Origin of the sequence: Sinorhizobium fredii NGR234 (genome assembly GCF_000018545.1) — a bacterium.
GTDB lineage: Bacteria > Pseudomonadota > Alphaproteobacteria > Rhizobiales > Rhizobiaceae > Sinorhizobium > Sinorhizobium fredii_A.
In genome coordinates, this window is the sequence record NC_012587.1 from 341,804 (window position 1) to 1,236,711 (window position 894,908).

854 protein-coding genes, 14 tRNA genes and 7 pseudogenes (2 of these 875 running past the window's edge) are annotated in these 894,908 nt (G+C 62.6%); 506 read left to right on the forward strand and 369 right to left on the reverse strand.

What is annotated here, in order from left to right:
• The 4 genes from NGR_RS12875 to NGR_RS12890 all read left to right on the forward strand — a co-directional run.
• A protein-coding gene (locus NGR_RS12875) for a hypothetical protein (RefSeq protein WP_012706886.1) crosses the window boundary here: on the forward strand, positions 1-124 show its end. The gene continues 290 nt to the left of window position 1, outside the view; 124 of the gene's 414 nt are visible here — the last part of the coding sequence; its start codon lies beyond the left edge, outside the window; its stop codon occupies positions 122-124.
• 89 nt (positions 125-213) lie between these two features.
• A complete protein-coding gene (locus tag NGR_RS12880) occupies positions 214-759 on the forward strand; it encodes a rod-binding protein (protein WP_012706887.1) in 546 nt (181 codons plus the stop codon).
• A gap of 72 nt (positions 760-831) precedes the next feature.
• Complete coding sequence (locus tag NGR_RS12885) at positions 832-1,200, forward strand: hypothetical protein (RefSeq protein ID WP_012706888.1); 369 nt, start codon at positions 832-834, stop codon at positions 1,198-1,200.
• Positions 1,200-1,766, forward strand: a complete 567-nt coding sequence (locus NGR_RS12890; RefSeq protein WP_012706889.1) for a hypothetical protein — start codon at positions 1,200-1,202, stop codon at positions 1,764-1,766. The genes NGR_RS12885 and NGR_RS12890 overlap by 1 nt, the downstream gene beginning before the upstream one ends.
• Before the next feature lie 21 nt (positions 1,767-1,787).
• On the opposite strand, the gene NGR_RS12895 is transcribed toward NGR_RS12890, so the two are convergent.
• Positions 1,788-2,777 (reverse strand): glycosyltransferase family 2 protein, encoded by a 990-nt coding sequence (locus NGR_RS12895; protein WP_012706890.1) that lies wholly within the window; start codon positions 2,775-2,777, stop codon positions 1,788-1,790.
• 478 nt (positions 2,778-3,255) lie between these two features.
• On the opposite strand from NGR_RS12895, the gene folD reads away from it, so the two are divergent.
• Positions 3,256-4,155 (forward strand): bifunctional methylenetetrahydrofolate dehydrogenase/methenyltetrahydrofolate cyclohydrolase FolD, encoded by a 900-nt coding sequence (gene folD / locus NGR_RS12900; protein WP_012706891.1) that lies wholly within the window; start codon positions 3,256-3,258, stop codon positions 4,153-4,155.
• A gap of 4 nt (positions 4,156-4,159) precedes the next feature.
• Here folD and NGR_RS12905 read toward each other — a convergent pair whose 3' ends face one another.
• Entirely contained in the window at positions 4,160-5,191 is a 1,032-nt protein-coding gene (locus tag NGR_RS12905) for a substrate-binding domain-containing protein (protein WP_012706892.1), read from the reverse strand.
• On the opposite strand from NGR_RS12905, the gene NGR_RS12910 reads away from it, so the two are divergent.
• The 8 genes from NGR_RS12910 (at position 5,190) to NGR_RS12945 (ending at position 13,002) form a co-directional block, all read left to right on the forward strand.
• On the forward strand, positions 5,190-5,423 hold the full coding sequence (locus tag NGR_RS12910) for a hypothetical protein (RefSeq protein WP_164924172.1): 234 nt from the start codon (positions 5,190-5,192) through the stop codon (positions 5,421-5,423). The two genes, NGR_RS12905 and NGR_RS12910, sit on opposite strands and share 2 nt — an antisense overlap.
• Positions 5,424-5,489: 66 nt before the next feature.
• Positions 5,490-6,848 (forward strand): ABC transporter substrate-binding protein, encoded by a 1,359-nt coding sequence (locus NGR_RS12915; protein ID WP_012706893.1) that lies wholly within the window; start codon positions 5,490-5,492, stop codon positions 6,846-6,848.
• A 250-nt stretch (positions 6,849-7,098) separates the two neighbouring features.
• Complete coding sequence (locus NGR_RS12920) at positions 7,099-8,106, forward strand: carbohydrate ABC transporter permease (protein ID WP_012706894.1); 1,008 nt, start codon at positions 7,099-7,101, stop codon at positions 8,104-8,106.
• Between the two features lies 1 nt (position 8,107).
• Positions 8,108-9,256: a carbohydrate ABC transporter permease gene (locus NGR_RS12925; RefSeq protein WP_012706895.1), complete on the forward strand. Its 1,149-nt coding sequence runs from the start codon at positions 8,108-8,110 to the stop codon at positions 9,254-9,256.
• Between the two features lie 26 nt (positions 9,257-9,282).
• Entirely contained in the window at positions 9,283-10,938 is a 1,656-nt protein-coding gene (locus NGR_RS12930; protein ID WP_012706896.1) for an alpha-glucosidase, read from the forward strand.
• A gap of 20 nt (positions 10,939-10,958) precedes the next feature.
• Positions 10,959-12,047 (forward strand): ABC transporter ATP-binding protein, encoded by a 1,089-nt coding sequence (locus tag NGR_RS12935; protein WP_012706897.1) that lies wholly within the window; start codon positions 10,959-10,961, stop codon positions 12,045-12,047.
• Positions 12,048-12,180: 133 nt separating this feature from the next.
• A complete protein-coding gene (locus NGR_RS12940) occupies positions 12,181-12,591 on the forward strand; it encodes a hypothetical protein (protein ID WP_164924581.1) in 411 nt (136 codons plus the stop codon).
• A gap of 45 nt (positions 12,592-12,636) precedes the next feature.
• Positions 12,637-13,002, forward strand: coding sequence for a GFA family protein (locus tag NGR_RS12945; protein WP_240545179.1), 366 nt, complete (start codon positions 12,637-12,639; stop codon positions 13,000-13,002).
• 27 nt (positions 13,003-13,029) lie between these two features.
• Here the strand turns inward: NGR_RS12945 and edd are convergent, their stop codons facing one another.
• The 5 genes from edd to NGR_RS12970 all read right to left on the reverse strand — a co-directional run bounded on the left by edd (position 13,030) and on the right by NGR_RS12970 (position 20,065).
• Positions 13,030-14,850 carry a phosphogluconate dehydratase gene (gene edd, locus NGR_RS12950; RefSeq protein ID WP_012706900.1) on the reverse strand — a complete coding sequence of 607 codons (1,821 nt, stop codon included), beginning with the start codon at positions 14,848-14,850 and terminating at the stop codon, positions 13,030-13,032.
• A gap of 124 nt (positions 14,851-14,974) precedes the next feature.
• A complete protein-coding gene (gene pgl, locus NGR_RS12955; RefSeq protein ID WP_012706901.1) occupies positions 14,975-15,673 on the reverse strand; it encodes a 6-phosphogluconolactonase in 699 nt (232 codons plus the stop codon).
• A 9-nt stretch (positions 15,674-15,682) separates the two neighbouring features.
• Positions 15,683-17,158, reverse strand: coding sequence for a glucose-6-phosphate dehydrogenase (gene zwf, locus NGR_RS12960; RefSeq protein WP_012706902.1), 1,476 nt, complete (start codon positions 17,156-17,158; stop codon positions 15,683-15,685).
• A gap of 166 nt (positions 17,159-17,324) precedes the next feature.
• On the reverse strand, positions 17,325-18,611 hold the full coding sequence (locus tag NGR_RS12965; RefSeq protein ID WP_012706903.1) for an NAD(P)/FAD-dependent oxidoreductase: 1,287 nt from the start codon (positions 18,609-18,611) through the stop codon (positions 17,325-17,327).
• A gap of 17 nt (positions 18,612-18,628) precedes the next feature.
• Positions 18,629-20,065 (reverse strand): glutamine synthetase family protein, encoded by a 1,437-nt coding sequence (locus NGR_RS12970; RefSeq protein ID WP_012706904.1) that lies wholly within the window; start codon positions 20,063-20,065, stop codon positions 18,629-18,631.
• Positions 20,066-20,283: 218 nt separating this feature from the next.
• Here NGR_RS12970 and NGR_RS12975 point away from each other — a divergent pair, with 218 nt between their 5' ends.
• The 3 genes from NGR_RS12975 to NGR_RS12980 all read left to right on the forward strand — a co-directional run bounded on the left by NGR_RS12975 (position 20,284) and on the right by NGR_RS12980 (position 24,702).
• On the forward strand, positions 20,284-21,468 hold the full coding sequence (locus NGR_RS12975; RefSeq protein ID WP_012706905.1) for an NAD(P)/FAD-dependent oxidoreductase: 1,185 nt from the start codon (positions 20,284-20,286) through the stop codon (positions 21,466-21,468).
• A gap of 221 nt (positions 21,469-21,689) precedes the next feature.
• Positions 21,690-21,830, forward strand: a complete 141-nt coding sequence (locus NGR_RS32310) for a hypothetical protein (protein ID WP_165447143.1) — start codon at positions 21,690-21,692, stop codon at positions 21,828-21,830.
• Between the two features lie 346 nt (positions 21,831-22,176).
• Positions 22,177-24,702 carry a methyl-accepting chemotaxis protein gene (locus NGR_RS12980; protein ID WP_012706906.1) on the forward strand — a complete coding sequence of 842 codons (2,526 nt, stop codon included), beginning with the start codon at positions 22,177-22,179 and terminating at the stop codon, positions 24,700-24,702.
• A gap of 90 nt (positions 24,703-24,792) precedes the next feature.
• Here NGR_RS12980 and NGR_RS12985 read toward each other — a convergent pair whose 3' ends face one another.
• Complete coding sequence (locus NGR_RS12985; RefSeq protein ID WP_164924173.1) at positions 24,793-24,984, reverse strand: hypothetical protein; 192 nt, start codon at positions 24,982-24,984, stop codon at positions 24,793-24,795.
• Positions 24,985-25,073: 89 nt separating this feature from the next.
• Here NGR_RS12985 and NGR_RS12990 point away from each other — a divergent pair, with 89 nt between their 5' ends.
• Positions 25,074-25,949: a LysR family transcriptional regulator gene (locus tag NGR_RS12990; RefSeq protein ID WP_012706907.1), complete on the forward strand. Its 876-nt coding sequence runs from the start codon at positions 25,074-25,076 to the stop codon at positions 25,947-25,949.
• Between the two features lie 183 nt (positions 25,950-26,132).
• Here NGR_RS12990 and NGR_RS12995 read toward each other — a convergent pair whose 3' ends face one another.
• A complete protein-coding gene (locus NGR_RS12995) occupies positions 26,133-26,372 on the reverse strand; it encodes an SMc00767 family acetate metabolism repressor (protein ID WP_012706908.1) in 240 nt (79 codons plus the stop codon).
• Positions 26,373-26,842: 470 nt separating this feature from the next.
• Here NGR_RS12995 and NGR_RS13000 point away from each other — a divergent pair, with 470 nt between their 5' ends.
• The 5 genes from NGR_RS13000 to NGR_RS13020 all read left to right on the forward strand — a co-directional run bounded on the left by NGR_RS13000 (position 26,843) and on the right by NGR_RS13020 (position 32,658).
• Positions 26,843-28,252 carry a helix-turn-helix domain-containing protein gene (locus NGR_RS13000; RefSeq protein WP_012706910.1) on the forward strand — a complete coding sequence of 470 codons (1,410 nt, stop codon included), beginning with the start codon at positions 26,843-26,845 and terminating at the stop codon, positions 28,250-28,252.
• A gap of 297 nt (positions 28,253-28,549) precedes the next feature.
• Positions 28,550-29,644: a polyamine ABC transporter substrate-binding protein gene (locus NGR_RS13005; RefSeq protein WP_012706911.1), complete on the forward strand. Its 1,095-nt coding sequence runs from the start codon at positions 28,550-28,552 to the stop codon at positions 29,642-29,644.
• 130 nt (positions 29,645-29,774) lie between these two features.
• On the forward strand, positions 29,775-30,917 hold the full coding sequence (locus NGR_RS13010; protein ID WP_164924582.1) for an ABC transporter ATP-binding protein: 1,143 nt from the start codon (positions 29,775-29,777) through the stop codon (positions 30,915-30,917).
• A gap of 4 nt (positions 30,918-30,921) precedes the next feature.
• Positions 30,922-31,833: an ABC transporter permease subunit gene (locus NGR_RS13015; protein ID WP_012706913.1), complete on the forward strand. Its 912-nt coding sequence runs from the start codon at positions 30,922-30,924 to the stop codon at positions 31,831-31,833.
• Positions 31,834-31,836: 3 nt separating this feature from the next.
• Positions 31,837-32,658 (forward strand): ABC transporter permease subunit, encoded by an 822-nt coding sequence (locus tag NGR_RS13020; protein ID WP_012706914.1) that lies wholly within the window; start codon positions 31,837-31,839, stop codon positions 32,656-32,658.
• Positions 32,659-32,933: 275 nt separating this feature from the next.
• On the opposite strand, the gene NGR_RS13030 is transcribed toward NGR_RS13020, so the two are convergent.
• On the reverse strand, positions 32,934-34,754 hold the full coding sequence (locus NGR_RS13030; protein WP_165447144.1) for an AsmA family protein: 1,821 nt from the start codon (positions 34,752-34,754) through the stop codon (positions 32,934-32,936).
• 167 nt (positions 34,755-34,921) lie between these two features.
• On the opposite strand from NGR_RS13030, the gene NGR_RS13035 reads away from it, so the two are divergent.
• Positions 34,922-36,874, forward strand: coding sequence for an acetoacetate--CoA ligase (locus tag NGR_RS13035; protein WP_012706916.1), 1,953 nt, complete (start codon positions 34,922-34,924; stop codon positions 36,872-36,874).
• A 267-nt stretch (positions 36,875-37,141) separates the two neighbouring features.
• On the opposite strand, the gene NGR_RS13040 is transcribed toward NGR_RS13035, so the two are convergent.
• Together NGR_RS13040 and NGR_RS13045 are read right to left on the reverse strand one after the other, a co-directional pair.
• Positions 37,142-38,824 carry an ABC transporter permease gene (locus NGR_RS13040; protein ID WP_012706917.1) on the reverse strand — a complete coding sequence of 561 codons (1,683 nt, stop codon included), beginning with the start codon at positions 38,822-38,824 and terminating at the stop codon, positions 37,142-37,144.
• A gap of 81 nt (positions 38,825-38,905) precedes the next feature.
• Positions 38,906-42,259 (reverse strand): ATP-binding protein, encoded by a 3,354-nt coding sequence (locus NGR_RS13045; protein WP_012706918.1) that lies wholly within the window; start codon positions 42,257-42,259, stop codon positions 38,906-38,908.
• 319 nt (positions 42,260-42,578) lie between these two features.
• On the opposite strand from NGR_RS13045, the gene NGR_RS13050 reads away from it, so the two are divergent.
• Both NGR_RS13050 and NGR_RS13055 read left to right on the forward strand, forming a co-directional pair.
• Positions 42,579-43,025 (forward strand): phasin, encoded by a 447-nt coding sequence (locus NGR_RS13050; RefSeq protein WP_012706919.1) that lies wholly within the window; start codon positions 42,579-42,581, stop codon positions 43,023-43,025.
• Between the two features lie 262 nt (positions 43,026-43,287).
• Positions 43,288-43,364: transfer RNA gene (locus NGR_RS13055), tRNA-His, on the forward strand.
• Between the two features lie 17 nt (positions 43,365-43,381).
• Here the strand turns inward: NGR_RS13055 and NGR_RS13060 are convergent.
• The gene (locus tag NGR_RS13060) at positions 43,382-44,263 is read right to left on the reverse strand and encodes a LysR family transcriptional regulator (protein WP_012706920.1); all 882 of its coding nucleotides are present in this window, start codon (positions 44,261-44,263) and stop codon (positions 43,382-43,384) included.
• A 131-nt stretch (positions 44,264-44,394) separates the two neighbouring features.
• Between NGR_RS13060 and NGR_RS13065 the strand changes: the two genes are divergently transcribed.
• From NGR_RS13065 to NGR_RS13080, 4 genes are all read left to right on the forward strand, one after another.
• Complete coding sequence (locus NGR_RS13065; protein ID WP_012706921.1) at positions 44,395-45,891, forward strand: CoA-acylating methylmalonate-semialdehyde dehydrogenase; 1,497 nt, start codon at positions 44,395-44,397, stop codon at positions 45,889-45,891.
• 163 nt (positions 45,892-46,054) lie between these two features.
• Positions 46,055-46,489, forward strand: a complete 435-nt coding sequence (gene tnpA / locus NGR_RS13070) for an IS200/IS605 family transposase (protein ID WP_012706922.1) — start codon at positions 46,055-46,057, stop codon at positions 46,487-46,489.
• A gap of 225 nt (positions 46,490-46,714) precedes the next feature.
• Entirely contained in the window at positions 46,715-47,830 is a 1,116-nt protein-coding gene (locus NGR_RS13075) for a YjgN family protein (RefSeq protein ID WP_012706923.1), read from the forward strand.
• A complete protein-coding gene (locus NGR_RS13080) occupies positions 47,820-48,875 on the forward strand; it encodes a M48 family metallopeptidase (protein WP_012706924.1) in 1,056 nt (351 codons plus the stop codon). The genes NGR_RS13075 and NGR_RS13080 overlap by 11 nt, the downstream gene beginning before the upstream one ends.
• Here NGR_RS13080 and NGR_RS13085 read toward each other — a convergent pair.
• A complete protein-coding gene (locus NGR_RS13085; RefSeq protein WP_012706925.1) occupies positions 48,872-49,375 on the reverse strand; it encodes an acyl-CoA thioesterase in 504 nt (167 codons plus the stop codon). The genes NGR_RS13080 and NGR_RS13085 overlap by 4 nt on opposite strands.
• Before the next feature lie 185 nt (positions 49,376-49,560).
• Positions 49,561-50,604, reverse strand: a complete 1,044-nt coding sequence (locus NGR_RS13090; RefSeq protein WP_012706926.1) for a Fe(3+) ABC transporter substrate-binding protein — start codon at positions 50,602-50,604, stop codon at positions 49,561-49,563.
• 186 nt (positions 50,605-50,790) lie between these two features.
• Between NGR_RS13090 and rirA the strand changes: the two genes are divergently transcribed.
• The 9 genes from rirA (at position 50,791) to NGR_RS13130 (ending at position 58,984) form a co-directional block, all read left to right on the forward strand.
• Positions 50,791-51,255, forward strand: coding sequence for an iron-responsive transcriptional regulator RirA (rirA, locus tag NGR_RS13095; protein ID WP_012706927.1), 465 nt, complete (start codon positions 50,791-50,793; stop codon positions 51,253-51,255).
• A 304-nt stretch (positions 51,256-51,559) separates the two neighbouring features.
• The gene (locus NGR_RS13100; protein WP_012706928.1) at positions 51,560-53,155 is read left to right on the forward strand and encodes an ABC transporter substrate-binding protein; all 1,596 of its coding nucleotides are present in this window, start codon (positions 51,560-51,562) and stop codon (positions 53,153-53,155) included.
• A 109-nt stretch (positions 53,156-53,264) separates the two neighbouring features.
• Positions 53,265-54,269, forward strand: coding sequence for an ABC transporter permease subunit (locus NGR_RS13105; RefSeq protein ID WP_012706929.1), 1,005 nt, complete (start codon positions 53,265-53,267; stop codon positions 54,267-54,269).
• Positions 54,270-54,279: 10 nt separating this feature from the next.
• A complete protein-coding gene (locus tag NGR_RS13110) occupies positions 54,280-55,188 on the forward strand; it encodes an ABC transporter permease subunit (protein WP_012706930.1) in 909 nt (302 codons plus the stop codon).
• A 1-nt stretch (position 55,189) separates the two neighbouring features.
• The gene (locus NGR_RS13115) at positions 55,190-56,044 is read left to right on the forward strand and encodes an ABC transporter ATP-binding protein (RefSeq protein ID WP_012706931.1); all 855 of its coding nucleotides are present in this window, start codon (positions 55,190-55,192) and stop codon (positions 56,042-56,044) included.
• Positions 56,041-56,868, forward strand: a complete 828-nt coding sequence (locus NGR_RS13120; protein ID WP_012706932.1) for an ABC transporter ATP-binding protein — start codon at positions 56,041-56,043, stop codon at positions 56,866-56,868. The genes NGR_RS13115 and NGR_RS13120 overlap by 4 nt, the downstream gene beginning before the upstream one ends.
• Before the next feature lie 179 nt (positions 56,869-57,047).
• Entirely contained in the window at positions 57,048-57,392 is a 345-nt protein-coding gene (locus tag NGR_RS13125) for a RidA family protein (protein ID WP_012706933.1), read from the forward strand.
• A gap of 142 nt (positions 57,393-57,534) precedes the next feature.
• Positions 57,535-57,705, forward strand: a complete 171-nt coding sequence (locus tag NGR_RS32315; protein WP_012706934.1) for a hypothetical protein — start codon at positions 57,535-57,537, stop codon at positions 57,703-57,705.
• 154 nt (positions 57,706-57,859) lie between these two features.
• Positions 57,860-58,984, forward strand: coding sequence for an AI-2E family transporter (locus NGR_RS13130; protein WP_012706935.1), 1,125 nt, complete (start codon positions 57,860-57,862; stop codon positions 58,982-58,984).
• 4 nt (positions 58,985-58,988) lie between these two features.
• Here NGR_RS13130 and NGR_RS13135 read toward each other — a convergent pair whose 3' ends face one another.
• Positions 58,989-59,786: a response regulator gene (locus NGR_RS13135; protein WP_012706936.1), complete on the reverse strand. Its 798-nt coding sequence runs from the start codon at positions 59,784-59,786 to the stop codon at positions 58,989-58,991.
• 172 nt (positions 59,787-59,958) lie between these two features.
• Between NGR_RS13135 and NGR_RS13140 the strand changes: the two genes are divergently transcribed.
• Positions 59,959-60,150, forward strand: coding sequence for a NepR family anti-sigma factor (locus NGR_RS13140; RefSeq protein ID WP_012706937.1), 192 nt, complete (start codon positions 59,959-59,961; stop codon positions 60,148-60,150).
• A 104-nt stretch (positions 60,151-60,254) separates the two neighbouring features.
• On the opposite strand, the gene NGR_RS13145 is transcribed toward NGR_RS13140, so the two are convergent.
• Complete coding sequence (locus NGR_RS13145; protein ID WP_012706938.1) at positions 60,255-60,503, reverse strand: YMGG-like glycine zipper-containing protein; 249 nt, start codon at positions 60,501-60,503, stop codon at positions 60,255-60,257.
• A gap of 372 nt (positions 60,504-60,875) precedes the next feature.
• Entirely contained in the window at positions 60,876-61,064 is a 189-nt protein-coding gene (locus NGR_RS13150; RefSeq protein WP_240545180.1) for a hypothetical protein, read from the reverse strand.
• A gap of 318 nt (positions 61,065-61,382) precedes the next feature.
• On the opposite strand from NGR_RS13150, the gene NGR_RS13155 reads away from it, so the two are divergent.
• The 3 genes from NGR_RS13155 to NGR_RS13165 all read left to right on the forward strand — a co-directional run bounded on the left by NGR_RS13155 (position 61,383) and on the right by NGR_RS13165 (position 63,421).
• A complete protein-coding gene (locus NGR_RS13155) occupies positions 61,383-61,547 on the forward strand; it encodes a DUF1328 domain-containing protein (protein ID WP_012706940.1) in 165 nt (54 codons plus the stop codon).
• 220 nt (positions 61,548-61,767) lie between these two features.
• A complete protein-coding gene (locus tag NGR_RS13160; protein WP_012706941.1) occupies positions 61,768-63,021 on the forward strand; it encodes an NAD(P)/FAD-dependent oxidoreductase in 1,254 nt (417 codons plus the stop codon).
• A 154-nt stretch (positions 63,022-63,175) separates the two neighbouring features.
• Positions 63,176-63,421 carry a hypothetical protein gene (locus NGR_RS13165; protein ID WP_012706942.1) on the forward strand — a complete coding sequence of 82 codons (246 nt, stop codon included), beginning with the start codon at positions 63,176-63,178 and terminating at the stop codon, positions 63,419-63,421.
• A 174-nt stretch (positions 63,422-63,595) separates the two neighbouring features.
• Here NGR_RS13165 and NGR_RS13170 read toward each other — a convergent pair whose 3' ends face one another.
• Entirely contained in the window at positions 63,596-64,159 is a 564-nt protein-coding gene (locus tag NGR_RS13170; protein WP_012706943.1) for an MgtC/SapB family protein, read from the reverse strand.
• 93 nt (positions 64,160-64,252) lie between these two features.
• A complete protein-coding gene (locus NGR_RS13175; protein ID WP_012706944.1) occupies positions 64,253-64,639 on the reverse strand; it encodes a hypothetical protein in 387 nt (128 codons plus the stop codon).
• Between the two features lie 285 nt (positions 64,640-64,924).
• Between NGR_RS13175 and NGR_RS13180 the strand changes: the two genes are divergently transcribed.
• The 3 genes from NGR_RS13180 (at position 64,925) to NGR_RS13190 (ending at position 69,681) form a co-directional block, all read left to right on the forward strand.
• Entirely contained in the window at positions 64,925-66,070 is a 1,146-nt protein-coding gene (locus NGR_RS13180) for a fumarylacetoacetate hydrolase family protein (protein ID WP_012706945.1), read from the forward strand.
• Between the two features lie 87 nt (positions 66,071-66,157).
• Complete coding sequence (locus tag NGR_RS13185) at positions 66,158-66,523, forward strand: hypothetical protein (protein ID WP_164924174.1); 366 nt, start codon at positions 66,158-66,160, stop codon at positions 66,521-66,523.
• A 200-nt stretch (positions 66,524-66,723) separates the two neighbouring features.
• Complete coding sequence (locus NGR_RS13190) at positions 66,724-69,681, forward strand: calcium-binding protein (protein ID WP_012706947.1); 2,958 nt, start codon at positions 66,724-66,726, stop codon at positions 69,679-69,681.
• Positions 69,682-69,763: 82 nt separating this feature from the next.
• On the opposite strand, the gene NGR_RS13195 is transcribed toward NGR_RS13190, so the two are convergent.
• Together NGR_RS13195 and NGR_RS13200 are read right to left on the reverse strand one after the other, a co-directional pair.
• Complete coding sequence (locus NGR_RS13195; RefSeq protein ID WP_012706948.1) at positions 69,764-70,072, reverse strand: hypothetical protein; 309 nt, start codon at positions 70,070-70,072, stop codon at positions 69,764-69,766.
• A gap of 6 nt (positions 70,073-70,078) precedes the next feature.
• Positions 70,079-70,876 carry a DUF899 domain-containing protein gene (locus NGR_RS13200; RefSeq protein WP_012706949.1) on the reverse strand — a complete coding sequence of 266 codons (798 nt, stop codon included), beginning with the start codon at positions 70,874-70,876 and terminating at the stop codon, positions 70,079-70,081.
• Positions 70,877-70,970: 94 nt separating this feature from the next.
• Here NGR_RS13200 and NGR_RS13205 point away from each other — a divergent pair, with 94 nt between their 5' ends.
• From NGR_RS13205 to greA, 3 genes are all read left to right on the forward strand, one after another.
• Entirely contained in the window at positions 70,971-72,188 is a 1,218-nt protein-coding gene (locus NGR_RS13205) for a hypothetical protein (RefSeq protein WP_012706950.1), read from the forward strand.
• A gap of 42 nt (positions 72,189-72,230) precedes the next feature.
• On the forward strand, positions 72,231-72,863 hold the full coding sequence (locus NGR_RS13210; RefSeq protein WP_012706951.1) for a Vgb family protein: 633 nt from the start codon (positions 72,231-72,233) through the stop codon (positions 72,861-72,863).
• A 119-nt stretch (positions 72,864-72,982) separates the two neighbouring features.
• Complete coding sequence (greA, locus tag NGR_RS13215; RefSeq protein ID WP_012706952.1) at positions 72,983-73,465, forward strand: transcription elongation factor GreA; 483 nt, start codon at positions 72,983-72,985, stop codon at positions 73,463-73,465.
• Positions 73,466-73,564: 99 nt separating this feature from the next.
• On the opposite strand, the gene NGR_RS13220 is transcribed toward greA, so the two are convergent.
• Positions 73,565-73,638, reverse strand: a tRNA-Gln gene (locus NGR_RS13220).
• Positions 73,639-73,940: 302 nt separating this feature from the next.
• Here NGR_RS13220 and NGR_RS13225 point away from each other — a divergent pair.
• From NGR_RS13225 to NGR_RS13235, 3 genes are read left to right on the forward strand one after another with little or no spacing between them, the layout of a single operon-like run.
• Entirely contained in the window at positions 73,941-75,509 is a 1,569-nt protein-coding gene (locus NGR_RS13225) for a Ppx/GppA phosphatase family protein (protein ID WP_164924175.1), read from the forward strand.
• Complete coding sequence (locus NGR_RS13230) at positions 75,506-76,243, forward strand: RlmE family RNA methyltransferase (RefSeq protein WP_012706954.1); 738 nt, start codon at positions 75,506-75,508, stop codon at positions 76,241-76,243. The genes NGR_RS13225 and NGR_RS13230 overlap by 4 nt, the downstream gene beginning before the upstream one ends.
• A gap of 3 nt (positions 76,244-76,246) precedes the next feature.
• A complete protein-coding gene (locus NGR_RS13235) occupies positions 76,247-76,630 on the forward strand; it encodes a VOC family protein (RefSeq protein ID WP_012706955.1) in 384 nt (127 codons plus the stop codon).
• A 545-nt stretch (positions 76,631-77,175) separates the two neighbouring features.
• Here the strand turns inward: NGR_RS13235 and NGR_RS13245 are convergent.
• Positions 77,176-78,585 (reverse strand): DHA2 family efflux MFS transporter permease subunit, encoded by a 1,410-nt coding sequence (locus NGR_RS13245; RefSeq protein ID WP_164924176.1) that lies wholly within the window; start codon positions 78,583-78,585, stop codon positions 77,176-77,178.
• Between the two features lie 177 nt (positions 78,586-78,762).
• Between NGR_RS13245 and NGR_RS13250 the strand changes: the two genes are divergently transcribed.
• The 5 genes from NGR_RS13250 (at position 78,763) to NGR_RS13270 (ending at position 84,106) form a co-directional block, all read left to right on the forward strand.
• On the forward strand, positions 78,763-79,746 hold the full coding sequence (locus NGR_RS13250; protein ID WP_164924177.1) for an MBL fold metallo-hydrolase: 984 nt from the start codon (positions 78,763-78,765) through the stop codon (positions 79,744-79,746).
• Positions 79,747-79,936: 190 nt separating this feature from the next.
• Positions 79,937-81,439: an IMP dehydrogenase gene (guaB, locus tag NGR_RS13255; protein WP_164924178.1), complete on the forward strand. Its 1,503-nt coding sequence runs from the start codon at positions 79,937-79,939 to the stop codon at positions 81,437-81,439.
• 81 nt (positions 81,440-81,520) lie between these two features.
• Complete coding sequence (locus NGR_RS13260) at positions 81,521-81,937, forward strand: MAPEG family protein (RefSeq protein ID WP_012706959.1); 417 nt, start codon at positions 81,521-81,523, stop codon at positions 81,935-81,937.
• Between the two features lie 144 nt (positions 81,938-82,081).
• Positions 82,082-83,107, forward strand: a complete 1,026-nt coding sequence (adhP, locus tag NGR_RS13265; RefSeq protein ID WP_164924179.1) for an alcohol dehydrogenase AdhP — start codon at positions 82,082-82,084, stop codon at positions 83,105-83,107.
• Positions 83,108-83,230: 123 nt separating this feature from the next.
• Positions 83,231-84,106, forward strand: a complete 876-nt coding sequence (locus tag NGR_RS13270) for a dienelactone hydrolase family protein (protein WP_012706961.1) — start codon at positions 83,231-83,233, stop codon at positions 84,104-84,106.
• Positions 84,107-84,146: 40 nt separating this feature from the next.
• On the opposite strand, the gene oxyR is transcribed toward NGR_RS13270, so the two are convergent.
• Together oxyR and NGR_RS13280 are read right to left on the reverse strand one after the other, a co-directional pair.
• Positions 84,147-85,058, reverse strand: coding sequence for a hydrogen peroxide-inducible genes activator OxyR (gene oxyR, locus NGR_RS13275; RefSeq protein WP_012706962.1), 912 nt, complete (start codon positions 85,056-85,058; stop codon positions 84,147-84,149).
• A gap of 171 nt (positions 85,059-85,229) precedes the next feature.
• Entirely contained in the window at positions 85,230-86,180 is a 951-nt protein-coding gene (locus tag NGR_RS13280; protein WP_012706963.1) for a LysR substrate-binding domain-containing protein, read from the reverse strand.
• Positions 86,181-86,384: 204 nt separating this feature from the next.
• Here NGR_RS13280 and NGR_RS13285 point away from each other — a divergent pair, with 204 nt between their 5' ends.
• Positions 86,385-86,681 carry a DUF1127 domain-containing protein gene (locus NGR_RS13285; RefSeq protein ID WP_012706964.1) on the forward strand — a complete coding sequence of 99 codons (297 nt, stop codon included), beginning with the start codon at positions 86,385-86,387 and terminating at the stop codon, positions 86,679-86,681.
• Between the two features lie 372 nt (positions 86,682-87,053).
• On the opposite strand, the gene NGR_RS13290 is transcribed toward NGR_RS13285, so the two are convergent.
• From NGR_RS13290 to NGR_RS13315, 6 genes are all read right to left on the reverse strand, one after another.
• Positions 87,054-87,872: a DUF937 domain-containing protein gene (locus NGR_RS13290; protein WP_012706965.1), complete on the reverse strand. Its 819-nt coding sequence runs from the start codon at positions 87,870-87,872 to the stop codon at positions 87,054-87,056.
• Between the two features lie 100 nt (positions 87,873-87,972).
• A complete protein-coding gene (locus NGR_RS13295) occupies positions 87,973-89,346 on the reverse strand; it encodes a glutamate--cysteine ligase (protein ID WP_012706966.1) in 1,374 nt (457 codons plus the stop codon).
• 184 nt (positions 89,347-89,530) lie between these two features.
• Positions 89,531-90,268 carry a 16S rRNA (uracil(1498)-N(3))-methyltransferase gene (locus NGR_RS13300; protein ID WP_012706967.1) on the reverse strand — a complete coding sequence of 246 codons (738 nt, stop codon included), beginning with the start codon at positions 90,266-90,268 and terminating at the stop codon, positions 89,531-89,533.
• A gap of 10 nt (positions 90,269-90,278) precedes the next feature.
• Positions 90,279-91,787 carry an inorganic phosphate transporter gene (locus tag NGR_RS13305; protein WP_012706968.1) on the reverse strand — a complete coding sequence of 503 codons (1,509 nt, stop codon included), beginning with the start codon at positions 91,785-91,787 and terminating at the stop codon, positions 90,279-90,281.
• 211 nt (positions 91,788-91,998) lie between these two features.
• Positions 91,999-92,505 carry an NUDIX hydrolase gene (locus NGR_RS13310; protein ID WP_012706969.1) on the reverse strand — a complete coding sequence of 169 codons (507 nt, stop codon included), beginning with the start codon at positions 92,503-92,505 and terminating at the stop codon, positions 91,999-92,001.
• A 253-nt stretch (positions 92,506-92,758) separates the two neighbouring features.
• Complete coding sequence (locus NGR_RS13315) at positions 92,759-93,550, reverse strand: FadR/GntR family transcriptional regulator (protein WP_012706970.1); 792 nt, start codon at positions 93,548-93,550, stop codon at positions 92,759-92,761.
• A 210-nt stretch (positions 93,551-93,760) separates the two neighbouring features.
• On the opposite strand from NGR_RS13315, the gene NGR_RS13320 reads away from it, so the two are divergent.
• The gene (locus NGR_RS13320) at positions 93,761-95,035 is read left to right on the forward strand and encodes a DUF3422 family protein (protein WP_012706971.1); all 1,275 of its coding nucleotides are present in this window, start codon (positions 93,761-93,763) and stop codon (positions 95,033-95,035) included.
• Positions 95,036-95,058: 23 nt separating this feature from the next.
• On the opposite strand, the gene NGR_RS13325 is transcribed toward NGR_RS13320, so the two are convergent.
• Complete coding sequence (locus NGR_RS13325; protein ID WP_012706972.1) at positions 95,059-95,955, reverse strand: LysR family transcriptional regulator; 897 nt, start codon at positions 95,953-95,955, stop codon at positions 95,059-95,061.
• A gap of 360 nt (positions 95,956-96,315) precedes the next feature.
• On the opposite strand from NGR_RS13325, the gene NGR_RS13330 reads away from it, so the two are divergent.
• The 4 genes from NGR_RS13330 to glcF all read left to right on the forward strand — a co-directional run bounded on the left by NGR_RS13330 (position 96,316) and on the right by glcF (position 100,852).
• The gene (locus tag NGR_RS13330; RefSeq protein ID WP_012706973.1) at positions 96,316-97,755 is read left to right on the forward strand and encodes an FAD-binding oxidoreductase; all 1,440 of its coding nucleotides are present in this window, start codon (positions 96,316-96,318) and stop codon (positions 97,753-97,755) included.
• On the forward strand, positions 97,752-98,963 hold the full coding sequence (gene glcE / locus NGR_RS13335) for a glycolate oxidase subunit GlcE (RefSeq protein ID WP_012706974.1): 1,212 nt from the start codon (positions 97,752-97,754) through the stop codon (positions 98,961-98,963). The genes NGR_RS13330 and glcE overlap by 4 nt, the downstream gene beginning before the upstream one ends.
• Positions 98,964-99,114: 151 nt before the next feature.
• On the forward strand, positions 99,115-99,495 hold the full coding sequence (locus NGR_RS13340) for a DUF4870 family protein (protein ID WP_012706975.1): 381 nt from the start codon (positions 99,115-99,117) through the stop codon (positions 99,493-99,495).
• Between the two features lie 61 nt (positions 99,496-99,556).
• A complete protein-coding gene (glcF, locus tag NGR_RS13345; RefSeq protein WP_012706976.1) occupies positions 99,557-100,852 on the forward strand; it encodes a glycolate oxidase subunit GlcF in 1,296 nt (431 codons plus the stop codon).
• Between the two features lie 61 nt (positions 100,853-100,913).
• On the opposite strand, the gene NGR_RS13350 is transcribed toward glcF, so the two are convergent.
• Together NGR_RS13350 and NGR_RS13355 are read right to left on the reverse strand one after the other, a co-directional pair.
• Entirely contained in the window at positions 100,914-101,609 is a 696-nt protein-coding gene (locus NGR_RS13350; RefSeq protein WP_012706977.1) for a L,D-transpeptidase, read from the reverse strand.
• A 308-nt stretch (positions 101,610-101,917) separates the two neighbouring features.
• Positions 101,918-102,667 (reverse strand): L,D-transpeptidase, encoded by a 750-nt coding sequence (locus NGR_RS13355; protein WP_012706978.1) that lies wholly within the window; start codon positions 102,665-102,667, stop codon positions 101,918-101,920.
• Positions 102,668-102,889: 222 nt separating this feature from the next.
• Here NGR_RS13355 and NGR_RS13360 point away from each other — a divergent pair, with 222 nt between their 5' ends.
• Positions 102,890-103,525: a DNA-3-methyladenine glycosylase I gene (locus tag NGR_RS13360; protein ID WP_164924180.1), complete on the forward strand. Its 636-nt coding sequence runs from the start codon at positions 102,890-102,892 to the stop codon at positions 103,523-103,525.
• Between the two features lie 54 nt (positions 103,526-103,579).
• Here the strand turns inward: NGR_RS13360 and copM are convergent, their stop codons facing one another.
• The 3 genes from copM to NGR_RS13375 are packed head-to-tail and all read right to left on the reverse strand — an operon-like array spanning position 103,580 to position 104,887.
• Complete coding sequence (gene copM / locus NGR_RS13365; protein ID WP_012706980.1) at positions 103,580-103,951, reverse strand: CopM family metallochaperone; 372 nt, start codon at positions 103,949-103,951, stop codon at positions 103,580-103,582.
• Between the two features lie 55 nt (positions 103,952-104,006).
• Entirely contained in the window at positions 104,007-104,429 is a 423-nt protein-coding gene (locus NGR_RS13370) for a hypothetical protein (protein WP_164924181.1), read from the reverse strand.
• 29 nt (positions 104,430-104,458) lie between these two features.
• Positions 104,459-104,887 carry a hypothetical protein gene (locus NGR_RS13375; protein ID WP_012706981.1) on the reverse strand — a complete coding sequence of 143 codons (429 nt, stop codon included), beginning with the start codon at positions 104,885-104,887 and terminating at the stop codon, positions 104,459-104,461.
• Between the two features lie 273 nt (positions 104,888-105,160).
• Between NGR_RS13375 and hisS the strand changes: the two genes are divergently transcribed.
• The 6 genes from hisS (at position 105,161) to NGR_RS13405 (ending at position 113,709) form a co-directional block, all read left to right on the forward strand.
• Positions 105,161-106,684 (forward strand): histidine--tRNA ligase, encoded by a 1,524-nt coding sequence (hisS, locus tag NGR_RS13380; RefSeq protein ID WP_012706982.1) that lies wholly within the window; start codon positions 105,161-105,163, stop codon positions 106,682-106,684.
• Positions 106,684-107,823 carry an ATP phosphoribosyltransferase regulatory subunit gene (locus tag NGR_RS13385; protein WP_012706983.1) on the forward strand — a complete coding sequence of 380 codons (1,140 nt, stop codon included), beginning with the start codon at positions 106,684-106,686 and terminating at the stop codon, positions 107,821-107,823. The genes hisS and NGR_RS13385 overlap by 1 nt, the downstream gene beginning before the upstream one ends.
• A complete protein-coding gene (gene hisG / locus NGR_RS13390) occupies positions 107,824-108,519 on the forward strand; it encodes an ATP phosphoribosyltransferase (protein ID WP_012706984.1) in 696 nt (231 codons plus the stop codon).
• A gap of 111 nt (positions 108,520-108,630) precedes the next feature.
• Positions 108,631-109,338, forward strand: a complete 708-nt coding sequence (locus NGR_RS13395; RefSeq protein ID WP_012706985.1) for a glutathione binding-like protein — start codon at positions 108,631-108,633, stop codon at positions 109,336-109,338.
• 145 nt (positions 109,339-109,483) lie between these two features.
• Positions 109,484-110,701, forward strand: coding sequence for an NAD(P)/FAD-dependent oxidoreductase (locus tag NGR_RS13400; protein WP_012706986.1), 1,218 nt, complete (start codon positions 109,484-109,486; stop codon positions 110,699-110,701).
• Positions 110,702-110,922: 221 nt separating this feature from the next.
• Positions 110,923-113,709: a bifunctional diguanylate cyclase/phosphodiesterase gene (locus NGR_RS13405; RefSeq protein WP_012706987.1), complete on the forward strand. Its 2,787-nt coding sequence runs from the start codon at positions 110,923-110,925 to the stop codon at positions 113,707-113,709.
• A 623-nt stretch (positions 113,710-114,332) separates the two neighbouring features.
• Here the strand turns inward: NGR_RS13405 and groL (NGR_RS13410) are convergent.
• Positions 114,333-115,970, reverse strand: a complete 1,638-nt coding sequence (groL, locus tag NGR_RS13410) for a chaperonin GroEL (RefSeq protein ID WP_012706989.1) — start codon at positions 115,968-115,970, stop codon at positions 114,333-114,335.
• Between the two features lie 78 nt (positions 115,971-116,048).
• A complete protein-coding gene (gene groES, locus NGR_RS13415; protein WP_012706990.1) occupies positions 116,049-116,345 on the reverse strand; it encodes a co-chaperone GroES in 297 nt (98 codons plus the stop codon).
• 265 nt (positions 116,346-116,610) lie between these two features.
• Between groES and NGR_RS13420 the strand changes: the two genes are divergently transcribed.
• The 7 genes and pseudogenes from NGR_RS13420 (at position 116,611) to NGR_RS13450 (ending at position 125,172) form a co-directional block, all read left to right on the forward strand.
• On the forward strand, positions 116,611-117,438 hold the full coding sequence (locus NGR_RS13420; RefSeq protein ID WP_012706991.1) for a chromate resistance protein ChrB domain-containing protein: 828 nt from the start codon (positions 116,611-116,613) through the stop codon (positions 117,436-117,438).
• Positions 117,435-118,793: a chromate efflux transporter gene (gene chrA / locus NGR_RS13425; protein ID WP_012706992.1), complete on the forward strand. Its 1,359-nt coding sequence runs from the start codon at positions 117,435-117,437 to the stop codon at positions 118,791-118,793. The genes NGR_RS13420 and chrA overlap by 4 nt, the downstream gene beginning before the upstream one ends.
• 111 nt (positions 118,794-118,904) lie before the next feature.
• A complete protein-coding gene (locus NGR_RS13430) occupies positions 118,905-119,753 on the forward strand; it encodes a TIGR01459 family HAD-type hydrolase (RefSeq protein WP_012706993.1) in 849 nt (282 codons plus the stop codon).
• Positions 119,754-119,766: 13 nt separating this feature from the next.
• Positions 119,767-120,751, forward strand: a pseudogene (locus NGR_RS33565) (bifunctional riboflavin kinase/FAD synthetase).
• Between the two features lie 279 nt (positions 120,752-121,030).
• Positions 121,031-123,940: an isoleucine--tRNA ligase gene (gene ileS, locus NGR_RS13440; RefSeq protein ID WP_164924584.1), complete on the forward strand. Its 2,910-nt coding sequence runs from the start codon at positions 121,031-121,033 to the stop codon at positions 123,938-123,940.
• 125 nt (positions 123,941-124,065) lie between these two features.
• The gene (locus NGR_RS13445) at positions 124,066-124,689 is read left to right on the forward strand and encodes a hypothetical protein (protein ID WP_012706996.1); all 624 of its coding nucleotides are present in this window, start codon (positions 124,066-124,068) and stop codon (positions 124,687-124,689) included.
• 3 nt (positions 124,690-124,692) lie between these two features.
• On the forward strand, positions 124,693-125,172 hold the full coding sequence (locus NGR_RS13450) for a GNAT family N-acetyltransferase (protein ID WP_012706997.1): 480 nt from the start codon (positions 124,693-124,695) through the stop codon (positions 125,170-125,172).
• A gap of 10 nt (positions 125,173-125,182) precedes the next feature.
• Here the strand turns inward: NGR_RS13450 and NGR_RS13455 are convergent, their stop codons facing one another.
• Positions 125,183-125,632 (reverse strand): nucleoside deaminase, encoded by a 450-nt coding sequence (locus NGR_RS13455; protein ID WP_164924183.1) that lies wholly within the window; start codon positions 125,630-125,632, stop codon positions 125,183-125,185.
• A 72-nt stretch (positions 125,633-125,704) separates the two neighbouring features.
• Here NGR_RS13455 and NGR_RS13460 point away from each other — a divergent pair, with 72 nt between their 5' ends.
• The 3 genes from NGR_RS13460 (at position 125,705) to NGR_RS13470 (ending at position 129,061) form a co-directional block, all read left to right on the forward strand.
• Positions 125,705-127,528: a pseudouridine synthase gene (locus NGR_RS13460; RefSeq protein ID WP_012706999.1), complete on the forward strand. Its 1,824-nt coding sequence runs from the start codon at positions 125,705-125,707 to the stop codon at positions 127,526-127,528.
• A gap of 6 nt (positions 127,529-127,534) precedes the next feature.
• Entirely contained in the window at positions 127,535-128,092 is a 558-nt protein-coding gene (gene rsmD / locus NGR_RS13465; protein ID WP_012707000.1) for a 16S rRNA (guanine(966)-N(2))-methyltransferase RsmD, read from the forward strand.
• Between the two features lie 84 nt (positions 128,093-128,176).
• Positions 128,177-129,061 (forward strand): patatin-like phospholipase family protein, encoded by an 885-nt coding sequence (locus NGR_RS13470; RefSeq protein ID WP_012707001.1) that lies wholly within the window; start codon positions 128,177-128,179, stop codon positions 129,059-129,061.
• Positions 129,062-129,118: 57 nt separating this feature from the next.
• Here the strand turns inward: NGR_RS13470 and NGR_RS13475 are convergent, their stop codons facing one another.
• Entirely contained in the window at positions 129,119-130,975 is a 1,857-nt protein-coding gene (locus tag NGR_RS13475; protein ID WP_012707002.1) for a monovalent cation:proton antiporter-2 (CPA2) family protein, read from the reverse strand.
• A 152-nt stretch (positions 130,976-131,127) separates the two neighbouring features.
• On the opposite strand from NGR_RS13475, the gene NGR_RS13480 reads away from it, so the two are divergent.
• The 6 genes from NGR_RS13480 to lpxK all read left to right on the forward strand — a co-directional run bounded on the left by NGR_RS13480 (position 131,128) and on the right by lpxK (position 136,893).
• Complete coding sequence (locus NGR_RS13480; RefSeq protein ID WP_164924184.1) at positions 131,128-132,474, forward strand: TldD/PmbA family protein; 1,347 nt, start codon at positions 131,128-131,130, stop codon at positions 132,472-132,474.
• A gap of 64 nt (positions 132,475-132,538) precedes the next feature.
• Entirely contained in the window at positions 132,539-133,357 is an 819-nt protein-coding gene (locus NGR_RS13485) for a 3'(2'),5'-bisphosphate nucleotidase CysQ (protein WP_012707004.1), read from the forward strand.
• A 58-nt stretch (positions 133,358-133,415) separates the two neighbouring features.
• Entirely contained in the window at positions 133,416-133,652 is a 237-nt protein-coding gene (locus NGR_RS13490; RefSeq protein WP_012707005.1) for a DUF4170 domain-containing protein, read from the forward strand.
• A gap of 33 nt (positions 133,653-133,685) precedes the next feature.
• Positions 133,686-134,999, forward strand: coding sequence for a lipid IV(A) 3-deoxy-D-manno-octulosonic acid transferase (gene waaA / locus NGR_RS13495; RefSeq protein ID WP_012707006.1), 1,314 nt, complete (start codon positions 133,686-133,688; stop codon positions 134,997-134,999).
• A 19-nt stretch (positions 135,000-135,018) separates the two neighbouring features.
• Positions 135,019-135,723, forward strand: coding sequence for an HAD family hydrolase (locus NGR_RS13500; RefSeq protein WP_012707007.1), 705 nt, complete (start codon positions 135,019-135,021; stop codon positions 135,721-135,723).
• 129 nt (positions 135,724-135,852) lie between these two features.
• Complete coding sequence (lpxK, locus tag NGR_RS13505) at positions 135,853-136,893, forward strand: tetraacyldisaccharide 4'-kinase (protein WP_012707008.1); 1,041 nt, start codon at positions 135,853-135,855, stop codon at positions 136,891-136,893.
• 24 nt (positions 136,894-136,917) lie between these two features.
• Here the strand turns inward: lpxK and NGR_RS13510 are convergent, their stop codons facing one another.
• Both NGR_RS13510 and mutL read right to left on the reverse strand, forming a co-directional pair.
• Positions 136,918-137,151 carry a DUF2093 domain-containing protein gene (locus tag NGR_RS13510; RefSeq protein ID WP_012707009.1) on the reverse strand — a complete coding sequence of 78 codons (234 nt, stop codon included), beginning with the start codon at positions 137,149-137,151 and terminating at the stop codon, positions 136,918-136,920.
• Between the two features lie 127 nt (positions 137,152-137,278).
• The gene (gene mutL / locus NGR_RS13515) at positions 137,279-139,081 is read right to left on the reverse strand and encodes a DNA mismatch repair endonuclease MutL (protein ID WP_012707010.1); all 1,803 of its coding nucleotides are present in this window, start codon (positions 139,079-139,081) and stop codon (positions 137,279-137,281) included.
• A 371-nt stretch (positions 139,082-139,452) separates the two neighbouring features.
• Between mutL and NGR_RS13520 the strand changes: the two genes are divergently transcribed.
• Together NGR_RS13520 and NGR_RS13525 are read left to right on the forward strand one after the other, a co-directional pair.
• Positions 139,453-141,177 (forward strand): response regulator, encoded by a 1,725-nt coding sequence (locus NGR_RS13520; protein WP_012707011.1) that lies wholly within the window; start codon positions 139,453-139,455, stop codon positions 141,175-141,177.
• A 425-nt stretch (positions 141,178-141,602) separates the two neighbouring features.
• Positions 141,603-142,943 (forward strand): putative bifunctional diguanylate cyclase/phosphodiesterase, encoded by a 1,341-nt coding sequence (locus tag NGR_RS13525; RefSeq protein WP_012707012.1) that lies wholly within the window; start codon positions 141,603-141,605, stop codon positions 142,941-142,943.
• Positions 142,944-143,019: 76 nt separating this feature from the next.
• On the opposite strand, the gene NGR_RS13530 is transcribed toward NGR_RS13525, so the two are convergent.
• From NGR_RS13530 to NGR_RS13555, 6 genes are all read right to left on the reverse strand, one after another.
• Positions 143,020-143,637 carry a PRC-barrel domain-containing protein gene (locus NGR_RS13530; protein WP_164924585.1) on the reverse strand — a complete coding sequence of 206 codons (618 nt, stop codon included), beginning with the start codon at positions 143,635-143,637 and terminating at the stop codon, positions 143,020-143,022.
• A gap of 469 nt (positions 143,638-144,106) precedes the next feature.
• On the reverse strand, positions 144,107-145,831 hold the full coding sequence (locus tag NGR_RS13535) for an IlvD/Edd family dehydratase (RefSeq protein ID WP_012707014.1): 1,725 nt from the start codon (positions 145,829-145,831) through the stop codon (positions 144,107-144,109).
• 126 nt (positions 145,832-145,957) lie between these two features.
• The gene (locus NGR_RS13540) at positions 145,958-146,842 is read right to left on the reverse strand and encodes an SMP-30/gluconolactonase/LRE family protein (RefSeq protein WP_012707015.1); all 885 of its coding nucleotides are present in this window, start codon (positions 146,840-146,842) and stop codon (positions 145,958-145,960) included.
• A complete protein-coding gene (locus NGR_RS13545; protein ID WP_164924185.1) occupies positions 146,839-147,477 on the reverse strand; it encodes a 2-dehydro-3-deoxy-6-phosphogalactonate aldolase in 639 nt (212 codons plus the stop codon). The genes NGR_RS13540 and NGR_RS13545 overlap by 4 nt, the downstream gene beginning before the upstream one ends.
• A gap of 12 nt (positions 147,478-147,489) precedes the next feature.
• The gene (locus NGR_RS13550) at positions 147,490-148,407 is read right to left on the reverse strand and encodes a 2-dehydro-3-deoxygalactonokinase (RefSeq protein ID WP_012707017.1); all 918 of its coding nucleotides are present in this window, start codon (positions 148,405-148,407) and stop codon (positions 147,490-147,492) included.
• A complete protein-coding gene (locus NGR_RS13555; RefSeq protein ID WP_012707018.1) occupies positions 148,407-149,177 on the reverse strand; it encodes an SDR family NAD(P)-dependent oxidoreductase in 771 nt (256 codons plus the stop codon). Before NGR_RS13555 ends, NGR_RS13550 begins: the two co-directional genes overlap by 1 nt.
• A 142-nt stretch (positions 149,178-149,319) precedes the next feature.
• Here NGR_RS13555 and NGR_RS13560 point away from each other — a divergent pair, with 142 nt between their 5' ends.
• The 13 genes from NGR_RS13560 to NGR_RS13620 all read left to right on the forward strand — a co-directional run bounded on the left by NGR_RS13560 (position 149,320) and on the right by NGR_RS13620 (position 162,030).
• Entirely contained in the window at positions 149,320-150,117 is a 798-nt protein-coding gene (locus tag NGR_RS13560; protein WP_012707019.1) for an IclR family transcriptional regulator, read from the forward strand.
• 201 nt (positions 150,118-150,318) lie between these two features.
• Positions 150,319-151,059, forward strand: a complete 741-nt coding sequence (locus NGR_RS13565; protein WP_012707020.1) for a LuxR family transcriptional regulator — start codon at positions 150,319-150,321, stop codon at positions 151,057-151,059.
• A gap of 137 nt (positions 151,060-151,196) precedes the next feature.
• Positions 151,197-151,970 (forward strand): LuxR family transcriptional regulator, encoded by a 774-nt coding sequence (locus NGR_RS13570; protein WP_012707021.1) that lies wholly within the window; start codon positions 151,197-151,199, stop codon positions 151,968-151,970.
• A 459-nt stretch (positions 151,971-152,429) separates the two neighbouring features.
• Positions 152,430-153,581, forward strand: a complete 1,152-nt coding sequence (locus tag NGR_RS13575) for an Mrp/NBP35 family ATP-binding protein (RefSeq protein WP_012707022.1) — start codon at positions 152,430-152,432, stop codon at positions 153,579-153,581.
• Positions 153,582-153,925: 344 nt separating this feature from the next.
• On the forward strand, positions 153,926-154,903 hold the full coding sequence (locus NGR_RS13580; protein ID WP_164924187.1) for a magnesium transporter CorA family protein: 978 nt from the start codon (positions 153,926-153,928) through the stop codon (positions 154,901-154,903).
• A gap of 15 nt (positions 154,904-154,918) precedes the next feature.
• Positions 154,919-156,820: a potassium transporter Kup gene (locus NGR_RS13585; RefSeq protein WP_012707025.1), complete on the forward strand. Its 1,902-nt coding sequence runs from the start codon at positions 154,919-154,921 to the stop codon at positions 156,818-156,820.
• A gap of 189 nt (positions 156,821-157,009) precedes the next feature.
• A complete protein-coding gene (locus NGR_RS13590) occupies positions 157,010-158,185 on the forward strand; it encodes a cell wall hydrolase (RefSeq protein WP_012707026.1) in 1,176 nt (391 codons plus the stop codon).
• Positions 158,186-158,472: 287 nt separating this feature from the next.
• Positions 158,473-158,832 carry an AtpZ/AtpI family protein gene (locus NGR_RS13595; RefSeq protein ID WP_164924188.1) on the forward strand — a complete coding sequence of 120 codons (360 nt, stop codon included), beginning with the start codon at positions 158,473-158,475 and terminating at the stop codon, positions 158,830-158,832.
• Positions 158,833-158,892: 60 nt separating this feature from the next.
• Positions 158,893-159,645, forward strand: a complete 753-nt coding sequence (locus NGR_RS13600; protein WP_012707028.1) for a F0F1 ATP synthase subunit A — start codon at positions 158,893-158,895, stop codon at positions 159,643-159,645.
• Between the two features lie 84 nt (positions 159,646-159,729).
• On the forward strand, positions 159,730-159,957 hold the full coding sequence (locus NGR_RS13605; RefSeq protein WP_012707029.1) for a F0F1 ATP synthase subunit C: 228 nt from the start codon (positions 159,730-159,732) through the stop codon (positions 159,955-159,957).
• Positions 159,958-160,032: 75 nt separating this feature from the next.
• Positions 160,033-160,650 (forward strand): F0F1 ATP synthase subunit B, encoded by a 618-nt coding sequence (locus NGR_RS13610; RefSeq protein WP_164924189.1) that lies wholly within the window; start codon positions 160,033-160,035, stop codon positions 160,648-160,650.
• A gap of 13 nt (positions 160,651-160,663) precedes the next feature.
• Positions 160,664-161,149, forward strand: a complete 486-nt coding sequence (locus tag NGR_RS13615) for a F0F1 ATP synthase subunit B (RefSeq protein ID WP_012707031.1) — start codon at positions 160,664-160,666, stop codon at positions 161,147-161,149.
• Between the two features lie 230 nt (positions 161,150-161,379).
• Entirely contained in the window at positions 161,380-162,030 is a 651-nt protein-coding gene (locus NGR_RS13620; RefSeq protein ID WP_012707032.1) for a glutathione S-transferase family protein, read from the forward strand.
• 261 nt (positions 162,031-162,291) lie between these two features.
• On the opposite strand, the gene NGR_RS13625 is transcribed toward NGR_RS13620, so the two are convergent.
• Together NGR_RS13625 and NGR_RS13630 are read right to left on the reverse strand one after the other, a co-directional pair.
• Entirely contained in the window at positions 162,292-162,987 is a 696-nt protein-coding gene (locus NGR_RS13625) for a ribonuclease HII (protein ID WP_012707033.1), read from the reverse strand.
• A 181-nt stretch (positions 162,988-163,168) separates the two neighbouring features.
• Positions 163,169-164,326, reverse strand: a complete 1,158-nt coding sequence (locus NGR_RS13630; RefSeq protein WP_012707034.1) for a PA0069 family radical SAM protein — start codon at positions 164,324-164,326, stop codon at positions 163,169-163,171.
• A gap of 175 nt (positions 164,327-164,501) precedes the next feature.
• On the opposite strand from NGR_RS13630, the gene NGR_RS13635 reads away from it, so the two are divergent.
• Positions 164,502-165,035, forward strand: coding sequence for a glycosyl transferase (locus tag NGR_RS13635; protein ID WP_012707035.1), 534 nt, complete (start codon positions 164,502-164,504; stop codon positions 165,033-165,035).
• A 282-nt stretch (positions 165,036-165,317) separates the two neighbouring features.
• On the opposite strand, the gene moaB is transcribed toward NGR_RS13635, so the two are convergent.
• From moaB to NGR_RS13655, 4 genes are all read right to left on the reverse strand, one after another.
• On the reverse strand, positions 165,318-165,860 hold the full coding sequence (gene moaB, locus NGR_RS13640) for a molybdenum cofactor biosynthesis protein B (protein ID WP_012707036.1): 543 nt from the start codon (positions 165,858-165,860) through the stop codon (positions 165,318-165,320).
• A gap of 3 nt (positions 165,861-165,863) precedes the next feature.
• Positions 165,864-166,775 carry a 4-(cytidine 5'-diphospho)-2-C-methyl-D-erythritol kinase gene (locus tag NGR_RS13645; protein WP_164924190.1) on the reverse strand — a complete coding sequence of 304 codons (912 nt, stop codon included), beginning with the start codon at positions 166,773-166,775 and terminating at the stop codon, positions 165,864-165,866.
• 4 nt (positions 166,776-166,779) lie between these two features.
• A complete protein-coding gene (locus NGR_RS13650) occupies positions 166,780-168,600 on the reverse strand; it encodes a tetratricopeptide repeat protein (protein WP_012707038.1) in 1,821 nt (606 codons plus the stop codon).
• A gap of 166 nt (positions 168,601-168,766) precedes the next feature.
• Positions 168,767-169,783, reverse strand: a complete 1,017-nt coding sequence (locus NGR_RS13655) for a polyprenyl synthetase family protein (RefSeq protein ID WP_012707039.1) — start codon at positions 169,781-169,783, stop codon at positions 168,767-168,769.
• 112 nt (positions 169,784-169,895) lie between these two features.
• Here NGR_RS13655 and NGR_RS13660 point away from each other — a divergent pair, with 112 nt between their 5' ends.
• The 5 genes from NGR_RS13660 to NGR_RS13680 all read left to right on the forward strand — a co-directional run bounded on the left by NGR_RS13660 (position 169,896) and on the right by NGR_RS13680 (position 173,287).
• A complete protein-coding gene (locus NGR_RS13660; RefSeq protein WP_012707040.1) occupies positions 169,896-170,117 on the forward strand; it encodes a DUF2007 domain-containing protein in 222 nt (73 codons plus the stop codon).
• Positions 170,118-170,166: 49 nt separating this feature from the next.
• Entirely contained in the window at positions 170,167-170,940 is a 774-nt protein-coding gene (locus NGR_RS13665) for a tRNA1(Val) (adenine(37)-N6)-methyltransferase (RefSeq protein WP_012707041.1), read from the forward strand.
• A gap of 78 nt (positions 170,941-171,018) precedes the next feature.
• Positions 171,019-171,885, forward strand: coding sequence for a S49 family peptidase (locus NGR_RS13670; protein ID WP_012707042.1), 867 nt, complete (start codon positions 171,019-171,021; stop codon positions 171,883-171,885).
• Between the two features lie 142 nt (positions 171,886-172,027).
• Complete coding sequence (locus NGR_RS13675; protein WP_012707043.1) at positions 172,028-172,219, forward strand: hypothetical protein; 192 nt, start codon at positions 172,028-172,030, stop codon at positions 172,217-172,219.
• Positions 172,220-172,324: 105 nt separating this feature from the next.
• The gene (locus NGR_RS13680; protein ID WP_012707044.1) at positions 172,325-173,287 is read left to right on the forward strand and encodes a glycine--tRNA ligase subunit alpha; all 963 of its coding nucleotides are present in this window, start codon (positions 172,325-172,327) and stop codon (positions 173,285-173,287) included.
• Here the strand turns inward: NGR_RS13680 and NGR_RS13685 are convergent, their stop codons facing one another.
• Positions 173,288-173,617, reverse strand: coding sequence for a hypothetical protein (locus NGR_RS13685; RefSeq protein WP_240545181.1), 330 nt, complete (start codon positions 173,615-173,617; stop codon positions 173,288-173,290).
• Between the two features lie 235 nt (positions 173,618-173,852).
• Between NGR_RS13685 and NGR_RS13690 the strand changes: the two genes are divergently transcribed.
• The 7 genes from NGR_RS13690 to NGR_RS13720 all read left to right on the forward strand — a co-directional run bounded on the left by NGR_RS13690 (position 173,853) and on the right by NGR_RS13720 (position 181,176).
• On the forward strand, positions 173,853-174,401 hold the full coding sequence (locus NGR_RS13690) for a LemA family protein (protein ID WP_012707046.1): 549 nt from the start codon (positions 173,853-173,855) through the stop codon (positions 174,399-174,401).
• A gap of 24 nt (positions 174,402-174,425) precedes the next feature.
• Entirely contained in the window at positions 174,426-176,363 is a 1,938-nt protein-coding gene (locus NGR_RS13695; protein WP_012707047.1) for a DUF2207 domain-containing protein, read from the forward strand.
• 95 nt (positions 176,364-176,458) lie between these two features.
• Complete coding sequence (gene glyS / locus NGR_RS13700; protein WP_012707048.1) at positions 176,459-178,624, forward strand: glycine--tRNA ligase subunit beta; 2,166 nt, start codon at positions 176,459-176,461, stop codon at positions 178,622-178,624.
• 60 nt (positions 178,625-178,684) lie between these two features.
• On the forward strand, positions 178,685-179,557 hold the full coding sequence (locus tag NGR_RS13705) for an AraC family transcriptional regulator (RefSeq protein WP_012707049.1): 873 nt from the start codon (positions 178,685-178,687) through the stop codon (positions 179,555-179,557).
• 79 nt (positions 179,558-179,636) lie between these two features.
• Entirely contained in the window at positions 179,637-180,017 is a 381-nt protein-coding gene (locus NGR_RS13710; protein ID WP_012707050.1) for a cupin domain-containing protein, read from the forward strand.
• Between the two features lie 226 nt (positions 180,018-180,243).
• The gene (locus tag NGR_RS33110) at positions 180,244-180,624 is read left to right on the forward strand and encodes a LysE family transporter (protein ID WP_012707052.1); all 381 of its coding nucleotides are present in this window, start codon (positions 180,244-180,246) and stop codon (positions 180,622-180,624) included.
• Between the two features lie 45 nt (positions 180,625-180,669).
• Positions 180,670-181,176 carry a DUF523 domain-containing protein gene (locus tag NGR_RS13720; protein WP_012707053.1) on the forward strand — a complete coding sequence of 169 codons (507 nt, stop codon included), beginning with the start codon at positions 180,670-180,672 and terminating at the stop codon, positions 181,174-181,176.
• Between the two features lie 108 nt (positions 181,177-181,284).
• Here the strand turns inward: NGR_RS13720 and NGR_RS13725 are convergent, their stop codons facing one another.
• The 5 genes from NGR_RS13725 to NGR_RS13745 all read right to left on the reverse strand — a co-directional run bounded on the left by NGR_RS13725 (position 181,285) and on the right by NGR_RS13745 (position 187,974).
• Positions 181,285-181,782: a plant virulence effector HPE1-like domain-containing protein gene (locus NGR_RS13725; protein WP_012707054.1), complete on the reverse strand. Its 498-nt coding sequence runs from the start codon at positions 181,780-181,782 to the stop codon at positions 181,285-181,287.
• A gap of 101 nt (positions 181,783-181,883) precedes the next feature.
• The gene (purD, locus tag NGR_RS13730) at positions 181,884-183,155 is read right to left on the reverse strand and encodes a phosphoribosylamine--glycine ligase (protein ID WP_012707055.1); all 1,272 of its coding nucleotides are present in this window, start codon (positions 183,153-183,155) and stop codon (positions 181,884-181,886) included.
• 89 nt (positions 183,156-183,244) lie between these two features.
• Complete coding sequence (locus NGR_RS13735; protein ID WP_164924191.1) at positions 183,245-185,635, reverse strand: putative bifunctional diguanylate cyclase/phosphodiesterase; 2,391 nt, start codon at positions 185,633-185,635, stop codon at positions 183,245-183,247.
• Complete coding sequence (locus tag NGR_RS13740; RefSeq protein WP_012707057.1) at positions 185,632-186,672, reverse strand: polyamine ABC transporter substrate-binding protein; 1,041 nt, start codon at positions 186,670-186,672, stop codon at positions 185,632-185,634. The genes NGR_RS13735 and NGR_RS13740 overlap by 4 nt, the downstream gene beginning before the upstream one ends.
• Before the next feature lie 108 nt (positions 186,673-186,780).
• A complete protein-coding gene (locus NGR_RS13745) occupies positions 186,781-187,974 on the reverse strand; it encodes an MFS transporter (protein ID WP_012707058.1) in 1,194 nt (397 codons plus the stop codon).
• 109 nt (positions 187,975-188,083) lie between these two features.
• Here NGR_RS13745 and NGR_RS13750 point away from each other — a divergent pair, with 109 nt between their 5' ends.
• Both NGR_RS13750 and ubiA read left to right on the forward strand, forming a co-directional pair.
• Positions 188,084-188,896, forward strand: a complete 813-nt coding sequence (locus tag NGR_RS13750; RefSeq protein ID WP_012707059.1) for an AraC family transcriptional regulator — start codon at positions 188,084-188,086, stop codon at positions 188,894-188,896.
• Between the two features lie 57 nt (positions 188,897-188,953).
• Positions 188,954-189,913 carry a 4-hydroxybenzoate octaprenyltransferase gene (gene ubiA, locus NGR_RS13755; RefSeq protein ID WP_012707060.1) on the forward strand — a complete coding sequence of 320 codons (960 nt, stop codon included), beginning with the start codon at positions 188,954-188,956 and terminating at the stop codon, positions 189,911-189,913.
• A 317-nt stretch (positions 189,914-190,230) separates the two neighbouring features.
• On the opposite strand, the gene NGR_RS13760 is transcribed toward ubiA, so the two are convergent.
• Positions 190,231-190,797 carry a DUF6101 family protein gene (locus NGR_RS13760; RefSeq protein WP_012707061.1) on the reverse strand — a complete coding sequence of 189 codons (567 nt, stop codon included), beginning with the start codon at positions 190,795-190,797 and terminating at the stop codon, positions 190,231-190,233.
• Positions 190,798-191,125: 328 nt separating this feature from the next.
• On the opposite strand from NGR_RS13760, the gene NGR_RS13765 reads away from it, so the two are divergent.
• The gene (locus tag NGR_RS13765) at positions 191,126-193,435 is read left to right on the forward strand and encodes a DUF1217 domain-containing protein (RefSeq protein ID WP_012707062.1); all 2,310 of its coding nucleotides are present in this window, start codon (positions 191,126-191,128) and stop codon (positions 193,433-193,435) included.
• A 127-nt stretch (positions 193,436-193,562) separates the two neighbouring features.
• On the opposite strand, the gene NGR_RS13770 is transcribed toward NGR_RS13765, so the two are convergent.
• The 3 genes from NGR_RS13770 to NGR_RS13780 form a co-directional block, all read right to left on the reverse strand.
• Complete coding sequence (locus NGR_RS13770; RefSeq protein WP_012707063.1) at positions 193,563-194,993, reverse strand: FAD-binding oxidoreductase; 1,431 nt, start codon at positions 194,991-194,993, stop codon at positions 193,563-193,565.
• A gap of 27 nt (positions 194,994-195,020) precedes the next feature.
• Positions 195,021-195,995 (reverse strand): L-threonylcarbamoyladenylate synthase, encoded by a 975-nt coding sequence (locus tag NGR_RS13775; protein WP_012707064.1) that lies wholly within the window; start codon positions 195,993-195,995, stop codon positions 195,021-195,023.
• 68 nt (positions 195,996-196,063) lie between these two features.
• The gene (locus NGR_RS13780; RefSeq protein ID WP_012707065.1) at positions 196,064-196,663 is read right to left on the reverse strand and encodes a DUF6656 family protein; all 600 of its coding nucleotides are present in this window, start codon (positions 196,661-196,663) and stop codon (positions 196,064-196,066) included.
• Positions 196,664-197,188: 525 nt separating this feature from the next.
• On the opposite strand from NGR_RS13780, the gene NGR_RS13785 reads away from it, so the two are divergent.
• Entirely contained in the window at positions 197,189-198,433 is a 1,245-nt protein-coding gene (locus NGR_RS13785; RefSeq protein ID WP_164924192.1) for an aromatic ring-hydroxylating oxygenase subunit alpha, read from the forward strand.
• Complete coding sequence (locus NGR_RS13790) at positions 198,430-199,530, forward strand: hybrid-cluster NAD(P)-dependent oxidoreductase (protein WP_164924193.1); 1,101 nt, start codon at positions 198,430-198,432, stop codon at positions 199,528-199,530. The genes NGR_RS13785 and NGR_RS13790 overlap by 4 nt, the downstream gene beginning before the upstream one ends.
• A 39-nt stretch (positions 199,531-199,569) precedes the next feature.
• Here NGR_RS13790 and NGR_RS13795 read toward each other — a convergent pair whose 3' ends face one another.
• Positions 199,570-200,631: a glycoside hydrolase family 25 protein gene (locus NGR_RS13795; protein ID WP_164924194.1), complete on the reverse strand. Its 1,062-nt coding sequence runs from the start codon at positions 200,629-200,631 to the stop codon at positions 199,570-199,572.
• A 162-nt stretch (positions 200,632-200,793) separates the two neighbouring features.
• Positions 200,794-201,783 carry a transporter gene (locus NGR_RS13800; protein ID WP_012707070.1) on the reverse strand — a complete coding sequence of 330 codons (990 nt, stop codon included), beginning with the start codon at positions 201,781-201,783 and terminating at the stop codon, positions 200,794-200,796.
• 286 nt (positions 201,784-202,069) lie between these two features.
• Between NGR_RS13800 and NGR_RS13805 the strand changes: the two genes are divergently transcribed.
• The 3 genes from NGR_RS13805 to mcpU all read left to right on the forward strand — a co-directional run bounded on the left by NGR_RS13805 (position 202,070) and on the right by mcpU (position 207,089).
• Positions 202,070-203,851, forward strand: coding sequence for an acyl-CoA dehydrogenase (locus NGR_RS13805; RefSeq protein ID WP_012707071.1), 1,782 nt, complete (start codon positions 202,070-202,072; stop codon positions 203,849-203,851).
• Positions 203,852-203,917: 66 nt separating this feature from the next.
• Positions 203,918-204,670 carry a crotonase/enoyl-CoA hydratase family protein gene (locus tag NGR_RS13810; RefSeq protein ID WP_012707072.1) on the forward strand — a complete coding sequence of 251 codons (753 nt, stop codon included), beginning with the start codon at positions 203,918-203,920 and terminating at the stop codon, positions 204,668-204,670.
• A 340-nt stretch (positions 204,671-205,010) separates the two neighbouring features.
• On the forward strand, positions 205,011-207,089 hold the full coding sequence (mcpU, locus tag NGR_RS13815) for a methyl-accepting chemotaxis protein McpU (RefSeq protein WP_240545228.1): 2,079 nt from the start codon (positions 205,011-205,013) through the stop codon (positions 207,087-207,089).
• A 45-nt stretch (positions 207,090-207,134) separates the two neighbouring features.
• Here the strand turns inward: mcpU and NGR_RS13820 are convergent, their stop codons facing one another.
• The 8 genes from NGR_RS13820 to NGR_RS13855 form a co-directional block, all read right to left on the reverse strand.
• Entirely contained in the window at positions 207,135-208,382 is a 1,248-nt protein-coding gene (locus tag NGR_RS13820) for a class I SAM-dependent RNA methyltransferase (RefSeq protein WP_012707074.1), read from the reverse strand.
• Positions 208,379-209,134, reverse strand: a complete 756-nt coding sequence (locus NGR_RS13825; protein WP_012707075.1) for a TlyA family RNA methyltransferase — start codon at positions 209,132-209,134, stop codon at positions 208,379-208,381. Before NGR_RS13825 ends, NGR_RS13820 begins: the two co-directional genes overlap by 4 nt.
• 249 nt (positions 209,135-209,383) lie before the next feature.
• A complete protein-coding gene (gene dxs, locus NGR_RS13830) occupies positions 209,384-211,321 on the reverse strand; it encodes a 1-deoxy-D-xylulose-5-phosphate synthase (protein ID WP_012707076.1) in 1,938 nt (645 codons plus the stop codon).
• A gap of 136 nt (positions 211,322-211,457) precedes the next feature.
• Positions 211,458-212,381 (reverse strand): pirin family protein, encoded by a 924-nt coding sequence (locus tag NGR_RS13835; RefSeq protein ID WP_012707077.1) that lies wholly within the window; start codon positions 212,379-212,381, stop codon positions 211,458-211,460.
• Positions 212,382-212,563: 182 nt separating this feature from the next.
• A complete protein-coding gene (locus NGR_RS13840; protein ID WP_164924195.1) occupies positions 212,564-213,814 on the reverse strand; it encodes an IS110 family transposase in 1,251 nt (416 codons plus the stop codon).
• A gap of 408 nt (positions 213,815-214,222) precedes the next feature.
• On the reverse strand, positions 214,223-214,477 hold the full coding sequence (locus tag NGR_RS13845) for an exodeoxyribonuclease VII small subunit (protein WP_012707079.1): 255 nt from the start codon (positions 214,475-214,477) through the stop codon (positions 214,223-214,225).
• Between the two features lie 2 nt (positions 214,478-214,479).
• Complete coding sequence (locus NGR_RS13850; RefSeq protein WP_012707080.1) at positions 214,480-215,409, reverse strand: histone deacetylase family protein; 930 nt, start codon at positions 215,407-215,409, stop codon at positions 214,480-214,482.
• 63 nt (positions 215,410-215,472) lie between these two features.
• Positions 215,473-216,441, reverse strand: a complete 969-nt coding sequence (locus NGR_RS13855; RefSeq protein ID WP_012707081.1) for a zinc-dependent alcohol dehydrogenase family protein — start codon at positions 216,439-216,441, stop codon at positions 215,473-215,475.
• Positions 216,442-216,455: 14 nt separating this feature from the next.
• Here NGR_RS13855 and NGR_RS13860 point away from each other — a divergent pair, with 14 nt between their 5' ends.
• Positions 216,456-216,857, forward strand: a complete 402-nt coding sequence (locus NGR_RS13860) for an acyl-CoA thioesterase (RefSeq protein WP_012707082.1) — start codon at positions 216,456-216,458, stop codon at positions 216,855-216,857.
• On the opposite strand, the gene NGR_RS13865 is transcribed toward NGR_RS13860, so the two are convergent.
• From NGR_RS13865 to NGR_RS13885, 5 genes are read right to left on the reverse strand one after another with little or no spacing between them, the layout of a single operon-like run.
• On the reverse strand, positions 216,845-218,038 hold the full coding sequence (locus NGR_RS13865) for a thiolase family protein (protein WP_164924197.1): 1,194 nt from the start codon (positions 218,036-218,038) through the stop codon (positions 216,845-216,847). The two genes, NGR_RS13860 and NGR_RS13865, sit on opposite strands and share 13 nt — an antisense overlap.
• The gene (locus NGR_RS13870) at positions 218,022-219,518 is read right to left on the reverse strand and encodes a class I adenylate-forming enzyme family protein (RefSeq protein ID WP_012707084.1); all 1,497 of its coding nucleotides are present in this window, start codon (positions 219,516-219,518) and stop codon (positions 218,022-218,024) included. The genes NGR_RS13865 and NGR_RS13870 overlap by 17 nt, the downstream gene beginning before the upstream one ends.
• A gap of 4 nt (positions 219,519-219,522) precedes the next feature.
• A complete protein-coding gene (locus tag NGR_RS13875) occupies positions 219,523-220,086 on the reverse strand; it encodes a biotin transporter BioY (protein ID WP_012707085.1) in 564 nt (187 codons plus the stop codon).
• A 32-nt stretch (positions 220,087-220,118) separates the two neighbouring features.
• Complete coding sequence (locus NGR_RS13880; protein WP_012707086.1) at positions 220,119-220,724, reverse strand: energy-coupling factor transporter transmembrane component T family protein; 606 nt, start codon at positions 220,722-220,724, stop codon at positions 220,119-220,121.
• On the reverse strand, positions 220,718-221,398 hold the full coding sequence (locus NGR_RS13885; RefSeq protein ID WP_012707087.1) for an energy-coupling factor ABC transporter ATP-binding protein: 681 nt from the start codon (positions 221,396-221,398) through the stop codon (positions 220,718-220,720). Before NGR_RS13885 ends, NGR_RS13880 begins: the two co-directional genes overlap by 7 nt.
• A gap of 131 nt (positions 221,399-221,529) precedes the next feature.
• Here NGR_RS13885 and NGR_RS13890 point away from each other — a divergent pair, with 131 nt between their 5' ends.
• The 6 genes from NGR_RS13890 (at position 221,530) to NGR_RS13910 (ending at position 226,797) form a co-directional block, all read left to right on the forward strand.
• Positions 221,530-222,729, forward strand: a complete 1,200-nt coding sequence (locus tag NGR_RS13890; RefSeq protein ID WP_012707088.1) for a winged helix-turn-helix domain-containing protein — start codon at positions 221,530-221,532, stop codon at positions 222,727-222,729.
• Positions 222,730-222,802: 73 nt separating this feature from the next.
• Entirely contained in the window at positions 222,803-224,218 is a 1,416-nt protein-coding gene (tldD, locus tag NGR_RS13895; protein ID WP_012707089.1) for a metalloprotease TldD, read from the forward strand.
• A gap of 9 nt (positions 224,219-224,227) precedes the next feature.
• On the forward strand, positions 224,228-224,731 hold the full coding sequence (locus NGR_RS13900) for a GNAT family N-acetyltransferase (RefSeq protein WP_012707090.1): 504 nt from the start codon (positions 224,228-224,230) through the stop codon (positions 224,729-224,731).
• Positions 224,732-224,882: 151 nt separating this feature from the next.
• Positions 224,883-224,996 carry a VOC family protein gene (locus NGR_RS33115; protein ID WP_240545182.1) on the forward strand — a complete coding sequence of 38 codons (114 nt, stop codon included), beginning with the start codon at positions 224,883-224,885 and terminating at the stop codon, positions 224,994-224,996.
• 80 nt (positions 224,997-225,076) lie between these two features.
• Positions 225,077-225,235 (forward strand): VOC family protein, encoded by a 159-nt coding sequence (locus NGR_RS33120; protein ID WP_012707091.1) that lies wholly within the window; start codon positions 225,077-225,079, stop codon positions 225,233-225,235.
• Between the two features lie 179 nt (positions 225,236-225,414).
• Positions 225,415-226,797, forward strand: coding sequence for an IS1380-like element ISRsp7 family transposase (locus NGR_RS13910; RefSeq protein ID WP_012707092.1), 1,383 nt, complete (start codon positions 225,415-225,417; stop codon positions 226,795-226,797).
• Between the two features lie 168 nt (positions 226,798-226,965).
• Here NGR_RS13910 and NGR_RS13915 read toward each other — a convergent pair whose 3' ends face one another.
• Complete coding sequence (locus NGR_RS13915; protein ID WP_012707093.1) at positions 226,966-228,219, reverse strand: D-alanyl-D-alanine carboxypeptidase family protein; 1,254 nt, start codon at positions 228,217-228,219, stop codon at positions 226,966-226,968.
• A gap of 242 nt (positions 228,220-228,461) precedes the next feature.
• Here NGR_RS13915 and NGR_RS13920 point away from each other — a divergent pair, with 242 nt between their 5' ends.
• The gene (locus tag NGR_RS13920; protein WP_012707094.1) at positions 228,462-229,574 is read left to right on the forward strand and encodes a polysaccharide deacetylase family protein; all 1,113 of its coding nucleotides are present in this window, start codon (positions 228,462-228,464) and stop codon (positions 229,572-229,574) included.
• Positions 229,575-229,629: 55 nt separating this feature from the next.
• Here the strand turns inward: NGR_RS13920 and pdxH are convergent, their stop codons facing one another.
• Positions 229,630-230,250: a pyridoxamine 5'-phosphate oxidase gene (gene pdxH, locus NGR_RS13925; protein ID WP_012707095.1), complete on the reverse strand. Its 621-nt coding sequence runs from the start codon at positions 230,248-230,250 to the stop codon at positions 229,630-229,632.
• A 141-nt stretch (positions 230,251-230,391) separates the two neighbouring features.
• Between pdxH and NGR_RS13930 the strand changes: the two genes are divergently transcribed.
• The 4 genes from NGR_RS13930 to NGR_RS13945 all read left to right on the forward strand — a co-directional run bounded on the left by NGR_RS13930 (position 230,392) and on the right by NGR_RS13945 (position 233,851).
• Positions 230,392-230,844, forward strand: a complete 453-nt coding sequence (locus NGR_RS13930; RefSeq protein ID WP_012707096.1) for an RT0821/Lpp0805 family surface protein — start codon at positions 230,392-230,394, stop codon at positions 230,842-230,844.
• 208 nt (positions 230,845-231,052) lie between these two features.
• The gene (locus NGR_RS13935) at positions 231,053-232,105 is read left to right on the forward strand and encodes a DnaJ C-terminal domain-containing protein (protein ID WP_012707097.1); all 1,053 of its coding nucleotides are present in this window, start codon (positions 231,053-231,055) and stop codon (positions 232,103-232,105) included.
• Between the two features lie 204 nt (positions 232,106-232,309).
• Positions 232,310-233,128 (forward strand): enoyl-ACP reductase FabI, encoded by an 819-nt coding sequence (gene fabI, locus NGR_RS13940; RefSeq protein WP_012707098.1) that lies wholly within the window; start codon positions 232,310-232,312, stop codon positions 233,126-233,128.
• Positions 233,129-233,266: 138 nt separating this feature from the next.
• Positions 233,267-233,851: a histidine phosphatase family protein gene (locus NGR_RS13945; protein WP_012707099.1), complete on the forward strand. Its 585-nt coding sequence runs from the start codon at positions 233,267-233,269 to the stop codon at positions 233,849-233,851.
• Positions 233,852-233,898: 47 nt separating this feature from the next.
• Here NGR_RS13945 and NGR_RS13950 read toward each other — a convergent pair whose 3' ends face one another.
• Complete coding sequence (locus tag NGR_RS13950) at positions 233,899-234,159, reverse strand: DUF1344 domain-containing protein (RefSeq protein ID WP_012707100.1); 261 nt, start codon at positions 234,157-234,159, stop codon at positions 233,899-233,901.
• Between the two features lie 526 nt (positions 234,160-234,685).
• Between NGR_RS13950 and aroC the strand changes: the two genes are divergently transcribed.
• The gene (aroC, locus tag NGR_RS13955) at positions 234,686-235,783 is read left to right on the forward strand and encodes a chorismate synthase (RefSeq protein WP_012707101.1); all 1,098 of its coding nucleotides are present in this window, start codon (positions 234,686-234,688) and stop codon (positions 235,781-235,783) included.
• Between the two features lie 20 nt (positions 235,784-235,803).
• A complete protein-coding gene (ribB, locus tag NGR_RS13960; RefSeq protein WP_012707102.1) occupies positions 235,804-236,904 on the forward strand; it encodes a 3,4-dihydroxy-2-butanone-4-phosphate synthase in 1,101 nt (366 codons plus the stop codon).
• A gap of 77 nt (positions 236,905-236,981) precedes the next feature.
• Here ribB and NGR_RS13965 read toward each other — a convergent pair whose 3' ends face one another.
• Complete coding sequence (locus NGR_RS13965) at positions 236,982-237,536, reverse strand: invasion associated locus B family protein (protein ID WP_432654028.1); 555 nt, start codon at positions 237,534-237,536, stop codon at positions 236,982-236,984.
• A gap of 364 nt (positions 237,537-237,900) precedes the next feature.
• Between NGR_RS13965 and coxB the strand changes: the two genes are divergently transcribed.
• The 14 genes from coxB (at position 237,901) to NGR_RS14030 (ending at position 249,162) form a co-directional block, all read left to right on the forward strand.
• A complete protein-coding gene (gene coxB / locus NGR_RS13970; protein WP_012707104.1) occupies positions 237,901-238,785 on the forward strand; it encodes a cytochrome c oxidase subunit II in 885 nt (294 codons plus the stop codon).
• A gap of 20 nt (positions 238,786-238,805) precedes the next feature.
• Complete coding sequence (gene ctaD, locus NGR_RS13975) at positions 238,806-240,497, forward strand: cytochrome c oxidase subunit I (protein WP_012707105.1); 1,692 nt, start codon at positions 238,806-238,808, stop codon at positions 240,495-240,497.
• Between the two features lie 98 nt (positions 240,498-240,595).
• Positions 240,596-241,552: a heme o synthase gene (locus NGR_RS13980; protein ID WP_012707106.1), complete on the forward strand. Its 957-nt coding sequence runs from the start codon at positions 240,596-240,598 to the stop codon at positions 241,550-241,552.
• The gene (locus NGR_RS32320; protein ID WP_012707107.1) at positions 241,552-241,692 is read left to right on the forward strand and encodes a hypothetical protein; all 141 of its coding nucleotides are present in this window, start codon (positions 241,552-241,554) and stop codon (positions 241,690-241,692) included. Before NGR_RS13980 ends, NGR_RS32320 begins: the two co-directional genes overlap by 1 nt.
• Positions 241,693-241,705: 13 nt before the next feature.
• Positions 241,706-242,305, forward strand: coding sequence for a cytochrome c oxidase assembly protein (locus tag NGR_RS13985; protein WP_012707108.1), 600 nt, complete (start codon positions 241,706-241,708; stop codon positions 242,303-242,305).
• Positions 242,306-242,367: 62 nt separating this feature from the next.
• The gene (locus tag NGR_RS13990) at positions 242,368-243,246 is read left to right on the forward strand and encodes a cytochrome c oxidase subunit 3 (protein ID WP_012707109.1); all 879 of its coding nucleotides are present in this window, start codon (positions 242,368-242,370) and stop codon (positions 243,244-243,246) included.
• A 77-nt stretch (positions 243,247-243,323) separates the two neighbouring features.
• Positions 243,324-243,821 (forward strand): L,D-transpeptidase family protein, encoded by a 498-nt coding sequence (locus tag NGR_RS13995; protein WP_240545183.1) that lies wholly within the window; start codon positions 243,324-243,326, stop codon positions 243,819-243,821.
• Positions 243,818-244,201, forward strand: a complete 384-nt coding sequence (locus tag NGR_RS14000; RefSeq protein WP_012707111.1) for a DUF983 domain-containing protein — start codon at positions 243,818-243,820, stop codon at positions 244,199-244,201. Before NGR_RS13995 ends, NGR_RS14000 begins: the two co-directional genes overlap by 4 nt.
• The gene (locus NGR_RS14005; protein ID WP_012707112.1) at positions 244,170-244,955 is read left to right on the forward strand and encodes an SURF1 family protein; all 786 of its coding nucleotides are present in this window, start codon (positions 244,170-244,172) and stop codon (positions 244,953-244,955) included. The genes NGR_RS14000 and NGR_RS14005 overlap by 32 nt, the downstream gene beginning before the upstream one ends.
• 12 nt (positions 244,956-244,967) lie before the next feature.
• On the forward strand, positions 244,968-245,333 hold the full coding sequence (locus tag NGR_RS14010) for a DUF1304 domain-containing protein (protein WP_012707113.1): 366 nt from the start codon (positions 244,968-244,970) through the stop codon (positions 245,331-245,333).
• Between the two features lie 3 nt (positions 245,334-245,336).
• Positions 245,337-246,347 (forward strand): 4-hydroxy-3-methylbut-2-enyl diphosphate reductase, encoded by a 1,011-nt coding sequence (gene ispH / locus NGR_RS14015; RefSeq protein ID WP_012707114.1) that lies wholly within the window; start codon positions 245,337-245,339, stop codon positions 246,345-246,347.
• A 58-nt stretch (positions 246,348-246,405) separates the two neighbouring features.
• Positions 246,406-247,386 carry a homoserine kinase gene (locus NGR_RS14020; protein WP_012707115.1) on the forward strand — a complete coding sequence of 327 codons (981 nt, stop codon included), beginning with the start codon at positions 246,406-246,408 and terminating at the stop codon, positions 247,384-247,386.
• Positions 247,383-247,844, forward strand: coding sequence for a ribonuclease HI (gene rnhA, locus NGR_RS14025; protein ID WP_012707116.1), 462 nt, complete (start codon positions 247,383-247,385; stop codon positions 247,842-247,844). The genes NGR_RS14020 and rnhA overlap by 4 nt, the downstream gene beginning before the upstream one ends.
• Before the next feature lie 367 nt (positions 247,845-248,211).
• Entirely contained in the window at positions 248,212-249,162 is a 951-nt protein-coding gene (locus NGR_RS14030; RefSeq protein ID WP_012707117.1) for an IS110 family transposase, read from the forward strand.
• A gap of 122 nt (positions 249,163-249,284) precedes the next feature.
• Here NGR_RS14030 and NGR_RS14035 read toward each other — a convergent pair whose 3' ends face one another.
• Both NGR_RS14035 and NGR_RS14040 read right to left on the reverse strand, forming a co-directional pair.
• Entirely contained in the window at positions 249,285-249,770 is a 486-nt protein-coding gene (locus tag NGR_RS14035) for a peroxiredoxin (RefSeq protein ID WP_012707118.1), read from the reverse strand.
• Between the two features lie 71 nt (positions 249,771-249,841).
• The gene (locus tag NGR_RS14040) at positions 249,842-250,684 is read right to left on the reverse strand and encodes a protein-disulfide reductase DsbD domain-containing protein (protein ID WP_164924198.1); all 843 of its coding nucleotides are present in this window, start codon (positions 250,682-250,684) and stop codon (positions 249,842-249,844) included.
• 247 nt (positions 250,685-250,931) lie between these two features.
• Here NGR_RS14040 and NGR_RS14045 point away from each other — a divergent pair, with 247 nt between their 5' ends.
• Entirely contained in the window at positions 250,932-251,537 is a 606-nt protein-coding gene (locus NGR_RS14045) for a YqgE/AlgH family protein (protein WP_012707120.1), read from the forward strand.
• Between the two features lie 24 nt (positions 251,538-251,561).
• On the opposite strand, the gene NGR_RS14050 is transcribed toward NGR_RS14045, so the two are convergent.
• The 4 genes from NGR_RS14050 to thrC form a co-directional block, all read right to left on the reverse strand.
• Positions 251,562-254,474, reverse strand: coding sequence for an EAL domain-containing protein (locus NGR_RS14050; protein ID WP_164924199.1), 2,913 nt, complete (start codon positions 254,472-254,474; stop codon positions 251,562-251,564).
• Positions 254,474-255,085: a GNAT family N-acetyltransferase gene (locus NGR_RS14055; RefSeq protein ID WP_012707122.1), complete on the reverse strand. Its 612-nt coding sequence runs from the start codon at positions 255,083-255,085 to the stop codon at positions 254,474-254,476. Before NGR_RS14055 ends, NGR_RS14050 begins: the two co-directional genes overlap by 1 nt.
• Positions 255,086-255,350: 265 nt before the next feature.
• Positions 255,351-256,649, reverse strand: a complete 1,299-nt coding sequence (locus tag NGR_RS14060; RefSeq protein ID WP_012707123.1) for a M16 family metallopeptidase — start codon at positions 256,647-256,649, stop codon at positions 255,351-255,353.
• A 14-nt stretch (positions 256,650-256,663) separates the two neighbouring features.
• Positions 256,664-258,070 (reverse strand): threonine synthase, encoded by a 1,407-nt coding sequence (gene thrC / locus NGR_RS14065; RefSeq protein ID WP_193377893.1) that lies wholly within the window; start codon positions 258,068-258,070, stop codon positions 256,664-256,666.
• A 408-nt stretch (positions 258,071-258,478) separates the two neighbouring features.
• Between thrC and NGR_RS14070 the strand changes: the two genes are divergently transcribed.
• Positions 258,479-259,027, forward strand: coding sequence for a hypothetical protein (locus NGR_RS14070; protein ID WP_012707125.1), 549 nt, complete (start codon positions 258,479-258,481; stop codon positions 259,025-259,027).
• Between the two features lie 95 nt (positions 259,028-259,122).
• Here the strand turns inward: NGR_RS14070 and NGR_RS14075 are convergent, their stop codons facing one another.
• Both NGR_RS14075 and NGR_RS14080 read right to left on the reverse strand, forming a co-directional pair.
• Positions 259,123-260,229 (reverse strand): branched-chain amino acid ABC transporter substrate-binding protein, encoded by a 1,107-nt coding sequence (locus tag NGR_RS14075; protein ID WP_012707126.1) that lies wholly within the window; start codon positions 260,227-260,229, stop codon positions 259,123-259,125.
• A gap of 382 nt (positions 260,230-260,611) precedes the next feature.
• Complete coding sequence (locus tag NGR_RS14080; protein ID WP_012707127.1) at positions 260,612-261,307, reverse strand: HAD family hydrolase; 696 nt, start codon at positions 261,305-261,307, stop codon at positions 260,612-260,614.
• Positions 261,308-261,479: 172 nt separating this feature from the next.
• Here NGR_RS14080 and NGR_RS14085 point away from each other — a divergent pair, with 172 nt between their 5' ends.
• Positions 261,480-262,148, forward strand: coding sequence for a GntR family transcriptional regulator (locus tag NGR_RS14085; protein WP_012707128.1), 669 nt, complete (start codon positions 261,480-261,482; stop codon positions 262,146-262,148).
• Between the two features lie 51 nt (positions 262,149-262,199).
• Positions 262,200-262,619 carry a DUF1284 domain-containing protein gene (locus tag NGR_RS14090; RefSeq protein ID WP_012707129.1) on the forward strand — a complete coding sequence of 140 codons (420 nt, stop codon included), beginning with the start codon at positions 262,200-262,202 and terminating at the stop codon, positions 262,617-262,619.
• Positions 262,620-262,669: 50 nt separating this feature from the next.
• Here NGR_RS14090 and NGR_RS14095 read toward each other — a convergent pair whose 3' ends face one another.
• Positions 262,670-263,350 carry a winged helix-turn-helix domain-containing protein gene (locus NGR_RS14095; RefSeq protein ID WP_012707130.1) on the reverse strand — a complete coding sequence of 227 codons (681 nt, stop codon included), beginning with the start codon at positions 263,348-263,350 and terminating at the stop codon, positions 262,670-262,672.
• 174 nt (positions 263,351-263,524) lie between these two features.
• On the opposite strand from NGR_RS14095, the gene NGR_RS14100 reads away from it, so the two are divergent.
• From NGR_RS14100 to NGR_RS14115, 4 genes are all read left to right on the forward strand, one after another.
• The gene (locus NGR_RS14100; RefSeq protein WP_012707131.1) at positions 263,525-263,845 is read left to right on the forward strand and encodes an NIPSNAP family protein; all 321 of its coding nucleotides are present in this window, start codon (positions 263,525-263,527) and stop codon (positions 263,843-263,845) included.
• Between the two features lie 4 nt (positions 263,846-263,849).
• On the forward strand, positions 263,850-264,206 hold the full coding sequence (locus NGR_RS14105; protein ID WP_012707132.1) for an antibiotic biosynthesis monooxygenase family protein: 357 nt from the start codon (positions 263,850-263,852) through the stop codon (positions 264,204-264,206).
• A 118-nt stretch (positions 264,207-264,324) separates the two neighbouring features.
• The gene (locus tag NGR_RS14110; RefSeq protein WP_012707133.1) at positions 264,325-265,455 is read left to right on the forward strand and encodes a site-specific DNA-methyltransferase; all 1,131 of its coding nucleotides are present in this window, start codon (positions 264,325-264,327) and stop codon (positions 265,453-265,455) included.
• Positions 265,456-265,972: 517 nt separating this feature from the next.
• Positions 265,973-267,223 (forward strand): IS110 family transposase, encoded by a 1,251-nt coding sequence (locus NGR_RS14115; RefSeq protein WP_012707134.1) that lies wholly within the window; start codon positions 265,973-265,975, stop codon positions 267,221-267,223.
• Between the two features lie 91 nt (positions 267,224-267,314).
• Here NGR_RS14115 and NGR_RS14120 read toward each other — a convergent pair whose 3' ends face one another.
• From NGR_RS14120 to mutY, 3 genes are all read right to left on the reverse strand, one after another.
• Entirely contained in the window at positions 267,315-268,352 is a 1,038-nt protein-coding gene (locus tag NGR_RS14120) for a calcium-binding protein (protein WP_012707135.1), read from the reverse strand.
• A 129-nt stretch (positions 268,353-268,481) separates the two neighbouring features.
• Positions 268,482-269,144, reverse strand: a complete 663-nt coding sequence (locus NGR_RS14125) for an HAD family hydrolase (protein WP_012707136.1) — start codon at positions 269,142-269,144, stop codon at positions 268,482-268,484.
• A 56-nt stretch (positions 269,145-269,200) separates the two neighbouring features.
• The gene (mutY, locus tag NGR_RS14130) at positions 269,201-270,289 is read right to left on the reverse strand and encodes an A/G-specific adenine glycosylase (RefSeq protein WP_012707137.1); all 1,089 of its coding nucleotides are present in this window, start codon (positions 270,287-270,289) and stop codon (positions 269,201-269,203) included.
• A 356-nt stretch (positions 270,290-270,645) separates the two neighbouring features.
• On the opposite strand from mutY, the gene NGR_RS14135 reads away from it, so the two are divergent.
• From NGR_RS14135 to ppdK, 5 genes are all read left to right on the forward strand, one after another.
• Complete coding sequence (locus NGR_RS14135; RefSeq protein ID WP_012707138.1) at positions 270,646-271,152, forward strand: DUF721 domain-containing protein; 507 nt, start codon at positions 270,646-270,648, stop codon at positions 271,150-271,152.
• A 121-nt stretch (positions 271,153-271,273) separates the two neighbouring features.
• Entirely contained in the window at positions 271,274-272,080 is an 807-nt protein-coding gene (locus NGR_RS14140; RefSeq protein WP_012707139.1) for a DsbA family protein, read from the forward strand.
• Between the two features lie 86 nt (positions 272,081-272,166).
• Complete coding sequence (locus NGR_RS14145; protein ID WP_012707140.1) at positions 272,167-272,538, forward strand: endonuclease domain-containing protein; 372 nt, start codon at positions 272,167-272,169, stop codon at positions 272,536-272,538.
• A gap of 223 nt (positions 272,539-272,761) precedes the next feature.
• On the forward strand, positions 272,762-276,223 hold the full coding sequence (locus NGR_RS14150; protein ID WP_012707141.1) for a chromosome segregation SMC family protein: 3,462 nt from the start codon (positions 272,762-272,764) through the stop codon (positions 276,221-276,223).
• 150 nt (positions 276,224-276,373) lie between these two features.
• On the forward strand, positions 276,374-279,064 hold the full coding sequence (gene ppdK, locus NGR_RS14155) for a pyruvate, phosphate dikinase (protein WP_012707142.1): 2,691 nt from the start codon (positions 276,374-276,376) through the stop codon (positions 279,062-279,064).
• A 48-nt stretch (positions 279,065-279,112) separates the two neighbouring features.
• On the opposite strand, the gene NGR_RS14160 is transcribed toward ppdK, so the two are convergent.
• The gene (locus NGR_RS14160; protein ID WP_012707143.1) at positions 279,113-279,358 is read right to left on the reverse strand and encodes a hypothetical protein; all 246 of its coding nucleotides are present in this window, start codon (positions 279,356-279,358) and stop codon (positions 279,113-279,115) included.
• 148 nt (positions 279,359-279,506) lie between these two features.
• On the reverse strand, positions 279,507-279,896 hold the full coding sequence (locus NGR_RS14165; protein ID WP_012707144.1) for a hypothetical protein: 390 nt from the start codon (positions 279,894-279,896) through the stop codon (positions 279,507-279,509).
• Between the two features lie 325 nt (positions 279,897-280,221).
• On the opposite strand from NGR_RS14165, the gene NGR_RS14170 reads away from it, so the two are divergent.
• Positions 280,222-281,130: a DUF1499 domain-containing protein gene (locus NGR_RS14170; RefSeq protein WP_012707145.1), complete on the forward strand. Its 909-nt coding sequence runs from the start codon at positions 280,222-280,224 to the stop codon at positions 281,128-281,130.
• Between the two features lie 7 nt (positions 281,131-281,137).
• On the opposite strand, the gene NGR_RS14175 is transcribed toward NGR_RS14170, so the two are convergent.
• Positions 281,138-282,049 carry an MBL fold metallo-hydrolase gene (locus NGR_RS14175; protein ID WP_012707146.1) on the reverse strand — a complete coding sequence of 304 codons (912 nt, stop codon included), beginning with the start codon at positions 282,047-282,049 and terminating at the stop codon, positions 281,138-281,140.
• An 11-nt stretch (positions 282,050-282,060) separates the two neighbouring features.
• The gene (locus NGR_RS14180) at positions 282,061-282,357 is read right to left on the reverse strand and encodes a cupin domain-containing protein (RefSeq protein ID WP_012707147.1); all 297 of its coding nucleotides are present in this window, start codon (positions 282,355-282,357) and stop codon (positions 282,061-282,063) included.
• Positions 282,358-282,580: 223 nt separating this feature from the next.
• Here NGR_RS14180 and NGR_RS14185 point away from each other — a divergent pair.
• Positions 282,581-282,655 (forward strand) — tRNA-Gln (locus NGR_RS14185).
• 154 nt (positions 282,656-282,809) lie between these two features.
• Here NGR_RS14185 and NGR_RS14190 read toward each other — a convergent pair.
• Both NGR_RS14190 and NGR_RS14195 read right to left on the reverse strand, forming a co-directional pair.
• Entirely contained in the window at positions 282,810-284,129 is a 1,320-nt protein-coding gene (locus tag NGR_RS14190) for a glucoamylase family protein (RefSeq protein ID WP_164924200.1), read from the reverse strand.
• Positions 284,130-284,304: 175 nt separating this feature from the next.
• Positions 284,305-286,767 carry a phosphoketolase family protein gene (locus tag NGR_RS14195; protein WP_164924201.1) on the reverse strand — a complete coding sequence of 821 codons (2,463 nt, stop codon included), beginning with the start codon at positions 286,765-286,767 and terminating at the stop codon, positions 284,305-284,307.
• 419 nt (positions 286,768-287,186) lie between these two features.
• Between NGR_RS14195 and NGR_RS14200 the strand changes: the two genes are divergently transcribed.
• On the forward strand, positions 287,187-287,363 hold the full coding sequence (locus NGR_RS14200) for a YegP family protein (RefSeq protein ID WP_012707150.1): 177 nt from the start codon (positions 287,187-287,189) through the stop codon (positions 287,361-287,363).
• A 70-nt stretch (positions 287,364-287,433) separates the two neighbouring features.
• Here NGR_RS14200 and NGR_RS14205 read toward each other — a convergent pair whose 3' ends face one another.
• Entirely contained in the window at positions 287,434-287,847 is a 414-nt protein-coding gene (locus NGR_RS14205; protein ID WP_012707151.1) for a hypothetical protein, read from the reverse strand.
• Positions 287,848-288,135: 288 nt separating this feature from the next.
• Between NGR_RS14205 and NGR_RS14210 the strand changes: the two genes are divergently transcribed.
• Together NGR_RS14210 and NGR_RS14215 are read left to right on the forward strand one after the other, a co-directional pair.
• Positions 288,136-288,212: transfer RNA gene (locus NGR_RS14210), tRNA-Pro, on the forward strand.
• Between the two features lie 409 nt (positions 288,213-288,621).
• Entirely contained in the window at positions 288,622-288,936 is a 315-nt protein-coding gene (locus NGR_RS14215; RefSeq protein WP_012707153.1) for a hypothetical protein, read from the forward strand.
• A gap of 160 nt (positions 288,937-289,096) precedes the next feature.
• On the opposite strand, the gene NGR_RS14220 is transcribed toward NGR_RS14215, so the two are convergent.
• The gene (locus NGR_RS14220; protein ID WP_012707155.1) at positions 289,097-289,648 is read right to left on the reverse strand and encodes a hypothetical protein; all 552 of its coding nucleotides are present in this window, start codon (positions 289,646-289,648) and stop codon (positions 289,097-289,099) included.
• A 528-nt stretch (positions 289,649-290,176) separates the two neighbouring features.
• Between NGR_RS14220 and NGR_RS14225 the strand changes: the two genes are divergently transcribed.
• Genes NGR_RS14225 through NGR_RS14240 form a run of 4 tightly spaced genes read left to right on the forward strand, consistent with a single transcriptional unit; the run spans position 290,177 to position 296,919 of the window.
• Positions 290,177-291,463, forward strand: a complete 1,287-nt coding sequence (locus NGR_RS14225) for a methyl-accepting chemotaxis protein (protein WP_240545184.1) — start codon at positions 290,177-290,179, stop codon at positions 291,461-291,463.
• A gap of 56 nt (positions 291,464-291,519) precedes the next feature.
• Positions 291,520-292,389, forward strand: coding sequence for an OmpA family protein (locus NGR_RS14230; protein ID WP_240545185.1), 870 nt, complete (start codon positions 291,520-291,522; stop codon positions 292,387-292,389).
• 1 nt (position 292,390) lies between these two features.
• A complete protein-coding gene (locus NGR_RS14235; RefSeq protein WP_012707159.1) occupies positions 292,391-293,704 on the forward strand; it encodes an EH signature domain-containing protein in 1,314 nt (437 codons plus the stop codon).
• Complete coding sequence (locus NGR_RS14240; protein ID WP_012707160.1) at positions 293,701-296,919, forward strand: DEAD/DEAH box helicase; 3,219 nt, start codon at positions 293,701-293,703, stop codon at positions 296,917-296,919. Before NGR_RS14235 ends, NGR_RS14240 begins: the two co-directional genes overlap by 4 nt.
• A 78-nt stretch (positions 296,920-296,997) precedes the next feature.
• Here NGR_RS14240 and NGR_RS14245 read toward each other — a convergent pair whose 3' ends face one another.
• The 3 genes from NGR_RS14245 to NGR_RS33130 are packed head-to-tail and all read right to left on the reverse strand — an operon-like array spanning position 296,998 to position 300,511.
• Entirely contained in the window at positions 296,998-297,906 is a 909-nt protein-coding gene (locus tag NGR_RS14245; protein ID WP_012707161.1) for a helicase, read from the reverse strand.
• A 35-nt stretch (positions 297,907-297,941) separates the two neighbouring features.
• Complete coding sequence (locus tag NGR_RS33125; RefSeq protein WP_240545186.1) at positions 297,942-299,108, reverse strand: DEAD/DEAH box helicase; 1,167 nt, start codon at positions 299,106-299,108, stop codon at positions 297,942-297,944.
• The gene (locus NGR_RS33130; RefSeq protein WP_240545187.1) at positions 299,105-300,511 is read right to left on the reverse strand and encodes a TM0106 family RecB-like putative nuclease; all 1,407 of its coding nucleotides are present in this window, start codon (positions 300,509-300,511) and stop codon (positions 299,105-299,107) included. Before NGR_RS33130 ends, NGR_RS33125 begins: the two co-directional genes overlap by 4 nt.
• Positions 300,512-300,571: 60 nt before the next feature.
• Between NGR_RS33130 and NGR_RS14255 the strand changes: the two genes are divergently transcribed.
• The 5 genes from NGR_RS14255 (at position 300,572) to NGR_RS14275 (ending at position 304,037) form a co-directional block, all read left to right on the forward strand.
• Positions 300,572-300,958: a transposase gene (locus tag NGR_RS14255; protein ID WP_012707164.1), complete on the forward strand. Its 387-nt coding sequence runs from the start codon at positions 300,572-300,574 to the stop codon at positions 300,956-300,958.
• The gene (tnpB, locus tag NGR_RS14260) at positions 300,955-301,299 is read left to right on the forward strand and encodes an IS66 family insertion sequence element accessory protein TnpB (RefSeq protein ID WP_012707165.1); all 345 of its coding nucleotides are present in this window, start codon (positions 300,955-300,957) and stop codon (positions 301,297-301,299) included. The genes NGR_RS14255 and tnpB overlap by 4 nt, the downstream gene beginning before the upstream one ends.
• A gap of 75 nt (positions 301,300-301,374) precedes the next feature.
• On the forward strand, positions 301,375-302,994 hold the full coding sequence (tnpC, locus tag NGR_RS14265; RefSeq protein WP_164924202.1) for an IS66 family transposase: 1,620 nt from the start codon (positions 301,375-301,377) through the stop codon (positions 302,992-302,994).
• Positions 302,995-303,156: 162 nt separating this feature from the next.
• Positions 303,157-303,480: a hypothetical protein gene (locus tag NGR_RS14270; RefSeq protein WP_012707167.1), complete on the forward strand. Its 324-nt coding sequence runs from the start codon at positions 303,157-303,159 to the stop codon at positions 303,478-303,480.
• A 284-nt stretch (positions 303,481-303,764) separates the two neighbouring features.
• Complete coding sequence (locus NGR_RS14275; RefSeq protein WP_193377894.1) at positions 303,765-304,037, forward strand: hypothetical protein; 273 nt, start codon at positions 303,765-303,767, stop codon at positions 304,035-304,037.
• A 92-nt stretch (positions 304,038-304,129) separates the two neighbouring features.
• Here NGR_RS14275 and NGR_RS33135 read toward each other — a convergent pair whose 3' ends face one another.
• Positions 304,130-305,146 carry a hypothetical protein gene (locus tag NGR_RS33135; RefSeq protein WP_240545188.1) on the reverse strand — a complete coding sequence of 339 codons (1,017 nt, stop codon included), beginning with the start codon at positions 305,144-305,146 and terminating at the stop codon, positions 304,130-304,132.
• 616 nt (positions 305,147-305,762) lie between these two features.
• On the opposite strand from NGR_RS33135, the gene NGR_RS33140 reads away from it, so the two are divergent.
• The 3 genes from NGR_RS33140 to NGR_RS14295 all read left to right on the forward strand — a co-directional run bounded on the left by NGR_RS33140 (position 305,763) and on the right by NGR_RS14295 (position 307,954).
• Positions 305,763-306,062: a thermonuclease family protein gene (locus NGR_RS33140; protein WP_240545189.1), complete on the forward strand. Its 300-nt coding sequence runs from the start codon at positions 305,763-305,765 to the stop codon at positions 306,060-306,062.
• Positions 306,063-306,584: 522 nt separating this feature from the next.
• Positions 306,585-306,755 carry a hypothetical protein gene (locus NGR_RS14290; protein ID WP_240545190.1) on the forward strand — a complete coding sequence of 57 codons (171 nt, stop codon included), beginning with the start codon at positions 306,585-306,587 and terminating at the stop codon, positions 306,753-306,755.
• 308 nt (positions 306,756-307,063) lie between these two features.
• Entirely contained in the window at positions 307,064-307,954 is an 891-nt protein-coding gene (locus NGR_RS14295; protein ID WP_164924204.1) for a winged helix-turn-helix transcriptional regulator, read from the forward strand.
• Here the strand turns inward: NGR_RS14295 and NGR_RS14300 are convergent.
• The 4 genes from NGR_RS14300 to NGR_RS14315 are packed head-to-tail and all read right to left on the reverse strand — an operon-like array spanning position 307,944 to position 312,457.
• On the reverse strand, positions 307,944-310,337 hold the full coding sequence (locus tag NGR_RS14300; protein WP_012707172.1) for a xanthine dehydrogenase family protein molybdopterin-binding subunit: 2,394 nt from the start codon (positions 310,335-310,337) through the stop codon (positions 307,944-307,946). The two genes, NGR_RS14295 and NGR_RS14300, sit on opposite strands and share 11 nt — an antisense overlap.
• Positions 310,334-311,095 (reverse strand): N-acyl homoserine lactonase family protein, encoded by a 762-nt coding sequence (locus tag NGR_RS14305; RefSeq protein ID WP_012707173.1) that lies wholly within the window; start codon positions 311,093-311,095, stop codon positions 310,334-310,336. The genes NGR_RS14300 and NGR_RS14305 overlap by 4 nt, the downstream gene beginning before the upstream one ends.
• Complete coding sequence (locus tag NGR_RS14310) at positions 311,092-311,577, reverse strand: (2Fe-2S)-binding protein (protein WP_012707174.1); 486 nt, start codon at positions 311,575-311,577, stop codon at positions 311,092-311,094. The genes NGR_RS14305 and NGR_RS14310 overlap by 4 nt, the downstream gene beginning before the upstream one ends.
• Entirely contained in the window at positions 311,570-312,457 is an 888-nt protein-coding gene (locus NGR_RS14315) for an FAD binding domain-containing protein (protein WP_164924205.1), read from the reverse strand. The genes NGR_RS14310 and NGR_RS14315 overlap by 8 nt, the downstream gene beginning before the upstream one ends.
• A 228-nt stretch (positions 312,458-312,685) precedes the next feature.
• Between NGR_RS14315 and NGR_RS14320 the strand changes: the two genes are divergently transcribed.
• Positions 312,686-313,492, forward strand: a complete 807-nt coding sequence (locus NGR_RS14320) for an SRPBCC family protein (protein ID WP_012707176.1) — start codon at positions 312,686-312,688, stop codon at positions 313,490-313,492.
• 61 nt (positions 313,493-313,553) lie between these two features.
• On the opposite strand, the gene NGR_RS14325 is transcribed toward NGR_RS14320, so the two are convergent.
• Genes NGR_RS14325 through NGR_RS14340 form a run of 4 tightly spaced genes read right to left on the reverse strand, consistent with a single transcriptional unit; the run spans position 313,554 to position 316,915 of the window.
• Positions 313,554-314,531, reverse strand: coding sequence for a branched-chain amino acid ABC transporter permease (locus tag NGR_RS14325; protein WP_012707177.1), 978 nt, complete (start codon positions 314,529-314,531; stop codon positions 313,554-313,556).
• 2 nt (positions 314,532-314,533) lie between these two features.
• Entirely contained in the window at positions 314,534-315,421 is an 888-nt protein-coding gene (locus tag NGR_RS14330) for a branched-chain amino acid ABC transporter permease (RefSeq protein ID WP_012707178.1), read from the reverse strand.
• Between the two features lie 35 nt (positions 315,422-315,456).
• Positions 315,457-316,164 carry an ABC transporter ATP-binding protein gene (locus NGR_RS14335; RefSeq protein ID WP_164924206.1) on the reverse strand — a complete coding sequence of 236 codons (708 nt, stop codon included), beginning with the start codon at positions 316,162-316,164 and terminating at the stop codon, positions 315,457-315,459.
• On the reverse strand, positions 316,157-316,915 hold the full coding sequence (locus NGR_RS14340) for an ABC transporter ATP-binding protein (protein ID WP_012707180.1): 759 nt from the start codon (positions 316,913-316,915) through the stop codon (positions 316,157-316,159). The genes NGR_RS14335 and NGR_RS14340 overlap by 8 nt, the downstream gene beginning before the upstream one ends.
• A gap of 261 nt (positions 316,916-317,176) precedes the next feature.
• On the opposite strand from NGR_RS14340, the gene NGR_RS14345 reads away from it, so the two are divergent.
• The 8 genes and pseudogenes from NGR_RS14345 (at position 317,177) to NGR_RS14380 (ending at position 323,998) form a co-directional block, all read left to right on the forward strand.
• The gene (locus NGR_RS14345; protein ID WP_012707181.1) at positions 317,177-318,385 is read left to right on the forward strand and encodes an ABC transporter substrate-binding protein; all 1,209 of its coding nucleotides are present in this window, start codon (positions 317,177-317,179) and stop codon (positions 318,383-318,385) included.
• A 94-nt stretch (positions 318,386-318,479) separates the two neighbouring features.
• On the forward strand, positions 318,480-319,247 hold the full coding sequence (locus tag NGR_RS14350) for an enoyl-CoA hydratase-related protein (RefSeq protein ID WP_012707182.1): 768 nt from the start codon (positions 318,480-318,482) through the stop codon (positions 319,245-319,247).
• Between the two features lie 79 nt (positions 319,248-319,326).
• Positions 319,327-320,082, forward strand: a complete 756-nt coding sequence (locus tag NGR_RS14355) for an SDR family NAD(P)-dependent oxidoreductase (RefSeq protein ID WP_012707183.1) — start codon at positions 319,327-319,329, stop codon at positions 320,080-320,082.
• 21 nt (positions 320,083-320,103) lie between these two features.
• Entirely contained in the window at positions 320,104-321,630 is a 1,527-nt protein-coding gene (locus NGR_RS14360) for a class I adenylate-forming enzyme family protein (protein ID WP_012707184.1), read from the forward strand.
• A gap of 25 nt (positions 321,631-321,655) precedes the next feature.
• On the forward strand, positions 321,656-322,816 hold the full coding sequence (locus tag NGR_RS14365) for an iron-containing alcohol dehydrogenase (protein WP_012707185.1): 1,161 nt from the start codon (positions 321,656-321,658) through the stop codon (positions 322,814-322,816).
• Positions 322,816-323,259: an acyl-CoA thioesterase gene (locus NGR_RS14370; RefSeq protein ID WP_012707186.1), complete on the forward strand. Its 444-nt coding sequence runs from the start codon at positions 322,816-322,818 to the stop codon at positions 323,257-323,259. The genes NGR_RS14365 and NGR_RS14370 overlap by 1 nt, the downstream gene beginning before the upstream one ends.
• A gap of 23 nt (positions 323,260-323,282) precedes the next feature.
• A pseudogene (locus NGR_RS14375) lies at positions 323,283-323,411 on the forward strand (aldehyde dehydrogenase family protein); the annotation flags it as partial.
• A gap of 2 nt (positions 323,412-323,413) precedes the next feature.
• Positions 323,414-323,998, forward strand: a complete 585-nt coding sequence (locus tag NGR_RS14380; protein WP_012707188.1) for an adenylate kinase — start codon at positions 323,414-323,416, stop codon at positions 323,996-323,998.
• Between the two features lie 75 nt (positions 323,999-324,073).
• Here the strand turns inward: NGR_RS14380 and otnC are convergent, their stop codons facing one another.
• The 11 genes from otnC to NGR_RS14435 are packed head-to-tail and all read right to left on the reverse strand — an operon-like array spanning position 324,074 to position 335,016.
• A complete protein-coding gene (gene otnC, locus NGR_RS14385; RefSeq protein WP_012707189.1) occupies positions 324,074-324,715 on the reverse strand; it encodes a 3-oxo-tetronate 4-phosphate decarboxylase in 642 nt (213 codons plus the stop codon).
• Positions 324,715-325,989, reverse strand: a complete 1,275-nt coding sequence (otnK, locus tag NGR_RS14390) for a 3-oxo-tetronate kinase (protein WP_012707190.1) — start codon at positions 325,987-325,989, stop codon at positions 324,715-324,717. Before otnK ends, otnC begins: the two co-directional genes overlap by 1 nt.
• A gap of 4 nt (positions 325,990-325,993) precedes the next feature.
• A complete protein-coding gene (locus NGR_RS14395; RefSeq protein ID WP_012707191.1) occupies positions 325,994-327,472 on the reverse strand; it encodes an aldehyde dehydrogenase in 1,479 nt (492 codons plus the stop codon).
• A gap of 13 nt (positions 327,473-327,485) precedes the next feature.
• Positions 327,486-328,196 carry a haloacid dehalogenase type II gene (locus NGR_RS14400; protein WP_012707192.1) on the reverse strand — a complete coding sequence of 237 codons (711 nt, stop codon included), beginning with the start codon at positions 328,194-328,196 and terminating at the stop codon, positions 327,486-327,488.
• Positions 328,196-328,522, reverse strand: coding sequence for a putative quinol monooxygenase (locus NGR_RS14405; RefSeq protein ID WP_012707193.1), 327 nt, complete (start codon positions 328,520-328,522; stop codon positions 328,196-328,198). Before NGR_RS14405 ends, NGR_RS14400 begins: the two co-directional genes overlap by 1 nt.
• Positions 328,519-329,634 carry an isocitrate/isopropylmalate dehydrogenase family protein gene (locus NGR_RS14410; RefSeq protein ID WP_012707194.1) on the reverse strand — a complete coding sequence of 372 codons (1,116 nt, stop codon included), beginning with the start codon at positions 329,632-329,634 and terminating at the stop codon, positions 328,519-328,521. The genes NGR_RS14405 and NGR_RS14410 overlap by 4 nt, the downstream gene beginning before the upstream one ends.
• A gap of 12 nt (positions 329,635-329,646) precedes the next feature.
• Entirely contained in the window at positions 329,647-330,357 is a 711-nt protein-coding gene (locus NGR_RS14415) for a GntR family transcriptional regulator (RefSeq protein WP_012707195.1), read from the reverse strand.
• 10 nt (positions 330,358-330,367) lie between these two features.
• The gene (locus NGR_RS14420) at positions 330,368-331,237 is read right to left on the reverse strand and encodes an NAD-dependent epimerase/dehydratase family protein (protein ID WP_012707196.1); all 870 of its coding nucleotides are present in this window, start codon (positions 331,235-331,237) and stop codon (positions 330,368-330,370) included.
• Positions 331,238-331,267: 30 nt separating this feature from the next.
• Positions 331,268-332,248 (reverse strand): ABC transporter permease, encoded by a 981-nt coding sequence (locus NGR_RS14425; protein WP_012707197.1) that lies wholly within the window; start codon positions 332,246-332,248, stop codon positions 331,268-331,270.
• Complete coding sequence (locus NGR_RS14430) at positions 332,238-333,836, reverse strand: sugar ABC transporter ATP-binding protein (RefSeq protein WP_012707198.1); 1,599 nt, start codon at positions 333,834-333,836, stop codon at positions 332,238-332,240. The genes NGR_RS14425 and NGR_RS14430 overlap by 11 nt, the downstream gene beginning before the upstream one ends.
• A gap of 49 nt (positions 333,837-333,885) precedes the next feature.
• A complete protein-coding gene (locus NGR_RS14435) occupies positions 333,886-335,016 on the reverse strand; it encodes a substrate-binding domain-containing protein (protein WP_012707199.1) in 1,131 nt (376 codons plus the stop codon).
• A gap of 208 nt (positions 335,017-335,224) precedes the next feature.
• Here NGR_RS14435 and NGR_RS14440 point away from each other — a divergent pair, with 208 nt between their 5' ends.
• The 17 genes from NGR_RS14440 (at position 335,225) to NGR_RS14520 (ending at position 353,584) form a co-directional block, all read left to right on the forward strand.
• Positions 335,225-335,950 carry a haloacid dehalogenase type II gene (locus NGR_RS14440; RefSeq protein ID WP_012707200.1) on the forward strand — a complete coding sequence of 242 codons (726 nt, stop codon included), beginning with the start codon at positions 335,225-335,227 and terminating at the stop codon, positions 335,948-335,950.
• Between the two features lie 30 nt (positions 335,951-335,980).
• Positions 335,981-336,829, forward strand: a complete 849-nt coding sequence (locus tag NGR_RS14445; RefSeq protein WP_012707201.1) for an SDR family NAD(P)-dependent oxidoreductase — start codon at positions 335,981-335,983, stop codon at positions 336,827-336,829.
• Positions 336,830-337,176: 347 nt separating this feature from the next.
• A complete protein-coding gene (locus NGR_RS14450) occupies positions 337,177-338,679 on the forward strand; it encodes an aminoacyl-histidine dipeptidase (RefSeq protein WP_012707202.1) in 1,503 nt (500 codons plus the stop codon).
• A 10-nt stretch (positions 338,680-338,689) separates the two neighbouring features.
• The gene (locus NGR_RS14455) at positions 338,690-339,160 is read left to right on the forward strand and encodes a cupin domain-containing protein (protein ID WP_012707203.1); all 471 of its coding nucleotides are present in this window, start codon (positions 338,690-338,692) and stop codon (positions 339,158-339,160) included.
• Positions 339,157-339,561 (forward strand): cupin domain-containing protein, encoded by a 405-nt coding sequence (locus tag NGR_RS14460; protein WP_012707204.1) that lies wholly within the window; start codon positions 339,157-339,159, stop codon positions 339,559-339,561. Before NGR_RS14455 ends, NGR_RS14460 begins: the two co-directional genes overlap by 4 nt.
• Positions 339,562-339,646: 85 nt before the next feature.
• Positions 339,647-340,723, forward strand: coding sequence for a sugar ABC transporter substrate-binding protein (locus NGR_RS14465; RefSeq protein WP_164924207.1), 1,077 nt, complete (start codon positions 339,647-339,649; stop codon positions 340,721-340,723).
• Positions 340,724-340,771: 48 nt separating this feature from the next.
• Positions 340,772-342,307 (forward strand): sugar ABC transporter ATP-binding protein, encoded by a 1,536-nt coding sequence (locus NGR_RS14470; RefSeq protein WP_012707206.1) that lies wholly within the window; start codon positions 340,772-340,774, stop codon positions 342,305-342,307.
• Positions 342,300-343,274, forward strand: a complete 975-nt coding sequence (locus NGR_RS14475; RefSeq protein ID WP_012707207.1) for an ABC transporter permease — start codon at positions 342,300-342,302, stop codon at positions 343,272-343,274. The genes NGR_RS14470 and NGR_RS14475 overlap by 8 nt, the downstream gene beginning before the upstream one ends.
• 10 nt (positions 343,275-343,284) lie before the next feature.
• Positions 343,285-343,995, forward strand: a complete 711-nt coding sequence (gene araD / locus NGR_RS14480) for an L-ribulose-5-phosphate 4-epimerase AraD (RefSeq protein ID WP_012707208.1) — start codon at positions 343,285-343,287, stop codon at positions 343,993-343,995.
• Positions 343,996-343,997: 2 nt separating this feature from the next.
• Entirely contained in the window at positions 343,998-345,614 is a 1,617-nt protein-coding gene (locus tag NGR_RS14485) for a ribulokinase (protein ID WP_012707209.1), read from the forward strand.
• A 46-nt stretch (positions 345,615-345,660) separates the two neighbouring features.
• On the forward strand, positions 345,661-346,617 hold the full coding sequence (locus tag NGR_RS14490; protein WP_012707210.1) for a LysR substrate-binding domain-containing protein: 957 nt from the start codon (positions 345,661-345,663) through the stop codon (positions 346,615-346,617).
• A 385-nt stretch (positions 346,618-347,002) separates the two neighbouring features.
• The gene (locus NGR_RS14495) at positions 347,003-348,100 is read left to right on the forward strand and encodes a TRAP transporter substrate-binding protein (protein WP_012707212.1); all 1,098 of its coding nucleotides are present in this window, start codon (positions 347,003-347,005) and stop codon (positions 348,098-348,100) included.
• A 55-nt stretch (positions 348,101-348,155) separates the two neighbouring features.
• Complete coding sequence (locus NGR_RS14500) at positions 348,156-348,719, forward strand: TRAP transporter small permease subunit (protein WP_012707213.1); 564 nt, start codon at positions 348,156-348,158, stop codon at positions 348,717-348,719.
• A 12-nt stretch (positions 348,720-348,731) separates the two neighbouring features.
• Positions 348,732-350,069: a TRAP transporter large permease gene (locus NGR_RS14505; protein WP_012707214.1), complete on the forward strand. Its 1,338-nt coding sequence runs from the start codon at positions 348,732-348,734 to the stop codon at positions 350,067-350,069.
• 332 nt (positions 350,070-350,401) lie between these two features.
• Positions 350,402-351,403 carry a helix-turn-helix domain-containing protein gene (locus NGR_RS14510; RefSeq protein WP_012707215.1) on the forward strand — a complete coding sequence of 334 codons (1,002 nt, stop codon included), beginning with the start codon at positions 350,402-350,404 and terminating at the stop codon, positions 351,401-351,403.
• Positions 351,404-351,816: 413 nt separating this feature from the next.
• The gene (locus NGR_RS14515) at positions 351,817-352,539 is read left to right on the forward strand and encodes a FadR/GntR family transcriptional regulator (RefSeq protein ID WP_164924208.1); all 723 of its coding nucleotides are present in this window, start codon (positions 351,817-351,819) and stop codon (positions 352,537-352,539) included.
• A 40-nt stretch (positions 352,540-352,579) separates the two neighbouring features.
• Positions 352,580-353,584, forward strand: a complete 1,005-nt coding sequence (locus NGR_RS14520) for a 3-keto-5-aminohexanoate cleavage protein (RefSeq protein ID WP_202800178.1) — start codon at positions 352,580-352,582, stop codon at positions 353,582-353,584.
• A gap of 117 nt (positions 353,585-353,701) precedes the next feature.
• Here the strand turns inward: NGR_RS14520 and NGR_RS14525 are convergent, their stop codons facing one another.
• A complete protein-coding gene (locus NGR_RS14525; RefSeq protein ID WP_012707218.1) occupies positions 353,702-354,403 on the reverse strand; it encodes a FadR/GntR family transcriptional regulator in 702 nt (233 codons plus the stop codon).
• Positions 354,404-354,551: 148 nt separating this feature from the next.
• Positions 354,552-355,343 (reverse strand): SDR family NAD(P)-dependent oxidoreductase, encoded by a 792-nt coding sequence (locus tag NGR_RS14530; protein WP_012707219.1) that lies wholly within the window; start codon positions 355,341-355,343, stop codon positions 354,552-354,554.
• A gap of 137 nt (positions 355,344-355,480) precedes the next feature.
• On the opposite strand from NGR_RS14530, the gene NGR_RS14535 reads away from it, so the two are divergent.
• The 3 genes and pseudogenes from NGR_RS14535 to NGR_RS14545 all read left to right on the forward strand — a co-directional run bounded on the left by NGR_RS14535 (position 355,481) and on the right by NGR_RS14545 (position 358,642).
• Positions 355,481-356,827 (forward strand): four-carbon acid sugar kinase family protein, encoded by a 1,347-nt coding sequence (locus tag NGR_RS14535; RefSeq protein WP_012707220.1) that lies wholly within the window; start codon positions 355,481-355,483, stop codon positions 356,825-356,827.
• 1 nt (position 356,828) lies between these two features.
• Positions 356,829-357,710: a 3-keto-5-aminohexanoate cleavage protein gene (locus NGR_RS14540; protein ID WP_012707221.1), complete on the forward strand. Its 882-nt coding sequence runs from the start codon at positions 356,829-356,831 to the stop codon at positions 357,708-357,710.
• A 171-nt stretch (positions 357,711-357,881) separates the two neighbouring features.
• Positions 357,882-358,642 (forward strand): annotated as a pseudogene (locus NGR_RS14545) (SDR family NAD(P)-dependent oxidoreductase).
• A gap of 78 nt (positions 358,643-358,720) precedes the next feature.
• Here the strand turns inward: NGR_RS14545 and pgi are convergent.
• The 8 genes from pgi to NGR_RS14585 all read right to left on the reverse strand — a co-directional run bounded on the left by pgi (position 358,721) and on the right by NGR_RS14585 (position 368,831).
• Complete coding sequence (gene pgi / locus NGR_RS14550; RefSeq protein WP_012707224.1) at positions 358,721-360,346, reverse strand: glucose-6-phosphate isomerase; 1,626 nt, start codon at positions 360,344-360,346, stop codon at positions 358,721-358,723.
• 60 nt (positions 360,347-360,406) lie between these two features.
• Positions 360,407-361,669 (reverse strand): 3-oxo-isoapionate-4-phosphate decarboxylase OiaX, encoded by a 1,263-nt coding sequence (gene oiaX, locus NGR_RS14555; protein WP_012707225.1) that lies wholly within the window; start codon positions 361,667-361,669, stop codon positions 360,407-360,409.
• Positions 361,670-361,703: 34 nt separating this feature from the next.
• Positions 361,704-362,570, reverse strand: coding sequence for an N-acyl homoserine lactonase family protein (locus NGR_RS14560; RefSeq protein WP_012707226.1), 867 nt, complete (start codon positions 362,568-362,570; stop codon positions 361,704-361,706).
• Positions 362,571-363,047: 477 nt separating this feature from the next.
• On the reverse strand, positions 363,048-364,088 hold the full coding sequence (locus tag NGR_RS14565; protein WP_037434743.1) for an aldo/keto reductase: 1,041 nt from the start codon (positions 364,086-364,088) through the stop codon (positions 363,048-363,050).
• Positions 364,089-364,118: 30 nt separating this feature from the next.
• Positions 364,119-365,168, reverse strand: a complete 1,050-nt coding sequence (locus NGR_RS14570) for an aldo/keto reductase (RefSeq protein WP_164924209.1) — start codon at positions 365,166-365,168, stop codon at positions 364,119-364,121.
• 56 nt (positions 365,169-365,224) lie between these two features.
• Positions 365,225-366,208, reverse strand: coding sequence for a substrate-binding domain-containing protein (locus NGR_RS14575; RefSeq protein WP_012707230.1), 984 nt, complete (start codon positions 366,206-366,208; stop codon positions 365,225-365,227).
• 36 nt (positions 366,209-366,244) lie between these two features.
• Complete coding sequence (locus NGR_RS14580) at positions 366,245-367,231, reverse strand: ABC transporter permease (protein WP_012707231.1); 987 nt, start codon at positions 367,229-367,231, stop codon at positions 366,245-366,247.
• Positions 367,232-367,301: 70 nt separating this feature from the next.
• A complete protein-coding gene (locus tag NGR_RS14585) occupies positions 367,302-368,831 on the reverse strand; it encodes a sugar ABC transporter ATP-binding protein (protein ID WP_164924594.1) in 1,530 nt (509 codons plus the stop codon).
• Positions 368,832-368,946: 115 nt separating this feature from the next.
• Between NGR_RS14585 and NGR_RS14590 the strand changes: the two genes are divergently transcribed.
• Positions 368,947-369,960 carry an L-threonylcarbamoyladenylate synthase gene (locus NGR_RS14590; RefSeq protein ID WP_012707233.1) on the forward strand — a complete coding sequence of 338 codons (1,014 nt, stop codon included), beginning with the start codon at positions 368,947-368,949 and terminating at the stop codon, positions 369,958-369,960.
• Between the two features lie 174 nt (positions 369,961-370,134).
• Here NGR_RS14590 and NGR_RS14595 read toward each other — a convergent pair whose 3' ends face one another.
• A complete protein-coding gene (locus tag NGR_RS14595) occupies positions 370,135-371,115 on the reverse strand; it encodes an aldo/keto reductase (RefSeq protein ID WP_012707234.1) in 981 nt (326 codons plus the stop codon).
• A 205-nt stretch (positions 371,116-371,320) separates the two neighbouring features.
• On the opposite strand from NGR_RS14595, the gene tkt reads away from it, so the two are divergent.
• From tkt to NGR_RS14640, 9 genes are all read left to right on the forward strand, one after another.
• Entirely contained in the window at positions 371,321-373,312 is a 1,992-nt protein-coding gene (gene tkt, locus NGR_RS14600) for a transketolase (protein WP_012707235.1), read from the forward strand.
• On the forward strand, positions 373,309-374,331 hold the full coding sequence (locus NGR_RS14605) for a class 1 fructose-bisphosphatase (RefSeq protein ID WP_012707236.1): 1,023 nt from the start codon (positions 373,309-373,311) through the stop codon (positions 374,329-374,331). The genes tkt and NGR_RS14605 overlap by 4 nt, the downstream gene beginning before the upstream one ends.
• Before the next feature lie 6 nt (positions 374,332-374,337).
• Positions 374,338-375,387: a class II fructose-bisphosphate aldolase gene (gene fba, locus NGR_RS14610; RefSeq protein ID WP_012707237.1), complete on the forward strand. Its 1,050-nt coding sequence runs from the start codon at positions 374,338-374,340 to the stop codon at positions 375,385-375,387.
• Positions 375,388-375,421: 34 nt separating this feature from the next.
• Positions 375,422-376,171: a DeoR/GlpR family DNA-binding transcription regulator gene (locus tag NGR_RS14615; protein ID WP_012707238.1), complete on the forward strand. Its 750-nt coding sequence runs from the start codon at positions 375,422-375,424 to the stop codon at positions 376,169-376,171.
• The gene (locus tag NGR_RS14620; protein ID WP_012707239.1) at positions 376,168-376,953 is read left to right on the forward strand and encodes a triose-phosphate isomerase; all 786 of its coding nucleotides are present in this window, start codon (positions 376,168-376,170) and stop codon (positions 376,951-376,953) included. Before NGR_RS14615 ends, NGR_RS14620 begins: the two co-directional genes overlap by 4 nt.
• Positions 376,950-377,423 (forward strand): RpiB/LacA/LacB family sugar-phosphate isomerase, encoded by a 474-nt coding sequence (locus tag NGR_RS14625; protein WP_012707240.1) that lies wholly within the window; start codon positions 376,950-376,952, stop codon positions 377,421-377,423. Before NGR_RS14620 ends, NGR_RS14625 begins: the two co-directional genes overlap by 4 nt.
• A 145-nt stretch (positions 377,424-377,568) precedes the next feature.
• Positions 377,569-379,140, forward strand: coding sequence for a Re/Si-specific NAD(P)(+) transhydrogenase subunit alpha (locus NGR_RS14630; protein WP_164924210.1), 1,572 nt, complete (start codon positions 377,569-377,571; stop codon positions 379,138-379,140).
• A 13-nt stretch (positions 379,141-379,153) separates the two neighbouring features.
• Positions 379,154-380,599, forward strand: a complete 1,446-nt coding sequence (locus NGR_RS14635; protein WP_012707242.1) for an NAD(P)(+) transhydrogenase (Re/Si-specific) subunit beta — start codon at positions 379,154-379,156, stop codon at positions 380,597-380,599.
• Between the two features lie 615 nt (positions 380,600-381,214).
• On the forward strand, positions 381,215-383,089 hold the full coding sequence (locus NGR_RS14640) for a methyl-accepting chemotaxis protein (RefSeq protein ID WP_012707243.1): 1,875 nt from the start codon (positions 381,215-381,217) through the stop codon (positions 383,087-383,089).
• A 64-nt stretch (positions 383,090-383,153) separates the two neighbouring features.
• On the opposite strand, the gene NGR_RS14645 is transcribed toward NGR_RS14640, so the two are convergent.
• Positions 383,154-384,131: a LacI family DNA-binding transcriptional regulator gene (locus NGR_RS14645; RefSeq protein WP_012707244.1), complete on the reverse strand. Its 978-nt coding sequence runs from the start codon at positions 384,129-384,131 to the stop codon at positions 383,154-383,156.
• Between the two features lie 316 nt (positions 384,132-384,447).
• Between NGR_RS14645 and NGR_RS14650 the strand changes: the two genes are divergently transcribed.
• The 5 genes from NGR_RS14650 (at position 384,448) to NGR_RS14670 (ending at position 391,351) form a co-directional block, all read left to right on the forward strand.
• On the forward strand, positions 384,448-385,668 hold the full coding sequence (locus tag NGR_RS14650) for an ABC transporter substrate-binding protein (protein ID WP_012707245.1): 1,221 nt from the start codon (positions 384,448-384,450) through the stop codon (positions 385,666-385,668).
• Positions 385,669-385,741: 73 nt separating this feature from the next.
• Entirely contained in the window at positions 385,742-386,662 is a 921-nt protein-coding gene (locus tag NGR_RS14655) for a carbohydrate ABC transporter permease (protein WP_012707246.1), read from the forward strand.
• Between the two features lies 1 nt (position 386,663).
• On the forward strand, positions 386,664-387,527 hold the full coding sequence (locus tag NGR_RS14660; protein WP_012707247.1) for a carbohydrate ABC transporter permease: 864 nt from the start codon (positions 386,664-386,666) through the stop codon (positions 387,525-387,527).
• A gap of 3 nt (positions 387,528-387,530) precedes the next feature.
• Entirely contained in the window at positions 387,531-388,598 is a 1,068-nt protein-coding gene (locus tag NGR_RS14665; RefSeq protein ID WP_012707248.1) for an ABC transporter ATP-binding protein, read from the forward strand.
• A 308-nt stretch (positions 388,599-388,906) separates the two neighbouring features.
• A complete protein-coding gene (locus NGR_RS14670) occupies positions 388,907-391,351 on the forward strand; it encodes a beta-glucosidase (RefSeq protein WP_012707249.1) in 2,445 nt (814 codons plus the stop codon).
• A 482-nt stretch (positions 391,352-391,833) separates the two neighbouring features.
• Here the strand turns inward: NGR_RS14670 and NGR_RS14675 are convergent, their stop codons facing one another.
• From NGR_RS14675 to NGR_RS14720, 10 genes are all read right to left on the reverse strand, one after another.
• A complete protein-coding gene (locus tag NGR_RS14675) occupies positions 391,834-392,661 on the reverse strand; it encodes a phosphogluconate dehydrogenase C-terminal domain-containing protein (protein WP_012707251.1) in 828 nt (275 codons plus the stop codon).
• 625 nt (positions 392,662-393,286) lie between these two features.
• Positions 393,287-393,778, reverse strand: a complete 492-nt coding sequence (locus NGR_RS14680; protein WP_164924211.1) for a hypothetical protein — start codon at positions 393,776-393,778, stop codon at positions 393,287-393,289.
• A 79-nt stretch (positions 393,779-393,857) separates the two neighbouring features.
• Entirely contained in the window at positions 393,858-394,418 is a 561-nt protein-coding gene (locus tag NGR_RS14685; protein WP_012707253.1) for a hypothetical protein, read from the reverse strand.
• Between the two features lie 29 nt (positions 394,419-394,447).
• Positions 394,448-394,825: a hypothetical protein gene (locus NGR_RS14690; protein ID WP_012707254.1), complete on the reverse strand. Its 378-nt coding sequence runs from the start codon at positions 394,823-394,825 to the stop codon at positions 394,448-394,450.
• Entirely contained in the window at positions 394,822-395,013 is a 192-nt protein-coding gene (locus NGR_RS14695; protein WP_164924212.1) for a hypothetical protein, read from the reverse strand. Before NGR_RS14695 ends, NGR_RS14690 begins: the two co-directional genes overlap by 4 nt.
• 134 nt (positions 395,014-395,147) lie before the next feature.
• Positions 395,148-395,567: a hypothetical protein gene (locus NGR_RS14700; protein ID WP_012707256.1), complete on the reverse strand. Its 420-nt coding sequence runs from the start codon at positions 395,565-395,567 to the stop codon at positions 395,148-395,150.
• Positions 395,568-395,745: 178 nt separating this feature from the next.
• The gene (locus NGR_RS14705; RefSeq protein ID WP_012707257.1) at positions 395,746-396,582 is read right to left on the reverse strand and encodes a hypothetical protein; all 837 of its coding nucleotides are present in this window, start codon (positions 396,580-396,582) and stop codon (positions 395,746-395,748) included.
• A gap of 366 nt (positions 396,583-396,948) precedes the next feature.
• On the reverse strand, positions 396,949-397,434 hold the full coding sequence (locus tag NGR_RS14710; protein ID WP_012707258.1) for a hypothetical protein: 486 nt from the start codon (positions 397,432-397,434) through the stop codon (positions 396,949-396,951).
• 9 nt (positions 397,435-397,443) lie between these two features.
• Positions 397,444-397,893, reverse strand: coding sequence for a hypothetical protein (locus NGR_RS14715; RefSeq protein WP_164924213.1), 450 nt, complete (start codon positions 397,891-397,893; stop codon positions 397,444-397,446).
• Between the two features lie 40 nt (positions 397,894-397,933).
• Entirely contained in the window at positions 397,934-398,791 is an 858-nt protein-coding gene (locus NGR_RS14720; RefSeq protein ID WP_012707259.1) for a hypothetical protein, read from the reverse strand.
• 117 nt (positions 398,792-398,908) lie between these two features.
• On the opposite strand from NGR_RS14720, the gene NGR_RS14725 reads away from it, so the two are divergent.
• Positions 398,909-400,036 carry a hypothetical protein gene (locus tag NGR_RS14725; protein WP_164924214.1) on the forward strand — a complete coding sequence of 376 codons (1,128 nt, stop codon included), beginning with the start codon at positions 398,909-398,911 and terminating at the stop codon, positions 400,034-400,036.
• A gap of 131 nt (positions 400,037-400,167) precedes the next feature.
• On the opposite strand, the gene NGR_RS14730 is transcribed toward NGR_RS14725, so the two are convergent.
• The 6 genes from NGR_RS14730 to NGR_RS14755 all read right to left on the reverse strand — a co-directional run bounded on the left by NGR_RS14730 (position 400,168) and on the right by NGR_RS14755 (position 403,623).
• Positions 400,168-400,344 (reverse strand): hypothetical protein, encoded by a 177-nt coding sequence (locus tag NGR_RS14730; protein WP_164924215.1) that lies wholly within the window; start codon positions 400,342-400,344, stop codon positions 400,168-400,170.
• On the reverse strand, positions 400,338-400,622 hold the full coding sequence (locus tag NGR_RS14735; RefSeq protein WP_012707262.1) for a hypothetical protein: 285 nt from the start codon (positions 400,620-400,622) through the stop codon (positions 400,338-400,340). Before NGR_RS14735 ends, NGR_RS14730 begins: the two co-directional genes overlap by 7 nt.
• Before the next feature lie 62 nt (positions 400,623-400,684).
• Positions 400,685-401,572, reverse strand: coding sequence for a PcfJ domain-containing protein (locus NGR_RS14740; protein ID WP_012707263.1), 888 nt, complete (start codon positions 401,570-401,572; stop codon positions 400,685-400,687).
• 106 nt (positions 401,573-401,678) lie between these two features.
• A complete protein-coding gene (locus NGR_RS14745) occupies positions 401,679-402,635 on the reverse strand; it encodes a nucleotidyl transferase AbiEii/AbiGii toxin family protein (RefSeq protein ID WP_012707264.1) in 957 nt (318 codons plus the stop codon).
• 119 nt (positions 402,636-402,754) lie between these two features.
• Entirely contained in the window at positions 402,755-403,069 is a 315-nt protein-coding gene (locus tag NGR_RS14750; RefSeq protein ID WP_164924216.1) for a hypothetical protein, read from the reverse strand.
• A 113-nt stretch (positions 403,070-403,182) separates the two neighbouring features.
• Positions 403,183-403,623, reverse strand: coding sequence for a hypothetical protein (locus NGR_RS14755; protein WP_164924217.1), 441 nt, complete (start codon positions 403,621-403,623; stop codon positions 403,183-403,185).
• Positions 403,624-404,264: 641 nt separating this feature from the next.
• On the opposite strand from NGR_RS14755, the gene NGR_RS14760 reads away from it, so the two are divergent.
• Positions 404,265-405,689 carry a hypothetical protein gene (locus NGR_RS14760; protein WP_164924218.1) on the forward strand — a complete coding sequence of 475 codons (1,425 nt, stop codon included), beginning with the start codon at positions 404,265-404,267 and terminating at the stop codon, positions 405,687-405,689.
• Positions 405,690-405,790: 101 nt separating this feature from the next.
• Here NGR_RS14760 and NGR_RS14765 read toward each other — a convergent pair whose 3' ends face one another.
• A complete protein-coding gene (locus tag NGR_RS14765) occupies positions 405,791-405,970 on the reverse strand; it encodes a hypothetical protein (protein WP_164924130.1) in 180 nt (59 codons plus the stop codon).
• A 198-nt stretch (positions 405,971-406,168) separates the two neighbouring features.
• Here NGR_RS14765 and NGR_RS14770 point away from each other — a divergent pair, with 198 nt between their 5' ends.
• Genes NGR_RS14770 through NGR_RS14780 form a run of 3 tightly spaced genes read left to right on the forward strand, consistent with a single transcriptional unit; the run spans position 406,169 to position 408,869 of the window.
• Positions 406,169-407,854 (forward strand): AAA family ATPase, encoded by a 1,686-nt coding sequence (locus tag NGR_RS14770; RefSeq protein ID WP_240545191.1) that lies wholly within the window; start codon positions 406,169-406,171, stop codon positions 407,852-407,854.
• Positions 407,855-407,865: 11 nt separating this feature from the next.
• Positions 407,866-408,405, forward strand: coding sequence for a metallophosphoesterase (locus NGR_RS14775; RefSeq protein ID WP_012707268.1), 540 nt, complete (start codon positions 407,866-407,868; stop codon positions 408,403-408,405).
• Between the two features lie 2 nt (positions 408,406-408,407).
• On the forward strand, positions 408,408-408,869 hold the full coding sequence (locus NGR_RS14780; RefSeq protein ID WP_164924220.1) for a hypothetical protein: 462 nt from the start codon (positions 408,408-408,410) through the stop codon (positions 408,867-408,869).
• Between the two features lie 541 nt (positions 408,870-409,410).
• Here the strand turns inward: NGR_RS14780 and NGR_RS32325 are convergent.
• Both NGR_RS32325 and NGR_RS32330 read right to left on the reverse strand, forming a co-directional pair.
• Complete coding sequence (locus NGR_RS32325) at positions 409,411-410,241, reverse strand: hypothetical protein (protein WP_165447145.1); 831 nt, start codon at positions 410,239-410,241, stop codon at positions 409,411-409,413.
• Between the two features lie 237 nt (positions 410,242-410,478).
• Complete coding sequence (locus tag NGR_RS32330; RefSeq protein ID WP_165447146.1) at positions 410,479-410,979, reverse strand: hypothetical protein; 501 nt, start codon at positions 410,977-410,979, stop codon at positions 410,479-410,481.
• 77 nt (positions 410,980-411,056) lie between these two features.
• Between NGR_RS32330 and NGR_RS14795 the strand changes: the two genes are divergently transcribed.
• A tRNA-Pro gene (locus NGR_RS14795) sits at positions 411,057-411,169 on the forward strand.
• A gap of 207 nt (positions 411,170-411,376) precedes the next feature.
• Here NGR_RS14795 and cysN read toward each other — a convergent pair.
• From cysN to NGR_RS14810, 3 genes are read right to left on the reverse strand one after another with little or no spacing between them, the layout of a single operon-like run.
• The gene (cysN, locus tag NGR_RS14800) at positions 411,377-412,873 is read right to left on the reverse strand and encodes a sulfate adenylyltransferase subunit CysN (RefSeq protein WP_012707272.1); all 1,497 of its coding nucleotides are present in this window, start codon (positions 412,871-412,873) and stop codon (positions 411,377-411,379) included.
• On the reverse strand, positions 412,873-413,826 hold the full coding sequence (cysD, locus tag NGR_RS14805) for a sulfate adenylyltransferase subunit CysD (protein ID WP_012707273.1): 954 nt from the start codon (positions 413,824-413,826) through the stop codon (positions 412,873-412,875). Before cysD ends, cysN begins: the two co-directional genes overlap by 1 nt.
• A 45-nt stretch (positions 413,827-413,871) precedes the next feature.
• Positions 413,872-414,627 carry a phosphoadenylyl-sulfate reductase gene (locus NGR_RS14810; protein ID WP_012707274.1) on the reverse strand — a complete coding sequence of 252 codons (756 nt, stop codon included), beginning with the start codon at positions 414,625-414,627 and terminating at the stop codon, positions 413,872-413,874.
• A 294-nt stretch (positions 414,628-414,921) separates the two neighbouring features.
• Here NGR_RS14810 and NGR_RS14815 point away from each other — a divergent pair, with 294 nt between their 5' ends.
• Complete coding sequence (locus NGR_RS14815; protein ID WP_012707275.1) at positions 414,922-415,308, forward strand: DUF6152 family protein; 387 nt, start codon at positions 414,922-414,924, stop codon at positions 415,306-415,308.
• Positions 415,308-415,793, forward strand: a complete 486-nt coding sequence (locus tag NGR_RS14820) for a DUF6644 family protein (protein ID WP_012707276.1) — start codon at positions 415,308-415,310, stop codon at positions 415,791-415,793. The genes NGR_RS14815 and NGR_RS14820 overlap by 1 nt, the downstream gene beginning before the upstream one ends.
• A 158-nt stretch (positions 415,794-415,951) precedes the next feature.
• Here the strand turns inward: NGR_RS14820 and betA are convergent, their stop codons facing one another.
• The 4 genes from betA to betI all read right to left on the reverse strand — a co-directional run bounded on the left by betA (position 415,952) and on the right by betI (position 421,657).
• Positions 415,952-417,601 carry a choline dehydrogenase gene (betA, locus tag NGR_RS14825; protein ID WP_012707277.1) on the reverse strand — a complete coding sequence of 550 codons (1,650 nt, stop codon included), beginning with the start codon at positions 417,599-417,601 and terminating at the stop codon, positions 415,952-415,954.
• Positions 417,602-417,855: 254 nt separating this feature from the next.
• A complete protein-coding gene (gene betB / locus NGR_RS14830) occupies positions 417,856-419,319 on the reverse strand; it encodes a betaine-aldehyde dehydrogenase (RefSeq protein WP_012707278.1) in 1,464 nt (487 codons plus the stop codon).
• Position 419,320: 1 nt separating this feature from the next.
• Entirely contained in the window at positions 419,321-420,859 is a 1,539-nt protein-coding gene (gene betC, locus NGR_RS14835) for a choline-sulfatase (RefSeq protein ID WP_012707279.1), read from the reverse strand.
• Between the two features lie 210 nt (positions 420,860-421,069).
• Positions 421,070-421,657 carry a transcriptional regulator BetI gene (gene betI, locus NGR_RS14840; protein ID WP_012707280.1) on the reverse strand — a complete coding sequence of 196 codons (588 nt, stop codon included), beginning with the start codon at positions 421,655-421,657 and terminating at the stop codon, positions 421,070-421,072.
• Between the two features lie 146 nt (positions 421,658-421,803).
• On the opposite strand from betI, the gene NGR_RS14845 reads away from it, so the two are divergent.
• From NGR_RS14845 to NGR_RS14855, 3 genes are all read left to right on the forward strand, one after another.
• The gene (locus NGR_RS14845; RefSeq protein WP_012707281.1) at positions 421,804-422,352 is read left to right on the forward strand and encodes an HdeD family acid-resistance protein; all 549 of its coding nucleotides are present in this window, start codon (positions 421,804-421,806) and stop codon (positions 422,350-422,352) included.
• Positions 422,353-422,477: 125 nt separating this feature from the next.
• Positions 422,478-424,274, forward strand: a complete 1,797-nt coding sequence (locus NGR_RS14850; protein WP_012707282.1) for a GGDEF domain-containing protein — start codon at positions 422,478-422,480, stop codon at positions 424,272-424,274.
• A gap of 80 nt (positions 424,275-424,354) precedes the next feature.
• Positions 424,355-425,362: an NAD(P)H-quinone oxidoreductase gene (locus NGR_RS14855; RefSeq protein ID WP_012707283.1), complete on the forward strand. Its 1,008-nt coding sequence runs from the start codon at positions 424,355-424,357 to the stop codon at positions 425,360-425,362.
• A 239-nt stretch (positions 425,363-425,601) separates the two neighbouring features.
• On the opposite strand, the gene NGR_RS14860 is transcribed toward NGR_RS14855, so the two are convergent.
• Complete coding sequence (locus NGR_RS14860) at positions 425,602-426,339, reverse strand: DUF3750 domain-containing protein (protein WP_012707284.1); 738 nt, start codon at positions 426,337-426,339, stop codon at positions 425,602-425,604.
• 173 nt (positions 426,340-426,512) lie between these two features.
• On the opposite strand from NGR_RS14860, the gene NGR_RS14865 reads away from it, so the two are divergent.
• On the forward strand, positions 426,513-427,520 hold the full coding sequence (locus tag NGR_RS14865) for an asparaginase (protein WP_012707285.1): 1,008 nt from the start codon (positions 426,513-426,515) through the stop codon (positions 427,518-427,520).
• 189 nt (positions 427,521-427,709) lie between these two features.
• Here the strand turns inward: NGR_RS14865 and NGR_RS14870 are convergent, their stop codons facing one another.
• Complete coding sequence (locus NGR_RS14870; RefSeq protein ID WP_012707286.1) at positions 427,710-428,441, reverse strand: DUF4198 domain-containing protein; 732 nt, start codon at positions 428,439-428,441, stop codon at positions 427,710-427,712.
• Between the two features lie 191 nt (positions 428,442-428,632).
• Between NGR_RS14870 and NGR_RS14875 the strand changes: the two genes are divergently transcribed.
• Positions 428,633-429,253, forward strand: coding sequence for a glutathione S-transferase family protein (locus NGR_RS14875; RefSeq protein WP_164924221.1), 621 nt, complete (start codon positions 428,633-428,635; stop codon positions 429,251-429,253).
• Positions 429,254-429,260: 7 nt separating this feature from the next.
• On the opposite strand, the gene NGR_RS14880 is transcribed toward NGR_RS14875, so the two are convergent.
• Positions 429,261-429,722: an MmcQ/YjbR family DNA-binding protein gene (locus NGR_RS14880; protein WP_012707288.1), complete on the reverse strand. Its 462-nt coding sequence runs from the start codon at positions 429,720-429,722 to the stop codon at positions 429,261-429,263.
• A 338-nt stretch (positions 429,723-430,060) separates the two neighbouring features.
• Between NGR_RS14880 and NGR_RS14885 the strand changes: the two genes are divergently transcribed.
• The gene (locus NGR_RS14885) at positions 430,061-430,996 is read left to right on the forward strand and encodes a LysR substrate-binding domain-containing protein (protein WP_012707290.1); all 936 of its coding nucleotides are present in this window, start codon (positions 430,061-430,063) and stop codon (positions 430,994-430,996) included.
• Here the strand turns inward: NGR_RS14885 and NGR_RS14890 are convergent.
• Positions 430,956-431,615, reverse strand: a complete 660-nt coding sequence (locus tag NGR_RS14890; protein WP_012707291.1) for a glutathione S-transferase family protein — start codon at positions 431,613-431,615, stop codon at positions 430,956-430,958. The genes NGR_RS14885 and NGR_RS14890 overlap by 41 nt on opposite strands.
• Before the next feature lie 337 nt (positions 431,616-431,952).
• On the opposite strand from NGR_RS14890, the gene NGR_RS14895 reads away from it, so the two are divergent.
• On the forward strand, positions 431,953-432,714 hold the full coding sequence (locus tag NGR_RS14895) for a L,D-transpeptidase family protein (RefSeq protein WP_012707292.1): 762 nt from the start codon (positions 431,953-431,955) through the stop codon (positions 432,712-432,714).
• Between the two features lie 21 nt (positions 432,715-432,735).
• On the opposite strand, the gene NGR_RS14900 is transcribed toward NGR_RS14895, so the two are convergent.
• Positions 432,736-433,227, reverse strand: coding sequence for a MarR family winged helix-turn-helix transcriptional regulator (locus tag NGR_RS14900; RefSeq protein ID WP_012707293.1), 492 nt, complete (start codon positions 433,225-433,227; stop codon positions 432,736-432,738).
• 117 nt (positions 433,228-433,344) lie between these two features.
• Here NGR_RS14900 and NGR_RS14905 point away from each other — a divergent pair, with 117 nt between their 5' ends.
• Entirely contained in the window at positions 433,345-433,767 is a 423-nt protein-coding gene (locus NGR_RS14905; RefSeq protein WP_012707294.1) for an organic hydroperoxide resistance protein, read from the forward strand.
• Positions 433,768-433,948: 181 nt separating this feature from the next.
• Here NGR_RS14905 and NGR_RS14910 read toward each other — a convergent pair whose 3' ends face one another.
• Positions 433,949-434,161, reverse strand: a complete 213-nt coding sequence (locus tag NGR_RS14910; RefSeq protein WP_012707295.1) for an alkylphosphonate utilization protein — start codon at positions 434,159-434,161, stop codon at positions 433,949-433,951.
• Between the two features lie 103 nt (positions 434,162-434,264).
• Entirely contained in the window at positions 434,265-435,818 is a 1,554-nt protein-coding gene (locus tag NGR_RS14915; protein ID WP_012707296.1) for a helicase HerA-like C-terminal domain-containing protein, read from the reverse strand.
• Between the two features lie 267 nt (positions 435,819-436,085).
• On the opposite strand from NGR_RS14915, the gene NGR_RS14920 reads away from it, so the two are divergent.
• On the forward strand, positions 436,086-436,478 hold the full coding sequence (locus NGR_RS14920; RefSeq protein ID WP_012707297.1) for a DUF2780 domain-containing protein: 393 nt from the start codon (positions 436,086-436,088) through the stop codon (positions 436,476-436,478).
• 63 nt (positions 436,479-436,541) lie between these two features.
• On the opposite strand, the gene NGR_RS14925 is transcribed toward NGR_RS14920, so the two are convergent.
• The 4 genes from NGR_RS14925 to NGR_RS14940 form a co-directional block, all read right to left on the reverse strand.
• Positions 436,542-437,372, reverse strand: coding sequence for an aldo/keto reductase (locus NGR_RS14925; protein WP_012707298.1), 831 nt, complete (start codon positions 437,370-437,372; stop codon positions 436,542-436,544).
• 136 nt (positions 437,373-437,508) lie between these two features.
• Positions 437,509-438,282 carry a trans-aconitate 2-methyltransferase gene (tam, locus tag NGR_RS14930; RefSeq protein ID WP_012707299.1) on the reverse strand — a complete coding sequence of 258 codons (774 nt, stop codon included), beginning with the start codon at positions 438,280-438,282 and terminating at the stop codon, positions 437,509-437,511.
• A gap of 13 nt (positions 438,283-438,295) precedes the next feature.
• Positions 438,296-438,958 carry a haloacid dehalogenase type II gene (locus NGR_RS14935; protein WP_012707300.1) on the reverse strand — a complete coding sequence of 221 codons (663 nt, stop codon included), beginning with the start codon at positions 438,956-438,958 and terminating at the stop codon, positions 438,296-438,298.
• A gap of 259 nt (positions 438,959-439,217) precedes the next feature.
• Positions 439,218-439,769 carry a phosphatase gene (locus tag NGR_RS14940; protein ID WP_012707301.1) on the reverse strand — a complete coding sequence of 184 codons (552 nt, stop codon included), beginning with the start codon at positions 439,767-439,769 and terminating at the stop codon, positions 439,218-439,220.
• A 231-nt stretch (positions 439,770-440,000) separates the two neighbouring features.
• On the opposite strand from NGR_RS14940, the gene NGR_RS14945 reads away from it, so the two are divergent.
• Positions 440,001-441,203 carry an integrase core domain-containing protein gene (locus NGR_RS14945; RefSeq protein ID WP_012707302.1) on the forward strand — a complete coding sequence of 401 codons (1,203 nt, stop codon included), beginning with the start codon at positions 440,001-440,003 and terminating at the stop codon, positions 441,201-441,203.
• Positions 441,204-441,333: 130 nt separating this feature from the next.
• Here the strand turns inward: NGR_RS14945 and NGR_RS14950 are convergent, their stop codons facing one another.
• Both NGR_RS14950 and NGR_RS14955 read right to left on the reverse strand, forming a co-directional pair.
• Positions 441,334-442,374, reverse strand: a complete 1,041-nt coding sequence (locus tag NGR_RS14950; protein WP_012707303.1) for a zinc-dependent alcohol dehydrogenase family protein — start codon at positions 442,372-442,374, stop codon at positions 441,334-441,336.
• Positions 442,375-442,497: 123 nt separating this feature from the next.
• Positions 442,498-443,703 (reverse strand): multidrug effflux MFS transporter, encoded by a 1,206-nt coding sequence (locus NGR_RS14955; RefSeq protein WP_012707304.1) that lies wholly within the window; start codon positions 443,701-443,703, stop codon positions 442,498-442,500.
• A 177-nt stretch (positions 443,704-443,880) separates the two neighbouring features.
• On the opposite strand from NGR_RS14955, the gene NGR_RS14960 reads away from it, so the two are divergent.
• Positions 443,881-444,762, forward strand: coding sequence for a branched-chain amino acid aminotransferase (locus NGR_RS14960; RefSeq protein WP_012707305.1), 882 nt, complete (start codon positions 443,881-443,883; stop codon positions 444,760-444,762).
• 200 nt (positions 444,763-444,962) lie between these two features.
• On the forward strand, positions 444,963-445,511 hold the full coding sequence (locus tag NGR_RS14965; RefSeq protein ID WP_012707306.1) for a glyoxalase superfamily protein: 549 nt from the start codon (positions 444,963-444,965) through the stop codon (positions 445,509-445,511).
• Positions 445,512-445,574: 63 nt separating this feature from the next.
• On the opposite strand, the gene NGR_RS14970 is transcribed toward NGR_RS14965, so the two are convergent.
• The gene (locus NGR_RS14970; protein ID WP_164924222.1) at positions 445,575-445,985 is read right to left on the reverse strand and encodes a VOC family protein; all 411 of its coding nucleotides are present in this window, start codon (positions 445,983-445,985) and stop codon (positions 445,575-445,577) included.
• 236 nt (positions 445,986-446,221) lie between these two features.
• On the opposite strand from NGR_RS14970, the gene NGR_RS14975 reads away from it, so the two are divergent.
• On the forward strand, positions 446,222-446,824 hold the full coding sequence (locus NGR_RS14975) for a superoxide dismutase (RefSeq protein WP_012707308.1): 603 nt from the start codon (positions 446,222-446,224) through the stop codon (positions 446,822-446,824).
• 145 nt (positions 446,825-446,969) lie between these two features.
• Here the strand turns inward: NGR_RS14975 and NGR_RS14980 are convergent, their stop codons facing one another.
• Positions 446,970-447,911 carry an IS110 family transposase gene (locus NGR_RS14980; protein WP_012707869.1) on the reverse strand — a complete coding sequence of 314 codons (942 nt, stop codon included), beginning with the start codon at positions 447,909-447,911 and terminating at the stop codon, positions 446,970-446,972.
• 202 nt (positions 447,912-448,113) lie between these two features.
• Complete coding sequence (locus tag NGR_RS14985; protein WP_164924223.1) at positions 448,114-448,827, reverse strand: helix-turn-helix transcriptional regulator; 714 nt, start codon at positions 448,825-448,827, stop codon at positions 448,114-448,116.
• A 134-nt stretch (positions 448,828-448,961) separates the two neighbouring features.
• Between NGR_RS14985 and NGR_RS14990 the strand changes: the two genes are divergently transcribed.
• The 3 genes from NGR_RS14990 to NGR_RS15000 all read left to right on the forward strand — a co-directional run bounded on the left by NGR_RS14990 (position 448,962) and on the right by NGR_RS15000 (position 451,254).
• Positions 448,962-449,600, forward strand: coding sequence for a LysE family translocator (locus NGR_RS14990; protein WP_012707310.1), 639 nt, complete (start codon positions 448,962-448,964; stop codon positions 449,598-449,600).
• 216 nt (positions 449,601-449,816) lie between these two features.
• Positions 449,817-450,263 carry a c-type cytochrome gene (locus NGR_RS14995; protein WP_012707311.1) on the forward strand — a complete coding sequence of 149 codons (447 nt, stop codon included), beginning with the start codon at positions 449,817-449,819 and terminating at the stop codon, positions 450,261-450,263.
• A gap of 76 nt (positions 450,264-450,339) precedes the next feature.
• Positions 450,340-451,254, forward strand: a complete 915-nt coding sequence (locus NGR_RS15000; protein WP_012707312.1) for a c-type cytochrome — start codon at positions 450,340-450,342, stop codon at positions 451,252-451,254.
• An 87-nt stretch (positions 451,255-451,341) separates the two neighbouring features.
• Here NGR_RS15000 and NGR_RS15005 read toward each other — a convergent pair whose 3' ends face one another.
• A complete protein-coding gene (locus tag NGR_RS15005) occupies positions 451,342-451,845 on the reverse strand; it encodes a GNAT family N-acetyltransferase (protein WP_012707313.1) in 504 nt (167 codons plus the stop codon).
• Positions 451,846-452,043: 198 nt separating this feature from the next.
• Positions 452,044-452,457 carry a MerR family transcriptional regulator gene (locus NGR_RS15010; protein ID WP_164924224.1) on the reverse strand — a complete coding sequence of 138 codons (414 nt, stop codon included), beginning with the start codon at positions 452,455-452,457 and terminating at the stop codon, positions 452,044-452,046.
• A gap of 168 nt (positions 452,458-452,625) precedes the next feature.
• Here NGR_RS15010 and bla point away from each other — a divergent pair, with 168 nt between their 5' ends.
• Entirely contained in the window at positions 452,626-453,510 is an 885-nt protein-coding gene (gene bla / locus NGR_RS15015; protein WP_012707315.1) for a class A beta-lactamase, read from the forward strand.
• 138 nt (positions 453,511-453,648) lie between these two features.
• On the opposite strand, the gene NGR_RS15020 is transcribed toward bla, so the two are convergent.
• The 6 genes from NGR_RS15020 to NGR_RS15045 all read right to left on the reverse strand — a co-directional run bounded on the left by NGR_RS15020 (position 453,649) and on the right by NGR_RS15045 (position 462,792).
• Entirely contained in the window at positions 453,649-455,985 is a 2,337-nt protein-coding gene (locus tag NGR_RS15020) for a glucose/quinate/shikimate family membrane-bound PQQ-dependent dehydrogenase (RefSeq protein ID WP_012707316.1), read from the reverse strand.
• Positions 455,986-456,204: 219 nt separating this feature from the next.
• A complete protein-coding gene (locus tag NGR_RS15025) occupies positions 456,205-457,710 on the reverse strand; it encodes a protein adenylyltransferase SelO (protein ID WP_012707317.1) in 1,506 nt (501 codons plus the stop codon).
• A gap of 122 nt (positions 457,711-457,832) precedes the next feature.
• Positions 457,833-458,801, reverse strand: coding sequence for a homocysteine S-methyltransferase family protein (locus tag NGR_RS15030; RefSeq protein ID WP_012707318.1), 969 nt, complete (start codon positions 458,799-458,801; stop codon positions 457,833-457,835).
• 248 nt (positions 458,802-459,049) lie between these two features.
• On the reverse strand, positions 459,050-459,577 hold the full coding sequence (locus NGR_RS15035) for a DUF1697 domain-containing protein (protein WP_012707319.1): 528 nt from the start codon (positions 459,575-459,577) through the stop codon (positions 459,050-459,052).
• Positions 459,578-459,588: 11 nt separating this feature from the next.
• Positions 459,589-461,697, reverse strand: a complete 2,109-nt coding sequence (locus tag NGR_RS15040; RefSeq protein WP_012707320.1) for a S9 family peptidase — start codon at positions 461,695-461,697, stop codon at positions 459,589-459,591.
• A gap of 207 nt (positions 461,698-461,904) precedes the next feature.
• Positions 461,905-462,792, reverse strand: coding sequence for a VOC family protein (locus NGR_RS15045; RefSeq protein ID WP_012707321.1), 888 nt, complete (start codon positions 462,790-462,792; stop codon positions 461,905-461,907).
• 361 nt (positions 462,793-463,153) lie between these two features.
• Between NGR_RS15045 and NGR_RS15050 the strand changes: the two genes are divergently transcribed.
• From NGR_RS15050 to trhA, 3 genes are all read left to right on the forward strand, one after another.
• Positions 463,154-463,576 carry a universal stress protein gene (locus tag NGR_RS15050; RefSeq protein WP_012707323.1) on the forward strand — a complete coding sequence of 141 codons (423 nt, stop codon included), beginning with the start codon at positions 463,154-463,156 and terminating at the stop codon, positions 463,574-463,576.
• Between the two features lie 56 nt (positions 463,577-463,632).
• The gene (locus NGR_RS15055) at positions 463,633-463,974 is read left to right on the forward strand and encodes a TraR/DksA family transcriptional regulator (RefSeq protein WP_012707324.1); all 342 of its coding nucleotides are present in this window, start codon (positions 463,633-463,635) and stop codon (positions 463,972-463,974) included.
• Positions 463,975-464,352: 378 nt separating this feature from the next.
• Positions 464,353-465,015: a PAQR family membrane homeostasis protein TrhA gene (trhA, locus tag NGR_RS15060; RefSeq protein ID WP_012707325.1), complete on the forward strand. Its 663-nt coding sequence runs from the start codon at positions 464,353-464,355 to the stop codon at positions 465,013-465,015.
• A gap of 25 nt (positions 465,016-465,040) precedes the next feature.
• Here the strand turns inward: trhA and NGR_RS15065 are convergent, their stop codons facing one another.
• Both NGR_RS15065 and msrB read right to left on the reverse strand, forming a co-directional pair.
• Positions 465,041-465,535, reverse strand: coding sequence for a hypothetical protein (locus tag NGR_RS15065; RefSeq protein WP_164924225.1), 495 nt, complete (start codon positions 465,533-465,535; stop codon positions 465,041-465,043).
• Positions 465,536-465,826: 291 nt separating this feature from the next.
• A complete protein-coding gene (gene msrB, locus NGR_RS15070; protein WP_012707327.1) occupies positions 465,827-466,234 on the reverse strand; it encodes a peptide-methionine (R)-S-oxide reductase MsrB in 408 nt (135 codons plus the stop codon).
• A 240-nt stretch (positions 466,235-466,474) separates the two neighbouring features.
• On the opposite strand from msrB, the gene NGR_RS15075 reads away from it, so the two are divergent.
• The 8 genes from NGR_RS15075 to mucR all read left to right on the forward strand — a co-directional run bounded on the left by NGR_RS15075 (position 466,475) and on the right by mucR (position 473,246).
• On the forward strand, positions 466,475-468,850 hold the full coding sequence (locus tag NGR_RS15075) for a putative monovalent cation/H+ antiporter subunit A (RefSeq protein WP_012707328.1): 2,376 nt from the start codon (positions 466,475-466,477) through the stop codon (positions 468,848-468,850).
• Positions 468,847-469,266 carry a Na(+)/H(+) antiporter subunit B gene (locus NGR_RS15080; protein WP_012707329.1) on the forward strand — a complete coding sequence of 140 codons (420 nt, stop codon included), beginning with the start codon at positions 468,847-468,849 and terminating at the stop codon, positions 469,264-469,266. Before NGR_RS15075 ends, NGR_RS15080 begins: the two co-directional genes overlap by 4 nt.
• Positions 469,266-469,643: a Na+/H+ antiporter subunit C gene (locus NGR_RS15085; RefSeq protein ID WP_012707330.1), complete on the forward strand. Its 378-nt coding sequence runs from the start codon at positions 469,266-469,268 to the stop codon at positions 469,641-469,643. Before NGR_RS15080 ends, NGR_RS15085 begins: the two co-directional genes overlap by 1 nt.
• Before the next feature lie 7 nt (positions 469,644-469,650).
• Positions 469,651-471,210 (forward strand): Na+/H+ antiporter subunit D, encoded by a 1,560-nt coding sequence (locus tag NGR_RS15090; RefSeq protein WP_012707331.1) that lies wholly within the window; start codon positions 469,651-469,653, stop codon positions 471,208-471,210.
• Positions 471,207-471,683 carry a Na+/H+ antiporter subunit E gene (locus NGR_RS15095; RefSeq protein ID WP_012707332.1) on the forward strand — a complete coding sequence of 159 codons (477 nt, stop codon included), beginning with the start codon at positions 471,207-471,209 and terminating at the stop codon, positions 471,681-471,683. The genes NGR_RS15090 and NGR_RS15095 overlap by 4 nt, the downstream gene beginning before the upstream one ends.
• Entirely contained in the window at positions 471,680-472,048 is a 369-nt protein-coding gene (locus tag NGR_RS15100; RefSeq protein ID WP_012707333.1) for a cation:proton antiporter, read from the forward strand. Before NGR_RS15095 ends, NGR_RS15100 begins: the two co-directional genes overlap by 4 nt.
• Complete coding sequence (gene mnhG / locus NGR_RS15105; RefSeq protein ID WP_012707334.1) at positions 472,048-472,407, forward strand: monovalent cation/H(+) antiporter subunit G; 360 nt, start codon at positions 472,048-472,050, stop codon at positions 472,405-472,407. Before NGR_RS15100 ends, mnhG begins: the two co-directional genes overlap by 1 nt.
• A 407-nt stretch (positions 472,408-472,814) precedes the next feature.
• Positions 472,815-473,246 (forward strand): exopolysaccharide biosynthesis transcriptional regulator MucR, encoded by a 432-nt coding sequence (gene mucR, locus NGR_RS15110; RefSeq protein ID WP_012707336.1) that lies wholly within the window; start codon positions 472,815-472,817, stop codon positions 473,244-473,246.
• Positions 473,247-473,424: 178 nt separating this feature from the next.
• Here mucR and NGR_RS15115 read toward each other — a convergent pair whose 3' ends face one another.
• Both NGR_RS15115 and NGR_RS15120 read right to left on the reverse strand, forming a co-directional pair.
• A complete protein-coding gene (locus NGR_RS15115) occupies positions 473,425-473,847 on the reverse strand; it encodes a SufE family protein (RefSeq protein WP_164924226.1) in 423 nt (140 codons plus the stop codon).
• 248 nt (positions 473,848-474,095) lie between these two features.
• Entirely contained in the window at positions 474,096-474,527 is a 432-nt protein-coding gene (locus NGR_RS15120; RefSeq protein WP_012707338.1) for a DUF5330 domain-containing protein, read from the reverse strand.
• Positions 474,528-475,130: 603 nt separating this feature from the next.
• On the opposite strand from NGR_RS15120, the gene NGR_RS15125 reads away from it, so the two are divergent.
• The 3 genes from NGR_RS15125 (at position 475,131) to NGR_RS15135 (ending at position 478,195) form a co-directional block, all read left to right on the forward strand.
• Positions 475,131-476,696 (forward strand): sensor histidine kinase, encoded by a 1,566-nt coding sequence (locus NGR_RS15125; protein WP_164924596.1) that lies wholly within the window; start codon positions 475,131-475,133, stop codon positions 476,694-476,696.
• Positions 476,668-477,648: a peptidoglycan-binding domain-containing protein gene (locus NGR_RS15130; protein ID WP_012707340.1), complete on the forward strand. Its 981-nt coding sequence runs from the start codon at positions 476,668-476,670 to the stop codon at positions 477,646-477,648. The genes NGR_RS15125 and NGR_RS15130 overlap by 29 nt, the downstream gene beginning before the upstream one ends.
• A gap of 196 nt (positions 477,649-477,844) precedes the next feature.
• Positions 477,845-478,195, forward strand: a complete 351-nt coding sequence (locus tag NGR_RS15135) for a DUF1491 family protein (RefSeq protein WP_012707341.1) — start codon at positions 477,845-477,847, stop codon at positions 478,193-478,195.
• 216 nt (positions 478,196-478,411) lie between these two features.
• Here the strand turns inward: NGR_RS15135 and NGR_RS15140 are convergent, their stop codons facing one another.
• Entirely contained in the window at positions 478,412-479,485 is a 1,074-nt protein-coding gene (locus NGR_RS15140; protein ID WP_164924227.1) for a DUF2336 domain-containing protein, read from the reverse strand.
• Positions 479,486-479,750: 265 nt separating this feature from the next.
• Between NGR_RS15140 and NGR_RS15145 the strand changes: the two genes are divergently transcribed.
• The 3 genes from NGR_RS15145 (at position 479,751) to NGR_RS32335 (ending at position 481,545) form a co-directional block, all read left to right on the forward strand.
• Complete coding sequence (locus NGR_RS15145) at positions 479,751-480,536, forward strand: SH3 domain-containing protein (protein ID WP_012707343.1); 786 nt, start codon at positions 479,751-479,753, stop codon at positions 480,534-480,536.
• Between the two features lie 267 nt (positions 480,537-480,803).
• Entirely contained in the window at positions 480,804-481,088 is a 285-nt protein-coding gene (locus NGR_RS15150) for a hypothetical protein (RefSeq protein ID WP_012707344.1), read from the forward strand.
• 286 nt (positions 481,089-481,374) lie between these two features.
• Positions 481,375-481,545: a hypothetical protein gene (locus NGR_RS32335; protein WP_014327714.1), complete on the forward strand. Its 171-nt coding sequence runs from the start codon at positions 481,375-481,377 to the stop codon at positions 481,543-481,545.
• Between the two features lie 93 nt (positions 481,546-481,638).
• Here NGR_RS32335 and NGR_RS15155 read toward each other — a convergent pair whose 3' ends face one another.
• The 3 genes from NGR_RS15155 to NGR_RS15165 form a co-directional block, all read right to left on the reverse strand.
• A complete protein-coding gene (locus tag NGR_RS15155) occupies positions 481,639-482,187 on the reverse strand; it encodes a DUF1254 domain-containing protein (protein ID WP_012707346.1) in 549 nt (182 codons plus the stop codon).
• The gene (locus NGR_RS15160) at positions 482,180-482,767 is read right to left on the reverse strand and encodes a DUF1214 domain-containing protein (protein WP_012707347.1); all 588 of its coding nucleotides are present in this window, start codon (positions 482,765-482,767) and stop codon (positions 482,180-482,182) included. The genes NGR_RS15155 and NGR_RS15160 overlap by 8 nt, the downstream gene beginning before the upstream one ends.
• 203 nt (positions 482,768-482,970) lie before the next feature.
• Positions 482,971-485,181 carry a transglycosylase domain-containing protein gene (locus tag NGR_RS15165; RefSeq protein ID WP_012707348.1) on the reverse strand — a complete coding sequence of 737 codons (2,211 nt, stop codon included), beginning with the start codon at positions 485,179-485,181 and terminating at the stop codon, positions 482,971-482,973.
• A gap of 144 nt (positions 485,182-485,325) precedes the next feature.
• Between NGR_RS15165 and NGR_RS15170 the strand changes: the two genes are divergently transcribed.
• Positions 485,326-485,793 carry a YcgN family cysteine cluster protein gene (locus NGR_RS15170; RefSeq protein WP_012707349.1) on the forward strand — a complete coding sequence of 156 codons (468 nt, stop codon included), beginning with the start codon at positions 485,326-485,328 and terminating at the stop codon, positions 485,791-485,793.
• Between the two features lie 11 nt (positions 485,794-485,804).
• Here the strand turns inward: NGR_RS15170 and NGR_RS15175 are convergent, their stop codons facing one another.
• Together NGR_RS15175 and NGR_RS32340 are read right to left on the reverse strand one after the other, a co-directional pair.
• The gene (locus NGR_RS15175; protein ID WP_012707350.1) at positions 485,805-486,140 is read right to left on the reverse strand and encodes an MmcQ/YjbR family DNA-binding protein; all 336 of its coding nucleotides are present in this window, start codon (positions 486,138-486,140) and stop codon (positions 485,805-485,807) included.
• Between the two features lie 127 nt (positions 486,141-486,267).
• Positions 486,268-486,408: a hypothetical protein gene (locus NGR_RS32340; protein ID WP_165447147.1), complete on the reverse strand. Its 141-nt coding sequence runs from the start codon at positions 486,406-486,408 to the stop codon at positions 486,268-486,270.
• 582 nt (positions 486,409-486,990) lie between these two features.
• Between NGR_RS32340 and feuN the strand changes: the two genes are divergently transcribed.
• The 12 genes from feuN to NGR_RS15235 all read left to right on the forward strand — a co-directional run bounded on the left by feuN (position 486,991) and on the right by NGR_RS15235 (position 501,358).
• On the forward strand, positions 486,991-487,242 hold the full coding sequence (gene feuN / locus NGR_RS15180) for a two-component system FeuPQ modulator FeuN (protein ID WP_012707353.1): 252 nt from the start codon (positions 486,991-486,993) through the stop codon (positions 487,240-487,242).
• Between the two features lie 40 nt (positions 487,243-487,282).
• Complete coding sequence (feuP, locus tag NGR_RS15185; RefSeq protein ID WP_012707354.1) at positions 487,283-487,954, forward strand: two-component system response regulator FeuP; 672 nt, start codon at positions 487,283-487,285, stop codon at positions 487,952-487,954.
• Positions 487,944-489,329, forward strand: coding sequence for an ATP-binding protein (locus NGR_RS15190; protein ID WP_012707355.1), 1,386 nt, complete (start codon positions 487,944-487,946; stop codon positions 489,327-489,329). Before feuP ends, NGR_RS15190 begins: the two co-directional genes overlap by 11 nt.
• Positions 489,330-489,538: 209 nt before the next feature.
• Positions 489,539-490,006, forward strand: a complete 468-nt coding sequence (locus NGR_RS15195) for a hypothetical protein (protein WP_193377895.1) — start codon at positions 489,539-489,541, stop codon at positions 490,004-490,006.
• A 136-nt stretch (positions 490,007-490,142) separates the two neighbouring features.
• Entirely contained in the window at positions 490,143-491,288 is a 1,146-nt protein-coding gene (ccmI, locus tag NGR_RS15200) for a c-type cytochrome biogenesis protein CcmI (protein WP_012707357.1), read from the forward strand.
• Positions 491,285-491,737: a cytochrome c maturation protein CcmE gene (gene ccmE / locus NGR_RS15205; protein ID WP_012707358.1), complete on the forward strand. Its 453-nt coding sequence runs from the start codon at positions 491,285-491,287 to the stop codon at positions 491,735-491,737. The genes ccmI and ccmE overlap by 4 nt, the downstream gene beginning before the upstream one ends.
• Positions 491,734-493,722, forward strand: coding sequence for a heme lyase CcmF/NrfE family subunit (locus NGR_RS15210; protein WP_012707359.1), 1,989 nt, complete (start codon positions 491,734-491,736; stop codon positions 493,720-493,722). Before ccmE ends, NGR_RS15210 begins: the two co-directional genes overlap by 4 nt.
• Positions 493,719-494,174 carry a cytochrome c-type biogenesis protein gene (locus NGR_RS15215; protein ID WP_012707360.1) on the forward strand — a complete coding sequence of 152 codons (456 nt, stop codon included), beginning with the start codon at positions 493,719-493,721 and terminating at the stop codon, positions 494,172-494,174. The genes NGR_RS15210 and NGR_RS15215 overlap by 4 nt, the downstream gene beginning before the upstream one ends.
• A gap of 312 nt (positions 494,175-494,486) precedes the next feature.
• Complete coding sequence (locus NGR_RS15220; RefSeq protein WP_012707361.1) at positions 494,487-496,052, forward strand: Do family serine endopeptidase; 1,566 nt, start codon at positions 494,487-494,489, stop codon at positions 496,050-496,052.
• A gap of 180 nt (positions 496,053-496,232) precedes the next feature.
• Positions 496,233-496,934, forward strand: a complete 702-nt coding sequence (locus NGR_RS15225) for a response regulator transcription factor (protein WP_012707362.1) — start codon at positions 496,233-496,235, stop codon at positions 496,932-496,934.
• The gene (locus NGR_RS15230) at positions 496,931-498,328 is read left to right on the forward strand and encodes a sensor histidine kinase (RefSeq protein WP_012707363.1); all 1,398 of its coding nucleotides are present in this window, start codon (positions 496,931-496,933) and stop codon (positions 498,326-498,328) included. The genes NGR_RS15225 and NGR_RS15230 overlap by 4 nt, the downstream gene beginning before the upstream one ends.
• A 72-nt stretch (positions 498,329-498,400) precedes the next feature.
• A complete protein-coding gene (locus NGR_RS15235; protein WP_012707364.1) occupies positions 498,401-501,358 on the forward strand; it encodes a bifunctional [glutamine synthetase] adenylyltransferase/[glutamine synthetase]-adenylyl-L-tyrosine phosphorylase in 2,958 nt (985 codons plus the stop codon).
• Between the two features lie 53 nt (positions 501,359-501,411).
• Here the strand turns inward: NGR_RS15235 and NGR_RS15240 are convergent, their stop codons facing one another.
• A complete protein-coding gene (locus NGR_RS15240) occupies positions 501,412-503,739 on the reverse strand; it encodes an ATP-binding protein (protein ID WP_012707365.1) in 2,328 nt (775 codons plus the stop codon).
• 402 nt (positions 503,740-504,141) lie between these two features.
• On the reverse strand, positions 504,142-506,802 hold the full coding sequence (gene pepN / locus NGR_RS15245; RefSeq protein WP_012707366.1) for an aminopeptidase N: 2,661 nt from the start codon (positions 506,800-506,802) through the stop codon (positions 504,142-504,144).
• A 373-nt stretch (positions 506,803-507,175) separates the two neighbouring features.
• Here pepN and NGR_RS15250 point away from each other — a divergent pair, with 373 nt between their 5' ends.
• Positions 507,176-508,114, forward strand: coding sequence for a DMT family transporter (locus NGR_RS15250; protein ID WP_164924228.1), 939 nt, complete (start codon positions 507,176-507,178; stop codon positions 508,112-508,114).
• Positions 508,115-508,171: 57 nt separating this feature from the next.
• Here the strand turns inward: NGR_RS15250 and NGR_RS32345 are convergent, their stop codons facing one another.
• The 4 genes from NGR_RS32345 to NGR_RS15265 all read right to left on the reverse strand — a co-directional run bounded on the left by NGR_RS32345 (position 508,172) and on the right by NGR_RS15265 (position 510,906).
• Positions 508,172-508,312, reverse strand: a complete 141-nt coding sequence (locus tag NGR_RS32345) for a hypothetical protein (protein WP_012707368.1) — start codon at positions 508,310-508,312, stop codon at positions 508,172-508,174.
• Between the two features lie 53 nt (positions 508,313-508,365).
• Positions 508,366-508,545 (reverse strand): hypothetical protein, encoded by a 180-nt coding sequence (locus NGR_RS15255; protein WP_012707369.1) that lies wholly within the window; start codon positions 508,543-508,545, stop codon positions 508,366-508,368.
• Positions 508,546-508,684: 139 nt separating this feature from the next.
• Positions 508,685-509,566, reverse strand: a complete 882-nt coding sequence (locus NGR_RS15260; RefSeq protein ID WP_012707370.1) for a uracil-DNA glycosylase — start codon at positions 509,564-509,566, stop codon at positions 508,685-508,687.
• Between the two features lie 50 nt (positions 509,567-509,616).
• Positions 509,617-510,906 (reverse strand): Hsp70 family protein, encoded by a 1,290-nt coding sequence (locus tag NGR_RS15265; protein ID WP_012707371.1) that lies wholly within the window; start codon positions 510,904-510,906, stop codon positions 509,617-509,619.
• A 370-nt stretch (positions 510,907-511,276) separates the two neighbouring features.
• Here NGR_RS15265 and NGR_RS15270 point away from each other — a divergent pair, with 370 nt between their 5' ends.
• The 3 genes from NGR_RS15270 (at position 511,277) to NGR_RS15280 (ending at position 515,377) form a co-directional block, all read left to right on the forward strand.
• Complete coding sequence (locus tag NGR_RS15270; RefSeq protein WP_164924229.1) at positions 511,277-512,941, forward strand: electron transfer flavoprotein-ubiquinone oxidoreductase; 1,665 nt, start codon at positions 511,277-511,279, stop codon at positions 512,939-512,941.
• A 347-nt stretch (positions 512,942-513,288) separates the two neighbouring features.
• The gene (locus tag NGR_RS15275) at positions 513,289-514,287 is read left to right on the forward strand and encodes an ABC transporter substrate-binding protein (RefSeq protein WP_164924230.1); all 999 of its coding nucleotides are present in this window, start codon (positions 513,289-513,291) and stop codon (positions 514,285-514,287) included.
• Between the two features lie 202 nt (positions 514,288-514,489).
• Entirely contained in the window at positions 514,490-515,377 is an 888-nt protein-coding gene (locus tag NGR_RS15280) for an ABC transporter permease (RefSeq protein WP_012707374.1), read from the forward strand.
• Between the two features lie 90 nt (positions 515,378-515,467).
• Here the strand turns inward: NGR_RS15280 and NGR_RS15285 are convergent, their stop codons facing one another.
• Positions 515,468-516,376, reverse strand: a complete 909-nt coding sequence (locus NGR_RS15285) for a DMT family transporter (RefSeq protein WP_012707375.1) — start codon at positions 516,374-516,376, stop codon at positions 515,468-515,470.
• Positions 516,377-516,510: 134 nt separating this feature from the next.
• Between NGR_RS15285 and NGR_RS15290 the strand changes: the two genes are divergently transcribed.
• Together NGR_RS15290 and NGR_RS15295 are read left to right on the forward strand one after the other, a co-directional pair.
• Positions 516,511-516,981, forward strand: a complete 471-nt coding sequence (locus NGR_RS15290; RefSeq protein WP_012707376.1) for an Lrp/AsnC family transcriptional regulator — start codon at positions 516,511-516,513, stop codon at positions 516,979-516,981.
• A gap of 127 nt (positions 516,982-517,108) precedes the next feature.
• Complete coding sequence (locus tag NGR_RS15295) at positions 517,109-518,011, forward strand: diacylglycerol/lipid kinase family protein (protein ID WP_012707377.1); 903 nt, start codon at positions 517,109-517,111, stop codon at positions 518,009-518,011.
• Positions 518,012-518,022: 11 nt separating this feature from the next.
• Here the strand turns inward: NGR_RS15295 and NGR_RS15300 are convergent, their stop codons facing one another.
• Both NGR_RS15300 and NGR_RS15305 read right to left on the reverse strand, forming a co-directional pair.
• Complete coding sequence (locus NGR_RS15300) at positions 518,023-519,507, reverse strand: ArnT family glycosyltransferase (protein ID WP_012707378.1); 1,485 nt, start codon at positions 519,505-519,507, stop codon at positions 518,023-518,025.
• Entirely contained in the window at positions 519,500-520,519 is a 1,020-nt protein-coding gene (locus tag NGR_RS15305) for a glycosyltransferase family 2 protein (protein WP_012707379.1), read from the reverse strand. The genes NGR_RS15300 and NGR_RS15305 overlap by 8 nt, the downstream gene beginning before the upstream one ends.
• Before the next feature lie 97 nt (positions 520,520-520,616).
• On the opposite strand from NGR_RS15305, the gene NGR_RS15310 reads away from it, so the two are divergent.
• Positions 520,617-521,573 carry a lysylphosphatidylglycerol synthase transmembrane domain-containing protein gene (locus NGR_RS15310; protein ID WP_012707380.1) on the forward strand — a complete coding sequence of 319 codons (957 nt, stop codon included), beginning with the start codon at positions 520,617-520,619 and terminating at the stop codon, positions 521,571-521,573.
• A gap of 4 nt (positions 521,574-521,577) precedes the next feature.
• Here NGR_RS15310 and NGR_RS15315 read toward each other — a convergent pair whose 3' ends face one another.
• From NGR_RS15315 to NGR_RS32355, 4 genes are all read right to left on the reverse strand, one after another.
• On the reverse strand, positions 521,578-523,080 hold the full coding sequence (locus NGR_RS15315; RefSeq protein WP_012707381.1) for an AMP nucleosidase: 1,503 nt from the start codon (positions 523,078-523,080) through the stop codon (positions 521,578-521,580).
• A 64-nt stretch (positions 523,081-523,144) separates the two neighbouring features.
• A complete protein-coding gene (locus tag NGR_RS15320) occupies positions 523,145-523,465 on the reverse strand; it encodes a YnfA family protein (RefSeq protein ID WP_164924599.1) in 321 nt (106 codons plus the stop codon).
• Between the two features lie 121 nt (positions 523,466-523,586).
• Positions 523,587-523,760, reverse strand: a complete 174-nt coding sequence (locus tag NGR_RS32350; protein WP_012707383.1) for a hypothetical protein — start codon at positions 523,758-523,760, stop codon at positions 523,587-523,589.
• A 14-nt stretch (positions 523,761-523,774) separates the two neighbouring features.
• Positions 523,775-523,948, reverse strand: a complete 174-nt coding sequence (locus tag NGR_RS32355) for a hypothetical protein (RefSeq protein WP_012707384.1) — start codon at positions 523,946-523,948, stop codon at positions 523,775-523,777.
• Between the two features lie 176 nt (positions 523,949-524,124).
• Here NGR_RS32355 and NGR_RS15325 point away from each other — a divergent pair, with 176 nt between their 5' ends.
• Complete coding sequence (locus NGR_RS15325) at positions 524,125-524,826, forward strand: glutathione S-transferase family protein (protein ID WP_012707385.1); 702 nt, start codon at positions 524,125-524,127, stop codon at positions 524,824-524,826.
• A gap of 40 nt (positions 524,827-524,866) precedes the next feature.
• Here the strand turns inward: NGR_RS15325 and NGR_RS15330 are convergent, their stop codons facing one another.
• Entirely contained in the window at positions 524,867-525,208 is a 342-nt protein-coding gene (locus NGR_RS15330; protein WP_012707386.1) for a DUF2147 domain-containing protein, read from the reverse strand.
• 559 nt (positions 525,209-525,767) lie between these two features.
• Between NGR_RS15330 and NGR_RS15335 the strand changes: the two genes are divergently transcribed.
• On the forward strand, positions 525,768-526,034 hold the full coding sequence (locus NGR_RS15335; protein ID WP_012707387.1) for a sel1 repeat family protein: 267 nt from the start codon (positions 525,768-525,770) through the stop codon (positions 526,032-526,034).
• 27 nt (positions 526,035-526,061) lie between these two features.
• Here NGR_RS15335 and NGR_RS15340 read toward each other — a convergent pair whose 3' ends face one another.
• Together NGR_RS15340 and NGR_RS15345 are read right to left on the reverse strand one after the other, a co-directional pair.
• Complete coding sequence (locus tag NGR_RS15340; protein WP_012707388.1) at positions 526,062-527,183, reverse strand: pyridoxal phosphate-dependent aminotransferase; 1,122 nt, start codon at positions 527,181-527,183, stop codon at positions 526,062-526,064.
• A 92-nt stretch (positions 527,184-527,275) separates the two neighbouring features.
• Positions 527,276-527,692, reverse strand: a complete 417-nt coding sequence (locus NGR_RS15345) for a PilZ domain-containing protein (protein WP_240545193.1) — start codon at positions 527,690-527,692, stop codon at positions 527,276-527,278.
• Positions 527,693-527,896: 204 nt separating this feature from the next.
• On the opposite strand from NGR_RS15345, the gene NGR_RS15350 reads away from it, so the two are divergent.
• The 3 genes from NGR_RS15350 to NGR_RS15360 all read left to right on the forward strand — a co-directional run bounded on the left by NGR_RS15350 (position 527,897) and on the right by NGR_RS15360 (position 530,308).
• Positions 527,897-528,544 carry a hypothetical protein gene (locus NGR_RS15350; RefSeq protein WP_164924232.1) on the forward strand — a complete coding sequence of 216 codons (648 nt, stop codon included), beginning with the start codon at positions 527,897-527,899 and terminating at the stop codon, positions 528,542-528,544.
• A 12-nt stretch (positions 528,545-528,556) separates the two neighbouring features.
• Positions 528,557-528,646, forward strand: a tRNA-Ser gene (locus NGR_RS15355).
• A gap of 630 nt (positions 528,647-529,276) precedes the next feature.
• A complete protein-coding gene (locus NGR_RS15360; RefSeq protein WP_012707391.1) occupies positions 529,277-530,308 on the forward strand; it encodes a porin in 1,032 nt (343 codons plus the stop codon).
• Positions 530,309-530,504: 196 nt separating this feature from the next.
• On the opposite strand, the pseudogene NGR_RS15365 reads toward NGR_RS15360, so the two are convergent.
• From NGR_RS15365 to NGR_RS15380, 4 genes and pseudogenes are all read right to left on the reverse strand, one after another.
• Positions 530,505-530,846 (reverse strand): annotated as a pseudogene (locus tag NGR_RS15365) (site-specific integrase); the annotation flags it as partial.
• Positions 530,846-531,433 (reverse strand): annotated as a pseudogene (locus NGR_RS15370) (porin); the annotation flags it as partial. The pseudogenes NGR_RS15365 and NGR_RS15370, both read right to left, overlap by 1 nt.
• Positions 531,434-531,699: 266 nt before the next feature.
• Positions 531,700-532,599: an alpha/beta fold hydrolase gene (locus NGR_RS15375; RefSeq protein ID WP_012707394.1), complete on the reverse strand. Its 900-nt coding sequence runs from the start codon at positions 532,597-532,599 to the stop codon at positions 531,700-531,702.
• Between the two features lie 58 nt (positions 532,600-532,657).
• Positions 532,658-534,724 carry a lytic transglycosylase domain-containing protein gene (locus NGR_RS15380; protein WP_012707395.1) on the reverse strand — a complete coding sequence of 689 codons (2,067 nt, stop codon included), beginning with the start codon at positions 534,722-534,724 and terminating at the stop codon, positions 532,658-532,660.
• Between the two features lie 298 nt (positions 534,725-535,022).
• On the opposite strand from NGR_RS15380, the gene dapA reads away from it, so the two are divergent.
• Positions 535,023-535,907 carry a 4-hydroxy-tetrahydrodipicolinate synthase gene (gene dapA, locus NGR_RS15385; RefSeq protein WP_164924233.1) on the forward strand — a complete coding sequence of 295 codons (885 nt, stop codon included), beginning with the start codon at positions 535,023-535,025 and terminating at the stop codon, positions 535,905-535,907.
• Positions 535,907-536,386 carry an SsrA-binding protein SmpB gene (smpB, locus tag NGR_RS15390; RefSeq protein ID WP_012707397.1) on the forward strand — a complete coding sequence of 160 codons (480 nt, stop codon included), beginning with the start codon at positions 535,907-535,909 and terminating at the stop codon, positions 536,384-536,386. Before dapA ends, smpB begins: the two co-directional genes overlap by 1 nt.
• Positions 536,387-536,482: 96 nt before the next feature.
• Here the strand turns inward: smpB and NGR_RS15395 are convergent, their stop codons facing one another.
• Entirely contained in the window at positions 536,483-537,061 is a 579-nt protein-coding gene (locus NGR_RS15395) for an NYN domain-containing protein (protein ID WP_012707398.1), read from the reverse strand.
• 466 nt (positions 537,062-537,527) lie between these two features.
• On the opposite strand from NGR_RS15395, the gene rpoZ reads away from it, so the two are divergent.
• From rpoZ to era, 8 genes are all read left to right on the forward strand, one after another.
• Complete coding sequence (rpoZ, locus tag NGR_RS15400; RefSeq protein WP_164924234.1) at positions 537,528-537,932, forward strand: DNA-directed RNA polymerase subunit omega; 405 nt, start codon at positions 537,528-537,530, stop codon at positions 537,930-537,932.
• A 104-nt stretch (positions 537,933-538,036) separates the two neighbouring features.
• Entirely contained in the window at positions 538,037-540,262 is a 2,226-nt protein-coding gene (locus NGR_RS15405; protein WP_012707400.1) for a RelA/SpoT family protein, read from the forward strand.
• A 168-nt stretch (positions 540,263-540,430) separates the two neighbouring features.
• A complete protein-coding gene (locus NGR_RS15410; RefSeq protein ID WP_012707401.1) occupies positions 540,431-540,583 on the forward strand; it encodes a DUF3563 family protein in 153 nt (50 codons plus the stop codon).
• Positions 540,584-540,813: 230 nt separating this feature from the next.
• A complete protein-coding gene (locus tag NGR_RS15415) occupies positions 540,814-541,368 on the forward strand; it encodes a DUF2062 domain-containing protein (protein WP_164924235.1) in 555 nt (184 codons plus the stop codon).
• Positions 541,365-541,784, forward strand: a complete 420-nt coding sequence (gene acpS / locus NGR_RS15420; protein ID WP_012707403.1) for a holo-ACP synthase — start codon at positions 541,365-541,367, stop codon at positions 541,782-541,784. The genes NGR_RS15415 and acpS overlap by 4 nt, the downstream gene beginning before the upstream one ends.
• 102 nt (positions 541,785-541,886) lie before the next feature.
• The gene (gene lepB, locus NGR_RS15425; protein WP_012707404.1) at positions 541,887-542,630 is read left to right on the forward strand and encodes a signal peptidase I; all 744 of its coding nucleotides are present in this window, start codon (positions 541,887-541,889) and stop codon (positions 542,628-542,630) included.
• Positions 542,630-543,346, forward strand: coding sequence for a ribonuclease III (rnc, locus tag NGR_RS15430; RefSeq protein WP_193377909.1), 717 nt, complete (start codon positions 542,630-542,632; stop codon positions 543,344-543,346). Before lepB ends, rnc begins: the two co-directional genes overlap by 1 nt.
• An 8-nt stretch (positions 543,347-543,354) precedes the next feature.
• On the forward strand, positions 543,355-544,284 hold the full coding sequence (gene era / locus NGR_RS15435) for a GTPase Era (RefSeq protein WP_012707406.1): 930 nt from the start codon (positions 543,355-543,357) through the stop codon (positions 544,282-544,284).
• 120 nt (positions 544,285-544,404) lie between these two features.
• Here the strand turns inward: era and NGR_RS15440 are convergent, their stop codons facing one another.
• Entirely contained in the window at positions 544,405-545,403 is a 999-nt protein-coding gene (locus tag NGR_RS15440; RefSeq protein WP_012707407.1) for a glycerophosphodiester phosphodiesterase family protein, read from the reverse strand.
• A 279-nt stretch (positions 545,404-545,682) separates the two neighbouring features.
• Between NGR_RS15440 and NGR_RS15445 the strand changes: the two genes are divergently transcribed.
• From NGR_RS15445 to NGR_RS15470, 5 genes are all read left to right on the forward strand, one after another.
• Positions 545,683-546,681 (forward strand): glutathione S-transferase family protein, encoded by a 999-nt coding sequence (locus tag NGR_RS15445; RefSeq protein ID WP_012707408.1) that lies wholly within the window; start codon positions 545,683-545,685, stop codon positions 546,679-546,681.
• A 478-nt stretch (positions 546,682-547,159) separates the two neighbouring features.
• On the forward strand, positions 547,160-548,416 hold the full coding sequence (locus tag NGR_RS15450) for an SAM-dependent methyltransferase (RefSeq protein ID WP_012707409.1): 1,257 nt from the start codon (positions 547,160-547,162) through the stop codon (positions 548,414-548,416).
• A gap of 414 nt (positions 548,417-548,830) precedes the next feature.
• Positions 548,831-550,081: an IS110 family transposase gene (locus tag NGR_RS32535; RefSeq protein ID WP_012709639.1), complete on the forward strand. Its 1,251-nt coding sequence runs from the start codon at positions 548,831-548,833 to the stop codon at positions 550,079-550,081.
• A gap of 186 nt (positions 550,082-550,267) precedes the next feature.
• Positions 550,268-552,568 (forward strand): Tex family protein, encoded by a 2,301-nt coding sequence (locus NGR_RS15465; protein WP_012707411.1) that lies wholly within the window; start codon positions 550,268-550,270, stop codon positions 552,566-552,568.
• A 163-nt stretch (positions 552,569-552,731) separates the two neighbouring features.
• Positions 552,732-553,046 carry a hypothetical protein gene (locus tag NGR_RS15470; protein WP_012707412.1) on the forward strand — a complete coding sequence of 105 codons (315 nt, stop codon included), beginning with the start codon at positions 552,732-552,734 and terminating at the stop codon, positions 553,044-553,046.
• A 276-nt stretch (positions 553,047-553,322) separates the two neighbouring features.
• On the opposite strand, the gene rkpK is transcribed toward NGR_RS15470, so the two are convergent.
• The 3 genes from rkpK to NGR_RS15485 form a co-directional block, all read right to left on the reverse strand.
• Positions 553,323-554,636, reverse strand: a complete 1,314-nt coding sequence (gene rkpK, locus NGR_RS15475; protein WP_012707413.1) for a UDP-glucose 6-dehydrogenase — start codon at positions 554,634-554,636, stop codon at positions 553,323-553,325.
• Positions 554,637-554,769: 133 nt separating this feature from the next.
• Entirely contained in the window at positions 554,770-555,795 is a 1,026-nt protein-coding gene (locus tag NGR_RS15480; RefSeq protein ID WP_012707414.1) for an NAD-dependent epimerase, read from the reverse strand.
• A gap of 71 nt (positions 555,796-555,866) precedes the next feature.
• Entirely contained in the window at positions 555,867-556,199 is a 333-nt protein-coding gene (locus NGR_RS15485; RefSeq protein WP_012707415.1) for an ArsR/SmtB family transcription factor, read from the reverse strand.
• Positions 556,200-556,250: 51 nt separating this feature from the next.
• Between NGR_RS15485 and NGR_RS15490 the strand changes: the two genes are divergently transcribed.
• Both NGR_RS15490 and NGR_RS15495 read left to right on the forward strand, forming a co-directional pair.
• Positions 556,251-556,733: an SRPBCC domain-containing protein gene (locus NGR_RS15490; RefSeq protein ID WP_012707416.1), complete on the forward strand. Its 483-nt coding sequence runs from the start codon at positions 556,251-556,253 to the stop codon at positions 556,731-556,733.
• Positions 556,734-556,745: 12 nt separating this feature from the next.
• Positions 556,746-557,108 carry a VOC family protein gene (locus NGR_RS15495; RefSeq protein ID WP_012707417.1) on the forward strand — a complete coding sequence of 121 codons (363 nt, stop codon included), beginning with the start codon at positions 556,746-556,748 and terminating at the stop codon, positions 557,106-557,108.
• A 4-nt stretch (positions 557,109-557,112) separates the two neighbouring features.
• Here the strand turns inward: NGR_RS15495 and NGR_RS15500 are convergent, their stop codons facing one another.
• A complete protein-coding gene (locus NGR_RS15500; RefSeq protein ID WP_164924237.1) occupies positions 557,113-557,862 on the reverse strand; it encodes a L,D-transpeptidase in 750 nt (249 codons plus the stop codon).
• A 213-nt stretch (positions 557,863-558,075) separates the two neighbouring features.
• Between NGR_RS15500 and recO the strand changes: the two genes are divergently transcribed.
• On the forward strand, positions 558,076-558,822 hold the full coding sequence (gene recO, locus NGR_RS15505; RefSeq protein ID WP_193377897.1) for a DNA repair protein RecO: 747 nt from the start codon (positions 558,076-558,078) through the stop codon (positions 558,820-558,822).
• A 58-nt stretch (positions 558,823-558,880) separates the two neighbouring features.
• Here the strand turns inward: recO and NGR_RS15510 are convergent, their stop codons facing one another.
• Complete coding sequence (locus NGR_RS15510) at positions 558,881-560,884, reverse strand: PhoX family protein (RefSeq protein ID WP_012707420.1); 2,004 nt, start codon at positions 560,882-560,884, stop codon at positions 558,881-558,883.
• Positions 560,885-561,137: 253 nt separating this feature from the next.
• On the opposite strand from NGR_RS15510, the gene NGR_RS15515 reads away from it, so the two are divergent.
• The 8 genes from NGR_RS15515 (at position 561,138) to NGR_RS15550 (ending at position 571,391) form a co-directional block, all read left to right on the forward strand.
• Positions 561,138-563,966: a DUF2339 domain-containing protein gene (locus tag NGR_RS15515; RefSeq protein ID WP_012707421.1), complete on the forward strand. Its 2,829-nt coding sequence runs from the start codon at positions 561,138-561,140 to the stop codon at positions 563,964-563,966.
• On the forward strand, positions 563,963-564,619 hold the full coding sequence (locus NGR_RS15520) for an HD domain-containing protein (RefSeq protein ID WP_012707422.1): 657 nt from the start codon (positions 563,963-563,965) through the stop codon (positions 564,617-564,619). The genes NGR_RS15515 and NGR_RS15520 overlap by 4 nt, the downstream gene beginning before the upstream one ends.
• Before the next feature lie 78 nt (positions 564,620-564,697).
• Positions 564,698-565,549 (forward strand): MOSC domain-containing protein, encoded by an 852-nt coding sequence (locus NGR_RS15525; protein ID WP_012707423.1) that lies wholly within the window; start codon positions 564,698-564,700, stop codon positions 565,547-565,549.
• Positions 565,550-565,679: 130 nt separating this feature from the next.
• The gene (locus NGR_RS15530; RefSeq protein ID WP_012707424.1) at positions 565,680-566,921 is read left to right on the forward strand and encodes an MFS transporter; all 1,242 of its coding nucleotides are present in this window, start codon (positions 565,680-565,682) and stop codon (positions 566,919-566,921) included.
• 166 nt (positions 566,922-567,087) lie between these two features.
• Entirely contained in the window at positions 567,088-568,167 is a 1,080-nt protein-coding gene (gene nadA / locus NGR_RS15535) for a quinolinate synthase NadA (RefSeq protein WP_012707425.1), read from the forward strand.
• A gap of 55 nt (positions 568,168-568,222) precedes the next feature.
• A complete protein-coding gene (locus NGR_RS15540; RefSeq protein ID WP_012707426.1) occupies positions 568,223-569,821 on the forward strand; it encodes an L-aspartate oxidase in 1,599 nt (532 codons plus the stop codon).
• Positions 569,822-569,871: 50 nt separating this feature from the next.
• Positions 569,872-570,774: a carboxylating nicotinate-nucleotide diphosphorylase gene (nadC, locus tag NGR_RS15545; RefSeq protein WP_164924238.1), complete on the forward strand. Its 903-nt coding sequence runs from the start codon at positions 569,872-569,874 to the stop codon at positions 570,772-570,774.
• Positions 570,775-570,872: 98 nt separating this feature from the next.
• Positions 570,873-571,391, forward strand: coding sequence for a superoxide dismutase family protein (locus NGR_RS15550; RefSeq protein WP_164924601.1), 519 nt, complete (start codon positions 570,873-570,875; stop codon positions 571,389-571,391).
• 57 nt (positions 571,392-571,448) lie between these two features.
• Here the strand turns inward: NGR_RS15550 and NGR_RS15555 are convergent, their stop codons facing one another.
• The 8 genes from NGR_RS15555 to NGR_RS15590 all read right to left on the reverse strand — a co-directional run bounded on the left by NGR_RS15555 (position 571,449) and on the right by NGR_RS15590 (position 576,648).
• Positions 571,449-572,429 (reverse strand): NUDIX hydrolase, encoded by a 981-nt coding sequence (locus NGR_RS15555; protein ID WP_164924239.1) that lies wholly within the window; start codon positions 572,427-572,429, stop codon positions 571,449-571,451.
• On the reverse strand, positions 572,419-572,958 hold the full coding sequence (locus NGR_RS15560; protein ID WP_012707430.1) for a tyrosine phosphatase family protein: 540 nt from the start codon (positions 572,956-572,958) through the stop codon (positions 572,419-572,421). Before NGR_RS15560 ends, NGR_RS15555 begins: the two co-directional genes overlap by 11 nt.
• 1 nt (position 572,959) lies before the next feature.
• A complete protein-coding gene (locus NGR_RS15565) occupies positions 572,960-573,568 on the reverse strand; it encodes an HD family hydrolase (RefSeq protein WP_012707431.1) in 609 nt (202 codons plus the stop codon).
• Positions 573,565-574,413 carry a YgfZ/GcvT domain-containing protein gene (locus tag NGR_RS15570; protein WP_012707432.1) on the reverse strand — a complete coding sequence of 283 codons (849 nt, stop codon included), beginning with the start codon at positions 574,411-574,413 and terminating at the stop codon, positions 573,565-573,567. Before NGR_RS15570 ends, NGR_RS15565 begins: the two co-directional genes overlap by 4 nt.
• A gap of 134 nt (positions 574,414-574,547) precedes the next feature.
• Positions 574,548-575,294 carry a hypothetical protein gene (locus tag NGR_RS15575; RefSeq protein ID WP_012707433.1) on the reverse strand — a complete coding sequence of 249 codons (747 nt, stop codon included), beginning with the start codon at positions 575,292-575,294 and terminating at the stop codon, positions 574,548-574,550.
• Positions 575,295-575,308: 14 nt separating this feature from the next.
• Positions 575,309-575,578 (reverse strand): hypothetical protein, encoded by a 270-nt coding sequence (locus NGR_RS15580; protein WP_012707434.1) that lies wholly within the window; start codon positions 575,576-575,578, stop codon positions 575,309-575,311.
• Between the two features lie 159 nt (positions 575,579-575,737).
• Positions 575,738-576,181 carry a TIGR02301 family protein gene (locus NGR_RS15585; RefSeq protein ID WP_012707435.1) on the reverse strand — a complete coding sequence of 148 codons (444 nt, stop codon included), beginning with the start codon at positions 576,179-576,181 and terminating at the stop codon, positions 575,738-575,740.
• Positions 576,178-576,648: an NUDIX hydrolase gene (locus tag NGR_RS15590; protein WP_012707436.1), complete on the reverse strand. Its 471-nt coding sequence runs from the start codon at positions 576,646-576,648 to the stop codon at positions 576,178-576,180. The genes NGR_RS15585 and NGR_RS15590 overlap by 4 nt, the downstream gene beginning before the upstream one ends.
• Positions 576,649-576,708: 60 nt before the next feature.
• Here NGR_RS15590 and NGR_RS15595 point away from each other — a divergent pair, with 60 nt between their 5' ends.
• Positions 576,709-577,482, forward strand: a complete 774-nt coding sequence (locus NGR_RS15595) for an SOS response-associated peptidase (protein ID WP_012707437.1) — start codon at positions 576,709-576,711, stop codon at positions 577,480-577,482.
• Here the strand turns inward: NGR_RS15595 and NGR_RS32360 are convergent.
• On the reverse strand, positions 577,479-577,649 hold the full coding sequence (locus NGR_RS32360; protein ID WP_165447148.1) for a hypothetical protein: 171 nt from the start codon (positions 577,647-577,649) through the stop codon (positions 577,479-577,481). The two genes, NGR_RS15595 and NGR_RS32360, sit on opposite strands and share 4 nt — an antisense overlap.
• A 94-nt stretch (positions 577,650-577,743) precedes the next feature.
• Between NGR_RS32360 and NGR_RS15600 the strand changes: the two genes are divergently transcribed.
• The 8 genes from NGR_RS15600 to rarD all read left to right on the forward strand — a co-directional run bounded on the left by NGR_RS15600 (position 577,744) and on the right by rarD (position 584,680).
• Positions 577,744-578,031: a hypothetical protein gene (locus NGR_RS15600; protein ID WP_164924240.1), complete on the forward strand. Its 288-nt coding sequence runs from the start codon at positions 577,744-577,746 to the stop codon at positions 578,029-578,031.
• 34 nt (positions 578,032-578,065) lie between these two features.
• Positions 578,066-579,466, forward strand: coding sequence for a cysteine--tRNA ligase (gene cysS, locus NGR_RS15605; protein WP_164924241.1), 1,401 nt, complete (start codon positions 578,066-578,068; stop codon positions 579,464-579,466).
• Positions 579,467-579,486: 20 nt separating this feature from the next.
• Positions 579,487-579,969, forward strand: coding sequence for a GFA family protein (locus NGR_RS15610; protein WP_012707439.1), 483 nt, complete (start codon positions 579,487-579,489; stop codon positions 579,967-579,969).
• Positions 579,966-580,445 carry a GFA family protein gene (locus NGR_RS15615; RefSeq protein ID WP_012707440.1) on the forward strand — a complete coding sequence of 160 codons (480 nt, stop codon included), beginning with the start codon at positions 579,966-579,968 and terminating at the stop codon, positions 580,443-580,445. Before NGR_RS15610 ends, NGR_RS15615 begins: the two co-directional genes overlap by 4 nt.
• Complete coding sequence (locus tag NGR_RS15620; protein ID WP_012707441.1) at positions 580,442-580,942, forward strand: GFA family protein; 501 nt, start codon at positions 580,442-580,444, stop codon at positions 580,940-580,942. Before NGR_RS15615 ends, NGR_RS15620 begins: the two co-directional genes overlap by 4 nt.
• A complete protein-coding gene (pip, locus tag NGR_RS15625; protein ID WP_012707442.1) occupies positions 580,939-581,901 on the forward strand; it encodes a prolyl aminopeptidase in 963 nt (320 codons plus the stop codon). Before NGR_RS15620 ends, pip begins: the two co-directional genes overlap by 4 nt.
• 45 nt (positions 581,902-581,946) lie before the next feature.
• Positions 581,947-583,563: a citramalate synthase gene (gene cimA, locus NGR_RS15630; RefSeq protein ID WP_012707443.1), complete on the forward strand. Its 1,617-nt coding sequence runs from the start codon at positions 581,947-581,949 to the stop codon at positions 583,561-583,563.
• Positions 583,564-583,741: 178 nt separating this feature from the next.
• Positions 583,742-584,680, forward strand: a complete 939-nt coding sequence (gene rarD, locus NGR_RS15635; protein WP_012707444.1) for an EamA family transporter RarD — start codon at positions 583,742-583,744, stop codon at positions 584,678-584,680.
• A 1-nt stretch (position 584,681) separates the two neighbouring features.
• Here rarD and NGR_RS15640 read toward each other — a convergent pair whose 3' ends face one another.
• Positions 584,682-585,299: a TIGR00730 family Rossman fold protein gene (locus tag NGR_RS15640; RefSeq protein ID WP_165447149.1), complete on the reverse strand. Its 618-nt coding sequence runs from the start codon at positions 585,297-585,299 to the stop codon at positions 584,682-584,684.
• Between the two features lie 242 nt (positions 585,300-585,541).
• Between NGR_RS15640 and NGR_RS15645 the strand changes: the two genes are divergently transcribed.
• The 4 genes from NGR_RS15645 (at position 585,542) to NGR_RS15660 (ending at position 591,014) form a co-directional block, all read left to right on the forward strand.
• Positions 585,542-587,233 carry a LysM peptidoglycan-binding domain-containing protein gene (locus tag NGR_RS15645; RefSeq protein ID WP_012707446.1) on the forward strand — a complete coding sequence of 564 codons (1,692 nt, stop codon included), beginning with the start codon at positions 585,542-585,544 and terminating at the stop codon, positions 587,231-587,233.
• Positions 587,234-587,441: 208 nt separating this feature from the next.
• Entirely contained in the window at positions 587,442-589,334 is a 1,893-nt protein-coding gene (locus NGR_RS15650; protein WP_012707447.1) for an ABCB family ABC transporter ATP-binding protein/permease, read from the forward strand.
• Between the two features lie 108 nt (positions 589,335-589,442).
• A complete protein-coding gene (locus NGR_RS15655) occupies positions 589,443-590,141 on the forward strand; it encodes a phosphatidylserine decarboxylase (protein ID WP_012707448.1) in 699 nt (232 codons plus the stop codon).
• A 9-nt stretch (positions 590,142-590,150) separates the two neighbouring features.
• Positions 590,151-591,014 (forward strand): CDP-alcohol phosphatidyltransferase family protein, encoded by an 864-nt coding sequence (locus tag NGR_RS15660; RefSeq protein WP_012707449.1) that lies wholly within the window; start codon positions 590,151-590,153, stop codon positions 591,012-591,014.
• 72 nt (positions 591,015-591,086) lie between these two features.
• On the opposite strand, the gene NGR_RS15665 is transcribed toward NGR_RS15660, so the two are convergent.
• The 5 genes from NGR_RS15665 to alr all read right to left on the reverse strand — a co-directional run bounded on the left by NGR_RS15665 (position 591,087) and on the right by alr (position 596,887).
• On the reverse strand, positions 591,087-591,827 hold the full coding sequence (locus tag NGR_RS15665) for an SDR family NAD(P)-dependent oxidoreductase (protein ID WP_012707450.1): 741 nt from the start codon (positions 591,825-591,827) through the stop codon (positions 591,087-591,089).
• 12 nt (positions 591,828-591,839) lie between these two features.
• Positions 591,840-593,330 (reverse strand): amidophosphoribosyltransferase, encoded by a 1,491-nt coding sequence (gene purF / locus NGR_RS15670; RefSeq protein WP_012707451.1) that lies wholly within the window; start codon positions 593,328-593,330, stop codon positions 591,840-591,842.
• Between the two features lie 145 nt (positions 593,331-593,475).
• Positions 593,476-594,075 carry a CvpA family protein gene (locus NGR_RS15675; RefSeq protein WP_012707452.1) on the reverse strand — a complete coding sequence of 200 codons (600 nt, stop codon included), beginning with the start codon at positions 594,073-594,075 and terminating at the stop codon, positions 593,476-593,478.
• A 140-nt stretch (positions 594,076-594,215) separates the two neighbouring features.
• Entirely contained in the window at positions 594,216-595,619 is a 1,404-nt protein-coding gene (radA, locus tag NGR_RS15680; protein ID WP_012707453.1) for a DNA repair protein RadA, read from the reverse strand.
• Positions 595,620-595,747: 128 nt separating this feature from the next.
• Complete coding sequence (gene alr / locus NGR_RS15685) at positions 595,748-596,887, reverse strand: alanine racemase (RefSeq protein WP_164924242.1); 1,140 nt, start codon at positions 596,885-596,887, stop codon at positions 595,748-595,750.
• A 142-nt stretch (positions 596,888-597,029) separates the two neighbouring features.
• Between alr and NGR_RS15690 the strand changes: the two genes are divergently transcribed.
• The 3 genes from NGR_RS15690 (at position 597,030) to NGR_RS15700 (ending at position 598,962) form a co-directional block, all read left to right on the forward strand.
• Positions 597,030-597,887, forward strand: coding sequence for an AraC family transcriptional regulator (locus tag NGR_RS15690; protein WP_164924243.1), 858 nt, complete (start codon positions 597,030-597,032; stop codon positions 597,885-597,887).
• 119 nt (positions 597,888-598,006) lie between these two features.
• Positions 598,007-598,660 (forward strand): AzlC family ABC transporter permease, encoded by a 654-nt coding sequence (locus NGR_RS15695; protein ID WP_164924602.1) that lies wholly within the window; start codon positions 598,007-598,009, stop codon positions 598,658-598,660.
• Positions 598,657-598,962 (forward strand): AzlD family protein, encoded by a 306-nt coding sequence (locus tag NGR_RS15700; protein ID WP_012707457.1) that lies wholly within the window; start codon positions 598,657-598,659, stop codon positions 598,960-598,962. The genes NGR_RS15695 and NGR_RS15700 overlap by 4 nt, the downstream gene beginning before the upstream one ends.
• 205 nt (positions 598,963-599,167) lie before the next feature.
• Here the strand turns inward: NGR_RS15700 and NGR_RS15705 are convergent, their stop codons facing one another.
• From NGR_RS15705 to rpsF, 5 genes are all read right to left on the reverse strand, one after another.
• On the reverse strand, positions 599,168-600,667 hold the full coding sequence (locus NGR_RS15705; protein ID WP_012707458.1) for a replicative DNA helicase: 1,500 nt from the start codon (positions 600,665-600,667) through the stop codon (positions 599,168-599,170).
• Between the two features lie 326 nt (positions 600,668-600,993).
• Positions 600,994-601,569: a 50S ribosomal protein L9 gene (gene rplI / locus NGR_RS15710; RefSeq protein WP_012707459.1), complete on the reverse strand. Its 576-nt coding sequence runs from the start codon at positions 601,567-601,569 to the stop codon at positions 600,994-600,996.
• Between the two features lie 35 nt (positions 601,570-601,604).
• Positions 601,605-602,558 (reverse strand): DUF2232 domain-containing protein, encoded by a 954-nt coding sequence (locus NGR_RS15715; protein WP_164924244.1) that lies wholly within the window; start codon positions 602,556-602,558, stop codon positions 601,605-601,607.
• Positions 602,559-602,744: 186 nt separating this feature from the next.
• Positions 602,745-602,993 (reverse strand): 30S ribosomal protein S18, encoded by a 249-nt coding sequence (rpsR, locus tag NGR_RS15720; protein ID WP_012707461.1) that lies wholly within the window; start codon positions 602,991-602,993, stop codon positions 602,745-602,747.
• A gap of 24 nt (positions 602,994-603,017) precedes the next feature.
• Entirely contained in the window at positions 603,018-603,467 is a 450-nt protein-coding gene (gene rpsF, locus NGR_RS15725) for a 30S ribosomal protein S6 (RefSeq protein ID WP_012707462.1), read from the reverse strand.
• A gap of 352 nt (positions 603,468-603,819) precedes the next feature.
• On the opposite strand from rpsF, the gene NGR_RS15730 reads away from it, so the two are divergent.
• Positions 603,820-604,152, forward strand: a complete 333-nt coding sequence (locus NGR_RS15730) for a four-helix bundle copper-binding protein (RefSeq protein ID WP_012707463.1) — start codon at positions 603,820-603,822, stop codon at positions 604,150-604,152.
• Between the two features lie 34 nt (positions 604,153-604,186).
• Here the strand turns inward: NGR_RS15730 and NGR_RS15735 are convergent, their stop codons facing one another.
• Positions 604,187-605,230 (reverse strand): aldo/keto reductase, encoded by a 1,044-nt coding sequence (locus NGR_RS15735; protein WP_012707464.1) that lies wholly within the window; start codon positions 605,228-605,230, stop codon positions 604,187-604,189.
• A 329-nt stretch (positions 605,231-605,559) separates the two neighbouring features.
• Here NGR_RS15735 and fabD point away from each other — a divergent pair, with 329 nt between their 5' ends.
• The 7 genes from fabD to gmk all read left to right on the forward strand — a co-directional run bounded on the left by fabD (position 605,560) and on the right by gmk (position 612,537).
• Positions 605,560-606,504, forward strand: coding sequence for an ACP S-malonyltransferase (gene fabD, locus NGR_RS15740; RefSeq protein ID WP_012707465.1), 945 nt, complete (start codon positions 605,560-605,562; stop codon positions 606,502-606,504).
• A gap of 26 nt (positions 606,505-606,530) precedes the next feature.
• Positions 606,531-607,268 carry a 3-oxoacyl-[acyl-carrier-protein] reductase gene (fabG, locus tag NGR_RS15745; protein ID WP_012707466.1) on the forward strand — a complete coding sequence of 246 codons (738 nt, stop codon included), beginning with the start codon at positions 606,531-606,533 and terminating at the stop codon, positions 607,266-607,268.
• A 328-nt stretch (positions 607,269-607,596) separates the two neighbouring features.
• The gene (locus tag NGR_RS15750; RefSeq protein WP_003531676.1) at positions 607,597-607,833 is read left to right on the forward strand and encodes an acyl carrier protein; all 237 of its coding nucleotides are present in this window, start codon (positions 607,597-607,599) and stop codon (positions 607,831-607,833) included.
• 214 nt (positions 607,834-608,047) lie between these two features.
• Entirely contained in the window at positions 608,048-609,313 is a 1,266-nt protein-coding gene (gene fabF / locus NGR_RS15755; protein WP_164924245.1) for a beta-ketoacyl-ACP synthase II, read from the forward strand.
• A 286-nt stretch (positions 609,314-609,599) separates the two neighbouring features.
• Positions 609,600-610,787, forward strand: coding sequence for an endolytic transglycosylase MltG (mltG, locus tag NGR_RS15760; RefSeq protein ID WP_012707469.1), 1,188 nt, complete (start codon positions 609,600-609,602; stop codon positions 610,785-610,787).
• Positions 610,788-610,986: 199 nt separating this feature from the next.
• Positions 610,987-611,874, forward strand: coding sequence for a YicC/YloC family endoribonuclease (locus tag NGR_RS15765; RefSeq protein WP_012707470.1), 888 nt, complete (start codon positions 610,987-610,989; stop codon positions 611,872-611,874).
• 3 nt (positions 611,875-611,877) lie between these two features.
• Positions 611,878-612,537: a guanylate kinase gene (gene gmk, locus NGR_RS15770; protein WP_012707471.1), complete on the forward strand. Its 660-nt coding sequence runs from the start codon at positions 611,878-611,880 to the stop codon at positions 612,535-612,537.
• On the opposite strand, the gene rsmA is transcribed toward gmk, so the two are convergent.
• From rsmA to lptF, 6 genes are all read right to left on the reverse strand, one after another.
• Entirely contained in the window at positions 612,506-613,396 is an 891-nt protein-coding gene (rsmA, locus tag NGR_RS15775; protein WP_012707472.1) for a 16S rRNA (adenine(1518)-N(6)/adenine(1519)-N(6))-dimethyltransferase RsmA, read from the reverse strand. The two genes, gmk and rsmA, sit on opposite strands and share 32 nt — an antisense overlap.
• Complete coding sequence (gene pdxA / locus NGR_RS15780; RefSeq protein WP_012707473.1) at positions 613,396-614,424, reverse strand: 4-hydroxythreonine-4-phosphate dehydrogenase PdxA; 1,029 nt, start codon at positions 614,422-614,424, stop codon at positions 613,396-613,398. The genes rsmA and pdxA overlap by 1 nt, the downstream gene beginning before the upstream one ends.
• Before the next feature lie 11 nt (positions 614,425-614,435).
• Entirely contained in the window at positions 614,436-615,380 is a 945-nt protein-coding gene (locus NGR_RS15785) for a peptidylprolyl isomerase (protein ID WP_193377898.1), read from the reverse strand.
• A gap of 194 nt (positions 615,381-615,574) precedes the next feature.
• Positions 615,575-617,923: an LPS-assembly protein LptD gene (locus NGR_RS15790; protein ID WP_012707475.1), complete on the reverse strand. Its 2,349-nt coding sequence runs from the start codon at positions 617,921-617,923 to the stop codon at positions 615,575-615,577.
• A complete protein-coding gene (lptG, locus tag NGR_RS15795; RefSeq protein ID WP_012707476.1) occupies positions 617,923-619,005 on the reverse strand; it encodes an LPS export ABC transporter permease LptG in 1,083 nt (360 codons plus the stop codon). The genes NGR_RS15790 and lptG overlap by 1 nt, the downstream gene beginning before the upstream one ends.
• Positions 619,002-620,174: an LPS export ABC transporter permease LptF gene (lptF, locus tag NGR_RS15800; RefSeq protein WP_012707477.1), complete on the reverse strand. Its 1,173-nt coding sequence runs from the start codon at positions 620,172-620,174 to the stop codon at positions 619,002-619,004. Before lptF ends, lptG begins: the two co-directional genes overlap by 4 nt.
• A gap of 310 nt (positions 620,175-620,484) precedes the next feature.
• Here lptF and NGR_RS15805 point away from each other — a divergent pair, with 310 nt between their 5' ends.
• A complete protein-coding gene (locus NGR_RS15805; RefSeq protein WP_012707478.1) occupies positions 620,485-621,978 on the forward strand; it encodes a leucyl aminopeptidase in 1,494 nt (497 codons plus the stop codon).
• Positions 621,979-621,999: 21 nt separating this feature from the next.
• The gene (locus tag NGR_RS15810; RefSeq protein ID WP_012707479.1) at positions 622,000-622,449 is read left to right on the forward strand and encodes a DNA polymerase III subunit chi; all 450 of its coding nucleotides are present in this window, start codon (positions 622,000-622,002) and stop codon (positions 622,447-622,449) included.
• Between the two features lie 237 nt (positions 622,450-622,686).
• Here the strand turns inward: NGR_RS15810 and NGR_RS15815 are convergent, their stop codons facing one another.
• Positions 622,687-623,613, reverse strand: a complete 927-nt coding sequence (locus NGR_RS15815; RefSeq protein WP_012707480.1) for a Gfo/Idh/MocA family protein — start codon at positions 623,611-623,613, stop codon at positions 622,687-622,689.
• A 191-nt stretch (positions 623,614-623,804) separates the two neighbouring features.
• Here NGR_RS15815 and NGR_RS15820 point away from each other — a divergent pair, with 191 nt between their 5' ends.
• The gene (locus NGR_RS15820) at positions 623,805-624,644 is read left to right on the forward strand and encodes a GNAT family N-acetyltransferase (protein ID WP_012707481.1); all 840 of its coding nucleotides are present in this window, start codon (positions 623,805-623,807) and stop codon (positions 624,642-624,644) included.
• 56 nt (positions 624,645-624,700) lie between these two features.
• Here the strand turns inward: NGR_RS15820 and NGR_RS15825 are convergent, their stop codons facing one another.
• Positions 624,701-626,590: an ABC-F family ATP-binding cassette domain-containing protein gene (locus NGR_RS15825; protein WP_012707482.1), complete on the reverse strand. Its 1,890-nt coding sequence runs from the start codon at positions 626,588-626,590 to the stop codon at positions 624,701-624,703.
• Between the two features lie 319 nt (positions 626,591-626,909).
• Between NGR_RS15825 and NGR_RS15830 the strand changes: the two genes are divergently transcribed.
• Together NGR_RS15830 and NGR_RS15835 are read left to right on the forward strand one after the other, a co-directional pair.
• Complete coding sequence (locus NGR_RS15830) at positions 626,910-627,188, forward strand: hypothetical protein (protein ID WP_012707483.1); 279 nt, start codon at positions 626,910-626,912, stop codon at positions 627,186-627,188.
• A 223-nt stretch (positions 627,189-627,411) separates the two neighbouring features.
• Positions 627,412-630,069 (forward strand): AMP-binding protein, encoded by a 2,658-nt coding sequence (locus NGR_RS15835; RefSeq protein ID WP_012707484.1) that lies wholly within the window; start codon positions 627,412-627,414, stop codon positions 630,067-630,069.
• Here the strand turns inward: NGR_RS15835 and NGR_RS15840 are convergent.
• The gene (locus tag NGR_RS15840) at positions 630,010-630,522 is read right to left on the reverse strand and encodes a DinB family protein (protein ID WP_012707485.1); all 513 of its coding nucleotides are present in this window, start codon (positions 630,520-630,522) and stop codon (positions 630,010-630,012) included. The two genes, NGR_RS15835 and NGR_RS15840, sit on opposite strands and share 60 nt — an antisense overlap.
• Positions 630,523-630,656: 134 nt before the next feature.
• Here NGR_RS15840 and NGR_RS15845 point away from each other — a divergent pair, with 134 nt between their 5' ends.
• Together NGR_RS15845 and ndk are read left to right on the forward strand one after the other, a co-directional pair.
• Positions 630,657-631,346, forward strand: a complete 690-nt coding sequence (locus NGR_RS15845; RefSeq protein WP_012707486.1) for a glutathione S-transferase family protein — start codon at positions 630,657-630,659, stop codon at positions 631,344-631,346.
• A 102-nt stretch (positions 631,347-631,448) separates the two neighbouring features.
• Positions 631,449-631,871 carry a nucleoside-diphosphate kinase gene (gene ndk, locus NGR_RS15850; RefSeq protein ID WP_012707487.1) on the forward strand — a complete coding sequence of 141 codons (423 nt, stop codon included), beginning with the start codon at positions 631,449-631,451 and terminating at the stop codon, positions 631,869-631,871.
• A 133-nt stretch (positions 631,872-632,004) separates the two neighbouring features.
• Here the strand turns inward: ndk and NGR_RS15855 are convergent, their stop codons facing one another.
• A complete protein-coding gene (locus NGR_RS15855; protein ID WP_012707488.1) occupies positions 632,005-632,508 on the reverse strand; it encodes a lipoprotein in 504 nt (167 codons plus the stop codon).
• On the reverse strand, positions 632,505-633,065 hold the full coding sequence (locus NGR_RS15860; protein WP_012707489.1) for a CGNR zinc finger domain-containing protein: 561 nt from the start codon (positions 633,063-633,065) through the stop codon (positions 632,505-632,507). The genes NGR_RS15855 and NGR_RS15860 overlap by 4 nt, the downstream gene beginning before the upstream one ends.
• Before the next feature lie 168 nt (positions 633,066-633,233).
• Between NGR_RS15860 and NGR_RS15865 the strand changes: the two genes are divergently transcribed.
• A complete protein-coding gene (locus tag NGR_RS15865) occupies positions 633,234-634,130 on the forward strand; it encodes a branched-chain amino acid ABC transporter permease (protein WP_012707490.1) in 897 nt (298 codons plus the stop codon).
• Here NGR_RS15865 and NGR_RS15870 read toward each other — a convergent pair whose 3' ends face one another.
• From NGR_RS15870 to NGR_RS15890, 5 genes are all read right to left on the reverse strand, one after another.
• Entirely contained in the window at positions 634,131-634,595 is a 465-nt protein-coding gene (locus NGR_RS15870; protein ID WP_012707491.1) for a molybdenum cofactor biosynthesis protein MoaE, read from the reverse strand.
• 4 nt (positions 634,596-634,599) lie between these two features.
• Positions 634,600-634,860, reverse strand: coding sequence for a molybdopterin converting factor subunit 1 (gene moaD / locus NGR_RS15875; RefSeq protein WP_012707492.1), 261 nt, complete (start codon positions 634,858-634,860; stop codon positions 634,600-634,602).
• Entirely contained in the window at positions 634,857-635,444 is a 588-nt protein-coding gene (gene pgsA, locus NGR_RS15880; RefSeq protein ID WP_164924246.1) for a CDP-diacylglycerol--glycerol-3-phosphate 3-phosphatidyltransferase, read from the reverse strand. Before pgsA ends, moaD begins: the two co-directional genes overlap by 4 nt.
• Positions 635,445-635,768: 324 nt before the next feature.
• The gene (gene uvrC, locus NGR_RS15885; protein ID WP_012707494.1) at positions 635,769-637,790 is read right to left on the reverse strand and encodes an excinuclease ABC subunit UvrC; all 2,022 of its coding nucleotides are present in this window, start codon (positions 637,788-637,790) and stop codon (positions 635,769-635,771) included.
• Positions 637,787-638,551: an SDR family oxidoreductase gene (locus tag NGR_RS15890; RefSeq protein ID WP_012707495.1), complete on the reverse strand. Its 765-nt coding sequence runs from the start codon at positions 638,549-638,551 to the stop codon at positions 637,787-637,789. The genes uvrC and NGR_RS15890 overlap by 4 nt, the downstream gene beginning before the upstream one ends.
• 369 nt (positions 638,552-638,920) lie before the next feature.
• Here NGR_RS15890 and NGR_RS15895 point away from each other — a divergent pair, with 369 nt between their 5' ends.
• Positions 638,921-639,559: an outer membrane protein gene (locus NGR_RS15895; protein WP_012707496.1), complete on the forward strand. Its 639-nt coding sequence runs from the start codon at positions 638,921-638,923 to the stop codon at positions 639,557-639,559.
• 83 nt (positions 639,560-639,642) lie between these two features.
• Here NGR_RS15895 and NGR_RS15900 read toward each other — a convergent pair whose 3' ends face one another.
• The 4 genes from NGR_RS15900 to NGR_RS15915 all read right to left on the reverse strand — a co-directional run bounded on the left by NGR_RS15900 (position 639,643) and on the right by NGR_RS15915 (position 642,426).
• Positions 639,643-640,233 (reverse strand): glutathione S-transferase family protein, encoded by a 591-nt coding sequence (locus NGR_RS15900; protein ID WP_012707497.1) that lies wholly within the window; start codon positions 640,231-640,233, stop codon positions 639,643-639,645.
• 16 nt (positions 640,234-640,249) lie between these two features.
• On the reverse strand, positions 640,250-640,966 hold the full coding sequence (locus tag NGR_RS15905; RefSeq protein WP_164924247.1) for a ribonuclease T2 family protein: 717 nt from the start codon (positions 640,964-640,966) through the stop codon (positions 640,250-640,252).
• On the reverse strand, positions 640,948-641,391 hold the full coding sequence (locus NGR_RS15910) for a hypothetical protein (RefSeq protein WP_012707499.1): 444 nt from the start codon (positions 641,389-641,391) through the stop codon (positions 640,948-640,950). The genes NGR_RS15905 and NGR_RS15910 overlap by 19 nt, the downstream gene beginning before the upstream one ends.
• 153 nt (positions 641,392-641,544) lie before the next feature.
• Positions 641,545-642,426: a 23S rRNA (adenine(2030)-N(6))-methyltransferase RlmJ gene (locus tag NGR_RS15915; protein WP_012707500.1), complete on the reverse strand. Its 882-nt coding sequence runs from the start codon at positions 642,424-642,426 to the stop codon at positions 641,545-641,547.
• Between the two features lie 68 nt (positions 642,427-642,494).
• Between NGR_RS15915 and NGR_RS15920 the strand changes: the two genes are divergently transcribed.
• The 5 genes from NGR_RS15920 (at position 642,495) to NGR_RS15940 (ending at position 650,963) form a co-directional block, all read left to right on the forward strand.
• Positions 642,495-644,627: a molybdopterin-containing oxidoreductase family protein gene (locus NGR_RS15920; RefSeq protein WP_012707501.1), complete on the forward strand. Its 2,133-nt coding sequence runs from the start codon at positions 642,495-642,497 to the stop codon at positions 644,625-644,627.
• A gap of 71 nt (positions 644,628-644,698) precedes the next feature.
• Positions 644,699-645,295 (forward strand): NUDIX domain-containing protein, encoded by a 597-nt coding sequence (locus NGR_RS15925; RefSeq protein WP_012707502.1) that lies wholly within the window; start codon positions 644,699-644,701, stop codon positions 645,293-645,295.
• A gap of 95 nt (positions 645,296-645,390) precedes the next feature.
• Positions 645,391-648,003, forward strand: a complete 2,613-nt coding sequence (gene mprF / locus NGR_RS15930) for a bifunctional lysylphosphatidylglycerol flippase/synthetase MprF (RefSeq protein WP_012707503.1) — start codon at positions 645,391-645,393, stop codon at positions 648,001-648,003.
• Positions 648,000-649,382 carry a virulence factor family protein gene (locus tag NGR_RS15935; protein WP_012707504.1) on the forward strand — a complete coding sequence of 461 codons (1,383 nt, stop codon included), beginning with the start codon at positions 648,000-648,002 and terminating at the stop codon, positions 649,380-649,382. Before mprF ends, NGR_RS15935 begins: the two co-directional genes overlap by 4 nt.
• 246 nt (positions 649,383-649,628) lie before the next feature.
• Entirely contained in the window at positions 649,629-650,963 is a 1,335-nt protein-coding gene (locus NGR_RS15940; RefSeq protein ID WP_012707505.1) for an ISNCY-like element ISRsp17 family transposase, read from the forward strand.
• Between the two features lie 379 nt (positions 650,964-651,342).
• Here NGR_RS15940 and purN read toward each other — a convergent pair whose 3' ends face one another.
• The gene (purN, locus tag NGR_RS15945) at positions 651,343-652,008 is read right to left on the reverse strand and encodes a phosphoribosylglycinamide formyltransferase (RefSeq protein WP_012707506.1); all 666 of its coding nucleotides are present in this window, start codon (positions 652,006-652,008) and stop codon (positions 651,343-651,345) included.
• Positions 652,005-653,075 (reverse strand): phosphoribosylformylglycinamidine cyclo-ligase, encoded by a 1,071-nt coding sequence (gene purM / locus NGR_RS15950; RefSeq protein ID WP_012707507.1) that lies wholly within the window; start codon positions 653,073-653,075, stop codon positions 652,005-652,007. Before purM ends, purN begins: the two co-directional genes overlap by 4 nt.
• Positions 653,076-653,313: 238 nt before the next feature.
• Here purM and NGR_RS15955 point away from each other — a divergent pair, with 238 nt between their 5' ends.
• From NGR_RS15955 to ppx, 4 genes are all read left to right on the forward strand, one after another.
• On the forward strand, positions 653,314-654,480 hold the full coding sequence (locus NGR_RS15955; protein WP_012707508.1) for an AI-2E family transporter: 1,167 nt from the start codon (positions 653,314-653,316) through the stop codon (positions 654,478-654,480).
• On the forward strand, positions 654,464-655,153 hold the full coding sequence (gene hdaA, locus NGR_RS15960) for a DnaA regulatory inactivator HdaA (protein WP_012707509.1): 690 nt from the start codon (positions 654,464-654,466) through the stop codon (positions 655,151-655,153). Before NGR_RS15955 ends, hdaA begins: the two co-directional genes overlap by 17 nt.
• A 64-nt stretch (positions 655,154-655,217) precedes the next feature.
• Positions 655,218-657,404: an RNA degradosome polyphosphate kinase gene (locus NGR_RS15965; protein WP_164924603.1), complete on the forward strand. Its 2,187-nt coding sequence runs from the start codon at positions 655,218-655,220 to the stop codon at positions 657,402-657,404.
• An 11-nt stretch (positions 657,405-657,415) separates the two neighbouring features.
• Positions 657,416-658,939: an exopolyphosphatase gene (gene ppx, locus NGR_RS15970; protein WP_012707511.1), complete on the forward strand. Its 1,524-nt coding sequence runs from the start codon at positions 657,416-657,418 to the stop codon at positions 658,937-658,939.
• Positions 658,940-659,109: 170 nt separating this feature from the next.
• Here ppx and NGR_RS15975 read toward each other — a convergent pair whose 3' ends face one another.
• Positions 659,110-660,468 (reverse strand): esterase-like activity of phytase family protein, encoded by a 1,359-nt coding sequence (locus tag NGR_RS15975; RefSeq protein WP_012707512.1) that lies wholly within the window; start codon positions 660,466-660,468, stop codon positions 659,110-659,112.
• 197 nt (positions 660,469-660,665) lie between these two features.
• On the opposite strand from NGR_RS15975, the gene NGR_RS15980 reads away from it, so the two are divergent.
• Complete coding sequence (locus NGR_RS15980) at positions 660,666-661,073, forward strand: DUF2000 family protein (protein ID WP_012707513.1); 408 nt, start codon at positions 660,666-660,668, stop codon at positions 661,071-661,073.
• A gap of 8 nt (positions 661,074-661,081) precedes the next feature.
• On the opposite strand, the gene NGR_RS15985 is transcribed toward NGR_RS15980, so the two are convergent.
• The 4 genes from NGR_RS15985 to NGR_RS16000 form a co-directional block, all read right to left on the reverse strand.
• Complete coding sequence (locus NGR_RS15985) at positions 661,082-662,149, reverse strand: adenylate/guanylate cyclase domain-containing protein (protein ID WP_012707514.1); 1,068 nt, start codon at positions 662,147-662,149, stop codon at positions 661,082-661,084.
• Between the two features lie 160 nt (positions 662,150-662,309).
• On the reverse strand, positions 662,310-663,461 hold the full coding sequence (gene rnd / locus NGR_RS15990; protein ID WP_012707515.1) for a ribonuclease D: 1,152 nt from the start codon (positions 663,459-663,461) through the stop codon (positions 662,310-662,312).
• Between the two features lie 80 nt (positions 663,462-663,541).
• Entirely contained in the window at positions 663,542-664,942 is a 1,401-nt protein-coding gene (locus NGR_RS15995) for a multicopper oxidase family protein (protein WP_012707516.1), read from the reverse strand.
• Between the two features lie 69 nt (positions 664,943-665,011).
• Positions 665,012-666,307, reverse strand: coding sequence for an MFS transporter (locus tag NGR_RS16000; protein ID WP_012707517.1), 1,296 nt, complete (start codon positions 666,305-666,307; stop codon positions 665,012-665,014).
• A gap of 281 nt (positions 666,308-666,588) precedes the next feature.
• Between NGR_RS16000 and aspS the strand changes: the two genes are divergently transcribed.
• Positions 666,589-668,376: an aspartate--tRNA ligase gene (aspS, locus tag NGR_RS16005; RefSeq protein WP_012707518.1), complete on the forward strand. Its 1,788-nt coding sequence runs from the start codon at positions 666,589-666,591 to the stop codon at positions 668,374-668,376.
• 162 nt (positions 668,377-668,538) lie between these two features.
• Here aspS and groL (NGR_RS16010) read toward each other — a convergent pair whose 3' ends face one another.
• From groL (NGR_RS16010) to NGR_RS16020, 3 genes are all read right to left on the reverse strand, one after another.
• Entirely contained in the window at positions 668,539-670,167 is a 1,629-nt protein-coding gene (gene groL / locus NGR_RS16010) for a chaperonin GroEL (RefSeq protein ID WP_012707519.1), read from the reverse strand.
• Between the two features lie 123 nt (positions 670,168-670,290).
• On the reverse strand, positions 670,291-670,509 hold the full coding sequence (locus NGR_RS16015; RefSeq protein WP_012707520.1) for a hypothetical protein: 219 nt from the start codon (positions 670,507-670,509) through the stop codon (positions 670,291-670,293).
• A 193-nt stretch (positions 670,510-670,702) separates the two neighbouring features.
• Positions 670,703-671,896 carry a membrane protein gene (locus tag NGR_RS16020; RefSeq protein WP_012707521.1) on the reverse strand — a complete coding sequence of 398 codons (1,194 nt, stop codon included), beginning with the start codon at positions 671,894-671,896 and terminating at the stop codon, positions 670,703-670,705.
• Positions 671,897-672,309: 413 nt separating this feature from the next.
• Here NGR_RS16020 and parC point away from each other — a divergent pair, with 413 nt between their 5' ends.
• The gene (gene parC / locus NGR_RS16025; RefSeq protein WP_164924248.1) at positions 672,310-674,586 is read left to right on the forward strand and encodes a DNA topoisomerase IV subunit A; all 2,277 of its coding nucleotides are present in this window, start codon (positions 672,310-672,312) and stop codon (positions 674,584-674,586) included.
• A gap of 113 nt (positions 674,587-674,699) precedes the next feature.
• Positions 674,700-675,023 carry an ArsR/SmtB family transcription factor gene (locus NGR_RS16030; RefSeq protein ID WP_012707523.1) on the forward strand — a complete coding sequence of 108 codons (324 nt, stop codon included), beginning with the start codon at positions 674,700-674,702 and terminating at the stop codon, positions 675,021-675,023.
• Positions 675,024-675,074: 51 nt separating this feature from the next.
• Here the strand turns inward: NGR_RS16030 and NGR_RS16035 are convergent, their stop codons facing one another.
• The 4 genes from NGR_RS16035 to hemB all read right to left on the reverse strand — a co-directional run bounded on the left by NGR_RS16035 (position 675,075) and on the right by hemB (position 678,487).
• Positions 675,075-675,986, reverse strand: coding sequence for a DMT family transporter (locus NGR_RS16035; RefSeq protein ID WP_012707524.1), 912 nt, complete (start codon positions 675,984-675,986; stop codon positions 675,075-675,077).
• Between the two features lie 3 nt (positions 675,987-675,989).
• Positions 675,990-676,769 (reverse strand): arginyltransferase, encoded by a 780-nt coding sequence (locus NGR_RS16040; protein ID WP_164924249.1) that lies wholly within the window; start codon positions 676,767-676,769, stop codon positions 675,990-675,992.
• Between the two features lie 162 nt (positions 676,770-676,931).
• On the reverse strand, positions 676,932-677,396 hold the full coding sequence (locus tag NGR_RS16045) for an RDD family protein (RefSeq protein ID WP_012707526.1): 465 nt from the start codon (positions 677,394-677,396) through the stop codon (positions 676,932-676,934).
• A gap of 77 nt (positions 677,397-677,473) precedes the next feature.
• Positions 677,474-678,487, reverse strand: coding sequence for a porphobilinogen synthase (gene hemB, locus NGR_RS16050; RefSeq protein WP_012707527.1), 1,014 nt, complete (start codon positions 678,485-678,487; stop codon positions 677,474-677,476).
• Between the two features lie 158 nt (positions 678,488-678,645).
• On the opposite strand from hemB, the gene NGR_RS16055 reads away from it, so the two are divergent.
• From NGR_RS16055 to NGR_RS16085, 7 genes are all read left to right on the forward strand, one after another.
• On the forward strand, positions 678,646-679,083 hold the full coding sequence (locus tag NGR_RS16055) for a DUF6163 family protein (protein WP_012707528.1): 438 nt from the start codon (positions 678,646-678,648) through the stop codon (positions 679,081-679,083).
• Between the two features lie 130 nt (positions 679,084-679,213).
• Complete coding sequence (gene ldtR / locus NGR_RS16060; RefSeq protein WP_012707529.1) at positions 679,214-679,726, forward strand: transcriptional regulator LdtR; 513 nt, start codon at positions 679,214-679,216, stop codon at positions 679,724-679,726.
• 346 nt (positions 679,727-680,072) lie between these two features.
• Positions 680,073-681,401, forward strand: a complete 1,329-nt coding sequence (locus NGR_RS16065) for a L,D-transpeptidase family protein (RefSeq protein ID WP_012707530.1) — start codon at positions 680,073-680,075, stop codon at positions 681,399-681,401.
• Between the two features lie 185 nt (positions 681,402-681,586).
• Entirely contained in the window at positions 681,587-682,882 is a 1,296-nt protein-coding gene (gene glyA / locus NGR_RS16070) for a serine hydroxymethyltransferase (protein ID WP_164924250.1), read from the forward strand.
• Positions 682,883-682,894: 12 nt separating this feature from the next.
• The gene (nrdR, locus tag NGR_RS16075) at positions 682,895-683,368 is read left to right on the forward strand and encodes a transcriptional regulator NrdR (RefSeq protein WP_012707532.1); all 474 of its coding nucleotides are present in this window, start codon (positions 682,895-682,897) and stop codon (positions 683,366-683,368) included.
• Between the two features lie 15 nt (positions 683,369-683,383).
• The gene (ribD, locus tag NGR_RS16080; RefSeq protein WP_012707533.1) at positions 683,384-684,487 is read left to right on the forward strand and encodes a bifunctional diaminohydroxyphosphoribosylaminopyrimidine deaminase/5-amino-6-(5-phosphoribosylamino)uracil reductase RibD; all 1,104 of its coding nucleotides are present in this window, start codon (positions 683,384-683,386) and stop codon (positions 684,485-684,487) included.
• A complete protein-coding gene (locus NGR_RS16085) occupies positions 684,472-685,092 on the forward strand; it encodes a riboflavin synthase (protein ID WP_012707534.1) in 621 nt (206 codons plus the stop codon). The genes ribD and NGR_RS16085 overlap by 16 nt, the downstream gene beginning before the upstream one ends.
• Positions 685,093-685,185: 93 nt before the next feature.
• On the opposite strand, the gene NGR_RS16090 is transcribed toward NGR_RS16085, so the two are convergent.
• From NGR_RS16090 to NGR_RS16100, 3 genes are all read right to left on the reverse strand, one after another.
• On the reverse strand, positions 685,186-685,536 hold the full coding sequence (locus tag NGR_RS16090) for a hypothetical protein (protein WP_012707535.1): 351 nt from the start codon (positions 685,534-685,536) through the stop codon (positions 685,186-685,188).
• Positions 685,537-685,825: 289 nt separating this feature from the next.
• Positions 685,826-686,362: a GNAT family N-acetyltransferase gene (locus NGR_RS16095; protein WP_164924251.1), complete on the reverse strand. Its 537-nt coding sequence runs from the start codon at positions 686,360-686,362 to the stop codon at positions 685,826-685,828.
• A 2-nt stretch (positions 686,363-686,364) separates the two neighbouring features.
• A complete protein-coding gene (locus NGR_RS16100; RefSeq protein WP_164924252.1) occupies positions 686,365-686,913 on the reverse strand; it encodes a cupin domain-containing protein in 549 nt (182 codons plus the stop codon).
• A gap of 244 nt (positions 686,914-687,157) precedes the next feature.
• Here NGR_RS16100 and NGR_RS16105 point away from each other — a divergent pair, with 244 nt between their 5' ends.
• The 4 genes from NGR_RS16105 to NGR_RS16120 all read left to right on the forward strand — a co-directional run bounded on the left by NGR_RS16105 (position 687,158) and on the right by NGR_RS16120 (position 691,671).
• Positions 687,158-687,619: a 6,7-dimethyl-8-ribityllumazine synthase gene (locus NGR_RS16105; RefSeq protein WP_012707538.1), complete on the forward strand. Its 462-nt coding sequence runs from the start codon at positions 687,158-687,160 to the stop codon at positions 687,617-687,619.
• Complete coding sequence (gene nusB / locus NGR_RS16110; protein ID WP_012707539.1) at positions 687,616-688,098, forward strand: transcription antitermination factor NusB; 483 nt, start codon at positions 687,616-687,618, stop codon at positions 688,096-688,098. Before NGR_RS16105 ends, nusB begins: the two co-directional genes overlap by 4 nt.
• 6 nt (positions 688,099-688,104) lie before the next feature.
• Entirely contained in the window at positions 688,105-689,331 is a 1,227-nt protein-coding gene (locus NGR_RS16115; RefSeq protein ID WP_012707540.1) for an MFS transporter, read from the forward strand.
• Between the two features lie 204 nt (positions 689,332-689,535).
• Complete coding sequence (locus NGR_RS16120) at positions 689,536-691,671, forward strand: sodium-translocating pyrophosphatase (protein WP_012707541.1); 2,136 nt, start codon at positions 689,536-689,538, stop codon at positions 691,669-691,671.
• Positions 691,672-691,745: 74 nt separating this feature from the next.
• Here NGR_RS16120 and NGR_RS16125 read toward each other — a convergent pair whose 3' ends face one another.
• Positions 691,746-692,252 carry an outer membrane protein assembly factor BamE gene (locus NGR_RS16125; RefSeq protein WP_012707542.1) on the reverse strand — a complete coding sequence of 169 codons (507 nt, stop codon included), beginning with the start codon at positions 692,250-692,252 and terminating at the stop codon, positions 691,746-691,748.
• Positions 692,253-692,391: 139 nt separating this feature from the next.
• Between NGR_RS16125 and NGR_RS16130 the strand changes: the two genes are divergently transcribed.
• From NGR_RS16130 to NGR_RS16155, 6 genes are all read left to right on the forward strand, one after another.
• A complete protein-coding gene (locus tag NGR_RS16130) occupies positions 692,392-692,931 on the forward strand; it encodes a ubiquinol-cytochrome C chaperone family protein (RefSeq protein WP_012707543.1) in 540 nt (179 codons plus the stop codon).
• 66 nt (positions 692,932-692,997) lie between these two features.
• Complete coding sequence (locus NGR_RS16135; RefSeq protein WP_012707544.1) at positions 692,998-693,549, forward strand: YceD family protein; 552 nt, start codon at positions 692,998-693,000, stop codon at positions 693,547-693,549.
• 301 nt (positions 693,550-693,850) lie between these two features.
• A complete protein-coding gene (gene plsX, locus NGR_RS16140) occupies positions 693,851-694,894 on the forward strand; it encodes a phosphate acyltransferase PlsX (RefSeq protein ID WP_012707545.1) in 1,044 nt (347 codons plus the stop codon).
• 18 nt (positions 694,895-694,912) lie between these two features.
• Positions 694,913-695,884, forward strand: coding sequence for a beta-ketoacyl-ACP synthase III (locus tag NGR_RS16145; RefSeq protein ID WP_012707546.1), 972 nt, complete (start codon positions 694,913-694,915; stop codon positions 695,882-695,884).
• Positions 695,885-695,975: 91 nt separating this feature from the next.
• Positions 695,976-696,314, forward strand: coding sequence for an integration host factor subunit alpha (locus NGR_RS16150; RefSeq protein ID WP_012707547.1), 339 nt, complete (start codon positions 695,976-695,978; stop codon positions 696,312-696,314).
• 133 nt (positions 696,315-696,447) lie between these two features.
• Complete coding sequence (locus NGR_RS16155; RefSeq protein WP_012707548.1) at positions 696,448-696,978, forward strand: MerR family transcriptional regulator; 531 nt, start codon at positions 696,448-696,450, stop codon at positions 696,976-696,978.
• A gap of 7 nt (positions 696,979-696,985) precedes the next feature.
• On the opposite strand, the gene NGR_RS16160 is transcribed toward NGR_RS16155, so the two are convergent.
• The 6 genes from NGR_RS16160 to ubiT all read right to left on the reverse strand — a co-directional run bounded on the left by NGR_RS16160 (position 696,986) and on the right by ubiT (position 700,944).
• Complete coding sequence (locus tag NGR_RS16160; protein WP_012707549.1) at positions 696,986-697,831, reverse strand: universal stress protein; 846 nt, start codon at positions 697,829-697,831, stop codon at positions 696,986-696,988.
• 37 nt (positions 697,832-697,868) lie between these two features.
• Positions 697,869-698,006, reverse strand: coding sequence for a hypothetical protein (locus tag NGR_RS16165; protein WP_164924253.1), 138 nt, complete (start codon positions 698,004-698,006; stop codon positions 697,869-697,871).
• Positions 698,007-698,135: 129 nt separating this feature from the next.
• Positions 698,136-698,531, reverse strand: coding sequence for a hypothetical protein (locus tag NGR_RS16170; protein ID WP_012707551.1), 396 nt, complete (start codon positions 698,529-698,531; stop codon positions 698,136-698,138).
• The gene (ubiV, locus tag NGR_RS16175) at positions 698,528-699,463 is read right to left on the reverse strand and encodes a ubiquinone anaerobic biosynthesis protein UbiV (protein ID WP_012707552.1); all 936 of its coding nucleotides are present in this window, start codon (positions 699,461-699,463) and stop codon (positions 698,528-698,530) included. The genes NGR_RS16170 and ubiV overlap by 4 nt, the downstream gene beginning before the upstream one ends.
• 6 nt (positions 699,464-699,469) lie before the next feature.
• The gene (ubiU, locus tag NGR_RS16180) at positions 699,470-700,447 is read right to left on the reverse strand and encodes a ubiquinone anaerobic biosynthesis protein UbiU (protein ID WP_012707553.1); all 978 of its coding nucleotides are present in this window, start codon (positions 700,445-700,447) and stop codon (positions 699,470-699,472) included.
• Positions 700,438-700,944: a ubiquinone anaerobic biosynthesis accessory factor UbiT gene (ubiT, locus tag NGR_RS16185; protein ID WP_012707554.1), complete on the reverse strand. Its 507-nt coding sequence runs from the start codon at positions 700,942-700,944 to the stop codon at positions 700,438-700,440. The genes ubiU and ubiT overlap by 10 nt, the downstream gene beginning before the upstream one ends.
• Before the next feature lie 112 nt (positions 700,945-701,056).
• Here ubiT and NGR_RS16190 point away from each other — a divergent pair, with 112 nt between their 5' ends.
• Positions 701,057-702,565, forward strand: a complete 1,509-nt coding sequence (locus NGR_RS16190) for a UbiD family decarboxylase (protein WP_012707555.1) — start codon at positions 701,057-701,059, stop codon at positions 702,563-702,565.
• Positions 702,566-702,600: 35 nt separating this feature from the next.
• On the opposite strand, the gene NGR_RS16195 is transcribed toward NGR_RS16190, so the two are convergent.
• Both NGR_RS16195 and NGR_RS32365 read right to left on the reverse strand, forming a co-directional pair.
• Positions 702,601-703,287: an NnrU family protein gene (locus tag NGR_RS16195; RefSeq protein WP_012707556.1), complete on the reverse strand. Its 687-nt coding sequence runs from the start codon at positions 703,285-703,287 to the stop codon at positions 702,601-702,603.
• A gap of 179 nt (positions 703,288-703,466) precedes the next feature.
• Positions 703,467-703,622: a hypothetical protein gene (locus tag NGR_RS32365; RefSeq protein ID WP_012707557.1), complete on the reverse strand. Its 156-nt coding sequence runs from the start codon at positions 703,620-703,622 to the stop codon at positions 703,467-703,469.
• A 114-nt stretch (positions 703,623-703,736) separates the two neighbouring features.
• Here NGR_RS32365 and NGR_RS16200 point away from each other — a divergent pair, with 114 nt between their 5' ends.
• The 6 genes from NGR_RS16200 to NGR_RS16225 all read left to right on the forward strand — a co-directional run bounded on the left by NGR_RS16200 (position 703,737) and on the right by NGR_RS16225 (position 709,479).
• A complete protein-coding gene (locus tag NGR_RS16200; RefSeq protein WP_012707558.1) occupies positions 703,737-704,288 on the forward strand; it encodes a cytochrome c oxidase subunit 3 in 552 nt (183 codons plus the stop codon).
• A 5-nt stretch (positions 704,289-704,293) separates the two neighbouring features.
• Positions 704,294-704,584, forward strand: a complete 291-nt coding sequence (locus tag NGR_RS16205; RefSeq protein ID WP_164924254.1) for a cytochrome C oxidase subunit IV family protein — start codon at positions 704,294-704,296, stop codon at positions 704,582-704,584.
• A gap of 159 nt (positions 704,585-704,743) precedes the next feature.
• Positions 704,744-705,196 carry a c-type cytochrome gene (locus NGR_RS16210; protein WP_012707559.1) on the forward strand — a complete coding sequence of 151 codons (453 nt, stop codon included), beginning with the start codon at positions 704,744-704,746 and terminating at the stop codon, positions 705,194-705,196.
• Positions 705,197-705,220: 24 nt separating this feature from the next.
• Positions 705,221-706,567 (forward strand): nitric-oxide reductase large subunit, encoded by a 1,347-nt coding sequence (locus tag NGR_RS16215; RefSeq protein ID WP_012707560.1) that lies wholly within the window; start codon positions 705,221-705,223, stop codon positions 706,565-706,567.
• A 68-nt stretch (positions 706,568-706,635) separates the two neighbouring features.
• Positions 706,636-707,448 carry a CbbQ/NirQ/NorQ/GpvN family protein gene (locus tag NGR_RS16220; RefSeq protein WP_012707561.1) on the forward strand — a complete coding sequence of 271 codons (813 nt, stop codon included), beginning with the start codon at positions 706,636-706,638 and terminating at the stop codon, positions 707,446-707,448.
• A 135-nt stretch (positions 707,449-707,583) separates the two neighbouring features.
• A complete protein-coding gene (locus NGR_RS16225; protein ID WP_012707562.1) occupies positions 707,584-709,479 on the forward strand; it encodes a nitric oxide reductase activation protein NorD in 1,896 nt (631 codons plus the stop codon).
• A 355-nt stretch (positions 709,480-709,834) separates the two neighbouring features.
• On the opposite strand, the gene hemN is transcribed toward NGR_RS16225, so the two are convergent.
• On the reverse strand, positions 709,835-711,187 hold the full coding sequence (gene hemN, locus NGR_RS16230; protein WP_012707563.1) for an oxygen-independent coproporphyrinogen III oxidase: 1,353 nt from the start codon (positions 711,185-711,187) through the stop codon (positions 709,835-709,837).
• Between the two features lie 234 nt (positions 711,188-711,421).
• Between hemN and NGR_RS16235 the strand changes: the two genes are divergently transcribed.
• The 4 genes from NGR_RS16235 to NGR_RS16250 all read left to right on the forward strand — a co-directional run bounded on the left by NGR_RS16235 (position 711,422) and on the right by NGR_RS16250 (position 714,031).
• Positions 711,422-711,697, forward strand: coding sequence for a DUF2249 domain-containing protein (locus tag NGR_RS16235; protein WP_012707564.1), 276 nt, complete (start codon positions 711,422-711,424; stop codon positions 711,695-711,697).
• A 158-nt stretch (positions 711,698-711,855) separates the two neighbouring features.
• The gene (locus tag NGR_RS16240; protein ID WP_012707565.1) at positions 711,856-713,214 is read left to right on the forward strand and encodes a membrane protein; all 1,359 of its coding nucleotides are present in this window, start codon (positions 711,856-711,858) and stop codon (positions 713,212-713,214) included.
• Positions 713,215-713,217: 3 nt separating this feature from the next.
• Entirely contained in the window at positions 713,218-713,733 is a 516-nt protein-coding gene (locus NGR_RS16245) for a DUF2249 domain-containing protein (RefSeq protein ID WP_012707566.1), read from the forward strand.
• Positions 713,734-713,737: 4 nt separating this feature from the next.
• The gene (locus tag NGR_RS16250; RefSeq protein WP_012707567.1) at positions 713,738-714,031 is read left to right on the forward strand and encodes a metal-sulfur cluster assembly factor; all 294 of its coding nucleotides are present in this window, start codon (positions 713,738-713,740) and stop codon (positions 714,029-714,031) included.
• Positions 714,032-714,105: 74 nt separating this feature from the next.
• Here the strand turns inward: NGR_RS16250 and NGR_RS16255 are convergent, their stop codons facing one another.
• The gene (locus tag NGR_RS16255; RefSeq protein WP_012707568.1) at positions 714,106-715,317 is read right to left on the reverse strand and encodes an NnrS family protein; all 1,212 of its coding nucleotides are present in this window, start codon (positions 715,315-715,317) and stop codon (positions 714,106-714,108) included.
• A 250-nt stretch (positions 715,318-715,567) separates the two neighbouring features.
• Between NGR_RS16255 and nirK the strand changes: the two genes are divergently transcribed.
• From nirK to NGR_RS16315, 12 genes are all read left to right on the forward strand, one after another.
• Positions 715,568-716,698 (forward strand): copper-containing nitrite reductase, encoded by a 1,131-nt coding sequence (nirK, locus tag NGR_RS16260; protein WP_012707569.1) that lies wholly within the window; start codon positions 715,568-715,570, stop codon positions 716,696-716,698.
• Positions 716,699-716,810: 112 nt separating this feature from the next.
• The gene (locus tag NGR_RS16265; protein WP_012707570.1) at positions 716,811-717,725 is read left to right on the forward strand and encodes an SUMF1/EgtB/PvdO family nonheme iron enzyme; all 915 of its coding nucleotides are present in this window, start codon (positions 716,811-716,813) and stop codon (positions 717,723-717,725) included.
• A 108-nt stretch (positions 717,726-717,833) separates the two neighbouring features.
• Positions 717,834-718,529: a Crp/Fnr family transcriptional regulator gene (locus NGR_RS16270; protein WP_012707571.1), complete on the forward strand. Its 696-nt coding sequence runs from the start codon at positions 717,834-717,836 to the stop codon at positions 718,527-718,529.
• Between the two features lie 110 nt (positions 718,530-718,639).
• Positions 718,640-719,083, forward strand: a complete 444-nt coding sequence (locus tag NGR_RS16275; RefSeq protein ID WP_012707572.1) for a pseudoazurin — start codon at positions 718,640-718,642, stop codon at positions 719,081-719,083.
• Between the two features lie 264 nt (positions 719,084-719,347).
• On the forward strand, positions 719,348-719,533 hold the full coding sequence (gene napE / locus NGR_RS16280) for a periplasmic nitrate reductase, NapE protein (protein ID WP_012707573.1): 186 nt from the start codon (positions 719,348-719,350) through the stop codon (positions 719,531-719,533).
• A gap of 7 nt (positions 719,534-719,540) precedes the next feature.
• Positions 719,541-720,035: a ferredoxin-type protein NapF gene (gene napF / locus NGR_RS16285; protein WP_012707574.1), complete on the forward strand. Its 495-nt coding sequence runs from the start codon at positions 719,541-719,543 to the stop codon at positions 720,033-720,035.
• Positions 720,028-720,315 carry a chaperone NapD gene (locus NGR_RS16290; protein ID WP_012707575.1) on the forward strand — a complete coding sequence of 96 codons (288 nt, stop codon included), beginning with the start codon at positions 720,028-720,030 and terminating at the stop codon, positions 720,313-720,315. The genes napF and NGR_RS16290 overlap by 8 nt, the downstream gene beginning before the upstream one ends.
• Positions 720,290-722,794, forward strand: coding sequence for a periplasmic nitrate reductase subunit alpha (napA, locus tag NGR_RS16295; RefSeq protein ID WP_164924604.1), 2,505 nt, complete (start codon positions 720,290-720,292; stop codon positions 722,792-722,794). The genes NGR_RS16290 and napA overlap by 26 nt, the downstream gene beginning before the upstream one ends.
• Before the next feature lie 17 nt (positions 722,795-722,811).
• A complete protein-coding gene (locus NGR_RS16300) occupies positions 722,812-723,267 on the forward strand; it encodes a nitrate reductase cytochrome c-type subunit (RefSeq protein WP_240545194.1) in 456 nt (151 codons plus the stop codon).
• Between the two features lie 3 nt (positions 723,268-723,270).
• The gene (locus NGR_RS16305; RefSeq protein WP_012707578.1) at positions 723,271-723,972 is read left to right on the forward strand and encodes a cytochrome c3 family protein; all 702 of its coding nucleotides are present in this window, start codon (positions 723,271-723,273) and stop codon (positions 723,970-723,972) included.
• Between the two features lie 251 nt (positions 723,973-724,223).
• Positions 724,224-724,598, forward strand: coding sequence for a YbaN family protein (locus NGR_RS16310; RefSeq protein ID WP_012707579.1), 375 nt, complete (start codon positions 724,224-724,226; stop codon positions 724,596-724,598).
• A gap of 145 nt (positions 724,599-724,743) precedes the next feature.
• Positions 724,744-725,826 (forward strand): hypothetical protein, encoded by a 1,083-nt coding sequence (locus tag NGR_RS16315; protein ID WP_012707580.1) that lies wholly within the window; start codon positions 724,744-724,746, stop codon positions 725,824-725,826.
• 71 nt (positions 725,827-725,897) lie between these two features.
• On the opposite strand, the gene NGR_RS16320 is transcribed toward NGR_RS16315, so the two are convergent.
• Positions 725,898-725,974 (reverse strand) — tRNA-Pro (locus tag NGR_RS16320).
• 193 nt (positions 725,975-726,167) lie between these two features.
• Here NGR_RS16320 and NGR_RS16325 point away from each other — a divergent pair.
• Positions 726,168-726,383, forward strand: coding sequence for a hypothetical protein (locus tag NGR_RS16325; RefSeq protein ID WP_012707581.1), 216 nt, complete (start codon positions 726,168-726,170; stop codon positions 726,381-726,383).
• 78 nt (positions 726,384-726,461) lie between these two features.
• Here NGR_RS16325 and NGR_RS16330 read toward each other — a convergent pair whose 3' ends face one another.
• The 4 genes from NGR_RS16330 to NGR_RS16345 are packed head-to-tail and all read right to left on the reverse strand — an operon-like array spanning position 726,462 to position 731,082.
• Positions 726,462-727,712, reverse strand: a complete 1,251-nt coding sequence (locus NGR_RS16330) for an O-antigen ligase family protein (protein WP_012707582.1) — start codon at positions 727,710-727,712, stop codon at positions 726,462-726,464.
• Complete coding sequence (locus NGR_RS16335; RefSeq protein ID WP_164924255.1) at positions 727,709-729,271, reverse strand: undecaprenyl-phosphate glucose phosphotransferase; 1,563 nt, start codon at positions 729,269-729,271, stop codon at positions 727,709-727,711. The genes NGR_RS16330 and NGR_RS16335 overlap by 4 nt, the downstream gene beginning before the upstream one ends.
• A 58-nt stretch (positions 729,272-729,329) precedes the next feature.
• Complete coding sequence (locus NGR_RS16340) at positions 729,330-730,502, reverse strand: glycosyltransferase family 4 protein (RefSeq protein WP_164924256.1); 1,173 nt, start codon at positions 730,500-730,502, stop codon at positions 729,330-729,332.
• A gap of 4 nt (positions 730,503-730,506) precedes the next feature.
• Positions 730,507-731,082 (reverse strand): polysaccharide biosynthesis/export family protein, encoded by a 576-nt coding sequence (locus tag NGR_RS16345; RefSeq protein WP_012707585.1) that lies wholly within the window; start codon positions 731,080-731,082, stop codon positions 730,507-730,509.
• A 213-nt stretch (positions 731,083-731,295) separates the two neighbouring features.
• Here NGR_RS16345 and NGR_RS16350 point away from each other — a divergent pair, with 213 nt between their 5' ends.
• On the forward strand, positions 731,296-733,428 hold the full coding sequence (locus NGR_RS16350; protein WP_012707586.1) for a GumC family protein: 2,133 nt from the start codon (positions 731,296-731,298) through the stop codon (positions 733,426-733,428).
• Positions 733,429-733,470: 42 nt separating this feature from the next.
• Here NGR_RS16350 and NGR_RS16355 read toward each other — a convergent pair whose 3' ends face one another.
• A complete protein-coding gene (locus tag NGR_RS16355) occupies positions 733,471-734,718 on the reverse strand; it encodes a GNAT family N-acetyltransferase (protein WP_012707587.1) in 1,248 nt (415 codons plus the stop codon).
• Positions 734,719-734,928: 210 nt separating this feature from the next.
• On the opposite strand from NGR_RS16355, the gene NGR_RS16360 reads away from it, so the two are divergent.
• Positions 734,929-735,579: a CatB-related O-acetyltransferase gene (locus NGR_RS16360; RefSeq protein WP_164924257.1), complete on the forward strand. Its 651-nt coding sequence runs from the start codon at positions 734,929-734,931 to the stop codon at positions 735,577-735,579.
• Positions 735,580-735,581: 2 nt separating this feature from the next.
• Here the strand turns inward: NGR_RS16360 and NGR_RS16365 are convergent, their stop codons facing one another.
• Both NGR_RS16365 and NGR_RS16370 read right to left on the reverse strand, forming a co-directional pair.
• Positions 735,582-736,322, reverse strand: coding sequence for a metallophosphoesterase family protein (locus NGR_RS16365; RefSeq protein WP_012707589.1), 741 nt, complete (start codon positions 736,320-736,322; stop codon positions 735,582-735,584).
• Positions 736,323-736,335: 13 nt separating this feature from the next.
• On the reverse strand, positions 736,336-736,548 hold the full coding sequence (locus tag NGR_RS16370; protein ID WP_164924605.1) for a DUF2842 domain-containing protein: 213 nt from the start codon (positions 736,546-736,548) through the stop codon (positions 736,336-736,338).
• 170 nt (positions 736,549-736,718) lie between these two features.
• Here NGR_RS16370 and NGR_RS16375 point away from each other — a divergent pair, with 170 nt between their 5' ends.
• Positions 736,719-737,822: a COX15/CtaA family protein gene (locus NGR_RS16375; protein WP_012707591.1), complete on the forward strand. Its 1,104-nt coding sequence runs from the start codon at positions 736,719-736,721 to the stop codon at positions 737,820-737,822.
• A gap of 74 nt (positions 737,823-737,896) precedes the next feature.
• Here NGR_RS16375 and argC read toward each other — a convergent pair whose 3' ends face one another.
• From argC to NGR_RS16405, 6 genes are all read right to left on the reverse strand, one after another.
• Positions 737,897-738,823 carry an N-acetyl-gamma-glutamyl-phosphate reductase gene (argC, locus tag NGR_RS16380; protein ID WP_012707592.1) on the reverse strand — a complete coding sequence of 309 codons (927 nt, stop codon included), beginning with the start codon at positions 738,821-738,823 and terminating at the stop codon, positions 737,897-737,899.
• A gap of 84 nt (positions 738,824-738,907) precedes the next feature.
• Positions 738,908-739,864: an agmatinase gene (gene speB / locus NGR_RS16385; RefSeq protein WP_012707593.1), complete on the reverse strand. Its 957-nt coding sequence runs from the start codon at positions 739,862-739,864 to the stop codon at positions 738,908-738,910.
• A gap of 2 nt (positions 739,865-739,866) precedes the next feature.
• A complete protein-coding gene (locus NGR_RS16390) occupies positions 739,867-740,202 on the reverse strand; it encodes an antibiotic biosynthesis monooxygenase family protein (protein WP_012707594.1) in 336 nt (111 codons plus the stop codon).
• Between the two features lie 82 nt (positions 740,203-740,284).
• Positions 740,285-740,752 (reverse strand): 30S ribosomal protein S9, encoded by a 468-nt coding sequence (rpsI, locus tag NGR_RS16395; RefSeq protein ID WP_012707595.1) that lies wholly within the window; start codon positions 740,750-740,752, stop codon positions 740,285-740,287.
• A 2-nt stretch (positions 740,753-740,754) separates the two neighbouring features.
• Positions 740,755-741,219: a 50S ribosomal protein L13 gene (gene rplM, locus NGR_RS16400; RefSeq protein ID WP_012707596.1), complete on the reverse strand. Its 465-nt coding sequence runs from the start codon at positions 741,217-741,219 to the stop codon at positions 740,755-740,757.
• A gap of 221 nt (positions 741,220-741,440) precedes the next feature.
• The gene (locus NGR_RS16405; protein ID WP_012707597.1) at positions 741,441-741,872 is read right to left on the reverse strand and encodes a PaaI family thioesterase; all 432 of its coding nucleotides are present in this window, start codon (positions 741,870-741,872) and stop codon (positions 741,441-741,443) included.
• A gap of 147 nt (positions 741,873-742,019) precedes the next feature.
• Between NGR_RS16405 and NGR_RS16410 the strand changes: the two genes are divergently transcribed.
• Positions 742,020-742,841 (forward strand): enoyl-CoA hydratase, encoded by an 822-nt coding sequence (locus NGR_RS16410; protein WP_012707598.1) that lies wholly within the window; start codon positions 742,020-742,022, stop codon positions 742,839-742,841.
• Here NGR_RS16410 and NGR_RS16415 read toward each other — a convergent pair.
• Entirely contained in the window at positions 742,838-743,674 is an 837-nt protein-coding gene (locus NGR_RS16415; protein WP_164924258.1) for a DMT family transporter, read from the reverse strand. The genes NGR_RS16410 and NGR_RS16415 overlap by 4 nt on opposite strands.
• A 250-nt stretch (positions 743,675-743,924) precedes the next feature.
• On the opposite strand from NGR_RS16415, the gene NGR_RS16420 reads away from it, so the two are divergent.
• Genes NGR_RS16420 through NGR_RS16430 form a run of 3 tightly spaced genes read left to right on the forward strand, consistent with a single transcriptional unit; the run spans position 743,925 to position 746,043 of the window.
• On the forward strand, positions 743,925-744,353 hold the full coding sequence (locus NGR_RS16420; RefSeq protein WP_012707600.1) for a CoA-binding protein: 429 nt from the start codon (positions 743,925-743,927) through the stop codon (positions 744,351-744,353).
• A gap of 22 nt (positions 744,354-744,375) precedes the next feature.
• Positions 744,376-745,659, forward strand: a complete 1,284-nt coding sequence (locus NGR_RS16425; RefSeq protein WP_012707601.1) for an O-acetylhomoserine aminocarboxypropyltransferase — start codon at positions 744,376-744,378, stop codon at positions 745,657-745,659.
• Between the two features lie 39 nt (positions 745,660-745,698).
• Positions 745,699-746,043 (forward strand): cupin domain-containing protein, encoded by a 345-nt coding sequence (locus NGR_RS16430; RefSeq protein ID WP_012707602.1) that lies wholly within the window; start codon positions 745,699-745,701, stop codon positions 746,041-746,043.
• Between the two features lie 22 nt (positions 746,044-746,065).
• Here the strand turns inward: NGR_RS16430 and NGR_RS16435 are convergent, their stop codons facing one another.
• Both NGR_RS16435 and NGR_RS16440 read right to left on the reverse strand, forming a co-directional pair.
• Positions 746,066-747,259, reverse strand: coding sequence for a right-handed parallel beta-helix repeat-containing protein (locus NGR_RS16435; protein WP_012707603.1), 1,194 nt, complete (start codon positions 747,257-747,259; stop codon positions 746,066-746,068).
• A gap of 76 nt (positions 747,260-747,335) precedes the next feature.
• The gene (locus NGR_RS16440; protein WP_012707604.1) at positions 747,336-748,583 is read right to left on the reverse strand and encodes a cytochrome P450; all 1,248 of its coding nucleotides are present in this window, start codon (positions 748,581-748,583) and stop codon (positions 747,336-747,338) included.
• Between the two features lie 181 nt (positions 748,584-748,764).
• Here NGR_RS16440 and NGR_RS16445 point away from each other — a divergent pair, with 181 nt between their 5' ends.
• The 7 genes from NGR_RS16445 (at position 748,765) to NGR_RS16475 (ending at position 759,650) form a co-directional block, all read left to right on the forward strand.
• Positions 748,765-749,622 (forward strand): endonuclease/exonuclease/phosphatase family protein, encoded by an 858-nt coding sequence (locus NGR_RS16445; protein ID WP_012707605.1) that lies wholly within the window; start codon positions 748,765-748,767, stop codon positions 749,620-749,622.
• A 122-nt stretch (positions 749,623-749,744) separates the two neighbouring features.
• Complete coding sequence (locus tag NGR_RS16450) at positions 749,745-751,304, forward strand: phospholipase D family protein (protein WP_012707606.1); 1,560 nt, start codon at positions 749,745-749,747, stop codon at positions 751,302-751,304.
• A gap of 295 nt (positions 751,305-751,599) precedes the next feature.
• Entirely contained in the window at positions 751,600-752,232 is a 633-nt protein-coding gene (gene clpP / locus NGR_RS16455) for an ATP-dependent Clp endopeptidase proteolytic subunit ClpP (protein WP_012707607.1), read from the forward strand.
• Between the two features lie 285 nt (positions 752,233-752,517).
• Positions 752,518-753,795: an ATP-dependent Clp protease ATP-binding subunit ClpX gene (gene clpX / locus NGR_RS16460; protein WP_012707608.1), complete on the forward strand. Its 1,278-nt coding sequence runs from the start codon at positions 752,518-752,520 to the stop codon at positions 753,793-753,795.
• Positions 753,796-754,239: 444 nt separating this feature from the next.
• On the forward strand, positions 754,240-756,657 hold the full coding sequence (gene lon, locus NGR_RS16465) for an endopeptidase La (RefSeq protein ID WP_012707610.1): 2,418 nt from the start codon (positions 754,240-754,242) through the stop codon (positions 756,655-756,657).
• A gap of 220 nt (positions 756,658-756,877) precedes the next feature.
• Positions 756,878-757,150: a DNA-binding protein HupB gene (gene hupB / locus NGR_RS16470; RefSeq protein ID WP_012707611.1), complete on the forward strand. Its 273-nt coding sequence runs from the start codon at positions 756,878-756,880 to the stop codon at positions 757,148-757,150.
• Between the two features lie 304 nt (positions 757,151-757,454).
• Positions 757,455-759,650 (forward strand): esterase-like activity of phytase family protein, encoded by a 2,196-nt coding sequence (locus NGR_RS16475; protein ID WP_012707612.1) that lies wholly within the window; start codon positions 757,455-757,457, stop codon positions 759,648-759,650.
• Between the two features lie 80 nt (positions 759,651-759,730).
• Here the strand turns inward: NGR_RS16475 and NGR_RS16480 are convergent, their stop codons facing one another.
• Together NGR_RS16480 and NGR_RS16485 are read right to left on the reverse strand one after the other, a co-directional pair.
• Positions 759,731-760,204, reverse strand: a complete 474-nt coding sequence (locus NGR_RS16480) for a MarR family winged helix-turn-helix transcriptional regulator (RefSeq protein WP_164924259.1) — start codon at positions 760,202-760,204, stop codon at positions 759,731-759,733.
• Between the two features lie 189 nt (positions 760,205-760,393).
• Positions 760,394-762,223: a HAMP domain-containing methyl-accepting chemotaxis protein gene (locus NGR_RS16485; protein ID WP_164924260.1), complete on the reverse strand. Its 1,830-nt coding sequence runs from the start codon at positions 762,221-762,223 to the stop codon at positions 760,394-760,396.
• A 277-nt stretch (positions 762,224-762,500) separates the two neighbouring features.
• Here NGR_RS16485 and NGR_RS16490 point away from each other — a divergent pair, with 277 nt between their 5' ends.
• The 3 genes from NGR_RS16490 (at position 762,501) to NGR_RS16500 (ending at position 767,728) form a co-directional block, all read left to right on the forward strand.
• Positions 762,501-763,781 carry a metallophosphoesterase family protein gene (locus NGR_RS16490; protein WP_012707615.1) on the forward strand — a complete coding sequence of 427 codons (1,281 nt, stop codon included), beginning with the start codon at positions 762,501-762,503 and terminating at the stop codon, positions 763,779-763,781.
• Positions 763,781-767,242 carry an ATP-binding protein gene (locus tag NGR_RS16495; RefSeq protein WP_012707616.1) on the forward strand — a complete coding sequence of 1,154 codons (3,462 nt, stop codon included), beginning with the start codon at positions 763,781-763,783 and terminating at the stop codon, positions 767,240-767,242. The genes NGR_RS16490 and NGR_RS16495 overlap by 1 nt, the downstream gene beginning before the upstream one ends.
• 87 nt (positions 767,243-767,329) lie before the next feature.
• Positions 767,330-767,728, forward strand: coding sequence for a (R)-mandelonitrile lyase (locus tag NGR_RS16500; RefSeq protein ID WP_012707617.1), 399 nt, complete (start codon positions 767,330-767,332; stop codon positions 767,726-767,728).
• Positions 767,729-767,788: 60 nt separating this feature from the next.
• Here NGR_RS16500 and NGR_RS16505 read toward each other — a convergent pair.
• Positions 767,789-767,864: transfer RNA gene (locus NGR_RS16505), tRNA-Val, on the reverse strand.
• 409 nt (positions 767,865-768,273) lie between these two features.
• On the opposite strand from NGR_RS16505, the gene NGR_RS16510 reads away from it, so the two are divergent.
• The 25 genes from NGR_RS16510 (at position 768,274) to NGR_RS16630 (ending at position 792,100) form a co-directional block, all read left to right on the forward strand.
• A tRNA-Asp gene (locus tag NGR_RS16510) sits at positions 768,274-768,350 on the forward strand.
• A gap of 69 nt (positions 768,351-768,419) precedes the next feature.
• A tRNA-Asp gene (locus NGR_RS16515) sits at positions 768,420-768,496 on the forward strand.
• Positions 768,497-768,794: 298 nt separating this feature from the next.
• Positions 768,795-769,160 (forward strand): NADH-quinone oxidoreductase subunit A, encoded by a 366-nt coding sequence (locus NGR_RS16520; protein WP_012707618.1) that lies wholly within the window; start codon positions 768,795-768,797, stop codon positions 769,158-769,160.
• Complete coding sequence (locus tag NGR_RS16525; RefSeq protein WP_012707619.1) at positions 769,151-769,729, forward strand: NuoB/complex I 20 kDa subunit family protein; 579 nt, start codon at positions 769,151-769,153, stop codon at positions 769,727-769,729. The genes NGR_RS16520 and NGR_RS16525 overlap by 10 nt, the downstream gene beginning before the upstream one ends.
• Positions 769,730-769,747: 18 nt before the next feature.
• Positions 769,748-770,350, forward strand: coding sequence for an NADH-quinone oxidoreductase subunit C (locus NGR_RS16530; protein WP_012707620.1), 603 nt, complete (start codon positions 769,748-769,750; stop codon positions 770,348-770,350).
• Positions 770,351-770,401: 51 nt separating this feature from the next.
• The gene (locus NGR_RS16535; protein ID WP_012707621.1) at positions 770,402-771,592 is read left to right on the forward strand and encodes an NADH-quinone oxidoreductase subunit D; all 1,191 of its coding nucleotides are present in this window, start codon (positions 770,402-770,404) and stop codon (positions 771,590-771,592) included.
• Positions 771,592-771,846, forward strand: coding sequence for a hypothetical protein (locus NGR_RS16540; protein ID WP_012707622.1), 255 nt, complete (start codon positions 771,592-771,594; stop codon positions 771,844-771,846). The genes NGR_RS16535 and NGR_RS16540 overlap by 1 nt, the downstream gene beginning before the upstream one ends.
• 16 nt (positions 771,847-771,862) lie before the next feature.
• Entirely contained in the window at positions 771,863-772,693 is an 831-nt protein-coding gene (gene nuoE, locus NGR_RS16545) for an NADH-quinone oxidoreductase subunit NuoE (protein ID WP_012707623.1), read from the forward strand.
• Positions 772,694-772,705: 12 nt separating this feature from the next.
• Positions 772,706-774,010, forward strand: a complete 1,305-nt coding sequence (gene nuoF / locus NGR_RS16550; protein ID WP_012707624.1) for an NADH-quinone oxidoreductase subunit NuoF — start codon at positions 772,706-772,708, stop codon at positions 774,008-774,010.
• Positions 774,011-774,015: 5 nt separating this feature from the next.
• Positions 774,016-774,681: an NADH:ubiquinone oxidoreductase gene (locus NGR_RS16555; protein ID WP_164924261.1), complete on the forward strand. Its 666-nt coding sequence runs from the start codon at positions 774,016-774,018 to the stop codon at positions 774,679-774,681.
• Between the two features lie 99 nt (positions 774,682-774,780).
• Positions 774,781-776,859 (forward strand): NADH-quinone oxidoreductase subunit NuoG, encoded by a 2,079-nt coding sequence (gene nuoG, locus NGR_RS16560; RefSeq protein WP_012707626.1) that lies wholly within the window; start codon positions 774,781-774,783, stop codon positions 776,857-776,859.
• A gap of 20 nt (positions 776,860-776,879) precedes the next feature.
• Entirely contained in the window at positions 776,880-777,923 is a 1,044-nt protein-coding gene (nuoH, locus tag NGR_RS16565; RefSeq protein WP_012707627.1) for an NADH-quinone oxidoreductase subunit NuoH, read from the forward strand.
• Positions 777,924-777,987: 64 nt separating this feature from the next.
• Positions 777,988-778,479, forward strand: coding sequence for an NADH-quinone oxidoreductase subunit NuoI (gene nuoI, locus NGR_RS16570; protein ID WP_012707628.1), 492 nt, complete (start codon positions 777,988-777,990; stop codon positions 778,477-778,479).
• 148 nt (positions 778,480-778,627) lie between these two features.
• Positions 778,628-779,242, forward strand: coding sequence for an NADH-quinone oxidoreductase subunit J (locus NGR_RS16575; RefSeq protein WP_012707629.1), 615 nt, complete (start codon positions 778,628-778,630; stop codon positions 779,240-779,242).
• Between the two features lie 29 nt (positions 779,243-779,271).
• Positions 779,272-779,580, forward strand: coding sequence for an NADH-quinone oxidoreductase subunit NuoK (nuoK, locus tag NGR_RS16580; protein ID WP_003531854.1), 309 nt, complete (start codon positions 779,272-779,274; stop codon positions 779,578-779,580).
• A 7-nt stretch (positions 779,581-779,587) separates the two neighbouring features.
• Positions 779,588-781,582 carry an NADH-quinone oxidoreductase subunit L gene (gene nuoL / locus NGR_RS16585; protein WP_012707630.1) on the forward strand — a complete coding sequence of 665 codons (1,995 nt, stop codon included), beginning with the start codon at positions 779,588-779,590 and terminating at the stop codon, positions 781,580-781,582.
• Entirely contained in the window at positions 781,582-783,093 is a 1,512-nt protein-coding gene (locus NGR_RS16590; RefSeq protein ID WP_012707631.1) for an NADH-quinone oxidoreductase subunit M, read from the forward strand. The genes nuoL and NGR_RS16590 overlap by 1 nt, the downstream gene beginning before the upstream one ends.
• Positions 783,094-783,112: 19 nt before the next feature.
• Positions 783,113-784,555 (forward strand): NADH-quinone oxidoreductase subunit NuoN, encoded by a 1,443-nt coding sequence (gene nuoN / locus NGR_RS16595; RefSeq protein ID WP_012707632.1) that lies wholly within the window; start codon positions 783,113-783,115, stop codon positions 784,553-784,555.
• Positions 784,552-785,319, forward strand: coding sequence for a biotin--[acetyl-CoA-carboxylase] ligase (locus NGR_RS16600; RefSeq protein ID WP_012707633.1), 768 nt, complete (start codon positions 784,552-784,554; stop codon positions 785,317-785,319). The genes nuoN and NGR_RS16600 overlap by 4 nt, the downstream gene beginning before the upstream one ends.
• Before the next feature lie 42 nt (positions 785,320-785,361).
• Positions 785,362-787,029 (forward strand): ribonuclease J, encoded by a 1,668-nt coding sequence (locus tag NGR_RS16605; protein WP_012707634.1) that lies wholly within the window; start codon positions 785,362-785,364, stop codon positions 787,027-787,029.
• 167 nt (positions 787,030-787,196) lie between these two features.
• Positions 787,197-787,601: a methylmalonyl-CoA epimerase gene (gene mce / locus NGR_RS16610; protein WP_012707635.1), complete on the forward strand. Its 405-nt coding sequence runs from the start codon at positions 787,197-787,199 to the stop codon at positions 787,599-787,601.
• Between the two features lie 166 nt (positions 787,602-787,767).
• Positions 787,768-788,037, forward strand: a complete 270-nt coding sequence (locus NGR_RS16615) for a DUF1467 family protein (protein ID WP_012707636.1) — start codon at positions 787,768-787,770, stop codon at positions 788,035-788,037.
• A 703-nt stretch (positions 788,038-788,740) separates the two neighbouring features.
• Positions 788,741-790,069: a proline--tRNA ligase gene (proS, locus tag NGR_RS16620; RefSeq protein WP_164924262.1), complete on the forward strand. Its 1,329-nt coding sequence runs from the start codon at positions 788,741-788,743 to the stop codon at positions 790,067-790,069.
• Positions 790,070-790,085: 16 nt separating this feature from the next.
• The gene (locus NGR_RS16625; protein ID WP_012707638.1) at positions 790,086-791,396 is read left to right on the forward strand and encodes a lipoprotein-releasing ABC transporter permease subunit; all 1,311 of its coding nucleotides are present in this window, start codon (positions 790,086-790,088) and stop codon (positions 791,394-791,396) included.
• A 17-nt stretch (positions 791,397-791,413) separates the two neighbouring features.
• The gene (locus NGR_RS16630; RefSeq protein WP_012707639.1) at positions 791,414-792,100 is read left to right on the forward strand and encodes an ABC transporter ATP-binding protein; all 687 of its coding nucleotides are present in this window, start codon (positions 791,414-791,416) and stop codon (positions 792,098-792,100) included.
• Positions 792,101-792,111: 11 nt separating this feature from the next.
• Here the strand turns inward: NGR_RS16630 and NGR_RS16635 are convergent, their stop codons facing one another.
• Both NGR_RS16635 and NGR_RS16640 read right to left on the reverse strand, forming a co-directional pair.
• On the reverse strand, positions 792,112-792,579 hold the full coding sequence (locus NGR_RS16635; protein ID WP_012707640.1) for a DUF5680 domain-containing protein: 468 nt from the start codon (positions 792,577-792,579) through the stop codon (positions 792,112-792,114).
• Positions 792,580-792,664: 85 nt separating this feature from the next.
• Complete coding sequence (locus NGR_RS16640; protein WP_012707641.1) at positions 792,665-793,237, reverse strand: hypothetical protein; 573 nt, start codon at positions 793,235-793,237, stop codon at positions 792,665-792,667.
• Between the two features lie 438 nt (positions 793,238-793,675).
• Here NGR_RS16640 and dnaE point away from each other — a divergent pair, with 438 nt between their 5' ends.
• Complete coding sequence (dnaE, locus tag NGR_RS16645) at positions 793,676-797,173, forward strand: DNA polymerase III subunit alpha (RefSeq protein WP_012707642.1); 3,498 nt, start codon at positions 793,676-793,678, stop codon at positions 797,171-797,173.
• A 24-nt stretch (positions 797,174-797,197) separates the two neighbouring features.
• On the opposite strand, the gene NGR_RS16650 is transcribed toward dnaE, so the two are convergent.
• Together NGR_RS16650 and NGR_RS16655 are read right to left on the reverse strand one after the other, a co-directional pair.
• Positions 797,198-798,427: a L,D-transpeptidase family protein gene (locus NGR_RS16650; protein WP_012707643.1), complete on the reverse strand. Its 1,230-nt coding sequence runs from the start codon at positions 798,425-798,427 to the stop codon at positions 797,198-797,200.
• 158 nt (positions 798,428-798,585) lie between these two features.
• Positions 798,586-799,875 (reverse strand): DNA polymerase IV, encoded by a 1,290-nt coding sequence (locus tag NGR_RS16655; protein ID WP_164924263.1) that lies wholly within the window; start codon positions 799,873-799,875, stop codon positions 798,586-798,588.
• 72 nt (positions 799,876-799,947) lie between these two features.
• On the opposite strand from NGR_RS16655, the gene NGR_RS16660 reads away from it, so the two are divergent.
• A complete protein-coding gene (locus NGR_RS16660) occupies positions 799,948-800,541 on the forward strand; it encodes a GNAT family N-acetyltransferase (RefSeq protein WP_012707645.1) in 594 nt (197 codons plus the stop codon).
• 41 nt (positions 800,542-800,582) lie between these two features.
• Here the strand turns inward: NGR_RS16660 and NGR_RS16665 are convergent, their stop codons facing one another.
• Together NGR_RS16665 and NGR_RS16670 are read right to left on the reverse strand one after the other, a co-directional pair.
• Entirely contained in the window at positions 800,583-801,227 is a 645-nt protein-coding gene (locus NGR_RS16665; RefSeq protein ID WP_012707646.1) for a hypothetical protein, read from the reverse strand.
• Between the two features lie 2 nt (positions 801,228-801,229).
• Positions 801,230-801,502, reverse strand: a complete 273-nt coding sequence (locus NGR_RS16670; RefSeq protein ID WP_012707647.1) for a DUF3572 domain-containing protein — start codon at positions 801,500-801,502, stop codon at positions 801,230-801,232.
• A 156-nt stretch (positions 801,503-801,658) separates the two neighbouring features.
• Here NGR_RS16670 and NGR_RS16675 point away from each other — a divergent pair, with 156 nt between their 5' ends.
• Both NGR_RS16675 and NGR_RS16680 read left to right on the forward strand, forming a co-directional pair.
• Positions 801,659-802,030: a response regulator gene (locus NGR_RS16675; RefSeq protein WP_003537642.1), complete on the forward strand. Its 372-nt coding sequence runs from the start codon at positions 801,659-801,661 to the stop codon at positions 802,028-802,030.
• A 17-nt stretch (positions 802,031-802,047) separates the two neighbouring features.
• Positions 802,048-803,415 (forward strand): PleD family two-component system response regulator, encoded by a 1,368-nt coding sequence (locus NGR_RS16680; RefSeq protein ID WP_012707649.1) that lies wholly within the window; start codon positions 802,048-802,050, stop codon positions 803,413-803,415.
• Between the two features lie 572 nt (positions 803,416-803,987).
• Here the strand turns inward: NGR_RS16680 and rpmG are convergent.
• The 10 genes from rpmG to NGR_RS16730 form a co-directional block, all read right to left on the reverse strand.
• A complete protein-coding gene (rpmG, locus tag NGR_RS16685) occupies positions 803,988-804,155 on the reverse strand; it encodes a 50S ribosomal protein L33 (RefSeq protein ID WP_012707650.1) in 168 nt (55 codons plus the stop codon).
• A gap of 94 nt (positions 804,156-804,249) precedes the next feature.
• Positions 804,250-805,434 (reverse strand): MFS transporter, encoded by a 1,185-nt coding sequence (locus NGR_RS16690; protein WP_012707651.1) that lies wholly within the window; start codon positions 805,432-805,434, stop codon positions 804,250-804,252.
• A gap of 12 nt (positions 805,435-805,446) precedes the next feature.
• Positions 805,447-806,163, reverse strand: a complete 717-nt coding sequence (locus NGR_RS16695; RefSeq protein ID WP_164924264.1) for an NUDIX hydrolase — start codon at positions 806,161-806,163, stop codon at positions 805,447-805,449.
• The gene (locus NGR_RS16700; RefSeq protein WP_012707653.1) at positions 806,160-806,615 is read right to left on the reverse strand and encodes a DUF983 domain-containing protein; all 456 of its coding nucleotides are present in this window, start codon (positions 806,613-806,615) and stop codon (positions 806,160-806,162) included. Before NGR_RS16700 ends, NGR_RS16695 begins: the two co-directional genes overlap by 4 nt.
• 40 nt (positions 806,616-806,655) lie before the next feature.
• Positions 806,656-809,022, reverse strand: a complete 2,367-nt coding sequence (gene rnr / locus NGR_RS16705) for a ribonuclease R (RefSeq protein ID WP_012707654.1) — start codon at positions 809,020-809,022, stop codon at positions 806,656-806,658.
• Positions 809,023-809,024: 2 nt separating this feature from the next.
• Positions 809,025-811,697 (reverse strand): type I DNA topoisomerase, encoded by a 2,673-nt coding sequence (gene topA / locus NGR_RS16710; protein ID WP_012707655.1) that lies wholly within the window; start codon positions 811,695-811,697, stop codon positions 809,025-809,027.
• A 227-nt stretch (positions 811,698-811,924) separates the two neighbouring features.
• Positions 811,925-813,085, reverse strand: coding sequence for a DNA-processing protein DprA (gene dprA, locus NGR_RS16715; protein WP_012707656.1), 1,161 nt, complete (start codon positions 813,083-813,085; stop codon positions 811,925-811,927).
• Positions 813,085-813,696, reverse strand: a complete 612-nt coding sequence (gene plsY, locus NGR_RS16720) for a glycerol-3-phosphate 1-O-acyltransferase PlsY (protein ID WP_012707657.1) — start codon at positions 813,694-813,696, stop codon at positions 813,085-813,087. The genes dprA and plsY overlap by 1 nt, the downstream gene beginning before the upstream one ends.
• A gap of 29 nt (positions 813,697-813,725) precedes the next feature.
• Positions 813,726-815,018 carry a dihydroorotase gene (locus NGR_RS16725; RefSeq protein ID WP_012707658.1) on the reverse strand — a complete coding sequence of 431 codons (1,293 nt, stop codon included), beginning with the start codon at positions 815,016-815,018 and terminating at the stop codon, positions 813,726-813,728.
• On the reverse strand, positions 815,015-815,956 hold the full coding sequence (locus NGR_RS16730; protein WP_012707659.1) for an aspartate carbamoyltransferase catalytic subunit: 942 nt from the start codon (positions 815,954-815,956) through the stop codon (positions 815,015-815,017). Before NGR_RS16730 ends, NGR_RS16725 begins: the two co-directional genes overlap by 4 nt.
• A 168-nt stretch (positions 815,957-816,124) precedes the next feature.
• On the opposite strand from NGR_RS16730, the gene NGR_RS16735 reads away from it, so the two are divergent.
• Positions 816,125-817,777 carry an acyl-CoA dehydrogenase family protein gene (locus NGR_RS16735; protein WP_012707660.1) on the forward strand — a complete coding sequence of 551 codons (1,653 nt, stop codon included), beginning with the start codon at positions 816,125-816,127 and terminating at the stop codon, positions 817,775-817,777.
• Here the strand turns inward: NGR_RS16735 and NGR_RS16740 are convergent.
• Positions 817,759-818,694, reverse strand: a complete 936-nt coding sequence (locus NGR_RS16740) for an AEC family transporter (RefSeq protein ID WP_012707661.1) — start codon at positions 818,692-818,694, stop codon at positions 817,759-817,761. The two genes, NGR_RS16735 and NGR_RS16740, sit on opposite strands and share 19 nt — an antisense overlap.
• Before the next feature lie 207 nt (positions 818,695-818,901).
• Here NGR_RS16740 and NGR_RS16745 point away from each other — a divergent pair, with 207 nt between their 5' ends.
• A complete protein-coding gene (locus tag NGR_RS16745; RefSeq protein WP_164924132.1) occupies positions 818,902-819,054 on the forward strand; it encodes a hypothetical protein in 153 nt (50 codons plus the stop codon).
• On the forward strand, positions 819,051-819,395 hold the full coding sequence (locus NGR_RS16750; protein ID WP_164924265.1) for a DUF6105 family protein: 345 nt from the start codon (positions 819,051-819,053) through the stop codon (positions 819,393-819,395). The genes NGR_RS16745 and NGR_RS16750 overlap by 4 nt, the downstream gene beginning before the upstream one ends.
• Here NGR_RS16750 and ruvX read toward each other — a convergent pair.
• Complete coding sequence (gene ruvX / locus NGR_RS16755) at positions 819,338-819,826, reverse strand: Holliday junction resolvase RuvX (RefSeq protein WP_164924266.1); 489 nt, start codon at positions 819,824-819,826, stop codon at positions 819,338-819,340. The genes NGR_RS16750 and ruvX overlap by 58 nt on opposite strands.
• A gap of 120 nt (positions 819,827-819,946) precedes the next feature.
• Here ruvX and NGR_RS16760 point away from each other — a divergent pair, with 120 nt between their 5' ends.
• From NGR_RS16760 to NGR_RS16775, 4 genes are all read left to right on the forward strand, one after another.
• Positions 819,947-820,651 (forward strand): metal-dependent hydrolase, encoded by a 705-nt coding sequence (locus NGR_RS16760; RefSeq protein ID WP_012707663.1) that lies wholly within the window; start codon positions 819,947-819,949, stop codon positions 820,649-820,651.
• 106 nt (positions 820,652-820,757) lie between these two features.
• Positions 820,758-821,045 (forward strand): Asp-tRNA(Asn)/Glu-tRNA(Gln) amidotransferase subunit GatC, encoded by a 288-nt coding sequence (gene gatC / locus NGR_RS16765; RefSeq protein WP_012707664.1) that lies wholly within the window; start codon positions 820,758-820,760, stop codon positions 821,043-821,045.
• Between the two features lie 46 nt (positions 821,046-821,091).
• Positions 821,092-822,573, forward strand: a complete 1,482-nt coding sequence (gene gatA / locus NGR_RS16770) for an Asp-tRNA(Asn)/Glu-tRNA(Gln) amidotransferase subunit GatA (RefSeq protein ID WP_012707665.1) — start codon at positions 821,092-821,094, stop codon at positions 822,571-822,573.
• Positions 822,574-822,650: 77 nt separating this feature from the next.
• Entirely contained in the window at positions 822,651-823,124 is a 474-nt protein-coding gene (locus NGR_RS16775) for a GNAT family N-acetyltransferase (RefSeq protein WP_012707666.1), read from the forward strand.
• 71 nt (positions 823,125-823,195) lie between these two features.
• Here the strand turns inward: NGR_RS16775 and NGR_RS16780 are convergent, their stop codons facing one another.
• Together NGR_RS16780 and NGR_RS16785 are read right to left on the reverse strand one after the other, a co-directional pair.
• Positions 823,196-823,450: a YjhX family toxin gene (locus NGR_RS16780; protein ID WP_012707667.1), complete on the reverse strand. Its 255-nt coding sequence runs from the start codon at positions 823,448-823,450 to the stop codon at positions 823,196-823,198.
• A 197-nt stretch (positions 823,451-823,647) separates the two neighbouring features.
• Positions 823,648-823,941 (reverse strand): DUF1294 domain-containing protein, encoded by a 294-nt coding sequence (locus NGR_RS16785; RefSeq protein ID WP_348774935.1) that lies wholly within the window; start codon positions 823,939-823,941, stop codon positions 823,648-823,650.
• A gap of 149 nt (positions 823,942-824,090) precedes the next feature.
• Between NGR_RS16785 and gatB the strand changes: the two genes are divergently transcribed.
• Both gatB and NGR_RS16795 read left to right on the forward strand, forming a co-directional pair.
• Complete coding sequence (gene gatB, locus NGR_RS16790) at positions 824,091-825,593, forward strand: Asp-tRNA(Asn)/Glu-tRNA(Gln) amidotransferase subunit GatB (RefSeq protein WP_012707669.1); 1,503 nt, start codon at positions 824,091-824,093, stop codon at positions 825,591-825,593.
• 2 nt (positions 825,594-825,595) lie between these two features.
• On the forward strand, positions 825,596-826,096 hold the full coding sequence (locus tag NGR_RS16795; protein ID WP_012707670.1) for a GNAT family N-acetyltransferase: 501 nt from the start codon (positions 825,596-825,598) through the stop codon (positions 826,094-826,096).
• A 59-nt stretch (positions 826,097-826,155) separates the two neighbouring features.
• On the opposite strand, the gene NGR_RS16800 is transcribed toward NGR_RS16795, so the two are convergent.
• Entirely contained in the window at positions 826,156-826,836 is a 681-nt protein-coding gene (locus tag NGR_RS16800) for a redoxin domain-containing protein (RefSeq protein WP_012707671.1), read from the reverse strand.
• A 232-nt stretch (positions 826,837-827,068) separates the two neighbouring features.
• Between NGR_RS16800 and NGR_RS16805 the strand changes: the two genes are divergently transcribed.
• From NGR_RS16805 to NGR_RS16815, 3 genes are all read left to right on the forward strand, one after another.
• On the forward strand, positions 827,069-827,533 hold the full coding sequence (locus tag NGR_RS16805) for a GNAT family N-acetyltransferase (RefSeq protein WP_012707672.1): 465 nt from the start codon (positions 827,069-827,071) through the stop codon (positions 827,531-827,533).
• Between the two features lie 108 nt (positions 827,534-827,641).
• On the forward strand, positions 827,642-828,037 hold the full coding sequence (locus NGR_RS16810) for an NADH:ubiquinone oxidoreductase subunit NDUFA12 (RefSeq protein WP_012707673.1): 396 nt from the start codon (positions 827,642-827,644) through the stop codon (positions 828,035-828,037).
• A gap of 130 nt (positions 828,038-828,167) precedes the next feature.
• Positions 828,168-828,620 (forward strand): DUF2155 domain-containing protein, encoded by a 453-nt coding sequence (locus NGR_RS16815; protein WP_012707674.1) that lies wholly within the window; start codon positions 828,168-828,170, stop codon positions 828,618-828,620.
• A gap of 167 nt (positions 828,621-828,787) precedes the next feature.
• On the opposite strand, the gene aat is transcribed toward NGR_RS16815, so the two are convergent.
• From aat to NGR_RS16840, 5 genes are all read right to left on the reverse strand, one after another.
• Entirely contained in the window at positions 828,788-829,402 is a 615-nt protein-coding gene (gene aat, locus NGR_RS16820) for a leucyl/phenylalanyl-tRNA--protein transferase (protein ID WP_012707675.1), read from the reverse strand.
• Between the two features lie 9 nt (positions 829,403-829,411).
• Positions 829,412-830,755, reverse strand: a complete 1,344-nt coding sequence (gene accC, locus NGR_RS16825; protein ID WP_012707676.1) for an acetyl-CoA carboxylase biotin carboxylase subunit — start codon at positions 830,753-830,755, stop codon at positions 829,412-829,414.
• Between the two features lie 12 nt (positions 830,756-830,767).
• Complete coding sequence (gene accB, locus NGR_RS16830; protein WP_012707677.1) at positions 830,768-831,238, reverse strand: acetyl-CoA carboxylase biotin carboxyl carrier protein; 471 nt, start codon at positions 831,236-831,238, stop codon at positions 830,768-830,770.
• Between the two features lie 23 nt (positions 831,239-831,261).
• Entirely contained in the window at positions 831,262-831,708 is a 447-nt protein-coding gene (gene aroQ / locus NGR_RS16835; RefSeq protein ID WP_012707678.1) for a type II 3-dehydroquinate dehydratase, read from the reverse strand.
• 147 nt (positions 831,709-831,855) lie between these two features.
• On the reverse strand, positions 831,856-832,623 hold the full coding sequence (locus NGR_RS16840) for a DsbA family protein (RefSeq protein WP_012707679.1): 768 nt from the start codon (positions 832,621-832,623) through the stop codon (positions 831,856-831,858).
• Positions 832,624-832,855: 232 nt separating this feature from the next.
• Between NGR_RS16840 and NGR_RS16845 the strand changes: the two genes are divergently transcribed.
• Entirely contained in the window at positions 832,856-834,013 is a 1,158-nt protein-coding gene (locus NGR_RS16845) for a pyridoxal phosphate-dependent aminotransferase (RefSeq protein ID WP_012707680.1), read from the forward strand.
• Between the two features lie 87 nt (positions 834,014-834,100).
• Here NGR_RS16845 and NGR_RS16850 read toward each other — a convergent pair whose 3' ends face one another.
• A complete protein-coding gene (locus NGR_RS16850; protein WP_164924267.1) occupies positions 834,101-836,881 on the reverse strand; it encodes an Rne/Rng family ribonuclease in 2,781 nt (926 codons plus the stop codon).
• 824 nt (positions 836,882-837,705) lie between these two features.
• Between NGR_RS16850 and NGR_RS16855 the strand changes: the two genes are divergently transcribed.
• The 3 genes from NGR_RS16855 to prfB all read left to right on the forward strand — a co-directional run bounded on the left by NGR_RS16855 (position 837,706) and on the right by prfB (position 842,882).
• The gene (locus NGR_RS16855) at positions 837,706-838,875 is read left to right on the forward strand and encodes an N-acetylmuramoyl-L-alanine amidase (protein WP_240545208.1); all 1,170 of its coding nucleotides are present in this window, start codon (positions 837,706-837,708) and stop codon (positions 838,873-838,875) included.
• A gap of 325 nt (positions 838,876-839,200) precedes the next feature.
• Entirely contained in the window at positions 839,201-841,654 is a 2,454-nt protein-coding gene (locus tag NGR_RS16860; protein ID WP_012707684.1) for a penicillin-binding protein 1A, read from the forward strand.
• A gap of 96 nt (positions 841,655-841,750) precedes the next feature.
• Positions 841,751-842,882 (forward strand): peptide chain release factor 2 gene (gene prfB, locus NGR_RS16865; protein WP_164924269.1). Its coding sequence is split into 2 segments (ribosomal slippage): positions 841,751-841,819 and positions 841,821-842,882, totalling 1,131 coding nucleotides; the frame shifts between segments, so codons are not numbered across the junction.
• A 59-nt stretch (positions 842,883-842,941) separates the two neighbouring features.
• Here prfB and NGR_RS16870 read toward each other — a convergent pair.
• Positions 842,942-843,430 (reverse strand): hypothetical protein, encoded by a 489-nt coding sequence (locus NGR_RS16870; protein ID WP_012707686.1) that lies wholly within the window; start codon positions 843,428-843,430, stop codon positions 842,942-842,944.
• Between the two features lie 67 nt (positions 843,431-843,497).
• A complete protein-coding gene (locus NGR_RS16875) occupies positions 843,498-844,268 on the reverse strand; it encodes an NAD kinase (RefSeq protein ID WP_012707687.1) in 771 nt (256 codons plus the stop codon).
• Between the two features lie 155 nt (positions 844,269-844,423).
• Between NGR_RS16875 and NGR_RS16880 the strand changes: the two genes are divergently transcribed.
• A tRNA-Thr gene (locus tag NGR_RS16880) sits at positions 844,424-844,499 on the forward strand.
• 192 nt (positions 844,500-844,691) lie between these two features.
• Here the strand turns inward: NGR_RS16880 and NGR_RS16885 are convergent.
• Positions 844,692-845,087 (reverse strand): hypothetical protein, encoded by a 396-nt coding sequence (locus tag NGR_RS16885; RefSeq protein WP_012707688.1) that lies wholly within the window; start codon positions 845,085-845,087, stop codon positions 844,692-844,694.
• A complete protein-coding gene (locus tag NGR_RS16890) occupies positions 845,084-845,875 on the reverse strand; it encodes a hypothetical protein (protein ID WP_012707689.1) in 792 nt (263 codons plus the stop codon). Before NGR_RS16890 ends, NGR_RS16885 begins: the two co-directional genes overlap by 4 nt.
• A gap of 406 nt (positions 845,876-846,281) precedes the next feature.
• Here NGR_RS16890 and NGR_RS16895 point away from each other — a divergent pair, with 406 nt between their 5' ends.
• From NGR_RS16895 to NGR_RS16925, 8 genes are all read left to right on the forward strand, one after another.
• Complete coding sequence (locus NGR_RS16895) at positions 846,282-846,470, forward strand: hypothetical protein (RefSeq protein ID WP_012707691.1); 189 nt, start codon at positions 846,282-846,284, stop codon at positions 846,468-846,470.
• 515 nt (positions 846,471-846,985) lie between these two features.
• Complete coding sequence (locus NGR_RS33860; protein WP_012707692.1) at positions 846,986-847,309, forward strand: winged helix domain-containing protein; 324 nt, start codon at positions 846,986-846,988, stop codon at positions 847,307-847,309.
• A gap of 448 nt (positions 847,310-847,757) precedes the next feature.
• Positions 847,758-848,693 (forward strand): hypothetical protein, encoded by a 936-nt coding sequence (locus tag NGR_RS16900; RefSeq protein ID WP_240545197.1) that lies wholly within the window; start codon positions 847,758-847,760, stop codon positions 848,691-848,693.
• Positions 848,690-848,872 (forward strand): hypothetical protein, encoded by a 183-nt coding sequence (locus NGR_RS16905; protein ID WP_164924270.1) that lies wholly within the window; start codon positions 848,690-848,692, stop codon positions 848,870-848,872. Before NGR_RS16900 ends, NGR_RS16905 begins: the two co-directional genes overlap by 4 nt.
• Positions 848,869-849,162: a hypothetical protein gene (locus NGR_RS16910; protein WP_012707694.1), complete on the forward strand. Its 294-nt coding sequence runs from the start codon at positions 848,869-848,871 to the stop codon at positions 849,160-849,162. The genes NGR_RS16905 and NGR_RS16910 overlap by 4 nt, the downstream gene beginning before the upstream one ends.
• Positions 849,159-849,584 (forward strand): hypothetical protein, encoded by a 426-nt coding sequence (locus tag NGR_RS16915; RefSeq protein WP_012707695.1) that lies wholly within the window; start codon positions 849,159-849,161, stop codon positions 849,582-849,584. The genes NGR_RS16910 and NGR_RS16915 overlap by 4 nt, the downstream gene beginning before the upstream one ends.
• Entirely contained in the window at positions 849,584-850,420 is an 837-nt protein-coding gene (locus NGR_RS33665) for a ribonuclease H family protein (RefSeq protein ID WP_012707696.1), read from the forward strand. Before NGR_RS16915 ends, NGR_RS33665 begins: the two co-directional genes overlap by 1 nt.
• Positions 850,421-850,475: 55 nt before the next feature.
• Positions 850,476-850,985: a transcription termination/antitermination NusG family protein gene (locus NGR_RS16925; protein WP_012707697.1), complete on the forward strand. Its 510-nt coding sequence runs from the start codon at positions 850,476-850,478 to the stop codon at positions 850,983-850,985.
• A 181-nt stretch (positions 850,986-851,166) separates the two neighbouring features.
• Here the strand turns inward: NGR_RS16925 and NGR_RS16930 are convergent, their stop codons facing one another.
• From NGR_RS16930 to NGR_RS32370, 3 genes are all read right to left on the reverse strand, one after another.
• On the reverse strand, positions 851,167-851,394 hold the full coding sequence (locus NGR_RS16930; RefSeq protein WP_012707698.1) for a hypothetical protein: 228 nt from the start codon (positions 851,392-851,394) through the stop codon (positions 851,167-851,169).
• A 90-nt stretch (positions 851,395-851,484) separates the two neighbouring features.
• Positions 851,485-851,721, reverse strand: a complete 237-nt coding sequence (locus tag NGR_RS16935; protein WP_012707699.1) for a DUF2188 domain-containing protein — start codon at positions 851,719-851,721, stop codon at positions 851,485-851,487.
• A gap of 62 nt (positions 851,722-851,783) precedes the next feature.
• The gene (locus NGR_RS32370) at positions 851,784-851,951 is read right to left on the reverse strand and encodes a hypothetical protein (RefSeq protein ID WP_012707700.1); all 168 of its coding nucleotides are present in this window, start codon (positions 851,949-851,951) and stop codon (positions 851,784-851,786) included.
• A 136-nt stretch (positions 851,952-852,087) separates the two neighbouring features.
• Between NGR_RS32370 and NGR_RS16940 the strand changes: the two genes are divergently transcribed.
• From NGR_RS16940 to NGR_RS16950, 3 genes and pseudogenes are all read left to right on the forward strand, one after another.
• On the forward strand, positions 852,088-852,426 hold the full coding sequence (locus tag NGR_RS16940) for a DUF5681 domain-containing protein (RefSeq protein ID WP_240545198.1): 339 nt from the start codon (positions 852,088-852,090) through the stop codon (positions 852,424-852,426).
• Entirely contained in the window at positions 852,314-853,756 is a 1,443-nt protein-coding gene (locus tag NGR_RS16945; RefSeq protein WP_164924271.1) for a terminase large subunit domain-containing protein, read from the forward strand. The genes NGR_RS16940 and NGR_RS16945 overlap by 113 nt, the downstream gene beginning before the upstream one ends.
• Positions 853,756-854,715: pseudogene (locus NGR_RS16950) on the forward strand (portal protein); the annotation flags it as partial. The gene NGR_RS16945 and the pseudogene NGR_RS16950, both read left to right, overlap by 1 nt.
• A gap of 87 nt (positions 854,716-854,802) precedes the next feature.
• On the opposite strand, the gene NGR_RS32375 reads toward NGR_RS16950, so the two are convergent.
• Positions 854,803-854,943 carry a hypothetical protein gene (locus tag NGR_RS32375; protein WP_165447151.1) on the reverse strand — a complete coding sequence of 47 codons (141 nt, stop codon included), beginning with the start codon at positions 854,941-854,943 and terminating at the stop codon, positions 854,803-854,805.
• A 32-nt stretch (positions 854,944-854,975) separates the two neighbouring features.
• Between NGR_RS32375 and NGR_RS16955 the strand changes: the two are divergent.
• From NGR_RS16955 to NGR_RS16965, 3 genes and pseudogenes are all read left to right on the forward strand, one after another.
• A pseudogene (locus NGR_RS16955) lies at positions 854,976-855,308 on the forward strand (SU10 major capsid protein); the annotation flags it as partial.
• 470 nt (positions 855,309-855,778) lie between these two features.
• On the forward strand, positions 855,779-856,654 hold the full coding sequence (locus tag NGR_RS16960; RefSeq protein ID WP_164924272.1) for a hypothetical protein: 876 nt from the start codon (positions 855,779-855,781) through the stop codon (positions 856,652-856,654).
• Complete coding sequence (locus NGR_RS16965) at positions 856,654-858,702, forward strand: hypothetical protein (protein WP_012707706.1); 2,049 nt, start codon at positions 856,654-856,656, stop codon at positions 858,700-858,702. The genes NGR_RS16960 and NGR_RS16965 overlap by 1 nt, the downstream gene beginning before the upstream one ends.
• Here NGR_RS16965 and NGR_RS16970 read toward each other — a convergent pair.
• The 3 genes from NGR_RS16970 to NGR_RS32380 are packed head-to-tail and all read right to left on the reverse strand — an operon-like array spanning position 858,672 to position 859,563.
• Positions 858,672-858,917, reverse strand: coding sequence for a hypothetical protein (locus tag NGR_RS16970; protein ID WP_012707707.1), 246 nt, complete (start codon positions 858,915-858,917; stop codon positions 858,672-858,674). The genes NGR_RS16965 and NGR_RS16970 overlap by 31 nt on opposite strands.
• Before the next feature lie 55 nt (positions 858,918-858,972).
• Positions 858,973-859,383 (reverse strand): hypothetical protein, encoded by a 411-nt coding sequence (locus NGR_RS16975; protein WP_012707708.1) that lies wholly within the window; start codon positions 859,381-859,383, stop codon positions 858,973-858,975.
• 33 nt (positions 859,384-859,416) lie between these two features.
• Positions 859,417-859,563, reverse strand: a complete 147-nt coding sequence (locus NGR_RS32380; RefSeq protein ID WP_012707709.1) for a hypothetical protein — start codon at positions 859,561-859,563, stop codon at positions 859,417-859,419.
• Positions 859,564-859,662: 99 nt separating this feature from the next.
• Here NGR_RS32380 and NGR_RS16980 point away from each other — a divergent pair, with 99 nt between their 5' ends.
• The 7 genes from NGR_RS16980 (at position 859,663) to NGR_RS17005 (ending at position 864,639) form a co-directional block, all read left to right on the forward strand.
• Positions 859,663-861,183 (forward strand): tail fiber domain-containing protein, encoded by a 1,521-nt coding sequence (locus NGR_RS16980; protein ID WP_012707710.1) that lies wholly within the window; start codon positions 859,663-859,665, stop codon positions 861,181-861,183.
• Positions 861,184-861,299: 116 nt separating this feature from the next.
• Positions 861,300-862,664: a calcium-binding protein gene (locus tag NGR_RS16985; protein ID WP_012707711.1), complete on the forward strand. Its 1,365-nt coding sequence runs from the start codon at positions 861,300-861,302 to the stop codon at positions 862,662-862,664.
• A 93-nt stretch (positions 862,665-862,757) separates the two neighbouring features.
• Positions 862,758-863,588, forward strand: a complete 831-nt coding sequence (locus tag NGR_RS16990) for a hypothetical protein (RefSeq protein WP_012707712.1) — start codon at positions 862,758-862,760, stop codon at positions 863,586-863,588.
• Positions 863,585-863,785, forward strand: a complete 201-nt coding sequence (locus NGR_RS16995; RefSeq protein WP_012707713.1) for a hypothetical protein — start codon at positions 863,585-863,587, stop codon at positions 863,783-863,785. The genes NGR_RS16990 and NGR_RS16995 overlap by 4 nt, the downstream gene beginning before the upstream one ends.
• Positions 863,782-864,066 carry a hypothetical protein gene (locus NGR_RS17000; protein WP_012707714.1) on the forward strand — a complete coding sequence of 95 codons (285 nt, stop codon included), beginning with the start codon at positions 863,782-863,784 and terminating at the stop codon, positions 864,064-864,066. Before NGR_RS16995 ends, NGR_RS17000 begins: the two co-directional genes overlap by 4 nt.
• Positions 863,957-864,211: a hypothetical protein gene (locus NGR_RS33150; RefSeq protein ID WP_012707715.1), complete on the forward strand. Its 255-nt coding sequence runs from the start codon at positions 863,957-863,959 to the stop codon at positions 864,209-864,211. The genes NGR_RS17000 and NGR_RS33150 overlap by 110 nt, the downstream gene beginning before the upstream one ends.
• A 62-nt stretch (positions 864,212-864,273) precedes the next feature.
• Entirely contained in the window at positions 864,274-864,639 is a 366-nt protein-coding gene (locus tag NGR_RS17005; RefSeq protein ID WP_164924608.1) for a hypothetical protein, read from the forward strand.
• Between the two features lie 72 nt (positions 864,640-864,711).
• Here the strand turns inward: NGR_RS17005 and NGR_RS17010 are convergent, their stop codons facing one another.
• Positions 864,712-865,971 (reverse strand): calcium-binding protein, encoded by a 1,260-nt coding sequence (locus NGR_RS17010; protein WP_012707717.1) that lies wholly within the window; start codon positions 865,969-865,971, stop codon positions 864,712-864,714.
• 296 nt (positions 865,972-866,267) lie between these two features.
• Between NGR_RS17010 and NGR_RS17015 the strand changes: the two genes are divergently transcribed.
• On the forward strand, positions 866,268-866,846 hold the full coding sequence (locus tag NGR_RS17015) for a hypothetical protein (protein ID WP_012707718.1): 579 nt from the start codon (positions 866,268-866,270) through the stop codon (positions 866,844-866,846).
• A 35-nt stretch (positions 866,847-866,881) separates the two neighbouring features.
• Here the strand turns inward: NGR_RS17015 and NGR_RS17020 are convergent, their stop codons facing one another.
• The 4 genes from NGR_RS17020 to NGR_RS17030 are packed head-to-tail and all read right to left on the reverse strand — an operon-like array spanning position 866,882 to position 868,350.
• Positions 866,882-867,394 carry a thermonuclease family protein gene (locus NGR_RS17020; RefSeq protein WP_012707719.1) on the reverse strand — a complete coding sequence of 171 codons (513 nt, stop codon included), beginning with the start codon at positions 867,392-867,394 and terminating at the stop codon, positions 866,882-866,884.
• Positions 867,395-867,408: 14 nt separating this feature from the next.
• Positions 867,409-867,963, reverse strand: a complete 555-nt coding sequence (locus NGR_RS33155; RefSeq protein ID WP_012707720.1) for a hypothetical protein — start codon at positions 867,961-867,963, stop codon at positions 867,409-867,411.
• Positions 867,956-868,123, reverse strand: coding sequence for a hypothetical protein (locus NGR_RS32385; RefSeq protein WP_165447152.1), 168 nt, complete (start codon positions 868,121-868,123; stop codon positions 867,956-867,958). The genes NGR_RS33155 and NGR_RS32385 overlap by 8 nt, the downstream gene beginning before the upstream one ends.
• Entirely contained in the window at positions 868,120-868,350 is a 231-nt protein-coding gene (locus tag NGR_RS17030; RefSeq protein WP_012707721.1) for a hypothetical protein, read from the reverse strand. The genes NGR_RS32385 and NGR_RS17030 overlap by 4 nt, the downstream gene beginning before the upstream one ends.
• 233 nt (positions 868,351-868,583) lie before the next feature.
• On the opposite strand from NGR_RS17030, the gene NGR_RS17035 reads away from it, so the two are divergent.
• Positions 868,584-868,775, forward strand: a complete 192-nt coding sequence (locus tag NGR_RS17035; RefSeq protein WP_012707722.1) for a hypothetical protein — start codon at positions 868,584-868,586, stop codon at positions 868,773-868,775.
• A 374-nt stretch (positions 868,776-869,149) separates the two neighbouring features.
• Here the strand turns inward: NGR_RS17035 and NGR_RS17040 are convergent, their stop codons facing one another.
• From NGR_RS17040 to NGR_RS17050, 3 genes are all read right to left on the reverse strand, one after another.
• Positions 869,150-869,320 carry a hypothetical protein gene (locus tag NGR_RS17040; protein ID WP_012707723.1) on the reverse strand — a complete coding sequence of 57 codons (171 nt, stop codon included), beginning with the start codon at positions 869,318-869,320 and terminating at the stop codon, positions 869,150-869,152.
• Positions 869,317-869,727: a hypothetical protein gene (locus NGR_RS17045; protein ID WP_164924274.1), complete on the reverse strand. Its 411-nt coding sequence runs from the start codon at positions 869,725-869,727 to the stop codon at positions 869,317-869,319. Before NGR_RS17045 ends, NGR_RS17040 begins: the two co-directional genes overlap by 4 nt.
• A gap of 283 nt (positions 869,728-870,010) precedes the next feature.
• Positions 870,011-870,211, reverse strand: coding sequence for a hypothetical protein (locus NGR_RS17050; RefSeq protein ID WP_012707725.1), 201 nt, complete (start codon positions 870,209-870,211; stop codon positions 870,011-870,013).
• Between the two features lie 241 nt (positions 870,212-870,452).
• Between NGR_RS17050 and NGR_RS17055 the strand changes: the two genes are divergently transcribed.
• Entirely contained in the window at positions 870,453-870,641 is a 189-nt protein-coding gene (locus tag NGR_RS17055; protein ID WP_012707726.1) for a DUF3606 domain-containing protein, read from the forward strand.
• 391 nt (positions 870,642-871,032) lie between these two features.
• Complete coding sequence (locus tag NGR_RS17060) at positions 871,033-871,338, forward strand: hypothetical protein (RefSeq protein ID WP_012707728.1); 306 nt, start codon at positions 871,033-871,035, stop codon at positions 871,336-871,338.
• Between the two features lie 60 nt (positions 871,339-871,398).
• On the opposite strand, the gene NGR_RS17065 is transcribed toward NGR_RS17060, so the two are convergent.
• The 6 genes from NGR_RS17065 to NGR_RS17090 all read right to left on the reverse strand — a co-directional run bounded on the left by NGR_RS17065 (position 871,399) and on the right by NGR_RS17090 (position 877,472).
• Positions 871,399-873,105: a site-specific DNA-methyltransferase gene (locus NGR_RS17065; protein WP_012707729.1), complete on the reverse strand. Its 1,707-nt coding sequence runs from the start codon at positions 873,103-873,105 to the stop codon at positions 871,399-871,401.
• A 418-nt stretch (positions 873,106-873,523) separates the two neighbouring features.
• Complete coding sequence (locus NGR_RS17070; RefSeq protein ID WP_012707731.1) at positions 873,524-873,853, reverse strand: DNA-binding protein; 330 nt, start codon at positions 873,851-873,853, stop codon at positions 873,524-873,526.
• A complete protein-coding gene (locus NGR_RS17075) occupies positions 873,844-874,392 on the reverse strand; it encodes a hypothetical protein (protein WP_012707732.1) in 549 nt (182 codons plus the stop codon). Before NGR_RS17075 ends, NGR_RS17070 begins: the two co-directional genes overlap by 10 nt.
• A complete protein-coding gene (locus NGR_RS17080) occupies positions 874,389-874,754 on the reverse strand; it encodes a helix-turn-helix domain-containing protein (protein ID WP_164924275.1) in 366 nt (121 codons plus the stop codon). Before NGR_RS17080 ends, NGR_RS17075 begins: the two co-directional genes overlap by 4 nt.
• Before the next feature lie 222 nt (positions 874,755-874,976).
• Positions 874,977-876,266: a tyrosine-type recombinase/integrase gene (locus tag NGR_RS17085; protein WP_012707734.1), complete on the reverse strand. Its 1,290-nt coding sequence runs from the start codon at positions 876,264-876,266 to the stop codon at positions 874,977-874,979.
• Positions 876,267-876,530: 264 nt separating this feature from the next.
• Positions 876,531-877,472, reverse strand: coding sequence for a LysR family transcriptional regulator (locus NGR_RS17090; RefSeq protein WP_012707735.1), 942 nt, complete (start codon positions 877,470-877,472; stop codon positions 876,531-876,533).
• 160 nt (positions 877,473-877,632) lie between these two features.
• On the opposite strand from NGR_RS17090, the gene NGR_RS17095 reads away from it, so the two are divergent.
• On the forward strand, positions 877,633-878,253 hold the full coding sequence (locus NGR_RS17095; protein WP_012707736.1) for an FMN-dependent NADH-azoreductase: 621 nt from the start codon (positions 877,633-877,635) through the stop codon (positions 878,251-878,253).
• Positions 878,254-878,417: 164 nt separating this feature from the next.
• Positions 878,418-878,693: a hypothetical protein gene (locus tag NGR_RS17100; protein ID WP_164924276.1), complete on the forward strand. Its 276-nt coding sequence runs from the start codon at positions 878,418-878,420 to the stop codon at positions 878,691-878,693.
• Between the two features lie 6 nt (positions 878,694-878,699).
• Here the strand turns inward: NGR_RS17100 and NGR_RS17105 are convergent, their stop codons facing one another.
• Positions 878,700-879,575 carry a TrmH family RNA methyltransferase gene (locus NGR_RS17105; protein ID WP_012707738.1) on the reverse strand — a complete coding sequence of 292 codons (876 nt, stop codon included), beginning with the start codon at positions 879,573-879,575 and terminating at the stop codon, positions 878,700-878,702.
• Between the two features lie 216 nt (positions 879,576-879,791).
• Between NGR_RS17105 and NGR_RS17110 the strand changes: the two genes are divergently transcribed.
• The 13 genes from NGR_RS17110 to rpoC form a co-directional block, all read left to right on the forward strand.
• Positions 879,792-879,876, forward strand: a tRNA-Tyr gene (locus tag NGR_RS17110).
• 23 nt (positions 879,877-879,899) lie between these two features.
• Positions 879,900-879,973 (forward strand) — tRNA-Gly (locus NGR_RS17115).
• 242 nt (positions 879,974-880,215) lie between these two features.
• Positions 880,216-881,391 carry an elongation factor Tu gene (gene tuf / locus NGR_RS17120; protein ID WP_012707739.1) on the forward strand — a complete coding sequence of 392 codons (1,176 nt, stop codon included), beginning with the start codon at positions 880,216-880,218 and terminating at the stop codon, positions 881,389-881,391.
• A 249-nt stretch (positions 881,392-881,640) separates the two neighbouring features.
• The gene (locus tag NGR_RS17125; RefSeq protein ID WP_012707740.1) at positions 881,641-882,540 is read left to right on the forward strand and encodes an NAD-dependent epimerase/dehydratase family protein; all 900 of its coding nucleotides are present in this window, start codon (positions 881,641-881,643) and stop codon (positions 882,538-882,540) included.
• A gap of 150 nt (positions 882,541-882,690) precedes the next feature.
• A tRNA-Trp gene (locus NGR_RS17130) sits at positions 882,691-882,766 on the forward strand.
• A gap of 198 nt (positions 882,767-882,964) precedes the next feature.
• A complete protein-coding gene (gene secE, locus NGR_RS17135) occupies positions 882,965-883,165 on the forward strand; it encodes a preprotein translocase subunit SecE (protein WP_012707741.1) in 201 nt (66 codons plus the stop codon).
• Between the two features lie 17 nt (positions 883,166-883,182).
• Positions 883,183-883,713, forward strand: coding sequence for a transcription termination/antitermination protein NusG (gene nusG / locus NGR_RS17140; RefSeq protein ID WP_012707742.1), 531 nt, complete (start codon positions 883,183-883,185; stop codon positions 883,711-883,713).
• Positions 883,714-883,928: 215 nt separating this feature from the next.
• Complete coding sequence (gene rplK / locus NGR_RS17145) at positions 883,929-884,357, forward strand: 50S ribosomal protein L11 (protein WP_012707743.1); 429 nt, start codon at positions 883,929-883,931, stop codon at positions 884,355-884,357.
• 4 nt (positions 884,358-884,361) lie between these two features.
• Positions 884,362-885,060: a 50S ribosomal protein L1 gene (rplA, locus tag NGR_RS17150; protein WP_012707744.1), complete on the forward strand. Its 699-nt coding sequence runs from the start codon at positions 884,362-884,364 to the stop codon at positions 885,058-885,060.
• Positions 885,061-885,487: 427 nt separating this feature from the next.
• On the forward strand, positions 885,488-886,006 hold the full coding sequence (gene rplJ, locus NGR_RS17155) for a 50S ribosomal protein L10 (protein WP_037402238.1): 519 nt from the start codon (positions 885,488-885,490) through the stop codon (positions 886,004-886,006).
• Positions 886,007-886,064: 58 nt separating this feature from the next.
• Complete coding sequence (gene rplL, locus NGR_RS17160; protein ID WP_012707747.1) at positions 886,065-886,448, forward strand: 50S ribosomal protein L7/L12; 384 nt, start codon at positions 886,065-886,067, stop codon at positions 886,446-886,448.
• Positions 886,449-886,713: 265 nt separating this feature from the next.
• The gene (gene rpoB / locus NGR_RS17165; protein ID WP_012707748.1) at positions 886,714-890,856 is read left to right on the forward strand and encodes a DNA-directed RNA polymerase subunit beta; all 4,143 of its coding nucleotides are present in this window, start codon (positions 886,714-886,716) and stop codon (positions 890,854-890,856) included.
• 186 nt (positions 890,857-891,042) lie between these two features.
• A protein-coding gene (rpoC, locus tag NGR_RS17170; RefSeq protein WP_012707749.1) for a DNA-directed RNA polymerase subunit beta' crosses the window boundary here: on the forward strand, positions 891,043-894,908 show its 5' portion. It continues 340 nt past the right edge of the window; the window shows 3,866 of its 4,206 coding nt (coding positions 1-3,866); the start codon lies at positions 891,043-891,045; the stop codon falls past the right edge of the window.

Here is an 894,908-nt window from a genome sequence, read left to right on the forward strand (position 1 = left end):
AGAGAGCATGGAAGAGGCACGCATGACGGAAGACCGCGAGGCTGACGACAATCAGGTGCTCGACCTCATCGATCAGCACGTTGCCGGTTACGCGCCAGCTTCCGGTAAGCTTGAGGGGCGATAGTGCGTCATCCGGAAGGGCTGACGAAGCAGTCCTCCGGCCACTGATTGCGCTGCCCGTCAGACCGGGCAGCCGCCTCGAGAGGATCTGACATGGCTATTTCCCCGCCCAGCGATCTGGTGCTGGACGTCGTCCGCGCGGCCGATCCGGCGGAAGTTCAGGAGGCGCAGACGCGGCTCAAGGCCAATCGGGCCGCCTTTCAGGCGACGAGCCTTGCGGAAAACGGCAATGGCTTCGCTGCGGCGGTTTCGGTGCTGAATTCCTCGGAAGGATCAACGGGCCTCGGAGACGTCAGCAACCGCGTCGAACCGAAGAAGGTGCCGGAGACCTATCGCAAGTTCGAGGCGATGGTGCTGCAGAACTTCGTCAAGTCGATGCTGCCGAGCGAAAGCGAGAGCGTCTTCGGCAAGGGTACGTCCGGCGAGGTCTGGAAGGGCATGATGGCGGAGCAGATTGCCAACGTGCTGGCCGATGGCGGCGGCATCGGCATTGCCGACCGGATGGCCGGCAGCGACACGGCCGATCGCGCCAGCGCGCGGCTTGACGACGATACCAGCAACATCGCCGCCGGCATGGTTCACGAATACGAGCGCAAGGCCGGGTTCTTCACGACCGACGACAAGAAGAACCAGGCATAGATTTTTTTGGATGGGATGGCTCGCGAGCCTGTTCGCGTCCTCCCTGAAACGCATAATTTGGGAGTTGATTTTATGGAAGCTGTGGCATCCCACGATCTGCGGATACAGAACGTTCTCGGCCGGTTGGAGATGATCATCGACAACGAGAACAGCCGCATCGGCGTGGACCCGAAATTCGACATCAAGACGTCGAACGCACATAAGAGCCGCTGCCTCTACGAGCTGACGATGTTGCATCGCGACACCGCAGCCGGTGAAATTTCGCCGTCCTTCGCCTCGCAGACGCGCCACCTCCGGCAGAAGCTGAAACTCAACGCCCAGAAGGTCGAAGCGCATCTCGAAGCCGTGCGTTCGGTCGTCGATCTTCTGAAGACCGCTGCGCAGGACGCCGACGCCGACGGCATCTACACCGAAGCGCAATTCCGCTATAGCGATTTCTGATGCTGAAGCTCGTTCTCACCGGGGTCTGGGTCTGCGCAGTGACGCTTGGATCCGTTTATTTCTCGATGCAGTACGCCTCGGCGCCGATCGTCTCGGACGCGGAGGCTGATAGGCGCGCATCGGAGGAATATGTGCCGGGAGAGATCATTACCGTTCCAGTGATCGAGGAAGGAGCGGTTCAAGGCTACTTCCTGGCGAAACTGTCCTTCTCGGCGACGCGGGAAGGGATAGCGAAGCTTCACGCGCCGCTTCGCCAGGTCGTGACCGACGAGCTCTATGACATGCTCGTCGGCTCCCGGTTCGTCGATGTCGCCGACACCGGCACGTTCGACCTGCCGAGCTTCAAGGTCGCGGTCAAGGACGGCCTCAACAAGAAACTCGGCGGCGAGGTCATTACCGAAGTCCTGGTCGAACAGCTCGAATATCTGGGCAAGGACGACATGAAACGCGTGGCGAACGGCAACAACAGGCCCTATCAGGAGCCGGTTCCAGTGGTCGACAAGCATGGCAACGTCGCCTCCGACAAGATCCCCGAAGGTGCCGTGAAGGCGTCAAGCGGCCATTGAGGGCCGTTGAAGAGGCACCGTTCATCTTTCTCCAGGCGCGCCGTGCTCTTCGTCAGCAAGGCCCATCGTGGCCGTCAGCCGACCGAGCGCCACATGGAAGTGGTAGAGGCTTGCCGTTGCAAGCCCGGTTTGCGCCCATAGCTTGAGGCCCCGTGGCAGCGACACGGCGAGAAGCGCGATCGATTTGCCGAACGTTCGCAAGCGCGCTGTCAGCCCCGCGTCGCCTTGCTGCTCGAGCAAGGTCGAGATTGCGCCCTGTTCGAGGCTGCGGGCCCGGATCCAGGACGCCGTGGTGTGGTCTGGTGGCACCGTTTCCGCCACCCATGCCTCTGCCGCCCAGGCAAAGGAAAACCCCTTCGCCCTGCATCGATTGAAGAAATCCCCGTCGCCGACGCCAACAAGATTCAGGGCCGGGTTCAAAAACGGTCGCGGCATGGCATCGAGCACCGCTCGCGTGATCAGCACGTTGCCGGCCGAATAAAGCCGCGGCACCGGCCCGGTCGCCTCGTAAGAGGGCGAAAAGATGGGATGCTTCTTCCATTTCTGCCCGTCCGCATCCTCGAAGACAGGAAGCTGCGGACCGCCGGCGATGTCCGCCCCGTGACCCTCCCGAACGGCAACAAGGCAATCGAGCCATTCGGGCGCGGCAACGGCATCGTCGTAGATTACCGCCACGGCGCGCAGGTTCGGATAGAGGTCGAGGGCCGTCGCCCAACCGGCATTGCAGGCATGGCTGTGTCCCCGCCGGTGGGCGACGATCACCGTCGAATCGGATCGGTGTTCGAGAAAGAAGCGCTTTGCCGCCTCGGCGCCGGACTGGCCGTCCGGGTCATTTTCAACCACCAGCGTGGCGCAAGGAAAGTCCGGGCGTTGCGAGACGATGGTCTTCAGCGTCTTGACGAGATGGTCCGGGCGGCGGAATGTCGGAACGACGACGACGAGTTCGATATCCGCCGCATTCTCCAGTTCGCTCTGGAAGTGGATCGAAATATCCTCACCGGTCGGTGTCATCGACAAAACCCGCGCAGCCACAGCATGTTTCCTGAAATCCTAGCCGATTTGAGAATAAAAACATGCGGCAATTCAAAGTGCTACAGCGACAGCGTCCGATCGGACGCGCGGCGCTGTAGAGGCAAGCAATAAAGCAATCTTCGCGAAGCGATGCTGATTCAGAACACGAGTCTATCACGTTCACGGTCTCGGCGTGACTAAACTCGTCTGGTTCCTATGGAGAACAATGCCCGCGCCTTTCGTGGTGCATCGTCCGTCGGCGATCCTTCCATGCGATCCAACTCTCAGTTCCTGCCGTTCGGGCGGGCGGGTCTCTCAACGATGCAAGGAAATGTCGCGGTCGCCGGCTGAGTCGCGCCGCGATTCCGCTAGACACTTGCATTTATGCGTTTGGGACAGCATAGGGCGCATGCAGGCAAATGCGCAAAGTCGCGCCGGCTAGAGTGTGGCGCGTCGAGGACAAACCGGGAGATATGCCGTGACGACTGTGATTGATGGCAAGGCTGTAGCCGCTTCGGTCATCGAAACCGTGAAATCAGCTACCCAGACGCTGGAGACGGAAACAGGCGTCCGGGCCGGCCTGGCGGTAGTCATTGTCGGCGACGATCCGGCAAGCCACGCCTATGTGTCGGCGAAAAGCCGGATGGCCAAGGAATGCGGTTTCCTCTCGGTCCAGCACACCCTGCCGGGAGAGACCTCGCAGGAAGAACTGGCGGCCCTGGTCGCGGAGCTCAATGCCGATCCTTCCATCCACGGCATTCTCGTCCAATTGCCTCTGCCGAAGCATCTTCAGTCGGAGCCGATCATCCAATCGATCCTGCCCGAGAAGGATGTCGACGGACTGCATGTCGTCAATGCCGGCAAGGTCGCGACCGGCGATCTCGACGGCGGACTGGTCTCCTGCACCCCGGCCGGCGCCATGGTCTTCGTGCGCCGCACCCATGGTGGCGATCTTTCCGGGTTGAATGCCGTCGTCATCGGTCGCTCCAATCTCTTCGGCAAGCCGATGTCGGCGCTGCTGCTCGCTGCCAATGCGACGGTCACCACTGCGCATTCGCGCACCAAGGATCTTGCGGCCGTGTGCCGCAACGCCGATATCCTCGTGGCGGCGGTCGGCCGCCCGGAAATGGTCAAGGCGGACTGGGTCAAGCCCGGTGCGCTGGTCATCGATGTCGGCATCAACCGCGTCGCGGCGCCGGAGCGCGGCGAGGGCAGGACGAAGCTCGTCGGCGACGTCGCCTTCGAGGAATGCGCCAAGGTTGCAAGCGTCATCACGCCGGTGCCGGGCGGCGTCGGGCCGATGACGATCGCCATGCTGATGGCGAACACGATCATCGCCGCCTATCGCAAAGCCGGGCAAAACCCGCCGAAGTTCTGACATCCTACCGCCCGGGGGCGGGTCCGGTCGAAGCGCGCACGATCAGCTCGGCGCGCCAAAGCTCCTGTTCCGGATAGTCGCCGCGGCCGACGATCCCGCCGATCAGCCGTGTCGCGATGCGCGCTCCGGCTGCCCGAAGCGACGAGCGCGTCGTCGTCAGCGGCACGCTGAAGTTCTCCGGCTTCAGCATCGGCAGGACATCGTCATGGGCGATGATCGAAATGTCGCTGCCGAGGACGAGCCCCGCTCGATTGATCGCGCGCACCGCGCCGAGCGCCAGCACCGTGCTGGAACAGAGAACCGCGGTCGGCGGGTCCGGTCGTTCAAGAAAGTGCTGCATGCTTCGATAGCCGTATTCGTCCGCCATGACCGAATGATGAACGAGCTCTTCGTCAAGGCCGAGGCCCCACTCCTCCAGCGCCCGCGTCACTCCTTTTTTCCGGCGCATCGAAAAGGCGAGATAATCCGGCCCGTTGATCAGCCCGATCCGGTGATGCCCGAGTTGCAGGAGCAGCTTGGTCGCGTCGTAGAAGGCCTGCGTATTGTCGATATCGAGGAACGGATAGTCGCGCGGGCCGCCAATCGAACGGCCGTGGACGACGAAGGGAATCGACAGCGCCTTCAGCATGGGGATGCGGGGATCGTTGGCGCGCATATAGGCCAGGAAGACCGCATCGACATTGCCGCTCGCCGCCAGCCGCCGAAACGTCGCCTCCTCGTCATCAGGAGCGCTCGGGTTGATCACGAAGTGGAAGTCATGCTTTACCGATTCCTCTGCGAGGCCCGCGAGAAATTCGCCGAAATGGATGTCGGAATCGATTCCGGGCGCGATCGGCATCACTAGCCCGATCGAATAGGCCTTTCCCGTCGCCAGCCGCTGGGCGGCGCGATTCGGCCGGTAGCCGGTCTCGCGCACCGCCTGCAGCACCCTTTGACGCGTTTCCGCATTGACTTCCGGATAGCCGTTGAGGGCGCGGCTGACCGTCGTTTGCGATAGGCCGAGGATCTCCGCCAATTGCTTCAGGTTGACCGCCATGGTCGATTTCCTCTCAAAGCGCTTTGGATATCCACGTTATTTTTCGCTCTTTTGGCAAGCGCCAACTTGTCCTGATATCACCCGTTCGGCGCTCTACAAAGCGCGAAACAGCCATTTCGCGCTGCAAAATCATGCCGCAACGCAAAATATTGCAGCGCAGCGAGCATCCCGCGGAAAGCTCTTGACTCTTTCTCGGCGGCAATGGAGTGTGAGCAAACTCAAAGCGCTTTGAATATTGCGCCTTGACGATTCCACCCGTGGCGCAACGCCCGGGTTTCTTTTTGGGGAGGACCGGAACGTGAAGAGATCACTGCTGATTGGCGTGGCTGCGCTCGCTCTGCTTGCAGGGGCCGCCAGCGCTGCAGACCTGAAGTTCAAGCCGGGCGAAGATTCGAAGTTCAATTGGGGAAGCTTCGAGGAGTTCAAGAAGGGCCACGACCTGAAAGGCCAGACGCTGACGATCTTCGGTCCCTGGCGCGGCGAGGACGAGGCTCTGTTCAAGAGCGTGTTTGCCTATTTCGTCGAGGCGACGGGGGTCGAGGTCAAATATTCCTCCTCGGAGAACTATGAGCAGCAGATCGTCATCGACACCCAGGCAGGCAGCCCACCCGACGTTGCGATCCTTCCGCAACCGGGTCTGATTGCCGACCTGGCTGCGAAGGGCCTCCTGACGCCGCTCGGCGACGAAACCAAGCAATGGCTGCTCGACAACTATGCCGCCGGCCAGTCCTGGGTGGATCTCTCCACCTATAGCGGCAAGGACGGTGCCGCGGCGCTATACGCCTTCCCCTACAAGATCGACGTCAAGTCGCTCGTCTGGTACGTCCCGGAAAACTTCGAGGACGCCGGCTACGAAGTTCCCAAGACCATGGAAGAGCTGAAGGCTCTGACCGAGAAGATTGCCGCCGACGGCGAGAAGCCCTGGTGCATCGGTCTCGGCTCGGGCGGCGCGACCGGCTGGCCGGCGACGGATTGGGTCGAAGACCTGATGCTGCGCACGCAGTCACCCGAAGTTTACGACAAGTGGACCAAGAACGAAATTCCCTTCACGGATCCCGCAGTGACCGGCGCGCTCGACGAGTTCGGCTGGTTCGCACGGAACGACAAGTTCGTAGACGGCGGCGCGGCGGCGGTTGCCTCCACCGATTTCCGCGACAGCCCGAAAGGTCTCTTCGCCTCGCCGCCGAAGTGCTATCTGCACCATCAGGCCTCCTTCATCCCCTCCTTCTTCCCTGAAGGCACGGTGGTCGGCGAGGATGCCGACTTCTTCTACATGCCGCCCTACGAGAGCAAGAAGGAACTTGGCAATCCGGTGCTCGGCGCCGGCACGCTCGCGATGATCACCAAGGATACGCCGGCCGCGCGCGCCTTCATCGAGTTCCTGAAGACGCCGATCGCGCACGAGGTCTGGATGGCGCAGACGAGCTTCCTGACGCCCTATAAGAGCGTCAATGTCGAAGTCTACGGCAACCCGCCGCTGAAGAAGCAGGGCGAGATCCTGCTCAATGCCACCACCTTCCGCTTCGACGGTTCGGACCTGATGCCCGGCAAGATCGGCGCGGGCGCACTCTGGACCGGCATGGTCGACTATGTCGGGGGCAAGTCCTCCGCCGACGTTGCGGCCGATGTCCAGAAGGCCTGGGACGCCATCAAGTAAAGCCTGGGGCAGCGGGCGGCATGTCCCGTCCGCTGCCTTCCCTTCGGATCGGCCCGCCTACTGCATGATTCCTTAAATCGTAGCCGATTTAAGGAATCATGCAGCAAGTCCAAGGGCTACAGCGACATTTGCGGGTCTGACAAGACGCGCGCCGCTGTAGGCGGGTATCCCAACAAAAAAACGAATGCCGCCGTCATGCAATGCGCCTGGAGCGTCCCGTTCCGGAGGCGTTTGAGGGGAGGGATGTGTCATGCAGCTGCTCGCTGCCATTCTGACGATGATAGTTGGCGTCCTGGCCTGCGCGGCCTATTTCTGGGCGACCAATTTCATTCTTGATCGGATTTTTCCGTCGAAGGGGCTGTCGGGTGTCACCGCCTCCCGCAATCTGCGAATCACCAATGCCATCCGGCCGTGGCTGTTCCTGGCGCCGGCTCTGTTCGCGTTGACAATCTATCTCATCTATCCGGTCGTCCAATCCGTGTGGCTCAGCTTCCACGACAGGGGCGGCCAGAGTTTCGTCGGCGCGCGCAACTACAGTTGGATGATCAACGACGGTGAATTCCGCCAGTCGATCTTCAACAACTTCCTCTGGCTGCTGGTCGTTCCTGCTCTCTCGACCTTCTTCGGCCTGATCATCGCGGCGCTGACCGATCGCATCTGGTGGGGCAATATCGCCAAGACGCTGATCTTCATGCCGATGGCGATCTCCTTCGTCGGCGCCGCGGTCATCTGGAAATTCATCTATGACTATCGTGCCGAAGGCTCCGAGCAGATTGGCCTGCTGAACGCGATCGTCGTCGCCTTCGGCGGCGCGCCTGAGGCCTGGATCACGCTACCCTTCTGGAACAACTTCTTCCTGATGGTCATCCTCATCTGGATCCAGACGGGCTTTGCCATGGTCATCCTCTCGGCGGCGCTGCGCGGCATTCCGGAGGAAACGATCGAGGCGGCGGTGATCGACGGTGCCAATGGCTGGCAGATTTTCTTCAAGATCATGGTGCCGCAGATCTGGGGCACGATCGCGGTCGTCTGGACGACCATCACCATCCTTGTCCTGAAGGTCTTCGATATCGTGCTGGCGATGACGAACGGCCAGTGGCAGAGCCAGGTGCTCGCCAACCTGATGTTCGACTGGATGTTCCGCGGCGGCGGTGACTTCGGCCGCGGCGCATCGATCGCCGTCGTCATCATGGTGCTCGTCATTCCGATCATGATCTGGAACATCCGCAACGCAACCAAGGAATCGGGGGGCCACTGAGATGAATCCGTCGACGCGTTCTCCGCTCACCTGGGCCGTCCATCTTTCGGTCCTGCTTTTGGTCGTTCTCTGGACCATGCCGACCGCCGGGCTCCTGATCTCGTCGCTGCGCGACAAGGACCAACTCGCCGTTTCCGGCTGGTGGACGGCGCTGGCCACCTCGTCGCGCAACGATGTGGCGCGTGCCCCTTCGGCCGACAGCCAGGTCGAACGGGACGGCAAGTTCGTGATCTCCGGCAACCTGCTCGAGGGGCAGGGTGGCGGTCAGATTTCCGCCTTCGGCTTCTCCAGCCGTGAGCCGGGGAAGTTCAAGGCCGGCGAGACGGCCGAACTCAATGACGGCGAGAGGCTGACGGTGCAGGCCGACGGCAGCTTCGAGATCGTCTCGGACACAAAGATGGAAGGATCGCGCGGCCAGCGCATCTTCTATACCGCCGCCACGCCACCGCGCTTCACCATCGATAACTACATCGAAGTGCTGAGCGCGGCCGGCATCGGCACGTCGTTCCTCAATTCGCTGACGGTCGCGATTCCCTCGACGGTGATTCCGATCCTGATTGCGGCTTTTGCAGCCTATGCACTTGCCTGGATGCCTTTCCCCGGCCGCGCGATCCTGCTCGCCGTCGTCGTCGGCCTGCTTGTCGTGCCGCTGCAGATGTCGCTTATCCCGCTGCTGCAGCTTTATAACGGTGTCGGGGCTTTCTTCGGCGTCCCGGCCAAGACTTATATGGGCATTTGGCTCGCCCATACCGGCTTCGGACTGCCGCTGGCGATCTATCTCCTGCGCAACTACATGGCCGGCCTGCCGCGCGAGATCATGGAGTCTGCCCGTGTCGACGGCGCCAGCGATTTCGATATCTTCGTCAAGATAATATTGCCGCTGTCGTTCCCGGCGCTCGCCTCCTTCGCCATCTTCCAGTTTCTCTGGACTTGGAACGATCTGCTCGTAGCCATCGTCTTCCTCGGCGCGGGCGAGGATTCGCTGGTGCTGACCGGCCGCCTGGTCAACCTTCTCGGCTCACGCGGCGGCAATTGGGAAATTCTCACCGCCTCCGCCTTCATAACCATCGTCGTTCCGCTGATCGTCTTCTTCGCGCTGCAACGCTACCTCGTGCGTGGCCTGTTGGCGGGATCGGTCAAGGGCGGCTGACACTCAAGACAGGACTTTAAATTCGCATGACCAAGACTGAAACGAGCGGCGCAATCCTGACGGCCGACAAGGACTGGTGGCGTGGCGCGGTGATCTACCAGATCTATCCGCGCTCCTTCCAGGATACCAACGGCGACGGCATCGGCGACCTGAAAGGCATCACCGCCCGCCTGCCACATGTGGCGGCGCTCGGCGCAGACGCCATCTGGATCTCGCCCTTCTTCACCTCGCCGATGCGGGATTTCGGCTACGACGTCTCCAATTACACGGATGTCGACCCGATCTTCGGTACGCTCAAGGATTTCGATCTGCTGATCGCCGAAGCCCATCGTCTTGGCCTTCGGGTGATGATCGATCTCGTGCTGTCGCACACGTCCGACCAGCATCCGTGGTTCGTCGAGAGCCGCTCGAGCCGCAGCAACGCCAAGGCCGACTGGTATGTCTGGGCGAATTCCAAGCCGGATGGCACGCCGCCGAACAATTGGCTGTCAATCTTCGGCGGCTCCGCCTGGGCCTGGGATCCGACGCGGTTGCAATATTACCTGCATAACTTCCTGACGGCCCAGCCCGATCTCAACCTGCACAACCGGCAAGTGCAGGAGGCGCTTCTTGCCGTCGAGCGCTTCTGGCTGGAGCGCGGCGTCGATGGCTTCCGCCTCGACACGATCAATTTCTATTTCCATGACAGAGAGCTGCGCGACAACCCGGCGCTGGCGCCGGAGCGCCGCAACGCGTCGACCGCGCCGGCCGTCAATCCGTATAATTACCAGGAGCATATCTACGACAAGAACCGGCCCGAGAACCTGGAATTCCTTAAGCGCTTCCGCGCCGTGATGGACGAATTCCCGGCGATTGCCGCCGTCGGCGAGGTCGGCGACAGCCAGCGCGGCCTCGAAATCGCCGGCGAATACACCTCGGGCGGCGACAAGGTGCAGATGTGCTATGCCTTCGAGTTCCTGTCGCCGGATCCGCTGACGCCGGAACGCGTCGTCGAGGTGATGCGCGACTTCCAGAAGGTGGCGCCGGAAGGCTGGGCCTGCTGGGCCTTTGCCAACCACGATGTGGTGCGCCATGTGAGCCGCTGGGGCTCCGGCGTTGCCGATCACGCCGGTCACGCCAAGATGCTGGCGAGCCTTATGATGTCGCTGCGCGGCTCGGTCTGCCTCTATCAGGGCGAGGAGCTGGCGCTGCCGGAAGCGGAGCTCGCCTACGAGGACCTCCAGGACCCTTACGGCATTCAGTTCTGGCCCGATTTCAAGGGCCGCGACGGCTGCCGGACGCCGATGGTGTGGGAGGGCCTGCCGGATGGCGGCTTCAGCAGCGCCAAACCCTGGCTGCCGATTCCGGAGGCTCACCTTCCGCAGGCCGTCGCCGTCCAGGAAGGCGACCCGGCCTCGGTGCTCGAGCACTATCGCCGCTTCCTCAATTTCAGGAAGGCGCATGCGGCCCTCGCCAAGGGGGACATCGAATTCGTCGAGACGCGGGCGCCGCTCCTCGGCTTTTTGAGGATCCACGGCAACGACAGGCTCTTCTGCCTCTTCAACATGGGCGAAGAGCCGGCGGCCGCGGATTTGCCGGAAGGGACGGTCGAGCCGCTCGACGGCCACGGCTTCATCTCTGATATAAGGGACAACAAGATCAGTCTTCCGGCCTGGGGCGCGTTCTTCGCGCGCCTGGCCTAGAAAACCGAGGGGAGGATGCAATGACGGGTCTGCTGCTAAAAGACATCCGCAAGTCCTACGGGGCGGTCGATGTCATTCACGGTATCAATCTCGACATCAAGCAGGGTGAGTTCGTCGTCTTCGTCGGGCCGTCCGGTTGCGGGAAGTCGACGCTGCTGAGGATGATCGCCGGGCTTGAGGAGATCACCGGCGGCGACATGTTCATCGACGGCCAGCGAGTCAACGAGGTGCCGCCGTCGCAGCGCGGCATTGCCATGGTGTTCCAGTCCTATGCGCTCTACCCGCATATGACCGTCTACGACAACATGGCCTTCGGCATGCGGATCGCCAAGGAAACGAAGGAGGAGATCGATCGACGCGTCCGCTCGGCCGCAGACATCCTCCAGCTCACCAAATACCTCGATCGCCTTCCGAAGGCGCTCTCCGGCGGGCAGCGCCAGCGTGTCGCGATCGGTCGGGCGATCTGCCGCAACCCGAAGGTCTTCCTCTTCGACGAGCCGCTTTCCAACCTTGACGCGGCGCTGCGCGTCGCCACCCGCATCGAGATCGCCAAGCTCAGCGAGCGGATGGCCGATACGACGATGATCTATGTCACCCACGACCAGGTGGAGGCGATGACGCTCGCCGACCGCATCGTGGTTCTGTCTTTGGGTCACATCGAGCAGGTCGGCGCGCCGCTCGAGCTTTACGAGCGGCCGGCAAATCTCTTCGTCGCGCGCTTCATCGGCTCGCCGGCCATGAACGTCTTCCCCTCGACGATCACGGCGACCGGCGCGCAGACGACGGTGACGCTGGCGGGCGGCAAGTCCGTGACGCTCGACATCCCGACGAACGCGTCCGAAGCCGGCAAGAAGGCGAGCTTCGGCGTGCGTCCGGAGGACCTGCAGGTGACGGACGGCCAGGACTTCCTCTTCGAGGGCACGATCTCGATCGTCGAGGCGCTCGGCGAGGTGACGCTTCTCTACATCGAAGGCCTCGTCGAGAACGAGCCGATCATCGCCAAGATCCCCGGCATCCTCAAGGTCGGGCGCGGCGACAAGGTGCGCTTTACCGCCGATAAGGCGAAGCTACATCTCTTCGACGCCGACGGGCGCAGCTATCGCGCTTAAGCCGTTTCCCTTCCAATTCGCAAAACCCGCCTCGCATCCCGGGCGGGTTTTTGCATTCACCTCGCCGAGCCAAACCCTCTGTTAAATTTCATTGGGTAGCGTGGCCGCGATTGGAATGCGAAAGGTCTATTCGATGCGCAGCGATGCCCCTGTGATGCAACAGCACTTTCTCAACAAGGAAGAGTCGTTCATGTATGATCGGGAGGCGAACTTCCCGATGGAGGACACGCGCAACGACGCGCGGATCGAATTTACCGAGAAGGGAATGCAGAACCTTTCGTCGCGCCGCTGCGAGATCATCAAGCTGTCGAAGAGCAGCGCCGTCATCGGCATCGTCACGAAGTTCCAGCTGCCGCAGAATTTCTATCTCGACATCCCGAGTGCCCGCATTCCCCTGATCGGCTGCCTGCTGAAGCGGGTCCACGCCAACAACCTGATAGAGGCGCGCTTCCTGCGGCTCCTAAGCGACCGCGACCTGAACCGGATCTTCGTCTACAGTACCCATCCGAACCATCGCAACCGCACGCTCGACATCTATCGCTGACCGTGAAAAGCTTGATCGGCACGGGATCGGCTAATGAGAGCGGCCATGCAACGACCCTATCGCCTTTCCTGTCACTGCGGCGAAATCGCCATCGAGGTCGATGCTGAACTTTCGCGGCTCGTCGAGTGCAACTGTTCGACCTGCCGGCGCTCGGGCTTCTTGCATTGGAAGGTGGATGCCGCCGCCGTCAGGCTCCTCACGGAAAAGCGCCGTATGTCGACCTATATCTGGCGCGGCATCGGCGAGGGCCATCATTTCTGCCCGACTTGCGGCACCGCGATCCTGCGCAGCGGCTATCCCGGCGACCGCGTTTCGCTGAATGCCCGGTGCATCGAGGGCGTCGATGTGTTCACCCTCGAGGTCGATCGCTATGACGGCCGGAATGACATGCCTCCCGGACCGCTGCCATAAGCCAGCGATGGCGTCGGCGCCGGCGCCTCAGTTAAACAGAACGCTTCCCCCGTGATCGGCAGCACCGGCAATCTTGCGGAACGGCGCGAACAGTTCGCGGCCCATGCCGAACTCGTTGTCGGAAAGGTCGACATGCGCCGGCACGCGCGTCTTCAGTGCAATGTCATCGACCTTGACCTCGATCGTCCCCTTGACCGCGTCGATACGGATGATGTCGCCCTCCTGGATGCGGGCGATCGGCCCGCCGTCCTTGGCTTCCGGCGTGACGTGGATCGCTGCCGGCACCTTGCCGGAGGCGCCGGACATGCGGCCGTCGGTGACGAGCGCCACCTTCTGGCCGCGATCCTGCAGGATGCCGAGTATTGTCGTCAGCTTGTGCAGTTCCGGCATGCCGTTGGCCTTCGGGCCCTGGAAGCGAACGACGGCGATGAAGTCGCCTTCGAGCGTGCCCGCCTTGAAGGCGGCGTTCAATTCGGCCTGATCGTTGAAGATCTTGGCGGGGGCCTCGATGACATGGCGATCCGGCTTGACGGCCGAGATCTTGATGACCGCCTTGCCGATATTGCCGGTCAGCATCTTCAGGCCGCCGGTGTGTTGGAACGGCTGATCGATGGTTGAAAGCACCTTCGGATCGGCGCTCTCTTCGGGTGCCGGCTCGCGCTGGACGGTGCCCTTTTCGCCGAGTTTCACGTCGATCGCATAAGCTTCGAGTCCCTGGCCGTAGACGGTCCGGACGTCGTCGTGCAGCAGGCCGGTCTTCAGGAGCTGTGCGATCAGGAAGCCCATTCCGCCGGCCGCGTGGAAATGGTTCACGTCGGCAAGCCCGTTCGGATAGACGCGGGCGAGCAGTGGCACGATGTCGGAGAGCTCCGAGATATCCTGCCAGGTGAGCACGATGCCGGCGGCGCGCGCCATGGCGACGAGGTGCATGGTGTGGTTGGTCGAGCCGCCGGTCGCATGCAGGCCGACGACGCCGTTGACGATCGACCGCTCGTCGATCATCTCGCCGGCCGGCGTAAATTCGTTGCCCATTGCGGTGATCGCCAATGCCCGCTTCGCCGCTTCCTTGGTGAGCGCGTCGCGCAGCGGCGTGCCGGGATTGATGAAGGAGGCGCCCGGCAGGTGGAAACCCATGATCTCCATCAGCATCTGGTTGGAATTGGCCGTGCCGTAGAACGTACAGGTGCCTGGGCCGTGATAGGACTTCGATTCCGCCTCGAGCAGCTCGTCGCGGCCGACCTTGCCTTCGGCGAAGAGCTGGCGGACTTTTGCCTTCTCGTCGTTCGGCAGGCCCGAGGTCATCGGCCCGGCCGGTACGAAGACGGCGGGCAGGTGGCCGAAGGTCAGCGCCGCGATCACCAGCCCCGGCACGATCTTGTCGCAGACGCCGAGATAGACCGCCGCATCGAACATGTTGTGCGACAAGCCGATGCCGGCGGCCATGGCGATTAGGTCGCGAGAGAAGAGCGACAGTTCCATGCCGGGCTGGCCCTGGGTGACGCCGTCGCACATCGCCGGCACGCCGCCGGCGACCTGCGCCACGCCGCCCGCCTCGCGGGCCGCCTCGCGGATCAGCGCCGGATAGGTCTCGAACGGCTGATGCGCCGAGAGCATGTCGTTATAGGAGGTGATGATGCCGAGGTTCGGGACGCGGTCGCCGGCGAGCGCCACCTTCTCGGCGGGGGAACAGACGGCAAATCCGTGTGCCAGGTTACCGCAGCCGAGCACGCTGCGGTGCGGTCCGGTCGCTGCGGCGCTGCGGACGCGATCGAGGTAGGGTTCGCGATAGGGCTTCGAACGCTCGACGATCCGGGCGGTAATGGCGGCAATGCGGGAATCGGCGGACATGGCACATCCTGTTCCGGAGTCTTCGGACCCCTTGATCTTCATCCTGTCATCGGCTTACAGCGGCAATGGTTCCAGACGTGTGTCGCTGTAACGCTTTTGAATTTCTGTATCTTGTCCGGACGCGTCAGGGCGCCCAGTAGATCTGCAGCGGCGATGCCGCCCGCCGCAGCATGGCGCGGATCGGCATTTCGGTCTCCTCGCCCGCTGCTTCCGCCCGGCCAAGGACCTCCCTCTTTCCCTCGCCCTCGATGTGCAGGACCAGATATCCGGCATCATGAAGGCTGGAGAAGGTAAAGGTGAGGCGGGTTTCGCCGGCCCCGGCGGCCTCCATGGTGATCACGCCGCGTCGGGTCGCCGGGTCGAGCGCCTCTTCGAGGCGCGTCCCGCCGGGAAAGAACGACGCCGTATGCCCGTCCGTTCCCATGCCGAGAACGACGACGTCGAAGGGGGCAGCGATGCCGGCCGTTTTCTCGCTTGCGATCGCAGCCGCAGCCTCGGCCGTCGCAGCGGCGTGATAGAGCGGCACGAACTGCGCCGCGGCCGCCCTGTTCTGCATCAGGTTGGCCGCGACGAGTGCGTGATTGGAACGGTCGCTTTCCGGCGGCACGAAGCGCTCGTCGACGAGCGTGATCGTCACCTTCGCCCAGTCGATATCGCGCGCGCACAGGGCGCGGAAAAACGCCTTCGGCGTCGAGCCGCCCGATACCGCGATGCTTGCCGCGCCGCGCTCTGCAATGGCGGCCGCGAGCCTGGCGCTCACCGCATCGGCAAGCCCCTCCGCCAGGGCCGCTCCGTTTTCGTAGGTATGCAGGGTCTCGCTCATCGGCCGGTCCTAGATCGTGTCGTTCCAGGTGCGGCCGTCGCGCTCGATCAGCGCGATCGCCTGGCTCGGCCCCCAGGTGCCGGCAGTGTAGCCCTGGACCTGTTGTCCAGCGGTTTCCCAGGCTTTGAGGATCGGATCGATCCATTGCCAGGCCGCCTCGACCTCGTCACGGCGCACGAACAGCGTCTGGTTGTTGCGGATGACGTCGAGCAGCAGCCGCTCATAGGCGTCGGCGTTGCGCACGCCGAAGGCCTCGGCGAAGCTCATGTCGAGCGGCACGTTCCTGAGGCGCATGCCGCCCGGTCCAGGATCCTTGATCATCAGCGATTGCTTGACGCCCTCGTTCGGCTGCAGGCGGATCATCAGCTGGTTGGCGGAGATGCGCCCGGCGCTGTTGTCGAAGATCGAATGCGGGATCTGCTTGAAGGTGATGACGATCTCCGACATGCGGCCGGCCATGCGCTTGCCGGTGCGGATGTAGAATGGCACGCCCGCCCAGCGCCAGTTGCTGATCTCGGCCTTGATCGCCACGAAGGTCTCCGTGTTGGAAACGCCGCCTTCGAGCTCTTCGAGATAACCCTTGACCGGACCGCCGGCCGATGCGCCGGCGCGATACTGGCCGCGCACCGTGACCTGCTCGACATTGGCGGCGGTGATCGGCTTCAGGGCGCGGAGGACTTTGAGCTTCTCGTCGCGCACCGCTTCCGCATCCATCGAGGTCGGTGCTTCCATCGCGACGAAGCAGACGAGCTGGAGAATATGGTTCTGCACCATGTCACGCAGTGCGCCCGCCTTATCGTAGTAGCCGGCCCGATTTTCCAGGCCGACCGATTCGGCGACGGTGATCTGCACATGGTCGATATGGGCCGAATTCCACAGCGGCTCGTAGAGCGCGTTGGCGAAGCGCAGCGCCATCAGGTTCTGCACCGTTTCCTTGCCCAGATAGTGGTCGATGCGGAAGATCTGCTCTTCGCGGAACACCTTGCCGATCGTGTCGTTCAACTCGGTCGCCGAAGCGAGATCCCGTCCGATCGGCTTTTCGACGACGATGCGGGTGTTCCTGGTGATGAGCTTGTGATCGCGGATCTTTTCCGAGATATCGCCGAAGATCGCCGGCCCGACGGCAAGATAGAAGGCGCGGGTGCGATCCTTGCCTTCGTCCAGTATCTTCTTGAGATCGTCCCAGCCCTGCTCGGACTTGGCGTCGACGGAGACGTAGTGGAGCCGCGAGGTGAATGTCTCCACCTCCGCCTCGTCGAACTCGCCGGGCTTCAGGTGTTCCTTCAGCGCATCGGAGGCGAATTGGCGATATTCCCCATCGGTGAGGGCGGCGCGCGAGGCGCCGATGATTCGCGTCGGCTCGGAGAACTGGCCTTCGATCTGCCGATGGTAGAGGGCCGGCAACAGCTTGCGCTCCGCAAGATCGCCGGTGCCGCCGAACACGACATAGTCAAACGGTTCGACAGGAATGATCTGGCTGCTCATGGGATGTTCTCGATCTCGTTCAGGTCGGGGCAGATATAATCTAATCGATTTAAAAGCGCTAGGGTGCAACGCAACAAAATCGTATCTGCCCAAGTTTTCGAAAGCACGAAGCTCTACAGATGGATCCTTCCCAAGGAGTCGGGTCCGGCTTCAGAAGCATGCGGCTCTAAAGTCGATCGCGCAAGGCATACCAGCTCAGCGCAAGGAAGAGCAGGACCGATCGGAAGCGTGTTCCTCCGGGGAAAGCCGGTATTTTCAGCTCTCTCAGAAGCTCCAGCTCCGTCGCTCTGCCGAGCGCGAGGCCGGCATAGAGCTTGCCGCAATAGTTGGCGAGCATGACGCCGTGGCCGGAATAGCCGCCGATACTCGTCACTCCCGGCATGACCTCGCGGCAGAAGGGTTGGCGCGGCATGGTGATGCCAACCGAGCCCCCCCAGGCATGGGTGATGTCGATGTCGGCAAGCGCCGGGTAGATCTCGTGGATCTGGCGGCGAATGTGGCTCGAAATGTCGCGCGGGTTGTCGGCGGTGTAGGCTTCGCGCCCGCCGAACAGCAGCCGGCCATCCTTCGACTTGCGGAAATAGCGCACCACGAAGCGCGAGTCGTCGACGGACTCGCCACCGGGAAGAATGTCCGGGTGGTCCCTCAATACCGGTGTGGCGCCGATGAAGGAGCGGATCGGCATGACATGGCTGGCGGTCACCGGCTCGAGATCGCCGATATAGGCGTTGCAGGCGATCAATGCCCGGTCTGCGGTAATCGTGCCGCGGCTCGTCTCGATGACGACCGCGCCGCCCTTTTTCTCGATTTTCAGCGCCTTCGTCTGTTCATAGAGATTGGCTCCGGCAAGCGCCGCCTGCCTAGTCAGGCCGACCAGCAGCTTCATCGGATGGATATGGCCGGTGCCGGTGTCGCGGATGCCGAAGTGGTAATGGCTCGAGCCGAGCCGGCTTGACGTCTCCTCACGATCCATGAAGGTGAGATGCGGATAGCCGAACCGCTCGGCCATCGCATCGACATGGCGGCGATAGTCGGTCTCGAAGCTCTTCTTGTGACTGACAGAGAGCTGGCCGGGCACAAATTCGATGTCGATCCTGTGCTCGCTGGCGAAGTCGAGTACGTAGCGCTTGGCGTTTTCCGCCATGTCGAAAAGCAGTTGCGCCCGCTCGTGCCCGAGCGTCTCTTCCGCTTCGTCGGCCCAGGCGCGCTGGCCCGTGCCGAATTGCCCGCCGTTGCGCCCCGAGGCGCCGTCGCCGAATCGGCAGGCGTCGATCAGCGTCACATCGGCGCCGCCCTTCGCAAGGTTGTAGGCCGCCTGCAGCCCGGTATAGCCGCCGCCGACAATGGCGACGTCGGCCCGCCGCGAGCCCGGCATGGCCGGATAGCCAGGCCTGTCCGGGACGGTCGCCTCGTACCAGGAGATTCCGGGCGAGATCGGGCTTTGCCATTCCATTCCGAATGCTCCTCGTGTCAGACGTTGAGGAGCAGGAATTCACGTTCCCACGGGCTGATGACCTGCATGAAGGTCTCGAACTCGCCGCGCTTCACGCCGGCATAGATGGCGATGAACTCGGCGCTGAAGACCTCTGCCAACGAAGGCTCGGATTCGAGCAGCGAGATGGCTTCGAGCAGGCCGCGCGGCAGATCGATCTCGCCCTCATTGGCGGTGTCTTCCGAGGGCGGCGTCGGCTGCAGGTCCTCCATGATGCCGAGATAGCCGCAGCCGAGCGAGGCGGCGAGTGCCAGATACGGGTTCGCATCGGAGCTCGGCAGGCGGTTTTCGATGCGCCTGGCGACCGGGTCCGAGACCGGAATGCGGAACGCCGTCGTCCGGTTGTCGTAACCCCAGGCCGTGTTGACCGGCGCCGACATGTCCGGCGTCAGCCGCCGGTAGGAGTTCACGTAAGGCGCCATCATCGACAGCGTCTTCGGCACGTAATGCTGCATGCCGCCTATGAAGGCGAAGAACTCCTTGGAAGGCGAGCCGTCCGGGCTGGAGAAGATATTGCGGCCGGTCTCGATATCGATGACCGACTGATGGATGTGCATCGCCGACCCCGGCTGGCCCTGCATCGGTTTTGCCATGAAGGTGGCGTAGATGCCGTGCTTGAGCGCCGCTTCGCGGATCGTGCGCTTGAACATGAAGACTTGGTCGGCCAGTTCGATCGGATCGCCGTGCCTCAGGTTGATCTCGAGCTGCGCCGGCCCCTCCTCGTGGATCAGCGTGTCGATCTCGAGCCCCTGCTTTTCCGAGAAATGGTAGATGTCGTCGATCAGTTCATCGAATTCGTTGATGCCGGCGATGGAATAGCCCTGGCCGCCGAGAATGGAGCGTCCGGAGCGACCCTTCGGCGGGCGCAGCGGATAGTCCGGATCGTCGTTCTGGGCGACGAGATAGAACTCGATCTCGGGCGCGACGACCGGTTTCCAGCCCTTCTGGCGATAGAGGTCGAGGACGCGCTTCAGGACGTTGCGCGGCGTGTAGCTGATCTGCTCGCCCTGCGAGCCGACGATATCGCAGATCACCTGCGCGGTCGGATCGCTTTCCCACGGGACGATGGAAATGGTCGAAAGGTCCGGCACCAGCTTGATGTCGCTGTCGCGGGAGTCGTAGCGGAACTGGCCGGTCTCCTCCGGATACTCGCCGGAAATCGTGTGGCGGTAGATCGCCGATGGCAGCGCCAGCGATGTATTGGACGTGAATTTCGAGGTCGGCATCATCTTGCCGCGCGGCACGCCGGCCAGGTCGGGGGTGATGCACTCGATATCTTCAATGCCGCGGATTTTCAGCCAGTCGACCGCCTCCTTCCAGGTCTTGACGCCTCGTGGCGCATGCAGGGCAAGGGGGACTCCTGAACTCTTGCTGACCTTTGCCGTTTGTTGGCCAACGCTTCTCTTGGAAGACATAAATCACCGGATTCTGCTTCGGATAGCGCATCATAGCTGCACCGCGGCAATTGGCTACTGCATGTTTCCTTAAATCGGATCCGATTTAAGGAAACATGCAGGATCTCAAATTAACAGCGACCTTGTGCCTCTGAAGACGCACGGCGCTGTGTGTGCTTCGCAATTGACTTTTCGCCCTTCGCCGGAGAGGAAGGCGGGAAACCCTAAGAGGGCATTGCGTGATCGAGACACAGGATGTGGTGATCATCGGGGCGGGCGCCGCCGGCATGATGTGCGCAATCGAGGCGGGAAAGCGCGGCCGCCGCGTCGTCGTCATCGACCATGCCAGGGCACCCGGCGAGAAGATCCGCATTTCAGGCGGCGGCCGCTGCAATTTCACCAATATTCATGCCGGTCCGAAGAACTTCCTTTCCGACAATCCGCATTTCTGCAAATCGGCGCTTGCCCGCTATCGCCCGCAGGATTTCGTATCGCTCGTCGAGCGGCACGGCATCGCCTGGCATGAGAAGACGCTGGGGCAGCTTTTCTGCGACCATTCGGCCAAGGACATCATCCGCATGCTGCTTGCGGAGATGAAGGAGGTAGGCGCGATGCTGCGGCTCGAGACGACGATCTCGGCCGTGGAACGGACCGCCTCGGGTTTCCGTGTGGCGACCAGCGCCGGAACGGTCGATACCGCGTCGCTTGTGGTTGCGAGCGGCGGCAAATCCATCCCGAAGATGGGCGCGACGGGGCTTGCCTATCGGATTGCCGAGCAGTTCGGCCTGCCGGTCGTCGAGACGCGGCCAGCACTGGTGCCATTTACGCTCGATCCGGCCCAACTCGAAAAGCTCGGCGGCCTTGCCGGTGTGGCGGCCGACGCCGAAGTCCGCTTCGGCAAAATTGCCTTCCGCGAGGCGGTGCTCGTCACCCATCGCGGTTTGAGCGGGCCGGCGATCCTGCAGATCTCCTCCTATTGGCGCGAGGGCGCGGAGATCGTCCTCAGATTGATGCCCGACATCGACATTGCCTCGATCCTCAAGGGCATGCGCCGCACGGGCGGCCGCCAGGCGGCGCAGACCGCCCTTGCCGACATCCTGCCGCGGCGGCTCGCGCAATTCTTCGCCGAGGAGGCAAAGCTTGCCGGGCGCCTGCTTGCCGATCTCTCCGACAAGGCGATCGATGCACTGTCGGCTTCCATTCAGGCCTGGACCTTGAAGCCGGCCGGAACCGAGGGCTACCGGACCGCCGAGGTGACGCTTGGCGGGGTCGACACGCGCGCCCTCGACTCACGCACCATGCGAGCGACGAACATTCCCGGCCTCTATTTCATCGGCGAATGCGTCGACGTGACCGGATGGCTGGGCGGCTATAACTTTCAATGGGCCTGGGCTTCCGGCTTCGCCGCCGGTCAAGACGTGTAACGCCGGCGCAAAAATGGTGATTTGCGTCTTCAGCCATTCTTAAGGGAAATAATCGAACCTGCTTTGCATGGCTCCACAGCCGGCAGAGGACTGGCGGAACGGTCCAAGACAGAGACCAGACTGTTTCCAATTCATGGCCTTTCCTCAGCCGCAGGATGGTAGCACCATGAAGCGCATGGCATGACCCCAATGGTCCTGCCAAACAGGAAGGACTGGATGCCATGACCCAGAAACGTCGCCGTCCCCATGCCATTGCCATCGCCCGCGCCGATGAGAGCCGCTCGCAAGGCGAATTGATCGCTTTCGCCGCGACCCTTGCGTTTTTCGCGATCGCCGCATCGGCAGTTTTCTCCGCTCTCTGATCCTTTCTGCTCGCGAGCGGAAGCGCTTCGCGGACGGCATGCCGCGCATGCGAGCGCAGGCCGCGGAACTGGGTTAGGCCACTCCAGCGAGATCGCCCTCCGGCGAACGCCGCGCTTATAAAAATCTTAATCGTTCAAAACGAATATGGCGAAGACGAGAGTCCGTCAGGACCTCGCCGCGTGAAGCGGTGCGGTCCCGCAATGATTGCCGACGGATTGGCGGCGTGCGCCGCATGACTTCCGAAAAACATCAGCCTGTTTGCGCATCGGGTGGCGCCTAAGCGTTCTGTCGGACGCTTGGCGCCATGGGGAGGCCAAACGCGCGCTGCGAGCCAAGGTGTTTTCCATGCTCATTGACAGGATTCTTGCCCGCTTCAAGATCCAGACGAAGGTTCTGTTCTTCATCCTGCCGTTCGTCGTCAGCATCACGGCGGTCGGCATTACCGGCCTCTATGCCTCGGGCCTGCTGCAGGGCCGCATGGAGATCTCCAACAGCGTGCTGCAGACGCTGAGCGGCTTCAAGGATGTCTATGCGGGGATGAATCAGTTCCTGCACGAGACCACCGAGGAGAGCCGCAACGCGGTTCTGGACACGATCGCCGCGCAGGAACAGGTCCTGGCTGACACGGCCGCGCAGGTCGCAGGCGCAAGCGGCGAAACGGAACTGGACGCCGCGATCGTGGCCACCAACGACATCGAGGCGCGTATCGACGGACTCTGGACGCTGCACGAAGGGGAACAGAAGCTGCGCGCGGCGACGAAGGCCAATCTCGAGAAGTTGGCCGCGGAGCAGGTGAAGATCAGTGATGAGACGAACCGGCTGCAATACGCCGTCCGCAAGGACGAGAACGCGGCGAAGACGATGCTGCGCAATGCCGAAAAGCTCATGCGTGCCAGCCGTTTCTACACGGAATTCGCCACGGAAGTCAGCAAGGCCATCACTGTCGAGGAAAAGGTGAAGGTCGCGCAGGAGCTCTTCCCGCGGATCAGCCGCACGCAGCGCGACATCTTCACCCTCCTGCCCAAGGGCGAAAAGTCCCTGGCCGAGACGGTCAATTCGGCCGCGGGGGGGATCGGCGCGCTGATCAAGGCGCCGGCAGCCCCGGAAACCCTTGGCGGCCTTGCGAAATTCGTCGATCGATTCCGCAATGCCAGCTTCCGACTGGAGGCTGCCTCGGTCGGAAAGATGCGCGAGGCGACGCAGATCTTCGCCGAGCTCGACAGCAAGATTGCCGCGACGGAGTCCGTTCTGACCGCCACGCGCCGGCTGTCCGTCTCGATCACCGAGATTCAGATCGCCACCGCAGCCTTCCTCGGCAACACGACAGAGGAGAATCGCCAGAAGCTTCTCGACAAGTTCCTGGCCGTCCAGGCCAACCTCACGACCCTGCGTGGTATAGCGAAGGACCTGAGCTTCTTCGACGCAACGGCGGACGTGGTCGTGCCGATCATCGACGCGATGAAGAAGGATGGCGTTTCTCTGGTCGAGATCACCGACAAGCGGACGGCGGAATTCAATGCCGCCGGCGCGTCGATCAACGAGATCTGGAACGACCTCACCGGATTTGCCGAGCAGCAGAAGGTCGCCGCCGGCACGGAGCGCGAGGAAGCCAACCAGATCTCCGTCGCCGCCACGGTGGCCGGCGTGGTGATCGCGCTGCTCGCCGGCATCGCGCTGACGCTGACGCTGAAACGGCCGATCGGACAGATCACCGCGGCCATGCGTCGCCTCGCCGACGGCATGCTCGACACGGCGATCGATGGCGATGCGCGGCGCGACGAGATCGGCGACATGGCGCGCGCCTTGGGCGTCTTCAAGGAGAATGCCCTTTCGAAGGTGCGCATCGAGGCCGAGAGTGCCGAAGAGCGCGCCCGTTCCGAAGCCGAGCGCAACCGCAACGACGCGGACAAGCGCGAGCTCGACCGGCAGATCGATGTCGCCGTCAGCGAACTGGCGGCCGGGCTCGGGAGGCTTGCCCAGGGCGATCTCTCCCAGCAGATCGAGGTGCCTTTCCACGGGCGCCTGGAGCAGTTGCGGCAGGACTTCAACGGCTCGCTCATCCGCCTGCAGGACACGCTGGCGCAGATCCGCGGCAATGCCCAGGCGATTCAGCAGGGCGGGGCCAACATGCATCAATCCGCCGATGCGCTGTCGCGGCGAACTGAGGCGCAGGCCGCTTCGCTCGAACAGACTGCAGCCGCCGTCGACCAGATCACCGCGACGGTGCGCTCCTCGGCGGAGCGCGCCCACGAGGCGAACCAGTCGGTTTCCGAAACCAAGCGAAGCGCCGACAGCTCGGCGACCGTGGTCGCCAATGCCATCGCCGCCATGGGCCGCATCGAGGATGCCTCGCGCCAGATCGAACAGATCATCGAGGTCATCGACGACATCGCCTTCCAGACCAACCTGCTGGCCTTGAACGCCGGCATCGAGGCGGCCCGCGCCGGCGAGGCGGGCAAGGGCTTTGCGGTCGTCGCCCAGGAGGTTCGCGAACTGGCGCAGCGCTCGGCCGAGGCGGCGCGGGAAATCAAGGGGCTCATCAACAAGTCGACCGACGAGGTCAGCTCCGGTTCGCTGCTCGTCAAGGAAACCGGCGCCGTGCTCGCCTCGATCAGCGCGCAGATCGTCACCGTCAGCCAGCATGTCGACATGATCGCCACCGCAAGCCGCGACCAGGCGACTGCGCTGCATGAGGTCAACGGCTCCGTCAACCAGATGGACCAGATGACCCAGCAGAACGCCTCGATGGTCGAGGAAGCGACGGCCACCAGCCGCGCCCTGGCAACCCAGGCCGATACGCTGATGATGCTGGTCGAGCAGTTCCGCCTGGAACCGGAGAACGGTGCCGGTCAGGTTTACCGCGCCGCGTAACGGATTCTCCCTCCGCCATAGGATACTGTAGCTGCACGCCGCGCATCCTCGATGCGCGGCGTTGCCGTTTGATCCGAGCGGGGGCGGAATTTAAGGCGCCATGTACGGTACGCCATCGCAATCGTCGCATCTCTCGACCGGTCGAGACTTGCGGAAGAGCGCGGCAAGCAGCTGTTCCGCGACGGTTTCCGTTCGGTCTCTCGATCGGGGCTCGAATTGTTCGTCCCGACGGCGGTTTCTCGAGGCCATGTCGAACAGCACGGCCATTGCCATCATATCCATGGTGATGCTCCTTCTCTCTTGGGCATCCCCTCTTTTATGCATCTGAAACCGTTTTACATACAGTCGATTTCCTCATACATTTTTCAGCCATGAAAAACATGGATTGGGACGTCTATCGCTGTTTCATGACCGTGGCGCGCGGCGGCGGGCTGACCGGGGCGGCGCAGGCGACGGGGTTGAGCCCCGCCACGATCGGCCGGCGGATGCTGGAGCTGGAGGAGCGCACCGGGCGCGTCCTCTTCGTCCGCAGCCAGACCGGCTATGCGCTGACGGCCGAGGGCCGTTTCCTGTTCGAGCAGTTGCAGGAGATGGAGGCGGCGGCCCGCAAGGTCGAAAGCTGGCAGAAGGAAGGCGAGGGCGCGACGATCATCCGCATTGCGGCGGGCACCTGGGGCGCGTGGCTGATCGCGGAAAACTTCCCGGCGATCTGCACCGAACGCGACTTGTTCGGCATTTCGCTGTCGATCGGCGAGGCGCGGGCAAACCTCGCCTATCGGGAGAGCGACATCGGCATTCGCGCCTTCGAACCGGAGGAGACCTATCTCGCCTCCCGGCCGGTCGGCGAGGTCGCCTATGCCGCCTATCGCCAGAAGAATACACCCGGCGGATCGGATCGCTGGGTCGCCGTCGCCGAAGAGGATGCCCTGTCGGCCTATCTGCGCTGGCCGCACGAAAACGCATCCGGGCGGATCGTGGCAACCGTCAGCCGTCCCCGGTCCTTGCTCGACCTGGCGCGTGCCGGGGCGGGCACGGCGGTGCTGCCCTGTTTCGTCGGCGATCTCGATCCTCAACTGGAAAGGGCCGGCGAGGAGATCGGGGCGCTCCGGCATCGCCAATGGATCGTCATGAACAATGAGGACCGCCACCGGCGCGATATTCGCACCGTCGTCGACCGGATGACACGGTTGCTGCGCAGCCACGCTGACTTGTTTGCCGGCAAGCGGCCGCGGCGGAACGTTGCTTGACCGGAAATGTGCATCGGCCGGCTTTCGGCCGGCCGATGCGTACCCGCGATCCAGTCGCTCAGCGCGGACGGGGTCCCCTCTCGCAGACCCGAACACGGAGGGCTTGCATCCCCCGGTGCCGGACCTCGCGCCAGAGCGCAGCGCAGAGCATAAGCGCGGCCGCCGTCGACGCGAGCGCCGCCATCAGGACCGTCCCTGGGTGACGATGACCGGGATCAACAGGTCGCCCCAGTTGCCGCCGCCGCCGTGATGGCGTGCCGAGCGCACCAGTTCGACCGAGACGCCGGCCTCGACCGCCTTCATGACCGACTGGTTGAGACGATGCAGGTCGTTGGCAACCATGCGGATCGCCGCCTGCTGGTCCGGGGTCATGGCCGACGATTGTTCCTCGGCCCGTTCCTTGACGCGTGTCTGTACTGTCATGGGAGTGCTCCTTCAAAGGTTAGAGCCGGTCGCGGGGAAACCATTTTCCTGGATCGCTTGCGGTTCGAGATTTCGGTGCTTCCGGGGCGCGCAACGGGCAGGGATGTCGCGCGCCCCCGGCCTTGCATTCATTCTGTGGCCGGGCCGAACTGATCGTGCGCGGTCGCTTCTCTCATTGCTGTCGTCGACGACTGGTCCCCGGTGGAGCCGGCGGGCACGGCGAGTTTGTAAAAATCAGTCATAGATCTCTCCTCGTCGAAACGGTAAGCGCCTCGGCTTCCGCCTTGGCCAGCACTGGCTCGTAAATCCATATGACAGTTTTTACATTGCGCTGCATAAACAAGCCACATTTATTCCAGCTTCGCCGGGTTAAAAGGGGTTAGTTTGTCTTGTGTTTGACAGGGCGAGGCAGTAAAGATGTAAATCTTGTCAAACGCGCTCCGGCGACAAATCTGTAAAGGGAGTGACAAGTGGCCGAGAACAAGATCTTCGCCGGACCGCGCGTCAGACGAATCCGCAACGGCCTTCAGCTGACGCAGACGGCCATGGCGGAGGCGCTCGGCATCTCGCCGTCCTACCTGAACCTCATCGAGCGCAACCAGCGACCATTGACGGTGCAGCTCCTTCTCAAGCTCGCCTCGGTCTACAAGGTCGATCTCGAAGAATTGCAGGGCGAGGCGGGCGGCAGTCTTGCTGAGTTGCGCGAGGTCTTTGCCGATCCGCTGCTCGCCGGCGAGCTGCCGGGGGATCAGGAGCTGATCGAGGTCACCGAAGCGGCTCCGAATGTTTCGGGCGGCGTCGTCAAGCTCTATCGTGCCTATCGCGAGCAGGCGTCGCGCCTGAAGGATCTGGCGGAGTTGCTTGCCGGGCAGGGGCATATGGCGAGCCTTGCCGACACGCGGCTGCCGATCGACGAGGTCCGCGAGACCTTCGAGGCGCGGCCGAACCATTTCGCCCGCATCGAAGAGGCCATGGAAGCGTTCCATGCGAGCCTGTCGCCTGGGGACGACCTGCCAGCAGCGTTGAAGGCCTGGCTGAAGAGGGAGCACGGCCTTGTCGTACGGACGCTGCCGGTTCACGTCATGCCGAATCTCCGCCGCCGTTTCGACCGCCACTCGATGCGCCTCTTCATTTCGGAGCGGCTGTCACCCTTCGACCAGACGCTCGAAATCGCCATGGAGGTCGCGTCGATTGCCTGTCACGAGCCGATCATGGCGGAGCTCGACCAGTTCCCCTTCTCGGCCGCGGAGGCGCGCCGCATCGGCCGTTTCCAGCTGGCGCGTTATGCCGCCCATGCGCTGATGATGCCCTATGCGGCCTTCCATGCCGCAGCCCAGCGGTCGAAATACGATATCGACCTCATGAGGGCACGCTTTCAGGTATCGTTCGAACAGGCAGCCAATCGACTGACGTCGTTGCAGCGGCCCGGCGCCGCCGGCATTCCGTTCTTCCTGATGGAAATCGACAATGCCGGCCATCGCCTGCGCCGCGCCGGGGCGCAGGGGTTCCCGCATGCCCGCTTCGGCGGCGCCTGCCCGAAGCTCAACATCCATGCGGCCTTTGCCGTGCCGGGGCAGATCCTTGTCGATCGGGTGGAAATGCCGGACGGCGGTGAGTTCCTGACCGTCGCCCGGACGGTCGAGGGACCCCAGGCGAGCTTCCAGGAGCGGGTCAGGCGCACCGCGCTGCTGATCGGTTGCGATGCCGGCTTCGCGCAGGAGACGGTCTATGGGGCGGCGCGCCTGCCCCCGATTGCCGTCGGACCGGTCTGCCGCCTCTGCGAGCGGCAGGGCTGTCTGGCGCGCGCCGAGCCGCCGGTCACCCGACCGCTCGGCCTCGACGAGATGGCGACGGGCTTGAGCGTATTCGACTTTCAATAACCCCGTGCTCAAGCAGGTTTTTGATGCCGTGCAAACCGCCCGTGCCGGCTTGCTGCGACCGCGAGATGGAGACGGCGCGGCCGTTCGCCGCTGGGTGGCGGACCGGCGCATAAGCCCCGGATTTTGCTTGTGCTTGTGAAAATGCAATCGACCGGGGGATGGCAGATTTGCCCGGTGCGAAAGCGCTTGAGGTTACGGAGAAACATGCCTAACTTGCGGCATGCAACGAACAACAGACAGGGCGCGACCGCAGCGCAAACATGCGGCGTGTTTCGAGCCATAAACAAGGGGAGTTGTATGTCCAAATTCATCGTCGCAACCTTGGCGGCCGCAATGCTGGCGGGATCGGCCACGCTCGCTTCCGCACAGGAGCGGGTCGTCAACGTCTATAATTGGTCGGATTACATCGATGAAAGCATTCTCGAGGAGTTCACCAAGGAGACCGGCATCAAGGTCGTCTATGACGTCTTCGACTCAAACGAAATCCTCGAAACCAAACTGCTTGCCGGCGGCTCCGGCTACGATGTCGTGGTGCCGACCGCATATTTCCTGCAGCGCCAGATCGCCGCAGGCGTATTCCAGAAGCTCGACAAATCGAAACTGCCGAACCTCTCCAACATGTGGGATCTTATCCTGGAGCGTACGGCCAAGTACGATCCGGGCAACGAATATGCCGTCGACTATATGTGGGGCACCACCGGCATCGGCTACAATGTCGACAAGATGAAGGAAATCCTCGGCACAGACGCGAAGCCCAACTGGGATGTCATCTTCAATCCCGAGATCGCGGCGAAGTTCAAGGATTGCGGCATCCATCTGCTCGATTCGCCGACCGACATCATACCTTCAGCGCTGGCCTATCTTGGCCTCAACCCGGATAGTCACGATCCGGCGGACCTCGAAAAGGCAGCCGACGTGCTCTTGAAGGTCCGGCCCTATATCCGCAAGTTCCACTCTTCGGAATACATCAATGCCCTGGCAAACGGCGACATCTGCCTGGCCGTCGGATTTTCCGGCGATATCTTCCAGGCGCGCGACCGCGCCGCCGAGGCGAAGGCCGGCGTGACCGTCGACTATTCGATCCCCGCGCAAGGGGCGCAGATGTGGTTCGACATGCTGGCGATGCCGGCCGACGCGCCGCATGTCGCCGAGGCGCATGAATTCATCAACTTCATGATGAAGCCGGAGGTCATCGCCAAGGCGTCGAACTACGTGTTCTACGCCAATGGCAACAAGGCCTCGCAACAATTCCTCGACAGGGAAGTGCTCGAAGATACGGCCATCTATCCGACGGACGACGTGATGCAGAAACTCTTCACTGTCACGCCGTTCGAACCCAAGGAGCAGAGGGTGCTGACAAGGCTGTGGACGAAGATCGTCACCGGTCAGTAAGAGCGAAGAACGAATTGCCCGGACCTCTGCTCCGGGCAATTTCTTGAGAGCGGGTTGCAGAAACGGTTTCAATTCGCAGCGGATGGGCGCCGACGCCGCGTCCATCGAGTGTGGCATTCGGGGTTGAATGATGAAGTCTCTCGGTAGTATCCGGCGTTCTTTCGCACCATGGGCGGACCCCGCCTCCAAGCCCTTCATTTCCGTCAAGAACGTCACAAAGAAGTTCGGCGACTTCATCGCCGTCGACGATCTTTCGCTGAACATCTACACGCGCGAGTTCTTCGCGCTGCTCGGCGCTTCCGGTTGCGGCAAGTCGACCCTGTTGCGCATGCTCGCCGGCTTCGAGCAGCCGACCTCCGGCGAAATCATCCTCGATGGCCAGAACCTCGCCGGCATCCCGCCCTATCGGCGGCCCGTCAACATGATGTTCCAGTCCTACGCGCTGTTCCCGCACATGACGGTCGAGAACAACATCGCTTTCGGACTGAAGCAGGACGGCATGCCGAAGCCCGAGATCGCCGAGCGGGTGGCGCAGATGCTGAAGCTCGTCAAGCTCGAGAAATTCGCCCAGCGCAAGCCGCATCAGCTGTCCGGCGGCCAGCGGCAGCGGGTGGCGCTCGCCCGATCGCTGGCCAAGCGGCCCAAGGTGCTGCTGCTCGACGAGCCGCTCGGCGCGCTCGACAAGAAGCTGCGCGAGGAAACCCAGTTCGAACTGATGGATCTGCAGCAGGACCTCGGCCTCACCTTCGTCATCGTCACCCATGACCAGGAAGAGGCGATGACCATGGCCGACCGCATTGCCGTCATGAGTCACGGCAAGGTCGTCCAGGTGGCGACGCCGGCCGAAATCTACGAGGCGCCGAATTCGCGTTTCGTTGCCGACTTCATCGGCGACGTGAACCTGTTCGATGGAACGGTGACCGCGGCGGAAGGGGCCTTAGTCCGGATCGAGACGACCGGTGGCATTCCGCTCCGCATGGCGTCGGTGGAGAATCTCGCGAGCGGTGCAAAGGCTGCCGTCGCCATTCGTCCGGAGAAGATCAGGATCAGCCGCCAGCCACCTGCCCACGCACCGATCAATACGGCCGAGGGCGAGATCTGGGATATCGGCTATCTCGGCGACATGACCGTCTTCCATGTCCGCCTCAAGGACGGCAAGGTCGTCAAGGCGTCGTCGCTCAATGCCGTGCGCGCCGTCGAGGATCCGCTTGGTTACGACCAGCAGATCTGGATCTCGTTCGGCGAAGATGCGGGCGTGGTGTTGAAGGATTGAAGCCATGGCGAAACTTGCCTCAGCCCTCGTCAGCCGGCTGGTGATCATCGTCCCCTATGCGTGGCTCCTGTTTTTCTTCCTCATCCCCTTCTTCATCGTGTTCCGCATCTCGCTTTCGCAGACTGCGGTTGCCATGCCGCCCTATACGCCGGTCTTCGATCTGGCCGGGGGGCTGGCCGGCCTTCTGGAGAAGGCCCGCGAATTCTCCGTCGACAACTATGTGTGGCTGACCGACGACGCACTCTATTTCAATGCCTATGTGTCGAGCCTGGTCATCGCCGCCATCTCGACCTTCCTGACGCTGCTGATCGGCTTCCCGGTCGCCTATGGCATGGCCAAGGCGCCGCGCTCGATCCGGCCGACGCTGCTAATGCTGGTGATCCTGCCCTTCTGGACGAGCTTCCTGATCCGCGTCTATGCCTGGATCGCCATCCTGAAGCCGGAAGGGCTGCTCAATCAGTTCCTGATAACGATCGGCATCATCGATCAGCCGCTGATCATCCTCAACACCAACACGGCGATCTATATCGGCATCGTCTATTCCTATCTTCCCTTCATGGTGCTGCCGATCTACTCGGCGCTGGAGAAGATGGACAACGCGCTGATCGAGGCGGCGCAGGACCTCGGCTGCACGCCGACCAGCGCCTTCTGGCGCGTCACCTTCCCGTTGTCGCTGCCCGGAGTCATTGCCGGCTGCCTGCTCGTCTTCATTCCGGCCGTCGGCGAATTCGTCATTCCCGACCTGCTCGGCGGATCGGAGACACTGATGATCGGCAAGACGCTCTGGAACGAGTTCAATGCCAACCGCGACTGGCCGGTGTCTTCGGCGGTGGCGATCATCCTGCTTATGATCCTGGTCATCCCGATCGTCTATTTCCAGAACGTTCAGGGCAAGGCCGACAGCGAGGGCAAGTAAGACATGGAAAAATGGTCCCGCTTCAACGTCGCCTCCGTCGTGCTCGGCTTCGGCTTTCTCTACCTGCCCATCGTGCTGCTGGTGATCTTCTCTTTCAACGAGTCGAAACTCGTCACCGTCTGGGCCGGTTTTTCGACCAAGTGGTACAGCCAGCTTTGGCACAACCAGGGCCTCCTCGATGCCGCCTGGGTGACCATTCGCGTCGGGCTGCTGTCAGCCACCTGCGCGACCGTTCTCGGCACATTGGCGGCAATCGCGCTGGTGCGCTATTCGCGCTTTCGCGGACGCGTACTTTTCTCCGGCATGGTCTACGCGCCGCTGGTCATGCCGGAGGTGATCACCGGCCTGTCGCTGTTGCTGCTGTTCGTGGCGATCGGGCTCGATCGCGGTTTCTGGACGATCACGCTCGCCCACATCACCTTCACCATGTGCTTCGTGGCGGTCGTCGTGCAGTCGCGCCTGTTGAGCTTCGACCAGTCCATCGAGGAGGCGGCGCTCGATCTCGGCGCGACCCCGGTCCGGACCTTCTTCGCCATCACCCTGCCGGTGATCGCGCCGGCGGTTTTCTCAGGGTGGGTCCTGGCTTTCACGCTGTCGCTCGACGACCTCGTCATCTCGAGTTTCACCACTGGGCCGGGTGCGACGACGCTGCCGATGAAGATCTACAGCCAGGTGCGCCTCGGCGTGACGCCGGAGATCAATGCGATCTGCACCATCCTGATCGGCGTGGTCGCACTGGGCGTCGTCGTCGCATCGATCGTCACCAAGCGGCGGGAAGTTCAGCGTGAAAGGGACGAGCGCGCCGCCATCGCGGCAATCGGCTAGAGCCTTTCCTGGTTAAATTGAAGCATTCTGCCGGAGCAGGTTTTCGTCAGGGCAGATGCGATTGTCGAAGGTCGTACCCGAAGGTACGGCCGAGGCGATCGCCTCTGAGCATGGCGGAAAGATGCCCGGCCCTTCGGGTTGGCTGAAGCGGGCGGCCTCTTTGCTCGGCTGGCTTGGCCGTATGCTTTGGCTACGCCGCGCGCCAGCCGAGCAAACATTCCACTCCGCTTGAGCCAACAGAATGGTTCAATTTAACCAGGAAAGGCTCTAAGGCGCTATTTCGGAGCGACGAGCACGGAGAGCGGCGAGATGACCGCATTCGGCCACGAGCCGCCAACAAAGAAGAGAACCGGTTGGTTACCGGTGGGTGCCTCGGTTTTGAGCGTCCCGGCAAGTGCCAGGCTGCCGTTGCGATACGGGATGACGCCGGCAACCGATAACTGGCCGGAAGGGCCGACGAAGTCGGCGCGGTCGAGTCGCGCCGTGCCGTTGGCAAAGCTTGCCTTTACGGTCGCGGACTGGAAGTCGAAGCTCGCCTCGTTCGCTTGCGACAGCGAAAAGAACTCGCCCTTGCGAACGAGATCGGCAAAGGCGGGGGCATCGAAGCCGGCGATGCTGCCATTCGCCAGCGAAAAGCTGAGATTGCCCGAAAAGTCTCCAGAACCGGCTGCCCAGACGGCGCGCTCGGTTCCGATGTCGATGTTGAGAATTCCGCGGCCGGCCGGAATCGGGCCGGCGAGGCCGAAGCTGGCGAGCACCGCGGCGAAATTGGCGTCCTTGAGGCGCGCCTGCAGCCGGCCGCCGTGTTCGAGCCCTTGATCCGAGAGCACGACGCGGCCGCTCAGGCTGCCATTGGCGTAATTGCTGTCGCCGATGTCGAGCGACGCGCGCTTCCCATCGATCAACACCCCTGCGGCCACCTCCGTGAGGTGCAAGGGACCGGCGAGGACCTCCTGAGAGGAAAGCCGAATGTCCGTGTGCCATGCGCCGACAAAGGTCTCCGCCAGACGCCACAAACGGTCGTCCCTGCCGAACGGCGTGAGCGCCGCGACAGGAACGCCGTTGAGGTCGATGCGATCGAAGGCAAGCGTTCCCTCGACGCTCGGCGCCTTGCCGTCCTGCAAGGCGATATCCAGCACGCCGGTGGCGCTGGCGCCGCCCATCGTGAACGCCAGATCGTCCAGCTTGAGCGTCTTTTCGCCCGTCGTCACTCTGGTGTCGATGCTAAGCCCGCCGGAAGGCAGCGTCTCAGTCGACGTGCCCTGGTACCACTGAACGAGCGTTGCGAGCGAGGTCGCGGACATCTGCAGGTGACCCGACGCGAAGGGTACGGATGAAAGATTGCCGACACCCTCGAAAGAGAAGGTCACGGGCGCCGATGTGATCGAGGTCTTGAGGGAGGCGTTCCGTCTCGCGAAAAGAGCGAGTGGCTCCTCGCAGACGATCGCCCAGGCAATCTCCTCGTCGCGCAGCCGCGCCGACAGTTGCGCGCTCAATCGCTCGGCGAAGGAGGGCCATTTGATCGTGCCGGAAATTCCGGCAATGTCGACGTCGTTGCCGCCGGCCGTGCGGTCGAGCACGCGCAGCCGGCCATTGACGATGGCGATATCTCCGAAGGCGGTTTCGCGACCCGAAGCGGGAGCCTCGGGCGGTGCGAGCCAATGCGGCGTTTGCCAATTGGTCGTGCCGTCCGCCCGGCGCTCGATCGTGATGACGGGATCGACAAGGCTGATGTCCTCGAGCGTTGGATCGCCGAGAAGGGCCGAAAGCGGGCTGAACGATGCGGTAATGCGGCCAATTTCGGCAAGCGGCCGGGGATCGGGGCCGGTCGATTCGATCGTCGCCGAAGGCAAGGTTAACAGCAGCTTCGGCCAGAATCGGACCTCCGGTTCACCATTGATCCTGCTCTTGCCCCCCGACCAACTGTCGAGCGTCCGCTCCATCGTGGCGCGCACGCCGGTTGTCGAAACGAGCAGGGGCAGCGCGGCATTGTAGCCCATGGCAAGAAGGACCCCGACTGCGGCAGACCAGACGAAGTGGCGGCGCCGCAGACGCAGCCTCAGGATGCGCGATATTTTCCGGATAGGTCTGGTCATTTCGGTCGGGTCGGCATCGCCTCGGTGAAACCGTTTGGATAGGCCCTGAGGAGGGCAAATGCAACTGACATGGAAATGTCGCCCACGCGGCTGCGGCGCTGCCATGCACGCTGTTTATCTTGCGTTGCAGCATGGTATAGAACAGAGCCAGACGAGTGGAGGAACGCATGCAAACAGATCGACCTTTGTGGGTTCCGGATGCCGAGACGCTCGCGCAGAGCCCGATGGCTGAGTTCATCGCCTGGTGCGAGCAGCGCTTCGGCCGCAGGTTTCCCGACTATGATGCCTTTCACAAATGGTCCGTGACCGAGCGCGGCGATTTCTGGACCGCGGTGTGGGAGCATTGCGGCGTCATCGGCGAGCGCGGAAGCCAAGCGCTGATCAACGGCGAGCGGATGCTGGAAGCCCGCTTCTTCCCGGAGGCCAAGCTCAACTTTGCCGAAAATCTGCTGCGCGGGAGTGGTGGCGATGCCGCACTGATCTTCCGCGGTGAGGACAAGGTCCGTTATCGGCTCTCCTGGGACGAGTTGCGCAGCCTCGTGTCGCGCCTGCAGCAGGCGCTGAAGGCGCGAGGGATCGGCGTCGGCGACCGTGTCGCGGCAATGATGCCGAACCTGCCGGAGACGATCGCGCTGATGCTCGCAACCGCCTCGCTCGGCGCCATCTGGTCCTCCTGTTCCCCGGACTTCGGCGAGCAGGGCGTTCTCGACCGCTTCGGCCAAATCGGCCCGAAGCTCTTCGTCGTTTGCGATGGCTACTGGTACAACGGAAAGCGCCAGGACGTCGACGCGAAGGTGCGCGCCGTTGCGAAGACGCTCGGCGTGCCGACCCTCGTCGTCCCCTATGCGGGCGACAGCGCCGGACTCGCGGCCGCAATCGATGGCGGCGTGACGCTTCCCGATTTCATCGCCGGGTTCGAAGCCAGGCCGCTTGAATTCGAGCGCTTGCCCTTCGGCCATCCGCTTTACATCCTGTTTTCCTCCGGCACGACAGGCGTGCCGAAATGCATCGTGCATTCGGCCGGCGGAACGCTTCTCCAGCACCTCAAGGAACACCGGTTCCACTGCGGCCTGAAGGAAGGCGAGAGGCTCTTCTACTTCACCACCTGCGGCTGGATGATGTGGAACTGGCTGGCTTCCGGCCTGGCGGTGGGCGCGACCCTGTGCCTCTTTGACGGCTCGCCCTTCTACCCGGACGGCAACGTCCTTTTCGACTTCGCGGCCGAGGAACGCTTCGCCGTCTTCGGCACTTCGGCAAAATATATCGATGCGGTGCGCAAGGGCGATCTTACGCCGGCGACGACGCACGATCTTTCAGCCCTCCGGCTCCTCACCTCGACCGGTTCGCCGCTGTCGCCGGAAGGCTTTTCCTTCGTCTATGAGGGGATCAAGTCGGACGTCCAGCTCGCCTCGATCTCCGGCGGCACGGACATCGTCTCCTGTTTCGTGCTCGGCAACCCGCTGAAGCCGGTCTGGCGCGGCGAAATCCAGGGACCGGGGCTCGGTCTTGCCGTCGACGTCTGGAATGATGAGGGCAGGCCGGTGCGCGGCGAGAAGGGCGAGCTCGTCTGCACCAAGGCGTTTCCATCGATGCCGGTGATGTTCTGGAACGATCCCGAGGGCGCCAAGTATCGCGCCGCCTATTTCGAACGCTTCGATAACGTCTGGTGCCACGGCGACTTTGCCGAATGGACGCCGCATGACGGCATCGTCATCCACGGCCGCTCCGACGCGACGCTCAATCCGGGCGGCGTGCGCATCGGCACGGCGGAAATCTACAATCAGGTCGAGCAGATGCCGGAGGTCGCCGAGGCCCTCTGCATCGGCCAGGATTGGCAGGAAGACGTTCGCGTGATCCTGTTCGTGCGCCTGGTGCCGGGCGTTGTGCTGACGGAGGAGCTCTCACAGGCGATCAAGACGCGGATCCGCACCGGCGCCTCGCCGCGGCACGTGCCGGCGAAGATCATCCCGGTCGCCGACATTCCGCGCACCAAATCCGGCAAGATCGTCGAGCTTGCGGTGCGCGACGTGGTGCACGGACGTCCGGTCAAGAACAAGGAGGCACTGGCAAATCCCGAGGCGCTCGATCTCTTTGCAGGACTGGATGCGCTGAAGAGCTGAGGAGCGTCGGTCCGTTAACCTGTGCGCCCCTGCGGAATTAACCAAGCAAGCCGAGTTGCCGCTCATTCCCTAAAATTGTCGGGTCTGGCGGTAAGGTCTTGTTTACGTTTGCCGGGGCATGGTCGAGCCAACTGGAGGCCGGTCCATCAAGGCGCCGGTGCCGCAGCAGCGATGCTGCCACAGACATGACGTCCCGAGTTCTCGAGCATTTGTTGGATAGCATGACTTCAGAGGCGGCCGCGAGCCGCCTCTTTTTTGTCTCCGTGCCTATGAGCGGCTTTCCAGCGAGCGCGACACCAGAATGACCGGGATCATGCCTGCGACGACGATGATCATCGCGGCGACCGAGGCATCCTCGACCTTCGCGCGCGACGCATCCTCGTAGACGAGCGTGGCGAGCGTATTGAAGTTGAACGGCCGCAGCATGATGGTTGCGGAAAGCTCCTTCATCGTTTCGATGAAGACGAGCAGCGCCGACGTCAGCACGGCCGGACGCATCATCGGCAGAAGCACCGAGCGCAAGGTCTGGGCGCTGGTGCGGCCCAGCGCCCGTGCGGCCATGTCGAGATGCGGCGAGAGCTTGTGGAAACCGGCCTCCAGCGTCCCCTCGGCCATGGTGAGAAACCGCACCGCGCAGGCATAGACGATCGCAAAGCCCGTGCCGCTGAGGACGAGGCCCGTGGAAATGCCGAAGACGTCGCGCATCCGCGCATCCAAGGCATTGTCGAGCGCTGCGAGCGGAAAGAGCACGCCGATCGCCAGTACCGTGCCCGGCACACCGTAGCCAAACGAGGCGAGCCGTCCGGCGACTTCCGTGATCGGCGAGCGGCCGGTGCGGGCCGCATAGGCCAGAACGAAGCCCAGGAACACGGCGGCGAGGGCCGTCAGGCTGGAAACCAGGACGCTGTGCAGCAATGCGTCGATGAGGCGCGGCGCCAGGAAATGGTCGAGGCGTTTCAGCGCATAGTTGCCGAGGACCAGGAAAGGAACCGCGAATCCCGAGAGAACGGGCAGGAGGCATGCGAGCGTTGCCGCCCATTTCTTCCAGCCGGAAAGCTCGAGGCGCGCCGCATCGTGGACCGCGGCCGTCGTCTTCTGGCTGGAAAAGCGCTGGCTGCGCCGCGCGGCGCGCTCGACCATCATCAACGCGACGATGAAGACCAGCATGATGCAGGCGATCTGCGCCGCGCCGGCAAGGCTGCCGCGGTTGAGCCAGGTGTCGAAGATGGAGAAGGTCAAGGTCTGGACGCCCAGAAACTCGACCGCGCCTATGTCGTTCATCGTCTCCATCGCGACAAGCGTCAGGCCGATCATGATAGCCGGTCTTGCCATCGGGATCTGGATTTTCATGAAGACCTTGAGCGGCCCGGCGCCCAGCGTGCGCGCCACATCCGCGGCCGCACGGCCCTGCATGAGAAACATCGAGCGGCAGGCAAGATAGATGTAGGGATAGAGGACCGAGCTCATCACCAGCACCGCGCCGCCGAGCGACCGCACGTCCGGAAACCAGTAGTCCCGGCTCGTCTGAAAGCCGAAGAGCGCCCGGATCAGCCCCTGGACGGGCCCGGTGAAGGTCAGGAGCTCGCCGAAGGCATAGGCCGCGAGATAGGCGGGTATGGCGAGCGGCAGCACGAGCGCGGCGGAGAGAAGGCGGCGCAGCGGAAATTCGCAAGTCGCGACCAGCCACGCCGTCAAGATGCCGACGACGGCGGTCGCCGCGCCCGTCAGCCCCATGAGCATCAGCGTCCTCATGGTGGCACGGGGGATCACGTTCTCGATGAGGTGCGGCCAGTCCGCGCCGCCGCCGGTGACCGCAAGCCAGGCGATGGCGACGATCGGCATCAGCACGATTGCCGAGGCGAGGCCGGACCAGCTCGCAAGCAGCCGATGTGTCAGACCGGAGCCCGGCTTGGCGTAGTGTCGCTTGAGGCTTTTGGCGGTGGAGTGCAAACGATCCGTTCCGGGGCAAGGTGCTGCTGGCGGGTGCCAAACTGGCTCCCGAAGGTCAACATTTCCTTACAGCATCGGCCCTCAGTTCGCCAAGACGCGTTGCGACGGGAAGGATATTTCAACCAGCGTTCCCTCGTTCGGCGCGGAGCTGATGCCGAACTGGGCGCGGTTCGCCTCGGCCATCGCCTTCGTCAGCGGCAGGCCGAGGCCGGTGCCCTCGCCGCGCTTGCGCCCGCCGGTCGTCACCTGGCGGAACGGTTTCATCGCCTGATCGAGCTCGTTGCGCGTCATGCCGATTCCCGTGTCGCGGATCCTCAGGATGACGCTGCCGTTCGTCTCGTAGGACGTCGACACGACGATCTGCCCGCCGGAAGGCGTGAAGCGGATGGCGTTCGCCAGGATGTTGAGCGCGATCTGCTTGATCGACCGGCCGTCGGCCACGACCTCCGGCACCGAGCCGGACAGCGAGGTGCGGATGATGACGCGTTGGCTGTTGGCCTGAGGCTGCACCAGCGAGACCGCTTCGGAAACCGCCTCGTTGAGGTCGACGGCACTGAAATCGAGCTCCATCTCGCCCGCCTCGATCTTCGAGATGTCGAGCAGGTCGTTGACGATGTCGAGCACGTGCCGACCCGACCGGCCGATGTCGCCGGCATATTCGATGTAGCGCGGGTTGCCGATCGGCCCGAAATGCTCGCTCGCCATCATGTCGGAAAAGCCGATGATGGCGTTGAGCGGCGTGCGGATCTCGTGGCTCACCCGTGCGAGGAACTCGGTCTTGTGGGCGTTCGCGGTCTCGGCGGAGCGCTTGGCGTTGCGCAGTTCCTCCTCGGTCCGCTTCCACTGGGTGATGTCGCGGATGACGGCGCAATAGCCGTTAGAGGAGGAGAGCCGCCCGATGGTCATGAACAGCGGAAGGAAGCCGCCGCCCGCCTCGCGGCCGATCGCTTCCCGGCCGTCGTTGAGCACGCTTGCCACACCATGTCCGGAAAGGCCTTGAAGGTAGTCGATCACCGCCTTCTGGCTCTCATGGGCGAAGAGGGCGGCAAACGGCTTTCCGCGCATCTCGTCTTCGTCATAGTTGAAGAGCGCGCTTGCCGAGCCGTTCATCGTGCGGATGTCGCCGTCCTGTCCGAGGACCACCACGCCGTCGGTGGCCGTTTCGAGGATCGAACGCAACTCGTCGATTTCCATCCGCAACCGCGCTTCGCCTCCCGCCGAGGCGTCCGCACCGGCCGAAGGCATATCGGCGGCGCGCGCGGCTGCCGGAGCCAAGGCGAGCATCAGTGCGCTTCTCCCCTCCCACTGGATCGAATGCAGATGGGCGCTGACCGGTGCAAGCGGACCATTGGCGCGCACCAGCGTCATCGTCCCGTCCGGCTCATGCTCTCCGGATTCGGCACCATAGGCGAAGAGCGCTTCCAGCCCTCCCGCCTGCTGGAAGGCCTCGAGCTTCCGGTAGCCGGTCAGCCGCAGAAATTCCGGATTGGCGTGCAGCAACTCGTCGCCGTGATGAATAAGGAGGGCGACGGGCAGTCGATCGAGGATTTCGCTGCTCATGCCGACGCCGCCGCGCGGGGCAGGGGGCGCCTCGTCGCCGGCCCCGGGCATCGTCTCCTCCTGCCGGGCGGCAGTAGCGTCTTCCGACGACAGGCTTTCCATATCGCCGGCAGCTTCGGCTTGGGACGCCGCGTCAACCGGGCGCTTCCCGTCCTCGTCCGCGGCAGCCGGCGGTGTCGTCTCGCTGAACTGGGCGCCGAGCTGCCGCGCGATCTCGCGGAAGGCCGCCTGTTCGCCGCGGGTCAGCGTTCCGGATGACCCCGGCCGGTGCTCGTCGAGATCGATCACCTTGTCGGAAGGCGGCCGCGCCGGTATGTCGACGATGCGAAGGGCGGGCCGCTCGCCGGCAAAGGGGTCCTCCGCCGAAGGCGGTTCGGCCTCGCTCCGCGGGGTATCGGTTCCGTCGGAGGCCAGCGATGCCGGTTCGCGAGGCGCGTCGTCGGACGGTGCTTCGGCGGGCATGCCTTCGTTTCGGGGCGTGTCGATGTGGCCAAGCGATAGCCCGCTCGCCTTTTCGTCCTCGACCGCGTCGGCGATCCTCACGATGCCGAAGCCGCGAAAGCCGTCGAATTCGCGCGAACGGGAATAGGTCGGTAGCGCTGCGAGATCGACCGGCACCTTGAGGCTCGTTCCCTCGATCGGCCACAGGATGGTCTTGCCGGACCAGGTGTCGCGTCGATGCAGAAGCGCGTTGACCTTGTTGTCGGGATCGAGGTCGTAGCGAGCCGCAAGCTCGGAGAAGGTCAGGCCGACCACGTCGGCCGATTTCGGGCCGACGGCGGCCGCAAATTCCTCGGAGATTTCGCTGAAACACCCCTCCGCGTCGATTTTCCACACGAAGCGGACAGCCCGGCTACCCGGCGTGAAGGTGAAGCCCGACGCCGCGGCCGCGGCACTGTCGGCATCTGATGTTGCCACTTCAGGCGCGGGCTCGGCGGCCTCGGCGCTCGGCGCCAAATCTGCCGCTTCGTCGCCGGACCGGAGAGCCAATTCGCCGTGTTCTTCACCAAGGCTCGGCGCATCGGTCGGCTCATCGGTCGCGGCTGGATCTGTCGTCGCCTCGGCTTCGGATGTATCTTCTCGCAGCGGCGTTTCGGCAGGCTCGTCCAGCGTGGTCGGCGAAGGCAGCCCGGTCCCGACTTCCGCTGCTGCTGCTGCGATCGCGTCTGGCTCATCCTTCGCGGCCGCTTCTTCGGCATCCGGCGTGTCGAGCGTGGTTTCCACGGCGAAGAGGAGATGCAGGGCCGGGTGATCGGAAATCTTGCCGATGGCGGCGGGCAACTGCCCCTTCTCGGTCGCGACCAGGCGTTTGATCAGCCGGTCCTTTTCGCGCGCCACCGCCGAGACGAGCGTCCGCCGGATGTCGCCCGACAAACCCAAATGCTCGAATCCGGGCGATCGGGCGACGATCTCGCCATCGTCGTCGAGGACGGCCATGTGGGTGTCCGGTCCGTCCAACCCGGCGATCATTGCGGCGGCGCGTTCTTCCGCCGAAAGCGCCTTGCCGTTGTGCGGAGCGGTGAAGAGAACGGCCTCCTCGCCAGGCCGGATGCGGATCATCTCCACGGTCGCGTTGAGCGGCAGCCTGCGAAAGCCGGCCGCTATGCGGATCAACAATTGGCGACGGTCGCCGACGGCGGCAAGCTGCTCTGCGGCAGCACGCAACTGGCGCAGGGAGAGATCGGTGGCGCTCAGGGCGCCGTCGATGAAATCGTAGACCGATGCGACGCCGAACAGTCTGGCGCCTTGATCGTTTGCCCACAGGACGCGCGCCAGATCTTTCGAAAAGAGAACCGCGGCATCCCCCCGGGCAAAGTGCTCCCGCACCCGTGCATGCACGGCAATGTCGATGAAAGGATACTGTCTCGCGGGCATGGGCAGGCCTATTGACGGGTCTCTGGTGCCAGGCGTGGACGCAAGAAACGTCGCCGCAGCACGTTGAATTCCTTCATGCTTGGTCCTTCGATCGGCTCCGATCCAAGGAACACGCGATATCGCGTTAACGTTCCATTAATACCCGGCGGCCCTGCGAGGGTCCAGCGACGGCTCCCTTTCCGCCCTGCCTTTCGCAGCGCAAGGTTAATGGAATTTGTGCGCTGCACAATTTTGTTGCAACGCACAACGATATCGACTATAAGACCGTCATCACCCACCGAGGCGCCTCTGAAGAGGGCCACACCAAGGAGCGCATATCATGGCTACCAAGAAGACCGAAGACGCATTCGCCCTTTCCTTTGACCCGGCCAAGTTTGCCGACAGCTTCCGCGACTTCGCCGAAAAGGGCGCCGCGCAGTCGAAGGACGCCTATGCCAAGATGAAGACCGCCGCCGAAGAGGCAACGAAGACCGTCGAAGCGACGCTCGAAAGCGCCCAGTCCGGCTCCGTCGAGCTCGGCCTCAAGGCCATCAACGCGCTGCGCACCAATGCTGAGAACTCGCTCTCGCACATGGAAGCGCTGCTCGGCGTGAAGTCGCTCTCCGAACTCGTCGAACTGCAGACCGCCTTCATCCGCAAGCAGGCTGAACTGGCTGTCGAGCAGGCCAAGACGATGCAGGAAGCCACCCGCAAGGTCGCCGAGAACGTTGCCAAGCCCGGCAAGGAAGCCGCCGAAAAGGTCGTCTCCACCTTCAAGAAGGCCTGATCGGTCCAGCCGCGATCGTTCAAAAATGCGCTGCAGCGCCGCGCGTCTAATCAGACGCACGGCGCTGTCGCAGTTTGAATTGCTGCATATTCTTGTCCTTGAATCGGCGACGATTTAGGGAAACATGCAGCAGGGACCGGGTGCTTGCCATCCGGTCTTTTTGCTTGATAATCTGAAGTTAAGGCTTGCAAAACGGCTGAAGTGACCGTAAGTGAGCCGCCAACGCGACGATCCAAGCGATTTGGGGTCGCGCGTCCCGAGTGCGGTTGTAGCTCAGTTGGTTAGAGCGCAGGTTTGTGGCACCTGAGGTCGGTGGTTCGAGACCACCCAACCGTACCATTTCTCTTATCACACACTCACACAAAAATCTGATGCTCAGCCGTCAGCAGTTCCTGCAGGAATGAGACGACCGTGCGCACGCGCACCAGTTCGCGGGCGCTTTCGTGATAGGTGGTCCAGTAGGCGCGGCGGATCGTCGTGTCGGGCAACAGCCGCGTCAGCTCCGGATAGTGCCGGGCGATGTAGTTGTGCAGGATGCCGACGCCGGCGCTGGAGCGGACCGCCTCGGTCTGACCGGTGGCGCTGGAGATCTCGAAGGAAGCGTCCCAGCTGCGCATGATCTCGGCTGAGAAATTGAGCGAGGGCGTAAAGATCAGGTCTTCCACATAACCGATGCGGCGATGGTTCTTGAGATCGTCGATCGTCCGCGGCGTGCCGTAGCGGGCAAGATAATCCGCCGATGCGTAGAGCCCCAGTGTATAGTCGGTCAGCTTGGACGAAACGAGCCGCCCCTGTTCGGGCCGCTCGATGGTGATGGCGATGTCGGCCTCGCGCTGCGACAGCGAGAAGGAGCGTGGAACCGGAACGAGCTGCAGCTTGAGCTCCGGATGTCGCGCCGTCAACCGCCCGAGCCGCGGCGCCAGGAAGGAGACGCCGAAGCCGTCCGGGGCGCCGATGCGCACCGTGCCGGCGATTGCCGTGTCGATCCGCCCGATCTGCGATTGGGCGGCGAGCATTTCGGTTTCCATGCGCTCGGCGGCGGAAAGGAAGATCTCGCCTTCGGCCGTCAGTTCGCAGCCGTTCGGGCGCCTGACGAGAAGCCGCGTCTTCAGCGTCTCCTCGAGCGCGGTGACGCGCCGGCTCAGCGTCGCGTGATTGATGCCGAGCCTCTTCGAGGCGGCGAGGATCTGGCCCGTCCGTGCCACTGCGAGAAACACCCTGACGTCGTCCCAGTCCATGTAATCGCTCCAATGGGCTATAATTTTTGCACAACGGTTGCTGAATATCGGAAATTGATTTGTTGAAATCGTAGTGCGATCATGCGCCCAAGATCAAGACCAGCCAAATTCAAAGACCAGGAGGAAGACCCATGTATGAAGTAGGACATTTCATCGACGGCAAGCGCGTCGCCGGCAAGAGCGGCCGCGTCAGCAACATCTTCAACCCGGCAACGGGGGAAGTTCAGGGCACCGTGGCGCTCGCCAGCGACGCGGAACTTGCCGCCGCCGTCGAGAGCGCCAAGGCCGCGCAGGTCAAGTGGGCCGCCACCAATCCGCAGCGTCGCGCCCGCGTTTTCATCAAGTTCGTCCAACTGCTGAACGACAACATGAACGAACTGGCCGAGACGCTGTCGCGCGAGCACGGCAAGACCATCGACGACGCCAAGGGCGATATCGTCCGAGGCCTTGAAGTCTGCGAATTCGTCATCGGCATTCCGCACCTGCAGAAGAGCGAGTTCACCGAAGGCGCCGGCCCGGGCATCGACATGTACTCGATCCGCCAGCCGGTCGGTGTCGGCGCCGGCATTACCCCGTTCAACTTCCCGGGGATGATCCCGATGTGGATGTTCGCGCCGGCAATCGCCTGCGGCAACGCCTTCATCCTGAAGCCGTCCGAACGCGATCCGTCCGTGCCGGTCCGTCTCGCCGAACTGATGATCGAAGCCGGCCTGCCGGCCGGTGTCTTGAACGTCGTCAACGGCGACAAGGGCGCGGTCGACGCGATCCTGACGCATCCCGACATCGCCGCCGTCTCCTTCGTCGGCTCGACCCCGATCGCCCGCTACGTTTACGGCACCGCGGCAATGAACGGCAAGCGCGCCCAGTGCTTCGGCGGCGCGAAGAACCACATGATCATCATGCCCGATGCCGATCTCGACCAGGCCGCCAACGCCCTGATCGGCGCCGGCTACGGCTCGGCCGGTGAGCGCTGCATGGCGATTTCGGTCGCCGTTCCGGTCGGCGAGGAAACCGCCAACCGTCTCATCGACAAGCTGACGCCGATGGTCGAGAGCCTGCGCATCGGTCCCTATACGGACGAAAAGGCCGACATGGGCCCGGTCGTCACGAAGGAAGCCGAGCAGCGCATCCGGAGCCTGATCGACAGCGGCATCGAGCAGGGCGCCAAGCTCGTCGTCGACGGCCGCGATTTCAAGCTGCAGGGCTATGAGGATGGCCATTTCATCGGCGGCTGCCTGTTCGACCACGTGACGCCCGACATGGACATCTACAAGACCGAGATCTTCGGACCGGTTCTCTCGGTCGTGCGCGCCAAGAACTACGAGGATGCCCTGTCGCTGCCGATGAAGCACGAATATGGCAACGGCGTCGCGATCTATACCCGCGACGGCGACGCTGCGCGCGACTTCGCCTCCCGCATCAACATCGGCATGGTCGGCGTCAACGTTCCGATCCCGGTTCCGCTCGCCTATCACTCCTTCGGCGGCTGGAAGTCCTCGTCCTTCGGCGATCTCAACCAGCACGGTCCGGACTCGATCAAGTTCTGGACCCGGACCAAGACCATCACCGAACGTTGGCCCTCCGGCATCAAGGATGGCGCGGAGTTCTCGATCCCGACGATGCGCTAAAGAAGAGAAAATCCTCCCCCATTCGAGCCTCCTTCGGGAGGCTCTTTTTTGTAAGCAAAATAAACCTCCACCTCCGGTGGAGGACTGGACGCGTTCTACATTGTGATTGAGAGACCTCCGTGCTTGGACCGCTAGGCTGGCCGAGACATAGAACGGAGGTTTTATGGATGAACGATCGCAATCACACGCGACGTGGGACTGCAAATACCATGTGGTCTTTTCAAGTAAATACCGAACGAAACGTCTTTACGGTGACTTGCGCCGTGAATTGGGTGACCTTTTGCATCGGCTTGCTCTGCAAAAGGATTGCCGGATCGAGGAAGGGCACCTTATGCCCGACCATGTGCATATGCTGATCTCGATCCCGCCGAAGTACTCGGTGTCGCACATTGTGGGCTTCCTGAAGGGCAAGACAGCCCTTTACGTGGCCAACAAATATGCCCGCAAGCGGCGCTACAAAGGCTATCACTTTTGGGCGCGTGGGTACTTCGTCTCAACGGCTGGCTATGATGAGCAGGTCGTCAGACGCTATATCCGTAATCAAGAAAAGGCCGACAAAGCTTCCGACTTTGCCGACCTCTTTAACCGTAGCTACTAACTTATAGCAAAACCGCTTCTAGCGGTTCAAGCGCAGCGTTTCAAACCTCCACCTCTGGTGGAGGTCGTGACTTGTTGCATTCATCTCATGGATGCAACTAACGTCGGGCTTGACGGGTGTGGTCGCCGCGCGATTCGCGCATCGGTCGAGTTCGCTGCTGTTGACCAGGTCGGGGGTGATGCGGTTGGCCAGGCAGCTTTGACTTTTTGATGAGGGGACAGTTTCATGGTTTTGGCTGAACCATTCCCGGCACAGATCGGGCAGGGCAGTTTCGGGCGCTCGGCGCAGGGGGATTACCAGCGCCTCTCGTTTACCGGCAGCGGCAAAGAATACTTCGGGATCTGGATCGTCAATATCCTGCTGACGATCGTCACGCTCGGCATCTATTCGGCCTGGGCAAAGGTTCGCCGCAATCGCTATTTCTACGGCAATACAGTGCTGCTCGGCCGCGGCTTCGAGTATCACGCCAGGGGCGGGCAGATTCTGATCGGCCGTCTGATCGTCTTCGCCTATCTGGTCGTCTACAACATCCTGCTGACCTTCGTGCCGCTCGCCGGCATTGCACTGCTTTTGCTGCTCCTTTGCTTCGTTCCCTGGCTTGTCGCCCGCGGCTTGCGCTTTAGCGCCCGGGTGACCAGCTACCGCAATGTCCGCTTCGATTTCGTCGGTCGCGCCGGCGGTGCCTTTCTCGCCTTCATCGTCGGGCCGGTCATCGCGGCGCTGACGCTTGGCATCCTGGCGCCGCTCGCCAGCCGCTGGACCTATCGCTATATAGGCAACAACCTGCGCTACGGGCAGAAGGCCTTTTCGACCGATCCCTCCATCGGCACGATCTACAAATCCTGGGCGATCTCGGCGGCGATCATCATTCTCGGTCTGCTGATCGTCGGCTTCTTCGCCTTCCTCAACTTTGCGGTTTTTGTGACGGCGATCGAGAGCCCCGATCTCATTCCCGCCGAGATGCAGGTGTCGATCGTCGTGCTCGTGGTGCTCGGCTACTTCCTGTTTTTCGCGATCTTCGGGGTCGCGGCGCTCGTCTACCGCGCCGGCGTGCGCAACGTCGCCTGGTCCGCCGCCACTTTCGACGGCAAGCACCGGCTCCTGAGCGATCTCTCGCGCCTGCGCTACACCTGGATTGCCATCTCGAACGTCGTCGTCACCCTTGTTACACTCGGTTTGATGCGGCCGTGGGCCGCCGTCCGGATGGCGCGCTACGTCAATGAACAAACCGGCGTCCGGTTCGACGGCAATGTCGGCGAGATTTTCTCCGCCATCGCCCAGGAAGGTTCGGCGGTCGGTTCCGAATTCATGGATATCGAAGGCTTCGACTTTGGCTTCTGATCATCCAGCCATTGCCGTCGGCGAGTGGCACCCGGCAGGATCGAGCCGCTCGGTGCTCAGCGGCCTGGTGGAGGTCGGAGATCGCCTGATCGTGCGGGACGAGACGGGCGCGGACCTCGCCGGCGGGCGCCTTTCCCTGGTCGAGATTTCCGCGCGGGTCGGCCGTATCCCGCGCCGGATTAGCTTTCCGGACGGCTCTCTCTTCGAGACCAATGACAATGAGGCGATGGACCGGTTTCTGGCGGAAAAAGGCCGGGCGGGGGCTGGGATCGTCCACCGGCTGGAGCGGTTCCACCCACGGCTGATTGCCTTCGTTGCCGCAACGATCCTGCTCGGCGTGCTGATCTACCGTTATGCGTTGCCGGCTCTCGTGGAAGTTGCGATTGCCGTCACGCCGCCGATTGTGCCCCGCATGATGTCGGCGAGCACGCTCGAAACCATGGACCGGACGCTGCTTGGCGAATCGAAGCTGGACGAGGCGCGGCGCGGCAAGATTGTCGATGGTTTCCGGCGCATCGCGGCGGTTTCGGCCGCGGGTGAGGCGGCCTATACGCTGAACTTCCGTGAAGGCGGACCAATGGGCCCCAACGCCTTCGCGTTGCCCGACGGCACCCTGATCCTGACGGACGAACTCGTTGAGCTCGCCGGCGACGACAGCGAGATGATCGTCGGCGTGCTGGCGCATGAGATCGGCCATGTCCAGCATAAGCACAGTCTGCGGCAGATCTATCGCGCCGCCGGGGTCGCCGCGCTCATCATGCTGATCGCCGGCGACATCGGCTCCGGGGCCGAGGACGTGCTGGTGGAAGGGGGCGGCTTGCTGGCGCTCTCCTATTCGCGCTCCGCGGAAGCAGAGGCGGATCGCCATTCCGTCGAGCTGATGATGAAGGCGGGCCTCGATCCGGCCGCAATCGCCCGGTTCTTCGAGCTGTTGGAGACGAAGCTCGACGATCACTCGGACACGAGCATCTTCTCCACCCATCCGGGTACGCCGGAGAGACGCAAGGCAATCACCGATCTGATTGCCGAATTGCGGAAGAACTAGTCGTGGCTGGAAGCGGCCGTCGAGCCTGCCGCCCGGAAACGTTCTTCGAACTCCCGGCGCAGCTCCCGCCTGACCTCGGCGGCGCGGTAACGGCGTTCCCTGACACCGGGCTCCGGCCGGTAGGGCGGCACGCTCGTCGGCCGTCCTTCCGCATCGACGGCGACCATGGTGAAGTAGCAGGAGTTCGTGTGCCTGCGCTCGCCGCTGCGGATGTTCTCGGCTTCGACCCGGATGCCGACCTCCATCGACGTCCGGCCGGCAAAGTTGATGGAAGCCCGAAAATGCACCAACTCGCCGACATGGATCGGCTGGCGGAAAACGACCTGGTCGACGGACAGCGTCACCGCATATTGCTTCGAGTAGCGCGAGGCGCAGGAGAAGGCGACCCGGTCGAGGAGGTTGAGAAGCGCGCCGCCATGCACCTTGCCGCTGAAGTTCGCCATGTCGGGTGTCATCAGCACGACCATCTCGAGCTGGCTCTTGTCATTCGTCTCTTCCATTTCCCCTCCGCATAAGGCCGCTTCAGGCGCGCGTGAGTTTGGCGCTCAGAATCCTATCCTTGCCCCTGCCCGTCAATGCGCCTTCTTCGTCTCTGCAGTCGTAAAGGGAAATGATCGGTCCCGCGCATCCCAAACAAGAACAGCGGGCTCACGCCCGCTGTTCTTGTTGCGCGGCATTCACCGCCTTAGTCTTGCGGGCCGTCGTTATAGCCGACCTTGTCGACGAGTTCCGAAGCCTTCTTGCGGTTTGCCGCAATCTCGGCAAGCGGCAGGGAGTCCGGCTTGATCGTTCCAAAGGACTTGACGACGTCCGAGGGCTCGGCGCCCGGCAGCACTGGATATTCGAAGACCTGCTCGGCGTAGATCTTCTGCGCTTCGCCTTCCGACAGGAATTCCATCAGCTTGACGGCATTCTCCTTGTTCGGGGCGTTCTTCGCGAGCGCCATGCCGGAGATGTTGACGTGCGTGCCACGATCCTTCGCATTCGGGAAGAGGACCTTGATGGCCGAAGCCCATTCCTTCTGCTGCGGCTCCTTGTCGTTGGTCAGCATGAGACCGACATAGTAGCTGTTGCCGAGCGCGATATCGCATTCGCCGGCAAAGATCGCCTTTGCCTGATCACGATCGCCGCCATCGGGCTTCTTGGAGAGATTGTCCCGGAATCCCGTCAGCCACTTCTCCGTCTCCGCCTCGCCGTGATGCGCGATCATCGAGGCGAACAGGCCGATATTGTAGGAATGCTGGCCATCGCGGGTGCAAAACTTGCCCTTCCATTTCGGGTCGGCAAGTTCTTCATAGGTGATGTCGTTCTGCGGCACGCGTTCCTTCGAGGCATAGACGACGCGACCGCGCGTCGTCAGGCCGAACCAGTTGCCGTCCGGATCGCGGAAATGCGCCGGGATGTCCTTGTTGATCGTCTCATTGACGAGCGGCTGGGTCACGCCGGCGTCCTTCGCCTCGGTCAGGCGGCTGATGTCGACGGTCAAAATGACGTCGGCCGGAGAATTCGCGCCTTCCGCCTGGATGCGCTCGACCAGCCCCTTGTCGAGGAAGAGCACATTGGCGGCGATGCCGGTCTCCTTGGTGAAGGCATCGAGCAGCGGCTTGATGAGATCGGGCTGGCGGTAGGAATAGATATTGACCTCGCCCTCGGCCCGGGCAGGCGCGCTGAAAGCAAGGATCGCCGCCGCGACCGACAGGGTGCCGATCAACGTTTTTGAGGCAAGCATGGTGTTCTCTCTCCGTGTGGTGCTTATAAGTTAACCGAGTGAGTCATATTTCTACACCGGAAGAGCGACAGTCAACGGCGAAACGGCGAAGTAAAGCCTTCGTGAATTTTTCCTCTTTTGGAATTGTTCCAAACTACGTTCCGTCCTATATGAAGGAGGACGAATTTCTCGATCCCGGAGTGAATGATGCGTCTGACGAAGCAAACAAACTACGCGGTTCGCATGCTGATGTACTGTGCTGCGAATGGCGAGAAGCTCAGCCGCATCCCTGAGATCGCCAAAGCTTACGGCGTTTCCGAGCTGTTTCTGTTCAAGATCCTGCAGCCCTTGACCAGGGCTGGCCTGGTCGAAACCGTGCGCGGCCGCAATGGCGGCGTGCGACTGCCGAAACCGGCCTCGGAGATCAGCCTCTTCGACGTGGTCAAGGTGACCGAGGACAGCTTCGCCATGGCGGAATGTTTCGAGGCGGGCGAAATCGATTGCCCCCTGGTCGACAGTTGCGGCCTCAACGCCGCCTTGCGCAAGGCGTTGAACGCCTTCTTCGACGTGCTCAAGGGCTATACGATCGACGATCTCGTCAAGGCGCGGCCGCAGATCAACTTCCTTCTGGGTTTGGAGACCGGCCCGCGGCCGCAGACGTCCGCCGCCTGAGTTTTCAAGTCCAGCAAATGTAGCGCGGAGGCCGGTTCTCCGCGCTTTTTTGTGTCGTGATTTTTGACCCCGCCGCCGGTTTCGCCGGTGAGGGCGAATCGGCGTGCAATCCGGCTTGGCCGTTGCCCTAGTCGCTGTCGCTCCGACCCTCTACTTGTGGAAGAATTTTTCGCATAGACAAATTTCTGAAGCGAGTTATTGCATTGCGACGACAAATGTCGTTCCATCCGTCCTTGACCGGATGGAAAATTTCTCGCGGTCGAAAACAATACGAGAACAAAAAACAAATCTGGGAAGCAAGCTCATGAAAAAGCTCACGACTCTCTTCGCAGCGACGGCGCTTGCCACGCTGATGGCCGGCACTGCCTGGTCGAAAACGTTCGTTTATTGCTCGGAAGGCTCGCCGGAGGGTTTTGACCCGGGCCTCTATACGGCCGGTACCACGTTCGACGCTGCCGCGCACACCGTCTATAGCCGCCTGCTCGAATTCAAGAAGGGCACGACCGAAACCGAGCCCGGGCTTGCCGAAAGCTGGACGATTTCCGACGACGGCCTCGAATACACGTTCAAGCTCCGTCCCGGCGTCAAGTTCCAGACGACCGAGTTCTTCACGCCGACCCGCGAATTGAACGCCGACGACGTCATCTTCTCGCTGGAGCGCCAGTGGAAGTCCGACAATGCGTGGCACGGCTATGTGACCGGTGGTTCCTGGGAATACTTCGCCGGCATGGGGCTGCCGGAACTGCTCGAGTCGATCGAGAAGGTCGACGACATGACGGTGAAGATCAAGCTAAAGCGCAAGGAAGCGCCGTTCCTCGCGAACCTCGCCATGCCCTTCGCTTCGATCATGTCAAAGGAATATGCCGACAAGCTGCAGGCCGAAGGCAAGATGAACCAGCTGAACCAGATGCCGCTCGGCACCGGTCCCTTTGCCTTTGTCGGCTATCAGCAGGATGCGGTCATCCGTTACAAGGCTCATCCGGACTATTGGGGCGGAAAGCAGAAGATCGACGATCTGGTCTTCTCGATCACCACCGATGCTGCCGTCCGGTTCCAGAAGCTCCAGGCCGGCGAATGCCACCTGATGCCCTATCCGAACGCGGCGGACGTCGAGGCGATGAAGGCTGATCCGAACCTCAAGGTGATGGAACAGGCCGGCCTCAACGTCGCCTATCTCGCCTATAACACCACGCAGGCTCCCTTCGACAAGCCCGAGGTCCGCAAGGCGCTGAACAAGGCGATCAACAAGCAGGCGATCGTGGACGCCGTCTTCCAGGGGCAGGCGACGCCGGCGACGAACCCGATTCCGCCGACGATGTGGTCCTACGATGACACGGTCGCAGACGACACCTACGAGCCGGAAGTGGCGAAGAAGATGCTCGAGGACGCCGGCGTCAAGGACCTGTCGATGAAGGTCTGGGCAATGCCGGTCGCGCGGCCCTACATGCTCAACGCACGTCGCGCCGCCGAGCTGATGCAGGCCGACTTCGCCAAGGTCGGTGTGAAGGTCGAGATCGTCTCCTACGAATGGGCCGAATATCTCGAGAAGTCCAAGGACAAGGCCCGCGATGGTGCGGTGATCCTCGGCTGGACCGGCGACAATGGCGACCCGGACAACTTCCTCGACACGCTGCTCGGCTGCGATGCCGTCGGCGGCAACAACCGCGCCCAGTGGTGCAACAAGGAGTTCGACGATCTGGTCACCAAGGCCAAGGAAGCCTCCGACGTTGCAGAGCGCACCAAGCTCTACCAACAGGCTCAGGCCGTGTTCAAGAAGGAGGCGCCCTGGGCAACGCTGGACCACTCGCTCTCGATCGTGCCGATGCGCAAGAATGTCGAAGGCTTCGTACAGAGCCCGCTCGGCGACTTTGCTTTCGACGGCGTTGATATTGTAGAGTAATCTTACCGACTGACCCGAAGGGGGCGTTTGCCGTTGGGCGAGCGCCCCTCTTCCTTTTTGCCAGTGCTGCAGCAACGAGGCCGCAGCGAGGATGGCATGAGGTTTGACTATGTTTCGATTCCTGCTGGGGCGCTTGGCAGTGCTGATCCCGACCTTTATCGGGGTCTCGATCATTGCCTTCTCCTTCATCCGCCTGCTCCCGGGCGATCCCGTGGCGCTGCTGTCCGGCGAACGGGTCATGTCGCCGGAGCGGCATGCCGAGATTTCCCACCAGCTCGGCTTTGACCGGCACATCGTCGTGCAATACCTGGATTATCTCTGGGGTGTTCTTCAGGGCGATTTCGGCATATCGATCGTCACCAAGAAGCCGGTGATCGATCAGTTCCTGGAGCTCTTCCCGGCAACCGTCGAGCTTTCGCTGTGCGCCATCATCTTCGCCGTCGTCGTCGGTATTCCGGCCGGCGTGATTGCGGCGATCAAGCGGGGATCGATCCTCGACCAGCTGATCATGGGCACCGCGCTCGTCGGCTTTTCCATGCCGATCTTCTGGTGGGGCCTGCTGCTGATCATCGTCGTCTCCGGCATATTGCAATGGACTCCGGTGTCCGGGCGCATCTCGCTGATGTTCTTCTTTCCCTCGGTTACCGGCTTCATGCTGATCGATTCGCTGCTGTCGGGACAGGACGGGGCGTTCAGGTCCGCCTTCAGCCATCTGATCCTGCCGACCATCGTGCTCGGCACCATTCCGCTTGCCGTCATTGCGCGCCAGACCCGTTCGGCGATGCTCGAGGTGCTTTCGGAGGACTATGTCCGCACTGCGCGTGCTAAGGGGCTTCCCACCTTCCGCGTGGTCGGCATCCATGCCCTGCGCAACGCGATGATACCGGTCGTCACCACGATCGGCCTGCAGATCGGCGTGATGCTGGCAGGCGCCATCCTGACGGAAACGATCTTCTCCTGGCCGGGCATCGGCAAATGGATGGTCGATTCCGTGTTCCGGCGCGACTACGCCGTCATCCAGGGCGGCCTGCTGATCATCGCCGCCGTCATCATGCTGGTGAACCTTGCCGTCGATCTGCTCTACGGGCTGATCAACCCCCGCATCCGGCATTGAGGAGGGCGATATGACCGAAGTTACCGCAACAAGCCCCATATCGACCGATCCGTCCCGCCGGGCGCGTCTCGCCGAGTTCTGGTACTATTTCTCGGAGAACCGCGGCGCCGTCATCGGCCTCTTCTTCTTCCTGTTCCTGGTCGTACTTGCTCTATGCGCGCCGCTCGTGGCACCGCACGACCCGACCGTCCAGTTCCGTGAGGCGGTATTGCTGCCGCCGTTCTGGCAGGAGGGTGGCCGCCTCGAATTTCTGCTCGGAACCGATGCGGTGGGCCGCGACATGCTGTCCCGCCTTATCTACGGCACGCGTTTCTCGCTGTTCGTCGGCGTGATCGTCACCACATTGTCGCTGGTCGGCGGCATCCTGGTCGGCGTTGTCGCCGGTTACTTCCGCGGATGGGTCGATACCTTCATCATGCGGATCATGGATATCATCCTGGCCTTCCCGTCGCTGCTCCTGGCGCTTGTCCTGGTCGCGGTGCTCGGGCCGGGCCTCACAAATGCGATGATCGCCATCGCACTGGTCTTCCAGCCGCACTTCGTTCGCCTGACGCGAGCGGCCGTGATGACGGAGAAGACCCGGGACTACGTCGTCGCGGCGAAGGTCGCCGGAGCAGGGCACCTGCGGCTGATGTTCAGGACGATCCTGCCGAACTGCATGGCACCGCTCATCGTCCAGGCGACGCTTTCCTTTTCAAGCGCCATTCTCGACGCCGCGGCGCTCGGTTTCCTTGGCATGGGCGCGCAACCGCCGACGCCGGAATGGGGAACGATGCTGGCGGAGGCCCGCGAATTCATTCTTCGCGCCTGGTGGGTGGTGACGCTTCCAGGTCTCGCGATCCTGTTGACCGTGCTGGCAATCAACCTGATGGGCGATGGACTGCGTGATGCTCTCGACCCCAAGCTGAAGAGGTCCTGACATGGCGCTTCTTGAAATCGAAAATCTCGTCGTCGAATTCCAGACGGCAACGGGCCCCTTCCGGGCCGTCGACGGCGTATCGCTCAAGGTTCATGAGGGCGAGGTCCTGGCGATCGTCGGGGAGTCCGGCTCCGGCAAGTCCGTGTCCATGCTTGCGGCGATGGGGCTTCTGCCCTGGACCGCGAAGGTGACGGCCGACAAGCTCGCCTTCAACGGCCGTGACCTCTTGAAGATGCCGGCGGCCGAGCGCCGCAAGATCGTCGGCAAGGACATTGCGATGATCTTCCAGGAGCCGATCGCCAGCCTCAATCCGTGCTTCACGGTCGGCTTTCAGATCGAGGAAGTGCTGCGCATCCACATGGGCCTCAACCGGGCGGCGCGGCGCAGGCGGGCGATCGAGCTCTTCCAGGCCGTCGGCATACCCGATCCGGCCGAGCGGCTCGGGCATTATCCGCACCAGATGTCGGGCGGGCAATGCCAGCGCGTGATGATCGCGATCGCCCTTGCCTGCAACCCGAAGCTCCTCATTGCCGACGAGCCGACGACGGCGCTCGACGTGACGATCCAGAAGCAGATCCTCGACCTCCTGATGAAGCTGCAGCAGGAATACCGCATGGGCCTGATCATGATCACCCACAATATGGGCGTCGTCGCGGAAACGGCCGATCGCGTCGTCGTCCAGTACAAGGGCCGCAAGATCGAGGAGGCGGACGTGTTGTCGCTGTTCGAGGCGCCGAAGAGCAACTACACCCGGGCGCTTCTCGCGGCGCTGCCGGAAAATGCGACGGGCGACCGGTTGCCGACGATCTCCGAACTTTTCAATGAGCAGCAGACGCTCGAGGGAGCCGCTCGATGACCCATGTTCTCGAAGCCCGCAACCTGGTGCGAGACTATCACATTCCCGGCAGCCTGTTTCGCAAGGCGCGCACCGTTCATGCGCTGAAGGGCGTCAGCTTTGCCGTCGACGAGGGCAAGACGCTGGCTATCGTCGGCGAAAGCGGCTGCGGCAAGTCGACGCTCGGACGCATCATCACGCTCATCGACCCGGCCACAGCCGGGGAACTGCTGATCGATGGCAAGAAAGTCGATATCGCCAGGGACGGCCTGACCTCGGAGATGCGCCGCAAGGTACAGATCGTCTTCCAGAATCCCTACGGCTCCCTCAATCCGCGCCAGAAGATCGGCGATATCCTTGCGGAACCGCTCGTGATCAACACCAAGGTTCCCGCCGGCGAGCGCCGCGACCGGGCGATGACGATGCTGAAGAAGGTCGGCCTCGAGGAGAAGCACTACAACCGCTATCCTCACATGTTCTCGGGCGGCCAGCGGCAGCGCATCGCCATCGCCCGCGCCCTGATGCTGAACCCGAAGCTGCTCGTGCTGGACGAACCCGTTTCGGCGCTCGATCTCTCCGTCCAGGCCCAGGTGCTGAACCTGCTCGCCGATCTGCAGGACGAGTTCAAGCTGACCTATGTCTTCATCAGCCACGACCTCTCGGTGGTGCGCTACATCGCCGACGACGTGATGGTGATGTATTACGGCGAGGCCGTCGAGTATGGCAGCCGGGATGAGGTGTTTTCCAATCCGCAGCACAGCTATACGAAGACGCTGTTTGCCGCCACGCCACGGGCCGATGTTGCGAGTATCAAGGCCCGCCTCGCCCGCAGGAACGCCGCCTAGACGGCGCGACGACCCGGCGGAATTCCCACAAGCTGCGTCGCTCGCGCGAGTGCGGCTGGTTGGAGTTCCCGTCCCGATCGTGTAGAGCATCTGCCGCCGCTATTTGCGTTTTGGCCCTGGCGGCGGGCAGCCGAATTGGCCGGCAATCCCTTGTTCGGCCCAACACCAGGATGACGAATATGGAAATCAAGCGCTTCGAGACCGGTCCGCGGATGAGCCAGGCCGTGGTCTACAACAACACGGTCTATCTGGCCGGCCAGGTGGGCAACGCCGGAGACGATGTCGTCACGCAGACCAAGCAGGCGCTCGCCGAGGTCGACCGCCTGCTTGCGCTCGCCGGTACAGACAAGACGCGTATCCTCTCCGCCACAGTCTGGCTCGCCGATATGGCGGATTTCGCCAAGATGAACTCGGTCTGGGATGCCTGGGCGCCGCAGGGTCACACGCCCGCGCGCGCCACCGGCGAAGCCAAGCTGGCAACGCCTGAATACCTCGTCGAGGTCATCGTGACGGCAGCCGTCTAGGCGCTGCGTCAGGCAACGTTGTTTCTCCGCTCGAACGCCGCCGGCCGAAAGGCCTGGCGGCGTCTTGCTGCTGGCTCCCGAATAGGAACGATTCGCTTTTCGAAGCGTTTATCGATCGTTCCCGTACGTGGAGGAATTGCCCATGCTCTATTGGCTGCCGCGGCTCTGTTTGCTGCTGATCGCCGGTGTGGTTTTGGGCTTTGGCCTTTTCCCGCGGACGTCCGAGGACGTAGCTTATACGTTGTTGATAATCCTTGTGGGGCTGGGGCTGCTTTCCGTGACGCTCCACATATTTCCGCCAGAAGAGCATTGACCGGGGGCCGCTGCGATCACGGGCGGAGAACCGCCCAAGCCTTCCTCTCAACGGCCTCCGTGGGTGCCGACGCGCGGCGCGTGGCCGGCGGTTCATGGCGCTGCCAAGAACAAGGCTGCCAGGCGCAGGCAGAGCGGTTTGAAGAGGCGTGTCGATGGACAGCAAAGTTGTAGCGGCTGTCCGTAGCCGCAAGCGCAGCGCCGAAAAGGAACTCGCCCTGGCACAGGCGACGACGGCGGCGCGAAAGCGCGACGGCATGGATCTCGTCGTCGCCTGGAGCGTCGTCGGGTTGTTCGTCGTCGCTTGCTCGGCGGTCGTTTACGCGATGGCGGCAATTCTGATGCCCATTGCGTTTGCCATCGTCGTCGGGATCGTGCTCGGCAGGGCAGCCGACGAACTGGCGCGTTTCGGTCTTCCGCCGATGCTGGGTGGTCTTTTGCTGGCGCTCTTCTTCGTGCTCGGCCTATCGTCGCTCGTCAACACACTCCTGGGGCCGATCACCGAGCTCGCCCGCGAGGCCCCGAAACTCGCCGAAAGCGTCGTGGAGCGCGTGCTGCCTTTCATCGAACGCTTCGAGTGGGGCAGGATTGCGCTCGCGCGAAGCGTGGGGGCCGACGCTTTCGCAGACGTCGTCGTCAAGAATGCGGGCCCGATCCTCGGCGCGGCCGCCGCGAGCGTGACGCCGGCACTAATCCAGACGCTGATCTTCCTGGCGGCGCTCGTCCTGTTCCTCCTCGGCCGCGTCCAGTTGCGCAGCACGATCATCCTAGCTTTCCCCAGTCGCGACGGCCGCCTGAGCGCGATCCGGATCATGAACGCCATCGAAGACGGGCTGACGCGCTATTTCTCGACGGCCAGCCTGATCTACCTGGCGCTCGGCGGCTTCACCATGATGATCGCGCTGGTCGGCGGGCTGCCGATGCCGCCGCTCTGGGGGCTTTTCGCCTTCGTCTCGAGTTTCATTCCCTATCTCGGCGTCACCTTCATGACGCTGTCGCTGCTCGTCGGGGGCCTTATGACCCACGAAGCGCTGGTCGTGGCGCTCGCGCCGGCGACCGCCTTCTTCCTCATTCATCTGGCCATGGAGAACCTCGTCGTCCCGGCGATCCTGGGGCGACGCTTTGAGGTCAACCCCTTCCTGATCTTCGTCGCCATCCTGTTCTGGACGTGGATGTGGGGCGCGGTCGGGGCGATCCTCGCCATGCCGCTGTCGCTGATCGCGATGACCATCTTCGAGCAGCTGCGCGAGCCTCCGCCCGAACCGCAATTGCCCGGATGACGGCTCAGCGACTTGCCGCGTGCGCTTGTTCGTCGAAGAACAACGCCTGGCTGATCAGCGCCTTGACCATCTCCGGATTGAAGGGCTTCGTCACCAGGAAGGCCGGCTCCGGCTTGTTGCCCGTCAGCAGCCGTTCGGGGAAAGCGGTGATGAAGATCACCGGCACGGCCGCCTGCGTCAGGATGTCGTTGACCGCGTCGATGCCGGAACTCCCGTCGGCGAGCTGGATATCCGCGAGAACCATCTTGGGGGATGTCTGCCGGTAGATATCGATCGCCTCGCGATGCGTGCGGGCAATGCCGGTGACCCGGTGTCCCAGGCTCGTCACCATATCCTCGATATCCATGGCGATGAGCGGCTCGTCTTCGATGATCATGATGTCGGTGGCAACCTGGCGCGAAATCTCTTCCGAAGCACTGGACAGAAGCTTGGCAAACGCGCCCTGGTCGATCGACATGATTTCCGCCGCTTCGCCGCTTGAAAACCCCTCGACAGAGATCAGCAGGAAAGCCTGCCGGGGCGTTGGCGCGATCAGCGACAGGTTGGCGGCGGCTCTCTTCTCCCACGCGAAGGGCGAGCTCAAATGGGACCGATCGACCTTGAGCTTGTCGAAGAGGGAGCAGAACAGCTTGTACAGGCTTATGCGATCGTTCGATGCCGAGGGGAACAGGCTGATGTCTTCGATCAACGCCTCCAAGACGGCGGCGACATAGGCATCGCCTGCCGCTTGCGACCCTGTGACGGCGCGGGCATAACGCCTAAGATAAGGAAGATGCGGCGCAATCCTGGTGGAAAGTGACATTTAGGCCTTCCTAAACTATTGTGCGTAGCGTCGCACTTATGGGCGGTGGCGTGACGCAGGATACGTCAATGTCGTGCGCACGTCTTGCGAATTCAGGAAACAGTTTGCCGACGACGACATACGAATGGAAAACAGCCGGGGGATTTGAGCCTTCGGTACGTGGAATTGAAAAATGAACGATCGGTCCGACGGGCGCGCGCGAGGCATATCGGCTGCTGGCGCCAGGAAAAATGATGCCAATGGCGTAATAGCCTCCCGGTTGAGAGCACTTTACCAGGCGATCGAGTCCGAGCCTGTGCCGCAGCAGTTCATCGATCTTCTCCGGCGCCTCGACGAGGCCGAGAGGGCGCAATCGGGCGATTGACAAGGGATATCCTGGCCCTCCCGGCCGGGGAGGGCCGTGTGCCTCACTGGAACGCTAGCGAAGCTATCGAGGCGACCTCGAATCCGCCTTGGCGAAGGCCGCAATCAGCAGCGCGCGGTGTAGCGGCGGCCGTAGCGGTCGCGGTAGACGCAATAGCCGGGCTCGCTCGCGCGGCCGATCAGGGCGCCGGCAACGCCACCGACAGCCGCTCCAACCGCGGCGCCCCGGACATCGTTCGAAATTGCCCCTCCGATGATGCCGCCCGAAGCGGCGCCGATCGCTGCACCCTTTTCCGTTTGCGTGCACGCGGCGAGGGGAAGAATTACGCTGACGACGAGAAGGATCTTCTTCATGGTGCTTTCCTATTCGAGGTTGATTGACCGAGGTGGGCAGGGGGCGTCGAAATGGGCCGGCCGAAATGAAGATTGCGAGGAGATATTTGAAGCGGTCGGCATGGCAAGCCGGCTTCTGCCGGAACCATCAAAACAGGCGCAGCGAAGGGTGGCAATTCCCGACTCCCTTGTATCAGCCGCCGCTACGGCGCGCGCTATCGTTGTCAGAACGCCGATTTCCGCCTTTTGTTCCGCGCCGGCCCGAGGTGCCACGCCCGGTTGTTGCCGCCGGCGCCGCCCGACGCCGCAATCTTACCTGCTTGGGAGAATGACGGGACCTTGTTTTTGTGCATGTCGTTGTCCCAAAACCGCACACGCTTTCCTCATCCCGCTCTAGTCGCGAAGTCTGCGTTCGGACTGTTCCAGGTTGTCGAGCAGCACCTGCAGACGCTCGTTGCGCTTTTCTTCCGTGTGCATCTCGAGATCGCGCAAGGTTCTGCCGATGTGCAGATTATGAATGCTCACATCCGCCTCGCGCCGGCCGATCTCCGTCACCGTCTTGAGAATATGTCGCGAAGGCATCTTCATTTCTTACCCGAGAGGAATTCTGTTTCCGGGAGAACGCCAAGCCGTGGCGAAGGTTCCTGCCACCGTCGCCCCCTTCGCAATTGCGGATTGATTTCCCTTCCCATGGTTGAATACATGGTTTCCGCCTGGTTAACGGCGTTCGGGTCGAAACCCGGAACAAAGCCTGGAGGCAGAGCGTTTGAAATTCGGTTCCTGCAGCGCCCTGCGTCTTTCCGGCGCACAAGTTCGCTGTAGCACTTCGAATTACTCCATGTTTTTCTCCTTAAATCGGTTCCGACTTAAGGAAACATGCAGTAGGCAAGGAGATAGCAAATGCTCTACTATGCCCTCATCTTTCTTGTGGTCGCCATCATAGCCGGCGTTCTCGGCTTCGGCGGCATCGCCGGCACCTCGGCGGGAATCGCCCAGATCCTGTTCTTCCTGTTCCTGATCTTCCTGGTGGTCTCTCTCGTTATGGGGCTCTTCCGCCGCACCTGACGAATAAACCCTGACTTGCGGAGCGGATCGACCTTCGCTCCGCTCCGAACTCCCAAACATTCTTTTTCCTTTGTAGGGGTGAGGCTTTCAGCTTCGCCCCTTTCTCGTGACGGCTTCGTCCCTTGCCCCGTCTGGTTTGCTTGGCTATTCATGCGCGTATCCTCGAACGAGGAAGACGTGACGCGTCGATCCATCGAGGCGAAAGAACGGGGCATCGTCTATGAAAACTGACGTAGTGGTATTGGGTGCGGGGATCGTCGGCATTTCGAGCGCCATCCATCTGGCGCGGCGCGGCAAATCGGTGGTGCTTCTCGATCGCCGCGGGGCGGGCGAGGAGACGTCCTACGGCAATGCCGGTCTCATTCAGCGCGAAGGTGTTTTTCCCTATGGTTTCCCGCATGATTTCGGGGCGCTCTTCCGCTACGCGCTGAACAATACCATCGATGCGAGCTATCACTTCCGCGCGCTGCCGAGTCTGGTGCCGTTCCTGGCGCGGTATTGGTGGCACTCCGGTTTCACCCGGCACCAGCGGATCGCCCATCTCTACGCCCCGCTGATCGAGAATTCGATCGCCGAGCACAGCGACCTGATCGACGCGTCCGGCGCCGGGGACCTTGTCCGCAAGGACGGCTGGATGAAGGTGTTCCGCACCGAGAAGGAACGCGACGCCGCCTACAAGGACGCCGAAAAGCTCTCGGCCGGCTTCGGCGTCAACCACCAGAAGCTTTCGACCAGCGAGTTGAAGGCCATCGAGCCTTCGATCCAAGTGGAACTGGCCGGCGGCTTGCGCTGGAGCGATCCCTGGTCGATTCGCGACCCGCACAGCCTGAACAAGGCCTATCTCGGCTATTTCCAGTCGCTTGGCGGACGGCTTGTTTCGGGCGACGCGGCAACGCTCGAGCATATACTGGAAGGACCCGGCTGGCGCGTCGCGACGCCGGATGGTCCGCTGGAAACCCGCGAGGTGGTGGTCGCCCTCGGCCCGTGGGCCGACACGGTAACACGCAAGCTCGGCTATCATTTCCCGCTCGCGGTCAAACGCGGCTATCACATGCATTACGGCACCAAGGACGGTGCACAGTTGAACAATTGGGTGCTGGACGAGGAAATGGGCTATTTCCTGGCCCCGATGCTGCGCGGCATCCGCCTGACGACAGGGGCCGAATTCGCGCTGCGCGACGCCCCGAAAACGCCGGTGCAGTTGACCCGCGCGGAGCGCGTCGCCCGCGAATTCTTCCCGCTCGCCGAGCGGCGCGACGACGAACCGTGGCTCGGCGCGCGGCCCTGCACGCCGGACATGATGCCGATCATCGGCAAGGCGCCCAGGCATGAGGGCCTGTGGTTCGCCTTCGGCCACGCCCACCACGGCATGACCCTCGGACCGGTCACCGGCCGGGCGCTGGCGGAAGCGATGACGGGCGAAAAGACCGTGATCGATCTTGCGCCCTACCGGCCGCACCGCTTCCTCGCTTGAGGCCCTCGGTCTTACGGGGCGAATTTTTTCGCGTCGGCGGAACCAAAACAGCCGAGAGGTGTTTTTCTCGCGGCTGAAGACGAGGATTCGGTGCGGTTGTGCTTTGCCTTGCAGCCGGTCGCCCACTGCGGGCGGCGAGGGAGGAGCCCATTCCATGAACAGGCAGACGATCGAATTCGCCGGCGAGGCCGTGGGCGCGCTGATGCCCGACAATGGGCAATTGCGTTTTGTCGCCGTCAAATACAGCGTGTGGTCGCTCGACGGCCGGATCTTTTCGACAGCCGAGGAGGCGCTTCGGGCCGTCGCCGCGCTGCATGTCCTGCGGCAGAGGGGACCGGTCGGAGCAGCACCGGTGCCGACCGGGCCTGACGAAGCCTTCATCTCTGCCGGATCGGCTTGACCCGTTCCACCCGTCTTGGACAGGCACCAGAGCGGGATGAGGAAAAGTGTAAGCGGTTTTCCGCCCGCATCTCGCTCTAACTCATTAGAATCGATCACGATGATTTTGGATCAATCGACCCAAAATCATCGTGATCTAAGCGCTCTCGGCATGGCCCCCAGGGCGCGGGTATCTTCATCGGCTCCCGTCATCCGACCCTGCCGGCGCCCCGGGCGCAGGGTGGCGGCCCGTTTCCCGGGCGCCGTTCCCTTCACCTTCGGGCTCCTTCCACTGCAACGCCACCTCCATCCGGCCGAGGATGAAGAGAACGATGAGACTGGCCACGGCGGCGAAAGTGGCGATCATCCAGAAGCCGAAACCCACTGAAATGCCGACGGCCCCAGCAAGCCACATGCCGGCGCCCGTCGTCAGGCCTTTCACCTCGCCCTTCGAAAACACGATCATGCCGGCGGCAAGGAAGGCGACCCCTGCGGTCACCGCTTCGACGACACGGATCGGGTCGATGCGGACTTCGGGGCCCGACAGGCTCGTCATATGGACGCTCTCGACCGCAACCACCGCGAAGATCGCCGAAGCTAGGCTCACCAGGATGTGCGTCCTGAGGCCCGCCGGGCGCTGGCGCTTCTCCCTCTCGATGCCGATGAGGGCGCCGAGAACGATCGCACCGCACAAACGCGCGAATATCACCGGATAGGGCGTCCGCGTCGAAACAAGGATGTCGGCAAGGATCTGGTCCATGAAGGTGCTGATAGGGATGGAATGGACTGACGCAACTCAAGGCATCCTTTCAGGGCGGAGAGGCGCCTCTCCGCCCGAAGGGCTACTTCCCGCTCACTGCGCCGGAGGAGTCTGCGGCTGCGGCGCCGTTCCTTCCGGTGCCGGCGCCGGCGGTGTCGGCTGAGGCTGTGTTTCAGGCGCGGCCGGGGCCGGCTCCTGCGTCGTTCCTCCAGCCGGTGGCGTCGCTTCGGTGCCTGTGGCCGGCTCATCGGTCGCGGGTTGTGTTGTCGTCGTCGACGAGGTGGGAGTATCCTCCGCGTCTCGGGTGAGTTCGGCCGGCAGCCAGGCGATCAGCGCCAGCACCAGGCCGGCGAGAAGGATGACCAGCAGCGGCCACGAACTGCGGCTCGCGCGCGCTTCATGTACTTCGGGGGGCGGCGCCGGCTGTCCGGTGACCGGATCGACTGGCGGCCTTTCCTTCAACTGGTCCTGTGGGTCCATGGCAGTAACATCCTTTCTGGCCATCGTCCCTTCGCTGCCAGCATTTGGCGTCACGATTCCCTAAATCAGCGACGACTTAAGGACGGACGTTCGACCATCACAAGTATAATTTCAGCCTCGCCACGGCAGATGGAGAGGCGCTGAAATATTAAACGCGCAAGATATTGCAAGGTTCCGTTGCAGCCCTTCCGGAACACACCTGCGCCGATAGAAGGTGCTTTACAGGGCGGCGGTCCGACTGCAAGAACTGAAAGGGAAGACGACGGAACGCTACAGCGGGGAGGGATGAAAATGACCACGGCCTATGAAACCGGAACCTTTGTCGGACGGGCGTGGCGCCCGGACGTCGAGGGACCGAGCCTGGTGACCGTCCGGGACGGCGAATTGATCGACATCACCTCGAAGCGGGTGCCGACGATGCGCGACCTCCTCGATCTTTCCGATCCCGTCGCTCATGCCCGTTCGGCTTCCGGAGAGGCGATTGCCTCCGTCGATGCCGTCATGGCCAGGCCGGCGGGGGGCAGCGACGAGGTCCATCTTCTTGCCCCTTGCGACCTCCAGGCGGTCAAGGCCTGCGGCGTCACCTTCGCCCGCTCGATGATCGAGCGCGTCATCGAGGAGCGCGCCGCCGGCGACGCGACACGCGCCGAGACGATCCGCGCCCGGATGACGGCGATCATCGGCGACAGCCTGAGAAACCTGAAGGCGGGTTCGCCGGAAGCTGCCGGCGTCAAGGCCGCCCTGATCGACGAGGGCGTCTGGTCGCAATATCTCGAAGTCGGCATCGGGCCTGACGCCGAGGTCTTCACCAAGGCCCAGCCGCTCTCGTCGGTAGGCTGGGGCGCCGCGGTCGGCCTGCATCCGATTTCGCGCTGGAACAACCCGGAGCCGGAGATCGTCCTTGCGGTTTCCGCCGACGGGCGCATCAAGGGCGCGACGCTCGGCAACGATGTCAACCTGCGCGATGTCGAGGGGCGCTCGGCGCTGCTGCTCGGCAAGGCCAAGGACAACAATGCGTCCTGCGCGATCGGCCCCTTCATCCGCCTCTTCGACGAGACCTACTCGATCGACGACGTGCGCCATGCGGACCTCGATCTCCTGATCGAAGGCCCGGATGGCTTTCACCTGAAGGGGGCGAGCACCATGCGCGAGATCAGCCGCGACCCCCTCGACCTCGTCGCCCAGACGATCGGATCGCATCACCAGTACCCGGACGGGCTGATGCTCTTCATGGGAACGCTCTTCGCGCCCGTCGAGGACCGCGGCGAGCCGGGCCAGGGCTTTACCCACAAGATCGGCGACGTGGTGACCATTTCCAGCCCCGCCCTCGGCAGTCTCGTCAACACGGTGCGCCTGTCCACCGATTGCCCGCCCTGGACCTTCGGCACCGCGGCGCTGATGCGCAATCTCGCCAAACGCGGGCTGCTGTAGGCGCGAGGAAATCGGACGGATTGCATCCGTGCGCCGTTCGTCGCAATCTCAGGCGGCTGGATGGATCGTCGGGGGCTGGGGGTCGAAATGAAAGTCGCTATCGGGTTGGCCGCCGCCAGCCTGTTCGTTGCAGTCGCGGCGCATCCGCTGCGGGCAGAACCGTTGCGGAGCGTCGATGAAGTCAGCGAAGCACTCGGCAAGTGCTGGACGCCGCCCGCCGGCATCAAGGGCTCCTTCGTCACCCTGAAATTCGGCTTCCGAGGCAACGGCACCCTGATGGGCCCGCCCCAGCCGACGGCGATCCGCGTCACCGGCGATGCGGACCAGCGCGAGGCCTTCGTCGCCGCCGCGACCGAGGCTCTCGAGAAGTGCATGCCGCTTGAATTTACACAGGAGCTTGCCGGCGAAATCGCCGGCAATGTCTTCACGCTGCAGTTCTTTTCGGCGGACTGACGCGGCGACCACCGGAATCCGAGCGCCGGCGCCACACTGAAACGTTCATGCGTTTGGCCTTCCGCCCATTCCATCGCAGGCGCCGCGGTACAACCTGAAGATTGCGGCCCTGTTCCCGCAGGAACAACTCCTGGCTCTCCCACCGACTAGCAATTTGCTCACGCCAGATCGGCGTAGCAACCGCAACTCACGAGGAAGCCATGAGCAAGAAAGTGAAGTCCATAGCGCCGCCTCAGGCGTCGCTCGCGCTTGATCCGCTGGCCGCCGCCTACACCATACCCGGCGTCGGCGATCAGACGGTCAACGGCGACGACGCCAGCAATTCCATCAGCACCGGCTCCGGTCTCGACACGATCAATGGCGGCCTCGGCGCCGACACGATCAGGGCCGGCACCGGCGACGACGAAATCCTGAACATGAACGTCGAGGCCCTGGTGGGCGACCAGATCGACGGCGGTCTCGGCTTCGACGAACTCGGCATCGATTTCAGCGGTTCAAGCAAGGGGGTCTCCTTTACCGCCTTCGACCCGATTGTCTCGAAGGCGGTCCTCGGTGCCACCATCGTCAATGTCGAGCGATTCGAACTGGAGGGCAGCAATTTCGCCGACAGCTTCACCGGCGGTCGCTGGGACGACTGGTTCGAAGGCGGCGCCGGCGATGACGTTCTGAACGGCGGCATCGGCAAGGACTGGCTTTCAGGGGACGGCGGCAGCGACAGGATCTATGGCGGCAACGGCGGCGATTCCGTGCTGGGAGGTGCCGGCGACGACTACCTCTCCGGCGGGTATGGAGTGGACTGGCTTTCTGCCGACGAGGGCAACGACACCCTGCTCGGCGGCGCCGGCGGCGACTACCTCTACGGTCATTCCGGCAACGACAACATCAAGGGCGAGAGCGGCACGGATACGATTTCCGGCGGCTCGGGTCGCGATACCATCGATGGCGGGTCGGAGGACGACTATCTTGCCGGCGACGGCGACAATGACACCGTCCTCGGTGGCGCAGGCAACGATACGATCCGGCACAACATGGAAAGCTGGGCAAACGACGGCAAGGACGTGCTCGACGGCGGCATCGGCCACGATGAAGTCGTCCTGGTCGGCCTTTCCGGCACCTTCACCGCCAAGTCCTCCGCGACCAAGCAGACGCTTTCCAACGGCACCACCATCGTCAATTTTGAAGCCTATACGATCAATGGTTCGGAAACGGCCGACAGGTTCACCGGCTGGACTGGCGCAGATACACTCTCCGGATACTCCGGCAACGACACGCTCATTGGCCTCGCCGGCAACGATCATCTCGACGGCGGCCTCGGCAGCGACATTCTCGACGGCGGCGACGGCAACGACCTGCTGATCGTCGGCAGCGGCGGAAAGGACGTGATCAAGGGCGGCACCGGCTATGACACGATCTGGATCGATCGTTCCGATGGCACCACTGGCCTGACCTTCACCGTCTCCGGCACCACCGCCAAGCTTTCCGACGGCACCGTCGTCACCGATGGCGAAAGCTTCAGGATAGAGACTGGCAGCGGCAGCGACATCATTTCCGCCGGTACGGCGGGCTATCTCAGCATCGACGCCGGAAGCGGCAATAACCGGCTGACCGGTGGCAAGGGCGGCGACAGCTTCTACAGCACGAGCGGCAGCGACACGGTCTCAGGCGGAGACGGCGACGACCGCATCGCCGACTACGGCGGCGGCACCAACAAGCTCGATGGCGGCAACGGGAACGACTCTGTTTCCGCGGAAACGGAGACGGGGACGGCGCTGACCACGATGCTCGGAGGTGCGGGCAGCGACAGCCTGAGCGTCAACTACGGCGGTGGATCCACTGCAGGCCGCTTCTCCGTCGACGGTGGATCGGGGACCGACACGCTCTGGATAAGCCGGTATGACAGCACCAAGAACCTCACCTTCGTGCTGTCCGCGAACGCGACGCTCGTCAACGGCGACGTCACGGTGAAAAACATCGAGAAGATCAACTTCACCTCCGGCCAAGGGCACGACACGCTGACGGCGGGCAGCCTTGATGACGACCTCAACGGCATGGGCGGCAACGACACGCTCAAGGGTCTTGGCGGTGACGACGACCTGACCGGCTGGACGGGCGCCGACACGCTCTATGGCGGGGATGGCAACGACGGGCTTTGGGGCAGCGGTGGCATCAAGGACACCAGCGCCGACAGGCTGCACGGCGAAAAGGGCAACGACGTTCTCAACGTGAATGCAGGGGACTATGCTTCCGGCGGCGATGGCTTCGACCGCCTTGTCATCGAGTTCGGCGAAGAGACGTTCGACGTGTCCTTCGTCTTCGGCAACGGCCTCGTCAAGGTGAACGCCAACACGTCCTTCACCGGGATGGAAGCGCTCGAATACGTGGGCGGCTCAGGCAAGGACGCGGTGACCGGTAGCGCGCAGATCGACTATCTCGACGGCGGGCTCGGAAACGATACGCTCAGGGGCGGCGGCGGCAATGACTATCTGATCGACGGAAGAGGGAACGACAGGCTCTATGGCGATGCTGGCAATGACACGTTCGACCGCTTCAGCGATGGGACCGGCACCGACCATTTCGACGGCGGCTCGGGTGTCGACACGCTCGAATTCGACATCATCTCCGATCAGTCGGTCATCGTCGACCTGGAAAACAGTGCCAGAAACGGCGGTGTCGCGACCGGTCTGACGCTTGTGAGCATAGAAAACGTGGTTGGCCAGAATACCGACGACACGATCCTTGGCAACGGCGTCGCCAATACACTGAAGGGTGGAATGGGCGACGACCGGCTCGATGGCCGCGCCGGCAACGACAAGCTTGAAGGCGGCGCCCACGGCGACTTGCTGACCGGCGGGACCGGCGCGGACCAGTTCATCTATGCCTCCGGGGATGCGATCGGCTCCGGCGACCAGATCACCGACTTCAAGCGTGGCGAGGACAAGCTCGTTATCGACAAGGGCGTGTTCCACTTCTCCAATCTCGTGCTCTATTCCGGAACCGACCTGAAGGCGACAGGCACGGCCGCCCAGTTCTTCTTCGAGAAGGACAACGGCCGCCTCTGGTACGACGCCGACGGCACCGGCAACGAGGCCGACGCAGTGCTGGTCGCGACGCTGGACAAGGTCACGTCGCTTGCGACGACCGACTTCCTGTTGACCTAGTCGCGGCAGGGGCCGCCGGCCATAGCTCGGCGGCCCTCATTGTCGATGCGCTGCTGACAGCCGCCACCGCGAAAACGGCGCATCAGGACCGGCATGCGGGTCTTCGCTGGCCGGAGATCAGCCTCAGCCAGGGCGCCGAATGGAAGGCGCTCATCAGCACGTACATCGGAACCATGCCGGTGATGGCTGGCGCGTCACCCGCGGACGAACAGAGCATGTCCGCCGGACCGCCGAGAACGCCGGCAAGCAGCGCCATGATAGCAAAAGTCGGCGCCGCCGCGAGGGACAGCCAGTCGGCGGCGACGTCTGTGGCGGTGATGCCAGCCGGGGCAGCGTCGGATACGCTGCCTGCGGCCGGCGTCCCCTTCGAGTTGTCGGCGTGGCGCAACATGGAGCTTCAGCCTTGGCCATATTCGTCGTTGCGGCGCCACCAGACACCGGTCTCGTTGCGTCCCAACGGGGCCCGGTCGAGCCACTGGTACATGCCCCATAGGCCGTCCAGCCCACGCGCATAGCTGGAATAGCTGTGATAGACGACGCCGTCGTCGAGCACGAAGGCGCTGAGGCCCGGCCGGTCGCGGGTATAGGTGGCGACGTCCGTCCCGGTCATCGCCGCGATCTGGGCGACCGGTCCTTCGCTGCCGCGCAACTGCCATTCCTGCACGGTCTTTCCTGCAAGTGGCTCGGGTGCCGGCGGCTCGCGGCGGAAGTTGTACTCGATGCGGCCCTGGCGCTGCTCGTCTGCGGTGAACCAGACGCTGAAGTCGCGGTTGAAGTCGCCGTCGTTCGAGGACGCCCAGGGAAAGCTCCAGCCCATCCGCCGCTTGTAGGCCTCGAGCTTGTCGAGCGGCGCGCGGGATATCGCCGAGAAGGCGACGTCGTGGTTTTCCAGATGGACGACGATGCCGTCGAACCCGTCGGCAATCGCGGAGCAGGACGGGCACCCGGCCGTGTAATCAGGCCCGAACATGAAGTGATAGACGAGCAGCTGCGAGCGCCCTCGGAAGAGCTCCCTGAGCGAGGCGCTCCCCGCGTCGGTCTCGAACCGGTAATCCTTGTCGATCCTCACCCACGGCAAGGCCTGGCGCTGCCGCGCCAGCGCATCGCTCCGGCGTGTCAGCTCCTTCTCGGCCTCCAGCAGTTCCAGCCGCGCTGCCAGCCATTCTTCCCGTGTCCCGGTCCTGTGTTCCGTCATCGCACTTTTCTCCTTCTTTCGGCTCGATGGTTCACGCGATAGAGTTAACGCCGGATGTGGAAGGGGCGGGAGTTACAAGTATGACGGGATTTCGATGGATTCGCTGATCACCGCGGCGGCCCGCGCGCTGGCGACAGGCGATCCGCTCGGCGCCCTGAAGCGGGTTGCGCTGCGCGACGACCCACCGGCGCTGGCGCTGAGAGGCATCGCCATGGCGCAGCTCGGCGACTTCGCCCGGGCCAAGGTCCTCCTCAAGAATGCCACTCGCGCCTTCGGCCCGAAAGAGGCGGTGGCGCGCGCCAGATGCGTCGTCGCCGAGGCAGAAATCGCCCTCGTCTCGCGCGATCTCTCCTTTCCCGCCAAGGCGCTCGACGCGGCGCTGGCGACGCTTGAAAAACACCGCGACTGGGTGAATGCCGCGCATGCGCGCAATCTCGAGGTGCGGCGCCTGCTGCTGGTCGGCCGGCTCGACGGGGCCGAGCGCGCCCTCGCCGACATCGACCCCGCACCGCTTCCGCCCGCCTCGCGGGCCGCCTACGAGCTGGCGGTTGCCGGAATTGCAATCCGGCGCCTCAGGACGAAGGCAGCCCGGGCCGCACTTGCGCGCGCCGGACAAGCCGCGCGCGAGGCCAACATCCCCGCACTGGCGGCGGAGGTCGAAAGCGCGTCTCTCGTGCTTGAGACGCCTGCGGCACGGCTGATCGCGCAGGGCGAGGCGCGTCCCCTCCTGCTCGAGGAGGTCGAAGCGCTGCTGGCGTCGCAAGCGCTTGTCGTTGACGCCTGCCGCCATGTGCTGCGGGGCGAAGGCACCGTGGTGTCGCTCGAGACGCGGCCGGTCCTGTTCGCCTTGGCCCGCGCGCTCGCCGAAGCCTGGCCCGGTGACGTGCCGAGAGGCACGCTCGTCGCGCGCGCCTTCCGGGCGAAACATGCCGATGAATCGCATCGCGCGCGCTTGCGCGTCGAGATCGGCCGGCTGCGGGCGGAGCTTGCGACGCTGGCGGAGGTGAGGGCGACGAAGCGCGGCTTTGCCCTTGCGCCGCGGGCCGGCGAGGTCGTCGTGCTGGCGCCGCCCGTCGAAGGGCAGCATGCGGCGGTGCTCGCTCTTCTTGCCGATGGCGAGGCATGGTCGAGTTCGGCGCTGGCGATTGCCCTTGGCGCCAGCCCGCGGACGGTGCAGCGGGCGCTGGAAGCGCTGGCGGCCTCCGACCAGGTCCGGTCATTCGGCCTCGGCCGGGCGCGTCGCTGGATGACCCCGCCGGTGCCGGCATTCCCGACAATCTTGTTACTCCCCGGTCCGCTGCCGGGCGACTAGGATCTGCGCATCAAACGATCTTCTGAAACGAGGGCTGCACGCATGAAATATTCCCAGGCCGAAATTCTCCGCGAATATGGACCCTTTCCGGGTGCCGACAACGTGCATGGCGTCACTTTCGACGGCGAGCACGTCTGGTTCGCATCCGGCGACAAGCTCAACGCCTTCGACCCGGCGACCGGCGAGACGGTGCGCGCGATCGATGTCGCCGCCCATGCCGGCACGGCCTTCGACGGGCGGCACCTCTATCAAATCGCCGAGGACCGCATCCAGAAGATCGACCCGAAGACCGGCCGCGTGCTTTCGACTATCCCGGCGCCCGGCGCCGGCGGCGACTCGGGGCTTACCTGGGCCGAAGGAACGCTCTGGGTCGGCCAGCATCGCGGCCGCAAAATCCACCAGATCGACCCCGAAACCGGGGCCATTCTCCGCACCATCGAGTCCAACCGCGTCGTCACCGGCGTCACCTGGATCGACGGCGAGCTCTGGCACGGCACCTGGGAGGACGACGCGAGCGAGGTGAGAAGGGTCGATCCGGCAACCGGCAAGGTGCTGGAGACGCTCGAAATGCCGGAGGGAATCGGTGTATCGGGCCTCGAATCCGACGGCGGCGACCGGCTCTTCTGCGGCGGCGGAAAGAGCGGCAAGGTGAGGGTGGTGAAGAAGCCGAGGTGAGCTCGTCGCGGTTTGCCGACAGCTCGATAGTGGCGGTACGTCGGTTATCGTCGTATGGTCGGTTGCCAGTTCCTCTTTACGAGCTGTGAAAGTGCAGCACGTCCAAACGGAGTCCCATATTGAGCGTTGCCTTCACCAAGGAAGAAAGCGCCGAAACGGCATCGGAAACTCTGCTGCCTGACCGCCCGATTTCACCACACCCGAACCTTGTGACGAAAGCGGGATTGAAGGCTTTGGAATCGCAGCTCCGACAGGCTCGCGAGGGTTATTCTGCTGCAAGCGCGATCGAAGACGCGAACGAGCGACGGCGGCAAGCTGCCGGGCCGCTGCGTGATCTGCGCTACTTTGCCGAAAGAGTCCGCACGGCTCAGCTCGTCCCCGATCCGACCTCAGGCGAAACTGTGGCTTTTGGCAGCACCGTGACCTTCAGCCGTGATGATGGGCGGGTGCAGACCTATCGCATCGTCGGAGAAGACGAAGCGGACCCGAAGCTCGGGTCCATTTCCTATGTGTCCCCGGTCGCGAGGATTCTCCTGGGCAAAGCGAACGGCGAAGTCGTGAGCATAGGCGATCAAGAGCTCGAGATTGTGGCAATCTCTTAAAGCACCCTTCGGGCTCGTCAGCGCCCTTTGAGGAGGGCGAGTCGCGTGACTCCGTGCGCCGTCGAGACTGGACAACGAATTCAATCAAAAGCAGGAAAGTGGCTGGGGAACCTGGATTCGAACCAGGACTAACGGAGTCAGAGTCCGCTGGTCTACCGTTAACCTATTCCCCAAGGCCCGCCGGCGGTGTGGTCGCCCGCGTCGGTGTGGCGGGCTTATAAACAAAACAACCGCCGATGCAAATACCCTTTGGCAAAAAAATGCGGCCTCCCTGTGGTGAAGGCCAGCTGCGTTTCGCTGAGGCGGATGCGGGGCGCCGATTTTCGGGCCGCCGAGGCGGCTCGGAGGCGGGCGAATCCGCGCCTTAAAAAAAGTTTGGCGAAAAAGGGCGGCGCTGGTACAGTCGCGCCAACGCAAAATCGAGAGAGCGCCTTGAGCGGCCGGAAGGCTTCGCGCGGCGCGATGGTTGAGACAAGTGAAAGACCCCGAACACGGCGCAAAGCCGTCTGAATCCGGGGCGTCGGCAGCAGGTCGTGGCGAGGCGCATAAGCTTGTGCCGCGCGGCGGCAAGGGGAAACGGAGGCGGCGCAAGCCGTCCGGTTCGCCGTCTGCAATTGCCAGCCGATCCGGGCTTCCCGGAGAAGCAGGGCGTCCCGCAGCACTGGACGAAGCGGAGCCGGCGCGCAAGCGCAAGCGGCGCCGCCGTTCGAAGGCCGCAAGGCCGCAAGGCCAGGTGCCCGCTGCCGCTTCCGGCGCAGCCGCGGCCCACGAGACATCGATCACCGACAAGAAGGGCCAGAAGCGCAGCAAGAAGGCGCGCCAGCGGCGCGGCCTGCAGGGACGGCCGCTGACATCCGGCGGCAAGCCGCTTGCGGCCGAGCGGCCCGCCGACAGCCAGCGCCTGCGCGAGACATCGGTCGCGCCGCAACCGCCGCGCAAGGATGACGTGCGGGCTCCTTATCTGGCGCCGAGCGAACCGCCCGTGCCGCTCTATGCGGCCCTCGACCTCGGCACCAACAATTGCCGGCTGCTGGTCGCGCAGCCGACCCGGCCGGGGCAGTTCCGCGTCGTCGATGCCTTTTCCCGCATCGTCCGGCTCGGCGAGGGCCTCGGCGCCAGCGGCAGGCTTTCCGACGATGCGATGGAGCGCTCCGTCGAGGCGCTGAAGATCTGCGCCGGCAAGCTCAACGCCCGCTCGATCCGCCGCCGCCGGCTGATCGCCACCGAGGCGGCGCGCGCCGCCGAAAATGGCGCGATCTTCATGAAGCGCGTCGCCGAGGAGACCGGCCTCGATCTCGAAATCATCGACCGCGAGACCGAGGCGCGCCTTGCCGTTTCCGGCTGCTCGTCGCTCGTCGACCGCGAGACCAAGTCGGTCGTGCTCTTCGACATCGGCGGCGGTTCGTCGGAAATCGCCGTGATCCGCATCGGCGACAACCGCTCGAGCCGGCTTGCCAACCACATCACCCATTGGACCTCGCTGCCCGTCGGCGTCGTCACCCTTTCCGAGCGCCATGGCGGCGAGCATGTCACGCCGCAGAGCTTCGAGACGATGGTGCGCGAGGTCGAAGGCATGCTGGACCGCTTCGACGGCCCGTCGGTCGAAGCGCTGGAAAGCGCTTCCGGCAGCGGCTTCCATCTGATTGGCACGTCGGGCACCGTGACGACGCTTGCCGGCGTCCATCTCGATCTGCCGCGCTACGATCGCCGCCGCGTCGATGGGCTCTGGCTCTCCGACGACGAGGTCTCGGCCATGCAGGCGCGTCTGCTCTCCTGGGATTTCGCGGCACGCGCCGCCAATCCCTGCATCGGCCCGGATCGCGCCGATCTGGTGCTCGCCGGCTGCGCGATCCTCGAGGCGATCCGCCGCCGCTGGCCGTCGACGCGGATGCGCGTCGCCGACCGCGGACTGCGCGAGGGCCTGCTTACCGACATGATGGCCGACGACGGTGCCTGGCGCCGGGGACGGCCGCGCCGTCACCAGCGCGGCTCCACCCAGGCCGGCGATGAGCGGCAGCGGTCCCACGAAGGGAACAAGGCATGACGAAATCCCCGATCGGCGGCAACCGCAGCGGCCGCAAGCTCGGCCAGAAGGTCAAGAAGGGCAAGCTCAAGGCGTCGTCGCGCCGCTGGCTGGAGCGGCACATCAACGATCCCTACGTGCAGCGCGCCCAGCTCGAAGGCTATCGCGCCCGGGCGGCCTTCAAGCTGCTGGAGATCGACGAGAAGCACAAGATTCTCGCCGGCGCCCGCCGCATCATCGATCTCGGCGCCGCACCCGGAAGCTGGTCGCAGATCGCCGCCAAGGTGACGAACTCGACCGACGCGGACCCGCGTGTGGCGGCGATCGACTTTCTCGAGATGGACCCGATCCCGGGCGTCCGCTTCCTGCAGCTGGATTTCCTCGATCCTGAGGCGCCGGAAAAGCTGAAGGAAGCGATCGGCGGGACGCCCGACCTCGTCCTCTCCGACATGGCGGCGCCGACCACCGGCCACCGCCAGACCGACCATCTGCGCACCATGCATCTCTGCGAGGTGGCGGCGCATTTCGCCGTCGACGTGCTGGCCAAGGGCGGGCACTTTCTCGCAAAAACCTTCCAGGGCGGCACGGAACGCGACCTTCTCAACATGCTGAAGCAGAATTTCAGCCAGGTCATCCACGTGAAGCCCGCCTCGTCGCGCACCGAATCGGTCGAGATGTTCCTGCTCGCCAAGGGGTTCAAGGGGCGCCGGAAGGCTGAAACCGAAGAGCCGGCGGAAGACGCCGCGGCGGAGTAGTCGATGCTGCTTTACGTGACGGTCGGCACCAACGATTTAGAACGCGCTGGCGCGTTCTATGATGCCGTGCTTCCGACCCTTGGCTACCGCCGCCAGCGGCAGGACGAAACCGAGATCGGCTACGGCGCAGACGGCGATGTGCGCGTCCGCTTCTGGGTGGTCACCCCGTTCAACCGCGAGCCTGCCACCTATGGCAACGGCGTGAGCATCGCGCTCGCGGCCGAGACGCGGGGCGCCGTCGATGCCTTCCATGCGGCGGCGCTGGCTGCCGGCGGTGCCGACGAGGGCGCGCCGGGGTTGCGGCCGTTCCACGCGCATTTTTATGGCGCCTGGGTCCGCGATCTCGACGGCAACAAGATTGCCGCCGTCTGCGAGCGCCCGGAATAGAGCACGATGCTGCCCGGGCGGCTTTGTGAGGGCGGTTGGCGGAGCCCACCCCCCTCTGCCCTGCCGGGCATCTCCCCCACAAGGAGGGAGATCGACTCGCGGCGACCCCCTCGTTCCTGCATTGGCTTTGCAGCACTACGGCATCCGCGGCCTTACATCACGATGATTTTAGGTCAGACCGACCTAAAATCATGAACGTGATCGATTCCAACAGGTTAGAGCCTTTCCTGGTTAAATTGAAGCATTCTGCCGAGCAGGTTTTCGTCAGGGCAGAGGCGATTGTCGAAGGTCGTACCCGAAGGTACGGCCGAGGCGATCGCCTCTGATCCTGGCGGAAAGATGCCCGGCCCTTCGGGTTGGCTGAAGCGGGCGGCCTGTTTGCTCGGCTGGCTTGGCCGTATGCGTTGGCTACGCCGCGCGCCAGCCGAGCAAACATTCCACTCCGCTTAAGCCAACAGAATGGTTCAATTTAACCAGGAAAGGCTCTAGAGCGGGATGCGGGCGGAAAACCGCACACACTTTTCCTCATCCCGCTCTATTGAACGTCACTTACCCGCGGTCGCCTCGGCTTCCCTGAGCGCCTTTCGATGGCCGGAGACGGAAGCGCCGGCATTCTTCGCCATGGTCAGAAAGGGGATCGCCGCCAGCACGTTGGCGACCGCGATGATCATGAAGGCGATGTGGAAATCTTCAAGCGCCAGTGGCCCGCCGCCGATCGCCGTCTGGATTTCCAGGATCGCGCCCGCCACCGCCACGCCCAAAGCGAGACTGATCTGCTGCAGCACGGCGCTCATCGATGTCGCCTTGCTGGCGTCCGCGTCGTCGATATCGGCGAAGGAGAGCGCGTTGACACTGGTGAAGAAGAAGGAGCGGGCGAAACCGGCGATAAGCAGGATCGAGATCATGACGAGGTAAGGCGTCGCCGGCGTGAAGAAGCCGTTGGTGAACGTGGTGGCGGCGGCGATGACGGCGGCAATGATCAGCGTCGTGCGGAAGCCGGCAAAGGCGAGAACGCGGCGGGCGAGGAATTTTGTGGTAATGGCGCCGACGGCGCCGATGAAGGTGATCAGCCCCGACTGGAACGGATTGAGTCCGAAACCGATCTGCAGCATCAGCGGCATCAGGAACGGCACGGCGCCGACGGAAATGCGGAAGACCGTGCCGCCGATCGAGGCGGCGCGGAAGGCGCTGTCGCGAAACAGCCGGAGGTCGAGCACCGGGGCGGCATGGCGGCGGGCGTGGAAGATGTAAAGGAAGGTCGCTGCGACGCCGGCCGAGACGGAGGCGATGCCGACCGCCGGCGGCAGGGCCGGCAGGCTGATGACGGAAAGGCCGAAGACGATCCCCGACGCGGCGATGCCGCCGAGCAGGAAGCCGAGAATATCGACCGGCGGCGGGTTATGTCGCTCCATCTCGGGCAGGTAGATGCCCGAGAGCACATAGCCGGCAATACCGACCGGCACATTGATCAAGAAGATCCAGTGCCAGGAGAAATAGGTGGTGATGAAGCCGCCGAGCGGCGGGCCGGCCAGCGGGCCGACAAGGGCCGGGATGGTGAGCAGCGCCATGGCCGAGACGAGCTCGCTGCGCGGCGTGCCGCGCACCAGCACGAGGCGCGCCACCGGCGTCATCATCGCGCCGCCCATGCCCTGAAGAAAGCGTGAGAGAACGAAGGACAGCAGGCTGTCGGCGGCGGCACAGAAGACAGAGCCGGCGATGAAGACGAGCATCGCCGCGCGGAAGATGCGCTTGGCACCGAAGCGGTCGGCCATCCAGCCGCTCAAGGGAATGAAGATCGCGAGCGCCACCATGTAGGCGGTGAGCGCCAGTTTCAGCGTGATCGGCCCGACGCCGATATCATGCGCGATCGCCGGCAGCGACGTCGAAATGACGGTGGAATCCATCTGCTCCATGAAGAGAGCGACAGCGAGGATCATCGGGACGATGCGATTCATGAGAGGCTCTGGATGCGGGGTCGGCGTCCGGTAGACGGTTCCGGTGGCTTTGTCGGGGCAAAACCGGCGATTGCAGATCAAAAGCCTGTGATCCGGCTGACCTTTTCTGTCAAGGCCGCTACTTCTTGCCTGCCGGCGCACGACAGTAGGGGCAGCGCCAATCAACAGGAGCGATCAATGATCACACAGAACCTGAAGCGCCGAACCTTGTTCGGGGCAGGGGCGGCTGCCTTGGCGGCGCCGGGCCTCTTGACCGGAATTGCGAATGCGCAGGAAAGTGCAGAAAAGGACGCCATGACCAAGGATGCGGCTTTGAAGACGTTCAGGCTCGGTACCTTTAAGGTGACGGTGATCAGCGACGGCACGCGCGCCTCGGACAATCCGCACGAGACCTACGGCACCAATCAGCCGGCGGAAGCCGTCACCGCGCTGCTCGAACAGAACTTTTTGCCGGGCAGCGGATTCATCAACGGCTTTTCCCCGGTCCTGGTCGATACCGGGTCGGAGATCGTGTTGTTCGACACCGGGCTCGGCGAAGGCGGTCGGGCGGCCGGGACCGGAAAACTCGCGGACGGCATCCGCGCCGCCGGTTACACGCCCGAGCAGGTCTCGGTCATCGTCATCACCCACATGCATGGCGATCATATCGGCGGCCTCACGGAAGGCGGCAAGCCGGCCTTCGCGAACGCCCGCTATGTGACCGGCCAAGTCGAGTTCGACTTCTGGAAGGATGCGGCCCGCGTCGGCACGCCGGCCGAGAACGGCCACAAGGCGGTGCTTGCCAAGGTCGCGCCGCTGGCGGAAAAGACCACGTTCATCGCCGACGGTGTCGAGGTCGTGCCGGGGATCGCGGCCATCGCCGCCTTCGGCCATTCCCCGGGACATATGATCTACCGCCTCGAATCCGAGGGCAAGGCGCTGATCCTGACCGCGGATACGGCCAACCACTACGTCCTGTCGCTGCAGCGGCCGGATTGGGAGGTCCGCTTCGACATGGACAAGGCCGCGGCGAGCGCGACACGGCGCAAGGTCTTCGACATGATCGCAACCGATCGGCTGCCCTTCATCGGCTATCACATGCCGTTCCCGGCCGTCGGCTTCGTCGAGCGGCAGGACCAGGGTTACCGCTTCGTGCCGGCGACCTACCAGTTCGACATCTGATTTCAGCATCTTGTTGCGCTGCAGCAACAAATTTGCGGGGCCCGGGAGAATTCCGGGCCTTAACTATTTTCATTCTGACATATCCGTGTTACGAGCCCTCGCCAACTTCCAAGACAAGCTTTGAAGTCACCCGGTGGACAAGTCGCTGATGGTCCCCGGGGATTTTCGTATATTCGAAGAGGAACTGGCCATGGCGCGCATCATCGAAACGGCAACCGGTCTGGAGGCTTTGACCTTCGACGACGTCCTGCTCCAGCCGGGACATTCCGAAGTGATGCCGGGCCAGACGAACATCGCCACCCGCATCGCCCAGGACATCGATCTCAACCTGCCGATCCTGTCCGCCGCCATGGACACGGTCACCGAGGCACGCCTGGCAATCGCCATGGCCCAGGCCGGCGGCATCGGCGTCATCCACCGCAACCTGACGCCGGCCGAGCAGGCCGAAGAGGTCCGCCAGGTCAAGAAGTTCGAAAGCGGCATGGTCGTCAATCCGGTGACGATCGGTCCGGACGCGACGCTCGCCGATGCCCTGAGCCTGATGAAGGCGCACGGCATTTCCGGCATCCCGGTCGTGGAAAACGGCGGCAGCGGCGGCCAGACGCAGGGCCGCCTTGTCGGCATTCTCACCAACCGCGACGTCCGCTTCGCTTCCGACCCCTCCCAGAAGATCTATGAGCTGATGACCCGGGAGAACCTGGTCACCGTCAAGGAGAGCGTCGACCAGCAGGAGGCGAAGCGTCTCCTCCACAAGCACCGGATCGAGAAGCTCCTGGTCGTCGATCCGGATGGCCGCTGCGTCGGCCTCATCACGGTCAAGGACATCGAGAAGTCGCAGCTGAACCCGAACGCCTCGAAGGACTCGCAAGGGCGGCTTCGCGCCGCCGCGGCAGTCAGCGTCGGCGACGACGGCCTCGAACGCGCCGAGCGGCTGATCGACGCCGGCGTCGACCTGATCGTCGTCGACACCGCCCACGGCCATTCGCAGCGCGTGCTCGACGCGGTCGCCCGGGTGAAGAAGATGTCGAATTCGGTCCGCATCATGGCCGGCAACGTCGCGACGGCGGATGGCACCAAGGCGCTGATGGACGCCGGCGCCGATGCCGTCAAGGTTGGCATCGGTCCCGGCTCTATCTGCACGACGCGCATCGTCGCTGGCGTCGGCGTACCGCAGCTTGCTGCGATCATGGCGGCCGTCGAGGCCGCACAGGCCTCCGGCATTCCGGTGATCGCCGATGGCGGCATCAAGTATTCCGGTGACCTCGCCAAGGCGATTGCCGCCGGCGCCTCCGCCGTCATGGTCGGCTCGCTGCTCGCCGGCACCGAGGAAAGCCCGGGCGAGGTCTTCCTCTACCAGGGCCGCTCCTTCAAGGCGTACCGAGGCATGGGCTCGGTCGGCGCCATGGCGCGCGGCTCGGCGGATCGCTATTTCCAGGCCGAAGTTCGCGACACGTTGAAGCTCGTGCCGGAAGGCATCGAAGGCCAGGTTCCCTACAAGGGACCGGTCGGCGGCGTCCTGCATCAGCTTGCGGGCGGCCTCAAGGCGTCGATGGGCTATGTCGGCGGCGCGACGATCAAGGACTATCAGCAGCGCGCAACGTTCGTCCGCATCTCCGGCGCCGGCCTTCGCGAAAGCCACGCGCATGACGTGACGATCACCCGCGAGAGCCCGAACTACCCGGGCGGCGCCTGATACCTTAAGTGGGACGCCGTCCGGCGTCCCACTTCCGTCCTCTGTCCCTTATCCCATCTGAGAATTTGAAGCGGAGCACCGATGTCGGGGTTCGAGATCTTCTGGCCCGTGGTCGCCCATGTCGGGCTCGTCTTCATGCTCTATGCGCTTCTCTCGCTGCGCCGGTCTGCGGTGGTCCGCGCCGGCAAGGCGGAGGCGTCGCAGTTTCGCGAAAACCGCGGAGAGCCGAGCGAGAGCCTGGTCGTGCGCAACAGCATCGCCAACCAGTTCGAACTGCCGACGCTTTTCCATGTGTGCTGCGTTCTCTGCTTCGTCACCGAAGCCGACAGCCTTCTGGCGGTGGGTCTCGCCTGGATTTTCGTCGGCTTCCGCTACGCGCACGCCTTCGTGCACGTGACCAGCAATCGGCTTCGGTATCGTGGCCCTCTCTTCCTGGCCGGCTTTGTGACGCTCGGCGCCATGTGGGCTTGGCTTGCCCTCTGGATGGCGATGAACTGACGATCGCCTGCCGTTTGCCGGCGTCAATGTCTCAGTTCTGAGACGATCTCCCTGCCGAACCGCCGCATCTTGATGGAGGTCAAGGGATTGTGGCGCGCACCGCCGCTAGACTTCCTTCGTCGACCATCGGAGGAGGAGATCGATATGACCGGAACAATGAAAGCCGCCGTCGTGCGCGAGTTCGGCAAGCCGCTCGTGATCGAGGAATTGCCGATACCGCAGCCGGGACCGGGGCAGGTCCTCATCAAATACGAGGCCACGGGCGTGTGCCACACCGACCTGCACGCTGCAAAGGGCGACTGGCCGGTGAGGCCCAATCCGCCCTTCATTCCCGGCCACGAAGGGGTCGGCTACGTCGCCAAGCTCGGCGCCGGCGTGACGCGGCTGAAGGAGGGCGATCGGGTCGGGGTGCCATGGCTGCATACCGCCTGCGGCTGCTGCACGCCATGCCGCACCGGCTGGGAGACGCTGTGCGGCAGCCAGCAGAACACCGGCTATTCGGTCGACGGCACCTTCGCCCAATACGGCCTGGCGGATCCGGATTTCGTCGGCACGCTGCCCGCCAAGCTGGAGTTCGGCCCGGCCGCGCCGGTACTTTGCGCCGGCGTCACCGTCTACAAGGGCCTGAAGGAGACGGAGGTGAGACCCGGCGAATGGGTGCTCGTCTCCGGCATCGGCGGACTCGGCCACATGGCCGTGCAATATGCCAAGGCCATGGGCATGCATGTCGCCGCGGCCGACATCTTCCCCGACAAGCTGGCGCTCGCCGAGAAGCTCGGCGCCGACCTTGTCGTCGATGCAAAGGCGGCGGACGCTATCGAGGAGGTGCAAAAGCGGACCGGCGGTGTCCACGGGGCGCTTGTCACGGCGGTCTCGCCAAAGGCGATGGAGCAGGCCTACCGTATGCTGCGTTCGAAGGGCACCATGGCCCTCGTCGGTTTGCCGCCGAGCCAGATCTGCCTGCCCGTCTTCGACACGGTGCTGAAGCGCATCACGGTGCGCGGCTCGATCGTCGGCACCCGCCAGGATCTGGAGGAGGCGTTGGAATTTGCCGGCGAGGGCAAGGTCGGGGCTCACTTCTCCTGGGACAAGATCGAAAACATCAACGCCATCTTCGAGCGCATGGAAGAAGGCAAGATCGACGGTCGCATCGTTCTCGATCTGAACTGAAAGGCTCTGGATCACGACAAGTAACGCAGTTTTGACGCGTGCCTGCCGCCCGCTGACCTATCCTGTCGGCGGGCGGTGCGGCCATCGCCGCGCCGCCTTCGGAAAACGCCGAAGGAGAGCGTCATGAACAAGCCTGTGATCACTCAGGCAATGATCGATGCCTATGACGAATACACGCATCTGACCCTGGATCGCCGCCGCTTCATGGAGAGGCTGACGGCGCTCGCCGGCACGGCGGCGGCCGCCGCGGCAATCGCCCCTTTGCTCGCCGCCAACAGCGCCAAGGCCGAAATGGTCGCCGCGACGGACGAACGGATCAAGGGGGAGGACATCACCTATCCGGGTGCCGACGGCGAGATGAAGGGCTATCTGGTCAAGCCCGCCAATGCATCCGGCAAGCTTCCGGCGGTGATCGTCATCCACGAGAACCGCGGCCTCAATCCGCATATCAAGGACGTCGCGCGTCGCGTCGCGCTCGACGGATTCGTCGCCCTCGCTCCCGATTTCCTGTCGCCCGATGGCGGCACGCCTGAAGACGAGGACAAGGCGCGCGAGATGATCAGCGCGCTCGACGCCGGTGAAACCAACGCCAATGCGGTCGCCACCGTCGCCTTCCTCAAGGGTCATGCGGAAAGCACCGGCAATGTCGGCGCGATCGGCTTTTGCTGGGGTGGCGGCATGGTCAATCGTCTTGCGGTCAATTCTCCCGATCTGAAGGCCGGCGTCGCCTATTACGGCTCCCAGCCGAAGGCCGAGGACGTGCCGAAGATCAAGGCCGCCATGCTGCTCCACTATGCGGGGCTCGACGAGCGCATCAATGCCGGCATCGATGCTTACCGCAAGGCACTGACGGAGAACGGCAAGGACGCCACGATCTATGTCTATGACGGCGTCAACCATGCCTTCAACAACGATACTTCGGCCGCCCGCTACGACAAGGCGGCAGCCGAACTCGCCTGGGGACGGACCGTCGAGTTCCTGAAGACAAAACTTGCCTGACGGACGACGAATAGCGGCAGAGGGACCACTATGCGCGATCCTACCGCTCGGCCCCCTTTAGGATCGAGCGGGCACAATCGACGATCGCTTCGCCCAGCGCCTCCATATCGCGCCGGCGCGGATTGCTGCGGCGCCAGATGAGCCCGATCTCGCGTGCCGGCCCGGGCTCGGCAAAGGGCACGATGCGGATGGCGTTGCGCGCCGCCTCGCTCGGGATGGCGATCTCCGGAATGAGCGTCATGCCCATGCCGTTCGCGACCATCTGCAGAAGTGTCGCCATGGAGGTGGCGCCGAAGCTCATCAGCTGCCGCTTGCCGGCGCTGTTGCAGACGGCCAGCGCCTGATCGCGCAGGCAATGGCCTTCTTCGAGCAGGAGCAGTTGCGAGATATCGACCTGCGCCTCGGTCAGCGGCGACATCAGCACCTTCCGGTCGTTGTCTGCGACCGCCATGAAGAAGCGGTCCGAAAACAGCGGGCGCGCGGCGATGCCGTCTGCATCGATCGGCAACGCGGCGACGACCGCGTCGAGCCGGCCGTCACCGAGGTCGGCGATCAGCCTGTCGGTCAGCGATTCCTTGAGCTCGATCTCGATCGCCGCATATCGCGCCCGAAGATATGGGATGAGCTGCGGCACCAGATAGGGGGCCAGCGTCGGGATGACCCCAAGGCGGACGCGTCCGTCGAGCGTCCCGGAATTGGCACGGGCGCTTTCCTCGAGCCGGTCGACATCGGCGAGGATGGCCCGGACCCGCGTCAGCACGTCCTCGCCCTTGGCGGTCAGGAACACGCCGCCGCGGCTCCTTTCGACGAGCTTGACGCCGAGATGCTCTTCCATCTCCATGATCTGCGCCGAAAGGGCCGGCTGGCTGACATGGGCGAGCTCTGCGGCGCGGCCGAAATGGCGGGCGGTCGCGAGAGCATCGAAATAGCGCATCTGTCGAAGCGTGAGCATGATAGGAAACGCTTATTGATAATGCGAATGGAATGCAACCGGAGACTATCGCGCAGGCCGGCGCTGCGACCGGTCAAGCCTCGATCAGCGGAGCCGCGGAAAGCTGCCGCAAAGGGCGAAGGCCACGCTCTGGGAAGAGGCGTGACCTTCGTCGTTCTGCCTGTAACGGGCTTACCAGCCCGGCAACATATGGCTCTGCCTGAGACGCGGATAGCGCGGAAAGCCCTTGATATCGTTGTCGAGGTCGTCGTTGACGGCGATCGGCGTGATGTTGTCGAGGCAGGCGGTGATGTGGTTGGTGATGGCGTTCGACAGCGACGGCGAAAGGCCGGGGCGCTTCATGATGCCGATCTGCACGGGTGCGAGCGCCGGGAACCCGTCCGCAAGCGTCAGTACCTTCATGCCAGGACGCAACGCCGACTCCGGCAAGACCGAGACGGCCATACCGGCGAGCACGGCGGCGGCGACGACCGTCGACGACCAGCTTGTAAACAGGATCTGATACTCGCGGCCCGTCGCATCCAGCGCGGCACAGGCCGCCTGCCGCCACAGACAGTCGCGGCGTCCGACGGCGAGCGGGATCGGCGCGTTTTCCGGAAGCGGATGGTTGATCGAACTGACCCAGCAGAGCGGCTCGGTTCTGACCACGTCGGATGCCCGCACCCGCGGATTGTGGGTGACGAGCGCGATGTCGAGGTCGCCCTTGGCCATCTTCTCGGCGAGATCGGCCGAAGGCTCGCAGACGATGTAGAGCTCGACATTCGGATGCGTCTTCGCGAATCGGACGATGATCTCGGGCATGTAGCGGTCGGCATAGTCGTCGGGCGTGCCGATCCGGAGCGTGCCTTCGAGCCTGTTGTCGTCGAAGGAGGCGATCGCCTCATTGTTGAGGCGGAGCATCCTGCGGGCGAAATTCAACAGCCTGTCGCCCTCGACCGTCAACCGATTGCCGCGCCCGTCCTTGATGAACAACGGCTTGCCGATCCGCTCCTCCAGCCGGCGCATCTGCATCGACACGGCCGACTGAGTCTTGAAGACGCGATCGGCCGCCTTGGTGAAGCTGCCCGTATCGGCGATGGCGACGAAGGTTTGCAACTGATCGATATCGAGCGGTGCGGACATGGCCGAATACCCATAAAATTGTTTGATGGATATCATTAGAAACATTCGTTGGACTGATCAATAAGGATTTGCGATTCATAGCGTGCAAATCACGTCAATCCCTCGGCGACCACACCGCCGATCAACCAAACCTTACCCGCTTGCCCCCTGCGTATACCTCCCCGCAGGGGCGGGTTTCTTCGTGCCTGAAAAAGGAGTTCCGCCATGCGCACGACCCAACACGCCCTCGATCTCGACCTCGCTGCAGGCAAGCCGTCGCTTGCGTCCCGCACGGCAGGTGTCATCGGCGTGCTGACGGCTGTCTGGCGCCTGTACCGAAGCCGCTGCCAGATTGCGCGTCTCCACGATCTCGACGATCGGCAACTGCTCGACATGGGGTTGAAACGCGAAGACCTGCACGAGGCCATGACCTCGTCCTTCTTCGAGAACCCGGGCAGCTTCCTGACGCGCGCATCGCGAAACCGGGCGAACCACTTCTACAGGGGTGTCCGCCACGATTGATGATCCCCATGGCGCGTCCCCCGCCTGGATGCGTCATTTGCGGCATGATCCGGCGAAAGCTTGCCGCCATTGCACGGATCATGCCGCGAATTTCCAGTTACGGTGACGCTTATCACCAATCCGTTCCCCGCAGGGTATGAGCCAATAGACCCTGCTGCTTGCCCGGTACATGCCAAGACATGTACCGGGGTTTTTTGTGATTCCTTGAAGACCGCCGCGTAGTAGCGAGAACGGCCCTCATCCGGCCTGCCGGCCACCTTCTCCCCGCAAGCGGGGCGAAGGGACATGCCGCGCCGCCTCAGTCCCCTCTCCCCGCTGGCGGGGAGAGGGCCAGTCCTCGGGTTAAACCCGAGGAGAGGGGCAATCGCCGCGCTAACCCTTGCCGCCGGAACCACTCTTGTAGCTCTCAAACAGCGCGTCGATGTTCTTCTGATATTCCTTCTGCATCCCCAGGCCGGTGTCGAACATGTTGTTCATCATCTGGGAGAACTGCGCGAAGGCGGGGTTTTCCTGAGGCGGCTTCTCGGTCGCCGCACTGCTGCCGCGCATCATGTCCTGGTAGGCCTTGAAGAAGGGATTGCCGGCGAAAAAATCAGGCGTTTTCGGTGTCTCCTGGCTCCTGCCCGCACCGAAGAATCCCTGCATCGCCTGGGTGAAGGGATTCTCGAACGGGTTGGGCGCAGGCTCGGGCTTCTTGGCGAGACCGGTCGCCTCCATCCATTGCCGCATCAGCGTCATCATCGGATTGCTGGCGAGCGCTTCGTTCACCTGGTTGGTGGTCTCCTTGAAGAGGCCGCCCATCAGCGTGCTCGCCATCACCGGCAGCATCTGCTTGTAGACTTCCTGGCCGATGCCGGTCATCTGTGCCGCCTGTGCCGCGACCGCCCTCGACATCTCCTTCGAGCCGAACAACTGACCGAGGATATCGTTGCCGTCAGACACGCCCTCAGGCGTGAAGGCCTGCCTCATATCCTCGAAATATTTCACGTAATTGCCGGTCGAGAGGGCCGTCAGCAGCGCACCGAAGTCATAGGGATTGGCGGTGTTGCGCTTGAAGCCCGTGGAAAAGGCCGGCATCAGCGCCGCTGTCGCCTTCGCCATCTGGTCCTGGGCCAGGCCGAACTGCTTTGCCATCAGCTCGATCGCCTGGCCATTCTGCGCTTGTGCGAACATGTCAAAAAGCGGTGCCATGGCGATTCCTTCCCGGGCGAGTGACGCATGTCATTGCACTATAACGGGAATCGAAAGGCTGGAAACCGCTTTTTGCTCGGGCGTGAACGCGTTCCGCGCCTCAGTATTGGTATTCCGTAAACACCGGGTCGACGGACCGGTTCCAGCGGCCGTCGTAGAGGGCCAGCAGATCCTCGGCGAGCGTCGCCTTCTTCGCCAGAACTTCGCCGAGCGGTTCCAGGAACTGGCTCTCGTCGATACCATCGCCGTTCAGACGGTTGCGCCGTTTCAACCCGGCGCGTGAAATCGCCAGCACCTCGCGGGCGATGTCGAACAGCGAGGTTGTCCTGAACTTCGCGGCCAGCCCCTCGGCGGGAACTGCGTCCCGGAGTGCTTGGACCTCGTCGTAGCTCCAGTCGCGGGTCAACGTCTCGGCATCCGCCAACGCCTGGTCGTCGTAGAGCAGGCCGACCCAGAAGGCGGGCAGCGCGCAGATCCGCCGCCACGGTCCGCCGTCGGCGCCGCGCATCTCAAGGAAGCGCTTCAGCCGGACGTCGGGGAAGAGAGTCGAGAGATGATTGGTCCAGTCGCCCATGTTGGGCTGCCATTCGGCGATCTCTCCCTTCAGCGCCCCGTTCATGAACTGGCGGAAGGTGACATGGGTGCAGTCATGATAATGGCCGTCGCGCACGACGAAATACATCGGCACGTCGAGCGCCCATTCGACGTAGTCGGCAAAGCCGAAGTCCGGCCTGAAGGAGGCCGGCAGGAGACCCGCGCGTCGGTTGTCGGTGTCGCGCCAGATCTCTCCCCGCCACGAGAGCAGGCCGTTCGGCTTGCCGTCGGTGAAAGGCGAGCTGGCGAAGAGGGCAGTGGCGAGCGATTGCAGTTTCATCGATACCTGCATCTTGCGCCGCATGTCCTCCTCGGAGGAGAAGTCGAGATTCACCTGGATCGTGCACGTGCGGTACATCATGTCGAGGCCGTGAGTCCCGACCTTCGGCATGTAGCGCGACATGATCGCGTAGCGCGATTTCGGCATGCGCGGCGTTTCTTCGAAGGTCCATTTCGGGCTGCCGCCGATGCCGAGGAAGCGGATGCCGAGCGGCTCGGCGATCTCGCGGAGCACGGCCAGGTGCTGGTTCGATTCCTTGCAGGTCTGATGCAGGTTCTCGAGCGGCGCTCCGGAAAGCTCGAACTGGCCGCCGGGCTCCAGCGAGATCGCGCCGTTGCCGTCCCGTTCGGCCAGGCCGATGATATTGCCCTCGTCGACGATCGGCTCCCAGCCATTCCGCTCGGCCATGCCTTTCAAGAGCGCCTGGATGCTGGCTTCGCCGAAATAGGGAACGGGGCTGTTGTCGGCTTTGAAGAAGGCGAATTTCTCGTGCTCCGTCCCGATCCGGAACCTCTCTTTCGGCTTCGATCCGGACGCGAGGTAGGCGGTCAGTTCGGCAACGGAGGTGACCGGCGTCTGGTCGGTGGTGTCTCGGGCCATATTCGTCTTCTTCACATGTGCGGGGTCCCGCCAGCAGCAGGATTGGATGGAGGGTGCTTGAACCGTAATCAAGTGCGGTGCAAGTCAATTTCTTTCAAGATGCCGTCAAAAAAACTCCGCGCAAAGCCCCTCCAGCGCCGCGCTTCCTGTCAGACGCGGCACGGCCGCCTGCCCGATCGACGGCTCACCGCCAGTCGCCGAGCGTTGCCTGAATGAGTGCCAGCGCGGCCACCGCCGCCGTATCGGCGCGCAGGATGCGTGGACCGAGCGGGACTGCGGTGACGAAATCGAGGCTGTGCAAGAGCACCCGCTCGGCTTCCGAGAAGCCTCCTTCCGGGCCGATCAGCAGGGCGAGGCGGCGCTCGCTGATCCCGCCGAGGATCGGCAGCGGATTCTGGCTCTCATTGCCCTCGTCGCAGAAGATGATGCGCCGCTCGCGCGGCCAGTTCGCCAGCAGTTCTTCGAGTTTTCGGGGCGTCTCCACCGAGGGAATGCCGAGAACCCCGCATTGCTCCGCGGCCTCGGTGACATTGGCGCGCAGGCGGTCGAGATTGCCGAGCTTGCCTTGCACATGCTGGGTCATCACCGGCTGCAGCACGCCGGCGCCCATCTCGACGGCCTTCTGAACGAGGTAGTCGAGCCGCCCAGTCTTGAGCGGGGCAAACAGATAGACGAGGTCTGAGGGAGCCGGCTGCGGACGGGTCTGCTCGACTGCCGTGAGCACCAGCTGCTTTCGGGAAGGAAGAGACAATTCCGCACGCCATTCGCCGTCTCGTCCATTGAAGACCAGGATCGACGAACCCTCGCCGAAGCGCAGCACGTTGATGAGATAGTTGAACTGATCCTTCGTCGCCTCGTGCCTTGCCCCGGCGTGAAGCGGGCTTTCGACGAACAATCGCTGCATGCGGAAATTGGCGCGCATTCGGTCACTCTCACAGAAACAGGCCGGCAAGCAGCCGGTAGACGAGCGCCGAGAGCAGCGCCGAGGCAGGAAGCGTGATCACCCAGGCGGCGACGATCGTCAGGAAATAGGAGCGGCGCACCAGCCGGCGGCGGCGTACCTCGGCGAAATTCGTTTCGATGGCCTCGCCCATGAAGCCGGTTTGGCCGGTCCTCCGCCGGATATACTCCAGCCGTCGCCGCGAATGGCGTATGTACCATTCGCGGAAAAAACCGACGCCGAAGACGGCACCGACCGCCGTGTGCGTGGAACTGATCGGCAGCCCCAGCGCCGATGCCAGGAGGACGGTGACCGCCGTCGCCAGCGCCACGCAGAAGGCGCGCATCGGATTGAGGCGGGTGATTTCCTCGCCGACGACGCGGATCAGGATCGGCCCGTAGAGAAGCAGGCCCATCGAGATGCCGAGAGCGCCGATGAGCAGCACCCAGAAGGGTGCCTCCGACCGCGCCGTCGAAATCGTGCCGTTCACGGCCGAGACGATCGCCGACAGCGGTCCGATGGCGTTCGACACGTCATTGGCGCCGTGCGCGAAGGAGAGCAGCGCGGCGGAGAAGATGAGCGGCAGGCGGAACAGCTTGCGAAGCGACTGGTTGCGGTTTTCGAGTCCCGCCGATTGGCGATGAATCCACGGCTTGCACAGCCCGTAGCACGCAATGCCGGCAAGGGTGCCGATGAGAAGGCCCGTCCCCAGCGAAATCACCTGCAGATGGACGAGCGCGGAGACCGCCACATAGGCGGTGAAAGAGCCTGCCGTGACGCCGAGCACGATCGGCATCCAGTAGCGCGCCGCCGCGATCTTGTCGTTGCGGTAGATGACGAATTCCTTGAGAAATGCCAGGAACAGGGCGGCAATCGCGCCGCCGAGCAGGGGAGAGACCGACCAGCTCGCGGTGATCCCGGCGATCGCCCACCATTTGACGCTGGCGAAGCCCTCGGCCGCCATGCCGGCGCCGATGATGCCGCCGACGATGGAGTGGGTTGTCGAGACCGGGGCGCGCGCGTATGTGGCGATGTTGATCCAGACGGCCGAAGACAAGAGCGCCGCCATCATCACCCAGACGAGAACGTCGAGGCTGACCAGTTGCGCGCCGTCGACGATGCCGGCCTCGATGGTAAGCGTCACCTTTCGCCCGGCAATCACGGCTCCGGCAATTTCGAAGACGGCGGCAATGCCAAGCGCCGTCGCCATCGTCATGGCCTTGGCGCCGACCGCGGCTCCGACATTGTTGGTGACGTCGTTTGCGCCGATGTTCATCGCCATGTAGGCGGCAATTGCGGCCCCCGCCACGACGATGGCCATGCCGGACGCGCCCGTGAAATAGCTGGCTGCGAATGCCATGCTGAGGATCAGAAAGAGCAGGCCGAGGCCCGGGGCGGCAAGCCCGCGCATCACATGTTGCGACGCTTCCTCGGCACGGCTGACCTTGTCGAGATCCTTGTCGATCGTCAGCTTTTCGAGGCGCAGTCGCGGCTTGGACACAAATATTTCTCCATTGTCATATTCGCCAGTAGCGGTCCGCGACGGCGTATTCAAGCGCTGTTGGATGGTAGGCGGGAAGGCGGGCCTAGTGGGTCTACAGCGCCGCGCGTCTTATCAGACGCGCAAAGGTCGCTGTAGCACCTTGAATTGCTGCATGTTTCCCTAAATCGGCTACGATTTAGGGAAACATGCAGTAGGCCACCAACGACCGTCAGCCTTCGGAGGCCGCGGGCTCCGGCGGCTGGGCGGCGGCCATTCGCTTGCCGAAACCGAGGATCAGTTCTTTCAGCGAAGGCTCGGCGACACGCCGGGCGGCCTCCGCGTAGTCGACCCACTCGAGCTTTCGCTCGCCCTTCTCGGGAAAATTTTTGCAGAGATTGTCAACTTCGAGGGCGTGGACCTGAACTTTGCAGGGAATCTTCAACCCGTGGTCCATGCGCTTCTGATAGACATAGGAGCCGATCGCAGCCTTCTGCGCCTTGCCTTTCACGCCGGCCTCTTCATAGGCCTCGCGTTCGGCGACCTCATGGGCCCACTTTCCCTGCATCGGCCATCCCTTGGGAATGACCCAGCGGCCCGTGTCACGGCTGGTGAGCAGGAGGATTTCCGGAGACACCGTTTTCTTGCGGATGCGGTAGCACAGCGCGGCATATTGCATGCGCGCCGGTCGACGCATCATCAAATGCACGTCAGAAGCTAGCCGGTGCAAGAAGTTCAAGGGAATCGATACTCCTGTATGCGAATCATATTCAGAAATCAGTCATTCGAAATTATGGCGCGTCTTCCTTGCGTGTAAATGACGCCAGCCGATCAATAACTGATAAGAAGCGTTGCGGTTCCGTGAGCGGAACACTGTTGTGGAATACATGTAGTGCTTCCCCACCAGGCTTGCCAGGAAGCGACATCGTCGGCCGTATTCAGCGGCTGGATCACGAACCTCCGGGCGAGGGTGCGGCCAGAGATGCCCCGCTCTATGAACCGGCGCGGTCGCGCTGCTTGAGGCGCAGTCGCGCGATGCGGGCCCACTCGCCGCTGCGCTCCGCATCGCGCGCCGCGGCGGCGACGAAGTCGATATGGCTTTGTGCGGCCGCCTTGGCGGTCGTGGGGTCGCGCGCCATGATGGCGGCATAGATCGCCTCGTGCTGGGCAAGCAGCCGGTCGCGTGCGCCCGGTGCGCCGAAGACCGAGCTGCGATGAAAAAAGATGCCCTGGGTCAGGAGCCGGTAGCAGGCCCTCAGCGTGTGCAGCAGAATGATGTTGTGGGCGCTTTCGCCGATCGCATTGTGCAATTCGACGTCCGCTTCGAGCTCGTCGTCGAAATTGCCGCTGCGGTGTGCCTCGCGCATCCGCTCGATGACGCGGGTGAGGAGATCGCGGTCGAAGTCGGTGGCGCGTGTCGCGGCGAGTTCCGCCGTCAGCCCTTCGAGCTCGCGCCGGTATTCGAGGTAATCCTGTGTCGCCTTGTGGTGACGGCCGATGAGCTCGATCAGTGGTTTCGAGAAGATCTGGCCGACGACGTCGGCGACGAAGGTGCCGCCTCCGTGGCGGCTTTCGAGCAATCCCCGGGTTTCCAGTTCCTTCAACGCCTCGCGCAGGATCGGTCGCGACACGTCGAGCCTTTTCGAGAGATCCCGCTCGCCCGGCAGCCGGTCTCCGTCGCGCAGCACGCCCTCCAGAATCAGCAGCTCGATCTGCTGGACAACCTCGTCCGCCGTGCGGCTGTGGCTGATGCGCGCATAGAGATCGCCCTGGTCTTCGGTCACTACCCATCTCCCACCGACGGAAAGCGTAACGGCTCTTGCTGTTTCCATCATCGGCGGCAATCTAGCAGGACCGATCAAGTGGTCAAATCGATTGTCCACTTGCCGATGTGCGGCTGATAAAAGTCAAGCTGCGTCAATGCGTCCTGTTCATTTTGCGCCGCTGGTTGATAAGAAAACGATGATGAACGCGTGAGGGGGATGAAGCGCTTCATGGCGAAGGCAAGTTTTGGATTTCCTGCAGCGCCCTTGCGCGCCCAGGTACTCGGAGAAATTCACTCCCGGCCCTATGCGCTGGTAACGACGCCGCGCGTCATCTTTCAGCTCGCCTTCATTACCGAAGGCGGTTCGATCGTTGACCATGCGGTGCTTTCGGAATTGTCCCGCTCGCGCGGCATCGCGCCGCCCAGTCGCGATGCCAACCACCACGCCATGGCGTGGGGGCAGGGGACGTTGCGCTGGGAGCGGCACACCGAATTTTCCACCTATTTCTGGGACGCGCCGGCGCCGGAACAGTTCGGCGGCGAGGTGCCGATCCATCCTTTCGGCGACGGATTCTCTCCGCCGGGTCTGCTGATTTCCGGTATCCGCCTTGAAATCCGTCCGGATACGCCGGAAGCCCGCGAGGCGATCAAGGCCTTCGATCCGACGAGTCTCTGTTACAGCGAGACCAAGAACGGCCAGGCCGTGCTGCTGACCGACTTCCGGCAGAACGGCGACGGTCTCACCCAGATCCTCATCCTCGACCGGGGCATGACGGAGGCCGGCACGGGTGCGCTGGTCCAGCGTCTGCTCGACATCGAGACCTACCGGACGCTCGCCATGCTCGGTCTGCCGCTGGCGCAGTCGCTGTCGCCGGAAATCCGCCGGACCGAGGATGGCCTGACCGGCGTCACCCAACGCATGAAGGAGAATGTCCGCGAGGAAGCGGACGAAATGCTGGCGGAGATCACCCGGCTCGCCGCCGAGCTTGAGGCCGGTGCTGCGCTCAGCCTCTATCGCTTCGGCGCGAGCCGCGCCTATTACGGCATCGTCCAGGAGCGCATCCGAACACTCTCCGAAACACCGGTGCCCGGGTACGAGACGATCGGAACCTTCCTCGAACGCAGGCTGGCGCCGGCGCTGCGCACCTGCCAGTCGGTCGAGGAGCGGCAGGCCAATCTGTCGCGCAAGCTCTCCCGTGCAACGGCGCTGCTCAGAAGCTGGATCGATGTCGAACTCGAACGGCAGAACAGCGCGCTGCTCAATTCGATGGACCGCCGTGCGAAACTGCAATTGCGCCTGCAGCAGACCGTCGAGGGTCTCTCCGTCGCGGCGATCTCCTATTACGTCATCGGCCTGTTCGGTTATCTCGCCAAAGCGGTAAGCCACGAGCTTCCGGTCGATCCCGGCGTGCTGACCGGCCTTGCCGTGCCCTTTGCGGTCGTTGGCGTCTGGCTGGTCGTTCGCCGCATTCGCCGCCACCACGAGGAAAGTGCGCATAAATAGAGATGGCGGATCCCTGCCGGCAATCACTGCTCCCAATAGGGGACGGGGCCATAGAGGGCTGAGAGATAATCGACGAAGAGCCGGACCTTGGCGGGAAGGAACTGCCGGCTCGGATAGACGGCCGAGAGCGTCAGCCTTTGTGATCCTTCCCATTCCGGCAGCACCTGTACCAGGTGCCCGTCGCGCAGTTCCGCACTGACGTCCCAGGTCGAGCGGAGCGCGATCCCCGCTCCGGCGATCACTGCGGCGCGGATGATCTCCGACGAATTGGTGACGAGCGGGCCGTCCGGACGGTAAGCCAAGGACCCGCCCGGACCTTCCAGCTTCCAGCTTTCGTTGTTGTGGGCCGGCAGGCAGATGTGTTCGGCGAGGTCGCCGATCTCCTTGGGAGCACCGTGCCGGGAAATGTAGTCGGGTGATGCGCAGAGCAAGCGGCGGACCGGCGCGAGCTTGCGGGCGACCAGACTCGAATCGGTAAGCTCGCCGATCCGGACGGCCAGGTCGAAGCCATCGGCGACAATGTCGCTGAACTCGTCGCTGAGGACGATATGGAGCTTCAGGTCGGGGTGATCCTTCATGAAGCCGGTCAGGTGCGGCGCGATATGCATGCGGCCGAAGGAGGTGGGTGCCGTGATGCGCAACGTCCCCTGGGCCTGCGACGACCGGCCCGCGGCATAGGCCTCCGCCTCCTCGATACCGGCGAGGACGCCCAGGACGCGGTCGTAGAAGCCCTGTCCGGCCTCCGTCAGGGAGACCTGGCGTGTCGTGCGCTGCAGAAGACGCGTGCCGAGCCTCTCCTCGAGCCGCTTGACGCGCTTGGAGATTACCGCCGCGGAAAGGCCGAGGGCGCGGCCCGCCGCCGACATGCTACCGGTGGAAACCACGCGCGCGAACACTTCGAGATCCCCAAGATTCGTCATCAATCCTGACCATTGTTTCCGAGAAGGAAAAGATAAATAGCAGCTGGCGAGTGCCCCTACCAGTGTATCCGGCTTTCACAAAGCGGATGAAATGCTCTAGATTCAAATGACAAAGCTGATGATTCTGAGAGATTGCGGCGAAGGATGCGGACGGTACAGCCTGTAGCATTTCAAAGTGCTACGGCGACCTTAGATCACGATGATTTTAGGTCGGATCGACCTAAAATCACGAACGTGATCGATTCTAATGGGTTAGAGCGGGATGCGGGCGGAAAACCGCACACACTTTTCCTCATCCCGCTCTAGCGCGTCCGATTGGACGCGCGGCGCTATAATCCTCGTGTTTTGTTGGAGGAGTTCATGCCGGAGACGATCGGATTCCTGAAACCCAGGCAGGCCGTCCTCGACCGCCGGCCGGAGATCATTGCCGACCTCGCCGACCTCCTGCCGGAGGGTTGCCTGATCAGCGACGAACGCGGGCTGAAGCCCTTCGAGACGGACGCATTTCTCGCCTATCGCCGCCTGCCGCTCGCCGTTGTGCTCCCGGAGACGACCGAGCAGGTCTCCGCGGTCCTCAAATATTGCAGTCGCTACGGCATCCCGGTCGTGCCGCGCGGGGCCGGCACGTCGCTCTCCGGCGGCGCCATCCCGCAGGAAGACGCGATCGTCATCGGTCTCTCGAAGATGTCGCGCATTCTCGATGTCGATCTCTTCAACCGGACGGCGACGGTCCAGGCGGGGGTCACCAATCTCAACATTTCCGACGCGGTGAGCGCCGACGGCTTCTTCTACGCCCCCGATCCGAGCTCCCAGCTCGCCTGCACGATCGGCGGCAACATCGGCATGAATTCCGGCGGCGCCCACTGCCTGAAATACGGCGTCACGACCAACAACCTCCTGGGCGTCAAGATGGTGCTCTTCGACGGCACGGTGATCGAGCTCGGCGGCAAGGCGCTGGATTCGTCCGGCTACGATCTGCTCGGCCTCGTCTGCGGCTCGGAAGGCCAGCTCGGCATCGTCACCGAGGCGACGGTGCGGCTGATCGCCAAGCCGGAAGGGGCGCGCCCCGTATTGTTCGGCTTCGCCTCGTCGGTCGCGGCCGGTTCCTGCGTCGCCGATATCATCGGGTCGGGCATCATCCCAGTGGCGATCGAGTTCATGGACAAGCCGGCGATCGAGATCTGCGAGGCCTTTGCCCATGCCGGCTATCCGCTCGACGTTGAGGCGCTGCTGATTGTCGAGGTCGAGGGGTCGGAGGCGGAGATGGACACGATGCTTGAGAGCATCATCGCGATCGCCCGCCGTCACGGCGTCATGACGATCAAGGAATCGCAGTCGGCGCTCGAGGCGGCGCTGATCTGGAAAGGCCGGAAATCCGCCTTCGGTGCCACCGGGCGGGTCGCCGACTATATTTGCATGGACGGCACGGTGCCGCTCAGCCAGCTCTCCCATGTGTTGCGTCGGACCGGCGAGATCGTCGCGAGCTACGGGCTCCGCGTCGCCAACGTCTTCCATGCCGGCGACGGCAATATGCATCCGCTGATCCTCTACAACATCAACGATCCGGAGGATGCGGCCCGCGCTGAAGCGGCCGGCAACGACATCCTGAAGCTCTGCGTCGATGCGGGCGGCTGCCTGACGGGCGAGCACGGTGTCGGCATCGAAAAGCGGGATCTGATGCGGCATCAGTACAACAAGGCCGACCTCGACCAGCAGATGGCCGTGCGCGCCGCCTTCGATCCGCAATGGCTTTTGAACCCGTCGAAGGTATTTCCGCTCGAAGGACGGCCTGCGGCATGATCGTCCATTTCGAACCGGCAAGCGAAGAAGGGATCGCCTCGGTGGTGCGCTCCGCGGCGGCCGAGCGAGTCACGCTTGCCATCGTCGGCGGGGGGACGCGCTCTGGTCTCGGGAATCCGGTGCGGGCCGACCGAACGCTTTCGACGCGGCGCCTCGCCGGCATCGTCGCCTACCATCCGGCGGAGATGACCATGAGCGCGCTTGCCGGGACACCGCTTGCCGAGGTGGAAGCGGCCCTCGCCGCCAACGGCCAGATGCTGTCATTCGAGCCCATGGATCACCGTCCGATCTTCGGAACGACGGGCGAGCCGACGATCGGCGGGGTTTTCGCGGCGAATGTCTCCGGGCCTCGCCGCTATGTTGCCGGAGCCGCCCGCGACAACCTGCTCGGCGTGCGTTTCGTCAATGGCCGCGGCGAACTGATCAAGGCTGGCGGTCGTGTCATGAAGAACGTCACCGGGCTCGATCTCGTCAAGCTGATGGCGGGCTCCTACGGGACGCTCGGAATTCTGACGGAAGTTACATTCAAGGTGTTGCCAGTTCCGCCGGCTGCCGCGACCGTTGTCGTCTCGGGTCTCAACGATGCGGAGGCCGCGGCGGTGATGGCCGAGGCGATGGCCCAGCCGGTGGAGGTATCGGGCGCGGCGCATCTGCCGGAAAGCGTGCGGGGCCGCTTCATCGACGGCGCGCTGCCGGAAGGGGCGGCGACCGTGTTGAGGCTCGAAGGCTTGGCGGCGTCGGTCGAGATGCGTGCCGAAAAGCTCGTCGCGGCGCTGTCGCGCTTCGGTTCGCGCTCGCAACTGGACGCCGGGCAGGCCAAGGCCCTCTGGGCCGAGATCCGCAACGTGAAGCCTTATGCCGATGGCACTGCGAGACCCTTGTGGCGTGTCTCGGTCGCCCCGTCCGCGGGTCATCAGCTCGTTGCAGCGCTGCGTCTTCAGACGGGCGTGGATGCATTCTACGATTGGCAGGGCGGTCTTGTCTGGCTTCGCATGGAGGCGGAAGCCGAGGCTGAACTCGTACGGCGCTATGTTGGCGCCTTGGGCGGAGGCCATGCGACGCTTGTGCGCGCCGACGGCGAAGCGCGGGCCCGAGCCCCGGCCTTCGAGCCGCAGGCTCCGGCCGTGGCGCAACTGAGCGAACGCGTGCGTGCCACCCTCGATCCGGCGCGCATCTTCAACCCGGGGCGGTTGGCGGCAGTCGCCTGATTGGACCGAGCGCCGGCGCAATTCGTGCAGACTGCATGTTTCCTTAGATCGTGCCCGATTTGAGGACAAAAACATGCAGCAAATCAAAGTGCTACGGCGACCTTTGCGCGTCTGATAAGACGCGCGGCGCTGTAGGCGAAAGGAGAATCCGATGCCCGATCCTGGTCCGCAGACGCCGCTTTCCCGCGACACCGATCGCTGGCTGGAGCCGGGCAAGGTCAACATCCAGATCATCTACCTGCTCTATCTCGTCGGCTTCGCGATCGGCGTCACGGTACTGGTCGGCATCGTGCTCGCCTATCTCAACCGGGACAAAGCCGAGCCGTGGGCGAGGACCCACTACACCTGGGCGATCCGCACCTTCTGGATCGCGTTGCTGTTCGCGGTCGTCTCGGCGCTTCTGTCCGTATTGCTCATTGGTGTGCTCGGCTTCATAGCGACGGCGGTCTGGATCGTCGTGCGCTGTGTCATCGGGCTTCAGAAGGCGGCTCGCGAGGAGCCGATCACCGACCCCGAAAGCTGGCTCGTTTAGAGCGCTGCAGGCCCGCCCCGGCAAGAAGGCGTGCCATGAAAATTGAGAGTGGAGTATCCGGTTGCAGACAAATTTCTCTAGAGAGCAACTCGCCGACCCGCATGTCGCAGAATCGGAAAAGATCCTGCGCAAATGCGTCCATTGCGGCTTCTGCACGGCCACCTGTCCGACCTATGTTCTGCTTGGCGACGAGCTCGACAGTCCGCGCGGGCGGATCTACCTCATCAAGGACATGCTGGAAAACGGGCGTGCGGCCGATGCCGAAACCGTCACGCATATCGACCGATGTCTCTCCTGCCTTTCCTGCATGACCACCTGCCCGTCGGGCGTCGATTACATGCATCTGGTCGATCATGCCCGTGTCCACATCGAGAAGACCTACAAGCGACCGCTCAAGGACCGTTTTGCCCGCTCCGTCATCGCCGCGACCTTGCCCTATCCTTCGCGCTTCCGGCTGGCGCTCCGGGCGGCGAGGCTTGCGCGGCCCTTGGCGGGCCTGCTGAAGCGGGTTGCCTGGCTCAGGACCTTCGGCGTCATGCTCGACCTCGCACCCCGCGCGATGCCCACGGCGTCGGATGGGGCGAGGGCAGCCGTTTACGCCGCCAAGGGCACACCACGCGGCCGTGTCGCGCTGCTTACCGGATGCGCGCAGCCGGTATTGAGGCCGGAGATCAACGAGGCAACCGTCCGGCTGCTCACCGGGCAGGGCGTAGAGGTCGTCGTTTCAGCGGGCGAGGGCTGCTGCGGCGCGCTGGTCCATCACATGGGGCGCGAGGAGCAGGCGCTGGATGCCGCCCGGCGCAACGTCGATGTCTGGCTGAAGGCTGCCGACGAGGATGGTCTCGACGCGATCGTCATCACCGCGTCCGGCTGCGGCACGACGATCAAGGATTATGGCCACATGCTGCGGCTGGATCCGGCCTATGCCGAGAAGGCGGCGAAGGTTTCCGCACTTGCCAAGGACATAACCGAATATCTGGCGGGACTGGACCTGCCCGAGCAGGGCGCGCGCGGCATGACCGTCGCCTATCACTCCGCCTGCTCGATGCAGCACGGGCAGAAGATCACCCTGGCGCCGAAGCAGCTTCTGAAGCGCGCGGGCTTTGCGGTTCGCGAACCGGCCGAAGGCCATCTCTGTTGCGGCTCGGCAGGAACCTACAACATCCTGCAGCCGGAGATATCGGCGAAGCTGAAAGCGCGAAAAGTCCGCAACATCGAGGCGACAAAGCCGAACGTGATCGCCACAGGCAATATCGGCTGCATCACCCAAATTGCCGGCGGCACGAATATTCCGATCCTGCATACCGTCGAACTGCTCGACTGGGCCTATGGTGGGCCGAAACCGGCGGGGCTGTGAGGGGGGCGTTTGGCCCTCTCCTCGGGGTAAACCCGAGGAGAGGGGCAATTTCTCGACTTCGTCAGCCGCCGAAGATCTGGCGGAAGATATCGACGCCACGATCGTCGTAGCTGACGTCGCCCTGCTTGTTGCCGGGGCCGATCACGATCACCTTGGTGCCGATCGGTGCCCGCTCATAGAGGTGCTCGACGTCCTCGTTCATCATCCGGATGCAGCCGGATGACATGTTCTGGCCGATGGTCCAGGGCTGGTTCGTCCCATGGATGCGGAAGATCGTGTCGCGGCCGCCCTTGTAGAGATAGAGGGCGCGGGCGCCGAGCGGATTGTCGATGCCGCCCTCCTGGGTGATCGGCAGGATGCGCCCCTTTTCCTTTTCGCGCTGGCGCATCTCCGCCGGCGGCGTCCACGCCGGCCACTCGGCCTTGCGGCCGACCTTGACGACACCGGACCAGCCGAAGCCCTCGCGGCCGACGCCGATTCCGTAGCGCGTCGCGCGGTTCGGGCCGTCGATGTAGTAGAGATATTTGTTGTTGGTATCGACAATCACGGTGCCAGGCGCCTCGTCCGTGCGGAACCTTACCTTGGTGCGCCAAAATCTCTGCGGTGGCTTTTTCGGCTGGGCGGCCAGCACGACATCGGAGCGCTTGACCTTCGCGCCGACAATGTCGGCCGGCGTGAAGGCAGACGCGTTTGCGGCAGCCAGGAATGCAGCGGCCGCGACGGTAAGCGCAGCCAACCTGGTGGCATGAAGTCTCATGTATGATTCCCTCTGAACCCTCGTTGCGGGCAAGCTATGTGTTTTAACCGCAAGTGCAAGCCCGTGATACATCCCATCGAACAAGGCAAGGGGCGGACATTGTATCACAGGGAACGGCTGTTGCTTTTCGATCACGATCGGGTGCAAGCAAAAGGAAACTTGCCTGGGAAGTATTCTACTGGGTGTTTCCTCAGATCGTAGCCGATTTAAAAACAGAACATGCAACAATTCAAAGTGTTACAGCGACCCTAGCGCGTCCGATTGGACGCGCGGCGCTGTAGAACGCACGGCCCTGTAGCCGGCCGGTGTTATATCACGATAACCTTGGTGCCGATTTTGACGCGCTCGTAAAGATCGACGACATCCTCGTTGCGCATGCGGATGCAACCGGACGATACGCCATAACCGATCGTCCAGGGCGCATTGGTGCCATGGATGCGATAGAGCGTGGAGCCGAGATACATGGCGCGGGCGCCGAGCGGGTTTGCCGGACCGCCGTCCATGCGGTCCGGCAGATAGTGACCTTTGGCCGCTTCGCGCGCGATCATCTCCCCGGGCGGCGTCCAACTCGGCCACTCGGATTTCCGGGTTATCTTGTGCGCGCCGGCCCATTCGAAGCCCGGCTTGCCGACCCCGACACCGTAGCGGCGTGCTTGTCCGTCGCCGGTCACGAGATAGAGGAAGCGATTGTTGGTGTCGATCACGATCGTGCCGGGCTTCTCGCCGGTATCGTAGGCCACCATCTGCGGCAGGAATTGCGGGTCGAATTGCGACTTCAACGGCTTTTGTGCGCGGTGGGCGGCGGCAGGCTGCACGGCCGCCGTTTCCAGCCGGCGCTTCGTCGGGCGGCGCTCCACCTGTTTTCGGGTGGCGGCCGGGGCTTGCGGCCGATAGACGGCCGGACGCACCCCTTCGCCGGTCAACTGCATCACCCAGGGCGCGGTGAGGTCGGGGCTGACAATCACCGGCGGGCGGTTCCGGTATCGGTCCGACGCGCCCGCGCCGGCGGGGAGGGTGCAGACAAGGCACGTGGCAAGCAAAAGGAATTTCTTCATCATCGAACGGACTCGCTACCTACGCCGAACTAACTTTTTGGGGCAGCGCGGCGGCTGCACCTGGAATGGCGGGATGCTCGCATTCCTCCGCCACCGAACGGTAAACGCCGCTTCGATAAAATGCCGTGATGTGGATAAAGCTTTGGGTAGGGTTATTCCCCGCTTTATGAATCTGGTTTGCAAATGGTAAATGGAACAAAAGAGAAACGGGACGAGAGAGCAGCGATGTCGGCAAGGGGCTTGATAACGGGCGAGGACGGGCGGCAACGTTGCGCCTGGCACGGCAATCTCGAGGACTACCGGCGCTACCACGATGAGGAATGGGGCCGCCCGGTGACGGACGATCGTCGGCTGTTCGAGAAGATCTGCCTGGAAGGTTTCCAGTCCGGTCTCTCCTGGCTGACGATCCTGAGGAAGCGCGAGTCGTTTCGCTCGGCCTTTTCCGGCTTCGACTTCGACGCGGTCGCCGAATTCGGTGAAGCCGACATCGAGCGCTGCCTTGCCGATCCCGGCATTGTCCGCCACCGCGGCAAGATCGTCTCGACCATCAACAATGCGCGGCGGGCAAAGGAGTTGCGTTCGGAATTCGGCTCGCTCGCCGCCTATTTCTGGGCGCACGAACCCGATGGAAGCGAACGCCCAGAGGTGGTCGACTACGAAACGTTGATCGCCAATCCGACAACACCGGCATCGGTCCGAATTTCGAAGGACTTGAAGAAACGCGGCTGGACCTTCGTCGGCCCGACGACCGTCTACGCTTTCATGCAGGCCATGGGGCTGGTCAACGACCACCTGGAAGGTTGCTTCTGCCGTGAAGGCATCGAGGAGATGCGGCGGCAATTCGCAAGGCCCACGACATAACTGACGGAGTGGCCCTCCCCGTACCTCCGGTAGAAGCGGGGAGGGCGGTCTCGGCTAGCCGCCGTGCCCGGCGAGCCATTCCTTCATCATCTTGATCTCTCCCTCCTGGACCTTGATGATGGTTTCCGCGAGCTTGCGGATCGCCTCGTCCTTGCCGTATTCGAGCTCGACCTTCGCCATGTCGATCGCGCCCTGGTGGTGAGCGATCATGCCGCGCACGAAGTCGACGTCGGCATTGCCGGTGAAGTCGATGTCCATATCCTTGTGCATCTTGGCATTCGCTTCGGCGAAGGCCCTGCTCGATGGTGCCGGCTCGGCCGCCGTTGCATCGTGTTTCATGCCTTGATGACCGCTCTCTTGCGAAAGTGCGGGACTGCCGATCGATGCGGCGATCATCAAAGCAGTGAGGATCCTTTTCAGGGACATAATGCGTACCTTTCCAATCTATGGGGTTTATGACTTTTGCTGCGAAGTCGCAGCGCTAGACGGAAGGGTAGCGTTTGGGCGGCGGGGACAGGGGTTTGAGGGCTTGGTCGAGGAGTGTCGCCTGACGCTGCGGCGTGAGCCGTGTCGAAGGCCCCGCGGATCGCGTGAGCCCCATGGGCGCTGCATCGATCGCGACACAGGCCGAGCAGAGCGTCGGGTGGTCCGATTTTGCCGGACCGGGACAATGGGCCTGCTTCCCACAATGGCTGCCGCCATCCGCGGAGGCATGCCGCATGGTATCGGAGGTCAGCACGTTGTGGTGGTGTGTGTTAGCGGCCTTCGCTGCGATGTCGCGCGCCTGGGCGACCGCAGGAAGGGCGCCGCCAAGCGGGGCGGACAGAAGCAGAAGGATGATGGCAAGCCAGCGCAGCATGCCGGGAAGATAGGCTACTGCATCTCGAATAAGAAGGGGCGGCATGGGGAGATCGCCAAGTCGTGATCGCCTCATCAAGCCGGCAACGCAGATCGACTCCGGGGCACGGCGAATACGCCTTGCAGGGAACCTCCTGCGCCATGTGCGCCGAGCGTCGAGTTTCCGATGCAGCAAAGCTGGTATGCGCTTCCGCTCGGCCGGCGGACCATCGCCGAAAAGCAGAAGGACGAGGACGTCGCTGTCGCCTGTTCCAAGATGCTCAGGATTGTCGCTCGGTCTTCCTGGTCGTAGGCCCGGACGAGGTCGATGATGCCGCAGGGATTCTGCCTCAGGCCAAGCAGCGAAAGTGTCCGTAGGCCGACCACAAAGGCGCCGCTGTCCACGTCGCAATGCCACCGGTCGATCACATAGCCAGCCTTCGCGAGCGCGCGGGTCCAGGCCCCATGGGTTTCCGGATTGAGCGGTCGTATCGCTGCCGCCCCGGGCGTCATGACAGTCAGCATTTTGCCAAAGTCTCCGTTGAAGCCCCAAGTCTCCGTTGAAGCCTCAAAGTCTCCGTTGAAGCCCATGTGTCGAACGGCTTAACTTATAAGCGTAGTGCGACAGATTTACAATCATCGCGTTGTGATCGGAAACGTTAAACCGAAACGCTTTTTGCGCCGCCTGGTTCCGCGATCTTTCCGGATGCCGGGCTGACCACCCTTTGTCGGCCGCCGCCCTTGCCGCCCTTGCCGTGATCCGGTAGGGAAGGCACCGACCAAGCTTTAGAGCCCGGAATGCCTTCCATGAACGACAAACCGAAGAAACCGCAGAAGCTAAAAGCACGCCTGCCGCGCGGCTTCGTTGACCGTTCGGCTGCGGATATCCGCGCCGTCGACGAGATGATCGCGAAGATCCGCGAAGTCTATGAGCGCTATGGTTTCGATCCCGTCGAAACGCCGCTGTTCGAATATACCGATGCGCTTGGCAAGTTCCTTCCCGACAGCGATCGGCCGAACGAAGGCGTGTTCTCGCTGACGGACGACGACGAGCAATGGATGAGCCTGCGCTACGATCTGACGGCGCCGCTTGCCCGTCACGTGGCGGAGAACTTCAACGAGATACAGCTTCCCCACCGCACCTATCGGGCCGGCTACGTGTTCCGCAACGAAAAGCCGGGGCCGGGCCGCTTCCGCCAGTTCATGCAGTTCGATGCGGACACCGTCGGCGCCGCCGGCGTGCAGGCCGATGCCGAGATGTGCATGATGATGGCCGACACCATGGAGGCGCTGGGGATTGCACGCGGCGACTATGTGATCCGGGTCAACAACCGCAAGGTCCTGGACGGCGTGCTCGAGGCGATCGGTCTCGGCGGCGGCGACCAGGCGAACGCCCGGCTGACGGTGCTGCGGGCCATCGACAAGCTCGACAAGTTCGGCCCGGAAGGCGTGCGCCTGCTGCTTGGCGAGGGGCGCAAGGACGAAAGCGGCGATTTCACCAAGGGCGCGGGGCTGAATGAGGAGCAGATCCGCAAGATCCTGTTCTTCGTCGGCATCTCCGATTATGCGAAGAGCGCCGGTGAATTGGCCGAGCTCGTCGCCGGCACCGGCAAGGGCACGGAAGGTGTAGAGGAACTCAACACGATCCGCAGCCTCGTGCTCAGCGCCGGCTATGAAGCGGATCGCATCAAGATCGACCCGTCCGTCGTGCGCGGCCTCGAATACTATACCGGCCCCGTCTTCGAGGCCGAGTTGCAGTTTTCCGTCACCAACGAGAAGGGCGAAAAGGTCGTCTTCGGATCGGTGGGAGGCGGCGGCCGCTATGACGGCCTCGTGTCGCGCTTCATGGGTCAGCCCGTGCCGGCAACCGGCTTCTCGATCGGCGTGTCGCGGCTGATGACGGCGCTGAAGAACCTCGGCAAGCTGGGGGTCGAAGAGGTGGTCGCGCCGGTCGTCGTCTGCGTCATGGACCGCGATATCGACAGCATGGGCCGCTACCAGCGCTTCGTGCAGCAATTGCGCCATGCCGGCATCCGCGCCGAGATGTATCAGGGCAACAAGAAGAATTTCGGCGACCAGCTCAAATATGCCGACCGCCGAGGCTCGCCGATCGCCATCATCCAGGGCGGTGACGAACGCGCCTCGGGCATTGTCCAGATCAAGGACTTGATCGAGGGCAAGCGGCTCTCGGGAGAGATCGAGGATAACGTCGCCTGGCGCGAGGCCCGCGTCGCCCAGGTCTCCGTTCCGGAGGGCGACCTCGTCGCGAAGGTCCGCGAGATTCTGGCAGAACAGGCCGAGGACCGGAAAAGGGCAGGCTGATGCCGCTGATCAACCTTCCTGCCTTTGCCGGTGACCTTCTTGCCGACTTCGAGCGGCTGAAGACGCTGCGCGTCGACACGCCGGTGATCCAGCCGGCCGAGCCCTTTCTCGACATGGCCGGGGAAGACCTGCGCCGGCGGATCTTCATGACGCAGAGCGAGACCGGCGACAGCCTCTGCCTGCGGCCGGAATTCACCATCCCCGTCTGCCTTCGCCATATCGAGACGGCAACCGGGACGCCGCAGCGTTACGCCTATCTTGGCGAGGTCTTCCGGCAGCGCCGGGAGGGCTCGAGCGAATTCTACCAGGCGGGTATCGAGGATCTCGGCGACACCGATACGGCTGGCGCCGATGCGCGGGCGATCGGCGACGCCATGCGCGTGCTCTCCAACCGGCTTGCCAATCGGCGACTCAAGGTGACGCTTGGCGATCAATCGGTCTTCGAGGCGGTCATTGCCGCCTGCGGATTGCCGGGCGGCTGGCAGAAGCGTTTGATCCACGCCTTCGGTGACCCCAAACAGCTGCAGAAGCTGCTCGGCGAGCTCGCCGATCCCAAGTCCCCCGGTGTCTTCGGCCATGAAGTCGAGCGGCTTGCCATCCTGGGCATCCTCGACGACGAGGAGCGGCTCGTCGCCCATCTTGCCGAGACGATGGAGGCGACCGGCTATTCCACCAATGCCAGCCGTTCGCCGCGCGACATCGCCCGTCGGCTGAAGGAAAAGATGGAACTGGCGACGACGCGGCTTGACAGGGCCGCCCTCGCCGTGATGCGCGAATTCCTTGCGTTCGACTTGCCGCTTTCCGAAGCACCGGCGGCGCTGCACGCTTTCGCAAAGAAATCGAGACTGAAGATCGACGACGCCCTCTCGCTCTTCGACGCCCGCGTCGCGGCGATCGCCAAGGTCGGCGCCGAGAGCGACCTCATCCGCTATCGAGCCGCCTTCGGCCGTCCGCTCGATTACTACACCGGCCTTGTCTTCGAGATCGAGGCTGAAGGAGCGCCGGCGGTTCTGGCGGGCGGCGGGCGCTTCGATCGGCTGCTGACGCTGCTCGGCGCCCGCGAGCATATTCCGGCCGTCGGCTTCTCTCTTTGGCTCGACCGGATCGAACGGGCGATCGCTGCCGCAGGGGGCGCTTAAATGACGATTACGATTGCGCTACCGTCCAAGGGGCGGATGAAGGATGACGCCTCGGCCATCTTCGAGCGCGCCGGGATGAAGATCGTCGCCGTCGGCAACGACCGCTCCTATCGCGGCCGCGTCGAGGGCTGGGACGATGTCGAGGTCGCCTTCCTGTCGGCCTCCGAGATCTCCCGCGAGGTCGGCAGCGGCGCCGTCGATTTCGGCGTCACCGGCGAGGACCTGGTACGCGAAGGCATCGCCGATGTCGACGCGCGTGTCGAATTCGCGGCCCGGCTCGGCTTCGGCCATGCCGATGTCGTCGTCGCGGTGCCGGAAGTCTGGTACGACGTCGACACCATGGCCGACCTCGGCGACGTGGCCGCCGACTTCCGCGCCCGCCATGGCCGCCGGCTGGCGATCGCCACCAAATACTGGCGGCTGACGCAGCAGTTCTTTTCCGGCAGCCACGGCATCCAACTCTATCGGATCGTCGAAAGCCTGGGCGCGACCGAAGGGGCGCCGGCCTCCGGCTCGGCCGACATCATCGTCGACATCACCTCGACCGGATCCACCTTGAAGGCGAACCACCTGAAGATTCTTTCGGATGGCGTGATCCTGCGATCCGAAGCTTGCCTCGTCCGCGCCCGCAAGCCAGCCCATGACGGCTATCCCATGATCGACCGGATCATTTCCTCCGTGCGCTCCGTCCTCTGAAATCATCGGATGACGGAATTTTCGCCCGGGCACTGACAAATGCAACCGGGGCGACCTATGTAGGGACGGCAGACATCCATCCTACCGTTATTCCCCACCTCGAGGCACCTTATGGCTGATCTTTCCTCATTCCCGATCACGAACCGCTGGCCGGCGAAGAATTCCGACATCATCCAGCTCTACTCCTTGCCGACGCCGAACGGCGTGAAGATCTCGATTGCTCTCGAAGAACTCGGATTGCCCTATGAGGCGCACCGCATTTCCTTCGATACGAACGAGCAGAAATCGCCTGAATTCGTGTCGCTCAACCCGAACGGCCGCATCCCGGCGATCATCGATCCGAACGGACCTGACGGCAAGCCGATCGGCCTTTTCGAATCCGGCGCGATCCTGATCTACCTCGCCGAAAAGACTGGGAAGCTCATTCCGGCCGATGCGGCCCGCCGCTATGAGACGCTGTGCTGGGTGATGTTCCAGATGGGCGGCGTCGGCCCGATGCTTGGCCAGTTCGGTCATTTCTTCAAATTCGCGGCCGACAAGGTTGCCAACAATTCCTATCCGGTGGAGCGCTATCGCGACGAGGCGAAACGCTTGCTCGGCGTCCTCGAAGCGCGGCTCGAAGGTCGCCAGTGGCTGATGGGCGACGCGTACACCATTGCCGACATCGCCACCTACCCCTGGGTTGAGGGCGCACGCAAATTCTATGGCGGCGCCGAGGTGCTCGATTACAAGAGCTTCCCGAACGTCATGGCCTGGGTCGAACGCGGCCTGGCGCGCCCGGCGGCGCAGAGGGGCATGGAGATTCCACGCAAGGAATGATCCGGGCGACGCGCCGCCGCCGAGTTGACGAAAGGCGGGCCGGGAGGCTACGGGTAGGCGGAAATCGGATGAAGCAAAGTGGGTGCGGCGTTCTTCCCGCACCCACTTGGCCTCGCGGAATCGTCGGTCCAAACGGGTGGAAAACGTGTCGGGAAGACTTGTCGTTATCGGTGGCGGCCAGGCGGCCTTTGCTCTCGTTGCCAAGCTTCGCGCTTTGCAGGACACCCGCCCGATCACCGTCATCGCCGCCGAATCGAGTCTTCCGTATCAGCGCCCGCCTCTCTCCAAGAAATACCTCTTGCGGGAAATGACGCTCGATCGCCTGCTCTATCGGCCGGAGGCCTGGTATGCGGAGCACGGGATCGACATCCGCCTTTCGACCAGCGTCACGCGGGTGGACCGCCGCGCAAGCGAGGTCACGCTCAGCGACGGCTCGCGGCTTGCCTACGAGACATTGGCTTTTGCGACCGGCGCGACGCCGCGTCGCCTGCCGGCGTCAATTGGCGGCGATCTGGCGGGCGTCTATGTGGTGCGCGACTTCAGGGATGCCGACCGGCTTGCCGAAGAGATGAAGCCTGGACGGCGTGCGCTGGTGATCGGCGGCGGTTATATCGGCCTGGAGGCGGCGGCGGTGGCCCGCACCTGCGGGCTCGAGGTCACGGTGATCGAGATGGCCGACCGCATCCTGCAGCGCGTGGCTTCCGCCGCGACCTCGGCGATCGTCCGGGAGATCCACCGCTCGCATGGGGTCGATATCCGTGAACGCATGGGCCTTCACCGGCTGATCGGCGATAACGGGCCGGTGACGGCGGCTGAACTTTCCGACGGCTCGGTCATTCCGGTCGACGTGGTGATCGTCGGCATTGGCGTGGGGGCGAATGATGCCCTGGCGCATGATGCAGGTCTCGAAACCGCCAACGGCATCCTCGTCGACGGCCACGGCCGGACATCCGATCCGGCGATCTTTGCGATTGGCGATTGCGCCGTCTTGCCCTGGCAGGGCATGCGCATCCGTCTCGAATCGGTCCAGAACGCCGTGGACCAGGCGGAAGCGGTCGCGGCCATCCTCGCCGGCGGCACCGCTCCCTATGATCCGAAGCCCTGGTTCTGGTCGGACCAGTATGACGTCAAGCTGCAGATTGCCGGCTTCGGGCTTGGCCATGACGAAACCCTGGTCCGTCCGGGCCAGCGCGAGGGCAGCGTGTCGGTCTGGTATTTCCGCCAGGGCAAGCTGATCGCCGTCGACGCCATCAACGACGCAAAGGCCTATGTGACCGGCAAGAAGCTGCTCGAAGCCGGCGTGACCCCCGATCCCGCCCTCCTGGCCGATCCGCAGGTCGATCTCAAATCCTTGCTGGCGTAGCGGCTGCAGCCGCAAGCCCACGCGGGAGCGAAACGGTCGAGGGGGCCGCCGCGCCCCGTGGTTCCCGCCTGTGAGACGACGCAATTCATTAACACTGTCTGGTTGAAATAACGCTGGCTCGCCGATTCTTCATCCTTCCTTAAAGGGGGCAAAGCGAACAGATAGCGACCCGGCGTGGGACAAGCGCGTGCGGGACTGTGCGTTTATTCGGGCGACCTGCGATGTTCAAGATTCTCTCGTGCCTCGTGGTGGAACACGATCTGCGGCTGGTGGCACTGGCAGCGATCATTTGTGCCTTGTCGAGCTATGGTGCCGTGACGCTGCTTCAGCGCGCCCGTCTTTCCAGAGGCGGGCCCCGGGCGATCTGGCTGGGAGCAGCGGGGATCGCCAGTGGCTTCGGCATTTGGGCGACCCATTTCATCGCCATGCTCGCCTATGACCCTGGAGTCGTGCTCGGTTATCACACAAGCCTCACGACCTTGTCGCTGGTCGTCGCGATCCTGCTGACGACGACGGCGCTGGCGATCGCCACTTATGCGAAGGGCCGTCCCGCATGGTTGCTGGGTGGTTTGGTGCTGGGCGCCGGCGTGGGTTGCATGCATTTCCTCGGAATGGCCGCGCTCGAACTGCCTGGCTTCATCCGTTGGGATCGGACGCTGGTCGTCGCGTCGGTCCTCGCCGGTGTGCTCTTCGAGATGGTTGCGATCTTCGCGATCAAGCGGGACCAGTCGAAGGCTCAGTTGGCCGCCACAGCGGCGATGACGCTCGGCATCGTTGTGCTGCACTTCACCGCGATGGGCGCGGTGACGATGGAAGTGGAGTTCGCGACCGGGATCCAAGAGGGCATGATCCAGCCGCATTTTCTGGCCTTCGTGCTTGCCGGAACCGCCTTCTTTCTTCTGTCCGCCGTGCTGATCGCGGCCGGCTTTGCGCGCCACGCCGAAATCCTCGCCGTGGCCTCGGAGAAGGAATTTTCCCGCTTTGTCGGCAGCGTCAAGGACTATGCCATCTACATGCTCGATGTCGACGGCCGCGTGGCGAGTTGGAACGCCGGGGCCGAGGCCAACAAGGGTTACACGGCCGAGGAGATCGTCGGCAAGAACTTCGCCTGCTTCTATTCGCCGGAGGATCAGGCGGCGAACCTGCCGGCGCGCGCCTTGCGCATCGCCCTTGAGGCCGGGCAGTACGAAACCGAGGGTTGGCGGTACCGAAAGGATGGTACCCGCTTCTGGGCGCATGTCGTCATCGACACGATCGTCGGCGAGGATGGCGGCCACGCCGGCTTCATCAAGATTGCCAAGGACATCACCAAGCGAAAAGAGGATGCCGACCGGATCGCCGAGGTCAGCAAGAATCTCGACATTGCTCTCGAAAACATGACACAGGGCATATGCCTGTTCGATCATGCCGACCGCCTGCTGATCTCGAACCGCCGTTGCCTCGAGATCTTCGAATTGCCGGAATCGCTTGCCGGCTTCGGACTGACCTTTCGCGAAGTTCTCGATCGCATGTGTGCCCGCACCTATCCGGATCCGGCCGTCGCGGAAGCGAAGTCGGAAGCGGCCTACCGCAAGCACAGGCTCGAGATTGCCGGGAAGGGCGGCGGCGACTTTGTCGAGAAATTGTCGAACGGACGCTCGATCCTCGTCAAGCATCGCACCCTGCCCGATGGCGGCTGGGTCTCAACCTACGAGGACATCACCGAGCGGCTCGACTCCGAGGAGCAGATTTCCTTCCTCGCGCGTCATGACAGCCTGACCGGGCTGCCCAACCGACTGCAGTTCAACAGCCACCTCGACGAAGAGCTCGACGCGGCCGTCTGGTTCTCGCGCAAGGTGGCGGTGATCGGGATCGATCTCGACAAGTTCAAGGAAGTCAACGATCTGCACGGTCATGCCGCCGGCGACTTCGTGCTGGTGACGATCGCACAGCGGATGAAGGAACATCTTCAAGAGGGCGAATTCGTCGCCCGCTTCGGGGGAGACGAGTTTGCTGCAGTGAAACGTTTCGAGGACCTCTCCGAGGTCCACGACTTCCTGCGGCGGATCGAGACGTGCCTGCAGGAGGAGATGCGCTTCGGTGATTTCGAGCTGAAATCCGGCGGCAGCATGGGTGTGGCCATCTACCCGCAGGACGCGGAGACCGCCGACACCTTGATCAACAACGCCGACCTCGCAATGTATCGCGCAAAGGCGGCGCTCAACCAGACGATCTGCTTCTACGAGGTCTCGATGGACGAGGCCGCCCGCGGACGCAGGGCGCTCGCCAACGATCTCTGGGAGGCGGTGGAGAGGAGCGAGCTGGCCCTGCACTACCAGGTCCAGAAATCCGTCACGACAGGCGACGTGATCGGCTATGAAGTCCTGTTGCGCTGGAACCATCCGGAACGCGGCCTGGTACCGCCGAACGAATTCATTCCGCTCGCCGAGGAATGCGGCGCCATCCTGCCGATCGGCGAATGGGTGCTGCGCCAGGCTTGCCGGGAAGCGGCATCCTGGGATGCCGAGTACAAGATCGCCGTAAACCTGTCGCCGGTGCAGCTGGCGAATGGCGACGTCGTCAGCCTCGTCCACTCGATCCTCGTCGAAACCGGGCTCGACGCGAAAAGGCTCGAGCTCGAGATTACCGAGTCGACGATCATCGACGACAAGGAGCGAGCGCTGTTGACGCTCCGCGCGATCAAGGCGCTGGGCGTGACGATCGCAATCGACGATTTCGGCACGGGTTATTCCTCGCTCGAAACCTTGCGGGCGTTCCCCTTCGACAAGATCAAGCTCGACAAGAGCTTCATGTCGGAAGTCGAAGGCAGCCCGCAAGCAAAGGCGATCATCCGCGCCATCCTCGCGCTTGGCCATAGCCTGCAAGTTCCGGTGCTCGCCGAAGGGGTCGAGACGCAGAAGCAGCTCGACATTCTGCAGGCGGAAGGCTGCGACGAGGCGCAGGGCTATCTTCTCGGGCGACCGGCACCGATCGGTTCGGTGGTCGGTGTCAGGACCGAGGCCGCCTGACGCGCTTCGGTTGCGATACGGCAGAATTTCTCCGCCGTCCTTTTCCTGTGCTTGTCTCAGGAATCTAGGCAGCCCAAGTCCTTGGGCTGAAGAGGCTCTTGCGCGCCGCGGACGCGGCGCTGCTGGATCCCTGTGACAAGCACAGGGACGAGGGCGAAAGGGCATTCGCAAAGCCCAACTACGCTACTGTCGTGTACTTGGCGTCTGAAAGACCGCGGCGCTGTGAGGGCCGTTACGGGCTCGGCCTTGTCATCATGCGTGACGAGCTCGGCCGAGGTTCACCCAATCGCACTCGGTTTCCACGCGAAAGGATGATCTTGAAGAAACTGCCGCAGAAATATCCAACAGCAAAAAGGGCGGCCCGAGAGCCGCCCTTCGATCCGGATGGATCACCTGTGCTAAGGCTGTCGCCTTGTCACATCATGTCCGTGCCGCCCGTTCAGCGCGCTTGACGCGCTGAACTCTCCTTAAGAGCATGGGCGAAGCTTTATGGACTGCTGTGCTAAGGCTGTCGCCTTATCACATCATGTCCATGCCGCCCGTTCAGCGCGCTTGACGCGCTGAACTCTCCTTAAGAGCATGGGCGAAGCTTTATGGACTGCTGTGCTAAGGCTGTCGCCTTATCACATCATGTCCATGCCGCCCATGCCGCCCATGCCGCCCGGCATTGCCGGAGCGTCCTTCTTCGGCAGCTCGGCGATCATGGCTTCGGTGGTGATCAGCAGCGAAGCAACCGAGGCTGCGTCCTGCAGGGCGGTGCGAACGACCTTGACCGGGTCGATGATGCCCATGGCGATCATGTCGCCATATTCACCGGTCTGAGCGTTGTAGCCGAAGTCGTCGGTGTTCTTCTCGAGGATCTTGCCGACAACGATCGAGGCTTCATCACCAGCGTTTTCAGCGATCTGGCGGGCCGGAGCCTGCAGAGCGCGGCGAACGATGTTGACGCCGGCGTCCTGGTCGTCGTTTTCGCCCTTGGCGGTGATCTTGACGGAGGAGCGCAGCAGAGCGACGCCGCCGCCCGGTACGATGCCTTCCTGAACGGCAGCGCGCGTCGCGTTGAGGGCGTCGTCGATGCGGTCCTTCTTTTCCTTCACTTCGATTTCCGTCGCACCGCCGACGCGGATGACGGCAACGCCGCCGGCGAGCTTGGCAAGGCGTTCCTGCAGCTTCTCGCGGTCGTAGTCGGAGGTGGTCTCTTCGATCTGGGCCTTGATCTGGGCAACGCGGCCTTCGATGTCGGCCTTCTGGCCGGCGCCGTCGACGATCGTCGTGTTTTCCTTGGAGATCGAGACCTTCTTCGCACGGCCGAGCATGTCGAGCGTGACGTTTTCGAGCTTGATGCCGAGGTCCTCGGAGATCACCGTGCCGCCCGTCAGGATGGCGATGTCTTCGAGCATGGCCTTGCGGCGGTCGCCGAAGCCCGGAGCCTTGACGGCAGCGATCTTCAGACCGCCGCGCAGCTTGTTGACGACGAGGGTAGCGAGCGCTTCGCCTTCGACGTCTTCAGCGATGATGAGGAGCGGCTTGCCGGTCTGGACGACGGCTTCGAGAACCGGGAGCATCGCCTGGAGGTTCGAGAGCTTCTTCTCGTGCAGGAGAATGAAAGCGTCTTCGAGATCGGCGACCATCTTTTCCGGGTTGGTGACGAAGTAGGGCGACAGGTAGCCGCGGTCGAACTGCATGCCTTCGACGACTTCGAGCTCGGTCTCGGCGGTCTTGGCTTCTTCAACCGTGATGACGCCTTCGTTGCCGACCTTCTGCATTGCTTCTGCAATGTCGAGGCCGATCTGCTTTTCGCCGTTTGCCGAGATCGTGCCGACCTGGGCAACTTCGTCCGAGGTGTTGATCTTCTTGGCCTTGGCGAGCAGGTCCTTGACGACTTCGGCGACGGCAAGGTCGATGCCGCGCTTCAGGTCCATCGGGTTCATGCCGGCGGCAACGGCCTTGGCGCCTTCGCGAACGATCGCCTGGGCGAGAACGGTTGCCGTCGTCGTGCCGTCGCCGGCGATGTCGTTGGTCTTCGAAGCGACTTCGCGGACCATCTGGGCGCCCATGTTCTCGAACTTGTCTTCGAGTTCGATTTCCTTGGCGACCGAAACGCCGTCCTTGGTGATGCGCGGAGCGCCGAAGGACTTGTCGATAACGACGTTACGACCCTTCGGGCCGAGCGTTACCTTGACTGCATCGGCGAGGATGTCGACGCCGCGCAGCATCTTTTCGCGCGCGGTGCGGCCGAACTTGACTTCTTTAGCTGCCATTTTTGAAAGCTCCTGGTTTCGAAATTCCGGAACGTGTCCGGTTTCAAATTACGGAAGTTTGGAAGGGTTGCCGGCCGATCAGCCGATGATGCCCATGATGTCGGCTTCCTTCATGATCAGAAGGTCTTCGCCGTTGATCTTGACTTCGGTGCCAGACCACTTGCCGAACAGGACGCGGTCGCCAGCCTTGACATCGAGCGGAACAACCTTGCCGCTTTCGTCACGGGCGCCCGAGCCGACTGCCACGATTTCGCCTTCTTGCGGCTTTTCCTTCGCGGTGTCCGGAATGATGATGCCGCCCTTGGTCTTTTCTTCAGACTCGACGCGGCGGACGACAACGCGGTCGTGCAGCGGACGGAAGTTGGTGCTTGCCATTGTCTAATCCCTCGATCAAATGACATTGCGGATCGTTCATCGACCCGGTGGATGGGCGTTAGCACTCCTTCTTAAAGAGTGCTAGCGCCGCCGAGATAAGGCTGGCTACCGAACGAGTCAAGGATTGGCTTCGAGATTTTTTTGCCGGCCGCGCACGTTGACATGAAATGCCGTTTTTTGTTTGATGGATCCATGGGGTAAGCGAATGCCCCACGAGGCGTCATGCTGGAATTTCGCGTCCAACAGCAATCAAGGACGTCGTATCATGGCCTCGTTCAACTCCATTTCTCCTGAAAAGCTTTCCCGTCTCGTCGGCACTCCGAAGGGACCTGTCCTCATCGACGTGCGCGATGAGGACGATTTCACCGCCGACCCCCATCTTGTGCCGTCGTCGTTCCATAGGCCCCATGCCGATGCGCCCACATGGGCGGACGAATACAAGGGCCAGTGGGTCGTCGTTCTCTGCAAGCACGGCGGTAAACTCAGCGAGGGCGTTGCCGCATGGCTGCGGCTTGCCGGTGCGGCTGCAGAAATTCTAGAGGGCGGGCTTGAAGGGTGGCGCGAAGCGGACCTGCCTCTCGTGCCGGTCGCGAGCCTGCCGAAGGCCGCTGCCTCGGGCGGCTCGGTGTGGGTTACGCGAGCCCGGCCGAAGATCGACCGTATCGCCTGCCCATGGCTGATCCGCCGCTTCGTCGATCCGCATGCCAGGTTCCTCTACGTCACACCCGCCGAGGTCGAGGCGGTCGGCGAGCGTTTCGGCGCAACGCCGTTCGACATTGAAGGCGTGTTCTGGAGCCACCGCGGCGACGACTGCACCTTCGACACGATGGTCAAGGAATTCCGGCTGTCCTTCCCCGCCTTGGAGCACGTCGCCCGCATTGTCCGTGGCGCCGATACGGACAGGCACGACCTCGAGCCTCAGGCGGCCGGACTGCTTGCCGTTTCGCTAGGCCTGTCCCGCATGTATACGGACGACCTCGAACAGCTCGAGGCAGGGATGACACTTTATGACGCGCTCTATCGCTGGGCGCGCGATGCCACCCAGGAGAAGCACGATTGGGTATCGCACGGCGGCAAGGGGAAGCGGACGTGAATGAGCAATCATCGGCGGGCCTCGCGCCCGCCCATCCATCCTTCGCCGAGGCGACGAAGGTCTGGGCGAAGATCGGCCTCTTGAGCTTCGGCGGTCCGGCCGGCCAGATAGCGCTGATGCACCGCGAGTTGGTCGAGGAGCGCCGCTGGATCTCCGAAAGCCGTTTCCTGCACGCGCTCAACTATTGCATGCTGCTGCCGGGACCGGAGGCGCAGCAACTCGCCACCTATATCGGCTGGCTGCTGCACGGCACGCGCGGCGGCGTGGTGGCCGGCACGCTCTTTGTCGTGCCCGGCTTTTTCGTCATTCTCGCCTTGTCTTCCGCCTATGCCCTGTTTCAGGAGACGAACTGGTTGGCGAGCCTGTTTTTCGGCTTGAAGGCCGCGGTGCTGGCGATCGTCATCGAGGCGCTGATCCGGCTTTCCCGCAGGGCGTTGAAAACCGGCTTCGATCGCGTGCTCGCGATCGTCGCCTTCCTGGCGCTTTTCGCCTTCGGCCTGCCTTTTCCGCTGGTGGTTGTTGCGGCAGGCGTCGCGGGCTATGTCGCCGCCCGCCATGCGCCGGCGCGGCGCGACGCCGCCCATGCGGCGAAGGCTCCCGATCTTCCTTCCGTTATCGGCGCGGATTATCCCGATGGCAAGCCGACCTGGGGAAGGGCGGCGGCGGTCGTTGCCGTGTGGGGCGCTCTCTGGCTGGCACCGTTCGCGTTGATTTTCGCCACGGTCGGAGGGAAAAATGTCTACACCGACGTCGGCGTCTTCTTCTCGCAGATGGCGGTCGTCACCTTCGGCGGCGCCTATGCCGTTCTCGCCTATGTAGCACAGCAGGCGGTCGAGACTTATCACTGGCTGCAGCCCGGCGAGATGGTGGATGGCCTGGCGCTGGCGGAGACGACGCCGGGACCGCTGGTGCTCGTGCTCGCCTTCGTCGGCTTCATGGGGGCCTACCGGGCCCCGATCGGTGTCGACCCGCTGACATCAGGCATGCTCGGCGCGACGCTTGCGACCTGGGTCACCTTCGTTCCGTGCTTTATGTGGATCTTCCTGGGCGCGCCCTATGTCGAGCGGCTGCGCGCCAACGTTGCGCTCTCCGGCGCATTGTCGGCCATCTCGGCGGCGGTCGCGGGCGTCATTCTCAACCTCGCGGTCTGGTTCGGCCTTCACGTCCTCTTCGGCCGCGTCGAGCGCTTGGAGGCCGGGCCGCTTTCGCTCCCCTATCCGGACCCGACGACGCTCCACCCTGCCGCATTGTTCCTGACCATCCTGGCGGCCGCCTCGCTTCTCTGGTGGAAGCGCGGTGTTTTCCAGACGCTCGCAATCTGTGCCGCGGCCGGCTGGTTGCTGATGCTAGTCTGATATTGCCGCCGCCGAATCTTGGGAAGTGCGGCGTTTTTCGATAGGCGAGGCTTGTATTCTTGGCCCTTCCTTGCGATGTCAGCCGGGAAGCCGAGTTTGCAGGAAGCCAGGATGGCCGTCAGGATCAACAGTTATCGGGAAATCGCCAGCCGGTATGACGTGGTGCTTTGCGACGTCTGGGGTGTGCTTCACAATGGCGTCCAGGCCTTCGCCTCCGCCTGCGAGGCGCTTGCCGAGGCGCGCGCCCAAGGTGTGACGGTCGTCCTCATCACCAATTCGCCGCGGCCGCATCCGAGCGTCAAGGTGCAGATCCGCGGTCTCGGCGTTCCCGACGAAGCCTATGATCGGATCGTTACCTCCGGCGACGTGACGCGGGCGCTGATCGCTGCCGCAGAGAAGCGGATTTACTTCATCGGCGCCGATCGCGACCTGCCGCTGCTGGAAGGACTGGGCACCGAGATCGTTTCGGCGGAAGAGGCCGAGGCGATCGTCTGCGCCGGCTTTTACGACGACGAGACCGAAACGCCCGAGCACTATCGCGCCACGCTCACCGGGCTTGCCAAACGGAAGATACCGTTCATCTGTGCCAATCCCGATCTCGTCGTCGAACGCGGCCATCGGCTGATCCCCTGCGCGGGCGCGATCGCCAAGCTTTACGAGGAACTCGGCGGCGAGGCGCGCATCGCCGGCAAGCCCTACAAGGCGATCTACCGCGCCGCCCTTGGCGAAGCGAAGGCGGTGAGAGGTGCCTTCGACCTCGCGAGGGTCGTCGCCGTGGGCGACGGCATGCCGACCGATGTGAAGGGAGCGCAGGACGCGGGCTTCGATCTGCTCTATATCAGCGCCGGCATTCACGCGCAGGAATACATGCATGAAAGCCGCACCGACGAGGCGAAGCTCGCCGCCTTCCTGAAGAAGGAAGGAGCGACGCCGAAGTGGTGGATGCCCCGGCTCGCCTGACAGGAAGACGGCAATGACGGTTTTTCATCGCAACGAGACCCGTGATCCGCTTCCCGAACGTCTCCACGGCGGCGTGATCGCGATCGGCAATTTCGACGGCGTCCACCGGGGCCACCAGTCGGTGCTGAACCGCGCGCTCGACGAGGCAAAGGGCCGGGGCGTTCCGGCTCTCGTGCTGACCTTCGAACCGCATCCGCGCACCGTCTTCCGGCCCGACCAGCCCGTGTTCCGCCTGACCCCGGCGCCGCTGAAGGCCCGCATCCTCGAAGGGATGGGTTTTGGCGCCGTGATCGAATATCCCTTCGATCGGACCTTTTCGGAACTGTCGGCCTCCCGATTTCATCCACCGCATCCTGCGCGAATGGCTGCACGCCTCACATGTCGTCACCGGTTTCGATTTCCATTTTGGCAAGGGGCGGGAAGGCGGTCCGGCCTTCCTGATGGCGGCCGGCTCGAAGGAAGGCTTCGGCGTGACGCTGGTGGACGCCTTCCGCGACGAGAACGCCTCCGTCATTTCTTCGAGCTTCATCCGCTCCTTGCTGGCCGAAGGCGATGTCTCGCATGCGGCCGGCATGCTCGGCTATCGCTACACGGTCGAAGCGGAGGTGATCGGCGGCAAGAAGCTCGGGCGCACCCTCGGCTATCCGACCGCGAACATGCGCCTACCGCAGGAAGCCGAACTCCGAAACGGCATCTATGCGGTGCGCTTCCGCCGAGCGGACGGTTCTCTTTACGACGGCGTCGCAAGCTTCGGCCGCCGTCCGACCGTCGACAGCGATGGAGAAGCGCTGCTGGAGACCTTCGTCTTCGACTTCTCCGGCGATCTCTACGGCGAGGTCTGCGCCGTCTCCTTCTTTGGGCATCTGCGCGACGAGCTGAAATTCGACGGGCTGGAGCCTTTGATGGCGCATATGAGAGAGGACGAGAAGGAGGCGCGTGCCCTTCTTGCCGGCGTTCAGCCTTTGAGCGAGATCGACCGCCAGATCAATTTCGCCTGAGGTGGGCGAGGGAGGCAGTATGCTGGCGCAAAGAATCGCGCCATGCTGCGCTCGCGGACCTTTTCAAAAGGCCGAAAACGCCTTAAACAACCGGCCACTATGACCCGGCATCGTCGATTGACCATCGATCAGCGAATTATCGGCCCGGCTTTCCGCGCGCGCTAGGGGCGCCGGAAGGTCCGGGATTTCGGCGTTTCACGCCCTTCCAGTCATCTTCGATAGACCGAACCCTTCCGCCTGCGTGACGATCCCGCGCGGAAAAGACGAATGCAAAAGACCATGACAGAGACCGCTGAAAAGATCGACTATTCCTCGACGCTCTACCTGCCGCAGACGGAGTTCCCGATGCGCGCCGGCCTGCCGCAGAAGGAGCCGGAAACCGTCGCCCGCTGGCAGAAGATGGAGCTCTACAAGAAGCTTCGCGCCTCCGCCGCCGGCCGCGAAAAGTTCGTGCTGCATGACGGACCGCCCTATGCCAACGGCAACATCCATATCGGCCATGCGCTGAACAAGATCCTCAAGGACGTCATCAACCGCTCGTTCCAGATGCGCGGCTTCGACGCCAATTACGTCCCGGGCTGGGACTGCCACGGCCTGCCGATCGAATGGAAGATCGAGGAGAAATATCGCGAGAAGGGCCGCAACAAGGACGACGTTCCGGTCAACGAGTTCCGCCAGGAATGCCGCGACTTCGCCAGTGGCTGGATCGAGGTCCAGACCGAGGAGTTCAAGCGGCTTGGCATCGAGGGCGATTTCGATAAGCCTTACACGACGATGAACTTCCATGCGGAAGCCCGCATCGCCGGCGAACTGATGAAGATCGCCAAGGCCGGCCAGCTCTATCGCGGTTCCAAGCCCGTCATGTGGTCGGTCGTCGAGCGCACCGCGCTGGCCGAGGCCGAAATCGAATATGCCGATGTCGAGAGCGACATGATCTGGGTGAAGTTCCCTGTCGCCGAAGGTCCGGACGCGCTCGCCGGCGCCTTCGTCGTCATCTGGACCACGACGCCCTGGACGATCCCCGGCAACCGCGCGGTCGCCTATTCGTCGCGCTACGCCTATGGCCTCTACGAGGTCGCGACGGCCGAGAACGATTATGGCCCGCAGCCGGGCGAAAAGCTGATCTTCGCCAAGCGCCTCGCGGACGAGTCGGCCGCCAAGGCAAAGGTCACCTTCAATTTTGTCCGCGATCTCGAGCCGGAGGAGTTGGGCACGGTCACTTGCGCCCATCCGCTTCACGGTCTCGGCGGTGGTTATGCCTTCCAGGTGCCGCTCCTCGACGGCGAGCATGTGACGGACGACGCCGGCACCGGCTTCGTCCACACCGCACCGAGCCACGGCCGCGAGGACTTCGAGGCCTGGATGGAGAACGTGCGCCTCCTCGAAGACCGCGGTATCTCGTCGGCGATCCCGTTCCCGGTCGACGACGCCGGCTATTACACGGCCGACGCGCCGGGCTTCGGTCCCGAGGCCGAAGGCGGCGCCGGACGGGTCATCGACGACAAGGGCAAGAAGGGCGACGCCAACGACCGCGTCATCAAGGCGCTGATCGCCCGCCATGCGCTTTTTGCCCGCGGCCGGATGAAGCATTCCTATCCGCATTCCTGGCGCTCGAAGAAGCCGGTCATCTTCCGCAACACGCCGCAATGGTTCGTCTACATGGACAAGGACTTCGGCGACGGCACGACGCTGCGCTCGCGGGCCCTCAACGCCATCGACGACACCCGCTTCGTCCCCGGCGCCGGCCAGAACCGCCTGCGTGCCATGATCGAGCAGCGCCCCGACTGGGTGCTGTCGCGCCAGCGCGCCTGGGGCGTGCCGATCGCGATCTTTGCCGACGATGACGGCCAGATCCTCGTCGACGAAAAGGTCAACGCCCGCATCCTCGAGGCCTTCGAGGAGGAAGGCGCCGACGCCTGGTTTGCCGAGGGGGCGAAGGAGCGCTTCCTTGGAAACGACCACGACCATGCCCGCTGGCACCAGGTCATGGACATCCTCGACGTGTGGTTCGATTCCGGCTCGACCCACACCTTCACGCTCGAGGACCGTCCGGATCTGAAATGGCCGGCCGATGTCTATCTCGAAGGCTCCGACCAGCACCGCGGCTGGTTCCATTCCTCGTTGCTGGAAAGCTGCGCGACCCGTGGCCGTGCGCCCTACGACGCCGTCGTCACCCATGGTTTCACCATGGATGAGAAGGGCGAGAAGATGTCGAAGTCGAAGGGCAACACCGTCACGCCGCAGGAGGTGATGAAGGATGCCGGCGCCGACATCCTGCGCCTCTGGGTGATGACGACCGACTATTGGGAAGACCAGCGCCTCGGCAAGACGATCATCCAGACCAATATCGATGCCTACCGTAAGCTCAGGAACACCATCCGCTGGATGCTGGGCACCCTCGCCCACGACAAGGGCGAGACGATCGCGCTCGCCGACATGCCGGAGCTCGAGCAACTGATGCTGCACCGGCTGGCCGAACTCGACCGGCTGGTGCGCGAAGGCTACGATGCCTTCGACTTCAAGCGGATCGCCCGGGCGCTGATCGATTTCTCGAATGTCGAACTGTCGGCCTTCTATTTCGACATCCGCAAGGACGCGCTCTACTGCGATGCGCCGTCGTCGCTTCGCCGCCGCGCTGCGCTCCAGGTCATCCGTACGCTGTTCGATTGCCTGGTCACCTGGCTCGCACCGATGCTGCCCTTCACCGCCGAGGAAGCCTGGCTTTCCCGCAATCCGGAGGCCGTCTCGGTGCATCTCGAGCAGTTCCCGGCCGTGCCGGCGGAGTGGCGCAACGAGGTGCTCGCCGAGAAGTGGCGGAAGATCCGCGAAGTGCGCAAGGTCGTCACCGGAGCTCTCGAGATCGAGCGCAAGGACAAGCGGATCGGCTCCTCGCTCGAGGCCGCCCCGATTGTCCACGTCGCCGACCCGGACCTGAGAGCGGCGCTCGATGGCCAGGACTTCGCCGAGATCTGCATCACCTCGGCGATCGAGATCGACGGCGCCGAGGGGCCGGCCGGTGCCTTCACCTTGCCGGACGTGGCAAAGGTCGGCGTCGTGCCGAAGCTTGCCGAAGGCCGCAAATGCGCCCGCTCCTGGCGAATCACCACGGATATCGGCTCCGATCCGTTTTATCCGGACGTGTCGGCGCGCGACGCCGCCGCATTGCGGGAGCTCGGCTTCAAGCCTTGATGGACGTTTTACCGGGTGAATTGCGCTTGCCGCGTTCATCCGGTACAAACTGCCCGAAATTTGGCGGATTTTTCCGCCATGGGGGCGCGTAATGGCCGCGGTGCGGCGGGGCTGGAAGGAATTTCATGGAAATGACGCGAGAGTTGCGGGTGTTTGCGGGCATTGCTGCTGTCGTGGCAGGTAGCCTGGTGCTTTCCGGCTGCATCGGCGGCCCGACCTACGGTACGGACAAGTCGGCAGGCGAACAGTTGGTCGACGACCTCGGCAGCGCCATCAGCCTGGCCCCGCCCAAGAAGGACCCGGTCAAATACCAGCCGCGTGCGGGCCTGGTGTTGCCGCCGCAGCAGGGAGAGCAAGCCGCGCTGATTCAGCCGCAGCAGTCTCTCGCCAACCGCGAAGCCAATCCCGCCTGGGTCGAGTCGCCCGAGGAAGTGCGCAATCGCCTGCGCGAAGAGGCTGACGCCAACAAGAACAATCCCAATTACGTATCGCCGCTTGCAAAGGCGAGCGCCAACGGTCGCCGTCTTTCCGCCAAGGAACAGCAGGCGGCCTATCGCGAAGCCCGCAAGATCGAGATGGGCGCCTATTCCGACAAGCGCCGGTTCCTGAGCGACCCGCCGCTCGAATATCGCCGCCTGCCGGAGGGCGCCGAAACAGATCTCGGCGAGGCGGAAAAGGACAAGGAACGCCGGCGCAAGAAGGCGGCGCAGGTCGCCAACAGCGGCAGCAAGTGGTACTGGCCGTTCTAAGCCATGGCAATCGGCATTCGCGACGCGGTTCCGGACGATGCGGCGACGATCCTGCGTTTCATCACCGAGCTCGCCACCTATGAGAAAGCCGAGCATGAGGTCGAGGCGACCGTCGAGCTTCTGACCGCGTCGCTCTTCGGGCCGGATCGGGTCAGCCGTGCGGTCATCTGCGAGGTCGACGGCGCGCCGGCCGGCTTCGCCATCTGGTTCTACAACTATTCGACCTGGCAGGCCCGCAAGGGCCTCTATCTCGAGGATCTGTACGTGACGCCCGAGCACCGCGGCTCCGGGGCAGGCAAGATGCTGCTCAAGCACCTGGCGCGCATTGCGATCGCCGAGGGTTGCGGCCGCTTCGAGTGGAGCGTTCTCGATTGGAACGAGCCGGCCATTCGCGTCTACGAGGCGATCGGGGCGGAACCGCTGTCGGAGTGGACACGCTATCGGCTGGTGGGGAAGGAACTCGAGGCGCTCGCCGCCAGTTGATCTGTTTCCGTCAACGCCGGGCGGTAAAAAACGCGCGCAGAAGATCGGCGGCCTCGCGCTCGGCGAGGCCGGAATAGACATCCGGCACATGGTGGCAGGTCGGCGAGCCATAGAACCTGACGCCGTTTTCGACGGCGCCGCCTTTCGGATCCTCGGCGCCGTAGTAAAGGCGGCGTATGCGCGCAAAGGAGATCGCTGCCGCGCACATGGTGCAAGGTTCAAGCGTCACATAGAGATCGGCGCCCGAAAGACGCTCGTCGCCAACGGCGGCTGCCGCCTGGCGGATCGCTTCGATTTCGGCATGGGCGGTGATGTCCCTCAATTCGCGCGTGCGATTGCCGGCAGCGGCGACGACCTCGCCGTCGAGCACCACGACGGCGCCGATCGGCACCTCGCCCCGCGCAGCCGCCTTCCGCGCCTCGTCGAGTGCCGCATCCATGTAGCGCGTCGTTTCCGCCATCACGTGCTCATAATTTCTCTTAACCCACGGCCCTCGACCTGATAGGACAGCCGCAAAAGGCAGGCAACAGAAATGACATTCAAAGACAAGTCCACCGGGCCCGGCAAGGGTAAAGGTCGGAAGGGCAATTACTCTTCCGGCGAGAAGAAGGCCAACGCGGCGCGACCCGGCAACGCGGCGCCGAAAGCTGATGCCGGCCTCGACGAGCCGCAGCGCATCTCGAAGATCCTGTCGCGCGCCGGCGTCGCCTCGCGCCGCGACATCGAGCGGATGATCATGGAAGGGCGCGTCAAGCTCAACGGCGTCGTGCTTGAGACGCCAGTTGTCAATGCAACGCTTGCCGACCAAATCGAGGTCGACGGCCATCCGATCCGCGGCATCGAGCGGACGCGCCTCTGGCTCTATTACAAACCGGCCGGTCTGGTGACGACCAATTCCGATCCGGAGGGCCGCCCGACGGTCTTCGACAACCTGCCGGACGAACTGCCGCGCGTGCTGTCGGTCGGCCGCCTTGACATCAATACCGAGGGCCTGCTGCTCCTGACCAACGACGGGGGACTTGCCCGCGCCCTCGAATTGCCGTCGACCGGTTGGTTGCGACGCTATCGCGTCCGCGCGCATGGCGAAATCGACCAGGAAGCGCTCGACCGGCTGAAGGAGGGGATCGCCGTCGACGGCGTCCTCTATGGTGCGATCGAGGCGACGCTCGACCGGGTTCAGGGATCGAACGTCTGGATCACCATGGGGCTCCGCGAAGGCAAGAACCGCGAGATCAAGAACGTGCTCGGGGCGCTCGGCCTCGACGTGAACCGGCTGATCCGCATTTCCTATGGCCCGTTCCAACTGGGCGAGTTGCCGGAGGGCCATGTCCAGGAGATCCGGGGCCGCACGCTCCGGGACCAGCTCGGCCCGCGTTTGATCGCCGAATCGAAGGCGAATTTCGACGCGCCGCTCTACAACGACCAGCCGGCCGCGCCGGAAAGGGAAGCCCACAACGAGGTCGCTCCCGAGTGGGGGAAGGAACGAAGCGCCCGGCGTGAAAAGCCCGAGGACAAGCGCGAACGGGCACTTGCGCGCCTTGATACGCAGCGCGATGACAGCCGTTCCCGCGACCGGCGGGAACGTCCCCGCGAGAAGTTCGAGGATCGCCCCGCCCGGCCTCCGGCGAAGCGCAGCCGAACGGCGAATGTCTGGATGGCGCCTGGGGCGCGTCCGGTCGCTGAAAAGAAGCCGAAGGGGGCTGAGGAAGACACCTCGCCGAAACCCGCGCGTCGCGAGCGTCCGGAAGGTGCGCCGAAGACGAAGCGTTACGGCCGCACCAAGGATGGCGCCGCGACAAAGACATCGGCAAAGTTCGATCCCGACCGCAAGGCACGCCCTGCCAAGGCAGATGCTCGGCCGGACCGCGCCCCGCGGCCACCGGTCAAACGTGCCGACGAGGATGGCGATTGGATCAGCGCCAGCGAACCGGTTCGCCGTAAGGATGAGGCTCGCGACGGTGGTTTCGAACGCCGCCGGCCTTTCGATTCCGGCGAACGGAAATCGCGCGACCACGGCGATCGCCCGCCGCGTCGCGAAGGCAGCGAGCGCCCGCGTGGCGAACGTCCGGCGCGGGCCGCAGGCGACAGCCGCGCATTTTCCGAAAAGCCACGGACAAGCCGCAGCAAAGATGATCGCCCTCAGGGCCGCGAAGGCGGAGATCGTCCGTTCGGTGATCGGCCGCGTGGCAAGGCGCCCGGTGGCAAGCCGGCAGGGGGAAAGTCCTTCGGCCAGCGCTCCGGCGGTCCTCGTGGTGGCGGTAAGCCCGGCGGGGGCAAGCCCGGTGGCGGCAGGCCCGGAGGAGGTAAGCCCGGCGGTCGCACGGGCGGCGGCAAGCCGCGCGGCAAGGGGAAGTAATCGGCCGTGCGCATCGTCGGCGGAGAGTTTCGGGGCCGCGCGCTCGCCACACCCAAGTCCAACGATATTCGGCCGACCACCGACCGGACGCGCGAGAGCCTGTTCAACATCCTGAGCCATGGCTACCCCGGCGTTCTGGACGGTGGCCGCGTGCTCGACCTCTTCGCCGGTACCGGTGCCGTGGGGCTCGAGGCTCTGTCACGCGGCTGCCGGCAGGCGCTTTTCGTCGAGCAGGGCGTCGAAGGCCGCGGGCTCATCAGGGTCAATATCGAAGCGCTCGGCCTGCAGGGCCGCGCCAAGATCTTTCGCCGCGACGCGGTGGATCTCGGGCCCGTCGGCACCATGGAACCATTTCATCTGGTTTTCGCAGATCCCCCCTATGGCAAGGGGCTCGGCGAACGGGCGCTCGCGTCGGCGGCTGCAGGCGGATGGCTCGTGCCCGGGGCCCTGGTGGTGCTGGAGGAGCAGGCCGATGTGCGGCCGCAACTGTCCGCAGCCTTTGAGCCGCTCGACGATCGCGCCTTCGGCGACACGCGAATGCATTTCTACCGATTTCTTGGCTAAAGTTGCAGTCGAGCGTGGGTGGAAATCATTCCGCTCTGACTGAGGCACCGGCCGCAACGGGCGCGGACGGAACGGAGAACATCGATGGAGCAGCACGTAGCTGATCGGCGGGATCGGTCGGACACCAAGGGTGAGCCGATGATCGCCGTTGCGTTTGGTGGCGGCGGTGCGCGCGGCCTTGCCCACATCCATGTCATCGAGGCGTTGGACGAGATGGGCATCCGGCCCTCGGCAATTGCCGGCTCGTCGATCGGCGCCATCATGGGCGCAGGCATGGCCGCCGGCATGACCGGCCGGGAGATCCGAGACTACACGCTTGCCACCGTCGGCAATCGCGGCGAGGTGCTCAACCGCCTGTGGCAGCTCCGTCCGAATAGTCTGTCGGAGGCCGTCTCGAGCGGCTTCCGCTTCGGGCAGTTCAACATCGAACGGGTGCTGAAAGCTTTTCTCCCGGGGGCGATCCCAGCGCGCTTTTCAGACCTGCTGATACCGTTGAAGGTAACGGCGACCGATTATTACGGGCAAAGCGAGCGTATCTGCGAAAGCGGCGACCTGCACAAGGCGATCGCCGCGTCCTGCGCGCTCCCGGCGATCTTCATGCCGGTGAAGATCGAAGGCCGCGTGATGATCGATGGCGGCATGTACAATCCGATTCCGTTCGACCACCTGCGCGAGCTCGCCGACATCGTTATCGCCGTCGACGTCGTCGGAGGTCCGGATGGCGACGGCAAGACGATACCGAGCCGCATCGACAGCCTGTTCGGTGCGAGCCAGCTGATGATGCAGTCGATCATCGCCATGAAGATGAAGGCCGGCGCCCCGGATATCCTGCTCCGCCCGGAAGTTGGCCGCTTCCGCGCCTTGGATTTCCTGCGCGCCCGGGACGTGCTCGCCGCCACAGCCTCGACGAAGGAGCAACTGAAGCGGGCACTTTCGGAGCGGATCGACCAATGGCAGGCGGGGCGTTGATCCGGTCCGACTCCCGTGCGGTGCGTCTTTTCAGACGCCACGGTAGGGCGCTCTGTTTCAGTCGGCACTGGCCAGCGTGTCGGCGCGACCATCGTTTGCGGCAGGAAGCTGAGTTAGGATCCGCTCTTCGGTTTCCACCGTGTGGTTGACGTCCCGTTTCGGCTTGACCAGCGGTTCCGGCCGCACCGGCTCTGAATGGAGCATGTGGCGCCCGGCCGTGATGCCTTCGGCCTCCTGCAGCACCAGCCGCGCCTCGTCGCGGCGGCGGATGTCGTCCATGATGGCGAGAGCTTCCTCGCCGCCGACGCCGAGCGCTTCGATCGTCTTGCGGCCGAACAGCAGGCCGGACTCGAAGGTCTCGCGCAACTCGTACTCGACACCCATGGCACGCAGTTCCAGCGTATGCAGGCGATCATAGGAACGGGCGAAGATGCGGGCGTTCGGATATTCCGCCTGGACGAGGCTGATGATCCTGTCGGTGATTTCCTTCTTCTGCGTGCAGACCGCGACGATCTTCGCCTTTTCGATGCCGGCCGCCCGCAAGACGTCGAGCCGCGTGCCATCGCCGAAATAGATGCGGAACCCGAAGGTCGCGGCCTGGCGAACGCGAGCCGCGGAATGATCAATGATCGTCACGTCGCGGCCGCCGGCCAAGAGAATCTGCGCGGCGATCTGGGCGAAGCGCGAAAAGCCGATCATCAGCACGTCGGCGCCGGCGCCTTCGAAGTCCTCCTCGATCTCGTCTTCCAACTCCTCGTGCTCGCGCAGCAGCCGTTTCGACAGCAGCGCCGCAACCGGCGTCAATGCCATGGAAAGCGTGACGATTGCGACGAGCAGGGAGCCGACGCCTTGCGTGAAGACGCCTGCAATGGCTGCGGCCGTGAAGAGCACGAAGCCGAATTCGCCACCCTGCGGCAGAAGCAGGCTGATGCGCACGGCATCATTGTGGTGAGAACCCGTGGCGCGGCAGATCCCATAGAGAACGAGGCTCTTCACCGCCATGAGCACTGGCACGGCGACGAGGATCAGCAGATAGTTCTCGGCGATGACGTGGAGTTCGAGCGACAATCCGACTGCCATGAAGAACAGTGCCTGGAGGATACCGCGAAACGGCTCGATATCGGCTTCGAGCTCGTGGCGATAGGAGGATTCCGCGAGCAACACGCCCGCCAGAAAGGCGCCCATCGCCATCGAGAGGCCAGCCAGCTGCATCATCGTCGCCGCGCCCATGACGACGAGCAGCGCTGCGGCGATCATGACATCGCGGGCACCGGTGCGGGCGATCACCTGGAAAAGTGGGTTGAGCAGGTAGCGGCCCGCCGCGTAAAGCGCCGCGATGGCGGCGATCGCAATCGCGAAGTCTTCGAAGGCCGTGGTCGTGGCCTCCGGAGCGCGCGTCGCCATCAGCGGGATCAAAGCGAGCAGCGGGACGATCGCCAGGTCCTGGAGCAGGAGGATGGAAAAGGCGCGCTGGCCGTAGCGCGTGTTGGTATCGTTGTTTTCGTCGAGGATCTGCATGGCGAAAGCTGTCGACGAAAGCGCCAGGCCAAAGCCGGCAATCACACTGCCCCTCCATTCGAGCAGGCTGAAGAACTCGATGAGGAAGGAGAGAACGAGGCCTGTCACCAACACCTGCGCCGTGCCCAGGCCGAAAATGTCGCGGCGCATCTGCCACAGTCGCGATGGCTTCAGCTCGAGGCCGATGATGAACAGCAGGAAGACGACGCCGAGCTCCGATACGTGAAGGATCTCTTCGCCCTCGGTAATCGACTGGGCAACCGGACCGATCACGATGCCGGCGGCGAGATACCCGAGAATCGTACCGAGCCCGAGGCGCTTGAAGAGCGGCGCTGCAACGACGGCGCCGCCGAGCAGCATCAGCGCCTGGGTATAGAGGATCGGGGTCGTCTGCATTGCTCGCGTCTTTCAATCATGGAGGCTCTCGACGCCCCCTTGGCGGGGGAAGCGAGGCGGTCTGTCATACTATGCGGAGAGGGGAATCATCATGATGCCCTTGATGCATGCTCCAGTGCACAATAAATGGGGCAGGAATGAAAGGCTTAATCATGTCCGAGACGATCGATTCCGCCATCCTCGAAAAACGTGCCGCCGAACTGGTGGACCGCGCCTGCCAGGCCGGTGCGGAGGCCGCCGACGCGGTCGTCGTACGTGGTCGCTCCCGCTCGGTGTCGGTGCGGCTCGGCAAGGTCGAGGCGACGGAAGCCTCCGAAAGCGACGATTTTTCGCTTCGGGTCTTCGTCGGGCGGCGCGTCGCCAGCGTCTCGGCCAATCCGGGCTTCGATCTGAAGGTCCTGGCGGAGCGCGCAGTCGCGATGGCCAAGGCTTCGCCGGAGGACCCCTATGCCTCGCTCGCCGATCCCGATCGGTTGGCGAAGTCCTATCCGGACCTGGACCTCTTCGACATGCGCGAGGTTTCGAGCGAAGCGCTGACCGAAGCCGCACTTGCCGCCGAGGCGGCGGCGCTTTCGGTGGCCGGTGTGACCAATTCGAGCGGCGCCGGCGCCTCCGCCGGCATGGGCGGCCTCGTGCTGGTGACGTCGCATGGCTTCTCGGGCTCCTACTTGGCGACCCGGTTCGGGCGCTCGGTCAGCGCCATCGCCGGCGAAGGCACCAAGATGGAGCGCGACTACGACTATGACAGCCGGCTCTATTTCGACGATCTGCGCAGCGCCGACGATATCGGACGCGTCGCCGGCGAACGGGCGGTGGCGCGCCTCAATCCGCGTCAGGTTCCTACCGCGAAGAACGTCACCGTCGTCTTCGATCCGCGCATGGCACGCGGCTTCGTCGGTCATCTGGCGGGCGCCATCAACGGCGCGTCGGTGGCGCGCAAGACCAGCTTCCTGCGCGACATGATGGGCAAGCAGATCATGAAGGCGGGCATTGCCGTCACGGACGACCCGCTGATCGTTCGCGGCTCCTCCTCCAGGCCTTTCGACGGCGAAGGGGTCACCGGCTCGAAACTGTCGATGGTCGAAGATGGCGTGCTCAAACACTGGTTCCTGTCGACCTCTGCGGCACGGGAATTGGGGCTCGAGACCAATGGGCGGGGTGTGCGCGGTGGCCCGACCGTCAATCCGGCCTCGACCAACCTCGCCCTCGAGCCGGGGACGCTTTCCCGCGACGATCTGATCCGCGACGTCGGCACGGGATTCTATGTGACCGAGCTCATCGGCCAGGGCGTCAACATGGTGACGGGCGAATATAGCCGTGGCGCCTCCGGTTTCTGGATCGAGAATGGCGAGCTTACCTTCCCCGTGTCGGAGGTGACGATCGCTTCCAATCTCAAGCACATGTTCATGGCCTTGACGCCGGCCGACGACATCGACAGGAAATTCGGTATCGCCGCACCGACGCTTGCTGTCGAAGGCATGACGCTTGCCGGAACCTGAGTGCAGGCGGTACGTTCCGCCAGATCGAAGCGCGTCGGCCCGTCCCCACGCTTGAAGGATTTGAATGTCAGAAGCAGCCCTCCAGACCGCGTCGAGCCGAAACGAGGATTTGAAGCTCATCCTCGCCGCAGCGGTGGCCGCAGGCGATACGGCGCTCGGATATTTCCGAAAAAGCGTCGACGTTCGCTGGAAGAATGAAGGCCGCTCTCCCGTGAGCGAGGCCGATCTCGCCGCAAACGACATCCTGAAGACGAGGCTGCTCGGCGCGCGGCCGGATTACGGCTGGCTCTCCGAGGAAACCGACGACGATGCGACGCGGCTAGCGCGCGACACCGTCTTCGTTGTCGATCCGATCGACGGGACGCGCGCCTTCATCTCCGGCAAGGATCTCTGGTGCGTCAGCGTCGCCGTCGTTCACCAGGGCCGGCCGACGGCCGGAGTGCTCTATGCGCCGGCCCTCGGAGAAATCTTCGAGGCGACCCTCGACGGCGAGGCACGAAAGAACGGCGCGGCGATTGCCGTGCGTGACCCCGTGCCGGACGAGCGGCTGCAGGTGGCAATGGCCGAGGATCTCGTCGGCAAGCTCGCCGTCCCCTATCGCGACAGGCTGGCGCGCGTACCGCATGTGCCGTCACTCGCCTATCGGCTGGCGATGATCGCCGACGGCCGCATCGACGGCACGATCGTCAAGAAGAACGCGCATGACTGGGATCTGGCCGCCGCCGACCTCATTCTGGCACGGGCGGGCGGAGCGCTCCGTGGCCTTGACGGCATGCCGTTGTCCTACAATCGCCCGATTGTCAGTCATGGAGTCCTGGGGGCCGGATCCGGGCTGGCGCTACCGTCATTGCTGGCCGCCTCCAGGCCGTTCGACGCCCATTGACCTTTGGGTGCGAATGCCGCAAACCAACGCCGACGTCTCAAAGAACAATGGGAACACAATGGCTCAGAATACCGAGAAGAAGCAGCTCCTGCACCTTGTCTTCGGCGGCGAGTTGACGACGCTCACCGACGTGCAATTCCGTGATCTCAACGACCTCGACATCGTCGGTATCTTCCCCGATTACGAGAGCGCCCACGTTGCCTGGAAGGCCAAGGCGCAGATGACGGTCGACAACGCCCATATGCGTTATTTCATCGTTCACATGCACCGGCTGCTCGATCCGGAACATGATTGATGTCTTGGTAAGCGCGGCTAAGGGCGAGCGTTCATGAGCAGCCTGCGCGCACGGCTTGCGCTGTCCAGCTATCGCTGGCTCGGCACGGCGATCTACCCCTTCGTCGTGCCCTACCTGGCGGTGCGGGCGGCGAAGGGCAAGGAGGATCCGGCCCGGCGGCGCGAACGCTACGGCCATGCGAGTGCGCCGCGCCCGCCGGGGCCGCTCGTCTGGTTTCATGCGGCCAGTGTTGGGGAAACGGTTGCGGTCACCCCGCTGATCAAGGAAATCCGCCGCCGCGGCATCGCCGTGGTCCTGACCACCGGGACCACGACCTCGGCGCGCGTCGCCGCCGAGCGTCTGGGCACCGCCGTCATCCATCAATATGTGCCGCTCGATTTCAAGCCGGCGGTGAGCCGCTTCCTCGAATACTGGCAGCCGGATCTGGCGATCATCGCCGAATCGGAAATCTGGCCGATGACGATCGTCGAACTCGGACGGCGCCACATTCCGCAGGTTCTGGTCAACGGGCGCCTTTCGGACCGGACCTTCGCCCGCTGGAAGAAACGGCCGTCGCTCGCCGATGCGCTGTTCGAGAACCTCGCGCTCGTCATCGCCCAGTCCGATGTCGATGCGGAGCGCTTCCGCACGCTCGGCGCGCTGCCGGTGATGGTTTCGGGCAATCTCAAGGTCGACACCGACGCGCCGCCGCACGATCCGCAGGCGCTGCGCGATTATTCTCAGCAGATCGGTGCGCGAAAGACCTGGGCGGCGATCTCCACCTTCGAGGGCGAGGAAGAGGCGGCCGGGGTCGTTCACCACGCCTTGAAGCAGCGCAATGGCCTGCTGACGATCGTCGTTCCGCGTCATCCCGAGCGCGGCGATGCCGTCGAGGCCGCATTGGCCGCCAAGGGGCTCAAGGTTGCGCGCCGGACGCGCGGCGACCGCCTGACGCCGGACGTCGATATCTTCCTCGGCGACACGATCGGCGAAATGGGCCTTTATCTGCGGCTGACCGAGATTGCCTTCGTCGGCCGTTCGCTCTTTGCCGAAGGCGGACAGAACCCGCTGGAGCCCGCCATGCTCGGCTGCGCCGTGCTTTCGGGCGGCAATGTCCAGAATTTCCGCGAGACCTATCAGATGCTCGCCAAGAACGGCAGCGCCAAGATCGTCCGCGATGTCGAAATGCTGGCGAAGGGCGTCAACTACCTGCTCGGCAACGACGACATGCGTCGCTCGATGATCGACGCCGGGCTCGAAACCGTGCAACAGATGCGAGGCGCACTGACGGCGACGATGAAGGGGCTCGAACCCTACGTCAATCCGCTGGTGGTAAAGGCGCGGCTGGAGCCGCGCGCCGAAAGCTGACAAACATTCGGATGGAACCATGGCTGCGGGCAACGGCATCACCGGCATATTGTTCGACAAGGACGGCACGCTTCTCGACTATGCGAAGAGCTGGGTTCCCGTGAACTACGAGCTGGCGCGCATCGCCGCCAGGGGCGACGAGCGCCTCGCCAGAGTTCTGCTGCAAGCGGGCGGCATGGACCCGGACACAGGCCACGTCGCGCCCGACAGCCTGCTTGCTGCCGGCAACACCGTGGAGATTGCGACGGGCATGGTTGAAGCCGGCGCGCCGTTCACGGTGGAGGAACTGACGACGTTGTTCGACGGATTGTTTGCACAGTCCGCCGACTATGCGGTGCCGGTGACCGACCTCGGCGCCTTTTTCGCCGCACTGCATGCGAAGGGCTATCGCCTCGGCGTTGCCTCCAGCGACAACGAACGCTCGATCCGGGAAACGGCGAAGCGCTTCGGCTTCGAGAACTACCTGCACTACGTTGCCGGATACGATAGCGGCTATGGCGTCAAGCCGCAGCCCGGCATGGTGCTCGGCTTCTGCGCAGCGACCGGGCTGGCGCCGGCGCAGGTGGCGGTGGTCGGCGACAACAATCACGACATGCATATGGGCCGCAACGCCGGCGTCGGCATGACCATTGCGGTTCTGACCGGCACCGGCTCGCGCCAATCGCTGGCCGAGGCTTCCGACCATTGCCTCGCCGATATCACCGAGCTTGAAGCAGTCCTCTGACTCCGTTGAGCCGCTTGCCTTTTTTCGCGTTCTGAAGTCTCTTGTGGCGTCGCCGGCCCGCAAGAGCACGGCCGGCAGCGCCTCGCGGCGCATGGAGCAGCAAGAGCCGCGGAGGCAAGACACTCGAAAATGGTTTCCGAAGCGCCTCCGTTCTGGTGGACAAAGGCCGATTGGCGGGCCTATGCGCTCTGGCCCTTCGCCTGGGCTTACGGCCGCGTCGCGGCAATCCGCATGGACCGGGCGCGCCGCGCCATGCCGCCCGTGCCGCTCATCTGCGTCGGCAACTTCACGGTCGGCGGGGCCGGCAAGACGCCGACGGCCATCGCGCTGGCGCAGGCCGCCAAGGCGCGGGGGCTGAAGCCGGGTTTCCTGAGCCGCGGTTACGGCGGCTCCCTGGACGTCACGACGGTCGTCGATCCCGGCCATCACCGAGCCCGGGACGTCGGCGATGAACCGCTGCTGCTGGCGCGCGAGGCCCTGACGGTCGTTTGCCGCCGTCGTGTCGACGGCGCCCGCAGGCTCGCCGCCGAGGGTGCCGACATCATCATCATGGATGATGGCTTCCAGAGTGCCCGCCTTACCTTCGATTTCGCGCTGCTGGTGATCGATTCGATGCGCGGCATCGGCAACGGCCATCTCGTGCCGTCCGGCCCGGTTCGGGCGCCGATCGCCGATCAGCTTCGGCACGCCACGGCGCTTCTGAAGATCGGCCACGGTCCGGCCGCCGATCGCCTGATCCGCCGGGCGGCGCGCGCCGGCAAGGCCATCTACGTCGCCGACACGGTGCGGCTCGATGACGGATCAATGTCCGGCGTCAAGGTGCTGGCCTGGGCCGGCATTGCCGATCCGGAGAAGTTCTACCGGACGGTCCGCGACGCAGGGGCGATCGTCGAAGAGACGCGCAGCTTCCCGGACCATCACCATTTTTCAGACGACGAGATTGCCGATCTCATCGATCGCGCCGCAAGCCAGGGCTACACGCTGGTGACGACGGCCAAGGACATGGTCCGCCTCGAGCCCGGCCACGGACGGGCCGCGGAGCTGGCCGCCAAAAGCAGGGTCATCGAAATCGAGGTGCGTTTCGACGATCCGCTGGCGCCCGCCAAGATCATCGACGCGACGCTTGCCGCGGCGCGAGCGCGCAAATTGCGGGCAAATGGGAAGGGCTGAAAGCCTTACTCGGAAGCCGGCCCGTCAGGCCTGTTGCCTCGGCAGCGCCCCGGCGCGCCGTTCCGCCTCCAGCGAGGCGTCCGCGTCGATATAGGGCTCCTGCCTCGAGACGCTCCAATAGCGAAGCTCGTCGACCGGAATGGCCTTGCCGGTCATGGCGCAGACGACATGCGAGCCGGCCAGTACGATCTGAAAGTCGCCGTCGAGATACCGGATTTTCGCTTCGCGAGAGGAATTTCCGTCAAAACGGTTCATCATTTTGCGCACTTGCCTCGTCAATGCCTGTCACTTGATCTATCCCGCCCACCGCGAAAAGACCAGTGGGATTCCGAATCCGCCGCCATCGTGGCCGCGACTTCGCTTCGCGTTCCACCGCGGCCGGTATTCAACTCCGGCCGAAGAGCCGTTCTATATCGGCAAGCTTGAGCTCGATATAGGTCGGCCGGCCGTGGTTGCACTGCCCCGATCCCGGTGTCGCCTCCATCTGGCGGAGCAGCGCGTTCATCTCTTCGGGCCGCATCCGCCGACCGGAGCGGACGGAGCCATGGCACGCCATGGTCGCGGCGAGATAGTCGAGCCGCCCGGCAAGGCCATTGGCGGTGTCCCATTCGGCAAGTTCGTCGGCGAGCTGTCTCACAAGCCCTGAAGCGTCCATCTCGCCGAGCATCGCCGGCGTTTCGCGCACGGCGATCGCCCCCGGCCCGAAACGCTCGATCGAAAGTCCGAGCCGCAGGAATTCCTCCGCATGCGCCATCAGCCGGTCGCAGTCGTCCTCGGCGAGATCGACGATTTCGGGAATGAGCAGCGCCTGTGCAGGCACCGGCCGCGAATGCAGCGCCGTCCGCATCGCCTCGAAGACGAGACGTTCATGCGCGGCATGCTGGTCGACGATGACGAGGCCTTCTTCAGTCTGGGCGACGATATAATTCTCGTGGAGCTGCGCGCGTGCGGCACCGAGCGGGAATGCGGGCTCGACCGTGCCATTCGGCGCCGTCTCGGCGGGGCGCGCCGCCGGCTGCGCAAATTCCTGGAATGCCGCTTGCGGGGCCTCGGCAAAGCCGCGGGCGGGCTCGTCGAACCGCATCGGCCGATAGGGCGAGGTGGCCGCCGTCCAGGGCGCCTGCGCTCTGTGCGGCTCGGCTCGATACGCTTCCGGACGGAAGGAGCGCATCATTCCCTGGGCGCCGGTCGTCGCCGCCCGGTCGCCGCCGCGCGACAAAGCCTCGCGGATCGCCCCGATGATCAGCCCGCGGATCAGCCCGGGATCGCGGAAACGGACATCCGATTTGGCCGGATGGACGTTGACGTCGACGAGCGCGGGGTCGAGCGCAATGGAGAGCACGGCGACCGGATAGCGCCCTTGCGGAATGGTTTCGGCGTAAGCGGCGCGGATGGCGGAGAGGATCAGCTTGTCCTGCACCGGCCGGCCGTTGACGAAGGCATATTGCTGCAGCGAGTTGCCGCGGTTGAAGGTCGGCACGCCGGCAAATCCGCTGAGCCGCGCCTCTTCGCGTTCCGCATCGATCCCGATGGCATTGTCACGAAAGTCCTTGCCCAGCACCTGCGCCATGCGCGCCAACCGATCGTCGCCCGTCGCCGGAAATTCGAGCGTCGAGCGATCCGAACCGGATACCACGAACCGCACCTTCGGAAAGGCGATCGCCATGCGGCGGACGACTTCGGAAATCGCCGCGGCTTCGGCCTTTTCCGTTTTCATGAACTTGAGCCGCGCCGGTGTAGCGAAGAAAAGGTCGCGCACCTCGACGACGGTCCCGACATTGGCGGGCGAGGGGCGGACCGACTCCGTCTTGCCGCCGATCACCGAGATCGCCGCCCCCTCCCTGGCACCCGCCGTTCGCGTGGTGATCGACAGACGCGCCACCGACCCTATCGAGGGGAGGGCTTCGCCGCGGAAGCCGAGGGTGCGGATGTCCGTAAGCGTGTCGTCAATCTTGGACGTGCAATGCCGGCGGATCGCCAGTTCGAGATCGGCGGGCGACATGCCGTTGCCGTTGTCGGTCACCCGGAGCAGCGTCTTGCCGCCGCCGGCCGTCGCCACCTCGATCCTGGTTGCGCCGGCGTCGAGGGCATTTTCGATCAGCTCCTTGGCGGCGCTGGCGGGCCGCTCGATGACTTCACCGGCGGCGATCTGGTTGATGAGCGTTTCCGAGAGTTGCTTGATGGCCATGGCCCATTTTCCAGGATTCGGCGAAGGAGGGGAAGGGGCTTCCGCGCGCTCGCAATCGGTGGGGAGACGCAAACTGGCGCCCGTCGTGCGGAAGATCGGCAAATTTGGGAAGCCGGTTTAATTCGGCCTTAACGTTCTGCTGCGATTTTCCACAACAACCTGAATGATAACGGGTTTCGTTCTTTGGAGCACCGCGGCGTTGCTGGACGCCGCCCGGATCCCGCCCGAAGAGTGCCGTCAACCGGCCAGCCAGCATGTCCCGCAACAAAACCGCCGCTGCAGCGCCGCGTCCAGGCGCAGGTGCTGCGACATGCAAGATTGCTGTATGACTCCAAGAAGACTCATGCAGCCGGCGAGACGAGGGCAGTGCAATGAACGATGTGGCGTCGGGCGGCGCGGACATCAGCAGGATCGTTCTGGAGTCGAGTTGCGACGCGCTTGGCCTTGCGCTGCTCGTCTGCGGGCGGGACGACACGATCCTCCATGCCAGCGCCTCGATGCTGCAGTTCTTTCCCGTTCAGCCTCATCTGCTGAAGCCCGGCACGCGGCTTCGCGATTTCCTCGGGGCGGTCTACGACACCGGTTTGCGCCCAGGAACCCTTCCCGAAAGCAGCCGTCGCCGTGCGAACCGCGAGGACTGGATCGCCGAGCAAATGGGCCTCCATTGGCGCGAGCGCTACGAAAGCGTCGAGCGGGCCGGCCGCACACGCTGGATCTGCCTGCGCAAGCGCCGCCTGTCGAGCGGCATGGGCATTTTGTCGGTCAGCGACGTCTCCGACCAGAAGAAGCGCGAGGAACAGCTCCATACCGACCTCGAGCGCGTCGAACTCACCGAGCAGATTCTCGATGCCCAGCCCAATCCCATCTGCGTCAAGGACCGCAATCTGAACTATATCGCTGCGAACAAGGCTTTCTGCGCCATTCATGACGTGGCGCCGGAGGCGATCCTCGGTCGTTCGGCCTGGGATGTCGTGGACGCCGAGCTTGCGGAACGCTTCGAGCAGTCGGATCGACATGTGCTGGCGACCGGCAGGCCGCACTCGGAGGCGGAACATATCGTCCGTGCCGACGGCAGCGACCTGTGGGTCGTGACGCGCAAGTATCGCGTCGGCGTGCCGGGGCGCCACTTCGTCGTCACCTGCATGAACGACGTGACCGACATAGCCGCCTGGTATCACGGCGCGGAAGATGGCGGCGGCAATTCGGGGCTGCAGATCCGCGACTACAGCATCTTCACGCCGGCCCAGAATTTCTATGATCCGTTCCGGGCGTTGAACGTCCAGCAACTCGTCGACGCCGGTTCGATGATCGAGACGCTGCCGGCCCGCGGTCTGCGGGTGCTCCTGGCGACGGCGGACAGGGAAATGGAGGATCGGATCGTCGCCCGGCTGCGCGGTTCGGGCCTCGACGCCTGCGCCGTGCGAAATCGGGAAGAGCTCGATGCTTTTGCCGCCACCGCCGGGGACTGCGGCGTGAAGCTCGATATTCTGGCGCTGGATACCGCTTTGCCGGCCAGGGACGCGATCCTCGCCGGGTGGAAGACCTGCCCGGTGCTCGAAGTCTCCTCGCAAGCCGATGCGACGACCCTGCTCGGTGAAATCTTCAAGGCTTGCACCGACCGGCATCAGGCGCGCTCGCATTTTCCGCCGGCGGATTGGGAGGTCTCTTTCGAAGGGGATGCGACGGCCCGCACAAGTGCATCCGAAGTCGAGGTGCTCGTTGCCGAGGATAATCAGATCAACCAGTTCGTTTTCGCGCAGATACTGGACGGTCTCGGCGTCTCCTATCGGATTGCCGCGAACGGCCGGGAAGCAGTTGAACTCTGGCAAGAGCTCCAGCCGTCTCTCGTTCTGATGGACATATCGATGCCGGTCATGAACGGCTTCGAAGCCGCAGCTGCCATCCGCGACGCGGAAAGCCAGACAGGACGCCGCACGCCGATCATTGCGGTCACCGCGCAGGCCCTGGACATCGACCTTAAGCGGTGCGAGGCGTCGGGAATGGACGATCACATCATGAAGCCGATCAGTCCAGATATGATCGAGGCGCTGCTGCGGAAACATATGCGTCCCGCCACCGTGCGGCTGACGGCCTAAATCGGCTACTGCATGATTCCTTAAATCGGAATCGATTTAGGGACAAAATCATGCAGCATTTCAAAGTGCTACAGCGACCTTGGCGCGTCCGATTGGACGCGCGGCGCTGTAGTAGCGCCAGCGACGGGCCCCGGCACCATAGATTTGACGGTCAGTCGCTATCGGATTGTTAACCGCCGATTGTCATCGTTCGCTGCAAGGTTCCTTCATCGGCGCCACACCCGGGAGAAACAGCCCAGTCGTTGGAAATCTGCGGCAAGCCTCGCGCCTGGTACGCGCGGTGTCGCTCCAAGGCTGCAAGAGTTGAGCACTACAGGAATGAGCACGTCGGCCAAGCAGCTACTTCCCCGCCCGGACATCGGTCCCGACCGAAAGGGCGTGCTGCGTTCGGCGCCGGCGCGCGCTCCGGCCGGGAGCGCATCGCAATGATTCTCGCCGAGCTTGCCAGCGACCGCCGCGGTCCGGACAGGCTGCCCTTCGTCGATCCGTTGACGGGCCTGGGCAATGCACAGCAATTGCGACACAAGGTATGCGAGCTTGCCGCCGAGCGCGCCAGCGATCCCGCCCCGTTCACGATCGGCCTGGCCAATCTCGATGGCTTCAAGCCGATCAACGATCTTTTCGGGCCGGAGGCAGGCGATCGCATCCTTCGCCAGGTGGCGCAGAGATTGACGGCCTGCGTTCCGGAAGGGGCGACGGTGATCCGCACGGCCGACGACGAGTTCGCCCTCGTGCTGCCGCTGGTCTTCGAGCGCAAGAGCGCCGAGAAGCTTGGCCAGATGCTGAAGGAAATCCTCTCTGCTCCCTTCGATCTCGGCGACCGCACCGTTCGGCTGTCCGCCTCGTTCGGCTTTGCCGTCTATCCCTTTGCCGGTGCCGAATTCGAGGATCTTTTGAAAAGCGCCGACACGGCGCTTTACCGTTCGAAACGCCGCGGCCGCGGCCAGATTACGGTCTACTCGCAGGAGATCGCCCAGGAGATGAAGCGGGCGACGCAGCTTGAGCAGGCTTTGCGCAACGCGATCATCGCTGAAGAGATCGACGTCCACTTCCAGCCGATCGTCGACCTTCGCAACGACGGCGTCGTTGGTTTCGAAGCGCTTGCCAGGTGGTGTGATCCGGAGTTCGGCTACGTCTCGCCGTCCGTCTTCGTGCCGCTGGCGGAGGAGCGCGGCTTCATCGAGGCGCTTGCCGAAATGCTGCTGCGCAAGGCGGCACAGACGGCGCTGGCGTGGCCGAAGGAATTGTTTCTCTCCTTCAACCTGTCGTCTGCGCAATTGATGGACCCGGCGACGAGCGGCCGCCTCCTGGCGATCGTCCACCAGGTCGGCCTCGACCCGCGCCGCCTCGAACTGGAGATCACCGAAACCGCTGTGATGGCGGATGCCGATGTGGCCCAGAAGATCGTCTCCGAATTGCGGGCCGCCGGCGTGCGCGTTTCGCTCGACGATTTCGGCACCGGCCAATCGAGCCTTTGCCGGCTGCGTGATTTCTCCTTCGACAAGGTCAAGATCGACCGCGCCTTCGTCTCGCGGATTTCAGCCGATCGGGCCTCCGAACATATTGTCAAGGCGATCGTATCAATGTGCGAGGGCCTCGAGCTCGAGGTGGTCGCCGAGGGCATCGAGGACATTTCCGAAGTGCTGAAGTTGAAAGCGCTCGGCTGCGGCATGGGACAGGGCTACTTCTACGGCAAGCCGGCCGATGCGGTCGCCACCTTGCGCTATCTCTCGGACCGTCACCGCGAACCCGCTGCGGCGCGCTGACGCTCGCGCGCCCTGCAAGGATAAAATGAGAGCGGCGCCATTCGGCGCCGCTCCATTTCGTCGGTCTAGGACTTGCCTACTGCTGAGGTGCCGGTTCGGCCGGTGCCGGCGCCGGGGTTGTGCCGGTAGCCGACGTGGTCGATGTGTCAACCGGCTGCGCCGCGTTGCGTTCGGCCATCAGCTGCGACTTCGTCTTGAATTCCGGCGCGCCCTTCAGGGATTCCGCCGTTTCGGTTGTCGTCAGCTTCAGCGCATCAGAGTCGGGCTGCTCGGTGACTTCGATGCTCTCGAACGGCACCGCGACGTTTTTCTCACCGATTCCGAGGAATCCGCCGACGCCGACGACGGCAGCAGCGACACCGCCTTCCTTCTTGATGATCAGGTCGTTGATCTCGCCGATGCTTTCGTCATTGGCGTTATAAACCGACTGACCGATATAGGTGTTGGCGGAAATCTGGTCCTCGGCCTGCTCCGTCAGATAGGAACCGGCTGCCGCCATATCGGTCGACTTGTCTGCCGGTGCCGGCGTCTGTGCCTGGTCAGCCGGGGCCGGAGCTGCGGGCTCCATGGTCTGTGTTTCGGGAGCCGGGGCGGGAGGTGGTGTAGTGGTTTCCTGCGCGAAGCTCATCGGAGCGACGGCAACGCCCACGAGAAGCGCGCCGGCGGCAACGGAAGATATAAATTTGTCAGTCATATCAATCTTGCCTTTCGTTGACGTTGTCGGACAAGGCGCAGCCTCGGGACTCCCGATTGCGCCGCGCCGGTGGTACTCAAGCAACGTCCGGCAGCCGAAACTGTTCCGGAAAAAATCAAAATCTAAAGCTGGTGGTTGTCTTCGCTTCCAAATGGCTGCAACCTGGCGATACAAAGGTCGGTTGGCACCTCAGATGAAAAAGAAACGCCGCGCGTCGAAATCGACACGCGGCGCGATGTATCCTGAAGAACAGTTCTTGAGTAGCGGGATGCACTCACATACGTTCGCGCCGCCGCTCTAAACCTTTGTTTTTGCCGCATTTGTGCGACGTCAGGTGCCTCCACCTGACTGCAAAATGCTCTGGATCACGATGATTTTAGGTCGGATCGACTCAAAATCATGAACGTGATCGATTCCAATAGGAGCGGGATGCGGGCGGAAAACCACACACACTTTTCCTCATCCCGCTCTAGTGGCTTTCGCGATGCACCTCGCTACCGCTGTTGCCAACGAGGAAATCGAGATCGGCACCCTTGTCGGCCTGCAGCACGGTGTCGTGATAGAGCTTGTAATAGCCGCGCTGCCATTTCTGCTCCGGCGGCTGCCAGGCTGCCATGCGGTTTGCGAACTCCTCCTCGCTGATCAGGAGGTTCAATTCGCCCTTCATGGAGTCGAGCCGGATGCGGTCGCCGGTCTTGACGATCGCCAGCGGGCCACCCGCATTGGCTTCGGGGCTGACATGCAGAACGACGGTGCCGAAAGCGGTGCCGGACATCCGCGCATCCGAGATGCGCACCATGTCGCGAACACCCTTTTCCACGAGACGGCGCGGGATCGGCATGTTGCCGACCTCGGCCATGCCGGGATAGCCCTTCGGGCCGCAACCCTTCAGCACGAGGATCGTATCCTCGGTGACCGGCAGGTCCGGATCGTCGATCTTCGCCTTGAGGTCCTCGATCGTCTCGAAGACATAGGCCGGCCCTTCATGGGCAAGCAGGTGCTCGCTTGCCGCCGACGGTTTGATCACCGCGCCGTTCGGCGCCAGATTGCCCTTCAGCACCCGGATGCCGGCGGCGGCGCGGAGCGGATTGTCGAGCGGACGGATGACGTCGTCGTTGTAGACCTCGGCCCCTTCCCAATATTTGCTGATCGGCACGCCGAACACCGTCGGCGCGTCGGCATGCATCAGGTGCTGGATGCGGTTCATCACCGCCGGCAGGCCGCCCGCATAGGCGAGGTCTTCGATCAGGTACTTGCCGGACGGCATGCAGTTGACGATGCAGGGCACCTGGCCGCCGACGCGGTCGAAATCCTCGAGACAGAGATCGACACCGGCGCGTCCGGCAATCGCCAGGAGATGGACGACGGCGTTGGTCGAGCCGCCGACGGCGGCATTGGCGATGATGCCGTTCTCGAAGTTCTTTCGCGTCAGGACTTTCGACAGCCTCAAGTCCTCGTGCACCATGTCGACGATCCGCTTGCCGGTCATGTGCGCCAGCGCCATGCGGCGCGCATCGACGGCCGGCAGCGCCGCATTGGTCGGCAGCGATAGGCCCATCGCCTCGACTACAGAGGCCATGGTGGTTGCCGTGCCCATCGTCATGCACACGCCCGGCGAGCGCGACATGCCGCTTTCGGCGGCCATGAATTCCTGCAGGCTCATTTCGCCGGCACGCACGGCTTCCGAGAACTTCCACACATCGGTACCCGAACCGATGTCCTTGCCCTTCCATTTGCCGTTGAGCATCGGACCGGAGGAGACGACGATCGTCGGCAGGTCGACGGAGGCCGCGCCCATCAACTGGCCCGGCGTCGTCTTGTCGCAGCCGCCGAGCAGCACCACGCCGTCGATGCCGTAGGCGCGGATTGCCTCTTCGACGTCCATCGCCAGGAGATTGCGGAACAGCATGGCGGTCGGCCGCATCTGCGTTTCGCCGAGCGACGAGACGGGAAATTCGACCGGGAAGCCGCCGGCCTCCCACACGCCGCGTTTGACGCCCTCTGCAAGAATGCGCAGGTGGCTGTTGCACGGCGTCAGCTCCGACCAGGTGTTGCAGATGCCGATGATCGGCCGGCCATCGAAGACATGGTCCGGAAAGCCCTGGTTTTTCATCCAGGACCGGTGAATGAAGCCGTCCTTGTGGGTGCCGCCGTACCAGTGTCGGCTTCTCAGTTCTTTCTTCTTATCGCTCATCCGAGCACTCCCTTTCGATGCGCGATTCACCGCATGAATTAATTGTATGACTTTTTCTCGGCGCCGCCAGCATTTGTTCTGATTTGGGTCCGAAAGAGAGGCCGATCTCCGCCAGCGGTCCTGGCACTAGAGCTGGAACGCCGGCTCGAAGCGGCCCTTGACTTCAATGCCGAGCTCGAAGGTCTTGCCGGCGTTCGGGTCGGCCGAGCGTGCCGCGTCGTCGAGATCCTGCCATGCCGAGGTGACCAGCAGCCGGTCCGCTTTCGTGCCGATGAAGGCCGGGCAACTCGGCTGCGTCGCCGGCACGGCGTAGCGGGCCACCTTTCGGCCGTCGGGCTTGTACACCTCGACGGCGCCGGCACCCCAGCGGGAATTCCAGATCAAGCCATCGGCATCGCAGACCGAGCCGTCGATCCCGCCCGGTGCGGCGCTCTCGTCGGAAAGAACGGCCGGATCGCCGGTCGGCAGCCCGGTGGCCGGATCGATCGAGACGCGCATCAGGTGATTGACGTCCGTGTCGGTGAAATAGGCGGTGGCGCCATCCGGCGAAAAGCAGATGCCGTTCGGGATGGTGATATTGCCGTAGAGCTTCGTTACCCGGTTGCCGGCGACGTGGTAGATCGCGCCCGCGTGCTTCTCGGCCCTGCGCCCCATGGTGCCGATCCAGAGTGAGCCCGAGGCATGGACGCGCCCGTCATTGGAGCGGTTGCCCGGCTTGTCTTCGAGCGCCGCGAAGGGGCTGAGCTCGAAGCTTGCCGTGTCGCGCACGAAGAGCCCCTGGTCCGAGGCGATCAATTGCAGGCCGGGATCGATGGTGGCGAGCACGCTGCCGAGAAAGGGCAGCGGGTGAATCGTCTTGCGTCCGCTGTCGAGATGAAGCTCGTGCAGTTCCTGCCCTTTGATGTTGAACCACCAGGCGGTGTCGGTCGCGGGGTCATAGGTCGGGCCTTCACCGAGTTCGGACGCGAAGTCGCAAACGATGCGACCGGAAAAGGGAACAAGGTCGGTCATCGCGGGCCTCCATAGACGGCGTCATAGGCCGCGAGCGTGGCCACCGCCCGCTGCCTGACATCCGCGGCGCTCATCCCCGGCTTGTAGAGGCTCGAGCCGAGCCCGAAGCTGCGGACGCCGATCTTGGCGTAATCGCCGAAATTGGTTTCCGAAACGCCGCCGACGGCGGCGATCTCCAAATCGCCCGGAAGCACGGCCCGAATGGCACCAATGCCGGACGGGCCGAGGACGCTCGCCGGGAAGAATTTCAGTCCGCTCGCGCCCGCCGCGGCGGCCGCGAGTGCTTCCGTCGGCGTGAAGACGCCGGGCATCGTCACCATGCCCTTGGCCGCGGCAAGCCGAATGACCGACGGCTCGACATTGGGGCTGACCATGAGGCGCCCGCCGACGTCGTCGAGCTGCTCAACCTGCTCCGTCGTCAGCACCGTGCCGGCGCCGATGAGGCAATGGCCCGGCGCCATCTTCACCGCGGTTTCGATGGAGCGGAACGGGTCGGGCGAGTTCAACGGAATCTCGATCGCCGTGAAGCCTGCCTCGATCAAGGCGCCGACGACGCTCCCGGTCTCTTCTGGCTTCAGGCCGCGCAGAATCGCGATCAGCGGATATTTCATCGGTGGCAAGGGGATGCGGTTCATCATCTTCTTCCGTCAAAGGGGCCAAATGGCTTGGGCAGCGGCCGAAAGGCCGGCCCGCACCGCCTCGTCGGCGTCGACAAGCCGGACTGCGATCCCCTGGCTTTCGAGCGCCGAGCGATAGAGCGCACCAAGCCTGCCGGAGCCGACGAGGCAGATGCCGTCTACCGAGCCCGCCGATGCCAGCGCTCCGGCAATCTCCAGGCCGATCAGCGTTCCGGACAGGCGAGCCTTGGCGTCGGCGGCGCTCAGGCCGTGGAGCAACTGTCCGGCCCGGACGGAGAACAGGAGGTTGGTCGCCAGCGCCGGATTTTCCCGCGCCCGCGTGACCGCATCGGCAAAGGCCGCGCTGTCGGCGGCAATGGCATCTGCCTCCGCCACGGCATGGCTGAGAATCGTATGCTTCGAGATGGCGTCGAACAATTCGCCGGTCATGAAAGTCGAAAAGCCGTCGACCGTTTGTCCGGAAAGCCGGACCCACTTGCTGTGGGTGCCCGGCATGCACACGAGGTGCCGGCCGTGATCGAGCATGCCGGCGGCGCCGAGCAGTTGCGTCTCCTCGCCGCGCATGACATCCGGGTGCCGGCCGTCTCGCTGGGCCAGCCCCGGCAGGATGCGGATGTCGCGATCCACGTCCGGAACGGCGATCGCATGTCCCGCGATGGCGCCAAGCGCTGCCGGCGTTTCCAGATATCCGGCTTCTTTCCAGCCCTGGCGGGCGCCCGCCATGCCGCAGATGATGATCGGCAAGTGGGCCGGTGCCGAAACGGCGGCCAGATGGCTGTCGAGGACGGCGTGAAAGCCGGTTCTTGCCGCGGTCGTCATGCCTTCCGCGCTGCGGCGCTCGGCGAGCGCTGCCCCGTCTTCTCCGATGAGCCACAAGCGGAAGCTCGAGGTCCCCCAGTCCACCGCGGCATAGTAGCCTGCCGTCATCAAAACACCCCTCCATCGATGATCATGGTCTGCGCCGTCATTGCTCCCGAACAATCCGACGCCAGAAAGAGGCAGGGGCCGACGAGATCTTCGGCAACCAGCATCCGCTTCAGGCACTGCCTGTTCTGCATCCCGGCGATCGTTTCCTCCGTCAGCCAGAGCCGCCTCTGCCGTTCGGTGACGATCATGCCGGGCAGGATGGCATTGACGCGGATATTGTCCGGCCCGAGCTTTCCGGCGAGCGACTTGGTAAGGCCGATGATACCTGCCTTTGCCGTTGCGTAGGCAGGTATTTCGGGCATGTTCAGCTTGAAGGCGATCGACGAGAAATTGATGATCGACCCGCCGCCCGCCTGTCGCATATGCGGCGCGACCGCCTGGGAGAGGAAGAAGAAATGCCTGAGATTGACCGCCAGGCTATCGTCCCAGCTTTCCTTGGTCACCGCCTCGAGGGGCTGCCGGTCGTCCCGTGCGGCATTGTTGACGAGCACGCCAATCGGCCCGAGCGCCGCGACGGCCGCATCCGCGGCGTTTTTTGCCTGCTCGACGTCCGCGAGATCGGCGTGAATGAATTCGGGCCTTTGCCCCGTTTCGGCGGCAAGCTTGTCCGCGAGCGTCCGGCTTGAGTCCTCGGCAATATCGATGAAGGCAACGCGCGCCCCCTGTCGCAGAAAGCCCTCGACCAGAGCGGCGCCGATGCCGGATCCGCCGCCGCTCACCAGCACGCCGCGATCACGCAAGTCGGGAAACTGACTGCTTGGCGGCGTCATCAAGCGGATTCTCCTTGAATATAGACAGGTTTTGAGTTCCATTATTTGGAACAGAGTTTTATTTTCTGGAATTATCGCGCCACGGCTTTTATCCTGTCAAGGTGGCAAGCGCGCGAAAGCTGATGAAGTGGAGCGTACGAACGTGACGGATCTGGAAAGCGAGGGGCCGGGGACCGGCACTCTGGGTAAGGCCTTGGCTGTTCTCGAGGCCGTTGCGGCGGCCGACCGTCCGCAGCGCTTCACCGATATCCTTCAATCCGTCCGCCAGCCGCGCGGCACGCTGCATCGGCTGCTCGGGCATCTCGTCGATGAAGGCCTGTTGGTGCAGCGAGGCGATCTTTCCTACGAACCCGGGCTGCGCCTCCTGAAGCTTGCCTATCGCTCCTGGTCCGGCAACCAGTTCCGCGACATCGCCGAACCGCACCTGCTTCGTCTGCATGAGTTGACCGGCGAAACCGTTCATCTCGGCATATTGCGCGAAACCGAGATCATCTATGTCGACAAGGTCGAAAGCCGTCAGACGGTGCGCATGAGTTCGCAGATCGGCAAGGCCTCGCCGGCCTATTGCACGGGGATTGGCAAGGCGGCCCTGTCATCCCTTGCCCAGGGCGAACTGGAGCGAATCGCGGCAAAGACGCAATTCGTCCCGTTCACCCAGCGCACGCATCGCTCGGCCATCTCGCTGCTTGCCGAAATTGAAGAGATTCGCCGCGACGGACATGCTTTCGACCGCGAGGAGCATGAAGCCGAAATCTGTTGTGTGGCGGCGCCAATCGTCGTTCGCGAACACGAGCTGGTTGCCGGCGTATCGGTGACCGGGCCTTCCTATCGCGTCACCATGACGCAATTGGCGGCTTGGGCCGCGGATGTGCGCAACGCCGCGGCGAAGATCGAAGAGGAGGCCAGAATCCGGCTGGGGCCCGGGCGCGGCGGCCGCTAGCATTGCTTTACGGTAAATTAGAAGTTTCGACTGGACGTGGAGACTATAGATCGCTAGCTTCAACTTTCCAGACCCGCTTCCACGACTGGTTGCAGACTCGCGCGGGATCTGGTCCTTGGCGAAAGCGCTAAGAGAAGTTTATGACGGTGAACCAGCCGGACTCGCAACGGAGCGAGCAAGCTGCGGGAGGCGAGCGGAACGATGATGGATTTCAACGCGGACATTACTTCACTGGTCCTTCCCGACGGTCGCTCGATCAATGACGCGATTGGCAATGAAGACGATGTCAAGCGCGTTCTCGACCAGATTTCGGACGCTTTCGGATTTCGCGGCTTCATGGTGCTGGCCATTCCGGACTCCGGGTGCCACAGCCTTGCCGCGCAGGCGCTGCTCACCTCTTGGCCGATGGAATTCCTGCGGCGCTATGACAGCGCCGGCCTGATCGAGGGAAGCCCCGTGATCCAGCGGTTGCGCCGGAGTACCATCCCCTTCACCTATGATGCGCATCTTTTGGCGCGCAGGCGCGTGGACGGCAAGGGCGAGGCCGCGATCAGCGTCTTCGAGGCGGCCGGCATGCCGCGCGGCCTTTATCTTCCGGTTCACGACGCAAAGGGAGGCCGCGCCGCGATCGCCTTTGGCGGAGACAGGGAGGTGGTTTCGAGCGACGAAATGCAGGCGCTGAATTTCTGGGCAGGGCTCCTCTATAGCCGGCTTTCCGAAGTCAGGACGCACGACCGACGCCGGCCGGGCAGCCTTTCGCGGCGTGAGATCGAATGTCTGCGCTGGGCCGCGGCGGGGAAGACGACCGTGGAGATGGCGCGAATCATGGCGCTTTCCGAATACACGGTGAACCATTACCTGAACCGGGCGACCCGCAAGCTCGATTCCGTCAACCGGGTTCAGACGGTCGCCAAGGCGATGCGGGCCGGCCTTATCAATTAGTAGAACAAGCCTCGCTGCGGCCCGCCAAGCGTCCGGCCGCGCGAAACGAAATACACAGCCTTTTGCCGCCGACGGGAGATCCTTGCCGATCAACTGTTGGCAATCCTGCGCGGCTCAGGCTATTTGATACATGATGAATGTCATGGAACGCGCGAATGCAAGATACGATGACGACCGGGATGACTGACGTCGAACTACCCCGGGGCGGTGATTTCGCGTCTGAGATCGCAAAGCTGGAGACTCAGTTCGATATTATCCGCTACATGCGGCGGATTACGCATATTTTCGGTTTCAAGACGTTCCTCATCTGCTCGATTCCGCCGATCGACATGGAGCGGCTTTCCGCCGCCACCGTGATTTCCAACATGCCGGCCGAACTTCTCAACAAATACGACAGCCTGTCGATGCTGCGCTTCAGCACGGGCGTTCGTCGGTTGAGGGAGACGACGACCCCCTTCCAGATCACGCTTGAAGATTGGGAGAGCGAGGGTGGCACGCCGGATTCCGCCGCGGATTACATTGTGATGCTGCGCGAGAACGGTATCTTCCAGGCAAACTATTTCCCGGTCCATGACGCCGAAGGCGGCCGCGGCGCGGTCATTCTCATGGGTCCGGAGGCAGACCTGCCGATGACCGCGGCGATGGAACTGCAGATGATCGCGATCCACGTCTACAACCGTCTCGCCGAGATCGGCTCCGTCTGGAAGAGCAGCAGCACAACCCTCTCGGAGCGGGAAATCCAGTGCCTGAGCTGGACGGCCGCCGGCAAGACGAGCGCCGAAATCGCGGGGATCCTCGGCCTCTCCGAGCATACCGTCAATCACTACCTCAACCATGTCACCAAGAAGCTCGACGCCGTCAACCGCACGCAAGCGGTCGTGAAGGCGATGAAGAAGGGCTATATCAGCTAGGCTTCTGTCGGCCCTGGGCAGTTGCTCGATTGCGGCCGCGGTGCTGTGCCTAAAGGGCACGCATGCTCAAGAATTAAGCGGGACTGCGACCCGCGTTTCGCGCCAGTTCCCATTTCTCTTTGAAATCATGTGTTTTATTGCGCTGTTTGGAACTGGCACGCTTCCTGCTTCTCTCTTGTCGGTCCACAGAGGGGACTAAAAGAAGACAGCGCCCAAGAAGGTCGCGAAGCAAAAGGGCCGCCGCCGGCCGCCTGTGATCCCGGATGTACGGACATGGGCGGCAGGCTGGCGGCCCTTCATTTTCTTATCTCTAACATTGGCGAAGCGCCCCGCCTCGATTATTTACTGCACATGTTCCTCGGATTCGGTTTGGGGAACCCATGCAGACATTCGCGCTTGCGGCAGGGGCCGTTTGTAGAGGCGGGACTTGCCGGCGCGGCAGAAAGACAAGAGGGCGAGATGCCGGACGTAACCAGGGAAATGGTTCTTGAAAAGCTGCGCGGCGTGCGCGGCCCGGACATGGAAGGCAACATCGTCGATCTTGGACTGGTCTCCGATGTGTTCATTTCCGACGGCAAGGCCTATTTCTCGATCACGGTGCCGGCCGACCGGGCGAAAGAGCTCGAACCGATGCGCGCCGCTGCCGAACGAGTCGTTCGCGAAATACCGGGCGTGAAGGCGGCCATGGTCGCGCTGACCGCCGACCGCAAGGCGGCGCCTCAGGCGGCCCCCGTGCAGCGACCGGCTCCGCCGTCCGGCCACGCGCATGCGCCGCGACCGGCCGGCGGTGCGCCGGCAAAGGCGGGCATTCCGGGCGTTGGCGCCATCATCGCGGTTGCTTCCGGTAAGGGCGGCGTCGGCAAGTCCACGACGTCGGTAAACCTGGCCTTGGCGCTTCAGGCGAATGGTCTCAAGGTCGGGCTGCTCGACGCCGACATCTATGGCCCGTCGATGCCGCGCCTCCTGAAGATTTCCGGCCGCCCGCAGCAGATCGAGGGACGGCTCATCCGGCCGATGGAAAATTACGGGCTGCGGGTGATGTCGATGGGCTTCCTTGTCGACGAGGAGGTCGCGATGATCTGGCGCGGGCCGATGATCCAGTCCGCTCTCCTGCAGATGCTGCGCGAGGTGGCCTGGGGCGAGCTCGACGTGCTCGTCGTCGACATGCCGCCCGGCACTGGCGATGCCCAACTGACGATGGCCCAGCAGGTGCCGCTCGCCGGCGCCGTTATCGTGTCGACACCGCAGGACCTGGCCCTTGCCGACGCGCGCAAGGGCATCACGATGTTTCGCAAGGTCGAGGTTCCGGTGCTCGGAATCGTTGAAAACATGAGCTATTTCGTCGCCCCGGACACGGGCAACCGCTACGACATCTTCGGCCATGGCGGTGCTCGCAAGGAGGCCGAGCGGATTGGCGTGCCCTTCCTCGGAGAAGTCCCGCTCACCATGGGGATCCGGGAAACCTCGGATGCGGGCACGCCTCTGGTGGTTTCCGATCCGGACGGCGAGGTAGCGCGCATCTACCGTGGTATCGCCGAACGCGTCTGGGAGCAGCTCTCAGCTGGCCAGGGCAGTAAAAGCCGCGCAATGCCGAACATCGTCTTCGAATAGACCATCGGTGTGTCGCCTGCGAAGCCCATGTTTTTCTTTCGCAAGAGCATACCGCTCGCCGGCATTTTGAAGTAGGGTCCGGCACCGTTCGGAACGAGACGTGAGGTGCCGCCGAGGTCGGCCTGCGCAAAAAGCATTGATTTTACCCGGGCGTTGCGCCATATGCCTTGCCGCTCGCGCAGAGGCAGGTGCTTAGCGCTCCTCGCCGGAGATTTCTGTCCTGACGACGACCAAGCGGAGATGTCGTGGGGCGAAAGTCTGCATCAGATGAATCGGCATTGTGGAAATCCTGTGGCGGCTGATCGTTTCAATTCCTCATGGTTCGCCTCCCAAAAGGCGGCCGCATGATCTCAGGATATTGCGTCAATGGCGAAGCCGTCGCGCTCTCGACGGCGGAACCGCCTGCCGCCCTGCGCCCGGAAATCGTCTGGATCGACCTCGTCGAGCCGACCAGGGCCGAAGAACTGATGATGGAAGGGCTGCTCGGAATTTCCATTCCGACCCGGGACGACCTCAAGGGCATCGAGCCGTCGAGCCGCCTTTATGTCGAAGACGGCGCCGTCTTCATGACCGCCTCGCTGATCTATCGCAGCGAGACGCAGATTGCTGGCCTGACGGACGTCGGCTTCATTCTTTCCGGCGGCCGGCTGGTGACGATCCGCTACGCTGAGCCGCGCGTCTTCGGCCTCTTCAAGGCTGGTTTGCATCGGATTCCCGGTGGTTGCCGGAACGGCGTGGTGATCCTGACCCGGCTGCTCGAAACGATCTCCGACCGGACTTCTGAAATTCTGGAGCAGGCCGTAGACAAGATCGACGACTTGTCGATCGAGGTGTTCGGCGACCGCGCTGCGGGCCGGCGCAGGCCGCCGCAACTGCTCGAAGCGCGCCTGCGCGATGTGGCGGGCTTTCACAGGCTGGTGGCGAAGACGCGCGACAGCCTTGCTTCCCTGTCGAGGCTGCTCACCTTCCTCTACACCGTCCCGGAAGTGCAGGAGGACAAGTATAGTCGCGAGCTTTGCCGCTCGATCTCCAGGGATATCCAATCGCTCTCTGAACACGCGGCCTTCATCTCCGGCAACATCACCTTCCTGCTCGATGCCTCGCTCGGTCTCATCAACGTCGAGCAGAACGCCATCATCAAGATCTTCTCGATCGCTTCCGTCGTACTGCTGCCGCCGACGCTGGTCGCGTCCGTCTATGGCATGAATTTCCGGGTCATGCCGGAACTCGAATGGCAGTTCGGCTATCCCTGGGCGCTGGCGGCCATGGTGCTTTCGGCAATCATCCCGTTTTTCTTCTTTCGCTGGAAAGGCTGGCTCTAGAAGCCTGTGCAACGCATGTCTCAATCGTCTGCGCCTGCCGTGCATGGATCTGAAAATGCGCGCCGCCTGCTTGCCTTGGCGCTCGGGTCCATCGGCGTCGTCTATGGCGACATCGGCACGAGCCCGCTCTACGCTTTTCGCGAAGCGCTGCGCCCGCTTGCGCATGACGGCGTGACGGATGTGGAGATCATCGGCCTCATCTCGATGATGATCTGGTCGCTGACAATCATCGTGACGATCAAATACGTGCTCTTCCTGTTGCGGGCCGACAACCAGGGCGAGGGCGGGACGCTCTCGCTGCTGGCCCTGCTGATGAAGACGGCCAATGGCCACACATGGCTTCTGTTCTTCATGGGGGTCGCCGGAGCGGCTCTCTTCATCGGCGACGCGATGATCACGCCGGCGCTCTCGGTTCTCTCTGCTGTCGAGGGCCTGAAGCTGGTGACGCCGGCGCTGTCGGACTATGTCGTCCCGATCGCGGTCGTCATCCTGCTGCTCCTGTTTGCCGTGCAATCGAAGGGGACCGCCGCCGTCTCCAATTTCTTCGGGCCGATCACGCTCGTCTGGTTCCTGGTCATGGGCGGCATCGGCCTCGTCCACATCGCCGACGATCTGTCGATCTTCTCCGCTTTCAACCCGTTCTACGCCGCAACCTTCCTGTTCAACGAAGGCTATGTCGGCGTCATCGTGTTGGGCGCCGTGTTCCTGACGGTGACCGGCGCCGAAGCGCTCTATGCCGACCTCGGCCATTTCGGCCGACGGCCGATCCAATGGGCCTGGTTCGTCATCGTCTTTCCGGCTCTCACCCTGAACTATCTCGGCCAGGGGGCCTTTATCCTCGAGCACCCCGAGGCGATGTCCGACCCTTTCTTCCTGATGTTCCCGAAGTGGGCGCTGCTTCCCGTCGTCATTCTGGCGACGGCGGCGACCATCATCGCCAGCCAGGCCGTCATCACCGGTGCTTTCTCGCTGACGCGCCAGGCGATCCATCTCGGCTTCCTGCCGCGCATGGCGATTTTCCACACGTCGGAGACCCATACGGGGCAGATCTACCTGCCGAACGTCAACACGCTGCTGATGTTCGGCGTCATGGCGCTGGTCTTCGTCTTCGGTTCTTCCGAAGCGCTCGCCACCGCCTACGGCATCTCGGTCACCGGTGCCATGGTGGTGACGACGTTGCTCGCTTTCGAGTTCCTGCGCGCGCGCTGGAACTGGTCGGCCTGGTGGGCCGCCGCCGCGCTGCTGCCGCTCCTGGCGCTGGAATTCGTCTTCCTCGGCGCTAACATGCTGAAGATCCACGATGGCGGTTATGTGCCGATCCTGATCGCGGCGACCTTCATCATTGTCATGTGGACCTGGAAGCGCGGCACCCAGATCCTCCACGCCAAGACGCGTCACATCGACATTCCTTTGGCAAGCTTCATCAAGTCGATCGAACGCAAGAGCGAGCATGCGCCGGTCGCCGTGCCCGGTACGGCGATCTTCCTGACGAGCGACCCGGATTCGACGCCGGCCGCGCTGCTGCACAACATCAAGCACAACCACGTCCTGCACCAGCAGAACTTCATTCTGACGGTCCGCACCGCCAACACCCCGAAGGTGCCGAAGGAAGAGCGCGTCAGCGTCCGGCCGCTATCGGAACGCTTCACCCTGCTCGAGATGAAGTTCGGCTATATGGAGACCCAGAACGTCTCGCAGGCGCTCGGCCTCTTCCGCAAGTCGGGTCTGAAGTTCGATATCATGTCGACATCCTTCTATCTCGGCCGCCGCAAGCTCGTGCCCGATGCCCAGTCCGGCATGCCGCACTGGCAGGATCGCCTGTTCATCGCGCTCGCCAACGCCGCCATCGATCCCTCCGACTATTTCCGCCTGCCGACCAACCGCGTCGTCGAACTCGGTTCCCACGTGATCATCTGACGAGCCTCGCCGGACTGCTCGGCATTAACCAAACATCAAGGTTAATGCTTCATTTTCGAGGCTAGAACGAAGCGATCCCGGCCAGCGGTCCAGACGCTTCAATTCTTTAGCATCCTGCATGGCATCTTCGGGCCGGCATCCCGCCGGCTTGCGAGAACGCGTGCGCGAGTAAGAGTTGCGTGGAGCGCTATGGTGCGTAGGAAGTCGCGTCGCAAGTTTCGCATGTCCTTCTCGGCCTGGCGTGCCCCGGCGCTCATCGGCCTGGCCATTTTCCTCGGCTTTCCATCGGTGGCTGCCTATTCCGATCTCGCCACGTTTCTTTCCGGCATCAACCGCGGCGGAGAGCGTTGGCGCATGTATCTGACCCGGTCGCCGGCCGGATCGGTCCACGACGTCGACATGGTGTTTGCCGATCCGGTCACGACCGGCGGGCTCGACGGCGGGGCCGGCATGACGCTTTCCGACGGCAGGCGCGTGGCCCTGACCGCCGAAACGAAGCATCAAGGAGGAGCGCCCGATGAGGACCGCGTCACCCGCAAGCTGAAGAAAGGGCGCATCGTCGCCGTCAGCCCGGTCACGCCGCCAAAGGATTTTAGTGCCGGCTCGATCCTCAAGCGCACGAGTTTCCTGATTGGGCCCGATTTCGATGGGGCCGACAAGATGGCCTTCGCCAAGCCGAAGATCAAAGGCAAGGAAATCGAGATCGCCACCGCCTTCTACCGCAGGACGCCGCCGAAGCCGGACCCGGGCGTTTCGCCGGTGCTCGCCAAGCTGGTGACCAACCGCGAGGCCGATATCCTCGCAACCGCCTACGTCCGGCCGGAGCCGGACTATGCGCGTGAATCGCCGTTCGATTCGATTCTGCGCGAAGACAAGACCGGCGGGCGCTTCATCCCGGATATCGCCCCCGACGATCATGCCTGGGCCGCGACCGCCTTGCCGGCGACGGTGTTCAGCAAGGAGGAGCAGACCTGCCTTGCCGAAGGCATCTACTTCGAGGCGAGGAGCGAGTCCGTGAAAGGCCAGGCGGCGGTCGCCCAGGTGATTCTCAACCGGGTGCGCAACCCGACCTATCCGAAGACGATCTGCGGCGTGGTCTATCAGAACAAGGCCTGGCGCAACCGCTGCCAGTTCTCGTTTGCCTGCGACATGATCCGCGATCTCATCTATTCGCGTTCGCATTGGAAGACGGCGAAGGAGGTCGCGATGGCCGTCACCGCCGGAAAGGTCTGGCTGCCGGAAGTCGGCTCGGCCACGCATTACCACGCCACCTATGTCAAGCCCGCCTGGGCGAAAACTATGAAGCGGGTTGGCCAGATCGGTCTGCACATCTTTTACAGGACCTATGGCGGCGGCTGGAGTTGATCGGCACCGCGATTCCGCACAATGCGTGCCTGCACAGCGAAGCCAAGCTCCCATGAACGAGGACGATTACCGTTGCAGCTTTGTCGCAGGTGCTGCAAATTCCCATTAAGTAATTGAAATTATGAAGAAATATTGTCCACCTTGAATGCCCCTGCATGCCTTGACTATGCGGGTGCCTAAAACTATGTTGCGCCCGACTTCAAATGAGGCCGAACCGTGGCTTGAGCACCGGCCGTTTGTATGACCGAGATCGCGTTCGACCGCGTGGGGCTGCAAAGGGGAGCCATGTGACGGAGAAGCCGGAAGAAAGCCTGGAAGCGCGGCTGAAGCGCCTTGGCGAGGACATCGCGTCGAAGCGCGTGGATGTTTCGGACGAGGCCGAGGTTCGCAGTGCGGAGAGCCGCAAGGGCTACGCAGCAGCGATGAAGCTCTCGAGTGAGTTCATCGCCGGCATCGTGGTCGGGGCGTTCCTGGGCTATCTTTTGGACCATTTTGCGGGTACAGGGCCGTGGGGCATGATCGTCCTCCTGCTTCTCGGTTTCTGTGCCGGCGTCTTGAACGTGTTGCGTTCTGCCGGTCTGGTGGCGACACCCGACCAGCGCGGAGGCAGCCCTGGGAATAGCAAGAAGGACGGTGACGGCGCCTGAGGCGTCGTCCGTAAGAACACGGTTTCCGCTTGCGGGCGGGCAGAACGAAAGAGAAGCGCGGTGTCAAACGATCCGACCCACCAGTTCCTGGTCAATAAGATTGTCCCGATCGAGATTGGCGGAATTGACTTTTCCTTCACCAATGCGTCGCTGTTCATGGTGGCGACCGTCGGTGTTGCCGCGGGCTTTCTTTACCTGACGACCTCTCAGCGCGGCGTCATCCCGACTCGCATGCAGTCGGTCTCAGAAGTGTCCTACGAGTTCATCGCCTCGATGCTTCGCGAAGGGGCGGGCAGCCACGGGATGAAGTTCTTTCCGATGGTCTTCTCGCTGTTCATGTTCATCCTGACGGCGAACCTGCTCGGCATGTTCCCGTATTTCTTCACCGTCACCAGCCAGATCATCGTGACCTTCGCGCTCGCGGTCTTCGTGATCGGCACGGTCATTCTCTATGGCTTCTACAAGCACGGGTTCGGCTTCCTGAAGCTGTTCGTGCCGCATGGCGTGCCGGGCGCGCTGCTGCCGCTGGTGGTGTCGATCGAAGTCATTTCGTTCCTCTCCCGTCCGATCAGCCTCTCGGTCCGTCTCTTCGCCAACATGCTGGCCGGCCACATCACGCTGAAGGTCTTCGCAGGCTTCGTCGCTTCGCTCAGCGCTTTTGGTGCGCTCGGCATCGGCGGCGCGATCCTGCCGCTCATCATGACCGTCGCTCTTACCGGTCTTGAATTCCTGGTCGCCTTCCTCCAGGCCTATGTCTTTGCAGTTCTGACCTGCATGTATCTCAACGACGCCGTCCATCCGGGAAGCCACTAAGGAATACAGTCGCTTGCTTCCGGTCGGCTGAAGCCGCCGGAGGCACAAATCCAAGCCGCAACACCATTTCGAAGGAGTTCAATCATGGAAGCGGAAGCAGCAAAGTTCATCGGCGCAGGTCTTGCATGCCTTGGTATGGCCGGCACGGCTCTCGGCCTCGGCAACATCTTCGGCAGCTACCTCTCCGGCGCTCTGCGCAATCCGTCGGCTGCTGACGGCCAGTTCGGCCGCCTCGTATTCGGCTTCGCCGTTACGGAAGCTCTGGGCATCTTCTCGCTGCTCGTAGCCCTGCTCCTCCTTTTCGCCGTCTAATAGCGGTGGAAGTTTCGGCCGCGATCCCCTGGGATCGCGGCCGCGCATATTCTTGAGTGCGCCTTGGAGGTGAGCATGTTTGTGACCGCGGCCTATGCCCAGCAGTCAACCACCACTGAAGGCGCCGAAGCACACGATGCCCCTGCGGCCGGTGAGGTGCACACCGAAACGGGTGTGGCCCACGAAGCCGAGCACGGTTCCGGCGTGTTCCCGCCCTTCGATTCGTCCCATTTCGCGTCGCAGCTGCTTTGGCTGGCGATCACCTTCGGGCTTTTCTATCTCTTGATGTCGAAGGTCATCATTCCGCGCATCGGCGGGATTCTCGAAAAGCGCCATGACCGGATCGCCCAGGATCTCGATGAAGCCTCCCGCCTCAAGGGCGAGGCCGATGCTGCGATCGCTTCCTACGAGCAGGAACTGGCGAACGCCAGAGCCAAGGGTCACTCGATCGCAGATACGGCTCGCGAAGAGGCCAAGAGCAAGGCCACTGCCGACCGCGCTGCCGTCGAAGCCGAGCTCACTAAGAAGATCACCGCTGCCGAAACGCGCATCGCCGATATCAAATCCAAGGCACTTGCCGATGTCGGCGCGATCGCCGAGGAGACGGCGACGGCCGTCGTCAAGCAATTGATCGGCGGAAACGTCACCAAGACCGAGATCGCCGCGGCGGTCAAGGCTTCGGCAGGCAACTGAGGAGCAAGGAACAATGGCACTTGATGCGACTTTCTACGCCCTTGTCGGCCTGATCCTATTCCTCGCGCTCATCGCCTATCTCAAGGTGCCGGGCAAGATCGCCGAAGCGCTCGACGCGCGCGCCGACAAGATCGGCAATGAGCTGGCGGAAGCCAAGCGTCTGCGCGAAGAGGCCCAGAGCCTGGTTGCCGAGTACCAGCGCAAGCGCAAGGATGCCGAGGCCGAAGCCGCCAACATCGTCGCCGCCGCCCAGCGCGAGGCGGAGATGCTGACAGCGGAAGCCAAGCAGAAGACCGAGGACTACGTGGCCCGCCGCACGGCGCTTTCCGAACAGAAGATCAAGCAGGCCGAGAGCGACGCGATCAACGCGGTCCGCACGGCGGCTGTTGATCTCGCGATCAGCGCGGCGGAAAAAGTGCTTGCGACAAAAGCCGACGCCACCGCTCAGGAAACGCTGTTCAAGCAGGCTCTTGGCGAAGTCAAGGGGCGCCTTAACTAGGCTCCAGTACGATTATCGATGAAGTTGAGAGCCCCGCCGTCGACGCGGGGCTTTTCTATTGGGGGTGTTCAAGCAACTGTCCGTAAGCTGCCTGCTCTGGGGAGAAAGCCGACGCTCGACGGCAGCAGGAACGTATTTTCTGTGCTGGCGTTGAACTGACGGCGAGCATGGGGTGTCGGAATCTCGTTTAGCCAGTCGTCTTCGAGACAGGCAAGCTATGGAGAGCAACGATGGCTATTACAATTACCGCCTTTGAACGGTCGCCCGATGGCGGCAAGGGTCTGGCGCGTGACATGCGCGTTCGCTGGGCGCTCGAAGAAGTGGGCCAGCCTTACGACGTTCGTCTTCTGTCGTTCAAAGCGATGAAGGAACCCGCGCATCGTGCGCTTCAGCCTTTCGGGCAGATTCCCACCTACGAAGAGGGGGATCTCGCCCTGTTCGAGTCGGGGGCGATCGTGCTCCATATCGCGGAGCGCCACGCGGGCCTGTTGCCAGGCAATGCGAATGCCCGGGCGCGGGCGATCGCCTGGATGTTTGCGGCGCTCAACACGGTGGAGCCGCCGATCTTCGACCGCGCCCTCGCCAGGATCCTCGAGCGCGACGAGCCTTGGTACGATCAGCGCCTAGGTGTCCTTGAGGACAGCATCCGCAAACGGCTGAGCGACCTTTCCAGTCGGCTTGGCGTTGCCGACTGGCTCGATGGTGCGTTCAGCGCCGGTGACCTGCTGATGGTGACGGTGCTGCTCAGGCTGAAAGGATCGGGTATGCTGGACGAATTTCCGAACCTCTCTGCCTATGTCGCCCGCGGCGAAGCGCGACCTGCATACAAGCGTGCTTTCGACGCTCAATTGGCGGTGTTCACCGCCGCATCGACCGGCTGACAAAGGTCCGCCCCGGGCTCAAAGCGACCGGCAGCCTGGTTCTCAGGCTGGCGCAGCTCTTCGGACAGGTCACCGAGCATATTGTGGTCGATCCCCGTAGTCGTCCTGCTTCTCTTCGAAGTCGGCACTGAGGCGCGGACATGTCGACCGCACCTTTCCAGCATGGCGCCGAGTCAAGAATAACGATGCCGCGTCAAGGTGTGCAGGGGCAGTCGATCTGATGAGATCTGCATCGCCAGGGAGCGATGCCGATCGCCGTCATCAGTTGGGGTCGATCGGTCCGGTGCTGACCGCAAGCGGCTGCTCTTGAGCCTCCCGAAAGGGACGGAAGCTCATGCGATGCAACGAACATGGTCCGTGGCTGTCGATGGCGCTGCGGTGCCTGACGGTGGCATAGCCGGCGTGAAGCGCAAAGCCATAGGCGGGGAAGGTGGCGTCGGCCCGGGCCATCATGCGGTCGCGCGTGACCTTCGCCACGATGGAGGCCGCGGCGATCGATACGGAACGGGAATCTCCCTTGACGATCGCCTTCGCATGGCAAGGGAGACCCTGCGGAACGTCGCGGCCGTCGATGAGGGCGAAGCGCGCCGCGATGGACAGACCGTCGATGGCGCGGCGCATGGCGTCGAGGCTGGCCTTGAGGATGTCGGTCGCGTCGATATGTGCGGCCGAGGAGGAAGCGATCGACACCGTCGCCGTCGCCATGATCTCGGTAAACAGCGCCTCGCGCTGTTCGGCTGTCAGGAGCTTGCTGTCGTTGAGGCCACCAGGCACCGCATCGGGATCAAGGATAACCGCTGCCGCGACCACCGGACCGGCAAGCGGACCACGGCCGGCCTCGTCGGCACCCGCGACCGGCCAAAAACCATCCCGCTTCGCGGTGATTTCGAAGCTGAAGTCCGGAAGGACCGGCTCGAGTTGAAAAAGCGGGGAATCGGGCGACTTGCGACGTGACATGCGGGGGACCCTCGCATATTCGCCCGATTCCCTTCAAGCCCCCCGGTACGTGTGCGGCGGTAAACCGGGAGGAAAGCCAGCGCCATCCTGAGGCAAGGAGGCGCCGGAACTTTGATTTGGGTGAAACCGTCCTTGAGACAGCGTCCCCGAAGCACGCGTCCGTGCGGGTGCTGGCGCCCTCCTAAAGCAAGGAGAGCTGGACACCCATCCCCAGCGGAGGCACGAAGATATCGTGCCGCAATTGCCGGCGGGTTAGGTTGAGTTCCAGGCGCTTGGCGGCAAGCTCGAACCGACGGCCGATCTGCCAGGCATAGGGACCGGCGCCTTTCATCCGCTTGCCGAACTCGGCGTCATAATCCTTGCCGCCACGCATCGAGCGGACCAGCGACATCACGTGCCTGTAGCGGTCCGGATAGTTTCTCAACAGCCAGTCGCGGAAGAGCGGGCTCACTTCGAGCGGCAGACGCAGGAGCACGTAGCTGGCTTCGGCGGCGCCCGCCGTCTTCGCCGCATCGAGCACGCGCTCGATCTCGTGATCGTTGAGAGCCGGAATGATGGGTGCCACAAGAACGCCCGCAGGAATGCCCGCTTCCGACACCGCGCGAATTGCTTCGAGCCGCTTGGGCGGCGTCGATGCCCGCGGCTCCATGGCGCGCGCCAGCTTGCGGTCGAGCGTCGTGACGGAAATGCCGACGCGCGCCAGGCCCTTTTCCGCCATCGGGGCGAGCAGATCGATGTCGCGCGTCACCATGGCCGACTTGGTCACGATCATCACCGGGTGATTGGCGGCCTTCAGCACCTCAAGGATCTGGCGCATGATGCGCCACTCTTTCTCGATCGGTTGGTAGGGGTCCGTATTGGTGCCGATCGCGATGGGACGCACCTTATAGTCCGGCTTGGCCAGTTCGCGTTCCAGCAAACGGGGCGCGTCCGGCTTGGCGAAGAGCTTCGCTTCGAAATCAAGCCCCGCCGAGAGCCCCATATAGGCGTGCGTCGGCCGCGCGAAACAATAGATGCAGCCGTGCTCGCAGCCTCTGTAGGGATTGATGGAGCGATCGAAGGAAATGTCCGGCGACTCGTTGCGGGTGATGACGTTGCGAGGTTTCTCGACCTGAACTTCCGTCTTGAACGGCGGCAATTCCTCGATCGTCTGCCAACCGTCGTCGAACGCGTCGCGCGTCCGCGGCTCGTAGCGGCCGCTCATGTTGAGGGCTGCGCCGCGTCCCCGACGGCGATCGATCTCTATCCTGACACCCGTACCGGTGACGATGGCCTCCGCCAGCTCTGCGCTGTTGCCGGGCGCAAAGGCACCCTGCCTGAGTTGAGACAGCTCGGTCATGGAAACCTCCTCGGACCGGATTTGCGACTTCGGTCCGCTCTGATTATTTTCCTAAACCACAAATTGGAACAAAGCAAGAACAAAAATTGCTGCAGTGCGGGGTCGTACCGGTGCGGGCCGCTAACACCCCTGAAGAATTGTGGTATTTCATCCAATGATGCGTTAGGAGACGTTTATGCTGACGATCATCATGGAGACGCGGGACAACGAAGCGGAACTCGCACAGACCTTGTCCGTGCTTGTCGCAGGAGCTGTTGAAGGGCTCGTCAGCGACGTGATCATCCTGGATCACGGCTCCAGTGATGGTTCCGCCCATGTCGCCGATGCAGCCGGCTGCCGCTTCTGCGCCGAATGGGACCTCTCCGACGTTGTCCGCTCGGCGCGCGGTGATTGGCTGATGCTGCTTGAGCCGGGGGCTCGTCCGATAGGACGCTGGGTGGACGAGCTTATCGAATATGTCTCGCTGAACAAGGATCCGGCGCGGTTTTCACCCTCTCGGATGCATCGCCGGCCGCTTCTCAAGCGCTTGTCGCAGCGGGCTGCGCCGCTAGAGGCCGGATTTCTGATGCGCAAGCAGGATGCCGTTGCGGCCGCGCGCGCCAATATGCAGCTCAGCGACATGGCGACCGCGCGGGCGGTCCGCAAGCTTGCGACCGAGCTCGTTCCGGCCTGGGTTGCTCTCGGCCACCGATCCGCCGAGCGAGCTTGAAACGGCGTGGTTGCAGGCACAAGAGGGGCGTGCCTTGCGGCACCCCCTGAAGCGACTCTCAAATGTCCTGTCTGCGAAAAGGGCTTGCCATGCTGCTCCATCTCACTGTGGCGGGGCACCATGTCGTATAACTTGTAGATCTCTTTCCGCGGGGATCTGGAAAGAGGCGTCTCGCTTCGCTTGGATGCGGATGCACGGTATGCGCATTGCTTTGACGAGCTGACGAGTAGGAATATAGCCGTTTCAACCATACGTGGCTGTTCCAAACGGAACAGGGCGAGATCAGCCGCGTTTCAAGTGCTCGTCCAGCCGCGGCATGATCTCGACGAAGTTGCAGGGCATGTGCCGGTAGTCGAGCTGCTGCTTCAGGATCCCGTCCCAGGCGTCCTTGCAGGCCCCGGGCGAACCGGGCAGCACGAAGATGAAGGTGGCATTGGCCACGCCGCCCGTCGCCCTCGACTGTATCGTCGACGTGCCGATCTTGTCGTAGGAGATCCGGTGAAAGACCTCGGAAAACCCGTCCATGCGCTTTTCGAAGAGCGGCTCCAGCGCTTCCGGTGTCACGTCTCGGCCGGTGAAGCCGGTCCCGCCGGTGGTGATGACGACGTCGATCGACGCATCCAGCGTCCAGGCCTTCACCTGATCGTAGATCTCCCGGCGGTCGTCACGCACGATTGCGCGCGCCTCGAGCCGGTGGCCGGCATCGCGTATGCTTGCCTCGAGCGTGTCACCGGACTTGTCGTCGGCGCGCGTGCGCGTATCGGAAACCGTGAGGACGGCGATCCCGACCGGAATGAAGGGACGTGCTTCGTCGATGCCGGGCATTGGTTATCCTCGCTTCCCCGCGGTTCGGGTGGCTAGAACGTACCATCCCGGCTGATCGGCGGAAATGCGCTGCGCGGCCGCGCCCGCCTTTTCGTCGCTGTCGAACAGACCGAAACACGTGGCGCCCGAGCCGGACATCCGTACGAGATCGGCACGCACCGCTTGCAACGCGTCCGATACCGTCTCGACCGCCGGTTCCAGCGCTCTCGCCGGCCGCTCCAGATCGTTGCGCATGTCGGCGAGGGCTGCCAGCCAGGCCGCGGCGGTATGGGCGCCGTGCGGCAGGGCGAGGGGAGGATTGCGCTTCTCGGCGAGCATCCGAAAGATGACGGGCGTCGAGACGGCGACGAGCGGATTGACGAGAACGATCGCAAAGGACGGCAGATCGGCAAGCGGGGCGATCTCTTCGCCGATCCCCCTGGCAAGCAGCGGCCTGCCGTCGAGACACATCGGCACATCGGCGCCAAGTTCCAGGGCGAGGCTGGCGAGCCTTTCCGGCGCGATCTCGGCTTTCCAGAGCGAAAGCAGGCCGCGAAGCGTGGCGGCCGCGTCGGCCGAGCCCCCGCCGATCCCGGAGGCGATCGGCAGGTTCTTCTCCAGATGCAGATGCACAGAGGTGGTCGGAGCGCCCCGTCCGATCAGCTCCCGCCGCAAAAGATCGCGAGCCCGCAATACCAGATTGCCGCTCTTGCCGTCCGCCGAGACCGGCAGATCGCGCGAAAACGGGCCGGATACGGTGAAGTGGTCGGCATCCGCTGGCGCGAATGCGATCCGGTCGCCGCACTCTGCGAAGGTGACGAGGCTTTCCAGAAGATGATGTCCGTCGGCGCGCTGACCGACGACATGCAGTGCCAGGTTGATCTTGGCCGGCGCCGCAAGGGTCAGCGCGAAGCCGGCGATGCCGTCGGCCGGCATGCTATCAGGATTTCTTGTCCGGCGCGGCGGGCTTCTTCGGCAGCGTCTCCTTGGCATCCGCCGCGGCCGGCACGTCTTGCTTGAGTGCTGGCAGGCCGTTCTCGATCTTCGCCTTGATCTTCGAAACTTCCGCTTCCTCGGGCTTCATTTCGAGCGCCTGGTTCCACTGGAAGACCGCTTCGAGCTTGCGTCCGACCCGCCAATAGGCATCGCCAAGATGGTCGTTGATCGTTGGGTCGCCGGCCATCAGTTCGGCGGCGCGCTCCAGCTCGGTCACCGCCTCGTCGAACCGGTTCATGCGGAAATAGGCCCATCCGAGCGAATCGACGATGTAGCCGTCGTCGGGCTTGAGCTCGACCGCCTTGCGGATCATCTCCAGGCCCTTGTCGAGATTGATGTTCATGTCGACCCAAGAGTAGCCGAGATAGTTCAGGACCTGGGGCTGATTGGGGTTGAGTTCCAGCGCCTTGAGGAAGCTCGGCTCAGCCTTTTCCCAGATCTTCTGCCGTTCGTAGGCGATCCCCCGCTGGAAGAACACCGTCCAGTCGCTGCGCTTCGGCACCGGGCCGATCGCCTCGACGGCGCGGTCGTAGAGGTCACCCATCTCCTTGTACGCCTTGGCGTCGGAAAGGACGCTGCCATAGGCGAGATAGTTGCGGATGTTCTTCGGATCGACTTCAATCAGCGCCTGCAGGTGTTTCTTCGCCTCGTCGACCTTGCCGACGCTGGCGAGCGCCAGGCCGAGCTGGAGCTCGGAGACGCGGCGCATCGGCGATTCCGCCGGCACGCTCTTGTAAAGCGCAATCGCCTCGTCCTGCTTCTTCAGGTTTTCCGCGATGCCGCCGAGCATGACCAGGATGTCGGCGCTTTCCGGATCGAGGCGGCGCGCCGTCTGCAGATAGAGCGTGACGATGTCTTCCGCTCCCTCGCGGTTGAGCGCGCCGCCGATCGAAAAGAGGACGGCGGCAGCCCCTTGCGCGGCATTGCGGACCTGCTGCTCCTGGGGCTCGCCCTTTTCGATGCTCTCCCTCAGAGCCTCGAGCGGCGTGTAGTTGTTGACGAGGCTCTCGCCGACGGAAACCGTATCGAGCGCCTTCTGCTTGTTGCCCTCGCGGGCTTCGAAGCGCGCCAGCGCCTCGACCGCGCGCATGAACGTATCCGGCGCGGCGCTGCCGCCCTCACGGTCGAGAATGGCATCGTTCAGCCTGGAGCGTGCCGTCGTCTTGTCGCCCGCCACGAGGGCGATTGCTCCGGTGTGGTAGTTCTTGAACACCCGGAACCATTCCGGTCCCTCGAGGGCCTTGATCTGGGCGATGGCCTCCTTGGGCCGCCCTTGCCCGGCCTTCGCCCAGGCGGATAGAAGCGTGCTCATCAGCCGGTCGAGATCGTTCGGACCCTGATAGTTCAACAGCTTCTGGGCGCTGCGATATTCGCGCTTGCGGATCGATTCGATGGCCCGGACAGTCGTGGTGATCCGCTCGACGGCCGGATCGGATTTCAGCGCCTCGGCAATCTTGACGCCTTCGTCGAACTTGCCGCTCATCAGCAGCGTGATCATCAGCCGCTGCTTGACCTCGGTATTCTCCGGCTCGAACCTCAGCGCAATGCGATAGAGTTCCGTTGCCGTCTCGAAATCGCGATCGACGTCGGCCGTCCGCGCCGCCAGGAAGGCGCCGGCGAAGGTGTTGACGCCTCTGATGTCGAAAGGTCGGGCATCCTCGACAGCCGCCTTGTCTTCAGCAAAGGCTTGGTGGCTGCCGGTCACACACAGAAGAGCCAGCATTGCCGCGCCGCCGAGGAGGCGAAGGAATGTATTATGCCGCATGTAAAACCTTTCGTTGCCGATCGTCTCGGCCCGCCGCGTCTTTGCTGGTTGTTCCGGAGTCGATCGCAAGTTGTCGAACGCAAGTCTTGAAGAATAGAATGGCTTTTTTGGCGCAATGCGGCAAGAAATTCCTCCACCGGGGGAATATTGCTCCGCGCCTCGGCGCTCAGCTCACCCGGTCGATGCAGAAATCGATCACCTCGACCAAGGCCGACTTCCAGGGAGACGCCGGCAACGGCGCGAGAGCATCGCGCGCTATCGTCCCATAGTGCTGGGCGCGCGCGATGGTGTCGGTCAATCCGCCGTAGCGGCGGATGAGGCCGAGCGCCTTGTCGAGGTTGGCCGCGTCGGTGACGCCGCCTTCGATCGCTTCGCGCCAGAAAGCCCGATCCTCCGGCGTGCCGCGGCGGTAGGAAAGGATGACGGGAAGGGTGATTTTGCCCTCGCGGAAGTCGTCGCCGACATTCTTGCCGAGATCGCTCGACGAGCCCCCATAGTCGAGAACGTCGTCGACGAGCTGGAAGGCGAGGCCGAGATTCATGCCATAGGATTTCAGCGCGTTGCGATCGGCCCTGCTGGCGCTCGCGACGATCGGACCGACTTCCGCAGCGGCGGCAAAAAGCGCCGCGGTTTTGGCCCGGATCACCTGCAGGTAGTCGTCCTCGGTCGTCTCCATGTTCTTGGCGACCGAGAGCTGCAGGACTTCGCCTTCGGCGATCACCGAGGCAGCGGTCGACAGCACGTCGAGCGCATCGAGCGAGCCGACGTCGACCATCATGCGGAAGGCCTGGCCGAGCAGGAAGTCGCCGACGAGCACGCTCGCCTGGTTGCCCCAGATCGTCCGCGCCGTCGATTTGCCGCGTCTCAGGTCGCTTTCGTCGACGACATCGTCGTGGAGCAGCGTCGCGGTATGCATGAATTCGACGCTGGTTGCGAGCTTGACATGCGCGTCGCCCTCGTAGCCGAACATCGAAGCGGCCGCGAGCGTCAGCATCGGCCGTAGCCGCTTTCCGCCAGAAGAAATCAGGTGGTTGGCGACCTCCGGAATCATCTGCACGTCGGAGCCCGCTTTGGAGAGGATGAGCTGATTGACGCGCTCCATGTCGGCCGCCGTCAGGCCGACGAGCGGCTTCACGGAGGCCTGTTTGTTTTTATTGTCTTCCAGCGGTATCACTACGCCCAACGCCCCGGACTCCTGCTTCGGTTGTCGGGTTTGACAATAGAAAGCGGGGCCCCGGGCGGCAAGAGGCGAATTGCCTCGCCCGCTGCAATTTAAGACGGGAACAATGAGGCGAATGAAGGAACTGATCCGCACCAACGACGCCGTGCTGCTCTCCTTTGCGGAAAGCCTGATGAAGGATGCCGGCATCCCCTGTCTCATTGCCGATCGGGACATGAGCATTCTCGAAGGCTCGCTCGGCCTCTTGCCGCGGCGTTTTCTGGTAGCCGATGACGATGCCGATAGGGCTCGGCGCATCCTGATCGATGCCGGACTGGAAAAGGAACTGCGTCAATGACGCCGAGCCTGGCGCAAGGCGGTGGTCCGTACGAGGCGCGGTCGCTGCAATGACGACGACGGCGGAATCGGTGGATTCGTTTCATCGCGGCAAATTTCATCTGATCCAGCCGCTCGGCCAGGGCCATCGCTCCGGCATGGACGCGATGCTGCTTGCCGCGCTCGTGTCGTGCGAGCGGCCCTGCCGCGTTGCCGATCTCGGTGCGGGCGCGGGCGCGGCCGGCATGGCGGTCGCCTCGCGGCTTGCCGAAGCCGAGGTCCTGCTCGTCGAGCGCTCGGCGATCATGGCCGACTTTGCCCGCCGCAGCCTTGCCTTGCCGGAGAACGCGCGCTTCGCCTCGCGGGTCGCCGTGCTCGAGGCGGATGTTTCGCTGAACGGCAAGGCGCGTGCTGCAGTCGGACTGCCGGACGACGCCTTCGATCACGTCATCATGAATCCACCCTTCAACGACGCCGCCGACCGCAGGACGCCGGATAGCCTCAAGGCCGAGGCGCATGCGATGAGCGACGATCTCTTCGAGACCTGGATCAAGACGGCCGGGGCGATCATGAAGCCGGGCGGGCAGCTTTCGCTGATCGCCCGGCCGGAATCGATCGCCGAGATCATCGCGGCCTGCGGCCGCCGCTTCGGCGGCATCGAGATCACGCCGCTCTTGCCGCGTGCCGGCGAGAATGCCGTCAGGATTCTGGTGACGGCAATAAAACAGAGTCGCAAGCGGCTGGTGCTCCGGGCGCCGCTGATCATGCACGCGGAAGGCACGCACCGTTTCTCGCCGGAGATCGACGACCTCAACAATGGCCGCGAGGCTTATCGCCGCCGGTGATTAACGGTAATCGCGCCATTGCGTTTGCGGCGGCAATGCATACATGCAGGGGCGGGTTCGTATCGGGCAGGAGTTGAGATGGCCGGATTCTTCAGAAAATTGATGCCGAGGCGTTTTCGCAGGGACGGGATTGCGATTCCGACCATCCGGCTTCACGGCACCATCATGTCCGGGGGCGGGCAGTTCCGCCCGGTCCTCAATCTTGCCACCGTCGCGCCTCTTCTCGAAAAGGCCTTCTCCGTCAAGGAGGCACCGGCCGTCGCCATCTCCGTCAATTCGCCCGGCGGCTCGCCCGTCCAGTCCCGGCTGATCTATCAGCGCATCCGCGACCTGGCGGATGAGAAGAAGAAGCGCGTGCTGATCTTCGTCGAGGACGTCGCTGCCTCGGGTGGCTACATGATCGCGCTCGCCGGGGACGAGATCATCGCCGATCCGAGCTCGATCGTCGGCTCGATCGGTGTCGTGTCCGGCGGCTTCGGCTTTCCGGAACTCCTGAAGAAGGTCGGCGTCGAACGGCGCGTCTACACCGCCGGCGAGAACAAGGTCGTGCTCGACCCGTTCCAGCCGGAAAAAGAACGTGACGTCGAGTTCCTCAAGAGCCTACAGCTGGACATCCACGATACCTTCATCCAACTGGTCAAGGCCCGCCGCGGCTCGATGCTCGCCGACCATCCCGATATCTTCTCAGGCCTGTTCTGGACGGGCCGACGCGGCCAGGAGCTGGGCCTCGTCGATGCTCTCGGCGACATGCGCGGCGAAGTGAAGCGGCGCTACGGCGAGAAGGCCCGCCTCGAGCTGATCCAGCCGAGCCGCAGTCTCTTCGGACGCCGGCAGCCCGGTGCGGCGGTGGGCGGATCGATCGCCGCACCGCTGGCGGCCTCTGCCGCTGCAGGTCTGCTGGAAGCGATCGAGGAAAGGGCGCTTTGGGCGCGCTTCGGCCTGTGAGACAATGGCAGCTGCCTACAGCGCCGTGCAGTCGCTTGGGGGCATCCGGTCTGGTCAGGCGCGCAAGGCCGCTGTAACAAAAGGGTGCTGCATCTCCTGTCCGGCAATCCCGTCTGATCCAAGGAGGAGCAGAGGAGAAACCATGCCGCAGATCATTCTGCTCTTGATCGTCGCCCTCATTGCCTGGATCGGCTATCGCAAGTTCATCGCCGATGCCCAAAAGGTGACGCGTCACCAGGAACGCTTGCGCCGGGAGCGCGAAACCGGCGCCAACGGGACGCTCGTCAAGGATCCGAAAACCGGAGAGTATCGCCTGAAGCGCGAGGACGAGTGACGTCCGCCGAACTGGTCGGTTTGTGGATCGGCCAAGGCGCTTGACCCTTGCCCTGCGGCATGGCACCTGTCCCGGCAAGATTTCGAAGAATTCGGACGTGATCTCATGACCACCGCCTCCCTGCCGGACCACATGAACCCGAAGCGGTCCTTCCAGGCCCTGATCCTGACGCTGCACAGTTATTGGGCCGACAAGGGCTGCGCCGTGCTGCAGCCCTACGACATGGAGGTCGGTGCGGGCACGTTCCATCCGGCGACGACGCTGCGTGCGCTGGGGCCGAAGCCGTGGCGCGCTGCCTACGTCCAGCCGTCGCGCCGCCCGACCGACGGCCGCTACGGCGAGAACCCCAACCGGCTCCAGCACTACTATCAGTACCAGGTGCTTCTGAAGCCGAATCCGTCCAACCTGCAGGAACTCTATCTCGGTTCGCTGGAAGCGATCGGCCTCGATCCGCTGCTGCACGATATCCGGTTCGTCGAGGACGACTGGGAAAGCCCGACGCTCGGCGCCTGGGGGCTTGGCTGGGAGTGTTGGTGCGACGGCATGGAAGTCTCGCAGTTTACCTACTTCCAGCAGGTCTGCGGCATCGAGTGCTCCCCGGTTTCCGGCGAGTTGACCTATGGTCTCGAACGCCTGGCGATGTATGTCCAGGGCGTCGACAATGTCTACGACTTGAACTTCAACGGCCGCGAGGGTGCGGAGAAGATCACCTATGGCGACGTGTTCCTGCAGGCGGAGCAGGAATATTCACGGCATAATTTCGAGTATGCCAACACGGCGATGCTGCATCAGCACTTCGTCGACGCCGAAAAGGAGTGCCTGGCGCTGCTCGCCGCCGGCGCGCCGGGCGACGCCAGCAACAACCGCCTGCACAAATGCGTTCTTCCCGCCTATGACCAGTGCATCAAGGCGAGCCACGTCTTCAATCTTCTGGATGCCCGCGGCGTCATCTCCGTCACCGAACGGCAGAGCTATATCCTGCGGGTGCGCACGCTGGCCAAGGCCTGCGGGGAAGCTTTCCTGCTGACCGATGCAGGCGGCGCGAACGAGACCAGGGACGCGGCCTGATCAAGCGAATCGGATCTTTCTTCCGCACGGGATCGTGGCGTGCGTGTTCGCAGGCGTGTGCGTGCCGGAAGCCGGGAACATATGCTGCATGCAGAAGAATTCGCTGCCTTCGAGCCGCCACATCGGTTCCAGCGTCATGGAGGCGCTGATCGACAATTCGCCGGCATAGATTTGCAGGGCGCGGCGAATGCCGGTTGGCCTCTCGACCGGTGCTGCGCTCGCATGGGCAGTGAAGAGGGCCGTGAAGGCGACAACGTTGATGAGGGTGGCGAGCGAAGTCATGGTCCTGTCTGCATGTTGTGGTTGTTTGATTGTTTGAGTATCGGCCACAAGTGCCGATCGCGCCGTTACCGGCGGAACAGCTCCGCGCTGGCGAAATGGGACCGGCTTCAACGCCTCGATACGGCGGCCGCGATATCGCGGCCAGGAGTACTAACGGTTGAGCGGGTTGATCACGGATGGCTTCGAATCGAAGCGGGGAAAGATATGCTTTTCGCCGGCGCGTCCTGTATCTCGCACGCGGAGTCGGTGCTAACCTCCGGCGGGTTTCGAAGGAGGGCATTTCATGATCGGGCTGGCAATCGGGGTCGCCGTGATCCTTTACCTGGTTTTCGTCTATAACGGCCTCGTCAAGGCGCGTCAGATGGCCGAAGAGGCCTGGTCCGGCATCGACGTGCAGTTGAAGCGCCGCGCCGATCTCATCCCCAACCTGATCGAGACTGTGAAGGGCTATGCGGCTCACGAGAAGTCGACGCTCGAGGAAGTCGTCGCCTTGCGCAACCGGGCCCAGGCCGTCCCCGAGGGCGACATCGCCGCACGGGCCGCCGCCGAAGGGGCACTCTCGCAGGCGCTTGGCCGGCTCTTCGCGCTCGCCGAAGCCTATCCGGATCTGAAGGCCAACGAGAATTTTGTCGAGCTCCAGCGCTCGCTGGAAACGATCGAGGGCGAGATCCAGATGTCGCGCCGCTACTACAACGGTGCTGCCCGCGATCTCAACGTCAAGGTCGAAAGCTTCCCGTCCAACCTGATCGCCGGCACCTTCCGCTTTGCCAAGGCCAGCTATTTCGAGATCACCAACGAAGCGGATCGCGCTGTGCCGTCGGTCAAGTTCTGAGGCGGCACGGAAGAGGAAATCCTGATGAAGCGGCTTCTGGCGGCGCTTGCGTTCGTGCTTATGGTCCTTGCCGCACCGTGCCCGGCTGCGGCGGAAGAGATCATTTCTTCCTACCATTCGGTCATTGATGTGGCCAAGGACGGCACGCTCACGGTCACCGAAACGATCACCGCGAATGTCGAAGGCAACCAGATTCGCCGCGGCATCTATCGTGATTTTCCGCTGACCTTCATCGACCCGGACGGCCGGCGCGTCCGGGTGGATTTCAAGCTCGTCTCCGTCGAACGTGATGGCGAGCAGGAGGAATACCGGACCGAATCGATCAGTGGCGGCATCCGCATCTACACCGGCAATGCCGACGTGTTCCTGCCGCGCGGCGAGCATATATTTCAGCTCACCTATGAGACCAGCCGCCAGATACGCTTCTTCAACGATCACGACGAGCTCTACTGGAACGTGACCGGCACCGAATGGGCGTTCCCGATCGAGGAGGCGACCGCCACCGTTACCTTGCCGGATGGCGTGGTGGCGCAGGCGCTCGACGTCTTTACCGGCGGCTACGGCGCCACCGGCAAGGACGCGCGCGCCGTCGAGGAGGGGGGCGAGATCTTTTTCGCCACGACGCGCCGGCTTCGCCCGCAGGAGGGCCTCACCATCGCGATCAAGTTGCCGAAAGGCAGCATCGATCGGCCGAGTCCCTCGCAGCAGAACATCTGGTGGCTGCGCGACCACCTGGCGGTGGTCATCGCCGGCGCCGGCCTCGTCGCCGTGGGCCTTTATTACGGGCGTGCCTGGGTGCGGGTCGGTCGCGACCCCGCCCGCGGCGTCATGGTGCCGCGCTGGGACCCGCCGGACGGCATTTCGCCGGCGCTGGTCAACTATATCGACAACAAGGGCTTTTCCGGTGAGGGCTGGACTGCGCTCTCGGCCGCGGCGCTCAGTCTCGCGGTGAAGGGATATGTCGTCCTCGACGATCTGAAGAATGCCATCATCGTCTCGGCGACCGGCAAAAGCGGTGGCGAAAAACTTCCGACCGGCGAGGCGGCGCTGATGAAGTCGGTCGAGGCCGCTGGTGGAACGCTCAAAATCGATCGGGCGAACGGCAAGGCGGTTGCCGACGCCGGATCCAGCTTCCGCAGCGCCATGGAGCGCGAGCATCGCGGCAAATACTACCAGGCCAATGTCGGCTACATCACCGGCGGCGTCGTGCTTTCGATCGTAGCGCTGGCAGCGCTTTTCATCTTCGGCGAGCTCGGAGAAGAGACGATTCCTTTCATCGTCGTCCCGGTCTTCGTCGCCGTATTCGTTTCCGGCTTCGCCGTTTCGGTCGGCAAGTCCCTGAGGCGCGGGTCGAGCCTCATGCGCCGCATCATGTCGATCGTCGTGCTGGCCTTCATCGGCTTTGTGCTGGTCGCCGTCTTTTCGAGCATCCTGGCGGTGGTCATGTTCTCGGCAACGGAGCCGGACGACCTGCCGCTGTTCTTCGCGGTCGGCGGCATCGTGCTCGTCAACGGGCTCTTCTATTACCTGATGGGGGCGCCGACACCGCTTGGCACCCGGATGATGGATGGCATTGACGGGCTCCGGCAATATTTGACGCTTGCGGAACAGGATCGTCTGAACATGCAGGGCGTGCCGGAAATGTCGCCGCGGCATTTCGAAACGCTGTTGCCCTATGCCGTCGCGCTCGGCGTCGAAAAGCCCTGGACCGAGACCTTCGATCGCTGGCTGCTGGCGGCAGCCGGGGGTGCGGCAGCCGCCGCCTACCAACCGAGCTGGTACCATGGCGATAGCTTCGGCCCGGGATCCTTCTCCGACACGATCGGTGGCTTCGCCGGATCGATGGCCGACACGATGACCTCTTCGCTGCCGCCTCCGCCCAAGAGTTCGTCCTCCGGCTTTTCGTCCGGTGGCGGCTTTTCCGGTGGCGGTGGCGGTGGCGGTGGTGGCGGCGGCTGGTAGGGGCCGGCCAATTTCCTCGCCGCACTTGATGACATTCTCGCCGGGGCTTGCTAAGTCCCGGGGCCACCCACCGGAACAGAACAAAGTCTCGATTGATGCCCGATCTTCTTATTGAACTGCGCTCAGAGGAAATTCCGGCCCGCATGCAGCGCAAGGCGGCCGGCGATCTGAAGAAGCTCGTAACCGATGCGCTCGTCGAGGCCGGTCTCACCTATGAAGGTGCGCGCGAATATTGGACGCCGCGCCGCCTGACGCTCGACATCCGTGGCCTGAATGCGCGCTCCGCCGATGTCCGCGAGGAGCGCAAGGGGCCGCGCACCGACGCCAACGAGAAGGCGATCGAAGGTTTCCTGCGCGCCGCGGGCCTTTCCTCGATCGGCGATGCCCATGTTCACAGCGACCCGAAGAAGGGCGATTTCTACGTCGCCCACATCGTCAAGCCGGGCAGGGACGCCGAGGACATCGTCGCCGAGGTGATGCCGGCGATCATTCGCGATTTCCCCTGGCCGAAGTCCATGCGCTCCGGTGCAGCCTCCGCCAAGCCGGGCAGCTTGCGTTGGGTGCGGCCCCTGCAATCGATTGTCTGCACCTTCGGCGCCGAAACCGAGGAGACGAGGGTGATCCCCTTCGCGGTCGATGGTATCACCGCTTCGAACATTACCTACGGCCACCGCTTCCACGCACCGGAAGCGATCATGGTCCGCCGCTTCGCCGACTATGCTGACAAGCTCGAAAAGGCGAAGGTCGTGCTCGACGCCGAGCGCCGCAAGGAGATCATCGGCGCGGACGCGCGCAACATCGCCTTCGCCAATGGCCTGGAACTGGTCGAGGACGAGGGGCTGCTCGAGGAAGTGACGGGCCTCGTCGAATGGCCGCGGGTGCTGATGGGGAGCTTCGAGGAGAGCTATCTCGAAATTCCCTCCGAAATCATTCGCCTGACGATCAAGACCAACCAGAAATGCTTCGTGACGCGGCAGCCGGGTGCCGAAACGCTGTCGAACCGCTTCATCCTCGTTTCGAACATCGAGGCCAAGGACGGCGGCAAGGAGATCGTGCATGGCAACGGCAAGGTCGTCCGCGCCCGCCTTTCCGATGCGGCGCATTTCTGGAAACGTGACCAGGGCGATCTGCCAGACCTCGAGACGCTGAAGCCGTCCGCTGAGAAATTCGGGCTCGATCTCGGCAAGCCGCTCGACCAGCGCATGGCGAAGCTCGATGCGCTGAACGTCACCTTCCATGCCAAGCTCGGAACGCAAGGCGAGCGCGTCGCCCGCATCCGCTCGATTGCTCTGGCGCTGGCCGAGGTCACCGGCGCCGACCAGGCCCTGGTCGAACGCTCCGTGGTGCTTGCCAAGGCGGATCTGCGCACCGAGGCGGTTGGCGAGTTTCCCGAGCTGCAGGGCATCATGGGCCACAAATACGCGGTGCTGCAGGGCGAGGACGCGGCGGTCGCCAACGCGATCGAGGATCACTACAAGCCGCAGGGTCCCTCCGATCGCGTACCGACCGATGCCGTGTCGGCCGCGGTCGCGCTCGCCGACAAGCTCGACACGCTCGCCGGCTTCTGGGCAATCGACGAGAAGCCGACCGGCTCGAAGGACCCCTATGCACTGCGCCGCGCCGCACTCGGCGTCATCCGGCTCATTCTCGAGGGCAGGACCCGTCTGCCGCTGCTGCCGTTCTTCGACGTTGCGCTCAAGGCGCTCAGGACGCAGCGGCCCGATCTGACGGGCGATATTGCGGCGGACCTTCTCGCCTTCTTCCATGACCGCCTGAAAGTCTATCTCCGCGATCTCGGGGCGCGCTACGACCTGATCGACGCTGTATTGACGTCGGAGGCCGACGACCTGCTGATGATCGCGCGCCGTGTCGAAGCACTCACCGCTTTCATCACGGCCGAGGAGGGCAAGAACCTGCTTGCCGGCACGAAGCGCGCCACGCAGATTCTCGCGGCCGAAGAGAAGAAAGGCACCGAGGTCGCGGATCAGGTGGACGAGCGGCTCTTCCGGCTCGACGCCGAGCGGACCCTGCACGCCTCGATCAAGCTCGCCTCCGATGATGCGCGCGAAGCGATCGGCAAGGAGGATTTCCGCTCCGCGATGGCAGCGCTCTCCAAATTGCGCGAGCCGGTCGATGTGTTCTTCAACGACGTGCTCGTCAATGACGAGGACAGGGCAATCCGTGCCAATCGCCTGGCGCTCCTGGGGCTGATCCGCTCCGCGACCGGCGAGGTCGCGGATTTTTCGAAGATCTCCGGATAAACGCCGGTTCGGCTGGGGCACCTGTCGACAATCGGCAGGCGCACTCCTATCTCATGGAGCATGACGAGCGATCATCCGAGCGCAGGGGCAGGTGTTATCGACCCTCCGGGCCGTAATGGGCGCGGCGATTGGATTGCCCTTGCCGAGGATGTGATCCCCTTCGAGCGAATCGAAGCATTCTTTGCCGGCCGAGCCTACGAGCCGCATCGGCACGATACCTATGCCGTCGGCCAGACGCTTTCGGGCGTTCAGAGTTTCCGTTACCGCGGCGCCGAGCGCACAAGCCTTCCCGGCAGGACGATGGTCCTGCACCCGGATGAGCTGCATGACGGCCAGGCCGGTGCCGAGGAGGGCTTTCGCTACCGGATGATCTATATTGAGCCAGCCGCTATCCAGGAGGTGCTCGGCGGCCGGCCGCTGCCTTACGTCAGGGGCGGCGTTTCCTCCGATCCGCGCCTGTTCGCCGCGGTTCATGCTCTCTTGCCGGCGACGGATGCCCGGATCGATGCGCTTGAATTCGAGGACGGACTCTTCGAACTTGCCCATGCGCTGCAAGCTGCTGCCGGCGGGCCCGTGAAGGTCGGCGGCGCGCTCGATTATCGCGCTGCCGAACGGGCCCGCCTCTACCTCCATGAACTGCCCGAAGGCACTGTAACGCTGGAGCGTCTCGAGGCGGTCAGTGGCCGGGATCGCTGGGGCCTCAGCCGGGATTTTCGGCGATTGTTCGGAACGAGCCCCTATCGCTATCTGGTGCAGCGGCGCCTCGAGGCGGTGAAGGCCGACCTCAGGCAAGGCGTGCCGGCGGCAGAAGCCGCGCTTGACGCCGGTTTCGCCGATCAGGCGCATATGAGCCGTCACTTCAAGAAAGCCTTTGGCGTCGCGCCGGGGCGATGGCTGCGCATGGCCGGAATGCCTGCGGGGGAGCAAGCCTGAAGCGCCCGCTGCACGATCGTTCAAGACCCGACGAGTGAAAGCGCTGTAATTCCTCCGAAAGCAACTCGAGGAAGCAGCCATGAATCTGTCCAGCCGCACCTACGCCCCGATCAATTTCGCCGACAAGCTGGCGAAATTCGCCGACCAGTGGCAGCCACGGGTGATCGCCGAACTCAATGACTACCAGTTCAAGATCGTCCGCATCGAAGGCGACTTCATCTGGCACGATCATCCGGAAACGGACGAGGCCTTCATCGTTCTCGAGGGCACGCTTCGGATCGATTTTCGCGAGGGCTCCGTGACACTCGGCCCAGGCGAAATGTACGTCGTGCCCAAGGGCGTCGAGCACAAGCCCTTTGCGGCAAGCGAAGTGAAGATGCTGCTCATCGAGCCTGCGGGTACGCTGAACACCGGCCAGGCGGGCGGTGAACGCACTGCTGCGAGCGACGTCTGGATCTGACGAGGGCAGCCTCCATGGTCGGCGACCTCGTCTTTCTGCTGCTTGCGGCCCTGCCGCTGATGGGCAGCCCCGGCCCGGCGACGCTCAGCCTTTGCGGGCATGGCCGCCGCGCACGGCATTTCCCGCAGCCTGCGCTATGCTGCCGGAATCAATGTCGGTACCATAAGTGTGGTTCTGTTGATTGCGACGGGGACGACGGCCATCGTGCGGTCTGCCGGGAATGAAGATGGCGGCGACAGTCATTGGCGGGCTCTACATGCTGTACCTCGCCTTGCGCATTGCGACCGCGCCGCCGGTCGCCGCTGAGCAAGGAACGCATCTTCCGTCATTCCTCGGCGGCTTTGTCTTGGCGATCGCCAATCCGAAGGCCTATGCGGCGATCGGCTCGCTCTATGTGGGAAGCCTGGTAGACGCTCAGCAGGGAACCCGGGCGGCCGTCGGGAGTGTCGTGGTCCTGGCCTTCGTCGCGGTCGCCCTGAACACCACCTGGCTTGCCTTCGGTGCCGCCATCGCAGCGGTCCTTCGTGATCCGAGAAAGGCGCGGATCGCCAACCTTGTCTTCGCACTTCTGCTGCTTGCCTCACTCGTTCCGCTGCTGCTCAGCTGACGCCTTTGCCCTTGAGCGGTTCCGTCCGGCGGTCTATCAACGCGCATGACCGCCAAGATCCTCGTCAGCGCCTGTCTCATGGGCCATGCGGTGCGTTACGATGGCGCCGCGAAACCGCTCTGCCATCCGGCGTTGGAACGTTGGCGCGCGGAAGGGCGGCTCGTGACCCTCTGTCCCGAAATGTCGGCGGGCATGCCGGTTCCGCGGCCGCCGGCGGAGATCGAGGCAGGCAAGACCGGCGCGAGCATCCTTTCCGGCTCCGGCCGCGTCCTCGAAAAGACCGGCAGCGATGTGACGGAGGCATTTCGCCATGGCGCGGAGAACGCGCTTGCTCTCGCACGCGCGACGAACTGTCGTTTCGCGCTGCTGATTGACGGCAGCCCGTCCTGCGGCTCCAGCCTTGTCTATGACGGCAGCTTCAACGGCGAACGCGTTCGGGGCGAGGGTGTCACCGCAGCGCTCCTTCGCCGGAACGGCATCGAGGTCTTTTCCGACCGCGAGGTCGATATGCTGGTAGAGAGGCTTGCCCGCGACGACGAGGCTGCCCCATAAAAGATTACGCCCCTGCTTCTCTCAGGGGCGCAACCTTTCGCCGTTGCAGCGAACACCCATCAGCCTTGAATCCCGGCCGATGGGGCAGGGAACTTTCATTATATGGTGCTAATCCAGACGAAGTTCGAAGCCCGACGGATCAAATTCCTGTGAACCGCTGCCTGCCATAGAGGCGCTCACCGGTTCGGCATGCGACACAATCCCGACAGCCGCAGTCTTTGCCGTCTGGTCGATATCCGCAACCGCGGCGACCGAGGCTTCAGCGGCACCCGCCGACGCTGGATCCGCCTTGATCGCGGCTGCCTTGATCGCTTCCTCGGAAGCCTTGTTGACGAAGACCACCGGCGATCCTCCGAGCCACGCTTCGGTGCGCACCGACTTCATTTCGCCATTGATCTCCTTGACTTCGAGCTTGGCGGTGCCGGGCGCCAACTCGGGCACCACATAGGAGGCCTTCTTCTTGGGCTGCAGCGGCGGGCACTCTGCGCAGGAAATCGTCGCGACGCTGGCATTGACGGCCTGTCCGGACGCTACGTCCTCGACCGACGACGCTGTGGCGGTGCCGGCGGCAAGCGTCAGGGCGGCGGTGATCAGCAGGGAACGCATCGGTTTCTCCTCGAATGTATCGAGAAGGAGAATATGAGGTTTCCCTTACCTTCCCGTCAGGAGAATTGGTAAAGATTGAATGATGCCGCGAATTTGAGCGGTTACGCCTTCTCGCGGGCGACCGCACGCCATCCGATGTCGCGGCGGTAGAAGCCGTTCTCCCAGGAAACGCCGTTCACGCCTGCGTAGGCGGCATCCTTCGCGTCGCTGACGGTCGATCCCATGGCCGTGACGTTCAGCACACGGCCGCCGGTGGCGACGAGGCGACCATCCTTGATCGCCGTGCCGGCATGAAACACCTTGGTGGCGGCCGATGCGTCGGGCAGGGCGGCGATCGGCGTGTTCTTCTCATAGCTTCCCGGATAGCCGCGCGAGGCCATCACGACGGTCAGCGCCGCGTCGTCGTGCCATTCGATCTCTTTTCCGTCGAGCGTGCCCGTCGCTGCCGCGTAAAGCAGCGGCAAGAGGTCGCTCTTCATGCGCATCATCAGGACCTGGCATTCCGGGTCGCCGAAGCGGACATTGTATTCGATGAGTTCCGGTCCTTTGGCGGTGATCATCAGTCCGGCGAAGAACACGCCGGTAAACGGATACCCGCTTTCGGCCATGCCGCGCACGGTCGGCTCGATGATCTCCTGCATCGTCCGTTCGACCATCCCGGCCGTCATCACCGGGGCCGGCGAATAGGCGCCCATCCCGCCGGTGTTCGGCCCCGTGTCGCCGTCGCCGACGCGCTTGTGGTCCTGGGCCGAGGCAAGCGGCAACACGGCTTTGCCGTCCGAAAGGCAGAAAAAGCTTGCTTCCTCGCCATCGAGATAGGCTTCGACGACGACTTCCGCCCCTGCGGCGCCAAAGACGCCGGAGAAACACTCGTCGACGGCGGCAAGCGCCTCGTCGAGGGTCATCGCGACCGTGACGCCCTTGCCGGCGGCGAGCCCGTCCGCCTTGATGACGATCGGCGCACCCTGTTCGCGGATATAGGCTTTCGCCGGTTCGGCTTCGGTGAAACGCTTGTAGGCACCTGTCGGGATTGCGTACTTGGCGCAAAGATCCTTGGTGAAGCCTTTGGAGCCTTCGAGCTGGGCAGCCGCGGCAGAGGGGCCGAAGGTGGCAATGCCGGCGGCCCGCAGCGCGTCGGCGAGGCCGGCGACGAGCGGCGCCTCGGGGCCGACCACCACGAAATCGATCGACTCCCGGCGGCAGAAGTCGACGACGGCTGCGTGGTCATCGATATCGAGCGCGACGATCGTCGCCTCTTCGGCGATGCCGGGATTGCCTGGTGCTGCGTATAGCGCGGTGAGCTGCGGCGACTGCGCGATTTTCCACGCAAGCGCGTGCTCGCGCCCGCCCGATCCGATCAGAAGAACCTTCATTGCCATCCCTGCCGTCTGCGCATTGATGCGCTGCGGTTAGGACGGCAGGCGGGGCAAGGTCAAGGAAAAACCGGCTCCGCGTCCAAGATTCACCGGCGCGCTTCCCGGCTCGAGCTCCGGCGGGCGCTGACGGAGCGCTCGTCGGCGGGACGGTCCTTGACGTGCTGCGCGGTCCGAGTGAGTGCCCAGATCGCCAGGTCGTCGAGCGAGAGCGGCTTGCTGATCAGGTAGCCCTGGAAGCGGTCGCAGCCGGCTGCGGTGAGCATGGCGAGTTTTTCCGGCGTATCGACGCCTTCGCCGATCACCGCCATGTCCTTCGCATGGCAGAGTGCGACGACCGCCTTGAGGACGGAGAGGGAGTGCGAGGCCGTGAGGTTGGTGACCAGCGCCCGGTCCAGCTTGATGGTATCGGCGGCGTAGTCGATGATCTGCTGGATCGAGGTGTAGCCGGCGCCGAAGTCGTCGATCGACAGGCGGAAGCCCTTGTGGCGCAGCTCGTCGATGTTCTGCCTGAGCTGGTCGCTGATCTTGACGGCGAACGTCTCGGTGAGTTCGATGTCGATCGATTGCGGTTCGAGCTGATGGCGGGCCGCGCAATCCGACAGATAGTCGCCGAGCGCGTGCGAATGCAACTCGGCTGAAGAGATGTTGATCGCCAGAACCGTATCCTGCCCGAAGAGTGCCTTCAACTGACCGCAGTCGGACATCGCCTTGTTGATGACCCACCAGTCGATCTTGGTGAAAAGACCGGAGCTTTCGGCGATCGGGACGAATTCGTCCGGCGTAACGGCGCCGAGAATCGGCGAATGCCAGCGCAACAGCGCCTCGCAGCCGGTGACTTGGCCCCGCACGTTGACGATCGGCATGTAGACCAGGCGGAATTGTTCGTCGGGATCGAGCCCGCGCAGTTCCTCCTGGATCTGGCGCAGCCGGGTACGCTTGTCGTGGAGCGCCCGCGAGAAACGGGAGGAGCGGTTCCTGCCGCCGGACTTCGCCTGGTACATGGCCGCATCTGCATTGGAGATCAGTTCGGCGATATTGGTGGCATCATCCGGGCAGATCGCCACGCCGATGCTTGCCGTCACCGGATAGCTCTTGCCGGACACTTCGAAGCCGCCGTCAAACAGGGCGAGAATCGCGTTGGAGATCTCCCGGATCGTGCCTTCGCCCGGGTTGGAGCGCACCAGAACCGCAAATTCGTCGCCGGAAAGGCGGGCGAGGATGGCCGGCTCCAGCTGCCTCCTCCGGGTGATGGCCTCGACCGTCTGGCCAATTCTGACCGCAAGCGTCTTGAGCAGGTCGTCGCCGACATCGTGTCCGTGCTTGTCGTTGACGAATTTGAAATTGTCGATGTCGATGAACAGCAGGCTGCACTTCTCGCCGGAAGCGACGGCTTCTTCGACGACGCCGGCCGCAAGCGCGTTGAAACGTCCGCGGTTGTTGATGCCGGTGAGCGTGTCGGTCCACGAGTTCTGCTGCACGAGCCGCAGGGAATGGGCGGATTGGCCATGAAGCTCGCGGATATTGTGGGTGAGGCGGCCGATCTCGCCCGCTTCGTCCATGTCCCTGATGTCGTCACGCTCGCCGTTCATCACGGCCGTGACGTCGGCGTCGAGACTGGCGATCGGTCCCGTGATGAAGCGCCTGATCAATAGCACGATCAGGAAGATCGAGATCAGGCTCATGGCGAGGGCGCCGCAGGCAAGCAGCACCTTTCGGCGCAATACCTCAGCCTCGAAATAGGCGTCGGGGACGACGATCGTGGCGTAGAGCTGCGTCCCGAGCGGCGTGCCTGCCGAAAGCCTGTCGGTGACGGCAAGCGGCCATGGTTGCAGAACGATGTCGGCGCCATATTCCTTCTTCAAGGCTGCCTGCATTGCAAGGAACCGGTCCGGCAGAACGGCAATCTGCATCAGCAACGCATTGGCCTTGTTGCTCGGCATGGGACGGCCAAAGGTGACCGGATCGACGAAAAGGGAAAAGACGATTCGCGGCCGGTCGCCGGTGGGCTCAAGATAGGTCAAGTCGCTCAGCCGCTTGCCGGCGAGCAACTTTCTCGCAAGATCGCGTTGCGGTTCGTCGATCTCGGCGAAGGGATCCCAACCGTTCTCGTAATAGTACTCGGGCTCTGCTTTCGAGTTGAGGATGGCAAATGAGATGTAGGCTATCGGATCTTCGGATAGCGATTTTATGCTCTCCTGCAGGCGCGCGCCGAGCGCGGTCACACGGTAGCGCTCGTCGGTCTCGGCGACGAATTGGCGCAGAACGTTGCCGTTCAGCAGGGCGTTGAGAAAACTCTTGCTGCGCTGGACCTCGTTCTGGAAAACCGCGCCCGCATGCTCCAGCCGTTGGGAAAGCTTGGCCTTCTCCAGCGCCTGAATGGAGCGCTCCTGGGCGAAATAGACCGAGAGCGCTGCGAGAAGGTAGCCTAGAAGCACTACTGGAAAGATAAGGAAGAGGGCGCGCTTGCTGAGTGTCACTGAAAATTCGCCAATGTGCTGATGATGCGTCGGCGCGCTTGGACCGACTGGATTGAGAGTTCCTGCTGGTACTGGCTTTTCGCCAGGGTCGTGGCCGGCGGATAGATCTCCGGGTCGGATCGCATCGCCTCCGGCAGGAGCTTCAACGCCGCGCTGCTCGTGGTCGGCATGGTCAAGGCCAGGGCATTGGCAGCGGCGCTTTCCGGCGAACCGATGAAATCGAGGAACTCCAGGGCGTGCTGCTTGCGCGGCGAACCGGCGATAACCGAAACGCAGTCGAGCCAGGAAAGTGTCCCTTCCCGGGGGACCGAATATCGCCACAGGCCCGGCTTGCTGACCTTGTCGTTGAGGACGTGCTGATCGCCGCTGTAGCCGAGCGCCATATGGATCTCTTTGCCGGACGTCTGGTCCTGGATGGCGGTGATCACATAATCATAAGTCAATACGGCCGGTGCTTGTGCCTTCAGGAGATCGAAGGCGGCCTTCAGGGTCCCGGTATCGCTGGTATTGATGGACGCGCCGAGCAGCATCAGCGGCGGCACGAAGAGTTCGGTGTGGTCGTCGAACATCGCGACATGCTTCTTGAGCGAAGCCGCAGGGCGCATCAGTTCCTGCCAGGATGTCGGCGGCTCAGCGATGACATCGGAGCGATAGAGAATGCCGACCGTTCCGGAGAAATAGGGAAGTCCAGATCCGGCACAGCGATCTCGCCACTCTGGCGCGTAGTCTGCGAGCGCCGGCAAATTGGCTTCGTTGAGGGTCTCGAGAACGCCTTTCTTGCCGAAAAGATGCGCGCCGTTCTCGTCGACGACGACGAGATCGATGTTGTTGCTCGGATCGGCGAGAACCTCGTCGCGTGCGTCGTCACTGTCGAAATTGATCTGATGGATCGAGACGCCGGTCTTCTGCGTCCAGCGGTCGATGAGGCCCTGGTCGATATAGGCTTCCCAGATCAACAGGTTGAGCGTTTCGGCACGGCTTGCGGCCGCGCAAAGCAATGTCGCCAGGAAGACGGATGTAGCCGCGCGCCTTCTCATTCTCTGCCCCCCGCCAAGAACAACCCCCACTGGCAGACGGTAACCGGCAATAATTTAGGAATGCTTACGGGCGGCCCGAACCATGCATCCGCTCGCCGCGGTGGATGACTATCGGGACGGTATTTTCGGCAGGAAGACGGTGAAAATGCCGAGCAGCGGCAGATAGGAGCAGATTTGGTAGACGAATTCGATGCCGTGGCTGTCGGCGAAGACGCCGAGCACCGCGGCCCCCATGCCGCCGAAGCCGAAGGCAAAGCCGAAGAAGACGCCGGCGATCAGGCCGACGCGGCCGGGAACGAGTTCCTGGGCGAAGACGACGATCGCCGAGAAGGCCGACGAAAAGACGAGGCCGATCACCACGCTGAGCACGCCCGTCCAGAACAGGTTGGCATAGGGCAGCATCAGCGCGAAGGGGATGACGCCGAGGATCGACAGCCAGATGACGAAACGGGCGCCATAGCGGTCGCCGATCGGCCCGCCGAGGAAGGTTCCGGCCGCTGCGGATCCGAGGAAAAGAAACAGCATCAGTTGCGCCTGCTGCACGCTGGTGCCGAACTTTTCGATGACGAAGAACGTGAAATAGCTGGAGACACTGGCGAGATAGACGTTCTTCGTCGCGGTCAGCAGCACGAGGATCGCGACCGTCCAAAGGACGCGGGCCTTCGGCAGCGGCAGGGCCCGGTTCGGCGCGGCGCGGCTCATGGTCGAGCGGCGATGCCGCACGTACCATGTGCTCACCCAGGACAAGACGAAAAAGCCGGTGATGGCGACGATCGAGAACCAGCCGAGGCTCCCCTGGCCGAAGGGCAGGACGATGAAGGCGGCAAGCAGCGGGCCGAGCGCACTGCCGGCATTGCCGCCGACCTGGAACAGGGATTGCGCCAGCCCGTGGCGGCCGCCCGAGGCAAGCCGCGCTACACGCGACGATTCGGGATGGAAGATCGCCGAACCGACGCCGATCAGGCTTGCCGCAATCAGGAGCATCCAGAAGTGATCGGCATGGGCGAGAAGGAGAAGTCCCGAACAGGTCGACAGCATGGCGACGGGCAGGGTGTAGGGGAGTGCCCAGCGGTCGGTGACTATCCCGACGGCCGGCTGCAGCATCGAGGCCGTGACCTGGAAGGTAAAGGTCAGGAGGCCGATCTGCACGAAGTCCAGTGCGTAGTTCGCCTTGAGCAACGGGTAGAGCGCCGTCAGCAGCGATTGCATGATGTCGTTCAGCATATGGCAGAAGCTGACCGCAAGAATGACCGAGAAGGCCGTCTTTTCGGGGTTGATGCTGCCCGCCGTGACCGAAGACATGAGGTGTTTCCTTCCGAACGGCTCCCTTCGGAGCCTTTCCTCCATCTGTAGACGGCTTGTTGCTGGCCTGCTTTTGTGATTTGGTCGAATTCCTTCGTGAGTGGGCCAAATGCCGAAATCCGACCGACATTATTTGCCGGACCTACCGGATGCGGATCACTTCAGAAATCTGGAGTGGATCGAGAAGGCCAATGCACCCCTCCTGGCGATCGGCAGGGATTATGGCCGCGGGCTGATCGTCCCGCCGCACAGCCACACGCGAACGCAGCTCTGGTGGGCGCGCTCGGGCGTGGTTCTGGTGCACACCGCCGACGGGCGTTGGATGATCCCTCCCGGCCATGCCCTGCTTATTCCGGCCGGCATGGAGCACTCGGCCGAGATGGTCAGCGACGTCCGGATGCATTCGATCTACATCGCGGCGATGAGCCGGGCGCACCGGCCTCTCGTGCTGGAGATCACGGCGCTCGCCGGCAGCCTCATTGACGAACTGGTCCGTATCGAGAACGAGACGTCCTCCGAACGGCGCGAGCAATTGATCACGGATCTGTTGCTCGAAGAGATTCCGCGGCTCGCAGAGCGGCCTCTGGGGCTGCCCTTTCCACAGGACCGCGGCCTTGCCGGCCTCTGCCGGAAATTCCTGGAGGCGCCTTCGGCCAGCGCCAATATCGATCAATGGGCCGACAACCTCGGCATCAGCCGGCGCTCCTTCACGCGCTTCTTCCGGCGCGAGACGGGCATCAGCTTCGTCACCTGGCGTCAGCAGGCCTGCATCTTCGCATCGCTGCCGCGCATTGCCGATGGCGAGCCGATCACCACCGTCGCGCTCGATGCAGGCTATGAGAATGTGGCGGCCTTCACGACGATGTTTCGCCGTATGCTGGGTGCCCCGCCTAGTCTCTACCTGCGCGGCCGCGATCTCTGATAACGAAGGCTCATCCGGGCGCTTGACCGGCCGGCGCAGCGGGGTCAAACAGGAGCCATGAACAGCTCATCCGTCGATTCCGGCCGCGTGCACGATGCGCCGTCGAAGAACTGGGTCTACCGCGTGCTGCCGCGGGCGCTCTGGCCCTATGCGCAGCTCGCCCGTTGGGACCGGCCGATCGGCTGGCAGTTGCTGATGTGGCCCTGCCTCTGGTCTGCCGCGCTGGCAGGTGGCGCGGCAGCCGCACTCGGCAGCTTCTCCCCGGCTCGCTTCCTCTTCCACGTCATTCTTTTCGTTGCCGGGGCGATCGCCATGCGCGGCGCCGGCTGCACGTACAACGATATCGTCGATCACGAGATCGACATGGAGGTGGCCCGCACCCGTTCGCGGCCGCTGCCGTCCGGCCGCGTGACGCGCGCCCAGGCGAAGGTCTTCATGGTGCTGCAGGCCCTCGTGGGTCTCGTCGTCCTGCTGCAGTTCAACGCCTTCACCGTTTTTCTCGGCATCGCCTCGCTGGGGCTGGTGGCAATTTATCCATTCGCCAAACGCTTCACCGACTGGCCGCAGTTCTTCCTCGGCCTGGCATTTTCCTGGGGCGCCATCATGGGCTGGTCAGCGGAATTCGGCTCACTGTCCTTTGCCGCCGTCCTGCTCTACGCCGCGGCGATCGCCTGGACGATCGGCTACGATACGATCTATGCCTATCAGGACCGGGAAGACGACGCGTTGATCGGTGTGCGTTCGACGGCACGCCGTTTCGGCGACAACCCGCGGCCGTGGCTGATCGGACTTTACGGCCTGACCATCCTGCTGATGTTTCTTGCCTTCCTGGCGGCGGGCACCGGCTTCTTCGCCCATGTCGGGCTCGTCGTGGCGGCCGTCATGCTCGCCTATCAAATCCTGGTGCTGAACATCCACGATCCCGAGCAGTGTCTGGCGCTCTTCAAGTTCAACGGCGTCGTCGGGCTGATCGTCTTCGCCGGGATGGTGCTCGCGCTTCTCCCGCGCCTGATATGAAGAATCCTCCGGAAAGTCCGGAGTGTTCTCAAACGCTCAATATTGCTTGAGTTCTCACGCCCAGCTCGGTTCGGCGTCGGCCTTGCGCCGCTTCGCCGCGAGGCAGATTCGAAAAGCGGCCCTAAGGGCGACGAGGGTGGCGAGCAGGTGCTTGCGCATCGGTATCTCCTTCATTCGTTGCCTTGGCTATGTGCCGCTTGTGGCATGACGAAGGCCGAACCTGCTGTTTCCACCGTAACACCGACCGCACAACAAAAAACCGGCCGCAGGGATTGGCCGGCTTTTGCACTGGAGAATGGTTTAGGACCGGCAGCCCGTCAGCTCCGGGCGATGATCTCGCGCCCGTCGATCTTCATGTGCACGCCGAGCTTGCCGGTGGAACGGCGCACGAGGAAGCGGGGTCGGCGCTCGGCAAAGAAGGAGTGGCGCCGGCGCGGCTTTACCGGTGCCGTGCGGATTTCGCCGAGATGTTCTTCGAGCGGCCGCGCGACCCCGTCCGCCTCAACCATCAGCATCGGGATGCGGTAGGCCTCGGCCCAGGCACGCCAGTCGGCCGCGATGTCGGAAAGGTCGTGCGCAACGAGCAACGGGATGCAAAGATCCGGATCGTCGTGATGGAGCTCCAGCGTCACAGTTACCTCCCCGTCGCCATGGTCGATGGCCCGCGCCGCGACTCCTTTGAAAGCTCGTGCCGGCAAGGCGATCGAAAGGGGCAGGCCGCTGGATGGTAGCACCTTGCGCAGGACGGCGCCACGCTGGTCGAGGCTGATGCTCACATTGCCCACATCGCCGCGCAGGACATAGGTCGCCTGCTGCGGAAAACGCTTCGGATCGAGCCGCAGCGTGTTTCCTACCCAGGCCGGTTGAGAGAGTGTGTTGCGCATTTTTAATCGCCCTTGTTTTCCTTGAGAGCCGGTTCCCGGTCTTCTTCTCGGGACGTTTTCGTCCTCTATGGGCGGGAGGATAGGCGGCCCCCCTTCCGGGTGACTTAAAAATCGCGGTTAAAAAAACTTTGCATCTACCGATGGTTAGCAAAAGCCGAGGCGGCAAGGTTTCTCGTTCGTCAACGAAATTGCCGGCATTTTGCGGGTCGGCGGGCAGTCGGCCGAAAAGCCACGCACAAGCCTGTTGATCCAGTTTCGGACGATCGGAATAACCATTGGGGATGTCGCGCGCCGGCTGTCCCCAATCCTTGTTGGCGGGGCAGCGCGCATGGTTTCGACCTATCTCGACTACAATCTCATCGCGCGGGACATGAAGGTCAGCCTGAAGCGGGTGTCGGAGCAGACGGTCGTCGCGCGCGACACGCAATACTACAAGGAGAATATCGGCAATGTGAGTTCGGTAGACGCGTTCCTCGACGACTACCGGCTCTATTCCTACGCGATGACGGCCTTTGGCCTGGGGGACATGATCGATTCGGTCGCCTTCATGCGAAAGGTGCTCGAAAGCGACCTCTCCGACACGAGCAGCTTCGCCAACAGCCTGACGGACGACCGCTACCGCGAATTCGCCCTCGCCTACAGCTTCAGCGGCGCGACCGCCGTCTCGCAGACGGAGGCGCAGCTCGACGAGATCATCGGCCTCTACGATACGAGCATTCTCAACATCGCGGAGACCCAGGAGGAGGAAACCCGCTACTACAACGTCATGATCGACAAGATCACCAGCGTCGATCAGCTTCTGAACAACGACAGGCTGAGAGCCTATGTCTTCACGGCCTTCGGCGTCGACGAAAGCACCTATTCCCGCCAGACGATCCGCAGCGTGCTGTCCAGCAGTTCCGGCGATGCGAGCAGCTACGAGAATACAGTGATTGCTCCGAAGCTCTCCGAACTCGAGACCGCCAAGGCCGCGGCGGAAGCGCAGTTGACCGCCGGCGGCCTCACCGACGAGGAAGAGGCGGAACTCGAGAGCAAGATAACGACCTACGCAAATTCCATTGCCACGCTGAACAACTATATCGACCTCGCCGCTGCCTTCGACTTTAACTCCGATGGCACGGTGACCGCGGGCGCCGCACAGACGGACGAAAACAAAGAGACGACCAACGAACTCTATATCTCCAGCAATTCCCGCGTTACGTCGCAGGCGGCGCTGCTGAACAAGGCCTATTTCGAGGAGACGATCGCGAGTATCACGACCGTCACTGAGCTCCTCGCGGATACACGCCTCTACAATTACATCAGGACCGCTTTCGACCTCGACGAGGTGACGATCGTTTCCGCAACGATCAAGAACATTCTGACGAGCGACCCGGATGACCCCGACAGCTATGTCAACACGATCGGCGGCGGCGACGCGAACTATCTGGCGCTTGCCAATGCCTTCAACTTCCAGGAGGACGGCACGCTGGCCGTCGGCGACAGCGCGCAGACTGCGGCGCAGACGACGCTCACCTCCAACCGCTACATGACGCGTTACAACGACAAGGACGACGAAGCCGACGAAAAGGCGGTCAGTGCCTACAAGACCGCTGTCGCCAGCATGACGTCCGTCGACGATTTCATCGGGTCTGCGTCGATCTATGATTTCGCCCTCAAGGCCGTCGGCCTGGATCCCGACACGGCAAGCACACGGACCATCAAGCGCGTCCTGACCAGCGACCTCACGGATCCGAAAAGCTACGTCTACTCGCTCAAGGACGAGCGTTACGTGACGCTCGCCAAACTGTTCAACTTTACGACAGAGGGTGAGATCGGCCCGCCGGCACTGGCTCAATCGGAAACGCAAATCCAGGAAACGGCAAAGAACCATATCGTCATCAAGTCCCGTTTTGGGTCGGAGGACGACAAGACCAAAGCTCAAGAGGAAAGCGAATATTATACGGCCGGGGTTGCCAAGCTCTCCTCGCTTGACGAATTCCTTGCCGACGACCGCCTTGTCACCATAGCGCTTGAGGCGAACGGCATCGACCCCGAGGGGGTGACCGCCGACGTGCTCCGCCAGATCTTCAACTCCGATCTCGACGATCCCGAGAGCGTCATCAACGAACAGGAAAATTCCGCTGCCTATGTCTCGCTCGTTACTTCCTTCAATTTCGATAGCGAAGGAAACGTGCTGCGCGAGGACAGGGATAGCATCGTCACGCGCCAGGGGCTCTACGAAACGCTCGACCAGTATCTGCGCCAGACGCTGGAAGAACAGGCCGGCGAGAGCAATGAAGGCGTTCGCCTCGCGCTCTATTTCGAACGGAAGGCGGGGTCGCTCGTCGATGCCTATGACCTCCTGGCCGACGACGCGCTTGCCGAGGTCTTCCGCACGATCTTCAGCCTGCCCGACGAGTTCAGCACGATGGACATCGACCAGCAGGCGAAGATCGTCGAAAAGAATCTCGATCTCGAGAAACTGAGCGACCCGGCTGAACTGAAGAAGCTGCTGGCACGCTTTGCCGTGCTTTACGATCTCGAAAACAACACGGAGGTCGACCCGGCTGTGTCGGTCCTGACAAGTACGGGCAGCAGCGTCGGCATCAGCGCCGACACGCTCTATACGCTGTCCCAGCTCCGGATGGGCGGGTAAGCGCCGCCTTCGTCTTGGAGCGGGATGAGGAAAAGCGTGTGCGGCTTTCCGCCCGCATCCCGCTCTAACTCATTAGAATCGATCACGTTTATGATTTTGGGTCGATTCGACCCAAAATCATCGTGATCTAGTCCTGCCGCAGCACCTTGTCCGGATTCATGATCCCGGCCGGATCGAAGGCATGCTTGATCCGCCGCATCAGCTCGATCTCGATCGGCGAGCGGATGGCCGCGAGTTCGTCGCGCTTCAACTGGCCGATGCCGTGCTCGGCCGAGATCGATCCGTTGTATTTCAGCACGATGGCGTGAACGATCGCGTTCACTTCGCGCCAGCGGGCCAGAAAGGCCTGGCTATCCGCGCCGATCGGCTGGGAAATGTTGTAGTGGATGTTGCCGTCGCCCATATGGCCGAAGGCGCAGATGCGCGCATCGGGGATCGCCGTCATGACCGCCGCGTCCGCGTCCGCCATGAAGGCCGGAATGCTCGACACCGGCACAGAGACGTCGTGCTTGATCGAGCCGCCTTCGGGCTTCTGTGCCGGCGACATGCTCTCGCGCAAGTGCCAGAGCGCCTTTCGCTGCGCTTCGCTCTGGGCGATGACGGCATTTTCGACGAGACCGTCGTCGATGCCTGCCTCGAGCAGGCCTTGCACCATCCGCTCCGCGCTCTCGGCGGAATCCGAGCTGGAGATATCGATCAGCGCATACCAGGGATGGCTCGTTTCCATCGGATCGCGAACGCCCGGTATGTGGCGGGTGGTGAATTCGATGCCGAGCCGCGGCATCAGCTCGAAGCCGGTCAAGGCGGGGCCGCAGAGGCTCGATGCCCGGTCGAAGAGGCTGAGCGCGGCGTCAACGCTTGCGAGCCCGGCAAAGGCGACCTGATGGCCGCGCGGTTTCGGGAACAGCTTCAGGACCGCGCCGGTGATGACGCCAAGTGTTCCCTCCGCGCCGATGAAGAGATCGCGCAGATCATAGCCGGTATTGTCCTTCTTGAGCCGCCTCAGGCCATCCCAGACTTCTCCGGTCGGTAGCACGACTTCCAGCCCCAGGCAGAGCTGTCGCGTGTTGCCATAGGCAAGCACCGCGGTCCCGCCGGCATTGGTGGAAAGATTGCCGCCGATCCGCGCCGAGCCTTCCGATCCGAGCGACAAGGGGAACAATCGGTCGACGTCGTCCGCCGCCTTCTGGATATCTGCGAGAATGCAGCCGGCATCGGCGACGATGACATTGCCGACAGGGTCGATGTCGCGGATGCGATTCAGCCGTTCGAGTGACAGAGCCACGTCGGCCTTTCCCTCGCGCGGGATCTGTCCCGCAACGTGGCCGGTGTTGCCGCCCTGCGGCACGATCGCCGTTTGCGTCCGGCTGGCGAGCTGCAGGATTCGCGAGACTTCATCGACCGACCCGGGTTTGAGCACGAGCGGCGTCGTGCCGTGGTAGAGGCCGCGCGATTCGACGAGGTAGGGTGCCGTCTCTGCCGGGGCGGTCAGCGCATGGCCGGGGCCGACGATGTCCGCGAAGGAAGCGATCAATTCGGGAGAAGGGATTGCTGTCATGATCCTGCCTGCGATTCGTCTTGCCGGTCAAATCCTTGGGGCGGCGGCCCGCTCGAGGCGGTCGACGATCGCTTCGCCGAGACCCTCGCTTGGAACCGGGCCGAAAGCGATGCTTGAAACGCCGCTCGCGTCCGCTCTTTTCATATAGTCGAAAAGATTGGCGGCTGCTTCCCTGAGATTGCCGCTGGGGCTCAAGTCGAGCACGATCGCCGCCGCGCTTTCGCCGGGCAGGGCCTTGCCGCCGAAGCGGATCAGCGCCTCACCCTTGCGGACGTCCTTGGCATTGAGCCGCACCGCAGCACCGGGTGCATAGTGCGAGGCGAGCATGCCGGGCGCCTCGATCGTCGCCCCCGCCGCTTCCGGGCGTCCGACGGTAAGGCCGGTGAGCGCCTCGATCTCCGCCGCGTCGAGACCGCCCGGCCGGAGCAATCGGAGCCTGCCGGCTTCGACCTTGATGATCGTCGACTCAAGGCCGATTTCGGCTGGTCCCGCATCGAGGATCAGCCCTAGCTTCGCGCCGAGGTCCGCTTCCACATGCGCCGCGCTGGTCGGGCTGATCTTTCCCGACGTATTGGCGCTCGGGGCGGCCAGCGGCCGCCCGAAATGTGAAATCACCCGGCGGGAGAAGCCTTCGGGCATGCGGATCCCCAGCGTCTCGAGGCCGGCCGAGGCAAGGGCATGCACGGTGCTTTCGCGCCGCTCAGGCAGGATCAGCGTCAGAGGTCCGGGCCAGAATGCCTCCGCGAGCCGCCTGGAGAGCGGGTCGAACACCACATGCGCTTCGGCCATTGCCATGTCGGAGACATGGCAAATCAGCGGATTGAAGCGCGGCCGGCCCTTCATCTCGTAGATGCGGCTGATCGCATCGGCATTGGTCGCATCCGCAGCAAGGCCGTAGACGGTCTCCGTCGGAATGGCGACAGGCTCACCCTCGGAGAGCGCGGCGCAGGCCTTCTCGATCGCTCGGTCCGGTTCGATGCGCGTGTCGATGATTTCGGCCATGGCGGTTTCTGCTCCTTCCGTCGTTTCCTTAACGGAGGAGGCGGGAAAACAGAACGATTTTCTTGGGCTTAGAGGCGGCGAATGATCCGCCGCAGGGCCTCGTCGCGTGCGCCGAGCATCAGGACGTTCTTGAGCGCCACTTTCGGATCCTGCGTCCGGAAGATCAGACCATTGCCGCGAACGTTGCGATTGATGGCCATTTGCCCGCCTTCGGCGTTCGGCTCGATCGCAACCGCGAAATACATGCGTGAATAGCTTGGCTGTATCCGCTCGAAGAAATGCGTCTCGTCACCGAGGTCCGAGAAGAAGTTGGCGAAATAGAAAGCCCAGGCGATTTCGCGCGAGTGATTGAGGTTGGTCCTTGCGGCCGTCACATGGCAATAGCCGAGATGGGGACTGTCGGCGAGCGTCCGGTGGAAGATCAACTTCGGAAACTGGATAGAGGCGTGAAAGCCGTTGATCCTCTTGTGGGTCGTTTCGCCGGCCGCCTGCAGCTTCCGGCCCGTTTTCTCGGCCACCTCCTCATGGGTCATGTAGCGGCGCTGCTCGGGCAACCACGGGCGGCGCCGGTCGATGCGGCCGGTGCGCAGGAATTCCGTATGGCCCGCCGTTTTCGGCGTCGGCGCCTGTGTTCCGCCGGAGGCGTCGTAATATCTGAGCTTTGCCATCGACCTCTGCGTCACTTTTCAGCCAAGCGGATTGATCCGTCAGCGAACGCTAAATCACTATGGTTAACAGACTATTTCGGCGCTTCGCCGGTTGTCTCGCCTTGCTTTGTGTCGCAAAAAGGCCAGCCGTCTTCGCGGCGGAGACGGCGCTTCTCAGAAAATTCAGCGTCTGGAAGCGTTCCACCTATCGTATTGTTTATTCTATAAAATATTATAGATGCCTCGACGTGATCGCGCGAAAATCTCTGTCGTCTTTCCAAAATGGAATGTCGCACATCGGCAGTTGTCGAGCCGAACTCCCCGCCTAGATTGAGATCGTCAAGGTACCGCCCCAGGGCAGGGATGGAGAATTGGGGAGCCGCTCAAATTCCGGCTGCCACGCAACGGTGGAGAACCCCAGCCTTGAGGCGTAAACGACCGTAACTGGTTGCGGCGGGCAGCCGGATCGGGACCATGGCGCACGGCATATCTTCGGCGCGGGTTTCTGTCCGTCCTCTCCGAAACAGGGCTAACGAGGATATGGGCATGGACATTCAGAACGATATGCTGCGCAAGCTGAAGACGCGTCGCGACGGCTACAGTCTCGATCGGGCTTTTTATATCGACCCGGACTACTACCGCCAGGACCTGGAGCATATTTGGTACAAGGACTGGCTCTTCGTCGGCCACGACTGCGAAATCCCGCGGCCCGGCAATTATTTCACGCTGCAGGTCGGCGACTACCCGGTCGTCATCGTGCGCGATCGGCAAGGGGCGGTCCGGGCGCTGCATAACTCCTGTCGCCACCGCGGCTCGCGCGTTTGTACGCAGCACAAGGGCTCCTCGGCCAAGCTCGTCTGTCCCTATCACCAGTGGACCTACGAACTCGACGGCCGGCTGCTTTTTGCCCGGCAGATGCCGGAAGGCTTTGATCCGTCCGAGCACAGCCTGAAGCCGGTCAATTGCGAGACCGTCGGCGGCTACATCTTCGTCAGCCTCGCCGACGAGCCGATGGATTTCCAGCCGTTCCGAGAGACCGTTGCCGGCTATCTGGCGCCGCATCGCCTAGGCGAAACCAAGGTCGCCTACGAGAGCAAGATCGTCGAGAAGGGCAACTGGAAGCTTGTCTGGGAGAACAACCGCGAGTGCTACCATTGCGCCGCCAACCATCCGGAACTCTGCCGGACCTATCCGGAGGCTCCGACCGTGACCGGCGTCCAGGGCGCCATGGACGATCCGGAAATCGGTGCCCATTGGGAAAGATGTGAGGCGGCGGGGCTGCCGAGCGCCTTCAAGATCGGCCCGACCGGCCAGTTCCGCATGACGAGAATGCCGCTCATCAACGGGGCCGAGAGCTATACGATGTCCGGCGAGAGGGCCGTGCGCCAACAGCTTTCCGCCGGCGTCGACGCGAACCGCATCGGCACGCTGCTTCTCTTCCATTATCCGACGACCTGGAACCACATCCTCGGCGACCACGCGATCACCTTCCGGGTCTTGCCGCTCGGGCCGGAACTGACTGAGGTCACGACCAAATGGCTTGTCAACAAGGATGCGGTCGAGGGTGTCGACTATACGCTCGAGGATCTGACGCATGTCTGGACCGAGACCAACGACCAGGACCGCCAGATCGTCGAGGAAAACGCATTCGGCATCCGTTCGCCGGCCTATCAGCCGGGGCCCTATTCGGCGGAACACGAGGGGGGCGTCATGCAGTTCGTCGACTGGTATTCGCGCTTCATGCTGGATCGCCTGCAGGGCAGCGCCGCTCCTCTGTCGCGGGTGGCATGACCATGGAAATGGCCCGCTCCTTCCACCATTTCGACGAGCTGCACCCCTGGATCGATCGCCAGCACCTGCTTGAATGCACCTCCGTGGTCGCCGAGACCGCGGATGTGATGACCTTCACCTTCCGCTCCGACAGGCCGGCCTGGTTCCGCTATCTGCCCGGGCAGTTCGTGACGCTCGAACTTCCGACCGGCGAGGAACCGGTCATGCGCACCTACACGCTGTCGTCGACGCCGTCGCGCCCGCTTTCGGTTGCCGTGACGGTGAAGGCGCAGTCGAACAGCATCGGCACGCGCTGGATGTTTGACAATCTGAAGCCCGGCATGGTGTTGAAGGCGCTGGGGCCGCTCGGCGATTTCAGCTTCGTCCGGCATCCGGGCGAAAAATATCTCTTCATCTCGGCCGGGTCCGGCATCACCCCGATGATGTCGATGACCCGCTGGATGGCGGACTGCGCGCCGGCAACGGATGTCACCTTCGTCTCCTGCGCGAGGCAGCCGGAAGACCTGCTATTCAAGTCGGAGCTCGAGATCCTCGCCCGCCAGATGCCGCACCTCAATCTCGGCTTCCTGGTGGAAGGGCACGAAGCCCGTCACGGTTGGCACGGCCTGCGCGGCCGCATCGATGCGACGAAGCTGCCGCTGCTCGCACCGGATGTTCTCGAGCGAACGGTCTTCTGTTGCGGCCCCGAGCCCTTCATGCGCGGCGTCCGGGACATGTTGAAAGGGGCCGGCTTCGACATGGCCCGCTACCACCAGGAAAGCTTCCAGCCGGCAGCGGCCCCGGCGGCAGAGGAGCTTGCCATTCGCGCCGGACCGGCGACCGGCGCTGGCGCCGAGGCGGCGCGGGTGACCTTCACGATGAGCGGCAAGGATGTTTCGGCGGTCCCCGGCCAGACGATCCTGCAGACGGCACGCGCCAACGGCGTCAGGATTGGTGCCGCCTGCGAGGGCGGCATCTGCGGCACGTGCCGCGTGTTGAAGATCGCCGGCGATGTCGCGATGAACCACAATGGCGGCATTCTCGACGACGAGATCGACGAGGGCTACATCCTCGCCTGTTGCTCGCGGCCCTTGGGCGACGTTCAGATCGAGGCGTGAGCGATTTTATTTCGGAGCGGGGGCTGCCGTTGGTCCGCGTCAGCGGCGCTCGGGCTGGTTGGGCAGATGCACCTCGGCCGCTTTTACGCTGATCGCCCCGGTGACCGTTCCGTCGACGCCGGTGCCCGATCCGCTGTCGGCCTCGGCGCGGCTGATGAGCAGGGGCTGCGTGAGCGGGATGGAGACGGCTGCGCTCGCTGCAGGCGCGCTGCCGAGCTTCGCGGAAGCGACGACCGTGACGATCGGCGGCTTTTCCGGGAGGAGCGCGCCTTGCGCCCAGACCTTCTTCAATTCCGAAACGCTCATCGCGGCGACATTGACGTCGATGTCGTTGAGCGTGCCCGGGACGCGATAGGGACAGCGCTTCTTTCCGCAATTATGGGACGACGAGAATTGCCATAGCGCGTAGCCGTCCCAGTTGCCCATCGGGAAGACGTCGCGAATGTCGGGTTTGTAGCGGGCATACCAGAGCGGCAGGCGCGAAAGCAGCCGGTGTTGATGGCGGTTGGCGGCGATGTATTTCGCGGTAATGTGGTTGGTATAGAGGATGGGGTAACGCCCGGTGCGGGCCTTGATGTGGCCGGCAAAGATCGCGGCGTCCTCGAGCGACATGTAGTCTTCTGGATCGATGCCCTCGATGTCGAGGACCATCAGTTCGTCGTCGCGCGGCTCCGCATAGTCGAGGAAGTGATTGGCCTGATCGACAGGATTGCCCGGCCGCGCCAAATGATAGGCGCCCCACAGCAGTCCCTGGAAGCGCGCGATCATCCGGCGGGTCTGGTAGAGTTCCCGGCTGACCGCATATTTTCGCCACATCGTCTTGCAGTGGGCGACAGTGTCTCCGCCGTGATCGCCGGTGCAGGTAAAGCTTTCAGGAAGGCCGTCGGAGGCTTTCGCGATGAACCCGGCGATGCGCTTGTCCTTCAGCATCGCGTCCCAGTCGATGCTGTTCAACTCGTATGCGTCGACGATGATGGCGTTCTGCCGCGCTTTCCACGGCTCGACGTCAGCGGCGCGTGCGTTCGCCGCCGCAAAGGTCAGGCCCACCAGGGCCGCCAGGCGCAAGATCATCCCCGAGATCGAGATTCCCCGCTTTTCCATTCTCTGAGATTGCCGACTTAGCGTTAAAGGGTCGTAAATCTCAGCCCCTCAGCCAATCTGCAGAAGAGCGCCGCTCCTGTACACTGACTCTTGGCGGTAAAGTGCCGCCGGACTCGGCTCTGGATTGTAACGCGAAATCCACGCAGGTTGGTCGTGCCCGGTCTACAGGATGCCGACGCGCTTGAGGATGAGCCATGCCAGTCCCATGGAAGCGGCGATGATCAGCCCGGCAAAGAATGTGCCGCTGCCGTCGGCGAAGGGCAGGGCGCCCGTATTCATCCCGAAGAAACCGGTGACGAGCGTCGGCGGCAGGAGGAAGGCGGTCATCAGCGACAGGATGTAGAGGTGGCGGTTGGTCTCCGAGGAAATCTTGCTGTCGATCTCCTCGTGCAGCAGCCTGGCGCGCTCCTGAAGTGCAAAGACGTCGCGGTCGACCGTCTCCAGCCGGTCCGAAAGCCGCTCGGCCGCGTCGATGAAGCCCGGCGGCACCTCATCTTCATCCGAGGCGCCGGCGCGCCGCAGCAAGGCGAGGATCGTCCTCAGATGCCGATGCAAGCGCACCACCGTTCGGCGCAAGGGCGCGAGCCCCGGCTGCTGCCGGTGCCCCGCTTCGCCATAGACCCGGTCCTCGATGACGTTCAGCTCCTCCGTCAATTCGAGCACCAGGGTGATGAGCGTCCGCTGGAACTCGACAACCAGCATCTCGAAGAGATCGATCGGCCGGCCGCATTTGGCGCTTTTCTCGACGGCCGCCTTGACGCGGTCGATGCTTCTCAGCGGATGCAGGCGGGTGGTGATGATCATCCGGTCGCTGACGGCGAAATGCAGCCAGCCGATCGTCTTGGTCATCGTGTCGAAGGTTCGCTCGAAATCGACAAGCGTGCCGTAGACGACGTCCTCGGCAACGGTAATCGCCGCCTGGGTGTCGTGACTGGTAAGGGTTGCAATCGCCGCCGGCGGCAGATTGCCGATGCGCTCGATCAGCGCCGGCGTGCGCGCATCGCTCAGCGCCAGATGCAGCCAGATCCAACCGTCGCCGGTTTGCAGGCTGTCGACGGGCGAATCGGTCGCGAGGGGCACGCAACGGCTTTCTCCGGGCAGGAACCGGTAGGCCCAGACGAGGCCGGGTATCTCGGGAGAAATCAGGTTCATTGGAGCGCCGTGAACAGGGCCATGCGCAATGGCTTCTATTCGCCCTCAATGACAGTTTTGTTACAGTCTGCCGCCACCGCGATCAGGCAAGGAATTGACGTTGACGTTTACGTAAAAACAAATAGTGTGCGGCGCATGTCATGCATGTCACCCAAAAGTGGGGAACGGTTTTGGGACAACGACATGCACAAGAACAAGACCTAAAGCGCATCGCATGAATGTGATTGAATGCGACGCGCTTTAGGGCCGAAGAGCCTGCGCCTGCGGCCGCAAAGGGAGGAGCACCATGTACAAGGCACCGGTGGACGAGATCGCATTCACCCTGAAGCACGTGGCCGGCATGGCCGAGGCCGTGCGAGCGGGCACTTTCGGTGAACTTGGCGAAGACCTCGTCGAGGCGATCCTGTCGGAAGCCGGCCGCTTTGCAACCGAAGAGGTGGCGCCGCTCGGCGAGGTCGGCGACCGGCAGGGCTCACGGCTTGTCGACGGCGCGGTCAAGACGCCGGAGGGCTGGCGCGATCTCTACCATGACTGGATTCAAGGTGGCTGGAACGGCCTGACGGCGCCCGAGGCTTTTGGTGGCCAGGACCTGCCGCACATGCTGCATGTCGCAGCCATGGAGATGTGGAACAGCGGCTCCATGGCCTTCGCGCTTGGCCCGACGCTGACCATGGGTGCGATCGAAGCGGTCGAGAAGCATGGCTCGGATGCCTTGAAGGCGACCTTTCTGTCGAAGATGGTCTCCGGCGAGTGGATGGGGACGATGAACCTGACCGAGCCGCATGCCGGTTCGGATCTGGGCGTGCTCAAGACCCGTGCCGAGCGCCGCGCCGACGGCACCTACCGCATCTTCGGCCAGAAGATCTTCATCACCTGGGGCGAGCACGATTTCACCGACAACATCGTCCACCTCGTCCTGGCGCGCTTGCCGGATGCGCCGGCCGGCACGAAGGGCATCTCGCTCTTTCTCGTGCCGAAATTCCTCGTCAATGCGGACGGTTCGCTCGGCGCCCGCAACGATCTTTTCTGCCATTCGCTCGAGCACAAGCTCGGCATTCACGGGTCGCCGACCTGCACGATGATCTACGGCGACGGCAGGTTCGGCGATGAAAAGGGTGCGATCGGTTACCTGGTCGGCGAGGAAAACCGCGGGCTTGCCTGCATGTTCACGATGATGAACAACGCCCGCCTGGCCGTCGGCATGCAGGGCGTGGCGATCGCCGAGGCCGCCACCCAGAAGGCAATCGCCTATGCCAGGGAACGCACCCAGGGCCGGGCGCCCGGCTGGACCGGTCAAGGCATGAGCCCGATCATCGAGCATCCGGATATCGCCCGCACGTTGCTGACGATGAAGGCGCTGACTCAAGGGGCGCGCGCCATTGCCTATGCCTGCGCGCACGCCGTCGACATGGCGCATGCGAGCCACAGCGAAAAGGCCCACCAATGGCAGGAGCGCTCGAGCCTGCTGACGCCGATTGCCAAATCCTTTGCCACAGATGCCGGCGTCGACGTCGCCTCCATGGGCATCCAGGTGCATGGCGGCATGGGTTTCATCGAGGAAACCGGTGCGGCCCGCTATCTGCGCGACGCGCGCATTGCGCCAATCTATGAAGGCACCAACGGCATCCAGGCGATCGACCTCGTCACCCGCAAGCTGCGGCTCTCGGAGGGCGCCCAGGTGCGCGGCTTCATCGGCGAGCTTCGTGAAGTCGCTCATGCCGTTGCGGCTTCGAACAGGCAGGGGTTCGGGGAGACCGCAGCGCGCCTGGAGGCGTCGATTGCCGATCTTGCCGACGCCACCGAATGGCTGCTTGCAGCACTGGCCGAGGGACGAACCGCCGAAGCGCTTGCCGGCGCGACCGCCTACCAGCGCCTCTTCGGCCTGGCGCTGACCGGCGTCTATCTCGCCAAGGGCGGCCTGGCGGAAGCCGGTGACGGGAAGCAGGAGGCGCGCATCGCGCTCTGCCGCTTCGCCGCGGAAAATCTGCTGGCCGAAACGGCGGCGCTCAGGGACCGCGTCGTCGCCGGGGCGGACAGCCTCGCCGCCGCCCGCGCCATTCTCGACTAAAGCTGGAAGAGGAAGAGGGCGTGCGGCTTTCGCCTGCAGGGCCACGTCTCAAGATAGGGAATTCCCATGACCGATCATGTACTCGTCGAACGTCCGGAGGCCTATCCTGGCGTACAGGTGATCCGCTTCAACCGGCCGGAAAAGAAGAACGCCTTCACCCGCGAGATGTACGCGAAGATGACCAATGCGCTGACGGTCGCCGTATCGGACCCGGCGATCCGCGCCACCGCATTCCTCGGAACGGATGGCTGTTTTTCGGCCGGCAACGACATGAATGACTTCCTGGCCTTCGCCATGGGCGGGAGCATGGGCGGCGAGGTTCTCGATTTCCTTCGCGCCTTGGCGAGCGCGACGAAGCCGGTCGTCTCCGGCGTCGACGGTCTGGCGATCGGCATCGGCACGACGATCCATCTCCACTGCGACCTGACGGTCGCCTCGGCCCGGTCGGTGTTCAAGACGCCCTTCGTCGATCTGGCGCTTGTGCCGGAAGCGGCCTCCAGCCTGCTCGCACCGCGCATCATGGGTCATCAGCGCGCCTTTGCCCTTCTTGCCGCCGGCGAGCCGCTCGAAGCGGCCGAAGCCCTTCAGGCCGGGCTGATCTGGAAGATCGTCGGCGAGAATGCCGTCGAGGAGGAAACGCTGGCCCTTGCCGCGCGTCTTGCCAGGAAGCCGCCCGAGGCGCTGCGCATCGCCCGTGACCTGATCCGCGGCGACCGGAATGACGTTCTTGCTCGGATCGACAAGGAGGCCGAGCATTTTGCCGCGCAGCTGAAGAGCACCGAGGCGCGGGCCGCCTTCGAGGCCTTCATGCGCAGGTGATGGCGTTCAGAACCGCCTGCGGCACCCTGAAATTGCATATGTCAATATTAATCGCATCTTAAATAGCACTCGTTAGCGTCCGGCGGCAGTAGGCCCATCCTCAAAGCCGCGCAGGTTTGTGCATTCGCAGAACGCGCGGCGCTTCGATGCCGGCCTTCCGGCCGCATGAAGCATGGCCGGCCTTGCCCTCGCGGCATGTCCAATCGCTCTCCCGCAGTCTTTTCCTGTCGCCACGGCGTTCGGGCTGTCGACGCGCGGAAGGATCCATCACGCGCTGTTGTCCGGCAAAGCTGCCGGCAACTTCCAAGGAGCCCACCCCTTGTCCAAACGATCGAATCTGATGACGCGCATCCTGGTTGCCGCGTCCTGCGTCGTCGTCGGCGCCTTCGCCGGCTTTTCCGTCTACATCGATACGCTTCAGCGCGGCACGACCACAAAGGCCGTCGAAGAGAATATTGCCTCCTCCGGCAAGCAGGCGGCTGAAAGCGTCGCCAACTGGCTGAACGGCCGCGTGACGCTCACCGCCATGGCGGCGGACGCTGCGGCGCGCGCAAGCGACGAGGCCGCCATCCTTGCCGCACTCAAGAACGATGTCCTGACCGGCGAGTTCATGTCGACCTATGTCGGCAACGGGAGCGGCAAATTCATCACCTGGCCGGAGATGAAGCTGCCCGAGGGCTATGACCCGCGCCAGCGTCCCTGGTATCAGCAGGCGGTCAAGACCGACGCCCGCGTGCTCACCGAGCCCTATATCGACGCCTCGAGCGGTGACCTGATCATCAGCGCGGCCATGCCGGTCAAGCGAGAAGGCAAGCTCTATGGCGTCGCTGCCAGCGACTTCTCGCTGAAAACCCTGGTCTCGATGATCACCGACATCGACGTCGGGGGTGAGGGGTTTGCCTTCCTGGCAAGCAAGGACGGCCAGATCCTCGTCCATCCCGATGCCAAGCTCGTGACGAAGACGCTTTCCGATGCCTTCCCGGTCGATACACCTTCGATCGGCAGCGGCATCATGCACACTGAACTCGGCGGCAAGCCGATGCTCGTCAGTTTCGTGCCGGTCCAGGGGCTTCCCTCCGTGGAATGGTATATCGGCTTCGCGCTTGACGCCGACGCCGCCTATTCGGCGATCAGCCAGTTCCGCATCGCCGCGACCGTTGCGACCCTTCTTGCCGTCGGCGCCATGATCGTCTTCCTGGCAACTCTGCTCAGCCGTCTCGTGATCCGCCCGGTAACGCAGATGACCGGCGCCATGGAGAAGCTTGCCGCCGGCAATCTTGACGTTGCCATCCCGGGCGAGGAACGTCGTGACCAGATCGGCTCCATGGCGGCGGCCGTCGCCGTCTTCCGTGCCAATGCCCTCGAACGCGCCCGGCTCGAGGACGAGGCGCATGCCAACCGGTCGCTCTCCGAGCGCGAGCGCCTCGAGCGAGAGGCGCAAAAGGCGCGTGATGTTGCGGAAGTCCAGCATGCCGTAGAAGCGCTGGCGACCGGCCTCGGCCGGCTTGCCGACGGTGATCTCGCCTACCGGATCGAAAATCCTTTCGCCGATCGCCTCGACCGGCTGAGAGCCGATTTCAACAATTCCGTCGCCAAGCTGCACGATGCGCTCCGCGCCGTTGGCGCCAATGCCCGGGCGATCGATGCCGGTGCGAGCGAGATTCGTTCGGCTGCCGACGATCTTGCCCGCCGCACCGAACAGCAGGCGGCCTCCGTCGAAGAGACCGCTGCAGCGCTCGAAGAGATCACCACGACCGTGAAGGACTCCGCCCATCGCGCCGAGGAGGTTGGCGGTCTCGTCGCCCGCACCCGCGCCGGCGCGGAGAAATCCGGCGAAGTGGTGCAGAATGCGGTCGAGGCGATGCAGGCGATCGAGAAGTCATCGGGTGAGATCTCCAACATTATCGGCGTGATCGACGACATCGCCTTCCAGACCAATCTGCTGGCGCTCAATGCCGGCGTCGAGGCGGCGCGGGCAGGCGAGGCCGGTAAGGGTTTTGCCGTCGTCGCCCAGGAAGTGCGCGAACTCGCCCAGCGTTCGGCCAATGCCGCCAAGGAGATCAAGGCGCTGATCACCACCTCCGGCGACCAGGTCCGCTCCGGCGTGGCGCTGGTCGGCGAAACCGGCCGGGCGCTGCAGGCGATCGTCGCCGAAGTGCAGGAGATCAACAAGCATGTCAGCGCGATTGTCACCGCGACGCGCGAACAGTCGACCGGTCTTCAGGAGATCAACACGGCGGTGAACACGATGGACCAGGGCACGCAGCAGAATGCGGCGATGGTCGAGGAGCAGACGGCTGCGAGCCACGGGCTGGCGCAGGAAGCCGCCGCGCTCAATGCGCTGCTCGCTCAGTTCAAGCTGGGGGATGGGCAGGCGTCTGCAAGCTTCGTCGCCGGCCAACGCCGCTACGCGGCCTGACGGACGTCCCAGAAGCGAGAGGCCCGGCCAACCACCGGGCCTCTTTCATTTTTCGAGCGTTGCGACCGCCTCGACATGCGCCGACCAGAGGAACTGGTCGATGGGGGTCACCGATCTGATGCGATAGCCGGCGGCAACGAGGATCGACAGATCCCTGGCGAGCGTCACCGGGTTGCAGGAGACGGCGGCGATCTTCTTCACGCCGGAGCGGGCGAGTTCGTGGCACTGTGCCTCGGCGCCGGCCCGCGGCGGGTCGAAGACGACCGCGTCGAAGACCTTCAGCTCCTGCGCCATCATCGGCCGGCGGAAGAGGTCGCGCTTCTCGACCGTCACCGGCTTCAGCCCTTGCGTGTTGCGCGCCGCGAAGTCGAGCGCCTTCAGCGCCTTGTCTTCGCCTTCGACCGCGTGGACGCGTGCAGTGCGGGCAATCCGCAGCGCAAAGGTGCCTATGCCGGCGAAGAGATCGGCGACGCGCTTCGCCTTGCCGATGTGACCGAGGACCAGCTTGGCCATCGCCTCCTCGGCCGGCCGGGTCGCCTGCGTAAAGGCACCGGGTGGCGGCGAAACCGACACGCCGTCGAAGTCGATCAATGGCTTGACCGGCTCGATGATGATCTCGCCATTCAGGCTGACGCGGGCAATGCCCCGCTCGCCGAGAACGGCCTCGACGGTCGAGCGTCGCTGCCTGTCACTGAGCTTGATGTCTTCGAAGGCAAGGTCGAGTCCTGAGTCGGTCTCGAGCACGGTGATCCGGAACGGCTCGGCGCCCGACGCCATCGCTGCCGCAATCTTGCGGATGGTCGGGAGCCGCGAGACGATGCCCGGGCTCGTGATCGGACATTCGCCGACCGCGACGATATGGTGGCTTTGCGCCTGGTTGAAGCCGAGCAGCAGTTCCTTCTCCGTCCGCCGGGCCGTGAACACGGCGCGCCGGCGCTCGCCCGGTCGCGCGATGATCAAAGGTGCCACCTCGGGCTTCAGGCCCTTCGACTTCAGGGCGTCGATGACCAGATTGCGTTTGAAGGCGTGATAGAGCGGGTCGGAGGCATGCTGCAGCGTGCAACCGCCGCAGGTGCCGTTGACGCCGTCCGGGCCGAAGTGCCGGCATGTCGGCTCGATGCGGTCCGGCGAGGCCTCCTTCAGCGAGATCAGCGTGCCGTGCGCCTTGTTGACGGCAAGCGCGACGGTTTCTCCCGGCAGGGTAAAGGGTGCGTAGACCGGGCCGGCTTCGGTCTGGGCGATGCCGTCGCCCTGGGCGCCGAGACGATTGACGGTGACGATCTCGGTGCTCATGGCTTCAGCCCTGCGAGGAGAAATTCCTTGTTGCCGTCGCCGCCGGCAATGGGCGAGGGGACGAGGCCAAGGCTCCGCCAGCCCATGTCTTCTACCAGCCAGCGCTCGAGCTCGGCGGCGACGGTGGGCGCACTCTCCGGATCCTTGAGGAGGCCGGCCTTGCTGATCGCATCGCGTCCGGCCTCGAACTGCGGCTTGACGAGCAGGATGCAACGGGCGCCGGGCCCGGCAAGGGACAGCGCCGGCGGCAGCGCCAGCTTGAGCGAGATGAAGGACACGTCGGAGACGATGAAGGTGATGGTTCGGTTGCCGATATCGTCTGCCGTCATCGCCCGGGCATTCAGCCCTTCGATATTCGTGACCCCCGGGTCTTCCGCGATGCGCGGATGCATCTGCCCGTGGCCGACGTCGACCGCGACGACATGGGCGGCACCGCGTTTCAGGAGTACCTCGGTGAAGCCCCCCGTCGAGGCGCCGATGTCGAGGCAGATCTGACCTGCCGGATCGAAGCCGAAATGGTCGAGTGCGCCAACGAGCTTCAAGGCGGCGCGGGAGACATAATCCTGCGCCGGATCGTCGATCGTGATCGTTGCGTTTGCCGCAAAGGCAGTGGCGGGCTTGGTCACGGTGCGCCCGTCGACCATGACGGTCCCCCGTTGGATCGCGTCGCGGGCGCGGGCGCGGCTGGCCACCAGGCCCTTGTTCAGCAGCAATTGGTCGAGCCGGATCGTGGAGTGCTTGTTATCGGACATGGGCCGTCATCGCCCGTCGCGAGGCACATTGCAAGGGCGTTCGGCAAGATCTGCCTACTGCATGTCTCCTTAAATCGACCTCGATTTAAGGACGAAGACATGCAGCAATTCAAAGTGCTACAGCGACCTTTGCGCGCCTGGTAAGGCGCGCGGCGCTGTAGTGCATGTCGCCCAAAAGTGTGCAGCGGTTTTGGGATGACGACATGCACAAAAACAGGAAACTAAAGCGCGGCCGCGTTGCGACGCGCTTTAGCCGGCCGCCCCGAGACCGACGGAGTGCTTCTGGCCGAGCGCCTTGAAAACGGTCGAGACGATGCCGACGCGGTCGAGGCCAGCCGCGGCGTACATGGATTCGGGCTTAGCCTGCTCCATCCAGATGTCCGGCAGCACCATCGGCCGCACCTTGAGGCCGCCATCGAGCAGGCCTTCTTCGGCGAGGAAGTGCAGAACGTGGCTTGCGAATCCGCCGATGGCGCCTTCCTCGATGGTGATCAGCACCTCGTGATGACGGGCGAGCTGGCGGATCAGCTCATGGTCGAGCGGCTTGGCGAAGCGCGCATCGGCAACCGTCGTCGAAAGGCCGGCGGCATCGAGGTCCTCGGCCGCCAGCAGACAGTCGGCGAGCCGCGTGCCGAAGGAAAGCAGCGCCACCTTGGTGCCTTGCTTGATGATGCGGCCTTTGCCGATCTCAAGGATCTCGCCCCGTTCCGGGAGCTCGACGCCAACGCCTTCACCGCGCGGATAGCGGAAGGAGATCGGGCCGTCGTCATAGGCCGCGGCGGTGCGCACCATGTGCTTCAGTTCCGCCTCGTCGGCTGCCGCCATCACCACGAAACCCGGCAGCGAGGCGAGGTAGGTCGTGTCGAAGGACCCAGCATGGGTCGGCCCGTCGGCGCCGACGAAGCCGGCACGGTCGATCGGGAAACGCACCGGCAGGCCCTGGATCGCCACGTCGTGCACGACCTGGTCATAGGCGCGCTGCAGGAAGGTCGAGTAGAGCGCCGCAAACGGCTTGTACCCTTCCGCCGCAAGGCCGGCGGCGAAGGTAACGGCGTGCTGCTCGGCAATGCCGACGTCAAAACAGCGGGACGGATGCACGGCCGCGAACCTGTCGAGGCCGGTGCCGTGCGGCATGGCGGCGGTGATCGCGACGATCTTGTCGTCGAGGCTTGCCTCCTGCGTGAGCGCATCGGCGAAGACCGACGTGTAGGCCGGCGCATTCGGCTTGGCTTTCGCCTGGGCGCCGGTGATCACGTCGAACTTGTTGACGCCGTGATATTTGTCGGCGGCCGCCTCGGCCGGCGGATAGCCCTTGCCCTTCTGCGTCACCACATGGATCAGCACCGGTCCGCGGCGATTGTCGCGGACATTGCGCAAGACCGGCAGCAGGTGGTCGAAGGAGTGACCGTCGATCGGGCCGATATGGTAGAAGCCCATTTCCTCGAAGAGCGTGCCGCCGGTGACGTAGCCGCGCGCATGCTCGACGGCGCGCGTGATCGCCCGGTCGACCGTCTTGCCGAGATAGGCGGTCAGCTTCTTGCCGACCTCGCGGATGCCCATATAGGTCCGCCCCGAGGCAAGCCGCGCCAGATAGGCGCTCATCGCGCCGGTCGGTGGAGCGATCGACATGTCGTTGTCGTTGAGAATGACGATCAGGCGGGCATCGAGCGCGCCGGCATTGTTGAGCGCCTCATAGGCCATGCCGGCCGACAGCGCGCCGTCGCCGATGACGGCAATGACGTTGCGGCTCTTGCCGTCAAGATCGGCTGCGACCGCCATGCCAAGGCCGGCGGAGATCGACGTCGACGAATGCGCCGCGCCAAAGGGATCGTATTCGCTTTCGGCGCGCCGGGTGAAGCCGGACAGGCCACCTTCCTGGCGCAGCGTGCGGATGCGGTCGCGCCGGCCGGTGAGGATCTTGTGCGGATAGCACTGGTGGCCGACGTCGAAGATCAGCCGGTCATGCGGCGTGTCGAAGACCTTGTGGATGGCGATCGTCAATTCCACCACGCCGAGGCCGGCGCCGAGATGGCCGCCGGTGCGTGACACCGCATCGATCATTTCCGAGCGCAGTTCGCTCGCCAGTTGCGGCAGGTCCCTGTCGTCGATCTTCTTCAGATCGTCTGGAACATTGACCTTGTCGAGCAACGGCGTCGCCGGCATCGGATTGGTTGGCAGTTGTGTCACGCTGCGTGCCTCGTGCGCGCCGAAGGGCGGCGCGCGGATTGTTGATGATTTCCGTCAGATGGCTGTTTAGACGCAATCCCGGTTGAATGCAAAAATTAGGCTTTCCTGCGTCGTCAACCAAGGGCTCGGCGAAAAATTAGCTTGCCGGCAAGGGGATGAACTCTTCCTCGTCCCCCGGCACGATATCGAAGCGGCCGCTGCGCCATTCTTCCTTTGCCTTGTCGATACGCTCCTTGGACGAGGAAACGAAGTTCCACCAGATATGCCGCGGCGAGCCGAGCGCCGCGCCGCCGAACAGCATGACATGACAGCCGGCCGGCCCCGCGGTGATGGTGATCTCGTCGCCGGGCCGGAAGACGAGAAGCTGGTTGTCGGCGAAATGATCGCCCGCAATGATCGCTTCGCCCGAAAGAATATAGATGGCGCGTTCCTCCCATTGGGCGGCAAAGGGAGCGCTGCGGCCGGCCTCGATCGCGAGATCCACATAAATCGTGTCGGTGAAGGTGGAGACCGGCGAGGCAGCGCCTTCGAACCGGCCGATGACGACCCTTGCGCGAACGCCGTCATCGGCAAGATGCGGCAGCACGCGCTCTTCGGTATGGGAGAAGACCGGATCGACCTCTTCCTTGTCGTCGGGGAGCGCCAGCCAGGTTTGCAATCCCGACAATGACCGTTCATGGCCGCGCTGGCTTTCCGGCGAGCGCTCGGAATGCACGATGCCGCGCCCCGCCGTCATCAGGTTCACGTCGCCGGGGCGGATCACCATTTCGGTGCCGAGGCTGTCGCGATGCTTGATCTCGCCGTCGAAGAGGTAGGTGACCGTCGACAGGCCGATATGCGGATGCGGTCGCACGTCGATCGCCTGGCCGGCGCGCAGCAGCGCCGGTCCCATGCGGTCGAAGAAGATGAACGGACCGACGAGCCGGCGTCGTGCCGTCGGAAGCGCCCGGCGCACCTCAAGGTTGCCGATGTCGCTGGTGCGCGGGATGATCAGGTGCTCGATGGCGTCACAGGCCGGCTTGTCGCCGGCGAGCGGATCGGGACCGGGAAAAAACGACATGGCACTTCCTCCGGGTGGTGGCACTCAACTTACTGCCAATGCGGCTGCTTCGGGAGCAGCAATCAGGAGACGCAGTGTTTCCGGGTCCAGGGGGCGGAGCATCGTTGGACAGGGTACCGGACGTCCGGTTCGCCCCTCACCCTAGCCCTCTCCCCGCAAGCGGGGAGAGGACTCCCCACCGTTTAGCAAGAGAGTTTCTGCTCGGCCAAGGAAGGATTGAAGGTGGTGCCGGTTTTCAGCATTGCGCATGCGACGTTGACGAAGCGGTCGGCGACGGATCGCAGGGCACGACCGTGGCTGTGACCTTGACTTCGAAGGGCGGCGTACTTCAAACGGCTCCGAGAGTCGTGCTGAATGGCGACGCGTGCCCAATGGTACATGGCGTTGGCGAGCCGGTCGTGGCAGGCCTGTCTTCTGATGACGATGCAGCTCTTGCCGGACCGCTTGGTAACGGGCGCGACTCCTGTCAAACTGCGCAAGGCGGCGTGGTCACGTCGCTGCAGGGCATCGAAGGCTTCTGCGAGCAGCGTGGCGAGGACGATCCTTCCCACTCCCGGCAAGGATGCGAGGATCTCCACGTCATGCTGCTTCCTCTGCCCCGGCTCGGTCGCCTCGGTCGGGACAAGGCGGGCAGTCAGGGTATCGAGCCGCTGATGCGCTTGCTTGAGCTGCCGGTTCACGAGGCGAATGCGGGCAATGAGCGTGGCAATGTGGGCGCTGGCGGCTTCGGTCGTCCCGGCGGCGACCTTGACGGGCGGCGTGCGCAGCACGGCGAGCACATGGGTGGCGTCGACGCGGCGGATGCGGTTGCGTTTGAGAAGCTTGGCGATCGTCGCCGCGCGGATCCGCGCGGCTTTGGCCGGCGTCGGCACGGCTTCCCAGAGATCGAGCAGCCACTCGGCCCCGAGGTCGTTTTCGAGCTCGAGCAGCGCAGGAAAGTAGCGCCAGAGCTGCTCGCGCATGCGGTTGGTCAACCGGTTGCGCTCGGCGCCGAGGTCCTCGGCCATGCGCGACCATTCGCGCAATTCGATGACGACAGGATCGGCGGCGGCAAGCAGCCGGAAGCACCGGCGATCGGTGCGCAAGGCCGAGGCCATCACTTCGGCATCGCGGCTGTCGTCCTTGGCGCCGGCCAGGGTGAACCGGTCGCGAAAGCGATCCATTTGTTTCGGGTTGATGGCATGCACCTGGCAGCCGCGCTCGATCAGCGTCTCGACCACGGGCCCGTGCGGCACCTCGATCGCGACCTGGATTTGCCCGGCCTCGGTTGCACCGCTGGTTGCCGTCAGCCAGGCCGCCAGCTCGGCGAGCCCTTCGCCGCCGTGCCTGAAGACCCTTTCGCCGATTTTCCGGCCATCACCATCCGTGAGGAACACATGATGGCTCTCCGACGCCCAGTCGACGCCGGCATAGAATTGTTTCTGATCGGTCATCCCTTCTCCTCGTCCAAGCCTGCGAGCCACCGCGATCTTCGCCGATCCCTGTACTGGCGCTCGGAAACGGATACAGCTCCGGCGCGGACTCCCCACGGGGCATCGATCACGGCCAATCCGACGGGGCACGCGTCCTCTCCAGGTGGTCGGGCCACAGGGGACAATTGGTTGCTCCCGACGAATCGGCTCGGTTCAGGAAGGCTACGCCAATTTCGGCCATCGTCGCGGGTCATGCTTCATTCCGCTACGCTTCACTTCGCACGACACGCGACGACGGCGTGCAACCCAAGAACCGCCGGAAAAAGGTACAGGGGACTTGAGCGGCGCCGCGAGTCTCCTTCGCCCCGCGTGCGGGGAGAAGGTGGCCGGCAGGCCGGATGAGGGGCAATCCCGCCATCCCTGAGGTCACTATTCCGCGTCGAGCGGCTCCACCGCTTGCGGTTTGCCGTTGCGGTCGAGGCGAATTTTCTCGATCCGGTCCTCGGCCGCCTTCAGCAGCGTCTCGCAATGCTTCTTCAGCGCTTCGCCGCGCTCATAGATTTCGATCGACTTGTCGAGCGCCACGTCGCCGCGCTCGAGCGCGGAGACGATCCGTTCCAGCTCCTCGACCGCCTGCTCGAAGGAGAGGGCGGAGACGTCCGGCTGCGTATTGTTGTTGTTCATCATTACCCTCTCATCAGTCTCGAAATGTGCAACGCCGCCGATTCGGCCAGCCCCTGCAGGTCATAGCCCCCCTCGAGCATGCTGACCACTCGGTTGCCGGCGCTCTTGCCGGCCGCCTCCATGAGGCGTCCCGTCGCCCAGTCGAAGTCCTCCGCGACAAGGTTGATCTGGGCCAGAGGATCGCGGTAATGCGCATCGAAACCGGCGGAGATCAGCACGAAGTCCGGGCGGAAATTGTCGAGAGCCGCGAGGACGCGGCTGCGGAAAGCCTCGCGGAAATGTTCGCTGCCGCTGTTGGGAGAGAGCGGCGCATTGACGATATTGTTCCTGGCGCCCGTCTCTTCCTTGGCGCCTGTGCCCGGATAGAGCGGCATCTGGTGGGTCGAGCAGAACAGCACCGACGGGTCGTTCCAGAAGATGTCCTGTGTGCCGTTGCCGTGGTGCACATCCCAGTCGACGATGGCGACCCGTTCGACACCGTGCGCCTTCTGCGCATGGCGTGCGGCAATGGCGATCGTGTTGAAGAAGCAGAAGCCCATCGCCCTGTTCTTCTCGGCGTGGTGGCCCGGTGGCCGGGCTGCGACGAAGGCGTTGTCAGCCTCGCCGGCGAACACCGCGTCGACGGCGGCGACCGCGCCGCCGATGCCGGTCAGCGCCGCCTCGAAGCTTGACGGGCTCGCATAGGTATCGGCTTCGATCTGGTTGATGTCGTCCTCCGGTATTGCCCGGGCGATCGACCTGAGGTGCTCCTCCGTATGGGCGAGCAGCACCAGATCCTCGCTGCCCTTTGATGCCTCGATACGCTTGAGCGGCGCGAAATTCGGATGCTCCAGCGCGAGATTCAGCGCCCTCAGCCGATCCGGCCGCTCCGGGTGCCCTTCCGGAACCTTGTGTTCCTGGAAGAGGGCATTTTCATAGAGATGCGTAGTCATCCGCCGAAAGCTAGTGCGCGGCCGTGTCAAAATCCATGGCTGCGACGGCAAAAGTACCGATTTTCAACAGCAGGGATCGAGCAGGATCTTGCCGTTGCGCAACGGATCGGCCTGATGCGCCAGGGCTTCGCCCAGCCGGCTCAACGGGTAGGTGGCGGCGACCGGACTGGCGAACAGCCCGTCGCGAAGGCCCGCGAAGCTCCTGGCGAAGCCGGCTTCGAGCGCCTCGCGGCCGGCGGAATGGACCCAGGTCCTCAGCCACAGGAAGGCGAAGCGGACGTCGGCACGGGCGGCGATTGCCGCCTGGGGGACCGGAATACCGCTCAGCGCGCCGTATTGGATGAAGGTCCCGCCCGGATGTATGGAGCGGCTGATCAGCTCGGCGGCCAGCTGCCCGCCGACCGCATCGAGCACCGCGTCGAACCGCGTCCCTCCGGGAAGGTTGCTGCCGTCGGTGACGACGATCGGATATGCTTGACCGAGGCGGTGGCGGCTCTTCTCGCTGCGGAGGATCGCCGTCGGCGCGACACCTTCCATCGCCAGCAGCTTCATCAGCATCGCGCCGATCGCCGAGCCTGCCGCCGTCACGGCGACGCTGCGATGTTCGAGCGAACCGAAATGCCCGCGCAGCGCCTCGACGAGCCGCAGCGCCGTCAAAGGGTTGACGTAGCTCATCGCCGCCTGCACGTCGCTCACATCGTCCGGCACGGCAAAGCACCATTCCGCCGGGCGGACCACGAACTGCTGCCACAGCCCGCTGGCGCCGATCGGCATGACGCGGTCTCCGGGTTTCAGGTGGTGCACGCCCCCTCCAACGCGGCGGACGACGCCGACGCCCTCGAAGCCGGGCACGAAAGGCAGTTCGGTGCGGGCGCGGTAGGCGCCGGTGACGGGGATCAGGTCCGAGGGATTGATCGCCGCAAGCGAGATTTCGACCTCCACTTCACCGGCTCCCGGTTCGATGCGGGCGGCGTCGACAAGCTCGATGACTTGTTCGGGGTCGCCAAACTGTCTAACGAGGGTGGAGCGCATGTAAGGGGCCTCGCATGGACGGCACAGAGCGGGAAAATGTCACGGAAATCCGTATTCCGTTTCGCGATATAGACATGCATGGCCACATGCACAATGCGGCCTATTACGCGCATGCCGAGGCGGCGCTCGCCAGTCTCTGGCGGCATCGGCCGCCCGTCAATAACGAACCGGCCTATCTGGTGCGTCGCTCGGCCTGCCTCTTCCATCGCGGCTTGCGTTTCGACGAGCCGGCCCGCTTCACCGTATCTGTCGCCAAGATCGGCGGCAGTTCGGTGAGTTTCGCGGTGCGGGTCGAAGCCGGCGCGCATCTCGCGGCGGAGGTCGAGATCGTCTGGGTCGCCGTCGATCCCGCTCGCCATCAGCCCGTGGCATTACCCGCTGCAACCCGCGACTGGCTTTCTGCCTATATAGCCTGATCGAGCCGCAGCGATCGGAAATGGGCAACGACGCCCATGCCGCCGCCGACACCCATCATCGCCAGGCCCTCGCTGTCCCTCGCTGCGGCAAGCATCTGCGAAAACAGCCTGACGACGAGAATCGCGCCGGAAGCCCCGTAGGGGTGGCCGAGCGCAATCGCCCCGCCGTCGCGATTGACGCGCTCTGGCGAAATGCCGAGCGGATCGAGACTGCCGAGGACCTGTGAGGCGAAGGCCTCGTTGAACTCGATGAAGTCGACCTTGTCGACGTCGAGCGCCGGGTTGCGGGCACGAAGTTTCGCCATTGCCGGCACCGGACCGAGGCCGAGCAGGTTGGGATCGACGCCCGCCGTCGCCGCGTCGACGAATTCGAGAGCAAAGGGCACGCCACGCCGGCGCGCCTGGGCGAGCGAGGTCACCAGCACGACTGCGGCGCCGTCATTGATCGGGCAGGCGTTGCCGGCGGTGACGGTACCGTCCTTGACGAACACCGGCTTCAGCCGGGCGAGCGTCTCCGCCGAGGCGTTGGGGCGGGGGCACTCGTCAATGGCGACTGGGCCGATCGGCGTCTCCACCGGCACGATCTCACGCTGAAAGCGGCCCGCCGTCTCTGCGGCCACGGCACGGCGATGACTTTCGAGTGCAAACTGGTCCTGGCGCTCCCGCGATATCCCGCAGACCGCGGCGACGTTCTCCGCCGCAACACCCATATCCGGATCGCCGATGAGATCGGGAGCCATCCGGGCCCGCTTCACCGGCTGCAGTTCCTCGCCTCGCGCCAGCGGTGGGCGAAGCCGGATATGGGCGCGGCTGGCACTTTCGGTACCGCCGGCGAGAAAATATCGCCCGGCGCCGGCCTGGATCTGCCGCGCCGCCAGGACGATCGCTTCGAGCCCGGAGCCGCATTGGCGGTCGACGGTCACGCCGGGGATCGAAACGGGGAGGCCGGCTTCGAGCGCGGCAAGACGGGCCAGGTTGCCGGCGCTGTTCGCGGCGTTGCCGAGAAGCACGTCGTCGATGTCGTTCCTGTCGATTCCGGTATCGGTGACGATCCTGTCGATCAGCAGAGCGGCGAGGCTTTCCGGCTCGATCGTCGCGAGGCTGCCATTGACGCGGCCGATCGGGGTTCGCAGCGCCTGAATGACGACCGGTGTGCGAGTGGGATCAGAAGAGGCGTTCAAGGGCACCGTTCTCCTCCGCGATCCATTGCTGCAGTTTTCCGACGGCGATCTTGCCGGAGACGGTCATTGGCATCTCCCGGCAGAGCCAGACCTTACGCGGATGCTTGTAGCGCGGCAGAGCGTCAGCAAGATGACGCTCCAGCTCCTCGCGCTCGAACCTATCATGGTTTGGCTGGATGACCGCGACAAGCTCGCTGCCGAGATCCGGATGATCAATCCCGAAGACCAACACCGACCGAACCCCGGCCGCGGCCATGATCGCGGCCTCGACTTCGGAGGGATAGATATTGTTGCCGCCGGAGAGCACCATGCCGCCGGCACGGCCGATGAGATGCAGCGTGCCGTCCCTGTCGAGAAATCCGAGGTCGCCGACGGTGGCGAGCCGCCCTTCGCGGTGAAAACCGATGCCGTCGTTGCTGGCGATGTAGCCGTACGATATCAGCGCGCTGTCGACGAAGATCGCCCCGGTTTCTCCCGACGGCAGGCTGTTGCCGCGATCGTCGAGGATGGCCAGCCGGACGCCCGGGAATGGCTTTCCGACGGCAGTCGGGGAATGATCGTCATCTGCGCCGGCAACGGTGATGAAGCCGAGTTCCGATGCGCCGTAGTATTCGATCACTTCCGCGGCGGGGAAAGCCCGAGCCGCGGCGCTGCGGTCCGCCGGTGTCAGTTTGGCGCCGGCAACGGTGATCTTTTCAACAGAGGTCACGGCCGCGGACTTCGTCTGTTCGCAAAGCCGACGCAGCATCGTCGGCACCAGCACCAGGCGCTTCGCCCTGGTGTCGCTGATGACATCGAGCGCCTGGCGCGGTTCGAAATGACGGGCGCCGATGAATTCGGCTCCGGCCGCAAGGCACTCGACAAGGGCATAAAGCGCCAGCCCGTGCGCCAGTGGACCGGGTGCATAGGTCGTCGCTTCCGGTCCTATGCCGAAGAAGTGCTGACCGGTTTCAAGGCTTAGGCGCCAGGATCCGCGGTCGCGGATGATCGCCTTCGGCTCGCCGGTCGTGCCGGAGGTGAAGACCACGAGGAAGGGTTCGGCATCCTCGCCGATGCTGATCGGAGACGAACCGTCGAAAGTCTCGAGCGCATGCGTCTCTCCTACGGAGGGGACGTCCAGGTGCAGGCGATCGCCGTCGGCACGGATGACGATCTCCGGCCGCAGTTTTTCCTTCATCCGCTGGCGGCGCGATTCCGGCAGGTGCGGATCGATGAGTGCCGCACAATTGCCGCCCGACGTCGCTGCGATGAAGGCCGCGGCAAAGAGCGGGTGATTGCCGGTTTCGAGCGCAATCAGCCGCACCCGGCCGGCAAGGACACTTTGTTCCGTTGTCTGCAGGGCCGCCTGTTCGATCGCGTGCAGAATGCGACCTGCGGCCGCGGCAAGCTCGGCGAATGTGAAAACCCGGCCCTCGATGCGGAAGGCCGGGGCGTGCAGGCGTTCGCCCTCATGCCGCAGAATGGCCCGTGCGAGCGGCATCGCCTCAGGCGCGGGCCGGCAGCAGCGGATAGCCGGCGTAGACGGCGCGCGCGGCGAGTGTGGCGATCGCCGCCTTGAGGAGATCGCCCGGAATGAACACGAGCGCGCCGGTCGCGGCGGCCGTGAGCGGCGTGCCCGTGACGGCGGAGAGCCACGGAACGCCGATCGCGTAGAGGACGACGATGCCGCCGATCACCGAGGCGAGGAAAAAGCCGACGAACTGACGCGCTTCCGAATTGCCCTGGTGTACGAAGCGCTCGGCGATCAGGCCGGTGACGAAAGCGGCAACCGCCCAGCCGAGGATGAAGCCGCCCGAGGGGCCGGCGAAGACGGCAAGCCCGCCGCGACCGCCCGACAGCACGGGCAGGCCGATCGCGACCAATAGGACGAACAGCAGGAACGCCAGCGCGCCGCGCTTGGCGCCGATGATGCAGCCGGCCAGCATGACGCCCATCGATTGCGCGGTGATCGGAACGGGAATGAAGCCGAGCGTGATCGGCGGAATGAGGCCGAGCACGACGACGATTGCGGCGAATAGCGCAATGAGGACGAGGTCTCTGGTGTTCATGTAGTCCTACCCTTTTATTAGAAAGCGCGAATTTATTGGCGGCGAAATCCGCGCGCGTCAATGGCGGCCGCGATCGTGTCCGCATCTTTCAGCGTCAGGATGATCAGCGGCCCGATGATCGTCAACGGACGGATCGGCAGCCCTCGGGCGCGGTGCGCCTCGCTGATCGCCTGATATCGGGCGAAGATATCCGGGACGAAGCGCAGCACGAGGCCGAGCGCCAGGCTGACGTCAGCGGCCCGCAGCAGGCCGAGACGCTCCGCCGGTTTCAGGAGGATGGTGGTCTCGTCCATGAAGGCGCCGATCGTCGTCGTCGCCGTGACGGCGGCGGCAAACAGCACGAGGGCCGTCAGCCGCAGCACGAGAGCGGCCACATCGGGGAAGGGGACAAGGAAGAGGTTGACTGCGGCGAGAATAAGGATCGTGAACAGGACGAAGCCGACCCGCGAAAATGCCTGGCGTGCCGTCATGCCGAGCGAAAGGTAGAGGGCGCCGCAGAGGAGAAAGGCCGGCAGCAGCAGAAGCGGCGCGTTCGTCGTAAAAAGACCCACGCTGAGGACGAGGAGAGCAATGAGCTTCAGGCGCACCGGCACCCGGTGAAACCAGCTTTGCCCTTCCACATAGAGGCTCGTCAGCATCCGGCCACCTCGTGATAGCGGCGGATGGTTTCGCCGGGGCTGCCGTCGGCGACAAGCCGGCCCTCGTGAAACAGCAGGAGACGTTCCACCGCTTCGACAAGCCCCAAGTCATGGGTGATGACGATCGTATCCTCGTCGAGTGCGTCGATCGTTGCCGCGACCATGCGGCGGTTGCGCAGGTCGAGCTGGTTGGTCGGCTCGTCGAGGATCAGGATTTTCGGGCCGGTGACGACGACGCTGGCCATGGCGATGAGCTGTGTCTCCCCGCCGGAAAGCTCGTGTACCCGCCGTCTGGCGAGATGGCTGACGGCAAACCGGGCCAGCACCGCCTCCGTTCGCGAGGAGATCTCGTGCGCCGGCAGGCCGCGATTCTTGAGTCCGAAGGCAATATCGTCGGAAACGATCGGCATGATCAACTGGTGCTGCGGATTCTGGAAAATGAAGCCGGCCTCGGCAAGCACCGCCCGGTCGTCCTTCACCGTATCGAGCCCGTTGACTGTCACGCGTCCCGTGGTCGGCTTGACCAATCCATTGATCAGCCGCGCGAAGGTCGTCTTGCCGGAGCCGTTGAGGCCGATGATGCCGATGCGCCGTTCGTCGAGGGCAAGCGTCAGGGGATGAAGCGCTACCCGCTCGCCGAACCGGACCGAGCAATCGGTGAGGCGGATGTCCAATCTTGGTCCTCGTCAGTTGTCGTGGTGGCTCTATAGGGCAACTCGATCGGCAAGGGCAATGCAGCCTTTGCCGGATTGCTTTATGGTTGGATGGCATTTGAAAGTTGGGAATAAAAGCCTATTCTCCTGCCATGACGATTCGTCTCTCCAATCGCGATGCCCGGCGCATCTTTCTCGCCAAGCAGGGTCTCTCTGCCGCGCCGCATCGTGCGCTGGGCAAGGATGGCCTGCTGCGGCTGATCCACGACATCGGCTTCGTACAGGTCGACAGCATCTCGACCGTCGCGCGGGCTCATCACCAGATCCTGTTTTCGCGCAACCAGACCTATCGCCGCGAGCATTTGAGCGAGCTCCTCGAAGAGGACGGTGACCTCTTCGAACACTGGACCCACGACGCTTCGATCATTCCGAGTGCCTTCTTCGTCTATTGGAAGCATCGCTTCAAATGGGAGAGCGAAACGCTGAGAGAGCGCTGGCGCAGGTGGCGCGGCGAGGGGTTTGACGCGAGTTGCGACGAAACCTATGAACGGATCGCCAGCGGCGGAGCGGTGATGGCGCGAGAGCTGAAGGAAGACCATCACGAATCCGGCGGCTGGTGGAACTGGCACCCGTCGAAGACGGCGCTCGAAGTGCTCTGGCGGCAGGGGCGGCTGGCGATCGCTCGCCGCGTCAACTTCCAGAAGGTCTACGACCTGACGGAGCGGGTGATCCCGGCTCATCACTATGAAGGCGATGTTAGCCATCCGGAGTTTATCGATTGGGCCTGCCGCAGCGCCCTCGGACGCCTCGGCTTTGCAACGCACGGGGAGATCGCCGCCTTTTGGGACCTCGCCTCGCCCGAGGAAGCCAAGGCCTGGGTCGCAGAACATCGCGACGAGCTTTGCGAAATTCTCGTCGAGCCTGCCAACGGCGGCAAGCCGCGGCCGTCCTATGCTTTTACGGGCTTTCCGGACAACCTCGGCGACGTTCCGGATCCGCCGGCCCGCATTCGTGTCCTGAGCCCCTTCGATCCTTTGCTGCGCGACCGCAACCGCACCGAACGGCTGTTCGGCTTCTTTTACCGAATCGAGGTTTTTGTCCCCGAGGCGAAGCGTGAATATGGCTACTACGTCTTTCCGCTTCTCGAAGGTGATCGGCTGATCGGCCGGATCGACATGAAGGCGGATCGCAAGCGCGGCAGCCTGGAGGTTCGGCGGCTCTGGCTCGAAGAGGGCATCAAGCCGTCGTCGGGCCGCATCGACAAGGTGATGGCCGAACTCGACCGGATCGCCCGCTTCGCCGGCGTCGGAGGCGTCAATCTGCTCGAGGGCTGGAACGCCGGCCTCGCCTGATCGATTTTTTCTTGGCTTGCGCACCCGGGCTCCCTAAATGGAGCGAAGAAATCTCACGGCGCGGAGCAGAACGATGGACACCAACCTCATAAGCCTCTTCGATGCGGACGAGGCGACGGTCCGCAAGGTTCTCTCCGAGACGCTGGCCGGCGCCGACGATGGCGAGCTCTTCCTTGAACACGCCCAGGCGGAAGTGCTCTCCTTCGACAATGGCCGTCTCAAGGGCGGCAGCTTCAACACCGACCAGGGCTTCGGCCTGCGCGCCGTCGCCGGCGAAGCGGTCGGGTACGCCCATGCCGGGGAAGTGTCGCTTGCCGCCCTGAAGAGGGCGGCGGACGCCGTCGGACAGGTGACCCGCGGCTATTCCGGCTCCTATGCGGCTGCCCCGCAGCGCACCAACAAGAAGCTTTACGGTGATGAAAACCCGATCGGCGAGCCGCGCTTCGAGACGAAGGTGACGCTGCTCCAGGAGATCGATGCCTATCTGCGCGCCAAGGAGCCCAAGGTCAGGCAGGTGACGGCGACGGTCGCGACAAGCTGGCAGGTCGTCGACATTCTAAGGGCGGATGGACATCGTGTTCATGACGTGCGGCCGATGACGCGCATCAATATCTCGGTCGTGGTGGGGGAGGGCGATCGGCAGGAATCCGGCACATTCGGTATCGGCGGACGGCGCGGGTTCGGCGATTTTATCACCGAGGAAAACTGGAAGCGCGGTGCCGACGAAGCGCTGCGGCAGGCGCTCGTCAATCTTGAGGCAGTCGACGCGCCGGCGGGAACCATGGACGTGGTGCTTGCTTCCGGCTGGCCGGGGGTGATGCTGCATGAAGCGGTCGGCCACGGCCTGGAAGGCGACTTCAACCGGAAGAAAACCTCCGCCTTCGCCGGGCTCCTCGGCGAGCAGGTGGCGGCCAAGGGCGTCACGGTCGTCGACGACGGCACGATCGAGGCGCGGCGCGGCTCGATCTCGATCGACGACGAGGGCACGCCCTCCGGCTACAACGTCCTGATCGAGGACGGCAAGCTTGTCGGCTATATGCAGGACCGGCAGAACGCGCGGCTGATGGGCATGCAGCCGACCGGCAACGGGCGCCGCCAGGGCTATGCGCATGTGCCCATGCCGCGCATGACCAACACCTACATGCTTGCCGGCGACCGGACGCCCGAGGAAATCATCGCCTCGGTGAAGAAAGGCATCTATGCCGTTTCGTTCGGCGGCGGCCAGGTGGATATCACGTCAGGCAAGTTCGTGTTCGGTTGTACCGAAGCCTATCTGATCGAGGACGGCAAGGTCGGCGCGCCGGCCAAGGGGGCGATGCTGATCGGCAATGGGCCGGATGCGATGAGGCGGGTGACGATGGTCGGCAACGACATGAAGCTCGACACCGGCATCGGCAATTGCGGCAAGGGAGGCCAATGGGTGCCTGTCGGCGTCGGTCAGCCGCATCTGCGGATGGATCAGATCACCGTCGGTGGCACGCAGGCATAGGCGGGCGACATGATCAGCCAAGCGGGAGATAGTCTGGAGATCCGGCGTTTTTCGACGTCGGACGAGCAAGGCGTCATCGACGTCATCCTGCCGATCCAGCGGGAGGAATTCGGCATCGCCATCACTGCCGAAGACCAGCAGGACCTTCGGGCGATCCCGGAATTCTACCAGAGCGGCAACGGCGACTTCTGGATTGCGGCCGCTGGGGAACGTATCGTCGGCACGATTGCCCTCAAGGATATCGGCGGCGCCGAGGCAGCCTTGCGCAAGATGTTCGTCGCGTCCGCTTTTCGTGGCCGCGAACACGCCGTCGCCGCCCGGCTGCTCGATGCACTCCTCGCCCATGCCGAGCGGCGGAACATAGAGGCAATCTATCTGGGGACGACCGAGAAGTTCCTCGCTGCCCATCGGTTCTATGAAAAGAACGGCTTTGTCGAAATCGCCATGCAGGACCTGCCGGCGAGCTTTCCGGTCATGGGCGTCGATACGAAATTCTATGTTCGCCGGATCTAACTGGCGGTGAAAATCCAACGGTTGATACCGAGGCGGAATACCGGGCGCTAACGAACCTGCAGTGGGGTTTCACGGTATCTGCCTGTCGGTTTTCGGTATAGATTAGAGACCAGACATAGAACTCCCGCTATCAGACAAAGGAGAAGCCTGAATGGTCTCCGTCCGATATATCGTCGCCGACGTTGATGAGGCGGTCGCGTTCTACCGAAATCATCTCGACTTCAAGCTCGACAAGCACAATCCGGGCAAGTTCGCGACGACCTGACCCTGTATCTCAGCGCCCCAGGTGCAGGAAGTGGTGGTCAGGCGGGTGGCGATCCGAAGCCGGGCGGTTGGAATCGGTTTATGATCGTTACAGACGAATTAGATGCCCTGATTGAGCGGTTGCGCCGGGCGGATACACGTTTCCGCGGCGACATGAGCGACGGCGGTGCCGGCCGCGCCATCCTGCTCGAAGATCCATCGGGCAATGTCATCGAACTGTTCGAGTTCAAGAAGGACTGAGCCCGGCCTAGGTCAAAGCCGCCGTGGCCGCCTGAAATTCTTCACGCCTGCCCTGATAGGGTGCGGGTCCCAAACGTCGCGTCTAGCCTGAATATCTCAAAGTAAGAGGTGCATCGGGCCCGCGAATCTGAGAAACTTCTTTTGCTACAAAGGGTTATCAGATTCGTTGAGGGGGTCCGATGCAAACACACTGTATCGCCGAGCAGCTCGAATTTGAAGGCTTCGACGGTCACAAAGTGGTCGCTGGTTTCGACGGCGGAGCGATCACCTCGGATGCCGGCGCCCTGCTGCTTCGCCATGTCGATGGGGTCATCGGACTGTTCGACCGGGTGGCCGCTTGCTTCGTTGATGACCGCGATCCGACGTGCACGGTCCACAGCGTGCGCACGCTGGTCGGGCAGCGCGTTGCGGCGATCGCGCTGGGCTACGAGGATGTCGATGACCACGACAGGCTGCGCCACGACCCGGTGCTCGCGCTTCTGTCGGAGCGGCTGACGCCGAAGCGGCAAGACTGTGCGGTGCTTGCCGGCAAATCCACCTTGAACCGGCTGGAGCACGGCCGTCTCGGCCAGCCGACGCGCTATCACAAGATCGCTTACGACAGGCAAGCGCTGGAAGCGCTGTTCATCGAGCTGTTCCTGGACGCGCACGACAGCCCGCCTGAGGAAATCGTGCTCGATCTCGACGCCACCGATGATCCGCTGCACGGTCACCAGGAGGGTCGGTTCTTTCACGGCTATTACAACTGCTATTGCTATCTGCCGCTGTACATCTTCTGCGGCCGCCACCTGCTTTCGGCCAAGCTACGGCGTTCGAACATCGACGCCAGCGCAGGCTCGGTCGCCGAAATCGATCGTATCATCGGGCAGATCCGCCAAAGCTGGCCAAACGTGCGCATCATCCTGCGCGCCGATTCCGGCTTCGCCCGCGACGAACTGATGGACTGGTGCGAGACCAACAAGGTCGACTATGTCTTTGGCCTTGCTCGCAACCCGCGGCTGGAAAGGCAAATCGCGCCGGCCATGGAGGAAGCAAGCCTGTTATCCCAGGCAAGCGCCCAGGCGACCCGCGTCTTCCGCGACTTCCTGTGGTCGACCAAGGACAGCTGGACACGACGACGGCGGGTCGTTGGAAAAGCGGAATGGACGCTGCTGGGCGCCAATCCGCGCTTCATCGTCACCTCCCTTAAGCCAGAGCGCTGGGCGGCACAGACGCTTTACGAGGATCTCTACTGCGCCCGCGGTGACATGGAGAACCGCATCAAAGAATGCCAGCTCGATCTCTACGCCGACCGCACCAGCGCCCACACCATGCACGCCAATCAACTGCGCCTCTGGTTCGCCTCGTTGGCCTACGTGCTGATCTGCGCCCTGCGCCGCCTTGGCCTTGCCCATACGCGGCTCGCCGAGGCGACCTGCGGCACCATCCGGCTGAAGCTGTTAAAGATCGGCGCCCAGGTCCGCGTCTCGGTGCGTCGCATCAAAATCGCGATGGCATCCGCCTGTCCCTATGCCGACGAATTTGCACTGGCACACGCCCGAATACGTGCCGCGGCCCGCTGATGCCGCCGGCCTGAAACCCTTCCGCAACCAGAACAGGAGACATCGCCGAACCCAGACCCGCCGCTCACAGTGGCGCCGACTCCGTTCGTCTTCGAAGCCGGAGCGCCAAACAGGCGTCCCGGCGGGCCGAGTTGCGCCACCGGCGCTAAAGGCGGTGAGAGAAGCGGGCTAGCTGCGGCCAGGAAGCAACTGGCAATCATAAGCCCGCTTCTTGAGAATGTTGCAGGCCGAGGTCGCCGCCTCCCGACTGGCGAAGCCGATGAAGCGGGCGCGGTAGCGCTTGGCGGAGCCGCTGCCGTCCACGTCGGTGTGCGGCGAGGCGCCGAGCAGGGCCGCACCGCCAGCCGACTGCGCCTCGACGAGGATCTTGCGCGCGGCTTCCGCCGAGGGTGACGTCGAAATCTGGATCTGCCAGTAGGCTTCGACCTTCGGTTGGGTGCTGGCGACCTCTTCCAGGTCGGTTGGCCGGTCGGCGGGAACGACGCGGGTCGGCGATGCGGCCATGATCGCTGCGCTTGCATTCTTCTGCCCACTTTTGGGTTCGGCATAGAGCGACACGCCGGGCAAGGTCGCGACCTCGACCGTGTCGAGCGGCTTTGTCGCCGCGACCGCCGTCCCGGTGCCCTGCTGGGACGGCCTGCCCAAATGCTGATCGAGCAGGGCGGCCATCTTGTTGTCGCGGCTCTTTGCCGTCCGCCCGCCGAGGACGACGCCGATGACGCGGCGGTTGCCGTCCCTGACCGCGCTGACGAGATTGAAGCCGGAGGCATTGGTATAGCCGGTCTTGATGCCGTCCATGCCGTCGTAGCGGTACATCAACTTGTTGTGGCCGCGGACCACACGGCCGCGGAAATTGAAGCTCTGCGCCGAAAAAAGCCGATACTCCCGCGGGAAGTCCCGGAGCAGCGCCATGCCGAGCTTTGCCATGTCGCGCGCCGTCGTCACCTGCTGGCTCGCAGGCAGGCCGGATGCGTTGACGAAGACGGTGCGCGTCATTCCGAGCCGGCGTGCCTTTGCCGTCATCATCTGCGCAAAGGCGGCTTCCGAGCCGCCGAGCTTTTCCGCCATTGCCGCGGCGGCATCATTGGCGGAGTGGATGATCATGCCGTAGACGGCCTCTTCCACGGTTATGGCACTGCCAGGCTTGAGGCCAAGCTTGGTCGGGGGCTTGCGCGCCGCCTCCTTCGACATCGGTACCGGAGTCTGCCAGTTGATCTCGCCCCGATGCAACGCTTCGAAGGTCAGGTACAGCGTCATCATCTTCGTCAGCGATGCCGGATAGTTCAATTCATCGGCGTTCTCGGCGGAAAGAACCCTGCCGCTGCGGGCGTCGATAACGAAAGAAGCGCTGCCAGCGAAAGCCGATGCGGTGGCGGCGACGAATGCCACGATCGCAGCCAAGGCAATTTGCAAGTTCCTCATGATTCCCCCTTGGACCGCATAGCACCTGGCGCGCGAAGTGTATCAGGACGTGACAGCCGTGGATTTGTCGTAACATTAAGGCCGAAAATCGATAAAGGCAGCCCTTTTTTAAGACTTTGCCCGACTTTCCAGCAAGGCAGACCGATTCAGCAAGGCTTAACGGTGCTGGCGTAAAGCTGCGCTATTGCTAGCGGGACGGGCATCTTGGCGTCTCGCGAGCCCGTGCGGGACAGCGGAGAAGGATGAGACACTCGCTCGCGACGATGGTCCGGAACCATTTGAGGCGGGCCGCCATTGCCGGCGGGCTCGAGGCCGCAAATGCGCTTGCGCGTCTGGGGCTGATGGCAGAATCGCGCGGCCGCGGCGCCATCTTTACCCTGCATCATGTCCGCCCCAAGGGCCATCGGGACTTCGATCCCAACGGGCATCTGGAGATCACCCCGGCATTCCTCGAGAAAACCATCCTGACGTTGAAACGCGCCGGCTACCGCTTTGCTGCTCTCGACGAGTTGCCGGAATGGCTGGCAGCGACCGACGAGCGGCCGGTCGCCTGCTTCACCCTGGACGACGGCTATCGCAACAATCTCGAATGGGCGCAGCCCGTATTCGAGAGACACGGCGTTCCGTTCACCGTCTTCGTCACGGCCGGCTATGTCGATCGCACCCACACGCTGTGGTGGGAAACGCTTGCCGATTTGCTGTCCGCCCGCCACGAGTTCCGCTTCGACTTCGGAGACGGTGCGGTATTGGTCTCAAGCGGCAGTTCCGTGCAGAAGCAGGCTGCCTTCGATCGCATCGCTGCCTATATCCATGGCGCAGATGAGGCCCGCGCCGTGGCGGTTCTCAACTGTGCCGCATTGGAGCATGGCATCGATCCCATCGCCATCACCGAGCATCTGACGCTCGATGAAAGCGGTCTCCGCGCCTTGATCGCAAACCCGCTCGCCAGTCTCGGTGCGCACACGATCAGTCATCGGGCGCTGGCGCGGCTCAATGACGACGAGGCCCGCCGGGAAATCACCTCATCCGCCGCACGCGTCGAGGCGATTACCGGAAGGCGGCCGCTCACCATCGCCTATCCCTATGGCTTCCGGCCGACGGTCTCGGCCCGTGACCATCGGCTGGCCGCGGATCTCGGCTTTACCGTTGCGGTCACAACAGAACCGGGGACGCTTTCTTCTGGCGTCAATCGTCACGCCGTGCCCCGCATTTCGCTGAACGGCCATTTCCAGAGCGAGCGTTATGTGTCCGCCCTGGCCTCCGGCATACCGTTCCGTCTACTGCATGATTCCTTAAATCGGAATCGATTTAAGGACAAAATCATGCAGCAGTTCGAAGCGCTACAGCGCCCTTAGCGCGTCCGATCGGACGCGCGGCGCTGTAGGCGCGCGGTAGGTCGCTCGCCTCACTTCACGGATACATCCGCACCTTCTCCCAGCCTCCTTCCGGGACGGGGCGACGGAACTCGACGCGATCGTGCAGCCGGAACGGACGGTCGTGCCAGAACTCGATGGAGGTCGGCCGAATGCGGAAACCGGACCAGTATTCCGGCCGCGGGATCTCGCCGATGGCGTGACGGGCGGTGAACTCGGCAACGGCCTTCTCGAGCGCGAAGCGGCTCTCGAGCGGGCGCGACTGCTTCGAGGCCCAGGCGCCGATTCGGCTGCCGCGCGGCCGGCTCCTGAAATACTCGTCCGCCTCCTCGGCGGTGACGATTTCAACGGGGCCGCGCAGGCGTACCTGGCGGCGCAGCGACTTCCAGTGGAAACACATGGCGGCCTTGCGGGTCGACAAGAGTTCCTGGCCTTTCTGACTTTCGAAATTTGTGTAAAAGACAAAGCCGTGTTCGTCGAACCCCTTGAGCAGCACCATGCGCACATTGGGCAGTCCATCGGGATCGACGGTTGCAAGGGCGACCGCGTTGGGGTCATTCACCTCGTTCTTCTCGGCGTCCTTCAGCCATGTGCCAAAGAGGGAAAAGGGCTCGTCTGCGTCCGTGAAGTCACCGGTTGTTAACTCATTCGCGGTCATATTGCCTTCCTATGCCGTGTATCTGGCGCGGGGACGCGTTCGGGATGAGCCCGATCAGGTGTATCCGCATCGAAATTTGTCAGAGCCTGCCAGCGCTTCCTCGCACTGCGCCAGGGCTTTGGCGAGACTGACAGGACTGCCGTGCAAGACATAGCAAAGTGGATCGATGGCAAGAAGGGTTTTTCCTTTGCGTTGCTGCGCAGCGCGGCTCTATGCCTGACTGTCGTCGCGCTTCCAGGCTGCATGGGCGGCGGTCTCGATCTGTTCGGAAGCTCGAGCGTCGATCGCTCGGTCGCGACCGGGACCGTACCGGTCGCCAAGACGTCCGACGGCCTCTCCGATGCAGTCACCGTGCGCAATGCCGTTTCTTCGGCCGAAATCACTGAGGGCGGCAGCGCCATTCCGTGGGCCAATGCCACGTCCGGCAGCGCCGGCGTCATCAGCAGCATCGAGGAAGACCACGCTTCCGGGGTGCTTTGCCGCCGCTTCACCACCACGCGCCACTCCTTCGAAGGCATCGCCAAATTCGACGGCAGGACGTGCCGGCTCGACAATGGCGAATGGTATCTGACGAGCTTCGGCCCGCAGGGCTGAAAGCCCCGGTTAACCACATTCCCGCAAAGACGCGGATCGGCGCCTCAACGGTTCGCAACAGCCGGCGGGACGACGGGCCGACTAACCGTTATTTAGCAACTTCCCCAGATCATCGGTTTCGAGAAAGGCGGCCCATCAAGGCTGCTGTGGTGATGCCTTAGACGAGCCGCCGCAAAGTGCGACCGTTCCAAGAATGTGGTGACAAGCCATGCGCGATCCCTATGCAATCCTCGGCGTGCGTCGCAGTGCCGGGCAGGAGGAAATCAAGACCGCCTGGCGCTCCGTCGCCAAGGCGATCCATCCGGATCACAATCAGGACGACCCTCTGGCGACCGAACGCTTTGCCGAAGCCGGCAGGGCTTACGAACTGCTGCGGGATCCTGCACGCAGGAACCGCTACGACCAGGCGCGGCGCGAGGCGGAACTGCGACGCATGGAAGCGATGAAGGAAAAGATGCGTGGACCCGAGCCGGCCGAGGAGCCGGTCGGCACGGAGAGCGCCGAGGAAGCGATCTCGCGCATCTTCGGCGTCGATCCCCAGCCCGCACCGTCCGCCGGCAGGCCCAAGGCTTCCGCATCACGCCCCGCCGAAAAGACCGGTGCCGCCGCCGAGGCGAAACCGGACACACCGGCCGAGACGAAACACGAGCCGGCAAGTACAGAGGCGACCGTCCGACGTCTCGCAGCGCCCGGGACGGAACTGGTCGCGGCAATCGTTCGGCGCATCCGTGATCGCATCACGAAAACGGCGGAGAAGGTGCCGGATCTCGTTGTTGATCTTTCCGTCAGTATCGACGAGGTCATCGACCGGGCGCGTGTGTCCCTGGAGCTCCCGGATGGCGAAACGGTGAAGGTGGCAATTCCGCCTGGCGCGACAGACGGACAGGTCGTCCGGCTGAGGGAACAGGGATACCGCGTCGCCGGCATGACCCGGGGCGATGTCGTCGCGACCTTGCGTATTTGCCAGGACGGTCCGTTTCGCACCCGGGGCCTCGACCTCGTGACCACCCTTCCGCTTGACCTCCAGGATGCGGTGCTCGGCTGCGAGACAACGATTGAAACGCCGAACGGAACCGCAACGGTCGAGGTGCCGGCGTGGTCGGGATCCGACAAGGTCATCCGAATTCCCGGCAAGGGACTGAACGGCGCCTATGGCCAATACGGCGACCTCCTTGTCGAGTTGCGCCTGGTGCTGCATGAAAAGCCCGACGACAAGGTCACCGACCTGATGCGGTCGCAGCGTGACGGCCTCTATTTATAACGGTTCAATGACAAGCTGAACCAATATTACGGGGACTAACAGTTCCTGATCCGCGCCGCGCTTGAACCGCTCTGGCGGCTATGCCATAGGCAATTCTCGACATTTTGCCGCACCCATCTTTGGTGGCGTGGTGCGGCGCCATCGACATTCGGAAATCTGACATCGGCCCCGGCCGGTCCAGGCAGACAGTATTGGGGACATTCCATGGCTCAGGCATCGGGTCTGATGAATGGCAAGCGCGGCGTCATCATGGGCGTCGCAAACAATCGCTCGATTGCGTGGGGCATCGCCAAGGCTTTGGCTGAAGCGGGCGCCGACATTGCGCTGACATGGCAGGGCGATGCGCTGAAGAAGCGCGTCGAGCCGCTGGCGCAGGAACTCGGCGCCTTCATGGCCGGACATTGCGATGTGACCGACCTTGCTACGATCGACGGCGTTTTCTCGGCGCTTGAGGAAAAATGGGGCAAGATCGATTTCGTAGTGCACGCGATCGCCTTCTCCGACAAGGACGAACTGACGGGCCGCTACCTCGATACGAGCCGCGACAACTTCACCCGCACGATGGATATTTCCGTCTACTCCTTCACGGCCGTTGCAGCGCGTGCCGAGCGCATCATGAATGACGGCGGCTCGATGCTGACGCTCACCTATTACGGCGCCGAAAAGGTAATGCCGCACTACAACGTCATGGGTGTCGCCAAGGCAGCGCTCGAAGCAAGCGTGCGTTATCTCGCCGTCGATCTCGGCAACCGCGGCATCCGCGTCAATGCGATCTCGGCCGGCCCGATCAAGACGCTTGCCGCCTCCGGCATCGGTGATTTCCGCTATATCCTCAAGTGGAACGAGTACAATGCGCCGCTGAAGCGCACCGTTTCGATCGAGGAGGTCGGCAATTCGGCGCTCTATCTCCTGTCCAACCTGTCCACCGGGGTGACCGGCGAGGTGCACCACGTCGATTCCGGTTATCATACGGTCGGCATGAAAGCGGTCGACGCCCCGGACATTTCCGTCCTGAAGGATTGATCTGTTCCTGCCTACAACTGCTTGATTCCTGAGATCGAATTCGCTCTAAGATCAGCAGCAGCCCAAGTACGCGAGCGGCCTTCGCGTACCTGCAAGACGCGCCGCACGGTGGACGGCGGCTCATCCGGAGTGCACGCTGTGCTTATCTACATGGTTCGCCACGGCCAGACGGACTGGAATGCCGAGAGTCGTCTTCAAGGGCAGAAGGATATCCCCCTCAATGAAACCGGCCGTCAGCAGGCGACCGGCAATGGCGCGGCCCTGGGCGAGATCCTCGGGCGCGATGCGGCCGGCTTTGATTTCGTCAGCAGTCCGCTCGGTCGAACGCGCGAAACCATGGAGCGCCTCAGGCGGGCCATGGGGCTCGATCCGTTCACCTATCGCACCGACGAGCGGCTGAAGGAGGTCTCCTTCGGCGCCTGGGAAGGCTTCACGCTTGCGGACCTGAAGCGCCGGGTGCCGGAGCGCATCGCCGCGAGACGAGTAGCAAAATGGGATTTCATACCGCCCGGGGCGGATGCGGAAAGCTACGAAATCCTCTCCTGGCGCGTCGGTGCCTGGCTGAAGGGCGTGAGAGAGCCCACCGTCTGCGTCAGCCACGGCGGCGTTATTCGTACCCTGTTCAAGCTGCTCGGAGAAATGGAGCCGGACGAGGCAGCCGCAGCGGCCATTCCGCAGGACCGCCTCTTAAAGATCGTCGACGGCTCGATCAGCTGGCTTTGAGAGAATAGAAAGGCCGACCACCCCTATCCGGCCGATCGGGGAACTTCCTACTGGACGATCTCCAGGTCGTTGATGACGCGCTTGCCATCGACTTCGGTGTAGAAGACGAGGACCTTGACGCCGGCCTCCAGCCCTTCGAAGTTGAATTCCTCGGGTGCCTGGTAGCTCTTGCCGTCGTCGAGCGAGAGGCTCAGTTGCTCTGTGTCGATGTTGGTGATCACGGCCTCGACGTCGGCGCTTTCGGCGTGGACCGAGAGGGGCGAAAGCAAGCTTGCGGTAGCCATGAGCGTCGCAATGACAAATCGCATGTTTCTTGCCCTCTTCCATGATTCTGCGAATTTTCTTGTCATCACCCTTTGATCCCCGATTGTGGCGAAAGTTTCTTTCGCCCTGATTTTTTAGGATTTTAAGCTGCTGATTCCGGACAGCGCTTTCGGCGAAAGCGAGAGTGAACGCGGGCCGGCTGGATTTCAAGACGCCCAATCCGGAATGCGGCTGCTGGGCGCCGTGGCGGGGTGTTGCCCGGGAGTTTTCCAAGGAAAGATGACGACGATCCGTCGCGAAATTCCGGCAAGCGGCAGAGCCGCTGCGGTCCGAGATCGCTACGTCAAGCGAATCGGGGGCGCATTCCTACCGCAAGTCGCGCCGCGACGGGGGGAAGCCCTTTCCCCAATCAGCACTTTACACTAAGAGAAGTCGCGCGCCCTTGCGTGGCGCCGGAGGCAGGATGACGAATGCGAAGTGGCTCGCGTTCTGCTCTCACTGGATTAGAATCGATCCGAAGGGATTGGATCGGCCTGTCCGATCTCTCGGGTCCTGAGCACGGTAGCCGTCATGTCGCACAATAGCTTCGGTCATCTCTTCCGCGTCACCACCTGGGGCGAGAGCCACGGACCGGCGCTCGGCTGCGTCGTCGACGGTTGCCCGCCCGGCATTCGCTTCACGCTCGCCGAAATTCAGGCCTGGCTCGACAAACGCAAGCCCGGCCAGTCGCGCTTCGTGACGCAGCGCCGCGAAGACGATCTCGTGAAGGTTCTTTCCGGCGTGATGCTCGACGATGACGGCGAGACGATGATCTCCACGGGTACGCCGATCTCGATGATGATCGAGAACACCGACCAGCGTTCGAAGGACTATTCGGAAATCGCCAAGCGCTACCGCCCGGGCCATGCCGATTACACCTACGACGTCAAATACGGCATTCGCGACTATCGCGGCGGCGGCCGTTCCTCGGCACGCGAGACGGCCGCACGCGTGGCGGCCGGCGGCATCGCCCGAAAGGTCGTGCCGGGCCTCGTCGTGCGCGCCGCGCTCGTACAGATCGGCAAGCACCGGATCAACCGGGCCAACTGGGACTGGAGCGAGGTCAACAACAATCCGTTCTTCGCGCCGGATCCGGCCATCGTTCCCGTATGGGAGGAATATCTCGACGGCATCCGCAAGGCCGGCTCGTCGATCGGCGCAGTCGTCGAGGTTATCGCCGAAGGCGTGCCTGCCGGCATCGGTGCGCCGATCTACGGCAAGCTCGACCAGGACATCGCTTCGAACCTGATGTCGATCAACGCCGTCAAGGGCGTCGAGATCGGCGATGGCTTTGCGACGGCCGAATTGAGCGGCGAGGAGAACGCCGACGAGATGCGCATCGGCTCGGACGGCAAGCCGGTATTCCTTGCCAACCATGCCGGCGGCATCCTGGGCGGTATCGCAACGGGCCAGCCGGTCGTCGCCCGTTTCGCGATCAAGCCGACCTCCTCCATTCTGACCGAGCGGCGCTCCATCGACAGCGACGGCAACGAGGTCGACGTACGCACCAAGGGTCGCCACGACCCCTGCGTCGGGATCAGGGCGGTGCCGATCGGCGAAGCCATGCTTGCCTGCACGATCGCCGATCACTATCTGCGCGACCGGGGCCAAACCGGTCGATTGAAGTAACTTGCTGGAGAAGAGTGAAGATGTCCTATGACCAGAAGCGCGTCGTCGAGGCCATTCGCGCTTTCGAGGCCGGCGAGATCGTCGTCGTCACCGATGACGGCGGGCGCGAGAACGAGGGCGACCTGATCGTTGCGGCGGTGCACTGCACGTCCGAGAAGATGGCCTTCATCGTCAGGCACACCTCGGGCATCGTCTGTGCGCCGATGCCGCGCGACGAGGCCAAACGCCTCAACCTGAATGCGATGGTCGCCGAGAACGATTCCGCCCACACCACGGCCTTCACGGTTTCCGTCGATTTCAAGCACGGGACGACCACCGGCATTTCTGCCGACGATCGAACCTTGACTGTGAGAAACCTTGCCAATCCGAATGTCGGAGCGACGGATTTCGTGCGGCCCGGCCATATCTTTCCGCTGGTGGCGCGCGAGGGCGGCGTGTTGATGCGCTCCGGCCACACCGAGGCGGCCGTCGACCTGTGCAAGCTCGCCAGCCTGCCGCCGATCGGCGTCATCTGCGAACTCGTCAATGACGACGGCACCGTGACACGCGGTCCGCAGGTGGAGGCATTCGCCGAAACGCACGGTTTGAAGCAGGTCTCCGTTGCCGACCTCATCGCCTACCGCCAGCGCAAGGAGACCCTGATCGAGAAGGCCAACAGCTTCGCGATCGAGACGGCCTACGGCCGGGCGAAGGCCCATACCTATTCATTGCCCTGGGACCCGATGCAGCATCTCGCCGTCGTTTTCGGCGACGTTCGCGACGGCGTCGATATTCCCGTTCGCCTCCACCTCGAGAATGTCGGCGCGGACGTCTTCGGCAACGATCGCCAGATCGACGAGATCATGAAGCGCATTGCCGGCGAGGGCAGGGGTGTCATCGTCTATCTGCGCGAAGGCTCGGTCGGCGTCGGCGTCTCGCAGACGGCGCGAAAGGGCAAGCATGAACGCGAGGCCCATTCGGAAGCGCAGGCGCGCGAAAGCGAATGGCTGGAAATCGGTCTCGGCGCCCAGATCCTCAAGGATCTCGGCATCACCTCCATCCGCCTCCTCTCATCCCGCGAGCGCCACTATGTCGGCCTCGAAGGCTTCGGCATCAAGATTGCCGCGACCGAAATACTGTAGCCTGCGAGCCGGAGCTCACAAAAAAGCCGCGCTTCGAATTGGAGCGCGGCTTTCTCATTTCCCAGATTACCAGGTTATCACGGGAGCGCGTCGTAGCCCTCGCCGAAGCCTTTCAGGTCGACCGGAATGCCGACCCCTTCCTCCGGCGACTGGAAGACGATGAAGGTTGCCGTCCCGCCGGCGCGCAGCGTCTTCAACAGCTCATCCTCGAGTACGACCTCGGCATAACAGCCGTCGGAAAAGCAGCGGACGAAGTAGGCGCGGCCGATATCCTTGCCATCGACATTGAGGCCGAGGCCGTTGGGCAGAAGCACCCCGAGCGGTGCCAGTACGCGAAGGATCTTCGCCTTGCGGTCGGCGGTCTTGAGAACGACGACCGAGAGACCGACCTCGGGCCGGTCCTCGGCGATGACGTTTTGCATCAGCGCGCACTGTTCCGCCGAGGCACCGGCCGGCTGATCGCAGACGATCGACCAGGCACCGTGGTTCGACTTGACGGTCCCCGGTGTCGCGGCGGATTGCTGGGCCATGCTTGCGGCGGGTAAGACGAAGGCGGCAATTCCGAGCGCGATCAAAGCGGGCAGCCGGGAGAAGAGGGACAGGCCCATGTAAACCTCAAAACGTCGAATCATTCGGGCTATTCTTGAAGTGCGTAGCGATAAATGAAAAGCCCTGCCTCTTACATTCCAGCGGCATATGGCCGAAATTGGGCCTCTCGCCCTCGTATCACGCTCCCGAAAGTCTCTCCTTGGCCGCTTGCGGACCGGCGCCCGCGGGCAGCCCGTAAGACCCGGTGCGGACCGCAGCCGCAAGCCAATCTCCGATACGGTGCGAAGGGGGCGGCGAGAAAACTTGGCTTTGTGCAAAAATGCCGCACGAGGTTCATTGCACAGATGTTGCGGCGCTGGTCAAACTGTGGTTTGAAGCGCTTCCAGTATCGCAGGGATTCTGCGTTCCGGGTTTGATCCTGATCAAGCGCATTGGGGAGACGTAATTGTGAAAAACAAGGCCTATGCAGTTCTGGCAGCGCTTGCCTGTCTGCTTTTTGCTTCGAGCGCCTTTGCTGACAAGCCTGTCGACTGGCAGACACGCTTTCAGGCGGCTGCGACGGGCATCATGGAAGAAATCACGTGGTTTGAGCAATATACCCTGTGGTTCATCATTCCCATCACGCTCCTGGTCCTCCTGCTGCTGATCATCGTCGTCGTGAAGTTCCGCGAGGGCGCCAATCCCGTTCCTTCGCGGACCAGCCACAATACCGCGATCGAGGTCATCTGGACCGTTGGTCCGGTCATCATCCTGCTGTTCCTGGCCATCCCCTCCTTCAAGCTTCTGAACGCGCAGCTCACGCCGCCGCAGAATCCGGACCTGACGGTCAAGGCGACCGGCAACCAGTGGTACTGGTCGTACGAATATGAAGTCGGCGAAAATCCGCTGTCCTTCGATAGCCTGCTCCTGAAGGACGAGGACCGCGCCAGTGCCGGCAAGGAAGACAAGGCCGCTTATCCGCGCCTGCTCGCCGTCGACAACGAAGTCGTGGTGCCGGTCGGCAAGACCGTTCGTCTCCTGGTCACCGCCGCAGACGTCATCCATGCCTTCGCCATGCCGGCCTTCGGCGTGAAGATCGACGCCGTTCCGGGCCGTCTCAATGAAACCTGGTTCAAGGCGGCCCGCGAAGGCCTCTACTACGGCCAGTGTTCCGAGCTCTGCGGCAAGGATCACGCCTATATGCCGATCGCCGTCCGCGTGGTTTCGCAGGAGAAATACGACGCCTGGCTCGCCGCCGCCGCAACCAATCTCGGCGAAGCGAATAAGGCGCTCATGGCGTCCATCGACGGCGCGGCCAAGACCGTTGACGTCGCCGCAAACGCCGCACAGTAATCGGAAGGGGAGCTCGACCCATGGCTGGAACAGCCGTTCATCACGATCACCGCCATGATCATTCCGATCATGCGCATGATGCCGACCACGCCCACAAGCCGCTGACCTTCTTTCAGCGCTGGTTCCTGTCGACCAACCACAAGGACATCGGCACGCTCTACCTGATCTTCGGGATCATCGCCGGCCTCATCGGCGGTACGCTGTCGGTCTTCATGCGCGCCGAGCTGCAGGAGCCGGGCATCCAGATCTTCCACGGTCTGGCGCAGATGGTCTACGGCTTCGAGGGCGATGCTGCCATCGACGGCGGCAAGCACATGTTCAACGTCTTCACGACCGCCCACGCACTGATCATGATCTTCTTCATGGTCATGCCGGCGTTGATCGGCGGTTTCGCCAACTGGATGGTGCCGATCATGATCGGCGCGCCGGACATGGCCTTCCCGCGCATGAACAACATCTCGTTCTGGCTGATCGTGCCGGCCTTCCTACTCGTGCTGCTTTCGATGTTCGTCGAAGGTCCGGCGGGTGCCTATGGGGCCGGTGGCGGCTGGACGATCTATCCGCCGTTCTCGACCTCCGGCATGCCGGGGCCGGCCATGGATCTGGCGATCCTCGGCCTGCACATCGCCGGCGCCTCGTCGATCCTCGGCGCGATCAACTTCATCACGACGATCCTGAACATGCGCGCTCCGGGCATGACGCTGCACAAGATGCCGCTCTTTGCCTGGTCGGTTCTGATCACCGCCTTCCTGCTGCTGCTGTCGCTGCCGGTCCTGGCTGGCGCCATCACCATGCTTCTGACCGACCGCAACTTCGGCACGACCTTCTTCGCGCCGGAAGGCGGCGGCGATCCGATCCTGTTCCAGCACCTGTTCTGGTTCTTCGGTCACCCGGAAGTGTACATCCTGATCCTGCCGGGCTTCGGCATCGTCAGCCACATTATCTCGACCTTCTCGCGCAAGCCGATCTTCGGCTATCTCGGCATGGCCTATGCCATGGTCGCGATCGGCGCCGTCGGCTTCATCGTGTGGGCGCACCACATGTACACGGTCGGCATGTCGCTCGAGACGCAGCGTTACTTCGTCTTCGCGACGATGGTCATCGCGGTTCCGACGGGCGTGAAGATCTTCTCCTGGATCGCGACGATGTGGGGCGGTTCGATCCGCTTCACCACGCCGATGGTCTGGGCGATCGGCTTCATCTTCCTTTTCACCGTCGGCGGCGTCACGGGCGTTCAGCTCGCCAATGCCGGCCTCGACCGCGCGCTGCACGACACCTACTACGTGGTTGCCCACTTCCACTACGTTCTGTCGCTCGGCGCCGTCTTCGCGATCTTCGCGGCCTGGTACTACTGGTTCCCGAAGATGAGCGGCTACATGTATTCCGAATTTCTCGGCAAGCTGCATTTCTGGGTCATGTTCGTCGGTGTGAACCTGATCTTCTTCCCGCAGCACTTCCTGGGTCTTGCCGGCATGCCGCGCCGCTACATCGACTACCCGGATGCCTTTGCGGGCTGGAACATGGTATCGTCCTACGGCTCCTACATCGCCGCCGTCGGCGTGCTGATCTTCCTCTTCGGCGTCGCCGAAGCCTTCGCGAAGAAGCGCGTTGCGGGCGACAACCCGTGGGGCGAGGGCGCCAACACGCTCGAATGGCAGCTGTCTTCGCCGCCGCCGTTCCACCAGTGGGAACAGCTCCCGCGGATCAAGTGACGGACAACGAACAGAAGCCGCCGGTGACGGCGGCTTCTCCCCGCCGGCTTTCCGGCACGATGCGGCTTTTCCGGCCGCCGCAAGTTCAGGAAAGAGACATGACGCTCATCGACAATCACGAGGCAGTCGGCATGGAAGGTGTACCGCGCCTGTCCGAAGCCTCTGCGCGCGATTACTTCGAGCTCCTGAAGCCGCGCGTCATGTCGCTTGTCGTCTTTACCGCCTTTGCCGGCCTTGTCCTTGCGCCAGGACAGATCAATCCGGTCATCGGCTTCATCGCCATTCTCTGCATCGCCATCGGCGCCGGCGCCTCCGGTGCGCTGAACATGTGGTATGACGCCGATATCGATGCCGTGATGAGCCGTACTGCCAAGCGTCCCATTCCCGCCGGCAAGATCCTGCCGCAGGAAGCACTGGCCTTCGGCCTCACCCTGTCGGCATTTTCCGTGATCATCCTTGGGCTCGCCGTCAATTGGCTCGCAGCCGGGTTGCTCGCCTTCACCATCTTCTTCTACGTGGTCATCTACACGATGTGGCTGAAGCGTTCGACGCCGCAGAACATTGTCATCGGCGGCGCTGCCGGCGCGTTCCCGCCGATGATCGGCTGGGCCTGCGTGACCGGCGGGGTATCGGTCGAGAGCATCGTGCTCTTCCTCATCATCTTCCTTTGGACACCGGCGCATTTCTGGGCCCTGGCGCTCTTCAAGATGGGCGACTACGGTGCCGTCGGCGTGCCGATGATGCCGAACGTCTGCGGTGAGGCGACCACCAAGCGACAGATCGTCGTCTATGCACTCCTGACCGCGCTGAGCGGCATCTGTCCCACGCTGCTCGGCTTTGCGAGCCTTGGATACGGAGCCTTCGCGACTGCCCTTGGTCTCGGCTTCATCTGGTATTCGCTCGCCGTGCTGCGCATGCCCGAAGCCGACAAGCGAATGCTGCCGGCCAAGAAACTCTTTGCCTTCTCGATCGCCTATCTCTTCGCGATCTTCTCGGCCCTGCTCGTGGACTACATGATCGCCCATGTCTGGCTCGATGCCGGAGGTATCATCTAATGGAAACCGTCAAACTCAGCGAAACCCAGAAGAAGTCGCGCCGCGGCCGCAACATCGCGCTCGGTCTAGTGCTCGCCGGACTTGTCGGGCTGTTCTATGTCGTCACGCTGATCAAGTTCGGCGGCGGCATGGCAAATTGAAGGTACGGCGCCCGTGACGAACACCCCGCAGACACCCCCGAAGGAGCGCGCCAACGGCGTCATCGTCGGCGCCTGCCTCGCCTTCGTAGCGGGCATGGTCGGCATGGCCTATGCTGCCGTGCCGCTCTATGACATGTTCTGCCGGGTGACGGGCTATAACGGTACGACGCAGCGCGTCGAGCAGGCCTCGGACGTCATTCTCGACGAGAAGATCAAGGTGACCTTCGACGCCAATGTCGGGCCGGGACTGGCATGGGATTTCAAGCCGGTCCAGCGCGACATCGACGTCAGGATCGGCGAAACGGTGCAGGTCATGTACCGGGCGAAGAACCTTTCGTCGAAGCCGGCAACCGGCCAGGCGACGTTCAACGTGACGCCGATGGCGGCGGGCGCCTATTTCAACAAGGTGCAATGCTTCTGCTTCACCGAAACGACGCTCCAGCCGGGCGAGGAAATGGAGATGCCCGTCGTCTTCTTCGTCGATCCGGAGATCGTCAAGCCGGTCGAGACTAAGGACATCAAGACGTTGACGCTATCCTACACCTTCTATCCGCGCGAGCCGTCCAAGCCGATCGCCGCCGTGAAGGACGGGGAAACTGAGAACAGACTTTGACAGGACGCCCGTTTCGGCTATGCCGGGCGGGCGACAAGAGAGGACTATCGGGGATTACTGACATGGCCGGAGCGCATCAGAAGAATCACGACTACCACATCATCGATCCGAGCCCGTGGCCGTTGCTCGCCTCCATCGGCGCCTTCGTCATGGCTTTCGGCGGCGTCGGTCTCATGCGCTACGTGGCCGGCGGCTCGTTCAAGCTGTTCGGGCTGGAACTTGCCAATCCGTGGCTCTTCCTGATCGGTCTGGCGATCGTCCTCTACACGATGTTCGGCTGGTGGTCGGACACCATCAAGGAGGGCCGCGAGGGTCACCACACCCGCGTCGTGTCGCTGCACCTGCGCTACGGCATGATCATGTTCATCGCCTCCGAGGTGATGTTCTTCGCCGCCTGGTTCTGGGCCTTCTTCGATGCCAGCCTGTTTGCCGGCGAGCCCATTCAGGCCGCTCGCGCCGCCTATACCGGCGGCGTCTGGCCGCCGAAGGGCATCGAGGTCCTCGATCCCTGGCACCTGCCGCTCTACAACACGGTCATCCTGCTGCTTTCCGGCACGACCGTGACCTGGGCGCACCATGCGCTCCTGCACAACGACCGCAAGGGCCTGATCTCCGGCCTGACGCTCACCGTGCTGCTCGGCGTTCTGTTCTCCTTCGTCCAGGGCTATGAATACGCGCACGCCCCGTTCGCCTTCCGCGATTCGATCTATGGCGCCACCTTCTTCATGGCGACCGGCTTCCACGGCTTCCACGTTCTCGTCGGCACCATCTTCCTGCTGGTTTGCCTGTTCCGGGCGCTCGGAGGCGGCTTCAGCCAACAGCATCACTTCGGCTTCGAAGCGGCGGCCTGGTACTGGCACTTCGTCGACGTGGTCTGGCTGTTCCTGTTCTTCTCCATCTACATCTGGGGTGGATGGGGCGCGCCGATCGCGCACGGCTAAGACCGGCGCGGTGTGAAGATAAGGGGCGGCTGCGGCGACGTGGCCGCCCTATTTCGTTGGAGAGTTATGGTCGGACGATGAAGAACGCGTATGTGTTTCCTCTTGCGGCGGCGCTGCTTTTGTCGGGGCTGTTTCCGGCGCTGGGTGCCGAAACCGCCGATAAGGTCGTCGTCCACAAGGAGCGCCGGGTGCTGCAACTGTTCCAGGGCGAGCGGCTTTTGCGCGAATTTCCGATCGCGCTTGGCGGCAATCCTGTGGGCGACAAGCTGCAGGAAGGCGATCGGCGCACGCCGGAGGGGCTCTACGTTCTGGACTGGCGCAACGACGCGAGCAGTTTCTATCGGTCCATGCACGTTTCCTATCCCGCGCCCGAAGACGTGCAGGCCGCCGCTGCCAAGGTTGTGGATCCGGGCGGCATGATCATGATCCATGGCCAGCCCAACTATCTCGGCTGGCTGGCGTTTTTGACGCAGATGTTCGATTGGACGGACGGCTGCATTGCCGTTACCAATGCCGAGATGGACGAAATCTGGGACATGGTACCGAACAACACGGCGATCGAGATCAATCCATGAATGACGACAAGGCGCTCTACCCGCCGGTTGACCCGATCGTGGCGGGAATCAAGGGACTTTGCCCGCGCTGTGGCCAGGGCCATGTTTTCGACGGCTTCCTGAAGGTTCGGCCGGCTTGCGAGAATTGCGAACTCGACTATCGCTTTGCCGATTCCGGCGATGGCCCCGTCGTTTTCGTCATCCTCATCGTCGGCTTCATCGTCGTTGGGGCGGCGCTGTGGATGGAGGTCAACCTCAATCCGCCGCTATGGCTGCACTTCCTGCTCTGGATACCCTTGGCGACGGTATTTAGCCTTGTCCTGACGAGGATGTTGAAGGGCGTGCTGATCAATCTGCAGTATCGCAACAATGCGCGTTCGGGCGAAATTGACCGTGGCTGAGGCGCATCGGTCGACTTCACGCGGCCACTTCGGACCGATTGCCGGTCTCGTCCTTGTCGCCATCACCTTCGTCGTGCTCATCGCGCTCGGCACATGGCAGGTCGAGCGCCTGCAATGGAAGGAGGCGCTGATCGCGGCGATCGCCGAGCGGCGGTCGGCGCCGCCGGTCTCGGTTGAGGAGATCGAGGCCATGGCGGCGGCTGGCGAGGACGTCGACTATCGCACCACGCGCGTGTCTGGCGTCTACGATCACGACAAGGAGCGGCACTTCTTTGCCACGCATGAGGGGCGTACGGGATATTACGTATTCACGCCGCTGATGCTAGCGGACGGCCGCGCCCTGTTCGTCAACCGCGGTTTCGTGCCCTTCGAGAGGAAGGACGCCGCGACGCGGCCCGAGGGCGAGGTTACTGGAAACGTGACCATCGATGGCCTGGCGCGGCCGCGGCTTTCGGAGAAACCGTCGTCGCTGGTGCCCGATAACGACCTCGCAAAGAACATTTTCTATTGGAAGGATCTTGACGCGATGGCCAGCACGGCCGGCATTGCCGCCGACCGCGTCCTGCCCTTCTTCGTCGATGCTGATGCTTCGAAAAATCCGGGCGGCCTGCCGATTGGCGGGGTGACGCAGTTCGACCTGCCGAACAACCACCTTCAATACGCGCTCACCTGGTACGGACTTGCGGCGGCGCTCGTTGTCGTCAGCGGAGCGTATCTTTATCGCCAGGGGCGCAAAGACGTCTCGAAAAATTGACATAGGGAACGAATGGGTATTCTCGCCGCTATCCTGATCGTGCTGACCGCATTGCTGCACGTCGGCTTTCTCGTGCTCGAAATGTTTCTTTGGACGAAGCCCCAAGGCAGGGCGGTCTTCCGGATGACGGCGGAGCGGGCCGAGACGACGTGGGTGCTTGCCGCCAATCAGGGGCTCTATAACGGGTTCCTGGCCGCGGGTTTGCTATGGTCGCTGATCCAGCCGGAACCGGCCTTTGCCCTGCAGTTGAAGGTCTTCTTTCTTGTGTGCGTGATCGTTGCCGCTATATATGGCGCATGGTCGGTCAAGCCCCGTATTCTTCTCGTGCAGGGCGGTCCGGCAATGCTCGCCCTCCTGTTCGTTCTACTGGCGTCCTGATCCATGGCCTCATCCACGGCAGAAAAATCCCCGATCACCATCCGTCTCTGCGGGCCGCGCGGCTTCTGCGCCGGCGTCGACAGGGCGATTCAGATCGTCGTGCTGGCCCTCAAGGAATTCGGCGCTCCGGTCTATGTCCGCCACGAGATCGTGCATAACCGCTATGTCGTGGAAGGGCTGGAGGCCAAGGGAGCGATCTTCGTCGAGGAGCTCGACGAAATTCCGCCGGAGCATCGCAAGCAGCCGGTCGTCTTCTCCGCGCATGGCGTGCCGAAGTCGGTGCCTGCCGATGCCGACCAACGAAACCTCTTCTATCTCGACGCCACCTGTCCGCTGGTCTCGAAAGTCCACAAGCAGGCGATGCGCCACCATCGGCTGGGGCGGCATGTGGTGCTGATCGGCCATGCCGGGCATCCCGAGGTCATCGGCACGATGGGGCAATTGCCGGAGGGCACGGTCTCCCTCATCGAGACGGTGGAGGATGCCGACGCCTATGTGCCGCCGGACCCGGACAATCTCGGCTTCGTGACGCAGACGACGCTGTCGGTGGACGACACCGCGGGGGTCATCAAGCGCTTGCATGAGCGCTTCCCGAACCTGACGGCGCCGGCCGCCGATTCGATCTGCTACGCCACGACCAATCGCCAGGAGGCGGTCAAGCAGGCCGCCCCCGGCTGCGATCTGTTCCTGGTCGTCGGCGCCCCCAACTCGTCCAATTCCAAGCGGCTGGTCGAAGTGGCGTTGCGGGCAGGGGCGAAGCATGCCGTCCTCGTGCAGCGCGCCTCGGAGATCGACTGGGACACGCTGGGTGACATCACGACGGTAGGCCTGTCGGCCGGCGCTTCGGCGCCGGAAGTGATCGTCAACGAGATCATCGAGGCGTTCCGCGAGCGCTATCAAGCGGCCGTCGAACTCGCCGATACGGTCGAGGAAAACGAGAACTTCCTCGTCAATCGCGAGCTTCGCCATGTCGAACTGACCGCCGCCGACATGGCTTTCGTCAACGGCGAATAGCGGGACGATAAATCGTCCTGCTCCAATTCCTGGAATCCCTTTTCCGAAAGTAGCGACCTTGGCAGTTTACACCGATATCACGGAAGACGAGTTGGCCGGCTTTCTGGCCGCCTATGATGTGGGAACGCTCACTTCCTACAAGGGCATCGCCGAAGGCGTGGAGAACTCGAACTTCCTTCTCCATACGACCAGGGGCTCCTATATCCTGACGCTTTACGAAAAGCGGGTGAATGCCGATGACCTCCCGTTCTTCCTGGGGTTGATGCACCATCTCGCCGAACGCGGGCTGTCCTGCCCGCTGCCCTTGCCGCGCGCTGATGGCGCGCTGCTCGGCACGTTGTCCGGCCGGCCGGCCGCCGTCATCTCCTTTCTCGAAGGCATGTGGCTGAGGAAGCCCGAGGCGCAGCATTGCCGTGAAGTCGGCCGGGCGCTCGCCTCGATGCACGAGGCTGGCGAGGGGTTTGCCTTGACGCGGGCCAATGCGCTCTCCGTCGGCGGCTGGCGGCCGCTCTGGCGGAATTCCGAGGCCCGCGCCGACGAGGTGCAGGACGGTCTGAAGGAGGACATCGCGGCGGAGCTCGCCTATCTCGAAGACCATTGGCCGCGAAACCTGCCGCAGGGCGTGATCCATGCGGATCTCTTCCCGGACAACGTCTTCTTCCTCGGCGATCGCCTTTCCGGTCTCATCGATTTCTACTTCGCCTGCAACGATTTCCTCGCATACGATATCGCCGTCTGCCTGAACTCCTGGTGCTTCGAGAAGAACGGCTCCTACAACATCACCAAGGGAATGGCCCTGCTTTCCGGTTACGAGAGCGTACGCAAGCTGACGGCGGAGGAGGTAAGCGCCCTGCCGCTGCTGGCGCGCGGCTCGGCGCTGCGCTTCTTCCTGACGCGCCTCTACGACTGGCTGATGACGCCGGCCGGCGCGCTGGTGGTCAAGAAGGACCCGCTCGAATATCTGACGAAGCTCCGCTTCCATCGCGCCGTCGTATCGAGCGCCGAATACGGCCTGCGACGCGACGAGGCTTCGCAATGAAGCACGTCGACATCTTTACCGACGGCGCCTGCTCGGGAAACCCCGGGCCTGGCGGCTGGGGCGCGGTGCTGCGCTACGGCGAGGTGGAGAAGGAGATGTTCGGTGGCGAAGCGGAGACCACCAACAACCGCATGGAACTGATGGCTGCGATCTCCGCCCTGAACGCCCTGAAGCAGCCCTGCGAGGTCGATCTGCACACCGACAGCAAATATGTCATGGACGGCATCTCGAAATGGATTCACGGCTGGAAGCGCAACGGCTGGAAAACCGGCGACAGGAAGCCGGTGAAGAACGGCGAGCTCTGGCAGGCGCTCGATGAGGCGAGGGACCGCCACCAGGTGACCTGGCACTGGGTCAAGGGGCACGCCGGCCATCCGGAGAACGAGCGTGCCGATGAACTTGCCCGCAAGGGCATGGAGCCGTTCAAGAAGGTGCGCCGCACGGATGCGGTGAAATAAAGGCTATCCGCCGAGCGCGTGTTGGCCCCTCATCCGCCTGCCGGCACCTTCTTGGATGTTAGATTTCTGGCATGATGGTGATTGCCGGGCGGGCCATCACCCGCCCGCCCGGCAGCCGGTTGTCGGATCGTCACCTTCCAAGCCGCAGGGGCTGTGGGGAGCAGGATCGCGACCGGCTTGGATGTTAGATTTCTGGCATGATGGTGATTGCCGGGCGGGCCATCACCCGCCCGCCCGGCAGCCGGTTGTCGGATCGTCACCTTCCAAGCCGCAGGGGCTGTGGGGAGCAGGATCGCGACCGGCTCTTCATCTGACCCGTGTGGTTGCCGGAACTTTGAGGTTCGTATCCAAGACAGGGACGACGAAGATGAGCAATATTAGCATGATCTGTGCCGGAATCGATGTTGCCAAGGACCGCCTCGAGGTCGCCGTCCATCCCGGCGGGGCGCGGCTCGATGTCGGTAATGACGCGGCCGGGCTCCAGGCCCTCGACGCCTTTCTCGACACCCATGGTGTCCAGCGCGTCGGCTTCGAGGCTTCCGGCGGTTATGAGTGGCGGCTGATGGCGCACCTGCGCCAAGGGCCGCGGCCGGCCGCCCGGCTGCAGCCGGCGCAGGTGCGCGCCTTCGCCAAAAGCCGGCTGCAGCGGGCCAAGAACGATCGCCTCGATGCGCGGTTGATCGCCGCTTTCACCGCCGCGCTGGAGCGGCTGCCGGAGCTGCCGGAGGCCCGGTTCGACAACCTCGCCGCCGAACTGACCTATCTGGAGCAGATCGAGCAGCAGATCGCTCTGGTCAAGACTTTTGCCGAGGCGGCCCTGACCGACAGCATCCGGCGCCGCCATCAGCGGCAGATCGAAACGCTCACCAAGAAACGCGAGGCCGAGATCGAACGCATCGCCAAGGCGATGCGCGCGGATGCGCAGCTCTCCCGCCGGCTCGACCTGCTCGTTTCGATCAAGGGCATCGGCCTGCGCAGCGCCCTTGCCCTCGTCATCCGCCTGCCCGAGCTCGGCCAGGCCAGCCGCGAGGAAGTCGCCGCCCTGGTCGGCGTCGCGCCCTTTGACGACGACACCGGCAAGCGGTGCGGCATCCGCCACATCGACGGCGGACGCGAACGCTTGCGCAAGGCTGTTTTCATGTGCGCCTTCACCGCCGCCCGCCACAATCCGGACCTTGCCGCCTTCTACAAGCGCCTGCGCCAGAAGGGCAAGGATCATAAGCTCGCCGTCATCGCCGTCGCCCGCAAGCTCGTCGTCCTCGCCAATGCCGTCGTCGCCCGCGGCTCCGAATGGACACCGCGATATCAACATCCCTGAAACATGGTTGCTCCCCGCAAGCGGGGCGAAGGGACTTGCCGCGCCGTTCCAGTCCCCTCTCCCCGCATGCGGGGAGAGGGTTAGGGTGAGGGGCATTCAGCCTGGTTTGCGCGTCGACTGGATCAAAGCTGCTCCAACATCGCCGCCGCGCCCGATACCGTCGCCTGACCGGGCGCGTCTTCGACATTCAGCGCCTTGACCACGCCGTCCTCGACCAGCATCGAATAGCGCTTCGAGCGGATGCCGAGCGTTCCGGCCGACAGATCGATGTCCAGGCCAAGCGCCTTGGTGAAGGCAGCGTTCCAATCCGACAGGAAATGGATCTTGCCCATGCCGCCCGACGAGGTTGCCCAGGCGCCCATCACATGCAGGTCGTTGACGGCGACCACGGCGATGTCGTCGACGCCGCGCGCCAGGATCGCATCGCGGTTTTCGAGATAGCCGGGAAGATGGTTGAGCGAGCACGTCGGGGTGAACGCCCCCGGCACGGCGAAAAGGACGACGCGCTTGCCCTTGAAGAGCTGGTCGGTGGTCACCTCGACCGGGCCGTCGGCGGTCTTTTCCTTGAAGGTTGCGTTGGGCAGCTTGTCTCCGACAGCGATGGTCACGGGTCTCTCCTCGATTTCACTTCATGGTCCGGCCTTGGGGCGCCGAGCCTGCGAGGGACTATAGGAGCACGTCAGTCAAAGGCAAGCGTGGTTTCCATGCTGCGATCGCCGGCGCGCACCGTGAGCGCAATCGGTTTGCCGGCAACCTTCCGGTCCTTGCCGGAGAGCTTTAAAGGAATGTCCACACGGCGCTCGGCGCCCGCCGCGTCGCCCACGACAGGTGCACCGAAGGCGAACCCCGCAGGCCCGGCCAGGAAGATTTCCGGCTTGCCCGCATCTCGCGGAAGCCGAAGATCAAGGTGGATGACCCCGCCAGCCGCATCGAAGGCGGCTTTCATGATCCTGAAGTCGTCCGACGGCGGCTCCGGAAGCGATGCGACGGCCTTCTCGATGCGCGCGCCGTCCAGCGGATTGTCGAATTCGCCGCCCTTGAGGGTGAGATCAAGGGTCCCCTGAACCGGGATGCAGATGTCTTCGCAAACACCGAGGAACACCGTAGCCCGGACCGCCAGATCCTTTTCGTCGCTCACCCGTCTCAGCACCAGCGGGAAGGCAACCGAGCTGTCGTAGCCGACATAGCGCCCCGGTCCCTCGCCAAAGGTCTTGGGTGCGGGAAAACGAATCGCCTCCAGGGCGACGCCGCCGCTCGGATCGAACGTGACCTGCGGCGGTATGCCGCTCGCGCCGGGATCGCGCCAGTAGGTCTTCCAACCGGGCTCCAGTTTGATTTCGACAATCGCGGGAATGGAGCCGTCCGGTCTTGGTTGGGAGGCCACCAGACGGATCGCTCCGCCGGGGGAGGTCACCCACGCACTGCTGGCGGCCTGGGACGGCATCGGCAAAAAAATAGCGGCGAGAAGGCTTGCCTTCGCGAGCCCCTGAGCCATCTTCTTCCTGGTTCGGCGTCTGTTCATGGCTTAGCACTAGCGCGTTTCAGCGTCCGTCTCTAGCCGTCGCGGGAGCTCGGCGATCATATCTGCTTGATCGGCGACGCCGGGTGATGGGGTTCTGCCCATACTGGGTTCCAATTCATGCGGACCTGTTTCTTTTCGGTCGTTGGAGCTCCAAACCAGCACGGAAGAGCGTCGTGCGTGCAAATATCGGCCGGCGCCACGCAGAGGCGCTTTTCATTTCGCGCCGAATTGATAGGCTATCTTCACTATGGCGACAGCGGTGCAGCAAAAGATACGCGAACGTGGTTTCCTTGACGGTCAGTTCCTGATCGCCATGCCCAGTATGTTCGATGCCAATTTTGCCCGCACGGTCATCTTCGTCTGCGCCCATTCGGAAGACGGCGCGATGGGCTTCGTGCTGAACAGACCCCAGCGGCTGACCTTCCCGGACGTGCTCCTGCACCTGCAACTGCTCGATCCCGACGAAGTGATCCGACTGCCTTCGGCGGCGCGCGAATTCCAGATTCAGGCTGGCGGCCCCGTCGAGACCGGCCGTGGTTTCGTCCTGCATTCGGACGATTACCTCAGCGATTCAAGCATTCCGGTCAGCGACGACATCTGCCTCACCGCGACGCTCGACATCGTCAAGGCCATTTCGCGCGGCGAGGGGCCTCTCAAGGCCACGATGCTGCTCGGCTATGCCGGATGGGGACCGGGGCAGCTCGAAAACGAAATCTCCAGCAACGGCTGGCTGACGTGCCCGGCGCGCGAGGAACTGATCTTCAGCCGTGACCTCGACGAGAAATACGATCGGGCGCTTGCTTTGATGGGCATCTCTCCGGCAATGCTGTCCTCTGACGCCGGCCACGCCTGACAGACATGCTGCCGCTTCCCGCCGTTACGCCCTCTTCATAAGCGGAAACCGCTCTTTCAGGAGCCGCAGGATCGATTCCGATCCGACGGGCGGGCCGAACAGGAAGCTCTGGCCATAATCACAGCCCATCTGTGCGAGCTGGATCGCATCCTCTTCCGACTCGATGCCTTCGGCGACGACCCGCATGTCGAGTTCGCGCGCCATGGCGATCACCGAGCGCAGCACGACGCCGCGCTTGTCGCTTGGATCGCGGACCAGCGCCTTGTCGATCTTGATGGTGTCGAAGGGGAAACGGGTCAGGTAGGAAAGCGACGAATGCCCGGTGCCGAAATCGTCGAGGGCAAGCCGCAATCCCGCTTCCCTCAGTTTTTCGAGAACGAGCCGGGCCTGTTCCGGGTTTTCCATCACCAGCGATTCGGTGAGTTCCATCTTCACCTTGGCCGGATCGCAGCGGTTCTTGTTGAGGATGGCGCGGACGTCGTCATAAAGGCCGCTGTTGAGGAGCTGCGCGCTCGAAAGGTTGATCGAGACGAAGATCGGCAGATCGCCGGTCTGGATCTGCCACTCCGAAAGGTCGCTCGTCGCCTGGTCGAAAGCGAACATGCCGAGCTGGTTGATGATGTCGGAGTTTTCCGCGATCGGGATGAACTCGGTCGGCGAAACATTGCCGCGCTTCGGATGATCCCAGCGCATCAGCGCTTCGAAACCGGCGACCTCGGCGTCGCTCAACCGCACGATCGGCTGGTAGACGAGCGACAGCTCCTTGCGTTCGATTGCCCGCTTCAGGTCCGCTTCGAGCTGAAGGCGATCCGAACCGGAGGTCCGGAAGGCCGGCCGGAAGGGCTCGACGCGATTGCCGCCCTCCTTTTTGGCGCGGAACATCGCAAGCTCGGCGTCGTCGAGCAGGCTTGCGGCGCTCTGCTCCTGATCGAGCCAGGATACGAGGCCGATCGATGCGGTGAGGTTGATTTCGCGGTTGCCGTAATTGAGCGGCACCATGATCGCCTTGCTGACCGCATCGGCGAAATCTGCAATCTTCGCCGGGTCGCGCTCGGACATGAGGATCAGGCCGAACTGGTCGCCGCCGAGCCGGGCCAAGGTGTCCTGTGGGCGCAGCAACCGCCGCAGACGCCGCGTCAAGGCAATCAGGATATTGTCGCCGGCGGCGATCCCGAGCAGGTCGTTGACCTGCTTGTAGCGGTCGATATCGATGGCGAGAACGGTCGGCCGAACGGCGTTGGTGCCGTCGGACATCAAGAGGATCGCCTGCAGGCGGTCGAGGAACACCTGCCGGTTGGGCAGGCCGGTGAGGTTGTCGAGGAGCGCGTTCTGCAAGAGCCGTTCGACCGAATTGCGCTGCTCGGTAATGTCGACGATGGTGCCGACGCAGCGGATGATCTCGCCATTGGCGCCGAGCACCGGCCGCGCCCGGATCGAAAGCCAGTGATAGTGGCCGTCCTCGGCGCGGGCGCGAAACTCATGGTTCAAGCGTCCGCGCCGATGTTCGAGCAGCACATCAAGGGTCGCGCGGAATCGGTCGCGGTCATCCGGATGCAGCCGCGGCACCCAGTTGCGGACCGGTCCGTTCATCGTGCCGAGCGAGAGCCCGAGCTGGTGCGAAATATCCGGGATCGTCACGACACGGTCGCGCGCCACGTCCCAGTCCCAGACGGTGTCGCCCGAGCCGGTCAGCGCCAGCGCCTGCCGCTCGAGGTCGGAGAAGAGGCCCTGCTGGTAGGCGCCGCCGGCAAAGGCGTGCTGCATGACCGTGAAGCCGATCAGAAGGACGATCAGCACGAGACCGCCGCCGAGCGCCGGCTGGACGATATCATTGGCGAGTTGCCCGGTGACCGCGAGCCACGCGCCGAAAAGCCAGACGAGGATCAGCAGCCAGGCGGGCACGAGAAGGATGGCGCGGTCGTAGCGGTTGAAGCCGAGATAGGCGATCAGCACGATGCCGACGGTCGCCGTCAGCGCGAATGAGAGGCGCGCAATGCCCGACGCGATGGCCGGGTCGTAGACGGCGACGCCGAACAGCAATGCCAGGCCGAGAATCCAGGCGAGCGTCGCATAGCCGAGATGCTGGTGCCAGCGGTTGAGGTTCAGATAGGTGAAAAGGAAGATGACCAGCCCCGCCGCCAGAAAGACTTCCGTCCCGGCGCGCCATATGCGTTCGTCGCCCGCCGTGACGCTGATCAGCTTCGACAGAAAGCCGAAGTCGACGCAGATATAGGCAAGGACCGCCCAGGCGAGCGCTGCCGTTGCCGGCAGCATCGAGGTGCCCTTGACGACGAAAAGAATGGTCAGGAATACGGCGAGCAGCCCGGCAATCCCGAGCACGATGCCGCGATAAAGCGTAAAGGCGTTGACCGTGTCCTTGTAGGCATCCGGTTGCCAGAGATAGATCTGCGGCAGCTCCGGCGTTGCAAGCTCGGCGACGAAGGTGATGACGGCGCCGGGGTTGAGCGTGATACGGAAGACATCCGCCTCGTCGCTCGGCTGCCGGTCGAGGGCGAAACCCTCGCTCGGCGTGATCGACAGGATGCGTTGCGAGCCGAGATCCGGCCAGAACAATTTCGAATTGACCAGCCGGAAGTGCGGCGCGACGATCACCCGTTCGAGCTGCTCTTCGGAAACATTGGCGAGCGCGAAGACGGCCCAGTCGCCCTGGTGATGCTCCGTGCTCGATCTGACTTCGATGCGCCGCACGATGCCGTCCGTTCCGGGGGCGGTGGACACCTGGAAAGCCTCGCCGCGGCCCGAATAGATTTCCGTCGTCGCGGTCAGGTCGAGCGCCGTGTCCTCGCGCGAGATCTTCACGGGCTCGAGCGCATGGGCAACGCCGCCCGCGACACCGAAGATGAAGACGGCGAATGCGACCAGAAACGCCGCCAGCCTTGCGGTGGACGATGCGAACGGCTTGCGGGTCAGGGGCATCAAAGGGGCATATTCCTGCTCGGTACGGCATCCGCGGACAGAAGCGAAAACATCAGGTGATCGCGCCACTGGCCGTTTATCTTCAAGTACTGTCTCAAGTAGCCTTCGCGTTCAAAGCCGGCCTTTTCAAGGAGCCGAATGCTCCGTGTGTTTTCTGGAATACAGGCTGCTTCGATACGGTGCAACTCGAGGGTCGAAAAGATGTAGGGGATCGTCAGCTGCAGGGCTGCGTGCATGTGGCCCTGGCCGGCATATTTCTGCCCCATCCAGTAGCCGATCATGCAGTTCTGCGCGGCACCCCGGCGGATATGGCCGATCGTCAGACCGCCGAGGAGGACCTCGTCGTGTTTGTGGAAAAGGAACAGCGGCACCGCCTGGCCGGAAGCGAATTCCTGTTCGTTGCGAATGACGCGGCCGCGAAACGCGCTTTCGGTCATCTCATCGGTGCGCCAGGACGGTTCCCACGGTTCCAGAAAGCTGCGGCTTGCGCTGCGCAATTGATACCATTGCCGATAGTCGGCATAGCGCGGGAGGCGAAGAAGGTAGTCCTCGTTGGCGATCTCGACCGATTCGGGCTGCCGGGACAGGAACCGAAACACCGATCGCGCCATATATGCCTCCGGGCCAAACTCGCATGCCGGCGGGCGGAGATCGGCTTCATAGTCCTTCTCAACCCGCTCAGGTTAACTTACGCAGCCGGACCGATATTCCGGCTCGGATCGCGCCATCATTCAACGGTTCGAAGGCGCTGTGTCATTGCGAAGCGTTGCACAAGTCAACGCCTAAATCGAATCCGATTTTGAAGAACGTGCAAGAAAAACACGGGGGGTCTCGCGGACGCCCGCCGGCAATTTTTGCGGATGGCGATGGCTCCCGCTAGCCGGCGAGGGCGTGGACGGCGGACTTGGTGTTCAGGGACGACAGAATATCGCTCATCGGGGCAAGCTGATCGAGGGGGCCGATCGCCGAAAGCGTCGGGGCCGTATCGAAGAAAAGACGACCGGCGAGATCGGTCAGCCGCTCTATCGTGATGCCGGACAGCCGCTCCATCAGTTCTTCGTTCGGAATGGGGCGCCCATAGAGCATCATCTGGCGGGCGATCTGGCCGGCGCGGGCCGCCGGGCTTTCCTGTCCCATCAGCAGTTGCGCCCGGATCTGCGCGCGGGCCCGCTCGATCTCCTGCTGATCGATGCTCGTCGAGGACTTGCGCAATTCGTCGATGATGACCGGCATCAGCTCGGGGAGGTTCTCGCCGCCCGTCGCGGCATGAATGCCGAAGATGCCGGTATCGGAAAAGCCCCAATGGAAGGCGTAGACCGAATAACAGAGCCCGCGATGTTCGCGCACTTCCTGGAAGAGGCGCGAGGACATGCCGCCGCCGAGGATGTTGGCGAGGATCTGCGAACAGTAGAAGTCCCGGGCGTGATAGGCCCTGCCTTCGAAGCCGAGCAGCACCTGCGCGTCCATCAGGTCACGGCTCTCGCGGCTGTCGCCGCCGGTATAGCGCGCCGTATCGAGAACCGGAGGCGACAGCGGCGCGACGGGCAGGGAGGAAAAGCGCTCCTGGACCTGGCGCACGATCGAGTCGTGGTCGACGGCGCCGGCGGCAACGATGAACATCCTGTCAGTCGTATAATTGCGGCCGAGATACTGGCGGATCTGGCCGGGTGTGAACGACATCACCGTTTCGGGCGTGCCGAGGATCGGCCGTCCGACCGTCTGGTCGCGATAGGCGGTCTCGGCGAAGCGGTCGAAGACCACGTCATCCGGCGTGTCGTCGGCCGCGCCGATCTCCTGCAGGATGACGTGCTTCTCGCGCCGGAGTTCTTCCTCGTCGAAGGTCGATTCCGTGAGAATGTCCGCGAGGATGTCGATCGCCAGCGGCACATGGTCCTTGAGCACCCGGGCGTAGTAGGAGGTCGTCTCGGTGGAGGTGGCGGCGTTGACCTCGCCGCCGACATTTTCGATTTCTTCGGCGATCTGGCGCGCACTGCGCCGTCTCGTCCCCTTGAAAGCCATGTGCTCCAGCAGATGCGCAATTCCGTGTTCATCCACGGTTTCATTGCGCGAACCGGATTTGATCCAGACCCCGAGCGCCACGCTTTCCAGATGCGGCATTCGCTCGGTCACCACCGTCAGCCCGGAAGGGAGCCGGGTGCACTCAACTTTCATCATCCGTATCTTTCGTTCTATTTTTGAACGCGGGTACGCTCGCCGATGAAGGTTTCGACGTTTTTCAGCTCAGCATCCAGGATATCGAAACGCTCCGCCCTAGTCATCAGATCAGCAAGCCACGTCGGAAGCGTGGGGTCAATACCACTTGCCGATTTTACCGCGTCGGGAAATTTCGCGGGGTGGGCGGTGCCGAGAACCACCATCGGTGCCGATGGCTTCTCGTGCTTGGCGGCGACTGAGACGCCGATTGCCGTATGCGGATCAAGGAGATAGCCCGATTTCTTGAAAGTGTCGCGGATGGTTGCGGCCACCTGCTTCTCCGAGGCGCGCCCTGCGCGAAATTCCTTGCGAATTTTTTTCAGGGCGCCCTCTTCGATCGCAAAGGAACCGGATTGCTTGAGGCTTGCCATGGCGGCGCGCACCTCGGAAGCCTCGCGCCCAAAGGCTTCGAACAGCAGCCGCTCGAAGTTGGACGAGATCTGGATGTCCATCGACGGCGACGTCGTCGCCTTCACCTCGCGCATCTCGTAGCGGCCGGTCTTCAGCGTGCGCGCCAGAATGTCGTTCTCGTTGGTGGCGATGATGAGCTTGTCGATCGGCAGGCCCATGCGCTTGGCTACATAGCCGGCGAAGATATCGCCAAAATTGCCGGTCGGCACGGTGAAGGAGATCTTCCGGTCCGGGCCGCCAAGCGCGATTGCCGTCGTGAAATAGTAGACGATCTGCGCCATGATGCGCGCCCAGTTGATCGAGTTGACGCCCGACAGCTTGACCCGATCGCGAAAGGCCGTGTCGTTGAACATGGCTTTGACCAGGTTCTGGCAATCGTCGAAATTGCCGTTGACGGCGATCGCATGCACGTTCGATGCATTGGCGGTCGTCATCTGCCTCTGCTGGACCGGCGAGACCTTTCCATGCGGGAAGAGGATGAAGATGTCGGTCCGATCCCGACCGGCAAAGGCGTCGATCGCTGCACCTCCCGTATCGCCGGAGGTCGCCCCGACGATCGTCGCCCGTTCGCCGCGCTCGGCAAGCACATGGTCCATGAGGCGCGCCAGCAATTGCATGGCGACGTCCTTGAAGGCCAGCGTCGAACCGTGGAAGAGTTCCATGACGAATGCGTTGGGGCCGGTCTGGACGAGCGGCGCAATGGCCGGATGGCGGAAGGTGGCGTAGGCCCCGTCGATCATCTCGCGGAACTTCGCCGCCGGGATTTCGCCGTTTGTGAAGGGCTGGAGAACCGTGAAGGCGATTTCCTGGTAGGATTTGCCGCGCAGCGCCCGGATTTCCTTCTTCGAGAAGGTCGGCCATTCCTTTGGCAGGTAGAGGCCGCCATCCCGGGCAAGCCCTGCCAGAAGAGCGTCGCAGAAACCGAGGGGCGCTGCTTCCCCGCGCGTCGAGATATACTTCACCGTCTTCATCCTTCCTTACCGCATCTCAAAATTCCAGCAGGCATTCAGGCGGACGATCGCCCCTGCCGCGCTATCACGCCGGCGTTGCATATCCTTTAAGGGAGAACCGCCGGCCGGCCACCTATTTGTTCCAGTTCGCCGAAAATCGCCCGGCCATTCTTGTCACCATGGCAAATTTCCGGGCTTCTTCGGAAATTCGGGCTTGCGACGGCCGACCGGTCGATTTTTCGATTTGCCGCTGCTATAGACGATGCCCGAAGGTCGAGAAAGGCCTTCACCAATCGTCGGTCTGGAGGAGGAGGGGATTTGTGCATGGGTTCCTGCTCCAGCCATGGAAGGGATTGCGACGGCCTTGGCCCAACTGGGCGCGGTTGCCGTGATCTCAAAGTCTCACCGGTTCAGTAGGGGTCGTGCAACGTGTCTGGCAATGTGTCTCGCCATCTTCTCGCAATGTCTGTCCTTTTGGTCGCCGCAGGCTGTAACCAGACGCAAAACGGCGGCGCCATCGAAGCGGGGGGCAACGCGAACGCGCCGACGCCGGCGGTGATCCAGGCGGCTTGCCCGCCGGTGATGCTGAGAGACGGCACCGCCTCCTACCGCACCTATGCCAAGGGCGGGAAGGACGATCCGACCAAGGTCGTCTATCAGGCGTCGCTGGCCGACACCACGCGGCAATGCGTGCAGAGCGCAGACTCCCTGACAGTGACCGTGGTCGCCCAGGGCCGCGTCGTGGCCGGTCCCGCCGGCGGTCCGGGCAAGCTGACGATGCCGATCCGTGTCGCCGCGACCGACGGGGAAAAGACGCTCTACTCCGAGTTGACGCAATACCCGGTCGAGATTCCCACGGGCAGCACCACCACGCAGTTCGTCTTCACCAAGGCCGACGTCACCCTGCCGGCCGGCGCCGGATCGGACGCCAAGATCTTCGTCGGCTTCGACGAGGGGCCGCAGAAGGCGAAGCAGTAGCAGGCGCGGCAGTGCAGGAGCAGATCCCGCTCCATTGCAACGCCTAAAAAACAAACGCCGGCGCACAGCCCCGGCGTTTCCTCGTCAGCGCTCGCTTACTCGGCCGCGACGCTCTTGCCGGCTTCCCATTTGTAGAGCGAGAAGCTCGGCGAGGTGAGGTCGCCGCTTTCGCCAAAGGTCAGCTTGCCGATCACAGTGTCGATCTCCTCGCCGGACTTGATCGCCGTCGCGACGGCTGTCGCGTCCTCGGCGGAGCCCGCCATCTCGATGCCCGCCTTGATGACTTGGACAGCCGCATAGGCATTGAGCGTGAAGGCCTCGGCCGGGATGTTCTTCGCCTTGAGCGCTTCGATCACCGGGGCGGCGGCCGGGTTGCGGGTCGCGTCGCTGGCATTCGTGAAGATCGTCCCCTCGGCAGCGTCCGCGCCGATCGCCCAGAACTCGGTGTTGGAGAGACCGTCGCCGCCGATCAGTTGCGCGTTGACTCCCTGGTCGCGCATCTGGCGGATCATCAGGCCGGCCTCGGCGTGGTAGCCGCCGAAATAGACGACGTCGACATTCTCTGCCTTGAGACGTGTGACGATGGCGCTGAAGTCCTTCTCGCCGGGGTTCAAGCCCTCGTAGACAACTTCCGTGATGCCGCCTGCATTGATTGCGGCCTTGAAGCCATCGGCGAGGCCTTTGCCATAGGCGCCTTTGTCGTGCAGCACGGCGACGCGCTTGTCCTTGAGGTTCTTCACGACATAGTCGGCAGCGACGACGGCCTGCTGGTCGTCGCGGCCGCAGGTGCGCAGCACGTTCCAGAGCCCGCGCGTCGTAAGATCGGGGGTGGTTGCCGTTGGCGTGACCATCAGGATGCCGTTCTCGGCGAGCACGTCGGATGCCGGCATTGCAGTGCCGGAGAGCACCGGCCCAACGACATAGCGTACCCCTTCGCCGGCGAGCTGGTTCGACACCGAAACGGATTGCTTCGGTTCGCCGGCGTCGTCGACGATCTTGAGGACGAGTTTTTCGCCCTTGATGCCGCCGGCATCGTTGATCGCTTCGACGGCTGCCTCGGCGCCGTTCTTCACTTGCTCGCCGAAGGCCGCGACCGGGCCGGTGAGCGGGGTGATCACGCCGAGCGTGATGTCGGCATGGGCGAGCGGCGCGAAGGCCATGCCGGCAGCCAAGGTCATTCCGGTCAACAGTGAAAGACGCATCGTGTTTCCTCCTTGGAACTAACCGCTACCGGCCCCGACGCACGACGGCCGCTGTAGCACTTTGAACTGCTGCGTGGTCCTCAATCGGGACCATGCAGTCGTCGGTGTTGATATAGCCCTCCTGAGCCGTCGGAAAAGTCGCGGATTCTGGGAGGAAAGCCAGGCGTCTTTCAACGCGACATGCCGTCCTTCGCGCGCGGCGCGCGCCTACAGCGCCGCGCGCCTTATCAGGCGCGCAAAGGTCGCTGTAGCACTTTGAATTGCTGCATGTCTTCGTCCTTACATCGAGGTCGATTTAAGAAGACATGCCGTTGCCGCTTGCGGGGTCGTCAGCGCCGGCGGTCGCCGGAGCAAAACTGATCGGGGTCGTGCGTCGCGACGATCAGGCCGTCAGGGACTCGGACCATTCGGCAAGCGCAGCGATCACGCCCGGCAGCGCCGCCATGCGGGAGACGACGGTCTCCGCGCCCGCGTCCGTCAGCTTGTCGGCATGCGAGGGATAGGTGTGCGAACCACCGGTGAACCCGACGACGCGCATGCCTGCGGCGCGCGCGCCATGCACGCCGTGCACCGAATCCTCGATGACGAGGACGCGTGCCGGATCGACGCCGAATTGGGCGGCGCCGTGCAGGAAGATGTCCGGCTTCGGCTTGACCCGGTCGGGGCCGAGATCGCGCGCAGAGTAGATATGCTTGCCGAAATGATCCTTGATGCCGACCTTGCCGAGCATCGTTGCGAGCCGCGCAGAGGTCGAGTTCGAGCAGATGCAGTGCGGCAGCGTCAGCTGCAGCAGCACCGGCTTGACGCCGTCGATGATCTTGACGTCACGGGCCAGCCGCTTGTCGAGAATGGTGTCGACACGGTCGATCAACGAGGCGGAAAGCGGGATGCTGGCTTCCCGCTCGATCGTCAGCAACGTGTCGCGCCAGGTCAGGCCGGCGAAGCGCTCGTTCATTTCCTCGACGCTGATCGGAAAGCCCGCCTCGCTCACCAGTTCTGCCTGGACTTCCGAGGCGATGATTTCCGAATCGACGAGAACGCCGTCGCAGTCGAAGATGATGAGGTCGATACCGGTCATTTTGCGTCCTTGGGAGAGAGGCGCCGCTGGCAGGGGAGGAGCTGAAGTGCAGCGCGGAAATAGGATCCCGGCAGATTTATACGATGGCAGATCAAAGCTCAACCTTTGGAAATCGTGTTGCGGTGGTTGTAGCTTGCTCGACAGGCCCGTGCTGGGCCTCTATCTGTAGCGCATGAAGAAGGAACACGACGACACGCTTGCAAGCCGGATCAGCCGGGCGCTCGCCGAGAGGATCATCTCCGGCACGCTGTCGCCGGGCGAGCGGTTGCGTCAGGACCATGTCGCCGAGGAGTTCGGCGCCAGTCATGTGCCGGTACGCGAGGCGTTCCGACGCCTGGAGGCGCAGGGTCTCGCCGTCAGCGAGCCGCGTCGGGGCGTGCGCGTCGCTTCCTTCGATCTCAAGGAGGTGCGCGAGGTGGCGGAGATGCGCGCCGCGCTGGAGGTGCTGGCGCTCCGCCATGCCATACCCCACCTGACGCCTGCCATTCTCGATCGCGCCGAGGCTGCCACGGTTGCAGCCGAAAGATCGCGCGACGTGCGCAACTGGGAGGCGGCAAATCGGGCCTTCCACCGGCTGATCCTGGAGCCGTGCGCCATGCCGCGCCTGCTTGCCGCGATCGACGACCTGCATGCGACAAGCGCCCGGTTCCTGTTCTCCGCCTGGCGTTCCAGTTGGGAGGCGCGCACCGACCACGACCACCGCGCCATCCTCGCGGCGCTGCGGCAGGGAAGGGGCGAGGAGGCGGCCATCATCCTCGAGCGCCATGTCGGCTGGATTGGGAAAACGCCGGTGAAGACAGCAGGCGGGGAAGTTCGCGACGCCTTTTCTATCGTCGGCTAGGCCCTCTTGTCGTAAACTCGTGCGGCAAACGGAGAAGGATCGGCCGTTCTGATGGTTCGACTTCGGGGACATCATCTCCTCTGTCTGCTCACCTTCGTCGGCGAGGGCTACACCCCCGCCTTCACGGGCAACTTTCGCCTGATTGCCGCACGTCTTTCGAACGGCGAAGCAATCGAGATCGTCGAAGGGCCGGACGACATCTGCGTCCCGATGCTGGATCGGCCCGAAGCCCATTGCCGCAACACCGACATTCGCGACCGCGACGCGTGGGCTCTGGCGGCAATTGGCGAGCGACTTGGTATCGCGCTCAAGGCCGGCTCGATTCTCAACCTCGACGGTCAGCGCCTCGATGCCTTGCGCGCCGCCTTCGCGGCCGGTCTGATCCGCGCCGCCTGCCATGAATGCGAATGGTCCGGGTTTTGCACGCGCATCGCCCGTGACGGCTTCGAAGGGACCCTGGTTCAGAGCTAATGCATGTCGCCCAGACGTGCAGAAAAACAACGCCGAGCAATGCCAGGCGCCTATAGCGGAAAGAACTCCAGGAAGGCCTTCTCTCCCTTGTCGCTGAAGCGGACGGCGCGGCTGTCCTTCTCGCGCTTTGCCCAGCCCTTGTCGATGAAAAGCGTGAGCAAAGCCTCGCCGAGCGAGCCGGCGAGGTGCGAACGGCGCTCGCTCCAGTCGAGACAGGTGCGGCAGATCGGCCGTCGGGACTTGCTGAGTGCGTCGTAGTCGATGCCGAGTGCCTCGACGCGGTCCCTGCCTGCGTCGGTCAGGGCAAGGTCATCTCCGGTCACTTCGATCTGACGGGCGGCGACGAGGCTGTCCAGCAGGCGGACGCCATAGTCGCCGGCCAGATGATTGTAGCAGACGCGTGCCTTGCGCAGCGCCGGGTCCTTCGGTCCCGGCCGATGCCGCGTCAGGCCGCGGCTGGCGGCGAAGCCCATCAGGCTTTCGAGCATCAATCCGACCTCGTCCTCGCTGAGCGCATAGTAGCGATGCCGACCCTGCTTGCGCTGCGTCAGCAGTCCGCCGGCTTCCAGCTTGGCGAGATGCGAGCTTGCGGTCTGCAGCGTGATTCCGGCATGGGCGGCAAGCTCCGTCGGCGTCAGTGCCTGGCCGGCCATCAGCGCAGTCAGTATGTTGGCGCGCGCCGGATCGCCGATCAGCGATCCGATGAGAGCTATGTCGGGACCTTCCTTCATACTTCGATCGTAGTCGAAGCATCCGGGCGGGACAAGCGGGCATGATGCTACTGCATGTTTCCTTAAATCATAGCCGATTCAAGGATAAAAACATGCAGCAATTCAAAGTGCTACAGCGACCTTTGCGCGTCTGAAAAGACGCGCGGCGCTGTAGTCGTCGACAAGGAGAAAACCATGCTCACCTGCTTCATCCGCTATGAGATCGATCCGTTCCGCAAGGAGGATTTCGCCACCTATGCCCGCAACTGGGGCGAGGCCATCCCGCGCTGCGGCGCCGATCTCATCGGCTATTTCGGTCCGCACGAAGGCTCGGCGACCGCCGCCTATGGCGTCTACAACATCGAGAGCCTCGCCGCCTACGAGGCCTACCGGGCGCGGCTCGCCGCCGATCCGCTCGGTCGCGAGAACTACGAGTTCGCCCGGCGCGAGCGCTTCATCCTCAAGGAGGACCGCATCTTCCTGAAGAACCTCCCGCTGCCGTATGGAAAGGAGTGACGCGATGATCGCTGTGATTTTCGAAGTCCTGCCATCCGAGGGCGAACGCGCCACCTATCTCGGCCTTGCCGCCGACCTGCGTCCGCTGCTGGACCGGATCGACGGCTTCATCTCCATCGAGCGCTTCCAGAGCCTCGCCGACCCGAACAAGCTGCTGTCGCTCTCTTTCTGGAGGGATGAAGAGGCGGTGAAGGCCTGGCGCAATGGCGCCGAGCATCGTGCGGCGCAAGGCGCGGGGAGGAACGGCGTCTTCGCCGACTATCGGCTGAGGATTGCCGCGGTCGTCAGGGACTACGGCCTCAATCATCGCGATGAGGCGCCGGCGGACAGCCGGCAATGGCATGAGGGCAACGCCGCCTGAACGAAGAGGCGTGGGCAACGCCGCAAATTTTCCGAGACCGCCTTCAGGCTTTGGTAACCATCTTCGGTAACCATAAGTGCTATAGTCAGTCCCGAGTAAGCGTATTTGCGAGTTGCCCATGTCTTCAGTTGTTTCGCTTGCCGAAATCTCCCGCGCCGCCCGTCCGCTGAGCTGGCTGGACAGCATCATCAAGGGAGATTGCGTGGCCGCGCTGAACGCGCTTCCAGACAATTCGGTCGACGTCGTCTTCGCCGACCCGCCCTACAATCTGCAGCTCGGCGGCATGCTGCACCGGCCGGACCAGTCGCTGGTCGATGCGGTCGACGACGAATGGGACCAGTTCGCGTCCTTCGAGGCCTATGACGCCTTTACCCGCGCCTGGCTGCTCGCCTGCCGCCGCGTCCTGAAGCCGACCGGCACGCTCTGGGTCATCGGCTCCTATCACAATATCTTCCGGGTCGGCGCGATCCTGCAGGACCTGCATTTCTGGATCCTGAACGACATCATCTGGCGCAAGACCAATCCGATGCCGAACTTCAAGGGCCGCCGCTTCCAGAACGCCCATGAGACGCTGATCTGGGCGACGCCGAATGCCAAGGCCAAGGGCTACACCTTCAATTACGAAGCGATGAAGGCGGCCAACGACGATGTGCAGATGCGCTCCGACTGGCTCTTCCCGATCTGCTCAGGCGGCGAGCGCCTGAAGGGCGACGACGGCAAGAAGGTGCATCCGACGCAGAAGCCGGAGGCGTTGCTCGCCCGCATCCTGATGGCCTCGACCAAGCCCGGCGATGTCGTGCTCGATCCGTTCTTCGGCTCCGGCACGACAGGCGCCGTTGCCAAGCGCCTCGGCCGCCATTTCGTCGGCATCGAGCGCGAGCAGGATTATATCGATGCAGCGGCCGAGCGGATCGCCGCAGTCGAGCCGCTCGGCAAGGCGACGCTTTCGGTCATGACCGGCAAAAAGGCAGAGCCGCGCGTCGCTTTCAATACGCTGATCGAGAGCGGGCTGATCAAGCCCGGCACGGTGCTGACCGACGCCAAACGCCGCTACAGCGCGATCGTGCGCGCCGATGGCACGCTGGCTTCCGGCGGCGAGGCCGGCTCGATTCACCGCCTCGGCGCCAAGGTTCAGGGTCTCGACGCCTGCAACGGCTGGACGTTCTGGCATTTCGAAGCGGGAGGCACCCTGAAGCCGATCGACGAACTCAGATCCGTCATTCGAAATGACCTGGCAAAACTGAACTGATCAACCAGTTCCGCCCTGGGTCTTCGAGAGGCGCTCCCTCCGGTCTTGTACCTTCAGTCCCGGAAGGAGAGCTTTAAACGCCCGGAATCCGATGAGATTCCGGGCGTTTGTATATGATGTGCCGTGAGGATTTTGCCCCTCATCCGCCTGCCGGCACCTTCTCCCCGCAAGCGGGGCGAAGGGGTATGCCGCGCCGCTTCAGTCCCCTGTACCTTTTTCCGGCGGTTCTTGGGTTGCACGCCGTCGTCGCGTGTCGTGCGAAGTGAAGCGTAGTGGAATGAAGCATGACCCGCGACGATGGCCGAAATTGGCGTAGCCTTCCTGAACCGAGCCGATTCGTCGGGAGCAACCAATTGTCCCCTGTGGCCCGACCACCTGGAGAGGACGCGTGCCCCGTCGGATTGGCCGTGATCGATGCCCCGTGGGGAGTCCGCGCCGGAGCTGTATCCGTTTCCGAGCGCCAGTACAGGGATCGGCGAAGATCGCGGTGGCTCGCAGGCTTGGACGAGGAGAAGGGATGACCGATCAGAAACAATTCTATGCCGGCGTCGACTGGGCGTCGGAGAGCCATCATGTGTTCCTCACGGATGGTGATGGCCGGAAAATCGGCGAAAGGGTCTTCAGGCACGGCGGCGAAGGGCTCGCCGAGCTGGCGGCCTGGCTGACGGCAACCAGCGGTGCAACCGAGGCCGGGCAAATCCAGGTCGCGATCGAGGTGCCGCACGGGCCCGTGGTCGAGACGCTGATCGAGCGCGGCTGCCAGGTGCATGCCATCAACCCGAAACAAATGGATCGCTTTCGCGACCGGTTCACCCTGGCCGGCGCCAAGGACGACAGCCGCGATGCCGAAGTGATGGCCTCGGCCTTGCGCACCGATCGCCGGTGCTTCCGGCTGCTCGCCGCCGCCGATCCTGTCGTCATCGAATTGCGCGAATGGTCGCGCATGGCCGAGGACCTCGGCGCCGAGCGCAACCGGTTGACCAACCGCATGCGCGAGCAGCTCTGGCGCTACTTTCCTGCGCTGCTCGAGCTCGAAAACGACCTCGGGGCCGAGTGGCTGCTCGATCTCTGGGAAGCCGTGCCGACGCCGGCCAAAGCCGCGCGGATCCGCGCGGCGACGATCGCCAAGCTTCTCAAACGCAACCGCATCCGCCGCGTCGACGCCACCCATGTGCTCGCCGTGCTGCGCACGCCGCCCGTCAAGGTCGCCGCCGGGACGACCGAAGCCGCCAGCGCCCACATTGCCACGCTCATTGCCCGCATTCGCCTCGTGAACCGGCAGCTCAAGCAAGCGCATCAGCGGCTCGATACCCTGACTGCCCGCCTTGTCCCGACCGAGGCGACCGAGCCGGGGCAGAGGAAGCAGCATGACGTGGAGATCCTCGCATCCTTGCCGGGAGTGGGAAGGATCGTCCTCGCCACGCTGCTCGCAGAAGCCTTCGATGCCCTGCAGCGACGTGACCACGCCGCCTTGCGCAGTTTGACAGGAGTCGCGCCCGTTACCAAGCGGTCCGGCAAGAGCTGCATCGTCATCAGAAGACAGGCCTGCCACGACCGGCTCGCCAACGCCATGTACCATTGGGCACGCGTCGCCATTCAGCACGACTCTCGGAGCCGTTTGAAGTACGCCGCCCTTCGAAGCCGAGGTCACAGCCACGGTCGTGCCCTGCGATCCGTCGCCGACCGCCTCCTCAACGTCGCATGCGCAATGCTGAAAACCGGCACCACCTTCAATCCTTCCTTGGCCGAGCAGAAACTCTCTTGCTAAACGGTGGGGAGTCCTCTCCCCGCGGGCGGGGAGAGGGTTAGTCCTCGGGTTAAACCCGAGGAGAGGGCAAAGGCACACGCGTCGGCTGTAATCACAGAAAGAAATCGTCGACCCTGAGACTGGTCACGCCGTTCACCTTGATCTGGAAGTCGGCAAGGCCATCGCCGTTGATGTCGCCCGAGAGAATTCCGGAACGGAAGTTCAACTGGCCGGCGTCTCCCGTAAAGGCGCTGCCGCCGATATAGGTGAATTTCTGATTGCCGCTCCAGGTCGTGTCCGCGTCGATCGTCGAGAGATCGATGACGTCGTATTCGGAGCGGTGGAAATCGGCGATCACGTCGCGCCTGCTGCCGACGACCGATTCGCTGATCGCGTTGAAATCGAAGCTGTCGGTGCCGGTGCCGCCGACCAGATAGTCGAAGCCAGTGCCGCCGCGCAGGATATCGGCGCCGGAGCCGCCATAGAGATCGTCGTCACCGCTGCCGCCGTCGAGGAAATCGTCGCCGCCGAGCCCCTCGAGAATGTCGTGGCCGCCGAGGCCGCGCAGCGTGTTGGCGACCGAACTGCCGGCAATGTCGTCATGGCCGTAATTCGTGCCGGTGGCATTCTCGATGCTGATCAGGTCCTCGCGCCGGCCGCTGCCGGTGGTCGCATATTTGTAGCCGAGGTCGATCGTGACGCCCTTGCCGCGCTCCGAGCTCCAGTCGTCCTGGAACTGATAGCTGATCGCGTCGATACCCGTGCCGCCGTTGAAGTAGTTGTTAAAGCCGGCCGAGAGGAAGGTGTCGTTGCCGCTTTCGCCATAGTAGTCGCTGGCATAACCGTTGATTTCGAAGCGGTCATTGCCGCTGCCGCCGTAAACGACGTCGTAGGAGCTCGTGTCGCGTGCCCGAATGTCGGCGACGTAGATGTCGTTGCCGGCGCCCATATAGATGTCGTTGCCGCCTTCGTAGTAGTTCACCACGAGATCGTTGCCGTAACCCGCATCGACAAAGTTGTATCCGCCGTAGCTGTCGGTCCTGTTCAGATAGATGTCGTCGTCGCCGTCATAGCCATAGATCTCGACCTCGATATAGCTGTTCTGCTTGAGGATATCGGCGAAGTTCGAACCGTAGATGCGCGTGACCATTGCTCGACCGTTTTAGAGAAGGCGTTGAAATCTAACGCGGATCATGGAGCAATGAAGCTGAATGCCGGGTGAACCGATTGCGGCGTTTTCGTGAATTCGCACGGCGCCTCGGCAGCCGGAATCAGCCAATCAGACCCGGGTTGCCGCCGTCGGACCCGAGGCGTCGAGATCGCCTAACGGTTGCACGCCATAGGCCACCAGATCGGCGCTTAGGGCCCGCGCATCGGTAAAATGGATGGCATGCCAGCCGGCGGCCCGGGCGCCCTCGACATTGGCCAAGCTGTCGTCGATGAAAATCGTTGCCGCCGGTTCCAATCCGAAGGTTTGCGCGTGAGTCCTATAGATATCGACATCCGGCTTGATCAGGCCGACGTCGCCGGAAACCGTGACGCCGCGCGGCAGCGTCAGGAAGGGAAAGCGCTTTTGCGCCTCGCGGAAGGTGTCGGAAGCGAAATTGGTGAGCATCGTCACGTCGCGTCCTTCGGCGATGAGGCTTTCCAGCAGCGAAACCGTCTCCGTATAGGCGTGCGGCACCATTTCGTGCCAGTGGCGGCGGAACGCCCGGATTTGCTCCTCCCGCTCCGGATGATCGCGGATCAGCAGCGTCTCGGCCTCCTCCCAGGAACGGCCGCGATCCTGCTCGATGTTCCAATCATGCGTGCAGACATTGGCGAAGAACCAATGGCGTTCCGCCTCGTCCGGGATGATGCGGGAATAGGGGATCTGCGGATCGTAATGGATGAGCACCTTGCCGATGTCGAAAACGATGTGGCGGATGTCGACGCTGCTCATGGGCAATTCCTGAACGATTATAGACTTAGGCGACCGGCCGGTGAGGCGACCTTGCTTTACACGGCTTTGAACGCGTGCGGTATAGCCTGGGTGATTGCTTTTTTCATGACGGTCGGTAGTGCCTGCGCCTTGAGCGACGCGATCGGTTCCCACCAGCCCTCGGCGCACGCTGCCATATCACCGACCTCGGCGCGGTAGACCGACAGGCGCAGCTCGAAATGCGTGAAGACGTGGGTGACCGTGCCGCAGGCCTCCCAGGCGGCGGCAAACGGTCCGGCTTCGATCGAGGTCTCGCCATCGCGGCGCGCCGTCCAATCGGTGCCGGGCACTTCCGTCATGCCGCCAAGGAGCCCGGAATCCGCTCGCTTGCGCAGATAGACGGCGTCCGACCGGTCAATGGCGACAAAGGCGGCGCCGAGGCGAAGCGGCTTTTCTTTCCTGGCGGCCTTGCGGGGAAATGTCTCGGGGTCGGCGACCGTGAGCGCGCGACAATTGCCGCGGAAGGGACAGAGGGCGCATGCGGGGCGTTTCGGCGCACAGATCGTCGCACCGAGGTCCATCATCGCCTGGGCGAAATCGCCCGGCCGATCGAGGGGCGTCAGTTCGGAGACGAGACGCCGCATTTCCGGCTTGGCGGCAGGCAGCGGCGTTTCGATGGCGTAAAGGCGGGAAATGACGCGCTCGACATTGCCGTCGAGGACCGCACTGTGGCGGTTGAAGGCGATCGCCGCAATCGCGGCGGCCGTATAGTCGCCGACGCCGGGAAGCGACTTCAAACCCTCTTCTCTATCCGGAAAGCGGCCGCCGTGCTCGCGCGCCACAACCTCGGCGCATTTCTTCAGGTTACGCGCCCGGGCATAGTAGCCGAGGCCGGCCCAGGCCTTCATCACCTCCTCGGTCTCGGCGGCGGCAAGGTCTTCCACTCTCGGCCAAAGCCTCAGGAACTTGTCGAAATACGCCTTGACCGCCTGCACCGTGGTCTGTTGCAGCATGACTTCGGAGAGCCAGACATGGTAGGGGTCTGCAACCGCGCCACGAGCCGCCATCGGGGGCGAGACGCGCCAGGGCAGGTCGCGGTGGTGGCGATCGTACCAGTCGAGCAGAAGGGGGGCGGCGTCGGCCGCCTTCAGGGTATCGAGCGTCATTTGCCGGGGAGTCCTTTTCCGGCCTATACTTGGCCGACGCCCGCCCGAGCTTCAAGGCTCGATCAAGGGGCAGGACCTATTAAATTCATCCGTTCTGCGTGGCGGATTTCGTGTCTGACTAGGAGGGAAGATGCAGGAAATGCCGAACATTTTCAAATCTTCCCGACGCGGTCAGGCGCGAAATCCGCCACGCCCTTCGGGTTCAGGTCCATGGGCCGCTGATCGAAAACAATGCTCGACAAGACCTCCGGGTCTTGCCTTGCGCTTGTTTTCTTCCATCCAATCCCATGGACCTGAACAGAACGGATGAATTTAATAGGTCCTGACCCTAAATTGCGAACAGAAAGTCTGTATCGGTGAGTGAAGCGAAATCCCGCAAGGGCGTTGTCCAGATCAGCGAGGTTGCGAACGGACTGATCGATCCGGTGCTCGCCAAGCGCGCCGGCATCAACACGATGCTGCTCGGCTCCTGGGACGAGATCGCCGGGACGGAATTCGCCGATTGCACGCGTCCGGAAAAGATCGCCTGGCCGCGCCGCGCCTCCGAGATCGGCGGCGATGGAGGCTACCAGCCGGGCGTGCTGACGGTCGCCTGTGAAGGGGCGAGGGCACTGTTCCTGACGCACGCCCAGGGTGAACTGATCCAACGCATCAACGGCTTCTTCGGCTTCCACGCGATCGGCCAGCTTCGTATCGTCCAGAAGCCCGTCGCGGCGCCACCCAAGCCCTACCGCCGACCGCGACCGCTGACCGGCGAACCGGCCCGCCGGCTCGACACGATGGTCGAAGGCATCGAGAGCGAGGCGCTGAGGTCGGCGCTGAAGCGGCTCGGCACGGCCGTCCTGTCCGAGCGCCGGAAGTAATTCACCATCAAGGGGTCACAATTCTTTGAATTCAGTTGAAGCGCCACCCCTTGTCGCCTTGCATTGAGCAAGTTATCGAAATCGCACTTTTATTTCCCCTCATAGAACACGGGTCCTGTCCATGTCCGCTTCCGTAACGAGCCTTCCGAAACGCCTGCTGAGCGGCGTCGCCATCGCCGCGCTCGCCCTGGTGCTTGCCGCCTGCAGCGAAGAGAAGAAGGAGGCGGCTTCCAAGGCGCCGGCCGAAACGTCGGCGAGTGCGGATGCGATGACCACCGCGTCCACGACCGCAACGCCGGCCGCCAGCCGGGCAAAGCCCGCCGGCACCGAAGTTGCGCAGGCCGCCGCTCCGGCCAAGGCCGAGCTGCCGCAGTCGGAAGGCAGCGTCGACGTGCAGAAGCTGATGGAGCCCGGCGCACTTCCGGAAATGGCGCTGGGCGAGGCCAATGCCCCGGTGACGATCGTCGAATACATGTCGATGACCTGCCCGCACTGCGCCAACTTCCACAACAAGACCTTCGATGCCATCAAGGCGAAATATATCGACAGCGGCAAGGTGCGCTTCATCGTCCGCGAATTCCCCTTCGATCCGCGCGCCGCGGCCGCCTTCATGCTGGCGCGCTGCGCCCCCGAGGGACAGTATTTCCCGATGGTTTCCATGCTGTTCAAGCAGCAGGAACAGTGGGCCGCCGCGGAAAACGGCCGCGATGCACTGCTGCAAATGTCGAAACTCGCCGGTTTTACACAGGAGAGCTTCGAGGCCTGCTTGACGAACCAAAAACTTCTGGATGATGTGAACGCAGTCATGCAGCGCGGCGCCAAGGAGTTCGGAGTGAAATCGACGCCGACCTTTTTCGTGAATGGCGAGCATTATTCGGGGGACATGTCGGTTGACGTACTGTCGGCCCTCATCGACAGCAAGCTCTGATCCTTCGCTTTTCCTGACAACGGGCGACGGCGGCAGCCGTGCGCCCGTTTTTTGTGTTCGGTGCTTTCAGCAGGTGAGGCCGACGCATGCCTCACGCTGACGTCCCGCCGAAAGCTCGCGCCAATGCCCGCCGCATGCGAAGCGCCATGACGGATGCGGAGCTCAAGCTCTGGAGCGAGTTGCGCGCGCACCGACTGTTGGGCCTAGCTTTCCGGCGGCAGGTTCCGGTAGCCGGCTACATCGTCGATTTTGCCTGCGCCGAGCATCGCCTGATCATTGAGGTTGATGGTTCACAGCATGCGAGCACGGGGAATGCCGATTACGATAGGCAGCGCACCCAGCATTTCGAATCGCATGGCTGGACGGTCTTGCGCTTCTGGAATGATGATGTTTTGAGCGACATCGACAATGTCTGCGAACACATTGTGCGTGTGATCGGGAAGGGGGCGTTTAAGTGAGGGGCTCGCGGTTTACCCCCCTCTGCCCTGCCGGGCATCTCCCCCACAAGGGGGGAGATCGGCAAGTGGCGATGTCCTGCTCAACCAAATACCTTTCGCTTAGACCTGTCACTCTGGTCGTTTCGGCATCTGCGACCTTGATGTCGTGGAAAGCCATGCGTCTTGCCGATCTCCCCCCCTGTGGGGGAGATGCCCGGCAGGGCAGAGGGGGGTATTGCGCCCCATGAAGTTCAACAAGCTTCGCCTGCTCGGCTTCAAGTCCTTCGTCGAACCGACCGAATTCATCATCGAACGGGGCTTGACCGGCGTCGTCGGTCCGAACGGTTGCGGCAAGTCGAACCTCGTCGAGGCGCTGCGTTGGGTGATGGGGGAGAATTCCTACAAGAACATGCGCGCCTCCGGCATGGACGACGTGATCTTTTCCGGGTCGGGCAACCGGCCGGCGCGCAATACCGCCGAGGTCGGACTCTATCTCGACAACAGCGACCGCACCGCGCCTGCCGCCTTCAACGACAGCGACGAGATCCAGGTGACGCGGCGCATCGAGCGCGAGCAGGGTTCGGTGTACCGGATCAACGGCAAGGAGGCGCGGGCAAAGGACGTCCAGCTGCTCTTCGCCGACGCCTCGACGGGCGCCCGTTCGCCGTCGATGGTCGGGCAGGGCCGGATCGGCGAGCTTATCGCCGCCAAGCCCCAGGCCCGCCGGCAATTGCTCGAAGAGGCGGCCGGCATTTCCGGCCTGCACTCGCGCCGTCATGAGGCCGAACTGCGCCTCAAGGCGGCGGAGACGAACCTGGAGCGTCTGGACGACGTCACATCGCAGCTCGAAAGCCAGATCGAGAGCCTGAAACGCCAGTCGCGCCAGGCGAACCGCTTCAAGATGCTGTCGGCGGAGATCCGCCGGCACGAGGCGATCCTGCTGCACATCCGCTGGGTGCAGGCCAAGGAGGCGGAGTCCGAGGCCGCCAGCCAGCTGAACCAGATCACCGCACTCGTCGCCGAAAAGGCGCAGGCGCAGATGGAGGCGGCCAAGCATCAGGCAATCGCCAGCCTCAAACTGCCGGAACTGCGTGAGAACGAGGCAAAGCTGGCGGCGGCGCTGCAGCGCCTGCAGATCGCCCGGGCGCAGCTCGAGGAAGATGCCGGGCGCATCCTGCGGCGTCGCGACGAATTGCAGCGGCGGCTATCGCAGCTTGCCGAGGACATCGCCCGCGAGGAACGGCTCGTCGCCGACAATTCCGGCATTCTCTCCCGCCTCGATGAGGAGGAAGAAGAACTCAAGGAGGTGCTTGCCGAAGCCGACGACCGCGCCGCGGAGGCGCGCGAAAAGCTCGTGGAAGCCGGCGAAAAACTTTCCGACAGTGAGGCGGATCTGGCGCGGTTGACCGCCGAACGCGCCGAGGCGCAGGCGGCCCGCAACCAGCTCGACAGGACGCTGCGCGATCTTTCCGAGCGGCAGGCCCGACTTGCCCGCCAGCTTTCCGATCAGGCGCGCGACCTCGAAGCGCTCGACCGCCAGATGGCGGCGCTGCCGGACCCGCACGAGAAACAGGAACAGGTCGAGGCAGCGGAAGCGGCGCTGGAGGAGGCCGAGGCGGTCGTCGTCGCCGTCGAGGAGAGCCTTGCCGAGGCGCGCGCCGAAGAAGCGGCCACCCGACCGCCCGTCGATCAGGCGCGGGCGCTGCTGAACGGTATCGAGACCGAGGCCCGGACGATCCGCCGGATGCTTGAAGCTTCCGGCGCCAGCGACTATCCGGCCGTCGTCGAGGACATGCAGGTCGAGCGCGGCTTCGAGACGGCGCTCGGCGCCGCATTAGGCGACGACCTCGATTCGCCGCTGGAACAGGCGGCAGCCTCGCACTGGCGCATGCCCGGCGACGATGCGGACGACCCCGCCTTGCCCAGAGGTGCCTTGCCGCTGAGCGATTACGTCAGCGCCCCGGAGGCGCTCGGCCGCACCCTTCGTCAGATCGGCATCGTCGAGAGTGAAACGGAGGCCGAACGGCTGCTGCCGCTCCTGAAGTCCGGCCAGCGGCTGGTGACGAAGGAAGGCGCGGTCTGGCGTTGGGATGGCCACGTCACCGGATCTGAGGCGCCGAGCGCTGCCGCCCTCCGGCTGGCCCAGAAGAACCGCCTTTCCGAGCTCGAGGCTGAGGCCGAGGATGCCGCTGGGGCCCTGCGCCAGGCGGAGGCGGATCTCGCCGCCGCCGGCGCCCGCATCCGCGCCGAGGACGAGCGTCTGCGCCTGTCGCGCGATGCCCAGCGGATGATCACCCGGCAGCTTGCCGAGGCGCGCGACGCGCTTGCCGCGGCCGAACGCGCCTCCGGCGATCTTGCCCGCCGGCGCGCCGTGCTCGCCGAGACGAAGCTTCAGCTCGAAGGCCAGGTCGAAGAGGCGGCCGAGCAGATCGAGGCGGCGAACGACGCGCTGGCCGAGGCGCCCGACCTTGCGGAACTGGAGTTGCGGCTGCGCGCCCGGACGGCGGACGTTGCGGCGGACCGTGCCGCGGTTGCCGAAGCGCGGGCGACGCATGACGGTCTTGCCCGCGAAACCGAGGCGCGTCTGCGCCGGCTTTCCGCGATCGCAGGCGAGCGCGAGACCTGGAGGGCGCGCGCGTCGAGCGCCGAAGAGCACATCGCGACGCTGCGCGACCGCGAGGCGGAGGCGCGCGAGGAGGTCGAGGAACTTATCGACGCGCCCGATGAGTTTGAGGACAAGCGCCGCGCCCTGATGAACGAGTTGCAGAAGGCGGAGACGGCGCGTCGACAGGCGGCCGACATCCTCGCCGAGGCGGAGACCCGCCAGCGTGAAGCCGATCGCCTCGCCGCGACGGCGCTTTCGGAGCTTGCCGAAGCGCGCGAAAAGCGCGGCCGGGCCGAAGAGCGTCTGGTCTCGGCCCGCGAGCGGCGCGTCGAGATCGAGGCGCGCATTTTGGAGGCGCTTTCCTGCCCGCCGCATGAGGCGATGCGCCTGACCGGACTGGCCGCCGACGCGGCATTGCCTGACATGCGCGCCATCGAGCGGGAGCTCGAGCGTCTGAAGATCGAGCGGGAGCGTCTCGGCGCCGTCAACCTGCGCGCCGACGAGGAGCAAAAGGAGCTCTCCGAACGGCTCGCAGCCCTCCTCAAGGAGCGCGACGATGTCATCGAGGCGATCCGCAAGCTGAGAAGCGCCATCCAGAACCTCAATCGCGAGGGTCGCGAACGGCTGATCGCCGCCTTCGACGTGGTCAATGTGCAGTTCCAGCGGCTCTTCACCCATCTCTTCGGCGGCGGCACGGCGGAGCTGCAATTGATCGAGAGTGACGATCCGCTGGAAGCCGGCCTCGAAATCCTTGCCCGTCCGCCGGGCAAGAAGCCGCAGACCATGACGCTTCTGTCCGGCGGCGAGCAGGCGTTGACGGCAATGGCGCTGATCTTCGCGGTTTTCCTCACCAATCCGGCGCCGATCTGCGTGCTCGACGAGGTTGATGCACCGCTCGACGACCACAATGTCGAACGCTATTGCAACCTGATGGATGAAATGGCGGCCTCCACCGAGACCCGCTTCATCATCATCACCCATAACCCGATCACCATGGCCCGCATGAACCGCCTGTTCGGCGTCACGATGGCCGAGCAGGGCGTCTCCCAGCTCGTCTCCGTCGACCTGCAGACGGCCGAGCGAATGCGCGAAGCGGTCTGAACCAGCCACGATCACTCGGCAATTCGGCAATGCGACCACGCACCGCTGCATTTTTGATGCACCGCAGCAAAAATCTTCGCCGAGTGCATTTTCAGCCTGAAACATATACTGTAGATCGTCATCGAAACTGTTTCGGGGTGGAGAACAGGCATGACGAAATGGGTATACACCTTCGGTGGAGGCAAGGCCGAAGGGAGTGCGGGGGATCGCAACAGGCTCGGAGGCAAGGGTGCGAACCTTGCCGAAATGTGCAATCTCGGCCTGCCGGTGCCCCCCGGCCTGACGATCGTCACCGATGCCTGCAACAGCTATTTCGACAATGAACTGACGATGCCCGAGGGCCTGCGCGAGCAGGTGCGCGAGGGCATTGCCCGGATGGAAGAGATCACCGGCCGCGCTTTCGGCGATACCTCCCATCCGCTGCTTCTCTCCGTCCGTTCCGGCGCCCGCGCCTCTATGCCCGGCATGATGGACACCGTGCTCAATCTCGGCCTCAACGACCAGTCGGTGCACGCGCTCGGGCATGATGCCGGCGACGCGCGGTTTGCCTGGGACAGCTACCGGCGCTTCATCCAGATGTATGGCGACGTCGTGCTGGGCGTCGATCACGAAATCTTCGAGGAGATCCTCGAGGAAGAGAAGGCGCGGCTCGGCCACGAGCAGGACCCGGAGCTTTCGGCCGTCGAGTGGCAGCACGTCATCTCGCGCTACAAGGAAGCGATCGAGGAGGTGCTCGGTGAACCCTTTCCGCAGGATCCGGAGGTCCAGCTCTGGGGGGCGATCGGCGCGGTCTTCTCGAGCTGGATGAACCCGCGCGCCATCACCTACCGCCATCTCCATGGCATTCCGGCCGCCTGGGGCACGGCGGTCAATGTCCAGGCGATGGTGTTCGGCAATCTCGGCAATTCGTCTGCAACCGGCGTCGCCTTCACGCGCAACCCGTCGACCGGCGCCAAGGAGCTCTACGGCGAATTCCTGGTCAATGCGCAAGGGGAGGACGTCGTCGCCGGCATCCGCACGCCGCAGAACATCACCGAGGCCGCCCGTATCGCCTCCGGCTCGGACAAGCCCTCGCTGGAAAAGCTGATGCCGGAGGGCTTCGCCGAGTTCGAGACGATTTGTCAGACGCTCGAGCGCCACTACCGCGACATGCAGGACCTCGAATTCACGATCGAGCGCGGCACGCTCTGGATGCTGCAGACCCGCTCCGGCAAGCGCACCGCCAAGGCCGCGCTGAAGATCGCCGTAGACATGGCCGAGGAAGGGTTGATTTCGAAGGAAGAGGCGGTGGCGCGCATCGACCCCGCATCGCTCGACCAGCTCCTCCATCCGACCATCGATCCGCATGCCCGCCGTGACATCATCGGCTCGGGGCTACCGGCCTCGCCGGGGGCGGCGACGGGCGAGATGGTCTTTACTTCCGAGGAAGCGGTGCAGGCCGTCAAGGAAGGCCGCAAGGTCATCCTGGTTCGCGTCGAGACGAGCCCGGAGGATATCCACGGCATGCATGCCGCCGAGGGAATCCTGACGACGCGCGGCGGCATGACGAGCCACGCCGCCGTCGTCGCCCGCGGCATGGGCACGCCCTGCGTCTCCGGCGCCGGCAACATCCGCGTCGATCAGCGCGCCGAACTGCTGATCACTGCGAGCGTCACCTTGAAGAAGGGCGACGTGATCACCATCGACGGATCATCCGGGCAAGTGCTGAAGGGCGAGATCGCCATGCTGCAGCCGGAGCTTTCGGGCGATTTCGGCAAGATCATGCAATGGGCCGATCAGAGTCGCCGGATGACGGTGCGCACCAATGCCGAGACGCCCGCCGATGCGCGTGCCGCCCGCTCCTTCGGGGCCGAGGGCATCGGGCTCTGCCGCACCGAACACATGTTCTTCGAGGACGACCGCATCAATGTGATGCGCGAGATGATCCTCGCCGAGGACGAGGAGGGCCGCCGCGCCGCCCTTGCGAAGCTCCTGCCGATGCAGCGCTCCGACTTCGTCGAGCTCTTTTCGATCATGCACGGCCTGCCGGTGACGATCCGCCTTCTCGATCCGCCACTGCACGAGTTCCTGCCGAAGACCGACGAGGAAATCGCCGAGGTCGCCGGCGTCCTTTCGCTCGATCCCGCCCATCTGCGCCAGCGCGTCGATGCGCTGCACGAGTTCAATCCGATGCTCGGCCATCGCGGCTGCCGCCTTGCCATCTCGCATCCGGAAATCGCCGAGATGCAGGCGCGCGCCATATTCGAGGCGGCCGTGGAAGCAGCGCGCGTGACCGGCGCGCCGGTCGTTCCGGAGATCATGGTGCCGCTCGTCGGGCTGCGGGCCGAACTCGATTACGTCAAGGAGCGGATCGACGCCGTCGCCAAGGAAGTGATCGGCGAGGCCGGCATCGGCATCGACTACCTGGTCGGAACGATGATCGAGCTGCCGCGGGCGGCGCTGCGTGCCGACGTCATTGCGGAGGCCGCGGACTTCTTCTCCTTCGGTACCAACGACCTGACCCAGACCACCTTCGGCATTTCGCGCGACGATGCGGCGCAGTTTCTTGCCACCTATCAGCAGAAGGGCATCATCGAGCAGGATCCGTTCGTTTCGCTCGACTTCGACGGGGTGGGTGAACTGATCCAGTTGGCCGCCGAACGCGGTCGCCGCACCAAGAATGGCCTGAAACTCGGCATTTGCGGTGAGCATGGCGGCGATCCCGCCTCGATCCGCTTTTGCGAGGAGGCCGGGCTCGATTACGTTTCCTGCTCGCCCTTCCGCGTACCGATCGCCCGGCTGGCGGCTGCACAGGCGGCGATCAACGGCAACGGCAAGACGGAGGCGCTGGCCGCAAGTTGACCTCTGGCTGCGTCAATTTCGGCCCGTGACGGCACTCTATCCGCGTCACTACCAGTAATACGGCCTGCGCATCAGGAAGTCGTTGTCGTAGCGAAAGGCCCGTGCCTCGGCGCGGCGGTCGAGCTCTATGCGCTGCAGGCAGGTAGCGAACGAATCGGTGCCGCGGCGGAAGCCATAGGAGGCGCAGGTCGTTTCGTCCCTCGCGCGCCGCTCCTGCGGCGTCACCGTCTGGCACCCGGCAAGCACCAGACCTGCCGCGGCAAGAGTCAGCAGTCTCGTTGTCATCATGGTCATTCTGCCTCCTGATCGGCGCACGCATGCGGAACAGCGATCAGCGGCGCAAGCAGCAAGGGGACGCGTGATTGCGGATCCGCAGGCGCGATTCAACGGAAGCAAGAATACCACGCGCCCGATGCACCATGGCGATCAACTCGAGGTGACTTCAGATCCGCTCGAGCACCCCGACGAAGGCTTCGGCGAAGCTTGCGAGGCCGGCGGTGCGTTCGCTTGGCTGTTCGACGCGGATCGTGCTTCCATCCGCGTCGAGGCAGACGAACAGAATCGCGGGCGCCTGGCCGCCGGCCTGGCCATGGCGAAGGACGGCGATCGTGAGGCAATTATCGACGAGGCCCGAGGCCGGCAGGTCGAAAAGGAGCTCGCCGCCGATGTCGTCCGCCACAGTCCGCACGAATGCCGAAAAATCGTCCCGGTTACCGGAGAAGCGGTCAAGGGAGAGCTCGAGTTCGAGCAGCGCCATTGGAAGGGCGACGTCTCCGCCGGAGGGCGGCGGGGCAGGGACGGCGATCTCCGAGCGTGTCTCCGATGCAGTCATGATCTCTCTCCGTTGTCACGCCGCCTCACATGCGCCGTGGGTCTCTTCGGGCGCTCAAGCGGCGCTCTAGCACTTTGACTTGCTGCATGTTTTTGGAAACATGCAAAGCCCCTGGGCGCTGGGTGCGCGGACAATTCCGCGCGCGGCCGAAAGGTTGAGTTGAAATAACTGGTTAACGAGAATGGCGAATTTGCGGCAGAAGTACAACTGCTGCGCTCATACTCTTTTCGGGCGAATTCAGGGCGTGCGGAAGCCGGTGGTTCCCACCGAAACGGCCATGGTCTAAGAAGGCGGTGTCTTTTGCCGCGGGGATTGATTCCGTTTTATGATGGTCCGGTACGAGCGTCCCTATTCCCATGCCGCCCACTGGGCACGCAGGCTTGCCCGCATAGGCTTCGTGATCTTCGCGCTGTCGCTTGCCGCGCACCGCTTCGGACCGCTGACGACGCCGCATTTCCTGGCGCTCGCCGGCTGCGCCGTTGCATTTGCCCTGCTGGCTGTCCTGCTTGCGACCGTCGGCCTTACGCGCCTCTGGAAGGTGGCGGCCATCGGCGGGACCGCTTCCGTCTCGGCCCTATTCTATGCGGCGCTTCCACTCGGCTTCTTCCTCCATGGGGCCGCGCAATATCTGGCGCGACCGGCGATCTATGATGTCAGCACCGATCCGGTGACGCCGCCGCCATGGATCAAGGCGCCGGTCGCCGAGGAGAGCTGGATCACGCGCCGGCCGATCGTGACGCCCGAGGACCGCGAAGCGCAGATCGCCGCCTATCCGGGGCTCACCGGACGGCGCTACGACGGCGCCCTGGACCGCGTGTTCCAGAGCGTTCGCAAGGTCGTTGAGGAAAGGCGGATCGCCACGACCGCGGAACTCGGCGTCGAGAACGCGCGCGCCGATCTCGAGGACCTTGCCGTGGGTCCCGGCGCGGGGGCGGATACGAACAGGGAACCGGAGGCCATTCCCGTTCCTGCCACGCGGCCGGCGCCCGATATCGAGGCTGGAATACCCGGGCGGGATGCCAGCGATATCGTTCTTCAGGGCGAATGGCGCACGCTGATCGCCGGCTTTCGCTTCGACGTGCTGATCCGGCTGCGCGAAGAGGCGGAGACCACCCTTGTCGACCTGCGCGTCGCCTCGCGATACGGCCAGCATGATCTCGGCATGGGCGCAAAATTCGCGGAAGAGTTCCTGCGCGCGCTCGATGCAGAGCTGCTGGGGATTGCCGGAGATTAGAGCCCGCTCAGGTCACCAGCCGATATTCGCCGAGGAGCGACGGCGGGCCGTCGGTCTCGATGCGGCCTTGTTCGATCAGGTCCTCGATATGGGCGAGCACCGAAAGCGCCGCTGCGCCGTGCAGCCGCGGATCGGTCGAGGCGTAGATCACCTTCACCATATCAGGGATATTCCGGTCCCCGGCGCGCAGCCGTTCCAGGACGGCGCGTTCGCGCATCTTGCGATGTGCCTTGAGCGCCCGCAGGAAGGCGGGAGGCTCGCTGACCGGACCGCCGTGGCCGGGCAGGTACAGCCGGTCGTCGCGTGAGAGCAGCTTGTCGAGCGAAGCCATGTAGTCGGCCATGGCACCGTCCGGCGGCGCGACGATGCTCGTCGCCCACGCCATTACGTGATCGGCGGAGAAGAGAATGCCGGTGCCGTCGAGCCCGAAGGCCATGTGATTGGCGGTGTGCCCCGGCGTGGCGATCGCCGTCAGGCTCCACCCGTCGCCCTCGATCCGGGCGCCGTCGCGAAGGGCGACGTCGGGAACGAATTCCATGTCCGAGCTTTCGGCGAAGGGATTGGTCTCGCCGGCGTGCAACGGGCGAGCCGCCCGGTGCGGACCTTCGCCGACGACGACGGCTCCTGTCGCTTCCTTTAGCCGGCGGACGAGAGGCGAGTGGTCGCGATGCGTATGGCTGACGGCGATGTGCGTCACCTCGCGCCCTGCAAGCGCCGCCATCAGCCCCTGAAAATGCGCCTCGTCCTCCGGCCCCGGGTCGATCACCGCGACGGAGTGGCGGCCGACGATGTAGCTGTTGGTGCCATGGAAGGTGAAGGGGCCAGGATTGTTGACGGTGATGCGCTCAACGCCCTCGGCCACCGTCACCTTTTCTCCATGGGCGGGCTTGAAATCGAGGTCGAAGTCCGGTCCCTGCATGCGTCTCGCCTTCACTTGTACTCGATCTCGACGAAGGACATCGGTTCGCTGCCCGCATTGACGACATTGTGGGCGACGCCCGCATCGCGCCGGTAGGCGGCGCCCTTTGCCACATCGATCCGGCGGCTGCCCTCTTCCTCTTCCACAAGGAACTGGCAATCCGTCATCGGCACGACGACATAACCAAGCCCGTGGACGTGATGCCCGGTGTCGGCGCCGGGTTCGAAATCCCAACGGATGATGCGCACGACGGCATCATCGACGAGAACGGTCGGGACGGCAGGCGGGCGGGCGCGGAACTTGGTCATCGAGGTCTCCATTTGCGGGCGACAATAGGCGAAAGCAGGAGGCAAGGAAACGGGCACAGCTATCGGCTATTCGACTTCGACCGCCTTCGCGCTGACCGGTGGCTGCGTGTGTAAGACTGCGTTCGACAAAATATGCGCTGAAAGCGAAGTTAAGCATTGTGAGCGTGCACGAGCTTTGGTAATCAGGCGCTCGATTTGGCGAGCGGATGCCTCGCCATTCCGTTGGGGCGTAGCCAAGCGGTAAGGCAGCGGTTTTTGGTACCGCCATCCCCTGGTTCGAATCCAGGCGCCCCAGCCATGTTCTCTTTCTTAAAAGATTCAATGGGTTGGAATTCCGCCGCGAAGCGGGCATTTCGCGTCTTGCGATCTCGGCGGCGAAGACAGGCTGCGGTTCCCCGAGGCGCGATTGATCTAGCCTGGAGGCCTGGCACCTCCATCGAGTGCGGGCGCTCTCAAAGCCAGCCGCCGGTGAAACCGGCCCGGCGCAGTCCGGTGACGATCGGCTGGCTGCGGCGCATGATGTTCCAGAGCAGGCCCGTCCTGAAGTTTTCGATCATCAGCACGACCGGTCCCTGGTCTATGCCGAAATGATAGGGGCTGACCCACCAACCCGCATCATTGCCTTCGACCGCATAGGTCTGGTTGAAGGATGGTTTGAAGCCGTAAAGATGCGTCATGCCCAGATTCATCTGTGCGAAGTTTCTGACGGTCGGAATGACGATCTCCGGGGCGAAAGGCAGTGATGCGACGACCACCCATGGCGAGACGGTTCCGTCGTCCGGTCCGAACGGCGCGCCGCGGGCGATATAGTCGAAGAACTCCCTCTCCACGCCGTCGAGCTGCTTCTTCGTCCATCCCGGTCCGTCGCAGGCGGTAAATCCCCAGCAGTGCTCGCCATAGCCGCGAAAGTTCATCGGATTGCGGATGGCATACTCCTGCTGGACGTAGGTCGCCTGGCGGCTATTCTGGAAGTAGTCGGTGTCGCGGTCTCGCATGAAGGCGTCGCGGATGCCGCGGAAATCGATCCACATATGCGAGAGCTGGTGGGTGAAGAGCGGTCCCGAGTAAAGCAGTTCGCGCCCGTAGATATTTCTCCACTCGTAGCTTTCGGTATAGGCGGCGTAGGCCTCGGGCGGCAACGGATGGGTCGGCGACCCCAGCCCGAGGATGTAAAGCAGCAGGCCCTCGTCGTAGCCGCGCCAGCGATAGGGAATGAAGCCGCTTTCCGGTCGCCACCCGTGGGTCAGCGTCAGTCCGTGATCGCAGGCCCAGTTCCAATCCGCCCGTTCGTAGAGCGCGTTGGCAAGCATTCTGATCTTCGCCTCGTCGGCATCCTCGCCATCGAAGTAGGCGGCTGCGGTCAATGCTCCGGCGAACAGGAAGGCCGAATCGATGGTGGACAGTTCGCACTCCCAGACCCGGCGGCCGGTTTCTATGTCGAGGAAATGGTAGAAGAACCCCTTGTACCCCGAGGCGTCGGGTTCCGGGCCTTGGGGACAACCCAGCAGGAATTCCAGCCGCTTTCGCGCGATCTTGGCGGCAAATTTCCGGATGATGACGCCGCGCTCGACGACGACCGGGATCGTTGCCAGCGCCATTCCGATCGCGGCGATACTCGCCGGAGCATTGGGCTCGGTCTTGTCGCGAACGAGGCCGTTGTCAGGATTGGTGCATTGCAGATAGTACAGGAGCGTCGTGAACTGCAGACGGCCGAGATCCTGTTCGGTCGGCATCCGATGCAGCTCCGGAGCAGTCGAGAGCGTCTGGGACATGGTCTAACCAAGGATTGCTCGAACGTCGGGGAAGCGACCGTCATCGGCAAGCGACACTTTCGCCTCGGTCAGCGGCCCGACGTACAGCACGGCGAAACGTATCCCGCGGCAAACCCGGGCGTTGTTGTCCGGCAAGTACGTCGGAACGCATGGTTCCTTTCAAGTCCGGTCCCGGTCAGACGTTGTCTCCCTCAGTAGAGGTTCTCGGGCGCGCGGGCGGGGTCGTGCTCTTCGCCCCCCATTTCCATCCGCTGATCTGAGGCATGTCGTCGCCGTATTGTTCGATGTGCTGGCGATGCTCGATCAATTTCGCCTGAATCGCCTGTTTGAAATAGGCGGCGCGCGCACCGAGCTGCGGCAGCCGATCGATGACGTCGCCGACGAGATGGAAGCGGTCGAGCTCGTTCAGGACCACCATGTCGAACGGAGTCGTCGTCGTGCCTTCCTCCTTGTAGCCGCGCACATGGAGGTTTGCGTGGTTCGTCCTGCGATAAGTGAGCCGATGGATCAGCCACGGATAGCCGTGGAAGGCAAAGATGATCGGCTTGTCCCTCGTGAAGAAGCCGTCGAAGTCGCGGTCCGACAGCCCGTGCGGATGCTCTTCGGCGGGTTGCAGCTTCATCAGGTTGACGACATTGACGACCCGCACCTTCAACTCGGGCAGGTGTTCACGGAGCAGCTGCACCGCCGCAAGCGTCTCAAGGGTCGGGACGTCGCCGCAACAGGCCATGACGACATCGGGCTCGCTTCCCTGGTCGCTGCTCGCCCAATCCCAGATGCTGAGGCCCATGGCGCAATGCCTGATGGCCTCGCTCATCGTCAACCATTGTGGCGCAGGCTGTTTTCCGGCGACAACGACATTGACGTAGTTGCGGCTGCGCAGGCAATGGTCGGTCACGCAGAGGAGGGTGTTGGCGTCCGGCGGCAGGTAGACGCGGATCACGTCGGCCTTCTTGTTGACGACATGGTCGATGAAGCCGGGGTCCTGATGGCTGAAGCCGTTGTGGTCCTGTCGCCAGACATGGGAGCTCAGGAAATAGTTCAGGGAACCGATCGGCCGGCGCCACGGGATTTCGTTGCACACCTTGAGCCACTTGGCATGCTGGTTGAACATCGAGTCGATGATGTGGATGAAGGCTTCGTAGCAGGAGAAGAAGCCGTGGCGGCCGGTGAGCAGGTAGCCTTCCAGCCATCCCTGGCACTGGTGCTCGCTCAGCACTTCCATGACGCGGCCGTCCGGCGAGAGATGGTCGTCTTCCGGATAGATTTCCGCCATATAGCAGCGATCAGTTACCGCCAGCACGTCCTGCCAACGGTTGGAGTTGTTCTCGTCCGGACTGAATAGACGGAAATTCCTGCTCTCGAGGTTCGCCTTCATCACGTCGCGCAGGAACATGCCCATCATGCGGGCCGACTCCGCCACCGGCGCGCCGTGGCCGTTCACCTCCACGGCGTAATCCCTGAAATCCGGCATCTTCAGGTCACGCAGCAGCAGTCCGCCATTGGCGTGCGGGTTGTCGCTCATCCGGCGACGGCCCGACGGGGCAAGCGAGGCGATTTCGGATTTCAGTCGGCCGCTCTCGTCGAAAAGCTCCTCGGGCCGGTAGCTTTTCATCCATTGCTCGAGTATGCGGATGTGTTCCGGCCTGTCCATCTCGCCCATGGGCACCTGATGCGACCGCCAGTAGTCCTCGCATTTCTTGCCGTCGATCTCCGGCGGGCAGGTCCAGCCCTTCGGCGTCCGAAAGACGATCATCGGCCATGCCGGGCGCTTGAGATTGCCGTTGGAGCGCGCATCGTCCCAGATCTGCCGGATCTCGGCGACGGCGGTGTCGAGCACGCCGGCAAGCGTCTGGTGGACGGCTTCGGGATCGCTTCCCTCGACGAAATAGGGCCTGTAGCCCATGCCCTCGAAAAACTTCCGCAACTCGTCTTCCGGGATGCGGGCGAGGAAGCAGGGGTTGGCGATCTTGTAGCCGTTCAAGTGAAGGATCGGCAGGACGCAGCCGTCGCGGGCCGGATTGAGGAATTTGTTGCCCTGCCATCCCGTTGCAAGCGGGCCCGTTTCGGCTTCCCCGTCGCCGACGACGCAGGCGACGATCAGGTCGGGGTTGTCGAATGCCGCCCCATAGGCATGGCTGAGCGCGTATCCGAGTTCGCCACCCTCATGAATGCTGCCGGGCGTCTCCGGCGCGACGTGGCTGGGTATGCCACCCGGGAAGCTGAACTGCTTGAACAGCCGCTGCATGCCCTCCGCATCCTGGCTGATGTTCGGATAGAACTCGCTGTAGGTGCCTTCGAGGTAGGCGTGCCCCACCAGTGACGGCCCGCCATGGCCGGGGCCGATGATGTAGATCATCTCGAGGTCGTCGCGCCTGATAACCCGGTTCAGATGCACATAGAGCATATTCAGACCGGGCGACGTACCCCAGTGGCCGAGCAATCGCGGTTTTACATGCTCGCGCTTCAGCGGTTCTCTCAGGAGCGGGTTGTCGAGCAGGTAAATCTGGCCAACCGAGAGATAGTTGGAGGCCCGCCAGTAAGCATCCATCAGACGAAGATCGTCTGCTGACAGGGGTGTGGCCAGAATTTCGTTCGCTGCGGATTTCTTTCCCTTTGCCGTCTCAAGCGAAGTCATCGAAGCCTCCTTACAAAGTCGGGACTCTGTCGCGGAAACGCTGCTGATCTTGCCGGTGTTGGGCCGGTCCTGCATCTGAAAATGCTGGGCATAAGACCGGTGCCCCAATTTCGCACAAAACCGGCCCGACGCACAGAAAAAACGACTGAGTTGCAGAGCGGCCTGGTCGCTGTGCGACCGGACACCGCCGGGCGTTCCAGATATCGTTCGCCTAATCTGCGGAGGTGCGGGCAAGGGCACATAAAACGAGCCTGGGACGGGGCGCGTCGATGCGCCACTTTCACGACTTGAGTGGGAACACTCGCGTTGTCGGCGCGACCTGTAGAACCGTATCGGAAAGAACATGCAACCCTTGTCAACGCCGACTGCAACTGTCACGTTAAGTGGCTTGCTTCACACTTGCACGAGGGGGAGAGCACATGGCCCACAAATTCGAGATCTTCAAGGACAAGGCTGGCGAATACCGTGTCCGCTTCAAATACAACAATGAAGTGATGTTTGCGTCTGAAGGCTATGCGGGCAAGGCGAGCGCTCAGAACGCCATAGAGTCGATCAAGAAAAATGGTCCCGATGCACCGGTCGAGGACAATACCTGAAGCCGGCTCGGATCGAGAGGATGCCCGCCGACTTTCATCAGCGGGCTTCTCAGATGAGGGCTGCGCCTCCTCACTCCGCCTTCGCGCCGCCTAGGAATTCTTCGCACCAGCTCGGGCCGGTCGGCCGCTTGCGGTCGCCGGCGATGCGGATCGAGCGGATGACGTAGTCGGACGAGACGGTCAATTGCACGGCGCAGCTCAAATACTCGGTGCGGGCGGCCGAGATGCGCTTGCCGCGCTTGCCGTCGGCGGTCTTCTCGTATTCGGCCGGGATCCTGCGGGTCTTGTAGCCGCCCTTCCAGCTGTAGACCGTGTCGCCGCCCGTTTCGACGTCGGAAAGCGGCGGGCCGAACTGGGCGAAGTAGGTGCCGGCCGGCTGGCCGAGCCAGCGCTTTTCGACCGCGTTTCTCGCCACACCGGTCGTCGTCGTGCAGCCGGCAAGCGCCAGCACAAGGCCGGCCGCCGTCATCATGCGGAAATTCATGTCTCTGTCCCTTTGGTCTGTGCTCGAATTCTGCGGCGCGGAAGGCCGGAGTCCCCCGGATTTCCTTGCGTTCCGCGTGGCTCTAGCGCCAAAAGCGACGAAAGAAAATCGCTGTGCGACCTTGCAAATCAGGAAAATCCGAAGCGTTGCAGAAACGCCCTATTGCCACGCATGGGCGAGAGCCCGAGGGCGCTTCCGCGGGCAGAATTTTTTGGGCGAGGCGGGGTTCTTTTTTGAGTTAGGCGCTTGTGAAAACGAAAATGCTGATCTATAGAGGCGCCGCTGGTACGGAGTGTAGCGCAGTCTGGTAGCGCACCACGTTCGGGACGTGGGGGTCGCGTGTTCGAATCACGCCACTCCGACCAGTGGAAGCTCTTGAAAGAAAAGGGCTTTTCAGGGTCTCTATTGGGCTGACAGAAACTCCCTCTCGAAAATCTGACAGAAATTCTGACAGAAACGCTGTTTTGGCGTCTTGAACTGCCACTTCGTTTCGCCTGCCGGCTTCAACTCCCAGTCGTTTCTGCGGCAATTCTCCTTCGCGGCTTCTGATATCCGCGACGTCGACAGTTTTGCGCTTGTCGACCTGCTATTCGATCTTTCCGTTCGGTAGCTTCTCAGATCTCGTCCTCCTCGGCAGCAACTGGCGCAACGATGCCCATCTTCCCCTCGAACAGTGGGCTTCATTAACTTAGCGATCGTCATATCGCGTCTGTCGACTTGCCGGACGGAATCGAGCCCGGCATGGTGCCGTCAAAACTGACACGGAGGTGACACATGGCTAATTTCGGCGCACCCGCACACACCGCCGCGCTCGGCAACGCGGCCGGGATGATGATCATCGCCGCCGGCGCGCTTGGCTTGGCAAATGCCGTTGGCGACGGCCTCCGTGCCGCGAAGGAAGCCCGCTATCAGGCCCGGTACAACGATGCTCTGGATACCGCGATCTCGCATGCCGAACAGATGGAAGCGCTCGCGCGTACGGCTATGGAACTGCTCGCTGAACTTGAGGGCGACAACAAGCGGCTCCGCGCGGCCTGCCGCCAGCGCCAGGAAGTTATCGATCTTCTGAAGGCCCGGGGGCGCGTATGAAGCCTGATCTTACCGACGAGCAATGGCGTCGGATGAAAGAAGAGTTCGGTGACGTAGCGGTTGAGAACCCGGGCATGCTCGCCGATTTACTCGATATGCTTACCTCAAAAAAAAGCGAAAGGACCAGGACAAGGAATGAGAAGCCCGCCCTCTCGGCGCGCTATCTCGCGAGTTTGAATTGCTGACCGTTCTCGGACTTCAGCATCCGTGACCGAACCTTCCAGAGCACCTGTTCATGCTCTGTCATTTCCTTCGGAGCTTCCGAAATTTCGACGCTACGAACAACCGGGACGCCATGTACGCCATGGTCCGCGCCCGCGATAAACTTCCGGATCGCGCCAATGCCAGCTTTGGACAAGGCCTTGAGTTCGTTGTCATCCATGGTCAGCAACGTGGCACGGATGTCCTTGTTCAAGCCGCCGAGGTCGATGGTCGGCCGTGCCTTTGGAAGGGCGCTGGCGTATTTCGTCACCGTCGAGATACCGTCGCGGTCCAAGTCGTGGACAGCGGCCTGTCTCCGGCGGGCTTCGTCGAATTCATCGAGCAATTGCGCCGACGAAACATCGGGCTTGTATTCGGGGGATGGCATTCCGCCGCCGCCCGAGCCGAAGATTATCGAGAACGGCCACCTCAGGAATTGCTCTGCCCAGTTCAGTATTCCCAGCGCGCCCCTCCAAAGGCATGCGAGGGCATTCGCGATTACTTTCAACATGTCATCTCTCCCTGTTATTGACACGGAGATCGTTGCGTCGTCGGTAGCAATCCACAAACCGCTGGCGAGTCGCGTCAGAGTCCGGAGATGCATCGTCAGAAATCTTGGATATGCGGGACCGCGAGCGGCGCTCAGCACCGCGCCGGCAGAGCTTCGTCATGCGGCTTAGGACCCGAATACCTGACGTGCCGCCTGGCCTTGGCGATGAACTCGAATGAGAGATTTAGCCATTTCGGCGGCTTTGTCTTATCTGGCAAGCCCGAAGTAGAAGCGCACAATACAAAGATTCACCCCGAATGCGGGTGCAATCTTTACACGAATTTCAGGTTCCGCTAACTCAAGTCTGGGCGGAAACCGGGGCCGAAGAAATTGGATATCGTGTTCACGGCGGGCATCTTTGCGCGCGATCTTGTCTTGGCGCTAGCCTCGTTGCTGAAGCAACCGCCGGCGCCTGGTCTGTTCAGTCTCTTTCTCGTCATCTTGTTGGTGATAGCGACCCTTTGGTTCTGGGCGGTCGTCCGGAGAAGAGTGGGCTTGCTTAGGCGAGCAACGAAGCTCGTGCGGAAGAGCCGTGGGCCAGAGGAATTTCGGGAGCGGTTCCAGGAAACCTACGACGAATTGACGTCCTGGTCGGGAGCGGATGCCGGTCGGTTGGCGGACACCTGGGACGAATTTCGCGAGACCACCATCGAATCCCAAGGGCAGACCGGCATTCGGAACGCTATCCGTCCGTCAGTCTTCTTTAATCTCGAGGAGATGGGCTTCAGCGTTTCGGGCTGGCGGGTCGTGCCGAGCCTCTTCGTCTCGGTCGGGCTGGCGGCAACATTCCTCGGTCTTATCGCCGCCCTCCAGGAAACGGGCAACAGCCTCAGTGCAGGCGGCGACCAGGCCGCGGTGATGAAGGCGCTTACACAGCTTCTGACCGTTGCGTCTGCCAAATTCATCATGTCGCTCACCGGACTGCTCTGTTCGATCGTCTTCACCGTTGTTATGCGCGTGCGCAGCAGCGGGCTTGAACAGGAAATGCGGACTCTTACGCACGCGATAGAGACGCGGATGAGTTTCGTCAGTCTCGAGGACCTTGCCGAGAAGCAGCTGAAGGCTATCGTCGAGCAGCGCGATCATATGCAGAAGCTCAATCACGAGCTCATCGCTGCCATCTCCGAACCACTGCAGAAAGCCGCGGCATCCGGCATCAATCATGTCGACGAGATGGTGCAATCGCTGGCGGGATCTTTGACGCAAGGCCTGGTCGGTGCGATGTCGGCAACGAGCGAAAGGCTAGAAGCGGCCTCTGGTCGCTTGGAAGGACTTGCCGCCACTCTCAGCGGGGCAGCCCAAGAATTCTCTCAAGCCGCCGAGCGTACAGCCGTGGGTCTGGATGGTGCGGCGAGACGGCTCGAGCTGGTCTCCGACAATCTAGCGAGAGCCGGCAATGGGCTTGCCCAGGCTGCGGTGCCCGTCGCGGAGTCGGCGAACAAGACCGCCGAAGCTACCCAGCAGATCGCCTCCTCGAGCATCAACATGGTGGAGAGCGCACGCCAGACCATGTCGTCGGAGCGTGAGATGGTGGTAGCAGCAGCCAATTCCATTCGAGAACACATCAAAAGCTTCGAGACGCGGGCCGCGGCTTACGACGGACAGTTGGCCGCTGCCTTCAGGACGTTTACGGAGCAGATCTCGCGATCGATCGGCGAAGTCGAAAATCACGCGAATAATGTCCATGGCCAGTATACGGAAGCGCTTTCGACCCTCCAAGGGGTGATCGAGAATGCGAAGGCGTTCACACCTGAGAGCGCGAGGCCGTCGGCATGAGGGGTAGGGGAGGCGCGCGCCGTCAGGAGGAAGAGGAAGAATCGGTCTTCATATCGATGGCCGACATGACGATCAGCTTTCTGTTCATTCTGATGATCCTGCTGGCTTTCTTCGCGAGCCAGTTCAACGTCTCCGATACCGTGCCTCGTCCCCTGTACGACAGCCTGAAAGACGAGAAAGACCGCATCCAACGTGACATTGATGCGATCGCTGAGATTGTCGAGGCCAACGGTCGTCCGGTGGTGACGGCGACCCGGGAGATGAAGGACGAGCTCGAACGTCTGCGCAAGCTTCTCAACACTCCCGAGAAGGCAAACAAAATGGAGGTCTATAACTCGGCAGTCGCCGACGCCCGAAAGAATCTGCTCACAAGCCTGAAAAGCGAGATCAACAGCCGCATACCCGGCGTGAATGTCGCAGTCAGTGCGAATTACGACGCGCTTCAATTCGCGGGAGATGGACTGTTCGACTCCGGCAAAGAAGTGCCGACTACCGTCGGGGCGGTTCGCATGCGGCAGATTGCGGAAGTCCTGGACCAAAACCTTGGCTGCTATTCACTGGGTTCGAGGAGAGCCTTCACTGAAAACTGCAATCCGGCTTTTGCACTGATTGACTCGTTGCAAGTCGAGGGACATACGGACAGCGTCGGTAGCGAGGTCCTGAACATGGACCTCAGTGCCAAGCGAGCTGCGTCTATCTACGCACTTATGATTGAGCAAAAGCCGGATCTCGTGCTTTATCAGAACCGGGACGAGCAGCCGGTCTTGTCGGTCGCCGGCTTTGGGAAGGGACGGCCCATACAGCAGAACGAGACAGAGAGCGGCAGAGACGCTAACCGCCGTATCGACCTTCGCTTCATCATGGTGGTCCCGTCCAAGGAGACAGATATCGCTGACATACGGCGGGCGCTCTCGGGGGAGCCTTGACGTGTCACTCCTGGAAACGCTTCGTGCGATGCCTCATCGCAAAAAGTTCGAGGGCAAGAGCATCGAAGGCTTGAGCCAGGCGGTGCAAGCTGTCTTCCAAGCCTTTCCGGAGTTCAGTCGGGTCTCTCCTGCTACGCTCGAGCAAATGAAAGCCAAGATCGCGGCGGCCGTTCGTGACTGGGAATGGGGGAGCGTCACTGTCGGGGAAGTCGGGATGCTGGCGAGCGCTGCCTTTGGGCGTGCCGAGGAACTCGACACGCAGACACTCAGTTTCGTGCGACGGGAAGTCCAAGCCACAACCAATCCGGTGCTTCTCGACGCGGCTGCTGAAGGGTATTTCGCGGGATGGTCACGCGGCGGTCAACTGACGCGATGGCTGGCCAGCATCATGCAGGAACGGTCGTCACATCTGTCGAAGCGCTGGCAGAGTGTTTTCGTATCCATCCCGCAGGCGCTTGATGCAAACCACGCTCCCGAGCACCTTGCCGAGCGAATGGTCATGGAGCCTGACCCGTATCGATGGCTGGCGGGGGCAGGCGTCGCCTCGCCTCACTCGGGTAACCTGATGCAGGAACTGCATCAGGCTTGGTTGCGGACGCTCCCCGAGATCAAGACTGATGCGCAGGTCGCGCACGTGTTCCGATGGATACTGCCCGAAGGTCGAGCGAGGGCGAGCGATAAAATGGCCGCCAGTGCCATTGAGAAGTTACTGAGTCCGTGGCTCCACAAAATGCCTGAACAGGAATACCGGAAGGCACTCCTGGATCGTATAACGGATGCATACGGAGATCCTCGAAATAAGCGCCCGGAGTTCTGGTCTCTTGTCAGTGCGCCGTGTCGAGGCGTGTTGGTGCGATGGCTTGCCGGGGCGAGTATGGATGCCCTGTTGTCGGTAATCACGAAATCGACTGCCAATCATATGTGGCCGCCACGGCATGATTTTTGGAAGGGGCTCTTCAACCGTGGCCTTGTCGACGAGGCATGGGTGGCGTTGTCGCCCGCTGCGGCTGCCATTGCTCAAGACATGTTCGCCAAATCCGTAAACGCCGCAAGCATGGCAGCAGGTAGGCAGACATCGAAAGCTCGCAAAGATACCTGTCTGCTCGTAATGCGTATAGGTCGATACATCGTGGTCGAAGGGTCACATGACTATCGTGTCCACATGTTCTCGGACGCAGATAGTCGCGCGCCGAAATTGTATCAGGCGAGCTATGACGCTGAGGCTCTTATCCTTGGGGCCGGCCATCCCGACACAAGAATTCATGATCAACCCGGACATTGGAAGAGATGGGTGGAGGAGCGGGTGGTCCGATGATCAAGTTTGATTTTCGAGCCGATAGCCAAGCCGCGTACGTCACCGTTGCGCCGGAAAAAAGAGGATGGCTTGCCGCATTCCGGCGCCGTGAGGCGGTCGATCTGCGGGCTCTGACGAAGGCGGAGCGCGCCACAGCGTTGGCCGTTGCTCGCCTGAGGCATCTGGATCCATTGGGTGAGCTGCATCAGATAGCCGAGAATGGTCTCGTTATCCGCCATCCGCTGGTGGCGCAGCTGGACTCGAACACCGCTTCAGCTCTTGGGCTTCCCCGTTTGATGACCGGTTATGTTTTCAAGGCGAAACTTGCCGGGACCGTTGGAAGCTCTGACTTCGGCATTGATTGGTGGTGGGAAAAGAACGGTCGGACGGTTGCCTTGCCGCTTCAGGGAGCTTTTCTCGGCTCCGCTGCGCAGATGATGCGACTGCCAAGCCAGATCTATTCCGCCATCGAGCAGGCGAATGCCCTCAAGGAGCGATCATCGGTTACCGATCATTGGCTGGAATTGGGGAAGTTCCGCCGCCTGTTTGACGCGTCGGATGAACCAGCATCGCGGGAGAACCTGGAAGGATTCCTGCGCAACCTTTCGGTGGTTACCTGTGACTCGGTCGGTATCGCGTTCGATGCCGAAGATGAGACGAAGTTCTTCCCGCTTCCTTTCGTCGGTTCGCCTGAACCGGATCCCGACAGAGACACCGCCGATGTCGCCGCCCTCAAAGGCCGCGAGCTGAATGAATTTCGTGACGGGGCCATTCGACGAGGAGCTCAGCCGGCCTACCGGGTTGCCGACGGCAAGTTCCTGATAGTTGATCGCTCCGCCGCACCTGTCCTTGATGCCATCGCAAGGAATGCAAAGGCAGATGAAGCGGGGCGACGCGCATTTATTGCAGACGCTGGCCGGATAATACAATCGGCGATCGAGCGTCAGATGGAAGACGACGGGCGCATAACCGCCCTCATGAGCCCGGCTGCCAGGGCAGAAAGGGTCGAGCAGGAAACTTCTCGAGTGTGGATCGAGACCACCGAATGGGTGTCTCGCGTCCTCGGCGTCGCCAAATGGCAGGTGACGGAAATCGAAGGGATGCAGAGTTCAGGGACGAAATGGTTGAATTCCTCCATCGATGCTGAGCTGGCCGATCGTCTTTCTCAGATCGAGGATGAACAGCTAGCAGAAGTCGTCGAGGCCCTCCGTACCGCAATCGCCGAGCACACACCTTTGATCACGCACGAGGTTGGCGACATACCTGCGATCGCCGAAGTCCTTGAAGCGCTGTCGAGACGGTTGGCTGAGTACTTGAGGCAGAAGCCAATCGATGCACCTTCTGTTTCGCTGGATGCATACCTGCCGGTGACGCACGACAACTTCTGGGAGGTCGACTTCAAGGCCGCGGTACGCCCGCGGGGAAACGAGGCAGAGTTCAAGTTTCCCGAAGCCGTCAGGACCGCACTGCAGCCCCATCAGCTGACCTCGCTCAAATGGCAGGTTGCGGCTTGGCAGGCAGGTATTCCCGGCGTTCTGAACGCCGATGAGCAAGGGTTGGGAAAAACGCTTCAGACGCTGTCATTCGTGGCATGGCTCAGGGCTGAGATGGATGCCGGCGCCGTTCCGCACCGACCTTTCCTTGTTGTGGCTCCAACGTCGCTGCTTCTGAACTGGGAAGCGGAGATAGATCGACACCTCTCCGCTCAGGCTCTCGGAATTCCGGTGCGGTTGTATGGCTCCCATTTGGCCGAGTTCAAAAAGGAAGGTCTCTCGGGGCAAGACATCCGCGAGGGCGAAGCATTGCTGGACCTGGACAAGATCCGGTCTCTCGAGAATGGCGCGCCCGTTGTGATAACCACCTACCAGACGCTCGCGAACTTCGCGATCAGCCTGATGGATCTCCAATGCGCGGTGGCGATTTTCGATGAGATCCAGTTCGTCAAAAACCCGGTGACAATGCGAGCCAAGGCGGCAAAATCGCTCAATGCGGATTTCCGGATCGGACTGACCGGGACACCGATCGAGAACGCGACCAAAGACCTCTGGGCGTTGATGGACCAACTCTTCCCTGGGGCGCTCGGTGCATTGGCGCAGTTCAAACGGGTCTTCGGTCTCCCCACGGAAGAGAATATGTCGGCCCTTCACCACGCTTTGTTCTCAGGGCAGCATGAGCGTCCGCCCTTAGCGCTCAGGCGATTGAAGACCGATGCCGCCCCTGGGCTGCCCACAAAGGTGCGGATCTTGCATCCTCGCGAGATGTCCGAACCTCAGATGCTGAGATACGACGAGGCTCGCCGCAAGGGCGGCATGATGCTCGCGCTCCTTCATCACATCCGGCGGATATCGTTGCATCCCGGTCTGCTGGAAGGCGAAACCACAGAGGAGTTCAGCGCTTCGGCGGCACGCGTCGACGCGGCGATGGACATTCTGCGTCATATCAAATCAAAGGGCGAGCGTGCTCTTGTATTCGTCGAGAACCGAGATGTCCAAGCCTGGTTCGCCGAAGTTGTGCGGTTGGAATTCAATCTCGACACTGTGATGATCATCAACGGCGACACGACCATCGACGCCCGTAAGGAAATCACCGACCGCTTCCAACGACACCTAACGAACGACGGTGGGTTCGACGTCCTGGTGCTTGGACCAAGAGCCGCAGGCACCGGGCTGACACTCACCGCAGCCAATCATGTCATTCACCTGAGCCGTTGGTGGAACCCCGCAGTCGAAGAGCAGTGCAATGACCGCACCCACCGCATCGGTCAAACGAAGCCTGTTACGGTTCATATTCCGCTCGCAGTTCACACACGGCTGGGCGCGGGCTCTTTCGACTGTCTTCTGCAGCGCCTCATGAAGCGGAAACGTACGATCGCAGATCGCGTTCTCTGGCCAGCCGAGGCCACCGAGAGCGAGACTAGGATGCTCTACGACGCGGTCGTCGAAGCTTCGGATGTAGAGGTTGGGAGCGAAGCGCTGGAGTTGGATGGCGTACTCGAGGGCAGAACCGACCTGACCGCCGAGATGCTGGACGGGAATGCAATCCGCATACGTCCTCGGCGCGGCGGAGCGTCAATTGTCGTCTCGAGTGGCCGGACTGTCCCATCGAGTTCCATCCGTTCCGATACCGATGCCGCCGTTGTATCGATGCAGGTGCATGGGGTTGGCAAGGAGATGCCGGTCCCGCATTCCAGACTGACGACCGGTACGCTTTGGCCAGAGTTCGTCCTGCCTGAGTAAACGAATTCATAGGATGCCGCCGCCCCCTGCGCAGCCAAGCAAATGGGGCAGGCATTCTGGAGCAATCTCCATGTCGGCCTATCGAGACAGCGCTCGCGTCAGGATTCCCTCATGTACGAGCTCTGGGCCGCGGCCTTCTGCTCGTAGTTCAATGGCCTTCATAATCTTTAAGCCTTCGTGGCTATGCCGCCAATCTCGGGATGCTTCTGCGGCCACGCAGAGATAATTTGTGTTTCTGCAGACACTGCTTTTGAAGTCGCCGCCTCGATCGGCAATCATCCCATGAATCGCCTTCCTGGGACCAAGGGTGAACTTCCCGGTCAGTACGAACATCCGTTGGTCGAAGACTATGTCGTTGTGGTCTTCAAGCGCACCCTCGAGGACGCCGACATTCCCGAAGGTCGCAATCCCTGTGTCAGTTGCGCTGTCCCCGACCAGATGAGTGATCCAGGTGCAAATGTCGTCCGATTCCTCGGCCGTGATCCTCCCGTCGGCGATTGACCGTTGCGCGGCTGCCTTGAGGTTGAGTACCCGCCGATCTCCCTGTACCCGTGGATAGCTTTCCAGCTTTGTGAGCAAGCTCTCTATCTCTTCGAGGCAGATGCGATTGTCACAGGCAATACCGGCGCAAAATCCATAGAGCTCGTTGATCTCATCCTTTTCGCTCTCGACGACGAAATCTCGCGAGCGCATGGCTACAATATTCTCGACGATCTCGTATATTTCATTCGGCTCGTTCTTCCATATGCGGAGGTCCTCAATGAGCTCAAGCGCATCGGGATCGTGAAGGAGACTGAGGAAGTTCTGAGCTTCCACTGCAAGCGGGGCGTACTCGGCGGTCTCGACTTTATTGCTTGCAAGGATCCCTTTTAGAAAACCCAGCCAGTATGCGAGGGCCTTTCTATTGTTCGATCTCGCGTGAAGTCGACCGAGCGCCGCTCCTTCGTGTTCGAGTGCATTTTTCCGCGGACCCGTTGTTTCAACCATTATATCCCCCTTTGTAATCTATCAGTCGGACTTCCTCAAAAGTCCGAGACACACCGCACACCGCTTTCCGAAAGTGTCGAAGAGGCCGAAGGCGTCGCCTGCAATTCGACAAGCCTCGCCATTTCAAGATATCTGCAGAAGGCATTCGCCAGTTGCATCTGGCGAGGCGTCTTGCATTCCGTCTCGAACAGGTCCGGTGAGGCGACGAGGATGGCCATGCATTTCGCGCGGCTGATCGCCACGTTCAGACGGTTCGAGCTGTACAGGAACTCCATTCCGCGCGGTGCGTCCGCATGTGTGGATGTGGCCATCGAGTAGATGGCGATAGGAGCCTCTTGCCCCTGGAATTTGTCGACCGTGCCAACGTGTGCTTCCGGAAGGCGTTTCTGGATCTCGAACACATGTGCGTTGTAGGGGGCGATGATGATGATGTCCTCTAACGCCAGCGGTCGGGACACACCTTTCCGATCGGTCCAGTGCACCCCGGAGCCAAGCAGTGTTTCGACGATCCGCTCTACCGCGGCGGCTTCTTCGAGGGATCGCGACTGGTTGCCAAAATGGGCAACGGGGACGTAACGCAGACCTGTTCCGGTGAATGGCCCGGTCGACGTCGTGGATTGCCTGTGACAGTCGGCCTCCGACTGGAGCTTGCCCTCGTAGAATAGCTCGGAGTTGAACGCGGTGATGTCTGGGTGCAGCCGCCAGGTTACTTCCAGGAAGAGGCCTTGCTCCGGCAGGATCGTCTTGTGGCCGCAAAGAAGGTGATCGAGTGCAGACACGTCCGTACCGTCGGGATGAGAGCCCTGGGTTGGTTGCTCCAGTTGCTGCGGATCCCCAAGAAGTACCAGTGTCGGCCCAGCCTGCGAGACGGACAGCACATTCGCAAGCGACATTTGCGCAGCCTCGTCGACGAACAGAACGTCGATGGTGCCAGCCGCGTCCTCGCGGGCCCAGAAGAACGCCGTTCCGCCCAGTACCTGCACTTCCCCGGACGTGATCGCGGTGACGGCTTCGCCATTGTCCGTGAAGAAATGGATATCGTCGGTGTTTTCTGTTTTCGAAGAGATCTTCTGGCCTGCCTGAACTTTGGCGTCGCTTTCCCTCGCGACTTCAATCACCTTGTCGATCAGGTTGCGGATGACCTTGTGGCTGTTGGCCGTGATCCCGACCTTTTTGCCTTCTTTGATCAATGTGCAGATCATATAGGGCCGCCCAATCCTGCTTTTTCGTCGAGCAGTTCCTCCGATGTCAGGTCGCCAAGACGGAAGTATTCCCACCAATTCGACTTTGCCTCACGTCGATGCCAATCCAGGCAATAGGCCAAAATCCACTTTCCGTGTTCGGCTGCGGTCCTTTCGGCTACGTCGACAGGGACGTTGTAGGTGAGGGCCCCAATGAGCGCCGCAACGCGTGCCTCGCTCTCCGACAAGTCTTCGCTCGGTTCATCCTTTTCGGGCGCGGGGCGCTCGACAGCGGTGCCGGAAGCAATGATCTCCGTGCGCAATTGTTCCAGCCAGTCGCGCAAGGCTTCCGTGGAGCGGCAATCGTCATCGTTGTAAGTGGCCACGACCGCCTTGATCTCGTCGGAGACCGAGACAACGTCGTTGACCTGCAGCGCCACCTGCAGCGCCGTGAGCGCAACGTTCGCCTCCCGCAAAGGCGTGGCGCGGACGAACCCGTAAAACGCTTCTAACTTCTTGATCGAATAGCTCTCGACACTCGCTCGGACGGCATTGCGCACCACAGTGTAAAGATCGACGAGGACGTTGCCGCGCAACAGTCGGTCGACTTCGCTTTCGCGCGTGGCATAGCGCCCCATTAGGCGCTTCAACGTCGCCGGCTCATATGGCGCATAGTGATAGATGTGGAGGTCCGGGAACTGCTCGCGACGCGAAGTGACAAAATCCATGAACCGCTCGAAGATGGCCTTCTCCGTGTTACGGTCGAACGCCCAGTTGGCTAACCGCACGTAGTCTCCGGCCTCGTTGCGGTAGTGGTATCCGAAAAGGTATTCGAGCCCGTGCTCTCCGATGAATGGATCGCCTTCGATGTCGAAAAAAATGTCACCTAACGATGGCTCGGGCAGGCGACAAAGGCCGGTGTCCGGTACGACTTCGAGCAGATCGTAAAGCAGCTCGCCCGCTTCGCGCGCGCTCACTTGGATGTGCGCTTGTGCCCTGGTCTTCTCGAAACTCGCGGCGGAGCCACGGTCCGGCTTCCACGGAAACGGGGAAGGGAGCTGTGCCAACGCCTTTGTCGTTGATACAGCGTGTGCGCGTAGCTCCGCGATCTGCGATTTTGAGATGTTCGCGACAAGGGACAGATGGTCGTCCTTCCGCCAGCGAGTCTGGCATGCATCGGCCCATCGGCAAATGTCGCAATGTTCAGTGGGTTCCGGATAGTGTTCGCCCGAACCGGCGCCGGTGGCCTCCTCCGCCGCCCTCCGTGCCTTTCGGAAGAAAGCACCATAGTCCGCGACGCGGAATGTCTGCGGAACAAAATTCGCCCAAGGCACCACAACGTAGACGTTCTCAGGCGCGATACCCTGCATCACCCGGAGGAGATCGGCGTACAAACTCAGCTGGAGCGTAAGCGGGTAGGTCATCCCACGTATCTTTAAGGCCGCTGAACGGTCATTCTCTGCATGAGTCATGCGGAGAAACCTATGAGCGACAGTGTGAATCATCATCGAACATTCGAGGTCCTGACGGCCGAGCCGGTGCGGTCTCGACGCAAGCCACGTCATTGGTCGGACGAAGAGAAGGCGCAGCTTGTCGCTGAGGCGCTCTCGCCGGGAGCCAATGTGTCGGCGATTGCCCGGTCTCAGGGATTGGACCCGTCGCAGCTCTATGCGTGGCGTCGTAAGGCGCTTTCGTCAGGAATGGTCGCGCCATTGACGGAGGGACCGAGCGCGCCAGTCAAGTTCACGCGCTTTGAGGCGGTGAGCAGTTCAATGGTGGAAATCGTCGTGGGCGATGTCGTGGTGCGCGCCGGCGGCGATGTCGATGCCGATCACTTGGCCAAGATTCTCCGGGTGGTCCGCACGGCATGATCGCTTCCGGTGTGGTGGTTTACGTGTCGTGCCAGCCGGTCGACTTCCGCAAGGGCGCAGCGTCTTTGATGGCGCTGGTCCGAGATGGCGGTCTCGACCCTTTCAATGGCTCGCTTTACGTGTTCCGGTCGAAGCGGGCGGACCGGGTTCGCATTGTCTGGTGGGATGGCTCAGGCGTCTGCCTCTATTCGAAAACCCTGGAAGAGCAAGGCTTCTGCTGGCCGGGCATATCGGCGGCGCGGATGCGTCTGGACCATCCGCAACTGATGGCGCTTCTGGCTGGGCTCGATTGGAAAAAGATCCGCCCGGCCAAGATCAGGCGGCCGTTGTTGACGGGCTGAAACCGGCCTGCGGCAAGATGAATCATGTGCCTGTAATGATTGGGAAAGCGGCTGTCTTTGTGCTCTATTGCCTCCATGGATTTGCCCGTTTCCGATCTTCCCGACGACGTCGATGCGCTGAAAGCGATGATCCTTGCGATGGCGCGCGAGCAGGCTGCGAACGAGACCCGGCTTGCGGCCGCGGCGGCAGAGGTCGAGCGGCTGAAGGCCGTCGAAGAGAGCGCCAACGAGCGGATCGCCAACCTCACGGCGATCCTGAAAGTTTTGCAGCGCACGCAACATGGCAAGCGATCCGAGCGGCTGCGCCTGGCCGTCAATGACGAACAGGTTTCCTTTGCGTTCGAGGAGGTCGAAACCGGCCTTGCGGCAATCCAGAGCGAACTCGACCGCGCGGCCGGGGACAAGCCGAAGCGTGCGCCGCGTCCGCGCAAGGGCTTTGCCGCTCATCTCGAACGCATCGAGGAGGTTATCGAGCCGGAAATCCCGGCCGACTGCGCGGGGCTGGAAAAGGTTCTGATCGGCGAGGATCGCTCCGAGCGGCTGGACGTGGTGCCGCCGAAGTTCCGGGTGATCGTGACGCGCCGCCCCAAATACGCTTTCCGGGGCCGCGATGGCGTAGCCCAGGCCCTGGCACCGGCACACCTTATCGAAAGCGGCCTGCCGACGGAGCGGCTGCTCGCCTATATCGCCGTGTCGAAATACGCCGATGGCCTTCCGCTTTACCGGCAGGAGGCGATCTATCTGCGCGATGGCGTCGAGGTCAGCCGGTCGTTGATGGCGCAGTGGATGGGGCATCTGGGCTTCGAATTGCAGATGGTCGCCGATTATATCCTCGAGCGGGTCAAGGAGGGCGAAAGGGTCTTCGCCGACGAGACGAGCTTGCCCACGCTTGCCCCCGGTTCCGGGAAAACCACCAAGGCCTGGCTGTGGGCCTACGCACGCGATGATCGACCCTACGGTGGAACCAGTCCGCCGATGGTTGCCTATCGCTTTGAGGACAGCCGGGGCGGCGATTGCGTGGCGCGTCATCTCGCCGGATTCAGCGGCATCCTGCAGGTTGACGGCTACTCAGCCTATACCAGCCTGGCCAAGACGCGGGCCAAAACCGGCAGCAATGAACCCATCCAGCTCGCAGGCTGCTGGGCCCATCTGCGGCGCAAGTTTTACGATCTGCACATCAGCGGGGTCTCTCAGGCCGCAACGGAATCGATCGTCGCCATGACCGAGTTGTGGAAGCTCGAGGACGAAGTCCGCGGCAAGAATGCCGAGAGCCGCGCGGCGCGACGCCATGAAGAATCCGCGACCATCGTCGCCAGCCTCTTCGAGCTTTGGGAAAAGGAGCTTGGCAAGGTCTCGGGAAAATCCAAAACCGCCGAGGCGATCCGCTATGCGTTCACCCGGCGAGAGGCACTGGAATGCTTTCTGACGGACGGTCGCATCGAGATCGACTCCAACATCGTCGAACGGGCGATCAGACCCCAAACGATTACGAGAAAGAACAGTCTATTCGCCGGCAGCGAGGGCGGTGGACGAACCTGGGCGACGGTGGCCACCTTATTGCAAACGGCCAAAATGAACAGCGTCGATCCGCTCGACTGGCTCTCGCAGACCTTGACCCGCATTGCTCAAGGCTGGCCAGCATCCGAAATCGAAGCGCTCATGCCCTGGAACTTCAAGCCTGACGTTATCGGCTGACCGCTTACGCTGGAGCACCGTTCCGGCTTTGGTTTCGCGAGCGAGTTTCGTGTCGATAATCTCATAGGACCACGAACCCATCTGACTCGGTTCTTCCACTCGCGTCAGAACATCGGCTCGTCCGATCCAACGTCCGTCTCGCAGGGCGGCCTGAACTATGATTTGTTTCCCGGAACGCATCGCTTCCAAGGTTGCGCCAACGGTTTCGTCATTGACTTCTATGCCTGGGATCGCAATTGCCTCCAGTCCCCGTCCCTTGAGATGGTCGAGGAATTCGGCTTCGTGCTTCAACCCACGTTCCTGGAGGATCTCCAGCAAGGGATCCCATCGAGCGGGTTTGGCCAACGCGCCTTGGGCGACCTGGAGATCAAGATCCGTCAGATGGCGGCAGTTGAGATGGCCAACCAGATCATGCGCGCCGAGGATGATTTGAGTGCCGATTCGCTGCATGTTTCAACTGTAAGCGGTATTATGCGCGCTGTCTAATGTTTGAATGTAAGCAACGCGCGTCCTGAGAGACGATACCTGCTCAACGCGCGCTGAAGTTACATCGTCCGCTCGATTTTTCGTTGGGGTTGTGTTGACGTTTTTGACGTCTGAGGGGGGCAAAAATATGAGAACTTTGGGGCTGGCCATTGCCGTCGCATTGGGGCTGTCCAGCTGGACCGATGAAACTGAATTCCGATGCTAGTTGCCTGAAGCCTTTCGAGAACTCGTCGGCCACGCTCTTTATGCGCGCCTTCGTTCGTCATCTATATCCCGGCACAGGAATGATGGTGCCAGTAGAAGCGCTCGTGCTCCACGGCGTCTCCCGGCAACATGCCGTGCCAAGTGCCGGCAAGGACGGCTTCATAGCACGCCTCGACCAGATCCGGGACAAGTCGGCGGTGGCGCTCAGCCGCAAGGGCGCCGTCTTCACGCGACCGGCGCTGGTCGCCGAGGTCGAGTATAGTGCCTGGACCGAGGACGGGAAGCTGCGGCATCCGTCGATCAAGGGGCTTCGGGAGCGGGCGGACGATACCATTGTGTTTGAGATAGCGTGAGTTGAAGAGGCGAGATCGGGGAAGCTCCGCTAGGAATAGAACCGAAGTGTGAGTCGGTTGCCTTCAAAGAGCCCTTGCGAATTTCGGCGTCGTCAGGGAATTGTATCCAGTGTGATCGGGACCGCGATGTGGGCTTGACCATTCGCACTCGGCTGAACGTCAACTCCACACAAGCGAAGCACGTCGAATGCCGTTTCACCAAGGACCAGCATATCGTCGTGGCTCTCCCAATGGTCGCGCCTGTCCCACAGATCCCTGAGTTGCGAGACGAGCTCAGTGATGCCAGCAACGAATGCCTGATCGTTGGTTGGCAATTCAATGGTCACGTCCGTTAAGTCTCCGGAGAATCCATCCAGGTGACCGAAAAGGTAAGATGCCATGCGCAGCGGCTCGATGACGGCTAATCCAACCTCGTTGAAGACCCGCAAGGCGTCGCCGTGAGTTCTGTAGGCTTTGATGGCCTCGCGCGCTTCCCTACGTGCTGGTTCCAGCCGAAGTTTGAGCGCTTCTCTAAAACCGTCGCCCTCGTTGGGAGCAAAGTTGGCGGATGCACGGCAAACCGCGTATTCGCACCAGAAAGCTTCGGAAAACTGGCGGAGACATGCTGGGACAAATCCCAGAGACTCTTCATTCAGCAGCGTGCCGGGAAACTGCCTATTGCGCCGAGCGTGTTCCTCTACATGCGCGCATTCATGCGCGATCAGCGCCAGCGCCAAGTAAAAAAGCCCAGAGTCTGCCTCCTTTAAGGCAAGACAGGACAGCGCTTCTGCGGCGAACACGAGATGCGTCTTCACGTCGTCAGCGCGCTTAACAAGAATGGCTTTGCCGACGCCGGTCAAAATGCCGTCTTTAGTGCGCTCTTCCGGGCGCAGGCCCTCAATACCGCGATCAAGATCGCGCAGTGCTGCGTCATAGTCGACTGCAATAGTGACCCCGTCCAACGAGCTGATATCAATAAATCTACCGACCTCATGAAGGAGGTGGATCACGCCGTTTCCTAGTGCTTGGGCAGTATCTTGGCTGCCAAAACCTTGAACGCTCACCGCGATGTCCGGTAGCGACGTAAGCAGTTCACTCTCTGTGCTTAGATCGTGCGAATCAGTGGCCATGACAGCCAATATACAGTCCGTCTGGCTGGTCGCACACTTATACCAAAGCTGCGGCATGACTCCCGCACCCTGGCGAGACTCGCAACTCAAGCGCGCAACCATGCCATCACTCGACTTCCCGTCTCCTTTGTGCTTCCATACAAAAGCGGGATCTGCAATTTTGGTTTGAGTGGGACCAGATGTGCGTCGAGCCATCCCAGTTAAGCCGCCGTGCTTTCGTGCTCGGCCCACTTCTGCTTCTACTTCCAAATGACGCCAAGGCGCGCAGGCGATGGGGCGGTGGAGGCGGAGGCGGAAATCACACGCCCTTCGCGCTGGTCATAGGCGGCGTGCTACTTTGCGCGATACTTGTCGCCAATTCCGTGTTTGGTCGCGACGTGCCTCCAAAGGGACAGGCAAGCCGCGAGCGTCGCGTGAGGCCGTGGGGAGGTCCACCAAATTCAATCCGGCCAAACGCACGGCGGCACCTAAAAGGGGTTTATCCCCTTGGGTGTTTGTGTTGCCTCTCGCTGGCATCGTGATAGGTGGAGCCTACGGCTGGGCGACCGTGCCGCCGGAAGACACCATTTCGGCATCCTTCCCCATATGCGCATCGGGCGCGCGGACAACGTGCGTCGTGGATGGTGATACGTTCTGGCTCGACGGCATCAAGTACCGGATCTCGGACATCGATACGCCGGAGATCAGCGAGCCTAAATGTGCCTGGGAGCGGGAACTCGGACAGCGCGCCAAGTATCGGCTGCAGAGCCTGTTGAATGGCGGTTCCTTCGGCCTCAAGGCCGGACTGCGCGATGCGGACAAATACGGTCGGAAGCTGCGCGAGGTCTACCGAGGCGGCCGATCGCTCGGAGCTCAACTCATTGATGAGGGACTGGCGCACCGCTGGCTTGGCTTCAAACAGTCGTGGTGCGGATAAAATGCGCCAAGAGGGGCAGATGTCGAAGTATGATGGGCTTCCACACCGCTGGCCAACTATCACAGTGCTTTATACCGTCATGTGAATCGCAAAAATCATGTCCGGTGAGGGACAATTCGTTGCCCAGCAATACTAGAATAAGATCGGGAACTGACTTCCGATAAGGAATGTTATCGGTAGTCAGCGACGGAACAGGGCATGTTAGCGATTTGAACGTAAGATTTCGTAGCTACAACAAGCCAACTTGAAAGCTCCCGTTCCATGTTCTTGTCAGCAACCTTGCAGCACTTGTTTGCGCCGACACGAATACCTCAGAATTGACCGAACTTAATTGTAGTCTTCCGCATAAGCCGTCGTAGAACTTTGTCAGGAAAGCGCCAGCACCGGAGATGCCCGATGGTTCCAAATGGCAGCCCTGCGCTTGCGGCTGGCGATGGGTTTCCTGATCGACGGCGGTTCTTTGTGTCTCGGGTTCCTGACTTGACGATTGACGCTTCTCAATCTGATGGACAGGAGGGTCCCATGACAGAGGAGAAGACCACCCGGCTGCGTGAGCGGATGATCGAGGACATGCGCATCCGCGGGATGGGCGATAAGGCGCAGAAAGGGTACATCCGGATTTCGCCGCCTTACTGCAGCGCACACCCGACACGGCGACGCCGGAGGAGTTGCGGGCCGATCAGCTACACATGACCAATGCCGGAGTGACGCCCTCGACATTTCAATGTCCGGATCATCGCGCTCGGTGCGGGCGCGAGGAGATGAAGCGGTACATGCAGTTAATGCTCTCCTCCTGTTAGGAGTTGCCTCGTCCCTCATCGTGGTACTTTCATTGTTAGACTTTTTGACCTAAGTTATAGCCGGAATGGATGACGGGCTTTTCTGATGATGCTACTGGGTGCGCCTCCGAAATGTTGAATAAAGATACCTTGAACCCTGCGCCCCACGTTGCGACTTCGAAGCCGATACCGCTGCAGCGGCAGTCATCAGTTCGGCGCACGATGGAGATCGTTCTCGATACGTGGAACTTCCTCATTCTTCGCGAAGCGTATTTCGGCGTCCGCCGGTTCGACAAGTTCCAGCAGAGATTGGGCATCCCACGGCAGACGTTGTCGTCACGCCTGTCCGCGCTGGTCTCAAACGAGATCATGAGCGTGGGACGGCGGCCCAACGAGCCGGGGCAGCAGTACTTCCTGACCGAACGAGGAAAGGATCTCTTTCCGACCATGCTGTCATTGATGGAGTTCGGCGACAAATGGTTGACGGGCGGCAAAGAGCCGCCCCTACAGTTGGTCCATAAGAGCTGCGGCTGTGCATGCCACCCAGTTACGGTATGTAGCGAGTGCCTGGAGCCGTTCACGGCACGAGAGGTTGCTCCCCGCGATGGGCCTGGCGCAGGCTATGCTCCAGTCGATACGCGCCCGACGTCGCGCCGGAGTTCTGATCCCACGCTTTTGGAGCGTGTACGGCCCTGTTCAGTAGCGCGGACGCTCGGGATCATCGGCGACAGATGGAGTTTCCTGATCCTGCGGGAAGGCTGGTTTGGCGTTCGCCGTTTCGAGGAGATGCGGGAAAATCTCGGTATCGCCACGAATATTCTCGCCGATCGCCTTGCGCGCCTTGTGCAGGCGGACGTGTTTCGCAAGGTTCCCTATGGTTCAAGCGACCGTTTCGAGTACCGCTTCACCGAAATGGGGCTCGATCTCTACAAGCCGATGCTGGTGATGATGGCCTGGGGAGACCGCTGGCTTGCGGAGGGCAAGCCTCCGATGCGCCTGCGGCACAAGACCTGCGGGCAGGACTTTTCGGCGATCGTCGTTTGCTCCGAATGCAGGAAGCAGATCACGGTGAAGGATACGGACTACATTCTGCGTTATCCGTTCAATCTGTGACGGCAGCGGACGGATCGCGGCGCGCCTGCAGCATCCGGAATATCCGCTCCGGTGTGACGGGAAGCGTCTCCACCGAGACGCCGAGGTGGGAAAGCGCGTCGGACACGGCGTTTGCGATCGTCGCCGGCGCGCCGATCGTGCCGCCTTCGCCCATGCCGCGGAACCCGCCTACATTGTTGGGCAAATCCGCCTCAATATGCACGATGCCGATATCGGGCACATTGGTCGCCACCGGAACGAGGTAGTCCGCAAGGCTTGCCGCGACGGCCTGGCCCTGGTCGTCGTGCACGATTTCTTCGAGAAGAGCCGCGCCGATGCCCTGCGCCACTGCGCCCTGCACCTGGCCATCGACGATCATTGGATTGATGATCTTGCCGCAATCCTCAGCCACCACGTAACGCAGGACCTTGACGCCGTAGGTCTCCGGGTCGACCTCAACCATGGCGAGGTGGGTGGATGAACAGGCGGTGCCGAGATAGGGATCATAGGTCTCCGATGCGGCAAGATCCTCGCGCTGATCGCGCGGAATGCGCCCCATCTGCGAATAGACGGTCGATGCGATCTCCTTGAGCGTCATCGTGCGGTTCGAGTTCCGGCTGCTGACGATACCGTCATGCATGTCGAGGTCTTTGACGTCTTGTTCCATCAGATAGGCGGCCGCGCGCAGCGCCTTGCCCTTGACAACGCGTGCGGCAAGAATTGCCGCGCCACCGCCGAGAACGGCCGAGCGGCTGGCATAGGTGCCGCTGGACATCGGCACCAGCGCGCTGTCGCCATGCTTGACCTCGATATCCTCGAGCTTGCAGCCGAGTTCGTCGACAATCACCTGGGCAAGCGTGGTCTCAAGACCCTGTCCGTGCGAGGCGATGCCGAAGGCGGCGGTGATCGCACCCGTCGCATCGATCTCGATTTTCGCGGTTTCCGTGCCGGTGTTAATGGGCATGCCGGGAGCGACGGAGATGCGCGAGCCGATGCCGGTCAGTTCCGCATAGCTTGCAAGGCCGATACCGACCCAGCGTCCATTTCGCCGTGCCTCATCCCTTTCGAGCAGGAGGTTGGGATAATTGACATGCGCGCAGGCGCCTGCCAGGCACTCCTGAAACGCAGACTTGTCCCAGATGATGCCGGAGGCAGTCCGATAGGGGAACTCTTCCGCGTTAACGAGATTCTTGCGGCGAAACGCGACCGGGTCCATGCCGAGCTTGCCCGCCGCCATTTCGATCAAGCGTTCCATCGCGAATGTCGAGGATGGCCGGCCGACGCCGCGATAGGGTCCGGTAGGCGGCTTGGGAGTGAGAACACCTCGGATACGGCCCCGATAATGCTCCATCCTGTAAGGGCCTGGCAGGAAACTCACCACCTGCACGGTTTCGAGGGCAGCGGTCCAGGGATAGATCGAATAGGCGCCGACATCGCCGATGACGTCGGCCCTGAGCCCGATCAGCATCCCGTCCTCCGTGACGGCGAGCTCGGCTTCTATCAGCTCATCGAACGCCTGGCTGGTCGCGGACAGGTCTTCCAGGCGATCGCTGACAAACTTCACCGGGCGCTTGAGCTTGCGAGCAAGGGCGCAGACAAGGATCTCCTCTCCATACAATGACCCCTTCCCGCCAAAACTGCCGCCGACATCCGGCGCGACGACCCGCAGGCGCGTGCCGGGCAAGTCGAGGCATCCGGACAGGACATCCCGGATGACGCCGGGGATATTCGACGAGGTGTAAAGCGTCAGCGCCTGCTTTCGCGCATCCCATTCAGCAAGGTAGGATCGGTTTTCCATCGCGACGGCCGTCTTGCGCGTCATCCGGAACCGGCCCTTGACGGTCACCGCGGCGCTCTCGAATGCGGCATCGACGTCGCCGCGCTTGAATTCCCGCCGGATGATCGTGTTCGTGCCGGCTTCCTCGTGGAGTAGCGGGGCGTCGTCCTTCACCGCGTCGACCTGCCGGATCGCGAAGGGTAAGGGTTCGTAGTCAATGGTGATATGCTCCAGCGCGTCCTCGGCGGCGTAGCGGCTTTCCGCGACGACGGCGACGACGGGTTCGCCGACATAGCGCACCTTGTTGCGCGCCAGTGGCCAGATGGGCGTGGCGTAATAGTCGGGCATGCGGGAGGTGGGGATCGCCGGCCTGACCTCGTTTTCCAGATCCGTCGCGTCGTAGATGGCGATGACCCCGGGAACGGAGAATGCCTCGCCGACATCGATGTTGAGGATGCGGGCATGCGGCTGGTCGGAGCGGCGCAGCGCGACATGCAGCATTCCGGCCGGCGCCATGTCATCGACATATTGGCCCACACCTGCAAGCAGCCGCGGGTCTTCGGTGCGCTTCACCCGTTTGCCGACAAGCTTGGGGCGGAGTTCGACGGAATGGTCGTGCAGGCTCATTCGTAAAACTCCCCGCCCTTCCGCAGGGCCTGCCACTGCGCCTCGTCATGTCCGGAGACGATGGTCGCGCCCTTGTCCCGGAAGGCCTTCAAGCGCGCGAGCGCCGCCGCGGCGAGCTCCATGTTCCAGGTGTTCCGCGGCGCGACGCCTGCATCGATATTGGCCTGAAGGGGCGCGGCGTCGGAGGCGAGAACGAAGGTGCCGCTGTCCCGCAGCGATACATGCGCGACGGTCATGCCGGGCGTATGGCCGGGCATGGGAAGGAGGACGATGTGCCCGTCGCCGAAGACGTCGTGCTCCGCGCCGAAGGTCTGAAAGCCTTGCGGCTGGTCCCATTCCGGTTTCAGATAGCCCTGGTTCTCGGCGGCGTCGGTTTTCGCCGCCGCGACTTCCGCCTCATGGCACAGGATCGTCGCGCGGCCAAAATACTGGTTGCACCCGCAATGGTCGGGATGCAGGTGCGAGCAGATCACGACGTCGATGTCGCCAGCCTCAAGGCCGAGCGCTGCCAGTTGCCGGACAACCGTCTGCTCCGGATCAAATATCGGCGTCATCACCTTGGCCAACCCGCCCCAGCGCGCTTCCGGATCGGTGGCGGCCTCAGGGTTGCAGCCGGTGTCGAAAAGCACGTTCCCTTGGCGGTGCCGTATCAGGGTTGCGTGGACAGGCAGTTCGATCGTCTCCTCCTTCCCCACGCCGGGAACGAAGACGGACCGGCGCATGCGCAGTCGGCCGCCGGCGAGAAAATGCATCTTCATGTCAGAGGTCCTCTTTCCCTCGCCAGTTCCCGGACGGCGTTGACGATGTGTTCGTAGCCCGTGCAGCGACAGATATTGCCGGACAACGCCTCGCGGATCTGCTCGTCGCTTTCGAGGGGATGGTGGCGCAGCATGTCGGTGATCGCCATGATGAAGCCGGGCGTGCAGAAGCCGCATTGCAGGGCGTGGTGCTGCCGGAACGCTTCCTGGATCCGGCCGAGCCGATCGACGCTCCCCTGTCCCTCGACCGTCTCGATCTCCACGCCTTCGGCCTGGACGGCGAGCGTCAGACAGGACCTTGCGCTCCGGCCGTCGAGAATGACGGTGCATGCGCCGCAGACGCCGTGCTCACAGCCGACATGCGTTCCCGTGAGGCCAAGCTCGTGACGCAGGAAATCGCTGAGCAGCATGCGCGGTTCCACGGTCGCGGTGTGGGCCACGCCGTTCACGCTGACGCTGAGGGTGATCTTCTTTTCAGGCATCTGCGCCGTCCTTGCGAAGGGTTGCCCGCGTCCATGCGTCGCGTAGCGCACGCCGCGCAAGCGCGCCCGCCAGGTGCAGGCGATAATCGGCGGACGCATGGATATCGGTGTTGGGATGGAGGAGCCCCTTCAGGGTCTCCGACACGTCCTGCAACAGCATCTCCGAAATCGCCTGGCCCTCGACGAGCGTTTCGATGTCCGGCAGGCGCAACGGCGTCTCGCCGACGCCCATCATGCCGAAACGGACGTCGCCTGCGACGCCATCGACGATGCGCAGCGTGGTTGCCACGCAGGCGAGGGCAAAATCGCCGTGGCGCCTGGAGAATTCCTCGAAGCCCCAGCCCGTCTCGGGTGGCAGCGTGTCGATATCGATCGAGGTGACGAACTCGTCCGGTTCGAGCGCTGTCATCAGCGAGCCGACGAAGAAGTCCGAGGCGGCAATCTGCCGCTCGCCCCGGATCGAGAGGGCCGTAATCGTCCCGTCGAGGAGAAGCGTCATCACCGGCATTTCCGCTGCCGGGTCCGCATGACAGACGCTGCCGCAGAAGGTACCGCGATTGCGCACCGTCAGATGCGCCACGTGATGCATGGCGTCGTGCAGGATCGGGATGTGCCGGTGCACGAGTGCATCCGTCGCGGTCATGCGGTGCCGTACCGTGGCCCCGATGCGCAGCCGTTCACCGTGCTTTTCGATGCGATCGAGGCCGGCAATGCGGTTGATGTCGATCAGGATCGTGGGCTTCACCAGACGGAAGTTGATCATCGGCATAAGGCTCTGGCCGCCCGCGATTATCTTGCCGTCGCCGTTCGCAGCGGCGAGGGCCTCGGCAGCCTCGGCTGCCGATGTCGCGGCGAGGTATTCGAAGGGGGCCGGTTTCATTTCGCCGCCGTCGATAGGAAAGGCGCTTTCCGGCATCGTAGGGCCGTGGGCGCCAGAGGGTTCCGATATATCGCGGAAAGCCTTGTCATCGCGGCTCCTCCTAGTCTCGCCAATCCCATGGCGCGTTTCAAAATTAACTTGCATTATTAGACTTAAAATAGGATTGTCAAGCAATACCAGAGCCCCGGGAAAGGGGAGATTTTTCGATTGGGACGAGGAGGATATTCCATGGACATGACTGGCCAGCAGCACATTCCCGCGAGCAAAGAGGAGGTGTGGAGTGCCCTGAACGATGCCGACGTGCTGAAAGTCTGTATCCCTGGATGCCAGGAGCTAACGAAGTCTTCCGAGACAGAAATGTCGGCTGTCGCTGTCATCAAGGTCGGGCCCGTGAAGGCCCGGTTCCAGGGTGCCGTGACGCTGTCGGACCTCGATCCGCCGAACGGCTATCGGATCACCGGCGAAGGGCAGGGCGGCGTCGCCGGATTCGCAAAGGGAGTGGCGGTCGTTCGTCTGGAAGCGGTCGAGGATGGAACCGTCCTGCATTATACCGTCGATGCCCAGATCGGCGGAAAGCTGTCACAGCTTGGCGGGAGGCTTATCGATGCAACCGCAAAACAAATGTCGGGGCAGTTTTTCAAGCGATTTGCCGAAGAGATCCGCGCCCGCCAAGGTGCTGGACAGTCATTGGCGACATCTACCGAGGGTGATGCCTTCGCGCAACCCGGCCCAGTAAGGCAGTCGGTCGCCGTCACGTCGTCGAGCGAAAGTGCCTCCGCCTTGCCGCGTGCGCGCGCCGTGCAAGTTTCCGCGTCGCCCACCGGCACTTCGCTCAGCCTGCCGGTTCTTGCGGCTGTCGTCTTCGCCGCCGTGGTGGTGGCGACGTGGGCGCTCCATGGGGGATTGCTGCCGAGCCTTACGCCGCCGGCGGACGGTCCGGCGCGCATTTCGCCGGATTTGGCGAGCATTGTTCAGCTCATCATGGCCGCAGCCATCGGCTACCTGTTCGGGTCTCGTGGAAGGCGCGCCGGCTGAAATCAAAAACCGGGGCAGAAAACCGGCCCCGGTGAAGCACACTTGCATAAGAAGACTTAAGTCAAGGTTTTGAACGCTCGAGCAGCGCCTTCAGTTCACCGAACACACCCCGCCTGAACATCATCACGCATACGACGAAGAACAGGCCGATGATGAAGGTGATCGGCAGGCCGCTGGTCGACAGAAAATGCTCCAGCCCGACGACGATGCTGGCGCCGACGATCGGGCCGATCAGCGTGCCCATTCCGCCGAGAAGGGTCATGAGAATGACTTCGCCAGACATGTGCCAGGTAACGTCCACAAGCGAGGCGAGCTGGAACGCGATCGCCTTCAGCGCGCCGGCGAAGCCTGAAAGGGCGGCGGAGAGGGTGAAGGCGATCAGCTTGTAGCGTTCCGGCTTGAGGCCCAGCGAGGTGACGCGGGTTTCATTCTCGCGAATGGCCGACAGGATATGGCCGAAGGGCGAGTTGACGGTCCTCCAGATGATCACAAGGCCAAGAATCGTTCCGCCGAGGACGGTGTAATACATGGCGGTGATGTCGCGGAGATCGATGATCCCGAGAAGATAGCCCCGCGGCACGGCCTGAATGCCGTCCTCCCCGCCGGTGAAGGGCATCTGCACCGCCATAAAATAGATCATCTGCGCGAGGGCGAGCGTAATCATCGCGAAGTAGATGCCATGGCGGCGGATGGCCAGCGTGCCGAAGGCAAGGCCGAGAAGCGCCGCAAAGGCCGTTCCCGCAAGCACGGCGAGTTCAAAGGGAAGCTGCCAGACCTTGGCGGCGTGGGCGGTGATGTAGGCCGCGCCGCCAAAGAAGGCCGCGTGACCGAACGACAGGAGCCCTGCATATCCGAGAACGAGGTTGAACGCCGCCGCAAAGAGCGCGAAACAGAGGATCTTGATGAGGAACAGCGGATAGATCGCCAGCGGCGCGCATATCATCAGCAGGGCCACAAGGGCGAGAAGAAGGCCTCCGGTCGTCCGGTGCCGGCGCGTGCGCGGGGGCTCAAGGGAAGAAACCATGGTTGTACTGTTCATGATCAAGCCTCGCGGGAGAACAGGCCGGATGGCCGGATGAGAATGACAAGGACCATCACCACGAAAACCGCTATGGAGGATGCCGCAGGATAGAATGTCTTCGTCAGCCCCTCGATGATGCCCAGCGCCAAGGCGGTGACGATTGCGCCGCCGATCGATCCCATGCCGCCGATGACGACCACCGCGAAGACTACGATGATGACGCTGGACCCCATGCCGGGGCTGACCTGATAGAGCGGCGCGGCCAGTGCGCCTGCAAAGCCGGCAAGGCCCACGCAGAAGGCGTAGGTCGCAGTCAGCATAAACGGGACATTGATTCCGAATGCCTGGACCAGGCCCGGATTTTCCGTCGCAGCCCGCAGGTAGGCGCCGAGCTTGGTCCGCTCAATCGCCAGCCATGTGGCGATGCAGACTGCGAGAGAGGCGACAATCACCCAGGCGCGATACATCGGCAGGAACATGAAGCCGAGATTGATGCCGCCCGTCAGCGACGGGGGTATCGGATAAGGCTTGCCGGCGGCGCCGTAGACATGCCGGAGGAGCCCTTCGAGCATCAAGGCGATGCCGAATGTGAGGAGGAGGCTGTAGAGGTGGTCGACCCTGTAGAGGCGCTTGAGAAACAACCGCTCCACGACGGCACCCAGCGCCCCGACCATCAGGGGAGCGGCGATGAGTGTTTCCCAATAGCCGAGACCGAGGGCCGACAGCAGCAGCCAGGCGGCGAAGCCGCCGAGCATGTAGAAGGCGCCATGGGCGAAGTTGATCACGTTCAGCATGCCGAAGATGATGGCGAGGCCGAGGCTCAGGAGAGCGTAGAAGGAGCCGTTGATCAAGCCGAGCAGCAGTTGCCCGAGTAAAACGGCAATGGGAACCCCGAAGATATCAGTCATCGGTTTCTACCTATCTGAAAGGAGTGCGTCATGGATCAGACTCCGAGATATCTGTTCAGCCGGTCCATGTTGGCGTCGAGTGCGTTGTTGGAGATTTCGTCGACGACCTTTCCTTGGTCGAGCACGTAGTGGCGATCCGCGATGGATGCCGCAAAACGAAGGTTCTGCTCGACGAGGATGATCGTCATGCCGCGGTCCTTGAGGATGCGCAGGGCCGCGCCGATCTCTTCGATGATCACAGGGGCGATGCCTTCGGTCGGCTCGTCGAGCAGGATGAAATCGGCGCCCGTCCGGAGAATCCGGCCGATGGCCAGCATCTGCTGTTCGCCGCCGGACAGGCGCGTTCCCGATGTGCTGTCCCGCCCTTTCAGGTTCGGAAAGAGGCCGTATATTTCGTCGACCGCCATGCCGCCCGCCTGCCATGCCGGCGGAAACAGGAGATTTTCCAGCACAGTGAGCGAGGAGAAAATGCCACGTTCTTCCGGCACATAGCCGATGCCGAGGCGCGCAACCTTGTGCGGCGCGACCTTCAGGAGGTCGGCGCCCTTATAGATGCAGGCGCCGCGTCTCTTTCCAACGACGCCGATGAGGCTGCGCAACGTCGTCGTCTTGCCGGCGCCGTTGCGGCCGATGAGCGTCACGACTTCGCCCTTTCGCACATCGAAGTCGATGCCATGCAGCACATGGCTTTCGCCATACCAGGCCTCCAAGCCCTTAACGTCGAGGAGGGGAGCCTCAGCCATGGCTGCCTCCCATATACGCCTTGCGGACTTCGCTGTCGGCGGAAACGTCGGCATAGCTTCCTTCCGCGATGACCTCTCCGCGGCGCAGCACCGTGATCCGGTCCGACAGGTCGGAGACGACGCCGAGATTGTGTTCGACCATCAGTACCGTTCGCCCCTTTCCGACGCTGCGGATCAGGGCGGCCGTCCGGCCGATATCCTCCGTGCCCATTCCCGCCATCGGCTCGTCGAGAAGCAGGACTTCGGGGTCGAGCGCCAATGTGGTGGCCAGTTCAAGGGCGCGCTTTCGCCCGTAGGACAGTTCGGCGGCTTTCGTCTGCGCCCGGTCGGCAAGGCCGACGCTGTCGAGCAGTCTGGCCGCTTCCTCGTTGAAGCGGCGGAGCGTCGCGTTCGATTTCCAGAATGCGAATGTTTCTTTCGCGTGGGCCTGCAGAGCGACCCGGACATTCTCATGCGCGCTGAGATGCGGGAACACGGATGAAATCTGAAACGACCGCACGAGGCCCAGGCGCGCGATGTCGGCGGGCGCCATTTGCGTTATGTCGCGATCCTTGAACAGGATCTGCCCGCTGCTCGGCGACAGGAATTTGGTCAAGAGATTGAACAGAGTGCTCTTGCCGGCGCCGTTCGGCCCGATCAGGGCGTGGATCGTGCCGGCACGAATCTTCAGGTCGACATTCTTGACGGCAATGAAGCCGCTGAACGAGCGCGTCAATGCACGCGCTTCGATGATGGGTGCGCTATCCGGCACGGTTCCTCCTCCGCCGACTTAGTTTTCCCAGGGGGCCGCATCAACCGGCCCGCCTCCCATTGTCAATGTCGGCACGGTCAGAAAAACACATAAAGTCTAACAATGCAAGCTTGCGCTTTGCGACGAAACCTGCTTACCTTGCTGCATATCGCCTGTTGCTGCGCACCAAATGCAGCTATCGGCTTCGTTTAAGTATGATAACGCAAGTTAAACATCGAGCACCTGGGAGGAGTTCAGGTGCCGAATTCGGGAGGAAGAGCGATGAAAAATAAGCTTATGCTGTTGTCCTGCGTCGCGGCCGTCGGGGCCATGACCATGTCCGCCGGGGCGCAGGATGCCGCGCCTGTTCGCATCGGCGTGCTGACCGATGTCAGCGGTCAGTTCTCGCATGAGGCGGGCGAGGGGTCGATCACCGCCGTGAAGATGGCGGTCGAGGATTTCGGCGGCAAGGTTCTCGACCGGCCGCTTGAAGTCGTGGTGGCCGACCACCAGAACAAGCCGGAGGTGGCGGTGTCCACGGCGCGCGAGTGGTATGAATCGCAAGGCGTGACGATGATCAACAACCTGATCAATTCCGGCATCGCGCTGGCCGTCACGCAGGTCGCCAAGGACGAGGACAGGATCGCGATCGTCAACGGCTCCGGCTCGTCCCGCCTGACGAACGACGGCTGCACGCCGAACAGCATCCACTATTCCTACGACACCTACGCGCTTGCGAACGGGACCGCCAACCAGCTGATCCTGCAGGGCATGAAGAACTGGTTCTTCCTGACAGCCGATTACGCATTCGGACATGCGCTGGAGGCCGATGCGACGCAGATCGTCAAGGACAATGACGGCGAGGTCTCCGGCTCCGTGCGCTATCCGATCGAGACTTCCGACCACAGCGCCTTCATGCTGCAGGCGCAGGCTTCGCCGGCGCAGGTCGTCGCCATGGCGGGATCCGGCACGACCTTCATCAATGCGGTGAAGTCCGCGGCCGAGTTTGGTCTTGCCGCATCCGGCAAAACGGTTGCGGGCTTGCTCGTCTGGGATACCGACGTTCATTCGCTCGGCCTCGAGACCGCGCAGGGCATGATCCTGACGAACGCCTTCTACTGGGATCGCGATGATGCGACGCGGGCGTTCTCCAAGCGCTTCGAAGAGCGGGTTGGCCGCCCGCCGCATATGGGCGATGCGGGGGATTACTCTTCGACCATGCACTATCTGAAGGCCGTTGAGGCCGCCGGCACGACCGATGCCCAGAAAGTCATGGCAAAGATGCGCGAAACGCCGATCAACGACTTCTTCGCCAAGAACGGCAAGATCCGCGAGGATGGCCGGATGGTGCACGACATGTATGTCTATCAGGTCAAGACGCCGGCCGAATCTACGGGTGAGTGGGACATCCTGAAGCTCGTCACCACCATTTCGGGCGACGACGCTTTCCGGCCGCTTTCGGAAAGCCAGTGCCCGCTCGTGAAGAACTGACGCAACGGCGCCCGGCGACGGAGCCGGGCGCTTCTTCGTGCAAGGGACTGGACTGCGCGTATCACCATCTGAACGCCAGTCCGAGGGCAGGCGAATGAGCGATATTCTCGTTGAAAATAAGGGCGGGGTTGCGGTGGTCACATTGAGCCGCCCCGGGCACAGGAATGCCGTTACCTATGCAATGTGGCGGCAGCTCGCGGAGCTGTTCCGCGCCTTCGACCTTGACCCGTCGGTTCGGTCGATCATCCTGACGGGGGCCGGTGATGACTTTTCGGCTGGCGCCGATATCAGCGAGTTTGACGTGGTGCGCGGCGGGCTCGAGGACAGCAAGTCCTATGAGTTGGCGGTCGATGCCGCAGCGGATGCGATCTACCAGGTGTCTAAGCCGACGATCGCCGCCCTGCGGGGATATTGCCTCGGCGGGGCGGCGCATCTGGCCATGTCATGCGATTTCCGCGTTGCTGAGAACAATGCGGTCTTCGGAATTCCTGCCGCCCGATTGTCGATCGTCTATGGCGTCTCCGCGACCCGCAAACTTTACGCGCTCGTGGGTGTGACGGAAGCGAAGCGCATCCTCTTCTCGGCCAGTCGCTTCGATGCCGGGCGGGCTCTCGATATCGGCTTTATCGATCAGGTTGCGGAGAATGCTCTTGCTGCCGCGCATGACCGGGCCGCGGAGCTGGCCGAAAACGCACCCCTCACGATTTCGGGCGCGAAGTTCATTCTCAACGGCTGCGCACGCGGGGCGCTGGATCACGCCGCGGCTGGCAGGCTAATCGACGAGGCCAGCGCGAGCGAGGACTACATCGAAGGCCGGCAGGCTTTCAAGGACAAGCGTCCGCCCAGGTTTCTGGGGAAGTGACCCGACTTCGTCCCCATGGAAGGGGCCGCAATAGATCGCGCTGCGCTGCAGCCGTCAGACCTATCAAGGAGATCGTGAAATGCAGACCAATCTGAATGGCAAGGTGGCGCTGGTGACCGGCGGCGGAAGAGATGTCGGCGGAGATATCGCCCGGTCTCTCGCGGCGGAAGGCGCCATCGTTGCAGTGAATTACAGCCGTTCGCAGGCCGAGGCGGATTCGGTGGTTGCCTCGATCGAAGCAGCGGGCGGAAAGGCCAAGGCCTACAAGGCCGATATCGGTGAAAACGATCAGGTCAAGGCGATGATCGCCGCCGTCAAAGCGGATTTTGGAACCATTGATGTGCTGGTCAATAACGCCGGATACGTCAAATATCAGCGGTTCGTCGACTCGACGCCTGAAGAATGGAAGAAGCAGATCGACGTATGCCTCTACGGCGCGATCAATTGCTGCCACGCCGTTGCGCCGTTGATGATCGAGCAGAACTTCGGCCGCATCATCAACCTTGTCGGTGACAGCTCCCGTATTGGCGAAGCCAATCTCGCACTGGCCGCGGCCGCGCGTGGCGGCACGATCGCGCTCGGCAAATCGCTGGCCCGTGAATTCGGCCGAAATAACATCACGGTCAACTCGGTATCGCTCGGCCTGATCGAGACGTCCCATTCCGATCCGGAGTTTCTCGAGAAGAACCGTGAGAAGATCGTGAAGGCCTATCCTTTGCGCCGCATCGGCAGGCCCGATGACGTGGCGCCGATGGTGACCTTCCTGGCGTCCGAGGGATCGTCCTGGGTGACCGGCCAGGTCATCAGTGTCAACGGCGGTTTCTGCATGGTCTAACCGGAGGAGCGGGAGGATAACATGATACACTTCGAGCTTATCGCGCCGGTTGGAGCAATCCTTCGACGGAATGCGCGCCTGTATCCCGGGAAAATGGCCTTCGAGGACAGGAGGCGGTCGGTTTCCTATGACGCCCTGGACCGTGAGACAGAGGACCTCGCGTCCCGCCTGGTTGCGCTGGGTCTCAGGAAAGGCCAGGCCGTCGCGATCTTTCTGCCGAACTCAGTAAACTGGGTCGTCGCTTGCCTTGCTGTCGTGCGGGCGGGAGGAACCGCCGTTCCGGTGAGCATCGAGGCGACCGAGGCCGAAATCGCCTACCGCATCAGCGATGCGGGATGCGCTTTCCTGATCATGCCGCCGGAAAAGCAGCCTGTCGTGGACACGTTGCTGCAGCGCTCCGACAAACCGCCCGTCGTGATTGCCGCGAACGAGGAGATCGGCTTTGACGCGTCGGGGCGGACGGCTGCATTCGAGGATGATCAGGATATCGATCGCCCGGCATTCATCGTCTACACATCCGGCACGACGGGCCAGCCCAAGGGCGTCCTGCTATCGATGCGCTCCATGCTCTGGGTGACGGCGGCGTGCTGGGCGCCGATCGCGGGGTTGAACGAGAATGACATCGTTCTCAACACCCTGCCTCTCTACCACTCCTATGCTCTGAATATCGCGGTTCTCTCCATCATCGCGACGGGCGCGAGCGAATACATCATGGAGAAGTTCTCGACCTCTCAAGCGACGGAACTTCTTCGGACAGGTCGCTTCACCTTCATGCCCGGGGTTCCGACGGTCTTCCACTATTTCCTGTCGGCCTGCCAGGCCAGCGGAGAAAGGCTGCTTTCGTCCGTCCGCCTTTGCGTCTCCGCTGGGGCGATCATGCCGGGAACGCTGAACAGCGACTTTGAAGCGTTTTTCGACGTTCCGCTTCTGGATGGTTACGGTATCACCGAAACATCGACGATGGTGACCATGAACTGGCCTGGGAAATGGCGTGTTCCTGGTTCCTGTGGGCTACCGGTTCCGGGCCTCACGGTCCGCCTGGTGGATCCGAAAACGGGTCTCGATGTGCCGGCGGGCGTCGAGGGCGAATTGATCTGCAAAGGCCCGAACCTGATGCAGGGCTACCACAACAAGCCGCTGGAGACCGAAAAAGCCGTCGTCGACGGATGGTATCATACCGGCGATCTAGCGAAGTCCGACCTCAACGGCTTCCTCACGATCACCGGCCGCCTCAAGGAACTGATCATCCGCGGCGGGCAGAATATCGCACCGGCGGAGGTCGAGGAGGCGATCCTCCTGTTGCACGACACAGTCATGGACTGCGCGGTGGTCGGGATGCCTCACAGCATGCTGGGAGAGGTCCCCGTCGCCTGCATCGTCGTCAAGGAAGGGCAGGCCTTCGACCAGGAGGATCTGATGCGGCACTGCAAGGCGCGTCTCTCTGCCTACAAAGTTCCTGACCGCGTCTATGTCGTGGCTGAGATCCCGCGCACGGGATCGGGAAAAATCTTGCGGGTCAAACTTCGCGAAAGCCTCCCTGCGGCGTGACGCGGGAAAGGCACAGGAGAAAATCATGAATCCCTTTGTGTTCAGTACGACAGGCCACCTCGTCTTCCGTCCCGGCGCGGCGGCGCAGATTGGCAGACTGCTCGATCGCAGGTTTGGCGAGCGCATCCTGTTCGTCACCGACGGCAGTCTTAGAAGGCTCGGCTTGTGCGAGCCCGCGCTCGCCTCCCTCTCGGGATCTGGCATTGTTGTCACCGTATTCGATGCGGTCGAGGCCGATCCGTCGCTGTCGACGGTCGTGGCCGCTGTTGAGATGGCGAAAGCCGCGGGCGTGACAGGCGTGATCGGCTTCGGCGGCGGTTCGTCGCTGGATGTGGCGAAGGTCGTGGCACTTCTCTGCGGTTCGGGCGAAGATATCGATGGCGCATGGGGCGTCGGTAACGCCAAGGGACCTCGGCTGCCGTTGGCGCTCGTGCCCACGACCGCGGGAACGGGTTCGGAGGTGACGCCGGTCTCGATCATCACGGTCGGCGGTGATGAGAAGCGCGGCGTTTCATCGCCGGTCATCCTGCCCGACATCGCGATCCTCGATGCGGAGCTGACCCTCGGCCTGCCGCCGTCGATCACGGCCGCCACCGGCATCGATGCGATGGTGCATGCCATCGAAGCCTACGCTTCCAGGAACGCGAACAACAATCCGCTCTCCAGGATGCTGGCCCGGCAAGCGCTCCAGTTGCTGGGCGCGAATATCGAGAAGGCTGTGTTTGACGGGAAGGATCGGGCGGCGCGGGGCGCGATGCTCCTCGGCTCCATGCTGGCGGGCCAGGCCTTCGCCAATTCGCCGGTCGCCGCCGTGCATGCGCTCGCCTATCCGATCGGCGGGACCTTCCATATTCCGCACGGGCTTTCCAACGCGCTCGTGCTTCCGCATGTCTTGCGCTTCAATGCGCCGGTGGCCGCCTCCGTCTACGCCGAAATCGCCGCCGATGCCTTTCCGGATCTCGCGTGCGAACAGGACGCCGGGCAGCGTTGCGCGGCCTTTATCGAGCGTCTAGCCGAACTGTCGACGAGGCTCGGGCTGCAGCCTCGGTTGCGGGACGTGGGCATCGGCGAAGAGCACCTCGCCGGAATGGCTCGGGACGCGATGAAGCAGACCAGGCTCCTCGTGAACAATCCCCGGGATGTGAACGAGGCGGACGCCCTCTCTATCTACAAGGCGGCTTGGTGATGATGGAACGCGAGGGACCCGGCAAGCGCTCCGACTACAAGGTGTTCCGGACGATTGGAACGCGCTGGTCGGACAACGACACATACGGGCATATGAACAATGTCGTCCACTACAGCCTGTTTGATACGGCGGTGAATGGCTTCCTCATCGAAAGCGGCGTGCTGGACATCAAGGGTGGAGTGGAGATCTTCCTCGTTGTCGAAACAGGGTGCCGCTACTACGCGGAAATGACCTTCCCGGACGTCGTCACGGCTGGAATCCGCGTTGCGAAACTCGGAAATTCGTCCGTCCGGTATGAGATCGGGCTCTTTCGCAACGACGACGAGACCGCCGCGGCCGAGGGCTTTTTCATCCATGTGAATATCGACCGCCTGTCGAGGCGCGCGGTGCCTTTCGGGCATGCAGTAAGGCGTCTGCTCGAGCCGCTGTTGGTCACGAGCTAGGAGGATTCCTGATGACGATGCCTAGCGAGGGTCTCATTTCAACGGAAGTCGCGCCGTTCGGAGGTATGAAAGAAAGCGGCAACGGCCGCGAAGGGTCGAAGTACGGCATGGATGATTACCTGGAAATCAAATACATGTGCATGGGGATTTAAGGATGGTGAACCTCGTTCTTCTAGGGCCTCCCGGTGCGGGTAAAGGTACGCAGGCCGAGCGACTCGTGCGGGATTATGATCTCCTGCACATCTCCACTGGTGATCTCCTACGCGATGCGATCAAAGCCCAGAGCCCGCTTGGCCGGAAAGCGAAAATGGCGGTCGATGAGGGAAAACTTGTTCCAGACGAAGTAGTTGTCGGCCTGGTGGAGGAGCGGCTAACCGATAAGGAGCCTGGCCAAGGGTTCATTCTGGACGGATTTCCCCGAACAATTGCACAGGCAGGCGCTTTAGAACGGCTGCTCGAGAGCATGCAGGTTCCGCTCGATCACGTTATCCTGTTCGATATTCCTATACGCCTTCTCGAGGAGCGAATTGCCAAAAGAGCCGAACAGACGCGCTCCGCAGGCGCGCAGCCACGTACGGATGACAGCCCAGAGGTCCTGAAGAAACGAATTGAAGAGTTTGCGCGTGCGACGGCGGCATTGTCACCATTCTACGAGCAAAACGGACTTCTTCGTCGCGTCGATGCATCGGAAGACATCGAACGCGTTGCGACTCAGATCCGCGACTTTTTGCAGCCGTAGTCAAGGCGCAACCATGGTCAATTCAGAACGCTAAGCCGATTGAGCGCCGATGAGCCGCCCTCAACGGCCAGGTATCTAAATGGACTTGGTGAGTTCTTCGCGCTGAGTCGGACTCAACGGTCTCAGTTCCCGGCCATGAAGCATCAAGAACAGTTTCGCGGTTTCCTCCAGTTCCTCAGTCGCGTACTGCGCCTCCTCAAGCGACCTCCCAGCCACGACGGGTCCGTGGTTCGCCATGAGGACGGCGTTGCTTGTCGCGGCGGCCTCCTGTACCGCCGTGGCCAGCTTCTCGTCTCCGGGACGGAAGTAGGGCACCAATGGCAAGGTGCCGACCCGCATCACGTAATAGGCGGTCAGGGGAGGCAGCACATCCTTTTCATCGACGTCTTTCAGTATACTGACCGCCACCGAGTATGTTGAGTGGAGGTGGACAACGGCCTTGCCGTGCTGCCGCGCGCAATACATGCAGCGGTGAAGGAAGGCCTCTTTGGTGGGCTTGTCTCCGCCGAGGTGAACGCCCTCCGCGGAGAAGAGCGAAAGTTGTTCAGGCACGAGGCTTCCGAGCGAAGCATTCGTGGGCGTCATCAACATCCGTCCATCCGACATCTTCACGCTTATGTTGCCAGTCGAACCGAATGTCAGGCCGCGGTCGAAAATCGATTTTCCGGCCCGCACGATGTTGTCGCGGGTCCTGGTTTCCTCGGACAGTGCAGCCATCAGAGTTTGTCCCAGGCTTGGACGAAGAAGTCGGGAGCGCCGAAGTTCCCTGACTTCAGCGCAAGCGAAATTCGGCCTGCCGCCGTCGGTGAGCTGACCCAGGGGACTCCGGGTGCGATCTCGTTTCCAATGTCCAGTTGGTTAATCCCAAGAGATTTCACGACGGCACCCGACGTTTCGCCACCCGCGACGATCAACTCGGAGACGCCCCTGTCGACGAGTTGCTTGGCAATCTTGGACAGTGCACCTTCGACCATGGTCCCTGCCTCAGCCACCCCGAATTTCGCCTGGTTCGCCTTCACCTGGTCGGGCGCAGCCGTGGCGTAAAATAGGACGGGCTTTTGTCCAAGTCGGCCCTTGGCCCAATCCAGCGCTTCCTTGACGACGTCTTGGCCTGTGGCGAGTTGCTCGACGTCAATGCGAAAGCCCTCATGGTCCTGCAGCATCTGCTCAACCTGGCCGTTGGTCGCGGTAGAGCAGCTTCCGGAGATCACGGCGCGGGAGCCTCCCGGGAGGGTTGAGGGTTCCGGCTCCCGCGCCGCCGCCGCACCACCTTCGAACATCGTCCTCGCAAGTCCATATGCGAGACCGGAAGCGCCCGTGAGGAAGGGCGCGTCGTCGAACGCGGCGGCGATAACCTCAAGGTCGCCGTCGTCCATGGCGTCGAGAACCGCGACCCCGTATCCGTCCGCGCGCGCCTTCGACACCCAGGCACGCACCGCGTCGACGCCTTGCTTGACCGTCTCGTGATAACACCCAGCGACTTTGTGCGAGGTCTGCGGCGCGAGAACCCGCACCAGGTTCGAATCCGTCATCGGAGTGAGCGGATGGTTCTTCATGCCGGATTCGCTGAGCGGGATGTCGCCGACGAAGAGGTTGCTCTTGTAAATAGTGCGGGCGTTCGCCGGGAACGCCGGGCAAGCGGTCGTGAAGTCACTCCCCAGCGCAGCGAGCATCGCGTCCAATACCGGACCGATGTTGCCCCGCTCGGTGGAGTCGAATGTGGAGCAGTATTTGAAGTAGAACTTCGCCGCTCCCCGATGTTGAAGCCAGCGCAATGCCGCGAGGGATTGCGCGACGGCGTCGGAAGGATCGATGGTCCTCGTCTTGAGAGCCACCACGATCGCGTCGGCATCGACTTCAAGTCCCTCATCGGGAACGTCGATTAGCACCGTGGTCTTCATTCCGCTCTTGGCGAAAATGCCCGCGACGTCGGTCGCTCCGGTAAAGTCGTCCGCCACGCAGCCGATCAGCAGCTTACGATTCTTCGCCATCCCATCACCTCATGATGAACGGGTTGGCGACACTCTCGGCTGTGGAGATCATGACGCTCTTGGTCTGCAGGTAGTTCTGAATGGACGCCATGCCGTTCTCCCGGCCGATGCCCGAGTGTTTGTAGCCACCGAGCGGCGACATGTAGCTGATGGTCCGGTAGGTGTTGACCCAAACCGTGCCCGCCTGGATGGCAGCCGAGACCCGCAGCATGCGACGCATGTCCTGAGTCCAAAAGCCCGCGGCCAAACCGTAATTCGTGTCGTTCGCGATATGGATCGCCTCTTCCTCGGTGTCGAACGGAATGACGGCGAGGACAGGACCGAAGACTTCCTCCTGCGCGATACGCATAGAATTCCGGACGCCGGCGAAAATCGTGGGCTCCACGAACCAGCCATTGCCGAGCTCGGAATTGGACGGGCGTGCGCCGCCGAGGAGACACTCCGCGCCTTCGCCCTTGGCGATGTCGATGTAGCCCAGGATTTTCTCGAGTTGGGGGGGCGTCGTAACCGGACCGACTTGCGTCGAGGTCGAGAGCGGATCTCCCATCCGGGCCGTCTTAGCGAGCGCTATGACTTTCTCCAGAACTTGATCATGGATTTTGCTTTCGACGAGGAGGCGCGAGCCCGCGATGCAGGTCTGGCCCGTGGCGGCGAAGATGCCCGAAATGACGCCGTTGACGGCATTGTCTATCTCGGCGTCCGCGAAGACGATGTGCGGGCTCTTTCCGCCCAACTCGAGCGTGACCTTCTTGAAGTTCCGGGCGGCCAACTCTCCGATCTTGCGCCCCGTGCCTTCGCTTCCGGTGAACGCGATCTTCGCGACGTGTTTATGGGTCGTCAGCGTCTCGCCCACGTCGGCCCCGAAGCCCGTGACGACATTGAAGACGCCCGGGGGGAACCCGGCCTGCTCAACGAGCTTGGCAAATTCCAGCGTCGAGGCCGATGTGAACTCCGAGGGCTTCGCGACGAAGGTGTTTCCTGCCGCGAGAGCGGGAGCCAACTTGTAGGAGAGAAGCAGGAGAGGGGAGTTCCAGGGCGTGATGCCGACACAGACGCCCAGCGGCTCGTTGCGGGTGTAGTTGAAGGTCTCGGGCTTGTCGATAGGGATGACCGCGCCCTCGATCTTGTCCGCCAAGCCGCCGAAGTAGTGATACCACTGCGGGATATACTTGAGTTGGAACAGCATCTCGTTGATGAGTTTGCCGTTGTCCGTCACCTCGATGCGGGCGAGGCGCTCGGCGTTCTCCGCGATCAGGTCGCCCAGTCGGCGGAGGAGGTGGCCACGGTCGCTCGCGGTGAGCTTGGGCCAAGTCCCGCTGGTGAAAGCTTTATGCGCCGCCTCGACCGCCCGTTCAGCGTCTTCCTTCGTTCCCTTTGGTATGGCTGCCCAGACGTCCCCAGTGTAGGGATTGCGGGTCTCGAACGTCTCGCCGAGCGCCGCGTCGGCCCATTGGCCGTCGATCAACATCTTGTAGGTTAGCATTTCCGTTTTCCTTTTAGCAGCCGAGCCGGCGCGCCAGGTCTTCGAGATCGTCGGCGACGTAGTCCCAATCTTGCTCCGCCTTTAGGTCCGTGGTCTGACCCGGACCGTATTCGTTGGGGCGCGCGATGAAGGCGGCTCTGAGGCCAAGCGCGCGCGCGGCCGCGAGGTCGTAATTGTGGGCGGCGCACATCATCACCGCGGACGGTTCGAGGTAGAGCAGTTTGCAAACCCCGAGATAGGTTTCGGGGTCGGGCTTGTAGTGTTGGAAAAGCTCGCACGAGAACACGTTGTCCCACGGGAGGTCCGCATGCTTGGCCATGTTCACTAGGATCGCGACGTTCGCGTTCGACAGCGGGCCGATGATGAACTTCGTCTTGAGGCGGTGAAGCCCACGAGAAGCGTCTGGCCAGCCGTTCAGCCGATGCCAGACCTTGTTGATGTGCATCATCCGCGCCTCGTCGAGAAGCGGCAGGCCCATCTCGTCGAACACAGTCTTCAACGCGTCGAAGTGTAGCTCGTCGAGGTTCGTCCAAGGCAGCTCTCCCGAGCGGACCCGGGCTTTCTGCGGATTATAGCGGTCGCGCCAGCGGTCGACCACATCGGCCCAGTCGACGTTCAGACCTTGCTCCACGCCCCAGGACGCGAGGTCCGAAATGATAGAGCCACGCCAGTCGACAACCGTGCCGAACGTGTCGAAGACGATCGCTTTGATACCGTCCGCCATCAATGTCCCCCGCTCGGTGCCGCGATGCGCTCAAAGGTCTGAACCTTCTTCTCAAGCACCCATGGTTGGCTGGCTTCGTTGAAACTAAGAAAGTGCGCTGACTTGAGATGGAAGTCGAAATCCGCCCGGCTCCCGTAAACCTCGTACAGATGGATGCGTTCGGGCTGTTCGGAGTCCTGGCAGACGTCGAACACTGAGCAGCCAGGCTCGTCGCGCAGGGACGTCGCGGCATTCTCCATCATCGCCTCGCGGAATTGGTTCAGTAAATCCCCGCGGACGAGGAATTCCACCACGACGACATAGCCATCGGTCTGCGGGCGGGTCATGCGACCTCCTTTCGGGCCGCGGAGAGCGAGGAGATGACGGAGCGGGTCATCTCGGCGCAGTTCGCGTTGCCGCCGTACTCCATGGGGATGGCCAGCTTGGTCGAGAGCGTGTGCTCCACCGCGCCTTCCATGAGGCGAGCAGCGTCCGCGAGTGTCGGTTGGCCGAACTTCGCCGCCAGCCAATCGAGCATCATCGCAGCCGAAAGGAACATGGCGCTGGGATTCGCGCAGCCCTTGCCTGCAATGTCCGGTGCCGTGCCATGCGCGGGCTGGAATAGCCCGTGTTTGTCACCGATGTCGGCCGAAGGAGCCATGCCCATGCCGCCGATCAGTCCCGCGGCGAGATCGGAGAGGATGTCGCCGAACATGTTCTCGGTTACGAGTACATCGAACGTCCAGGGCTTCTTGACCATGTTGAGGGCCAGAGCGTCGACATAGGCATGATCCTTTGTGAGATCTGAATGGCGGTCGGCCACTTCGTCGAACACCTTGCGGAAGAAAGCCATCGACTGAAAGACGTTCGCCTTGTCAACGCAGGTGACGTTGCCCGGCTTGCCGCGGCGCTTGCGCTGCCGCGCGATGTCGAAGGCGAACTCGGTCACGCGCTGGGTTCCCGACCGCGTGATCTGCATTGTGTCGTAGGCTTCTTCGTCGTTCCGGATTTCCCCCCGCCCGCGGGCGTAGAACAACCCTTCGGTCTGCTCGCGCACCAATACGAAGTCGATCTGCTCGGCCCGGGGATCGGTCAGGACCCGAGGCAATCCCGGAAACCAGCGGATTGGCCGAACGCCGGCGAAGAGACCAAGCTCCATGCGCAGATCGAGCTGCGGAATGATTTCCGTGCCGTCGGGGAAGCGGATGTCGGGCCAGCCCATCGCCCCAAACAGAATCGCGTCTGACTTACGGCAGGCATCAAGCGTCGAGGCGGGAAGGGCGTCGCCGCTTTCGGCATAGTACTGCGCACCCGCGTTGTGGGTTTGGAACGCGAGGGCGGGAGCGCCAGCCATTGTAGTGGCGGCGTTCACGAGCTCCAGGCATGCGGGCATAACTTCCCTGCCGATGCCATCGCCCGGAAGCACGGCGATCGTTAGCGTGTCATTCTTCATAGTCATTTTTCGATCCAATCAGAGATGGTTGAGGCCGAGGCGCTCGAGGAGGTCCAAGAGCTCGCGGCCGGCGCGCCGCCTGTGCTCGCGATGAATGGTGCCCGCCTTCTCGACGTCGCCAGCTCGTATGGCGTTGACGAGCTCCGCGTGGTCGCGCGTGGAGTTCACGGGTTTCGGCCGCATCTTGAGGGTCAGCATCCGGACGCGATGCGCGCGGTCGATGAAGTTAAGCACCACCGACTTGAGCATCTTGTTGCCGCTCAGTTCGAGTAGTTGCTCGTGGAACCGGGCGTCCGCTTGCGCCCACCTGTCGAGATCGTCGCGTTCGAGCGCCTTGTCCATGTCGGCCGTCGCGCGCTCCAAGCCCTTGAGCTGTTCCTCGGTCAGGTGGCGCGCCGCGGCCAGCTCGGCGGCGGTGCTTTCGAGGGATGTCAGGATGTCGTAGATTTCCTTCATGTCGGACGGCGAGACGGGCAGGACACGCATGCCGTGCCGGGGGACGACGGAGACCAGGCCGTCCTGCTGGAGGCGCATCAATGCTTCCCGGACCGGGGTGCGGCTCATTCCCAACATGGACGCCACCTCCTGCTCGGTCGCCTGGTACCCCGGCGGCCATTTGTTATCCAGGATCAGCTGACGGACTTTCAGATGGGCCGTAGCAGTCATCGTCTTGGCAGCGACCTCGTCCTTGATCTCTGCGCTCACTTCAATCGCCTTCTCAGCGGCCATTTCGTCCACCTCAGTACCGCATCGAGCTGACGTACCGACGCCAGCCGTGCTCCGGTTTATAACCCAGCACAGATTTCGCTTTTTCAATAGAGAGCAACGTCTCGTTCGGGCCGATCTCCCGCTTGAACGGTACGCCGGGATAGAAGCGTTCGACCAGGGTTTTGTTGGGAGTGGTCATCACGCCGTCTTCGTTGGCGATGATGAACACCTCGGCCCCCTTGGCGTCCCATTCCAACGATTTGCGGATCGCCTGTGCGCCGTCGCGCGAGTCGATGTAGGTCCACAGGTTAAAGCGGCGGCTGCCGGGATCGTTCTCGAAATCAGGGAAGGCCGCATACTCGCTTTCGTCCATCACGTTCGAGAAGCGCAGGCAGACGATCTTAAGGTCCTTGTCCCAACGGCAGTACTGCTTCGCCATCTCCTCACCGAGGTGTTTCGAGAGCGAGTATGAGGTCTCGGGGCGGGACTCGTATTCCTCGTCGGCGGGGAAATAATCCGGCTTGATGGTGTATGGGATGCCAAGCAGGGTCTCGCTAGAGGCCCAGACCACGTTCTTGATGCCGAGAAGTCTGCACGACTCGAAGACGTTATAGGTCGACATTGTGTTGATCCGGAAGACGTCGGCCGGTGGCACCCGGCCAGGCATCGGGATCGCCGCGAGATGCACCACGGCTTCGGTCTTGCGGTTGTGATCCCAATCGTAGCCAGTGATCGCTTCAAGCGTCACCTTCATGTCCTCGAAATCGACTTTCACGAACGGGCAGAGCGCGTCCGTAGGCTCAACAGTATCGGCATTGATGACGTCATGTCCGTTTTCGAGAAGGTCCTTTATCGTAGCGCGTCCCAACTTGCCACTTCCACCAGTTACCAGAACTCTCATGTGCATTCTCCTTGCCAATTGCTTTAAATCTCAGCGTCCGCGCCCGATGGCGACGGCGAGTATGATGAGCATCCCGCGGGCTATCAGCTGCTGGCTGTATTCCAGGCCGCCGAGGATGAGTCCGTTGTTAATGATGCCGATGAGGAGCGCGCCCACGATGGAGCCGACGACCGTCCCCCGCCCTCCGAAGAGGCTGGTGCCGCCCAGCACGACGGCCGCGATCACCGAGAGCTCATCGCCTTCGCCGAGCTGAAAGCGGCCGGACTGCAGTCGGCCAGCGTAGAGCATCCCCGCGATGGCCGCAGCCACGCCCGTGATCATCAGCACCTGGAACTTCACGCGCCTCACATTGACGCCGCTGTAAAGTGCGGCGACCGGATTGCCGCCCGCGGCCATGACCTTGCGGCCGAAGGGGGTCTTGCGGATCGCGAGATGCGCGACGGTGCCGAGAACGACGACCCAGATCACGAGGACCGGGATGGGTCCGATGTTCCCGGAGCCGAAAGCGTAGGTGAAGGTGTCGTCGATCACGGGGACGGGGGAGGTGCCGCTCACCCACATGCCGACACCTCTGGCGATGCCCATCATACCTAGCGTGACCAGGAACGAGGGTATGTTGAGGTAGGCCGTCAGCGCGCCGTTGAAGGCTCCAACGACAAGTCCGAGGCAGAGTCCCGCGACGATGCCGAACACAAGGCCATATTGCATCAGGACCATGCCCGCGACCACCGAAGTGAGGCCCGCGATCGCGCCGACCGAAAGATCGATTTCGCCCGCCGAGAGCACGAAGGACATGGCCATAGCCATGATGGCGATGATCGCCGTCTGGCGCAGGACATTCAGCAGGTTGTTCGGAGACAGGAACCCGCGGTCATGGAGCAGGATGGCGAAGACAATGAAAATCGCCACGAAGCCGATATAGACGACGTAGTCGCGCCAGTTGCCGTACCAAGGCTTCGATGAAGTGGCCGTGAGCGGCTCCGCTTTCACGATGGTTGTTTCATTGGACATTTTGACTAGCTTTCTGAATGGCGACCTGAAGGCCGAGTTCCACGCGGATCATGCTCGACTGCGATTCGTCGCCTTCCGTGGTTGCCCAGGCGTCGATCTCCGATCGGCTGATCTCCCGCGCGAGGCGACCGTTGCTGAGCACCAGTATCCGGTCGCTGGTCGCCAACAGCTCGGCGGGCTCCGACGAGATCACGATCACGGACTTTCCGCCGCTCGCGATGCTCCTGATCAACTCGACGATCTCCGCTTTGGAGCCGATGTCGACGCCCGCAGTCGGCTCGTCGAGGATGACGACGGATGGGTCGGTCGCAAGCCACTTGGCGATGACGATCTTCTGTTGGTTTCCGCCCGAAAGGTTACGGACCTTGTTATCGGCGTCCGGGGTCTTGATGCGCAAGCGCGAGATCAATTCCGAGGAGAGATCATGCTCCCTCCGCCGATCGAGGAACGGGCCGCTGGCGAGTTGGGCCAATTGCGGAAGGCTGAGGTTGTGTCCGACGGTATGTTCGATGACAAGACCCTGGTCATGACGGCTTTCCGGCACGAGCACGATACCGGCTTCGATGGCTTCGGCGGGCGACCGAAACTCGAGAACCTTGCCGTCGAGTTCGACCGTGCCGTCGGCCTTGGCATCGACGCCGAACAGCACCCGCGCCAGTTCGGTCCGTCCGGCCCCCATGAGCCCGGCGATACCGAGAACCTCGCCCCTGTAGAGATCGAATGAGACGTCACTCGGCTTCCCGTGCTTGCCCGAGAGGGAACGCACCTTCAGCGCGGGCTGGGTGCCGCGGTCGATCTCGTGGGGTTTGTACTCGAATCCCGTCACCCGCTTTCCGACCATGTTCTGGACGATGGTATCGAGCGTGAAATCCGCGATGTTGCCCGACGTGACGTTCTGTCCGTCGCGCAGGATGGTGATCTCGTCCGCGATCGTCATGATCTCAGTCATGCGGTGGGAGACGTAGATGATCGCAGTGCCGTCCGCGGTCAATTTGCGCAGCATCTTGAAAAGGATGTCGACCTCCTGCGCGCTCAATGCCGACGTCGGCTCGTCGAGGATGAGGACGCGCGCCTTCTGGGAGATGGCTTTCGCGATCTCGGTGAGCTGCGCCTGCCCGGGGCTCAACTCCAAGACGCGCGTCCTCGGATCGACGTTCAGGTTCAGTTCCCCGATGATCTTGGCCGCGTCCTCAATTTCCCGCCGCTCATCGACTAACAGGGACATGCGGCGGGGTTCGCGGTTCAGGAAGATGTTCTGCGCGATCGTCAGCGTGGGGATGAGGCTCAGGTCCTGGAAGATCATCCCGATTCCAAGCCTGCGGGAGTTCTCCGGGGAGACTGCCGTCAGATGCTCGCCGAAGACCTCTATCGAACCTTCCGTGGGAATTACCACCCCCTGCAAGATTTTGAGCAGCGTGGATTTGCCCGCGCCATTTTCGCCAATCAGGGCGTGGATCGTGCCAGGGCGGATCGTCAGGCTCACGCCCTTGAGTGCGTGGACGCCGCCGTAGGATTTCTTGATGTCGGTCATTTTCACCGCGGCGACATCTCGCGGGTCCGTGATCGGCGTTTGCATGGGCTGTGTCATGGGCTCGCCTCCAAAGTGGACGGCCGAACGGCCGTCCACTCCTTTTGGATCAGTTCATCGCCTTCACGAGAATGTCGGGAGCCTGGTCGCCGTTCGACTGGGGCCAAGCGTCGATGAGATTGTCGCGCGTCACGGCGAGCGCGGGGAGGACGACATAGGGAGGCGCTTCCTTCCCAAGCAGGGCGTAGCCCGCCAGGATGCCTTCTGCATAGCCCGCGCCGAACGGCCGCTGCGAACCCGTCCCCTTGACGTAGCCGTTCTTGGCCATGTCGAGGGAGATGTTGACGCCGAGGTCGCAGGTGGTGATCACGAGATCTGTGGATGCTCCGGCGGCGCGCGCCGCGGCGAGCACGCCCTCGGTTGGGACGTCCCACACAGCCCAGAGGCCGTTGAGGGTGGGATGGCCCGTCAGCATCGCGGAGGCGATGCGCTCGGATTCGCCAGCGAAGTCGGGGCCGCCGACGCCGCTTTCGTCCACCACCTTGATGTCGGGGAACGCGGCGATTGCTTCCTTGAAGCCCACCACGCGCTCTTTGGTCGCGAACAGGTCGGAAGCGTGCGGGATAAGAGCGATCTCACCCTTGCCGTTGAGGGCTTTGGCCATGAGGAGCGCCGCGACCTTGCCCATGCCCCGGTTGTCGGAGGACACGAGACTCACATAGTCGGTACCCGGTTTCATTCCGGCGGCCGCCTGGTCGAGGAACACTATCTTGATCCCCGCGGCGGCGGCTTTCTTGTAGGCCGCGGCCGTCGCAGACTGCTCCGCGGGGACAGAGATGATGATGTCGGGTTTTAGCGCCATCACGCTCTCTATGTCGGCCACCTGCTGTTCGGCCTTATAGCCGGCGTCGGTGGTCGCGATGATCTTGATGCCAAGTTCGTCGAGAGCCTTCTTCTGGCCCGCCATCTGGGCTTTGGCCCAATCCGACGCCGTATAGTGCATGACGATCGCGGCCGTCGCGTTCTTGGTCTTGATCTGCTCGATCTCTTCGGGCGTCAGCTTGAGGTCGCTCGCCAGGACCGCCTTCTCGCCGTTCGGGCCATCCGCGGGACTATTCTCGATTTCCTTGATCTGCTGGGTGACGTCGATTGCGTAGGCGTTCGGCGCCAAAGGCGCGCTCAGCGCCACAGCGGCGACCATCATGAGACTGCGAATCGACGTTGAAATTTCAATGCTCATATCAATCCTCCCGAAATCGAATTGCGTGATATTGCATTCGATAATGAATACGTTAATGTATTGCTTGTCGATGTCAACAGAATTTGTTGCGAGGGCGTTTTGGCGGGGTGATTGAACGGCGGTCGTCGTTCAACGCAGGGGAATTCAACAATGCTCGCTGGTTTTACGGCTAGGTAGGCGGGATAGTGACGAACGAGGGTGTGAAGCCATGGAGCGAGATTTCAGCGAAGTGAAACTGTTGGGCTTCGACGTGTTCGGCACAGTGGTCGACTGGAGGTCCGGTGTCGCGCGGGCGGTCGCGCCTTTTCTCGAAGCCCGCGACATCGCAATTCCTCCTGCGGAATTCGCCGACCGATGGCGAGCACTTTACGAGCCAGCAATGGAATCGGTGAGGTCGGGAAAGCGGCCTTGGGTGCCTTTGAACGAGTTGAACCTCGAGAACCTCGTGGCGGCCCTCGCGGAGGTCGGGCTCGACGTCGCGGCTATCCCCATGGAGGAACTTGAAGAAATCAACAAGGCTTGGGAGCGGCTCGATCCCTGGACCGATTCGATCGAAGGTCTGACGAGACTGAAGTCGAAATACAAACTGGCCCCGATCTCCAATGGCGACATCGGCGGCATGACAAACCTGGCCCGGTTCGCCGGGCTGCCGTGGGACATGATTCTCGGGGCTGAGGTGACGCGGACCTACAAGCCCCAGCTCGCGACTTACATCGGCTCGGCACGCAAAGCGGGTCTCGAGCCGGGGCAGGTGGCGATGGTGGCGGCCCACAACTACGACCTCGCCGCCGCCCGGCGTGCGGGGCTCAAGACAGTCTTCATCACGCGGACTACGGAACACGGACCGGGTCAGAAAACCGACTTGCAGGCGGATAGTGACTGGCATGTTGTCGGCAATGACCTCGTCGCGGTCGCCCAGGCCCTCGGCTGCTGAGCGAACAACGCAAGAACGAAAGGATCATTGATGAACGATACAGCCAACAAGATCATCGCCGCCGGACGGGTCGCCGTCATAACAGGTGCGGCCAAGGGACTCGGGGCCGCGATGGCCCGTCGGGTCGCCGCGGAGGGGATGCGCTTGGCGCTCTTCGACAACGACGAAGACGCCTTGAAGGCCTTCGCGTCAACCTTGAGAGTCGATCACGTGGTCGTCGTAGGCGACGTTTCGAACGCCTCGGACCTGCAGCGGCTCAGGGATGAGACGCGGGACCGTTTTGAAGACGTTGCGCTCCTGGTCAATAACGCGGGGATCACGAAGGGTGCAGGGCCGTGGGACGATCCGGCGCTCTGGAGGCGGCAGCTCGAAGTCAACTTTTTCGCCGTGGTGACCGCGCAGCATCTCTTCGTGCCGGGCATGATCGAGCAGTCGCTTCCCTCGGCAGTCGTGAACCTTGGGTCGAAGGAAGGAATCACGACACCTCCTGGCAACGCGGCCTACTCGGTCAGCAAGGCGGGTATCAAAGTACTCACCGAGCAGCTGTCTCACGAGCTTCGCAAGGTGACGCTCGGCCGGGTCTCGGCGCACCTTCTGGTGCCTGGCTATACTTGGACTCCCATGAACTTCCCCGGTTCGGATTTCGCGCCCGGCAGCAAGCCCGACGAACCATGGACCGCCGAGCAAGTGATCGAGCTTTTCATCGAGCGCTTCCGAAACGGCGACTTCTACATCATCTGCCCGGACAACGCCGTGGCCCCGGCCTTGGACGCCAAACGCATCCGTTGGGCGGCGGAAGACATGGTGCGCAACAGGCCCGCGCTCTCGCGCTGGCACCCCGACTACAAGGACGAGTTCGCCCGCTGGCTGGCGGAGTGATTGAGGATCGGAAGACGGAGGAGTCCGACAAGGCGACGGTCACGAGAGTGCCCAAGGGTCGAGCGCTTCAATCGGCCCACGGCGCAAGTGGTATTGGTGTGGGTTCTAGTCAAACGGGACGTCGCGTCACGGTGACGAATTCAGATGAATTTTTCTCACCTATTTCGACAAATAATGCGTTTGAAATGTTGCGCGGAAGGCAAGATGTTTCATCGTGCCGAGGGTCGCGATGGAGTTGCCCCGAGGCTGACATAGAGTAAAGAGCACTACATCCAAGTATTGTTGTCGTGGATTGGCTTCCGCGAGCGAGGGAGTATTGCCTGTTGACATCATGGGAGGAGAAATAGATGAGCGTGCCTGCTAATAAAGTTTCGCATCCTCAAAGTAGTTCTGTTCTGGCTGGACTGGAGCCTGCCATCTTCTTCGGTTTCTTCGAGGAGCTGAGCGCTATCCCGCGAGGTTCCTACAACGAGAAGCAGGTCAGCGATCACATCGCAGCCTTCGCTCGCGCCAGGGGCCTCGAAGTCTACCAGGACGATATCTGGAACCTTCTCATCAAAAAACCCGGCACGCCTGGTTTTGAAAACGCGCCGACCCTGATCCTCCACGGCCACACCGACATCGTCTGCGAGAGCGACGAGGGCGTCGAGCATGACTTCGTCAACGAGGGGATCAAGCTGCGCATCGACGGCGACTTCATCCACGGAACCGGAACGACCCTCGGTGCGGACAACACGGTCGGCGTCGCGCTCGCCATGTCGCTGCTTGCCTCCGATGACATCCCGCATCCGCCGCTCGAGGTCGTCCTGACGGTGCAGGAAGAGGTCGGGAAGGGCGGTGCCCAGCATTTCGATGGGTCCAAGCTGACTGGCAAGCGCCTGCTCGACATGAACTGGCACGATCCCAAATCGCTGTTCGCCGGATGCGCGGGGGACATTTCCGCCAAATTCCAGATTCCCCTCCAGTGGACCGACCGCGCGGCCGGACAGAAGGCGGCGCTGCTCCGCATTTCCGGACTCAGCAGCGGTCACTCTGAGTTTGACATCCACCTCGAGCGCGGCAACGCGATCATGCTTCTCGGCCGTCTGCTCCGCTTGGCGTTGAAAGAAACCGACATCGGCGTGATCAGTGTGAACGGCGGCGTGAACCGCTACGTCATTCCCGGCGAAGCCGAAGCTGTGATCTCTTTCGATCCGTCTCGGTTCGACGCGTTAAAGGCCGCCATCGAGAACGAAGGCAAGGCGATCGCCGCGGAGTACTCCCTAAGCGACCCGGGTCTGAAAGTCACGCTGACCGAAACCGACAGCGACGTCCGCTCGGTGTTCGCGCCCCCGGTCGCGAAGGCGATGGTCTCCGCTTTGAACCTTCTGCCGAACGGCGTGCAGAGCCGGAGTCTTGTCGTGGACAATCTGGTCGAGAGCTCGAACACCGTGGCGCTGATCTCTAACGATCAGGAACGCATCGAAATCGTGTCCACGGTGCCGAGCGCCGTCAGCTCACGTCGCTACAACATCGTCGACAAAATCCGCGAACTCGCCGACGTGGTCGGCAACGACGCCACCGTCGAGACTTTCGCAGATTGCCCGGAATGGCCCTACAATCCGAACTCGCGGATGCTGAATGCCGGCCGCGCCGCCTACCAAAAAGAATTCGGCGAACAGCCCCATGTGGAGGTCTCGCATTCGAGCCTTGAGCTGGGCCTTTTCCGCAAGAAGGTACCGGACATCGACATGCTGTCGATCGGACCGGAGGCCTTCGACGTCCACACCACGCGCGAGCGTTTGAACCACACCACCGTCGACTCCACTTGGCGTCTGCTCAAGGCGCTTCTTTCGGAACTCAGGACCTGAGGCCCTCCCGATGACAATACCTGCATACTTCGGCAACTTCCCGTTTCCGCCAGGGGATAAGAAACCGCACCACCTGACGGCGGACAAGTTCAAGATGTTCATCTATACGGGCAACAAGCCGTACTCGAGCGACTTGAACTACCTGCTGGCGAGCACGGACAAGATGACGACGGGCATCTATCAACTCGCCCCAGGCAGCAACTTCGATCCCGCCGACATCCACGCCGGAGACGAGGTTTACTACGTCCTCGAGGGCGAGGTGCATCTTCTCAATCCGGAGACGGGCCATACCGAACGAATGGGGCCTGGGGACTCGATCCTGATCCCCATGGGCGTCCCGCACCGCGGATACAATTTCACCGACAAGGCGGCCGTCATCCTGTTCTGCATCGCGCCGCGCATCTGGGACGAGAAGGGACCGCCGACTGGATATTTCGGCGCGACGCGTCTCTTCAAATCCGAAAGGAGGGTCTCGGAATGAGCCTGGAGAAACTCGGCAAGTACCCCGTCGTCGGCGCTGAGGCCCGTTCCAAGGGCGACCTGGTGAAGGTGGCGAAAGAAAACCGTTTGAACCTGATCTTCGGCCAGGACCACCCGGTTCTGATGGAGCTCTGCGTATCCAACGACTACATGCATGTCGGCGAGTTCGTCATTCCCGTGGGCGGTGTCGGTCCAAGGGCGAGCGAGCCCAACAGGCACGATGGCGACGCTGTCTTCTACGTGTTGAAAGGCCCGGCAACTTTTTATGTCGCGGACGGCGACGAGACGTTCCACATCCGGGACGGGGAGGCGTTCTTCCTGCCCGCGGGCGTCAGCTACCAGTGCCTGAACTACGGCTCCAGTCCCATCCGCATGGTCTTCACCATAGCGCCTGGCCTCTGAGCCTTCGATCAAACTTCGAAGAATTCCTCCTCGGGGCGATCCTGGGGACGGGAGGAGTGTGTCTTGCACAACAAGGGAGGACCTCGTGACGACTTTCAAACGACGTACATTGCTTTGCGCAGCGGTCGCGTTCGCCGCTTCTGTCGGCTTCCAGCCCGCATTCGCCGCCGAGCCTGACTACAACGCCGTGTTTCCCGGCATCCTGATGGACAAGGACATCAAGCCGACGGGGCAGGAGATGAAGCCGGTCAAGAAGGACAACCGTCCTCTCAAGCTCGGCTTCCTGCCCACCGCGATGGACACCTACTACCAGCGCGTTCTGGCCGGCGTGAAGGAGGAGATCGACAAGCGCGGCGGCGCAGAAGCGATCGAGCTCCTCGTCCAGGCACCGAGCAGCCAGTCTGCGACAGACGACCAGATCAGGGCCATGGAAGCCTGGATCAACGACGGCATCGACGCGATCGCGGTCGCTCTCTACAACGAAGGCGCTCTGTTGCCGTCGATCCGTCGCGCCACGGAAGCCGGCATTCCGGTGTTTCTGTTCAACTCCCCGTTCGCAGACAACCCGTACTACGTCAGCGACGTCGGCTACGACCAGTCGGACGGCGGCCGCGCGCAGGCCCAGTGGATCGTGGACACCTATGGCGACAAGGAGGTCAAAATCGGCATCCTCGAAGGCCTGCCAGGTCCGCACACCAGCCAGCGTATGAAGGGCTTCAACGAGATCATCTCGAAGCATCCGAACTTCAAGATCGTCGCTCAGCAGCCCGCTGGCTGGGTCCGCGCACAGGGTCTCTCAGTGACCGAGAACATGTTCACCGCCAACCCGGATATCGAAGTCCTCGTGGCGCTCTATGACGAGATGGCTCTCGGTGGGCTGCAGGCCCTCAAGGCCAAGGGTCTGAACGGGAAGGTCGCCATCGTCGGCTATGAGAACATGAAGGAAGCGAACGCCGCCATACTGACGGGCGACTTCTCCGCAACGGTCGACACCGGAGCCAAGGAAGAGGGGCGCAACATCGTGCGCGCCGTCGACGAATTCCTGATGAAGGGAAATCCCCTTCCGAAGAAGATTTTCGTCAGCCCCAAGGTCTACGACGCCACGAACATCAAGACGTTCGACCAGACCGACTACGACTACGTCCCCCAGCAGAAGATGTGAGGACGTTGCGGCCCTCTCCGGAGGTCCGCGCACCCGGAGGAGATTCAAATGGCCAACAATCCGCTTCTCGAAATGAAGGGCATAGGCAAGCGCTTCGGCAACATGGTCGCTCTGCAGGGAATCGACCTGGCGCTGAGCGGCGGCGAAGTCTTGGGCTTGGTCGGTGAAAACGGCGCGGGCAAATCCACGTTGATGAAAATTCTCGCGGGCGCTTATTCACGCGACGGCGGCACGATCGCCGTGCGGGGAAAGGAAGTCGAGCTCGACAGCCCGAAGGCCGGAGCCGACGCCGGCATCGCGATCATCTACCAGGAACTCAGCCTGTTCCCGGACTTCAACGCGGCCGAGAACATTTTCGCCGGACGCGAGTTGCGGCGCAGTGGCTTCTCGCTCGCCCCGCTGAGCCACGGGCAGATGCGCAGGGAAGCGCGCCGCCTTCTTTCCGAAGAGCTTGGCGTGGAGGTCGCGATCGACCGCCCGGTCCGGGAACTGAGCCTTTCCGACCGCCAGATGATCGAGATCGCCAAAGCGCTGAACAGCAACGCCGACATCATCATTATGGACGAGCCGACCGAGGCGCTCGAGGAGGTCGAACGCAAACAGCTTTTCGCCATCATCAACCGTCTGCAGGCTGCCGGAAAGGCCATCATCTACGTTTCGCACCGGATCAAGGAACTGCTCGGCATCTGCAGCCGCGTCATGGTGCTTCGCGACGGCCGCACGGCGGCCGACCTTCCGGTCGCCGACCTCGACGTCGACAAAGTCGTCGCCGCGATGATCGGCGGTGCCCTTTCCAAACAGTTTCCTCCCCGCGTCCCTCCGAGGTCCGATCCCTCGGTGGAAGTACGCGGCCTGTCGAGAGCGGGAGCTTTCGACGACATCTCCTTTTCGCTTGCGAAGGGAGAGATTTTTGGGATCGCCGGCCTGGAGGGCTCGGGCAAGAGCGCGCTTCTCCGAGCCCTCTTCGGCCAGCGGGCTTATGAACGCGGCACCGTGAAGGTCGAAGGCAAGGATGTCCAACTGACGGACATCACCGACGCCATCAGAGAGCGCTTCGCATTTCTGCCCGCCGAACGGAAGTTCGAGGGCATCTTCCCCGAGCATTCGGTTGGATGGAATCTATCGATCGGTAACTTGGGCGTCCTCGGGAAGATCACCTTGCGGCCCTCCAAGGAGAAGGAAGTCGCGGCGAGCTACATCTCGAAGCTCGGCGTGAAGTGCGAGGGGCCGCAGGCGGAGATCAGTTCTCTGAGCGGTGGCAACCAACAAAAGGTCATGCTGGCTCGTTGGCTGCTCACCCAACCCAAGGTGCTCCTGCTCGAGGAGCCGACGCGGGGCGTCGACGTCCGCGCCAAATCCGAGGTCTACGCCTTGGTTCAGGCCGCCGCCCAGGACGGGTGCACCGTCATCGTGGTGTCGGCCGACAATGCCGAGTTGCTCGGCCTTTGCCACCGCGTCGCGGTGATGTTCGAAGGCAAAATCACAACGGTGGTCGATGCCGCCACGTCCAAGGAAGAGACGTTGGCGCTCCATTCGGTGAGGCCTCCGGAAACCCTTCATCCAGTGGGAGGAATCAATGGCTGAAGTTGCAGTCACGCGTCCACGGCACGCCTTCAAGTTTGGCCTCGCCAGCGGCAATTCGGGTGTCTATATCGCATTCGTCGTGTTGCTCATCGCGCTGGGCTTCGCGGCCCCGCGGTTCTTCACGGTCGGGAACCTGACGGACGTGTTGAGGCAGGCGGTGCCGATCGCCGTCATCGCGTTCGGCGCGACGTTCGTCATCGGGATGCGCGGCATCGACCTGTCGGTCGGCTCCACGCTTGCGCTTACCGGACTCGTTACCGCGAACCTCCTGGTTCTCGGTTATCCGGTGCCCGTCGCCTGCCTGGCGGGTCTCGCTCTGGGCGCGTTCATAGGAGTCATCAACGGCCTTCTTATCACGAAGATCGGCATTACGGACTTCATAGCCACGATGGCCATAATGGTGGTCAGCCGCGGCGTCGTGATGGTCTACACGCAAGGCATACCGATCACTGGCGCATCCGATCCGGCGTTCCGAATGATCGGCCAGAGTTATTTGGCCGGGGTCCCGGTTCCGGTGGTCCTGACCGTCATCGTGTTCGCAGCCGCCTTCTATCTTCTCTACTACACCCGTTTCGGCCGCTTCGTGCTGTCCATCGGTAGCAATCCCGACGCCGCCCGTCTCGTCGGTATCCCCACCGACAAGGTCAAGATCGCGGTCTATGTGTTGGCCGGAGTGTTGTCCGCCTTTGCCGGGATCATGCTGACCTCGCGACTTGAGTCCGCGATGCCGGAAGCCGGGCAGGGCTATGAGCTGGACGTCATCGCCGCGGTGGTGATCGGTGGAACCGGACTGTCGGGCGGCAGGGCCACGCTGTTCGGAACCGTGGTAGGCGCGGTGCTTATGGCGGTAGTTCGCAACGGGCTCAATCTGCTCAATGTGAACACGTTCTGGCACCAGGTGGTCATCGGCACCATCATTCTTGTCGCCGTCGCCGCCGACCGCTTCAACCGCAGCCGCAAGATGTGAGGGGGCGACCGTGAAGCACTCAGCACTGCGCAAAGCCGTCCTGGACGCGAATTTCGAACTCTATGAGAGCGGCCTCGTGATCTCCACGTTCGGCAACGTCAGCGCCATCGATCGAGTGAACGGTGTCGTCGCGATCAAACCCAGCGGCGTCTCGTACAAGGCCATGGACACGGGCGACATCGTCATCACCGATCTGGACGGCCGCGTTGTAAACGGCGACTTGCGCCCTTCAAGCGACCTCGACACGCACATCGAGCTCTACAAGAGCTTCCCGACGATCGGCGCGGTAGTCCATACGCACTCGTTCTTCGCGACAGCTTGGGCGCAATCCGGTCAGCCGATCCCGGTGATGGGCACGACTCACGCCGACTACTTCAACGGAACCATCCCGGTGACGCGTCAGCTGACTGACAGCGAAATCCGGGACGATTACGTGCGAAACACAGGCATTGTGATCGCCGAGGCGCTCGGGAACCGCGATCCGCTGTCGATTCCTGCCGCTCTCGTCAACGACCATGGCCCCTTCTGCTGGGGCAAGGACGCGGCCGACGCGGTCCACAATGCCGAGATGCTCGAGGCGGTGGCCAAGATTGCGTTCCATTCGCGCCAGATCAGCTTGGAGAGCCCCGAGATTTCGGCGGCTCTGCTCGATCGGCACTTTCAACGAAAGCACGGCAGCGGGGCGACATACGGCCAGACCGGGCGATCAAAACAGGTATGACGATGTCGATAGTAGCTGGTGTTGATTTCGGAACTTTGAGCGTTCGGGTGACCTTAGCGGACACTCTGATCGGGCCGCTTGGCACGGCGATAGCCGAATACCCTCTTCGACGAACACGGTCCGACCCCGATCTGGCGACACAGGCGCACGCCGACCACATGGATGGCCTCGTGCTCGCCATGAAGCGGGCGATCAAGGACTGCGGCGTCGATCCAAAGGCCCTACGGGCCATCGCAGTGGATACGACAGGTTCTTCGGTGATTCCGGTCGACAGGAACCTCAATCCTTTGAGCGACTATTACCTCTGGTGCGACCACCGGGCGAAGTCTGAGGCGGAGGAGATCACCGCCATGGCGCACGAGACCCATCTCGAGGCTATCGAGTGGTGTGGCGGCACCTATTCCCACGAATGGGGTTTCGCCAAGCTCCTTCATTGGCTCCGGCACAATCCAAAGCTCCGGGGCCGCTTCGGCACCGCGCTCGAGCATTGCGACATGGTGGCGGCAGTGCTCACTGGGGTGACCGACAGCTCCGCGGTCGTCCGCAGCGTGTGCGCGATGGGGCACAAGTGGATGTGGAACCCCAAGTGGGGCGGTTTGCCCTCGCAAGCTTTCCTCTCGCGTGTCGATCCGCTCTTCGATGGCGTCAGGGAGAAAATCGGAGGCACGTACCAGACCTCCGCCAAGCTTGCTGGGGGTCTCAGCTCCGAGTGGGCCGCGAAGCTCGGCTTGCAGGAGGGCATCCCGGTCCCGGTGGGAGCCTTCGACGCGCACTGGGACGCAATCGGAGCGGGTTGCCGACTGGGCGATGTGGTCAACGTCATCGGCACGTCCACATGCATCATCGCGGTGAGCGAGCGCGTCAAGTTAATTCCAGGCGTCTGCGGCGTTGTGCCGGGGAGTGCGCATCCGGATCTCGTGGGGGTCGAGGCGGGTCTCTCGGCGACCGGCGACATTTTCGACGCGATCGCCCGCCGGGCCTCCACCACGGTATCGAAACTGTCCGAAGGCCTGGAGACGATCGAGGGCGGCAAGACAGGGCTGATGCGCTTCTCGTGGGACAACGGGGATCGAACCGTGCTGGTGCGTTCCGATCTCGGCGGCATGACCATTGGTTGGCACCTCGGCCACACCGCACAGGACGAACTCTATGCGGCGATCGAGGGAACGGCGTTTCACACGCGGATCATATTGGAGCGTATGGAACAGCATGGCGTCCCGGTGAACAGAGTGATCAATGGCGGCGGCGTTCCCCAGAAGAACCCCGTGCTCAATCAGATTTATGCGAACGTTCTGGGAAAGCCAATCTTAGTCCCTGACGGCCTTCCCACCGGCCTTGGGTCGGGCATCTTCGCTAGCCTCGCGTCGAAGGACCACGCCACCATAGAGGCCGCCCAAGCGGCGATGTGCGTGGGTTTCAAGAAATTCGACCCCAATCCGTCGACTCGTTCCCGGTATGAGCTGCTCTACCAGCTCTACAAGCAGGTCTACATGGGCTTCGGCACGTCGAGTCTGGGCGATTTCTCACAGGTTCTCGGAGACATCAAGCGTATCGCGGCCGGAGAGCCCGTACGATCCGACGTCGGCCACCGCGTGCCTCGGAAAGTCGCTTCGCTATGAACCGGCCGCGTTTCGACAAGGCCCGCTTTCAGGGATCGCAGGCGCCATGACGTCGATTCCGTCCATCCGGGCCATCCTGTCCTTCGTCGCGGCGGGGAGGAGGGGTTCTTTCCTGGAGGCCGCGGCCCAGCTGCAGCTGACGCCGTCGGCCGTCAGCCACCAGATCAGGCTGTTGGAAGAGGGCCTCGGAGAAAAGCTCTTTCACCGCATCGGGCGGAATGTCACCCTCACCGAGATCGGCGAACGGTATCACCGTGACTTGTCCGAAGCGCTGTCGTTGATCGAGCGCGCCACCGACGAAGTTTCCAGGCGAAACAGCGTCGACGTCCTGAGCGTCGGCTGCGCTCCGAGCCTCGCGTCGCTATGGCTGATGCCCCGACTTCCGCAATTCGAGTCGCTCCATCCCTCGCTTGAAATCCGGCTGATTTCCTCATCGGAGCCAACCAAACTGAGCGACGGTTCAGTGGACGTCGACATTTGCTACGGCAGCGTGCCCCGTCTCGGCTCCATTGCGACCGAGGAGTTTCCCCTCGAGACGATCGTGGTAGCGTGCGCTCCCGAGGTCGCGAACGGGGAGAGGCCGATACGGCGGCCTTCGGACCTCGTCGGCCATACGCTCATCAAGTCGGAGCAAACCCTCTATAGCTGGCGTCAATGGGCGAAGGATCACGGTCTCGAGATCGATCTGAACCGGGGATCGCGTTTCCGCGACGCGTTCATGTCGATCGCCACAGCGGTCGAAGGTCGCGGCGTCTGCTTGGAAAGCTATAGGTTGCTGCAGCGCGACGTCGAGAGGGGGAACCTCGTCCTTCCGTTCGGAATGACCGGACCCAATCTGCGTTGCCACACGCTCACTTATGTCAGATCGCGCCTGAGGTCGCAAAAGGTGAGCGCCTTCAAGCAGTGGCTTGAGAGCGCTTGGCTCGAGGACGCCGCGGCTCTCGAGATGGGCTCACGAGCTTCAGTGGGTGACCGTCACCAAGAGCATCCCTTCGGGCTTTGACATCCGAATCTCCGCCTATCGCCGCGCTCGCGGTCTAGCTGGCGGCTCTCAGGCCGCGCCGCGCTGTTTCATATGATGAGCTTGTGCGGCAGGATTTCGTTGCGCAGGGCCTTTCTACTCTCGAGCTGGTCCACAACCATCTGCATTCTGGTTGAATTCGCTCAATTACCGTTCCGGAGCGAAGCCATATGCAGATCGAAGCCATATTCAGATCGTCGGGAAAATCCACGGGGACGAGTGCTCCTGCGCAAGGGCCTTCGCCGGCTCCTCTCAACGAAGTTCTTGACAGCCGTGAGACTACCTGTTTGTCTGACAATGGTATGAGGTCATACCATCAAGCTCAAGAAGCCGAGGAGGGCGGAAGGAGCGCTAGAGGGAGGATTCTATGAGAATTGGATCGCTTATTTGCGGTGGCATTGCCGCGTTGATCGTCGCAATGACCACTTCGGCTCAGGCCGAGACGAGAACGCTACGCTTTCAATCGGCATACCCGGCATCCAGCACGATCTACATGTCGGCGGAGACGTGGGCGAAGCGCGTCGAAGAACTCTCGGGCGGCAGGCTGAAAATCGAATTCATGCCCGCGGGCACGATCGTCCCTGCATTCGAGGTGCTGGATGCGGTCAACAAAAACGTGATCGATGGCGGCCATTCCACTGTCGCTTATTGGGTCGGCAAACATAGGGCAGGAACACTCTTCGGCGACGCTGCCGGGGGGCCGTTCGGCATGGACATCCTCGACTACGTCGGCTGGCTTTACGAGGGAGGCGGTATTGAGCTTTACCGCGACTACTATCGCGTAGAGCTGAAGACCAACATCGAAGTAATCCCGTCCGTCACGAGCGCAAATCAGGCGCTGGGATGGTTTGCACGCCCGGTTGAGAGTTGGGCGGACCTTAAAGGCCGCAAATGCCGCCAGACTGGCGTGACAGCTGAAGTTTTCGCCTCCTCGGGTATGTCTACGGTGAACATGCCCGGCGGCGAGATCGTCCCGGCAGGTGAGCGAGGTGTCATTGAATGCGCTGAATTCGTCGGCCCGGCAGAAGATATGGGCATCGGGTTCCAGACGATCTGGAAACATTTCTATCCAATGTCGACACACAATCCCGCGACGATCGTCGATTTCCTTGTGAACGGTGACGTCTGGAACTCGCTGGCTCCGGATCTCCAGGCCATCATGCAGGCTGCCGCAAGCGAAGCGACCCTGAGGTCGCATATCCGGAAAGGCAAGCTCGACGCCGATGCGCTTGACAAGATGCGCAACGAAGACGGCGTGACCGTTCACCGTACCCCCGACGACATTCTACGGAACATTCTCGCCTCTTGGGACGAAATCGCGAAGAAGGAAAGCGAGTCCAACGCCTTCTTCAAGAAGGTATATGACTCCCAACGCGACTACGCGTCGAAAGTCGTTCCCGCAAAGCGGCTAATCCAGGCTCCCTACAATCTCGGTGCGGACCATTACTGGCCCGAAGCTAAGTAGGATTTACAAGGCGCGGCTAAGCCGCGCCTTCTTCTCGATTGCCCGGAGATAGTTCGTGAGCAAACCTGCACCCCCATTCTCGCCCGCCGCACTCCGGGCGATCAAGATCATCGATGGCTTCACCGAGAAGTTCGTACTTCTGGTCGCTGTCCTCACTATCCCGTTGGTTCTATCCAACACAGTGGAAGTCGTCTCGCGCTATCTATTTTCGTCTCCGACGATCTGGGCAGCTGACGCGACGGTGATGTCATATGGCGCGATATTCATGCTCGGGTCATCATACGCCCTGCTGAAGGGCGCACATGTGAGAACCGACATATTCTGGGAAAGCTTCAGCGATAGAAAGAAAGGCGCGATCGACGCCGTCTGCTATGTCGCCCTGTTTCTTCCGGTGATGGCCATCATCTTCTATATGTCGCTGGACGACTTCCTCTACTCATACGAAATCAACGAGAAATCCACCCTGAGTCTATGGATGCCAGTTATCTGGCCGCTGCGAGGCGTCATCCCACTGACCGCGGTTCTTCTCTTTTTCCAGGGAATTTCGGAACTGCTCAAGTCACTGTTCGCAGTGACCACCGGGCGGGCGTTCGAGACTCACGAAAAGATCGAGATCTGAAAGGTCAACACAATGAGTTTCAACGACATTCTCAGCGTCGCCATGCTGGGTGGCATGCTCGCTTTCATTTTCGTCGGCTTTCCGATCGCGTTCACGCTTCTCTTTATCGCACTTGTCTTCGGCTCGATCGGGATCGGTGTGAACATAACCTTCAGCCTCGCCTATCTACAGATTTTCGGGACGATGAAGGACGACATTCTCCCGGCGGTCCCACTCTTCATATTCATGGGTTACATGACCGAGCAGGCGGGCCTGATGAACCGATTGTTCGGCTCCATGCGGCAAATCATGGCTCCCTTGAGCGGTTCCCTATTTCTTGCCGTGCTTCTCACGGCGACGATCTTCGCGATGGCCACGGGTATCGTGGGAGCCGCGGTGACCGTCCTCGGCATCATGGCCGGGCCGATGATGATAAAGGCGGGCTACGATGCGAAGTTGTCAGCGGGTGCCATCGCAGCCGGTGGCACGCTCGGGATCCTCATTCCGCCGAGCGTGATGCTCGTTGTAATGGGACCGACTCTCGGAGTGCCCGTGAACCAGCTGTACGGAGCCGCGATGGCACCCGGCTTCATGCTGGCTGTTTGCTATGCGACCTACTGCGTCGCACGAAGCTATATAAATCCCCGCGTTGGTCCGATTCTACCAATCGAGGAGCGGGTAGGTAGCGCGATCGAGATCACGCGCGAGTTTGTTGTCGGCGTTCTACCGCTGTGCCTGCTTATCGTCGCAACTCTCGGCTCCATTCTGTCCGGATTGGCCACCCCTACGGAGGCCGCGTCTTGCGGAGCGGTGGGGGCAACAATCTTGGCACTCGCTTACCGCAAGCTTAGTTTTTGGACGCTGAAGAATGCCGCAGTGGCCACGGTAGTTACCTCGAGCATGGTTCTCCTCCTCGCGGTAGCGTCGAATGTATTCGGCGCTGTTTTCACTCAACAAGGTGGAGCGGCGATCATCACGGACGTCGTCACGAGCATTCCTGTCTCGGACATGTGGAAGCTCGTCATCATTATGGTCATCATATTCGCTCTTGGTTGGCCCTTTGAGTGGCCCGCCATTGTTCTGGTGTTTCTCCCGATCTTCACGCCGATCGTCCTCCAGCTCGACTTGGGAATGACCAAGCCGGAACTCCTGCTTTGGTTCGGTGTACTTGTCGCGGTTAATCTACAGACCGCATATTTGAGTCCGCCCGTGGCGATGTCGGCATATTTCTTGAGGAACGTCGTCCCCCAGTGGAGCTTGAAATTGATCTACAGTGGGATGGGGCAGTTCATGGTGATCCAGATTGTGTTCTTAATCGCCCTGCTGATGTGGCCGTCACTAGTGCTTTGGCTTCCGTCCGTCCTTAAGTAAACCCAGCGAGCCTACTATTGCTCCACCCCGCCTTGGTCAGCGGCGGGGTGAGAGGTCGCGAAAGCGGAGTTCGCTACCTAAGCGCGTTGGAAGAAACAGAATCTTTGGCGCGCGGCCGATCGATCAATTCGGCGCGTCTTTGACGTGAAAGTCAGCTTCTAAGTGGCAGGTCAGCGAGGCCGTATTGGTTTCATGCCCAGGGGAGACGGTAGCTGCCAGCCAGGATGAGCTTGTGGAGCTGTGAAAGTTTCATGCAATTCATCCAGGGCTGCTTCATCAGTTCCCCACCCGGGAAGGATCTAGGTTGCGAGCTTGGTTAGATGGAGCCTCAAATGCGTCGAGGAAATCTTGCAGGTAAAGAAGACTACGTCGTCGTCGAGTGCACCGATCCGGCTGAACTCTCATCAATCCTTTCCGGCTCTGAAACGAAAGTTACTGTGAAGCCCACTGCAAGATCTGGAATCCAATTCAGGTGTGAGTACGCGGCCGCTGAGCTCTTAGGTCTGGCCCTCTGTCGCTACCAAGGAAGTGCTGTTTTCGAGCACGAGAGTGCAAATGAAAAATATCTGATTTTCCTCCCACGATATGGTTTCGCCGCAATCAATGTAAACGGCGCAAGGGTTCTGACCTCGCCGAGGCAAGGCGCAATAGTCGCCTGCCAGCAGGCCAAGAGCCTCACCTTGTCCGGCCCAATGGAGCATCTCGTCGTAGTGGTCGACCGGGCGACGCTCTCCAGCCGTTTGATGGACATGCTGGAGGTGCCGGTGTCGGGAGGATTTGATTTCTTTCCGGAGATCGACTTAACGGCTGGACCTGGTTTGATAATTGCCCAAACGGCCGCCGCGCTCCACTCTGGGCTGGCCGCAAGCGCGGCGTTGCGCAACGCGCCGGTCGCTCGTACCAGCTTCGCCAACGCCCTGGTTGAACTGCTGCTGGAGAGCTTGCCACACCGTCATACATCGGAACTAAATCGGCGGACGTCGCCCATGCCTCGTCACGTCAAGCGGGCGGTTGAGTTTATGAGAGCGAACCTTTCGAAACCCTTGACCATTCAAGAGATCGCGCTGGCATCGGGATCCGGAATACGAAGCCTTCAAGATGGCTTTCGACGTTTCAAACAAACAACTCCGAGTTCTTATCTGCAGTATTTGAGGCTTGACGCCGTTCACCAAGAACTCTTGCAGGCTAAGTCCTCGCAAACGGTATGCGACATCGCTCGTAAATGGGGTTTCTCTCATTCCGGCCGCTTCGCCGCTGACTACCGAAAGCGTTTCGGGCAAGCACCTTCACAGACTTTGCAGTCGTCAAGTTTTCGCATCCGACCACCGGGTTAGATCTGAGGTCTGCGGTAGGACCGCGTAGGACAATGGGAAGCGCCGCCGAAACGTAGCGCCCCGTCCCATTTTGGCGGAGGTATCCGCGACAAGCATACAGCGGAAGGAGCGAGGCGTGCCACCGACTGGTGCAGAAGCACCGTCATGCGCGGGAGGAAATAGCCGATGCAGCCGTCTCTCGAGTCAGCGGCGCGGCCCTGCTGCGGGGGACACGTTAAATGTCGACGGTAGGTTTTGCTGCCGGGCTGCTGTCCCCCTTTCAGGCAAGGCGCGAAAACGAAAAATGGGTACCGGTTCGCCAACTCTGCCGCGTTTGTTTGATCGTCTATGCGACTTCCGGTTCCAGTATCTTTCCCGATGGTATAACGTAATACCATCAGTGCCACTCCGGCTGACGTGAAAGATTGGAAGGGATGAGAGTGTTGGACGAGCCGAAGAAGACTCAGACGCGCCTCGAACTGGCCTTGGACTACATCACCGGGGAGATTGCCCGGGGCAATCTGAAGGCCGGCGACAAGCTTCCAAACGAGAAGGAGCTGGCCGAGCAGCTAGGCATAAGCCGTACCCCCATTCGCGAGGCGATGAAGACCCTTTCGGTGGCGGGACTCATAGACATACGGCATGGACACGGAAGCTATGTGCGAGAAGGGCCGGGCTTGCCCTCCATGCCGCTCACCCTGTTTCAGCTCTACCTTCAGGATTCCACCCCTGAAATGCTGATGGAGCTTCGGGATATCTTCGATCGCAATTGCACCGAAATCGCAGCACAACGACGAACGGAAAGGGATCTGGCAAAGATGCGGGAATGCATCGATCGCCTGAAGGCGCTAACGCAACAGCCCGGCGCCTCCCTGGACGACATGTTGAAAGCTGACCTCGATTTTCACCGTGCTGTCTACGAGGCCAGCGGCAACATACTGATCGTCACCATTGCCGAGTTCGTTCTGAACATGGTCGCGCCTTGGGTGAAGAAATCGCTGGATGTAAGCGGGCGCGTCCGCGCCGTCGAGCTGCACGAACAGATGTATGGCTCGATACGCGATCGTACGGTCGGCCAGAAAAACCGAGTGAGCGTCGAAGCAAACATGCAGCACTTCAAGCAATCGTTGGACACGGCAACTTCTAAAGCGGGATAAGAATACGCTTATATGTAAGCCCTTCTAAGGCAACCAAGGAGTGGCGGCGAATGGTGAAGTCCAAGGCGGCGGTTCATTCGCCGCTGCAAAGGGCGATCTTTTCACACGAGTCCGTCCGCGCGCTCACGAGTGGCGGGGCCGAGAAGGGGGCCAGGTAAGAAAGATGTCAGCGAAGCGAAAACTGATCATTGAAGCGCGCTTGAACGAGTACATGTCGCGCTCCGCGAACCCGAACGTGCCTTTCACAGCGGAAGAGATTGCATTGGAAGCCGCGAAAGCGCGGGAGGCCGGCGCGAGCATCGTTCATTTTCATGCGAGAGGCGCGGAGGGTGCGCCGGCCCACGGCGCAGAAGATTATGCGAAAGCGATCACGGCGATCCGAGATGCGTGTGATTGCCTGGTCTACCCGACGCTCGGCCAGATCACGAAGGACGGTCGGGAAAGCCGCCTTGCTCATCTCGAGGTGCTTGCCAAGGATCCGGCCACGCGCCCCGACATCGCTCCCATCGACACCGGGAGTACGAATATCGACCGTTTTGATCCAGAAGCCCGCAAATTCCTTTCCGATACGATGACCTATCGAAACGACGTCGCAACCTTGAAGCTGTTTGCCAAGAGGCTGCCAGAGCTCGGCGTCAAGCCGCAATTTGTGAGCTGGACGGTGGCCTTTACGCGAACCTTCGAGGCTCTCAGAGAGATGGGCCTCGTCGTTGATCCTGCGTACTTGATGTTCGAGCTGACCGACCAGGGCATCCTTGGAGGCCATCCTGGGACCGTCAAGGGATTGCTTGCTCACCTCGATTTCCTACCGGCGCAACCGCTCGAATGGAGCGTCTGCAACAAGATCGGCAACATCACCGCCCCGGCAGCGGCGGCTATAGAAATGGGCGGGCACGTCTCCGTCGGCCTCGGCGACTATGGCTGGCCGGAGCTGGGCACCCCCAACAACGGCGATGTTGTCCGCCACATCGCAAATCTCGCACGGGCCATGGGCCGCGAAATTGCCGCCCCGGATGAGGCGCGGGAGATGCTTGGATTGCGGTAATGCGGCCGGCAACCGCCGTTCGCGGCTGCAGGTGTCGCTCGCAGTCGGTGCCGCGCACAAACCTGCCAAAGGCCCCCAGGCCAAGCAGATCACGAATTCAGTGAAACGCGCCCACTCTCATTCTTTATCGAGCGATTGCATGAAGTGCTGCATGTTGGCGTCGACGCTCATGCGGTTCTGCGGGCCTATCTCTTGCTTGAGAATGGCATCGTAGATCTGTTCATGGAGATCGACCGCTCTCACACGGCCGCTGACATCAAGCGATTTTCGGACCCATGGGGCGACCATGTTCAAGACGAACTCGGCTACCGTCATAATGAGTTTATTTCCTGTGGCCTCATAGATCGCTCGATGAAAATCGAGATCAGCCTTCAACATGTCGTCCAGTGACGCGTCGGGCTGCTCCGTGAGCGCCTTCAGCCTGTCGATGCATTCACGCATCCTCGCGAGATCTTCGTCGGTGCGGCGCTGCGCGGCGAGTTCTGAGCAATTGCGGTCGAAGATGTCCCGCAGTTCCATCAGCATTTCGGGCGTCGAATCCTGAAGATACAACTGGAAAAGATTGAGGGGCAGCGCGGGAGCGCCCTTTTCCTCGCGAACATAGCTTCCGTGGCCGTGCCGAATATCGATCAAGCCTGCGACGGCGAGCGTCTTCATCGCTTCCCGAATGGGGGTACGACTAATTCCCAGCTGCTCGGCCAGGTCCTTTTCGTTCGGAAGTTTGTCGCCGGCTCTTAGATTGCCTTGGGCGATCTCCTTGGTAATGTAATCCAACGCGAACTCAACCCGCGTCTGCGGTTTCTTCTGACTGTTCAACACACAGTTTTCCTTTCAGCATCCAATCTGCACCCCCGCAGAGTCGGGGTGGTCGTGAGACCTTATACCACCCCGGCCGGATACTCGTAAAACAAATGTCACACGGCAGAAGAAGACCAGCGCCAAAACGCCCTGGCCAGCTTTGCGAATGTCACCTTTCGTCGCCGAGCTTTTTGGATGTCTTGGGATCAAACGGGAACAACAGTCCTGCGGCCAGGAAGCCGCCATCGACATTCAAAGTATGGCCCGTGATGTAGCGCGCTTCCTCGCTAGCGAGAAATACAGCGGCATCGGCAATCTCCTCCGGCTCGCCATAGCGACGCTGTGGAACCAGACGGTGGTAGGCTTCCCTGGTCTCGATGGTGTGCATAGTACGCGAAACTTCCGTCAGAATCGGTCCGGGAGCGATTGCGTTCACATTGATGCCGTGGTCGGCCAGTTCAACGGCCATGACCTTGTTGAGCAGCTCAACGCCGGCCTTTGACGCGCCGTAAGCGGACCGACCGACGCCACCCTTTTGTCCAGACAGCGAAGCGATATTCACGATCGAACCGCTCTTGTGTTCAGCCATAGTCCGCGCGACCGCCTGGGACACCAAGAACGTGCCCGTGAGATTGATGCGAACGACCCGCTCAAACTCTTCCCTCGAACTTTCCAAAAACAGGGTTGTCGCGCCAATTCCAGCATTATTCACCAAGATGTCGATCTTGCCGAAGCGCGCGAGCGCTTGATCGACCAGACCGCTCACGTCTTCATCGACGGAGATGTCCGCACGGACGGCCAGCGCCGCGGAACCGATTTCCTCCGCAGTGAGCTTGGCCGCTTCTTCGTCGCGGTCGCAGACCACGACTTGAGCCCCTTCGCGGGCAAAAGCAACGGCGATGGCTCTGCCGATGCCACGGGCGGCGCCCGTTACAATGGCTGTTTTCCCGTTCAAACGCATAGTTGACCTCCCAAACGGTTCCAGTTGAGTTAAAGGTATGAGGTATGATCTTGACCATGTTATGATCCTTCCTTATTACTGCTGTCAAGTGGTTGTGGATGCGCGTTCATGCGGCGCGCCGCCAGGGAGGTAGCGAAATGGAAGGGAAGAGGCCACTCGTTGGCTTTTACGGTGACGATTTCACCGGTTCGTCGGAAAACCTTGCGCAGTTTCACCGCAACGGCCTGAGAACCAGGCTTTATCTGCGGGTTCCATCGCAGGAGACGCTGGCGGAAGCAACTCGCGACCTGGATGTCGTGGGATTTGCGGGAACGGCGCGAGCACTGGATAACTCGCAGATCACAGCCGAAGTATTTCCGGCCTTCAAAGCGCTCGGAGCGTTAGGCTGCACGTTCCTGCAGTACAAGATCTGCTCGACCTTCGATTCCGCCCCGCAGGTCGGCAACTTCGGGTTCGCCGCGGAACAGCTCGCGGGGGGCGGAGGCGAATACGACCTGGTTGTCTTGGCTGCAACGCCCGACTTCGGCCGCTACACGGCGTTTGGCAACCACTATGCGAAATTCGGTTCCGAGATCGTGCGACTGGATCGGCATCCGAGCATGTCGAACCATCCACGTACTCCGATGAAGGAATCTGATCTCCGGCGGCACCTGGCCGACCTGTGCTCCCTCGATTTCACCAACATATTCCTGCCGGAGATCCGGGACGAAGCGACACTGTCGAAACGCCTCGAAAATTTGCTTGCCAACAGGAAGGGCGTTGTTTTCGACGGCGTGGACAATCGCGATCTCGACAATATTGCCAGCGCGCTTTGGGAGCATCACAAAAAACGGCCGGTTTTCGCGATAGCGGCCCAGGGTCTTGCTCAGGCACTCGGCAAGCAACTGGCGAAACACAAGAATCCGCTCGATCTTCTCGACGTAGGAACGACCATCGCACCCGCGTCCAACCTGCTGGTGCTGTCGGGCAGCTGCGCCATTCAGACGGGCCGCCAGATCGACGCTGCGGTTCAGGCGGGCTGGGCGGCGCTTGAGCTCAATCCGCTCGAGCTTACCGACGGTCGGGCGGTCGCACGCAAAATCGAACTCGTCAAACCGCAGATCATGGCCCACCTCGCCAATGAGCGGCCGACGATCGTCTACACCGCACGGGGTCACGCAATGGACCGCGACAGGTTCGAGGACATTCCGCCCCAGCTCATTGGCGAAGCCTATGCCAATCTCATGGTCGCGGCCAGAAGGGAGACGGATGTCCAGCGGGTGGTCCTAGCCGGGGGCGATAGTTCGAGCTACGCGGTCCGGCAGAGCGCGGCGGAGTCGCTGACGATCAAGGTCTTCGATCGGGTTCAGCACGGTCATCTTTGCGAGCTGATGGGCGGGGGATTGGACGGGCTCGAAGTTCTCCTCAAAGGAGGTCAGGTCGGCGACGACGACTATTTCATGCGCGTGCTTCACGGCACCGAGAAGCAGCACGTGGAGGCTTAGGATGAAGAAGCTTATACTTGAGGCGCGCATCAACGAGTATGCAATGCGCGACCACAATAGGAACGTTCCTTGGACCTCCGACGAGATTGCGGAGACCGCAGCTAGGGTGCGTGAAGAAGGCGCGTCGATCCTGCACTTCCACGCGCGAACGGTCGACGGCCAGCCATGGAATACGTTCGAAGCTTACGATGATATCATTCGTAAGGTGAAGGCTAAGTCGGACATTCTCATCCTTCCCACGCTCGGCTTCATCTCGAACGATGCCGATGCCCGTAACCGGATTGATAATGTGGTTCGGCTTGCGCAAGACCCGATAACGAAGCCGGATATCGCACCCATCGATACCGGAAGCGCCAATCTCGAGACCTTCGACCGCGAAAGCGGCAACGTTTCCTTTGCCGAGCGTATCTACGTCAACACAACCGACTCGCTCGTGCATTATGCTCGCGAACTAAAGCAGGCAGGCGTGAAGCCCAAGATGGTAAGCTGGTCCGTCGGCTTTACCAGGCGGGCGCTCATGCTGATGGACATGGGATTAATCGATGAACCGGGCTACATGCTGTTTCACATGACGGACGGCAAGACGATTACCGGTCATCCCGGAACCCGGCAGGGGCTCGAGGCACATTTGATGTTCTTGCCGCCAGACCGACGGATTGAATGGACGGCAAACGTGCTGGGCGGCAACCTGCTCGCACTCGCAGATACCATTGCCACACGGGGCGGCCACCTAGCCATGGGTATCGGCGACTATCCTTATCCCGAGCTCGACTATCCTTCAAACGAAGTTTTGATCCGCGAGACTGTTCGGGTCATTCGGGCAGCGGGAAGGGAGCCAGCTACTCCAGAGGAGGTCCGTCAAATGCTTGATCTGAGTAACTAACTCGGTGTTGGCGGAACCTACACCGCGCCGCTTCTGAAAAAAAAGCAAGCGCGAGTAACTACGGCGGATAAACGCTCGCGCGCTTGACTGGCGGGGCGCCATTGAATGGCTGACGAGAAAGAGCGGACGCTAGGAAGGAGATTTAAAATGAATAGCGGTCGTCCTTTGGCAATGGTGACGGGCGCTTCGTCCGGTATAGGTTTCGAGCTCGCTAGGCAATTTGCGAAAAAGGGATTTGATATCGCGCTGTCTGGCTCCAGCGAAAAGATCTTCGAGGCAGCTGAAAAACTTCGGAGTGACGGCACTGAAACATTCGCGTTTCGGGCCGACGCAGGAACATACGAAGGAGTCGAAGCTTTCTGGCGCTTCGTGATGCATCTAAAGCGTCCGGTCGATGCGTGCGCGCCGAATGTGACCATTGCAGTAGGCGGAGCCTTTGCCGAGACTGCTTTGGAGGATGATCTGCGTGTCATAGCAGTCAACGTCACCGGAACAGTTCACATGCGAAACACGTCGTCAGGCATATGGTTGCGAACGGCAATGGCCGCATTCTGATTGTATCGTCGGTTTCCGCCACATCCCCCACGCCCTTCGAAACAACCTACGGTCCCTCGAAAGCGTTTGGTTTTTCGTTCGCCGAGTCGCTGCGTGAAGAACTGAGGGGAACGGGTGTTACGGTAACGGCCCTGCTTCCAGGCGCGACGAATACAAAATTCCATGCCAATGCTGGCATGGCCGACACGCCGATCGGAAAAGCGATGAAAAACGATCGGGAGCTCGTCGCGAAGCAGGGGTTCGATGCTCTTATGAACGACATTGACCATGTCGTGGGTGGAGACGATGCGACCAAACAGGTGGTGATCGAAAATCGCAAGCTGACAGAGACCGTCAAAGCGGCTCGCCATGCCGCGATAGCGCGAATAGGAACATAACCAAGCTAGCCATCGTGCGGCCTACCGGAGCGCTTGCCCGCGATCGGACGCCCTATCGGCGTTTTGTAATTCGGTCACTCAGCCCTGAGCCTTCAGCAGTGCCGCAACGAGGCCGGCGGTCGAGGAATCGTGGCCATCGGCGCTCTCCTTGCCCTCGACGACAGGCAGCAGGCCGGTCGCCAGCTCCTTGCCGAGCTCCACGCCCCACTGGTCGAAGGAGTTGATGTTGAAGAGCGCGCCTTCGACGAAGACGCGGTGTTCGTAGAGGGCGATCAGGCGGCCGAGCGCGAAGGGGTCGAGCTGGTCGTAGACGAAGGTCAGCGACGGCCGGTTGCCGGTGAAGACACGATGCGGCGCAATCTTGTCCGCTTTTGCCTCGTCCATGCCCTTCGAGGTGAGCTGCGCCTTGGCTTCGTCGAGCGTCCGGCCCTTCATCAGCGCCTCCGACTGCGCCAGGCAGTTCGCGATCAGCAGCTGGTGCTGGTGGCGGAGGTCTTTTTCATGGCCGTTCGCGGCGATCATGAATTCCGCCGGGATGATGTCGGTCCCCTGGTGGATGAGCTGGTAGAAGGCGTGCTGGCCGTTGGTGCCGGGTTCGCCCCAGACGACAGGTCCCGTCGAGAATTCGACCGGGGTGCTATCGAGCGTGACGCCCTTGCCGTTCGATTCCATGTCGAGCTGCTGCAGATAGGCCGGGAAGCGCGACAAGTGCTGGTCATAGGGTAGGATCGCCCGCGACGGATAACCGAGCACGTTGCGGTGATAGAAGCCGAGGAGGCCGAGCAGAACCGGAATGTTCTCACGGATCGGCGCGGTGCGGAAATGCTCGTCGATCGCGTGGCCGCCATCGAGGAAGCGGCCGAAATTCTCCTTGCCGATGGCGATCATCAGCGGCAGGCCGATCGCCGACCAGATCGAGTAGCGCCCCCCGACCCAGTCCCAAAAGCCGAAGACGCGGGCCTGGTCGATGCCGAAAACGGCCACCTTGTCGAGCGCGGTGGAGACCGCCGCGAAGTGGTGGCCGACGGCCGCTTCGCCGAGCTTGCCGGCGATGAAGCTGCGGGCGGTCTGGGCATTGGTCATCGTCTCGATCGTCGTGAAGGTCTTGGAGGCGATGATGAAGAGCGAGGTCTCCGGATCGAGCAGCTTCAGCGTGTCGGCGATATGGGCGCCGTCGACATTGGAGACGAAATGCAGCCGCGGGCCGTCGTGAAAGGGCGCGAGCGCCAGGGTCGCCATGACCGGGCCGAGGTCGGAGCCGCCGATGCCGATATTGATGACGTCGGTGATCTTCTTGCCGGTCGCGCCCTTGAGCGCGCCCGAGCGGATGCCGTCGGCAAAGGCGCCCATCGCATCGAGCACGGCGTTGACGTCCGGCATGACGTCCTTGCCGCCGACGAGGACCGGCCGGTTCGACCGGTTCCTGAGCGCCGTATGCAGGACGGCGCGTTCTTCGGTGATGTTGATGATGTCGCCACGGAACATGGCGTCGCGCTTCTCTTCGATCCGGGCTGCTTTCGCCAGCGCCTCCAGACCGTCGATAACCCTGTCGTTGGCGGCGCATTTCGAATAGTCGAGGAGAAGATCGCCGAGCCTCGTGCTGAAGCGCGAAAAACGGTTCGGATCGGCCGCAAAGGCGGCGCGGATGTCGGTTGCATTAGTAGCCGAAACGACGGACTTGAGCTGTTCGACGATGGTCTTCATGGGGATTTCCTGCGATCCAAGGCGCGAGGTAAGACGCTGTCATTTCCCGCCAGGGAAGGTTCAATCGCGCTTGCCGAATTTGGCCAGCGCCTGTTTGAGCTCGGGATGGTTCTGCGCGTACGAATCTAGGTCAACACCCTCGCGCGCGGCTTCCCATGCTTGTCGAACGGCTTTGACGCCCGCACCTGGACCGTCTGGATGACTGACGACGCCTCCGCCGCAGAGGTACAGGAGATCGAGCGTTCTTCCGGTTCGACGATATGTCTCAGGCGCCTGTCCACCCCATTGCCCCGAGCAAACGACCGGCATGGGCTTTTCCCCTGCGGACGTGAAAGGGGCGACGAGGTCGTGGAAAGACTGGACGAACGAATCGTCGGGCTCCCAATACTTGGATCCGATGCCGTTGATCTGGAACTGGTCGACGCCGAGCAGCCGCCAGTACTGCTGGTAAACAGAAAAATTCATCCCAAGGCCGGGGTGGCGGGTGAGGATGTCCCATCCGTTACGGTGGGCATGCAGCGCCAGTCTTGAACGCCTCCTCAAAAACAGGAAAGCACCTTGCCCAATAGAGTTTATGTTGATCACGGCCGCGTTTCCGCCGGCATCGGCGACGACGTCATGGTTTCTCATCATGACGTCGGGATCGACATGGGAGATGTTGAAGGCATACATTACCTTCTTGCCGGTCCGTTGCTCATGGTCCTTGATGAGAGGCATGATCGCTCTCACCCGCTCCTCGAGCGGCGAATAGGGCGGACCGCAGAGCTTCTCGTCATCCTTGATGAAATCAACGCCCGAGGCGATAAGCTCACTCACCATCTCGGCCGTTTCGTTGGGACGCAGCCCTAGCGCCGGCTTGATGATCGTGCCGATCAGAGGTCGGTCGAAGACGCCTGTCAGACGCCGCGTCCCCGCTATGCCGAACTGAGGCCCCGGGTAGGAAGCCCCGAACGCATGCGGCAATTGCATGCGCAAGACACGTATGCCGGTGAAGCCTCGGATCGAAAAGACTCCGCCGATCGTGATCGTCATCAAAGCGGAAAGATCGTCACCGACCGCTTCAATCGGAAAGGCGATGTCCGCTTCCGCCCGCCGATACGAAGGTCCCGACGCGTTTTGGGGGATCGAGGGCACGGAGATCGGGGGAAGCTCGCGGACGTCAAGCACGCGGGCGGCGACCCGCGCCTTCAGCTCCGGCGTCTCCCCCGGGAGGTCGACGAACGTGCCCGTCGACTGATCGCTGGCGATCTTGCTTGCAAACGATTGAGGATCCCCGTCGCATTCGATCATGTACGTCATGACGACGCAGTCGTTTCTATTCATGTCGTGCACACCGTTCGTAATCAAAACAGAAGGATCAAACCCTCGATTGCTCTCCGTCCGCGACGCAGATCTCGACTATCCGCAGCCCGTGATCGCTCAGGCGGGAGGGATAGAATTGGGCCAATTTTTCCTCATGCACCGGTATGATCCGACGCTCGTCATTCCCCACGATGCCCAGCATCTCTTCCGCTGCCTGGATCAGCTTCGTCTGGCTGCCATTCGCAAGGCCTGGGGGGACGAAACAAGGATCGAGTTGATCGTCGCCAGTCAGGTTCCGGTAGGTGTAGACGACGTCTCCGGACAAGACCAGCCTGTCATCGCTGCCTCTGTTTTGCACCACTACATACTGGGAGCCCGCGGTATGAGTGTCGTGGGCGGGATACAGGTGAATGCCCGGAAGCACATCTTCTCTCGGTCCTTCGAGAAGTTCCAGTCTGCCCTCGATGTTCGCCTGGGTAAGATAAAGTATATCGGCGGGGTTCAGCCCAGCCAACAGCGATCGAAACCGGCGACCCTTGGCAAGGATCCACATCCAGGATTCGAGCTCCTTCTTCTGAATGAAGATCTTTGCATTGGGAAAGAACTTCAGGCCGCCGATGTGATCGAAGTGGGCGTGCGTTATGAAGATGTGAGTCACGTCCTCAGGCCGGACGCCACATTCACCCAGCACTATCTCCGGCGGCGTCCACCCGGTTACTCCGATCGAGTTCGCTATCTCTCCCCCGAAATCGTTCGCATCGTGGCCGACGTCGACTAATGCGACCGCATCGGCCGTCCTGATCAGAATGTATGCGAATGGTAGATTCATCGTTCCCTGGTTATGGGCGCCGTAATAGACACCGCTCACCGGGTGAACAGGGCTTCGGGCATACTCAAGCACCCAAACGGAATGCGCTCCCATGTGTTTCCTCCGCGTTTGCGAACAAAGGCCCTGCGCAACATCCGCTCGCGTCGAATGTCATGGTGCCCAATAGCGCAGATGCCCGTTTCAATTCCAACGAAGCTCTCGTCAGCAACCTCAAGAGCTCGGTACTCTGCCTTCCCAGCAGTCCTTCGAATGACCTCTGGGCCTGTAAAAGGTCAGAGCGGACTCGGCCGAGATGCCGAGCTGCATGTTCGAGTGCCGCCAAGCGCCTCCTTTTGTCGCCCCCCTGTCCGACGGACTCCAGTATATCGGCGGCACGGCACGACAGCTGGGCGAAGAGCAGATTCATGCCGGGCTCTCTCAAGCCGAGGTGCATGAACGAGAACAGTGCGAGCACCTCGCCGTAAGCCCGGACCAGGGTCTCCAGTCCAGACCGCTGCTCCTGCAATTCAACGGCGTTTGCGACTTCGTTGCAGGAGAACGGAATAAGGGCCCGCTGATACCCCATAACCGTCACGCCTCCGCAGGGAGTGGCGCAGTTGCTGGCAGCAGATCAGCTGATTGCAGGGCGTTCCAGAATGCGGGCGGAATGCGCTCGTTGATCGCCGCCACGTTCTGATCGACTTCAGCACTGCTTTTCGCGCCCATGACTAGTGTGGCCACGGCGGGGTGGGCATATACGAACTGCATTGCGGCAGCCGGCAAGCTGACCCGGTATTCCTCGCATACAGCTTCGATCGATTTGACGCGGTCGAGGACGGCGGCCGGGACTTTCCCGTAGTCGTATGTCGCCGTTGCGCCAGAGGTTCCGCTGGCCAAAATACCCGAATTGAAGATGCCGCCTGCGATGATTGAGACATTTCTCGACAAAAGCTCGTCGAAGGCGGAGTGCAGGGGTTCGTGGTTGAGCAATGTGTAGCGTCCGGCCACCAGGGCGCACTCGATAGGGAACTCCCGGGAGACACCTACGACGGAATCCGTTTCATTGACTCCGAGGCCAATCGCCGAGACACAGCCGGTGGACCGCAGTTCGTCCAATGCCTTGTACCCGGAGGCTCTCAACTGATCCCAGTAGAACTCGCTTCGATCGCCGTGCCAGGCGCGCCCGACATCATGTACGAGCAGGACATCGATGTAATCGAGACCAAGACGCTGCTGGCTGTCCTCGAACGACCTCATGATACCGTCGTAGGTGTAGTCGTAGGTGTCCAAGAAGGGCAGGGGATCGATCCACTCGATTCCATAGACGGTGTCGAGCTTTTTCGTGCGGCTGGCTGGCTTGAGGACACGGCCGACCTTGGTGCTCACGACGACGTCGTCTCGCAGCTTATTCACTCTCAGGGCATGGCCCAGGAAATGCTCGGACTTCCCGAAGCCGTACATGGGAGCGCAGTCGAAGTATCGAATGCCGGCAGCGTAACCCGACAGAATCGTCTGCTCGAACTCGTCGTATGATACGTCCGCGTTGAAGCCCGAAATGGGAACCGTTCCAAGCCCCAGTGACGTTACCCGCACATTCGATTTGCCGAGCGGGCGCTTTGCCAGGTCCGACATCATATATTCCTTTTCTTGACTACGAAGTTTTCAGGCGGCCGATGTCATGATCGGAGCCGCTTCCGGGATGAGGCTCTTTGCCTTGAGCGCGGACCAGAACCCTGGCGGGATCTTCTCGGAAATCGCCTTGACGTTCGCCTCGACGTGGGCAGTGCTAAGGGCGCCTTGGACCACCGCAGTGACGGCCGGGTGCGAGTAGACGAACTGCGTCGCCGCCGTCGCAAGCGAAATGCCAAATTCGCCGCAAACTGCCTCGAGAGCTTCAACGCGCTTCAGGATTTCGGGGCTGGCTGTCTGATAGTCGTACGTCCGAACCGCAGCCGCACCTTTGCTTCCCTCTGCCAGGACGCCGGAATTGTAGACGCCGCCTGCGATGATTGCGATCCCGCGGCGCTGAGCCTCGGGGAAGAAGTCTTCAAGAGGCTGATGGTTAAGCAGCGTGTAGCGGCCCGCGACCAACGAGCAATCAAGATTAAATTCGGCAGCGACTTGTAGAACAGACGCGGTCTCGTTGACGCCGAGCCCTATCGCCTTGACTGCTCCGCTGCTCCGAAGCTCATCGCAGGCCCGATACCCGCTCTGGCGGAGCTGCGAGAGGTAGAGGTCGTAGCTGTCGCGATGCCAGACGCCGCTGACGTCGTGGAGATAGAGAATGTCGACGCCATCAACGCCCATGCGCTGCTGGCTGTCCTCGAATGAACGCATTATCCCGTCGTACGTGTAGTCGTATTCGTCGACGTAAGGCAGCGGGTCGATCCAGTTGATGCCGTAAAGGCTCTCCGCCCGCTTCGAGCGGCTCGCGGGCTTGAGGATACGTCCCGCTTTAGTGCTGATGACCACGTCCTCGATGATACCGTTCACGCGCAGCACATGACCCAGGCTGTGCTCGGACTTGCCGAGGCCATAGAGCGGTGCCGTATCAAAATACCGCACGCCCAGCTCGTAGGCCTTCATGACCACGGCTTCGAAATCGGTGAACGGGACCCTCACGCCGCAACCGCCCAATGGCGAGGTACCAAGACCCAGTGAAGTCAGTTCGACTCCGGTGTTACCGATCTTTCTCTTCTCTAGCACAGTCATATTTCACCTTGATCTGACAGTGGCGAGCCCGTTGAATGCGGGCTCGCCAACAATAATCACATGTACTTTTTGACGTTATCTTTGTCCAAGATCAGCCATGGAACGACGTAGTCCTTCTGTGTGCCGTCCTTCCACTCCATCAGGCCGTTCCATACCTCCGACTGCGGCTTGTATTCCGTGCCGATTACCTGACGCAAAGCAAGATCTACTGCACCTTGCCCTTCCGCCCTCGCATACTTGTACAGGGTGACCGCCATTTCGCCGTTCTCCACGGCGCGCTTTGCGTCCGGGATGCCGTCGATCGCAATGACCGGCACCTTGCTAAGGTCAACGTTGGCTGCCTTCATGGCTTCAATAGCGCCGAGCGCCATCTCGTCGTTCTCAGCGAGGACGCCATTGATCTGGTCGGGATAGGCGGAGAGCCAGTTCTCCATGAGAGCCTGGCCCTCGGCGCGGCTCCAATTGCCGCTCTTGTCGGCGAGCAGCTTGAGGTTCGAATGCGCTTCGAGCCCGGCGTCGACGCCGGCGCGACGTTCAATCTGGGCCGACTGGCCGATTGGCCCTTCCATGAGGACCAGATTGCCGCCGCTCGGGAGGCGCTTCGCCATTTCCTCGGCGATGATCCTGCCGCCTTCGCGATCGTCGACGATAATCGACGCGGTATAGTTTTTCGACGAGGTTTTGAGCGCCGAGACGATCACCGGGACCTTTGCCTCGGCCGCCTTGTCGATGGCCGGCGCGGAAGCTTCGAGATCGAACGGGGCCATGATGATCGCATTGAACTGCTGGGTCAGCGCCGTATCGATCTGGTTGGCTTGGATAAGCGGATCGTATTTTCCATCAAAAACCGTGATCTCGACCTTGCCCTCCTTTACGGCAGGGTGGTTCTGGATCTCTGTGGACCAGGCCTTCATGTATTCGCCTGCCTCGCCGAAAGAAAGTGCAGCAATACGGATCTTCTCTTGGGCTGCGGCGAGGTCCGCACCAAGCAGCATCGTCGAGGCTGCGATCGCGGCAATGAACGTACGTCTGTTAATCATATTCTCCTCCGATTTTTTTGTTGCTATTGGCAACGATTACTTGCGTATCTGGTCTGCGATCACGGCTAAGACTATGATGGCTCCTTTCAATAGTTGCTGGTAATATGACGACACGCCCATCAGATCCATCCCGTTGTTGATGGTGCCGATGATCAATGCGCCGAAGAGGGTCCCTACGAGTGAGCCGCGTCCGCCCGAGAGGCTCGTGCCGCCGATCACGACTGCCGCGATGGCGTCGAGTTCGTAGCCGATGCCCGCCTGCGGCAGTGCCGCCGTCGTGCGGGCCGTCAGCACAAGTCCGGCAAGCCCGGCGAGCAGACCGCAGATCACGTACGTGGCAGCGATGATGGTACGGGTCGAGATGCCGCTGGTCCTGGCCGCTTTTTCATTGCCGCCAACGGCGTAGACGTAGCGTCCAAAAGTCGTCCTCGAGAGCGTGAGCCAGCCAATCAGGAACACGGCGAAGAAAATGAGGACGGGGACAGGGAGGCCAAGGACGTTTCCGCTGCCGATCCACCGCAGGGAAGCGGTAAGGTTAGCGATCGGCCTGCCGTCGGAATAGATTAGAGTGAGGCCCCTGGCCATGCTCAGCATTCCGAGCGTCGCAACAAAAGGCGGCACGTTGATCCGGGCGATGAGAACCCCGTTCGCGAGGCCGACGACGGCTCCGGTACCGAGCGCTGCAAGAATACTCCAGATCACAAGGTGCTCGTTCCCGGTTGTCACCAGGTTGGCTGCCATCATTCCGGCGAGTGCCATGACCGATCCGACCGACAGGTCGATGCCCTTTGTCAGGATGACGAACGTGACGCCGATGGCGAGAATGCCGTTGATGCTCGACTGGCGAAGAAGGTTGAGCCAGTTGTTCCAGGTGAGGAAGTACTGGTTCAGCGAGGTGAAAAGCACGCAGATTGCGAGAAACACCAGAATGATGCTGAAGGACTTTATGAAGTCCTTGGTGATCTCGGCTTTCCTGCGCTCCGACGGAGTGCCGGTGGCGATCTTGGTGATGTTAGCGTTCATTTGACTCGTCCTAAATCCTGCCGCGACACCGGCAGCAGTAGCTTGCCGAACCTGAGGGAGCGCAGACTCCTCAACTTGCGAGCTCCATGATCATTTGCTGGGTGGCGCCATGGCCGTCGATGACGTCGACCAACGTTCCTGCCTTGAAAATCGCGATCCTGTCGCTGACCTGGAGGATCTCCGGAGCCTCGGACGACACGACGAGAACACCGTGACCCTTGGCGGCGAAGTCCCGCAGGAAGGCGTAGATCTCCTGCTTGGAGCCTTCGTCGATGCCGCGGGTGGGCTCATCGCAGATCAGAAGTCGGGGATTGGTCGTCAGGCATCGCGCGAAGACGACCTTTTGCTGGTTTCCGCCGCTCAGATTCTCGACCGCAAGCTCGGAGGAGCTGGTCTTGATCCGCTGGGAGCGGATCATCTCCTCGACGACTTCGCGTTCCTTCTGCTGCTTCACGAAGCCGCTGACCGCCATCAGGGAAAGGGCGGAAAGCGTGATGTTGTGGGCGATCGAAGACGACAGGACCAAGCCGCTGTCCTTGCGGTCCTCGGACACCATCGCCATGCCCATCTTGATCGATTCACGCGGCTTGCCGCGCGGAACCGGCCTTCCTGCAAGCATCACCTCGCCGGATGTCGGCGTCTCCATCCCATAGACCGCCTCCAGGAACTCGGTCCGGCCGGAGCCGAGGAGGCCGTAGATTCCGAAAACTTCGCCGGCGGCGACGGAGATCGAAATGTCCTTGAATTCGCTCTCGCGGGACAGGTTGCGGACTTCAAGCAAGATGGGAGCACCTGCGTTCGGACGCTCTTTCTCGACGACCTTGACCTCACGCCCGACAATATGAGTGACAAGCTCCTTGCGGGTGGTCTCCTTCATGGAGCCGCTTACGATGTAGTTGCCGTCGCGGAAGACCGTGAACTCGTCCGCAATCTCGAAGATTTCTGAGAGCTTGTGTGAAACGTAGATAATGCCCGAGCCACGATGCTTCAGACGATCGATCGCCGCGAACAGGATGTGGGCTTCGTGCTCGCCGATCGCGGAAGTCGGCTCGTCCATGATGACGATATCCGCATCGAAGCTCAGCGCCTTGGCGATCTCGACCAACTGGGTTTCGGCGAGGCTGAGATTTGACATACGGGCATTGGCACGGATCGGGAAGCCGATGTCGTCCAGGAGCTTCTGCGCTTGCGTCTCTAATAGGGCAAAATCGATGAAGGCCCCAAGACGTTTTGGCTCCCTTCCGAGATAGATGTTCTCGGCGACAGTCATTTCCAGAACCGGAGAAAGCTCCTGGGTGATGATGGCGATGCCGTGATCGAGCGCCTCGCTGGCGGAGCGGAAATCGACCACTTCACCCTTAATCTTGATGCTGCCCTCGTCCCTGCGCAGAAGACCCATAACGATGTTTAGGAAGGTGGACTTCCCAGCCCCATTTCCCCCGCACAAGGCGTGGACGCTCCCCGGACGAAGCTTCAGGTGCCCGTTACGCAGTGCCGGAACGCCATGAAACGCCTTCGCAACACCATCCGCCTCTAGCAGAAGACCGTTTCCGGTCGTCGAGTGTAGTGTGGTGTCGAATGTGACACTTCCCGTCGTCATAAAACCTCCCAAGGCCAACTCCTCATCAGCCTCGGAAGAAGGTATAAGGTCATACCTATTTTGACAAGCGGTTTTTTTCCCTTTATTCAAACAGCGAGACGGAAGGGGTTTTTCAATGATCATTGATGTCGCAGCCGATCCCGCAGCGGGGATCACTTCAGCTGTCGAGGCGCTCGGGAGGGGCGATGTGATCGCGGTGCCGACCGAGACCGTTTACGGGTTGGCCGCCGACGCGACTAATGAAGCCGCGGTATCCCAAATTTTCGATATTAAGCGTCGACCGGGTTTCAACCCGCTTATCTGCCACTGCTCCGATCTTGAGATGGTCAGCGAATTCGCGACCCTGGATCCGGTCAGTCTCCGTCTTGCGGAAAGGTTCTGGCCGGGGCCGATGACGTTGGTGCTCAACTCGAACCCCGGCAGGCTTCCATCCGTGACTACGGCCGGCCTGACCACCGTCGCCATCAGAATTCCCATGGGATTCAGCAATGGCTTGATCAGGTCCTATGGAGGGCCGCTGGCCGCCCCCAGCGCCAATATATCGGGAAGGGTGAGTGCGACGACAGCAGCGCACGTCGAGAGCGAATTCGGCGATGGAGTACCGTTGATACTCGATGGTGGCCCAACGAAGATCGGCGTCGAGTCCACTATCCTGAGGGTCCGCGAAAATGGCATCGAGTTGCTTCGTCCTGGCGGCCTGCCGATCGAGCTCGTCGAGCATGCTGCAGGTCTTCAAGTCAGCGCCCCAAACCTGTTCCGCAAAGTGCTCGCACCGGGAATGCTGACATCGCACTATGCTCCGCGCGCGATGGTCAGGCTGAACGCCACGGGCGTCGGGCCAGGCGAGACGCTCCTCAAGTTCGGCGATGCCATTGTTCCGGGCGAAGGGGCCTGCGCACGCGTTTTCAACCTGAGTCCGGAGGGCAGTCTCGAGGAGTTTGCGGCGAAATTGTATGCGACCCTCAAAGAGGCCGACGATGCCGGCGCGGAATCCATAGCAATCGTTCCCATACCGGACGAGGGCTTGGGGCTGGCGATCAACGACCGACTCCGGCGAGCTGCGGCGCCGCGAACCTTGACACTCGGCGAACTCGAGCAGGCGGCGGTTCGAAATAGGGAAGCCAGGTGATGCGAAGTTTCGGCGAGGGGGCCATGGATTGTCCCCGGCGCCCGGCCACCGAGCAGTTTCTTGACGTGACGCACGTCCTTCCCGCATCAAGGCAGCGCGTTCAGGTGGAATGGCGACCCGACGCGTGGCAGACGCCCGGCAGTTGCCAAGCGTCTTGAACTGCGGCCGTAGCCGTCACATCAGGCCGACGACATCGTGGGGTACGTAGGGAGCTTCAAGCCGCTGGATTTCGTCGTCGGTCAATTTGACGGCCAGAGATCCCACCGCATCCTGCAGATGGCTTGGCTTGGTAGCTCCGATGATAGGGCAGGTCACGCCCTGCTTTTGCAGCACCCACGCCAACGCTATTTGCGCTTGAGGCAGGCCGCGTTCCACGGCGATCTTGGCAACTTCGTCCACCACGACCCGATCTGCGGCCGCGGCCTTCTCGTAGAACCTGCCGGTGACGTTGTCCGTTTCCGCGCGTTTGGACTGAGATCCGCTTCCCTTCGTGAGAATACCGCGTGCCAGCGGGCTGAACGTCATCACGCCGATGCCTTCGGCACGGCACAGCGGCAGCATCTCGCGTTCCTCCTCGCGATAGATAAGATTAAGATGAAGTTGCATTGATGCGAACGCAGCCCAGTTGTTGCGCTTTGAGATCTGGATCGCCGTTGCGAACTGCCACGCGTACATGTTGCTCGCGCCGATGTAGCGAACTTTGCCCGCCTTTACCACGTCATTGAGCGCCTCGAGCGTCTCCTCGATGGGCGTTTCGCTGTCCCAGAAATGCGTCTGGTACAGATCGATGTAGTCCGTTCCCAGGCGACGGAGACTGTTGTCGACCTCGGACAGGATTGCTTTGCGCGACAGGCCGGCGCCGTTCGGGCTGGCGTTCATCCGCCCGAAAACCTTGGTTGCCAAAACAATTTCATCACGCCGGCCGTGTTCCTTCAACAGCTTGCCGACGATCTCCTCGCTGGTGCCGTCGGAATAAACGTTCGCCGTGTCGAGGAAATTGATCCCGGCATCCAGCGCCTGCTGGAAAAGCGGCCGCGCCTCGGCTTCGGCAAGCGTCCACTGGTGATTCCCCCTTTCAGGTTCTCCAAAGCTCATACAGCCCAACGCCAAACGCGAGACCTTAAGTCCAGTCGCTCCTAAGCGAACATATTGCATGTTTTCACTCCCTAAGGTATGAGGTATGACCACCTCTATCAGAGACAGGGCTGGGCGTCATTAGAAATTTTTGCGGAATGTTACCGCTCTTCTCAAAATAACAAAAAATATGTGACTTTGTAATTTCCGCTTGTGATTTTTAAAAAAGCGCACGACATTGGCCACCATCGAGAAGATCATACCTCACACGTTATGGGAGGAAGAGTTGACAGCAGTTTCGGTCCGCGATCTGGCAAACGCTATCCGCGTCCTATCAATCGACGGCGTGGAGGCGGCCAATTCCGGTCACCCTGGAATGCCGATGGGCATGGCCGATGCGGCGGCCGTTCTGTTCGGCAAGCACCTCAAATTCGATGCGAGCGAACCCGGCTGGCCGGATCGCGACCGGTTCGTGCTGTCGAACGGCCATGGCTCGATGCTGCTGTACAGCCTTCTCCACCTAACCGGTTACAAGGAAATGACCATTGAGGAGATCCGCAATTTCCGCCAGTGGGATTCGAAAACGCCGGGCCACCCGGAATACGGCCACACCGCCGGCGTCGAGACAACGACGGGGCCACTAGGGCAGGGCATTGCGTCCGCGGTCGGCATGGCTATCGCGGAGCGGCGCCTGGGCGCGGAATTCGGCACCGCGCTCGTCGATCACCACACCTATGTCTTCTGTGGAGACGGATGCCTCATGGAAGGCGTCGGCCAGGAAGCTGCCTCGCTGGCGGGCCATCTTCAACTCGGCAAGCTGATCGTCCTCTATGACGACAACTCCATCACGATCGACGGTTCGACTGCGATAGCGTTTTCGGAAGACGTGCTTGCGAGGTTCGATGCATACGGATGGCACACGCAACGCGTAGATGGCCATGACGCTGAAGCAATCGACGCGGCGATCTCGAACGCGAAAGCGGAAACATCGAGACCGTCCCTCGTCGCGCTGAAAACCATCATTGGGTTCGGTTCTCCGTCAAAGGCAGGAAAGAGCTCGGTGCACGGCGCGCCGCTGGGCGCGAGCGAAGCCGCCGCGACAAAGACGGCCTATGGCTGGACGGCAGATCCTTTCGAGATTCCAACGCCGATCCTGGAAACATGGCGCGCGATCGGCGCGAAGGGCGCGAAGTCCCGCAGAGAGTGGCAAGCGCGGCTCGAAGCAGCGGAACCTGACGTCAAAAGCGAGTTCGAGCGTCGCACCGCGGGATCGTTGCCGCCGCATTACGAGGAGACGGTGAACGCCGCCAAGGCGAATCTGCTCGATAGGCCGCAATCAGTGGCCACGCGCAAGGCAAGCCAGATCGCCCTGGAGGCGCTGACGGAGTTGCTTCCCGAAATGATTGGCGGCTCGGCGGACCTTACCCACTCGAACTTGACGCGTGTTCCGGCCGTCGACAGCGATTTCACCGCCGTTAGAAGCGGGCGTTATGTCAGCTATGGCGTGAGGGAGTTCGCAATGGCCGCCGCAATGAACGGCATGGCGGTTCATGGCGGCTTCATACCGTATGGCGGCACGTTCCTCGTATTCTCGGACTATTGCCGCAACGCCATTCGCGTGGCGGCTTTGATGGGCGCGCGCTCCATCTTCGTGATGACGCATGATTCCATCGGTCTCGGAGAAGACGGCCCGACCCACCAGCCCGTCGAGCATCTTGCCAGCCTCAGGGCGATGCCGAACTTGCATGTGTTCCGGCCGGCGGACACGATCGAAACGCTCGAATGCTGGGACATCGCGATAACCAGCAAGAACACGCCGTCCGTCCTGGCGCTATCGCGGCAGAATGTTCCCCAGCTCCGCTCGGAACGCGATGGCTCCAATCGCTGCGCGCGAGGAGCCTACGTGCTGCGGGAAGCCAGCAGGGAACGCGCGGTCACGCTCATCGCGACTGGAACGGAGGTAGTGCTTGCGATCCAGGCCGCCGAAGAGCTCGAAGCGAGAAATATTCCAGCCGCGGTCGTCTCGATGCCGAGCTGGGACCTCTTCGAAAAACAGGCCAGGGACTACCGGCACGCGGTGCTGGGGGACGCGCCACGCATCGCGGTGGAAGCGCTCTCGAAGTTCGGCTGGACCAGGTATGTGGACAGCGAAGACGACGTGATTGGGATGTCCGGCTTTGGCGCGTCCGCGCCGGCGGAGACGTTGTACGAAAAATTCGGAATTACCCGTGACGCGATAGTCGCGCGCGCAGTTGCAAGGGTGAGGGGCGAAGAATGAGCACTCCGGCAACTCTCGCCAGCGACGAAGCCTCCTTCCAGCACGAGTCGGTCGATGAGTACCTCTCGACATGGGCGGGTGAGGACCGGTCGCGACAGCGCGTGACGGCACTTATCAACGGGGTCTTGGACGCAGCATGTCTTCTGTCGGAGCGTATTGCGACCGGTTCGCTGGAAGGCGATCCGGCGCGACTTGTCGGTTCCAATTCCGACGGAGACGCGCAAAAGGCCATCGACGTTGCTTCGCATGCGTTGTTCGTCGAGATTCTGGAACGGGCAGGGGCCGGACGGATCCTCTCCGAAGAGGCTGACGAGCCTGTTGTGTTCAAGGGTTCGGGGTTCGGTGTGGCTATCGATCCGATCGATGGTTCAGGCAACGTCGGACTGGGCGCCCCGGTGGGCACGCTCTTCTCGATCATTCCATTCACCGAAACTGAAGACCCGTTCTTGACTTCTGGCAGGCGGCAGGTCGCCGCCGGATATGTCTCCTTCGGCAACACGATCGACCTCGGCTTCTCCGTCGGAGACGGCATGCTGCTTGCGACGATGCATCCGCAGACCGGCGAGTTCTTGATTGTGAGAAGGCAGGTCCGGATACCGCCAGACACCTCGGAACTCGCTTTCAACGCTTCCGTTCACCGCCACCTTCAATCTGGTCTCAGCCTGTATGTTCAGGACTGCCTAGCGGGCAGCGCGGGATCGCGCGGCCGCGATTTCAATATGCGCTGGCTGGGATCGGCAGTCGGAGAGCTCCACCGGATACTGCTCAGGGGCGGTGTTTTCTTCTACGCCGCCGACAAACGACCGGGGTACCAAAATGGACGGCTTCGCCTGGTGTACGAGGCAAACCCGATCGCGTTCCTGATGGAGCAGGCCGGGGGGCGGGCGACGGACGGCACTTCGGCGATCCTGGACAAGGTCCCGACCTCCCACCATTGCCGCACGCCGCTTGTCTTCGGTTCGGCGACCGAGGTCGATCTTATCGCGAGCTATCTCAATTCCAATCCAACCAGCGAGTGAGATTTCATGGCCAGGATCACTCTCCGCCAACTGTTGGACGACGCCGCCGAGCACGGATACGGCGTCCCGGCGTTTAACATCAACAACATGGAGCAGGCGCTCGCCATCATGGAAGCGGCCGATGACACGGATTCGCCTGTCATTCTGCAGGCGAGCCGCGGCGCGCGGGCATATGTGAACGACATCATGCTCAAGCACATGATGGATGCGGTGACGGAAATCTATCCGCATATTCCCGTTTGCGTCCATCTTGACCACGGAAACGAACCGAGCACCTGCGTCACCGCGATTCAACACGGCTTCACTTCGGTGATGATGGACGGGTCGATCCGTGCTGACGGGAAGACGCCGGCGGACTGGGACTACAACGTAAAGGTCACAAAAAGCGTCAGCGAGACGGCCCATTGGGCAGGCGTTTCGGTGGAAGGGGAACTTGGGGTTCTGGGCTCGCTCGAGACCGGCATGGGCGAAGCCGAAGACGGGCACGGTGTCGAAGGTAAGCTCGATCTGCATCAGCTTTTGACCGATCCCGACGAGGCCGCGAAATTCGTCGAGGAGACGAAGGTGGACGCGCTCGCCGTCGCAATGGGCACCAGCCATGGAGCCTACAAGTTCTCGCGCCGCCCGGACGGGGACGTCCTAGCGATGGATGTTATCGAGGCGATCCACCGAAAGCTGCCGAACACGCATCTTGTCATGCATGGTTCCTCGAGCGTCCCGGAGGAATTGCAGGAAATCTTCAATAGCTTCGGCGGCCGGATGAAGCCGACTTGGGGCGTGCCTCTCGATGAAATCCAGCGGGGCATCCGGCATGGCGTCCGAAAGGTCAACATCGACACCGACTGCCGCATGGCCATGACGGGGCAGGTACGCAGAGTGCTTGCAGAAGACCCGACGGAATTCGACCCCCGCAAGTACTTGAAGCCCGCAATGACGGCGCTTTCGAAGCTCTGTCGCGAAAGATTCGAGGCCTTCGGAACGGCCGGACGCGCGAGCTCGATCAACGTCATCCCACTTGCAGAAATGGCGAAGCGGTATCGGGCAGGCTCGATATAGGCCGAGGCAACGGCGATTTAGAACGGAGATGTTTGTGAAGCGGGACGAGCGCAGGCAGCAAATCATCGACATGCTGGTCGAGAACAAGACCGTCGGTCTCGACGAGCTTGCCGATCACTTTGCGGTCTCGAAGATGACGATCCATCGTGACCTCGACGACCTCGACCAGGAAGGAGTTTTACGGAAGGTCCGCGGTGGAGCGACGATCGACGCTGGGACGAGGTTCGAAAGCGACTTCAGAATTCGCGCGCGCCAAGACAACGCAGCCAAGATCGGAATGGCGCAGGCCGCTTTGGAACTGGTCGAGCCGGGTATGACGGCGGTGCTCGGCGTGATGCTGCCGCAGAAGCGGCCGCTCACCCTAATCACCAACAATGCGGAGATCATGGAACGGCTGAAAGGCGAGTTCGGCATAACGCTGATAGCTCTCGGCGGCATGTATTCGGCGAAATTCAACGCTTATCTCGGCATCGTCACCGAGGATGCGCTTTCTCGGTTGAGGGCGGACATCGCCTTCATTTCAACCCCCGCCATGAGCGGCAGGATCGCCTATCACATGGACGACAATGTCGTGCGTGCGAAGCGCGCGATGATTTCGTCGTCGGCCAGGGCCTGCCTCTTGGTCAACCACCAGCGATTCGGCCACACCGCCTTGAACGTGCTGGCAGACGTAGCTGAGTTCGACGCGGTTATCACCGATCGCGCGCCTGGGACTGCTGTTCTGGACGAATTTGAACGGGCGGGTATCAAGCTCACCATTGCATCGACGCAGGATCCGACATGACCGGCAAATCGCGCTTCTGGATTGGCACCAGCTGGAAGATGAACAAGACGCTTGCGGAGGCCGAGCACTTTGTGCGCGGCCTCAAGGCCGCAGATGCGACGCATGATCCGCGCATCCAGCGTTTCGTCATTCCGGCTTTCACCGTCCTTCGCGAGGTCAGGGCAATGCTCGCCCAAACCTCCGTGAAGGTCGGCGCGCAGAACATGCACTGGGCCGACCAGGGCGCTTGGACGGGCGAAGTCTCGCCGCTGATGCTGAAGGACTGCAATCTCGATCTGGTCGAACTCGGCCACTCTGAGCGGCGTGAACACTTCGGGGAGACCGACGAAACGGTGGGCTTAAAGACCGAAGCCGCCGTCCGGCACGGTCTTATTCCGCTGATCTGCGTAGGTGAGACGCTGAGGGACCGCGACAGCGGTAACGCACCGGAAGTCCTGGCCGCCCAGGTACGCGGCGCGCTTTCGAAATTGACCGCTTCGCAGAAAACGGCCGAGGTCCTCCTTGCCTACGAGCCCGTCTGGGCCATCGGCGAGAAGGGCATCCCGGCAACCGCCGAGTACGCAGGTGCGCGTCAGGCCGAAATTATAGCTGTCGCCGAAGAGGTGGTCGGCCGAAAGGTCCCCTGCCTCTATGGCGGGTCGGTCAATCCGCAGAACTGCGAAGAACTGATTTCGAGCCCGCACATCGACGGGCTGTTCATCGGCCGTTCGGCATGGAACGTCGAGGGGTACCTCGACATCCTTGCGAAATGCGCCGCCAAACTCCGAGGAGAGAGAGAATGAAGGTTGCCATTGCAGGAGACAGCGCAGGCGAAGGTCTCGCCAAGGTGCTGGCCGAACACCTGAAAGGTCGCTTTGACGTGTATGAAGTCTCGCGGACCGAGGCCGGTCCCGATCGGTTTTACGCCAATCTGTCGGAGCGCGTCGCCTCTGGCGTGCTCGACGGCACATACGACAAGGCCATTCTCGTTTGTGGAACCGGAATTGGCGTCTGCATCGCAGCGAACAAGGTTCCGGGCATCCGCGCCGCCCTGACGCACGACACCTATTCCGCCGAGCGTGCTGCCCTTTCGAATAACGCGCAGATCATCACATTGGGTGCTCGTGTGATCGGGCCGGAGCACGCTAAGTCGATCGCCGAAACGTTTCTGGGCAAGACGTTCGACGAAGGCGGCCAGTCGGCGGGCAATGTCAGGGCGATCAACGACCTGGACAGCAAGTATCATCCCCGCGCGCCAAGCTCGAGCAGATAGACGTCGAACTGGGGGGACGGCGGCGAGCGCCTCGGGCAATTGGTCACGCGCGAGGCAAACCCTGAAGCAATATGGGGTGAGCACATTTGCTCCAAGTCGATGCCGTCGAGCAGGTAACAGAGATATCTCATGTAGGGAGGCGGCAGTGCGTATTGGGGCATTAAGAGAACGGTATCCAGAGGAAGCGAGAGTAGCGCTGACTCCCGAATCTGCCGTCCAATTGAGAAAATTGGGCCATAATTGCTTGATCGAGGCGGGAGCTGGGAGCAGGTCGGGTATTTCAGATGATGCATATCGCTCCGTGGGCGTAGAGGTCGTGCCTGACGCGAGGGCTCTCATAGCAGCTTCCGATGTCGTCGTGAAAGTTCGCAGTCCCGAAGGGGATGAAGCGAAGAGCCTGAACGATGGTCAAACGCTGATTTCCTTCCTGTGGCCGGCCCAGAACCCGGATCTTCTCGAGACCTTTCGGGACAAGAACATCACGGCCGTTGCCATGGACATGGTGCCACGCATCTCCCGTGCACAGAAAATGGACGCGCTGTCCTCCATGGCCAACATCGCCGGGTATCGCGCCATCATTGAGGCGGGCAACCAGTTCGGCCGCTTCTTCACTGGCCAAGTGACGGCTGCTGGCAAAGTGCAGCCGGCAAAGGTTCTCGTAGTTGGTGCCGGCGTAGCTGGGCTTGCAGCGATCGGTACGGCTGTCAGCCTCGGTGCCATAGTACACGCCTTCGATGTTCGTCCCGAAGTCGCCGAACAAATCGAAAGCATGGGTGCGAACTTTGTCTTCCTTGAATTCGAAGCAAACCAGGATGGCGCTGCAACGGGTGGCTATGCGGCGCCTTCCTCGCCGGAATTCCGCGAGAAGCAGCTTGCGAAATTCCGAGCCCTTGCGCCAGAAATAGATATTGTCATCACCACGGCGCTGATACCTGGTCGCCCAGCTCCCAAGCTCTGGCTGGAAGACATGGTCGCCATGATGAAGCCCGGCTCTGTCATCGTCGACCTGGCCGCCGAGCGCGGCGGCAACTGCGATCTAACCGTTCCCGATCAGCGTATCGTCTCGCCGAACGGTGTGGTCATCATCGGCTATACCGATTTCCCGAGCCGCATGGCGGCTCAGGCCTCCATCCTCTATTCGACGAACATCCGCCACATGCTGGCCGATCTAACGCCTAACAAGGATGGCGTGATCAACCACAACATGGAAGACGACGTTATTCGCGGCGCGACCGTGACCAAGGGCGGCGAGATCACCTATCCGCCACCGCCTCCGAGGATCCAGGCCATTGCCCCCGCCAAACCAAAGGAGAAGGTGAGGGAGCCGACAGCGGAAGAAATGCGGGCCGCGGAAGCCGCCGCCTTTCGCAAGCAAACGACCAGTCAGGTGGGGCTGCTCGTTATTGGTGCTCTGCTTCTAGCCTTGATCGGGTCCTATGTGCCGTCTGAGTTTATGGCGCACATTGTGGTCTTCGCTCTCGCTTGCTTCATCGGATTCTCGGTGATCTGGAACGTAAGCCATTCGCTGCACACTCCGCTGATGGCCGTTACCAACGCGATCTCTGGCATCGTGGTTATCGGGGCCCTTTTGCAGATCGGTTCGGGAAATTGGCTGGTCGTGATCCTCGCTGCACTGTCGGTTCTGGTTGCCACTATCAATATCGTAGGCGGCTTCATGGTCACCCGCCGCATGCTTGCCATGTTCCAAAGGTCGTGAGGGGGCGGCACCAATGAATCTTGGACTTGTATCAGCAACCTACCTTTTCGCTGCCGTTCTGTTCATCCTGTCGCTTGGGGGGTTATCAGGCCAAGAGAGCGCCAAGCGAGCTGTTTGGTATGGCGTGGTCGGGATGGTCCTGGCTGGCGGTGCCACCATCCTCTCGCCCGACGTCAGCTCTCTATCGCTCATCCTTCCTGTCATCCTCGTCGGCGCTGCGCTCGGTGCGATTGTTGCCAGGCGCGTGCAGATGACCGAAATGCCCCAGCTCGTCGCAGCATTGCATTCATTCGTTGGCCTCGCTGCCGTATTCATCGGTTTCAACGCACATCTCCAGCTAGCGGATGTAGCCGGAATGGACGAAACGACTCGCGAAGGTCTGACGGGCTTTGCGAAAGTTTTGGCACACAAACTTGCGGACCCGTCTGGTGTCTTAGTATCGATCATGAAGGTCGAGGTGTTCCTCGGCGTGTTCATCGGTGCCGTCACCTTCACGGGTTCGGTCATCGCATTCGCCAAACTCGCAGGCAAGATTGATGGCAAGGCTATGAAGTTGCCGGGGGGCCATGTTCTCAATGCCGGCTGCGCGATCGCTTCGGTTATCCTCTTGGGGTTCTATTTTCAAAGCAATGATTTGTGGCCGCTCGCTGCCATGACCATTTTGGCTCTATTCATCGGTTATCACCTGATCATGGGCATTGGCGGAGCCGACATGCCAGTCGTGGTCTCCATGTTGAATAGTTACTCGGGCTGGGCAGCTGCGGCCATCGGTTTTACCCTCGGCAACGACCTTCTTATCGTCACTGGCGCTCTGGTTGGCTCGTCGGGTGCAATCCTTTCCTACATCATGTGCCAGGCGATGAACCGGTCCTTCATCTCCGTTATCCTCGGGGGCTTCGGGAGTACGACGGCTCCGGCGACGGAAATAATCGGTGAACAGGTGGCCATCGATGCAGACGGAGTTGCAGCTGCCCTCAATGATGCTGACTCAGTCGTTATCATTCCGGGCTACGGCATGGCGGTGGCACAGGCTCAAGGTGCGGTTTCGGAAGTGACCCGCAAGCTGCGCAGTAAGGGCAAGAATGTACGCTTTGCAATCCATCCAGTAGCTGGCCGTCTTCCCGGTCACATGAACGTGCTGCTTGCGGAAGCGAAGGTGCCTTACGACATCGTTCTTGAAATGGACGAAATCAATGATGACTTCCCGGAAACGGACGTGGCGATCGTCATAGGCTCGAACGACATCGTCAACCCTGCAGCACAGGAAGACCCGAACTCTCCAATCTCCGGAATGCCGGTGCTCGAATGCTGGAAGGCAAAGCAGGTATTCGTGTCCAAGCGTGGCCAAGGCACTGGTTACTCGGGCATCGAAAATCCGCTGTTCTACAGGGACAACACGCGCATGTTTTATGGCGACGCCAAGTCCTCGCTCGAAAAGCTGCTTAGATTGATGGATTAAGTTCTTAGCATTCCCTCGCTCTGTGAACGTGAGCCGGGTCTCCCACCGGTCTCATACAGAGCGTTTGCCCCGCAGGCTTTGCCTGCGGGGTCTTTTTTTACTGGGCTGTATGCCAGTTGCTGGACCGTATTCTCTTTTGTGCCTGATACACCAATCCATCATAGACAAGTAAATCTAAAATCAGGATTGTTCGGAGTGCGTCAGGTTAGCCTCGACACTCTTTCGGTTCTGGACCCAACTTCGCAATTACGAATGGACGAGGCAAACCCCATTACCATGTTAGCCGAGCAGGCAATGCGGACTGGCTATCGACGGCATCGCGTCCATCGGGAATGCTGTAAACACACCTTTTCGGGTCGACCAGTTGGCCGCGGAGATCGCCGAACACTGCTGTCCAATACCAATTGTGAGGCGTTCGTTGTCGGTATCTGAGTAGGACCGCTTTAACTCGAATTAAAGGTATTAGGTATAAGGTTATACCACTTCTTGAAGTGGAACTTCGATACCGCTGCATGACGCAGCACGGTTTGCCTCATAAGCGTCGACAGCCCGGAAAGATGGACTAGACGCTAACTCACCTCGTTCGATAAATTTGCTTCCAGCGGCGGAGGAATTATGCGCGATATTCGGGAATTTGGCGTGGCGCTACGTTTGTCGATCGCTTTCGGGTTGCTGTTGTTCGCAATGGGAGTTCTGTCCCTTTCGTCAATCAGGCAGGTGAATGAGATAAACGCTAAGCTCAGCCTCATAAATGGCAGTAACAGCCAAAAATACCGGAACGGCATTGATATGCTCGGAACGGTCCGTGATCGAGCAATGGCATTGCGCGACATCGTTTTGACCGACTCAGATACGGATAAAGCGACGACAATCGCGATGATGAAAAAGCTGCAGGCGTCCTATGCCTCCAACGCTGCGGAATTGCAGAAGGCCGTGAATGCTGATGTCTTCAGCACTGCCGCTGAGCATCGTCTTGTTGATGGTCTGAAGGCATTTCAGAATGAAGCGGAACCACTAATCGCCGAAGTTATCAAGCTGACACTGGATGGAAAAAAAGACCAGGCAAAGCCACTCCTCTTAAATCAACTTCGACCCAAGTTGACGGCATGGATTGGTGCTTTGAACAAATTAATCGATTACGAGCAAGCATTAAACCAGGGCGTAGGCGGCAAAGTCAAGGCGGCTTCTGACGAGTTTAAGTCCCTGACCCTCACTGCGCTAAGTGTGGCTGCTTTGTTCGGGATATTTGCGGCAGCGCTCACTACCCGCTCAATCATAGCGCCTCTGGCGAAGCTGCAGCAGTCAGTCCGTCAAATGATAGCGGGCGACATGCAGATTGACCGAGTAATTGAGCGACGAATGGATGAAATCGGCCAGCTAGCTAGGCAGATATCCAGCCTTAAGACCCATCTCTCAGAAAAAGCTGAGCGCGATGCGGTTGCCGAACATCATCGACAGGATGCTGAGCGGCAGCGTTTGGAGACGGAAGGGGAAGAGCGCCAGCGGGCTGCCGAACAGACTAGTTCAGCCGTCGAGCAAGTTGCCGAAGCTTTGAAACAATTGTCGAAAGGCAATCTTCACATTCAGCTCGATCGGCCTTTCACGGAAGCTCTTGAGCCGCTCAGATTGGACTTCAATTCAGCGATCAGCCAGCTTCGTGATGCGATGTTCGAGGTGAACTATAACGCGCAGGCGATTGCTGCGGGTGCTGAGGAAATCCGTACTTCCTCGAGCGAGCTCGCGACCAGGACGGAGCAGCAAGCTTTAGTTGTTGAGCAAACGGCGTCGGTCCTCGCAGATATGACAAGGCAGGTGGTGGACGCAAGCCATAGGGCACACGAAGCAGGGGTCCTGGTCGGTGAAACCAAAGAGAATGTCGAGAGGTCAGGCACTATAATGCGCGATGCTGTTGAGGCTATGACGAAAATTCGGGCCTCGTCGCTTGAAATAGGCGATATCATCGGCGTTATCGATGAAATCGCGTCTCAGACAAACCTGTTGGCGTTGAACGCAGGCATTGAGGCAGCTCGTGCTGGTGAGACTGGCCGTGGGTTTGCGGTGGTTGCGCAGGAGGTCAGAGACCTGGCACAAAGGTCTGCGGCGGCCGCGAAAGAAATCAAGTCCTTGGTTGAGGTATCTAACCTACATATAAATGATGGGGTCCAGCGCGTGCACCAAGCCGGCGATGCGTTGGGCCAAATCGTTGTTCAGGTGCAGAGTGTTAACCAAAACGTCGACGCCATTGCTCAAGTTTCTCGCACTCAAGCCGACGGGCTCAAGGACATCAATTTCTCAGTAGAAAAAATTGAATCAGCGACACAACAAAACGCAGCGATGGTGGAAGAGTCGACCGCTGCCGTCCACAATCTCGCGAAAGAGGCAGCCTCGCTTTTCGAGATGTTATCCAGGTTCCAGATGGACGACGGGCCAGCAGACACCAAGCGCGTAGAAGAGTCAGCGTTCTCTGTGGCCGTAGCATCGTCGGCGTGATCTTGCAAAGCGGGTTTCCAAGTTCACTGCGTGACCCGCCCCTGAGAATTTCCTCCAGAATGGACTAGTGCCGTTCAACGATCTGAGTGCTGAAATCATGTATCAGCTCGTGCGACTCCCCGTAACACCGGTTCAATAACGAGAGAACACCATTGCGGACCATCTCGCTGATCGGAATCATCACGGAACTGATCTTTAGGCCGGCGAAATCAAGCAGGGGAGTGTTGTCATATCCTACGACTTCCGGGTGCTGGCCCAACTGCCTGAGGTAGGCCTGGGCTGAAATCGCCATCAGGTCATTCCCACAGAACAAGGCAGAGAAACTCTTTGCAGAGGCGGATAGCCGTTCGGCTGCGCTGCGACCACTCTCGAGGTGAAAGGTACCCTGAACGATCAGATCGTCATCGATGGAAATACCTGCGACCGCAAGTCCATCCATAAAACCGGCGTGCCTTTCGGCCGCGTCGTCAACGTCGAGAGGCCCAGAGATGGTCGCGAATTCCCTGTGTCCGCGTGCAAGGAGATAATCGGCTACAGAGCGGCCTGCGGCGTAGTGATCCACGGAGTAGCAGATATGGCGAAGTGCATTGATCCTACGGTTGACGATTGCTAGCTCCGGACCGTCTGCGGCGGCCAGGATCAACTCTTTCTCACTGTGGCGGGTGCTGAGGTGCAATATCCCGTCAACCCGACGTTCCGCAAGAGATTCTAACCCAAGGGCCTCGCTCCAAGGTAAATTTGGGTCACTGTGCGTGGACATGACTACCATGTGACGCCCGGCAGCCCGGATCTCACGTTCGGCCGCGGAGACCGCCGTTCCAAAATAGACGCCATCAAATTGAGGTGTGAGTACCCCAATCAGGCCTGTCTGTCCGGTCGATAGGGAGCGCGCAGTCAGCGAAGGGCGGAAGTTAAGCTTGCGAGCGGCCTCTTCCACAGCGGCTCGGGCGGCCTCCGAAACCGAACCCCTCCCAGTCAAAGCCCTGGAAGCAGTTCCAACGCCAACTCCGGCCAGCTTCGCAACATCCCGTATCGTAGTCATTCTATCCATCTTCTCGCAAGTTTATCAGATAGATACGTCGCAAACTGGCTATAATCAAGAGAGGATTGACAGAAGGCCCACCTCCAAGTACAAATGGAATCGGTTCCAATTCTTAAAATCTTCGTCGGGGCTGCTATGGACCGTCAAGCGCAAAGCTTTCGCCGTCGTGACAGCTACGGTCGCGATGCGCGCCAGGGCGTGATCCTTGTCGCCTTCGCTGGACGGAATAGGACCGAAAACGACAGGGGTCTTTGGAGGTTTGCTCGCTGTGCGGAGCAGTCCGCAAACCCATCATTGTCAAGAGGAGGAGACGCTTATGAAGAGACTGCTTTGTGTGGCGACGGCTGTTGCGATGTTTCTGCCTGTCGCAGTGCGGGCTGAGGAGGCCAGGGTCATCCACTGGTGGACGTCGGGCGGGGAATCCGACGCGATCAAGGTCATCGCCGACGCTTATAAGTCGGATGGCGGCACCTGGATAGATCAGGCCATCGCGGGGTCGGACTCGGCTCGGCTCGCCGCCACCAATGCGATCTCCGGTGGGCAGCCGCCGACGATGGCGCAATTCAACATTTCCAACCAGTTCCGTGAACTTGCCGAGGCAAGCTTCCTGCGCAGCCTCGATGATGTGGCGGCAGACGAGAACTGGCAAGCGGTTCTTCCAGGGCCAATCTTGGATGTCATCACGGTCGACGGTCACATCTATGCGGCGCCGGTGAACATCCATAATCCCGCTTGGATCTGGTACTCGACGGAGGCGTTGCAAAAAGCTCAGGTCTCCGAACCGCCGACGACGAAGAACGCGTTCTTCACCGCCCTGGACAAGCTGAAATCGGCCGGAATCATCCCTTTGGCTCTCGGCGGCCAGCCGTGGCAGGAGCGCGCGACTTTCGACGCAGTTCTCCTGCACTTCGGCGGCAAGGACATGTACATGAACTTCATCGGCGGCAATGGCGCAGCCTTGGTCCAGACGCCCGAGTTCAAACAAGTCCTCGCCGATTTCAAGCGCCTGAAAGGCTATGTGGACGAGGGATCGCCCAATCGTAGCTGGAACGAGGCGACTGCACTTGTTATCGAGAACAAGGCTGGTTTCCAGATCATGGGGGACTGGGCCAAGGGTGAATTCAAGGCCGCCGGCGACACCGCCGGGAAGGAATACGGTTGTATCGTGGGGTTCGGCGACAAGCCCTCGTACATGATCGCAGGCGACGTCTTCATTTTCCCGAAGTCGAACGAATCCGACACCGCCGCGCAAACGCACCTCGCCAAGCTGATGCTCTCGCCGAAGGTTCAGGTGGATTTCAATAACCTAAAAGGCTCCATCCCAGTGCGGGCGGGCGTGGACGGCTCGAATATGGATGTCTGTGCGCAGGCCGGGCTTGCCGCTGTCTCCGATCCGTCGCGCCAGGTTCCGAATCCCGAGATGCGCCTGTCGCCGGACGCACATGGCATGGTGACAGACGCGATTTCGAACTTCTGGAATACCGACCAATCGGTCGATGAAGCTGTGGCCGCGCTGCAAAGCGCGCTGTCGATGTAGGCTGGCATTCTGGCGGGGACCGGGAAAGACCGGCCCCGCCTGCGCCGAACCATCAACAGAGCGGGAGGCAGAGATGAAAGGACGCAGTTCTCCGACCAAGGAGAGGTCGGGCCGGTTGGGGCGCGGTTGGGATCTTCATATGCCCTATTTCGCACTTATCCCACTTCTGATTGTCGTCATTGTATTCTATTTGGGAACGATGGCCTGGTCGGTCGGAGTTTCCTTCACGAGCTCCAAGCTGTTGCCGACAGCGAACTACGTTGGCCTTGAACAGTATCGGGTTCTCTTTGGCACTGCACGCTGGCTGGTTGCCCTGGAGAACATCGTTCTCTTCGGTTTCACCTTCATGGCCAGCTGCCTTGTATTTGGCTTCCTTCTGGCGGTGTTCGTCGACCAAAAAGTGCGCGGTGAAGGGATCTTCCGCACGATCTTCCTGTTCCCTTACGCGATGTCCTTCATCGTCACCGGACTTGTCTGGCAATGGCTCTTGAACCCCGGCCTTGGCATCCAGCAGTTTGTCCGGGGATTGGGCTTGGAACAGTTCACGTTTGGCTGGATCAACGATCAGCAGCTGGCGATTTACGCCATAGCTATTGCGGCATTTTGGCAGGGATCTGGTCTGATCATGGTCATCATGCTGGCCGGTCTGCGCGGCGTGGACGTCGAGCTATGGAAGGCTGCCAAGATCGACGGGGTCCCGACATGGCGGGTCTACATGTCGATCGTCCTGCCCATTCTTCGGCCGACGGTTGCGACCGCCGTGGTTCTGTTGGCTCTCGGCGTCGTCAAGGCTTACGACGTGGTCGTCGCAATGACCCAAGGCGGCCCCGGAGTTGCCACCGAGGTGCCGGCAAAGTTCATCATGGATTACCTTTTCCAGCGTCAAAACCTGGGTCTGGCGATGGCCGGCTCGACCGTGATGCTGTTGAGCGTCCTAATGCTCTTGGCCCCCTATCTCTACGCGCAGTATCTCCGCAAAGAATCGAGGCATTGAAATGGCCTACGACAACCATCCACCCCAGGTAAGGTTCGCAATCTATGCCGTCCTCGTGGTCGCGGGCATCTTCTACTTTCTACCGATCTACGTGATGATTGCCACGTCGCTGAAATCCATGTCCGAAATCCGGGACGGGAGCATCTTCGCACTTCCCGCGGCGCCCAGTATCGACGCTTGGGTTAGGGCCTGGACGTCGGCCTGCACGGGTCTGAACTGCACGGGCATCCGGGTCGGGTTCTGGAACTCGGTGTCGATTGTAACGCCTTCAGTAATCGTCTCCATCTTCTTTGGCGCGCTGAACGGCTATGCCCTCAGCTTCTGGCGGCCAAGGGGCGGCGTTTGGCTGCTCTGTGGCCTGCTGCTTGGAGCTTTCATCCCCTACCAGATCTTTCTCTTCCCATTGACCAAGATCCTGGTGGCGGTCGGTCTGTTCAAGACCCTGACGGGCCTCGTGTTCGTCCATACTCTGTTCGGAATGCCAATAATGACGCTGCTGTTTCGGAACTATTTTGCCTCCGTTCCAAGCGATCTGTTCAATGCCGCAAGGGTCGATGGTGCAGGCTTCTTCGCCATCTTCTTCTTTGTAATGTTGCCGATGGCGACACCCATCGTAATCGTCGCCGTGATCATGCAAATCACGGCGATTTGGAATGATTTCTTGTTTGGCCTGGTTTTCGCAAATTCTGACCGCGTTCCAATGACCGTCCAGCTCAACAACATAGTCAATTCGACGACGGGGGAGCGGGAATACAACGTGAACATGGCCGCAACCATTCTGACCTCGCTGGTTCCGGTCGCCGTGTATTTACTTTCCGGAAAATACTTCGTGCGCGGCATCGCCGCTGGCGCGGTGAAAGGCTGAATCATGACCAAGAACGTCTCTGTGAAGAAACTAAACATCGGCTATGGCGCCTACACGATCGTTAAGGACCTGGACCTCGATATTGCGGCGGGCGAGTTTCTGGTGTTGCTCGGCCCTTCGGGCTGCGGCAAGTCTACATTACTATCAGCCTTTGCCGGCCTCGCCCCGGTGCAAAGCGGCGCCATCCACTTCGGAGACCGCGACGTGACACGCCTTGCCCCAAAGGATCGAGGCGTGGGCATGGTCTTTCAGTCCTACGCGCTCTATCCGACCATGTCGGTGCGCAGGAACATCAGTTTCGGAATGAAGATGGCCGGAATCAGGGCGGCTGAACGCGAGCGCAAGGTCAACGAGGTGGCGGACTTCCTGCAGATTTCCGCCCTGCTCGACCGCAAGCCTTCGCAACTCTCCGGCGGACAGAGGCAGAGGGTGGCGATCGGTAGGGCGCTTGCACGCGATGCCGACATCTATCTGTTCGACGAGCCGCTATCGAACCTCGACGCCAAGCTACGCACCGAGCTGCGGTACGAGATCCGGCGGCTGCACTCGGAACTTGGCTCGACGATGATCTACGTAACGCACGACCAAATCGAAGCGATGACGCTGGCAACCCGGATTGCGGTCATGAAGTCGGGCGTGATTCAGCAGTTGGATCGCCCAAACGAAATTTATCTGCGGCCAGCAAATCTTTTCGTAGCGGGTTTCGTCGGGTCACCGGCGATGAACTTGATCAAGGGGCGGATCGACAGGGCGGCCGGAGGGGGCTCGATCTTCGTTTCAGCCGGCTTCAGTCTGGAGCTGAAGGCCAGGTATCAGTCGCAAGAGGCGATTTTGGGCGTCAGACCCGAACAGTTCGTAAGTCGCGATGGCCCCATCAAGGGCAAGATTGAAATGACTGAGGACATGGGGCCCGATGCGCTTTTCTGGTTGACGGTCGGTGGCCAGCGGCTGTCCATCCGGTCCAGTTCCTCATCGCTGCCCCAGCCCGGCTCGGAGTTTAGCGCAAACGTGGACCAGGACGTGATTTCGCTCTTTTCTGCGGAAAGCGGAGTGAGGCTTGCCGCCGCCTGAACGCCGCGTCCATACCGTCAAAGGATCATGCTCGGGCCCAAGAGGCTAATGAATCATGCGTCGCAGGAGACCGGCTTGGCGAGTTAGCACCGCGCGGACCAACGCCACCTTCGCCTACGAGGTGCTCTCATGGCTAAAGGGATCACGAGGCTGTGTCGTGCGCAGTGATCGCGAATTCCGGTTCGGTTGTAGGGTGCTAACGGAAACTACGATTGGTGGGCAGCGCGAGGAGCAGCTCAGGCCGTTGTTTGCAAATCGCAAGTCCCCCAGACGGCGTAGCTGCCTGAAGTAACGAGAAGGATACGAAGATGATAGACGTTAAGACGCTCCTCGACGAGATGACCTTGGCCGAGCAGGTATCGCTACTTTCAGGAGACTCGTTCTGGTCTCTGCCATGCATTCAACGGCTCGGGATCGGCACATTGCGCCTCACCGACGGTCCAAACGGCGCGCGCGGTGCGGGTTCACTGATCGGCGGCGTGTCTGCAGCGGCCTTTCCGGTCGGTATCGCCTTGGGCGCGACTTGGAACCCTGGCCTGATGCGAGCGGTGGGGGAGGCGCTTGCGGAAGAGGTTCAGTCCAAGGGAGCCCATGTTTCATTGGCCCCCACCATTAACATCCAACGCAGCGTCACCAATGGGCGGAACTTTGAATGCTATTCCGAGGATCCGGTGCTGACGGCTGAACTTGCCGTGGGCTTCATCGAAGGTATGCAGGCCAAGAAGGTCAGTGCCACGGTCAAGCATTTTGTCGGCAACGAATCCGAAATAGAGCGGACGACCATTTCCTCGGACATCGACGAGCGCACCCTGCGCGAAGTGTACCTGGTGCCATTCGAGGCCGCGGTAAAGCGCGCGAAGACTTGGGCGGTGATGTCGTCGTACAACAAGCTGAATGGCACCTATACGGCCGAGAACCACTGGCTCCTGACGGAGGTGCTGCGCGGCGATTGGGGCTTTGACGGCGTGGTGATGTCGGATTGGTTCGGCTCGCGCTCGACCGCGCCGACGGTGAATGCGGGGCTGGATCTGGAGATGCCCGGCCCGAGCCGCGACCGGGGCGACAAGCTGTTGGCAGCCATCGAATCCGGCGAGGTGAGTGTCGAGACGATCCGCGACTGCGTGCAGAACATTCTGACGCTCATGGTGCGCACGGGTGCCATCGACGATCACCGCGAACTCAAGGAGCGCGCCGACGACCGGCCGGAACACCGGGCTCTGATCCGGCGAGCGGGGGCCGAAAGCGCGGTGCTGCTGCAGAACGACGGGATTTTGCCGCTGCCGCAGCAAGGAACGGTCGCGGTGATCGGGCCCAACGCCAAGGCCGCGCAGATCATGGGCGGCGGCTCGGCACAGCTCAATCCCCACTACACCGTCAGCCCCTGGCAGGGATTGGCTGGTGCGATTGGCGAAGCGAACCTGCACTACGCCCAGGGTTGCACCAACCACCGGTTCGAGCCGCTGATCGAACATCCCACCACATTCGAATTCTTCCAGGGGCGCGAGCTTCTCGGCGACCCGGTGAAGGTGGTCGAAGAGCCGTCGAGCCTCGGCGTCTGGCTGCCCCCGGTTGCGGACGGCCTGGTCGACCCGCATCACTTCTCGGCTCGAATGCGCACTCGGTTCACCGCAGCCGAAGACGGGATTCATCGTATCGGGCTGACTTCGGCCGGACTCGGGCGGGTCTATGTGGACGGCGAACTGGTGGTCGATGCCTGGACCTGCTGGACCCGCGGCACCACGTTCTTCGAAGAGGGTTGCGAGGAGGTCGTGGGCGAGATCACGCTCGAAGCTGGTCGCACCTACGAGATCGTAGCCGAATATGTGCGGCACGACCATGTCAACCTCTATATCGCCGCCATTCGCGTGGGCATCGGCAAGGTTTCGGCCGAAGCGGAGATTTCCGAAGCAGCGGCCGTGGCGGCAAAGGCCGACCGGGCGGTCGTCTTCGTCGGGCGGACGAGCGACTGGGATACCGAAGGGTCCGACCTTCGCGACATCGCGCTTCCGGGCTTGCAGGACCGGCTGGTCGACGCGGTGATCGCTGCCAATCCGAATACGGTCGTCGTGCTGCAGACGGGCGGGCCGGTGGAAATGCCCTGGTTGTCCAAGGCGCGCGCCGTTCTGCAATGCTGGTATCCCGGACAGGAGGCCGGCAATGCCATCGCCGACGTGCTGCTGGGCAAGGCCGAACCCTCGGGCCGGCTGGCGCAGTCCTTTCCCGCGCGTTGGCTGGACAATCCGACCCAGTCCGACGATCCGGAAGTCTATCCCGGCAAGAACGGCCATGTGCGCTACGACGAGGGCGTTTTCGTCGGCTATCGTCACTATGACCGCGCCGGCACTAAACCGCTGTTCCCGTTTGGACACGGGCTTGGGTATACGAGTTTTGCGATTGCCGATCTGACGGTCGGTACGCCAGACGGTGCCGGGTCAGTGACAGTGGCGCTGAAGCTGACCAATACTGGCGAGCGCGCGGGGGCGACCGTGGTGCAAATCTATGTGAGTGATACCGAGGCGTCGTTGCCCCGTCCGGTCAAGGAGTTGAAGGCATTCGCCAAGGTCGCCTTGGAACGAGGCGAGAGTCGGCGGGTGACATTCACGCTGGACGCCCGGGCCTTTGCCTTCTTCGATGCCGCCGAGCGCTGTTGGCGGATCGAGGGTGGCGAGTTCACGGTGATGGCCGGTCTCTCGGCAGGCGACATTCGCTTGGCCGCCACCGTCACTCAGGCGTCCGCCACCATGCCACGCTAAACGCAGCGCGAGCGGCCCCGGCGGGGCTGTGGCAAACTATGTTGACGGATGGAGAGATCCGCTACTTCGGCGGGTCGAGACATCGGATGCCGGCATACGCCGCATAATCCAGCCGATCACCGCGGATCTGGTTGCATGTGCGATGCGTTCACTATCTCCTCCCAAGAAAGATAAAATGCTTTGATAACTGGACTAGGCGATGATCCTTCGCGCCTCCGCTGTTGAAGCCACTCTTCCTCCGGCAGCTTCGATCGCCGTCGTCGCCGCCTCCACCAAGGCGAGGTTTCCCGTTTCCGAGCCGCGTTCGAAATCTGACCCGCTCGGACGTGTCCCCCCAACGCGAAAACGTCCGCCAGCCTTGCTGGACGCAATTGCCTCCGAGACGATTTCATCCGCGGCGACTGGATTCTTGGGCTGGCGCTTACGGGTCCCTGGTCCGCTCATAGATCCTGCGGCGCCGATTTCGAACAAAAAAGGAGTCGTCAGGTGATGCGCCGGATGCTGTCCGCGATTTCCTTGGGTTCGAATACTTTCTTCCAGTCGTCCTTCATCAGAGCAGGGATGCCAAATTCGATCGCCTTGTTGCACGCGTCTGAGAAGACGCCAGGCGTTTCCTCGAAAATGACCGCGCCCAGGACGTTCAGGTGGCCGAGCAGGAAATCCCGAGCCGCTTCCTTCGGGACTCCCCGCGCGACGCATTCGTCCATGGCCTGGCGCATGACGACAAGGAGCGAGGCGCAGACGGTTTCCGACAGGCCGGGTTCGAGCAAGGCGATTTGTTCAACCGTGACCCGGTGCGATCGCATGACAGGTGCCCAGATCACTTTGGCTATCTCTTCCCCAAGAGCATAGTGCTCTTCGGGGCCTTGCATCAGCGCGGAGACTATGTGCTGCTTGGCCGCCACCCCTCCGAAGAAATCGCGCTTCGCGTGCGGGTCCGTCTCGTCGTTGAAGATCGGAGGATGGCATGGATGGGTGACGAAGTATGTGAGGTCCGGACGATCCGGCAGGTGTCCGGCCGCCGGAGCCGCGGCGTCGAGCGCGATCACCATCGTGCCCGGCCGGAGTTTCGCCTCAATGCTCGAGGCCACTTTGCCTATTGCCGTGTCCGGGACGGCCAATATGACCACGTCGACGCCGTCAAGTGCCTGATCGACATCAACGGTGCCGATGCCAAGCTCTCTCTCAAGGCGAGCCTTGCCCCCGGCGCTCACCTCGACGTGGCGAACGTCGAACCGCGAGCCCTTGAGATTTTTCGTCAGGCGGCATCCCATTTTTCCACCAGCCCCGAACAGCGCAACCGCAGTCATGAACTCCTCCTGATTCGAGGTATGAGGTAGTACCTTGTTGCGTGAAGTTCTTAACCCGAGCTGGCATGATCAGTCAATCATGGTGACCCGATCAGCCTGGCGGAGAATCACTCACTGGCGATTGAGGCGAATGACCAGCTGGCCGAGTTCTGCGCTGGGGTTTTCTTGAAAGCGCCCAGCCTACACTAAACGCTTCTGCTGCCCTCGGGGTAGTTGATGACAGCCGCCTCCAATCCAATCTTGCTCGGATCGAGGAGGCTTTCGCCGTTCCTATCGGCTGTGCAACGAACAGAATCGCGGTGGAGCCACGTAATCTCGTATCCCTCGCAAAGCTTCAGGAACACGAGGTCATTCATCATCCAGCCGCAAGAAAACTTTCGTCAATCTCCACAAAAGCATAAACGAGTTCGCATCGTCCAACCCATCGCCGCCTAACGTAGAGAGCACCTTTCCGGTCTTGCCAAAATTTGCAGACTTGGGTGGCGCCGTAATGAATCGCGAACTGCTCGGAGAGACCGCAGCTCCGGATCGGGCGGCGCGCCTAAGAGGTTCGACAGCGAGAATTGCTCTCCATAGTTCGCGACCACTCCCCGCCCTTGGGCTTATCATGGTGCGCAGGCGCGCGTCATTCTTCTTCGACTGGACGAGAAGCTGACCAGGTGCTGAGCATGTATTCCATGATCTTGACCGCTTCGTTGAAGATCTGCTCGTTCTCTCCAGGGACCTTTTCGACTTCATAGGCGCCGTCCCATAGGAAACCGGATTTGGACAGCAGTCGACCGATATCGTGTTTCGGATCGGGAAGGTCATCCTCCGGCAAGAGGTATTGGAGGACACGCCGCCCCTCAAGGAGAGCCTCGAAACAGTCCTTGCCGAGTGCTTCGCGTTCTTCCAGATGGCGTAGCATGCCCTTGGGTCCGCCTCTCACATCATCGAGGTCAGTCATTGTCGACAAGGCATCCTCGATATGCTCGAGCATGTCATCGTAGTAGCCGAGCAGTTCGGAACGACGCTCCAATGCGACGGATGTCCCGCATCCTTCGACGACATAGCGCCATTCGCTCGCATGGATGGCTTGCTGGATTTCCTCGATCGGAAGTCCACGCTCAGTATGCAAGTCGACGGCCTTTCGAAACCCATTGTCGTCGCCGCTTTTTGATAGCGCGCGAAGCGCGGAGATACGATTTGGGTCATAGCTATTCGGCATCTGTCACCTCCGACTGCGAAACCCTGTTCCGTTGCGTAGATCGAAGCTTGGCCTGAGCTTCCCTCCACCGCCTGTCATGGTCGGCGGACCAGATTTCCGTCACCATGTCGCCGCCATTCCACTCGAACCCTGCCGTTTCCAGGCATCGCTCGATCGGGTCGTCCGGGGGTGCTTCACCCGGCAGGAGATATCGCGCTACGCGCACCGCAACGAGCTCGGCCGCGTATGCCAGACGCGCGACCTTTGTTCGAACCCTTGCCTGGGCGAACTGGTCTGAAAGTTCGGGCGCTTTCATATCCTGCACCCGAAGCTCTTTCGCAGCGACCTCAAGGTCGCGAACGGCGTCCTGGAATTCCGTCTCCAGCGCCTCAATGCGTGCCAAGGAAATGTCCCGGCCCGAATTCGTCACCAGAAAGCGCCATCCTGTTCCATGGATGGCCTCTTTCAGTTCGCTCAGCGGATGACCCGCAGCGACATGCGCCTTGATTTCATCGAGCCCCTCGTTCTTCAAAAGAAGAGCGAGGAGGCCGTTAATCCGTTCTTGATCCATTCGTCGTCCCTTAGAATGCATAGTGTTGGTTATGCGCCGAAGTACGGGGAGGTGACTTCGTGCGCGCCACTCAAAGAAGCAGCGGCCTCGCGCGCAGCCTTCAGGGCCTTTGCCAACGTCGGGTGTGCTTCATATGTCATCGCATCGTCGGCGATCGCGCGCACGTGCCACCAGCGGCGATCCGGCTCTCGCCGACCCGTGCTGGTAATGTAGTCACCGCCGAATTCGACGACGTCGCCGGCCAGGACCGGATCGAGATCGACAATGTCGCCTGTGCTGCGGAGAAAATCGCGATCGCAGTTCGCAGCATTCTTCCCGCGCATAATCGCCGCCCAGTTGCGACCGCGCTTGTGATAGCAATGCGCGGGATTCTTGATTGAGCGGCAATCGAGTTCGATGGTTTTCATACGGCTACCCTTTCCTTGCTGACTTCTCTTTCGATCAGGTTCGTGACGATCTCGCGGATCGTTGTTTCGCGTTGCGCCACAAGGATTTTGAGCGCAGTAAGCGTGTTTTTCGGGATGTTGATTGTCAGACGCGAGGCATGGCTTCGCCCTTCACGCGGACGCGTGTTATTCGTTGATTTCTTTTCCATTTTTCGGGAGGTCCTGCGTTGTGAGTAGGTGCCTTTATGCATCCTCACATATGATGCTCAGGGCGATTCTTGCGGTCGTCAAGATGGAAAACGACGGTCGCGCGATTTTTTTCTCTTGGTGATCTCGTGCAGCTTTATGCTGCGACCCTGATGTCCTCGACCGACCTTTCCTTGATCTCCTCAGCGACTTTGGCCGACACCGTGATTGTCAACTTCTCGCGCTGCCGAGGGTAGACAGAAGTCCTGCTCGCGTCGACGAGCATCCAACCCTCCCTGGCGCGGACGATCTGGAACATTGTGCCGGCCGCCGCATACTCGTACGCCTTGGCTCCCGGACCTCCGGAGATGAACTCCACGCGGCAACCAACCCGCAGCGCCTGCGGCAGGCGGGCGGCTTCGAGGCGGGCCTCGGCCATCTTTGCGGCGCGTTCTACGTCGAGCCTGTTGGCTACAAACTTCGACGCCCGGCCGTTGACCTGTGCGAGGATCGCGTCGACCTTGTCCTTTTCGGTGAGCTTGATGCCGTGTTTACCGATTTTCAGTTCATTTTTCATGGGATGACCCGCTGTTTTGTTGGGTGAGGCGATTGCGTCTTTATCCCGCCGTTTTCATGCGGAGGAGAGGCGGTCGCTTAACGATTTCGATGATCGGGCCGTGTGGATGAGGCTGGCGGATTGCTGCAAAAGCCTCATCAAAACAGGTGGGAATTTCGACCAGCTACGGTGGCGCGCGTCAGCCAACATGAAAGTCCTGGGGGGCGGGCATTTCGCCATTGCCATTCACGACGCAGGAGCGAACCGGGACCCGACGACCAGACCGAAGTGTGCGCATGTGAGCGCGGCGATAATGGGGTGCCACAAGCTCGCGTGGCGCCACCTCTACTGGCGCATCTTGCGGTACAATGTAGCGAATGGCTTCTGGAGCAATGCGGACGACACTTCGACGCGGCAGGGGAGCGCGACCCCGGCGCGCACGCGCTCGATTGATGCCTTCATCTACCTCGAATACCTCCACGACTACTTGCGGCAGGCAGAGAATCCGCAAGAACCGCAGCAGCATACGGTTGTGATCATAGAATTCGTCTTCATCGTAGATTTTTCTGTGCCCTTTGGGACAGTGACACCCGAACATGGGGGCGCCATTAACGTCGCGGACTCGGCGATCGAACAGCAGCGTCGTGCCGAAAAAGGAAAGCGTATCGTCCCGGAAGACGAATGGGATCGCGATACGCCCGTGGGGACGCTGTTCGACATACCATAGGAAAGTATCGGACTCAGCCGAGCCCTCACGGGGCACTCGAGTCTGGATCACGATCTTTTCATGCGGAACCGGAAACTCGGTCGCGTCGAGGACTTCATCCTGCGGGACGTCGGGATAGTGAGTTCGTTCATTGGCGTCGACCCAGATGCCGGCGTCTTCCCAGGTGAATTCGAAGACGTCAGGACTCAGCAATTTTTCGAGCGCCTCCGGAAACAGGCGCCGCAAGGCCATTTCCTCTTGCGGCGGGAGGGGAAGATGGCTGAAGTTGAGGCGGTTGCGTTCAGCGAGCTTCATAATCTTGTTGCGCATGCGATCTCCGTTCGAGTTCATGGGAGGGAAGGATGGTGAGGCAACGCAAGTGATCGCGTTGCTGTCGGTTGTCGGGCTCTGCTGCTTTGCGCGCGCAGAGCGGAGGATGGCGCCGTTATCGGCGCAATCGCGTCATCTCAGAGCGTGAGTGGGAGGAGGCCGATAGCCACAGGGATGGTTGCCGGGCGCGCGAAGGGCGGGAAGAGTGACTTGGTGTTCAGGCACAGGTCGTCCGAAGCCGGATGATTTATGCTGAAAGTGGTTGGAGGGAGGGAGACCTGCCGATCCGACGGGTCTTGGAGGCAAGGGGTTAAGCCGCCTGAGCGAACTCGGCGATAAAAGCTTCGAAATCACGCTCCACCGACATCATGACGCCCTCGCGTGATCGGCAACAAACTTCTTGATGGCCGGCCCGAGGCGCTGCATGGCCAGGCTGGCGAGCTTCAGCGAATTTGCCGAGGCTTGGCGAACGAGCTTGTTGTCGCGATCGCTTGTGAGGGGCAGCTCGATCTTGAGGAATTTCGCCACGGGTCCGCGACGGACTTCGTTCGGCACCAGGATACTGGTCTGAACGAGCGCGAGCAGATTGGCCACGCCATCTTCATTCACGCACAGGAGCACGTCGACCCCCCCGTCCAGGATGCCGAGCGACTTTGCGTGCGGTTCGTTACGCCAGGAACCGCCAGAAATGCGATAGGCACGACGGGCGCCACGGGCGCGGTTGTCGTATGCAAGGAGGGGGCGGCTTTCGACGCGAAGGCCACGGTTTGATGAGTTGTTAGGCACGTTGTTCTCCATCGGATGCTGCGAATCTGCGGGGATCAAAGCCCGACCGAAGTCGGGCGAAGTCATGGCGGGAGCTCAGTGCACGGAAGCTGCAGCAGGCCAGGGATCGTGCGACGGGTCGGTGTGGACGAGTACCTCGACGAACGCTTGAACCGCCTTGGCTTCCTCCAAGACCGTTTCGAGCGCTTGGCGTACCTGTTGGCGGTACTTGGCCGGGACACCTTGCGGAAACTGGCCGAAGATGAAGACGACGTAGGCGAACGCGACCTGTCCGCGCGGCGACAGCGCAGCATTGTCGAGCATGGCGGGATGAAGCCCATCAGGCAATTCAACGCTGGTAGACGTCGGGACCGTTTGAGCCTCTGCGGGCGAGCGAAGGATAACCCCCTTGGCTGTGCCTTCGAGCAGATGGCCTGCCAAGTCAGTTTCACCACATGACAACATCTCGTGGAGTTTGTGGGACAGGTCATGGGTAGACGTGGCCAGGATCTTTTCCTGCTCGCGCACTTTTTTCATATCGACCATCGTTATTCCTTTCGGTTTTCAGTTGGCTTGATTTTGTTCCCTAAGCCGCCAGCTCGGTTGCCAGGCGCAGAATTTCGCTGACATCGGCTTCGTGCTGACGCCACTTGTGGATCAGAGGCTGGTACACGGCCCCGTCGACGTTGATGACGTCACAGTGATGCTGTCCGTTACCGTCGCAGTAAGTGCCCTCAACCAGCGTGTCGCCATAGACGAGCTCTGCAATAACCTGCGAGAGTTCCTGGTTCGACACAGTCGCCCGCGGCGCGGGATCCGACTCGATGCGATCGCATTCGCCAGTCGCCATCATGGCGCGGAGTGCATCGGGCGAAGGCCAGTGGCGCGTTGCCGTCTCGTAAGCGATGCCATGCGTCTTCTGGAGCCAGCTCTTCTTGGGAGCACACTGATGGCTTTGTACGTATTCGCGGATCAGCGTGTTGATGTGCTCGCGCATGGCCTCGCCGCGAAGGCTGTTATTGCGCTTGGTCTGCTTTGTTTGTTCCTGCGGGTTATTCATTGGGGGGACTGCCTCCTGGTTGGATGGAATTGCTTCTTGGAGAGGGACGACATTGGTTGCGCCCAATGGGTGCTTGCGTTTCCGAGCTACCTTGTCGCCTTCGAACACGACGCCGGCTCGGGCCGATGCTGACCTCAGGTGGTTGCGCGAGGTGTCGAGAAGCGCGGCCGCCTTGTCGAAGGAGATTCCGGAGCGGGCCAAGGCGCGCAACGTTGGAATTGGAATGCGTGGCTTGCGCTTTTTACCGCTTGCCTTATGGTCCTCACGGTAAAACGATGCAGAGTCCCATCCGCCGATCGTTCGGCGCTTGGGATCGGTCGAACCGAGAGCCGCAGTTTCGTCGCCAAGGCGATTAGGTGTTTTCTCTAGTAGTTGATCAGTCATCTCGTCTCCATTTCTCATCTTCTTGGGCCGTTAGAACTGACTTGTTCCGTGTCCGCGAGTGAATGATTCAGATTCCTCTATGTACTTGATATCATGGGGAAAACTGTGCAGGCGGACATGCCGGACATGTCTCCGGACATGAAAATTTGGCGCCGCAACTTGAGCGATTTGGTAACCCACTGCCTTGTCTCGGAGTTAAGAATCCGCGTGGTAGCGATGCAGAGGTCGCCGTTCAGGCGGCGAGATAAGTGGGTAGGTGCAATGAGTGGAAGGCGAGGGGACGTGGCCGGGGACAACGACGTTTTCAGCGGCATGGAGGCTTTGAAAAAGCCCTTGCCTGATTTTCACGAGGATAGTTCCGCCAGCCTACAGGACCCTGACGCGATCAAAAAAATCCTTGAAGAGGTTTGTCACGGTCGGATGCACCCGTCCGCCGCAGAGGCATGGGCTATCGAGTATGACCTCGAACCGTTGCAGATACTGCCACGGGAGATCGATATTTTTGGGCCCCACCACGTGACGTGGTCAGTCGAAATGGTCGCCGCCTGGATTGTCTGGAAAGACCCCAAGATAGTAAGCCGCCAATCGGCCGCATCGTACTCCGGCTCAAGGCTCTGGGTAAAAAACGATCCGTTCGCTCGACGACACCCGTTCGGTCCGCCGCCGCCCAACCCAAAGGGATATACGTTGCAATCCTTGGGAAGGACCAGCATCTTTGATCATTTCATAGCTTATGACGGCCAAAAGTATTCATTCAATCCGCACTCGGGTTGGCAAAACACGTTGTTCAGCCATCTCGTTATCCGCGACATCCGAGCAGTTGGCCGCGAAGACGGCGGCAAATTGGATGATGTGCCTATAGACGCATGGGGTAGGGGCGAGTTTGTGCAGCATTGTGATGGAACGGCGCTAGTCGTCGGCGAGAAGATCTACACAGACATCGAGTTTGCCGCGTCAGATATCAGGGCGGCCATAGTACCGGCGAATGAATCTCGCATCGGGCTGCGTCCGTGGAAACGACCGGTCCCGGCCTTCAAATCTCAGGTAAGGGAGGATCTATTCGCACTCCTAGTGGCTCGCTCACCTAAGGGATACTCACCCCTGCCTCCAAATGAACGACGTAACCTGAAGGAAAAATTGCTCGAGCAACATCCCAATATGAAGTGGGGGGACGACGAAGATACGTTTAGACGGTTTCTGGATAGGGTGGTCGAGGACGTTTGCGAAAGAGATCCGAGGAGATGATAGCCGACATAGGTGCGCCAACGGCAAATTTCGACGCCGGGCTGCATGAGGTTTGTCATCGCGTGCAACCGGTGCATTCAATGGATCTGCCGGCGTGACGCGACCCGGGTTCCACCAACCCCTCGTCTTAGTTAGCAGTGCATTTGGCAGAGTATGGCTTCGATGGCGGCGATTTCATCTTCAAGATGCCGCCGCTCTTTGCTGCTCTCGTAGGGAATCCGCGACCTGAGTTCCTTGACCTGGGCCTCCAGCCGGTCAGCGAGCCTCGCGTCATCAAATCTGAAATCCTTCATCGATATCGTCAGCATGGAATGGTCTCCCGGAATTCGCCTATGCAATTAGTCTGGACGCTGTCACGGGCGGCGGCAAGCTGGCTTTGACGAGCCCGGCAGATCGCGGCGTCGACCCGCTGGCGAGAAGCTGTCTGGTTCCTGCGAGTGACGCGGTCGTCCTCGAACTCCACTGTCGCCGCCAGCAGTGTCTTCAGACCGCGCAGATACGCCAGCGCCTCGTGTCGGGCGGCTTCGTCAGCAATGGTTGAAAGATGCGCGTCGATTGCATCGTGTAGCGTGCGAATTAGTCTCAAGTCTCTCTCCTGTCATGAAAGGTCCGCAACCACGCTGTACCGGCCGGCGGCCGGCCTCAAGGTCAACCGGGGCGACGTTGTGCCGGCGGTAAGTCCCGCAAAACGACGACGGCCTCATCACCGTATTCTTGGTCGTCGTCTGCCTTTCGCCGCTCGCTCCATTTTTTCCACCCGAATGCGACTTCCGCTCCGGCGACCAGATCTTTCACGGCGGTCGACGGTTCGGCGTTTGCAGGCCCGCGGAACTGACGGACAAAACCGTCGCGGAGTTCCAGCGTCGCCTTTGGTTTCCCGTTCTGATCGCGAACCGAGTACATCCCGGCGCCAGGATCATCGAGCAGTTCGTCGTATCCACCGGAGCCGATGCAGTGGCGCATTAGGAGGCCTTCTTTCCGAAGTGCGGCGCGTGACAACAGTTGAACGAGGGTATGCCCGGCGCCGAGGTCGTAGACGAACGTTTCGTCTTCCGAGCCCAGGAAAACGTCCCGGATGTTGCGCTGGCGAAGACCCTTTGTAGCTTCATGCACCAGGCGTTCCAGGCTGCCGCATTTCGTGAGCTTTTTCGGGGAGCCGTTGCCGTCAACATTTGCGAGCCACGGATGCGCGTCCGAGACCGCGGTGATCAGCCAGTCGCAGACGTGCCAGGCGTCTACGGAATGCCACTGCATCCACAAGTCCGCCCGGCGGCTCCACTTACGATAGATGTGTCCGTCACCCTTCTCGGGCCAGCCGTCGATTTGGTGCCATTCCGGGTCGGTGTGGTCGCCAGGGGTGGGCATCCACTCGGGATCGACAGCGTCCTGTTTACGCCAGTCCAACCAGAAGATTCGGCCGAGCGAACAGCCGACAAGATTGCGGATCGGCACGAAAACTCGGTCGGGAATGTCCAGCTCGCACGATAAGTGGAAGACGGCCTCGCGGTATTCTGGGTGATCGTATTTGTCGGCCATGCGTCGATGCCTCCTTTGTGGGGAGAGCGTCTGTCGTCGGCGTGCAAGCAACAACGATGATGCCCCGATGGTCGCCAACATCGTCGACGGGTACGCCGGGGAATTTTTACGGCGCCGGTCGGCAGGAGGGAGGAGATAGAGGCTGGCGAGCGGCAATACGGTCGAGGAGGGGCGACCTATGTCCGGGGCTGCGAACGTCGGCGATGACGGCCTGGGTCAGCGCCCGGTGTATCTCGGTCCAAGCGGCGTTGATGTCGATCCACGCCTGGGTAACCGTCATCGCGAAACCGCGTTCTGCGCGGAGCTTGTTCCAACTTTGCTCTCGAGGCTCCATCGAAGCCCAGGACAGCGCCGCTGGCGACGGAGCACATACAGACAGCGGGATATCCCTTTGTTTGCAGACGCGGATGATCTCGCGGCCAACGCGATCCTTGTCGACCCCCATAGCGGCGAAACTGAGCAGATCCGCCTGGTGTTTGACGCGGCAGTCGGTCGCGCGCTGCTGGAGAACTGCGAGCCATTTCTCCGCGGCCGACGCCTCGAGCGGCTGCACATAGGCGACGATGCCGGGCTGGTTGCGGATCATAGACGGCAGTTCCTGACGAGCGACGTTTTGGGGGAACGCCCACGGCCCCCGACCGACAGACATGTCGATGTGAGTGTTGCCTCCGATCGTGCCGCACATCGCTTGAAGCGTTATCCTGATGACAGGATCGCCATGGTCGACGTCCAGTTGCTCCATCCTGATCTTCCTGATCTCGATACCTTCCGCGCGCAGGGCGGTCGCGATGCGCTGGAAGGCGCGTTGAATTTCGATCTCGGCGTAGTAGTGGATGACGACGATATCGCCGCCCACGGTCGGTCGCATGATCTGTGGGAATAGCAGCCCACCCTTGACCATAAACGGTGCTGGGCCGAACCCGACTTGCCAATGTGCGAGAACGCGCTCCGCGACATATCGCGACGCGCTCCTATTAACGTCCATTCCCCGCTTGCTGCAGTTCTGCTTGAGACGGTTCCCGAGCGCGACGGCTACGGCTGTTATCGGTGTGAAGTCTTGCATTCCGATGTCTCCCTTTGCCGGGAGACTGGGTTGCGGCGATGCAAGTCACAAAACGACGTGTTTTTGGGGAATTCCGATTCACATCCATGGAGTAATGGGGGGAGGCGGGACTAACGCACTCATCCCGAGGTCTTGGAATAGCGACGTCGCTTGATGAGGCGAGCCGACAACGCGGACCAAGACTGCTGTCGATCGAGCCCCCGGCTGCCGACCAGGTGATCAAGTGCGGAATCGAAAATCGCATTCAAGACATCGCTGGTCTTAGTCGTCCGATCACCATCTGCCTTGACCTTGCGCAGCTCGGCTTTGATAGCGGCCGAGATGGCTTCGTCGACTGCCACAGGCTGTGGCTTCCCAGCAGCCGCGCGCCGTTGCCGCGTCCGCTGCGCGGAAGAACGCTGTCGCTCCGTTGTCCTGAAGAATTCTCTTGCCATGCTTCACACCTCCCGAAACGGCGTTCCCGGGGTTATCGAACGGCGTTTCCGTGCAAGAGACAAAGGAGATACGATCCAAATCGAGGATGGGACGTGGATGTCCCATTCTCAAATCACGATGACTTGCGCGCAATATGCAGCAGCTTCGGTCTGAGCTGGCCGGATTTCGCTCGCGCACGGATAGTCATCGGCGCGCCGACCTGGTCGTGGAAGACTTTACCGAGGTACGACATAACAGCGTCGGCACCGGGACCTCCCGTCGCCAGGATCAGCAGTGCCGCATCGGCGAGAGCCTCCCGGGCGGACGAGGGATCGAACTTCACGCTTCCGGATGCCTGGCGGGCTTTGAGCTTTGCCCGACGTTCGGCCTGCAGCTTGGCTTTGTACGCCCGGAACTCGTCGGTGGACATATCAGCCACGCCGACCGTAGGTCGATTCGTGACGGACCTCGTCACCGGGTTCTTGATCGGATCATCGCCAAGCAGTTCTTTCAAAAGCCCCAGCTCGTCTTCAATCCTATCGGCCGGCTCTTCGATTTCGATCGCGTTGTTCATCGTCTGCATATGCATCCTGTTCTACATGTAGAAACACGTTTTCACTTCTTCATGTAGAAGTCTGCCTGCCGGCCAATTATCGCACAACAGATTTCTACAGGTAGAATGCATTGTTCTATCCTACATGTAGAACACGATTTAGAAGTGAGCTGGCGCACTAGGAGGCTCCGCCGCTTCGCCCCTAGATATCTCAGGCTCCCCGAAACGAAATCCGATATCCCTGAGACAACCTGATGAAACCAACTTACTGGAATCAGAACCCGGAGGGACTACGTCAGCTATCCCAGTCCGCTCCGCGGATCTGATGACACAGACATTCCAGCTTGCACCAGGCTCCGCCGAAGGGCTGAATAAATAAAAAAGAGCGAAGCGACCCGCTTTTAAACAACGGCGGAGCCCATGAAACCTCAGGATTCAATCCTGAACCCTGGTTTCACATTCGCTATCCAAAGGCTCCAATTCTTCAAAATACAGCGCCCAGGAAGACCGTATCATTGGTTTAGATTATACCACTTGTCCCTTTTGTCGAAGAACCTCGACAGCGCATGGAAAAAGTCCACCGTCGGTAAAAAATAACGTTGAACCTCTTGTGTGATGTACCGCCGACAAGCAGACTTTACATCATCAGGGAGACATAAATCGTGCATCAGCCAGTTCATACGACACTCGAAGAAATGGAAGCCGCGCCCAAGAGGCGTCGGCATAAGATGTACGGTAAGCGGGGATCGGTGTTCGTACACGAGCGCGAAGATGGCTCGGAGAAGGGCTACGTCTGGAAATCCACCGGCGACGACATTATTCGCGGTCATCAGCGCGGCGGTCTCAGGTGCGGCGATCTTTCGGCCGAAGCCGTCTTCGATAATGAAAGAACGTCCCCGCGTATCGAAATCCCCCGGATCGTCATCCAGACGATGCAGATTGAATCTAGCCATCTTCGAGCAGGCGACATCGCCGCTTTCTGGCGATTGTTCGCCGAGGCGCGGAAGCAGGGCATCTCGCGCGACACGCATTCGATCAAGCTGGGCGACATCGTGAAATACCTCGGCCTCAACAGCCTCCATCGCGCCAAGCAGGCGCTGGCTCGGCTTTCGACGGCTGTGATGACGCTCCGCCTTAATCAAATCGGTGCTCGCGGTACGATCCGCATGCAGATGATCAAGCTGCTGCACGCCACCGACGATTTCGCCGCACTGCGTGGGCACGACGAGATGTTCTTTCGTCTTCCCGAGGCTTTGAAGCTGGCCGTTATGGGAAGCCGCGACTACGCCTGGGTCGACCTGAACGCGATGGCGCGCTTTGCGTCAAAGTTTACGTTCCCGCTCTATCTCAAGCTCTGCCTGCAAGCGGGCAAGCACCGCATCTATCGAAACGTGCCGGCGATGACGAAGTGCGAGTTCCGGGCCTTCGTAGGAATGCCGGAGAAGACGCAGGCATCCGTTCTCGACAAGACCCTGCAACTCGTTTGCAACGATCTCTCGGCCATCAGCGGCGTCCGTCGGCGGTTTCCGATCGCTATCTCGTTCGAGGATGGAAAGCTCCAGATCGTAGTTGGCAGCGCCGCGAAGAAGCTCCGCGAAGTCAAGCCTGCTTGGATCGCGGCAGAGATGGCTACGAAGCAGACCGCAGAAGTTGATGCGATGCCTGCGGAGAAGCGAAAGCTCTATCCTTCCTTGACGCGTTTCCGTCAGGCGGAGACGGCCATCGGCGCGCCGGCGTTTCGGATTTTCGGCCTGTGGTCTGCCGATCTTCACGGTGCGAAGTCGTACCCCGACGAACACATCGTCGGCATGACCGGCCGCGAGTTCATCGACCTAATTGACAAGGTGGGGGCGGACGAGGTCCTGGAATATTGGACAGATAAGCGTGACTTCGAAGTGCTCGGCATGTCTGGCAAGTGGAGAGACGCCGAGGTCGTGGAACATACGGCATCCGTGAGAATCCCGGTTAATGCGCCAAAGATCGATATGCACGATCTCATCTACCGCCGTACCGTCGTTGGTGACGATCCGCTGCCGCCGGCGCCGGAGACGTTCGCCGAAGTGGACGACGACGAGATCGACTTCTGACGATCGCACCGCATTAACCCTGCGATCGCATTGGCGATTTAGAGCAGCTGAATTCCCGGATGCCGCGTTGACATAGCTATATGCACGCGGCATGGTTGCGTTCAATCGAACTGGAGCCGACCATGAACAGACTGCGGATATCCCGAATAGCTGCCTGAACCCCAGCCGGGGATCAACCTATTCGCATGTCCGCAGGAGAGTTCTTCATGGCTCGCATCGACTTCGAGCGCCTCGTCGCCAAGCTTCATATCGACCGCATTCTCGACAGCCTCGGTTTTCATCCGGCTGGCATCCATGTAATCGTCGTACCTCCAACGTCGATTTCGAACGTCTGGCAAGATGCGGCAGCGCTCGCAGTCCAAGAAATCCGGAAGTCTCGGAACGGAGATGCGAGGTCCGAAATCATGGACTTCCCGTTTCAGCCGATGGAACCTGCGGAAGCCGACTACGATGTCGATGCAGCACTCATGCGCCACAACATGGGCATCGAGAGCGGGATCGACGATGCCGCGTGCACTCTCATCATCGCGGACGGTTCGGATGCCGAACATCCGTCGGTTCCGCTTGCTGACTCAGTCATCCGCCCTGAGCTTGACATCGATCTCGTGATCCTCGCGGCGGCTCAATGCGGCCGCGAGATCACGGCAAATGAGGCCAACCTGCTGGCTGAGATGCCGTGGCGTCGCCGACGTATCGCCATTTCTGCTGCGCGCCCGATTGCTGAAACCCACCGGCTGCACCAGCAGGCGGCGGCAGCCGAGGAGGAGCGGAAGGCTAAGGAACTCGCTGAAAAATCGGACGACAAGAAGGGTCAGAAGATGTCGGAACGTATCGTTCCCGACGTCCTCCCCGTGTCTGAAATGCACGGCTACGGCGACGCGCAGACCTGGGCCCTCGAACTCGCGAAGGACATCGAAGACTGGCGTGCAGGTAAAATCACCTGGGCAGACGTCGACAATGGCGTCTTGCTTTCGGGACCTCCGGGATGCGGTAAGACCACCTTCGCCGCCGCGCTTGCGAGGACGCTCGACGCCCATCTCGTAATCGGCAGCTATTCTACGTGGATCGCCAATGGAGATGGGCACCAAGGCGATCTTATCAGGTCCATGCGCGCCGCGTTCGTCGAGGCTCGGGAGCATGCGCCGAGTGTGATCCTTGTCGACGAGGTCGACAATTTTGTCTCGCGCGGCTCCATCGGTCACGCCCGGTCTGACGAATGGATGCGCGGCGTCGTCAATTCTCTCCTCGAGTGCCTCGACGGAGCAATCGAGCGCGAGGGTGTGATCGTCGTTGGTGCGACGAATGATCCGAGCGGTATCGATATGGCGCTCCGTCGCCCGGGGCGACTGGACCGGCACGTCGATATTCCGCTGCCGGATGCCGAAGCACGTGTGGCGATCCTCAAGCAACATCTCGGCGTAGAGCTGCCGGACCTGAGCGTGTTGGCGTCGCGAACCGTCGGCATGTCCGGTGCGGACCTGGAACGCTGCGCCCGAGACGCCCGACGGATCGCACGGCGTGAGACGACGACGGTTAACTTGAAGCACGTTCTCCGGACGCTTCCCAGGCTCGAGCGTCGTTCGAGGGACGACATCCGCCAAATTGCTACTCACGAAGTCGGCCATGCGGTGGTTGCTGCTGCGCTCGGCTCGCGAGTGGAAGGCGTCGCCATCTCGAAGGAATTCAACCCCGAGCTCAAGTCGCAAGGCTCCCAAGTCGAAGGCTTTGCCGCCATTCGGCCGGCGACGGGGCGGCGCGACTTTCAGTGGTTTGCCGACCGAATCGCTTACATCCTCGGCGGTATGGAAGCCGAGAAACTCGTGTTCGGGAGCCACGGCGACGGTGTTTCGCGCGACCTCGCTGAGGCGACGGAAACGGCAACCTATGTGATCGCATCACTCGGTATGGGAGACACGCTCGCGTCCGACGGACATCGTGATGCCGCGCCATTGGCGCAGGCGCGTCAGTTCGATCCCGTTCTCCGTCGGCGCGTCGAAGACGTTCTGCGTGACCAGGCGGAGCGCGCTAGGGGCATCCTCGAGCAGCATCGCGGAGCATTCAATGAGCTCGTCGAAGTTCTGATCCTTCGCGGCGAGTTGGATGGAGATGACGTTCACGAGACGATCGCGGCGTACGCGCAGCCGCAGTTGTCGCTGTCGATTTGAGGGGGTGTCGGATGTTCGTGCAAAAGTTCTACGTCGCAGACACGCACTTCTGCCATCCACGCATCCTCGCGATTTGCAATCGCCGGTTCTCGTCGATCGAGGACCACGACGAAGCGATCGTCAGCCGTTGGAACTCGGTCGTCCGGGACGATGACATTGTCTATCACCTCGGCGATTTTGCGTTTCACCTCGGTCTCAACAGCGAGCGCATCCGGTCGCTGTTCTTCCGCCTCAAGGGCCGCAAGCACCTCATCATTGGCAACCATGATGTCGACAAGCGCGGCGACCTTCACCCGACGCTTGCGAGGCTCGACTGGGCGGCAAGGCCGGAGCATGCGCTGCGCACCCGGGATGGCGGCCGCGATGTCTACATGTCGCACTACGCTGCCCGTACGTGGCCGTGCGCTGGGCATGGTGCCGTGCATTTCTACGGACACTCCCACGGAAAGCTGCCGGGGCAGGGGCGGTCTCGGGACGTCGGCGTAGACATGCCCGATGTCCTGTTTCAGCCGCGCACGTTCGCTGAGCTGACGAAGGATATGGAGCCTTGATTTTGTCTGGTGACGATCTCGTTCGTGATCAACGCACCCGCAGAGCCGGCGAAATCCGCTCGGCCGCCCTTGCTTACGTGCGGGAGTGCGGGCGACAGTGCCAGGTTCTCGACATCGACGAATTTGGACTGCGCCGTTGGCCCCGCGACCGCGACGAGAAGCGCAGGATCATGATCGACGCTCTCCGCGATGCCGTCGGCAGCGGCGTGCCGGTTATGGATGTGTGGCAGAGGTTTGAAGTCAGCGGCACGATCGCGCGGCGGCTCGTCGGGGCGAGCAGCTACGGCGATCTGTATCGGATTCTCAGAGACAACGAAATGCCTGTCGCATTCAGGCCGGGCGATATCGCCCGCTGGGTACATGACGGCAAGTTGCGGCGTGAGGAAGGCATGGACATCCTGGGCATCGAAAGCGGGCCCGCTTTCGATTCGTTCGTTGCGGCTTGGTTGGCGGGGGAGCAGTAGAAATCAAGACCTTGTTCGAGGACGCGTTATGGTTGTGGTTCGGAAATTAAAGAACTCGGTCGTTAATAAAGAGAAAATCAAAGACTTCAAAACTTAATAGACGTAAGTCATTGAGAAAAATAATTAAAGAACTCAATTGCAACAGTCTCTAGTGATTTCGATCAGAACGCGGAAAGGTTGAAAATACTTGTTGACAGACTTGCGCTCGACGCGGCCTATTAGCTGTCAACGCAACGTGGAGGTCGAGTTGAGCCGCAGTAAAAGTATCCTTCCATTGCCGCCCGCGGTGGACTCTTCGGAAGAGGAATGGGCGCGTTGGAGCCTCGAGACCGGAGCAGGGTTGGAGCGCCTGCGCTCTGAACAGAGACAAGCGCATAATGCCGCCCTCCTCAAAGTGGACATCGCTCTGTCTCGTAAGCGGGAATACGACCCCGAAGACGATGCCGCATTGCCGCTCTCTATCGCTGTGTGCCTCCCTGAACTCGGAGGGGAACTCCGTCGCGATGGTGGCACTCCTGGCCCCGGGTTCACGATTGACGCGCTATACCGCGCGATCGAGAAGGGCGGGTTGGCGGCCGTGAAGAAGAATGGGAAGTGGATGGTCACAAGGGCGGCCATCCGAGACTGGTTGTCTAGCAAGGACGAAGCAGCTCCACGGAAGCCGTCGCGGCCGCAGTCTATCCCCATCGTCGCAGGAAAGACTCACCGGGAGCGGGAGCGCGCCATGGCAGCCGTCGAACTGGCGAAAGCCAAGCTGGCCGAAGCTCGGAAACAGAGAAAGCACTGAGGGGTATCCATGGGCAGGCCGAGCAAAGGCGCGCGTTGGTGGTTCGATAAGGGGCAGAAGAAGTACTTCATTCGCGACGGCGAGACGAAGTTCAGCCTCGGCTTCGGGAAAGAAGCCGATGACCACGAGACCCGTGTCGAACGCGAACTGGCGAAGTACATCGCCGAGAAGCACGCAGGTGACCGTCTGAAGATTCGGAATCAGGATGTCGGAGACGTACTGGTCGCCGACATCATCTCGAAGTACATTGACGTGCGCATCACCAAGTGGCAGCTCGACTATGACGGCCCGCCAGCACGGCAGCACGAGGTCGAAGCGCGTCTCTCGGTGCTGCTGGACTTCTTCGGCGGGATGTCCGTCGAGGAGATCAACGACGACTCCGTCTCCGAGTTCATCGACTACCTCGATGAACTCGCATTCCAGCGCGCTGCTGCGAAAGCGCAGGCGAAACACGACAAGCTGAAACGTCGCCGCGACTACAAGCCCGAGAATGACCCGGGAATGGAACCAGTTGAACGCAAGTTCAATCCGCAGGCTGCCGTCCGATATCTCGACGATCTTCGCGCCGCTGTCGGTGTCGCGCACAGGAAGAAATTAATCCGGCACCTGGTGACCGTTCCTTCGCCGAAAAACTACAAGCCACGGTCGGCCGTCTTCACCCGCAAGCAGGTGGCCGACTTGATCCGCGCTGCCTGGCGTAAGAAGGGAATGGCTTTCGTCGACGGGAAGCCCGTGAAGGAAGTCCATATCTGGCGACACATGGCTCGGTTCCTGCTCATTGCCATCTACACCGGTTCGCGCAAGGGAAAGGTTTGGAGGGTGTCATTCGCCGATGAGAAAGACCGACCGTGGGTCAAGCTGAGAAAGGTCAGGACGCAGGACGGAGGGACGCGATGGCGAGGGACCTTCTTCCGTCTTGGCGACGACGAACAGGCGCACGCGACCAAGGCCGCCCCGGAGATCGAAGTCCCGGCGCGCCTCGTAGCTCATTTCGTGCGTTGGCGAGACCTTGGCATGGATTATCCATGCGAAGACATCCAGGGACATGCAGGCGATCCGTCCAAAGCGATGCGGAAACTTTTCAAGGAAGTTCTCGGAGACGACAGCGACGCCGTGATTCATACGCTCCGCCACACGGCGGCGACGTGGCTTGTCTACCGCGCTGAACTGCCGTTGGCGGCGATTGCCGGATATCTCGGGATGTCCATTGAGACCCTCGTCCGCAGATACGCGAAGGTCCGCAAGACCGACCAGATCGCCATCGGTCAGGCGTTCACGCAGTCCCGCGCCGGGGCGGAGTTCGAGGACGATATCGTTGGCCACGGTTCCGGTCTGGGACGCTTTGCACCTCAGAAGGCCCTGACAGAAACTGACAGAAACAAACCGGAACAGAATGGAGAGGAGTCGAAGGGAAATCGAAATTCATCAATGAAATCAATGGACGCAAAACGGCAGGCGGCATGATCTGCACGTTCGGGACGTGGGGGTCGCAAGTTCGAATCTTGCCACTCCGACCAGCTAAATCAATCACTTAGTTGACTGTATTGCGGCTTCTGGTGCCGCCGAAGACGACTGCGCTCGACGCGAAGTTCGTCGAGGGCGTGCTCGCTCTTCCGGACGCGTGTCACGCCTTGCCGCCCTCAACTGATCCAGTTCAGCCACCTGCCTGCGCATGAAAAAGGGGCCGCTTGGCCCCTTTTCACGTCTTCAGATTTTCCGCTTACTCGTCGATCGTGTCGATGATCTCGATCGCCTGGGCGGCGGTGACGCGGCGGACTTCGGCGTCTTCGCGGCGGCTCGAGAAGATTTCCGTCGCCATCAGCTGGTCGGCGAGATCCGCCGGCAGCGACAGGATCACGCGGCTGTCCTCGGCATGGATGCCGCCGAGCGCCGCGCGCTTGGCGGTGATCATGCCGCCGGCCACCGTGTTATTGGTGTCCGGATCGATCAGGATGAAGGCGCCGGTCGTGCGGTTCTGCTCGTAGGCGTCGAAGATCGCCTGCTCGTCGAAGGCGAGGTGTACCTTGCCGATGGCGTTCATTGGCAGCTCGTCGGCGTGGTTCCACTTGCCGGATTGCAGGTCGAGCTGGCTGATCGGCTGCACCTGGACGCGCTGGCGGCGGCTGCCGGACTTCAGCCAGTAGCGCTTGCCCGGCTGGATGCCTTCGGCCTGCAGCGCCACGAGCTGCGCGTCGAAGGCAAGCCCGGTCATCGGCTGGCTGTCGATCGCCACGATCATGTCGCCGCGCGAAACGTCCACCTGGCGATCAAATACGAGGGTGACCGCGTCACCGGCCACCGCCGCGTTGCGCACCAGGTCGAAGGTGACGATCTTGGTGACGTTGGCGACCATGCCGGACGGCAGGATGACGACGGAATCGCCGGGTTTCACCGAACCGCCGGCGACCGTGCCCTGATAGCCGCGGAAGCTTTCGCCCGGGCGCGAGACGCGCTGCACCGGCAGGCGGAAACCGACGGTCTGCGCCGAGCGGGTGGTCGCGAGTTCCAGCACCTCGACCAGCGTCGGGCCCTCGTACCAGGGCATCGAAGCGCGGCCGTCATAGACGACGTTCTCGCCCTTCAGCGCCGAGACCGGGATCGCGGTCACCTGGCGCACGCCGAGCGACAGCGCCAGTTCCTTGAATTCGTGCGAGATCTGCTCGAAGCGGCTGCGGTCGTAGTCGGTGAGGTCGATCTTGTTGACCGCGAGCACGAACTGGCGGATGCCCATCAGCGTCGCGATCGTCGCGTGCCGGCGGGTCTGCTCCAGGAGGCCGACGCGCGCGTCGACGAGCAGCACGGCGAGATCGGCCGTCGAGGCGCCGGTCGCCATGTTGCGCGTATACTGCTCGTGGCCGGGGGTGTCGGCGACGATGAAGGAGCGCTTGTCGGTCGAGAAGTAGCGATAGGCGACATCGATGGTGATGCCCTGTTCGCGCTCGGCCTGCAGGCCGTCGAGCAGCAGCGCGAAGTCGGGCAGGCCGAGATCGTTCTGCTTGCCCTTGGAATCGCGCTGCAGGCTTGCGGCCTGGTCTTCCTTGACCGCCTTGGTGTCCCAGAGCAGCCGGCCGATCAGCGTCGACTTGCCGTCATCGACGCTGCCGCAGGTGATGAGGCGAAGCGGGCGGGAATCGCGCGCCACCCGCGCCGGCTCCTGCACGGGGAGGGCGACGGCGGTTTCGTCCAAGGCTGCGGTCGCTAGTGCCGGTGCGGTCATCAAAAATATCCTTCGCGTTTTTTCTTTTCCATCGAGCCGGCCTGGTCGCGGTCGATGGCGCGGCCCTGGCGTTCGGAGACGGTCGCGGTTTCAAGTTCGGAAATGATGTCGTCGAGCGTCGTCGCGTTGGAGCGGATCGCCCCCGTCAGCGGGAAGCAGCCGAGCGTGCGGAAGCGGATGACTTCCTCGCGCTTGACTTCACCGGGAAGCAGTTCGAGGCGCGGGTCCTCCGCAAGGATCATCATGCCGTCGCGCTCGACGACCGGGCGCTTCTTGGCGAAGTAGAGCGGTACGATCGGGATCTCTTCCGCCTGGATGTAGCGCCAGATGTCGACTTCGGTCCAGTTGGAGAGCGGGAAAGCGCGCACGCTTTCACCCTTGCGGATCATGCCGTTATAGACGTTCCAGAGTTCCGGGCGCTGGTTGCGCGGATCCCAGCGGTGGTCCGGCGTGCGGAAGGAATAGATGCGCTCCTTGGCGCGACTCGCTTCCTCGTCGCGACGTGCGCCGCCGAAGGCGGCGTCATACTGGCCGGCGTCGAGCGCCTGGCGCAGCGCTTCCGTCTTCATGATGTCGGTATAGAGCGCCGAGCCGTGCGTAAACGGTGTGACGTTTTCGGCGGCACCGCGCGGATTGGTATGGGCGACGAGATCGAGATCGTATTTCTCGACCATTTCGTCGCGGAAGGCGATCATCTCGCGGAATTTCCAGCCGGTATCGACATGCAGGAGCGGGAAGGGGATGCGGCCGGGATAGAAGGCCTTGCGCGCCAGGTGCAGGAGCACGGACGAATCCTTGCCGATCGAATAGAGCATCACCGGGCGCTCGAACTCCGCGGCGACCTCACGGAAGATGTGGATCGCTTCGTTTTCGAGGGCCTTCAGATGCGGATCAAGCGGCGGTTTCGTGCTCTGCGGGTTATGCAATTCCGTTTCCGGATGGATGTGGGGCATTTCGAACTCCGGGGAGGATACTTGTCTCTTGGCTGCGGCGTGCCCTCAGGCGGCGCTGCTGGCGTTGGGAATAATGGAGGAAGCCGCTTCGGCAACGTGCAGGCCGCATTCGCGCTTCTCGTCGTTCTCCCACCACCAGCGCCCGGCACGCTCCGGCTCGCCGGGCTTGATGGCGCGTGTGCAGGGCTCACAGCCGATCGACGGATAGCCGCGGCCATGCAGCGGGTTGACGGGAATGGCCTCCGCTGCGACATGGGCGCGGATCACGTCGATGTCCCAATCCGCCAGCGGGTTGATCTTGATGAGACCACGCTCGAGGTCGGCTTCGGCATAGGGCGTCGCGGCACGGTTGCCGGACTGGCCGCGGCGCAGGCCGGTGATCCAGTAGCTTGCTCCTTCGAGCGCGCGCGCAAGCGGCCTCAGCTTGCGCACGCCGCAACAGGCATGCCTGGCTTCGACGCTCTCGTAGAAGCCGTTCATGCCGTATTGGGCTACGTAGTCTTCGATATCGGCCTTCTCGGGATAGTAGCGCTTGATCAGAATGTCGTAGGCTTCCTCGGTCGCCTCGATGAGGGCGACCGTTTCGTTGAAGAGCCGGCCGGTCTTCAGCGTCGCGACCTCGATGTCGAGCCGATTGCTGCCGAGCGCGGCGGTGATGACCTGGTCCTCGATGCCGAGCGACGTCGTGAAGACCGCCCGGCCTTCAAGACCGGCAACCAGCGCCAGCCGACCGGCAAGGTCGAGGCCTTCGAGCCTGTCGTTCAGGGCCTTGGCTTCGGCTTCGAGGGATTGCGTCGTCATGGCTGCATCCTGTTGCAATTTGCACGGAATATCGCAGCCGTTTGTGACAAAGGACAGAAAAACGGATTTCTATTGCTCAAGGATCAGAGCAAATATCTCTCTGATCGATAAAGTTCTAAGAAAACCTAGTAAATTAGTAGATTATCTCTGTGCGGCGCGAGGGCGTGAAGATGCGTTCCTCTGGCCGAGCCGATGGGTTGGCCGGCCGTTCAAGAATTGTTGAAGGCCCTGTCCTTTCGCGCCGTCTGCTCCAGCTTGTGCTTGACCAATGCGGGAGAATGAAGGGAGACGCAGATGATCCAGTCCTTGTCCAGTCGCGCCGTCCTTGGGAGCGTCCTCGGATTGCTTCTGGTGACGGGCGCCTATGCTCACCACGGCTGGTCCTGGGCGGAGGCCGACCAGATCGAACTCTCCGGCACGATCCGCGAGATCTCGATGGCGCCGCCGCATCCGACGCTCAGGGTCGAAACGAAGAATGACGGCCTCTGGCTGGTCGAACTGGGCAATCCGCGGCTGACGGAACGCTCCGGCTTCGTCGAGGGCGTCGCAAAGGTTGGCGACCCGATCGTCGCGCTCGGCAACCGCTCGCTGGACCGGGCCGAGAAAAGGATGAAGGCCGTCCGGATCACGGTGGCCGGAAAGGTCTATGACATCTATCCGGAACGTATACAGACGAACTGATGATGGGGGCGGATCTACTCGAGGGGATCGGGGCGCTGCCCTTCGCGGTGGCGATACGGCGCTCGGCAACCCTCTACATCTTCGTCAATGCTGCGCATATCCTGTCGATCGGGATAATCATCGGCTCGATCCTGCCGCTGGACCTGCGGCTGATCGGCCTCCTCGGCAAAGTGCCGGTCGAAGTCATCGGTCCCTTTCTCTCTCGCGCGGCCGCCGTCGGCGTGGCGCTGGCGGCCGCCACCGGCTTCTGCCTCTTCAGCGTCAATCCGCTTGAATATGCCGGCAATGCCGCCTTCCTGGCCAAGATGACGCTGCTCGCCGTCGGCGTCGCCAACGCGGTCCTGTTGCAGCTGACGCCGCAATGGCGCGCCGCCGTCCAGGGCGGACCGCTCTCCTTGAGGGTCCGCCTTTCCGCATGGGTTTCGCTGGTGATCTGGACCGGCGCGGTCGTCGCTGGAAGGTGGATCGGGTTCCTACTGGAGTAGCGGATGAGGGTCGACAGGAGGAGCAGCCCCCTCAAGACGCCCCTCCCGTCCGATCTGGTAAGGCAGTTCGAGGTGAAGGAAAGGAAGACAGGGCGCGGCGAAGGAGCTCCTCCCCCTTGTGGGGAGGGGCTGGGGAGGGGCCTTGCTTCCTTTGTGATCTACCGGTCGCTGATCGCCCAGCGCGGGTTGATCCAGGGCTCCTGATTGGAGCGGGCGAGCGGCTGCTTGCCGAGGATATGGTCGGCGGCCTTCTCGCCGGTCATGATCGACGGGGCGTTGAGATTGCCATAGGTGACATGCGGGAAGATCGACGAGTCGGCGACGCGCAGGCCATCGACGCCGATCACCCGCGTTTCCGGGTCGACGACGGCCATCGGATCGTCCTTCGAGCCCATCTTGCAGGTGCCGCAGGGGTGGTAGGCGCTTTCCAGGTGCTCGCGCAGGAAGGCGTCGATCTCTTCGTCCGTCTGGACCCTTTCGCCCGGCTGGATTTCCGGCCCGCGATATTGATCGAAGGCCTTCTGGCCGAAGATCTCGCGCGTCAGGCGCACGCAATGGCGGAACTTCTCCCAATCCTCCGGATGACTCATATAGTTGAAGCGGATCACCGGATCGGCCTTTGGGTCGGAGGCGCGCAGCGTCACGCTGCCACGCGACTTCGAGAGGTTGTAGCCGACATGCACCTGGAAGCCGTGCGTGTTCGCCGCCGCCTTGCCGTCATAGCGGATCGCCACCGGCAGGAAGTGGTACTGGATGTCGGGCTGCTTGACGCCGGGTGCCGAACGCAGGAAGGCACAGGCCTCGAACTGGTTGGAAATGCCGAGGCCGGACTTGAAGAACAGCCATTGGGCGCCCGCAACGCCCTGCCAGAACCACGGCAGCCAGGAATAGAGCGAGACCGGCTTGGTGCTGATCTGCTGGAAATAGAATTCCATATGGTCCTGCAGGTTCTGGCCGACGCCCGGACGGTCGACTTTGACGTCGATCCCCAGGTCCTTCAGGTGCGCCGCCGGGCCGATGCCGGAGAGCATCAAGAGCTTCGGCGAATTGAAGGAGGACGCCGAAACGATCACCTCGCGGTTGGCCTTCACCACTTCGATGCGGCCGCCGCGCTCGATCTCGACGCCGGTGGCGCGGCCGTTTTCGATGACGATCTTGCGGGCGAAGCAGCGGATAAGCTGAACATTAGGGCGCTTCAGCGCCGGCTTCAGATAGGCCGAAGCCGCCGACCAGCGACGGCCGCGCCAGGTCGTCTGCTCCATCAGGCCGAAGCCTTCCTGCTTGGAGCCGTTGTAATCGTCGGTCATCTCGAAGCCGGCCTGTTTTCCCGCTTCGACGAAAGCGTGGAAGAGCGGGTTCTTGACCGGGCCACGCTGGACATGCAGGGGGCCATCGGTGCCGCGCCAGCCGTCCTCGCCGCCGTGCGAATGTTCCATCCGCTTGAAATAGGGAAGCACGTCGGCATAGGCCCAGCCCTTTGCGCCGAGCTGCTCCCAGCGGTCGAAATCCTCCGCATGGCCGCGCACATAGACCATGCCGTTGATCGAGGAGGAGCCGCCGATCACCTTGCCGCGCGGCGCGGTGATGCGCCGGTTGTTGAGGTGCGGCTCCGGCTCGGAAAGATAGCCCCAATTGTAGCGGTTCATGCTCATCGGCCAGGCAAGTGCTGCCGGCATCTGGATGAACGGGCCGATGTCGGTGCCGCCGAACTCCAGCACGATGACCGAGTTCCTGCTGTCCTCCGACAGGCGATGGGCGAGCGCCGAGCCTGCCGAACCGGAACCGATGATGATGTAGTCTGCCTGCATAAGCGTGGTCTTTCTTGTGTGGAGAATGCCACCCTATTCCTCCTCCTTGAGGAATGTGGCCCGTATGGCCGGAAGGGTTTCACCTGCGGCATTCCCCTCCCCAACCCCTCCCCACAAGGGGGAGGGGCTTAACCTGCCGCGACCGCCGCTCTCAAGCAGCGTTGCCGCGAGGGCAACGTTGCTGTTTACGGGGCGTAAGCTGCCCGGCTCTAGCCCCTCCCCCTTGTGGGGAGGGGTTGGGGAGGGGCTTTCCCTTAATAAGGCGCCTCTACCTTGCCCATTCCGACATAGACGGTCTTGAGCTCGGTATAATGGTTGAGCGCCGCGACCGAATTTTCCCGCCCGAAACCGGATTGCTTCGATCCGCCGAAGGGGATCTCGACCGGCGCCAGGTTATAGGTGTTGATCCATAGCGTGCCTGCCTCGAGCTGGTCGACCACCCGGTGGGCGCGGGTGAGGTCGGCGGTGAAGACGCCGGCCGAAAGGCCGAACTCCGTGGCGTTGGCGCGGGCGACCACCTCGGCCTCGTCGTCGAAGTCGAGCACGCACATGACCGGCCCGAAGATCTCCTCGCGCGCAATCGTCATCTCGTCGGTGACGTCGGCGAAGACGGTCGGCTGGATGTAGGTGCCCTCGGTGTTGACGGCGTTCGGAATGCCGCCGCCGGTGACCAGCCGCGCGCCTTCCGCCTTGCCCTGTTCGATATAGGAGAGGACCTTGTCGCGCTGGGCTTTCGAGACCATCGGCCCGAGCTGCGTCGCTTCGTCCATCGGGTCGCCGATGACGATCGCCTCGGTGCGTTCCTTGAGGCGCGCCAGGAAGGCGTCCTTGATCTTCCGCTGCACGAAGACGCGGGTGCCGTTCGAGCAGACCTGGCCGGTCGAATAGAAGTTGCCGAGCATGGCACCGCCGATGGCGCTTTCGAGATCGGCATCGTCGAAGACGATCAGCGGCGACTTGCCGCCAAGCTCCATGGTGACGTGCTTGAGTTCCGCGGCTGCTGCTGCTGCCACCTTCTTTCCGGTCGGGACCGAGCCGGTCAGCGACACCTTGGCGACATCAGGATGGTTGACGAGCAGGGGGCCGGTCGAACGGTCGCCCTGGATGACGTTGTAGAGACCCTTGGGCAGACCCGCCTCGATCAGGATCTCGGCGATCTTCAGGGCGCCGAGCGGCGTGTTCTCCGACGGCTTGAAGACCATGGAGTTGCCGGCGGCGAGCGCCGGCGCGCCCTTCCAGCAGGCGATCTGCTGCGGATAGTTCCAGGCGCCGATGCCGACGCAGACGCCGAGCGGCACCCGCTTCGTATAGGCGAAATCGCCGCCGAGCGGGATATAGTCGCCGTTCAGCGCCGCCGCCGCTATGCCGCCGAAGAACTCGAAACTGTCGGCGCCCGAGGTCGGGTCGGCGACGATGGTCTCCTGGATCGGCTTGCCGGTATCGAGCGTCTCGAGTTCGGAGAGCTCGCGATTGCGCTCGCGCATGATCTCGGCGGCGCGCTTCAGGATGCGGCCGCGCGCCGTCGGGCTCATCGCCGCCCATTCCGGCTGGGCCCGCTTGGCGGCGGCAATCGCCTTCTCGACGATATCAGGCGTTGCCGCATGCAGCCGGGCGATCACCTCGCCGGTCGCCGGATAGATGCTCTCGATCACCGTGCCGGCGGTGTCCTCGACATATTCGCCGTCGATGAAGTGCGAGGCTTTCGGTTGGGCTTTCATCTCATTCTCCCCGCGGATAGCGTTTGGATTCCTCGAGATTGTCGAGGTTCATGTGGTTGCGCATGTAGCGCTCGGATGCCTTTTGCAGCGGCTGATGGTCCCAGGGGTAGTAGGCCCCATTGCGGAGCGCCTCGTAGACCACCCAGCGCCGCGCCTGGCTTTCGCGCACCGCCGCGTCGAAGGCCTCCATGTCCCAATGCGCCACGCGCATGTCGCGGAAGGCGGTGAGCGTCGCCTGATCGACGGGCCCGCGCGGATTTTCCGCAAGATTGGTGAGTTCCAGCGGATCGGCTTCGAGGTCATAAAGCTGGTCCGGATCGAGCGCGCAATGGACGTATTTCCACTTGCCTTCGCGGATGGCGACGAGCGGCGCGTAGGAAGCCTCCGCCGCGTATTCCATCAGCACCGGCTCGGTGCGTTCTATCCCGTTGATCATCGGCAGAAGGCTGACGCCGTCCGTCCAGGGCTGCACTTCATCCATCGAGATGCCGGCGAGGGCGGCAAGCGTCGGCGTCACGTCGACGTTCGAGGTCGGTGTCAGGTGCAGTCCCGGTGCGACGCCCGGGCCGGCGATCATCAGCGGCACGCGTGCCGAGCCCTCGAAGAAGTTCATCTTGAACCAGAGACCACGCTCGCCGAGCATGTCGCCATGGTCGGAGCAGAAAAGGATGAGCGTATTGTCGAGCATCCGGGTCCGCGTCAGCGTATCGACGAGTTCTCCGACCTTCTCGTCGAGATAGGAGATATTGGCGAAATAGGCGCGGCGCGACTGGCGGATGTTTACTTCGGTCAACTCGAAGTTCTTGTAGTCGCAGGAGTGCATGATGCGCTGCGAATGCGGATCCTGGCTGTCGAAGGGGAGGGCGCCCACTTCCGGCCGAAGATGCTCGCAGTTCTCGTAGAGGTCCCAGAATTTCCGGCGCGCCACATAGGGGTCGTGCGGATGGGTGAAGGAGACGGTCAGGCACCAGGGACGGCGGGCTTCGTCGTCGTTGTCGCGGGCGAGTTGGTAGAGTTTCTGGTTCGCCAGGAACGCCACCTCGTCGTCATATTCCATTTGGTTGGTGATCTCGGCGACGCCGGCGCCGGTGACCGAGCCGAGATTGTGATACCACCAGTCGATGCGTTCGCCGGGCTTGCGATAGTCCGGCGTCCAGCCGAAATCCGCCGGGTAGATGTCGGTCGTCAGCCGCTCTTCGAATCCGTGCAACTGGTCCGGCCCGACGAAATGCATCTTGCCGGAGAGCGCCGTGTAGTATCCGGCACGGCGCAGGTGGTGCGCATAGGTCGGGATCGACGATTGGTATTCCGCCGCATTGTCGTAGACGCGCGTGCGGCTCGGCAACTGCCCGGCCATGAAGGACGCGCGGGCGGGAGCACATAACGGCGAGGACGTGTAGTTGTTGCGGAAGCGCGCCGACCGCCCCGCCAGCGCCTTGAGATTGGGCGCATGCAGGAAATCGGCCGGGCCATCGGGGAAGCACTTCCCGTTCAGCTGATCTACCATGAGGATCAGGATATTCGGCTTCCTGGCGATCATGCTGTCCGTTCCTCGAAGGTTGCTTTTAAGATTATCTCGGGCGTTGCCCCTCTCCTCGGGTTTAACCCGAGGACTAGCCCTCTCCGCGCATGCGGGGAGAGGGGACTTAGGCGGCGCGGCATATCCCTTCTCCCCGCGCGCGGGGAGAAGGTGGCGGCAGCCGGATGAGGGGCGGTCGGCTGCATCATCGAAATGGGGGCAGTCTCCAACTCAGCCTCCACCCGCCCGCAAATGCGCATTCACATAATCTTCCGTCAGCGCGATCGACGCCTCGATGCTGATCGGGGCCGATCTCAGACTTTGACGTATGTATAGACCGTCGATCATCGCAGCCGCGCCCTCGGCGATGCGTTCGGCGTCATCGGCAGGGCAGAGCGCCTTGAGACTGGCGAGCAGATTGGAGCGCAGCCGCCGCGCATAGACGACGAGCAGCCGCCGGACGTCCTCGGAGCGCTGCGCTTCCGAATAGAAGGCGAGCCAGGCGGCGACCGTTTCAGGTGCGAACTGGTCGGCCCGGAAGCTGACGCGGATCAGCGCGCTCACCTTTTCCCGCGGCGTCGGGGCCGCCCTCAGTGCTGTGACGGCATCGTGGCGCAACTGCCCGAGCAGGCTGCGGATCGTCGCGATCAGCAATTGCTCCTTGCTGCCGAAGTAATGATGCGCGAGCGCCGCCGAGACGCCGGCGGTGCGGGCGATGTCCGACATGGTGACGGCAACGGTCCCCTGATCGCCGATCACCCGCAGCGCCGCGTCGACGAGCGCCTTGCGGCGCACCGGTTCCATCCCGATTTTCGGCATCTTCTCGCGCTCCTTCAAGAGGCAATCTATTTTTGATTGATGCATCAATCAATAAAAATTCGCATGCTTTTTCCTTTCTTTTTGCTGGGAAATCCGGCTCAATCATGAGGAAGCGCTTGTGCTCGTCGCCAGGACTGGAGGTTGAAATGACCAACACGTTCGATCCCGCCGGAAGACAGAACGTGGCCGCGAAGTGGGGATGGTTCGTAGCGCTCGGCGTGCTGCTGATCATGGCCGGCGGCATCGCCTTCGGCAATCTGCTGATGGCGACGGTCGCCTCCGTTTATTATGTCGGCCTCATCATGCTGATCGGCGGCCTGCTCAATCTCGCTCAGGCCTATCAGGTCAAGGACTGGGGAGGCTTTCTCTTCTGGGTGCTGAGCGGCGGTCTCTATGCGGCGGCGGGCCTGTTCGCCTTCGTCAATCCGCTGCTCGCTTCGTCGATCCTGACCATCCTCATGGCAATCGCCCTGATCATTGCCGGCGCCTTCCGGATCTGGGTCGGCTTCCGGCTCAGTCCGCTCGGCGGCTGGGGCTGGATCGTCATCGGCGGCCTGGTGACGCTCATTGCCGGTCTCGTCATCGCCGCCGGCTGGCCCGTCAACAGCCTCTGGATCCTTGGCCTGTTCCTGGCGGTCGACCTCGTCATGCAGGGACTGGCGCTGATCGCTTTCGGCGTACTCGTCAAGAGCTAGTCGGCTGCCCGGACACCAGATATCGCCCCGAAACGACCTTCATAAAACTTTCACATTGGCGAAAGACTTCATTGACGCTTGCCGCCGATGCTGGCGCGTCCGTATGTCCTATCCTGGAGCCCGGCATGCCTGCCGCCCCTGCAGAAATTCTGTCGCTTCGCCGCTTCGGCGACGACCAGATCGTCACGCTCGCCAAGCTCGTCATAGAAAACGCCTTCCAGCCGATCGTCGAAGCGACCACCGGCGCGGTGTTTGGTTATGAGTCACTGGTGCGCGGCTTCGAGCGCCTGGGCTTCGCCTCGCCGCTCGAACTGCTCGACAAGGCGGAGGGCGCTGGGCAATTGCTGGCCCTCGAGCATCTGATCAACAGCCGCGCCGTCGCCGCCTTCGCGACGCTCCCGGATTATGCCGCACGGACGCTCTTCCTGAATTTCGATTCGCGGCTGGTCGGCGGCGAGGGGGACATCGTCGAGCGGCTCGTCAACCATCTGAAGCGTGCCAATATCGCCCCCTCGGCGCTCTGCTTCGAGCTCTCGGAGCGCTTCGACGGCGGCAAGATGCCCGACTTCTCGGCGCTGGTCCGGCAATTGCGGCTTGCCGGCTTCAAGCTGGCGATCGACGATTTCGGCGCCGGCTTCAATGGGCTGAAGCTCTTGTGCGACCAGCCGGTCGACTATGTGAAGATCGACAGGCATTTCATTTCCGGCATCGAGCGGGATTCCCGCAAGCGCCATCTCGTGCGTCATGCCGTCAACATGGCGCATGTCCTCGGCACACGGGTCATTGCCGAAGGCGTCGAGACGGAGGCGGAGTTTCTCGTCTGTCGCGATCTCGGCTGCGACCTGATGCAGGGCTATTTCATCGCTCGCCCGACGACGCACTTGAATGAACTGCAGACCGCCTATCCGCATCTCGAGCCGGGCGGCGTCCGGCGGCTTTCGTCGACGCTGGACAGCATCCTGATCCGCAAGGAGATCGAACAACTGCCAACGGTCAGGGAAAGCGACGACCTCGATTCCGTTTTCGACCTTTTCCGGCGCAATCCGCGCCAGGCGTTCTTTCCGGTGCTGAATGCCAATGGCGAGCCGCGCGGCATCCTGCACGAGTACCATGTGAAGGAGATGATCTATCATCCCTTCGGTCGCGATCTCCTGAAGAACCGCATCTATCAGCGTCGCATCTCGCACTTCGTCACGCCTGCACCGATCGCCGATCTCGACACGCCGGCCGATGAGATGCTGAAGATCTTCGCCGGCATGGACGGCAGCGATTGCGTCATCCTGACGGAGAACATGCGCTATGCCGGCATTCTCTCGGCCTCGTCGCTCCTGAAGATCATCAACGAGAAACAATTGAAACGGGCGCAGGAGCAGAACCCGCTGACCGGCCTTCCGGGCAATCGGGCGATCCGCGACTACGTCCAGCACGCCGTTCTCGACGGCGATGAAACGCGTTATTTCTGCTATTGCGATTTTGATGACTTCAAGCCCTTCAACGACACCTACGGCTTCCAGAAGGGCGACCTGGCGATTACCCTGTTCGCCGCGCTGCTGCGGCGCCATTTCATCGGCGAGGAGAAGTTCCTGGGCCATGTCGGCGGCGACGACTTCTTCGTCGGCGTCGGCGGCCTCGCCGAAGCGGAACTTCGCGCCCAGCTGACACGCCTTATCGATGATTTTCGCTCTGGCGTCCGCCAGCTCTACTCGCCGGAGCACCAGGCAGCGGGACGGATCAGCGGCTATGGTCGTGATGGCGGCGCGAAGGACTTCCCGCTGATGCGCTGTTCCATCGCGGTCCTGGCGCTTCCGGAGGGCTTCATCCTTTCCGACGGCCAGACGGTGAGCAAGCGGATCGCGGAGATAAAGGCGCGCGCCAAGGCTAGCGAGACCGGGTTGGTCCTGGAGTTGATCGCTCGGGAATGAAACGGGCGAGTGACGGCTTTCCGGAACTGCGAGCGGACTATAGGTATAGGCGGCATGCTTCCTTTGCGAGGATTACCGCCATGACCATTCCGACCGAAATGACCTATGTCGACCTGCCGAGCCCGGGTGGCGCGGAAAACATGGTTTTGGCGCGGGGGCCGCTGCCGGAACTCAAGGCTGGCGAGATCCTGATCCGCGTCGAGGCCTTCGGTGTCAACCGGCCGGACGTCCTGCAGCGCAAGGGAGACTATCCGCCGCCGCCCGGCGCGAGCCCCGTTCTCGGCCTGGAAGTCGCCGGCGAGGTGGCCGACCTCGGCGACGGGGCAGCGGGTTTCGCGGTGGGCGACAAGGTCTGCGCGCTTGCCAATGGCGGCGGCTATGCCGAATTTTGCGCGGTGCCGGCGACGCAGGCGCTTGCCTGGCCGAAGGGCTATGACGCGGTCAAGGCCGCGGCGCTGCCGGAGACCTTCTTCACGGTGTGGGCTAATGTCTTTGACATGGCCGGCCTGAAGGCCGGCGAGACCATCCTCGTTCATGGCGGTTCGAGCGGCATCGGCACGACGGCGATCCAGCTCGCCAGGGCCCTTGGCGCCGAGGTCTTCGCGACGGCCGGCAGTGCCGCGAAGTGTACCGCCTGCGAGACGCTCGGAGCGAAGCACGCGATCAATTACCGCGAGGAGGACTTCAAGGCCGCCGTCCTCGAAGCGACCGGAGGCCGCGGCGTCGATGTCATCCTCGACATGGTCGGTGGGCGGTATTTCGGCCGCAACCTCGCTTCGCTCGCCAAGGACGGGCGCCTGTCGATCATCGGTTTTCTCGGTGGCGCGCGCGTCGAGGACGCCAGTATCGTTGCGATCCTGACGAAGCGGCTGCATGTCATGGGATCCGCCTTAAGACCGCGGACGACGGGGGAAAAGCAGGCGATCCGCGACGGACTTGTTGCACGGGTCTGGCCGCTTCTGGAGGCGGGCGACGTGGCGCCGGTCATTCATGCCGTCTTGCCCCTTGAAGAGATTTCGGATGCCCACCGCCTGATGGAAGAGGGCGACCACATCGGCAAAATCGTGATCAGGATCGCCGGGGATTAGACGATGGTCGCCCTTGTATTGCCGCGGACATCGCCTACCTTGGGACTATCGGCAACAACAGAAAGGAAGGTGATCCAATGTCTAATGAGATTTCGGACCTCGTGACAGGCATCGGAGAGGTGAAGGAGTCGAGGCAGCCCTCGGCTTGATCCCCACCTTCCTAGGGCCCGCCCGGCCCAGCCAGTTCATAAGGCCAAAACTCATGGAAGGGTCGCTAACGCGGCCCTTTTCCTTTTCGGTCAGATTCCGAGCCGGCCGATCGCCGGTATCTTGATGCCCGGTCTGGCAATATCGATCCCGGCCACCAGCCCCATGAAATGCAGTTCCAGGCCGCTGCGCCAGCCGGCCGAAATGCCGGCCACGCCATAGAGCGTCGCATGCAGGTCGCGGCCGTCCGCATCGATCTGGAACAGTTTGCCTTCCGGCAGATAGTCGCGCCCGACCGCATCCGGCGGCAGCACGGCGTCGAGTTCGGGCACCGCGCGCAGCACATACGCGACGAAGGTGTTGGAGTTCGGTCCGGGCCAGAGCCGGTAGGCGCCGGGCGACGAATAGGGATAGGCAGCGATCGCCTGCTCGACTTTCGGGATCAGCCGCTTCGCTTCTTCGCCTGTGGCGGCGGTGACGATGCGAGGCGCGTTCGAATACCAACGGCCATCTGCCTGATAGGCGTTCTTGCGGATCGGCCGGCCCCATCCGACCTTTTCGTATCGGTTGTAGCCGGATGCGCCTTCGTCCTTCGTGACGATCCATGCGTGGCTCGCCACGGCGCCCTTCATGCCGCCGGTCGTTGCCGACAAGACGTAAATGGCCGCCTCGGGACTGGCGGAGGGCTCGGGAAGCATGCCGGCCGATGACCAGTCCGCGTCACGCCAGCTCTGCGGCCGCTCCTTCAAGTACCAGAGCCCTGCCGAGGCAAGCGCCGGAAGCAGGTAGATGACGGCGAAGACGAGGAGCAGCCTGCGGAGGATTTTCATCGACAATGTCTTTTCTGCCGGTGGATTCCTGCTAGATGCATAGCCCAACCTACAGCGCCGTGCGTCTTGTCAGACGCACAAAGGTCGCTGTAGCACTTTGAGTTGCTGCATGTCTTTATCCTTAAATCGGATACGATTTAAGGATACATGCAAGAGAAAATTGAGGGCAAGACATGTCGAATCCCGTTCTGGTCGAGGTGACGCGCGGAAATCTGGTCGAAAGCCGCCACCGAGGCACTGTCATCGCGGTCGACGGCGATGGCAAGACGTTGTTCGCGCTCGGCGACACGGACGGTGCCGTATTCCCTCGTTCGGCCTGCAAAGCCATGCAGGCGCTGCCGCTGGTGGAAAGCGGCGCTGCGGATGCCTACGGCTTCGGGGACAAGGCGTTGGCGCTTGCCTGTTCTTCGCATTCCGGGGAATCGGAACATGTGGAACTCGCCACCGAAATGCTTTCCGCCGCCGGTCGCGACGTCAGCGCGCTCGAATGCGGCGCCCATTGGTCCTTCTACCAGAAGAACCTCATCGCCCAGGCGCGCACCTTGGAAAAGCCGAGCGCCCTGCACAACAATTGTTCCGGCAAACATGCCGGCTTTATCTGCGCCTGCTGCCATTCCGGCACCGCGGTCGAAGGCTATGCCGGCTACGATCACCCGATCCAGCAGGAGATCCGCGGCATCATGGAGAGCCTGACGGGGGGGCTTCTCACCCGTGACAACTGCGGTGTCGATGGCTGCTCGATCCCGACCTATGCCGTCCCGATGAAGGGCCTTGCCCATGGTTTCGCCCGCATGGCGACCGGCGTGGGTCTGGCGGCGGAGCGGGCGCGCGCCTCGAAGCGGCTGATCGAAGCCTGCATGGCCGAGCCCTTCTACGTTGCCGGCACCGATCGCACCTGCACGCGGCTGATGAAGGCGGCGCCGGGGCGCGTCTTCGCCAAGACCGGTGCCGAGGGCGTGTTCTGCGCGGTGATTCCGGAAAAGGGTATCGGCATCGCCGTCAAATGCGAGGACGGCACGACCCGCGCCGCCGAATCGATGGTCGCGGCGACGCTGGCGCGTTTCTTCGCGGAAGACCCGGAGGTCAAGGCGGCGCTGATGGCGCAGGCCAACCATTCGATGAGCAACTGGAACGGCATCCATGTCGGCGACGTCCGCGTCACGGAAGCCTTTGCCTCGTAGTTCCGAAACTGTCCAAGGCGTTCCCGGCTGCGCCGGCCTTGCGGCGTGAGGGGGATGCCGGCGGATATCCCGCCGGCACTACAGCGCCGTGCGTCTTTTCAGACGCACTAAGGACGCTGTAGCACTTTGAATCGCTGCATGTTTTTCTCCTTAAATCGGCTACGATTTAAGGATACATGCAGGAGGCGATCATTCATCCACGTGCGGTTCGGCGACGAAGGTCAGCGTCGCCGTGTAACCGGTCTCGTCGGCGGCGCTGCTGCCGTCGAGCGGCACGTCGTGGCTGACCGCCAAGACGTTCAGCCCGGCATTGCGCAGCGTCACCTCCGCTTCGCCCTTTGCGTCGGTCTTCGCCGAGACGAGTTCCGGCAGGCCGACATAGTCGAGCACGACTTGCTTGCCTTCGAGCGGCTTGCCTTCGAAGAGCACCCGAATGCGGTACGTCTCGCCCGGCTTCAGGCCGATCGGATTGTCGAGCGGAACGATCTGCAGCGGCTGCGGCGGCAAGGCAGGCAGCGTGTCGTGGGCATGGATGAGAGCGATGCTGTTCTTGATCGTACGGGTCGCACGGCGGGCGCCGGGCACCTCGTTCTTCGGCTTGTTCAGCCATTTCCCGTCGGCGCCTTCGCTCCAATAGCCGTTGTCGAATTCCAGCGCGATCAATGCCGGTTCGCCATTGGGCTCCAGTCGCATATAGTTTGCCGCCGGTTGCATTTTCAGCGGCAACTCGCTGCCGTCTGCAGCGATTGCCGTGGCTTTGACGACCTTCGCAGGGTCGTATCCGTCGTCTCCGGCGCCGTGGCCATAAATGACCGCGAGTTCGCCCCAACGTTCGTCTACCCAGGCGCCGTGCGAAAGGGCCGGCGCCGCCGTCGCCAGCACCAAGCCGGCGGCCGCCAGGAGGGAGGCAAGAGTCTTCATAAGCAGATCCTCATAATGTTATAACGTAACACGCTTTGTTAATGGGAAATTCCGGGCCTTGTCAATTCTTTCGATTTCATCTCTTCTGCGGCACGACTTGCAGCCGCAACTGTGTGCCGTCGGAGCAGGTGACGAAACCTGTGGTCGATTCACCCGCGTCCGCTCGAGAACCACGATCTAGGACCATGATGATGCTGAAACTGTTTTATACGCCGGGGTCCTGCTCGCTCGCCTCGCATATCGCGCTGGAAGAGGCGGGGGCCGCCTATGAGGCGCATCGCGTCGACTTTTCAAAGGCCGAACAGACGAAGCCCGAATACCTCGCCATCAATCCGAAGGGCCGCGTGCCGGCTCTGGCGACGGACCGCGGCACGCTCACCGAAACGCCGGCCATTCTCGTCTATATCGCCCAGACATTTCCGGGTGCCCGACTCGCGCCGATTGACGATCCGTTCGAGTTCGCCCGGCTGCAGTCGTTCCTGAGCTATCTCTGCTCGACGGTACACGTCGCCCATGCGCATGGCCGGCGCGGTGCGCGCTGGGCGGACGATCCGGCCGCCCATGAGGCGATGAAGGCGAAGGTGTCGAAGAACATGGCCGATTGTTTCGCCATGATCGAGGGAACCATGTTTGCCGGTCCCTTCGTGATGGGCGAGAATTACTCGATTGCTGATCCCTATCTCTTCACGATCGCAAGCTGGCTCGAAGGCGACGGCGTCGATCCCGCACAGTTCCCGAAGATCCTCGGCCATCGCAACCGGATGACCGAGCGTCCGGCGGTCGCCAAGGTCTTGCAAGTCGTGCGGTCATAAGGCTGTATCAGGGTAAGCTCGCGGCGTCGAAGCTGGCGGCGAGCCGCTTCGGCGCCTTTTGCCGCCAGGCGGCGATCAGCCGCTGCGTCAGCGCCTGATCGTCGATGGCGGCGAGCCGGACAAGCATTGCCGGCCAGCCCTTGTAGTGATCGGTCTCGAAAAAGAGCGACGGATCGAGTTCCATCAGCATTTCCTTCTCTTCGAGCGCGCACATGACGACGAGCGTTTCGGCGTCCTTCATGCGCACGAAGCTCTTGCCTTTGACGAGCAGCGCCGGCGTGCCGTAAGACGTGCCGACGGTCGTTTCCGGCAGTCCTGCCGCTTCGGCAAGACACCGGACGCGTTCAAAGCCTGTTTCGATCTCCTGCACCATCGGGTGAGCCGTCATTCGCCAAAGCCGGATTTGCACCGGAACTGTGACGTCGATCAGGCGCAGTCGCAAGCTTTGCTTGACGTCGCGCGAGGCCATGGCCAGCCCGGGAAGGGCAGATCCGCAAGCTCGCGCTCAGCCATGCGGGCAAGATCGGGATGCTGAAGCGGATCACGCGACCAAGCGGCAGACGCTTCGCCACGGTCGTCTCGACGGATTGCGGTCAGCCTGAGAATAGAGAAAAGCTTAGTCATTGCGGGCTCTCCATTCGGTATGCACGGCACCTGCGAATGTCTTCACATGGATACGCGGCCGGGGTTATTGCATTGGATTTCCATAGAATTTTGTCAGTCGAGCTGGAGAAGTCATAAGGAGCATCTGCCTGACCGGGCAATTTTGCAATTGAGATTGCCGCTTGCTTCATTTAGAAAATCTATATGAGAGAGATCAACACGGTCCATCTGAACGGGTTGCGCGCCGTCGAGACGGCCGGGCGGCTGGGTTCGCTTGCGGCCGCGGCGGAAGAACTCGGCGTGACGCCCGGTGCCGTTAGCCAGCAGATTGCCAAGACCGAGGCGCAGCTGGGTCGGACACTCTTCGAGCGCTCGCCACGGGGGCTGGTGCCGACGGATGCGGGCCGCTTGCTTTTGGTGCGGCTCTCAAGCGCCTTTGCGGAGCTTGCCGAAGCGGTCGCCGAGGCCCGACGTCGCGACGAATCGGTGCTGACGGTTTCGGTGGCGCCGGTATTTGCGGCGCGCTGGCTGGTCTATCGGCTCAATCGTTTTGCCGACCGCCATCCGGAAGTCCGGCTGAGAATCGATGCGACCACGAAGCTCGTCAATCTCGATACGTCCGATGTCGATCTCGCCATTCGCGTCGGCGCGGGGCATTGGCCGGGCGTGCTGGCCGAACTGCTGTTGGAGCAGGAGGTCTTTCCCGTCTGCTCGCCGGCCCTGGCCGCAGGGCTGCGCGATCCGGCGGACATCCTGAAGCTGCCGGCCGTCATCGACGAGCACGCCATGTTCTCCTGGGAAGTGTGGCTGAAGACGGCCGGCCTTTCCGGCGCCGAGATGACCGTGCGCCACACTTTCAACGATGCGTCGCTGGCGCTCGATGCGGCCATTGCCGGCCAAGGAGTCATGCTCGCCTGGCAGACGCTTGCCGGTTATGCCGTGACGAAGGGCAGCCTCCTGGCGCCTTTCGGCATCCGCGCCAAGACCGGCTTCGGCCACTATTTCGTAACCTCCGCCTCGAGGCGCGAAGGCAAGGCGGCGCTCGCCTTCAAGCGATGGGTGCGCGAGGAGGTGGAGGAGGGGATGCGGCAGCTCTTTGCTATTCCGGCTCCTTCAGCCGTTCTTCCATCATCGCCTTGAAGGCCGGCCTCGCTTGGCAGAGCGCCAGCCATGCCTTGACGCGCGGGTGCCGTTCGAAGAGCGCGGCCTGGCTCATCGTATAGCGGAATACCTCTGCGAGGTTCAGATCGGCAACCGTGAAGCGGCTGCCGACGAGATAGTCGCGGCCGTCGAGATGCGTCTCGAGCCGGCCGAAGGCTTTTTCGAGCGACCGCACACAGGTGGCGATCAAATCCCGGCCGCCAGGCGTGTTCTCGATACCGTCGTCATGGGCGAGGATGATCTTCACCGCATGCGGCTCGACTTCGGTCGCCGCCCACATCGTCCAGTTGCCGATCTGCCCTTCCTCGGCAATGTCGGCCGGGGCCAGCGGCCCGCCGTGCTTGCGGGCGAGATAGAGATTGTTGGCGAGCGACTCGGTCAACACCAGTCCGTCGTCTTCGATCGCCGGAATGAGGCCCATCGGATTGACGGCGAGGAAGCTCGGTGTGCGTGTGTTGATTGGCGCATCTGCGGCCAGAGGCTCGGCGAGGCGCCGCGCCTGGATGACCGGGACCGATCTGAAGGGAATGCCGAGTTCGCGGGCCAGCCAGTAGTTGCGCGATGCGCGCGAGCGATACACCCCATAAATAGTCAGCATCTCGGTCTCCTCAGTTGGCAATGCCACGATTGCATACGCAATTGTGGATGCCTGCTGAAGCCGCCCGCCCTGATGTGTCGCATGAATTCTTTTGATAGGCTTGGTTTGAAAGGCAGGCTCGGTTGTAAAACACGGTACCACAATCGTGATTGCGTATTTACTGGCGCAAGTCTGGATCCAGCCGTAAATGCAAACGTGGAGTGAGATCGCAAGAGCGGTTTTAGCTTGCGTCCTGCTCCGACTTGTCGATATCGATCACGGAGATGGCTCTTGCTTCGGTGCAAGATCATCGTGATCCGCTCTCCTTCCGTGCCGCACTCAAACCGATCAGAGTTCGATGTCATCGCTGCCTGTCTTTTCCCGCCGCCAGTTTCTCCGCGCATCCGGACTCGCAATCGCTTCCGCCGGGCTTGCGGGCTGCACGTCGTCGATGAACACCGACCGGTTTCGCCAGGAAACGATGCCGGTATACCGCAATCCGGAGTTCGAAAACCGTTGGGCCGACCCGGGGATGCTCGAAGAGCCGCTGACCGGGCTGCCGCCGCAGGACGCCTATTTCGCCGATGTCTATGCGGAAAGGGAGGATGGCGGCTTTCTGATACCGGCGGTGCCCTATCGCCAGATCGATCCGCGCTTCTATCGTCAGGAGGTCAGTGATCCTTTCGGCGAGGCGCCCGGCACGATCGTCGTCGATACGGCCGATCGCTACCTCTATCTGATCGGATCCGGCGGCAGCGCCACGCGCTATGGCGTGGGCCTTGGCCGCGAAGGTTTCGCCTGGTCTGGGCGCGGCGTCATCCAGTGGAAGCAGAAGTGGCCGAAGTGGACGCCGCCGGATTCGATGATCGCCCGCCAGCCGGTGCTGGCCAAATATTCGGCCGACAACGGCGGCATGCCGCCGGGCCTCGACAATCCGCTCGGCTCGCGGGCGCTCTATATCTTCCAGAACGGCCAGGACACGCTCTATCGCGTCCACGGAACGCCGGAATGGCAGTCGATCGGCAAGGCCGTCTCGTCCGGTTGCGTCCGGATGATCAACCAGGACGTCATCGATCTCTATGCCCGCGTGCGCGGCAAGGCGCCGATACTCGTCATCTGAAGGCCGCGCGCCTTCGAAGGATCAATCGGCTCCCGAGCCCTCGGCCTGACTGTCGGCGAGGCGCTCGGCCAGCCGATGCAGCGCCTCGCGCAGTTCTCCGACTTCCTCGAGGCTGCAGCCCGTCGCCTTGCCGATCTCCGCAAGAATCTTGAAAGCTTCGATCTTCAGGCGCCGGCCGTTCTCCGTGAGGCTGACGATGACCTGCCTTTCATCAGCCGGGTCGCGCATGCGCCCGACATAACCCGCCGCCTCCAGCCTCTTGAGCAGGGGAGAGAGTGTGCCGGAATCGAGACCCAGTTCCTCGCCGATCCGCTTCACCGTCATGCCATCCCGTTGCCAGAGCGAAAGCAGCACGAGGTATTGCGGATAGGTGAGCCCGAAGCGGTCGAGGAGCGGCTTGTAGGCCCGGTTGAAGGCATGCGTGGCGGAATAGACGGCAAAGCAAAGTTGCTGGCCGAGGGCCAGCGCCTCGTCGGGAAATACGTCTTCGGACTTCGCCACCTTGGTTGTCATTCCGATATTGTCGCAAATTCACGCCTTAAATGCAATTTGCAAAATTAATTTGCGCCCAATTTAATTTTGCGCTATGAAAGATGCATCGACAACGACGGACAAGCAAGGAGAAGTGCCATGCCCATTCTTTATCGTACCACCGCATCCGCCACCGGGGGCCGCGCCGGCCAAGCCAAGAGCGCCGACGGCGTTCTCGACGTGAACCTCACCCTGCCGAAGGAACTGGGCGGCGATGGGGCACGCGGCACCAATCCGGAACAGCTTTTTGCGGCCGGCTATTCCGCCTGCTTCCTCGGCGCCCTGAAGTTCGTCGCCGGCAAGGAGAAGGTAAAGCTTTCGGAAGAGACGAAGGTGACAGGCACGGTCGGCATCGGCCCGCGTGACGACGGCACGGGTTTCTACATCGATGCGGCGCTTGAGATCTCTTCGCCCGGCGTCGACAAGGCCGTGCTCGAGGATCTGGTGCAGAAGGCGCATATCGTTTGCCCCTACAGCCATGCGACCCGGGGCAATGTCGACGTGAAACTGTCGGTGGCCTGATAGAAAATCGCCGCTACCATGAAGCCCGCAATTGCGGGCTTCAGCCGGCCTTCTCACCTACTGCTGGATCCACTGCATGTTTTCTTCAATCGTAGCCGATTTAAGGAATAAACATGCAGCGATTCGAAGTGCAACAGTGACCCTTGCGCGTCTGACAAGACGCGCGGCGCTGTAGGGCGCATCAGGCCTTCTTGAGAAATTCGGTGCGCAGCACCAGCCCCTTGACCTTCTCGACGCGGCACTCGACCTCGTCCGGATTGTCCGTCAGGCGGATGCCTTTCACCATCGTGCCGCGCTTCAGCGTGGTCGAGGTTCCCTTCACCTTCAGGTCCTTGATCAGCGTGACATTGTCGCCATCCTTCAGGATGGCGCCGTTCGAATCCTTGACGTCCATTGTCGGTCCTTATCGAGGCGGCAGCTTTGCCGATGACGAGTCGCTGCGCCTCCGTAAGCAGATGAGAGGCGCGAGCGCAAGCCCATCCGCCGCTTTGTCCAGCCTATCGCTTCAGGCTGCCGAGAATGCCCCGAACCAGCGCCCGTCCCACCTGGGTCGCGACCGTGCGGGCGACCGACTTCATGGCGGCCTCCAAGACCGTTTCCCGCTGGTAGCCGGATGAGCGCGGCCGGGCCTGCCGGCCTTGCGTTGCCTCTTCCGCGTCGTCGCCAAAGCCCGGCAGGGTCCAGCGGCCGCGGCCGGTCTGTTCTTCGGCCGCCTGCGCTTCGGCCTGCTCGGCGGCTTCCGCCGCCTTCTCAGCTCGCTTTGCCAGGAGTTCGTAGGCCGATTCCCGGTCGAAGTCCTCGTCATAGAGGCCGCGCACCGGGCTGACATTTATTACGTTCTGCCGCTCGGCCTCCGTCAGCGGACCGAGCCGCGAGGCCGGCGGACGGATCAAGGTCCGCTCGACCATAGACGGCGACCCCTTGGCCTCGAGAGTCGAGACCAGCGCCTCGCCGGTGCCGAGCGTGGTGATCACCGCTGCGCAGTCGAAATCCGGATTGGGGCGGAACGTGTCGGCGGCCGTCTTCACGGCCTTCTGCTCGCGCGGCGAATAGGCACGCAATGCATGTTGGACGCGATTGCCGAGCTGGGCGAGCACGGTTTCCGGCACGTCGAGCGGGTTCTGGGTGACGAAATAGACGCCGACGCCCTTCGAGCGGATCAGCCGGACGACCTGTTCGACGCGTTCGACAAGCACCTTCGGCGCGTCGTTGAAGAGCAGATGCGCCTCGTCGAAGAAGAACACCAGTTTCGGCTTGTCCGGATCGCCGACCTCCGGCAGTTCCTCGAAAAGCTCCGACAGGAGCCACAGCAGGAAGGTCGCATAGAGCCGCGGATTCATCATCAGCTTGTCGGCCGAGAGCACCGAGATGGCGCCGCGCCCGTCATTCGTGGTGCGCATGATGTCGGTGATCTTCAGCGCCGGCTCGCCGAAGAAGTGTTCGGCACCCTGCTGTTCGAGGATCAGCAGCTCGCGCTGGATCGAGCCGACGGACGACTTGGAGATGAAGCCGAACTGGTTGGAGAGTTCGCTCGCATTCTCGCCCATGTAGTTCAGCAGCGCCTGCAGGTCCTTGAGGTCGAGGAGCGGCAGGCCGCCTTCGTCGGCGATCTTGAAGGCGATGTTCAGGACGCCCTCCTGGGCGTCGCTGGCGTTCATCAGCCGCGACAGGAGCAGCGGCCCCATCTCCGAGAGCGTCGTGCGGACCCGGTGGCCCTTTTCGCCGTAGAGATCCCAGAAAATCACCGGGAATTCCTGGAAATCATAGGGCGAAAGGCCGATCTGCTCGGCGCGCTTGACGAGGAAGTCCTTGGCCTCGCCGATCGCCCCGATGCCGGAAAGGTCGCCCTTCACGTCGGCGCAGAAGACCGGAACGCCGGCATTCGAGAAGCCTTCGGCGAGGATCTGCAGCGTCACTGTCTTGCCGGTGCCGGTGGCGCCGGTGACGAGCCCATGGCGGTTGGCGAACTTCAGTTCCAGATATTCCGGCTTGTTGATCGAATCGTCCGGCTTGCGGCTGGTCCCGATATAGAGCTTGCCTTCCTGCAGCATGGCATTCCTCTCCGTCGAATCGATTTTGTCAATGGAACCGGGCATTTGCCGGATATCGTCCAAAGTCCGTCATCGAAATATTGCTCGGTTCTGTTATAGGCCGTGCGCCGTGACCCGGCAACACGGGTTGTAGGGGAGGCAAGCGCTCGCCAGCCTTCGACGTAAGCTATGTTGACGTAGGACGGATGGGTGTTCCGGTGCTATTGTCATTTTGAAAACGATAATTTACTTTGACGTCAACGTCAAAAACTACACGAGGAGATTCCCATGAGTGAACTGGTCACGCGGGTGGCGGAAAATGTCGGGCTGGAGCCAGCGACGGCGGAGAAGGCGGTGGGCATGATCCTCGGCTTCCTGCAGCGCGAAGCGGCCGAAGGCCCGGTCGCCCGGATGATCGAGGCGATTCCCGGCGCGCCGGAACTCGTCGCTCAATATAACGGCGCGGGCGGCAACGGCGGCGGGTTGCTGGGCGGTCTGCTGTCGGCGATCGGCGGCGGCGGCGTCATGGCGCTCGGCCAGCAGCTGATGAGCCAGGGACTCGGCATGGGCGAAATCACCGGGCTCGCCCGGGAAACCATTGCCTATGCCAAGGAAAAGGCGGGCGAGGAGGTCGTCGACGAGGTGGTCGCCTCGGTTCCGGGTCTCAGCCAGTTCGTCTGATCGGCTGGCGGCGAAGACCCCTCTGGCCGGCAGGCCAGAGGGGGTAGCCATCCCTCACTGGTCTCAGTCGTCCCACACCGGCGCCAGGCCTGCCGGGTTGACGATCCGGCCGTCCGGGCGGGCAAGGCCGCGGATCGCCGCCATTTCCTCCCGGGTCAGCGCAAAATCGAAAATCGCGAAATTTTCTTTGAGCCGCGCCTCGGTGGCGGTTTTCGACAGCGTGATCACATCCTGCTGCTGCACGAGCCATCTCAGCGCCACTTGCGCTGCGGTCTTGCCGTGGCGGGCGCCGATGTCGTTCAGCAGTTGCTCGGAAGGCACCTTGCCGTTGGCCATGGCGTAATAGGCGGTCAGCGACATGCCGTGACGCCGGGCCGCCTGCAGCAGCTTCGCCTGGTCGAGATAGGGGTGGTATTCGACCTGGTTGGTCGCAATTGGAGCCTCGCTCAGGCCGACCGCCTCGTCCATTTGCGCCGTATTGAAATTGCTGACGCCGATATGGCGCGCCTTGCCCGCTTCCCGAACCTCGTTCAGCGTTCCGATGCGCTCGGCCATCGGCACGTCGCTGCCGCCCGGCCAGTGGAGGAGCAGCAGGTCGACGTGGTCCGTCTTCAATTTCTTGAGGCTCTCGTCGACCGAGGCGACGAAATGGTCATGGCGATATTTGTCGACCCAGACCTTCGTCGTCAGGAAGATGTCGGCACGCGGAATGCCTGACGTGTGAATGACCTCTCCGACCTCGGCCTCATTGCCATAGGCCTGCGCCGTGTCGACATGGCGGAAGCCGACCTTCAGGGCTTCCGGCAAGACCCGAAGCACCTCGGCTCCCGACATGCGGAAAGTGCCGAAGCCGAGCGCCGGGATATTGGCGCCGTTGGAATTGACTACATGCATGGCTGGCTCCTTGGTCGCGGCTAGAGCGGGATGAGGAAAAGTGTGCGTTTTCCGCCCGCATCCAATAGGCGTCTTCCTATACTTGTCGCGCTCGGTCGAAGCTTCAAGGCGGACGGCCGGACCCTTCGCCGGCCGTTCAGGCTGCTTTGACGGCGACGATGAACAGGCGCGGAAAGCGCAGCAGCACCCGCCCGTCGCCCATGGCCGGATAGGCTCTGCGGATCTTCTCGGCATAGGCAGCGAGATAGTCCTTGCGCCGGTTGGCGGGCAGCGCGTCGAGATAGGGGCGCAAGCCGGTGCCTTTCACCCATTCGACGATCGCATTCGCACTGGCAAGCGGGTGGTAGTAGGTGGTGTGCCAGACATCGACGCGCGCCACCTTGGGAGCGAGCCGTTCGACATAGGTTCTCGGGGAGGGCAGAGGCACGCGCCGGATCGTTCGGCCGCTAAAGGCGGCGGCAAAAGCCCGTTCCTCGGCCGTTTCCTGCATCAGGAGATGCGACGGCTCGTCGAGATTGTCGGGCATCTGCACGGCAAGCGTGCCGCCGGGCACCAGCGCGTCGACGAGCCGCTCGAGGAGGTCGATGTGCTTCGGCAACCATTGAAAGACGGCGTTGGCAAAGAAGAGTGCGGCCCCTTGTGGCGGCGTCCAGCCTATAAGATCGGCCCTTTCGAAGCGCAGGCCGAGCAGGCGTTTGCGCGCAGCCTCCAGCATGTTCTCGTCGCTGTCGATGCCCACGAGCGGGTTGTTGGGAAAGCGTTCGAGGATGAGTTGCGTCGAATTGCCCGGTCCGCAGCCGAGGTCGAAGGCGGGACCGGCGGGGAGATCGGGGACTTGCGCAAGAAGATCGCGCGCCGGCCGAGTCCGCTCATCCTCGAACTTCACATATTGCGCTGCCGACCAGGACATCTGGGCCGCTCCTTCATATGCCGAACTGCAGGCTTTCAAGCGAAGGCAGGATCAGTGAGGGGCCATAGTCCCGGTATTCGTCCGGCATGTCGGCGCGGTTGATCCACACCGTGCGGAAGCCGAATTTGGTTGCGCCGGCAATGTCGAAACGGTTCGACGACTGGAACGAAACCGCATGCGGATAGAGCCGGTATTGCGTCGTCACCAGGTCGTAGACGGCCGGTGCCGTCTTGAAGGTCCTGACCGTATCGACCGAGAAGACGTCGTCGATGATGATGTCGAGGGCGGCATTCTTGACGGCCGATGCAAGCATGGCCGGCGAACCGTTCGACAGGATGGCGATCCGGGCGCCGCGCTCCTTCAGCCCCTTGAGCACGGCCGGAACCTCCGGATAGCAATCAAGCGCCCAGTAGGCGTCGAGCAGCTGCTTCCTGAGCTTCGGGTCGGCGGACGGGAAGCGGGCAAAGGCGTAGTCCAGCGACTGCTCGGTCAATTGCCAGAAATCCGCATAGGCCCCCATCAGCGAGCGCACCCAGGAGTATTCGAGCTGCTTGGCGCGCCAGAGTTCGGAAAAAGCCTGGCCGTCCGGGCCGATCGCCTCGGCGTGGCGGCGCACGGCCGCATGGACATCGAAAAGCGTGCCATAGGCATCGAAGACATAGGCCGCGTGGGACATCGAACTCTCCCGTCTTTATCATCGTCCTGGGCGCTTTCGATCGGCAGCCTCAAGCGATGTTCTCCTGCATGTTTCCTTAAATCGGCGCCGGTTTACGGATAAAAACATGCAGCAATTCAAAGTGCCACAGCGACCTTTGGTGCGTCTTGCTAAGCCGGACGGCGCTGTAGCGACGAAACGCGCCGCTTCGCCATTTGTTTTAGGGGATCATGTCAGATTTTTGTGCGCCGCACAATGAAACGGTTGCCGCCGTCATCCCTCAGCCTTTCCAGACCTTCGTCGGAAACCGCAGCGCTTGTTTGGCGAGCCTGCCCTTGAGCCCGAGCGTTGCGTCGCAGAGGCCGACCACATGCCGGTTCGGCTTGGCCTCGGGGCGGAGTGCGTGCAAGGCTGCCGCCGCTTTTTCCGGTTCCATGTAGCGCGCCAGAATGCCGAGCGTCAGCGCCGTCGAGCGGCCGATGCCCCTCAGACAGTGGATCAGAAGCTGGGCGTCCTTCGGCAGCCCGTCGATGAAGGCGAAGGTCGACTCGACCGCCTCGGCGCGCGCCGCATCCGGCGCATCCGGGTCGGTCGTGTCGCCGAAATAAAGTTCCAGATGCCGCTCGGGCGGCAGGTCGATCATCGAAAGCAGGCGGGTTGCAGGCGCGCGGATCGAGACGAGATGCGTCGGCGCCCAATCGGCCCTGTTGTGCCGGGCCTCCGTCTGCGAGCTCACGATCACCCGCACCGGCCAGCCGCTCGGATGCGCCGGATTGGCGCCGAGAACGGGCCGGTAGAGTTCGCTTTCCGTGACCTCGGCCGCAAGCGCCATGACGGAACCTCCCTGATTCGTCTTGCTCACGATGAGGATAACAGTGCGTCGGCAGGATCGAAATCCCGGATCGGAAATCGGATGCCAGGACGTGAAGGGGTTTGCCCCTCACCCTAGCCCTCTCCCCGTAAAAACGGGGAGAGGGGAGCAGCGTGTCCGAACCGGATAGATTGGTAACAGAACGGACCGTTTACATAGGTGACAGTTCTCTAGATGCCGGGAGGACCGGCGATGGTTTGGAGAGAGACTGGCATCATGGAGGAGCGGCTGAAGTTTGTTGCGGCATGTTTGTCCGGCGAGGAGACGATGGCTGGGCTTTGCGCGCTCTACGGGATATCGCGCAAGACGGGCTATAAATGGCTGAGACGCTTTCAGCTGCGCGGTCCTGCGGGGCTGGAGGATCTGCCGCGAGCACCACTTAACCACGGGCGGGCGACGGCGGCAGAGCTGGTGGAGCGGATCGTGGCGGAGAAGGAAGCGCATCCGCTATGGGGTCCGAAGAAGATCGTTGCGCGGCTGGCGCGACAGGACCCGGCGACGGCTTGGCCGTCGGCTTCAACGGCGGGAGCGATCCTTAATCGGCACGGGCTGGTCGGGCGGCGGCGCGCCCGGTGGAAGGGGGCCGGCAACGGCCCTTGGCCGGAGCCGGCGATGCCAAATGCGGTATGGACGGGCGACCACAAAGGCTGGTTCACGACCCGCGACGGCTGGCGCTGCGAACCGCTGACGGTGATGGATGTCAAAAGCCGTTATCTGCTGGCGCTGGAGGCGACCGGCTCGACCGGTGACGAAGAGGCCTGGCCGGTGTTCGAGCGGCTGTTTGACGAGCATGGCCTGCCCGACCGCATCAGGACCGACAACGGTCCGCCCTTCGCGGCGGCCGGTGTCACCGGACTGACGCCGCTATCCCTACGCTTCGTGCGGCTGGGGATTACGCTGGAGCGCATTGCGCCAGGTAAGCCGCAGCAAAACGGAAAGCACGAGCGCTTCCATCTGACCATGCTGCCGCTGGCAAAAGCGCCGGCAGCCGACCGGGCCGCGCAGGCCGAAGCCTTCGAAGCGTTTCGGCGTGAGTACAATGAGGAGCGACCGCACGAGACGCTCGGCATGGACACGCCGGCCGAGCACTACCGGGTCTCGACGCGCAAAATGCCGGTCAGCCCTCCCGAACCCGATTATCCGGCCGAGGCCGCGGTGCGCAAGGTGCGCCACAACGGCGCCGTCAAATGGCAGGGCGCGGAGATTTACGTCTCGGCCACGCTGGTCGGAGAGGTGGTCGCCATTGAGGAGACGGAGAGCGGCGAATGGGCGATGCGCTTCTACGCCCATCGCCTCGGCTTTATCGACGAGAAACGCGGCAGGCTCGTCCGCAAAACCGTCTTGCAACCCCGACCAGCCGTCGGTCTTGCGGACGAGCTACGGGAAGAACTGTAACCCATGTATCCGGTTCAATGTGTTACCCACCTATCGGCTGGACAAAACGGCGCGGCAAGTCCCTTCGCCCCGCTCGCGGGGAGAAGGTGCCGGCAGGCGGATGAGGGGCATTTTCCGCCGTCTCGCCGCGTCAAAACCGCGTAATCACGCTGATGCCGAGGTCGGTCGCGCGGTCCATCGTCACCAGCGCCGGTACGGCCTCTTCGAGCGAAATTTCCCGGCCGATCAGCCGCTTCGGGTCGAGTTTGCCGGTGCTGATCATCGCCAGCATCGCGTCGTAGCGCCAGGCCTGCATGCCGTGGCTGCCGTAGATTTCGAGTTCGTGGCCGATCACCTGGGCCATCGGGATCTGAGGCGTCGCGTGTTCCGCCAGCATCAGGCCGACCTGGACGTGGCGGCCGCGGCGACGCAGGTTCTTGATCGAGTTAAAGCAGGTGACGGGCGAGCCGAGCGCATCGATCGAGACATGCGCGCCGCCTCGGGTGATCTCCCGGACAGCGCCGGCGACGTCATCCGTCTCGCGTGCGTTGATTGCGGCGACCGCGCCGAGCGTCCGCGCATAGGCGAGCTTGTCCTCGGCAATGTCGATGGCGATCGGATTGGCGCCGAGCGCCGCGGCGATCATGATCGCCGACAACCCCACGCCGCCGCAGCCGTGCACCGCCACCCATTCGCCACCCTGGACGCGGGCCTGGTCGGCGATCGCCCGGAAGGAGGTGGCGAAGCGGCAGCCGAGACTGGCGGCCGTGGCGAAGTCGATGCTTTCCGGCAGGTGCACGAGGTTCTGGTCGGCGAAGTCGAGTGCGACATATTCGGCAAAGGAGCCCCAATGGGTGAAGCCAGGCTGGAACTGCGCCTCGCAGACTTGGCTGTTGCCGGAGCGGCATTCGCCGCAGCGGCCGCAGCCGGAAACGAAGGGAACCGTCACCCGGTCGCCGACCTGGTAGCGCACGACGCCGCGCCCGGCGGCGGCGATCGTTCCCGCCAGTTCGTGGCCCGGCACATGCGGCAGGCGGATGTCCGGGTCGTGCCCCATCCAGCCGTGCCAGTCGCTGCGGCAGAGCCCGGTCGCCTCGACCTTGATGACGACGCCGCTTTCGCTTGGACTCGGATCGGGCAGCACCCGGATTTCCGGCGTTTTCTCGAAGGCATCGTAATACATCGCTTTCATCGGCGCTTTTCTCCATTGTGTGAGCCGGACTGTGCCGCATGACCGTGTTTGGCGGCCGCCGCGCTTTCCTCTGACCCTGCGGCAATTCGGCTTGATCACCCAGACTATGCAAAATGTGTGGGATTATCGAATCGCCTCGATTGGTAACATATCGCTTCGGGTCGCCACTTCCGCCAGAACGAGCGCGCTGACGCCGGCGGCAAAGATACCCACGGACAGGTTCACGGCCGTGCCGTCATAGAAGCTGCCCATGCCGATCGCGAACAGGGTTGCGACGAGGCTCGATCCCGATGCGATCAAGGATGCGCCCAGGCCCGCCACCTGTCCGAGTGAGCGCATTGCCATGGCATTCAGATTGCCGAAGAGCACGCCGATGGCGAAGAATGCCACGAACACGAACATCATCAGAGCTGCAAGCGGCAGGCGACCGCCCCACAGCATGGATGTCACCGTCATCAGAAAACCTGTCGATGCCATTCCCATGAAGGCGGCACGTGCCATTGCGTCCATGCCGAACCGCTGGACGAGCCGGGCATTGACGAATGACGCGAGCCCTATCCCTGTGGCCAGCACTGCAAAGTAGAAGGGAAAGGTTTCCTTGATTCCATAGGCGTCCAAGAACAGATCGGCAGCGGTGCTGAGATAGAGTAGCTGCGCCCCGAACACGATCCCTGTCGCAACGATCAGCGAAGCCACCCGGCGGTCTGACAGGATGCGCCGGCCGTTCAGGATCAGCAGGCCTGGCCGAAACGGGATGCGCCTCGTTGCGGGTAAGGTTTCCGGCTGCCGAACCACCAGCCACAGGCTGAGCAAGCCCGCAATTGCCAGATAGGCCCCAAAAACGCTGCGCCAGCCGCCGATGCCGATCAGGCCCTGTGCCAGGGCCGGTGCCAGCATCGGCACGAGAATGAAGAGGGTGAACATCAACGACATGACGCGGGCCATCGCATCGCCCTCGAACTGGTCGCGGATCATGGCGCGCGTTGCGATTTTCGGGCCGGACACGCCGACGCCCTGAAGGAACCGACCGAGGATCACCATTTCCAGCGACCCCGCCAGCATGGCGACGAGGGTCCCGGCCACATAGACACAGAGGCCCAGGAGAAGCGCCGTCTTCCGTCCGATCGCGTCGGACAGTGGGCCCAGCAGCAACTCACCGAATGCCATGCCGAAGATGAAGAGGGATATGACGTGCTGCGTGGAAAGCGGCGGCGCAACCCCGACCTCCGCACCGATCTCCCGCAACCCCGGCAACAGCGCATCGATGCTGAGCGAGGTCAGCGAGGTGAGAAGAGCGTAGAGGGCAATGCGTTCGCGAAAACTGATCAAGGATGGGTGGGCCGGGTGAGAAACGAAAAGGGTGGCTCAACCTATATCGTGTGCCGCAAGAATCGATTGCAACTCCAGAATGGACGGCATGACATTTTTTGATGTACCCATTCACCCCAGTGCTGCTTTTTCCGGCTAGATCGGAAGGGAAACGCAGCGAGACGAGAGGAGGCGCCAATGGCTGTCGATACATCCCCGCGATCCCCGACCTGGACCTATGTCGACGGTGAATGGCTTTCCGGCAATCCGCCGCTGATCGGGCCGACCTCCCATGCGATGTGGCTCGGCTCGACGGTGTTCGACGGCGCCCGCTGGTTCGACGGCATCGCCCCGGACCTCGACCTCCATTGCCAGCGCGTCAATCGCTCGGCGCAAGCGCTCGGCCTGAAGCCGACCATGGCGGCCGAGGAAATCGAGGCGCTGACCTTCGAGGGCGTCAAGAAATTCGACGGCAAGACGGCGCTCTATGTGAAGCCGATGTATTGGGGCGAACATGGCTCCTGGAGCGTCGTGGCCGTCGACCCGGAATCGACCCGCTTTGCCCTCTGCCTGTTCGAGGCACCGATGGGCAACGCCCATGCCGGTTCGGCGCTGACGCTGTCGCCCTTCCGCCGCCCGACGCTCGAATGCATGCCGACGGACGCCAAGGCCGGCTGCCTCTATCCCAACAATGCCCGCATCCTCCAGGAAGCGCGCTCGCGCGGCTTCGACAACGCGCTGGTGCGCGACATGCTCGGCAACATCGCCGAGACCGGCTCCTCCAACATCTTCATGGTCAGGGACGGCGTGGTCTTTACCCCGGCCGCCAACCGCACCTTCCTCGCCGGCATCACCCGCTCGCGTGTCATCGGCCTGTTGCGCGAGGCCGGATTCGAGGTGATCGAAGCGACCCTGACGATGACCGACTTCGAGGCGGCCGACGAGATGTTCACCACCGGCAACTATTCGAAGGTCGTGCCGGTCACCCGCCTCGACGACCGCGACCTGCAGCCCGGCCCGATTTCGGCCAAGACACGCGATCTCTACATGGACTGGGCGCATTCGAGCGGCGACGTGTAGGAGCAACCAAGCTGCACTATTCCGGCTGACAAGGGCGGTTCGTTTGGCTAGGTTGCATTCGCGGCCTGAGGCGGCCGGCAGCTCGCGCCGATAAGGCATGGCGAACGCCTCCATTGATCCTTGCTCACCGTTTCAACAGTCGGGCGAAGGCGTTGGTAATGCGGGCGCTGACGAAGACTTCGCCGTGACGAGGAACGGACATGCGCGATTATCGCGATGCGAAGGCCATGGCGAAGGCCCTGCGGGAGGCTCTCGCCGACAATCAAGTGACAATCACCCACAGCGAGGCGCTCGAGATCGTCGCCCGGCAGTTCGGGCTCAGCACCTGGAACATCCTGTCGGCAAAAATCGAAGCGGCGGGAGCCGATCAAGACAATGCGGGGATCGCGTTCGAGCAGGCCGTACCGATCGTTCGCATCTTCGACGTGGCTAAGGCACACGAATTCTATCTCGGTTTCCTCGGGTTTACCGTCGACTGGGAACACCGCTACGGCAACGATTTTCCGCTTTTTACGCAGGTCTCGCGAAGCGGACTGAAGCTGCATCTTTCCGAGCATGCTGGAGATGCGACGCCCGGCGGCAACATGTGCGTCTACATGCGGGGCATCCGTGCGCTTCACAAGGAGCTCCTCGCGAAGAACTATCGCTACATGAAGCCCGGCCTCGAGGACGAAGGAACGCGGCTCGAACTGACGGTGATCGACCCCTTCAACAACCGCATCCGCTTCATGGAACTCAAGGAACGATAGGTCTGCCTCTTCGTGGCGCGCGCCGCTCGGGCTGGCGCACGCCTACCACCGGCGAGCGAAACCTCAAGTCTCCACAGGACGGACGACGACATCGGCGGACGAGCGCGTCGTCGGTCCATGATGGACCGCTTCGACATTGTTGCCGTCGGGATCGAGGAGAAAGGCGGCGTAGTAGCCCGGATGATAGGGACGCTCGCCGGGTGCGCCGTTGTCTGTGCCGCCATTGGCCAAGCCCGCCTCGTGGAAGCGGTGGACTGCATCCCGATCGGCGGCCTGGAAGGCGAGATGGACGCGGGTGCGGTAATCATCGGCCTTGTCGACGAAAAACTCGTCGAACGCAAAAAATCGGTCGGTCTCGTAGGTCGGCCGATGGCCAAGCGCGCCAAGCACCGCCTGATAGAAGCGCTTGCTGACACCGAGATCCTCGACGCGCAGGTGCACGTGGTCGATGAGACGTCCTTGGTGGAATTCCATTGCTTTTCTCCACAGCAGCCGGCGCCGGCAACTTGCGCCCAATCCTAAACGAAGAGGCGGCAAGAAAGTTGCGCTCGCAACCGGGGCAGGGGGGGATCGCGGCGGGCGCAATGAAAGTATTTTGCGTGGCTTAGGGAAATTTTGGCACCGCATCGGTTGCCTCCCGCCAAGGCGGTGCCTATGTTCCCGCTCACAGATTTCCGTGACGAAATCCAATGCCAAGAGGAGATGCCACAATGGCTTTCGAATTGCCGAACCTTCCCTATGACTACGATGCGCTGGCGCCTTACATGTCGCGCGAGACGCTCGAATACCATCACGACAAGCATCACCTCGCCTATGTGACGAACGGCAACAAGCTCGCCGAGGAAGCCGGCCTCTCCAATCTTTCGGTGGAGGAAATCGTCAAGAAGTCCTACGGCACCAACCAGCCGCTCTTCAACAATGCCGGCCAGCACTACAACCACATCCACTTCTGGAAGTGGTTGAAGAAGGGCGGCGGCGGCACCAGCCTGCCGGGCAAGCTCGACGCGGCCATCAAGTCCGACCTCGGCGGCTACGACAAGTTCCGCACGGATTTCATCGCCGCCGGCACCGGCCAGTTCGGCTCCGGTTGGGCCTGGCTGTCGGTCAAGAACGGCAAGCTCGAAATCTCCAAGACCCCGAACGGCGAAAACCCGCTGGTGCACGGCGCCTCGCCGATCCTCGGCGTCGACGTCTGGGAGCATTCCTACTACATCGACTACCGCAACGCCCGGCCGAAGTACCTCGAGGCTTTCGTCGACAATCTCATCAACTGGGACTACGTCCTCGAAATGTACGAGGCGGCGGTGAAGTAACCGTTTGGTTGCTTAAAGCACACGAACCGGCCCGGCGCTTGCGCCGGGTCTTTTTGTTTCGATGGGACGGAGCGTCCGCCGCGAGTCCCTTCGCCCCGCCTGCGGGGAGAAGGTGGCCTGCAGGCCGGATGAGCAACTGTGTTTTTTAGCTAAGCGTAGGCTGCCACGATTGGCCGTTGCGCAGCATGGCGCCGAGGATGGTGAGGATCTTGCGGGCGATGGCTATGAGTGCGACCTTCGGCTTCTTACCGGCAGCAAGCAGGCGCTGGTGGAATGCCTTGAGCAGCGGATTCGCGCGGCAGGCGGTCAGGGCCGCCATGTAGAGCACGCCGCGCACCTCGGCACGGCCGCCCCAGATGCTGCGCCGGCCGCGGAAGACGCCGGTGTCGTGGTCATAGGGCGCCAGACCGACAAGCGCGGCGATCTCGCGCCTTGATGCCTGGCCGAGCTCCGGGGCGAGCGCCAGCAGCGTGTGGCTGAGAACCGGCCCGGCACCCTTGAAGGACTGGATCAGCCGATCCTTTTCGGCCAGCCCGGCATCGCTGGCGACGAGCTCGGCCAGGCGCTTCTCCAGCAACAGGATGTTGGCCTCGATGCTGCGCAGGCGGCGGGTAAAAATGCGCCGGACCACCGGGTCGCGCACCTGATCGAGCTGGTTCTTGAGGCTGACCTTGTCGTCGCTGAGCTGCCGGCGGGCGCCGACCAGTTCGGCGAGCTGCTCGCGCAACGGATCGACGCGCATCTCCCGCGTCGGCATGTCGGCGGTGTAGCGGGCGATGACCGCCGCATCGAGGCGGTCGTTCTTGGCCAGCCTGCCGAGCGCACGAGCGAAGTGACGCAGCTTGTGCGGGTTGACGTTCCTGACCGGTAGGCCAGCCTTTTGCAACGCCTGTTTCGGGCCGCGCTCGTAGCCGCCGCTCGGCTCCAGCCCGACCGCCCGTACCTGGCGGCGCTTCAACCGCTTAACAAGCTCCGCCCAGCCGGCCGCGTCGTTATCGACGCGAAAGCTCTCGCCGGTTTGCAGCACGGCAACGTCCAGCCATCCCTTGGCAACATCGATTCCAACCACCAGACCGTCTTCGACCATCTTTCGTCCCATCCTTGCGGTTCGGGGGCCTTGCCCCTTGCAACTGTTCGGGTTCTAAAAGAAGGCGGTCGGGCCCCAGCTCATCCACGGGTTAGGCTCCTGAGGGGCGACGGGCTCTCGGCCGCCGTCACGGAGCGCAGGCGCGCCTGCGCTCCGTGACGGAAACACAATCGCTGATTCGCGACACACAAGGGGCGATCAATTACGAATCCCTCGCCTCGAGCGCCCGCCCGGCATTCTTCCTCCATCCTGCCATCCACAACTGCCTGAGCTTCTCGCCCTCTCCACGGAAGTGTGCCCCGACCGGCTCGCAGTGCTCCACCCGGTCGGCGCGGAAGTTGCGGATGTCCTGGCGCAATTCGCACCAGGCCACCATCATCGCATGTTCCGAATAGTAGATCAGCGCCAGCGGCTGCACGGTGCGTTCCGTCGCCCGGCCGAGTTCGTCGCGATAGTCGAGCGCCAGCTTTTGTTCGTCGCGGATCGCGCGGCGGATCATGGCGAGGTCGACTGCCGGCGGCGGGGCGGCGATCGTGCCCCAGGCGTGCAGTGCCTGCGACTGGAAAACCAGGCGCAGCGGCTCCGGAACCGCGCCGGTGATCTTCCGGTTGACCCGCTGGGCCGCGGTCTTCAATTCCTCGTCGCCGGTGCGCGCCAGCAGCGCCAGCGCCAGCACGATCGCTTCCGTCTCTTCGATCGAGAACATCAGCGGCGGCAGATCGAAGCCGGGCCTCAGGATATAGCCAAGGCCGCGCTCGCCCTCGATCGGCACGCGCATCGCCTGCAGGGCGACGATGTCGCGATAGATCGAACGCGGCGTCACCTCGAGTTTCTCCCCGATCTCGGCGGCGGTGATCGGCTGCCGGGCGAGCCGCAATATCTGGATGATCTCGAATAGCCGCGCCGCCTTGCGCATCGCAAAAACTCCATCCGAAGGGAAAGTCTCCTGACAGAACCCTGTCAGTTGGACAGAGCTATAGCATGTGCCAACGGATTGAAATATCGGCAATCCGGACCCACGCCCTATCCGAAATTCGATGAGCAACTGACATGACCTACGCAGAAAATCTCTGGCTGTTCTTCACCCTTCTCTTCGGCATCATCATCGTCCCCGGCATGGACATGGTCTTCGTGCTGGCCAACGCGATAACCGGCGGACGCAGTTCCGGCCTCGCCGCGACGGCGGGCATCATGGCAGGCGGCGTGCTGCACACGCTCTATGCCGCGCTCGGCGTCAGCGTCGTCTTGCATCTGGTGCCGGAGCTCTTCAACGTGCTGCTCGTCGCCGGCGCCGCCTACATCGCCTGGATCGGCTTCTCGCTGCTGCGCAGTTCCATCACCATTGGCGGCGTCGAGGCGGGGGCGAGGCTCTCGCGCTGGGCGAGCTTTCGACAGGGGGCGCTGACGAGCCTGATGAATCCGAAGGCCTATCTCTTCATGTTCGCCGTCTACCCGCAGTTCCTGAAGCCGCAATTCGGTCCCGTCTGGTCGCAGGCAGCGGTCATGGCGCTGATGATCGCCGTGACGCAGCTTGCCGTCTATGGCGGCCTGGCGCTTGCCGCGGGCCGCGGCCGCGACGTGCTGGTCGGCAGCCCGGCGGCGACGGTTGCCATCGGCCGCGGTGCCGGCCTGCTGCTTGTCGCAATCGCCGTCTTCACCGTCTGGCAGGGTTGGAGTGGCGCCCGGTGAGTTGTTGTGCCTGCTCAAGTATCAAACATGAATTTAAAATTCATGTTATGTGATGGATGCAAGTGCTCGCCGCGCCGTGAGGTATAGCGCGGCGAATTATGCTGAAATGACAAGCACATCAATTAAATGTTACTTCCGTCGAAAAGCCAAAATGCCATCATGCCGGCGCCTTCAACCGGAAGCCGCGGAAGCGGGTTCGAACGACCGGAGACCATGATGAAGATACGAGCTTTTGTGCTTGCGGCCGCCCTTGCAGGCTTGGGCATCACCGCTGTCACCGCCGCGGATGAGCCTCAGGCGGTTCGCCAGCAACTGATGAAGAAGGTGGGCCAAGCCGCCGGTGCGCTGAGCGGTATCGCCAAGGGCGAAAAGCCCTATGATGCCGAAATCGTCAAGGCATCGCTGACGACGATCAGCGAGACGGTGAAGGTCTTTCCGAGTCATTTCCCGGCTGGCTCGGAAACCGGTTCGGAGACCGAGGCGAGTCCGAAGATCTGGCAGAACATGGATGACTTCAAGGCGAAGGCGGCCAAGCTCGGCGGCGATGCGGAGAAGATTCTCGCCGAACTGCCCGCCGACCAGGCCGGCGTCGGCGCCGCCCTCGGCGTCCTTGGCAAGGATTGCGCCAGCTGTCATGAGAGCTATCGTCTGAAGAAAGAGTAGCGGCAGGCCGTTGATTCTTCCTTCGATGCGCCCGGTTCGCCCGGCGCATTCTTTTCTGCAAGGTTGAGGAGAGGCGATGGGGCGGCGCGCAACAAGGTTTTTGTCCGGTCTGGTTCTGCTGGCCGTGGTCGGCGCCGGCGCCTTCTGGTGGCTGACGAAGCCTGCCCCTTGGGATGCTGCGTATTGGGCGGGGCTGGGCGAGCCGGACCTCGCCAATGGCGAGCGGGTCTTCTGGGCCGGCGGCTGCACCAGTTGCCATGCCGCACCCGGCGCCAAGGACGACGCCCGGCTGGTGCTGGCCGGCGGGCGGCCGCTAAAGAGCCCCTTCGGAACTTTCTACCCGCCAAATATCTCGCCGGACGAGACGGCAGGGGTCGGCGGCTGGACACTCGCCGCGTTCGGCAACGCCATGACGCGTGGCGTAGGCAAGGATGGCGAGCATCTCTATCCGTCGTTCCCGTACGGTTCCTATGCGCGGATGAGCCCCAAGGACATCAACGATCTCTGGGGCTTCATGCGAACGCTACCGAAGAGCGACAATGTGGCGCCGCCGCATGACCTGCCGTTCCCCTTCAATATCCGCCTGACGCTCGGCGGCTGGAAACTCTTATACCTCAACGACGCGCCGCGGGTTGACGTCGATACCGCCGACGCCAAGCTCGCCCGCGGCCAGTATCTCGTCGAAGGCCCCGGCCATTGCGGCGAGTGCCACACGCCGCGCAATGCACTCGGCGGTTTCGAAGCGGACCGGTGGCTCGCCGGCGCCCCGAACCCGGAAGGCGAGGGACGGATTCCCGACATCACCCCCGGCTCGAAGAGCATCGGCGGCTGGAGTGCGTCGGACATCGCCTCCTATCTGGAGACGGGTTTCACGCCCGAATTCGATTCCGTCGGCGGTTCGATGGTCGAGGTCCAGCAGAACATGGCAAAGCTTCCCGCAGCCGAGAGGGAGGCGATTGCCGCCTATTTGAAGGCGCTGCCTCCGTCCTGATGCATCTCCCCAAAAATTGTGCTTTGGGACGACAGCGCTCGGGTTCACCGGCAAGGGTCGCGCGAGAGGGGCGTCGACCCCTCCCGCTCAGCCGAGCTTCTGCATATAGCGCATGCCGGTCACCGGCCGCGGCACGAAGCGCTCCGACTCGTAGAAGCGATGCGCCTGGAAATTGCCGGTGGCGGCGCTGACCGCCAGGTAGTCGCATCCGGCCATCCTTGCCTGCTCGCGCGCCTTGGCGACGAGATGGCGGCCGATGCCGGTGCCGCGATGGGCGGGGCGCACGAAGAGGTGATGCAGTTCCATGCCGCGGGCGCCCTCGGCTGCCCGGTACTGGGGAACCAGGATGGCGTAGCCGATCAGTTCCCCGCCGGCCTCGGCGACGAGGGCCGTGATCCAGGGGGTGCGGCCGAAAAGGTCGCGTTCGAGCTGTTCCGGCGTGAGCGGGGCGGCATCGCCGTGATGGGCGGCAAGCTCGGCGATCATCGCGCGCAGTTCGGGAAGATCGCGCGGCTTGGCGCAGCGGATCGTCACCATCGGCGCTCTGACCGAGGGTATAGGATGAAGGGTAGGCGTGGCGGTCTGCAGCATTCTCGGCTCCTCATGGATTTTCCGCCATCAGGTGCCGTGAAAAACAAAAGCCGCCTGATGGCGGCCTTGTTGAACATGATCAGCAGGCCGCTCCTATCGGAACAGCCAAAAATACGCGCGGCAAATGGGTGCGTTCTTGATCATGCGCGTAGATTGTTCATTTCCGCGAAATTGTCAACGGGGGATTTCGTGCCGCCCTCAGTGCTCGCCGCCACATAGGGAATGATCGGCGAGTGCCCGGATGACGTAGCAGTCGCCGATCGTGTGATCGCCGTGACAGGCGACGATCCGCTCCAGTTCGTCCTCCAGCTTCCTCAAACGGGCGATCTTTTCACGCACGGAACCGAGATGTTCGCTCGCTATGCGATCCGCCTCGCCGCAGGGTCGTTCCGGATGTTCGCTGAGCGCCAGCAGATCGCGGATCGCCTCGATCGAAAGGCCTAGGTCGCGCGCGTGTCGGATGAAGGCAAGCCGCTCGAGCTGGCGTTTCTCATAGCGCCGCTGGTTGCCCTCGGAACGCTCCGGCGCGGCGATGAGCCCCATTTGCTCGTAATAGCGGATCGTCGGGATTTTCACGCCGGTCCGCCGGGAAAGGTCGCCGATCGAATACATGTGTGCTCCATAGCCATAGCTTCTGGAGCTATATAGGGCCGCTTCCGATGGGGCACAAGTCCGCCACATTCCCAGCCTAGCCAGTCGGAGCTTCGGACCGACGCAGAATAATATTCGATATCAGTAATTTAGCGTTAGCGGCTTCGGCCGATAAAACGGAGGAATGGCATGTCCCAGATCACCCGCCGCAACGTGCTGATTGGCACGGCGCTGCTTTACCCGGCACTGGCAATCGCCCGTCCGGCGCGTGCCGCGGCGACCGACGACGACGTGACGAAACTGGTCGCCGAGCTCGAAAAGCGAACCGGCGGCCGCCTCGGAGTCGCTGTGCTCGATACGGAAACCAACATCTCCTTCGGTTACCGGGAGACCGAGCGCTTCGCCCTATGCTCGACCTTCAAGGCGCTCGCTGCCGCATGTGCGCTTGCTCGCGTCGATCGCGGCGAAGAAAAACTCGACAGGCGGATCGTCTTCGGCAAGGACGTCCTGCTGCCCCATTCGCCGGTCACCGAGAAGCATGTGGGCGGCGCAGGCATGACGATTGCCGAACTCTGCGACGCGGCGATCACCATCAGCGACAATGCCGCCGGAAACCTGCTGCTCGAGAGTTTCGGCGGGCCGGCTGGCCTCACCGCCTGGCTGCGGTCGATCGGCGATGGGACAACGCGCCTCGACCGGACGGAGCCGGACCTCAACGAAGCCAGCTTCGGCGATCCGCGCGACACCACGACGCCGGCCGCCATGCTCGAGACGCTCGGAAAACTTGTCTTCTGCTCGGCCCTGTCGGAAGCCTCGCGCCAGCAGCTTGTCGAATGGATGGTCGCCAACACGACCGGCAACGCGCGGCTTCGTGCCGGCTTGCCGAAGTCCTGGCGGATCGGCGACAAGACCGGCACGAGTTCGACCGGCGCGGTCTCCGATATCGCCTTCGCCGGGCCGGAGGGCCGTGGTCCGATCCTGATCGCGGTCTATACGGGCGAAGCGAAGCTGCCTCCGGCAGAGCTCAACCCGATCTTTGCCGAAATCGCCAGGATTGTCGCCGGCATGGCCTGAACCTACTGCATGTCTCCTTAAAACAACCTCGATTTAAGGACGAGGACATGCAGCAATTCAAAGTGCTACAGCGACCTTTGCGCGTCTGATAAGACGCGCGGCGCTGTAGGGCGCTGTCTCTTCGGCAGCGCATGATCGTCAGGGCAGCGTATAGGCGATCACGTAGTCGCCCGGCTTGGTGCCCACCGAGCCGTGCCCGCCGGCGACCATCAGCAGATACTGTTTGTCGCCGACCATGTAGGTCATCGGCGTCGCCTGGCCGCCGGCCGGTAGCCGCGCCTCCCAGAGCTGGACGCCGGTCGTGACGTCATAGGCCCTCAGGAAATTGTCGACCGCTGCACCAAGGAAGGCGACGCCGCCCTTGGTGACGATCGGTCCGCCGATACCCGGCACGCCGAGCCTGAAGGGGAGCGGCAGCGGCGTCATGTCGTAGACCGTGCCGTTCTTGTGCTTGTAGGCGATCTTGCCCGTCCTGAGATCGGCGCCTGCGACATAGCCCCAGGGCGGCGCCTGACAGGGAATCTGCAGGGGACCGAGGAAGGGACCCATATAGACGCCGAAGGGAGCGCCCTCATTGCGATTGAGCCCTTGCTCGCTGCCCTTCTCGCCTTCGCCCTTCGGCGGAATCTCCTCGCGCGGAACGAGCCGGGAGGTAAAGGCGAGATAGGTGGGCATTCCGAACACCACCTGCCGCTCCGGATCGACGGCGACCGAGCCCCAGTTGAAGACGCCGAAATTGCCGGGATAGACGAGCGTTCCTTCGAGCGACGGAGGCGTGTAGCGGCCTTCATACTTCAACGAGAGGAACTCGATCCGGCAGGCGAGCTGGTCGAACATGGTGATCCCCCACATGTCGCGTTCCCTAAGCGGCGGCGGCATGAAGGTGAGGCCGGAGACCGGCTGGGTCGGAGCGGTGAAATCCTCGGCGATCGCGCCGCCCGGGGCGGGAACTTCCTCGACCGGAATGATCGGTTCCCCGCTGCGGCGGTCGAGCACATAGAGATCGCCCTGCTTGGTCGGGCCGACGAGCGCCGGCACGACGCTTCCGTCTTCCTTTGTGATGTCGAGCAGCACCGGCTGCGCCGGCACATCCATGTCCCAGAGATCGTGGTGCACGGTCTGGCGGACCCAACGCACCGCGCCCGTATTGATGTCGAGCGCGACGATCGATGATGAATACTTCTCGACATGCGCGCTGCGCCCCATGCCGAGCTGGTCGGGCACCTGGTTGCCGAGCGGGACATAGATGAGCCCAAGGGCCTCGTCGACCGAGGAAACCGACCAGCTGTTGGGCGAGTTCGTCGTGTAGAACTGGCCGGCCGGCAGCGGCGCAGTCTGCTCGGGATTGCCGCTGTCCCAGTTCCAGATGAGCGCGCCCGTCTTGATATCGAAGGCGCGAATGACGCCGGACTGTTCCTGCGTCGAATAATTGTCGTTGACTGCGCCGCCGACGATGATCTTGCCGGCGACGGCGACCGGGGGCGACGTCGAATAGTAGTAACCGGCGGGGTTGTACCGCATGCCCCGTTCGAGGTGCAGGACGCCCTGGTCGGCAAAACCGGTGCAGACGGTACCGTTGGCGGCATCGAGCGCGATCAGCCTGGCGTCCGAGGTCGGCAGGTAGATGCGCTCGGCACAGGCGCTGCCGGTGGCCGCCGCGGGATCGGCCCAATAGGTGACGCCGCGGCAGGTCTGGTGCTGGCGGTCGGGGTTCAGCCCGGAGTTCGAATCATATTTCCATTTCTCCCTGCCGGTGGCGGCATCGAGCGCGATTGCCCAGTTGTGCGGCGTGCAGAGAAAAAGCGTGTCCTTCACCTTCAGGGGCGTCACCTGATAGGTGGTCTCGCCGATATCTTCCGGCAGTTTGACGTCCCCCGTCCGGTACTGCCACGCCACCTCGAGCGTCGCGACGTTTTCCCGATGGATCTGGGCGAGCGGCGAATAGCGCTGGCCGAACAGCGTTCGGCCGTAGTGATGCCACTCGCCGGCGGGCACATTGCCGCCGAGATCAGGGTCGGCCGCTACGACATCGGCTGGCAGGTCACCGCGAATGTCATGAACATCCTGCGTCATCGCATAGGCCGCGACGCCGATCGCGATGAGACCGGCGAGCGCAAGCGGCCAGGCAACGGCGCCGTAGCGTTCGCCGGATGGACTGACGAAGCCGAGCGGCCGGCGGATCCACGGGGTGAGCAGCCAGAAACCCAAGAGGATGATGACGCCGCCGCGCGGGCCGAGTTGCCACCAGTCGAACCCTACCTCCCAGATGGCCCAGGCGAGCGAGCCGAGAATGATCAGCGTATAGACCCAGATCGCCGCCGCATTCTTGCGGAAGAGCAGCCATGCCGCGAGCAGGAAGGCCAGGCCGGTGATGAGATAATATGGACTGCCGCCAAGGAGGAGGAGCCTCGCCCCTCCCGCGCCGAGCGCCAGGCCGATCAGCGCGAAGAAAAGGGCGGTCAGGACAATGGGCATGAAGTCGAACTCCCGTTCGTCTCAACCTATGCGTCGCATTGGCGCGATTCAGCGCATCGATTGCAAAGGTAACGCGATGCACGTGCCTTTCAATGGCGCCCGCTATGGCCCGCGCGTGTTTTGGGCGCGACGCGTCGCGGTAGCGCTTTGATTTTCCGGATGTTTTTCAGCCTTGGGACCGGCTACGAACTGAGGAGGCCGACGCGCGGCCGCGGCCTGTCAGGTGCCGCAGAAGGTCTGCAGCACTTCTTCGTCCGGTTGCGGCGGCTCGGCATAGGCCGCATGTCCCGGCTGGTCCTCGTAGGGCTTCGAGGTGACGTCGACAAGCGCCTCGAACAGCGAGAAATCCGCTTCTTCGATCGCCGCTTCGATCGCCTGCTCGACTCGATGATTGCGCGGGATGAAGGCCGGATTGACGCCGCGCATGGTGGCCGCCCGTTCGGCCGGCTGGCGGCTTTCGCGCTCGAGCCGGCGACGCCAGTCCGCAAGCCAGGGCGCCAGCGCCTCGGGTGCCTGGAAGAGCTTGGCAAGCTCGACATCGGCGCCTGCGTCCTCCGCCGAGGAAGCAAGCCTTCGGAAGGTAAGGGTGAAATCCGCGCCGCCCCTGTGCATCAGCGCCAACAACGCCTGCACCAGCTCCAGGTCGCCGTCTTCCGCCGTCGTAAGCCCGATCTTGCGGCGCATGCCGTCGAGCCAGTGGTTCTGGAAGATCGTCCCGTACTCGCCGAGCACATCATTGGCGAGGTTCACCGCCACGTCGGCGGTGGGGTCGAAGAGCGTCACCAGCGTTTCGGCAAGCCGGGCGAGGTTCCACTGTCCGATGGCCGGTTGGTTGGCATAGGCGTAGCGGCCGAACTGGTCGATCGAGCTGAAGACCTTCTTCGGATCGTAGGCATCCATGAAGGCACAGGGACCGAAGTCGATCGTCTCGCCCGAAATCGTCATGTTGTCGGTGTTCATCACGCCGTGAATGAAGCCGACGTCCAGCCAGCGCGCGATCAACGCCGCCTGGCGGGCCGACACCGCCTTGAGGAGACCCAGATAGGGGTTTTCGTCGGCCTTCAATTCCGGGTAGTGGCGGTCGATCACGTAGTCCGCCAGTGCCTTGACCGAGTCCATGTCGCCGCGCGCCGCGAAGAACTGGAATGTTCCGACGCGAATGTGGCTGGCCGCGACGCGAGTGAAGACCGCGCCGGGGAGGATCTGCTCGCGATAGACGGGTTGGCCGGTGACCGTGGCGGCGAGCGCCCGGGTGGTCGGCACCCCAAGCGCATGCATCGCCTCGCTGATGATATATTCGCGCAGTACGGGGCCCAGCGCTGCCCGCCCATCGCCGCGGCGCGAATAGGGCGTCTGCCCGGAACCCTTGAGCTGGATGTCGCGGCGCTTCCCGTTGCGGTCGATGACTTCTCCAAGCAGGATGGCGCGGCCGTCGCCGAGCTGCGGGACGAAAGTGCCGAACTGGTGCCCGGCATAGGCCATGGCGAGCGGATCCGCGCCCGACGGTACCGTGTTGCCCGAGAAGATCGCCGCGCCGTCGCGCTCAATCGCCGCAACATCGAGGCGCAGCTCTTCGCCGAGCGGCCGGTTGAGCTTGATCAGCCAGGGCTCGGCCACGGGCGTCGGCTCGACCCGGGCGTAGAAATTCGCCGGCAATCGCGCATAGCTGTTGTCGAAGGGAAACGGGGCCGTCGCCGAGCCCGATTGCGGCGGTATGGAATTCATCACACTCCAGCGGCCTTGCTTAACTAACTGGCCGCCCTTTCCCGACAAGTCTACACGAGCGGTCCTCTTTTCGCGAGGGTCGGGATCCTCCCGCGCAAGTGGCGGGAGGAAGTCGAGGGCGATCAGGCGCTCAGCGCAACCGGCGGCAGGCAGGCCTCGCAGATCGCCGCGATATGGCGGTGGTCGGTGCCGCAGCAGCCGCCAAGGACGCGCAGATGCGGCAAGCGGCCGGTGAGCGAGCGATAGCGCCGCGCGAGATCGTTTATGTCGCCAATGTCCAGCGTCTCGCTTTCGTCGAGTTCGGCATGGCTTTTCGTCGATGCGTTGGCGCGGATGCCGCCGATCCGCCGCACCCAGGCCTGGTCCTGATCGAGGCTGCTCTCGAAATGGCTCGGATGGGCGCAATTGACCATGTAGTAATGCGGATAGGCTTCGGTCTCCGCGTCCACCGTTTCCACGGCTTCCTGGAGGGAACGGCCCGTCACCAGCCGTCCGTCGGTCTCGACGGTGAACGAGATGGCGCAGGGCATGCCGTGCGTCCTCGCGGCTCGTGCCACGCCGATCGCCTCGTCGACATTCGTCATGGTGACTGCGGAGACCATGTCCGCTTCGCTGTCGGCAAAGGCGGCAACCTGGGCGGCGTGGTAGTCCTCCGCTTCTGCCGCGTTCATCATGCCGGCCTTGTAGCCGTCGCCGCGCGGGCCGATGACGCCGTTGAAGACGATCGGCACCTGAGGCCGCTCGTACTGCGCGCGCAGTTCTGTCAGCAGATAGACCGCATCGCGGTTGACCTGGTCCAGGTCTTCAGCGTCGTAACCGAGTTTTTCGCCCCAATCGGCATTGGCGCGCCATGTGGCTGTGTCGAGAACGAAACCGGTATCTCGGCATCGGGCGATTTCCAGATAGCTCGTATAATAGTGCAGGAGCTGTCTGCGGCCCTCCATCGAGGACAGGAGGACGAAGGATGCGAAATGCGGCAGCTCGACCCCTTCCTGAAAGATCAGCGCCGTCTCCATGCCGCCATCGCTGAGGAATGTGCCTCCCTGTAGAAGCGGCAGGTCGTGTCGGTATTTGGCGAATTCGTGTTGCATCGTTCCCTCCTGTTCTTAGAGGACGGCACGGGGGCGGAAGTGTTTCCGCCGTTTTAGCAGATGCTAAATTAGCCGGCTCGCGGCGCACTATGCCCCAATAATCCACATACCGATGTTACATCCGGAACTTGCCGCAAGATTCCGACGACAGGCGAATGGCTCGCTTCGGCGCGCCATGGTCCGAGGGATCATGCGACGCCCGGGAGAGGCTGGACGCAGTTCCAGCCGCCGTCCATTCGTGAGGCCAATCAGCCGCTTTCATCTTCCAGAGCCGCGGCGAGTTCCGCAAGCTTGCGAACGGTGTTGAGATTGCGTGCCGTCCCGCGTTTCAGCGCCGGCACCTTGAGCTTCGACCGCCCCGATCCATTCGGATAATAGATGTAAATCTCCCGCCCGTCGATCTTCACCTCTTCGCCATCCGGTGCGACGAGCTCGTCGAGCGCGTCCGCAGCAGGGGGCTCCGGCAGGAAGGTGACGAGCAGGAAATTCGGCTTGGCGCCCGCGAACGGCGCCTTTGCCGCGACCGCTTCGAGGTCACGGCGGCTGCGCAGCAACACACCTGGCGCCTTGCCCATCCGTTCAGCCAGCGCCTTTTCGAGTTTGCGCTTAACCTCAGGCTCGGCAAGGTCGGAATAAAACAGCACGTTGCCGCTCTGGATATAGGTCTTCACGCCGGCAAAGCCGAGGTCTTCGCAAATGGTCCTAAGTTCCGCCATCGGAAGCATACCGGTGCCGCCGACATTGACGGCCCTCAGCAGCGCGACATAGACCGGCACGGCTCCTCCCCCTACGTCTTGCCGGCGACCTTGATGGCGAAGGCGTATTCGAACGCGATTTCCTCCAAGCGCTGGAAGCGCCCCGAGGCGCCGCCATGTCCGGCGTCCATGTTGGTCTTCAACAGGATCGGCTCACTGCCCGTCGTCTTCTCGCGCAGCCTGGCAACCCATTTCGCCGGTTCCCAATAGGTGACGCGCGGATCGGTCAGGCCGCCGAGCGCCAGGATCGCCGGATAGGGCTTGGCATCCACGTTGTCATAGGGCGAATAGCCGGCAATGATGCTGTAGAATTCGGCGCTGTCGATCGGATTGCCCCATTCCGGCCACTCCGGCGGCGTCAGCGGCAGCGTATCGTCGAGCATGGTGTTCAACACGTCGACGAAGGGGACGGCGGCGATGATGCCCCTGAATTTTTCCGGCGCCATGTTGGCGATCGCACCCATCAGCATGCCGCCGGCCGAGCCGCCCTCGGCGACGATGTTCGTGTAGGATGTGAACTTCTCTTGATTCAGATAGTCGGCCGCGGCGATGAAGTCCCTGAAAGTATTGGTCTTCTTCGCCATCTTGCCGTCTTCGTACCATTGAAACCCCTTGTCCTTGCCGCCGCGGATATGGGCGATGGCGTAGACGAAGCCGCGGTCGACGAGCGACAGGCAATTGGTATTGAAGCCGGCCGGAATGGTGATGCCGTAGGCGCCGTATCCGTAGAGGAGGCAGGGCGCCGAACCGTCGAGGGGCGTGTCCTTGCGATAGAGGAGCGTCACGGGAACCGTCGCGCCATCCGCCGCAGGAGCGAAGACGCGGCGGGTGACGTAATCGTCCGGATCGTGGCCGGAGGGTACTTCCTGGGTCTTCAAGAGCGTGCGCTCGCGCGTCGCCATATTGTAGTCGAAGAGCTGCGAGGGCGTCGTCATCGACGAATAGGAAAAGCGGATGACGTCGGTGTCGTATTCGGCGGCCCCCGAAAGCCCAAGCGAATAGGCCTCCTCGGCAAAGGCAATCGCATGTTCCTCACCGGTCTTCCGGTCGCGGATGACGATCTCCGGCAGCCCCTCGCGGCGCTGCAGCCAGATGAGGTGGCGGGCATAGGCCATGTGGCTGAGGATCAGCGTGCCCGGCCGGTGCGGCACGACCTCGCGCCAGTTCTCCTTCTGCGGCGCTTCCACCGGCGCCTCCATGATCTTGAAATCCTTGGCGCCGTCGGCATTGGTCAGGATGTAGAAGACCGCGCCGCCCTCGCTCATCGAATATTCGAGACCGGTGAGGCGTTTGGCCACGAGCTCCGGCTCGGCCGTCAGGTCCGCGGTCGAGAGCAGCCGGTATTCGCTGGTCTCGTGATCATGGATATCGATATAGATGAAGTCGTCGAGCAGCGACCCGCCGACCGACATGAAGAAGCCGGGGTCCGGCTCCTCATAGACGAGCCGATCTTCGGACTGCGGCGTGCCGACGATGTGGTGGTAGATCCGCGACGGCCGGTGGTTCTCGTCAAGCACGGTGTAGAAGAAGCTCTTGCCGTCCGGCGCCCAGGCGCCGCCGCCGCCGGTATTCTCGACGACATCGCCAAGGTCCGTGCCGGTCGAAAGATCGCGCACCTTCAGCGTGAAATATTCCGATCCCTTGTCGTCATAGCCCCAGATGCCGCGCGCATGGCCGCTCGAATGATCGAGGCCGGCAATGCGGAAGTAGGCCTTGCCCTCGGCTTCCTTGTCGCCGTCGAGCAGCACCTGGCGGATCGTCTCGTCGCCCGGCGCTCCATCGCGCGGGATGCGGAAATAGCACGGGTGCTCGCCGCCCTTCACGTAGAATGTGCCATAGGCAAAGGCGCCGTCTTTCATCGGCACGGAGGAATCGTCCTCCTTGATACGGCCGCGCATTTCGGCAAACAGCGCCTTCTGCAGGTCCTTGGTGTCCGCCATGGCGGCGTTCATGTAGTCGTTTTCCGCCTCGAGATGGCGGCGGATTTCCGGATCGAGAATCGACGGATCCTTGAACATCGCCTGCCAGTTGCCGGCTCTCAGCCACGCGTAGTCATCTGTCCGGCTGATGCCGTGGCGCGTATCCGTCAGCGGCTTCTTGTGAGCGACGGGCGCCGCGGGCAGGTTCTTGAAAACGGTCAAGGGTCTCTCCGGGATCTACTGCATGTTTCCTTAAATCCTAGCCGATTCAAGGATAAAAACATGCAGCACTTTAAAGTGCTACGGCGACTTTGCGCGTCTGATAGGACGCGCGGCGCCGTAGTCGGTGGGAGATCATGAGATAGAGAGGCCCCGGGCGGGGATCAAGCGGAAAGCGCCGGCGGATAGCGATGGCCGTCGCGACAGAGATCACGCCGTCGACGCGGCGAGATTGAGGCCGATGCCCCATGGATCGGTGAGGCGATGGACGCCGCCTTCCTCACGCACGGGAATCAGGAGTTCGTCAAGCTTGCCGATCACCGTTGCGAGCCTGTCGGCCTCCCGGAAGCGGATCGTGTAGTCGGATAGGCCGGTCATCGTGGCCTGGCGTTGCGGCGCGCCACGCGAGTTCCAGATATTGGCGGCGACGTGATGATGATACTTGCCGGAAGCGAAGAAGCTCGCCCCCGGATAGCGCGCCATCAGGTCGAGGCCCAGCACGTCGCGGAAGAAATCGTCCGCCTGCGGAATGTCGGAGACCTGCAGATGGATGTGGCCGATCACGGTGCCGTCCGCAAGCCCGCTCCAGCCCTCTTTCGGTGCTTCGTCAAAGAGCGGTTGCAGATCGAGCGGCAGGGTGTTCATAGCGATTGCGCCGTCCGCCTCATAACGCCATTCGCGGCGTGGTCGATCGCGGTAGACCTCGATACCGTTGCCCTCGGGGTCGGCGAGATAGATCGCTTCGCTGACGAGGTGATCGGATGCCCCCTGGAGGCGAATACCGTTATTCGCGGCGTGGGCGAGCCAGCGCCCCAGTTCCCGGCGGTCCGGCACGAGGAACGCCGTGTGGAAGAGGCCGGGTGCGTTGCGTGGCGCCCGTGCCGCGTTCGTGTCCGTCGTCAGCGTCAACAGCGGCCTGCCGGCGACACCCAGCGTCTCTCCGCTGGCGCTCGTTTCGAGCGGAGCGAGGCCGAGTATCCTTTGATACCAGGCGGAAACCATCGGCAGATCCTGAACGACGAGATGCGCCCGCTCGACAAAGGCGGGCATCGCCACCGCGTGATCGGCAGGAAGGGTGGTCACAGGCTCCGATTGCATCGTCTTTTCCTTGCGCTACGCCTTTCGGAAGGACGCCCGGATATTTTCCCGCCGGGACGCCCTCAACGGTAGCCCAATATGAGCACATGAAGGAGTTCGGGAAAGCTATTATATTACTTGATGTTGTGTTCGATGAACGTTGACGGTCGCGGCCGTCGCGCTACCTCATCAGGGATGGTGCGAGCGCGGGAATGGTGACCGATTTGATTTCGATCATGGTCGGGATCGCCGCCTCCGCTCAACTTCGGCCTAGAGGGCGAGAAAAGGTGGAAGGGCGTGCCGTCCACGTCCGCCCTTAGGTGCGAAGGATCGCCTCGCGTCCGAGCCGGCGACCGGAACAAAGTCAAAGGAGCGTATCCGTATGTACAGGAAGATTATCGTCCCGATCGCCATGGATCAGCTGGAACACGGCGAATCCGTTCTCGGCATCGCCGAGAAGCTGATCGACGAAGGAGGGGAAATCATCCTCCTCAACGTCGTCGAGGATCTCAACGCCTACGCTCAGGGCTATATGATCGTCGATTTCCCGCTCGAGATGATCGAGGAATCGCGCCGGCATGCGGTCAAGACGCTGGAGGCGCTGAAGACCAAGCACGGCATCAACGGACGGATTGAAATCCGCACGGGCGGGGCGGCCGGCACCATCAACGCGCTCGCCAACGAAGAGAACGCGGACCTCGTGATCATTGCGTCGCACCGTCCGGGCCTGATCGATTATTTCATCGGTTCGACCGCCAGCCGCGTGGTCAGCCACTGCCCCTGCGCCGTTCTCGTCGACCGCTAGCCAACAAGAAGAATGCGGCGCGGTTTTGCCGTGCCGTGACCAAGGGAGCCCCCGCAATGGACAAATATGCGCTTGATGATTTTCGCGACAAGCTTCTGCACCGCAAGGACGAGCTTTACGGCCGTCTGGTGAAGATCGAGGAAGATCTGGACCAGCCGATGAATGCCGATGTGCCCGACCGCGTCACAGAGCGGGAAAACGATGAAGTGCTCGAAGGGCTCGGACTGGCAGGCCAGGGCGAGATCCGTGCCATCGATGCGGCTCTCGACCGAATCGCGGCCGGAACCTATGGAATCTGCGCGCGCTGCGGAGATCCGATTTCTCAGGAAAGATTGCACGCCGTGCCGCACGCACCGCTCTGCCAGACCTGCGCCGCGGAAGTCGCCTCGCGCAGGTGAAGGCGGCCTTTCGTCGCCGTCCGCGCGGGCTCTCGCCCCTGCAGCGCCGTGCGTCCTTTCAGACGCAAAGGTCGCCGCAGCACTCTGAATTGCAGCATGCTTTATCCTTGGATCGCTTCGATCTCAGGAAACGCGCAGTCGCTGCGACCATATCATTTCCACGCGAAATGGTGCCATCTCGGCAGGGCTGTTCAATTGTTGTAATGCGTTGCAGAATTTGATCCTTTCGCCCCCAACGGATGCTTTGCCGGCAAAGAACTCTGTGGCACGATGAGCTGATCCGCCGGAAGGGGCCACGGGGGGCGAATTTGGGTCGACCAGGTCAATCCGGAGACACGTGCCGACATCGGAAAACGATGCGGGATCGGGAGGGGCCGCGTGGACTTCAGCGAGGTCAAATGGAGCTATGACCGGTCGGAACTGATCGCCGACGGGATTGTCCACGGCGTCGGCCTTTGCGCCGCGCTCGTCGGGGTCACAGCCCTGATATTCTATGCGACGGTCTGGAGCACCTCGGGACAGCTTGTCGCGGCCTGGGTCTACGGGGCCGGTCTGATCCTCACCTTGTCGGTATCGTTCCTCTACAACCTCTATCCCATTTGCCGAACGAAGTGGCTCCTGCGTCGCCTGGACCATTCCGCCATCTTCGTGCTGATCGCCGCAACCTATACGCCCTTTCTCCAGCGCGGTTGGGATGACCCGTTCCTCTTTTCGATGCTTATCGGCATCTGGGCGGTCGCCCTTCTCGGCATATCGATCAAATGTCTTCTGCCGGGGCGGTTCGACCGGTTGGCGATCCTTCTCTACCTGGCGATGGGCTGGGGTGGCGTTGTTGCCGCCAAGTCCCTGTTTGCGGCTCTCAACGCAACGACTTTGGTTCTCGTCGTCATTGGCGGCATGATCTATTCGATCGGTATCATCTTCCATGTCTGGGAGCGGCTCCGCTTCCAGAACGCCATCTGGCACAGCTTCGTCGTTGCCGGCTCGGCCGTGCACTATTCCGCCGTGCTAAGCTGCATCAGCGGTGCAACCGGGGCCTGATCGGTGGTATCGGCAAGCCGCCCCCTCACTCAGGCGGTCGGCATTCATCCGAGGGGCGCAGTGCTGCCGCCATGCGCGAGATGACACCGTCGAAACTCGTCAGCTTCGATTTGCGATACTGCAGCCGGAAATAGGCGGCGCTGCCATCGCAGAGCGCGATCGCCCGTGTGTAGAACACCTCCCGGCCGCGCGCGCCCGAGAAGCTCGCCCAGGCGGGCGTCACCCGCGAGTAGAGAATCCTCCAGTCGTCGTCTTTCTCGTAGCCGATCCGGTCGGTGACGTCGGTCTCGAAATCGCCGGCCGGCGGGTGAGTGCCGAACACCATCAGCGTTGCGCCATTGTCGTCGGCATGGAAACTCACGCCGTCGTTATTGTCGGCCTGCTGGTGCATCTCGAAACCCGGCGGAATCTCGACCGTGTAGCCAAAACGGGGATTGGAGTAGGGGTGCCAATCGTCCTGCGCCGTAGCAGGCAGGGCCGGCCCAACGAGAACAGCGAATGCAAAAAAGACGCGGCGCATGCTCAGAGCATCCTTCGGTTTCTTACCTGCCGCTTTCCCTTGCAGCGCCGGGCGTCTTTTCAGACGCACAAAGGCCGCTGCAGCACCTCGGATTGCTGCATGTTTCTTTAAATCGGCTCGATCTAAGGAAACATGCAGCAGAGAGTCGCGCGTTTTGCCGGATGCGTAAAGGCCCCTTGCAATGCCTGTCAGATTCCGCATCGGTCCTCTCGGGCGCTCCGAGATCAACACCAATTCGATAGTCCCGCCGCAACAGCTTATCTGTTCCCCGCGGAACAGAGGCGCGTCTTCTCAATCTTCCGCGAAGGTCATTGCCGTGCCGTTCAGACAGAAGCGCAATCCCGTCGGTGGCGGGCCGTCGGGGAAGACATGGCCGAGATGGGCGTCGCAGTTGGCGCAGCGGATTTCTGTCCGCACCATGAAATGCGATCGATCGACATATTCGGCAATGGCGTGTTCATCGATCGGTGCGAAATAACTCGGCCAGCCGCAGCCGGAATCGAATTTTGTGTCGGAGCGGAAGAGCGCCCGACCGCAGCAGACGCAGCTATAGGTGCCGTGTCGCTTCTCGTTGAGAAACGGGCCGGTAAAGGGGCGTTCCGTGCCGTGTTCGCGCGTCACCCGGTATTGCTCCGGGGTCAGCTGAGTCCGCCACTCCTCGTCGGTCTTCTGCACTTTCCGCGCTTCGGCCTCGTCCATAGTCAAAGCTCCTTCTCGATTGCGGCGATTATATAGGAACGAGACAGCGCGCCGACAAACAGAGAAATGGCAGTCGCATGTTCTATCAAACCGGCAGTAGCGCCATCTTGTTGGATTTTGCACAGTATTGCCGCGCGCATGACTGAAGGTTGCGCCGATTTCTCTTGAGGGGAACCCGCCCTTCTTCTATGTCCGATATCAAATTGACCGAACGATCAACGGGAAGGAGATGCCAAGGCGATGGATGTCACGGCCATGACATTTCTGGCGCTCGTTCTTCCCTTCGCTGCGGCCCTTGTTGCTCCGGCCCTGACGCGCCTGTTCGGCCGGAATGCCGCCTGGGTTCTGGCCCTTGCTCCTGCGGCGATCTTCTTGCATTTCCTGCGCTTCCTTCACGACGTCGCGAGCGGCGAAATCGTGACCGGCGGCTATGCGTGGATACCGTCCTTCAATGTGAGCTTTTCCTGGCTGATCGACGGTTTGTCGCTCACCTTCGTACTGCTGATTTCCGGTATCGGGGCGCTCATCGTTCTCTATTCGGGCGGCTATCTGAAGGGTCACCCGCAACAGGGCCGGTTCTTCTCGTTCATCCTGATGTTCATGGGGTCGATGCAGGGGCTCGTCGTCTCCGACAGTTTCCTGATGCTCTTCGTCTTCTGGGAACTGACGTCGATCACCTCCTTCCTGCTGATCGGCTTCGACCACGGCCGCGAGGCTGCGCGCCGCGCCGCGCTGCAGGCCCTGGTCGTGACCGGGGGAGGCGGTCTCCTGCTCCTCGCCGGGCTGCTGATCCTTTGGAATGTCAGCGGCGTCACGCAGCTTTCGCTGCTTCTCTCTTTCGGTTCCGAGTTGAAGGAAAGCCCCTTCTATCTGGCGGCGTTGTTGCTGGTCCTCGGCGGCGCCTTCACCAAGTCGGCGCAGTTTCCGTTTCACTTCTGGTTGCCGAATGCCATGGAGGCGCCGACCCCGGTTTCGGCCTATCTGCATTCGGCGACGATGGTGAAGGCGGGTGTCTATCTGTTGATGCGCCTCAACCCGGTTCTCGGCGGAACGCCGGAATGGCAGCTCCTGCTGCCGCTGTTCGGCGTCGCGACGCTGGTGATCGGTGCGGCTCTGGCGGTGCGCGAGACCGATCTGAAACTGATGCTGGCCTACACGACTGTCGCATCGCTCGGTCTGCTGGTGATGTTGATTGGGCTCGGCTCGCCGCACGCGGTCGAAGCGGCGGCGCTCTATCTCGTGGCACATGCGCTGTTCAAGGGCGCGCTGTTCATGGTGGCCGGTATCCTCGACCACGAGACAGGCTCGCGTGACGTTTCGAAGCTCGGCGGTTTGCGCTCGGCGATGCCGCTCACCTTTACCATCGCCCTTGCCGCTGCGCTCTCCATGGGCGGTCTGCCGCCCTTTTTCGGATTTCTCGCGAAGGAGGAACTCTATGCGGCCTTCTCCGCGTCAAATCTTCGCTCCGCGCTCTTCGCGACGCTGACCGTCCTCGGCAACGCCCTGATGTTCGCCGTCGCCTTCTCCGTCGCCCTGAAACCCTTCCTGGGACCGCGGGTGAGCACGCCGAAGCATGCTCATGAGGCGCCCTTGCTCCTCTGGATCGGCCCCGCCGTGCTCGCTCTGGACGGGCTTTGCGCCGCGCTGATCTCCGGTTTCGCCCATCGGTTGATCTCGTCGCCCATGGCCTCGGCGATTGCCGGCGAGGCAAGGACGGTGGACATATCGCTCGTGCCGCATATTGGCCTGCCGCTCGTCCTTTCTGCCCTGACGGTGGTGCTCGGCGTCGTCTTCTACGTCCATCTTGCCCGCTTGCGCGCCGCCATGACGGCAATCCTCATCGATATCGGCTGGGGCCCGGACCAGGGCTTCGACCAGTTCATCCGTGGCCTCGTGCGACTTGCGGTCGCTGTGACCCGCCGGCTGCAAGGCGGTCGATTCGAGGTCTATATGACCGCCACCTTCGCGCTGGTCGCCGCCATTCTCCTGGTAATACCGTTGCAATACGGCGAGTTCCCGCGCGCGCCCTTTTTCTCTGCGGACGTTCCGGCGCATGAACTTGCGGTCATCGCGATCGCCGTCGCGGGGCTCTTCGCCGTTGTGGCTGCCTCCGATCGCCTGACCGCGATCGTCTCGCTCGGCATCCAAGGCTTCGCCGTCGCGGTGATCTACCTGCTTTATGGGGCGCCGGACCTGTCCTTCACGCAATTCATGATCGAAACCCTGTCGGTCGTCGTGCTGGCGTTGGTGATGACCCGGCTGCGGCTCTCGCCCGCCGACCACCGACCGCTCCCGGAGAAGCTCCGCGACGCTGCGATAGCGCTTGGCTGCGGCCTCGGCTTCGGCCTGTTTCTGCTGAGGGTCACGGCCGTGCCCTTCGACAGGACGCTGACGGACTTCTTCAACCTCTACTCGAAGTCGGTCGCGCATGGGGCGAATGTCGTCAACGTCATCATTGTCGATTTCCGCGCCACGGATACGCTCGGCGAAATCGCCGTGGTGATGATCACCGGCCTGGCGATCCTGGCGCTGGTGCGACTGAGAGCCGGTTCCCTCAAGCGTGCCGCCGCCGGGGAGGATGTCGCCGATGAAGGTGCGATGGAGGAACGGGCATGAAGTCGGTGATCTTTCGCACGGTCGCCCCGGTCCTGACGAGCCTGATGGTGCTGTTCTCCGTGTTCGTGCTGCTGCGCGGCCACAATGAGCCGGGGGGCGGTTTCATCGGCGGTCTGATCGCAGTTTCTGCCGTGGCGATCTATGGCATGGCCCACGGTGTCGAGACGGTCCGGCGGGCCATCCTCTTCCATCCAATGGCAATCGCCGGGGCCGGGCTCCTTGCAGCCACCTTTTCCGGCCTGATTTCGATCTTCGTGGGGGTCCCGTTCATGACCGGACTTTGGATCTATCCGGTCATTCTCGGCGTCGAAATACCGCTCTCCACCGTCTTCCTCTTCGATCTCGGCGTATATCTGGTTGTGGTGGGGTCCATCAGTTCGATCGCGCTGGCGCTCGAAGAACGGGGAGGCGAGTAATGGAGGCCTGGTTTGCCTTGCTCGTCGGCATCTTCTTCAGCGTTGCCGTTTACCTGATGCTATCGAAGTTCATCATTCGGGTGCTCCTGGGCGTTGCAGTGCTCGGCAATGCGGTGAACCTGCTGATCTTCACTGGGGGGCGGCTGACGCGCGACGTGCCGCCGGTCATGCCCGAAGGGGCCGATGCGCTGGCTGCCCCGGCCGCCAACGCGCTTCCCCAGGCGCTGATCCTGACGGCGATCGTCATTTCCTTTTCCTTCTTCGCCTTCCTGCTCGTTCTTTCCTGGCGTGCCTACAGCGATCTTGCGACCGACAACACGGACGAGATGCGCGTTGCCGAACCGGTGGACGAGCCTGTCCCGCCGCTTGGATATTGACCGCATCATGGCTGTCTCGATCTCCCCATCCGCCGACCTTTCCGCTGCGCTGGTGCATGCGCCGCCGACCGCGGCCGCCTGGCTGGTGATCCTGCCGGTCGCCTGGTGCCTTGCGATCGGCGCGCTCCTCGTCATGCTGCGCCGCCCGATCGGTTCTCATCCGACGATTGCCATTATCGGCCTTGCCGGGCTCGTGCTGATCGATGGGCTGCTGCTCAAGACGGTCGTCGAGAACGGTCCGCTGACCATGGTGATGGGGCGCTGGCTGCCCCCGTTCGGCATCGCATTCACCGCCGATCTGACCGGGGTCCTGTTCGCCATCACCGCAGCGCTTGTCGCGTTCGTCGCCGGCGTCTTCTCGCTGACCGATATCAACGACAGCGGTCGCCGCTACGGCTTCTACCCGCTGCTGATGCTGCTGATGGCCGGCGTGTCGGGCGCCTTCCTGACCGGGGACATCTTCAACCTGTATGTCTGGTTCGAGGTGCTGCTGATTTCGTCGTTTGGCCTTCTCGTCCTTGGCTCGGAGCCCGAGCAGATCGACGGCACGGTGAAATACGGGTTCCTCAACCTGGTCGGCACGACGCTATTCCTGGTCGCGACCGGCTATCTCTATGCCGTGTTCGGGACGCTCAACATGGCCGAAATCGCCAGGAAAGCCGACATGCTGCGCGACAGTGCTCCCCTGGTGACGCTGGCAGGTCTTTTCATGCTCGCCTTCGCCATGAAGGCGGCGGCCTTTCCCGTGAACTTCTGGCTGCCAGCCTCCTATCATACCCCTCGCGTCGTCGTGTCCGCGCTCTTCGGCGGCCTGCTGACGAAGGTCGGCGTCTATGCCTTGGTGCGGGTGATGGTCATGCTTTTCCCGGTAGAAAGGGAGGAACTGAGTTTCGTCCTCGCCGTTGCCGGGGCACTGACGATGATCGTCGGCGTGCTTGGCGCTCTGGCGCAGACGGATTTCCGCCGCATTCTCGGCTACCTCATTGTTTCCGGCATCGGCGCGATGCTTGCCGGTATCGCCGTCGGTGGACCGGGCGGCATCGGGGGTGCCATCTTCTATGCGCTGCATTCCATGCTCGTGATCACCGGTCTTTACTTTGCCTCCGGCATCGCCATGCGCCTCGGGGCGAGCGCCTTGATCGCCACGCCTGCCGGCCTTTACCGCCGCCACGCCGGATTTGCCGCGCTCACCCTGATGTTATGTTTCGCCGTCTCGGGGCTGCCGCCCTTTTCAGGCTTTTGGCCGAAGGTCATGCTCGTCAAGGCAGCACTTGATATCGGCGCCTGGTGGCTCGTCGCCGTGTTCCTTCTTGCCGGCTTGCTGACAACGATTGTCACCGGCCGATTTTTTCTGCTGGCTTTCTGGCGGGACGGGGCGCAGGCGGCCGGCGAGGCGGTGTCGCTGTCGCCCGCGACGTTGGGACCTCTGACGGTGCTCACCGCCCTGACTTTGTTGATCGGCCTCTACCCGGAGCCGCTGCTGGCGATGATCCAGCACGCCGCGGCAGGCCTGGCCGAGCCGTCGGCCTACGTGAATTCGGTCTTCCCGGAAGGAGGGCCGCGATGAAGTTCCTGCAGGTCAATCTGATTTTCACCCTCGTCTGGGGTGCCATCAGCGCCAGTTTCACGCCGGCGAATCTCCTACTCGGCTTCTCTGTCGGCGCCTTGTCCCTGTGGCTGATCCGGCGCGAGCTGCAGCCGGTGACCTATCCGCTCCGGCCATTGCGGCTGGCGCTGCTTGCGGCACTGTTCTTCAAGGAGCTTGCCGTTTCGGCAGTCAAAGTCGCCATTCTCGTCTTGCGTTCGCGCATGGGGCTGAAGCCCGGTATCTTCGCCTATCCATTGACCCTCAGGAGCGATTTCGAGATTACCTTGCTCGCCAACCTCATCACGCTTACGCCCGGCACGCTTTCGGTTGACGTTTCCGGGGATCGCAAAACCCTCTATGTGCACGCGCTCGACTGCGCCGATCCGGGCGCCTTGCGGCAGGACATTGCGCGCGGCTTCGAGCGGCGCATCCGGGAGGCTTTCGAGCGATGACGCCTGAACCGGTTCTGGCCGCAGCGATCAACCTCGCGCTCCTGCTGCTGTCTTTCGCCCTGCTGATGACGGTTGTGCGGATTATCCGCGGCCCGACCTTGCCGGATCGGGTGCTGGGCCTCGACATGCTGGTCGCGATTGCGATCGGCTTCATTGCGGTCATCGCCATCAAGACCGGCTTCAACCTCTATATCGACATCGGCATCGCGCTTGGTCTTGTCGGCTTCCTGGCGACCGTCGCCTTCGCGCGCTTCATCCTGACACGCGGCCTTGCACCGGAGCAGCCGGCAGAACGGGCCGCCGAACCAAAACCGGCTTTGAAGCGGCCCGAGGCAGCCCGACGCAAACGCCGGGGAGGGCGCTGATGGGCACGCTGGTCGTTGCAGGGGTTACGTTTCTGGTTGCCGTCATCATGGTGGTTGGCGCGTGCTTTTCGCTGCTGGCGGCGCTTGGTCTTCTCCGCTTCCCGGACCTTTACACGCGCATGCATGCGGCCTCCAAAGCGGGTACCGTCGGCTCCGGCCTGCTGCTGGTCGCCGCCGGGCTGCATTCGCTCGATCCCGCCATCTTCGTCCGCGCACTTGCCGGCTTCGTTTTCCTGATGCTGACGGCGCCGATTTCGGCCCATCTGCTGGCGAAGGCTGCACATCAGGCGGGTTACAGGATGACGAAGCTGTCGGTTATAGATCAGCTGCCAAAAAAGGAAGAGCCGAGACGGCATTGATTGGCGGCATTTCTGATTCTGTATTTCGGGACAATTCCGCCACAGCGGAGAATTTTAGTGAACTGAAATAGATATGCTGCTCTCTGACAAAAATTATGTTTTGACATTTTGCAGATCAGTGTTAAGCCAGTAACCGCAAAGTGTCGTCGTAATCAATACTTTGAACCGGAATTCCAGCTTGAGTTGTGATTCTTCTCCGTTGCTTTGAGGTGCCGAAGGGTGCGGTATCTTGGTGACGGGTTTCGCTGTCGCGAATCGAGCCTTGATGTTGCAGCGGAGTAATGCTCCCGTTGCATGGCGATCGCTCAGGTTCAAGGCGGAAAGCGCTGTTCGGCGGCATTTTGGCATATCCTCCCCCTGAAACCCTGTTTCAGGCTTTTGTTGCTGGATTCCGATAGGAGAAAAAAATGAGTGAGAATACGCTCGGTGCGAGCAACGAACTCCTGGTTGAGCTGACGGCGGAAATCGTTGCCGCCTACGTGAGCAACCACGTGGTTCCGGTTGCCGAGCTGCCGACGCTGATTGCCGACGTTCATTCGGCGCTCAACAATACAACGGCTCCCGCGCCGGTAGTCGTGCCGGTCGAAAAGCCGAAGCCGGCGGTTTCCGTTCGCAAGTCGGTGCAGGACGACCAGATCACTTGCCTCGAATGCGGCGGTACGTTCAAATCGCTGAAGCGCCATTTGATGACCCACCACAATCTCTCGCCTGAAGAGTATCGCGAGAAGTGGGATCTGCCTGCGGACTATCCGATGGTGGCGCCGGCCTACGCGGAAGCCCGCTCGCGCCTCGCCAAGGAAATGGGGCTTGGGCAGCGTCGCAAGCGTCGCGGCAAGTAAGGGGACCTGCCCGGCAGCCGGCCGGGCGAATTTCGGGCACGGTGAACCCACGCCCGAATGGCGGCACAGTATTGTTGTCAAGGTGGAAGCCGGGCTGTTTCAGTCCGGCTTTTTTGCGCCGCGATCGATCGACAGCCGGGTTGTCGCTTCTACAGCGCCTATCAGTCATGCGACGAGGTCACGCCGGCAGACGTGTCTCGGCCTCGCCCTTGATTCTCCGGATCATCGAACGCAGGCCATTGGCGCGTTGCGACGAGAGATGCTCGATGAGGCCGATCCTGCCGAAGATGTCGAGAGCATCGATCCTGGCGATCTCGGACGCGCTCTTGCCCGAAAAGATCGCGAGCGCGATCGCCACCAGGCCACGGACGATATGCGCGTCCGATTCACCTTCGAAGGTCAGCACCGGATCATCCGGGTCGCCCGAGGCGCGGGTCACCAGCCAAACCTGGCTGGCGCAGCCCTGAACCTTGTTCTCGCTGGTCCTCGAGGCTTCCGGCATCTCCGGCAGGCTCTTGCCCAGTTCGATGACGTAGCGGTAGCGGTCCTCCCACTCGTCGAGAAAGGCGAAGTCGTCGATGATCTGGTCTAGTGAAACCATGGCTGATCCGAATATGGCGCCTCCTGCGGTCGACTGTCGCTCGCCGGCGCCTGCTTCCGTCCCGCGCCGCCGAGGCCCGGGATTGCGTGTGTACATTCATATAGGCGATGCGGGCCGCAAAGAGAACAGCCCTGTGGCGTCCGAGCAGATTTCAAGTCGCTTAGGCGCGACACGAAAAGACCGCCGCGAGGGACGAGCGTCCTTGCGGCGGCACAGTTGGCAGTAGAGGCTTTCCTGGCAAATCTGTCTTACTTGGTCGGGGCAGCCTTGGGGGCGAGGCGTTTTTCCGGAACGGGCGTACGCTTGAATACCGGCATGGCCTCATTGGCAGGCTCTGCGGTCGAGGAGACTTCGGCGGGCCCCACGGTGCCGGTCATCACCTTGGCGTCGGGCGTCCCGGTTTCGGCGAATTGGCTGTCCAGAAACTCATAGGCGATACGCGCACCCTCACGGGCACGGTGGCCGAGAGCGACGAAGGTCTCGGCACCTTTCTCGCAGACGTCCGGCTTCTGGATGCAGATCGCGCTGACATACTGGAAGGCCTCGTTGGCGGCCGAGAAGGTATCGCCGATCTCCACCTTCGGCCCGTTCTCAAGCTTGGCGTTGCTCGAGGGGTCGAGGAAGGGCAGCAATACGAGCACCAGCGAAAACCAGAACGTCGCCTTTACGAGAAACCACATGTCCTGCCCATCCTCTGTCTGGCCGCCGCCCCCGGTCTCTCAGCCGGATTTGATGTCCTCGGCGTGCCTACGCTTTTGCTGTCCCGTGCCCGCTGGCAATGCCGCCGCGCTCTGGGCCCGTCCTGTGAGCGACGGTAGAACGGGAATCACAAGACGGGTTTTCCAGAAATGGCGGGATTCGCTTCAAATTTTATCGAACTGGACGATTCTGGCATGCCCGGCGGGTGCTTGTCCGGCATTTTAGCGATCGCCGTTAAGGTTCATGGCAAGCCATGCGCCGCCAGGCCCGCGCGGCTCGATACCGCGGCCGGCCGGTTCTGCCCAAATTGTTAACGGGAAGCAGAAAATCCACCAAAATCCGCCGCTTACGCCCCGTTAACCACAAGAGACGATGCTCGCCCGAACTGCCTCGAAATGGGAATTTTCGGCCATTTCGCCAGCCCGCGCAGAGGCCGCGCTTATTCTTTCATTAAGTCGGGAATGCGAGATTCGGACCATCACGAGGGCAGTCCGGACTATCGTTTGCGAAACACGCAAGGACCGTGGGTCAGCCTCGCAAAAACAATAAAGGTGGCAGGGCAAGGCGTGAGTGTATTGCGTAACATGGCTGGCATATGGGCATCCCGCGTGGATGAAGCCGCCGCAGCGTGGTTGCCGCGCCGTCCGGATGACCCTGCTGCGGAACGCTATGATTTCACACGGCTGCGCACGCTGGCCGCCGTCTCCCTGACGGCGCTGCCGATCGTGCCGCTTGCCCTGTCGGCGGTCTTGCCGGTGTCCGTGGCACTGCCGGCGGGAACGGCGCTCTGGGCGTCGGCCTCTTTGCTGGCGGCGGCCGCCAGCCTTGCCGCGTCCCGCATCGGGCCGGCGCCCGCCAAGACGGAGCCGTTGAGCGAAAGCGATCTGCCGGATCTTTCTGCGGCCTATGATCTTTTCGCCGGCCTTGTCACGGTTCATGATCCGCGTGGGCAGGTGCTGTCCGTTCACGGTCGCGATGCCGTCGATCACCTGCAGTCGATGCGCGACCCTCGCGGACGCGGCTTTGTCGAACAGATCTACGTATCCGACCGCATCAGCTTCCTGAAGGCGATCGATGCGTTGCGCCAGGGAGCCGCGTGCTCGGCGGTCGACATTCGCCTCGAGCGCCCGTCGGCCTCTAGCGCGCAATTCGTGCACATGCGCTGCGAGATGACGCCGCTTCGCGATGCCGAGGGGCGTCTGATGGCGATCGTCGCCCAATCCCGCGACGTCTCGGCCGAGGCCCGTCTGCGCGCGGAAGCCGCCGCCAAGGCGGCGCATGCGGAATCGGCCAACGATGCCAAGACGCGGTTCCTGGCCGCCGTCAGTCATGAGTTGCGCACGCCGCTCAATGCCATTCTCGGCTTTTCGGATGTTCTTACCGGAGAATATTTCGGCAAGCTGGAGAATGACCGGCAGCGCGAATATGTTTCCTTGATTCACCGTTCGGGCACGCACTTGCTCTCCGTCGTCAATACGATGCTCGATGTGAGCAAGATCGAAGCCGGCCGCTACGAACTGGTGCCGGAACCATTCCGGGTCGCTGACGCGATCGCCGCCTGCGAGGCGATGCTGTCGCATCAGGCGCGCGAAAAGGGTGTGAGGCTCACCAGCCGCGTGACGCGGTCGGTGGGTGAAATCAACGCCGATCAGCGCGCCGTCCAACAGATCCTCATCAATCTCGTCGGCAATGCCGTGAAGTTCACGGACAAGGGTGGCCTTGTCACCGTCGATGCGGAAGTCGATGGCGCGATGTTGAATTTGACCGTCAGCGATACCGGCATCGGTATTGCCGAGGATAAGCTGGAAAAGCTTGGCCAACCTTTCGTCCAGATTCAAAATGACTATACGCGCCGCTATGAAGGCACCGGTCTCGGCCTGTCGCTGGTCAAGGGGCTCGTCGAATTGCATGGCGGCGGGATTTCTATCCGCAGTTCGGAAGGCGAAGGGACGGTAGTGGTGGTCAGCATACCGCGGGACGGTGCCGGGATCTGCGAGCCGAGCCCGGTGAGCACGCGCGCGGCGGTGGAGTTTCCGCCGCGATTGAAAGGGCGCGACGAAAGGGCCGGCGATTTGCGACCGCAGACAGAGGCCTTCGAAGGAACAGTCAAGGAAAGGCGACATGACGCCGCGCAAGCGAAAACAGCCTGAGCGGAAACGGGGCGGGCGACCGCGGCAGGGCATCGCATTGCGCGGATTGGCGCTCGCGGGCCAGGGCCTCGGGCGTTGCGCCGTGCTTGCCGGCCGGCTGATCGCGCACCATCCTGTCGGTGCCAGCGGGTTGACGGCCTTCGCCGTCGTGTTCAGCTTCGTGGCAGCAAACGCCATGTGGTATCAGCATGGCAATCATCCTTCGCCGCTTTTGCGAACCCGAGTTCCGCTGGTGGGCCCCGAGGTTGCCGAGCGCTTGGCCGCCGCCAATGGCGAGGCCGTCGAGCCGCGGAAAGTGACGACCTTCGTGATCGAGCGCGAAGGCGAGGCCAGGTCGGAACAGGTCAAGGAAGCACCCGCCGCGCAAGGGGAGTCGTCCGAGAACCTGCCGCCGCGTCCGACGGAGACCGTATCGGAGGGGGGCGCTGCCCTGCCATCGGTCCTTGTCGCCGACGTTCAGAAGGAACTTGCCCGGCTCGGCCTTTACGGCGGCACGCCGGACGGCCGCAGCGGACCGAAGACCGCATCCGCCATTCTTCTCTTCGAGAAGCAAGCCGGTCGCAGGGAGACCGGGGTCGCCAGTCGCGATCTGCTTCAAGTGCTCCGAGCAACAGAGGGCTCCAAGACAGCCGTTGCGGCGCCGGTCAATCGCCCCTATTCCGACCCGAAATCGGCGACCGCCGAAGTCGATCCGGTCGCCGCCGCGATCCGCACGGCGGAAGCGGACGCAACGTTCATTCCGCGCGCCGAGATCCCGATCTCGAGCGAACTGGTGATGAATATCCAGAAGGGGCTCAGCAACCTCGCTTACGCCGATATCGTCGTCGACGGCGTTGCCGGGGATCAGACACGAGCGGCGATCCGCCACTTCGAGAAGCATTATCGGCTGCCGCAGACCGGCGAACCGAACGGCAAGGTTCTCGAGAAGCTGAAGGAAATCGGCGCGCTCTAGATCACGATGATTTTAGGTCAGACCGACCTAAAATCATGAACGTGATCGATTCTGATAGGTTAGAGCGGGATACGGGCGGAAAACCGCACACACTTTTCCTCATCCCGCTCTAAGCCAAGACCGAGCCGCGCGAAAAGCAGCGACCGCCCCCGCGCGGTCATTTGCATATCGACCAGTGCGCGTGTATCTGCCTCAAATGCGCGTGAAAACCCATATCTTCGTCGCCTCGCTCCTGCGCCGCGTTTTTGCCAGCGGGGGTTACGCGGCAGTGCTACGCAAGGGGGCGGAAGAGGCCGGAGCGCTCTTCATTCGCCACCGCACCCGCCTCGGAACCGAGACGCTTTACGCGCCGGCGCCGCAGAGCTTCTTTGAGGAGGACGGGGACAGTATCCGCAAGTTCGAAGTCCGGCTGCGGGACGCGGAGGCAGAAAATATCGATGGCGCTCTGTCGTCGGAAATCCGCTTCGACCCGGATTGCTGGATTGTCGAGATCGAACTCGACGATTGCAGCGATCTATTGGAGATCGTTACGGACACTACTGCATGATTCCTTTAGAGCATTTTGCAGTCAGGTGGAATCACCTGACGTCGCGCAAATGCGGCAAAAACAAAGGTTTAGAGCGGCGGCGCGAACGTATGTGAGCGCATCCCGCTCTAGTCGGAATCGGTGTTACAGCGACCTTAGCGCGTCCCATTTTGACGCGTAGCGCTCGTGCGCCAGCCGTCGAGTGCAAGTCCTGGAGCTCCTTGGGCGGACGGACTGTCAGTTTCGCCCGAATTTCCGCTTGGGTTGCGTCGCGCTTGCAGGGGGCGCCGCGATGGTACGACTCTCCTGCCGACGTGCATCGGATGCTCGATTCTCTGCGAGGTGGGTTTCGTGCCGGACCGGCCTAGCAGTTCCTTGGGCATCGGCGCGCAGCCAGGATTCGACACGTTCGACGCTTGCCCTGGGTTCGATGCTCCTGACCAGCGCCTCGGCACGATTGCCCGAGCCGAGCCGGTCGGACAGATCCGGGTAGAGTGCCACAAGCAATGGGACAAGATCCCGCTCGGGAAAGTCGAGCGCCAATAGTGTAACGGCGAGCTGTTGGCCGGAAACATCCAGCAGGATTCTTTCGGCAAGTGCGGAGCTTGCTCCGAGCGCGTCGGCAAGAGCCGTCGTGAAGAGCACTGCTTCGCCATTGCGGGCGAACCGCACCAGCAGCGCCTGATGCAACTCGTCGATCGGCTGGAGGCTTGGCCCGTCCTGGAGCGGCTTGGAGCCGGCGCGCGCCAGCGCCCTGATGTCGTCGCGCAGCTTGTTTTCGCGGACCACACGTTCGGAGTGGTCGTCGGTAGCGGCCGTTGGAGGCGGCGCGTCCGTGCCGGGTTGAGGCACATCGCGGCGCGGCCCCGCAGCGTTGAACTGATGGTGTTCGACAAGCGCGTCGACGACCGACGGCGAAAGATCCTCCCGGTGCGCGATCGCGTTGGCGTGGGCGGCGCCCTGCTGGCGGAGGATCGACAGCAGCGTCCGGTCCGGGATCGCTTTCGAGCGGGTCAGAAAGATGGCGGCGATCGAGATCGGCATGCTGCCGATCAGCAAAGCAGCCGATTCGGGCACATGGTCGCATTGCGACAGGGCGGCCGCCGCCTGCCGACGCGCCTCGTTGCTGGAGCCGAGGAAAAGCGGTTCGAAAAGCTCGGCGAACTGCTTCAGGTCGGACTTGCGCGGGATACGAAGGCTCTCGAAGCCGGTGACGGTCGCCATCAGCACGACGTCCTTCAGCCGGCCCGTCTGCGGCCTTTCCAACTCACGAAACCGGTTCGTCACGACAAATCCCAGATGCAAAAGCATGATGCCATTGCCGATGGCTCGGAACGGCACACGTCTCAAAAAATAGATCGAAATCGTTAGCGTAGCATTAACTATGGACCTTGAGGCTTTATTCAGGCTTGCGGCATCCGCGTGACGGATGATCGCCAGCGGCCGCGATCAGGCCAACGCGGCGGGATCAGCCTTAAAAACTCCACATGCCGCCCTATTCCTTCCTTTCGACGGTGAAGGGCGATTTGGCCCGCCGAAGCAGAGGGTCAAAGGCCTTCCTATGGGAGAAGTATCTGTGAGGAATGCATTCTTGCGGGCGGCGGCTGTTTGTGCGCTCTCGCTCATGCCGTTCGCTGCCGAGGCCGCGGAGGGCTTTGCCACCGCCAATGTCAACATGCGCTCGGGCCCGAGCACCCGCTACCCAGCCGTCACCATTATCCCGGCAGGAGAATCGGTCGAAATCCACGGATGCCTGGCCGACCGGCCCTGGTGCGATGTTTCCTTCTACGACGGCCGCGGCTGGGTGGCCGGGCAATACGTGCAGGCCCTCTATCGCAGCAACCGGGTGTATGTGGAACCGGAATACTACCGGCCGCTTGGAATTCCGACGGTCGTCTTCGAGTTCGATCGCTATTGGGACCGCAACTATCGCGGACGCGATTTCTATCGTGACCGCGATCGCTGGCGCCGCGGGCCCGATTGGGCCGAGGAACGCGACCGGCAGTGGCAGCGCGAAGAGGAGCGCCGGGATTGGCGCCGCCGCCAGGCGACGGACGATGGTGAATGGGAGCGCGAGCGGGATCGCCGTCAATGGGAACGCCAACAGGCGAGAGACAGTGAGCGGACGAGAGAACGGCAAGAGGCAAGAGAACGCCAGCAATGGCAGCGCGAGCGTGAACGCGAGCGTCGGGAGTGGCGGGACCGCCGCGACGACGGACGACGGGAAGACGGTTCCGCCGAGAACTATCAAGGGGCTCGCAAGGAAGAGCGGGCGCGCCAACTCCGTGAGCTGCGACGGGATGGGGAAGTCAGAACGGTTCCGAAGTGCGTTTTCAACGATTTCGCCTGTGAAAACGACTGACGGACGACGCTTTCTGCAGGAGCGGTCCGGAGCGTCGCAGGCGTGATGGCGGCTGATCCGACTTTGTTGCCGGATGGCGGGCGGCGGTTTTGCCGCCCGTCTTTTCTTGTCCGCCCACGGCGCCGCGCGCCTTTACCAGGCGCGCAAAGGTCGCTGTAGCACTTTGAATCGAGATCGATCTAACGGAGACATGCAGTGGACCGAGCTTCGCGGGAACCAATCCTTTTTCGACGCGTTGATTTCGCGCGAAAGGTAAGGAGCGGAGACATGGCGGAAAAGAAGCTGGCGGCGGTGGGTGCCGATATGGATACGGAAAAGACCTCGGCAGACACCCAGATGGAATTGCAGGCCCAGGTCGCGGAGTTGAGGGCAGAGATCGTGCGGCTGACGGAGACGGTTTCGGCTATCGGCAGTGGCGCCAAGGCGGTCGTACAGGGGGAGGCGGAACTGATGACGGAACGGCTTCGGGAGCGTGTTCGCGATGACCCGATTTCGACGCTCTTGACCGTCGCGGGCGTTGCGTTCCTGTTCGGCCTGTTTGCGAGACGCTGACGGCTCCATCGGCGCACATTCAAAATACCACCAGAAATGGCAATTGCGCTTGGTTAAGGCCTCGTGGTCTGGATTAAGATATGGTTAACCGGGCTATGGCTCAATCGAAGCGGGCGGGCTATTATTGGTTCGCATCTGATGTGCATCGAAACTGGAGATCCGGGGAACCGGAAGAAGGAGTAGTTGAGAACGGCGCGTCTGTCCGGGATTTCCGGAAATGCGCCAGCCCGCAATCGGGCAGGGTGAAATCTGTGTTCATCCGTCTCATGCAAGTATGGAGACGAGCATGGCAGACGTAATCAGATTGCAGGACCGCAAGGTGAAGATGCCGCGGCGGCGTCCCGTTGCCGCGGGAAGCGCGAAAGTGTTGTTCTTTACAGGCATCCGTTACGAGCGTCTCGACGGGCGTGGCCCGCAGCCGAACGCTCCGACAGGACGGCAGGTCAAGAAGCAGTAGCGGAATCGGCGTAAACCGGCTCGCAAACCCGCGGGGTTTGCCGACGCTCGGCGCTGCACGGCTCATTGTCTCTTCAAATCCCCCACATTCCCATCATTGGCGCCGGAACGGCGCGCAACTCGATTCCGTCAGGAAGTCGCGGACCTGCTCCTCGAAACTGTCGAGAGGCGCCAGGGCGCGCAGGACGGCATAGCCCTCTTCATCCTTCATCTCGATCATGATCGCTTGTGCGAGCGCCTCCGGTGGCGACTTGCGGAGCTCCACCAATTGGATCGGTGTGGCAACGACCAGATCGAGATCGCCGTTGACGGCGGTCTGGTCGTTCATGCTGAAGACTTCGTTCGACCCGCTGTCGAAGATCGAGAGCGACCAGAAAGGCACGTCACCACGGGCGATGAAACGTGCCGGCCCTTCCGCGACCGAGAAGCTGCAGACGGCGGTGCGCAGGAAGGGGTCGCTATTGTCCAGTCCGGTCGGACCCGGCTCGGCCGCGAGCGGAAAGAAACTGTCCATCTCGAGCAGACCGAGGACACGCGTATAGGCGTCGCGGCCGGTGAACTGCGGCAGGGCGAGGACGATGACGATGTGCAGGAGGGCGGCGCCGACGAGCCCGACGAGGAAGGTGAACAGGGCTCTACGCATTCCCGCACCCCGTCTTGACGATCTTCGGCATTGCGAGGTCGATCAGGCCGGAGGAGCCGGCCGTCGGCGTATCGAGCAGGGTCAGGACGAGTTGGAAGTTTCCCGTGTGGCGGATGGCGAGCCAGTTCTCCCGCTGTGCCATCGGCGAGGCGTGAATGACGAAGCTGCTGTTCTTGGCGCGCAGTACGGTCCAGGAGTTGATTGCCGCCGGTATTTCGGATCCCGGTCGCAGCGTGGCACCGTCGGTGGTTGCGGTATAGAGCGTCCAGAAGCGGGCGGGTGGCGTCATCCCGGAAATGTCATAGGAGCAGGCGGCCGAAAGGCGCGCGCCGGTATCGTCGGTGGCAGCCGTGAACTTCAACCCTTCTGCGCCGCCATACAGCAGTTCCCCGACCCGAGCGCGGTGCGCCTTAGCATAGGGGTCAGCGGCGACGGTTTGCGCCTCGGGGAAGGCAATCCAAGGGCCGATCGCGATCGATCCGAAGCCGACGGTCGCCTTCAGGGCCCATATGGCCGACGTAATGCCGCCGCCGAAGGCGACGATGAGTGCAAGGGCGACAAGGAGGGGAACGCGGAACAAGGGCGGGCTCTATCGAATGATGTCTCGTTTATCCTGCCGGCAATGAATCGATCGTGCGACGATGGCCACTGCATGATTCCTTTGATCGTAGCCGATTCAAGGGCAAAAACATCCAGCAATTCAAAGTGCTGCAGCGTCCTCTGTACGTCTGGTAAGACGCACGGCGCTGCAGGCCGCCAGAGAACGGATTTGTCGTGGCGAAGTCAATTCTTCGCGGCATTTGTCACCCGAGGCATTGCTGGCGTTTCCTCGGGCGCTTCGAGCACCGCCACTCGGCCGCCGTCCTTTTCCCTGGGTTTCAGCGGCGACGCTTGTTCGAAGGCATTGCCGATCGACTTCAGGAGCCGGGTCACGTCTGCGGACAGGGATCGCGGCCGGACGAGCGGTGGCAAGGCGTTCTCATCCGGCTCCGCGACGACCTCCGGCTCCTTGGGCGTTTCGGCCGGCGGAGCCTCGATGCCCGGGATTGCCCGGTGCTCGATGCCCTGTTCGGCATAGTCCATCAGCCGTTTGAAGGTCATCGCCGGCAGGGAGCCACCGGTCATCTCGTCGGTGGAGGTGTAGTCGTCGTTGCCGAACCAGACGGCCGTCGTGTAGTCGCCGGTGAAGCCGACGAACCAGGCGTCGCGATAGGCTTGCGTCGTTCCCGTCTTGCCGCCCGTGACGATGCCGTTGCCCAGCGCAGCCCTGCGACCGGTTCCGATGACCGGAATTTGGGTGAGGATTCGGTTCATCGACGAGATGGCCTGCTCGCTCAAAACCCGTCGCGCCGGCGGCGCGTCGCGCCCGAAATCGTAGAGGATGTCGCCGTCGTAGTTGAGAATCTGGCTGATGCCATGGCGGCGGGATTCCAATCCTCCGGCAGGAAAAACGGCGTAGGCGGTCGCCTGATCGAGCACGGTCACTTCGGACGTGCCGAGCGGCATGGTCTTGTCTGTGCGGATCGGTGTTTCGACGCCCATCCTTTTGGCGGTTTGGGCGATGACGTCCGTGCCGAGCTTGTCCTTGGCGAGACGGACCGGAACGGTGTTGATCGATCTCGCCAGCGCATTCATCAAGGTGACCCGGCCGGCATACTTGCGGGCGTAGTTCTGCGGGGACCAGCCGCGCCAGGTGATCGGCGCGTCGACGACGACAGTCTCGGGCGTCATGCCCTTCTCCATCGCCGCTGCATACGTATAGACCTTGAAGGACGAGCCGGGCTGGCGGAGCGCGCGGGTCGCACGGTTGAACTGGCTCTCGCCGTAGTCGCGACCGCCGACCATGGAGCGCACGGCACCGCCGTTTTCGATCATGACCAGAGCGCCCTGCTTGACCTTGTAGCTTTCGCCATATTGCCTGAGGCTCGATTCAACCGAATCCTCGGCCGCCTGCTGCAACCCCATGTCGATCGTCGTTCTGACGATGAGCGAATGCTGTGCGAAGGGCGCGGCAATGCGCTGGACCTCGTCAAAGGCCCAGTCGAGGAAAAAGTCCGGTGCCTTGACCTGGGCGCGATCGATGACCGTCGCCGGGTTGAGGCGGGCGGCGAGCACCTGGCCCTCGGTCATGAGGCCGCCCTGGACGAGATTGGACAGCACCTCGTTGGCACGGGCGCGCGCCGCAGGCAGGTTGACATGCGGAGCATATCGCGCCGGGGCCTTGAACAGCCCGGCCAGCATGGCGGACTCGGCGAGGTCGATATCGGTGATCGCCTTGCCGAAGTAGAACTGGGCCGCCGCCGCCGCACCGAAGGTGCCGCCGCCCATATAGGCGCGATCCAGATAGAGGCGGAGGATTTCCTTCTTCGAGAGATTGCATTCGAGCCAGACGGCGAGAAAAGCTTCCTTGATCTTGCGCTCGATCGTCCGCTCGTTGGAGAGGAACAGGTTCTTGGCAAGCTGCTGCGTGAGCGTGGATCCGCCCTGAACCACGCCGCCGGCGCGGGCGTTTTCCGTCATGGCGCGCGACAGGCCGAGGAAATCGATGCCCCAATGGTCGAAGAAACGGCGGTCTTCCGTCGCCAGGACAGCCTTGATCAGGTGATCCGGGAGTTCGTCGATCGGAACCGAATCCTCGTGGATGATGCCGCGATGGCCGATCTCGTTGCCATAGCGGTCGAGAAACGTGACGGCGAAGTCGCTTTGGGCTCGCCAATTGCCCTTGGTCTCCTCGAAGGCCGGGAGCGCCAGTGCAAGCATCAGTACCGAGCCGGCGGTGCCCCAGGTCATCCCTTCGCCGAGCACCTCGAAGAGCGCCTTTTTCCAGCCGCGCATGCGAAAACGGCGGAAGAAGATCGTGGTGTCTTCCCACCATTCCGCTAGGCGAAATCCGGCATTCCACACCGTCGAATCGATCCAGGAATCGATCCGCAGAAAGAAGTGACGCTTCTTCGGCCGGTTTTCCTCTTTCCGCGGTTCCTGCACGGCGTTCATGTCCCGAAGCTTCCTTGCCCAGACGAGGATATTTGCACGGCGTGAAAATCCAATCTACTTGCATATCGCGCCGCCGGCCTTAAAAAACCGGCAATTTTCTGCAAAGTTTCCATGTCGGCGTGGAAGTGACGAAAGTGTGACGCGATGGGCGATATGCCTTTCTGGAAAACGAAGAGCCTCGACGAAATGACCAACGCCGAGTGGGAAAGCCTCTGCGACGGCTGCGGACTCTGTTGCCTCAACAAGCTGGAGGATTGGGACACCGGCGAAATCGCCTGGACCTCGATCCGCTGCACGCTGCTCGACGGCGAGAACTGTCGCTGCAAGGATTACGACAATCGGCAGGCGACCGTTCCGGACTGCGTCCAACTGACCCCGAAGGCGGTGCGGGAGATAAGCTGGCTGCCGCCGACCTGCGGCTATCGCCTGGTCGCCGAGGGACGCGACCTGTACTGGTGGCACCCGCTCGTCTCCGGCGATCCGGAGACGGTGCATGCTGCCGGAATCTCGGTGCGCGGCCGCACTGTGGCCGAGGACGGCATCGAAATCGAAGACTATGAGGATTATCTGGTCACCTGGCCCCTGGAAGTGGGCCTCGAGCCGGTCGAGTAGGTCCGCAGCTGTCAGTGGCCGCCATTTTTCCGCACAAGGCTCTTCGGGGCGGCATTTCTCCAGGCCGTCTCCAGCGACTGGCGAATGAGCTCTTCGTCGGCATCCACGAAGTAGAGGGATGTCCAGCCGCGCGCACCCCATCCGCCGGGCACCGCGGCACAGACGCCGGGCTCCATTTCGAGCAGCATCCGCTGCTGATCGGGTGTCAGCTTGAAGACGGCGCGGCCCGCCTCCGGCAGGGTCATGAAGATGCGCTTGCCCACGCGGAAGTCGCGCGTTCCGAAATGGGCGTTCTCCTCCGTTCCGGGAAGGCTAAGCGCCAGCTTTTCAATCTCTTCGGTTAGCATCCGAAAAGAGTAGCACGAAATCGGCGATTGACAAAAACCCGGCAACCCGCCGTGAGGCGGGTGCCAGGTAAAGGCTTTCAAGGGGTGAAGCTGCTACCTCCGGCGCGCCGGCGCCGAGAGGGAGCCATTATTCTGCAGGCGGAACGGGCTTTTGAGCAGTTTCGCTGGCCACGCGCATTTCACGCCACTCGCTCTCGAAACGGTCGAGCAGCGACTGGGGAATCCTGGACTGCGGCGATACGAGCGGCTTGTTCGCGAGTATCTGCATCCGGTCCTCCTATGCGAGACGGTTGGGATGAGGGGACCATTCCATAACGTAAACGCTTTGTAAATCAGGGGGTTAAACTATTTAAACGATTGAAAAATCTTTAAATCGATTAATTTTCGCTCATCCACAGATAGAGAAATGCGCGCGACTGGCGGACCTCCAACGGCGGCGGGGAATGCGCGATCACGCATGAAGTGCCGGGAACGGAGCCGAAAAGGCATCGTCTTCAATGGCTTGCGGAAAGGACTGGATTCGCCGTTCGAGCGTCCTCATCCGCCTTGCGACGATCCGGAATCGATTTCTGAGAAAAGTGCTCCAGGCAATTCGACCGAATCGCCAATCAGCGAGTGGGTGAGGCCGCGCCACGGTCGCAAGCCGCCGCACGGCTGCCCGAACAGTGTGCCCCAGAGATCTTAACGGATCGCTGATCTTCGTCGGGGCGTGGAGGCATTGCAATCCCCGGTGGATTCTCGGCGCGGGCGTGTCGGGATGTGGCGCGTCGTCGCGGCTGACATTCATTTGCCATTCAGCCTCTATCGGCTAATGATTTTGCCATGATCTTCCCTAGTCGAAAGTGCGTTCATGTCTTCATCAGTGACCATCGTCGCGCTCGCCGCAGGCCTCGCAGGCTTTTCGCTGCCTGCCATTGACGTGCCTACGGTTGTTGTCCGCGCGGCCGGTGATTGCAGCGCTGCGGCGGCGCAGGTCGTCGCCGAGACGGGCGGCGAATTGCTCTCCGCCCAGCCGACAGCCGATGGCAAGTGCGTCGTGACCGTGCTAATCCCGGGCAATGGAGGGCGGCCGAAAAAAGTGACGGTCAAGGTGCCGATGTAGGCATCCGCGGCGCCCGTCAGCAAAGGGAAGTAAGAGAGAGATGCGCATCCTGATAATCGAGGACGACGTCAATCTGAACAGGCAACTGGCCGAAGCGTTGAAGGAAGCCGGTTACGTCGTCGACCAGGCCTATGACGGCGAGGAGGGCCACTATCTCGGCGACGCGGAACCCTACGACGCGATCATCCTCGATATCGGCCTGCCGGAAATGGACGGCATCACCGCGCTGGAAAGGTGGCGCGCCGACGGCAAGACCATGCCGGTGCTGATCCTGACGGCCCGCGACCGCTGGAGCGACAAGGTGGCGGGCATCGATGCCGGCGCCGACGACTATGTCGCGAAGCCCTTCCATGTTCAGGAGGTGCTCGCCCGCATCCGGGCGCTGATCCGTCGCGCCGCGGGGCATGCCAGTTCCGAGATCGTCTGCGGCCCCGTGCGCCTCGACACGAAAGGCTCGAAGGCGACCGTCGGCGGTGTTGCGCTGAAGCTGACCTCCCACGAGTTCCGGCTGCTCTCCTATCTCATGCACCACATGGGCCAGGTTGTTTCCCGCACGGAGCTTGTCGAGCACATGTATGATCAGGACTTCGACCGCGACTCCAACACGATCGAGGTCTTCATCGGCCGACTCCGCAAGAAGATCGGCAATGACCTGATCGAAACCGTGCGCGGTCTCGGATATCGGATGCAAGCACCCGGCAATGGTCATTAGATCCCTTACGGCGCGCGTTCTGGCGGTTTCGACCGTCTGGGCCGTCGTTGCCCTCGTCGTGATCGGAGTGGTCATCTCGGCGCTCTATCGGCAAGGCTCGGAGCGTGGCTTCCAGGACTTGTTGCGCGCCCAGCTTTACAACGTCATCAACTCGATCTCCGTTGACGAGAAGGCCGCGCTGACCGGCAGCCCTCAACTCGGGGATCTGCGCTTTTCCCAGCCGCAGACCGGCTGGTACTGGATCGTCGAGCCGATCGGCGAATTCGATACGCCGCCCTTGCTGTCGACGTCGCTCGGTTCCGCCAAGCTGCCGATCGTCAGCGTCGACGAGATTCCATTCGACATTCGCTACGAGCGCTTCTACACGACCGAGGACCCGTTCGGAAACGAGGTCGAAGTGGCTGAAACCGAAGTCGTGCTCGATATCCAGGGCCATACGGCGCGCTTCCGGGTTGCCGGCAACCGCGACGTCCTGGAGGCGGACATCGATCGGTTCACTCGCAACCTGACGATCGCGCTCTCCATCTTCGGCCTCGGCGGGCTTGGGGTGAACGCCCTGACCATTCTCTTCGGCCTCAGACCGCTGGACCAGGTCCGCCGCTCGCTCGAAAAGATCCGCACCGGCCAGAGCGAGCGCCTAGACGGGGCATTTCCCCGCGAGATCCAGCCGCTTGCCAATGAGGTGAATGCGCTGATCGACAGCAACCGCCGCATCGTCGAACGCGCCCGCATGCAGGTCGGCAATCTCGCTCACTCCCTGAAGACGCCGATCGCCGTGCTGCTCAACGAGGCGCGCGTTCTGGAAGTCCCGCACGGCGAACTGATCAGGACGCAGGCGGACGCGATGCAGACGCAGGTCCAGTCCTATCTCAGCCGTGCCCGCATCGCGGCGCAGCGCGGATCCATTCTGGCGAGGACCGAGGCCCAGCCGGCTCTCGAAAGGATCATCCGGGTGATGCGGCGGCTCAATCCGGAGAAACAGTTCAGCCTGTCGATCAATCCTCCGGGGCTGGTGCTGGCCATGGAACAACAGGATGTCGAGGAAACCGTCGGCAACCTGCTCGAAAATGCCGCGCGATACGCACGCGACCACGTCGTGCTCAGCGTCGAGCCCGCCATCGACCAGGCGCGCAGCAAGGAGTCCGGCCGCGAATGGATCGTGCTCAGGATCGACGACGACGGGCCGGGGCTCGACCCGGATCAGATCGCATTGGCGATGAAGCGCGGTAAGCGGCTCGACGAAAGCAAGCCCGGCACGGGGCTGGGCCTGTCGATCGTCAGCGAGATCGTCGGCGAATATCAGGGCAGCGTCGAACTCAGTCGACGCGAGGAGGGCGGCTTGAGAGCCAAACTCGTTCTGCCGGCAGCTGTCTGACGCGGAGCGAGCAGCTTACAGATCCGGTCGAGTGGTCGCCATCGTGATCCGGCGGTCACACCGGCAGTCGAAAATGCTGCGTCCTGCACGGCGCGCGGTTGCCTAGTGCGGCCGGGGGTGCAAAAAGAAATCCTGAAAGCGCGCCGTTTCGAGGCCATCGCCGAGATGCAGACGGCGACCGGTCAATGAGGGTTGAGTTGTCGCGTATCATGAGGATTAACGCAGAAATAGGCCGGTCCGTTGCTCTGGGAGGCAGGATCGTGGTTGTCGCATCGACTGTTGCCCTTGCCGGCTGCGGCACGACCGGCGGCGGCAAAGGCGGGGCGGCCGTCGCGGGACTTGGCGCGGCCGCGGCGGGCGGAGCCTCGTCGGCGGCCTATATCGAGGCCCTGCAGGGCGGCGTCATAGCGCGCCTCGACAATATCGAACTCGGCAAATCCGACCGGCAGCGCGCCCTCGAGGCGGAGTATCGCGCGCTCGAGGCCGCCCCCGGCGGCCAGCCGGTGGCATGGGAAGGGCGCGGTGTGAGCGGCTCGGTTGTCGCCGCCGCCCCCTATCAGGTCGGTTCTCAGAATTGCCGTCAATACAGCCACACGGTCGTCGTGAAGGGTCAGTCATCGACGGCGCGCGGCGCGGCATGCCGCAACGGCGACGGGACCTGGTCGCCATTGACCTGAGGCGAATGCGGCGCCCCGGACCAGCCGTGCCGCCCTTGCGGCCGGCACAGGCCCCCCTTGCGGCGAAACGCCTCAAATCTCCGTCATTTTCGGTTTTCGAGTTGGAAAGCCGGGAACCTCATAGTATTTCGCATCCATGTTGTTCTGGATTCTTGTCGCCATCTTGACGGCGGCTGTTGCAGTCGCGCTCGTCCTCCCGCTGATGCGGGCGGCGTCGCCACTTCCGTCTCCTCACAGCCATGACATCGAGGTCTACCGCGACCAGCTCGACGAACTGGCGAGGGATCGGGAGGCCGGGCTGATCAGCGGCGCAGACGCGGAACTCGCCAGGGCGGAGATCGGGCGCCGCTTGATTGCCGCCAGCGCCGCCGACGCATCTGCCGCGGAAAGTGTTTCCAGGCGGCTCGGCTCGAAGCGCCTGGCGCAGGCGTTCATTCTCCTCTGTCTTCCCGCCGTTGGGCTCTGTCTCTACTTGACGACGGGCAGTCCTGGCGTGCCGGCGCAACCGCTCGCAGCGCGGCTTGCCAATCCCGGAGAAGACATCAGTATCCTGATCGCCAAGGCCGAAAATCATCTGGCCATCAACCCCGACGACGGGGCGGGGTGGGACCTGCTCGCTCCGATCTACATGCGCAGTGGCCGCGTCGACGATGCGGTCGCCGCCTATGATCGCGCAATCCGGCTGCTTGGACCGACCGCGGCCAGGCTCGGCGGCTATGCCGAGACGCTGATCGTGCAATCCGGCGGTCTTGTGACGGCGGCGGCACAGGACGCCCTGAAGAAGGCGCTGGCTCTCGACGCCGATGATCCGCGCTCGGAGTTCTATCTCGCCCTCGGCCTCAAGCAGGAGGGGAAGCGCGGCGATGCGCTAACGGCCTTCCGCAAGCTTGCCGACACGTCGCCTGCCGGGGCGCCGTGGTTGCCGCTGGTCAACCAGCACATCGCCGAGCTTACCGCCGGCGAACCCGGTGTTGGCGGCCAGTCGCTCGGAAATCCGACATCAGAGGATATCGCCGCCGCCGAGGGGATGAGCGCTGGCGATCGTCAGGCAATGATCCGCAGCATGGTCGACGGTCTCGCCGGACGGCTGAAGGAAAATCCCGACAACTTCGAAGGCTGGATGCGGCTGATCCGTGCCTATGTTGTCCTCGATCAAAGAGACAAGGCCCAGGATGCGCTACGGGAGGGACTGCAGGTCTTTCCAGCCGGCGGCGACGAGGGCAAGCAATTGCTGGCCCTCGGCCGCGAACTCGGCATTGATGGCGGCGGAGCGAAACAATGACCCGTAAGCAGAAACGGCTGGCGATCATCGGCGGCGGCGTAGGCTTTCTGACGGCCGCCGTCCTTCTGGTGATGTTCGCCTTCAGCCAGGCTGTCGCCTATTTCTATGTCCCGGGAGACCTTGCAAAGGCCGACCTTGCGCCGGGCACGCGCATCCGCCTTGGCGGGCTGGTAGAAGCGGGTTCGGTGAAACGGGGTGATGGCAAGACTGTCACCTTCAGCGTGACCGATACGCTCGCGGTGGTGCCGGTGACCTATACCGGCATTCTTCCTGACCTCTTTCGCGAGGGCCAGGGTGTCGTGGCGGAGGGCGCCTTCGTCGCCGGCAGCTCGGTTTTCGTTGCCGATACGGTGCTCGCCAAGCATGATGAGACCTACATGCCGAAGGACGTGGCCGACCGCCTGAAAGCGCAGGGCGTCACGCTCGGCGGGAAGGAAAACATTCAATGATCATCGAGCTCGGACACTATGTGCTGGTGCTGGCGCTCGCGACCGCGCTCATCCAGTCGGTGCTGCCGCTCGTCGGCGTGCGGCGCGGTGATCGGGCGCTCGTCGAATTGGCGGGCACTGCCGCAACCGTCTCCTTCCTGCTCGTTGCCTTCTCCTTTGCGGTGCTGACCTTCGCCTATGTGACCTCCGACTTCTCGGTCAGGAACGTCTGGGAGAACTCGCATTCGCTGAAGCCGCTGATCTACAAGATCTCCGGTGTCTGGGGCAATCACGAGGGCTCGATGCTCCTGTGGCTGTTGATCCTCGTCTTCTTTTCCGCCCTCGTGGCAAGCTTCGGCCGCAACCTGCCTGAAACCCTGAAGGCCAACGTTCTGGCGGCCCAGGCCTGGATCGCCGCCGCCTTCACGCTGTTCATCCTGCTGACGTCCAATCCTTTCGCGCGCCTCGTACCGGCCCCGGGCGAAGGCCGGGATCTGAACCCCGTGCTGCAGGACATCGGTCTGGCTATCCATCCGCCGTTGCTCTATCTCGGCTATGTCGGCTTTTCCGTCTGCTTTTCCTTTGCGATCGCCGCGCTGATAGAGGGCCGGATCGATGCGGCCTGGGCGCGTTGGGTCAGGCCCTGGGCCCTGGCAGCCTGGACATGCCTGACGGCGGGTATCGCCATGGGCTCCTACTGGGCCTATTACGAGCTCGGCTGGGGCGGCTGGTGGTTCTGGGATCCAGTCGAGAACGCCTCCTTCATGCCCTGGCTGGCCGGCACGGCGCTATTGCACTCGGCGCTTGTCATGGAAAAGCGCGAGGCATTGAAGATCTGGACCGTGCTGCTGGCGATCCTGACCTTCTCGCTGTCGCTGCTCGGCACGTTCCTGGTGCGCTCCGGCGTGCTGACGTCGGTTCACGCCTTCGCCACCGATCCGACGCGCGGCGTCTTCATCCTGGCGATCCTCGTCGTCTTCATCGGCGGCGCCTTGTCGCTCTTTGCATTCCGCGCCTCGCATCTGAAGTCGGGCGGTCTGTTCGCGCCGATCTCGCGGGAAGGCGCGCTGGTGTTGAACAACCTGATCCTGACGACGGCAACGGCGACCGTGCTGACCGGCACACTCTACCCGCTGGTGCTCGAGGCCCTCACCGGGGACAAGATCTCGGTCGGCGCGCCCTTCTTCAACATGACCTTCGGCCTGTTGATGCTGCCCTTGCTCTTTGCGGTTCCCTTCGGGCCGCTGCTGGCATGGAAGCGCGGCGATCTCGCTGCGGCCGCCCAACGTCTCTTCGTCGCCGTGGGCGCGGGTCTGCTTTTCGCTGCCGCCGTCTACTATGCCAGGAACGGCGGGCCGGTTCTCGCCGCCCTCGGAATCGGGCTCGGCGTCTATCTGATCCTCGGCGCCATCACCGATGCCGCGCTTCGCTCCGGCCTCGGCAAGGTGGCGGCAAGCGTTGCCTGGCGGCGGTTCCTGGGCCTGCCGCGCTCGGCCTTCGGCACGGCGCTCGCCCATATCGGCCTTGGTATTACGCTGATCGGCATCGTCGCCGTGACGGCCTACGAGACGGAGACCGTCGTCGAGATGAAGCCTGGAATGCTCGTCGACGCCGGCGGCTACAGCTTGCGTTTCGATGGCATGCGCCAGGGGCGCGGACCGAACTATACCGAGGAGAGCGGTCACTTCACCGTCAGCCGTGGCGGCGTGAAGGTGACCGAGATCTGGTCGTCCAAGCGCCTCTATTCGGCGCGCCGGATGCCGACGACGGAGGCCGGCATCAGGACCTTCGGCCTCAGCCAGCTCTATGTTTCGCTGGGCGACGAGATGACCGACGGCGGGATCGTGGTGCGTATCTGGTGGAAGCCGCTGATCCTCTGCATCTGGGGCGGCGCTCTCGTCATGATGGCGGGCGGCATGGTTTCCTTGAGCGATCGGCGCTTGCGGGTGGGTGCCCCGTCGCGCGCCGTCCGGGCGGCGCGGCTTGCCGCGGGGGCCGCGGAATGATCCGGCTCCTGGTCGCGCTGTTCCTTTCAGTCCTTTCCGTCGCGCCGGCCCTTGCGGTCAACCCGGACGAGGTGCTTGCCGATCCGGCGCTCGAAGCACGGGCGCGGGCGATCTCGGCTGAGCTTCGCTGCATGGTTTGCCAGAACCAGTCGATCGACGATTCCAACGCCGAACTCGCCAAGGATCTCCGTTTGCTCGTGCGCGAACGCCTGAAGAGCGGTGATTCCGACGAGGCGGTGATCGCCTATGTCGTCTCGCGCTATGGTGAGTTCGTGCTGCTCAATCCCCGTTTCGAGGCCAAGACGCTGGTTCTCTGGGGCATGCCCGTCCTCCTGCTCGTCCTTGGCGCGCTCACCCTGGTCGTCGCCGCGCGCCGGCGTGACGCGCGGCCGGCGGGCGCACCGCTTTCCGACGACGAAAAGGAAAAACTGGACAAGCTGCTCGGGCCGTAAGGTTACGGCGCCCTCCTCGGAAACGCCTGAAAATTCAAGGAGATGAAGGGCTGCTTGGCTGCCGAGTCGAGCAGACCCGTAGATAGAGTACGACCGTCTTCCGCCCGCTCCGTCGAAACATTACCAAAAATTCATCTTCCGGACAGAACCCAGTAAGGTCCCATCCGTTACACCTTGCGTCATCGGCTGTTCCTCCAGTCACAGCCAAACGAGCGGGTTCCGGGCGGTTCGCCCGGATACCTCGCTGGTGGTCAAGTTTCGAAGCTGTCCGCCGCTCGGCGGCGGCTTCATGCAAGAGAGAAGGCAAAACGCATGTCCATGATCAAAACTCCGCGTCCCTCGCTGAAGACCGTTCTGAAGACCTCCACGGTCGCCGGTCTTGCCGCCGTCATGCTGACGACAGGCCTGCCGGCGCAGATCACCCAGTCCTTCGCCGAGGCCGTCAAGGTGCAGGCGCCTTCCGTTCCGAGTTTCGCCAACGTTGTCGACGCCGTTTCCCCGGCCGTCGTTTCCGTTCGCGTCCAGGCACGGGAACAGGCGTCCAATGACGAAAGCAACTTCACCTTCGATTTCGGTGGCCGCGGTTTTGAAGACCTGCCTGACGACCACCCGTTGAAGCGTTTCTTCCGTGAATTCGGCGGTCCCGATTCCCGGGACGGCGATCGGGCCGATCGCTGGCGTGATCGGCGCGGTCCGCGTGGGGAAGGTCGCCTGCGCCCGAGAGCCCAGGGCTCCGGCTTCTTCATCACCGAGGATGGCTACCTCGTCACCAACAACCACGTCGTCTCCGATGGCTCCGCCTTCACGGTCATCATGAATGACGGAACGGAGCTCGATGCCAAGCTTGTCGGCAAGGACAGCCGCACCGATCTTGCCGTTCTCAAGGTCGATTCGGCCAACCGCAAGTTCACCCATGTCAGCTTCGCCGACGACAAGAATGTCAGGGTCGGCGACTGGGTGGTCGCGGTCGGCAATCCCTTCGGTCTCGGCGGCACCGTGACGGCGGGTATCGTCTCGGCACGCGGCCGCGACATCGGCTCCGGCCCCTATGACGATTATCTGCAGGTCGACGCGGCGGTGAACCGCGGCAATTCCGGTGGCCCGACGTTCAATCTCTCCGGCGAGGTCGTCGGCATCAACACGGCGATCTTCTCGCCGTCGGGCGGCAATGTCGGCATCGCCTTCGCAATTCCTGCTTCGGTGGCGAAGGATGTCGTCGACTCCCTGATCAAGGACGGTTCCGTTTCGCGTGGCTGGCTCGGCGTTCAGATCCAGCCCGTAACGAAGGACATCGCCGAGTCGCTCGGCCTTTCGGAAGCGAGCGGTGCCCTGGTCGTCGAGCCGCAGGCGGGTTCGCCCGGCGAGAAGGCCGGCATCAAGAAGGGCGACATCGTGACCGCGCTCAACGGCGAGCCGGTCAAGGATCCGCGCGATCTGGCACGCCGGGTAGCGACGATGCGTCCGGGAGCGACCGCCGATGTCACCCTCTGGCGTGACGGCAAGTCTCAGAGCGTCAAGCTCGAGATCGGCACGCTGCCGGAGGAAGCCAAGGCGACCACGCCGGACACGAGCGACGAGCAGACCGACCAGGGTCAGGCCGGCGAAGAGGCCTTGGCCGATCTCGGCCTGGCGGTCACCCCTTCGGAAGACGGCGCGGGCGTCACTATTGCCTCCGTTGATCCGGACTCAGACGCTGCCGATCGCGGCCTGAAGGAAGGCGAGAAGATCGTCTCCGTCAACAATCAGGAAGTGAAGTCGGCGGACGACATCCTCAAGGTGATCAACAACGCCAAGAAGGATGGCCGCAGCAAGGCGCTCTTCCAAATCCAGGCCGATGAGGGCAGCCGTTTCGTCGCGCTGCCGATCGCGCAGAGCTGAGAGCGGCTATAGCAAATCACCGGGAGCGGGTGTGCGCCAAGAGCTTTACTGCCCGCATCCCGGCCGACGACCAGGCGCCGCGACATCTTCCGATATCGCGGCGTTTTCTATTCCGGCCGAATCCTGCATTCGGCCAATGCGAACCCCGAAACCGGTTGAGACGAACAGAGGTCCGGGACTATGGTCACCCGTATGAAGATTCTGATTGTTGAAGATGATCTCGAGGCGGCCGCCTATCTTGCGAAGGCGTTCCGCGAAGCGGGCATCGTGTCCGACCACGCCAGCGACGGCGAGAGCGGCTTGTTCATGGCGAGCGAAAACGCCTATGACGCGCTCGTCGTGGACCGCATGTTGCCGCGCCGGGACGGTCTGTCGCTGATCAGCGAATTGAGGCGCAGGGGCATCCATACGCCGGTGCTCATCCTCTCGGCCCTCGGCCAGGTGGACGACCGGGTGACCGGCCTTCGCGCCGGCGGCGACGACTACCTCCCCAAACCCTATGCTTTCAGCGAGCTCCTGGCGCGCGTCGAAGTGCTCGGCCGGCGCAAGGGCACGCCCGACCAGGACATGGTCTATCGCGTCGGCGACCTCGAACTGGACCGGCTCGCCCATTCGGTCCGCCGACAGGGCAAGGAAATCCCGCTGCAGCCCCGCGAGTTCCGGCTGCTCGAATATCTGATGAAGAATGCCGGGCAGGTCGTGACCAGAACCATGCTGCTCGAAAACGTGTGGGATTATCATTTCGACCCGCAGACCAACGTGATCGACGTGCATGTGTCGCGCTTGCGCTCCAAGATCGAGAAGGATTTCGAACCGCCGCTGCTGAGGACCGTTCGCGGCGCCGGCTACATGATCAAGGACGACCGGATCGCCGAGGCATGAGCAAATTCGGCGTTCTGTTCAGGACGACCGCGGTCCGGCTCTCCGCGCTCTATCTCGTCCTCTTCTCCCTCTGCGCCGTCTTCCTCGTCTTCTACGTCACCGGCATGTCCGAGCGTCTGCTGCAGCAGCAGACGCGTGAAGCGATAGCCGTCGAAGCGGCCCAGATCGAGGACATTTACGAGCGTGCCGGCGTCAACGGCATGCTTCGCTCGCTGGAGCGTCGGGCGCGCCAGCCGGGCGCCAACCTCTACGTCATAGCCGGACCGAGCGGGGAAATCCTTGCCGGCAACGTCGCCGGTCTCGAGCCGGGTTTGCTGGACGACGAAGGCTGGAAGTCTGAGCCGTTCCGCTACCGGCGCTTCACCGATGAAAACCGCGCCGACAATCACGTCGCGCTCGCCCAGGTGCTCGTTCTGGACAACGGCCTCAGAATCCTCGTTGGGCGCGATCTCCAGGAACCGGAAAAGTTTCGTGTTCTGGTGCGCCAGGCGCTCGTCGTGGCGCTCGGTATCATGGGGCTCGGCGCGCTGGTCATCTGGTTCGGCATCGGCCGCAATGCCCTGAGGCGCATCGACCGGATGTCGGAGGCCAGCACCAAGATCATGGCCGGAGATCTTTCGCAGCGGCTGCCGACGAGCGGTTCGGGTGACGAGTTCGATCGCCTGTCGGAATCGCTGAACGCCATGCTGGGTCGGATCGAGAAGCTGAACGAGGGTCTGAAGCAGGTCTCCGACAACATCGCCCACGACCTCAAGACGCCGCTGACACGGCTGCGCAACAAGGCCGAAGCGGCGCTCGCCAGCAAGGAAGGCGGCAACCAAAACGGCGCGCTCGAGGAAATCATCGGTGAATCCGACCAGCTGATCCGTACCTTCAATGCGCTTTTGATGATTTCACGTGTCGAGGCGGGCTCTGCCGTCGCCGAGATGAGCGAGGTCGATTTGTCCGGCATCGTTGGCGATTGCGCGGAGCTTTACGAGCCCGCCGCCGAGGAAAACGCTCTCCGCCTCGAAGCGGATATTCAACCCGGCGTGGTCATTTCCGGCAACCGCGAGCTGATCGGCCAGGCGCTCGGAAACCTGATCGACAACGCGATCAAATATGCGGAAGGAGCGGAAAATCCGCTTCTTCGGGTCGAGATGAAGAAGGGCGGTGGCAATGCTGTCCTGACGGTCGCCGATCACGGTCCGGGCGTCCCCGACACCATGCGCGGCGAAGTGGTCAAGCGCTTCGTCCGGCTGGACGAAAGCCGCTCGAAGCCCGGCACCGGCCTCGGTCTTTCGCTTGTCGAGGCCGTGATGGAAATGCACCATGGCTCGTTGCATCTCTCGGCGACGGAACCGGATGGTAGGGGGCTGACGGTGCGCATGGTTTTCCCGGCCGGAGCGACCTGATACATCCGTTGCGACAAGGATTGGTTGGTCAAGGGTATTGCCGACGATCCGCAGGGGAGGAGGAGGAGTCCGATGGTGGACGCGACCGAGAAGCGCTTGTCCGATATCGAGGCAGTGACGATCCGCCCGGCAAGCCAGGCCGACGCAAAGGTTGCTCTTTCCGTGCTCAAGGATATGGCGAAAGGGCACGAGCCGATCGCGAAGCTCCTGGCGTCCGATACGCCGCTCAAGCACTTTATCCTCGCCGCTTTCGCGCTCTCGCCGTTTCTGCGCGATACGGCCGCCAGCAGCCCCGCCATTCTCGAGGCACTGCTGAGCGAGAGCCTGCCTGGATTTCTGCGGAGCCGGATCGATGCGGCGCGGCTGGCATGGCAGGGCGAGGCGGCAGGCCGAGCCCTGCCGGATGCGGAGATCATGTCGCGGCTGCGGCGGGCAAGGCGCGAGGTTGCCTTTGCCGTCGCGCTGGCCGATCTCTCCCGGCTGTTCGATGGCCGCGAAACGACGCGTTGGCTGAGCGACTTCGCCGGTGCCGCCGTGTCGGCGGCCATCGACCATCTGCTGCTCGGCGCCCATGAAAGCGGCAAGTTCGTGCTGCCGGATTCCTCGGCGCCAAGTGTCGGCTCGGGCGTTGTCGTGCTCGGCATGGGCAAGCTCGGCGCCTGCGAACTCAACTATTCCTCCGACATCGACCTGGTGATTTTCTATGATCCGCAGTCCGGTATCCTCGTCGGTCGGGACGAGGCGACGGAGACTTTTGCCCGGCTCCTGCGACGGCTGATCCGCATCCTGCAGGAGCGGACTGGTGACGGCTATGTGTTCCGCACCGACCTGCGCCTGCGGCCCGATCCCGGTTCGACTCCGCTCGCCATCCCGGTCGATGCGGCGATGCTCTATTATGAAAGCAGGGGGCAGAACTGGGAGCGGGCGGCTTTCATCAAGGCGCGGCCGATTGCCGGCGACCTCATGGCCGGCGAACGTTTCCTCAAGGAACTGACGCCCTTCGTCTTCCGAAAATATCTGGATTATGCGGCAATCGCCGATATTCACTCGATCAAGCGGCAGATCCACGCGCATAAGGGCCACGGCGAAATCGCCGTGAAGGGGCACAACGTCAAGCTCGGCCGGGGCGGCATCCGCGAGATCGAGTTTTTCGTGCAGACCCAGCAACTCATTGCCGGCGGCCGGACGCCCGCGCTCCGGCTGCGCGAAACCGAGGCGATGCTTAACGTGCTCGCCGAAACCGGCTGGATCGATCGCGCGACGGCGCACGAACTGGTCGACGCCTATTGGTTCCTTCGCGACGTCGAACACCGCATCCAGATGGTGCATGACGAGCAGACCCACCTCATGCCCGAAAGCGAGGCGGAGCTGAGGCGGATCGCCTCAATGCTCGGTTTCGAAGATACGGCGTCGTTCGCCAGGGAGTTTTCCCGCGTGCTGCGAACGGTCGAGCGGCGCTATGCACAGCTTTTCGAACAGGAGGCAAGGCTCTCGGCCGAGACGGGAAATCTGGTTTTCACCGGCCAGCAAGATGACCCGGATACGCTCGATACCCTGAAGAGGCTGGGCTTCCAGCGTCCCTCCGACATCGCCCGCATCATCCGCACCTGGCATTACGGGCGCTATCGGGCGACCCAATCCGTCGAGGCCCGCGAACGCCTGACGGAATTGACGCCGGAGCTTCTGCGCGTCTTCGGCGAAAGCCGGCGCGCCGACGAGGCGCTGCTGCGCTTCGACCAGTTCCTCTCCGGCCTGCCGGCCGGCATCCAGCTCTTCTCGCTGCTCGGCAGCAATCCGGGGCTGTTGTCGCTGATCGTCAATATCATGTCCTCGGCGCCGCGTCTGGCGGATATCATCGCCGCCAGGCCGCATGTCTTCGACGGCATGCTTGACCCGGGCCTTCTCGCCGAACTGCCGACGAGGGACTATCTGGCGCCGCGGATCGCCAATTTTGTCGCCGGCGCCCACCACTATGAGGAGGTGCTGGATCGCCTGCGCATCATCGCCGCCGAGCAACGCTTCCTGATCGGCATCCGGTTGCTGACCGGATCGATCTCCGGCCTGCAGGCGGGAAGGGCCTTCACCGATCTCGCCGACCTGATCATTGCCGCCGCGCTCGACGCCGTTCTGGAAGAGGTCCGCTCGGCGCATGGCCGTTTTCCTGGGGGCCGCGTCGCCGTCGTCGGCATGGGAAAGCTCGGCAGCCACGAACTGACGGCCGGATCCGACGTCGACCTCATCCTGCTCTACGACTATGACAGCGATGCCCACGAATCCGATGGTGCCAAGCCGCTCGACGCGACACGCTATTTCACGCGTGTGACGCAGCGGCTGATCGCCGCGCTTTCCGCGCCGACCGCCGAGGGCATCCTCTACAATGTCGACATGCGGCTCAGGCCCTCGGGCAACAAGGGGCCGGTCGCGACGCGCATCACCGCCTTCGCCAAATATCAGCGCGAGGAGGCCTGGACCTGGGAGCATCTGGCGCTGACGCGTGCCCGATGCATCTGCGGCGACGAAAGCCTGATCGGCGAGGCGGAAGCGATCTTCGCCGAGGTGCTTTCCCAGAAGCGCGATATCGCCAAGATCCGCAAGGACGTCGAGGAGATGCGCGATCTTATCGACAGGGAGAAGCCGCCGAGCGATATCTGGGATTTCAAGCTGATCCCCGGCGGCCTCGTCGACATCGAGTTCATCGCCCAATATCTGACGCTGGTGGCGCCGGCAAAAGGCGAGGCACCGCCGCCTGCCGGAACCCATACGATGGAGGTGCTGAAGGGGCTCGGCGCCACCTTGATGGATGCGAACGATCTCGACACGGCGGTCGAGGCGCTGGCGCTCTTTGCGGAGGTCTCGCAGATCGTCCGGCTTTGCATCGACGGCGATTTCGACCCGAAGGACGCGCCTGCCGGCCTCGTCGATCTCGTCTGCCGGGCGGGGGACTATCCGGATCTAAAGCATCTCGAGGCGGACATACGCCGCTTCTCCAAGGCGGTGCGCCGCATCTTCCAGTCGGTTCTCGCGGCCTGATCCGGAAGGCTCTAAGGTCGCTGTAGCGCTTTGAATGCTGCCGCCGCTGCTGCTCAAGCGAGGTCGGGAATTCGCACCGAGATGATCGTGCCGACCTTTTCGGCCGAGTGGATCTTCATCCGTCCGCCATGGAGCCGGGTCAGCGACCGGGAGATGGCGAGCCCCAATCCTGAACCGCCCTTGCTCTTGGCATACTGGCTCTGCACCTGCTCGAAGGGATGGCCGATCTTCTGCAGCGCGTACCTCGGGATGCCGATGCCGGAATCGGCGATCGTCAGGGTCACTGCGCCGCGAACCTTGCGGGCCCGGAGCGAAATGCGCCCGCCCTCATTGGTGAACTTCACCGCGTTGGAAAGCAGGTTGAGAAGCACCTGCTTCATGGCACGCCGGTCGGCGAACATCGTCAGGCCCGAGGATATCTCCTGGACGACGCGGATATTCTTCTGTTCGGCCGGAATTGTGGTGAAGCGAAGCGTTTCCTCGATCAGCGGCGCGAGATCGATCCTCTCGCGCGTGATACGCATGTGACCGGCCTCGATTTTCGACATGTCGAGTATGTCGTTGATGACGTTGAGCAGATGTTTGCCGCTTTCGTGGATGTCGCGCGAGTACTCGTCGTACTTCTCCGAGCCGAGCGGACCGAACATCTGGTTCTGCAGGATTTCCGAAAAGCCGAGAATGGCGTTGAGCGGCGTGCGCAGCTCATGCGACATGTTGGCGAGGAACTCGGATTTTGCCCGGTTTGCCGCCTCGGCCCGCTCCTTCTCCGCCTGGTAGTTGGCATTGGCGACGGAAAGCTCGGCCTTCTGCCGCTCGAGCGTGATGCGCGAAGCCGAAAGATCGCCGATCGTCGCCATCAGCCGCCGTTCGGATTCGCGCAGTCGCACCTGGTGCCGCTTGAGCAGTGTGATATCCGTCCCGACCGAGACAAGGCCGCCGTCGCGGGTGCGCCGGTCATTGATCTGCAGCCAGCGCTCGTCGGCGAGCTGCACCTCGCTCGTCTGCGAGTGATTGCTGCGGTCCGGATCGGCGACGCGCCGCTCGACGACGGGCCTGGCCGCCGCGGCATGGACGACGGCGCGTTCGGTGCCCGGCACGAGGACGTGATCCGGCAGTTGATAGGCCTGCTGGTAGTGGGTGTTGCACATGACCAGCCGGTCGTGCTTGTCCCACAGCACGAAGGCTTCCGAGGTGCACTCGATCGCATCCGTCAGGCGCTGGTCTGCTTCGGCGTAGCGCTGGGCGAGCCGATGCTGCTCGGTGACGTCCATGGCGATGCCGATGAGGTGGGTCTTGCCCGAAACCGTGCGGATGACCTGGGCGCGCGCCCGAAGCCAGACGTAGTGACCATCGGCATGGCGCATGCGGAACACCTGGTCGATCTGCCGTTCGCTGCCCTTGGCGATCGCCCGTGCCACCCGGTAGACGCCGCGGTCCTCCGGGTGCATGAGCCGCGCTGCGTCGCCGAACGACAGCACGCTGCTGTCGCCCGGCATGCCGAGCATCTCGTACATCGAGCGAGACCAGAACAGGCGCCGATTGGCGAGATCGAAATCCCAAAGCCCGCAGCGGCCGCGCGACAGCGCGGTTTCGACGCGCAGGTTCGACTCCGCGAAGACGGAATCGGCGTCCCGGGCGCGCTTTGCCTGGATGTAGTAGGCGTAGAGGACGACGAGCAGGATTGCCGAGATGCCGGCAAACAGCGTCACGTTGAGCGAGACATCGTCGCGCCAGGCGGCTTCGAACTGGGCGACCGGCGTTGCCGCCAGAACGACGCCTGCGGAAGCCGGGACCTGCATCAGGGCCACCAGGTGTTCGACGCCGTCGATCGTCGCCCGTATCGCGCCGGAGCCTTCCCCGCAATATTGCAGCGAAGCGATGTCGGGCGCGATCGAGGTGAGGGTGCGTCCGATGAAGTGAGCCCCGTCCTGGGTGCTCGCGAAGATGCGACCGTCGCGGCGAACCGTCAGCAGGAACATGCCGGTGTCGAGGAGTTCGGCGGGCAGATATTCAGCGAGCCGGCGTTCGGTTTCCCAGCGCTGCCCATCGGCGAAGAGTTCCGAGCCGTCTGCCTGGAAAGCCGCCGTCGCGGCTGTTGCCGCCAGGCTGACGGTCCGACGCGAACTGGCTTCCATTCGGGCATGCTCGTCCATGATGCCCGACATGCGAGACAGGGCCACGATCAGCAGGAAGGCGATGATGAGGACGGGGATTGAACGCTTGAGAACGGGCTCGGCCCGCGCGAGCCGGCGCGATGCCGGTTCGGCAAAGCGTCTAGCCCTGTCGATGAGCTCCCGTTCCAGGCCTGAAAAGCCTGGAGACTTGAGTCGCAACCGCCCGTCGGCTGCGCTTCCCCGTCGCGCGTCCGCCATCTTTCCCAATCTCTGCCATCCTCGAGAGCGTCCCGCATTTGAATGCGAAAGGGACGCTGTGATCCTCTTAACCGAGGCGCCGTCGGAATTCGGGACGCTTCAGTGATTCGGTGCGCCGCTCGCCCGAATATGACTCAATGAATCACAGGGCGATTCGCCTTGTCTAGAGGCAGAGGTAAAGATTTGTTAACCAATTTTCATCGTTGGAAAGTCATAGCACCGACGTGTCGCGCGCCGGTTCAGAGGCCTCAGTACACGTCGCCAGCCTGCTGCGCCTCGTCGGTTGCGGTACGGCAGGGCCTCTCCTCGGCCCTCATTCCTGTGACAAGCACAGGGATGAGGGCGAAAGGCATTCGATCGGCTACAATTTCAGGCGGTGTGCAGCAGGCGAGGGTCGAGTGCGCGGCGGATTCACGCCGCGCTGCCGTCGCTCAACATTCGGTCGACGATGTCGCTGACGTCGGCGGAAAGATTGGAGGCCGCGGCGATTTCCTTGAGGGCCTCCTGGGCGTGATTGGCCCGCACCTGCTCCAGCGAGCGCCAGGAGCGCATCGACGTCAGGATCCGTGCCGCGAGTTGCGGATTGCGCGGGTCGATATCGAGGATCTGCCGCGCCAGGAAGCGGTATCCTTCGCCATCCGCGCGGTTGAAACCCGTCGGATTGGCGAAGGCGAAGGTGCCGACGAGCGAACGCACGCGATTCGGGTTGCTGGGGTTGAAGTGCGGATCGGACATCAGCGCCTTGACCCGGTCGAGGGTGGAGGCGCCGGGGATCGTTGCCTGGATGGCGAACCATTTGTCGATCACCAGCGCATTGTCCGCGAAGCGCTGCTTGAATGTGGCCAGCGCATCGATGGTCTCTTGCGCCTCCGGAAAACGGTGCGCAAGCAGGGTCAGCGCCTGGCTGAGGTCGGTCATGTTGTTGGCGGAACGGAACGCGCTGGCCGCCTTGTCGGGCTGGTCGTCGCCATAGACGAGATAGGAGAGGGCGGCGTTGCGCAGCGCCCGCCGGCCGGCGCTCGCGGCGTCGGGGCGGAACGGGCCGGAAAGCGTCATCTCCCCGAGCAGTCGCGCGAAGATTTCCTTGCCGGACGCGGCAATGCCGGAAAGGATCGCCTGGCGGCCCGATTGGATGGCATCCGGGTCGTTGTCGCGGCCGATCTCCCGGGCGATGTCGGCTTCGCTCGGCAGCGAGAGGACCTGGGCGCGGAACGCCGGCTCCAGCCGTTCATCGCCGGCGGCCGCCAGAAGCCCGCCGATGAGGGCGTCGTCGCAGGTGATCGGCTGACTGCGTCGCGTCTGGGCCGCCGCCTCCGCCAGATTTTCGAGCGCTATGGCGTTCAGCGCCTGCCATCGGGCGAAGAGATCGACCTCATGGCGTGCGATGAGCGCGCGGTCATCAGCGCTTTGTTCGATGTGCAGCTTGATCGGCGCCGAGAAGCCGCGATTGAAGGAAGGAACGGGCCGGGACGGAATGCCGGCGAAGACGACCGTCTGCTTGCGCTCCGTCAGATGCACGACATCTGCCGTGACGTCGGCGCCCGAGACGGCGGTCGGCGTCGCCTCGCTGCCGTCCCCGAGCAGGAGTCCGACACGGAGCGGGATATGCATCGGTTTCTTGGCGCTCTGGCCCGGTGTGGCAGGCACCGTCTGCTCCAGCGACAGGGTGTAGGTCGCCTTCGCTGCGTCGTAGGATCCGGAAGCGGTGATCAGCGGCGTTCCCGCCTGATGATACCAAAGCGAGAACTGCTTGAGGTCGCGCCCGCTCGCGTCCTCGAAGCAGGCAACGAAGTCCTCGATGGTAACCGCCTGACCGTCATGGCGGTCGAAATAGAGGTCCATGCCTTTCTTGAAGAGGTCGCGTCCGAGAATGGTCGCGATCATCCGCGTCACCTCGGATCCCTTCTCGTAGACGGTCGTCGTGTAGAAGTTGTTGATCTCGCGATATTTCGTCGGCCGCACCGGATGGGCGAGGGGACCGGCATCCTCGGGAAACTGCTCGGATTTCAGGTGCCGCACCTCGGCGATGCGCTTGACGGCGCGCGACCGCATGTCGGCCGAAAATTCGTGGTCGCGATAAACCGTCAGCCCTTCCTTCAGGCACAGCTGGAACCAGTCGCGGCAGGTGATGCGGTTGCCCGTCCAGTTGTGGAAATATTCGTGGGCGATGATCGCCTCGATATTGGCGTAGTCCGTGTCGGTCGCGGTTTCCGGATCGGCGAGCACGTATTTGTCGTTGAACACATTGAGCCCCTTGTTCTCCATGGCGCCCATGTTGAAGTCGGAGACGGCGACGATCATGAAGATGTCGAGATCGTATTCGCGGCCGAAGACCTCCTCGTCCCATTTCATCGACCGTTTGAGCGCGTCCATCGCATAGACGGCGCGTGGCTCCTTGCCGTGCTCGACATAGATCTTCAGCGCCACCTCGCGGCCCGAAACGGTCGTGAACGTGTCCTCGACCACGCCGAGATCGCCGGCGACGAGGGCGAACAGATAGCTCGGCTTCGGATGCGGATCGAACCAGGCGGCGAAGTGCCGGCCATCGCCCATGCCGGCGCCGCCGAGATAGTTGCCGTTCGAAAGGAGGAGGGGAGCGGTTGCCTTGTCGGCGATGATGTTGACCGTGTAGACGGCGAGCACGTCGGGCCGGTCGGGGAAATAGGTGATGCGGCGGAAGCCCTCCGCCTCGCACTGCGTGCAATAGACGTCGTTCGTGCGGTAAAGCCCCATCAGCTTCGTGTTCGTCTCCGGCGACAGGAGCGTCGTCACGGTGATCTCGAAGGGGGCGGTTTCCGGCAGACCGCGGATCGTCAGCGTATCGTCCAGCGCATCGTAGAGCGTTGCCGGGATCTCTTCCTGGTCGAGCAGCAGGCCGGTCATGGTAAGCTCGTCGCCGTCGAGCACCAGCGGGGCGGAGGGGTCGACACCTTCACGACGGTGCAGGATCAGGCGTGCCTCGACCTTCGTCTCCCTGGGGTCGAGTTCGAAGGTGAGGTCCACTCTTTCGAGAACGAAATCGGTCGGCCGGTAGTCTTCCAGATGAATGATCTGGCCAGTATTTGTCCGCATGGTCAGTCCCGCTTGCGCCTTCCGTCCCTAAGTTAGAGGGCGCCTGTGATGGTGAAAAGGCCAAGGGGCGAGATTTTATGCTTGCAATACCGTCGACCGCACTTCGGCAACAAACACGCTCGTTTTCCCCACCCCGAAGGCAGGTTTAACGAAGCGTCACTAACAAGAGCTAAATTCCACCGGATTTTTTCGTGTTCGCTAAAGCATCGCCTCGAAAGCAGGCGGATGCGAGTCATCACGAAAATGCCGTGCCTATCAAGAAAATTGATCCAACATGCTGCGTTGCGCAGTTAGACTGGCTCCGTCCTCCTGCGGCCTGCGCCGTATCCTGCTCCCCCGACCGGCTGCCCGGTATCATCTCGAAACGCCCTCCATGGATGCCGACATTCACAACCCCATGAAGGGGATTCTGCTCAAGGTCCTGTCCGTCCTCGTCTTCGTTTGCATGGCGACCTGTATCAAGGCGGCCGGCAGCGATATCGCGACGGGCCAGATCACCTTCTATCGATCCGCCTTCGCGATGGTGCCGATTCTCGGATTCCTGGCGTGTCGCGGCCAGTTACGCGACGCCTTCCGGACCAACAATGTCGCGGGGCATGTGGCGCGCGGTTTCGTCGGCATTTTGTCGATGAGCTGCGGCTTCTACGGGCTCGTGCATCTGCCCCTTCCAGAGGCGATCGCGATCGGCTACGCGATGCCGCTCTTGGCGGTTGCTTTCGCCGCGCTGTTTCTTGGCGAGATCGTCCGGCTCTACCGGTGGTCCGCGGTGATCATCGGCCTTGTCGGCGTGCTGATCATCACCTGGCCGCGCGTGACCTTGTTCGACGAAGGAGGGCTAGGCTCGTCGGAGGCGTCGGGTGCGGTTGCGGTGCTGCTTTCGGCGACGCTCGGAGCAGTCGCAATGGTTCTCGTCCGCAGGCTCGTGCAGACCGAGCGCACCCATACGATCGTGCTCTACTTCTCGCTCTCCGCCGCGGTGTTTTCCCTGGCGACGCTGCCCTTCGGGTGGTCGGCGATGTCGTGGACGTCCTTCCTGCTTTTGATGCTTGCCGGCTTCTGCGGCGGTGTCGCCCAGATCCTCTTGACCGAGAGCTATCGGCACGCCGACATGTCGACGATCGCGCCGTTCGAATACACCTCGATCGTGCTCGGTATCGTCATCGGCTATTTTCTTTTCGGTGATGTACCGACGGCTGCCATGCTCCTTGGCACGGCGATCGTCGTGGGAGCGGGGATCTTCATCATCTTCCGCGAGCACCGGCTCGGGCTTGAGCGGAAGGGGGCGCGCAAGCACGTCACGCCGCAGGGCTGAAACGCCTCGGGCTTGGCCCGCCAATCGCGAGCGGTGGCGTCTTCGATGGCTAGCGGATCAGTTGGGCAGCAGCGGGCTCACGGCAACGCGATGCGCGCGACGGGCGTCCTTGATCGTGCTCAGTCTGCTGAACTCGCGCGAGGCCCGGACGGCGGTGCCGATGTCGGAAATTGTATCGAGCAGGCTGCGGATAGACATGGTTGAAATCTTGCCCCGGCGGAGCGCCAGACTGGCGCTACACCGGAAATTGGTCAGCGTTGAATGAAATCGGCGTAAATCTGTGCCGGGTGGCGCGTCGTGCGCGCCAGGCCGATTGCCGTCAACTGCTCATTGGCTACCTTGCCGAAGCTGTTGTACGGCGTCCGCAGCGCGACGCGGGCCTGGCGGAGCGTCTCAAAGCTGCTGTGGATCGGGCGAAAGCGGGCAGTCATGGTTCAATTCCTTATCCATTCCTCCCGTTGCTCCATATTGCGTTGCAGCATTGATTTTGCAACGCATTAAAACGCGGCGCTGACATGCGCAAATTGCATGGCTTTGTTCATACTTCCTTCACCTGCGGGGCCGCGCCCGTCAGCCGCTGATCCGGGCCTTGAAAGCCAGTAGATCCTGCCAGGCGAAACGCTTGTTGACCGGTGCGGAAATGAGGTCCTGGGGATGCAACGTCGCCAGCGCCGGCACGAGGTGGCCTCCCGCGGAAAGCTCTCGCCATTGCCCCCGCGTCTGATGGATCGTCTCGTTGGTGCCGAAGAAGAAGCGGGCGGTGAAATTGCCGAGCAGAAGCATGTGCCTGGGCTCGGCGAGCGCAATCTGCCGCTCGATGAAGGGTCGGCAGATGTCGGCCTCCCGGCCGCTCGGTACACGGTTTCCGGGTGGTCGCCAGGGCACGACATTGGTGAGTAGAATGTCGGACCTCGAGAGGCCGATGCCGGAAAGCATCCGTTCGAGCATATCGCCGTGCCTGCCGGCAAAGGGCTGGCCGTCCCGGTCGTCCTCCGCATAGGGCATCGGCCCGACGACCATGATGCCGGATGCGGCGTTACCGTCGGCAAAAACGAGGTTGCGGGCGCTGTTTTTCAGGTTGCAGCCAGTAAAAGCCTCCATCGCCGTGCGCAACTCGGCGAGCGATCGGGCGCTTTCGGCAGCGAAGCGCGCCTCGCTGACCGCCTGCTCGTCGGGGATCGCTACCGTCGGCGGAACGCTTGGCGCGGCGGGACGAGCGTCGCGGGCCTTGCCCGAAGTCGCCGGCTGAACCCGACCACCCTGGACCTCCGGAGGTGTGGCCTGTCGGACCGGCGGGGCAGCCCGTGCGTCGGCGCGCTTGGCCTTCATCGCTTCGAATTCCGCCAGCCGATCGACGGGCTCGTCTTCGAGCAACCATTCGACGCCCGCCTCCGCATGGAAGGCGAGGAGCGCGGCGAGTTCCGAAGCGGAGAGGTCGTTGGCCGAGATCATGGGCGGAATTTAGCAGATCGGAAAGAACGGTCCAGCAGGGGGCGGGAGATTTACGCAGCGATCGTCCAGGCCGAGATATCCTCGCGCTCGCCGATCAGCGCAAGCCCGTGGGCGATCGACAGAAGCTCTCCGCCGCTTTCGATCCGCTCTTGGCCGAAGCGATTGTCAAAAAGCCGGCGGACGGCGGGCACGAAGGACGTGCCACCCGTCAGGAAGACCCTGTCGATTTCGGCCGGCGCAGTCGAAGTCGTGACAAGCACCTCGTCGAGGGCGGTTTCGATACGGGCGAGGTCGGGCGCGATCCAGGCCTCGAAATCCTGGCGCCTGACACTGCGCCGCGAGCGCTCGCCAAGCGGGGCGAAGAAGAATTCGGTTTCGTCTTCCTGCGACAGTCGTATCTTGGTTGCCGAGACCGCCTGATAAAGCGGGTAGCCTTCGTCATGATCGACCAGATCGACGAATGCCTCCAGCTTCTCCGGCTCGAGGCTCGTACGGACGAGCTTCTTCAGTTCCGCAAAGTCTTTGAGTGTCTTGAAGATCGACAGCTGGTTCCAGCGGCCGAAATTGGCGTAGTAGCTCGACGGGACTTCAAGCAGCTTGTCAAAGCTCTTGAACAGACTCCCCTTTCCGATGAGTGGGGCGATGATATTGTCGATGATGCGGAAGTCGAAGTGATCGCCGGCGACGCCGACGCCGGAATGGCCGATCGGCGTCGCGATCAGCCGTCCGCCGCGGCTTTCGAAGCGAATGATCGAGTAGTCCGTCGTCCCGCCGCCGAAATCGGCGACGAGCACCGTCGCATCGCGCTCGAGCTTGCGGGCAAAATAGAAGGCCGCCGCAACCGGTTCATAGACGTAGTGGATCTCCGGAAAATCGAAACGTGCAAGCGCGCGGCTGTAGCGTTCAATCGCCAGTCTCTCGTCCGGACTTGCGCCGGCAAATTGCACCGGGCGCCCGACGACGAGGCGCTGCAAGGCGCTGTTCCAGTCGTCTCCGGCGTAGTCCCTGAGGCGGGCCAGGAAGCGGTACATGAGATCCTCGAACTCATGCCGTTTCGCAAAGACCAGGGTGCCCTGAAAAAGCGCGCTTGCCGCAAAGGTCTTGATCGACTGAAGGAAACGGCACTCCCCGGGATTGTCGATGAACTCGCGGATCGCCGCCTGTCCCGCCTCCACTTTCAAGGGCGCGTGGCCCTGCTGCTTCAGGAAGGAAAGAGCGGTCCGCGTCGTGTCGAACCGGCCGGCGGGGCCCTCGACGAAGAGGGAGCGGGTCGACGTGCCCTGCGCCAGCGCCAGGACGGAGTTGGTCGTTCCGAAATCAAGGCCGAGGGCCGAAGCCATGATTTTGTCCTCGCGACTATACAGCGCCGCGCGCCTTATCAGGCGCGCAAAGGTCGCTGTAGCACTTTGAATTGCTGCATGTCTTTGTCCTTGAATCGAGGTCGACCTAAGGAGACATGCAGTAGGATGGGGCGGGCCTCGTTGCATGCGGGCGCGGCAAAAGCAAGCTGAACGAGAGGTTATTTCGTCGGGGATTTATTTACGTTTACGTTCAAGTAAGATAATGGACTGTGCTAAACTCATAAAGTCATGCGCAAATGCAGAGACAGTCTGTCGCATCCCGGCTCGACAAGGTTTGCGGCATTTGTCATGACGGGATGATTTGCTGGGAACGGAGCCGGCGGAGAACGGCAAGACTGGAGAACACGAGATGACCGAGCGACAAGAACTCCCCGAACGCGAGAGCATGGAATTCGACGTGGTGATCGTCGGCGCCGGTCCGGCCGGGCTTGCCGCGGCGATCCGCCTGAAGCAGGTCAATCCGGAGCTCTCGGTCGTCGTGCTCGAGAAGGGCGCCGAGGTCGGCGCCCATATCCTCTCCGGCGCCGTCGTCGATCCAATCGGTATTGACCGGCTGCTGCCCGATTGGCGCAACGACGCCGACCATCCGTTCAAGACCGAAGTCACCGACGACCACTTCCTGTTCCTCGTCCCGGCCGGCTCGATCCGCCTGCCGAATTTCCTGATGCCGCCGTTGATGAACAATCACGGCAACTACATCGTATCGCTTGGGCTCGTCTGTCGCTGGCTGGCGACCCACGCCGAGGCGCTCGGCGTCGAGATCTATCCGGGCTTTGCCGCGACCGAGGTGCTCTACAACGACGAAGGCGCGGTGATCGGCGTCGCCACCGGCGACATGGGCATCGAGCGCTCCGGCGAGCCGGGCCCGAACTTCGCCCGCGGCATGGCGCTCTTGGGCAAATACACGCTGATCGGCGAGGGGGTGCGCGGCTCGCTCGCCAAACAGCTGATTGCCAAGTTCGATCTCTCGAAGGACCGCGACGTCCAGAAATTCGGCATCGGCCTGAAGGAACTATGGGAGGTCAAGCCGGAGAACCACAGGCCGGGCCTGGTACAGCACTCCTTCGGCTGGCCGCTCGGCATGAAGACCGGCGGCGGCTCGTTCCTCTACCATCTCGAGGACAATCTCGTGGCCGTCGGCTTCGTCGTCCACCTGAACTACAAGAACCCCTATCTCTACCCGTTCGAGGAGTTCCAGCGCTTCAAGACGCATCCGGCGATCCGCGGCACCTTCGAGGGCGGCAAACGGCTCTCCTACGGCGCCCGGGCGATCACCGAGGGCGGCTACCAGTCGGTGCCGAAGCTGTCCTTCCCCGGCGGCGCGCTGATCGGCTGCTCGGCCGGCTTCGTCAACGTGCCGCGCATCAAGGGCAGCCACAATGCGGTGCTGTCGGGCATTCTGGCGGCGGAGAAGCTCGCCGAGGCGATCGCCAGCGGCCGCGCCAATGACGAACCGATCGAGATCGAGCGCGGCTGGCGCGACAGCGCCATCGGCCAGGACCTGAAGAAGGTCAGGAACGTCAAGCCGCTCTGGTCGCGCTTCGGCACGGCGATCGGCGTCGCGCTCGGCGGCCTCGACATGTGGACCAACACGCTGTTCGGCCTCTCCTTCTTCGGCACCCTGAAGCACGGCAAGACCGATGCGCAGAGCCTCGAACCGGCTGACAAGCACCAGAAGATCGACTATCCGAAGCCGGATGGCGTGCTGACCTTCGACCGGCTCTCCTCGGTGTTCCTGTCGAACACCAACCACGAGGAGGACCAGCCGATCCACCTGCAGGTCAAGGACCCCGAGTTGCAGAAGCGTTCCGAATACGACGTCTATGCCGGCCCGTCGACGCGCTACTGTCCGGCCGGCGTCTACGAATGGGTCGAGAAGGACGGCCAGCCGACCTTCGTCATCAACGCCCAGAACTGCGTGCACTGCAAGACCTGCGACATCAAGGACCCGAACCAGAACATCAATTGGGTGCCGCCGCAGGGCGGCGAGGGCCCGGTCTATCCGAACATGTGACGTCCGGTAGGCCGCCACGGTCATCCTATGGGTCGGGGAGCGTTTCCCGGCGCGCCTGAGCGCGCGCCGATGCCCGGCGGCAGATGAATTTGCCGCCACAGCCTTCAATTGCTTATCTTCATGAAAAAAGACAATGAACCCGCTCGCTGACGCAAATGGGCAAGCCTTTGCCCGCGAGACTCGATAGCAGTAACATGAGCCGTCGATCGGGAGTGTTGGATCGATGGCGACGAAGGCCGCTCCATCCGGTCCCGATCCGGCAGGAGGGTCTGATCCAATCGCTGTCCGCTGCCGCGGTGAGGCTGGCAGTTCGTCACGGGTACACCGTCAGAACAGAGGGAAACGACATGAAAAAACTACTTGCAACGACGTGTCTGGCCGTTGGCCTCTTCGGACTTGGCAGCGCCGCATCGGCGCAGGAATGCGGCGATGTGACGATCGCCAACATGAACTGGCAGAGCGCCGAAGTGCTGGCGAATGTGGACAAGTTCATTCTGACGGAAGGCTATGGCTGCAGCGCCGAGCTGGTCGTTGGCGACACCGTGCCGACGATCACATCGATGATTGAAAAGGGCGAGCCGGACATCGCTCCGGAAGGCTGGGTCGACCTGCTCCCCGACGTCGTCAACCGCGGCTTGCAGGAGGGTAAGCTCGTTGCCGCCTCGTCCTCGCTGCCCGATGGCGGCGTGCAGGGCTGGTGGATCCCGAAGTACATTGTCGACGCCAATCCGGACATCAAGACGATTGACGACGTGTTGAAGCACAAGGAACTCTTCCCGGATCCGGAAGATCCGAGCAAGGGCGCCATCTTCAACGGTCCGCAGGGCTGGGGCGGCACGGTGGTGACGACACAGCTTTACAAGGCCTACGGTGCGGAGGCTGCAGGCTTCACGCTCGTTGACACCGGCTCGGCCGCTGGCCTCGACGGCTCGATCGCCAAGGCTTACGAACGCAAGCAGGGCTGGGTCGGCTATTACTGGGCTCCGACGGCGCTGCTCGGCAAATACGAGATGGTGAAGCTTGATCACGGCGTGCCGGCCGACCCGGCCGAATGGAAGCGCTGCAACACGGTCGCCGATTGCCCGGATCCGAAGAAGAACGACTGGCCGAAGGACACGGTCCAGACGCTGGTGACGAAGGGCTTCGCCGATCGTGCCGGCCCGGTTATGGAGTATCTGAAGACCCGCGCCTGGCAAAACGATACCGTCAACAAGCTGATGGCCTGGATGACGGACAATCAGGCGAGCGGCGAGGAAGGCGCCAAGCATTTCCTCGAAGAGAATCCGGACATCTGGACCAAGTGGGTCTCGCCGGAGGTCGCAGAGAAAGTCAAGGCGGCCCTCTGACCGGCTCTAACAGCAACAGACGGCGCGCATAAAGGCGCGCCGTTTTCATTTCGCCACGCGCAGGAATTCGTTCACCGCGTGTCGGTTTGAGAATAAGATTGCGCACCTTCATTAGCTACAGCGCATGGTGCGTTTGAAACACGGCGGCAGCCAAGAAAAACAAAGATGTGCCGCCTAACCGGTTGCGAAGGGGAATCAAGAGATGGAATGGCTGACCAAATTTCCGCATATGAATGACGATAGCCTTCGAGAGCTGAAGAAGGCGATCGACGAAGGCTTTCGGACTTTCACGCGTGCCTATGGCGATGGCATCGAATCCTTCTTTGATCCGCTGCAGTTCTTCCTGATCGAGGCCGAGCGTTTTATGACGCGCACACCTTGGCCGATCATATTGGTCCTGATTGCGCTGATCGCCTGGTTCGCCAGCCGCAACTGGAAGGTCGTCGCTGGCGCCGTCGGCACGCTGCTCCTCATCGGCTATTTCGACATGTGGGACGACACGATGAAGACGATCTCGATGATCTTCGTCTGTACGGTGCTGTCCATCGCAGTCGGCATTCCGCTCGGCATCATCATGTCGCGCTCCGATCGCGTCCAGAACATCATCAATCCCGTGCTCGACGTGATGCAGACGATGCCGAGCTTCGTCTATCTGATCCCCGTGGTGATGCTGCTCGGCATCGGCAAGGTGCCGGGTTTGATCGCGGTGGTCATCTACGCCATCCCGCCGATGATCCGCCTGACCAATCTCGGCATCCGGCTGGTCGACAAGGATGTTCTCGAGGCGGCGGACGCCTTCGGCTCCTCGAGCTGGCAGAAGCTGAAGAACGTGCAGATGCCGCTGGCGCTGCCCACCATCATGGCCGGCATCAACCAGACCATCATGATGGCGCTGGCGATGGTCGTGATCGCGTCGATGATCGGCGTCCAGGGCCTCGGTCAGCCGGTGCTGAAGGCGATCGCCAACCAGTATTTCACGCTCGGCATCTTCAATGGCCTTGCCATCGTCGGCATCGCCATCATCTTCGACCGCGTCAGCCAGGCCTATGGCCGCCGGCTGCAGCGCCACCGTGAAATCGTCCACGGCTAAGTCTGAATGCTCGCTGCGACCGCTTCTGCGCCGTAGCCATAGAAGGGAAGCGGCCCGGGACGTTTGGTTCCGGGCCGCTTCTTTTTAGGCTTATGCCTGCCGAGGCGACAGAATTCCGGTCGCGAGTGCGACACCCGTGGCCGTGACAGCTGCAGCGGCGATCTCGAATGGCCCGATCGCCTCTCCAAGCAGCATGCCGCCGCCGATCATCGCGAGCACCGGCGTCAGAGCGGTGAAGGCGGCCGCTTGCGTACCGCCGAGGCGCCGGACGGCAAGGCCGTAGGCAAGCATGGCGACAAGACCGGAAAGAAAGCCCTGGCTCATTACCTGCAGGCCGATCTCCTGCGCCGGGACCTGCCCGAGCGTACTGCCGAAAACGAGTGCCAAAGCAAAGTGGATGAGGAGCGACCAGACGGCGATGAGCGCGCTGCCTTCGAGCGGGTTCAGACCGGAACGCCGGAAGGCGTGGGTATAGGTTGCCCAGAGCGTGGCGGCTGCTGGCAGCAGCAGGTAGCCGGTCCAGGCGGGCGCATCCGCAGCACCGAGGCTGCGGGTAAGCAGGATCGTCATGCCGGCAATGATCGCCGCAAAGCCCAGCAGCCGCATACGATCGGGACGTTCCCGGAAAAGGGTTATCCCGATGATTGCCGTCGACAGCGGCATCGAGCCTCCGAGCAGCACGCCGACCGAGGCCGCCGGCGTCGCGTGGATCGCGAAAGCCGCTACCTGGAAGAACACGGCGCCCGATCCCGCGACCATCAGGGCCAGCAGCGCCAGCGGCAAATTTTTCGGGATGAGACCCGTCTTCAGCCACACCGGAGCAAGAACCAGCGCCGGTATTCCAAAGCGAATAAGCCCGAGGTCGATCGTGCCGAGGTCGGTTGCGGCGGTGTGCCGGGTGGCAAGAATCCAGCCCGCCCAGATCAATACGGTGACGAAGGCGCCGGCATAGCCGGCCGCCGGCGATTCGGAGCCGCGATCGAGTGTCAGCGCTACCATTGTCTTGTTCCTCCAGCTTCGTCTTGATGAGGAAACCTTAGCGCTAACCCGCAGGGCATGTCCTTGCTATTTGTGCCTGATGAGGAGTATCATGAGCAACGATATGCCAATCCACAGATGAAATTGATTGAGATATGCCAAAGCTTGATAAATTCGATATCGCCATCCTCAAGGTCCTGCAGGAGGATGCACGCGCGACCAATGTCGAGATCGCCGAGCGCATCAATCTGTCTCCATCCCCGTGCCTGCGCCGCATCCGCAATCTGGAGAAGGCAGGCGTGCTGCGCGGCTACCGGGCCGACATCGACCGCAAGGAGGTGGGTCTGGGGCTGACTGTCTTCGTCGAGATCAAAGTCGGCCAGCACAGCCAGGAAAACGCGCGACGGCAGCAGGAGGCGTTGCTCGCCATACCGGAGGTGGTCTCCTGCTTCCTGATTTCCGGCAACGCGGATTTCCTCGCCGAGGTGGTGGTGGAGGACCTGTCCGCCTATGAGAGGCTGCTCACCGAAACCTTGTTGACGCTGCAAGGGGTGACGGACATTCGCTCGAATTTCGCCATCCGAACGATCAAGACGGCCGGTCCCCTGAAACTGCCTTCCCTGTAGGCCGCCGCACTCGAGCGCTGGGAGCCTCGGCAACGGACCGTGAAAGTCTTTGCCGGTGTGCTCTGGAATCCCCGGACGCCGCCCTTATCTCAGGAGCTGAAAGGTTTCTGGATCGAGAGGACAATCATTGAAAGTCAAGGCCATCTTCAATCGAGATGGGGGGACCTTCCGCACCACGGACATGGAGACCTATGGCAGGAAGGTCGAGGAGGTCTTTCGCGCCGCCGGACACGAAATCGAAATTGCCGTCGTGGCACCGGGCGATATCCCGCAGGCGCTGGAGACGGCCTGCCGGCGGGACGACCTCGATGCGATCGTTGCCGGCGGCGGCGATGGCACGATCTCCGCCGCAGCCGGCGTTGCCTGGCGAACCGGGATGCCGCTCGGTGTCATTCCGGCAGGGACGATGAACCTGTTCGCCCGTTCGTTGAAGCTGCCGCTCGATATCTGGAAGGTGCCGGAGGTCCTCGCCAATGGCCGGATCATCGATGGCGACATCGGCAGCGCCGATGGCCGGGCCTTCGTGCATCAATTTTCGATGGGGCTGCACGCCCGCATGGTGCGCTATCGTCAGTCCTATACGTTCGCCTCGCGCCCCGGCAAGATCGGCGCCAGCGTGCGCGCCGCCATCGGCGTGATCTTCAATCCGCCGGATTTCGAGATCGAATTCGACGCCGATGGCCACCGCGAGAGCAGGCATGTGTCGCAGATTTCGGTCTCGAACAACCATTTCGGCCACGCGACGCTGATGTATGCGGAGGATGTCACGGCCGGGCACCTCGGTTTCTACACGGCCCCGCCGCTCAGCCCGGCGGGCGTTGCAAAGCTCGCTTCCGATATTCTGCGCGGTCGATTTCGGGCAAGCCCGCTGATCACCGAGATGAGCGCACTCGCGGTCGATCTGCATTTTCCCAAGGTCGATCGCAAGATCAACTGCGTCATCGACGGCGAGCTCCTGCCGATCAAGCGGCGTGACGTCGCCCTGCGTGTCCACCCGGGCGAACTGAAGCTGCTCGTCGGCGCGGAATAAACACCGGCGCTTTATTCGCTGACCCAGATATAGCTGAATCCGTAGCGCTCCGGTCCGGAGGCGTAGATGTAAGGCAATTCAAGGCGGCGCGGCGTCGCCGCCGATTTGGGGACGCCGGATGCCTTGAGAGCCTCGCTCAGCGTGGCGGGAAGCGGCGTGGGGTTGGTCTCATCGCGCCAGACCACCAGCAGCGGCCGCTTCGCGGCCTCGGCCGGCGGCACGGCCGAAAGATGCGGGATCAGCACAGTGGCATCGGCAAGTCGCGTCCGGATATTGCCGGCGATCTGCCTGTCGTTTGTCAGCACCAGCGCAGGCGGCCGGCCTTCGGCCTCGACAACCGCTTCGACAAAACCGGCATAGGGAATGTTCAATTTCGAATAGTCGCCGAACCAGGGGCGCACCACGGCCCGGGCCGACACGATGACGAGGGCCCCCAGGACAATGCAGGCAATCAGCGGCACGAAGCGCCGGAAGCCCGGTGCGGGATCGATCTGTGCCGCCTCGACCTTGAGGCAGAGATAGAGCGGCAGCAGCGCCAGAAAGAGTACCAGCCATTTTTCGCGGACATGGGTCGCAGCGACGCCGAGGACGACAAGCAGCACGGCAAGAAGCGAGATCGCAATCATCCGCCCCATGATGCGGGTCCACTGGCTTTCTGCCCGCCAGATCGTGCGGATCTTGCCGCGGAAGACCAGGCCGAAGACCAGCAGGGGGACGAGGCTGCCGCCAATTATTGCCGAGGAAAGTGCAAGGACGCCGTGAAACGTCTGCATGAGGCGCCCCTCTGCGGCGCGCTCCTTCATCTCGTTCAAAGTACCCGACGAGGCGGCGTCGAGATTTTGAAGCACCCACAATCCGTGCGGCAGGGCAATGATGCCGGCGATGGCGATCGCCGCCAGGATTCGCCAATCGAAAATGCGCTTGCGCAGGTCTCGTTCGGGCAGCACGGCGAGGATTGCGGCAACCGGGACGACGACGAAGTTGTACTTGGAAATCACGCCGATGCCGACCGCGACGCCGGTCAAAAGATAGGAGAAAAGGCTGGGGCGCGTCAGCGTGCGCAGAAAACCGTAGAGGAAGAGCGATACGGCGAAGAGCGCCGCAACCGTATGGGAGAGATCGCGTTGGGCGAGCAGGAAAACCGGCGGCAGGCTCAAGATCCCAAACATCGCCATCGCCGACAGGCGCCGATCGTTCAGAACAAGCTGCGCAGCGAGGCCGTAGAACAGGCAGCACAGGAACAGGAGACCGTTCTTGAGAATCGTCATCGTCGCGAGCGACGTGCCGATCAGTTGCGCCAGGCCGTATTGCAGCCAGTTGTAGAAGGGCGGTTGCGGCCCGTATCCGAGCTGCAGGAATTGCGACAGGAAGGCCTGTTCCGCCTCGTCGATCTCCAGTGAAGGCGACGCGGCGAGGCGCAGGACGACGCACAGCAGGAAGTAGCCCGCCAGCACGATGAAGACCAGGTTTGGTCGCCGCTCGACGACGTCACGCATCCGGCTGATCCTGCCCGAAGACCTGGCGGACGATGTAGCTCGCCGTATCGTCGTCGCGGAAATAGGCGCGCGCCATCATTTCCGCGAGAATCCCGGTGGTGATGAGTTGGACCGAGGACAGGAACAGCATGACGCCGACGATCAGCATCGGGCGGGTGCCGATATCGTTGCCGAAGAGGAACTTGTCTATTGCCAGATAGAACAGGATGAGGGCGCTCAAACCGCCGGTCGCAAGCCCGATCGAGCCGAAGAAGTGGCCGGGCCGCGCCTTGTAGCGCATGAAGAACAGCACCGCGAGCAGGTCGAGGATGACGCGGAAGGTGCGCGAGATCCCGTACTTCGATGCGCCGAAGTGGCGGGCGTGGTGCGTCACGGGCATCTCGCCGATCCGGCTGCTCTGCACGACGCCGGCGACCCAGGCCGGAATGAAGCGGTGCATCTCCCCCATCAGCTTGACCTGCTTGATGATCGCGCTGCGATAGACCTTGAGGCTGCAGCCGTAATCATGAAGCCTTACGCCGGTGATCTTGCCGATCAGGAAATTGGCGCACCAGGAGGGGATCTTCCTCAGCAGCAGGCCGTCGCGGCGGTTTTGACGCCATCCGACCAAGAGGTCGAGTTCGCGTTCCTCGATTGCCGCGACCATCTGCGGGATGTCCTTGGGATCGTTCTGCAGGTCGCCGTCGAGCGTCGCGATCAACCGGCCGACGGCGGCGTCGATCCCGGCCTGCATGGCGGCGGTCTGGCCGAAATTCTTCTGCAGCTCGATGATCTTCAGATTCAGGTCCGACCGCAAAAGCTCCTTGCGGGCATTCGGCAGGGTCCGGTCGGTGCTGCCGTCGTCGACCAGGATCAGTTCCCAGGACCTGCCGAAGCCGGCCATCGCTTCCCGGATGCGGGTGACGAGCGGACCGACACTGTCTTCCTCATTGAACACCGGCACCACGATGGACAGTTCGATCGCCTCCATGACGCCCGTCGTTGCCGTCAGAGGTTCTTCTATGTGAGTCAAGGCGGTCTCTCCGGTGTGCCGTCGCAGGTTTTCTTGCACAGTTAACGGTGATAACCAACGCTCAATTGCGTGTCTCTGTACAGGAAATCGGCATCTCATGAATTCGGACTGGCAGTTGAGCCGGCGCGCGTGGCTCGCGCGCAACCGCATGGCACTGATTTCCGTGGCGGCCATAGCGGCTTATGCCGTCTTCGTCGAGTGGGTCTGGGGATGGCCGGCCCTGTTGCGGCAATGGGCCGAGATCGGTTTCTCGTCGGTGCTCACCGCGCTTGCTCTTCTGATCGCGACCTACTTCGTCCGCTGCTACCGCATCTACGACTACTTTCCCAGAGAGACGGCGGGCCGTTTCCTGCTGCTCTTTCGCGTGACGCAGGTCCACAATCTTTTGAACATCATGCTGCCCTTCCGGGCCGGGGAGACGAGTTTTCCGCTGCTGATGCGCGCCGAATTCGGCGTTCCGCTGGTGCGCGGAACATCGGCGCTGCTCGTCATGCGCCTCTTGGACCTGCATGCGCTGCTCACCGTGGCGGCGATAGGGCTGATCATCGGCCGCAGCCACCAGGTCGTCCCGTGGTTGCTTTGGGCGATGGTCTTGCTCTCGCCGCTCGCGTTCTTCCTGCTGAAGGCCAGGATCCTTCGCCTGCTGCGCCGCGCGGTGCCGGCAAGGCTCGTACACCATGTCGACGAGATCGAAGCGGGCCTGCCGGAGCATGTCGCGGCGTTCCTGCGCGCTTCGGCGATGACGATGCTGAACTGGGGCGTGAAGGTCGCGGTGCTCGCCTGGGTGCTGGCGATCATGGGCGTCGCGCCGCTTGCCGCCGCCTTCGGCGGTGCACTTGGAGGCGAGCTCTCGTCCGTTCTCCCCGTCCATGCGCCGGCCGGCGTCGGCACCTATGCGGCGGCGATCGTTGCCGGCGCGGTTTCCTTTGGCGCGGCCGGCGGAAAGGCGGCTCTCGAAGTCCTGGGACGCGCCAGCGTCAACGCCCATCTGCTCATCATCGTCTCGGCCGTGGCCGGCACGCTGTTGTCGCTCATGCTGAAGCCTAAGACGTGATTCGCTACTGGAATGACGTCTCGTAGAAGCTTCTGAGCTTGCGCGAATGCAGTTTCTCCGGCGGCATGGCGGCGAGCTTCTGAAGCGCCAGGATGCCGATCTTCAGGTGCTGACTGACCTGCGTACGATAGAAGGCCGTCGCCATGCCGGGCAGCTTCAACTCGCCGTGCAGAGGCTTGTCGGAGACGCAGAGCAGCGTTCCATAAGGCACCCGGAAGCGGAAGCCGTTGGCGGCGATCGTTGCCGATTCCATGTCCAGCGCAATGGCGCGGGCCTGCGACAGGCGCTTGACCGGGCCGCGCTGGTCGCGCAGTTCCCAGTTGCGATTGTCGATGGTCGCGACCGTGCCGGTGCGCATGATCCGCTTGAGATCGTAGCCCTGGTAACCGGTGACTTCCGCCACCGCGTCCTGCAGGGCGACCTGCACTTCCGCCAGCGCCGGCAGCGGGATCCACACCGGCAGATCGTCGTCGAGCACGTGATCCTCGCGCATATAGGCGTGTGCGAGAACGTAGTCGCCGAGCCGCTGGCTGTTGCGCAGCCCGGCACAATGGCCGAGCATCAGCCAGACATGCGGCCTCAGGACGGCGATGTGGTCGGTGATCGTCTTGGCGTTTGAGGGGCCGACGCCGATATTGACCAGTGTGATGCCGCCGTGGCCCTTCTTCTTCAGGTGGTAGGCCGGCATCTGCGGCAGGCGGGCGAGCGTATAGTCGGTCTCGGGCTTGTCGGCGCCCGCGGGCGTCAGAATGTTGCCGGGCTCCACGAAGGCCGTGTAGCCATTGCCGCCTTCGGCCATCTGCTGGCGTGCCCAGGCACAGAACTCGTCGACATAGAATTGATAGTTCGTGAAGAGCACGAAGTTCTGGAAATGCGTGGCGCTGGTTGCCGTGTAGTGGCTGAGGCGGGCGAGCGAGTAATCGATGCGCTGCGCCGTGAACGGGGCGAGCGGCGAGGGCTCGCCCGGCCCGGGCTCATAGGAGCCGTTGGCGATCTCGTCGTCCGTCGTCGTCAGGTCGGGCGCATCGAAGAGGTCGCGCAGCGGAATGTCGATGGTCTCGGCCGCCGACGCCTCGACATGGGCATTCTCGCCGAAAGCGAAGTGCAGGGGGATCGGGGTCGATGATTCCGACACGGTGACGCCGACGCCATGGTTGCGCATCAGGTGGCCGAACTGCTCCTTCAGATAGTGGCGGAAAAGCCGCGGCCGCGTGATCGTCGTCGTGTAGACGCCGGGCGAGCTGACATAGCCGAAGGAAAGCCGGGAATCGACGTGGCCGAAGCTGCTCGTCTCGATGCTCACCTGCGGGTAGCAGGCGCGGAACCGCGTGATCGGCCGGCCGTTCTTGCCCAGGCCCTCGAAAGCCTCGCAGAGGAACTGCGTATTGCGCTCGTAGAGCGCCTGCAGGCAGCCGACTGCTGCGGCCGGATCATCGAAGGTCTGCGGCTCGAAGGCGTCGGGGGTGGCAACGGAGAGAATTGAGGTGGAAGAGATTCGTGTGTCCATGGCGCATTATAGGCTGCGGCATCTGACAAGCAAACGACAAGATACGCGTCTGGCGCGTGGGCGTTCAGCGTGGACCGACGAGAATGATCGTCGCGCCGACAAGCGCCACCGCCATGCCGGTCAGGTCCCAGCGATCCGGCCGCACGCCCTCGGCGAGCCACAGCCAGAGGAGCGAGGCGGCAATGTAGACGCCGCCATAGGCGGCATAGGCACGGCCGGCGGCCGGCACGTCTATCATCGTCAGGAGCCAGGCGAAGAGTGCCAGCGATCCCATCCCCGGGAGCAGCCACCAAAAGGACTTGCCAAGCCGGAGCCACGCCCAGAAGGCAAAGCATCCGGCGATCTCGGCGAGCGCGGCGATCGAATACAGGGCGAATGCGGGCATCATGTTTGACCTTTCAGCGCGAAGGGAGCGAAAAGTCAGAGAATGTGCAAGAGGATTTTCGGGTCATGCGACGCCGCTGCGGCAGCAAGGGCGGTCTTCAATTGTGCTCACCGGCAGGCGGTCAGCTCATCGCCTGGCGCTGCAGCGTGACGAAGAGGACGAGACCGGCACCATGCTTGCCGACGCCGGCGCCGGTGGCCTTGCTGTAAGCGACCGCTCCGACCGGGGCCATCAGCAGGCCCGTGAGTACCAGGAGCCGAAGTGAGAGGATGGCGGAAGAGACGAGGGCGGCCATTTTTTGGTGTTCCTCTACAGCTTGGCTTGGCAATATTGCGCCGTGTGCGCGGTGCAGTCGGTCAGCGAGCCGATATAGGTGTTCTGGCGGCGACGTTCCGTATCGGCGCCGACTGCGGCGGCGAGCGACATGGCGAATACGACCATCAACAGGCTGATGATGGTGAGGCGGCGAGCGAGGATGTCCATTGTTCCGTCCGTGGGCTGGAGGCAGGTTCAAATCGATTGAGCGTCTTTTCGCACAGCCAAACTGAATTCTTGCTGAGATACCCGTTCATCTGCCGTTCATCTTCAACGATGCGGTCTTGCCGGCGCCGCAGCGCGTTCCTACGTCTGTGTGCCCATAACCTCAGGAGAGACCGCCCATGACCGCTCCCATCGAGCTTTACTACTGGCCGACGCCGAACGGCTGGAAGATCACCATCATGCTGGAGGAGCTCGGCGTTCCCTACGTGGTGAAATACATCAATATCGGCCGGGGCGACCAATTCGCGCCGGATTTCCTGAAGATCTCGCCAAACAACCGCATGCCGGCCATCGTCGATCCGGATGGGCCGGGCAGCGCGCCTATCTCCATCTTCGAGTCGGGCGCGATCCTGCAATATCTCGGCCGGAAATACGGCAAGTTCTACCCGGCCGACGAGCGCGCCCGCGTCGAGATCGAGCAATGGCTCTTCTGGCAGATTGGCGGCTTGGGCCCGATGGCGGGGCAAGCCCATCATTTCCGGCAATATGCGCCGGAGAGAATCCAGTACGGCATCGACCGCTACACCAATGAAGTGAATCGCCTCTATGGCGTGATGAACAAGCGGCTGGCCGATCGGCCGTTCCTTGCCGGCGAATATTCGATTGCCGACATGGCCGCCATCGGTTGGGTGATCCCGCACGAGAACCAGGGCCAGGATTTGAACGATTTCCCGAACCTGAAGCTCTGGTTCGACACGATGCTCGCGCGCAGCGCGGTCCAGAAGGGGATCGAGGTCGGCAAGGAAGAGCGGGCGCGTCAAAAGAGCCTTGCCGAGGACCAGGAAGCGCAAAAGATCCTGTTCGGGCAGCGGGCCCGGTGAAACGAGTAGAGGGCGGCCGCAGGGGCCGCCCCTCCGAGAATTAAAGCCGCGTCCAGGTCTGGGACTTGCACAGCACCTTCAGCACGCAGCCTTTCATCTTCAGCGAATTGCCGTCGACCGAGCCCGAGCCGCTATAGGTCTTGTCGCTTTCCGGATCGGTGATCTCGCCGCTGTAGCTGCCAGCGGTCCCGGCAAGGTTGCCGATCCGCTTGCCGGCGTGTTTGCCCGTCTTCAGTGTCACGCAAAAGGCTCCGCCGCACGGGGCGATTTCCGCCGTGGCTCCGCTCGCTGTCTTCCAATTGCCGACGATGGGTTCGGCGGCATGGGCCGCTCCCGCCGCTCCGAAGGCGAGCGCTGCGCTGACGAGCAAAGTTCGTACCATTCAATGTCCTCCCTTGGAGGCGGCCGGCTGCCGGCCGCCGCGATCTGATGCCTCGTGTCGGCGGCCTCCCTGCCATCGAAGCGCCCGAACAATAGCTTACGCGTACGTAAAGGTAAATACGCTGCAGTTCCTCTGATCGAAGTCCGGAGCGGCCCATGAAATACGGCGGTCGAACAACAGGGTTTGTTCTTGGTTAGCGATCGGTTGAAATTCGCGATTGAATTTTTCGTAAATTTTGAGCCGGATTGCCGCCGCTGCAGGCCCTCCGATGCTTAACGAAAACCCAAGTTTACCAAGTATTTGAACTTTGTTTGCGGCAAATTAATCATGCATTTTAAGCGCGTATTGAAGGCCACGCGGCATACTCGAACCCATAAGACGAGCGGAGCAACACCCCGCCAAACCAGCCGGAGCCGACGCCGCAGAAGACGGCGCTTCGCCGGTAAGCCCGCCAAGAGGCAAGAGTAAAACAGGGACAACAAAGCAACAACTGAAGCCTGGCGCGCCCGAAGGGCGTGCCGCTTCGGCTGAACCAACAAAGAACGACAGGGACAGGACGATGGCACGCTTTAACTTCGAGATCACGTCGGATGCGGCAATGGGTGGCGAAAACCGCGCCGACAGCCTTTGCGAAATGGGTCTCGCCTATGCGACCGGTCGCGGCCGGCCAGTGGACTTAGTGGCGGCCCATAAGTGGCTGAACATCGCCGCCATCAAGGGCTCGGACCGCGCTGCCGGCCTTCGCGCCGACCTTGCGGCGACAATGAGCAAGACGGATCTTGCCGCTGCGCTCCGCGCAGCGCGCGAATGGATGACGGTGCATTGATCACGAAAAGGGCGGCCGTCCCCGCGTCTAGCCCTCGGCCAGCTTGTTGAGCACTGTGGGCAGGGCGGCTTCGAGCAATTCCATCTCGGCGTCCGGGCCGGTGCTGATCCGGATGCAGCGACTGAGCGGCGCGACGCCCGGCATCCGGATGAAGATGCCGTGATCGCTCATCAGCCGGTCGACGATCGCCCGGGCATAGGCCGCATCTCGTCCGCAGTCGACGGCGACAAAATTCGTCGCCGAGGGTAGCGGCAGAAGCCCGTTGTCACGCGCAATGGCAGCGATTCGGTCGCGCGACGCCGCGATCCGCTGCGTGACTTCCTTCAGATATTGCTGGTCGGAAAGCGCGGCGATCGCCGCCGCCACACCGATTCGATTCATGCCGAAATGATTGCGGATCTTGTCGAAGGCCTGCGCGGTACCCGGCGCCGTCAGCGCATAGCCGACCCGCGCGCCGGCAAGACCATAGGCCTTGGAAAAAGTTCGGGTGCGGATGACGTTCGGCCGGCCGATCAGGCTTTCGATCGATGGCAGCGTCTCGGGCGGAGCCGTTTCGCAATAGGCTTCGTCGAGGATCAGCAGCGTCGTTTCCGGCAGGGCGGCCGCGAACTCGACGACGCGATCGGCCGGCCACCAGCTCCCCATCGGGTTGTCGGGATTGGCAAAATAGACGAGCGCCGCCGCCTCGCGCTTCACCGCGGCAAGGAGGCCGTCGAGGTCTTCGCGGTCATCGACGTAAGGCACCGTGACGAGCCGGCCCCCATGCCCCGCGACGTGATAATTGAAGGTCGGGTAGCCCCCGAACGAAGTGACCACCGGCGCGCCCGGCTCGACGACGAGACGGACGACCTGCCCGAGCAGGCCGTCTATTCCCTCTCCGATGGCAATATTGGCCGGGGATGTGCCGAGATGGGCCGCGAGCGCCTGTCTCAGGTCGTAGTTCTCCGGATCGGCATATTTCCACGTCTCGCTGGCAGCCCGCTGGATGGCTAGAAGGACGGAATCGGCCGGTCCGAAACCGCTCTCGTTGGCGCCGATGCGAGCGGCGATCCCGCGGCCGCGCTGCCGCTCGATCGCTTCCGGGCCGACGAAGGGAACCGTGGCCGGCAGGGATTGCACGAGCGGCGTGAAACGCGAGAATGCGGACATTTGGAAACCTGAGCTCCGTTCGAAAAGCGCCGCGGAACTTATCGCATCGGAACGGCAAGCGGAATGCGCAAAAGAGACGACATCGGGTTCCGCTATCGCGCGAGCAAGGCAGTCGGGAGCTTTACGGGTGTGGGACGATGGACGGCGGTCGCCGGAGGTGCAGATTTGCCGGACTGACCGGTGAAAAATTCGTGGCGCACGATTTGGTGCAGGAACGATTCGTCAATGGGCTTGATGAATTGCACGCCAATTCGGTTGTCCCTCCGGTGAATCTCGGCGCAGCCGATCCGGAAATTCGTTCCCACGATATGCAGATAGTAGTGCAAGGGCACGCCGATTGTCGTGCTGACGGAGAAACTCGCTCCGCCGCGCGAGATATCGATCATCCTGCAGGCGTATATCGACACCCCGCCGAGGGCCGGCCGCACCGACATCAGCGTTGCGGCATGTCCGATCGCGAAGCGTTCGTAACGCCGCTCGTAAAGCGGCGAGGGGGCAAGCGAATACATGGTCGATTGCGGCATGCGTCGTGCTCCGATAATCGCGCCACTCGCAAGGTCGTCGTGCGGTTTTGCCGCCTGTCGGCCACGGAGTTTTGCCAGACCCGGCAAGTCATTTGCCGGTACCCTTGAGGCAGCGAAGCGCCCAAAAGGTCGAAGGTCAGTTTCCGCCGGCAAACTTGCAATCGATTGAAGATATTCAATAGAAATCTAATGAATGCGATCCGTTTGCTGCATGTTTCCTTAAATCGTCGCCATTCCAAAGAGATTCGAAGTATTGCAGCGACCTTCGGCGCGCCCGGCAAGGCGCGCGACTCACAACCCACTCGAGAACTGGGCCCGAATCAGCCCGCTCAGGAACTCTTGCGCCAGCAGCATGTTGAAGCGTACGCCGAGTTCGGTGCCGCTGCGGTGCACTTCGGCGCAGCCGATCTCTTCCTTGAAGCCGTCGATCTCCAGAAAGAAATGCTTTGGCAGGAGGAGTCCGGCGTTGAAGTCGAGCATGGCACCGCCGATCGAAATGTGCCGCAGAAGGGCCTGATATTTGGTCTTCGCCTTCAACTGACTGCCGATGACGAGAATGCGGCAGGGACGCTCTATGCGGTAATGCGGATAGGCAGCGGCCGACTGGCCGGGCTTTCCTTGCGCGAGATGCATGATCATCGACATGGCAGGGTCCGAAAATACCTGTCTTCTCCGCCGGAGAACCCACATCCTGCAGAATCTCGTATGGCGGCACAGGTCACGCTCCATGAGCCGACTTGCTTCAGCCTTGCCATAGCCCGTGCGACCACGATGAAAATGGCGGGATTTGCTGAAATCCGACAAAAAAATCTTGCAATGAAGACGCGCTGCCACTAGTCAGGCGCTAACGGAGAGGTGGCCGAGTGGTCGAAGGCGCTCCCCTGCTAAGGGAGTATACCGGAAACGGTATCGAGGGTTCGAATCCCTTCTTCTCCGCCATTTCCCAGAAAGCCGTCGTCTAGCTGCTGACCATGTTGCCGCAAGAGTTCATGCGCGGTTCTGTCGACGCGGCAGAGCTACCCAAAGGCTGGATCGCCACAAAACGTCTCTGCCGTCTGATTTCCTCAGGACGCTCCGCGGCATGCCGCAGACGATCGCGAATCTCCGGCCGCTGATTCTTCGGGAATCGCCTGCAAAAGGGCCCTGCCTGCGACTCGTTGAGCAGCTCTGCGGTAGTGCGGAAGCCTGGGGAAGTGGGCGCCCGGCAGCCCTGTTGCCCGGTTTTGCCCCCGTTTTAGGCCCCTTTTTGCCTCTTTCTGAAACAAAAGCCGCGCCGAGGGCCGGTGCTAACCCCCCGTGGCTAAAGGATTTTCTTAATGGTTTGTTAATAACCCTGGGCCGTCTGGGGCGATTTTGTGTCGTTTCAGCAACAGGGATCAGGGAAGGGCGGCGCAAAGGAGTTGATCTGACAAGTTGGACGTTGCGCGCCCCACTCGGTTTTGTATTTTCAACTCCGGAAGCAAGGGCGGTTGATCGTCCGACTTCTTGAACGTTGGGGATGGGGCAGGGAACGCTGTCCTTCAGCAAAGAAACCCAGACCCGTTTGAAACTTTTGACTGGAGGTCAGAAATGAACATCAAGAGCCTTCTTCTCGGCTCCGCTGCTGCGCTCGCAGCAGTATCCGGCGCCCAGGCTGCTGACGCGATCGTCGCTGCCGAGCCGGAGCCCATGGAATACGTCCGCGTTTGCGACGCTTTCGGCACGGGTTACTTCTACATCCCGGGCACGGAAACCTGCCTCAAGATCGGCGGCTTCATCCGCGTACAGGGCGACTTCGGCCGTGACGCTGCTGACAACCGTTGGGAAAACCCGCTGCAGTCCACGTCGGACTGGGATGTCTTCTCCCGCGCCTACATCTCGTTCGACGCCAAGAGCGACACCGAATACGGCACGCTCACCGGCTTCTTCGCCGCTGAGTTCAACGCCGACAACGACTCCGACGAAGGCGACAGCCTGATCGACGTCGATGAAGCCTACATCCAGCTCGGCGGCCTCAAGGCCGGCTTCTTCTACAGCTGGTGGGATAAGGGTCTGAACGGTGAAACCGACTCGATCGGCGAAAACACCGAATTCAACTCGATCGCTTACCTCTATGATGGCGGCACCTTCCAGGCCGGTATCGCTGTGGACGAACTCGAAGCTGCTACCACCAAGGCTAACGGTGTTGGCATCGAAGGTATCGTCTCCGCTACGCTCGGCGGCGTAAGCTTCGACCTGCTCGGCGGCTTCGACACCGAACTCGAAGAAGGCGCGATCCGCGCTCTGCTTTCCGCAGACCTCGGCCCGGGCACCCTCCAGGCTGCTGCGATCTGGGCATCCGACCCGAACGCTTATTGGTCTGACTCCGAGTGGAGCGTTGCTGCTTCGTACCGCTTCAACGCAACCGAGAAGTTCGCAATCACCCCCGGCGCTCAGTACTGGGGTGACCTGAACGACGGCGCTGGCGGCTTCGACTCCGGTGACGATCAGTGGCGCGTTGGTATCACGGCTGATTACCAGATCACCGAAGGCCTCGCTTCGCGCTTCACGATCAACTACACGGATCCGGACAACGCTGAAGAACAGGTCAGCGGCTTCCTCCGCCTGCAGCGTGACTTCTAATCTGACCTGACCTCGGTCAGTAAGGAGAAAGCCCGGCTCTTGAGCCGGGCTTTTTTGTAGTCGCGATTGCCTGGATGAGAAAATTTGCGGCGCGTTGCCCGGCCTTTGCCGATCTGCGGACACGACACGCTTCTTCCTCAGGGGCTTTGCCACTGTTCCCTTGAAAAACACGGGGAAGAGGATGTTGTTGCTCTGGTTAGCTCGCCAGATGCCGTTCGAGCACGGGCACGCACATATCCAGATCGTGCGTAGCCAAATGGGCATAGCGCATGGTCATCGTAAGCGTCTGATGGCCGAGCCACATCTGAACCCGTCGGAGGTCGATGCCGCCCCGCACGAGCCGGGAGGCGCAGGTATGTCTTAGGATGTGAGGAACGATGTCTTCCTCTTCGCCCAGCGCCGCATCCAGCTTGGCCGCATTCCAGACAGCCCGGTATTTTTGCGGGTCAATGGCGGCAAAAGGTCCCGGAGACCGGTTTGCAAGGGCATTCAGGACCTCCTTGGCACGCGCCGTCAGGGGAACAGTTCGACTGCGTCCGTAGCGGAGACGATACCTTCGACGCCAAGGCCGTTGTTGCGGGTCGTCAAGCCTTCGAGTTCGTCGACAGCAACACCAGCCTGGAACGCGCCGCCGTCATAGAGGTAGGCGATCGAGTTGAACCTGGTGTTTTCGCCGATCGAGTCGGTTTCGCCGTTCAGACCCTTATCCCACCAGCTATAGAAGCGACCAACCTTGAAGCCACCGAGCTGGATGTAAGCTTCGTCAAGCTTGAAGTTGCCACCTTCCTGAGCATCGCCGTCAATTTCGAGTGCGATGAGGCTGGTAAGCGCGCCATACTCGGTGTCGTTCTTGGCGTCGAAGGCGAGGAAGCCACGCGTGAAAGCATCCCAGTCGGAGACGCCAGATTTGTCTGGGCCAAAGTCGACCTGGAAACGGACGAAGCCATTGATCTTGAGGCAGGTTTCCGTGCCCGGGATGTAGAAGTAACCCGTGCCGAAAGCGTCGCAAACGCGGACGTATTCCATGGGCTCCGGCTCGGCAGCGACGATCGCGTCGGCAGCCTGGGCGCCGGATACTGCTGCGAGAGCAGCAGCGGAGCCGAGAAGAAGGCTCTTGATGTTCATTTCTGACCTCCAGTCAGAATTGAACATCGGAGCCCGATGGCGACCCGCTATTCCGCTGGACCGCCCGTCCTCCGCATTAGCTGCGAAGGGTGGCCCCAACGGGTAAGGTCGCGGGGTGACAGGCCAACTGCGCCCATCAAGGCGTGCTGAAATTGCAGAGCCATTATTTGAGATCGGACCTTATAGTGGAGATGTCCGATAGGGCAGAGGACATTCCGGGCGCCGTCGTCAGCCTAAAATGGAGCTGGAGGTATTGCGCCCCTTCGCTACCCCCGAACGAAGTCGCTGATCACATGCCTCAGTCCGTCGAGATGCAAAAGCGGCGCGTGGCCCTGGCCGGGCGCGGTGACAGCGATAAGGCCGGGATGTCGTCGGCTCATTTCCTCAACCGTCGCCACGCTCAGCAATCGGGAATATTCGCCGCGAACGACCATTGCGGGGATCCCTGCAAAGGCTTCGAACTGCGGCCACAGCGACGGCAGCTCGGCGTCCCCGGTGAGGCCTTGCAGTTGGGAGGCGATCGCCGGGTCGAAATCGGCAACCGGAACGCCGTTCTGGTCGCGATAGATCGCTACGGCCATCTCTTGCCAATCCCTTGGGCCGAGCAGGGGGAAATCTGCTCCGTGTAGGCGCCGCAGGAAATCTGGTGCCTCCGTCCAGCCACTCGGACCTTGCGGGAGGTTCAGGTAATCCCTGATCCTCAGTAGGCCATCGAGCTCGATCACCGGGCCGATGTCGTTGAGCACGACGCGGGCGATGAGGGCGGGGGCCGAGGTGATGAGATGATGCAGGATGAGGCCGCCCCGCGACGTGCCGATGAAGATCGCCTTGCCGATGCCGAAATGGGCGCAGGCCGCAACGACATCCTCCGCCTCGATGGCGATCGCATAGCGGCTCTTGTCGCTGTCGCGCTCCGATTGTCCGCGGCCTCGATAGTCCAGCGTGACGACGGAATGGGCACCGCCCTCGGGCGAGGCAAGGAAGGCGGCCAGCGGATGAAAATCGCGGCTGTTGCGCGTCAGTCCGGGCAGGCAGACGATGCGCGTCTTTTCTTCGCCCCGCCCGATACCTGTACCGTAGTGCCTGCCGTAGAGCTTCAAGCCGTCGCGTGCCAGAAAATAATGTTCCTGAAACAGGCGCTCCTCGTGCGCCAGAGGCTCTCGCATGGCTTTCCCTTCGCTTTGCAAATTGCAGCAGATCGGTCCTCGTCTCGTAGATCGCGGCTCAGGAAGGGTTGCGGCCCATCCTGAGGTCGGCGACGATGTCCGCCTTCTGCCCAAGGCGGGTCTTGTAGATCTGGTAATTCTCCATCACCCGCTGAACATAGTTGCGCGTTTCCTGAAAGGGAATGCGTTCGATCCAGTCGACCACTTCGTCGATCGGCTTGCCGCGCGGGTCGCCGTAGCGGGCCAGCCATTCCGGCACGCGGCCGGGACCGGCATTGTAGGCGATGAAGGTCAGGATGTAGGAGCCGCCGAAGCTGTCGATCTGCTCGCCGAGATAATGCGAGCCGAGCGTCGCGTTGTAGCCGGCGTCCGTCGTCAGTCGGTCCTTTGAATAGGCGAGGCCATAACGGCTGGCGACACCCTTCGCCGTTGTCGGCAGAAGCTGTAGCAGGCCGCGGGCATTGGCCGCCGAGACCGCAGCCGGATTGAAGGCGCTTTCCTGCCGGGCGATTGCATAGGCAAGTGCCTTGCCGGCCCCGCTGATGTTGGCGTCCGACGGGATGACGCCGAGCGGGAAGGCAAGCGCGGCGACATCGATGCCGCGGCCGAACGCGATCTTGCCGATCTGCAGCGATAGTTGATGGTTGCCCGCCTTTTCGGCCTGTGCTGAGAGAATGGCAAGCTCACCCGGGCTGGTGAGGTCCTCGGCGAGCGCCCGGTAGAGGCTCTCGGCGCGCCAGCCGTGCCCGGCGGCTTCCAGGCGTTCGATGGCGCGGACCGCTTCGCGACCTTGCAGTCGCGCGCGATCTTCCGGGGTGGGCGTGGGATAGGTGATGTCGAGGGCTGGGCGACCGAGGCGAGCAGCGGCGAGCTGGCCGTAGAATGTGCCGGGATAGCGGGCTGCATTGGCGAAATACTCGTCCGATTTCCCGGGGCCGCCGGTCTCGGCGGCGCGTCCCAGCCAATACCAGGCCCGCGAGGCGGAAATCGGCCGGCTGGAAGCCTCGAGGATCTTGCGAAAGTGACGCGCGGCCGTCGCAGGATCTTCCAGCCCGCGCAGCGCGTACCATCCGGCGTGAAATTCCGCGTCGACGACGTCGGCCGCCTCGGTTGCAGCGTGATGGGCGGCAACCCGGTAGGCTGCGCGGAAGTCACCCTTGTCGAGCAGGCCCCGGCTGACGATTCTCTGTTCCGTCCACCATTCGCCGGCATCGACGAGGGCAGTGCTGTCCTTCGGTGCCAAAGCGAGGAGCTCTGCTGCCGCCTCGAATTTCTTCTGCTTGCGCAGATGCTCGATGCGCACGAAAAGATAGGCGGGATTGTCCCGCCAGGAGGGATCGACCGCTGCGATCAGCTCCGCCGCCTTGCCGTTGCCGCGGGCGACGGCCGCCCAGGCTCGGTAGAGCGACTGCGCCTTGCCGAGTTCGCTGAACTGCTGCGCCTGCTCGATGCGGCTGCGGTAGAGAAGCATCTCCATGCGGCGCCTATGGTCGGCAGTCGTAAGCAAGGCGGGGAATTCCGAAAGGATTTTCGTTTCCGTCTCTTTGTCCAGCGCCTCCTTGAGCCAGAAAGCACGGAGTTGGCCCGCTGCAGCGTCGCCTTTTCCCTCGGCCACAAGCGCGCGTGCGAGAATGATGGCGCCGTCCGCCGTTTCCGGTCGGGTCGAGCCGAAGGCGGCGATCACGTCCGCCGGCGGCGGGTTTTCGCGATAGAGCGCGCGCTCGGAATGAGCGCGCAGCGCCTTCAAGCCGGGCCAGCCGTGAAGCTCACGTTGCGCTTCGGCGATCTCATAAGACGGGACGTTCTTCTGCCCGGAAACGGCGATTGCCCAGGTGAGGATGTGCCGGTCGAGCGTTCCTTCGCCCATGCGGTTGCGGATGGCGGTCGCCTCGATGGGATTGCGGTCGGACAGGGCATCGAGACCGGCCTTCAGATCGGTCGCTATGGGTGCGACGGCGGCGCGTATGGCGCCAGTGACCTCGTTGGCCACGACGCGTCCGGATTTGCTGGTAGAGCCGGGCTTGAGTGCCGGTACGGGTATGCGGGTCTCGGTGGCAAGGGCGGAAGCGGCCAGCATCGCGGCACCGAAAAGGGTGGCGAAAGGCAGAATGAGTGGTCCGCGCATCAAGCCCCGTGCTTCCCCGTTTCCATCAACTTCATTTGCTGCCGGATTCTTTAACGAGAGCTTAGCGGCCGTCCGCCATCGCTGCAATCGCCGGCAACGGGCCGACCATCGTGCATCCTGGCTGCCCCCTGACGAGCGACGCGCGCCGAGCCGTCGAATTGCGGGAAAACTGCTAGGAAATGCGCTTGTCCGACGCTTGCCGCGGCCATGTCACATGATTATGGTGCGGCAGTTTCTAACCGTCGATTGCGGCCAAAGCATGGGCGCGTCTTGCCCCTTCAGCCGTCAGGAGTTGTGCATGTTCAAGGGTTCCATTCCCGCTCTCGTAACCCCGTTCACGTCCACCGGCGCGGTGGATGCGGCAAGTTTCGTCGCGCATGTGGAATGGCAGATAAAAGAGGGAAGCCACGGCCTGGTGCCCGTCGGCACGACCGGCGAGTCGCCGACCCTTTCGCACGAGGAGCACAAGCAGGTGGTAGAGCTCTGCGTCGAAGCGGCGGCGCGGCGCGTTCCGGTCATCGCCGGCGCCGGCTCCAACAACACCACCGAGGCGATCGAACTTGCGCAGCACGCCGAGAAGGCCGGCGCGGACGCCATCCTGGTCGTGACGCCGTACTACAACAAGCCGACGCAGAAGGGCCTCTTCGCTCACTATGCGGCAATTGCCGAAAGCGTGAAGCTGCCGATCGTCATCTACAACATTCCGGGTCGCTCGGTGGTCGACATGAGCGCCGAAACCATGGCCGCTCTGGCGAAGGCCTGTCCGACGATCGTCGGCGTCAAGGACGCGACCGGCAAGATCGAGCGCGTTTCCGAGCAGCGCATGAGCTGTGGCAAGAGCTTCGTCCAGCTATCCGGTGAGGATGCGACGGCGCTCGGCTTCAACGCCCACGGAGGTGTCGGCTGCATCTCCGTGACTGCGAATGTCGCGCCGCGCCTCTGCGCCGAATTCCAGGAGGCGACGCTTGCCGGCGACTACGCCAAGGCGCTGGAATATCAGGATAAGTTGATGCCGCTTCACAAGGCCATCTTCATGGAACCCGGCCTCTGTGGTGCAAAATATGCGCTGCATCGCCTCGGGCGGATGAGTCGCGTGGTGCGTTCGCCGCTGCTGGCGACGCTCGAGCCGGCGACCGAAGCAGCCATCGATGCGGCGCTCAGGCATGCGGGACTGATGAACTGATGGCACAAAAGGGTAGCGAGCGCACGATCAGAAAAGTTGTGGCGGAGAACCGCAAGGCCCGCTTCAACTACGAGATCGTCGATACCTACGAGGCCGGTCTGGTGTTGACCGGCACGGAGGTCAAGTCGTTGCGCGAGGGAAAGGCCAATATCTCGGAATCCTATGCGACCGACGAGGGCGGCGAGATCTGGCTGATCAATTCCTACCTGCCGGAATATCTGCAGGCCAACCGCTTCAATCACGAGACCCGGCGCCGCCGCAAATTGCTCTTGTCGAAGCGCGAGGTGAACCGGCTGCAGGGCGCGGTCAATCGCGAAGGCATGTCGCTCATTCCGCTCAAGATCTATTTCAACGACCGGGGCCGGGCGAAACTGGAACTGGCGCTCGGAAAAGGCAAGAAGCTGCACGACAAGCGCGAAACGTCGAAGGAGCGCGATTGGAACCGGCAGAAGAACCGCCTGCTGAAGGAGCGCGGCTGACGGCGCGGCCTTTTTCGGCGGCCGTGTGAACGCAGCTGGACAGCCGCTCCCGCCACCCGCGACGGGCAGGATCAATGGGAATCGAAATTGATTCGGTCAGAGTTCGGCGTCGTTGGCGACCGGCTCGGCGGGGCGCTGCACGCGTTCGGACGGCTCGCGGCCGATCTCGCCCCGGAGCGTGGCCAGATCGATGAAATGATCGGCCTGGCGACGCAGGTCGTCGGCGATCATCGGCGGTTGCGTCGACATCGTCGAGACGACCGAGACCTTGCGTCCCTTGCGCTGCAGCGCTTCGACAAGCGTGGTGAAATCGCCGTCGCCCGAGAAGATCACCAGATGATCGACGGTCTCGGATTGCTCCATGGCATCGATCGCCAGCTCGATATCCATGTTGCCCTTGATTTTGCGCCGGCCGAGCGAGTCGGTGAATTCCTTCGCCGGTTTGGTGACGACCTTGTAGCCGTTGTAGTCCAGCCAGTCGATCAATGGGCGAATCGAGGAGTATTCCTGGTCCTCGATAAGTGCGGTGTAATAGTAGGCGCGCAGCAGGTACCCACGTTTCTGGAAGGCCTTCAGCAGCTTTCTGTAATCGATGTCGAAGCCCAGGCTCTTCGAGGCGGCGTAGAGATTGGCACCGTCGATGAAAAGAGCGATTTTTTCGCGAGGATCGAACATCGTAATTTCCTTTTCCATGCCCTGCGCATTATACCCATCTACCCCGGCAGAAGGCTGCGCAGAAAATAGGTGCATTACATTAATAATTGCTGATATTGCAAATAATGTAAGTTATGCCACGCATTAATCCAAGCGGCGTACGGTGCATATAGCAAGTTTTAGCAGTTGCTCCACTTCATCCACACTTCAATTTACGATTGCTGGTGGAGTTTTTGGCCGATACCTGCCGAAATACAATCCTTATCTGTAACCTGCGTCCGCATCGCGGAAATGGCGTATTCTAACATGGGGCAGGGAAGATGTGAGCGCCGGGCGCAGGAAAAACTTGAACTTGCGCTGTTTTGATTGTATCCGGGCGAATAATTCCAGAAATCGGAGCTGCAAGTGCCGTCCCGTCGCGGCCGTTCCGGTTTCGTGTCGTTAATCACGCCGCGGCAGCCGCCGCGCTCTCGCAAAGGACAAGGCCATGGCCCGCGTCACCGTCGAAGATTGCATCGACAAGGTCGAAAACCGTTTCGAACTCGTCCTGCTTGCCAGCCACCGCGCACGCCTGATTTCGCAGGGCGCCCCCATCACGGTCGACCGCGACAATGACAAGAATCCGGTCGTTGCCCTGCGTGAGATCGCTGATGAGGCCCTTTCGCCCGGTGATCTCAAGGAAGATTTGATCCATTCCCTGCAGAAGCATGTGGAAGTGGACGAGCCCGAGCCCGACGCTGCCGCGATCGCCCAGTCGGAACCCGCCGCTTTTGCCGAGGCTGCGGAAGGCGAAGACCAGCCGGAGGCGCTGACCTTCGATCGCATGTCGGAGGAGGAACTGTTGGCCGGCATCGAAGGGCTGGTACCGCCGGAAAAGAGCGACGACTACTGAGATCCGTTCGCGAACAGCTGTTCCAAACGTGTTTTCGAAGCAGTGCGCCACTCATATGATTGGCGCACTTTTTGTTTGTCCGACTGTCATGGAGCCGCCTGCGGATGATGCGCCAATACGAGCTCGTTGAGCGCGTGCAGAAATACAAGCCCGATGTCAACGAGGCCTTGCTGAACAAGGCCTATGTCTACGCCATGCAGAAGCACGGCCAGCAGAAGCGGGCGAGCGGCGATCCCTATATTTCGCATCCTTTGGAAGTGGCGGCGATCCTCACGGAAATGCATCTCGACGAATCGACGATCGCCGTCGCGCTGCTGCATGACACGATCGAGGACACGACGGCGACCCGGCAGGAGATCGACGAACTCTTCGGCGAGGATATCGGGGCGCTTGTCGAAGGCCTGACGAAGATCAAGAAGCTCGATCTCGTCACCAAGAAGGCCAAGCAGGCGGAAAATCTGCGCAAGCTGCTGTTGGCGATCTCGGATGATGTTCGCGTGCTTCTGGTGAAGCTCGCCGACAGGCTGCACAACATGCGTACCCTCGACCACATGTCGGCGGAAAAACGCGCCCGCATCTCCGAGGAGACGATGGACATCTATGCGCCGCTGGCCGGGCGCATGGGCATGCAGGACATGCGCGAGGAACTCGAGAACCTCGCTTTCCGCCACATCAATCCGGAGGCCTACGAGACCGTCACCAGGCGACTGGAAGAGCTCTCGCAGCGCAACGAGGGCCTGATCAAGAAGATCGAGGAGGAACTGAGCGAGCTGCTGCGGGCCGAGGGCTTGAAGAACGCGCAGGTGAAGGGGCGCCAGAAGAAGCCCTATTCGGTCTTCCGCAAGATGCAGTCGAAATCGCTTTCCTTCGAGCAGCTGTCGGATGTCTGGGGTTTCCGCATCATCGTCGACGACATCCCCTCCTGCTATCGGGCGCTCGGCATCGTCCATACCCGCTGGCGCGTCGTTCCCGGCCGCTTCAAGGACTATGTCTCGACGCCGAAACAGAACGACTATCAATCGATCCACACGACGATCATCGGGCCGTCGCGCCAGCGCATCGAACTGCAGATCCGCACCAGGCGCATGCACGAGATCGCCGAATACGGCATCGCCGCCCATGCGCTCTACAAGGACCGTGACGCGATCACGGGTGACCTGACGAGGTCTCCGACGTCGAACGCCTATGCCTGGCTGCGCCGGACCATCGAGTCGCTTGCCGAAGGCGACAATCCCGAGGAGTTTCTGGAACACACAAAGCTCGAGCTCTTCCAGGACCAGGTCTTCTGCTTTACGCCCAAGGGACAGTTGATCGCGCTGCCGCGCGGCGCGACGCCGATCGACTTCGCCTATGCGGTGCACACCAACATCGGCGACACATGTGTGGGCGCGAAGATCAACGGCCGGATCATGCCGCTCGTCACCCGCCTCAACAATGGCGATGAGGTGGAGATCATCCGCTCGGGCATCCAGGTGCCGCCCCCCGCCTGGGAGGAGATCGTCGTCACAGGCAAGGCGCGCGCGGCGATCCGGCGCGCCACCCGTGCCGCCATTCGCAAGCAGTATGCCGGTCTTGGCTACCGCATTCTGGAACGCACCTTCGAACGGGCCGGCAAGACCTTCTCGCGCGACGGGCTCAAGCCGGTGCTGCATCGGCTCGGCCAGAAGGAGGTCGAAGATGCGATCGCTGCCGTAGGCCGGGGCGAACTTTCCTCGCTCGACGTCCTGCGCGCCGTCTTCCCCGATCACCAGGACGAACGCGTGACCGTCAAGCCGAGTGCCGACGACGGCTGGTTCAACATGCGCAGTGCCGCCGGCATGGTCTTCAAGCTACCGGAGCGCTCCAAGGAGGCAGCCACGGCGGGGCAGGTGGAGGGACCGGACGCGCTGCCGATCCGCGGCCTTTCCGGCAATGCCGAGGTGCATTTCAGTCCCGCAGGCGCAGTTCCCGGCGATCGCATCGTCGGCATCATGGACCGGGACAGGGGCATCACCATCTATCCCATCCAGTCGCCGATCCTGCAGAAATTCGACGAGGAACCGGAGCGCTGGATCGATGTTCGCTGGGATCTCGACGAGGCCAACAGTAGCCGTTTCATGGCGCGAATCGCCGTGAGCGCGCTGAACGAACCCGGCACGCTGGCGGAGATCGCCCAGGCGATCGCCACGAGCGACGTCAATATCCGCTCCCTTTCCATGGGGCGCGTTGCCGCCGATTTCAGCGAGCTGCAGTTCGATCTGGAGGTCTGGGACCTGCGTCAGCTCAATCACCTGATGACGCAGCTCAAGGAATTGCAGAGCATTTCGCTGGTCAAGCGGCTGTTCGCATAGGCCCCGCCGAGGCCTGAGCCCGCTCCACCTGCCTCTTTTTTGAGCAGCCGGACGCGTCGGATCGGCGCGTCATGCGCGGGATGCATGGCTGCCGCTTGATCATGACGCTGGTAGAACACCGATCGCTAAACTACCTTTCGGGTCGGGAGGTAAACGAAGAGGTTTGCCATGTTCAAGCAGTTGAAGAAAATCACCCGTGCCCTGCACATTCCCACCATCGAAGAGCGCGAGATCGCCTATCTGAACGGCTCGGTCGACCGCATCGACCTCGAGTACCGTCAACGTCAGATCGATCGCGGCCTGTTCCGCAGGGACTTCTGATCCGCAGCTGTCGCGCCCGCTGATTGGGTCCTGGATCCGAAGCGGACTTGAGCGGGACGACGCGGGAAGGCTGCTTCGAGCTATGCGCTTGCCGAATGGCTCGAATACCGGTCCGTTCCGTTTGCCGCTCAACCTTGCGTCTGACGGGGCTGGCGCCTATCTTGCGCCCATCAAAAGACGGGCGGGCCGTCTTGCCCCGACGGGCTGTTTCAGGATGCGATGACGGCAGAATGTTATTTAGGCGCCGGAAACCGGTCACGATCTCCGAAAGACTTCGCGCCTTCTTCTGGCCGCGCAAGGGCTTGTCGCGCGGTCCACGTTATGTCGCGCTGCGCATTCTTCGTCTGAACTCCTCTCCTCATTCGATTGCCGTCGGCGTAGCGGCGGGCGCTGCTGCCGCGTGCACACCGTTGTTCGGCTTGCACATCGTCCTTGCGGTCATTCTTGCCTGGCTCTTCTCCGGCAATCTCGTGGCGGCGGTGATCACCACTGCACTCGCCAATCCGATTACCATTCCCGTGATCCTGACGGCGTCTTACGAGATCGGCATGGCAATCACGGGGCCGCAGGCCGGTCCAAGCGTCGGCTCGGTGGAGATTGCCCGGTTGATCGAGAAAATGCAGCTTGTCGAGCTTTGGGGGCCCGTGCTCAAGCCGATGCTCGTCGGGTCGCTGGCTCTTGCGCTCGGCGGTGCTTCAGTCTTCTACCCGCTCGCCTTCCAGACCGCCCGGACGTTCCAGGGACGGCGGCGGGAGCGACTGCAGAAAGCCGGAAGCCCGTCATGATCATCGGCATCGGCAGCGACCTGATCGACATTCGACGCATCGAAAATTCGCTTCAACGTTTTGGAGAGCGCTTCGTCAATCGTTGTTTCACCGACATCGAGATCGCCAAATCGGATGCGCGCAAGAACCGCGCGGCCTCCTATGCCAAGCGCTTCGCCGCCAAGGAGGCCTGTTCGAAGGCCCTGGGAACGGGGCTCGCACAAGGGGTTTTCTGGAAGGACATGGGTGTGGTGAACATGCCGGGCGGAAAGCCGACAATGCAATTGACGGGCGGCGCGGCGGCCCGGCTACAGGAGATGCTGCCGGTCGGACATCGCGCCGCCATTCATCTGACGATCACCGACGACTTCCCGCTCGCACAAGCTTTCGTGATTATCGAGGCGCTCCCGGTTGCCCCCGCCGAGGGAACGGTTTAGAGCACTGCCGAAATGGTACCGCTCCGACAATCGCTTGAAGCGAAGTAATCCGGTGAGCATATAGATGCGATTGCGCGGCAGGATGACAAGGAAGAACTGAGCGTGGAAGAAAAGACAGAAACGCACCAGAGCGCCCTCTGGGAGAATGTGAAGGTCATTATTCAGGCGCTGCTCTTGGCCCTGGTCATCCGCACCGTTTTCTTTCAGCCTTTCACGATTCCGTCCGGATCGATGATGCCGACGCTGCTCGTCGGCGACTACATCTTCGTCAACAAGTTCGCCTACGGCTATTCGAAATACTCGCTGCCCTTTTCGCCGGACCTTTTCAGCGGACGGATCTTTGCGCGCGAGCCGAAGCGCGGCGATATCGTCGTGTTCCGCTTTCCGCCCAATCCGGACATCGACTACATCAAGCGCGTCGTAGGCCTTCCGGGCGATCGTATCCAGGTCAGAAACGGCGTCCTCCATGTCAACGACAAGCCGGTGGATCGCGTTCCGGATGGGACCTTCCGGGCCGACGACAAATATGACACCGGCGGCGACGTACCGGTCTATCGCGAGACGATGGACACGGGGGTCAGCTACGACACCCTCGACCAGTTCCCGGACTCCAGTGGTGACAACACCCGCGAATTCCTGGTGCCGGAAGGCCATTATTTCATGATGGGCGACAACAGGGACAATTCCTCCGACAGCCGCTTTGACGTCGGGTTCGTGCCGGCCGAAAATCTGGTCGGTCGCGCCAGCATGATCTTCTTCTCGCTCGGCAACGGCACGTCCTTCCTGAAGATCTGGGAGTGGCCGGCGAATCTGCGTTACGACCGGCTGTTCAAGGTTGTCGAATGATGAAGGGGCGGTCGCTGAGCGCGGAGGATCGGGCAAGGCTCGAGACCGCGATCGGTTATCAGTTCGCCGAGAAGGAGCGCCTCGACCGCGCGCTGACGCATTCGAGCGCCCGCAATGCGCGGGCGAGCAACTATCAGCGGCTTGAATTCCTGGGCGACCGCGTGCTCGGGCTTTGCGTCGCCGAACTTCTGTTCCAGACCTTTCTCGACGCCAATGAGGGAGAGCTGTCGGTTCGCCTGAACCAACTCGTCAGCGCCGAGAGCTGTGCCCGGGTGGCGGATGAGCTGTCGCTGCACGAATACATTCGCACCGGCTCCGACGTGAAGAAGATCACCGGCAAGCACATGATGAATGTGCGGGCCGATGTGGTAGAGTCGCTGATCGCCGCGATCTATCTCGACGGTGGTCTGGAGGCAGCCCGTCGCTTCGTGCTGCGGCACTGGACCGACCGCGCCGCAAGCGCCGACGGTGCGCGGCGCGACGCCAAGACGGAGTTGCAGGAATGGGCGCACGCCAAGTTCGGCGCCGCGCCAAGATACAGGACGGATGATCGCTCCGGTCCCGATCACGATCCGCGCTTCACGGTGACCGTAGAGGTCGACGGGATCGCGCCGGAAACGGGGACCGATCGCTCGAAGCGCGGAGCCGAGCAGATCGCTGCCATGCGATTGCTGGAACGCGAAGGTGTTTGGCAGAAACGGTCTGCCGGAAATTGACGGAAGCCATGACGGACAAAGAACAGGACTCGGGCGCCGGCCACACGGCGACCCGCTCGGGTTTCGTGGCGCTGATCGGCGCGACGAATGCAGGCAAATCGACTTTGGTGAACCACCTGGTCGGCGCAAAAGTATCGATCGTCAGCCACAAGGTGCAGACGACGCGGGCGATCATTCGTGGAATTGCCATCCACGACAACGCCCAGATCGTCTTCATGGACACGCCCGGCATCTTCAAGCCGCGCCGCCGGCTCGATCGGGCCATGGTGACGACCGCCTGGGGCGGCGCCAAGGACGCCGACCAGATCGTGCTGCTGATCGATAGCGAACGCGGCCTGAGGGGCGATGCCGAAGCGATCCTCGAGGCCCTGAAGGACGTTCCCCAGCCGAAGATCCTGGTGCTCAACAAGATCGACCGGGTGCGCCCGGAAGACCTTTTGAAGCTTGCGGCCGCCGCCAACGAAGTCGTTTCCTTCGAGCGCACCTTCATGATCTCGGCGCTCAACGGCTCCGGCTGCAAGGATCTCATGGATTATCTCGCCACGGCACTGCCGGAGGGGCCGTGGTACTATCCGGAGGACCAGATCTCCGATCTACCGATGCGGCAGCTCGCAGCCGAAATCACCCGCGAGAAGCTGTTCCTGCGCCTGCATCAGGAGCTACCCTACGCGTCTCACGTCGAGACGGAGAAGTGGGAAGAGCGCAAGGACGGCTCGGTGCGCATCGAGCAGGTGATCTATGTCGAGCGCGACAGCCAGAAGAAGATCGCGCTCGGCAAGGGAGGGGAGGCGATCAAGGCGATCTCGACCGCGGCCCGGAAGGAGATCTCCGAGATCCTGGAACAGCCCGTGCATCTCTTCCTGTTCGTGAAGGTGCGCGAGAACTGGGGCGACGATCCGGAGCGGTTCCGCGAAATGGGACTGGATTTTCCAAAGTAGCCGCTCCGCCTACAGCGCCGTGCGTCTTTTCAGACGCACTAAGGACGCTGTAGCACTTTTGAATCGGTGCATGTTTTTATCCTTAAATCGGCTACGATTTAAGGAAACATGCACTGGCTGCTATTTCTGGTCGTTCGAGGCCGCCAGTCTCTTGTTCAGAAGTGGTCCGATCGTCTCGGCCCGGTTGGTCCAGACATAGCCGGAAAAATTCTCAGGAACGAGCGCGAGCTCGTCGGCGCTGTCGATGCCGGAGGTGAACTCGCCGCCGCGATGGGGGCCGAGCAGGATGATCTCGCTTCCGGCGGCCCGCATCCGGGCGGCAAATCGAGAGGGCCAGCCCCACAGGAAAGGCGCGTAGTTGGCGGGCACGACGATCAGCGTATCGCGGCAGGCGTCCGGCACCATTCCGGTCCAGCCATAGGCGGCATAGCGACCAAGGCAGGCCATGGTGGATTGCCGGTCATAGCCCCGCAGCCCGCCGACCAGGCGCAGCGCCTCCTGCGTCGGCGTTCTGCCGCCATAAACCCCGAAGATCAGTTTGCGCCACTCCGGGTGAATGCGCAGCATCACGGCAAGCGTCGCACCTTCCTCCCGCCGCTCGCTTTTGAAATTGATCAGGAATCGGCCATGGGGCAGGGCTGTGAAGACCTCTCTGAGTGTCGGCATCTGGCCCTCCCCTTGGCCGCGGAAGGGAAAGGTCTTGCCGCCATCGGCCGTGTAACCGTAGCCGATGTCGAGCGTTTTCAGCTTTGACATCGGCGTCTTCTCCGTGACGCCGGCTCCGTTGGTCCGGCAGTCGAGCGTCCAATCATGGAAGACGGCGAACTGGCGGTCGGGCGTCAGGTGGACATCCAGTTCGATGACTTCGGCGCCGCTGTCGAGCGCGGCGCGCATGGAGCCGATGGTATTCTCGAGATAGGCGTGGCTCGGAGGTTCGATGCGCTGAGCCGTGCAGGTGTCATTGCCCACCCCGTCCAGGCTGTAGACCTGATGAATGCCGCGGTGGGCGAGAACCTTCGCCGCGCCGGCGGGCGGTGTCACGAGATAGGACGTGTTGAGGAACCAGACGATGGCGACGATGATGGCCGCGGCGACGGCGATGACGGCGAGCTTCCTCATCGTAAGTCCTCCTCTCGCGCTTTACTGGGCATTGTGGCGACCCAGGACGTGCCTTGCCACCCTTTCTGCTATGCGGATTGCGAACAAACTGTCACCTGCGCGCGCGATTGACCGCTGATGCATGTTTCCTTAGATCCTAGCCGATCCAAGGATAAAATATGCATCAATTCAAAGTGCTACAGCGACCTTTGTGCGTCTGATAAGACGCACGGCGATGTAGGGGCCCCTATGGGAGGTAGGCAACCGTACCGCCCAATGCAATGCCGCAGGAGAACTTAGGTGCCGCAACTCGTCCAGGGAAATTGGGTCAAGGATGATGTCGCCGCAAGCGAGATGAAGGATGGCGCGTTCCATCGCGAGCCGACCCGTTTCCGTCAGTGGATCACCATCGATGGACGACCCGGGCCGGATGGCCAGCCGGCACTGGTCGCCGAAGCGGGACGCTACCGGCTGTTTGTCTCCTATCTATGCCCCTGGGCCTCTCGAACGATCGCAATGCGCAACCTCAAGGGACTGGGCGAGATCATCGGTCTTGCGGTGGCAAATCCCGTGCTCGGGGAAGATGGCTGGACCTATGACGAGCCTGTGGATGCGGGTGGCCGCGTCGGCAGGATCCGCCATCACCACCAGCTCTACACGGCGAGCGACCCGACTTACACCGGCAAGGTCTCCGTCCCTGTGCTTTGGGACATGAAGGAGGGCCACATCGTCAACAACGAGTCGGCCGATATCCTTCGCATCCTCAACACGGCCTTCGACCATTTGTCCGGCAACCGCCTCGATTTCTACCCGGCGGTGCTTCGCGTCGCAATCGAGCGCTGGAACGAGCCGATCTACGCGTCTGTGAACAATGGAGTCTACCGAGCCGGGTTTGCCAAGACACAGGCCGCCTATGATGAGGCTGTCGCGGCCCTCTTCGGCATGCTCGACGCGCTCGACCGGCATCTTGAGGGGAACCGATACCTTGCCGGGGAATATCTGACCGAGGCGGATATCCGCCTGTTCGTAACGCTCGTCCGCTTCGACGTCGCCTATCATGGCGCCTTCAAATGCAATGTTCGCAGGATCGAGGATTATCCGAGCCTGTCAAACTACCTGCGCGAGCTCTACCAGTGGCCGGGCATCCGCGAAACCGTCCGGGTCGACGACATCAAGCGCGGATATTATGGCCTGCGGCACATTAACCCCACCGGCATCGTGCCGGCAGGCCCGGCGACCGACTTCGATCGCCCGCATGACCGATCCCGTCTTGCGGGTCTCGGAGTTTTCGGCGCCTAAAGCGCGTCGCATTCGAACCTATTCACGCGACGCGCTTCAGTTTCTTGGTTTTGTGCATGTCGTCATCCCAAAACCGCTGCACACTTTTGGGCGACATGCATCAGCGGCTGGGTGGACTCTCGCGGGCAGGCTGGCCCGGCGCGCGTCAGATTTTCTCAGCATGTACTAAGGAAACAAATCCTTGAGGGGCCACAGAACAGCCCCATTGATAAACCGCCGAACACCGCTAAGTTAATGGAAGTTCTGATGGATAGGAGCCTGAAGAGGCTGGCCTGACGACATCCCGGTTGCAGCCCCGCGCACGATGCACGGTGCCGACCTGCCGGAGGCCGTAAGGCTTTGCCCATACCGGTTTCTCGCTGCTTCTGGACAAAACCGGCGCCGTTTCGCGAGCGCAACCAGTCCGGGAAGCCGACCGAACCGCCCGCGCTCCATGCGGAGGAACATGGTCCGTGTAGGTCTGGCGCTGAGGTTGGAAATGAATGCAGCATTGTTGAAGTTGCTTCGCCGTCTTGTCCAGAAGGGAACTCTGACGGTCATTTTTTCATCGGGAAATAAAGTTGTTTTGGGTGATGGCACGGGGAAGCCCGCGACCATGCACATAACGGATGCAGAGGCCGAAAGGGCCATACTCTACGACCCCGGCCTGAAATTCGGCGAAATGTACATGGACGGCCGCGTGGTGATCGAAGAGGGGGATATTTTCGACGTCTTGTCCATCATCAAGAGCAATGGTCTGGAAAACGCGGCAACCTTCGCCAACTCCTTCGTCGCTCTTTGGCATGTCCTGCGCCAGCAGTTGAAGAGTCGCCTGCCGGTCAACCGCAACCGCTACAATGTCGCGCATCACTACGATCTCGACGGCAAGCTCTTCAACCTCTTCCTCGACGAGGACTGGCAATATTCCTGCGCCTATTTCCACCCGCCGGGCATCTCGCTCGATGAGGCGCAGCGCGCCAAGAAGCGCCATATAGCGGCGAAGCTGCTGCTCGAACCCGGCCAGCAGGTGCTGGAAGTCGGTTCCGGTTGGGGAGGCTTGGCCATGTACCTTGCCGAAGCGACGGGCGTCGAGGTCACCGGCATCACCTTGAGCGAGGAGCAACTGAGGGTCTCGCGTGAACGCGCCGCCAGACGCGGCCTGTCCGATCGTGTCCGGTTCGAATTGCAGGATTATCGCACCCTGCAGGGGCGGCAGTTCGACCGGATCGTCTCGGTCGGCATGTTTGAGCATGTGGGCATCGGCAACTACGGCAATTTCTTCCGCAAGATCAAGGAATTGCTGAGACCCGACGGCGTCATGCTGCTCCATTCGATCGGCCAGGTCTACAAGCCCTGGGCGACCAATCCGTGGATCGAGAAGTATATCTTTCCGGGCGGCTACATACCGGCGCTTTCGGAGGTCTTGCCGCCGGTCGAGAGCACGCGCCTGCTCGTCAAGGACATCGAGATCCTGCCCTTGCACTATGCCTGGACGCTGAGGGCCTGGCGCGAGCGGTTCGTCGCCCGGCGCGAGGAAGCGGTGAAGCTCTACGACGAGCGCTTCTTCCGGATGTGGGAATTCTATCTCGCCGCTTCCGAGACGGCCTTCCTGCACGACAAGCACTTCGTCTTCCAGCTCCAGCTTTCGCCATCGCTGGAGACGGTGCCGGTCTCCCGCGACTATATTGAAGCGAAGGAGCGCGAATTGCTGGAATTCGAGAAGACCCGCTCGCGGCTGGAGTTGGTGGCGGTTTAGCGCACACATGCCCTACCGATACTTGTTTCTGCCCGTCATCCCGCTGCCGCGACCTTCTCTCCGTCCCAACGGGGAGAAGGGACTCGCCGCGCCCTCCAGTCCCCTGTACCTTTTTCCGGCGGTTCTTGGGTTGCACGCCGTCGTCGCGTGTCGTGCGAAGTGAAGCGTAGCGGAATGAAGCATGACCCGCGACGACGGCCGAAATTGGCGTAGCCTTCCTGAACCGAGCCGATTCGTCGGGAGCAACCAATTGTCCCCTGTGGCCCGACCACCTGGAGAGGACGCGTGCCCCGTCGGATTGGCCGTGATCGATGCCCCGTGGGGAGTCCGCGCCGGAGCTGTATCCGTTTCCGAGCGCCAGTACAGGGATCGGCGAAGATCGCGGTGGCTCGCAGGCTTGGACGAGGAGAAGGGATGACCGATCAGAAACAATTCTATGCCGGCGTCGACTGGGCGTCGGAGAGCCATCATGTGTTCCTCACGGATGGTGATGGCCGGAAAATCGGCGAAAGGGTCTTCAGGCACGGCGGCGAAGGGCTCGCCGAACTGGCGGCCTGGCTGACGGCAACCAGCGGTGCAACCGAGGCCGGGCAAATCCAGGTCGCGATCGAGGTGCCGCACGGGCCCGTGGTCGAGACGCTGATCGAGCGCGGCTGCCAGGTGCATGCCATCAACCCGAAACAAATGGATCGCTTTCGCGACCGGTTCACCCTGGCCGGCGCCAAGGACGACAGCCGCGATGCCGAAGTGATGGCCTCGGCCTTGCGCACCGATCGCCGGTGCTTCCGGCTGCTCGCCGCCGCCGATCCTGTCGTCATCGAATTGCGCGAATGGTCGCGCATGGCCGAGGACCTCGGCGCCGAGCGCAACCGGTTGACCAACCGCATGCGCGAGCAGCTCTGGCGCTACTTTCCTGCGCTGCTCGAGCTCGAAAACGACCTCGGGGCCGAGTGGCTGCTCGATCTCTGGGAAGCCGGGCCGACGCCGGCCAAAGCCGCGCGGATCCGCGCGGCGACGATCGCCAAGCTTCTCAAACGCAACCGCATCCGCCGCGTCGACGCCACCCATGTGCTCGCCGTGCTGCGCACGCCGCCCGTCAAGGTCGCCGCCGGGACGACCGAAGCCGCCAGCGCCCACATTGCCACGCTCATTGCCCGCATTCGCCTCGTGAACCGGCAGCTCAAGCAAGCGCATCAGCGGCTCGATACCCTGACTGCCCGCCTTGTCCCGACCGAGGCGACCGAGCCGGGGCAGAGGAAGCAGCATGACGTGGAGATCCTCGCATCCTTGCCGGGAGTGGGAAGGATCGTCCTCGCCACGCTGCTCGCAGAAGCCTTCGATGCCCTGCAGCGACGTGACCACGCCGCCTTGCGCAGTTTGACAGGAGTCGCGCCCGTTACCAAGCGGTCCGGCAAGAGTTGCATCGTCATCAGAAGACAGGCCTGCCACGACCGGCTCGCCAACGCCATGTACCATTGGGCACGCGTCGCCATTCAGCACGACTCTCGGAGCCGTTTGAAGTACGCCGCCCTTCGAAGCCGAGGTCACAGCCACGGTCGTGCCCTGCGATCCGTCGCCGACCGCCTCCTCAACGTCGCATGCGCAATGCTGAAAACCGGCACCACCTTCAATCCTTCCTTGGCCGAGCAGAAACTCTCTTGCTAAACGGTGGGGAGTCCTCTCCCCGCGTGCGGGGAGAGGGCTAGGGTGAGGGGCGAATCGGCCTCCTCCGTGGGTAAAGCAAGCGATCCCGCCCTTTCCCATCTTCTGTGGACCGCTCAGCCGCCCTCACTTGGCCTTCATCGTCTGTGCCACTATGGTCCGGCCTGAAACAGCAGACGGAACGCAGACATGACCGCAAAGCCCATCGCCGCCATCATCGCAAGCGAGATCAAGGCGTCCGCCGCGCAGGTCGGCGCGGCCGTCGAGCTTCTCGACGCCGGAGCGACGGTGCCTTTCATCGCCCGCTACCGCAAGGAGGTCACCGGCGGTCTCGACGACACGCAATTGCGCACCCTCTCCGAGCGGCTCACCTATCTGCGCGAGCTCGAAGCGCGCCGGGCCTCCATTCTCGAGTCGGTTCGCGGCCAGGGCAAGCTCACCGATGAACTGGAAGGCAAGATTGCCGCCGCCTCCACCAAGGCGGAGCTCGAGGACATCTATCTGCCTTACAAGCCGAAGCGGCGGACCAAGGCGGAGATTGCCCGGGAGCGGGGACTCGGGCCGCTCGCCGAGGCGATCCTCGCCGATCGCTCGATCGCGCCGGCCGAACGGGCGACAACCTTCCTCTCCGCCGACGTGCCGGACGCAAAGGCAGCACTCGACGGCGCCCGCGACATCATCGCCGAAGGCATGACCGAGAACGCCGATCTCCTGGGCCGACTGCGAAACTACATGCGGGAGGCGGCGTTCCTGAAAGCCAAGGTCGTCGACGGCAAGCAGGAAGCGGGAGCGAAGTTCTCGGATTATTTCGATCACTCGGAGCGCTGGGCGACGGCACCGGGCCACCGTGCGCTGGCGATGCTGCGCGGCTGGAACGAAGAGATCCTGTCGGTCGATATCGTCGTCGACCAGGATGCGGCATCTGGGCAAAGGCCGGTCGAGCGCATGATCGCCGCAGCATACGAAGTCGGCGGGCATCTGCCCGGGGACAAGTGGCTGCTCGACGTGATCGGCTGGACCTGGCGCGTCAAGCTTTCGCTGTCCCTCTCGCTCGATCTGATGCGCGAATTGCGCGAACGGGCCGAGGAGGAAGCGATCCGCGTCTTCGCGCGCAACCTCAAGGACCTGCTGCTTGCGGCTCCGGCCGGCTCGCGTTCGACCATGGGTCTCGATCCCGGCATCCGAACCGGCGTCAAGGTCGCGGTGGTCGACGGCACCGGCAAGCTGCTCGACACGACGACGGTTTATCCGTTCCCTCCGAAGAACGACATTCGCGGCACACAGGCGGAACTTGCGGCTCTGGTCCGCAAGTACAAGGTCGAACTGATCGCCATCGGCAACGGCACCGGCAGCCGCGAAACCGAGAAGCTCGTCGCCGATATGCTGGCGCAGCTGCCGGCGCCGAAGCCCACCAAGGTGATCGTTTCCGAGGCGGGTGCCTCCGTCTATTCCGCTTCGGAAACGGCGGCTGCGGAATTTCCAAATCTCGATGTTTCGCTGCGCGGTGCCGTGTCCATCGCCCGCCGCCTGCAGGACCCGCTTGCCGAACTCGTCAAGATCGAACCGAAGTCGATCGGCGTCGGCCAGTACCAGCACGATGTCGACCAGTCGCATCTCAGCCGCTCTCTGGATGCCGTTGTCGAGGATGCGGTGAACGCTGTCGGCGTCGATCTCAACACCGCATCGGCGCCGCTGCTGGCGCGTGTGTCCGGTTTGGGCAAGTCGTCGGCGGAAGCGATCGTGGCGCACCGCGACGCAATGGGCGCCTTTGCAAATCGGCAGCAGCTCCTCAAGGTGCCGCGGCTTGGCGCCCGCACCTTCGAGCAATGCGCCGGCTTCCTGCGGATTACCAATGGTTCAGAGCCGCTTGACGCCTCGGCCGTGCATCCGGAGGCCTATGGCGTGGCCAAGAAGATCGTCGCCGCCTGCGGCCGGGATCTGCGCGCGCTGATGGGAGACAGTGCCGCCCTGAAGGCGCTCGATGCGCGCGCCTTCGTCGACGAACGCTTCGGTCTGCCGACGGTCAAGGACATTCTTTCGGAACTGGAAAAGCCGGGCCGCGATCCACGCCCGAGCTTCAAGACGGCGACTTTCGCGGAGGGGGTCGACGACATCAAGGACCTGAAGGTCGGCATGCAGCTTGAAGGGACGGTGACCAATGTGGCGGCCTTCGGCGCCTTCGTCGATATCGGCGTCCACCAGGACGGGCTGGTACACGTCTCCCAGCTCGCCGATCGTTTCGTCAAGGACCCGCATGAGGTCGTCAAGGCAGGCGACGTGGTGCGGGTTCGCGTCACCGAGGTCGACGTGGCGCGCAAACGCATCGGGCTCAGCATGCGCAAAGATGGCGGAGCGGAAACCGCGCGGGAGGCGAGGGGAGCGTCGCCGAACGGCGGCAATCGCAATTCGGTCGCGCGCCCGCAGAAGCCGCAGGCGCCGACCCAGGGTGCGTTCGGTGCGGCGCTGATGGAGGCGATGAAGAAAAAATAACGGCGGGGCATGGAACGGCGTCACGCCGAGCATCGTTACGTGCTCATCGGCTCGTGGTGCGAAGGTCGCGGCTGGGTGCCGACCATAGAAATGCCGGACTGCGGCGGAACAGGTCAGCGGAAAACCCTCTTCCGCCGGGTATCCCGGCGAAAGGAGGTGCATCGTGGTACGCAATGCAATCCGCGTCCTTCCGCAAGCCGCCCTCTTGGCAGCGGCGGTAACCGTATATCCCCAGGCAGCAGGCGCGCAGGGTGTCCTGAAGTGCGCCGATCGCGCGCAGGTGATCGAGTTTCTCGCTCGGCAATATGCCGAAAAGCAAGCCGCCGTGGGGATGGTCAATCAGCAGGCGGTGATGGAACTCTATGCTGCCGACAGCGGCAGCTGGACTCTGGTCATAACCGACGTGTCAGGCCGAAGCTGCGTGATCCTCGCCGGCAAGAGTTGGGAGACGATCATTCCCGTCGGTCCCAAAGCCTAGAAGCCGGATCGCTTTTCCGCCAGCGTACTTGTCTACTCCAGGGCTGGCGCACCTGCCAGCGCGAACTTCCGAGCCCATCGACCACCGTTTCCCGCCAATTTTAAGAGCGGGCGCTGGAGAAGCCTGTCCTCCTTCGCACCCGCTCTGGAGCGTGAGGAGGAAAAGTGTGTGCGGTTTTCCGCCCGCATCCCGCTCTAACTCATTAGAATCGATCACGTTTATGATTTTGGGTCGATGCGACCCAAAATCATCGTGATCCAGTCTTTTTTTCCTCGATCAGTCCGGCCGACCGACGCTGGCATACTCGAAGCCGTGCCGGGTGACCTCGTCCTTGCGGTAGATGTTGCGCAGGTCGACGAGCAGCGGGGTGCTCATCGTGCGTTTCAGCCGGGCGAAGTCCAGCGCCCGGAATTCGTTCCACTCGGTGACGATCACCAGTGCGTCGGCATCCGCTGCCGCGTCATAGGGGTCGGTCGCATAGGTCAGGCCGTCGATGACCTTGCGCGCGTTCTCCATGCCTTCCGGATCGTAGCCCGTTACCGTGGCGCCGGCGTCCTGCAGCGTCTGGACGATGGCGATCGCGGGGCTGTCACGCATGTCGTCGGTGTTCGGCTTGAACGTCAGGCCGAGCACGGCAACCTTGCGGCCGCGCACGTCGCCGCCGACCGCGGTGATCACCTTGCGGCCCATGGCCCGCTTGCGGTTGTCATTGATGGCGACAGTGGTTTCGACGAGCCGCACCGGGCTGTCGTGGTCCTGTGCGGTCTTGACCAGCGCCAGGGTATCCTTGGGAAAGCACGAACCGCCGTAGCCCGGGCCGGCATGCAGGAACTTGGCGCCGATACGCCCGTCGAGTCCGATGCCGCGGGCCACATCCTGGACGTTTGCACCGACTTTCTCGCAAAGGTCGGCCATCTCGTTGATGAAGGTGATCTTCATCGCCAGGAAGGCGTTGCCGGCATACTTGATCAGTTCGGAGGTACGGCGCGAAGTGAAGACGAGGGGGGCCTGGTTCAGATAGAGGGGGCGATAGACTTCCGTCATCACGTCGCGTGCACGCTGGTCGTTGTCCGCAAGGCCGATGACGATTCGGTCGGGCCGCTTGAAATCGTCGATCGCCGCGCCCTCGCGCAGGAACTCCGGATTGGAGACGACGGCAAAGTCGGCATCCGGATTGGCTTCGCGGATGATCCGTTCGACTTCGTCGCCGGTGCCGACCGGGACGGTCGACTTGGTGACGATGACGGTAAAGCCGTTGAGATTGGCAGCGATCTCGCGGGCGGCGGCGTGGACATAGGAGAGGTCCGCGTGCCCGTCGCCGCGCCGGGATGGGGTGCCGACGGCGATGAAGATGACGTCGCTGCCGGAAACGGCGGGCGCGAGATCCGTGGTGAAATGCAGACGCCCTGAAGCGACGTTGCTGGCGACCAGATGGTCGAGACCCGGTTCGAAAATCGGGATCTCACCCTTCTTGAGCGCCGCGATCTTGGCTTCGTCCTTGTCGAGGCAGACGACGTCGTGGCCGAAATCCGCGAAGCATACGCCGGAAACGAGGCCGACATAGCCGGCGCCAATCATCGTAATCTTCATCCACTCTTCCTTTGTTGTTGGGTCCTTCTTGAGCCTTGGGAGCTACACATCCATTGATAGGCAAATAGGACCGTTTTTCGACCTGCAAATGACAGGGGCGTTTTCCGATGCGACGAATTGCGCGTCGCGCCCTTCAGGCAACGGTTTCTGCAGGACGATAATATTGCTCGTACCATTCCACGAAGCGGGCGACGCCTTCCTCGACGGGCATCATTGGCTTGAAGCCGGTCAGCGCCTCGAGCAGGTCCGGTGACGCGTAGGTGCGCGGCACGTCGCCCATCTGCATCGGCAGCATGTTGCGCACCGCCGGCCGGCCGACGGCCTTCTCGACAGTGTCAACGAAGGTCATCAGGTCCACCGGCTGGCCGCCACCGACATTGACGACACGGAACGGCGCGTGCCCCGAGAGCGTGTCCTGCGCCAGGTCCGGACCGACGCGATTGGCTTCGGACGGCGCGACATGGGAAAGCCGCAGGATGCCTTCGACAAGATCGTCGATATAGGTGAAGTCGCGGCTCATCCGGCCTTCGCCATAGATATCGATCGGCCGGCCGTTCAAGATGGCGTCGACGAATTTGAAGAGTGCCATGTCGGGCCGGCCCCAGGGGCCATAGACGGTGAAGAACCGGAAGGCGGTGGTCGGCACCTTGTAGAGATGGGCGTAGCTGTGCGCCATCAGCTCCATCGATTTCTTCGTCGCCGCATAGAGCGTCATCGGCTCGTCGGCCCGGTCCGCCTCGGCAAACGGTATCTTCTCATTGGCGCCGTAGATCGACGAGGTCGATGCCAGCATCAGATGCTTCGGGCCGATCGCCCTCGCAAGCTCGAGGATGTTCCAGGAACCGAGAAGGTTCGCGTCGACATAAGCCTTCGGGTTCTCGAGGCTGTAGCGAACACCCGCCTGTGCGGCGAGGTGGATGATGACCTCCGGTTCCGCAAGCTCCGCGGCGCGGTCGAGGGCGGCGCGGTCCTCGAGCATTGCTGTCACCGCCTTGAAGCCGTTGGAGCGCTCCAGGATCGCGTGGCGGCGCTGCTTGAGCGTCACGTCGTAATAGGGCGTCATGCCATCGAAACCGACCACGAAATGCCCATCGTCGATCAGCCGCTTGGCGACGTGAAAGCCGATGAAACCTGCGGTGCCGGTGATGAGGTAACGCACGGAACTGATCCCAGTTTTCTTGAACTCGATCGTTCATACGAATAAAGCCGCCCTATGGAAAGACGAAACCGTCACTCCTTTTCACCGTCGAGTTGTTGTTGCATGGCGGTGAGCACGGACATTGCATGATCCGAATACTGGCTGATCCAGCGGTCGTGAATGGCGCGGATCGGCAAGGCGTTCAGGTGGTTCCAGCGTTCCCGCCCCTCGCGCCGGACGAGAACGAGATTTGTCTCTTCCAATACCTTCAAATGCTGCATCACCGTGCAGCGATCAAGATCGGAAAATTGCTCGCACAACATGCCCGTGGTCCGGGGCTCCTCTTTCAGAGCATCCAGAATCTGGCGGCGCAGGCCATTGGCCAGTGCCTTGAAAACGGCATCGTCCTTCGAATCAATTGACATGTTATATTTTTATAACATATTATGCCCGGACACAATCGAGAGGAGGTCGTCATGGCTTTCGAATTTCGCGTGAACGGGCGGATAGCCCGTCCCGTCGGGGAGGTCTTCGACGCGGTCGTCAATCCGGACAAGCTCAGCCGTTATTTCGTGACGCTCGGCGGCATCAGCGGCCCCTTGGTCGCCGGCGCCACCGTCACCTGGTGGGGAGAGGTCCCCGTCGAGGTGGAAGTTGTCGAGCCCAATGAGCGGATCGTCTTCCGCTGGGGCGCGATGGTTGCAAAGGAAGAGGCACCATACCAGACGAGTGTGGAGATGCGCTTCCAGCCCCTCGAGGACGGCGCCACCATGGTGACCATCGCCGAAACCGGCTGGCGCGAGGACGAGCAGGGGCAGAAAAGCTCCTATCTCAATTGCGAGGGTTGGTCGCAGATGCTCGCCTGCATGAAGGCCTGGGTCGAATACGGCATCAACCTCCGGGAGGGCTACTATGTGAGCGAGCTCTCCGGCAAGCCGGCGCTCGAGCCACAGATATAGGAGGAACGAGCGATGCCAGTGGAGATAAAGGGCGGCATCAACATCGCCATGAAGGTGCCGAGCCATCAATATGAGACCGTGGTCGCTTTCTACCGCGACGTCGTCGGCCTGCCGCCATTCGACGAGAAGCAGCCGGCAAAGGGCTTCATCCTCGGCCCCAATCGTCTTTGGATCGACGAAATGCCGCAATTGAGCCAGGCGGAAGTCTGGCTGGAACTGTTCACCGACAACCACGAAAGAGCGTTGACCCACCTCGCCGCGCACGGAGCAGTACGCTGCGACGCGGTCGAGGAATTGGGCGAAGGCTTTCGCGGTGGCTGGGTGATGAACCCCGCCAATATCGTGCACCTCGTGCGCGAGCCGGACGCCTGGTAATTGCTCAGAACGCCAGCGGCGCGTCCTCTGCCGGGGCCTCGATCGGCGCCTCCTCTGCGGGGGGAACGACCGGCGGCATTGCCGGGTCTATCGGCGACTGCGCCTGGATCACCACCACACGGGTGCCTTCCGGCACGCGGTTGTAGAGATCGATGACATCCGGATTGAACATCCGGATGCAGCCACTGGAAACGGCCTTGCCGATCGACCATGCCTCTGTCGTGCCGTGGATGCGGAAAAGCGTGTCCTTGCCGTCCTGGTAGAGATAGAGCGCGCGCGGCCCGAGCGGGTTGGTCAGGCCCGGGTCCAGGCCGCTGGCGAGCGGGCCATAGCGCTCCGGCTCGCGGGCGACCATCTCGGAGGTCGGGATCCAGCGGGGCCACAGCGCCTTGCGGCCGATGCGCGCCTCGCCGGCAAATTCCAGCCCCGCCTTGCCGACGCCGATCCCATAGCGCAGCGCCATGCCGCCATCCTGCACCAGGTAGAGGTGCCGGCTGGGCGTGTCGATGACGATCGTCCCCGGTGGCTCGTGCGTGACATAGGGCACCTGCTGGCGCAGGAAGCGCGGGTCGACCGTGCTGATGTCGGTCGCAGGCAGTGGGAACGCCTCGTCCGGATGTGGTCCGTACATCGCCGTGAAATAGGGATCCGGTCCCCGCGGTCGCGGCGGCTGCGCGGTGCTTGTCGCGCAACCCGACAGCGCGGCCACAACAAGGAGGAGCGGGAGAAGCTGGGCGAGGCGGGACACACACATACTCCAAACAATCCTTGTGATTGCCAGCTCGAGACCGGCAGCCAGCCGCGGCTTGCGAGCATGCCGCGATTCGGCAGGCCAATGACAGAATTGTAGTGCGGCGAACATGAAGCGGAAAGGGCGAGCGTCATGGATCTGGGTGAGCCGCGATGCAGCCGTCGTAAGCGCCATCTTCGCTTGATCCCGTTTCCGCCCCGGGTGTATGCCTTTTTCATGCAATGGAGCGATCAGGCCATCATTCTCGGCATAAGGCGGCATGGCGAGAGCTCTGTCATTGCCGAGGTCATGACGTCCGCGCACGGGCGGCACTTGGGGCTCGTGCGCTCCGGCCGCTCGCGGACGATGCAGCCGGTGCTGCAGCCGGGCAATTCGGTGGAAGTGACCTGGCGAGCCCGGCTCGACGAGCATCTCGGCGAGTTCCGCCTCGAGCCGCTCGAATTGCGCGCCGCCAGGCTGATGGAGGCGGCAACCTCGGTCTACGGCATCCAGGCGCTCGGCGCCCTTCTGAGGCTGCTGCCGGAGCGCGATCCGCATCCGCATCTCTACGAGGCGCTCGCCGTCATCGTCGATCACCTTCAGGATCCGGCCGATGCCGGCGAATTGTTCGTGCGCTTCGAGCTGGCGGTCCTCAACGATCTCGGCTTCGGCCTCGACCTTTCGGAATGCGCGGCGACCGGACACCGGGCCGAACTCATCTACGTTTCGCCGAAAACCGGCCGAGCCGTCAGCCGCGCGGCGGGCGCACCCTATGCGGAGCGCATGCTTGCCCTTCCGGATTTCCTCTCCGGAACGCGCAGCGCCGCCGATCATGACAGCCTTGCCGCGGCCTTCCGCCTGACGGCCTATTTCCTCAACCGCCACGTCTATGAACCGCGCGGTGTCGACGTTTCCTCGGCTCGCGACGGTTTTGTCCATGCGACGCTGAAGGCGCTTAAGCCGGCCCCACCGTCGGCGGCCTGAAAAACAGAACAGGCGCCGCATATGTCATGCGGCGCCTGCACTCAGGAAAAAGCGCGCCTTAGCCGATCTTGCCGCCGCCCTGTTTGGTCACGGCGACCACAGCCGGGCGCACCGGCATGTCGTCGCGGAAGTCGGGCCAGCGCGTTGCCGGCTTTTCATAGGTGGCGAGGCCGGCATCGCCCGGGTGCTGCACGGCAAGGAAGAACGTGTCGCTCGTCGGGTTGAAGCTCGGCCCGCACATCTCCGCGCCGACCGGCACCCGGAAGAACAGCTTCGATGTGCCGCGACCTTCGCCTTCCGTTTCGATCGCCCAGACACCGTCGGTACGGCCGGTCTCCTTCTCGTTGTTGCCGTCGGTCGAAACCCACAGACGGCCGTCCGCGTCGATGGCGCAATTGTCCGGCATTCCGAACCAGCCGTTCTTCGTCGTCGCGGTCGAGAAGGAGGCGCCCACATCCGCAACGCTCGGGTCACCGCACTTCAACAGAATGTCCCACTTGGATTTCGTCGAAGCGAAGTCTCCGTCCGTCTCGGAGATCTCGACGATGTGGCCGAAGGCATTCTTGGCGCGCGGATTGGCGGCGTCCGCCTCTTCCTCCTTGCGCTTGGTATTGTTGGTCAGCATGACATAGACCTTGCCGGTCTTCGCATTGGGCTGGATGTCCTCGGGCCGGTCCATCTTGGTCGCGCCGAGCGCATCGGCGGCAAGACGCGTGTTGATCAGCACGTCGGCCTGGGAGGCAAAGCCGTTCTCGGCCGTCAGCGGACCTTCGCCATGGACGATCGGCATCCAGGTGACCGTGCCGTCCTCGTCGAACTTCGCCACGTAGAGCGTGCCTTCGTCGAAGAGGTTCAGGTTGGCGGCGCGGTCGTTCGGGTTGTAGGTGCCCGTCGTCACGAACTTGTAGACATAGTCGTAGCGCTCGTCGTCGCCGCTGTAGAGGACGACCCGGCCGTCCTTGTTGACGATCGATTCGCAGCCCTCGTGCTTGAAGCGGCCTATCGCCGTGCGCTTCTTCGGCACGGAGGCCGGGTCGAGCGGATCGACCTCGACGACCCAGCCGAAGCGGTTCGCCTCGTTCGGATCCTTCGATACGTCGAAGCGGTCGTAGAACTTCGACCATTCGTATTGGCCACCCGGCGCGCCGAGCCGCTTCAGCTGCTTGAATTCCGGATGATCCTCGGCGAGCTCGCCGCCGAAATAGCCGTTGAAGTTCTCTTCGGCCATCATGTAGGTGCCCCAGGCGGTGACGCCGCCGGCGCAATTGTTGATCGTGCCGAAAACCTTCTTGCCGCTCGGATCGGCGGCGGTCTTGACGCGACCATGGCCGGCCACCGGGCCGGACAGCTGCATTTCGGTGTTGACGGTGATGCGGCGGTTGTACTTGCCGTCGAGAACCGGCTGCCACTTGCCGTCCACCTTGCGGATCTCGATGACCGTGCCGCCATGGGCGGCCATTTCGATGTCGACCAGTTCCTTGGTGTATTCGCCGAGAACGACCTTGTCTTCCTCCTTGCCGTCCTCCGTCACCTTCTCGACGCGAGCGAAGTTGGGGAACATGATCTCGGCATTCGTGTACTCATGGTTCACGACCAGGAGGCCGTGATCCGGACTGCCGTCGAGCGGAATGAAGCCGACATAGTCGTTGTTGTAGCCGAACTGGCGGCTCTGCGCCTCGGCCGTCTGCTTCAGCGGATCGAATTCCGGGCTATCGGCGAAGATCTTGTCGCCCCAGCGCAGCAGGATGTCGGCGTCGTAGCCTTCGGCGACGTGATGCGTCTCGTCGACGCCGGCCTCGATTTCCGAGAAGTCGAAGGGCGAAGCGCTGTCGCTGGCCCGTGCCTCGTCGGCCGTGAGCAGTGCCAGCGGACTGACCGTCGTGGAAATGGCTGCCACCGCGAGCGAGCCGCCAAGGAACGACCGGCGCGAGAAGCGGCGATTGATGATGTCGCCCATGGTCGGATTGGTGGAACAGTTCTGGCCGATGTCTTCCAGTTCTTCCCTGCGTTCCGTCAGCGTCTTGAATTCGGTTTCTTCCGTCGTGCCGAGCTGCTTGTCCATGGTCATTCTCCCCGTTGAGGACGATAGAAGCGCCGCTCATGTTGCGGCGTCCGTTTTCGCTCTATCAGCCAGCTCATGACAGTTCTGCGACAGTTCGATGAAGAGATTACGGCTGTTCTGCCCCCGAAGACATTTGTTTCCGCCGTAAAGACCTGCGGTTGCGAGGAAGAGGATATTCAAGCGGCGTGCCTCCGCTGGCATTCCGGGCTAACTTGTGCGAATCGTTCACGAGTCGTCCTGCTGTTGGGGAACCATGCTTGAGCTCATAGCGCTTGTTGCCTTTGCCATGGCGCTCGCCGCCTTTCTGGGCGGCCGCAGGAACGCGGACCGGTTGGACGCCGAGATCGAGAGCCTGAAGGCGGAGATCGCCCGGCTGGCGACGCGGGCCGCCGAAGACGTCGTGCCGGACACCGCTGCCTCCGCGCGAAAGGAGGCCGAGGCTCTGCCAACCCCACCCGAGATCGCGGAAGAGGCCGTTCACGGCCCTTGGTCGCAGGCGCGAGAGGGTGCCCGGATATTCGGGAACGTTCCGGCGGGCGCAGAGGACGCGGACACGGCGGCAAGCGGCGCTCCAGCCGACGTCGCGGCTGCCGAACCTGTTGCCATGCGCTCCGCGGAGAGCCTCGAGAGCCGGATCGGCGGTCGCTGGCCGGTCTGGGTCGGCGGGCTTGCGCTCGCCCTCGGCGGCTTCTTCCTGGTGCAGTATTCGATCGAAGCAGGGCTCCTGAGCCCGGCGGTTCGCCTGACGCTTGCCGCGATCTTCGGCCTTGCGCTCGGGATGGCCGGCGAAGTGATCCGCCGCCGCGCGGTGCCGACGATCGCCGACCGGTTCCGCAATGCGATGATCCCGGGCGTGCTGACCGCGGCCGGTGCGGTGACGCTGTTCGGAGTCGTCTACGCGGCGCACGGCATTTACGACTACATAGGCACGGCAACGGCCTTCGCGCTGCTGGCCCTGGTATCGCTGGCGACGGTGGGCCTGTCGCTGCTGCATGGCCAGGCGCTGGCCGGGCTCGGCCTTCTGGCGTCGTTGCTCACGCCCTTATTTGTCTCGAGCGGCGAGCCGCGGCCATGGGTGCTGTTCGGGTTTCTGGCGGTCGCCTGGTTCGCAACACTCTTGGCCTCTCGCCTGCGCCACTGGACGATCGTGCCAACGCTCGCCAATGCCGGCCTCGGCCTGTGGGGGCTGGCCTATGTCGCGCTGGCCGCACCGTTTGAAGCCCCGCCGGTGACGGTTGCTCTTGTCGTCATGATCCTCGGCGTCGGTTTGATCTGGCCCGGCGGCGTAGAACGCGAGACCCTCGCAACGACACACACGGGCGCGTTGCCAGCCGCAACCCCGGGTCCCTGGGAGCGGCTCTTCACGCCGCCCTATGCGGCAATCTCGCTGTCGGCGGCGATCGTCGCAACGCTGCTCGCGCTGCTCTTCATCAGCCCGGCCGTTGAGGCGGCGCGGTTCCCGGTCGCCGAATTCGTGGTCGTGATCGCCGTACTTGCCGGCGCCGGTGCGCTGCGGGCTACTGCCGTTTACCCGGCGCTGCTGGCTGCGCTCGGCGCAGTCGTCGGCACCTGGACGCTGACTGCCCTTAGCGGCGTACTTGCCTATCTCGACCCGACATTGGCCACACCGGCGATCGTCGTTCCCGGCCGGACGGCGATGCTGACGGCGATGACACTTGCAGCGCTTTTTCTCCTGCTCGCGGCGGCCGTGCTTACCCGGCTTGCCGAGCAGCGGCACTTTGCGGTTCTTTGGGCCGGCATCGCGGCCGTCGTGCCCGGCGCGCTTGTCGGCATGTCGTTCCTGATGACGGGCCAGTTCGCCTTCGACCTGCCGCATGGGCTTGCCGCCTTTACGAGCGGGCTATTCCTTCTTGGTCTCGTCGAATGGATCTCTCGCCGCGACGCCGAATGGAGGGAGCTCGATCTTGCGGCGGGTCTGCTGGCACTGGGCTCCCTCGGCCTCTTTGTCGTCGGCCTGCATGCCTGGACGGACGGGTTGGTGACGACGCTCGCCATCGCGGTCCTCGGCACGGGCTACACCTTTGCAACACGCCTGCGTCCCTGGCCGGTTCTGCCCTGGGTGACGGTTGCCGCCGCCATCGTCGTCCTGACGCGGATTGCCTGGGAGCCGACGATCGTCGGGCCCGGCAGCCTCGGGACCACGCCGGTCTTCAATGCGCTTCTGCCGGGATACGGCGTTCCGGCACTGCTGCTCGTCGGTTGCGCCTACTTCCTGCGCGCTTTTCCGGATCTGCGGGCCCGCAATCTGCTGCAGGCGCTCGCCAGCCTCTTCGTGCTCCTGACACTCGCGATCCTCGTACGCCATGCGATGAACGGCGGCGTGCTTGACAGTTCCGTTCCGACGCTCGGCGAGCAGGCGATCTACACGCTGCTTGCGATCGGCGCCTCCGGCATTTTCATGACGCTCGACGGGGGATCGCCAAGCCCGGTGTTCCGCTACGGCGGAATGGCGCTCGGCGTACTTTCGATGCTGTCGGTGCTCTCGGCCCATCTCGTCGGCCTCAATCCCTATTTCAGCGGCGAGTTGCTTGGTCGCATTCCCTTGTTCGACCTGCTCTTCATCGGCTATCTGCTGCCCGCCATCGGCTATGCCGGCCTTGCCTGGTATGCGCGCGGCAGGCGCCCGCAGCCCTACGTCATGGCGCTGGCAGTGAGCGGCGCTGTGCTGGCCTTCGCCTGGGCGACGCTGAGCGTGCGCCGTTTCTGGCAGGGAGAAAGCGTCGCCGACTGGAAGGGCTTCCTGCAGGGAGAGACCTACACCTACTCGGTGATCTGGCTGGTGCTAGGCGTCCTGCTTCTCGTGGTGGGATCGCGCTTCAACGCCAAGAGCATCCGCATCGCTTCGGCCGTACTGGTGTTCATTGCCGTGCTCAAGGTCTTCCTCGTCGACATGTCCAACCTCGAGGGCTTCCTGCGGGCGCTCTCTTTCATCGGCCTCGGCGGCGTGCTGATCGGCATCGGCCTCTTCTACCAGAAGATCCTGTCCAGCGGCGGGCGCGATTCGGCTGATCCGCCCGGATCGATCGCGACTGACCCGAGAGAGGGAGCAAGCCAAGCATGACGCGCCTTCAGGCTCTCGCCACCGCCTTCGCACCGCATGACGAACTTGCTGGCAAGCTTCTGCCGCATGCATTCTCCGGCGACGACGGCTCCCACGACGCCTCCCACCTCGTTCGCGTCTGGAAGAACGCGGCACGCATACAGGCGGAGGAGGGTGGCGACAGCCGTCAGCTCGCGGCCGCCGTGCTGTTGCATGACTGCGTCGCAGTCGAGAAGAATTCGCCGCTCCGGGCCGGGGCATCGCGGCTCGCCGCCGAAAAGGCATGGCAAATTCTCGACGGCCTCCGCTGGAGCACGCTGGAAATTTCGGCCGTCGCCCATGCCATTCTGACTCACAGTTTCTCGGCCAATATTGCGCCCGAGACGCTCGAAGCGAAAATCCTGCAGGACGCGGACCGGCTCGACGCGATCGGCATGTTCGGCGCCGCGCGCTGCTTCTATATCGCCGGTCGCATGGGAAGCGGTCTCTACGATCCGCTCGATCCCTTGGCCGAGGACAGGCCGCTCGACGACAAGGCTTTCGCGATCGACCATTTCGAAACGAAGCTCTTCCGTCTCGCCGAGGGTTTCCAGACCGCGGCGGGGCGTCGGCTGGCGCTGGAGCGGCAAACGCGGCTGCGCAGCGTGCTTGCCATGCTGCTCGATGAAATCTAATTGTTTCAATATGTTGTTGCCGCTCGGTGAATCAGATCGCGAGCCGCCTGAATCAATCTCTGAACCTGGAATGCCGCGATGAAAGTCACCGGTCTCAACATCCACCCCTTGAAAAGCGGTCGCGCCGTGCCGCAAACGGCCGTGACGGTCAATCTCGACGGGTTGGCAGGCGACCGGCGGTTCATGGTCGTCGAGCCCGATGGAAAGTTCGTCACCCAGCGCGAATTGCAGGCGCTGGCCCAGGTCGAAGCGACGCACATCGATGGCGGCGTTCAGCTGAAGATGAATGGCAACGAAATCGCCGTCCGCTTCGATCCGGATCGCCGGCTCAGCGTGCGCGTCTGGTCGAGCGACGTGAATGCTGCCGTTGCCGATGACGCCGCGAACGAAACGCTGTCGGGCTGGTTCGGGCGGCCGGTTAGGCTCGTACATATGGACGAGGAAGCCGAGCGCTTCGTCGGCGCCGAATGGGCCGGCACCGCGGCGCCGATTGGATTTGCCGACGGATTTCCGGTGCTGATGACGACCACCGCTTCGCTGGCGGACCTCAATCGAACGCTCGTCGAGAAGGGTCAGGAACCGGTCGGCATGGAGCGCTTCCGCACCAACATCCTCATCGATTGCGACGAGCCTTGGGCGGAGGACCTGTGGGAAAGCCTGGAGATCGCCGGCATAGTCTTCGATCTCGTCAAGCCCTGTGCGCGGTGCATCATGACCGCGCAGGACCAGACGACCGGCGAACGGATCGGCGGCAATCCGATCCAGGGGCTCGCCGAAAAGCGCATGTCCGCGGATCGCCGGGTGCCGGGCGTGCTCTTTGGCTGGAATGCCGTGCCAAGGGGCGAGGGGATCGTCAGGATCGGCGACGAGGCGAGGGTTGTGCGACGGCGCAGCGAGGGTTGGCCGATGAAGCGGCGCGGCGTCGAATGACGCGCTCGGCTGACCGTACGACTGCGCCTGCAGGCGGCCATCAATTCCTGTGAACCGATCGTCAATTTAATTGGCTTGGCTCAATTTGAGCGGCGACATAGCTTGCGCCCTCAAGAAACCGGAGCATCCAATGTCTGCTGCCAATCAGAGCGACGCCCACTCACTCCATCACCATCATCATCTCCCGTGGCTGATCATCGCCGCTGGTTCGATGATCGCGATGCTGACCTTCGGTCCGCGTTCGGCAATGGGGTTCTTTCAATTGCCCATGCTCGCCGACCGGGGCTGGGATCGGACCACCTTCGGCCTTGCCATGGCCATCCAAAATCTCTGCTGGGGCCTCGGCCAGCCCTTCTTCGGGGCGCTGGCCGACAAGTTCGGCACCTGGCGCATGCTGGCGCTATCCGGACTGCTCTATTCCAGCGGCCTCTTCATCATGGCCTTCGCCAATGCGCCGATCTGGCTGCATGTCGGCGGCGGCGTGCTCGTCGGTCTCGGCGTCGCCTCCGGTTCCTTCGGTATCGTGCTGTCGGCCTTCGCCCGAAACGTCGCGCCTCACCAGCGCGCACTTGTCTTCGGCATCGGCACGGCGGCCGGCTCGGCCGGCATGTTCCTGTTCGCGCCGCTGAGCCAGGGGCTGATTTCCGCCTATGGCTGGTCCGACAGTCTCGTCTATCTCGGCTTCCTGATGCTGCTGGTACCGCTCTTCGCCATTCCGTTGCGCGGCAACGCCTCCTCCGGGCGGCATTCCGAAGCGCTTTCGAAGCAGACCGTCGGCGAGGCCCTGAAGGAAGCTCTCGGGCACAGGAGCTATCTGCTGCTCGTCTCCGGCTTCTTCGTCTGCGGATATCAGGTCGCCTTCATCACGGCGCACTTCCCCGCCTATCTGGGCGACATCGGCATCGATGCCCGCTATGCGGTGATCGCTCTCGCTTTGATCGGATTTTTCAACATCATCGGTTCGCTTTCGGCTGGTGTCATCAGCCAGCGCTACTCCAAGCCGTACTTCCTCGCGTGGATTTACATTGGCCGGTCGATCGCCGTCGCGGCCTTCCTGCTGCTGCCGCAGTCGCCGACCTCGGTCGTCATCTTCGCGATCGTCATGGGTCTCCTGTGGCTGTCGACCGTCCCGCCGACCAACGCGCTGGTGGCGATCATGTTCGGCACCCGCCACCTCGGCCTGCTCGGCGGCGTCGTGTTCCTCTCGCACCAGGTCGGCTCCTTCCTCGGCGTCTGGATGGGCGGCTATCTCTACGATCGGCTTGGATCCTACGATCCGGTCTGGTGGCTGGGGGTTGCGCTCGGCATCTTCGCGGCGATCGTCCATTGGCCGATCGAGGAGAGGGGCGTTGCCCGCCCGGCCATGGCCTGAGGCCGATCCGATGCGCCCGAGAATATCTCGGGCGCGACATTCGAACCTTGAAATCTGTCACAAAACTTTCTAAATCAGTCGCCGCGGCTCAGCCGCTTTTGTTTTGACCTTATTATGCTCATATTGAGCATAATAAGCAGACCGGAAACGGCGAGAGGAGAGCTCGATGACCAGACTTGACCTTCGCGCGGGCGCAGCACCCGCACCAGCGTTCGTCAGCGCCGCGGCACGCTACGGCGTCATCGAGAGGCCCGACCTCGCCTTCACGCCGGCGATCGCCCGCGAGACCGCGCATCTCTACGAGAAGGTCAAGGACTTCATCCCGGCATTCGAGTGGGCGGCCTATGCCCCTTACGTGCATGCGATCAACCGGCTGAAGAAAGAGCGCAACGCCGTCATTCTGGCGCACAACTATCAGACGCCGGACATCTTTCACTGCGTTGCCGACATCGTCGGCGATTCGCTGCAGCTCGCCCGCGACGCCACCAAGGTCGATGCGGAAATCATCGTCCAGTGCGGCGTGCACTTCATGGCGGAGACCTCGAAGCTGCTCAATCCGGAAAAGACCGTGCTTATCCCCGACGCCAAGGCCGGCTGCTCGCTCTCCGAATCGATCACCGGCGCCGATGTGCGGTTGCTGAAAGAACGCTATCCCGGCGTGCCGGTCGTCACCTATGTCAATACCTCGGCGGACGTGAAGGCGGAGACGGATATCTGCTGCACGTCGTCGAACGTGCTCGCCGTCGTCGAGAGCCTCGAATCCGACACGGTGCTCTGCATTCCGGATGAATATCTGGCGATGAACGTCGCCCGCCAGACCAACAAGAAGATTCTGACCTGGAAGGGCCATTGCGAGGTCCACGAGCGCTTCACGGCGGCGGAGCTTCTCGCCTACAAGGAGGCCAATCCGGGCATCGAGATCATCGGCCACCCAGAATGCCACCCGGATGTGATCGAAGTGTGCGACTTCTCCGGCTCCACTTCGGGCATGATCAACTATGTCAAGGACAAGCGGCCGCAGCGGGTGCTGCTCGTCACCGAATGCTCGATGGCCTCCAACATCCAGGCGGAAGTACAGGGCGTCGATTTCGTCAAGCCGTGCAACCTCTGTCCGCACATGAAGCGCATCACGCTGCCGAAGATTCTCGACAGCCTGCTCAACATGACGGAAGAGGTTCTGGTCGATCCGGCGATCGCCGATCGCGCCCGCCTTGCCGTGGAGCGCATGGTAAACCTCAAGCAGTAATCGCCACTGGGCCTTTCGCCCGGCGCAGGCCGGCCGTTGGAGGAGTTATCGAGTCATGCTGACCGACCATTTTCGACCGCAATCCTTCAACGGGATCGATGACATCGTCATCGTCGGCGGCGGCCTTGCCGGGCTTTTCTGCGCGCTGAAGCTGGCGCCGCGTCCCGTCACCATCCTTGCCGCCGCGCCGATCGGCCACGGCGCTTCCTCCGCCTGGGCGCAAGGCGGCATCGCCGCGGCGATGAGCACGGGCGACACCTTCGAGAAACACGTCGCCGATACGATGGCGGCCGGCGCCGGCATCGTCGACGAGAAGATGACCCGGATGATGGTCGCCGAGGGACCGGCGCGCATCCACGATCTGCTTGAATATGGCGTGCCTTTCGACCGGGACCTCGAAGGCAAGCTTATCCTGTCGCGCGAGGCGGCGCATTCCGAGCGGCGCATCGTGCGCGTCAAGGGCGACATGGCCGGCAAGGCGATCATGGAGGCGCTGATCGCCGCCGTGCGCAGGACCCCGTCGATCCGCGTCATCGAGGGCTATGTGGTCGAGGAACTGGTGCGCGAAGGCCGCTTCATTTCCGGCGTCGTCGCACGGCCGGATGCCGGTCAGTCGAAGACCCGGGTATCCTTTCCGGCGCGCGCCGTCGTGCTTTGCTCCGGCGGCCTCGGCCACCTTTACGCCGTCACCACCAATCCGTGGGAAGCCTGCGGCCAGGGCGTCGGCATGGCGGCACGGGCAGGCGCCATCATCGCCGATCCGGAATTCGTGCAGTTCCACCCGACGGCGATCGACATCGGCAAGGATCCGGCACCGCTCGCGACGGAGGCCCTGCGCGGCGACGGGGCCATCCTTGTCAATTCGAAGGGCCGCCGCTTCATGCTCGATATCCATCCGGATGGCGAGCTTGCCCCACGCGACGTGGTTTCCCGCGGCGTCTTCGCGGAAGTCAAGGCCGGGCGCGGCGCCTTTCTCGATTGCACGAAGGCGATCGGCAAGCATTTCCCGGACATGTTCCCGACCGTCTATGCTTCCTGCATGGCGGCCGGCATCGATCCGGTGACGCAACCGATCCCCGTTGCCCCGGCGGTCCATTACCACATGGGCGGAGTGCTGACGGATGGCGAAGGCCGCACCTCGATCGACGGCCTCTGGGCGGCGGGGGAAGTGACCTCGACCGGCGTCCACGGCGCCAATCGGCTTGCCTCCAACTCGCTGCTCGAGGCGGTGGTTTTCGCGGCGCGGATCGCCGAAAACATCAAGGGTACGCTGCCGGCGCCCAAGCTCACCGAATGGGGCGACAATGCCGGCGAGAACGATGACCCGGTGACCGTCGAGGACAGCCCGCCCTTCAAGCGGCTGCGCGGCCTGATGAGCGAATGCGTTGGCGTGGTGCGCACACGGGAAAGCCTGCTGCAGGCGATCCGCGAGATCGCCGAACTGGAACGGGTCAACACGCGGTTGCGCTTCGCCAATATCATCACCACGGCCAAGCTCATCGCCGTCGCCGCCCTGCAGCGTACCGAAAGCCGCGGCGGTCATTTCCGCGACGATTGCCCGGAGGAACGTCCGGAATGGCAACGGCGCACCTATCTGACGCTCGCACAGGCGGAGCGCCTGGCTGCCGAGGTCGCTGAGACGGAGCCGGCTTGACGGCCGCCCGTGTCACTGCCGTGCAGACAGACGAAATCGGAAAGAAGATCATGACCGTCGCCCTACGTCCGGAACTGTCTGCCCTCATGGTCGAGGAGCAGGTGAAAACCGCTCTCCTCGAAGACCTCGGCCGAGCCGGCGACATTACCACCCTGGCGACCATCGGACCGGACATGACGGCGGTTGCGACTATGAACGTGCGTGAAGCGGGCGTCGTTGCCGGACTGGAGCTGGCGCGCACCGCCTTCCGCCTCGTGGATCCTTCAATCCGCTTCGAAGCGCTGGTCGCCGATGGCGATCGCGTCGCGCCGGGAACCATGATTGCGCGAATCTCTGGTCGGGCGCGCGGCGTGCTTTCGGGCGAGCGCGTCGCCCTGAATTTCCTCATGCACCTTTCCGGGATTGCCAGTTACACCGCGAAGTTCGCCGACGAAATCGCCCATACGGCAGCAAAGGTCTGCTGCACCCGCAAGACCATTCCCGGCCTTCGCGCCCTTGAGAAATACGCCGTTCGGCTCGGCGGAGGCTCCAACCATCGCTACGGCCTGGATGACGCGGTGCTGATCAAGGACAACCATATCGCGGTCTCCGGGGGTGTCGCCGGGGCCGTCCGTGCGGCGCGCGCCTATTGCGGCCATCTGGTCAAGGTCGAGATCGAAGTGGATGGGCTGGCGCAGATGCGCGAGGCGTTGACCGCGACGCCCGACGTCATCCTGCTCGACAATATGGGTCCAGACCTCCTGCGCGAGGCGGTGGCCGTCAATGGCGGACATTGGGGGCTGAGCGCCGCCGCCTATCAAGACGACCCACGCCGTACCCGGCTCGAGGCATCCGGCAATGTGAAGATCGAGACGATCCGGGCGATCGCCGAAGCTGGCGTCGACTATATCTCGACGTCGAAGATCACCATGGCGGCACCGACACTCGACATCGGGCTCGATATTTCGGTCTGACTTTGAGCCCGTCGAACGGCCTATCTCCGAAATTGCCGTTGGAACGAGATGGGCAACCGCGCGTTGCTCCTCAAACCGACAGCGAGGAAGGAACGATGATGATCAGGGTGGTAATCGCGCTCGCCGCTGCCGTGGGACTGGCGGCGACTGCTTCGGCGCAGCAATCATCGCAGACGGCAACGGCCGAATTCGTCGGCAAGGACGGCACGGACACGGGCCGGGCGACGTTGACCTCCGGCGGCAAGGGTGTGCTGATCGAGATGGAGGTCAGCGGCCTTCCCAAGGACACCTGGGTAGCCTTCCACGTCCACGAAACGGGAGTGTGCGACGTAGCGGACGGCTTCGAGTCTGCCGGCAAGCATTTTCTCGACGGAGATGAGGGCGCCGAGCACGGCTTTCTCGCCGCCCACGGCCCGCATGCCGGCGACATGCCCAATCAATTCGTCGGGGCCGACGGCATCTTGCGCGCCCAGGTGTTCAACAGCTTCGTTTCGCTCGATGAACAGGCGACGGCCATTCGCGGACGCGCCCTGGTCATCCATGCGCGCTCGGACGACAACCGCAGCCAGCCGGCCGGAGACGCCGGCGACCGGCTCGCCTGCGCCGTCATCAAATAATGCATGTCGCCCCAACGTGTGCAGCGGCTTTGGGGCAACGACATGCACAAAAGCAATTCATCTTCCGCCGACCTTGAGGCCGGGAGCAGGGCGCTCATCGAGAATCTGTCGTCGGAAGCGGAAGAGCGCGGCCGGCCTGCCGCCGGTCGAGCCAAGCGTTCCGCCCGTCGGCTCGACGAGTTCCGCGCCCTCGACCAGCCGGCGGAAATTCTGCTTGTGCAGATGGCGGCCGGAGATCGCCTCGACCGTCGCCTGAAGGTCCGTAAGAGTGAATTCCGGCGGCATCAGTTCGAAAACCACCGGCCGGTATTTGATCTTGCCACGCAGCCGGGCGACGGCCGTCGCGACGATGCGGCGATGGTCATGCCGCATCGCTAGGCCCGCCGCAGGCTTGTCCGTTTCGCGGCCATGGCCGTCGATCACCGCCTCGCGCACCAGCCCCGCTTCATAGAGCAGTTCGTAGCGCTCCAGCACGCGCTCCTCGTCCCACGGAAAGTCGTCGAGGCCGAAGGCCAGCCGTGCGCGCGATCGGCGTTGCACGTTTGCCGCGGATTTCTCATCGCCGGCAAGGCCGGCTTCCCAGCGGGCAAGGGCCGGCAGGATCGTCTGGTCGAGCACGGCCGGACGTCCCTGCCGCCAGTCTTCCCAAGGCAAATAGCCATACCAATCCCGCCAATGGGCGCCGGCCTCAGCCAGTCTCTCGGTGTTCTCGGCATCAGTGCGGGTCAGCGCCAGATAGCCGACCGAGACCATGTGCTTGCCTTCTTCACCCGGCAGCCGCTGGCGCCCGCGGTCGCCGAAGGTGTAGAGCTGCTCGATATAGCCGAGCTTCAGCGCCGTTCGCTTTTCGACGCGGGCCCGCAGGCTCGCCTCGAATGTGCGGTGGCGCGCCGGGTCGAAGGGGCCGAAGGGCAGGCTATCGCGCGTGTCGCCATCGGTCTCGCTGACCGCGAGGATGCGCGGACTGCGGTTGACGACGGCGACGATGACGGCGTTGAGGCCAATCTCGACGGTGACCGGCACCCCCTCAACCTGCATGGCGCGCATCTTCCGGAAGGAGAGGCAGGAGGAAGGGGGCATTGCCGTCGGCATCGGCGCCGCGGCCGATCGCCCGCACCGCGGCGGCGAGCTTTCCCCGTCGCGACAGTGCTTCGTCGCCGATCTCCACGAGCCGCGCATTCGGCGTTGCAAAAGGTGAGGCGAGCCGCAAGCGTCTTGCGAGACCCTCGTCATCCTGGTCCGGCGCGACTGCCAGCGCCGCGATCAGCGCAGCGGCGGGCGAGCGCGAGACCCCCATCCAGCAATGGACGAGCAGCGGGCGCGAGCGGTCCCACCTTCGGGCGAAGTCGATGATCTGGGCGACATGCATTTCCTGCGGCGCAATCAGGTCGCCGGTTCCGGCAAAGTTGATGTCGTTGACGCCGATCGTCAGATGCTTGTCTCGTTCGATTATGCCGGGACGGTGAAAATCCTGCCCCTTCGCCATCAGGCTCAGCATCTCGCGGCAGCCGTGGCGGATAGCCATTTCTGCGATGCGGCCGAGCGGCGAGACGACGATGCCTGTCATGTCAGGCCTCCTGGCTCGTCTTGATGTGCTCCGCCTCCAGCGACGTGAACCGTTCGGCGAAAAGCCGTTGTGCATCGACCGCGGGCAAGGGATCGATCAGCAGCGTCTCGCGCGTCACGCCGCGCGGCTGGCCGAAGAACTTGCGCGCTTCCTCCGGTGAAAAACCGGCAAGTTCCGTCGCTTCGAAATAGGCGGCGACGCGATCGGCCTTCTTGATCCGCTCCTTGAGTTCCTTGGGTGTATGAGGCGGCAGGCCGAAGCGCATATGGACGGCGCTTTCGAGCCGTTTCTCGACCGTCTTGTATCCTCCGCCCACCACGGCCTTGAATGGCGAAATCATGTCGCCGATGACATATTCAGGTGCATCGTGGAGCAACGCCATCAGGCAGTCGGACGCATTGCAGCGGTTGGTGCGGCGAAAAATGTCTTCGACCAGCAGGCTATGCTGGGCGACGGAAAAGGCGTAGTCGCCAATCGTCTGCCCATTCCAGCGGGCCACCCGTGCAAGGCCGTGGGCGATATCTGCGAGTTCGACGTCGAGCGGCGAGGGATCGAGCAGATCGAGCCGCCGGCCGGAAAGCATCCGCTGCCACGCGCGCGCATTCATCATGCGCTCGCCTCGTCCGCCTCGGCCGGGAAGGCAAGGCCGGTCCAGCCGGGCAGTGTCAGCGTGACCGGCACATCGCCGGCGAGAATGGGGTCGCCCTTGGCGATTGCTTCGCCCGCCTTGTCGATGCGGACGATTGCAAGGCCGGCCCTGTCCTGGACGGTGCCGAGCGAGCCGATCGGGCGACCATGAATTGAAAGACTAGTGCCCGTTGGTGGAAGTAAGGCTTGCCCGGAGACGATGACGACGCGGCGGCGGGCCGTACCGCGGTGCTGCATCCGAGAGACGACCTCCTGGCCGACATAGCAGCCCTTGCGGAAGGACAGTCCACCGTTGAGATCCATCAGCACGTCATGCGGAAAGGCGTCCTGCAGTGCGTAGTCCCGGCCCGCCGTGGCGACGCCAGCTTCGATCCGCAGTCGGTCGTAGTCGGCGGCGCCGGCCCCTGCGCCGGCGATTTCACGATAGAGACGGAACACGGGTATCCCGGCCTTCTCGAATCGATGGTCGCGATAGCTGCTCTCGGGCCGTTCCTCCCCGAAGGCGACCACGACCGGCGCCGGCGCGAGAAGGGATAGTTCCACCGCCGATCGCAGCTTGTACATGGTCAGCCGCTTCAACAGCGCCTCGGCCTGGTCGCGGGACGTTTCGAGCCGCAACGCTTCTCCATCGCGGGAGATCAGAAAGTCGAAAAGAATCTTGCCCTGCGGTGTCAGCAGTGCCCCCGGCCGCACTTCGTCGTCGGCCAGCGCGCCGATGTCGGTGGTGACCAGACCCTGCAGCAATGCGTCAGCGTCCTTGCCGGAAACGCTGATGGTGACGCGGTCGTCGAGGCGAAGCTTGGGCATGGTTTCGAATCCCGTTCTCTTTGTCGAAGAGGTAGGATTTCCGCTGCGGAAGGGCAAGCGTACTGAGTGCGGCGAGGATGGGTGCAACGCTTTTTCCGGCATACACCCCGCGGACAAACGCTCTGCGAAAGTGTTCAATCGCCGGCGACGAAGAATTTCCACTGACCGTCGGGCGTGATGCCGACGCGGTAGAAATTGTAGTTGCCCAATTCTTCCATGCCGGCGAAATCGCCGGCGGTCACCAGCCGGAACAGGTCGACCTTCTCCGGAGGCGTCAGCGAAGCCAACGGCTTTTCGGCGAAATAAGGCCAGACGTAGGCTTCCTCCGGCGTGCCCTTGTCGGCAAGGACGAAGCCGGTCGAAAGAACATCGAGCAGGATTGCGAGGATTTCGACGCCATCCTGGTCGCCCGAAAGACCTTTCAGGGTCGCGATCGGGTCTTCCTCGCCGCCGCTGCCGCTGACCTGCGTCTGGGTCGGCCCCTTGCCAAGCAGGGGGCGCAGCCGCTCGATGTCGCCGGAGGCGGCTGCCTCGACGATCAACTCGCGCATGCGGGCGACTGGGGCCGGAATTTTCGAGACGTCTGTCAGAACTTCGACCGGCTGGACCACTTCGGGCGCGGCATCCTTGGTTTCGGTCGCGGCCTTGTCGACGAGCGGATCGGGCATCGGGATTTCGAGCGGCTCATCCGGTTCGGCTTCGGGCGACTCCGCCGGCGCCGAATTCTCGGCGCTATCAGCGGGAGCCGGAGGAGGGGCGCCCTTCAGTTCACTCAATGCGAACGCAGCCGGAGCCGCCATCGGGACGCAGAATACGGCCCCCGCCAGCAACAGCATGACGAGGCGCGCCGCTCCGGCTCGGCCTGCAAGGTTCCGGGTCATGGGCAGTCCTGATGCTATTGGATTGACCGCTGTGGGGAGAATTCTCCGGCCAGCATACGCTCGCGAAGCGAATTCAGCATGGCCTCGGCGCCCTCTTCGCCATGCAGTCGAATGGTTTCCCGCATGGCCAGCGCAATGGCCGCGTCGGCAATGATTTCCGGCTCGATCCCATCCGCCATGCCGTCCGCCCAGGCTTCGTTCTGGTGTTCCAGCGCCGCCTGCATTTTCTCATGGACGATCATGTCGTCGATGTCGGTCAGGCTTGGTTCCATCATTCGTTCCATGCGGCTTCCATCACGTGCACTTGGCCAACCTAGCGCCTTTTCGCTGAACCGCAACTGAACGGGCAGACAGGCCGGTCACTTCTTACCACTCTCTTAACGGACTTTAGCAGCCTTTTCCCGAAACGACACGGGCCGCCGGAAAAAGAGGTTAATATCGGGCTAATTTCCAAAACGCGCGACGATTTCGGAAGCGAGTGTTGCACCTTCGGCACGGTATCGCTCCTCGGCGAGCGTCGCGGGCTCCGTGCAGGCAGTGTAAACCGAGGCGAAGGTCCGATACCCGCGGTTGAACGCGGCCGTCATCCGCTCGCGCCGCTTCGGCTCGTCGGCGGTCTCCTTGTCGATCAGTTCCTGCATCGAGCGGCGCCAGCTATCTTGCGGCTCGTTGAGACAAAGATTGCGCAGATAGTGGACCGAGCCGAGGATTTCGGCCAGGCGGATGAGGCGCTGTTCATAGGGCGGCGGCTTGTCTTCGCCTGGAGGCGGCGCGGCGACCTCGGTTTCCTGAGGGGCGGGGGACGCCTCCTGCGCAGCAGCCCCTGCTGCGTTCGCAAGCGCGGTGCCGGCGAGGAGGATTCGGAAGATGAGTGGCGCGACGGTCATGGCTCCATCAAATCCGAATCGGCGCGGCTTGCAAGGGCGTCGTGGCTCGGGCGGATGGACGGCCGAAGACCGGCCAGCTTTTCCACGCAATGGCGGACGCTTTCGGGAATGGGCAGGGCGAAGATTTCCTCCGGCGTGAACCAGCCGGCATCTGCCGCATCGTCCGAGGCAACGGCGTCGCAATCGGAATCTGCCTGCACCGTGAAGACCGAGAGCAGGAAATGCCGGCTCTCCGCCTGGGTCGGAACGAGGTCATAGGTCTCGAAAAGCACCGGGTCGCGGCCACAGATCCCGGTCTCCTCAGTGAGTTCGCGCAAGGCGGTTTCGGCGGGAGACTCGCCCGGCTCCGCCCGACCGCCCGGAAAGGCATACATGTCGGCCGACGGCGGATTGGCCCGGCGGACGAGCAGATAGCGTCCGTCCCGTTCGATGATGGCGGAGGAGGCGAGTTGCGGCTGGCGTGCCATGCTGAGATCTGAACTCTTGTGGTCGTTGACCCATCCTACGTGAAATGCGACATCCCTGTCATGTGCGGACGTTTTGCGCTGACGGCGAGCCCGGAACAATTGTTGGAACTGTTCGGCCTGCTGAAGGTCGAAGATTTCCCGATGCGGTTCAATATCGCGCCGACCCAGCCGATCCTGATCATCGTCGCTTCGGAGCGGGCGGAGCCCGGCAGCAACCTGCCGGATCGCCAGGCGATGCTCGTGCGCTGGGGCTTCACCCCGGGCTGGGTGAAGGATCCGCGCAGTTTTCCGCTGCTCATCAATGCACGCGCCGAGACCGTGGCGGAAAAGGCCGCCTTCCGTGCCGCGATGCGCCATCGCCGCATTCTGGTGCCGGCATCCGGCTTCTATGAGTGGCATCGTCCGCCGAAGGGTAGTGGAGAAGCCTCGCAGGCCTATTGGGTTCGGCCGAAGAAGGGTGGCATCCTCGCCTTCGCCGGCCTCATGGAGACCTGGTCGTCGGCTGACGGGTCGGAGGTCGACACCGCCGCCGTTCTCACCACGGGCGCGAACAAGACGATCCGGCACATCCATGATCGCATGCCGGTCGTGATTCCGCCGGAGGAATTTTCCCGCTGGCTGGACTGCCGGACGCAGGAACCGCGCGACGTGGCAGACCTTCTGGCTCCGCCGCCGGAGGACTATTTCGAGGCGGTTCCCGTGTCCGACAAGGTCAACAAGGTCGCGAATAGCGGGCCCGACCTCCAGGACGAAGTCGCCCCCATAGCATCGATCCTGGCGAAAAGACCTCCCGCCGAGCGCGAAAAGGAAGACGGACAGTTGACGCTCTTTTAGGGCGCGCTCCGGCCTGCCACGCGGGGTGCTTGACGAGTTTTCTTGCCGGCAGGTTTGGCCTTGGCCTGCAGGCAGGCGGCGAGCACGGCCTTGAGGCCAAGCGGCCGATATTGCGCCACGAGATCGGCCGCCGGGGGCTTGGAGCCGGGAGTCTTGGCGGGTTTCATTTGTATGTTCTCCTTGATGCTTCCTATATATCGGGAACGCTTCGTCTTCGCTTTTGTGCCCGAAAACGGCGTTTCTCCTTGTTCCGCGGGAAACATGGATCCGCTGCTGCACGAAAGTGCAGTGCGAATCACGCTTCCGCGTTACGATCCGGTCGAGCCGAATCGTGACAAATCGATGGCCGCAGTCTTTCGCTCGTGTCCACTTTTGCTTGCATGCGGCCGGCCTCTTGACCGGCGCCATGCGACGCGCGATAAGGATCGCCATGAAAACGGTTATCTGCATTATTTGCCGGAAGATTATTCGCTAGCGATCCGCTGGCCTGGCCGTTTTCGTCTCCCGAAATCCAAGATGACAAACGTGCGGGCCGCCCCGGGCGCATAGTGCTACGGTTGCAATGCAGACTTGGAGATTTGGGATGGGCGGAATGCCGACTTTGAAGCTGTACAACACGCTGACGCGGGAAAAGGCCGATTTTCGGCCGATCGACCCTCTAAACGTCCGCATGTATGTCTGCGGCCCGACCGTCTACGACTATGCCCATATCGGCAATGCGCGGCCGATCATCGTCTTCGACGTGCTTTTCCGGTTGCTTCGCCACGTCTACGGCGAAAGCCGCGTCACTTATGCGCGCAACATCACCGACGTCGACGACAAGATCAACGCGCGTGCCCTGCGGGACTATCCCGGCCTGCCGCTGAACGAAGCGATCCGGCGCGTCACCGAAAAGACCGAGACGCAGTTCCTCGATGATGCGACCGTGCTCGGCTGCCTCGAGCCGACCGTGCAGCCGCGCGCCACCGAGAGCATCGCCGAGATGGTCGAGATCATCGAGAAGCTGCTCGCCAAGGGGCATGCCTACCAGGCTGAAGGGGAGGTGCTCTTCGATACGAAGTCGATGCGGGACTATGGCCAGCTTTCCAGACGCAATCTCGACGAGCAGCAGGCCGGCGCGCGGGTCGCGGTCGAAGCCCACAAGAAGAATCCCGGCGACTTCGTACTCTGGAAGCTTTCCCAGGAGCATGAGCCCGGCTGGGACAGTCCCTGGGGCCGCGGCCGGCCCGGCTGGCACATCGAATGCTCGGCGATGAGCGGCCGCTATCTTGGCGACGTTTTTGACATTCACGGCGGCGGGCTTGACCTGATCTTTCCGCATCACGAGAACGAGATCGCCCAGTCGCGCTGCGCGCACGGCACGGACGTCATGGCGAATGTCTGGATGCACAACGGCTTCCTGCAGGTCGAAGGCCGCAAGATGTCGAAGTCCGAAGGCAATTTCGTCACGATTTACGAGCTTTTGCACACGGAGAAGTTCGGCGGCCGCCAATGGCCGGGCGAAGTGCTGAGGCTGGCAATGCTGATGACGCATTATCGCGAGCCGATCGATTTTTCCATCAAGCGGCTGGAGGAGGCCGAGCACCTGCTCTCCAGATGGCCGGTGCCGGGTGAGGCGGCGGGCGAGGCGGACGCGGCCATCGTGGCCGCGCTGGCGGACGACCTCAACACCGTCGCGGCGATCCAGGCGCTGCATGCGCTGGCGCAGAAGGCGTCGGTGGATGCGCAGTATCTCGGCGCCTTCGCTGCAAGCGCCGCGCTCCTCGGCGTGCTGCCGAAGGAGATCGAGCTCGACGTGGCGGTCGTCGAGGAGATCGACGGTCGCGTTCGAGCGCGCCTCGAACTCCTGAAAGCGAAGAACTATGCCGAGGCTGATGCCATCCGCGCCGATCTCCTGGCCCGAGGCATCCAGCTCAAGGACGGCAAGGATCCGGAAACGGGCGAGCGGGTGACGACCTGGGAAGTGAAACGGTCCCAGACCTGAGCATGCAATAGGAGGAAGACATGGCTGACGATGTCCATACCGGCGGATGCCAATGCGGTGCGGTCCGCTTCCGCGTCGAGGGCAAGCTCGGCGACGCATCAGTCTGCCATTGCCGTATGTGCCAGAAGGCGAGCGGCAATTTCTATCTGCCGCTCGTTTCGGTGCGCGGCGCAAGAGTTTCCTGGACGCGGGGCGAGCGCAAGCGGTTCCAGTCGTCCAATGCGGTCTGGCGCGGCTTCTGCGGCGGTTGCGGCACGCCGCTTACCTTCGAGGCGCCGGACGGCATGGCGCTGGCGATTGCTGCTTTCGACAGGCCCGAAGGCATAACACCGACGATCCAGTGGGGTATCGAGGCGAAATTGCCTTATGTCGACAATGTGCCGAGCCTTCCCGGCGAGGAGACGATGGCCGACATCGACGCGGCTTCATACCTCGCTGATGTCGTTTCCTATCAGCATCCCGATCATGACACCGAAAACTGGCCCCCGGAGGAGAGACGATGAGTGACGCCATGCGAACTGGAGGGTGCCAGTGCGGTTCGGTTCGTTTCCGCATTCGCGGCGAGCTCGGACGCCCGTCGATCTGCCACTGCCGGATGTGCCAGAAGCAGTTCGGTTCGTTCTTTTCGGCCCTGGTGACGGCGCCGAAGGACGGGGTGGAATGGGTACGCGACGAACCGAGCTATTTCCAATCCTCGGTCAATATCGATCGCGGCTTTTGCCCGAAATGCGGTACGCCGCTGACCTATCGGCATCCCGGCGGCCTGGAAATCGCCATCGGCGCCTTCGACGACCGCTCCGATCTCGCGCCGCGGATCCAGGTCAACTACCAGGCCCGGCTGCCGTGGGTCGAAACGATCTTCGACCAGCCGGTCCATGATGATCAGGACTATTATGCGCGGCAGGAACAGGTCATCTCCTTCCAGCATCCCGATCACGAGACGGAGCAGTGGCCGTCGGCAGGGCAGTGGACATCATGATCCGGCGCATCTTCACGGGCGGCTGCCAATGCGGCCAGGTGCGTTACCGTGCCGAGGGCACGCTCGACGATCCGCATATCTGTCATTGCCGCATGTGCCAGAAGGCGGCGGGCAACTATTTCCTGCCGCTTGCCAATATCGCGCGCGAGAATTTGAGCATCACCCGCGGCCAGCCTTCCTGGTTTCGCTCTTCCGATCTGGTGCGGCGCGGCTTCTGCCGCAATTGCGGGACGCCGCTCTTCTACGACATGCCGGATGCGAGCTTCCTGAACATCGCACTCGGCTCGCTCGACGATCCCGATGACGTCCAACCCATCTATCAGTCCGGCGTCGAGTCGCGGATGTTCTGGTTTGCGCACCTGCCGAGACTTCCCGAGAAAGACACCGATGACGGCAGTGAAGAAGCAGCCGCGCGCCATCTGTGCGTGCTGGAATCGAACCGCCAGCACCCCGATTTCGACACAGTCCACTGGCCACCCGAGGAAGTCTTGCCGTGAGTGCTGCCCTCAGAACTCTTTATCCGGAAATTGAACCCTACGCCTCGGGTCGCCTCGACGTCGGCGACGGCCATGTGATCTACTGGGAAAAGGCAGGCACATCAGGGGCGAAGCCGGCCGTGTTCCTGCATGGCGGACCCGGCGGGACGATCTCGCCGAATCATCGCCGCCTCTTCGATCCGGCGCTTTACGATGTGACGCTGTTCGACCAGCGCGGCTGCGGCAAGTCGACCCCGCATGCGGCGATCGAGGCCAATACGACCTGGCATCTCGTCGCCGACATCGAGCGATTGCGTGAACTCGCCGGCGTTGAGAAATGGCTGGTATTCGGCGGTTCCTGGGGCTCGACGCTGGCGCTCGCCTATGCCGAAACCCACCCGGAGCGCGTTTCCGAGCTCGTCGTCCGGGGCGTCTATATGCTCACCAGGGCCGAACTCGACTGGTATTATCAGTTCGGCGTCTCGGAGATGTTCCCGGACAAGTGGGAGCGCTTCATCGCCCCGATCCCGCCGGAAGAGCGTCACGAGATGATGCGCGCCTATCACCGCCGCCTGACGAGCGACGACCGCGCGACGCGGCTTGCGGCGGCCAAGGCCTGGAGCATCTGGGAGGGCGAGACGATCACGCTTCTGCCGGAGCCGGAGACCAGTACCCGGTTCGAGGAAGAGGAGTTTGCCGATGCCTTTGCCCGGATCGAGAACCATTTCTTCGTCAATGCCGGCTGGCTCGACGAGGGGCAATTGCTGCGCGATGCGCACAAGCTCCACGGCATCCCGGGCGTGATCGTGCATGGCCGCTACGACATGCCGTGCCCGGCCAGATATGCCTGGCAGTTGCACAAGGCCTGGCCCGAGACCGAGTTCCATCTGATCGAGGGGGCGGGCCATGCCTATTCCGAGCCGGGCATTCTCGATCGCCTGATCCGCGCGACCGACAAATTCGGCGGCAAGACCGAATAGCGGTAAACCCGCACTGATTTCCAGACCTGCATTTTGGACCGAGCCATGACCAAGGAACGCATCTATCTCTTCGACACGACGCTTCGAGACGGGCAGCAGACGCCCGGCATCGACTTTTCCGTCGAGGACAAGATCGCCATTGCGGCCATGCTCGACGAATTCGGAGTGGACTATGTCGAGGGCGGTTATCCGGGAGCCAATCCGACCGACACGGAATTCTTCACGCATAAGCGTACGCAGAAGGCCTCCTTTGTCGCTTTCGGCATGACCAAGCGTGCCGGCATCTCCGCTTCCAACGACCCGGGCCTCAACGCGCTGCTCTCTGCGAAAAGCGATGCCATCTGTCTCGTCGCCAAGAGCTGGGACTATCATGTCGAGGTGGCACTCGGCTGTTCGAACGAAGAAAACCTCGAGAACATCCGCGCCTCGGTCGAGGCCGTCGTCGCCTCCGGCCGCGAGGCCATGGTCGATTGCGAACATTTCTTCGACGGCTACAAGGCAAACCCGGCCTATGCGGTCGCCTGTGCGAAGACGGCGCTCGAGGCGGGGGCGCGCTGGGTGGTGCTCTGCGACACCAATGGCGGCACGCAGCCGCCGGAAATCCGCGGGATCGTTTCGGCCGTCGTCGCGTCAGGGGTCCCGGGCGCCAATCTCGGCATCCACGCGCACAACGATACCGGCCAGGCAGTGGCAAATTCCTTGGCGGCGGTCGAGGCCGGCGTCCGGCAGATACAGGGAACGCTGAACGGCATCGGCGAACGCTGCGGCAACGCCAACCTGGTGACGCTGATCGCAACGCTGGCGCTGAAGCAAACCTATTCGGCGCGCTTCGAGATGGCCATCGACGCCGACAAGCTGCAGGAATTGACAACGCTTGCCCATGCCTTCGACGAACTCCTCAATCGCTCGCCCGACCCGCAGGCGCCCTATGTCGGCGCTTCGGCCTTTGCCACGAAGGCCGGCATTCATGCCTCGGCGCTCCTGAAGGATCCGCGCACCTACGAACATGTCGCGCCCGAGTCGGTCGGCAACCTGCGCAAGGTCATGGTCTCCGACCAGGGCGGCAAGGCGAACTTCATCAACGCGCTGAAGCGACGCGGCATCAAAGTCGCCAGGGACGATCCGCGGCTCGACAAGCTGATCGAGATCGTCAAGGAGCGCGAGGCGACCGGTTATGCCTATGAAGGTGCGGATGCGAGCTTCACGCTGCTTGCCAGCCGCATCCTCGGCACCGTGCCCGATTTCTTCCATGTCGAAAGCTTCCGGGTCATGGTCGAGCGGCGCTTCGATGCGAACGGCAATCTGAAAACCGTGTCGGAGGCCGTGGTCAAGGTCATCGTCGACGGCGAAGTGATGATGTCGGTCGCCGAGGGGCATGGTCCCGTCAATGCGCTCGACCTTGCCCTTCGCAAGGATCTCGGCAAGTTCCAGTCGGAGATCGCCGACCTCGAGCTCGCCGACTACAAGGTGCGCATCTTGAATGGCGGCACCGGTGCCATCACCCGCGTGCTGATCGAATCGACCGACCGAACGGGCGCGCGCTGGTGGACCGTCGGCGTCTCCGACAACATCATCGACGCGTCTTTCCAGGCACTGATGGACAGTATCGTCTACAAGCTGCTCAAGAACCGCGACCGGGTCGGGCTGATAGCTGCCGAATAGTCCTTGCCCCATCTTCAACGTCGTTCACGCTTCGGTTCACGGAAATGAATTGGTGCATCACCGTTCGTTGGGGTAGGACGCAAGGAGGAGGGACGGCAATTCTGCACCCAGGACTTGCCGTCGATCGAGACCGGAGCGATCTCCGCTTGGCTGCGGTCGAGTTTTCAGGATCAGGATCATGGCCGAGCCGAACGCGAAACAGCCCGCAGAGAATACCGATTCCGCGAGAGGATTCGCCTTCGCGCTGACGGCCTATTTGCTCTGGGGTTTCCTGCCCTTCTTCATGAAGGCCGTGGCGCATATCCCGGCACCCGAGGTCGTCGCGCACCGCATCGTCTGGTCGGTGCCGCTCGCCGGCCTCGTGCTCCTGTGGCTCGGCCGCACGCAGGAGATCAGGACCGCGTTGCGCTCGCCGCGCATGCTGAAGATGGCGACGCTGACGGCCGCGCTCATCACCGTCAACTGGGGCATCTATGTCTGGGCGATCGGAGCCGGGCGGGCGATCGAGACGGCACTCGGCTACTACATCAACCCGCTGTTCTCGATTTTCCTCGGGGCTCTGCTGCTCAAGGAGAGGCCGAGTCCGACGCAGATGGTGGCGATCGCGCTCGCTGCGCTTGCCGTCGCCGTGCTCGCCTTCGACGCCGGTGGCCTGCCCTGGGTTTCGATCGGGCTTTGCATCTCCTGGGGCTTTTACGCCTTCTTCCGCAAGACGCTGCCGATCGGTCCGAATCAGGGATTCTTCCTCGAGGTGCTTCTGCTCAGCGTCCCGGCGATCGGCTACATCATCTGGCTCGAGGCGACCGGGCAGGGCCATTTCGGTGACACGACCATGACCGACGTCGTGCTGCTTCTCTCTTGCGGCCTTGTCACCGCCGTGCCGCTGATGATCTACGCCAATGGCGCCAAGCTCCTGCGGCTGTCGACCATCGGCATCATGCAGTACATCGCCCCGACGATGATCTTCGTGATCGCCGTGTTTGTTTTCCACGAGCCCTTCGGCGTCGCGAAACTGATCGCCTTCGCGCTGATCTGGGCGGCGCTCTTCATCTATTCGGGCGCGATGCTCGTCGAAAGCAGGGCTCGCCGTGCGGCGCAGCCGACGCCGGCGGAATAGCTCACATCTTGGCGATGATCTCGGTCTCGCCTTCGCGGCCGTTTGAGGCGACGCTGGCCAGGATGCCGGGGACGATGTCTTCGACCCGGTCGATCACCAGCGGCTGAACCAGGTGAGCCGTGTGGACGAAGCCCTGCTCGCGCATGTGCGTCAGGAGTTCGAGCATCGGCGCCCAGAAGCCGTTGATATTGCCGAACACCATCGGCTTGCGGTGGCGGCCGAGCTGCGCCCAGGTCATGATCTCGACGATCTCCTCCAGCGTGCCGATGCCGCCGGGCAGTGCTATGAAGGCGTCGGCACGCTCGAACATCGTGTGCTTGCGTTCATGCATGTCGCCGGTGACGATGAGCTCGTTGAGCTGGCCGAGCGAGTGGCGGGTCGCTTCCTTGTCCATCAGGAATTCGGGGATGATGCCGGTCACGTGGCCGCCGGCCGAAAGCACCCCGCTTGCCACTGCACCCATGATGCCGCGTGTGCCGCCGCCATAGACGAGCTGCAGACCATGATCGGCGATCGACTTGCCGAGCAGACGGCCCGCCTCGATATACGCGGGATCGCGTCCGGGCTGTGAACCGCAATAGACGCAGACGGATCGAATCGGGGCAGGGTGCTTGATCATGAAGGCAAAAAAGACATTGCAGCGCAGCATGGTCAAGGAAAATGCGCGAAAATCTGTCGCGCCATTGCTCGCCTGCGCAGTCGAAGCTTGTTCTTAACTACAGGAAACGTTAGCAATTTCAGCATTACATTGAAGAATTCGGACGGGCGACCGCCGTTGCGCTATAATGTAGCAAAGGCTTGCATGTTGCGAGCCGATAAGGGGCATGTGCGGAGCAACGCTCCGCTCCTGTGGAGAGTGGCATGATTAAGAACAAGGCCAGCTGGGTGGCCCTCGGTGTGCTGGCAATTGCGACTGCATTGATGGTCTTCGTGGTTCAGCCGAACCTCGATCTGAATGAAGATGACAAGGATCAGGCCGCGCAACCGGCGGCAAGCGGCAGTGAGACCGCAGGAGCGGCCCCGGCCGGCAAAGTCGAAGGCGATTCGAGCACCGGGGCGGCCACGCAGCAAGCGGCCGCGAGCTCCGCTCCCGCTGCGGCCGGCGGTTTGACCATTCCGGGGTTTGATCTTCTTCGCGTCGAGCCGGACGGGTCGACCGTCGTCGCCGGCCGCGCCCAGCCAGGTACGAAGCTGGAGATCCTCAGCGGCGATACCGTTGTCGGCACGGCGGATGTCAACGCCGCCGGGGACTTCGCCGCCGTCTTCGACAAGCCGCTTGCAACGGGTGACCACCAGCTCACGCTCAGAAGTGTTGCTGCCGACGGCGCCAGCAAGATTTCGGAAGAGGTTGCGACCGTTTCCGTGCCGAAGGAGCCGGGCGGGCAGTTGCTGGCGATGGTCTCCAAGCCGGGCGAGGCGAGCCGGCTGATCACCACGCCTAAGGCCGAGTCCAAGCCGACCGAGACTGCCGCGGTACCCGCCACCCAGAACGGCGCGACGGAGGCGACGCCGGCGCCTTCCAATATCGTGCCGGGATTGCAGGTGACGGCCGTGGAGATCGAAGGCAAGAAGATATTCGTTGCCGGCAATGCGAAGCCCGGAGCGCTGGTGCGCATCTATGCCGACGAGAAGCTTGTCGGAGAGATGAAGGCGGACGAGCAGGGACACTTCGTCGTCGATGGTTCGGTTGATCTCGCCGTCGGCAGCCACATCATCCGTGCGGACATGTTGGGCGAGGACGCCACCAAGGTCGCGATGCGCGCCTCGGTGCCTTTCGACAGGCCGGCCGGCGCGCAGGTTGCCGCGATTGCCGGTTCCTCCGCGGGCTCCGCTGCCCCAGGCCTCGACGGCCTCAGGACGGAAGCAGGCAAGGCGGTCGCCCTGCTGAAGGGGTTGTTCACCGATGGAAAGCAGCCCTCCGCCGAGCAGCTTGCCGCTGCTCGTTCGGCAACGGAATTTGCGCTGAAGTCGCTTTCCGAGTTCAAGCCGGCCGACAGTTCCGACGCGGCGCAGACGGCCGCGGCGGCCGAGGTTTCAAAGGCAGCCGCCGAGGCTCTGAAGCTTCTTCGAAATTCGCCGCAGGACCCGGCAAGCATCGTCGCGACGCTGGGCAAGGTTGATGGGGTCATCGGACCTGCCTTGCCGCAGCAGCCGGCCGGGACCGTCGTCACGGCCTCCGCCAAGCCTCAGGGCACGGCGAGCGATGCGGTGGAGCCGCCGAAGCCCGGGAACACGGCGAATGCCGCACCTCAGTCTTCGGGCGAGCAGGTCGCGGTGTCGCCGCCGGCCGAGGCGCAACCTGCAACGATCGAGCAGCCGCCGCTCAAACAAAGCAAGGAATCGGTAATCATCCGCCGCGGCGATACGCTCTGGCAGATTTCGCGCCGCGTCTATGGCGCGGGGGTACGCTATACGACGATCTATCTGGCCAACCGCGAACAGATCGACAATCCCGACCTGATCCGTCCCGGCCAGGTGTTCGGGGTTCCCAACGAGTCTCTCTCCGACGAGGAGTCGCGGGAGATCCATCGCAAGCGCGTGAGGCGCGAATAATTGTTCGTCCGCCACCGCAGTTCCATTGCGGTGGCCGGTTTGCAGACCTATCTGTAAGGAAACGCGGCGTCTTCAACGGACGCCGCTTTTCATTGATCGGTCAGGGGATCGCGGACGAGCTCGAGCGGTATCCCGGCCTCTCGGATGACGTCGGGGGTCGCGCGCATTAGGCATCGCCGCAATCCGGAAGCATTGGAAGCAGAAGCACTTGGCACCTCAGAACCAGAAGAAGACGGTTTCCGCCGATGCCGCCAATCCATTCGGTACGATCGCCAATCTCTGGCCCTATATGTGGCCTGTCGACCGTCCCGATCTGAAGCTCAGGGTCATTTGGGCGACCATCATTCTTGTCGCCGCCAAGATCGTCCTCGTTCTCGTACCCTATTTCTTCAAGTGGGCGACCGATGCGCTGAACAACAAGCCGGATACACTCGGTTTCCTGCCGCAGTTCCTGACCGGCGCCGTGATGCTGGTACTCGCCTACAATCTGGCGCGCCTGCTGCAGTCCGGACTCAACCAATTGCGCGACGCCCTTTTTGCGAGTGTCGGCCAGCACGCCGTCCGGCAGCTTGCCTACAGAACCTTCGTCCACATGCATCAGTTGTCGCTGCGCTTCCATCTGGAGCGGCGCACCGGCGGCCTCTCGCGCATCATCGAGCGCGGCACCAAGGGCATCGAGACGATCGTTCGCTTCACGATCCTGAACAGTGTCCCGACATTGATCGAATTTCTGCTGACCGCGGTGATCTTCTGGTGGGGTTACGGCTTCAGCTATCTCCTCGTCACCGCCATCACCGTCTGGCTCTACATCTGGTTCACGGTGCGCGCCAGCGACTGGCGCATCGCCATCCGCCGGTCGATGAACGACAGCGACACCGAGGCCAACACCAAGGCGATCGATTCGCTGCTGAACTTCGAGACCGTCAAATATTTCGGCAACGAGGAGATGGAGGCGAAGCGCTTCGACAAGTCGATGGAGCGCTACGAACGCGCCGCGACCCAGGTCTGGACCTCGCTCGGCTGGCTGAACTTCGGCCAGGCGCTGATTTTCGGGGCCGGCACCGCGGTGATGATGACGATCTCGGCGCTCGCCGTCAAAAGCGGCGAACAGACCATCGGCGACTTCGTCTTCGTCAACGCGATGCTGATCCAGCTCGCCATCCCGCTGAATTTCATCGGCTTCGTCTATCGCGAAATCCGCCAGGGGCTGACCGATATCGAGCACATGTTCGATCTCCTCGACGTTCAGGCGGAAGTGATCGACCGTCCGGAGGCCAAGGAACTGACGATCGGCCGCGGCGCGATCGCCTTCAAGGACGTGCATTTCGCCTATGATCCGGCTCGTCCCATCCTCAAGGGAATTTCCTTCGAGGTGCCGGCCGGCAAGACGGTGGCGGTCGTCGGTCCGTCAGGAGCGGGCAAATCCACCCTGTCGCGGCTGCTCTACCGTTTCTACGACGTACAGCAGGGGGCGATTACCGTCGACGGTCAGGATGTGCGCGACATCACCCAGCAGAGCCTGCGCGGCGCGATCGGCATGGTTCCCCAGGATACCGTGCTTTTCAACGACACCATCGCCTACAACATCCGTTATGGCCGTACGGCGGCTTCGGATGCCGAGGTCGAGGCGGCCGCCGAAGCCGCGCAGATCGCCGACTTCGTAGGCGGCTTGCCGGACGGCTATCGGGCGATGGTCGGCGAGCGTGGACTGAAGCTTTCGGGCGGCGAGAAGCAGCGCGTCGCGATCGCGCGGACGATCCTGAAGGCACCGCCGATCCTCATCCTCGACGAGGCGACCTCCGCCCTCGACACGAAGACCGAGCAGGAAATCCAGGCCGCCCTCGACGTCGTGTCGCGCAATCGCACCACCCTGGTGATCGCCCATCGCCTGTCGACCGTCATCAATGCCGACGAGATCATCGTGCTCAAGGACGGCGTCATCGCCGAACGCGGCACGCATGGCGAGTTGATCGACCGCGACGGCCTCTACGCCTCCATGTGGAGCCGCCAGCGCGAGGCAACGCAAGCCGAGGAGCAGTTGAAGCGGGTGCGCGAGCGCGACGATCTCGGCATCGTCGATCGCGGCGTGCCGGCGGCATGATGAGGGTCGCTGTCGGCCGCACCGCTGCAACTCTCATTTGGCGTTCGCCGTTGCCGGGCCTGCGAATTCGCGCTAGTTCACCTGCGACATTACATCTGGAGTAAGTTGATGAGCTTGGTCGAAACGGTCCGCAACACGCTGGTCCCGGTGCACAAGGAAGGCTATCGCTTCATTGCGATCTTCTTCGTCGTTTCCCTGATCCTTGGTCTCCTGTGGGAGCCGCTGATGTGGATCGGCTTTCTGTTGACCGCCTGGTGCGCCTATTTCTTTCGCGATCCGGAGCGCATGACGCCCATCGACGAGGATCTCGTCATCAGCCCCGCCGATGGGCGCGTATCGTCGATCGCCACCGTCACCCCGCCGGAAGAACTGGGCCTCGGCTCGGAACCGATGCTGCGCATTTCCGTGTTCATGAATGTCTTCGACTGCCATGTGAACCGTGCCCCGATGAGCGGCACCGTCCGGCGCATTGCCTATCGCGCCGGCAGCTTCCTGAACGCCGAACTCGACAAGGCGAGCCATGACAACGAACGCAACGGCCTTGTCGTCGAGACGAGCCACGGCGCCATCGGCGTCGTCCAGATCGCCGGCCTGGTGGCGCGGCGCATCCTCTGCTGGACGACGGAAAATGCGTCGCTGGAAGGCGGCGAGCGTTTCGGCCTCATCCGGTTCGGTTCGCGCGTCGACGTGTTTCTGCCGGAAGGCGCGCAGCCGCGCGTCAGTGTCGGCCAGAAGGCTGTCGCCGGCGAGACTGTGATCGCCGAATTCGGCTCGTCGAAGGGGCCGCTCATCAGCCGACGCGCGTGAGGAACCGACATGGAAAACCCCCGGCAGGAAGAAGCGGCAGAAAGCCCGGAAACGGCGGTCGACACGAACGACACGCATGACAAGGCCCGCGGCCCGCGGCTGCGGGAGATTCCGCTGCGGCTGATGGTGCCGAACACGATCACAGTCTTGGCGATTTGTGCCGGCCTCTCCGGCATCCGCCTCGCTTTCGAGAATCGCTTCGAGCTCGCCGTCGCGATGGTGCTGTTTGCAGCCTTCCTCGACGGCATCGACGGCCGCGTGGCGCGGCTGCTCAAAGCGACGTCGAGCTTCGGCGTGCAGATGGACTCGCTTGCCGACATCATCAATTTCGGCGTGGCGCCGGCCTTGGTCCTCTACGTGTTCATGCTCGACCAGGCGCGCTCGGTCGGCTGGATCGCCGCGCTGATCTATGCGATCGCGGTCGGCTTGCGGCTCGCCCGCTTCAACGTCATGGCCGAACGTCCCGTCAAGGCCGCCTGGCAGTCGGAATATTTCGTCGGCGTGCCGGCGCCGGCCGGCGCCATGCTGGTGCTGCTGCCGGTCTATATCGGCCTCCTCGGGCTTGCGCCCGGCAGGACCTTTGCGCTGATAGCGTCGGTCTATACCGTGTTGATCGCCTTCCTGCTGGTCAGCCGTCTGCCGGTCTGGTCCGGAAAATCCGAAAACCGCGTGCGCCGCGATCTGGTTCTCCCGGCCATCCTGGTCGTCGTCCTCTACGTCGCGACGCTGATGACCTATACCTGGGAGACGATGGCGGTTACTGCCGTGGCCTACCTGATCAGCCTGCCGTTCGGGGCTCGCTCCTGGCAGCGAAAATACGGCGACTGGCCCGCGGGCCAGGGCGGCGATGGCTTGCCGGGCGACAGCGACTGATTGCAATGCATGAAAAGAAAAAGCCACCGCGAGCCCCGCGGTGGCTTTTTCTTTGATATCCGCAGAGCCTGGCTACTCCGGCATGCGGTAGTCGACGATCTTCTTTTCCCGGACCAGGAAGAGCTTGCCGGTCTCGGTCTGCTCGGGCCCGAGCAGCGGCATCAGCGCGGCGGCGACCTCGGAGGGGTGAGGCACTGTGGCGGGATCCTCGCCCGGTACCGCCTGAGCTCGCATCGCGGTCCGCGTCGCCCCCGGATCGACGCTGAGGATGCGGAGCGGCAGGCGCTGCGTCTCGTATGCCCAGGTCCGCGCCAATGCCTCGACGGCGGCCTTGGAGGCGGAGTAGGGGCCCCAGAACGGCTTGCACTTGTGCGCAGCGCTTGAGGAAAGGATGAGCGCGCGACCGGCATCGGACTTGACGAGTAGCGGCTCGAGAGAGCGGATCAGCCGCCACGTGGCGGTGACGTTGATCGACATCACCTTTTCGAAGACCTTGGCTTCCACATGGCCGATCGGCGAGATCGTGCCGAGCACGCCCGCATTGGCGACCAGGATGTCGAGCTTGCCCCAGCGTTCGTTGATGGCGCCGCCGAGCTTGTCGATCGCCGCCATGTCGGCGAGGTCGAAGGGAACCAGCGTCGCCGATCCTCCGGCCGCCTTGATGGCGTCGTCCAGTTCCTCCAGGCCGCCGACGGTGCGGGCGCAGGCGATGACATGCGCGCCGGCCTTGGCGAGTTCGAGGGCAGTGAAATAGCCGATCCCGCGCGATGCGCCGGTAACGACGGCGATCCGGTCTTTCAGATTGAGCGTCATTGTGGTGTCTGGTTATCCGTTGCTGGCAAGAACCGAAAGTTTGCGGACGTTGCTCGCGCCTTCCTGGTCGAGCAGGCGGGTCGGATAATCGCCGGTGAAATAATGGTCGGTGAACTGCGGCGCCTGCGGGTCGCGCGGCGCGCCGCCGACAGCCTGGTAGAGACCGTCGATCGTCAGGAATTCGAGCGAATCGGCGCCGATGTAGCGGCACATCGATGCGAGGTCGGCATGCTGGTTGGCCAGCAGCTTGTCGCGGTCGGGGGTGTCGATGCCGTAGAAATCCGGATGGAAGATCATCGGGCTGGCGACGCGGATATGCACCTCGCGTGCGCCGGCCTCGCGGATCATCTGGACGATCTTGACCGAGGTCGTGCCGCGAACGATGGAATCGTCGACGAGCACGACGCGCTTGTCCTTGATCATGGCGCGGTTGGCCGAATGCTTCAGCTTGACGCCGAAGGCGCGGATCTGCTGTGTAGGCTCGATGAAGGTCCGCCCGACATAGTGGTTGCGGATGATGCCGTACTCGAAGGGAATGCCGCTCTGCTGTGCGTAGCCTAGCGCCGCCGGTGTGCCGCCGTCGGGCACCGGAACGACGACGTCCGCCTCGACGGGCGACTCCTTGGCGAGATTGACGCCCATGTTCTTGCGCGCCACGTAGACGCTGCGGCCGCCGACGACCGAATCCGGACGGGCGAAATAGACATATTCGAAGAGGCAGAGCCGTTCAGGCCGCGGCGATTCCGGCTTGCGTGCGTCGATCGAGATCGAGCCGTCCGGCTGGATCTCGCAGATGACGACTTCGCCGTTCTCGACATCACGGATGTACTTGGCGCCGATGATGTCGAGCGCGCAGGTTTCCGAACAGAAGATCGGCTTGCCGTCGAGTTCGCCCATGACGAGGGGGCGGATACCGATCGGGTCGCGCGCCGCGATCAGTTTGGTTCGCGTCATCGCCAGCATCGAATAACCGCCTTCCATCTGGCGGATGGCATCGATGAAGCGATCGGAGGAGGAGGCCTGCTTCGAGCGGGCGATGAGGTGAAGGACGACTTCGGTGTCCGAGGTCGACTGACAGATGGCGCCGTCGGCAATCAATTGGCGACGCTGCGTCAGGCCGTTGGTGAAGTTGCCGTTGTGGGCGATTGCGATGCCGCCGACTTCGAGTTCGGCAAAGAGCGGCTGGACATTGCGCAACGCCACTTCGCCAGTCGTCGAGTAGCGCGTGTGCCCGATGGAAATAAAGCCTGGCAGCTTGGCCAGCGTGGCGGGGTCGGTGTAGTGGTCGCCGACGAGGCCCATGCGCTTTTCGGTATAGAACTGCTTGCCGTCGAAGGTGACGATACCGGCCGCTTCCTGGCCGCGATGCTGGAGCGCGTGCAGCCCGAGTGCCGTCAGGGTGGCTGCGTCCGGATGACCGAGTATGCCGAACACGCCGCATTCCTCGTGCAGGGTGTCGCCGTCGAGTTCGTCGTGGATTTCACTGGATCTGAGATCGGTCATCGCAGTCGCCTTTGCTCCATGCCGGTGCGCATATCGTGATCAGGCTGCCAGTCGTCAAGCAATCTTAGCCGAAATGACTGGCAAGCGTTATTTCCAAATGGACAAAGCCCGCGCAGCGGGCTTTGTCGCATGATTTCCTCGTTACTCAGCCGTTCGTCGCGGGCGCGTCCTCGGCAGGCGACTGGTCCGGGGCGGCCGGCGGGGCATCGCTTTCGCCTTCGCCGGTCGTGTCCTTGCCGCGCAAGCGATCGAGAATGGTGGCGTCCGCCTCTTCCGGCAGCAGCGCGACCAGCTTGTTGCCGAGATTGTCGAGCAGCGGCTTCGATTTCGCCTGGGTGACCCAGCCCGGCTGCTGCGGCGGCGCCACCAGCCAGTTGAAGAACAGCATTGCGACGACGACGAGCAGGATGCCGCGCGCAGCGCCGAACAGGAAACCAAGCGTGCGGTCGAGTGCGCCGATGCGGCTGTCGATGATGAAATCGGCGATCCGCATGGTGATGAAGGAGATGATGATCAGAGCCACCAGGAAGATCACGGCGGCCGAGCCGATCATCGCGACCGTGTCGTTGGTGGTGTATTGCTTGGCGTAGGGCAAAAGGTACGGATAGAGGAAGTAGGCCGCCGCCGCCGCACCCACCCAACTCGCGACCGAAAGGACCTCGCGCGAGAAGCCGCGCACCATGGCGAGAATGGCCGAAAATAGTGCGACGCCGAGAACGATACCGTCGAGAATTGTAATGGGCATGTTGTCCTTACTCCGACCCCCGTCTTGACTCGGGTCTTACCAAGCTTATTCGCCGCGGGCCGCGTCCGCACGCGCTCAGAACGTCTTTCCACCGCTATCGCCGAGCGCCACTGGAAGTACGCTTGGTGGCTCCCGGTGCTTCACTCCGCCTCGTCCGACTGCTGCAGGGCGCGTCGTGAACCGGCGATGCGCGCCACCAGGTCCGGCAGGCTTTCCATCTCGCTCCACCGGCCATTGCCGTTCTTCGGCAGGTCGGTTGTTGCAGACGGCAATACGGCCTGGGAGAATCCGAGCTTCTCGGCTTCCTTGAGACGTTGAGCAGTATGCGCAACCGGCCGGACAGCGCCCGACAAGCTGACTTCGCCGAAATAGACGCAATCGGCAGGAAGAGCAAGCCCGGCGAGCGACGAAACCAAAGCGGAAGCGACGGCGAGATCGGCAGCCGGCTCGGAAATCCGGTATCCGCCGGCAACGTTCAGATAGACGTCGTGCTGGCCGAGGCGGACGCCGCAATGGGCCTCCAGCACCGCGAGGATCATCGACAGCCGCGCCGAGTCCCAGCCGACCACCGCGCGCCGCGGCGTGCCGAGCGACGTCGGCGCGACCAGCGCCTGCACCTCGACGAGCAGCGGCCGGGTTCCTTCCATGCCGGCGAAGACCGCAGCACCGGGCGATTTCTCGTTGCGTTCGCCAAGGAAGAGCTCGGACGGATTGGCAACTTCGCGCAGGCCTCGGTCCGACATTTCAAAGACGCCGATCTCGTCGGTCGGGCCGAAGCGGTTCTTCACGGTTCGGAGGATCCGATAGTGATGGCCGCGATCGCCCTCGAAATAGAGGACGGCGTCGACCATGTGCTCGACGACGCGCGGGCCGGCGATCTGGCCTTCCTTGGTGACATGGCCGACGAGCACGACTGCCGTACCCGTCTGCTTGGCGAAGCGGATCATCGCCTGAACGCCGGTGCGCACCTGCGTCACCGTGCCGGGGGCTGAGTCTACGATGTCGCTCCAGAGTGTCTGGATCGAATCGATGATCACCAGATCCGGTCGCTTGCCCTCGGAAAGTGTCGCCAGGATGTCTTCGACATTGGTCTCGGCGGCGAGCAGCACGTCGCTGTCGGCGGCGCCGAGCCGCTGGGCGCGCAGGCGCACCTGGGCGATCGCCTCTTCGCCGGAGACATAGATGACCCGGTGCTTGCGGCGCGACAGCGCTGCCGCCGCCTGCATCAGCACGGTCGATTTGCCGATGCCGGGATCGCCGCCGACGAGCAGTGCAGAACCGCGCACGAAGCCGCCGCCGGTGACGCGGTCGAGTTCGGATATCCCCGTCTCGATGCGCGGCGCGTCCTCGATCTCGCCGCACAGCGTCGTCAGCGCCACCGGCCGCCCCTTCTTCGGGGCGCGCGTCGGACCGCCGCCGATTCCGCCCGTCGGGTCTTCCTCGATGATCGTGTTCCACTCGCCGCATCCCTCGCACTTGCCGGCCCATCGGGAGTGCACGGTGCCACAATTCTGGCAGACGAATTGAGTGCGAGGTTTCGCCATCGGGATCAGCTTTCGGCAAGTTGTGAGAGACAGAGCCGGCCTGCCTCGGGAGAATCACTAAGAGCGGTCACATAATGACGCGAAATGCCGATTGAAAGGGTGATTTTCGATGGCTCACGAACGACGGCTCAGACGCCGCCGACATAGGTCCGGCAATAGCGGTGCCCAAGGCTGGTCAGGAGTTCGTAGCCGATCGTACCGCCGGCCCGCGCGACATCGTCGATGGCGACGTTCCGACCGAAAAGCTCGATATAGTCGCCGGCACGCACGGCGCGTTCCGGCAAGTCGGTGACGTCGAACAGGCTGAGGTCCATCGTAACCCGGCCGACATGCGGGACCTTTTTGCCGTGCAGGAAGCCGTAGGCACCCGACGGCGTCGCCTGCCTCAGCGTGACCCCGCCGCCCGACACCGAACGGTGATAGCCGTCGGCATAGCCGATCGCCACCGTCGCGATGCGGCTGTCGCGGGCAAATCGGGCCGAGGCGCCGTAGCTCGCCGTTCCACCCGACGGAACGGTGCGCAATTGCAGAATGCGGGCTTCGGCGGTGACGACCGGCTTCATCGGATTGAGGGCGTCGTTGACCGCTTCGCCGCCATAGACGGCGATGCCGGGACGGGTGAGGTCGAAATGGTAGTCTTCGCCGAGAAAGACGCCGCCCGAATTCGCAAGGCTCGCGGGCACGCCTTCGAAGGCGGCTGTCACCTCCCGAAAGCGCTGGAGCTGGTAGAGATTCATCGGATGCCTGGGATCGTCGCCGCAGGCGAGATGGCTCATGACAAGCACCGGCGAAAAGCTCGCCGGGCGCGCTGGATCGTGGGCGAGGGCGATGGCTTCCTCTACCGAGAGGCCGAGCCGGTTCATGCCGGTATCGACATGGAGAACGCAAGGATGGTCGCCCCGCTCGGAAAGCGCCGCCATGAAAACGGCAAGCTGCTCCTCCGAGTTGATGATCGGCACCAGGTCGTTGGCGAAGAAAAACTCCTCGTTGCCGGGCCACATGCCGGCGAGAATATAGATGCGGGCATCCGGGAGGAGCGGACGAAGCTCGGCGCCTTCCTCGGCATCGGCGACGAAGAAATCCCGTGCACCAGCGGCGTAAAGCGTGGGTGCCGCCTGCGCAACGCCGATCCCATAGGCATTGGCCTTGAGCACGGCAGCGGCACGCGCCTTGCCAGAGCGCTCGTTCATCGTCCTCCAATTGTCGGCGATAGCGGTCAAATCGATGGTGAGCCGGTTCGAGGCAGCGAGGAATTCGGGACTGTGCATGGGCGGACTCTTGCGTGAGCGATATCCGAGCAATACATCCAAGCGCCGGATGCCGCAAACGGCTTCGGGCGATGTCGGGCTTGCCGGCATGGTGAGCACTTTTATGCAAGACGCAGAATCCCGCCGCCGCTAGAATTGGCCGATGCATACGATTTCGCAGGAAGAGGCCATCGAGGCCATGCCGCTCAAGGGAGCCGAGCAGACCCGTTTCTGGCGGGATGCGCGCTTCAACGGCATGGAATGCCTGAGTGCGACATTCATCACCCATGAGTTTGCGCCGCATGCGCACGACACCTTCAGCATCGGCGCCATCGAGGCGGGCTCGCAGATCAGCACCATCAAGGGCGAGCGTTCGCAGACAGGCCCCGGTGATCTCTACCTGATCAACCCTGACGAAACCCACGACGGGCATCCGGGCAGTGACGGCTATCGCTACCGGATGATCTATCCGTCGGTGGAGCTGTTCGTTGAAGTTCTCGAGGATGTCACCGGCCGTCCGTTCCGCGGCACGCCCAGCTTTTCGCGGCAGTGGCTGACGGACATCGAACTCGCCGCCGCCTTTCGTCGCGCGCATCAGCTGCTGGAAGGAAGAACTGGAGCGCTCGAGGCCGACGAAGGCATGTTCGGCTTCCTGGCGACGCTGTTCGAGCGGCATGGCAGCGCCATCATCGTTCCGGTCCGCACGCGCGAGAGTTCCGCCGTGCATCGCGCCCGCGACTATCTGCTCGAAAACTATTCGAGCGACATCGGTCTCGACGAGCTTGCCAAGGTGGCCGGCCTCAGCCGCGCCCATTTGATTCGGGCGTTCCGCAAGGAGTTTCACATCACGCCGCATGCCTTCCTGACCGACAAACGGGTGCGTGAGGCAAGGACGCTGCTGCGCCAGGGTTGGCCGCCCGCCGATACCGCCTATCATTGCGGCTTTGCGGACCAGGCGCATTTCACCCGCCACTTCAAGGCGCGCACCGGCGTGACGCCGGGTGCTTTTCGGGCCGGTTGATCACTTTCATTCAAGACCGGCCGCCGCTCGCCTTCTAGAACTCTCCGCAAATCAATGCGGAGATCGTAGACGTGAGAAGGCTAGCAATACCCCAGGAGTTTTTCGGCGGCGTAAGGGCCATGGCGCCCCTGACCGTGGCGGTGATGCCGATCGGCCTGGTCTTCGGTGCCGTTGCCGCAGGCAAGGGCCTGAGCAGCCTCGAAGCGACGCTGATGAGCGTGCTTGTCTTTGCCGGCGGGTCGCAGTTCGTCGCCATGGACATCTGGACACATCCGGCCTCCTGGGGCGCGCTCGCCTTTTCGGCCCTGCTCGTCAACATCCGCCACGTCTTGATGAGCGCTTCGATCGGCAACAAGATGCCGGCGTTTTCCGGCCCGGCGAAATATGCCGCGATGCTGCTGCTCGCCGACGAAATCTGGGCGATGGCCGAAGTCCGCGCCGGTCAGACCCGGCTCACCCCCGCCTGGTATGCGGGTCTTGCCGTGCCGTTTTATTGCGTCTGGGTTCTGGCGAGCCTTGCCGGTTCCGCCGCCGGCGCCTTCCTCGGCGACCCGAAGGCGACCGGTCTGGATTTCGCGTTTCCAGCGGTTTTCACCGTCCTGGTCATGGGCTTCTGGAAGGGACGCGACACCGGCGCCGTACTGGCCGCCAGCGCCACGGCGGCGGTCCTTGCCCATCAGTTCCTGCCGGGCGTCTGGTACATCGCGGCGGGCGCCGCGGCCGGCGTTGCCGCAACGCTTTTCACAAGCCGCCGTCAAGAGGCCTGCGCATGACGCTCGATCCCCATACCTTCCTCGCCATTGTCGCGATGGCCGCAGCCACGGTGCTGACGCGCATTGCCGGGCTTGTTCTCATCCGCTTCGTGACGATCGGCCCGCAGCAGAAGCGCGCCTTGGAGGCGATCCCTCCCGCAGTACTGATGGCGGTCATCGCCCCGACGGCGCTCGTCACCGGCCCAGCCGAGACCCTCGCGACCGTTGCAACGGCGCTCGCCGCGACGCGACTGCCGTTGCTTGCGGCCGTGGCGATCGGGGTGTTTGTCGTCGCTGTCGCGAGAGCGCTGATCGGCGCGTGAGGGGGCGTGGAGTCACCTTGGAACTCCGCCCGGCCTGCCGGCCACCTTCTCCCCGCAAGCGGGGCGAAGGAGACTCGTGGCGCCCTCGCAGAACCTCGCTCCGCTGCCCGATGGGGAGGGAAGGCGGCGCCTCTCGTCCCTTCGCCCCGCCCGCGGGGAGAAGGTGGCGGCAGCCGGATGAGGGGCAGAAAATACTCCCGCGCCCTTAGTGCTCGTACTGCGTGAACGACGGATCGGCGAGGTCGGAGAAGCGGGTGAATTCCGACTGGAAGGCGAGTTTCACGGTGCCGGTCGGTCCGTGACGCTGCTTGGCGATGATCACGTCGGCCGTGCCCTTCACCCGCTCCATCTGCATCTTCCACTCTTCGTATTTCGGATCGAGCTCATCGCGCGGTTCCATGTTCTTCACATAGTATTCCTCGCGGAACACGAAGAGCACCACGTCGGCATCCTGCTCGATGGAACCCGATTCGCGCAGGTCCGAAAGCTGCGGCCGCTTGTCTTCGCGGCTTTCGACGGCGCGCGACAGCTGCGACAGCGCGATGATCGGAACGTTGAGTTCCTTACCGAGAGCCTTGAGGCCTGTGGTAATCTCGGTGATTTCCTGCACGCGGTTTTCGCCTGACTTCTTCGAGCCGCTCATGAGCTGGACGTAGTCGACGACCAGGACGTCGAGGCCGCGCTGGCGCTTCAGGCGGCGGGCGCGCGCCGCAAGCTGGGCGATCGAGATGCCGCCGGTCTGGTCGATATAGAGCGGCACCTTCTGCATCATCTGCGAGCAGGCGACGAGCTTTTCGAAATCCGCTTCGGAGATATCGCCGCGGCGGATCTTCGAGGACGACACTTCGGTCTGCTCCGAGATGATACGGGTGGCGAGCTGTTCGGACGACATTTCCAGCGAGTAGAAGCCGACGACGCCGCCGTTCTTCGCCTTGAAGGAGCCGTCGGGCTGCACTTCCGGCTCATATGCGGCGGCGATGTTGTAGGCGATGTTGGTGGCAAGCGAGGTCTTGCCCATGCCCGGGCGGCCGGCGAGGACGATCAGGTCCGATCGCTGCAGGCCGCCCATCTTGCCGTCGAGCGAATGAATGCCGGTGGAGATGCCGGAGAGGTGCCCGTCGCGTTCGAAGGCCTGTCCGGCCATGTCAATGGCAAGCGCCACGGCGTCATTGAAGGATTGAAAGCCACCGTCGTAGCGGCCGGTCTCGGCAAGCTCGAAAAGGCGCCGTTCGGCGTCCTCGATCTGGCTCTGCGGCGGCATGTCGAGCGGCGCGTCAAAGGCGATGTTGACCATGTCCTCGCCGATGGTAATCAGCGATCGGCGGAGCGCCAGGTCGTAGATCGCCCGGCCGTAGTCTTCCGCGTTGATGATCGAAACGGCTTCCGCGGCAAGACGCGCGAGGTACTGCGCAACCGTCAGGTCGCCGACCTTGTCGTCGGCCTTGAGAAAGGTCTTGACCGTCACCGGGTTGGCGGTCTTGCCCATGCGGATGATTTCGCCGGCAACTTCGAAGATCTTGCGATGCAGCGGCTCGAAGAGATGCACCGGCTTGAGGAAGTCGGAGACGCGGTAGAAGGCGTCGTTGTTGACCAGGATGGCGCCGAGCAGCGCCTGTTCGGCTTCCAGGTTGTTCGGCGCTTCGCGGTAGTGCTGGTCCGCCTGGTCCTTGGGCAAGGGAGCGAGCTTTCGCGCTGCGTCGTTCATGGTAGGTCCGTGTCCGCCTCTAATTTCCGTGAGCCAATCGGTTTGCTGCCTGCCCTCGGCCACGTCTAGTGTAGCTGTGCAACAGTGCCGTGGCTTGCGACGCCGCCATCGAATTTTGCCGGTTGTTCACACTGATTCACAGGGGCGCGGGTGGACCCGAAACATGCCACGCCGGGCATTGCACTTAAGGCTGAGGTCGGCCACAAATCTATCTGATTCGCTTTCGCGCGTCGTCCGCCGATCGCCTTCGCGCACCTTTGGTGACGGCAAAAGAAAAGCCCGGATCGAGGGATCCGGGCTTCTTGTTTCAGCTCTGTCGCTGAACCTTATTCTTCTTCACCGGCGAATTCGGCTTCCGGGTTGAAGAAGTCTTCCGGCTTCAGGGCGTCTTCGTCGACGCCGTAGATGGCCTCGGCGGAGGTCAGGCTTTCGCCCTTGGCCTGGCGCTCGGCTTCTTCGGCCGAACGGGCAACGTTGACTTCGACGGCCACGTCGACTTCCGCGTGCAGGTGCAGCGTCACCTTGTGAACACCGATCGCCTTGATCGGCTGGTTGAGGTTGACCTGGTTGCGGTTGATGTTGAAGCCCTCGGCAGCCAGTACGTCGACGATGTCGCGAGCGGCAACCGAGCCGTAGAGCTGGCCGGTTTCGCCGGCCGAGCGGACGATGATGAAGGACTTGCCGTCAAGCTTGTCGGCGACCTGCTGGGCTTCCGACTTGCGCTCGAGGTTGCGGGCTTCGAGCGTTGCGCGTTCGGATTCGAAACGGGCCTTGTTGGCGGCGTTGGCGCGCAGCGCCTTGCCGAGCGGCAGCAGGTAGTTACGGGCAAAGCCGTCGCGGACCTTTACGGTTTCGCCCATCTGGCCGAGCTTGGCGATGCGTTCGAGGAGAATGACTTCCATGTCGATGTTCCTTTCAAGTTGGCATTGTTCGTTGGTTAGCTTTTTCCCGCCGGTGTGACAGCGATGGTGCGTCGCGTGTCGGTCAGTCCGGACAGGAGGAAGAACACCGCCGGGATCGTGAAGACGAGCACCGACAGATAGGCGATCCACAGCACGGGAAGCCGCCAGGACTTGCCGCGTGTGCGGAAATGGAAGGAGGCGAAGCCCGAGAGCAGGAACCCCGCCCCGAATGTCCCGCAGACGAGGGCGCCGATCGCCGCCGGCGCACCGCCCAGAAACGTCAGGACAAGGCCGGCAAGGAAGACGAAGATGGCGTTGCGATGCATCCTGAGGGACGAGGGGATGTCCTCGCGCGGCCGGACGGATCGTCCCGACATCAGTACGATCCGCGTCGCGATGTAATAGGCGGCAAACAGCATGACGACCCAGATCGCGCCCTGCACAAGCGGTAGCGCCAGCGTGAACATCGACTTGAGCTGGGCAATGGCGGCGGCGTCGGGATTGTAGAGCGGCTCCTGGGCCTTCAACGCCTCGACGACCATGTCGACCATCAGGTCGGAGACGCTCGAATCATAGCCGACGATGGTCGCGACGATGATCATGCCGAGGGTGACGAGCCCGGCGAGGTGGCCGAGGATGTCGGAGAGCGGATACCAGGCAAGCGCGCCCTCGGGGCCGCCGAGTTCCTGGGCCGGGCGCGCGAGATTGGCGAGATGGCTGAGCCAGCCGGCCGGGATGAGCGTGACGACCAGGATGAGCAAGGCGAAATAGGGCGAAATCACGCTTGCCGCTGTAACGCCCGCCGCGATGATCGCGGTGATCGCCGCGGCGTTTCCCCAGCCGAGCCCGGCAATCAGGATCGGCAATGCGGAAGCGGCGTAGAGAACGATTGCAAGGGACGACTGCGTGTTCGCGCCCATCGACAGAAGGGCGGCGGTAATGCCGGCAAGTGCGCCGGTGATCAGCGATGTCCTGTTCCAATTCTGCACGTTTCGCTGTCCTGCTTCAAACGCAGTTAGGGGCGTTCTTGGCCCCAACATGGGATTTTGGCACTTGCCGCGCCGGTTCCGATCCGCGCCCACCGCGGAAGGGAGGCGTCAAGCCGCTCACCCGAAGGAAGCGGCTTGACGCGGAGTCGGTTACCGTTGAGTCAGGCGACCAACGGAGAGCGAGCCTTACGATACGACGTAGGGCAGCAGGCCGAGGAAGCGTGCACGCTTGATCGCCTGGGCGAGCTCGCGCTGCTTCTTCTGGGAAACGGCCGTGATGCGGGACGGAACGATCTTGCCGCGCTCGGAAATGTAGCGCTGCAGGAGACGAACGTCCTTGTAGTCGATCCGCGGCGCGTTTGCGCCCGAGAAGGGGCAGGTCTTGCGGCGGCGGTGGAACGGGCGGCGTACCGGAGCGGAAGAAACTTCAGCCATTGTCATTATCTCCTAGGCTTCGGGTTACGCGCGGTCTTCGCGCGGGCGGCGCGGACGGTCATCACGATCGCCACGGTCCGGGCGCGGACCACGGTCACCGAAACCACCACGGTCCGGACGGTCGCCGTCGCGGCGCGGACGGTCGTCACGGTCGCGCTTCTGCATCATCGCGGACGGACCTTCCTCGTGCTTCTCGACGGCGATCGTCATGTAGCGCAGGATGTCTTCGTTGATGCGCATCTGGCGCTCGACTTCGTGAACGGCCGGTGCCGGAGCATCGATGTCCATGAGGACGTAGTGAGCCTTGCGGTTCTTCTTGATGCGGTAGGTGAGGGACTTCAGGCCCCAGTTCTCGACACGACCGACCTTGCCGCCGTTCGCTTCGAGGACGCCCTTGTACTGTTCGACCAGGGCGTCGACCTGCTGCGGCGTGATGTCCTGCCGAGCCAGGAATACGTGTTCATAAAGAGCCATTGTGGCTTGCCTTTCTTGCGTTTATCAGCCCGGACCTCGGCGGCTAAGCCTCAACGACTGTTCTTATTGGCTCAGATGAGCCGGCAAGAAAGTGTTGTATCGAGACGGTCGAGAGCGGAGACACGGGAGGCCGGAACAGCTTGTCGTTCCTGGCGGCCTCCGGGATGGAAGCCGGCCCTCCGTTCAGCCACCAGCCAGAAGACCGGGCGTTTCGAACAGCGCGCTTATACGGATTTTCAACCGAAATGCAAGGCGTGTCGGAAAATCGTGCCCGAACGGCCGAGCCGCAAAGCTGTGGAACAATGGCTCCCCTTCCTTGTTGGCCCCTCGTTGGCAACCACGGGAGAAGAAAATGCATCACGTCGATCCGAAGATGCAGGAGTGCATCGAAAATTGTCTCGCCTGCTACCGCGCCTGTCTTTCGACGGCGATGAGCCATTGTCTGGAGGCGGGCGGCAAGCACACGGAGCCGGATCACTTCCGGCTGATGATGGCCTGCGCCGAGATATGCCGGACCTCGGCGCATTTCATGCTGATCGGAACGCCCCATCACCGGCATGTCTGCGGCGAGTGTGCAGAGATCTGCAGCGAATGCGCGGCCGACTGCGAACGTATCGGCGGCATGGCCGAATGCGTCGATGCCTGCCAGCGCTGCGCCGAAAGCTGCCGGCAGATGGCAGCCTGAGGCGCGATGTACCGTGCAGAGGTGTTCGCGTCGCTCAGATCGGCGCCGGATAGAGCCGATGGAGGCGGCGTATGCCGTTCAGCACATCCTGCGACAGCGTCACTTCGGCGGCGCCGATGTCGGTCTTCAGCTGTGGGATCGACGTTGCGCCGATGATGGCCGAGGCCATGAAGGGACGCGTCAGGCAGAAGGCGAGCGCCATCTGCGCCGGGTCGAGGCCGTGCTCGCGGGCAAGCGCCACATAGGCGGCGACCGCAGGCTCCTGGTGCGGCGTGAAGCGGCCGCCGAGATCGCCGTTGATCGACAGACGCGACCCGGCGGGCCTTGCCCCGTCGAGATACTTTCCCGTCAAGAGGCCGGCCGCCAGCGGCGAATAGGCAAGCAGTCCGACATCTTCGTGATGGGACAGTTCGGCGAGGTCGAGGTCGTAGGCGCGGTAAAGCAGGTTATATTCGTTCTGGATGGTGGCGACGCGCGGCAGGCCGTGCCTCTCGGACAGGTCGAGCATCTTCATCGTGCCCCAGGCGGTATCGTTCGAAAGCCCGATGGCGCGGATCTTGCCGGCCTTCACGAGGTCGCCGAGCTTGTCGAGAACGGCCCTCAGATCGGCGGCGACGTGTTCCTTGTCCTGCCGTGACGGGTCGTAGGACCAGGCATTGCGGAAGTGGTAATGGCCGCGGTTGGGCCAGTGGAGCTGGTAGAGATCGACATAGTCGGTCTTCAGGCGCTCGAGGCTGGCATCGAGCGCTTCGCCGATCCCCTCCGGCGTCATCGGACCGCCGTTGCGGATATAAGGACGGCCGGAGCCGGCGACCTTGGTGGCGAGCACCACATCGTCACGCCGGCGGCGGCCGGCCAGCCAGTCGCCGATGATCCGCTCGGTATTGCCGTAGGTTTCTGCCGATAGCGGCGTCGTCGGATAGAGTTCGGCGGTATCGATGAAGTTGACGCCGCACTCAAAAGCATAGTCGAGCTGCCCGTGGGCTTCGATCGGCGTATTCTGGGAGCCCCAGGTCATCGTTCCGAGGCAGATTTCGGAAACCTTGATGCCGGTGCGGCCGAGCGTGTTGTAGCGCATGAAGTGACGTTCCTTGTGCTGGCGAAGGCGCGCCGCTGGGAGGAAAAGGCGCGCCGCCCACGAATAGGGTGATGCCACAACCCGGAGCATATCGAACGGGTGCGGCGATGCGGGGCAAACTTACGCCTCGATTGACGAAGATCAAGGGCAAAAGCCCGCAACGGGCGAAGCTCCGCGCTTGACTCGCCGTTCAGGAATGTGAATGGAGAGGAAAACACGGGTGGGGTAGGAAGTTGGGGCGGTTGCGCCGCATTCCGCCCGGATACCAAGAGAGCAGATGGCGACGGGCCGGAAAATTGCCCGTCGAGATCCAGGGAAGGGCACTCCTGATGAGCATTGCATTCACGTTCCCCGGTCAGGGCAGCCAGGCTGTCGGCATGGGCAAGGACCTGGCCGAAGCCTTTCCGGAGGCCGCTGCCGTCTTCGCCGAAGTCGACGACGCGCTTGGCGAAAAGCTCTCCGACACCATCTGGAACGGGCCGGAGGAAACCCTGACGCTGACGGCGAATGCGCAACCGGCGCTGATGGCGGTCTCGATCGCCGTGATCCGCGTGCTCGAGGCCAGGGGGCTCGATCTTGGAAGTAAGGTCTCCTTCGTGGCCGGCCATTCGCTCGGCGAATATTCGGCGCTCTGTGCGGCCGGGACCTTTTCATTGGCCGATACGGCGCGGCTGCTGCGCATCCGCGGCAATGCGATGCAGGCAGCGGTACCGGTCGGCAAGGGCGCGATGGCGGCGATCATCGGCCTGGAGCATGACGATGTCGAAGCGGTTTGTCGCGAAGCGTCGTCGCTCGGTGCCTGCCAAATCGCCAACGACAACGGCGGGGGGCAGCTGGTGATCTCGGGCGAGAAGCAGGCGGTGGAAAAGGCGGCCGCACTTGCCACGGAAAAAGGCGCCAAGCGCGCATTGATGCTGCCGGTCTCCGCACCCTTCCACTCATCCCTGATGGCGCCCGCTGCAGAAGCCATGCGCGAAGCCCTTGCCCAGGTCGAGAAGCGCGATCCGGTCGTGCCGGTCGTCGCCAATGTTCTGGCCGCCCCGGTCAGCGATGCCGGCGAGATCGCCCGGCTGCTGGTCGAGCAGGTGACCGGTCAGGTGCGTTGGCGTGAGACGGTTCAGTGGTTCGCCGGCAACGACGTGACGACTCTCTATGAGATCGGCTCCGGCAAGGTGCTGACCGGCCTTGCGCGACGGATCGACAAGACCGTCAACGGCATTGCCGTAAATACGCCCGCCGATATCGACGCGGCGCTTGCCGCCCTTCTGGCCTGAACGCCTCAATTACAAGGGAGAAATCCATGTTCGATCTTTCCGGCCGCAAGGCTCTCGTTACCGGCGCATCCGGCGGCATCGGCGAGGAAATCGCCCGCATGCTGCATGCTCAAGGCGCCGTAGTCGGCCTCCACGGTACCCGCGTCGAGAAGCTCGAGGCGCTCGCCAACACGCTTGGCGAGCGTGTCCATATCTTCCCGGCAAACCTTTCCGATCGCGCCGAAGTCAAGGCGCTCGGCGAGAAGGCGGAGACGGAACTCGGCGGGGTGGATATCCTCGTCAACAATGCCGGCATCACCAAGGACGGCCTTTTCGTGCGCATGAGCGACGAGGACTGGGACAATGTCCTGGAGGTCAACCTGACGGCCGTCTTCCGGCTGACCCGCGAGCTGACGCATCCGATGATGCGCCGGCGCTTCGGCCGCATCGTCAACATCACCTCGGTGGTCGGCGTCACCGGCAATCCGGGCCAGGCCAATTACTGCGCGTCGAAGGCGGGCATGATCGGCTTCTCCAAGTCGCTCGCCCAGGAGATCGCCACCCGCAACGTCACGGTCAACTGCGTGGCGCCGGGCTTCATCGAGAGTGCGATGACCGGCAAGCTGAACGACAAGCAGAAGGAAGGCATCATGGCGGCGATCCCGATGCGCCGCATGGGAAGCGGTGCCGAGGTCGCCTCGGCCGTGGCCTATCTCGCCTCGAACGAGGCGGCCTACGTCACCGGCCAGACCATTCACGTCAACGGCGGCATGGCGATGATCTGAGCCGCGGGTTCCGGCGGCCGGGTGATGCAAGCTGCAACCGGCCGCATCAGTGCCTCCGCGCCTTGATGCCAAATGCCTGAAATTCAATGTTGAGCAAGCGAATGTCAGGCATTTTCGGACTTTGCGGCAGACTTAAACCGTGTTAATCGGGCCATGACTGTGCGCAGTCGACCGGTCCGGCCAGGTTGTCCGGCAGCCCCTGCTGCCACGGGTTTCCCCGGTTTGGTTGAATGGATTGCCCGGTGGACCAACTTGGTCTATCAGGCGTGAATGAGTACCGGCGCCAAGAATGGCGCCGCAGAGAAAACGAAGGTCGAGGAACTCCGACATGAGCGATATCGCAGAACGCGTGAAGAAAATTGTTATTGATCATCTTGGCGTCGATGCCGAAAAAGTTAGCGAAGGCGCAAGCTTCATCGACGACCTCGGCGCGGACTCGCTCGACACGGTCGAACTGGTCATGGCTTTCGAAGAGGAATTCGGCGTCGAGATTCCGGACGATGCGGCGGATTCGATCCTCACCGTCGGCGACGCCGTCAAGTTCATCGAAAAGGCCCAGGCCTAATCGTTACCGCGGCCTTGCGGCCGCCGCGGGCCGCAAGTTGCGGCCCGTACAGCCCTGGGGATGTGGGCTGGCCCGCCGTGATTGCGGGTCGCGATCAGCAAAGTGCTCCCGCCTTTCCCTCTGATCGTCGAAACTGCAAGGGAAGCAGGGATCGGGCTCGTCGAACGCGTACCGGTTCAGCTCCGGAATTGAACGTTCAGGGTGGGTCATGGGCATGAGACGTGTCGTTATCACCGGTACCGGCATGGTATCTCCTTTGGGTTGCGGAACCGAGGTTAGCTGGTCGCGTCTTCTGGCCGGCGGCAACGCCGCTCGCAGGGTGACCGAGTTCGAGGTCGAGGACCTTCCCGCCAAGATCGCCTGCCGTATCCCCTTCGGTGACGGCTCCGACGGCACCTTCAATGCCGACGACTGGATGGAGCCCAAGGAACAGCGCAAGGTCGACCCATTCATCACCTATGCGATGGCCGCCGCCGACATGGCGCTCGCGGATGCTGGGTGGAAGCCGGAAAGCGACGAGGACCAGATTGCCACCGGCGTGCTGATCGGCTCCGGCATCGGCGGCCTCGAAGGGATCGTCGAGGGCGGCTACACGCTGCGCGACAAGGGGCCGCGCCGGCTTTCGCCCTTCTTCATCCCCGGCCGCCTGATCAATCTTGCCTCCGGCCAGGTTTCCATTCGCCACAAGTTGCGCGGCCCGAACCATTCGGTGGTCACGGCCTGTTCGACCGGCGCGCACGCCATCGGTGACGCGAGCCGCCTGATCGCGCTCGGTGATGCCGACGTCATGGTCGCGGGCGGAACCGAATCGCCGATCTGCCGCATTTCGCTGGCCGGCTTTGCCGCCTGCAAGGCCCTCTCGACGCAGCACAATGACGATCCGCAAAAGGCATCGCGTCCCTATGATGCCGATCGCGACGGCTTCGTCATGGGCGAGGGTGCCGGCATCGTCATCCTCGAGGAACTCGAGCACGCCAAGGCGCGCGGCGCCAAGATCTATGCCGAAGTGGTCGGCTACGGCCTTTCCGGCGACGCTTTCCACATCACCGCCCCCTCGGAAGACGGCGACGGCGCCTACCGCTGCATGCAGATGGCGCTGAAGCGCGCCGGCCTGACGGCGGCCGACGTCGACTATATCAACGCGCACGGCACATCCACGATGGCCGACACGATCGAGCTCGGCGCGGTCGAGCGGCTGGTGGGCGACAGCGCTTCGAGGATCTCGATGTCTTCGACGAAATCGGCGATCGGCCATCTCCTTGGGGCCGCCGGTGCGGTCGAAGCGATTTTCTCGGCGCTGGCGATTCGCGACAATGTCGCGCCGCCGACCCTCAACCTCGACAATCCGTCGGCCGAGACGAAGATCGACCTGGTGCCGCATGTGGCCCGCAAGCGCGAGATCAACGTCGCTCTGTCGAATTCCTTCGGTTTCGGCGGCACCAATGCATCGCTGGTGCTGCGCCGCTACAAGGGCCACTGAAGTCGCCGGACCGGCTCCGGTAGCAGGAACGGAAAAACCGCTCGTGCTACCGGTCTCCCATGGCGCTTTATCCCGCTTTTTGCCGCAATGCTCGCTACAAGCTTTCGGCGGGAGATATCGTGTCGGTTTCGCCCCGATTGGCTATGTTCGCACAAGGCACATCTGGCTTGTGGACCGTCTATTGCTCTGACACATTCGTGCACGTTTACGCTTGCCGCCGGTCTAAGCCGAAATTCGCACCGGCGACGGCTCGATTGAATTTGCGGGTTTCGGATTCGGGTTAATCGTGAGCGACTCAAACGAGAACAGCGCGGCGCAGTTCGGCCGCAATGAAACCGGGAGCAACGGGCCGATCATTCCGAAATCGGCGAACGAGGCGCTGAGGCCGGAGCGGGTACCGGAACCGCCAAAGCGGTCCCGGAAAGCGCGCAGCCAGGTGGTCATCTTCCTCAATTTCCTGATGACCGTGGTCGTGTTCGTCGCGCTGGCGGCGGCGGGAGCCGTCTACTACGCGATGCATGCGTACGAGAAACCGGGCCCCTTGGAAGCGAACCAGAACTTCATCGTGCGCGGCGGCGCCGGCATCATTGAAATTGCCGAGGGGCTGGAGCGCAACAACATCATCACCGACAGCCGCGTCTTCCGCTTCGTCTCCGAAGCCTATCTCGACAACGAAACGCTGAAGGCCGGCGAATACGAGATCAAGGCGCATGCGTCGATGCAGGAGATCATGGAGCTCCTGAAATCCGGCAAGTCGATCCTCTATGCGGTGTCCCTGCCGGAAGGGCTGACCGTGAAGCAGATGTTCCGCAAGCTTTCGGACGACCCGGTGCTCGTCGGCGATCTGCCGGCGGAACTGCCGGCCGAGGGCTCACTAAAGCCGGACACCTACAAATTCACACGCGGCACCAAGCGGGGCGAAATCGTCCAGCAGATGGTTTCGGCACAAAAAGCGCTTGTCTCGCAGATCTGGGAAAAGCGTGATCCCGAATTGCCTGTGACATCGGTCGAAGAGTTCGTCACGCTCGCCTCCATCGTCGAGAAGGAGACGGGCCGCGCAGACGAACGGCCGCGCGTCGCCTCGGTCTTCATCAACCGGTTGGAAAAGGGCATGCGCCTGCAGTCGGATCCGACGATCATTTACGGCATCTTCGGCGGCGAGGGTAAACCCGTCGACCGGGCGATCCTGAAGTCCGACCTCGAAAAGGAAACGCCTTACAACACCTATCTCATCAAGGGGCTGCCGCCGACGCCGATTGCAAATCCCGGCAGGGCGGCGCTGGAAGCCGTGGCCAATCCCTCGCGCACGCCCGAGCTTTATTTCGTCGCCGACGGGACCGGCGGACACGTCTTTGCCGCGACGCTCGATGAACACAACGCGAATGTGCGGCGGTGGCGGAAACTCGAGGCCGAAAAGGCGGCCGAGGCGGCAAAGGCGGCTGCGGATGCCGCCACGGCACCCGAGGCGCAATAGAGACAGGCTGTATTTGTGGACGATCGGCCGACGGCGTGGATATCCCTTGCGGGCTGCCGCGCCGTCGCCCTATTGCTTCTGCACGACAGCGCCCGCGCGTCCTTTCGAAGGTCGCTGCAGTACTTGGAAACGCTGGTGTTACTGTCCTTGAATCAGCATGCGATTCAAGGAGCGCACACAGCAGCGAATGGAGGAAACCATGCCGCTCCAGTCGATGACCGGCTTTGCCAGGAGAGAGGGGAGCAGCGGCCGCTATCGCTGGGCCTGGGAATTGCGCTCCGTCAACGGAAAGGGACTCGATGTACGGCTGCGCCTGCCGCAGGGGCTGGAACGTTTCGAGCCCGACTGCCGGCGTCTTGCTCCGCAATATTTCTCGCGCGGCAATCTGCAGATCGCTCTCTCTGTCAGCGGCGGCGAGACGGCCGTCGAAGCCGTCATCAACCGGGGCGCCCTGGATGCCGTGCTGAAACTACGCGAGCAATTGGGCGACCTCGTCGACCCGGCGCCGCTCAGGTTCGATACGCTGCTGTCGCTCCGAGGCATCATCGATCTGCGTGAACCGGAGGAAAGCGAGACTGAGCGCGCCGCCCGCGACGACGATATCGTCAAGGGGCTGGAATTGTCGCTGGCAGACCTGATGGCCATGCGCGAGGACGAGGGGGCGGCCCTCGAAAAGGTTTTGGCGGCGCAGGTGGACCGCATTGAAGAGCTGACGGCGACGGTGGAGAAGGACCCGTCACGGAGCGCTCCGGCAATTGCCGCCCGGTTGGCGCAGCAGGTCGCGTTGATCATGGACAACGCATCTTCCATCGACCGTGAAAGATTGCATGCCGAGGTCGCGCTGCTTGCAACCAAAGCTGATCTCAGGGAAGAGGTCGACCGGCTCCGTTCGCACATTGCCGCCGCCCGCGAGCTCTTGACGAAAGGCGGCCCCGTTGGACGCAAGCTCGACTTCCTTGCACAGGAATTTAACCGGGAATCGAATACCATCTGCTCGAAGTCGAACGCCGCTGCCGTCTCGGCCGCGGGCATCGAATTGAAGGTTGTGATCGACCAGTTCCGCGAACAGGTTCAGAATCTGGAGTAAGACATGAAATCGGCGACTGCTTCGCCCATCAGGATCGCCCGTCGCGGATTGATGCTTGTGATCTCGTCGCCCTCAGGCGCCGGAAAATCGACGATCGCGCGCAATCTCCTCGAGGCCGATCCGGAACTGACCATTTCGGTGAGTGTCACGACGCGCGCCAAGCGGTCGAGTGAGATCGAGGGGCGGCATTATCATTTCAAGACCGTCCGCGAATTCGAGGCATTGAGGGCGACGGACTCGCTGCTCGAGTGGGCCGAGGTGCACGGCAATTTCTACGGAACACCGCGCGACGCCGTCGAGGCCGCGATGGCCGACGGGCGCGACATGCTCTTCGACATCGACTGGCAGGGTGCGCAGCAATTGCAGGAAAAGATGGCCGGCGACGTGGTGTCGATCTTCATCCTGCCGCCGTCCATGGCGGAACTGCAGTCGCGCCTGCATCGGCGCGCCGAAGATACCGAGGAAGTGATCGCAACGCGGCTCGCCAATTCGCGCGCGGAGATCGAGCACTGGCGCGAATACGACTATATCGTCCTCAATGACGATCTCGACCGCGCCTTCTCTTCCGTGCGCGCGATCATCGAAGCGGAGCGACTGCGCCGCGACCGGCGCCCTGGCCTGTTCGAATTCGTCAACGGTCTTCTGACGGAAAACCCGTTCTGAGGGGCGCGGCCCCGGATCGCGGTACCTTTTCCCCCAACAGGCAATTCGCCAGCCGGCAGAACTCTTCGACCGTCAGCGTCTCGGCCCGCCGTTGCGGGTCGATGCCTGCCTTGCCGAGCAGCGCTTCGCCGCCGATCGACTTGAGGCTCTGGCGCAGCATCTTGCGGCGCTGGCCGAAGGCCGCCTGCGTGACCTTCTCGAGCGCCGAGACCGCGCATGGAATCGGATTGTCGATCGGCTCGAGATGCACGACCGTGGAGGTCACCTTCGGAGGCGGGGTGAAGGCCTGCGGCGGCACGTCGAAGGCCAGGCGCGCCTTGGTGCGCCAGCCACAGAGGACGCCGAGGCGGCCATAGTGATCGTCGTCGGCGCCGGCGACGATCCGCAAGCCAACTTCCCGCTGGATCATCAGCGTCATCGACTGCCAGAAGGGCGGCCAGCGCTCGGGCAGCAGCCAATTGACGAGAAGCTGCGTGCCGACATTGTAGGGCAGGTTGGCGATGATACGCACCGGTCCCTCGGCGAGGCGCTCGAAATCCACCTTCAAGGCGTCGCCTTCGACGACGTCGAGCCGGCCGGGATAGTGGGCGCTGATTTCGGCAAGTGCCGGCAGGCAGCGCGGGTCGCGTTCGATTGCCACGACCTTCCTGGCGCCGAGCGCCAGGATGGCGCGCGTCAGCCCCCCGGGGCCTGGGCCGACTTCGATGACGGTGACGTCTTCGAGGGGGCCGGCCGTGCGGGCGATCTTCTGGGTGAGATTGAGGTCGAGCAGGAAATTCTGCCCGAGCGCTTTCTTCGCATCGAGCCCGTGGCGCTGGATGACGTCGCGAAGCGGCGGCAGACCGTCGAGTGCTGCCATCAGCGCGGCACCTTCCCGGCATTGGCTGCCAGTTCCGCGGCAAGACGCAGCGCCGCCTGCAGGCTGTCCTCGCGCGCAATGCCCTTGCCGGCGATCGCAAAGGCAGTGCCATGGTCCGGCGAGGTTCTGATGAAGGGTAAGCCAAGCGTGACATTGACGCTGTCATCGAAGCCGAGCGCCTTGGCCGGGATCAGAGCCTGATCGTGATACATGCAGATCGCCACGTCATAGGTCTGTCTTGCCCGATCGTGGAACATGGTGTCGGCCGGAAGCGGCCCGACGACGTCGAGACCGTCGGCGCGAAGGCGGTCGATCACCGGACGGATGACCTGATCGTCCTCGAGCCCGAGCGCGCCTCCTTCGCCGGCATGCGGGTTGAGGCCCGCAATGGCCAGACGCGGCGCCGTAAGCCCGAAGCGGCTCTTCAGATCGGCGGCGGTCGTCGTAGAGGTCCGGTAGATCAGATCCGGCGTCAGGGCGGCGGGAACATCCTTGAGCGGAATATGGATCGTCACCGGGACGGCGCGCAGCTTCGGCCCCGCCAGCATCATCACCGGCAGAAGGGAGGCTCCGGTCGCCTTCTCCGCCAGATCGGCGAGATATTCGGTGTGGCCGGGGAAGCGGAAACCTGCCTCGTAGAGTACGGCCTTGGCGATGGGATTGGTCGTTACGGCCGAGGCTTCACCGGCCATGACGAGCCGCACGGCGGTATCGATCGCACCGGTTACGGCAGCGGCATTCTCCGCGCTCGGCTGGCCGGCGACCACGGGCGCGGCACAACGGATCGGCAATACCGGCAGGGCGTTTGCGAAGACGGCGGCTGCGTTGAGGCAATCGGTCTCCTCGATCCGCACCGGTTGCCCGAGCACCCTGGCGCGCGCCGAAAGCACCGAAGGGTCGCCGATGAAGAGGAAAGGCGCAGTTGCCTGCGCCTCCCGCCTTGCCCAAACGGCAAGAGTAATGTCCGGGCCAATCCCGGCCGGGTCACCCATCGTCAGGGCGATCGGCCTGCCGCTCGTCTCGCTCATGATAGCCCGTATTATTTGTTGACGATCTGCGCCTTGGAGCGCAGCTCCTCGAGATATTTCTCGCTGTTCGGATCTTCGCCGCCGGCCTTCTTCTTGCCGATGTCCTCGGCACGGAAGACAACTTCGGCGGCGGCGTCGTCATTGACCTGGCGCTTCTTGCAGATTGCCAGATATTCGACGCCCTTTTCGGTGACTCGCGTGCCGGTCGTCGTGCCGTCCCCCGCCTTTTCGACGAGCGGCTTCCAATCCTCCGGCAATTGCTGGGCAAGCACGCGGCCGAGACTGCGGATCGATACGTCACGGTAATTCGCTGCGAAAGCCTTCGACGTCTCGCAACCGGGGAACTGCGAGCGCGAAGCATTGGCTTCGGCCTGCCGCTTGGCGGTGATCGCGCCGCGTTTCGATTCCGGGATGACGAAGATGACCTGCTGCAGGAAGTATTCCGTCGTCACCGGCTTGTTGCCGCCGCCTTCCATCATGCGCTTGACCAGGTCGCCGCCGGACAGCCGGCTGGCGCTGCCATAGCGGAAGTTGACGACCCGCGGCCAGCTCATCTGGACGGCAATATACTGCTTGAAATGCTCGATGCCGACGCCGGACTGATCGAGAATCTTGCCGAGTTGCTCAGTCGACAGCTTGTTGCCGGCGGCAAATCGCGCATAGGCGGCGTCGACCTCCTGGGTGCTGACCGACTGCTGGACGCGGGCGATCTCGGCACGCTTCAGGACCTCGTCGACAAGTTGCTTCTCGGCTTCGGCTGCACCGCCACCTTGGCGCTGCAGGCGTAGGAACGCCACGCGCTTGGCGATATCACCCGAGGTGATAACGGTACTGTTGACAATTACCTTCACACCGCTGGCAGCCTGAACGGCTGCACCAGAAGCAATGCTCAGCACCCCGGCGACCGCCAGCGCGGAGAGCGCCCTCACGATCGAAATTTTCCCGCCCATGATCAATCCCCGCTCATCCCGCGTCGATTGCTCGCAGCCGTTGCCACAGCCTCAACCGACCGCCTTCCCACTATCAATTTGTGGGAAATGCATAATACATGCGGCTAAACAATGACAAGAGCGCGTGATCAATCGATCGCGCCGCATTTATGTGGGCCACGAGATGGCGCTCACGATTGAAGGGGGGAACGGGGAACGTCTCAGAAGTAGTCCAGCTCTTCGAATCTGGTCTCGCCCACATTGATGTCGCCCAGCGTACGGAAGCTGATGCGGGCACCAATCGACCAGTCGTTGGCGACCGTACTGTCCGTATCCCGCTCCGACTTGTAGACGATCGAGAACAGGGTGTCCTGATCGTCATAGGTCAGTCCCAGGCCATGGCGGGTCACGACGCCTTCATTGATGTCATAGGTCACCGCGCCAAACACCGACCAAAAGTCGTGGAACCGATAAGCGGCTGCCGACTGGATCTCGTCCTGGTCGAACGCCGAGCCGTAGAGCGGCTGCGCCTCGATCCGCGTATAGGTCAACGCCGCCTGCCATGTCAGGCCGAGATAGCCGACCGTCGCGTCAGCGCGGCGCAGGCTCAAGTCCTGTTCGTCCAGGCGGCCGGAAAGACTCGCCATCAAGCCGGAAGGAGCGTCGACGCCGAACATCGCCACATAATCGGACCGGTCGCTTTCCAGGCCCGAGTCTGCGCCGACCTTGACGAGATCGTCCGTCGCGAAGGAGTTGACGCCGCCGAGGTGGAACGATTGCCCCGCGATGGCGCGCAGGCCGTAGCCATTGTCGAAGCTGCCGGTGTAACGCACGCCGACATTGGCGCGTGTTCCGCCTTCGATACGGTCGAAGCCGGAGAATTTGTCACGATCGAAGAGGTTGGTGGCATCGAAGACGAAGCTCTGGGCATCTTCGTTCGGCAGTGCGCCGGCATATTGTTCGTTCGGCCGGGCGTAGAGCTGTGCGATCGGCTCCAGCACGTGGCTGCTCGTTTCACCGGCGAAAAGGATCGGATAGCGCGCCTCGAGACCCGCGGTGAGCATGCCCCGCGTCACTGCATCGCTGCTCGTGAACGCGCCGGTGTAGCCGATGGGGTCGTCCACATTGACGCCCACGGCATCGCCGCGCGCCGCAAGCAAAGGTGTCAGCGCCAGCCCGCCGGGCGCGATGAAGGTCCGTTTCCACTCGAGCTCGCCGGTCAGGCGGTGCGAACTGCCCTCGAGCCCGCGGAAGCGATCCACACCGAACACAGTGGTGTCGCGGTCCAGCCGGTTGCGCTTGACGTTCGTGAAGTTGAAGTCGGCGTTGAGCTCTCCGCCGAGGACCGGCTCGGGCGCGGTGTAGGAATAGTCCAGGACCTGCGCGATCGGCTGCTGGTTTTCCGCGATGCTGTCCGGATCGGCGTCCTGGATGTCGAAATAGAAGGCGCGCAGGTCGAAATAGTTGCGCTTGCCGAGGCCGGACAGATAGGCCTGATTGACATAGGTGGTGCCGTCGAACGACGAAAGGTCGTAGGTCTTGGCGAAGTTGTTGTCCGATTGGACGAGAACGTTCCAGCCGAAGGTCCAGCGCGGATTGATCTCGAACCGGCCCTTGGATGCCACCATGCCGCGGGCGGTTTCTTGCGCGTCGACGGTTCCGGGCGTGAACTGATCCCTGTCCATCTGGCTGATGCCGGCCACGTTCAGCGTGTGCATGCCGTTGTGGAACCGCTGGCGGAACTCGCCTTCGAGCAGGAAGCCCTGGCGCGTCAAGCCGGTCGCGGTGACGGTCGCGTCCATATAGGGCGAGATCGCCCAGTAATAGGGGATACCGACGCCTGCGCCGAGCTTCTGCGCGTAGCGGAATGTCGGGAAGAGGAAGCCGCTCTTGCGCTTCACCGTGTGGTCGGGGATTTCCATCACCGGTATGTAGGCGATGGGTTTTCCGAACAGCTCGAAATAGGCGTGTTCCAGCCGAATCGTGCGTGTGCGTCCATTCTGAACGACCCGCTGCGCCTTGATGTGCCACAGCGAACGGTGCTCCGGCTTGGTCGAGCACGGCGTGCAGGCGGTATAGACGGCCTTGTTCAGGATGAACTCTTCGCCATTGCGCCGTTCGCCGCTTTCGGCTGCGAGCCGGGTCAGGTCGGTCGTCTCGATTCGCAACGCGGTGACGAAACCGTTGCCGAAATCATCGGTGACATCCATTTTGTCGGCATAGACGACATTGCCGCCCGGCTCGATCAGCTGGACTTCCCCGGTCGCAAGGATGCGACCGCTCTTTTGATTGTAGTCGACCTGGCGGGCCACCATTTTGTAGCCGCCATATTCGATCTGCACGTTGCCGCGCACGGTGACGATTTCCGTGTCGCGGTTGTAGACCAGCTCGTTGGCGGTCAACAGGAGCTTCGCGTCAGCCGGGATGTTCGGCTGCAGCTCATCGATTCGGGTCGTGGTGTCCTGCGCCATGGCCGGCGCATGCATTCCGATGGCAAGCGCATGCAACGCCACGCCCGCAAGAAGGGCGGCGTTGGTAAGCTTCACAGGTCCGCGGTTGCCTGCCGCCACTAGCCATCCTCCTGATGCAATAGAATCGTCGAGCCCAGCGCCATCGCTACAACAACTGGCAACCAGGCTGCAACGAACGGAGGCACAATACCGCTGCTCCCGAATGCTTTGACAAGCACGGTGACGACATAAAGCACGAAGCCTGACAGGATGCCACCGAGAATTACCGAGCGTGATTGGTTGAACCGGCTAAATTTCAAAGAGACGCAAGCGGCGATCAAAGTCATTGCAACGAGAAGCAGCGGCAGCGACAGCAGCGAGTGAAGCTGCGTTTCCATGGCGTCGGTCGAGAAGCCGAAGGACCGGGCCACCTCGATTTTGTGCGGCAGGTCGAAAAACTGAATGGAATCAGCCTTCGCCAAGCGTTCCTGGACAAAATCGGCCTTCAGATTCGTGCGAAGTTGTACCGTTTCCAGTCGTCGGGGCAGGCGTCCGTTGCCGCTTTCGGTGACCCCGTTAAGCAGCCAGTAACCATCTTCGAGTTTCGCCGACTTCGCATCCTGCCTCAGGGTGATCGTTCCCTGTGGATCAAAGTGGATGACGGTGACGTTGATGAGCTCCGTGCCGCCGTTCTGGACGGAGCGGGCGCCAATGATCGTGTCCGTTCCGTCATAGATCTGTCTGAGCCACGGTATCGAACTGGATTGCGCCGAGCGGGAGGAGCCCCATTCCGCCTCCAGCGCCTCGGCCCGCTTCGTTCCCCAGGCGGCAAGCGGATTGAGCGCCACGACGGCGAGGACGCCGACAAGAAACGCGCCCAGCACGAAGGGCCGCAGGAACTGCCACACGGAAATGCCGGCGGCGCGGGTGACGACCAACTCGTAGCGTCGGTTGAGGGAAATCAGTGCCGCCATCGCGGAAAAGAGCGCCACGAAGGGAACCGTCTGTTGGAGGATCGTCGGGATTCGGAACGTCGTCATCAGCAGTGCGCCGCTCACCGTGTAGTGCGGCAGGGCCGACATACGGCTGGCGAGTTCGCTGAAATCGATGATGAAGATCAGCGCAAAGATGCCGACCAGGAACCAGAACGTCGTGACGATGTAACGCTTGAAGAAATAACGTCCGAGGGTGCTGAGGATCATGACGCCTGTTCTCCGTCGGCGCCGGCCGGCCGCACGAGCCGAAGCCGCAGCATGAGATCGGTGAGCTTTTCCTTCCAGGTCATGGGAATGTCGAGGCGGCGGTTGCTGGCGAGCTGGCGAATCGCCAAGGCGCCGGTCATCAAGGGCACCAGATACATGAGCGGTACGAACCAGATGGAATCTTCCGCACTGTTGCCGGCGTAGAAGGTCATCCAGCGGATAACGAGAGCCGCACCCACCGCGCTGATCGTCGGATGCACGCGCGCCTCCCGGTGCGAGCGGGCATCGCTGCTGACGACGAGTGCGATCAATCCGAAGAGCAGCGGGTAGGTCCACTCGGAGAGGCGGCGGTGCAGTTCTGCCGTGAAGGCCAATGGCGAGCGCTTGTAGGACGGATCGTTCGGATCGGGATCAATGAGATAGAAGAGGTCTCGATCCTTGGCTCGGATAGTGGCCTCGCCCGCCGTTCTGGTCATGTCGGTGAGGTCGAAGGCATAGGAATCGAACTTGATGACGGAGACGCCGCCGTCCGGCAACTTGCGATGCACCTCGCCGTCCTTCATCACCAGCGCCGAGCGCTCCTCGTCGACCGCGCCCTCGCGTGCATAATAGACGAGCTCGAAATTCGGGTTGCGCGAATCGGCGACGAAGATGCCATGCAGAACGCCGCCGCTGCGTCGGGCGGCGACCTGCACGTAAAGCCCGTCGGTGATCCTCCGGAAGGCGTTTTCCTGCACGACGGAGGAAAGCAGGTCGGCATGCGCCGTCGCAATCATCTTGCGCACTGCAACACGCGAATAGGGCTCGACGAAGTTGTCGATGACAAAGGATAGGACGCTCAGCCCGACAGCGAGATAAATCACCGGCCGGATGACCGACATGCGCGAGCTGCCGGCTGCGTTGAGCACCGTCAGTTCCGAATCCGTGTTCATCACGCTCAGCGTCTGGGTGACGCCGATCAGCAGCGCGAAGGGCAGTATGATCGGAACGACCGAAGGCAGGATCAGTGTCGCAAGCTTGAGGAAGGCGAAGATCGACTGGCCGCTGTCCGTGACGAGGTTGACGTTGCTCAGCGCCTGGGTGGTCCAGACGATACCGAGCAGCGGCAGGAGCGTTGCCAGGAACATGATCGTGGCGCGCCGGAAGATGTAGCGTTCGATCAGCTTCATACCCGTTTCCGACCTAAATCCTGCTCTTCATTCAAGCCGCCCATGCGTATACGGGCCTCGTATTCGCGGGTCGGCCGAACCGGTCTCCGTTTCCTGCATCGAAACTCAGAGTCTCGAACAACAGGGATAATATAAGGCGAAGAACTGCGGTTAACCGCATGTAAACATGTGCGGGCATCTTGCCAAGCGTCTCAAAAGCGAGAAGGGTGCACGCCACGGTTTTGAACATGGCCGACGTCGCGAATGTCCGCCACTGTAGCCGTCCGGTAACAGCCAGACCGAAGCTCACCAGAAATCTCCGGAGTTCTTTATGCCGATGAAGTTCGAGTTCACGTTCAGCAAATCCCACCGCCCGGCGGGGGGCTCGGCAGTCCTCCTGCAGGTCGCGGGTGCGAAAGAACCGGCTGGTGTCGCCGTCGTCGATCCCGAGGGCGTCCTGCCGAAGGCGGCGAAGATCGGCAAGTTCAGCGGCAAGGCGCTGTCGTCCCTCGACATCGTTGCGCCACACGGTTCGCCGGCGGACCGGATCATCCTTCTCGGCCTTGGTGACGCGGCGGCCCTGACGAGCCATGATTGGCTGAAGGCCGGCGGTGCCGCGGCGGCGAAGCTCCGTTCCGCCGACAAGGCGACGATCTTCCTCGATGCACCGGGCGTTGACGTCACCGGCAAGGCGGCCGCCGACTTCGCGCTCGGCATGGAAATGAACGCCTATGCGTTCGACAGCTACAAGACGCGCAAGTCCGACGACGAATCGAAGTCCGCTCAGAAAGTCGTGAAGGTCACGATCGTCACCGGCATGGTCATTGCGGCCAAGAAGGCGTTCGCCACCGTCCAGTCGATCGGCGAGGGTGTCTTCCTGGCGCGCGACCTCGTCAACGAGCCCGCCAATGTGCTCGGTCCGGTGGAGTTTGCGGCGCGCGCCAAGGAGTTGGAGAAGCTCGGCGTCGAGGTCGAGACCCTGACCGAGCGGGAAATGAAGAAGCTCGGAATGGGCGCGCTGCTCGGCGTCGCCCAGGGATCGTCCCGCCCGCCGCGCCTCGTCGTGATGCAATGGAAGGGCGGCAAGGCGAAGGACAAGCCGCTCGCCTTCATCGGCAAGGGCGTCGTGTTCGACACGGGCGGCATCTCGATCAAGCCCGCTTCCGGCATGGAGGAAATGAAGGGGGACATGGGCGGTGCGGCCGCCGTGACCGGTCTCATGCATGTGCTGGCGGCCCGCAAGGCCAGCGTCAATGCCGTCGGCATCATAGGGCTCGTCGAGAACATGCCGGACGGCAGCGCGCAGCGTCCCGGCGATATCGTGACGTCGATGTCCGGCCAGACGATCGAGGTGATCAACACGGATGCCGAGGGCAGGCTCGTGCTCTGCGACGCGCTCTGGTATTGCAACGATCGCTTCAAGCCGAAGGCGATGATCGATCTGGCGACGCTGACCGGCGCGATCATGGTGGCGCTCAGCAATCATTATGCCGGCCTGTTTTCGAACGACGATCGCCTCGCCGAGCAGTTGCTGAAGGCCGGCACGACGACGCACGAGCGCCTGTGGCGCATGCCGCTCGGCAAGGAATACGACAAGATGATCGACAGCAAGTTTGCCGACATGAAGAACACCGGCGGGCGGCACGGCGGCTCGGTGACGGCGGCGCAGTTCCTGAAGCGTTTCGTCAAGGATACGCCATGGGCGCATCTCGACATCGCCGGTACGGCCATGGGATCGCCGACCGATGAAATCAACCAGTCCTGGGGCTCCGGCTTCGGCGTGCGCCTCCTCGACGAGCTGGTCCGGGCAAACTACGAATCCTGATGGTGTCCGGGAGAGATCGGCATGACCGAAATCCTTTTCTACCACCTGACGGAATCGAAACTCGAGGACGCCCTGCCGCCGCTGCTGGACAAGAGCATCGAGCGCGGCTGGCGGGTGGTGGTGCAGACGGCCGACGCGGAAAGGCGCGACGCGCTCGACACGCATCTTTGGATCTATCGCGACGACAGCTTCCTGCCGCACGGGACGGATGCGGGCGAGTTCGCCGCCGAGCAGCCGATCCTGATCGTCGCCGGTGATGGCAATCAGAACGGGGCGACCGTGCGCTTCCTCGTCGACGGCGCAGAGCCTCCACCGCTCTCCGATTACGAGCGGGTCGTCTTCATGTTCGACGGCTACGACCAGCAACAGCTCGAGTCGGCGCGCGGCCAGTGGAAGCGGCTGAAGGGGGAGGGACACGACCTCACCTATTGGCAGCAGAACCGCGACGGCCGGTGGGAGAAGAAGGCTTGATCCATGTCAGGCCGAGATAACCCTCCCCAACCCCTCCCCACAAGGGCCTACAAGGGCGAGGGGCTTTGGTGCCCGCCGTACCGTCGTGCCCCCATCAGCCTCTGAGGCTGGCGCAAACGGTGAGATAAGGGGAGAAGGCGCGGCCCGGTAAGTCCCTCCCCCTTGTGGGGAGGGGTTGGGGAGGGGTGAACAAGGTCGCCAATCAGCGGCCATGGCAAAGCAAGCTGCAGCCGGCCATCAGTCGTAAAATACTTCCACGAACTTCCGCCGGCCGAGCATGAAGGCATCGGCGACGTGCCGGAGCGGCGATAGATCCACGTCCGACCTGCCTTCCTTGATGATCTCGGCGAAACGCCGGTAGAGCATCGGATATTCCTGTTCCGGCTCGTCGTGGGCAATCTTGCCGTTGACGGAAAGCTTGGCGCCGCCTTCGGAAAGGATCATCTCGCCGGCCTCGGTCTCGGCAACGATATCCCAGCTCTGCTTGCCCGTCTGGCGCCAATCGAACTCGGCCGAAACGTCGAGCTTCTGGGCATCGCTGAAGGCGATCGAGGCGGCGATCGGCGCGTCGCGGTTTTCGGGAAATTCGAGCGTGGCCGAGGTGATGAAGATCGGCCGCGGCAGGATATGGGTGATGATCGACAGGGCGTTGATCCCCGGGTCGAAGACACCGAGCCCGCCGGCAGCCCAGATCCATTCCTGGTTCGGATGCCAGTGCCGGACATCCTCCTTCCAGATGATCTTGACGTTGCGGATCGTCGTCGAAGCAAGAAAGGCCTTGGCGGCTTCGACCGCCGGCGCATAGCGGGAATGCCAACTCGCGAAAAGCGAAAGCCCTTTCGCCTCGGCCAGCGCCTGAAGGTCCGCCACCTCGCTCAAGGTCGCGCCCGGCGGCTTCTCGAGAAAGACGTGCTTGCCGGCCTCGAGCGCGGTGCGGGCCGCTTCATAGCGGTATTGCGGCGGCATGCAGAGGGAAACCGCCTCGATCGACGATACCGCGTCGAGCATCGCTTCGATCGACTTGAAATTGTCGATGCCATCGACCGTTCCATGGCGGCTCGCCGCGGCGACCAGTTGATAGTCGGCATTCTTGGCAAGCGCCGGCAGATGCTGATCGCGCACGATCTTTCCGACGCCGACAATGGCAATTCGAATGGGAGACATGGGTGCTTCGCTCTTAATTAGTATGACTTATTATCGCCCCTTTTAGCAGATCGGGGGCAGTGGGCAAGCGGAGTTCCGTCTTGAAACAAGCTGGCACCTCAGGTCACAACTTGCAAACAAATCTGTTATGCCTTCGGTCAGACGGCCGACGGTTTCGCTTTGCTCATCACGAGGACAGTCGAGGATTTGCCATGCCGATCATCCGCCGCGCGACGCGCGCCGAGCTTGACACGATCATCGACTGGGCGGCGAGGGAGGGATGGAATCCCGGTCTTGAAGACGCCAATGCGTTCTGGTCCGCCGATCCGGAAGGCTATTGGGTTGCGACCGAAGAGGAAAACCTGGCGGCAGCCATCTCCCTTGTGCGCTACGGCAGCCAGTATGCCTTTCTCGGCCTTTATATCGCCGATCCGGCCTTTCGGGGCAGGGGTATCGGCTTTGCTCTCTGGAAGCAGGCCATCGCCAGCGCGGACGGCCGTGTCATCGGCCTCGACGGGGTGGTGGCCCAGCAGGACAACTATCGAAAGTCGGGCTTTGTCTGGTCGCACGCGAACGTCCGCTATGGCGCGGCCGTCGATGTGTCAGAGCCGCCGGGCACCCAGCTCGTCGACGCGGCCCCGGTGCACCTCGCGGCCCTGACCGATTATGACCGCCGCTTCAATCCGGCCCGCCGCGACGCCTTTCTGCACGAATGGACGAAGCAGTTGCCGACACGCCGAAGCGTCCTTCTCTTAAGGGACGGCGCGATCACCGGCTATGGGACGATTCGCGCCTGCCGCGAAGGCTTCAAGATCGGCCCGCTGTTTGCCGACAACGAGACAGGTGCCGACGTCATTTTCCGAAAGCTGGCGGCAGGCGCGACAGGGGCGCGGATCTATCTCGACATTCCCGAGCCGAATGCCTCGGCGCGGGCGCTTTGCGACCGCTACAACATGAAGCCGGTGTTCGAGACGGCGCGGATGTACAGGGGACTGGCGCCGGACCTGCCGCTTGCGCGGATTTACGGAATCACCACGTTCGAACTCGGCTGATTTCGCCGTGAACCATCCGCCGTCTCCTGAAGGAGACGCCGAAGCGCGCCTGCCAGCTAGCTCGCCATCGCATCTTCGTATTCGGCCGAGAGTTCGAGCCATCGCTCTTCGGCTTCAGCGAGCTTCGCGGCAGCGTCGGACCGTTCCTTTGCCCGTTGTGCTGCCTTCGCCGGCGCTTTTTCATAGAGAGCCGGATCGGCCAGTTCGGCATCGAGGGCCTGAATCAGTTTCTCCAGTTTTCCCGTCAAGGATTCGATCTCGTTGATCTTTTTCCGGAGCGGCGCCAGCGACGCGCGCCTGTCGGCATTGGCCTTGCGCTGGTCCGCCTTCGAGAGCGCCTCGTCCGAGCCGTTCGTCCTGGGCTTGTCGTCTTTGGCCTTGGGGCCGCCGACGATCACGCTTCGATAGTCTTCGAGGTCGCCATCGTAGCTCGTCACCGTTCCGTCCCGCACCAGCCATAGCCGGTCGGCGGTCGCTTCGATGAGGTGCCGATCATGCGAGATCAGGATGACGGCGCCGGAATAGTCGTTGAGGGCGGTGATCAGCGCGTTGCGGCTGTCGATGTCGAGATGGTTGGTCGGCTCGTCGAGGATCAGCAGGTTCGGTTGATCGAAAGCGGCGAGCCCCATCAAGAGCCGCGCCTTCTCGCCGCCGGAGAGGTCCTTTGCGGGGGTGTCCATCTTCTCCGTCGAGAGGCCCATCTGCGCGACGCGCGAGCGGACCTTCGCTTCCGGCGCATCCGGCATGCGCCGCCGCACGTGCTCCACGGCGCTCTGCGTCGGGATCAGATCGTCGAGCTGATGCTGGGCGAAGAAGCCGGTCTTCAGGCCTGGCGCGATCCGCGCTTCGCCGGCTTCGGCCCGGAGGCGTCCCGAAATGAATTTCGCGAAGGTCGACTTGCCGTTGCCGTTCGAGCCGAGCAGCGCGATGCGGTCGTCCGCGTCGATGCGCAGGTTGAGCCTCTTGAGGATCGGCTTGCCCGGCTCGTATCCGACCGCGCCGCCCTGGATGGCGACGATCGGCGAGGCCACCTGCTTCTCCGGATCGGGGAAGGAGAAGCCCTGGACGTGGTCCTCGATGACCGCCGCGACGGTGCCCATGCGTTCGAGCGCCTTGATGCGGCTTTGGGCCTGGCGGGCCTTCGTCGCCTTCGCCCTGAAGCGGTCGATGAAACTCTGCAGATGCTTGCGGGCCGCTTCGTTCTTGGCTTTCGCCTTCATCTGCAACTCGTCGGCTTCCGCCTTCTGCCGCTCGAACTGGTCATAGGAGCCGCGATAGAAAGTGAGCTTCTTCTGGTCCAGGTGAACGATCGCGTTGACGGCCGTGTTCAAGAGGTCGCGGTCGTGGCTGATGATGATGACCGTATGCGGATAGCGGCGGATGTAATCCTCCAGCCACAGGGTTCCTTCGAGATCGAGATAGTTGGTCGGTTCGTCGAGGAGCAGCAGATCCGGCTCGGAAAACAGCACGGCTGCAAGCGCAACGCGCATGCGCCAGCCGCCGGAGAAGGAGGAGGCTGGACGCTGCTGCGCCTCGTGATCGAAGCCGAGGCCGGCGAGAATGCTGGCCGCCCGCGCTTCCGCCGAGTGGGCGCTGATATCGGCAAGCCGCGTCTGGATGTCGGCGATACGGTGCGGGTCGGTGGCGGTTTCGGCTTCGGAGAGAAGGGCGGCGCGTTCCTTGTCGGCCTTCAGCACGATCTCGATAAGCGGCTCTTCGGTGCCCGGCGCCTCCTGGGCTACCTGGCCGATCCGCGCGTTCTTCGGCAGGGAGACGCTGCCGGCCTCGGCGGCGAGTTCGCCGGTGATGATCCGGAAGAGCGTCGATTTGCCGGCGCCGTTGCGCCCGACAAGGCCGGCCTTCGTGCCGGCCGGAAGCGTCACGGAAGCGCTATCGATGAGAAGACGGCCCGCGACGCGGGCAGAAAGGCCGGTGATCTGGATCATTGCGGCCTTTTGCCCGGACTCTTCAGCGAAGGCAAGGGTCGCAGGTGGAGCCTGCGGCTCCCCATAAGGCCGGAGCCGACGGTTTCAAGAGCTTATTGTTATCAATTCCTGGACGACGTGTTCCGATAATCAATACTTCCAAACCTCATCATGAGGCCCCACATCTATCGGCGAAGAGCGGCAGGAACTGCTCTTCCGATCATCCGGGTCGGATCGAATGCCATCGGCAAGGCCGCCGCGTTCGAAAAGACTGATCCGATCGCAGGTGGTCGCGACCAACCCATCGTTCAAGAGAACGACCTGATCAGGAGTGTTGAACATGAGAAATGCAGTCCACACCGCTCTCGCCGCCGCCCTTGTCGCCACTGCTGTTCTGGGTGGCGCCTCCGCTGCCTTTGCCGGCGGCAGCTATTACGAAGGCATCAGCGACAAGCCGCTGTTTACGGAACGCGCTCCGAAGGCCGGCGACGAGGCCGCGGTTCGCCGCGCGAACGGTTCCCTCGACCGTACCTCAACCGGATCCGTCTCCGACTACGCCGTTCAGCCGAAGCTGGTCCGCGGCGGAGAAGGTGAATATTACCAGGGCATTAGCCGCTAAAGCTGAATCTGCAGTGTAGCTTTTAGTCCTCCCAGGACAGACTTCTTCCCATGGCCCGGTCCCCTTCGCGGGGCCGGGCCGTCTTCGTCTCCATTGCGATGATTTGTCTGGCGCCGGATCTGCGTGCCGCGTTTTGTCGCAGACCTTCCTGCGCAAGCCCGCATATTAGTTCGGCGCTTATACTTGACGACGAGAGTCAGCAATAATATGCCGCCTCGCTAAAATGGAGGTGGCTTTGGGCGCTGGCGATTTGTCGATATTCCCGTTCTGTGTTGCGCACCTGGACGCCCATGGCGACAAGTCGGCGCTCGTGTTTCCCGGCGGGCGGGTCGTCAGCTATCGCGAACTCGCCGCCCGCGTCGATCGCCAGGCATCGAAGTGGCGCAACGGGCGCGGACTGGTGGTGCTCGAGGCCGACCTCACGGAGCATGCGATCATCGCCTACCTTGCCGCGCTCGATGCCGGACACGCCGTCGCGCTGCAGGGTACCGAAGCCATGCAGGTGGATCGGGAGATCTTCAAGCCGGATTTCTGCCATCGTCGGATCGACGGACGCTGGCGCACGGAGCAGCTGGACGGAGACGGGGCGGCTCCCCATCCGGAGCTCGCCGTCCTGCTCTCGACCTCGGGCAGCACCGGCCAGGGCAAATATGTCCGGCTGTCGAGGACGAACATCGAGGCCAACGCACGCTCCATTGCTGAATATCTCGGCCTCACGGCGGCGGATCGCAGCTGCCTCATCCTGCCGCTGCACTATTCCTACGGACTATCCGTGCTCAATGCTCACCTGACGGTGGGAGCAAGCCTCTATCTTCCCGGCGGATCGATCCTGGACGAGGGCTTCCTCGACGGTCTTGCCGAGAGCGGCTGCACGAACCTTTCCGGTGTTCCCTATTCCTACGACCTTCTGGAAAAGGCTGGCTTCCGCCAGCGGGAGTTTCCGCGACTGCGCTTCATGACCGTCGCTGGCGGACGCCTGGCACCGGAGAAGGTTCGTCTCTACAACGAACATCTCATTGCATGCGGCGCGTCCTTCTTCGCGATGTACGGCCAGACGGAGGCGACCGCCCGCATAGCCTATGTGCCTCCGGATCGGCTGCGCGGCAGGGAGGACCGGATTGGTGTCGCGATACCCGGCGGCAGCCTGACGATCGAGGATGACAGCGGGCGGCTGATCGGCGGTTTGGAGGAACCCGGCGAACTCGTCTATCGCGGCGCGAACGTGATGATGGGCTATGCCAGTTCGCGGGCTGATCTCGCCCGGGGTGCCGAGCTTTCCGAATTGCGGACCGGCGACCTGGCGGTTCGGGATGCCGACGGGTTCTTCCGCATCGTCGGGCGGACGAAGCGGATATCGAAGATCGCCGGGCTGCGCATCGGGCATGACGGTCTCGAAGCGGCGCTGGAGCGGCACGATATCGCAGCCGCGGTCACTGGCAACGACATCGAAATCCACACCTTTTTCGTTGGGAAACACGATCCCGAAGACGTCCGCCAGCTGCTCGTCTCAGCAAGTGGACTGACCTTGCTGCAGGTCCGGGCGACGCGCATCGACGTGCTGCCGCGCCTGCCATCCGGCAAAATCGATTACGAAGGCCTGCGCCTGAGGGGCGCCGGCGGATCTTCGCGCGGAGAAGGCGTGGAGGCCCTGTTCGAGCAGCTTTTCTACCCGCAGAAAGTTCGGCCGGAGGACAGTTTCCTGTCACTCGGCGGCGATTCGCTGCGTTTCGTCCAGCTGTCGATCGGCCTTGAAAAATTCCTCGGCGAGATGCCCGAGGCCTGGGAAAGAATACCGATCAAGACCTTGGCGGCGATGGTCCGCCAGGAGCGCAAGGCGCCGCAGATCGGCACCGATTTGTTGATCCGGGCGCTGGCCATCCTGCTCGTCGTTCTGCACCACGAGACGCTCTGGCCGATTCCGGGCGGCTCGGCGACGATGGTCATTCTCGCCGGATTCGGTCTGGCGCGGTTCCAGAGCGGCGCGCTTTTGTCGGGCTCGTTTTGGAAACTGCTGCGGCCGCTGGCGCAAATCCTGGTTCCCTACTATCTGATCGTTGCGGGTTATTCCCTTGCCTGGGGGGAAGTTCCCTGGGCCTCCGTCTTCCTCGTCGGCAATTTTGCTTTCGCCGATCCGGAGCGCCACAGCATGGTGCCTTACCTCTACTGGTTCATCGAGGCCTACTGCCAGATGGTGCTGGTGTTTGTCGCCCTGTTCGCGGTGCCACGCGCCAGGCGCTTTGCCGCCGCCCGGCCCTTTGCCGCGGGCATGGCGCTGCTCGCTGCCGCCTTTGCCGCCCGCCTGGCGCTCCCGCAGCTCTGGGAAATCGGCAACCGCCAGATCTTCACGCTGCCGTGGATCTTCCATTTGGCCGTGGTCGGCTGGTGCGCGGCGTTTGCCCAGACCTGGGCCCAGCGGCTCACCGTCATGGCGGCAGGAACGGCGATTTACCTGTTTCTCGGTCTTTACGAGGGCGTCTGGATCGGCACGAAGATCAAGTACCTGCTGCAGATCGTCGTTCTCGCGGCACTCTTGTTCCTGCCTCGCATCCGTCTGCCGCAATGGGCCGTACAACTCGTCCTGCCGCTGTCGGCGGCAGGGTTTCATATCTACATCCTGCACCGCTTCGTGCCGGAGCTGCTGCTTGCGCCGCTACAGCCATTCCTGCCGCCGCTCGCCTTCTCGCTCGGCTCGATCGCAGGCGGCGTCCTGCTGGGGCTCACAGTCTGGGCCGGGCAGCGCCAGCTCTTCAAATGGCTTGTGCGCGCCCGGGCCGGCGCTCTGCCGACCAATTGGCCGGCAGCGCTTGGATCCTGGCTCTTTTCAGGCCGCCCACTTCTCGCCCTCGGTCCTCAGAAAGAAAACCAGGTCCAAAGTCAGTGACGGCCGCCCGAGTGCGGTCAAGGTCGCGTGCGCCTGTCCGCGATGATGGGTCTGGTGGTTGAAGAAATGGGCGACCGTCGGGCCGAGCCTCTGCGTGATCTTGTCGGGCATGGTGAGCGGCGAATAGGTAAAGTGCGCGTCGAGACGCGCCTCGTCGAGGCTGTCGAACCAGGCGATGATGCGCTCGTCTTCTGCCGCCCGCGCCGCCGTCAAGGAGGCGAAGCCTTCATGGAGGATAGCATCGAGGCGCGTCGGGGCTTCGCCCTGGCCCGTGAATCGCTTCATCCAGATCCGGTCGGCCGCGAGAATGTGGTTGAGCGTTCCATGCAGCGAGCCGAAGAAGGCACCCTTGTCTTGTCGGTATTCCGCGTCCGAGAGTTCCGCCGTGGCAGCGTAGACCCGCCGGTTGGCCCAGCGATTGTAGTCGGCAAACATCCGATAGTGGTCGAGCATCAGCTTTTCTCCCTTCGTGGCAGCCTAGCGCGGATTGATATTCGCGTGTCGAATGCAACTCATGAAATTTACTGATTTGATCGGTCGATCTCCATCCCGTCTTATGCGCGCACGACATCCAATCAGGAGGTGAGATGACCCGCAAACTCTATGCGCTCTGTGGTACCGACCGGACGCGCCCTTTTTCGCCGCATGTGTGGAAGACCAAACTGTCGCTCGCGCACAAGGGGCTCGGCTTCGACGTGGCGCCTATCGGCTTCACCGAAATCCCGAAACTGGAGCAGGGAGCGACGAAGATCGTTCCGCTGCTCCGCGACGGCGAAAAACTGGTGAGCGACAGCTTCGACATCGCCCTTTACCTGGAGGAGGCCTATCCGGAGCGCCCGACGCTGTTTAGCGGCGAGGGCGGCAAGGCGATGGCCCGCTTCGTCGAAGGCTGGTCGCAGATGACGCTGCATCCGGCGATCGGGCGCATCGCCATCATGGATATCCATGACAGCCTCGAACCTGTCGATCGGGCCTATTTCCGTCGAAGCCGGGAAGAGCGCTTCGGCAGGCCCCTGGAGACGGTCGCAGAGGCCGGGAAAACCGATCTCGAAACCTTCTCGGCCAAGCTCGAGCCGCTTCGCCACATGCTGAAATTCCAGCCTTTCATCGGCGGCGAAAGACCGCTCTTTGCCGACTACATCGTCTTCGGTGCCCTGCAATGGGCGCGCATCGTCTCGCCGCACCGACTGCTCGCTACCGGGGACGTCGTTTCGGGCTGGTTCGAGCGTTGCCTCGATCTTCACGACGGTCTCGGCCGTTCCGTGACAGCGGCGTGAAACTATCCTCTGCAGCGGCGAATCCTCGCCGCTCCCCCTTGTTTTGCGCGGCGTTGGCGGCTAATGAACCGCCACTTTCTCAAGAGCAAGGGAATTGAGCCAATGGCGATTGAACGTACCTTTTCGATGATCAAGCCGGATGCGACGAAGCGCAACCTGACCGGCGCCATCACCAAGATGCTCGAAGACGCCGGCCTGCGCGTCGTCGCATCGAAGCGCGTCTGGATGAGCCGCCGCGAAGCCGAAGGCTTCTACGCCGTCCACAAGGAGCGCCCGTTCTTCGGCGAACTGGTCGAGTTCATGTCCTCCGGTCCGACCATCGTCCAGGTTCTCGAAGGCGAAAACGCCATTGCCAAGAACCGCGAAGTCATGGGTGCCACCAACCCGGCCAACGCCGACGAAGGCACCATCCGCAAGGTTCATGCACTGTCGATCGGCGAAAACTCGGTTCACGGTTCCGACGGCCCGGAAACGGCTGCCGAAGAAATCGCCTACTGGTTCGCCGGCACCGAGATCGTCGGCTGATTCACTTTCGTCGCTTCAACCTTTAAGGGCTTGAAACGATTCTTCGAAACCGGGGCGGAGACGCCCCGGTTTTCTTATGCATGTCGCCCAAAAGTGTGCAGCGGTTTTGGGACAACGACATGCAAGACGGGCTTTATGTCGGGCAGGCGGCCGTGTCGAAGTGCGTCGGGCCCAGGCCGTTTCGGAAGACTTCTGGGTTCTTGTCGTAGGCCGGTCCCACGACCAACGGCCTTGCCGGCATAACGCTTTGGTCGAGGTCGGAAATCACCGTCGTTTCGAGTGTCTGCAGCGTTGCCCCGTCCGGCCCCTTGACCTCGATCGTCACAGCATAGGGCCTCTCCTTCTTGACGCAGGTGATGTCGGGGCTCTCCAGCACCACCTTGTCCAGTTTCGGGAAGAGCCTGCGGGTGAGCGTCAGCGGCTCGCCGCCGGCCGGGTTTTCGAAAGTCGCCACGACGACGCTGCCGTCCGGCACCGGCTGCGTCTTGTTGAGCGTGATCGTATAGGTGGCATAGGCGAGCCGGTAGTTGAAGACGAACATCTTGCCCGTCAGCTTCAGCGGATCCGGGCCGGTCTCGCGCTGGCAGCCGGCAAGCGCCGCCACTGCGATCAGGGCGGACAGGATGATTCTTCTCATGGCTGGGTTTCCTCCCTGTTGCGACGGTAGTGGCGCTTGGCCTTCGTGCGGTTGCCGCAGACCGCCATGTCGCACCAGGTCCTGCTCCTGTTGCGGCTGCGGTCGAGGAACAGCCATTCGCAGTTCGGGCAGATCTTCAGGCGATCGGGCTCCGGGTTGGCAATGAGGCTGAGCGCCGAATGGGCGGTGGCGACGTCGAGCGCGATATATTTGCCTCGTTCTGACGGCCGGCGCACTGCGGCGGCGATCGCCTCGAGCAGATCGGCAAGGAGCTCCGGCCGGTCTTCGGCCCGCACCTGCGCCCGGAAATGCCGGTCCGTCGCCTCGCGCAGACCGATCAGGGACGCCTGCCGTTCGGGCCCTATCGCCCCGAGCATGCCGAAGCGTTCCTTTTCGGCGCCGTAGAGATTGGCCGCTTCGGCGAAATTGTCGATAGCCTCTCCATCAGCAAAACGATCAATGCGGCGTTGCGGGTCGAAGCGCAGCACCACGGAATTTGCGACATCCAGCGCCAACGCGCCGCCTGAGAATCGATGGGAGGTCCAGGTGAAGCTCATATGAAAATCCTAACTAGTAAAACTCATTTTACCAGTTATATTGCTTCTGTCACTAGAGCTGCAGAGGAAAGTTGGCCCCCCGCTTCGACCTCCGCGTTTCGCAATTGAAATTGATGCGGTTTCGTTGGATCGTCGCGATCCCGAGCGCCGCGACCGACCGGATGAGTCATGGCCTATTTTCTTCAGCAGATTGCCAACGCCGTACCCGTGGCCGCGCTCTATGCGGCGCTCGCCTTCGGTTACGCGATTGCTTTTGCCGTGACGCGGCGGGCCGACCTGACCTATGGCGCACTTTTCGCCTTCGCCGGCCAGACATTCGTGCTTTTTGCTGATTTCGGCTGGGACCGGCTGTGGTTGGTGCTGCCTGCGGCGCTCGGCGTGGGCGCGGTGGCGGCGCTGACGTTCGGACTTGGCGCGGGGCTGGTTGTCGGCCGCTACGTCATGCGGCCATTGGCTTTCTCCTCGGCCAACGCCGTCGTCGTCGCCTCGCTCGGCACCCTCATCGTGCTCATGGAAACAGCGCGTCTCGCCTCGGACACAAGAAGCCTCTGGCTGCCGCCCTTTTTGAACGAGGTCATCGTCTTCTGGCCGGATCCGGAATTTCCCGTGACGTTGACGATGGTCCAACTGCTGAACACGGGTTTGATGGCGGTGCTGGTCGCCGGCGGTCATTGGCTGCTGACCCATTCCTATGTCGGCCGTTACTGGCGGGCCGTCTCCGAGGATCGCGAAGCGGCTGCCCTTTGTGGCGTCGATCCGTCCACCGTCTACATTCTCGCCTACGGCGTGGCGTCGCTGGTTGCGGCCTTTTGCGGGATTCTTGCGGCTTCCTACTACGGCAATATGGATTTCGGCATGGGCCTGAGCTTCGGCGTCAAGGTCCTGTTCATCGCCGCGATCGGCGGCCAGACGGCGCCACTCTATGCGGCCCTCGGCGCGGCCGGTGTCGGGCTCCTGGAAACGCTGTGGAGCGCCTACGGCCCTATCCTCTGGCGGGATTTCGCGATCTTCGGCTTTCTGGTCGTCGTGCTCGTGGTGACGCGCCGGGAAAAGGTCATTCCCTGATCAGCGGTTCCAGCGATCGCGCGCCGCGTCGTCGGCATCCTTGGCGCTGACCCATTCGCCGGCGCTGCCGTCGATGCGGTGTTCCTTCTTCCAGAAAGGAGCCGAGGTCTTCAGGAAATCCATGATGAAATTGGCGCCGTCGAAGGCGGCCTGCCGATGCGGCGAGGCGGTGACTACCAAGACGATGTTCTGACCGGGCTCGATGCGGCCGAAGCGGTGAATGGCCGTCGCGCCTTGCAGCCCGAAGCGCTGCACCGCTTCGTGGCAGATGCGGCTGATCTCGGCCTCCGCCATGCCGGGATAGTGTTCGAGTTCGAGCGCGCCGAGGGCGCCTGCCTCGTCGCGGCAAAGTCCGGAAAAGGTGACGACAGCACCGATGTCCGCCCGGCCGCGGCCGAACGCGGAAACCTCTGCGGCAAGATCGAAGTCCTCCCGCTGGACACGCACGGTGACCGGGGCGTCCATTGCCTCAACCGCCCGTCATCGGTGGGAAAAGGGCGATCTCGCGGGCGCCGCCGATCGGCTCGCCGTGCTCGACATGTTCCTGGTTGATCGCCGCGCGGATGACGTTCTGGTGTTCGAGCGCCGATTCATATTCGGCACCGAGCGTCTTCAGATGCGCCAGCAGATCGCCGATCGTGACGACACCCGCCGGCAATTCCAGCGTTTCCTCACCCTTGCCGATGCGCTCGCGCACCCAGGAAAAATAGACGAGGTTTACCGTGCTCATTCGTTGACCACATGCTTCAAGCCGGCGCGGAAATAATCGTAGCCGGTATAGAGCGTGATTGCTGCGGCGATCCAAAGCAGGACGATACCCGCTTCCGTGATATAGGGCACGATCTTGTCGCCGGCCGGGCCGGCCAGCAGGAACGCGATCGCCACCATCTGGATGGTCGTCTTCCACTTGGCGATCCGCGTCACCGGGACGCTGACCTTCAGCGCGGCAAGATATTCGCGAAGCCCCGAGACGAGGATTTCGCGGCAGAGGATGATGATCGCGGCCCAGATCGACCAGCCGGCAATCGTCCCGTCGGCGGCGACGAGCAGCAGGATAGAGGCGACAAGCAGCTTATCGGCGATCGGATCGAGCATCCGGCCGATATTCGACGTCTGCTTCCAGATGCGCGCGAGATAGCCGTCGAAGAAATCGGTGATCGATGCTGTGACGAACAGGACGAGCGCCGTCCAGCGTGCGAAATCGGAGCTGTGCAGCCGGCCCTCGATGAAGAAGCAGAGCACGATCAGCGGCACGATGAGGATACGGAAGTAGGTCAGCAGATTCGGGATGCTGTAGGCAATGGGCGTTGGCATGGACTCGGTTTCTCTGGACACGACAATCCCCATTTCCCGCGGGTCATCGATGCGATTTTATTGTTCGGATGGCATCGGGCAAGCGCCAGCTTTTCCCAGACCCTCCGGGTTGCAGGTGTACAGAATGACTTTGCGACCGCAAGGTCAACAGGTCATTGCGCCACTCCTGTCATATTTGACGGATTTCGCCTGAACGCAGTCTGAATTGCGCCCCTTCAGCGCCGCGCGCCTTATCAGGCGCGCAAAGGTCGCTGTAGGACTTTGAATTGCTGCATGTCTTTGTCCTTAAATCGAGGTCGATTTAAGGAGACATGCAGTAGCGCTTTATTTGGCGTCCTCGTGGAAATGCGCGTAGACGAGGCGGGCCACCGTCTCCGAGATACCGTTGACGGCCATCAGGTCGTTGATGCCGGCGCGCGAAACCGCCTTGGCGGTACCGAAATGGGTGAGGAGCGCCCGCTTGCGCGTCGGCCCGATGCCGGCGATTTCATCGAGCGGGTTCTTGACCATTTCCTTCTTCCGCCGCGCCCGGTGCGAGCCGATGGCGAAGCGATGCGCCTCGTCGCGCAGCCGCTGGATGAAATAGAGGACCGGATCGCGCGGCGGCAACGTGAAGCTTTCCTTGCCCTCGACAAAGAAACGCTCGCGTCCGGCGTCGCGGTCGACGCCCTTGGCAATGCCGATCGCCGTCACGCAGTCCTCGACGTCGAGCTCCTTGAGAATGGCACGAACGGCCGTCATCTGTCCCTGGCCGCCATCGATGAGAATGACGTCCGGCCAGGCTGGAAAGGCAGTGTCCTCACTCGCTTCGCTCGAGCGGTCCGGCTTGCCCTCCTCCTTCAACAGACGTGAGAAGCGCCGCGTCATCACCTCGCGCATCATACCGAAGTCGTCGCCCGGCGTGATGTCCGTCGATTTGATGTTGAACTTGCGATACTGGCCTTTGACGAAGCCTTCGGGGCCGGCCACGACCATGCCGCCGACCGCGTTGGTGCCCATGATGTGCGAGTTGTCGTATATTTCGATGCGCCGCGGCACGGAGGGCAATTTGAACGTCTCGGCGAAACCTTCGAGCAGGCGCGACTGCGAGGCTGTCTCGGCGAGTTTGCGGCCATGCGCCTCGCGCGCATTCGCCTGCGCATGCTCGACGAGGTCCTTCTTCTCGCCGCGCTGCGGTACGAGGATCGACACCTTGTAGCCGGATTTTTCGCTGAGCGCCTGACCGAGCAATTCCTGCTCGTCGACCGCCTCGCAGAGCAGGATCTGGCGCGGGCAGGGCTTGTCGTCGTAGAACTGCGCCAGGAAGGCGCTGAGCACCTCGGCGGCGGGAAGCGATGGGTCCGCCTTCGGGAAATAGGCGCGGTTGCCCCAGTTCTGCCCGGTGCGGAAGAAGAACACCTGGATGCAGGAAATTCCGCCCTCATGGTGGATGGCAAAGACGTCCGCCTCCTCGACGCCGGCCGGGTTTATCCCCTGGTAGCTCTGGACATGGCTGAGGGCAGCCAGACGGTCGCGGTAAAGCGCCGCCCGCTCGAAGTCGAGGTTCTCCGAAGCTTCGGACATCGCCGCGGCGATCGTCGCCTTCACCGCCTGGCTCTTGCCGGAGAGAAAATCCTTGGCCTCGTGCACGAGCTCGGCATAGTCCGGGTCGCTGATCTCGCCCGTGCAGGGCGCCGAACAGCGCTTGATCTGGTAAAGCAGGCAGGGGCGGGTGCGCGTTTCGAAGACGCTGTCCGTACAGGTCCTCAAGAGAAAGGCCCGCTGCAGCGAGTTGATGGTTCGCCCAACGGCACCGGCCGAGGCGAATGGCCCGAAATAGTCGCCCTTGCGGCTGCGCGCGCCACGATGCTTGTAGAGGGCCGGTGCCCGGCTATCGCCGGTGACGACGATATAGGGGAAGGACTTGTCGTCGCGCAAAAGCACGTTGAAGCGCGGCCGCAGACGCTTGATGAGGTTCGCCTCCAGCAGCAACGCCTCGATTTCAGTCCGCGTCGTCACGAACTCCATGTTCGCCGTCTCGCGCACCATCCGCGCGATGCGGTTGGAATGGCCGCGGCCCTGGGCGTAATTGTTGACGCGTTTCTTCAGGCTGCGCGCCTTGCCGACATAGAGCACGTCGCCGGCCTCGTTGAACATCCGGTAGACGCCCGGTCCGTTCGGCAGAAGCTTGACGAAGGCCTGGATCAGTTCGGCGCCCTTGAGCCCATGCGTTTCCGGCGTGCTCTCCGCCCACTCCACCGCCGGCGCCGGCCGCTCGCTCTCGGCGACCTCGACGAGATCGTCTTCGTCGTCGGTTTCGCTGCCGTCGTAGAGAATGCCGCCGTCCGTGGGCGTCCGCCCGTTCATTCCACTATCTCCCGAATATCCGGCGTCTCCCAGGCCAGGTGCTGGCCGCCGTCGAGCGCGATCATCTGTCCGGTAACCGACGGGGTCTCGAAAAGGAAGCGGATCGCCCGTCCGAACTCGTCGAGCGCCGGGCCGCGCCTGAGGATCAGCGCGTTCACCTGAGCCTCGAAATCGCGCCGGTCCTGCCGCTCGTTCGGCAGCGTCGGCCCCGGTCCGATGCCGTTGACACGAATGTCGGGAGCAAGCGCCTGGGCCATTGTCTGGGTTGCCGTCCAGAGCGCCGACTTGGAGAGCATATAGGAATAAAAGCGCGGATTTGGAGACCAGACGCGCTGGTCGATGACATTGACGATGAGGCCGGAGGCATCGCCCGGACGCTGGCGTGCAAAGCCGCGGGCAAGCAGGGAAGGGGCCTTGACATGCAGGGCGAAATGCCGCTCCCAGACGCCCTCGTCGAATTGCTCGAGGCTGTCCTTGTTGAATACCGAGGCGTTGTTGACGAGGAGATCAAGCGGACCGAGCCGTGCCGTTGCACGTTCGACCAATCCCGACGCGGCGTTCACATCGGTGAGATCTGCCTGAAGGGCGACGGCCTTGGCGCCGGCCGCGCTCAGTTCCGCCGCCAGCGCCTCGGCCTCGGCCAACGAACTGTTCGCATGGATGGCGACCGCAAATCCATGGGCGGCCAAATCATCAACTATTGCCTTGCCTATGCGCCGAGCGCCGCCTGTAACCAGCGCCGCCTTCAATGTCCTTCTCAACGTTCTTTCCCGTTCTGCGAATCCTGTTCCGGTCGCACAAAGATATAGGCTGGAATGGCGGGGCTGAAAAACTCCCCGGACGATTCATTTCGGAAAAATTAATGCGGATCGCGTATTTTGAATTATCTTTTATGCTTATAGTATATCTTTGGTTAATCTCGAAAAATGATTAACAAAACCTCTGTGTCGACAAAGCAACATCCAATTTTGGACGCGCTTGCGCCACTAAAATTTCACATTTTAGCTCTTGTGAATCCGCATTTTCTGTCCAATTTCCGGTCAACCGGACGGGTTCATTGTAGATACCCGGTGTCCCGATAAAGCACGCCAAAGAGATGCTTAGGGGCGCCGGTCTGAAAGGAGAATAGTATGCGTACCCTCACCACCGCTCTCATGGCTTCGGCCATCACCCTCGTCGCCTTCCAGGCAGCTCATGCCGCCGACGCCGTCGAGGAAATTCCGGCTGCCCCGGCCGCCGAATACACCGAACCGGCCGTCAAGAACTGGTCCGGCGCCTATGTCGGCGGCACGGCCAATTGGCACTACGGTGAAGCCGATGCGACCGGCAACAACAAGTCTGTCGCCTTCGGCGGCGGTCTCTATGGCGGCTACAACGTCCAGGACGGCCAGATGGTTTACGGTGGTGAAGCCGACGTCAACTATGCCGGCAACGACTCGACCTCCAGCGGTCGCAAGGTCAAGCAGGGCGTCAACGGCTCGCTCCGTGGCCGCGTCGGTGTCGACATGAACCCGGTCCTCGTATACGGCACGGCCGGTCTCGCGCTTGGCAACGCCAAGCTCTCGACCCCGGCAGGCTCCGACGACAAGACCCTCGTCGGCTGGACGGCTGGCGCCGGTGCCGAAACCTTCGTCACCGACAACGTCACCGCTCGCGTCGAATACCGCTACACGGATTATGCCTCCAAGGACTTCCGCGCCGGCGGCTCGACCGTCTCCTCCGGTTACGACGAGCACAGCGTCCGCCTCGGTATGGGCGTCAAGTTCTGATCTGGCCAAGCGGATCAAAAAAAAGGCCGGGACACTCCGGCCTTTTTTGTGGCGTGAATTCAGGGCCAGATTTCTCAGATTTCTCAGGCCTTGAATTTCGAATAGTCCGGAAAGTGCTTTTCAAACTTGGCGGGCCAGTTCTTCAGCTTCGGCCGACCTTTCTGCCATTCGCCGGCAAACCGCAGTTCGATATAGCGCAGCAGCGCCGCTAGCGCAAAATGCCCGGCATGCAGCTTGCCGCCGGTCTTCGGCAGGTTGGATTCGAGATGGTCGAGCCCCCGTTCGACCTTTTCCCATTGCCGGTCGATCCAGGGCTGGTGCACCTTTTCCGGCGGGTGGAAGCGCTTTTCGTAGACGATCGCCAGGAGGCTGTCGCAGACGCCGTCGCAGAGCGCTTCGAAGATCTCGATCTGGGTGCGCTTTTCGGCATTCTTCGGATAGAGCTTTCCCTTGGTCTGGCGGTCGATGAAATGCATGATCGCGCGGCTATCGTAGATCGACTGGCCTTCGGTCGTGATCAGCGTCGGGATCTTGCCGAGCGGATTGTTTTCGATCAGGTGCGGCGGGTTGGCATTGGTGTCCGTCAGAACGCTTTCCGCGGCGATTCCGACATGGTGGGCGGCCATCCGGACCTTGTTGGAATAGGGCGAGGCGGGCGAGTAGAGTATCTTCATTCGTCTTTTTCCATTCTCATGGTGCGGCGGGAAGCAGGACAGCGTCGCGTCTGCAGGCGCGGCGATCTATTTCAGGGCAGGCCCTGAAACGCAATTCCTTGTCGAAGCAGATTCGGATTTCCTCGACCAGCGCGGCCTCGCAGGTCACGGCGATCATGTCTCTCGTCATTTCTGGATTTTTCGCTGCGAAAGCCGTCTCGATCGATGCCACCGAGAGATTGCGCGATCCCTCGGCTGACGCGAGTTCTGCGGGGATGGCGACCTTCTCGCGTGCGGCCCGGGTGACTGCGAGATAGTCCGCCTGGGAAAGGCCCGAGCAGGTGCCGTGCTTGCGCCATTGATGGCCGATCAGGCCCATCGACGGAACGATGTCGAGATATTGCCGGCCAAGCGATTCAGGCACGCGGTCCGATTGCCGCGTCGGGCAGAATTGCGGATAGCCGGTTTCGTTCTGCGGCCAGAGGCCATGGACAATCAGCCCATAGCCTTGCTCGCACTGCGCCGATTTTTTCTTGGGGTCATTGCCTTTGCACCAGGTCGGAGACCAGGAGAGCGAAAGCACATAGAAGTCGAAGCCCTTGCCGATCGGAATGCTCGCCGATGCGGCATTTGTCGGGGCGCGCGCCTCCGGTCCGGGTTTCTTGTCGCCTTCGTCGCTACAGCCGGTGACCGCCAACAGGGCGAACAACACTGGCCGCAGCCGTCTTGGGGATATCAACGAAGCGAGGAGCAATGGGCGCCGTAGACATACCAGGGATCGAGGCCGCCGACGCAGAACTCGATATTGGAGCCGACGCCGGCAAAGCCCCAGGGGCGCTCGATCAGATACCAGAGAGGGCGCCGTACGCCGTCGCTCATCACCGCCGTCGCATAGCAATATTCACGTTCGACCAGATGCGTATAGTCGCGCGGCTCGAAGCGGTTCTGGCCCATCTCGCGAATTTCGGCGATGGCGAGATTGGCATGAAGATAGTTCGCAGCCTTGTAGTCGAAGCGCCGCGTGATGAAGCCCAGCACGGACGGATTGCCGCAAATGCCGACATTATAGGCCTGGGGAGCGACGGGCACCGCGGCCAAATCGGCGGCCGTAGCGCTGCTGACCGCACCGGCGGCAAGCGAAAGCGAGGTCAGAAGCATTGCGGCAAGCTTGCAAATCATGGCTACCTCCCTGAATCGTCTCTACAGCGCCGCGCGTGCTTTCAGACGCGCAAAGGACGCGTAACACTTTGAATCTACGCATCGTGCTTTCCGAAAATCGATTCCGATTTTCAGGCCGATGCGGTAGAGATTGAAGCCACGCGACCCGGCGCGTCAAGGCCCTTGGTTGAGAGCTGCTTCGCCACGCAGCCAGAAGCAGCGTGCCGATGCGAAGCGATCCTGGCGGAGCCGCTCCTTCAGGAAGGGCAGCAGGATGTCGAGTTCGCTCTTCAACGTATAGGGCGGATTGACGATGACGAGGCCGGACCCTGCCAGACCCGTGGTGTCCCGATCGCTGCGGACCGAGAGCTCGGCGCATAGCATTTTCGGAATCTGCAGCGCCCGCAACGCCTCATGAAATTCCTTGATCGGCGCGCCCTTCTTCAGCGGATACCAGAGGCAGTAGATGCCGCCGGAAAACCGTCGATAGGCCTTGGCAAGGCCCTCGGCCAGCCGCTCGTATTCGCCTTCCTTCTCGAAGGGCGGATCGACGAGGACGAGGCCGCGCTTTTCCTTCGGGGGGAGGTGGGCACCGAGTGCCAGCCAGCCGTCGAGCCGCGTGATCCGGCTCTGGAAATCGCCGTCGAAAAGGCGATGCAGCGTCTCATAGTCGTCCGGGTGCAGTTCCATCGCCGAGAGCCGGTCCTGCGGCCGAAACAGCATGCGGGCGAGCTTGGGTGAGCCGGGGTAGTGCGTGAGTCCGCCATCCGGCCCACCATCCGTATTGAGATTGCGCACGGCGGCGAGATAGGGCTCGAGAATGGCGCCGACCGGGGCGGGGAGTTCGGCGCCGATCAGCCTGCCGATGCCGTCGCGCCATTCGCCCGTCTTCTGCGCCTCCTCACCCGAGAGATCGTAGAGCCCGATGCCGGCATGGGTGTCCAGCACCCGGAAGGCCCTGTCCTTCTGCTTGAGGTAGCTGACGAGCCGCGCCAGCACCGCGTGCTTCAGGACATCGGCGAAATTGCCCGCGTGATAGATGTGCCGGTAGTTCATAAGGGCCGCCGATGGCTGCGATCAATTGTTTCAATGGATGGCGAATGGGACTTTGAGCCCCCTGGCGGATGCCATATAGAAAAGCCATGAACGTTGCGACCCCCATCAGAGCAGAAAAATCGGTCGGCCATTCGGTCTGTCCGCATGACTGTCCCTCGGCTTGCGCGCTGGAAGTGGACCTTACCGCGGAGGGGCGGATCGGCCGCGTCCGTGGTGCCGCCGCAAACAGCTACACGGCCGGCGTCATCTGCGCCAAGGTGGCGCGCTATGCCGAGCGCATCTACCATCCCGGCCGGTTGATGGTGCCGCAGCGCCGCGTCGGCGCCAAGGGCGAGGGGAAATGGCAGGAGATCTCCTGGGAGTCTGCCCTCGACGAAATCGCCGATCAGTTCGTCAAGGCTGAGCAGAGGCACGGCTCGGAAGCGGTCTGGCCCTATTTCTATGCCGGCACCATGGGGCAGGTGCAGCGCGATTCCATCGAGCGCCTGCGTCATGCCAAGCGCTATTCCGGCTTTTTCGGGTCGATCTGCACCAACATGGCCTGGACCGGCTTCACCATGGCGACCGGAGCCTTGCGCGGCCCGGATCCGCGCGAGATGGCCAAGTCCGATTGCGTGGTGATCTGGGGCACGAATGCGGTGGCGACGCAGGTCAACGTGATGACCCATGCGGTCAAGGCCCGCAAGGAGCGCGGCGCCAAGATCGTCGTCATCGACGTCTACGACAATCCGACGGTCAAGCAGGCCGATCTGGGCCTCGTCCTGAAGCCGGGCACCGACGCGGCGCTCGCCTGCGCAGTCATGCATATCGCCTTCCGCGACGGCTATGCGGATCGCGCCTATATGGCGGAATTCGCCGACGATCCGGCCGGGCTGGAGGCGCATCTCAAGACACGCGGGCCGGAATGGGCCTCGGCGATCACTGGGCTCTCGGTCGAGGAAATCGAAACCGTCGCAAAGCTCGTCGGGACGACACCCAAAACCTATTTCCGCTTGGGCTACGGCTTCACCCGCCAGCGCAACGGCTCGGTCGCCATTCACGCCGCCGCGTCCGTCGCGACCGTCCTCGGTTCGTGGAAGCACGAGGGCGGTGGCGCTTTCCATTCCAACAACGACATCTTCAAGCTCGACAAGCGGGAGCTCGTCGGCACGGCGCTCCACGATCCGGAAGTGCGAATGCTCGACCAGTCGCAGATCGGCCGCGTGCTGACGGGCGATGCCGAGGCGCTGCGCCATCGCGGTCCGGTGACGGCCCTGCTGATCCAGAACACCAATCCCGCCAACGTCGCGCCCGAGCAACGGCTGGTGAAGCGGGGCTTCCTGCGCGACGACCTCTTCGTCGCCGTGCACGAACAGTTCATGACCGACACAGCCCGACTCGCCGATATCGTCCTGCCGGCCAGCATGTTCCTGGAGCATGACGATCTCTACCGCGGCGGCGGGCACCAGCACATTCTGATCGGCCCGAAAATCGTCGAGCCACCGCCGACCGTGCGCACCAACCTTTTCGTCATCGAGGAACTGGCCAAGCGCCTCGGCGTCGCCGACCGTCCCGGTTTTGGCCTCTCGGAGCGGCAGCATATCGATCGATTGCTGGCCAATTACGGCATCGGCTATGACGAGATGAAAGAGAAGAAATGGCTCGATTGCCAGCCCGGCTTCGAAGAAGCACATTTCCTCAAAGGCTTCGGCCACCCGGACGGCAAGTTCCGCTTCAAGGCCGACTGGACCGGCACGCCGGCGCCGAATCGGCCTCCCAAGTCGATGGGCCCGCAGGGCCCGCACGAGAACCTTCCTGAGTTCCCCGACCACGTGGATCTGATCGAAGTAGCCGACGAGCGCCATCCGTTCCGGCTGGCGACCTCGCCGGCCCGCTCCTTCCTGAATTCGACCTTCTCCGAGACGCCCTCGTCGATCGAGAAGGAAGGGCGCCCCGAGGTGATGATCAATGCGGACGACGCCGCCGCGCTCGGCATCGCCGACGCTGACGTCGTCAGGCTCGGCAACGACCGCGGCGAAATCCGCCTGCATGCCAGGATCGGCGGCGGCGCCCGCCGCGGCGTCGTCGTCGCAGAGGGGCTCTGGCCGAACGGCGCCCATCTCGACGGCGAGGGCATCAACGTCCTGACCGGCGCCGACGCTGTCGCTCCCTATGGCGGCGCGGCCTTCCACGACAATCGGGTGTGGGTGCGCCGAGCCTGAACAATCATTCGCAACACTCGCAGGAAGCGGGGGAACTCCTCTATCAAGGATCTCCCGACCAAGGATCGCTTATGACAAAGCATGACGACCCGCGCATCCGGATCATCGACCGTCGGTCTCTCTGGAAGGGCTTTATCAGCCTCGAGGAGGTCACGCTTGAGCAACAGATGTCCGGCGGCAGGACTGCCCGTCTCGTTCGCGAAGTGCACGACCACGGCCGCGCCGCGACGATCCTGCTGTTCGACCCGGAACGCCGGATCGTGGTGCTCGTCCGGCAGTTCCGTCTTCCCGTCCTCCTGCAGGGCGAGCCGGCTTTCCTGATCGAGACGCCGGCCGGCCTGCTCGACGGCGAGGCGCCGGAAGTGGCGATCTGCCGCGAAGCAATGGAGGAGACCGGCTATCGCATCGAGAGCGCCATGCATCTCTTCGACGCTTATATGAGCCCCGGCTCGATAACCGAGCGCACGAGTTTCTTTCTTGGCCGCATCGACACGTCCAAGAAGGTGGCGGCCGGCGGCGGGCTTGCGCATGAGGGCGAAGACATCGAGGTGCTTGAAATTGCTTTGGATGAGGCCGTCGCGATGATCGGCACCGGCGAAATTTGTGACGCGAAGACGATCATGCTGCTGCAATGGGCCATGCTGAACCGGGCCGCACTGGCGGCTTAACCCATTGATACAGCATACATTACCGATAATTCACTTTTTGTCCGCACCATGCTGGGGTAAATCGATCGTGTCTTTTTCAACGACACGGGCGATCCATGACGGCCCCTTCCTCCCTCCACGAAATTGAAGCCCAAGACGAACCGGCCGAGGGCGGGTGGCGGCCATTCCTGAGGCGTCACCAACGCTACCTTTCCGCCATAGGCACCCTCGCGATGATCGCGCTCTTCGGCGTGGCGATATTCCATCTCACGGCCGAGGTGAAGTATGAGGATGTGGTGGCTGCCCTGGCGGGCACGAGCTGGACCACGGTGGCAACCGCTGTCCTGTTCACCGGGCTGAGCTTTCTCGCACTCACCTTCTACGATGTGGGCGCGCTCGACTACATCAAGCGAAAGCTTCCTTACGCCGATGTCGCCCTGACGGCGGCCTGTGCCTATGCGGTCGGCAACACGGCGGGCTTCGGACCTTTGAGCGGCGGCGCGATCCGGTATCGGTCCTACTCCCGCCTCGGCCTGGAGCCCGACGATATCGGCCGGGTCATTGCCTTCGTCACGCTCGCCTTCGGCCTTGGCCTCGCCGCCGTCGCCTGCCTGAGCCTGCTCGCCGTCGCCGAATATGTCGCACCACTGACTGGGATCGATCCGTTCTGGTTGCGGGCAATCGCGGTGCTCGTCCTTGCTGCCATGCTCGCAGTGATGATTGCGGCGCGCAGCGGTCACGAGGTGAGTATCGGCCGGTTCACCCTGCGTCTGCCGGATACGAGGACCTTGTCGCGCCAGTTCCTGGTGACGGCGCTTGATCTCGCGGCCTCCGCGACCGTGCTCTATGTGCTGCTGCCGGCGGGCACGATCGGCTGGCCGGCCTTCCTGGCGATCTATACCGTAGCGGTCGGTCTCGGCGTGCTCAGCCACGTTCCGGCCGGCTTGGGGGTCTTCGAGACGGTGATCGTCGCGACCCTCGGGCGCGCCGCCGACGTCGATGCGGTCCTCGGCGCGCTGGTCCTCTACCGCGTCATCTACCATGTGCTGCCGCTGTTGATCGCCATCGTGGTGATCGTCGGCATGGAGGTCCGACAGTTCGCCGGCCACCCGGCGGCCTCCAGCCTGCGCCGCGCCGGCGGCCGCATGACGCCGCTCCTGCTAGCCACCCTGGCCCTCGTGCTCGCCCTCATGCTGGTCCTTTCGGGCGTCACGCCGACGCCGGACGAGAACCTTGCCTTCCTCGCCAACCATGTCTCCCTTCCGATCGTCGAAGGGGCGCACTTCCTGGCGAGCCTGCTGGGTCTTGCGCTGGTCATTGTGGCGCGCGGGCTGGCGCTGCGTCTCGACGGCGCCTGGTGGGCCTCGGTCGTCATCGCGCTCGCCGCTCTCCTGCTGTCGCTTGTCAAGGCCATGGCGCTGGTGGAGGCAGGGATGCTCGCCTTCTTCCTCGTCGGGCTCCTTGCCAGCCGCCGGCTTTTCGTTCGTCCCGCCTCGCTTTTCGGACAGGCGTTGACGCCCCCGTGGCTGATGGCGCTCGGCGTCATCTGTTTCGGTGCCTTGGTCGTTCTGCTGTTCGTCTATCGCGACGTCGAATACAGCCATGAGCTCTGGTGGCAGTTCGAATTTTCGGCAGAGGCGCCGCGCGGGCTGCGCGCCCTGTTCGGGGTGACGATCGGCGCAACCGCCGTGGCGATCTGGAGCCTGATGCGGCCGGCCACGACGGCGGTCGCGCCGGCCTCCGAGGAGGACATGGAGCGCGCCATCGCGATCGTCGCGGCCCAGGACATGTCCGATGCCAATCTGGTGCGGATGGGCGACAAGAGCATCATGTTTGCTGCCGACGGCCGCGCCTTCATCATGTATGGCCGCCGGGCACGCTCCTGGATTGCGCTATTCGATCCCGTCGGACCTGTCGATGCCTGGCCGGATTTGATCTGGCAGTTCATCGAGACGGCGCGTTCCAACGGCTGCCGTGCCGTCTTCTATCAGGTCTCGCCCAGAGGACTCGCCTATTACGCCGATGCGGGCCTGAGGGCCTTCCGTCTCGGCGAACTCGCCGACGTCGATCTCGAACGCTTCGAGTTGAAGGGCGGCAAATGGGCGAACCTGCGCCAGCAAGTCAGCCGCGGCCTGCGGGATGGGCTGGAATTCTCGGTGGTCGAACCCGCCGATGTACCGGCGATCCTGCCGGAACTTGCGGCGATCTCCGGCGCTTGGCTTGCCCACCACAGCGCGCGCGAGAAGGGCTTTTCGCTCGGCGCCTTCGATCCCGACTATATCGTGACACAGCCGGTCGCGATCCTCAGATGCGATGGTCGAATTGTCGCCTTCGCCAATGTCCTTGTGACCGGAACGAAAGAAGAAGGATCGATAGACCTGATGCGTTTCTCGCCCGAGGCGCCCAGGGGTGCAATGGATTTCCTCTTCGCCCAGCTCATGGAATATCTGAAGGCGCAAGGCTATCGGCGCTTCAACCTCGGCATGGCGCCGCTCTCCGGCATGTCGTCCCGCCGTCTGGCGCCGGTCTGGGACCGCGCCGGCCGGACCTTCTACGAACACGGCGAACGCTACTACAACTTCAAGGGCCTGCGCGCCTTCAAGTCCAAATTCCATCCGCATTGGCAGCCACGATATCTTGTCGCGAGCGGCGGGCTCAATCCGATCCTCGCGCTGATGGATGCGACGTTCCTGATCGGCGGCGGCCTCAAGGGAGTGATAAGGAAATGACCCTCATTGGAACGATAGCGCGGGCCGCCATTTTGACGACGCTGGTCGCCGGGGCGGCCAGCCTCCCGGCCGCGGCCGACGACGCGCAGAAATTCGACACGGGCATGATCCCATCGCCGCATATCCTGTTTCCCAAGCAGGAGGCGACAGGGCTCGTGGTGCTGCTTTCCGATAGCGGCGGGTGGTCGTCGAAGGAAGACACCGTCGCCCGCTCGCTTTCCGACGACAATGCGATCGTCATCGGCATCGACCTCAAGGCCTATCTGGCGGCGCTCGCCAAGGATGATGGCGACTGCATCTATACCGTCTCCGATATCGAATCCTTGAGCCAGCAGGTGCAGCGCGCGGCCGGAAGCGGCGCCTATCGCCCGCCGGTCGTGGCCGGTGTCGGCGCCGGCGGCGCGATGGCTCTGGCGATCGCCGCGCAATCGCCCGCCGCAACGATCGGCAGGACCCTTGCGATCGATCCCGAAGAAGGAATTGCCCTGACGAAGCAGCTCTGCACGCCTGCCGAGAAAAGTCGCAAGGGCGATCGCATGGTCTACGGTCTGACCGACGGACCTTTGCCCGACCCGGTGGCGGTGACCTTTTCTTCTGCTGTATCAGCGGATGGTCGAGCCCATGTCGCGGCGCTTGTCGGGAAACATTCCGAAATCGAGACCGACGATACCGACGACGATGCCTATGCGGCACTGTCCGATGCCCTGTCGGGCTATCTGGACGAGGACGACGAAGCCGACAATCCGTTCGGGCTGCCGCTGACGGTCCTCGACGCCAAGCCGAGCCGCGCCACGATGGCGGTGATCTATTCCGGCGACGGCGGCTGGCGCGACATCGACAAGGAGGTCGGCAATGTCCTGCAGCAGCAGGGCGTCCCGGTCGTCGGGGTGGATTCTCTGCGCTATTTCTGGGCCGAACGCCAGCCGCAGGAAACCGCCGACGATCTCGCGCGGATCATCGGCTATTACGGCAAGCGGTGGAATGTCCGCAACGTGCTGCTGATCGGCTATTCCTTCGGCGCCGATATCCTGCCGCGCACCTACAACCTGCTGCCGCCGGCGGATCGGGTGCGCGTCCGCCAGGTGAGCCTCATGGCGCTGTCGCATCAGGCCGATTTCAAGATCTCCGTCCTCGGCTGGCTCGGCGCGGGAGGGGCGGGGAGCGCCGGCGATCCGGTCGACGACGTCAAGGCGATCGATCCGGCACGCGTCCAATGCTTCTACGGAACCGAGGAGGAGGATGACGCCTGCCCGGAACTGAAATCCTCCGGTGCGGACGTCGTCGCCATCGAGGGCGGTCATCACTTCGACGAAGACTATGCGGCCCTGACGCGGCGTGTCCTCGACGGCCTGGACCGGCGGCTGGCGGCGGCGAAGTGAGAAGTCCATACGGGCGTGCCTACGTAGTCGGTCGGACACCGGTGCAGCGGGGAGGGCGTAACACCCCCCTCTGCCCTGCCGGGCAAGGGGGGAGATCGGCTAGACTAGTGCCCGTCCACAAACGGTAAACTGCTGAAATTATTGGGTGAATCGCGATATCTGCGCGGGCAAAGCCCGGCGGTTTCAGGTATACTTTAGATCAAGCTACTGATTCTAAAGACAAACCCGTAACCGCCGGAGCCGACAATGCGCCAAGAACGCACCGTCCAAGCCAGCATATTTGATCTTTTCGCCGAACACGAGATCGGTCGTGAACTGAAGGCGATGTCGGAATGGCTGGATGAGCATGGCGAGTTGCTCGGGCTGGTGGCGGGGGACCTGCGCCGGCATGGTCTCAGACAGACCGGCCGCGAGGGGCTACCAGCCGAGGCTGTGCTGCGCTGCGCGCTGCTCAAGCAGCATCGCCAGTTGAGTTACCAGGAACTGGCCTTCCATCTCGAAGACTCCGCCTCGTTCCGGGCGTTTGCCCGGCTGCCGTGGGGCTGGAACCCGAAGAAGTCGGTCTTGCACAAGACGATCAGCGCGATCCGGGCGCAAACCTTTGAAGAGATCAACGGGGTGCTGCTGGCGAGCGCCCGGCAGGAGAAGCTGGAAAGTGGCAAGGTCGTGCGCGTGGACAGCACCGTCACCGCCGCACCGATACATGAACCGAGCGACAGCAGCCTGTTATGGGACGCTGTCCGGGTGACGGTGCGGCTGTTGCAGCAGGCCGAGGCGCTGGGTAGCGCCATCCCATGGCACGACCATCGCCGCGCGGCAAAGAAGCGGGCTCGGGCGATCGAATATACCCGCGGCCGCCCCAAACGAATCAGGCACTATCGCGAACTGCTCAAGATCACGCACACGACTTTGAGTTATCTGCAGCAGGCCAGTGAACAGGTGCCGCTGACGGCGGGCCCGGCCGGCGCACTGTGGCAGGCCCAACTCCGCCATTACCGGCCGCTGATCGAGCGGATCATCGCCCAGACCGAACAGCGGGTCCTGGTCGGGGAGCCGGTCCCTGCCGGCGAGAAGCTGGTGAGCCTGTTCGAGCCGCATGCCGACATCATCGTCAAGGGCAGCCGCGACGTCGACTACGGCCACAAACTCAATCTGACCACCGGCAGAAGCGGACTGATCCTCGACCTCGTCATCGAAGCCGGCAATCCGACCGACAGCGAGCGCTTGCTGCCGATGCTGGAACGCCACATCGCCTTTTACGGCGAGCCGCCGCGTCAGGCGGCGGCCGACGGCGGCTATGCCAGCCGCGAAAACCTGAGCGGAGCCAAAGCCCGCGGCATCCGCGACATGGCCTTCCACAAGAAGCGCGGCCTCAGCATCGAAGACATGGTCAGCAGCCGCTGGGTCTATCGCAAGCTGCGCAACTTCCGCGCCGGCATCGAGGCCGGCATCTCTTGCCTGAAACGCGCTTATGGCTTGGGGCGCTGCACCTGGCGTGGGCTCGACCACTTCAAGGCTTATGTCTGGTCCTCGGTGGTCGCTTACAATCTCGCCCTCTTCGCCCGCCTCAGGCCGACCTGACGCTCCTGATCCGGTGGCGTTCAGAGCAAGGCCGGCGAGCGTCGGCCGATACCCCATGACCCATTGCCGCCAGATCGCTCTTCGGGCCATAACCTGCGCCGCCTTGTGCCATCACGCGTCCCAAGAAACGATGTCAGCCGGCAAACAACCTTGCAAAACCGCAGAAAAACAGGCGTTTATGGATGGGCACTAGACTAGAAGCGACGTCTCGCGCGTCCAGTTACACTTGCCGTGATCGATGGGGTGCGGTGTGGCTTTCGCGGCATTGATCTTACGAGGCAGGCCGGTGCCTCTAGCCAATCTCCCCCCTTGTGGGGGAGATGCCCGGCAGGGCAGAGGGGGTGTTACGCCCTCTGCCCGTGTGCAAGAGTCGGGCGTATCAGATGGCAGGAGAAATCAGCGCGCCTGAGGCGTCGCCGACCGCATGGCTGACAGCGCGCCCGTCCTTCATTTCCACCTGGCCCTCGGCGACCAGCCTGAGCGCCAGCGGATAGGTCTTGTGCTCCACCGTCAGCACGCGTGCGGCAAGCGTCTCCGGCGTGTCGCCGGCAAGAATCGGCACGGCGGCCTGGGCGACGATCGGGCCGTCGTCCATGGCTTCGGTTACGAAATGCACGCTGCAGCCGGCAAGCTTCATGCCGGCCTCGAGCGCGCGCTGATGCGTGTTGAGCCCCGGGAAGAGCGGCAGCAGCGACGGATGGATGTTGAGGATCCGGCCCTCGTGGCGCTGGATGAAGGCTGCGGACAGCAGGCGCATGTAGCCGGCAAGGCAGATGATGTCCGGTTGCAGCCGGTCGAGTTCTGCGAGGATCGCCGCCTCGTGGGCTTCCTTGCTGGGGAAATCCTTGCGGACGAAGGAAAAGGTCGGAATGCCGAGTGCTGCCGCCTTGGCGAGGCCGCCGGCCTCCGCCTTGTCGGCGATGACGGCAATGATCTCGGCCGGGAAATCCGGGTCAGCCGCAGCCTTCGCCAGCGACAGCATGTTGGACCCGCCGCCCGAGATGAAGACGACGACCTTTTTCTTCCTGGCGGCGGCGAGGCTCATAGGGCGAGGCTGCCCTTGTAGATCGTGCCCGGCGCACCGTCCTGCCGCGCCACCATGCGGCCGAGCCTGAAGACCGTTTCGCCTTCGCCCGCCAGAACCGCCGCGACCCTGTCGGCTTCCTCCGCCGGAACGACGGCGATCATGCCGACGCCACAGTTGAAGGTGCGCAGCATCTCGTTGGCGGCGACGCCGCCGGTCTTGGCAAGCCAGGAGAAAACGGCCGGCGGCTTGATGGCGTCGAGGTCGATCTCGGCGGCGAGGTGCTTCGGCAGGACGCGCGGAATGTTCTCCGGGAAGCCGCCGCCGGTGATGTGCGCCAGCGCCTTGATCGCGCCGGTGGCGCGGATCGCCTTCAGAAGCGGCTTCACATAGATGCGCGTCGGGGTCATCAAGAGGTCGGCAAGCGTGCCCTCGCCGAAGGGCGCCGGCGCGTCCCAGGCGAGACCCGAGAGCGAGACGATCTTGCGCACCAGCGAATAGCCGTTCGAGTGCACGCCGGAGGAGGCGAGGCCGAGGATGACGTCGCCTTCGGCAATGCCTCCTGCCGGCAGAAGCTGCCCGCGTTCGGCGGCGCCGACGGCGAAACCGGCGAGATCGTAGTCGCCGCCGGAATACATTCCGGGCATTTCGGCCGTTTCGCCGCCGATCAGCGCGCAGCCAGCCTCGCGGCAGCCGGCGGCGATGCCGGCGACGATCGCCGCGCCCTGGTCGGGATCGAGTTTGCCGGTGGCGAAATAGTCGAGGAAGAACAAGGGTTCGGCGCCCTGCACGACGAGGTCGTTGACGCACATGGCGACAAGGTCGATGCCGACGGTGTCGTGCTTGTTCGCGTCGATGGCGATCTTGAGCTTGGTGCCGACGCCGTCATTGGCGGCGACCAGCACCGGATCGGTGAAGCCGGCCGCCTTGAGATCGAAGAGGCCGCCGAAGCCGCCGATCTCGCCGTCGGCGCCGGGACGCCGGGTCGAGCGCACATGCGGCTTGATCTTCTCGACCATCAGGTTGCCGGCATCGATATCCACACCCGCGTCGCTATAGGTGAGGCCGTTCTTTCCCGACTGGCTCATGCTCGTTCTCCAAGGCTCGTCGTATTTTGCGGATGCGATTGGCACGGCAAGCTGAGGAGTGCAAGCGCAGAGGCCCGGCCTTGCGGCCTTTTTTCACGTTTTTGCCTTTCTCCTGTCCCCCTCGGACGCCAAGGGAGCGTATTGAGGGGCGTCGGGCTTGACCTGCGCGCGCGCCGCACCCTATCTCGTCGGACGAACGACGCGGGGCGCGACGCGCCGGAGGCGTGACGAGGATACCATGGGCAATCGGATCAGCGGTTTCGGACTTCAGCGCCAGATATTCTTCTGGCTGCTTGTGCTTGCCGCCTTCATTGCCTTTCTGATGGTGTTCAGCTCCATCCTCCTGCCGTTCCTCGCCGGCATGGCACTTGCGTATTTCCTCGATCCCGTCGCCGACCGGCTGCAACGCCTCGGCCTCAGCCGCCTGATGGCGACGATCGCCATTCTCGTCACTTTCATCGTCCTCTTTGCGCTGTCGCTGATCATCGTCATCCCGCTGATTTTCACGCAAGCCGCCGACTTCATCCAGAAGATGCCCGGCTATGTCGCGAGGCTCCAGGCCTTTGTGGCGGACACCACCCAGTCGACGCTGGTGCCCGACTGGCTCGAGGCCCAAATGGCGGCGATCAAGCAGAATTCAGCCAAGCTCCTCGAGCAGGGCGCAACCTTTCTCGGCACCCTGTTCCAGCAGCTCTGGAATTCCGGCATGGCGTTGCTGGACATCCTGTCGCTGTTCATCATCACACCGGTCGTCGCCTTCTATCTGTTGCTCGACTGGGACCACATGGTCCAGAAGGTCGATAGCTGGGTGCCGCGCGACCATGTCGACGTCGTGCGCCAGATCGCCCGCGACATGAACACGACGATTGCCGGTTTCGTGCGTGGCCAGGGATCGCTTTGCGTCATTCTCGGCCTCTATTACGCCATCGGCCTGTCGCTCGTCGGACTCAACTTCGGCCTGCTGATCGGCTTCTTTGCCGGCATGATCAGCTTCATTCCCTATGTCGGATCGCTGGTCGGCCTCGTGCTCGCCGTCGGCGTGGCGGTCGTGCAGTTCTGGCCCGACTATATCTGGATCCTGCTCGTCCTTGCGGTCTTCTTCACCGGCCAGTTTCTCGAAGGCAACATTCTCCAGCCGAAGCTGGTCGGCAAGAGCGTCGGTCTCCATCCCGTCTGGCTGATGTTCGCCCTGCTGGCCTTCGGCGCGCTGTTCGGTTTCGTCGGCCTTCTCGTCGCCGTGCCGGCGGCCGCGGCGATCGGCGTCCTTGTCCGTTTCGGTATCCAGCGGTACCTTGATAGCGACCTCTACCACGGGCATAGGACGGCCGCGAAGCAGCAGCCGGAGGACCAGGAGCCCGGCCGACACATGCCATCCTCCAGAGCACAGCATGACAAGACGCCCTAACGAACAATTGCCGCTCGTCTTCGGCCATGACCCGGCAACCGGCCGGGAGGATCTGCTCGTTTCCGATCGCCTGAGCGCGGCCATTGCGATTGTCGATCACTGGCCGGAGTGGCCGTCGCCGGTCGTCATCATCGCCGGACCGGTCGGCTCCGGGAAGTCGCATCTCGCCAGCATCTGGCGGGAAAGGTCGGACGCGGTGGCAATCCACCCCGTCGCCGGCTCGAATGCCGCCGACATCGCCGCCTCGAAGCCGGTGCTCTTCGAGGACGTCGACCGGCAGGGTTTCGACGATACGGCGCTCTTCCATGTCATCAACAGCGTGCGCCAGAACGGAACGGCGCTGCTGATGACCTCGCGGCTGTGGCCGATGTCCTGGCCGGTCGCGCTCCCGGATCTCAAATCGCGCCTGAAGGCGGCGACCGTCGTCGAGATCGGCGAGCCGGACGACGAACTCCTGACCCAGGTGCTCTTCAAGCTTTTCGCCGATCGCCAGCTGCTCGTCGACGAGCGTTTCGTCGCCTATATAGTCAATCGGATGGAGCGCTCGCTCGAGGCGGCGCAGACGATCGTCGAGCGGCTGGATCATTCGGCGCTCGCCCGCGGCACGCGGCTGACACGTGCCCTTGCGGCGGAAGTCTTGGAAGAACTCGCAAATGCCCGCCGGTCCGATTGACTGTCACAGAACCGTCGTCAAAGTGGGATAGCCGGTGCATCCGGAGCAATGGGGTCTGATGGGAATGGATAACGCGACGTCTGCAATCACCGAACACAAGGCGCCGGCGGAACAGCACGATCTTCTGTCGAGCCCGGAGCGTTTCATCAACCGCGAATTCTCCTGGCTCCAGTTCAACCGCCGCGTGCTCGAGGAAACGTTGAACACCGCGCACCCGCTCCTGGAGCGCGTCCGCTTCCTGTCGATTTCCGCCGCCAACCTCGATGAATTCTTCATGGTCCGCGTCGCCGGCCTCGAGGGGCAGGTGCGATCGGGTCTTTCATTGCGCAGTCCGGACGGCAAGACCCCGGCCGAACAGCTCGACGACATCCTGAAGGAAATCGACAATCTGCAGATGGAGCAGCAGGCCTCGCTCGCCGTCCTGCAGCAGTATCTCGCCAAGGAAGACATCCTCATCGTTCGCCCTGCCTCCCTGTCCGCCCAGGACAGAAGCTGGCTTGCCAACGAATTCGACCAATCGATCTTCCCGGTGCTGACGCCGCTCTCCATCGATCCGGCCCATCCGTTCCCGTTCATTCCGAATCTTGGCTTCTCGATCGGCCTGCAGCTCATCAGCAAGACCGGCCGCGAGCCGATGACGGCGCTGTTGCGCCTGCCGGTGGCGCTTGACCGGTTCGTCCGCCTGCCGGACGTCAAGAACGTCATCCGCTACATCACCCTCGAAGATGTCGTGGGCCAGTTCATCGACCGTCTGTTCCCGGGCTATGAGGTCCAGGGGTCTGGTACGTTCCGCATCATCCGCGACAGCGATATCGAGGTCGAGGAAGAGGCCGAAGACCTAGTGCGCCTGTTCGAGACGGCCTTGAAGCGCCGCCGCCGCGGGTCGGTGATCCGCATCGAAACCGACTCCGAAATGCCCGCTTCGCTCCGCCAGTTCGTCGTTCACGAGCTCGGCGTTCCCGACAATCGCGTCGCCGTTCTGCCAGGGCTTCTCGCGCTCAACACGCTTTCGGAAATCACCAAGGCGCCGCGCGAGGATCTGCGTTTCGAGCCCTACAACCCGCGCTTCCCGGAACGCGTTCGCGAGCATGGCGGCGACTGCCTCGCCGCGATCCGCGAGAAGGACATGGTGGTCCACCATCCCTACGAGTCCTTCGACGTCGTGGTGCAGTTCCTGCTGCAGGCCGCGCGCGATCCCGACGTGCTGGCGATCAAGCAGACGCTCTACCGTACCTCCAACGACAGCCCGATCGTGCGCGCCCTGGTCGACGCCGCCGAGGCGGGCAAGTCGGTGACCGCGCTCGTCGAACTGAAGGCCCGGTTCGACGAGGAGGCGAACATCCGCTGGGCGCGCGACCTCGAGCGCGCCGGCGTCCAGGTGGTCTTCGGTTTCATCGAACTGAAGACGCACTCGAAAATGTCGATGGTCGTTCGCCGCGAGGAAGGCAAGCTCAGGACCTATTGCCATCTCGGCACCGGCAACTATCACCCGGTCACGGCGAAGATCTATACCGACCTGTCCTTCTTCACCTGCAATCCGGTGATCGCCCACGACATGGCGAACATCTTCAACTTCATCACCGGCTACGGCGAGCCGGAGGCAGGAATGAAGCTCGCCGTCTCGCCGCATACCTTGCGTCCGCGCATCCTCAAGCACATCGACGAAGAGATTGCGCATGCCGAGGCGGGCCGGCCGGCGTCCATCTGGATGAAGATGAACTCGCTCGTCGATCCGGAAATCATCGACGCCCTCTACAAGGCAAGCCGCGCCGGCGTCGAGATCGACCTCGTCGTTCGCGGCATCTGCTGCCTGCGGCCGCAGGTGCCGGGTCTCTCCGACAATATCCGTGTCAAGTCCATCGTCGGCCGCTTCCTCGAGCATTCCCGGATATTCTGCTTCGGCAACGGCCACGGCCTGCCTTCGGAAAATGCGCTTGTCTATATTGGTTCGGCGGATATGATGCCGCGCAATCTGGACCGGCGGGTCGAGACGCTCGTGCCTCTCATCAACCGGACTGTGCACGAACAGGTTCTTTCGCAGATCATGCTGGGCAATCTCATCGACAACCAGCAGAGCTACGAGATTCTTCCGGACGGCACGTCGCGCCGCATGGAAGTCGGCAAGGACACCGAGCCGTTCAACGCGCAGCATTATTTCATGACCAATCCCAGCCTCTCGGGCCGGGGTGAAGCCCTGAAGTCCAGTGCACCGAAGCTGATTGCCGGCTGGAAAAGCGGTTGGCGCAAGTAAACTGGAATCGCATGGTCGAATCAGAAGCGCAGGGGCGTCTGCCCGGCATCCGCCCGGTGTCCGTCGTGGACATCGGCTCGAACTCCATTCGCCTCGTGGTCTACGAGGGGCTCAGCCGCGCCCCCGCGGTGCTCTTCAATGAAAAGGTGATGTGCGGTCTCGGCAAGGGGATCGACGCGACCGGCCGGATGGAGGAGGAGAGCGTTCAGCGGGCGCTGAAGGCGCTGCACCGTTTCCGTGCGCTGTCCGATCAGGCGCGTGCCACGCAAACCTATGTGCTGGCAACCGCCGCCGCGCGCGAGGCTTCGAACGGCGCAGCCTTCATCGAGAAGGCGGAAGCCATCCTTGACCAGAGGGTTCGCATCCTGAGCGGCGAGGAGGAAGCCTATTACTCCGCCATGGGCGTCGTCAGCGGCTACCACGATCCGGATGGTGTCGTCGGCGACCTTGGCGGCGGTTCGCTCGAACTGGTCGACGTCGAGGGCCGGCGGATCGGCAACGGCATAACCCTGCCGCTCGGCGGCATCCGCCTCTTCGAACACAGCAATGGCTCCTTGAGCCGGGCGCGCACCTGGGTGCGGAAGTTCATGAAGGGGGCGGATGTCCTGAGGCGTGGTACCGGGCGAACTTTCTACGCCGTCGGTGGAACCTGGCGCTCCATTGCCAAGCTTCAGATGGAAGCGCGCGACTACCCGCTGCACATGATGCAGGGCTACGAAATCTCCTATGACGAGGCGATGGCGATCCTGGCCGAGGTGATCGAGCCCAGGATCTTGAAACCGTCGGCCTTTGCGACGATTTCCAAGAGCCGTCGCAGCCTCTTGCCGTTCGGCGCGGTAACGATGCAGGAGGCGATCTCCATCATGAAACCGGAGCGGATTTCGTTTTCCGCGCTCGGTGTTCGTGAAGGCTACCTCTACTCGCTGCTTTCCGACCAGGAGCGCCTGCAGGACCCGTTGCTGACCGCGGCCGACGAGATCGCCATCCTGCGCGCCCGTTCCCCGGAACATGCCCGCGAACTTGCCGAATGGACCGGCCGGATGGTGCCGCATTTCGGCATCGTGGAAACCGAGGAGGAGAGCCGTTACCGGCAGGCGGCCTGCCTGCTGGCGGACATCAGTTGGCGCGCGCATCCGGACTATCGCGGCCTTCAGGCGCTGAACATCATCGCCCATTCCGCCTTCACGGGGATCACCCATGCCGGCCGGGCCTACATCGCGCTTGCCAACTATTATCGCTTCGAGGGGCTCAACGACGACGGCGCCACGAGTCCTCTCGCCGGCATCACGACGCCGCGCCTGCTGGAACTGGCGAAGCTGCTCGGCGGCCTGTTGCGGGTGGCCTATCAATTCTCCGCCTCCATGCCGGGTGTCGCCCGCCATCTCACCCTCAGACCGTCGACGCGGCCGGATGTCGACCTCGAATTCGTCGTGCCCGCGGCCTATCTCGATTTCGAGGGCGAACGCCTTGATGGCCGCCTGCAGCAGCTCGGCCGTCTGACGGGCAAGAAACTCGCCTTCCACTTCGAGCGCTGAGCGGGATGAGGAAAAGTGTGCGCGGTTTTCCGCCCGCATCCCGCTCTAACCTATTAGAATCGATCACCATGATTTTAGGTCGACCCGACCTAAAATCATCGTGATCTTGGCGCCGCCGCCCATTGGGCGATAGCGGTCGCGCGAGGATTCCCACGCGCGACCGTTCGAGCCTATTCGGCCTTGAGGAATTCGCCCGCTTCGAGCAGCACGAATTCGTTGTCGTCTGCCTTGTCGAGCGAACGTCCGGCCGAGAAGGGCAGGTTGTTGTCGTTGCCGACGACGATATGCGTGTCGTCTACCCGGTCGACGTTCTCGATCGTCACGAAGGGCATGTCGTAGGAGCCGTCGCCGCCGCCCTGGCGTCTCCGGTTGTCCGGATCGGCGATCTTCAGGAGATCGATATAGCCGATCTTGCGCACCGCCTTGCCGACGTTCTCGTCATCCATCGCGATCTTGTAGACGCGCTTCAGTTTCGAACCGACCGCGTAGCAATCGGGCTTGGGCTCCTTGGGATCGGCACAGGCCTTGTCGACGGTGCCGGCGCCGTTGTCGCGCTCGATCACCAGCGCCGTCTTTTCGTCGAGCATGTTGAAGTCACCGATCGCCTCGCCGCCTTCGGCAAGCGGATAGAGCCAACTGCGCCCGGTCCAGGTCTTGCTTGCCGCGTCGAGCTCGACGATGCGGAGCGCCGGGCGGCCATCCGCCTGCTCGACCGTTTCGCCATCCGTCCAGATCGGTCCTTCGAGCAGGCCGTAGAGCTTCGTGCCGTCCTTCGACAGCGCCAGCCCCTCGTAACCGCCCGAGCGCTTGAGGTTGAAGGCCGGCGTCTTCTTGGAAGGGTCCGCCTGCAGAGCCAGCGTCGGATTGTCCGGCGAGAGCACCGGCTTGCCCTCCACCATCGTCGCGATGACGTCGGTGAGCTTGCCGGTCGCGTCGAACTTCAGGACATAGGGACCGAATTCCTCGCCGACCCAGAAACCGTCGGCGACGGGCTGGATCGATTCGACGTCGAAGTCCCCGCCGGTCAGATAGCGGCTCGCCGCACCTTCCATGACGATCGGGAAGGGGGCCTTGCGGTCGGGATCGGACAGGAAGACGGTTTCCAGGGCTTGGACCTTGCCTGCGTCCCAGTCGATCCTCAGGTGATGAAGCATCAGCATGGCGTCGGTCGAATTGAGCTTGTTGCCGAAGCCGTTGTCCGAAAGGCTCCAGAAGGTGCCGTCCGGCATCGCCTTGATACCGGAAAAGCCCTGCATCGGCTGGCCATTGAAGGGGAGCGACAGCCCGGTCGGACGAACCCCGTCCTTGCCCGGCACGCTGCCGAGTTGCACGGCGCGCTTGCGGTCGGCGGTCGAGAACTTGCCGGAAGTCTTGAGGTAATCGGCCGTATCCGCCGGCGCGGCGATGATGGTATTGGCCGGAAGGACGGCATGCGCCTTCAGCGTCGCCGGAAAGGCTTTCTCCTCGGCGAGCGCACTCGTCGACATCAAAAGCGTCAGCGTCACGCCGGCAAGAAACGATTTCGTCATGAAGTTCACCCTGGGTTGGAGATCGGACGATCCCCGATAGGCGGCTTTGATGACGCTTGCTTGATGCTTGTTTTACAGCCCGGTGAAGCTTTGATGACAGTGGCAAGCCCGTCCCGGCGCCGTGCACGAATGTTCAAGATCGATGACGGTTTCCCGCGCTAAGCTGGCGGTCGTTGACGGAGATCGGATTGCTCATCATGTTCGAGACGAAATTTGCGATAGTGCTGCGCGATGACCTCGCCCAATGGCAGAAGCTGAATGTCACCGCATTCCTGGCGACGGGCATTGCCGGGCAGAAGCCTGATATCATCGGCGAGCCCTATCGCGACGCAGCCGGCAATGCCTACAATGCCTTGAGCATCCAGCCAATCATCGTGCTTTCGGCGGACGGCACGACACTGAGCAACATCCAGAGACGCGCGCTGGAACGCGATATTCAAACCTCGCTCTATGTCGACGCGATGTTCTCGACCGGTCACGACAGTGCAAACCGCGAGGTCTTCTCGCGATCCGGTCCGGACGACGCCACCGTCGCCGGGATTGCCATTCATGCCGAGAGGAAGCTCGTCGACAAGATCACCAGGGGCGCGAAGCTACACGGCTAGAGCCTTCCTCACGCCGAATGATCGGCCGTCGCGATTGCGTTCCGCGAGTCCGGCAATGGCGGGCCGCCGGCACGGAGCGAGAACACCCCGAGCCGCTGGCCACGCCCCTTGACCTCGTGCTCGCCGAGGTCTTCGCTTTTGACGAAGGCGGGCAGGCGCATGCGACGCAGCAGGTCGGCGGAAATCAGCACCTGCCGGTCGAGCGTCCGGCAGAGGCCTTCGAGACGCGCCGTCGTGTTCACCGTGTCGCCGAAATAGGTGATCTTGTGCCGGTCGACGCCGATTTCGGCGGCGACGATCGTTCCGCCGTGGAGTGCGGCGCGCAGCCGCGGCACCTCACCGTAAACCTTGCGCCAGCGTGCCGCCGACGCTTCGACCTGGTCGAGAATGTCGAAGACGCAGCGAATGCAGGCGGCGTCCGCCACGGCGCGATCGAAAGACCAGGTGATGACGGCGGCGTCGCCGATATAATCGTCGATGGATCCGCGGTAGCGCAGGACCGGGTCGGCAAGCTCGGCAAACAGCTTTCCGAGATATTCCTGCATCTTGAGATCGCCGAAGCGCTCGGCATAGGAAGTCGAGCCGGCGACATCGACAAACAGGAAGACGCGTTCCTCCTGAACCGGCTTGCGGTAACGTCCCGTCAGCAGGCTCAGGAACACGTCGCGGCCGAGCAATTCCCGCACCCGCAGGACGAAAATAATCGGACCGGAGACGACGAGCGCATAGACGAGCGCATTGAAGGACGGCACCATCGCGTCACTCCAGGACTGCTGCAGAACGCCCGTCAGCTTCAGTACCACCCCTGCTGCGACGAAGCCAAGATTCTCGACCGCGAAATAGACGGCGATCGAGGACAGCAGAAAGGCCGGCGTCGGAAAGCTGTGGATCGTCCTGTAGAGGCGCCGGAAGATGATGCGCCGCTCAAAGGCAAGGACCGGCATGCAGATGAAGACCGCAAAGGTCGCGCCGATCAAGGCACCGTCGCCATAGACGACCCAGGCATAGGCCACGCCGCTACCGGCGACGACCAGAAGCAACAGGATGAACTCGAGCGTGGAAAATCTCCAGCGCATGCGCGATGGCCCCGAAAAGCGAAATACCGAAAGGATGGCCGCAGTTTGGGCAGCCCCATCCGCAGCGATGCGAACTCTGATCCTCGGCCTTGGCGTCGGCTCAGCTTCCGAGCCTGGCTAAGGCCGGATTCGGGCGGAAAGGTGTTGGCAGCCGCGGCGTTCAGCCAGGGATGTCCACTGCTTCGATCTTCTTTCCGACGAACCGAAGCGCGACTTCGCCGTTGATGAGCTTCAGCGCCATCTCGCCGAACAATTCGCGGCGCCAGCCTTTCAGCGCGGCGACGTCGGCCTTTTCGCCTTCGGCGGCGATCCGGTCGAGATCGTCGCTGCTGGCGATGATCTTGGCGGCCACGCCCTCCTTCTCGGAAATCAGCTTCAAGAGCACCTTCAGCATCTCGCCCGCTGCGGCAGCGCCCTCCGGGGTGTGATTCTGCCGGGGGAGGCGGGGCAGGTCGGTCTTCGGGATCGCCAAGGCCTCGCTGACCGCTTCGACGATCGCCGCGCCCGCGCTGGAGCGCTCCCAGCCTTTCGGAATGGTCCTCAGCCGGCCGAGCGCCTCCGCGTCCTTCGGCTGCTGCTGGGCAATCTCGTAGATCGCGTCGTCCTTGATGATCCGGCCGCGCGGCACGTTGCGCGCCCGCGCTTCGCGCTCGCGCCAGGCGGCGATCTTCTGCAGCACCGCCAGCTCGATCGGCTTTCTGACGCGCATCTTCAGACGCTGCCAGGCATTCTCCGGATGGAGATCGTAGGTCTCGCGGCTCTCCAGAATCGCCATTTCTTCGGCGAGCCAGGAGGAGCGTCCTTCTCGTTCGAGCTCCGCTTTCAGGTAGTGGTAGACGTCCCTGAGATGCGTCACGTCAGCCAGCGCATAGTCGAGCTGCTTGTCGGTCAGGGGCCGGCGGCTCCAGTCGGTGAAGCGCGACGACTTGTCGATCTGCACGTTCTTGATGCGGCTGACGAGTTGGTCATAGGAGACGCTGTCGCCGAAACCGCAGACCATGGCGGCAACTTGCGTGTCGAAGAGCGGATGCGGAATGAGATTGCCGAGATGGTGGATGATCTCGATGTCCTGGCGCGCCGCATGGAAAACCTTGACGACGTCGGCATTGGCCATCAGCGCGAAGAACGGCGCGAGGTCGATCCCCGGCGCCATCGGATCAACGATCACCGCCGTGTCGGGGCCGGCCATCTGGATCAGGCAGAGTTCAGGCCAGAACGTCGTCTCGCGCAGAAATTCCGTATCGATCGTAATGTAGCTCGAGAGCGCCAGCTCTTGGCAGGCGGCCTCCAGTTCTGCTGTCGTCTGAATCATCGGGGCTTAAATCACTGTGGCGAAAATGAGGCTTGAACCTTCCCTCTATAGTTTCGCTGCGGGCGTCTCAATCGAAATTGTCAGATAATTCTGAAATAGCCGGTCATTCCGGTCTTTTGATGTTCGATGATGTGGCAGTGGATCACCCAGTCGCCGAGATTGTCGGCAACGAGCGCCACCTCCGCCTGCTCGTCAGGCAAAAGCAGGATCGTGTCGGTCGGTGGCGGCAGAAAGCTCCGCTTGTTCGAGCTCAGGATGCGGAAACTCAAGCCATGCAGGTGGATCGGGTGCGCGTGCGGGGTGCGGTTGGCGATCTCGAGCACATAGCTTTTGCCGAGCTTCAGTTCCTCGATCGGTGCAATCGGGTCGGGCGTGTCCCCCGGCCACGGAACCTTGTTGAGCGCCCAAAAGGTGTAACCGAGCGAACCGCAGACCGATGGTACCGCCGTGTGTTCGGCCGTTGCCGTGAGTTCGAGGGGAATCCGCTGCGCCGTCGACAGGTCGGCTCTAGCGACCGGATTGGCCGGAAGGGGGGCGACGTCGCCAAGGTCCCGCTTTAGGGAAGGGCCGACTGACCTGAGCGTCGCGATCGTCCACGGGTTCGAGCCGCGGAAGTTGCCCAGTGTCGCGCCTGCCCCTTCGCTGTCGGGCATGCGCATGATGAGATCGACGCGCTGTCCCGGCCCGATGTCGAGCCGGTCGAGCAGGAACGGATGATCGACCGGATTGCCGTCGAGCGCGACCACCTTCGCCTCGGCCCCCTCGAGGCCGATCGTGTAGATGCGCGTCACGTCGGTCGCGGCGATCCTGACGCGAACGAGCCCGCCGGCCGGTGCGTCATAGACAGGTTCCTGCTGCCAATTCGCCGTTCTGACGGTCCCGTAGGTGCCGCCGCGCGCGGCATCGCGTGGCTTGAAGGGGTCGATGTATTTCCCCCCGGCGCCCAGCCGCCAGTCACGAAGATTGAGGACGATCTCCGCGTCGAACGTCGGGTCCGCCGGGTTTTCGACGACGATCACCCCGGTCAGGCCATGGCCCATCTGCGTCAGCGTGTTGCAATGGGGATGGTACCAGAACGTGCCGGCGTCCGGCGGGGTGAAACTGTAGTCGAAGTGATCGCCGGGATAGACGTAAGCCTGGGTCATCTCCGGCACGCCGTCCATCGCATTGGCGATCCGCAAGCCGTGCCAATGGACCGTCGTCGGCTCGTCGAGCCTGTTGACGAGCCTTGCCGCATAGGGTTCGCCCTTGCGCATCCTCAGGACGGGCGGCAGGTGGGTATGGACCGCGTCGCCAAGTCCGTATGTCATGACGGGCGTGACACCATCGGCGGCAATCTGCGCCTTTGCCAGCTGCGCCGTGAGGAGCTGAGCTTCGGGAACCGCCCCGGCGCGTGCGGCGAGCCCGGCGCCAAGCGCAAAGGCACCGCCAAGTGCGGCCGAGCCCTGGAGAAAAGTGCGGCGGCTGAGCAACGGCGTCATAGCGTCCACATTAGGCCGGGCGGAGCGCGGAACATGTCGCCCCTGTGGCGTTTCAGGAATGGCGTCGTTCTAAACCTGATCCTCGCGTTCAGCAATTCGATCGGATCGCGCATCTTGCCGCAGGCTCCCTCCATCGTGCTGAGGATGGCTGCCGGCCGCCAGCTTGTTGAAGAAGGACGAGGTGCGCAGCAAGTTGCGGAACGGCATGGAGCGTTCCCCGGTGGGAACCGCTTCTCGCGCCGTCATGCGCTGCAGAGTATAGAGCATGAAGAGGAAAAGGATCACCGCGGTGTAGATGAAGAGTGCCCGCGGCCCGAACAGATCGAGCATGAAGGAGGCGAAGAGCGGTCCGATGATCGCGCCGAGCGACCAGAAAAACAGCATGCCGGCGGAAACCAGTGCATGCTGCCCTTCCGCCGCGTGGTCGTTGGCATGGGCTGAACAGAGCGAATAGAGCGGCATGGCGAAGGCGCCGAAGGCGAAGATGCCGGCAAAGTTCAGCCACTCGTCGCTGCCGGCGCCGAAGGCGAGGAAGAGCCCGGCAACAAGCGACCCGAACGTAGCGACCAGGATGATCAGCCGGCGGTCGAACTGGTCCGAGTAGTGCCCGAGTGGATATTGCAGAACGACGCCGCCGATGATGCCGGCGCTCATGAAGGTGGCAATCGCGGTGACCGACAGTCCGATCCCCTGCGCATAGATCGGTCCGAGCGACCGGAAAGCCGCGTTCGTGAGCCCGACGACGATACAGCCGATCGTGGCGAGCGGCGAGATGTTCCAGGGCGCCTTGACGTCGAAGCGGATCGCTTCCGGCGCGACGGGGCTCGAGCGGTCGGCAAAGGAGATCGGCACGAGCGACAGCGTCAGCGCCATCGAGATGAAGGCGAAGAGCTCGAAGCCGCCGATTCCCACGCCCGGAATCAAGTATTGCGCGGCGGTCACCGAGCCGAGATCGACCAGCCGGTAGATCGACAGCGTGCGCGCCCGGTTGGCATTGGTGACGCTGGCGTTCAGCCAGCTTTCGACCGTTGCGAAGAGGCCGGCGAAGCAGATGCCGGCGACGAGCCGCATGACGAACCAGAACCACGGCTCGATGACGAGCACCATGGCGATCGCCGCCGCCGAGGCGATTGCCGCCATTGCGGAGAAGGTGCGGATATGGCCGATGGCTCTGAGAATGCGGGTCACGTAGACGCAGCCGATCGCAAAGCCGACATTGTAGCCCGCGCCGACGACGCCGATCAGCGATGTCGAAAACCCTTCATCGAGCGCCCGCAAGGATATGAAGGTGCCCTGCAAGCCATTGCCGCCGATCAGGATGCCGGCGGTGAGGAGGAGGGGGATCAGCGGGCGTATCTTGGACATGGGCGCATCCGGCTTTACGGCGGCGACTCGTGGCGGCAGGCGGGTCTTCCCTGTTTAGCGGGGCGCCGCAGGCGGGGACAGTAGCGATTTGTGACCTTTTCCGGAATCTTGTGCGGTTCCGGCGCCGCGAGGCAATACGGGCGGATCGACCGACGGCGCGGGTGGCGCCGCGGCCTTGACAAATCGGGCGCATCATGCGCTTTTCCGCCCGACTTTGGCTATGCCGCCGCGCCCGCCCTTGGCGAGCCTCGCGCGGCTTTCTGCAATTCCAGGACCAGACGATGCACCGTTACCGCAGCCACACCTGTGCCGCACTCCGCAAGTCGGATGTCGGCTCCACCGTTCGCCTTTCCGGCTGGGTTCACCGCGTCCGCGACCATGGCGGCGTGCTCTTTATCGACCTGCGCGATCACTACGGCATGACCCAGGTCGTCGCCGATCCGGATTCGCCGGCCTTCAAGATGGCCGAGACCGTACGCGGCGAGTGGGTCATTCGCATCGACGGAACGGTGAAGGCCCGCACCGACGACACCGTCAACAAGAACATGCCGACCGGCGAGATCGAGCTCTATGCCCGCGAGATCGAAGTGCTGTCGGCCGCCAAGGAACTGCCGCTGCCGGTTTTCGGCGAGCCGGACTATCCGGAAGACGTGCGCCTCAAGTATCGCTTCCTCGACCTTCGCCGCGAGACGCTGCACAGGAACATCGTCAAGCGCACCGAGGTCATTTCGGCCATGCGGCGTGGCATGTCCGACATCGGCTTCACCGAGTATACGACGCCGATCCTGACGGCCTCGTCGCCGGAAGGCGCGCGCGACTTCCTCGTGCCGAGCCGCATCCATCCCGGGACCTTCTACGCGCTGCCGCAGGCGCCGCAACAGTACAAGCAGCTCCTGATGGTCGCCGGCTTCGACCGCTATTTCCAGATCGCCCCCTGCTTTCGTGACGAAGATCCGCGCGCCGACCGGCTGCCCGGCGAGTTCTACCAGCTCGACCTCGAAATGAGCTTCGTCGAGCAGGAAGACGTCTGGGACACGATGGAGCCGATGATCCGCGCGATCTTCGCGGATTTCGCCGACGGCAAGCCGGTCACCGACAAGTTCCCGCGCATCCCCTATGACACGGCGATCCGCAAGTACGGTTCCGACAAGCCGGACCTCCGCAACCCGATCGAGATGCAGGAAGTCACCCAGCATTTCGCCGGCTCCGGCTTCAAGGTCTTCGCCAACATGATCGCCACCAATCCGAAGGTAGAGATCTGGGCGATCCCGGCCAAGACAGGTGGCTCTCGCGCATTCTGCGACCGCATGAACGCCTGGGCCCAGAGCCAGGGGCAGCCCGGCCTCGGCTATATCTTCTGGCGCAAGGAAGGCGAGAAGCTCGAGGGCGCCGGCCCGCTTGCCAAGAACATCGGCGAGGAGCGCACCGATGCGATCCGCACCCAGCTCGGTCTCGAGGATGGCGATGCCTGCTTCTTCGTCGCCGGCGAGCCGGCGAAGTTCTACAAGTTCGCCGGCGAGGCTCGCACCAGGGCCGGCGAAGAGCTGAACCTCGTCGATCGCGACCGGTTCGAACTGTGCTGGATCGTCGACTTCCCGTTCTATGAATGGAACGAGGACGAGAAGCGCGTCGACTTCGCCCACAACCCGTTCTCGATGCCGCAGGGTGGGCTCAAGGCGCTCTCCGGCGACGATCTGCTGTCGATCAAGGCCTTCCAGTACGACATGGTCTGCAACGGCTTCGAGATCGCATCGGGCTCGATCCGTAACCAGTCACCGGAACTGATGGTCAAGGCCTTCGAGAATGTCGGCCTCAGCCAAGCGGATGTCGAAGAGCAGTTCGGCGGCCTTTACCGCGCCTTCCAGTACGGTGCCCCTCCGCATGGCGGCATGGCCTTCGGTATCGACCGCATCGTCATGCTGATCGTCGGCGCCAAGAACCTGCGCGAGATCTCGCTGTTCCCGATGAACCAGCAGGCAGTCGATCTGTTGATGGGCGCGCCGTCGCCGGCGACGCCGGCGCAGCTGCGCGAGCTGGCGATCCGCCCGATCCCGCAGAAGAAGGACTGAGGTTCACTGCAGCGCCGCGCGTCGTATCAGACGGGCAAAGGAAGCTGTAGCACCTGAGATCCTTGAATCGGCTACGATTTCGGAAAACGTGCAGCAGAAGTGACAAAAACCCGGCGAGATGATCGCCGGGTTTCTCCGTTTGGGACGCGGATCGTGTGGGTCTCAGAAGTCCATGCCCGGGGCCGGGGGCATCGGCATCTGGCCCTCTTTCTTCGGCTTCTCGGCAATCATCGCTTCCGTCGTCACCAGGAGGCCTGCGACCGAGGCTGCGTCCTGCAGCGCCGCGCGCACGACCTTGGCCGGGTCGATCACGCCCATCGCGAAGAGATCGCCGAACTCTCCCGTCTGGGCATTCCAGCCATAGGCGAAGTCGGTCTTCTCGCGCAGCCGTCCGACGATGATCGATCCCTCGGCGCCGGCGTTCTCGGCAATCTGGCGCACCGGCGCTTCGATGGCGCGGCGGACGATTTCGACGCCGACGCGCTGGTCGTCATTGTCGGTCGACAGGCCTTCGAGCACCTTGACGATACGCAGCAGGGCGACGCCGCCACCCGGCACGATGCCTTCCTCGACCGCGGCCCGCGTCGCATGCAGCGCGTCGTCGACACGGTCCTTCTTCTCCTTGACTTCCACTTCCGTCGAGCCGCCGACGCGGATCACCGCGACACCCCCGGCGAGCTTGGCAAGCCGCTCCTGCAGCTTCTCCCGGTCGTAGTCGGAAGTCGTTTCGTCGATTTGCGCCTTGATCTGAGCGACGCGGCCGCTGATATCCTCTTTCGTGCCGCCACCGCCGACAATCGTGGTTGCGTCTTTCTCCACCATGACGCGCTTTGCCCGACCAAGGGCCTCCATCGTCACGTTCTCGAGCTTGATGCCCAGATCCTCCGAAACGACCGTGCCGCCGGTCAGGATGGCGATATCCTCCAGCATCGCCTTGCGCCGGTCGCCGAAACCGGGTGCCTTGACGGCGGAGATTTTCAGGCCGCCACGCAGCTTGTTGACCACGAGCGTCGCAAGGGCTTCCCCTTCGACGTCTTCTGCGATGATCAGCAGCGGCTTGCCGGCCTGAATCACCGCTTCGAGAATCGGGATCATCGCCTGCAGGTTGGAGAGCTTCTTCTCGTGGATGAGGATGTAGACATCCTCCAGTTCCGCCCGCATCTTGTCCTGGTTGGTGATGAAATAGGGCGAGAGATAGCCGCGATCGAATTGCATGCCTTCGACGACTTCGAGCTCGATTTGGGCGGTCTTGGCCTCTTCGACGGTGATGACGCCCTCGTTACCGACCTTCTGCATCGCCTCGGCAAGATAGCGTCCGATTTCCGCATCGCCATTGGCCGAGATCGTCGCCACCTGGGCAATCTCTTCATTCTTGGAAACCTGGCGCGCTTTTCCCTTCAATTCGGTGACGAGCGCATCGACGGCCAGATCGATGCCGCGCTTCAGGTCCATTGGGTTCATCCCGGAGGCGACGGCCTTGGCGCCTTCCCGGACGATCGCCTGGGCCAGCACCGTCGCGGTCGTCGTGCCGTCGCCGGCAATCTCACTGGTTCTCGAGGCAACCTCCCGGAGCATCTGCGCGCCCATATTCTCGAACTTGTCCTCGAGCTCGATCTCCTTGGCGACGGAAACGCCGTCCTTGGTGATCCGCGGCGCGCCGAAGGACCTGTCGATGACCACGTTCCGCCCCTTGGGGCCAAGCGTCACCCGGACGGCGTTGGCCATTATGTCGACCCCGCGCAGCATCCGGTCACGCGCGTCCGTGTTGAACTTGACGTCTTTGGCAGCCATGTATCCCTCCCTCGACACGATAAATCAGGTACTCACACCGGCCGCAGCGGCCGGACCTCACGAATGAACCTTTCCGGCCCCAGGAGCGAGACGATCGCCCGTCCTGAGGCGGGAGGTTCGCGGTCATTCCTCATCGACGTCGGGGGTCAGGATGTCGATGAGGGCGGCAACCCGGCCGGCCGGAAGATGGCGGCCCTCGCCGATCAGGGCTTCGTCGTTGTTGACCCAGGCAATCGCTTCGGCGAGCTCGCTCGTGGTCGCGCCCGTCGCGAGAAGTTCGGCCATCAGGGTTTCATCGACCGGGCCGAGAATGGCGGTGATATCCGAATGCTTCAGTCCCATTGCGTCCTCCTTCCGCATTTTTTCGGTCGGGAATGCACAAACTGCCGGCAAACCATGCCTTCATAGATAGGCCGGCGCAGGCGAGCATCAAGCACCACATCACAACATCGATCGCGGCGACAAAAAAAGCCCGGCGGAGGTCCGCCAGGCTTTGTCACGGAGGCCGCTCCGAGTCGCGGCGTTTCATGGTGCGTCAGTCGTTCGCCGTCACCTTGACGCCGAGAACCGACGGGATGGTGTTCGGAGCGCCCATGGCGGCACCCATGATCATCGGGAACGGCACGGGCTTTTCCGGTTCGGCGCTGATCGTCAGGCTCTTCGGCGCGTCGAGATAGGTGCTGACTGCGGCCGACACTTGGTTCTGCAGGTCCGGCAGGTTCAACTGCGCCATCATGATCGGCACGAGACCCTTCAGCGACTGTGCCATCTGCTCGCCGGTGACGCCCTGCTGGCTGCCGGCATAGTCGAGCGCCTTCTTGGTGATCGAGGCGTCGTCGAAACGGATCGAGGCGCTGTTGAACGTCAGTTGCTGCATGAGGCCGAGCATGGCGAGGCCCATTGCCTGGTTGGCCTCTTCCTTGTTCGGATTGGCTTGCGCGGCCTTGTTCGCCTCCTGCAGCGCCTTCAGGAACTGGAGCGTGTAGCCGGAGAAATCCATGGCGATGTTCAACCGGCCGACGTTCTTGAAGTCGAAGGCGTATTCCTCGACGGCGAGATTGCCGCTCTCGAGTTCCCAGCTTCCCTTCATCGTCATCTGGCCGTCGAGCTGCTTCACGCCGAGCTTCTCGATCGCATCCTTCGCCTTGGCGTCCTCCACATCCGACAGGTCCGCGGACAGTCCGGCCAATGTCGCATCGAAGTCGAAGCCGGCGTCATTTCCCTGCCGGCTCAGATTGCTCTCGATGCTGGCGATCTTGAAGACGTCCTTGCCCTTGACCTTGACCTCGATCGGGCCGGTGCCGAAGGACTCGTAGAGGAGAATGTCGTCGATGGTGCCGCCCGAGGCATTGCCGGGAACGGAGAGGCCGCCGATCGCGATCTGCTTTACGGAAACGCTGTCCTCTTTCTCGCTCACATTGACGTCCGCAAAGGAAACCGTTTCGGCCGTGTAGCCGCCGTCATCGCTTTCCTCGACGCCTTCGAACGTCACATCGCCGATGTTGATCGAATCGCCGGGTTGTCCGGTCACTTGCAGCTTTACGCCGCTCGCCGTCACTGCGTCGCCGTCCACCTCCGCCTTGTCGAAGGCGAGCGAGGTGCCGTTCACCTCCAGCGCGGCACTCAGCTTCTTCATCATGTCCGCGCCGTCCAGGGCGAAGGCCGGGCCGGCAAGCGTGACGAAGGCGGCGCTGGCCATCATCAGGCGGATCTTGCGCGTATGCATCATTGCGGTGTTCCTTGTGAAAAACGTTATATTGTGGGGCTGTTTCCGAGGCGTGCTGTGGTTAGTTTTGGCGGTCGTCGCGAAAGGCGTCAACTCTGAGGCTGCGCGGACGACCTGCGGCGGGGAGGCGACCACTGCAAGACCGTCCGGCCGCTCGCGTCCAACATCGTCCCTTGCATGAATTCCAACCCTCAACCTGACCAAATCGGCAGACGTGACCCTAATACGAAACAGGGCAGAATTACATCGCCGAGTCGAATGACGGATGTTCCCTGCGGATCATGCTTTCCGGATAATTACCCGGAAGGATTTCATCCCTGCAACCCGAAGTATAGGCAAGTGCCCGAAGCGCGTTCTCCACAGTGCGATTGCCTCTGATTCTTGCCGCGGCGGCCCGGTTGCGGTAGCAAGGAGGCATGGGACAAAGCCTTTTGCCGCCCTCGGGCGGGGACGACAACATTCAGCCGGTTGACCTCAAGGCGGCGCTGGAAGAGCGCTATCTCGCCTATGCGCTGTCGACCATCATGCATCGCGCGCTTCCGGATGTCCGCGACGGGTTGAAACCGGTCCATCGCCGCATCATCCATGCGATGAGCGAGATGGGCTTGAGGCCCAATTCGTCGTTCAAGAAATGCGCCCGCATCGTCGGCGACGTCATCGGCAAGTTCCATCCGCATGGCGACCAGTCGGTCTACGATGCGCTGGTCAGGCTCGCGCAGGATTTTTCACAGCGCTACCCGGTCGTCGACGGGCAGGGCAACTTCGGCAATATCGACGGCGACAACGCCGCCGCCTACCGCTACACCGAAGCGAAGATGACCGAGGTCGCGGCCCTCCTTCTGGAGGGCATCGACCAGGACGCCGTCGATTTCCGTCCGACCTACAATGAGGAGGACGAGGAGCCGGGCGTGCTTCCCGGCGCCTTCCCGAACCTCCTCGCCAATGGCGCCTCGGGCATCGCCGTCGGCATGGCGACGTCTATCCCGCCGCACAACGCCCATGAGCTTTGCGACGCGGCGCTCCATCTCATCCGTCATCCGAAGGCGCCGCTCGAAGATTTGCTGTTCGATCCGGCCAATCCGCAGCGCGGCGGCATCGAGGGGCCGGATTTCCCGACCGGCGGCATCATCGTCGAGAGCCGCGCCAGCATGCTCGAATCCTACCGCACCGGCCGCGGCGGCTTCCGTGTCCGTGCCCGCTGGAGTGTCGAGGACCTGGGGCGCGGCGGCTATCAGATCGTCGTCACGGAGATTCCCTATCAGGTCCAGAAGTCGCGGCTGATCGAGAAGATCGCCGAGCTGCTCATTGCGCGCAAACTGCCGCTGCTCGAGGACATTCGCGACGAATCGGCGGAGGACGTCCGTGTCGTGCTCGTCCCGAAGAGCCGCTCGGTCGACGCCAATATCCTGATGGAATCGCTGTTCAAGCTGACCGAGCTCGAAAGCCGCATTCCGCTCAACATGAACGTTCTGTCGATGGGCCGCGTGCCGCGCGTCATGGCGCTCAACGAGGTGCTGAGCGAATGGCTGGCGCATCGCCGCGAGGTGTTGCAGCGCCGCTCGCGCCATCGGCTTGCCGCCATCGACCGGCGGCTCGAGATCCTCGGCGGCTATCTGGTCGCCTATCTCAACATCGACGAGGTCATCCGCATCATCCGCGAGGAGGATGAGCCGAAGGCCATGATGATCGAGCGTTTCGCGCTGACCGACGTCCAGGCCGAAGCGATCCTCAACATGCGGCTTCGCTCGCTGCGCAAGCTCGAGGAGTTCGAAATCCGCACCGAATTCGACGCGCTGTCGAAGGAGAAAGCGGAAATCGAGGCGCTGCTCGCCTCCGATGACAAGCAGTGGCAGGCGGTCGCCTGGGAAATCGGCGAGGTCAAGAAGAAGTTCGCCAAGGCGACCGAGCTCGGCAAGCGCCGCAGCACCTTCGCCGATGCGCCGGACGCCGATATCGAGGCGATCCAGCAGGCGATGATCGAGAAGGAGCCGATCACCGTCGTCATCTCGGAAAAGGGCTGGATCCGGGCGCTCAAGGGGCACATCTCCGATACGTCTGCGCTGCAGTTCAAGGACGGCGATGCGCTGAAGGTGGCGTTCCCGGCGCAGACGACGGACAAGATCCTCGTCTTCACCACCGGCGGCAAGGTTTACACACTCGGCGGCGACAAGCTGCCGGGCGGCCGCGGCCATGGCGAGCCGTTGCGAATCATGGTCGATATGGAAAACGATCAGGACGTGCTGACGGCCCTCGTCCACGATCCGGCGCGCAAGCTCATCGTCTCGTCTGCCGCCGGCAACGGCTTCGTCGTCACCGAAAGCGACATCGTCGCCAATACCCGCAAGGGCAAGCAGGTGATGAACGTCGTGATGCCGGACGAGGCGAAGCTCGTCGTGCCGACCAAGGGGGATCACGTTGCCGTCGTCGGCGACAATCGCAAGATGCTGGTCTTCCCGCTGGCGCAGATACCGGAAATGGCGCGCGGCAAGGGCGTGCGCCTGCAGCGCTACAAGGACGGCGGCATTTCCGACATCCGCTGCTTCACCATGGCCGAGGGCCTCACCTGGGAGGACAGCGCCGGCCGTGTCTTCACGAAGACGAAGGACGAGTTGGTCGAGTGGCTGGGCGACCGCGCCGGCGCCGGCCGCCTTGTGCCCAAGGGCTTTCCGCGAAGCGGCCGGTTCAGCGGCTGATCGCTTCTGGTTGTCCACAGCTTCCACGTCTTTCGCGGCGAGCCCTGCAACTCTTCGATGTTTCCTTAAATCGGCCGCGATTTGACGAATGATGCGCCGGAGAGAGGAACGCGATGATCTCGGCTCTTGACGATACACTGTTGGCGCTCGCCGATCCCACACGCCGCCGCATATTCGAAGTCCTGTTTGCTGGTGAAACCGCCATTGCGGACGTCGCCACAGCGGTCGGCGCGGAAGAGGACGAGTTGTCGAATCACATGGTGATACTGGAGGAGGCGGGGCTGATTACCCGCCGGCACCAGGACGATCACGAGGTGGTCGCCGCCGACCCGGGCCCATTGGAGATCGCGGCGGAATGGATCAACACCAATCGCGAGCTTTGGGCGATGCGATCGCAGATCGAGGAGACGGGGCCAGTTCCGACCGCCCCGCAATGACTACAGCACCGCGCGTTTCAGACGTGCAAAGGTCGCTGCAGCAGGCCGCCGTCACCCGGTAAATGGCAATTGCGCACCGGGAGGCCGCGCCTTCGCCGCCTTGCTGCGCATCTGCCAGAGCGAGTGGCCGATCAAGGCGAGGATCAGGATCGAGCCGCCAATGACGGTTTGCAGAGTGGGCGTCTCGGAAAAGACGATCCACACCCAGATCGGCGCCAGGATCGTCTCGAGCAGATAGAACATCCCCACTTCCGGTGCCGAGAGATACCGCGGCCCGGTGCCCAGACAAAAGAAGGCGACGGGGATCATCACCAGCCCGTTGAAAAGAATGTAGCCCGGTGCGGCAATGGCGATTCCGCTCGGCGGCAGGAGCGTGAGCGCCGCCAGCGCCGGGAAGATCGCCGTCGTCAGCGGCACCAGCGCCATGTCCCGTCCGTCGGCGCGGCTGATGGTGATGGCGCTCGCCAGCAGGAAGGCCGAGCAGGCGGCCATGGCGTCGCCGAACAGATGTCCGCTTTCAAGCCCGTCCTGGACGATCACCCCGACGCCGATGAGCATGATCGCCATCGTCAGCAGCGTCGCGTTGGGGGGCCGCTCCTTCAGGAAGATCCAGGAAAGGATCGCCGCGAACATCGAGGTGAAGGCCAGGATGAAGACGACGTTCGCCGTCGACGTGTTGAACACGGCGAGCAGGAAGGTGAAGGAATTGATGCCGTAGAAGAGGCCGGCGATCAGCCCGGCCTTGCCGGGGATCAGCGCGATGCGGCGGCCGAGCACGCGATTGATGAAAAGCCAGGCGGCAATCGCCACGGCAAAGGTCGACAGGCTGCGCACGGCGAGAATCGACCACACTTCTCCGTCTGCCGAACGGATGAGCGGGATGTCGAAGGAAAGCGCGAGGCCGCCGAGGCCCGTGATGGCAAGGCCGCGCCGGTGCCGGGCGGCGTCAGAGGAGGAAGTCAATCGTCAATCCGTGGCGGTTTCGGGGGAGTCTTCCCCTCCAGCATAACGCTCCCAACCGCGCGCCATAAGGTGCTCTTGCGGCAAAAACTTTGTTTTATACCCCATCTTGCGGGATCCCTTGACCCAGTAGCCGAGATAGACGTGCGGCAGGCCGCGTTCCTTTGCCCGGCGGATATGATCGAGGATCATGAAGGTACCGAGCGAGCGGTTTGCGAGGCTCGGGTCGAAGAAGGAATAGACCATCGACAGCCCGTCGCCCATCCGGTCGGTGAGCGCCGTGGCGATCAGCGGGCCTCGGGCCCTCTCGCTGATGCCATCGCCTTCGGCCCGCAGGCGGTACTCGATGATCTTCGTATGCACATGAGTATCCTCGACCATCATTGCGTAGTCGAGCACCGACATGTCCGACATGCCCCCCCTCTGGTGCCGGCAATCCAGATAGCGGCGGAAGAGGTTGTACTGTTCGCTCGATGGTTCGGCAGGGTACTCGGTGGAGACCACGTCCTGGTTCCCCGCCAGCACGCGGCGCATCGAGCGGGTGGGCATGAATTCGTTGGCGAGGATGCGCACCGAAATGCAGGCGCGACAGGTTTCGCATGCCGGGCGATAGGCAATGTTCTGCGAACGGCGGAAGCCACCCTGGGTCAGGAGATCGTTCAACTCGGGCGCGCGCTCACCCACCATGTGCGTGAAGACTTTCCGTTCCATCTCGTTGGGCAGGTAGGGACAGGCTGCCGGGGCGGTCAGATAGAATTGCGGAGACGATGTGGTCTGCGTGTTCATCGAGCGCGGGGGTCACTCTTCGCGAGGTTACTCTGCAATAGGATGGCCGAAGAATGAAAAACGTCAACACACTCGTTCGGGGACGAGAGAGCGTGCCGGCAAATTTTTCTCGGGGCGCTGTCGCTTGTCGCTCGGCCCGGCTCCGTCGGGGCCGTGAAATTGTCAATACATGTCGCGCCGGACGCCGACGGTGCCGATCAGGAGATCGTGCAGCAACCTGCCGCGATCGGTGAACAGCCCGATCAGCAGGATCAGCGGCGTCAGCAGGGCATTGGCGATCCAGAAGATCGCCAGATGGACGATGGCCGTCAGGAAATCCATCGGCCGGCCGTCGGTTCGGGCGATCGCTACGCCCATGATCCTCATTCCGAGCGACGCCTGCTCGCGGCCGCCGACCGTCAGTCCGAAATAGAGCATCGCCACGAGCGCGAAGAGGACCGGGTAGAGAAGGAAGCCGAGGCCGAGCGTCAGGATGCCCAGGAAGAACACGACCACCGCCGCTGGGATCCACAGCAGCGCGACGATCAGATAGTCGATGATGAAGGCGAACACCCGGCGCGACAGGACACCCTGGTAGGCGCGCCAGTCCTGGCTCGGAAGTCGGAGTTCCTGGTTTTGCATGCTCATGTCAGCCTCGCATCGTTTCGATCACATATGGGGAACGAATTCGACAAAACAATGCGTCTGTCGTGCGGACCGGCCGCTCAGCGTTTTGCCAGGATCCTCGCCACTTCGACGGCGAAATAGCTGAGGATGCCGTCGCAGCCGGCGCGCTTGAAGGCGAGTAGCGTCTCGAGCATGACGCGCTCGCCGTCGATCCAGCCGTTGGCGGCTGCCGCCTTGATCTGCGTGTATTCGCCCGAGACCTGATAGGCGAAGACCGGCAGGCCGAAGGCTTCCTTCATCCGCCAGCAGATGTCGAGATAGGGCAGGCCCGGTTTCACCATCAACATGTCGGCGCCTTCCTCGACGTCGAGCGCGGCGTCGCGGATCGCCTCGGTGCCGTTGGCCGGATCGATGTAGTAGGACTTCTTGTCGCCCTTCAGCAGGCCGCCGGTGCCGATCGCCTCGCGATAGGGGCCGTAGAAGGCCGAGGCGAACTTCGTCGCATAGGACATGATGCCGACATTCTGGTGGCCGGCCGCATCGAGCGCCTGGCGGATGGCGCCGATCCGCCCGTCCATCATTTCGGAAGGTGCGATGATGTCGGAGCCGGCATCCGCCTGGATGACGGCGGCGCGGGCGACCGCCTCCACCGTCTCGTCGTTGACGATCTCGCCGGCGCGCAGGATGCCGTCATGGCCGTGGCTGGTGAACGGATCGAGCGCGACGTCGGTAATGACGCCAATATTCGGCACGGCCTTCCTGATCGCCCGCGTCGCCTCGTTGATGAGGTTGTCGGCGGCAAGGCTGTTCGAGCCGGTTTCGTCGCGGAGCGCCATCTCGATGTTCGGGAAGGTGGCGACGGCGGGAATGCCGAGGTCGGCCGCCTCCCTGACCGCCTCGACGGCCTTGTCGATGCTCATGCGGCTGACGCCGGGCATCGCTTCGATCGGCTGAACGATGCCGCTTCCCGGCACGATGAAGATCGGCCAGATCAGGTCGTCGACGGTCAGCCGGTTCTCCTGCACCAGGCGGCGCGTCCAGTCCGCCTTGCGGTTGCGGCGCATCCGACGGTGTCCGGTGATCCTGTCCACAAGATTTGTCCTGTCGTTCATCGCGCCCGTGTCCTTCTTCTTTCATCTGCGTCGGTCGAAGGCGGTTTATCACGCGCCTCGGCAGATTGAAAACCGCATCGGGGCGGGTGAGGGGCTGCGGCATTTCCACCCGCGCTTAGCGCTGGTGGATTGGCGGCACTCGGCCTATCTTGCCGCCCATGCTTCACGATTCTGCTCATGTCCCGAAGCCGTCGCTCACCGAAGTGCTGTTCGGCTGGTTCCTGCGCCTGGTCTCGGCGTCCTGCTTCTGGTTCGCGCTGAACTACTGGGCGATGCTGATCGGCTTCTCTCACGGCGGTGCCGGTCGATTCGATTTGCTGGCGCCGGAGTGGCGTGCCGCCGCGACCGCGCTTGCCGTGCTTTATCCGGTTGCCGCCATAGGCCTCTGGTTGCTCGTCTCCTGGGGACCGGTGATCTGGGTGCTTGCGGCCGCCATCGAGACGGTCATGTACGAGTTCTATCCGGGCATGCTCGACGCGCGTCCTCTGCTCCTCGTGCTGCATGGGGCGGTCGCCGTCACCTTTGTTCTCTTCCGTGCGGCGATACTCTGGCAGCGCCTGCGCCAGGCGCGGCAGGTAAGGGTTGATTCACCCTGAGACAGGCTCCGTGAATGGTAAGTACATGTTAAGGCTGCGGTTTAAGTAGAATTTTAGACGTATTCGATAGGGTCTCACTCAAGGCGGGAAGACAAAGAAACACCGCCAAACGAAACAGTGAGGCACCAAAATGAACACCAAGATGAAGCCGCAGGTAGCAGCACCCCGGGACCCGCAGGAAGAAACGATCCGTGGTCTCTATATGGAATCCCTTCACCTCGTCGAGCGTCTGCATCGCCGTCTGCTCGACGTCATCAAGGACGAGTTCGACCGGCAGGGCCGCAGCGACGTCAACGCCGTCCAGGCGCTGCTGCTCTTCAACATCGGCAATTCGGAGCTGACGGCCGGCGAGCTTCGCTCCCGCGGCTACTACCTCGGCTCCAACGTCTCCTACAACGTCAAGAAACTCGTCGATCTTGGCCTCATCAACCATCAGCGCTCCCGCATCGACCGTCGCTCGGTCCGCATCAGCCTGACGGAAGAAGGCCAGGAGATCGCCGAGACCGTCGCCAAGCTCTATGAGCGCCATATCGGTTCGATCCACAAGGTCGGCGGCATCGGCTCGGACGAATTCACCCAGATGAACAAACTCCTGCAGCGCCTCGACCGCTTCTGGAACGACAGCATCATGTATCGCCTGTAATCCCGCGCATATCACCTCCAGTTTCAAGGGTCGGGCGCAATCCCTGCGTGTCCGACCTTTGCTGGCATTTCCCGACCGAGTTGTTGTCGGAACGCTGCCGCGCCATGCCTCGGGAGAGGTCGAGACACGAATTGGCCATATTGCTATGACAGCGACGCTTCGATGCGGCAGGTGCGCAATTGCGTTTTCGCGGCGATTCGTTTTCGCCCCGATCTGCCGGGATGGCTCTCGCTCGCACGACCGTGAAAGCAATTTGAGGGCCGGGTGGGCACGCGGGTTTACCTTTGTTAACCATGTCGTGCTAGGGCTCGGGCAGCGCGCGTTTTGCGCATTGGGTGGTAGGACTATGTCGAAAAACAACGGAATTGACGCTTTCTCGCGCCGCGCGTTTCTGCGTTCGGCCGCAACGTTCGGTGCCGCCGCGTGGGCTGGCGCCGCCAGTGCCCAGGACGCACTGGGCGAGCTCATCAATTCGCCGCGCCGCGGCTCCTGGGATGACCAGTTCGACGCCAAGGCCTCGCGCACCGCGACGGCAGTTCTCTCCAATACGCCGGTCTTCGGTCCTCAGACGATCGGCCACGTGCAGCAGGCCATCTTCGATTACCAGCAGATCGTCGCCGCCGGCGGCTGGCCCCAGGTTCCGCAGACCGGTGCAAGGCTCGAACTCGGCGTCACCGACCCCTCGGTCCAGCAACTGCGTCAGCGCCTGATGGTCTCGGGCGACCTGCCGCGGTCGGCCGGTATTTCCTCTTCCTTCGACTCCTATGTCGACGGCGCGGTCAAGCGCTTCCAGGCGCGCCACGGCCTGCCGGCCGACGGCGTGATCGGCGAATATTCCTTCAAGGCGCTGAACGTCGACGCCGCAACGCGGCTCGCCCAGCTCGAGACCAACCTTGTGCGGCTCCAGTCGATGTCGGGCGATCTCGGCCGACGCTATGTCATGGTCAACATTCCCGCCGCCTATATCGAGGCGGTCGAGAATGGTCGCGTCGTGCTGCGCCATACCGCGATCGTCGGCAAGATCGACCGCCAGTCGCCGATCCTCAATTCGAAGATCTACGAGGTCATTCTCAACCCTTACTGGACCGCGCCGCGCTCGATCGTCCAGAAGGACATCATGCCTTTGATGCGCAAGGACCCGACCTATCTCGAGCGCAACGCCATCCGCCTCCTGGACGGCAGCGGCAACGAGGTGTCGCCTGAAACCGTTGACTGGAACGCCGAGAAGGCGCCCAACCTGATGTTCCGTCAGGATCCGGGCAAGATCAACGCGATGTCCTCGACGAAGATCAACTTCCACAACGAACATTCGGTCTACATGCACGATACGCCGCAGCAGGGCCTGTTCAACAAGCTGATGCGCTTCGAGTCGTCGGGCTGCGTGCGCGTGCAGAACGTCCGTGACCTCTCCACCTGGCTGCTCAAGGAAACGCCCGGCTGGTCGCGCCAGCAGATTGAGGCGACCATCAAAACGGGCGTCAATACGCCGATCAAGCTTGCCGAAGAAGTGCCGGTCTACTTCACCTATATCACCGCCTGGTCGGCCAAGGATCGTGTCGTCCAGTTCCGCGACGATATCTATCAGCGCGACGGCGCAGCGGAGCTCGCCCTGCAGACGACGACCGGAATCGAGCAGTCGCCCGGCGCCATCGATGCCGACGCCTTGCCGCAATAAGCAAAGTGCAGCATCCTAGATTCAAAGCCGCGCATTCCCCGGGATGCGTGGCTTTTTCATGATTGCCCCGCCGCGATATTTGGGCGCGGCGGATGGTGGAAATGGCGCAAACCGCACAGCGGATATTGCTCTCGGCGTGCGAGGAAGCTAAAGGAACAGCCACCCTTGAGAGGAGCCTCGCGCCGATGCCTGCACAGACCACTGACGCCTTCTTCACCCGCTCTCTCGCCGACAGCGACCCGGAAATCTTCGGTGCGATCGAGAAGGAGCTGGGTCGCCAGCGCCACGAGATCGAGCTGATCGCCTCCGAAAACATCGTGTCCCGCGCCGTCCTCGAGGCCCAGGGCTCGATCATGACCAACAAATATGCCGAGGGCTATCCGGGCAAGCGCTATTACGGCGGCTGCCAGTATGTCGATATCGCCGAGGAACTGGCGATCGATCGCGCCAAGAAGCTCTTCGGCGTCAACTTCGCCAACGTGCAGCCCAACTCCGGTTCGCAGATGAACCAGGCGGTGTTCCTGGCGCTGCTGCAGCCCGGCGACACCTTCATGGGCCTCGACCTCAATTCCGGCGGCCACCTGACCCACGGCTCCCCGGTGAACATGTCGGGCAAGTGGTTCAACGTGGTTTCCTACGGCGTACGCGAAGACGATCACCTGCTCGACATGGACGATGTCGCCGAGAAGGCCCGCAAGCACAAGCCGAAGCTGATCATCGCCGGCGGCACCGCCTATTCGCGCATCTGGGACTGGAAGCGTTTCCGCGAAATCGCCGACGAAATCGGCGCATGGCTGATGGTCGACATGGCCCATATTGCCGGCCTCGTCGCCGGTGGCCAGCATCCGTCGCCGTTCCCGCATTGCCACGTCGCGACGACCACGACGCACAAGTCGCTGCGCGGCCCGCGCGGCGGCATGATCCTCACCAATGACGAGGATATCGCCAAGAAGATCAACTCGGCCGTCTTCCCCGGCCTCCAGGGCGGCCCGCTGATGCATGTGATCGCCGCCAAGGCCGTTGCCTTCGGCGAGGCGCTGCAGCCCTCCTTCAAGGACTATGCGGCCCAGATCGTCAAGAATGCCCGCACGCTTGCCGAGACGCTGAAGGCCAACGGCCTAGACATCGTCTCCGGCGGCACCGACAACCACCTGATGCTGGTCGACCTGCGCAAGAAGAACGCGACCGGCAAGCGCGCCGAGGCGGCGCTCGGTCGTGGCTACATCACCTGCAACAAGAACGGCATCCCCTTCGATCCGGAAAAGCCCTTCGTCACCTCGGGCGTTCGCCTCGGTGCGCCGGCCGGCACGACGCGCGGCTTCAAGGAGGCCGAATTCAAGGAAATCGGCGAGTTGATCGTCGAGGTGCTTGACGGTCTCAAGGCCGCCAACTCCGATGAAGGCAATGCCGCCGTCGAAGCTGCCGTTCGCGAAAAGGTCGTGAAGCTCACCGACCGTTTCCCGATGTACGGCTACATGTGATCGGACGATTGCATGCGCTGCCCCTATTGCAGTTCCGAAGACAGCCAGGTGAAGGATTCCCGTCCGGCCGAGGACGGGAACGCCATTCGCCGCCGCCGCATCTGCCCGGATTGCGGCGGCCGGTTCACGACCTTCGAGCGGGTGCAGCTGCGTGAGCTGATGATCATCAAGAAGACCGGTCGGAAGGTGCCTTTCGACCGGGACAAGCTGTTGCGCTCCTTCGAGATCGCGCTTCGCAAGCGCCCCGTCGATCGCGACCGTATCGAGCGGGCGGTGTCCGGCATCGTCCGTCGCCTGGAAAGCTCCGGCGAGACCGAGATTCCCTCGGAGGAAATCGGCCTTCAGGTGCTCGAGGCCCTGAAGAGCCTCGACGACGTCGCCTTCGTGCGTTACGCCTCCGTCTATCGGGACTTCTCCCATGCCGAGGATTTCGAGAAGGTCATCGCGGAGATCAGCGCCAAGATCGCGCGCGATCCCAGCGAATAGCTGGCGGAGCGACCTATGAGCGGGCCGACGCGTGAGGACGAGAGATTCATGGCGGCGGCACTGCGCCTCGCCCGCCGCAATCTCGGTCTGACATCGACAAATCCCTCTGTTGGCTGCGTCATCGTCAAGGACGACACCATTGTCGGCCGCGCCGTGACGGCGCCGGGCGGGCGCCCGCATGCCGAGACACAGGCGCTCGCCGACGCCGGTGAGCAGGCGCGGGGGGCGACCGCCTATGTCACCCTCGAACCCTGTTCGCATCACGGCAGGACGCCGCCTTGCGTCGATGCGCTGATCGCCTCGGGGATTGCCCGCGTCGTCGTCTGCCTTCTCGACCCCGACGAGCGTGTCGCCGGCCGTGGGGTGGTGATGCTGCGCGACGCCGGCATCGATGTCGATCTTGGCGTGCTCCGCGATGAGGGCGAACGTGTGCTCGAAGCCTATCTCATGCGCCAGAGGATGAAACGGCCGCATGTCACGCTCAAGCTTGCCGTTTCGGCAGACGGCATGATCGGCCGAAAGGGTGAGGGCCAAGTCAGGATCACCGGTGCGGTCTCGCGCGCCCAGGTCCAGGTGCTGCGCGCCGAGACGGATGCCATCCTCGTCGGCGTCGGCACGGCAAACGCCGACGATCCGGAACTCACCGTTCGGTTACCTGGACTTGAAGCGCGTTCGCCGATCCGCATCGTCCTTGATCGTCGTCTCGATCTGGCGGTCGAATCGAAGCTCGTTCGCTCGGCGCGGGCGGTTCTATCGTTCGCCGTTGCCGATTCGGTGCTCGATGCGCCCGCAATGACGAGGCGCAGCACGCTGGAAGAAGCGGGCGTCGAAGTGTTGAACGCCGACACGATATACGACCTTTTGATCGCACTTGCCTCGCGCGGCATTTCATCGCTTCTGGTCGAAGGCGGGGCGCGGGCGGCGCGCCAGTTTCTCGATGCGGGTCTTGTCGATCGAATCCTGCTTTACACCGGGCCCGCAACCATTGGCGAAGACGGCATCCGATCCCCATTTGATCGAATGACCGTGCCGGCGGGATTCTCGCTCAAGCGCACCGCCCGTTACGGCAACGACATATTCGATGACTACGAAAGAGATAGCGGATGTTCACAGGCATAATCACCGATGTCGGTACCGTGGAAAAGGTCGCGGCACTGAGAGAGGGCGTCAAGCTTCGCGTCGCCACCAGCTATGATCCGAAGACGATCGACCTGGGTGCCTCGATCGCCCATGCCGGCGTGTGCCTGACCGTAACGGCCCTGCCGGAGGCCGGCAGCAATGAGCGTTGGTTCGAAGTCGAGGCCTGGGAAGAGGCCTTGAGGCTGACGACGATTTCCGGCTGGCGGGAGGGCGTGCGTATCAATCTCGAGCGGTCGCTGAAGATCGGCGACGAACTCGGCGGCCACATTGTCTCCGGCCATGTGGACGGCCAGGCGGAAATCCTTGCCGTCGAGCCGGAAGGCGACGCCGTGCGCTTTCGCCTCAGGGCGCCGGAGCAACTCGCGCGCTTTGTCGCGCCGAAGGGATCCGTGGCGCTCGACGGCACGTCTCTGACGGTCAATCGGGTCGATGGCGCCGAGTTCGACGTGCTGTTGATACGCCATTCGCTTGAGGTCACCACCTGGGGTGAGCGCCGGGCCGGCGACTTCGTCAATTTCGAGGTCGATACCATGGCCCGCTATGCGGCAAGGCTTGCAGAGTTTCCGGCTCCGAAATCGGAATGAAAAGATTCCTGCAGCGATCTTTGTGCGTCTGAAAGGACGCACGGCGCTGTGACCGAGAAGCCCGCCCCCGGTGAGCCAGGGGCGGGCAATCCGTCAGCGAACATAGATGGTCAACCCACCATCGGCGGCTTCCTCGGCGCCGGCGATGTTGTTCATCTCGACGTTTTGCGCCTTCAGCTTGGCGGCCAGCGGCTTGTTGGCCTCGACTGCGGCCATAAGGGAGGCGCGTTGCTCCGCCGACGCCTCGTCGATCCACATCCGGGTCTGGTTCTCTTGCTTCAACGTGTCGACGTCGACGATCCTGACATTGTCGCCCTTGAAGGCGCGAACGCTCTGATCGATGTGGCTCGGCCAATTCATCTTGGCGTCGGTGGCATAGGTCATGCCACCGAAGCTCAGTGTGGCGAGGGCGGCGATGACGGAAAAAGTCGCAATGCGGTTCATTGTCATGCTCCTTTGCTTTGCGGCTGCGGGCCCGGGCCGGCAATCGAACGCATGACTCGCGCGATTGCCAGATCCATTGGGCGGCGCCGACTTGGCCAGCACCGACCGTTTGCGGGTGGGGTCATCCGCAGCGAGGGGTGCTGGACTGTTTCGACTGGTTGAGGCGGCGTTTCCGCGCCGTGCCAACGGTTAGAAAACTGGGCCGGAATGTGGCCGTTTCCATGGCGTAAGACACTGAAAAATAATTAAAAATTGTTCATGTTCACGGATGCCTGGGCGTCCGGTCGGCTCAGTTTGCGCCCGTCGACCGCCGTTCGAACATGAGCATCGGCCTGCCGTGATAGGTGGTGCGCCAGAATTCCCTGAAACCGTGCTTGAGCGCGACCCGGATCGAAGTCTCGTTTCCGGGCTCGATGATGCAGGTCTTTCTGAGGGCGGGAAACTCGCGGTCGCCCCAGGCGAGCGCAGCGGCGACGGCTTCCGACGCAAGGCCGCGGCCATGGCTCCTGGGCGAAAGGGCCCAGCCCATCTCCATCGTTCCCTCGAGCGACGGTGTGATCTGGCGGTGGGGATCGTGAAAGCCGGCCTCGCCGATGAAGGCACCGCCCTCCTTCTCCTGGATCGCAAAGAATCCGAAGCCGAAATAGTGCCACATCCCGACCTGGCGCAGAAAGCGCGTCCAGGATTGTTCGCGCGTGTAGGGAACGCCCCCCACGTAGCGCGTCACCTGCTCGTCTGCGAAGAGCGCGCTGTAGGAGGGAAAATCGTCGCGCCGGTAGGGACGCAAGATAAGCCGTTCGGTCTCGAGCACGGGCACACGATGCATTTTTACTCCGGTTTGGCTGATAGGGAATGGGGGATTTGGTCTTGAGCCTGAGCGCCCGGTTCGTCGTCCCAATATTCCGTTGAGGATCGGGGCCGGCCGATAAAGTCGAACGAAGTCTCGCCCGTGCCGGCCCGCCGGGTTCTGGCGAGGAACTTGCCGGAATCGGGATATTCGCAGATTTCGGTCGCCGCCATGGTCGATATGGACAGATATTTGAGCGGCAGCGTTCCGGTGTTGATCAGGTGATGGGCCGTTTCGGGACCGCCGGCCGGTGCGCCGAGCACGTCCCCGGGCCCGACGGCATGGCGTTCGCCGCCGAAGCGGTACGTTCCCTCTCCTTCGAGGATAATGAACAGTTCTTCTTCGACATGGTGGTTGTGGAAGGGGCAGCCGGATTTGCCGGGCGGTACCTCGCCATAGCTGATGCCGAGGTCCTTGAGACCGAGAAGCGCGCCGAACGAGGCGTCCTGCGACTCGAAGAACGAGCCCCGGCTCCAGTGGTTGAGGCCGAGTTCCTTGAGGCTGACAATAGGCTTGCGGACTTCCGTCATGGCGTTCCTCCCGACCGTGGCGGCGTTCCGCAACGTGAACAGCTTCACCTTGCAGAATCGCCCGCAATATACTTGAGGTTTTAAGCCTAGTATATGCCGGAACTGTCGTCGGGCAGTCTGAAGCGGAGCATGGCGCGGCAAATGGCCCCCGCATGGAGGAATTTGCTTGCCATTCTGTGCAGGCCGTGGTTTGACCGCCGCCTGCGTCGGCTGAGGCCGGCCGATATTTCAAGACAGGTGAACCATGGCGAAGACCAAGCCCCTCCGCATCCTGATTGTGGAAGCGCGCTTCTATGACGATATGGCGGATGCGATGCTCGACGGAGCGAAGCAGGCGTTGGACGCCGCCGGCGCGACCTATGATATTGTCACGGTTCCGGGCGCACTGGAAATTCCCGCGGCCATCGCGATGGCGCTCGACGGCGCCGATGAAGGCGGCACCGACTACGACGGCTTCGTCGCGCTCGGCATGGTGATCCGCGGCGAAACCTATCATTTCGACATCGTCGCCAACGAGTCGGCGCGCGCCCTGATGGATCTTGCCGTGAGCGAGAGCCTGGCGCTCGGCAACGGCATCCTGACGGTGGAAAATGAGGAGCAGGCGTGGGCGCGTGCCCGCCGGTCGGAGGGGGACAAGGGCGGCTTTGCCGCACGCGCCGCGCTGACTATGATCGAACTGAAGAACAAGCTGGGTGCAGAAAAGTGACGAACACGCCTTCGGATCAGCCGCTGAAGCAGGCCAATCAGCGCGGCGCCGCGCGCCTTGCGGCCGTGCAGGCGCTTTACCAGATGGAAATCGGCGGAACCGGCGTCCTCGAGATCGTTGCCGAGTTCGAGGCGCATCGCCTAGGTCAGGAACTTGACGGCGAGACCTACCTGAAGGCCGACGCCTCCTGGTTCCGCTCGATCGTCTCCGGCGTCGTGCGCGACCAGCGCAAGCTCGACCCGCTGATCGGTTCGGCCCTTCAGGACGACTGGGCGCTTTCGCGGCTCGATTCCACCGTGCGTGCCATCCTGCGCGCCGGCACCTTCGAGCTGCTGGAGCGCAAGGACGTGCCGGTTGCGGTGATCGTCACCGAATATGTCGAGATCGCCAAGGCCTTCTTCGAGGACGAGGAGCCGAAACTCGTCAACGCCGTTCTCGACAGGATCGCCAAGCAGATTCGTGGCGAGCGCCGGAAATAGTCCCTGATGCTTGCGGCAGCGGAAGACATCGCAACGGTTCTTCGCGAGGCACGCCGCAACGTCCTTTTGCTGACCGTCGCCCAGGCGCTGCTCGGTGTGGTGGGGCCGATCAGTTTTGCCGTCGGCGGTGTCGCCGGCTATCAATTGCTCGGCGACGACAAGTCTCTCGCGACCGCGCCGCTGACCGCATTCAATGTCGGCATGGCGCTTGGCGTCATCCTGGTGGCAATCCTGTCGCGATGGGCCGGCCGGCGCTTTGCCTTCATGGTCGGCGCGACGATTGCCGCGATCGGTGGCATTGTCGCTACCGCGGCTCTGTTCCGGGAGAGTTTCTGGATTTTTGCGGCCGGTCTGGCCATTCTCGGCTTATCGAGCGGCTTTACCCAGAAGCTGCGTTTCGCTGCCGCGGATGCATCGCCGTCCTTCTACAAGGCGAAGGCGATCTCCTGGATCCTTGGCGGCGGCATCGTCTCAGCGGTCCTTGGGCCGCAAATCGTCATCTTCGCCGGTGATTATTTCGCACCCGTCTGGTTCGCCGGGGCCTTCGTCGCCCTGATACCGGTCTGTCTCTTCGCCCTTTTCTTCTTTTTGCCCCTGCGGCTGCCGGAAACCACGACGGCGTCGTCAGCGCAAGCGGGCCCGCCGGCCCGGCCGCTCCGCGAGATCGCCGGTAACCGGCGCTTTCTGACCGGGATGGTCTGCGGCATCTCGTCCTATGCCCTGATGACCTTCATGATGACAGGCGCGCCGGTCGCCATGGTCGTCGGCTGCGGCTTTTCGAGCGATCTGGCGACCCTCGGGATCCAGTGGCACGTTCTGGCGATGTTCGCTCCGAGCTTCGCCACCGGCTGGCTGATCAGCCGCCTCGGTGCGGAGCGCGTCGTCGCCTGCGGGCTCTTGCTGCTCATGGGCTGCGCCGCCGTCGCCCATCTTGGTGTGGCGCTCTGGAATTTCTGGGGCGCGCTGGTTCTCCTCGGGCTCGGCTGGAATTTCGGCTTCATCGGCGCCACGGCGATCGTCGCGCAAAGCTACCGTCCGCACGAGGCCGACAAGGTCCAGGGCTTCCACGACATCGTGCTGTTTTCCACCGTTGCCGGCTCGTCCTTCGCTTCCGGCAAGGTTCTGGCCGTCTTCGGCTGGGACATGCTCAACGCGGTCATCTGGCCGGTGACGGGCCTTTGCCTCGTGCTCCTCTTTCTCCTGATGCGTGCAAGCAAGAGCGTTGCAGCCTGAAGTCGCTCGCGTCTTCCTAAGAAAACCTGGTCCACCCAGCCCTGGTGTTCCGGCATTTTCAGGGGCTTGACGATCCACATTCGCAACCGCACTCTGGCCGCGCCGTGAGGGCATACCGCTTGAGGAGGCGGGTGCGATTCGCGGAAAACGAGGGGCCGGCGGCAGGGAGTTGAGCCCGCGGGTTTTAACGGAGGATAATGCGAAATGACCATATTGTTGGGCGTTATCGCATGCGGGTTGCTTTCGGTGGCCTATGCCATCTGGGCAACACAGTCGGTGCTGGCCGCCGACCAGGGGAACGCCCGCATGCAGGAGATCGCAGGTTTTATCAGGGAGGGGGCACAGGCCTACCTCGCGCGTCAGTACACAACCATTGCCATCGTCGGTGTCGTCGTCTTCTTCGCCGCATGGGTTCTGCTCTCGAGTGCGGCCGCCATTGGATTTCTGATCGGCGCGGTGCTCTCGGGCGCGGCCGGCTACATCGGCATGCATGTCTCGGTCAGGGCCAATGTCCGCACGGCCCAGGCCGCATCGGTCAGCCTCGCCTCCGGTCTCGACATCGCTTTCAAATCCGGTGCCATCACCGGTCTTCTGGTGGCCGGCCTCGCTCTGCTGGGCGTCTCGGTCTACTACTTCATACTCACCGTTGGCCTCGGCCATGGTCCGGCCGAGCGTGAGGTCATCGATGCGCTTGTCGCACTCGGCTTCGGGGCCTCGCTGATCTCGATCTTCGCCCGCCTCGGCGGCGGCATCTTTACCAAGGGCGCCGATGTCGGCGGCGACCTCGTCGGCAAGGTGGAAGCCGGCATCCCCGAAGACGATCCGCGCAACCCGGCGACGATTGCCGACAATGTTGGCGACAATGTCGGCGACTGCGCCGGCATGGCCGCGGACCTCTTCGAGACCTATGCGGTCTCCGTGGTCGCGACCATGGTCCTCGCATCGATCTTCTTCGCCGGCGCGCCGGTGCTCGCGACCGTCATGACCTATCCGCTGGCGATCTGCGCCGCCTGCATCATCACTTCGATCATCGGCACCTTCTTCGTCAAGCTCGGCACGAATGGTTCGATCATGGGAGCGCTCTATCGAGGGCTGATCGTCACCGGCGCACTGTCGATCCTCGGGCTCGGCGCGGCCACGTCGCTGACGATCGGCTGGGGCTCGATCGGAACCGTTGCAGGGCAGGATGTCACCGGCTGGGCGCTGTTCGTCTGCGGCCTCATCGGCCTCGTCGTCACAGCGCTCATCGTGGTGATCACCGAGTACTATACCGGCACGAACAAGCGGCCGGTGAACTCGATCGCGCAGGCCTCGGTGACCGGACACGGCACCAATGTGATCCAGGGCCTCGCCGTGTCGCTCGAATCGACCGCCCTGCCGGCCATCGTCATCGTCGGTGGCATCATCACCACCTATCAACTCGCCGGTCTTTTCGGCACCGCCATCGCCGTCACGGCCATGTTGGGTCTCGCCGGCATGATCGTGGCGCTCGATGCCTTCGGCCCGGTCACCGACAATGCCGGCGGCATTGCGGAGATGTCGCACCTGCCGCCCGAGGTGCGCAAGTCGACCGACGCTCTGGATGCGGTCGGCAACACGACGAAAGCGGTCACCAAGGGCTACGCGATCGGCTCGGCCGGCCTCGGCGCCCTCGTATTGTTCGCGGCCTATTCCAACGACCTCGCTTTTTTCGCCGCGAATGGTGACAAGCATCCCTACTTCGCCGATGTCGGCGCGATCTCGTTCGATCTCTCGAACCCCTATGTCGTCGCCGGCCTGATCTTCGGCGGTCTCATCCCTTATCTCTTCGGCGGCATTGCCATGACCGCCGTCGGCAGGGCAGGGGGCGCGGTGGTCGAGGAAGTGCGCCGTCAGTTCAAGGAAAAGCCGGGCATCATGGAAGGCAAGGACAGGCCGGACTATGGCCGCGCCGTCGACATGCTGACCAAGGCGGCGATCCGCGAGATGATCATTCCCTCGCTCTTGCCGGTGCTGGCACCGATCGTCGTCTATTTCGGCGTGCTGCTGATCTCCGGATCGAAGGCCTCGGCCTTCGCGGCACTCGGCGCCTCGCTGCTTGGCGTCATCGTCAACGGCCTGTTCGTGGCTATCTCGATGACCTCAGGCGGCGGCGCCTGGGACAATGCGAAGAAGAGCTTCGAGGACGGTTTCGTCGACAAGAACGGCACGCGCCACATGAAGGGCTCGGAGGCGCACAAGGCGTCGGTCACCGGCGACACGGTCGGCGATCCTTACAAGGATACGGCCGGTCCGGCCGTCAACCCGGCGATCAAGATCACCAATATCGTCGCCTTGTTGCTGCTCGCCGTACTCGCCTGACCGTACGATCCTTCAAGGAAAAAAGCCCGCGGAACCGAGTTCCGCGGGCTTTATCGTGAGGAGAATTTCGTCGGTTATTGCCCGAAGTTCTTGAACAGGTTGCGCGCCGCGGCCTGTCCCGCACCGGGGCCGGTCAGAAGCTGGCCCAGGAAGCTCGTTTCCTTGCCGCCCGTCGGCGTGGTGCGCGACAGCATGTCGAAGACCTTGCCGTCCTTCATCGTGTAGTGGGCAAGCTGGCTGACGACGCCTTCCTTGTCGAAATAGACGGCGAGGATCGACTGGTCGATCAGCTTGGGTTTCATGAAGGCAACCGGACGCTTGCGCTTCTGCGAGATGTAGTAGAACACCTCGTTGTCGAACGTCGCCGTCGTCGAGGGCGTACCGAGCGAGAGCAGCACCTGTTCGCGGCTCGATCCGACAGGAACCAGATTGAGGGTTTCCTGGTCGACGACATAGCCCTGGTGCAGGACTTCGCCGACATTGGCTGCCTGGCAGCCGGCAAGCACTCCAGTGCATAGGGAAGCCACGACCACGGCACGGCCAAGAACTTTCAGGTTTGATGTCAGATACCGCTTCGTCAACGACTGCTCCCCTTGGAGTAACGATGGCATATGCGCCATTGCATTTCGTGCCTGCTTCGGTAAACCAGCTTCGGCTATCATGCAATAACGTCATGGGCGCGTGCCCACGGATTCGAGAAAGCCACGGCTGGGCTTTGTTATGATTTTTGGACTGTTCAAGAAAAAAAGCGGCAACATTGCGATTGTGGAGCGCCAGTATGGCCTTCTGACCGCGGCGGCGCGCCAGCCGTTTCTCTATACCGACCTCGATGTGCCCGACACGGTGATGGGGCGTTTCGAGATGTTGTCGGCGATCCTGATACTTTATTTCCGCCGTACCCGCGCCTCGGCACGCACCGGCCAGGAAATCGCCCAGGAGATCGTCGATGCCTTCTTCGAGGACGTCGACCACTCGATCCGCGAACTCGGCGTCGGCGACGTCGGCGTGCCGAAGAAGATGAAAAAGTTTGCCGGCATGTTCTATGGCCGCCTGGAGTCCTATGCGGCGGCGCTCGAAATAGGCGACAGGCAGGCGCTTGCCGACGCGTTGCGGCGCAATTTTCATCCGCAGCAAGAAGACGCGCCGCCGATGATCGGCTTGGCGCGCTACCTCATTTCCGCCGAAGCCGCGCTCGCGGACGTCCCGGAAGACTTGGTCGAAACGGGACAGTTGCGCGTTCCGCCGGCAGCGGGCCAATAGGCGCTCGGCAACGCAGCGGCATCTGCGCATCGGTAAGGACGCGGCGCTGCAGGAAGGATCATTGTCATGACGCAGGAAACCAAACCGGCATTTTCCTACCCGGTAAGGGTAGGACATATATCCGCCAACCCGGTCAGCGTGCATCTGTCCGCCAACGAGGCCGAGCGGCGGGCGCTCGCTGCATTGTGGAAGGTCAACGAGGTCGGCTCGCTTGTCGCCGACCTGCAGATCGGACGCTGGAAGAAGGATGGGGTCAAGATCAAGGGCGAGGTGCGGGCGGAGCTCGTCCAGAGCTGCGTCGTGACGCTGGACGCCGTCGAGGCGGAGATCGTCGAGCCGGTCGAGGCGATCTTCGTGCCGGAGGGCTCCCGCCTGGCGCGGCAAGCCGACAATGATGGCGGCGAGATGATCCTCGATCCTGGCGGGCCGGACATTCCCGATACCTTCTCAGGCGATACGATCGACGTCGGCGTGGTCGTCAGCGAGCATGTGGCGCTTGCGATCGATCCCTATCCCCGCAAGGAGGGTGTCGTCTTCGGCGAGCGCATCGAAAGCACGGCGGCAGATGACAAGCGCCCCAACCCGTTCGCGGTCCTGAAGGATTTGAAAAAGGATTGAAACGCGGTCGGCCGGGCTTACAATTCGGTTGTCACGCAGGCGAAAAGCAGTATTTTGGCCCGACTTCAGCCGAGGGGGCCGTGGTGCCGACGCGCTGCATGCTGGCCTACTGCATGTCTCCTTAAATCGACCTCGATTTAAGGACGAAGACATGCAGCAATTCAAAGTGCTACAGCGACCTTTGCGCGCCTGATAAGGCGCGCGGCGCTGTAGGGGTCAGAAGGTAGGACGAATCGCCGTTGCGTAAGGATTGCGCAGGGGCGGGATGCGTTGCGTGGCGGGAAGAAGGGATAAGACACGCGTGGTCAGAATTTCACTTGACGTTATGGGAGGCGACTATGGTCCGGAGGTCGTCATCCCGGGTGCTGCCAGGGCACTCGAACGTCACCCGGACATAAAGTTCGTCCTGTTCGGCCAGGAAGCGCGCTGCGCCGAACTCTTGGCCAAGTACCCGAAGCTTCAGGCAAGCAGCACCTTTCATGATTGCGAAATCGCCGTCGGCATGGATGAGAAGCCGAGCCAGGCGCTCAGGCGCGGCCGCGGCAAGTCGACCATGTGGAAAGCGATCGACGCCATCAATGCCGACGAGGCGGATGTGGTGGTCTCGGCCGGCAATACCGGCGCGCTCATGGCCATGTCGGTCTTCTGCCTTCGCACCATGCAGGGCATCCAGCGCCCGGCGATCGCCGCCATCTGGCCGACGCTCAAGGGCGAGAGCATCGTGCTCGATGTCGGCGCGACGATCGGCGCGGACGCACAGCAGCTCATGGACTTCGCCTTGATGGGCGGCGCCATGGCCCGCGCCCTCTTCGAGGTCGAGCGTCCCTCCGTCGGCCTGCTGAATGTCGGCGTCGAGGAGATTAAGGGCCAGGAAGAGGTCAAGGAAGCCGGCAGGCTCATCCGCGAGGCCAATATCGAGGGGATCGAATATTACGGCTTCGTCGAGGGCGACGACATCGGCCGCGGCACCGTCGACGTCGTCGTCACCGAAGGCTTCTCCGGCAATATCGCGCTGAAGGCGGCGGAAGGAACGGCACGCCAGATCGCCGAGTATCTGCGTTCCGCCATGTCGCGCACCCTTCTTGCGAAGATCGGCTATATCTTCGCCAAGGGGGCCTTCGACAGGCTGCGTGAGAAGATGGACCCGCGCAAGGTCAATGGCGGCGTCTTCCTGGGGCTCAACGGCGTGGTCATCAAGAGCCACGGCGGCACGGATGCCGAGGGCTTCGCCGCCGCGATCGACGTCGGCTACGATATGGTGAAGAACGGCCTGAAGGCCAAGATCGAGGCCGACCTGGCACGCTATCATGGCGCCGAGCCGACCGAAGCCCTGCCGCCGGCATGATTGAAGAGGTTTGATTAGATGATCCGTTCTGTCGTTCGCGGCTTCGGTGCAGCGCTGCCGAAGCGAGTGATGACCAATAGGGAAATGGAATCCAAGGTCGACACGTCCGACGAATGGATCGTGCAGCGGACCGGCATTCGCCAGCGCCACATCGCGGGTGAGGGCGAGACGACCGCCTCGCTCGGCGAGAGGGCGGCGCGCGCGGCGCTCGAGAGGGCCGGCATGACCGCCGATGATCTCGACCTGATCATCGTCGCGACTTCCACGCCCGACAACACCTTCCCGGCCACCGCGGTCAATATCCAGAACCGCCTCGGCATGCGCCACGGGGCGGCCTTCGACCTACAGGCCGTCTGTTCCGGCTTCGTCTATGCGGTCGCTACGGCCGATGCCTATATTCGTGGCGGCCTTGCCAGGCGTGCCCTGGTCATCGGCGCCGAGACATTCTCGCGCATCCTCGACTGGTCGGACCGCACGACCTGCGTGCTCTTCGGTGACGGCGCCGGCGCCATCATCCTCGAGGGGCAAAGGGGCGAGGGCACCACCGCCGATCGTGGCGTGCTGACGGCGCAACTGCGCTCCGACGGCATGCACGGCGACAAGCTCTATGTCGACGGCGGCCCCTCGACGACCGGCACCGTCGGCCATCTCCGCATGGAGGGGCGCGAGGTCTTCAAGCACGCCGTCGGCATGATCACCGACGTGATCGAGGCGGCCTTCGAAGCAACGGGAACGTCGGCCGACGACGTCGACTGGCTGGTTCCGCACCAGGCCAATCGCCGGATTATCGACGGGTCGGCGAAGAAGCTCGGCATTCCGAGCGAAAAGGTTGTGGTGACCGTTGACCTGCACGGCAATACGTCCGCCGCTTCCATTCCGCTGGCGCTCGACACCGCCGCCTCCGACGGCCGCATCAAGAAGGGTGACCTCGTGATGCTCGAAGCCATGGGCGGTGGCTTCACCTGGGGTTCCGTTCTCATCCGCTGGTAAAAAAATTGAATGACCGCAGGCGCTTGACCGAAAAAGGCAAGGGCAATAGTCTTCAATCGCTGATCGGCATGCCAGACATCGGTGGGGGAAGATGAGCGGAAAAACAGTAACGCGAGCAGACTTGGCTGAGTCGGTTTTTCGCAAGGTCGGTTTGTCTCGGACGGAGTCTGCCGAGTTGGTGGAGACCGTTATCGACGAGATCTGCAACGCAATCGTGCGTGGCGAGAGCGTGAAACTGTCTTCTTTTGCAACCTTCCAGGTGCGCGACAAGAACGAACGCATCGGGCGAAATCCGAAGACGGGCGAGGAGGTGCCGATCTCGCCGCGCCGGGTGATGACGTTCAAGGCGTCCAACGTGCTGAAGCAGCGGGTCTTGAAGGCGCATCTCAGCCGAAGGGCCAAGCAGAAGCAGACCGGCACGGCCTCCTGAGGCACGGCCGCAACCACAATGTGGTTGAAAACCCATCCATAAGCCATTGAAATGGGCCTGATTCGTGCGATCATCGCGCAGGATCCAGTCATTGCGACTCGTCACTTCGCATGAATATGGAAATGGGGACGACATGGAAAAGAGCCCGGACGCATTCCGCACCATCAGCGAGGTCGCAGACGAACTCGATCTGCCCCAGCACGTGTTGCGGTTCTGGGAGACGCGTTTCCAGCAGATCAAGCCGATGAAGCGTGGCGGCGGCCGGCGCTACTACCGGCCCGAGGACGTCGATCTGCTCAAGGGCATTCGCCACCTGCTCTATGATCACGGCTACACGATCAAGGGCGTGCAGAAGCTTCTGAAGGCCAATGGCAACAAGTTCGTCGCCGCGATCGCGAGCGGCGATCTGGCCACCGTCGAGGCGCTTGCGGCGTCCAGCCATGAAGAGCCGCCCGCGCCGAAGATCGGTGTCGCCGATGAAGATCAGATCGTCGGCCGCGCCAAGGCCCCTGCTAGCCGGCGCTTCTTCTCATTTGGGGCCGGCAGCGACGATGCTGAAATTTCGATCGGCAAGGCCTCTGTCGGCAAAGAGGACCGGGCGCTCCTGCAGGAAGCGCTCTATGATCTTCTCGAGTGCAAACGCCTGCTCGACCAGGTGCGGTAGCCGAGGCTCATCGCACCATCAACACCGGGACAACCGGGACGTCGATCATCGCCTTCGTCACGCCGCCGAACACCTTTTCGCGGATGCGCGAGTGCCCGTAGGCACCCATCACGATCAGGTCCGCCGACGTGTCGAGCGCATGCTGGTTGAGAACGTCCTCGACGCGGAGTCCGGCGCCGGGCAGCCGATCGACAGTCACTTTGATACCGTGACGCGCGAGATAGGCGGCAATATCGGCGCCCGGCTCTCCGCCGCTCTTGCCCGAAGCTGCCCCCGAAGCCGGCTTTGGATCGACCAGAACGACATTCACCCTCTCGGCGTTTCTCATCACATCCAGCGCTTCGCGGGCCGCCCGTGCCGATTCGATGCTCGCGTTCCATGCCAGGAGAACTTTTCTCGGCCGCAAGGTCGCCGATTGGAGATCGGCGGCGAGCAGGACCGGTCGCGCTGAGTGGAAGAGAGCGCCTTCTACGACGCCGGCCCGCAGTCGCTCGTCGCTTCTCAAGCTCGAGCCGATCACGGTGACATCGGCATACCGCGCCCGTTCTCCGAGATCGTGCTCGAGCCACATCGACTCGGCGTATCGTCCAACCACATCGTGGGATACTCCAAGGCCGTAGAGCACGTTCCTGGCTTCCTTGACGGCCTTGCCAAGGTCTTCGATGTCGCTGGCCCTTTCGTCAAGCCAGGCGGCCGACATGGCCGCGAAGTCTCCCACCGGCGGCAAGGTGGCGATCTTGATAGGCAGAACCGAAAGATGCGCGCCGTCCGATGCGCAAAGATTTGCTGCTGCCCGAAGATCACTTTCGAATTGGCTGATGCCAATGACAACGAGAATGGTTTTGTAGGACATGGTTGGGTCTCCCGAAGCCTGAGCCTGGAAATAGAATTTACTTCCCGGTAACGACGGCGACATTGATCGGGGTCAACAACGCCGATTGGTCGCCGTCACGGGCGAGACCGAAGAGGCGGGATCCTGCCGTGAAAGACCACTGATCGGCCGTCGGTGCCTCCCGATCGTCCTGCATCCTCCTGCAACGCGTCGAGGAGAAAGCTCATCTCCCCGAGCCCGGGAGATTGCGACATGACGATATCCAATGCCTCTTCCCGCCAACGATTGCGCTTCGAGCCGTCCATGAACAACACCCTTTCACCGTTCAGTCTTCGCTCGCCAACTGCAACCGACGCGCCCGTTTCAGCAGATTTGACGCCAGCTCCGCTGCGGCGGCGATGTCGCCGAAGAGCAGCCCGGCTTCCGCGATCATGCCTTCGTCGAGCGCGCCGGGTTCGTTCGGATTGAAATCGCCGAGCAGCACAAGCAGCGCCTCGATTCGTCGTCGCTGGTTGTCCGCAAGACCGATGAGGCGCTCCGTGATCCGGGCACCTTCAAGTCTTTCGAGGTCGCGCAGCGCCTCCTCCATTCGGTCGCGGCATTCGCAGTCGGCCGCGCCGGTCTGCATGACGCCACGCATCCGCTTGACGGCGCGACTGATTTCCTCGCTGGTTTGGGCAAGCGCCGATGCGATCGCGGTGGCGGCGTCGTTCGGTCTCATTCCGCTCCCCGGTGTCCAATGTTGCGGGCGCGGGCCACCCAGGCGGCGCCTTCCTGGCCGTGGTGAAATCCGTTTGAAAGCGGGGCCGCGGGATAGAGCTGCCGAAGCCGCGCAATACCGCCTTCGGCATCGGTGCGGCCGTTTAGAACGTCGTCGTAGAGGCTGGCGACCGCCACCATGTCGCAATCCTGCGGCGACAGCCGGAAGCGGCTGACACCGATCGAGACGAGGTCCAGCAGTTCGGTTAGCAGGGCCTGGCAGGTGAATGAGACTGTCTGCACGCCATTAAGGGCGAGGAAGGACTGACGGTCGAGAGTCTTCACCAGCAAACCATCGGGGTCCTCGGCGCAGACGAACTGGCAATTGTCCTTGATGTGCCCTTTGGCGCGAGCATGCGCACAGCGCGCGGAAATGGCGAGCGGCATTCGCCCGAAGGCGAGCACTTCGAGCGCGATGTCCGGTGTCCCGGCGGCGATCTCGGCGATCGAGCTTGCGGGCAGTTCGGGCGGCAAGCATATGTTCGACGCACCCCGCCTTGCCAGCAGCCGGGCCGTCGCCGCGTTATAGACATTGATGAACGGCCCGATCGAATGGGGCTTGCCTTCGAGCAAGGCGAGGGCGGAAAGGTCGTTGGCCTCGATCGGAAAGGGGCTGTCGGCGACGAGGGAACGGATGTATTGGCTCTCGCGTTCGAGCGTCACGAGGGCGAGGGTGGAAAGGACGACATGCTTTCCTGCCGACTCCAGCCGCTCGATCACCGCCGACAGATGCGGTTCGGTGAAGTGCAGCCGCTTCGAGCAGACGGTTTCACCGATGATTACGCGGTGCACCGGCGCCTCGTCGGCCATCCGAAAATAGAAGTCCCGCCACTTCTCCCCCTCCCAGAGGTAGGGAACGGGACCGAGCGTCAGCGTGGGTTTACCGGTATTCATAGACATTTACCTCCAGCGCTTCTCGTAGGCGCCGGACGTCGTGCGCTGCCCTTCGCTCAACAGCCTGAGGCGGGCAAGCAGGGCCTGGCGGTGTTCGGGTCTCGCATCGAGTGCCTTGCGAAGCGTCGAGACGACTTCGGCGACATAGGCCTTGCCCCGCTGTCGGCCCTCGATCTTGAGCGCGCTGACGCCCGCTTCTCTCAGAGCATCGATCTGGTCCATGACGTCGAGGGAAACCGGGTCCTCGAAGGCATAGCCGCTGGCGTCGGCGATATCGAAGCGGCCCTTGCAAAGCGTCGGGTAGCCTGCCGCTTCCTCGCGCGGAAAGCGGTTGATCGTATAGGACCCGAGCTCCGAGACGAGGTCGCCGCCATCCTGCCGGTAGCGCACATGGCTGGCCGGCGAGCACACGCCGTTCATGTTGGGCGATTTGCCGGTGGCATAGGAGGAGAGCGTGCAGCGGCCTTCGGCCATCACGCAGAGCCCGCCGAAGACGAAGACCTCGATCTCGCAGCGAATCTGCCGGGCGAGGCGGGCGATGTCGGAGATCGTCAGCGTGCGCGGCAACACGACGCGCTTGGCGCCGAAGGCTTCGACCAGGAAATTCACCGCGTCCGGGTTCGACGCAGAGGCTTGCACCGAGACGTGCAGCCGTTGCCCGGGATAGGTCTCGGCGACATGGGCCATCAGGCCGAAATCGGCAAGGATGAGCGCGTCGGCGCCGAGGCGGACGGCGTCGGCCGCAGCCTCGTACCACAGGCTCTCGTGGCCGGCCCGCATGAAGGTGTTGAGCGCCACGAAAGTCTGGGTTCCCTTGCGCCGGGCATAGGAAATCGCTTCCCCAAGCTCTTCGCGCGAAAAGTTGAGGCCGGGAAAATTGCGAGCGTTTGTTTCGTCACGGAAGCCGCAATAGACCGCATCGGCGCCGGCATCGACCGCTTCGCGGAAGGCCGCCGGCGTTCCGGCCGGGCAGATCAGTTCCATGCGACGGACTCCCCGGCAAGCGCGCGTCGGCGGATCGCAGCCGCCGTTCGGCTGATAAGCGGGGCGAACGGCCCGGCGGCCGCGCCGAGATCGCGCGGCAGGTCGATCTCCGAGCCGTCGAGGGCGTTGCGCAGCGCCAGCATTGCCTCCATGTCGCCGGTGACGGTAAGCGCCCGTGAAAAGAACAGCGCATCGGCGTCGCAGCGGCCTTCGAGAAGCGCCAGCAGCAGGAACAACGGTCCTTCCACTGCGGCATCGGTGGCGGGATCTGCGGTGCGGCGCAATACGGAGATTGCCGGCCGCGCCGGCTCGACGAGGAAGACGAGCGGCAGGTCGGTCGGCCGGAAGGCATAACGTTTCGGTTTGTGCTCGCCGAGACGCTCGAAGAGCGTCGGATGCCGCTTGAGCAAACTCTTGAACATGAGCTTCACTGTCCCCTCGATCAGGGGAATCGGCACGGCGGCAAGCGGTGCGGCCAGCGGGCGGGGGACTTCCATAACTCTCGCCTTTTGCGGAATGTCGATTCGACACTGAGCCTAGCGGCGATGTCCGCTGCACAATTTGAGCCAGCGCAAAGACAGAAGTGGTTTCGCGGGCGAGACACCGCCCATGAACCGCGCAGAGTCACCCATTCGCCGCTTTTCCGGGCTTCAGGAATTCGCCGCCATGCTCGAGCAGCGTGGCCGGTTGCGCCGCATAGCGCGACCCGTTTCGCTCGTCCATGAGGTGACGGAGATCCACCGGCGCGCGCTCAAATCAGACGGGCCGGCATTGCTCTTCGAGAAACCGGTCGATGCCTCCGGCCGCATCTGCGACATACCGCTTCTCGTCAATCTGTTCGGCACGCAAGAGAGGATCGAGTGGGGGTTCGGGCTCCCGACAGGCGGGCTGCCGGCGCTGGCGGATATGCTGGCGGAACTGCGCGAACCGAGACCGCCGCAATCGGTGAAGGATGCCTGGAGCAAGATGCCGCTGTTGAAAGCCGCGCTTGCGATGCGGCCGCGAAACGTGGCACGGCCGCCAGTGCAGGAGACGGTCTGGCGCGGTTCCGACGTGGACCTCGGGCGCCTGCCGATCCAGTGGTGCTGGCCGGGCGAGCCGGCGCCGCTTGTCACCTGGCCACTCGTGATCACCCGTGCGCCGGACGATCCGAGCGACGTCAATGTCGGCGTCTACCGCATGCAGGTGCTCGGCCCGAACCGGCTCATCCTGCGATGGCTGGCGCATCGCGGCGGCGCCCGCCACCACCGCCTGTGGCGAGACCGCGGCGAGGACATGCCGGTGGCGGTCGCGATCGGCGCCGATCCGGCGACCATCCTTGCGGCGGTGATGCCCTTGCCCGAGAATATGAGCGAGCTCAACTTTGCCGGACTGCTGAAGGCGGAGCGGCCGCAGGTTGCCCCGGCTATCACCGTGCCGCTGTCGGTTCCGGCCACGGCCGAGATCGTCCTCGAGGGAGTCGTCTCGTGTAACGAGACCGCCGAAGAGGGACCTTATGGCGACCACACCGGCTACTACAACTCCGTCGAGCGCTTTCCGGTGCTGACGTTGTCGGCCATCACCATGCGCCGCAAGCCCCACTATCTCTCGACCTATACGGGCCGCCCGCCGGATGAGCCGTCGAAGCTCGGCGAGGCGATGATGGAGCTCTTCCTGCCGCTGGTGAGGCGGCAATTCCCGGAAATCGTCGACCTCTACCTGCCGCCGGAGGCCTGCTCCTATCGGGCCATGGTGGTCTCGCTCGACAAGCGATATCCGGGTCAGGCGAAGCGGATCATGATAGGCCTGTGGTCGATGCTGCCGCAGTTCACCTACACCAAGCTGATCATCGCCGTCGATCCGGATATCGACGTCAGGAATTGGGCCGACGTCATCTGGGCGATTTCGACCCGCTTCGACGCCAGCCGCGACGTCACGATCCTCACCGATACGCCCATCGACTATCTCGATTTCGCCTCGCCAAAGCCGGGGCTCGGCGGCAAGCTCGGGCTCGACGCGACCAGAAAGCTTGGAGCCGAGACGGAGCGCGAGTGGGGGCGTGTTCTCGAAATGCCGGCGGAACTCGTCGAGAGGGTGGATCGGCTCTGGGTGGAACTGGGTCTGGGAGAACCCTCATAATAGTCTCCCGGCGGTTGCTGGGCGGCAACGCGGGTTCAATTGGCGGTCGCCAGCACCAACGGGTCGGCATAGAACAGGACGGCATGGCCGCCGGCAAGCAGCCACAGCGTCAGGGCCGCCGTCGATACGGCCGCCAAGGCCAGCGGCCAGTCCCCCGTGACGCGAGCGCGTCCGGTGAGAACCGCCGCGAAAGGCAGGATCGACGTCGCCGCAGCCTCTTGTGACCATTTTTCCCCGAGCCGTCGGCGCGCACGTTTCTCCAGCATCGGTATGCTGGCAAGCGCGAACAGCGCGAAGCCCCCGAAGAGGATCAGCGAGCGCAGGTCTCCATTGGCGACCAGATGGCCGAGCGCCCAGATGGCGAAGCCCCAAAGAACGGGATGCCGGGTGATCGCGACGACGGCGCCCGGCATCGCTCCCTGGCGGATCGAGGCCGACAGCGGGTTGACGCTGAAGAGCCCGGCAAGCACGAGAAAGACACCGGTCGGGGCGGCGATCAGCGTGACCCAGGCCTGCCAGGCCGTCGGGTCCCAAAGCGGAATGTAGTCGACGTTCAATGCCGCGTAGAACACCCAGCCGAGGACGAGGATGGAAACGATCGAATAGAGCGAGAAATAGGTCGCCCTGCCGAGACGGGCTATCAGCCGCTCGCGAATAGCGGGCATCGCCGGAATGGAGTGGAGGAGAAGAAAAACGAGGAGCGCCAGCAGGAATTGCAGCATCTTGATTTAGCCTCAGTCTCCGTTGCGTGCCGGTTTGCCCCTCATCCCGCTGCCGCGACCTACTCCCCGCAGGCGGGGAGAGGGTTAGTCCTCGGGTTAAACCCGAGGAGAGGGGCGGCTTCGTCTCATTCCCTCAATCTAACGCAACACCTTCGACCGCTACCCCTCTCTCCATGCTTTCATTTGTCAATGAACAGGACGGCGGCGCAGGCGACGGACGCCAGCACGGCAGCAAGCGTGCCGGTGCGTTGCAGAACCCCCATCCGGTAGAGCACCAGCGCGAAGACGATGATGATCGGGGTGGCGACCGAGAGGCCGATCTGTGCGTCGTTCATGGCAATCTCCGTTTTCACGGAACATAGCGGGTCGGCTGGACGGGTCTTTGATCAAGCGCAAAGAACCGGCCTCTCCTTTTTCCTATCCGCTCGGTAACCGATCGGAGATGCGGCATGGAAAACGCAATAGCGGCCGGCGCAGCCGGCGAAGAGGAAGCGGACACCTTTATTCTCTGGGTCCTGATCTGGAGCGAGCTTGCCGCCTTCGGCATTCTCATCGGCGCCTTCCTGGTGGCGTCGATGATCGCGCCGGAGGATTTCGCCATCGCACGGCTCCACCTCAAACCGGGAATTGCCGCTCTCAACACGCTGGTGCTGCTGACCAGCGGCTGGCAGGCCGCGATCGCGGCGGGGCAGCATGCGTCCACCGCCAGGCGGCGGCGGGCATTGGTGCTGGCGGCGCTTCTTGGCTTCGCCTTCGTTGCCATCAAGATCTACGAGTACAGCACCGAAATCCGTTTTGCCGGCGAGGCCGCGTTCCATTCCTTCTTCGAACTGTACTTCATCCTCACCGGCTTTCACCTCGTCCACGTGGGCTTCGTCGGCCTCCTGCTGCTCGTCGTCGCCTGGAGACCGCGTCCGGTCAATATCGTTCTCGTTACCACCCTCTGGCACGTCATCGATCTCGTCTGGATCGTCATGTTCCCGATACTCTATCTGGTGTGAACAGGATGACCGACCGCACCCCCCGACAGTTGACGAAGACCTGGATCATCCTCGTCCTGATGGTTCTTGCCGGTCTGCTGCTTTCGCTCAAAGTCCAGGACACTGCCGCCCCACTGGTCTTCACGCTCGGCTTCCTGATGCTCGCGGTCCTGAAGGCCCGTCTCGTCGTCCTGGATTTTCTGGGCCTGCGTTCCGGCCCGCGGGTCTTGCGGGTTGGCCTCATCGTTTGGCCGCTGTTCTTCGCGCTTGCCGCTGCGGCAAAAGCGCTCATCGCATCCATTTCTCTCGTCGGCTGAAGGGCTCTTCGCCGCCTGTTTGCAGAAACGCAAAGACCGGCCGCGCGCAGACCTTAGAAGAGATCGCGTTTACCGGTGGGCGGGGGAATCCGCGGCCGACCGGCGGGAATTGCGCAGGTCCGCGTGATTGCGGCCTCCGGGAATAGAAAGGACCATGGGATGGCAGAACGCCTTACCAAGACAGGGGCACGGAACGTCTTCTACGGCGGTTCCATCTTCTTCTTCGCAATCTTTGTCGGCCTCACGGCCCACAGCCACTACTACATGAAAACCGAATCCACCGACGAGTCGACGCTGACCGACTCCGTCGCGCGCGGCAAGCACGTCTGGGAGAAGAACTCCTGTATCAACTGCCACACCCTGCTCGGCGAGGGCGCCTATTTCGCACCGGAGATCGGCAATGTGTGGAAGCGATGGGGCGGCGAGTCCGACCCGGAAGGCGCGCGCGAGACGCTCAAGTCCTGGATGGCCGCACAGCCCTCCGGTGCCGAAGGGCGGCGGCAGATGCCGCAATTCAATCTCACCGAGCAGGAACTGAACGACCTTGCCGACTTCCTCGAATGGACGAGCCGCATCAAGACGCAGAACTGGCCTCCGAACGAGGCGGGTTGAGACGGCGCGACAAGGAGAAAAGACATGAAATATCAAACCCAAAAGGTCGCGATGCTGTATTTCTACGGCGCGCTCGGCCTGTTTCTTGCCCAGGTCCTGTTCGGCGTGCTCGCCGGCACCATCTACGTGCTGCCCAACACGCTCTCCGAATTGCTGCCCTTCAACATCGTTCGCATGGTGCATACCAACGCGCTGATCGTCTGGCTGCTGATGGGCTTCATGGGCGCCACCTACTATCTCTTGCCGGAAGAAGCGGAAACCGAGCTCTACAGCCCGAAGATCGCGATCGCCCAGTTCTGGATCTTCCTCATCGCCGCGGCCGTTGCGGTCGTCGGCTATCTCTTCCACATCCACGAGGGCCGGGAATTCCTTGAACAGCCCTTCGCGATCAAGGTCGGTATCGTCGTCGTGGCGCTGATGTTTCTCTTCAACATCACCCTGACGGTCCTCAAGGGCCGCAAGACGACGGTAACAAACATCCTGATCTTCGGCCTCTGGGGTGTGGCGATCTTCTTCCTGTTCGCCTTCTACAACCCGATCAATCTCGCGCTCGACAAGATGTACTGGTGGTATGTCGTGCATCTCTGGGTCGAAGGCGTCTGGGAACTGATCATGGCCTCCGTGCTGGCCTTCCTGATGATCAAGCTCAACGGCATCGACCGTGAGGTCGTCGAAAAGTGGCTCTACGTCATCGTCGGCCTGGCGCTCTTCTCCGGCATCCTCGGCACCGGCCACCACTACTACTGGATCGGCGCGCCGGGCTACTGGCAGTGGATCGGTTCGCTGTTCTCGACGCTCGAGGTCGCGCCCTTCTTCACCATGGTGGTCTTCACCTTCGTGATGACCTGGAAGGCCGGCCGCAAGCATCCGAACAAGGCGGCTCTCCTCTGGTCGATCGGCTGCTCGGTGATGGCGTTCTTCGGCGCCGGCGTCTGGGGCTTCCTGCACACGCTGTCGTCGGTCAACTACTACACCCACGGCACGCAGGTCACCGCCGCGCACGGGCACCTCGCCTTCTTCGGTGCCTATGTGATGCTCAACCTTGCGATCATGGCCTATGCCATTCCGGAGATCCGCGGGCGGGCGCCCTATAACCAGTGGCTGTCGATCGTCAGCTTCTGGGCCATGTGCAGCGCGATGTCGGTAATGACCTTCGCACTCACCTTCGCCGGCGTCGTCCAGGTCCACCTGCAGCGGGTCCTCGGTGAGAGCTTCATGGCCGTGCAGGACCAACTCGCGCTCTTCTACTGGGTGCGCCTCGGCTCCGGCGTCGTCGTCCTGATCTCGGCGCTCATGTTCATCTGGGCGGTCCTGGTCCCTGGCCGGAGCCGGAGTCCGGCTCCTAGCCAGGCCGTCCAACCTGCCGAATGAGGTCCAGCGGGCGGTCCGATGACGGGCCGCCCGCCTTTTGTCCTGCCAATCGATTTCGGAGTTTTCCAATGAACATCGCCTTGAAAAACCCGCTGGCTGCGGAACACGACATCCCGGCCTATTCTCCCTCGGGTCAGGAATGCGCGCTCTTCGAAAGCGCCTGGATTCGCCGGCTCCCGCTGCTCTTGAAGGGGCCGACCGGCTGCGGCAAGACGCGCTTCGTTGCCCATATGGCCGCAAGGCTCGGCCTGCCGCTTTCAACCGTGTCGTGCCATGACGACCTTGCCGCCGCGGACCTGACCGGCCGTTATCTCCTCAAGGGCGGTGATACCGTGTGGGTCGACGGGCCGCTGACGCGCGCCGTTCGCGAGGGCGGCATCTGCTATCTCGACGAGATCGTCGAGGCCCGCAAGGACGTCGCCGTCGTGCTCCATCCCCTGACCGACGACCGGCGCATCCTGCCGCTGGAACGCACCGGCGAGGTGCTCGAGGCGCCGCCCGGCTTCATGCTGGTCGTCTCCTATAACCCCGGCTACCAGAACCTCCTGAAAACCCTGAAGCCGAGCACGCGCCAGCGCTTCGTCGCCATCGAGTTTGACTTTCTGCCGCGGGATCGCGAGATCGCCGTCGTCTCTGAGGAAAGCGGCCTCGACGCCGCCCGGGTCGCACCGCTCGTCGATCTCGCCCATCGGCTGCGAGCCTTGAAAGGCCACGACCTCGAGGAAGGCGTATCGACGCGCCTCATCGTCTACTGCGCGAGCCTGGTCGATAGCGGCCTGTCGCTGCGCGACGCCGTGATCGCGACGATGATCGAGCCGCTGACGGACGAGCCGGACGTCAAGGCGGCGCTGATCGAGGTCGCCGACGCGATCATCCGCTGAAGCGCGTCGCGCTTTAGGTCTTTGTTTATATGCATGTCGTCATCCCAAAACCGCTGCACACTTTTGGGCGACATGCTTAGAGCGGGATGAGGATTCCGCCCGCATCCCGCTGCAACCCTCTGAAGGACTCGACGAATGCTGGATTTCCTCGAACTCGAAGAAACCGTCGGCCGCGCCTGGCACCGCCTCATCGGCAACACGCGCACCTGGCCGCGCTTTCCGCATGAGGCCGTCCGGCTTGACGAGGTCCAGGCCGTTCTTGCGGTATACTTCCGCGGTCTCGGCGGAGAGCGGGCGGTTCAGATCGCGCCTGCCCGCGGCCGCACCTCGACGCATCGTCTGCGGTTGCGCCAGCGCATGGGGCTTGGCGAGGAAAAGCTTGTGCAGCCTGCACGCGACCACGCGACCTTGATGCTGCCGGCCGAGATCGATCTTTTTCCTCTCCGGCGGCTCAACCGCGATCTCTACTTTTGGCTGGCGGCGACGATGGCGGTCATGCCGCTCTCGCCGATCCGTGACGGCGATCCTCTCGCCCGTGACCTGTCAAGCCTCGCCCGGGCGGAAGAGACGGTGCGGGCAGTGCTCACGACCTTCCCGGCGCTGCGTCCGCGCTATCGGCGTCTCTGCAAGGCAGTGCTCGACGTACGGCAAAGGCGGTCGCTTCCGGCGGTCGAGCAGCATGTCGAAAATCGAACCCTGGACATTCTGAAAAGAGGTGCCGGACGGATCGAGGAAGTGATGCCGGTGATCTTTCCTAGTCGTGCGCCGCCCGGCTACCTGCCGATGCTGCCGGTGCCGCTCTGGCCCGACGCGCTGCTGCGTGAAGAGACGGAGCGGCGGAACGGCGAAGACGAGCCGGCGCGCGGCGGCGGCAGGGCGGAAGGACCGGAGACGACGCGCCATGTGGCAACGCGCGAGGCGCAGCGGCAGTCGGAGCGGAGCCCTTTCATCCTCAACCGCTTCGAAAAAATTCTCGCCATGGCCGAGATGGTCAATGTCGATCGCCCCGCCGACGACAGCGACGATCACGACGCCAGCGCCGCCGACGAGCTTGACGACATGACGCTCGGCGAACGGCAGGGTCGTCCGGCCGCACGCTTTCGCTTCGACCTCGACCTGCCGCCGGAAGCGCTCGACCGGACCCCGCTCATGGCGGAACTTACTTATCCCGAATGGGACTATCGCAGCGGCAGCTACCTCAAGGATCATTGCCGCGTGCTTGCCGCACCGGCTTCGGCAGAAGGCACGGCCGGCGAGGCGGACCCGGCGACGAAGAGCCTGATCCGGCGCGTGCGTCGTCAGTTCGAAGTCTTGCGGCCGCGCCACGAGATGCTGCGGGCACAGATTGACGGGGCCGATCTCGATCTCGACGCGGTTGTCCGGGCTCGAACCGACCTTAGGGCCGGGGGGCAGGGCAGCGACCGCATCCACATGATGAGCCGTCCGCAGGCGCACGATCTCGCAGTGACGATCCTCGTCGACGTGTCGCTCTCGACCGACGCCTGGTTCGACGATCTCCGCGTCCTCGACGTCGAGAAGCAGGCGCTTCTGGTCCTGGCGCACGGGCTCTCCGCCTGCGGCGATGCTCATGAAATCCTCACCTTCACCTCGCGGCGGCGGGATTGGGTGCGGATCGAGACGGTCAAGGCATTCGACGAGGCGATGAGCGCGACCATCGAGGCGCGCATCGCGGCGCTGAAACCCGGCTACTACACGCGCATCGGCACCGCCATCCGGCACGCCGCAGCGGGTCTTGTCGAACGGCCGAACCGCCGCAAACTCCTGATCGTCCTCACCGACGGCAAGCCGAACGATGTCGATCACTACGAGGGGCGGTTTGCGCTCGAAGACAGCCGCCGGGCTGTCGGCGAAGCACGCCGCTCGGGGGTCAGCGTGTTCGGGGTGACAGTGGATCGCGAGGCGAAATCCTACATTCCGGTGATCTTCGGGCAAAACGGCTATGCCGTCGTCAGCAATATCGGCAGGCTGCCTTCGGCTCTGCCGGCAATCTATCGCGGCCTCGTAAGGTAGACGGGGGCAGGTCGCGAAACGGAAGGCCCGGCATGCGCGTACATGCCGGGCCTTTCTGCCTGAGGTGACTTCTCATCCGACTGCATCGTTCCGGCCGACTGGGTATCGCGTGAAGTAGCGCCTCCGAGGTGGTCAGCGCGATACCCCCCTCTGCCCTGCCGGGCATCTCCCCCACAAGGAGGGAGATCGGCAGGTGGTGATGTCCCGCTCGGCCTACTATGCCGCACCCGATCGCCAAATTCGGCATCGGAGAACTTGGTGTTGGGCTGGACCGCGCTTCCAGCCGATCTCCCCCCTTGTGGGGGAGATGCCCGGCAGGGCAGAGGGGGTTTCAACGCCCGCCTTTCCCGGCAACCTACGCCGCCTTGCTGTGCGTCCTGCCCGACTGCTCCAGATAGGCATCGAAGGCGGCGGCGACGGCGCGGATCAGAAATCGTCCTTCATCGCGCAACCGTATGACCCCGCCGACATTTTCGAGGATGCCGTCGCTTTCGAGCATTGCGAGCTTGGCGTTGCCGTGGAGCAGCATCTGCGGGTCGAAGCCGTGTGCGGCGGCGATGGCGGGCACATCGACGCGGAAGTCGCACATCAGCCGCTCGATGATGTTTGCCCTGAGCCGGTCCTCCGCCGTCAGGCGATAGCCCTTCACGGTGGCAAGACGGCCGGAGGCGATCCGCTGCGCATAGACACCGGGAGGTATCTCGTTCTGGACATAACCATCCGTCATCCGGCCGATGGCCGAGGCACCGAAGCCGATGAGGGTCTCGCAGGCGTCGGTCGTGTAGCCCTGGAAATTGCGGCGCAACTGCCCGTTTTGCTGTGCGAGTGCCAGGCTGTCGTCCGGCCGGGCGAAATGGTCGAGGCCGATGCGGCGGTAGCCGGCGGCGACGAGAGTTGCGGCTATCGCTTCGGCCTGGGCGACGCGGCCTTCCGCATCCGCCAGCGCTTTCTCGTCAATGAGCTTCTGATGCTTCTTGAAGGACGGGATATGGGCATAGCCGAAGACCGCGAAGCGGTCCGGCCCCATGGCGATTGCGGCCTTGGCCGTTTCGATGCAGGATTCGACCGTCTGGTGCGGCAGGCCGTAGATGAGATCGAAATTGATGCTGTCGACGCCGGCCCGGCGCAGCCGGGAAACCGCCTCCATCGTTTGCTCCTCGCTCTGGATCCGGTTGATCGCCTTCTGCACGACCGGATCAAAGCTCTGCACCCCGAGACTTGCCCGGCGGACCCCGGCTTCTCCGAGAGCCGTGGCCATCTCCTGCTCGAGCGTCCGGGGATCGATCTCCACGGCGATCTCGGCGGTATCGGCGAAGTCGAAACGCTCGCGCAGAAGCCGGACAAGCGCCAGCATTTCCTCCGGCTGCATGATCGTCGGTGTTCCCCCGCCGAAATGCACATGGTCGATGTTGAGCGGCGCCTTCGTCCTTGCGGCCACGAGGCCTATCTCCTGGCGGAGCATGTCGAGGTAGTCGAGGATCGGCTGGTCGCGCTGTGTGATCGTCGTGTGGCAGCCGCAGTACCAGCACATCGAGCGGCAGAAAGGGATGTGCAGGTAGAGCGACGCCGGCCTGTCGAGCGGCGTTGCGGCAAGCCAGTCGCGATAGGTGCCGACGTCGATCGCGGGTGAGAAGCGCGGCGCAGTCGGGTAGCTCGTGTAGCGCGGCAGGCGCGCCTCGCCATATTTCGCGACAAGGGACGGTTGCATGAGAAATTCCTTCCAGTGCGGGAGAACGGTTCGAGCGCCATCCTAGAGGTGCACCGGGTCCTGATCTTTGACCAATATCAAGGATCGGGACGAAGGCGTTTCTCGCGAATTGTTTGCTCGGCGTCAAAGTGGCAGGGCGGGCCCGAGGTTACGGTCAGCCAAGTTCCGCTATGGTGAGCCGCCGCCTTGCCGGAACGACATGAGGGGCGGCCATCAAAGAGATTTGCCACGACAATGACGGATACAAAGCCATCCATCGACGTTCGCACAGTTCCGCCGCGCGAGCGCCATCCCCGGATTTTCGGTATGCTCGGCGCGCTCCTGCCGGGCGGTTCGATGCAGATCACCAGCGACCACGATCCGCGCCCCCTGCATTACCAGCTGGAGACGAATTTTCCGGGCCAGTTCGGCTGGGATTATCTGGAAGAAGGGCCGGAGGTATGGCGCGTTGAAATAGCCCGCCTGGAAGACGGAGCAGGCTGCGAATGCTGCTGCGGGTCGGATCATTGATCCGCTTCACTTGAATGCGGTGAACTCGTAACCGGAGCGGGATGAGGAGAAGTGCGCGGTTTTTCGGCCGCATCCCGCTCTAGCTTTTCAGAATCGATCACGGTCTATGATTTTGGGTCGAACAGACCCAGATCATCGTGATCCAGGGGTGAGGCGAAATGCCAGGCGCCACGCTTTCCCGATGGACGATGTCCTACTTCGCTGCCGCCTGCCTCTTCCTGCTGATTGGCGAAGGCGCGATGGCGGCTGGTTACGGTTATCCGTTCGCGGGCGTCGATGCGCCGGAAACCCTGGCGCTCGTCCATGTTGTCGCCATCGGCTGGCTCGGCCTGCTGATGGTGGGAGCGCTCCTGCAATTCGTGCCGGTGCTGGTCGCCGCACCGCTGCGCTGGCGGCGGCTGGCCCTGCCGGTCCTGCTTCTGCTTGTCGGCGGACTTCTTTTGCTCGTCGGCGGCTTTGGTGCCTTGGCGGGTGTAGCCGCGCTTTCACCCGGCATGCTGCCGTTCGGAGCGTTGTTGCTGGTGAGCGGTTTCGGACTTGCGGCCGCCATGCTGGCGGCGACGCTCTGTTCGGCACGGCCGCTGCCGCTGCCGGCCCGTTTCGTCGGGCTGGGACTGGTTGCGCTGGTGGCGACGGTTCTGGTCGGCGCCGTCTTCGCCCTCGTTCTTTCAGGCACCGTCGCGAGTGATCTCGCTGCTACGTTGCTCATCTATGGCGTGCCGTCCCACGCAGCCCTCGGTCTCGGCGGCTGGCTGACCCTCACCGCCGTCGGGGTCAGCTACCGGCTGCTGCCGATGTTCATGCTTGCGCCCGAGGAAACGCGCGGCACGTCCCGCCTCGTCTGGTGGGCCGCTAGCGCCGCCTTGGCGCTGGTCGTGGGCCGTATCGCCTGGCTCGTCTTTGATGTCTCGGCCGCGCGGGGACCGCTCGCGTTTGCGACGCTTCTTGCTGGTATCGCCACCCTTCTCTATTGCGCCGACGTGATCCGTCTGTTTCGCGAGCGCCGGCGCAAGGCGGTGGAACTCAATATCCGCGCAAGCTATGCGGCATTTGTGGCTCTCTTCCTGTCCGTGGCGTTGTTCATCGTCCCAGGCGCCAGGGCGGCGGCCGGCGAGGGGGCGGCGGCTCTCGTCTACCTCTTCGTCTTCGGCTGGCTCACGGGACTGGGGCTCGCACAGCTCTATAAGATCGTTCCCTTCCTGACCTGGCTCGAATGCTATGGCTCGGTTCTCGGCCGCGCCGCGGTCCCGCGTGTGCAGGATCTCGTCCGGGAGGGCCGCTCGAGCCTCTGGTTCTGTCTCTACTACGCAGCCGTGGCGGCGGCCACCGGCTCGCTTTTTGCCGAGAGCGCCCTATGGTTTCGCGCGGCGCTGCTGCTGCAACTCATTGCCACTGTCGGCCTGATGGCGGAACTGGTGCGCGCCCGGATGCTCTCATCCGTTGCCGAGCCGCTGCGTTTCCCCGTCGGGGCGCCAAGACCGCATCTCTTTCTTCCAATCGCTCGACAACAGGAGTGACCGATGAATCCTGCACCCCGAGAACTCGACGTTCGGCCCATATTGAGAAGCGGCGGCGAGCCGTTCCAGGCCATCATGGAGGCCGTGAGCGGGCTGAAGCCCGGGCAGGGCTTGCGACTTTTAGCCCCATTCCGCCCGCAACCGCTCTTCAAGGTGATGGAGAGCCGCGGCTACGGCCACGCCGCGAAGGAGATCGACGGCGGCGACTGGGAGGTTCTGTTCACGCCGAACGCGACGGGCACGCCGGTGGAAGCGTCCGCCGACGCCGAGAATGCGGACACCTGGCCCGACCCGGCCGAACACCTCGATCTGACCGGGCTGGACCCGCCGGAGCCGATGGTGCGCATCCTGGCCGCCGCCGAACGGCTCCAGCCGGGCGAGGTCCTGTTCGCCCTGCTTTCGCGCGAGCCGGTTTTTCTTTTCCCGGAGCTTGCGAAACGCGGCCACCAGTGGGCGGGTAATTTCGACGAAACGCGCACCACCTTCCGCATATTCGTGCGTGCCGGAAAGAAAGGCTGATGCCATGACCGAAGCGATCAACGAGACCGTCTGCGGGGCGATCCGCGAGGCGCTGCGCATGATCATCGATCCCGAACTTGGCCGCAACATCGTCGACCTCGGCCTCATCTACGATGTCTCCGTCGACGATGGCGGCATCGCCCATGTGACGATAACGACGACCACGAAGGGTTGCCCGGCCAGCGAATATCTGAAGGAGGCCGTCCGCAATTGCGTCTGGTATGTGCCGGGGGTGGAATATGCCGAAGTGCGGCTGACCTACGAGCCGGCCTGGACGCCGGAGATGATGACGAACTGAGGCTTTAGCAGTGCGGAGAAATGGAAACGGCCCGGAATCCCCGGGCCGTTTCTGCGTTGACCAGCTTGTGGCTTTCAATGCAACGCGCGGCGCTTGCGCACCAGAATTGGCCCGTATTCGAGGCAGAACAGCGCGAAAGCCAGGATCCACAGGCCACCGGACGCGGCGTGGAGCATAGTCGCGGCCTCGGGCAACATTTCCGCCAGTGGCCGCAGCACGGCGGCGAGCAACATGGCGGCGTAAGATGCGACTGTCGGGCGCGAAGCCGCCAGCGCATGGCCGGTATGGCCGCGGCTGGCGCGGGTCATGACCGCGAGCATCATGGAGGCGATGGCACCGACGGTCAGCACATGCATGACGGAGTGCTCTTCGACGAAACCGAGCGCGGCGAAGCCGATCGCGGCAAAGCCCAATGGGATGAAGGCATAGGCCACGTGCAGGACGACGAGCAGCATTTCCGGCCAGGTGGCCCAGCCCCGCCAGCGGCCGAGCCGGATGACGTGCAGCAGCGCCGCGACAAGACCCGTGAGTGCTGTGGCCGGATGCTCGGGAAGGAGCGTCCACGAGGCGAGCGCCATGATGCCCGCGAGGATGGCCACCGTATCGAAGCCATTATAGGGAACGGGAAAATCCGTACGGCCGAAGCGGTTCAGCCAGTTGCGGGTGAAGCTCGGCAGGATCCGTCCGCCGACGATGGTGACGAGCACCACATAGGCGGAGATGCCGAGCCGCATCGCAATATGCGCATGGTCTCCCGTGATGACTGCCACGTGAAAGCAGGCATTGGCGAGAGACAGCGCCAAGAGCCCGCCAAGCACCTTGAGGTCCTTCCACTTGCGGCCGGCGATCACCTCGCGGGCGCAGATGAAAAGCAGCGCAGGAAGGAAGAGGCTGTCTATTGCGGCGGCGGCCGGAACGCCGATTGCATCCGGCGAAAGGAGCGCCGCGCGCCCCGCCAGCCAGAGCGCGAACAGTCCGGCGAGCGGCCAACCGGAGACCGGCAGCCGGCCCGTCCAGTTCGGCACCGCCGTCAGCAAAAAGCCGGCTAGAACGGCGGAGGCGAAGCCGAACAGCATCTCGTGCGCATGCCAGGCATGAGCGCCGTAGCTGCCGCCTGGTTCGACATGGCCGGCGAGCGCGGCGATCCACAGGCCCATGGCGCAGACAGCCCAAAGCGCCGCTCCGAGGAAAAACGGCCGGAAACCGTATGAGAAGAGCACGGGGCCCGTCCGTCCCAGGCCCCGCGGCACGTGGCCGGGCCGCTCCGCCACCTTCGATCCATTCATGATTCAACTCCTGACGTTTAGCTCGCATCTGAGTACCGGAGTCGCGAAAGGTCTTCTTTGACAATTGGCAAAGACAGGCCCGGTGCATGCCGCGCCCGCCTTGCCGGGAGGTGTCTGTCGCTGCTGCCCGTCAAAATGTCGCACCCGTGCAATCTGACTATTTGTTCCACCTCAAAGAGCTTGGCTGCGACCCTCCTAGGATGAGAACGACCGGGCGATATTCGCTCCGTCCTTTTCAAGGAGAGGTTCCATGTCTGAGCAATTCCAGATGACACGCCGCAGCATGCTGGCCGGCGCGGCGATCGCGGGCGCGCTGACCCCGCTCGTCGGCGCAGCCGCCGCGCAGGCGGAAGAGGCGGTCGCCAAGATCGCCCCCGTAGACGTCGCTTCGCTGCCGCGCGTGAAGGTCGATCTCGTCAAGCCGCCCTTCGTCCACGCCCACACCCAGAAGGCCGAAGGTGGTCCGAAGGTCGTCGAGTTCACCTTGACGATCGAGGAGAAGAAACTCGTCATCGACGACCAGGGCACGGAAGTCCAGGCGATGACCTTCGACGGCTCGGTTCCCGGTCCGATGATGGTCGTGCACCAGGACGACTATGTCGAGCTGACGCTGATCAACCCGGAAAGCAACACGTTGCAGCACAATATCGACTTCCACTCGGCGACCGGCGCGCTCGGCGGCGGGGCGCTGACGGTCGTCAATCCGGGCGAGTCCACGGTCCTGCGGTTCAAGGCGACCAAGGCAGGCGTCTTCGTCTACCACTGCGCACCTCCCGGCATGGTTCCGTGGCACGTCACCTCGGGGATGAACGGCGCGATCATGGTGCTGCCGCGCGAGGGACTGACGGACGGCCAGGGCAAGCCGCTGACGTATGACAAGATCTACTATGTCGGCGAGCAGGACTTCTACGTGCCGCGTGACGCTGAGGGAAATTACAAGAAATACGAGAGCGCCGGCGATGCCTATGCCGATACGCTGGAAGTCATGCGGACCCTGACCCCGAGCCACATCGTCTTCAACGGTGCGGTGGGGGCGCTGACCGGCGACAACGCGCTGAAGGCAGCCGTCGGCGAAAAGGTTCTGATCGTCCATTCGCAAGCCAACCGCGACACCCGCCCGCATCTGATCGGCGGCCATGGCGACTATGTCTGGGCGACGGGCAAGTTCCGCAATCTTCCGGATCGCGATCAGGAAACCTGGTTTATTCCCGGGGGCACAGCCGGCGCGGCCTTCTACACCTTCGAGCAGCCCGGCATTTACGCCTATGTGAACCACAACCTGATTGAAGCTTTCGAGCTCGGCGCCGCTGCCCACTTCACCGTCACCGGCGACTGGAACGACGATCTCATGACCTCCGTTCGCGCGCCGTCGGGCACCTGAGACCGCCGCGCGCGGCCTGCGCCGGCGGGAATTCCGCCGGCGCAGGCCGCGATATCGCCGCATGATCCTCGGGCGGAAACGAGCAAAGAAGGATCGTCGCAAGGAGGCCGTCATGGCCGCGCTTTCAGAAAAACGGGACGCCACGTCCTTATCGCTGGCGATCCCTTCCGTTCTCTTCCTGCTTCTCGCCGGCCTCCTCGCAAAGCAAACGGGCCTCTTGTTCGATGCACCGGTCGGCACGCCGCTCGATGAGCCGCCCATCGTCGTTGTCGCTCCGCGGGATTTCAGCTACCGCGTCGCCGGCGAATTTTTCAGAAATGGCTATGCCGTCGACGGGCCGATGACGACGGTGCGCATGAGCGCGCCGCTCGCCATCATGAAATATCAGGTGACGGCCGCAGACTACGCGCGCTGCGTCGCGGAAGAGGCCTGTCCGCCCGCCGAGCCCGAGCATGTGCCGTCGGATCCGGCGCTGACGCCGGCAACCGGCGTCAGCTTCGACGACGCGGTCGCCTACGCCGCCTGGATCAGCCGCAGGACCGGAGCGGTCTGGGTGATCCCGACGGACGAGCAACTCGCCTTTGCCGCCGGCAGCCGTTTCCCGGACGATGCGCTCGGCGTCGATTCTGACACATCCAACCCGGCGCTGCGCTGGCTCGCCGACTACCGTCGCGAGACGGCACGCAAGGCGTCACGCGAACCGGAGCCGCAGTCGCTCGGACATTTCGGGGAAAGCGAAACCGGGCTTTCGGACTTCGCCGGCAATGTCTGGGAATGGACGGCGACCTGTAGCCGCCGCGTCACCTTGGATCGCTCCGGATCCGTCATCAGCGATGCCGCCTCCTGCGGCATCTACATCGCGACCGGCAAGCACCGTGCCGCGCTGAGTTCCTTCGTCCGCAATCCCAAGGGTGGCGGCTGCGCCGTCGGCGCCCCTCCCGACAATGTCGGCTTCCGCCTGGTCAAGGATAGCCGCTGGTATGCGCCGCTTCTCCAGACGCTGAGGGCGAAGGGCCTGCACCTGTGATGCGGCGCAACCGGCGCGAACCCCGGCTTTTTTCCCCCTGCCTGCCATGATAGGAATTTTGAACAGCGCAGGCAAAGGTGCGCCAGGCGCACCGATAGGGGAGATGGAATGAAGATCGACCGGAGCGTGGTGAGGTCGCTTCCCCTGTTCGACAGGATGACCGACGCCGACCTCGACAAGTTGTTGGGTCATGCCACGGCAAAACGCGTTCCGCCGGGCGACGCCGTGTTCGAGCAGGGCCAGACCGCCACCAGCTTTTTCCTTCTTCTGCATGGGCGCCTGAAGGTGACCCAGGTCACCGAGGATGGCCAGCAGATCATCGTGCGCGTCGTCCATCCGGGTGACCTCTTCGGCTTCGCCAAGGCACTGCAGCGTTCGGACTATCCAGGCACCGCGACGGCGGTTAGCGAGAGCGTCGCCTTGTCCTGGCCGACGGATCTCTGGCCGCAATTCGTCGAGCAAAATCCGCGCTTGGCCATCAGCACGATGCAGACGATCGGCCAGCGGCTGGAAGAGGCGCACACGCGAATCCGGGAAATGTCCACCCAGGAAGTCGAACGGCGCGTCGCCCATGCCGTGCTGCGCCTTTCGCGCCAGGCGGGCAAGCAGGAAAAAGGCGGCATCCGCATCGACTTTCCGATTTCCCGTCAGGATATCGCCGAGATGACCGGCACCACGCTCCACACCGTGTCGCGCATCTTGAGCGCCTGGGAGGCGAAGGGCCTGGTCGAGGGCGGGCGCCAGAAGCTGATCATCTGCGATCTGCCCGGACTGGCGCAGCTTGCCGAAGGCGGGCGGGACTGAACCGACCAACATCGCAGTTGTTTGACAGACATCAAAGACCGGAGGCCGCCGCTGTCCTATCTCCTTTCTGCAGGAACCGAACAGGGTTCTGAAACCTAAGGAGAATTTCAGTGCGCATAATCGCAAAGGGCGCTGCAGTCGCCGCCATTCTTGCCGCCTTTACCGGCACCGCGTTCGCCGCCGACTTCGAGGTTCATATGCTGAACAAGGGCGCGGAAGGATCGATGGTATTCGAGCCGGCATTCGTCAAGGTCAATCCGGGCGACAGCGTCACTTTCGTGCCGACCGACAAAGGGCACAATGTCGAGACCATCAAGGACATGATCCCCGACGGCGCCACGCCCTTCAAGGGCAAGATGAACGAGACATACAAGGTGACGTTCGACGCGCCCGGCGTTTACGGCGTCAAATGCGCACCGCATGTCGGCATGGGCATGGTCGGCGTCGTGGTCGTCGGCGACGCGCCTGCCAATGTCGAGAAGGTCAAGGGCGTCAAGCTGCCGAAAAAGGCTCAGGAGCGCCTCCATGCGGCCCTTGCCGCTGCTCTTCAATAGTCAATCGACAGCATGACGAGCGTATAACGACTCCCGGCGCAATGTAATCCAAGTGCGCCGGGTCATTGCACAGCTGAAACTTGATGTTTTAGGAATACTAAGTGCGCGCGATACTTCGTCTCGCCACTGTCAAGTAATTGACGAAAATCAATTTGGATAGTCAAGAAATAGCGAACGGATAAATTGTTACGGCTCTCCCTTTATTTTTGCATTCACCGCGCTAGACTTCTGAGGGACGCGTGTGGTCGAGGAGGGAGACGCGAGATGCCTGATGGCGATCCGAGCATGGCGAGCCCCTTGCGGTCGCAGCGGAAGACAGAGTTCCTTACCTTTCTCGTCTTGGCGTTCGGCATCTGGCCGATCGTCGCCGTGGGTGTGGTCGGTGCCTACGGATTTCTCGTCTGGATGTTCCAGCTTGTCTTCGGGCCGCCCGGTCCGCCGGTGCACTGAGGGTAGCATGGGCGAGGGTATCGACATATCGAGGCGGAATTTTCTGCGCGGCCTGTACGAAGGGCAGGGCCAAGGCGTCCGCCCTCCCGGCGCGGCGAGCCTCGAAGCGTGCACGGGGTGCGGGAAATGCGTCGACGCCTGTCCGACGCGCATCATCCGGTTGATCGCGGATCGCCCGGCGCTCGATTTCTCCGTCGCCGAGTGCACCTTCTGCGGCCAATGCGCGGAACTCTGTCCCGAGCCGGTTTTCACCGGCCGACCACAGTCCTTTCCACATGTCGCGATGATCGGCGAGAGCTGTCTCGCCAGGAACGGCACCGAATGCCAGGCCTGTCGCGACGGCTGTCCGACAGAGGCGATCCGGTTCCGTCCGCGTGCCGGCGGACCGTTCCTGCCCGAGCTCAGGGAAGAGGCGTGTACCGGCTGCGGCGCCTGTCTCGCCGTCTGCCCCGTGGCGGCCATAGGCATTCGCGAATTCGACAGGGGGCGCGCCTTTGTCTGATGCGAGTGCGTTCTATCACATTTCCAGCGCCGTCGTGGTGACGATGCCGCCTATGCAGGAGCGCGTCCTCGCTCAGCTCGCAGAGATGCAGAACGTCGAGGTTTACGCGCATCAGGACGGAAAGATCGTCGTTGTGATCGAGGGCACGAGCACCGGAATGCTCGGTGAAATCCTGTCGCGCATCTCGGTGCTCGAGGGCGTGGTGGCAGCCAATATGGTGTTTGAGCATGTCGAATCCGAAGGAGACGATCGCCATGACCGGCGAATTGACGCGGCGTGAAATCTTGAAGGCGCATGCCGCCGGCATCGCCGCAGCGACGGCAGGCATCGCGCTTCCCGTCGCGGCGCAGCCCGTGCCGGGCGGTGTGGAAGCGCTGCAGATCAAATGGGCGAAGGCACCATGCCGCTTCTGCGGCACGGGCTGCGGCGTCATGGTAGGCGTCAAGGAGGGGCAGGTCGTCGCCACCCACGGCGACATGCAGGCCGAGGTCAACCGTGGCCTCAACTGCATCAAGGGCTACTTCCTTTCAAAGATCATGTACGGCGCCGACCGCCTGAAAACGCCCTTGATGCGCAAGCGCAACGGCGCCTTTGCCAAGGATGGCGAGTTCGAGCCGGTCAGCTGGGACGAAGCCTTCGACGTCATGGCGCAACAGGCGAAGAGGGTGCTGAAGGAGAAGGGACCGACCGCCGTCGGAATGTTCGGCTCCGGCCAATGGACGATCTTCGAGGGCTATGCGGCCACCAAGCTGATGCGCGCCGGGTTCCGATCCAACAATCTCGATCCCAATGCGCGCCACTGCATGGCTTCGGCTGCCGTCGCCTTCATGCGCACCTTCGGCATGGACGAGCCGATGGGATGCTACGACGATTTCGAGCATGCCGACGCCTTCGTGCTCTGGGGCTCGAACATGGCGGAGATGCACCCGATCCTGTGGACGCGTCTCGCCGATCGGAGGCTTGGACACGAGCATGTCAAGGTGGCGGTGCTGTCGACTTTCACGCATCGCAGCATGGACCTCGCCGACATTCCGATCGTCTTCAAGCCCGGCACCGATCTGGCGATCCTCAACTACATCGCCAATCACATCATCCAGACGGGCCGGGTGAATGAGGATTTCGTCAAGAAGCACACGACCTTCATGGTCGGCGCGACCGACATCGGCTACGGCCTGAGGCCCGACAATCCGCTCGAGGTCAAGGCGAAGAACGCCAAGGACGCGGCCAAGATGACGCCGAGCGACTTCGAGAGCTTCAAGACTTTCGTTTCGGAATACACGCTCGACAAGACCGTCGAACTGACCGGCGTCGAGGCCGGGTTCCTCGAACAATTGGCCGATCTCTATGCCAATCCCAACCGCAAGGTGATGTCGCTCTGGACCATGGGGTTCAACCAGCACGTGCGCGGCGTCTGGGTCAACCAGATGGTCTATAACCTCCATCTCCTGACCGGGAAGATCTCGGAGCCCGGCAACAGCCCCTTCTCGCTGACCGGCCAGCCTTCGGCCTGCGGGACGGCACGCGAGGTCGGCACCTTCGCCCACCGGCTGCCGGCCGACATGACCGTCACCAATCCCGAGCACCGCAAGCACGCCGAGGAGATCTGGCGCGTTCCCCACGGCCTCATCCCGGAGAAGCCCGGCTACCACGCCGTCGAGCAGGACCGGATGCTGAAGGACGGCAAGCTCAACTTCTATTGGGTTCAGGTCAACAACAACGTCCAGGCGGCTCCCAATACTGGGAACGAGACCTACCAGGGCTACCGCAATCCGGATAACTTCATCGTCGTTTCCGACGTCTATCCGACGATCACGGCGATGAGCGCCGACCTGATCCTACCCGCCGCCATGTGGGTGGAGAAGGAGGGTGCCTATGGCAATGCCGAGCGCCGTACCCATGTCTGGCATCAACTCGTCAACGCCCCGGGCGAGGCGCGGTCCGATCTCTGGCAGATGGTGGAATTCTCGAAGCGCTTCACCACCGACGAGGTCTGGCCGGCCGATATTCTCGACGCCAACCCAGGCTATCGCGGCAAGACCCTCTACGAGGTGCTGTTCAAGAACGGCAATGTCGACCGGTTCCCGGCAAGCGAGATCAACAAGGAATACGCCAACCGCGAGGCGGAAGGCTTCGGCTTCTACATCCAGAAAGGCCTGTTCGAGGAATATGCCTCCTTCGGGCGCGGCCACGGCCATGACCTGGCGCCTTATGACCGTTACCACGAGGAACGGGGGCTGCGCTGGCCCGTCGTCGACGGCAAGGAGACGCTGTGGCGCTACCGGGAGGGCTATGATCCCTATGTGAAGCCGGGGGAGGGCGTGAAGTTCTATGGCCGCCCGGACGGCAGGGCGGTGATCCTTGCCGTCCCCTACGAACCGCCGGCGGAATCGCCCGACGACGAATACAACGTCTGGCTGGTAACGGGCCGCGTGCTGGAGCATTGGCACTCGGGCTCGATGACGATGCGGGTGCCGGAACTCTACAAGGCGTTCCCCGGGGCGGTCTGCTTCATGAATGCCGGTGATGCCCGCGATCGCGGTATCAACCAGGGCGCCGAGGTGCGGATCGTTTCCCGTCGCGGCGAAATTCGCGCCCGCGTCGAGACGCGCGGCCGCAACCGCATGCCGCCGGGCGTCATCTTCGTACCCTGGTTCGACGCCAGCAGGCTGATCAACAAGGTAACGCTCGACGCAACCGATCCCATCTCCAAACAGACGGATTTCAAAAAATGCGCGGTCAAAATCGTCTCTGTCGCATGATGAAAAGTCCCGGATCCATGCTCGGGGCGCTTTTGGCGGTCCTGTTCGTCGCAACGGGGGCGATCGCGCAAATGGCCGGCGAAAGGGTGCCGGAGCTTTCCGGACCGCCGCAGGAGATGGGCGAGGTGGAGGCGCATCCGATCCCCAAATGGGTCGTGGACGATGCCCGCAAGGAGCGCGCCTATCCCGATCAGCCGCCGGTCATTCCACATTCGATCGAGGGTTACCAGCTTTCGGTCAACACCAACCGGTGCCTCTCCTGTCACAAGCGCGAACTCACGCAGGAGACCGGCGCGCCGATGATCAGCGTCACGCATTACATGACGCGCGAAGGCCAGATGCTCGCCGACGTTTCTCCGCGGCGCTATTTCTGCACGGCCTGCCATGTGCCGCAGGCCGATGTGCGTCCGCTCGTCGAAAATACCTTCAGGGACATGAGCGAGATGGGCGTCAAGCAGGCAGGGAGCGAGTAGGCCATGGCTCGGATAAAGCGCGTCCTGCTCTGGGTGTGGAAGGTTCTCACCACGCCGGCCGCAACCCTCAGCCTCGCCTTCCTGACGCTCGGCGGCTTCGTTGGCGGCGTCATGTTTTGGGGTGCTTTCAACACCGCGTTGGAGCTCACCAATACGGAAGCCTTCTGCGTTTCCTGTCATGAGATGCGGGCGAACGTCTATGAGGAACTGACGCGCACCATTCATTTCTCCAACCGCTCGGGCGTCAGGGCGTCCTGCCCGGACTGCCACGTGCCGCATGAATGGACGGACAAGATCGCCCGCAAGATGCAGGCCTCGAAGGAGGTCTGGGGCAAGATCTTCGGAACCATCAATACGCGCGAGAAATTCCTCGACCACCGCCTCGAACTTGCCAAGCATGAATGGGCGAGGTTGAAGGCGAACGACAGCCTCGAGTGCCGCAACTGCCACTCGTCGACGGCGATGGACCTTTCCAAGCAGACGCAGCGCGCCGCCGAGATCCATACCCGCTACCTGCTGCCGGGCAAGGCCACCTGCATCGACTGCCACAAGGGGATTGCCCACGAACTGCCGAACATGCAGGGCGTCGAGCCGGGCTGGAAGCTGCCGCCGGAACTCGAGGGGGAGACGCTGCCGTCGACATCCGCCATCGACGACCTCAAGCGGGCGATGAATGACATCCACAGGACAGCCTTGGAAAACTAAGGCTTTCGCTTCCATCCGATCCGTCGTCTCGCCATTCGTCGATTCCGTGTCGGGCTCCGATCATCCACGGGTTAGCAGATAGCCCGGACGCCGCCCGTCCTTGTTCCAGATCGACCATCCCTGCCCGGGGTCGAGATAGGAAGCTGCCGCCGCGGCGATCGCCGTCCTGTCGCATTGACAGATAAACTGTGACCGCCACAGGATGCGGAGCAACCCTCCGCCAGGTTTATGCCCTGACAAGGAGAAATCGGTTGAATCTTTCCATGCGCCTTGTTCTTCTCGGGCTCGGTTGGGTGATGGTAGGTATTGGCGTGGCAGGCATTTTCCTGCCGCTTCTGCCGACGACCCCGTTCCTGCTGGTGGCTGCCTGGCTCTTTGCGCGATCGTCTCCGCGTCTCGAACGATGGCTGTTCGATCATCCCATGTTCGGGCAGCCGCTGCGCGACTGGCGAGAGGATGGTGCGATATCGCGGGGCGCGAAGATATGTGCGTTGTCGCTGATGGCGCTCGGCTTTGCATTCTTCTGGCTCCGCCTTCAACCCTCGATGCTCACGGCATCCGTCATCGCGGCGATCATGCTCGCCGTCGGCGTGTTCATTACCTCCCGCCCCGAGCCGCGGCCGTAATGGTCCGGGTCCAACCCGGGCTGCGGTCAACGTTCCAAAGGTAACACGTAAAGCGCGCACTCCATGCCACAATACGCTGGGCCGATCCGACCTCTCGATTGACGTGGCCGGGCGGTGCCGGCATTCGCAACCACGGGAGGAAGCCATGCAGATTGCTGACCATATTGAACGCACGAGAACGGATCGGTCGGCGCCCGAAGTCCTGGACCGGCTTCAGGCGATCTATCAGCGTCGGCAGAAGGAGGAATGGCGCGCAACGGTGGATAGGCTGGATGCGCTGCGCCAGTCGTTCGGGGAAGAGCGACGGCAGATCTTTCCGCCCGCCTTGCGTGACCGGATCGCCAGCGCCGCACGGGGCGGAAGACGGGATGATCCCCGCGGGCCCGGCCTACGCTACAAGTCGCTGATCGAAGCCAGAAATGCCGAGGTTGACCTGAAGGCGGTCAAGGGGCTGCACGACCGTGCCTATGACAAGTTTGGTCAGTTGGTGAAGGGCTACAGTGCGTTTCACTTTCATGAATCGGTGGTCGGAAGCCTGGCCGATGCCTTGGTTCAGCCGCCGATCGTGTACGCCCCGCCCGATCCGGACAAGGAAAAGCTGTTCTACCCGCATTTCGGCGGCTGCTGGGATCGGCTTGATCAGAACCAGGCGACCGGCGACGGAGCGATCGTCGAGAACCGTTCCTATCTCGATTGCGCCGCCCGCATGGGATCCAAGCTTGTCGCCCGGAACGACGACGCGTCCGATGTGGACCTGCTCTGCGCCTACCGGGAGAACGGCTATCTCGTCCCCTTCAAGACGCTTCGCACCGGCATACTCCAGGTCAAGGCCGATCTGTCGGCCCTCGTTTGCCGCCATCATATCGCGACCTATGACGAGTTCGGATGGTCCGACTTCCATGCCACGACGCGCGGCAGGCTCGTGATGGCCGTGTTCTGGAACTGGGATGACGTCGATCCGGCCAACGAGGTGAGCAACCAATGGTTCATCTCGGGTCTCGATTGCCGGGGCGACGGCGAGAGCTTCCCGGGCACGAGCGTCCAGGCGGTCCCCGGTGAAAGACGAATCATCAACCTGTTCACCGAGATGGCCTTCCCGGCCGGCCGCGAACTCTGGGTCTATGTCGGCGTGGCCGATCGGATCTGGGCCCTGCTCAACGACGTCAGCATCGATATCTCGATCGACTCGGCCTGGCTGCTCAACTCGCTGGCAATTCGTTCGATCTGAAATGAACGCCACAGTGGAAATCCGTCCCCGGTGGCGGGAACAGAATAAACCTTGATTTTCAGGTAATTAAATGGTCGGAGCGGCGGGATTCGAACCCACGACCCCTTGACCCCCAGTCAAGTGCGCTACCGGGCTGCGCTACGCTCCGACCCGCTTTTTTACAAGCCCGCTCTCCTTAGTCGGAACAAAGGGAGGGCGCAAGGGGAAAATCGATTTTCGGTTGCGCTTCCGCAGCTTTGAGGAAAGCGGTGTGACGTCGGGCGCACCGGGCGAGCGGTTTTGTGATTTGGTCGGCGGCAGAGGCGCGGCTACACTGCGCCTGCAACAACAGGAGAAGCCTCATGAAGCGCATCCTCGTACTTGCAGCCGCCCTCGCGCTTTCCGCGACGGCAGCATCAGCCGCGTGTCTCGGTCACAACGACACCACGGCCTCGGTGAACCCGGCAGACAGGGAAATCACGACGGCCAGCGTCACGAAGACCGAACAGTCCAAGCCAGCAGACGAGCTTCTCCTGCAGCAGAAGCTGCAGCAAGAAGAAGCAACCGCCGAAGACTAAGCCAGGAGAGCGGCGAATGCGGGCCTCGTCGGGCGCTCTATGGCGCCTTCGGGGCCCGCTTTCCGAGCGCAGGCGGCTTCAACGCAAGGCGAGTTTTTCGGCGCGGCCCTCCCGTCGATTGCGGTATTCGAGCGCGGCGCATCCCCAGACAATGCCGAGCAGCAGGTAGAAATGGCGCCAGTGGTCTGTGTCGATGACATTGCCGATCCCGACATGGCCGACGAGCGTCACCCAGGCGATCATCAGATAAGGCTGCCAGGGCCGGTCGCGCAGCAGCAGCCGGAAGCCGAGCGTGAGCGTCCAGACGATGAGCGTCACATAGGCGACGAAGCCCAGCCAGCCATAGGAGGTCAGGCATTTCAGCCAGACATTGTGCTCGTCCTCCAGGAAGATCGTGCCGAACATCAGCGGGCCGATGCCGAGCGGCCTTTCCATCGCCATCAGGAAGCCGATCCGGTGCCGGTCGAAGCGCCCCAGGTGCCCGCCGTCGTAATCCTGCACGAGTTGGGAGCGGCTTGAAAAGAGCGTCGCCACCTGCTCCGATTGCAGGGCGGCGGCGAGTGCCGCCATGACGACGAGGGCGCCGCAGAGCGTAAGTACGAGAATTCTGAGCCGGAACAGCCCGCTCCGCTCCTTGAGGAGCATGACGAACACCAGCGCGACGACGCAAAAGAGATTGAGCGCCCAGGCCGCGCGGGAGAAGGAGAGGAAGACGCCGAGGGTCAAGACTACAAGACCGGCGATTTTCAACGGAGCACGTTTGATCGGCTGCGTCAGCAGGCCGTGCACCAGATAGACCATCGGCGCGACGAGAAACGGCCCGAAGACGTTCGGATCCTGAAATGCTCCCTTGGCGCGGTCATAAAGGGTGAAGTTGGCCGCGCCCGGGATCGCCCCGAAGTAACCGAGAATGCCGAGAAGGGCCGTGATGACGGCAGCCGAGACCCAGGCGTTGAAGATGAGCCCCAGTCGCTGGTGACGGTCTTCGATGATCGCCGCGAAGAACACGGCCGTCAGTGCCAGGAAGCCGGAGACGGCCATGTATGTCGGCCCGGTTGCGAGGTCGACCATCACAGTCAGCGACAGGATGCCGCCGACCATGAAGAGAAGGAGCAGGGCGAGCAGGGGGGCGATGGCGCGCGAAATCTTCAGCCCGAAGAGCGACCAGAGGCCGATGAGGCCCGCCATGAAGACTTCGTAGGGTGCGGGCTCTGCGATGACGAAGCCCGACAGGAAAACGCCGGCGGCGACGAGGGCTGAACCGATGATCGAAACCGCGGCGAGCTGCGGCCGAACGATGGCGACCTGGGAGGTGTCAGCGGCGATCAATACGCGTTTTCCGTATTGAGCAGTCGGATGGGCGTCAGAAACAGGATCTTGAGGTCGAGAAGCAGCGACCAGTTCTCGATATAGTAGAGGTCGAAGGCGGTGCGGAAGCGGATCTTCTCGTCATTGTCGATCTCGCCGCGCCAGCCGTTGATCTGCGCCCAGCCGGTGACGCCTGGCTTGACCCGGTGGCGGGCGAAATAGCCCTCGACGACATCCGAGTAGGTGCGGTTGTGCGTTTGGGCGAGAACGGCATGCGGGCGCGGTCCGACAAGCGAGAGCTCGCCTTTCAGCACGTTGAAGATCTGCGGCAGCTCGTCGATCGAGGACTTGCGCAGGAAGCGGCCGACCGGCGTGACGCGGGGATCGCCCTTCGTCACCGCGTTGCGGGCGGTCGGGTCGCTCATGTGCGTGTACATCGAGCGGAATTTGTAGACTTCGATGATCTCGTTGTTGAAGCCGTGGCGCTGCTGCTTGAAGATGATCGGGCCGGCCGAGGTGAGCTTGACGGCCATCGCGGCGACCAGCATCACGGGCCAGAGCAGGGCGAGCGCCACGACGCTGAAGAAGACGTCGAAGCATCGTTTGGCGACGGAATCCCAGTCGGCGATCGGCTTGTCGAAAATGTCGAGCATCGGCACTTGGCCGACATGGGAGTAGCTGCGCGGCCGAAAGCGCAGGTTATTGGCATGGGCCGCGAGACGAATGTCGACCGGCAGCACCCAGAGCTTCCTCAAAAGCTCGAGAATGCGCTTCTCCGCCGTCAGGGGCAGCGAGAAGATCAGCATGTCGATCCGGGCGAGCCGCGCGAACTCGACGAGTTCGTCGACGGTCCCGAGCTTCGGGTAACCGGCGATCACATGTGGCGAGCGCCGCTCGTCGCGATCGTCGAAGATGCCGCAAATGCGGATGTCGTTGGCCGGCTGGTGCTCGATGGTGCGGATCAGGTCTCTTGCCGGCGTGCCGCCGCCGACGATCACCGCGCGGCGCTCCATGGTGCCGTTTCGCGACCAATGCCGGATCGAGTAGGCGATGAAGGCGCGTTCGGAAACGAGAAACAGCGCACCGGCGACGAACCAGCCGCCAACCCAGACGCGCGAATAGAGATGGCCCGATTTCAGGAAGAAGAGAACCAGCGCGATGGTACCGAAGGTCGCCACCCAGGCGGCCAGAACGCGCGGCGTCATCCTGAGCCAGGCCCTGAGCGCCGGCACCTGGTAGGTGTCGGCGATCTGCATGGCGATCACGGCCAGCGCCGAGCCGAGCACGAGGATGGCGAGATAGACCGGTAACTCCTGAAGCCCCGGACGGACATATTGCGTATTGATCGCATAGCCGATCGCAAAGAGGGCGCAGAGATCGAGCAGGCGGATGAGGCCGATGATCATCGACGGAGAATAGGTATCGGCCTGGAACTGCAGCGCGATCTGGCGGGCCAGCGGATTGAGCGGCGTCGGTGTCTTGTCGGCTTCTTTTCGGTCGAGCGACGTGGTTCGGATCTCGGAGACCTTCTTGCGAAGCGCCTCGGTATCGAAGGTCTCGGGCCTGTCAATCTGGTTCATGGTGGCTTTCCGGAGCGCTGTCCCTACGCCCGGATAGCAGAAAGCCACTAAGAAACGCTTACGTTGTGCGAAGGCGCGGCTCGGCGAAGAGCGTTTCCTCGGTAAGTTCGCGATAGAGCAGCATGACCCGCCCTGTCATAACGGCAGCCGAGAAGTGGGACTTGAAGCGATCCGCATCGGGCATCGTCCGGGCCGCCCAGTCCTGGTCGACGGCGGCGGCGGCCATGACCTCGGCAAGTGCCCTTGCATTTGCCGGCTCGACGAGCGCTCCGCTGTCGGCACCCAGCACTTCCGGCATGCCGCCGACGCGGGACGCGATGACCGGTTTTCCGGCGGCGAGCGCTTCGAGAAGGATGTAAGGCATCGCTTCGGCGCGAGAGGGAATGACGACGGTGCGGGCAAGCGCAAAGGCGTCGCGCGCCTTCATCGCCGGGCGCATCCTGATGCGGTCGCCGAGCCCCATGCGCGCGATCGCTTCTGCATATTGGGATTGCTGCGGACCGTCGCCGACCATCAGGCCCGATAAAGGCCGCCCCGCAAGACGCTCTGCCGCTGCGAAACTCTCGATAAAGAGATCGGGACCCTTCAAGTCACGCATCATGCCGATATAGAGAAAATCGACGACGTCCGGCCTGGTCGCGACCGGCGCGAACTCCGAGTCGCCAATGCCGTTGTAGATCAACTCGTTTCGCCCGGCGGGCCGCCCGACCTTGGCGAAATAGGTCTGTCGCTCGAAATCGCAAACGAAGACGAGCGCGTCGGTCAGGCGTTCCTGCAGGCGCTCCATCCGGAAGATGGCGCTGCCGGCCAGCGATCTCCGCTCATAGTGAAGGCTGCCCCCGTGGGGCGAATAGAGGCGGGCTACGCGATACTTGTTGACCCGCAGCGCTGAACCGATGATGCGCGCCAGCACGCCGCCCTTGGCGCCGTGCCCGTGCAGCACATCCGGTTGCAAGCTTCTGATTTGCTTGTAGCTGCGCCAGAGTGCGCCGATGTCCGATGCCCCGATCGTGCGATGGATCGGCGTGCGGACGATGCCGAGTGCCAGAAAGGGACGGATCTCGTCGAAAAGCGCGTCCTCGTAGGACCCGCCCGTGGTGCTGTCGCAGAGAATTCCCACCTGATGGCCTGCTTGCGCATGCGCCTCTGCGAGATCTCGAACGTGGCGGAAGATGCCGCCGATCGGCGATCTGAAGCAATGGAGGATGCGCAAGGGGCGTTCGGTGAGCATGGGTTCAGAACAGCCGTTCGCGGACATAGATCGTGTCGCCCGCAAGCACCGGATCGGTGATCGGCACGCGACCGGTAATGATCCGGCCGTTGACCTTGCGGGTGATATCGGCATTCGCCTGGTTTGCGCGGGGCGTGAAGCCGCCGGCGACCGCGATGGCGTTCTGCACGGTCATTCCCGGAACGTAGCTGTATTGGCCGGATTGGCCCACTTCGCCCATGATGAAGACCGAGCGGTAGCGATCCACCTCGATGGTCACGTCCGGATCGCGCAGAAAGCCTTCGCGCAGCTTGGATGCGATCATCCCCTCGAGTTCCGGAAGCGTATGGCCGCGTGACGGCACTCCGCCGATCAGTGGGAAAGCGACGTAGCCGGCCTGGTCGACGGTGTACGTGCCGCTCAGGGCCGGCTGTTCGAACACGGTGACACGGAGGCGGTCGCCGCTGTCCAGCCTGTAGGGCTGGATCGTCGCCTCGCTGAACCCCTTGGGAGCCGGCTGGTAGCTCATGCAACCGCTGGCGAGCGCCGACAATATTGCCACGGCGAAAGCGCGTGCTGTCTTTGTGCCTGCGATCGACATGCGTGTTCTCGTTGGCTCCGGAATGATCACCTCTCGGCGATGTTATCGATCCGTTAGGGTTAATAGCCGGTAAACTCCCGGTGGAATTTCGATGCGGGCCGCGACCCCGTATCGTTCCAGGGTGACGACACCCAACAGTTGTGCCTGCAATTAACACTTGCGTTACCATGTTCCTTTACCTTCCGGCCGAATGCGGAAGCTTTGGGGTGTGGCATGTCGGGCGTCGGCGGTCAGCAGGATGTGGATATCGATCTCGGCGGGCTGTTTCGCGCCATCTGGCAGCGTCGCGCCCGCGTTTTGCTCGCGACAGTCGGTGTCGCGGCGCTCGCCTTTGGGGCGGCGAAAATGGTCGCGCCGGCCTACGAGAGTGAAGCGCGTGTCCTGATCGAATCGCGCGAGCCGGAATTCAGTAGCCCGAACCAGGCTTCTCAGACGGGTTCGGACCGGATGTTCGACGAGTCCGGCATTGCCAGCCAGGTGCAAGTGCTGCGATCCGCCGACCTCATAAAACAGGTCGCCCGCAACATGAAGCTGCACGAGCTGGAGGAGTTCGATCCATCCGCGCAGCCCTCCGCGGTCTCCGATCTTCTGGTCATGCTGGGCCTCAGGAAGAACCCGCTCGAATTGCCGCCGGAAGAGCGGATCCTGAAAGAGTTCAATACGAAGCTGCAGGTTTACCAGGTCGAGAAGTCGCGCGTGATCGCCATTGCGTTCAGCTCGAAGGATCCGCAGCTTTCCGCCGCCATTCCGAACGAGATGGCCAAGGTCTATCTCTCGCTGCAGAGCGGCGCGAAGCTCGATTCCAACTCGGAAGCCAGCCGCTGGCTGGAGCCGGAGATCGCCAATCTCAGGGAAAAGGTTCGCGAGGCCGAGGCCAAGGTTGCCGCTTATCGCGCCGAATCCGGATTGTTTCCAACCGGCGAGACGGAGAATTTCGCGACCCGGCAGCTCACCGATATTTCAACGGAGCTGGCGCGGGTCCGGGCGGAAAGGGCGAATACGGCGGCGCGTGCCGAAGGTGTGCGTGCAGCGCTGGCCGACGGCCGCCCGGTCGAAACGATTACCGACATCGTCGGCTCGCCGATGATCCAGCGGCTGAAGGAGAGCCAGGCCAATCTGCAGGCGCAGATCGCCGATTTGTCGACCTCACTGCTCGACGGACATCCACGGCTGAAAGGGCTGAAATCGCAGCTCGAAGGCATTCGGGAGCAAATTCGTGCCGAGACGCGCAAAATTCTCTCCAGTCTCGACAATGAGGCGAAGGTCGGCCAGCTTCGAGAACAGCAATTGCTACAGCAGTTGAACGCGCTGAAGGCCCAGTCGGCGCAGGCGGGGGAGGAAGAAGTGGGGCTACGTGCGCTGGAGCGCGAGGCGGCGGCCCAACGCCAGCTTCTGGAGACCTATCTCGCCCGTTACCGGGAAGCGACATCGCGAACCGTCGCGAACGCAACGCCTGCCGATGCCCGGGTGATTTCCAATGCGGTCGTCCCGACCGTTGCGAGCTTTCCCAAGGTGGCACCGATCACGATCGTTGCGGCGCTGGCAAGCTTCCTGATCAGCTGCGTCGTCATCATGCTGGGCGAGCTTTTCAGCGGCAGGGCGTTGAGGCCGGTTTCGGGGTCCGGATTGAAGCCCGAAACCGCGCTGCCGGCAGCAGCCGTTCTCGCCGATGAGGCGTCGGCACCGGTTGTCGCATACGAAGCACCCCACGAGGAAGTGCGAGAGGAGCAGGAGCCGGGCATTGCGGCAGAGCACGACTTCTCGATCGAGTCGGTGGCCGAGCATCTCATCGGCAACGCCATCCGGGTCGCCGTTGCGGTCTCGCCGGGCGGGGACGAGGGATCGACGGCAACGGTGATGCTGGCGCGCCTGCTCGCCGAGGAGGAACACAAGGTCGTGCTCATCGATCTCTCCGGCTCGGCCTGCCCGACCCGACTGATGGCCCAGTCGCCGCACCTGCCTGGAATTACGAACCTGCTGTCGGGGGAGGTCGCCTTCGCGGAGACGATCCATGCGGACAGATTTTCCGGGGCGCATATCATCCCTCAGGGCGATGCCGATCCCCACGCGGCGATGCGCGGTATCGAGCGCCTGCAGATGATCATCGACGCGTTGACCAATGCCTATGATCTGGTGCTGGTCGAATGCGGTGCGGCGGATTCGGCTGCCGTCGCCAAGGTGGCTCGAGGCGAGGAAGTCGAGATCATCGTTTCGGCTCCTTCGGTGAGCGAGGAAAAGATCATCGAAGAACTGACAAGCTTCGGAGAGGCCGGATACCGCGACATCGTGCTGATGACCGGCAGCGGCGACAGCGGCCCGGAGCTTCCCGACCGCCGCGCGGCCTAAGACAGATCGCGGCTCCGGCCCGCCACCGGTTCGAAGCCGATCTCAATCGTCCGCGGTTTCTGTGGTGGCCCGCAATATCCGGCGCCGTCCGCGCTGTACCAAGGCATAAAGGGTCTTGTTCGCCTTTATGGTGCGTTTGGCGCGCACCACGGCACGATGCAGGCCGGCTGCCGCATGTCCGCGCAACGTCAGCGGCAGGGTAATGTCCCGCAAGGGGGTCTCCATCGTGCACCACGATCGCTTGTAGGGTTGATCGCCGATGCCGAAGTCGAAGAGCGCGACACCTTCGCCGCAAAGACGTTCGATCACCCGGTAGAGCAGCAACTCGCCCGGGCTGCTGTCGGCGGCGATCATGTGGTCGATCGAACCGAACTGGCAGATGACGTGGTCGCCTTTTCTCGACAGGCCGGTGACGGCAATGACCCGGCCCTCGTGCTCGCCCCTGAGGCGGATCGCGTTGAGTTCGAGCAGCCTGTCGCCGGCGGATGGCCGGTCGATCAGCAGACGAAAAAAGGCGCGGATCTCCGAATTGTCGAACACATCCGGCAGGCCCTGGGCTTCGAGCCGCGCGGTTTTCTGCCGGAAGAACGCGTCCAGCAGCGCATGGGCGTCCGCCGGCTCGCGGGCAACGACATAGTCGTAGCCGCCGAGTTCGGCGAGACGCCGCTCGGAGAGGCGCATCTTTTTGCGCCGGCGTTTTGCGTTGAGCTGGGTGAGCGTGCGCTCCATGTCGCCGAGGAGCCCGAGCTGGAAAGAGGCGTTCGGATTGGCGATCCCAGGCAGGGCGGCGAGGGGGTGGGGCAGGCCGCGCCACAGCGCCGGTGTCTTTTCGAGTGCGACGACATCGGCGTAGGCGCGAAGCGCGCGTCGAATTCCCTCTGTCAGCGCGCGGCAGAGTTCGCCCCGCGGCGCGCGATCGACGTCGGCGGCAAAAAGCCCTGTGTTCAGGTTGCTGTGTGCGGTCGCGATCAGTCTGGCGGTGCGGAAGAAGCAACCGCTTTCGATCTCGAAGGGCAGGAGGAAAAGCAGTTGCTTGCCGAGAGCGCCGCGCACGACCAGCAATTGGCTCCTATGCGCACGCTTCCAGGCCGCGCACCAGTCGAAGCTCTGATGCAGGGAGTTCAGCTTGTTTGCGTCGAGCGCGCGCCAGTCCGCCTCGACCTCCGCCAAGTCGCGATGAACGGAGAGGGTGATCGGTTCGGCAGGGCGAGTTTCGACGGCCGCGTGCGCTCGGCTGTCACGCGACGATTGCCGGCTCGGTGCGGCAAGGGTGAAATAGGAATTGGCCATCTCTCGGATCGTTCAGCATGCGTCTTGTTCTATTGGACCGCAAAAGTGGCTAGAACGCATTAATTCCAGCGTGGCTTCGTCCGCGATCGGTATATGCGGTTAGCAAAGCATGAAGCGAGGGATCATCAGCGGCTTGGAAATCGTCGCTGCGGCGTTACATCACGCTGCCGATAAGGACCTCACGAAGAACTGCAATTTATGGACCTGCCGATGATGCCTGGTGATGCCTTGCCTGACCCCGACGCCCAGTTTCCGGTCACCGAGTTTCCACGGATCGGGTTTCTCAAGAACCTCGTGCATTCGCCCCTGATAGAGGTCGGTGAATACAGCTACTATGACGATCCGGAAGGGCCCGAATATTTTGAGGCGAAGTGCGTCCTCCATCACTACGACTTCGTCGGAGATCGGCTGGTGATCGGGCGTTTCTGCGCGCTTGCGACAGGCGTTCAGTTCATCATGAACGGCGCCAACCACGCGCTCGGCGGCTTTTCGACCTTTCCGTTCGGCATCTTCCCCGGCGCCTGGCGCGACGGCTTCGATCCGGCCGCCTATGCGACGGGCTATCGCGGCGACACCATCGTCGGCAACGATGTATGGATCGGCATGGAGGCGGCGATCCTGCCGGGCGTCACTATCGGCGACGGCGCGATCGTCGCGGCGAAATCCGTGGTGACGAAGGATGTCCCTGCTTACGCCATCGTCGCCGGCAATCCGGCAAGGGTTGTCAAGATGCGGTTCCCGGCGGCGACCGTCGAGCGCTTGCTGGCGATTGCCTGGTGGAACTGGCCGCTCGACAAGGTGACGCGCAATATCGCGGCAATCACTGGCGCAGACATCGAGGCGCTCGAAACTGCGCTGTAGCCTCAGTCGAGAAAGCCGGTGGCGAGCACCCTTGCCCATTCGGACCGGTTGCGCTCTGCGGCGCGGCGCGACATCGCCATATGATCGTAGCGCACGCTGCGGAAGCTGACGTTCCAGTCGACCCCGTCTTGCTCAAGAATGGCGTAGCGCGCGTCCGGCGAGCCGGTTTCGACCCTATGGGCCACGGGTCGATCATCGTCGTAGCCCGGGCAGCCGACGCTGCCGGGATTGACGAGGAGGCGCCCACCCGATAGCCGCACGGCCCGCGGGATGTGCGTGTGACCGCAGAGGATCACCGCGCAGTCGATGCCCGCCGCAAAACCTTCGATCGCTTCACGCGCCGCCATGTGGACGACGCCGTCGGCTGTCAACGCCTCCATCCAGTAGGTCTCGTCGCTTGTCGGCGTGCCGTGGCAGAGGAAGAACGTGTCGCGATAGACAAGCGTTTCCGGCAGCGTCGCCAGCCAACTCCTGTGACCGGGCTCAAGTTCGTCGTAAGCCGCACGATCCGACGGTCCCATCTCGGCTGGATCAAGCGTCAGAAGATAGCGATCATGATTGCCGCGGATCGCCGGCATCTTGCGGTCGATCAGAATGTCGGCCGTGCGCGCGGCGTTGAGCGGGCCGCTCAGATGGTCGCCCAGATTGACGACCTCGTCGATCCCCTGTGCGTCGATATCCGCCAGCACCGCCTCGAGTGCCAGGTCGTTGCCGTGAATATCGGCGATGACGGCGATCTTCATGGTGCGCCTCCACTCAGCGATTGTTTGCCGGTTTTTCCATCCATTTTATGATCAGCATCGCAGGAAGGATCCACAGAAGACCGGTGAAGAAGAAATAGAGAAGATGCACCCACCAGGGGGACGCGCCGAGGAGGAGCGAGGCGAAGGTGACCGCCGCCAGCGCGTAGACGATGACAAGAATGATGATGAGGACGGTGCCAATCAGTTTTCTGAGGCGTACGGGCATCGGACTTCTTTCGGAGGGCGACAGTCGAACGGGACCAATTTGGAATTGGCCGCGACGGCATGCCGCAAAGGCTTCGGCCTTGTTTTGCACGGCGCTCTGGTGCAAATCAACGGCTTTCAAACGGCAACCCGTTCATTGAGAGGTTGCAGCCGGCAAACGAGGAAGACGTCATGGCGCATGCCGACCTGGCAACGGAACAGTCGCTGCGGAGCGAGATCGACAGAACCGATCACAATCGCCGTCAGATCCGCGGCTGGCTCGCCGTCGTGCTGTTTGCCCTGTTTGCCCTGGTGATTGTCGGCGGCGCGACGCGCCTGACCGAATCCGGCCTGTCGATCACCGAATGGAAGCCGATCCACGGCGTCATTCCGCCCTTGTCGGCCGAGGAATGGGAGGAGGAATTCCGCCTCTACCAACGCATTCCCCAGTATGAGCAGATGAACAAGGGCATGACGGTCGAGGCGTTCAAGACGATCTTCTGGTGGGAATGGGCGCACCGTCTTCTCGCCCGCTCCATCGGCGTGATCTTTGCCCTGCCGCTTCTCTTCTTCTGGCTGACGGGCCGGGTCGAGCGGCGACTGCGGCTGCCGCTCCTCGGCATTCTGGCGCTCGGCGGTTTTCAAGGCTTCATCGGCTGGTGGATGGTTTCCTCGGGCCTCGTCGAACGGACCGAAGTCAGCCAGTACCGGCTGGCCACCCACCTGGTCATCGCCTGTCTGATCTTTGCCGCCTGCATGTGGATCTACCGGGGGCTTTCACCCCACACTGGTGATGCAGCGCCGACGCAAAGGTCGCAAACGATGGCCGGCATCATCGCCGCCATGAGCCTCTTCCAGATCTATCTGGGCGCGCTCGTCGCCGGCCTCGATGCCGGCCTGAGCTACAACACCTGGCCGCTGATGGACGGTGCGATCGTACCGGGCGATCTCTTCGTGCAGCAGCCTGCCTGGATCAATCTCTTCGAGAATCCGAAGACGGTGCAATTCCTGCATCGCGCCGGCGCTTACCTGCTGTTTGCGCTGGCCTTCGCGCATATGGTCGTGTCGCTGCGTGCAGCATCGGGCACGACCCATGCGCGCCGTTCCGTGCTGCTCTTTGTTCTGCTGACGGTCCAGGCGGCGATCGGCATCACGACGCTTCTACTGCAGGTGCCGATAGTTTGGGGCGTGCTGCACCAGGCGGGCGCGCTCGTCGTGCTCGGCTTCGCCATCGCCCATTGGCGCGGCTTCGTCGGCGAATATCCGAGACCGGCAGCCATCGAGGTTCGCCACTGATCAGCCTTTGAATTGGACAAACAAAAACCCCGGCAGCACATGACGGCCGGGGTTTTGCTTCTTGACCTTCCGTCTCAGGCAGACAGCATCAGGTCCATGTTCTGGACGGCCGCGCCCGACGCGCCCTTGCCGAGATTGTCGAGCAGGGCGACGAGGTTCACATGCGCACCGCCCGGGGTGCCGAAGACGAAGAGCTTCATCGTGTCCTTGCCGGCAAGCTCCGTCGCGTCGATCCGGGCAAGCTGCGCGCTTAGCGGAACGACTTCGACGATCGACTGGCCGGCATAATGCTCGACGAGCGCGGCATGGATGCTTTCCAGTGTCGCGCCGGGCGCGAGGTCGTCGAGATAGAGCGGCACTTGGACGATCATGCCCTGCGGGAACTTGCCGACCGATGGCGAGAAAATGGGGGCGCGCTCGAGCATGCCATGCATTTTCATTTCCGGCACGTGCTTGTGCTTGAGCGGGAGGCCGTACAGGAAATGCGGCGCGCTGATATGGTCGGCGTGGTTCTCGTCCTCGATCTGCGCGATCATCTGCTTGCCGCCGCCGGTATAGCCGGAGACCGCGTTGACGGTGACCGGGTAGCCGTCCGGCAGGATGCCTGCCTGGCGCAGTGGCCGGATCACGCCGATCGCACCAGTCGGATAGCAGCCGGGGTTGGAGACATGGCGAGCGTCGCGGATCTTCGCCGGCTGCGCCTTGTCCATCTCGGCAAAGCCATAGGCCCAATCGGGGGCGACGCGATGCGCCGTCGACGTATCGATGATGCGGACGCGATTGTTGCCGGCGACCATGGCGACCGCCTCGCGCGACGCGTCGTCCGGCAGGCAGAGGATGGCGATATCAGCGCCATTCAACAGGTCTTCACGCAGTGCCGCATTGCGGCGTTCCGCTTCCGGGATCGACAGGAGTTCGAGATCCGAGCGACCGGCCATGCGCGCGCGGATTTGCAAGCCCGTCGTGCCGTGTTCGCCATCGATGAAGATCTTCGGTTTCATGATTGTCCTGCTCCTGCAGACGGTTACGGAGTTTTCCGGAATCAGTCTGGCATAGACTTGAATCAGTTTCTTGAACGGCAGCGATCAGCCGCGCCGTTCCGCGAGCCATTCGGCCCTGAGGCCCAGCATATACATGGCGATGGTCGAGCCAGCAATGGCGGTAAGATCGGCATGGTCATAGGCGGGCGCCACCTCGACCACGTCGCTGCCGGCGATATGCAAAGCTCCCAGCTTGCGCAGCACCGAGAGGATCTTGGCGCTGGATGGACCGCCGGCGACCGGCGTGCCGGTGCCCGGCGCGTAGGCCGGATCCAGGCAATCAATGTCGAAGGTCAAATAGGCCGAACGGCTGCCGACATGCCGGACGATGGTGTCGGCGATCTCCTCGGCGCGCATTTCTTCGACTTCATAGCCATAGACGATGCGGATGCCGCAGTCGTCGGGCGCATGCGTGCGGATGCCGATCTGAATCGACCGCTCGGCGTCGATCAGCCCCTCGCGCGCGGCCCGGCCGACGAAGGAGCCGTGGTCGATGCGGCCCTTCTCGTCCGGCCAGGTATCCTGGTGCGCGTCGAACTGCACCAGCGCGAGGGGGCCGTGGAGCGCCGCATGGGCCTTGAGGATCGGATAGGTGACGAAGTGGTCGCCGCCAAGCGTCAGCAGGTAGGCGCCCGACTTCAGGATCCTTGTCGCCTCCCGCTCGATGGTCGCGGGCGTCTTCGCATGGTTGCCATAGTCGAGCAGGCAGTCGCCGTAGTCGACAGTCGCCATGTCTGCGAAGAGGTCGCGCTGGAACGGGTATTGCGGATCGTTGTCGAAGATCGCCGAGGCGCGGCGGATCGCCTGCGGACCGAAACGGGCGCCGGGGCGGTTCGAAGTGGCGGCGTCGAAGGGAATGCCCCAGACGACGGCGTCGACGCCTTTGAGCTGCTTCGTATATTTTCGGCGCATGAAGGAAAGCACGCCGGCATGGGTCGGGTCCGTGGCCGCACTATGAAGCGAGCGGGTGGTGACGGCGTGATCGATGGTCTTCGGAGCCATGGTCAGCCCTCTGCCTTGCTGGAGCCATAGGCGCGTTCGACGCGCGCCACGCGCACCTCGTAGTGGCTGTACCATTCGGCACGGCCCTGCTTTTGCGCGGCGAGATGATCAACGTTTCTCTTCCAGGCTCGGATGGAATCTTCATCGCTCCAGTAGGCATTGGTAATTCCGAAGCCGTCAGCGCCGCGCGCGCTTTCAACGCCAAGAAAGCCAGGCTGCTTCCGCGCCAGTTCCTCCATGGCTTCGGCCATCTCTCCATAGCCGTTGTCGCCGTCGGTTCGGGCCGAGGAGAAGCAAACGACGTAATAGGGCGGGGCAGGCAATTTGGCGAACGGCATCCGACACTCCATGATCGATCCGCAAAAGAAAAAGGCGGAGCTTGAAGCCCCGCCTTTCGATCTTCGCAATCCCTGAGCGCGATTAACGCTTCGAGAACTGGAACGAACGGCGAGCCTTGGCGCGGCCGTACTTCTTGCGCTCGACGACGCGGCTGTCGCGGGTCAGGAAGCCGCCACGCTTCAGAACGGAGCGCAGGCCCGGTTCGAAGTAGGTGAGCGCCTTGGCGATACCGTGACGAACGGCACCGGCCTGGCCGGAGAGACCGCCGCCGGCAACGGTAGCGTCGACGTCGAACTGGCCGTCGCGGGCGGCCGCGACGATCGGCTGCTGCAGGATCATCTGCAGAACCGGACGGGCGAAGTAAGCCGAGAACGGCTTGCCGTTGACGGTGATCTTGCCGGAGCCGGCCTTGACCCAAACGCGGGCAACGGCGTCCTTGCGCTTGCCGGTCGCGTAGGAGCGGCCCTGCGCGTCGACCTTCTTGACGTGAACCGGAGCGGCCGGTTCCGCGGTCGTGGCAATTTCCTTGAGAGCGGAAAGGTCAGCCATTATCAGGCGCTCCTTGTGTTCTTGCTGTTCAGCTTGGCGACGTCGAGGACGGCCGGCTGCTGTGCTTCATGCGGGTGGTTCGTGCCTGCGTAGACGCGCAGGTTCTTCATCTGCCGGCGGCCGAGCGGGCCACGCGGAACCATGCGCTCAACGGCCTTCTCGATGACGCGCTCCGGGAAGCGGCCTTCGATGATCTGGCGCGCGGTGCGCTCCTTGATGCCGCCGGGGTAGCCGGTGTGCCAGTAGTACTTCTTGTCGGTGTACTTCTTGCCGGTGAGAACGGCCTTCTCGGCGTTGATGACGATGACATTGTCGCCGTCGTCGACGTGGGGCGTGAAGGTGGCCTTATGCTTGCCGCGCAGGCGGTTTGCGATGATGGAAGCGAGGCGACCGACAACGAGGCCTTCGGCGTCGATGAGGATCCACTTCTTCTCCACCTCTGCAGGCTTCTGAACGAAGGTTGCCATATCTAAAACTCTTTCGTTGGACCCGGTACCAGGCCGGGCGTTTCTTGTTGCTTGCTTTGGCCCCGATCAGGCCAAAAAAGAAGGCGGCCCGAACAGGACCGCGATCTGCGGCAGCTTATACGGAAGCGGGAAAACCAGGTCAAGAGAAGAGTTCCGCACTGTGGTAAAGAAGCGGCAATAAAATCAATATGTTAGGTGTGTGGTTTCATGATACCACAATTTTAGCGAGGTGGAATCGAGTAGGTTGCGGTGGCATGCGCTGCCAGTTCGTCGCCCGCGACGGGTTTGATCGATGCGTCGAGAACGGCGAGCCGCTTGCCAAGTTTCAGGATGCGGCAGGTGCATTCGAGCGGTTCGGGGTAGGGCTTTCGCAGAAAGTTGATGTTGAGGCTGGTGGTGACGGCCAGCGCCACCGGACCGATATGGGCGATCAGCGCGACATAGGCCGAGACGTCGGCAAGTGCGAACAGCGTTGGCCCGGATACGGTGCCGCCGGGGCGGATATGGCGCTCGTTCGGGTCGAGCCGCATCGTCGCAAAACCAGGGCCGATATTCGTCACGGTGAAGATCTTGCCATCGGTGTGCACCTGCGGGAAATCCGTGTCGAGAAAGCGATTGAGCTCCTCGACGGTCATGATCGGCAGCAAGGCCATGCGCGTCCCTCCATTCCTGACTGCGGTTACAGGATGTCTGCGCCTGTCGCGCAAGGCGGAAAATGGTCTTAGGCGGAAATGCCGCGGGGTTGAAAGACCGGTGGCCGCGGCGTACCACGGGCCGATTAGGGCTAACGGGAGAACACCATGGCGGATGTCGTCGCATTCAAGAAGGAAGAGCCGAACGGCCTGTTGCTGCGTGAGGTGAACGGGCCGGTCTTGCGGCTGACGCTCAACAACACCCCGGCCAACGCACTGTCGATCGCGCTGATGCAGGCGCTTGCGGCCGAACTCGACGCCGCTGCCGGCGCGAAGGAGATCAAGGTCGTCGTCATCGCGGCCACGGGAAAGGTGTTTTCCGCGGGTCACGACCTGAAGGAGATGACGCTGCATCGCGCCGACGAGGATGGGGGCAGGGCGTTTTTCGAAACCGCCATCCGTCTGGCGGCCGACATTATGTTGAAGATCGCCAGGCTGCCGCAGGCGGTCATCGCGGAGATCGACGGCCTTGCGACGGCGGCGGGCTGCCAGCTGGTCGCCAGCTGCGATCTGGCGATCTGCACCGACAGTTCGACCTTCTGCACGCCGGGCGTGAATATCGGCCTCTTCTGTTCGACGCCGATGGTGGCACTGTCGCGCGCCGCGCATCGCAAGCAGGCGATGGAGATGCTGCTGACCGGTGAGACGATCGATGCCTCGACCGCCAAGGATTTCGGCCTCGTCAACCGCATCGTGCCGCAGCAATATCTGCGCCAGGTGGTCGACAAATACGCCGCCGTCATCGCCTCCAAGTCGCCGCAGGCGCTGAAGATCGGCAAGGAAGCCTTTTATCGCCAGGCCGAAATGCCGCTTGCCGACGCCTATGACTATGCGGTCGGCGTGATGGTCGAGAACATGCTGGGAAATGACGCGCAGGAAGGCATCGGCGCCTTTCTCGGCAAGCGCATGCCGGAGTGGAAGGAAGACTAAGCCAGCCTCAGCAGCAGGGCTCCGAGCGCAATCACCAGAGCCGCGGCAATGCGCCAGACGCTGACGCGTTCCTTGAGGAAGACGACGGAGATCACCACGGCAAAGAGGATGGCGGTCTCTCGCAGCGCCGCGACCGTCGCAACCGGCGCCTTCGTCATCGCCCAGAGCGCCAACCCATAGGCGGCGATCGAACCGGCGCCGCCGATCAGTCCGCGCCACCAGTGGTGCCGGACATGCCGCAGCACCGGCTTGACGCCGCGGCTCGCGAAAGCCCAGGCGAAGAGCAGCACCGGCGGCAGCAGCGCCATCCACAGCGTGTAGGAAATGGCGTTACCGGAGACCCGGGCGCCGATGCCGTCGACGAAGGTGTAGCTGGCGATGACGCAGGCATTTGAGAGCGCCAGCATGATCGCCTGTTTGCCGCCCCTGCGCGACTCGAAGGCGAGCGTAAGCACGCCGGCCGAGATTGTCAGGATGCCGGCGAGCGCTCCGCCGCTCAGTTGTTCGCCGACGACGATGCTGCTGGTGGCGGCGACGATCAGCGGCGCGACGCCGCGCATCAGCGGATAGACGAGGCCGATGTCGCCGGCGCGGTAGGAGGCGGCCACGAGCTGGAAATAGGCAAACTGGAGGACTGCCGAAACGAGTATATAGGGCCGGGCTTCGGCATTAGGCAGCGGCAGGAAGGGCAGGAAGGGCAGCGCCACGACCGCAGCGCCAAGCGCCACCATGGCGGCGTCCAGCGACTTTTCCGACCCCGCTTTGACGAGTGCGTTCCAGATCGCGTGCAGCAGCGCCCCGAAAAGCACGAGCGCAATGACGTCAAGCGGCAAGATGAACCTCGGCGGGCGATTTGGAAGGAAGTCTCTGCGTTTTTTTTCGCCTTGCGCACCTCGAAATGCAACCGGAATCGATGGATCGGCGTTGAGATAGAGCGGGGGGAGGCAAAGTGTGTGCGGCTTTCCGCCCGCTGCCGGCAACGAAACGGTGCAAAGGCCCGGATGCGAACACACCGTCGGTTGACTCGTTGCCACGGGGCGCCAACTATCCGCGCCAACGATAACAAGAGCCGGACGTACAAGCATGAACCATGATGTCTACCCGGATCACTACCTCGCCGACATCCTGCGCGACACCAAAACCATTGCGCTCGTGGGCGCCTCACCGAAGGCGGAGAGGCCGAGCCACCGCGTCATGGCTTTCCTGCTGCGCAAGGGATACCGCGTCATCCCGGTCAATCCCGGTCATGCGGGCCGGGCGATCCTCGACCAGACCGTTGTCGCAAGGCTCGCGGATATCGCCGAGCCGATCGACATGGTCGACGTCTTTCGCGCCGCCCACGCCTTGCCTGCACTGGTCGACGAAATCCTCGCGCTAAAGAACCTGCCCAAGGTGATTTGGGGCCAATTGTCGGTTCGTGACGACGAAGCCGCCGCGAGGGCCGAGGCGGCTGGCATCAACGTCGTCATGGACCGTTGCCCGGCGATCGAATATCCGCGCCTGATCGGCTGATCTAGAAAGCATGGAGAATGGAATGACGAAGGCCGGCCCCGGTTTCAGCACGCTTGCCGTCCACGCGGGGGCTCAGCCCGACCCAACGACGGGGGCGCGGGCGACGCCGATCTATCAGACGACGAGTTTCGTCTTCAACGATGCGGATCACGCGGCCGCGCTCTTCGGCCTGCAGCAGTTCGGCAATATCTACAGCCGCATCATGAACCCGACGCAGGCGGTGCTCGAAGAGCGCATCGCCGCGCTCGAAGGCGGCACGGCGGCGCTGGCGACCGCCTCCGGGCATGCGGCCCAGCTTCTCGTCTTCCACACCATCATGGGGCCGGGCGATAATTTCGTCGCCGCCAGGCAGCTTTACGGTGGTTCCGTCAACCAGTTCGGCCAGGCCTTCAAGTCCTTCGACTGGCAGGTCCGCTGGGCCGATTGCGCCGACCCCGAAAGCTTCGAGACGCAGATCGACGCGCGCACGAAGGCGATCTTCGTCGAAAGCCTTGCCAATCCCGGCGGCATCTTCGTCGATATCGCCGCCATCGCCGAGGTTGCCCGCCGGCACGGGCTGCCGCTCATCGTCGACAATACGATGGCGACGCCGTACCTGGTGCGGCCGCTGGAGCACGGCGCCGATATCGTCGTCCACTCGCTCACCAAGTTCATCGGCGGCCACGGCAACTCGATGGGCGGGATCATCGTCGACGGCGGCACCTTCGACTGGTCGAAATCCGGGAAATATCCGCTCCTCTCCGAACCGCGTCCGGAATATGGCGGCGTCGTGCTGCACCAGGCTTTCGGCAATTTCGCCTTTGCGATCGCGGCGCGCGTCCTCGGTCTTCGCGATTTCGGCCCGGCGATCTCGCCGTTCAACGCCTTCCTGATCCAGACCGGGGTCGAGACCCTGCCGCTGAGGATGCAGCGCCATTGCGACAATGCGCTCGCGGTGGCGAGATGGCTGAAGGGACGGGACGAGGTTTCCTGGATCCGCTATGCCGGGCTCGAGGACGATCCGAACCATGCGCTTCAGAAGCGCTATTCGCCGAAAGGCGCAGGTGCGGTCTTCACCTTCGGGCTTTCGGGCGGATACGAGGCCGGAAAGCGCTTCGTCGAGGGCCTCGAAATGTTTTCGCACCTCGCCAATATCGGAGACACCCGTTCGCTGGTCATCCACCCGGCCTCGACGACCCATCGGCAACTGACGCCGGAGCAACAGGTTGCCGCTGGGGCAGGGCCGGATGTGGTGCGTCTGTCGATCGGCATTGAGGATGTCGATGATATCATCGCCGACCTGGAGCAGGCGCTCGCAAGCATTTGAACGGGCGAGCGACATGCACGGCTCTTATAGAGGTGCCTCATGAGTCACATGTTGAAATTCGATCTTTCTTCGATCGAAGCGGAAGTCGGTGCCCCGGCAGCCGAGCGGCTGATCTCCGGAAACCCGCAGTTCCGCACCTGGAATTTCGAAGAGGCGCCCGGCGGTCTCTATGCGGGCGTCTGGGAGTCGACACCCGGAAAGTGGCGGATCGCCTATGACGAATGGGAATATTTCCATGTGCTCTCGGGCCATTCGATCGTGACCGAGAATGGCGGAAATCCGGTCCACCTCAAGGCCGGTGACAGCATGGTGCTGCGGCCGGGCTTCGCGGGGACCTGGGAGGTCATCGAGACGACCCGCAAGGACTACGTGATCCGGCTCTGATGCGCGGCTGGTCTCGGCCCGCCTAGTCGCCCGTCGCCGAGTTCGCGCCGACGTCGTTGGTCGGATCGTCGTTGCGGATGAGGCTGTCCGATCCGCCTTCGAGCTTGTTGTTGCGCACCACGTTGTTCTGCGCGAAATCGAGATTGCTGGCGCTGCTGCCGAACGGATAGGCGGGATCCGTAAAGCAATAGCTGCTGCTGCCGTTGCGCGAATTCAGCCAGACGGCCGGCCGCACGAGGAAGGACGTCCGGTAGCGGAACGTGTTTCCGACGATTTGATTGTATTGCGGCTTCTGGTGGCGGATGACGCCGCCTTCGCCGCAGTTGCGATAGGCGAATATGCCACCGTTGTCGGAATGCTCGAAGACGTTGTTGGTAATCCGGTTGTTCGCGGAACCGTCGATGGCGATCAGTTCCCGCTTCTCCGTGGAGATCCCGAAGACATTGTTGCTGATCGTGTTGTTGGCGGATTCGGCATCGAGATAGACGGCGACGGCGGTCGATCGGCCGTTGATTTTCGAGTTGACGAGTGCCGCGTTGGTGACGCCGGGACCGACATAGAAGGGGATGCCGTCCGGTGCATCGAAGGCAACGTTCTCGAGACGCACGTTCTTCGGCGCCGATGCCTGGGCGAATGCCGTGTGGTCGGGATTCCGCGACGACGCCTTCATGACCGCGCCATTGGCGTTCTCGCCGAGGCCATAGATGCGGACGAAGCCCTTGATCCTGCAATTGCGGATCGTCACGCTCGAAGGCGCATCCCAGGGGCCGGAACCGGTTTTCCTGGAGCGGACGGCGACAGCGGTCTTCTCTTTGCGCGATGCGCCTGCGCTGACATCGAGCGTTGCGCCGCCGCAATCGAGCACCGATCCGGACGCGGCACTGCCCTCGAAGATTAGCGGATGGGTGATGACGTCGGCAGAGGTCAGGCGAAGGCTGCAGGCGAGCGTGATGGGATTGGTTCCCGGCGCCTTTACCTTGGACTGGGTGTCCGCGTCGCAGCCCGGTTTCGTTTCGACATCCGCCACTGGCGGTGTGGACGGAACTGTCGGAGGGGTCGAGGGCTCGGTTGGCTTCGTAGGTATCGTCGGCTGACCCGTTACAGGTTGTGTGACCGGGTATCTGAAGGCCGCGTCGGCGACCGTCGCCAGATCGCTCTGGCAGCCGCTCAAGGCAAGGCTGACGAAAACCAGGCTTGTGAACTTGGTCGGCGGCATCGGCGGGCTCCTGTCGCGGTTCCGTTCTCTCCCGAATAGGGCTCTATGCTTAACCGATTCTGAACGCCGCCCCCGGCTACCAGACGAGATCCAGCCGCTCCAGTCCGTGGAAGTGGAAGCTGTCCTTGACCGGCGGCTCGTGCTTGAGCCGCAGGCCGGGCAGGCGCCGGAACAGGATCGGCAGGGAAAGGTTGAGTTCAAGCCGCGCGAGCGGCGCGCCGATGCAGAAATGCAGGCCGGCGCCGAACGACACATTGGCGCCCTCGTTGCGGTCCGGCATGAACATGTCCGGCGCGGTGAACTTGCGCGGATCGACGTTCGCCGCACCCAGCATCAGGCCGATCTTGTCGCCCTTCCTAAGCGTGATGCCGTCCTCCAGTTCGATATCCGACAGGGCATAGCGCTGGAAGATGTGGAGCGGCGCGGCGAAGCGCAGGCACTCTTCCACCGTCCGCGCCGTCGCTTCCTCGCTCGCGAAGAGCGCGGCGGGAAAGAGGCCGGATTGCAGGATGGTGCTGACCGCATTGCCGATCTGGTGCACGGTCGCCTCGTGACCGGCGTTCAGAAGCAAGACCGTCGTCGAGATCAATTCCGCCTCCGACAGGCGTTCGCCGTCCTTTTCCGAGCTGATCATATGGGTCAGCAGGTCGTCTGCGGGCTTGGCGCGCTTTTCGGCGATGATGTCGTTCAGGTATCCGGCAAATTCCGCGGAGGCCTGGTTGGCCTCGAGTTCCGTCTCGAAGCTCGGGTTGAAGACATACATCTTCACCATGCGGTGCGACCAGTCGAGAAGGCGAGGGGCCGCTTCGACGGGAATGCCGAGCATGCGGGCAATGATGGTGACGGGGATCGTCTCGGCATAGGTCTTCAGCAGCTCGACCTCGCCGTCCGCCTCGAAGCTGTCGATGATCGCATGAGACAACGCTTCGATGTCCGGCCGGAGCTGTTCGATCTGCCTGGAAACGAAGGCGCGGTTGACGAGCGTGCGCAGCCGCGTATGGGCCGGAGGCTCCAGTTCGAGCAGTGAATGCGCCTCCAGTGCGTCGAAATCCCCAAGATGCGGCTTCGGCTCCGGCAGGCCGAGTTCCTCGCGGGTCGCCACATGGAGGATCTGCCGGCCGAAACGGCGGTCGCGCAGCAGCGCGTTCACCTGGTCGTAACCCGCAAAAAACCACTGCTGCGGCTCTTCCCAGAAGAACGCCGGACATTGCGCATGGAGCGCGGCATAGGCGGGCAGCGGGTTGCGGAAGAAGTCCGGGTTGCGAACGTCGAGACAAACGCGCCGGGCGGGGCCGTCTATGGTGATGCCGGGGACTGCGGACATGATATCGGTCCTTTGAATGCGGACGGATTGATACTCTCACGCATCTCTATTGCGCCGGGCACAGCTGCGGCAAGCGCAATCGATAACGCATCGGCCTCAAGGAACAATGTCCGCAATATCGACTTTTTCGGTGGCAATGATCGGCCGCTTTGAGCATGATGCGGCAGCAGCAGGGAGCGGCATGGCAAGAACGCAGAGCAGTTTTTCCGCGGGCATCATGGCCGCGATCCGGAAACGGCGGCCGACCGTGGTCAATCGCGACGCGGCCGTGAGCCGTGGCGATATCGTGATCGCCTCCTACAACATTCACAAATGCGTGGGCACCGACGGCCGGTTCGATCCGGGGCGCATCGCCCAGGTCATCGGCGAGATCGGCGCGGATATCGTCGCCCTGCAGGAGGCCGATCAGCGGTTTGGCGAACGCGCCGGGCTGCTTGATCTCGAGCATCTGCGACGCGAGGCCCACCTTGTTTCGGTGCCGATTTCCGCCTTCTCGGAAAAGGGGCACGGATGGCACGGCAATGTCCTCTTGCTCAGGGAAGGCGCCGTATCGGACGTTAGGCAGCTAAATCTGCCGGGCGTCGAGCCGCGCGGCGCGCTCGTCGTGGATCTCGACCTGAAAGCCGGGCCGCTCAGGGTGATCGCCGCCCATTTGGGCTTGCTGCGTCACTCCCGGGCGCGTCAGGCCGAGACCATTCTGCGGGTCGCCGCCGATGGCGCCGGCCGGCCGACACTGCTCATCGGCGACCTCAACGAGTGGCGCATGGGGAGGCGTTCTTCGCTGAGCTTCCTCAGTCCGATCTTCGACCCGACCCATGCGACGGTTGCGAGCTTTCCGTCGCGTTTCCCGCTGTTGCCGCTCGATCGCGTGCTCGGCAATCCGCACCATCTCGTGACGTCCGTGTCGGTGCACGACACGCCACTGGCGCGCGTCGCCTCGGATCATCTTCCGGTCAAGGCGTCGATCGATCTGAAGGCTGCGCTCAAGGAAGGCGGCACCGATGACCAAGCCGGGCTGATCGATCTGGAGTCGGCGTGAGGGCCTGCCCGAAGAGCCCCTTAAGTCGGCGCCGATTTCCGAGTAGAATCGCTTGTCTGTTCAAGAAGTTAAAGGAGCCACGGCGCGTCTGAGGACACAGCCGGGTGCTATGGACGGCGTGCATGTTCTTCTGGTTTGCGCTCTTTTTTGCCGTTCTGATCGCTCTTGCCGCTGCCGCGACATTGTACGTCTACGGCGTCTTCGGACGCCGTCCGCAGGCGCCGCACTCCTATGCCCTGCCTTTCAGCGGGGAGCCGACCCGGATCGATCAAAGCGTCGCGGCGCTTCTTGTCGCCGACTCCGGCGCGTGCGCGGTCGCCCTGATCTCGGACAATATCGAGGCCTTCGTCGCGCGTGCCCATTCGGCGCGCTCGGCCGCTCGCAGCCTCGACCTGCAATATTACTACTGGAAGGACGAACTGACGGGTTTTCTTCTGACCCGCGAACTCATCCAGGCGGCCGACCGTGGCGTGCGTGTGCGGCTGCTGCTCGACGACATCAATGCCGGCATCCACGACCGTCTGTGCATTGCGCTCGACGCGCATCCGAATATCGACGTGCGCCTTTTCAATCCCAGCCGGGCGCGCACCGACCGTTTCCGTCGTGGCTTCGAAATGGCGGTGCGCGCCTTGAGCGCGACGCGGCGCATGCACAACAAGCTGTGGATTGCCGACGGCCGGGTGGCCATCGCCGGCGGGCGAAACATCGGCGACGCCTATTTCGATGCAGCCGAACTGTCGAATTTCCGCGACCTGGATGTCTGGATGACGGGACCGGTCGTCGACCAAGCCACGGCCATGTTCGACCAGTACTGGAACAGCGCATCCGTGCTGCCGATCGCGGCGCTCCGGACACCGCGCAAGCACTATCTGCCGGCGCTGCGCGAGACGCTTGAAACGCTCGCGCGAACCGCGGCGGCGCGCTTCTATCTGGAAAGAGTGAGCGACGCGGAGACCGGAGCCGATCTCTACTGGGGAAGCCGCAGGCTTCACCGCAGCGCCGGCGTCCGCCTGGCCTTCGACCCACCGGAAAAGGCGCTGTTGCAGAAACGGCAGAATTGGTTGCTGCGCGAACTTTTCCCGCTGATCAATGGCGCCGAGCGCGACCTGCGCATCATGTCGCCCTATTTCATTCCAGGCGCCGAGGGAACGCGCCAACTGACGGCGCTGGCGAAAAAGCGCGTGCGAGTGGGAGTGCTGACGAACTCGCTCGCGGCGACGGACGTCGCCGCCGTACACGGCGGCTATATGAAATACCGCAAGGGCCTGCTTCAGGGCGGCGTCGATCTCTATGAACTCAAGGAGTACGGCGAATTGATCGACCGCCATCGCATGTCGCTGTTCGGCGCCCGCAACGCCAGCCTGCACACCAAGGCTTTCGTCGTCGATGGCAGATACGGCTATGTGGGATCGATGAATTTCGATCCGCGGTCGGCCTCCCTCAACACGGAGATGGGGGTGATTTTTTCCGACGAAGCCCTGGCTGCCGAGATCCAGTCCATCTTCGACGAAGAGACGCTGCCGGAGAGGAGCTATCGGTTGGCCCTCGAAGGCGGGAGGCTCGTCTGGCGCGATCGGGCGAACGGAGCCACACGACTGCTCGGACGGGAGCCGGACGCCGGCGCCCACCGCCGGCTGATTGCCGGAGCGATCCGTTTCCTGCCGCTGGAATCCCAGCTCTGACAGCCAGCGCTGACAGCAAGCGCTGCCGGATTCAGGGATCGTTTACCGCGACTTCGCGAATGCCTGTGAGCAACGCTGAAACGGAGATGCCATCGGGCGGCAGGCTTGGAAAAATGTTCTATCGGCGGGTCGCCGCGGTCAATGAAAAACGTTGGTCCGAAACGCCGCGACCATTAAGCTTATCGAATGTTCGCGACTTGAAGTGAAGGGCATTGACACTCTATGTAAGGACTGAGGCTTATCCGATGATTCCCGGTCCGCGAAGGGATTGCGGGCCTGACTATGAAGGTTCGATATGAGAAATCCAGTTGATACGGCCATGGCTCTGGTGCCGATGGTTGTTGAGCAGACCAACCGCGGCGAACGGTCTTACGACATCTATTCGCGGCTGCTCAAGGAGCGCATCATCTTCCTTACGGGCCCCGTCGAAGACCACATGGCGACGCTCGTCTGCGCGCAATTGCTCTTCCTGGAAGCGGAGAACCCGAAGAAGGAAATCGCCCTCTACATCAACTCGCCGGGCGGCGTCGTCACGGCTGGCATGGCGATCTACGACACGATGCAGTTCATCAAGCCGGCGGTCTCGACGCTCTGCATCGGCCAGGCTGCCTCGATGGGCTCGTTGCTGCTTGCCGCCGGCCACAAGGACATGCGCTTTGCGACGCCCAATGCGCGCATCATGGTGCACCAGCCCTCCGGCGGCTTCCAGGGCCAGGCCTCCGACATCGAGCGGCATGCCAGAGACATCCTCAAGATGAAGCGCCGCCTCAACGAGGTCTATGTCAGGCATTGCGGCCGCACCTATGAGGAAGTCGAGCAGACGCTCGATCGCGACCATTTCATGAGTTCCGACGAGGCGCTCGATTGGGGCCTGATTGATAAAGTCATCACCTCGCGGGAAGCAATCGAGGGCGGCGAACAGGGCTGATATCACGAGCGTTTGTCGCTGCAGACGCGATTGTGACACATTTGTAACGGCTGAGGGCTTTATCGGAAGGGCAAAGCCGTTAATATGAACCGTTAATGCTATGCTGGTGTTTGGGGTATAGCATTCGGATTTGACGGGAGAGTCGTTGCAACCGAATCAGGCATTCGCCCTGAGGCGGTGAGTACTCCCAGGAACCCTGCGCGGCGGTATCGAGCGCGCGCAAGGCGAATTGACTGGTCCGTGATATCTTTCCGAAGGTGTCCGGCGTGCTGGAAGGAAGTGAAAATGAGCAAGGTCAGCGGCAGCAACGGCGGTGACTCGAAGAATACCCTCTATTGTTCGTTTTGCGGCAAGAGCCAGCACGAAGTGCGCAAGCTGATTGCCGGCCCCACGGTGTTCATCTGCGATGAATGCGTGGAACTCTGCATGGACATCATCCGCGAAGAGAACAAGACCTCGATGGTCAAGTCCCGCGATGGCGTTCCCACCCCGCAGGAAATCATCAAGGTTCTCGACGAATACGTCATCGGCCAGCAGCAGGCCAAGCGCATCCTGTCCGTTGCCGTGCACAACCACTACAAGCGCCTTGCCCATGCGGCAAAGAGCAGCGACGTGGAACTGGCCAAGTCGAACATCATGCTCGTCGGGCCGACCGGCTGCGGCAAGACCTATCTGGCACAGACGCTCGCCCGCATCATCGACGTCCCGTTCACCATGGCCGACGCGACGACGCTGACGGAAGCGGGCTATGTCGGCGAGGACGTCGAAAACATCATTCTGAAGCTGCTCCAGGCCGCCGACTACAATGTCGAGCGCGCCCAGCGCGGCATCGTCTATATCGACGAGGTCGACAAGATTTCGCGCAAGTCCGACAATCCGTCGATCACGCGCGACGTCTCGGGCGAGGGCGTGCAGCAGGCGCTGCTGAAGATAATGGAGGGCACTGTGGCCTCCGTACCGCCCCAGGGCGGCCGCAAGCATCCGCAGCAGGAGTTCCTGCAGGTGGATACGACGAACATCCTCTTCATTTGCGGCGGCGCGTTTGCCGGCCTCGACAAGATCATCTCTGCCCGTGGCGAGAAGACGTCGATCGGCTTCGGCGCGACGGTACGCTCGCCGGAAGATCGCCGGGTCGGCGAGGTTCTGCGCGAGCTTGAGCCGGAAGATCTGGTCAAGTTCGGTCTTATCCCGGAATTCATCGGCCGTCTGCCGGTTCTGGCGACGCTTGAGGACCTAGATGAGGATGCCCTGATCCAGATCCTGTCCGAACCGAAGAACGCGCTGATCAAGCAGTACCAGCGCCTGTTCGAGATGGAAGACGTCGAGTTGACCTTCCACGAGGACGCGTTGCGCGAAATTGCCAAGCGCGCCATCATCCGCAAGACCGGCGCGCGCGGCCTTCGCTCTATCATGGAAAAGATCCTGCTCGACACGATGTTCGAACTGCCGACACTCGAGGGCGTTCGCGAGGTCGTGATTTCCGACGAAGTGGTCAAGGGGACGGCTCGTCCGCTCTACATCTACTCCGACCGGTCCGAGGAGAAGACCAACGTCTCGGCCTGAGCGCTTGCCAACCAGAAGTGCAGGAAAGCCCGCCTGAGTGCGGGCTTTTTCATGCGTAGCGGCGCATCTTTCTCGCTCGCGAAGATGTGAAGCTGCTGTTCTCGTCCGCCGCGCGCCTCGTCGTTCATCGGACGGGCCAAGCTTGTGAACATTTTCGCCCCAAAATGATTGGGGTCGATCGAATCGAATATTGCGAAAGCTCTACAACAACGCGATGATACGACGATTCAATGAACGCGTTTGGGCGCCGGCCTCCGGGAAGCCACGTAAGGCCGGCATCAGCCTCTCAGCGTAGAATACGGGAATTGTCCATGGAGGCGGAGACTGCGCCTGGCCTTGAAAAGGCCCCTGTTGCACTCCACTTTCGTGAAGGAAATCTGACAGCCGGGAGTGCCGCAGAGGCTCCCGGGAACGGGCCCGAAATCGGGACGGAAAGGAAATGACATGACGAACAAAACGTCTCCGGCCGAAAGCGCGACCTATCCGGTTCTGCCGTTGCGCGACATTGTGGTCTTCCCGCACATGATCGTGCCGCTTTTCGTCGGCCGCGAGAAGTCCATCCGCGCGCTTGAAGAGGTCATGGGCACCGACAAGCAGATCATGCTGGCGACCCAGATCAACGCGACGGATGACGATCCGGAAGCTTCCGCGATCTACCGCGTCGGTACGATCGCCAACGTGCTGCAGCTCCTGAAACTCCCCGATGGCACCGTCAAGGTTCTCGTCGAGGGGCGCGCACGGGCCGAGATCGACCGCTACACCTCCCGCGAGGACTTCTACGAAGCGGTCGCCCATGTGCTGCGCGAGCCGGAAGAGGACCCGGTCGAGATCGAAGCGCTGAGCCGCTCGGTCGTGTCCGAGTTCGAAAGCTACGTCAAGCTGAACAAGAAGATTTCGCCGGAAGTCGTTGGCGTCGCGAGCCAGATCGACGATTATTCCAAGCTTGCCGATACGGTTGCTTCGCACCTGTCGATCAAGATCGTCGAGAAGCAGGAGATGCTCGAGACGACCAGCGTGAAGATGCGCCTGGAAAAGGCGCTCGGCTTCATGGAAGGCGAGATCTCGGTATTGCAGGTCGAAAAGCGCATCCGTTCGCGCGTCAAGCGCCAGATGGAGAAGACCCAGCGCGAGTACTACCTCAACGAGCAGATGAAGGCGATCCAGAAGGAACTCGGCGACAGCGAGGACGGCCGCGACGAGATGGCCGAAATCGAGGAGCGCATCGCCAAGACGAAGCTCTCCAAGGAAGCGCGCGAGAAGGCCGATGCGGAGCTGAAGAAGCTGCGCCAGATGAGCCCGATGTCGGCGGAAGCGACCGTGGTGCGCAACTATCTGGACTGGCTCTTGGGTCTGCCCTGGGGCAAGAAGTCGAAGATCAAGACCGACCTCAACCACGCCGAGAAGGTGCTGGAGGCGGATCACTTCGGCCTGGACAAGGTCAAGGAGCGTATCGTCGAGTATCTGGCCGTGCAGGCCCGTTCGTCGAAGATCAAGGGTCCGATCCTGTGCCTCGTCGGCCCTCCGGGCGTCGGCAAGACCTCGCTCGCCAAGTCGATCGCCAAGGCGACGGGCCGCGAATACATCCGCATGGCGCTTGGCGGCGTTCGTGACGAGGCCGAGATCCGTGGTCACCGCCGGACCTATATCGGCTCCATGCCCGGCAAGGTCGTGCAGTCGATGAAGAAGGCCAAGCGGTCCAACCCGCTGTTCCTGCTCGACGAGATCGACAAGATGGGCCAGGACTTCCGCGGCGATCCGTCTTCGGCGCTTCTGGAAGTGCTCGATCCGGAGCAGAACTCGACCTTCATGGATCACTATCTCGAGGTTGAATACGACCTCTCGAACGTGATGTTCATCACCACGGCGAACACGCTGAACATTCCGGCGCCGCTGATGGACCGCATGGAAGTCATCCGCATCGCCGGCTACACCGAAGAGGAAAAGCTGGAAATCGCCAAGCGGCACCTGCTGCCGAAGGCGATCCGCGACCATGCGCTGCAGCCGAACGAATTCTCCGTGACGGACGGCGCTCTGATGGCGGTGATCCAGACCTACACGCGTGAGGCGGGCGTTCGCAATTTCGAGCGCGAACTGATGAAGCTGGCGCGCAAGGCGGTGACCGAGATCCTCAAGGGCAAGACCAAGAAGGTCGAGGTGACGGCGGACAACGTCAACGACTATCTCGGCGTGCCGCGCTTCCGCCATGGTGAAGCCGAGCGCGACGACCAGGTGGGCGTTGTCACGGGTCTCGCCTGGACCGAGGTTGGCGGCGAACTGCTGACGATCGAAGGCGTGATGATGCCGGGCAAGGGCCGCATGACGGTCACCGGCAACCTGCGCGACGTCATGAAGGAATCGATTTCGGCCGCGGCATCCTACGTCCGCTCGCGTGCGATCGATTTCGGCATCGAGCCGCCGCTCTTCGACAAGCGCGACATTCACGTGCACGTGCCGGAAGGTGCGACGCCCAAGGATGGTCCGTCGGCGGGTGTCGCGATGGCGACGGCCATCGTTTCGGTGATGACCGGCATTCCGATCCACAAGGATGTGGCGATGACCGGCGAGATCACCCTGCGTGGTCGTGTCCTGCCGATCGGCGGTTTGAAGGAGAAGCTGTTGGCGGCTCTGCGTGGCGGCATCAAGAAGGTGCTGATCCCCGAAGAGAACGCCAAGGATCTCGCCGAGATCCCGGACAACGTGAAGAACAACCTCGAAATCATCCCGGTTTCGCGAATGGGCGAGGTGCTCGAGCACGCGTTGACGCGGCGTCCCGAGCCGATCGAATGGGACCCGGCAAGCCACGCCGGCACCATTTCGCCGGTCGATTCGCAGGACGAGGCGGGAGCCTCGATCGCCCACTGATGACGCCCAAAAAGGGCGGGGACTGTGTCCCGCTTGCGCCCTTAGACGAGAAAAACGGAGAAGACCGGCCATTTGCCGGTCTTTTCTGTTGTAAAAGCACCCTCCAAGCCTTGCATTTCAAGGGATTCGGCGCAATTGGGAATGGCAAGACGTGGGCGTGCGCAAGCGGCCCCGGCTTAAGACGACAGTCGTTTCGAACCAATATGAAAGGGGTGGAAACATGAACAAAAATGAGCTCGTGTCTGCCGTTGCCGAGAAGGCCGGTCTTTCCAAGGCCGATGCGTCTTCCGCTGTTGATGCAGTGTTTGAGACCATTCAGGGCGAACTGAAGAGCGGTGGCGACATCCGCCTCGTCGGCTTCGGCAACTTCTCCGTGACCCGCCGCGAAGCGAGCAAGGGCCGCAACCCGTCGACGGGCGCGGAAGTTGACATCCCGGCGCGCAACGTGCCGAAGTTCACGGCCGGCAAGGGCCTGAAGGACGCCGTCAACTAATCGGACGCGTTCAGGGTCCGAGAGGACTTGAACGATCCCGCAGGGCCTGGTGGCAATGCCATGGAGGCTCGCAAACAGGTTCATGTTCCATCTGCCGTGTTGTCTCCGCTTCGGAGAAGCGTCGGCAGGTTGATTGGGGCCCGGTCGATCCGGGCCTCTTTTCATTTCAACCTCCGCTGTCATTGGGCTGTTACAGGGCGGTTGCACAAGCCTCCCATCCGGACTGCGCCAGCCGCCGATTCCGGATGCCACCGCGGTGTCGGAATGCCTGATCCCCGGGCGCGCGCCGCGACAGGAGGGACATATGAGGGCTTTTTCCATCACCGCTGCATTGGCGGCAGCGCTGGCCGCATCGACGGTGCCCGCCGCTCAGGCCGAACCGGTCTTTAATCGCATTGCTTCCTTTGCCGTTGCCGGCAACCTGCCCGCAGGCGCCGATTGGAACGCGCCGACGTCGGCGGAAATCATCGCCGCCACCGAAGACGGCAACACGCTCATCTATACCGACAGCCCCGGCAAGCGCATCGGCTTCATCGACATCACCGACGCGCGGGCTCCGAAGGCCGGCGGCATCGTCGCCTTCGACGGCGAACCGACATCGGTCGCCGTCGCCGGGGCGAAGGCGCTCGTCGCCGTCAACACGCGCGAAAGCTTCACCAATCCCTCCGGCCTGCTTGCCGTCGTCGATATTGCGACCAGGAAGATCGACGTGACCTGCGATCTCGGCGGCCAGCCGGATTCCGTCTCGGTCAACAAGGATCGCATGCTCGCCGCGATCGCCATCGAGAACGAGCGCGACGAAGAGGTCAACGACGGTGAAATCCCGCAGATGCCGGCCGGTGATCTGGTAATCCTGTCGCTGAAGGACGGCGCCGCCGATTGCGCGACGATCAAGCATGTGACGCTGACCGGTCTTGCCGAAGTCGCCGGCGAAGACCCGGAGCCGGAATTCGTCGCCTTCAATGGCAAGGATGAGATTGCGCTCACCCTCCAGGAAAACAATCACATCGTCATCCTCGACGGCAAAACCGCGACCGTGAAGGCGCATTTCTCCGCCGGTGCGGTCGACCTCAAGAACGTCGACGCGAAACGTGACGGTGCGATCGCCTTCACCGGCGAACAGGCCGGCCGCAAACGGGAGCCCGACGCCGTGAAGTGGCTCGACGACAACCGCCTGGTCGTCGCCAATGAGGGCGACTACGAGGGCGGCGCCCGCGGCTTTACGATCTTCGACGCGACCGGCAAGGTCCTGTTCGAATCCGGGCCAAGCCTGGAGCACGCCATCGCTGCGATTGGCCACTATCCGGAAAAGCGCTCCTCGGCGAAGGGCATCGAGCCGGAAGGCCTGGAAATGGCGCAGTATGGCGACGACAAGCTGTTCTTCGTGCTCTCCGAGCGTGCCTCGATCGTCGGCGTCTACAAGGACACCGGCGCTGACCCGCAACTGCTCCAGCTTCTGCCGTCCGGAATTTCGCCCGAGGGAGCGGTCGCCATTCCCGGCCGGAACCTGTTCGCGACTGCCAACGAGGTCGATCTCGTCGAGGACGGCGGCGCGCGGGCGCATGTGATGATCTATGAGCGCGGCGAAGGGGAGGCCGCCTATCCGCAAATCCGCTCCACGGAGACGGACGGTCTGCCGATCGGCTTCGGCGCGCTTTCCGGCCTTGCCGCGGTGAAGGACAAGCCGGGTCTCCTCAGGGCGGTAAATGATTCCGTCCTTTCGTCGCAGCCGACGATCTTCACGATCGACGCGACCGGGAAGCCGGCGCTGGTCACCGAGGCGTTGCCGATCACGCGTGATGGCGCGCCTGCGCAAAAGCTCGACATCGAAGGCATCGCCAATGACGGCGAAGGCGGGTTCTGGCTGGCGTCCGAAGGCAATTCGGACAAGCTTTACAGCCACGCGCTCTTCCACGTGAACAGGAAGGGCGAAATCAAGCAGGAGATTGCTCTCCCGAAGGAACTCAGCGCCAACGAGATCCGCTATGGCTTCGAAGGCATAACGACCGTGGGCGAGGGGGATGACCAGGTCCTCTGGATGGCGGTCCAGCGCGAGTGGAAGGATGACGAGAAGGGCTTCGTCAAGCTCGTCTCTTACAAGCCGGCGACGCAAGAGTGGGGCGCGGTGCGCTATCCGCTGGAAAAGTCCGAAACAGGCTGGGTCGGCCTTTCGGAAATCTCCGTCCACGGCGACTACGCCTATCTCATCGAGCGTGACAATCTGATCGCCGAAGCAGCGAAGCTCAAGAAGCTCTACCGCGTCGCGCTCGCCGATCTGAAGCCGGCCGCGCTCGGGTCCGAACTGCCGGTGGTCAAGAAGGAAGAGGTGCGCGACCTCATTCCCGACCTGAAGTCACTGAATGGCTACGTGATCGACAAGGTGGAAGGTTTCACCGTCGATGCAGCTGGCAACGGCTACGTCGTCACGGACAATGACGGTGTCGACGACTCGTCCGGCGAGACCCTGTTTTTCTCCATCGGCGCAATCGACGCGATGTAAGCGCCGGCCAGGAGAAAACGGAAGAGGCCGGGACATGACGTCCCGGCCTCTTGTTTCTTTTGCTCGGCCAGCCTGCACAATTACCGCGCGGCAGCGATTTCGGCCTCTTCCTCGGCTTCCTTGCGTTTGCGGATTTCATCGGTCTTGTCGACGAGTTTGCCGACGATGCCGTAGAGCTGATCGAGTTGCTCGTCGTCGAGTGCCGAGAAGATTTCCTCGAGAAGCTGCTTGCGCGGATGTTCCGCCGCCATCAGGACGGCCCGGCCGGTCTCGGTTATCGAGACGATCTTGGCGCGACGGTCGTCCGGGTCGGGCTTGCGCATCACCAGCCGGTCGCGCTCCAGCCCGTCGATCGCCTCCGTCACGGTTCTCGGGGCGAAGTTCAGCGCACAGGCGATGTCGGTGGAGCGGCAGGGGCCAAGCTTGCTCAGGAAGAACAGGAATTTGCTTCGGGCAAGCGATACACCTTCCTCGGTCATCGACTCGTTTACCAGGCGATGGACGCGATGGTAGAGTTCGAACAGTTTGTCGGAGACTTCGAATGTCGTCTTCATGAACACCGTTGAGATATGGTGAGGTGCCATGTCAAATGGCAGTCGGCCTATATTTAGTTATCATCGCGGACTTTGTCGACAAGAACCTCCTAATTCATACGGAAAAGGCCTTCCTGGAAAAGAAACGGCCCTCGGATTCGAGGGCCGTTGAACGTGCGAGGCGAAGGATTGTTCCTGGCTAGTGTACGACTAGGCGGCGACGCGTCGTCCGGTGGCCCAGCCATCCCGGGTGGTTTCAGCCAGCGTGAACCGGCCGATCAAGTCGCGCAGGCGCCCGGCCTCCTGTGCCAGGGTCGCGCTGGCGGCATTGGCTTCCTCGACCATCGCGGCGTTCTGCTGCGTCACCTGGTCCATCTGGTTGACTGCCATATTGACTTCCGAAAGGCCGGCTGACTGCTCCTGGGCCGACACGGCAATCGCGTCCATATGTTCGTTGATGGTGACGATGAGGCTCTCGATCGTCCGCAGCGCCTCGCCCGTTTCGCGCACCAGCCGAACGCCGCTTTCGACCTCGTTCGCCGAATTGCGGATCAGCTCCTTGATCTCCTTGGCTGCGTTGGCCGAGCGCTGGGCGAGCTCGCGCACCTCCTGGGCGACGACGGCAAAGCCCTTGCCGGCATCGCCGGCGCGTGCCGCTTCGACCCCTGCATTGAGCGCCAGAAGGTTGGTCTGGAAGGCGATCTCGTCGATCACGCCGATGATGTTGGAAATCTGGCTCGACGAATGCTCGATCCGTCCCATCGCGTCGATCGCGCCGGAGACGATTGCGCCGGATTTGCGGGCGCTGTCGTTCGCCTGGCCCGCCACGACACGCGCTTCATTGGTGCGCTTCGAGGAGTTGGAGACGTTGACGGTGATCTGATCGAGCGCGGCGGCGGTTTCTTCGAGCGAGGCCGCCTGCTGTTCGGTCCGCCGCGACAGATCGTCGGCGCTGTGGCTCACTTCGCGGGCGCCGCCGTCGATGCTGCTCGAACTCGCCGCTACGGCGGAGAGCGTGCCGGCAAGTTCGGCGACCGCCTGGTTCAGATCCTGCCGCAGCGGCTCGAAGTCCGGCGCGAAAGCTTCATCGAGCTGGAAGGCGAGGTCGCCGCCGGCCAGCCGCCGAAGCCCGCGTGCCAGCCCCGCCGTCGCTTTCTCGAGGCGCCGCTGCGCCGCAGCTTCGGCTTCCTCGGTCACTCTCTGCCGTTCGGCTTCGGATGCGGTGCGCTGGAGGCGGGTTTCCTCCTCGAGCTTGTGATTGGTGATCGCTGCCTGGCGGAAGACTTCGACGGCGCGCGCCATCTCGCCGATCTCGTCCTTGCGGCTGCCATAGGGAATGCCGCTTTCCGTATCGCCACCGGCAAGCTTCGCCATCGAGGCGGTGATGATCCGGATCGGGCGGGCGACGCCGCGCACCGCATAGGCGATGGCGCCGAGCACGACGAGGGCGGCAAAACCGATGACCAGGGTTTCGATCGTGATAGCCTGCTTGTGCGTTGCGGCGCTTGCGGCAACGGCGGCGTCCGCCCCGGCAAGGTTTGTGGCAAGCACCGCGTCGATCGCTGCATCGACGTTCTTTTCGGCTGCCGCCATCTCGACCTTGAAGACACTCTGGGCCTTCATGTTCTCGAGGTTGTTGGAATATTTCAGCATGCCGTCCGCTTGCGACAGATAGGTCTGATAGGCCGTATGCACCTTGTCGAGCGCCGCCTTGTCGGCAGCCGATGTCGCGAGGGCCGCGTAGTCCTCCGAAAGCTTGTGGAAGCCGGCGACAGTCTCGTCGATGACCTTTTCCGCCCGTTTCTTCTCGAACGGTGTGAGCGAGATCAGATGGCGCGCGAACGCCATCCTCGTGTCCGAGAGCTGGGTTTCGAGGGCGCGTGCCAGCGAGACGCGCGGCAACCAGTTGGCGGCGAGCTCGTTGTTTCGCTCGTTCAGCATGCGAATGCCGTTCATCGAGGAAAGGGCAAGTGCTGCGACGATGGCGACGACCAGAACGAAAAGGCCGATCAGCGTGTGCGAGATTTTCAGGCGGGACATGGCAACTCCGGAATAGCGTCCGCAAACTTGGTGACTGTTCCGGCTCTTGATCATCATGACGGAGCGGATGCCGAAGCAGGAATCATTCCGGTGCTGGAATGCCCGAGGCGTTTCCACCGGGAAACTACCGAGCGAGGTGTTACAAATCCGCTAATCGGCGCGATCGAAGGGGGCCGAAATGTCGCATCTAGACAAGCAAAAGGCTTTACCCACAGCTCAGGTTGGCCGTAGCCGCGCGCGCCATTGACGAGCCTGGTAGGGCCGACCATGGTCGGTCATGCCCTTCCGATTTGTTCATACCGCAGATCTCCATCTCGATTCGCCCTTGCGCAGCCTGGCGCTGCGAAACGAGGAGCTTGCCGGGATCGTACGTGGCGCCACCCGCAATGCGCTGGTGCGCATCGTCGATCTCTGCATTGCCGAAGCGGTCGATGCGCTGCTGATCGCCGGCGATCTCTATGACGGCAACCAGACCTCGATGAACACGGCGCTTTTCCTCGCGGGCGAGCTTCGCCGTCTCGACGAGGCGGGCATCCGAACCTTCATCATTCGCGGCAATCATGACGCCCAGTCGCAGGTGACGCGCGAATTGACGCTGCCGCCATCGGTCCATGTCTTCCCGGGCCGCGGCAAGCCGGTCCTCGCCAAGACGCTGGAGAACGGCAGAACCGTCCATATCCACGGCATGAGCTTTGCCGAGCCGCATGCGCCGGAAAGCCTGCTGCCGCATTTCCATCTCCCCGTCGCGGATGCCATCAACATCGGCATGCTGCACACGAGCCTCGCCGGCTCCGCGGGCCATGATCCCTATGCGCCCTGCAGCGTCGCCGACCTAGAGCGCCATGGCTTCGACTACTGGGCACTTGGCCACGTTCACCAGCGGCAGGTCCACAGCGTCAAACCATCGATCGTCATGCCGGGCATGCCGCAGGGCCGCGATATCAACGAGGCGGGGGTGAAAGGCATCACGCTCGTCACGATCGATGACGACGGCGCGGTGACGCTGGAAGAGCGGCCGGTCGGCGCGGCGGTGTTCGAGCGGGTCTCGATCGACCTGACGGGGGCCGCGGATTGGCGCGACATGCTCGAAGCCGTTGGCCGGCATCTCGGCCTGCTTCGAAAGGGCCTGCCGGAAGCCGATCTCATCCTGCGAATCACGCTGACGGGCACGACGCCGCTTTCCTGGCGCCTGCGGCGAGATTTCGATCTGCTGCAGGGGGAACTGGCGAATATCGCAGCCGGGTTCGGCCGATGCTGGGTCGAGAAGGTCGAGACCCTGTTTGCAGGCTGCAGCAAGCAGGCCATGCGCATCGCTGCCGATCCGATCGGCGAACTGACGGCGCTCGTCGAGAACGAGGTATTGTCGGCTTTTGCCTTCCGCGCCGACATGCGCGCCGTTGCCGAGGAGCTGCTGCCGCATCTGCCGGCCGAACTGCGGCACCTGCTCGCCGCCGACGAGGCAATGCTCGACGACCTCGTCGAAAACGCGGCGCTCTCGGGAAGCGCCGATGTCCTGTCGCATCTTCATGGCCGCAGCGCCGTCGAGGGCGTCGACTGATGCGGCTGCAACAGCTCGATCTCGTCCGCTTCGGCAAGTTCACCGGAAGGAGCCTCGATTTCGGCGCCGCAAGGCCGGAAGAGCCTGATTTTCACCTGGTCTACGGCCCGAACGAGGCGGGCAAGTCGACGCTGTTCGCGGGATTCCTCGACCTGCTCTTCGGTATCGAGCGCACGAGCCCCTATGGTTTCCTGCATCCCTATCAGACGATGCGGATCGGTGGCATCGTCGAGGCCGGCGGCAAGAGGCATCACGCCTATCGGATCAAGCGCAACGCCAACAGCCTCGTCGGCCCCGACGAGCAGCCACTGCCTGATAACCTCTTCTCCTCGGCCCTCGGGGCGATCGATCGGGATACTTACCGAATGATGTTCTCGCTCGACGACGAGAGCATCGAGGAAGGCGGCGAGGCTATCCTGAAAAGCGAGGGGGAACTCGGTTCGCTCTTGTTTTCGGCAAGCTCCGGCCTGCCGGACAGCAGCGCTGTGCTCGCCAACCTGCGTGCCGAAGCGGATGCCTTCTTTCGCCCGCAGGCGCGCAAGCATCGGCTTGCGGAACTCAAGGCGGAACTGGATGTCCTCAAGTCCGAGCGCAAGACGGTCGACATCAATGCGCGCGAATATGCCGATCTTCGCAAGACGCTGACGAAATCCCGCGAACGCCATGATGCGGCAGCGCAGCGGCGCGCCGAATTGCGCGTCCGGCGGGACCGGCTGCGCGCCGAGCTCGAGGCGCTGCCGCTCCTGGCGAGGCTGCGCAGCGCGCGGGAACAGCTTGCCGGGACCGAGGCTTTACCGGTGCCGCCCCAGGACTGGTGGAACGATGTGCCGGCGCTGCGCAGGCAAGAGATCGAAATCACCACCCGGCTTCGGCAATCGGACGAGGAACTGGCGCGGCGCCGGATGGAGCTCGAAGGCCTGCCGCGCGACGAGCAGGCGCTGGCGCTCACCGGGCGGTTCGAGGCGCTGCGGGAATCGGCCCTCGATGCCCGCTACCAGACGGCCGCCCGCGATATGCCGTCGCGGCTCGACGAACTGGCAAGGACCTCGGCGGAGATCCGTGCCTGCCTCATCCGTCTCGGCGAGGCGGAAAATTCCGATCCCGAATCACTGGTGCTACCGACGGCGCGTGCCGCCCGGCTCCAGGAACTGGTCCGCCAGCATGCCGGCCTCGCGGAAAAGCTGGCATCGGCACGCGAGGAGCTCGATAGCGCAAGACGCGATCGCGCCCACGTAGAACGCGAGCTGGGGCGGCTGAAGAGCGGCGTCGCCGATACCGGCCGCCTGGTTGAGCGACTGCACGTGCTGCGCCAGAGCGATTGCCTGTTGCGCCAGGAGGCCGCGTCCGGGGAGGTCGACCGGCTGGAGGCGGTGCTTGCCGATGCCATGGACGGCCTGCGGCCTTTCGCCGGCGATGTGGATGAACTGGCCAGGCTTCCCGTTCCCGCCGCCGGCGTCGTCGCCACGTGGAGAGCGGAGGAGGCGGCTCTTTCCGAGCGCCGCATGCGGCTTGACGATCGGATCGCCGACGAGCGCGAGCGCCAGGCCGGAGACGAGGCGCGGTTAGCCGCATTCGCCGCCGACGGCGCGGCCGTGGACGACGCGACGGCAGGCGTGCTGCGCCGCCGGCGGGACCAAGCCTGGCAAGTGCATCGCGCCAGCCTCGACGAGGGGACGGCAAGTGCTTTCGAGGCGGCATTGCGGGAGGACGATGCCGCCGTGGCACTTCGTCTGGCCTATGCCGAGCGGGTCGCCGAGATACGCGGCCTCGCTCTCGCCATTTCCGAAAGGGGCGCACGGCTTCAGGCGCTGGAGACACAGCGCGCGGCGCTGTCCGAAGAGAGAGAACGGCTGGAGGCGACGGTTGCCGCTGCCGCAGGCGCAGGAGGCTTACCCAACGTGAAGCTCGTGCCGCAACTGGAGGCCTGGCTTGCCACGCGCGCGGCGGCATTGGAGTTGCGCGCCGCTTTGCGCACCACGCGCCTCGCTCACGACAGAGCGTCTGCGGAGGAACAGGCGGCGGCATTCTCGCTGCGGGACGAATTGGTGCAGCTCGGCGTGACGGAGCATTTGCCGGACCGGCTTGATGAACTCCTCGCGAAGGCAGAGCGGATCGCCTCCCATGCGCAAAGTGCCTCGGCCGCGCACACCGCTGCTGTCGCGCAGCTTCGCCGCGTATCCGAAGGCCTGGAAAACCGGGAGGCGGTTCTCGCCGCCGCCGAGGCGGCGATCGCCCGCTGGCAGGAGGAATGGGCCGAGGCACTCGCCGCGACCTGGCTTGCCAACCGCGCCGACCGGCCGCAGCCGCACGAAATCGGTCCGGTGCTCGCCGTTCTGCAGGATTTCGACAAGCTGATGCAGAAGAAGAGCGAGCTCGACCATCGCATCGCCGGCATGCGCAAGGATCAGAAAGGGTTTGCCGAGGCGATCGCGGATATCGCCCGTGAATTGGCAGAGCAGGGAGACGGCGATCCGCTTGCGCTCTACGCCTCGCTGCGCGACCGCATTGCCGCCGCGCATCATCAGGAAGAGCGCCGCCTTGAGGGCTCGGCCAGCATCGCGCGCCTGGAGGACGACCTTCGGCTGCTGCTGAACGAAGAGCGGCAGCACCTGGCGATGAAGCAGGTGGTTTTCGACTTCTTCGGATGCGCGACGCTTGACGAGGCCGGGCACTGCCTGGAGGCGGTGCGCGAGCAGGAGAGGCAACGGCTAAGATCCGCTGAACTCGAGCATGACCTGTTGACCAGGCTCGGCACCGCCACCAGCGAAGAAGCCGAATCGATTCTCGCCGGCGTCGACGAGGCAGAACTGAGACTCGAACTCGCCCGTCTGGAGGAAGCGATCGATGCCGCCGATCGTGACGTCAGCGAGTTGCATTCGGAAGTCAGAAACAAGGAAACGGCGCTTGCGGAAATCGAGGGCGGCGACCGGGTCGCGGAACTTGAGCAGAGGCAGCGAACCATCCTGCTCGACATCGAGCACAAGGCGGTCGGCTATCTGAGGCTCAAGGCGGGCGTCGTAGCCGCCGAGCATGCGCTGCGGCTGTTTCGCGAGCGGCATCGCAGCGCCATGATGCAGCGCGCCTCGCGGACGTTCTCGCACATCAGCGGCGGCGAATATGCCGGCCTCTCGACGCAGGCCGACAAGGGCCAGGAATTCCTGATCGCCAACACCGCGGCGGGCGGCTCGAAGCTCGCCGGCGACCTGTCGAAAGGCACGCGCTTCCAGCTCTACCTCGCCTTGCGGATGGCCGGCTACCACGAGGTCGCCGCCGCTCGCGAGACGCTGCCCTTCATCGCCGACGACATCATGGAAACCTTCGACGACAACCGCGCCGGCCGCGCCTTCGAGTTGATGGCCGAGATGGCACGCGTCGGCCAGGTGGTCTACTTGACCCACCACGAGCACCTTTGCGACATCGCCCGCAGCGCCTGTCCCGGCGTTAAGCTTCACAAGCTGTAGCGGCCGGGCGGAAAAGCGCTAAGGTGCCCATGCTGTTGCCCGCATCGCAGGCGACGCTTCGACGCGATTTGCCAGGAGGAGGTTCGGATGGAAATCTTTGAATGTGGATCGAGACCGTCGTCCCGCGGCCCGGCCGAGTATTTTGAGGGCGCCGTCCGCATCGACCCGGCCTTCGAGGCGCCTCAGCCGGCCCGGGTGCGCGGCGCGACGGTGACCTTCGAGCCCGGCGCCCGCACCGCCTGGCACACCCACCCGCTCGGCCAGACCCTGATCGTCACGTCCGGCCGCGGCCTTGCACAAAGCTGGGGCGGCGACCTCTGCGAGATCCGCGCCGGCGACGTCGTCTGGTTCCCGCCGGGCGAGAAGCACTGGCACGGCGCGGCCGCGGATACCGGAATGACGCATATCGCCATCCAGGAGGCGCTGGATGGAAAGGTGGTCGACTGGCTGGAGCATGTGACGGACGAGCAGTATCGGGGGGAGTGACGAGGACGCGTGGGCGACGCTCGTTTGCCACTCGTGTTCAATTTCAAACTCTCGGAAAAATGGTGGGCGATGAGAGACTCGAACTCCCGACATCCTCGGTGTAAACGAGGCGCTCTACCAACTGAGCTAATCGCCCTTTCGCGTGTCGAACCAATCTGTCCGCCGCGTCGGTGGGCGTGATCTATGCGCTACCGGCGAAAACCGCAAGAGCATTCGATCGATTTTTTGATATTTTTTGCGAGCGGGTCGCCATGCCTACCGGTCGCGCACCGCTGGCGCTGTGGACAAATCTCCGACGGGGAGGGGCGCACCGGCGGTGGCGGTCTTGACGGAGTCGAGCGACGGAGAAGGGTCGCCGCGATCGCCGCGCCTTGCGTAGATTTTTGTCCTTTAGAATAGCCTGTGGAGCAAAATTCCGTCCGTCACGGATTTGTCTTCAAACACGCTTGACACCCCCATGCGAACCGCTTAGTTAGCCGCTCATCGAAACGGCAGGGCCGCTTTGATGAATGGGGCGCGCGAGTGCCCCAACCAGTTCGAGAGATGCGGGTGTAGCTCAGTCGGTTAGAGTGCCGGCCTGTCACGCCGGAGGTCGCGGGTTCGAGCCCCGTCACTCGCGCCACTCTTCTGGTCCATTGGCCTTCTCAAGGAGTGTCGATGGTGAGATAATGGCCAGCCATGGCCACAATGCGCGGGTGTAGCTCAGTCGGTTAGAGTGCCGGCCTGTCACGCCGGAGGTCGCGGGTTCGAGCCCCGTCACTCGCGCCATTTCTCTTCCTTCCATCCCTCAAGGCAAGTCGACCAGTTTGTGCGTTGCGGCAATGTGTCTCGGGACGGTCGTCGCGAGCGGGATGAGTCCGCTCCCGCAATTCCGCACTTCGGTGTGTCAACGGTGCGAAACTGCCGTTCAAACCTGTGGCGCGAACCGGTTTAAATGCCGCGTCGAGGCTTGCACATGGGCGCGGGCTGCGCTAACCACTCTGGCGTTGCAACATGATTTTCGGCCTGCGGCATTCGTTGTTCAAGCGCCTCTCCCGGTGCGCTTCGCAGGCAGGGACGGATAACAATGACAGAACTTCTCGGTTCCTACGTTCCGATCGCGATTTTCATTGGAATCGCTCTTGTGATCGGCCTCGCACTCCTGATCGCTCCCTTCGCAGTTGCCTTCAAGGCGCCCGATTCGGAAAAGCTGTCGGCCTACGAGTGCGGCTTCAATGCGTTCGACGACGCCCGCATGAAGTTCGACATCCGCTTCTATCTCGTGTCGATCCTCTTCATCATCTTCGATCTGGAAGTCGCCTTCCTGTTCCCCTGGGCGGTTTCGTTCGGGGAGCTCGGCTGGTTCGGCTTCTGGTCGATGATGGTTTTCCTCCTGGTGCTGACGGTCGGCTTTATCTATGAATGGAAAAAGGGAGCGCTGGAATGGAACTAGCATCCGGCACCACGCTCGTTGCGCCGCAGCCGAAGGGCATCATCGATCCCGCGACCGGCAAGCCGATCGGCAGCAATGACGCATTCTTCGGCGAGATCAACAACGAGCTCGCCGACAAGGGCTTCCTCGTCACCTCGACCGATGAGCTGATCAACTGGGCGCGCACCGGCTCGCTGATGTGGATGACCTTCGGTCTCGCCTGCTGCGCCGTCGAGATGATGCAGATGTCGATGCCGCGCTACGACGCCGAACGCTTCGGCTTTGCGCCGCGCGCCTCGCCGCGCCAGTCCGACGTCATGATCGTCGCCGGCACGCTGACCAACAAGATGGCGCCGGCGCTGCGCAAGGTCTACGACCAGATGCCCGAGCCGCGCTACGTCATCTCGATGGGCTCCTGCGCCAATGGCGGCGGCTACTATCACTATTCCTATTCGGTGGTGCGCGGCTGCGACCGCGTCGTGCCCGTCGATATCTATGTGCCAGGCTGTCCTCCCACGGCAGAAGCGCTGCTTTACGGCGTGCTTCTGCTGCAGAAGAAGATTCGCCGGACCGGCACGATCGAGCGCTAAGGCAGGGGGTTCTTTTCAATGAGTGAAGCCCTGAACGAGCTTGCGACCTACCTTCGCGAAGCGCGCGGATCGCTGATCGCCGATGCCGCGATCAAGTACGGCGAGCTGACGCTGACGGCGACGGCGGAAAACCTCATCGAGTTGCTGACCTTCCTGCGCGACGACGCGCGGTGCGGGTTCATCAGCTTTATCGACGTTTGCGGCGTCGACTATCCGCAGCGGCCGGATCGCTTCGATGTCGTCTACCACCTGCTGTCGCCGCGCCAGAACCTGCGCGTCCGCGTCAAGGTGGCGACCGCTGACGGTGACCCGGTGCCCTCGGCAACCCCCGTCTATCCGGGCGCTGACTGGTTCGAGCGCGAAGCCTACGACATGTACGGTATCCTCTTCACCGGCCATCCGGACCTGCGCCGCATCCTCACCGACTACGGTTTCGAGGGCTATCCGCTGCGCAAGGACTTCCCGATGACCGGCTTCGTCGAGGTTCGCTACGACGACGAGGTCAAGCGGGTGGTTTATGAGCCCGTCGAGTTGAGGCAGGAATTCCGCAATTTCGATTTTCTCTCGCCCTGGGAAGGCACGGAATACGTGCTGCCCGGCGACGAAAAGGCGAAGAGATAAGTCGGTCCGTGGCGGTCCGCTGAGGACGCCATCCGGCCTGGAGCAATCGGTATGACCGAACACAACGTCCGCAACTTCAACATCAACTTCGGCCCGCAGCACCCGGCGGCGCACGGCGTTCTCCGGCTCGTGCTGGAGCTCGACGGCGAGATCGTCGAGCGCGTCGATCCGCATATCGGCCTGCTTCACCGCGGCACCGAGAAGCTGATCGAGGCGAAGACCTACCTGCAGGCGGTGCCCTATTTCGACCGGCTCGACTACGTCGCCCCGATGAACCAGGAGCACGCCTTCGCGCTCGCGGTCGAACGGTTGACGGGCACGGAAGTGCCGATCCGCGGCCAGCTCATCCGCGTCCTCTATTCGGAAATCGGCCGTATCCTGTCGCATCTCCTCAACGTCACCACGCAGGCCATGGACGTCGGCGCGCTGACGCCGCCGCTCTGGGGTTTCGAGGAGCGTGAGAAGCTGATGGTGTTCTATGAGCGGGCCTGCGGCGCGCGCATGCACTCGGCCTATTTCCGTCCGGGCGGCGTGCACCAGGATCTGCCGCACGAGCTGGTCGAGGATATCGGCAACTGGATCGAGCCGTTCCTCAAGACCGTCGACGACATCGACGAACTCCTGACCGGCAACCGCATCTTCAAGCAGCGCAACGTCGATATCGGCGTCGTCAAGCTGGAGGACGCCTGGGCCTGGGGCTTCTCGGGCGTCATGGTGCGCGGCTCGGGCGCTGCCTGGGACCTGCGCCGTGCGCAGCCCTATGAATGCTATTCCGACATGCAGTTCGACATCCCGATCGGCAAGAACGGCGACTGCTACGACCGCTATCTGATCCGCATGATCGAGATGCGCCAGTCGGCGCTGATCATGCGCCAATGCGTCGACCGCCTGCTGGGCGATGCGAAGATCGGCCCGGTTTCCTCGCTCGACGGCAAGATCGTGCCGCCGAAGCGCGGTGAGATGAAGCGCTCGATGGAAGCGCTGATCCATCACTTCAAGCTCTATACCGAGGGCTACCATGTGCCGGCCGGCGAGGTCTATGCGGCGGTCGAGGCGCCGAAGGGCGAATTCGGTGTCTTCCTGGTTTCCGACGGCACCAACAAGCCTTACCGCTGCAAGATCCGTGCCCCGGGCTATGCGCATCTGCAGGCCATGGATTTCCTCTGTCGCGGACACCAGCTTGCCGACGTCTCGGCCGTGCTGGGCTCCCTCGATATCGTGTTCGGCGAGGTGGATCGCTGATGCGTCTGGCGCCGCTTGCCGTTCTCGGTTTTCTCGCGCTCAGCCCCGCTGCCGCCGCCCAGGAGGATGTCGGCAGCACGTCCTCGTCGGGGCTGCACGGCGGTTCGATGGCCACGCTGCTGTCGAAGGGATACGAGATCAAGGCAGCCGTCGCCAACGGCACGCGCTACATCGTGTTTATGCAGAAAGACCAGTCAGCCTATGCCTGCGAATTCGTCACGCTGACGAAATCGCGGTGCGGTTCGATTAATTGATAGGGTGTCCACTAGAATGTCCGTTCGTCGACTAGCCGAAGACACTGTCCAGCCAGCGGCCTTTGCATTCAGCAAGGAGAACGCCGCCTGGGCTGAGGCAACGATCAACAAGTATCCGAAGGGCCGTGAGCAGTCGGCGATCATTCCGCTGCTGATGCGCGCCCAGGAACAGGACGGCTGGGTGACGAGGGCGGCCATCGAGTCGATCGCCGACATGCTCGGCATGGCCTATATCCGCGCCCTCGAAGTGGCGACCTTCTACACGCAGTTCCAGCTGAAGCCGGTCGGGTCGCGCGCCCATGTGCAGGTCTGCGGCACGACGCCCTGCATGCTGCGCGGCGCTGAAGACCTGATCAAGGTCTGCAAGAAGAAGATTGCCGCGGATCCCTTCACGCTGAACGAGAGCGGCACGCTCTCCTGGGAAGAGGTCGAATGTCAGGGCGCCTGCGTCAACGCGCCGATGGTGATGATCTTCAAGGACTCCTACGAGGACCTGACGCCCGAGCGGCTCGAAGAAATCATCGACGGCTTCGACGCGGGCAAGGGCGCTGAAATCGAGCCGGGCCCGCAGATCGATCGCATCTATTCCGCGCCGGCCGGTGGGCTGACGACGCTGCAGCTCGTCGAAGCGCCGCAAAGGACCAAGGCGCCGGCCCGCGCCAGCAAGGCCAAGGATGAACAGGCGGTGAGCGTACCGCCGTCGAACGCCGCCAAGCCGAAGACCGACGCGGACGTCACCAACCCGGCGCTGAAGACCCCGGCAACGGCCAGGAAGGCGGCGGCGAAGAACGCCAAGATCGAAGGCGAGACGGCCGACAAGTCCAAGCCGGCGAAGAAGCCGCGGTAAAGAGGTGACACCATGCTGAGAGATGAAGATCGCATCTTTACCAACATCTACGGCCTCAAGGACAAGTCGCTCAAGGGCGCGATGGCGCGCGGCCATTGGGACGGCACCAAGGCGCTTCTCGAGAAGGGCCGCGACTGGATCATCAACGAGGTGAAGGCTTCGGGCCTGCGCGGCCGCGGCGGCGCCGGCTTCCCGACCGGCCTCAAGTGGTCCTTCATGCCGAAGGAAAGCGACGGCCGCCCGCACTATCTCGTCGTCAATGCCGACGAGTCGGAGCCCGGCACCTGCAAGGATCGCGACATCATGCGCCACGATCCGCATACGCTGATCGAGGGCTGCGTGATCGCAAGCTTCGCCATGGCCGCGAACACCGCCTATATCTACGTGCGCGGTGAGTTCATCCGCGAGCGCGAAGCGCTGCAGGCGGCGATCGACGAGTGCTACGAATACGGCCTGCTCGGCAAGAACAACAAGCTCGGCTACGACATCGACGTCTTCGTCCATCACGGCGCCGGCGCCTATATCTGCGGCGAGGAAACGGCCCTGCTCGAAAGCCTCGAGGGCAAGAAGGGCCAGCCGCGCCTGAAGCCGCCGTTCCCGGCGAACATGGGCCTCTATGGCTGCCCGACGACAGTCAACAACGTCGAATCGATCGCCGTCACGCCGACCATTCTCAGGCGCGGCGCCGGCTGGTACAGCAGCTTCGGCCGCCCGAACAATCACGGCACCAAGCTTTATTCGGTTTCCGGCCACGTCAACCGCCCTTGCACGGTCGAGGATGCCATGTCGATCCCGTTCCACGAGCTGATCGACAAGCACTGCGGCGGCATCCGCGGCGGCTGGGACAACCTGCTCGCGGTCATCCCCGGCGGATCGTCGGTTCCCTGCGTGCCCGGCGCGCAGATGAAGGATGCGATCATGGACTATGACGGCCTGCGCGAGCTCGGCTCGGGCCTCGGAACGGCCGCCGTCATCGTCATGGACAAGTCGACCGACATCATCAAGGCGATCTGGCGCCTGTCGGCCTTCTACAAGCACGAAAGCTGCGGCCAGTGCACGCCCTGCCGCGAAGGCACCGGCTGGATGATGCGCGTCATGGAGCGCATGGTTCAGGGCCGCGCCCAGAAGCGCGAGATCGACATGCTCTTCGACGTGACGAAGCAGGTCGAAGGCCACACGATCTGCGCGCTTGGCGACGCAGCCGCCTGGCCGATCCAGGGCCTGATCAAGCATTTCCGCCCGGAGATGGAACAGCGCATCGACGAATACACCCGCAATGCCACGTCGCACGGCGCGGTGTTGGAAGCAGCGGAGTAACGAGCATGGCCGGGACGCGCAACGAAGAACAGGGCATGAAGGCGGCAGTCATTCCTTTCGTGCGACCTCTGGGTGCCGGCTCGGCCGATCCATTCGGCATGGCGGAATGGATGAAGGGCATGCCGGCCGTTCCGCTGATGGCCAATCCTGTGGCTGCCGTGGCGGCAGCGACGGCGTTCGGCTTCGGCCTGTCGAGCCACTTCGCAGGCGTTATGTTCGGCGCCATGCAGGGGGCCGCGAGTGCGCTGCAGAAGAACGCCGCCGGGCTCGAACCGGAGGTGATTGCCGAGTCGGCTCCGGTCGTCGAAAAGCCTGAGCCTGTAAGCCCGGAGGCTTCGCCGCCCCCGGCAGCCCGAGAAGCGAGGCCCGAACCGGCGGCCCGAGAGGCTCGGCCCGCGCCGGCCGCCGTCGCCAAGCCGAAGGCGCGCGCCGCCAGGAAGCCCGTCGCGGCGAAGTCGAAAGGCCGCGCCGATGACGATCTGAAGCGGATTTCCGGCATCGGCCCGAAGCTCGTGCAGGTGCTGAATGGCCAGGGCCTTCGCCGCTTCGCCGACATCGCCGCCCTGAGCGAGGCGGATGTCGCGCGGATCGATGCCGAGTTGGCTCTTGAGGGTCGCATCCTGCGGGACGATTGGATCGGACAGGCAAAGGCGCTGATGCGCGACAAATGACGTGACGGCTGCCCGGTCGTCACGAGAGCGGAAGAGCCGTGAAGGAATTGGCCGGCGCCACGGAAGGCAGCCGGACGGAAGACAGGATTGAGTACGAAGATGGCAAAGCTGAAAGTCGACGGAAAAGAGATCGAGGTCCCGGATCATTTCACGCTGCTTCAGGCCTGCGAAGAGGCCGGCGCCGAGGTTCCGCGCTTCTGTTTCCACGAGCGGCTTTCGGTTGCCGGCAATTGCCGCATGTGTCTGATCGAGGTGAAGGGCGGCCCGCCCAAGCCGGCCGCCTCCTGCGCAATGGGCGTGCGCGACCTGCGTCCCGGCCCGAACGGCGAGGCGCCGGAAGTCTTCACGACGACGCCGATGGTCAAGAAGGCCCGCGAAGGCGTCATGGAGTTCCTGCTGATCAACCATCCGCTCGACTGCCCGATCTGCGACCAGGGCGGCGAATGCGACCTGCAGGACCAGGCGATGGCCTTCGGCATCGACAGTTCGCGCTACCAGGAAAACAAGCGCGCCGTCGAAGACAAGTATATCGGCCCGCTCGTCAAGACGGTGATGAACCGCTGCATCCACTGCACGCGTTGCGTCCGCTTCACGACGGAAGTGGCGGGCATTGCCGAGCTCGGCCTGATCGGCCGCGGCGAAGATGCTGAGATCACCACCTATCTCGAACAGGCGATGACCTCGGAACTGCAGGGCAACGTCGTCGACCTCTGCCCGGTCGGCGCGCTGACCTCGAAGCCCTTCGCCTTCACCGCCCGTCCGTGGGAGCTCAACAAGACCGAATCGATCGACGTCATGGATGCGGTTGGCTCGGCGATCCGCGTCGACACGCGCGGCCGCGAGGTGATGCGCGTCATGCCGCGCGTCAACGAGGAGATCAACGAAGAGTGGATCTCCGACAAGAGCCGCTTCATCTGGGACGGGCTGAAGACGCAGCGTCTCGACCGGCCCTATGTCCGGAAGGACGGGCGCCTGCAGTCGGCGACCTGGAGCGAGGCCTTCCAGGCGATCAAGGCTGCCGTCGCCAGGACCTCCGCCGACAAGATCGGTGCGATCGCCGGCGACCTCGCATCCGTCGAGGAAATGTACGCGCTGAAGGAACTGATCGCCTCGCTCGGCTCAGAGAATATCGACTGCCGCCAGGACGGCGCAGCGCTCGATCCGTCGCTCGGCCGCGCCAGCTACCTCTTCAATCCGACGATCCAGGGGATCGAGAGTGCCGATGCGCTGCTCATCGTCGGTTCCAACCCGCGCTTCGAGGCTTCGGTTCTCAATGCGCGCATCCGCAAGCGCTACCGCATGGGCAAGTTCCCGATTGCCGTCATCGGCGAGCGCGGCGAGCTGCGCTACGAGTATGACTATCTCGGTGCCGGTACGGAGACGCTTGCGGAGCTCGTTGCCGGCAAGGGCAAGTTCTTCGAGACGCTGAAGAAGGCCGAGCGGCCGCTGATCATCATCGGCCAGGGCGCCGTCGCAGGGGAGGGCGGTGCTGCCGTTCTCGCCAATGCCGCCAAGCTCGCCGTCGCCGTGGGCGCGGCCGGCGCGGAGTGGAACGGCTTCGCTGTCCTGCACACCGCGGCGTCGCGCGTCGGCGGCCTTGATCTCGGCTTCGTGCCCGGCACGGGCGGCAAATCGGCCGTCGGCATGATCGACGGCACGGAGGTGCTCTTCCTGCTCGGCGCCGACGAGATCGACCTTACCGCAAGGAAGGGCTTCACCGTCTATATCGGCTCGCACGGCGACAACGGTGCTCACGCGGCGGACGTCATCCTTCCGGGCGCGGCCTATACGGAAAAGGCTGGCACCTGGGTCAATACAGAAGGCCGCGTGCAGATCGGCAACCGCGCCGGCTTCGCGCCGGGCGATGCGCGCGAGGACTGGGCGATCATCCGGGCGCTTTCCGACGTGCTCGGCCGCAAGCTGCCATTTGATTCGCTTGGCGAGTTGCGCGCGAAGCTCTGTGCCGCCCATCCGCATTTCGCAGAGGTCGACGCCATTGCCGCTGGAAGCAGCGACGAAATTGCCGCACTGGCCCAAAAAGCCGGTGAGATGGCCAAATCCGTGTTTGCGTCTCCGGTCAAAGACTTCTATTTGACGAACCCGATAGCGCGCGCATCCGCCGTCATGGCCGAATGCTCGGCCTTGGCGCGCAACAATTTCAAAGCTGCCGCGGAATGAGCGCGAGGGAATAGAGCATCATGGACGCTTTCATTTCGAGCTACGTCTGGCCCACGGCCATCATGATCGGCCAGTCGCTGCTGCTTCTGGTCGCGCTGCTGGTCTTCATTGCCTATATCCTGCTCGCCGACCGCAAGATCTGGGCCGCCGTGCAGCTTCGCCGCGGCCCCAACGTCGTCGGCCCCTGGGGGCTGTTCCAGTCCTTCGCCGACCTCCTGAAATTCGTCTTCAAGGAGCCGGTCATTCCGGCCGGCGCCAACAAGGCGATCTTCCTGCTCGCGCCGCTCGTCTCGGTGACCTTGGCGCTTGCCGCCTGGGCGGTCATTCCGCTCAATGCGAACTGGGTGATCGCCAACATCAATGTCGGCATCCTCTTCGTCTTCGCCATATCTTCTCTCGAGGTTTATGGCATCATCATGGGCGGCTGGGCCTCGAACTCGAAATATCCGTTCCTCGGGGCGCTCCGCTCCGCCGCGCAGATGGTCTCCTATGAAGTCTCGATCGGCTTCGTCATCGTCACCGTGCTGCTCTGCGTCGGTTCGCTCAACCTGACGGACATCGTCAATGCGCAGTCGGATGGCCTCGGAACGATGATCGGCCTGCCGGCCTCCTTCCTCGACTGGCACTGGCTGTCGCTGTTCCCGATGTTCATCGTGTTCTTCATCTCGGCGCTCGCCGAGACGAACCGCCCGCCCTTCGACCTGCCCGAAGCCGAGTCCGAACTCGTCGCCGGCTTCATGGTCGAATACGGCTCGACCCCGTACATGATGTTCATGCTCGGCGAATACGCGGCGATCTGCCTGATGTGCGCGCTGACGACGATCCTGTTCCTCGGCGGATGGCTGCCGCCCGTCGATATCTGGATCCTCAACTGGGTGCCGGGCATCATCTGGTTCGTTCTGAAAGCCTCGTTCGTGTTCTTCATGTTCGCGATGGTGAAGGCCTTCGTGCCGCGCTACCGCTACGACCAGCTGATGCGTCTCGGCTGGAAGGTCTTCCTGCCGCTGTCGCTGGCGATGGTCGTCATCGTCGCATTCGTTCTGAAGCTGATGGGGTGGGCATGATGGCCGCCCAGGCTTCGCTGCATACCGCCGGCTTCTCCCAGGCCGGCAAGTTTGGAGGTTAATGATGGCCGGTCTATCGCAAGCCGTCAGCTCGCTGTTCCTCAAGGAGTTCGTCGGCGCATTCTTTCTGTCGATGCGCTATTTCTTCCGGCCGAAGGCGACCCTGAACTATCCCTTCGAAAAAGGCCCGGTCAGCCCGCGTTTCCGCGGCGAGCATGCGCTGCGCCGCTATCCGAACGGTGAAGAGCGCTGCATTGCCTGCAAGCTCTGCGAGGCGATCTGTCCTGCCCAGGCCATTACCATCGAGGCCGGCCCGCGCCGCAACGACGGCACACGCCGCACGGTGCGCTACGACATCGACATGGTGAAGTGCATCTATTGCGGTTTCTGTCAGGAAGCCTGTCCGGTCGATGCCATCGTCGAGGGGCCGAACTTCGAATTCGCCACCGAGACGCGCGAAGAGCTCTACTACGACAAGGAAAAGCTGCTCGCCAACGGCGACCGGTGGGAGCGGGAAATCGCGCGCAACATTGCAATGGACTCGCCCTATCGCTGAGGCCATCTGCGTAAACGCAGCATCGCGCCCCTCGTGAGAGGGCGCATGCGGCACGGGTTTGGGCACTGGCCGGACGGATGTCCGGCTTTGCCTCATGGGGTGAGGGCGGTGCGCCTTCACGCCGAGCAAGACGAAAAAGGCACCGATCATGGGTCTGCAGGTTCTTTTTTTCTATCTCTTCGCCTTCATTGCCGTGGCGTCGGCATTCATGGTCATCGCGGCAAAGAACCCGGTCTATTCGGTTCTGTTCCTGATCCTGACCTTCTTCAACGCGGCGGGGCTCTTCCTGCTGACGGGCGCCGAGTTCCTGGCAATGATCCTGCTGGTCGTCTACGTCGGCGCCGTCGCGGTTCTCTTCCTTTTCGTGGTCATGATGCTCGACATCGACTTTGCCGAACTGCGCGCCGGTGTGCTTGAATACGCGCCGGTTGGCGCGCTGATCGGTCTGATCCTCGCCGCCGAGCTCATCATCGTCGTCGGCGGTTCGACCTTCTCGCCGGAGATCGCCAAGGGCATCGCCATGCCGATCCCGGCGGTCACCGAGCGGACGAACACCGCCGCGCTCGGCGACGTGCTCTACACCCACTACATCTATTTCTTCCAGATCGCCGGGCTCGTGCTGCTCGTCGCCATGATCGGCGCCATCGTGCTCACCCTGCGGCATCGTGAAAACATCAAGCGCCAGAGCATTCCGCGCCAGGTTGCCCGCTCGCCCGAGACCGCCGTCGAGGTGGTCACGGTCAAGCCGGGGCAGGGCCTTTAATCGGGACGCGAGGTCGAGGGATCAGACTTATGGAAATCGGAATCTCCCACTATCTCACCGTCAGCGCCATTCTCTTCACGCTCGGCGTCTTCGGCATCTTCCTCAACCGGAAGAACGTCATCATCATCCTGATGTCGGTGGAGCTCATCCTGCTCGCCGTCAACATCAACATGGTGGCCTTTTCGGCGTTCCTGAACGACATCACCGGACAGGTCTTTGCGCTGTTCATCCTGACCGTCGCGGCCGCCGAAGCGGCCATCGGACTTGCAATTCTCGTCGTCTTCTACCGCAACCGCGGCTCGATCGCCGTCGAAGACGTCAACATGATGAAGGGCTGACAGGGCAATGAACACCATTATCAAGGCTATCGTCTTTCTGCCTCTGATCGGCTTTCTGATTGCCGGCCTCCTCGGCACGCAGATCGGTGCCAAGGCATCCGAATACGTGACGAGCGGCTTCATGCTGATTGCGCTGGCGCTCTCCTGGTTCGTCTTCTTCGACGTCGCGCTCGGGCACGAGGAGATGATCAAGGTCTCGGTGCTGCGCTGGATCCAGTCGGGCAGCTTCGACGTCGAATGGGCCTTCCGCGTCGACACGCTGACCGCCGTCATGTTCGTGGTCGTCAACACCGTCTCGACGCTGGTGCACATCTATTCGATCGGCTACATGCACCACGATCCGCACCGTCCGCGCTTCTTCGGCTATCTGTCGCTCTTCACCTTCGCGATGCTGATGCTGATCACCTCTGACAACCTGCTGCAGATGTTCTTCGGCTGGGAAGGCGTGGGCCTGGCGTCGTACCTGCTGATCGGCTTCTGGTACAAGAAGCCCTCGGCCAATGCCGCGGCGATCAAGGCCTTCATCGTCAACCGCGTCGGCGACTTCGGCTTCTCGCTCGGCATCTTCTCAGTCTTCGTTCTGTTCGGCTCGATCAATCTCGAAACGGTCTTCGCCGCCGCCCAGAGCTACCTGCCGGCTGAAGGTGCCGAGGCAGGCGAGGCGGTGATCACGCTCTTCGGCATGCATCTCGACAAGGCGGATGCGCTGACCGCGACCTGCCTGCTGCTCTTCATGGGGGCCATGGGCAAGTCGGCCCAGTTCCTGCTGCACACCTGGCTGCCGGACGCCATGGAAGGCCCGACGCCGGTTTCGGCCCTCATCCACGCCGCGACCATGGTGACCGCCGGCGTGTTTCTCGTCGCCCGCATGTCGCCGCTCTTCGAGCTGTCGCCGGATGCGCTGACGGTCGTCACCCTCATCGGTGCGATCACCGCCTTCTTCGCCGCGACCGTCGGTCTCGTTCAGAACGACATCAAGCGCGTCATCGCCTATTCGACCTGTTCGCAGCTCGGCTACATGTTCGTGGCGCTCGGCGTCGGCGCTTACGGCGCTGCCATCTTCCACCTGTTCACGCACGCCTTCTTCAAGGCGCTCTTGTTCCTTGGTGCCGGTTCTGTCATTCACGCCGTCGATGGCGAGCAGGACATGCGTTACATGGGCGGCCTGCGCACACACATCCCCATCACCTACTGGATGATGTTCATCGGCACGATTGCGCTCACCGGCGTCGGCATTCCGGGAACGCTCTTCGGCACGGCGGGCTTCTTCTCGAAGGATGCGATCATCGAATCCACCTTCGCGTCGCACAGCATCGTTTCGGGCATTGCCTTCACCCTGCTGGTGATCGCCGCACTGTTCACCAGCTTCTATTCCTGGCGCCTGACCTTCATGACCTTCCACGGCACGCCGCGCGCCTCTCACGAAGTCATGCACCACGTCCACGAGTCGCCCCAGGTTATGCTGGTGCCGCTCTATATCCTCGCCGCTGGTGCGCTCGTCGCGGGCTTCCTGTTCCACGACTACTTCTTCGGCCATCACTATGTCGAGTTCTGGAAGGGTGCGCTGTTCACCTCGGCCGAGAACGAGATCCTCGAGGAATTCCACCACGTGCCGCTGTGGGTGAAATGGAGCCCGTTCTGCGCCATGGCGCTCGGCCTCTTCACGGCCTGGTACATGTATATCAGCCGGCCGGAGCTGCCGAAGTACCTGGCAGACCAGCATCGTGGCCTCTACCAGTTCCTGCTCAACAAGTGGTATTTCGACGAACTCTACGATTTCCTCTTCGTCCGTACCGCCAAGCGCCTCGGCACCTTCCTCTGGAAGGAGGGTGACGGCCGCGTCATCGACGGCTTCGGACCGAACGGGGTGGCGGCGCGCGTTCTCGACGTGACCGATCGCGTCGTCCGGCTGCAGACCGGATACCTCTATCACTACGCGTTCGTCATGCTGATCGGCATCGCGGCGCTCGTTACCTGGATGATGCTCGGGAGTTCCTTCTGATGACCGATTGGCCCGTACTTTCCGCGGTCACCTTCCTGCCGCTGGTCGGCGCCCTGCTTCTCCTGCTGATGCGGGAAGACAGCGCCAACGGCCGCCGCAACATCCTGAACATCTCGCTGCTGACGACCATCGTCGTGTTCGGCCTGTCGCTCTATGTCTGGTACCAGTTCGACAGCTCGAACCCCGGCTTCCAGATGATCGAGAAGCATGAGTGGCTTGGCACCGGCATTTCCTACCATCTCGGCATCGACGGCATTTCGGTGCTGTTCCTGCCGCTGACCGCCTTCCTGATGCCGTTCTGCGTGTTGGCGAGCTGGGTGACGATCGAGAACCGCCTGAAGGAATACATGATCGCGTTTCTGCTACTGGAAACGCTGATGCTTGGCGTCTTCGTCTCGCTCGACATCGTCCTCTTCTACGTCTTCTTCGAGGCGGGCCTCATCCCGATGTTCATCATCATCGGCGTTTGGGGCGGCAAGGACCGCGTCTATGCGAGCTACAAGTTCTTCCTCTACACGCTGCTCGGCTCGGTGCTGATGCTGCTCGCCATCATGGCGATGTACTGGCAGGCCGGCACCACTGACATCACCGAACTGCTGAAGTACAATTTCCCGCGCCAGATGCAGACCTGGCTGTGGCTCGCATTCTTCGCATCCTTTGCGGTGAAGATGCCGATGTGGCCGGTCCACACCTGGCTTCCCGACGCACACGTCCAGGCGCCGACGGCGGGCTCGGTCATTCTGGCCGGCATTCTCCTGAAGCTCGGCGGCTACGGCTTCCTGCGCTTCTCGCTGCCGATGTTCCCGCTGGCGTCCGATTATTTCGCGCCGTTCGTCTATACGCTGTCGATCATCGCGATCATCTACACCTCGCTGGTGGCGATGATGCAGAGCGACATCAAGAAGCTGATCGCCTATTCCTCCGTCGCACATATGGGCTATGTGACGATGGGCACCTTTGCCGCCAATATCCAGGGTGTTCAGGGTGCGATCTTCCAGATGCTCTCGCACGGCATTGTCTCGGGCGCGCTCTTCCTTTGCGTCGGCGTCGTCTATGACCGGCTGCACACCCGCGAAATCTCCGCTTATGGCGGTCTCGTGAACAATATGCCGAAATATGCCGTGGCCTTCATGGTGTTCACCATGGCCAATGTCGGGCTTCCCGGTACCTCGGGCTTCGTCGGCGAAGTCCTGACGCTGGTCGGTGCCTTCCGCGCCAACACCTGGGTTGCGCTCTTTGCGACCAGCGGCGTCATCCTGTCGGCCGCCTATGCCCTCTGGCTCTATCGCCGGGTCATTTTCGGTGCGCTGGAGAAGGACAGCCTGAAGGCGATGCTCGACCTTTCGACGCGCGAGAAGCTGATCCTCTATCCGCTGGTGATCCTGACGATCTTCTTCGGTGTCTATCCGGCGCCGGTCTTCGATGCGACGGCGGCTTCCGTGGATCTGCTCGTCAACAACTACGCCGCAGCCCTGCAGGCAGCGCAAGACATTGCGCTTTCGGTGCACTGACCACAGGACGTGATTGGACATGACTGCTGAAATCCTTTTTGCAAGCCTGCAACTCTCCGCCCCCGAGCTGATCCTGGCGGTCGGCGCGCTGGTGCTGCTGATGGTCGGTGTCTACTCAAGCGAGCGTGCGGCGCCGGTCGTGACCGGGCTTTCGGTGGCGGTGCTCATCGTTGCCGGATTGTGGCTCGTCCTGAACACCGGCGACGGAGAAGCCTATGCCGGCGCCTTCCTGTCGGATCCCTTCGCGAAATTCATGAAGATTCTGGCGCTGATCGGCTCGATCACCGTCATGATCATGACCATCGGCCAGGCCAAAGCTGCCCAGATAGACCGCTTCGAGTTCCCGGTGCTTCTGCTGCTCGCGACCCTCGGCATGCTGCTGATGATCTCGGCCAACGATCTGATTTCGCTCTATCTGTCGCTGGAGCTGCAGTCGCTGGCGCTCTATGTCGTGGCGGCGATCAATCGCGACAGCGTGCGGTCCACCGAAGCCGGCCTCAAATATTTCGTCCTCGGCGCCCTGTCGTCGGGCATGCTGCTCTACGGCATGTCGCTCGTCTATGGCTTCACCGGCCATACCGGTTTCGACGAGATTGCTGCGGCGCTCACCGCGGAAGGCCGCTCGCTTGGCCTGGTCTTCGGCCTGGTCTTCATCCTCGCCGGCCTTGCCTTCAAGATCTCCGCCGTGCCGTTCCATATGTGGACCCCGGACGTCTATGAAGGTGCGCCGACGCCGGTGACGGCCTTTTTCGCCGCCGCGCCGAAGGTGGCGGCAATGTCGATCTTCGTCCGCATCGTCATTGAAGCCTTCGAGCCGGTCGTCGCCGACTGGCAGCAGATCGTCGTGTTCATTTCGATCGCCTCGATGCTGCTCGGCGCCTTCGCCGCAATCGGCCAGCGCAACATCAAGCGACTGATGGCCTATTCCTCGATCGGCCACATGGGCTATGCGCTCGTCGGGCTTGCCGCCGGGTCGATGGCCGGCGTGCGCGGCGTCATTCTCTACATGCTGATCTACATGGTGATGACGCTCGGCACCTTCGCCTGCATTCTTGCGATGCGTCGCAAGGATGGCGAGCACGTCGAGGGCATCGACGATCTCGCCGGTCTGTCGCAGACCAACCCGTTCATGGCGACGGTGCTGACGATCCTGATGTTCTCGCTCGCCGGCATCCCGCCGCTCGCCGGCTTCTTCGCGAAGTATTTCGTGTTCGTTGCTGCGATCGAAGCGCAGCTCTACGGGCTGGCGATCATCGGCGTGCTCGCATCCGTCGTCGGCGCTTACTATTACCTGCGCGTCATCAAGGTCATGTGGTTCGACGAGGCGAAGGGCGAATTTGCCCGCACCGCGAGCGAATTGCGGCTGGTCTATGGACTGTCCGGCCTGTTCGTCCTCGGTTACGTGCTGATCGGCGGACCGCTCGGAAATGCCGCCGAGGCTGCGGCGCGGACATTCTTTTGAGCGGCGGAGAGGGCAGCGGCCGGATTTCGCCCGACGATTTCCGGCACATAGCGCTTGCCGAAACCGTCTCGACGAACAGCGAGTGCCTGGCGAGGGCGCGCGAAGGTGATCCGGGCAACCTCTGGATCACCGCTGCGCGCCAGACGGGCGGCCGCGGCCGGCGCGGCCGCGAGTGGTTTTCCGAGCCGGGCAATCTCTATGCATCGCTGCTGCTCATCGATCCCGCGCCGGTGGAGCACCTGCATTCATTGCCGCTCGCGGCGGCGGTTGCGGTGCATCGGGCGATCCGCAGGGTGATGCCTCCGGGTTCGCCGGAGGTGGCGATCAAGTGGCCGAACGATATCCTCATCGATGGCCGGAAGACCTGCGGAATCCTGCTCGAAGCCGAAGGTCTGCCGGATGGCCGTCATGCGCTGGTGATCGGCTGCGGCGTCAATGTCGCGGTGATGCCCGAAACGGGGCTATACCCGGTCACGTCGCTTCGGCAGGAAGGCGCGACGATCTCGGCCGAAGAGCTGTTCGCCCACCTGTTCGTGACGATGGCGGAGGCGCTTTCTATTTGGAATCGCGGCGCCGGCATCGCCGCGGTCATCGACCAATGGCGGGCTGCCGCGAAAGGCATCGGCGAGGCAATTACCGTCAACTTGCCGGACCGGTCGCTTTCGGGCCGTTTTATCGGTATCGATGTTGACGGTCGGCTGCTGCTCGACACGGGTTCCGGTGCGCCGCTGGCAATTGCGGCGGGCGACGTGTTTCTCGGATAAAGACGTATTTCTCGGATAAACAGGAATTGAGGCGCAGCGCAAATGGCGCAAGAAGAAGAATTGGTGTTCTTGCCGCTCGGCGGCGTCGGCGAAATCGGCATGAACCTCGGCCTTTATGGTTACGGCAGTCCGGGCAGCCGGCAATGGATCATGGTCGATTGCGGTGTGACCTTTCCCGGTCCGGAACTGCCCGGCGTGGAACTCGTCCTGCCGGATATCTCCTTTCTCGCCGAGGAGCGGCGCAACCTCAAGGCGATCATCATCACGCACGCCCACGAGGATCATTACGGCGCGCTGAACGACCTCTGGCCCGGGCTCAACGTTCCGGTCTATGCCTCGCCGTTCACGGCCGGCATGCTCGAGGCGAAACGCGACTTCGAGAAAAGCCGCGGCGAAATCCCGATCACCATCTTCAAGGCGGGCGACCGCATCAATGTCGGACCCTTCAGCATCGAGGCTGTCGGTGTCAACCATTCCATTCCCGAGCCGATGTCGCTGGTAATCCGCACGCCGCTCGGCACCGTCGTGCATACCGGCGACTGGAAGATCGACCTGGAACCCTCGCTCGGCCCGATCACCAACGAAGCGCGTTTTCGCCAGGTGGGCGAAGAGGGCGTGCTGGCGCTCGTCTGCGATTCTACCAATGCGCTGCGCGACGGCGTTTCGCCTTCCGAGCGGGAAGTCTCGGAAAGTCTGGCGAAGATTATCGCTGACGCCGAGGGGCGCGTCGGTATCACGACCTTCTCGTCGAATGTCGGCCGCATCCGCTCGGTCGCCGAAGCCGCGGAAGCGGCAGGCCGCGAAGTGCTCCTGCTCGGCAGTTCGATGAAGCGGGTGGTTGCGGTTGCAAGGGACCTCGGCATCATGGAAGGGCTGAAGCCGTTCCTGGCGGAGGACGAATTCGGCTATATCCCGCGCGACAAGGTGGTCGTCATCCTGACGGGGAGTCAGGGAGAGCCGCGCGCCGCACTCGCCAAGATCGCCCGGGATGAAATGCGCAATGTGGCGTTCTCGGCCGGCGACACGATCGTCTTCTCGTCGCGCACCATCCCCGGCAACGAAAAGGCCATCAACGATATCAAGAACGGCCTGATCGAACAGGGTATCCACATCATCACCGACAGCGAGGCGCTGGTGCACGTGTCCGGCCATCCGCGCCGCAACGAGTTGCAGCAGATGTATCAATGGCTGAAACCTGAGATCGTCGTGCCGGTGCATGGCGAGGCGGCGCATCTGACGGCGCATGCCGAGCTTGCGCTGCATTCGGGCATCGCGAGCGTGCCGCGGCTGCGCAACGGCGAGATCCTGCGCCTCGCGCCCGGACCTGCCGGCGTGGTTGATGAGGCGCGGCACGGCCGCATCTACAAGGACGGGACGCTGATCGGCGATTTCGACGAGATGGGCATCGGCGAACGCCGTAAGCTCTCCTTTGCCGGCCACGTCTCCGTCAATGTCGTGCTCGACAGCCGCTACGACTTCCTCGGTGACCCGGATGTCGTGCCGATCGGGCTTCCGCAGTTCGACGACGAAGGCGACGACATGGACGACGTTCTCTACGACGCCGTGCTCGGCGCGGTGGAAAGCATCCCACGCGCCAAGCGCAAGGATCTGTCGATGCTGCAGGAGGCGGTCCGCCGCGCCGTGCGCAGCACCGCAAACCAGACCTGGGGCAAGAAGCCGATCGTCACGGTCTTTGTCACGAAAGTCTGATTTGTCCGGCCGGCGATCCGGTGTAGACCGGCCGGAGCATTTTAGAGCGGGATGCACTCACATACGTTCGCGCCGCCGCTCTAAACCTTTGTTTTTGCCGCATTTGTGCGACGTCAGGCGATTCTACCTGACTGCAAAATGCTCTAGCTGAGAGGGGAGGACGCTCGATGCTCGGAAGAGTGAACCATGTGGCGATCGCCGTGCCGAACCTCGCAACGGCGGCGGAGAGCTATCGCGCCACCCTCGGCGCGGCGGTCACGGAGCCGCAGGCGCTCCCGGAGCACGGGGTGACCGTCGTCTTCGTGACGCTTGCCAACACCAAGGTCGAATTGCTGGAGCCGCTCGGCGATCAGTCGCCGATCGCGGCCTTTCTCGAGAAGAACCCGGCAGGTGGCATGCACCACATCTGCTACGAGGTGGAGGACATCATAGCGGCGCGCGACCGGCTGAGAGAGGCGGGGGCGCGTGTGCTCGGCGACGGCAATCCCAAGACCGGCGCCCACGGCAAGCCGGTGCTCTTCCTGCATCCCAAAGACTTTCACGGCACGCTGATCGAACTCGAAGAGGTGTGACAGTCGGGCGCGGCGCAGCGATTTGCGCGAGCGCCTGCAATAGCGCTATAAGGCGGCTCTCTCGCAGGGACCTTCGAGAGCCGCTTGTGATCCGCGCAGTCAAGATAGAACCGGCGCAACGCTGCCGTCATATCGCCGGCTGACCGAGCTCCATCAGAGAACGAGAATGTCCGCCTTTTCGACCTTCGCCGTCTATTTCATCATCTGGTGGCTGACGCTTTTCACCGTGCTGCCGTTCGGCGTGAGGACCCAGGCCGAGGAGAACGAGGTGGTGCCCGGCAGCGTCGAGAGCGCTCCAGCGCGTTTTCGTGGCCTGCGGGTGGTCCTGATGACGACGGTGATCGCCGCCTTGATCCATCTCGGCTGGTATGTCCTGTCCGTGAAGCTCGGATATGACCTCGATACGATATTCGGCTTTATCGGTCCGAAAGGCTGATCGCGGCCCCCCGTCAGAGCAACCGGCAAAAAGCAAGAAATGTGCCGCGCGGGGAGAGTGGTTCCGGCCCTCGCTCTGCGCCGGGCCCTGCCGCTTCTTGACGGCCCACAAATCGACATATTTGCCGCTGCTTCATATCGATTCTGGTGGGCGAAAAAGCAAAAAAAAACAAGGCCAAAGCCTTGTTTTTCAAGTTTCGCGTGATCTTTCAACCGTTGCCGGCGGCAGCGAACGAGCGCGCCTAAGATCTTATCCTCCCAAGACTTGACCGCGAAAATCGGCAAGAATTTGGTCTTCTTGCCTGTTTTGTGAGCCGAAACTAGCTCAAACATTGGGCTATGTCATCAGGTTTTTTTGCATTTTTGCTACAGTTTGGCAAAAAATTCCAGTTGACAGAAACGGCCCTTGTCCTGCTACTACCGTGCTCTTTTGACGCAGCGACGAGCGTCATCCTGCGGAGCAACTTAATACCGCGTGCGGCTTTCTTCCCGATGCGGCAGGGTTTTCTTCCGCACGCGAAGCGGTTATGAACGCTGAACTCGAAGGCTTCCCGCTGGCCGCGCCACAGGAAATCAAGAGCCCCGATTTTTCAAACGGCAATCGCTGCCTTCGCCTGTCCGAAGGCGAGGGCGGCTGCCGAAGCACAACGTCATTTCGCCCGAATCCACCGATAGTGCGAGAGCGACCAGTTCCGGAACCCGTCATGCGCCTGTCCCGCTATTTCATGCCCATCTTGAAGGAAAACCCGAAGGAAGCGGAAATCGTTTCCCATCGCCTGATGCTGAGGACCGGCATGATCCGCCAGCAGTCGGCCGGCATCTATAGCTGGCTGCCGCTCGGCAAGCGCGTGCTCGACAAGGTCAATGCGATCATTCGCGAGGAACAGAACCGCTCCGGCGCGGTCGAGCTCTTGATGCCGACCCTGCAGTCGGCTGAGCTGTGGCAGGAGAGCGGCCGCTATGATGCCTACGGCAAGGAAATGCTGCGCATCAAGGACCGGCAGGATCGGCCGATGCTCTACGGTCCGACCAACGAGGAGATGATCACCGACATCTTCCGCTCCTCCGTGAAGTCCTACCGCAACCTGCCGCTCAACCTCTACCACATCCAGCTCAAGTTCCGTGACGAGATCCGCCCGCGGTTCGGCACCATGCGTTCCCGCGAGTTCCTGATGAAGGACGCCTATTCCTTCGACCTCGATCGTGAAGGCGCGGAGCATGCCTATAACAAGATGTTCGCCGCCTATCTGCGGACCTTCGACCGCATGGGCCTGCGCGCCATTCCGATGCGCGCCGACACCGGTCCGATCGGCGGCAATCTCAGCCATGAATTCATCATCCTCGCCGACACCGGCGAGTCGGAGGTGTACTGCCACAAGGACTTCCTCGGCTTCGATATTCCGGGCAAGGATACGAATTTCGACGATGTGGCGGGACTGAAGGCAATCTTCGACAAGTGGACGTCCCGCTACGCCGCGACCTCGGAGATGCATGACGAGGCCGCCTTCGACGCGATTTCCGAGGGCGAGAAGGTCTCGGCGCGCGGCATCGAGGTCGGCCATATCTTCTATTTCGGCACGAAATACTCGGAGGCAATGGGCGCCAAGGTGCTCGGACCCGACGGCAAGGAGCACATCGTCCATATGGGCTCCTATGGCATCGGCCCGACACGGCTGGTGCCGGCGATCATCGAAGCGTCGCATGACGAGAACGGCATCATCTGGCCGAAGTCGGTGGCGCCCTTCGACGCGGTCGTCATCAACATGAAAACGGGCGACGCCGCTTGCGATGCGGCTTGCGGCACGCTCTACTCCGACCTCGGCAAGGCCGGATTCGACGTTCTCCTGGACGACACGGACGATCGCGCCGGCGCCAAGTTCGCCACCGCCGATCTCATCGGCGTCCCGGTGCAGATCATCGTCGGGCCGCGCTCGATCGCCAATGGCGAAGTCGAGGTGAAGGACCGCAAGACCGGCGAGCGCGAGACGATGACGGTGGAAGCCGCGATCAACAAGCTGGTTGCGACAAGATAAGAGGCAAGGGACGACAATGACCGTGGCGACGGAAGAGCAAGTGCAGGTTGCCGCGCCATCCGGCAGATCGTCGAGCCGTCCCTTCTCCGCCTTCGAGCGCATGGTCGCCTGGCGCTACCTGCGCTCGCGGCGGAAGGAAGCCTTCATCTCGGTCATAGCAGGCTTCTCCTTCATCGGCATCATGCTCGGCGTGGCGACGCTGATCATCGTCATGGCAGTAATGAACGGTTTCCGCACCGAGCTCATATCGCGCATTCTCGGCATGAACGGCCATGTGATCGTCCAGCCGCTCGATGGGCCGCTCACCAACTATGCTGAATTGGCCACCAAGTTCTCGGCCGTGCCGGGCGTGACGATGGCGATCCCGATGGTCGAAGGGCAGGTGCTCGCTCAGGGCATCGGCGACGCCTCGACCGGTGCGCTGGTTCGCGGCCTCCGGGCCGAAGACCTCATGAAGCTCAAATCGATCTCGGAGCATATTCAATCCGGCGATCTCGTGGGTTTCGCCTCCGGCGCGGGCGTCGCCATCGGTTCGCGCATGGCCGAACAGCTGGGGATTCGTGTCGGCGGCACGATCACGCTCACCTCGCCGAACGGCGACGTCACGCCGCTCGGCATGAATCCGCGCGTCAAGGCCTATACGGTCTCGGCGATCTTCGAGATGGGCATGTCGGAATATGACGCGACGATCATCTTCATGCCGCTCGAGGAAGCGCAGCTCTATTTCAATGCCGAGGGCCTCGTCCAGTCGATCGAGCTCTTCGTCGAGCAGCCGGACTCCGTCGATGACCTGCGCAAGCCGATCGAGGACGCCGCCGGCCGGCAGGTCTACCTGACCGACTGGCGCGACCGCAACAGAACCTTCTTCTCGGCGCTCGAGGTGGAGCGCAACGTGATGTTCATGATCCTGACGCTGATCGTGCTCGTCGCCGCGCTCAATATCGTCTCCGGCCTGATCATGCTCGTGAAGGACAAGGGCAGCGACATCGCCATCCTGCGAACGATGGGTGCGACCTCCGGGTCCGTGATGCGCATCTTCTTCATGACGGGCGCGGCCATCGGCGTCGCCGGAACGATCGCCGGCGTCATCCTCGGTGTCGTCGTCTGCCTCAACATCGAGTCGATCCGCCAGTTCTTCTCCTGGGTATCCGGGACCACGCTCTTCAACCCTGAGCTCTACTTCCTGAGCCAGCTGCCGGCCGACATGAATGCCGACGAAACCGTCTCCATCGTCGTCATGGCACTCGCGCTTTCCTTCCTGGCGACGATCTTTCCGGCCTGGCGCGCCTCACGCCTCGATCCGGTGCAGGCCCTGCGGTACGAATAACAAGGATAAGAACGTAGATGAATGCGCGCGTGGCACTGCAGCTCTCCGGCGTCGAGCGACACTATGGCGAGGGCGACACCTTTTTGCCGATCCTCAAAGGCGCGGATCTGACCCTGCGGAGCGGCGAGACCATTGCGCTCGTTGCGCCCTCGGGCACCGGGAAGTCGACCCTGCTTCATCTCGCCGGGCTGCTCGAACATCCGGACGAAGGTGACGTGATCGTCAATGGCATCCCCTGCAACGGCCTCAGCGACGACCGGCGCACCGCCATCCGCCGCAACGAGATCGGCTTCGTCTACCAGTTTCATCATCTGCTGCCGGAATTCACCGCGCTCGAGAACATCATGATGCCGCAACTGATCGCCGGCCTGTCCAAGGCGGAAGCGGCCGAAAGGGCAGGGGCTCTCCTCGACTACATGCGTATCGGACACCGTGCCGCGCACCGTCCGGCCGAGCTTTCCGGCGGCGAGCAGCAGCGGGTGGCGATCGCCCGGGCGGTGGCCAACGCGCCGCTCATCCTGCTGGCCGACGAGCCGACCGGCAATCTCGATCCGGAGACGGCCGGCTATGTCTTCGAGGCGATGGAGGCCCTTGCGCGTCAGTCCGGGCTGGCGGCGCTGATCGCCACCCACAATCACGAGCTGGCTGCGCTGATGGATCGTTGCGTAACGATCGAGGACGGCAAGGTCGTCGAACTGAGATAGGCCGGACGGGCTCACGGCACGATCAGCCCGCCGCGGTAATCGAGCTCATAGGCCTCCTCGCCATCGACGAAGATGGTTTCGCGGCCGGAAAAGTGCTCGGTCGCGCCGCGGCTGCTGTCGATATAGCAGCCATAGGCGTGTTGATATTCCATGCCGCCGAGGAAGTGGCGCTTTTCGCGATACATGGTCTGAAGCGCGGCCTTGATGACGGCGCCCGCCCGGCGTGCATCGATGAGTTCCGGGCGAATGATCCGACCGAAGTAGTTCATGGCCCAGCACGGCTTGCCGTCGTGCCACACCGCTTCCTGGCCGGCAAAGTCGGTTCCGCCGAAATAGCTGTCGAGATAGCGCCAAGGGCCGCGCTGGTGGCCGATGTCATGCGAGCCCGGCCGGCAGGCCGCTAGCTTTGCACCATCGCCGACATAGGTGCTCGCCTTCGCCTCGACGATGAAATCCGTCAGTTCCGCGATGCCGACCATGAGCGCTCCCTCCGATTGCAGGCGGAGAATGGCTTAACAAGGCGCGGCTGTAAAGAACAAAAAGAGAACAATTGGCGGGAACGGACTATTCCGCGCCGCAGGCCTTCTGGCCGATCTCGTCGCTCCAGTCCTTGAGCAGAACCGTGGCGCCCTTTGCTCGGATCGGCTTCGCGTTCGCCGTGCCTTTGCCGGTCGAGACGTTGAAGTCGCACTTCATCGTGTTGTCCAGGTCGAGCGTGTCGTAGGACGAATAGGTGTATCCGGCGACGACGAAATCGGAACGGCGATAGGCGATCGTCAGCGTCTGTTCCCAGCGGTGGCGGCCGATCGCGTCGTTGTGCGAGGTGATCTCCATCGACCCGTTCGGCAGTGCATGGACGAATGGTGCTTGCCCGTAGAGGCCGAACTGTCCCCAGACTTTGTCGGGGACCAGCGATTTCAGCACCAGCCTGCCGACATCATTGGTGAGGTAGATATAGATGGCGTTGTCCTCGTCGCTGTCTTCGGCGGGTGACACGAGCAGAACGAGATCGCTTGCGTCGTCCTCGTTCCAGTCGCCGGTCGCGGCCGAAACGATTCGAGCCGGATCGATAGAATCGGCGGCAAGGGCGAGGGTCGGTGATAGCAACAGGGAGGCTGCAAGCAGAACCGTTCTCATGGGCGTTCCTTGAAGAGGAGAGGGTGCGCACTGCCCTCTGCTGTGGATGCCACGATCTTAAACGATTCGGTTGGTCCCGGTGTCTGCCAATGAGGCGAGGAAGCTGATCGCCTTGGTTGAATTAACCATAGCCGGTGAATAGCGGGCGTTTCATGCACGCTTGCTTGACTATTGAACAAAAATGGAACAAAAAAAGAACAATAGCCGAAAGGAGCCATGTTATGACTGATTTCGTCCGTGATCTTGCTGCCTTCGCCTCGATGAGCCTTTTCATCGCAAGCATTTCGGTGATCGCGCTCGGTATGTGATCGCTGCCCGGCTCGACTCCGTCCTGCAAAGCGCGGCCGGGTAAAAAGATACCGGGTTTCGCCGTGAGGCTGGACAGTCGGGGCCGGAAACGGGATATCCTCCGCACCGGACAAGAATCGGAGTGCGGCAATGGCAGGCGACGAAAGCATTGGGCAAGGCGCGGCAGGCGCAATGGACCCGCAATTCGTTCACCTGCGGGTCCATTCGGCATTCTCGCTGCTGGAAGGCGCGCTGCCGCTGAAGAAGATCATCGCCAAGGCGGTGGCCGACGAGCAGCCGGCCATCGGCATTGCCGATACCAACAACCTGTTCGCGGCGCTGGAGTTCTCCCAGAAGGCAGCGGACGACGGATTGCAGCCGATCATCGGCTGCCAGCTCTCCATCGACATGGAGGACGAGGCGGAGGGGGAGCGGCGCAGCCATGCGCAGCAGCTTGCCAAGCTGCCTTCGATCGTTCTGATCGCTGCGACCGACGCGGGCTATACACGCCTTGTCGACCTGGTCAGTCGCGCCTATCTCGAAGGCGAAGGTCATCAGGCGGTGCGAGTAACGCGCTCCTGGCTTGCGGCTGGCGGCACCGAGGGTCTGATTGCCTTGACCGGCGCCGGCAGTGGGCCGGTCGACCTGGCGCTGAAGGCCGGCTTGGCCGCGCTTGCCGAAGCGCGCCTCAAGACGCTGGTCGAGCTGTTCGGCGATCGTCTCTATGTCGAACTGCAACGGCACGGCAGTTACGATCGACGCCAGGAGAATCGCCTGGTCGACCTTGCCTATCGCCACGACATCCCACTCGTTGCGACCAACGAAGCCTTCTTCCCGTCGCCGGCCGACTATGATGCGCATGATGCGCTGATGGCCGTTGCCCACAACGCCGTCGTCTCCGACGATCGCCGTTTCCGGTTGACGTCGGATCATTACTTGAAGAGCCGCAAGGAAATGGCGGCGCTCTTCGCCGATCTGCCGGAGGCGCTGGAAAATACCGTCGAGATCGCGCGCCGCTGCTCCTTCATGCTGAAGACCCGCGGGCCGATCCTGCCGCGCTTCACCGGCGCCTCGGACGATCCGGTGGAGGCCGAGCGCGCCGAGTCCGCGGAGCTTCGCCGGCAGGCGGAGGAGGGGCTGGAGCAGCGCCTGTCCAGGCTCGGCATGGCGCCCGGCTACAAGGAAGAAGACTATCGCGAGCGCCTCGCCTTCGAACTCGGCGTTATCGAACGCATGAAGTTCCCCGGCTACTTCCTGATCGTTGCGGACTTCATCAAATGGGCGAAGCAGCATGACATCCCCGTCGGCCCGGGCCGCGGCTCGGGCGCCGGCTCGCTGGTCGCCTATGCGCTGACGATCACCGACGTCGATCCGATGCGCTTCTCGCTGCTCTTCGAGCGCTTCCTCAACCCGGAGCGCGTGTCGATGCCGGACTTCGACATCGACTTCTGCCAGGACCGCCGCGAAGAAGTGATCCGCTACGTCCAGCAAAAATATGGCCGCGAGCAGGTGGCGCAGATCATCACCTTCGGATCGCTGCAGGCGCGCGCCGCGCTGCGCGACGTCGGACGCGTGCTGGAAATGCCCTATGGCCAGGTCGACAAGATCTGCAAGCTGGTGCCGAACAATCCGGCCAATCCGACGCCGCTGTCGAAGGCGATCGAGGAGGAACCGCGCCTGCAGGAGGAGGCCGAAAAGGAGCCGGTCGTCGGCCGGCTGCTGGACATCGCGCAGAAGATCGAGGGCCTCTACCGCCACGCCTCGACGCATGCGGCGGGCATCGTCATCGGCGACCGGCCGCTGTCGCAACTGGTGCCGATGTACCGCGATCCGCGCTCCGACATGCCGGTCACCCAGTTCAACATGAAATGGGTCGAGCAGGCCGGCCTCGTCAAGTTCGACTTCCTGGGCCTGAAGACCCTGACGGTGCTGAAGACGGCAGTCGACTTCGTCGCCAAGCGCGGCATTGCGGTCGATCTTGCCAGCATCCCGCTCGACGATCCGAAGACCTACGAGATTCTCTCCCGCGGCGAGACGGTCGGGGTATTCCAGGTGGAAAGCGCCGGCATGCGCAAGGCGCTGATCGGCATGCGGCCCGACTGCATCGAGGACATCATCGCGCTGGTCGCGCTCTACCGGCCGGGTCCGATGGAGAACATCCCGGTCTACAACGCCCGCAAGCATGGCGAAGAGGAAATCGAATCGATCCATCCGAAGATCGACCATCTGCTCAAGGAGACTCAAGGGGTCATCGTCTATCAGGAACAGGTGATGCAGATCGCCCAGGTGCTGTCGGGCTATTCGCTCGGCGAGGCCGACCTGCTGCGCCGCGCCATGGGCAAGAAGATCAAGGAGGAGATGGACAAGCAGCGGGCCCGTTTCGTCGAAGGCGCGGTCGGCAACGGCGTGGTAAAACCGCAGGCGGACCTGATCTTCGATCTGCTCGCCAAGTTCGCCAATTACGGTTTCAACAAATCGCACGCGGCCGCCTACGCCATCGTCTCCTACCAGACCGCCTATATGAAGGCGCACTATCCGGTCGAGTTCCTGGCGGCCTCGATGACGCTCGACATGTCGAACACCGAGAAGATCAACGACTTCCGCCAGGACGCCATCCGGCTCGGAATCCAGGTCATTGCACCCTCGGTGCAGACTTCGTTCCGCCTCTTCGAGACCGGCGACAACCGCATCTATTACTCGCTTGCCGCCATCAAGGGCGTGGGCGAATCCGCCGTCGAGCACATCGTCGCCGTTCGCGGCGACCGTCCCTTCGCAAGCCTCGAAGATTTTTGCCTGCGGATCGACCCGAAGCTCCTGAACCGGCGCGTTTTCGAAAGCCTGATCGCCGCCGGCGCCTTCGACTGCTTCGGCTACGACCGGGCCGAACTGATCGGCGGGCTCGACCGCATCCTCGGCTTCGCGCAGCGCGCCCAGGAAAACAAGCTGAGCGGCCAGAGCGACATGTTCGGTGCCGGAGCGGCGACAGGGCCGGAGAAGATCGCGCTGCCGGTCTATACGCCCTGGCTTGCCTCGGAGAAGCTGCATCGGGAGTTTCAGGTGCTCGGCTTCTACCTGTCCGCCCATCCGCTCGACACCTACAACAAGCTGCTGGCGAAGATGCGCGTGCAGACTTTCGCGGATTTCTCGGCCGCCGTGAAGAAAGGGGCGAGTGCCGGCCGGCTTGCCGGCACGGTGACATCGAAGCAGGAACGCAAGACGCGCACAGGCAACAAGATGGGCATCGTCGCCTTCTCCGACGCGTCGGGCCAGTTCGAGGCGGTGCTCTTCTCGGAAATGCTGAACCAGTATCGCGATCTGCTGGAGGCCGGCAAATCCCTGGTGATGACCGTGGATGCGGAGGAGCGGCCGGAAGGGATCGGCCTACGCATCCGCACGCTTCGGTCGCTCGAGGAAGAATCGCTGCAGATGCAGAAGGCGCTGCGCGTCTATGTGCGCGATTCCGGCCCCTTGCGCTCGATCGCCTCGCACCTCAACGCCAAGGGAGACGGCCTCGTCTCCTTCATCGTCATCAAGGACAATGGGCAGCGGGAGATCGAGGTCGAGCTCAGCGAGAAATATCGCATCTCGCCGGAGATCGCCGCCGCCCTTCGCTCCGCGCCGGGTGTCGTGGACGTCGAGCTCGTATAGAACGACCCAGTCAGGGTGAAACCGTCAGCGGCCGCTTACCGAATGTGTGATGGTGATGAAGTCGGTGCCTTCGCCGGTCTCCAGTCCCGTGTCGGTGTCGGAGATCGAAAGCGACGACCCATCGGCAAGAAGGCCGGCAATGCGCCGGCGCACATCGTCGGGCACCGTCAGGCGGTTCAAGGTCCGCTGAAGGGCGTTGAACTCCGTGGGATCGGTGTCAACAGTGATTCCGAGCCGATCTTTCGCGGCCTTCGAAAGCGTGTTGTCCAGCGCCATGCCGAACCACTTGCCTTGGCCCGTTGCTGCGTCGGTATCCTGGAACTGGAGAAAATGTGTGCCGAGCGCCAGCTCGGGTTTGTCGATCGTGATCTCCGCCTCGAAGAGCGGCTGAAACGCGCGGCGGACGCGAAGCACGCCGTTCGGCGGCATGTCCCGGCCAGCCTTGCGATAGACGGCCTCGATCAACTCCGGGGTCGCCTTACCATCCACCGGCAACCCTTCTGCCGTCTGGAAGGAGCTGATCGCTGCAAGCGTCATCGGGCCGCCGTGTCCATCCGGCGCGCCGGCGTCGTGGCCGAGCGTGGTCAGGAGCATCTGGAGATCGCGCATCGTGTCTTGCCTGCCGCGCCGGGTGACGAGGATTCGAATGGGCGGCTGCTCGTGAACAAGCAGCGCCGGCGAGGGACGTCTGTCCGTCATGGCCACCTCGACGGAACCTCCGTCGAAATGGCTGATGGCTGGCCGTAGCGGTACATCCGACATCGGCGGCGCCGGTGGGTGCGCCTGGTTCGGCTGAAACAGCATCGTGCTCGCGATTGCGACGGGCGTTACCTGACGATCGGAGATCACCACATGCATGCCGCGTTGGGTCATCTTGAACAGGCTAGCGGCGAACTTGCCCGGGAGTCGCACGCAGCCGTGCGAGGCCGGGTAATCCGGCACATGGTTCGAGCCATGCAACGCGATGCCGGACCAGGTGAGCCGCTGCATGAAGGGCATCGGCGCATTGGAATAGATGTTGGATTTGTGATGGCGGCGCTTCTCGAGAATCGAAAAAATGCCGGTCGGCGTCGTGTGGCCGCGCTTTCCTGTCGAGATATTCGACGTGGCGACCACGGTGTCGCCGTCATAGACGACGAGCGATTGCTGCTGCCTCGATACGACGATCTGCAGCGGCGCCTTCGCGCCGGCCGCCAAGGCGGAAGGTGCCGACGCGATCAGGACGGCCAGTCCTATCCCGAGAGTGATACGCAATACAGACCCTCAATCCGACCATGAAGCGCTGCCACACCCTGCGGCGCTTCAAGTCTTGCCGTGCGCGTCAAGGTTGAGCTGGCGCGACGGACCCATCGAGCGAGGATACAGTTCAATATTTAACGAATTGAAACGAGAGCCGAGGCCCGCGGCGCCTGCTATTGATCGCGTCGGCGTTGGCCGAAGGTATAGCCCGTCTCGACGCTTGTCTTGCCGAACTTGTCGCGCAGCTTGTTGATCGCTTCTTCGGCGGCCGCCCGTCTCGTCGCCAGAGGGTCGACGAGATCAGGCGGATCGGCGAGGTCGGGGGCGGCGAGGTCGCTGACGCCGATGCCGATCAGCCGGTATTTCGTCCCGTCGGTCTCCTTTTCGAGCAGTTGGAGGCCAACGCGAAAGATGCGGTCGGCGAGGCGGGTCGGGCTTTCGAGCCGCCGATTGCGGGTGCGGAGCTTGAAGTCCGCGGTCTTGAGCTTCAAGACGACGGTCTGCCCGGCAAGCTCCGACTTGCGCAACCGCAGCGCGACCTGCTCGCTCAGGTGCCGAAGATGCGGCACGAGCTCTTCCGGACGCGACAGGTCGTCGTTGAAGGTCGTCTCCGAGGATACGCTCTTTGCCTCGCCATCGGTCTCGACGACGCGCTCGTCCTGTCCGCGCGACAGGCGATAGAGCCTTTGCCCCATCGAGCCGTAGCGGCGCATCAGGTCTGCTTCCTCCATCGTCTGCAATTGTCCGATCGTGCGGATGCCGTCCCGCTCGAGGGTCGCGGCGAAGGCCTTGCCGACGCCCCAGATCAGCGTGACGGGGCGCTCCTTCAGGAAGTCGACCGCCTCGGCCTGGCCGATGACGGAGAAGCCGCGCGGCTTCTGCAGATCGGAGGCGACTTTGGCGAGGAATTTGCAGTAGGAGAGCCCGACGGAGACGGTGATGCCGACCTCCCGTTCGACCCGTCTCGCAAAGCGCGCCAGCGTGCGCGCCGGGGGATCGTGATGCAGTCGTTCGGTGCCGTTCAAGTCGAGGAACGCCTCGTCGATCGACAGCGGCTGCACGAGCGGCGTCAGCTCGAGCATCATCGTCCTGATCTCACGCCCGACGCGCACGTACTTCTCCATGTTCGGCTTGACCACGACGGCCTGCGGGCAGGCTTCGAGCGCCTTGAACATCGGCATGGCCGAACGGACGCCGTGAATGCGGGCGATGTAGCAGGCGGTCGAGACGACGCCGCGCTTACCGCCGCCGATGATCACCGGTTTGTCGGCGAGCTCCGGATTGTCGCGCTTCTCGATCGAGGCGTAGAAGGCGTCGCAGTCTATATGCGCCAGGGTCAACCGATAGAGCTCGGAATGGCTCAGAAGCCGCGGGCTGCCGCAGGCCACGCAGCGTCGTGCCGCAGCGGCCAGTTCCTTGAGGCAATCTCGGCAGAAGCCGGAAAACGGTGCAGCGCTGGGCATGGCCGGAACAAATGTTGAACGCGGCGACTTTACGCTCTACGCTAGTGAGTCTCAAGGCGGCGATCGGAGGCCATGGTGGATAAAATCGCCCTGCAATTTGCGCCGGTGACAAAAGAACTCTGGCCGGATTTCGAAAAGCTGTTTGGCCCGAAGGGAGCGTATTGCGGTTGCTGGTGCGTTGCCCTGCGGCTGCCCTACAGGATCCGCGGAAACATGTCGGCCGAGGATCGCAAGGCGTTCATTCGCACGCGCATTGAGGCCGGACCCCCGCCGGGCATTCTCGGCTATTGCGAGGGAAGCCCGGTCGCCTGGGTCCAGGTTGGGCCTCGTTACGATGTGCCGCAATTCAATTCGCCCCGCACGTGCTCGCGGCCGCTGGAAGAGCTTGAGGCCGAGGACGCGAGCGTCTGGGCTGTGAGTTGCTTCTTCCTTGCGTCGCCCCTGCGCGGCAAGGGACTAAGTCACCGCATACTCGCCGCCGCCATCGATCACGCGCGAAAAGGTGGCGCGCACTATCTCGACGCCTGTCCGATCGATCACAGCAAGCAGCCGAAATCGGTCGCGCTCTATATCGGCTCGACGGCGATTTTCGATGCCGCGGGCTTCGATACCGTCGCGCGGCGCAAGGACGGCAGGCCGCTGATGCGACTCGATTTAAGGCAATGACGATGCGTGCGCAGATTGCGGCCAGCGGAGTCGCGCGACGATCAGCCGCTGTTGGCGGCGCTCCAGTGGTCGCGGATCACCTTGGCCGCTTCAGGCCAATCCGTCGCAATGTGCATGCCGGCGTCGGGCGGCGGGGCGAGGGCGCGAAAATCCGCATTGGCCATCAGATTGATGAGGAGACAGGCCGGCACTTCCTCCCGCACGGAGCGGAGGTTGCGAAGAATGTCGTCGACGAAGACGAGCGGAAGGTCTCGTCCGCCATGCAGTTGCTTGACCAGCGGCCCCTTCGGCTCCTCGGAAGCGAGCAATGGATAGGAAAGGCCGAGCGTATCGAGCAGTGCCCGGCGCACCGCCGCATGACTGGGCGGCATTGCCGTCAGGAAGACGATATCCGCTTCGCCGGACAGTCCGGCCAGCGTCTCGCCGACTTCGCTGGCCGGCGTCTGCCAGCGGTCCTGCTCGGCGTAGAAGGCGCCGAGCAGGGCCTTTGTCGCAACATCGCTGACCGCGTCACCTTTGCGACGATCGATTATATTGCCGGTGAGACGGAAGGAGCGGGGCAGCAGCGTGTGTTCGCGAGCCTCCAGAAAGGCCGCGAAGGGCGTCAGGAATTCGAGCACGACTTCGTCTATGTCGGCGACGATCAGCGGCCGGTGGCCAAGACGGATGTCGCCAGGGTCGGACACGCTCAGATGTCCTCGAAGTTCGCCGGACCGGAAAATGCCTGGTGCGCCCTGACGACCTCCTCGGGAGCGGTCTCAGTCGCCGTGCAGAAGGCGATCAACGTCGGCTCGTGGTCCATCAGAAAGGCGACGAGACCGCCCATGAAGCCTGGCTCCCCGATGGCCTTGCGCAACGATGCGGGATCTGTGCCGGTCAGCGCCAGGAAACGGGACAGGAGTTCCGGCTCGCCCGCGAGCCAGCCGAGAATCGCGACCGCCGTATCGTCAGCGCTCTTCATGTTCTTGAATCTCTTCTCATATGGCGTCCGGAGTTACCTCTTTTTCAACCAAATATCGTTAGCCTTGCGACCGAGGAAATGCGTCGAGTCACCATTTGTGAAGCTTATATCTCTCCAGGGGACTTGCAAGGCGGCGACAGACAGCAAGGGATCGACATGCCCAAACAGGTGATGATTGTTGAGGATAACGAGCTGAACATGAAGCTCTTCCGCGACCTCATTGAGGCTTCTGGCTATGCGACGATCCAGACGCGCAACGGCATGGAAGCGCTCGAACTGGCGCGCAAGCATCGGCCCGACCTCATCCTCATGGATATCCAGTTGCCGGAGGTGTCCGGCCTCGAAGTCACGAAATGGCTGAAGGAAGACGACGAACTCCACGTCATCCCAGTCATCGCCGTAACCGCCTTCGCCATGAAGGGCGACGAGGAGCGTATTCGCCAAGGCGGATGCGAAGCCTACGTTTCCAAGCCGATTTCCGTTCCCAAATTCATTGAAACGATCAAGACATATCTGGGCGATGCCTGATTGCCGGGAAAGACCATATGACTGCGCGCATCCTTGTCGTCGATGACGTACCAGCCAATCTGAAGCTTCTGGAGGCTCGGCTGGTCGCCGAGTATTTCGATGTCCTGACGGCCAGCGATGGACGCTCCGCACTGGCGGTCTGCGAGAACACGCCGGTCGATCTTGTTCTTCTTGATATCATGATGCCCGACATGGACGGCTTCGAGGTCTGCGAGAGACTGAAGGCAAACAACCGCACCACCCATATTCCGGTGGTCATGGTGACAGCGCTTGACCAACCCTCCGATCGGGTGCGCGGCCTCAAGGCCGGCGCCGACGATTTCCTCACCAAGCCGGTCAATGACCTTCAATTGATGTCGCGCGTAAAGAGCCTGGTCCGGCTGAAGAATGTCAGCGACGAATTGCGCCTCAGGGCCCAGACGGCGCACACGATCGGTTTGCAGGAGCTTGCCCGTGCCGACCGTCCCGATGAGCCCGGTAACGTCCTCCTCGTCGATGGCCGCGCCTCCTCGCAGGAACGGCTGTTGCGCGCCCTGAAGCCGATCGCCGAGGTCGCGGTGATTTCCGATCCGCAGGCCGCCTTGTTCGAAGCCGCCGAGAACAGCTTCGACCTGGTGATCGTCAATGCGAATTTCGACGACTACGATCCGTTGCGCCTCTGCTCGCAGTTGCGTTCGCTCGAGAGAACGCGCTTCATCCCCATCCTGCTCGTCACGGAGCAGGGGAGCGAAGAGATGATCGTTCGCGCGCTCGAGCTTGGCGTGACGGACTACATCATGCGACCGGTCGATCCCAACGAACTGGTGGCGCGCTCCCTGACGCAGATCCGCCGCAAGCACTGCAACGACCAGCTGCGCGCCAGCGTTCAGCACACGATCGAATTGGCGATCACCGACGACCTCACCGGCCTTCACAACCGCCGCTACCTCGACAGCCATCTGAAGCTGTTGATTGACCGCGCGCGTGCGCGTGGCCGGCCGCTTTCGATCTGCATCACCGATATCGACCGCTTCAAGCTGGTCAACGACACCCATGGGCATGATGCCGGTGACGAAGTTCTGCGCGAATTCGCCAGGCGCGTCCGCGCGACGGTGCGCGGCGCCGATCTCGCCTGCCGTTTCGGCGGCGAGGAATTCGTCATCGTCATGCCCGACACGACGCCGGAGATGGCGGCGATTGTCGCCGAACGGTTGCGCTTGATGGTCGAGGGACGCGCATTCGGGATTTCGCAGGGAGATACGGTCCTCAACGTCACGGCGTCACTTGGGATTGCCACCCTGCGGCCTGGGGACGATACGCCCGAAGCCCTGCTGAAGCGCGCCGACACGGCACTCTACGAAGCCAAGAACAACGGGCGCAACCGGGTGGTCGCGGCGGCCGCGTAAGCCCAATTTGGCAAGCAACGCTTGCGGGCGGTCTCTGGCCTCGCCGTTCGACGTAGCGCAGACTGGAACATTCACCCAAACGCACCTTGCCAACCTACTTATAAGTTGTATCTTCTGCGGCATCGCTGATGCTGGGGCAAGCATTTCCAAAAAGCGGCGTGTTCGGATTTGTCCGAATACGAGACAGAATTAACCAAACACCGAGCAACATGTTTCGGTGCTTAAGAATTCGTTGATTTTTTTTTATTTTCAAGCAATGCTGATATTAAGGAAGTGTGACTTCCACGATCGATCGGTTACCCCATGATGCTCAGGTCCGCCGCATCTCCTGGGTCGTGGGGTCGGTCGGCTGGATTCCGACGTCCGCGGATTCCTCGTGCCGCAGTCGGAGCCCAGCCGACCCCCTTTCGGAACGCCGCTCCGAAGGAGGCGGCGTTTTTCGTTTCCGATCTACAATCTGCCAATCTTGTCAGACGTAACCTGCGCGAAGATCGCCGGCAGCGACGGCATGGCAAAGAAAAAGCGCCGAACCTTGCGGCCGGCGCTCGTCGGGTCGAACCGGAAACGTGATCTTACTTGATCTTGGTTTCCTTGAATTCGACGTGCTTCTTGACGACCGGATCGTACTTCGTCTTCGTCATCTTTTCCGTCATCGTGCGGCTGTTCTTGGTCGTGACGTAGAAATAGCCCGTGTCGGCCGTCGACAGCAGCTTGATCTTGATGGTGGTAGCTTTCGCCATGGTCGTCCTGCCTTTATAGAAAGATGAGAGCCGTGGACAACCGGTTGCGGGCCACGGTCAAGTTGGCGCGAAACTACAAATCGCGGTCGAAAAGTCAAGGCCGTTTTGGTTTCAAAACGATGCGGACGAGCGAAAGCACCACATAAAGGCCGAAGAAGGCGGCAATCGCCCAGGCAAAGCCATCGTTACCGGTGATGTCCATTGCGGCGCCGATGACTTGCGGTCCGGCCACGGTGCCGACCGCATAGGAGAAGACGAAGGCGGCATTGGCGGCCGCGAGATCGGCGCCCTCAAGCCGCGAGCCGAGATGGCTGAGACCGACCGTGTAGAGGCCGGAGACGCATCCACCCCAGAACAACAAGACCAGCGCCATCAGGAACCAGCTTTCCACCAGCATCGGCAGGAAGAGCGCGCCGATCAGGCCGATTACCGTCAGCGCCGACAAGATCGTCCGCCGATCCTTTACATGATCGGAGAGCATGCCGAGCGGGATCTGGAAGATGAAGTTGCCGACGCCCATGACTGTCAACAGCAGGGCCGCCTGCGATTCGGTGAAGCCGGCGCGTGTTCCGAAAATCGGGAAAAGCGAGAGGCCGCCCGATTCGACCGCGCCGAAGATGAAGACCGCCGCCGTCGCCGTCGGCACCAGGAAGACGTAGCGCATGAAATGCCGCCCCGGCTTTTCGTCGAGGACAGGACTTTCGCCGCGGGCCAGATAGATCGGTATGGCCGCGAGCAGGATGACGCCGGCGCCGACGGCAAAGGGCAGGATGCCCTCGCTGCCGAGAACGGAAAAGAGCAGCGGGCCGCTGGCAAAGCCGAGCGAGAGCACGGTGCCATAGATGCCGAGCACGAAGCCGCGTCTGTTCGGCGGCGCCGTCGCATTGATCCAGAATTCCGACAGAATGAAGAGAACCGTGATGGCGCCGTGGAAGACGATTCGGAGCGGAAACCAGAGCCAGAAATTGGTGATGTAGTAGAAGCCGAGGGCGCTCACCGCGGAGAAGAGGATCGCCAGCAGCATGGTCGGCGCAACGCCGTGGCGATGCGCGAACTTCGTGGTAAACGGGGCAGCGGCCATCGAGGCAAGGCCGGCCATTGCCGAATTGAGCCCGATCAGCGTCGGAGCAATTCCGCGCTTCTCCATGATGATGCTGAGCAGGGGAAGGCCGAGACCGATGGCGATACCCACCGCTGTGATCGAGGCGACGGCGGCGATCAGCGAAGGCCAGTGAATTTCGTCAACCGGCGCAGACGTGCCGGACGGCGGCTTCGACATTCGACAGGATCCCTAGAGAAGCGTGCGAAGAAAGCGCCCGCGGCGCGTGAAATAGAACGGCACCGACCGTTCAGCGGGGAGCGAGGCATCCGATTCGAGCCCGCTTCTCAGATCCGCAAGGATGATTGCGGTGATCTCCGGAACCTGGAGAGACGAGAAGTCGTCGACATCGATCCACTGCAAATCCTGAAGCTCCCGGCTATCCAGGACCTCAGACGGATCGATCTCGGCCTCATCTGCGAAGACCGCAAAGAAGCGCGTGTCGAACCGCCTTGATTGTCCCGGCGGCGTGATGGCACGCGCCATATAGCGCAAGTTTGTGAGATCGGGAAGAAAGGGAAGGGGAGCGCCTGACGGATTGAGTTGCCGGCCGAGACGGACACCTGCTTCTTCGAAGAGTTCTCGCGCTGCCGCGAGCGCCAGCGCCCGGGCTCTTCCGTCGGTGATCGGGCGCCCCTCGCTTGTTGTCAGGGCACGCAGCACCGTCGGATTGAGATCGCCGGAAAATCCCAGCCGATGGTCCGTCGGGTCGCGGCGGCCGCCCGGAAAGACATAGAGGTCCGGCATGAAGGCATGGGCGCTGTGACGCTTTCCCATCAACACGCGCACGCGCTTGCCGGAGCGGTCGAGCAGCATGATCGACGCCGCGTCACGCGGCCTGAGCGGCGGATGCCTGGGTGCCCCGGCCTGCGATTGAGCGGGGCCGCCGCTGCCGCGATCCGGCCTCATGCCGATGGATCCCGCGGTGGGAGGATGTCTTCCGGCCGGTCTTCGTGCCCGCCGAAGCCGTGCATTTTCAAAGCCCATTGCAGCCCGATGACCGCGCCTTTGACCGGCTGCATCAGGGCGAGTGCGCTGACGAGCGTCACCGGCGCCCAGACCGCCAGGTGCTGCCAGGTGGAGAGCGGCAGGACCAGATCCGTCATCATGTATCCGCCGAGCACCAGATGACCGACGATCGTCACGACGATATAGGGTGGAAAGTCGTCGGCGCGATGATGGTCCATCCGTTCGCCGCAGGCGGCGCAGGCATCCACCGATTTGACGAAGCCTCGAAACAGTCGGCCTTGGCCGCAGGCGGGACATTTGCCCAGAAAGCCGCGCTTCATCGCACGCCCGACGGGCCGCTCCTCCCGCTGCTCCCCACCCAGCTGCAGCTTGTCGGTTGCCATTGCTTTCATGTCCAATCCTTGTTGAACGGGACCGTAGCGGTCGTCGGCGTCACCGCCTGCCGCGCGGCGGCCGCGTTCCCGGCCGTTTGCCCGCGTTCACCCGATCGCGGCGGCCAGCCTTGTGGAAGGAGCGCATTGCCGTCGGCATCTTTCGCCCTTCGCTCAGCATCTCGAAGCGAAGTGCACCGGCGAGCGGCACGGCCTCGGCAAGCTTGACGCGGACCGGATCGCCAAGACGATAGCCAAGTCCGGTTTTTTCGCCGGACAGGGCCTGATGCGCCTCATCATAGATGAAGTAGTCGCGTCCGAGCGTGGATATAGGGATGAAGCCGTCGGCGCCATAGGCGGGGAGGGTGACAAAAAGTCCCGCCTTGATCACGCCCGAGACGCGCCCGTCGAACTCCTCGCCGACGCGTCCGCTCAAGTGATGAGCGATCAGCCGGTCGACCGTATCGCGTTCGGCGGCCATTGCGCGCCGCTCGAAGGTGGAGATTTCCGCGGCGATATCGTCGAGCACGCCCTCTTCCTGCGGCGTCAAGCCGCCCTCGCCAAGGCCGAGCGAACTCACCAGCGCCCGGTGCACCACGAGGTCCGCATAGCGCCGGATCGGCGAGGTGAAGTGGGCATAGCGCACCAGGTTGAGGCCGAAATGGCCGATGTTTTCCGGACTGTAGATCGCCTGGCTTTGCGACCGGAGCACCATCTCGTTGACCATCGTCTCAAAGGGCTTGCCGTCGGCCCGGGCGAGAACGCCGTTGAAGTGGTTGGCACGCATGGCGCCGCCCTTGGCGAGCGAGATGTCGAGCGTTGCCAGGAACTCGCGCAGGCTTTCCTGCTTGGCAAGCGACGGCTGATCGTGGACGCGGTAGATCAATGCCTGGCGTTTCTGCTCCAAGGTCTCCGCCGCCGCGACGTTGGCCTGGATCATCATTTCCTCGATGAGCTTGTGGGCATCGAGGCGTTCCGGCACGAAGACCCGGTCGACGGTTCCGTCCGGCTTCAGGATGATCTTGCGCTCGGGCATGTCGAGTTCGAGTGGCTGGCGCCGCTCCCGCCCGCGGCTGAGGATGCGGTAGCCCTCCCACAGCGGCTTCAGGATCGGTTCCAGGATCGGCCCGGTCTTGTCGTCCGGCGACCCGTCGATGGCGGCCTGGGCCTGTTGATAGGAAAGCTTGGCGGCGCTGCGCATCATGATGCGGTGGAACGTATGTCCCGCCTTGCGGCCCTCCTTCGAGAAACGCATCCGCACCGCCAGCGCAGGCCGGTCGACACCTTCCTTCAGCGAGCAGAGATCGTTGGAGATGCGCTCGGGCAGCATCGGCACGACACGATCGGGGAAATAGACAGAATTGCCGCGTTTCAACGCTTCGAGATCGAGAGCCGATTTCGCCCGGATATACCAGGAGACGTCGGCGATCGCGACGGTGACGATAACGCCGCCGGGATTGTCGGGGGAGGGATCCGGTTCGGCGTGAACGGCGTCGTCGTGGTCCTTGGCGTCGGCCGGGTCGATGGTGACGAGCGGCAGCGAGCGCCAGTCCTCGCGGTGCGCCATCGTGGCGGCCTCTGCCGCATCGGCCTCCTGCAGTACGCGCTCTGGGAAGACATGCGGAATGCCATGCGCATGGATGGCTATCATCGAGATCGCCTTTTCGGAGGCGACGGAGCCGATGACGGTCTGCACCTGGGCGCGCGGCAGGCCGTAACGGCCGAGCCGGGCGAGATGCACTTCGACGAGGTCGCCGTCCTTGGCGTCGCCCGTGAATTCCGCGTCGACGAGGACTTCCTCGCCGCGCTTGTCGATCGGCATCAGTCGACCGCCGCCGCCCGGAGTCGCGCGGAACACGCCGAGCACGGCATCCTTGCGCTTGTCGAGGATCTTGATGATGCGCGCCGTATAGGCGGGGCCGCCCCGCTCCTTGGCCGGGAAGATCTTGGCGAGCACCCGGTCGCCGAGACCGCCGACCGGCGCCTTGCCCTTCGCCTTGCCGGCCGCCGACTGGCGGATCAGGACCGCCGGTGCGACGCCGTCGTCGTCGAGCCATTCGGCCGGGCGGCCGATCAATTCGCCGTCGATATCGCGGATGGTGATGTCGAGCACGGTGACGGGCGGCAGGGCACCGGGGCGAACGAGCGACTTGCGCTTCTTCTCGACCAGCCCGTCCTCCTCCAGCGAGCGGAGCAGCGCCTTGAGTTCGACGCGCGCCTCGCCCTTCAGGCCGAACGCCTTGGCGATCTCCCGCTTCGAGGCCTGCTGCGGATTCTCGGCGATGAAGCGCATGAGCACGTCGCGCGGCGGAACGGCGCCGTGGATGATCGCGTCCTTGACTGCGGGCGCCGCCTGGGCTGCGCGCAACTGCTTCTTGCCGGCACTTTTTGTGCGCCGTTCGGTCGGATCGCGCGGAATTCTACTCAACGTCAGCCCTTCTTGGCCTTCGCGGCCGTCTTGCTCTTCGCCTTTGCGGCCGCCTTGGGCTTCTCGGCTTTCGCCGCCGTGCTCTTGGTTGCCGCGGTCGAGGATCTGCCCCTGGCCGCCTTGCCATTGCCCGCCTTGCCCTTCGACACGCCACCTTTCGCCGCACGTTCGGCGATCAGTGCCAGCGCCTCTTCGACGGTCACGGACTGCGGATCCTTGCCCTTCGGCAGGGTGGCGTTCACCTTGCCCCAGTTGACATAGGGGCCGAAGCGCCCGTCGCGCACAGTCATCACGCCGCCGTCGGGATGTTCCCCGAGTTCCTTGAGGGCGGCAGCCGCGGTGCGCCCGCCGCCTGCACCCTTCGACTGCTTGTCGGCAAGAGCCGAAACGGCGCGATTGAGGCCGATCGAAAAGACGTCCTCCACCGATTCCAGATTGGCATAGGTGCCGTCATGCAGCACGAACGGTCCGTAGCGGCCAATCCCGGTCGAGATCATCTTGCCGGTTTCCGGGTGCTTGCCGATGTCGCGCGGCAGCGAGAGAAGAGCGAGCGCCTTCTCGTGGTCGATCGTCGCCGGCGTCCAGCCCTTCGGCAGGCTCGCGCGCTTGGCGTCCTTGCCGTCGCCCCGCTGGACATAGGGACCGAAGCGACCGCTGCGCAGGGTGATTTCCTCGCCGGTGTGCGGATCCTTGCCGAGGCTCTGCGGCTCGTTCGACACGGCCGCTTCCGCATCGCCGTTGCTGTCGGACGACAGCTGGCGCGTGTAGTTGCATTCCGGATAGTTCGAGCAGCCGACGAAGGCGCCGTATTTGCCCAGCTTCAGCGAGAGCTTGCCGGTGCCGCAGACCTGGCAGGTGCGCGGGTCGCCGCCGTCCTCGCGTTTCGGGAAGACGAGCGGTGCAAGCTCCTCGTTGAGCGCATCGAGCACATTGGTGACGCGCAGTTCCTTGGTGTCCTCGATCTGCGAGAAGAAATCCTTCCAGAACTCGCGCAGGACGTCCTTCCAATTGAGCTCGCCGGCCGAGATCTGGTCGAGCTTTTCCTCGAGAGATGCGGTGAAATCGTATTCGACATAGCGGGTGAAGAAGCTCTCGAGGAACGCCGTCACCAGCCGGCCCTTGGCCTGCGGCATCAACTTGCGCTTGTCGATCTCCACATAGTCGCGGTCGACGAGCGTGCTGATCGTCGCGGCATAGGTCGAGGGGCGCCCGATGCCGAGCTCTTCCATCTTCTTGATCAGCGTCGCTTCCGAATAGCGCGGCGGCGGCTCGGTGAAGTGCTGGGTGGCGTTGATCTTCTGCTTGGCGAGATTTTCGCGCGCATTGATCTCGGGCAGCCGGCCGCTCTCATCGCCGTCGTCCGCCTGCTCGCCGTCTTCCTTCATGTCGGTATAGGCGGCGATGAAGCCGTCGAAGCGGATGACGGAGCCGGTGGCGCGCAGGCCGGCCTTCTTGCCGCCGTTGTCGGCGGCGATCTCCGCCGTCGTCCGCTCGATCTCGGCCGATGCCATCTGGCTGGCGATGCCGCGCTTCCAGATCAGGTCGTAGAGCTTCAGCATGTCGCCGTCGAGGAAGCGGCGCACCTCATCGGGGGTGCGGTTGAAGTCCGTCGGGCGGATCGCTTCGTGGGCTTCCTGGGCGTTCTTCGCCTTGGTCGAATAGAAGCGCGGCTTTTCCGGCAGGTAGCGGGTGCCGAACTGGCTGCCGATCGCCCGGCGCGCCGCATCGATCGCTTCCGGCGCCATCTGTACGCCGTCCGTACGCATATAAGTGATCAGACCGACGGTCTCGCCGCCGACATCGACGCCCTCGTAGAGCTTCTGTGCCACCTGCATGGTGCGCGACGCCGAGAAACCGAGCTTGGAGGAGGCGGCCTGCTGCAGCGTCGAGGTTGTGAAGGGCGGACCCGGGTTTCGCTTGACGGGCTTCGCCTCGACGCTTTCGACCACATAGCTCGCGCCGTCGAGCAGGGCCTTCAGCCGATTGGCCTCCTCGCCGTTGCCAACCGCTTTCGGCTGCAGCCGCTTGCCGTCGGCCGAGACGAGCCGCGCTTCGAACTCGTCGCCGCGCGGTGTCTTCAGGAGCGCCGAGATATTCCAGTATTCTTCCGTGACGAAGCGTTCGATCTCGGCCTCGCGATCGCAGACGAGCCGCAGCGCCACCGATTGGACGCGACCGGCCGAACGGGCGCCAGGCAGCTTGCGCCACAGAACCGGCGAAAGGTTGAAGCCGACGAGGTAGTCGAGCGCGCGGCGGGCGAGATAGGCGTCGACGAGCGAAATGTCGATGTCGCGCGGATCGGCCATCGCATCGAGCACGGCCTTCTTGGTGATCGCATTGAAGACGACGCGCTTGACCGGCTTGTCGCCGATGACCTTCTTTTTCTTGAGGAGGTCGAGCACATGCCAGGAGATCGCTTCACCTTCCCGGTCCGGGTCGGTTGCCAGGATCAGTCCGTCCGACGACTTCACGGCGTCGGCAATGTCCTTCATCCGCTTGGCGGAGGCGCCGTCGACTTCCCACGACATTTCGAAGTCTTCGTCCGGGCGAACCGATCCGTCCTTGGCCGGCAGATCCCGCACATGGCCGAACGAAGCAAGCACCTTGTAGCCGGGGCCCAGATACTTGTTGATCGTCTTGGCCTTGGAAGGCGATTCCACCACTACAACATTCATCGTCATTCTCTGAGACAATCTCTTCTGGCAAGGCGCAGGCGTTGCGCGGCCTTTGTTGTGGCCACGAAATGGACAGGGATTCGGGCGCGGTCAAGGGGTTTCACGAAAATAGCGACATCCCGACCGATCGCAACCAAATCGCAATATTCGATTTACCGCAACTCGTGGTGGTTCGTTTTTCGATTTCTGCGCGTGTCGCGAGGCGGCGTACATCTGCGTTTCCGCCCCTATTGCGGAGGAGCGAGGGATACGAGATTCGCCCCGTGACGGCAGAGCTGGCCGGCGAGATCGAGTTCGAGCAGTACAAGGTGGACCTCGGAGGCGGCAAGTCCGGTGTGGCGAATGATATCGTCGATCTCGACCGGGGTCGGGCCGAGCGCTTCGACGACAAGCGCGCGGCCGCCTTCGCCGAGCGTCGCCGTTGCCGGCGGCCCTGAGGGCGCGGGTTCGACCGCCGGTTCCCGGGCATTCAGGCGCGAGAAGAGATCGTCACGGCTTAGAGGGGCCAATCCCTCGAGCACATCGGCCGTGGAAGTGGTGACGATCGCGCCTTGTTTCAGGAGATCGTTCGTTCCGTGACAGCGCGGATCGAGCGGCGAGCCCGGTACGGCGAAGACGAGCCGGCCGAAATCGGCCGCGTAGCGGGCGGTGATGAGCGATCCCGAACGGCTGGCCGCCTCGACAATGGCGACGCCGAGACTGATGCCGGCGACCAGGCGGTTCCTTCGCGGAAAGTCGCGGGCGCGCGGCTCCCAGCCGAACGGCATTTCACTGATCGCCAATCCTTCGCCTGCGGTGATCTCCTGCAGGAGTCCGATATTCTCCGGCGGGTAGGGTCGGTCGAGGCCGCCCGCGAGAGCGGCGATCGTGCCGGTTCCGAGGCTGGCTCGATGCGCAGCGGTGTCGATGCCGCGCGCGAGGCCGGAGGTGATGGCGTAGCCGGCGGCACCGGCATCGCGCGCGATCATCGCGGCGAATTTCGCACCGCTGGCCGAGGCATTGCGCGAGCCGACGATGCCGAGCGAGGGGCGGCTTGCCGCCTGGAGGTTGCCCTTCATCGCAAGGAGCGGTGGGGCGCCGTCGATCTCTTTCAGCGCCGGCGGGTAGTCGGTTTCGCCGATTCCGACGAACACTGCGCCGAACCGGTGCGCGGCCTCGAACTCGCGCTCCGCAGCCGCCACCGAGGCGACGCGAAACTGTCCACCCGCGCCGCCGCGGCGCGACAGTTCCGGCAGTGCCTCGAGCGCCGCCTCCGCAGAGCCGAAGTGGTTGACGAGATCCCGAAAGGTCGCAGGACCGACATTGTCGCTGCGGATCAACCGCAGCCAGGCGATCCTCTGCCGTTCCGTCAGCGCGGTTCCGTTACGTCGAGCCCCGCCGATCGGCATTATCCCTTTTCTCCGATCCGGCTTTCCGTGCCGCTCAAGAGCCGCTGGATATTGGCGCGGTGCTTGATCCAGGTGATCACCGTCATCAGGGCGAAGAGCAGGGCGACCTTCCCGTATCCGGTTGCATAGAGTGCGATCGGCATGACGGCGGTAGCGATGAGTGCCGACAGTGAGGAGTAGCGGGTGATCTTCGCCGCGGCGAGCCAGATCGCTGCGAAAGCGGGCACCATCAGCGGCGCCAGGCCGAGCAGGACGCCGATATAGGTGGCGACGCCCTTGCCGCCCTTGAAGGAGAGCCAGACGGGGAAGAGATGCCCGAGAAAGGCGGCGAGACCAGCGGCGATGCCGGCTTCAACGCCCCAGAGTGAGGCGATTGCGGCCGCTGCCGTGCCCTTCAGCGCGTCGAGCAGCAGCGTGGCGGCCGCGAGCTTCTTGTTGCCGGTTCTCAGCACGTTCGTCGCGCCGATATTGCCGGAGCCGATCTTGCGCACGTCGCCGAGCCCCGCCATGCGGGTGAGGATCAGGCCGAACGGGATGGAGCCGAGCAGATAGCCGAAGGCAAGGCACAGAAGTGTTGCAGGCAGCCCCAACTGCCAGGAAAACAGATCCACCGGTTCCTCCCCCGCCTAAATGCGTCTGCTCATGATGAATGGACGAGCTTGCCGCCAACATAGGTTTGGACGACCCGGCCGGTAAAGCGCGCATTTTCGAATGGCGTGTTCTTGGAGCGGGAAACCAGCTCCTTTTCGTAGAGGATCCAAGGTTCGTCCAGATCGAGGACGGTAATGTCCGCCTTGGCGCCGGGCTTCAGCGTGCCGGCATCCAGACCGAAGATCGCGGCTGGACGCGTCGAGAGCGCATCGATCAGCCGCATCAGCGGCACCTGGCCGCTGTGGTAGAGCCGAAGGGCGGCCGCCGCCAGGGTTTCCAAGCCGATCGCGCCGTCTGCCGCGTCGGCGAAGGGCAGGCGTTTGGTGTCGGCGCCCTGGGGGTCATGCGAGGAGACGATGATGTCGATCTTGCCCGTGGCAAGTGCCTCGACCATTGCGACCCGGTCGTCTTCGCCGCGCAGCGGCGGCGACAGCTTGAAGAAGGTCCGGTATTCGCCGATGTCGTTCTCATTCAGCGTCAAATGGTTGATCGAGATGCCGCAGGTCACGTTCGCGCCGCGCTCCCGGGCTGCCTGCACGGCATCTGCCGATTCGGGCAAGGAGACTTCGGCGGCGTGATAGGCAGCCTTCGTCAGGGCGGCGATGCGAAGATCGCGCTCGAGCGGAATGATCTCGGCCTCGCGCGGAATTCCGGGAAGCCCGAGCCAGCTTGCCAGCAGCCCTTCGTTCATGACGCCGTTGGCGCCGAGATATTTGTCGCGGGTCTCCAGCGCAACGACGGCATCGAACTCGCGCGCATAGGTCATCGCGCGGCGAAGCACGAGAGAGTCGTGGACCGGCTGCCGGCCGTTGGTGAAGCAGACAGCCCCCGCATCCCGGAGAAGCCCGAGTTCGCTCATCTCCGCCCCGAGCAGCCCCTTGGTCAGCGCCGCCGCCGGATGGACGTTGACGAGCGCCTTGTCGCGGGCGGTCTTCTGCACGAATTCGACGAGGGCGATCTCGTCGATCACCGGATTGGTGTCCGGCATGGCGATAAAGGAGGTGACGCCGCCGGTCGCGGCGGCCCGCGAGGCCGACTCGATCGTCTCGCGATATTCGCTGCCCGGTTCGCCGACGAAGACGCGGGCATCGACGAGCCCCGGCACCGCGGTAAGACCGGCGCAATCCTTGACGAAGGCACCCGCCGGGACGCCCTGGTTCATGGCGTCCTTTCCGGCTGCAAGGATGCGTCCGTCGTTTCCGACGACGATCGTGCCGGTCTCGTCGAGGTTCCGCGAGGGATCGACGATGCGCAGGTTCTGAAGGACGAGCGGTCTGGTCATGGGCGCGGCCCCTGGTCCTGCGAGAGAAGAAGTGTTTCCATGACGGCCATGCGCACCGCGACACCCATCTCGACCTGCTGTTCGATGACGCTTTGCGGTCCGTCGGCGACCTCGGACGCGATCTCGACGCCGCGGTTCATGGGGCCCGGATGCATGACGAGCGCATCGTCCTTGGCCGCCTTCAGCGTTTCCGCGTCGAGCCCGTAATAGTGGAAGTATTCGCGCACCGACGGCACGAAGGAGCCGGCCATGCGCTCGCGCTGGAGCCGCAGCATCATCACCACGTCCGCATCCTTCAGGCCCTCCGCCATGGATCGATAGACCTCTGCGCCCATCTGTTCTATGCCGGCGGGAAGCAAGGTCGCCGGTGCGACGACGCGGACACGGGCGCCCATCTGGTTGAGCAGCAGGATGTTGGAGCGGGCGACGCGGGAATGCAGGACGTCGCCGCAGATCGCCACGATGATCCGCGACAGCTTGCCCTTGGCGCGGCGGATCGTCAGCGCGTCGAGAAGCGCCTGCGTCGGATGCTCGTGCTGGCCGTCGCCGGCGTTGACGACCGAGCAGGAGACCTTCTGCGCGAGCAGTGCTGCGGCGCCGGCCGAGGAGTGGCGCACGACGAGCACGTCCGGATGCATCGCATTCAGCGTCATCGCCGTGTCGATCAGCGTCTCGCCCTTCTTCACCGAGGAGTTGCCGACCGACATGTTCATGACGTCGGCGCCAAGCCGCTTGCCGGCCAGTTCGAAGGACGATTGCGTGCGGGTCGAGGCTTCGAAGAAGAGGTTGATCTGCGTCAGCCCGCGCAGTGAAGAGGTCTTCTTCTCCCTCTGCCGGGAGATTTTGACCGCTTCGTCGGCGCGATCGAGCAGGAGCGTGATGTCCTGCTCCGTCAGCCCCTTGATGCCGAGCAGGTGGCGATGCGGGAAAGTGATCATGAGCCGCCCTTGCATGCTGGAATTCGGCTCGCTCTATAGAACGTGGTCCCCGGCACGGCAAGTGGCGCGACAAGCCGCGCGCCGGGCCTTCCGAAGAAAACTTGCAGAGGCCGCGGTTCTTGCCGCGGACCTGTTTCGTACCCGCGAAACTTGCGCTAGAACCGGCCTATGAATCAGATGAACCGGACCGAACAGAAACTCGCCGAACTGAACCAGCCGAAGCCCTGGTCCGGTATCAATGCCTATCGCTCCGACCCCTTGATGGTCGACATCACCTCGGCCATGCCGAAGCCGTTGCGCGACGAGTTCGACGCGCTCGGCCGCTACGTGACCTCGCCGGAGGCCCAGGAACTGGCGCGCATGGCCAATGAGGGTGTGCCGAAGCTGAAGACGCACGGCCCGCGCGGCGAGCGCCTCGACGTCGTCGAGTTCCATCCGGCCTGGCATGCGCTGATGCGTCGGTCGATGACGACCGGATTGCATTCGTCCGCCTGGGAGAACCTGCCGGACGAGCGCGGCCGGTCGCACAAGGCGAGGGCGATCCGCTTCTATCTGACGGCGCAGCTTGAGTGTGGCCATCTCTGCCCGCTGACGATGACCAGCGCTTCCGTTGCTGCGATCACTGCATCGCCGGCCGTCCAGAAGGAATGGGCGCCGAAGATCCTGTCGCGCAAATATGACTCGACGAACCGGCCCTGGATGCAGAAGTCCGCGGTGACGATCGGCATGGGCATGACGGAGAAGCAGGGCGGTACGGATGTGCGCGCCAACACCTCGACCGCCGAACGGGTCGGCGAGGGGATCTATCGCCTGAACGGCCACAAGTGGTTCATGTCGGCGCCGATGAGCGACGCCTTCGTCATGCTGGCGCAGACCCGCGAGGGGCTCGGCTGCTTCCTCGTCCCGCGGCTGCTTGAGGACGGTGGCGCCAACGGGCTGCGTTTCCAGCGTCTCAAGGACAAGCTCGGCAATCGCTCCAATGCGTCGTCGGAGGTCGAGTTCTCGGACACCTTCGGCTTCCTGCTCGGAACGCCGGATGCAGGCATTCGCACCATCCTCGATATGGTGACGCTGACGAGACTCGACTGCGCGCTCGCTTCGGCCGGCATGATGCGCGCCTCGCTCGCCGAGGCCGTGCACCACACCCGCGGCCGCAACGTCTTCGGCAAGTCGCTCGTCAGCCAGCCGATGATGACGCGTGTGCTCGCCGACATGGCACTCGACGTCGCCGCGGCAAGTGCGCTGTCGTTCCGCCTCGCCGAAGCTTTCGACAATGCCCATGGCAGTGCCGATGATGCGGCTTACGCCCGCATCATGACGCCCGTGGCGAAATACTGGTGCTGCAAGATCGCCCCTGCCTTGATCTACGAGGCGATGGAGTGCCTCGGCGGCAACGGTTACGTGGAAGAGCGGGCGCTTGCCCGGCATTATCGCGAAGCGCCGGTCAACGCGATCTGGGAAGGCTCCGGCAATGTCATGGCGCTCGACGTGCTCCGGGTGCTCGGACGTCGCAAGGAACTCTTCGAGCAGTTGTTCGGCGTCTTCAGCCGCGATCTCGGGCCTGCTGGACCGAAGACCATCGATGTGCTGCGGGCCGCCATGTCGCTCTGCGAGCGTGACGAGGGCGCCGCGCGCCTGCTGGTCGAACAGCTTGCGCTGGCGGCGGCGGCGGCCGAGCTCTATCGGTTGGGCGCCGGGCGCATCGCCGACGCCTTCCTGGAGTCGCGATTGGCCGCCGGCTGGCGCGCGACCTACGGCATGCTCGATTCGCGCTTCGATTCCGCCTATGTGCTCGACCTGCTTTATCCGGCGGCCACGTAGCGGGTGACGGAAAGAACGAGCGGTATCGTGAAGAACGACACGGCCGTCTGCACCGTGGCGACGGCGGCGTAGAGTTCCGCATCTCCCCCCATCTGCTTGGCAAGAAGATAACCGTTCATCGCCGTCGGCACGGCGGCGCCGAGCGCGATGACGAGCAGGGCATCGCCGGTGATGCCGAGCAGTGCGCTGGCGCTGACCATGAAGATCGGCATGACGATGAGCTTCAGGGCGACCGCGAGGACAGCGGCGCCCGTGGGCTTCAAGGCATCGGCAATTCTTAGCCCGGCGCCGACCAATACGAGGCCGAGGCTGAGCGAGGCCGTTGCCAGCATGTCGATCGCGGTCATCACCGGCTCGTAGAGCTCGATGCCGGTGAGGTTGAACAGTATCCCGGCGGCCGAAGCGAGGATCAGCGGATTGGTTATGATCTTCAGGAAGAAGAAGCCGACCCCGCGGCCGCCACCGCCGAACCAGACGAGCACGCCGACATTGTAGAAATTGATCGGGATGATGATCAGCGTCATCACCAGCGCCGTCAGGCTGAGGCCGATCGCACCATAGAGTTTTTCAGCCACGGCAAGGGCGATGAAGGCGTTCCAGCGCGTCGCGGTCTGGAAGATCGAGGTGAAGGTGGCGCCGGAAATGCCCTTGCCGCGCAGGAGGGGCCAGGTCAGGAGGAGGGCGATCGACATCAGCGTGACGCTGCCGATTGCCGCGCCGGCCGTCGCATCGGCCTCCATTCCGGTGAAATCCGCCTTCGCCAAGGTCGAAAAGAGAAGTGCGGGAAAGAGAAAATAGTAGCCGAACTGCTCGAGCCCGACCCAAAGCCCCTGGTCGACGAGCCGGGAACGGCGAAGCCAGACGCCGAGCAAGACGAGCAGGAAGACGGGAAGGATGCTTTCGAAAATGGCGGTCATCGCGGCTCATGCAGACGGAAGTGCTAGGGCTGGTGCAGGGCGAGGATCGGCTCGCACGCACGCCAAGCTTTTAGAACTGTGAGGCTGCGGGCCGCAACCCCGCTTGACTTGTGAATATTAACCTTAATGAATGGTTTACGTTGCGCTGGGGCGGCGATGGCACAGATACTGACGCCAGTTCAATGAAGTTCGGAACGGAGCGGTTCGGTGAGAACTGGCTTGATGATCGTCATGATGATGTTTTTCGCCGCACTGGCGCTCGACATAGCAACGCTCGCCGTCGGCCTCTTCGCCTTCGTTCTCGCGGAGCGGGCCATCTATCCGCTGCTGTGCGGCCGGGCCGAGAGGAGAGGCGCATGAAGTGGCTGATGATCTTCTGGGGCGGGCCGGTCATCCTGCTGACCGGCTGGTATTCACTCTCCTATTACGACATGAGCTTCGGCATCTTCATGTTGACGCGCGAGGCGCACGACCTGGTGTTCCGCGTCTACGGCCACGTCCTCGGTATCCCGCCGGAAAGCATCCCACCGCTTGTTGCGCGGGCGATGGTCGTCGATACGATCGTCCTTTTCGGGCTCGTAGCGCTCCGCAGACACCGGCAGATCGCCTCCTGGTTCGGCGCGCGCTTCGGCGGCGCGACCTCTCAGCCGGCGGGCGCGTCGCCCCTGCCAAGCAACGCCAATCTGTCGAGCGCTCCCTGAAGAATGAAGGAGGCGGCGGCCGAGTCGATGCGCTCGGCGCGTTTCCTGCGCGAAACATCCATCTCGATCAACACCCGCTCGGCCGCGACCGTCGAAAGCCGCTCGTCCCAAAGCACGAAGGGGATATCCGTCTTCTCGCCCATATTGCGCACGAAGGCCCGCGTCGCCTGGCAGCGCGGCCCTTCCGTCCCGTCCATGTTGACGGGCAGGCCGATGACGAAGGCTCCGATCCGTTCCTTTGCGGCCACATCGAGCAGCGCTTGCGCATCGATGCCGAACTTGACGCGCCGAAGGACGTCGCGCGGCGTTGCGAAGCGCCGTCCGAGATCGGATACCGAAATGCCGATCGTCTTGGTGCCGAGGTCCAAGCCCGCGATCGCCTGATGCGGCGGCAGCCGCGCGGCGAGTTCTTCGATGGTGATAATTGCCATAGGATGAGCCGATTCGATCTTTCCAGTTCGCTGGTCTGATCCATATGCTTGCCCGACAGATAAATCGATCACCTTTCTGCTCCGGCCCCGGCCGGGCGCCGTGGTTTTAGGGAGAACGTCATGAAGATCAAATGGCTGGGCCATTCCGCCTTTCACATCGAAACCGCCAAGGCGAAGATCCTGGTCGATCCGTTCTTCACCGGCAATCCAGCCTTCGACGACAGCGAGCGGCAGGCCGCCACCGCCGGGCTGACGCATATCCTCCTGACGCATGGCCATGGCGACCACGTCGGCGACACGGTGGCGATCGCCAAAGAAACCGACGCGACCGTCGTCGCCAACTTCGATCTGTGCATGTGGCTCGGACGGCATGGCATCTCCAAGATGGAGCCCGGCAATACCGGGGGCACGATCCGGCTCGGCGCCTTCTCGGCCACCTTCGTCAATGCCTTGCATTCCTCGGCGCAGATTACCGAGGACGGGGTCTCGCATTGCCTCGGCAACGCCAATGGCCTCGTCCTGCATTTCGACGACGAGCCGACGCTCTACCACATGGGCGACACCGACATTTTCTCCGACATGGCGCTTATCCAGGAACTGCACCAGCCGGATATCGGCATCGTGCCGATCGGTGACCGCTTCACGATGGGCGGAGCGGTGGCGGCGCTCGCCTGCCAGCGTTATTTCAAGTTCGACACCGCCATACCCTGCCACTATGGATCCTTCCCCATCATCGACCGGACGCCGGAGACCTTCGTCGCCGCCATGGACGGCGCCTCGACGCTGGTCGCCACACCCGAGGTCGGCGGCGTCGTCACGTCTTGAGGAAGAGCCCCCATCTGATACAGAAGCGGGTTGGCGTTATTCGCGAGTTGCACGTTGTGCAAGTCGTCTTTATAGCGGGGGAAATCCTGAGAGACCGGAGACGATCATGTCCGTAGACCTAGCCACCGTGAAGCGTGTCGCCCGCCTTGCCCGGATCGCCGTCAGCGACGAGGAAGCCGAACGGATGACCGGCGAACTCAACGGCATCCTCGGCTTTGTCGAGCAGCTTTCCGAAGTGAACGTCGATGGTGTCGAGCCGATGACCTCGGTGATGCCGATGGAGATGAAGAAGCGGGACGATATCGTCGCGGATGGCGACAAGGCCGCCGATATCGTCGCCAATGCGCCGAATTCGGATCGTGATTTCTTCCTCGTTCCCAAGGTCGTCGAGTAAGCCGCTTCCGCCGCCCGCGTCCAGATTTCGAAAGTTCGATTGCACCATGACCGACCTGACCCGCCTCACGATCGCCGAAGCCCGCGCCAAGCTTTCCGCCAAGGAAATCACCGCGGTCGAATTGACCGACGCCTATATCGGGGCGATCGAGGCAGCCAATGAGACCATTAACGCCTATGTCACCGTCACGCCGGAAAAGGCGCGGGCGATGGCCAAGGCCTCCGACGCCCGTATCGCCGCCGGCAAGGCTGGCGCGCTGGAAGGCATCCCGCTCGGCATCAAGGACCTTTTCGGCACCGAAGGCGTCCACACCCAGGCCTGCAGCCACATCCTCGACGGCTTCAGGCCGCGCTACGAATCGACCGTCACCCAAAACCTCTGGAACGACGGCGCCGTCATGCTCGGCAAGCTCAACATGGACGAGTTCGCCATGGGCTCGTCCAACGAGACCTCCTACTACGGTCCGGTCAAGAACCCGTGGCGCGCCAAGGGATCGAACATGGATCTCGTGCCCGGTGGCTCGTCCGGCGGTTCGGCCGCGGCAGTCGCGGCTTATCTCTGCGCCGGCGCGACGGCGACCGACACCGGCGGCTCGATCCGTCAGCCGGCCGCCTTCACCGGCACCGTCGGCATCAAGCCGACCTACGGTCGCTGCTCGCGCTGGGGTGTCGTCGCCTTTGCCTCCTCGCTCGACCAGGCCGGCCCGATCGCCCGCGACGTGCGCGATGCGGCGATCCTGCTGAAGTCGATGGCAAGCGTCGACCTCAAGGACACGACCTCCGTCGACCTTCCGGTTCCGGACTACGAGGCATCGATCGGCCAGTCGATCAAGGGCATGAAGATCGGCATTCCGAAGGAATACCGCGTCGACGGCATGCCGGAGGAGATCGAGGCGCTCTGGCAGCAGGGCATCGCCTGGCTGAAGGAAGCCGGTGCCGAAATCGTCGACATCACGCTGCCGCACACGAAGTACGCGCTGCCCGCCTATTACATCGTCGCGCCGGCCGAAGCGTCGTCCAACCTCGCGCGCTACGACGGGGTGCGCTACGGCCTGCGTGTCGACGGCAAGGACATCGTCGACATGTATGAGAAGACGCGCGCCGCCGGCTTCGGCCGCGAGGTCAAGCGCCGCATCATGATCGGCACCTATGTGCTTTCGGCCGGTTACTACGACGCCTATTACCTGCGTGCCCAGAAGGTTCGCAGCCTGATCAAGCGCGACTTCGAGCTTGCTTTCCAGGCCGGCGTCGACGCGATCCTGACCCCTGCCACGCCGTCTTCGGCCTTCGGCATTGCGGACGAGGATCTCGCATCCGATCCGGTGAAGATGTACCTGAACGACATCTTCACCGTGACCGTCAACATGGCCGGGCTTCCGGGGATCGCCGTGCCGGGCGGGCTCGATCACAAGGGCCTGCCGCTCGGCCTGCAGTTGATCGGCAAGCCTTTCGACGAAGAGACGCTGTTCAAGACGGCCCACGTCATCGAACAGGCCGCCGGCCGCTTCGCCCCGTCCAAGTGGTGGTAACCGGCCACTGCTTGGCTTCGGCGATAGTCAATCGGCGTCAACAATGATGTAATGAAAGCGGAAAGGGGCTCCGCTTCATGGTCGTCATTCGCCACGCTCGCCAGAACGAGATCGGTCTTCTTGCGGCGATCGGGCTGCGGGCCTGGGCGAAGGCGATTGCAGGGCTCGCGGATGCCGCGCGAATGCGAGATGCGGCGGAGAGCGCCTTCGTCGATTTCCTGACGGAGCACTGGCTTTCCGTTCTCCTGATCGAGGAGGAAAACCAGGTCTGCGGCTGGGCCGCCCGCGAGGACCTCGACGGCACGATCTCCGATCTCTGGATCGATCCCGCGGCGCAGGGCATGGGTCTTGGCCGGGCGCTGCTGGCCGATATGGAGCAACGCATGGCGGCAGAGGGCTTCGACGTCGCGAGCGCAAAGACGCACGCGCAGAACACCGCCGCTGTCGCCTTCTTCCAAAGCGCCGGCTACCGGGTGAAGTGGCTGTCGACCGCCTATTCGCAGAAGCTCGACCGCGACATGGAATTCATCGGCCTCTCCAAAGAGTTATAGGTGCGATGGAAGAAGCCAAACCGGAGATGATATCATTTCCGGTTGTAACCGGATGGTTACGTGGCCGAGGGTCACCGGTTGTCGAGTTCGGAACGGACCAAGTAGAGCCCGCGTTCGGTGATGCGATAGGGCCTTCCACTCGACGACCTGATCGCCCTCTTGCGTTTCAGTTTGCGAAAGAGCTCGAGATCGACGCCGGGATAGACCCAGCCGTCGCGTGTGAAGCAGCGGATCTCGGCGATCGTCTTGCCTTCCCGCTTGATTTCGATGCGGCCGCCCTGGGCCAAATGATGAAGGATGCGCTGTTCGGCGCGCGAAATGTCCATAATGTGAGTGTTCCGGAATGGCGTTCTTCAGAACGCAGGAAAACGGTCCGCCGATCGTGAGATGAGCGGGGTTCGCGTTTCCGGCCCGTGCGCGCGATTCTTGGTGAACGCGGGCAGGGCCCTTACCGGGACTCAGACTGAAGGAACATAAAGACTCCGTTCGGACAGGCATTTTCTAAGGAACGGCCGCCCAGGCGTCAAGAAGCGCGGACAATTCCGGACTCGTAGCGGCAGTGGCGATAATGAGGCCGAGATGGAACGTGACGATGGCGAGAAGCAAAGTCCGGAACGGCTCTTTCCTTGTCTTGTGCTGATGAATTTGGGCATGCGAGAAGCGCCCCGAGGCTGCCGCCGATGGCGGCAAACGTCAGCAACATTCGCTCCGACACACGCCAAGCATTGCGTTGCGCCGCTCGCTTGTCCAGCCAGAACAAGCAGTAGGTCGCGAGGTTGATACTTGTGAGGACGGTGAGGATCATCAATGGCGACATGGGTAACGATAGTCACAAGGTGTCCAAAGTTTCGTTAAGCGCGACCGCGACCGAGGGCGGTCTGTGGCCGCGCCTCACAAGCCTTGCACCGCAGAACCAATTGCTCTACCGAGAAACCTCAAAATTCAGGCTTCAAAGAAGAGCATGAGATGAGCATCGTCGACGTCCGCACTCCCGATCCGAAACGCTTCATTCCCGGCGCCACCGGCGACTGGGAGGTCATCATCGGCTTGGAGGTCCATGCCCAGGTGCTGAGCAATTCGAAGCTGTTCTCCGGGGCGTCGACCGAGTTCGGCAACGCGCCGAATGCCAACGTCTCGCTGGTCGATGCGGCCATGCCCGGCATGCTGCCGGTCATCAACGAGGAATGTGTCAAGCAGGCGGTGCGCACCGGCCTCGGCCTCAAGGCCAAGATCAACCGTCGCTCGATCTTCGACCGCAAGAACTACTTTTATCCGGATCTGCCGCAGGGCTACCAGATCTCACAGTACAAGGATCCGATCGTCGGCGAAGGCAAGATCATTATTTCGATCGGCCCGGACCGCCAGGGACAGTTCGAGGATGTCGAGATCGGCATCGAGCGCCTGCATCTGGAACAGGATGCCGGCAAGTCGATGCATGATCAGCATCCCTCCATGTCCTATGTCGACCTCAACCGCTCCGGCGTCGCGCTGATGGAGATCGTCTCCAAGCCGGACCTGCGCTCGTCGGACGAGGCCAAGGCCTATCTCACCAAGCTGCGTTCGATCCTGCGCTATCTCGGCACCTGCGACGGCAACATGGACGAGGGGTCGATGCGGGCCGACGTCAACGTCTCGGTGCGCCGCCCGGGTGCGGCTTTCGGAACGCGCTGCGAAATCAAGAACGTCAACTCGATCCGCTTCGTCGGCCAGGCGATCGAATACGAGGCGCGTCGCCAGATCGGCATCCTCGAGGATGGCGGCACGATCGATCAGGAAACCCGGCTCTTCGACCCGAACAAGGGCGAGACGCGCTCGATGCGCTCCAAGGAAGACGCGCACGACTACCGCTATTTCCCCGATCCGGACTTGTTGCCGCTCGAGTTCGACGACGCCTTCGTCGAGGCGCTCAAGACCGATCTTCCGGAACTGCCGGACGACAAGAAGGACCGCTTCGTCCGTGACCTGGGGCTCTCGGTCTACGATGCCTCCGTTCTCGTCTCGGAAAAGGCGATCGCCGACTATTTCGAGGCGGTTGCCGAAGGACGCGACGGCAAGATTGCCGCGAACTGGGTGATCAACGACCTGCTGGGCGCCTTGAACAAAGCCGGCAAAACCATTGAAGAGACTCCGGTTTCGCCGGCCCAACTGGGCGGCGTCATCGACCTCATCAAGGCCGGTACCATCTCCGGCAAGCTCGCCAAGGATCTCTTCGAAATCCTCTGGAACGAAGGTGGCGACCCGGCCGAGATCGTCGAGAGCCGTGGCATGAAGCAGGTCACCGACACCGGCGCGATCGAGAAGGCCGTCGATGAAATCATCGCCGCCAACCCGGACCAGGTGGAAAAGGCCAAGGCGAAGCCGTCGCTTGCCGGCTGGTTCGTCGGCCAGGTGATGAAGGCGACCGGCGGCAAGGCCAATCCGCAGGCGGTGCAGGCTCTCGTCAAGTCCAAGCTCGGCATCGAAGAGTGACGATGTTCTTCGTCCGTACGGCAAGCGAGCGCGACCTCGAAAAGGTGCGCGCTCTGCTCGTCGAGACCTGGCACGCGACCTATGACAGCTTCTATGGCGTCGACAAGGTCGACAAGCTGACGGCCAGGTGGCACTCGGTCGATGCCCTGAGGGCTCGGCTGCAAAAGAAGAACGCGGAGTTCGTCGTCGCGGACAACGGCCGCGAAATCGCCGGCATGGGGTTTGCAGCCATGTCGGACACGCGTCCGAAGACCGTCATCCTTCATCAGCTCTACGTCCTGCCCAAGTTCCAGCGGCAGGGCATCGGCCGCGACATGTTCGCCGAACTCGAAACCTGCTTCCCGGATGCCGATCGCATGCGCCTCGAGGTCGAGCCGGAGAATCTCCATGCGCTGGCCTTCTACCGCGCGCACGGGTTCTCAGAGGTCGGAACGACGCCGAATTGCGGCGACGAGCAATCGGGCATCCCGGCACTCATCCTGGAAAAGCACCTCGTCCGATAGGCTGCCACGTTCTATCCACGCTTAGGCGTTTCGCGGCGGGTTAGGAGAATGCCTGCGGATCACCGGCGAAGCCCGCCGACGGCGGCGAGGATCTCCGTCGCGGTCGGGAAAACGCACAGGCTGTCCGGTCCGTCGCGCGCCTCGATTTTCGCCCAGCCGATCACACCGGCCGCATCGACCAGGAAGTGGCCGACGAGCTGTGTGCCGTGGTTTGCCAGGATCGCTTTGTCGGCTTCGTCAAGCTCGAAACCGTCCCTGGCGTTGAGTACGACGTTGGCTTCCATAGGATGCAAGGGTTGCGGGAACTCGCCGGTAGGGTTGATGCGAGCCGCGTCGAATTGCGCCATCGCTGAACGATAGGGCCATTCGGGCTGGTCGTTGCTGCCCTGGGGCAGGAACTCGCCATACGGTACGCCGAAGGCTCGGTGTGTGCTGCAATCCGGGTCGCACAGAAGGGTGACCGGCGTCGGGCGGTGGCGGTAGTACAGGCGGGCGCGCTCCACCGGCGTGTTGATCACGGCGAGGGTCTCTATTCCGTCGGCGCGGAGCGCAGTTTGCACGCCGGCAAGCTGTTCCACCTGGCGCCGGCAGAATGGGCAATGCAGCCCGCGAAAAAAGCCGATCAGGAACGGGCGGCCATGCAAGTTGCCGAGAGAGACCATCCCTTCTCGGTTGGCTGCGGGAAGCGCGAAGGAGGGCGCGGCCTCTCCCGGCTGCAGCGGACGCCTTTGGTTTCCCATGGCATGTTTCCTTTGAAGGTTGTTCCACGCGAACAGCGGATTTCTTGAAGGCCTCACCGACCTCTCAAGGCCCTGCACTGTAGCGGAAATGGCACCTTCACTCCATCTGCAAGGCACAGAATACCGCGGGTCTCCCCGAATGGCGGGAACGCATCTTACTTGACCTTTGTCACAATACCGTCGTCCCTTATGGTTGATGTGGCTGAGCACGCATAATGGAATGGAAACGATAATGACGATTGATCTTGAAATCCGCGAAGCCGAGCGCCGCGATCTACCTGCGATCATCGCCCTTTTCGCCAATGATGAAGCCGGCGGGCACGGCGATACGACTGGGCCGGAGGCATTCGGCGACTATCTTGCGGCTTTCGAGAAGATTGGCGCCTCGGTCCACCAGACGCTCTATGTCGCCTGCCACAGCGGCGAGGTTGTCGGCACGTTCCAGACGGCGATATCGACTTCGCTGCCGGGGCGCGGCAGTTCCAGCCTGGTAATCGAGGCGGTGCAGACAAGAGAGGACATGCGCGGCCGCGGCATCGGCGAGCGCATGGTCCGTCACGCCATTGCCGAAGCGCGGGAAAGGGGGGCGGCGAAAGTGCGGCTCACCTCGAACGCGTCGCGCGTCGACGCGCACCGCTTCTATGAACGCCTCGGTTTCGAGCGCAGCCACTTCGGCTTCAAGATGCAGGTGAAATGACCGCGTCTTCAGGCGGAAACACTGGACAAGGCAAAAGTGGCGCGGCATAAGCGGGAGCGAGATTTTGTTATCCGGCTGCCTCCCATCGGCCGGTAAAGGACGATGCCCATGAAGCTCCTGCTGCAGATTTTCACCTGGTGGAACGGACAGACGATCGGTACGCGCTTTCACACCTGGCGTAATGGCCAGCGCGTCGGCGAAGACGAGTTCGGCAACGTCTACTACCAGGGCGGCAAGGATTCCGAAGGCCGGACGCGGCGCTGGGTTATCTACAATGGCCCGGCCGAGGCGTCTGCCATTCCGGCCGGTTGGCACGGGTGGATGCATCACCGCACCGACGTATCGCCCGCCGACGAAAAATATGCCGCACGGGAATGGCAGCAGCCGCATCGTCCGAATCCGACGGGCACGCCCAGCGCCTACCGCCCGAAGGGCTCGCTGGCCAATGCAGGCCGGCGCCCGCGCGTGACCGGCGACTACGATGCCTGGACGCCGCGCTCCTGATTGCTGACCGAGGCGGGCTCACTCGCCAGCTCATATCTCAAACTGAGAATCGATCACGGCGCAGCCACATTTCGGGTTTAGCGCCTGAGGGGCTATTCAGAACAAACAGCATCGCAAGGGATTGGCGGGAATGGCAGATTTCTGTCTGCGGAATTTGATCGGCCGGACAGCCCGGCACACCGGTCTGGCGGTTCTCCTGGCTTTGCCCTTGATCTCAGCCGGCGAGCCGGCACGCGCGACGCGCCTCTCCAATGCCGTCGCGGTCTTTTCCGGCATCGACAAGATCACCGGCCGCATTACCACCTTCGACGTCTATATCGGCGAGACGGTGCAGTTCGGCGCTCTGCAGGTCACCCCGCACGTCTGCTATAGCCGCGACGAGACGGAGGCGCCGAAGACCACCACCTTCGTGGATGTCGACGAGATCACGCTCGACCGCAAGATCCGGCGCATCTTCACCGGCTGGATGTTTGCCGACAGCCCCGGCCTCAACGCCGTCGAGCATCCCGTCTATGACGTCTGGCTGCAGTCCTGCAAGCCGACCTCCGACGTTCCCCCGCCGGATACGGCCGCGAAGCAATGAGTTTGCAAGAATAGTGTACTGCCCCTCACCCTAACCCTCTCCCCGTAGGACGGGGAGAGGGGACTGCTGCCAGCGCTGCATCGCCCTTCTCCCCGCTCGCGGGGAGAAGGTGCCGGCAGGCGGATGAGGGGCTGACATATGGCAGACGCACGCACACATTTCCCGATCTAAAATTCAAGATTCGGCGAGGCAATCGCTCTTGCAAGCAGCAGGTCGTACTCGGCTTTCGGCACGTCGACGGCGCCGAAGGATTTCAGGTGCTCCGTGGTGAATTGCGTGTCGAGCAGTTGGAAGTGCCGGGCGCGCAGTCGCTCGACGAGATGGACGAGACAGATTTTCGAGGCATCGGTCCGCAAGGAGAACATGCTCTCGCCGAAGAAGGCCGCCCCTAGCGAGACGCCATAGAGGCCACCCACGAGCCGGTCGCCCTCCCAGGCCTCGACACTGTGGGCATAGCCCATCCGGTGCAATGCTGCATAGAGAGATCGGATCTTGTCGTTGATCCAGGTGGTCGGCCGACCGGGCGCCGGCTTCGCGCATCCCTCGATAACCGCTTCGAAGGCCGTGTCGAAGCGGATCTCGTAAGGACGCTTGCGAATTCTCTTGGCGAGGCTGTGGGAGACGTGAAATCGATCCAGCGGGAGGACGCCGCGAATCTCCGGCTCGACCCAGAAGAGTTCTGGATCGTTGGCCGAATCAGCCATGGGAAACAGGCCGATGGAATAGGCGCGCAGCAACATGTCCGGGGTGATTTCCGGTTGTTTGCTGCGCGATCCTTTCAATCTCTTACCCTATGCGGACGTTGCGGCCAGATGATGTTCCAGCCAGTGGATATCGTAATCGCCGTTGGCGATATCCTGATTATTTATCAGGTCCTGGAAAAGCGGCAACGTCGTCTTGATGCCATCGATGACAAACTCGTCGAGCACGCGGCGCAGTCGCATCATGCATTCGACGCGCGTCCGCCCATGAACGATCAGCTTGCCGATCAGGCTGTCGTAATAGGGCGGGATGCGGTAGCCCTGATAGGCGCCACTGTCGACGCGCACGCCGAGGCCGCCGGGCGCGTGGAAATGCGTGATCGTACCCGGGGAGGGGACGAAGGTACGCGGATCCTCGGCATTGATGCGGCATTCGATGGCATGGCCGGAGAAGACCACGTCTTCCTGCTTGACCGAAAGGCCGCCGCCCGATGCCACGCGGATCTGCTCGTGCACCAGGTCGATGCCGGTGATCGCTTCGGTGATCGGATGCTCGACCTGCAGGCGCGTGTTCATCTCGATGAAATAGAACTCGCCGTCCTCGTAGAGGAATTCGATCGTGCCGGCGCCGCGATATTTCATCTTCTTCATCGCGTCGGCGCAGACCTGGCCGATCTTCATGCGCTGCTCGACGTTGAGCGCCGGGGAGTTCGCTTCTTCCCAGACCTTCTGGTGGCGGCGCTGCAGCGAGCAATCGCGTTCGCCGAGATGGATGGCATTGCCTTCGCCGTCGCCGATGACCTGGATTTCGATATGGCGCGGCTTTCCGAGAAATTTCTCCATGTAGACCGCGTCGTTGCCGAAAGCGGCGGCCGCCTCGGCGCGTGCCGTTGCAACGGCATGTTCGAGGTCTTCTTCGGTTCTAGCGACCTTCATGCCGCGCCCGCCGCCGCCGGCCGTCGCCTTGATCAGTACGGGAAAGCCGATCTCGCGGGCGACCTTCAGCGCGTTCTCGGGCTTCACTTCACCGTCGGAACCGGGGACGACGGGGATGCCGAGCTCTTCCGCGGTCTTCTTGGCGGTGATCTTGTCGCCCATCAGGCGGATGTGCTCGGCGGTCGGACCGATGAAGGTGATGCCGTGCGCCTCGAGGATATCGGCGAACTTGGCGTTTTCCGAAAGAAATCCGTAACCCGGATGCACCGCATCCGCGCCGGTGATCTCGCAAGCCGCGACGATCTGATGGATGTTCAGATAGCTCTCGCGCGACGGCGGCGGACCGATGCAGACGCTCTCGTCCGCGAGCCGCACATGCATGGCGTCGCTGTCTGCCGTCGAGTGGACGGCGACCGTCGCGATGCCGAGCTCCTTGCAGGCGCGCAGCACACGCAGGGCGATTTCGCCGCGATTGGCAATGAGGATTTTCGAGATCATCGCCACCGCGCCTTATTCGATCACGATCAGAGGTTCGCCATATTCGACCGGGGCCGCGTCCTGCACGAGAATTTCCGTCACCTTGCCCGAGCGCGGGGCCGGGATCTGGTTCATCGTCTTCATCGCCTCGATGATCAGGATCGTCTGGCCTTCCTTGACCGTCGCACCGACCTCAATGAACGGGCGGGCTCCCGGGGCCGGGGAAAGATAGGCTGTGCCGACCATCGGCGCCGTGACCGCGTTCTTCGCGTTGTGGCCGCCTTGGGCTGCGGGCACAGCGGCCGGCGCCGGTGCTGCGGCCACCGCAGCCGGTATCTGGTAGGGCATCGCCGGCATCGGCATCGCGACAGGCGTGCCGTTCCGCGAGACGCGGATGCGCAGATCGTCCTGTTCCACTTCGATCTCGGTCAGGTCGGTATCCTTGAGGATATTGGCGAGATCGCGGATCAGCGCCTGATCGATACCCGGTTTCTTGTCAGCCATGGGATATGAGCCTCGTGTACTTCTTATTTCGACGTGTTTGTCAGGTTCTTTAGCGCATGCAGCGCCAGAATGTAACTCTGCGCGCCAAAGCCGCAGATGACGCCCTTGACGGCCGGCGCAATCATCGACTTGTGGCGGAATTCCTCGCGCGCATGGATGTTGGAAAGATGCAGTTCGACGACGGGAACGGCGATGGCGCGAATGGCATCATGCATGGCAATCGACGTGTGGCCATAGGCGGCTGGATTGATGGCGACGCCGGCGGCGACTTCACCTGCCTCGTGCAGCCAGTCGACCAGCACGCCTTCCACATTCGATTGGCGAAAATCGACGTCGAAGCCCAGGAGATTCCCCTCCGCTTTGCACATCGCCTCGATGTCGGCCAAGGTCTGGCCGCCGTAAATGCCTGGTTCGCGCTTGCCGAGGGCATTCAGGTTCGGGCCATTCAGCACAAAAATCGTCGAGGACATAAGGGGTTCCGGTCCGATGATGGGAGGGTTACCTATAGACCGATGGTTCCGCGAGGGAAAGCCCCCCGGCTGTGCGGGGGATTTGTCCACAAGTCATGGCTCATTGAAGGGCAAGAGCGGCGGTGGCGTGCAGGCTCCGAGGCTCGGTCAGCAGGCCGTCTTGCCGCATTCACGCAGATTGGCGACCTTGCCGGTGATTTCGGCGGCGCCGACGGCGCCGTAGACCGCCTCGTTGCCGATCACATAGGAAGGGGTGCCGGTGATGCCGAGATCGTTGGCGAGCATGTAGGCTTCGCGCACCGAAGCGTCATTCGGGTCGTCTTCCATTTTCTCGCGCAATTGCTCTTCCGTAACCCCGAGCTTGGCGGCAACGGCGATCGCCGTCGCTTCGGTGGCCCGCTCTTCGGCGCCGAGCAGGGCGCGGTGGAAGTCTCCGTACTTCTCCGGTGCGACCGAGCGGAACGCGGCGCTGACCTTGTGGGCGGCGAGCGAATCGGGGCCGAGAATCGGGAACTCCTTCAGGACGAAGCGGACGTTTTTGTCCTTGGCGAGGATATCGTCCATGTCCGAGAGCGCCCGCTTGCAGTAGCCGCAATTATAGTCGAAGAACTCGACGACCGTGACGTCGCCCTTGGGATTGCCGAGGATCACGTCGTAGGCGGAATTGAAGATCGCCTTCTCGTTCTTGGCGATCGCCGCTTGCGAGGCTTCCTGCTGCTTGGCGCGCTGCTTGGCGGACAGTGCTTCCTGCACTTCCAGCATGATCTCCGGATTGGCGATGAGATATTCCTTGATGAAGGCGCCGATCTCTTCCTTCTGTTTCGGGTCGAGCGCCGCCGCTGGCTGGGGCAGGGCGATGCCGGCTGCGACCGCAATCAGCGTTCCGGCGGCAATCATCTTCTTCTTGAGCGTCATCATTCCCTCGTTGTCTTCTCGTACCTGTCTGTCGCCCATTTCGCACCGCCGCGTCAACGCATCTTCGCAGGACAAAGACATGCAGCAGCGACCCGCCGTAGGTGCGAGCATAGGGTGCGCGGGCGCGAAACGAAACGGCAAAATCGGCCGAATTGCGGCGCTCCCATACTTGTGATGGGTAAAGCGATCGGGCAAAGGGGCGGGACGCCAGCCAACTTGTGAGGATCAGCCATTGGCACAGATGTCGAAACGCAGCGCCGTCGAACCGTTCCACGCCATGGATGTCCTGGCAGAGGCGACGCGGCGTCGCGATGCCGGCCATCCGGTCATCTCGATGGCGGTCGGCCAGCCGGCCCATCCCGCCCCGAAGGCGGCGCGCGAGGCGGCGCGGCGGGCGCTGGAGCATGGCCGCCTTGGCTATACCGACGCCCTTGGCACCCTTTCCCTGAAGCGGGCGATCGCCGCCCACTATCAGAGCCGCCACGGCATCGCGCTTGATCCGCAGCGGATCGCCGTCACCACTGGCTCCTCGGCCGGCTTCAATCTTGCCTTCCTGGCTCTCTTCGATCCGGGCGATTGCGTTGCCATCGCCCGGCCCGGCTACCCCGCCTATCGGAACATCATGGCCGCCCTCGGCTTGAGCGTGGTCGAGATTGAAGCAAATGCCGAAACCGGCTTCACGCTCACGCCCGAAAGCCTGGAGCGGGCGGCGGCGCAAGCCGGCAAGCCCCTGAAGGGCGTGCTTCTCGCCAGTCCGGCAAACCCGACCGGCACCGTCACGGGAAGGGCTCGTCTGAAGGCGCTTGCCGACTATTGCCGTGCCCAGTCGATCGCCTTCATCTCCGACGAGATCTATCACGGTCTGACCTTCGCTGGCGAAGAGACCTCGGCGCTGGAGATCGCCGACGACGCGATCGTCATCAACTCGTTCTCGAAGTACTATTGCATGACCGGCTGGCGCATTGGCTGGATGGTGCTGCCGGAAGATCAGATCCGTGTCTTCGAGCGCATCGCCCAAAGCCTCTACATCTCGCCGCCGGAGCTTTCGCAGATTGCCGCGGAGGCGGCGCTTGGCGCGCAGGAGGAACTGGACGGTTACAAGCGGGCCTATGCCGCCAACCGCGATCTTCTGATGAGGCGCTTGCCCGAGTTGGGCCTGTCCATAGCCTCGCCGATGGACGGCGCCTTCTATGCCTATGTGGATGCCAGCCGCTTCACCAACGACAGCATGGCCTTCGCCCGCCGCATGCTGGCCGAGATCAACGTCGCCGCGACACCCGGCTTCGATTTCGATCCGCTCGAGGGGCATCGCACCATGCGTTTTTCGTATGCGGGTTCGGCTGCCGATATGGCCGAAGCGATGGACCGCATTGCGAACTGGTTGAAGTAGCGAGACTTCCAGGCTGCGCAGTCGACGATCACAAACAAAAAAGGCCCGGAAACCTCCGGGCCTTTCGTTTGGTAAGCCTGTGCTTTCTCAGAAGAAACCGCGGCGCTGCCACCAGCCGCCTTTTTTCGGCTTCGCCGATTCTTCTTCGTTGCCGTCGCCCTTGGCGACATTCGACGTGACGACGGGCTCGGAGGCAATCGTCGTCAGATCGCGGTTCGAGCGCGCCGGCTTGGCAGCCTCCAGGTCCGCGACGGCGTCCTCCACTGCAGCAGGAACGGTTTCGTCCGGCTGCGCTTCGACAGCCTGTTCGGCGGCCGTGTCGGCATTTTCCGCTGCTGCCTCGACCGCGACGGCTTTCTTGCGGCTGCGCTTCGGCTTTGCCGGTTTTGCTGCTTCCACGACCGGGACTTCGGCTTCCGCCGGAGCGACCTCCACGGCATGCTCGACGGCCGCGGCTGCAGCAAAATCCGGCTCTTCGGTTTCCGCCCCTGCCTCGGCATCAGCCGACTCTTCACCGGCCTCCGTCGCGAGACCGGCTTCACCCTCGGCTTCGCGGTTGCGGCGGCCGCCCCGCTTGCCGCGACGGCGGCGCTTGCGCTTCTGGTCGCCGTCTGCCGTTGCGGCGTCCTGAGCCTCGCCCTCGTCCTCGCTCTCGTCGGCTTCGTCAACGGCGCCATCGGCCATGTCTTCGGCTTCGGCCGCGACGGATTCCGGGGTCTGGCCTGCGCCCTTGCCGCGCCGGCGCCGACGACGCTTGCGCTTGCGCCCGCCCTGATCGTCGGACGGCTGGGCCTTAGGCTGCTCCCGGCGTTCGGCGGTGATTTCCTCCGCTTCTTCCTCGTCGAGATCTTCCTCGATGACGACGTCTTCGTCTTCGTCTTCCGGTTCAGGCGCGAAATGCAGGAGCTGTTCGATCTTCACCGGATTCTCGACCGGTTCGCCCCGGTCGATCGCGAAGTGCTGAGCGCCCACATGGGCATCGGCATCGATAATGATGGAGACGCCGAAGCGGCGCTCGTAATCGGTGATCGTGCCGCGCTTCTGATTGAGCAGGTAAAGCGCGATCTCCGGGATCGTACGGACCACGATGTCGTGTGTGGTATTCTTGAGCAGATGCTCCTCGATACCGCGCAGGACATGCAGCGCGACCGAAGACTGCGAGCGGACATGACCCGTGCCGTTGCAATGCGGGCAGGTCTGCATCGTGCTTTCGAGCACCGAGGCGCGAATGCGCTGGCGCGACATTTCAAGCAGGCCGAAATGCGAGATGCGGCCGACCTGGATACGCGCCCGGTCGTTCTTCAGGCAGTCCTTGAGCTTCTTCTCGACGGCGCGGTTGTTGCGCTTTTCCTCCATGTCGATGAAGTCGATGACGACAAGCCCGGCGAGATCGCGGAGACGCAACTGCCGCGCCACTTCCTCGGCCGCCTCCAGGTTCGTCTGAAGGGCGGTATCCTCGATCGAGTGCTCGCGGGTGGAACGCCCGGAGTTCACGTCGATCGAAACAAGCGCTTCGGTCTGGTTGATGATGATGTAGCCGCCCGATTTGAGCGTCACCTGCGGCTGCAGCATGCGATCGAGCTGGGCTTCGATGCCGGAACGCGAGAAGATCGGATGCACGTCGCGATAGGGCTGCACGACCTTCGCGTGGCTCGGCATCAGCATCTTCATGAAGCTCTTGGCTTCCTTGTATCCCTCTTCACCGGAAACGATGATCTCGCTGATATCCTTGTTGTAGAGATCGCGGATCGAACGCTTGATCAGGCTGCCCTCCTCATAGACGAGGCATGGGGCAGTCGAGTTCAAGGTGAGCGTGCGGACGTTCTCCCAAAGGCGCATCAGGTATTCGAAGTCGCGTTTGACCTCGACCTTGGTGCGATTCGCGCCGGCCGTGCGCAGGATCACGCCCATGCCCTGCGGCACGTCGAGGCCGCGGGCGATTTCCTTCAGGCGCTTGCGGTCCTGCAGGTTGGTGATCTTGCGGGAGATGCCGCCGCCGCGTGCCGTGTTCGGCATCAGCACCGAATAGCGGCCTGCCAGCGAGAGATAGGTGGTAAGGGCGGCGCCCTTGTTACCACGTTCTTCCTTGGCGACCTGAACGAGAATGATCTGCCGGCGCTTGATCACCTCCTGAATGCGATACTGCTTGCGCGGCTTGCGGACCTGCCGGTCCGGAACTTCTTCCATCGCGTCTTCGGCACCGACGGACTCGATGATTTCCTTCTCGCCGTCATGACCGTCGTCATCGTCGTCATCATCGTCGCGGCGGCGGCGTGCATCCACGTCTTCGGAAATCGAGTCGACATCGACCATTGCGGCCATTTCGCCGCTGCTGCCTTCGTCGCTGGCGTCGGCCTGGACTTCTTCTTTTTGTTCGCTGGTCTTGGCTTTCGCCCGACGGGTGCGCTTCGGCTTGGCCTTGGGCTTTTCCGCCTCTGCTTCCGCCTGGACTTCCGTCGCCGCTTCCGTCGTTTCGGCTACCCCAGGGGCCTCGGCCTCTGCCGGAGCCTCGTCTTTCGGCGGCTCGACGACCTGTTCGCTTGCCGTTTCGACCGGCTCGATCTCTTCCTCGCGGCGGGCCTCTTCGGCTTCCGCCTTCAAGAGCGCCTGACGATCGGCGAGGGGGATCTGGTAGTAGTCGGGGTGAATTTCGGCGAAGGCCAGGAAGCCGTGGCGATTGCCGCCATAGTCCACGAAGGCGGCCTGGAGCGACGGCTCCACTCTGGTCACCTTCGCCAGATAGATATTGCCGCGGATTTGCTTCTTATGTTCCGATTCGAAATCGAATTCTTCTATGCGGTTCCCGCGAACGACAACGACACGCGTCCCCTCTGAGTGGGACGCATCGATAAGCATTTTCTCTGCCATCTAAGCTCTGCTCCTCGGCGCAGAGGAACGGCAGACAGAGACACTTCGCGTGGAAGGCTGTCGAACACGTCGGAAACTGCGCCGGATGTGAAAGGTCCTGTTTGGCGCAGGTGAGGGTGCAGCAGCCAGACGGCAGCCGGAACGATTTCGTCCCGGGGCCTCCTTACTCCTGACCGATACTGCTGAGTCACATCAAAGACCAAACAAGAATGCCAATGTCCTGGGCCTCGAGGGGAGGCCCGATGAATACGCCCACTTGCGGGCATTCGGTGAAAATCACCATCAAGAACTCCGGCCACCGCCGGAAATTGCGATCCAGTGTACGGGAGAAAATGCAGCGACGGCGGATGAACACCTGCGGCCGCGGAAGCATGATACGGTTGCAACCGGCTGTTCCGGCTCGATCACTTCGCTGGCGCCAAGCCTCTACAAAGCTCCGGCTGCCCGGCCGACGATTCTATCCCGTCAACACTTTCTCCTTGTGACGCTTTTATGTTTTCTATGTCACATTGGCAAGGGAAAAGCCTTTGCCGCCACAATATTGATCGATTCGCTTGCCCGGGTGAAATCTGGTGTTCGGAGAGCGTTGCATCGGTTTCGAACCTGTCGCATTGGTCCCTTCCGGTGACGCTGCGTCAAGGTTTGGTTAACCATGAAGGTTCATTGGTGGGTAAGCGATGGTTGCGGCTCTCTGGGCCTTGCGCCGGAACTCGAATGACGATGGGGGAGCCCGGGTGAAGCCTTGCGCAACAGAGCTGCACTGGCCGCAGGCGAAGCGCCTGGCGCGTCGTGCCTTCCATGCGATTGCCGTCCTGGTGGCGGCGATGGCTGCCCCTTTGCCCGCCGCGCGCGCCGCCGACGGGGGGCCGCCTTTGTTGGCCTATGGGGCGCGAGTCGCCGGCGACGATGCGCGCACGCGGCTCGTGATCGAATTCGACCGCAGCCCCGAATTTTCCATTCATTACGTAGCCAATCCGGTTCGCGTCATCATCGACCTGCCGGAGACGTCCTTTGGCCTGAAGCCGGAGAGCCTGGAGCCACGCGGGCTCTTCGACGCAATTCGCTATGGCGGGATGGGCGCGGGGGCCTCGCGGCTGGTGCTGTCCGCCAAGGGGCCGACGGAAGTGACCCATGCGGAAGTGAAGCCGGAGGAAGACGGCAAGGGCTTCCGCCTTATCGTCGATGCGGAGAAAATCGACGGGGCCCGCTTCGACAAGCTTCTCGGTGATCAGCAGTGGACGGGAACGGTGCGCGCCGCCAAGACCGACCGTCCGGCGCTTGCGCCGGCAAGGGCTCCGGGCGCATTCGTCATTGCCATTGACGCGGGCCACGGCGGAATTGACACCGGCGCGATCGGCAGCGTCACCAAGACGGAGGAGAAGCACGTCACGCTCGCCTTTGCGCGCGAGCTGGTGGCGACGCTCAACCGTGAGGCCGGCATCGAAGCCTTCCTGACGCGGGACGGCGACGAGTTCCTGTCCTTGCCGCAGCGCGTCCAGATCGCCCGGCAGAAAGGCGCCAACCTGTTCATTTCGGTCCATGCCGATACGCTGAGGCAGAAGGACATCCGCGGTGCCACGGTCTACACGATCTCCGACAAGGCGTCCGACCACCTCGCGGCCGATCTGGCGGCGCGTGAAAACCTCTCGGATGAGATCGCCGGCATACCGCTGGAAAGCGAACCGGCTGAGGTCGCCGACATCCTCATCGATCTCACCCGCCGCGAAACCCAGGCCTTTTCGGTCAACCTGGCGCGCAGCGTCGTCTCCTCCTTCGAAGGACAGATCGGGCTGATCAACAATCCCCACCGCCATGCCGGCTTCCGCGTCCTGCAGGCGCCGGACGTCCCTTCGGTCTTGCTCGAACTCGGCTTCATGTCGAACAAGGACGACGAGAAGCAGCTGCTCGATCCGGCGTGGCGCAAGAAGGTCTCGGAACTGCTGGCCGTTGCCGTTCGGCGCTATCGTCAGACGGCGGTGGCGAACGGCGGATGATCGGAGCCACCCTGCGCCTGCGGGAAGTGATTTGTGTCGCCGGCGTAACAGAGATATGCTTTTCAGCGAGATGCGCACGGTATAACCGACAACCAGCCCTATTTTACTCACAATCCGGGCCTTTGGGGGGAAGGGCGTCCCGATTTGTTGGGAAACGATGTTGAAGCTTGAGTTTCCTCGCCATATGAGGGAACCCGCGAAGCGTGTAGCCGTCGTGCCAGGCGATTTTCGACGAAAACGTTCGGCGCGGGCTTTCTGCTTGCGACAGTGGGGTCCTGCGAATGGCGACCCGGCAATGGGACAATAAGGTACCGGTATCTGGCTGATGATCAGACTGATAGGATATTTTTTCGGCATTGGTGCGTTTCTGCTGCTCGGCGCCGCCGCGGCTGTCGCGATCTATCTGGGCGCGATCACCAAGGATCTCCCGGACTATGAGGTGCTGGCCAAGTATGCGCCGCCGGTCACGACGCGTTTTCACGCCGGAAACGGTGCGCTGATTGCCGAATATGCGCGCGAACGCCGCCTCTATCTGCCGATCCAGGCGATACCGGATCGCGTCAAGGCGGCCTTCATCTCCGCCGAGGACAAGAACTTCTACAAGCATCCGGGCGTCGACGTCACCGGCCTCGCCCGCGCCATTGCCGTCAACCTCCAGAATTTCGGCTCGGGCCGGCGCCCGGTCGGTGCCTCGACGATCACCCAGCAGGTGGCGAAGAACTTCCTGCTGACCGCCGATCAGACGATCGACCGCAAGATCAAGGAGGCGATACTCTCCTTCCGCATCGAGCAGGCCTACACCAAGGATCGCATTCTCGAGCTCTATCTGAACGAGATCTTCTTCGGCCTGAATTCCTACGGCGTCGCCGGCGCGTCGCTCACCTATTTCGACAAGTCCGTCACGGAACTGACGGTTGCCGAGGCCGCCTATCTTGCTGCCCTGCCGAAAGGACCGGCCAACTATCACCCGTTCCGCAAGACCGAAGCGGCGATCGAGCGTCGCAACTGGGTGATCGACCGCATGGTTGAGAACGGCTATGTGAGCAAGCCGGATGGCGAGGAGGCGAAGAAACAGCCTCTCGGCGTCACGCCGCGGCGCGGTGGCGCCCATCTTTTCGCCTCGGACTACTTCGCCGAAGAGGTCCGTCGGCAGATCATCCAGAAATATGGCGACAATGCCCTTTACGAAGGCGGTCTCTCGGTGCGCACGTCGCTTGATCCGCAGTTGCAGATCATCGCCCGCAAGGCGCTGCAGGACGGGCTGTTGAGCTATGACGAGCGCCGTGGCTTTCACGGACCGGTCAAGACGATCGAGATCGGCGGCGACTGGGGCGAGCCCCTGAGCAAGGTCCCGGCACTGAACGACGTTCCGGAGTGGAAACTCGCCGTCGTGCTCGCCGTCGATGGCGAAGGCGCCGAGATCGGCATCCAGCCGGAGAAGGAAGCGTCCGGCCAGATCGTTGCGGAACGCGTCACCGGATACATTTCCGCAGAGAACATGAAATGGGCCTATCGCTCCGCCGGCGGCCAGCGCAAGACGGCGACGTCCCCCGAGGGGGCTGTCGGCCCCGGCGATGTCGTCTATGTCGAGCCGCTCGAGAAACAGGGCCAGTATCGGCTTCGCCAGCCGCCGAAGGTCCAGGGGGGCCTTGTGGCGATGGACCCGCATACGGGCCGCGTGCTGGCGATGGTCGGCGGCTTCTCCTACGGTCAGTCGGAGTTCAACCGCGCCACGCAGGCGATGCGCCAGCCCGGCTCGTCGTTCAAACCCTTCGTCTATGCGGCTGCCCTCGACAACGGCTATACGCCCGCCTCGGTCATTCTCGATGCGCCGATCGAGATTGTCGCCGGCGGTCAGGTATGGCGCCCGGAAAACTACGGCGGCGGCTCCGCCGGACCTTCGACGCTGCGCCTCGGCATCGAGAAGTCGCGCAATCTGATGACGGTGCGGCTTGCCAACGACATGGGCATGAATCTCGTCGCCGAATATGCCGAGCGCTTCGGCATCTACGACAAGATGCCGCCGCTTCTTTCCATGTCGCTCGGCTCCGGGGAGACGACCGTGCTTCGCATGGTGTCGGCCTATGCGGTTATCGCCAATGGCGGCAAGCAGATCAAACCGTCGCTGATCGACCGCATCCAGGACCGCTACGGCAAGACGATTTTCCGCCACGAGGACCGCACCTGCGACAATTGCAACGCCGACGATTGGGCCGAGCAGGAGGAGCCGGTCCTGACCGACAACCGCCAGCAGGTCCTCGATCCGATGACCTCCTTCCAGATCACCTCGATGATGGAGGGCGTGATCGCGCGGGGTACGGCCGCCGGCAAGATCCAGCTGGATCGCCCCGTCGCCGGCAAGACCGGCACGACCAACGACGAGAAGGACGCCTGGTTCGTCGGCTATACGCCCGATCTCGTCGCCGGTCTCTATCTGGGCTTCGACGATCCGGCGCCGCTCGGCCGTGGTGCGACCGGCGGCAGCCTCTCGGCGCCGATCTTCAACGCCTTCATGCAGCAGGCCGTCAAGGGCACGCAGCCCGGCAAATTCGTGGTTCCGGAAGGCATGAGCCTCATCCCGGTCAACCGGAAGACCGGCATGGCGGCGGTCGAAGGCGAACCGGACACGATCATCGAAGCCTTCAAGCCGGGGACCGGTCCGGCCGAAACCTTCTCGGTGATCGGCGACCTCGACGAATATGCCCCGCCGGAGGAAATCTTGAGGAACTCCCCGCAGGCCAACCAGGCCGTGACCTCCGGCTCCAACGGCCTCTTCTGAGCCTTATGTTCAAGACGATGCCCGTCGCCTTTACATCGGCGGCGGGCATCGCTATTTGACCCTCACATTTCTCCATGCACATCAAGAAGCAGGACCATGCGCAGCGAAATCGAGAACATTGTCGACGAAATCAAGCAGGCCATAAGCCTGCTGAGGAGGCATCTTTGACTGGGACCAGGCGCTAAGACGACTGGACTGGTTGAACAACAAGGCGGAAGATCCGACGCTCTGGAACGATGCCGGAGAAGCCCAGAAACTGATGCGCGAGCGCCAGCAGCTCGACGACAGCATCACCGGGCTGCGCCGTTTCGAGCAGCAGCTCAGCGATAACATCGAGCTGATCGAACTCGGCGAAGAGGAAGGCGATTCGGCCATCGTCACCGAGGCCGAGGAAGCGCTCCGGCAGCTGCGCAACGAGGCTTCGAAGAAGCAGGTCGAGGCCATGCTTTCGGGCGAGGCGGACCAGAACGACACCTATCTCGAAGTCCACTCCGGCGCCGGCGGCACCGAGAGCCAGGACTGGGCCAACATGCTGCTTCGCATGTATTCCCGCTGGGCGGAGCGCCAGGGCTACAAGGTGGAGCTCATGGAAATCCAGGACGGGGAAGAGGCCGGCATCAAGTCGGCGACGCTGCTCGTCAAGGGCCACAACGCCTATGGCTGGCTGAAGACGGAATCGGGCGTCCATCGGCTCGTCCGCATCTCGCCCTATGACAGCAACGCCCGCCGTCACACCTCGTTTTCGTCCATCTGGGTCTATCCGGTCGTCGACGATTCGATCCAGATCGACATCAACGAAGGCGATTGCCGTATCGACACCTACCGCTCGTCGGGCGCCGGCGGCCAGCACGTCAACACCACCGACTCGGCGGTGCGGATCACGCACATGCCGAGCGGCATCGTCGTGCAGTGCCAGCAGGAGCGTTCGCAGCATAAGAACCGCGCCAAGGCCTGGGACATGCTGCGCGCCCGGCTCTATGAAGCGGAGCTCAAGAAGCGCGAGGACGCCGCCAATGCCGAAGCGGCGTCGAAGACCGACATCGGCTGGGGGCATCAGATCCGCTCCTATGTCCTGCAGCCCTATCAGCTGGTGAAGGACCTGCGGACCGGCGTCGAAAGCACGAGCCCGGGCGATGTGCTCGACGGCGAGCTCAACGAGTTCATGGAGGCGGCGCTTGCCCACCGCGTCAGCGGCGGGGCGGATGCGGTCGTCGAGGATCTGGGCTGACTTTCCCTGAGAAATGGGTGCGATCACGGCCGGGCTCCCCGGCCGTTTTCTTTTGAGGTTCAGTTGCTCGCGCGCTCGATCTTGATGTCGCCGACTTCGTCGATCAGCACGGTCCAGGATTCCGGTTCGGTGGCGGAAGGGTCCGTCTTCAGATAAACGGTTGCATGCATTCCCGGCTGCCGCGTGATGCCTGTCGAAGTTTCGGGACGAATGTCGGTGACGAAGGGCTTCATCGCCGAGAATTCCTCGAGCTCGGCGGAAGAGACCACCTTCGGGCCGGCCGGCGTCACGGCGATCTGCTGGAGATGGATGCGTGCGGTGCCGTCCGTCTGCCGCACGGCGATCAGCTTGTAATAGCCGCGCTGTGCGGCTCTGGCCCCTTGCGCGCTGCCGGCCGGATCGTCCGACGGTGCGCCACCGGCCCCGTCCTCCCAGTGGCCCGTACTCGTCACGAACGTGACGTTCGAGGGTACGATGTCGCTTTCCTGCGCCCGCGGAGCGGCGGCGGTTAGGACCAGGCAAAGCGCGATCAACAGGGACTTGTGCATCGTCAACAATCCCTCGCAGGCGGCATTGGATGACAACCGCTTCTGCGGAATACCATATCGGGTGATTTCAATTGGAGAACTGCTCGGCGAGAATCCGGTCGGACCAGGAGTGATCCGGATCGGACAGGATGCGGGCCGTCAGCTTTTCCGATTCGGCGATCCGCACCCGGACGACCGACTTGACCTCCTGGTGATCGGCAACGGCATTGACCGGCCGCTTTTCGGCCTCGAGGATCTCGATCTCGACGGTCACGCGATTGGGAAGCAGCGCGCCGCGCCAGCGACGCGGCCGGAAAGGACTGACCGGGGTGAGGGCAAGAAGAGGCGCCTCCAGCGGCAGGATCGGCCCGTGCGCGGACAGGTTGTATGCGGTCGAGCCGGCCGGCGTCGCGAGCAGCAGCCCGTCGCAGGTCAGTTCATCCAGCCGCACCTTGCCGTCGACGATGACCTTGAGCTTGGCGGCCTGGTAGGACTGCCGGAACAGATAGACCTCGTTGATCGCCAGCGCAGTGAATGCATTTCCAGTCACGTCGACCGTGCGCATTTCCAGGGGGTGAAAGGCGTTGTCGACGGCGCTGGCGATGCGCTCGCGCAGGTCCTCGGTGCTGTAGCGGTTCATCAGAAAGCCGACCGAGCCGCGATTCATGCCGTAGACGCGCTTGCCGCTGTTCATCGTCTTGTGCAGCGTGTGCAGCATGAAGCCGTCGCCGCCGAGCGCGACGATCACGTCCGCCTGGTCCGGATCGTGGTCTCCGTATATCGCCTTGAGCTCTTTCGCCGCCTTCTGCGCCTCGTCGGCCGTCGAGGCGATGAAGGCAAGTGTGCTGAACTGGGTCATGCATTCAGTCCGTTGTTGTTCTATGCGGCGCGGCGATCGACGCCACGCCTAATTTTCTGTCACGCCGCTGCGGCAAGTGCACCCGAAATTTTCAGGGGCGCCGCATTTTTGCTTTACACCGGGAGGGAATATGGTAACTCCCGTGGTCGAAGCGTGCCCTTATAGCTCAGTTGGTAGAGCGGCTGATTTGTAATCAGTAGGTCGGGAGTTCGAGTCTCTCTGGGGGCACCAAAAATTTCAACCACTTAGCTCCTCCCGATTCTGCCAAACTCTCACCAGGGTAACATCTGGGGTAACAGAAGCGCTTGCTAGTCGCTTTGGCTGACCGTCCGTTACCCGTGACCTTACCGGCCGTTTGAGAATCAGCAAACGAAAAACCCGCCCCATCAGCGGAGCGGGCTCATGTCTCGCGTTTGGCAGGCCTCATGCGTCCGCTTTAAGCTTCTTGAGCATTTCGACCTGTGCAGCCATTCCGGCCGCCTCGGCCGCATGAACGGTAAGGCTTTCCCCGCAACGCACCGAGTATTTCAAGAGGAGCCAAGCGCGCTGCGCACCTGCATCCGGGTCTGACGGAGGAATGGCCTTCGCCACATCCACCGCGGCGCCTGCGAACTCGTTCAGGACTTCGATCAAGCTCTCCACCTCGTCTCCTGCGCCGTTATAGTCATCACCTCGGAAGAAGCGCGGCTGATTGACGATGCCTGTCAGGGCCTCGCGAGCGAGTTCTACAGCGTCATACAGGCTGTTGAGTTCAGACATAGAAAGCCTGGCAAGGCGCTGTTCGGGGTTGGCGAACGGGTTCATCGTGTTCTCAGTCATGCGCGTGCCTCGGCGTGGTGCAGGACCGAACGGGCAAGGCGCGTTCCCCAATCCTCGCTTTCGAATGTGGAGAAGAGCATCCAAGCGTCAGCCGCGGACGCGACAGAGATTGCCTGCGCCTTGATGACCACGCCAGCCATGGAATATTCGGGCTCCGCAAGGATGCGTTTGACGACCGCGGCGAACTTGGCGCGTGCCTCTTCAAGCCCTGGTTTCGCCTGGTCGATACCAGACTGAGCGCGAAGGCGGGCGCATTCGGCCTCATATTCGCGGGCCAAGGCTACGCGCTCGTAATCCTCCTCAAGCGAGTTTTCCCATTCCTCACGAGTGGATCCACGGAACTTCTTCTGCCGATCAAAGGTCTTCCCGCGCAAAAGGCGCTCCGTTTGCTGGATGTCGAAGACAAGGCTCTTGACCGTCTGGACACAGAACGGGTCCTTCTCTCCGGGCCTGATGAGTGGCTGTCGGGAAATGGTCAGTTCGTTGGCCGTATGTTCCCACGGGCGGCGATAGAGGAGAGCTTCGGGAGCTAGTGGCCAACGACCTTCCCATTCCTTGACGGTCGCTTTGTAGGCGTCGTGAGTCGCCTTATGCTCGGCCGCGACAGTGTGCAGCATGTCGCCGAGGCGGATCAGCTCCGGGTTCTCCAGAACTGCAGGTTCTGCCGTACCTGGCGCAGCGACGGCTGCTGCAGAAGCAGACGCAGCGGCCAGCCCAAGCAGGAGTTTGCGGCGAGAGACGACGGGTTCAGCTGCGACGATTGCTGTGATACTGGTTTCCTTATCCATTTCCGTTTCCTTTGAGCGGTTTCGGGTGTGGTCAGGATCGGAGAGGGGCGGCAACCCCTTCTTCGATCCGCATTTCGCAAGCCAGTCATCAGGGATGCGAGAACCGACTTTTTGAAAACACCGTTAGGTGTTTGTTTTTTACTTCTGGCAGCATTGCCTTCGCATTGCCCTCGCAATGCATCCGCATCGCTTCATTCATTGTTTTTATTTCTTTTTTTACTCCAGTGCGCCTTTGCCGCCTTGGCGCCTACCTCCGACTTTTCCGAGAGGTAGATTTGCTTCAGCCGGCGGGTTTCTATGTGCATATTAACTGCCATCGTTAACCTGTTGTCAATAACTCACACCATAAATATTGCAATAAAAATGCACATAGCCTATAAAGGCTCGAAACAACGAGGAATCTGGAATGGGTAGACCACCGGTGCCGACGCACCTGAAGAGAGACAAGCGTTTGGTTGTGATGTTGACCGAGGCCGAGAACGATCGACTGATCGATGCAGCGAAAGCTGCGGGCGCAGCAAGTCTAAGCGATTGGATCAGAGAGCGCCTATTGGATGCCGCTGCATCTGAAGCAAATGCTGGCGGCCTTGATTAATACACTTGGGATCCACAAAACAAAATGGGAAACTGTAAAATACTACTTGACATGAGGCGATTCAACCGTTGCCTCCGTCGCTAAAGAAAAAGACTCCGCTATATTTACCGGTTAAATTTCATGCATTTGGGAAAACGAAAAGATAGACTTTGACCGGAGAGAATCGGAAATGGTAGGTTACGAAATATAGGTAGTTCGCACGGTGTTTCGTGAAAGGAGACCGAATGACGTATCTAACTGCCGCTCAAGTCAGGGAGCGGTATCAAATATCACCAACTAGCTTGTGGCGTTGGTGCCAGGACGAAAGCCTTAACTTCCCCCAGCCTTTCGTCGTTAAAAGAAGAAAGCTCTTCAGAGCAGAGGACTTGACCAGTTGGGAGCGTGAACGCGCCAAGGTGCCGGGTCAAAATGAAAAGCGGCAAGGGTAGGTCGCCAAACCAAATCACCCTTGCCGCTCTGATCAGATAGTCGCTCCCCAGCGACTTCCTCCTCACCAACGAATAAAGGACTCGCTGATGACGGGTTTATCTAGACGCCAACAGACTATCCAAGTCAACATTCTGAACGACAATAACGAGCCGTGCGGACTTCCGGTCACACTTGTAGGCCGGGAATGCTGGACTTTGCGAAAGCTGCTCGATGCCGGCGAACGCGGCGTTTCATCCCTCGATCATATCGGGCCACGTCTGTCACACTACGTGATGAAGCTGCGGCGGGCTGGGATTACTATCGAAACGGTGCCGACATTACATGGCGGCGACTTCCCGGGTGTCCACGGGGTGTACGTCCTCCGGAGCCGTTTGAGCGTCTTGGAAGATAACACGAGGGCTGCCGCATGACAGGCGCCGCCGAAGATCAAAAGATTCAAGAGGCGGCGCGGTGGATTTCCCAACAGGGAGAGCGCAAGGGAAACATCATCAGTACCATCCGCGAGAGATTCTCGCTTTCTGCTTGGCAAGCCTGTGAGGCCTGCCGAGTGGCTCAGATGCTCCCAAGGGCAGGGGGCATTCAATGAGCGTTGAGGGAACTCTTCCTAAAAGGAATTCCGGGGAGCCGACGCCGCATGATGCTGACTTGGGCATTATGCATCACCCGAAGCTTTCTCACGTTCTTACGGGCGAGCTCGCCCGGTTGTACAGGGCAGGCTTTTGGCTCCTACCGCTCGGTTTGAAACGAGAGCCCCTGGTGAAATTTAGAACCGGGCAAGGTGGGGCTACTAAGCGACACCCTCTATCTCTCGTAATCGAAAAGATGGCGGGGGCTGGTAGCTCAAATTATGCGATCCGATTGGAAGGCATACTGGTCGTCGATATCGACACCGATACGCCTGAGGCACGCGAATATGTGCGTCAGCGCTTTGGTGAGTCGTCGGTGCAAGTAAAAAGTCCGCGGGGCGCACATCACTATTTCCGCTTCGACGGAAAGCCGCCGGCGCCGGTGCGGTTGACCAATATTGCTATCGATTTCAAGGCGGGGAGCCAGTCGCTAATAGCCGGACCGTTTGCTGAGCGGGCCGATGGAGGTCATTACCTGCCTCTTCAAGGGCGCCTCGATAGCGTAGCAAGCCTACCGACCTTCTATGATCGCGATCTGGAAGTTGACGAGACCGAGGTGGAAGTCGACGTAGTAAACAGCTGCCCAAAGATCCGCCGCGGCGACCGCCACCGCCATTTGAAGAAGCGCGGCATGCAGATGATTCCCGTTGTGCAGACCGAAGCTGAACTGTTCCAAGAGATGCTGCTCTACCGCGATTGGGAGTGTGAATTTCCCGAGGAAGTGCCGGACAGTGAGGTTGAGGCTCTCGCGCGTTGGTTCTGGTTCAAAAGATGCAATAACGAGATTTGGAGCGGAAGGCAGTCTCCCATGGGAATGACCCGCGCGTCCTTCGATCAACTAATCAATGTAAAATACGGCGACCAAGCTTGGATGCTTTATTCGTATGTACACAGCAAACACGAGCACCTCGGCCGGGAATTCGTAATAGTCCCGGAGGCAATTCTCGCCGCCGGCCAACTCCAAGCACTTTCCTCCAAAGATATCCGCCGTGCTGCGCAAATCCTTGTCGACCAAAAACTGCTTTGGCGGCGTGAGGTGCGTGATGGCTTCAAGCGCAAGTATCTCTATAGGATTGCAGGAGGAAGACGGGGGGAGAGGTCTGTTGATTACATTAATACCCAATATGGGAACACGGAGCTTTCAGTCATTAAGGGAGGTTTGGCATGAACCAGCTCGATCTCTTCGAGTGGGCTGCTCGCCGGCCGACCGCCCAGATCCTCGACTGGCATAAACCATTCGCCGAACGCGTCATGGAGCGGCTGTACGAATATGACGACGATTGGCCGAAACCTAACTTGGAAGCCGACATCGTGTCGTTTGCACGACGGGAGGCGGGTGCCGCATGACCATAGCCGAACGTAAGGCGCGCGAAGCGCACGACCGCGAGAACCCGTGGCGCTCGATGAGCGAGGCCAAGGCAGACGGCCTCATCTGCAACCTGCTTTTCGACGATATGGCGGGCCACCACTCACTGGAAGACATGAAATACTTCCTCGATACGGACGGCCATTGGTACCGCATCGATCCGCCGGAAAGGATTTGGAGGAGTCCGATGAACTGGCGGCCCGCTTACGTCCGCATGACGCCGGAGCGTCGCGCACTGATCAAAAAAAGGTACGAGGAGAGCGTAGCATGACAGCGCTTGTGCAAATGCAGCCCGGCGATTGGGCCTTGGCTTTCGATCAGCCGTACTTCTTGCCCGAATTTGAGATGGCGGCGCATCTCGAACGTTTCGCCCGGCGCGGCGGCGGCTGGGATAGTCACCAGGCCAGCGACATTTTCGTGCTTCATCAGATATCGGAGGTGAAGCCGAAGACCTATTTCGCGGTCGGAGATCAGCGCCGGCATCCTCGGAATTACGTCTTTGCAACCGGGCAGTCGGAAAAAGCGATGCTCGCGCTGCGTGACAAGTTCTTCGCAATTGGCGTTGAGGCCGACGGCTCGATCGAGAAGGAGATGTACCGGCTCGTTGAGCCGTTCGCTCGTCAAAAGCGCGCTGAAGCGCTGGCTAAAGTGCATGCGACGCTGCCTCACATCTTTGGAAGGAGGACGAGCTGATGGCCTACACCTTCCCGGAGCGACTGCGGCCGCTACGCGAGTGGCTGAAAAAGCAAGGGGCGGACGTCGACTCTTTCGTCACCGACCGCCAAGCCGCTTTCATGGCGCAACAACTCGCCGGCTCTCGGATCAAATTCCCTGAGCGCGGCCAACCCATGTTCCCAGTGCTGCTGAAGATACAGGAGGCGATTAGCGCCGCCCACGTCCATGAGGTGGACGTCCCGCGGCAAGCGAAACCTAGCAAGGCTAAACCCAAGGCCGGGAAAGCCAAGGGCAATAAGCATAATGTTGTCGACCATGCCGCATTCGAGTCGGGACTGCACGTTTTCACAGATGGCGCATGCGAGCCCAACCCCGGCCCTGGCGGCTGGGGCGTGGCCGTCTACAGGGACAGGGCTGAAATCGCTTCCGATCATGGCGGGAATGCAGACACCACGAACAACCGAATGGAACTCACAGCACTGCTGAAGGGCATCGAGGTGGCGAAGGCGCTGGGTGCCCCCGTCGTCGTTTGGTCCGATAGCAGGTACTGCGTCGACGGATGCAACGATTGGCGGCACGGTTGGAAAAAGAAGGAATGGAAGAAGGCTGGCCCAAAGGCGTCCGCCAAGAACCAAGAAGTCAAGAACGTCGAGCTTTGGCAGGCGATCGACGCTGCGCTTGAACGCGCCGATCAGATCACGATCCGGTGGTGCAAGGGGCATGCTGGCATCGTCGGCAATGAGCGTGCGGACGAATTGTCCAATCTTGGCGTTGCGTCGCTCGTCGGGGTCTCTCCATTGCGAGAACCTGTTGATTATCTCACGGCCGAATACCGCAGTCGCATGGCTGAATAGTGCAGGAATCTCAAAGATTTGCTATGCTTTGCAAATCAGGAACGAGGGCGTTTGAATGGGTCACTGGTACGTTGTGAGGACGCGGGCAGGGCAGCAGCAAAAGGCCACGCGTGAGTTCGAGGATAACGGGGTCACCGTCTACTGCCCGATGCTGCGGCGGGAGACCAGACACTTTCAAAGCAAGAAATGGCTAATGAAGGAATGCCCGCTCTTCACCGGCTACGTGTTCGCCTATCTGCGGATCTCGGACTTCGGCACCCTTCGTGAGATGCGGCATGTGCTTTCGGTGCTCGCCGACGCGGGTGGGACGCCCATCCCCGTGGCGGGCAACATCGTGGAAGACATCCGGGACGCTCAGGAACGGGGAGACTTCGACGTGCTCCGACCGCCCGTCCGTCGCCTGAAGGCCGGCGACACGGTGCAGGTTAAAGACGGCCCGCTTACAGGTCATTACGCTGCAGTAACGAATATAGTGGGACGGCGCGCAATCAAAGCTTTTGTGGAGATTTTCGGATCTCTGCGGGAAGTTGAAATCGGGCTTGAAAGTATCAGGCGAGTAGCTTAGATTGCGGCTCAGCGATTTGCAGCCTGTTTCTGCTGGGCGCCAGAGAGTGACCCACGGGGCTTAGGGGAGTTTCGCACTCCCCGCCGCGGCTTTACTTTGCCAAAATTCTACCGAGAACCTTCCGGCGCTACGTTTAGCCATGCCTGTTATCCGGAGAAGCAGGCAAGGCGGGCAGAAATGGCTATCGATCCAACCATAGTCTGGAGATCTGGTTCTCAGTCTCTTCAATGCGTTTTTTGAGGTACTCAATCTCCGCGTGAGCATCGTCCACTCGATTGCCAAGGATGACTGTCACCACGAGAACAACTCCGAACAGCAAGGTCGTATCGTCAACGATTTCGAGGTATCCGATAACCGCTGCACCAAACAATATCGCTAGTAGGGCGCCGTCTGAAAAGCGCTTCTGCATCGGGGCCTCGCGTGTCGTTTCGTTTAATCGCACAGTTTGTCAGCGCCGGCGCTCCAGTTCGAGCAGACTAGGCCCGATGCGCGAGTGCCGTTAGCCCTTGGTTTTCTTCGGATCTGCTCCGTAGGTCCTTTCCTCGCGAATAGTGCCGTCTGATTTGTGAAGCACTGCCTGCCCAAGTCCGCCGCCATCATGTACGGCGCGCCCGGCCTTGACCGCGGCTGCTTCAGCTTGCTTCTGGGTTTCGTGCGTTGAAATGGTTTTGCCGCCTTGCGCCACCTTCCAACCGTCTTTGGTCGGAGTTGAATGAAATGTGGTTCGCTTTGCCATGAGATCCTCCTTCTCAAGTTTACTTGCTAATTGGCATCCCCTCCCTTTGGTCGCCCGGCCATTCACCAAAGACCGATGAGCAACCCAAGGCCGTGAATAACACCGACCGGGAAGAAAATTGCTCCCGCAATGAGGAAGCCCCAGAGTTCTTCGGTGAAACAAACATACAAGTGGGTCAGCCAGCCTGCGATACTCGCAAGGACGGCCACGACGCCGACAAAATTACCCATCCAATTCCCCCTTAAGTTGAGCAGAAACATTCACATGAGTCGTTCGTGATTTCCAGACGCAGTTCCCATCCGACTTGCAGATTCCGCAGGTAACCGAATGTCTGATCCTACAGATGAAGAACAGCGTCCCGAGCATTTGTTCAAGCCCGGCCAGTCTGGGAACCCGCAGGGCAGGCCAAAGGGCGCGCGCAACAAGCTCGGCGAAGCGTTCATTGAAGCGATGCACGCCGACTTTGAGCAACACGGCGTCGCGGCCATCGTGCGAGTCCGTGAAGAGAAGCCAGACCAATATCTCAAGGTTATCGCCTCGATCCTGCCGAAGGATCTGAACGTCAACATCAACAACATGGACGACTTGACGGATGACCAGCTTATCGAGCGCATCCGGTCTCTCGATTCCGCAATCCGGCCTTTCCTCGATGCTCAAGGAGCAAGCGGCTCTGTTGGCGGAACTGGACCGGAGACGACGCACTAACCTGCTGGCCCATTACCGGCCGTATTCCAAGCAGGTCGAATTCCACAACGCAGGCAAGGGCTATCGAGAGCGGCTGTTCATGGCCGGCAACCAGCTCGGCAAGACGCTGGCTGGTGCCGCGGAAGCTGCAATGCACCTGACTGGCCGATATCCGGACTGGTGGGACGGCCGTCGCTTCGACAAGCCGATCGTTATGCTTGCGGGCTCTGAATCCTACGAGCTGACCAGGGACGGCGTGCAGCGCCTCATGGTTGGCCCACCGATGAATGAAGAGGACTGGGGCACTGGGTGTATACCGAAGGCCGCGATTGTCGGAACCCCAACACGCCGTTCTGGCGTCTCTGGTGCGCTTGATAGCGTCACAGTTCGGCACGTATCGGGCGGCGTCTCGATCCTGCTCTTCAAGGCTTACGAGCAGGGTCGTGGCAAGTGGCAGGCAAACACGGTTGATTACGTGTGGTTCGACGAAGAGCCACCGGAAGATGTCTATTTCGAAGGGATAACCAGAACGAACGCGACGCGCGGCTCGATTGCCGTGACGTTCACGCCGCTCAAGGGCATGAGCACGGTTGTCGCTCGGTACATTCTGGAGAAATCGCCAGACCGCGAAGTCATCACGATGACGATCGACGACGCGGAGCACTACACGCCGGAAGAGCGGCAAAGGATCATCGATTCCTACCCTGCGCATGAGCGTGAGGCGAGAACGAAGGGCGTTCCGTCGCTCGGCTCGGGGAGGATCTTCCCGGTTGCGGAAGAGAGCATCACGATAGCGCCGTTCGAGATCCCGAAGCATTGGGTGCAGATCGGTGGGCTTGATTTCGGATGGGATCACCCGTTCGGGGCGGCCGGCTGTGCCTGGGATCGTGATGCCGACGTGTTCTACGTGACAAAGGTCTACCGGGAACGCGAGGCGACACCGATTATTCATGCGGCTGCGCTGAAGCCGTGGGGCGCGTGGCTGCCGTGGTCGTGGCCGCATGATGGTTTGCAACACGACAAGGGCTCAGGCGAGCAGTTGGCGACGCAGTACCGGGCGCAGGGGCTCAACATGCTTCCCGAGCGCGCCACGTTCGAAGACGGCACCAACGGCGTTGAGGCTGGCCTGTCGGACATGCTTCAGCGCATGCAGACCGGGAGATGGAAGGTCTTCTCGACCTGCGGCGAATGGTTCGAGGAATTCCGGCTCTATCACCGGAAAGACGGCAAGGTCGTGAAAGAGCGCGACGACGTGATTTCAGCGTCTCGCTACGCGCTGATGATGAAGCGGTTTGCCAGGGTCAAGGCCGACGCCGCGGCGTGGAAGTTCAGTGAACGCAAGGTGATTTGATGGCTGCGATGCAGAAACAGCAGATTGCTGCCCAGGTCTCGCAGCTCGTGAAGGACTGCGAGAACTACCGGGACGAGCTTTCCGTCGATCGCATCAAGGCGATGGAGTACTACGACGGCACCATGAAGGACACGCCGGCCGACCCGAACCGGTCGAAGGTGGTTTCCCGTGATGTCCGCTCGGCGATCAAGAAGGTGCTGCCGTCGCTCGTCCGTACGATCCTCGGCAACGACAAGGTCGTCGAGTACCAGCCGGTCAACGAGGGCGACGACGCGAGCGCCGAGCAGGCGACCGACTACATCAATTACGTCGTCTTCCCGGAGAGCGACGGCTACGACGCGGTGCAGGATGCTGCGCACGATGCTCTTAAGCTGCGCAACGGGGTCATTCGCTGGTGGTATGACAAGAAGCGCACGGTGCAGGTCTCGCGCCACACCGGGCTTGATGAGCAGGCGCTGGTGCAACTCGTCGCCGATGACGATGTTGAGGTTCTGGAGCAGGAATCGTACCAGGAGCAGATCGACACGCCGCAAGGACCGCAGTCGGTCACGCTCTACAACGTGAGGATTCGGCGCACGAAGGAATACGGCTGCACGAAGCTCGCCGCGGTCCCGCTCGAAGAGTTCCTGATCCATCCGGACGCCATGTCGATCGACGACAGCCCGATCACAGGCATTAAGACGCGCCTGCGCCGCTCCGATCTGGTGGCCATGGGCTATGACCGCGAGAAGGTCGACAAATTCGCGACGGCCTCATCCAGCAACGAGGAAGAGACCGAAGAATTCGCCAGGCGCCGTGAGCCCTTCGACGAGAAGGACGAGATCATTAAGGCGCTGCAGGAGGTCGACTACTACGAGCTCTATGTGAAGATCGACGTTGACGACGACGGCATCGCCGAGTTGCGCCGCATGTGCTTTGCCGGCGGCCTGGCTGAGGTCAATCTGCTCGACGACGAGGAACGTCTTTTTCGCCGTCGAAATAGTGCCAGATCGAGCGGCCCGTCGCGTGGTCGTGGCTATAGAGCGTCCACGCCCCGTCACGAATGATCATGCATCGTCCCCGGGAAGCGGATCGGCGCGCTCGGCCTTGCCGTTGGCAATCAGTTCCTTCGCCGCTGCAACGGGAAGATCAAGGACAGTGCCGGCCTTGATGCGTTGGTCGTTTTCAGCCCAGGTGTCGTAAAGCAACCGGACCGGTGCGAGTTTTGCTGCCTTCGACTGGCTACCAGAACGGCGCGAACTTCCGCCACGTCTCGGCCTCGCCCTACGTCAAGAGCGTGTTCGTCACCTTCATGTCGGACAGCAACGTTGCTCCGTTCCGCTATGCCGTCTCCAAGGGCGGTGAGCGCAACACCATCGTCGCGACGGCCGACTACTACGAAGGCCCGTTCGGCACGGTCATGATCCACCCGAACCGGGTGCAGGCGACCGGCGCCACGCAGGCCCGTAACGCCTTCTTCATCGATACCGACATGCTGTCCTTCCTCTGGCTCCGCAAGATCCAGGAAGACAAGGATGTCGCGAAGACGGGCGACGCGGACAAGGGCGTCATCACCCGAACCTCGTCACGGCGCTGAACGACGCCAAGAGCACAGAGGAAGCCCAGCAGCTCATCAACAACGCATGGAAGTTCGCGGGCTACAATCAGCCGGGTGGCGAATCCGCGCGGCGGCTCGGCTATGCAAACGCCTTCCTGCCGAGTTTCCAAGGGCAGCCGCAGGAAGTCGCCAGCCTCGATCCGTCGATCGGCGTTCCTTCCGCACGTCCGCAGCCCAGCGCTCCCGCACAAGCGCCGGTCGCACCCGCTCAGCCATCTCTCTCGGATGAGGTCGCCGCCTTCGAGCAGACGCCGGAATATCGCGCGCAGTTTCCCGGCATGAACGCTGCACAGCCCGCGCAGGCTCCACAGCCTCAGCAGGTCGCCCAGGCACAGCCGATGCAGCCGCAGGCGCCGCAAGGTCCCGACCAGATGACGCTGATGCAGGCCCTCAGCAATCCGTTCCTTTCGGACGAACAGCGCGCCGTGCTGCAGACGCTCTATCAGCAGCAGGTGCAGGCCAACGATCCGATGCGCCAGCTCGAAATGCGGAAGCTGCAGCGTGAGTTGGATGCTCCCCGAAAGCGCGAGACCTCTGTCGTAAACGGGCGGCTCGTCGACAACCAGACTGGTCAGGTCATCGCCGAGTACCCTGATGCGAACAAGCCGACGGCGGACCGGCAAAACTACGAGTACTATCGCGATTTTGAGGTCGCGAACGGGCGCACTCCCTTGGGTCCGCTCGAATGGGAGCAGGCGCAGCGCAAGGCCGGAGCCGGGACGACAAACGTCACGGTTGGCGAGAGCGACAAGTTTTATGAGAACCTGGACAAGAAGAACGCGGAATCGTTCGCCGCTCTATCCGATGCCGGCATGCAGGCTCGGGCGCGCATGGGGCAGATCAACCGTCTCGAAGGTCTGTTCGCCAACGTGCCGCAGGGCATCGAGGGTGGTTTCAAGAAGCTTGCCGGCGATTGGGGCATCCCGATCGGCGAAGGCACGAGCGACATTCAGGCAGCATCTGCGTTGATCGAGAAAATGGTGCCGGAGCAGCGCGCTCCCGGTTCCGGTCCGATGTCCGATGCCGATATCAAGATGTTCCGGGCGTCGCTTCCCCGCATCATCAACCAGCCAGGCGGCAACGAGCTGATATTTCAGACCATGCGCGGTATCTCCGAGTACGAGCAGCAGATGGGCGCCATCGCCGATGCCGTTGCTGATCGGGAGATCACGCCAGCCGAAGGCCGCAAGCGGATCCGCGAGCTGAAGAACCCGCTCGAAAACTACAAAATCCCGGACGGCCCCACTCCAAATGCAGGGACCAAGAAGACCCAGACCGGCGTCAATTGGAGCTACGAGTAATGGGAACCCTCACGGTCAACGGCATCAAGGTTCAGGTCGACGACAGCTTCAAGACACTGTCGCCAGAACAGCAGGAAGCGACCGTCAACGAAATCGCGGCTCAAATAGCTGCCGGCGGCAAGGGGAACGCCCCCGCGCGCTCTGGCGGCGTTGAGGGGGCTGTTCGATCGGTCGCAAGGGGAACGCTCGGGATCGGCTCCTATCTCGACGAACTCAATGCCGCCACGAATGCAGCGTTGGCCCCGCTGGTCGATCCGTTCTTGCCTGACAGCTACGAAAAGCTGCCCGGTCAGACATGGGGCGAGCGCTACGACCAGGCGCTCCACATCCAACGCCGGAAAGACGACGAGTACGACACGGATCATCCGAAGCTGTCGACCGGCTTGCAGATCGCGGGTGGCGTCGGGTCGGGCGGTGCGCTACTCCGTGCCGCTCCGGTGATCGGCAACTATGCCCTCGGCAATACCGGTGCTTCGGTCGGGTCTCGCCTTGTCTCTGCTGGTGTTGCTGGCGGTGGGACGGGAGCGGTGCAGGGCTTCGGTGCCGGTGAAGGCGGGGCTTCCAATCGCGCTCGTCAGGGCGTTACGGAAGGTGTTATCGGCATCGGTACAGGCATTGCCACTGTGCCGATAGCCGCCGGGGCCAACAAGCTCGCTTCCAAGGTTGCCCGAATGATCCTCGGGGAAAGCAATGATGCGCTTTCCACTGTTACCGACCAGGCGCGGCGCTACGTTGTCGACGAGCTATCCGATCCGGCGAAAGTAGCCCGGTACCGCGATTCCCTCGTACAACTTGGCCCTGATGCCATGCTGGCCGACGTTTCGCCCGAATGGCTCGGTGTCGCGCGTGGCGCGGCTGCTCGTCCTGGAACGCGCGGTCTTATCGTGGACCCGCTCAATGAGCGCAGCAGCCTTGCAAACACGCGCTTGCGTGCCGACGTCGCAGACAATCTCGGTCCTGACCCGGTGCCGTCGCGCGTTGATCGATCGCTGGCCGGCGACCAGGATCAGGTCAGGCGCAGGTATGGGCCGGTGATGGCGGAAAGGTCGAACTACGATTTCACGCAGATCGCCGACACGCTCGATGACGAAATTCAGCGGCTTCGCGGACCGGCGCAGCGTCAGTTGCAGAACGTCCGTCAGATGCTCAACGTCAATGGGCAGGACCTCGTAACGACCGATCCCGCCATCGCTTTCGAAACCCGCCAGGCGATCGACGGCATCCTCGAAACAGAGCAGAACCCCAAGGTAATCTCTGCCCTGACAGAGGCTCGCCAGATGATCGACGACGGTCTTCGCGCTTCGGTGCCGCGTATCAAGGAAGTCGATGCGCAGTTTGCGGAAATCGCACGCCAGCGCGAGGCCTTGGGAGAAGGGCGGTCAATCATGAACAATGGCGCCACCGCCATGCGCCCGTCAGAGCTTGACGAAGCACTCCGTCAGGGCGCTCTGCCTCAAGGCGAGATGGTTGGACCGTCTGGCGTGCCTCTTCGCATGCAGCAAAGCTCGCTCGGGGAGATCTACCGGGCGATCGGCACGGAAGCCAACGACTTGAACGCGCTGCGCAAGACGGTCAGAGGCGAGGGCGATTGGAACCGTGAAAAGCTGGGTATGCTGTTCGGTCAGGAGAGGGCCGACAACGTGCTCAACTCGATCGACCGTGAGAACGTCTTTGCTGACACGGCAAACCGCGTCACACGCGGCTCTGACACGGCGATGGGCTCTCGCTTCAATCAGTTTCTCGACGAGGTATCGAAGGGGCAGGAAATCCCCTCTGATGCCACCCTGACGGGGACGGCAGCCAAGCTGTTCAAGTCGATCGTGAAGCGGATCGTTCAAGGGAATGCCGATGCCAATGCCGGCAAGCTCGCGCAGGATATCGGCCGCCTGAGCGTTGCCACCGGATCGACGCGCGACCAGATCGTTGAGGCGATCCTTCGTCGCGGTCAGCAGAACGTGTTGGATCAGCAACGGATGTCGACAGTGCGAGCTTTGACGAGAGCGGGAGGCCTAGCGGGCTATTCGTCTCTACCGGGCGTCCGCAATTGACGGAATGCATCTTTGCGCCCGATGAAAAATCCGGCTGCAAAGCACATAAAGCCTACGAAAATCGGCAGGAGCAACCATTCGGGCAACTGCTGCACGGACCAACGCATGCCGAAGGTCACCGGGACCATTACTGCCAGCACGATCACGGCCGTAAGCACGCCGATGATTTTCAGCGCTGCACGGGACGGCTCATGGGGGTTGTGATCGATCTGCATGGTCACAACCATATGGCAAAATCGGCGGGGCCGCTAGGTGGCGGCCCCTAGTAGCTTAATAGGTGGTGCAGGTGACGTTGTTGCCGAACCTGTTGCAGTTCGTCGTCGTCATCCGTGGCGTTGGGTTGTTGTTCACGACGACCGGCGGCGGCGTGTAGGACTGCCCGCGGAACTGGAAAGTGGGCATGCGGCCATCAGATTTTCCGCACTGATAGGTCATACGGTACCAGGTGACGGGACCAGGGAAAATGTCGGCAACCAGGCCGCCGGCATTACTCGAACTGTCGATGACCTGATAGGGCCCCTTGCAGGCCTCGGCTGCTGCTTTGAGGCAGGCATTCGGCGAACCGTTGCACTTCGTTTCCTGGATGGTTTGCCCGCTCGGGCCCTGAATCGGTTCTTGCGATGACACACAGCTAGAGAGCGCCGCTGAAGCCAGCAGCAATGCGAATGCCCGATATTTCATAGATGTCCCCCGAAATTTGCGGGGGCATTAGGTTCACATTTTCTCGTCTAAGTCGAGTGGGATGTAGCCGCCGCCGATCAACCAGTCGCGAAGGATGCGTTTTATCGCCTCGTCGCGGCTGACGCCATATTCAGCCATGAACATCTGAACACCACGTTCAATCTCATCGTCCAGGTCCATCGACAATCTCGCCCCTAGGTTAGCCCGCGGGGATGAAACCGAAATCGCGCAGAACTTGCAAGGCTCCCTTACCGGAGCCTTTTTCTATGGAGAATGCCCATGCCCAGAACAGGCGGTATCTATTCTGCTCCGGCCGGCACAAAAGGCACCCCCGGAAACACCATTCAGAGCGCGCCCTATAACAGTTTCATCGATGATCTCGTTGACGATCTGAACGCCGCAAGGCCTATCACCGCGGGCGGGACAGGCTCGACCTCGGCAAGCGCAGCGCGCACCGCGCTCGGCCTCGCGATCGGGACGAACGTGCAGGCCTACGACGCCGGCCTCGCGTCGATTGCTGGCTTGACCACGGCCGCCAACAAGATGATCTACACGACGGCGTCGGACACTTACGCGGTTACGGACCTGACGTCGTTTGCGAGGACGCTGCTTGACGACGCCAGCGCATCGGCGGCGCGAACGACGCTTGGGCTGGGGACCTCTGCAGTCAAGGACACGGGCACCTCGGGAGATGCCGTGCCGCTGCTCAACGCCGCCAACACCTGGAGCGCCGCCCAGACGGTTCAGCTTTCGACTGCGACCCCGGCGGTTATCGTTGAACGCACTGGCACGGCGGCTAATGCGTCCGTCGAGTTCAAGACCGCTGGTGGCAGCATCTATGCCGGCAACTCGGCAAACGACACTTTCGCCGTCGGCACGACTTCGGCTCTCTCAGCGAGCTCGCTGTTCACCATCAATTCGACATCCGCAACGTTCAGCGTTGCCGTTCAATTCAATGCCGGGATCCGTTTCGCCGCGAACGACTCACTGACCTACGACGATGCGAGCAACACTTACACGTTTGCGTCCGATGGAACGATTGGCGGGACCACTGTCGAAACAGGAAAGGTTCGCGCCATCGACACTGATGATGCGAGTCTCTCGAGCACCGCGCACCCGTTCCAGATCGGGCCAAGCAACAGCGCCAATCTGGCGATGGACACGAACGAGATCATGGCCCGAAACAACGGCTCTGCCGCTGGCCTTGTTCTTAATGCCGAAGGCGGCTTGGTCGAAACCGGCGCTGGCGGTTTCAGGTCTGGCGGGAATTACTATTCGGCCGACCACTCCAGCCCCCTCGACTTTTCCTCCGGGACCGTCCCAGGAATGTCTTACACCAATAACGGGCCGCTTCTCCTGTCGCGTTCCGCCGCGTCGGTCATGTCGTTGCAGCGTTCCACCAGCGACGGCATTACGGCGACGTTCCACCGGAGCCTTTCCCAGGTTGGCAGCATCTCTGTTACCACGACGGCGACCGCCTACAACACATCGTCGGATGGGCGGGCCAAGATCAACCGACTGGCGCTCATGAACTCGGGCGATGTTGTCGACGCGCTACAGCCAATGACATATGACTGGGTTCATGCTCCTGGCGAATCCGGCGTTGGCTTCATCGCACAGGACTTGCAGGCCATCGTGCCCGAAGCTGTGTTGGCCGGCGACGCGGACCCAGGCAAGGTTCCCGGCGATCCCGGATTTGAATGGTGGAGTGTGGATATGAGCAAGCTGGTGCCGTATCTCGTCGCCGAGTTAAAGGATGTTCGGGCAAGGTTGGCGGCGCTAGAAGGAGAGGCTTCGTAGCCGCTACCAACAAGAAACTTCTGCCCCGCTCCGAAACACTGCAAGCGCTGGTTGATCAGCGAACGAGAAGGCGGTAACGCTGTTTCGGTACTTTATTGATTTTCGGGAGGAAAATTGTGGGCGTTACAGTTTCCGTCGCAGACAGCCATGGCCTGGACATGCGCGAGATCGACTTCAGTTCGCTTCTTTATGCAGATTCCTACTCGAGAAGCTCTTCGATCTTCTCTGCCCATACCGGCAACTGGACCGATCAGTTTCGGGGAAGCGGCTTCAAGTATGATGGCAATGGTTATCCGACCGCTGGCACTGTGACGAGCTATGCCATTCTGTCCGGTGGCAGCCGCATGGTCTTGATTTCCGGATTTTCGATCGCCGCGGCGAAGATCACCAGCGCGGCGAAGACCGGTTCCCTCTCGGACGACCTCGCCATCATTCGCGATGCGCTGGCGGGCAATGACAACCTGAACGGTGGCGAATTCGCCAACTACCTTCGGGGATATGCAGGCAACGACGTCATTTCCGGCGGCCAGTATTCGGACGACCTCTTCGGCGACGATGGTGACGACAAGATTTCGGGCGACTATGGATGGGACAACCTCTATGGTGGCAACGGCAATGACACGTTGAACGGTGGCGCTGGTTCAGACGAGCTCAGCGGCGGTGCCGGTTCGGATACGGCGTCATATGTCGGCGCTTCAGAGGGCGTGGTTGCCAGCCTCAAGAACCTCGCCAGCAACACTAATGATGCGTCCGGCGACAGCTATAGCTCGATCGAGAACCTCACGGGGACGAGCTACGCGGACACGCTTGAGGGCAACGCGAACGCCAATAGTCTCACCGGCGGCAATGGCAACGACAGGCTGATCGGCAGAGCCGGGGGCGACGTTCTGAACGGCGGGGCCGGAACAGACAGCGCATACTATTACGGCGCCACCGTCGGCGTGATCGCCAACCTCAGCAACGCGGCTGCAAACACCAATGACGCCGCGGGAGACGTCTACTCATCCATCGAGAGCCTCGTTGGAAGCTCCTACACGGACAGGCTGTTCGGCAATGGCGTGGCCAACACCCTGATCGGCAATGGCGGCCACGACAGCCTGGTCGGTTATGCCGGCAATGACGGGCTGTACGGCGGGGCAGGAGCCGATCGTCTGTTCGGTGGCACGGGCGCCGACCGGTTCATCTTCAAGGAGACAACCGAATCCACGAGTTCCGTGACCGATTCGATCTTTGATTTTCTCGTCTCTGAGCAAGACCGGATCGACGTTTCGGGTATCGATGCCAGGCTTTCCGTTGGAGGTGACCAGGCTTTCGTGTTCATCGGGACGGCGGCATTCTCTGGCGATGGGAGTGAATTGCGTTATGAGCGACTAGCGTCAGACACTTATATTTACGCGGACGTCGACGGCGACCAGGTGGCTGACCTGACGATCCATCTCGACGACGCGATCACGCTGACCTCCGGCCATTTCATTCTCTAGGCTAACGATCGGCCGCCAAACCAAACCCCGCTCCGGCGGGGTTTTTTGTTGCCTGTAGGGCAGACATTCCATCCTCCAACAATCAGGTGAAACATGGATAAAACCGTGCCTCCCGGCGCGGCGCTTTTGCTCGACTTCATCCGCGAAACGGAAGTCGGCCGGAGCGACCGCGCCTCCTATGATGTGATCTATGCCAACAAGCAGAACAGGCTGAAACAGCCGCTCACGACGATGACCTTCGGCGATATCGTCGACGCACAGAAAGCCTGGTCGAAGAACTTCGGCTCGAGCGCGGCCGGGGGCTATCAGTTCATGCGGGCCACACTGATCGGGCTGGCGAAGGAAATTCCATCGATCAGCCGCACCGACCGTTTCGTTCCCGATCTGCAAGACCGGCTTGGCTATCACCTCCTGAAGCGCCGCGGCTATGACCAATTCGTGACCGGCAACATGACGCTGGTGGAATTCGGCAAGCGTCTCGCGATGGAATGGGCATCGTTCCCGGTGCTCGTCGATACGCAGGGTGATTGTCGCAAGGTGAAGCGCGGCCAGTCCTACTATGCCGGCGATGGGCTCAATAAGGCGCTGGTAAGGCCTGAGAAGGTCGAGGCGGTACTGTCTACAGTGCTCGCGACCGCGCGCCGGCCCGCGGGCAGCGAATTTCGGCGAGAGGCGCATGTCTCGCCGACGCCAACGGTCCGCCCCTCCGAGCCTGTGGAGCATCCCGCTGTCGCGGCACAGCGTAAGGCCCAAGAGGACTTCGCGACCGGAGAAATCGTTTTGACGCCTGCGAACTCCTCACCCGCAAAACAGCCAGCCTCCAGGGCGACGAGGGTCGCAGCGCTGATTGCTGCCTCCGTTCTCGGCCTTGGCGCGTGGTTCGCTTCACTGCCCTGCTCAATCTTCGGAGTGTTCTGCCAATGAGCGTCTGGCTTCGCATCGCTTTGTACATCGTCGCGGGCTGGCTCTATGGCTCGGGCTATATCGGCGAGGAGGTCAAGGACCTCATCACGACCGATCCGGCCATGGCCGCCAGCATCGAGGCTGGTATCTCGGCGCTCATCGCGTCGATCCCGATTGCCTGGTGGCGGCTCGCCAAGCGTCTCGGGTGGAAGACGTGATCTCCCGCCTCAGCCTCGCCGCCGGCGCGCTATCTGGCGGCCTCGTCGTTTTCCTCGTCATGCAGGCGATCAACACCCTGTGGGTCATCCCGGAAGCGAAGGAAGAGGGCCGAAAACTCGAACGGGCAGAACTCGATTCCGCAACGAACAAGGCAATTGGAGAACTCGCCGATGAAGCCGATCGTGCTCGCTTTAACCGCCGCCTGTGCATTGAGCGCGGCCGGCTGTACATCAACGCAACAGGTCAGTGCATCGAAAGACCGGCTCAACCAGGCGGCTAGAGCGGTCGTCGGCACGTCGCTGGTCGGCGCTCGAGGCGCCACGCCGAACGATCAGGACAAGATTGACGAGACAGTCGCGGGGCTATGTGGTGCCCGCGCCTGGACGCAGAGCGAATGCGCCCGCCACGACATGGCGCAACAGTAACCATCCGAAATCGCATCGCATACGAGGGCAGGGGATTGGCAGAGGCACAGGATACCGAAAAGATGGTCGCGGCTCCGAAATGGAGGTTCGAATACAACCTCAACACCCTGGTTATCCTGGCGGGCTTCGCCGGCAGCCTGATCGCATGGGGTGCGACGTGGGAAAGATTGAGCTCCAGCCAGATCGCCCAGGCGGCCAGTCTCGATCGACTGGACAAGCGCGTCACGGCCGTGGAGGTCACGTTGCGGCAGCTCGATAACCATGAGCTCAGGCTGTCGGCCGTGGAGAAGCAGGCGGCAGAGGCGGCAACCTCCATGCGCGCCGTCGAGAGCACCCTGAACACCCTTTCCGCCGACACGCGGGTCATGCGCGAAATCCTGCAGAGGATCGAGGCGGGGCAGAGGGATGGGGCGCAACTTAGGCGCTAAACAGGAATGGCGGGAAGCCCCAACTGAGCACTTCCCCTTCTTGTGTCTACTGCACCCGCGCGAGAGGGTGGTCTAAATGACGAAAAGGTCAGCCGCAGCGAGCGAAAGCCCTGCCGACAAAGTGGCAAACTGAATCGCCTTTCCGCTGCCGGACCCATCAGCGTCGTAGAACAGCTTGCCAGTATCCGTCTCGTAGATGATCCGGTCGGATTTGTCTGTTGCCGTCCCGGTTGCGTTCGCCGCAAATGCCGATGCGGCAAGTCCGCCGGTAGGCGTCAGCTTCGTGAATACCGCGTTGTCGAGATGGATGGAGTCATACGGCACGCTGAAATCCGTGATCCGATCGACGTTCGTTGATCCGAGAGCAGACGTGAAGACGAAGACATCGTTTCCGCTTCCGCCCACCAGAATGTCATTGCCTGCGCCGCCGTTGAGCTTGTCGTTCCCGCTCTCCCCCTTGATCACGTCCTGGCCCGCGATGCTGGAGAGATAGTCGTTCCCTGAACCTCCCATCAGCGTGTTATTTGCTCCGTCGCCGTAAAGCCGATCGTCGAAGCGCGAGCCTCTGAGATTCTCGACTGAACTGAAAGTATCGCCGGCAGCTTCACCTGTATTCGCAGAAGGTGAGGTCAGGTTCGCAACGATCCCGGCGACGGAGGCTTCATAGTTGGCGGTGTCAGTCCCGATTCCACCAATGAGTTTGTCGGCGCCCAGGCCGCCGACGAGGATGTCGTTGCCACTCTTGCCATCGAGTGTGTTGGCGCCGGCGTTTCCTTTGATCGTCTGGGAGAAGTTGTTGCCAGTCAGATTTATTCCCGCGGTGCCAGAACTCTTGGTCGTCTCGAAAAGCTCGATGCGGGCTTCGGCGCCGAGCACATAGGACGCGCTCGTGCGAACAGTGTCAGTCGGATTCGCCTGATTGTCGTATTCGGGGACCCAATCTTCAATGATCTGGTCCTTGGCGTTATCGACGATATAGATGTCAGCCCCAGCGCCGCCATCCATGACGTCGACACCGGTGCCACCATCGAGATAGACGCCACTGTCTCCGGCGATCAATTTATCGTTGCCTGCTCCCCCGTATGCCTCACTGTCCGCGTTTGACCAACCAGCCGTAATCGTGTCGTCGCCATCCTCGCCGTAGAGGCGGTTAAGCCCGGTACCCCCGTCGATTGTGTCGTTGCCGGTGCCGCCCCAGATGTAGTTATCAGCCTGGAAACCGCCGGTGAGCGTGTCGTTTCCGCCGTAGCCATAAATCTTGTTGGTCACGCCAAAGACGTCGCTCTCGCCGACTAACTTGTTGTTGCTGTTGTTCCCTTTGATAATTGGCATCTATCCCTCGCGCGCACCCTTGCGTTGCATTTCACGCAATAGACGTGTGTTGGTGAGTTGGCAACGGCATGTAGGTGGATTCCGCCCTCCATTTTTGGGCTGGCGGCTCGGTTCGGACTCCGAGAACAACGCGAAGACAGTGCCCGCGCTATCCTCCAAGTGGGGTAGGCGGAGACAAGGTGAGAAATAGGGCATTTGCTGCAGTCTGGGGGTATTCGCAGCGAGTGCTAGTCTTATGTGCGTATTTTAAAAGTATCTTCTCTTGGATATTATTACGGACAAGTGGGGGTATTCCAATGGCGAGTTCATTGAATTTCTATCAGCGAGCTAACCTTAGCATGGGGTTGGCAGTAATACTTGGTTTCGAGCTGGCAATATCCCAATGGGCGCGCAATCTCGATCACATTACATTGGCCACTGTCTGGAGTAGAGCCGACACATTGCTCTGGATCGGATTTCAGTTTTTCTTCAGGGTCAAAGTTACGATCGATGATCACGATTATTTTGCGGCCGGTGAGAAGGGGTTACGAGGTCTGTTAGATTTTCTAATGTTTGTTGTTTCATCATTTCTATTTGTGCTGTCGGCAGTACTTTCATTTCTGACGCAAGCAACGGCCATCTTGTTCATATTGGGGGTTCTCGTTCTTACGGTATGGGTACTGTTTGGAGCGAAGGAACCGATGAAGAAGACATGGATTTTCGTTAATGCAGCTTACATCATTGTCCTCTCGCCCATGGCAACGTCAGGTTTTTTTGGTGCAATCGGGCAAGACGCGCTAGCCACTGTTTCGGTCGTATCCCATGCCGTACTATTCGCTCTCTTGTTCATTGACTATCACGAGAGCAAGACGCACGAGCATATGCCGGACTACTAGTGAAACTGCGTGCGCCTCACCGGTGGACGATTCGCTCAGCATGACGCGTCACGCTTCGCACGCTCAGCGCGCGCCTGGCACGGCAACTGAAACTTGCCGCGCCAAATGCCGGCGCCTCGAGCCCGAGCCGTCCTGTGGGCGTTCGTATAGGCGCCCTTGCTGTACCGCTCCCAATCCACCGCATTGCCGCTTTCGACGAGCCAGCGGTTGACCTCGCGACCGTCGGCTCGGAAGCAGATGCTTACAAAGCGCTTGTATCGATCGCGCTCAACGACCTCGCAGCGGGCGGGGCGGGAGGCGGCGAGGAATCTGTCGAGATCGAGCGCTGCCTCCTTGCCACAGCGATAGGTGCCGCCGTCCCCATCCTCGCATTTCTGCCAGCTCTCCGGCGCATCGACGTCGTGCAGGCGAATTCGCTCGCCTCTGATCTCGATTGTGTCGCCGTCGATGACGGATGCGCGCCCCGTAATCGTTTCGGCGCCGCCAATCGCCGGAGAAATCGCGACAAGCAAGATCGGGGCAGCAGTGAGAAAGCGGCGTAGAATCATTGAGTCGTCCAAATTCAAAATCCGTGCCGCAGTGGGCACATAGGAAGGTTGACGTCAAGAACGGCCGCGTCATCGGCGGATTCTGCCAACCTTGACGATGTTTCCGTCCTTGTTGCCGCATTTCGTGCAGTGCAGGTACCGCGCAAGAGAGAGTATCGGCCGCGTTGCCCCGAACCGCCGAGCCAGCGCGCGCCGATCGATCCGGCTTTCACGGCCGCATCTGCGGCAGCTGCAGAACAGGTCATACCATTCCGGAAGGTTTGCGAAGGTGATCTCCTCGGGAGAGCCGGCCGGCGCCGCACCGTCGGCCGGTTCCATCGGGAGAGCTTGTTATCCTGGTCAGGCAGCGCATGTTGATAGACCAGTCGACAACGATCATAAAACTTGTTGCCCGTTTTCACGCAGCCGTTGGCGATTGCCAATTCCGTCAACAAAGTAGGCATAGAGCGGTCTCCGATCCGCTTGAGCATTGCCCGCGCGTCGTACTGCTTCTTCACGCCGCATTCGCATTCGATCTGGATCTTGCGTCCGACAAACTCGGACAGCCACCAGGCACCAGCTCTAGGCATTGCGCGGCTTCCATTCTGGACGGTGCTCGAGGCAGAACCAGCTCGGCTCCGCTTTGCCGATCGCGAACCCGAAGGCACCCCACTTCTTGCAGCCGGGATGCTCGCAATAGTGCACGTAGAGCGTCGAGTCGTGCTTGGCCGCGCCTTGCTCGTCGCTCATCTCGTCACCTCATCGTGACGCTCTGGGCAGGGCGACCAGCCGCGGGTGAAGCCTATGCCCATCGCAATTTGAGCCAATGCCAGTTGCTCGCGTAGATGCTTGCAGTCGGCGAGGAGTGTCCGGATCGTCGCTTCCGCGTCGCCGTCATGCCAGGCAAGCGCCGACGCGACCTCATCCATCCACGTGTCAAATTCCTCGATGTCGGAAGTTTGCTTCTCAGCAGACATGACGGCTCCTTCTCCGCGCACGCACAGAGTCCTTTGCCCCACAGGTTTTTAGATTGGCGGCCGCAACGCCGATGAAGGTTCTTATTATGTTCTCACTGTGCCGGGAGTCAACGGTCGCCGTGAAAACTGGAGCGCCATTTTTTGAGTGATCAGGACGGCCGGGTACCGTGCCCAGCCCGGTTCGTTTGGTGCTATCTTAGATCTAACTAACGAACTTTAGAGAGGACCAATCCATGTGGGTCGAATTACACGACAGCAATGGGCCGATTTTCATCAACATGGACACTGTTACACACTTCCAGCGGGTAGAGGGCAAGCGGCGCACCACTCTCGTCACCTTCGCACCCAATAACGGGACCTGCGTGATGTTTCAGGTTAACGAGTCACCTGACGAGATCATGGAGATGATCGGCGAAAATTACTAACGCAGGTTGGTCAGATCCGGCCGGGCACTCAGAAGCAACAAAAAAGGCCGGGCTGAACCCGACCTTTCGTCGCCTTCGTGCCATTGCCAGTACATCCGTGGTCAATGGCCAGATGGGATTTGTGTAACCGCCGATCGTGTCGATTGCATGACATAGCGCCCGTCTTCGAGCGCGTCAAAGGCAGATGTCGCACAAAGGATTTTCGGGGTCTGTGGCCCCCCACGAGCTCATTGGGTTGCCACAGTGGAGGCATCTTGTGTCTGCCCGCTGCAGCTTGGCCCTACGCCACGCTGTTTCTCTGGCTTCGTCTTCCAATCCAATGGCATCGTCGCGGCGCTTTAGCTCGGCCGCTCGTTCTTCGTCAGTAAAGCCGCTCACGCACTGCCCCCTGTCTCGCTACCCTCGTCCAACTCATGGACGGTCAGAAACCCATATCCCTCCAGCCACTCGCGCATGATGAGGCGGATTATCTCGTCCCGCGTCATCTGGAGCTCTTCGCAGGCGAGGGCCAGCGCCGCCTCAACGTCGTCGTCGAAGGTCATCATTCCACGCACTCCGCTTTCAGCATCTTGGCACGGGCAACGCGGAACTTCTGAAATTCCTCATCCATGAGCTGCGAGCACGCGATCATCGCCTCTTGGCGCGTCGCATTGATCGCCTCCATCTTCTGGATGGTTCCGCTGCTTTCCCCGGCGTCCTTGGCCTTGGCGTTGACCTTGTCGGCCTGGATGATTGCCTCATTGCGACCGGCTCCACAGGCTTCCAGCAGCCCCTCAATGTGGACGATGCTGCTCTTCGCCAGATCGTCGCCGATGTAGGGAGCGCAAGCCCAGGCAAAGCCTTGGTGGTTGTAGATCGCCGCGAAAGCTTCGGAGAAGTAGCCGTCGGCGGCTTTGATGTCAGGCTTGCATTCTTCAGCCATGGCTGGCGCAGCCAGCAGGAAAACCAGCATCGAGCATGCGACGCGCATCGCTACTCTCCAACGCAACTACAACCAAGAGGTCGAAGGGTCGCACAGCGCACGTTGCAGTCAAGGATTAGGGGCGCCGCCCAAACTAGCTATTGAATACGGTGCAAGGCGATTCATCAAGGTCAGCAATGATTTAGCCGCAATGTCCTACTGGACACCTTCTGCCGTTCTGTCACGATCTGGATAGCCAAACATGACTGGCCATAAAACTTGAGCCCGCGGTGGACTTATCCCTCCTTGCGGGCTCTTTTTCGCCCGGACTCTTTCAAGCCTTGATCATTTCCCTCAGAGCGTCCGCTGTCCGGATGCCTCGCTGGAACATTCCTATGAGCGTTCGGGCGAGTTCGTCAGCTTGCGTGCTGCCGGGTAGGATGTGTCTGGCCTCAAGTTCGCTGTCGAAGATGCCTTTGAGCATGTCGAGGTCATCAGGCGAGAGGGGTAGGGATTGGAAGTCTTTACGATGCATGACGCAAACTCCCTTGGCTTGGGGCGAAAGCGAGATGGATCTGTTCGCCAGCGATTGATGCTGAAATAAAAAGATGTGTTTGAAACGGGGCAATCGCAAGGGGGACAAATAGGAGAGTCGCCCGATCGGGTTACTGAAGCCATCGCGTGCGGTGATGCGGGCGGTATCCGTTTCCCCTCTAATACCACCTTGCCGGGTGATAAATCATGCCTACCTTCTTTTGGGATGCAAGGAGGGAAGAATGGCAGACTTTCTCAAGAAGATGGGCCGCGACAGCGAGTTTGTTTCAACGCAAGAGCACGAGATTGCCTACCTCATGAAGGCCACGAATAAGACCAGGGAAGAGGTGCTCAAGGCGATCCGCGAAGTCGGTCCCGACCGCCAAATGGTGATGGAATATCTTTCCAAACGCCCACGCTCGACTCGCTAAAGCGGGTAACGAGGGATAGACTTGCCGTCCACCATTCCTCCCAGAGAGTTGGTGCTCTGCTCACGCGCCCGCCGGACAAGCGGGCGTTTTCTTTTTGTCGCCAGGTTGCGTTTCACAAGCGTTGCACGTGCGTTGTATGCGGCAACAAAAAAGGCCGGGCAAACCCGACCTTCCGAGAACCGGTAGCGGGTGGCTCCTCCAATGAACCTTTTAAAACCCATTGGAGATACCGCAAATCAAGCTTTGTCGTCGCTTGACGTGGGCCAGACGCTACCGGCAGGAAAGATTATACGCTTCCCCTCGTTCATTGCCAATCAATCGGGGGTGGTGAGTTCGTCCCGCCATCGACCGGCGTTTGGCAGGGCCGTCCCCTTTCCTTGCTACGTGTTGAATGGCCCCCGCCGAAATGGGGTACGGCGGAAGAAAAACCCGGGACTACGCGCCACGAAAAAGCCCCGCTCGCGGGACCGGCTGGACTTATCGCGAATCGGTGAAGCTGCGCGAGCTGCTCGACGAGATTCGGACCGATCAGCCGGACGTGGTGCTGAGGCGCAAGGGTGCCGTGTTCACGCGGCCGGTGCTCGTCGCTGAGGTGGAGTATCGCGCCTGGACGCTGGACGGGAAGCTGCGGCACCTCTCATTTAAGGGGATTAGGGAGCGGGTGGATGACACGACGGTTTTCAACCTCGGCCGCTGACGACGGCTTTCAGAAGCGCATTGTTCGATCGCAGTCATATAGGTTTCGGCGCGCTGCGGATCATATGGGATCTGCTCGAACGACGGTAGGATTGAAGTGGACAACCGCATCCCCGGCCTTTCCGCCTGTGAACGTGAATGCGAACTCGGGTGCGTTCGGGTCGGGGTGGCGAGTCTTCGATTTCTTCTGACGGTTCTCAGATTCGAAGAAGTCTCGCGAAACGTGCCCCAATGACGGCAGCACTGGGCGAACGCCTCTGAACCACTCTTCTACCGCTACTATCTGCAGACGCGGCAAGTGACCATGCGCCGTCTCTATGAAACCGAAGGAAGCAGCTTCCGCTTTCATCTCGCGTGTCCCTTGATTGAGGCAAATGAATAGCCCCATCTCAGCCCGCTCACGCTCGATTACTGCCTTAAATTCACGTACATCCTTAGCGCCAACGTGCTGACCACCTTTAACGGATGTCAGAATGCGTCCCCATCCGCGTGGCCCATTCATAAAATACATCTGGCCGTCGATCCCCTTGTCTGGCCCCTTCCTGACTTCCTTTAAGGCTTGCACCCCGACAAGATAGTTCGCCCACCACTGAAATTGATATTTGTCCCGTTGAGCGAGGCGCACAGCACCTGCGAAGTCTCGCGGAATACCTCCGAGGGTGTATTCTGTTCCTCCCATTAATGCGGCCAATCGTTCCTCTATCACCTTGATCGCGTGGTAGGCGACGTCGATGCCGATCCAATGGCGCTGGGATTTCTGCGCGGCGGCAACTGTGGTGCCGCAGCCGCAAAATGGATCGAGCACGACGTCCCCCTCATCGGTCATGGCTTTTATGAGCCGGTCAAGAAGGCGAACTGGCTTCTGAGTGGGGTAGCCAAGGCGCTCGCGCGCTTGAGAGTTCAACGGTGGGATATCGGACCAAACGTCCCCTAGCGGCATCCCGCGCTGCTCATCGAGATAGCGTTTCAGTCTCGGCACGCGACCTGGTGCAGATTGATGGATCAGGCCCGCCTGTCGAGCGTTTTCCATGCGGTCGCGCGTCCACCGCCAAACGCGTGTCACACCCATGAACTCGTATGTTAGGTTAGGACGATCAGGACTGGGGTTGATGAGGCTGGTGAGTTGGTACAGGCGCCCGTCGCCGTCCTCCATTGTGTATTTCTCTGCTATGGACTTAGGAACATTCTCCAAATCATAAGGTATGAAGAGGCTCTCTCCGTTCCATTTGCGATCTGCCGTAGCTTCATAGCAAAGGATAACGTCGTGATTTGTCGGGAGACGCCGCGTCATTAGGCCTTTGCCCATCGTGCGCTTCCAAATAATCTCGTTTGAGAACCTCTCGGGTCCAAAGATGGCATCCAAAATAATCTTCAGGTAATGACTTGCAGTAGGATCGCAGTGGAGGAGAAGAGAACCGGTTGGCTTGAGAACGCGTCGCAGCTCGTGCAGCCTCTGCGCCATCATGACGAGATAAGCCATCATATCGCTCTCGCCCAATGCTGAGTGCAGTGCATTCACGATGGCGGCAATACTTCCACCGGCTCGCATTATTTCGTCAAAGGCCCACTGGGCCTCTGCTCCCCATGTCCATGTGTCTCGAAAAGCTTCAACTTGAGCGCTCGCAGCTTCGTCTGCCGGAGTGCGAAACAGTACATTGTAATTTGCGTTGCTGTTAAAGGGCGGGTCGAGGTAGACGAGATCGACGCTTTCTGTCGCAATCTCTTCTCGAAGAATTGTGAGGTTATCTCCGAACCACAATTGATTCATGATGGCCGCTCCAGGATCCTATTACAGGTTGCGGCTTCGTCGTTAATTTTTACTTATCGATGTGGACGGAATGCTTCGACCAAGCACATTATGCCGCCACCCAGTGGCGGTCGTGCGGTGGTCTTCACGCAGAGCACATCGGATCCACGGGGGCTCTCCTCAAATCTGAAGACCGCTCGCTTGGCTCAGAATGAGCCGTGCAGTCGGTAATGCGTTCAGAACTCGACGGATCGACTTCTTCCAACTCCCACGGCAAGCCACCGGCTGCCCCTCTGCTCGCGCATGTCGCGTATCGTGGCGATCGATCGATTGAGAAGACCCTTGATCTCGAACGACGTCAGTCGGTCTGCCTCATTCGCAGCTCTGATCAGTTCGGCGATGAATACGGTGGTGAGGCCTATGGGATTGCAGCCGAAACTCACTTCTTCTTTCGCGCGGCCTCTTCTCTCTCCATCTGTTTTCGCAGCGCCAGAAGCTCGGCAAGATCCGCAGAGTGGCCCCTCCGTTGGTAGACAGGTTTGGGTTTCGGCTTCGCTGCTTCCAGCAGAGTCTCAACGTCGGCTGGCAGCAGAAACATTCGATTGCCGAAAATACGGCACGCCCCTAGCTCGCGCGCCATCTGCCGCACTCTGCGAGGTGAAATTCCGAAGTGGTAGGCCACCTCTTCGGGAGTTCGCCCTGCTGGCAGATCGGATCTCTCTACCGGTTTGCCCTCGTGCTTCTCGGGTGGATTGAGATCTACAGGCATGGGTACTTATCCCGGTGTGCGCGCTGGTCTCGCATCGCCTTCACCCCCGCACTGGTTAGCCAGATCTGGTCTGGGTGACCGTAGCGGTCGGTTTCCGAGCTGGCCTCGACAAAGCCACGCTCTTCCAATTTCTTTTGCGTGTGGGAGCCATAATCCTTGAGGGCGTACCAGTCGACCCGGACCTCGGGACCATGCGCCATCAGGTAGTCCATGGCCTTCCGCTCTCTCCAGTTTAGAGGTGGCTGGATTGGCTCTTGCGGGATGTCTTCCCACGGGATGTCCCAAGCGGAATCTCGCTGTGGCGCTGGCGCTTTTCCTCGAGCTTCACGAGCACGTTCTCGTTCTCTCCACGCCTGCCATTCGGCCAATGACGTGAACTCTTCTGGTTTCAGGTCAACCGTTTCTGGCTGCGCAGCTGAGTTTGGATGCAGCCGGATCGTATATCCTTCGGCTTCGACTTCTATCGTTATGTTGTTCCGCTTAGCCACAGCGGCCAGGCGATTGAGATCAGCCTGTTTGATGGGCGCCCGCGCGGTCACTTGTTCTCATTCCACAGCTTAGCCAATGCTGCCATTCGCTTGCGCTCCTCCTTTTCCGCCCTCATCTCTGTAAATCGTTCCATAAACCCGTATGGCTCAAGACTATTGACACTCTTCACGATGCTGCGCCTGGCAGGGCGCGCTGGGGGGCAGTCTCGTGTCCGCCTGCGCTTTATAAAATCGTGGATGTCATCCAGATGGAAGCCAAGGCGCGGTCGCGTGCGGCCGACACCCAAAGGGACATAGGCGATTTCGCCAGCCTTCACGAACTCACGCAGGGTCTTGGTGGAGATATTCAGCATCCCTGCCGTTTGCTCGCTCGTGTACAGAAGCGGCTCGTTCATGTCGTCAGTTGGAATCATACGCCTCTACTTCCTCGATTCTCGTTCGCAAGCCATCGTGCGAGTTCCGCTTCCGCGCGCTCCTCCCTCGACATTTTTTGACTGAGCATCTGCGGTGGCTGATATGGCATTACTCGGACAATCGCTCCGTCACGCTCTAGTTCAACGGTAACACCTTCGGAGTTTGCGACTTCAGCCATACGCTTCAATTCGGCGATAGATATGATGGCCCTCCGCGTCATCCTAGAAAGCGCCCGCCTCAGGGGCAGCGCGCCCTACTAACCTCAGAACTTCGTCGGCCCACGCGGTCAGAGCGGCGCGCTTCTCCTCCGCATAATCATATCGGTTATAAACTGCGGCAACGCCCTTGATCGATCCGGATCGGTGATTAAGCACAGCTTCCACGATGTGCACGGGAACGCTTAGCCGAGCCATGCCGCTGGCAGCGGTGCGCCTCAAGTCATGGTAGGTCCAAGGCTCTATCGAGATACCTTCCGGATCTTCCCCGCGCTCCTCGGCTTCCTTCCTCGCGATGGCGAGCATTTCCCCGTCGAGCTGGGTTTTCGCCTTAGAGAAGCCCGAGACTGGGGTCTTGCCGGTCGTGGTGAACAGGTAGATCGGCTTTGCCTTCTCATCCTCGGCGGGCTTAATTTTCGGCAGCCCCTCGATGATTTCCAAAGCGGATGCCGTGAGCGGGACGAAGTGTTCCTTCTTGTTCTTTGCCCGATCGACCGAGATAACCCAAAGCTGATTATTGCCCTCAAGCTCCAACTCATCCCACAGGGCGTCGGAGACTTCCGTTCGCCTTTGAGCAGTCAGGAGCAGCAATTTCACGACGGGGCCGAACGGGTATGCAAGCTTCTCCGCCGCAAGCCACAGGAAGCGGATTTCCTCGTCTGTCAGTATCCGATCGCGCGTCTTCTCTTCCGACGGCGCCTTGATCGACACGACCGGGGAGGCATCAACTATGTCTCGCTCCATGGCCCAAGCGAAAAACTTGCTCAACAGGGCCCGGACGCGATTGGCCATGATAGGTGAGCCGCGGTCAACGATTTCGTCGAGCAGTTTAAGCACGTCCCGTTTGGTCACGGTTTTGACGAGCTTCTGTTTCCACTTCGGTTTCAGGTTTTTTTCGACAATGCGTTTGCTTTCCCTCACGTAAGACGGCCGATTTTTTACGGCGACGTGGCGAGTGACAAACTCGTCCAATAGCGCTGGCATCAGATCCATATGCGCCGGCCGCTTCGGCTCCTGCTCTGCCTTCTCGGTTGCCGGGTCTCTGCCTTCCGAGACCATGCGTAACGCCTTGCGCGCCTCCTCGCGTGCATCGCTTAAACTGATTGCAGGAAATCCCCCCAGCGTCATCTTTCGCGGCTTGCCCGCATGGCGGTAACGAACCGCCCAACTCTTAACCCCTGTCGTCTGCACGATCAGATATAAGCCCTGCAGGGCGCCGTCCGGGATCTCCCGCCTGGAACTTCCGGCTTTGATGGCTTCGATGGATTTTACGGTCAGTGGTTTTGCTGCTGGCATCCGGGGTAACTACGGGGTAACAAAAATCGACGGGCGGTCACGGATTCTGATGAAAGCATGTGAACGGCCAAAAGCCCATGGCTACAAGGGTTTCAAGGGCAAAATAACTGTGGACTGAATCGTCCTGAACGGCGACGAAATGTCACTTTTGCTGATTTGTAATCAGTAGGTCGGGAGTTCGAGTCTCTCTGGGGGCACCATTCTTCAAAACTTTCGGTAAGCCTGCCACGACGCCGCCTCGGCCGATCGATGTTTTGCATCCCCTCAAATATCGAATGACTGCGCCGGTCGCGGATCCACCTCCCGGCACCGTTCCATGGCCTTGATCAGGTTCTCCGCGAGGTAATCGATCAGCGCGCGGGTCGCCGGCAGCATGCCCTGGCGCGAGGGGAAGACGAGGTGGACCATGACGTTGCCGGACGTCCACTCCGGAAGCACCGGGACGAGCACGCCGGTGCGGAAGGCACGCTCGCAGATGTGGTCCGGTAGCATCGCAATCCCCATGCCTTCGATCGCGGCGCGTTCGAGGATGACAAAGTCGCTGCAGCCGATCACCGGCCGGTGGGCGATCTCCATCGATCCGCCATCGGTGTGAAAGAGGCGCCAGACGTCATTGCCGTGTTGCTCGTTCATCGACAGCGTCGGCATTTCGGACAGATTGGAAGTGGTAATCTCTCCGAGGCGGGCTAGAAGTGTCGGGCTCACGGCCAGCCGTGAGCGCACCTCGCCGAACTTGCGCACGATCAGCTGGCTGTCGGTGTCGAGCTGGTCGCGCGCCCGCAGCGCCACGTCGAATCGTTCCTCGATCATGTCGAGGCGCCGGTTCGTCGCCGTTATCAGCAGCCGGACTCCCGGGTAGCGGCGATGAAAGCCGGGAAGAATGTCGGCGAGCATCGGCGTGAAGCCGAGCGGGCAGCCGAGCCGCACGACGCCGGTCGGTTCGCCGCGCACCGCGGCGATCTCGGCTTCCACGGCCGCAACGCCGTCCAGCAATCCCTGGGCATGCTCGTAGAATACGCGACCGATTTCGGTGACGCGCAGTTTGCGCGTCGAACGTTCGAGAAGGCGCACGCCCAACTGGTCCTCCAGCCGCGCCACATGCTTGCTGAGCTTGGATTTTGGAATGTTCAGGTCGCGCGCGGCGGCGCTGAAGCCGTTGTTCTTCACGACGGCGGCGAAGAGGGCGATATCGTTCAGGTCCTGCATTCGAGCCTCCATCAGAGCGGACGAGGAGGCGCTCGCATTCGCTCTAGCTTGCTTAGATTGTTTCCCTCGGGAAACGGAATGTCAATTATTCGCCGTCTTATCCGGTGATTGTTTTCAAATCATATGTTGTGCACCGCAACTCGAAACAAAGGTGCCTCCCATGAACGTCCTCCACATCGACTCCGGCATCCTCGGAGAACATTCGGTTTCCCGCCGCCTGACGGCGGCAATCGTCGCGCAGATCAAGGCTGACCGGCCCGATGCGAATGTGATCTACCGCGACCTCGTCTCCGAGCGCCTGCAGCATCTGACCGGCGCGCAGATCATGGCGCCGGCCGACCTCGACGGTGTCGATCCGGCGCTGGCTTCGGATGTCCGGACCGGCCGCCAGATGCTCGATGAGTTCCTTGCCGCCGACACGATCGTCGTCGGCGCGCCGATGTACAACTTCTCGATTCCGAGCCAGCTGAAAGCCTGGATCGATCGCCTTGCCGTCGCCGGCAAGACCTTCCGCTACACCGAAGCCGGCCCGGAGGGTCTCGCCAAGGGCAAGAAGGTCATCGTCGCCTCGACGCGCGGTGGACATTATTCTGCCGGGCCGGCCGCGGCCATGGATCACCAGGAAGCCTATTTGCGCACGGTCTTCGGCTTCTTCGGTATCACCGATGTCGAATTCGTCCGTGCCGAAGGCCTGAACCTGGGTGCAGACCAGAAGCAGTTCGCCATTGCCGAAGCTGAAAAGACGATCGCTGAGGGCGACGTTCTGCGGCTCGCGAGCTAATCATCAGTTCGGCCGGCGCCGGAGCGGGGTGAGGAAAGTGTTCGCGGTTTTCCGCCCGCATCCCGCTCCAATATAAGTGCCGGTCTGTTGCGGAAGGATGCCGGTTGCGCAAGCAGCCGGCATTCTTCGTTTCTGATCGGCCCGTTTTGCGCTATTCTGGCGCTATGAAAAGCCTGGTCGCATTGCAGGTTTTGACCTTGTCGCTGGCGGCTGCCGGCATGGTGGCCGAAAGCGCGGCTGCGTCCCCGCCGGACCGGCGCTGCACCTGCCGCAACCGCGACGGCACGAAATACGAACTCGGCCAGATGGCCTGCATCCGTGTCGGCGGCATCTCCTACATGGCGCGTTGCGAGATGAACCTCAACGTCACGACCTGGAAAAAGGTGCGTGATGGCTGTCCGACGGCCCTGATGACCGCGAGCGGCGTCCCAACGCTTTGATACGCCTCAACCCTTGAGGTGCTGGCGCGCGGCGTACATGGCGATCGCGGCGGCGTTCGAAACGTTGAGCGACTTGATGGCGCCCGGCATGTCGAGACGGGCGAGCGCCGTGACGGTCTGTCGCGTCTTCTGCCGCAGTCCCTTGCCTTCCGATCCCAGCACGAGAGCGACCTTCCCGCCCGAGAAAGTGTCCTCCAGCGGTTGCGGCCCCTCCGAATCGAGGCCGATCGTCTGGAAACCGAGTTTGTGCAGTTCTTCAATCGTATCGGCGAGGTTGGTGATCTGGATATAGGGGATGAGCTCCAGCGCGCCGGATGCAGACTTGGCGAGTACGCCCGATTCGGTCGGGCTGTGGCGCATGGTGGTAATCAACGCGCCAGCCTCGAAGGCGACCGCCGAGCGCATGATCGCGCCGACATTGTGCGGATCAGTCACCTGGTCGAGCAGCAGGATCAACGGGCAATCGCTGAGCGCCTCGAGCTTTCGGTGCGGCAGCGGCCGCGTCTCCAGCATGACGCCCTGGTGGATGGCATCCGGCCCGAGGGCCCGGTCGAGATCCTGCGGCGTGACGATTTCGACGGGGAAGCGGAGAGCCGAGAGATCACCGAGTTCCAGCCGCGCCGCCGCATTCTGCGTTACTCTGAGCCGGATGATGGTGCGATCCGGATTGTCCAGGGCGGCGCGAACCGTATGCAGGCCATAGAGAAACACCTCATCGGGCGCGAGCGCCGGCGGCTTCCAGTCGGCCGGCAGCTTCCGACGCTTGTCGGGACGGGGTGTCGGAATCTCGCCACGCTCGCGGCGGGCGTCGCGATGGGCGCGCCGGAGAGTGGCGTAGTGGCTGTCTCTGGCGCTCTTGTCGCCGCTCTTGTCCTTGCTCATGCGCGTCTTATAGAGAGGTTCGTTCGGTCTTGGAAATGGTTTCGGAAAACCGTGGTCGTCGACGCCTGTGGAGAAATTCTGAAATTTTCCGTTTCGCTCTGTTGACAGGAGGAAGGCTGGCGGTCATATACCCGGCGCAGATCGCAAGGCGGCACCAAATGGCGCCGGTTCTTCTACGATCTCAAAAGCTTGGTCGATTGATCCCGACAGAAAAATGGAGGGATGCCCGAGTGGTTAAAGGGGACGGACTGTAAATCCGTTGGCTCAGCCTACGTTGGTTCAAATCCAACTCCCTCCACCATTCTGCTTCAGGATCGAAGGCCCGCGGGTATAGCTCAATGGTAGAGCAGCAGCCTTCCAAGCTGAATACGCGGGTTCGATTCCCGCTACCCGCTCCAGCCACTTGCCGTTCGGCTTTAGAAAGGTGGCGGATACCCCTGACATCGTTTAATTTTTCGGCTTTGGCAAATCTGTCTGTGCCGGCGCGGCGGCGCTTCGCCATAGACTTTAAATTCGGCTGAGACCTTGCCGTCCGGGCGGACGCAATTAAGTCTTGCGCAAATGCCGCGAAACCCTTAAACGGCTGCACAAACCGGCCCTGCCGGCTGATCAATCGTATTTGACCACAGGAAGCGTACCCATGGCAAAGAGCAAATTCGAGCGCAACAAGCCGCACGTCAACATCGGCACGATTGGCCACGTTGACCATGGCAAGACGTCGCTGACGGCAGCGATCACCAAGTACTTCGGCGAATTCAAGGCGTATGACCAGATCGACGCTGCGCCGGAAGAAAAGGCCCGTGGCATCACCATTTCGACGGCGCACGTCGAATACGAGACGCCGGCCCGCCACTATGCGCACGTCGACTGCCCCGGCCACGCCGACTACGTCAAGAACATGATCACCGGTGCGGCGCAGATGGACGGCGCGATCCTGGTGGTTTCGGCCGCCGACGGCCCGATGCCGCAGACTCGCGAGCACATCCTGCTGGCCCGCCAGGTCGGCGTTCCGGCGATCGTCGTGTTCTTGAACAAGGTCGACCAGGTTGACGACGCCGAGCTTCTCGAGCTCGTCGAGCTGGAAGTGCGCGAACTGCTGTCGTCCTACGAATTCCCGGGCGACGACATTCCGATCGTCAAGGGCTCGGCGCTCGCCGCTCTCGAAGACAGCGACAAGAAGATCGGCGAAGACGCGATCCGCGAGCTGATGGCTGCGGTCGACGCCTACATCCCGACGCCGGAACGTCCGGTCGACCTGCCGTTCCTGATGCCGATCGAAGACGTGTTCTCGATCTCCGGCCGTGGCACGGTCGTCACCGGCCGCGTTGAGCGCGGCATCGTCAAGGTGGGTGAGGAAATCGAGATCGTCGGCATCCGTCCGACGACGAAGACGACCTGCACGGGCGTTGAAATGTTCCGCAAGCTGCTCGACCAGGGCCAGGCCGGCGACAACATCGGTGCGCTCTTGCGCGGTGTCGACCGCAACGGCGTCGAGCGCGGCCAGGTTCTGTGCAAGCCGGGTTCGGTCAAGCCGCACCGCAAGTTCAAGGCCGAAGCCTACATCCTGACGAAGGAAGAAGGCGGCCGTCATACGCCGTTCTTCACCAACTACCGTCCGCAGTTCTACTTCCGCACGACGGACGTGACGGGCATCGTGACGCTGCCGGAAGGCACCGAAATGGTGATGCCGGGCGACAACGTGACGGTCGACGTCGAGCTGATCGTGCCGATCGCCATGGAAGAGAAGCTGCGCTTCGCTATCCGTGAAGGCGGCCGCACCGTCGGCGCCGGCATCGTCGCCTCGATCGTCGAGTAACGATCGCAAGGGCGATGCCGTAAGCTGCCGACTGCAGCAGAAAGGGTGCAAGTGGCGCGCTAGCGCGATTTGCACGCGGCGCCGGCATCGTCGCCTCTATCGTCGATTAATTTCCGGCTTCTACCGGTTTCGAAGACCCCGCGGGCAATCGCGGGGTTTTTCGTTTCTATTGTTTCGCCGTCATCGAAACTTGAATGTGTCTCGCCGGAATGGCAGGCTCCTGCGTCGTCAGAGGCGGAGGAGCAGATCGTGAAAAAGCGGATTCTCTTTACCGGCGGCGCCGGCAAGGCCGGGCGGCATGCCGTACCCTATCTCGTCGAAGCGGGGTATGAAGTGCATAATGTCGACCTCGTACCGCTCGACAGCCCCGGCGTCACCAACCTGATCGCCGACATCACCGACAGCGGCCAGATGTTCAACGCGCTGTCGATGCATCGGGATTTTCCCGATATGGATCAGGGCAGGGGGCCGCAATCCTTCGATGCCGTCGTCCACTTCGCCGCCATTCCGCGCATCCTCATCAAGCCGGACAACGAGACCTTCCGGGTCAATGTGATGGGGACCTATAACGTCATCGAGGCGGCGGTGAAGCTCGGGATCCGCAAGATCATCTTCGCCTCCAGCGAGACGACCTACGGCGTCTGCTTTGCCGAGGGTCATCGCGACTTCCATAGCTTCCCGCTCGAGGAGGACTACGACGTCGATCCGATGGACTCCTACGGTCTCTCCAAGGTTGTCAACGAAAAGACCGCGCGTGCCTTTGCAGAGCGGTCCGGGTTCGACATCTACGCGCTGCGTATCGGCAACGTCATCGAGCCGCACGAATATGAGCGCTTCCCTCACTATTTCGCTCATCCGGAAATCCGCAAACGGATCGCCTGGAGCTATATCGATGCCCGGGACCTGGGCCAGATCGTCAAGCTCTGCATCGAGAAGGACGGGCTCGGTTTTGCGGTCTTCAATGCCTGCAACGACACGGTATCGGCCAACACGCCGACGCGCGAGCTTGCCAGGCGCTTCTATCCGAATGTCCCCTTCACCAGGGAGATCGGCGAGTTCGAGGGGCTGCTCTCGAACCGGAAGATCCGCGAGGTCCTTGGCTTCAAGGAGGAGCACGACTGGCGGAAATACGTGAAGCTTGACACCTAGCGTCGGTGCGCCGGAGATGCGCGCGGACCATGAGAAAATTTTCTTGGCACTTTTTGCGCTTTTGTCGCGAATGCGCTTGAAAGCATCCGGCAAACTGAATAAGAAGCCGCAGACTTGAGATGCATCCGGTTTCGGTTGTGTTTCTGGTCTAGGGGTATAGCTCAGTTGGTAGAGCGGCGGTCTCCAAAACCGCAGGTCGGGGGTTCGAGCCCCTCTGCCCCTGCCAGTCTCCCGTTCTTGCCCTGTCGTCAGAATTCGGCCAGAATGCGTGGGAGAGGGCGGCGCAGCCGTCTTTATATATTCACAAAAAAGACCGATCGGCTCTTGTGGTTTTCGGAATCGGTCTTTATGTAGGGTCCAAACAGACACGCGGTGCGTGGGGCTGAAACATCGGCTTTACGCGCCGTAATGGCGTGAGCATTTTATGGCATCCAAAACGAATCCGTTCACGTTTCTGCAGCAGGTGCGCTCGGAAACGTCAAAAGTGACTTGGCCTTCGCGGCGCGAGACGACGATCTCGACGCTGATGGTCTTCGTCATGGTCTCTTTTGCCGCCGCCTTTTTCTTTGGTGCGGACCAGTTGATGGGTTGGCTGATGAGCCTGATCCTCAACGTTGGCGCTTGATCTGGGTGGAGAGAAGCATGGCTGCGCGCTGGTATATCGTTCACGCCTATTCGAATTTCGAGAAGAAAGTCGCCGAATCGATCGAAGAGAAAGCCAGGCAGAAGGGTCTGTCGCATCTGTTTGAGAAGATTCTCGTGCCGACCGAGAAGGTGGTCGAGGTTCGTCGCGGCCGCAAGGTCGATGCGGAGCGGAAGTTCTTCCCGGGTTATGTTCTCGTGCGGGCGAATCTGACGGACGAGGCTTACCACCTCATCAAGAACACGCCGAAGGTCACCGGGTTTCTCGGAACCGACAGCAAGCCGGTGCCGATTCCGGATCATGAGGCGGAGCGGATTCTGGGTCAGGTCCAGGATGGCGTCGAGCGTCCGAAGCCTTCGGTCTCCTTCGAGATCGGCGAGCAGGTCCGTGTGTCGGATGGCCCCTTCGCCTCCTTCAATGGCATCGTCCAGGATGTCGATGAAGAGCGTTCGCGCCTGAAGGTCGAGGTGTCGATCTTCGGCCGCGCCACTCCCGTCGAACTGGAATACGGCCAGGTCGAAAAGGTCTGAAAGAGCGAAGCTTACTGAATTGGGCAGGTTGACGTGTCGACCTGTTCCGGCGGAGTGATCCGCATGCGCGTGGGAGGAAGCCGGTCTTAGCCGGGCCGGTATATCCGCACCACGCAACCGCAGCCGCCGGTCATCGACCGGCAAGGAGCCGGGCAACCGGCTGAACAGTTCCCGCTTCCGGCTTGGCCGGGCGGGGCAAAGAGAGGCAGAGAGAAATGGCTAAGAAAGTAGCAGGCCAGCTCAAGCTGCAGGTAAAGGCCGGCTCGGCGAACCCGTCGCCGCCGATCGGTCCTGCGCTTGGTCAGCGTGGCATCAACATCATGGAATTCTGCAAGGCGTTCAATGCCGCTACGCAGGAAATGGAAAAGGGTATGCCGATTCCGGTCGTCATCACCTATTACCAGGACAAGTCCTTCACCTTCATCATGAAGCAGCCGCCGGTCAGCTACTTCCTGAAGCGCGAGGCGAAGATCCAGTCCGGTTCGAAGACCCCGGGCAAGGCGAAGGCCGGTTCGATCTCCAAGGCCCAGATCCGCACGATCGCAGAGGCCAAGATGAAGGACCTCAACGCGGCCGATATCGAAGGCGCAATGGCAATGGTCGAGGGCTCCGCCCGCTCCATGGGCCTGGAAGTGACGGGCTAAGACCATGGCGAAGATTGCAAAGCGTGTACAGAAGTCCCGCGAGGGCATTGATCCGGCGAAGGTCTACGGCCTCACCGAAGCCGTGACGCTCGTCAAGGAGCGTGCGACCGCCAAGTTCGATGAGACCATCGAAGTGGCGATGAACCTCGGCGTCGATCCGCGCCATGCCGACCAGATGGTCCGTGGCGTCGTCAACCTGCCGAACGGCACCGGCCGCTCGGTTCGCGTTGCCGTTTTCGCCCGTGGCGCCAAGGCCGATGAAGCCAAGGCCGCCGGCGCCGACGTCGTCGGTGCGGAAGACCTGGTCGAGATCGTCCAGGGCGGCAAGATCGATTTCGATCGCTGCATCGCGACCCCGGACATGATGCCGCTCGTCGGCCGTCTCGGCAAGGTTCTCGGCCCGCGCGGCATGATGCCGAACCCGAAGGTCGGCACCGTGACGATGGACGTCACCGCAGCCGTCAAGTCTTCGAAGGGCGGCGCCGTCGAGTTCCGCGTCGAGAAGGCTGGTATCGTTCACGCCGGCGTCGGCAAGGCATCCTTCGATGCCAAGGCGCTGGAAGAGAACATCCGCGCTTTCGCAGATGCGGTGATCAAGGCGAAGCCGACCGGCGCCAAGGGCAACTACGTCAAGCGCGTGGCGATCTCCTCGACGATGGGCCCCGGCCTAAAGATCGACCCGGCAACGCTGAGCGTCGCCTGATAATTCTACAGCGCCGTGCGCTTTTTAAGCGCACAAAGGTCGCTGTAGCGCTTTGAATTGCTGCATGTTTTGTCCTTAAATCGAACCCGATTTAAGGACACATGCAGGGGCTTGGGCCCGAAATCGAATTTCCGGCCTTTCGAGGCCGGAAATATCCGGGCTTCCGGCCCGGAATTCCTGTCCGAGATTGCGGGTGGTTCTACCTTAATCACCATGCCCGCATGAGACGGGTAAGATCTGGATTTCAAGTGACGCCGTAGGCGTCGAAATTCGGTTCGAACCTCGCTTGCCTTGTGTCAGACCCGGCTATCCGGGAACGCCAAGGGACAGGATCCTTAAGCGTTGCTTGGGATCGAGCATGATCCCAGGTGACAAAGGCAAACCCGGCAGGGCTGCGATGAGCAACCCTGTCAACTGGAGACAGACAGTGGAAAGAGCGGAAAAACGCGAATTCGTCACGGAGCTGAACGAAGTCTTCAAGGCTTCCGGTTCGGTTGTCGTGGCCCACTATGCTGGTGTCACAGTTGCGCAGATGAACGACTTCCGTTCGAAGATGCGCGCTGCTGGCGGCACCGTCAAAGTCGCGAAAAACCGCCTGGCCAAGATCGCTCTTCAGGGCACCGAGTCGGAAGGGATGACCGATCTCTTCAAAGGACAGACGCTGATCGCATTCAGCGCTGACCCGATCACGGCTCCCAAGGTCGTCATGGATTTCGCCAAGACCAACGACAAGCTCGTTGTTCTGGGCGGCGCCATGGGCACAACCACGCTCAACGCCGAAGCAGTCAAGTCGCTTGCGACCCTGCCTTCGCTCGACGAGCTGCGCGCAAAGCTGCTGGGCCTTCTCAATGCCCCGGCAACCCGCGTCGCGACGGTTGTCGCAGCACCGGCAAGCCAGCTTGCCCGCGTGTTCTCGGCCTATGCCAAGAAGGACGAAGCCGCCTGAGGCGGATTTTCGCTGTTGTATCTAAAACCGGTTCGAACCGAACAAAAGGAAAAGTAAAATGGCTGATCTCGCAAAGATCGTTGAAGACCTCTCCTCGCTGACCGTCCTGGAAGCTGCTGAGCTTTCCAAGCTGCTCGAAGAAAAGTGGGGCGTTTCTGCCGCTGCTCCGGTAGCCGTTGCTGCCGCTGGTGGCGCTGCTGGCGGTGCTGCTGCCGCTGCTGAAGAAGAAAAGACCGAGTTCGACGTCATCCTGACGGATGCCGGCGCGAACAAGATCAACGTCATCAAGGAAGTCCGCGCCATCACCGGCCTCGGCCTCAAGGAAGCCAAGGACCTCGTCGAAGGCGCTCCGAAGGCTGTCAAGGAAGCCGTTTCCAAGGCGGAAGCTGCTGACCTCAAGAAGAAGCTCGAAGACGCTGGCGCCAAGGTCGACGTCAAGTAATTCGACGAAATGCGAAGGGAGGGGGCCTTTGTGGCCGCCTCTCTTTGACCGTTTTTGGAACATATTACCCAAAAGCCTGTCGAAAACGGCTTTTGGGTAATGGGTTCTTCAAGAGGATGGTCGCGATCGGGAGATAGCACAGCGTTCCGTGCTGGCGTCTTTCGAAAGCTTGACGAGATTGAACAACTCATTTGATCGACGGGATCGACTGGCCATCGGTTCCCGTCCGTTGCAGGCCCGGATGCAAGATTGACAAGGAGCGACGATGGCTCAGACCCTATCGTTCAACGGTCGTAGGCGCGTACGCAAGTTTTTTGGTAAGATCCCCGAAGTCGCAGAGATGCCCAACCTCATCGAGGTCCAGAAGGCGTCCTACGACCAGTTCCTCATGGTGGAAGAGCCCGCAGGCGGGCGCCCGGACGAGGGACTTCAAGCTGTTTTCAAATCGGTGTTTCCGATCAAGGATTTTTCGGGCGCTTCGATGCTCGAATTCGTATCCTACGAATTCGAGCCGCCGAAGTTCGACGTCGAAGAATGCCGTCAACGCGACCTGACCTATGCGGCGCCGCTCAAGGTGACCCTGCGGCTGATCGTGTTCGATATCGACGAAGATACCGGCGCCAAGTCGATCAAGGACATCAAGGAACAGAACGTCTACATGGGCGACATGCCGCTCATGACGGACAACGGTACCTTCATCGTCAACGGCACTGAGCGCGTCATCGTTTCGCAGATGCACCGTTCGCCGGGCGTCTTCTTCGACCATGACAAGGGCAAGAGCCACTCGTCCGGCAAGCTGCTCTTCGCCGCGCGCGTCATTCCGTATCGCGGTTCGTGGCTCGACATCGAATTCGACGCCAAGGACATCGTGCATGCCCGTATCGACCGTCGCCGCAAGATTCCGGTGACGTCGCTGCTGATGGCGCTCGGCATGGATGGCGAGGAGATCCTCAGCACCTTCTATACGCAGTCGCTCTATCAGCGCGACGGCGATGGCTGGCGCGTGCCGTTCCAGCCGGATGCCCTGAAGGGCCAGAAGGCGATCGCCGAGATGATCGATGCCGATACCGGCGAAGTCGTCGTCGAGGCCGGCAAGAAGCTGACGCCGCGCCTGTTGCGGCAGTTGCAGGAAAAGGGCCTGAAGGCGCTCAAGTCGACCGACGACGAGCTTTATGGCAACTACCTCGCCGAGGACGTCGTCAACTACGAAACCGGCGAAATCTACCTGGAAGCCGGCGACGAGATCGACGAGAAGACGCTTCCGGTCATCCTGTCGGCCGGTTTCGACGAGATCCCGGTTCTCGACATCGACCACATCAATGTCGGCGCCTATATCCGCAACACGCTCGCTGCCGACAAGAACGAGAACCGGCAGGATGCGCTGTTCGACATCTATCGCGTCATGCGCCCGGGCGAGCCGCCGACCATGGATTCGGCCGAAGCGATGTTCAACGCGCTGTTCTTCGATGCGGAGCGCTACGACCTCTCGGCCGTCGGCCGCGTGAAGATGAACATGCGTCTCGACCTCGACGTGCCGGACACAGTCCGCACGCTGCGCAAGGAAGACATCCTGGCGGTCGTCAAGATGCTGGTCGAACTGCGTGACGGCAAGGGCGAGATCGACGATATCGACAACCTCGGCAACCGCCGTGTCCGCTCGGTCGGCGAGTTGATGGAGAACCAGTACCGTCTCGGCCTCCTGCGCATGGAGCGCGCGATCAAGGAACGCATGTCCTCGATCGAGATCGACACCGTCATGCCGCAGGACCTGATCAACGCGAAGCCGGCCGCCGCCGCCGTTCGCGAATTCTTCGGTTCCTCGCAGCTGTCGCGGTTCATGGACCAGGTGAACCCGCTGTCGGAAATCACCCACAAGCGCCGCCTTTCGGCTCTTGGCCCGGGTGGTCTGACCCGCGAGCGCGCCGGCTTCGAAGTCCGCGACGTGCATCCGACCCACTACGGCCGTATCTGCCCGATCGAAACGCCGGAAGGCCCGAACATCGGTCTGATCAACTCGCTGGCGACCTTCGCCCGCGTCAACAAGTACGGCTTCATCGAAAGCCCGTACCGGAAGATCGTCGACGGGAACGTAACCAGCGACGTCGTCTATCTGTCGGCGATGGAAGATGCGAAGTATCACGTCGCTCAGGCCAACTCGGTGCTGAACGATGATGGCTCCTTTGCGGAAGAATTCGTCGTCTGCCGTCATGCCGGCGAAGTTATGCTGGCACCCCGCGACAACATCAACCTGATGGACGTTTCGCCGAAGCAGCTCGTTTCGGTCGCCGCGGCGCTCATCCCGTTCCTCGAGAACGATGACGCCAACCGCGCGCTGATGGGCTCGAACATGCAGCGTCAGGCCGTGCCGCTGCTGAGAGCCGAGGCTCCGTTCGTCGGCACCGGCATGGAATCGGTGGTTGCGCGTGACTCCGGTGCAGCGATTGCGGCCCGTCGCGGCGGCGTCGTCGACCAGGTCGATGCGACGCGTATCGTTATCCGCGCCACCGAAGACCTCGATCCGTCGAAGTCGGGCGTCGATATCTACCGTCTGCAGAAGTTCCAGCGCTCCAACCAGAACACCTGCGTCAACCAGCGTCCGCTGGTCACCGTCGGTGACCTGGTGAACAAGGGCGACATCATCGCCGATGGTCCGTCGACCGATCTCGGTGACCTGGCGCTCGGCCGCAACGCGCTCGTCGCGTTCATGCCGTGGAACGGCTACAACTACGAAGACTCGATCCTGCTTTCCGAGCGGATCGTGCGCGACGACGTCTTCACCTCGATCCACATCGAGGAATTCGAAGTCATGGCGCGCGACACCAAGCTCGGCCCGGAAGAAATCACGCGCGACATTCCGAACGTCTCGGAAGAAGCGCTGAAGAACCTGGACGAAGCCGGCATCGTCTATATCGGCGCCGAAGTTCAGCCGGGCGATATCCTGGTCGGCAAGATCACGCCGAAGGGCGAAAGCCCGATGACGCCGGAAGAAAAGCTGCTGCGCGCCATCTTCGGCGAAAAGGCTTCGGATGTCCGCGATACGTCGATGCGCATGCCGCCCGGCACCTTCGGTACCATCGTCGAAGTTCGCGTCTTCAACCGCCACGGCGTGGAGAAGGACGAGCGCGCCATGGCGATCGAACGCGAGGAGATCGAACGCCTTGCCAAGGACCGCGACGACGAGCAGGCGATCCTCGATCGCAACGTCTATGCGCGCCTGATCGACATGTTGCGCGGTCACGTTGCCGTTGCCGGCCCAAAGGGCTTCAAGAAGGGCACCGAGCTTTCGAACGCTGTCATCAGTGAATATCCGCGCTCGCAGTGGTGGATGTTCGCCGTCGAGGACGAGAAGGCTCAAGGCGAGATCGAAGCGCTTCGCGCCCAGTACGACGAATCCAAGTCGCGCCTCGAACAGCGCTTCATGGACAAGGTCGAGAAGGTGCAGCGCGGCGACGAGATGCCTCCGGGCGTCATGAAGATGGTCAAGGTCTTCGTCGCCGTGAAGCGCAAGATCCAGCCGGGCGACAAGATGGCCGGCCGCCACGGCAACAAGGGTGTGGTGTCGCGGATCGTGCCGATCGAAGACATGCCGTTCCTCGAAGACGGCACGCATGTCGACGTGGTGCTCAACCCGCTCGGCGTTCCGTCGCGCATGAATGTCGGCCAGATTCTCGAGACGCATCTCGGCTGGGCTTGCGCCGGCATGGGCAAGAAGATCGGTGCGATGCTTGACGCCTACCACGAAAGTGGGGACATCAAGCCGCTCCGCACCACGATCGATGACGTCATCGGATCGGGCCCGAAGGGCGAGCCGATCAAGCAGTATGATGACGAATCGATCGTGCGGCTGGCCGAGCAGACCCGCCGCGGCGTGTCGATCGCAACGCCGGTCTTCGACGGCGCGGTCGAGGCCGACGTCAACGAGATGCTGGAGAAGGCCGGTCTGAAGGTGACGGGTCAGTCGACGCTCTATGACGGGCGAACCGGCGATGCGTTCGACCGGCAGGTGACTGTTGGCTACATCTACATGCTGAAGCTCAACCACCTGGTCGACGACAAGATCCACGCCCGTTCGATCGGTCCGTACTCGCTCGTTACCCAGCAGCCGCTGGGCGGCAAGGCGCAGTTCGGCGGCCAGCGCTTCGGCGAAATGGAGGTCTGGGCGCTCGAGGCGTACGGCGCCGCCTACACGCTGCAGGAAATGCTGACGGTCAAGTCGGACGACGTGGCCGGCCGCACCAAGGTCTACGAGGCGATCGTCCGTGGCGACGACACGTTCGAGGCGGGCATTCCGGAGAGCTTCAACGTTCTCGTCAAGGAAATGCGCTCGCTCGGCCTCTCCGTCGAGTTGGAAAACTCGAAGGTCGATGACCTCGGCACCACGGCGCAGCTGCCCGACGCAGCGGAGTAAGTCGATATCCGGTGCGTGCCGCCAATCGGCGCGCACCGTTTCCGCCGCCGGGCATCTCATTTGCCCGCGGCAGGAACTGGGCCGCACCCGATGCGGTTTTAGCTGTTTATGGGGCAGGGGCCGGCGCCCGGGATTTGCCGGCACCCTCGCCAAGCTCAGGGCTTAATGCCCGCAAAGGAGACAGGCATGAACCAAGAGGTCATGAATCTTTTCAATCCGCAGGTGCCTGCACAGACCTTCGATTCCATCCGGATTTCGATCGCGTCGCCGGAGAAGATTCTTTCCTGGTCTTACGGCGAGATCAAGAAGCCGGAGACGATCAACTACCGCACCTTCAAGCCCGAGCGCGACGGTTTGTTCTGCGCGCGCATCTTCGGTCCGATCAAGGACTACGAGTGCCTGTGCGGCAAGTACAAGCGCATGAAGTACAAGGGCATCATCTGCGAGAAGTGCGGTGTCGAAGTGACGCTGTCGCGTGTTCGCCGTGAGCGCATGGGCCATATCGAGCTCGCCGCTCCCGTTGCCCACATCTGGTTCCTGAAGTCTCTGCCGAGCCGCATCGCGACGCTGCTCGACATGACGCTGAAGGATATCGAGCGCGTCCTCTATTTCGAGAACTACATCGTCACCGAACCAGGCCTGACTTCGCTCAAGGAGAACCAGCTCCTCAGCGAAGAAGACTACATGATCGCCGTCGACGAGTTCGGTGAGGACCAGTTCACCGCGATGATCGGCGCCGAAGCGATCTACGAGATGCTCGCTTCGATGAATCTCGAGAAGATCGCCGGCGACCTGCGCGCGGAAATGGCCGAGACGACCTCGGATCTGAAGCAAAAGAAGCTGATGAAGCGGCTTAAGATCGTCGAGAACTTCATGGAATCCGGCAACCGTCCGGAATGGATGATCATGAAGGTCGTTCCGGTGATCCCGCCGGACCTGCGTCCGCTCGTGCCGCTCGACGGCGGCCGTTTCGCGACGTCGGATCTCAACGACCTCTACCGCCGCGTCATCAACCGTAACAACCGTCTGAAGCGGCTGATCGAGCTGCGCGCGCCGGGCATCATCATCCGCAACGAAAAGCGGATGCTGCAGGAGTCCGTCGACGCGCTGTTCGACAACGGCCGTCGCGGCCGCGTCATCACCGGCGCCAACAAGCGTCCGCTGAAGTCGCTTTCCGACATGCTGAAGGGCAAGCAGGGCCGCTTCCGCCAGAACCTGCTCGGCAAGCGCGTCGACTATTCCGGCCGTTCGGTCATCGTGACCGGTCCGGAACTCAAGCTGCACCAGTGCGGCCTGCCGAAGAAGATGGCGCTCGAGCTCTTCAAGCCGTTCATCTACGCCCGCCTCGATGCCAAGGGTTATTCCTCGACCGTCAAGCAGGCGAAGAAGCTGGTGGAAAAGGAAAAGCCGGAAGTCTGGGATATCCTCGACGAGGTCATCCGCGAGCATCCGGTTCTCCTGAACCGCGCGCCGACGCTGCACCGCCTGGGCATCCAGGCCTTCGAGCCGATCCTGGTCGAAGGCAAGGCGATCCAGTTGCACCCGCTCGTCTGCACCGCCTTCAACGCCGACTTCGACGGCGACCAGATGGCCGTTCACGTGCCGCTGTCGCTGGAAGCCCAGCTTGAAGCCCGCGTGCTGATGATGTCGACGAACAACATCCTGCATCCGGCAAACGGCGCACCGATCATCGTTCCGTCGCAGGACATGGTTCTCGGCCTCTACTATCTGTCGATCCTGAACCAGAACGAACCGGGCGAAGGCATGGCCTTCTCCGACATGGGCGAATTGCACCATGCGCTGGAGACCAAGGCCGTCACCCTGCATGCCAAGATTCGTGGCCGCTACAAGACCGTCGACGCCGAGGGCAAGCCGGTCTCGAAGATCTACGAAACGACGCCCGGCCGCATGATCATCGGCGAACTCCTGCCGAAGAACCCGAACGTTCCGTTCGAGATCTGCAACCAGGAGATGACCAAAAAGAACATCTCGAAGATGATCGACGCGGTCTATCGCCATTGCGGCCAGAAGGACACGGTGATCTTCTGCGACCGGATCATGCAGCTCGGCTTCTCCCATGCCTGCCGCGCCGGCATTTCGTTCGGCAAGGACGACATGGTGATCCCGGACACCAAGGTGAAGATCGTCGGCGATACGGAAGCGCTCGTGAAGGAATACGAGCAGCAGTACAACGACGGTCTGATCACCCAGGGCGAGAAGTACAACAAGGTCGTCGACGCCTGGGGCAAGGCAACCGAAAAGGTTGCGGAAGAGATGATGGCCCGCATCAAGGCGGTCGAGTTCGACGACAATGGTCGGCAGAAGCCGATGAACTCGATCTACATGATGTCGCACTCGGGTGCGCGTGGTTCGCCGAACCAGATGCGTCAGCTGGGCGGCATGCGCGGCCTGATGGCCAAGCCGTCGGGCGAGATCATCGAAACGCCGATCATCTCGAACTTCAAGGAAGGCCTGACCGTGAACGAGTACTTCAACTCGACGCACGGTGCCCGTAAGGGTCTGGCGGACACCGCCTTGAAGACCGCCAACTCCGGTTACCTGACCCGTCGTCTCGTCGACGTGGCGCAGGACTGCATCGTCACGCATGTCGATTGCGGTACGGACAAGGGTCTGACCATGACGGCGATCGTCGATGCCGGTCAGGTCGTCGCCTCGCTCGGTCAGCGTATCCTCGGTCGTACGGCGCTCGACAACATCGACAACCCTGTAACCGGCGAACGCATTGTCGACGCGGGCAGGATGATCCTCGAAGCCGATGTCGCAATCATCGAGAAGGCCGGCATCCAGTCCGTCCGTATTCGTTCGGCGCTGACCTGCGAAATCCAGACCGGCGTCTGCGGCGTCTGCTACGGTCGTGACCTGGCGCGCGGTACCCCCGTCAACATGGGCGAAGCCGTTGGCGTCATCGCGGCGCAGTCGATCGGTGAGCCGGGCACGCAGCTGACGATGCGTACCTTCCACCTTGGCGGCACCGCAACCGTGGTCGACCAGTCGTTCCTCGAAGCGTCCTACGAGGGTACGGTTCAGATCAAGAACCGCAACATGCTGCGCAACTCCGACGGCGTCCTCGTCGCCATGGGCCGCAACATGGCGATCCAGATCCTTGACGAACGCGGTGTGGAGCGGTCCTCGCAGCGCGTCGCCTATGGTTCGAAGATCTTCGTCGACGACGGCGACAAGGTGAAGCGCGGCCAGCGTTTCGCCGAGTGGGACCCGTACACCCGTCCGATGATGACGGAAGTCGAAGGTACCGTTCACTTCGAAGACGTGGTCGACGGCATCTCGGTTCTGGAAGCGACCGACGAATCGACCGGCATCACCAAGCGCCAGGTTATCGACTGGCGTTCGACGCCGCGCGGTACCGACCTCAAGCCGGCCATCGTCATCAAGGACAAGAGCGGCAGCATCGCGAAGCTCGCCCGCGGCGGCGAAGCCCGCTTCATGCTCTCGGTCGATGCGATCCTGTCGGTCGAGCCGGGACAGAAGGTCAGCCAGGGCGACGTTCTTGCCCGTTCGCCGCTCGAAAGCGCCAAGACCAAGGACATCACCGGTGGTCTGCCGCGCGTTGCCGAACTCTTCGAGGCGCGTCGCCCCAAGGATCACGCCATCATCGCGGAAATCGACGGGACGGTTCGCTTCGGCCGCGACTACAAGAACAAGCGTCGCGTGCTGATCGAGCCGGCCGAAGATGGTGTCGAGCCGGTCGAGTACCTGATCCCGAAGGGCAAGCCCTTCCATCTTCAGGACGGCGACTACATCGAAAAGGGTGATTACATCCTCGACGGCAACCCGGCGCCGCACGACATTCTGGCGATCAAGGGCGTGGAGGCGCTTGCTTCCTACCTCGTCAACGAAATCCAGGAAGTCTACCGTCTGCAGGGCGTTGTCATCAACGACAAGCACATCGAGGTGATTGTCCGTCAGATGCTGCAGAAGGTCGAAATCACCGATGCCGGTGACTCGACCTATATCGTCGGCGACAACGTCGATCGCATCGAGCTCGAGGACGTCAACGACGCGCTGCTTGCCGA

Excerpts from the sequence above, each read along its gene's own strand:
- NGR_RS13875 (WP_012707085.1), bottom strand. The coding sequence starts at position 220,086 with ATGAACACCAGAGACCTCGTCCTCATTGCGCTATTCGCCGCAATCGTC.
- NGR_RS13850 (WP_012707080.1), bottom strand. The coding sequence starts at position 215,409 with ATGACTACGCATCTCTATGAAAATGCCCTCTTCCAGGAACACAAGGTT.
- NGR_RS14370 (WP_012707186.1), top strand. The coding sequence starts at position 322,816 with ATGATGGAACGCGAGGGACCCGGCAAGCGCTCCGACTACAAGGTGTTC.
- speB (WP_012707593.1), bottom strand. The coding sequence starts at position 739,864 with ATGGCTCCGAAGACCATCGATCACGCCGTCACCACCCGCTCGCTTCAT.
- NGR_RS15580 (WP_012707434.1), bottom strand. The coding sequence starts at position 575,578 with ATGGAACGAATGATGGAACCAAGCCTGACCGACATCGACGACATGATC.
- NGR_RS14215 (WP_012707153.1), top strand. The coding sequence starts at position 288,622 with ATGGCTAATTTCGGCGCACCCGCACACACCGCCGCGCTCGGCAACGCG.
- NGR_RS15590 (WP_012707436.1), bottom strand. The coding sequence starts at position 576,648 with ATGGCACGCCAGCCGCAACTCGCCTCCTCCGCCATCATCGAACGGGAC.
- NGR_RS13030 (WP_165447144.1), bottom strand. The coding sequence starts at position 34,754 with ATGACCAGACCTATCCGGAAAATATCGCGCATCCTGAGGCTGCGTCTG.
- NGR_RS13420 (WP_012706991.1), top strand. The coding sequence starts at position 116,611 with ATGGCCTCGTTCAACTCCATTTCTCCTGAAAAGCTTTCCCGTCTCGTC.
- lptF (WP_012707477.1), bottom strand. The coding sequence starts at position 620,174 with ATGAAGCTGATCGAACGCTACATCTTCCGGCGCGCCACGATCATGTTC.
- NGR_RS13855 (WP_012707081.1), bottom strand. The coding sequence starts at position 216,441 with ATGCGCTCCACCCTCGTTAGACAGTTTGGCGACCCCGAACAAGTCATC.
- NGR_RS14665 (WP_012707248.1), top strand. The coding sequence starts at position 387,531 with ATGACCAAGAACGTCTCTGTGAAGAAACTAAACATCGGCTATGGCGCC.
- NGR_RS16990 (WP_012707712.1), top strand. The coding sequence starts at position 862,758 with ATGGATAAAACCGTGCCTCCCGGCGCGGCGCTTTTGCTCGACTTCATC.
- NGR_RS15860 (WP_012707489.1), bottom strand. The coding sequence starts at position 633,065 with ATGAGCTTCACCTGGACCTCCCATCGATTCTCAGGCGGCGCGTTGGCG.
- NGR_RS13785 (WP_164924192.1), top strand. The coding sequence starts at position 197,189 with ATGGACATTCAGAACGATATGCTGCGCAAGCTGAAGACGCGTCGCGAC.
- NGR_RS16445 (WP_012707605.1), top strand. The coding sequence starts at position 748,765 with ATGGCAAGAACGCAGAGCAGTTTTTCCGCGGGCATCATGGCCGCGATC.
- NGR_RS17080 (WP_164924275.1), bottom strand. The coding sequence starts at position 874,754 with ATGATTCCAACTGACGACATGAACGAGCCGCTTCTGTACACGAGCGAG.
- rplL (WP_012707747.1), top strand. The coding sequence starts at position 886,065 with ATGGCTGATCTCGCAAAGATCGTTGAAGACCTCTCCTCGCTGACCGTC.
- NGR_RS14145 (WP_012707140.1), top strand. The coding sequence starts at position 272,167 with ATGCCTCACGCTGACGTCCCGCCGAAAGCTCGCGCCAATGCCCGCCGC.
- NGR_RS13990 (WP_012707109.1), top strand. The coding sequence starts at position 242,368 with ATGGCCGGAGCGCATCAGAAGAATCACGACTACCACATCATCGATCCG.
- parC (WP_164924248.1), top strand. The coding sequence starts at position 672,310 with ATGGGACAAAGCCTTTTGCCGCCCTCGGGCGGGGACGACAACATTCAG.
- NGR_RS13775 (WP_012707064.1), bottom strand. The coding sequence starts at position 195,995 with ATGGCCGAAATCATCGACACGCGCATCGAACCGGACCGAGCGATCGAG.
- NGR_RS14910 (WP_012707295.1), bottom strand. The coding sequence starts at position 434,161 with ATGGACGTCAAGGATTCGAACGGCGCCATCCTGAAGGATGGCGACAAT.
- NGR_RS13375 (WP_012706981.1), bottom strand. The coding sequence starts at position 104,887 with ATGCTGACTGTCATGACGCCCGGGGCGGCAGCGATACGACCGCTCAAT.
- NGR_RS13690 (WP_012707046.1), top strand. The coding sequence starts at position 173,853 with ATGATCGGGCTGGCAATCGGGGTCGCCGTGATCCTTTACCTGGTTTTC.
- NGR_RS15610 (WP_012707439.1), top strand. The coding sequence starts at position 579,487 with ATGGCTGACGATGTCCATACCGGCGGATGCCAATGCGGTGCGGTCCGC.
- NGR_RS16210 (WP_012707559.1), top strand. The coding sequence starts at position 704,744 with ATGGCAGAACGCCTTACCAAGACAGGGGCACGGAACGTCTTCTACGGC.
- NGR_RS15130 (WP_012707340.1), top strand. The coding sequence starts at position 476,668 with ATGACGCCGCGCAAGCGAAAACAGCCTGAGCGGAAACGGGGCGGGCGA.
- NGR_RS13790 (WP_164924193.1), top strand. The coding sequence starts at position 198,430 with ATGACCATGGAAATGGCCCGCTCCTTCCACCATTTCGACGAGCTGCAC.
- NGR_RS14355 (WP_012707183.1), top strand. The coding sequence starts at position 319,327 with ATGCAGACCAATCTGAATGGCAAGGTGGCGCTGGTGACCGGCGGCGGA.
- NGR_RS16870 (WP_012707686.1), bottom strand. The coding sequence starts at position 843,430 with ATGCACAAGTCCCTGTTGATCGCGCTTTGCCTGGTCCTAACCGCCGCC.
- NGR_RS16605 (WP_012707634.1), top strand. The coding sequence starts at position 785,362 with ATGGCGCAAGAAGAAGAATTGGTGTTCTTGCCGCTCGGCGGCGTCGGC.
- NGR_RS13480 (WP_164924184.1), top strand. The coding sequence starts at position 131,128 with ATGTCCGAGACGATCGATTCCGCCATCCTCGAAAAACGTGCCGCCGAA.
- NGR_RS13695 (WP_012707047.1), top strand. The coding sequence starts at position 174,426 with ATGAAGCGGCTTCTGGCGGCGCTTGCGTTCGTGCTTATGGTCCTTGCC.
- moaB (WP_012707036.1), bottom strand. The coding sequence starts at position 165,860 with ATGCCCGGCATCGACGAAGCACGTCCCTTCATTCCGGTCGGGATCGCC.
- NGR_RS14120 (WP_012707135.1), bottom strand. The coding sequence starts at position 268,352 with ATGGTCACGCGCATCTACGGTTCGAACTTCGCCGATATCCTCAAGCAG.
- ubiT (WP_012707554.1), bottom strand. The coding sequence starts at position 700,944 with ATGGAAGTCCCCCGCCCGCTGGCCGCACCGCTTGCCGCCGTGCCGATT.
- NGR_RS13135 (WP_012706936.1), bottom strand. The coding sequence starts at position 59,786 with ATGTCACTTTCCACCAGGATTGCGCCGCATCTTCCTTATCTTAGGCGT.
- gatC (WP_012707664.1), top strand. The coding sequence starts at position 820,758 with ATGTCCGTAGACCTAGCCACCGTGAAGCGTGTCGCCCGCCTTGCCCGG.
- NGR_RS12890 (WP_012706889.1), top strand. The coding sequence starts at position 1,200 with ATGCTGAAGCTCGTTCTCACCGGGGTCTGGGTCTGCGCAGTGACGCTT.
- NGR_RS17035 (WP_012707722.1), top strand. The coding sequence starts at position 868,584 with ATGTGGGTCGAATTACACGACAGCAATGGGCCGATTTTCATCAACATG.
- NGR_RS16805 (WP_012707672.1), top strand. The coding sequence starts at position 827,069 with ATGACGATTGATCTTGAAATCCGCGAAGCCGAGCGCCGCGATCTACCT.
- NGR_RS32315 (WP_012706934.1), top strand. The coding sequence starts at position 57,535 with ATGCTCTATTGGCTGCCGCGGCTCTGTTTGCTGCTGATCGCCGGTGTG.
- NGR_RS13520 (WP_012707011.1), top strand. The coding sequence starts at position 139,453 with ATGAACGATGTGGCGTCGGGCGGCGCGGACATCAGCAGGATCGTTCTG.
- ruvX (WP_164924266.1), bottom strand. The coding sequence starts at position 819,826 with ATGGCAATTATCACCATCGAAGAACTCGCCGCGCGGCTGCCGCCGCAT.
- NGR_RS13300 (WP_012706967.1), bottom strand. The coding sequence starts at position 90,268 with ATGCGCGCCAATTTCCGCATGCAGCGATTGTTCGTCGAAAGCCCGCTT.
- NGR_RS16905 (WP_164924270.1), top strand. The coding sequence starts at position 848,690 with ATGAACCAGCTCGATCTCTTCGAGTGGGCTGCTCGCCGGCCGACCGCC.
- NGR_RS13150 (WP_240545180.1), bottom strand. The coding sequence starts at position 61,064 with ATGCCTTCGCGACATATTCTCAAGACGGTGACGGAGATCGGCCGGCGC.
- NGR_RS16300 (WP_240545194.1), top strand. The coding sequence starts at position 722,812 with ATGCTCGGGGCGCTTTTGGCGGTCCTGTTCGTCGCAACGGGGGCGATC.
- NGR_RS13635 (WP_012707035.1), top strand. The coding sequence starts at position 164,502 with ATGCTGACGATCATCATGGAGACGCGGGACAACGAAGCGGAACTCGCA.
- NGR_RS15615 (WP_012707440.1), top strand. The coding sequence starts at position 579,966 with ATGAGTGACGCCATGCGAACTGGAGGGTGCCAGTGCGGTTCGGTTCGT.
- rpoZ (WP_164924234.1), top strand. The coding sequence starts at position 537,528 with ATGGCCCGCGTCACCGTCGAAGATTGCATCGACAAGGTCGAAAACCGT.
- NGR_RS16160 (WP_012707549.1), bottom strand. The coding sequence starts at position 697,831 with ATGTCCTACAAAACCATTCTCGTTGTCATTGGCATCAGCCAATTCGAA.
- NGR_RS13950 (WP_012707100.1), bottom strand. The coding sequence starts at position 234,159 with ATGCGATTTGTCATTGCGACGCTCATGGCTACCGCAAGCTTGCTTTCG.
- NGR_RS13570 (WP_012707021.1), top strand. The coding sequence starts at position 151,197 with ATGTCATGGAACGCGCGAATGCAAGATACGATGACGACCGGGATGACT.
- oiaX (WP_012707225.1), bottom strand. The coding sequence starts at position 361,669 with ATGAATAGAAACGACTGCGTCGTCATGACGTACATGATCGAATGCGAC.
- NGR_RS16150 (WP_012707547.1), top strand. The coding sequence starts at position 695,976 with ATGAGCGGAAAAACAGTAACGCGAGCAGACTTGGCTGAGTCGGTTTTT.
- NGR_RS14455 (WP_012707203.1), top strand. The coding sequence starts at position 338,690 with ATGACAATACCTGCATACTTCGGCAACTTCCCGTTTCCGCCAGGGGAT.
- NGR_RS16410 (WP_012707598.1), top strand. The coding sequence starts at position 742,020 with ATGGCGGATGTCGTCGCATTCAAGAAGGAAGAGCCGAACGGCCTGTTG.
- recO (WP_193377897.1), top strand. The coding sequence starts at position 558,076 with ATGCAATGGAGCGATCAGGCCATCATTCTCGGCATAAGGCGGCATGGC.
- NGR_RS16500 (WP_012707617.1), top strand. The coding sequence starts at position 767,330 with ATGGAAATCTTTGAATGTGGATCGAGACCGTCGTCCCGCGGCCCGGCC.
- NGR_RS14345 (WP_012707181.1), top strand. The coding sequence starts at position 317,177 with ATGAAAAATAAGCTTATGCTGTTGTCCTGCGTCGCGGCCGTCGGGGCC.
- NGR_RS14965 (WP_012707306.1), top strand. The coding sequence starts at position 444,963 with ATGCGCGATTATCGCGATGCGAAGGCCATGGCGAAGGCCCTGCGGGAG.
- NGR_RS14580 (WP_012707231.1), bottom strand. The coding sequence starts at position 367,231 with ATGAACGCTAACATCACCAAGATCGCCACCGGCACTCCGTCGGAGCGC.
- NGR_RS17040 (WP_012707723.1), bottom strand. The coding sequence starts at position 869,320 with ATGATGACCTTCGACGACGACGTTGAGGCGGCGCTGGCCCTCGCCTGC.
- NGR_RS14005 (WP_012707112.1), top strand. The coding sequence starts at position 244,170 with ATGCGCGTTCGGGCGAAATTGACCGTGGCTGAGGCGCATCGGTCGACT.
- NGR_RS14395 (WP_012707191.1), bottom strand. The coding sequence starts at position 327,472 with ATGCTAACCTACAAGATGTTGATCGACGGCCAATGGGCCGACGCGGCG.
- NGR_RS13320 (WP_012706971.1), top strand. The coding sequence starts at position 93,761 with ATGGCGAAGGCAAGTTTTGGATTTCCTGCAGCGCCCTTGCGCGCCCAG.
- NGR_RS13020 (WP_012706914.1), top strand. The coding sequence starts at position 31,837 with ATGGAAAAATGGTCCCGCTTCAACGTCGCCTCCGTCGTGCTCGGCTTC.
- ccmE (WP_012707358.1), top strand. The coding sequence starts at position 491,285 with ATGACCCGTAAGCAGAAACGGCTGGCGATCATCGGCGGCGGCGTAGGC.
- NGR_RS16535 (WP_012707621.1), top strand. The coding sequence starts at position 770,402 with ATGACCGAACACAACGTCCGCAACTTCAACATCAACTTCGGCCCGCAG.
- NGR_RS33135 (WP_240545188.1), bottom strand. The coding sequence starts at position 305,146 with ATGGCCACTGATTCGCACGATCTAAGCACAGAGAGTGAACTGCTTACG.
- NGR_RS13290 (WP_012706965.1), bottom strand. The coding sequence starts at position 87,872 with ATGGCACCGCTTTTTGACATGTTCGCACAAGCGCAGAATGGCCAGGCG.
- NGR_RS16910 (WP_012707694.1), top strand. The coding sequence starts at position 848,869 with ATGACCATAGCCGAACGTAAGGCGCGCGAAGCGCACGACCGCGAGAAC.
- rplM (WP_012707596.1), bottom strand. The coding sequence starts at position 741,219 with ATGGCAACCTTCGTTCAGAAGCCTGCAGAGGTGGAGAAGAAGTGGATC.
- NGR_RS13965 (WP_432654028.1), bottom strand. The coding sequence starts at position 237,536 with ATGATTCGACGTTTTGAGGTTTACATGGGCCTGTCCCTCTTCTCCCGG.
- NGR_RS13590 (WP_012707026.1), top strand. The coding sequence starts at position 157,010 with ATGGTGCGTAGGAAGTCGCGTCGCAAGTTTCGCATGTCCTTCTCGGCC.
- NGR_RS14905 (WP_012707294.1), top strand. The coding sequence starts at position 433,345 with ATGCCCATTCTTTATCGTACCACCGCATCCGCCACCGGGGGCCGCGCC.
- NGR_RS14560 (WP_012707226.1), bottom strand. The coding sequence starts at position 362,570 with ATGGGAGCGCATTCCGTTTGGGTGCTTGAGTATGCCCGAAGCCCTGTT.
- NGR_RS16405 (WP_012707597.1), bottom strand. The coding sequence starts at position 741,872 with ATGGCCTTGCTGCCGATCATGACCGTCGAGGAGCTCAATCGCTTTCTC.
- NGR_RS16795 (WP_012707670.1), top strand. The coding sequence starts at position 825,596 with ATGTTCTTCGTCCGTACGGCAAGCGAGCGCGACCTCGAAAAGGTGCGC.
- NGR_RS33115 (WP_240545182.1), top strand. The coding sequence starts at position 224,883 with ATGGTCTCCGTCCGATATATCGTCGCCGACGTTGATGAGGCGGTCGCG.
- NGR_RS16965 (WP_012707706.1), top strand. The coding sequence starts at position 856,654 with ATGGGAACCCTCACGGTCAACGGCATCAAGGTTCAGGTCGACGACAGC.
- NGR_RS16555 (WP_164924261.1), top strand. The coding sequence starts at position 774,016 with ATGGCCGGGACGCGCAACGAAGAACAGGGCATGAAGGCGGCAGTCATT.
- NGR_RS17070 (WP_012707731.1), bottom strand. The coding sequence starts at position 873,853 with ATGCCTGTAGATCTCAATCCACCCGAGAAGCACGAGGGCAAACCGGTA.
- pgi (WP_012707224.1), bottom strand. The coding sequence starts at position 360,346 with ATGAAGACCATCGTCGAACAGCTCAAGTCCGTCGTTTCGGCTACTAAT.
- NGR_RS14640 (WP_012707243.1), top strand. The coding sequence starts at position 381,215 with ATGCGCGATATTCGGGAATTTGGCGTGGCGCTACGTTTGTCGATCGCT.
- NGR_RS16045 (WP_012707526.1), bottom strand. The coding sequence starts at position 677,396 with ATGAGCATGCAAAACCAGGAACTCCGACTTCCGAGCCAGGACTGGCGC.
- NGR_RS16095 (WP_164924251.1), bottom strand. The coding sequence starts at position 686,362 with ATGCATCGTGTGCCCGTGCTCGAGACCGAACGGCTTATCTTGCGTCCC.
- NGR_RS16875 (WP_012707687.1), bottom strand. The coding sequence starts at position 844,268 with ATGACCCAGTTCAGCACACTTGCCTTCATCGCCTCGACGGCCGACGAG.
- NGR_RS14400 (WP_012707192.1), bottom strand. The coding sequence starts at position 328,196 with ATGGCGGACGGTATCAAAGCGATCGTCTTCGACACGTTCGGCACGGTT.
- NGR_RS15855 (WP_012707488.1), bottom strand. The coding sequence starts at position 632,508 with ATGAGAAGAATCATCCTGTCCGCCCTGATCGCAGTGGCGGCGCTTGCC.
- NGR_RS17105 (WP_012707738.1), bottom strand. The coding sequence starts at position 879,575 with ATGAGCAAGGACAAGAGCGGCGACAAGAGCGCCAGAGACAGCCACTAC.
- NGR_RS14700 (WP_012707256.1), bottom strand. The coding sequence starts at position 395,567 with ATGAAAAATGAACTGAAAATCGGTAAACACGGCATCAAGCTCACCGAA.
- NGR_RS14110 (WP_012707133.1), top strand. The coding sequence starts at position 264,325 with ATGTCTTCAGTTGTTTCGCTTGCCGAAATCTCCCGCGCCGCCCGTCCG.
- NGR_RS16810 (WP_012707673.1), top strand. The coding sequence starts at position 827,642 with ATGAAGCTCCTGCTGCAGATTTTCACCTGGTGGAACGGACAGACGATC.
- NGR_RS13745 (WP_012707058.1), bottom strand. The coding sequence starts at position 187,974 with ATGTCTTCGGTCACGGCGGGCAGCATCAACCCCGAAAAGACGGCCTTC.
- NGR_RS14435 (WP_012707199.1), bottom strand. The coding sequence starts at position 335,016 with ATGAGCATTGAAATTTCAACGTCGATTCGCAGTCTCATGATGGTCGCC.
- NGR_RS13175 (WP_012706944.1), bottom strand. The coding sequence starts at position 64,639 with ATGGACCCACAGGACCAGTTGAAGGAAAGGCCGCCAGTCGATCCGGTC.
- proS (WP_164924262.1), top strand. The coding sequence starts at position 788,741 with ATGCGCCTGTCCCGCTATTTCATGCCCATCTTGAAGGAAAACCCGAAG.
- NGR_RS13650 (WP_012707038.1), bottom strand. The coding sequence starts at position 168,600 with ATGCGGCATAATACATTCCTTCGCCTCCTCGGCGGCGCGGCAATGCTG.
- NGR_RS14685 (WP_012707253.1), bottom strand. The coding sequence starts at position 394,418 with ATGGATCAAGAACGGATTAACGGCCTCCTCGCTCTTCTTTTGAAGAAC.
- NGR_RS15100 (WP_012707333.1), top strand. The coding sequence starts at position 471,680 with ATGACGCCTGAACCGGTTCTGGCCGCAGCGATCAACCTCGCGCTCCTG.
- nuoG (WP_012707626.1), top strand. The coding sequence starts at position 774,781 with ATGGCAAAGCTGAAAGTCGACGGAAAAGAGATCGAGGTCCCGGATCAT.
- gatA (WP_012707665.1), top strand. The coding sequence starts at position 821,092 with ATGACCGACCTGACCCGCCTCACGATCGCCGAAGCCCGCGCCAAGCTT.
- NGR_RS15190 (WP_012707355.1), top strand. The coding sequence starts at position 487,944 with ATGGTCATTAGATCCCTTACGGCGCGCGTTCTGGCGGTTTCGACCGTC.
- cysD (WP_012707273.1), bottom strand. The coding sequence starts at position 413,826 with ATGCCCCACATCCATCCGGAAACGGAATTGCATAACCCGCAGAGCACG.
- NGR_RS14515 (WP_164924208.1), top strand. The coding sequence starts at position 351,817 with ATGAGAGTGTTGGACGAGCCGAAGAAGACTCAGACGCGCCTCGAACTG.
- NGR_RS15085 (WP_012707330.1), top strand. The coding sequence starts at position 469,266 with ATGGAGGCCTGGTTTGCCTTGCTCGTCGGCATCTTCTTCAGCGTTGCC.
- NGR_RS15565 (WP_012707431.1), bottom strand. The coding sequence starts at position 573,568 with ATGATGAATGCGCGCGCGTGGCAGCGGATGCTTTCCGGCCGGCGGCTC.
- NGR_RS15700 (WP_012707457.1), top strand. The coding sequence starts at position 598,657 with ATGACGCTCGATCCCCATACCTTCCTCGCCATTGTCGCGATGGCCGCA.
- ispH (WP_012707114.1), top strand. The coding sequence starts at position 245,337 with ATGGCCTCATCCACGGCAGAAAAATCCCCGATCACCATCCGTCTCTGC.
- NGR_RS13050 (WP_012706919.1), top strand. The coding sequence starts at position 42,579 with ATGGCTACCAAGAAGACCGAAGACGCATTCGCCCTTTCCTTTGACCCG.
- NGR_RS15230 (WP_012707363.1), top strand. The coding sequence starts at position 496,931 with ATGAGCAAATTCGGCGTTCTGTTCAGGACGACCGCGGTCCGGCTCTCC.
- dprA (WP_012707656.1), bottom strand. The coding sequence starts at position 813,085 with ATGCCGATCGGCGGGGCTCGACGTAACGGAACCGCGCTGACGGAACGG.
- NGR_RS16085 (WP_012707534.1), top strand. The coding sequence starts at position 684,472 with ATGTTCACAGGCATAATCACCGATGTCGGTACCGTGGAAAAGGTCGCG.
- NGR_RS13900 (WP_012707090.1), top strand. The coding sequence starts at position 224,228 with ATGATCAGCCAAGCGGGAGATAGTCTGGAGATCCGGCGTTTTTCGACG.
- NGR_RS13760 (WP_012707061.1), bottom strand. The coding sequence starts at position 190,797 with ATGCGCAACACACTCTCTCAACCGGCCTGGGTAGGAAACACGCTGCGG.
- NGR_RS16740 (WP_012707661.1), bottom strand. The coding sequence starts at position 818,694 with ATGACCGCCATTTTCGAAAGCATCCTTCCCGTCTTCCTGCTCGTCTTG.
- NGR_RS16235 (WP_012707564.1), top strand. The coding sequence starts at position 711,422 with ATGACGGATACAAAGCCATCCATCGACGTTCGCACAGTTCCGCCGCGC.
- napA (WP_164924604.1), top strand. The coding sequence starts at position 720,290 with ATGACCGGCGAATTGACGCGGCGTGAAATCTTGAAGGCGCATGCCGCC.
- NGR_RS14230 (WP_240545185.1), top strand. The coding sequence starts at position 291,520 with ATGGCCGACATGACGATCAGCTTTCTGTTCATTCTGATGATCCTGCTG.
- groL (WP_012707519.1), bottom strand. The coding sequence starts at position 670,167 with ATGGCTGCCAAAGACGTCAAGTTCAACACGGACGCGCGTGACCGGATG.
- NGR_RS14330 (WP_012707178.1), bottom strand. The coding sequence starts at position 315,421 with ATGACTGATATCTTCGGGGTTCCCATTGCCGTTTTACTCGGGCAACTG.
- NGR_RS13340 (WP_012706975.1), top strand. The coding sequence starts at position 99,115 with ATGCCCGATCCTGGTCCGCAGACGCCGCTTTCCCGCGACACCGATCGC.
- copM (WP_012706980.1), bottom strand. The coding sequence starts at position 103,951 with ATGTCCCTGAAAAGGATCCTCACTGCTTTGATGATCGCCGCATCGATC.
- pgl (WP_012706901.1), bottom strand. The coding sequence starts at position 15,673 with ATGAGCGAGACCCTGCATACCTACGAAAACGGAGCGGCCCTGGCGGAG.
- secE (WP_012707741.1), top strand. The coding sequence starts at position 882,965 with ATGGCATCCAAAACGAATCCGTTCACGTTTCTGCAGCAGGTGCGCTCG.
- NGR_RS13035 (WP_012706916.1), top strand. The coding sequence starts at position 34,922 with ATGCAAACAGATCGACCTTTGTGGGTTCCGGATGCCGAGACGCTCGCG.
- NGR_RS15325 (WP_012707385.1), top strand. The coding sequence starts at position 524,125 with ATGACCGCTCCCATCGAGCTTTACTACTGGCCGACGCCGAACGGCTGG.
- NGR_RS15020 (WP_012707316.1), bottom strand. The coding sequence starts at position 455,985 with ATGCCCATTGTCCTGACCGCCCTTTTCTTCGCGCTGATCGGCCTGGCG.
- NGR_RS13845 (WP_012707079.1), bottom strand. The coding sequence starts at position 214,477 with ATGAACAACAACAATACGCAGCCGGACGTCTCCGCCCTCTCCTTCGAG.
- NGR_RS12905 (WP_012706892.1), bottom strand. The coding sequence starts at position 5,191 with ATGGCGGTCAACCTGAAGCAATTGGCGGAGATCCTCGGCCTATCGCAA.
- NGR_RS16885 (WP_012707688.1), bottom strand. The coding sequence starts at position 845,087 with ATGACTGAGAACACGATGAACCCGTTCGCCAACCCCGAACAGCGCCTT.
- NGR_RS16220 (WP_012707561.1), top strand. The coding sequence starts at position 706,636 with ATGAACATCGCCTTGAAAAACCCGCTGGCTGCGGAACACGACATCCCG.
- NGR_RS17095 (WP_012707736.1), top strand. The coding sequence starts at position 877,633 with ATGAACGTCCTCCACATCGACTCCGGCATCCTCGGAGAACATTCGGTT.
- NGR_RS16165 (WP_164924253.1), bottom strand. The coding sequence starts at position 698,006 with ATGCAGGACGATCGGGAGGCACCGACGGCCGATCAGTGGTCTTTCACG.
- NGR_RS14170 (WP_012707145.1), top strand. The coding sequence starts at position 280,222 with ATGATGGTCCGGTACGAGCGTCCCTATTCCCATGCCGCCCACTGGGCA.
- NGR_RS16495 (WP_012707616.1), top strand. The coding sequence starts at position 763,781 with ATGCGGCTGCAACAGCTCGATCTCGTCCGCTTCGGCAAGTTCACCGGA.
- NGR_RS13535 (WP_012707014.1), bottom strand. The coding sequence starts at position 145,831 with ATGAGCGATAAGAAGAAAGAACTGAGAAGCCGACACTGGTACGGCGGC.
- NGR_RS15065 (WP_164924225.1), bottom strand. The coding sequence starts at position 465,535 with ATGCGCCGCGTCTTTTTTGCATTCGCTGTTCTCGTTGGGCCGGCCCTG.
- NGR_RS17050 (WP_012707725.1), bottom strand. The coding sequence starts at position 870,211 with ATGCATCGTAAAGACTTCCAATCCCTACCCCTCTCGCCTGATGACCTC.
- lptG (WP_012707476.1), bottom strand. The coding sequence starts at position 619,005 with ATGATCCTCAGCACCCTCGGACGTTATTTCTTCAAGCGTTACATCGTC.
- NGR_RS13455 (WP_164924183.1), bottom strand. The coding sequence starts at position 125,632 with ATGGCGGAAACGACGCGCTACATGGATGCGGCACTCGACGAGGCGCGG.
- NGR_RS13140 (WP_012706937.1), top strand. The coding sequence starts at position 59,959 with ATGAACGATCGGTCCGACGGGCGCGCGCGAGGCATATCGGCTGCTGGC.
- NGR_RS16440 (WP_012707604.1), bottom strand. The coding sequence starts at position 748,583 with ATGTCCGCAGTCCCCGGCATCACCATAGACGGCCCCGCCCGGCGCGTT.
- NGR_RS14405 (WP_012707193.1), bottom strand. The coding sequence starts at position 328,522 with ATGACCCGCCCGCAGACCGATGGCTATGTCGTCGTGGTGGAATTCCTC.
- NGR_RS14645 (WP_012707244.1), bottom strand. The coding sequence starts at position 384,131 with ATGACTACGATACGGGATGTTGCGAAGCTGGCCGGAGTTGGCGTTGGA.
- NGR_RS15525 (WP_012707423.1), top strand. The coding sequence starts at position 564,698 with ATGAAAGTCACCGGTCTCAACATCCACCCCTTGAAAAGCGGTCGCGCC.
- NGR_RS16735 (WP_012707660.1), top strand. The coding sequence starts at position 816,125 with ATGAATCAGATGAACCGGACCGAACAGAAACTCGCCGAACTGAACCAG.
- rpmG (WP_012707650.1), bottom strand. The coding sequence starts at position 804,155 with ATGGCGAAAGCTACCACCATCAAGATCAAGCTGCTGTCGACGGCCGAC.
- NGR_RS14925 (WP_012707298.1), bottom strand. The coding sequence starts at position 437,372 with ATGCATGTAGTCAATTCCAACGGCGCCAATATCCCGGCGCTCGGCTTC.
- ndk (WP_012707487.1), top strand. The coding sequence starts at position 631,449 with ATGGCGATTGAACGTACCTTTTCGATGATCAAGCCGGATGCGACGAAG.
- NGR_RS13065 (WP_012706921.1), top strand. The coding sequence starts at position 44,395 with ATGTATGAAGTAGGACATTTCATCGACGGCAAGCGCGTCGCCGGCAAG.
- NGR_RS16255 (WP_012707568.1), bottom strand. The coding sequence starts at position 715,317 with ATGAATGGATCGAAGGTGGCGGAGCGGCCCGGCCACGTGCCGCGGGGC.
- NGR_RS15340 (WP_012707388.1), bottom strand. The coding sequence starts at position 527,183 with ATGTCCGCATTCTCGCGTTTCACGCCGCTCGTGCAATCCCTGCCGGCC.
- NGR_RS15195 (WP_193377895.1), top strand. The coding sequence starts at position 489,539 with ATGAGGATTAACGCAGAAATAGGCCGGTCCGTTGCTCTGGGAGGCAGG.
- accB (WP_012707677.1), bottom strand. The coding sequence starts at position 831,238 with ATGGCTGACAAGAAACCGGGTATCGATCAGGCGCTGATCCGCGATCTC.
- ribB (WP_012707102.1), top strand. The coding sequence starts at position 235,804 with ATGTCCTATGACCAGAAGCGCGTCGTCGAGGCCATTCGCGCTTTCGAG.
- NGR_RS15520 (WP_012707422.1), top strand. The coding sequence starts at position 563,963 with ATGACGCGCCTTCAGGCTCTCGCCACCGCCTTCGCACCGCATGACGAA.
- NGR_RS14720 (WP_012707259.1), bottom strand. The coding sequence starts at position 398,791 with ATGACTGATCAACTACTAGAGAAAACACCTAATCGCCTTGGCGACGAA.
- NGR_RS13575 (WP_012707022.1), top strand. The coding sequence starts at position 152,430 with ATGCCGGACGTAACCAGGGAAATGGTTCTTGAAAAGCTGCGCGGCGTG.
- NGR_RS15360 (WP_012707391.1), top strand. The coding sequence starts at position 529,277 with ATGAACATCAAGAGCCTTCTTCTCGGCTCCGCTGCTGCGCTCGCAGCA.
- NGR_RS15270 (WP_164924229.1), top strand. The coding sequence starts at position 511,277 with ATGACCGAGCGACAAGAACTCCCCGAACGCGAGAGCATGGAATTCGAC.
- NGR_RS13545 (WP_164924185.1), bottom strand. The coding sequence starts at position 147,477 with ATGAACCGCATCCCCTTGCCACCGATGAAATATCCGCTGATCGCGATT.
- nuoE (WP_012707623.1), top strand. The coding sequence starts at position 771,863 with ATGTCCGTTCGTCGACTAGCCGAAGACACTGTCCAGCCAGCGGCCTTT.
- NGR_RS15600 (WP_164924240.1), top strand. The coding sequence starts at position 577,744 with ATGGATCCGCTGCTGCACGAAAGTGCAGTGCGAATCACGCTTCCGCGT.
- NGR_RS13475 (WP_012707002.1), bottom strand. The coding sequence starts at position 130,975 with ATGCAGACGACCCCGATCCTCTATACCCAGGCGCTGATGCTGCTCGGC.
- NGR_RS13880 (WP_012707086.1), bottom strand. The coding sequence starts at position 220,724 with ATGCTGACGAGCCTCTATGTGGAAGGGCAAAGCTGGTTTCACCGGGTG.
- NGR_RS13565 (WP_012707020.1), top strand. The coding sequence starts at position 150,319 with ATGATGGATTTCAACGCGGACATTACTTCACTGGTCCTTCCCGACGGT.
- NGR_RS14090 (WP_012707129.1), top strand. The coding sequence starts at position 262,200 with ATGGTTCGACTTCGGGGACATCATCTCCTCTGTCTGCTCACCTTCGTC.
- accC (WP_012707676.1), bottom strand. The coding sequence starts at position 830,755 with ATGATCTCGAAAATCCTCATTGCCAATCGCGGCGAAATCGCCCTGCGT.
- NGR_RS12940 (WP_164924581.1), top strand. The coding sequence starts at position 12,181 with ATGCGCAGCGATGCCCCTGTGATGCAACAGCACTTTCTCAACAAGGAA.
- NGR_RS15215 (WP_012707360.1), top strand. The coding sequence starts at position 493,719 with ATGATCCGGCTCCTGGTCGCGCTGTTCCTTTCAGTCCTTTCCGTCGCG.
- NGR_RS16850 (WP_164924267.1), bottom strand. The coding sequence starts at position 836,881 with ATGGCAGAGAAAATGCTTATCGATGCGTCCCACTCAGAGGGGACGCGT.
- nuoH (WP_012707627.1), top strand. The coding sequence starts at position 776,880 with ATGGACGCTTTCATTTCGAGCTACGTCTGGCCCACGGCCATCATGATC.
- NGR_RS16485 (WP_164924260.1), bottom strand. The coding sequence starts at position 762,223 with ATGTCCCGCCTGAAAATCTCGCACACGCTGATCGGCCTTTTCGTTCTG.
- NGR_RS33130 (WP_240545187.1), bottom strand. The coding sequence starts at position 300,511 with ATGACCTACCCGCTTACGCTCCAGCTGAGTTTGTACGCCGATCTCCTC.
- NGR_RS14755 (WP_164924217.1), bottom strand. The coding sequence starts at position 403,623 with ATGAACAACGCGATCGAAATCGAAGAGCCGGCCGATAGGATTGAAGAC.
- NGR_RS15490 (WP_012707416.1), top strand. The coding sequence starts at position 556,251 with ATGGCTTTCGAATTTCGCGTGAACGGGCGGATAGCCCGTCCCGTCGGG.
- NGR_RS13795 (WP_164924194.1), bottom strand. The coding sequence starts at position 200,631 with ATGGAAAAGCGGGGAATCTCGATCTCGGGGATGATCTTGCGCCTGGCG.
- NGR_RS14050 (WP_164924199.1), bottom strand. The coding sequence starts at position 254,474 with ATGCCCCTGACCCGCAAGCCGTTCGCATCGTCCACCGCAAGGCTGGCG.
- gmk (WP_012707471.1), top strand. The coding sequence starts at position 611,878 with ATGAAATCGGCGACTGCTTCGCCCATCAGGATCGCCCGTCGCGGATTG.
- NGR_RS16315 (WP_012707580.1), top strand. The coding sequence starts at position 724,744 with ATGCAGATTGCTGACCATATTGAACGCACGAGAACGGATCGGTCGGCG.
- NGR_RS16190 (WP_012707555.1), top strand. The coding sequence starts at position 701,057 with ATGAACCGCGCAGAGTCACCCATTCGCCGCTTTTCCGGGCTTCAGGAA.
- NGR_RS13915 (WP_012707093.1), bottom strand. The coding sequence starts at position 228,219 with ATGAGGAACTTGCAAATTGCCTTGGCTGCGATCGTGGCATTCGTCGCC.
- ppdK (WP_012707142.1), top strand. The coding sequence starts at position 276,374 with ATGACGAAATGGGTATACACCTTCGGTGGAGGCAAGGCCGAAGGGAGT.
- tnpC (WP_164924202.1), top strand. The coding sequence starts at position 301,375 with ATGGATTTGCCCGTTTCCGATCTTCCCGACGACGTCGATGCGCTGAAA.
- NGR_RS12980 (WP_012706906.1), top strand. The coding sequence starts at position 22,177 with ATGCTCATTGACAGGATTCTTGCCCGCTTCAAGATCCAGACGAAGGTT.
- NGR_RS15080 (WP_012707329.1), top strand. The coding sequence starts at position 468,847 with ATGAAGTCGGTGATCTTTCGCACGGTCGCCCCGGTCCTGACGAGCCTG.
- NGR_RS15135 (WP_012707341.1), top strand. The coding sequence starts at position 477,845 with ATGCGCGTGAAAACCCATATCTTCGTCGCCTCGCTCCTGCGCCGCGTT.
- NGR_RS15585 (WP_012707435.1), bottom strand. The coding sequence starts at position 576,181 with ATGACCGTCGCGCCACTCATCTTCCGAATCCTCCTCGCCGGCACCGCG.
- mucR (WP_012707336.1), top strand. The coding sequence starts at position 472,815 with ATGAGTGAGAATACGCTCGGTGCGAGCAACGAACTCCTGGTTGAGCTG.
- NGR_RS14980 (WP_012707869.1), bottom strand. The coding sequence starts at position 447,911 with ATGGTCGAAGACGGTCTGGTGGTTGGAATCGATGTTGCCAAGGGATGG.
- pepN (WP_012707366.1), bottom strand. The coding sequence starts at position 506,802 with ATGCGGACAAATACTGGCCAGATCATTCATCTGGAAGACTACCGGCCG.
- NGR_RS14410 (WP_012707194.1), bottom strand. The coding sequence starts at position 329,634 with ATGACTATGAAGAATGACACGCTAACGATCGCCGTGCTTCCGGGCGAT.
- rnc (WP_193377909.1), top strand. The coding sequence starts at position 542,630 with ATGAAGGGGCGGTCGCTGAGCGCGGAGGATCGGGCAAGGCTCGAGACC.
- NGR_RS16860 (WP_012707684.1), top strand. The coding sequence starts at position 839,201 with ATGATCAGACTGATAGGATATTTTTTCGGCATTGGTGCGTTTCTGCTG.
- NGR_RS16660 (WP_012707645.1), top strand. The coding sequence starts at position 799,948 with ATGGTGGATAAAATCGCCCTGCAATTTGCGCCGGTGACAAAAGAACTC.
- NGR_RS15765 (WP_012707470.1), top strand. The coding sequence starts at position 610,987 with ATGCCGCTCCAGTCGATGACCGGCTTTGCCAGGAGAGAGGGGAGCAGC.
- NGR_RS15450 (WP_012707409.1), top strand. The coding sequence starts at position 547,160 with ATGAATGCAGCATTGTTGAAGTTGCTTCGCCGTCTTGTCCAGAAGGGA.
- NGR_RS13605 (WP_012707029.1), top strand. The coding sequence starts at position 159,730 with ATGGAAGCGGAAGCAGCAAAGTTCATCGGCGCAGGTCTTGCATGCCTT.
- rpsR (WP_012707461.1), bottom strand. The coding sequence starts at position 602,993 with ATGGCTGAAGTTTCTTCCGCTCCGGTACGCCGCCCGTTCCACCGCCGC.
- NGR_RS14245 (WP_012707161.1), bottom strand. The coding sequence starts at position 297,906 with ATGGTTGAAACAACGGGTCCGCGGAAAAATGCACTCGAACACGAAGGA.
- ribD (WP_012707533.1), top strand. The coding sequence starts at position 683,384 with ATGAGCGGGCCGACGCGTGAGGACGAGAGATTCATGGCGGCGGCACTG.
- NGR_RS15840 (WP_012707485.1), bottom strand. The coding sequence starts at position 630,522 with ATGCTCGACCACTATCGGATGTTTGCCGACTACAATCGCTGGGCCAAC.
- NGR_RS13430 (WP_012706993.1), top strand. The coding sequence starts at position 118,905 with ATGGCCGTCAGGATCAACAGTTATCGGGAAATCGCCAGCCGGTATGAC.
- NGR_RS13580 (WP_164924187.1), top strand. The coding sequence starts at position 153,926 with ATGATCTCAGGATATTGCGTCAATGGCGAAGCCGTCGCGCTCTCGACG.
- nirK (WP_012707569.1), top strand. The coding sequence starts at position 715,568 with ATGTCTGAGCAATTCCAGATGACACGCCGCAGCATGCTGGCCGGCGCG.
- NGR_RS15495 (WP_012707417.1), top strand. The coding sequence starts at position 556,746 with ATGCCAGTGGAGATAAAGGGCGGCATCAACATCGCCATGAAGGTGCCG.
- rplI (WP_012707459.1), bottom strand. The coding sequence starts at position 601,569 with ATGGAAGTCATTCTCCTCGAACGCATCGCCAAGCTCGGCCAGATGGGC.
- NGR_RS13370 (WP_164924181.1), bottom strand. The coding sequence starts at position 104,429 with ATGCCGCCCCTTCTTATTCGAGATGCAGTAGCCTATCTTCCCGGCATG.
- NGR_RS14075 (WP_012707126.1), bottom strand. The coding sequence starts at position 260,229 with ATGCGTCTTTCACTGTTGACCGGAATGACCTTGGCTGCCGGCATGGCC.
- feuN (WP_012707353.1), top strand. The coding sequence starts at position 486,991 with ATGTCTTCATCAGTGACCATCGTCGCGCTCGCCGCAGGCCTCGCAGGC.
- aroQ (WP_012707678.1), bottom strand. The coding sequence starts at position 831,708 with ATGTCCTCGACGATTTTTGTGCTGAATGGCCCGAACCTGAATGCCCTC.
- NGR_RS14080 (WP_012707127.1), bottom strand. The coding sequence starts at position 261,307 with ATGACCGGTATCGACCTCATCATCTTCGACTGCGACGGCGTTCTCGTC.
- NGR_RS16120 (WP_012707541.1), top strand. The coding sequence starts at position 689,536 with ATGACCATATTGTTGGGCGTTATCGCATGCGGGTTGCTTTCGGTGGCC.
- NGR_RS14335 (WP_164924206.1), bottom strand. The coding sequence starts at position 316,164 with ATGGCTGAGGCTCCCCTCCTCGACGTTAAGGGCTTGGAGGCCTGGTAT.
- NGR_RS14165 (WP_012707144.1), bottom strand. The coding sequence starts at position 279,896 with ATGACTGCATCGGAGACACGCTCGGAGATCGCCGTCCCTGCCCCGCCG.
- NGR_RS16680 (WP_012707649.1), top strand. The coding sequence starts at position 802,048 with ATGACTGCGCGCATCCTTGTCGTCGATGACGTACCAGCCAATCTGAAG.
- NGR_RS15620 (WP_012707441.1), top strand. The coding sequence starts at position 580,442 with ATGATCCGGCGCATCTTCACGGGCGGCTGCCAATGCGGCCAGGTGCGT.
- NGR_RS14850 (WP_012707282.1), top strand. The coding sequence starts at position 422,478 with ATGCCTGCCGCCCCTGCAGAAATTCTGTCGCTTCGCCGCTTCGGCGAC.
- NGR_RS16970 (WP_012707707.1), bottom strand. The coding sequence starts at position 858,917 with ATGCAGATCGATCACAACCCCCATGAGCCGTCCCGTGCAGCGCTGAAA.
- hisS (WP_012706982.1), top strand. The coding sequence starts at position 105,161 with ATGCCTTCCATGAACGACAAACCGAAGAAACCGCAGAAGCTAAAAGCA.
- NGR_RS13665 (WP_012707041.1), top strand. The coding sequence starts at position 170,167 with ATGACGACGACGGCGGAATCGGTGGATTCGTTTCATCGCGGCAAATTT.
- NGR_RS16105 (WP_012707538.1), top strand. The coding sequence starts at position 687,158 with ATGGCGAAGACCAAGCCCCTCCGCATCCTGATTGTGGAAGCGCGCTTC.
- NGR_RS13005 (WP_012706911.1), top strand. The coding sequence starts at position 28,550 with ATGTCCAAATTCATCGTCGCAACCTTGGCGGCCGCAATGCTGGCGGGA.
- argC (WP_012707592.1), bottom strand. The coding sequence starts at position 738,823 with ATGAAACCGAAGATCTTCATCGATGGCGAACACGGCACGACGGGCTTG.
- hupB (WP_012707611.1), top strand. The coding sequence starts at position 756,878 with ATGAACAAAAATGAGCTCGTGTCTGCCGTTGCCGAGAAGGCCGGTCTT.
- NGR_RS14150 (WP_012707141.1), top strand. The coding sequence starts at position 272,762 with ATGAAGTTCAACAAGCTTCGCCTGCTCGGCTTCAAGTCCTTCGTCGAA.
- NGR_RS15705 (WP_012707458.1), bottom strand. The coding sequence starts at position 600,667 with ATGAACGACGCAGCGCGAAAGCTCGCTCCCTTGCCCAAGGACCAGGCG.
- NGR_RS14085 (WP_012707128.1), top strand. The coding sequence starts at position 261,480 with ATGAAGAAGGAACACGACGACACGCTTGCAAGCCGGATCAGCCGGGCG.
- NGR_RS14810 (WP_012707274.1), bottom strand. The coding sequence starts at position 414,627 with ATGACGACGCAATCCCTCGAAGCCGAAGCCAAGGCCCTGAACGACAGG.
- feuP (WP_012707354.1), top strand. The coding sequence starts at position 487,283 with ATGCGCATCCTGATAATCGAGGACGACGTCAATCTGAACAGGCAACTG.
- NGR_RS16250 (WP_012707567.1), top strand. The coding sequence starts at position 713,738 with ATGACCGAAGCGATCAACGAGACCGTCTGCGGGGCGATCCGCGAGGCG.
- NGR_RS16930 (WP_012707698.1), bottom strand. The coding sequence starts at position 851,394 with ATGCAGAAGCGCTTTTCAGACGGCGCCCTACTAGCGATATTGTTTGGT.
- NGR_RS13355 (WP_012706978.1), bottom strand. The coding sequence starts at position 102,667 with ATGATGAAGAAATTCCTTTTGCTTGCCACGTGCCTTGTCTGCACCCTC.
- NGR_RS13525 (WP_012707012.1), top strand. The coding sequence starts at position 141,603 with ATGATTCTCGCCGAGCTTGCCAGCGACCGCCGCGGTCCGGACAGGCTG.
- NGR_RS14490 (WP_012707210.1), top strand. The coding sequence starts at position 345,661 with ATGACGTCGATTCCGTCCATCCGGGCCATCCTGTCCTTCGTCGCGGCG.
- NGR_RS14745 (WP_012707264.1), bottom strand. The coding sequence starts at position 402,635 with ATGCAAGACTTCACACCGATAACAGCCGTAGCCGTCGCGCTCGGGAAC.
- NGR_RS16145 (WP_012707546.1), top strand. The coding sequence starts at position 694,913 with ATGATCCGTTCTGTCGTTCGCGGCTTCGGTGCAGCGCTGCCGAAGCGA.
- NGR_RS13810 (WP_012707072.1), top strand. The coding sequence starts at position 203,918 with ATGACCGATCATGTACTCGTCGAACGTCCGGAGGCCTATCCTGGCGTA.
- NGR_RS14175 (WP_012707146.1), bottom strand. The coding sequence starts at position 282,049 with ATGCAGGGACCGGACTTCGACCTCGATTTCAAGCCCGCCCATGGAGAA.
- NGR_RS15695 (WP_164924602.1), top strand. The coding sequence starts at position 598,007 with ATGGCGCCCCTGACCGTGGCGGTGATGCCGATCGGCCTGGTCTTCGGT.
- NGR_RS16590 (WP_012707631.1), top strand. The coding sequence starts at position 781,582 with ATGACCGATTGGCCCGTACTTTCCGCGGTCACCTTCCTGCCGCTGGTC.
- NGR_RS13160 (WP_012706941.1), top strand. The coding sequence starts at position 61,768 with ATGAAAACTGACGTAGTGGTATTGGGTGCGGGGATCGTCGGCATTTCG.
- moaD (WP_012707492.1), bottom strand. The coding sequence starts at position 634,860 with ATGAGCACGGTAAACCTCGTCTATTTTTCCTGGGTGCGCGAGCGCATC.
- NGR_RS14060 (WP_012707123.1), bottom strand. The coding sequence starts at position 256,649 with ATGATGAAAGTTGAGTGCACCCGGCTCCCTTCCGGGCTGACGGTGGTG.
- NGR_RS13585 (WP_012707025.1), top strand. The coding sequence starts at position 154,919 with ATGTCTCAATCGTCTGCGCCTGCCGTGCATGGATCTGAAAATGCGCGC.
- ppx (WP_012707511.1), top strand. The coding sequence starts at position 657,416 with ATGGTCGAATCAGAAGCGCAGGGGCGTCTGCCCGGCATCCGCCCGGTG.
- NGR_RS16355 (WP_012707587.1), bottom strand. The coding sequence starts at position 734,718 with ATGGCCAATTCCTATTTCACCCTTGCCGCACCGAGCCGGCAATCGTCG.
- NGR_RS16655 (WP_164924263.1), bottom strand. The coding sequence starts at position 799,875 with ATGCCCAGCGCTGCACCGTTTTCCGGCTTCTGCCGAGATTGCCTCAAG.
- NGR_RS15285 (WP_012707375.1), bottom strand. The coding sequence starts at position 516,376 with ATGGTAGCGCTGACACTCGATCGCGGCTCCGAATCGCCGGCGGCCGGC.
- NGR_RS14845 (WP_012707281.1), top strand. The coding sequence starts at position 421,804 with ATGACCAACACGTTCGATCCCGCCGGAAGACAGAACGTGGCCGCGAAG.
- mutY (WP_012707137.1), bottom strand. The coding sequence starts at position 270,289 with ATGACGCTCGATACCCTGAAGGCGGCCGACGCCGCCCCCCTTCTGCTC.
- NGR_RS14880 (WP_012707288.1), bottom strand. The coding sequence starts at position 429,722 with ATGGCCTCGCGCGACGTCAAGCAAAGCTTGCGACTGCGCCTGATCGAC.
- NGR_RS13780 (WP_012707065.1), bottom strand. The coding sequence starts at position 196,663 with ATGGCAAAGCTCAGATATTACGACGCCTCCGGCGGAACACAGGCGCCG.
- nuoN (WP_012707632.1), top strand. The coding sequence starts at position 783,113 with ATGACTGCTGAAATCCTTTTTGCAAGCCTGCAACTCTCCGCCCCCGAG.
- NGR_RS13200 (WP_012706949.1), bottom strand. The coding sequence starts at position 70,876 with ATGACGGAACACAGGACCGGGACACGGGAAGAATGGCTGGCAGCGCGG.
- napF (WP_012707574.1), top strand. The coding sequence starts at position 719,541 with ATGGGCGAGGGTATCGACATATCGAGGCGGAATTTTCTGCGCGGCCTG.
- NGR_RS16575 (WP_012707629.1), top strand. The coding sequence starts at position 778,628 with ATGGGTCTGCAGGTTCTTTTTTTCTATCTCTTCGCCTTCATTGCCGTG.
- NGR_RS14860 (WP_012707284.1), bottom strand. The coding sequence starts at position 426,339 with ATGAAAATCCTCCGCAGGCTGCTCCTCGTCTTCGCCGTCATCTACCTG.
- NGR_RS15225 (WP_012707362.1), top strand. The coding sequence starts at position 496,233 with ATGGTCACCCGTATGAAGATTCTGATTGTTGAAGATGATCTCGAGGCG.
- NGR_RS15975 (WP_012707512.1), bottom strand. The coding sequence starts at position 660,468 with ATGACGAAATCGTTTCTTGCCGGCGTGACGCTGACGCTTTTGATGTCG.
- NGR_RS16215 (WP_012707560.1), top strand. The coding sequence starts at position 705,221 with ATGAAATATCAAACCCAAAAGGTCGCGATGCTGTATTTCTACGGCGCG.
- NGR_RS15030 (WP_012707318.1), bottom strand. The coding sequence starts at position 458,801 with ATGCAACACGAATTCGCCAAATACCGACACGACCTGCCGCTTCTACAG.
- NGR_RS13530 (WP_164924585.1), bottom strand. The coding sequence starts at position 143,637 with ATGACTGACAAATTTATATCTTCCGTTGCCGCCGGCGCGCTTCTCGTG.
- NGR_RS14975 (WP_012707308.1), top strand. The coding sequence starts at position 446,222 with ATGGCTTTCGAATTGCCGAACCTTCCCTATGACTACGATGCGCTGGCG.
- NGR_RS14180 (WP_012707147.1), bottom strand. The coding sequence starts at position 282,357 with ATGACCAAGTTCCGCGCCCGCCCGCCTGCCGTCCCGACCGTTCTCGTC.
- NGR_RS13490 (WP_012707005.1), top strand. The coding sequence starts at position 133,416 with ATGGCTCAGAATACCGAGAAGAAGCAGCTCCTGCACCTTGTCTTCGGC.
- NGR_RS15125 (WP_164924596.1), top strand. The coding sequence starts at position 475,131 with ATGGCTGGCATATGGGCATCCCGCGTGGATGAAGCCGCCGCAGCGTGG.
- adhP (WP_164924179.1), top strand. The coding sequence starts at position 82,082 with ATGACCGGAACAATGAAAGCCGCCGTCGTGCGCGAGTTCGGCAAGCCG.
- ubiA (WP_012707060.1), top strand. The coding sequence starts at position 188,954 with ATGAACAGCTCATCCGTCGATTCCGGCCGCGTGCACGATGCGCCGTCG.
- NGR_RS14190 (WP_164924200.1), bottom strand. The coding sequence starts at position 284,129 with ATGTCCCAGACGCTCTCGACTGCTCCGGAGCTGCATCGGATGCCGACC.
- NGR_RS13470 (WP_012707001.1), top strand. The coding sequence starts at position 128,177 with ATGGAGCAGCACGTAGCTGATCGGCGGGATCGGTCGGACACCAAGGGT.
- NGR_RS14470 (WP_012707206.1), top strand. The coding sequence starts at position 340,772 with ATGGCCAACAATCCGCTTCTCGAAATGAAGGGCATAGGCAAGCGCTTC.
- NGR_RS12930 (WP_012706896.1), top strand. The coding sequence starts at position 9,283 with ATGACCAAGACTGAAACGAGCGGCGCAATCCTGACGGCCGACAAGGAC.
- glcE (WP_012706974.1), top strand. The coding sequence starts at position 97,752 with ATGATCGTCCATTTCGAACCGGCAAGCGAAGAAGGGATCGCCTCGGTG.
- NGR_RS15115 (WP_164924226.1), bottom strand. The coding sequence starts at position 473,847 with ATGGTTTCACTAGACCAGATCATCGACGACTTCGCCTTTCTCGACGAG.
- NGR_RS33150 (WP_012707715.1), top strand. The coding sequence starts at position 863,957 with ATGAAGCCGATCGTGCTCGCTTTAACCGCCGCCTGTGCATTGAGCGCG.
- NGR_RS13060 (WP_012706920.1), bottom strand. The coding sequence starts at position 44,263 with ATGGACTGGGACGACGTCAGGGTGTTTCTCGCAGTGGCACGGACGGGC.
- NGR_RS15940 (WP_012707505.1), top strand. The coding sequence starts at position 649,629 with ATGCGCCAAGAACGCACCGTCCAAGCCAGCATATTTGATCTTTTCGCC.
- NGR_RS12885 (WP_012706888.1), top strand. The coding sequence starts at position 832 with ATGGAAGCTGTGGCATCCCACGATCTGCGGATACAGAACGTTCTCGGC.
- acpS (WP_012707403.1), top strand. The coding sequence starts at position 541,365 with ATGATCATCGGCATCGGCAGCGACCTGATCGACATTCGACGCATCGAA.
- hemB (WP_012707527.1), bottom strand. The coding sequence starts at position 678,487 with ATGAACGACAGGACAAATCTTGTGGACAGGATCACCGGACACCGTCGG.
- NGR_RS15255 (WP_012707369.1), bottom strand. The coding sequence starts at position 508,545 with ATGACTGCCCGCTTTCGCCCGATCCACAGCAGCTTTGAGACGCTCCGC.
- NGR_RS14675 (WP_012707251.1), bottom strand. The coding sequence starts at position 392,661 with ATGACTGCGGTTGCGCTGTTCGGGGCTGGTGGAAAAATGGGATGCCGC.
- guaB (WP_164924178.1), top strand. The coding sequence starts at position 79,937 with ATGGCGCGCATCATCGAAACGGCAACCGGTCTGGAGGCTTTGACCTTC.
- tldD (WP_012707089.1), top strand. The coding sequence starts at position 222,803 with ATGGACACCAACCTCATAAGCCTCTTCGATGCGGACGAGGCGACGGTC.
- NGR_RS14895 (WP_012707292.1), top strand. The coding sequence starts at position 431,953 with ATGTCATCGCTGCCTGTCTTTTCCCGCCGCCAGTTTCTCCGCGCATCC.
- NGR_RS14940 (WP_012707301.1), bottom strand. The coding sequence starts at position 439,769 with ATGGCGCTTGCGGCCGAGGTCACGGAAAGCGAACTCTACCGGCCCGTT.
- NGR_RS14320 (WP_012707176.1), top strand. The coding sequence starts at position 312,686 with ATGGACATGACTGGCCAGCAGCACATTCCCGCGAGCAAAGAGGAGGTG.
- NGR_RS17015 (WP_012707718.1), top strand. The coding sequence starts at position 866,268 with ATGGCGAGTTCATTGAATTTCTATCAGCGAGCTAACCTTAGCATGGGG.
- NGR_RS14750 (WP_164924216.1), bottom strand. The coding sequence starts at position 403,069 with ATGGCAAGAGAATTCTTCAGGACAACGGAGCGACAGCGTTCTTCCGCG.
- NGR_RS16065 (WP_012707530.1), top strand. The coding sequence starts at position 680,073 with ATGTCGAAAAACAACGGAATTGACGCTTTCTCGCGCCGCGCGTTTCTG.
- clpX (WP_012707608.1), top strand. The coding sequence starts at position 752,518 with ATGAGCAAGGTCAGCGGCAGCAACGGCGGTGACTCGAAGAATACCCTC.
- NGR_RS16370 (WP_164924605.1), bottom strand. The coding sequence starts at position 736,548 with ATGCCCGTACGCCTCAGAAAACTGATTGGCACCGTCCTCATCATCATT.
- NGR_RS14995 (WP_012707311.1), top strand. The coding sequence starts at position 449,817 with ATGAAGATACGAGCTTTTGTGCTTGCGGCCGCCCTTGCAGGCTTGGGC.
- NGR_RS15275 (WP_164924230.1), top strand. The coding sequence starts at position 513,289 with ATGAAAAAACTACTTGCAACGACGTGTCTGGCCGTTGGCCTCTTCGGA.
- NGR_RS12990 (WP_012706907.1), top strand. The coding sequence starts at position 25,074 with ATGAAAAACATGGATTGGGACGTCTATCGCTGTTTCATGACCGTGGCG.
- NGR_RS13075 (WP_012706923.1), top strand. The coding sequence starts at position 46,715 with ATGGTTTTGGCTGAACCATTCCCGGCACAGATCGGGCAGGGCAGTTTC.
- NGR_RS13085 (WP_012706925.1), bottom strand. The coding sequence starts at position 49,375 with ATGGAAGAGACGAATGACAAGAGCCAGCTCGAGATGGTCGTGCTGATG.
- NGR_RS15050 (WP_012707323.1), top strand. The coding sequence starts at position 463,154 with ATGTACAGGAAGATTATCGTCCCGATCGCCATGGATCAGCTGGAACAC.
- NGR_RS15925 (WP_012707502.1), top strand. The coding sequence starts at position 644,699 with ATGACAAAGCATGACGACCCGCGCATCCGGATCATCGACCGTCGGTCT.
- NGR_RS14695 (WP_164924212.1), bottom strand. The coding sequence starts at position 395,013 with ATGGAAAAGAAATCAACGAATAACACGCGTCCGCGTGAAGGGCGAAGC.
- NGR_RS14125 (WP_012707136.1), bottom strand. The coding sequence starts at position 269,144 with ATGAGCAGCGTCGACATCCGCCACATCGTTTTCGACATCGGCAAGGTG.
- NGR_RS32370 (WP_012707700.1), bottom strand. The coding sequence starts at position 851,951 with ATGGGTAATTTTGTCGGCGTCGTGGCCGTCCTTGCGAGTATCGCAGGC.
- rplK (WP_012707743.1), top strand. The coding sequence starts at position 883,929 with ATGGCTAAGAAAGTAGCAGGCCAGCTCAAGCTGCAGGTAAAGGCCGGC.
- NGR_RS14670 (WP_012707249.1), top strand. The coding sequence starts at position 388,907 with ATGATAGACGTTAAGACGCTCCTCGACGAGATGACCTTGGCCGAGCAG.
- NGR_RS16155 (WP_012707548.1), top strand. The coding sequence starts at position 696,448 with ATGGAAAAGAGCCCGGACGCATTCCGCACCATCAGCGAGGTCGCAGAC.
- NGR_RS16430 (WP_012707602.1), top strand. The coding sequence starts at position 745,699 with ATGAGTCACATGTTGAAATTCGATCTTTCTTCGATCGAAGCGGAAGTC.
- NGR_RS16925 (WP_012707697.1), top strand. The coding sequence starts at position 850,476 with ATGGGTCACTGGTACGTTGTGAGGACGCGGGCAGGGCAGCAGCAAAAG.
- ctaD (WP_012707105.1), top strand. The coding sequence starts at position 238,806 with ATGGCTGGAACAGCCGTTCATCACGATCACCGCCATGATCATTCCGAT.
- NGR_RS14855 (WP_012707283.1), top strand. The coding sequence starts at position 424,355 with ATGACCATTCCGACCGAAATGACCTATGTCGACCTGCCGAGCCCGGGT.
- NGR_RS13550 (WP_012707017.1), bottom strand. The coding sequence starts at position 148,407 with ATGACGGCAGGCTACTATGCCGCGGTGGACTGGGGGACCTCGAGCTTC.
- NGR_RS13100 (WP_012706928.1), top strand. The coding sequence starts at position 51,560 with ATGAAAAAGCTCACGACTCTCTTCGCAGCGACGGCGCTTGCCACGCTG.
- NGR_RS13090 (WP_012706926.1), bottom strand. The coding sequence starts at position 50,604 with ATGCTTGCCTCAAAAACGTTGATCGGCACCCTGTCGGTCGCGGCGGCG.
- NGR_RS12935 (WP_012706897.1), top strand. The coding sequence starts at position 10,959 with ATGACGGGTCTGCTGCTAAAAGACATCCGCAAGTCCTACGGGGCGGTC.
- NGR_RS15150 (WP_012707344.1), top strand. The coding sequence starts at position 480,804 with ATGGCGGAAAAGAAGCTGGCGGCGGTGGGTGCCGATATGGATACGGAA.
- NGR_RS16690 (WP_012707651.1), bottom strand. The coding sequence starts at position 805,434 with ATGTCGAAGCCGCCGTCCGGCACGTCTGCGCCGGTTGACGAAATTCAC.
- NGR_RS14105 (WP_012707132.1), top strand. The coding sequence starts at position 263,850 with ATGATCGCTGTGATTTTCGAAGTCCTGCCATCCGAGGGCGAACGCGCC.
- NGR_RS13910 (WP_012707092.1), top strand. The coding sequence starts at position 225,415 with ATGCAAACACACTGTATCGCCGAGCAGCTCGAATTTGAAGGCTTCGAC.
- fba (WP_012707237.1), top strand. The coding sequence starts at position 374,338 with ATGGCCAGGATCACTCTCCGCCAACTGTTGGACGACGCCGCCGAGCAC.
- bla (WP_012707315.1), top strand. The coding sequence starts at position 452,626 with ATGTCCCAGATCACCCGCCGCAACGTGCTGATTGGCACGGCGCTGCTT.
- NGR_RS13540 (WP_012707015.1), bottom strand. The coding sequence starts at position 146,842 with ATGACCGACCTTGTTCCCTTTTCCGGTCGCATCGTTTGCGACTTCGCG.
- NGR_RS32350 (WP_012707383.1), bottom strand. The coding sequence starts at position 523,760 with ATGGCCGCCCTCGTCTCTTCCGCCATCCTCTCACTTCGGCTCCTGGTA.
- NGR_RS32365 (WP_012707557.1), bottom strand. The coding sequence starts at position 703,622 with ATGAACGACGCACAGATCGGCCTCTCGGTCGCCACCCCGATCATCATC.
- nrdR (WP_012707532.1), top strand. The coding sequence starts at position 682,895 with ATGCGCTGCCCCTATTGCAGTTCCGAAGACAGCCAGGTGAAGGATTCC.
- rirA (WP_012706927.1), top strand. The coding sequence starts at position 50,791 with ATGCGTCTGACGAAGCAAACAAACTACGCGGTTCGCATGCTGATGTAC.
- NGR_RS14300 (WP_012707172.1), bottom strand. The coding sequence starts at position 310,337 with ATGAGCCTGCACGACCATTCCGTCGAACTCCGCCCCAAGCTTGTCGGC.
- NGR_RS14935 (WP_012707300.1), bottom strand. The coding sequence starts at position 438,958 with ATGTCCCACGCGGCCTATGTCTTCGATGCCTATGGCACGCTTTTCGAT.
- NGR_RS14620 (WP_012707239.1), top strand. The coding sequence starts at position 376,168 with ATGACCGGCAAATCGCGCTTCTGGATTGGCACCAGCTGGAAGATGAAC.
- clpP (WP_012707607.1), top strand. The coding sequence starts at position 751,600 with ATGAGAAATCCAGTTGATACGGCCATGGCTCTGGTGCCGATGGTTGTT.
- NGR_RS16360 (WP_164924257.1), top strand. The coding sequence starts at position 734,929 with ATGATGCCTGGTGATGCCTTGCCTGACCCCGACGCCCAGTTTCCGGTC.
- NGR_RS13800 (WP_012707070.1), bottom strand. The coding sequence starts at position 201,783 with ATGAACCTGATTTCTCCCGAGATACCCGGCCTCGTCTGGGCCTACCGG.
- NGR_RS13185 (WP_164924174.1), top strand. The coding sequence starts at position 66,158 with ATGAAAGTCGCTATCGGGTTGGCCGCCGCCAGCCTGTTCGTTGCAGTC.
- NGR_RS14725 (WP_164924214.1), top strand. The coding sequence starts at position 398,909 with ATGCCGGACATGTCTCCGGACATGAAAATTTGGCGCCGCAACTTGAGC.
- NGR_RS14510 (WP_012707215.1), top strand. The coding sequence starts at position 350,402 with ATGCGTCGAGGAAATCTTGCAGGTAAAGAAGACTACGTCGTCGTCGAG.
- NGR_RS13045 (WP_012706918.1), bottom strand. The coding sequence starts at position 42,259 with ATGCCCGCGAGACAGTATCCTTTCATCGACATTGCCGTGCATGCACGG.
- NGR_RS14890 (WP_012707291.1), bottom strand. The coding sequence starts at position 431,615 with ATGCTGACTATTTATGGGGTGTATCGCTCGCGCGCATCGCGCAACTAC.
- waaA (WP_012707006.1), top strand. The coding sequence starts at position 133,686 with ATGAGCAGCCTGCGCGCACGGCTTGCGCTGTCCAGCTATCGCTGGCTC.
- lpxK (WP_012707008.1), top strand. The coding sequence starts at position 135,853 with ATGGTTTCCGAAGCGCCTCCGTTCTGGTGGACAAAGGCCGATTGGCGG.
- NGR_RS13295 (WP_012706966.1), bottom strand. The coding sequence starts at position 89,346 with ATGGCCCGAGACACCACCGACCAGACGCCGGTCACCTCCGTTGCCGAA.
- NGR_RS15935 (WP_012707504.1), top strand. The coding sequence starts at position 648,000 with ATGACCCTCATTGGAACGATAGCGCGGGCCGCCATTTTGACGACGCTG.
- NGR_RS14605 (WP_012707236.1), top strand. The coding sequence starts at position 373,309 with ATGAGCACTCCGGCAACTCTCGCCAGCGACGAAGCCTCCTTCCAGCAC.
- NGR_RS16135 (WP_012707544.1), top strand. The coding sequence starts at position 692,998 with ATGACGCAGGAAACCAAACCGGCATTTTCCTACCCGGTAAGGGTAGGA.
- NGR_RS15550 (WP_164924601.1), top strand. The coding sequence starts at position 570,873 with ATGATCAGGGTGGTAATCGCGCTCGCCGCTGCCGTGGGACTGGCGGCG.
- NGR_RS32380 (WP_012707709.1), bottom strand. The coding sequence starts at position 859,563 with ATGGACCTGGACGATGAGATTGAACGTGGTGTTCAGATGTTCATGGCT.
- NGR_RS14055 (WP_012707122.1), bottom strand. The coding sequence starts at position 255,085 with ATGGCGCGATCGGTGTTTCGGTTCCTGTCCCGGCAGCCCGAATCGGTC.
- NGR_RS33860 (WP_012707692.1), top strand. The coding sequence starts at position 846,986 with ATGACGGGTTTATCTAGACGCCAACAGACTATCCAAGTCAACATTCTG.
- NGR_RS14950 (WP_012707303.1), bottom strand. The coding sequence starts at position 442,374 with ATGAAAGCGATGTATTACGATGCCTTCGAGAAAACGCCGGAAATCCGG.
- NGR_RS13500 (WP_012707007.1), top strand. The coding sequence starts at position 135,019 with ATGGCTGCGGGCAACGGCATCACCGGCATATTGTTCGACAAGGACGGC.
- NGR_RS15280 (WP_012707374.1), top strand. The coding sequence starts at position 514,490 with ATGGAATGGCTGACCAAATTTCCGCATATGAATGACGATAGCCTTCGA.
- radA (WP_012707453.1), bottom strand. The coding sequence starts at position 595,619 with ATGGCGAAACCTCGCACTCAATTCGTCTGCCAGAATTGTGGCACCGTG.
- NGR_RS12995 (WP_012706908.1), bottom strand. The coding sequence starts at position 26,372 with ATGACAGTACAGACACGCGTCAAGGAACGGGCCGAGGAACAATCGTCG.
- NGR_RS16130 (WP_012707543.1), top strand. The coding sequence starts at position 692,392 with ATGATTTTTGGACTGTTCAAGAAAAAAAGCGGCAACATTGCGATTGTG.
- NGR_RS17085 (WP_012707734.1), bottom strand. The coding sequence starts at position 876,266 with ATGCCAGCAGCAAAACCACTGACCGTAAAATCCATCGAAGCCATCAAA.
- NGR_RS14715 (WP_164924213.1), bottom strand. The coding sequence starts at position 397,893 with ATGGTCGATATGAAAAAAGTGCGCGAGCAGGAAAAGATCCTGGCCACG.
- ubiV (WP_012707552.1), bottom strand. The coding sequence starts at position 699,463 with ATGAATACCGGTAAACCCACGCTGACGCTCGGTCCCGTTCCCTACCTC.
- NGR_RS14565 (WP_037434743.1), bottom strand. The coding sequence starts at position 364,088 with ATGTCGGACCTGGCAAAGCGCCCGCTCGGCAAATCGAATGTGCGGGTA.
- NGR_RS13720 (WP_012707053.1), top strand. The coding sequence starts at position 180,670 with ATGACCGCCAAGATCCTCGTCAGCGCCTGTCTCATGGGCCATGCGGTG.
- NGR_RS15155 (WP_012707346.1), bottom strand. The coding sequence starts at position 482,187 with ATGCGTAGAGCCCTGTTCACCTTCCTCGTCGGGCTCGTCGGCGCCGCC.
- NGR_RS15820 (WP_012707481.1), top strand. The coding sequence starts at position 623,805 with ATGCCGATCATCCGCCGCGCGACGCGCGCCGAGCTTGACACGATCATC.
- NGR_RS15575 (WP_012707433.1), bottom strand. The coding sequence starts at position 575,294 with ATGACCCGGAACCTTGCAGGCCGAGCCGGAGCGGCGCGCCTCGTCATG.
- NGR_RS13860 (WP_012707082.1), top strand. The coding sequence starts at position 216,456 with ATGGACGGCACAGAGCGGGAAAATGTCACGGAAATCCGTATTCCGTTT.
- NGR_RS14970 (WP_164924222.1), bottom strand. The coding sequence starts at position 445,985 with ATGGAATTCCACCAAGGACGTCTCATCGACCACGTGCACCTGCGCGTC.
- NGR_RS14740 (WP_012707263.1), bottom strand. The coding sequence starts at position 401,572 with ATGGCCGACAAATACGATCACCCAGAATACCGCGAGGCCGTCTTCCAC.
- NGR_RS16980 (WP_012707710.1), top strand. The coding sequence starts at position 859,663 with ATGCCCAGAACAGGCGGTATCTATTCTGCTCCGGCCGGCACAAAAGGC.
- NGR_RS15005 (WP_012707313.1), bottom strand. The coding sequence starts at position 451,845 with ATGCTGCAGACCGCCACGCCTACCCTTCATCCTATACCCTCGGTCAGA.
- NGR_RS13350 (WP_012706977.1), bottom strand. The coding sequence starts at position 101,609 with ATGAGACTTCATGCCACCAGGTTGGCTGCGCTTACCGTCGCGGCCGCT.
- NGR_RS15910 (WP_012707499.1), bottom strand. The coding sequence starts at position 641,391 with ATGATTTGCAAGCTTGCCGCAATGCTTCTGACCTCGCTTTCGCTTGCC.
- NGR_RS17005 (WP_164924608.1), top strand. The coding sequence starts at position 864,274 with ATGGTCGCGGCTCCGAAATGGAGGTTCGAATACAACCTCAACACCCTG.
- NGR_RS16345 (WP_012707585.1), bottom strand. The coding sequence starts at position 731,082 with ATGTCGATCGCAGGCACAAAGACAGCACGCGCTTTCGCCGTGGCAATA.
- purD (WP_012707055.1), bottom strand. The coding sequence starts at position 183,155 with ATGAAGGTTCTTCTGATCGGATCGGGCGGGCGCGAGCACGCGCTTGCG.
- NGR_RS16840 (WP_012707679.1), bottom strand. The coding sequence starts at position 832,623 with ATGACGCTCAAGAAGAAGATGATTGCCGCCGGAACGCTGATTGCGGTC.
- NGR_RS14865 (WP_012707285.1), top strand. The coding sequence starts at position 426,513 with ATGTCGAATCCCGTTCTGGTCGAGGTGACGCGCGGAAATCTGGTCGAA.
- NGR_RS16670 (WP_012707647.1), bottom strand. The coding sequence starts at position 801,502 with ATGAAGAGCGCTGACGATACGGCGGTCGCGATTCTCGGCTGGCTCGCG.
- NGR_RS16225 (WP_012707562.1), top strand. The coding sequence starts at position 707,584 with ATGCTGGATTTCCTCGAACTCGAAGAAACCGTCGGCCGCGCCTGGCAC.
- NGR_RS32340 (WP_165447147.1), bottom strand. The coding sequence starts at position 486,408 with ATGCAGATACTCGCGAACAAGCCGCTCGTATCGCCGCAGTCCAGGATT.
- NGR_RS15045 (WP_012707321.1), bottom strand. The coding sequence starts at position 462,792 with ATGCAATCGGAGCCTGTGACCACCCTTCCTGCCGATCACGCGGTGGCG.
- NGR_RS13165 (WP_012706942.1), top strand. The coding sequence starts at position 63,176 with ATGAACAGGCAGACGATCGAATTCGCCGGCGAGGCCGTGGGCGCGCTG.
- NGR_RS16475 (WP_012707612.1), top strand. The coding sequence starts at position 757,455 with ATGAGGGCTTTTTCCATCACCGCTGCATTGGCGGCAGCGCTGGCCGCA.
- NGR_RS15380 (WP_012707395.1), bottom strand. The coding sequence starts at position 534,724 with ATGCGCGGACCACTCATTCTGCCTTTCGCCACCCTTTTCGGTGCCGCG.
- groL (WP_012706989.1), bottom strand. The coding sequence starts at position 115,970 with ATGGCAGCTAAAGAAGTCAAGTTCGGCCGCACCGCGCGCGAAAAGATG.
- NGR_RS13210 (WP_012706951.1), top strand. The coding sequence starts at position 72,231 with ATGAAATATTCCCAGGCCGAAATTCTCCGCGAATATGGACCCTTTCCG.
- NGR_RS15220 (WP_012707361.1), top strand. The coding sequence starts at position 494,487 with ATGTCCATGATCAAAACTCCGCGTCCCTCGCTGAAGACCGTTCTGAAG.
- NGR_RS16800 (WP_012707671.1), bottom strand. The coding sequence starts at position 826,836 with ATGGGAAACCAAAGGCGTCCGCTGCAGCCGGGAGAGGCCGCGCCCTCC.
- NGR_RS16935 (WP_012707699.1), bottom strand. The coding sequence starts at position 851,721 with ATGGCAAAGCGAACCACATTTCATTCAACTCCGACCAAAGACGGTTGG.
- NGR_RS15465 (WP_012707411.1), top strand. The coding sequence starts at position 550,268 with ATGACCGCAAAGCCCATCGCCGCCATCATCGCAAGCGAGATCAAGGCG.
- NGR_RS13395 (WP_012706985.1), top strand. The coding sequence starts at position 108,631 with ATGGCTGATCTTTCCTCATTCCCGATCACGAACCGCTGGCCGGCGAAG.
- NGR_RS15010 (WP_164924224.1), bottom strand. The coding sequence starts at position 452,457 with ATGTATTCGATCGGCGACCTTTCCCGGCGGACCGGCGTGAAAATCCCG.
- NGR_RS33110 (WP_012707052.1), top strand. The coding sequence starts at position 180,244 with ATGGCGGCGACAGTCATTGGCGGGCTCTACATGCTGTACCTCGCCTTG.
- NGR_RS32360 (WP_165447148.1), bottom strand. The coding sequence starts at position 577,649 with ATGAAACCCGCCAAGACTCCCGGCTCCAAGCCCCCGGCGGCCGATCTC.
- NGR_RS14045 (WP_012707120.1), top strand. The coding sequence starts at position 250,932 with ATGGCGACAGCGGTGCAGCAAAAGATACGCGAACGTGGTTTCCTTGAC.
- NGR_RS15290 (WP_012707376.1), top strand. The coding sequence starts at position 516,511 with ATGCCAAAGCTTGATAAATTCGATATCGCCATCCTCAAGGTCCTGCAG.
- NGR_RS16420 (WP_012707600.1), top strand. The coding sequence starts at position 743,925 with ATGAACCATGATGTCTACCCGGATCACTACCTCGCCGACATCCTGCGC.
- NGR_RS14220 (WP_012707155.1), bottom strand. The coding sequence starts at position 289,648 with ATGTTGAAAGTAATCGCGAATGCCCTCGCATGCCTTTGGAGGGGCGCG.
- ccmI (WP_012707357.1), top strand. The coding sequence starts at position 490,143 with ATGTTGTTCTGGATTCTTGTCGCCATCTTGACGGCGGCTGTTGCAGTC.
- NGR_RS15170 (WP_012707349.1), top strand. The coding sequence starts at position 485,326 with ATGGGCGATATGCCTTTCTGGAAAACGAAGAGCCTCGACGAAATGACC.
- NGR_RS13870 (WP_012707084.1), bottom strand. The coding sequence starts at position 219,518 with ATGCCGCTCGCACGGGCCATTCTGCGGCATGAGGGCGAACGCCTGCAC.
- NGR_RS13820 (WP_012707074.1), bottom strand. The coding sequence starts at position 208,382 with ATGAGCACCGAGATCGTCACCGTCAATCGTCTCGGCGCCCAGGGCGAC.
- NGR_RS16530 (WP_012707620.1), top strand. The coding sequence starts at position 769,748 with ATGAGTGAAGCCCTGAACGAGCTTGCGACCTACCTTCGCGAAGCGCGC.
- NGR_RS14705 (WP_012707257.1), bottom strand. The coding sequence starts at position 396,582 with ATGCGCAACAAGATTATGAAGCTCGCTGAACGCAACCGCCTCAACTTC.
- aroC (WP_012707101.1), top strand. The coding sequence starts at position 234,686 with ATGTCGCACAATAGCTTCGGTCATCTCTTCCGCGTCACCACCTGGGGC.
- alr (WP_164924242.1), bottom strand. The coding sequence starts at position 596,887 with ATGCACAGTCCCGAATTCCTCGCTGCCTCGAACCGGCTCACCATCGAT.
- NGR_RS13235 (WP_012706955.1), top strand. The coding sequence starts at position 76,247 with ATGCTGCTTTACGTGACGGTCGGCACCAACGATTTAGAACGCGCTGGC.
- NGR_RS14575 (WP_012707230.1), bottom strand. The coding sequence starts at position 366,208 with ATGATTAACAGACGTACGTTCATTGCCGCGATCGCAGCCTCGACGATG.
- NGR_RS16695 (WP_164924264.1), bottom strand. The coding sequence starts at position 806,163 with ATGAGGCCGGATCGCGGCAGCGGCGGCCCCGCTCAATCGCAGGCCGGG.
- NGR_RS33665 (WP_012707696.1), top strand. The coding sequence starts at position 849,584 with ATGGCCTACACCTTCCCGGAGCGACTGCGGCCGCTACGCGAGTGGCTG.
- NGR_RS13485 (WP_012707004.1), top strand. The coding sequence starts at position 132,539 with ATGTCAGAAGCAGCCCTCCAGACCGCGTCGAGCCGAAACGAGGATTTG.
- nuoF (WP_012707624.1), top strand. The coding sequence starts at position 772,706 with ATGCTGAGAGATGAAGATCGCATCTTTACCAACATCTACGGCCTCAAG.
- NGR_RS16730 (WP_012707659.1), bottom strand. The coding sequence starts at position 815,956 with ATGATCACTTTCCCGCATCGCCACCTGCTCGGCATCAAGGGGCTGACG.
- NGR_RS16245 (WP_012707566.1), top strand. The coding sequence starts at position 713,218 with ATGAATCCTGCACCCCGAGAACTCGACGTTCGGCCCATATTGAGAAGC.
- NGR_RS14690 (WP_012707254.1), bottom strand. The coding sequence starts at position 394,825 with ATGAAAACCATCGAACTCGATTGCCGCTCAATCAAGAATCCCGCGCAT.
- smpB (WP_012707397.1), top strand. The coding sequence starts at position 535,907 with ATGGCACAAAAGGGTAGCGAGCGCACGATCAGAAAAGTTGTGGCGGAG.
- mce (WP_012707635.1), top strand. The coding sequence starts at position 787,197 with ATGCTCGGAAGAGTGAACCATGTGGCGATCGCCGTGCCGAACCTCGCA.
- NGR_RS17065 (WP_012707729.1), bottom strand. The coding sequence starts at position 873,105 with ATGAATCAATTGTGGTTCGGAGATAACCTCACAATTCTTCGAGAAGAG.
- NGR_RS15965 (WP_164924603.1), top strand. The coding sequence starts at position 655,218 with ATGGATAACGCGACGTCTGCAATCACCGAACACAAGGCGCCGGCGGAA.
- rsmA (WP_012707472.1), bottom strand. The coding sequence starts at position 613,396 with ATGGCAGCACTCGACGGTCTGCCGCCGCTTCGCGACGTCATCCAGCGC.
- thrC (WP_193377893.1), bottom strand. The coding sequence starts at position 258,070 with ATGAAGACGGTGAAGTATATCTCGACGCGCGGGGAAGCAGCGCCCCTC.
- NGR_RS14590 (WP_012707233.1), top strand. The coding sequence starts at position 368,947 with ATGATCATTGATGTCGCAGCCGATCCCGCAGCGGGGATCACTTCAGCT.
- NGR_RS15640 (WP_165447149.1), bottom strand. The coding sequence starts at position 585,299 with ATGATCAAGCACCCTGCCCCGATTCGATCCGTCTGCGTCTATTGCGGT.
- NGR_RS16520 (WP_012707618.1), top strand. The coding sequence starts at position 768,795 with ATGACAGAACTTCTCGGTTCCTACGTTCCGATCGCGATTTTCATTGGA.
- rpsF (WP_012707462.1), bottom strand. The coding sequence starts at position 603,467 with ATGGCTCTTTATGAACACGTATTCCTGGCTCGGCAGGACATCACGCCG.
- NGR_RS13510 (WP_012707009.1), bottom strand. The coding sequence starts at position 137,151 with ATGATGAACCGTTTTGACGGAAATTCCTCTCGCGAAGCGAAAATCCGG.
- NGR_RS15805 (WP_012707478.1), top strand. The coding sequence starts at position 620,485 with ATGCCGATGAAGTTCGAGTTCACGTTCAGCAAATCCCACCGCCCGGCG.
- NGR_RS14140 (WP_012707139.1), top strand. The coding sequence starts at position 271,274 with ATGTCCGCTTCCGTAACGAGCCTTCCGAAACGCCTGCTGAGCGGCGTC.
- NGR_RS16785 (WP_348774935.1), bottom strand. The coding sequence starts at position 823,941 with ATGTCGCCATTGATGATCCTCACCGTCCTCACAAGTATCAACCTCGCG.
- NGR_RS12895 (WP_012706890.1), bottom strand. The coding sequence starts at position 2,777 with ATGACACCGACCGGTGAGGATATTTCGATCCACTTCCAGAGCGAACTG.
- fabF (WP_164924245.1), top strand. The coding sequence starts at position 608,048 with ATGAGACGTGTCGTTATCACCGGTACCGGCATGGTATCTCCTTTGGGT.
- NGR_RS14475 (WP_012707207.1), top strand. The coding sequence starts at position 342,300 with ATGGCTGAAGTTGCAGTCACGCGTCCACGGCACGCCTTCAAGTTTGGC.
- NGR_RS14650 (WP_012707245.1), top strand. The coding sequence starts at position 384,448 with ATGAAGAGACTGCTTTGTGTGGCGACGGCTGTTGCGATGTTTCTGCCT.
- hemN (WP_012707563.1), bottom strand. The coding sequence starts at position 711,187 with ATGCAACCGTCCCTTGTCGCGAAATATGGCGAGGCGCGCCTGCCGCGC.
- NGR_RS13155 (WP_012706940.1), top strand. The coding sequence starts at position 61,383 with ATGCTCTACTATGCCCTCATCTTTCTTGTGGTCGCCATCATAGCCGGC.
- NGR_RS16750 (WP_164924265.1), top strand. The coding sequence starts at position 819,051 with ATGAAGTGGCTGATGATCTTCTGGGGCGGGCCGGTCATCCTGCTGACC.
- NGR_RS16100 (WP_164924252.1), bottom strand. The coding sequence starts at position 686,913 with ATGACGGAAGTCCGCAAGCCTATTGTCAGCCTCAAGGAACTCGGCCTC.
- NGR_RS14570 (WP_164924209.1), bottom strand. The coding sequence starts at position 365,168 with ATGACTGTGCTAGAGAAGAGAAAGATCGGTAACACCGGAGTCGAACTG.
- NGR_RS16240 (WP_012707565.1), top strand. The coding sequence starts at position 711,856 with ATGCCAGGCGCCACGCTTTCCCGATGGACGATGTCCTACTTCGCTGCC.
- NGR_RS14440 (WP_012707200.1), top strand. The coding sequence starts at position 335,225 with ATGGAGCGAGATTTCAGCGAAGTGAAACTGTTGGGCTTCGACGTGTTC.
- NGR_RS15055 (WP_012707324.1), top strand. The coding sequence starts at position 463,633 with ATGGACAAATATGCGCTTGATGATTTTCGCGACAAGCTTCTGCACCGC.
- NGR_RS13330 (WP_012706973.1), top strand. The coding sequence starts at position 96,316 with ATGCCGGAGACGATCGGATTCCTGAAACCCAGGCAGGCCGTCCTCGAC.
- glyS (WP_012707048.1), top strand. The coding sequence starts at position 176,459 with ATGCCCGATCTTCTTATTGAACTGCGCTCAGAGGAAATTCCGGCCCGC.
- ubiU (WP_012707553.1), bottom strand. The coding sequence starts at position 700,447 with ATGGAACTGATCTGCCCGGCCGGAACGCCGGCGGCCTTCCGCGAAGCG.
- purN (WP_012707506.1), bottom strand. The coding sequence starts at position 652,008 with ATGAGCCTCGCCGCCGCCAGGAAGAAAAAGGTCGTCGTCTTCATCTCG.
- NGR_RS14240 (WP_012707160.1), top strand. The coding sequence starts at position 293,701 with ATGATCAAGTTTGATTTTCGAGCCGATAGCCAAGCCGCGTACGTCACC.
- NGR_RS13675 (WP_012707043.1), top strand. The coding sequence starts at position 172,028 with ATGCCGCAGATCATTCTGCTCTTGATCGTCGCCCTCATTGCCTGGATC.
- NGR_RS15735 (WP_012707464.1), bottom strand. The coding sequence starts at position 605,230 with ATGCGCTACAACACGCTCGGCCGCACCGGCATCAAGGTTTCCGAAATC.
- NGR_RS13325 (WP_012706972.1), bottom strand. The coding sequence starts at position 95,955 with ATGACGAATCTTGGGGATCTCGAAGTGTTCGCGCGCGTGGTTTCCACC.
- NGR_RS14310 (WP_012707174.1), bottom strand. The coding sequence starts at position 311,577 with ATGCCTGAAAAGAAGATCACCCTCAGCGTCAGCGTGAACGGCGTGGCC.
- NGR_RS16270 (WP_012707571.1), top strand. The coding sequence starts at position 717,834 with ATGAAGATCGACCGGAGCGTGGTGAGGTCGCTTCCCCTGTTCGACAGG.
- fabI (WP_012707098.1), top strand. The coding sequence starts at position 232,310 with ATGGCTCAGGCATCGGGTCTGATGAATGGCAAGCGCGGCGTCATCATG.
- NGR_RS13740 (WP_012707057.1), bottom strand. The coding sequence starts at position 186,672 with ATGAGAAGGCGCGCGGCTACATCCGTCTTCCTGGCGACATTGCTTTGC.
- NGR_RS14040 (WP_164924198.1), bottom strand. The coding sequence starts at position 250,684 with ATGAACAGACGCCGAACCAGGAAGAAGATGGCTCAGGGGCTCGCGAAG.
- NGR_RS14100 (WP_012707131.1), top strand. The coding sequence starts at position 263,525 with ATGCTCACCTGCTTCATCCGCTATGAGATCGATCCGTTCCGCAAGGAG.
- NGR_RS14815 (WP_012707275.1), top strand. The coding sequence starts at position 414,922 with ATGATCCAGTCCTTGTCCAGTCGCGCCGTCCTTGGGAGCGTCCTCGGA.
- NGR_RS15690 (WP_164924243.1), top strand. The coding sequence starts at position 597,030 with ATGCATACGATTTCGCAGGAAGAGGCCATCGAGGCCATGCCGCTCAAG.
- NGR_RS13445 (WP_012706996.1), top strand. The coding sequence starts at position 124,066 with ATGGAAATGACGCGAGAGTTGCGGGTGTTTGCGGGCATTGCTGCTGTC.
- NGR_RS15570 (WP_012707432.1), bottom strand. The coding sequence starts at position 574,413 with ATGCCCAAGCTTCGCCTCGACGACCGCGTCACCATCAGCGTTTCCGGC.
- NGR_RS14775 (WP_012707268.1), top strand. The coding sequence starts at position 407,866 with ATGTTCGTGCAAAAGTTCTACGTCGCAGACACGCACTTCTGCCATCCA.
- NGR_RS14985 (WP_164924223.1), bottom strand. The coding sequence starts at position 448,827 with ATGCGCAAGGCGGCGCGGCTATTCGAGATCATCCAGATATTGCGGCTC.
- mnhG (WP_012707334.1), top strand. The coding sequence starts at position 472,048 with ATGGGCACGCTGGTCGTTGCAGGGGTTACGTTTCTGGTTGCCGTCATC.
- NGR_RS13145 (WP_012706938.1), bottom strand. The coding sequence starts at position 60,503 with ATGAAGAAGATCCTTCTCGTCGTCAGCGTAATTCTTCCCCTCGCCGCG.
- NGR_RS14540 (WP_012707221.1), top strand. The coding sequence starts at position 356,829 with ATGAAGAAGCTTATACTTGAGGCGCGCATCAACGAGTATGCAATGCGC.
- dnaE (WP_012707642.1), top strand. The coding sequence starts at position 793,676 with ATGGCAGGCGACGAAAGCATTGGGCAAGGCGCGGCAGGCGCAATGGAC.
- NGR_RS14920 (WP_012707297.1), top strand. The coding sequence starts at position 436,086 with ATGAGTGAACTGGTCACGCGGGTGGCGGAAAATGTCGGGCTGGAGCCA.
- NGR_RS13610 (WP_164924189.1), top strand. The coding sequence starts at position 160,033 with ATGTTTGTGACCGCGGCCTATGCCCAGCAGTCAACCACCACTGAAGGC.
- NGR_RS15330 (WP_012707386.1), bottom strand. The coding sequence starts at position 525,208 with ATGGTACGAACTTTGCTCGTCAGCGCAGCGCTCGCCTTCGGAGCGGCG.
- NGR_RS16205 (WP_164924254.1), top strand. The coding sequence starts at position 704,294 with ATGACCGACCGCACCCCCCGACAGTTGACGAAGACCTGGATCATCCTC.
- NGR_RS14595 (WP_012707234.1), bottom strand. The coding sequence starts at position 371,115 with ATGCAATATGTTCGCTTAGGAGCGACTGGACTTAAGGTCTCGCGTTTG.
- NGR_RS15595 (WP_012707437.1), top strand. The coding sequence starts at position 576,709 with ATGTGCGGACGTTTTGCGCTGACGGCGAGCCCGGAACAATTGTTGGAA.
- NGR_RS13270 (WP_012706961.1), top strand. The coding sequence starts at position 83,231 with ATGAACAAGCCTGTGATCACTCAGGCAATGATCGATGCCTATGACGAA.
- NGR_RS15485 (WP_012707415.1), bottom strand. The coding sequence starts at position 556,199 with ATGTCAATTGATTCGAAGGACGATGCCGTTTTCAAGGCACTGGCCAAT.
- NGR_RS13770 (WP_012707063.1), bottom strand. The coding sequence starts at position 194,993 with ATGACAGCAATCCCTTCTCCCGAATTGATCGCTTCCTTCGCGGACATC.
- NGR_RS13120 (WP_012706932.1), top strand. The coding sequence starts at position 56,041 with ATGACCCATGTTCTCGAAGCCCGCAACCTGGTGCGAGACTATCACATT.
- aspS (WP_012707518.1), top strand. The coding sequence starts at position 666,589 with ATGCACCGTTACCGCAGCCACACCTGTGCCGCACTCCGCAAGTCGGAT.
- NGR_RS14990 (WP_012707310.1), top strand. The coding sequence starts at position 448,962 with ATGACCTACGCAGAAAATCTCTGGCTGTTCTTCACCCTTCTCTTCGGC.
- NGR_RS13180 (WP_012706945.1), top strand. The coding sequence starts at position 64,925 with ATGAAAATGACCACGGCCTATGAAACCGGAACCTTTGTCGGACGGGCG.
- NGR_RS16200 (WP_012707558.1), top strand. The coding sequence starts at position 703,737 with ATGGAAAACGCAATAGCGGCCGGCGCAGCCGGCGAAGAGGAAGCGGAC.
- gatB (WP_012707669.1), top strand. The coding sequence starts at position 824,091 with ATGAGCATCGTCGACGTCCGCACTCCCGATCCGAAACGCTTCATTCCC.
- NGR_RS14010 (WP_012707113.1), top strand. The coding sequence starts at position 244,968 with ATGGGTATTCTCGCCGCTATCCTGATCGTGCTGACCGCATTGCTGCAC.
- NGR_RS16890 (WP_012707689.1), bottom strand. The coding sequence starts at position 845,875 with ATGGATAAGGAAACCAGTATCACAGCAATCGTCGCAGCTGAACCCGTC.
- NGR_RS14195 (WP_164924201.1), bottom strand. The coding sequence starts at position 286,767 with ATGACTTCGCTTGAGACGGCAAAGGGAAAGAAATCCGCAGCGAACGAA.
- cysS (WP_164924241.1), top strand. The coding sequence starts at position 578,066 with ATGGGCGGAATGCCGACTTTGAAGCTGTACAACACGCTGACGCGGGAA.
- NGR_RS15660 (WP_012707449.1), top strand. The coding sequence starts at position 590,151 with ATGGAAAACCCCCGGCAGGAAGAAGCGGCAGAAAGCCCGGAAACGGCG.
- NGR_RS13920 (WP_012707094.1), top strand. The coding sequence starts at position 228,462 with ATGAGACACTCGCTCGCGACGATGGTCCGGAACCATTTGAGGCGGGCC.
- NGR_RS14095 (WP_012707130.1), bottom strand. The coding sequence starts at position 263,350 with ATGAAGGAAGGTCCCGACATAGCTCTCATCGGATCGCTGATCGGCGAT.
- NGR_RS15510 (WP_012707420.1), bottom strand. The coding sequence starts at position 560,884 with ATGGACAAGCAGCTCGGCACGACGGAAGAAACCGAATTCAAGACGCTG.
- hdaA (WP_012707509.1), top strand. The coding sequence starts at position 654,464 with ATGACAAGACGCCCTAACGAACAATTGCCGCTCGTCTTCGGCCATGAC.
- NGR_RS16335 (WP_164924255.1), bottom strand. The coding sequence starts at position 729,271 with ATGAACCAGATTGACAGGCCCGAGACCTTCGATACCGAGGCGCTTCGC.
- NGR_RS14415 (WP_012707195.1), bottom strand. The coding sequence starts at position 330,357 with ATGGCCGCTGAGAAGGCGATTGAAGTGAGCGCAGAGATCAAGGACGAG.
- NGR_RS15995 (WP_012707516.1), bottom strand. The coding sequence starts at position 664,942 with ATGACGCCGTTGCTCAGCCGCCGCACTTTTCTCCAGGGCTCGGCCGCA.
- dapA (WP_164924233.1), top strand. The coding sequence starts at position 535,023 with ATGTTCAAGGGTTCCATTCCCGCTCTCGTAACCCCGTTCACGTCCACC.
- NGR_RS16945 (WP_164924271.1), top strand. The coding sequence starts at position 852,314 with ATGACCAGCTTATCGAGCGCATCCGGTCTCTCGATTCCGCAATCCGGC.
- NGR_RS14365 (WP_012707185.1), top strand. The coding sequence starts at position 321,656 with ATGAATCCCTTTGTGTTCAGTACGACAGGCCACCTCGTCTTCCGTCCC.
- NGR_RS14445 (WP_012707201.1), top strand. The coding sequence starts at position 335,981 with ATGAACGATACAGCCAACAAGATCATCGCCGCCGGACGGGTCGCCGTC.
- NGR_RS13625 (WP_012707033.1), bottom strand. The coding sequence starts at position 162,987 with ATGTCACGTCGCAAGTCGCCCGATTCCCCGCTTTTTCAACTCGAGCCG.
- NGR_RS16725 (WP_012707658.1), bottom strand. The coding sequence starts at position 815,018 with ATGACCAGACCGCTCGTCCTTCAGAACCTGCGCATCGTCGATCCCTCG.
- NGR_RS32345 (WP_012707368.1), bottom strand. The coding sequence starts at position 508,312 with ATGTCTATCCGCAGCCTGCTCGATACAATTTCCGACATCGGCACCGCC.
- NGR_RS16450 (WP_012707606.1), top strand. The coding sequence starts at position 749,745 with ATGTTCTTCTGGTTTGCGCTCTTTTTTGCCGTTCTGATCGCTCTTGCC.
- otnC (WP_012707189.1), bottom strand. The coding sequence starts at position 324,715 with ATGGCTGCACTGTCCGAGGAAACCAGGACCCGCGACAACATCGTGCGG.
- NGR_RS16115 (WP_012707540.1), top strand. The coding sequence starts at position 688,105 with ATGCTTGCGGCAGCGGAAGACATCGCAACGGTTCTTCGCGAGGCACGC.
- NGR_RS15815 (WP_012707480.1), bottom strand. The coding sequence starts at position 623,613 with ATGTCTCCCATTCGAATTGCCATTGTCGGCGTCGGAAAGATCGTGCGC.
- NGR_RS16625 (WP_012707638.1), top strand. The coding sequence starts at position 790,086 with ATGACCGTGGCGACGGAAGAGCAAGTGCAGGTTGCCGCGCCATCCGGC.
- NGR_RS15235 (WP_012707364.1), top strand. The coding sequence starts at position 498,401 with ATGGTGGACGCGACCGAGAAGCGCTTGTCCGATATCGAGGCAGTGACG.
- purM (WP_012707507.1), bottom strand. The coding sequence starts at position 653,075 with ATGAGCCAGTCGGGAAAGAACGGCCTCACCTATAGCGACGCGGGTGTG.
- NGR_RS16435 (WP_012707603.1), bottom strand. The coding sequence starts at position 747,259 with ATGCCGCCGACCAAGTTCACAAGCCTGGTTTTCGTCAGCCTTGCCTTG.
- NGR_RS32355 (WP_012707384.1), bottom strand. The coding sequence starts at position 523,948 with ATGGACATCCTCGCTCGCCGCCTCACCATCATCAGCCTGTTGATGGTC.
- NGR_RS14460 (WP_012707204.1), top strand. The coding sequence starts at position 339,157 with ATGAGCCTGGAGAAACTCGGCAAGTACCCCGTCGTCGGCGCTGAGGCC.
- NGR_RS15250 (WP_164924228.1), top strand. The coding sequence starts at position 507,176 with ATGGATGCCGACATTCACAACCCCATGAAGGGGATTCTGCTCAAGGTC.
- NGR_RS15920 (WP_012707501.1), top strand. The coding sequence starts at position 642,495 with ATGCCATATAGAAAAGCCATGAACGTTGCGACCCCCATCAGAGCAGAA.
- rpoB (WP_012707748.1), top strand. The coding sequence starts at position 886,714 with ATGGCTCAGACCCTATCGTTCAACGGTCGTAGGCGCGTACGCAAGTTT.
- betC (WP_012707279.1), bottom strand. The coding sequence starts at position 420,859 with ATGATCGCCAGGAAGCCGAATATCCTGATCCTCATGGTAGATCAGCTG.
- nadC (WP_164924238.1), top strand. The coding sequence starts at position 569,872 with ATGACCGTCGCCCTACGTCCGGAACTGTCTGCCCTCATGGTCGAGGAG.
- msrB (WP_012707327.1), bottom strand. The coding sequence starts at position 466,234 with ATGGACGAGGCCGAAGCGCGGAAAGTGCAGAAGACCGACGAGGAGTGG.
- NGR_RS16635 (WP_012707640.1), bottom strand. The coding sequence starts at position 792,579 with ATGGTCGGCATCGCGGAACTGACGGATTTCATCGTCGAGGCGAAGGCG.
- NGR_RS17060 (WP_012707728.1), top strand. The coding sequence starts at position 871,033 with ATGGCCCCCGCCGAAATGGGGTACGGCGGAAGAAAAACCCGGGACTAC.
- NGR_RS14325 (WP_012707177.1), bottom strand. The coding sequence starts at position 314,531 with ATGAACAGTACAACCATGGTTTCTTCCCTTGAGCCCCCGCGCACGCGC.
- NGR_RS16995 (WP_012707713.1), top strand. The coding sequence starts at position 863,585 with ATGAGCGTCTGGCTTCGCATCGCTTTGTACATCGTCGCGGGCTGGCTC.
- NGR_RS15985 (WP_012707514.1), bottom strand. The coding sequence starts at position 662,149 with ATGCGCTGGAGATTTTCCACGCTCGAGTTCATCCTGTTGCTTCTGGTC.
- NGR_RS16020 (WP_012707521.1), bottom strand. The coding sequence starts at position 671,896 with ATGATGCATACGCGCAAGATCCGCCTGATGATGGCCAGCGCCGCCTTC.
- rkpK (WP_012707413.1), bottom strand. The coding sequence starts at position 554,636 with ATGAAGATTACGATGATTGGCGCCGGCTATGTCGGCCTCGTTTCCGGC.
- NGR_RS14305 (WP_012707173.1), bottom strand. The coding sequence starts at position 311,095 with ATGAAGATGCATTTTCTCGCCGGCGGCCGACTGCGCATGCGCCGGTCC.
- NGR_RS14915 (WP_012707296.1), bottom strand. The coding sequence starts at position 435,818 with ATGCTGCAGGAAGGCAAGCTCTATATCGGGACCAGCCGCAAGCCGGAC.
- NGR_RS13280 (WP_012706963.1), bottom strand. The coding sequence starts at position 86,180 with ATGTCCGCACCGCTCGATATCGATCAGTTGCAAACCTTCGTCGCCATC.
- NGR_RS16630 (WP_012707639.1), top strand. The coding sequence starts at position 791,414 with ATGAATGCGCGCGTGGCACTGCAGCTCTCCGGCGTCGAGCGACACTAT.
- NGR_RS15415 (WP_164924235.1), top strand. The coding sequence starts at position 540,814 with ATGTTATTTAGGCGCCGGAAACCGGTCACGATCTCCGAAAGACTTCGC.
- NGR_RS14200 (WP_012707150.1), top strand. The coding sequence starts at position 287,187 with ATGGCCCACAAATTCGAGATCTTCAAGGACAAGGCTGGCGAATACCGT.
- NGR_RS15375 (WP_012707394.1), bottom strand. The coding sequence starts at position 532,599 with ATGCGAGAGCCTCTGGCGCACGAGGAGCGCCTGTTTCAGGAACATTAT.
- betI (WP_012707280.1), bottom strand. The coding sequence starts at position 421,657 with ATGCCGAAAATCGGGATGGAACCGGTGCGCCGCAAGGCGCTCGTCGAC.
- NGR_RS15895 (WP_012707496.1), top strand. The coding sequence starts at position 638,921 with ATGCGTACCCTCACCACCGCTCTCATGGCTTCGGCCATCACCCTCGTC.
- NGR_RS15140 (WP_164924227.1), bottom strand. The coding sequence starts at position 479,485 with ATGCTTTTGCATCTGGGATTTGTCGTGACGAACCGGTTTCGTGAGTTG.
- NGR_RS14765 (WP_164924130.1), bottom strand. The coding sequence starts at position 405,970 with ATGAAAACCGAGGCTGTCGAGAATGCGGTCGATATGAAGCTTGGCGAC.
- NGR_RS16540 (WP_012707622.1), top strand. The coding sequence starts at position 771,592 with ATGCGTCTGGCGCCGCTTGCCGTTCTCGGTTTTCTCGCGCTCAGCCCC.
- NGR_RS13935 (WP_012707097.1), top strand. The coding sequence starts at position 231,053 with ATGCGCGATCCCTATGCAATCCTCGGCGTGCGTCGCAGTGCCGGGCAG.
- NGR_RS13630 (WP_012707034.1), bottom strand. The coding sequence starts at position 164,326 with ATGACCGAGCTGTCTCAACTCAGGCAGGGTGCCTTTGCGCCCGGCAAC.
- NGR_RS13835 (WP_012707077.1), bottom strand. The coding sequence starts at position 212,381 with ATGTCGTTTTTTCCCGGTCCCGATCCGCTCGCCGGCGACAAGCCGGCC.
- NGR_RS14710 (WP_012707258.1), bottom strand. The coding sequence starts at position 397,434 with ATGACTTCGCCCGACTTCGGTCGGGCTTTGATCCCCGCAGATTCGCAG.
- edd (WP_012706900.1), bottom strand. The coding sequence starts at position 14,850 with ATGTCCGCCGATTCCCGCATTGCCGCCATTACCGCCCGGATCGTCGAG.
- NGR_RS16090 (WP_012707535.1), bottom strand. The coding sequence starts at position 685,536 with ATGAACCGCATTGCGACTTTTTCCGTCATCGCCGCCCTCGCCACACTG.
- NGR_RS15865 (WP_012707490.1), top strand. The coding sequence starts at position 633,234 with ATGGCCTATTTTCTTCAGCAGATTGCCAACGCCGTACCCGTGGCCGCG.
- NGR_RS14350 (WP_012707182.1), top strand. The coding sequence starts at position 318,480 with ATGAGCGATATTCTCGTTGAAAATAAGGGCGGGGTTGCGGTGGTCACA.
- NGR_RS17030 (WP_012707721.1), bottom strand. The coding sequence starts at position 868,350 with ATGTCTGCTGAGAAGCAAACTTCCGACATCGAGGAATTTGACACGTGG.
- NGR_RS13460 (WP_012706999.1), top strand. The coding sequence starts at position 125,705 with ATGACATTCAAAGACAAGTCCACCGGGCCCGGCAAGGGTAAAGGTCGG.
- NGR_RS14870 (WP_012707286.1), bottom strand. The coding sequence starts at position 428,441 with ATGAAGACTCTTGCCTCCCTCCTGGCGGCCGCCGGCTTGGTGCTGGCG.
- NGR_RS13405 (WP_012706987.1), top strand. The coding sequence starts at position 110,923 with ATGTTCAAGATTCTCTCGTGCCTCGTGGTGGAACACGATCTGCGGCTG.
- NGR_RS13190 (WP_012706947.1), top strand. The coding sequence starts at position 66,724 with ATGAGCAAGAAAGTGAAGTCCATAGCGCCGCCTCAGGCGTCGCTCGCG.
- glyA (WP_164924250.1), top strand. The coding sequence starts at position 681,587 with ATGCCTGCACAGACCACTGACGCCTTCTTCACCCGCTCTCTCGCCGAC.
- NGR_RS17100 (WP_164924276.1), top strand. The coding sequence starts at position 878,418 with ATGAAAAGCCTGGTCGCATTGCAGGTTTTGACCTTGTCGCTGGCGGCT.
- NGR_RS15870 (WP_012707491.1), bottom strand. The coding sequence starts at position 634,595 with ATGGACGCCCCGGTCACCGTGCGTGTCCAGCGGGAGGACTTCGATCTT.
- NGR_RS16760 (WP_012707663.1), top strand. The coding sequence starts at position 819,947 with ATGAAGATCAAATGGCTGGGCCATTCCGCCTTTCACATCGAAACCGCC.
- zwf (WP_012706902.1), bottom strand. The coding sequence starts at position 17,158 with ATGAGCAGCCAGATCATTCCTGTCGAACCGTTTGACTATGTCGTGTTC.
- NGR_RS15350 (WP_164924232.1), top strand. The coding sequence starts at position 527,897 with ATGAATGCGATCCGTTTGCTGCATGTTTCCTTAAATCGTCGCCATTCC.
- NGR_RS14625 (WP_012707240.1), top strand. The coding sequence starts at position 376,950 with ATGAAGGTTGCCATTGCAGGAGACAGCGCAGGCGAAGGTCTCGCCAAG.
- NGR_RS15675 (WP_012707452.1), bottom strand. The coding sequence starts at position 594,075 with ATGCCCATTACAATTCTCGACGGTATCGTTCTCGGCGTCGCACTATTT.
- NGR_RS16390 (WP_012707594.1), bottom strand. The coding sequence starts at position 740,202 with ATGCCGTTCGCCAAATTGCCTGCCCCGCCCTATTACGTCGTTTGCTTC.
- purF (WP_012707451.1), bottom strand. The coding sequence starts at position 593,330 with ATGACCGATCTCAGATCCAGTGAAATCCACGACGAACTCGACGGCGAC.
- NGR_RS15310 (WP_012707380.1), top strand. The coding sequence starts at position 520,617 with ATGAATTCGGACTGGCAGTTGAGCCGGCGCGCGTGGCTCGCGCGCAAC.
- napE (WP_012707573.1), top strand. The coding sequence starts at position 719,348 with ATGCCTGATGGCGATCCGAGCATGGCGAGCCCCTTGCGGTCGCAGCGG.
- NGR_RS14160 (WP_012707143.1), bottom strand. The coding sequence starts at position 279,358 with ATGACCATGATGACAACGAGACTGCTGACTCTTGCCGCGGCAGGTCTG.
- NGR_RS13170 (WP_012706943.1), bottom strand. The coding sequence starts at position 64,159 with ATGGACCAGATCCTTGCCGACATCCTTGTTTCGACGCGGACGCCCTAT.
- NGR_RS15645 (WP_012707446.1), top strand. The coding sequence starts at position 585,542 with ATGATTAAGAACAAGGCCAGCTGGGTGGCCCTCGGTGTGCTGGCAATT.
- NGR_RS15300 (WP_012707378.1), bottom strand. The coding sequence starts at position 519,507 with ATGCGTGACGTCGTCGAGCGGCGACCAAACCTGGTCTTCATCGTGCTG.
- NGR_RS15260 (WP_012707370.1), bottom strand. The coding sequence starts at position 509,566 with ATGATCTCGGCCAACGACCTCTCCGCTTCGGAACTCGCCGCGCTCCTC.
- NGR_RS14660 (WP_012707247.1), top strand. The coding sequence starts at position 386,664 with ATGGCCTACGACAACCATCCACCCCAGGTAAGGTTCGCAATCTATGCC.
- NGR_RS15265 (WP_012707371.1), bottom strand. The coding sequence starts at position 510,906 with ATGGCTTCGGCCCTCGGCCTTGATTTCGGAACGACCAACTCCGTCCTG.
- tnpB (WP_012707165.1), top strand. The coding sequence starts at position 300,955 with ATGATCGCTTCCGGTGTGGTGGTTTACGTGTCGTGCCAGCCGGTCGAC.
- NGR_RS15750 (WP_003531676.1), top strand. The coding sequence starts at position 607,597 with ATGAGCGATATCGCAGAACGCGTGAAGAAAATTGTTATTGATCATCTT.
- betB (WP_012707278.1), bottom strand. The coding sequence starts at position 419,319 with ATGAAAGCCCAACCGAAAGCCTCGCACTTCATCGACGGCGAATATGTC.
- NGR_RS16615 (WP_012707636.1), top strand. The coding sequence starts at position 787,768 with ATGTCCGCCTTTTCGACCTTCGCCGTCTATTTCATCATCTGGTGGCTG.
- NGR_RS13890 (WP_012707088.1), top strand. The coding sequence starts at position 221,530 with ATGACGATTCGTCTCTCCAATCGCGATGCCCGGCGCATCTTTCTCGCC.
- NGR_RS14485 (WP_012707209.1), top strand. The coding sequence starts at position 343,998 with ATGTCGATAGTAGCTGGTGTTGATTTCGGAACTTTGAGCGTTCGGGTG.
- NGR_RS16675 (WP_003537642.1), top strand. The coding sequence starts at position 801,659 with ATGCCCAAACAGGTGATGATTGTTGAGGATAACGAGCTGAACATGAAG.
- NGR_RS16375 (WP_012707591.1), top strand. The coding sequence starts at position 736,719 with ATGGCGCATGCCGACCTGGCAACGGAACAGTCGCTGCGGAGCGAGATC.
- mutL (WP_012707010.1), bottom strand. The coding sequence starts at position 139,081 with ATGGCCATCAAGCAACTCTCGGAAACGCTCATCAACCAGATCGCCGCC.
- NGR_RS14450 (WP_012707202.1), top strand. The coding sequence starts at position 337,177 with ATGAGCGTGCCTGCTAATAAAGTTTCGCATCCTCAAAGTAGTTCTGTT.
- NGR_RS15335 (WP_012707387.1), top strand. The coding sequence starts at position 525,768 with ATGGCACGCTTTAACTTCGAGATCACGTCGGATGCGGCAATGGGTGGC.
- rpsI (WP_012707595.1), bottom strand. The coding sequence starts at position 740,752 with ATGGCTGACCTTTCCGCTCTCAAGGAAATTGCCACGACCGCGGAACCG.
- NGR_RS16490 (WP_012707615.1), top strand. The coding sequence starts at position 762,501 with ATGCCCTTCCGATTTGTTCATACCGCAGATCTCCATCTCGATTCGCCC.
- NGR_RS13015 (WP_012706913.1), top strand. The coding sequence starts at position 30,922 with ATGGCGAAACTTGCCTCAGCCCTCGTCAGCCGGCTGGTGATCATCGTC.
- NGR_RS16040 (WP_164924249.1), bottom strand. The coding sequence starts at position 676,769 with ATGAACACGCAGACCACATCGTCTCCGCAATTCTATCTGACCGCCCCG.
- NGR_RS16640 (WP_012707641.1), bottom strand. The coding sequence starts at position 793,237 with ATGAGAACGGTTCTGCTTGCAGCCTCCCTGTTGCTATCACCGACCCTC.
- NGR_RS14295 (WP_164924204.1), top strand. The coding sequence starts at position 307,064 with ATGGAGATCGTTCTCGATACGTGGAACTTCCTCATTCTTCGCGAAGCG.
- NGR_RS17010 (WP_012707717.1), bottom strand. The coding sequence starts at position 865,971 with ATGCCAATTATCAAAGGGAACAACAGCAACAACAAGTTAGTCGGCGAG.
- rplA (WP_012707744.1), top strand. The coding sequence starts at position 884,362 with ATGGCGAAGATTGCAAAGCGTGTACAGAAGTCCCGCGAGGGCATTGAT.
- rnd (WP_012707515.1), bottom strand. The coding sequence starts at position 663,461 with ATGATTCAGACGACAGCAGAACTGGAGGCCGCCTGCCAAGAGCTGGCG.
- NGR_RS15000 (WP_012707312.1), top strand. The coding sequence starts at position 450,340 with ATGGGGCGGCGCGCAACAAGGTTTTTGTCCGGTCTGGTTCTGCTGGCC.
- ldtR (WP_012707529.1), top strand. The coding sequence starts at position 679,214 with ATGAACACCAAGATGAAGCCGCAGGTAGCAGCACCCCGGGACCCGCAG.
- NGR_RS14030 (WP_012707117.1), top strand. The coding sequence starts at position 248,212 with ATGAGCAATATTAGCATGATCTGTGCCGGAATCGATGTTGCCAAGGAC.
- NGR_RS14290 (WP_240545190.1), top strand. The coding sequence starts at position 306,585 with ATGACAGAGGAGAAGACCACCCGGCTGCGTGAGCGGATGATCGAGGAC.
- NGR_RS14505 (WP_012707214.1), top strand. The coding sequence starts at position 348,732 with ATGAGTTTCAACGACATTCTCAGCGTCGCCATGCTGGGTGGCATGCTC.
- NGR_RS14420 (WP_012707196.1), bottom strand. The coding sequence starts at position 331,237 with ATGAGAGTTCTGGTAACTGGTGGAAGTGGCAAGTTGGGACGCGCTACG.
- NGR_RS15095 (WP_012707332.1), top strand. The coding sequence starts at position 471,207 with ATGAAGTTCCTGCAGGTCAATCTGATTTTCACCCTCGTCTGGGGTGCC.
- betA (WP_012707277.1), bottom strand. The coding sequence starts at position 417,601 with ATGCAGGCAGACTACATCATCATCGGTTCCGGTTCGGCAGGCTCGGCG.
- NGR_RS16170 (WP_012707551.1), bottom strand. The coding sequence starts at position 698,531 with ATGAGACCGAACGACGCCGCCACCGCGATCGCATCGGCGCTTGCCCAA.
- NGR_RS16195 (WP_012707556.1), bottom strand. The coding sequence starts at position 703,287 with ATGCTGCAATTCCTGCTGGCGCTCCTCGTTTTTCTTCTCCTCCACTCC.
- NGR_RS15530 (WP_012707424.1), top strand. The coding sequence starts at position 565,680 with ATGTCTGCTGCCAATCAGAGCGACGCCCACTCACTCCATCACCATCAT.
- NGR_RS15560 (WP_012707430.1), bottom strand. The coding sequence starts at position 572,958 with ATGACAGGCATCGTCGTCTCGCCGCTCGGCCGCATCGCAGAAATGGCT.
- NGR_RS16350 (WP_012707586.1), top strand. The coding sequence starts at position 731,296 with ATGTCGGGCGTCGGCGGTCAGCAGGATGTGGATATCGATCTCGGCGGG.
- rnhA (WP_012707116.1), top strand. The coding sequence starts at position 247,383 with ATGAAGCACGTCGACATCTTTACCGACGGCGCCTGCTCGGGAAACCCC.
- NGR_RS13010 (WP_164924582.1), top strand. The coding sequence starts at position 29,775 with ATGAAGTCTCTCGGTAGTATCCGGCGTTCTTTCGCACCATGGGCGGAC.
- NGR_RS14635 (WP_012707242.1), top strand. The coding sequence starts at position 379,154 with ATGAATCTTGGACTTGTATCAGCAACCTACCTTTTCGCTGCCGTTCTG.
- NGR_RS15345 (WP_240545193.1), bottom strand. The coding sequence starts at position 527,692 with ATGTATTCGCTTGCCCCCTCGCCGCTTTACGAGCGGCGTTACGAACGC.
- NGR_RS16915 (WP_012707695.1), top strand. The coding sequence starts at position 849,159 with ATGACAGCGCTTGTGCAAATGCAGCCCGGCGATTGGGCCTTGGCTTTC.
- NGR_RS16365 (WP_012707589.1), bottom strand. The coding sequence starts at position 736,322 with ATGAAGATCGCCGTCATCGCCGATATTCACGGCAACGACCTGGCACTC.
- NGR_RS15500 (WP_164924237.1), bottom strand. The coding sequence starts at position 557,862 with ATGTGTGTGTCCCGCCTCGCCCAGCTTCTCCCGCTCCTCCTTGTTGTG.
- NGR_RS13205 (WP_012706950.1), top strand. The coding sequence starts at position 70,971 with ATGGATTCGCTGATCACCGCGGCGGCCCGCGCGCTGGCGACAGGCGAT.
- NGR_RS16525 (WP_012707619.1), top strand. The coding sequence starts at position 769,151 with ATGGAACTAGCATCCGGCACCACGCTCGTTGCGCCGCAGCCGAAGGGC.
- NGR_RS16855 (WP_240545208.1), top strand. The coding sequence starts at position 837,706 with ATGGCTGCCCCTTTGCCCGCCGCGCGCGCCGCCGACGGGGGGCCGCCT.
- NGR_RS14535 (WP_012707220.1), top strand. The coding sequence starts at position 355,481 with ATGGAAGGGAAGAGGCCACTCGTTGGCTTTTACGGTGACGATTTCACC.
- NGR_RS33125 (WP_240545186.1), bottom strand. The coding sequence starts at position 299,108 with ATGATCTGCACATTGATCAAAGAAGGCAAAAAGGTCGGGATCACGGCC.
- NGR_RS16340 (WP_164924256.1), bottom strand. The coding sequence starts at position 730,502 with ATGCTCACCGAACGCCCCTTGCGCATCCTCCATTGCTTCAGATCGCCG.
- uvrC (WP_012707494.1), bottom strand. The coding sequence starts at position 637,790 with ATGAACGGGCGGACGCCCACGGACGGCGGCATTCTCTACGACGGCAGC.
- NGR_RS14255 (WP_012707164.1), top strand. The coding sequence starts at position 300,572 with ATGAGCGACAGTGTGAATCATCATCGAACATTCGAGGTCCTGACGGCC.
- NGR_RS14425 (WP_012707197.1), bottom strand. The coding sequence starts at position 332,248 with ATGTCCAATGAAACAACCATCGTGAAAGCGGAGCCGCTCACGGCCACT.
- NGR_RS15395 (WP_012707398.1), bottom strand. The coding sequence starts at position 537,061 with ATGTTCGATCCTCGCGAAAAAATCGCTCTTTTCATCGACGGTGCCAAT.
- NGR_RS13805 (WP_012707071.1), top strand. The coding sequence starts at position 202,070 with ATGTACAAGGCACCGGTGGACGAGATCGCATTCACCCTGAAGCACGTG.
- NGR_RS16265 (WP_012707570.1), top strand. The coding sequence starts at position 716,811 with ATGGCCGCGCTTTCAGAAAAACGGGACGCCACGTCCTTATCGCTGGCG.
- NGR_RS13110 (WP_012706930.1), top strand. The coding sequence starts at position 54,280 with ATGACCGAAGTTACCGCAACAAGCCCCATATCGACCGATCCGTCCCGC.
- NGR_RS32310 (WP_165447143.1), top strand. The coding sequence starts at position 21,690 with ATGACCCAGAAACGTCGCCGTCCCCATGCCATTGCCATCGCCCGCGCC.
- NGR_RS14495 (WP_012707212.1), top strand. The coding sequence starts at position 347,003 with ATGAGAATTGGATCGCTTATTTGCGGTGGCATTGCCGCGTTGATCGTC.
- NGR_RS15515 (WP_012707421.1), top strand. The coding sequence starts at position 561,138 with ATGCTTGAGCTCATAGCGCTTGTTGCCTTTGCCATGGCGCTCGCCGCC.
- NGR_RS15120 (WP_012707338.1), bottom strand. The coding sequence starts at position 474,527 with ATGTGGTTTCTCGTAAAGGCGACGTTCTGGTTTTCGCTGGTGCTCGTA.
- NGR_RS13620 (WP_012707032.1), top strand. The coding sequence starts at position 161,380 with ATGGCTATTACAATTACCGCCTTTGAACGGTCGCCCGATGGCGGCAAG.
- NGR_RS13765 (WP_012707062.1), top strand. The coding sequence starts at position 191,126 with ATGGTTTCGACCTATCTCGACTACAATCTCATCGCGCGGGACATGAAG.
- NGR_RS13615 (WP_012707031.1), top strand. The coding sequence starts at position 160,664 with ATGGCACTTGATGCGACTTTCTACGCCCTTGTCGGCCTGATCCTATTC.
- NGR_RS13230 (WP_012706954.1), top strand. The coding sequence starts at position 75,506 with ATGACGAAATCCCCGATCGGCGGCAACCGCAGCGGCCGCAAGCTCGGC.
- lon (WP_012707610.1), top strand. The coding sequence starts at position 754,240 with ATGACGAACAAAACGTCTCCGGCCGAAAGCGCGACCTATCCGGTTCTG.
- NGR_RS15405 (WP_012707400.1), top strand. The coding sequence starts at position 538,037 with ATGATGCGCCAATACGAGCTCGTTGAGCGCGTGCAGAAATACAAGCCC.
- NGR_RS13555 (WP_012707018.1), bottom strand. The coding sequence starts at position 149,177 with ATGACGCCGCCAAGCAGTCAGTTTCCCGACTTGCGTGATCGCGGCGTG.
- groES (WP_012706990.1), bottom strand. The coding sequence starts at position 116,345 with ATGGCAAGCACCAACTTCCGTCCGCTGCACGACCGCGTTGTCGTCCGC.
- tam (WP_012707299.1), bottom strand. The coding sequence starts at position 438,282 with ATGTCCTGGTCGGCAGCGCAATATGTGAAGTTCGAGGATGAGCGGACT.
- NGR_RS16480 (WP_164924259.1), bottom strand. The coding sequence starts at position 760,204 with ATGAAGACGACATTCGAAGTCTCCGACAAACTGTTCGAACTCTACCAT.
- NGR_RS14205 (WP_012707151.1), bottom strand. The coding sequence starts at position 287,847 with ATGAATTTCCGCATGATGACGGCGGCCGGCCTTGTGCTGGCGCTTGCC.
- NGR_RS17020 (WP_012707719.1), bottom strand. The coding sequence starts at position 867,394 with ATGATTCTACGCCGCTTTCTCACTGCTGCCCCGATCTTGCTTGTCGCG.
- NGR_RS16975 (WP_012707708.1), bottom strand. The coding sequence starts at position 859,383 with ATGAAATATCGGGCATTCGCATTGCTGCTGGCTTCAGCGGCGCTCTCT.
- fabG (WP_012707466.1), top strand. The coding sequence starts at position 606,531 with ATGTTCGATCTTTCCGGCCGCAAGGCTCTCGTTACCGGCGCATCCGGC.
- cysN (WP_012707272.1), bottom strand. The coding sequence starts at position 412,873 with ATGACCGCACCGGCACTAGCGACCGCAGCCTTGGACGAAACCGCCGTC.
- NGR_RS13260 (WP_012706959.1), top strand. The coding sequence starts at position 81,521 with ATGTCGGGGTTCGAGATCTTCTGGCCCGTGGTCGCCCATGTCGGGCTC.
- NGR_RS13840 (WP_164924195.1), bottom strand. The coding sequence starts at position 213,814 with ATGACCGATCAGAAACAATTCTATGCCGGCGTCGACTGGGCGTCGGAG.
- NGR_RS32385 (WP_165447152.1), bottom strand. The coding sequence starts at position 868,123 with ATGAGCGACGAGCAAGGCGCGGCCAAGCACGACTCGACGCTCTACGTG.
- topA (WP_012707655.1), bottom strand. The coding sequence starts at position 811,697 with ATGAATGTTGTAGTGGTGGAATCGCCTTCCAAGGCCAAGACGATCAAC.
- NGR_RS15175 (WP_012707350.1), bottom strand. The coding sequence starts at position 486,140 with ATGCTAACCGAAGAGATTGAAAAGCTGGCGCTTAGCCTTCCCGGAACG.
- NGR_RS13195 (WP_012706948.1), bottom strand. The coding sequence starts at position 70,072 with ATGTTGCGCCACGCCGACAACTCGAAGGGGACGCCGGCCGCAGGCAGC.
- NGR_RS14430 (WP_012707198.1), bottom strand. The coding sequence starts at position 333,836 with ATGACACAGCCCATGCAAACGCCGATCACGGACCCGCGAGATGTCGCC.
- NGR_RS14875 (WP_164924221.1), top strand. The coding sequence starts at position 428,633 with ATGCTGAAACTGTTTTATACGCCGGGGTCCTGCTCGCTCGCCTCGCAT.
- NGR_RS15090 (WP_012707331.1), top strand. The coding sequence starts at position 469,651 with ATGGCTGTCTCGATCTCCCCATCCGCCGACCTTTCCGCTGCGCTGGTG.
- NGR_RS12985 (WP_164924173.1), bottom strand. The coding sequence starts at position 24,984 with ATGGATATGATGGCAATGGCCGTGCTGTTCGACATGGCCTCGAGAAAC.
- NGR_RS13105 (WP_012706929.1), top strand. The coding sequence starts at position 53,265 with ATGTTTCGATTCCTGCTGGGGCGCTTGGCAGTGCTGATCCCGACCTTT.
- NGR_RS15730 (WP_012707463.1), top strand. The coding sequence starts at position 603,820 with ATGCATCACGTCGATCCGAAGATGCAGGAGTGCATCGAAAATTGTCTC.
- NGR_RS15810 (WP_012707479.1), top strand. The coding sequence starts at position 622,000 with ATGACCGAAATCCTTTTCTACCACCTGACGGAATCGAAACTCGAGGAC.
- NGR_RS16305 (WP_012707578.1), top strand. The coding sequence starts at position 723,271 with ATGGCTCGGATAAAGCGCGTCCTGCTCTGGGTGTGGAAGGTTCTCACC.
- NGR_RS12965 (WP_012706903.1), bottom strand. The coding sequence starts at position 18,611 with ATGGAATGGCAAAGCCCGATCTCGCCCGGAATCTCCTGGTACGAGGCG.
- NGR_RS12910 (WP_164924172.1), top strand. The coding sequence starts at position 5,190 with ATGGTCGATTTCCTCTCAAAGCGCTTTGGATATCCACGTTATTTTTCG.
- NGR_RS15900 (WP_012707497.1), bottom strand. The coding sequence starts at position 640,233 with ATGAAGATACTCTACTCGCCCGCCTCGCCCTATTCCAACAAGGTCCGG.
- NGR_RS13645 (WP_164924190.1), bottom strand. The coding sequence starts at position 166,775 with ATGCCGGCCGACGGCATCGCCGGCTTCGCGCTGACCCTTGCGGCGCCG.
- pgsA (WP_164924246.1), bottom strand. The coding sequence starts at position 635,444 with ATGCCAACGCCCATTGCCTACAGCATCCCGAATCTGCTGACCTACTTC.
- oxyR (WP_012706962.1), bottom strand. The coding sequence starts at position 85,058 with ATGCTCACGCTTCGACAGATGCGCTATTTCGATGCTCTCGCGACCGCC.
- NGR_RS15440 (WP_012707407.1), bottom strand. The coding sequence starts at position 545,403 with ATGAGGAAGCTCGCCGTCATCGCCGTCGCCGCGGCCATCATCGTCGCC.
- NGR_RS14945 (WP_012707302.1), top strand. The coding sequence starts at position 440,001 with ATGGTTTGGAGAGAGACTGGCATCATGGAGGAGCGGCTGAAGTTTGTT.
- NGR_RS14530 (WP_012707219.1), bottom strand. The coding sequence starts at position 355,343 with ATGCGTTTGAACGGGAAAACAGCCATTGTAACGGGCGCCGCCCGTGGC.
- NGR_RS15320 (WP_164924599.1), bottom strand. The coding sequence starts at position 523,465 with ATGCCCGCATTCGCCCTGTATTCGATCGCCGCGCTCGCCGAGATCGCC.
- NGR_RS16030 (WP_012707523.1), top strand. The coding sequence starts at position 674,700 with ATGATCTCGGCTCTTGACGATACACTGTTGGCGCTCGCCGATCCCACA.
- NGR_RS13360 (WP_164924180.1), top strand. The coding sequence starts at position 102,890 with ATGTCGGCAAGGGGCTTGATAACGGGCGAGGACGGGCGGCAACGTTGC.
- NGR_RS16325 (WP_012707581.1), top strand. The coding sequence starts at position 726,168 with ATGAAGCGCATCCTCGTACTTGCAGCCGCCCTCGCGCTTTCCGCGACG.
- NGR_RS33120 (WP_012707091.1), top strand. The coding sequence starts at position 225,077 with ATGATCGTTACAGACGAATTAGATGCCCTGATTGAGCGGTTGCGCCGG.
- NGR_RS15835 (WP_012707484.1), top strand. The coding sequence starts at position 627,412 with ATGGAGGTGGCTTTGGGCGCTGGCGATTTGTCGATATTCCCGTTCTGT.
- NGR_RS13115 (WP_012706931.1), top strand. The coding sequence starts at position 55,190 with ATGGCGCTTCTTGAAATCGAAAATCTCGTCGTCGAATTCCAGACGGCA.
- NGR_RS13750 (WP_012707059.1), top strand. The coding sequence starts at position 188,084 with ATGCCGAAATCCGACCGACATTATTTGCCGGACCTACCGGATGCGGAT.
- NGR_RS16775 (WP_012707666.1), top strand. The coding sequence starts at position 822,651 with ATGGTCGTCATTCGCCACGCTCGCCAGAACGAGATCGGTCTTCTTGCG.
- nuoL (WP_012707630.1), top strand. The coding sequence starts at position 779,588 with ATGAACACCATTATCAAGGCTATCGTCTTTCTGCCTCTGATCGGCTTT.
- NGR_RS15025 (WP_012707317.1), bottom strand. The coding sequence starts at position 457,710 with ATGAATTCCATACCGCCGCAATCGGGCTCGGCGACGGCCCCGTTTCCC.
- NGR_RS15075 (WP_012707328.1), top strand. The coding sequence starts at position 466,475 with ATGGATGTCACGGCCATGACATTTCTGGCGCTCGTTCTTCCCTTCGCT.
- NGR_RS12970 (WP_012706904.1), bottom strand. The coding sequence starts at position 20,065 with ATGTCTTCCAAGAGAAGCGTTGGCCAACAAACGGCAAAGGTCAGCAAG.
- NGR_RS15980 (WP_012707513.1), top strand. The coding sequence starts at position 660,666 with ATGTTCGAGACGAAATTTGCGATAGTGCTGCGCGATGACCTCGCCCAA.
- NGR_RS12920 (WP_012706894.1), top strand. The coding sequence starts at position 7,099 with ATGCAGCTGCTCGCTGCCATTCTGACGATGATAGTTGGCGTCCTGGCC.
- NGR_RS15555 (WP_164924239.1), bottom strand. The coding sequence starts at position 572,429 with ATGCAGGTTGAGGGGGTGCCGGTCACCGTCGAGATTGGCCTCAACGCC.
- NGR_RS14000 (WP_012707111.1), top strand. The coding sequence starts at position 243,818 with ATGAATGACGACAAGGCGCTCTACCCGCCGGTTGACCCGATCGTGGCG.
- NGR_RS13680 (WP_012707044.1), top strand. The coding sequence starts at position 172,325 with ATGACCACCGCCTCCCTGCCGGACCACATGAACCCGAAGCGGTCCTTC.
- pdxA (WP_012707473.1), bottom strand. The coding sequence starts at position 614,424 with ATGAGCGAGACGAGCGGCAGGCCGATCGCCCTGACGATGGGTGACCCG.
- NGR_RS32535 (WP_012709639.1), top strand. The coding sequence starts at position 548,831 with ATGACCGATCAGAAACAATTCTATGCCGGCGTCGACTGGGCGTCGGAG.
- NGR_RS14770 (WP_240545191.1), top strand. The coding sequence starts at position 406,169 with ATGGGCATCGAGAGCGGGATCGACGATGCCGCGTGCACTCTCATCATC.
- NGR_RS13725 (WP_012707054.1), bottom strand. The coding sequence starts at position 181,782 with ATGCGTTCCCTGCTGATCACCGCCGCCCTGACGCTTGCCGCCGGCACC.
- nuoK (WP_003531854.1), top strand. The coding sequence starts at position 779,272 with ATGGAAATCGGAATCTCCCACTATCTCACCGTCAGCGCCATTCTCTTC.
- NGR_RS15915 (WP_012707500.1), bottom strand. The coding sequence starts at position 642,426 with ATGAACTACCGGCACATCTATCACGCGGGCAATTTCGCCGATGTCCTG.
- NGR_RS33155 (WP_012707720.1), bottom strand. The coding sequence starts at position 867,963 with ATGCCTAGAGCTGGTGCCTGGTGGCTGTCCGAGTTTGTCGGACGCAAG.
- NGR_RS14960 (WP_012707305.1), top strand. The coding sequence starts at position 443,881 with ATGGCTGTCGATACATCCCCGCGATCCCCGACCTGGACCTATGTCGAC.
- NGR_RS12945 (WP_240545179.1), top strand. The coding sequence starts at position 12,637 with ATGCAACGACCCTATCGCCTTTCCTGTCACTGCGGCGAAATCGCCATC.
- tnpA (WP_012706922.1), top strand. The coding sequence starts at position 46,055 with ATGGATGAACGATCGCAATCACACGCGACGTGGGACTGCAAATACCAT.
- otnK (WP_012707190.1), bottom strand. The coding sequence starts at position 325,989 with ATGGCGAAGAATCGTAAGCTGCTGATCGGCTGCGTGGCGGACGACTTT.
- NGR_RS14885 (WP_012707290.1), top strand. The coding sequence starts at position 430,061 with ATGAGAGAGATCAACACGGTCCATCTGAACGGGTTGCGCGCCGTCGAG.
- NGR_RS12880 (WP_012706887.1), top strand. The coding sequence starts at position 214 with ATGGCTATTTCCCCGCCCAGCGATCTGGTGCTGGACGTCGTCCGCGCG.
- NGR_RS13995 (WP_240545183.1), top strand. The coding sequence starts at position 243,324 with ATGAAGAACGCGTATGTGTTTCCTCTTGCGGCGGCGCTGCTTTTGTCG.
- NGR_RS13385 (WP_012706983.1), top strand. The coding sequence starts at position 106,684 with ATGCCGCTGATCAACCTTCCTGCCTTTGCCGGTGACCTTCTTGCCGAC.
- NGR_RS13670 (WP_012707042.1), top strand. The coding sequence starts at position 171,019 with ATGGCCGGATTCTTCAGAAAATTGATGCCGAGGCGTTTTCGCAGGGAC.
- NGR_RS13825 (WP_012707075.1), bottom strand. The coding sequence starts at position 209,134 with ATGTCCGATAACAAGCACTCCACGATCCGGCTCGACCAATTGCTGCTG.
- NGR_RS12925 (WP_012706895.1), top strand. The coding sequence starts at position 8,108 with ATGAATCCGTCGACGCGTTCTCCGCTCACCTGGGCCGTCCATCTTTCG.
- NGR_RS17055 (WP_012707726.1), top strand. The coding sequence starts at position 870,453 with ATGGCAGACTTTCTCAAGAAGATGGGCCGCGACAGCGAGTTTGTTTCA.
- NGR_RS13285 (WP_012706964.1), top strand. The coding sequence starts at position 86,385 with ATGCGCACGACCCAACACGCCCTCGATCTCGACCTCGCTGCAGGCAAG.
- NGR_RS15540 (WP_012707426.1), top strand. The coding sequence starts at position 568,223 with ATGCTGACCGACCATTTTCGACCGCAATCCTTCAACGGGATCGATGAC.
- NGR_RS13250 (WP_164924177.1), top strand. The coding sequence starts at position 78,763 with ATGATCACACAGAACCTGAAGCGCCGAACCTTGTTCGGGGCAGGGGCG.
- NGR_RS16055 (WP_012707528.1), top strand. The coding sequence starts at position 678,646 with ATGCTTCACGATTCTGCTCATGTCCCGAAGCCGTCGCTCACCGAAGTG.
- NGR_RS16015 (WP_012707520.1), bottom strand. The coding sequence starts at position 670,509 with ATGGGACTGAAGCATTCGGATATCACCGCCATTCTCGGCCCGGTCGAT.
- NGR_RS16780 (WP_012707667.1), bottom strand. The coding sequence starts at position 823,450 with ATGGACATTTCGCGCGCCGAACAGCGCATCCTTCATCATTTGGCCCAG.
- NGR_RS13705 (WP_012707049.1), top strand. The coding sequence starts at position 178,685 with ATGACGAGCGATCATCCGAGCGCAGGGGCAGGTGTTATCGACCCTCCG.
- NGR_RS13980 (WP_012707106.1), top strand. The coding sequence starts at position 240,596 with ATGACGCTCATCGACAATCACGAGGCAGTCGGCATGGAAGGTGTACCG.
- nusG (WP_012707742.1), top strand. The coding sequence starts at position 883,183 with ATGGCTGCGCGCTGGTATATCGTTCACGCCTATTCGAATTTCGAGAAG.
- pdxH (WP_012707095.1), bottom strand. The coding sequence starts at position 230,250 with ATGACCGCGAATGAGTTAACAACCGGTGACTTCACGGACGCAGACGAG.
- rarD (WP_012707444.1), top strand. The coding sequence starts at position 583,742 with ATGGCCGAGCCGAACGCGAAACAGCCCGCAGAGAATACCGATTCCGCG.
- NGR_RS13450 (WP_012706997.1), top strand. The coding sequence starts at position 124,693 with ATGGCAATCGGCATTCGCGACGCGGTTCCGGACGATGCGGCGACGATC.
- nadA (WP_012707425.1), top strand. The coding sequence starts at position 567,088 with ATGACCAGACTTGACCTTCGCGCGGGCGCAGCACCCGCACCAGCGTTC.
- NGR_RS13130 (WP_012706935.1), top strand. The coding sequence starts at position 57,860 with ATGGACAGCAAAGTTGTAGCGGCTGTCCGTAGCCGCAAGCGCAGCGCC.
- NGR_RS16700 (WP_012707653.1), bottom strand. The coding sequence starts at position 806,615 with ATGAAAGCAATGGCAACCGACAAGCTGCAGCTGGGTGGGGAGCAGCGG.
- NGR_RS14730 (WP_164924215.1), bottom strand. The coding sequence starts at position 400,344 with ATGCTGACGATATCGATGAAGGATTTCAGATTTGATGACGCGAGGCTC.
- NGR_RS15315 (WP_012707381.1), bottom strand. The coding sequence starts at position 523,080 with ATGGACACACGAATCTCTTCCACCTCAATTCTCTCCGTTGCCACCCCC.
- NGR_RS15830 (WP_012707483.1), top strand. The coding sequence starts at position 626,910 with ATGAGAAATGCAGTCCACACCGCTCTCGCCGCCGCCCTTGTCGCCACT.
- NGR_RS13660 (WP_012707040.1), top strand. The coding sequence starts at position 169,896 with ATGAAGGAACTGATCCGCACCAACGACGCCGTGCTGCTCTCCTTTGCG.
- NGR_RS15845 (WP_012707486.1), top strand. The coding sequence starts at position 630,657 with ATGACCCGCAAACTCTATGCGCTCTGTGGTACCGACCGGACGCGCCCT.
- NGR_RS15665 (WP_012707450.1), bottom strand. The coding sequence starts at position 591,827 with ATGACGCTCAATCTGAAAGACCGGATCGCCGTCGTTACCGGCGCATCG.
- NGR_RS14655 (WP_012707246.1), top strand. The coding sequence starts at position 385,742 with ATGAAAGGACGCAGTTCTCCGACCAAGGAGAGGTCGGGCCGGTTGGGG.
- NGR_RS14115 (WP_012707134.1), top strand. The coding sequence starts at position 265,973 with ATGACCGATCAGAAACAATTCTATGCCGGCGTCGACTGGGCGTCGGAG.
- NGR_RS15955 (WP_012707508.1), top strand. The coding sequence starts at position 653,314 with ATGGGCAATCGGATCAGCGGTTTCGGACTTCAGCGCCAGATATTCTTC.
- NGR_RS16425 (WP_012707601.1), top strand. The coding sequence starts at position 744,376 with ATGACGAAGGCCGGCCCCGGTTTCAGCACGCTTGCCGTCCACGCGGGG.
- NGR_RS15410 (WP_012707401.1), top strand. The coding sequence starts at position 540,431 with ATGTTCAAGCAGTTGAAGAAAATCACCCGTGCCCTGCACATTCCCACC.
- tuf (WP_012707739.1), top strand. The coding sequence starts at position 880,216 with ATGGCAAAGAGCAAATTCGAGCGCAACAAGCCGCACGTCAACATCGGC.
- NGR_RS17090 (WP_012707735.1), bottom strand. The coding sequence starts at position 877,472 with ATGCAGGACCTGAACGATATCGCCCTCTTCGCCGCCGTCGTGAAGAAC.
- NGR_RS32320 (WP_012707107.1), top strand. The coding sequence starts at position 241,552 with ATGGAAACCGTCAAACTCAGCGAAACCCAGAAGAAGTCGCGCCGCGGC.
- NGR_RS14380 (WP_012707188.1), top strand. The coding sequence starts at position 323,414 with ATGGTGAACCTCGTTCTTCTAGGGCCTCCCGGTGCGGGTAAAGGTACG.
- NGR_RS15210 (WP_012707359.1), top strand. The coding sequence starts at position 491,734 with ATGATCATCGAGCTCGGACACTATGTGCTGGTGCTGGCGCTCGCGACC.
- NGR_RS14820 (WP_012707276.1), top strand. The coding sequence starts at position 415,308 with ATGATGGGGGCGGATCTACTCGAGGGGATCGGGGCGCTGCCCTTCGCG.
- era (WP_012707406.1), top strand. The coding sequence starts at position 543,355 with ATGACGGACAAAGAACAGGACTCGGGCGCCGGCCACACGGCGACCCGC.
- NGR_RS15655 (WP_012707448.1), top strand. The coding sequence starts at position 589,443 with ATGAGCTTGGTCGAAACGGTCCGCAACACGCTGGTCCCGGTGCACAAG.
- NGR_RS32335 (WP_014327714.1), top strand. The coding sequence starts at position 481,375 with ATGGCAGACGTAATCAGATTGCAGGACCGCAAGGTGAAGATGCCGCGG.
- NGR_RS16815 (WP_012707674.1), top strand. The coding sequence starts at position 828,168 with ATGGCAGATTTCTGTCTGCGGAATTTGATCGGCCGGACAGCCCGGCAC.
- NGR_RS16000 (WP_012707517.1), bottom strand. The coding sequence starts at position 666,307 with ATGTCCAAGATACGCCCGCTGATCCCCCTCCTCCTCACCGCCGGCATC.
- ileS (WP_164924584.1), top strand. The coding sequence starts at position 121,031 with ATGACAGAGACCGCTGAAAAGATCGACTATTCCTCGACGCTCTACCTG.
- NGR_RS17045 (WP_164924274.1), bottom strand. The coding sequence starts at position 869,727 with ATGCTGGTTTTCCTGCTGGCTGCGCCAGCCATGGCTGAAGAATGCAAG.
- NGR_RS14900 (WP_012707293.1), bottom strand. The coding sequence starts at position 433,227 with ATGACAACCAAGGTGGCGAAGTCCGAAGACGTATTTCCCGACGAGGCG.
- NGR_RS14315 (WP_164924205.1), bottom strand. The coding sequence starts at position 312,457 with ATGAAACCGGCCCCCTTCGAATACCTCGCCGCGACATCGGCAGCCGAG.
- NGR_RS15165 (WP_012707348.1), bottom strand. The coding sequence starts at position 485,181 with ATGAACGCCGTGCAGGAACCGCGGAAAGAGGAAAACCGGCCGAAGAAG.
- mcpU (WP_240545228.1), top strand. The coding sequence starts at position 205,011 with ATGACGCGCATCCTGGTTGCCGCGTCCTGCGTCGTCGTCGGCGCCTTC.
- nuoI (WP_012707628.1), top strand. The coding sequence starts at position 777,988 with ATGGCCGGTCTATCGCAAGCCGTCAGCTCGCTGTTCCTCAAGGAGTTC.
- cimA (WP_012707443.1), top strand. The coding sequence starts at position 581,947 with ATGACCAAGGAACGCATCTATCTCTTCGACACGACGCTTCGAGACGGG.
- NGR_RS14585 (WP_164924594.1), bottom strand. The coding sequence starts at position 368,831 with ATGACGACGGGAAGTGTCACATTCGACACCACACTACACTCGACGACC.
- fabD (WP_012707465.1), top strand. The coding sequence starts at position 605,560 with ATGAGCATTGCATTCACGTTCCCCGGTCAGGGCAGCCAGGCTGTCGGC.
- mprF (WP_012707503.1), top strand. The coding sequence starts at position 645,391 with ATGACGGCCCCTTCCTCCCTCCACGAAATTGAAGCCCAAGACGAACCG.
- NGR_RS16895 (WP_012707691.1), top strand. The coding sequence starts at position 846,282 with ATGGGTAGACCACCGGTGCCGACGCACCTGAAGAGAGACAAGCGTTTG.
- NGR_RS15825 (WP_012707482.1), bottom strand. The coding sequence starts at position 626,590 with ATGATCCAGATCACCGGCCTTTCTGCCCGCGTCGCGGGCCGTCTTCTC.
- hisG (WP_012706984.1), top strand. The coding sequence starts at position 107,824 with ATGACGATTACGATTGCGCTACCGTCCAAGGGGCGGATGAAGGATGAC.
- NGR_RS13245 (WP_164924176.1), bottom strand. The coding sequence starts at position 78,585 with ATGAATCGCATCGTCCCGATGATCCTCGCTGTCGCTCTCTTCATGGAG.
- NGR_RS13710 (WP_012707050.1), top strand. The coding sequence starts at position 179,637 with ATGAATCTGTCCAGCCGCACCTACGCCCCGATCAATTTCGCCGACAAG.
- NGR_RS13125 (WP_012706933.1), top strand. The coding sequence starts at position 57,048 with ATGGAAATCAAGCGCTTCGAGACCGGTCCGCGGATGAGCCAGGCCGTG.
- NGR_RS14275 (WP_193377894.1), top strand. The coding sequence starts at position 303,765 with ATGATGGTGCCAGTAGAAGCGCTCGTGCTCCACGGCGTCTCCCGGCAA.
- NGR_RS14360 (WP_012707184.1), top strand. The coding sequence starts at position 320,104 with ATGATACACTTCGAGCTTATCGCGCCGGTTGGAGCAATCCTTCGACGG.